Here is a 904264-nt window from a genome sequence, read left to right on the forward strand (position 1 = left end):
GACCAGCGTCTTCTGCAGCGCCGCGGTATGGCCGAGCAGGCTCTCGGTGTAGACGTTCTCCTCGTCCAGATATTTGCGGATGTCCGGATCGAGGACCTTGGGGTCGCGCAGAACCTCTTGCCACTTCGCGTCCTTCAGCCAGGCATAATCGTCGGTCACGGTGATGCCGTGCCGCGTGAAGGAATGCGGCCGGCGCGGGGCGACGGGGGGCTTCGAAGGTGTGTCGGCTTGTGTCACTCGGTCCTCGTTCAGGTACGTGTCGCGGCGTCGCCCTTCTTCACCTCTCCCCGCCTGCGCCCCCTTGCGGGAGAGGATGGCTCGCCGCGGAGCGGCGAGACGGGTGAGGGTATCTGTCCGCAAGCCCAACTCGCTCTTGCGTTCGCGGAAACAACCATCCGGCGCTTCGCGCCACCTTCTCCCACAAGGGGAGAAGGAAGAATAAGCGAGGCCCTTCGCAGAGACCCCTTACGCCGCCACCTCCTCACCGAGATACGCGACCGCTGCTTCCAGTCCGCCCTTGCCGTGCGGGATCTTCAGCGCATTCAATCCGATCTCGATCACGCCGAGCGTGCCGAGCAGCATCGGCGCATTCACATGGCCCATATGGGCGATGCGGAAGGCCTGTCCGGAGAGGTCGCCGATGCCGGTGCCGAGCACGACGCCGCACTTGTCCTTGCAATAGCGTTGCAGCACTGCGGGATCGTGGCCGTTGTTCATGGTCACCGTGGTCACGGTGTTGGAGCGCTCGCTCGCCTCCGCAACGTTGAAGCCGAGCACCTGGCCTTCCGACCACATCGCGACCGCGCGGCGCGCGGCTTCGCCGAGCAGGCTGTGGCGGCGAAAGGCGTTTTCCAGCCCTTCCTCGTGCAGCATGTCGATCGCCTTGCGCAGCGCGAACAGCAGATGCACCGGCGCGGTGCCGGCATATTTGCGATAGTTCTCGGTGCCCTCGCGCTCGCTCCAGCTCCAATAGGGCGTCGACAGATCGGCCTTCCTTTGCACCTCGAGCGCGCGCGCATTCGCCGCGACGAAGCCGAGGCCGGGCGGCGTCATCAGGCCCTTCTGCGAGCCGGACATCGCGACGTCGACGCCCCATTTGTCCATCTCGAATGGCATGCAGCCGAGCGAGGCAACGGTGTCGACCATGTAGAGCGCGGGATGGCCGCTCGCCTTGATCGCCTTGCCGATCGCCTCGATGTCGTTTTGCACCCCCGATGCCGTGTCGACCTGGACGACGACGACCGCCTTGATCTTGTGCTCCTTGTCGCGGCGCAGGCGTTCCTCGACCTCGTGCGGCCGCACCGCGCGGCGCCAGTCGCCCTTGAGCACCTCGACCTCGGCGCCCATCAGCGCCGCCGCATTGCCCCAGCCGATCGCGAAGCGGCCGCTCTCCAGCACCAGCACCTTGTCGCCGCGCGACAGCACGTTGCTCAGCGCCGCTTCCCAGGCGCCGTGACCGTTGGCGATGTAGATGTAGGACTTGCCCTTGGTCGCAAACAGCTTCGAGATGTCTGCGAGCAGCGTATCGGTCAGCTCGTGCATCTCCCTGGAGTAGATGTCGATCGCCGGACGATGCATCGCCCGCAGCACCTCGTCGGGCATCGTGGTGGGCCCGGGGATGGCCAGAAATTCCCGGCCCGCGCGAACGGTCATTGCTGTCGGTCCTTGTTGCTTGAGAACAGGATGGTGTCGTTGATTCACGCTTTTACGTGGCGCTGGGAGCCAGGAAAAGCCCGGAAAACGCAGGTCTGAACTGGGTTATCTCTTGGTCTCGCGGCAACCGGCGGCTTCCGCCTCTTCCACCGAGCAGAACCAGCGGGTGCCCTTGCTGATCTTCATCTTGATCTGGGTGTACCAGCGGCTGGTCGGCTGGTGATAGATGCACTCCCCGGCGCTGTTCACATTGCCCTTGATGGTGCAGTCGGGCGAGGGCGCGACCGGCCCCGAGGCCGAAGCGAGCAGCACGGCATGCGCGCCCTCCGGCGGCTTGGTGGCGCCCAGGATGGCGGTTTTCTTGTTGCGCACGCGCCAGTCCCAGGGCGCGATGAAGGCGCCCTGCCACATGCCGGCTTTTGCCTCGCGCGCGGCGACTTCATCGGGTTCATAGTCCTTGGAGACGCGGGTGTAGGCCAGTGCCCAGCCGTTGCGCACCAGCCATTTCTGGATGTCCTCGCCGCCGACCTCGCAGCGCGCCACGGTGCGGCCGCGCCGGTCGATCGCGCGGGTGTGGCAGACCCAGGTCTTGCCTTCGGTGTATTTGGCGAGCTCCTCGCGCGCCGCCACGCCACAAGTCCAGCGCTCGCTCTTGGTGTTGAGACAGAGCTGGTCGGACGACGGCGCGTCGATGCCGCCGAGCCGGACCCGCGTATTGCCGATCACGACCGAATCGCCGTCGCGGACCTTTGCCGTGCCGGTGATGTCGGCGGCCTGGGCGAGCGACGGGGCGAGCAAGGACAGCGCAATCAGGAATTTTCGCAGCATGCCGGTCCGGTGTTCAGGAAATCTCGATAAGCCGCGCAATTGTGGTCGGCTTTTGGCCGCGCGGCCAGCATCCGCCTAACGGACGGGCTTTCAACTTCCCGTCATTGCGGCTCTCTCTTACCCTTCCCTGGAGCGGGAGGGTAAGATGATCACCCCCGCGCCATCGCCCGCTTCGCCACCGCCAGCCCCATCAGCACGAAGGCCGAGGTTACCTCCGGGCCGCCGACCAGGATCCGCGTCGGCGTCTTCATCTTGTTCCATTCATAGGCGCGGAACGGGCCGCGGCGGCCGCCCTCGCCGATGGCATCGATGATGACGTTCAGCGCCGGTGCGAAGGCACGCGGGTCGGCGCCGAGATGGCCGAGCGCGATCAGCGCCAGTGCGGCGTCGAACACGTTCATCTCCGCGCCCATCAGCTCTCCCTTGACGTAGGTGAGCACGCGGTGGCGGATGAAATCGAAATCGCCGTCCGGATCGATCGCCGCCTGCGCCGCCAGCGGCAGCGCCAGGAACGCCGCATAACAGCGGCCGAAATAGGCGCTGTAGAGCTCGGGCAGATAATAGATGTGCGAGCGCGGATTGGCGAAGGCGCCGCTCGCTGCCAGCCGCTTCTGGAAGCCGATGATCCGCTGCACCGTGGCGAGCCGTGTCGGTGTTTCCAATATTTTCCAGCGCGTCAGGTTGCGGAAGCTCACCTCGAGAATGTCGAGATTGAGCGTCGGATCGAGATCGTTGCCGTAGGGCCGCTCGCCCTTGAGATTGTCGATCCAGGTGGCGACGCCGCCTTCATAGTCGATATTGTCGTTCAGCGGCACGGTGACGCGCGGCGCGTTGACACCCGCACGCACCTGATAGCCGCTGTAGAAGTCGAGCAGCGGCTGGTCGATGATCGCATCAAGGCAGCCGGCCTGCGTCGCCGCGGAGATCGAGCATGCCGTGGTGTCGCAATCCGGCACGTAGACGCCGAAGCCGAGGTCCTGCTTGATCTGGGCGAAGAAGCGGGAAAAGCGCGGATGCGGCGCGGGCGCGAGCGCGGTGATGACGTTGAAGCGCGCGCCGCCCAAGCCCTCGACTTCCTCGCGGCTGATGTTGACGCAGAAATCGACCATGTCGGCGATGGCGCGCTCCGCAGCGATCTTGTCGCCCGGCGAGGCGAGCCCGGTCTCGACATAGCCGAGCAGTGCCTCGATGAAGAACGCATCGTAATAGGCCGAGCGGTGGCGGATCTGCACCGGCTCCCACATCGGCTCGGCGATGCCTTTCCAGGGCGGATTGACCACGGCGCGCGCGTGCGAGCGCGCGATGAAGACGCGGGCGAAGTTGAACAGCAGGGAGGAGTTCTTGTAGCCGCGCGCGTTCAGCCCGGTCAGCGCCATGATCAGCTCGCGGCCGCGGCAGTCGGGGTCGCCGATCAGGTTGAAGGCGGCATAGGTCGGCAGGAAGCCGTTTCGGCGGTACGAGCCGAGCAGGTGCTGCGCGCAGTCGCGGATCACGGCGTCGATCTCAGCGGGCTGCGGCATGGTGCCGGTGAACATCGCCGGCGGCGGCTTCGGGTGATCGAGCGCGATGCTGTCGACGAGATCGGCCACGGGCTGGCCGACCGCCGCCCAATCCGGCTCGGCATCATCGCGGGCGCGCGTGAGCGCCTCGCGCAGCCGCGCGAGCCTCGTCTCGTCGCGCAGCTCGGGCAGTCCGGCCCGGCGGAGCAGCATCCGCAGCGCGGGATTGCCCAGCGCGGTCTTATAGAATTTTGCCAGATGCGGATCGCCGCTGGTGCTGGCCGCCAGCACGGGATCGCAGACCTCATAGAGAGAGGGACCGTCCTTCCGCGCCGTCAGCGCCCGGCAGGCGGCGCCGGCAAAATAATGAAAGCTCATGAAATACCTGGTCGCGGGGCCTTGCCCGGAAGCGGGAGCGCGCACGCGTCCGCCCACCCCCCTGCAAGTCTTTGAAAAGCTACCCGGATTCGCAGGAAAAACAAATGTGATGGACGTCACGGACATAACCGGCCGAGGCCCGCACGATGAGACCCCCGGGAGGGGTACGGGGATGCCATAAACCGAGAAATTCGACCTGGAGAATTAGCAAATAGCTTCAGAGGCTTAGCTTAAATTTTGGACGATCTATTGCCGGCAGGGCGATATCCGGTTAAGGGTTTGTTTGGTGCGGCGCCGCAAATTGCGCGCAATTCGGGGGCGCTCCCCTGGCCGATCCCTCAAACCCAAAGACGCCATCGCGCTACTCAAACCAGTGTGCGCGCGCTTGGCCGGTCTTTGGCACTGACAGGAATGAACCGAGATGAATGTAAGGCAGCTCGACATTTCCCGACGCACCATCGCGGCGGCCGCAGCCCTCATCGGCACGGTCTCGCTGGTGATCGGCGCCCATGCTGCCCTCAACATGCGGGCGCTCGATGCCGCCAAGGCCGTTACGACCGACCAGATCACCGGCTCGGTCGGCCAGACCTCGCGTCTCGCCCTCGTCATCGGCAATGGACATTATCCCGACGCCAGCGCGCCGCTGACGCAGTCGATCAACGACGCCCGTGCGCTGTCCTCGTCGCTGCGCAAGAACGGCTTTGACGTCGACATGGTGGAAGACGCGACCAGGGACGACATGGTGCGCGCCGTCAATCGCCTGAAGTCCCGGATCAAGCGCGACACCGTCGTCATGCTGTTCTTCGGCGGCTTCGGCGTGCAGGCGGGGCGCGAGAGCTACATGCTGCCGGTCGATGCCGTGATCTGGAAGGAAAGCGACGTCCGCCGCCACGGCGTCTCCATCGAGGGCGTGCTCGAGATGATGAAGGAGCAGGGCGCCAAGGCCAAGCTCGTCGTCGTCGACGCCTCCCGCCGTAACCCCTATGAGCGCCGCTTCCGTTCCTACAGCCACGGCCTCGCGCCGATCAGCGCGCCCGAAAATGCGCTGATCCTGTCCTCGGCCTCGCCCGGCAAGGTCGTCGACGACGCCAACGGCGAGCACAGCGTGCTGGTCGGCGAGCTGCTCGGCAATCTCAATGCGCAGAGCGGCAGCGCCGAAGCCGTCTTCAACAAGACCCGCGTCGCCATCTCCCGCGCCTCCGAAGGCGGCCAGGTCCCGACCGTGTCGTCCTCGCTGCTCGAGGACGTGCAGTTCGGCGAAGCCGGCGGCTAGTTTTTCTTTCGGCAATCGCAGCTGCCTCTCCACCCTCATTGCGAGGAGCTCTTGCGACGAAGCAATCCAGGATTCCTCCCCGGACAGACTCTGGATTGCTTCGCTGCGCTCGCAATGACGATCGTGGCTGCTACTTCGCCGCTTCCGCGCTCGCCATCGCCGGGCGCACGGGGTCGCCTTCGCGCAGTAGCGCGCCGGCGCGGGCGACGACGACGTCGCCTTCGTTGAGGCCGTCGCGGACCTCGATATTGCCGCCCGACATCAACCCGATCTCGACGCGCTTGGTCTCGACGCGGTTGCGGCGGATCACCTGCACCACGGTTCCGGCGGACGAATATTGCACGGCGGTGAGCGGCACCGCGACGTTGCAGCTCTGGCCGGTCTTGATCAGCGCGCGCCCGCTCGCGTTCAGCAGCAGCCGCTTCTGCGAGGAGATGCCGATATAGACCATGCCCTGCTGGATGTTCGGCTCGACGGTCGGCCCGATGCGGCGCACCTTGCCTTCGAGGTCGCCGGCGCCGGCGATACGCACGCTCGCCGGCTGATTGACGGCGAGCTTGCGCACGTCGGTGGTCGCGACCAGGCCGACGAGATCGTATTCGCTGCGCGCCACGATGGTGAACAGCGCCTCGCCCCTGGCCGAGGCGAAATTGCCGATCTGGGCGGTGGAGGTGGCGATCACACCGGCCACGGGCGCGGTGACCTGAAGCGTGCCACCTTCGGGCAGCGCGAGGCGCGCCAGCACCTGACCGGCCGTGGTGGTATCGCCGGCTTCCGCCAGCACCTCCGTCACCTTCAGGCCCGGACGTTCGGGCCGCACCGAGCTTTCCTCGCGCGCGACGATGGTGCCGGTGGCCTCGACGATGTCGGAGAAGCAGGATTTTGCGACCTTGAGCACCGTGACCGCCGGCCCCTTGGGCGCATCGTCGTCGGCGGCAGGCGCGCCTTGCACGCCGAGGACGAACACTCCGGCGATGGCGGGAAACAGGCTTCGAACGACGGAACGGGGCAGACGGCGCATTGGAAATTCCACGGGGGCGATGCCTCCAACCGATAGCAGATGGCGGGAGCCCGGACTACGGCAGCGTTGTCTCGGAGCGGGGTGCCACGCCGCCCGGGCTGGCGCGGCAAGTCCTTGATTAGTCGCTGGATTGGGAAACAGGTTCGCTCCCGGCCAAGCCGGCCCCCAAGGGTGCCAAAGGGGACAGCTCAGCTCCGGCGATCGCCGAGCAATCTGCCCGTGGAAGTGTCGATCAGGTGCAGTCGCGTGCAGGCCGGGCACGCCACGGAGACGTGCGTGCGGTCGCCTGGCCCGTCCTCGAGCCGATGCTGCACGTTCATGCCGGTCTGCGGGCATTTGAAGAGGATATGGCGGTCCATGACCGCCATATGATGGCAACGCCGGGTCCTGCGAAATTGCGGATGATTACGTAGGTCCGTCGCGGCCCTCACGGCAGGCCCAAAAACTCCACCCAGTTCGGCTTCTTGCCGGTGGGGTAGGATTTCAGCCTGGCGAGCGCGCCGCTGCCCTGGTCGATCGCATAGACGGTCATGCCGTCGGAGAGTTCGCCGACCGCGGCAAGGTAGCGTCCGCCGGGATCGATGTTGAAGCCGCGCGGCTGCTTCTCGGTCAGTACGCTGCCGATCGTGGTCAGCTTCCCGCTAGACGCATCGACCTTGTAAGCGGCGATCGTGTTGGTGGTGCGCTCGGAGGCGTAGAGGAAGCGCCCGTCAGGCGTGATGTGGATGTCGGCGGCCCAGGGTTTTCCGGTGAACCCTTCAGGCAGCGCCGTGGTGCGCTGGATCTCGTCCCACGCGCCGCTCCTGGCCTCATAGGTGAACGCGGCGACATCGCCGTTCAGTTCGTGCAGGAGATACACGAACTTGCCATTGGGGTGGAACACGAAGTGCCGTGGCCCCGATTTTTCCGGCAGCTTGTAAGCCGGCGGATCGCTCGGCGTGAGCGCACCGGTGGTGGGCTCGAACGTAAAGCTCAGCACCTGGTCCGAGCCGAGATTGGTCGCGAACACGAAGCGGTTGTCGGGTGACGGCAGGAAGGCGTGCGCGTTCAGCCCGGTCGGGATCACCTGCGTCGGCGCGGCCACGACGCCGTTCGCTCCGAGCGGATTCACGGCGACCTTGCTGCCGCCATAGGAGGCGCTGAACAGCACCTTGCCGCCGCGGTCGGTGGCGATGTTCGCCATGCTGTCGGCGAGCGGTCCGTTGCCGACATGGCTGAGCTGGCCCGTCTTTTGGTCGATCGAAAAGCTCACCGCCTGGAATGGCTGCGAGCGGACGCCCGCAATCAGCACGCGGTGGTCGGGCGTGATCGCGAGCGGCGTCGAGGAGCCCGGTTTCTCCACGCCGGTGAAGGCGGCGGTCTGCACGGGTGTCATCTCGCCGTTCTCGGCCAGCTTGAACACGCTGATATCGTTGCTGTCGGCATTGCCGACATAGGCAAAAGTCTCGGCCATGCCGGCACGGGCTCCCAAAGTGAGGGCAAGAAAGGTGAGCGTGGTGGCGATCGCAGCGCGAGGTGTTCTGGCTGCGATGCAGCGTGTCGAACTCGACATGGGCGTTCTCCTCGGCACCAAGTGTTGCCGTTTTGCCGGAGAGGATAGCGGGCAGCCCGTTGCCGCACCAAATTCCAATTGAGATTGATCGATACCGGAATTGTATCGGTCGCACCGGTGCGGCTATCGCACCGCCGCCGTCAAATCGCGGGAGCGCAGATGCGGGCCGGCCGGGCGGTCAGGCGGCCCGAGCACGGTCCACACCGCGACCGCGAGCAGGGTGCAGGTCAGAAGCGTCCAGGCGACCAGTCGTTTCTGCATCAGCCCAAATCCCGTCCGTCAAATGCATGCGGCGACGCACGCAGCGACATCGTGCACTGCAACGGACGCCGCTTCTATGAACTCGTTCACAGGCGAGAACAGTGCGGGCGCAAGCGAACCAATGCCGCGCACAGGCATTAACGGGCATGCCCCGCGAAAACGATCTCGAAGGCAAGCCCGACATGGGCGGCAAGCATGGCGGTCAGGCCGGCCAGCCGAAGCTGCCGCCACGCCCGCATGAAGGGCCGCGCGATGAGGATGTCGTGGCAAAGCGCCACACCGGTGAAACCGACCGCCGCTCCCCGCCGACCAAATCAAAATAGCGCCTCGCCCGCGTCAGGAACGGCAGCCTCATCTTGCCGTTACCGTGATCCCGCAGGCGGAGGACGCCAATACGGAGGGTGGAACGTGTTTTGGATTTATTGGGACACCGCCTGGTCGATCATCATCAGCGGCATCATGTTCACGACGATCGTCACGCATCCCGACGCCGAGTTCGTCGAGATCCAGGCGGCCAAGCAGGTGAAATGAGCCGGTCCGGCTTCAGGCTTTCATCTCCGTAGCTCGGCTCGGTATTGGCAGGCATTCCCGTAGGCGGCCGGCGGGAGCGCATTTGGTGAACGGAATCTTAGGGAGCGCCCGGTATTTTTCTTCATCTTTTTGAGAAGAAACCGGCGCTCCCAATGGCATTGTTCGGCAATCCCTCCATTCGTTCCGTTCTCGGCGCCATCATCGGCGTCCTCGGCCTGTTCCTGGTCGGGCAGCTCGCAGCCGGTTTGTTGGGGGCCGTTGAACGCAACGGCGCCGCGCAGAAGGTCGAGCGTTTCGCCAGCACCGACCAGCAGCTGTTTGCGACCCTGCTCGGCTTCCGGCTCGAGCGCGGCACCTTCCTGTCGGCGCTGGTCGCGGACGCGCCGGCCAACGCCAACGCCGATAACCGCATCGCCACCAACCGGCAGTTGTCCGAAGCCGCCTACAAAAGCGTGCTCGAGCGTCTCGATGGCGTAGCCGATCCGCGCCTCGCCGGTGCGCTCGGCAAGCTCGTCGCGATCCATGACGCGCTCGTGCCGCTGCGGCCCAAGGCGGAAGCCGCCATTCACCAGGCCAAGGCGGAGCGTGATCCGAAGGTCGGCGACGAATTCCGCAAGGCCGCGCAGGACTATCTCGACGCGATCCTGGCCCTGACAAGCGAGATCGAGAACGCACTCAAGCTCACCGATCCCGTGGTCGATCATCTGCTCGCCGTGAAGCAGTCGGCCTGGGCCGCGCGCAATTTCGGCGGCCTCGTCGCCATCCGCCTGGAAACTGCGGCCGCGAGCGGCAAACCCTGGAGTGCCGCCGACATGGTCGGCGCCGCCGAGGACACCGGCCGCGCCAAGCAGGCCTGGAGCCAGGTGCTCGACGCAGCCGCGCGCGCCGATGCGCCGGCAAGCCTCACCGACGTCATCGCGCGCTCGAGGCAGGCCGACGCCGCTTCCATGGCCGAGCGCCAGCAGGGCTTCATCAAGGCCCTGAGCAACAACCAGACCATCGACATCAAGATCGAGGATCTGTCGAAGCTCAACACGGCCCTCCTCAATTCCACCGTCGAGGCTGGCCAGGCCGCGCTCGCCGAGATGGTCGCCCGTGCCGGGCAGCAGATGACGTCAGCGAGATGGAGCCTGGCGCTCAATGGCGGCATGATGCTGGTTGCGCTCGCCGTCACGGTGTTCGGCTTCATCCTCGTCAATCGCCGCGTCAGCACGCCGATCCGCAAGATGACGCAGGCCATGCGGCGCCTCGCCGAGCGCGATTATGCGATCGAGCTCGCCGGCATCGAGCGCGGCGACGAGATCGGAGAGATGTCGCGCGCGGTGGCCGTGTTCAGGGACAACATGATCACCGGTGACCGTCTCGCCGAGGAACAGGCCGCCGAGCAGGCAAAGAAGGAGCGGCGACAGCTCGCCGTCGAACGCCTGATCGAACAGTTCGAGAAGACCGTGACGGAATCGCTGCGCACGCTCGCCTCGGCCTCGGGCGAGTTGAACGCCACCGCGCAGTCGATGTCGTCGACCGCCGAGCAGGGTTCGTCCAAGGCCGCTTCGGTCGCAAGCCTCTCGGGCGATGCTTCCTCGAACGTTCAGACGGTGGCCGCCGCCACTGAGGAGCTCTCGGCCTCGATCAGCGAGATCAGCCGTCAGGTCGCCGAATCCTCCAGCATTGCCGGTGCCGCTTCGGCCGAAGCCGACCGCACCAATGCCGAGGTGCAGGCGCTGGCCGATGCCGCGCAGCGCATCGGCGACGTCGTCGCGCTGATCACGGGCATTGCCGAGCAGACCAACCTGCTCGCGCTCAATGCCACCATCGAGGCCGCCCGCGCCGGCGAAGCCGGCCGCGGCTTTGCGGTGGTCGCATCCGAAGTGAAGAACCTCGCCACGCAGACCGCGAAGGCGACCGAGGAGATCACCGGCCAGGTTGCCGCGATCCAGGGCGCGACCCAATCCTCGGTGACCGCGATACGGTCGATCGGCTCCACCATCCAGCGGGTCAACGAGATTGCGGCCGCGATCGCCGCCGCTGTCGAACAGCAGGGCGCCGCGACGCGCGAGATCGCACGCAACGTGCAGCAGGCCTCGCAAGGCACGAGCGAGGTCTCGCGCCACATCTCCGGCGTCTCGCAGGCCGCCGGCCAGACGGGCGCTGCCGCCGGCGAGGTGCTGGATTCCGCAAAAATGCTGGCGCGCCTGTCGGACGATCTCAAGCGCGACGTCGACCGCTTCGTCGGCGACCTCAGGGCGGCGTAGTCAACAGGTCCGTAGGGTGGGTTAGGTCACCTCACCGCAATCGTCGGTGCACCATGTGCGCCACGAACGGCCGCGGCATGCGCGTCCGGGTCTCACGTCATGCTGCCCGGGATGAAGCAGCGGATCATGGCGCGGCCGTTGACGTAGTAGGGCCAGACGAAGGGGCGGCCCGCGCGGTTCGGCTCGTTGATCACGGCATCATCAGGCACGGTGACCCACTGGCCGAGAAGACGCACGCGGTAGTGTCCGTCCAGCGTGTCCCAGTCGACGTCATCCAGCGCGGTGCCGTCGGCGTCGGCGCAGCACGGACCTCCAGCCTTGCTCTTCAGGCTTTCGAACCAGCCCTTGAGCGGAGAATTCGCGTAGCGGCCGTCGTCGCGGGCCTCCGCCGACAGGCCGATCATGGCGATCGCCGCCAGCAGAGGAATCATCCTGAAGGTCACGCTCACCATCTCGCCTCGCTCGATCCGCGCATGCGCGCAACAACGCAGGCGCCAGTCGCCTGCGATGCGTGTGACGTGATGCCGGCTGACGCTCGCCGGCCGAGGTTCCGGCCGGTTCAGCGGAACGATAACTACGATCCGCAGGGTTTGATCCTATTTTCCGGAAAGGGCCGATCGCCGCGCAATTGCAGGTGGAGAGATTGGCCTCACGCCGCCACCGCCTGCTTCCACGGCAGTTGCGTCAGCTTCGTCTTGCTCGGCCTGCGGGACACAATTTCTTCTCCAGGTCCCTTGATTTGAATCAATGTGACATCGCCCTGCCGACCATTCTTAGCGCTGGTGCCTGGGGGCTACTCACCTAGGAGGTCGCCGATGATGAAGATAGTCGTGATCGGAACAGCTGCACTCCTTCTTGCCGCACCGTCGATTGCCAGCGCGCAAGCTCCGTCCCCTTCGACGCCGGAACGGCTCAACGCAGTGGACCGGAATACATTGATCGACATGCGGATCGATTTGACCAAGGCCGCGTTGCAGCTGACACCTGACCAGGAAAAGCTCTGGCCGCCTGTCGAGAGCGCCATTCGTGCCAGAGCGGAGGATCGGAAGGCCCGTGTTGCGAAAATCTCGGAAACCGTGGGTCGACGGGCCGACCAAAATGCCGTCGAAACGATACGCAATCGTGACCCCATCGCCTTCCTGCAACGACGCTCGGAGGCATTGGCTCAACGATCAGCCGATTTGGATAAACTCGCCGAGGCATGGCAGCCACTCTACAAGACCCTCAATCCCGAACAGAGGCAGCGCATGGGGGCCCTCGCGGTCCTCGTCCTTCACGACATGAGCGATGTCGTGGAACGACGTCGTGCGCAGGCCGAGGATGAGGACTGAAGCAGGATGTTGATTCATACAAGCCGCGTGATGGTCTGAACCTGCGCGGCTAACTTTGAGTCTGGGGATGTCCCCTTTGTCAGGGTCGGCATTCCCAGGCCACATGCTGCTCGGTGCTATGTCGCGGCTGGGGCTGGCCGATCGTCTCGGGCGCTACAGGATTTCTCGAAACCTTGCCTTGCCCGAACAACCCTGCTGATCTAGGCCGCCGCCGCCTCCGCCGAGAGAAGCTGCTTCAGCTTCGCCGCCGGCACGGCCGGGCTGAACAGCCAGCCCTGCATCTGGCTGCATCCGAGCTGCCGCAGCACTTCGCGCTGCGCCTCGGTCTCGACGCCTTCGGCGGTCGTCGCCATGCGGCGGGCTGCGGCCATGTGCACCACGGCCTGCACGATCGGCGAGGAATCCTCGGGCTCGCCGATGTCGCTGATGAAGCTGCGGTCGATCTTGATCTTGTCGAAAGGGAAGCGGTGCAGATAGCTCAGCGACGAATAGCCGGTGCCGAAATCGTCGAGCGCGATGCGCACGCCGAGCTCGCGCAGCTGCTGCAGGATCGTCAACGCCTCCTCGTCGTCACGGATCAGCACGGTCTCGGTGATCTCCAGCTCGAGCCGTCCGGGCGCGAGGCCCGACTCGGCGAGCGCGGCTGCCACTTTCAAGGCCAGTGACCGCGACCGGAACTGCACCGGCGAAACGTTGACGGCGACGTGGATATTGCCCGGCCAGCTTGCAGCCTCAAGGCAGGCCTGTCTCAGGACCCATTCGCCGATCTCGCCGATCAGTCCGGTGTCTTCCGCGACCGGAATGAAATCGGCGGGCGAGACCATGCCGCGCTCGGCATGGCGCCAGCGCAAAAGGGCCTCGCAGCCGGTCACGACATTGGCGGTGAGATCGACCAGCGGCTGGTAGTGCACCTCGAACTCGCCGCGCGCGAGCGCCTGGCGCAGATCGAGCTCGAGCTGGCGCCGCCGCCGCGCCCTGGCGTCGTATTCGGGCACGAAGATGCGGCAGGTACCGCGGCCTTCCGATTTCGCCGCGTACATCGCGAGATCGGCGCGCTTGAGCAGATCGTCGAGATTGTCGCCGTGCTCCGGCGCGATCGCGATGCCGATGCTCGCGTCGGTCAAAACTTCCTGGCCCTTGCAGCTCACGGGCGTACGCAACGACGACAGGATCGTGTCCGCCAGCGCCGTCAGCTCGTCCTGATCGCTGGTGCCGGCCTTGACGATGGCGAATTCGTCGCCCCCTAGCCGCGCGACGAGGTCGTTGCCGCTGACGCACGCGCGCAGGCGGTTTGCGACCTGGCGCAGCAGCTCGTCGCCGACCTCGTGTCCCAGCGAGTCGTTGACGCCCTTGAATTCGTCGACGTCGATATAGAGGATCGCGAACGGCCTGCCCTGGGAAAGCTCCGCGACGCGGCGCTCCAGATGGCCGCGCATCAGCACGCGGTTGGGCAGGTCGGTCAGCGCGTCGTAATGCGCCAAATGCGCGATGCGTTCGGCGGCGCGGATGCGCTCGGTGACGTCGTCGTGTGTGGCGAGCCAGCCGCCGGCGGCGCTGGGCTGGTTCTTGATCTCGATCAGGCGGCCGTCAGTGGTCTCGACGATCGCGCTCTGGGTACGGCCGACATTGTCCAGTACGTCGTCACAATAGGCGTCGACGTCGCCGTGGAATGAGCCGGTGTTGTGGCGGTGCTGGATCACGTCGCGGAAATAGGCGCCTGGCTTCACCACGCCGGGGGACAGGCCATACATCTCGACGTAGCGCCGGTTGCAGACGATCAGCCGCTCGTCCTGGTCGAACATCAGGAGGCCCTGCGTCATCGTGTTCATCGCGGTGTCGAGCCGCTGCTTCTCGAGCGAAAGCCTGTCCGTCACCTGGCGGAAGATCAGGAACAGCGTCAGCACGAGCAGGCCGATCGACGTCACGCCAACCGTGACGAAGAATTTCGTCTGCGTGCGCCAGGTGGCGAGTGTCGCATCCAGCGACCTCGTCGCCACCACGACCAGCGGCTCGCCGGTCAGCAGGCGCGAGGCGACGATGCGGTCCTTGCCGTCGATCGGGCTCGCGAGCTGCGTCGTGACGAAGGTGCGCTCGAACACCGCCATCTGCTCCGGCGCGCCGGTCCGGAAATTCTGGCCGATCATCGCCTCCACATGCGGAATGCGTGCGAGGAGCTGGCCGTTCTGGTGATGCATCGCGATCGAGGAGTCCTCGCCCAGCCCGGTCGAGGCAAAGAAGGATTCGAGCTGTTCGGGGGTGATCGCGCGCGAGACGATGCCGAGGAATTCGCCGTGCGGGCCGGAGACGCGCCGCGCGAATACGATGGCCGGTCCGCTGCCGAACCGTCCGGGCACGACTTCCACCTCTTCCTGCAAGGTGGGATCATTCTTGAGCCGATTGAAATAGCTGCGGTCGGCAACCGAAATGTCGGCGACCGGCCATTGCCGCGACGAATTGATCAGCCGCCCGTTGGCGTCGAACAAATTCGCGCCGGCGACGTCGGACCAGCCGCTGGCCTTGGCGCGCAGCACCTCGTGCATGGCGAGCGTGCCCATCTCGCTGCGGAAGATTCCGGCGGACTCGATGCCGTGGCTTTCGAGCTCCGCGATGATGCTTTTCTGCAGCACCGCGAAATCCGCGAATTCCCGATCGAAGTGACGGGCGAGCAGCCGCACCGCGCTTTCCAGGCCGTCGCGGCCGCTCTCGATTGCGTTCTGCCTAAACCGGTCGACGGTGAGCGCGGTGCCAATGGCGGTCGCGGCCATCAGCACGAAGCCGCCGGCGATCAGCCATGTCAACGGCGCTCTGCGCCAGCGGCGCAGCAGCGCACGCGTCCGCGCGGTCCATCGGATCGATGTGCCCATCCAGCCCTCCCGTGGGATGCAAGATGCAGCAAAACCGACAAGACCGCGTTACCATTGAGGGTTAGAGAAATATGAATTGGAATAGAATCAGTGGGTTGGTTCCATCGCACGGAATACCGGGACCGTGGAGACCGTAGATGGGCAAGGGCGCGCGCTCTTCGCGCGACGTGCCCACCTTCCGCAGAAGCTGAAGAGGTGGGCACGCTTCCGCGCTTGCTCTTCGAGCTATGGCGGACAGTCGGTTTACCGACGAAGCCGGCTCTACCGCTTGATCTCCCAGTTCAGCGCTTCCGCATTGCCCTTGGCGAACATCGCCGGGACGTCGAACTTGCCGGTCTTGAGGTCATAACGGCATTTCCAATCCGCCAATCCCTTCACCGCGACATTCTTCGGATGCTTGTCCATCTCGCCCGACAGCGAGATCAGGAGGTAGCGGTTGTTGGGCCAGTCGACGCCGAGCCAGCGATAGGCATCTTCGGTGCCCTTCATTAAATTGGCCGAGATGTGATAGTCGAGCTTCATGTTCTTCGTATCGGGCCGGCTGTGAAAGTAGGCCCAGGCGAGATCGCTGAGCGATCTCTTCGTCGCGTTCACGAAGGCGCCGTTCTCGAAGTGGTAGAGAAAAAGATCCTGCGAGCCCGAACCGGTCTTCTGCATGCGTACCAGCCATTGCGAGTCACTGGTGAAGCGGAAGCCGGCGCCAAAGCCCTGCTCGGGCTTCAACTCCGTCATCTGATCGCCGCGCCGCGCCCAGGCCTGCCATTTGACGCCGAAAAGGTCTTCACTGTCCTTCATGTACTACTGCTCGAGCCTGGTGGCGCCGTCGGGCGAGGTGAAGGCGAGGTCGGCATTGTCCGTGAGAACGAACCCCGGCGGCGGGCCGGAGGCCGCGAGTGCGGGGGAGGCGGCGAGCATCAGGGCGAGCGCCAGCCATGGCGCGGGGCGAAACAATGCGGTCACGGGAAAGCCCTCGAAACATAGCCGCAGAGCGGCCTCGCTGATTGGACGCGGAAAGGGCCGTGCCGGTTCATCCGCACCGCGCCCGGAGCGTTGGCCAATCATCCCTTTGAGCGACTTGCTGCCGGAGCCAAATCGGCGCAATTTGCCGTCATTGGCTGATTTGCCAGCAAGGATTCGACCTCCGATGTTGACCGCAACCAAGGCCCTCATTGCGTTCTGCCTGCTCGCATTGGTCGGCACCGTCCTTGTGATCGGTCCGGCCGAACTGCGCCGGCTGTTGCCGGGCGGATCGGGCACCGAGAGCGCTGTCGCCGCGAAGCCCGAGGCCAAGGCCATGGTGGCCGCAAAGCCTGAGGCCAAGCTCGAGGCCAAACCCGAAGAACCGAAGCTCGCCGCAGAGTCCGCGCCGTCTCCGTCGAAGCCCGTGGCCGAAACCCAGAAGCAGGTCACGGCCGCGCTCGCCGATCTCGCGCCGGTCAAGCCGTCAACGGCCGCGACCGACGCCGGACCCCGCTTCGACGTCGCCCGCGTCGACGATCATGGCGAAGCGGCGGTGATCGCGGGCCAGGCCGCGCCGGGGTCCAAGGTCGAGCTGCTGCGCGACGGCCAGCCGCTTCATTCGGTCATGGCCGATGCGTCGGGCCAGTTCGTCATGACGCCGCCGCAGCTTCCCGCCGGCAGCTACGAGCTGGCGCTGCGCGCCAGGGCGCCCGATGGCACCGTCACGCAGTCCAGCCGGACCATGCCGGTGACGATCGCGGAAATCGCGCCGCCGCCCGCGCGCCCCGCGCCGGTTGCGAAGCAGGCCGACAAGGTGGACGACAAATCGGACGTGGTGGCGTCGCTGCCGTCGGCCGCACCGCACCTGGCGTCAACGTCTCCCGCGGTTCGGCCCAGGATGATGGGTGCGGCAAAGCCAAGCGCCATGGCGCGGGCGCCTACGGTCGCATCGGCCTCGCCGGCCGACGCCCTCAGCGCCGTACCGACTGAAGCGGGCGGCACCCGGGTGATCTCCCGCGGCGACAGCCTTTGGGCGCTCAGCCGGCTCGCTTATGGCGACGGTGCGCGCTACGCAGTGATCTTCAAGGCCAACCGCGACAAGATCCACAATCCGAACCTAATCTACCCAGGCCAGACCTTCGTGTTGCCGCAGAAGCCGCAGTAAGCGTGGTCTCTCCTCTCCCTCTCGCCGCAAGCGGGCAGGGTTAGCGCGGCTCCCGGCGACGCTTCGCCTGTCCACTCCGGAACATTTGGTTCCCTCGCGCGTCATTGTGGATGAGGCGCATTGTGCTTCGTGCGGGAGGGAGGGCCAGGACGTGGCCAGGTCAGCACTCAGATCGGCGATCATGTCGGGACGCATGGGACTGGTGCTCGCCGGCGCGACTCTCCTGATTGCGGCAGTGCTGCTGCCGAATACGGCGCAGGCCCAGTTCGGATTGCGCGGCGGTCCGCTCGGCGTCGCGCGCTTCGCCGTTGGTCACGTGATCGGTCTGTCGCGCCTGCGCCATGCCCGCATGGCGGTGCGGGGCGGCCGCTACCGCTCTGCCGCGTTGCGCTCGCAGGATCCGCGCGGCGCCGAGCGGCGCCAGCCCGCCAATCCCTACATCCTGCGTGCGGCACTCACGGCGCAAGCTGCGCTGTCGGGCTGGCGCGGTGGCCGCAGCCCGCAGGGCTGGTGGCGTCACCCCGACGGCAGTTATGGCTGGGCCGGCCCGGTGTTCTGGCCGTTCGCATATGACGATCTCGCCAATGCAGTCATCTTCGGCGACAGCACCAGCCTCTCGCTTTATGGCTATGGCGACATCTATGCCGCGCTCTTCTCGCCCTATGCCGCCACCGAGCTCGCCGCCTACACCGCGCCGCAAGGCAGGCGCGCACGCAAGGTCCCCTCGCTCGAGAGCATTTGCGACGCCAGCGACACCGGTGGCCTGCCCGTCGATCGCATCGCTGCGACTGTGGCCCCCAACGAGCTGCAGCGCGTCGCGCTCGACGAGCTCGCCGCCGCCTGGAATGCAGCGCGCGACACCATCCGCACGGCCTGTCCGGCGCAGGCGCCCGCGACCGCGTCGGAGCGTCTCGGCCTGATGCGCGAGCGCATCGCGGCCATGATCAAGGCGACGGATGCGATCGAAGCGCCGCTCGCGAAGTTTGCAGCTCTCCTCAGCGACGACCAGAAAGCCAGGCTCAACGCCCTCGCCAATGATCGTCGCGCTGCGATGGCGTCTCGCCAGCCCAAGGACGCGCAGGCTGCGGCCGCTTGCCAGCCGGACTACGATCCCCGCTACGATGAAAAGGCGCAGCGCCAGTATGAGCAGCTCGTGCAGCAGCAATGGCCCGCGGACGAGATTGCGTCCACGCTCCGCCTCGACGAGATCGCCCGCGCCCGCTTTGAGGTGCTTCAGGACACCACGCTGCGAACCATGGAAACACTGAGCGCCTGCCCGGCAGAGGTCGCCGCGACACCGCTGGCCCGCCTCGCGGCCGTGAAGGCGCGGCTGGCGACGATGCTGCAGGCCGTGAACGGCGTCGCTGATGCGGTCGACGATTTCGAGGCCGATCTGAGCGACGAGCAGAAGGCGCGCTTCGAGGCGATCGGGCCGAAGCGGGGGGCGTGATCACCCGCACGCCCAGTCGAACTTCATGTCGTTGAAGTCGAGCTGCGCGTTGCCGCTACCGGCTCATCTCCGGCGCCGTCTGGCACGGCCGCATGGTGCCGCCGAGATGGTTGCGGGCGTGGTCCTTTCCAGTCGTGCAGGCGGAAATTATCGCGGCTCGCCGCGCCGCGCATCTCTTCGCGGAGAGATGTGGTTCGTGGGGAGGTGGAAGACGATACCCGCCGGTGTTTTGCCCGACGGGTCAAATCACGCCAGCGCCCGCGCAAGCCATTGATTCCACAGCACCCGTCTACTTTGCATGGGGTTGTTTTCGCGCTTTTGTTTCGGCTATCCCCGCCGGCGCGCCGCCGCGGCAGCATCCACCACGTTCTGGACTTCCTCGCGCCAGGACAAAATCTCCATCGCCAGCACCGGGTGATTGAAGCCCTTGAGCTGGAGATCGTCGAGCGCGCGGGCCTCGACCCAGGGCTCGACCATGCCGTAGACGCGGCGGCTGACCACGATCTGGTTGGGCTTGGCTTCGCTGCAGAGGCGGGAGGCGAGGTTGGTGACGCTGCCGATCGCGGCATATTCCAGCCGCTGCTCGAAGCCGACCTGGCCGAGCGTCGCATAGCCAAGCGCGATGCCGATGCCAAAGCCCAGGCTATGCCCGCGGTTGCGCCAGCGCTCGGTCAGCGGGCCGATGGTGTCGCGCATCTCCACCGCCATCTTCACCGCGCGCTGGGTGTGGTCTTCGAACTGGATCGGCGCGTTGAACAGGATCATCACGCCGTCGCCGGCATATTTGTCGAGCGTGCCTTCGTATTTGAAGATCAGCTTGCCGAGCGCGGCGTGATATTCGCGCAGCACGTTCATCGCCTCTTCCGGCTCGGTCGCTTCCGTGAAGGCGGTGAAGCCGCGCAGGTCGCAGAACACGACCGTGACCTCGCGGCGCTGGCTGGTGAGCAGCCCCTCGGAACTGTCGGAGGAGGCGATCAGCTGCGCCACCTGCGGCGCCAGGAAACGTTCGAGCTTGCGGATGCGCTCGATCTCGCCGAGCTGGGTCTTGACGCGCTCCTCCAGCGACTTGTTCCAGTCCTTGAGCTGCTCGGTCTGCTGCTTGAGCTTGTCGGCCTGGGCGCGCACGGTCTCGTGCGCCGCCTCCAGCGCGTGGCTCTTGTGATCGACCTCGGTGAACAGCCGCGCATTGCGCATCGCCAGCACCGCCTGGTTGGCGAAGGTGCGCATCAATCCGATGAGGCTGCCGGCGAACTCGCCACTGGGGCGTCGCAGCACCACCAGCGAGCCGAGCGTGCCCTGCTGGTCGACCAGCGGCACCACCAGCACCGAGTGGAAGCCGGCCGCGATCGCGGCGTCGCGCAGCGGCTGCTCGGCCGCATGGTCGAGATGGGCGATCGCGATCGGCTCGCCGCTATTGGCGGCCTCGCTCAGGATGTTGTCGCCTTCATCGATCGAGACATGGGCGCCCTCGGCCGATCTGTCGATGCCGCCTGCCTCGACCAGGTTGAAGCGTCGCGTCTCGGCGTCATAGCCGTAGATCAGCACCGCATCGGCATGGGTGATCTCGATCGCGCGGGTCGCGATCGTGGGCAGCACGGCGTTGAGATCCAGCGAGGACGAGAGCGCGCGGCCGACCTCTTCCAGCACCTTGAGCTCGTTGATCGACTGCGCTAGATCGCGGGTGCGCTCCTCGACCTTGGTCTCGAGGCTCGAATAGATTTCCTGGAGTTGCGTGGCCATGCGGTTGAACTGACCCGCGAGGTCTTCCAGCTCGTCGGAGGTGTGCACGTCGATGCGGTGGCTGAAGTCGCCTTCGCCGAGCTTGTGCGCGCCGTCGCGCAATGCGGTGATCGGGATGATCATGCGGCGGGCGAGCAGCGTGCCGGCAAGGATCGCGACCATCAGGCCCATGCCGATCAGAAGCGCGACGCGCACCAGCTGGTCGCGGATCGGCGTCAATGCCTGCGTGGTCGGCTGCTCGAACATCACGCTCCAGCCGAGTTTCGGCACGGTGCTCCCAGCTGTCAGCACCGCATGCCCGTTGAAGTCGGTGCCCGACATCTCGGACGCGCGGCCCGGCGAAATCGCGGCCGCCACCTGCGGCAGCTTCGACAAATCCTTGCCGACATCGGGGCCCTTGGCGGACGTCGCCAGTACGCGGCCGCGCGGATCGATCACATAGGCGAAGGCGGCTTTGCCGACCTGGGCGTCGGACAGGAAGTCGGAGAGAAAGCTGAGGTCGATCTCGGCGACCGTGACGCCGGCGTTGAAGCCCGAATGCGCCACCGAGATCGACATGAACGGCGTCCGGTCGGAGAACCAGGCCGGCGCGTAGCTGACGCCGCGCGCGACGGTGTCGGTGAAGCGCATGTCGCGGGACAGATCGGCATTGCCGCCGGTCGTGGTCGACTGCCGCGAGACGCGCAGCACCTCGCGGCCGTCGCCATTGAGCTGGAATAGCTGGTTGACGACCGAGACCTGGTGCAGCAGCTGGGCGTAATCGGCGCGGCGCTTCTCGAGCGTGTCCTGGCTCGCCCGCGTCACCCAGCTGATCTGGCGCTCGAGCTCGGAGATCGACTGTTCGATCCGCCGGGCCGCGGCCTGCGCCTTGTCCTCAAGCCCGCCCGTCAGCTGCGTCTTGGTGGCCCGATAGGAGATCCAGGTCTCCATCGCGCCGTTGACGGCCAGCACGAACACGACGAGGCCGACGAGGGAGACGACGTATTTGGCGAACAGGCCCTCGCGCAGAAACCTTGTCTTGTCGTTCGCCCCAGCCATCCGGATCCTCTCGCGCCGTCGCCGCTGGCGCTACGGGCCGCGCAGCCCGATGCCCCTTCTACCACAATTTGGGCCGGCGGACGGGTGGACCGCCGGCGTGGTTACCCGTTGTGGGCGCCGGGATGGGCCGAAGGGTGGTGAATTGTCGCAGCCTCATCCGTTCCGAGGAACCAGCAAAACGGGAAGCCGATGTAGGGGGCTCGGCGTAACATCATCGATTGAAGAGCTGCCGCAGCACGTCGTTCATCGGCTGGCTGTCCTGCTGCGCCACCGGCGGGTCCGCTTGGGCGGGGGGCGCGGGCGAAGCCTGCGGCGCCGGTTCGGGCGGTGTTGCCGGCAGGCCGCGGCTACGGCCGGTGCCCGTTGCGGTGCCAGTGCCTGTTCCTGCTCCACTGGAGAGCCCCTTCTGGATCAGATTGCCGATCGCCTCGCCGAGAGGACCGCCGAGCAGGTTATTCTGTCCCGGTTGCTGGACCTGCGGATTCGCATTGCCGGTTGCATTGTCGCCCGGCGCGGTGGCGCTGCCGAGACCCAGGCTTCCCAATATATTGCCGAGCCCGGCGCCGTCTGGCCCGAACAGGCCCTTGCCCATCTCGCGCAGCTTGGCATAGGCGGCGTCCGGATTGTCGAGCATGCCGGCCATGTCGGGGTAGATCTTCGGCTGCGACCAGCTGCCCTGGATCATCACGGGGATGCCGAAGCCGACCGGGTCGGAGGTGCGGCCCTGGCCTTCGGTCGTCATCACCAGCTTGGGCTCGACGCGGAAGCCCATCATCTTGGTGTCGAGCGCAATGGTGCCGGCGCCGGTAACGCGCACCAGCGGCCCGATCAGATTGAGATCGGTCGTCACCGCCTGGCCCTTGTCGATGCGGAAGGAGGCCGAGAGCTGCGACAGATCCGTGCTCTGCTCCTGGCCGCCGTTCTGGTTATCCTGCCAGCCGGACAACGTGCCCGTCGTCAGGGAGCGGATCATCTGCGCGACATTGATGCCGCGGATGGCGCCGTCCTCGAAATTGACGAAGGCCGTGCCCTGCATGTTCGCCATCAGCGCGCGCTGGCTGGTGCCGGCGCTGCGCAGGGCGAGCTTGGCCTGCAGCTTGCCGTCGATCCGGTCGAATTCGGCGAGCCCCTGCAGCAGCGGCAGCGCGCGCACGCCGACGATGTCGGAATGCATGGCAAAGCTCGGCGCGCCGGTGGTCGCATCCAGGATCACCTCGCCCGAGACCTGGCCGCCATAGGCGCCGAGATTGGCGGTGCCGGCCTTCAGCACGCCGCCGGCGAGCTTTGCGTCAAGCGCCAGCGGCGCGATGCGCGCATCGCCGATCACGGCCTCGTTCGCCGAGATCCTGATTTGGGCATCGACGTAATTGAGCCCGGACACGTCGATCGGCGCACTGCTCCATGGCTGTCCCGACCCGCCGTCAGGCGTTTTCGCCAGCGGGATCGCGAGGCGCTGGAAATCGAGATCGACCTTGACCAGTGGCTTGCTCGCGATGTCGACCGAAGCCCAGCCGTTGAAGGCGCCGTCGCCGAGCCTGCCGCTCACGCCGTTGATCATCACGACATCGCCATTGAGCCGCATCTCGGCATGGCCGGCGAGCTGGGACTTCAGCACGTCCGGCATGTCGATGGCGAAATCCACCGGAACGGTCGGCCGCTCGGCAGGCTGCGTCGGCGTCGCCGCCTTGATATCGAACTTGGTCGGGTGATCGCCGACGCGCGCGGTGCCGGTGATGTCAACCTTGCGGTCGCGCCGGACGACGGCGTTGGCGTTGATGGTGCTGATGCGGCTCTCGACGCGTTCGCGCACGCGCGCAAACGCGACCTCGCCGTCGATGATCTTGACGCGGTCGATGGTCGCACCGGCGGTGTCGAGCGCGATCGGCTTCGTCGCGGCCCCGGCGTTCGGCAGGCGCTCGCGCAGCAGCGGCTGGTAGAGCACGGGATGGGTCACGACGAGCTCGCTGATCCCAGGGGTGCCCGACCACACGCTGGAGAGCGACATGTCGGCCTGCACGCTGTCGACGGTGAGACGCGTGATGCCGCTGCGATCCTTTGGGTCCTGGAGCGTGAGGTCGTTCAGCGTGACGTTCAGCGTCGGCCACAGGCTGATTTTCGTGGCGCCATCGATCGAGAGGCGATAGCCGGTCGCGTTCTCGACGCGGGCGGCAATCGTCGAGGTCAGGAAGCCCGAGGGGATTCCGACCACGAGCAGAAGCGCGATCACGATGATGATGGCGGCGACCGCGGCGCCGGCGAATTTCACTGCTCTCATGTCGACTTTCCAACGACGGACGAACGGCGCCGAACCCGGCCGCTCACCCGTCCCTTGCACGTGAGTTTATCCCCGGACGGGAAGCCGCTCCAAGCGGTCAAAAATTGTCAGGGGGTGCTGCAAAGTTATGTGACTTATGACACACTTCTCCGGCGCGGTTTCACGCAAAACTGATGCCGATGGTTCCAAGCGATTTGCCGGCGAAAATGACAAGCAAATTCACGAGGACGTTGAAATGAGCAAACAGGCCGAATTTGCGGTCATCCTGAAGATGAACCCGATGTTCGCCGATCTCGGCGCGGACGAGCTCCAGCGGCTGTCCAATCTCTGCCACACCCAGCATCTGGCGAATGGCGAGGTGCTGTTCCAGAAGGGCGATCCCGGGGATGCGCTGTTCGGCGTGCGCCGCGGCCAGGTCCGCATCGAGACCGGCGCCTCCGATGGCAGCCGGCTGACGCTCAATTTCATGGGGCCCGGCGATCTGTTCGGCGAGGTCGCGGTGCTGGACGGGCAGGACCGTACGGCGGACGCGACCGCAGGCGAAGCCAGCGAATTGTTCGTGCTGCGACGCGAAGACTTTCTCGGCTTCCTAGAGCGCGAGCCGAAGGTCGCGATCAAGATCATCGCGCTCTTGTGCCAGCGCATCCGCTGGCAGAGCGAGCGCATGGAAGAGTCCATGCTGCAGCCGCTGCCGGTGCGCCTGGCGCGGCGGCTCTGCGCGCTCGCCGCCGATTTCGGCTCGGAGGTGCACATCTCTCAGGAGCAGCTCGGCGTCTTCGTCGGCGCCGCCCGCGAGAGCGTCAACCGCCAGCTCCAGGCCTGGCGCAAGGAAGCCATCCTCGATCTCCAGCGCGGCCGGATATTGCTGCGGAACATGACGAAGCTGACCGCGATCGCGCGGAACGAGTAAGGTGGCTGAGTTGCGTAATGCAACGTCAGTAACTCAGATCGCGGGCACGGGGCGCCGCCCATCGCAGAGCCTACTCCGCCGCCGGGTGCACGATGTTCTTCGGCCGCGCCTCCGCAGGCGCAGCCCCATGATGCTCCGTGGTCGCCACATCCTCACTGTGCACGATCAGCCGCTTGCCAAAACGCCAGATCAGGGCGCCGAGATCGTCCATCACCATGAACATCGCGGGCACGAACACCAGCGACAGGACGGTCGAGAAGAGCAGGCCTCCGATCACCGCGAGCGCCATCGGCGAGCGGAACTCGCCGCCGGCGCCGACCGCGAGCGCGCTCGGCATCATGCCTGCGGCCATCGCGATCGTGGTCATCACGATCGGGCGGGCGCGCTTCATGCCGGCGTCGATCATGGCCTCCTCGCGCGGCTTGCCGTCGCGGATCGCTTCGATCGCGAACTCCACCAGCATGATCGCGTTTTTGGTGACGATGCCCATCAGCATCAGGATGCCGATCCACACCGGGGTCGTGAGCTGCTTGCCGGTGATGAGCAGGGCGGCGATGGCGCCGCCGATCGAGAGCGGCAGGGAGAACAGGATGGTGATCGGCTGCAGGAAGGTGCCGAACAGCAGCACCAGCACGGCATAGACCATCATCAGGCCCGCCGTGATCGCGGTGGCGAAGCCGTCGGACAATTCGTTCAGGCTTTCGGCGTCGCCTGACGGAGAGACCTTCACGCTCTTCGGCAAGGTCTTCATCACCGGCAGGTCGTAGATCTTCTTGGTGGCATCGCCGAGCGCGGCGGAGCCGACGAGGTCGGCTGCGACCGTTGCCTGGCGCTCGCGGTCGTAGCGGTTGATGCTGGTCGGACCCTGGTCGAGCTTGACGTCGGCGATCACCGAGAGCGGCACGCCGCCCTTCTCGCCGCGCTCGCCGAGCGGCACGCGCAATTGCTCGAGCGTCTTCAGATTGCCGCGCGCGGCGTCCTCGAGCTGCACCCGGATCGGCACCAGACGGTCGCCGACGTCGAACTTGGCGAGCGCGGGCCCGACGTCGCCGATGGTGGCGACGCGGATGGTCTGCGACAGGCTTTCGGTGGAGACGCCGAGGCGCGCGGCGAGATCGGCGCGCGGCTCGATGCGCAGCTCGGGCCGCTCCAGCGTGGTTTCCGAGATCACGTTCGAGATGGTCGGAATCCGCTTCATCTGCGTCGCGAGCTCGCTGGCGACGTTGTTGACGATGTTGGCGTCGACGCCGGTCACGACCAGCGAGATCGCGCGCAGGCCGTTCTCGTCGAGGAACCAGAAGCGGATGTCCGGAATGTTCTCCAGCTCCTGGCTGATCGAGAATTCCAGCTCGCGCTGGGTGATGTCGCGGTCGGCCTTGGGCGTGTAGTTGATGATCAGGGCGGCGCGGCGGACCTCCTGGGTGCCGGGCGGAACGCGGCCGCCGTCGACGAAGATGCTCTTCACCTCGGGCCGCTTGCGCAGCCGGGCGACGATGTCCTCGGTGACCTTCTCGGTATAGGCGAGCTGGGTACCCGGCGGCAGCTCGAGCGCCAGCAGCGAGCGCGCGCTGTCCTGCGCGGGCAGGAAGCCCTGCGGCAGCAGCGTGATGCTCCAGATCGAGGCGGCGAAGATGCCGAAGCCGATCAGCACCGTGATGAAATAGTGCTTCACCGACCAGGCCACGATCCCATGATAGGACCGCAAGATGCGGCCGGGCGGCGGCTCCTCGTGATGGCCATGCTTGAGGAAGTAGGCGGCCAGCACCGGCGTGACGAAGCGCGCGGCGAGCAGCGAGAAGAACACCTGCACCGAGACGGTGATGCCGAACTGCTTGAAGAACTGCCCGGCGATGCCGGACATGAAGCTCGCGGGCGCGAAGATCGCGATGATCGTGAGCGAGATCGCGATCACCGCGAGGCCGATCTCGTCGGCCGCTTCCAGCGCGGCACGATAGGGCGATTTGCCCATGTTCATGTGCCGGACGATGTTCTCGATCTCGACGATGGCGTCGTCGACGAGGATACCCGTCGACAGCGTGATGGCGAGGAAGCTGACGAGGTTGAGCGAGAAGCCGAGCAGGTCCATCGCCCAGAACGCCGGGAAGATCGACAGCGGCAGCGAGATCGCGGCGATGATGGTGGCGCGCAGGTCGCGCAGGAACAGCAGCACGATGACGACGGCGAGGATGGCGCCCTCGAACAGGGTGGAGATCGCCGCTTCGTAATTGCCGTTGGTGTAGTCGACCGAGGTGTCGATCAGCTTGAGGTCGACGTCGGGATAGGCCGCCTTGAGCGCGTCGATGCGCTTCTGCACGGCGGCGGCGACCTTCACGTCGCTGGCGCCCTTGGAGCGCTTGATGCCGAGCGCGACCACCGGCTCGCCGTTGAAGCGGGCGAAGGTGCGGCGGTCGGCGATGGTGTCGGTGACGGTGCCGAGATCATCGAGCCGCACCTCGCCGCCGCCGAACAGCGGAACCATGGTGCCGGCGAGGTCGCCCAGCGTCTTGGCGCCGGCGAGGGTGCGGATCGCCTGGTCGTTCTTGCCGATCTCGGCGCGGCCGCCGGCGACGTCGACATTGGTGCCGCGCAGGCTCTGGCTGACATTGACCGCGGTCAGTCCCATCGCCTGCAGGCGGTCGGGATCGAGCGAGACGAGGATTTCGCGCTCGACACCGCCGATGCGCTCGACCTGGGCGACGCCGCGCACGCCCTGCAGCGCGCGCTTGACCACGTCGTCGACGAAATAGGAGAGCTGCTCCGGCGTCTTGCCGGGCGAGATCGCTGCATAGGTGACGATCGGCAGGCCGATCACGTCGACGCGCTGGATCAGCGGCTCGGTGACGTTCTGCGGCAGGTTCGAGCGCACGCGCGTCACCGCGTCCTTGACGTCGTTGAGCGCGCGATCGGTGTTGGTCTCCAGCGCGAACTGGATGGTGGTCAGCGACAGGCCGTCGGTGATCGACGATGTGATGTGCCTGACGCCCTCGACGCCGGAGACCGCGTCTTCGATGGTCTTGGTGACCTGGGATTCGAGCTCGGCGGGCGCCGCGCCGAACTGCGACACCGCGACCGAGATCACGGGGATGTCGGCCGAGGGCAGCCGCGTTACCGCGAGCTTCACGAAGGAGGTCCAGCCGAGCACCAGAAGGATGATCGAAAAGACGACCGACGGCAGCGGATGTCGGATCGACCATGCCGAAATATTGAGAGCCATCAGCGTACCCGCGTGCGATCGAGTTCATCGGCGAACATGGTCTTGATCTGGTCGCCGTCATGGAGCGAAGAGCCGGCGTCGGCCACGACGATTTCGCCGACCTCGAGCCCTTCCAGGATTTCGGTCGCGGTGTCGGACGACAGTCCGACCCGCACCTTGCGCGTCTCGACCGTGTTGCCTTTGACGACCTGCACGGTGCGATGGTCGATGGCGGTCTTGGGGACCGCGACGCCGCAGCTTCGCTTGGCGTCGATCGAGGCGCGCGCGAACACGCCGACCTTCAGCGAGGGATTGTTGGTGACGCTGATGCGGACGCGGCCGAGCTGCGTGGCGCGGTCGATCTCGGGCGCGACCAGCCGTACCCGCCCGATCAGATCGGGCGCGTCGTCGCGGCTGATGCGCACGGTCGCGCCGGGACTGAGCTTGGGCATGTGGACCGCCGGAACCTGAGCGTCGAGCTCGATCTCGTTGTTGACGGCGATGCGGAACATCGGGCCGGCCTGTGGGGAGGCGGGCGCGCCGACGATGGTGCGGACCTCGGTGACGAGACCCGGCGCAGGCGCCTTCAGCGGGATCGGGCCTTGCGGGCCGGGCCGCTGCGGCTGGCCCGGAATCTGCGGCGGCGCGGTCAGGCGCGCCAGTTCCTGGTTGTCGGTGACCAGAGTACCTTCGGTGACGAAGAGGTCGGTGACCTTGGAGCCTTCCTGGTCGGCGATCACCACTGCTTCGCGGCGCGGCACGAAGAAGCCGGTCACCCGCACGAGGTCGGAGAAGCAGGCATTGGTCGACTTCGTCACGATGACGAGCGCCGTGCTCGGCGTCTCCTTCACCTCGGGGCGGCGCCGATGCTCGAACAGATAATAGCCGACGCCAAGGGCCACGACGAAGGCCACGGTTCCGGCTGGCTTGAGATATTCGGAGAGGTTCATCGCCGGATCATCCTGGCCTGGCTCACGGCCGTCCGCACGAGGCCCATGAAGAGCATTTCCCTGCAATAAAGCGGCGTCCCGCAAGGCTGCGGGACGCGCTTTGGACGCGAGACGTTACACCACATCGCGGCGGGTCATTCAAAGCATTGCGTCGTGCTTACTTCGACGCAGTGGCCTTGTTTTCCATGTTGACCACCTGCACGCGGCGGTTGACCTCGGCCAAGGGCTGGCTCGGGTCCTTCAGCTTGCTCTTGCCGTAGCCGACGGTGACGAGGTCGGTCGCCGGGATGCTGTACTTCTCGACCAGGTAGCGCTTGATCGAATCCGCGCGGCGCTCCGACAGGTCCTGGTTGTAGGCCTCGCCGCCGGCGGCGTCGGTGTGGCCGGCGACCACGAAGGTCGAGTCCTTCAGGTCGGGACTGGTCAGCGCGCGGCCGAGCGCCTGCACCGAGGGCAGCGACTTGGCGCTGATATTGGCGGAGTTGTAGTCGAAGGTGATTTCGAGATCAATGTTCGGCTTGTCCTTGGCGACCGACGCGATCTCCTCGCGCTCGGTCGACGACAGCGAGCGCGTCGAGCGGCCGCGCACGGACTGGATCAGCTTGGTCTCCGCCGCGTTTGGCGCGGGATCGGCCTGCGGGGCCATCGAGAGGCCGCGGGTCAGCGGCTTCTTCGCCGGCGGGGCCAGCGCGCGAACGATCTCGTCCTCGGTGACATTCTTGCTGATGCCGTCATCGCCGGCGAATGCGGGCGCGGCCGGCAGCGACAGGGTCGCGCCAATGGCCATGATGGACAGGATCGCGGTCAGTCCCTTTGCAGCCAATCTCATTGCTAGTCCCTCCTGCGCAGCGTGCCCGCGCGGTTCCAAAATTCCTGCAATACGCCCCCCGGAAAGGCCGCTGCGGCATCCGACCGTTAGTCTTCCGTGGGCCGCCAAGGGTTCGAGGCGGCTGACGCCTCAACCCAAAAAAATACTAGCGTACTCCGTAGCTTGCGAATTCCTGAACGATGTTCGGATCCATCGCCTTGGCATTGGCAATGTCGAGCGCGCCTTCCTGGGTGGAGCCGTTACGCTGCTTGGCAAGGCCACGGCCGTAGAGCGAGGAGGTCAGCCGCGGATTGATCCTGAGGGCCGCATCGAAATCGGCGATCGCGTTCTTGACCGCGCCCGACTTCAGGTTGACGAGCCCGCGGCTGTCCAGCGCATCGACGAAGTTCGGCCGCAGCCGCAGCGCCTCGTTGCAATCCTTCAGCGCGCCCTGGAGGTCGCCGACCACGGTCCGGGTCCAGCAGCGGTTGTTCAGCGCCTCGACGTCCTTCGAATTGATCCGGAGCGTGTCGTCGAAATCCTTGATTGCGAGGCTGTAGGCGCCCTTGCTGGCATAGACCTGGCCGCGCCGGTACAGCGCGTTCACGTCATCAGGATTGGCCGCGATCTTGGCCGTCAGGCCCTTGATGGTGGGATCTTCCGCCAGGACGGCCGCGTTCGGCCCGCCATCCGCGTTCGGGGCCGGCGCGGGATCGACCGGTTTCACCGGCGGTGGCGGCGGAGGCAGGGCGGCCTCGACCTGCGGCTTCGGTGACGGAGCCGGTGCGGGCGCCGGCGGAGGGGCAGGCGCAGCAATCGTGTCGGCCGGCTTCGTCGGCGCGGGCGGAGCTGGCGGTGACGGCGGCGCGGGTGGTGCCGGCGGTGGGTTGTTGGCGACGACGGGCGGAGCAGGCGGCGGGGGCGTCGTCGTTGCTGTCGTCGGGCGCGACCCAGCGGCGCCCGGAATGAAGGAGAAATCCTCGGCCAGTGAGGAGGAGATCCACGGCACCTGCTCGCCGCGCGAGGCGCGGGTGACGCCCATCTTGGTGCGGTTCAGCGTCTCCTCGGCCATCAGGTCGGGGACGCGGATTTCCTTCAGCAGTTCCTGCACGAACAGGCTGTGGTCGCCGCCGGCGTCCGAGACCACCGAGGCCAGCGCCGCCGAATACATCACCAGCGTGCCGTTCGGCGCGATGACGGGCGTGAGGCCGGCCGAGAAGCTGCGGAACCGGCGCTCGAACGGGTTGCGCCTGGAGGCATCGATCAGCGCGATCTTGACGCCGGCACCGCGCGTGTTGAGCTCGCCGAGCACGGTCTCGAGGCTGAACCCGTCGCGGCGCACGTCGGATTCGGTCCAGATCTGCGCATCGACCGGCAGCATGTAGCTCTGGCGCGCCGACTGGATGCCGAAGCCGCTGAAGAACACCAGCGCCACCGAACCCGGCTTGATCTTGCCATAGAGCCTGTCGAAGGCGCGGCGCATGCCGTCGCCGGTCAGGTTCTCGCCGATCTCGACCGAGAAGCCGTCGCGCTTGAGCTCGTCGGCGATGTCGCGTGCATCGTTGATCGGTTCCTTCAGCGGAGCATCCGCATCCGGATATTTGGCGTTGCCGATGACCAGCGCATAGCGGTCGCCGGCCGCCAGCGCTGGCGCAGTCGGGACGAGCGAAACGAGCAACGGGAGAAGGAAAAGAAAGCGAATTTTCATAATCAGCGCGGTCCAGCCAAAAAGGCGCCGTTCCAGCTTGCGCCGCGGCGACCTTAACTTACGCCCCATGCATTATCAGACCGGGGGGAGGGGGCGTCAACCTCTTGGAGATTCGGCATTATCGCGGCGATTGAGCGCAGCGCAGGGGGGCATCGGTAGCGGGATGAACGGGCTGTCATGTTCGGTTCGAACCGACCTGGTTGGGCATGGCAAGCGGCCATGTTGCAGCAGTGATCCCAGGGCACTCATGTTAGGGCACTCATGTTAGGGCGCTCATGTTAGGGCGCTCATGGCGATGAAAATGTGATTGGTCTCACATTGCAGGTCCGCGGTCGTAGCAAGCCTCGCTGTTTGACCTTTGCGGCGGACGATGGCTTGGTGCGTCCGGTCGTTCAGCTCCCCTCACAAAAGAGCAAAGCCAAGAGCCATGGGAAACGTCTACGAAATCTACGCCCTGCGCTATGCGACGATGTCGCCGCGTACGCCCAGCATGAACTTCCTGGTCCCCGATCCGCATGACAGCGCGGCGCAGGATCTCGACTATTTCGTCTGGCTGATCCGAGGGTACGGCCGCGACATTCTGGTCGATACCGGCTTCAATGCCGAGGAGGCGAGCGCGCGGGCACGCAAGCTGACGCTCAATCCGGTCGATGCGCTGGAGCGCTTTGGCGTCGCGGCTTCGAGCATTCGCGAGGTCATCGTGACGCATCTGCACTACGACCATGCCGGCAATCTCGACCGCTTCCCGAATGCGCGCTTCCATCTGCAGGAGCGAGAGATGGCTTACGCGACGGGGCGCTGCATGTGCAACGGTCTGCTGCGACATCCGTTCTCGGTCGAGCACGTCACGCAGATGGTGCGCCATGTCTATGGCGAGCGTGTCACGTTCTATTCGGGCGCCGGCGAGGTCGCGCCCGGCGTCACCGTGCACCGCGTCGGCGGCCATTCCGACGGCTTGCAGGTGGTCAAGGTCGAGACCGCGCGCGGCTCCGTCGTGCTGGCTTCCGATGCCGCGCACTACTACGCCAATCTTCAGCGCCGCAGCCCATTCCCGATCGTCTACAATGTCGGCGACATGGCCGCCGGCTGGGAGACGATCGAGCGCCTCGCCGGTCATCCTGACAGGTACATTCCCGGCCACGATCCGATCGTGACCGAGATCTATCCGCGCGCCAGCGACGAGGTCGATGCATGGGCGCTGCACCTGCCGCCCTCACGCTCGTTTGCGAAATAGCAGCTGAGTCCTGCGCCACCGAGTCTTCGCCAAACAGCTTCACCGCTCGAGCGTGGCGAGATAGGCGGCAAGTGGCAAAAAGTCCGCCTCGTTGAGCGTTTTGACCACATCGATCATCGGCTTGCTCTCCGGCCCGGCGCGAAAGCCGTGCCGGTATTCGTAGAGCTGGCGGAAGATGTAGGTTGGCGAGCGCCCGGCGATGCCCGGCACGACGTCGGTGCCGGTCAGCTTCTCGCCATGGCAGCTGGCGCAGGCGATCTCCGGCTTCAAGGCCAGCTCACGACCGGCAGCGACGCTACCGGGCGGCACGTAGGCGGTAAAGCGGACGCGCGCGTCGCGGTTGACGAAGCGGCCAACGTCCGCCGGGGTCTCGATGATGCGCATGCCGATCAGCTCGCGTTCGTCGCCTTGAGTGACGAAGAACCAGCCCGCGACCGTCGGTTTCGGCACGGTCTCAGTCTCCACCACATCAACCAACTTCTTTGGCTTGATGGCGGCAAAATATTCAGCCGCCGCCTTGATCTCGTCGTCGTTCGATGCCTTCGCGACCGAGATCATCCATGCCTGCGGGATGCGGTCGGGTAGTGCTGTCGCGCGTTTGCCGCTCCTGAAGTCTTGCATCTGTTGAATAAAATAGGCCACCGGCAGGCCGGCGATGTCGGCGTTCTCCGGACCACCCGTTCCAGAGGCACGATGACAGAAGCCGCAGGCGTAGACGTCAGGCGCGCGGCCGCTCGCCACCACCGTCGGCATCGCCGGATGGTCACCCGGGTGCCAATCCGGTGCGAGGAAGCGATCGCGCGTTTGTGGAACCGTATAGCTCACCGTGCTGTCGGGCACCCGGCGAGGCTGGCCGTCATCGGGGGGCGGCTTGAAGTCAGGCGGATTGTAAGTGTAAGCCCAGAACGGCGGCTTGTCGGTGGTCTGCGCTTGCGCGCCCACCGCGGATACGAAAATGATGGGCAGCGCAACCAACGCCTGAACGGCCGCTCCCAACCGTGCCATGTTCGCCTCCGGCTTTCGGGCAGCGAAGGGAAATAAACTAGCCTTGAATCCGCGCGGGAACAATCGGCTTGCTTGTCATTGAGGCCGGCCGTCCCGAGGCCCGATTTGGGTCAAAAAGCGCCGGTTTGAGTCTCGGCCGACGACTTCCGGTCTAACCGCTTCTTCGGACAGGTTCAGCCTCTCAGACAGGTGGCTGGTGCGGCGTCAACGAGCGCTGGGAGGATTCCTGCAAGCAACGATATCGCGGGGAGATTTTCGAGCCGCTAGCTCCGGCGGAGAGAAGACCGCCAGGTACCCTCCGTCCCCTGCGAGCTCATATGTGGCGACCTCGCGATAGCCAACGGCGGTCAATTCGCAGCGCAAGAGCTCAATTGGCGTGCCATGCTTCGACGTCGGAAGCTCGAGATCGACAATTCCGACCCGCGCACCCGGCTTCAAGGCCGGCGCGAGATTGTAGAGGAAGGCATAGGGTTGGGCGATCTCGTGATACATGTGCACGAGGATTGCGGCATCCAGCGAGGAAGCGGGCAGACGCGGGTCGTGTGGCTCGCCGAGCGCGAATTGCACGTTCGTCAACTTCAGGCGTTCTGTTCGCCTGGCGAGTTCGATGAGGTAGTCCCGCGTGACGTCCTGGGCAACGACAGAGCCGGCGGGTGCGACGAGGTGCGAGAGCCTGACGGTGTGGTAGCCCTCGCCTGCTCCAATGTCGCCGACCGTCATGCCTGGTTTCAGTTCGAGCATACGTGCGATTTGACCGACCTCGTCGAGAGCGTCGCGGCGCTCTTCGGCGGCGCGGCGTGGGCTGACGATCCGTGCAACAGGACGCTGCGGCGAGGGAAACTCGTTTGCAGCGACTCCAGGGGGAGCCAGATAACCTATGTCAGCGGCGCATGCGCGAGGCGCGGCAAGCGCCACAATGAGCATCGCTATATAAGCCAGTGCCGTCACGGGCCTACAGGCCTCCTCAAGCGGCCCCCAAACGCCGACGTCCGCGGCTCTCTACGTTCCTAATACGCCTGCTTGGCGTCGGCCTCTTCGCTGGTCTGGATCAGGTCGAGACTCGCTTCGATCTTGCCGAGCAGCGCCGAGAGCTGCTTGCGCTCCTGCGCGGAGAGGCAGGCGAGGATCTCGTCCTCGCGCCGCAGCAATTGCGGGAACAGCTCCTCGTACAGCGCGCGGCCCTTCTTCGTCAGTTGCAGGCGGAATTCACGGCGGTCGGCCTCGTTCTCGACGCGCTCGATCAGCTGCTCATCGAGCAGCGTGGTCACCGCGCGGCTGATGGTGGATTTGTGCGTGCGGGTGCATTGGGAGATGTACTGCGCGCTGCAGGCATCAACGCGAAAGCCGAGCGTGGCGATCACGCGCCAGGCTGGAATGTCGAGGCCGTGACGTTCCTGATATTCGACCGCGAGCGCGGAACTCACCTCGGCCGCCAGCCGGTTGAGACGGAACGGCACGAACTTGAACAGGTCGAGCCGTGCCTTCGGTCGCGGCGAAGCCTCGCCGGGGTCGCGTGTCTTCAGCGCGATGTCGCTGGATGTTCTCGCCAAGGAGAGCGCTCCGATTTCCAGTTGACGGCCGGCCGGCTCCGGTCCAAAATAGTTGCACGTGAGACTATCTAGCAGATTAGTCCTGTTCTGACCAGAGCCGAGGTTAGTGTATGGCGGGCGCCAATACGCATCAGGCCCAAACCCAGTTCGGCTATCGCCGTCATCCCGATCAGGACCGCGCCGGGTCAAGCCCCGCGGCGCATCCGGTCGTGATTGTCGGAGCCGGTCCGGTCGGCCTGTCGCTGGCGATCGATCTCGCTCAGCGCGGCCAGCGCGTCGTCTTGCTGGATGATGCCGACCGCATCGGCGAAGGCTCGCGCGCGATCTGCTTCTCGAAACGCTCGCTGGAATACTGGGATCGGCTCGGCGTCGGCGATCGCATGGTCGACAAGGGCGTGGTGTGGAGCGTTGGCCGGATCTTTCACGGCGAATCCCAGCTCTACCAGTTCAACCTCCTGCCGGAAGACGGCCACAAGCGGCCGGCCTTCATCAATCTCCAGCAATATTACGCCGAGGCCTATCTGGTCGATCGCATCAACGAGCTGCCCGAGATCGACCTGCGCTGGCGCAACAAGGTGACGGCGCTCGAGCAGCGCAACGATTCCGCGCTGCTGACGATCGAAACGCCTGAAGGCACCTATCGCCTGAATGCGCAATATGTCGTTGCCTGCGACGGCGCGCGGTCCTCCCTGCGGCAGATGGTTGGCGCGGAATTTGCGGGCCAGGTGTTCGAGGATCAGTTCCTCATCGCCGACGTCAAGATGACCGCGGAATTCCCGACCGAGCGCTGGTTCTGGTTCGATCCGCCGTTTCATGCCGGACGTTCGGCGCTGCTGCACCGGCAGCCCGACGATGTCTGGCGCATCGATCTCCAGCTCAATCGCTATGCCGATCCGGTTGTCGAGAAGAAGCCGGAGAACGTGCGGCCGCGGATCGCGCGCATGCTCGGACACGACGAGTTCGAGTTCGAATGGATCTCGCTCTACAAATTCCAGTGCCGGCGGATGGACCGCTTCATCCACGGCCACGTGATCTTCGCCGGCGACTCCGCGCATCAGGTTTCGCCCTTCGGCGCGCGTGGCGCCAATTCCGGACTCGAGGACGCCGAGAACCTGTCCTGGAAGCTCGATCGCGTGCTGCGTGGCAAATCGCCCGCCAGCCTGCTGGAGAGCTACCATATCGAGCGCAGCATGGCGGCGGACGAGAACATCCGCGAGTCCACCCGCTCGACCGACTTCATGGCGCCGAACTCGCATCAGGAGGCGCGGCTGCGCAAGGCGGTGCTGTCGCTGGCCAAGGAGACCGAGTTCGGCAAGCGCATGGTCAATGGCGGCCGGCTCTCGGTGCCTTGCAGCTACGACACGCCGCTGTCGTCGCCCGACGCCGATGCATGGCGCGGCGGGCCTCGTCCCGGCTGTTCGATGCTCGATGCGCCCATTGCCGAGCGGAGCTATCTCACGGATGCCTTCCGCAAAGGTGGAACGGACTTCACGCTGCTGTCATTCAGCAATGGCGCGGCGCTCGATGCATCCGACGGCGTCAAGAATATCCGCGTCGGCGGAGAGGGCGGACTTGGCGATCCCTCCGGTCTCGTGGCAAAGCGCTACGACGCAGAGCCGGGGACGACTTATCTGCTCAGGCCCGACGGCTATGTTGCGGCGCGCTTCCGGCATCCGACGCGCGATGCTGTTCAAGCAGCGCTGTCGCGCGCCGCAGGCATGAATTGAGGTTTCGCATGCCGCTTTCCACCAGCTCGAACTTCGCGCGCCCGGACGATGCCTTCCGCACCATCGTCGAGGCGCACCGCGGACTCACGGAGGAGCAGAGCGCCGATTTCGATGCGGCACTGGTGCTGATCCTCGCCAACCATATCGGCGACATCGACGTGCTGCAGGAGGCGATCGGGCTTGCCAAACGCCGGGTGATCGACGGCCAGCAGCAACAGCAGCAGCAGCAGCAGCAACAATAACCTCGTAAGGACGAATAGATGGCGAAGAACTTCGCATCCACCGGCGATCTCTCCGAGAAACAGATCACCTTCTCCGAGATCGGCACCGATCTCTATGCCTTCACCGCCGAGGGCGATCCGAACACGGCCGTGATCGTCGGTGACGATGGCTGCCTCGTGTTTGACGCGCAGGCGACGCCGGCGATGGCGAACAAGGTGATCGAGCGCGTGCGCGCGGTCACCGACAAGCCGATCAAGTATGTCGTGCTGTCGCACTATCACGCCGTCCGCGTGCTCGGTGCCTCCGCCTACAAGGCGCAAGGCATCGTCGCTTCGCAGGAGACCTATCGTCTGATCGAGGAGCGCGGCAAGCAGGATTGGGATTCCGAATACGGCCGCTTCCCGCGCCTGTTCCAGGATGCATCGAGCATTCCCGGCCTGACCTGGCCGACGCTCACCTTCGAGGGTGAGATGTCGATCTATCTCGGCAAGCGCGAGGTGCGGCTGATGCAGCTGGGCGCGGGCCACACCTCGGGCGACATCGTCGCCTGGGTGCCGGATGCCGAGGTGATGTTCTCCGGCGACCTCATCGAGTATCACTCGGCCTGCTATTGCGGCGATGCGCATCTGCGCGAATGGCCGATCACGCTGAACGAGATCCGTAACTTCAATCCGAAGGCGATCGCGCCGGGCCGCGGCGATGCGCTCAAGGGCACCGCCACGGTGCGCGAAGCCATCGCGATGACGCGCGACTTCGTCACCTCGCTCTATGGCGCCGCCGAAATCTCGGTCGCCAAGGGCCGCACGCTGAAGGAATCGATGGCGGCGACGCGCGAGGTGATGGATCCGAAATTCTCGAGTTTTGCCATCTACGAGCACTGCCTGCCGTTCAACGTGTCGCGCGCCTATGACGAGGCGTCGGGGATCGACGACCCCGTGATCTGGACCGACAAGCGCGACCAGGAAATGTGGGCCGCCCTGCAAGGAGGAGGATAGTCATGAACATCAATACCTCGCCTGACCAGATCGTTCGAAGCTCGGCCCAGGTGACGCCGGGCTACATGTCCGGCTTCGGCAACAGTTTTGAGACCGAGGCGCTGCCGGGCGCGCTGCCGATCGGGCGCAACTCGCCGCAGCGCTGCGCCTACGGGCTCTACGCCGAGCAATTGTCCGGCTCGCCCTTCACCGCGCCGCGCGGCACCAACGAGCGCTCCTGGCTCTATCGCATCCGCCCCTCGGTGAAGCATTCCGGCCGCTTCGAGAAGGTCGATGCCGGCCTGTGGCGCTCGGCGCCGTGCCACGAATACGATCTGCCGATCGCGCAATTGCGCTGGGATCCGGCGCCGCTGCCGAAGGAGGAGGTGACCTTCCTTCAGGGCGTGCAGACCATGACGACGGCCGGTGACGTCAACACGCAGGCCGGCATGGCCGCGCACGTCTACCTCATCACCAAATCGATGGTGGACCAGCACTTCTACAATGCCGACGGCGAGCTGATGTTCGTGCTGCAGCAGGGCAATCTGCGCCTCGTCACCGAGTTCGGCCGCATCGATGCCCAGCCCGGCGAAATCGTGGTGATCCCGCGCGGCGTCAAGTTCCGTGTCGAGATTCCGAACGGGCCGGCGCGCGGCTATCTCTGCGAAAACTATGGCGGCGCCTTCACGCTGCCGGAGCGTGGCCCGATCGGTGCCAACTGTCTCGCCAATGCGCGCGATTTCCTCACCCCGGTCGCGAACTACGAGGACAAGGACACGCCGACGGAGCTGTTCGTGAAATGGGGCGGCTCGCTGTTCAGGACGATATTGCCGCATTCGCCGATCGACGTCGTCGCCTGGCACGGCAACTACGCGCCCTACAAATACGATCTGCGCACCTTCTCACCCGTCGGCGCGATCAGCTTCGATCACCCCGATCCCTCGATCTTCACCGTACTGACCTCGCCGTCGGAGACCGCAGGCACCGCGAATATCGACTTCGTCATCTTCCCCGAGCGCTGGATGGTCGCCGACAACACCTTCCGTCCGCCATGGTACCACATGAACATCATGAGCGAGTTCATGGGCCTGATCTACGGCGTCTACGACGCCAAGCCGCAGGGCTTCGTGCCTGGTGGTATCTCCTTGCACAATTGCATGCTGCCGCACGGCCCCGACCGCGATGCCTTCGAGCACGCCAGCAACGGCGAGCTGAAGCCGGTGAAGCTGACCGGCACCATGGCGTTCATGTTCGAGACCCGCTACCCGCAGCGTGTGACAGCGCATGCCGCGAAGTCGTCGACGCTGCAGGACGATTACGCCGATTGCTGGAAGGGTCTGGAGAAGCGCTTCGATCCGAGCAAGCCTTAGCTTTCTTCCCCTCTCCCCTTGTGGGAGAGGGTGGCATGGGCGGCCCTTGGCCGCCGTCTCTTAAGAACGCCGATGCTTTGCATCGGCTACCGCGTAGCGGCGAGACTGGTGAGGGGTCTGTCTCCGCGAGTGAACCTCTCACATTCGGATACGTGGATAGAACCCCTCATCCGGCGCTTCGCGCCACCTTCACCCACAAGGGGAGAAGGAAGAAAGAATCGAGCCGAACGTGACAACCCACCCCAACGACCCCAGCCTCCGCTCGTTCATCGAGGTCGATCCCGCCTCGGACTTCCCGATCCAGAACCTGCCCTATGGCGTGTTCTCGACCGCTGCCAATCCGACGCCGCGGGTCGGCGTCGCGATCGGCAATTACGTGCTCGATCTCTGGGAGCTCGAACAGGATTCCCGGCTCGATGTCGGCCCTCTCGGCGTGTTCTCCGGACCTTCGCTCAACCGCTTCATGGCGCTGGGGCCGAAGGTGTGGACGGAGACGCGGGCTCGGATCAGCGAGCTGCTGCGTCACGATCATCCGGAGCTGCGCGACAACGAGGAGCTGCGCAAGCAGGCGCTGGTGCCGATGCGCGATGCAAGGCTGCATCTGCCGTTCGCGGTCTCCGGCTATACCGATTTCTATTCGTCCAGGGAGCACGCCACGAATGTCGGCGTGATGTTCCGCGGCAAGGACAATGCGCTGCAGCCGAACTGGCTGCACATGCCGATCGCCTACAACGGCCGCGCCTCCACCGTCGTGGTCTCCGGCACGAGGGTGAAGCGGCCGCGCGGACAGCTGAAGCCGCCGAATGTGGAGCTGCCGAGCTTTGCGCCGTGCAAGCGACTCGATTTCGAGCTGGAGATGGGCGTCGTGATCGGCCAGCCCTCAGCCATGGGCGGCATGCTGACCGAGAGCCAGGCCGAGGAGATGATCTTCGGCTTCGTGCTGCTCAACGACTGGAGCGCGCGCGACATCCAGCAATGGGAATATGTGCCGCTCGGCCCGTTCCTGGCAAAAGCGTTCGCGACCTCGATCAGCCCTTGGGTGGTGACGCGCGAGGCGCTGGAGCCGTTCCGGCTGAAGGGACCGGAGCAGGAGCCGGTGCCGCTCGACTATCTGAAGCAGATCAAGCCTCAGAATTACGACGTCGAGCTGGACGTGTCCTTGCGCGCCGCAGGCGCCAACGCGCCCGCCAGCATCAGCCGCACCAATTTCAAGTACATGTACTGGTCCTCCGTGCAGCAATTGATGCACCACGCCTCGAGCGGCTGCGCCATGAACGTCGGCGATCTCTTGGGGAGCGGCACCATCTCCGGTCCCGAGAAGAACCAGCGCGGCAGCCTGCTCGAGATCAGCTGGAACGGCACCGAGCCGGTCGAGCTGCCCGGCGGCGCCAGGCGTTCGTTCCTGGAAGACGGCGACAGCCTCGTCATGCGCGGCTGGTGCCAGGGCAACGGCTATCGCGTCGGGTTCGGCGAGGTCGAGGGAACGATCGTGGCGGCGGAGTGATTGCGACATTGAGGCGAGGCTCCGTCCTCATTCTGCGTCATTGCGAGCGCAGCGAAGCAATCCCAAGTCTTTCCGCGGCGGCAGTCTGGATTGCTTCGTCGCAAGGGCTCCTCGCAATGACGTGGAGAGAGCCTACCGCTTCTCCGGGGGCACGTCGCGCACCCGTGCGCAATGCGCAGCGACGTCCTCAAGGCTGTACTTCAGATGCACCCGCTTGTCCGACGGCGCCTGCTTCGTCGTGCACACGCCCGGCCGCCATTCCTGCGTCGGCCTGATCGGGCGCGGGGCGAAGCCGCCGCCGCAGTTCGGGCAGACGTTGAAGAGCTTCGTCTCGACGCAATCCGCACAGAACGTGCATTCGTAGGAGCAGATCCGCGCATCCGTCGCGTTCGGCGGCAGATCGCGGTCGCAATATTCGCAATTCGGTCGCAGCTGCAGGGCCATGGTTAATCTCCGCAAGATGGCCGCGATCATCGCAGACCGTGCGCGCAGCGCGAATGCCCTAGTTCCCTCGATTTCAGCCAGGCTTTGAATCCCTCAGCGGCAGCTTGGCGCTTTCCTTCAACCTGTCGAGCACGATCGAGGAGCGCACATGCGCCACGCTCTGGTGCGGCATCAGCACGTCGTTGACGAGGTTGGAGAGCCCCTTGAGATCGCGCAGCACGGCCTTGAGCACGTAGTCGGCATCGCCCGTCAGCGAATAGGCTTCCTGGATCTCGTCGATCCGGTTCACCAGCGCGCGAAAACGCTTGGAATTGTCCGGCGAGTGGGTCGCGAGCCCCACCTGGATGAAGGCGATCACGCCGAAGCCGAGCGCCTCGCTGGAGAGATCGGCGTGATAGCCCGAGATCACCTTCTCCTCCTCCAGCCGCATCCGCCGCCGCGAGCATTGCGAGGCCGACAGGCCCGCGAGCTCGGCGAGCTCCTGGTTGGTGAGGCGGCCGTCGTCCTGCAGAGCGGTCAGGATCTTGAGGTCGAACGCGTCCACGGAGATCATGCGTGTTTTGTCCATTGCATGCACGGATCGTGCACATACTAGCCAAATCACGTGCCGTTTGCACGCTCCTTGCGTCCCAGACGAAGGATAATTCCTCCCTGCAGCAATCTGGGAGAGCAGCATGGGTCCGTTTCCGCACGATGCACCGCCGGCCACGATCAGCGCCGACAATCCGATGGGCACCGACGGCTTCGAGTTCGTCGAATACGCGCATCCCGATCCGGGCGAGCTGCACGCGCTCTTCAAGCTGATGGGCTATACGCCCGTCGCGCGGCACAGGACAAAGAAGATCACGGTCTATCGCCAGGGCGACATCAACTCCCTCGTCAACGAGGAGCCCGGCACCCACGGTTATGAATTCGTCGCCGCCCACGGCCCCTGCGCGCCGTCGATGGCGTTTCGCGTCGTCGATGCCAAGGCCGCCTACGACCGCGCGATCGCTCTCGGCGCCGAGCCTGCCGATGTGTCATCGGCGCAGAAGACGCTCGACGTGCCCGCGATCAAGGGCATCGGCGGCAGCCTGCTCTATCTGGTCGACCGCTACGGCGCCAAGGGCTCGGCCTATGATGCCGAGTTCGAATGGCTGGGCGCGCGCGATCCGCGCCCCGTTGGCGCCGGCCTGTTCTATCTCGACCACCTCACCCACAACGTCCATCGCGGCCGCATGGATGTCTGGGCCGGCTTCTACGAGAAGCTGTTCAACTTCCGCCAGATCCGCTTCTTCGACATCGAGGGCCGCGCCTCCGGCCTGTTCTCGCGCGCACTGACCAGCCCGGACGGGAAGATCCGGATTCCGATCAACGAGGACGCCGGCGATTCCGGACAGATCGAGGAATATCTGAAGACCTATCGTGGCGAGGGCATCCAGCACATCGCCTGCGGCTGTCGCGACATCTACCACACCATCGAGGACCTGCGCGAGGCCGGCCTGCCCTTCATGCCGTCGCCGCCAGACACCTATTTCGAGAAGGTCGACACGCGCCTGCCTGGGCACGGCGAGGACCTCGCGCGTCTGCACAAGAACGGCATCCTGATCGACGGCGAAGGCGTGGTCGACGGCGGCCAGACCAAGGTGCTGCTGCAGATCTTCTCGGCGAATGCGATCGGCCCGATCTTCTTCGAGTTCATCCAGCGCAAGGGCGACGACGGTTTTGGCGAGGGCAATTTCAAGGCCCTGTTCGAATCGATCGAGGAAGACCAGATCCGGCGCGGCGTGCTGAAGGTGGGGAACGCGGCGTAGGCACGGCCTGATAACGCTCGCGCGTCATCCAAAGCTGTCGTCCCGGATCTGCGCTCCGCTCCGCTCGCTTGTCCGGGACGACAGTGGAGATGTTGGCGAGAGCATCCCTACTTCGCCGCCTTCCACGCCTCCGTCACCGCCGCGATCTCCGCCGCCTCCGGCTCGCGCACCGCCGACGGCGTGCGCGAGAAGCGCGGCGCCGGTGCCGGCTGCTTCACGCCGTGGCGCTCGACGAAGACGTTGCGGGCGACCATGTGCGGATGCTTCGTCGCTTCCGACATGGTCAGCACCGGCGCGAAACAGATGTCGGTGCCTTCCATGATCTTGCACCAGTCCTCGCGGGTCTTGCTCTTGAACACCGCTTTCAGCTTCTCCCTCAGCGCCGGCCAGGCCTTGCGATCCATCTGCGCGTCGAAATCCGCGTCCGTCAGGCCCGCATGCTCGCGCAGCAGCGCGTAGAACTGCGGCTCGATCGAGCCGATCGAGACGAAGTTCCCGCAGGCGCATTCATAGACGCCGTAGAAATGCGCGCCGCCGTCGAGGAAGTTCTGGTTGCGGCCCTCGGTCCAGCGTCCCAGCGTGGTCATGTCGAAGAAGAACGACATCAGCGAGGCAGCGCCGTCGCACATCGCGGCGTCGACGACCTGGCCCTTGCCGGATTTCTGCGCTTCCAGCAATGCCGCGAGCACGCCGACGACGAGATAGAGCGCGCCGCCGCCGAAATCACCGACCAGATTGAGCGGCGGCACCGGCGCTTCCTTCGTGCCGATCGCGGCGAGCGCGCCGGTGATGGAGATGTAATTGATGTCGTGGCCCGCGGCATTCGCGAGCGGGCCTTCCTGGCCCCAGCCGGTCATGCGCCCGTAGACGAGCTTTGGATTCCGCGCGAGCACGACGTCCGGCCCGAGCCCGAGCCGCTCCATCACGCCGGGACGAAAACCTTCGACCAGCGCATCGGCGCTGGCAAGCAGCTCGAGCACGTCGGCGATCGCCGCCTTGTCCTTGAGGTCGAGCTCGATCACCTTGCGGCCGCGGCCGGCCACCGACTTCATGCTCTTCCTCGCACCGACACGGTCGAGCGTGACGACGTCCGCGCCCATGTCGGCCAGCAGCATGCATGCGAACGGGCCGGGGCCGATGCCGGCGAATTCGACGATGCGGAAGCCCGAGAGCGGACCGGAGGTGCGGACGGACGAAGTGGGGGCTGATTTATCGAGCACGTTGTTGTTTCCTCGGGTCGCGGGCAGGTGCCGGTGTTCCGTCAGGCGCCTCGCGTTGCTCTTGGGGGCGAGTTAATCGGCTGATTAACTTTTCTCGCCTTCCCGCCAGCGAGGCAAGCGGTTTTCATGCCGCATGGTCAAAATAAAGCAGCGCGCACGGGAGTGCGCGCCGCGGAAAATTTGTGTCGAGACGCTGGAGCGCTCTATTCGCGCATGATCTTGCCGGAAAAAAGCTTCGCACTTTTCCGGATCATGCTCAGCCCGCAGCAGCCACCGCGCGCTGCGCCATCACCTTGACGAGGTTGGCGCGGTACTCCGACGTGCCGTGGATGTCGGACAGAAGTCCGCTCGCGGGAATGTTGACGCTGTCGATCGCTGACGGCGACCAGTTCGCCTTCAGCGCAGCCTCGATGGCGCCAACCCGCATCACCCCGCTCTGCGACGCCCCGGTTGCGGCGACGCGAATCTCGCCGGACTTCGTCTGCGCGACGAACACGGCGGTGAGCGCGAAGCGCGAGGCCGGATGCCGCATCTTGGCGTAGCCCGCCTTCGCCGGAACCGGGAACGACACGGCGGTGATGATCTCGCCGTCTTCGAGCGCGGTGGTGAACAGGCCCTTGAAGAAATCGTCCGCCGCGATCGACCGCTTGTTGGTCTTCACGGTGGCGCCGAGGGCGAGCAGCCCGGCCGGATAATCCGCGGCGGGATCGTTGTTGGCGATCGAGCCGCCGATCGTGCCGCGATAGCGCACGGCGGGATCGCCGATCAGCGAGGCCAGATAGGCGAGCGCGGGAATCGCCTTCTTCGCGGCCTCGCTGGTCGCCACATCGTAATGCGGCGTGGCCGCCTTGATCGTCAGCGTGTCGCCGGATGCCTCGACGCCGATCATGTCCTTGATCCTGCCAAGGTCGATGACGTCTGTGGGACCTGCGAGGCGCTGCTTCATCACCGGCAGCAATGTCTGCCCGCCGGCAAGGAATTTGGCCTCGCTGCTCTTGCCGAACAGGGTGGCGGCCTCGTCGACCGAGGAGGCGCGATGATAGGTGGTCTGGTACATCTTCGGTCCTCCTCTTCAAGCCGCGTGGATCGTGCGCCACACCCGGTCAGGGGTTGCGGGCATTTCCAGATTGTTCTTGCCGATCGCATCCGTGATCGCGTTGATCACGGCCGCTGACGCCCCGATCGCGCCTGCCTCACCGCAACCCTTGATGCCCAGCGGATTGCCCGGGCACAGCGTCGTGGTGTGGGAGAGATTGAACGAGGGCAGATCGTCGGCGCGCGGCATGGAATAGTCCATGAACGAGGCCGTCACCGGCTGGCCGTTGGAGTCGTAGATGGCATGCTCCAGCAGCGCCTGCCCGATGCCTTGCGCAAGGCCGCCATGGACCTGGCCCTCGACGATCATCGGATTGATCAGCCGGCCGAAATCGTCGGCCGCGACGAAGTTGACGAAGGTGGTCTTGCCCGTACCAGGGTCGACCTCGAGCTCGCAGATATAGGCGCCGGCCGGGAAGGTGAAGTTGGTCGGGTCGTAGAAGGCGCTTTCCTTCAGGCCAGGCTCCATCCCGTCAGGCAGATTATGCGCAGTATAGGCTGCGAGTGCGACCATCGGGAAGGCGATCGCCTTGTCGGTGCCGGTCACCTTGAACTCGCCGTTCTCGATGACGATGTCGGCTTCCGACGCCTCCAGCGCATGCGCGGCGATCTTCCTGGCCTTGGACTCGACCTTCTCCATCGCTTTCAGGATCGCGGTGAGGCCGACGGCCGCCGAGCGCGAGCCGTAGGTGCCCATGCCGAACTGCACCTTGTCGGTGTCGCCATGCACGATCGAGACCTGGCTGATGGGCACACCCAGGCGATCGGCGACGAGCTGGCAGAACGTCGTCTCGTGGCCCTGGCCGTGGCTGTGCGAACCGGTGAGGATCTCGATGGTACCGACCGGGTTGACGCGCACTTCTGCGGACTCCCACAGGCCGACGCCCGCACCCAGGCTGCCGACCGCCTTCGACGGCGCGATACCGCAGGCCTCGATGTAGCAGGACACGCCGATGCCGCGCAGCTTGCCGTCGGCTTTGGCCTTGGCCTTGCGGGCGGCGAAGCCGGCATAGTCGATCGCCTTCATCGCGGCATCGAGCGAGGCGTTGAAGTCGCCGGTGTCGTAGGCCATGATCACCGGCGTCTGGTGCGGGAACTGGGTGATGAAGTTGTTCCGGCGCAGTGCGGCCGGATCGACGTTCAGCTGCCGCGCCGCCGTCTCCATCAGACGTTCGAGCAGGTAGCTCGCCTCGGGCCGGCCCGCGCCGCGATAGGCATCGACGGGCGTGGTGTTGGTGTAGACGCCGATCACCTCGGCATGGATCGCCGGAATGTTGTACTGGCCCGACAGCAGCGTCGCGTACAGATAGGTCGGCACCGACGAGGAGAACAGCGACATGTAGGCGCCGAAATTGGCGTAGGTCTTTACCTTCAGGCCGATGATCTTGTTGTTGGCGTCGAACGCCATCTCGGCATGGGTGACATGGTCGCGGCCATGCGCGTCGGTGAGGAAGGCTTCGGTGCGGTCGCCGGTCCATTTCACGGGACGGCCGACCTTCTTCGAGGCCCACAGCGCCACCATCTCCTCGGGATAGATGAAGATCTTCGAGCCGAAGCCGCCGCCGACGTCGGGCGCGATCACGCGCAGCTTGTGCTCGGGGGCGATGTTGTAGAACGCCGACAGCACGAGGCGGGCGACGTGGGGGTTCTGCGACGTCGTGTAGAGCGTGAAATGCTCTTCCGCCGCGTCGTAGTCGGCAATCGCCGCGCGCGGCTCCATCGCGTTGGGCGCGAGGCGGTTGTTGGTGACGTCGAGCTTCACGACATTGGCAGCCTTGGAGAAGGCGGCGCTCACCGCGCCCTCGTCGCCGATCACCCAGTCATAGACCTGGTTGCCGGGAGCCTCGGGATGAAGCTGCGGCGCGCCGGCCTTGATCGCGGCTTGCATGTCGGCGACCGCCGGGAGCTCTTCGTAGTCCACGACGACGGCTTCCGCCGCGTCACGCGCGAGGTTCTTGCTGTCGGCGATCACGACGGCGACGGCCTGGCCGACGAAGCGCACCGTCTCCGGCGCCATCGCCGGCCATGCGCCCATCTTCATCGGGCTGCCGTCCTTGGAGGTGATGGCCCAGCCGCAGATCAGGTTGCCGACCTTGTCGTCGACCAGCTGCTGGCCGGTGAGCACCGCGACCACGCCCGGCATCTTCAGCGCGGCGGAGGAGTCGATCCCCTTCACCCTGGCATGTGCATGCGGGCTGCGGATGAAATGGGCATGGGTCATGCCCGGCAATTTGATGTCGTCCACGTACCGGCCCTTGCCGGTGATGAAACGCTTGTCTTCCTTGCGCACGACGCGCGCGCCGATGCCTTCAACACCCATGTCTGGTCCTCCCGACCGGAAATTGTTTCGACTGCGCCTTCCTTCGAAAGCAGCAGCGGTGGTTCTTTGTTCGAGGCGGGCGGCCTTACTCGGCCGCCTGCGAGACCTTCATGCGCCCGGCCGCATCCAGCACGGCCTTGACGATGTTGTGGTAGCCGGTGCAGCGGCAGATATTGCCCTCGAGCTCGCTTCGCACGGTGGCCTCGTCGAGCTGGCCGCCATGACGCTGCACGATGTCGATCGCCGACATGATCATGCCCGGGGTGCAATAGCCGCACTGCAGGCCGTGATTGTCGCGGAAGGCGGCCTGCATCGGGTGCAGTTCGTCGCCCTTGGCGATGCCCTCGATCGTGGTGACGTTGGCACCGTCGGCCTGGCCCGCCAGCAAGGTGCAGGACTTCACCGCGCGGCCGTCCATGTGCACGACACAGGCGCCGCACTGGCTGGTGTCGCAGCCGACATGGGTTCCGGTGAGGTTGAGGTGATCGCGCAGAACGTGGACCAGCAGCGTGCGGTCCTCGACGTCGACGGCAACGGCCTTGCCGTTGACCGTCAGTTTGACTGTAGACACGGCGTACTCCTCCCGAATGTTTGTAGTTATTCCAATTAGAGACAGCGCGAACGGAACTTTGCAACTGGGATTTTGCCGACCGCGCGTCATGGAAAGGTCATCGTGGTGGTCGCCACAGATGCACGATTCGGTCGCGACATCTCGTGCCGCCACCAGCGCATGGCGCGACCTTGCAATGAGCTCAGCGAAAACGGTGTCCACGTCGTCAGCTGCGACCTGCGTCCAGCCGCTACCGCGCGAAGCCCTTGGCCTTGAGCGCTGGACGTCGCGCCTCGCGCGTCGTTTCTCCCTTTGATGCCTTGTTCCTTGCCAGGAATAGGAGCACGCGCTCACGCCCTTGTAATCGCGATCTTGGTAGTAGGCTGAGGCGAGCTAAGTCGTTGATTTTGTTCGCTGCGATGCAGCGAAGCTGCGCCCGAACGAGGCCGCCCGCAAGCCGCACGACCTCCTAGTACTTCCTGGCGATTGATCGCAGCCGGGCATCCTCCTAGTCGAGCCGTACAAGCAACGGTCAAAAGGGGTGGAAGCGATGCAGATGAACGACAGTCAGCGGATCCCGGCGTCGAAGGCCAAAGTGTGGGACGCGCTCAACGATCCCGATATTCTCAGGCGCTGCATTCCCGGCTGCCAATCGCTCGAGATGGCATCGCCGACGGAGATGACGGCAACCGTGGTGCTGAAGGTGGGCCCGGTGAAGGCGACGTTCAGCGGCAAGGTGACGTTGACCGACATCGATGCGCCCAACGGCTACCGCATCGTCGGCGAAGGCGCCGGCGGCGTCGCCGGCTTTGCCAAGGGCGGCGCGAAGGTGAGGCTGGAAGAAGAATCGCCTGACGTGACCATCCTGCATTACGAGGCCGACGCGCAGATCGGCGGCAAGCTCGCGCAGCTCGGCTCGCGCTTGATCGACTCGACTTCGCGAAAACTTGCCGCGAACTTCTTCGAAAGTTTTGCAGGACTGGTAGCGCCATCATCGTGACCGACGTGCAGCATCGCTGCACGCGACGATGCAAGATCGCCACAAACTCACCCGTCGTCCGGGATCAGCGCTCACTTCGTTCGCCCGTCCGGAACGACGACCGAGTGTGAGGCGATGTCGTCGTCCCCACACCGCTTGGTGCGTTTTGCACTGTAAATCCAGGCAAAGACGCAAGCAGGCCAACGAGATGAGCGGCGCACGTCGCCGGTGATCTGCACTACTACCTTCCGCCTATACTAAGCGCGAAAAGCCGATGCTGTAATTTCGAACGATGGCTCGCAGGCGAACTGCGCATCACGAGCGCAGCGCGCTCAGGCGTCCAACGAGGCGTTCACAACAACATCGCGGAGGGAATACATGACCTTTGGAACGAAGGGCTTCTTGGCCGGCATCTCGATGGTTGCGATGCTGGCCGCCGCTACATCCGGCACGCGCGCCAACGAGACCGTGCTCAAGGCGCAATCCGATTCGAACCAGTGGGCGGTCGCCGGCCACGACTACGGCAACACGCGCTTCAGCCCGCTGAAGCAGATCAACACCGAGAACGCGGGCAAGCTGACGCTCGCCTATTCGTTCTCGCTGGCATCGCTGCGTTCGAACGAATCCTCGCCGATCGTCATCGGCAACACGCTCTATGTTTCGAGCTCGTGGGGCCCGAAATACGTCTACGCGCTCGATGCGGCCACCGGCGCACGCAAATGGACCTGGGAGCCCGACATTCCCGAGGACGTGCTGCAATACGCCTGCTGCGACGTGAACAATCGCGGCGTCACCTATGCCGACGGCAAGATCTTCGTCGGCCGTCTCGACGGCAAGCTGACGGCACTCGATGCCACGACCGGCAAGGCGTTGTGGACGACGAAGGTGGTCGACTACAAGCAGGGTTCGGTCATCACCTCGCCGCCGCTCGTCGTGCGCGACAAGGTCATCACCGGTTTCGGCGGCGGCGAATACGGCGTGCGCGGCTCGCTGCAGGCCTTCGACATCAACACCGGCAAGCAGGTGTGGCAGACCTTCACCGTTCCTTCCCCGGACGAGCCCGGTGGCGACTCCTGGAAGGGCGATTCCGCCCAGCACGGTGGCGGCGCGGCCTGGCTGGTCGGCTCCTACGATCCGAAGAGTGACACGGTCTATTGGGGCACCAGCAATCCTGGTCCGTGGAACACCGCGGTGCGCTCGACCGGCGACGGCAATTTCGGCAAGCTGACCAACCTCTACACCGCCTCGACGGTGGCGTTCGATCCCAACACCGGCAAGATCAAGTGGCACATCCAGACCACGCCGGCCGATGCCTGGGACTATGACGGCGTCAACGAAGCCGTGCTCGCGGATCTGAAGATCGGCGGCAGCACCGTGCCGGCCCTGATGAAGGCGGATCGCAACGGCTATTTCTTCGTCGCCAATCGCGAGACCGGCAAGGTGTTGTCGGCGGAGAAATACGTTTTCTCCAATTGGGCCAAGAAGTGGGACGTCGCCACGATGCGCGCGGTCGAGGATCCCGACAAGCGTCCAGGGCCGAATCATCCCGCCAAGGACATCTGCCCGAACCTGATCGGCGGCAAGAACTGGCAGCCGATGTCGTTCAATCCGCAGACCGGCCTCGTCTACATCCCGTCCAACAATGTCTGCATGGACTGGTCCGTCTCCGACGTCGCCTACAAGCGCGGCGTGTTCTATCTCGGCGCCGAATTCCCGACCAAGGAAGGCCCCGGCGGCTTCCTCGGCGAGCTCGTGGCCTGGGATCCGGTCGCGCAGAAGAAGGTCTGGTCGATCAAGGAAGACCTGCCGTTCAACGGCGGCACGCTGACCACCGGCGGCGGTCTCGTGTTTGCCGGCAACATCCATGGCGACTTCCGTGCCATCGATGCGAAGTCCGGCAAGGTGCTGTGGAGCAAGAATCTCGGCTCCGGCATCGGCGCGGGTCCGGTGACCTACCAGGTCGACGGCAAGCAATATGTCGCCATCGTCGTCGGCCGCACGGCTGCGCTGCCTGCGTTCCTGGGCGAGGTAGGAAAGAAGATGACGGCCGCAGCTCCCGAGGGCGGTTCGCTCTTCGTGTTCTCCGTCCAGTGACCACTCGCGCGCGTATCCTCTCGAGGTGACGGGATACGCGCGCGCTTTTTCCAGATTTAAGTTGCGGCATCGGCCGATGCCTTATGCCGCAGCGCCTGGCTCAACGAACTCCGGCCCTACAACGTCATGGGAGACGAGGATGCGTGCCAATCATTCTGCCATCGGTGCGAGCCGACATCGCTCCATCTCAGCCTTGCTCGCATGTGCCGTCGCGGCGCTGATCGTTCCGGCCTCGCCGCTGCACGCCGACGAGGCGCAGCCGTTCCGTCTCTGCGCCGATCCGACCAATCTTCCATTCTCGAGCGATAGTCCGTCGCAGCCGGGCTTCTATGTCGAGATCGGGCAGGCCCTGGCGCAGGCGCTCGGCCGGCCGATCTCTTACGACTGGTACAAATCCTATTTCGGCAAGCGCACCGTGCGCGTCACGCTGCTCGGCAAGCAATGCGACGCCATGATCGGTCTGCCGCGCTCCGAGGATTTCATGGGACCGGCCGTGATCTTCTCAAACACCTTCGTGAAGGAGGGCTATGCGCTCGTCGCCGCCAAGGGCCAGGCACGCGGCGGCATCGACGGCCTTCGGGGCAAACGTGTTGCCGTGCAGTTCGCCAGCACGCCGCAAAACCTGCTCGCGAGCCGCGACGACGTCCAGAAGGTGACGGTGCTGTCGCCGGAGGAAGGCATGCAGGCGCTCGACCAGGGCAGGGCCGACGTCGCCTTCATCTGGGGCCCGGTCGCCGGCTGGCTGAACAAGACCGCCTATAACGGCCGCTATCAGATCGAACTCACCGAAGGTGAAGGCCTGTCGTGGGACGCCGCCATCGGCTTTGCGAAGACCTCGACCGAGCTGCGCGATCGCGTCGATGCCGTATTGCCGCAGCTGCAGAGCACGATCGGCGAGCTCGCGGAGAAATACGGCCTGCCGACCGGCGCGCCGGTTCGCTTTGGCGCGGTGCCGGCGGGAACGACGACGGGGACGGGAACGGGAGCTCGCGTGGCGCAGGTCGCCAATGTGGTGGCGACCGAGACGAAGGGCGATGCGGCAGCGCCAGGCGCAGACGCCGTCGGCGCGGGCAAGGAGATCTTCAACGGAACCTGTGCGCATTGCCACGGTCCCGACGCGATCCAGAGCGAGCGGAAGATCGATCTGCGGCTGCTGCGTCACCGCTACGGGGACGAGATGCGCGAGAAGTTCTGGACGACCGTGCATGAGGGACGGCCGACCAAGGGCATGCCGGCCTGGAAGGAGGTCTACACCGACGACCAGTTCGACAGCATCTATGCCTTCCTGCTGACGGTCCAGTCCGAATCGAACGACTGAACGATCTTGACCGAACCTGATCGGGAGGATGTGCTAGCGTCCGTCCGGCACCATCCCGGTGCCGGACGGGTGCCGCATGGTTCCGCCTCTTCCGCTACGGCGGCGGATCCCTGTACGGTGCAGCATTCAGCGGTGCAGTCCTGTGAAGGCGCCATGACCAGCTTCCTGATCATCGACGATCATCCGCTGTTTCGCGAGGCCCTCGGCAATGCGGTGCGTCTCGCCTTGCCGGAGGCGCGGATCTTCGAGGCGATGTCGATCGAGGATGCCCTTCATATTCTGACGGCCGAGCAGGGCGAGGGCATCGACCTCGCGCTGCTCGACCTCCTGCTGCCGGATTCGACCGGCTTCTCCGGCTTTTTGCGTTTGCGCGAGGCCTATCCGCGCCTGCCTGTCGCCATCGTATCGAGCGACGAGGACCAGCGCGTCGTGCGCGAAGCGCTGGAGCTGGGGGCCGCCGGCTATCTGCCGAAGTCGATGTCGAAGCGCGAGCTGGCGCAATCGATCGAGGGCGTGCTGAAGGGATCGGTGTCGGTGCCGAAGGATTTCGTGGCGACGCCGCGGCGGCGGGCCGAGGCCAGCAAGGCGCTCGAGGTCAAGCTGCGCGATCTCACGCCGCAGCAGCTTCGCGTGCTCGATCTCTTGCGGCGCGGCTATCCGAACCGCCAGATCGCCCAGGAGCTTCAGCTGGCCGAATCCACGGTGAAGGCGCACATCACCGAGATCCTGCGCAAGCTCGGTCTGTTCAGCCGCAACAAGGCGATCATCGAGGTCGGCAAGATGGACTTGCCGGATCCAAAGGGCCGGCCCCATGCGCGGGCCGACCGCGGGCGGGCGCAATGACGCGCGATGTCGTGCTTGACCTGGATCAAGTCGGTCTGACCGGACTGGGACATTCTCGTTTCGACGTCCAACCCGGCAATAATCAGGGAATGGCTCACGCGTGATGCGATTTCTGATTGTCGAAGATCATCCGCTGTTTCGCGAGGCCCTCGAGGGCGCGCTCCAGATGGTGGCGCCCGCGGCCGAGATCCTTCAGGCGACGTCGATCGACGGTGCGCTCGAGCAGGTCGCGGCGAGCACCGAGCTCGATCTCATCCTGCTCGATCTGTCGATGCCGGGCACCACAGGGCTTTCCGGCATCATCCGCATCCGCAAGGCGTTTCCCAGGATCCCCGTCGTCGTCGTATCCGGACACCAGGATCCGCAGATCATGTCGGGCGCCTTGTCGCTCGGCGTCTCCGGCTACATCCTCAAATCGTCGTCCAAGCAGGATCTGGCGCAGTCGATCGGCGAGGTGCTGCGCGGCGCCGTCAGTGTCCCCGCCGCCTATCGCGGGCTTGTGCGCCCGCAACGTGCTGCCGGCCCCGCGCAGGATCTGTTGAAGCGTTTGCACGATCTGACGCCGCAGCAATTGCGCGTGCTCGAGATGGTCAAGCGGGGTCTGCAGAACAAGCAGATCGCCTATGAGCTGAAGATTTCCGAGACCACCGTGAAGGTCCACGTCTCCGACATCCTGCGCAAGCTCAACGTGCTGAGCCGCACCAAGGCGATCGTTGAAATGTCCCGGATCGATTTCGCGACGCTGGCAGCCGAGAGCACCAGGCGCGAGCGCGCGCAGCCGGACCAGCAGTGACGTGATCGTTTTCTGACTTGCCTCGCAGACCGGGCCCGCACGATCGATGATCTTGGATTCAAATCATCGGCTTGATCGCATGTAAGATATTACCGGTACTGTGCATGGGGTTGTTTCGGGGGCCTTGCTAGCTCAGCAGGAAGGACAGCAGCGCCCGCATCTCGGCCGGCTTGATCGGCTTCTTCAGCACCTCGAGGCCGTGGAGGCTCGCTTCCTTGGCCGCCTTTTCGGAATAATCGGCGGTGATGATCATGGCGGGGGTGTCGAGCTTCAAGTGCTGGCGCACATCGGCGATGGCCGACAGGCCACTCTCGCCGTGATCGAGATGGAGGTCGGCAATCACGGCATCGGGCGCGCCGCCGAGCTCGTTCAGGCGCACGAGCGCGTCCGCGCCCGATCGCGTGGTCGCGACGTCGCAGCCCCACCCCTCCAGCAGTGCGGCCATCGCCTCCGAGCCGTTCGGATCGTTCTCGATCAGCAGGATCTTGGCGCCTTCGAGCCCGCTATAGTTGTAATGCCGCTCGGCGAGCTTGACCTCATGCACCTCGTCGCCGACTTGAGTGAGGTCGGCCGGCTCCAGCTCCAGGGTGAAGGTTGATCCCCTGCCGAGCTGCGACGACAGCCGCACCTCGTGCCCGAGCACGGTCGCGAAACGGCGGACGATGGAGAGGCCGAGCCCAAAGCCGGCCTGGTCGGTCGCGCTGGCCTCGCCGCGCTGGAATTCGCGGAAGATCGCCTCCTGCTGTGCCCGTGCAATTCCCGGTCCGGTGTCGGAGACCTGGACGGAGATATGGTCGCCCCGCGGCCGGCATCCCATGACGACGCCCCCGCTGCTTGTATAGCGGATGGCATTGGCAAGCAGGTTCTGCAGGATCCGCCGCAGCATCATCGCATCCGACATCACCGCCAGCTGTGAGCTGCGGATGCGCAAGGACAGGCCTTGCCGCGCCGCGATCGGCTCGAACTCGGTGCGGAGCTGCTCGAACAGCGGCGCCAGCGCGATCGCGCGCACGTCGGGCTTGAGCGCGCCGGCGTCGAGCTTGGCGATCTCCAGCAGCGACCGCAGCAGGTCCTCCAGCATCAGCAGCGAGCGGTCGACCTGGTCGATGAGCAGGCCCGCCTCCTGCGACTCCATCATCTCGGTCAGCGCGGACAGGGTCAGGCGCGCTGCGTTGAGCGGCTGCAGCAGGTCGTGGGTGACCGAGATCAGCACGGAGGATTTCAGCGAGCTTGCGGCTTCGGCCTGCTGCTTGGCGCGGTAGAGTCCCTCGTTGGCGCGCTCGACCGAATGCAGCGCCTCGCGCAACTGGTGCGTCCGGTCGCGGACCTTGTGGTCGAGCGCAATGGCGGTTTCGAACAGCGAGAAGGCGTTGAGCTGCTGGTCCATCGAGCGCTCGACGCGCGACATCAGCGCGGCATTGATCTTCCTCAGCTTGGCGGCCTCGCGCCGCAGCTGGTCGACCGCGTCGGGGCCCTGCAGCATGTCGGTCACGACGGGCGCCTTCCGATCGCCACGCCCGTGAAGGTCTGGTTCACATGCATGGAGCCGAACTGCTCGCCATAGGTGTGAAAGCCGACGACCCGGTTCTGCCGGTACAATTCGGACATGTCGCGGGTGAGCTGATGCTGCTCGGCGTCGAGCCGGCGGAGCAGGCACTCGAAACCGATATAGAGCGAGACCTCTCCGATCTGGTCGCGGATGTCGGCAAAGGTCTCGCGGGTCGCCCCGACCAGGCTTCGCGACGTCGCGGCCGTCAGCACCATGCCCTCGTCGATGGCGCAGAAGAAATGCAGCGAGCCGTCCGGCCCGACGCGCTGGATCGATCGCGCGTAATAGGAGCCGCCGACACGCACCAGCACCGGATGCGAGGCAAAGGAGAACGGATCGAGCTTGGCGTCCATGATGCCGACCACACGCGAATATTCCAGTGCGGCAGGCTCCGCGTTCAGCTCCCTGACCATTCGATTTTCGATGTCGGCCTCGGTCACGACCATCTTCTGCGCCCGCGGCTCGAAATTGTCGCACTTGAACACGCGGAACGGCAACGATGTGTTCAGCAGGATCAGCAGGGCGGCGTTGGTGTGCGCCTTGCCGTCAAAGAACACCCAGGTCTTCTCGAAGCGCATCCCGTCGCCTGCGGACCCGCCGACGACCGGGATGTCGTCGAGCGAGGCATAGAGCGCGGACATCACCGCCTCTTCCCGGCGGCACAGGCCGTCGATCAGGACGAGGCCGAAGGGGTTGCCACGGTCGACCTGCGGGGTGGCCCGCAACAGCTCGTGCCGGAGCTCGCCGCCGATCCTGCGGCCGTCCTCGACGCGGAAGCTGTCGAGGTTGAAAATCGGCCGCACCGCGGCGGAGAAGTCGGTACGGCTGAACGCCATCGCCACCACGCTGTTCTCGTCCCAGCCATCAGGGGCAAGCTCGCCCGCGGTGGTACAACCGCAGACCTGGGTCTCGTCGAACTGCCGGGTGATCTCGGCGATGAAGTCATGGGGGTCGTAGCTGGGGGAGAGGAACACCAGGATCAGCGCCAGCCCGTCGGAGGGAAGCTGGGCCGCCAGTTCGGCCACGGCTTCATCGACGCTCGCAGCCTTCGACTTGGCCACGGCAACGCCAGACGCACCGCCAAACCGAAAATCGGTTTGCCCCACTCCGTTTCTCCCTCGAGGACCAGCTCGGTCTAACGCCAAGTGCCTGATAAGTATTCGAGAGTAAGGCGTTTTCCGGTGAGCCGCAACACGGCGCCCGGTCTTGCAAGGTCGGACAAGCGTGCGGACGACCGGATGGATTTACCACCCCTTGACGTTTCTGCCTTAATTTTCCCCACGGTTCGGAGAGGGCTGCTTCCGGGCCGCAGAATGGTTGCAGAACATAAGGTGGGGGTTGGGAATGTCCGGGCGTACCGCGTCGCCGTCGAAGCGTGCACTATTTCCGACCCTCAGGTTCCGCGCGAAAATCATTCTCGGCTTTGCCGCCGTGCTGGTGATTTCGGCCGGCAGCATGGCCTTTGCCTATTTCGGCTTCGAGCGGGTGTCGTCCGGGGTCGGATCCTACCGCACCAGCGTGTCCGAAGCGGACCTCGCCCGCAATATCGACCGCGAGCTCCTCGCCTATCGTTCGGCCGTCAAATATTTCGTCGTCACCGGCAAGGAAGACGACGCCAAGGCGGCGCTCGATGCCGAGGCCAGCCTGAGGAGCGCCATCGACCAGGCCGTCAAGGGTGCCAAGAAGCCGGCGCGGCAGGAGAGCCTGGGCAAGCTCGCCAAGGAGTTCTCCAACTTCTCCGCGACCTTCGCCAAGGTGCTGCAGGCCAAGCGCGACAGCGCGCTGCTGGTTCAGAATCAGCTGACGCGCCAGGCCAATCTCCTGAAATACAAGCTCGACGATATCGGCAACAATGCCTCCGATTCCGAGGCGCAGTCGATCGAGTTCGGCACCAAGCAGGTCAACGCCCAGTTCCAGACCGCGAGTGCGGCCGCGACCAATTTCGTACTGACGTCCGACCAGACGATCGCCACCAGCGCGCTGGCGCGGCTGAAATTCGTCGAGAACTCGCTCGGCGCGGTCTATTCCATGGACGACAAGATCGTCGCCGGCCTGAAGGACGCCAAGTCCATCCTTGTGGCTTATCGCGAAGCGCTGGAGAAGCTGATCGCCAACGCCAAGATGGTCGATGAGCTCGTCGCGGAGATGAGTGGCTCGGCCGGAGCGATCCTGCAAGGCGCGACCGCCATGAAGGCGGACCTCGTCGCCGAGCAGCAGCGGCTGGATTCCGAATCGGAAGCGACCATCGGGAAGACCGAGCAGCTGGTGCTGATGCTGGCCATCGGCGGCACGCTGCTAGGTGCGATCCTCGCCTTCCTGCTCGGTACCGGCATCTCGCGTCCGATGATCGCGATGTGCAAGGCGATGCGCGAGCTGGCCTCGGGCAATTTCGACGTCGTGCTGCCCGGCTTGGGGCGCAAGGACGAGATCGGCGAGATGGCCGGCGCGGTGGAGGAATTCAAGGTTCAGGCGGTCGCCAAGGCCGAGCGCGATGCGGCCGCCAGCGAGGTCCAGAACCGGGAGCAGGCCGCCAGCCGCCGCGCCGAGCTGATCCGCTTTGCCGACGATTTCGAGAGCGCCGTCGGCGCCATCGTCTCCAACGTCTCGGCCTCGGCCGTGCAGCTGGAATCGGCGGCCTCGACGCTGACCCGCACCGCCGAGACCACGCAGAGCCTGTCGAGCCAGGTCGCCGGCGTGTCCGAGCAGGCTTCCTCCAACATGCAGTCGGTCGCAACCGCAACCGAAGAGCTCTCGGCCTCGGTCGAGGAGATCGGCCGCCAGGTGCGCGATTCCAGCCGCATCGCCGAAGCCGCCGTGGTGCAGGCCAGAGAGACCGACAGCCGCATCGGCAAGCTGTCGCATGCCGCCCAGCAGATCGGCGAAGTGGTCAAGCTGATCACGGCAATCGCCGAGCAGACCAACCTGCTGGCGCTGAACGCCACCATCGAGGCGGCACGCGCCGGTGATGCCGGTCGCGGCTTTGCGGTGGTTGCGAGCGAGGTGAAGTCGCTGGCAAGCCAGACCGCCAAGGCCACCGACGAGATCTCCTCGCACATCGCCGGCATGCAGGGCGCCACCGCCGAATCGGTCGCGGCGATCAAGGAGATCGGCGCGACCATCGGCCAGATCTCGTCGATCTCGACCTCGATCGCGAGCGCAGTCGAGCAGCAGGGCGCCGCCACCCAGGAGATCGCCAGGAGCGTCCAGACCGTCGCGCAGGGCACCCAGACCGCGGCCACCGACATCGGCCAGGTCAACCGCGGCGCCGCCGAGACCGGCTCGGCCTCGGAGGAGGTGCTGAACTCGGCCAAGACGCTGTCCAGCGAAAGCACCCGCCTGCGCGCCGAGCTCGACCGCTTCATGGGGAATATTCGCGCGGCCTAAGCGCGCTGCTTCTGAAGTCCACGCCGTCGCCTCACACTCCGCTGTCGTCCTGGACAAGCCCCCCAAGCGCGCGATGATCCGGGACGACGGCGGAGTAAAGCGCGGAAAGTCTCACGCCCTCCCGAACGCCAGCTTCAGCTCCACCTTCGCGCGCTCGAGCCGCGAGCGCTGGGTCTTCGGCAGCGTCTTGCCGGCACGGTTGATGTAGAAGGTCAGCATCGATAGCGCCGAGCGGTACGCGCCGGTCTTGCGGCGCGAGCCGTGCCCGGCCGAGCGCTTCAGTGACGCCGCGATCTTTTTCGCACTCGTCAGCTTGAACACGCCTTGTTCGAGATCGAGCGCGTCGCTTTCCCTCGTGACGCGCTGTGACCAGCGCTTCGGCGTCGCGCGCTTCGTGCTCCTGCGCGCGGTGCTGCGCCTCGCGCGGATCTTTCGGCGTGCAGTCTTGTGCGCGCCGCTCTTTCGCGAATGTGTCGTCTTTCTGACATGAGCCATGCGTCAACTCCTTGCGGCTCCGTCGCAAACGGGCGGCCGGTGGGACTGTTCCTGCGGGAACCTGACATCGCCGCGGGCGTTGTCGCAGGTGGCAGGCGAGATGCCGCACCCCGATGATCGGATCGGCCCGTCCACGTCATCTGAACGGGGGCCCCTTCCTTGTCAGATCCAACGATGGAATTGCAGCAAACCCCAGCGCTGAACTACGGACCTGCCGTCTCCGTGGCGGTCGCGGCCGATCGCATCGTCGAGACCAGCATTCCCTCGCGTCTCGACGCGTTGCCGTGGAGCGGCTTTCACACCCGCGTCGTCCTGGCCCTCGGCATCACCTGGATCCTGGATGGGCTCGAGGTCACGCTTGCCGGGGCGCTCTCCGGCGCGCTGAAGCAGAGTCCTACCCTGCACCTCTCCAATCTCGATCTCGGCATCGCCAACTCCGCCTATCTCGCCGGCGCCGTGCTCGGTGCGCTCGGTTTCGGCTGGCTCACCGACCGCATCGGCCGCAAGAAGCTGTTCTTCATCACGCTAGCGCTCTATCTCTCGGCGACCGCCGCGACCGCGTTGTCCTGGGATATCGCTAGCTACGCGCTGTTTCGCTTCCTCACCGGCGCCGGCATCGGCGGCGAATACACCGCGATCAACTCGACCATCCAGGAGCTGGTGCCCGCGCGCTATCGCGGCTGGACCGATCTCGTCATCAACGGCAGCTTCTGGATCGGCGCCGCGATGGGCGCGGTGGCGGCCATTGTGCTGCTCGACCCCGCATTGATGGGCCCCGATCTCGGCTGGCGGCTCGCCTATCTCATCGGCGCCGCCATCGGCCTCGTCGTGCTCCTGATGCGGATGTGGATTCCCGAGAGCCCGCGCTGGCTGATGATCCACGGGCGGCCGGACCAGGCCCATGCCATCGTCGAGGATATCGAGCGCTCGGTGATCGGGCATGATCAGGATGCGGGCAAGGGGCGCTTCACGAAGATCCGGCTGAAGATGCGCGATCACACGCCGATCCGCGAAGTCATGCACACGCTGTTCTCCACCTATCGCCAGCGCGCGCTCGTCGGCCTCGTGCTGATGAGTGCGCAGGCGTTCTTCTACAACGCCATCTTCTTTACCTTCGCGCTGGTGCTGACCGATTTCTACGGCATCAGCGCCGATCACGTCGGCTGGTACCTGCTGCCCTTTGCCGCCGGTAATTTCCTTGGCCCGCTGCTGCTCGGCCGTCTGTTCGACACGCTCGGACGGCGAACCATGATCATGTTCACCTATGGCATCTCGGGCCTTTTGCTGGCGCTCTCGGGCTATCTGTTTACGATCGGCGCGCTCAGCGCGCAGGGACAGACCATTGCCTGGATGGTGATCTTCTTCTTCGCCTCGCCCGCCGCGAGCGCGGCCTATCTCACCGTCAGCGAGACCTTCCCGCTCGAGGTACGCGCACTGGCGATCGCGGTGTTCTATGCCGTGGGCACCGGCATCGGCGGTGTGATTGGGCCGGCATTGTTCGGCGCGCTGATCGACACGGGATCACGCACCAGCGTGTTCGCCGGCTATCTGCTGGGTGCCTTCCTGATGATTGCGGCCGCGATCGTGGCGTGGCGCTATGCCGTCTCCGCGGAACGAAAGTCGCTCGAACAAATCGCACGGCCGCTCGCCTTTATGGAGTAGACTGATGAAACCGGAACTTGCGGACATGTCGATGGTCGACGAACGCGCTGTGCGCGACGACAACGAGAAGCCGGATGCCGTGCCGGTGCCGCATGCGCTCGTCCCGCATCTCGACGAGACCGCGATCCTGCTCGACATCGACGGCACGCTGCTCGACCTGATGCCGACGCCGCGCGAGGTGTGGGTGCCGCCCGGCCTGTCGGAGACGCTCAACCAGCTGGTGCAACGCACTTCCGGAGCGCTGGCGCTGGTCAGCGGCCGCTCGCTGAACGACATCGACCTGATCTTCGCACCCGACGTCTTTCGCGCCGTCGCAGGCCACGGCGCGGAGATGCGGTTGTCGGTGGACAATGAAGCGGACGACGTGCACGCGCCGCCTCTGGACAAGGAGCTGAAGCGGCGCCTCGCCGCGATCGCGAAGCTTTCGCCCGGCATTCTGCTCGAGGACAAGGGCTATTCGCTGGCGCTGCATTACCGGCTCGCGCCGCATGCGGAAAAGGCGATCTACGAAGCCGTCTCGTTGATCCGCGCCGACCTGCCCAGCGCGCCCATCGAGGTGCTGCCGGGCAAGTTCGTCTGCGAGATCAAGCATTCCGGATTCACCAAGGCGAGCGGCGTGCGCGAATTGATGAAACATGAACCTTTCAGGGGGCGCCGGCCGCTGTTCATCGGCGACGACGTCACCGATGAGACGGTGTTCGCGATCATGCCCGACATGGACGGGCTCGCTTTCTCGGTCGGCCGCCGCGCCATGGGCGTGAACGGTCACTTCGATGCGCCCGCTGATGTGCGCATGTTCCTGGCGCGCCTGCTCGATCCGAGGTGAAACGAAGGCACCGCCACGTCACAGACACAATGCTATCGGCAAGGCACCAGCGCGCTGCGCAGTGCCTGCTGCGCGAGGCGCCCGCGAATGCTGTCTTTGCAGTGAAATTTCGGGTTCCGCCGGAGAAACCTGTTCCAACGCGCATGCCTGATTTTGGTTTCAATCCGAAGAAATCATGACAGGAACCATATTGATGAACGGCAGTTAAACGGGGTGGAATGAACAGGAGGGGACGACCTGTGAACTTAGTCGTCGTTTCGAATCGCGTTGCCCGCGGCAAGCCGAACGAGCCCATGACGGGCGGCCTTGCTGCGGCGTTGTTGCCGGTCGTCGAGCATTCGGGAGCCATTTGGGTAGGGTCTTCAGGCCGTGTGCGGGACGGCCATCAGAAGGAACCGTTTGCCGAGATCGAAGCACTGGGTACGGGCGCGATCGCAACGCTGGATCTGCCGGCGGCGCATTACGGCGGCTATTACGAAGGTTTTGCCAATTCGGCGCTGTGGCCGGCCCTGCATTCGCGCAGCGATCTGATTCGCGTCTCACGCGAGGATTATGTCAGCTATCGCGAGGTCAACGCCTTCATGGCGCGCGCCTTGATGCGTTTCCGCAAGACCCGGACGGCGTTCTGGGTGCAGGACTATCATTTCCTCGCGCTCGGTGCGGAGCTGCGCGAACTCGGCGTCGACGATCCGATCGGCTTCTTCCTGCATACGCCGTGGCCGGTGGCCGCGGTGATGCAGGGCGTTCCCAATCATCGCGAGCTGATCACGGCGATGCTGGCCTATGATCTGCTCGGCTTCCAGACCGACGAGGATCGGCAGAATTTTCTCGGTTATGTCGGCGGCGAGCTTGGCCTCGCCGTCGAAGACGGCATCGTGATCTCGCAGCATGGTCGCACGCGCTGCGAAGTCTTCCCCATCGGAATCGATGCGGAGAAATTCGCAGCCTATGCGGCCAAGTCGGCGTCGCATCCGGACGTGTCGCGACTGCGCCGCAGCCTGAATGGTGAGCGTCTCGCGATCGGCGTCGATCGGCTCGACTATTCCAAGGGTCTCGTCAACCGCATCAGCGCGTTCGACCGGCTCTGGACCGAGCAGCCGCAGTTCTTGCGCAGCATCTCGCTGCTTCAGATCGCCAATCCCTCGCGCGGCGCGATCGAGGCCTATGGCAATCTCCAGAACGAGGTCGCGCGCCTCGTCACCGACGTCAACGGCCGCCACGGCGAGGTCGACTGGACGCCGATCCGCTACTTGAACAAAGGCTTCAGCCAGGCCGTCCTTGCGGGCCTCTACCGCACCGCGCAGGTCGGCGTGGTGACGCCGCTGCATGACGGCATGAACCTGGTTGCCAAGGAATATGTCGCAGCCCAAAATCCGTCGGATCCCGGCGTGCTCGTGTTGTCGAAATTTGCGGGCGCCGCCAACGAGCTCGATGCCGCGCTGCAGGTCAATCCGCACGACATCGACGGCATGGCGCGCGCGATCGCGATCGCAGCCTCGATGCCGCTCACTGAGCGCAAGATGCGCTGGGACGCGATGATGAAGAAGCTGCGCGGCCACACCATCCAGCAATGGTCGGCCGATTTCGTCACTGAACTGGAAAAGTGCCGCACGCAGAAGGCCGCGGTCGCCCCGCTCGCCGCCCAACCGCCGCAAGCGCTGCGCTGGCTGAAGTCGGCGATATCGGGCGTGCGGTTGATCTAGTTCTTCTCCCTTCCCCCGTTCTTACGGGAAGAGGGGCCTGTACCCCCTCACTCCAATCGCGCCGGACGATGCTTCGCATCGCCGGGGGCGATCCGACCTTTTCCCCGCAAGGGGGCGAGGTGAAAAACGACGCCTCAATAACAATACGACACGCCCTCCAGGATCGCGCACCGCCGCTTGTTCGGCGCGTTGGGATCGTCCATCGGTACCACGCCCTTGCCCCGGCCGACGTACACGCCGGGCCCGACATGGATCGAGCTCTTGTTGCCGATGATGACGCTCTGATGCGGCGTCGAGCTCGAGCGGGTCCCGTCCGGCCAGAGGATGGCATCGCCCGACAGCACCCCGCGCCGTCCGTCGTCGCAGCTGACATCGACGCCTTGCCGGGTGCAGACCTGTGCCCCGGCCGGCATGGCGAAGGCGGAGCCGAGGGCCGAAATCAGGCCCAGCGCGGCGATGGTCTTGCGGATGGTCATGGCGTCCCCGGTCGTGTTTGGTGGGCTCAGGTGAATCGTCGCGCCAAACCCGCCTCCGGTTCAGTCCGCGGCGGTTCCACAGAGGTTGTTGCCACCCCGATATTCTTTATCGGAAACAATATCTTACGGAAAATTCACCCGATTTCCCCGCGATCCCTTGCAAAATCACCGCCGCCCCTTCAAGAGAGGGCGCTCCGGAGAGATGGCCGAGTGGCTTAAGGCGCACGCTTGGAAAGCGTGTGTGCGGGAAACCGTACCGTGGGTTCGAATCCCACTCTCTCCGCCAGCCTTCGCAAACGAAGTTTGGGCAAGGCTGTCGCGCCGAAGCCCGCAGGGCGAAGGCGGACTCGTCGCGTTTGCTTCGGCTCTCTGCGCGGTCGCCGCGCTTGAATGGCCAGCCGCGGATGCTGCGCGGAAAGGTCCAGCCGATGCGGCGGTGATCGGCGAGATCGGCAGTTGTCTTCGGCGTGCCGAAGCGAGCGAGATAATTCGGCGCACCGACCACGACCATGCGGCTGGTGCCGAGCTTGCGCGCGATCAGGCGCGAGGCGCGCAAGGGCCCGACACGGATGGCGACGTCGGCCCGCTCCTGTATCAGGTCGATCAGCGTATCGGTCAGCACCAGGTCGAGCTTGACGTCGGGATGTTGCGCCATGAAACGCGGGATCAGCGGCATCACATGCAGCATGCCGAAGGGGATGTTGCTGTTGACGAAGCGCAGCCGCGCGATCTCGGCGCCGTCGGCTGGACGCTGAGCGCGGACCAGATCAGGCGGCTCGACGAGGTCAGCGCGGTCAAGCCCGCCTATCCCTACTACCCCTATCGCATCCAGGAGGGCTTTGCGCGGCTGAATCCGCCACTGGTGTGAGAGATCGCTAATAGAAGGCGGCGATCGCAGCGCCAATTCCTTCCGGAAGATTGGGTTCGCTCTTCAGCGTGTCGATGAAGACGGGATCGTCAACCACGGTGAGGCCATCGAGTTTGATCGGGTGCAGCGGCTCGGGCGCCGCCGCTGCGGTGGCGAGCAGATCAGGACCGGTCCGGACACCGGCATATTCCAGCCGCGGACGCAGTTGGACATTGTTGCCGAATTGCTCGTCCAGTGCGAGACGCCATCCGGTGCGCGACACGGCTCCCCGAGCGATCGCAGCGCTCATGGCGAGGCTATGCGGCCGCAGCGTGCCGAGATTGCCGAGCGCGGCTTCCAAGCGGGTGGTCGCCTCGGCCAGCGAGACTTTCTCGATCCCTGGATCCTGGTCAGGTGAGGAGAAGTCGATGACCCGCGCGCTGCCGCCGATCTTGAAGGCCTCACCGCTTCCGCCCGCCTTTTGCATGACCGTCTTCGTTCCGTAGCGCGGTCGCCCGCCGATCGTGACCAGAACGACGTCCTGCTCACGCGACTTGATCAGATGGCCGTAGGGGTCGCCGGTGACGCCCTTCACGACCAGGAGGTCAGCGAACTTGCCCTGGGCGATCGTGCCGAGCTTGGCGTCCCATTTGAGGATCGCGGCGGGATTGCACGTTGCCATCGAGACGATGTCGTAGTCGCTGAAGCCAAGATTGGAATGGGCGGCCACGACCTTCGCCGCCTTCAGCTCGCCGAGCAGGTTCTTGCTGCCTGACGGCGACCAGTCCGGGCCGAGCGCGATGGTGAGGCCGGCCGTGCGGGCGGCCGCGACGTCGGTCGTCTTGCCGTAGAGCAGCAGATTGCTCAGCGGCGACCAGACGACCTTGGCATGATTTTCGGCCATGGTTCCGAAGTCGGTCGCGTCCAGCGCCGTGCAATGAATGCCGGCCAGCGACGGTTCGATCGCCCAGTCGCCTTGAGGATTGCGCAAGGCGAGGAAGTGGCTGTGCGCCTTGGCGTCGATGCCCTCGCTGAGGTGCAGCAGGAAGCACGACGACGATTTCAGCTCGTTGTCGAACTTCGCCCAGTCCTCGGCGTCGATGTCGGGAATCTTCGAATGGGCGCGCGGCAGATCCGGCGGACTGCCGATCTCGGCGGCGCGCAACGCGCCCTTGTAGTATTTGTGGATCGTGCCGCTCCAGTTCGACAGCGTGATCCCCTGGCTCGTCGTCGTCCCCGCGACCATGCATTTGGCCTCGACATACCGGACGAGGGCCGGCAGCAGCGAGCCGTCATCGGCCAGCGCGATCGCGCTCATCGGGCCGGTTACGGACGTCTTGTAGGATTTGGCGTTCTGCCACTGGTCGCGATTGCCGTAGAGCTGCGGCACCTGCCAGAGCGGCAGGATGTTGTAGCTCAAATGATTATGCAGCTCGATCAGTCCGGGATAAATGGTGCCCCCGGTCGCCACCGGGTCTGTGGTCTCGAAGCCCGCCGGGGCCGGTTCTCCTTTGGGGACCACAGCGGCGATGCGGCTATCATCGATGAAGATCGTCCCGCTTTTGATGACGTCGCCCTCGGTGGCCATCGTCACGATCCGGCCGCTCAGCGCCCAGCGCGTCGGGCTTGCGGCCGGGCTCATGGGATCACTCCGTCGGGAATGGTGATCGTGATGTTGCGCCGCTTGGTGGCCGCGTCGGTGCCCTGGCGCACGGCCCATGGCGTGTCTCCGCGCATCCAGGCCGGCAGGCCTGCCGGGAGGTCCTTGGCGATGATGTCGACGAGCTCGGATGGCTTGAAGGCATTGCCATAGGGCACGAGCGATGTCTGGACGTCGGGATGCTTGACCGCGGGCGCGAGCGCGGCGAGTGCCGCATTCCATTTGGTCAGCATGATCTTGGTGTTGGCGGCTTGGGTGGCGGCATCATGGGCGGAGCTTTCCGGCCAGGTCGGATGCGTGATGTGCTGATAGGCGAGCGTCTTGTAGGCCGCGCCATCGGCGGTCTTCAGCCATGCTTTCCAGGCCTCGTCTGCAAGGCCGCCGAGCGAGACCACGACCCCGATGTTGCCGGGCGCGAGCACGGCCTTGAGCCATTTGTTGCGATACTCGACGATGCCGGGCTCGTTGTTGTGCTTTGAGCCGCCGCTCTGCCCGTAAACGCTGTACAGGAACGTGTTGACCATCACGTAGCTCTGCGTGATGCCGAGCTTGGCCAGAAAGCCCTGCGTCCGGCGGCCCGCGGTGCCGACCAGGATTCGGCGCACGATCGTTTCGTGCTGGGCGGGATCCTGACCGACGACCAGGACCCGCGCCGATCCGTCGAGGCGGCCCCGGTGGAATATCGGTCCCCATTCAATGCGGAAATCGTGGGGATCGTAGGCTTCGGGGCCGGGATGGTCGGCGCACAGATCACGAAAGGGTTGTTCGCCGTATCCGGCATCGAACTCTGTGAGCATGGCAATGCTCCAATCTGTCGAGGTCAAAATAGCTGCGTCAATGAATCTGCCGATGCGGCAATCTTGACGCTCATGTCCTAAATCACTCAACCAGTATATAGGTCGATCCAGATCGCCCTGAGGTTCACGGTCGTCCGGGCGTGACAGAGCGTCGCGACAACGCGCCATGCAGAAACGCACCTGTACACGGTCGCGTGATCTCCATAACCTCCGCGGCGCAATTTTTTGGAGATGCGACGTGGCGAAGAAGGCGGCAGCCAAGAAGACAACGACCGCAAAGAAGGTGACGAAGACCTCGAACGAGACGAGCAGCGCCCGGAAGGGCACCGTCGCGAAAACGGCGAAGAAGGCCAGCAAGGCCGCACCGCGCAAATCGGGGACGGCGCGCCGTCCGAAGGGACCGGTCTGGCAATGGTCCGCGGTCGAGACCGCGGCCGCGATCCGCTCCGGCGCAATCTCCGCCGTCGAGACCGTCGAGGCGCATCTGGACCGGATGCGCGCGGTCAATCCCAGGCTGAATGCGGTGGTCGTCGATCTCGGCGAGGAGGCGCTGAGGGCGGCGCATGCGGCCGACAAGCAGCGCGCCAAGGGCGGCGAGCTCGGCCTCCTGCACGGCGTCCCCATCACCATCAAGGAGAACGTCGACTACGAGGGGCGGCCGAACTTCAACGGCGTGCCGGCGAACAAGGATCTGATCGCGCCGTCGGATTCGCCTGTCGTCCGCAACCTCAAGAACGCGGGCGCCATCGTCATCGGCCTCACCAACACGCCGGAATTCTCCTTCCGCGGCTTCACCGACAATCCCTTGCACGGGTTGACGCTCAATCCCTGGGACCCTGACATCACCTGCGGCGGCTCCTCGGGCGGCGCGGGTTCGGCGGTTGCCGCCGGCATCGGCACCATCGCCCATGGCAACGACATCGGCGGCTCGCTGCGCTGGCCGGCGCATTGCAACGGCGTTGCCACCATCAAGCCGACGCAGGGCCGCATCCCCGCCTTCAACGGCAGCGCAACCGCCGAGCGGCCGATGCTGGCGCATCTGATGTCGGCGCAAGGGCCGCTCGCGCGCCATGTCGCCGATGTTCGCCTCGCGCTGGAGGCGATGAGCCAGCGTGATCCGCGCGACCCCTGGTGGGTGCCGGCGCCGCTGGTCGGGCCAAAGCCGAAGGGGCCGATCAAGGTCGCGCTGGCGAAGATTCCAGAGGACATGGATGTCGATCCCTCGGTCGCCGCGGCGCTGCGCCAGGCTGCCGATCACCTCGAGCGTTCCGGCTATCGCGTCAGCGAGGTCGAGGTGCCGGACATCAACGGCGTCTGGCAGACCTGGTGCGACATCATCACCAACGAGACGGTGGTGATGCAGGAGGCCAGCATGCTGAAGGTCACGACCGAGGACTTCCACAAGGCCTGGGGCGGCATGAGGGCCAAGGCGAACGGACTCGATCTCAAGGCCTGGATGCAGGCGACGGCCGCGCGCAACGGCCACATCCGCGCATGGCAGCTGTTCTTCGAGGAATATCCGGTGGTGCTCGCGCCGACCACGGTGAAGCCGACACCGGGCCCGCGCGACGACACCGTCAGCGTCGAGCGGGTGCAGGAGATCTTCTGGGGCGAGATTCGCTTCATCTCCGCGATCAACGTGCTGGGCCTGCCCGGCGCTGTCGTGCCGGTCGCCGTCCACGCGGGCAAGCCGATCGGCGTGCAGCTCATTGCCGGCCGCTATCGCGAGGACCTCGCCCTCGATGCCGCAGCCGCGATCGAGAAGCGTGCCGGTGTGATCGCCCATCGCCTCTGGGAAACGATGGCCTGAGCCCTCGCTTGCGGACTCCGCGCGCTACGCGCGGAGTCCGGTCAGCTTTCAGCAGGGCCGTCATGGCGCATCAATTCATCAATCCGATTTCACTCGAATTTTAGCCAATTCACCAACAACCGTTAGGGTTACTTCCTCGATCTCTAAGCGAATTATTGTCCGCTTTACCACCCGCCTCTAACAGAGGGACGGCGGACAACGCACACGCCTCATACAGGCCCATAAGTGCGGCCCGCTCCACGCGGAGGTGGCACGATGCGCAACGAGACGATCGCTATTCACGCCGGCTACGAACCCGAAGCCACCACGCACGCGGTCGCCGTGCCGATCTACCAGACCGCGGCCTACGCTTTCGACAGCGCCGATCACGGCGCGGCCCTGTTCAATCTCGAAGCCGAAGGTTTCCGCTACAGCCGTATCGCCAATCCGACCAGCGCGGTGCTGGAGAAGCGCATCGCCCAGCTCGAAGGCGGCGTCGGCGCGCTCGCGGTCGCGACCGGCCAGGCGGCGCTGCATTTCGCCTTCGTCAACGTCGCCGACCACGGCGGCAACATCGTCTCGGTGCCGCAGCTCTACGGCACCACGCACACGCTGCTCTCGCACATCCTGCCGCGCCAGGGCATCACCGGCCGCTTCGCCGAGAGCGACAAGCCCGAGGCGATCGAGAAGCTGATCGACGAGAACACCCGCGCGGTGTTCGCAGAGACGATCGGCAATCCCGCCGGCAATGTCTGCGACATCGAGGCGCTGGCGAAGATCGCGCATGCGCATGGCGTGCCGCTGATCGTCGACAACACGGTTGCGACGCCGATCCTGCTCAAGCCGTTCGACTACGGCGCCGATATCGCCGTACACTCGCTGACCAAGTTCCTGGGCGGCCACGGCACCACGCTCGGCGGCGCCATTGTCGATTCCGGGAATTTTCCGTGGGCGAAATACGCCGATCGCTTCCCCGCCTATAACAAGCCGGACGCCTCCTATCACGGCCTCGTCTATGCCGAGCGCTTCGGCAAGACCGCCTATATCGAGCGCGCGCGCAGCGTCTATCAGCGCACCCTGGGCTCGGTCCTGTCGCCGTTCAGCGCCTTCCTGCTGCTTCAGGGCATCGAGACCGTGGCGCTGCGCATGGAACGCCATGTCGAGAACGCCCGCAAGGTCGCCGAATTCCTCCGCGGTGATCCGCGCGTTGCCTGGGTCAACTACACGGGCTTCCCCGACAGTCCCTACTATCCGCTCGTCCAAAAGTATCTCGACGGCAACGCCTCGTCGCTGTTCACCTTCGGCATCAAGGGCGGCATGGAAGCCGGCAAGACCTTCTATGATGCGCTGAAGCTGATCACCCGCCTCGTCAATATTGGGGATGCGAAGTCGCTGGCCTGCCATCCGGCCTCGACCACGCACCGGCAGATGTCGGTGGAGCAGCAGCGCGCCGCCGGCGTGCTGCCGGAGACGATCCGCCTCTCGATCGGCATCGAGCATTCCTTTGACATCATCGAGGACATCGACCAGGCGCTGGAAAAAGCCTGTCCGTCGTCACGCCTCCAGGCCGCGGAGTAGGCGGACGGCCCGATGACGATCTTGATCGACAGGGATCAAGGCATATCGAGCCCGGCGCTGGTGCCGGCCGAGGGCGATCTGGCGCGCGATCATGCCGGGCCTGCGCTCACCATCGGACTGATCAACAACATGCCCGATCCGGCGCTGAAGGCGACTGAGCGGCAGTTCATGAAGCTGCTGCAGGCCGCCGCCGGCGCGCGCCGCATCCGCCTCCACTGCTTCTCGCTGCCCTCGGTCAAACGCTCGGCGGAAGCGAAATGGCATGTCGAGAGCGAGTATTCCGATCTTGCGGATCTCAAGCCCGGGCGCTTCGACGGGCTGATCGTGACCGGTGCCGAGCCGGTCGCGCCCGAGCTCTCCCAGGAACCGTATTGGCGCGATCTCACCGAACTTATCGACTGGGCCAGGGCCAACACGCGCTCGACGATCTGGTCATGCCTCGCGGCGCACGCGGCGGTGCTGCATCTCGACGGTATCGAGCGGCGGCGTTTGCCAGCCAAATGCCATGGCATCTTTGATTGCGAGGCAGTGGCGGACGACGCGCTGACGCAGGCGGCGCCTGCCCCGCTCAAGGTGTCGCATTCGCGTCTGAACGAGCTCGCCGAAAGCGACCTCGCGCAGGCCGGCTACCAGGTGCTGACCCGCTCGGCCCTCGCCGGCGTTGACGTCTTCGTCCGCCAATACGCCAGCCGCTTCGTGTTCTTCCAGGGCCATCCGGAATATGACGCGCTGTCGCTCCAGCGCGAATATCTGCGCGACATCGGCCGCTACCTCGCGCGCGAGCGCGAAACTTATCCGCACGTACCCGTGAGTTATTTTGACGCAGTAACCGAAGAGAAGCTGGCGCGGTTCGAGAAGCGGGCGAAGCACGAGCGCCATCCGGCGCTGACCAATGACCTGCCGGCGCTGAACTTGCGTCCTGATATCGCGGCCGGAATCGCGGCGGCGGCGCTGTTCCGCAACTGGCTGCAATATCTCGGCGCGAAATCCGATGCCTCGGTCACGGCGCGCTAGTCCGGGGGGCGTTGGTTCGGCATTAGGATTACCAAAGCGTTAGGCTTGCCTCGCCCGGCGCACGAATGTTTCAGTACAGAAATACGGAATCACGGGAAGCGCAGTCGTGTGGTCGGCACTCCAGGGACGCGTGAGCAATCGGCTGGCCCGGCATTTCCGTGCCGCGCCGCACCGGCTGCCTGCGCATGCCCCGATGGTGAGCTTCACCTTCGACGATGCGCCCGATAGCGCCGCCGGCGAGGGCGCCTCGCTGCTGGAAGCGCATGGCGGACGCGGCACGTACTACATCGCGGGCAGCCTGATCGATCAACCGTCGGATCACTGGCATGGGCTGTCGAACGATGCAATCGTCCGGCTCCACCACACTGGGCACGAGATTGCGTGCCACACCTTCTCGCATCGGAGTTCGGCCGATCTCGATGAGGCCGCCATGGCCGGCGAGATCGAGCGGAACCGCAGCCATTTCCGCAGCATCGATTCTTCGATCAGGCTTGAGAACTTCGCCCACCCTTACGGGATCGCCTCGGTCTGGCGCAAGCCGCAGTTGGCGAAGGCGTTCCGCTCGGCGCGCGGCATTCTTCCCGGCGTCAACTGCGGCGTCATCGACCTCCAGTTCCTGCGTGCGTCGCCTCTCGTGGATTGCGAGATCGATGCGGCAGGCGTCGATCGCTATTGCGACGAGGCGGTCGCAAGCGGCGGCTGGCTCATCTTCTACAGCCACGACGTCGCCGATGCGCCGAGCCCCTATGGCTGCACGCCGCACCTGATGCGCCACGCGCTGGAGGCAGCGGACAAGCGCAACATGCCGATCGTCACGGTCGCAGAGGCGCTGCGACGAATCGGGGCGTAGCTGCTTCACCTCTCCCCGATTGCGGGGAGAGGTCGGATCGCATCGTCAGACGTGATCCGGGCGAGGGGGTACAGGTCCATCGGCGGCTTCAAATGTGGAGAGAAGCCCCTCACCCCGACCCTCTCGGCGCGAGCGAAGCTCGTCGCGACCCCGAAAGAACGGGGAGAGGGACTGGAAGCAGCGGTGCAAGCCCCTCCAAACAGTCTTGCCACGGCCGCGCCGTCATGCGACTGGCCTTGTGACGAATCCCACGGCCGCCCTCCGACACGCCCATGAACGCCCCTTCCACCGCTCCGCTGCCCGCGCCGGCCAACGGCCGCGATGCGATGTCGGTGCTGCATTCGGTCTTCGGCCTGCCGGGGTTCCGCGGCGCGCAGGGCGACATCATCCGCCACGTCACCGATGGCGGCAATTGCCTCGTGCTGATGCCGACCGGCGGCGGCAAGTCGCTGTGCTACCAGCTGCCGTCCCTGCTGCGCGAAGGCTGCGGCATCGTGGTCTCGCCGCTGATCGCGCTGATGCGCGACCAGGTCGCGGGCCTGCTGGAGGGCGGCGTCAACGCCGCCGCGCTCAATTCGTCGCTGTCGCCACAGGAAGCTTCCGACGTCGAACGCCGTCTGATCGCCGGCGATCTCGACCTGCTCTATGTCGCGCCGGAACGGCTGGTAACCCCGCGCTGCCTGTCGCTGCTGGCGCAGGCGAAAGTGGCGCTGTTCGCGATCGACGAAGCCCATTGCGTCTCGCAATGGGGCCATGACTTTCGTCCCGAATATGTCGGTCTCTCCATCATCGCGGAGCGCTTTCCCGACGTGCCGCGGATCGCGCTCACCGCGACTGCCGACGAGTTGACGCGCAAGGAGATCGTCGAGCGGCTTCATCTGACCGGCGCGCCGCAATTCGTCTCCAGCTTCGACCGCCCCAACATCCGCTACGAGATCGTCGACAAGCGCAACGCGGTGTCGCAGCTCAAGGAATTCATCCGCGAGCGCCATATGGGCGACGCCGGCGTGGTCTACTGCCTGTCGCGCAACCGCGTCGAGGAGGTCGCCACCGCGCTCGACGAAGCCGGCATTGCCGCGCTGCCCTATCATGCCGGGCTCGACAGCAGCGTGCGCTCGTGCAACCAGGATCGTTTCCTCAACGAGGACGGCATCGTCATCGTCGCGACCATCGCCTTCGGCATGGGCATCGACAAGCCCGATGTGCGCTTCGTCGCCCATCTCGACCTGCCCAAGAGCATCGAGGCCTATTACCAGGAGACGGGGCGGGCCGGCCGCGACGGCAAGCCGTCGGCGGCCTGGATGGCCTACGGCCTCTCCGACATCGTGCAGCAGCGCCGCATGATCGACGAGTCGGCCGGGTCAGAGGATTTCAAGCGGGTCTCGATCCGCAAGCTCGATGCGCTGGTTGGCCTCGCCGAAACCGCGCATTGCCGGCGCAGGCGGCTGCTCGGCTATTTCGGCGAGGTCGTGACGGCCGAGACCTGCGGCAATTGCGACAACTGCCTGACGCCGCCGAAGATGCGCGACGGCAAGGTGCTGGCGCAGAAGCTGTTGTCCTGCGTCTACCGCACCGGACAGCGCTTTGGCGCGATGCACCTGATCGACGTGCTGGTCGGGCGTCTGACCGAGAAGGTCACGCAGTTCGGTCATGACAAGCTATCGGTGTTCGGCATCGGGCGCGAGCTCAACGAGAAGCAATGGCGCACGGTGCTGCGGCAGCTGGTGGCGATGGGCCATTTGCAGAGCGAAAGCGAGGCCTATGGCGCGCTGACCCTGACGGAGTCGGCGCGCGGCGTGCTGCGCGGAGAAACGGAAGTCTGGCTGCGGGAGGAGGCGCCCGGCACCCGCATCCGCTCCGGCCGCGCAAAATCCCGCCGCGGCGATCTCGCGCCCGCAGCGAGCGCACCGCAGGGCGACGTCGATCCCGAATTGCGCGCGCGCCTGCGGTCCTGGCGCTCGGAGGTCGCACGCGAGCGCGGCGTGCCGGCCTATGTGGTGCTGCACGATGCCACCATCGACGGCATCGTGCGGGCCTGGCCGACCACGCTGGACGAGCTGCGCAACGTCCCCGGCATCGGCGACAAGAAGCTCGAGCATTACGGCGACGAGCTGCTGCAGATCATCAGGACGCGGTAGGTCGCCCCGATCTCTCCACATCGTCATCCCGGACAAGCGCGCTTAAATCGCGCGCTGATCCGGGATCCATAGCCACAGGACGATGTGGTTATTGCAAGCTGGTAACTGCGAGTCTCCGGCAAACGCAATTCCGTGGATATGGGTCTCGGGTCTGCGCTGACGCTTGCCCGGGACGACCCCGGTGTACGCGGCGTGAACTCGGCTACTCACCCGTTCCGGAACGCGTAGCCATAGCCGTTCAGCGCCGGCGCCCCGCCGAGATGGGCGTAGAGGATCTTCGCGCCCTTTTCGAAATAGCCCTTCTTCGTCAGGTCGATCAGGCCCTGCATCGACTTGCCCTCGTAGACGGGGTCGGTGATCATGGCTTCGAGGCGCGCGGTGAGGCGGATCGCTTCCTTGGTCAACTCCGACGGCACGCCATAGGCAGGATAGGCGTAATCCTCGATCAGCACGACGTCGTCGGCGACAATGTCCTTGCCGAGCTCGACGAGCTTTGCGGTGTTCTGCGCGATCGAGAGCACCTGCGCCTTGGTCTGCGCCGGCGTGAAGGACGCGTCGATGCCGATCACCTTGCGGGCGCGGCCGTCGGCGGCAAAGCCGACCAGCATGCCGGCATGGGTGGAGCCGGTGACGGTGCAGACGATGATGTAGTCGAACTTGAAGCCGAGTTCCTTCTCCTGCTTGCGCACTTCCTCGGCGAAGCCGACATAGCCGAGCCCGCCATATTTGTGCACGGATGCGCCGGCGGGAATCGCGTAGGGCTTGCCGCCCGCCGCCTTCACTTCTTCGATCGCCTGCTCCCAGCTCTTGCGGATGCCGATATCGAAGCCGTCGTCGACGAGGCGCACGTCGGCACCCATGATGCGCGAGAGCATGATGTTGCCGACGCGGTCATAGACGGCGTCCTCGTGCGGCACCCAGGCTTCCTGAACGAGCCGGCACTTCATGCCGATCTTGGCGGCGACGGCGGCGATCATGCGGGTGTGGTTGGATTGCACGCCGCCGATCGACACCAGCGTGTCGGCATTGGAGGCGATCGCATCCGGGATGATGTATTCGAGCTTGCGCAGCTTGTTGCCGCCATAGGCGAGGCCGGAATTGCAGTCTTCGCGCTTGGCATAGATCTCGACATTGCCGCCGAGATGCTTTGACAGCCGCTCCAGCTTCTCGATGGGCGTCGGGCCGAAGGTCAGCGGGTAGCGCGCGAATTTTTCCAGCATGGTCAGGTCATCCCGATTGGCGTTGATCTTCGGCTGGCTAGCATTGCCGCGGGAAAATGTGCTCTCAAATATTGCGTCGATATTGCACGTCTCCTTGCGCTAACGGCGCCATTGGATATCATTTCTTCCGCAATAGTCCGTATTTTCGGAAGCTTCTTCCATGGCCACCCGACTCGATCGAACTGACCTTAAGATCTTGAGATTGCTGCAAAATAATGGCCGGCTCAGCAATGCCGAGCTGGCCGAAACGGTCGCGATCAGCCCCGCCACCTGCCACCGCCGCACCCAGCGCCTGTTCGAGGACGGGTTCATCGCCACTGTGCGCGCCATGGTCGCCCCGAAGAAGGTGGCGAAGGGCACGCTGGTGATGGTTGGCGTCGTGCTCGACCGCTCGACGCCGGAGAGTTTTGCCATCTTCGAGCAGGCGGTCGCCAAGCTGAAATTCGTGCTCGACTGCCACCTCGTCGCCGGCGACTTCGACTACTTCCTCAAGATCCGGGTCGGCGACATGGAGGACTTCAACCGCATCCATGGCGAGCAGCTCATCGCGCTGCCCGGCGTGCGCCAGACCCGCACCTTCTTCGTGATGAAGGAGGTCGTCGACAACGCGCCGCTGGAGTTCTAGGCCTCGGCTATTGATGCGCGATCCGCGTCATGAGAGATTCGGGCGATGCAGACATTCCCCTTCCGCCAGCACAACCCGGCCGGGCCGGCCTACCGGCGCGGCTGGGTCGACGAGGCCGTCGCCGCGATCGAGGCCGACCAGTGCCGCACCGCCGATACGCACCTGATCCGGCTGATCGTGCCGGCGCTGTCAGGCATCGACATCTATCTGAAGGATGAATCCACGCATCCGACCGGCAGCCTGAAGCATCGTCTGGCGCGCTCGCTGTTTCTCTACGCGCTCTGCAACGGCCACATCCGCGAAGGCACGCCCGTCGTCGAGGCGTCGTCGGGATCGACCGCGGTGTCGGAGGCCTATTTCGCGCAGATGATCGGCGTGCCCTTCTATGCCGTGATGCCGCGCACGACCTCGGCGGAGAAGATCGCGGCGATCGAGCACTACGGCGGCAACTGCCATCTGATCGACGACGGCCGCGCGCTCTATGCGGAGGCTGCCGCGCTCGCCGCTCGGCTGAACGGCCATTACATGGACCAGTTCACCTTCGCCGAGCGCGCCACCGACTGGCGCGGCAACAACAACATCGCCGAATCGATCTTCACGCAATTGGCGGGCGAGCCGCGGCCGATCCCGGACTGGATCGTGATGGGCGCGGGCACCGGCGGCACCTCTGCCACCATCGGACGCTATCTGCGCTATCGCCAGTATCCGACGCGGCTGTGCGTCGCCGATGTCGAGCAATCCGCCTTCTTCGACTGCTTCCGCTCGCAGGACCGTTCCCGGGTTTGTGACCGTCCGTCGCTGATCGAAGGCGTTGGCCGTCCCCGCTGCGAGCCATCCTTCGTGCCGGGCGTCGTCGACCGCATGATGAAGATCCCGGATGCGGCGACGATCGCGGCGATGAACGTGCTGTCGCGCCGGCTGCGCCGCGTGGTCGGCGGCTCCACCGGCACCAATTTCCTGGCGCTATGCCGGCTTGCCTCGGAGATGCGCAAGGCGAATGTGACGGGATCGCTGGTGACGCTGATCTGCGATTCCGGCGAGCGCTACCGGCAGACCTACTATGAGGGCGAATGGCTGAAAGCGCGCGGCCTCGATCCGGCACCGGTCGAGGCGGCGCTGTCCTCGTTCCTCGACACAGGTGAGCCGCTGGCCCTTGACGTCGACGACGTCGTCAATCCGCAGGGCGCACGAGGTCCAAAGGCCTCGTAGCTGATATTGCCCTGCAATTTGCGAAATGGCACGGTCGTCACGGCAACTTCACTTGCCATGTGCAGGCACGCGGGCGACCGTTCGCTCTTCTCAACGAGGAGATCCCGCCGTGCGCCTTCCCATTCTCGATCCCAAGGATCTGACCAGCGAACAGAAGCCGCTCTATGACGACATGCAGGCCGGCATCAAGGACCACTTCAAGGGCTTTGTGAACCTGCGCGACGACGGCGCGCTGCTGGGGCCCTGGAATCCCTGGATCCGCGAGCCGCGCTTCGGCAGGCCGGTATGGGAGCTGGTCAAGGCGATCGCGTCGAATCCGTTGCTGCCGGCGGCCGTGCGCGAGGTCGCGATCCTCGTCACCGGCTCGCATTTCCGTTCCGGCTACGAGCTCTATGCCCATGTGCTGGTGGCCGAGCAGCGCGGCCTTTCCGACGAGAAGCTCGCGACCATCGTCGCCGGCCAGCGGCCGGTCGATCTCACCAAGCAGGAGGCGGTCGCCTACGACATGGCCTCGGCCCTGGTGAGAGGCGGCGTGCTGCCGGAGCTGACTTATCGCGCGGCGGTGAAGGAGTTCGGGGAGCACGGTGCGGCCGAGCTGTCTTATCTCGTCGGCGTCTACTGCATGGTCTCGGTCACGCTCAACACCTTCGACGTGCCGGTGCCGGATTAGACGCAGCTTCCGCAGGTCACTCCGCCGCCTTGCTTGCAGGCGGCGGGGGCGCGAAGCCGATGCAGCGATTGCGGCCTTCAGTCTTGGCCCGATAGAGCGCTTGATCGGCGGCGCCCATCAGCGCGTCGATGCCGGACATGCTGGCGGTGGCCGCGGCGATGCCGATGCTTACGGTGAGGCCGAACTGGATCTTCTCGGCAAAGAGCTGCGTATTCATCACGCGCTTGCGGATGCGCTCGGCCACCGTCCTCGCCCGGGACAGGCTGGTCTCGGGCAGCAGAACGGCGAATTCCTCGCCGCCGAGACGGCCGACGATGTCCGACTTGCGCTTGCCGTCGAGGCACGCGGCCGCAACGGTCTTGATCGCTGCATCGCCAACGGCATGGCCGTAGCGATCATTGACCGATTTGAAGTGGTCGATGTCCAGCATCAGCACCGAGACGGAGCGGTAGTAGCGCTGGAAGCGGCTCCATTCCGCTTCGAGGCTCTCGAGAAAGTGGCGACGGTTGTAGAGGCCGGTGAGGGGATCGGTGGTGGCGAGCGTCTCCAGCATCGCGGCTTTTTGCGTAAGATCGGTGATGTCGACATAGGTCAGCATGCGCCCGCCATTCGACATCGTGGTGCAATGGGCCCTGATGCGGCGGCCGTCCGGCGTCTGCAGGTCGCGCACATGATCGCCGGCCTTGACCTCTTCGACGCGCCGCGCCGGAAACTTCGCGAGCTCGCTGTTTGGAAGATTGGGCGCGCTGGCGCGATGCAGGCGCCGCACCAGCGATGAATAGGCCGGCCGGCTCGCTGCCTCGTCTTCGCTGACGTCCCAGAACCGCCGCATCCGCCGGTTCATGAAAGTGGCGTGCAGGTCGGAATCGAGAAGGAGCACGCCGTCCTGGACATTCTCCAGCGCATCCCGCAGCAGCTTCAGCTCGTCGGAGGTACGCACGATGTCGGTGACGGGCGTATAGGTCAGCATGCGGCCGCCGTCGGGCAATGGCGTGACCTGGACGCGCACGACATCGCCATTGGTCCGGCGCAGGTCGATCGGGGTCGGATCACCCGCCTCGATCACGCGGACGCGCTCCGTGACCAGCGCATCGAGCTCGGGGTCCGGCACCTCGTAGGCACCGGTGTCGCGTCCGTGGTGAAGCAGCGTGAGAATGGATGGATTGCTGTCGGCAACCTCGTCGGGCAGGCGCCACATCTGGCGAAACGACCGGTTGATCAGGCGTGCCCTGAGGTGAGGGTCGAGCAGCACGATGCCGGTCGGCACATGATCGAGCGCGGCGCGCAGCGCCAGCATCTGGCCGCGCATCAACGCGTCGGACGAGCGTTCCCGCTCCTCGCCCGCCGCCCGCTCGCTGCCCGGCCGCTCGAAGGCGACCCCCACCTGGCGGTCGGATCGCCAGACCGCGCGACAGGCCAGAATCTCGCGCCCCGCGAGCCTGAGCTGGAACCGCTCGGGCACGCCCAAGCCGCTCTCCATTTCGAGCGTCGCGGCCTCCTCGGTCAGCCGGCGTACGATGCAATCGATCGACGACTGGCCGAAATCGAAGAAGATTTTCCCGGCGAGGAACGTCCGTTCCGAAACCAAGCGGGACATTCGCAGACTCCGACACGTAACGCGGTGAAAAGCTCGCGTAGTGTCGCGCAACGTTCCTTGCATCGGGGTAACGCGATGGATGTTTTGGGATGAGGATTAACGATTCCTTGACGGGTGATACGGGACGCGTTCCGCCCGATCGATAGCAGCCGCCGCGCTCGATCAGAAATCCGCTACGACCCCAGTCAGTTGCGCACCGCGTAAAGCGGCGTGCGCAGCGTCAGCTGGTAGGCTGGCTTCGGCGTCCACGCGATCTGCGCTGTGATGCCGAACAGGCGGTTGTCGTTGTCGTCCATGCGGTCGAGGTCGAGGCGCAGGGTCGGCTGGGTGAAGGACGCAGCCAGCGTTCGCCCGGCGAACTGCGCGCCGCCGAAAGACTGCAGGCCGAGCCGCCCGGTGAACTTCCAGTTGCTCGGCCATTGGTAATAGCCGCCGGCATAGAGGATCGTGTTCGGCCGGATGCTGGCGAACGGGCTGGCGATGGTGGTGTGGGTATATTGCACGCCGGCCAGCCAGCCCCGCGTCTCGTCCTCGTCGAGCGCGTAGTCGAATTCCAGGATGTTGTTGAAGGAATTCGTCATGCCCTGTTCGTTCGGCACCGACTGCGTCAGGGTCGATTGCAGCGTGATGGTCGGGATCTTGCCGCCATTCTGCTGGTAGAGGTCGGCCTGCACGCCGATGTTCCAGCTGGTGATGTCGAAGGACGACCAGCCGCTGCCGATGTCCACGGTCGAGCCCGACACGCCGCCATAGAGCGAGACGCGGTCGGTGACGTCGACGGTCAGCGGCAGGTCGACGGCGATCGCCTTTGCCGCCGGCAAGCCGTTCGGCAGCGTCGTGCCTCGTCGTACCGCCAGGGATTCGAAGGCCGCCGACAGCGAGGTGGTGCCGAAGCCGAGCCCGAGCGTGCCCGCCGGGATTGCCGCGTAGCTGGTGCGCAGGTCGAGATAGATGTTCGGCACAGCCGGCTTTGCCGGCTTGTCCTCCTCATCGTCGGCCGCGAAGGCGGCGCCTGCCGGGATCGCCAGCCACAGCAGTCCCGTCGCGGCACCGCGCAAAGCCGGACGACGGGATTGGCTGCGATGGGGCACGTGACGATCCGACGCGTTACGATTTGATGGCAAATCCGTTGTTAGATGGAACGTGATCGCTTCCGTGGTCAAGCGCTATCCGCAGACGATGGACGACGCGGATGCGCGCGGGTACCCTGCCGTGATCGCACTGACACACCCGCCGGCCAGAGTGCAGGCCGGACAAAGGAGAATGACAGCCATGAACACGTCACGCCGCATCCTGCTCACCGGTCTGGCGGGGCTCGCTGTTGCTCCGACCGTTGCTGCCGCCGCTGCACCCATGGCCGAACCCGCCGACGTGACGGTCGCCGAGGAGCGTTTCGCGCGCACGATTGCGGCCGCGCATGCGCCCGACATTACCTGCGCGCGGCAGGCCCAACGCTATGCGGACGCACACTGGCTGGAATATGTCGTGGCGGCGAGGGCGGTAATTGGGTCGAGGGCGTGACGTTGCTATCTTCCTTCTCCCCTTGTCGGAGAAGGTGGCGCGAAGCGCCGGATGATGGGTCCTCTCCACGAATTCACTGCGCGATTTTGTTGCGCGGAGAGAGAGCCCTCACCCGTCTCGGCGCTGCGCGGCGAGCCACCCTCTCCCGCAAGGCGAGAGGGTTAACGAAGTGCCTCACCTCTCCACCGCCCGCCTGACCTGCTCGCCGATCTGCGACAGCACGAGCTGCGCCTGGGGCAGGATCGCGCCCATGGCGTGGAAATTGTGGACCATGCCGTCATGGCAGACGTGCTCGACGGCAACGCCCGCGGTGAGCAGCTTGCGCGCATAGGCGTTGCCTTCGTCGCGCATCGGGTCGAACTCGGCGGTGTGGATGATCGCGGTAGGCAGGCCTGTGAGCCTGCTTGCGCGCAACGGCGAGATGCGTGGATCGGAAGCATCGAAGCCCCCGGGCAGGTAGTCGGCGAGATCGGCTTCGATCGTGATGCGGTCGATCAGGTGGCCTTCGGCAAATTCCTCGCGCGAGGGTGAGGTCTCCTCGAAATCCAGCACCGGGCAGATCAGGCATTGCGCCACGATGGAGAGGCCGGCGTTTTGCAAAGCTTCCTGGCACACGATCGCCGCCAATGTGGCGCCGGCCGAATCGCCGCCGACAACCAGCCGCTCCGCATCGATGCCGAGCGAGGGCGCCTGGCGCGCGACCCATTCGGTCGCGGCGATCGCATCGTCCACGGCTGCGGGAAATTTGTGCTCGGGCGCGAGCCGGTAGTCGACCGAGACCAGGCGGCATCCGGTCGCATGCGCAAGTGCCGCGGCGATGCGGTCATGCGTGGCGATGCTGCCGGCGACGAGGCCGCCGCCATGGAAGAACACGAAGCCCGGCGCGCGCTCGCCTGCAGAGGGAGGCGAATAGAGCCGATAGGGAAGCGCTCCGCCGGGGCCGGGCAGCATGCCGTCGGACGCGGTCACGTCAGGCGCATCAGTGCGTGCGAACTGCATCAGTTTTGCCAGCGATTGCCGCCGCGCCTCGACGCTGGGCCTGCTTCGTGCTTGCGGCCCAGCCGCAGCCATCATGGTCAACAAACGCTTTGCGAGCGGGTCGAGTGGCATGCTGCTTCCCTCTCTCCTTTATGGAAAACGCGTGGCCTACCTCATGGGGAAGGGTAACCTACCTCTTCTGCGCAGGGAATCATTTAGAAGTTCCACCAATAGTGACGCTATACTGCGGCATCGTGCCAAGGGAGGTAGGTCATGGCCGAGATCAAGAAGCCAATCGAATATTCACCAAGCTGGACCTTCTTCGATGGCAAATGGCATGACGGCAACGTGCCGATCATGGGGCCGCGCACGCATGCGGCCTGGCTCGGCTCGGTCGTGTTCGACGGCGCCCGTGCGTTCGAAGGCGTCGCGCCCGATCTCGACCTTCACATGGCCCGCACCAACCAATCCGCGATCAGCTTCGGCCTGAAGCCGGTGGTCGATACCGGCACCTGGCTCGCGCTCGCAAACGAAGGCATCGCGCGTTTCGCGGCGAATGCCGAGCTCTATATCCGTCCGATGTACTGGGCGCAGAGCGGGCTCGGCGGCGGCGTGCTGTTCGATCCTGAGTCCACCAACTGGTGTCTGTGCATCTACGAGGCGCCGATACCGAAACCCGTCGGCAACGCGATCACGCTCTCGCCGTTCCGCAGGCCCACCACCGAATGCGCGCCGGTCGAAGCGAAGGCAGCCTGCCTCTATCCCAACAATTCGCGCGCACTCGCCGAAGCGACCTCACGCGGCTTCCAGAATGCGTTGATGCTCGACATGCTCGGCAATGTCGCCGAGTTCGGCAATTCCAACGTGTTCATGGCCAAGGACGGCGTGGTGTTCACGCCGGTGCCGAACGGCACCTTCCTCAACGGTATCACCCGCCAGCGCGTCATCAGCCTGCTTCGCGGCGATGGCATCACCGTGGTCGAGAAGACGCTGCGCTATGCCGATTTCCTCGCCGCCGACGAGATCTTTTCAACGGGCAATTTCGCCAAGGTCGCGCCGGTGATCCGCATCGACGAGCGCGAGCTGAAGCCGGGCCCGCTCTACACCAAGGCGCGCAAGCTCTATTGGGACTTTGCGCATGCGGTGAAGCTGGCTGCGTAGGTCTCGCTGCTTCCGCGTACAGCGTCATTGCGAGCTTGTGGGAGCATCGACAATCCACAACTCGAGCCGCGCCGCTTTATGAGCCCCGCCTCCGAAACCGGCTGAACTGAAACGCCTGCGTGGAATCCCACGGTGTGCGGTGCGTCTCGCGCCGCGTCTCGACCAGCTCGAACGCCGGCCCGAGCTCAGCCGCGAGGCTCGCGCCGTCATGGCGCTGCACCGGCAGGCCGCTGCATTTCTCCGGCCCGTCGGGTGCGAACGTGGCGATGATGACTTGGCCGCCGGGGCCAACCGCCGACCGCAGGCGCTCGACGTAAGCCGCCCTGTCGTCGGGAGCGGTCAGGAAGTGAAACGCCGCGCGATCGTGCCAGACATCGTAGGTCCTGGTTGGCTGCCATGTCGTGGCATCGGCGACGATCCAGTCGACCGTTGAGGCGGCTTGGCCGATTCGCTTCTTGGCAACGTCGAGCGCGTTGGCGGAGAGGTCCAGCACGGACAGGCGGCGATATCCGTCCTGAAGCAGCGCGTCGACCAGTCGCGACGCACCGCCGCCAATATCGATGATGGCGGCGTCACGATCCGGGTTGGCCGCGCGAATCATCGCGAGCGAGATCGCCGGGCTGTCCTGATACCAGCTGACCTCGGCCTCGCCCTTGGTGGCGTAGACGTTGTCCCAGTGCGTGGTGCGCTCAGACATGGCGTGCTCCGGCCGTGGCCGGGAATCAACTGGCAATTCGCGCGCCCGCCGTATGCGGACGCGCCGGCGCGAACGAACGACCTATTCGTCCTTCTTCGACATCCGCTCGAGGCGCTCCTGCATTTCCTTCATCTGCTGGCGCAAATCGTCGATGTTGCTGTCCTTCGGCGCCTCGGCGTTCGCATCGGGCTCCGGCTCCGGGCTGGCCGCCGGGCGAGGCGCGGCGAACGGCTTGAACATCGAGAAGGTCTGCTGGAACAGCTCCATGTTGCGACGAACCTGCTCCTCCAGCGGCGCAAACGGAGTGCCGGACAGCGTATTGGCAATCTGCTTGCGGAACTTCTCCTGCTCCTGGGTCAGCGTCGCGATGGACTGCTCCAGATATTTCGGCACCACCATCTGCATGCTGTCGCCGTAGAAGCGGATCAGCTGGCGCAGGAAGGTGGTCGGGAGCAGGTTCTGGCCGGCCTTGTTCTCCTGCTCGAAGATGATCTGGGCGAGCACGGAGCGGGTGATGTCGTCGCCGGTCTTGGCGTCGTAGACCAGGAAATCTTCGCCGTCCTTGACCATGGCGGCGAGGTCTTCCAGCGTCACGTAAGTACTCGTTCCGGTGTTATAGAGCCGGCGGTTCGCGTATTTCTTGATCGTGGTGGGTTGGTCTGATTTCGCCATGGGCTCTCACTTGCAAAAACGCTGAGAACGGGAACCCGGCGGCTATGCCGCAGGGCGGGACGAGTACGCAACGCAACAAAATAAGCATTTTCAAAGGGGTCACGCTACCGTTTTGTGCGCCACGGTTAATCCGGCAGCAAAAACGTGCTTGCGAAAGCGTCAAGAACGCTATTTTGAATGCGCTGCGGCAAGGATTCGGCCCCCCCGCCGATTGACATGCCTCAACGACGTTAACAGGATGGCTGACGAGACTGGCGAGCGTTTTTCCAGCCCCGCCTGCCCCTTCACAAGAACCTCAGGAGATGCCCATGTCAGACGATGTCGTCATCGTCAGCGCCGCCCGCACCCCGGTCGGAAGCTTCAACGGAGCCTTCGCGACCCTTCCTGCCCATGACCTCGGCGCCGTCGCCATCAAGGCCGCGCTGGAGCGCGCCGGTATCGAGCCCGGCCGAGTCTCCGAAGTCATCATGGGCCAGATCCTCACCGCCGCCCAGGGCCAGAACCCGGCCCGCCAGGCCTCGATCATGGCTGGCATTCCGGTGGAAAGCCCGGCCTGGGGCGTCAACCAGCTTTGCGGCTCGGGCCTGCGTACGGTCGCGCTCGGCTATCAGGCGCTGCTCAACGGCGATTCCGAGATCGTGGTCGCCGGCGGCCAGGAATCCATGAGCATGGCCCCTCACGCCCAGCACCTGCGCGGCGGCGTCAAGATGGGCGGCCTCGAGCTGGTCGACACCATGATCAAGGACGGCCTCTGGGATGCCTTCAACGGCTACCACATGGGCAACACCGCCGAGAACGTTGCGCGCCAGTGGCAGATCACTCGCGCCCAGCAGGACGAGTTCGCGGTCGCCTCGCAGCAGAAGGCCGAGGCCGCCCAGAAGGCCGGCAAGTTCAACGACGAGATCGTCCCCGTCACCATCAAGACCCGCAAGGGCGACGTGGTCGTCAGCGCCGACGAATATCCGCGCCATGGCGCCACGCTCGACGCGATGGCGAAGCTCAAGCCGGCCTTTGAGAAGGACGGCACGGTCACCGCGGGCTCGGCCTCGGGCATCAATGACGGCGCTGCCGCCGTGGTGCTGATGACCGCCAAGCAGGCCGCCAAGGAAGGCAAGAAGCCGCTCGCGCGCATCGTGTCCTGGGCGCAGGCCGGCGTCGATCCGAAGATCATGGGCTCGGGCCCGATCCCGGCCTCACGCGCTGCACTGAAGAAGGCCGGCTGGAATGTCGGTGATCTCGATCTGATCGAGGCCAACGAGGCCTTTGCGGCGCAGGCCTGCGCCGTCAACAAGGACCTCGGCTGGGATACCTCGAAGGTCAACGTCAATGGCGGCGCGATCGCGATCGGCCACCCCGTCGGTGCCTCCGGCGCGCGCGTGCTCGTGACGCTGCTGCACGAGATGCAGAAGCGCGATTCGAAAAAGGGCCTTGCCACGCTGTGCATCGGCGGCGGCATGGGTATCGCGATGTGTCTGGCGCGCGACTGAAGGTCGCTGACGTGAAACTGACGCGTGCGCCGCACACCTGATTGAGTGCGTTGCACGCGACTAAAAAAGCGGCGGTTGCAAATCAAATATTCTTCGCAACCGCGCAGGCCTCGACTAAAGAGAAACGCCCGGCTCACGCCGGGCGTTTTGTTCTTGATGTCCGTCAAACGTCCCGCATAATCCTTGGCTAATAACGATCACTCAGAAACGTCCGAAGAGTCCAAGGAAGAGTCCAAGGGAAGGAATACGATATGGCACGTGTTGCACTGGTGACGGGTGGTACGCGGGGCATCGGAGCTGCGATCAGCAAGGCGCTGAAGGCGGCCGGCTACAAGGTCGCGGCAAGCTATGCCGGCAACGATGCGGCGGCGGAGAAGTTCAAGGCCGAGACCGGCATTGCCGTCTACAAATGGGACGTCAGCAATTTCGACGCCTGCGCCGAAGGCGTGAAAAAAGTCGAGGCCGAGGTCGGCCCGGTCGACGTGCTCGTCAACAATGCCGGCATCACCAAGGACGGCGCCTTCCACAAGATGAGCCTCGAGCAATGGAACGCCGTGATCGGCACCAATCTCGGGTCGCTGTTCAACATGTCGCGCCAGGTGATCGAAGGCATGCGCGGGCGCAAGTTCGGCCGCATCATCAACATCTCCTCGATCAACGGCCAGAAGGGCCAGTTCGGCCAGGTGAACTATTCCGCGGCCAAGGCCGGCGAGATCGGCTTCACCAAGGCCCTGGCGCTGGAGAACGCCAAGGGCGGCGTCACCGTGAACGCGATATGCCCGGGCTACATCAACACCGAGATGGTGCAGGCGGTGCCGAAGGACGTGCTGGAAAAGTCCATCCTGCCGCTGATCCCGATCGGCCGTCTCGGCGAGCCCGAGGAGATCGCGCGCGCCGTCGTGTTCCTCGCCGCCGATGAGGCCGGCGCAATCACCGGGTCGACGCTGTCGGTCAACGGCGGCCAGTACATGGTGTGATGCGATCGCATCACGTTCGATCATATAGGTGACTTCGTCATGACCGGGCTTGTCCCGGGCATCATGCCCTGTCATTCCGGGGCTGGCGCTACGCGCCATCCCGGAATGAAGAGGCCTCCATTTCGATGACTCCCCGCACTGCGACGCTGATCGGACTGACGGCGATCCTGATGTGGTCGCTGCTGTCGGTGATGACGGTTGCGACCGGAAAGATTCCGGCGTTCCAGCTCGCCGCGATGACCTTCGCGATCGGCGGTCTCGTCGGCCTGCTGACCTGGATGGGTCGCGGCGATGCCGCCAAAAGCCTGCGCCAGCCGCTGGTGGTGTGGGCCGTCGGCGTCGGCGGCTTGTTCGGCTACCACGCCCTCTATTTCCTCGCGCTGCGCTTTGCGCCGCCGGCCGAAGCCGGCCTGTTGAACTATCTCTGGCCGCTGCTCATCGTGCTGTTCTCGTCGTTCCTGCCGGGCGAGCGCCTCGCCGTGCACCACATCGTCGGCGCCGTGCTTGGCCTCGTCGGCACCGTGCTGCTGTTCGCCGGCAACACCATCGGCTTCGCGCCGGGGGCAGTGCCCGGATTGATCGCGGCCTTCATCGCCGCCTTCGTCTGGGCAACCTATTCGGTGCTGTCGCGCCGGTTAAAAGCGGTGCCGACCGACGCGGTCGCGGGCTTCTGTCTCGCTACATCAGTGCTTGCCGCGCTGATGCATGGCGCGCTGGAGACCACCGTCTGGCCGGAAACCACGCTGCAATGGCTCTCCGTGATCGCGCTCGGCATCGGGCCGGTGGGCGCCGCCTTCTACGCCTGGGACATCGGCATGAAGCGCGGCGATATCCGCGTGCTCGGCGCCGCCTCCTACGCGACGCCGCTGCTCTCGACCGGCTTCCTCATCGCCGCCGGCTTTGCCAAAGCCAGCGCCAACATCGCCATCGCCGCGGTCCTGATTGCCGGCGGCGGCCTGATCGCGGCCAAGGACATGGTGTTGAGGAAGCGATGATTGTCATTCCGGCGCGCGCGACGTGCGAGCCCGGAATTCATCGATCCGCGTCAATGGTGGCGAGATGGATTCTCCGATGCGCAATTGCGCATCATCGTTCGCCGCTTGTGTGGCGCCCCGGAGTGACGCTGTTGGCCTACGGCTCCCAGCCGTTCGGTGCCAGCTCGAACTTCGCGAACTCGAATGCCGGCGCCACGCTGCAGCCGACCAGCGTCCACTCGCCCGTGGTCTCCGCCATCTGCCAGGCATTGGCCGGCACGATTCCCTGCGGCCGCTCGCCGCCGAAGAGATCCGTGCCGAGCCGCACCTCGTGCTGCGAGCAGCCGTCGTGGGCGATGCGCAGCGTCAAGGGGCTGCCGGCATAGTAGTGCCAGGTCTCGACCGCGTCGATGCGATGCCAGTGCGAGCGTTCGCCGCGCGCGAGCAGGAAGTAGATCAGGGTCGAGCGCGAACGCCCGTTGGCGTCGGTGGTCTGATCGCGAAAGGTCTCGCGATAGTGCCCGCCCTCGGGATGCGGGCGAAGTTCGAGGCGCGCGATGATCTCGGCTGCGGTCGGCATCGATCCTCGTCAGGACTTGTTCTTCAGGACTTGTTCTTGCGCTCGCGGAGCTCGCCGAACACCGCGGCGGCATCCGCGCCTTTCATGTGGAGCCTGGCTGCAACCGACGGCTCATCGGCGCGCAGGAACACATTCGCCCGCTTCTCGTCGCCAAGCAGCACGGGAATGGTCGGCTTGTTCTCGGCCCGCAGCTTGGCCACCTCGGCCGCGCGCGCCTGCAGCGCCGCATTGTCGGGGTCGACGGTGAGGGCGAACTTGACGTTGGACGCCGTGTATTCGTGGCCGCAATAGAGCTTGAAGTCGTCGGGCAGCGCGCGCAGCTTCAACAGCGAATCCCACATCATCGGATAGGTGCCCTCGAACACGCGGCCGCAGCCGATCGAGAACAGCGTGTCGGCGGCGAACACCGTCTTCTCATTGTCGAACACGTAGGAGATGTGGTCGAGCGTGTGGCCGGGCGTCTCCACGACGCGCGCCAGCAGATTGCCGATCTTGACCACGTCGGCATTGGCGACACGCAGATCGACGTTGGCGATCTTCGTCGTCTTGTCATGCGGCGCGACGACGCGGCAATTGTATTTCTGCTTGAGTTCGGCGACCCCGCCGACATGATCGCCATGGTGATGGGTGATCAGGATGTCGGTGAGCTGCCAGCCCTCGCGCTCCAGCGCCTGCAGGATCGGGCCGGCCTCCGGCGCGTCGATCGACGCCGTCGCCTTGGTTTCCGGATCGTGGATCAGATAACCGAAATTGTCGTTTAAACAGGTGAAAGTACGAATTTCGGCGGCCATGACCTCTCCATCGCGCTCAGCCCCGACCGACAAATATGGCGTTAACGTTGCCCAGGCAATGCAATATTCCGCGCGCAGGCGTGCCCTCGCGCATGTTACATTGCCGTCATGACAATCGATGTCGTCGACCTCCGCGAGTTCTATTCCCGTCGCCTCGGGATTGTGGCGCGGCAAATGATCAATCGCGGCATCCGGCAGCGCTGGCCGGGCGCCGAGGGCCAGCGCGTGCTCGGCATCGGTTATCCCACCCCCTATCTGGGATTGTTCCGCGAAGACGCCGAGCGCTGCATCGCCTTCATGCCGGCCGCCCAGGGTGTCCTGAAATGGCCGACGGGACGGCCGGCGCTGGCCTCGCTGGTCGACGAGTTCTCGCTGCCGCTTCCCGACGCCGCGGTCGACCGCATCCTGCTGGTCCATGCGCTGGAGATGTCGGACGATCCGGCCGCGCTGCTGCGCGAGGTGTGGCGGGTGCTGTCGGGCTCGGGCCGCGTCATCGCGGTGATCCCGAACCGGCGCGGCGTATGGACCCGCACCGACAGCACGCCGTTCGGTCACGGCCGGCCCTATTCGCGCTCGCAGATCACCGACCTGTTGCGCCAGACCTGGTTCACGCCGACGGCCTGGGGCGAAGCGCTGTTCATGCCGCCCTATGCCGGCGGCTGGGTGCTGAGATCGGCGCAGATGTGGGAGCGTGCCGGGGCGGCGCTGTCGCTGCCCTTTGCCGGCGTGCATATCGTCGAGGCGACCAAGCAGGTCTATCGCGCGATTCCCGCCAAGCGCGAGCGCGCGCGCCTGATTCCCTCGCTGGCCAAGCCCGTGCTGGTGCCATCCTCGACGACGGTGACGCGCAGCTCCTTTTCACCTCTCCCCCGGGAGAGGTGATCCGTGCCTGCGGCTCTCACCGATTCAGCTACCGCATATCTCCAAAAAAAATCGTCCCGGCGTGGCCGGGACGATTCAGGTCAGAAATCAGAAGAGGCTTACTCGCCGGAAGCGACCTCGTCGCTGGGCGCGGCGGGAGCCGCTTCGCGATCGGGACGCGGCCCATGCGGCCGGCGCCGACGGCGCGGATAGCGCTCGCCGCCGCCACCGCCGCCCTCGAAGCCGCCCTGGCCGCCATTCACCTGCGGCTGTGCGCCGGTGATGAAGGATGGCAGGCGGTCGACGCTGCCGGTATCGGCAATGACGGGCTGCGGCTGGTTCGCGGGTTGCGGCTGCGGCTGATATTGCGGCTGCGGACGATGGTCGCGTTCGCGGTGCTCGCGCGGCTGCTGGTTGTCGCGCTGATAGGGCTGCTGATTGTCGCGCTGCTGGTGATCACGCTGGTGATGATCGCGCTGGCCGTCGCGGTCGCGCATGAAGGGCTGCTGCTGCGGCGGCTGCGGCACGAAGCCCGGCTCCTGGCCGAACGCCGAGAAGTTCTCGCCGTCGTCGTCGCTGTCGTCGCCGCTGCTGTTGCTGATCGGCTCGTCGCCACGCGGCTGCTGGTTCTGGCGGAACTGCTCCTGGGCGGCCGCGATCAGGCGGAAATAATGCTCGGCATGCTGGTAGTAGTTCTCGGCCGCAACGGGATCGCCGGAGGAGCGCGCATCGCGCGCGAGCTGGAGATACTTCTCGGCGATATGCGAGGCCGTGCCGCGGATCTTGATGTCGGGCCCGTTGGACTCGTAGACCCGGGTCATCGGGTTCTGGCCGCGCCGGTTGTTGTTGTTGTTATTGTTGTTGCGGTTGCGCATCCGCTGCTTGTTCTGACCGTTTCTCATGTCCTGCCTTTAATTCCAGCCCTAAAGGTTGCACGCACTACTGATTGCCGAGACTGACCTGGTGACAGCGGTTCACGTCGCTCGTACGCACCGCGCACGAGAGCGGATCGAGCCCTGCCGATGTTCGTCGACCGTCGCGTTCAACAAAGACGCGTTCCCCCCGCCAGCATCCATTGCCAGCGAACCCATTCATATCGCCTGCCGAAACAAGCCCAGCTTTCTTGCGTAAGTCTTCAAGCGCAATAACAGGCTTTCGTTCACGTTGCGGTCGGAGAGCAGCGCAGCTCACTGGCCATCGCGCTCAACCCTGCGGCTTGGAACCTTAATCAGTAAAGCTCTCGCCCGAGAGCCCGGCTTTCGCCCGTAGGTCTACGGGGCCGGCACCGATGTGTTGACCGGAACGTAGTCGTTCCCAAGGGATATTCCAAGAGCTTTTTACAGATCAATCCGGCTTTTATGGGGGCATTTTTCGGGCCGAAACGGCCCGTGGGATACCCGCCAAATCGGCCATGGGCGGCCTGTCCACCACTAACGCGGCAGCGGCCATCAAGGTTTCAATATTCCGGGCCTGGCCCTGCCCGGCCTCGACGATCAAAGCCCCGCCGGGGACGAGGCGCTCGGCCGCCTGCGGGATCAGGGCGCGGTAGGCGTCATATCCGTCATTGCCGCCGTCGAGCGCCAGATGCGGATCGTGCTCTCGCACATCGACGCTCAATTTCGGAATTTCGGCGGAAGGAATATAGGGCGGGTTCGACACGATGAGATCGAACGGACCCGAGAGCGCGGCCAGATAGGAGCAGCCAACGAAGGCAGAACGGTTGCCAAGGCCGAGGGCGGCGGCATTGCCCCGCGCGGTGCCGAGCGCGGTGAGGCTGAGATCGGTGCCGACACCGAAGGCATCGGGAATCTCGTGCAGCAGCGCGAGCAGGATCGCGCCCGAACCGGTGCCGATGTCGACGATGCGGGGGCGGTGAATCTTCTGCTCGCGAAAGAGCTCGAGCGCACGCTCGACCACCGTTTCGGTGCGGGGCGCGGAACCAGGGTCGCCTCCGACAGGCGAAAGGACAGGCCCCAGAATTCGCGCATCCCGAGGATGCGCGCCACCGGTTCGCCCGCGATCCGTCGCCCCGCATATTGCGCGAGCTGCAACGCTTCGGCGCTCGTCAGGGGCCGGGCGGCCTGTGCAATGAGGCCGGTGAGATCGAGGCCAACCACGGCACCGATCAGGATGCGGGCGTCGAGCTCGGCTTCGTCGAGCTGTGCAGATCGCAGCTGCGCCGCCACCGCGCGCCGTGCGCTCTCGATCGATTGTCCTGTGAAGCCGTTGCTCACGCGCGCGTCACGCCGCCGCGCCTTGCGCGGCGAGCTGTGCGGCCTGGTGTTCGGTCGTGAGTGCGTCGATCAATTCGCCCAGCGCTTCGCCTGCTATCACCTGCGGCAGCTTGTAGAGCGTCAGGTTGATGCGATGGTCGGTGACACGCCCTTGCGGGAAATTATAGGTGCGGATGCGCTCCGAGCGATCGCCTGAGCCGACCTTCTCCTTGCGCTCGGCCGAGCGCGCGGCGTCGACGCGCTGGCGCTCGGCGTCGTAGATGCGCGAGCGCAGGATGTTCATGGCCGAGGCGCGGTTCTTGTGCTGCGAGCGGCTGTCCTGCATCATCACCACGATGCCGGTCGGGATGTGGGTGATGCGGATCGCCGATTCGGTCTTGTTGACGTGCTGGCCGCCGGCGCCTTGCGCGCGCATGGTCTCGATGCGCAGGTCTTCGTTCTTGATGTCGACGTCGACATCCTCGACCTCCGGCAGCACCGCGACGGTGGCGGCGGACGTATGGATGCGCCCTTGCGTCTCGGTATCGGGCACGCGCTGCACGCGGTGCACGCCGGATTCGAATTTCAGCTTCGAGAACGCGCCGCGGCCCTGCACCTGCGCGATGATTTCCTTGTAGCCGCCGACGGTGCCTTCGCTCGCCGAGATCACCTCGACCTTCCAGCCCTGCAGGGCAGCGAAGCGCTCGTACATCCGGAACAGGTCGCCCGCGAACAGCGAGGCCTCGTCGCCGCCGGTGCCGGCGCGGATTTCCAACACCACGTTGCGATCGTCCATGGCGTCCCTGGGCAGCAGCGCGACGCGGATCTTCTGGACCAGCTGCTCAATTTTCGGCGTCAGCTCGTCGCGCTCGGCTTCCGCCATGCCGCGCATCTCGGCATCGGTCGCGGGATCGGCGATGAGGGCCTCGGTATCGGCGAGCTCCTTGACTGCGGACCGATAAGTCTTGACCGCCTCGACCAGCGGGGTGATCTCGGCGAGCTCACGCGTGATCTGCACGTAGCGTTCGGAGGCGAGCTGCCCGAGCGACTCGGCCTCGAGCGAAGCGTGATGCGCGAGCAGGACGTCCAGTTTGGCTTCGGGGAGTGACGACATCGGTTCAGTCTCAAGGGGCGGAAGGAGGCGAGGGCGGCGGGGAGCGGGCGACAGGCCCGCTACAACGCAAGGCCCTCGGCCTCGGCAAATTCCGTCAGCTTCTGCCGGATCGAGACGCTGCCCGCGGGCGCATCCAGCAGAGGGTTGAGCATCGCTTCGGCCTTCTTGGCGTCGAGATCGAGCACCATCGCCTTGACCGGGCCGAGCGCGGTCGCCGAGAGCGACAGCGAGCGATAGCCGAGCGCGATCAGCGCCAGTGCGCCGATGGGCTTGGAGGCCATCTCGCCGCAGAGCGAGAGCGACTTCTGCGCGGCTTGCGCCTTGCGCGCGATATCGCGGAGCGCGCGCAGGATCGGCGCCGACATCGTGTCGAAGCGCTCGGAGACCTTCGCATTGCCGCGGTCCACCGCGAACAGGAACTGGAACAGATCGTTGGAGCCGACCGAGATGAAATCGACCTTCTTCAGGAGCTCGTCGAGCTGGTAGAGCAGGGCGGGCACCTCGACCATGGTGCCGATGTCGATTCTTTCAGGCAGCGTGTGGCCGTGCTGGCGTAAGTATGTCAGCTCGCGCTCGACGAGCGCCTTCGCCGAATCAAATTCGGCGACCTCCGAGATCATCGGGAACATGATGCGCAGCGCACGGCCGCCGCCGGCGCGCAAGAGCGCGCGGATCTGACCGCGCAACAGGCCGGGGCGATCGAGCCCGAGCCGGATCGCCCGCCAGCCGAGCGCAGGATTTTCCTCGATCACCGCTTCCATGTAGGGCAGCGCCTTGTCGCCGCCGATATCGAGGGTGCGGAAGGTGACGGGCTTGTCGCCCGCGGCATCCAGCACGGTGCGATAGAGCGCGAGCTGGTCGCTGGTGCGCGGCAGGCTCTGGCCGACCATGAACTGCAGCTCGGTGCGGAACAGGCCGATGCCGGCGCTGCCGGTATCCTCGATATGGGGCAGGTCGATCGCGAGACCTGCGTTGATCATCAGCTCGACCTTCTGGCCATCTTTGGTGACGCAGGGCCGGTCGCGCAGTGCCAGATATTGCGCCTGGCGGCGGGCGCGGAAGCGCACGCGCTCGGCGAAAGCGGCTTCGATCTCCTGCGACGGACGCACATAGATCGAGCCGGACGTGCCGTCGACGATGATGGCATCGCCGGGATCGGCGATGCCGGGCGCGTTCGGCACCTCGCCGACCGCGGGGATGCCGAGCGCCCGCGCCACGATCGAGACGTGGGAGTTGGCGGTGCCCTCCTCCAGCACGATGCCGCGCAGGCGCTTGCGGTCGTAGTCGAGCAGCGCCGCCGGGCCCATCGCGCGCGCGATGACGATGGCATTGTCGGGCAATTGCTCGCGCGACGGCGCATGATCCTGGCCGACCAGCTGCCGCATCAGGCGGTAGCCGAGATCCTCGAGATCGTGCAGGCGGTCGCGCAAATAAGGATCCGTCGAGCGCAGCATGCGCGCGCGGGTGTCGGACTGCACGCGCTCGACGGCGGCTTCCGCGGTGAGGCCGGTGGCGACCGCCTCGTGCAGCTTGTGCGACCAGCCCTGGTCGTTGGCGAACATGCGGTAGGCTTCCAGCACCTCGCGGTGCTCGCCGCCCTCGGCAACGTCGCCGCGCTCCAGCATGCGGTCGAGGTCGGCGCGCAGCTTGGCGAGGGCGGTGTCCAGCCGCTTGATTTCCTTCGGCAGGTCCTCGGCGATGTAATCCTTGATGACGACGCGCGGCTCGTGCAGCACGACGTGGCCGAGCGCGATGCCTTCCGACAGGATGGCGCCGACCTTCTGCGCCGAATGGCGCGCGGCAGGCTCCAGGCCCGGCTGGGCCAGCGCCGACAGCTCGCCGGAGGCGATGAGTTCCGCCAACACCATGGCGGTGGTCTGCAGCGCCTCGAGCTCTTCCTCGACGTAATTGCGCTTGGCGCGGTTCTGCACCACCAGCACGCCGAGCGTGTTGCCGGCGCGCAGGATCGGCACGCCGAGGAAGGAGTGATAGATTTCTTCGCCGGTCTCGGGACGGAACGAGAAGGCCGGATGGCTCTGCGCGTCGCTCAAGTTGAGCGGGGTCGCCTCGCTCGCGACGAGACCAACGAGGCCCTCGTGGGCGCTGAGCACGGTGTGGTGCACAGCCTCGCGGTTGAGACCCTCGGTGGCGTAGAGCTCGAGCGTGTTGTCGACGCGCAGCACGTAGACCGAGCACACCTCGGCCACCATGTTGGCGGCGATCAGCACCACGATCTTGTCCAGCCGCTCCTGGGCCGAGACCTGCTCCGCCATGGTTTCGCGGAGCCGTCTCAACAAGACGCGGGGACCTCCCGACGCGCTCCGCATGTAGCCTCAATCTCCTCCGTCTGCCCGGCCCGGCGGTATCGGCCGGCGGCTGGCCCAAAACTCTAGAAAAACAACCAATTTGTTTGTCCGGCGCAGGCGCAAACTCTCGCCTGCACCGAATCAGCGCCGCCTGAACCGGAACACAGTTTGCGGCAGCCCACCCTCTTCGCCGTATAGCGAACTGGGGCTTGTTTTGCCAAGCAAAACGCCTGCCAAACGCGAAGGTGTGTACACCTTCGCGTTTGCTGCGACCGCTAAGAGAAAATTAGCCCAGTCATGGTCCGGAAAGTGCAAAGTGCTTTTCCGGAGAGACCGTGCTCAAAGACGATATGAAGCGCGACGACGATGGCGCTTCAGGCCTGATCGAGGCCGTAGAGCGTATGCAGGGTGCGCACCGCCAGCTCGGTATAGGCGGCGTCGATCAAAACCGAGAATTTGATCTCTGAGGTTGTAATGGCCCGGATGTTGATATTCCGCCCTGCGAGGGCCGAGAACGCCTGGGCGGCGACGCCGGCGTGGCTGCGCATGCCGCTCCCGATCACCGAGATTTTTGCGACGTCGGTAGCGGTATCAAGCCGGGCATAGCCGATCTTGGCCTTGGCAGCGGTAATCGTGTCCTTGGCGCGGGTGTAGTCGGCGGCCGGGACCGTGAAGGTGAGGTCGGTGGTCTTGCCGTCCTCGGAGACGTTCTGCACGATCATGTCGACGTTGATGTTGGCTTCCGCCAGCGGCCCGAAGATCGAGGCCGCAACGCCCGGCTTGTCTTCGATCTGGCGCACCGAGATCTGGGCCTCGTCCTTCGAAAAGGCGATGCCGGTGACGACGTGGTTTTCCATGATCTCCTCCTCGCCGCAGATCAGCGTGCCGGGCGGCTGGTTGGCATGCGGGTCGATGTCCTCGGGCTTGTCGAAGCTCGAGCGGACGAAGATCGGCATGTTGTGAACCATGCCGAGTTCCACAGAGCGAACCTGGAGCACTTTTGCGCCCTGCGAGGCCAGTTCCAGCATGTCCTCGAACGCGATCTTATCAAGCCTCTTGGCCTTCGCCACGATTCGCGGGTCGGTGGTGTAGACGCCATCGACGTCGGTGTAGATGTCGCAGCGGTCGGCCTTGACGGCTGCGGCGACCGCCACGGCCGAGGTGTCGGAGCCGCCGCGGCCGAGCGTGGTGATCCGGCCGGTTTCGGCGTTGATGCCCTGGAAGCCGGCGATGACGGCGACCTCCTTGCGCTCCTTAAAGCGCTTGATGATCTCGCTGCCGTCGATGTCCTCGATCCGCGCCGAGGCATGGGCGTCGCTGGTTTTGATCGGGATCTGCCAGCCCTGCCACGAGCGGGCCTGGATGCCCATGCTCTGCAGCACGATCGCAAGCAGGCCGGACGTGACCTGCTCGCCTGAGGCGACGACGGCGTCGTATTCGCGCGCGTCGTGCATCGGTGAGGCCTCGGTGCACCAGGCCACCAGCTCGTTGGTCTTGCCCGACATCGCCGAGACCACCACCGCCACTTCATGGCCGGCGTCGACCTCACGCTTCACGTGGCGTGCGACGTTGCGGATGCGTTCGATGTTGGCGACGGATGTGCCGCCGAATTTCATCACGAGGCGGCTCATGACGACGCGTGCATTCCCTCATAAGGATCAGTATGGTGACCCGCACCGGACGGCTGGCTGCGGACACCGACCGCGCGTATACAGAGCGGCGGGGCCGGGGGCAAGCGGGTTCCTGCGGGGGCAGGGTGCGGGGTAGTGGGTTAACCGAGATCATGGCGCGTTATATCGACGAGATCCTGCAGCCCGGCGAGCGAGTGCTGTATTCGACCAATGCGCACTGGATCTTCTATTTCCCGGCGATCGTGGCCTGGATCGTGGCCTTGGTCCTGTTCGTCCTGTCCCGCCAGGCCACCGCCGACGGGCTCGTTTTGCTTTGCCTCGTCGCTTCGGGGCTGGTGGCTCTGGCGGCCCTGTATTGGACCCTTAAGGGCTGGTTCCATCGCTTCACCACCGAGACCGACGTCACCAATTTGCGGGTCGTGCACAAGACCGGGTTCATCAAGCGCCGCACTTTCGAGATGGCGCTGGACAAGGTCGAGAGCGTCGATGTCGACCAGACCATTCTTGGACGTATTCTCAACTACGGCGACGTGACGATTCGCGGCGTCGGTGAGGGGATCGAGACGATCAGGACCATCGCCTCGCCGCTCGCCTTCCGTAGTTCGATCACCACGCGGTAGGACCGCGCGTAACATGAGCATGCAGCAAAATACCTCCCTATCCGCCCAGCCGGGCTCGACCGTCGACGCCGCCGAGATCGCCAAATTCTCGAAACTCTCGGCGGAGTGGTGGGATCCCAAGGGCAAGATGGCGCCGCTGCACCGGATCAACCCGCTGCGGCTCGGCTATATCCGCGACGCCGCCTGCCGCAAGTTCGCGCGCAACGTGCGCAGCCTCAACTGCCTCGGCGGATTGCGCGTGCTGGACATCGGCTGCGGCGCCGGCCTGCTCTGCGAGCCGCTGTCGCGCCTCGGCGCACAGGTCATCGGCATCGATCCCTCGCAGAGCAACATCGCCGCCGCGAAGCTCCACGCCGACAAGAGCCATCTTGCGATCGACTATCGCTGCACCACGGTGGAGGAGATCGATCCGCGCGAGCGCTTCGACATCGTGCTGGCGATGGAGGTGGTCGAGCACGTCACCGACGTCGGCATGTTCCTGAAACGCTGTGCCTCGATGCTGAAGCCGAACGGGCTGATGGTGGTCTCGACGCTGAACCGGAACTGGAAGAGCTTTGCGCTCGCCATCGTCGGCGCCGAATACGTCCTGCGCTGGCTGCCGCGCGGCACGCACGAATGGAACAAATTCGTCACCCCCGACGAGCTGACCAAGTACCTGCTCGACAACCGACTCGTCATCACCGAGCAGACCGGCGTCGTCTACTCACCCTTCGCCGACAAATGGAGCCTCTCGTCGGACATGGACGTGAACTACATGGTGGTCGCGGAAGCGATGGTGTGAGGGGGCAACCCTGCGGACATACAAATAGTGTCGTCCCGGCGAAGTTTGTTGCGTGAGCATCGCACCCATGACATCCGCGTAATTGACCTGCTTCGCCGCCAGCGGCAGGTTGGCTCCAGATCCCTTCCTATCCACCCAACCCATGCTCACCGTCGCCAGCCTCTGGATTCCCTTCACGGTCATCGCTGCGCTCGGCCAGGTCGCGCGCAATGCGATGCAGCGGTCGTTGACCAAGCCGCTGGGGACCTGGGGCGCGACCAATATCCGCTTCCTGTTCGGCTTCCCGTTCTCGCTGCTGTTCCTCGGCGTGGTGCTGGTCGCGACCGGCGATCATATCGGCATGCCGCCGGCCGTGTTCTGGCCGTGGTTGCTGCTCGGGGCGCTCAGCCAGATCGTCGCGACCGGCCTGATGCTGCTTGCGATGAATGACCGATCCTTCGTGGTGACCACGGCCTACCTCAAGACCGAGGCGATCCAGACCGCGATCTTCGGCTTCGTCTTTCTCGGCGATCATCTGACCTGGCTCAAGGTGCTGGCGATCGTGATCGCGACCGTCGGTGTCGTCATCACCGCGCTGCGCCCCGGCGGCGAGAAGAGTTTTGCGGAATTGAAGCCGACCATCACCGGCCTTGTCGCAGCTGCGGCATTCGCGCTGTCGGCGGTCGGTTTTCGCGGCGCGATCATCACGGTGCCGAACGTGTCGTTCGTGACGGCCGCCTCGTTTACGCTGGTGCTCGGCCTGTTCGTGCAGACGCTGGTGCTGACGATCTACCTGCTCTGGCGCGCGCCGGACGTGCTGCGGGGCATCCTCGGACTGTGGCGGCCCTCGATGCTTGCCGGCTTCACGGGCGCCTTCGCCTCGCAGTTCTGGTTTCTGGCCTTCGCGCTGACGGCCGCCGCCAATGTCCGCACGCTCGCCTTGATCGAGGTGCTGTTCGCGCAAGCCGTGGCCTACTACTCGTTCAAGCAGCCGATCGCGCCGCGCGAGATTTTCGGCATCGCACTGATCGTGATCGGCGTGGCGGTGCTGGTGGGAGCCTAATTCCGGTCTTCCGGCAGCGTCGGCAGCGGCGAGACCTCGATGCCTTCGTCGATCAGCGACTTCGCCTCTTCCGGCGACGCCTCGCCGTAGATCGGGCGGTGCTCCTTGTCGCCGTAATGCATCGCGCGCGCTTCGTTCGCAAAGCGCTCGCCGACATTGTCGGCGTTCTTGACGATGTGGTCGCGCAGCTCTTTCAGCTTGGCGCGCAGCTCGCGCTCCTGCGCCATCAGCAGCGAGGTCGGCCCTGACGGCGCAGCCTCGGGCGTGGTTGCAGCCACCGGCTCCGGCGGCGGTGTCGCCCGCCCGCGGCCCTTCTTGCCGACGATGCGCGGCGCCATGATCGCCTTGTCGACCTTGGCCGAGCCGCAGATCGGGCAGGTCACGAGTTTTCGCTTCACCTGCGACTCATAGGCGGACGAACTCTGGAACCAGCTTTCGAAGGCGTGGTTCCGGTCGCAATGGAGCGCGTAGCGGATCATGCCGATCCCCGTACGAGATGCAGATGGTCCGGCCCGGCCTTGGGGTCGGCGACGCCGAAGCGGCGGCCGTGCTGGAGCGACGGGATCGCGCGGCGCGCGGTCTCGACCTTGGCCGGATCGATCTTGGCCATGATGATGCCGGGCTCGACATCGCCCTCGGCGAGGATCTCGCCCCAGGGATCGATGATCAGCGAGTGACCATAGGTCTCGCGCTTGTTCTCGTGGTTGCCTGCCTGCGCCGCGGCGAAGATGAAGCAGCCGGTCTCGATTGCGCGGGCGCGCAGCAGCACGTGCCAATGCGCTTCGCCGGTCTTGCGGGTGAAGGCGGAGGGCACGGTGATGAAGTGGGCGCCGCTCTCGGCCAGCGCGCGGTAGAGCGCGGGGAAGCGCACGTCGTAGCAGATCGTCAAGCCCACCCGGCCCCAGGGGAGGTCGGAGATCACGGCGGTCTCGCCCGGCTGGTAATTGGCGGATTCGCGATAGCTCTCGCCGTCCGGCAGCTCGATGTCGAACATGTGGATCTTGTCGTAGCTCGCGAGCACATTGCCCTCGGGCCCGATCAGGAAGGAGCGGTTGACCGCCTTCTCCGGCGAGAAGCGCAGCGCCAGCGAGCCGACATGGATGTGGATCTTCAGTTCCGCGGCGAGCGCGCGGTAGGCCTTCAGCGAGGTGTCGTCCTCCTCACTCTGCAGATGCTCGAACAGCGCCTTGCGGTTCAGCTGCATCATGTTGCTGACTTCGGGCGTCTGCACGTAGTCGGCGCCGCCCGCCGCAGCCTGCCGGATCAGCCTGGTGGCCTGCGCGAGGCTGGGCTCCGGCAACAGGCCGGTGCGCATCTGCACCATCGCGGCGGTGAAGGTCCTGTTGTCGCTCATGATACCGCCTTCACGCTTTCGAGCAGGCCGTCGAGCTTGCCCTCGCGATCGAGCGCGTAGAGATCGTCGCAGCCGCCGACATGGGTGCCGCCGATCCAGATCTGCGGGAAGGTCGAGCCGTCGCCGGCACGGTCGTACATCTCCTGGCGCCAGGACGGGTTCTTGGCGACATCGAACTCGGTGAAGGTCGCCTTCTTGCGGGTCAGCAGGGACCTCGCGGCGGAACAATAGCCGCAGCCCGGCCTGGTATAGATCTCGACAGCAGCAGTCATCTCGTCCGGCGCTCTCATGTCATGAATTCATTGAATTATATGGGACTTCACCTGACCTCCACAACCCGGGCGAACACGAGCACGTCCACCTGGGCTACCTTGGCGCGGAGCAGGGCGCGCGCGCAGGCATCCAATGTCGCACCTGAGGTCAGGACGTCGTCGACCAGCACGACGCGGCGGCCCTGGACCTCGGCCTGACGGTCCGGAGATACCTGGAATGCGCCCTGCACATTGGTGGCGCGCTGGGCCCGCGACAGGCCGATCTGCTGCTCGGTGGCACGGACCCGCCGCAGCACGTCGCCCCGCACCTTGACGCCGCTCTGCCGCTCGATCACGCGCGCCAGCGCTCCGGACTGGTTGTAACGCCGGCGCCAGGCCCGCCGCCAATGCAAGGGCACCGGCACCAGCATGTCGGCGCCCGTCAGCAGCTCGCCGCCCGCGCGCGCCATCCAGCGGCCCATGGCCGGCGCCAGATCGGTGCGATCCTGATATTTCAACGCATGCACCAGCGTGCGCGCGACGTCGTCATAGCGCACCGCCGCGCGCGCCCGCTGGTAGGCCGGCGGGCTCGCGATCGCCTCCATCGACAGCATGTCGGGGCCGGGGTCGTAAACGAAGGGGATGCCGAGCCGCGGGCAATACGGCCGTTCGATGAACGACAGCCGCGCCCAGCACGAAGCGCAAACGCCCTCGCCGTCGACCGGCTCGCGGCAGGATACGCACAGCGTCGGCAGCGCAATGTCCAGCGCTAGCCGCGCCGCGCGCGACAGCACATGGCGGCCGGCCGTCCATGCGGCACGCAGTGGTGCGGAGATGGAACGGGAAGGGGCGGCGTTGGCTTCCATGAGGGGAGGCTAGCGCTGCACGCAGCGGATTGCCAGAACAGTGGAGATCGGCGTAACCAGCGGCATGGCCCAGAACCCCCAGACTCCGCCCGCTTTGTTCGATCGCGCCTTGCTGCATGCGAGGCAACGGCGCGCGAAAGGGCAGGGCGCCGTGAGCTTCCTGCTCGACCGGGTCGCCGAGGACTTGTCGGACCGATTGGCGGCCGTGATGCGGGAGTTTCACGCCCCGGCCGATCTCTGGACGCCCGGTGACGGTCTCGCCGCGCTGCGCGCGCGCCTGCCTTCCATCGAACGGGTCGCGCTCGATGCGGCCGGCGTGGAAAAACTGCCCTTCGCGCCGGAAAGCCGCGACCTCGTCGTCTCGGCGCTGGCGCTGCAATTCGTCAACGACCTGCCGGGCGTGCTCGCGCAAATCCGTCGGGCGCTGAAGCCGGACGGGCTCTTGCTCGCCGCGATGATCGGCGGCGACAGCTTGACCGAGCTGCGGCAGGCCTTTGCCGCGGCGGAGGCCGAATGCGAGGGCGGCGTGTCGCCGCGTGTCGCGCCGTTCGCTGATTTGCGCGACATCGGTGCGCTGTTGCAGCGGGCGGGCTTTGCGTTGCCGGTAACCGATGTCGATCGCGTCGTGGTGCGTTATGGCAATGCGTTCGCGCTGATGCAGGATCTCCGCCGCATGGGCGCGGCCAATGTTCTGCTCGAGCGCCGGCGTACACCGACGCGCCGCGCGACGCTGCTGCGGATGGCCGAGATCTACGCCGGGCGCTTTGCCGATGCCGATGGCCGCATCCGCGCGACGTTCGACATCATCTGGCTCTCCGGATGGGCGCCGCATGCGAGCCAGCAGCAACCGCTCAAGCCGGGGTCGGCGAAAGCAAGCCTGGCGGAGGCGGTGAAGAAGGCGGGGAAAGAGTGAGTCGTTTGTCGTTGAGCCTGCCGGGCTCACATCAGCAAATCGATCAAATGCGGGATCAGCGGGATGTCCGCGGGCGGCATCGGGTAGTCGCGCAGCTTGTTGGCGCGGACCCAGGCGAGGTTCTGGCCCTCGCGTGGGGTGACCATCCCTTCCCAGCGCCGGCAGATGTAGAGCGGCATCAACAGATGAAACGTCTCGTAGCCGTAGCTGGCGAAGGTGAGCGGCGCCAGGCACGGCTCGGCGACGGTAATGCCGAGCTCCTCATGCAGCTCGCGGATCAGGCTCTGCTCCGGCCGTTCGCCCGGCTCGAGCTTGCCGCCGGGGAATTCCCACAGGCCAGCCAGTGCCTTGCCTTCGGGGCGCTGCGCGATCAGGACGCGCTTGTCGGCGTCGACCAGCGCGCAGGCCACTACCAGAGTCAGTTTGAGATCGGCCATGTTTTGGCGCGCCCCGCGATGACGATTGCAACTACGATCGATAGTCTCCGTTGATCGCCACATATTCCTTCGTGAGGTCGCAAGTCAGCACGCGGTCGCGGCCTTTGCCGAGGCCGAGCGAGACCTTGATCGCGATCTCCGGCGCCTTCATCGCCTCCGACACCTGCGCCTCGTCATAGGACGGATCGCGCGCGCCGCTCTTGGCGACGCGGATGCCGTTGAAGGAGATCGAGAGCTTGTCGCGATCGGCCGGCTCGCCGGCCTTGCCGACGGCCATCACCACGCGGCCCCAATTGGCGTCCTCGCCGGCGATCGCGGTCTTGACCAGCGGCGAGTTGGCGATCGACATCGCGATCTTGCGCGCCGAGGCCTTGGTCTTGGCGCCCTCGACGGTGATCTCGACCAGCTTGCGCGCGCCCTCGCCGTCGCGGGCGACCTGCTCGGCGAGGTTGGCGAGCACCTGGTTGAACGCCTTGACGAAGCCCTTCAGCCTGGGATCGCTGGGGCGGCTGATCTTGGGTGCGCCGTGCTCGGCGGCGGCGCCGGTGGCGAACGCCAGCAGGGTGTCCGAGGTCGAGGTGTCGCCGTCGATCGTCACCGCATTGAAGGTGTCCTCGACGCCGGCCTTGAGCAGCGCCTGCAGCGCTGCGGGCGCGATCGGCGCGTCGGTGAAGATGAAGGACAGCATCGTCGCCATGTCTGGTGCGATCATGCCGGCGCCCTTGGCCATGCCGTTGATGGTGACCTTGGCCTTGCCGAGCTTGACGGTCGCGGTCGCGACCTTCGGGAAGGTGTCGGTCGTCATGATGGCCTTGGCCGCGGCGAGATAGTCGCCGGGTTCGGCGGTCTCGGCGAGGCGGCCCAGCACGCCGTCGAACTTGGTCGCATCCAGCGGCTCGCCGATGACGCCGGTCGAGGCCAGGAAGATTTCACCCTCGCTGCAGCCGACCGCCTTGGCCGCAATCTTCGCGGTCAGCGCGGTGGAGGCGCGACCGGTCTTGCCGGTGAAGGCATTGGCATTGCCGGAATTGACGACGAGCGCGCGCGCCTTGCCGCCCTTCAGTCTGGCGCGGCACCACTCCACGGGCGCCGAAGCGCATTTCGACTTGGTGAACACGCCGGCGACCGCCGTGCCCTTGTCCATCACCGCCAGCAGCACGTCGGTACGGTTCTTGTAACGGATACCGGCCTCGGCCGTCGCAAGGCGGATGCCCGCGATCACGGGCATGTCGGGAACGTGTTGCGGGGCGAGCGGGGAGACGGCTGAGGACATCGTGGGGCGCCTTGGTGGGTCTGGACATGCAGATGGCCGGGCCATCAAGTGCAAAGACGTGCTTCGCACTTTAGGCCCGGCCATTGCGACGTTAGATACTATTGGCGTCCGCGAAGTGACAGCGAATTCTTACTTCTTCGCCGGCGGCGCCATCTTGCTGTCGGACGGCTTGGCCGCGTCGGCGGGCTTGGCGTCCGCCGCCGGCTGATCCAGCCGCTCGACCTTCGCCTCGGCGCGCAGCTTGGCGACGTAGTCGGCCTGAGCCTTGCGGGTGACGTAGTTCTCGATCTGCGCCTTGACCTGCTCGAAGTCCGGCGCCTTGCGGGCGCGCTTTTCCTCGACCTTGATGATGTGCCAGCCGAACTGGGACTTCACGGGGTCGGAGATCTTGCCCGGCTCGAGCGCGAAGGCGACGGCCGAGAATTCCGGCACCATCTGCTCCTTGGTGAAGAAGCCGAGGTCGCCGCCGTCGGCGGAGCCCGGATCCTTGGACTTCTTCTTGGCGAGCTCGGCGAAATCGGCGCCCTTTTCGAGCTCGGCCTTCACCGCCTTGGCCTCGTCCTCGGTCTCGACTAGGATGTGGCGGGCGCGCACCTCCTGCTCGCCGGTGATCTGCTTGGAGGCTTCCTCGTAGACCTTCTTCATGGCGTCCGGCGTGGTGGCGGCCTTGCCCTCGTTGGCGAGGATGCTGTCCATCAGCAGGCGGTTGCGGGCGAACGCCAGACGCTTCTTGAACTCCTCGCTGTCGGCGACTTTCTTGTCCTCGGCCGCCTTGGACACGATTTTCATGTCGATCAGGAACGACAGGACGTTCTCGTCCTTGGTAGCCGGGTCCATCTGGGCGAGGCTCGGCCCGAGTTCCTCCTCTGCCATGGCAACGTCGCTCTTCTTGATTTCAGCTCCATTGACCTTCGCCAGGACCGGATCGTCGGCAGCCCGGCCGGGACCCGCGATCAGCGCCAGCGCAAGGCAGCCCACGAGGGCGGTGGCGAGGCCGAAGCGCAGGCCGGTTTTGGTTACCGGGAACGAGGTGGTCATGGAAAATCCTTTTGTTGAAGCAGGGGGCTGCTCGAGCGGGGCGGACACTCGCCCAATCAGGGGGGCTTGGCAACGCGAAAAGTCTGGCAAAATGATGAATTAGCCGCAACGCGCCCGCCGTTGACAAGGCCATGACCGGGCCATATCTCTGCCCGGTCGCGTCCATGGCGATGGCGTTTATTTTGCTGCGTTTTTGGCCGTTGAACCCAGACTTGCCCAATTCCCACCCATATGGCGGATGACCCCCGCAGTCCGGGCTCTGACGTCATCGGGCGTCACGGTGAGTTGATAGGCCGGCGGGTGACAACTTCTTAGGCCCAACGCGGTTGAATCGCGAACACAGGAACCAGGCATGATCGGCGCGCTCGCCCGCAAGTTTTTCGGCTCCGCCAACGACCGGCGGGTGAAGGGATACCAGTCCCGCGTCAACGCGATCAACGCGCTGGAGCCCGAGGTCTCGAAACTCTCCGACGAGGCGCTCAAGGCCCGCACTACCGAGTTCAGGAAGCAGCTCGCCGAGGGCAAGACCCTGGACGACCTGCTGGTGCCCGCCTTCGCCACGGTGCGCGAGGCCGCCAAGCGCACGCTCGGCCAGCGCCATTTCGACGTCCAGCTGATCGGCGGCATGGTGCTGCACGAGGGCGACATCGCCGAGATGAAGACCGGCGAAGGCAAGACGCTGGTCGCGACCCTCGCGGTCTATCTCAACGCGCTCGCCGGCAAGGGCGTCCACGTCGTCACCGTCAACGATTACCTCGCCCGCCGCGACTCCGGCTGGATGGGCCAGATCTACGCCTTCCTCGGCATGACCACCGGCGTGATCGTGCACGGCCTCGACGATGCCGAGCGCAAGGCCGCCTATGCCTGCGACATCACCTACGGCACCAACAACGAATACGGCTTCGATTACCTGCGCGACAACATGAAGTACCGGCTCGAGGACATGGTCCAGCGGCCGCACTTCTTCGCCATCGTCGACGAGGTCGACTCCATCCTGATCGATGAAGCGCGCACGCCGCTGATCATCTCCGGGCCGCTCGACGACCGCTCCGACTTCTACAACACCATCGACGGCTTCCTGCCCAGGCTCGACAAGTCCGACTACGACGTCGACGAGAAGCAGCGCACGGTGACGCTGACCGAAGCCGGCATGGAGAAGATCGAGACGCTGCTGCGCGATGCCGGTCAGCTCAAGGGCGAGTCGCTGTACGACGTCGAGAACGTCTCCGTCGTGCACCACATCAACCAGGCGCTGCGCGCCCACACGCTGTTCACCCGGGACAAGGACTACATCGTCCGCGACGGCGAGGTCGTCATCATCGACGAGTTCACCGGACGCATGATGCCGGGCCGGCGCTATTCGGAGGGCCTGCACCAGGCGCTGGAGGCCAAGGAGCACGTCCAGGTCCAGCCCGAGAACCAGACGCTGGCCTCGATCACGTTCCAGAACTACTTCCGCATGTATGAGAAGCTCGCGGGCATGACCGGTACCGCCGCGACCGAAGCGGACGAACTGTTCGACATCTACAAGCTCGAGGTCGTGGAGATCCCGACCAATCTGGCGATTGCGCGCCTCGACGAGGACGACGAGGTCTACCGTACCCAGAAGGAAAAATACGCCGCCATCCTGGCCGAGATCGAGCGCGCCAACGCGCGGCTGCAGCCCGTGCTGGTCGGCACGGCCTCGATCGAGAAGTCGGAAGTGCTTGCCGAGTTCCTGAAGCAGAACGGTTACAAGCAGATCGATTTCGGCAAGGAGAACGCGCTCGACAAGCTCTATGCCGCCGCCCGCGCGGGCAAGCCGTCGAAGCTGTTCGCGGTGCTGAACGCGCGCTTCCACGAGCAGGAAGCTTATATCGTCGCCGAAGCCGGGGTTCCCGGTGCGATCACGATCGCAACCAACATGGCCGGCCGCGGTACCGACATCAAGCTCGGCGGCTCGCTGGAGATGCGTATCCAGCAGGAGACTGCCGGGATCACCGACGAGGCCGAGAGGGCCAAGAAGATCGAGCAGATCAAGGCCGACATCGCGCATTTCCGCGACATCGTGCTGAAGGCGGAAGAAACTGTCGAGATCGAGCCGGCGAAGGGCAGCAAGCCCGCCAAGACCGTGAAGAAGCCCGGCGGTCTCTACATCATCGGCTCCGAGCGCCACGAATCCCGCCGCATCGACAACCAGCTGCGCGGCCGTTCCGGCCGTCAGGGCGACCCCGGCCGCTCGAAGTTCTTCCTGTCGCTGGAAGACGATCTGATGCGCATCTTCGGCTCGGATCGCCTCGACAGCATGCTCCAGCGTCTCGGCCTGCAGGAGGGCGAGGCGATCATCCATCCCTGGATCAACAAGGCGCTCGAAAAGGCGCAGCAGAAGGTCGAAGCCCGCAACTTCGACATCCGCAAGAACCTCCTCAAGTTCGACAACGTCCAGAACGACCAGCGCAAGGTGATCTTCGACCAGCGCGTCGAGCTGATGAAGGACGACAGCGTCGCCGAGACCGTCACCGACATGCGTCACGCCTTCATCGACGACCTCGTCGCCAAGCACGTGCCCGAGCACGCCTATGCCGAGCAGTGGGACGTCGCCGGCCTGAAGGAAGAGCTGAGGCGCGTGCTCGATCTCGACCTGCCCGTCGACGAATGGGCCAAGGAAGAGGGCATCGCCGACGAGGAGCTGCTTAACCGCATCGAGACCAAGGCCGACGAGCACATGGCGGCCAAGGTCGCGCAATGGGGTCCCGACGTGATGCGTTACGTCGAGAAGACCATCCTGCTGCAGACGCTCGACCATCTCTGGCGCGAGCACCTGATCATGCTCGACCATCTGCGCCAGGTCATCGGCCTCCGCGGTTACGGCCAGCGCGATCCCTTGCAGGAGTACAAGACCGAGGCCTTCAACCTCTTCCAGGAGATGAGCGCTCACCTACGCGAGGCCGTCACGGCGCAGCTGATGCGGGTCGAGATCGTCCCGCCGGAGCAGGAAGCTCCGGCGCTGCCGGCGATGGAAGCGCACAAGTTCGATCCGAACACCGGCGAGGACGAGATGGCACTCGCCAGCGTCACGCTCGGCGCGCAGGCCACTGACGCGGCGCTGCGCGATCCCAAGAACCCCGCGAGCTGGGGCAAGGTCGGCCGCAACGAGGACTGCCCGTGCGGCTCGGGCAAGAAGTACAAGCACTGCCACGGGCGGTATGCTTGAGGCGAATTACGCCTGAGGCGCGAAGCTCGCGCTTCACGCTTCGCCGTCGTCGCCCGGCTCGACCGGGCGACCCAGTACGCCGCGGCCTCCCGGCTCAATCACATCCGTCTCTGGAATACTGGATCGCCCGATTACATCGGGCGATGACGGTCCACTCTGTGGAGCGCAGTTAACTCCGGCGACAATCTGGCCGTCGGCTCGTTCGCGAGCAACGATATCTCTGCGGTCGACCGCGTGCTGACCATCTTCCCAAAACTCGGCCAGCGCGGGGCCGCGCTCTCCGAAAAACTTTCTCTCTTCAAAGGCTTCGCCGCCCATCAGCCGATTTTGTTTCGAACCGGAACGAATCTGCTGCGCGGCGTTGAATCCGGGATGTGTGCCGTTGCGTTGCGTCCGTCGGGAGTGTCGCGCCTAGCCGGCGTGCGCAAGACTCCGATTCCGTCTTACATCGCGCCGTGCGATCCCACGCTGCGCGAAACGCCGCCGCAAGGCCGCGGCTGGGTCTTCGAGATCAAGGCCGACGGATATCGGGCGCAAACTCACCTGCAAGCCGGCGCGGCCACGGTCTATTCGCGCGCCGGCTACGATTGGACCGAGCAGTTCTCGTCGATTGCGTCCGCCGCGCGCAAGCTCAAAGCCAGGAGCGCGATCATCGATGGAGAGGCCGTGGTCTATGGCAGTGGCGGCTTGCCGGATTTCCAGCAACTGAGGCGCGAACTCGGCGCCAAGCAGAGCCGCCGCGTTCGCTATCATGCCTTCGATCTGTTGTATCTCGACGGCCATGATTTGCGCGGCGTCGCCTTCGTCGAGCGCAAGCAGCTGCTGCAGCGCCTCCTGAAAGATGCGCCCGAGACTTTCATCTATGTCGAGCATGTCGAGGCCGACGGCGAGGAAATCTTTCGCCATGCTTGCAGGCTCGGCCTCGAAGGGCTGCTCGCCAAGCGCGCCGACGCACCCTATCGCTCCGGACGGCAGGAAACCTGGCTCAAGCTGAAATGCAAGAAGAGCGAGACCTTTCCGATTGTCGCCTTCGTCGAGAAGCTGGGCGCGCACCCGCGGAAGGTGGCTTCGCTCTATGTCGGGCGTCACGCGGATGGACGCCTGCTTTATGCCGGCAAGGTGCGCACCGGATACACCGAGGCGACCGCGCGTGAATTGCGTGAACGGCTGGACCCACTGATCCGGCGCAACTCTCCGCTCGACATGCCCGTGAAGAAGCCCAAGGCCACCTGGGTCGAACCGGCGGTGAACGCCGAGGTGGAATATGGCGCTCTGACCGACGATGGCCTGCTGCGCGAAGCCGTGTTCAAGGGCCTGCGCGACGATCTGGCGCCGCGCAAGGTCAGGGCGCCACGGTTGGTGCCTTCATCCGTCGGACGGCCGAAGCTCGGCGTTCCCGGGGAGAATATCCTGCAGCTGCTGCCCGATGCGGTGGTGCCGTCGAAGGATGAGCTCGCGCGTTACTGGACGCGCGTCTGGAAGAAGGCGCTGCCGCATCTGGGGCATCGCCCGCTCAAGCTGGTGCGCCACGTGCACGGCACGACGTTCTATCACAAGGGGCCGCTGCCGAAGGACATCCCGCAAGCGGTCCACCAGCTGCGCATCCAAAAGCGCGAAGGCGGCGAGGGCACGCGGCTGTGGGTGGACAGCCTTGACGGCTTCCTCGGCCTCGTCGAGCTCGGCGCCGTCGAGCTGCACCCCTGGAATTCGAGGGTTGAGGATGTCGAGCACGCCGATCGCATCGTGATCGACCTTGATCCCGGCGACGGTGTCGAATGGGATGTCGTGGCTGAGACCGCTCTGGAGCTTCGCACGCTGATGAGACGTGAGGGGTTTGCGACCTGGCCCAAGCTGACCGGGGGCAAGGGCATTCATTTGATGGCCCCGCTCGACGAGCCAATGCTGCACGATCGGGCGCATCGCGTGGCCCGCGATGTCGTGGCGGATTTCGCATTGCGTCGGCCCGAGCGGTACGTACTCTCGGCCCAGGCCCGGCGGAGCGGCCGCATCTTTCTCGACTATTTGCGTAACGGCCGCGGCACCACCGCGATCGGCACCTTCTCGCCACGGGCGCGCGAAAATTTTCCCATTGCTGCGCAAGTGACGTGGAAGCGGATCGAAAGCGGCATCGTGCCGGATGCGTTCACGATCCAAAGTCCCTACCGTGCGGTGCAGAGAAAACAGCAGTGACGGCGCGCTCGGGCGCCAGCCGTCGCCCGCTTACTTGATCGCCCCAAAGCGGCTGTCGAACGAGTTCGACTGCACCACCGGCGCGGCCCCGGCCATCTGGGTGCCGTCGCTCGCACCATCCGAGGCGGACGGCTTCAGCGCAGGACGCGTCTGGGCAAGCCGCGTGTCAGGCTGCGGCCTCGGCGGCTCTGCTGCCGGCTTGGCGGCGGCCACCGCCGGCTTTGGCGCATCCTTTGTGGCATCCTTGGACTTGTCATGCCCCGGCACGAGCCGGGTCACGGCAGCCGTCAACCTCGACGCTGCGGTCGGCGGCGTCGTGGAGGTCGTAGCCGGCGTCACTGACGCGGTCGCTTGCGGCGGTGGAGGCGTGGTGGTCGCCGTGGTGTCGGCGGTGCCAAGGCCCATCTTGCGGCCGAGGTTGGAGAAGAAGCCGCCGCCTTGCGATTTCTCGGCGGGCTGAGCTGCGGCGACGCGGGTGTTGGTCGCGGGCGCGCTGACGGCGACGACCGGCTCTTCCTGCTGCGCAGGCGCAGGCGCGGTCGCGACTGCGTCGAGATTCGGCTTGGGCGGATTGACGTGTCCGGGGATCGTGCCGGGCGCCTTCGCCATCGCCAGCATCTGCAGCGTGGTGCCCTCGGCGCCTTCCGACAGGCCCGTCGAGCCTTCCGGAATCTTGGCGGCAAAGATCTTGTTCATGCCGCCGTCGATGCCGGTGTTCATGCGCGCCACCGGCGTACCCTTGGCGACGAGCTTGGCGTATTCGGCCTCGTCCTTCGCCTGCTTCTCGCGCACGGCGCTGGCGATGTCCTCCGGGATCACATAGGCCGGGCATTTCGCGGAGGCGTCGAACACCGGATCGCGCTTGGCGTCGGCCGGCTTCGCGGCGTCGAAGACGTACTTCTTCTCGCAGAAATCGACCTTCGGCTCCTGCCGCGTCACCTCGAAATGATCATAGCCTTCCTTGATCATCTTCCAGAAGGCCATGTTCGGATTGTTCCGGTGCTTGGCCATGTTCACCGGCGTCATCTTGAACGGATAGGCCTGCAGCTGGAACGCCTTCTGGCCGCCGAAGAAGGATTCGCGCCCCAACGAATAGATCTCGGCGATCTGCTCGTCGGTCATCGCGTAGCAGCCGCGCGACGAGCAGTCGCCATGCACCATCAGCTGCGAGCCGGTGCGCCCCAGCGCCTTGTCGAACGCGTTGGGATAGCCGGTGTTGAAGGAGAGGTAATAGGCTGACTGCGGATTCATCTGGCTCGGATTGATCGAGTAGAATCCTTCCGGTGCCTGGCGGTCGCCTTCGCGCACCTTGGGGCCGAGATCGCCGGACCAGCGGCAGATCGGATAGGTCTTGAGCAGCGCGAACTGGCCGCTCCGGGTCTGCTTCCAGACCTCGAGCTCGGCCTCTTGCTTGAACAGGCGCACCAGGATCGGCGATTGCAGGTCCATGTCCTTCTCGACCATCGCGGCGAGAAGTTTTGGCGGCACCGGCTGGTTCGCCTTGGCGTTGGTCGCGAGCGAGACCTGGTCGGTGTCGCAGCCGGACAGCAGGACGCCGGCCGTCATCAGCGCAACCGAAGCCAAGAGCGCGCGAGCAAGCGAACGAGAAATCAAGATGGACCCCACACCATGCCGGGCAGAGAGCGCGAACCCCAATTCTTTTGGCGCATGATCAGACCGGACAACCACCCGACGTGACGGGCTCGTTCAGACCACACTCCAGCGCTTATGCCCTGAAGCCATTGATTAAAATTCTAACCTCTGGGTCATGTGGTCGCAACCCGAGCGGGGATCACGAGACCGTTGGCCCAAAGGCGTGGTCAACAGAGAGTTAAATCAGGCCGTAACCTGGAACTGGGCCGGAACTTGGGCCTTGCGGCCAAACTGCCACTGAGATCGCCGATTTGGGCAAAAAAAGGGTTAATGCGGGGTTACCGGGGGGCCACTTCACCTCCCCCGCGGGGGAGGCCGGGAGCGGGCTCATGCCGCGCTGGAAATGTCGCGAGGGGAGACACCCCCTCCGCAACCCTCCCCCGCAGGCGGGGAGCGAGCAGACCGCCGTCGCGGGCGCTGGAACGGCCCGAATCAGCCCAGTTTCCGGCCGATATCGAGGAATTTTTGCCGCCGCTGCTTGCGGATGGCGTCGCCGTCGAGGCCTTTGAGCTCGTCGAAGGCCTTGGCGATGGCATCGCCGGTGGTGGCGATCATGGCGGCGGGGTCGCGATGGGCGCCGCCGACCGGCTCCTTCAGGATGGCGTCGATCACCCCGAAGCGAAGCATGTCCTGGGCGGTGATCTTCATGTTGTTGGCGGCTTCCTGTGCCTTGGTGCCGTCGCGCCAGAGGATCGAGGAGGCGGCTTCGGGCGAGATCACGCTGTAGATCGCGTGCTCCAGCATCAGCACCTTGTTGGCGGTGGTGATGGCGATGGCACCGCCCGACATGCCCTCTCCGGTGATGATGGCGACGTTCGGCACGGTCAGTGCCAGGCACGCGTCGGTGGAGCGCGCGATGGCTTCCGCCTGGCCGCGCTCCTCGGCGCCGATGCCGGGATAGGCGCCGGCGGAATCGGCGAGCGACAGCACGGGCAGGCCGAACCGCTCGGCCATCTCCATCAGCCGCACGCATTTGCGATAGCCCTCGGGCCGCGCCATGCCGAAATTGTGCCGGATGCGGCTCTCGGTGGAATCGCCCTTTTCCTGGCCCATCACGCAGATCGGCTCGCCGCGGAAGCGGCCGAACCCGGCGACCAGCGCCTCGTCCTCGCCGAACTTGCGGTCGCCAGCGAGCGGGGTGAACTCGGTGATCAGCCCCTTGATGAAGTCGTTGAAATGCGGCCGCTGCGGATGCCGCGCGACCAGCGTCTTCTGCCACGGCGTCAGGTTCGTATAGAGGTCCGCCAGCGCCTGCGCCGCCTTGTCCTCGATCCGGCCGATCTCGTCGCTGATGTCGGTGCCGGAGGCGGCGAGCGCGCGCAATTCGTCGACCTTGGAGTCGAGCTCGGCGACGGGCTTTTCGAAGTCGAGATAGCTGCGCATCTGGTCTTGCATCAACTCAGTATAGGGGGACGGGGCGAAAGAAGCGAAGCGAGGTTGGGGCGCGGAAAGAAGTGTAGTTTCTTCAACGAGTTGGCTTGTGCGCTCGCGGCACTCGGCCAAATCGGTCGTGAGGCCACGGCTCTTTCTGCGGAGATGTGGCCGAAGTCAAGGCGGTTTCCTTCACCTCTCCGCTTGCGGGGGAGGTCGCGCCGAAGGCGCGGGTGAGGGCTTTCTCCCCTGGGGGGCTCTCCGTCCGTGGAAATACCCTCTCTTCCAAGCGCGAGAGGGACGCACCTCGCGAGACCTATGTCTCCGCCAGCGGGTGCAGGTCGCGCACCAGGCTCTTCAGCCGTTCCTCGACCACGTGGGTGTAGATCTGGGTGGTCGAGATGTCGGTGTGCCCCAGCAGGGTCTGCACGATGCGCAAGTCCGCGCCGTTGTGCAGCAGGTGGCTCGCGAAGGCATGGCGCAGCACGTGCGGGGAGACCAGCCGGGCCTGCAGGCCGGAGGCAACTGCGAGCTCCTTGAGGTCGCGGGCAAAGTGCTGGCGCGTCAGATGTCCGCTCTCGCCGAAGGAGGGGAACAGCCATTTCGAGGCGGCCAGGCTGCCTTTCTTGTTTTCCGTCTTCGCAGCTTCCATTGCCGCGAGATAATCCGCCATTGCCTGCCGCGAGGCCTCGTTGAGCGGCACCAGGCGTTCCTTGTTGCCCTTGCCGCGCACCACGATCATGCGCGCATCGCGCTTGGCCGCCGAGCGCGGCAGCGCCACCAGCTCGGAGACGCGCAGCCCCGTGGCGTAGAGCACCTCCAGCAGGCAATAGAGCCGCAACGCCCGCAGCCGTTTCGACGGCGATACCTCTTCCGCCTCGCTCATTTCCTTGGCGCGGCGGAGCATGCGGTCGACATCCGCGATCGAGAGCACCTTTGGCAGGCCGCGGCCGCGCTTGGGGCCCGACAGAATCGCGGCGGGATCGTCGGTGCGGATGCGCTCGTTCAGCAGGAAGCGGTAGAGATGCCGCATCGCCGACAGCCGCCGCGCGACACTGGTGGATTTGAAGCCGCGGCTGTCGAGATCGGCGAGGTAGTCGCGCAGGACCTGCGTCTCCGCATCCGCGAAGCTATGGCCGACGCGGCCGAGAAATTCCGAGAAATCGGTGAGGTCGCGGCGATAGGCGTCGAGCGTATTGGGCCCGGCGCCCTGTTCCGCCGCGAGCATGTCGAGGAACAGGCCGGTGAGCTTGCTGTCTGAGGGCTTTGTGCGCATGCCCACGAGCCTAGCTGCTATTTCTTGAGAAACTTATCCGGCGGGATCGTCACCGTCATGTCCCGCGGCTTCGGGTTGACGAAATTCGCCAGCGCGAAGATCACGCCATAGACGATGCCGGCGATCACGGCGACGACCGTCAGGAAGCGGAACAGGCTGGGCATCGGTCTGGGGTCTCTGTCGGGGACGTTGGCAGACAAATTAACTAATGAAATCATCCAACATGTTCGCCGTTTCGTGGCAAGAGTCCTCTGGCGAGGGCCCCTGCGGGGTCGTATAGGTGGCCAAACCATGCCGCCTTTGGCGGCAGATCGAGCGAGATCCATGTCCGACGCCGCGTTGCCGATTCCCGCTTCGCCCGAGGCCGACATCCTGTCGGCCCTGGGCGCGCGCTCGATCGTGCTCGTCGGCATGATGGGGGTGGGCAAATCCACCATCGGCCGCCGCATGGCTGTCAGGCTCAAGCTGCCCTTCGTCGATGCCGACACCGAGATCGAGGCGGCGGCCGGCATGACCATACCGGAGATCTTCGAGCGCCATGGCGAACAGCACTTTCGCGACGGCGAGGCCCGCGTGATCGCGCGCCTGCTCGAGGGCGGCCCGGTGGTGCTGGCGACCGGCGGCGGCGCCTTCATGCGCGAGGAGACGCGGACCCGCATCGCCGCCAAGGCGGTCTCGATCTGGCTTCGGGCAGATCACGACGTCATCATGCGCCGCGTGCGCCGGCGCGCCGATCGCCCGCTGCTCCGGACCGCCGATCCGGAAGGGACGGTGACGCGCCTGCTCACCGAGCGCGAGCCGATCTACCGCAAGGCGGACCTCACCATTGCCTCGCGTGACGTGCCGCACGACAAGATCGTCGAGGAGTGCATCGAGACACTGCACGCCCATCTCTGCGGCGAACAGTCCGCCCCACCGCCTGCCGACGTTGCGAGTGCCGCACGATGACTGCGCCGTTGAAACATTCCGATCCCATCAACGTCGATGTTGCGCTCGGCGACCGCGCCTATGACATCGTCATCGGCCGCGGCGTGCTGTCTTCGCTCGGCGAACGGATCGCGGCTTTGCGCCCCGGCGTGCGCACGGCCATCGTGACTGACCGCACCGTTGCAAGACACTGGCTTGAGCCGACCGAAGCCTCGCTCGCGGCCGCCGCCATTCCGACCTCGCCCATCGTCGTCGAGGAAGGCGAGAACTCCAAGACCTATGCGGGCCTCGAAAAGGTCAGCGAGGCCCTGATCGCCGCGAAGATCGAGCGCAACGATCTCGTCATCGCGCTCGGCGGCGGCGTGGTCGGCGATCTCGCCGGCTTTGCCGCGGCGATCCTGCGCCGCGGCGTCGATTTCGTGCAGGTGCCGACCTCGCTCTTGGCGCAGGTCGATTCATCCGTCGGCGGCAAGACCGGCATCAACTCGCCGCAGGGCAAGAACCTGCTCGGCGCCTTCCACCAGCCGGTGCTGGTGATTGCCGACACCGCCGTGCTCGACACGCTGTCGCCGCGCCAGTTCCGCGCCGGCTATGCCGAGGTCGCCAAATACGGCGTGCTCGGCGACGAGGCCTTCTTCGGCTGGCTGGAAAAGAACCATTCCGAGATCTTCAGGGGCGGCTCGGCGCGCGAGCATGCGATCGCGACCTCCTGCCGCGCCAAGGCGGGCGTCGTCTCCCGCGACGAGCGCGAGACCGGCGAGCGCGCCCTGCTCAATCTCGGCCACACCTTTGGTCACGCGCTCGAAGCAGCGACCGGTTTCTCCGACCGTCTTTTCCACGGCGAGGGCGTTTCGATCGGCATGACGCTGGCGGCGCAGTTTTCGGCGAAGCTCGGCATGATTGGCGAGGCGGGTGCCACGCGCGTCGAGCGGCACCTGATTGAAGTCGGCCTGCCGACGCGCCTGCACGATATCGCGGGCTTCGCGCAGGAAGGGCTGGCCGACGCCGACGCGCTGATGGCGCTGATGGCGCAGGACAAGAAGGTCAGGCGCGGCAAGCTCACCTTCATCCTGCTGGAGGCCGTGGGCCGCGCGGTGATCGCGAAGGATGTCGAGCCGGCGCCGGTGCGCGAGTTCCTGAGAGAGAAGCTCGCGCAGAAGGCCTGATGCGCGGGCTGAGCTTTATTTCGTAAAAGCGTTTTCCGACGAAGTGGATACGGTTCGCGCCCGGAAAACGCGCAAAAGTGACTCGAGTGATGCATGGACTGGCTCGGATTCACCATCGTCGTCCTTTGCCTGCTGGTGTCGGCGTTCTTCGCCGCGAGCGAGACCGCGCTGACCGGCGCCTCGCGCGCCAGCATGCTGCGGCTGTCCAAACAAGGTCACCACGAGGCCGATGTCGTCTCCCAGCTGCTCGACATGCGCGAGCGGCTGATCGGCGCGCTGCTGCTCGGTAACAACATCGCCAATATCGGGGCGTCCGCGCTTGCCACCGGCATCTTCACGTCCTGGTTCGGCGATGTCGGCGTGCTCTATGCGACCGGCGTGATGACCGCGCTGGTCGTGATCTTCGCGGAAGTCCTGCCAAAGACCATCGCCATCAACGCGCCCGACCGCGTCGCGCTCGCCGTGGCGCGGCCGATGCGGCTGACGATGTATGTGCTCGGGCCGTTGTTGACGGTGGTCGAAGTCACCGTGCGCCTGCTGATGCGTCTGTTCGGCCTTGCCGGCGAGCACCAGGCGATCCTGTCGCCGACCGAGCGCCTGCGCGGCGCGGTGGACCTCCTGCACCACGAGGGTAAGGTCGAGAAGCAGGACCGCGACATGCTCGGCGGCCTGCTCGATTTGCGCGAGCTCCAGGTCTCCGACGTCATGATCCATCGCACCGAGATGATGATGATCAATGCCGACATGCCGCCGGACGATCTGGTGCGCGAGGTGCTGGCGACCGAATACACCCGCATTCCGCTCTGGCGCGAGAAGCCGGAAAACATCATCGGCGTGCTGCACGCCAAGGATCTGTTGCGCGCGATCCGCGCTTCCGACGGCGACACCTCGCGCATCGACGTCTCCACCATCGCGCTGCCGCCCTGGTTCGTGCCGGAGATGCGGCCGCTCGCCGAGCAGCTCAAGGCGTTCCGCCGCCGCAAGACCCATTTCGCGCTCGTCGTCGACGAGTACGGCGAAGTTGAAGGCCTCGTGACGCTGGAAGACATTCTGGAAGAGATCGTCGGCGACATCTCCGACGAGCACGACGTCGTGGTCGCCGGCGTGCGCGCCCAGCCGGACGGCTCGGTCGTGGTCGACGGCTCGGTGCCGATCCGCGACCTCAACCGCGCCATGGACTGGCATCTGCCCGACGAGGAGGCGACCACGGTCGCCGGCCTCGTCATCCACGAGGCACGCTCGATCCCCGATCGCGGCCAGAGTTTTACGTTCCACGGCTTCCGCTTCCGCGTCCTCCGCCGCGAACGCAACCGCATCACGGCACTCCGTATTTCACCGGTGCCGCGCGAGGCCGAGGTGGAAGAACCCCGGCCGAGAAGGGCCGGGACGTCGTTTTGACTTTCTCTCCCCTCCAGTGGAGGGTGAAAGCTTCACCGTTCCCCAGGCGCCTGTGCGTGGATCGCCAGCGCGTGCACGCTGCCGGAAAGTTCCGCGGCCAGTGCCGAATTTATCATGCGATGGCGCTCGACCCGGGTCTTCCCTTTGAAGGCATCAGACACGATATAAACACGGAAGTGCGTCTCGCCGCCCGGCCGATGGCCGGCGTGACCCTCATGCAAATGTGACTCGTCGACGACTTGCAGGCTTTCCGGCGTGAAAGCTTCCTGCAACTTGTTGCTGATAGTATCTTTCATAACCATGAGTGCCATTAAGGGACGCGATCGCACCCCCGTCAACTCCCGGGGTCTTACGCTAATTGCAATGTCAAGACTTGAAGGTTTTTGCGTTGCGTAGTCAAAGTCAGCCATGCCGATCGATTCATCAAAGTTCTTCGACTCCATCCGCGTGAAGCCGCGAGGCAAGCAGCCGGAAGTGAAGCCGCGCGACACCGTCGTCAACTGCGAGTGGGCGGGCTGTGCGAACAAAGGCGCGCACCGTGCGCCGAAGGGCCGCGAGAACCAGCGTGAGTACTGGCACTTCTGCCTCGACCATGTGCGCGAGTACAACCAGAACTACAATTTCTTCTCCGGCATGAATGCCGAAGCGGTCGCACGCTACCAGAAGGACGCGCTGACCGGCCACCGCCCGACCTGGAAGATGGGCGCCAATGGCGGCAAGAAGGGTGCGGAAGAGATCGACATGGCGTCCGATCCTTTCAGCATGTTCTCCGAGATCAACGGCCGCGCCAACTGGCGCAAGGGCCCGGACGCCCAGCCCAAGGCCGAGACGCGCAAGGTGATGAACGCCGAGCGCAAGGCGCTCCAGGTCATGGGCCTCGGTCCCGACGCCACGCTCGCCGACGTCAAGAGCAAGTACAAGGCGCTGGTCAAGCAGCACCACCCCGACGCCAACGGCGGCGACCGCTCCACCGAGGACCGCCTGATCGAGATCATCAAGGCGTATAATTATCTGAAGACGGTGGTGCGGGAGGCGTAGGGCCTCCCTCCTTCTTCCTTCTCCCCTTGTGGGAGAAGGTGACGCGAAGCGCCGGATGAGGGGTTGCTTCCGCAAGCGCTGATGCAGATGGGTGTGCGCGGAGAGAACCCCTCACCCGTCTCGCCGCTACGCCATAGCCGAGGCAAAGCATCGGCGTTCTTGAGAACGGCGGCCGAAAGGCCGCCTATGCCACCCTCTCCCGCAAGGGGAGAGGGAAAGAACCCAGCGTTCCAACCGATCGTCAGCAAAAGACATCACCCCTCCGGCACCACACCGACATACGACGAACTCGGCCGGATCAACCGCCCCGTCCGCTGCTGCTCTCGGGCGTGCGCGGTCCAGCCTGCGCTGCGTGCCACCGCGAAGATCGGCGTGAACGCCTGCCGTGGGATCGCCAGCGCGTCGAGCAGGATCGCGGTGAAGAACTCGACGTTGGTCTCCAGCGGCCGGTCCGGATTCTTCTTGCGCAGCGCGCTGCGGATGTAGGCCTCGACCTCGCCGGCGAACGGCAGATTGGTGCCGTTGGACGCCAGCGCCTCGACCGCGGTCTTGAGCACGTCGGCGCGCGGATCGCGCACGCGATAGACGCGGTGGCCAAAGCCCATCATCCGCTCGCCCCGCGCCAGCGCCGCATCCACCCACGGCTGGATGCGCTCGCGCGAGCCGATAGCATCCAGCATTTCCAGCACCGGCTCCGGTGCGCCGCCATGCAGCGGGCCCGTGAGCGCGCAGTAACCGGCGGTCACGGCGGCGAACAGGTCAGCCTGCGTCGAAGCCACCACGCGCACGGTGAAGGTCGAGGCGTTCATGCCGTGGTCGCTGGCGGTGACGAGATAGGCATCGAGCGCGGTGACCTCGCGCGCCGCAGGCGAGCGCCCGTGCAGCATGCGCAGCGTATCGGCGGCATGGCTCACATTCGGATCGGGCGCGACCGGATCCAGCCCTTTTGCACGCCGGACCAGCGCGCCCGCGATCACCGGAAACGCGCCGACGATGGTTGCTTCATGTTCGAGGCCGTGCTCGGCGCGAAGTCCCGCGACCGCCGCGCGAAACCCGTCGACGATCCCCATGCCACCCGTGGCCGGCAGCAACTCGTCCAGCCGCGCGAAGGCGCGCTCGCGTGCGGCGCCCAGGCTCGCGCGCACATTGGCTTCGCTCAAGGTCGTCCTGCTGGCGCCGTTCCAGAGCCGGGCCGTGACGCCCTCGAAGCTCGATTTGGCGGCAAGCCGGCCGACATGTTCGCCGGCGATGATCAACTCGCCGCGCTCGCCGTCGACATGGCTCAGCACGGTCTCGGCCGCGGGGACGCCGTCCAGCCCAATCTGGCTTTTGGTGAGGTGGATGTTCATGGCCCAATCTCCCTTTTGCATTTGCACGCTGGGAAAGGTTGGGCCTCTCGACAGATTGATCAATCTTGATTACATAAATCAATATGAAAAATTCCGAGGGCCTCTACCTGTCCGCCCGGGAAGCCGCCGCCGAGCTCGCCATCTCGCCGGCCACCCTCTATGCCTATGTCAGCCGCGGCCTGATCCGCTCCGAGCCGACGCCGGACTCGCGCAAGAACCGCTACCGCGCCGAGGACGTCCGCGCCCTCAAAGAGCGTCGTGTCCCATCCCCGGAGCCGCGCGGCCTGCGCAGCTTCGATGCCGACCTGCCGGTGATGGACACGGAGATCTCGACCATCACCGAGGACGGCGCGATCTATCGCGGCGTCAACTGCGTCGATCTCGCCGAGAACGACACGCTGGAGCACGCCGCGACGCTGCTTTGGGACGTCGCGGGCGTCGATCCCTTCGCGCCGGACAATCAGCCCGTGATGTCCGATGAGATGCGCGCGATCGCGGAAGCCGCCCGCAGGGCGGCGCCGATCGACCGCGCCATCGCCGTGCTGGCGCTAGCTGCGAGCGCCGATCCCCGCGCCTTCACCCGCGCGCCGGACGGCCGCGCCATGGTCGGCGCACGCATCGTCCGCCTGCTGGTCGCGACCATGCTCAACGCCGAGCCGTCGGCCGAGCCGCTGCATCAGCAGGTCGCGCGCGCGTGGGCGCCCGATAACAAGCATGCGCCCGACCTGATCCGCCGCGCGCTGGTTCTGCTCGCCGATCATGAACTGAACGCCTCGACCTTCACCGCGCGCTGTGCGGCCTCGACCGGCCTCAACCTCTATGATTCCGTGATCGCCGGCCTCGCCGCGCTGAAGGGACCGAAGCACGGCGGCGCCGGCGTGCTGGCCTCGCAGCTCGTCAAGACGCTGGTCGATCGCGATGTCGCGCCCGTGGTGCGCGAGCGCGTCGCGCTCGGCGAGCGCTTTGCCGGCTTCGGCCACGGTGTCTACAAGCGCGGCGATCCCCGCGCGCAATCGCTGCTGAACGCACTGTCGCGCGCCGGCGCGCCGCGCAAATTCACCCGGGAGGTCCCCGAGCGGATCGTCGAGGCGACCGGCGAACTGGTCAACATCGACTACGCGCTCGCCGTGCTCGTCCATGCGCTGCGCCTGCCCGCCGGCAGCGAGCTCGCTCTGTTCGCGATGGCCCGCAGCGTCGGCTGGATCGCCCACGCCAGTGAGCAATTGCAGTTCGGCAAGCTGATAAGGCCAAGGGCAAGATACGTAGGGCCGGCGCCGGGAAGAAGGGTGGCAGGGTCTTAACGTCTCCCGCTTGCGGGGGAGGGAGCGCACCTCCGTCGCCGCAGCAGCCAAAGCCAATTAGGCCCGCGGCTTGACGGCCGCGACACCACCGCCATTCCGCCGGCGATAGATCCACATCGCCACGCCCACCACGATCGCAACCCCGACCACCGTCAGCATCCAGATGTGCTTGCCGACGTGCCCATGATGATGCAGCCCGGCATATTCGTGCAGCGCCGACACAGCCAGCACACCCGGCAGCACATGCGCGGGCGCCCAGACCAGGATGGCCGGGATATTCACCGTATAGAATCTCGGGGGCGTCATCCCCAGCGCGCCGGCGGTCACCGGTACGAAGGCGCGGATCGGCGGCACGAAGCGGGCGAAGAAGACGGCCCAGGTGCCGAAGCGGTGGAAGAAGGTCTCACTCTCCTCGACCACGCGCGGATAGTTGGTCAGCGGCCAGGTGCTGAGGATCTCGCGCTGCCGCCGGTGCCCGATCCAGTAGGCCGAGCCGTCGCCCAGCATGGCGCCGAGCGCGGCCGCCAGCAGTACCCATGGCAATTTCAGCTCGCCGCCCGGCACCAGGGCGCTCAGTGCCAGGATGATGGTCGAGCCGGGGATCACCGATCCCACCACGGGAACGGCCTCCAGAAGAGCCGCCAGGAACAGGGTCAGGTAGGCCAGCCACGCATGGGCCGAGACGAAGGCGATGAGGGGATCGAGGAAGGACGTCACGTCGACTCTGTAGCAGGCTGGGACTTTTCGGTTCGGACCCTACATATGTAGGGAGAAGCGGCGAAAGTGCCATTTGCGTGGGCAGCCCCATTACCCCGCCCGAAATTCGAGCGTGATTCGCAAGGCAGCCCTCCAAAATCTGCGTTCCTCACCTATCCAAATGAAAAGACAACGGAACTTTGATTGAGGGGCAGGCTTCTGCCGGCACGTTGTCTCTGATAGGTTCGAAAATGCACCCAGCCGCAGCCAACGTGCAATAACTGGTCTCGGGATCGCCCGGGGCCTCGGAGGATTGATGACGACCGCCGCCCTGTCCAAAGTTGAGGAAGTTTCCGGTTTGCCCGACATGAAGGTGTCGGTGCGCCAGGTGTTCGGGATCGACAGCGATCTCGAAGTGCCGGCCTATTCCGAAGTCGATCCTCACGTGCCCGAAGTCGATTCCGATTACCGCTTCGACCGCGCCACCACGCTCGCCATTCTCGCGGGCTTTGCCCGCAACCGCCGCGTGATGGTGACCGGCTATCACGGCACCGGAAAATCCACCCATATCGAGCAGGTTGCCGCCCGCCTGAACTGGCCCTGCGTGCGCGTCAACCTCGACAGCCACATCAGCCGTATCGATCTCGTCGGCAAGGACTCGATTGTGGTCCGCGACGGCAAGCAGGTCACCGAATTCCGTGACGGCATCCTGCCCTGGGCGCTGCAGAACAACGTCGCGCTGGTGTTCGACGAATACGACGCCGGCCGCCCGGACGTGATGTTCGTGATCCAGCGCGTGCTGGAAGTCTCCGGACGCCTGACGCTGCTCGACCAGAACAAGGTGATCAAGCCGCATCCGGCCTTCCGCCTGTTCGCGACCGCCAACACCGTCGGCCTCGGCGACACCTCTGGCCTCTATCACGGCACCCAGCAGATCAACCAGGGCCAGATGGACCGCTGGTCGATCGTCACGACGCTGAACTATCTCAGCCACGACGAGGAAGTCGAGATCGTGCTGGCCAAGGCCAAGCACTATCGCACCCAGGAAGGCCGCGACATCGTCAACAAGATGGTCCGCCTTGCCGATCTCACCCGCAACGCCTTCGCCAATGGCGATCTGTCGACGGTGATGAGCCCGCGCACGGTGATCACCTGGGCGGAAAACTCCGACATCTTCGGCGATATCGGGTTCGCGTTCCGCGTCACCTTCCTCAACAAGTGCGACGAGCTCGAGCGTCCCCTGGTCGCCGAGTTCTACCAGCGCTGCTTCAACGCGGAGCTGCCGGAATCGGCGGTCAACGTGGCGCTCAGCTGAGGTTGGAGATGTCGTCCAGGACAAGCGGACTCCTGACGGTGCGAAGCGCCGTCTGGAGGGAGCGCAGATCCGGGACCCATAACCACAGGCTGTGGTTTTGCGAAGTTCGGAGCGTCAGTGCTCAATGACTGCTCCCTGTGGTTATGGGTCCTGGCCCCCGTGCGCAATTGCGCACTAGGCTAGGACGACGGTGAGATCGAGATGACGACGTCGAACTCCAAATTCCGTAACAGCAAGGAAGCGCCGACCGAGCCGTTCAAGCGCTCGGTGGCCTCCTGCCTCAAGGCGATCGCGAAATCGCCCGAGCTCGACGTCTCCTTCGCCGCCGAGCGCCCGGGGCTTGCGCCGGGCAAGGCGCGGCTGCCGGAGCCGGCGCGCAAGATGACCAAGCGCGACGCCGCGATCGTGCGCGGCCACGCCGATTCCATCGCGCTCAAGATCGCCTGTCACGATCCCAAGGTTCACCGCAAGCTGATGCCCGGCAATCCGCAGGCGCGCGGCGTGTTCGAGGCGGTGGAGCAGGCGAGGGTCGAGGCGATCGGCGCGCGCCGCATGGCGGGCGTTGCGAAAAACCTCACCGCGATGCTCGACGACCATTTCCATCGCGGCAAGTTCGACGAGATCACCGACCGCGCCGATGCGCCGCTGGCCGATGCGCTGGCGATGCTGGTGCGCGAGCGCCTCACCGGCATGGCGCCGCCGACGGCCGCCAAGAAGATGGTCGATCTCTGGCGTCCCATCCTCGAAGACAAGATCGGCAAGCGGCTCGACCGGCTCGACGGCGTGGTCGAGGACCAGGCCAGGTTCGGCGACGCCGTGCATGACCTGCTCTCGGCGCTCGAGCTCGGCGACGAGCGCAACGCCGACAGCGAGGACGACGAGGACAACGACGAGAACCAGGACGGCGACAACGATCAGTCCGGTGCCGAGGGCTCGCCCGATTCCGATGCCGCCCAGGAGATGAGCGCCGACCAGGCGCAGGCGACCTCGGAGGAGATGAGCGAGAGCGCGATGGAAAGCGCGCAGGCCTCGACCTCCGACACCTTCGACGACGGCGAACTCGGCGACGACGAGACGCCGGGCGAGGCGACGCGCCCGAACGCGCATGGCAGGAACGAGCCGCGCGGTCCGGAATACCACGCCTTCGCGCCCAAGTTCGACGAGGTCATCGCCGCCGAGGATCTCTGCGACCATGACGAGCTGGAGCGGCTGCGCGCCTATCTCGACAAGCAGCTCGCGCACCTGCAGGGCATCGTCGCCCGCCTCGCCAACCGGCTGCAGCGCCGCCTGATGGCGCAGCAGAACCGCGCCTGGGAGTTCGATCTCGAAGAGGGCATCCTCGATCCCGCGCGCCTGTCGCGCGTCGTCACCGATCCCTATCACCCGCTGTCCTTCATGCACGAGAAGGAGGCGACGTTCCGCGACACCGTGGTGACGCTGCTGCTCGACAATTCCGGCTCGATGCGCGGACGCCCGATCACGGTCGCCGCGACCTGCGCCGACATCCTCGCCCGCACGCTGGAGCGTTGCGGCGTCAAGGTCGAGATTTTGGGCTTCACCACGCGCGCCTGGAAGGGCGGGCAATCGCGCGAGGCGTGGCTTGCCGCCGGCAAGCCGGCCAATCCCGGTCGCCTCAACGATCTCCGTCACATCATCTACAAGTCCGCCGACGCCCCGTGGCGCCGTGCGCGGAAAAACCTCGGCCTGATGATGCGCGAGGGTCTGCTGAAGGAGAACATCGACGGCGAGGCGCTGGACTGGGCGCACAAGCGCCTGCTGGCGAGGGCCGAGCAGCGCAAGATCCTGATGATGATCTCGGACGGTGCGCCGGTCGACGATTCCACGCTGTCGGTCAATCCCGGCAATTATCTCGAGCGGCACCTGCGCCACATCATCGAGGAGATCGAGACCCGCTCGCCGGTCGAGCTGATCGCGATCGGCATCGGCCATGACGTGACGCGCTACTACCGCCGCGCGGTTACGATCGTGGACGCCGAAGAACTCGGCGGCGCCATCACCGAAAAGCTCGCTGAACTCTTCAGCGAGACCAACGCCGCGCCCACCCAGCCGGCCGGTCGCCCGCGACGCAAACTGCATTCGTGAGCACGCATCCATCCCGCCGCAGCTTTCTTGGCCACGCGGCGGCGGGATTTTCCTCTCTCGCGTTCTCGCGCCTCGCACAGGCGCAAGCCACGACGGAGCCGCCACCGCGCCCGCTCCAGGTCGAGCACGCCGTTGCTGAGCCCGTCAGCCTCGAGGTCAACGCGCGCCCGATTCCGAACTTCGAGCCGCGCGATCGCTCGCGCACGCGCTTCGGCTCGCTGGACTATCGCAGCGGCCTGGTGCTGACCTCCCCCTTTCGCGGCTTCGGCGGCCTCTCCGGCATCCGGCTCGATGCCAAAGGCGAACGCTTCCTCGCGATCTCCGACCAGGGCGGCTGGTTCACCGGGCGCATCCGTTATTCCGGAACGGCCATGGCCGGGCTCGACGAGGTCGAAGCCGCGCCGCTGCTGGGCGCGGAGGGGCGGCCGATCACCGAAAAGCGCATGTGGTGGGATTCGGAATCGCTGACGCGCGACGGCAACCTGGTCTATGTCGGGCTCGAGCGCGTCAACCAGATCCTGCGCTACGACTTTTCGAAAGGCGGCATCCACGCCCGCGGCGAGCCGATCCCGGCGCCGCCGGCCTTGCGCAAGCTGCCGCACAACAAGGGGCTGGAAGCGCTGGTCCTGGTCCCGAAGGGCCAGCCGCTCGCCGGCAGCCTGATCGCCTTCTCCGAGCGCGGGCTCGACGCCGACGGCAACCTGGTCGCATTTCTGATCGGCGGTCCGACGCCCGGCCAGTTCAGCGTGCGCCGCACCGAGAAGTTCGACATCAGCGACGCGGTGCTGCTGCCCTCCGGCGAGTTGCTGATCCTCGAACGCAAATTCTCCTGGTTCACCGGCATCGACATCCGCATCCGCTCGATCCCTCTCAAATCCATCGCGCCGGGCGCGGTGGTCGACGGCCCCGCGCTGTTCAGGGCCGATCTCGGCCAGGAGGTCGACAACATGGAAGGCATCGACGCCCACGTCACGGCGGAAGGAGAGACCGTGCTGACGCTGGTGTCGGACGACAATTTCTCCATGCTCCAGCGCACCCTGCTGCTGCAGTTCACGCTGGTGGAGTAATTCTCCGCAATCTACTGCTTCCTGGGGTCCTCGCCCCCGTCCGCAATTGCGCAACCAGGCCAGGACGACAGCAGAGAGCGAGGCACGATCCCGTGATGATATGACGCGCGCAATGCATGACCCCACGGGCCGCCATTCCTGCCACGCGGGTGGCAATCCGCGTTTCCGCCACTAAACTTCATGCAATCGCTTTCACCCCCACCCTTCGGAACTCCCCGCATGAGCGCCCTGTTTTCCCCGATCAAGCTGCGCGGCCTGACGTTGAAGAACCGCATCGTGGTGTCGCCGATGTGCCAGTATTCGGCCGACGACGGCGTCGCCACCGACTGGCACTTCACCCACATCAACAATCTCAGCCTGTCGGGCGCGTCGATGTTCTGCATCGAGGCGACCCACGTGGAGGCGATCGGCCGCATCACGCCGGGCTGCCTCGGGCTGTACAGCGATGCCTGCGAGGCCGCGCTGAAGCAGATCCTCGCTTCCGTGCGCAAGCATTCCTCCACCGCGGTCGCGATGCAGCTCGCCCATGCGGGCCGGAAAGCGTCGAGCGCGCGGCCCTGGGACGGCGGCCAGCTGATTCCGGTCGAGCAAGGCGGCTGGCAGACGGTCGCGCCATCGCCGCTGCCGCACAAGGAGGGCGAGGCCGCTCCGCTCGCGCTGGACAGCGCCGGCTTGAAACGCATCCGCGATGCCTTCGTCGACTGCGCCAGGCGCGCCGACCGGCTCGGCATCGACGCCATCGAGCTGCACGGCGCGCACGGCTATCTCATGCACCAGTTCCTGTCGCCGATCTCGAACCGGCGCACCGACGAATATGGCGGCTCGCTCGAGAACCGCATGCGCTTCCCGCTCGAAATCTACGATGCCGTGCGCGCGGTGTTCCCGCACCATAAGCCGATCGGCATGCGGGTGTCGTCGACCGATTGGGTCGAGGGCGGCTGGGATCTGGCGCAGACCATCGAGTTTGCGAAAGCGCTCAAGGCGCGCGGCATCGACTGGATCGACGCCTCCTCCGGCGGCGTCTCGCCGCTGCAGAAGATTCCGCTCGGCCCCGGCTACCAGGTGCAGTTTGCCGAAGCCATCAAGCGCGAGACGGGAGTGACCACCATCGCTGTCGGCCTGATCTCCGAGGCAAAGCACGCCGAGGATATCGTCGCATCGGGCAAGGCCGACATGGTCGCGCTCGCCCGCGGCATGCTCTACGACCCGCGCTGGGGCTGGCACGCCGCAGCCGAGCTCGGCGGCGAAGTCGAAGCCCCGCCGCAATACTGGCGCTCGCAGCCCTCGACGCAGAAGGCGCTGTTCGGCAAGACCACGTTCGGGGCGCGGTGAGGGGGACGCACTGCGCGTGAGGCGCGATCGCATTGCGAGGAGCCCTTGCGACGAAGCAATCCAGAATTCCTCCGCGGAAAGACTGCGGATTGCTTCCGCCTTCGCCGAGGCTTCGGCGAACAAGTCGCTGCGCTGGCAATGACGACAGGAGACAGCGTGCGCTACACGCTCAAGTCGGATCCCCCTAAGAGTTACCCCTCACGCATCCGTAACTCCCCCAACCTTTCACCTTCCCCGAAACTGGCCTAACCTCTCCGCTGTCACTGCCTCGCGGAGGCCGGCCATGCGGTTTCGTGTTCGTAAAGCTGCCCACGTGTTCGAGCGCGTGGGGCTCGCGATGGCGGGCGCCGCGTGCGGGCTGTTCGTCGGCGCCTATGTCGGATCGGCGATCGCGCCGCTGACGACGCAAGGGTTTCTGCTGCTGATGATGCTGCTCGGCGCAGTCGGCTTCTATCTCGGCATCGACACGCCGCAGATGCCGTTCGACGAGGCGCACAGCAGCATCGACGCCGCGGAATTCCTGAGCTCGGCCGGCACGCTCTGCGCCACGCTGACCGCGCTCGCCTCCGTCGCCGTCATCGTGCTCCGCCTCGACCCGCACATGGCCTGGAGCTGGCTCGTCCTGTTCGGCTGGACCGCCGGCGTCGCCATGCAGATCGTCGCGGGCGCGAAGGCGCGGATGCGGAAGTAGCTCTTTTACCCTCCCCCTCCAGGGCAGGGTCAGCAGGCAGCGCGCGGCTCGCTAAAATACCACGCCCACGCGCGACCCCCGCTTCCACGCAATCCGGCAGCGCTTCTTGGTGTTGACGTGCAAGAGCTCGAAGCGGTCGGGGATCTGCACCTGGCCACCGAGATCGACACAGGCGCCGCCCGGCGAATAATCGATCAGCGTGCAGTTGATCACAGGCGCGCGCGGGTCGGTGATGATCTTGGCCTGGCGCGACACCAGGCCTGAGGGTTTGACGCGGGCATATTTACGCGGATGCATTGGCACATCTCCTCCAACTCCGCGCAGCGGCGGACTCTTTGCAGGATGATGCACAGGAGTTGATGCGATCCAGCTAAGGTTGGCGTGAGAATTTTAATGAAAAGTAGCGGCGACTACGGAAAGTGGCGGTAGTCGGGTGCGGAAAGCCCCGCGACCACACCGGTGATGTTGCACGAGTCTGTCCCCACCACCGTCATTGCGAGCGCAGCGAAGCAAATCCAGGCTGCCTCCGCGGAAAGACTCTGGATGCTTCGCTGCGCTCGCCATGACGAGAATGTGGCGCGAGCCCCACCTCACCCCGTCACCTCCTCAGCCTCAACCCCCGCCGCCACATCCACCCCCGGCGGCACCGGCATCGGCACGGTGACGTAATCCTTCGGCATGTTCACCGGCCGGTAGTCCGGCTCCGCCGCCATCCGCTTCAGCACGCTCTCATGCACATGCGCGCCCTCGGGGATGAGGCGCGGCTCGCCATCGGGGATGTAGAGGCCGAAATAGACCTTCCGCTCCGGCCACTCCCTGTACCTTGCGCGCTTCGGCAGATACTCCAGCACGCGCCAGGCCGCATTCATCGAATCGTGCAATTCGCCCGACTTCCCCGTGTAGGCCGGCGGCACATATTTGAACGGCGAGTTCTTGCGCTGGACGCCCCAGGCGAGCTGGTTCACGGTGCGCGGATTGAACTTCAGCCCCGCCTTCTCGGCCTCCTCGATCATCCACACAAGCGGATATTTCGATTCCCCGCTTTCCGCCTCCGGATAGCCGCCGCCGACGTCGCAATGCACGCCGGCGAACCACACCTGCAGGATGTCCTGCGGCACCTTCTTCTCGTCCGGCACGTAGCGATTGCTCCAATAGTCCTGCGGCTCCCAGTACTTGTTGAGGCGGAACATGCGTCGCCGCTCGTCGATCGCGATCGCCTGCCGGAAGATGTTGACGCTCGGATTGCGCCGTGTGAAGGCGAGCTCCTCCAGGCTGAACACGAAGAAGAAATTGTCGCGCCGCGGCACGATCACGCTCGCCACCGTGTCCCAGACGCCGATGAAGTGGATGGTCGGCCAGCGCGTCGAGGTGATGCGCGCGAACTGCGCGGCCAGGTCGAATTGGTCCTTCGGCAGCGGCCCCTGGTCGTCGACGGCGACGTCCTTGAGGTCCTCGATATCGTTGCCGCGCCCGGTGCCGGAATATTGCTTGTAGGCGACCATGCCGCTTCCTGCGAGGTTCACCTGCTCCGGCGAGATCAGCCCGATCTTGTGAATCAGCCCCGCCAGCACGCGCACCGTGTAAGCCCCGCGCGAAAAACCGAACAAGTAGATCCTGTCGCCGGGCGCATAGTGCTCGACCAGGAAGCAATAGGCGCTGAGCACGTTGGCGTCTAACCCGTAGCCCGTGGCGAGCCCCAGCACCAGGCTGACGTCGGCCTTGATCCGGTGCCACGTCGTCGGCTCCGTCACAGTGCCGACCCCGGGATCGTAGAATACCATCTGCCGCGGCTGCGTCTTGTCGGTCTTGCGCAGGCAGCGATAGAGCTTCAGGACATTGGAGATGTTCTCCGAGATCTCGTTGCCGGTCCCGTCACAGCAGATGACGAGGTTTTTCGGTTCGGTGTTGTGTACGTGCTCCACAGGTCCGCCTCTCCGGGAAATGCTACCCGGGCGAGTATAGCGGAAAAGCGCGACGGAGTGGAGACGGCGGTGGTTGTCCGTCTCCCCTTGCGGGAGAGGGTGGCTCGCCGCTCCAGCGGCGAGACGGGTGAGGGGTCTCTCTCCGCGTGTTCATCTCTCGCGTCAGAATTCCGGGAGAGAGACCTCTCATCCGCCTTGCCTTCGGAAAGGCACCTTCTCCCACAAGGGGAGAAGGGAAGGCCATGCGCGCCTTCTCCGCCCCTACTTCTTCTTCGCCGGCCCGAAATCCGGCTGCCAGGCCGCCTCCTTGCGGCTCGGCGCCGCGGCGATCACCTTGGCCTTGTCCTTTTTCGGTTTCTTGGCTTCGCGGTTGCCGCGTTGCTGTCCCTTGGCCATGTCGCTCTCCTGTGGTTCGAGTTCGCCGAGTTCGTCCGCCTGCAGCACGCGCCCGCGCGGTGTGCAGATGCGCACGTCCATGTAGCCGTCGCGCAGCAGCTTGCGGGCCAGCCGCAGCGCGACGGTGGCGCTGCCGCGGCCGAGATTGGCGCTGCCATATTCGTTCGTTCCGCCGACGAGCCAGGGCACGCGCGTGGTTCTACCCATTGAGCAGAGCCGCCGCGCAGACGAGAAGCAGCAGGAACAGCAGCACGATGTCAGGCGGAACCATCCACTCAGAGGCGCGTAGACGCGGCATCGCATGCTCCAACGGCTGATTTCCCGGCGGGAGCGCACATGACCCTCAGTCACCGGTGATGCCGTAGCGGAAGAGCGGTGATGCAGGCAAGCCTACGCCTGCCGCGCGCCAATAGCGAGGACTAAAAGGCCGCGCGTGCAGCCAAAGCGTTTTCGAGCGAAGTGGCTACCGGTTCGCGTGAAGAAAACGCGTCGAAACAGAAAACCAAAGCGTTTTCGAGCGAAGTGGCTACCGGTTCGCGTGAAGAAAACGCGTCGAAACAAGAACCGGAGCCCGTTCCGATTTGATCGGAACGGAAATGGCTCCTGTGACGATTGTGCTGGCTATTGCTGCGCGACAAGCGCATGGTCGCAATCGCCGGCGTCGGTTTGGGGCCCGCTCTCGCAGCAAGGCAGGCGTGCATGACCATCCGTTCGCGGCGGGAAACCGTCACGTTCAAGCATCCGTTCCGCATCCACGGCATCGAGCGCGTGCTGCCGGCGGGGGCCTATCAGGTGATCGCCGACGAGGAGACGATCGAAGCTGAAACCTTCTCGGCTTGGCGCCGCGTCGGCACGTCGATCATCGTGCCCGTGGAGGGCGTGCTCGGTTCGGTCGAGATGCTGTCGATCCGCGCGATCGACCTTGCGGATGCGATAGCAATCGACGCGAGGGTCGCCAATGACTGACCACCCCGTCGATCTCGACAAGCATCGCGGCATGGCCGCGCAGAAGGCAACCGATTTGCGCCGCGCGCTGGCCGAGGTCGAGAGCAATGTCAGGCAGCTGCGCGAGCGCGAGGCCGATCTCGAAAACCGCCTGATGACGGTGCCCGCGGCCTCCTGGCCCGAGGCCGCGGTGAAGGCGCGCTACCTGCTCAACCTCTATGCCGCGAGTCTCCCCGTCGAGGACACCCGCCACCGCGCGCTGGTTGCCGCGCTGTTCGACGACTTCGCGCGGCTCAACGGGGAGAGCTGAAGGCGGCTGCGGGGACGCCTCTCCCGCTTGCCCGCAAGCGGGAAAGGGAGCGCACCGCCGCGGCGGTTCTCGAGAAGCAACCCGCGTGAAGGAGTAACCCCATGACCCTCAGCAGCGGCCGCTACATCGGCCTCGAATACGACCGGATGATCGTGCTGTTCTCCATGCAGGACGGCTCGCGGGAGATCGGTTGCGCGATCTCGACTTCCGCGTTGGACGATCTCGAACGCGGCCCGAAGGTCGCTCCCGAGCACCGCGAAGCCCAGTTCACCCGCCTGCGCGACCGCATCGAGGCCTGCGCCGCCAGCAAGTACCGCGCCTGCGAGTTCGAAGGCACCCCGCCGGGCATCGTGCTGCGGAGCATTGATTTTCGCGGGTAGGGGAGGGCTACCGCGGCCGCGTGATGCTACCGGGGCGAGCGGGCGGAAACGCAAGCCCCATGGCCGCATCCTCTGTTGACGTTAACCGCCTGTTAACCATGCGGTTGCCTAATGTCGAAGATGGGGGGATCACCATGTCGGCCCATGTGACGAGACTGAGGTTGATGCCTGCTTCGGCCGATCCGGCCATCCGGTCGGTGGCGAGGCTGGCGGTTCGCGCCAGGGCCGTCCTACAGGGCAAAGCGCCTGTCCTACGGAGCAAAGCCATGTTCGGAAAGGACGACTTAGTGGACAATCTCAGCCGGGATCTCGATCGCGCGCGCGGAAGACGGGATGCGCTCGCATCCGAAGCCACGACCTTGGCGGCCCAGATCGCCGAAATCGAAGCCCGTCTCTCGGAGGAAAAGAAAAGGCGGGAGCGCGAGCGCGTCCTGAGCGAGGTCGAAGCGATCAAGACGCGAATCAAGCAGGCCGCCGGCGCGTTTGCGCCTGTCGTCGATGGTCTCTCGAGGGCGATCGAGCAGGCTGCGGCGATCGTGCCTGAGGCGCGCGAGCTCAATAGTTTCCTGGTGTCGGTGGCGACGGAGATCGACAGCGTGCTCGGTCCCCTGCTCCGCGAACTGGATCAGCGCGCGGATGCGGTGCGAACCGGACAGGCAGCGCTGGACCTGCCGAGTTCGGCCATTGAAGCGCCGCCCATCGAGCTGCCAAAGGACACCAACGAGCGCCTGCTTCGTTTTCCGGCGTGGCTGTCCCGCGACAAGGAGACGGACAGGAAGGACGCCGCCGAAAGCCCGCGCAGCACGGCGGCGTGAAGCATCGGCGGCTGGTCGTTGCGGCGCATCCTTCGAGACGCCCGCTTGAGGCGGGCCCTCGGGATCAGGACGGGGGGCGCGGCGAGATATCACCTTGATGGTGAGGCGCCCGCCATAGCGGGAGAATGACTGCTTTACACCGCCATTCCCGGGCGCGCCTCTCGGCGCGAGCCCGGAATCTATACTCACGATGATGGTTATGGATCCCGGGCTCGCGACTTCGTCGCGCCCCGGGATGACGAGCTGTTATTGGGCTCGCTGGTTGCCGAGCAGGTAACTCCCCCGCTCGCCGCCGCTCAGTTGGCGGCGCGGCGCAGGAAGGCCGGGATATCGAGAACGCCCTCGTCGGGCGCATTGCGCGCAGGCGCGCGCCCGTAAGGATCGAGCGGCTGAAGCGCCGCCTGCCGCGCATAATCCAGCCCCGGCCTTGCCGGCGGCCCCACGGGGTGGTGCGGCTGCGGGCGCAGCGGCGGGCTTCCCGCTTGCGGCAGCGGGGCACTGCGCTCGATGCGATCAGCGATGCGACGGCCGTCGTTGCGCAGCTTGCCGGCAAGCTGGGTGAGGGCGGTTTCCACCGGGAGCGCCTGCGCCGGATCGAGATTGTCGATTCCGGTCGCAACCACCGAGACGCGGACGATGCCTTCGAGGCTTTCATCGAACGACGCACCGACGATGATGTTGGCGTCCGGGTCGGCCTCGTCGCGAATGCGGGTCGCGGCTTCGTCGACCTCGTACAGCATCAGGTCCTTGCCGCCGGTGATGGAGATGATGAGGCCACTGGCACGCTTGATCGAGGGATTCTCGATCAGCGGATTGGAGATCGCGGCCACGGCGGCGGCGAGCACGCGCTTCTCGCCGGAAGCCTCGCCCCGTCCCATCATGGCCTTGCCCTTCTCCTTCATGACGGAGAGGACGTCGGCAAAATCGAGATTGATCAGGCCTTCCTTGACGATGAGGTCGCTGATGCAGGCCACGCCCGAATAGAGCACCTGGTCGGCAAGGGCGAAGGCATCGGCGAACGTGGTCTTCTCGCTGGCCACCCGGAACAGGTTCTGGTTCGGGATGATCAGGAGGGTGTCGACCGTCTTCAGCAGCTCCTCGATGCCGGCTTCGGCAAAGCGCATGCGGCGCTGGCCCTCGAAGTAGAACGGCTTGGTGACCACGCCGATGGTGAGAATGCCGAGCTCGCGCGCGATTCTGGCGACGATGGGTGCAGCCCCGGTGCCGGTGCCGCCGCCCATGCCGGCCGTCACGAACACCATGTGCGCGCCGGTCAATTGCTCGCGGATCGTGTCGATCGCCTCTTCGGCCGCGGCGCGTCCCAGTTCCGGCTGCGAGCCGGCGCCCAGGCCTGCGGTCACCTTCGTGCCGAGCTGGATGAGGTGCTTCGCCTTCGACATCGCCAGCGCCTGTGCGTCGGTGTTGGCGACCACGAACTCGACCCCTTGAAGCCCGGCCGTGATCATGTTGTTGACGGCATTGCCGCCGGCGCCGCCGACGCCGAACACGACGATGCGAGCCTTCATTTCATGGATATCGGTATTGCCAGTCATTCTTCCCTCGCGATTGCTCCGGCAAGCCGGCAATTAAAGAAAGTCTCGAGTGCTACCTGTGACGATTTACCGATGATCTCATCGCGCATTGGCCGCCCGGTCGGCTTGCACGATGGAAGCGGCCAGATGTCCCAATCGGCGCGCGGCGTATCCCGCGATCGTCCCGACAGGGCGGCGATCGTTCCGCAGCGCCGTCACTTCGTCCTCCAGTCGTGCCGCCCACGCATTGGCGGCCGTTGTTTCGGCGGCCGCCTGCGTCAGCTCGACGGCGAGGCGATCGGCACGCTCGCGCTCGCGCTCGAACACGGCCCTGTAGGCGGCCGCGACGTCTTCGAGCCGCGCGATCTCCGCCTTGAAGGCCCCGATCTTGATGGCCTCGATCCTTGCCATGGAGGCATCGACGGGGTCTGCCCGGCGGCCCTTTCGCGGGCGGGGCGTGTACCGGAGCGCGGCGAGATCGACGCTGACCAGGGCTTTGCCGTCCCCCGAGCGCGAGCGCGGCAGGCGGCGACGTCGCGCCAGCGACCGCGCGGCCTCGCGCGAGATATCGAGGCGGGCACCGAGATCGGCATACGTCAACAACTCAACGCACATCGGCGCTTCTCCTGGAGCGAACCGGGAAGGCATTTCGAGCTAATGATGGCTGGACGATTACCGCAGGCTAGGCTGCGTTGGTTAATGGCCGGTTAACGGGCGAGGGGGATGTTTACGGTGGCGGCACCGTACCGGCGCCGGGGTCGCTGGGCACCAGCTGCCGCGGCTGCGTCTTGTCCGTCTTGCGCAGGCAGCGATGGAGCTAGGACGTTGGAGATGTTCTCCGAGATCTCGTTGCCGGCCCCGTCACGGCAGATGACGAGGTTTTTTTTCGGTGAGGGGGTGCGGTCGGTGTCGCGCGCGTGCTCGACGGGATGTGCCTGCGGGTGAGAGGCTTGCGGGGCGAGTATGGCGGAAAGCCGGGAGGGCACGATGACGCTGGAAAGGCGGGGCTCGGCAGTGCAAAAAAGTGCCAAAATACGACCGAGGGTTGCGCGAATCACAACTTTGGGTAAAATTACGTTTTATTTTTTGACAAGCGTACAGGCGTATTTAAAAGGCGGTCGATTGATTCCCAACTTTCCCACGGAAGAGGTGAGGGACATTTGCGAGAAGCGAAGCGTGGCGGTAACGGCGCTTGGACCGAATGGAGCGCTGGAACTCGCTCAGGTGCTGGCCGATATCGACGCGTGTACCAACTTCTCTGAGTTTGAAGCAATTTACCCTGCTTCGATCGTCGACATCAGTACCAGCGAAAAGGCTATCGTTCTCCCCTCTGGTTCTCGGCTGATCGTTCGCTCGGGTCATCCGACTTACCCAGATCCGCCTCCCGAAGTTACCGATTGGGATCAAGTGACTAGAATACGAATCGTGTCGATCGAGACAACCAATGGCTGATCTTTCTTTTCAACCTGATTGGTTCTCTAAGCCCGGGGACACGCTGCTCACTTTGATGGAGCATCGCGAACTTACTTCCGACGCCCTTGCGCGGAAGCTTGGTCGAAATATTGCGACTGTCTCGGGGCTTCTCTCTGGAAGCGTAGAAATTGATGGTGAGTTGGCCGACGGACTGGCTAAGCATGTCGGCGGCACGGCCTCGTTTTGGCTGATAAGACAATCAAAATACACAACCGCGCTCGATCGCGCCACGAACGCCGTTCCGAACGAGGCTGGAGATACGTGGCTCAAGCACTTTCCCCATAGTGATATCTCCAGCTATGGTTGGGTCAGTCCCAAACGGCGCGAAGATCGTCTTAAGGCATATCTCGCGTATTTCGGCGTCAACGACCCGAAAGAATGGACCGAAAGATACGCAAACCCGCTGGGCGTTGCTTTCAAGACCTCTCCATCATTCACGTCAAAGGCCGGGCCACTTTCCGCATGGCTACGATGCGGAGAGTTGGAGGCCGCTGCTATTCATACGGCAAAATGGAATCCGCAGAGACTTCGGCAGAAACTGTTGGAGATACGTCCGCTCACGAGATCAAAAGCTCCGGCCCACTTCTTGCCGCGCATTAGACGGATATGCGCCGAAGCAGGTATTGCTCTTGTTTTCGTGCGTGCCCCTTCTGGATGCCGAGCGAGTGGTGCCACGCGCTTCTTATCGCCCAATAAAGCGATGGTCATTCTGAGTTTCAGGTATCTTTCGGACGATCACTTCTGGTTCACTTTCTTCCATGAACTTGGGCACCTCCTGTTGCACGGAATATCCGCCACTTTTATCGATGGTGGAGTTGAACACATCACGAAACAGGAGAGCGAAGCAAACGAGTTTTCGGCTTCTGTTTTGATCCCGCCAGAGCGAAAGGACGAATTGCTTGATTTAAAGCCAAGGACCGAGCAAGTGATCAAATTCGCTTTTTCGCTTGGCGTTTCTCCCGGTATTGTAGTCGGGCAGTTGCAGCACAATCGAGTTATCAAGCCAAGCCAGCTAAATTTCCTCAAGCGTCACTTTACGTGGGATCAAATATCGGCGGCGTCACCTAACCCTTGAAGTGCTTAAATGCAGTAGGGCTTTTCTGCCAATTGCAGATCGAGTCCTCCATTACCTGCATTCCGACGCCGAGCTTTTGATCGAGTCTCTTCAATACGTCGTCGACATCTGGTGGGCTGCGCTTCGAATTCAGATCTCCGTCGATCAGAAGCCGTCCGCCCCGCAGAGGGCCCGTAGCTCCCTCAAGATAGGCCGAGCCCGGCGACATCGGGACCAAGTCCAAACGACCGAGCAGTGCCAGGAAGTCGAACTTTGCAAGTCTTCCAAATCGCTCGATTCTCAGTTCGCGATAAGCAGCGTCAAAAATAGTGTGCGGATCATTGCCGACCCTCCGTACGAGATCGCGAAACCACTTTCCTGGCGATCCATCGACGGCCTTTATGAAGCTTCGAATTACCGCGAGCGTACCTGCTCGAGAGTCGGGTTTTAGGCTTTCATATTTTCGGTGGTTACCAAATGCGCCGCCGATCTTCTCGTGATTGGCGGTCACCCACTTCCGGAACATGTCCGGATTCTCCGACACTTGCTTCCAAGTCCAGTTTCGTTGGCCTAGTCCGGAGTAAAGATCCTGCATGCGACGCCAGCCGAACCGCCCGTGTTTTCCTGTATGGGTAGCCAGAAAGATCAACCAGATGGCTTCGTCAAAATTGCCCAGCTGCGCGTGAAGTAAGGCTGCTCTCTCCGGATCAAACAGAGGACTAGCTGGGTCAGCACGAGCAGCGTCGACTGGTCTGCTCTTTAGGATGCGCGTGTAGTCCATCCGACGTAAGCTAGCTATCATTTGCGTCGCGAGTGTCTTGCGGGCCGCTTTGTCGTCGAGAGCTATGCGTGAAGCTGGGTGATGACGGAATGAGATAGGCGGCGTATCGAGGCGGGTGTCGAGCCTGCCAGAACCTCTCAAGGAGAGCGATACGCCATGAACGAGACTAGCAATATTGTTGCCCTTCGTCAGCCCGACGAGATCGACGATCCACTGACCAATATTTTGCGAGCTGGTGCTCGGCAGCTTCTGGCGCAGGCCGTGGAGATCGAAGTCGAGACGTTTCTTGCCACGGTGAAAGATTTGAAGCTTGCCGACGGGCGCGCCCGTGTCGTGCGGCATGGTTACGGCCCGGCTCGAACGATTGCGACCGGCATCGGACCGGTCGAGGTCGCACGGGCGAAGATCCGGGACCGCGGTGCAGCCGGCGATGGCGAGCGGATCCGCTTCAGCTCGGCGATTCTGCCACTATGGGCGCGGCGGACCAGGAGCCTGGATGCGCTGTTGCCGGTGTTGTACCTGCGTGGCATCTCGACGGGCGATTTCCAGGAGGCGCTGACGGCCCTGCTGGGTAAGGACGCGCCGAACCTGTCGCCGGCGGTGATTTCCCGGCTGACGGCCGAATGGCAGGGCGAGTATGAGCGTTGGCAGAAGCGCGATCTCTCGGCGCGGCGGTACGTGTATGTGTGGGCCGATGGCGTCTTCCTGCAGGCACGCATGGAAGACCACGGCGAGTGCATGCTGGTGCTGATCGGCGCGACGCCGGAAGGCAAGAAGGAGTTGATCGGCTTTCAGGTCGGTGTCCGGGAGAGCGCGCAGAGCTGGCGTGAGCTCCTGATCGACGTGAAGCAACGCGGGTTGCAAATCGCCCCGGAAATTGCCGTTGGTGACGGCGCGCTCGGCTTCTGGAAGGCGCTTGACGAGGTGTTTCCCGGCACGCGGCACCAGCGCTGCTGGGTGCACAAGACCGTCAACGTCCTGGACAAGGTCCCGCTCTCGGTGCAGGCCAACATGAAGAAGGACCTGCGCGAAGTCTATTGGGCGCCAAACCGGGCGGCCGCCGAAGTGGCGATCGACGTCTTCGCCGAGAAATACCGCACCAAGTACGGCCGGGCGGTCGAATGCCTCGCAAAGGACCGCGACGCGCTGCTGGCCTTCTACGACTTTCCTGCCGAGCATTGGGATCACTTGCGCACGACCAACCCCATCGAAAGCGTGTTCGCGACCGTGCGACACAGAACCGTGCGAACGAAAGGATCGCTGTCCTCAACGACCGCCAGGCTGATGGTGTTCAAGCTGGTTATCGCCGCATCAAAAAAGTGGCGGCGGCTCAAAGGCACAAATCAGTTGCCGAAGCTCATCGCAGGTGTCAGATTCAACGACGGCATCGAGGTCATCCACATGCCGGCAAACCACGCCGCCTGATCGCCTCGTCACCCAAAATCCTGCATAGCTCTGTCGTCGATTCCGCGGAGTGGGTGGACTTTGTCGGAGAACTCCCGAAGTTCACGGTCTAGTCGGTTGAGTTCGGCTTGACGAGATGGCCAGAGAATCGCCACTTAGGTACTCGCTTGTCCGCCAAACCGATCCTTCACAGGAAGATTGGTTCGGCTATCAATGTAGTATTTGTAGCAATCAGATGTCATCGCTTTCCGGAGATCAGCGATGGCGGCTTGGTTGCCTGTTGCTGCGAAGACCTGCAGAAGTCGAATCAAGTCAGACCAATAGGGGTCTAGCCCGAGTGCGCTCGCATCGAGCTCTTGCCCCGTTCTTATTTCCTCTAGCGCGCTCATTACTATCGCTATCGATGGCCAAGGATCACCATTTGGCATTGGAGGCATTTCAATGCGCGATTGGAAGCCTTCTTCGGTGAGCCGCACTGCATCGCCGCGATTGTCGTCATATAGGTGCATGCTTCCCGCGAAGTGTCTGTATGGACCTGTATCGTAGCCTAATGTTCGAGCGAGAATTTCCTGTAGCATAGTGAAGCAGAATACGTCGTGCGGAAGGCCCTTGTACGCATCGTTTGAGCGCATTGTAGTGATCATCTCCAATTTCCCATCTCGTTGGAGGAATTGAAGAGTCGTAGTGCAGGGGATTTCCGGATGAGGTCCGCTCAGGTCCTCCGCATTGAATATCTGAACCAAAGCCCGTCGTGTCGTCGGGCGCTTACTCAGTAATTCGAGAACATTTGCGATTTGGTCTTGCCCTCTCTGTCGGAATAGGCGCGGGCCGTAGCCGCCATAAACCGTTTTGCCGTCCTCGCTCTCTGATTTGTAAGCTGGAACGAAAGGCACAATGAAATCTAGCTTGTTGTCCTTCGAGAGATACCAGAGCAGCTCGCCCAGCGCGCTAAATGGCTTGCCTCGCGTTTCGGTTCGGCTCAATCGTGCGCGCGGCTGCCTGATCTCGACCATGACTCCGCGCAGCTCAGTGTTGCTTCCCCGCGTTGCGCCGTCGACCTTCGGCGCCGCAAGCAACTGCGGATACAGTTGAAGAAGAGCATCATCGAGAGTGTCGGCAATGAATTCCATCTCGGAGCGACAAATGGCTAAAGCAAATTGGTAAAGGCGCCATGTCTTCGTGGATCGATGGCACAATCGGCGGCAACCCTAAGATGCTTAGCGAATCGATGGCGCGCAAGTGCACTTTCGTCGGTGTGCTGGGCCGCCCCCAAAAACAAAAACGGCCGGATCTTTCGATCCGGCCGCCACGCAAAACTCTACTGGCTAAGCTTACGCGACGCGACTTAGCCCCCGCCCTAACGGTAAATTGTCTTAGCTGGCCTTCTTCGCCGGCGCGTCGCCGACCTTCTTCTGGATGGCGCGCTTCAGCTCGACTGCGCGCGGCGAGAGGGCGTCGGCGTTGGCCTTGAGCAGGAAGGCGTCGAGGCCGCCATTGTGGTCGACGCTCTTGAGCGCGTTGGTGGAGACGCGCAGGCGCACGTTGCGGCCCAGGGCTTCCGAGATGAACGTCACGTTGACGAGGTTCGGCAGGAAGCGGCGCTTGGTCTTGATGTTGGAGTGGCTGACCTTGTGGCCGACGAGGGGGCCCTTGGCCGTCAGTTCGCAGCGGCGAGACATGTCACAAATCCTTCAGTTCGAGCCCCAAACGAGTTGCGGCCGCCATTCGGGGCGCCACAGGGGCAAATTCTCTGTCCTTGCAGGGAGCGGGCGGACGTATAGGGGGGAAGGGGCGGGTAGTCAAGGATTTGGGCGGTCTTTTCGCCTCTCCCCGCGTGCGGGGAGAGGCCGGAATGCGCGCGAATAGCGCGAATTCCGGGCGAGGGGGAGGCTCCGCGGCGGTGGGGGCGGTTGGGTGCTCGACTCTCACCTTCCTCCGGGGAGAGCCCCCTCATCCCGACCTTCTCCCCGCACGCGGGGAGAAGGGGAAGAGGCAGCGGAGGTAGCGGGGAGAGGTGCGCCCCCGCGTCACACCCCGATCACCAAAACGGCAATGATTGAAACGCCTTACCATCACATAAAGGGCGTATTCGCCCCCGAAGAGTCCGGTGGAGTTCCCGGTGTTTTGCACTTGGGGCGGATTGCTTGCCGAGATTTTTGGCTTAACTAGCAAGGCCGGACGGCCCCATTGGATGGCTTCGTGGATATCCTGACCCCTTACCTGCCCCGGCTGCGTGCGGCCGGCCGGCTGGCGTTCGCGGCCTTGTGCGGGCTGGTCCTGGCGTGGGGGGCTCGGCCTGCGGCCGCGCAGGGCAAGCTCGAGGCGCAGTATGAGGCGACGCTGGCGGGCATTCCCGTAGGCAAGGGCGCCTGGAACATCGACATCCAGGACGACGTGTTCGCGGCCGCGGCCTCGGGCGGCACCACGGGGCTGCTGAAATCGTTCGCGGGCGGGTCTGGCACCGGCGCCTCGCAGGGGCGCGTCGTCAACGGCGCGCTGGTTGCGACCGGCTACCAGGCCTCCACCATCACCTCGAAGAAGACGGAAAGCATCCGCATCACCCTCGACAAGGGCAATGTGAAGGAGTTCGGCATCGAGCCGGAGCCGCCGGTCGACCCTGACCGCATCGTCGTCACCGACGCGCATCGCCGCGGCGTCTGGGATCCGATGACGGCCTCGCTCTTGCGCGTGCCCGGCACCGGCGATCCTGTTACGCCCGAGGCCTGCCACAACGCAGCGCCCGTGTTCGACGGCCGCATGCGCTACGATCTCAAGCTCGATTTCAAGCGCATGGAGACGGTGAAGGCGGAGAAGGGATATCGTGGCCCGGTCGTGGTCTGCGCGCTCTATTTCGTGCCGGTCGCCGGCTACATCCCCGACCGCCCCGTGATCAAATACCTCGCCGCCCAGCGCAACATCGAGATCGCCTTCGCCCCGGTCGCGGGCACGCGCATCCTGGTTCCATTCTGGCTGAAAGTGCCGACCCCGCTGGGACCCGCGATGCTGGAAGCGACCAGCTTCATCAGCTCCCCCCAGCCGCCAAGGGTGGCAAAGACGCAGTAGGGTGCGCTTATCCTCCCCTCGGAGGGAGGGGGTAAGAAAGCAAGCCGCTTCAATGCCTTGGGCGTTGTCAGGCCGGATGCGGACACTCGTCCCTTTCTACTGTGCATGGGGTCGTTTTCGCAGTTTTGTTTTGGCGGCCCCGATCCGGGAATCCATTTGACTCCGACCCGATTCTGATTCGACTCCGCGCCGTCCCCAATTTTAAGAAACGCGCCATCGAAACGTCGCTTGTACGGCGGGGCAAAACTCCATCTAGTGCGCGCCCAAGACGAGTCCCGCGACATGTTGCGTGAACGGAACAGGATTCAACGGGGAGTCAGCGATTCGGCCGCGATTCGTTCTAGAGTCGTTCCGAAGCTTAAAGAGAACGGAAAAAGCGTCGCAAAGTGAGACAGTTGCGCGGGGTTTGGGGAGGGGCTCCTGCACACTGCGCTGTCATGCCCCGGCTTGACCGGGGCATCCAGTACGCCGCGGCTTCTCGGTCCAGTCACGATCGCCTGGCGGACTGGATCGCCCGGTCGGGCCGGGCGATGACAGCAGTTGGGGTGGCCGCTCCGCGTTCGGAGACATGGCCGACACTCCGCAAGTCGCCTCACCGCCCCAAACAGCACTGACATTCGCCCAAATCGGCACTACCTAATCCCCTAGACATGGCCTTCTCTCCCTCTCCCTTCGCTTCCGAGCGCGCCCTTCACGATCGAGTGCCCGGCGCGGGCGTCACTGCCGTGCTCGGGCCGACCAACACCGGCAAGACCCATCTCGCCATCGAGCGGATGCTGGCGCATCCCTCGGGCATGATCGGGCTGCCGCTGCGCCTGCTCGCGCGCGAGGTCTACAACAAGATCGCCGATCGCGCGGGTGTGGAGAGCGTCGCGCTGGTCACCGGCGAGGAGAAGATCAAGCCGAAGAACCCGCGCTACTGGGTCTCCACCGTCGAGGCGATGCCGCGAGACCTCGACGTCTCCTTCCTCGCCGTCGACGAGGTCCAGATCGCCTCCGATCTCGAGCGCGGCCACGTCTTCACCGACCGCATCCTCAACCGCCGCGGCCGCGACGAGACGCTGCTGCTGGGCGCCGCGACGATGCGCCCGATCATCGAGCGCCTGTTGCCCGGCGTGTCCATGATCACGCGGCCGCGCCTGTCGAGCCTCGAATTCGCGGGCGATCGCAAGATCACGCGCCAGCCGCGCCGCACCGCCATCGTCGCGTTCTCGGCGGATGAAGTCTACGCCATCGCCGAGCTGATCCGCCGCCAGCATGGCGGCGCCGCCGTCGTGCTCGGCTCGCTCTCGCCGCGCACGCGCAATGCGCAAGTGGCGATGTTCCAGAACGGCGATGTCGATTATCTCGTTGCCACCGACGCGGTCGGCATGGGCCTCAATCTCGACGTCGACCACGTCGCGTTTGCCTCCGACCGCAAGTTCGACGGCTACCAGTTCCGCCGCCTGACCCCGTCGGAATTCGCGCAGATCGCAGGCCGCGCCGGCCGCGCCACGCGCAACGGCACCTTCGGCACCACGGGCCGCTGCGCGCCTTTCGACCCCGAGCTCGTCAACGCGCTGCAGAACCACACCTTCGACGCCGTGAAGATGCTGCAATGGCGCAACGCGAAGCTGGACTTCTCCTCGCTCGGCGCGCTCCAGGTGTCGCTGAACCTGCCGCCCGGGCACGAGGCGCTGACGCGCGCGCCGATCGCCGAGGACATGCGCGTGCTGGATCATGCCGCCCGCGACGTCGAGGTGCGCGATATCGCGCATGGCAAGGCCGCGGTGGAGCGGCTCTGGGAGGCCTGCCAGGTCCCCGATTACCGAAAACTGTCGCCGGCCGCTCACGCCGAGCTGGTGACCACGCTGTACGGCTTCCTGATGCGGAAGGGATGCATTCCCGACGCCTGGTTCGCCGCGCAGGTCGAGCAGGCCGACCGCATCGACGGCGACATCGACACACTGTCGGCCCGGATCGCGCAGATCCGCACTTGGACCTTCGTCGCCAACCGCCCGGACTGGCTGAAAGACCCCGAACGCTGGCAGGGGATCACGCGGGAGGTCGAAAATAAATTATCGGATGCGCTCCATGAACGCTTGACTGAGCGTTTCGTTGATCGTCGGACCAGTGTATTGATGCGCCGCCTGCGGGAGAACACGAGCTTGAATACTGAAATCGGCAAGACCGGCGAAGTCATCGTCGAAGGCCATGCCATCGGCCGCCTCGACGGCTTCACCTTTGCACCGGATGCGGCGGAAGCCGGCTCCGATGCGAAAGCCTTGCAGGCTGCAGCGCAAGCGGTGCTCGCCGGCGAGATCAACACGCGCGCCGAAAAACTGGGCAACGCGCCGGACGAGCAGTTCGTGCTGACCTCCGAAGGGATGATCCGCTGGACCGGCGATGCCGTGGCGCGGCTGTCGGCCGCAGAGGACGCGCTGCATCCGCGCATCCGCATCATCTCCGACGAGCGCCTGACCGGCGGCCCGCGTGAGAAGGTGCAGGCGCGGCTCGACCTCTGGGTCAAGACGCATATCGAGAAGCTGCTCGGGCCGATGTTCGAGCTCTCGAAGGCCGAGGACGTCACCGGCATTGCCCGCGGCATCGCCTATCAGCTCGTCGAGGCGCTCGGCGTGCTCGAGCGTCCCAGAATCGCGAACGAGCTGAAGGATCTCGACCAGCCCTCGCGCGCGACGCTGCGCAAGTACGGCGTCCGCTTCGGCGCCTATCACATCTATTTCCCCGGCCTGCTCAAGCCCGCCGCGCGTGCGCTCGCCGCGCTGCTCTGGGCGCTGAAGCAGGACAATGTCGATCTGTCCTCGCTCTCGGGCGCGCAGCATCTCGCATCATCCGGCCGCACCTCGTTCCCGGTCGACAAGGCTCTGCCGCGCGATGCCTATCGCGTGCTCGGCTACAAGCAGGCCGGCGAGCGCGCCGTGCGCGTCGACATCCTGGAGCGTCTTGCCGATCTGATCCGCCCCGCTCTGGCCTGGCGCGAGAACTCGCCCGGCGAAAAGCCCGCCGGCGCGTTCGACGGCCGCAGCTTCGTGGTGACGCAGGCGATGACCTCGCTCACCGGCTCCGCGGGCGAGGATTTCGCCTCCGTGCTGCGCGCCCTCGGCTATCGGATGGAGAAGCGTCCGCCGCTGCCGGTGAAGCCCGCAGCGACCGCTGCCGAGACGGTGGTCGCCGAGACGCCGCCCGCTGAAGGCAGCGCGGAGACGTCAACCGAGACCGCCGCGGAGGCCGTAGCAGGCTTGCCGGAAGAGGCGGCTGTGTCCGCCGAAGCCGTCACCGTCGAAGACGCGCCCGGCATGGAGCAGCACGATGTGCCCGCTCATGAGGAGCCGGCGCTCGAAGCGCCTCCCGAAGCGCCCGTCACGGCGGAAGACGCTCCCGGCATCGCGCCACCGGCTGAAGAGCCCGCAGCACCCGTTGACGCGGCTCCGGCCGAGATTGCGGCCACGGAAGCCGCCGCATCGCCCGATGCCTCCGCGCCTGTCGAAGCCGCAGCCGCGCCCGCGGAGCCCGAGCTGGTCGAGGTCTGGCGTCCCGGTGGCCGTCACGAAGATCGCAAGCCGCGCCACGAGCGCCATCGCCACCAGCGTCACCATCATCAGCCGCGTCCGCAGGCCGGTGCCGAAGCTGGCGCTGCACCCGGTGCAGCGAGCGCCCTGCCTGGCGAAGCCGCCGAAGGCGCGAAGCCGGGCCATCGTCATGGCGGACATCGCAAGGACTTCCGCAAGGGCCGCGAAGAGGGCGGCGGCGATCGCCGCGAGCAGCGCAGCGACAATAATCGCCGCTTCGAGGGCAAGGATCGTGATCGCGGCAAGGGCAAGCCCGGCGATCGCGACAGCGGCCGCGAGCACCGCGGTGGCCGCGACCGCGACAAGGGCCGCGATCGTCGCGATCGCGAGTCGGGCCCCTCGCTGCGTCCCTACGCCTCGAGCGCGAACCCGCGCGAGCGCGATCGCCCCATCGATCCGAACTCACCCTTCGCAAAACTCGCCGCCCTGAAGGAGCAGCTCTCGGGGCGCAAGGAGTAGTGCCACGACGACCGAGCGGCAGCGTCTCGACAAATGGCTGTGGCACGCGCGGGTGGTGAAGGCACGCACCTCCGCGGCCGAGCTGGTGGTATCGGGACACGTCCGCATCAACGGCGCGCGCGAGACCTCGCCGGGACACGCGGTCAAGCTAGGCGACGTCCTCACCATCGCCCTCGACCGCACCGTGCGCGTGTTGAAGGTCACCGGCTTCAACGCGCGCCGCGGCGATGCCGCCTCGGCGCGCGTGCTCTACGAGGAGCTGAATGAAGCAAAGCGCAATTAATTGCGCTTCGTATTCATTTCTTGGTCGATCAAACACACAAAGCCGTCATGATCGGGCCTTGCCGACCTTGCGGCGCCGGGCCATCCGCGCTACGCAAGCCGCGACTTTTGAAAGAGCTTTTCGGAGCGTTGGATGACTTACGTCGTCACTGAAAACTGCATCAAGTGCAAGTACACCGACTGCGTCGAGGTCTGCCCTGTCGATTGCTTCTACGAGGGCGACAACATGCTCGTCATCCACCCGGATGAGTGCATCGATTGCGGCGTGTGCGAGCCGGAATGCCCCGCCGACGCCATCAAGCCGGACACGGAACCGGGGCTGGAAAAGTGGCTGCAGGTCAACGCCGATTACGCCAAAAGCTGGCCGAACATCACCCAGAAGAAGGAATCACCTGCCGACGCGAAGGAATTCGACGGTATGGAAGGCAAGTTCGAGAAGTATTTTTCTCCGAACCCGGGCTCGGGGGACTAATTCCCGCCCAAACTTAACCCTAATACGTACGTTAGCGCCGAAAACCAGCTCTCAAGACCCCTAAATCATTGATTTTTGCGGGAAATGTGCTATATTGGGCACATTAAGCCGAACCCCGTCAGCCGCGTTGGCCCCTCTGGGTTCCCGTGAAACCAAATGTCGAACAGGGGCGTGGCAGTTTCCGCGCGCAGGCTGTGTCACAGAAAACGCGTAAAAAGAGTACTTCAGCGAGGGCTTCCCGCAAGGAGGCCAAAAAAGTCGCCGCGGCCAGCCGTAGCGCATCCAAGGGTCGGACCGCGACGAAGGCGCCGGCTGCAAAGTCCTCGAAGAACAAAAGAAGCGCAATGCCTAACAAGACTGCAAAGCCGGCCGCGAAAGCGACCGTTTCCAAGCCTGCTGCTGCCAAGGCTCCCGCTGCCAAGCCCGCGCCGAAGGCCCCTGTTGCTGCTGCTCCTGCCAAAGCTCCCGTTGCTGCCAAGCCGGCCGCAAAGCCCGCTGCTGCTCCGAAGGTTGAGGAAAAGAAGGTCGTGACCCAGCGTCAGGGCTTCAAGGCCAACGAATTCGTCGTCTATCCCGCCCACGGCGTCGGCCAGATCCTGGCCATCGAGGAGCAGGAGATCGCCGGTGCGAAGCTCGAGCTGTTCGTCATCAATTTCATCAAGGACAAGATGACGCTGCGCGTTCCGACCGCCAAGGTCGCCAACGTCGGCATGCGCAAGCTGTCCGAGCCGGCGCTGGTCAAGAAGGCGCTGGAGACCCTCAAGGGCCGCGCCCGCGTCAAGCGCACCATGTGGTCGCGCCGCGCTCAGGAGTACGAAGCGAAGATCAATTCGGGCGACATCGTCGCGATCGCCGAGGTCGTGCGCGACCTCTATCGCTCGGACTCTCAGCCGGAGCAGTCCTACTCTGAACGCCAGCTCTATGAAGCGGCGCTCGATCGTCTGTCCCGGGAGATCGCGGTGGTGCAGCACTCGACCGAGACCGAAGCGGTCAAGGAGATCGAGGCCCAGCTCGCCAAGAGCCCGCGCCGCGCCAACGCCAAGGCGGAAGCCGCCGAGGGCGAGGCTGATAGCGATGTCGAGGGCGGTGATGCCGACGATTCCGATGGCGACGACACCACCGTCGCCGATGAGGCTGCGTAAGCGTCCCGCGCCGATCGCAAGAGATCAAAAGCCCGGCCGTTCGGCCGGGCTTTTTGTTTGGGGTTCGTAGGGTGATGAGGCGCCGTCCACGATGACGGCTCGACAAACTCAGTGTCGTCCCGGCCTAGTGCGCAATTGCGCACTAGGCCGGGACGGCGAGAGACGCGCCTTGTCTCACTTCACCGGCCGCTTCTCCAGCTTCCTTGCCAGCGTCCTGCGATGCATCCCCAATCGTCGCGCCGCTTCAGAAATGTTGAAGTCCGTCTCGATCAGGGTCTGATGGATGCGCTCCCATTCCAGCGTCTTGATCGAGGTCGGCCGCGCGTCGAGCGCGACCTCGGCGTTGCCTTCGGCCTTGTGGAAGGCGGCCTCGATGTCGTCGGTGTTGGAGGGTTTTGCGAGGTAGTGGCAGGCGCCCAGCTTGATCGCTTCGACGGCGGTGGAGATGCTGGCAAAGCCGGTCAGCACCACGATCAGCATGTCCTCGGCGTGCGTGTGCAGCAGCTCGACGCAGGCGAGCCCCGAGGCGCCGCCGAGCTTGAGGTCGACCACGGCATGGCCGAAGGAGCGTTCCTCCAGCACCTTGCGCACCTCCTCGATCGAGGCGGCGATCACGACCTCGTAGCCGCGGCGCTCGAACGAGCGCTTCAGCGTGCGCGCAAAGCCTTCGTCGTCCTCGACGACGATGAGCGAACGGTCAGGCGTCAAAGCTGCCTCCGATCGCAAGCGTTGCGAGTGGCAGCGTCAGCCGCACGGTGGCGCCGCGCTTCCTGTGGTTCTCGGCGGTCACGCTGCCGCCCAGCTTGCGCACCACATTCACCACCAGGAACAGGCCGAGTCCGCCGCCGGCGCGGCCCTTGCTCGATTGATAGGGTTTGCCGAGCTGCGCCAGCATCTCCGGCGCGAAGCCCGGGCCGCGGTCGGAGATCGACAGCACGAGATTGTCGCCCTCGCGCTCGGACAGTAACTCGACCCACTCGCGCGAGACTTCGTAGGCGTTGTCGAGCACGTTGAAGATGACCTGCTTCAGCGCGACGTCCGAGACGATCGCGACGTCCTCGCCAAACGTGTTGACGAAATAGAGCGTGCGCGCCGAACGGGCGTTGCGCCATTCGTCGACCAGCGCGGTGACGAACGCCGTCACCGTCGTCGGCGAGGAGCCTTCGCCGCGGGCTTCGCCGGCCGATACCAGGATGCCCGTCACGATCGACTTGCAGCGCTGCAGCGAGGTTTCCATTTCCGCGAGATCCTCGGCGAGCTCCTGCTTGGCGGCAAGGTCGGGCATGCGGCGCCAGTCGCTGAGGATGACCGAGAGCGAGGCCAGCGGCGTGCCGAGCTCGTGGGCCGCGCCGGAGGCCAGGAGGCCCATGCGGACGATGTGATCCTGCTCGGCCGCATGCTGGCGCAGTGCCGCCAGATGCGCGTCACGGTCGCGCAAATTCCTGTTGATGCGGGTCACGAACACCACCAGCAGCACGGCGTTGAGCGCGAAGCCAAGCAGCATGCCGGCGACGGTGAGCGTATAGGTTTCGCTGAGCGGATTCGGCGGCAGGTCGAGGGGCCGGTAGGCCAAGGTAAGCCAGACGAAGCATGCGCAGGTCAGCGCCACCAGCGACCAGGTCGATCGGGCGTCGAGCAGCACGGCAGCCAGCGTCACCTGCAGCAGGAACAGCGAGGTGAAGGGATTGGTGGCGCCGCCGCTGAGGTAAAGCTGCGCGGTCAGCGCGGCGACATCGAGCATCAAGGCGACCAGCAACTCGTTGCTGGAGATCGCGGCCCTATGGCGCACCCAGACCAGGCTCGAGACATTGAGCAGCACCAGCGCGCCGATCACCGCGCCCATCCGCTCCAGGGGCAGCGGGATGCCGAGCCAGAAATGCACGCTGCCGATGGTCACGATCTGGCCGACCACTGCGGTCCAGCGCAGCTGGATCAGCAGCGCCATGTTCTTGCGGTTGGTCTCGTCGTCCGTCGGCGCATGGCCGATCAGCTCGCTGCGCGTATCCGCGTGCGCTTGCAGTGTGACGGCCAGTCCGCCAGTTTGGGCGAGCGACTGCCTTATTCCGTCGTCAGGCCTGTTCGACGATCGTTCCAGCATCTGATCCCGTCCTGCGGGCGGCGGCATCGGGGCCGCCGGCCGGTTCGTGGACGAAGCGCCTGCGGCGGAACAGCCCGCCGCCGAATGAGACGAAAAGTTTACCCGCCAGCATGAAGGCCAGGGCAAACCACGTCAGCGCATAGATCAGGTGGTTATTGGGAAAGCGGATCACGGTCAATCCGCCGATGGGGCCGCCGGCGGTTTGTGATCCGGCGTCGGCATCGACGAAAAAGGGTGCGACCTCGTGGAGGTCGCGCGCCGCCGCGATCGCAGCGACATCCCGCGAGTACCAGCGATTGTGCTGGGGGACGTTGTCGCGGAGGAAACCGCCCTTCGGCTCCGTGATGCGCAGGAGGCCGGTGATCGCGACCTGGCCCTCGGGATTGCCGGCCTGGCGCGTCGATGCGTCGCGCCGCTCGGTCGGCACGAAGCCGCGGTTGACCAGGACCAGGGTGCCGTCGCCGCGCCGAAGCGGCGTCAGCACCCAATAGCCGGGGCCTTCCTCGGTGACGGCCTGAACCAGCGTCTCGCGGTCATGGAGGAAGCGGCCGGTGACGCTGACATGCCTGTATTCGTCGCTCGCGGCGGTGATTGAGGGCCACGCCGCGGGCGCGGGGATCGGCTGGGCCGGGGCATGGACGCGCTGCTCGACGCGATCGATCAGCGCCAGCTTCCAGGCGCGACGCTCGATCTGCCAGACGCCGAGCGCGACCAGAACTGCAAAGGCCGTGAGCGAGAGGACCGTGAGCCACAGGCGCGGACGCGCAGTTTTGCCGCGCGTCCGGTCTGCCTTGCTCGTCACGGTCCCAGTCTTGCTCACGTCAGGCTGTCGCTCACTTCATCCCGCTCATCTGGTGGATGGGCATCATGTTGCTATTGAGGTGGCTCATCACCCACAGCGAACCGGACAGCGCAATCACCACCATGACGATGGTGAAGATCAGCGCCATCATGCTCCAGCCGTTCTCCGACGTCGTGTTCATGTGCAGGAAGTAGATCATGTGCACGACGATCTGCACGACCGCGAAGGCCATGATGACGAGCGCGGTGATCTGCTTGCTCGGAAGCACGCCGCTGATCACCAGCCAGAACGGGACCGCGGTCAGCACGACCGAGAGCACGAAGCCGAGCATGTAGCCCGAGAACGTGCTGTGGGCGTGGCTGTCGCCGTGGTGATGGTCGTGCGCGCCGGCAGCGTGAGTATCGGTGTTCATCGCAGAACTCCCAGGAGATAGACGAAGGTGAAGACGCCGATCCAGACCACGTCTAGGAAGTGCCAGAACATCGACAGGCACATCAGGCGGCGGCGGTTGGCCTCGATCAGGCCGAATTTCCCGACCTGCACCATCAGGGTCACCAGCCAGATCAGGCCGCAGCTGACGTGCAGGCCGTGGGTGCCGACCAGGGTGAAGAAGGCGGACAGGAAGGCGCTGCGCTGAGGGGTAGCGCCTTCGTGGATCATGTGGGCGAACTCGGTGAGCTCGATGCCGATGAACGCGGCGCCGAACAGGCCGGTGATCGCCAGCCAGATCTGCGTCTGCGCGATCTTGTTCTGCTGCATCATCAGCATGGCAAAACCGTACGTGATCGACGACAGCAGCAGCATCGAGGTGTTCACCGCGACCAGGTTCAGGTCGAACAGGTCCTTCGGCGCGGGTCCGGCGGCGTAATTGCCGCCGAGCACGCCGAAGGTGGCGAACAGGATCGCGAAGATGAGGCAGTCGCTCATCAGGTAGATCCAGAAGCCGAGCGAGGTGCTGTAGCCTTCCGGATGCGGATGTTCGTCGGCGAGATAGAACAGCGGCTCGCCGGTTTGCGCGGGATTGACAGCGATGGTCATTTACTTGGCTCCGGCGAGCAGTTTGGTGCGCGCGTCCTCGGTCCGGATGACGTCTTCAGCCGGAATGTCGAAGTCGCGGTGATAGTTGAAGGTGTGACCGATACCGACGGCGAGCATCGCGACAAAGCTCGCGGCCGCCAGCCACCACATGTACCAGATCAGGCCGAAACCCATCGCGGTGGCGAGGCCGGCGAGGATGACGCCGGTGCCGGTGCTGCTCGGCATGTGGATCGGCTTGAACCCGGTGAGCGGGCGCTGGTAGCCGCGCTTCTTCATGTCCCACCACGCGTCATTGTCGTGAACGACGGGGGTGAAGGCGAAGTTGTAGTCCGGCGGTGGCGAGGAGGTCGCCCATTCCAGCGTGCGCGCGTCCCAGGGATCGCCGGTGACGTCCTTGAGTTGCTCGCGCTTGAGCAGGCTCACCGCGAACTGCATCAGCATCGAGAGGATGCCGATGAAGACGAACAGGGCACCGATCGCGGCGACGACGAACCAGATCTGCAGGGACGGATCGTCGAACACGCGCAGGCGGCGGGTCACGCCCATCAGGCCGAGCACATAGAGCGGCATGAAGGCCAGGTAGAACCCGGTGACCCAGAACCAGAACGACATCTTGCCCCAGAACGGATCGAGCTTGAAGCCGAACGCCTTCGGGAACCAGTAGTTGATGCCGGCGAAGGCGCCGAACACCACGCCGCCGATGATCACGTTGTGGAAGTGCGCGATCAGGAACAGGCTGTTGTGCAGCACGAAGTCGGCCGGCGGCACCGCGAGCAGCACGCCGGTCATGCCGCCGATCACGAAGGTCAGCATGAAGGCGATCGTCCACATCATCGGCAGCTCGTAGCGGATGCGGCCGCGATACATCGTGAACAGCCAGTTGAACATCTTCGCGCCCGTCGGGATCGAGATGATCATCGTGGTGATGCCGAAGAACGAGTTGACGCTGGCGCCCGAGCCCATCGTGAAGAAGTGGTGCAGCCAGACCAGGTACGACAGGATGGTGATGACGACGGTGGCGTAGACCATCGAGGTGTAGCCGAACAAGCGCTTGCCGGAGAAGGTCGAGGTGACTTCCGAGAAGATGCCGAAGGCCGGGAGAACCAGGATGTAGACTTCGGGGTGGCCCCAGATCCAGATCAGGTTCACGTACATCATCGGGCTGCCGCCGAAATCGTTGGTGAAGAAGTTGGTGCCGACGTAGCGGTCGAGCGAGAGCAGCGCGAGCACGACGGTCAGGACCGGGAAAGAGGCGACGATCAGGATGTTGGTGCAGAGCGAGGTCCAGGTGAACACCGGCATCTTCATCATGGTCATGCCCGGGCAGCGCAGCTTGACGATGGTGCAGATCAAGTTGATGCCGGATAAGGTCGTTCCGACGCCGGCGACCTGCAGCGCCCAGATGTAATAATCGACGCCGACGTCAGGACTGTAGCCGATGTTGGACAGCGGCGGATAAGCCAGCCAGCCGGTGCGGGCGAACTCGCCGATGAACAGCGAGGCCATCACCAGCACCGCGCCGCCGACCGTCATCCAGAAGCTGAAATTGTTCAGGAACGGGAACGACACGTCGCGGGCGCCGATCTGCAGCGGCACCACGTAGTTCATCAGGCCCGTGACGAGCGGCATCGCCACGAAGAAGATCATGATCACGCCGTGGGCGGTGAAGACCTGGTCGTAGTGATGGGCGTTGAGATAGCCTTCGGAGCCGCCAAAGGCCAGCATCTGCTGGCCGCGCATCATCAACGCGTCGGCGAAGCCGCGCAGCAGCATCACGATGCCGAGGATCATGTACATGATGCCGATGCGCTTGTGGTCCACCGTGGTGAACCATTCGCGCCAGAGGTAGCCCCAGAGGCGGAAATAGGTGAGGCCGCCGAGCAGCGCGGCGCCGCCGAGCGCGACCACCACGAAGGTGCCGACGACGATCGGCTCGTGCAGCGGCAGCGATTCGAGGCCGAGCCGGCCGAAGATGAGCTTGAGAAGATCAGGAGACATGCGCGTTCTCTTTAGGAGTCTGACTTCGGACGCTGTCCGAGGAAGAAGGACGAGGACTTCAGCGGCGTGAAGGTGGGCCGCTTCAGGCCGGCGCCGGTGAGCGGCGCGATGTCGGTCGGAGCCTTGATCGATGCCGTGGTCTGGCCCTGGGGCGCATCCGGCGTGCAGGTGCCGGCGACGAAGGTCGGCTCGGGCCCGAGCGGGGTGCCGCGGCGGGCGTACTTGTCGTAAGTGAGCGGCAGGGTGTTGTTCAGACCCTCATGGCCGCGACCGCCCGTGGCGTCGATCGCCATCATCTCGCTCTGGCACATCTTGCCGGTCTCGACGCACATGTTGAGGATCAGGCGGTAGAGATCGGAATCGACCGTGCCCCAGCGCCGCACCGGCTCGTTCTGGGTGGGCTTTTCGAGCTGGAGATATTCCGCCCGGCCAAGCGAGCCGCCGGCGGACTTGGCCTGCGCTATCCAGGCGTCAAAGCCCTTGTCATCGAGGCCCTGGAAGTTGAAGTGCATGCCGGAGAAGCCGGCGCCGCTGTAGTTGGCGGAGAAGCCCTTGTAGGTGCCGGCGTGGTTCACGACCGCGTGGAGCTTGGTCTCCATGCCCGGCATCGCGTAGATCTGGCCGGCGAGCGCGGGGATGTAGAACGAGTTCATCACCGAGGACGCCGTGATGCGGAAGTTGATCGGACGATCGACGGGAGCGGCGAGGTCGTTGACGGTGGCGATGCCGTAGTCCGGATAGATGAAGAGCCACTTCCAGTCGAGCGCGACGACATCGACCTCGAGCGGGGCCCTGGACCGGTCCACGGCCTGCTCCGCCTTGATGCGGCCGAGGGTGCGATAGGGGTCGAGCAGATGCGTGCCCATCCAGGTCAGCGCGCCCAAGCAGACGATGATCAGCAGCGGCGCCGACCAGATCACCAGCTCGAGCTTGGTCGAGTGATCCCATTCCGGCTCGTAGCGGGCCGAGGTGTTGGACTGGCGGTAGCGCCAGGCGAACAGCACCGTCAGCGCCATCACGGGGATGACGATCAGGAGCATTAGGACGGTGGAGATGATGACGAGGTCGCGCTGCTGCGCAGCGATGTCGCCGGCGGGTGCCAGCACGATGTAGTTGCAGCCACTGAGCGCAACCGCCAAGGGTAGTAGCGCCAGGATCTTGAGACGAGACACGGGCCGAGCCTTTGAGAATGAGTTTCCTTTGCGGGGCCAACGGGTAGCTGCGACGCAGCAATCAGGACATTGGACAATTTGTCCAATGTTGCAGTGCGGAAGGTTGGGCCAGACAGGGCCGGATTGCCCGGCTCCCCGCCGGGCCGTCGGTTTTGGTTTTCAGGACGTTAAGGGCGCACGAATGGCGACGGCACAGACCCCCGCAATGGCAGACCTTCACTCGGGCGAGCACGGCCACGACCAAGCCAGTCCCGGCGAGATCGCCATCGGCGTCATCATCGGGCGCACCTCGGAATTCTTCGACTTCTTCGTGTTCGCGATCGCCTCGGTGATCGTGTTCCCGCGCCTGGTGTTCCCGTTCACGAGCGAGCTGACCGGCACCCTCTATTCCTTCATGATCTTCGCGCTGGCGTTCCTGGCCCGTCCGATCGGCACCGTCATCTTCATGACGATCGACCGGGAGTACGGCAAGACGGCCAAGCTGGTCTCGGCGCTGTTCCTGCTCGGCACCGCCACCGTCGCGCTCGCCTTCCTGCCCGGCTATCACGACATCGGCGTTGCCGCGATCTGGCTGCTGGCGCTGGCGCGCATCGCGCAGGGTCTGGCCTGGGGCGGCGCCTGGGACGGCATGGCTTCGCTGCTGGCGCTGAACGCGCCGGCGTCCCAGCGCGGCTGGTACGCGATGGTGCCGCAGCTCGGCGCTCCGCTCGGGCTGATCGTGGCGAGCGCGCTGTTCGCCTATTTCGCCGGCAACCTCTCGGCCGACGATTTCTTCGACTGGGGCTGGCGCTATCCCTTCTTCGTTGCGTTTGCCATCAACGTCGTGGCGCTGTTCGCGCGCCTGCGCATGGTGACGACGGAAGAATATGCCTCGCTGTTCGAGACCCGCGAATTGCAGCCCTCGCGCATCTCCGACACTGTCGCGCGCGAAGGCCACAACATCATGCTGGGCGCATTCGCGCCGCTGGCGAGCTTCGCGCTGTTCCACATGGTCACCGTGTTTCCGCTGTCCTGGGTGTTCCTGTTCACCCGCGAGAGCCCGGTGCGCTTCCTGATCATCGAGATCGTCGCCGCCGTGTTCGGCGTCGCCGCGATCGTGGCCTCCGGCATCATCGCCGACCGCGTCGGCCGCAAGTCGCTGCTGATGGGATCGGCGATCGCGATCGCGATCTACAGCGGCTTCGCCCCGCAGTTGCTCGATGCCGGCGCTTTCGGCGAGACCATCTACATGGTGATCGGCTTCATCCTGCTGGGCCTCTCCTTCGGCCAGTCCTCGGGTGCGATCGCCTCGAACTTCAAGCAGGCGTATCGCTACACGGCATCGGCGCTGACCTCTGACATGGCCTGGCTGTTCGGCGCCGGCTTCGCTCCGCTCGTCGCGCTGCTGCTCGCCACCAATCTCGGCGTGATCGCTTCGGGTGCGTATCTGCTCTCCGGCGCGTTCTGGACCCTGCTCGCGCTCTGGCTCAGCGGCCAGCGCGAGGCGGGCGATATGGACGCGGGCGGTTAAAGCTCAGACAATCTCGGTGTCGTCCTGGCGAAAGCCGGGAGGGCCCGCTACCCCGACTGTTCATTGTCGACGCGCGCTGGGGCTACCAGCGTGCCCGCCAGGGTCCTGCGGCTATGGGGCCCGGATCGGCGCGCGATTTCCGCGCGCTTGTCCCCCGGGATGACGGCGGAATTTGCGAAGCTAGCGCAGCCTCAATCCGCCACGATCTTCACGCGATCCCGCACCTTCACCTGGGCGGTGCGATCGAGGCCGTTGAGCACGCGGAAGCGTTCGGCGGGGTGATCGACGCCGGCCATGCGGTGGGAAAGCGATTCCACGGTGTCGCCGGGCTGCACGGTGATGACCTTGATGCGCAGCGGACGCGCGGCCTGGATCTCCTCGAGCGTCAGGCGGCGGAATGAGTTGACGGTCTCGCGGGCGTTGCGTTCGCTCTCGGTCGACTTCTGTCGCGTCGCGAAGATGAAGCGGTAGACGTCGCTGCCGAAGCGCAGCGCATAGACCTTGAACTGCCACTGGTCGCCCTTGGCGGTGGCGGACGCGGCCGGGAAGCCGTTGATGGTGATATCCTCGGTCGAGGCCTTCTCGACGCCTTCCATCCAGCCGGAATTGAGGTAATCACCGAGCGACTGCTCGCCCGGCACGCGCACGACGTCGAACCGCATCGCCTGCGAGCCGCCGTCGCGCACGCCGATCACGGCCTGCGCGGTGTTGTCGAGCGTGAAATTTTCAGGCGCCTGGAAGGTGAAGCCGAGTTTCGGATGCAGGAATCTCCGGCCCCGGACAAAGCCTTCGCTGGGGTCTTCGCCATAGACGAGGTTGTCGATCGCGGCGAGATAGCTCTCGCGGTCGCGCTCGGCGCCCTCGGGCGCGGCGTATTGCCGTGCGATGTTCTGCGCATTCTGCACGCGCTCCGGCGTTGCCGGATGCGATGAGGTGAAATCCTGCGCGCGCGGATCGAGCGAGCTCTTGCCGGCCTTGAGCTCGGCATTGCGCTCCATCGCCGAGAGGAAGCGCGCTGCACCATAGGGATCGAAATGCGCTTTGGCGGAGATGCCGATGCCGACGCCGTCTGCCTCGAACTCCTGGTTGCGCGAAAAACTCGCCATGGTGAGCTTGGTCTTGGCGAGCGCGAGCGCGGTGAGGTCGGGATCGTTGCTCATGTCGGTGACGACACGGGTGACGATGGCGGCCTGGCGCGCCTGGTCCTCGCGCATCGCGGCGTGCTTCGACAGTACATGCGCCATCTCGTGGCTGAGCACGGAGGACAATTCCGAGGTGTCGCTCGCCAGCGCAAGAAGACCGCGCGTGACGTAGAGCTGGCCGTTGGGGAGCGCGAAGGCGTTGACCGCGCCGGAATTGAGAATGGTGACCTTGTAGCCCTGGTCGGGGCGGTCGGATGCTGCGACGAGCCGGTCGACGGTCTTGCTGACGAGGGATTCGAGCCTGGGGTCGTCATAGGCGCCGCCATAGCTCGCCAGGATGCGCTCGTGCTCCTTCTCGGTGGCGGGGGTCTGCGCGACCGCAGGCTTCGGCTTGGGTATCGCCACGGTGGGCGGGGCGGCGGCGGTCTGGAACCGGCTCATGTCACCGCAGCCGGCGAGAAGCCCGCCCAGCGCAAGGCAAAGCGCGGCCGGCGCGGCCCGCAGGCGGCGGCAATCACCAAGTCCGTGCCGTTCTAGCACCCCATTCACGTCGCTTAACCCGTGCCCGGCCGTTAAGGCCTTACCCCAGTAGGCTCATTTGCGCCCAGCAATTCAACCTGTCCCAAGAGACGCACATCGATCCGCGGCCCTGTCGTCCCCTCAACCCAGCCCCTGACCCGAATACGTCGATACTCCAGGGACTTAAGGGCAATCCCGGCGCTTTCGAACACCGGTAGCGCGCGCTTTGAAATAGTCACGGCAAAGCCGCGTGTCCAGTTTCGTCCGAAGTTGAGGTAGGTCATTGCCCCAGCCTGCCGGACCGACAGGACTTTGCCCTCGACCACCATGAAGCGCCCGATCCCTGCCAAAATATCGTCCGGACTTTCCGCGTTTTTTATGGCCAATGGGTCAGCCCAATTGCCCATTTTTTGGCGCCTGGCCTGCGCCTCCGACGTCATCAGCGCGGCCGCGCAGTCCTTGTCGCCGATCTCGGCGGAGACGATGGCCTCGCCCTGGGCCAGCAGCGTGGCCTGGACCGAGCTGTCGCTTTCGCCGATGAAGATCAGCGCGCCCTGGCGGCCGTAGCGGTCGGGTGAGTCGTCGCCGCTTCGCAGCGTCACGTCACGGCGGGCGAGCAGTGACGTCAGCGTCTGCTTCGTCGTCGCGGTCGGCTCGATTCCGGCGAGGCGGATCTCGCGACCGTCGTCGAGGCGCACGCTGCGTCCATCGACGATGGCGGCGACGCGGCCCTCTCCCATGGATTCGAATTGGCACGGCGTGGCGAGCGCGGTGTGATCCGCGAGGAGAAGAAATGCTGCGATGAGGTGGAGGCGTCGCGTCACGTGACCCGTAAAGGTTGCATTGCGTGCTACTCATAGCTCATACGTAGTGAGGCGAGAAGAGGCTTCGTCATGCTCCGTCATTGCGAGCGCGGCGAGGCAATCCAGACTGCCTCTGCGGAAAGACTCTGGATTGCTCCGCGCGGAGCCTGTCATCGGACCGCGCTTTCGCGCGGACCCGTTGGCTCGCAATAACGGAGCGGAAACGTCTTGCCCTACGCCACCATTCCGTTTTGCGGAAAACATGCGCGCCAATCCTACGCTGCAGCAGCGCCATGCTTGCTGCCCTCCCGCGCATGCGGCATGATCGTGGCAACAGCAATAACCAAGCCGCCATCAGAGCACGGCGCGATAAGGGAGGTCTTTTTCGATGAAGCATGTTTTGTCCGGCATTTTTGCCGCCGCTTTTGCCCTGAGTGCGAGCGCCGCGCAGGCCCAGGACAAGCCGCCACTCAAGATCGGCGGCATCCTCGACATGTCGAGCCTGTATGCCGACATCACCGGTCCCGGCAGCGAGACCGCGGCGAAGATGGCCGTTGAGGATTTCGGCGGCGAGGTGCTGGGACGCAAGATCCAGGTGCTGGCGGCCGACCATCTCAACAAGGCCGATCTCTCCGGCAACATCGCCCGCGACATGCTCGACAATCAGGGCGTCGAGATGATCTACGACGTCGCGGCGTCCGCGACCGCGCTCGCGGCCGGCGAGATCGCGAAAGCTCGCAACAAGATCATCATGTTCAACGGACCGGGCTCGATCCGTCTCTCCAACGAGGCCTGCGGCCCCTACACCGTGCACTACGTGTTCGACACGTTCGGTCAGGCCAACGTCACCGGCCTTGCCGCCGTGAAATCCGGGCTCGACACCTGGTTCTTCCTCACCGCCGATTACGCCTTCGGCCAGGATCTGGAGAAGGACACCAGCAACGTCGTGAGCAAGACGGGAGGCAAGGTGCTCGGCAGCGTGCGCCATCCGCTCAACACGTCGGATTTTTCGTCATTCCTGCTCCAGGCTCAGTCCTCCAAAGCCAAGGTGATCGGGCTGGCGAACGCCGGTGGTGACACCGTCAACGCCATCAAGCAGGCGGCCGAGTTCGGCATCACCAAGGGTGGCCAGAAGGTCTCGCCGCTGCTCGCCTTCGTCACCGACATCGACTCGATCGGGCTGGAGACCGCGCAGGGCCTGCTGCTGGCGGAAGCGTTCTACTGGGACATGAACGACGAGACGCGTGCGTTCTCGAAGCGCTTCATGGAGCGGGTCAAGCGGCCGCCGACCTCGGCGCAGGCCGGTGTCTATTCTTCCGTGACCCATTACCTCAAGGCCGTGAAGGCGGCCGGCACGACCGATGCCGCCGCGGTCATGAAGGTGATGAAGGAGACGCCGATCAACGACTTCTTCGCCAAGAACGGCAAGATCCGCGAGGACGGCCGCATGATCCACGACATGTACCTGTTCGAGGTGAAGAAGCCGTCGGAATCCAAGGGCCGCTGGGACGACTACAAGCTGCTCGCCACCGTGCCCGGCGGCGAGGCGTTCCAGTCGCTGGAGCAGTCGCGCTGCCCGCTGGTGAAGAAGTGACGGCATGACGTAAGTCACGACGTCATTGCGAGGAGCTCTTGCGACGAAGCAATCCAGACTGCATCCGCGGAAAGACTCTGGATTGCTTCACTCCGCTCGCAATGACGGTGCGCTGAGAGCTTGGTCAAATAACGAGAGGAAGGCGTCCCATGAACGAGATGGTTCTACAGAGGCTCGAAGGCGGGCTGCTCACCATCACCATGAACCGGCCCGAGCGGAAGAACGCGCTCAACCCCGACATGGTGCGCGGGCTGGTCGACGCGGCGCGCCGCGCCGCCGACGATCCTGATGTGCGCGCGGTGCTGTTCAAGGGCGCCGGCGGCTCGTTCTGCGTCGGCGGTGACGTCAAGTCGATGGCGGAGGGCCGCGCGCCGCTGCCGTTCGAGCAGAAGCTTGCGAATCTGCGCCGCGGCATGGAGGTCTCGCGCATCCTGCACCAGATGCCGAAACCTGTGGTGGCGCAGCTCGACGGCGCGGCGGCCGGCGCGGGCCTGTCGATGGCGCTGTCCTGCGACCTCCGCATCGCCTCTGAATCCTGCAAGATCACGACCGCCTTTGCAAAAGTCGGTTTCTCCGGCGACTATGGCGGTACCTATTTCCTCACCCAGCTGCTCGGTAGCGCGCGGGCGCGCGAGCTGTATCTGATGTCGCCTGTGCTGACCGCGAAGGAGGCGCAGGCCATCGGCATGGTGACGAAGGTCGTCCCCGACGCCGAGATCGATGCGGCCGCGCGCGAGGTCGCGCTGTCGCTGGCGCAAGGACCGTCGATAGCGCTCGGCTACGTCAAGCGCAACATCAACAATGCCGAGCATCTGGCGCTGGAGGACTGCTTCGACGGCGAGGCGATCCACCACACCCGCTGCGGCGATACCGCCGATCACAAGGAGGCCGCAAAAGCCTTCGTTGAGAAGCGCAATCCCGCCTTCAGGGGCGAGTGACGATGGCGTCCTATATGCGCTTGCGGCAGATCTGCCTGGTCGCACCGCAGCTCGAGCCCGTGATCTCCGACATCGCCCGGATCATGGGCCTCGCCGTCTGCTATCGCGACGGCAATGTCGCCAAATACGGCCTGGAGAACGCGCTGCTCCCGGTTGACACGATTCTGCTGGAGGTGGTGGCGCCGTTCAAGGACGGCACCACGGCCGGCCGCTTCATCGAGAAGACCGGCGGCCGCGGCGGCTACATGGCGATCTTCTGCTGCGATGATCCCGACGCGTGCGGGCGCAATGCCAATGCGCTCGGCGTGCGCACCGCCAACGTCATCGACCACGCGCCCTATCACGGCGTGCAGCTCCACCCGCGGGACTGCCGTGCCGCCTTCATCGAGTTCAATCACACCGAAGGCAGCGATGATATCCTCGGGCCGTATCCGCCGGCGGGGCCGGACTGGCAGAAGTTCATCCGCACGGACGTGACGCGGGCGTTGACGGCGGTGGAGATGCAGAGCCCGGACCCGCAGCGGCTGGCGGAGCACTGGGGCAAGATCATCGGGATTGCGCCGAACGCCCAAGCCGAACTGGAGCTGCCCAATGCAACCTTCCGCTTCGTGAAGGGCGGCAGCGAAATCATGAGCGCGCTGGAGTTTCGCGTGGCTGACGTAGCGCAGGTGCTGCATACCGCCAAAGCCAAGGGGCTCGCGGTGGCGGGCAATGAGTTTCTGCTCGGCGGGGTGACGTTTCGCGTGAGTTGAGCTGCTTCTTTGTTATCCGTCACCCTGAGGTGCTCGCCTCTTCGGCGAGCCTCGAAGGGCGACGGCCACCGGCGGGGCCGTTCATCCTTCGAGGCTCTCCGCACGCTGCGGCGCACCGTGCAGATCGCACCTCAGGATGACGGGTGGACGTGCGGCGGTTCAAGGAAGAAGGGAGTCACCTCCCCTTGAAATTCGCCGCGCGCCGCTCTTCCGTGGCCTTGACGCCCTCCTTGAAATCTTCCGTCGCGCGCAGGCGGGTCTGCTCGGCGAGTTCGTGATTGGTCGCGGCCATGACGCGGTCGGCGAGGCCGTTGCGCAACGTGGCGCGGGTCGAGAGCAGGCCGAGCGGGGAGCATTCGGCGATCTCGCCGGCGAGCTTCATCGCGGCCGACTTCACCTGGTCCTGCGGCACCAGCTCGTTGGCGAGGCCCCACTTGTAGGCCTCTTCGCCGGTGACGCGGCGGCTGGTGTAGAACATCAGCTCGGCGTTGTTCTTGCCGATCAGCTCGGGCAGCGTCACGGTCAGGCCGAAGCCGGGATGGAATCCGAGCTTGGTGAAATTCGCGGAGAAGCGCGCTTCCGGGCAGGTGACTCGGAAGTCGGCCGACACTGCGAGCCCCAGGCCGCCGCCAATGGCGGCGCCCTGCACGGCCGCAACGATCGGCTTCTTGGCCCGGAAGATGCGCACGGCCTGGATGTAGAGATGGCTGATCGGCCCGAGATTGTCGGCCGGATCGCCTTTCCTGGCCTGCTCGGCCTCGCGTGCTTCCTGCGCCTGCCGCGCCGGGTCGCCGAAATTGGCGCCGGCGCAGAACGCCTTGCCCTGCGCCGACAGGACGGAGGCGCGGATCTCTATGTCGCGGTCGAATTCGTCGAGCGCGTCCGCGATCTGGTTGATCAGCGCGATGTCGAAGAAGTTCAGCGGCGGCCTTCGGATCTCGATGGTGCCGACATGCCCGACCTTCTCGACGCCGATGTCTTTATACGTGCTCATTTGGCCTCCTGTATCTCGATCTGTCAGTAAGCGAAGAACCACCTCTCCCTACGGGAGAGGTGGACGGAGTACGCGGCCGGCGTCTCGGTCGCATCTAGCGCAGACCAAGTCCACGCGCGATGATGCCGCGCAGCACCTCGGTGGTGCCGCCCTGGATGGTGAGCTTCGGTGCGGTCTTGATCGCGAAGTCGAGCTGCCGCTCCAAGGTCTCGCGATTGGTCGCGGTCTCCTCGACGAAGGCGGCGAGGTCGCGCACACGGTGCGGCAGCTGCTGCTCCCAGACCGTGCCGATGTCCTTGACGATGGACGCTTCGACCACCGGCTCCTTGCCGGCCTGCAGCATGCCGGCCACCGACACCGACATGCGCCGCATGGTGTGGAGCTGCGCAACGAGCCGGCCGATGCCTTCGGCGCTGCGCGTGTCCGGATTGGGACCGACTGCGCGCACCAGCTCGGTCAGCACGTAGTAGGTCTCGAGGAAGCGCTCGGGGCCCGAGCGCTCATAGGCCAGCTCGCTCGTCGCCTGCTTCCAGGCGCCGTCGACTTCGCCGAGCACGTGATCGTCCGGGATGAAGTGATCGGTGAAGACGACCTCGTTGAACTCGTATTGCCCTGTGATCTGGCCGATCGGATTCACCTTGATGCCGGGCTGCTTCATCTTGACCAGGAACTGGGTGAGGCCGTGACGGCGGTTCTCCCTGGTCGGCGGCGAGGTCCGGAAGATCGCGATCATGTAGTCGGCGATGTGTGCCGACGAGGTCCAGATCTTGGTGCCGTTGATGAGATAGCCGCCGTCGGTCTTGGTCGCGCGCGTCTTTGCGGCGAACAGGTCGGACCCGGAGTTCGGCTCGCTCATGCCGATGGCAAAGCAGATCTCGCCGCGGCAGATCCGCGGCAAGATCTCCATCTTGATGTGCTCGGGTGCGTATTTCAGCAGCACCGGCCCGCTCTGGCGATCGGCGACGAAGAAGCGCCGCGTCGGCGCATTGGCGACGCGCATCTCCTCGGTCACCACGTAGCGTTCAAGGAATGAGCGCTCCTGGCCGCCATATTTTTTGGGCCAGGTCATGCCGAGCCAGCCTTTGGCGCCGACCCGGCGGGAAAATTCCGGCGCGTCGGTGTCTTCGCGGTTGGGCTTGTTCGGATCGAAGGTGCCGGCGGCGATCTCTTCGGCGAGAAAGGCGCGCACTTCCTTGCGCAGCTGCTCGCACTTTTCGGGCAGGCGGATCGGATCGAAACGGAGGGCAGCGGTCATTGTTGTCTCGTCTCCTGATCAGCGCGACGCCACGAGCGGCCACAATTCATCGGCGCCTCTCGTGGCAACGAGCTTGCCGAGCTCGACGGCCCAATGGCTTTCCGAACCGAAATCGTCACGCCAGGCCAGCGCGCGCAGTGAGTAGCGATGCAGGATGTGCTCCATGGTGAAGCCGATCGCGCCATGCACCTGATGCGCGATGCCGCCGCCTTTTTCGGCGGCTTCCGCGCAGCGGATCTTGGCGGAGGCAGCTTCGAGATAGATCTCGTCGTTGAAAGATTTTGCATTCGCGATGGCATCGGCGGCCGAGGTCGCGGCCGCGAGCGCCGCCGCAGACTCGCCGGCAAGACGCGCGAGGTTGTGCTGCACCGCCTGGAATTTCGAGATCTTTTTCTCGAAGGCGACGCGCTCGTTGGAGTAGCGCACCGAGATGTCGAGCATCGATTCCAGCGCGCCGGCGATCTGAAGGCTGCGCGCGACGCCGCCCATCAGCATCAGATTGGTCTGGTCGAAGCTCTTGGGCGCCGGCCCCGTCGAGAGGGGCTGCACCTTGTCGAGCGTCACGGTGTCGCTGTGGTCGTAGCCGACATTGAGCCCGGCTTCGATCCGCGTCTTGGTCGCGTCGACCAGCGCGATGACCGCGCCATCCTTGCCGTGCGCCAGCACAGCAAAATGCTTCGCCGCTTTGGCAAAGGGCACGCCGCGGGCGCGGCCGGAGAGCGCGCCATCGGCATCGAGGATGATGCGATCCTTCGGGCTCGCCGGCACGACGGTCATCTCGCCCTCGGGCGAAGCGATCTTCGCCTGTGCGAGCAGCCAGCCGGCGAGCATGGTCTCGGCGAGGGGAACCGCGACCGCGAAGCGGCCGGCAGCGTTCAGCAGCGCAAAGCCGTCGGCGAGGCTCGCGCCGGAGCCGCCGAGATCGTCAGGCACCCACGCCAGCGGCAGGCCGGCCTCGCTCAGCGCCTGCCACAGCGGCGCCTGCCAGGAATTATTCTTGTCGTTGTTGATGGTTTGCGGATCGGCGAGATCGGCGAAGATTTTCTCCGCGGTCTCGACGACGATATTGTCACTCTCCGCCACAGCGTTCCCCGTGTTTTGCCGTTGGCGCGTCGGGCCTGATGAGCCGGCGCGCAGGTTCTTCTTGCGCCCGATGATCGGAAAAAGCCATGGCCCTGACAAGCGTTGATCGCAGGCCCATCTGCGGCGCCGGCATGGGGCAAGAGCCGGCTGGACTAATTCCGCTTAGCGGAGTTTGCTCGATTTGCAGGGCGCCGCAAACTCGCTAAACAGGGCGCCACACCAGATACAGGGAAGGAAATCCGGGATGGCAAAAGACGGCTTGTGCGCAATCGTGACGGGGTCCGCATCCGGACTTGGCGCGGCGACCGCGGAAATTCTCGCCCGGAGCGGAGCGCGGCTCGTCATCAACTATTCGTCGAGCCAGAAGGAGGCCGAAGCCACCGCGGAAGTCTGCCGCAAGGCGGGCGCTGCGGAGGTGCTGGTTGCGCAGGGCGACGTCTCGAAGGATGAGGATTGCCGCAAGATCGTCGCTGCAGCCAGCGGCTGGGGCCGGCTGGACATCCTCGTCAACAATGCCGGCACCACCAAGCATGTGGCGCATGCCGATCTCGACGGCTTGTCGGCTGAAGATTTTCAGCGGCTCTACGGCGTCAACACCATCGGCCCGTTCCAGATGGTGCGCGCCGCGCGTAGCCTGCTCGAAGCCGGCGCGAAGGCTTCGGGGCGGCCGTCGGCGGTCGTGAACGTGTCGTCGGTTGCCGGCATCAGCGGCGTCGGCTCGTCGATCGCCTATGCCGCGAGCAAGGGCGCGCTCAACACCATGACCTTGTCGCTGTCGCGCGCGCTGGCGCCGCTGATCCGCGTCAACACGGTCTGCCCCGGCTATATCGACACGCCCTGGTTCACCAAGGGCCGCGGCGAGGCCGGCGCCAAGCAGGTGCGCGACAGCGTCGTGGCGAAGGTGCCGCTCAAGGTCGCATCATCCGCAGATGACATCGCGCAGCTCGTCTGTTTCCTGGCGATGCCGGCCTCCAGCAACATGACCGGCGAGGTCGTGCGCATGGATGCGGGCATGCATCTGGTTACCTAATTCGTCGTTGCGAGCGAAACGAAGCAATCCAGAGCGGTGACAGTCTGGATTGCCTCGTCGCAAGAGCTCCTCGCAATGACGATGTGGAGGCAGTGTGCCTTCCACCGACCCTTGGCGGGCTACCCTTTTATTACGCCGCTGGCCACCAGCCGGTGCCAGATGAACAGCACCACCACTGCGCCGACCGTGGCCATGATGAAGCCGGCGCCCTGGTCGGGGCTGTAGTGGCCGATGGCCTGGCCGACGAAGGTCGCCAGAAACGCGCCGGCGATGCCGAGGATGGTGGTGAGGATGAAGCCGCTCGGATTGTGCGGCCCCGGCGCAAGCCAGCGCGCGATGAGGCCGGCGATGAAGCCGACGATGATGATCCACAACAGGCCGCCGAAACTCATGACAGTCCTCCCCTTGCCTGGGATTCGCAGAGCGTGATCCGGAAAAGTTTGCAGCGGTTTTCCGAGCGGATCACGCTCAAACGGAACTGAAGACCTCTCCTAAATCCTGCCGGATAGCTCGTTCTCTGTCGGCAGCCTTCCGTCCGGCGTCAGGTGATCGACCACCTGCGGCAGATACTGGCTGAGACCGGAGAGCAGCTCCTCGCGCGACAGGCCGCTCTGGGCCGACAGGCTCTCGATCTGGTCCGCGCCGAGCGCATTGGCGAGATCGCCAGGTGCGATCGGCTTGTTCTCGCCCTTGCCGACCCAGGAATTCGCGGCCTCGCCGTGGCCGCTCTGCTGGAACTGGTTGAGGAGGTCGCCGAGCCCGCCGCTCAGCACGGTCCCGGCCGCGCCACCGGCGAGCAGGCCGCCGAGGCCGCCCTTGAGCAGATCGCTGAGGCCGCCGCTGCCGCCGGGCTGCGTGGCGTTGCCCGTGTTGACCGGTGTCGGCGGCGGCAGCGGCGAGCGCTGCTGCGGGGCAGGCGCCGCGCTGGGCTGGCCGGCCGTCAGATGCTTGAATGCCTTCCACCCAAGCAGGGCAATGATCGCCATGGTCATCGGCGACATTCCGCCGGAGGATTGCTCGGAGCTTGCCGTGCTCGGGCCGCGGGGGCCGTTCTGCATGCCGTTGAGGACATCGAGTAGACCCATGTTGCTCTCCTTTGGCGTCTCGTTCGGCGAGCGCTCGCCGCTGACTGCCCCCGGGGCGAAAACATATGGGGCTCTCATGACGGTTACAAGTCGGATCCATCGCAACCAATGGGCAGGCGGCGTCGCCTCTGCTATCGAAGGCGGGACGTTAGGGAGAACGAGGTGCTTACGGATCGACCGATCGTGGTGGCCGGCGCAGGCGCCATCGGCTGTTTTGTCGGAGGCCAGCTGGCAGCGGCCGGCCGCCGCGTCGCGTTCCTGGTGCGGCCGCGGGTGAAGACCGAGATCGAGCGGTTCGGCCTGCGGCTCACCGATTTCGACGGCTCCGACAAGAAGCTCGGCGCCGGCCAGCCCGCGCTCTCGGAAGACCCTTCGATCTTCCACAGCGCCGGCATCGTGCTTGTCACGGTGAAGAGCGCCGATACCGCTGACGTCGCCGACCAGCTCGCGCAGCATGCGCCACAGGACGCCGTCATCGTCTCGCTCCAGAACGGCATCGGCAATGTCGCGGTGCTGCGCGAGCGCCTCGGCGACCGGCGCGTGCTGGCCGGCATGGTGCCGTTCAACGTGGTCGCGATGGGCGAGGGGCGCTTCCACCGCTCGAGCTCCGGCGACATCCATGTCGAAGCAGACGCGGCGAACACCGCCGGGGCGCTTTCAGTGCCCGGCCTTAACGTGCGCGCGAGCGGTGACATCACCGGGGTGCAATGGGGCAAGCTGATCATCAACCTGAACAACGCGCTCAGCGCGCTGTCCGACATGCCGCTCGCCGCGCAATTGGCAAGCCGCGACTGGCGAAGATTGTTCGCCGACCAGATGGCGGAGGGCCTGGCTGCGCTGCAGGCCGCCGGCATCACGCCGGTGTCGTCGACGCCGATCCCGATGAACTGGTCTCCGACCTTGCTGCGGCTGCCCGACCTGATCTTCAATGCGATCCTCGGACGGACCATGAAGATCGATCCCGAGGCGCGCTCCTCGATGTGGCAGGATCTGAAGCAGGGGCGCTGGACCGAGATCGACTATCTCCAGGGCGCCGTGATCGCGCTTGCGGAGCAGAACAACGTGGCCGTGCCGCTGATGCGCCGCATTGTTGCGCTGGTGAAGGAGGCCGAACGCGCCGGCAAGGGCCCGCCCGGGCTGTCGCCGCAGCAGATTCGCGGGACGGCCTGAGTGCAGGGAGGAAAGCGATGAGGCATTGTTTGATGATCGGGCTCGCGCTTGCCGCGCTCTGCGGCGCGTCGACGCTCGCCTATGCGAGGCCGCCGACCGTCATGACCTCGCCCGGCTATGACAGGCGATTGCAGGAGAGCAGGTCGCAATTGGGCGCTTCGGCGGTGGTAACGGCGCCTGCGATCGCGCCAGTGACAAAGCCCAAGCGTACGAAGAAGAAGCACCCCAATTGAGGATGGGGCGGGAAGCTCTATCCATTCGTCATTGCGAGCGCAGCGATGCGATCCAGAATCCCTCCACGGAAAGCCTCTGGATTTGCTTCGCTGCGCTCGCAATGACGGCTGTGGCTCAGCCCTTCTTCGCCGGCTTGCTCGGCGTCGGGCTGAACAGTTTCTTCAAATCGTTCAAGCTTTCCGACAGCCGTGGCCACTCGCAGGAGAACGAGCCCTTGGTGCAGGGCGCGGCCTTCGGCCGCGGGCCCGCCGCCTGGAGCACCTTCGGCCGTTCGACCGGCACCGGCACGCGCTCGGTCTCCGTTCGCAGCGCGATCTGCTGCAACTGCTGAGCCTGTTGCTCCTGCTGCTCGCGCTGCTGGCGCGCGGTGGCCTGGGCCGCTTCATTGCTGCGGCGCTGATGGGCGAGGTAGGCAGTGTAGGTTTCGTCGATCTTTCTCTGCTCCTCCGGCGTCGGGTTGGGGCCGGCGATGTCGAAGGTGCGGTCCTGGAGGAAGTCGTAATAGGTATAGCCGCCGCCCGGCTTGCGGCGGCCGGCGAACTTGGCGTTGCAATCGGCAAGCGCGGATGTCTTCTCGGCCTTGGTTGCGGCCTTCTCGGCGATATCGGCGCATTCCTCGAAGTCGATGGGCGCGCGTTTCCACCATTGCGCCTGGGCATGCGACTGCGTCAGCAGAAAAAATCCTGCTGCAGCAATGACAAGCGCCGCACGACGCGATGCAACGGCAACCGACATTTACGAGAGCATTCCTACACGACTCAACCCGAACCGAGCCGAAACCGGATTTTTGCCCCTTTATCGCCGGCTTGTCACCCATGGAACCCGGGAATTTCATGGCTGTGATGCTGACATTTTTTCTTGACGTGGCGCGGGAGTCACAGCCCCGCGGCACCTGATGCGCTTAGACTTTTATCGATCGGAAACCGAGGGGAATCTCCTGATGAGAGCGCTGGCCCGACTTGCCGCACTCGCCCTGATGCTGACGTGCGGCCATGCCTTCGCACTGGACGAAGAGGCTCCCAACCGCAAGCCGGTGAAGGCCATAGGCGACGCACGGCTCTCGGTCGGCGGGCGGGGCCTGCTGCCACTTTACCTCTCGCGCGACTGGTCGATGCCGCTGCCGGCGGTCCTGCGCGCGGTCATCGTGCTGCATGGACGCCTGCGCAACGCCGACGAATATTACATCTCGGCCAACAACGCGCAGGCCGCCGCGGGCGACGATGGCAAGAGCGCGCTGATGATCGTCCCGCAATTCCTGGCGGAGATCGATGTCGAGGCGCACAAGCTGCCTGCGGACACGCTGCGCTGGTCGCTCGAGGGCTGGGAGGGCGGCGATGCCGCGCTCGTGCCGAATCCGGTGTCGTCGTTCGAGGCGCTCGATGCGATCCTGGCAAAACTCTCGGACCGGCGCGTCTTTCCGAACCTGAAGCAGGTCGTGGTCGCCGGCCATTCCGGCGGCGGCCAGGTCGTGCAGCGCTATGCGATCGCGGGCAAGGGCGAGGCGCCGCTGCTGCGCCAGCACATCGACATCCGCTACGTCGTCGCCAATCCCTCGTCCTATGCCTACTTCAGCGCCGAGCGGCCCCTGCCGGCGGTTGCCGCGTCCTGCCCCGGCTACAACAATTGGAAATACGGCATGGGCGACCGTCCGCCCTATCTTGCGGATGCGACAGCCGCGGCACTCGAGCAGCGCTATGTCGAGCGCGAGGTGATCTACCTGCTCGGCACGCTCGACACCAATCCGAAGCATTCCGCATTGGACAAGAGCTGCATGGCCGAGGCGCAGGGGCCCACGCGCTATGCCCGCGGCCACGCCTATGCCGATGCGATGGCCAAGCGCGACCACGGCACGCCCAATCACCGGGTCTGGGATGTTGCCGGCATCGGCCATGACGGCGACAGGATGCTGACCTCGAAATGCGGCCTCGCGGCGCTGTTCGATAGTCCCGGCTGTGGCGCCGAGCGCTGACCTTGAAGGCGCAGCTGTCGCTTTTACACTTCGCGTCGTGAGCGCCTCACCCCGAGGCGCCGCCAAGAAGACCCTTGCGCCACGAGCGCGCGGCGTGGATGAAGGAAAGGTGCGCCTTCCGGATCATGCCGACCAGGGCACGGGCGCACGCCGAATAAGAAGGGTTTAAGAATATGACGATCACGATCGCCGCGAACAGCGTGCCCAAGCCGCCGGCCGACATCATCGCGGGCTTCCGGGACGCGCCGACCTCGGTCATCTCGGACAATCTCGCCCGGCTGCCCGGGGCGGTGGGGCTCAAACCCTATCATCGCGGCGGCAAGCTGGTGGGAACGGCCTTCACCGTGCGCACCCGGCCTGGAGACAATCTCGCCATTCACCGCGCGCTCGATCTGGTCGGGCCCGGCGACGTCATCGTGGTCGACGGGGGTGGCGACGAGACGCGGGCGCTGGTCGGCGAGATCATGAAGAACATCGCACAATGGCGCAAAGCCGAAGGCTATGTGATCGACGGCGCGATCCGCGATGTCGCGGCCTTCGCGGCTGATGATTTCCCCTGCTATGCCCGCGCCGTGATCCATCGCGGCCCCTACAAGAACGGCCCCGGCGAGATCAACGTTCCTGTCACGATCGGCGGCAGCGTGATCGCGCCCGGCGATATCGTTGTCGGCGACGAGGACGGCGTGGTGTCGTTTCCAGCCTCTGGTGCCGCGGCTCTGCTGGAAGCGGTGCGTGCCCAGGTCGCACGCGAGGAGGAAACCATGAAGGCGATCCGCGAGGGCCGCTACCAGGGCTCCTACGGCAAAGCCTGATCAGGCGGGGCTTGAGCCATGGCAATGGCTGGACCGTTCGCAAGTCGGACGCGCCGACCGCGATCGAGACCCAGCACATGACGCCGCTGCTCCAGGACGGCCCCGCCTTCAAGACCTTCTTCGACAAGCAGGTCGCCTATTGGGGTAAGGTGGTGAAGGACAACAATATCAGGGCGTAAGGCCCCGTCATGCCCGATGCAGGGGGCGCGCAAAACTGAGCTCATGGCCATCGGGGTCGGTGAGATGGAAATAACGTTCGCCCCATTCCGCGTCCCGCGGTGTGGTCGACGGCTGCCATCCGGCGGCGCGCGCCTGCTCAAAGGTCGCGTCGACATCGGCGACATAGAAGATGACGCGGCCCCACCAGGACCAGCACTTGTCGTCCGGCTGCGCCGTCAGGTTGAGATAGCCGGCGCCGGCACGAAAGCTGGTAAATGCCGCGGCTTCGCCACCATACAGGAGTTCGAATCCCAGTGAACGGTAGAAATGCACGGCACGCGCCATGTCATGCGTGCCGAGCGTGATGGCGCTGATGCTTTCGATCATCGGGGCTGCTCCGCCGACAGGGAATCCGGGCAGTGATTGTACTGCCGCCTTGTTGAGCTTGCCCATGGATCTCGCCCGCCTTGCGGCTGGCGAACCGTATTCTGCTCTGCTATGAGGGGGCCGAACCTGCAAGTTGCGGGTTCCGCGGTCCCGTAGCTCAGCCGGATAGAGCGACGGTTTCCTAAACCGTAGGTCGGAAGTTCGAGTCTTCCCGGGATCGCCAATTCTTTCAGTTACATAGCTAGAGCGCGCTCTGACGTGTGGCACTTCGTTGGCACGCCAAATACTTCGTCCGACGGCTTATCCAACGGCACACAGATGCAGGCGACATGTGCCGGTTATGTCGCGGCTCGTGTCGTGGACCCAAGCTGAGAGGGCCGGCGCACGTGGGCCACGTTGCGCCGGTTGTTTGTCTCAGAACAGATCGTGCAATGTCAGCCCGCTCCACGAAAGGGTCGGTATAGCCGGTATGGGCGGAATTGAGGGAATCGCTCGAAGCGATGGAATGCTCGGGACGCTCTTTATCGACGGGATTGATCGCATCGGCGGAAGGGGGCCGCCCGATGCACCATCCGTGAATGCAATTGCATTTCCACCTGAGCCGCGGATCCAACCGTTGTGCAGCCTTGCAACATAGCGTCCGCCATTCGTGTAGACGCTCTCTCCGTTCACAAAGCCAACAGTCTGGCTAGACCACGTATACATGGTCCCGTCGTCATCAGTGTAATGGGGTTGCGCGGCCACTGCGATCGTAAAAGTCTTTGGCCATGCCTTTAACCCTTCACGTCGCGCGGGTCAGCGCCGTAGCTGCGCTCTTCCCGGATTTTCCTTCGGTTTTGTGCAGGACGGCTTGGCCAAGTCCGCCGGCATCATGCGCGCGGTGACCAGCCCGGATATCCTCTGCTTGGTTCTTAGGTAATTGACGGAGAAAGCGTGATTGCTGCACCATCCACGGTCGAATGCGCGCTGGCACGAGTAGGGCACACGCTCGGCGAGCTCATAACCGCTGTATCGTTGGCTGGTTGGCTACACGCGGCCGAGCTGGAAGCCGTCAGTATGGCTGCGGTGCACGCCTGAAGATCAGCAGCAATCATGCAACAGCTAACGCCATTGACTGAGGAGCAGGCCGCGCTGCTTGTTGAATTTCAGCAGCACATGGATACGCAATATCAGATTCAGCTTCTGAAGCGATATAGACTGACCCTGCCTGCGCTTCCGCGCCGAAGCTTTCTAGTTTAGGCCGGCCTGAAGGGATATGGCCCCTGCCAGCTGTGGACCTCGTCTTACTGTGTGTGCGCCGGGAGGCCGGCAAGGAATAGATGGTGAGAGTCCATTACGATGAAGGAGTAGCGTCCCACATCGGCCCCGAGCCGTGCGGCAGCGTCCGTGAGGGCGCTGGCGAAGCGTCGGCAGGGGAGCATGCAGGCCAGCCATTGAGCCGCGAAAGAAGATTGTTCCGGGAGCCGACGCTGTACTCAGAGCGGAAGGCGACACGGACGGGTGCGATAACGCGAGCACCTGGACGTCCCGGCGTGGTCGTAGACCCTGGCATGTATGGACGTTCCTTGCGCGGAAACCGGGAGATCTCGAGTCTGACCAGGGGACGGTTCGGCCGCCCCGGCCCGCACTGGGAAGGCGAGGAGCCGTAGCCGGTGATGCACGGACACGAGAAGTCAGACCCCGCCATACTAGCAACGAAGCTGACGAACAAAGCCGGGCGACCGGCGGCGGAGTCGGTGGAGCGAAGGGCGGGGGCCAAGGGGAACGCGAACCAGCTCAGCACGCGCCGGGCGCAGGACCGGGAAAGCGTGTCACAGGCGCTGGAGCGCGTACGTCAAGCCGCAAGGCAAAGGAAGAAGGAACGGTTCACCGCGCTCTACCACCATCTCAGCCTGCCCATGCTCAGGACGGCGTTCTTCGCGCTTAAGCGGGAGGCGGCGCCTGGAGTGGATGGGGTGACGTGACGAGGCCGATCTCGATCGCAAGATCGCAGACCTGCACGCACGGGTCCATCGGGGAGCGTACCGGGCGCAACCAAGCCGCCGCCGGTATATTCCGAAGGCGGATGGCCGCCAGCGCCCGCTCGCAGTGGCTGCCCTGGAAGACAAGATCGTCCAACGCGCAACTGCTGCCGTGCTGAACGCGATCTTCGAGGAGGACTTCCTCGGATTTAGCTATGGCTTCCGGTCCGGGCGCGGCCAGCATGATGCGCTGGACGCCCTGGTTGCCGGGATCAACAGCACGAAGGTGAACTACATCCTGGACGCCGACATTCGGTCGTTCTTCGATGTTGCGTCATACTACACCTTCAGTTTTTTTGAGAGGGTCGAAGAGGTCCGGAGCAACTGCAGGTACTTGAATTCGTATGCCTTTTGCCCGTCCGCGATAGACGTGAACGGCCTTAAGCTCGCCGCGCTTTACACGTTGCAAGGTGGTTTGCCGCGAGACGCCCAGTAGATTCATGGCCTTGAACATCTTCACGTAACCTTCGGGCGTGCTCTCCACAAAGCGCGACCGCAACTCGTCATTGATACGGATGCGCCACGGCGCGCCAGGTGTGATCTGCTCTCCGGCAATGAAGCCATCGTTGAGGCAGCGATGCAAAGTAGAGGGTGCGATCCCGAGAGCGCGTGCTGCTTTCTCGATCGTCATGCACTCGCCGTCCTGCACTTGCTGTTTCGGCTCGAAGCACGGGATCTCCCAGTGCGTCCGCAGGCTCGACACACGATTTGCCGTAAACGACAGTCCTGTGGCCGTTGTACGGCCTTGGCGATTGAGGATGCCGGCGATCTTGGTGTCGGGTAATGTGCAGCCAGTCGCCGCAGCAGATCGATCGTATCGTCGGCGGTGCTGATCGGCGATGGGTGCGAGTGCGGCAATGGGACATTAACTTCACTGAAGAGACCGCCGCGCCAACGCAGCGTCAGGTGAGCGTTGTTCATCCGCTCTCAACGTTAGTGCCGATCGCGAAGCGTCTCTCTTCATGCGAGCTGAACATCCCGGCGTCCACCGAACGGGCACACATATTTTGTTTTGGCTAAAAGCCTGACGTCGTTTCCGATCAATCGAGTTGTTTCCCGTCGGGTCATTAGTTGACGCCATTATTTCCGAATCCGACTTTGTACCCGCTAGCAGAGGTTGGCATGATCGCAAGGACGTGTGGGGTGAGCGCAACCAAAGCGTTGCTTCGCTCACTGCAGCAAACGCAAATGAGAATGCTGGTACTTGAGCTCGCGGATCACTTTCACGCGAGACCGTCTTGTCTGCGTATCGCGCGTGAAAGGAGAATGCTACTTTAGATTGTCTTATGTTGATTGTTCCCTCGCTTCACAAATACAATTGGAGATTGTCATGACAAATGCAGCAGCGGCGCTTACCCACTCGGTATCAGTGACAGAGAATTCCGATAGACGATTGGAGGTGTTCGGTCTCGGAACCGACAGGGCGCTCTGGCACGTCTGGCAGGAAAAACCGCACTCGGGGCCATGGTCGAGTTGGGCCTCGCTTGGCGGCGTTCTCACCAGTTCGCCGTCCAGTGTCGATAATTCCGAAGGTCGGCTGGAGGTCTTTGCGCGCGGAACCGATAACTCACTCTGGCACGTCTGGCAGGACAGGCCACATGCCGGACCGTGGTCGGGCTGGGCCTCGCTCGGCGGCGCCATCACCAGCGATCCCGCTGCGATCGCCAACAGCGACGGCCGACTGGAAGTGTTTGCGCGCGGCACCGACAATGCGCTGTGGCATATCTGGCAGGAGAAGCCACATGCCGATCCGTGGTCAGGCTGGGCCTCGCTTGGCGGCAAGATCACCAGCGACCCCGAGGTGTTCATCAATTCCGATGGCCGTCTCGAAGTGTTCGCCCGTGGCTCTGACAATGCGCTGTGGCACATCTGGCAAGAGGAGCCGCATGCCGGACCGTGGTCAAGCTGGGCATCCCTGGGCGGCGCCATCACCAGCGATCCCGCCGTGGTCGCCAACCGCGATGGCCGTCTCGAAGTTTTCGCCCGTGGCACCGACAATGCGCTGTGGCATATCTGGCAGGAGAAGCCACATGCCGGTCCGTGGTCACGCTGGGCATCTCTGGGCGGCGCCATCACCAGTGATCCGGCCGTGGTCGACAATTCCGACGGCCGGCTGGAAGTGTTCGCCCGTGGCATCGACAACGTGTTGTGGCATATCTGGCAGGAGAAGCCGCATGCCGCACCGTGGTCACGCTGGGCGTCTCTGGGCGGCTCCATCACCAGTGATCCGGTGGCTTTCGATAATTCCGACGGCCGGCTAGAAGTGTTTGCGCACGGCACCGACAACGCGCTCTGGCACATCTGGCAGGAGAAGCCGCATTCCGGACCGTGGTCCGGCTGGGCATCCCTGGGCGGCGTTCTGCTGAGCGATCCACTCGCCGCCTGATACGGACTGCACGAGAGGCCGGCCGTCTCACAAGGCGGTCGGCGCCCTCACTAACCCATCATTAAGCTACTACGTCGTCACGCAACGTCGCGCGATCGCGCGCTAATTCCGGCTTTTGAACCGGCACGGATAGCCGCTTCTTCCGAAGCGCGCTGAGTATGGTGTTTTGAGACGATCTTGCCGTTGTGAACTACGGCCCGACCGTCATTCTTCGGCACGGAGTGAAATACTTTCCGCTTCGACATTCTTAAAGTCCTCAAAAATCAAGGACGACGAGGAGGGATGCGGTCAAACCGACCGCTAATATCTGTGCAATAACTCCCGGCGTCGTGATCACATCCCCCGGTCATCCGGTTGGGTGCTGGTCCGGTCGGTGCTCGCTAACGGGCCCCTCAACTGTTTGCGCTGCAAACTAGAGCGATTTGCGAACGCCAGGCACAAAGTTCAAGTTTGAGGGTACAGAGTTTTTGCGTTGAGACCATGCGAATCGATTTACCTGGCTCGGCACACTCGCCATGCGGCCAGCCGACGCTTGTTAGACTCTGATCGGGGTAGCGGCGAGAGCGAGTTTCGAGTCTCGTGCGTGAGAGGCCGAAGATACGATTCATTTCCAGTATGGATGGAGGATAAATTACGTGCTTCGCACGCGTCCATCTTCGGAAGGACCGCCAGGTATTCGGTATCCAAATTCGGAATGGAGTTTCGGTGCGAACTCGATTCGAAAGCAAAGCGAGAAGAACGCACATTCAACCGCGCTCCAAAACAGGTGCAGCTTAACTCTTTTTTTCAGGCTGCGGAAAGAACCGGTGAAAGGCGGATTCGGGCTAAGCGCGCCAATCGCAGAGGTCTTCTTCGGCGACGGCAGGACGAAACGCATCTGAGCAACGCATGATATTATTGACCGGATCGTAGGTTCGATCGAACCTGAGCGCTCAAGACTCCACGAGCGTCGCGCCCATCAGTTCCTTTCTCCGTAGCCGCCCGGATTGTCAATTTTTTGAACACGGTGTTCTACTGGAGGAACACCGGCAGAGGGATTTCATACTTAAACGGTTTTTTCGTTAGATTCCGGTGGCGAGGCCGCGGGACTGTATCGTCTCGCGGCCTCATTCATTTTCGCAGTTGAACGCGGATAGGTCTCTCCGGTCCGAAGTCGACCTCGCTCCCCACAATTATCAGCGGTTCCACCGAGGCTTCGCATTCAGGCGCGCCAGACTCGGCGCTTTGGTTAAGTCATTTGCGCGTTGGGCTAGCCCTGTTGTCGCAGCCCATCCGGACGAACGGGGGATAGCGGATCCGACAAGCGACCGTGATCCCAAACTGGTCCGTAGTCAGCCAGGATCAGGAAGCGTCGGACAATGTTGGCGTCGATCGTCAGCTTTCAGACCAATGTCGACAACTTGATCATACAGCCCCGCTACGAAGCGCCTGCAGGACCTCCGATTCTCGATTCGGCACGGCCCTTGCTCCGTTCGAGGCAGCATCACCTATTCCTCCAGATGCGGTGATGTTAGGGGCGGGCTCGGCGCCGCGTCGCCGCTAGCGTCTGGTCCGTCCCGCTGCTGTGAGGCGATATGAAACAGGATCTTCGACCGGCGACCGGATTCGGTCACGCTCGCCGCCGTCATATCCTACGCGGGCACGAACGCGAAGGGGGTAAAGACCGAATCAGTGTCTCCCTAAGCCGCGGGAGACGAGACCGCCATGCCCGCGAGATCTTTGCTCCGCGCAAGTTAGGAAAGTGTACCCGCAGCTCCGAAGCAGCCGCGCAGGCATAGCTCGCGACTGGATATCGTCGCGTAAACGTCAATGTACGATCTTCCAATCTCGACAAGCTAGAGCAAAGATAGCAAAGATGCAGACTGGAACGGTAGTTTCGTACAGTGTTGAAAAGGGCTGGGGCTTCATAAGGCCTGATGATCGCAGCGGCGAGGATTTGTTCGTGCACATGTCCGAACTACGCAACTGCACAGGTACCGATCTGGTGCCGGGCACGCGCGTGACGTTCGATCTTTGCTTCAACAAACGGCGCTCAAAGTACAGAGCTGCCGAGGTCAGGTTGATCGATTGAAGCGCCGAAGTAGGTGTTCAAGATTGTTCAAACAGAGCAAAGACGGCGAGTTCGTCCCTGGCAAGCGTTTATGCCGGGTAAGGCAAACGCAGCCGACGTTTTCCGAACGCAGCACTCGAGTAAAAATCTGTCTACTCGGCTGAGCACAGATTTCACTCGGGTACTCACTGGAATGCATCAGAAACTCCTTCGCGTTGGCTCTGTAGGGAGATGTGAGGGCCGCCGCCAAGCGAACAACCGTCGTCACGTTGTGCCGGCCGCATATCATTCCTCCCGGGCCACACTCTGTGCAATGATAGAAGTTTTCGAACCTGGATGATCGCCCTCCAATAATACTTCCTTACGGGACACAGATTGTGAGACCAAACATCATCAAAATTCACAGGTTCGAGTGATATGCCGGGTCGTCAGTTGACCGTGGCGCCTCGCAACATTCAGACAAAATCCATTACTGCTATTGGCGAATCCGTCGGCCTTGCCCAGGAGAACAAGAAACTAAACCATGCATATCCAATATGGATGCCGATCACACCACTCGCTTTGCGCGAGTCGATTTCCGCAATGACGATCGTGTCTTTGGCATTAAAGACGACGATCGACTATTGCATATGTACGTGATCGGGAAGACCGGCACTGGCAAATCCACGCTGATCGAAACGATGGCCCTCCAGGATTTGGCGCGCGGAAATGGCTTTGCGCTCATTGATCCGCATGGCGATCTTGTTGCTCGCATCGCTTCGCGCATCTCGGCAAAGCATGCCGATAGGGTAGTGTACCTCGACGCAACCAACCCAAATCAGCCATACGGTTATAACCCCCTTCGTCACGTCAGCGAAGATCGTATCGCTCTCGCGGCTTCCGGCATGATGGATGTCTTTAAAAAGATGTGGCCGGACGCATGGGGCGTGCGTATGGAGCACATCTTACGGAATGTTCTGATGGCTCTCTTGGAGCAGCCTGACGCTACGCTCCATGACGTGTTGCGCATATTCTCTGACAACGAGTTTCGCAAAAGAACGGCCAAATCCCTCCGGAATGAGACCGTCCGGACGTTTCTACTCAATGAGTTTGAGCGATTCTCATTCGGCTACCGCGCCGACGGCACCGCGCCGATCCAGAACAAGGTCGGTGCGTTTCTGGCTGATCCGCTGCTCAATCGGATATTAACGGCACCCGAAGAGGATTTGCACATCCGTCGGATCATGGACGAAGGCAAGGTTCTCTTGGTCAATCTGGCGAAGGGGCACATTGGGGAAGATAGCTCGTCGCTCCTTGGCGGGTTGCTCGTCACAACGATTGGCCTGGCTGCCTTTAGCCGAGCCGACACTCCACAAGACAAACGTCGGGACTTCTTCGTCTACGTCGACGAGTTTCAGAGCTTTACCACGGTCGCGCTGGCGAACATGTTTTCCGAGCTTCGCAAGTATCGCGTCGGCTTCACCGTGGCGCATCAATATCTAAACCAGCTTACCCCTGAGGTACGCCATGCAGTTCTCGGCAACGTCGGCTCTATCATCTCATTCCGTGTCGGCGTCGAAGATGCTCCATATCTCGTTCGAGAATTCCAGAGCCGGTTTTCGGAAATCGACCTCTTGAGGCTGCCGAACTACCGCATCTATCTCAAGCTTATGATCGATGGAACGCCATCAATACCTTTCAGCGCCGCGACGCTTGAGCCGATATAGGGACATTTGCCAAACTGGCATAATCCCGTGTCTACCCTCGCTTTTCTCCTGAAGTACGATCGCGCTCGGACATTGTTCTTTCCGGCGCCAATTCGGATGTCGGTAGCGAGACGGAGGATCGATCTGTTGCTGTTTTGAGGACGGCGCAGCTCCGCCTCGCTATCCGGCACCCGAATGGTTCGGGCTGACGGTAGTGAGGAGAAGAACATGTCCACGATTGCCCTTTCGTACAAGGCCGTAAAGCTAATGAAGCTCTGCGATCTCGAAGGCTTCCAAAGCCTCGACGATCTTCTGTTGGTGGTCGCCCTTAAGGGCTCGGCATGTCCAGCCATCTGTATAACGGAAGGATGTGATCACACGGCAAACATGGAGCCGGACCAGGACCGGGGGTTCTGTGAGGCCTGCGGTGGCAACACCGTCGTATCGGTACTTGTGCTCGCCGGTCTCATCTAAGAGATCAGCCATGCAGGTCCGAAACTTCTATCACTGCCCAGAGTGCGGTCGCGAGTGGACGGACGTGTGGTCCGCACAGTGCGACAATGACTGCCCGCACTGCGGCGCATGTCATATCTCGCCGTACAAAAGCGAAGACGCGGAGGAGAGCATGACGAATAGGATTGCTCTTCTCAACGACGCCTTCCGCCGCACGTTTAGCGGCGGCAAGGTAATGATGACATCAGGCGTCAATGAACTGCCGGACTGCGTGAAGGCTGAAGCGCTCATTCAAGTGGCGAACTTCGCTGAATTCACAGAGAACAACGATCCGTATGACGAGCACGACTTCGGCAGCTTCGATCTGGTCGGTCGGAGGTTCTTTTGGAAGATAGACTATTACGACAAGCGGTGCGAGTTCGGCTCTGACGACCCTGCAGACCCTGAGAAGACCATGCGAGTCCTAACCCTCATGCTTGCTCAAGAGTATTGAGTAATAGGATGCTCCCTTGTTGCCCCGCAAATCGCGGGGCATTTCTTTGCCCTAGTGTCGTGAACCAGAAGTTCGCAACACTCGATCGGCATTATCCTGGGCATTGTATCGGCAGAAGCGCTCGATTGAAGCAAGGATGTCATCAGCGGACTTGGTCCATCGGAATGGTTTTGGATCGGCGTTGTGTCGTTCGATGAATGAAGCGATGTCGGCCCTGAGGGCGGCGACACTCCGGTAGACGCCGCGCCTGATCTTCTTGTCGGTAAGGAGCGCGAAGAAGCGCTCGACCTGATTGAGCCATGAGGAACTGGTCGGGGTCAGGTGCACATGCCAACGCGGCCTTTTAGCTAGCCATCGTCGGATCAGCGGGGTCTTGTGCGTGGCGTAATTGTCCATGACGAGATGGACGTCGAGTTCGTGCGGCACGACCGCCTCGATCTCATCGAGGAATTTGCGGAATTCGGCGGCACGGTGGCGTCCGTAGCACTTGCCGATGACCCGTCCGGTCGCAATATCGAGGGCGGCGAACAGCGACGTGGTGCCATGCCTTTTGTAATCATGGCTCCTTCGGGCCGGCTGGCCGGGGCGCATCGGCAACATTGGTTGGCTGCGGTCCAGAGCCTGGATTTGGGATTTTTCGTCCACACACAGAACGATGGCATGCTGCGGCGGCGAGACGTAAAGGCCGACGACATCGCGGACCTTGGCCACGAAGTTCGGATCGGTCGAGAGCTTGAACGTCTCCATCCGATGTGGCTGGAGCCCGAAGGCCCGCCAGATGCGTTGCACCGTCGACACCGACAGGCCGCTAGCCTTTGCCATGCCGCGAGAACTCCAATGGGAGGCGTTCTCAGGGCAGTTCTCCAGCGTTCGAACGATCACGGCTTCGATGCGGGCATCATCAACGGTACGCGGAGCCCCGGAACGCGGCTCGTCGTGAAGCCCGGCCACGCGCTGTTCTACAAAACGGCGCCGCCATTTGCCGACTGTCCCTCGCTCTAGGCCCAACTTGGCGGCCACTTCCTTGTTCTGTCCTCCCTCCGCGCAGCTCAGTACGATCCGGGCTCTCAGAGCCAGCGCCTGCGCCGTCTTCCGTCGCGTCACCAGCGCATTCAGTTCGGCACGTTCATCATCGCTCAACACCAGGGGCGCAAGTCGCTGGACCGACATCAGATCCTCCGTCGTTGTTCCAGCACTCATCTCTGGCACAACCACGCGAATCTAATGCAATTCTACGATTGCGAACTTGTGACTCGGGACACTAGCGGGCCGTCGTCGCTAACCCGGGCTCGCCGGTCCTGCTTTCGGGGCCGGTCATTTCGACGCTCTTAGACTTCCTTTGCTCAGGGTCGAAGTTGAACGCGCGATTAACTCCAGAGCGCGGTCCACGTCTTCGGGCCGACAATACCATCGACCTTCAAAGGATTGTGATCGAAATCAACGTGAGATGCTTGGAATGCCTTCACCGCGGCCTCGGTGTGCGGGCCAAAATCGCCGTCTACCGCCCCCGGATCAAATTGAGGGTCCGCGTAGGATTTGAGGATCTCCTGGAGGAGCCTCACACTGCTGCCCTTTGAACCCTTTTTGACCGTTTCTGGCGTGAGCCTGAACCAAGTCTGCGGACCCACAATGCCATCGACAGTTAGGGGAAACGAGAACGCCCAGAAATGTCCTACGGATCGATCAGTTTGATATCGTCGGACCGCGTTTAGGGTCACAGGTCCGAAGACGCCGTCCTCTGTGCCGGGAAGAAGATAACTTCGCTCAATCAACGCCCTTTGCGCCCTCTTTACTGCATCACCTTTCGAGCCTAGTTTGATGATAGGTTCGGCCATAGCGAAAATTCCCTAATTGCGTGGTGCACGACTGATTTGCGGCGACTAACTCGCGTGTAGATGCGTCTTTAGTATCGTAGCCAACCTAGGAAGTTGGTCACCTGCTGAATCTGGTGGGGTCGCTGGAATGGCTGCACACACGAGCATTTAGGCCAAGCCGTAGGATGGGCTTGGCAGAGCCTTTAGTGGTGAACCTTCAGCCCGATGAGACCAAGGCTGACACGCTGGGCCTTTATTGAGACGGTCTCTCTGCCTGAGCGACCGCGGCCTCCAAGTTGGCATTCACTGATGCCGGCAGCTCGTTGGTGCCATCCTCAGCATCAACAGCAGCGACTTCATTAGACCGGCGGGACTGATTTTCCTGATTAGTTGAGGTCCACGCCGCTTGAAAATCGCGATATGTCTGCGGCAGGACACTTTCTTCAGGATCGATGCCATGACGAGAAAGCAGCGGAAGCTCGATGCCTTCATCTTTCATAAAGGATTCAAGGAAATTGCGGAGGTGGAGGCATTCGACTTCTCCCTCCCTAGTAACTGCGCGCTCATGCTTTCGTACTTCACGTCGCGCCAAGCTGCGTTCCGCATCGATCGCAATTATCGGATACGGCCGATCATGGATGACACCCTTGAGTGGGTGCCTACCGTGGTATGAGAACTTCGCAGGGAATACTTCCGAATGGGCAGCCTCTGCAAGCAGCCAGGCGAGCTCAATGGACAAAGAACAGCGATCCGGCGCGGCGTTCTTTGCAGTTCGGAAACCGCTATCGATTTGCTGACCGAGAAAGTCGAAATTCTTCGGAGATGAGTCGGCCTGCAACTCGAACTCCTCATCAATCTGGTCAGGTGAACTTGTTTGCTCTGGATCTTTCCCAGCTATCTCAACTGTGACGTTGGGAGCAGGAAAAGCGGCGATCCACCCTGCGCCCTTGACGTCCATATGCTTGCCATCCTGGTCAAGGATCTTTCCGTAATCATCCAGCGCGCCCAAAAAAGCAATTATGCAGGCAGATAAATGCTCGTAGCTCTGAACTCTGCAGCAAAAAAGAATCTCATCTCCGATGGTTTTCCAGACCTGCGGACCGTTCGTTGCATAGCATTCATAGTCATCGCTTGATCTGAGTGCCCGAGCATAACGACTATCAATGAATATCGGAAACTCGCGATAAAAGTGGCGAAACTTCGTAACCCATTCTTGATACGGCTCGGGATTTTTGTTGGCGTCAGCCAAGCGAGCTTTGAAGGCTGTCGACCCGACCAGATCGACAGAAAGAAAGAGGCGCAGCCGGTAACTAGGACATGCCACTAATGGACCAAGCCCAACGTTTTCGCGCGGATTTCAGCGGCTGGCAAACTTACGCCGAAGCGCGAAGCGACCATCGGCAAACTTGCGCTACAGTTCGAATAAGCTGACAAAAATTTGGCCGCGGGCATCAGAAATGCGGCAGCAAACCAATTCGCTTCCCATTCAGCGCGCTGCTGGATGGAATCGTTTTCATTAACCCAACGAGTAGCCTTCATCCCCCCTCCAGGATGCTGCTGAGAGACAAGGGGAAAATGGAGGAACAGATGTCCTAGCTCGTGAGCAATCGTAAATCGATCGCGTCCAGCCGATGTGATGCTCGCGACGAAAATGGTAAACCTGTTTGGGCCCTCGACCGAGATCGACTCTGGAAGCCGTCCTTCGCTCACAACCGGCGTGCGATACTCAATGCGTCCGCCAAGGCGCGCGACGAGCGGCTCAAGGGGATCGCCGGGACCAAAACCAAGACGTTCCGCCACCTGCTCGGCAAACGTATGCACGATCGCTTTTGAGGCGTTTAGGGGGATAGGCGGAAAATAGCTTATCACGGCCCTGCATCCTGTGATTCGGCGAACATATATGGAACGCATTAACAGAATCAACTCATCCGTTGAGGAAAATCTCAAAATTCAAGGCGATGTTCGCTGAACAACGGGATGGGAGGGGACTATCTGGCAGCGGTCGTTGCCCTGTCGACGCGTCAGCGGAACTGACTGTCTCGCGCGCGGGGACTTGGCACTCGTCCCTTTCGCCGACCGTCGGCGCTGGGACCCCGATCTTACGCTTATGCTCACTTGGGGGCACGCGCTCTTCGTTGTTTCTGACCTCAGGGATTTAACTAAGCCTCGATAGGTCTGACGATCGCTGCGGCGAGCTCGCCGGCCTTCGGCTCTTCGGTCAGGGCGCTTCCCGCAGGCGCCAGAGAGCAGGCGCAGACGTCTTCTGCGCCGCAGCATCGTTCACTCCCTCATCGATCCGGAAACGCCTGCGCAAAATGGCACTAACGCTTACATGGATCGGATCAAGAGCATACGAAAACAAGTCCTTCGACTCGTTGAAGGACTTGCAAAGAACGGTACGAAAGTGGAATGCTGCATACATACAGGAGAGCACTACAGATTGAACGGCAAAGACGCCCAACGAAGCACTTGCCGATTACAATACTAAAGCAGGTTGAAAGGTAAATCATACACGAGGTGGTCAGCATGGAACCCGATATTGGTGAGCCCGTCAGACGACATGAGGTAGTCCCCTTGAAGGAGCCTGTGATCAGTCCAGAACCGCCTGACCTTCCGGTAGTCCCGACCAAGGTACCCGAAAAGGAGCCGACATGAGCTTTACCGTCGGCGAATTTGTGGGCCATCGATATTGGGTTGTCTCTTGGGGAGGGAATTTGTTTGGGCCGCATAGCTGGCGCCATTGGCACCCTCAAGAGCCCATGTCAGGCGGCAGCGTGGATCAAAGCGGCCACGCCGGCGTGTACGCCCTGAAGACAAGGGAGTTAGTCGAGCGCTTCGTTAGGAACGGATCGCTGCGGAGAGAGCTTGCAAGCACTTGGCGGTCCCCTCATCTCCTTCCACCAACCGGCCAGCAAGAGCCAGTTGCTCTTGCAATTGGCTCAGTGTTGCTGTGGGGCACAATCTGGGAGCATGAGTCAGGTTTCCGCGCTCAGTTCGGGCGCGTGCGGACAATTGATGAATTGCACATGGGCGAAGAGTTTGAACGGCGTCAAACGGAAGGCGCGCTCCTCGAACGGTTACGAAAGAAATACGGTTGCGCTTCCAGGCAAGAGATGGGTTGCTGCTGAGCACTTTGGACGAGTTCAACCTCTCGACAGGCAGTTTTGGTAATCGTGATCGGTTGAGAAGCTTTTGCCAAGTGAAGGTCTTCTGTGCATCCTGCTGCACCGTCGCGACGATCAAGGGCGGTCCGCTGCTCGGACCGCCACGAAGCGGCCGCGAGACCAGGGACTTTCTTGCAACGCCTACGCCGATATTTCCAGCGATCGTCGAGGCCAAGCGCCAATACGCGCGCCCGCTGATCACTGCAGACGTGGGAGCTAGATAGTACCGACTGAACTGCACAAGGTGGCCGACACCGACTTTTAACTAACCACAACATTCTCCTCCGACTGTCGCAATGGCTGCATGCGGGCAACGGCCCGCCTCCAGCCCGATCCGCTTCACTGCAAAGCCAAGCGTCTCGAAAAATTCGACTGAGGCGTCCGGGCGCTCGCGACCTTCGCTTCCTTCAGGATTCTACCTTGGGCACCACAACGCATACGCTCGACAGTTCCAATGACGCGTCAATTCCGACATAGTTCTCCACGGCTGTCCTCCGTCTCCAGATGCTTGGGGCCGACTCAAGTCGTGACCCCGTTTCATCATCTATCGGGGGTCAGCCACCATCATCACCACCCCTTGCTTGGAGCAGGGCACATTACTGCATCTAGGAGAAGTTACATCAACCTTACTGTTACCTTCGCCTGGCCTCCGTTGTTCGGGTAAAATGCATCGTATACCCACGGCAGTCCGATCACGGCATCGTTCACGTACAGGAAGAGCTCGCCGCTGCGCCCAGCCTTGAAGGTCGCCTTGTACGCTTGCGGCGTCGTATTCGGCAGCGGGACCGGATCAAGGAAATACTCGTCCACGCCGGTATTGCCGATCCGCGCGATGATGCGGTACCAGGGCCTGAACAAGATGCGGCGAAGGAAGATCGCGCCGCGAAACTTCCACCGATTAGCAAGCTCTACGGTAGCGGTCCGAAAGCCCGCTGGCGTCGTCGGCCGCTCATCGTCAGTCCAGGGCTCGGTGACGGTGATCCTGACCTCATAGGAGCGCCCCGAAAAGACCTTCAGGCCTGTCGGCGCGCAGATTGCCGACGTCGCGAAGTCAGCGCCGTCCTGGTCGAGCCCCTTGTTGACAGGAATAAGCTTGTCTTCCGCCGTGCCCTTGCAGAACGCTCCCATGGAGTCCGCTGCGTTGAACAGGAGATGGCTCGCGAGCGTCGCGCCGACCCAAACCAACGCCACCGCAAAGAATAGCGGTAGCACGTGCCGCTTCACGGCCCGGATGACGAATTGGTAGAGCACGTGGGTCCTGAACGCGTAGATGGCGTTGTGAAGCAGGCCGGAGAGCGTCACTGGCGCCGCCCGGTCACGCCAAAGCAAACGCATCCGGTCGTTTATTTTGCCGCTAAGGCTGCTTCCAAGAACCATCAGGATGATCATGGCGACAATACCGCCTGCAAACCATTCAGGGTTCGCGGCGTACCAATCAGTCCACCAATGAAGCGATTTTGGCAGGAAGGACTCGATGAGCCGCACGAATTCGGAGACCATCCGGATCGGTGACTCGAACTCGTGCTCCTTAACGCGGTCGTGGAATAGCCAGAACGCCGCGAGATGCAGCGAGGCCGCCAACGTAGCGAAATACGCTAGCCGACGCATCCAGACGAAATTCCAGAGCTTTTCCTGCACCGCAAACCGGGCGGTCGCGCCCGCTAGCGTCTCGAAGGTCGTCGTCCCCAGCGGCGCGAGCTTGCCGTTACGGGAGACCACGAGGTACTCCGGCGGCAAGCCAATCGGAGCATAGGCGTTGCAGCCGCTGTCGATGCGGTCGAACACGCTTTCGTGGATTTTCGGCAGCTTCACGCTGACACCGACATACGGGTCATTGCACAGGTCGGAGACCTTCCGTGGACCATAGCGGTAGTAGGAGCCGAGACCGGAACGCGAGTCATAGAGGCGTCCGTCCTTGTCCTGCGATGAATTGATCCATTTTACGGAGTCGGGCTCTGCGAAGGGAGCCTCTTTGAAGACGAGGCCGTGCTTGATCGATTCGTCGACAAGCCAAGAGAGCGGCACGAACGACACAGCGTCGTCGGGATAACCACCACCGACGTTGGCGTGCATACCGACGAACCAGACCTGGACCAGGCGTTCGCCGTCGATGGTGGTCGGGACGGGCGGCTTGGATTCCCCTTCCTCGGTCCAGAGAACGGGGTGGAAGGTCGTCCGCTCATCATCGAGCGCAAGCGCATGCCTTGCGCATTTGACGCGTTGACTGAGGACCCGGTTCGGAAGCTCAAGGGGCCAGACCCAGCTGCTGATGCCGCGCGTCATCTCATCCATGGGCAGCCCGTAAGCTGCGACCGTATCCCACACGCCGATGAACTCTATGGACGGGATCTCCTTGCGGACGATCTTGGCGTAGGGCTTGTTGCCCTGCAGCAGGTCCAGCATCGGCACCAGGATGTAGTCACGCAGGGCGCGGAACAGCGCCTCGATCCGCCAGATCGAGTGGTAGCCCTTTGCCCGGTAGGCCCTGTAAGCCTTGACGGCGCCGTCGTGCAGCTCTCCTTCGGTGTCCGCGACGACGAGGCCCTGCTCGAGGATGAGCCCGCTGAGGACGCGCACGGTGAATGCGCCACGGCTGAAGCCGAAGAGGTAGATCTTTGAGTGGTTCTGATGATCGTAGTTGCGGCAGATGAACTTGTAGGTGTCGAGGATGTTGCGCTTGAGGCCATATCCGAATGCGCCACCCAGCACGGCAAGCAGCACGAAGGACGAGGTGCCCACGCCGTCGTCGTATTTCGCGGCCTGCGTGTTGCCTTGCAGGTCCAGGGCCTGGAACATGCGCCAGACGTTTGTGCGCCAGACGCTTGAGGCGGCATTCCCGGTGCCTCCGACAGGATGATGATCTTGGGGCTGGCCACGCGAGTACCCTCCCTGAAAAGAAAATGAGTTCACTGAGTGTAACGGTTGCCAAGAAAGATCTCAACCTGAGATAGTCAGTCGGCCAAGGCCTGAATTATCGCGTCGATCTTGATGCGGGCGGACTCGGCTTGGCGGCGAATCCGTTGCATTAATGCATTAAAAAGGCTTCAATGTCTTCTGATCGCGCAGATCATTCGGAGATGGCGGCGGAACCACAGGTACAAATTGGGCTCGGATCGGTCGTTCGGCCGCCCAAACTCGTTACAGCAGGTACTGCAGGAACCGGCCAGGCGTTCAATGTGGTGAACGCGGCGGAAACTGGCGCCTGTATACACAGATCGTCGAGGCATGCCCCACCACGCACCTCCTCAGAATCTCCGGCTCAAAGCGCTGCCGAAGCCGTTTGATATTCCGCAAGATGCGTTGGCTATCTTCGGTTTGTAACTCGCGCCACTAATCTCGTGCCCACTCGGCACTTTTACCATCCAAAGTTCAACGTCCTTTTCCAAGTGGCCGTCGAGTTGAACCGACGGCGACTTAAGCACCGACGTTGCTAACATCTCCAAGAATGGCTTCGCTCAGCTACCTGAGGAGCGCGAACAAATAACCTACTAAGTCTGGTAGCGTCGGTGGGTCCAGCAGAGCTGGTCCCGGTTGTCTGAACAGAATCTCCGCGTCGATAAGTGCAGCCTCTGCCGGGGTTAGGCTGCCGTGCAGAGCGGCAGCGAGGTGAAGTAGGCTTGATCCGGTGCGCCGCCGTCAAGGCTCGAGTGTGGACGTCGGCCATTGTAAAAGTCGAGGGGTGAACGTCGCGCCCGGTGAACTGCGAGCCCTGGTCGGTGTTGAAGATCTCGGGCTTGCCGTGACTCGCCAAGGCGTCCTCCAGTGTCGCGACGCAGAATGCCACCTCCATGGTGACCGATAGCCGCCACGACAGAACCCGGCGGGTGGCCCAGTCCAGCACCACGGCCAAATAGACGAAGCCCCGCGCCATCGGGAATGGAGTAAGAAGCGCTTAAGCGCTTCTTACTCCATTCAAGATCACGGGATGGGGCTGGTACTATCTGTCGACCGTGCTTTGATGACTTCTCACGCTACATCGTGGCCTGGCGGCTTGGTCCAACGATGGCTTCCGCCGACGTCACGGCCACACTCGACCAGGCACCCGTGGCCTCTGGCATCACGAATCCCTTCGTCCGAGCCAATGTCTCCGCGACACTGCCTACTAGATCACGTAGTGTAAAATGCTAGCCGATTGTGGCAACCGATAAGCCAGTTTAAAGAAGCTGGCCGGAGCATAGAAATGTCTGGCGCCGAAAATGGCAATCCGCTGATAGGATTTGCCGCCGACATCAGACCACTACTTACGCAGACGGACATCAACCACATGACGTGGTTCTGCGATCTTTCCAAGTACGGCGACGTCAAGACAAATGCTGATCGGATTTTTCGCAGACTGAAGGCGCAGGGCGGGCCGGTGATGCCGCCACCTCCTTCGAGGGGCGGGGACGGCCCCTGGTCGGCGGAGAAGATTGCACTGTTCCAGAGTTGGATCGACGGCGGCTATCAGCCCTGAGCTGGGCGCGGTGCGCCGATTTTCTCGAGGAGCTTTCATGCAGAAGCTGAGATCGATTTTTTGTTTCGTCACCTGTTCAATTTTATGCGGATCATTGGCGGCGGTCGCTCAACAGCCGCCGGTCGGTTACTTCGATATACCGCCAGGTTTCGATTATCCCGCAAACAAGCAGACACTTGAGCAATATCGGACATCGGCAAACGTTCCTGCGCAGCGCCTCCACGTCTGGAGCGTATTTGCGGGCATGACCCAGACGACGCCGGATGGGAAGTACCCGATCTTCGAAACATGGTTCTCGGAAGATGAGGTCTTTAAGGTCGGGCCGGAGCCGCAGGCGGTGGGACCACGCCGCATCGTGCGGCGCTTCAAGCAGCCCGCCCAGTTGTCGGCCATACCCGGTGAACTCGTGCCGCAAGCTGCGGGGACTGCTCTACTGTCGGAGGTGCTCTACAACTACGCGGGCTACAAGCACGTACGCACAAATCGGCTCTATCTCACCGTGGAGCTCGACGCGCTACGAGCAAACGGTGCGCCGGATTCGGTCGTTCCCGGCAATCGCATAATTCCAGCCTTTCCGTCTGAGGCGATCTCGCTGAAGACGGTGTGGTGGCCGATTGCCCGGGACCAGGTCACTGCATTGCCCGTCTGGGATCCTGAGAGCAATCCGCCCCGTCCCGCTGGTAACCCGTTCACGACTTGGACGCGCGTCGTTGCGGTCGACCCGAACCAGACCAACGTTCCTCCCAACGCGACCCGGACGGTATTCTTTCTTGGCAAGCAGTTTCCCAATTCGCATTTAGTCGGCATTGACGCGTTCCATGCGGTCAAGCTCGACGCACAGACGGCCCAGAACGCGATGGCGAACGACCGGTTGGCCCGAGCGGCGGAGCTCGCGCTCGGCCGACCGTTGCAGGAAGGCGACTACGTGGTTCTGGTGGCTTCCCATCTGACTACCAAAGAGATCGACGACTGGGTTTGGGCGACTCTCTGGTGGCACGACCGGCCCGACGATGGCCCTTTCGCTGCCGACCGGCCTGCCAAGGTTGTCGGGGTCTGGCGCAATTTCCTCATGAGCGCGACCTACGACTTGGATCTGCCGCGCGAGCCGGACGGAAAGCCGCATATCGCCTTCAATCCGTGGCTTGAGGCGAGTTTTCCGGATCCGGATGGTGGATCGGGCAACGGCACCGTGAGCAACTGTATGAACTGCCACAACCGGTCCGCTTGGCGGCCTGACTGGCAGGGCCAAGGGGGACGAGTGTTCCTTCCAATCTTCCGCGGCAAGCCCGATCTTCAGAACGATCCCGCGTACGCCGCCGGACGGTTGCGAACGGACTTTCTTTGGTCGGTGCCATTCAACTCGCAGTGATCGTCGGCCAATGGTGCGCTCGCCATCTTCCCGTGCTGCGACGGCATTGAGCAAGGCCAAGCGGATGGCTCGATCGCTGGATGGCGTCTGCGGGGTCGACTACGGGTTCGCCTTCAAGGACGGTATGCGTACCGACCGGCTGTCGGTTCGATTTCATATGAACCGGAAGCAGCGTCTGTCACGTCTGCCCGTCGACCAGAGACTGCCGAATAAGATCGACGGCATCGACCTTGATGTCCTGGAGATCGGCTACAGCCCTCACGCCGGAACTCCGCGCGCGCCCCAGCGTCTCGTCCAGCCGGGTCTCAGTGTGGGCAATCTTAAGCAGCGGAGCACGGGTACACTGGGAGCCCTAGTTCGTGACCTCACGACGCAAGAACGCTATCTCTTGAGTAATTGGCACGTGCTTTGCGGCGGGCCCGAAGCATCGGTCGGGGATCCGATTAGCCAGCCAGGGCCGATGGATCTAGGCAGCAGCCCCCCTAATGAGGTAGCGAACTTGGAACGGTGGCTCCGCCTGTCGGAGCAGTTCGATGCTGCCCTCGGACGGCTCACCGACGAGATGGATCTGAGCGAGCAATTGTTCGGCACCGCGGTCGTACCGACAGCGACGGTCGCGCCCGCTCTAGGAATGTCGGCGATCAAGAGCGGTGCAGTATCCGGCGTCTCGCAGGCGCTGATTGATGGCGTCGCCGGTACCTATAGGATCGACTACACCGGTTTCGGAGACGGGCCAGAATGGATGCAGGGATTCCGATTGGTACCCGATAAGACGGCGCCGGCGGCTGCCCTGAGCTTGGAAGGCGACTCCGGCTCGTTGTGGGTGGAACGCTCTACAAGCAGAGCGGTAGGTTTGCACTTTGCGGGCGAAGACGATGTGAGCCCTTTGAACGACTATGCGCTTGCGCATGCGATTGATGACGTGTTCATGCGGTTGAACGTTGGGCTGATTGTGCCGTGACTTTGTACCAGGGTTTAAAGCGCGCGAAGGAAATCATCTTTCGAACTGGCGATACGTGGGTATTCCGAGCAGCCGAGAGAGCCTCTGTCGCTAGATCGCGCGCAGGCGCTGCTCGAGGCAGTTAGACACTTGTCACGCTCACTGTAGGCAAAGGCTTTGGAGCATATGCTAGGAGCCGATGCAGACGAAGTCGATCTTTAGGAAACGGCATTGGCATGACTGGCGCACCATGAGCAGCAGGCAGTTTGAAGATGAGTACGACCGCGAGGAAGCCGAGGCGATTGCCGCGGCACTTGACCTCACGCACGATGAGCTAAATGAAATCGAGTATGTAATACACGAGATCGCCAACGACGACGGCCTGGTTTACGGATACGGCGTAGAGATCAAAGAAGGAGCGTCGCAGCACATCCTCGACAAGCTCGCGCGGCTGCCCAGGCGCGGCAACTTAGTGCTGATTCATTTGCACGGATACGCCTACGACGCAGATCAAGAACAAATGGAAATAGAGATGGCGAGAACTACTGTTTACAAAGTGAAACTCTACAACGTTGCTACGGATGAAGTGGTTATCTCTCGCCGCATGGCCACCAACGAGGGCGCAATCAAGATGGGAGGATGGACGGTTGAAGGCACGGGCGTTGTAGTTGATCTAACCGACCTAGAGCCCGGAGAGGAATGGACGGCCCGCGACTTCGATCCTGCCGGATATGAGGGTACTCAAGACTGAACGTCCGCGCCGCGAGTCCGATGCGGGGTGATCCTTCCCATGTCGTACTAGACGGCTGCAAACGGACGCGCGGGAGAGAGCCGAATTTCGTGGTTGAAGCTTTCGATAAAGGCATTCTGCATCGGCTTGCTGGGTGCGATGTAATGCCAGGCGACGCGGCCCTGATCGACTATTTCAGGTTGAGGTTGCCAGCCGTCCGGTGCGAGCGGCATTGGTTTGGATGCCAATCAATCCTGGTAGGTACCTTGCGGTCCTCCCTCAGGATACAATCTGATGGCGTGACAATGGCCCGCAGCGTGGGGTAAGAGAAATGATCGATAGACATAGACGCATGCTTTGGTTCTGTTTCTGTCTCGGTCTCTGTATCTGCCTTGGTGTATGGTTGATTTTGCCGGGTGGGCTGGCTGGGAAGAGCGATGGTGTTCGTACGGAAGGCAACGCCCTTGTCGACAAGGTCAAATCAACATGGCGAGCGCAGGATGGTGAGACGGTGGAGCAAATCTTCACTAAGGTCTCAAAGGTGGCACACTTCATCCCTCGGGGATGGGAGGTTGGTCAAAAGACCGACTCGGGAGAGCCAGTTATCTTTTCGTGGGCCAGGCACCGGGCCGATAAGACAAACGAAGAATATACAGTCACCTGGGAGATGGCGCCCGATGGCACAATGAAAATTGTGACGCCCTATGCAAAACCGATGGAACTAGGCTGGCAGGCGTTCGCAGTCTCGCTGATCGCCGACGAAGTAACAAACGATGAAAACGGCGTGAACCGTCGCTTTCTGCATAATCCGGCAAACTTCAACTTCGTAACCACAGCGCAGGGTAAGCTGGGCGATCTTCTGCGGCGTGGCCGCTGCACGATCGGCGAACCGGTTCAAGTGCACTACTCGCCAAAGGTAGACGAACAACAGACTTCGGAGGGCGACCTGTGGCGTGTTCAGCTTTCGGTCGATTGCAATGTTCCTGGGCCTAGTTATTTCAACCGTGACGGAGTCATCATTTTCGAGAAGCACGAAGGGCACGATTGGGAGCCGCAATCGTTCTTTGCCAAGCTTATCGCCACTTATGCCCCCGGCTCTTGGTTTGACCTTGCAGGCCCGAAAGATCAGGAAGCGTTCGAGGCGGACCGGAAGGTCTTATCAAAATGACGGGCGCTTGCGCCGTCGATAGTTCGACGGTCGACGATGATAAAGCCGCAGCTTCGCTGGTTAATGGTAAGCGGTCAGCCGGGACCCCATTGAGGCTGGCTTGACGTTTTGCGGAATCGCCACGGCATGAGGTCTTCGATCCTGCTATGGGGATGGCCGTCGATGATCGCCTCGAGTGTTTCGGCGATGTAGGCAGCCGGGAGCTTGCGGGTAGCGACGATCGACGCCAGCAAGGCCCAGTTTTCTGCCCCGATTTCATGGCCCGCGAAGAGCGCATTTTTCTGATTAGGCAGGCCGGCCGGATGGCGTTCTCGACCGGGTTGGTGTCGAGCTCGAGGCGCCCGTCTTCGAGGAAGCGGGTGAGCCCCGGCCAGTGATTCAGCGCATAGCGGATGTCCTCGGCGAGCGTTGAGCCGCTGGAGATCCTCGATAGCTGCTTCTCGAACCACATTTTCAAAGCGGCGACGAGAGCCAACGAATGCTCCTTTTCGCGCGGCGAGCCGGATGCCCATGTCAAGCAAGCCATCGATTACGCCGCCAACGAGGGAATCGAGTGGGTAGTGCTCACAAGCGGTGCTCATTGGAGAATCTACAAAGTTCACTTGGGCCACGCGCTCGAACGCATCGCGGTGATCGAAACGCATCTCAGGATCCGTAATAAGCTGGCTGCCTAATCCGGGCTTCGTTGCTCAGATTGAGAGGGAGAGCTCTTCCTTAGGCATAATCCCGGGTCTATGACTCGTAAACAGCACCTGTATGATCGGGGCATGTTTCCGACAGGCCATGAAGCCTCACCCGAACGCCTCGAAGAGTTCAAAGCGATCTACAAAGAAGCGTACGGTGAAGAGATCACTCGGCCCGATGCAGCTGAAATCACCCGCCGTCTCCTCGCGCTCTACCAGCTCCTTGCCCGACCTTTGCATACCGACGAAGGGGAGCCAGCCTCTCCATCGCTTCCGCGTCCTGATTCAACCCAGCCCTGATGCAATCGAACGTATGCTGACCTTCTTCGGTCTTCGAATATTGCGATATCTCTTTTGCCAGCCTGGCAATTGTGCCCCGTAAAGTTCGAACGTCGTCGACGACTCCCAGCCGAGTGTTACTTGTTCATACTTAGTGCGAATAACAAAGATAGCTCGCAGCTGAGTCATATTTTGTCGATTTGGCAAAAGCACCCGACGTGCCTCAAAGAGGTGTGGCCGCTAGATTTCGGCTCATGTCACGTACCACGTCAATCTTCTCGGTTTCTTTGCCACCCGAGATGCTCGCCGAACTCGAGCGGGTGAGAGTGCGGGAGCGCCGGACTCGCTCAGAACTCATACGAGAAGCGTTGCGTCGGTACCGACGTCGAGCAGAATAAGCCAATTGTTTGTCGATGTGTCGAATTGGTGTATCATCGCGATGGAACGAGGAGGCGCCGTCCCCATCCTCCTTGAGCTTCGGCATCCCTACAAGGTGTCGATTTTGAGGAGGATGGCCAATGAACATTGAAGAAGGAGCGATCGAGCAAAGCACGATCGGGACCACTGGTGATGTGCGCATCGAGCGAGGCGTAAGCTTTCAGAATCTGTATGAATGCGCGCATTGCGAGACATGTTGGGTCTCTTAGGAGGCCGTGCCACAAGTACTATCGAATTGCCCGTGTTGTGAACGAGAAACGGCCCCGTATAGTTTGATAGGCGAACTCCAGAAAGGCCGCGTCTACTATCGCTGTCACAGTACCGGTTGCCCTACGCGCTCGATCAGGGAAGATCGAGTTGAGATTGCGCTGCGTCGGTATTTGGGCCCGCTGGACCTCACGGACGAACAACTCCGCGAGGTGCATGAAATGGCTGTTGCCCATACGGCCGATGACGGCAAACATCGGCGGGAACGGGCCAAAGTAATCGATCTGACGGTGAGCAACATTACCGCCCGACTGAGCAAACTCACCGACGCCTATCTCGATGGAACGATCGACAAAGAGCTTTTCGGGGAGAAGAAGCATGCACTTCTCATGGGCCGAAGAGGTTTGGAGGAAGAGCGCAAAAGGCTAGGAACACCTCTCTCCTCCGATCTCATGTTCAAATACCTCGAACTCCTAACAAGCTTGAAAGAAAGCTACGAAAGCGCAAATCCATCCGAAAAGCGCAGTCTGATCGAAACGATCACCTCGAACTTTTCAGCAGCCGGAGAAGAGCTCGCTGTTGAGCTTGAATCTCCCTTTCGAGAGATCGCATACTTGAATTCTGTCCAATCTAGTCCGCCATCTCGAAGTAAACCTCGAACTCGGTTCGTGCGGCTGATTTTCCAACAACTTGTCAGTCATTGCGAGGCGCAGAGCGGAAAACCACTTGATGCAGTGTCGTGGTGATTTTGCCAAGCACGGATTTTTCCCGCGTTACGCTCCGCCCTATGCCCCGCCTTTAGGGTAAGGCGGGGTGAGCGGTTCGTATGCACAGCCATGCCCAACCCATGTACAAGCGATACGCTGAGGTGCCTCGTGCGACTGTCGTTGTGCTGACGCACAACGGCGCACGGGCGCAGTTCGTTGTTCCTCCTCTTATTCGAGATTGATCTCACGCTCGGACTTCGTCCGATACCTCGATCAATCTCTTCATGGAGGAGGATACATCACATGAGGAGCGGATAATTTGAGATTATCGTAGACTACGAGCTTTGACCGAGTTTTTCGACTTGGTCGTCTTTTGCAACTAATCGAGTTTGTGAATTGTCGAACTTTCTGCGACTTCCTGTTATTACCAGCATTTTGATGTCTGATTGCGCTCATTGACCACAGTGATATACTGACATCAGCAATCGCCTCCGTTGCTCCGTGCAGTGGCTTCAACCCGTAAGCCATTGCTTGAGCAACGGAGGCTTTCATGTGCAGAAGTTACGCGGCGATGGACGCTGCTCGCCAACGGACTATGGATGCGATTGGAGGATCGTTTGGGAGAATAGCCCGGCAGCTAGAGGAGTTGGAGCAAAACGAAAGAAACAGGCAGCAAGAGAAAAAGCAGAAGCAAATTCAGCGACTGTATGATCTTGCCAAAGAGTTCGAAAGACGTGCTGCGAACTCAGTCTGTGATTCCGACTTTAACCTAATAGCCGCTGCGCTTCGCATATCAGCAGTTCATTGGAAAAGTCTTTGATCGCTGTTGAATCCTTGCCTCCCTTTTGGGAGGCTTGCCTTTTCATCGTCAGCCAAGAACTCAAAGTTCTCTGAAGATTGTTCCGGGGTCCCCGGCTTTAAGTCGATGAAAAAACGCAAGCGCGTGTCGATCGGTCATGCCTGCGATGAAATCTGTGACACATCGACGTTTGTGATTCGGATCTGGGCGCGCAGCGCAACGGATACGCCAATCCGCCGGCAATAAATCATTGTCATCCTCTAAACATTCAAAAATGGTTCTCACAATTTCCTTTCCTCGAAATTCTATTGATTTTAGGCGGGCTGCATCAATGTGAGCCTCACGAGTGTAGTTCTTGAGAACCTCTATTTTCAGCTCGATTTCTGGATCGATAGTCAGCTTCGAGAGTGCGGGAAAATTGGCATTCACTTCCAAATCTACACCTTGAATGAATTCGCCAACAAACTGAGAGGTCAAAGCCGTCCTCAAATAGGCGTCTTCTTGGATATCTTTCGCATTCTTGTATGAAAGACTAACAACCGTCGAATCTTTCAACTCCTTGCGCTTTTTTGACCCCGCGCCGTCCAACGCCCTGTCTACCTCGTCCGGTTTTGCGATCAGTGACCTGCACATTTTCAAGAGCAGGGCAGCAATTTTCTCTTCTGTATCACTGATTTGCTCTCGAACTGCATTCGGAATCTGGTCCCATTTTTTTAGTATCTTTTCCCGATCATATAGGTCGGTTTTATCATTTATTTTTTTCCATACTCTTACTGCTATTCGGCGACGTAGAGAATATTCAGGCAAGAGAACCGGTTCACTGGAAAGGCGGAGCATATCGAGAAGAGACGTAAAGCCAGCCTTCATTGCATCTTCGAAATCGAACGTTGAGTAAGCAATGTCGTCAGCCACGTCCATTATTTGGCATTCAATCGTTTTGAATGGCGAGTAATCTTTTTGACCCGTGACCGCTAGCTTTATCTCTTCCACCAGAGGTGCTTCGTCTTCGTAATAGCCCTTTTCGAGCCGATCACCTTCGTTCCGAGGAGGTATCACTTTGTCGTACTTGAGTATGGAGGCAAGTGCGCGATACGTGAGGTTCAATCCGCGGCGGAGATCCTCTCCATCGCGAAACTCAATGGGAGGCCATTCGACAGTGCGCTTCTTTTCGAGGCGCGACAGAATGCGGAGCGTTTGTGCGTTGCCCTCAAACCCTCCGCGGGTAATCATGCATTCATCAAGCGCAGCCTCCCCGTTGTGTCCGAATGGAGGATGTCCCAGATCATGCGCGAGTGCTGCGAATTCGACCAAATCGGTGGATATCCTGTAGTCGTCGCGCTCCTCCACAGGCAGACGTTCTGCGTCCTTGAAATACTTGTTGTTCAGCCTGATAGCGATGCCCTTCGCAATCTGGCTGACTTCAAGAGAATGAGTGAGACGATTGCGAAAGAAATCCGATTCACCAGGAAATAATTGGGTTTTACCTTGAAGGCGACGAAATGCGGGGCAGTGCACTAGACGCGCATAGTCGATGCGCCAAACGTTTCTGCTCGAATCGGCGAGTATTCCTTTGTCCGGATCCGCGGCGCGTTCGCGTTCTTTGTCGGAAGCCTTATATATTGGTGCTGGTTGCAGAGTTACTTTCCTTAAGAAGCAGATTTGGAATGCTCTCGCACTGCTGACGCGGATGACCTTGATTTGCGAGCGGGAGCGGGAGCGGGTTCGGGTGCGGAGCCAAGCCGGTCAAGTGCTCGTGCTATACGGCCAAATTGACCTTTGTTCTGTCTCAGGGTCATCTCCCGGGCAGCGCGCATAGCTTCATATTCCGGCCATTCTTTGTTTTTTGGCATCTTGTCTCCGTTCATTCAAATCAGAACATCTCAGGCTTGTCGCAAATTGGCTACTCAGCCTGTGCAGCCTCTCGAATCGAAAGAAGCATACCGCCTTGCGTCGTCCGGCACAACGCGAGCAGTTTTTGCGGTGCTAAAACCATTACCCTTCAGTGCTTTAACGGATTTTAGCTCTTATCAGAGTCGTACAAAGCTTGTGCTCTCGGCTCGGAGTGACCGCCCCTCCTGCTCCGATCTGACACAGGTCCGACACCATCCCACTTACGCCGCCACCCGGCCCATCCCCAGCCGCGCGCGCATGCTCGCGCTGAAGGCCGTCAACATACCTCTCCCCAGCGACAATGGCATCCACATCTCATCCATGTACGCGTGGCGCTGGTAGATGCCAGCGACACCGGCGAAGCTGCCCGAGGCGTGATTAAGTAATTTCTCGACGATCTCGATCCGAATTCCGAGTGCGGCAAGACCGGAAGCGAAAGTTCGTCGCAAGTCGTGAAGTGTCCACGGCTGCACCTCAAAACCATTCTTCAATATCAGGAGATCGAGTGCGGTCTTTTCTTTTGACCAATTACTAAGAATACCTCTTCCGTGCGTCCCGATGAAAAGCAGATCATCGTCAGCTGGAATGTTCTCGATGATGCTTTGCGCCATCTCTCCAATGGGAGACGTATGCGTGCGATTGTTCTTGGTGGGGGAAGGTGGAAGCGTGACAGCATCTCCCGATAGGTAGCTGCGACGCAACTGCACGATCTCACCGCGCCGCTGTCCGGTCAAGATGCAGAGCTGCACGATGGTGCCGAACGGATAACCCACGGTGGATGCAGCCGCATATACGGCAGCGAGTTCCTCTGCCGAAAGTACGCGTGTACGAGAATGTCGTTTGACAATCTGCATCCCTTCGCATGGCGAATGCTGTACATAGTGACGGCGCTATGCCCACGTGAAGAAAATCTTGATGGCGACCAGGGCATGGTTTTGTTCGGACACCGTACCACGGAGGCGATCAATTCGGTGATTGATGTCCTGTGGCGTGATCTCGGAGAGCTTTTTGCGGCCGAAGGGAAAATGCCGCGAGAGCAGGCGGCGGTAATCCTTGACCGTGCGTGGCTTTTTCTTCTGTGCGTACTTCGCAAGAAACAGTTCACGCGCCTCATTCCACGGGATCGACCGCGGGCGGAAGCGTCCGAGCGTGCGCTCCGCCATGAGACGCTTCGTAAACGGTACGACGGCCCCACCTGGTATACGACGACGGGATGAGCGAGACTCGCGCGTGGACAGACAACGCGAGGGACGCTCATTTCAATGGATCAAGACAGACATCAAGCCAGGCATCAAGACAGGAATGGAGCCGACTCCTATCAGCGGATCGAAGTGATCACAGGGGAAAGGCGACGACGCAGTTGGAGCGATGCCGAGAAGGCGCGGATCGTGGTCGAGAGCGCGGATCCGGAGACGAGCATTTCCGAGGTGGCGCGGCGCAACGGGGTCAACCGGGGACTGCTCGGTGTGTGGCGGCGCCAGGCGAGGCTCGTGTCGAGCGAAGCGCCGCAGTTCGTACAGGTCAGGCTCGACGACGCCGTCGAGGCTCGGCCGAATGCGGTCGGCAAGCCTCGCGTGCTGGCGGGTCCGGTCGAACGGATCGAGGTGATGATCGCGGGCGCGACGGTGCGCGTGCCCACCGGCGTTGACGCCGCGACGCTGGAGCGCGTGCTGGCGGCGATGAGATCGACGCGATGATCTCGTTCGGTCCAATGGTCCGTGTGTTCGTCGCGACGCAGCCGATTGACTTTCGCAAAGGCGTTCATGGCCTGGTCGCGCTGGTAGCGGAGGGATTAGGCGGCAAGCCCTACAGCGGCGACGTTTATGTCTTCCGATCGAAGCGATCGGATCGTTTGAAGCTTCTCGTTTTTGACGGCTCGGGTATGGTTCTAGCGACGAAGTGGCTCGAGAATGGGGGCTTCGCCTGGCCACCTGTTCGCGAGGGTACGATGTCGGTGACGGGGGCGCAACTGGCGATGCTGATTGAAGGTCTTGCGGAGTGGTCGCGTGTGGTCCCGAAGGTGACGAAGCGGCCGACGAAAGTTGCCTGAATCGTCTTGTTGCTGGCGATTGCGAGTGTGTTCGTGTAGCTCTGCGATATGGCGCTTCGCCCTGAAGATCTTCCCTGTGACCCTGCGGCTCTCGCCGAGATGGTGCTTGCGTTCGAAGGCGAGAACGACGATCTGCGCGCAGAGATCGTCACGTTGAAGAGCCTGATCTTTGGCGCGCGATCGGAGCGCTCGGCGATCGTCTGCGCCGAACAGATCGCGTTCGATCTGGAACGGACCGCCGGCGCGCAGCCCCCGGCCAATGACGACAAACCGGCCGCGCTGAGACCGAAGCGGCGCAAACCCAGGCGCAACATCGGCGCGCTACCTGCGCATCTGCCCCGGGTCGATCGGGTGATCGAGCCGGCATCCACCTTCTGCCCGTGCTGCGCGGGTCAGATGCATCGGATCGGCGAGGAGAGCAGCGAAGCGCTCGATCGGGTTCCTGCGTGGCTGCGTGTGCTGCGCACGATCCGTCCAAAATACGCCTGCCGCGCCTGTGAGGGCCCGATTGTCCAGGCGCCGGCACCGGCGCGGCTCGTCGAGGGCGGCATGGCGACGACGGCGCTGATCGCGCATATCGCCGCGGCCAAATATGCCTGGCAATCGACGCTCTACCGCCAGACGCAGATCCTGGCGGGCCAGGGTGTCGTCGTCGACCGTCAGACGTTGGCGCGCTGGATGGGGAGCGCGGCGTGGCTGGTAAGAAGCCTCTACGATCTGCAACTGAAGACCATGCACAGCTTTGAGCGGTTGTTTTGCGACGAGACGCCGATGCCGGTGCTCGACCCGGGACGCGGCCGCACGAGGATTTGCCAGTTCTGGGCGCATGCGACGGACGATCGGGCGTGGAAGGGTCCGGCGCCGCCGGCGGTCGCCTATGTGTTCGCGGGCGGTCGCGGCAAGAAGGAGATCGTGGCGCAGTTGGCCGGCTTCGAAGGCGTGCTGCAAGTCGACGGCTATGCCGCCTACGTCTCGCTGGCGGGCGATGCGAAGATACCGGGCAAGATCCAGCTGGCATATTGCCTCGTTCACGCACGCCGTAACTTCGTGAGGGTGCACAAGACGACGAACTCACCCTTCGCCGCGGAGGTCATCGAGCGCATCGCAGCCGTCTACGCGATCGAGGAGAGGATCCGCGGTCTCGACGCCGGGGAACGCCACGCGGCGCGACAGGCCGAGACGAAGCCGCTGATGGAGGCGTTGAAGGCCCGTCTGGTCGCAGTGAAAGACGGTATCTCCCGGCAGTCGACGCTCATCAAGGCGATTGATTACATGCTCGAACGCTGGCAGGGCCTGACGGCATTCCTGGACGACGGGCGGCTCGAGCCGGACACCAACACGGTCGAACGATCAATCAGACCGATTGCCATCGGAAAAAAGAACTCGTTGTTCAGTGGTGACGAAGGCGGAGGCGAGACTTGGTCGATACTTTCTTCGCTTCTTAACACGGCAAAATTGAATGGCCTCGACCCCGAGGCCTATCTCGTCGACGTTCTCGAGCGCATGGTGAGCGGCGCCACGAAGGCCAACCAGCTGCACGAACTTCTGGCCTGGAACTGGAAGGCCGCACGCGAAGCCGAAAAGCGGGCCGCAGCATGACAAAGCCGAAGCAACGGCGAGGAAAACGGGCCAAGACGACGATGGCGGACTATGCCATGTCGTTCGAACAGCTCGGGCAATGGATGAGCGAGCGAGCCAGGGCGCCGGCGCTTCGGCGTCCGCGGGCGACATCGCTCTCCATGCTCGACGGCGTAGTGGCCGCGGTCGTCGCCGGGCCGGTCTCAATGGCGTCCGAGGAATGGGTATGCCCGCTCCTTGGCGTAGATCCCGACGCCTTCAATCACGATACCGAGGAGTTCTCGGCGATCGCCGCCACGCTGATGCGCCACAACGCGATCAGCGAGACGCTGTCGACGAAACCGGAGAGCTTCGAGCCGCTGTTCGTGCGATCGCTGGACGGCGAAGTCGACCCGCAGCCCTGGTGCATGGGCTTCTACGCCGTCATGAAGCTTCGGCTTCTCGTCTGGTGGCGCCTTCTCTCTCCGAACGCCACTGAACACGCTATGCTGCGGCCGATCCTGATCCATTGCATCGATGACACCGGTCGGCCCTTGCTACCCCCGGCCCGGCACACGCTGGGAACGCTGCCCGTCGCTCAAAACGCCTGGCGCGACATTCCAGTAGCCGTTGAGGCCCTGCGGCAGTTCTGGATGCCTATGCGCTTCAAGCGTGGCGCGTAGGCCGTCCACGCCAGGTCCGTGGTCTGCTCGTACCGCTAACGACGCTTCGCTTCTTCCCGCGCCTTGGCGAGCGAAATGAGTGGGTATCGGCCAATCGTGATGAGCCGGCGGTCTGGACCGAGCTGGACGACGAAGCTCTTGGTGCCGCCCTGGAAAACGCGGCAGCCGAAGTTGGGCAGCGTATCGTCAAGGTACGTGCGCTGCCCCTTCGACGGGACCGGAAGAGAGCGGAGCGACGTATCAGTCAGCCGCGGCATTAGCCTCGTCCTAGCCTCAGAAAAAACGCATGTAGCGGTGCATTCCCAAGGAGGAGAGTGTGCAGGACTAACGGAAAAAGTGAGGTATGAACCGTGTGTTAGCGGTCGCCATGGAGAACCATGCTCTCATCGCTCAACGGATTTTGATTTCGCCATTCGGAGGTTCGATCCCTCCCGCCCCAGCCAGACGTGCATGCGGCGCTATCCTCGCTTTTTAGTTGTTTGCAGATAATCAGAGAAGTGTCAGCGCCGCAGGAACGTCCTGTTGCGAGTGAAGAACGTCAAGCCGGATGCTGGCACAGGCGGCGAGCTTCGCAATCTACGTGCGTCATGACATGAGTCGCTCATCATTTAGCTACTCATAGTCTGTAGATTCAAAGGCATCATCCCACAAGCATGCCTCTCATTCTTCTTGTGGATGACGGCATGCCCTCTAAGCAGCTTCGCAAGCCGAGTCCCACGCTTACGCGAATCTTGGCGCAGAATTTGGTTCGCCTGCGACGCGCGAAGGGACTGTCGCAAGAAGCGTTAGCTGACGCTTGCGGTCTTCATCGGACCTATGTGGGCTCAGCCGAACGCGAGGAGCGAAACGTAACACTGAGCACACTCGAAGTGTTTGCCAGCGCTCTCAGGGTTTCAGTGATTGATTTGTTGACCAAGAGCACCGATGAACCTCGCCGCTCGCGATGACAGCAGGCGCTGAAGCAGAGCTTCGTGACCATGTTGCGCACCGTCTTCGTCGCAAGCAGCGAGCTTATTTCAGCTTGAATACGCCGGGCGACGTGTGCTCCGCCGGGCGCGCGTCCTTGCGTTCAGAACCGAACAACCGCACCACCAAATCAAGAGAAAATCCTAGCTCGTCCTCTACCCCCGCCTCCCGCACCTTTTTTTGGTCGGTCAAGAGCTTCCAGCATTTGAGGAGCCACTGCGGCTGCTCCATGGGAATTTCGTTATCTAGGGGCTCGTTCTTATTGTAGCGGTTGAAGCTGATCTGCTTCCGGAAAAGGATGTATTGGTACTCGTCAATGATCCCAATTTGCTTGGCACGGTGAGCTATTGCCTGCATGGACACTCGCCAGCGAGCCTTCATGCCTTCCAAGTGCTTCAAACGAGCAGAGTAGAACTCGCGCAACATCGCATTGCGCGGCAGTAAAAGAGAGCCAGCGAACATGTTTGCTTCGCTTTCGATGTGTTCGCGAACGTCCTTATTCTCTAAGTCTTCCTGTGCAATGTGGCGATGGAGAAGCAAATGCCCTAGTTCGTGCGCAGCATCGAACCTAGAGCGGGAGGAGGATTTCTTTTCAGAGCCAAGCAGGACATATGGTCGTTGCCGTATCCAGCATGAAAAAGCATCGATTTCATCTGAACCAAGTTCGAAGCGAGTTACGACAATGCCGTGTGTTTCGAACAGGGCTATGACGTTAGCAATGGGCCCTTCACCTAGTCCCCAATGCTTCCTTACCGACAATGCGATTTCATCAATCTCAGCCTGCGTGTAGCCAGACTCTGCTCTAGCAGGCGGAACATCGGGCAAATTGACAGCTGGCAACTTGATATTCTGCCCAATAAATCCGACCAGCTCCCATAACCATTTTGTCTTGATATCTAGTGCATAGTTGACCTTATTCGACCGCGTCCCGATGCTCCGGAAAAAGCGTGTCCCTCTGATCCCGTCAAAAGAAGGGCTGGATCGCAGGAAAAAGGAAACGGGCTGCTCCAAAATTTCAGCCATTCGCAGCAAGACCGACATGTCGGGTCGTCGGTCGCCGGTCTCGTAGTAACCAATAGCCTGCCCGGTCAACCCTAGGTCGCGAGCCAATTCGGCGCGCGACATCTGCCGCACCAGCCGAGCCTCAACCAAGCGCTGTGGCACAAATCCGGTGGTTCTGTCTGGAAAGGCAACTAGCTTACTCATCGTCCCTTAGGTGTCTTTGGATGTTCTCTATCGTTTCTGGGTCGGGCGATTCGGACGGGCCTTCCGGCGGCGGCAAATCGGTCAGCGGCATCTCATGGGGCATCCGCATCAAGTTCGGCGACCTATAGATATGCCGATTGCGCTCCGGATGTGGATAGGCAAGATGCGCGAAATTGAGGTCTTGGTAGCCGTGCAGAATGTGAAGCAATCGGCGCTCGCCGTCCTTGGCTGCTTCCTCTCTAGCGCGGATTAGATTTTCGTCCCAATCATCAAACAAACCAACTTCGTTCAATTCCGCGTAGTTGTTGCGGAACACCGCTACGCGAGGCTTTTTGCGGGGATCTTCGACTTGGTTGATCGTGATCCGGGCGCGTGACGTCAGCATTACAAAATGTTTGCCGGTCGGCCTGGCGAAATACTCCCATGTTCCATCGAAGGAGGGCAGGCTGCCAGCCTTGACCAGTTTCTGAAATTCATACGACGCCGCCAGCATGATTAAGTCGCCGCGTTGATACCTACCACCCGGTGTCCCGAGGTAAGGCGCCCCCTCAATAGTGGCGTCGGCCGCGATGTAGGCGCGCCGAATTGTAGTGGGTATGAGTGACCAAAGCGATTGAGGCACCTCTTCGGTGGTAAATTGCTCCGCCGGGTTATCGGACATAGTCCAGCTCCGTTGTGATTTGCACTGGACAACAAAATCCGATTTTCTATCAAAATGTCAACAGAGGGTTACCGAGCCTTCCCCCGGCATTTTGGGACCCTTTCGGCTAGCTCCACGCTAGGCGTCGGAGAGCCAAAAGAAAAAGGCGACCCGCTAGGGCCGCCCTTTCCTTTTCGACTGTCTCTGGGGGGAGGATGCGAACACCCCACATGGCCCAAAGCGCATGCTCGTGACCGTAGTGCCTATAACGTCCAAGTCAACATTTGGTTGACGAGAACCTCATCAAAATTGCATGTTCGACGCGAATTTCTCCCGAAACTTCAGCGTTTTCAGCGCATTAAATGACAGAAAATTTTAGCGCTCAAGAGCAGATGGCGATCCCCGTCGTCTTATCAACCCCGCGTTTCCAAACTTTTCTAGGCGCTAGAAACAATAATGTTCTCAAGGCGTTACAGCTATATCATTGGAACGCGCAGGTCTCCGCCGCATTTCTGTATCCGTTGCATGTCTTTGAAATTTCCTTGAGAAACGCGGTCGCGAATGCAGCGGAATCAGCCTACCTCTCCCCCGATTGGCCGTGGTCCACAGCCTTCGAAACGAGCTTGCCGACCACTCAGTCCTTGCAGCGATTCAGCCCCCGGCGCGAACTCGTAGCTACCCGAGATTGGCAACCCCGGCCCCAGCAAACGACCGGAAAGGTCATTGCAGAACTCAAATTCGCTTTTTGGGTCTCGATGTACACGGGGCGGCACGACGGCCGTCTTTGGAATCATTATTTGCGCAGAGAGTATCCGAACCTCCCTCAAGGGATGACGGTCGCAGCGGCCAGAGAAAAGATACGAAATGTGGCCGACAAGATCAGAGATTTGAGGAACAGAATCGCTCACCACGAGCCGATCTTCTCGCGAGATCTAAAAAACGAGTACGATCTGCTTGCCGAAATCGTCGGATACCGCTGCGGGCACACGTCCGCTTGGATGAAGCGAACTCAAGACGTCATGTGGTTGCTCGACCTCAAGCCTCAGTAAATCACCTCCCGACAATCTGCCTCCTGATGTTGGGGGGATAGCGGTCGCTTAGAAGCGGTGAGTGCGCCGTCTAACGAATTCAGTGAGCTGGGGATGGCGTGATGGCGCGACGAGTTTCTTGACCTAGTCTAGCTCGAATCGGGGAGTCAAAGGAATCAAAACTTGGATGCGACCTGAGGAAGCCCTTGGGTTGCAACGGTTTTTAGCGAGGTTCGATCCCTCCCGCCCCAGCCGAGTGTTACTCGTTCATACTTAGTGCGAAACACGAACATAGCTCGCAGCTGAGTCATATTTTGCCGATTTGGCAAAAGCACCCATCGTGCATCAGAGAGGCGTGGCCGCTAGATTTCGACTCATGTCACGTACTACGTCAATATTCTCGGTTTCTTTGCCACCCGAGATGCTCGCCGAGCTCGAGCGGGTCAGAGTGCGAGAGCGCCGGACTCGCTCTGAGTTGATTCGAGAAGCGTTGCGTCGGTACTTCAGTCGAGAAGTCGGCGCACACACTGCAGCTCCTGATTATCTACACAACGCGGCGTGCGGTACGCCATTTGCGCAGGCCCTGAATCAGGATAAGATAGAAGCATAGTATGAATGCGAAGCCGAATGGCGTTCAGGAAAGTCTCGATTTCATTATCGCGCACATGGCGACGAAGACTGATCTCGCAGACGGTCTCGCCGGTGTGGAGGGCAAAATTACGGGCGCTGAAAATAGGCTCGTGAAGGAGATTGCCGACCTGCGCGAACAGGTGACCGGCATCGAACGCGAGCTTCGCGAAGTTCATCGCGATCTCGATGCCCTTAGAATAAAAGTCGAGGACATCGAAGGCTATCGCATAGAGATCGACCACGCGCTCGAACGCATCGCGGTGATCGAAAAGCATCTCGGGATCCGCAACAAGCTGGCGGCCTTGACCTTGCCCCCAAGTTTTATCCAATCCTGAGTTCGCCCCAGCTGTTTGCTTGAAACGCTCCCCAAAACTAGGCCAGCTGGAGCTGGAATTTTCCGGGTTCGGCTCATGCCGGCGGGGGCGCCGATGAGCCATTCAACAGCGATATCGGCGCCTTGTTGCCAATCGCGCTGTGTGGGCGGACTTCGTTGTAGTCTCTACGCCAATCCTCCATTTTCTGCCGAGCGTCGTCAAGACCGAGGAACCAGTGCGTGTTCAGGCATTCGTTTCTGAACTTGCCGTTGAAGGATTCGATGAAGCTGTTGTCCGTCGGCTTGCCCGGCCTGGAGAAGTCGAGAACGACATTCTTCTGGTAAGCCCAGATGTCGAGATCGCGGGAGACGAACTCCGACCCCTGGTCGACGCGAATGGTCTTGGGGTAGCCGACGGTTTTGCACACGCGTTCCAAAGTCAGCACGACATCCTCGCCTCGATAGCTGAAGCGCGGATCGACGGCTGGAGAGAAGCGACTGAAGATATCGACAATGGTAAGCACACGAATCTTGCGACCGGTGGCGAGCTGGTCATGAACGAAGTCCATCGCCCAGGTCTCATTGATTTGACCTGCTTCCATCCTATCCTCGCGTAGCTTGGCCTTCACACGACGCTTCGGCGTTTTGTTGCGCAATTGCAGGCGCAACTCCCTGTAAAGGCGATAGACACGTTTGACGTTGACTGCCCAACCGTCACGTTGCAGCAGGACATGGACGCGGCGGTAGCCGTATCTCACCCGCGTCTCGCAGATGTCCTTGATCCGATTTTTGAGGGCGGCCTGGTCACCGCGCTTCGACTTGTAGACGTAAAGTGCGCGATCGATACGAAGGGTCGAACAGGCCCGCCTGATCGACACCTTCCAGTCACTCCGCACCTTGTCGACAAGCTCCCGCTTGCGGCCAGGCCTCAGAGCTTTTTTGAGAGCACGTCCTGCAGCATGGCCTTGTCCAAGGACAGGTCGGCGACAATCCGCTTCAGCTTGGCATTCTCCTCCTCAAGCTGGCGCAGTCGCTTCATCTCGGAGGGCATTAGCCCCGCATACTTCTTCTTCCAATTGAAATACGTCGCCTGACTGATCCCGGCCTTGCGGCAGACCTCCGCCACCGCCGCCCCATCTTCCGCCTGCTTCAAAACGAACGCGATCTGCGCTTCCGAAAACTTCGATGCCTTCATGGAACTCTCCTCGTCCCGGTGGGATCTTAATTGGAAAATTCCAGTTCAGACTGGCCTCATTTGGGGGGAGCAGGTCACCTGCCCCAACTGCAAAAACGTGTTCCAGGTCGGTTGGCGCACCAGTCCCGGTCGCGGAAGTAAAGGGTAGTTAAGAGTTACCCCCCCCAGCGCCTTCTCCCACTCAGGATCATCGTACATTGCGCTAGACGTCGAGACGGCGAACTCCAAGGCAGGAGTTCATGGATGCGCTTGGCGGGATGATCCGGCGGCACAGCTCCCCCGTTGATTACGTGAAGGCGTTGTACGCTCGGTGGCTCGGCCTCACTTCTCTTCGCTGGTCGCTTCGATCAAGAATGGTTCGTGAGTCGCCCTTGGCATAGCGGCACTCCAACTTGTGATGGCCTGGTCCGTTAGGTGAGTCGCAGCCAAATTGTTCCAGGACGTCACGACCTTCCTCCAACTCTCTTTTCGAGCGGGCAGAAGCTCTAGCATCCTTTGGACCTTTCGCGCAGCCGCGAATTTTCCGTCGCGCTTGGCCTCTTTCAGTCTCTTACGCACCAGCTCTTCGGTTCGTTTCCATGCGACGTCCGTCATTCTTTCCCCGAAAAAGCAATCGAAGTAAACCCGAAAAGACAAAGCTCGGTCTGCGGCGATGCATGCAGCCAAGTCGAGCTCGTTCAGCCAACGATGAAGAGATTCAACCTGCTCCGACCTGCCAAAAGCGAGCATGCCATCGTGCTCAAACGTTAAGAATGTCGCGAAGCCCGCGATCTCAAGCTGCATGTCCAAATCTTGTGAATCCAGCCAACGGGTGATTGCTTGCAGTGGAGACATCGCCTTCCCTCCTTCAGCCGTGATTGGGCTCGCGACTGGGTGTGGCTTGATAGCGATTCAGAGTAGAGAATGCCGTGCTCATCAACTACAAGAATTTGTAGGCAACAGACATCAAAAGCCGTCAGGGACGCGCCCGCGTCTCTGAGACTGAGCTACGGTTAACACTCATCGCGAAGCTCGTTCGGCGGTTGCTGTTAAATCGCCGCGCGGGCGGCACTCCCGCTCCCTGTTAGGCCTGTCCACTGAATGGTGGACTTGAAAGCATTTGCAGGCTGCGAACGCTAAGACGGCTCCGTAGGATATTGCAGTGAGCCACCTTGGCGACGGAAGCAGCGCGAGCGCGACTCGGCGTCGACGGAATCCGGCGTAGCCGACGCTGTCCCTATCGCGCCCGCACTGCCAAGCACATGCCGCGCGGAGTGCGCGTCTACGGGCATGCCCCTCAAGCTGTATCGACCAATGGTCTCCATTGCACCTACCAGGATCGGTAGGTGTCGATCTCATGTGGCCTGGGGCAAATGCGCCATGGCGACTGAATTAGATTCGATCTTTGAGGTGATTGAGCATCACCGCGGGCTTTCCGCGCAACACGATGCCGCTGTATCTATATCCGCAAAACTTGTCGAAGGACCCGAATTTGATGCCGCCGACGCAATCAGCGAGAAAACGAGGTTGGCTCTCGAGGAGTACGCAGACGTGCTGATCCACTCCAAACCCACAACGCTTGCGGGCGTCATCGGTCTGAGCCGCTACGTCGCCAGCCTACCGGCCTGGCTGCTGTCTGATGAATATGATTGGCATCAACCGTTTCTGAGGATGCTAGCGGACGCGCTGGACAAAGGCGCCACGCCACAAAGTTGACGGCTCGACGTAGCGCATGCACCAACGCTAACCCGTTACACGGTGACAATCAGCCCAGACGGAATGCCGTGGAAGCGATCCATCGTCAGGCTATCCGAGACCATCGAGAGCAACGAGTGGGAGTTCTATGTCGAAGAAAACGGCCGCAGAGTTGATGTCGTGTGGGCCACGCACGAGGGGTACAAGTACATCAAGACGGCGGCGGACGACATTCAACCTGACAATCGTCTTTCACTCGCTGGGTGTCCGTGATTTTCAGTGGCGGGGTTGATGGAGCGGCCAACGCAGCAAAAGCGCTGAAACTCAAATTCGCAACACGCTGCGAATTTGAGCCAAGTTCATTGGACACCCTCATGTAGTTTGCGGCGCTCCGCTCGGACATACCGAACTCAGCCTCAACCCAAGGCAGGAAATTCCCGTGCCCAAGAGGACTTTTTCTGGTCAATCAACTCACGACCGACCTCAATGATCGACTCGGACGCGAGCTGCATGCGACCGCGAATGCGCTCCGCTGCAGCTCGTGCAGGCGCCGCCTTTTCGGGGCCTTCTCGTCGGATAGTCCTGTCGCCTGCAAGTTTGCCTCCACAAAGCGCAGAAATGCGCTGTGGAAGCCCGGCTCCTGAACCACAGCAGCAAAGAGATCGCCGCTTGGTATCCCCAACTAAATATTGGCGCGATCTGGTGCACTGCGACTTGCCTTCCCGCTTCGGTTGCGCTTTGATTGGCCGATTACAACCAAGGATTTTCGGATGGCCGATGTTCAAGTGACATGCATTAACAAGCAACCCAGAGACGATACTCACGAGGGGATCACGCATCTCGGTGGCACCGGGTGGAAGTGGCCTAGATCGCAGGTGATCCTCTCTATCGAACAAGGCTCAAACACCTTCTTCACGATGGTGGGCGGGAAACGCGCCGATGTAGGTGTCGTCAACGGGCCAACCAGCAAGTACGTCCGCACGCACGCAGACGGCTACTACAACGACAATCTCTTGGCCTTACCAGAGTGTCAGTAACCGGGGGATCGAATGACCAAAGCGCTTGAAACGATCGTAGCATTGATGACGCTCCTCGCTCTTAATGAGCACGCCTCCGCACGCGGAGGATCGCACGGAGGTCGCGTCAGCTACGGCGGCGGCCACCATACAACCAGCCACGGGGGGAGCTTCGCTGGGGGTTCCGGCTCTTCTCACCGTGGCGGCACTTATGTGAACTCCAGAACCGGCAATCGCTACGGCACCCATCAATAGGATCACAGATGGGACTCGCCCCTACTTTGCCCACACAGATTTTGACGGCGAACGGCCGATCGAGGAAGACTACGGCGATGTTCAGGTGACGAGATAAACACAGAGGGAGTGAAGAGATGGCTGACGACAAAAGCAAAACAGATTACCGCGACCGCACCCGCATCAACCTCAATGAGGATTATGAAAAAGAGTACTGGAAAAAGCGCTTTGGCGTGTCGGGGCAAGCGCTCGCGGGAGCTGTTCGCACTGTCGGGGTGTCCGTGAAAAAGGTCGAAAAATACCTGAAGGAGAAGTAGTCTAGTCTGCGCACAGATGCGGAACCGCATTGAGGGCAGCAAGATCTCGCAGACTACCTGGATGAGCGCCGAGATGAGGCGCGGAAGGAGCTATTATTAGCTGACAAGTTGCCTACACGATCAATCGTTCGCAACGAGGTTCTCGAAACTTAAGATCCGGTCTCGTGAATTCAGAATGAAATGCGCGAAGTTTTTGCTGCCGGACATTTCATGTAACCTGCTTTAACACCCTAGACGCGCGTACTGGTGACACGGCGGCTACCGCTGACTTCAAAATGTCCTGGCGCGCTAGCCGAAGGCATGGCAACCGTAGTGCCGGATGGACTTAGTTATCGGCGGGATTGAAATCGCATCAAGGACTGCATGGTGCGACGTTGTGGCAAAACCCCGGGTCTATGCTTCGCAAACAGCATCTGTATGATCGGGACATGCTCCCAACAGGTCATGAAGCCTCACCCGAGCGCCTCGAAGAGTTCTGGGCGATCAATAAAGAAGCGTACGGTAAAGAAATCACCCGGCCCGAGGCCGCTGAAATGACCCGCCGTCTCCTCGCGCTCTACCAGCTCCTTGCCCGACCTTTGCATACCGACGAAGGGGAGCCAGCCTCTCCATCGCTTCCGCGTCCTGATTCAACCCAGCCCTGATGCAATCGAACGTATGCTGACCTTCTTCGGTCTTCGAATATTGCGATATCTCTTTTGCCAGCTTGGCAATTACGCCCCGTGAAGTTCGAACGTCGTCGACGACTTCTCAGCCGGCACATTTACACGTCTTGACAGTACTGGTGGAATGACGCCTCGTGTGCCGTGGGTATAAGGAAGCGATGCCATGGCTTGGCGACGAAACACAACTTGTCCAGAGCTGCGGTGTATTGATCCGGCCCGGCGTCCGCCCGCAGCAGTTTCGTTCTCGCCTGGCCCGGCAAACGGCCCCTGATGCCCCTGGAATTCCATCGTGCAGTCGAAGACATGGAGATATGGAGCGCAAGCAGCGACGACTATTCGTTTGTGATCAGCTTCCAGAGCCCCACTGGTCCAGGCTTTTTCGGAAGGTTGGGCTACGTGGCGTCGTGGCGTCCGCTCGACCCGAGCCGTGGCGCGATCAGGGTTTTAGGCTCGCCCCTCCAGAGCTTCGCTGAGGCCGAGGACGCCTGCAACACCATGCTGACTTACCTCAAGGACGAAACGGATACCGCTCCCCCTGGAAAACGTGAGCTTCCCTAAATGCCGCAATCGCTCCACGTGCCGCCACGGATAGTCGTCCGCCATCAATCGAATCTCGCAAGGCGGTCGGGCGCCCACGCGACGCCCCCCCATGAGCCGTGCCTCTCTCAATCTCTGAGCATCTCGTTGAATTGTTGCGCGACCAGGCGCTTTCGCGCTGAATGTCTCTTCGTAAACTCCGGCGATTCCGATACATGTTCGTCCGCCGAAGGTGCGCTGTTGATTGTGCGTGCGTGTGGCGCTCTGCGTCGCCTCGTCCGCCCCTATTTTGCAATCTAGCTACAGGCGCCGAATATCCCCGGCCCTCTCTAAAGCGGGCGCCGACGACAAACCTCTCTGCCCTCTAAGCTGTCATCGCTGGCCCTGACCAGATTGGGTCCGCCATTATGATGGTATGATGGTCTCATCTAGGGTTCTTCGATTCGAAAATACGTTTGCGTGATGTGCGCCGACGTAAGTTGGTAACCTTGTGTTCTGGCCTCCGAAATATCTGCCAGGCGTCGATCAGAGGGGAGTGTAAGGCAAGAACTGATATTAAAATGAGGATACTTTCCCTTGATGCGAGGATGTAGTTCCGCCGCTGCTTCCACGTCCGATGACGAAACGTATCTCCCGCCCCACCTCTCGATGATATGTTTGATTGGGCGGGTACGGTTCAAGAATCTCTTCGTCGTGGTCTGCGCATCGAGCCACTCATATGCGATCCTGATGCAGTCGTCATGTTGGTGAAGATTCTCTTGTCCCTGATAGCGAACTCGCTTCTTGGCTTCCGCTATTTGCTCGGCGCTGAGCATACGTGGTGGCCTTGTTGGTTGCCCTACCGCAAACACAGCGAATATTCGACGGCCCTGAGGCGCCCGACGGCATTCTTTAGGCTTGGAATCCTCCCGCCCCGGATATCCGTATCTGCAACGAATACCACTGATCCCTACTCAGAATTACTACCGAAACTGGTAGGCTTTGCCGACGGGAGCCCGCGACGCCCCGAACGGAAACGTTGTACGGCTTACGTTTAGTTAGTCGAGTTCGCAGTCGTGCGCGACCGAGCTTGTCTATGTCCTTACAAATCAGGCGATGTTCATCCATTTGCGGGGATGTTCAGGCTCTGGGGACTTAGAGCCGATCCAAGAAGAAGTTGAGTCGGGTGAATCGGTTGTGATTCTGTGATGGCGCTTGATTTGGGATGGAGCGTCTAATGTGGAAGCCTGAACACCGGTGCGCGGCTGAACGGCACGGGCTTCGTTATCCGAGTGATCTTACCGAGGCGGAATGGGCGATGATCGCACCGAGGATTCCGCCGGCCAAGCGCGGCGGCCGGCCGCGGAATGTCGATGTCCGCGAGGTTCTTAACGCGATCTTCTACGTGTTGTGGACGGGGTGTCAGTGGAAGGCGCTGCCGAAAGACCTCCCGCCGAAGAGCACGGCGCATTACTATTTCATGCTGTGGCAGTGGGACAGCACGCTGGAGCGCATCCACCATGCACTTTACGTCGAGGCTCGTGAGCAGGCCGGCCGTGAAGCCAGTCCGACGGCGGCAATCATTGACAGCCAGAGTGCCAAGGCGGCGCAAAAAGGGGCTCTGCGCTCGACCCGCAAGGCTTTGATGCCGGCAAGAAGGTCACGGGTGACGGCCGCGACCTCCGGCAGCGACTCTTGCCCACACCTGTCAGCGCAGAAAGCCCGTCGACGAAAGCCTTGTCGACTTCATCAACGGACGTAAGCCCTTCAATGGTCCTCTTGTTGATTTGCAATCCCCGCGCCACCGTGAGGAGAACATGGTGGCCCTGCAGGTATCTCGAACGCGCCAGCCAACTCGGTCACAGCTGACGCTACCGGGAGCTAAGCCCTAACGGTCCCATGCATCGCAAGGCGCGGCGGGAACGCTTCGCGTTAGAATCACCAATCACATTTGGTGGCGCCTGCTCCGGCGCGGTCGATGACCCAGGCCACCATATAGCCCTTGGACTGCTCGGCCTGCACGTGCCGAAGGGCCTCAGAGTAGGTTAGTAAGGGCTCCTGCGCCGGGTAGACTGCGCGGTTCGCTGGGGTGACGAAATGGTGGCAACACACGCGATAGTCTTTAGCCTCGAACATTAGAACCTCCTCTCGTCTCAAGTTGCGCGGCCATACGCTCGCGCTGCCTACCACAGGGAATGCGGCGTTTAAAAGTCCGCGCGCTGCTTCAGCGCGCTCTATAAGGTTGGCTCGGCCTGCCAGACGCAGATCGGCGATGTCTACATCGCGCGCTTGATCTTCAAATGCAGCTGCACCGGCAAAGAAGTGCCGGGAGTCATTCCATAAACTCACCATGTCCGGACTTCGATTTCCTGTTCGTCCGCAACTGCTCTGTCAAGCCTCGAGCTTCTGGAACATCGCGACTGTAAGCCGTTGCCTCATGTCCGACATTTTCAAACATGATGCCGATAAAGTACCTCGCGAAAAACGGTCCTGTGGGCGTTCCTAAACCTTGTTGTACAGTCGAAAGCGTCGTCACTCCGCCATCGGCTGTATTAGCCCGATCGAGATGGAGCTAAAAGCAGCTTAACCCTGTCCATTTTTTCGGGGGAAGATCAGTCTAGTTAAGCTAGGCAACTACAAGAACTTGCAGGTGACGGAAGTCGGCTACGGCGCTTAGCTCCGAACATCGACTGGATGTGTGACATGTTACAGCGCCCGCCTGAACGGCCATTTGACGTGCGTGACCGACGGGTAATGGTTTCGTTGGGTCCGCTAACGCAACGTCGATATTGTGTTTATCGGTGCCCATTTTGCTATGTCCAGGCCGGCTTCCTGAAATACGCTGCCTTGGAGATCCCCGAAATCCTTGAATGGATCAAGTCGGTTCGTGAACCGTACGATATTATCTTCGTAAGTGGCGACACCGACTCGTTTGGCCCTCCACGGACAGAGAAGGGACTCGCCTTGCTTCGCGCTCTTCTCCAATTCGGTGTCGATCTCCTCTTTACGACACGGGCCCTCCTCAACGACGATCATCTGCGCGAGCTAGAGGACATAAATGACTCCTGCAGATCGAGAGGCCGGCGAGTCTTCGCCTACGTGAGTGTTGCACAGCTTCATCATCCGCACCTTGAACCGCGTCCTATCGCATCTCCATATGAACGCATTGCCCAATTGGGCCGCTTCAAAGCAAACGGACTTATTAGCGTGCTGGCACTGCGCCCATTTCTACCAAACGTACCAGTTGAGGAGTACCTCGAAATAATCAAGCTCGCTCAAACCAACGCGGACATTATTGTTGGGGAAGTCTGGTACGCGGACCAAGCTGGCAAAATGGATGAACGCGTGTTCGAGGGGACGCCTGCAAACTATCCCTTCACACTGAAACAGATGGACTTTGACGAAAACGAAGAGGTTTGGAAGGTGTTTGAAGGTAAGGAGATTGAAGCGAGCGCGGCACAATTGTGCGCCGACCTGAACCTTCCATTCTTCATGCGTAGTAGGCCGGCGATCGAATGGGCTCGCCGCAATCTCGCGAAATCGGTTTCCTCTTCGAGCAACTTCCTAGGTTAGGAGCCATGAACGCCGGCAATCGCGGTACGTCTTCCCTTTGACAGCCTTCTCTATCCCCGAATGCTTTCAAGCATGTCGTGGATGAGCAAAAAGCGGCGTACGGCTCGGCATCAGAAGACGCGTGTGGCCTCAGCCTCGATCTTCTTGCGGATCAGGGGATGCAGACTACAATATCGACGCCCACTAGTCTTACTGCGTCACAAATTTCGATACCTACTTTGACTTGAGGCTGCCCTGATGCAACAGGGCATCAAGATAGTGTGGACGCGAGAGCGACGCTACGCGCAATCCTCGCCGAACGGTCGCGATCGAATTTGGAACGTGCCGTTCAGACCGCAATGGCGGAACCCCTCGGGCGATAAATTTCGGGAATTGTAATTTCTTTGAAAAGCCGGGCCGAACCTGTTGCGCAGGGGGAATCGTCTCCCACTCGGAGACCAGGACTCCGTAGGCCGCGATGCACAGCGTTGCGTGATGGTGGAAGCCGCGCCAGCCTCGCCCCTCGAAGTGGCAAAGACCGGCCTCCTGTTTGGGTCGTAGTCGCGCTCAATGCGCCAGCGCAGCTTGGCGGTATCGACCAGCTGACGGAATCCAATGTTCGGTATTTGGTGGGCGCTTCCTCGCCCTCCGGCGATTCATATTGTCGGTTTCTTTGCCACCCGAGATGCTCGCCGAGTTGGAGCAGGTGAGAGCGCAAGAGCATCGGACGCGGTCGGAGCTGATGCGAGAAGCGCTGCGCATGTACTTCAATAAAACAGTGACTCGTGTATAACATTCACTCTGAAATCACCCGGATGTTGTAGGCTCTCGGCCATGGCAAACAGCACAATTGTCCCACAAAGAGTTCGCTGGGGTCCCGTTGATGGTCTCCCGGCGGGTGTCCGCATTTTAGATGAGAACGAGGCAGAGGTTGACTTCATGGCTTGGGCTGCCTTGGAGCGCGAACTCAACCAGCGACTGATGCCGCAACTTTTCTCCCATGCACCGGCCTTTGGATTTGAGACGCGCGATCACCACGGCAAAAGGGATTGGCTTGTGCAGCTTGTAAACCCTCAGAGCGAGCGGTTTTGTGATGTATGGTTTGGCGTCAATCCTGACGATGGTTGGGCATTTGATGGATTGGTACACTTCGGAGATTCCGACCCGCACGTTTGGCAAAGCTACCAGCGCTACTCGGATGGCACCTATCGGCGGCTACCCTCCTTTGCGTCCAGTCTCGATCAGTTCAAGTATGCGACTAAGGGGTCATGACAATCGGCCCTATGCTATGCTTTCGGTATGGCCAAAAAGGAGTCTGATTTCGACAAGCTCGCCCGACTTATCAAAGAAGAGGGTGAGGATATTCGTGCAGAGATTGGCAATCTTGAAAGGAAAGTTGACGCTGGTTTTGCTCGCATCGACCTGGAGCTCAGAGAAATCCGCTCGGAGTTGAGAACGATTCGTCGCGATCTCGATATTCTGGCAATCAAGGTCGAAAACATCGAGGGCTATCGCAAAGAGATTGATCATGCGCTTGAGCGTATTGCTGCGATCGAAAAACATCTTGGAATTGAAAGAAAGGTCACCGCATAGGTTTTTCTCACTCAATGGTCGGTGAGCAGGCCAAGAGAAAGAGATTACATCCGTAGATGTACGGTGCGCTTTTAAGTTGCATTCTGGAGCCGCTGCGAGAGTATATAGCTATGATCGAATCGCGCGCACCAACGGTCTGGCAGGCTCTCGATGCCTGGGGGACACAGCTCAGCCCTTGGCAGCAGTTCATCATTGCGCAGGCGACTTCAAAGGGCAGACTGAGCGATGACGAGATTGGCACGGCGTACCGCCTGTTTCTGAGTGCACATGATTTGGCGGAGGCGCCTGCGGAGCACCGAGCTGCCCCTGTAATTTTGCCTCGATCCGCGGATGATGAGTGCAAACCGCTCTGCCTTGTCCGAGTCGATGGGCTTGTGGGCGTTAACGCACTCCCGGATGGCTCTTTGCTTACATTCGATCCGAGGCTTACCGTCATCTATGGCCGGAACGGCGCCGGAAAGAGCGGTTTCGCGCGCCTATTCGCCAATGCCTGCTTTAGTCGGCACAAACCGAAGATCGTACCGAACATCTATGCGAACGGCGGAACCGCTGATCTAGCGGCAAGTTTCCACGTTCGGCTGGACGGAGAATCATCTGAACCATTCGCACTCTCAGGAGGTATCGCGAACCCGGAACTAAAACGTATCAGCTTTTTCGACGTTACAATTGCGAAGCTTCATGTCGGCGAAACAACGGCATTTGAATTCAAGCCGTCCGGGTTCGACGTTTTTCCCGAAATGGCTCGCGTATATGGTGAGCTCGGCAAGCTCCTCGCCAATGCCATCCTATCTCGGGCGCACACCACCCGCTTCTCGGACTCGTTCATCGGGCAAGAAACAGACGTAGCAAAGCTCGTCGCCACGATTGGCCCCAGGACCGATATGGCCGCGGTGCGAAAGCTCGCGATCTACGGTGAAGCAGAGAAGGCTCGCCTCCGAGAGGTGGACTCGCAAGCGACAGCATTGAAAGCGAGCTCACCCCAGGAGCTGATCGAAAACCTGAAGCAGGCCAAAAAAGATATTACCGCGCTACTTGCGAAGCTTGATGCGCTCGGGAGTGAATTCTCTCCCGAGAAACGGGCGTTTCGGACAGCGCTGTCGAAGACTGCCCGGGAGTGTACGGCTGCCGCGGCTGCAGTCGGGACAGAGACGTTTAAGAGACCGTTCTTTAAGGCAGTCGGGACGCCGGATTGGGAAGTGTTCGCAAAAGCAGTACATGCCCTCGCCCGAAAAGAGAGCGACTTGTACCCAGGTCCGGACGATAGATGCATCCTTTGCGAACGCCCACTGGATATCGACAGTCAAGCCCACATCACCGCCTTGCTAGCGTTTGTTGAGGGGGAGGCACAGCGCGCGGCACAGGCGGCGACAAAGGCTGTTGAAAACGAGATCGGAGCGCTGAAGACTTTGGACGTGAATATCTTCGCTTCAGATTCGCTGGTTCGGGCTCATGTCAATAGATTGGACCCGGACCTCGCCACGGCGATCGATCTTGCCGCCGTCAGCATCGCTGCGTTGCGTGACAGCTCGGTAGCAGCGTTAGCTGCGCACGATCCCGTTCAAGGATCAGTGAACTATGCGGATGTCAGTTCCGCATTGCACGCGCTAGTCGAGCGGATCGGCAGTGATTGGGAGCGTTTAGCGAAAGAAAATGCTGCCACCGCTATCGCATTTCTTGAACTTGAACGTCAAACTCTTCGCCATCGAGAGGTCCTGTCGAAGCTCCTCGGCGGTATCGAGACCTACGTCGCCGACGCGCTTTGGTGTGCCAAAGCGGAGCGCGCGAAATCCGCCCTAAACCCCCGGCATATAACGGACAAGGAAAAGGAACTCTTTGGTCAAATTGTGGGCCCCTCGTATCGAGCACGGCTTGCGCAGGAGTGCGATGACCTGGAATGCGATATGCCGATTGAACTACAGACGGCAGGCCAAAAAGGAAAGACAGTCCGATCTCTTCTCTTGAAAGGTGGGCACCGTCCGGAGATTATCCTGAGCGAGGGCGAGCAGAAAGCGGTTGCGCTAGCGGACTTCCTCACCGAAGTGGCGATGAACCCTTCGAATGCAGGCGTCGTGCTCGATGATCCCGTGACCTCACAGGATCATCAGCGCAAGAGTCTGATTGCAAAACGTCTTGTTCGAGAAGCTCAATCAAGGCAAGTTATTATCTTTACGCATGACCTGCCGTTCCTCAATCAACTGATTGCGACAGCGGAGAAGGAAGAGATCTCGTTCCAGGCCCACTGGATCGATCGCGACGAAGAGGGGCATCCAGGACAAATTACGCTAAATGATGCTCCGGCAACTAGTAAGGCGTACGACTCGACAGAGCGGGCTAAGCAGTGCCTAGCGGAAGCGCAAGCGCTGACGGGGCGAACTCGGCACGACGCAATTTGCAAAGGGATGGCTGCCCTTCGCAGAACCATTGAAGAAACGGCAGTCAAACGATTACTCAAGGACGTAGTGCCAAGGTGGAGTGATCGGGTCATTGTCACTGGATTTCGAAACATCGCCTGGGACGATGATCTCGTGGAAAGTATGTGTGGAATATACGAGGAACTTTCCGCGTATATTGAGGGCCATTCGCATACGGACGAGGCAATGGGGGCCCCACCGGAGATCAAGGATTTGGCCGAGATGATCCCGCGTGTTGATGCCCTCATCAAGACTGCTAAGCGGGATAGGAAGGCCCAACTGGCTGCGGCTGCTCGAGTGCAGCCGGATCGCCTAACATAGGCAGAATCGAGCCTGTCGAAAGGCGGGCTATGCACATGATTGAGTGCGAGAGCACCGCCATCGCGCTTTTGTTCGTAGCAACTTGATGTAGTTTCGGCATGCTGGGTGACCCGAGAAAGGAGAGGTGCCATGGCTTGGAAGCATTTAGGTTTGTTAGTCGTGAGTCTCACGCTCCTTTCTTCTCGCGCTGTGATTGCCGATACTTGTCCGCCCCCACCGTCTCAGGTTGAGAAAGGTATCCAAGCCGATGCCGAGCTAAAGATTGGCGCGCTTGGTAAGCTGGTCGGTTTGGACGCAGTCGGTAAAGTCACTCCGATCAGCGAGAATCTGTTCGTAAAGTATCCAAACGCCGACAAGCTGGTCATAGCGCAGCTGATTGCAAGCACGACATGTCAACTGCTTCTGAAGTCAGGTCTAACCGGCAAGGATTTGACCGAAGCTATCGAAAAACTGAACGCAAGCCTGCTGTCGTTGATGATAGAGCAGCGCAAGAAGGAAGAGGAAAACAAACCGCGCACGGAATGGAAGCTTCAGGACGACGACGTAGCGCTGGCGAACTCAGGCGGACCGATCAAGAATTTGGACGTCGAGGTGATTGTATTCATTCAAACAGATCTCCATTGGCGCAAGGACAGTAAGGACTACGGCTTGAATGGGCGCTACGGCAGCCAAAAACCCGGAGTAATTATTGGGCTCAGTGAGAAGGGTCTCAATTTGGTGGTGCTACCACTTGGCAGCGAACGAAAGGGATTTCGAGCTGTGATCGAAAAAGTTATTGAAAGAAGCAAACCTGAGACGGTCGTTGACGGCTTCAGCTATATGCAGAACTGCCTGAAGGTCCAATACGATGATCTGTTCGGGGGGCACTACACTGACTATCGTGTCGATAATATCGTTGCAACAGGGGGAGGACACACTTGGAAGGAGAAATTCAAATTTGATGAATGCAAGGAGGATTTTGAAAGCACAAAGCAGTACGCGGACTCGTATAGACGCGGCGGCGGCTTAGGACGGTTTCAGTTTTGGAGTGGTAATGACGAAAATCAGATCGAGAATGTGATTGCTGTCGATATTTCGAAACAGATTGAACATTGGAAAATTGATCTCGCCAAGTAGGTGATGGACGCTGCAGTCCAGCCTCAGTCATCTCGTCTAAACTTGGTCCGGAAACCGCTACGGCACCGCCTGTCGCGGATGATTCCTCCCGCTCGCCTATGAGCGCAATAATATCCTTCGGATCAATTCCATTCAGATCCAATGTCCAGCCGAAAGCATCCAGCAGGCTAACTCCCTATTGGTCGCCGGGAAAATGATTCCATCGCCGCCTTACCATCCGCTGAACTTGGAATGACGAGAGGCCTGCGAGTATCGGCCCAATAAGATGAGGGCGCCGTTGAGGCCGTTCTCGTATTCTAGTGCGCGCAACGCTTCACGTGCATTTCAGCGCCAAACGGGGTATAGTATGAGGACAGTTGGCTTCGGCCTCGCCCCCGCAAGGGGGAGAATATAAGAAAAGCCGTCAGAGCAATCCTCTGACGGCTTTTCTCATGTTCGCAAACATCTCTTTGTCCAAGAAACAAACCTTCCTCTCGAGGCGTCGCGTATCGACGACACGCAGCTGGGAAAGATTCGCCCGAGCTTCGCGGCCGTCAACGCTTCCGACAGAAATCCGAAGCGGATGATCTCGGGTGGATGTTGTGAGCGGAACGACAAGACAAGCGTCAGGGCCGAAACCTCGCAAAATGACGCACGGACGGACGTACCACTCGCCCCTTCCGTCCTGCTCAGTGCCCACATTCACTCCCAAGCGACACCACCACACTTCGCGTACCGTGTAGAGGCGCGGTTGCTCTGCATCAGTTTTCTTCTTGAGCTCGTTCCAAGCATCGAAATTCTTCTCCATACGCGAAAGGCATTATAGCACCAAAGCTACCGCGGTCCTCCTCAAGACCCACCCCGATCTGCGGCCAACGCGGCACAATTTCCCGCCTATGACTTTTCAGCTACATTCCGTACGATCACCGCATGTTACCCACCGGTCACGAATTCTCATCGGAGAGACTCGAAGAACTTCGTCGTATATACAAGGAGGTCTCGGGGGAGGAGATCACTACAGCAGAGGCGACTGATATCGCGCATCGTCTCCTCGCGCTCTATAGATTGATTTCGCGCCCCTTGCCCGGCGAGCACGAGCAGCCTCCTCCCTCGCCACCACCTCTGGCTCAAAGCGCTCCCGAAGAACCCTGATATTGTGCGAGATGCGCTGACCATCTTCAGATTGCAGGTCGCGGAGAATTTCTTGTGCCCACTCGGCACTTTTAGCATTCAAAGTTCGAACGTCGGCGTCGACTCCCAGCAGAGTGTTACTCGTTCATACTTAGTGCGAAACACGAAAATAGCTCGCAGCTGAGTCATATTTTGTCGATTTGGCAAAAACACCCATCGTGCATCAGGGAGGCGTGGCGACTAGATTTCGACTCATGTCGCGCACCACGTCAATCTTCTCGGTTTCTTTGCCACCCGAGATGCTCGCCGAGCTGGAGCAGGTGAGAGTGCGAGAGCGCCGGACTCGCTCTGAGTTGATTCGAGAAGCGTAGCGTCGCTATTTTCGCGCGCCGTCCATGTAGTTGAGCCAGTTTCGCGCAGTCTGGGACAGGATTCTGCGCAAGCGAAGGCATGTCAGCTGAAAACGACTTCGCGCTCGTTGTTTCGTTACGACTACCTGTCACGTCTGGGATTGGAGAATTATCAGACCATGCGGCGTTGACTTTTTGTGCAGTGCGCCAAATACTCTAAAGAGGTGATTTTATACCTCAATCTGTGGTCTGGGATACGCCGGGGCTCACGCCTCGGGAAAACACTCCGGCTCAACCGGTCCTAGATACGTCCCTCAGGGAGAAAGGCTTAGCCCGCCACAGAGTCTACTCAAGGAGTCGCTTTCGCGGCTCTTTTCTTTTTCGGAGCGCGTATTATCCTTGCCACCCAAGGATGCGTATCATGCGTACCGACGAACCATTACGCAGAAACACGCCGGCATGGGCAATGGATCGATTTCGGTCAGATGCTTTGCCGCGGTTCCTCGATGATTTGGCTCCCGTCAGCGAGACCGGGATTTCAGAAGCAGAATGTCAGCGTGTAAGGGCAACACTCAATCAGTTCACCGATCACGCGAGCTGGTTGCCGGACGGAGGAGTCTTTCGCAGGGCAATCTGGCAGCACCTTCAGGATTTCCATGACCTGTATTCGAAGTGGAACGATGTGCAGGGGACGGACGACGCGTCGCGAGCACTACGTTTCGAAATCATTCGAGAAATACGTGGCTGTCGCAATAGGCTTGCGAAGGCAGTACGAGTGAATAGTCATCTCCTCAACAAGGAATTAGATCTCAAGCTGGTCGATGCTTATTACAAATCACTCGGAGATTTGGTGAGAGCAGCGCCTCGGTTGTTTTTGAAGCTATCCGAGGCTGTAGCGCGATACTCTGCGCGGCGTGCGCCCTAAGGCTTCCTCGAAGCCGATCCTTCGCTGTTCACCCACGTTCACTTGCACTCCATCTGGGAAATGATACTCTTTGGGCTACAAGTGGCTTCGGCCTCGCCCCGTAAGAAGGGGCAAACAGAAGACAAAAGTTGAGAGGGGCCGTCAAAGCAAGTCTTTGGCGGCTTTTCGCATGGTCTCGAATATCTCTTTATCGAGAAAACCGATTTTTCGAATCAACCGCTTCGAATCGATGATGCGCATCTGTGAAAGAAGTGCGTGCGCTTCTTTTCCTCCCACGATCCCGATCGAAGGCCGCAACGGATGTTGTTGCACGGACGTGGTGAGTGGGATCACCAGGCATGTCTCTTTGCTGAAGCCTCTCAGTATGAGGACCGGACGATCATATTTCTTGCCGGATCCGTCCTGCTCAAAGCCAATGTTCACGCCAAGCGAGCACCACCACAGTTCGCGCGCTATAGAAAGGCGCGTCAGTTCGTAGGTGAACTTCCTTCTTTTTTGCATTCCAGTCATCAAACTGTTTCTCCATACGCGAGACGATTATAGCATCACTAAAGAATTGTGAGGAGACGAGATCACGCGGCCCGCGGCAGCTGAAATGACCCGCCGTCTCCTCGCGCTCTACCAAATCCTCGCCCGACCTTTGCATATCGTCGAAGGGGAGCGAGCCTCTCCATCGCTTCCGCGTCCTGATTCAAAACAGCCCTGATGCAATCAAATGTATGCTGACCTTCTTCGGTCTTCGAATATTGCGATATCTCTTTTGCCAGCTTGGCAATTGTGCCCCGTGAAGTTCGAACGTCGTCGACGACTCCCAGCTGATGTGGAATGCTTGCCGTTTGAGCGAGCGAAGCAAACGGCTTCTTGGCTTCAAACTTGAGTATTTTGTCTTTCAAATAGAGGTTCGAACATACCGTTTGAAGTATTTGCCGTTTTTCTCGGTCGTTACCGTTCTTGAACCAATCCGCGGCTCTATTGCTGAACAATACGACCTCGCGAAAAGGTTCGAACAAATTTGGTCCTCCGCTTGCATTTGATAGCGTATGTTGCAAGCGGATTTGTTCTTGTTGCAGCTCTTGGCGCCGGCCGACAAATTCCTCGTCGGTCAAGAGGTTCCGCAGCCGCAAACCGGTCAACTCATTCATTTGACCTTTCACATTGTCCGAAGCCTGCCGCAAGGACCGTTCGCGCGCTTGAACTACGAGCTTGAGTTGTTCGCCGTCGATTGCCATCTCCTGGCTGATCCAACGTTCGATCCTTGAGTCCACGGAAACGGATCGCAGAAGCGCAAGAATTTGTCGCTCTAGATCGTGGAGCTCGACTGATGGCTCGGTGCATTTTTTGTCTAGTCGGGGTCGAGAGCAATGGTAGTAGACATAATGCTGCTGATAGCGGTTGAATTTATGCTCTGCGGTGATGCCCAAGCCGCAGGCGCCGCATTGGATCATTCCCGTAAATGCAAATGTACGATGCTTCGCTCTTGGACGGCTAGGACGATCCAGCATTCGGCGCACCTGCCGAAACTCGTCGATTGAAAGAACTGGCTCGTGCTTGCCTGGATAGATCTGTCCGTCCCAGACGATCATTCCGGCATAAAATGGGTTGCTGAGAATCTTGTAAACGGAGCTCATCGCAAGCGGCTTACCGCCAGACCTCTTGCGCTTCGGTGTCAGGAAGCCCCACTCATCACGAGCGGTTAGAGCGATCTCCTTTGGTGTGTACGACCCAGTCATCATCAAATCAAACATCTTGCGCACCAGAGGGAAAGCTACGGCGTCCTTGACGATTGTTCTGGTCGCGCCGTCGTTTTTATATCCGAGCGGAGCTTGGTTAGGGCGCCAACCATTCTCAATTTTTGTCCGGTTTCCGCGCTTTACGTTGTCCGACAATGCGTCCGAGTAGTATTTCGACTGACCGAACATGATCTGCAGCATGAATTTGCCTTGTGAATTGTTCTCGAAGGTGTAGGTCGAGAATTTCAAGTCCTTGATGACACCGCAGTCGATCATGTAGATGAGCCGTCCTCCATCAATCGAATTTCGAGCAAGACGATCTGGCGCCCACGCAATGATCCCCTGCGCCGCCCCTTTCTCGATCTGAGCGAGCATCTCATTGAATTTCGCGCGCCCCGGCGCCTTGGCGCTGAACGCCTCTTCGTAAAGTCCAGCGACTTCGATGTCGGGCCTCCCGCCGAAGGTTCGCTGCAACGTAGTCAGTTGGGATGCGATCGACGCGACCTGCCGATCTTCGGCTTCCGACGATTTTCTGCAATAGATGAAGTACCGCATATCTGGCTTGGACTCGCGATTCTAGAATCGGAATCGAAGTTGCGCGAATCGGATATCCACATGATCGGTGATAGCGGGCCATTTTGGAGGGGAGCGATATGCTGACCTAGGCAGAATTCCCCTTCTGCAGGCTGACCAGAGGATTAGATAGGCTGGTTAGGTGGAAAGCAACGCTGACGCAAAAAAGACGATTGTACCGACGGCATCCGCGATCCTTGATGATGGCAGCATTGTTGAGATGGCATTCCACCCAAAGAAGCGACGAACAGTTTTCGCGATTTATACTGCCGGGCGTTGGACGCTGCAGGATGGTATCGACCTCGGCTCCGAAGCGCGACTCGTGCCATTTTCTCCGAACAACAACTTGGTCAAGAACGACGTTGTATTGCTTCCATCGGAACCATCCATTTATGGGAGCGAGGAGAAACTGGTCGCGGATGTACAGGGCTTCATTCACCGCCACGTAGACTTCAGCTCTTCATTTGAGAAGGTAGCGACGTACTATGTACTACTGACGTGGCTCTATGATGCCTTCAATGAGTTGCCGTATCTGCGATTGCGCGGCGACTATGGCAGCGGCAAGACCCGCGCACTCCTGACGATTGGCTCGCTTTGTTATAGGGGATTCTTCGCGAGCGGCGCCTCTACCGTGTCTCCTATCTTTCATACGCTCAACGCCTTCAGAGGAACGCTCATTTTCGATGAGGCCGATTTCCGCTTCAGCGACGAAAAGGCCGAGATGGTGAAGATTTTGAACAATGGGAACGTCAGTGGTTTGCCAGTGTTGCGGACCATGATGAACCACCAGCGCGAGTTCAATCCGCAAGCGTTTCACGTATTTGGCCCCAAGATCGTGGCAACGCGAGGCAGCTATGACGACAAAGGACTGGAAAGCCGCTTCATAACAGAGGAGATGGGCTCGCGAAGGCTCCGCTCCGACATTCCCATAAATCTACCCGAGAGCTTCAAGGACGAGGCGCGCGAGCTTCGCAATAAGCTGTTGTTGTATCGATTTCATCGAAGAATGGAGGTCAAGCTCGACGAACGGTTAGCGGACCCGCGACTCGAGCCGCGGCTCAATCAAATCTTGCTTCCGCTCCTCAGCGTTGTTTCCGATGAACGTTTGCGCACGGAGTTGCGCTCTATGGCTCTGGAGGCGCAGCACATCCTAGTAGCCGACCGCGGTTTGCTTGTTGAGGCTCAGGTGCTGGAAATTCTCGCCGAACTGATGGCCGGCTCGGATCGCTCCGTAGTACCTGTGTCCGACATCGTCGCGATATTCATCGAGCGATATGGCTTTGAGTACGAGAGGCCGATCACCAATCGCTGGATTGGGAGCATCCTTCGAAAGCGGCTCAACGTTCGCACGTATAAGAGTCACGGCGTATACGTCGTGCCAATTGGAGATCGCTCCAGGTTGGAGCTGCTGTGCACCCGCTATGGGGTTAGCGTGATCGGGGGGGCTCCGCCGGCGGTATAATAGGGGACATGGGGATGTGGGGACTGTCCTCGAGCAGTCGTTGCCCGCACCCATACACATCACAAGCAAATCGCTACTCCCTACTGGCGGCGGCCTTGAGCTCCGGGAGGACGTCCCCACGTCCCCTCGTCCCCGTTTTCGCGCCGCTCCGGAACGCCCAGCAGTTTGCCAATTTGGCAATTCTTCACGTCTACAGTGCCGAGTGCAGTTCGCACATCATGGCACGTGTTTCCCGACGCCTGGTCGGCGAACAGAGACCATGAAAACTACAAAGCCTGTCAACTACCTACGCTCTCACCGCCTTCGTTGGGGCCTTTCGCAAGGCGAACTTGCGCATCTCCTGGGTTGGCCCAGGCCGGACGTCATCTCTCGCATCGAGAAGAAGCAACGTCCGCCGACCTTGAAGCTCGTCATTGCCTGCTTCGTTCTGTTCGGCGCTCCTGCGGCGGAGCTTTTTCCAGACATTTCGGCAAGCATAGAAAACGCCGTGATGACACGCGTCTGGGAGATGTACGAGGAAATCCAAGGCGATCCATCCAGGAGGACGAGAGCGAAGATTCAGTTGCTTGAAGCGGCCATTGCACGATCGGAAAAACGGAAGAACGCGCCCCGCTCATGAACTTCCGAAAACGATACGAGTTGGTCCTTGCTGTTCATTTTCAATCGCGTGGTTTCGCTTTTGTGCTCTTTGAAGGTTGGCTATCGCCAGTCGATTGGGGAGTGTACGAGCCACGCGGCACCGAGAAGAATGCACGCTGTCTGGATCGCTTCCGTTCATTGCTCGAACTGCACACGCCCGATATACTTCTCTTGCAAGACATGTCGGACCGTGGCACGAGCCGCGCCAAGCGCATTCGAGAGCTCAACCGCTCCGCAGCAGAGTTCGCAGAAAAGTCCGGCATGCTCGTACGTGCGTACTCGCGAGCGCAAGTCATCGAGTGCTTCGAAGAGCTTGGTGCCGTTACGAAACATCGTATAGCGGAGACGATCGCGAACCATATCCCTGCCCTCGATCTATCTTTGCCACCTACGCGAAGGTCCTGGATGAGCGAAGACGCGCGCATGGGAATTTTTGATGCCGCTGCCTTGGCCTGGCTATTCTTTCAATCGATTGGCAAGCGGGAAGGCCGTGCGAAAGAGTGATCTCCGGCAGTGAGAGACTTTGGCCTGAGTCAGAATGCCGCACTCCCACCCGATTCTCATCGGCGGCTGGCCGTGATTCAATGCGTCCATCTACGATCGAAACTGCTCGCAGATTATCGCGTCAGCTCGGTTGGGGGATAGGTGCGCGAAGAAATTCGGCGCGGCTCGCGACTACTACGTTCCATAGCGCCTGACATGGAGTAGTAGTGATGGTTAGATTATTAAACATCGTTGTTTTCACCGCGGCGACAGTGGCCCTCGCCGGATCGGTAAATCCTCCCGCGTTCGGTCAAACGCCTACAGGGCAGGGGCCTCCTGCGGTCTTAAAGACGATCACCCCTGAGGCGTCGAAAGTTGAATCGTTCCGCTCTCGTCTTCAGGATCAGCAAAAGACCTTGGAATCGTATGGGGCAAAGATATCAGGCTTGGTGGATCGCCTAAAGGCAATGTCCGGTGCGACGGTAGAAAGCCGAATTGCTGAAGTCCGGAGCTTGAGGGATGCATTGGTCCAGTTGGGCACCCAGTTGCAACCAGACGCCCCGTTATCCCAAAGCATCGACCAATATCAGAGCTGGATTTCTGCGCAGATGGGGCGTGTCAACAATCAACGTTCTACGCTTGGCCCCGAATTCGTCCAAGAGCTTGTCCGCCGATACCAGCAATATCAACAAGAGGTAACGCGCGCGCGAGAGTCCGTCAGCAACCACTCGAATGCAATTGATCACGCTCTCAAGGAACTGACGACAGCCGAGCTGCGCGCTGCGGAATTGCTGATGGCCGAAGACGCCGCGAGCGCCGTCAAGGAACTTCTTGGCGTGTTGGGCAGCGTCGGACAGACGATCGAAGACATTCGCAGTAATATGCGCAAGCTCGGAAACGCTGGCGTTTGACGCCAGTTGCAAATTTGACCTGTCCGCGTCGGCTGTTGGCGGACAGGGCCATCAATAAGATCGGGAGGTTACCGTGCGTATAGGACTTGCATCTCTGATAGTATTTGTCGGATGTGTTGCAATAGTCGGCGCGGCTCCAAGAAGCGTCAACGACAAGGTAATGCCGAGCACGGACGCTCAGAAGGTTCTGAACGAAACGCCGACCATTGCTCCGACGTTGACGCTCGATCAACTAATCGATCAAGTACCCGATGGAGAGATTGTGATCGAACTTTATAAAAGTGTTCGCACGATGCGAGATACAGAAGCGGCAAACGAGTACGTCAAAGCGCAAGTCATCAAGGCCCAATCTATTGTCGCCGACATCGCGCGTTTGCACGCTGCTACTTTCAGATCGTGCGACGGCTCGGAAGCGCCGCAAATCGAGGCGATTATTAGGAAAACACGGAATTTCTCAGCCACTCTCGTCCGGGTTGATCGCGAGCTCACAAAGTCGTTGGCCGCCACGCGGCAGGAAGTAGAAAGCGAACGGCCCGGTTCGTTCAAGGCCAAGGAGGATCTAAACCGACTTGTGCTTGCGGCGCATGAGCTCGGTCGCCTGCGGGTGCAGGCAGAGGAGATCGCGAAGGCTCTTGGGAGCCTCGGCGCTGGGATCCATGCGGCAGACGCCTCGTGCAGGTCGACGTCGGTGCTGCCACTGTTCGCCGAACGCGACGCGCCAGCTGGAGGATCCGATGCCAGTCGATCTCAGGTGTTGTCGTCGATGAGCGCCATCAAACCTGCGACCTCGCGGGTACTACGTCTTGCACGGTAGCATCTCGAAAACTGCATGCAATCAGCGCCAACCAACGCCTGTACGACCGCTAAGAGCCTTCTTAGTTCAGTCGCCCGTGAGCAAGGCCTAAGCGATTGAGTGGGAGTCTGTTTTCGAGGCTTGGAGGCGCTTGTCCTTTGAGGTCAGAGCGGAACTTGAGACTTTCACGTTGCTGGAGCCATATTCCAGCGTGCCAGCGAACTCTACGAAGAGCTTCGGGGCGATCCGTCCAAAGCGACACGCATGAAGCTTGATTTCTCGAACGGCTGTTAAAGCGGTTCGAAATGAAGCGCGCCGAAACGAGCATATGATTGAGCTTCGCGGGCACGCACTTGTTCATTCTATTTATGTGAACACTCGGGGCTTTGCGTTCATCCTTTTCGAGGGCCCATCTATCGCCGTTCGATTTAGGAATACGCGAGGTCCGCGGGCTCCGAAAGCGCAACGGATGCCCCCCCGCGGATCACACAGATATTCGATCGGTATGCGCCTGATGTTCTCGTCATCCAGGATACGTCCGAACGGGGAACGGAACGGGCGCGGTGGAATCGTGACGTCAACGCGTCGATTTCTGCGCTCGGGAGTGAGCGCGAACTTCCAGTGTTCGCGTATTCGCGAGATCAGGTCCAACGCGCGTTCAGATGCTGCCAATGCCCGAACAAGCAAAGCCTCGCGGAGCTGATTGCGAAGCACATTCCTGCGTTCGAGCAATACGTTCCGCCGCCCCGCAGAGCCTGGATGAGTGAAGATCGCCGGATGGGCTTGTTGGACGCAGCGGCGCTGGCGCTCGTGTTCTTTCAGTCGATCGACAACCGGGGCGGGTAATTGGGGTGTGGAAAGAGATCGCTTCTCGTTAAGCGGGCAATTCTTCTTGCTTACCGGAAAGAAATGCGTCAAATTCGAACACGGCGCAATTGAGCGCTGACAGCTGCCCACAAAACGGCGGCATACCGAATTCGCCGTTATTTCAACTGGCAGCGTCAATGCCATCGGCAGGCACCGCAGAGACAGCGCCAGACACTGCATCCCTGCGACTGAAATCAAGTATCGAATACTCGCTGACGCCGCCGCCTGTGATCGCGCGCGTGGTAAGTGATTGTGATTGCACGTACCGATTGATTAGGAAGCAGCAAACACTGGAAACCGAAAACGGAATAGCGAAGGCTCTGGCGATGCTACGGATGCGGAGCGAAGGACTTTGCAATGATAACGCTCCAATTCTCGGCGGACGCAACATGTGGCGGGCGCTGTTCTACAGCCGCCCTGTCACCGGGAATGAAAGCTCGTGTTATTATTCTTGCTATATGGCGGTGCGCGCGGTCTCGGTGCTTTTTGTCCTATCGCTCCTATTGACCGTTGCGGGGCTTGGGGCTCTCAGAGGAGTCGGCTCACCATCAGCGTCCGAATACACGCCATCGGCGCCGACGAGTTCAGCGCAGCGCGAAGCGCCTCCGCAAAATCTTGCGAATAAGCAACACACAAGCTTAACCGGCGTGTCGGTCAGTATCGACTCGAGTTCGCTTGTCACGGACTCGGCAAATCCCGTTCTCACTGGAACTGCGCAAGGTATTACCCAGATCGGCTTAGTTATTTCAAAAGGGAAGAGTATTCCGGCTAAGCAGTATGAAGGACCCGGCTCTGTTCGCAATCAAGTGTGGGGATACGACAGCGGCAATCCGGGCTTCATTTTTTCCGATGGCCACTGGTCTGCATCTGTGGACTATCGAGTTCATCAGCCCGTCTTGCAGCAAGGCGTGTACACCGTCGCTATCTACGGCCACAGCTATCTTCTCACGTACGACTATCTCACAGTTCAGCGATGATGCTGTGAGCATCATCGCGCTCAAAGGAGGGAGCAATGGCTTCTCAGGCTGGAGCATTGAATGCTCAAAACATGGCCTTAGGGGTGACAGCGAACGAAATTGCTCAGATCGCACTGGCGAATCTGGGCGTCGCGTGGAGGCCTGACGGCTGTGCGGCGTTTGTTTGGGGCATCACTAATCTGGCCGGACTGCCATTCTTTGACTTGAAAAACCAGACGGTCAATGACGATCCAAGGTCGCCACAAGATACAGAATACGTCGTCCCTCACTCGGCGGGCATTAAGTCCGGAACTGCCGATAAGCCAGGCGATGGATGGTACCTAGTATCAAGCTCGTCTTCTGTGGCGGAACTTCTCAACATTCTTCAGCCGGGGGATGTTGTGCGAGTCTATAGGGCCGGAAATACCAATGAGGACTCACTAGATCTCGTAACCGGCGACCCGATTGCACATTCATTCGTAGTTGCGAGCAATTTTGGTGGAGACATCCAAGTCGTCGATAACTGGCGTGGAGGAGCTATTTCGCAACACTCGTTGACCGATATCACAAACATCTGGGCGCAGGATGGTCAGTTTGGCGCTGCCTTTGTCTCGCGAATAGATAGCGGTTGGGTTGCGACAAATGTTCCCCACACCGGGCTCACCGGAAATGGTTTCGGAGATTGGAGTGCGCTGCACGCGTCCGACACCGTCGTGATCCGCAGTGTTGCCGATTTGATGAAGATCAACAACAATCTGTCTGGCCACTATGTCTTAGAGGCAAATATAGATGCTGCTGGTCAGACGATTGCTCCTATTGGCTCCTCTACTAATCCTTTTACGGGTACCTTCGACGGCAATGCCCATACGATCAATGGTCTCCACATAGTTGGAAATGGCATCTACGTCGGCCTGCTCGCGGAGGTCGGAGCTGGCGGAAAGATCTCGAACCTGGGGTTAACAAACCTCTCAGTTTCCGCCCCGCGGGGATACGATGTTGGTGGATTAGCCGGACGCAGCCTCGGAACAACAGAGAATAGTTATACTTCCGGTACGATAAACGGCATCGCTGGAAACTTTGTTACTGGGCTAAACGGGATCGCGATAGGCGGCGTCGCAGGCTGGAATTTCGGCACGATCAAGAACTCGTATTCGTCTGCAACTATCACAAGCGATAGCACCATCTTTGTTGACTTGGGTGGCCTTGCCGGAGGCAACTCCGGCACCATCGACCATTCACATGCAAATGGTTCTGTCCTCGGACACAGCGGCGCTTACGGCACCGGTCTCGTAGAAGTCGGTGGCTTGGTCGGCTCCCTGGGTGACTTTAATGGAAGAAGCGGAGTTATTGTAAACTCCTATGCCACTGGCTCGGTAACTAGTACGGGCTCGAACACCGCCGCCGGAGGCCTCGTAGGCGCGTCGACAAATAACAGCACTATTCTCCAATCCTACGCGACTGGATCGGTAAGGACGGGTGGACCCAGCTGGGACGGTGGACTCGTAGGGATTTTGTATAACGGCACCATTTCGCAATCCTTCGCGAAAGGCTCCGTGACGGTAGGCAATGACGGGGACGCTGGCGGTCTCGTCGGACAGATGAACTCGGGCACGATATTCGAATCGTACGCAAAGGGTTCTGCGACCGGCGGCACCGGTTCAGATGTTGGCGGCCTCGTTGCGCATTCATATAGCGGCACGATCAGTCAGTCATACGCCACAGGAAAAGTTACCGCTGGCCCTCTTGCCATCACCGGGGGTCTCGCCGCAGAGAGTAGCGCCTTCACGACGAACTCCTATTGGGACTATCAAAGCACGGGCCAGCTCAAGAGCGCAGCGGGAATAGCTGAGCCTACATTTTTTTTAACGTTAGGAGTTCTTCCTGTCGGATTCGATCCCACAGTGTGGGCTGACAATGTATTCTGGAATGGGCGCTATCCATATCTCAAGTGGCAGCCACCTTCAAACGCAATAGACGGTCCTCTTTCTGGTGCCACCGTATACGCTGATGACAACGATAACGGCATACTCGATCCGGACGAGCTTTTCACGGTAACGGATGAACAAGGCAACTTCGATCCCATTGAAGGAATAGGGCCGCTCAAAGTCTACGGAGGAATAGACGCCGCTACTGGACTTCCGTTCAAGGGGCTTCTCTCGGCGCCAGCGGGCTCGACTGTCGTCTCGTCGCTGACGACGCTCGTGGTTAACTTGCAGTCGCAGAACGATTCGGTCGCGGAGCAGAAAGTTCTCGCGGCCTTTGGGCTATCCTCGGGTCTGGATTTGACAACTTTCGATCCGATTGCTGCCCTGCAAGCGGGCGACATTGACGGTGCAGAAGTCGCGGTGGCGTTTGCCAAAGTCTACAACACGGTCTCACTAATTGCGTCCGGTCTGGTCGGGGCTGGCGGCTCATTTGTGGCTGGCGTCAACGATGCGTTCACGGCGATCGCCGCTGCGATTGCGGACCCGGAGATCAGCCTGGCCAACAATGAAGTGCTGAGCACGATAATTAGCAGTATCGCCCAAGCCGAGTCCGTGAGCCTCGGGCAGGGTGTTGCGGATAAAGTGGCTGCCCTTATTGCAGCGAGCAACGCCGCACTTGACGAAAAAGCGCAAGCCGATGGCATTGGCGACGCGCTTCTGAATGACATCGCTGCCATCGAGCGGGTATTCCAAGGCTCTGTTTCGAACGCCATTCAACAATCAGAAGATGACCCTGCGCAGCTTCAGGTCATCACGAATGCCTTTTCCGGAACCAACTTGGAGACTGCGATTACGATGGCGTTAAGCCATCTCGGCAACAATCAAGACTCTGACCCGCCAACGCTAACCTTGCTGGCCGACCAGACCATCGAGGCAACCAGCGCGGCAGGTGCGGTGGTTTCGTTTTCAGCGACCGCCATCGACCTTCTCGACGGGAGCGATCCGGTCGTGTTTAAGGAAGGGAGCACCGTCGTTCATTCCGGCGACATCTTCACACTTGGTAGCCATACCGTCACAGCCAGCGCAGCCGATGCTGCCGGGAATTCGACCTTGGAGACGTTCACCATCAAGGTGACGGATACGACCGCGCCGACACTGACGCCGGTAGCTGATCGGATCGTGCATGCGACGAGTCTAGCCGGCACCACAGTGACATTTTCAGCGACGGCGAGTGATCTCGTTGACGGAAATGACCCTGTCGTGTTCAAAGAAAACAACACTGTGGTGCACTCCGGCGATGTCTTCGCGCTCGGTACCCATACGATTACGGCCACCGCAACCGACGTAGCGGGCAATACCTCATTCGAGACTTTCATGATTAAAGTGGTCGACGAGGCGCCGTCGGTGTCTGCGCTTACGCGCAGCGTCGGCGAGGATGGGCCCATCTTCGGCCAAGACCTGCTGATTGGAGCGAACGATCCAGACATCAGTGATCCACTGTCCATTTCGGGCCTAGATCTGTCCGTCACGAGCGCAGGCGGGCGCCAATTGGTACTCGGAACCGATTACACGCTGACCAACTCGACCTTGTCTTTGACGGCCGCTGGGTTTGCCAAATTCAACAGCCTCGCGGCATTGCAAGCTGACAAGGCCGTGTTCCACTACGGGGTTTCCGACGGTATTCTAGCTACCGCAAATGCGCTGACGTTGAGCGTTGTCGGCGCTAATGACACGCCAACGCTCGTCAACCAGACCCCGAGCCAGTCCGCAGTAGCGGGCACGCCGTTCTCATTCTCCTTACCTGCCAACACTTTCCAGGACCCCGACAACGCAGACCATTTGACTCTTGTGGCAACGCTCAGCGACGGAAAGGCACTGCCATCGTGGCTTACTTTCAACGCCACTACGGGAGTTTTCAGCGGCACGCCCGGTTCCAATAATGCCGGCGATTTCGACATCAAGATCAAAGCAACTGATACCGGCGGCTTGACGGCAACGGACACGTTTCATTTCTCCGTCGTCAATCATGCTCCGGTCATCACTTCGGACGGCGCAGGGGCCACTGCATCGATCGCCATCACGGATGATACAAAATACGTGGACACGGTGCGCGCTACGGACCCTGACCCCAATACGACTATCAAATACTCGATCATCGGGGGTCAAGACCAAAAGCTATTCGCCATCGATCCCGCCTCCGGCGCCCTGTCCTTCAAGTCGATGCCACAGGATGGCCGCAGCTATCAGGTTCAGGTCGCTGCGTCGGATGGCGGCCTGCAAGACACCCAAACAATCAAAGTGCAAGTTGCCCGGGGAGCGTTCGAGTTTGGCAACGCCAATGTGGCCGACACTTTCGCGTTCAAATCCGGCTTTGGACTAGCGATCGTCAGCAATTTCGATGCACCGTCATCGAACCACGACGTGCTTGAACTCGACCACGCGCTTTTCCGCGAAGCCGACCCCCATGGCTCGGCGGCGGCCAGTTTCGATTTGATCCAGCATCATAGCTTCCAGCTTGGCCCTGACGTCGTCATCATCACCGATACGCACGATATAATCGATCTGCGAAACACGAACCTGCACACTCTGACAGCCAAGGAATTTCTTATAGCGTAACGCATCAACCATTTCACTTCCTTTCAAAAATGCACAGATGTGAGCGTGGCACACTCGTCTGCATGCGCCCGCGGTCGCTAGACCAATCTTACCTCTCGGCCTGCCCCATCCTCCCATGTGTACGCCAACGGATCGCTGGCGCGCAGTTCGTCACGCACCGCGAATAAGAAGAGACCTGGTCCGACGCTTTGCGGCAGGGTCAGTTTTCGAAGAGCTTCCTTGGTTGACCCAGCGCGATTACGGTCGGTCGTGACCGTCAAGACGCGGAACGCTTTCCACCCAAATTGAGTTTCGTGCTGCTTGGCAGCATGCGCGGCAAGATATGCGCGCATTTTGCGCTCGAAGCTGGTTTGCGCCACGTCGGCACGGGTTATTGGCATGGTGCCTCTGTCGATCTCCACCATGAAGCAGCGGCGTGAACCATCGGGAAATCTGATGCCAAATATCAGATCCGGCATCAGCCCGATCTCCAGAGTTTTCCCGTTATGGAAGACATCGACGCGCATTGTGAATGGATTGCGCGCGCTGTGCTTCTGCGCGGGGAATGCGGAAATGAGTTCGTCGGAACGAATGAGGTCTATATCACTGCGTTTTCGAACAGCCAGCTCAAGGGTGACCTGAAAGTCAACGATCTCCAATTGATGTTCGATGAACGGACGGCCGGCTTCGCGGTTCTTCCGACTCCATTCGATATCAATCGCAACTCTCCGATCGCTTTCGCGCAGCAAATGCGCACCGAGATTACCAAGGGCATACACCATCGGTGCCGATCCGGATGTCGGATAGTAGTCGAGCTGTGCCCTTGGCCTATCGACGTACCCGCCATGAAACAGCCGAGACAGCCGATCATTGGTGCGATCGAGTGAGCGGCCAACAAGGGCTGCAATGTGAACTGATCGCAAGAACCGATAGCGAGCTAGTTGCCGAAGGATGAGCACGTCACCGTCAGTGATTCGAAACGGAATGGCTTCTGACGAGCGACGGAAGCGGGGTCGGCGTTTTGCAGGGTCTAGGGTATCGTCCATAAGACGAGAATGTACCAGAGGCCACCGGGAATGCAGCCCATCAGTCGCGCCTGCCCAAGAGAAAGTGAAGCATCATTATGGCATCTCATCCATAGACATGACTGCACATACACAACATACGCCGACGCTCGTACCGGTGAATGGAGCAGACGTGCCGCACAGCAAGGGCTATCTTCACACCGAAAGGAGGTGGTCGCCGTGGAATTAGATGTAAAAGTAGAGACTTGAGCTGACAGCCGGTGCTTTGTCGCGGCAGGTGTCCGACAAAGATCTGATGTCCGACCTCATGCGGCCGGCAGCCATTTCTCCCTCGCCAAAGACCGCGCGTCAAGCCAGGTTTGCATCGGCGTCTTGCCGTAACACCAGCGGCCCTGATGTGGACGTGTCTCATTGTAAGCGGCAATCCACTCATCGAGATCGCCCTGCAGCGCGAGGATGCTCGGATAAATCTTCTTGCGGAACGCGACGCGGTAGAACTCTTCGAGCACGGTGCGATGAAAACGCTCGACAATGCCGTTATCCGGTATGTGATCTGCGGTGCCTTTTCGTCCGGCTGTTCTCTTCGGAGAACGGCATTATGGTGAGCCCATCCGGGACGCGGGGCACCGGGAGCACGAAGGTGCGGGCAGGCCGCCGATAGACAGTGGGCTGAGAGCCCGAGCTCGTTACATGGCCGCCCCTTGCGACTTTCCCGGATGCGCCGCGAGCGCGGATCAGTAGATGTCGTGTTGCCCGCCAGCTCCCGTTTCGTCAGACCGGAAAGGAGCAGACATGCGCATTATCGGACTTGATATCCACCGCGCCTTTGCGGAAGCGGTGGCTTGGGAGGATGGCAAACTCAGACGTCTCGGCCGCGTGGACATGCGACGTGCGCTGTTGACCGCGTTCGCCAAACGGCTTTCGAAGGACGATGTCGTCGTCGTCGAGGCGACCGGAAATGCCGCAGCAGTCGCGGCGGTCATCGGGCCACAGGTGAAGAAGGTGGTGATCGCAAACCCAATGCAAGTGCGTATCATCGCGCATGCGAAGATCAAGACCGACACGATCGACGCCGGCGTTCTTGCCCAACTTTACGCCAGCGGGTTTCTACCGGAAGTCTGGGTTCCGGACGAACCGACACAGGCGCTGCGCCGGCAGGTGACACGCCGCAACCAGATCGTGCGACAGCGGTCGAGACTGAAGAACATCATCCAGTCGATCCTGCACGCGCATCTGATTCCGTCTTGCCCACATGCCGACCTGTGCGGCGGCAAGGGCCGTGCATGGCTTGCCGAGCAGATCGTGCCAGAGGACGAACGGCTCGCCATCGAACGACATCTGCGCGAGTTCGATCGGCTTGGCGAAGATCTCACCGTGATCGAGCGTGACCTCGCCGGTTCGGCACTCGCGGACGACGGCGCCAAGCGGCTGATGACGATCCCAGGTGTCGACATGATCGTCGCGCTTGCGCTGATGGCGGCAATCGGCGACGTGGCCCGTTTCAGCGATCCGCAGAAACTTGTCAGCTACCTCGGCCTGAACCCGAGCGTCCGGCAATCCGGGCCAGGTCCGGCCTACCATGGACGGATCACCAAGCAGGGCCGCGGCCATGCCCGTGGCATGCTGGTCGAGGCGGCTTGGGTCGCAGCACGGGCACCGGGTCCGCTGCGGGCTTTCTTTCTCCGGGTCAGGGCCCGTCGCGGTCAGCATGTCGCAGCCGTCGCGACGGCCCGCAAACTTGCTGTCGTGATCTGGCACCTGCTGGCCAAGGGCGAGAGCTATGCGTGGGCGCGTCCCTTGCTCCACGCAAAAAAGCTTCGCGATCTCGAACTCAAGGCCGGCCACAAGGCCACACGCGGCCAGAAGGGGCCGGCGCATGCTTACAACATCAAGAGTTTGCGTGAGGAGGAGCGCCGCTGGGTCGAGCAGGCCGAAACCGCTTATGCGCGCTTCGTGACAGGCTGGAACCCGCGCGGACCGAAGAGAGCACGTGCGGGCGCCGCAACTGAGGAACGATGATGATGGCTGTGCGGCAAGGCTCTCACCTCTCGCCCTGCTCTTCGCCACGCGGTCGCCGCACGCCGGGAGAGAATAACCCAAATCCACGAAGAAAGGGCTTGTCGATCACATCAGTGGTCTGCGGGCTCTTGGTCTTGGTGCGGGTGTGATCGATGTCCTCGACGGCGAGATACAGTTCGTACTCGTGATGCTCCGGATTGCCGCAATACTCTGTGCCGCGGTCGGTCAGGATCCGGCTGAGCGGGATATCCTGCGCATCGAAGAACGGCACCACGCGGTCATTGAGCAGCTCTGCCGCCGTGATCGGCGTCTTGCGGTCATACAGCTTGGCGAACGCCACTTTGCTGTAGGTGTCGATGAAGGTCTGCTGATAGATCCGACCCACGCCCTTCATGTTGCCAACATAGAAGGTGTCTGCGCACCGCAATAGCCGGGGCACTCGCTCTCGAACTCGCCATGCGCCTCTTTTTCGGACTTGGCCTTCTCCAGCGCGACGAGTTGGGCCTCGGTCAACACCAGGCCGTCCTGGGCCATCTTGGCCTCCAGCGCCGTCAGCCGTTTCTTGACGTTGGCAAGGTCATGACGCAGCCACACCGCGCGTACGCCAAATGGCGAGATCGACAGACCTTGGCGTCTCAGTTCGTTGCTCACCCGCACCTGGCCCCATGCCGGTTGCTCGATCGCCAGCTCCACCACCTCGGCCTCGATCTCAGGCGCTACACGGTTCTTCGGAATCGGTTTCTTGCGGCTGATCTCGGCCAGCGCCAGCTCACCGCCTTTGTCGTACAGTTCCTTGAACCGATAGAAGCTATCGCGGCTATAGCCCATCATCCGACAGGCTTGGCTGACATTGCCAAGCTGCTTCGCCAGTTCCAGCATGCCCACCTTCGCGCGAATGACCTTCTGCTCTTGTGTCATGGGACGTCTCCTGTGAGACGCTGCGGGCTGCGCGGGAGCGCCCGTTTGGGTGAGCGCTCCCGCTCGCCCGCAGCTCCGTTCCCTGCCAGTTTCGAACCATGCTGTAAGATTAAGTCGAAACTTCTACAAATTAGACAGCAAGATCGCGCGAGTGAAGGAGCTCATCGCCAAGCGCGAGGAATTGGATGTAGAACTTCAGGAGTTATTCGCTGGCTCTCTGAAGGAACGACGAGCGCCGAAATGCTCGAATTGCGGCGATGCCCGGCACCGAGCCAACGCGTGCCCATCAAAACAAGGCGAAGCCGTTCAATAAGCTTCAAAGCCCGCTTCGGCGGGCTTTCTCCTGGCGCTTCTCGAAAGAATGACAGCAACCGCCTTCATTTCTCTGCGACAATTGCCCAAATCGTGAAAGTTACAGCAAAAATTGCAACCCATGCGGTTATGGTGGGCTGGCCTACTTTTGGCTTCCAGCCGAGATATCGACCAAGACCCCAGACGGCCATGATGCTCCCTGACGTTACCGTCCACACCGCAAGCACCACTTCTGGCTTGATCTTTCGGACATTCACTCCATAGAACCAGCATGTCAGCACCACAAGCATCGAACCGATACCCAACACCAGGGAAAACAAACCTGACAAGGCTGGCCTGCCGGGTTTTGCTTCGCATGCGGTAGGCATAACAACTTCCTTCGGAGTTACGTTTCCTAAATCTTTGTCCCGATCGGCTCTTTACCTCAAGTAGGCTGAGCTTCAGGAGCCACAATCGTTAGTCTCCGGGTCTTCGCGCTGAAGCGCGGCCCGCCTCGCGCGGCTTCTCCAATGCCGGGCCTGGGCGCGCTGAAGCCAGCCACGGCTGAGACCCTCCCCCCGGCCCTCCACTAGCAAATCTCGGATCGGTCTTCAGATTCTCGCATTTTGGCCCTCCACGAAGATGCTGTCGCCGCGTGCACGACTCAGGAACAAGCCCTCTTCAAGCAGGACTGCACAATTGTGGGACCCCAACTGCTGCGCGCAAGAGAGCAAAAACATGCGCTTCGCTCCGCACCGGCAGAATAGTTGCACCTCAATGTTGGACATGATTGGCGAGGATCAATATCTCGCGACCGCGTCACCCCAACGGTAGTTCACACGAACCAAACCGATGTCGACGTCCTGACCAATCCGGGCGGTGCCGGCACGAGCGCCCGCCGGAACACCCACGACTGCAGGTGAAAAAAAGAAGTCCACATTCCGATGGCCCATGAACAAGTGGTCGTACTCAATGCCGACGGACCAGTTCGGAGCGAAGCCAAATTCAAGGCCCGCTCCCACCGTGCCGCCCCAACGAGTTTCGCTGCCGTTGTCGATGGTCAGCCCGCTCGCAAAATCGAAAACCCGGTATTTGTCGCGGGCGACCGCAGCGCCGCCTTTCACGTAAAGCAGCACGTTATTCCAGGCATAGCCGACCTGGCCCGTGAAAAGGCCGAATGCATCAATCTTGGATTCATCCTTGACGCCTGCAAAAGCGAGGTTGGCGTTGGAGCCCTTGAAGTCGGCCCAGTTGCCCTGCGCCTCAAGGCCAAACACCGAGTTCGCTATCTGCCAGCGGTAGCCGATTTGACCACCGGCAGTACCTCCAGTCGCATTGTTGCACCCCATGGCAAGGGGCGGAGCGAAGACCAAGCCACCGGCGTTGACGACGTCCCAGCACTGATGCGCGGAGCCCCCGCCCCCGTCAATACCGATGTAGAAGCCGCTCCAGTCGTAGATCCGAGTGACCATCGGTGGTTCTTTTATGTACGGACGCGCCGCCAGATCAGCGGCGGAGGCGGAGGCGGTCAGCGCGACAAGGGCTACCGTGCCCAGCAGGACTTCTTTCATTCTTTTGGCTCAGTTCTGAATCGATTTCCTTGATGGTCTATTGCCCACGATTGCCGTACGTGCGCCAACTGCGAAGGTTGGTAGTTGACTGGGTCGCAAGCGTTGCTTGAGCGTTTCGTTCGATGAATAGAAGTGCATTTCGGGCCGGTTACGGATGCTGCGTGCCGACCGATGACTTGGCACCAGCAATCGCGACTTGTCGTTCTAATATTCGCAAACGGCACGGACGATGCGGCGGGTGACGAAGAGTCTTCCGAACGATGTTCTTCCAACACCGGAGCGACTCACGTGTCCGTCCTGACCAGCATTGACGCTCGCGGCGCCGACGAAGCGGGACTTGCGCGAGGTCAGGTGCAGATTGCGCACGCGAAAGTGAATTAACTGACTGCACCTACGAGCCATTCAACCGGCACTATCTGCATCGGCGCGATTTCCCCAACTGAGCGGTACTACCTATGGTGGGTGCTCGACCACACAACATCCGCGCCAACAGCCATCTCAAGGTCAAGCGAAATGGTCCAACGCCGGGCGGAATCGCGGCCGGTGCATGCGCTTCGTATGCGTAACATCGCGCCTGTCGAGGAGCGCACCCGAGCCGGGTTCGCGTTCGAACACGAATCATCGACGACGCACCAAAATGTGAAACATGACCATACTGTCTCACGGAAGCACATAGTCGCACATAGCGAACGACCAGAGAAGCGCGCCCCGCCGAATTCAACTGACCCAGACGATAGGGATCTGTACTCTCTTTCCAGGAGGAGGTGATACCATGGACATAGATACCAAGATCGCACGCGTTAAAGAGCTGATCGCGAAGCGCGAGGAATTGGATGCAGAACTTCAGGAGTTGTTCGCTGGCTCTCTGAAGGAACGACGCGCGCCGAAATGCTCGAATTGCGGCGATGCTGGGCACCGAGCCAGCGCGTGCCCATCAAAACAGGCCGTAGCCGTTCAATGAACATCAAAGCCCGCTTCGGCGGGCTTTCTTCTATCCCGCTATGAGCGCCAATCGTCGCCGCCAAGGTCTGACGCTGTCGCCGGTCCGGCATTAGGCGGCTCTACTAAGGTCGCACCGCTTGCCCCCGCATCCGTCTGAGCAGCTGTCGGCGCCTCTGGCCTGACCGAATAGCGCTCTCGGATTTTCTTGCGAACGGTAGCGCGTTCAGCCGGCGTCATGCGCGGCATCGCATTCATGTCGATCCCCGGCACGCCGACCGACACCGCAGCACTTGTCATGCCGCGGATGTATGCTGCAAAATGATACGGCGGCTGATTGAGAATGAACTCTGGGGTCGTTCGCATGTCGCGCGCGAGCGCATGAGCAGCCGCGTCGCTGATTTTGGAAGCGACTTTTATTGCGGTCGCACCATACAGAGCATCAAGTACATGCGGCTGCATTTGCTGCAATCGTTGATGCGCGAGGACTAAGCCCACGTTGAGCTTGCGTGCCTGGTCCAGGATGACGGGTATTTTGGGATCGCGCTTGATGAAATCCTGGCACTCGTCGATGTAGACGAAACAGGGGAGGCGCCTCTCCTTTGGAAGAAGCTGACGCTTGTGCGCGGCCAGCAAGATCATTGAAATGAAGAAGCGGCCCACGATCTCCACGCCTTCCTCTTGAAGGAGGCTTTGCGGTACGTTGATGAGAATAACCTTCCCAGCGTCCATTTCCGTGAAAAAGTCGAACTTGGATCTTGGCGCTGCAAACATTCGAGACAAAGTACGGATGCGTTTGACGGCAAACAGGCGATCAACGACCTGCTCCTTCGTGCGGTCAAACTCCTTGCTGTTGAACTTCAGCTCAAAGAAACGCCGAGCATCCGGATCGAGCTTGGACAAGTGCTGCTCGAATTGGGTGAGGCCGCGAGGCTGCATCAGGTCGATGAGGGTATCGATCGTGGCTGACGGAATGGTAAGCAGCAGCTCGATCGTGAAATGGAACAATGTGTTCTGACGGCTGGTCATTTCCGCCGACAGCAACGAGCTGAAGATGTAGTCGTACAGCGCGAGCACGGCGTTGCGGAAGCCTTCATGCTCGGCGGAGGAGTAGGACTGCGTCTCCTCGATTCCTACGTCGAAAAGATTGAGCGCGACCGGCCATTCTATGTCTTCGGCGTCAATGACGACGAGCTTGCCGTCGAGGCGTTCTCCGGGCGCGAACACCTTTAGCCCTTCGATCGCTTTGATGAGGTCGCGGTTGCTCTCCATTACAACGATTGACGCCTTGTTGTTCGCTACGAGCTCCAGATCGCGCATGATGAGGTACTGGAGGAGCGTGGACTTCCCAGCCCCGGGCGGGGCCACGATCCACTGATGCTCGAAGCGGGACTTTTGGGGGAGTGCGAAGGGAATGGGAAAGAGAAAGAGGTCAACGAAGGGGGTGCCCTTCAGATACGTCTCAACCAACTCGATGGGCGGAAGCTCGGAGTCCGACGCGTAGATCATCGGCCTTCGAGGCTTCTCATCTTCGGGAGCGACCCCAGAGGCCTCGCACAAATTGGCGTACAGCCGTTCATACAGCGTCGTAAAGAGACCTGCCTCAACGTTTTCCTTTCTGCAGATGGTGCCGATCATTCGACCCACAACGTCTCGAGGGGCGTGCAATAGACAGACGAGCGGAACCGTGAGCGGCGCGGCATCTGCGTTCTCGGATAAGGCAGGCAGGTTGGAAATAAAGCCCCAACATGCATCGCGCAGGGCCGTAATGAGCAGATCGCTTACGCGATCGTCATTGGCGAGAAAGTGCTGCTTGGCGCGCAGGATGCGGCGCAGGTCTACGTGTTCCTTGATCGAGAGCGTCGCGCTGTTCAGGTCGATTTCCGGGAAGGAGAAGACGGTCGTTTCGAGGGCGAGGACCGCCTCTTGGCAGCGATCCAGCGCCTTCACAAGCGTGATTGACGTCGGCAGTTCAATGACCGCCCCAACCTGCTCTGCAATGTATGTATTGACGCGAGCAATCGAATCCTCACGTGCCCACATTGACCCGAAATGAGCCGCGCGTGCTTCATCATACAGGGCGATGGTCTCCGACAGCTCACGTGCCCGCTCATCCGTGAAGCGCCTCAGAAACGGAGTGAAAGGTGACGGAGGTATGTACTTTGGAAGCTTAGAACTCAAGGACCTCCTCCCGTCCGTCAAAGGTCTGCGCCGTTTCAAGGTACGCCTTGAGGTTCTTGCATGCATTGAGAATGGCCGCTTCGGCGCCAAGCAGTTCGTCGAGATCCTTGCATTCGATGTGCTGACCGCTCATCAGGCTTTCGACGGTGATTCGAAGCGAGAGCGCCATCATGGCGGCGCTTGCAATTCCGCGGGCATTTTTCCAAATCGAACGCCCAACGGTGCTATTTGCGCCCTCATCGAAATGACCGTAGGCGGCCTCACCATGTTTCTTACGCGCCTCGCTATCGTACACGACGAGCTTTCCAAGACCGTACTTTCCCACCAATCCCTTTTCATCGGGCGTGAGGTCGGTGCGTGCATCGAGAGCAAAGATGATCTTCCCCCCAAGCATTCCACCCGTGCGCTGGGAGCGTTTGAGCTTTAAATGCATGGAGTAATCCTTCCCTGCAAAATGGAAACGGAGCATACACGCTTGAGGAGTAAAATGCCAGGTGTACCCGTTACAGGATTCCGGACTCTCGCACGTTCGCTACTAAAGGCCGATGAAGCTAGCGGCGCTCCTCAAATGAAGCTTGTCCGCCTCATGAAGCGATTGATGAGGCTCGGACGAGTCTGAGATGGCATCAATCGCGAATAGGAGGAGGAACACATGAACCGCGCTGGCGCGCGTTGTGCGTTAGCACAACGGAAGTCGCGCGGAGAGCCCCACCTTACTGCTTAAACATGGAGACGCACTGGTGGGCATTGCCTACCGTTCACCCCGCCTTACCCTAAAGGCGGGGCGTAGGGAGCGGCGTAAGGGGGCTAGTCACTGACCCTGCGGCCGTAATCGCCCAACAAGAAGGAAGGGCTGGCTTTGGAGGGCCAGCCCCGCTCCTACTTTGTTGGAGCGTCGGCAGGCTTGGCGTTTGCGTGAGCCTCAAGCCACTCGATGATCTCATGCAGCCACCAGACCGGCGGGCTGTTTCTGTGTCGGCCGAGTTTGAAAAACTGCGGAGCCTCTCCACTCGAACACAGCCTGAACCAGTGCGTGCGGCTGTAGGGAATTCCAAGTGCCTTAAGTCCACGCCAGTTGACCACTTCCTTACCAGTCATCGCTGAGCTCCATTGGGTTGGAGCCGTCGCGACGGCTGTTAAAGCGTCAGCCGACGAGGCGATGCTATCTGAAGTAGCGGATTAGGTGGTCAACTTTTTCAGGCGCGCTTCAAACATTTCAGCGCGCCGTGCTTCTCAGGTGGGTAACTGTACCTGTCCTATGTCGACCAAAATCGGTTTGGGAACGGAATTTGCCGGGGAACCCCCCGGCGTCGCCAATTCGCTGTTCGTTTCCACCGGGCTAGGCGAATTACTTATTTGTTGCGCGCGTTGATTGTGGTTCTCTCCCAAAAGGGGGGAACGAATGGATAAAGGAATTTCAATAAGATACTATCGGGTTGAGCGTGCAGAGCAACATCACCTGACCTTCGCAGGAACATTGCAAGCCATCGCGGCTCTCGGAGCGCCGGGCAAGCGCATGAGAGAGCACAATGGGATGAAGATACGATTGGAGCGCTTCGCCACGCCAGCCGCAAAAATCTTCGAAGGGGAGTTCGTTCGACTTCAGGAAACTGACTATCCTTCGGAAGTGCACGAAAACAGCGTCGCGGCTCTCCAAACGGCGCTGCCTCTCGGCCATCATGTCGCGTTTGTTTATGATGAGAGTCGACACGTGCTCGCAGCTCAGTATGATCCGCGCACCCTGTCACTATCGAGAGTGAATGGCTATATAAGCTGCTTCCCGCCTCACACTTGGTACCTATTTACACCATTGGTACGGAAGGACACGTGGAACCAATTCATCTCGACTCCGCCGAAAAAGCTTCGTTTTGCGATTGCAAATCCGGAGGACCTTGACCACCTCACGGGAGCGAACAAAGCCGTTTATGAGAACATCTCTCAGATGGCTAAGAATTACAGTCCGCATCTAATTGAGATTTCCATGTCGATGGGGCAGTCGAAAGGTGCCCTTCAAAAGGCACATGAGATCGCGAAAGACCTTCTCCGTCGGGGCGATAACGGCGATATCGACCTCCGAAAGCTGAAGGGAAAGGGAGCAGAGCAGCAGGAAGAGTTGGATTTGTTAGAAGAGGTGCTGACGGAACGGATTTCGCTCGATCTCCCTCGCAATGATCCGAACCAAAGTTATCAGCTTAGGCTTGCGGCACTACACGCCGGCATGAAGCGCAACAATGCCAAATTCTAGATTTCCCACCGTTGGATATGTGGTCGAGCGCTTTGGGCCGCTCGGCTGCGTATTAGCTTGGCTGATCGCAGCTTACTTTCTACGCCGCTGGCTCGTCACGAATATCAATTCGGGTGAGATATCACTATCCGGACTGTTTTCGGCGGTGTTCGGCTGGGCCGCAATACAAACGGGCTTCATTTTTAGTGTCTTCGGCTTCGTCACGACGAAGACCGGCGGGTTTATCGAGAAATTCCGAGGCACCAATGTGATGGCTCAGTTCCAGCTTTACACTGAGCGAGCCATGTACATGGGCTTCGTTTTGACAGTCTACTGCATCCCACTCATGGTCTTGAAAATCGATGTATCCAACAATTGGGTTTACTGGGTCGTCGTTGCTTGGTTCGCTGCATTCATCTGGGCCTTCACGTCCTTCCTTCGAGTCGCATTGAACTTTGGCCGCTTGGCGATGATTCCCGATGCAGATTATATTCCCGGCTGATCTCGCCGCCCTAGCGCAGGCGCCATCGGCAGTGCTTAACTCCGTGTCGACGGGCTTTAAGCTCGCGAGTATGGTTCCGCCTAGAGTGATCCATACAGAACAACAAAACCCGCCCCGGTGGGCGGCGAGTGCGTGCCCACATCGCCGGCTGTTTAGCGTCGCTCGAGGGCATGCTGGTGAGGGGGGGCGATGACGGCCGGTAAGTATCAGCCGACGAGTTGCGGTATCACGTGCTGCAGAATGTAGCGTTCGAAATTTTCCATCGCGAGGGCCATTTCGGGTAAGTAGGTGTGCCTGTCATATATGACTTCAACGTCGGAGCGAGACGAGATATGGTTGACTAGGCGCTCTGCGATGTGAGGTGGGGTGCCGATGCGGGCGTGAATGGTGCGAAAGGTGCGGCGCAGGTCGTGAAGCGTCCATTTCCCCACGCCGCTAACCTTATCGAGCGCCTTCTTGCTTTTGGACCAGCCGTTAAACGGCGTAGCTCTTCCGCGAGCGGGAAATAGCAAGGCGTCGCATGTGAGCAGGGGCGCCAGGATGGACAGAGCGATATTGCCCAGCGGTAGCTCATGCTGTCGTTTGTTCTTGGTGAGCGTATCAGGAAGGCAGATCGATTTTTGATTATGCGAGACGTAGATCTTTTCCACGCCTGCGATCTCATTTTTTCTTTGGCCGGTGAGCATCAAGAGTTTCACTATCGTGCGATAGCTTTCCGGCATGTCATGATGAGGCTCGGAGCAGGCAATCCAAATTCTCTTCAGTTCTTCGTCGGAGAGAACGCGCGTACGAGACGGGACCGAGCGCCGTTCAATGCCAGTCGTCGGGTTTTCGGTGATGTAGCGTCGGTTGGTGCACCAGGTGAAGAAGGTGCGCCCCACGCGGAGAGCCGCGTTGAACTCCTGGGATGTCTTGATCCCTTCAAGCCGTCGAACGATCTGGTTGTGAGTTACCTTCCCAAGCTTTCCTAGAATATCGAAGTGACGTTCGAGGCGATCCTTAAGGTCCTGAACGGTGCGTGCACGTCGCGCCTTCTCTTTCTCTTTCAAGAAGAGCTCACGCGCCTTCTCGACGGTTATGGACTGGGGTTGAATTCTGCCAAGCGTCTTCTCGGCGAGTAGCCGTTTTGCCTCGCGGCGAGCCTCCGCAAGACTAATGAGAGGCCATCTGCCGATTGCCCTGCGGGAGTTATGGGTTTTGAGGATGAAGGTCTTCGCGCCTCCTCGAGACACACGGCAGGCGAATGAGGGAAGTGTCAGATCCCAATAGTCGACCGTGCCTTGCGCAGGGGCTGGCAAAGACCGTAGGCCGACATCAGAGAGCTTAATCCGTGGCACTTGCTTGGCACCTTGAACAGGTGGATTGGAGCGATCATCAGTGTTGTACCTAGGAGGAGAAAATGCAAGAAGAACGAATAGCTTACGGTGGCTATGACGAGTGGCGGTGAACCTAGGAAAAGAGCTGTTTTCGTTTTCCTAAACCGTAGGTCGGAAGTTCGAGTCTTCCCGGGATCGCCATTTCGGTATGGGCCGTCGGCCCTGCTCGACAAGCTCTTCGGCGCAAAAATTGCTAGAAGCAGCGGGCTTCCTTCCTTTCGGCTGACTGATGGTCAGCCGCCTCACAGCGATATCCGGAGACCATGATGCCTTTCGACTTGATCCTGCGCGGTGGGCGGGTAATCGACCCGTCCCAGAAGCTCGATGCCGTGACCGACGTCGCCTTTGCCGGCGGCAAGGTCGCCGCGATCGGCGCGGGGCTCAAGGCGGATCCAGGCACCGCTGTGCGCGACGTTTCGAAATACATCGTCACGCCGGGGCTGATCGATCTTCACACCCATGTCTATTGGGGCGGCACCTCGCTCGGTATCGATGCCGAGGAATTCTGCCGCCTCTCCGGTGTCACCACGGCGGTGGACACCGGCAGTGCCGGTCCCGGCAATTTCGCCGGCTTCCGCAAGCATGTGATCGAGCCGAGCCAGGTCCGCATCCTCGCTTATTTGCACGTTTCGCATGCCGGCATCTTCGGCTTCTCGCACCGGATCATGGTCGGCGAGAGCGAGGAACTGCGGCTGATGAATCCGGTCGAAGCGGCCGAGGTGGCCGATGCCAATCGCGATCTCATCGTCGGCATCAAGGTGCGCGTGGGCTTGCATTCGTCGGGGTCCTCCGGGCTGGTGCCGCTCGAGATCGCGCTCGAGGTCGCCAACGAGGTCGGCATGCCCCTGATGGCGCATATCGACCATCCGCCGCCGAGCTATGAGGAGGTGCTGGCGCGCCTGCGTCCCGGCGACGTTCTCACCCATGCGTTCCGTCCCTTCCCCAACACGCCGGCGACCGCGCAGGGCACGGTGAAGAAGGTGGTGCTGGAGGCGCGCGAGCGCGGCGTGCTGTTCGACATCGGTCACGGCAAGGGCTCCTTCGCGTTCAAGACCGCGCGCGCGATGCTCGCGAACGGCTTCTATCCGGATACCATCTCCTCCGACATCCATCAGCTCTGCATCGATGGCCCGGCCTTCGACCAGGTCACGACCATGTCGAAGTTTTTGTGCATGGGCATGGAGCTGTCCGACGTTGTCGCGGCCTCGACGGTGAACGCGGCGATGGCGCTGCGCCGTCCGGAACTCGGCAGCCTCAAGCCCGGCAGCATCGGCGACGCCACGCTTGTTACGGTCAAGCAGGGCCAGTTCGACTATGAGGACGTCGTCGGCGAGCACCTGATCGGCGATCGCAAGATCGTCTCGGAGGGCGTCGTCATCGGCGGCCGCTGGTGGCATCCGAACTGAGACGCCACCAAAGCATGATCCGGAAAGGTGCGCAGCGGTTTTCCGACAAGATCATGCGCAAACAATAAGCTAAAGCGCGATGACGACTGATCCTCATCTCATCGTGCTTTAACCCTGCTCGCGATAGAACTGCAGCAGCCGTGCGCCTGCTGGCGAGAGCCAGTCGGGCGCGCCGGCGATGTAGCCCTCGACACGCCCGCCCGTCCCGACGAGATAGGTGATGGGCATTCCGACGATTGAAAACATCTCGGTGGATGCCTCGGCTGCTGCGCCATAGGTATCGACATAGCAGGCGAGGTTCTGCACGGCGAGACCGCCGAGGAACGTGCGGATCCTGCGCAGGTCTTTGGCGTCCGTGCAGATCGCGATGACATCGAGCCGGTCGGGCCGCGAGGCGGCAAGGCTTGCGAGCATCGGCAGATCGAGCTTGCAGGCGGCGCACCAGGTCGCCCAGAAGTTCACCAATGTGATGCGGCCCGCCTTTGCCGCCACGATCGCATCGCGGCCGTGCAAATCCTGAAGCCTGAGCTGTGGCATGAATGCGCGCGGCCGCACCAGTGTGAACTGGTTGCGGCCCGCTTCGAACGCCGGCGGCCAGCTGTCCTGCGCGCCGCTTGCGCGTGGGACTGCGAGCGAGGCCGCCGCGGCCATCAGGATCGATCGCCGCGTCAGCGCCGTGCCGGCCGCAACGGGCTTCTCACGCATGGATATAGGCAAAACCCTTTAGTTGCAGATCCACGACACGCCCGATCCCGAACGGGACGAGGCTCGCGCCTGGGATCGGCGGGATGGAGATCTGCTCCTTGGCTTCAGCGATCGCCTTGGACGAGGCGCACATGCTGAAGGTGAGGTTGGGCACCGACTGCCGCAGCGTCGCGAGCGGCTCGACCAGCGGGCTCTTGTCAGCGCGGAAGACGTCGATACCCTTGCCATTGGCGACGACCTCGATCAGCAGCCGCGCTCCCCTCTCTGCAAAATGCTTGGAGAGGTTGGCCGAGTAGCTGATCGCATGACCCATGACATAGGGCTCGTTGCTGTCGATCAGGATGACGACGCCCTCAGTGAGACGATCCTCCTTGGCCGCGGCAGCGCCGCCGGCGGTGAGGATTGCGGTGCCTGCGAGCAGGCCCCTGCGGGACCATCCGTTGGCTGAGATCATGGCGACGGCGCTCCTGCCGGTCAGAACTGGCGCGGCGCGATCGGAGCCTTGCTGTTGCGTCCCCACAGCACGAACAGGCTGAGCGCCAGCAGGACGACATTGAGCGGCGTTACCGCCGCCTCGCCACGCGAGAGGTGGAAGAAGAGCGCAATCACCTGCAGCACCGCGCAGCCGAGCGCGGCGAGCACCGTCAGCCGCGGCACGATCCGCGTCAGGGCCGGCAGCAGGATGCCGATCCCGCCGGCGAGATCGACCAGCGCGATGGAGCGGACGAACGTTTCGGAATACTGGCCGGCCCACGGCATCATCGCGGCCAGTTGGGGAATTGGCGTGGTCAGCTTGACGAACCCCGCCGAGATGAAGACGACGGCGAGGAGGACCTGGGCAGCCCAGAGGCCGATGCGAATGGCCCGGCCGGGAGCGGGCGTCTCGAAGGTGGTGGTGGACATGATGGTTCTCCAGAATGTGAGGGTTGCCATCATTTGATGATTTCTCCGTTTTTGATCATTATAGGTTCCGGGATAGGTTTCTTTCCTGGATGTTGATGATCTCATGGATTCCTTGGTCAGCATGAGGGTGTTTTGCCTCGTCGCCGAGCTGAAGAGCTTTGCAACCGCGGCGCAGCGCCTGCGCATCTCGCCCGCCATGGCGAGCAAGCACGTGATGCAGCTCGAGAAACGGCTGGGCACGCGGCTGCTCAACCGGCCCAGCCGGCGCGTCAGCCTGAGCGAGAGCGGCGCGATCTATTTCGAGCAGGCGCGGCAGATGTTGGATTCGCTCGACGAGGTCGAGGCCGCCGTCAGCCATGCGACCGTCGTCCCGCGCGGCACGCTGCGGCTGACCGCGCCGGTGTGGATGGCGAACACGATCTTCGTGAGCGTGCTCGCGGACTATCAGGCCCGATATCCGGAGGTGCGCCTCGACATCGATCTCAGCGGGCGCCTCGTCAATCTCGTCGAGGAGGGTTTTGATCTGGCTCTGCGCGCGACGGGCGCACCTGACGAGGCGCTGATCGCACGGCCCATCACCGGCGTTCCGTTCTACATGGTCGCCGCCCCCGCCTTCCTCAAACGCGCGGGCCGCCCGAAGACGCTCGCCGATCTTTCCGGCCAGGCCCTGTTGCACTACGCGCTTTATCCGGGGGAGAGCTTCTCCTTCGAGGGCGAAAAGGGTCCCGAGACCGTCAAGCTCAATCCCGTGCTGCGCAGCGGCAATGAGACGCTGTTGCACATGGCGGCGCTGGAAGGCATGGGCCTCGCCTTCCTGCCGAAATGGCTGGTCACTGCGGACATCGCCGCGGGACGTCTGGAACACGTCATGCCCGGGCACATCGTTTTCGTTGGAAAGCTGTTCGCGGTCTATCCGAGCCGCAAATATCTCTCCGCGAAGGTGCGGACCTTCATCGACTTCGTCGCCGCCGACAAGCGGATGAGGTAGCCGCCGCTACAACGACCGCGCGATCAGCAGCTTCATGATCTCGTTGGTGCCGCCATAGATCTTCTGGATGCGGGAATCGATGAAGATGCGGGAAATCGGGTATTCCTGCATGTAGCCGTAGCCGCCGAACAGCTGGAGGCACTCGTCGGCGGTCTGGACCTGCTTGTCCGAGCACCAGTATTTCGCCATCGATGCCGTCACGGTGTCGAGATCTTTCGCGACCAGGCGCTCGATGCACCAGTCGACGAACACGCGGGCGATCATCGCCTCGGTCTTGCGCTCGGCGAGCGTGAAGGCGGTGTTCTGGAAATCCAGCAGCGGCTTGCCGAACGCCTTCCGCTCCTTGGTGTACTCGGTGGTCAGCTTGACCGCGCGTTCCATCGAGGCGACGGCGCCGACCGCGAGCGCGAGGCGCTCCTGCGGCAATTGCTGCATCAGCTGGACAAAGCCCTGGCCCTCCTCCTTGCCGAGCAGGTTTTCCGGCGGCACGGTCACGTTGTCGAAGAACAGCTCCGACGTGTCGGAGGCGTGCAGGCCGATCTTGTCGAGGTTGCGCCCGCGCTTGTAGCCGTCCGCGCCCGTGGTCTCGACCACGATCAGCGAAATGCCCTTCGCGCCGGCTTCGCCCGTGCGCGCGACCACGATGACGAGATCGGCGGCCTGGCCGTTGGTGATGAACGTCTTCTGGCCGTTGATGACGTAGGAGTTGCCCTGCTTCTTCGCGGTGGTCTTGACGCTTTGCAGGTCCGAGCCGGTGCCGGGCTCGGTCATGGCGATGGCGCCGACCATCTCTCCGCTCGCCATCTTCGGCAGCCAGCGCTTCTTCTGCTCCTCCGAGCCGTAATTGAGGATGTAGTGCGCGACGATGGCGCTGTGCACCGAGACGCCCGTGGTCAGCTCCGGCACCGTGCTCTCGAGATCGTCCAGCACCGCGGCGTCATAGGCGAAGGTCGCGCCGAGGCCGCCATATTCCTCCGGCACGCTCGCCAGCAGCGCGCCCATCTCGCCGAGCCCACGCCAGGCGAACCGGTCGACCATCTTCTGCTCGCGCCATTTCTCGGCATGCGGCGCCAGGTCCCTGGCAAGATATTTCCGGAACTGGTCGCGGAAGACGTCGAGCTCTTCGGTCATCCAGGAGGAGCGGTAGGACATGGCGGCCTCGATCGTTGATGGCGATGTGCCCGCTCAGCCGTGCCACAAGGCCAGATGCGGGCGCAAGCCCGCCGCCTTGCTACGCCTGCCGAGGCTGCCGTGGATTGTGTCTTGAGGCTGCGCCTGGCCGATGCCCTATCCTGCCTGCGCGGTTTTGCCGCCGTCGCCGACGAACTGGCCGCCCGTCGTATAGGGATGATCGTCCGAGGCAAGCACGAGCGCGACCGCCGCGATCTCCTCCGCAGTCGCCCCCCGCAAGCAGGATGCGCGCGAAAAATTCCATGCTCAGGGCCTGGCCTATGTTGAATTCGCGCTGAAGCATCCCGGCCGCCCGTCAGATGATGTTTGCCAGCAAGCGCCTCGTCGCGGACGATCCGCGTCGCAAGCAGGCGAGCAGGGCGGCAGGCCGCGAGTTCGAGGTCATCATCGCCGAGCTTGTCGGAGGGACGCCCAGGCAGGCGAAGACCGCCGCCGCGGCCGCTTGGTGGTTCACGGCTTTGCCAAGCTTGCCCTCGAAGATAAATTCGGTTCAGTGAAGAGCGAAGTCGGCTCCTCAATCACGTGCTGACCTATCTTTGGCCGGCGAGCAGCGTACGCCGCTAGAGCGTTTTCCAGCGAAGTGGATACCTCGCGTGAAGACAACGCACAAAACAAAAGTCTGGATCGAGGATTGAACGCGTCATGATTGCCACGGCGACAGAGCTCAAGCTCGATATCGAACGCGTCGGCACGGTCTCCGCGATCCTGACGCAGCCGGCCCATTCGCGCGCCTGCTACGTCCTCGCGCACGGGGCCGGTGCGGACATGCGGCATGCCTTCATGGAGAAGGCCGCGGCGGGCTTGGCGGATCGCGGCATTGCGACGTTCCGTTTCAATTTCCCCTATATGGAGGCGAAGAAGGGACGTCCCGACCAGCCGGCTGTTGCGCACGCGACGATCCGCGCGGCGGTCGCGGAGGCAGCGCGGCTCTGCCCCGGCGTGAAGCTGATTGCCGGCGGTAAATCATTTGGCGGACGCATGACCTCGCAGGCGCAGTCCAAGGCGCCACTGCCTGGCGTCAAAGGGCTCGCCTTCCTCGGCTTTCCCCTGCATGCGGCCAAGAAGCCGTCGTCCGAGCGCGCCGAGCACCTCGCCGGCATTGCGATCCCCATGCTGTTCCTGCAAGGCACTCGCGATGAGCTTGCCGATCTGAGCTGCCTCAGGCCTGTCGTCGAGAAGCTCGGTGCGAAGGCAACGCTGCATGAGGTCGAGGGACGGGATCACTCGTTTGCGGTGCTGAAGAAGTCCGGTCGGACGAATGAAGAGGCGCTCAGGGAGGTGCTGGACGCGCTGGTAGCCTGGACCGACGCGATCACCTGAGGCTCAGGCGGAATAAAGCCCCTTGTCGCGCGCCTTCTGGATCGCCAGCGCTGCGATGAGGTCGAGTGTCGGCGTCCACAGGCCGGCGGTGCGCGCGAAGGCCGCCGGTGCCTTCACCAGCACGTCGATCTCCATGGCGCGGCCGAGCTCGTAATCCTGCAGCAGCGACGGCTTGTGGTTGGGGGCGGGGCCGCTGCGGGTGACGCGCTTGACCTCGGGGATGAAATGCTGGGCGATGTCGTTCGCCTCATTCAGCATACGCGGAATCACTTCCGCGAAAGCGGGGTCGTCGCGCACCCCGCGCGCGGTCTGGCCGGTGAGCAGGCAGAGCACCGACAGCGACATGTTGGTCAGCAGCTTTGACCAGATCGCCTCGCGGATCTCGGCCACCGGCGGCGATTCCAGCCGGGCGTCGTTGAGGACGTTGCGGAGCTTGGTGATCCGCTCGCAATTGCGGTCGTCGCATTCGCCGATCAAAAGGCGGTTGCGGTCGGGCGTGAGGTTCTGCACGACGCCGGGCGCGGTCACCTCGTTGGATGAGAAGATGACGCCGCCGATGATCCGCTCCTTCGGAATGCAGGCGCGCAGGCGACCGCCTGGATCGAGGAACGAAATGTCCGGCGGCGTCGGGTGCCGCGGCGGCAGGCCGATCGCGTACCACCAGGGAATGCCGTTCTGCGCGAACACGATGGCGGTGTCGTCTTGCAGCAGCGGCTTGATGCTGGAGACCAGACCGGTCAGCGCGGTCGCTTTCAGCGTGGAGATCACGACGTCCTGCGGGCCGAGCTGGGCCGGATCCCCCGATGCGTTCACCTTGGCGGAAACCTCGGACTCGCCGACCCGCAGCTTGAGGCCGTTCGCGCGTACCGCCTCGAGATGCGCGCCGCGCATCACGCATGAGACCTCATGGCCGGCGCGCGCCAGCCGTACCGCAATGTGGCTGCCGACGGCGCCCGCGCCGAAAATGCAGATGCGCATGTTGATCCCGTCCCTGATCCCGTGAGTGCCGCTCGCGCCAGCATGACACAAGCCGCCATGCGGTGGACGCGGCCGCCCTACGCCGGAAAGATATGGATCAAGGCGCGCGGCCTCGGCCATAGTGCGCGGCAAACAACCGGAGGGATCGCCGATGACTGCCAACCCTGTGCTGTGGAGCCTCGATGAACGCGGGGTTGCGACCGTCACGTTGAACCGGCCGGAGGTGAACAACGCCTATGACGGCGCGCTGATATCAGGCGTGCTGGCGGCCATGGACGACCTTTCCAAGAAGCCGGCCCTGCGGCTCGTCGTTCTCAGGGGCAACGGCAAGCATTTCCAGGCCGGCGCCGACCTCAAATGGATCAACGGCGTGCGGCCGCAATCGGCCGAGGCCAACGAGGCGGCCTCGCGCGCGACCTTTGAGGCCGTGCAGCGCCTCAACACCATGCCGATCCCGACGGTCGCCCTGGTGCAGGGCGGCTGCTTCGGTGGCGGCACCGGCGTGATCGCGGCCTGCGACGTCGTGATCGCCGCGGACAATGCCCTGTTCTCCATTACCGAGGTGCGCTGGGGCCTGACCGCCGCGATCATCATTCCGCAGCTCTGCGACGCCATTGGCGTCCGGCAAGTCCGGCGCTACGCGCTCACCGGCGAACGCTTCGGTGCCGAGGATGCCCGCCGCATCGGCCTCGTCCACGACGTGGTGCCGCTCGCCGATCTCGAAGCCGCAGGAGCCAAGGTGGTCGAGCAGCTGCTCGCCAACGGGCCGGAGGCGATGGCCGAGACCAAGAAGCTCGCGCTGGAGAGCTCGTTCGGCGGCATGGCGGTGGACGACGCCGCCTACAAGCGGCTCGTGCAGCTGCACTCGCTCAAGCGCCAGAGCACGGAAGCCGCGGAAGGGCTGGCCTCGTTCGCGGAGAAACGGGCGGCGAATTGGGGCGCGGCAAGAGCTGAGGGTTAGCGCTCAGCAGCCGCGGCAGATGTTGTTGATGCTGCGATGGACGGCATCGTCGTCCTGTCGCATCTGGCGCATCGATTCGAGCGTCTTGCTCTCGTCGGTAACGGGTGCCGGCTTGCGCTTTGCTCGCAAGCAAGGAATTTTGGGAAGGGACGTGCCATGCGGGCCACGACGATCGAAGAACCGGCACGGAAGGTGCCGCTCTATGGCGAATATGAAGTCGTCGTGCTCGGCGGCGGTCCGGCTGGCATTGTCGCGGCAGCCTCAGCCGCGCGCGCCGGGAGGAAGACGCTGCTGATCGAGCGCTACGGCTTCCTCGGCGGCATGGGCACCGCCGCCGGCGTCACCAATTTCTGCGGCCTGCACGGCAATGTCTACGGCAAGGCGCACCGGCTGGTGCAGGGCATGGCGTCCGATCTGCTGGCACGGATCGATCGTCTGAACGGCCTCAACACGCCGCACCTGATCCTCGGCAAGGTCTTCGCTCAGGCCTACGACACCGCGGCCTACAAGATCGCGGCCGATCAACTGCTCGCGAGCCACAAGGTGCACATCCTCTTCCATGCGCTCGGCGCCGGCGTGGTGATGGGTGATAACAGCCGCATCGACGCACTGCTGGTCGAGACCAAGGCCGGTCGGCAGGCGGTGCGCGCGGAGATCTTCATCGATTGCTCCGGCGACGGCGATCTCGCCGTGTGGGCCGGTGCGCCGTTCGAAATCGGCGACGAGAACGGCCATCCGCTCTATCCCTCGATGATGCTGCGTCTCAACGGCATCGATCCGGAGAAAGCGGGCGAGGCCTGGCGCACCATCCCGCAATTGATGGAAAAGGCGCTCGCGGCCGGCACGCACACATTTCCGCGCAAGAGCGCGATCGTGCGGCCGCAAAAGTCCGGCATCGAGTGGCGGGTGAACTTTACGCAAGTGGCGCGCGAGGATGGCCACGCCATCAATGGCGTCGACCCCGACGATCTCACCCGCGGCGAGATCGAGGGCCGCAAGCAGGCGCTCGCGGCGTTCGAATTCCTGCGCACGGTGCCCGGGTTCGAGAAGTCCTACATCGTCGACCTGCCGCCGCAGCTCGGCATCCGCGAAACCCGCCGCATCAAAGGCGGCTACCAGCTCAGCGGCGAGGACGTGCTCGGCTGCGCCTCGTTCGAGGACTCGGTCGGCGTCAACGGCTGGCCGATCGAGGCCCATGTTCCCGGCGATGTCGTCTTCACTTTCCCGCCGATCCCGGAATCCCGGGGCTACAACGAGCTGCCCTACCGGATGCTGGTGCCCGAGGGCGTCGACAACCTCCTGGTCGCTGGCCGCTGCGCCTCGATGACCCATGAGGGCCAGTCGGCGGCACGGGTCTCCGGTGCCTGTTTTGTGATGGGCGAGGCAGCCGGTTCCGCTGCCGCATTGGCGCTCTCCGGAAACCGGCTTCCACGCGAAATCCCCATTGAAAAATTGCAGGAAACGTTGAAACAACAGGGCGCCTTCATCGGGCGGGATCAGCCCGTGCCGGAAGGTCTGTGACGGTCTGCTGAAGAAGACGACGGAGAAAACGGGATGATCGGAATTGCAAGGCTCGCAGCTGCTGGCCTGTTGGCGATCATGGCGATGGGCTCGGCGCGGGCCGAGGACGCGCTGAAGGTCAAGGTGGGCGTGCTTCGCCTGTCGTCCTCCGCGCCCGTCTTCATCGCGCAGGACAAGGGCTATTTTCACGAGGCCGGTCTCGACGTCGAGCTGAAGTTCTTCGATGCGGCGCAGCCGATCGCGGTCGCGACCACCTCGGGCGACGTCGATTTCGGCGTCACCGCCTTCACCGCCGGTCTCTACAATCTCGCCGGCAAGGGCACGCTGAAGGTGATCGGCGGCATGAGCCGCGAGAAAGCAGGCTATCCCCTGATCGGCTATTTCGCCAGCAACAACGCCTATGCGGCCGGCCTGAAGACGCCAAAGGATCTCGCGGGAAAGCGCGTGGCGATGACGCAGGTCGGATCGAGCTTTCACTATTCGCTCGGCCTGCTCGCCGACAAATACGGCTTTAAGCTTGCTGACGTGAAGATCGTGCCGCTGCAATCGCTGTCGAATGCAGCCGCCGCGCTGAAGGGCGAGACCGTCGATGCGGCGTTACTGCCCATCTCCACCGCGCGAAAACTGATGGACGAGGGCGGCGCGAAGTTTCTGGGCTGGGTCGGCGACGAAACGCCCTGGCAACTGGGCGCGGTGTTCGCCTCGCCGAAGACGCTGACCAACAAGGTGCTGGTGACGAAATTCCTCGGCGTGCTCGCAAAGGCCGACCGCGAGTATCACGACGTGATCCTGGCTTCGATGAAGGACGGCATCGCGCCGATCAACGAGCAGACAAAGCCGCTACTGGAAATCATCGCAAAATACACCAATCTGCCGGTCGAGCAGGTGGTCGGCAATTGCGCCTATATCGATCCCGACGGCAAGCTCGACGTCAAGAACGTCGACAACCAGATCAAATGGCTGCAGGAGCAGGGTTTTGCCGACAAGGGCTTTGACGCCGATGCGATCATCGCCAGCGATTATGTCAAGGCGGATTGATGCTGAGGATGCTGTCTCTCGCGACGGGCGATCTGCCACCCTCCCCTGGAGGGCACGGCAATCGCATATGGCGCGCACGAGGTGGCGGCATCGGCGGTAGGCTCCCTCTCCCGCTTGCGGGGGAGGGCTGGGGTGGGGGTGTCTCCGCGGCGGGATTGCCCAGGGTTCCGGACGATATCCCAGCGGGGAGAGAGCCCTCACCCGCCGCGTTCTGCGAGCGCGTCGGCCTCTCCCGCAAGCGGGAGAGGCGGAGCAAGCCCGCGGACGATCCCGGTGAAATCCATATGCGATCGTCCTGCCCTCCGGGGAAGGGTGAAGGACGCGGGCACCGCGCATGGACCTGATCGCCAGCCACATCACCCATCGCTTTGGCGATCTCGCCGTGCTCGACGACGTCTCCTTCACCGTCGGCGCGGGCGAGGTGGTGGCGATCGTGGGGCCCTCGGGTTGCGGCAAGAGCACGCTGCTGTCCATACTGGGTGGCTTGTTGCAGCCGACGTCGGGCGCGCCCGAGCTGCGCGGGGCGCCGCCGGCGGACAGTCTCAACCCGCTCACCTTCGTGTTCCAGGATTTTGCGCTGCTGCCCTGGGCGACGGTGGAGGAGAACGTCGAATTCCCGCTGCTGCACACCCAGCTTTCGGCCGCGCAGCGCCGCGCGCTGGTCGAGGACGCCTTGCGTCGTACCGGGCTGACCGATTTTCGCCAGACCTACCCAAAACAGCTCTCCGGCGGCATGCGCCAGCGCGTCGGCATTTCGCGCGCGCTGGCTGCGAAGCCTGCGATCCTGCTGATGGACGAGCCGCTCTCGGCGCTGGATTCGCAGACACGCGAGCTCCTGATGGAGGATTTCGTTCGCCTGCTCGCCGATGGCGGCATGGGCGCGGTCTACGTCACCCACAACCTCGAAGAGGCTGCGCGGCTTGCCGACCGCATCGTGGTGCTGTCGCGGCGGCCGGGGCGTATCCGCGAGGTCGTCACCGTGCCGACGACGCGCGCGGCGCGCGATGAAGCCGCCGCGCGCGAAAAGCTGCTCGCGCTGCAGAACCAGATCTGGTCGCTGATCCGCAACGAGGCGATCGATGCCGAGCGCGAGGTCCAGCATGCTTGATCGCGCCGCGAGCGATGTGGCTCCGAAGGACGAGGTAACCCGGCGCGTCCGCTTCCGCGGCGCCGGGTTCGTGCCCGCCTCGAGCCGTTTCGGCGGCTGGATCGCGCTCGCCCTCGTCATCGCGATCTGGCAGGCCGCCGGAAGCACCGGCCTCGTCAATCCGCTGTTCCTGCCGGCGCCGTCGGCGATCGCGCGCGCGATCTACCGGCTCGCGGTGTCGGGCGCGCTGTGGCAGCATCTGTCCGCTTCGCTCTTGCGCATCGGCGTCGGCTGGCTGCTCGGCACCGTGGCCGGGGTCGCCGTCGGCTTCGCCATCGGCCTGTCGCGGCTGGCGCGCAGCGTCGGCATCACCTTCATCTCGGCGCTGTTCCCGATCCCGAAGATCGCGCTGCTGCCGCTGCTCATCCTCTGGCTCGGCATCGGCGAAGAGCCGAAGATCGCGACCATTGCCTTGGGCGTGTTCTTCTCGACTGCGATCTCGGTCTATAGCGGTGTCGATGCGGTGCCGCGCAACCTGATCCGCATGGCGCAGAGCTTCAACGTTCCCTTCGCCACCATCGTGCGCAAGGTGATCTGGCCGGGCGCGCTGCCCGCCATCCTCGCCGGCTTCCGCATCACCGCTTCCGTCGCGCTTTTGCTCGTCGTCAGCGCCGAGATGATCGGCGCGCAATACGGCATCGGCGCCTTCGTGCTCCAGGCCGGCAATCTGATGCAGACCGATCAGCTGCTCGCGGGCGTGGTGATCCTGTCGGTGTTCGGCCTCGCGGTGGGGAGGGTGATCGGCTGGCTGGAGACGCGGTTGCTGCACTGGCGGTGAAGCATACTCCCGTCATTGCGAGCGCGGCGAAGCAATCCAGAATCCCTCCGCGGTGACAGTCTGGATTGCTTCGCTGCGCTGGCAACGACGATGTGGCCGGCACGTCGGCTTCACGCGTTCCCGCGATCCTCCCGGAACAGATCCAGCTTCTGCTGCACCGGCCGATCCGAGAAGCTGAAAAGCACGGCGTCCTCGTCCGCCTCGTGCGTCACCCAGTGCCAGCTCGGCACCACGAACAGATCGCGCGGGGCCCATTCGAACACCGCGTCGCCGATGCGGCTGCGGCCGCGGCCCTCGATCGGGCAGAACACGGTGGCATCGGTCGAACGATAGCGCGCGGTCTTGAAACCCTTCGGCAGCAGCTGGATGAAGGTGCCGATGGTCGGCATGGCGAAATCGCCGGTCTCGGGGTTGCTGAATTTCAGCTTCAGCCCGTGACAGGCGTCCCACTCCTGGCGCGTCCTGGCCTTCTCCAGCGCCTCGCGGGTGTAGACATAGGGATAGCTGAAGATCGGCGAGGTCTTCGAGCTTCGCTTCACGTCCACCGGCAGCAGATTATGGCCGTAGCGGGCGAAGCTGTCGCCGGCAGGCTTGGTGATCTTCTGCTGGTCTTCCTTCGAGCCTTCCGCGAAGGAGCAGTCGAAGAACTGCACCAGCGGGATATCGAGCCCGTCGAGCCAGAACATCGGCTCATCGGTCTCGTTGGAATGATCGTGCCAGGTCATCGACGGTGTGATGATGAAATCGCCGGGCTCCATCGCGGTGCGCTCGCCGTCCACCGCGGTGTGGGCGCCCTTGCCTTCGAGCACGAAGCGCAGCGCCGACTGGCTGTGGCGATGGGCGGGCGCGACGTCGCCAGGCACCACCATCTGCACGCCGGCATAGAGCGAGGTCGTGATCTTGGACTGGCCGCGCAGGCCCGGGTTCTCAAGCACAAGCACGCGCCGCTCGGCTTCCTTGGCGGTGATGAGCTTGCCGGCCTCGGTCATGTAATCGCGGATGACGTCGAACTTCCAGAGATGCGGCCGGCAGGGGCTCCTCGGCTCCGGCGTGATCAAATCGCTCATCACCGTCCATAGCGCGGTGAGATTTTCGCCGTCGATCTTCCTGTAAAACGCCTCGCGTTCCGGCGTCTTGGTCACGGCTTCCATGGCGCGGCTCCCGTCGTCGTTCTCGCTGAGATTGACAGCATACTGACAATCTTTGTAGCGTCAATGGCGGCTTCGGCTGCTAAGCAACGAGAAAACCGGGAGGGTTCCGATGAAGCTGCACGGCTATTTCCGCTCCAGCGCCGCCTATCGCGTGCGGATCGCGCTGAACCTCAAGGGCCTCGGCGCCGAGCACTTGCCGCATCATTTGCGCAAGGGCGAGCAATGCGCGCCCGCTTATCTTGCCATCAATCCGCAGGGCCTGGTGCCGGCGCTGGAGGACGATGCGGGTGCGGTGCTGACCCAATCGGTCGCCATCATCGAATGGCTCGATGAGACCCATCCGAATCCGCCGCTGTTGCCCAAGGAGCCGCTGCGCCGCGCCAAGGTACGCGCGTTCGCGCTGGCGATCGCCTGCGACACCCATCCGGTGCAGAATTTGAAGGTGCTGGCGCGGCTGCGTGAGCTCGGCCTGCCCGAGGACAAGGTGCAGGACTGGGCCGCCTGGGTCAATCGCGAGGGCCTGTCGGCCTGCGAGACGCTGATCAAGGGCGAGAAGGGCCCGTTCTGCTTCGGCGATGCGCCGACGCTCGCCGATCTCTGCCTGGTGCCGCAGCTTGCCAATGCGCGCCGCTTCGGCGTCGATGTCTCGGCCTATCCGCGCCTGCTGAAGGCCGAGGCCGCCGCCAAGGCGCTGCCCGTCTTCGCCAATGCCGCGCCGGAGAAGCAGCCCGATGCCGAGTAAGCCTTCTGCTCCGATCACGATCGACGCGGTCTATGCCGCGCCGGGCTATCTGTTCCGACGCATGCAGCAGATCGCGGTGTCGATCTTCATGGAGGAGTGCAAGGCGTTCGATCTCACGCCGGTGCAATATGCCGCGCTGATCGCGATCCACACCCATCCCGGTATCGACGCGACGCGACTGTCGGCGGTGATCGCTTTCGACCGCTCCACGCTCGGCAGCGTGATCGAGCGGCTGCAGGCCAAGGACTATATCGAGCGCAAGCCCGCGCCCGAGGACAAGCGGATCAAGCTGCTCTATCTGACGAAATCAGGCGCCGCGATCCTGCGCGAGATCATCCCCGCCGTCGAGCGCGCCCAGGCGCGCATGCTGGAGCCGCTGAAGCCGGCGGACCGCAAGACGCTGATGGCGCTGATGACGCAGCTCGTCGACCTCAACAACGAGGCCTCGCGCGTGCCGCTGCGGGCGGAGGACGCGCTGGAGCATCTGGGCAAGGGCGGGTGAGGGATGTGAGGCTGCGCCGGGACGACACTGCGTGTGTGGCGGCACTACCGCTTCACATCCGCAACAACGCCTGCCGGTCGATCTTCCCCGTCCCCGTCTTCGGCAACTCGTCGATGAAGATCACCTCGCGCGGATATTTGTAGGGCAGCAGCTTGCCCTTCACGTAATCCTGCAGCTTCCGCGCAGCCTCGCTCTGGTCCACCGCGCGGTTGTTCATCACCACCACCGCCTTCAGCGTCATCCGGCGATCCGGCAGCTCGGCTGCGAACACCGCGCATTCGCGGATGTCGGGGTGGTCGGCGAGGCAGAGCTCGACCTCGAGCGGGTAGACCCACTGGCCGGAGATCTTGATGAGATCATCGGCGCGACCGCGGAAGAAGTGGAAGCCGTCGGCATCGCGGATGAAGCGGTCGCCGGTATAGATCCAGCCGCCCTCGCGGATCGTCTCCGCGGATTTGTCCGGCCGGTTCCAGTACAGCGGCGTGTTGGAATCGCCGCGCACCCACAAAATGCCCTCCTCGTTGTCGCCGACGTCGCGCCCGTCCTTGTCGCGCAGCGCGACCTCGTAGCCGGGTACGCGCAAGCCCGCGGCCCCGAGCTTCTTCTGCTCGGGGCGGTTGGAGAGATAGATGTGCAGCACCTCGGTCGAGCCGAGACCTTCGACGATCTCGAGCCCCGTGAGCGTCTTCCAGCCGTTGAAGACCTCTGCCGAGAGCACTTCCGCGGCGGAGAGCGCCATGCGCAGCGACGAGAAATTCGTCTTCTCTGCCCCCTCGGCCTTGGTCAGTGAGGTATAGAGCGTCGGCAGGCCGAAGAAGACCGTCGGCCTGTACTGCTCGATCGCCGCGAAGATCGCCGCCGGTTTCGGCTGGCCCGGCAGCAGCAGCGTCGCCGCGCCCGCCGAGAACGGGAAGGTGACGGAATTGCCAAAACCGTAGGCGAAGAAGATCTTTGGCACCGAGAAGCAGATGTCGTCGGACGTCAGCTTCAGCACATTCTGCGCGAAGGCGAGCTCGCTATAGGCCATGTCGTGCTGGAGATGCACGATGCCCTTGGGCCGGCCGGTGGAGCCGGAGGAATACATCCAGAACGCCATCTCGTTGCGATCGGTGGCAGCTTCGGCGAGCTCGGTCGGGAATTGCGCGAGCCAGCTCGCCGCCGCGATCGCGGCAGGCGAGGCATGCTCGCCGACCGCGCCATTGACGACGATCAGCGTCTGCAGCTTCGTGTCCTTGCACGCCTCGGCATTGAAGCGCGCGCAGAACTCGGCATCGGCGACCGCAACGGCAGCACCGGAATCGACGAGATAGAATTGCAGCAGGTCCGGTGGCGTCAGCGTGTTGATCAGCAGCGGCACGAAGCCGGGGCGCACCGCGCCGAAGAAGGCGGCGGGATAGGCCGTCGTGTCGTCGAGGAACAGCAGCACGCGGTCGCCGCGCGTCAGGCCGAGCGAGGCGAAGCCGTTGCCCCAGCGGCAGGCCTCCGCGCACAACTCGGCATAGGTCCGCGTGCCCGCCGGCCCGATCAACGCGAGCTTGTCGCTGCGGCCCTGTGCCAGATTGTCGAACAGCACGCGGCTGGCGTTATAGACTTGCGGAACGGCAAAGCCGATCTCGCGCGCGCCCGGGCTGTCGGCGGGCACCTGGTCCCGAATCTCGTTGCTCATGCCGTAACCTCGCCGGCCGCATCCCCGCCGTCGCCTGTGCCATTCTTGGCGGCCTCGTAGCGCGCCATGAAGACCGGCGACATATGGCGCAGGCGTGCATCGTCGATGCGCCCGGAGCGCGTGATGTAGCTGTAGGCGAAATCCATCAGGTCGAGCTGCATGTGCTGGGCGAAGTGCTCGTACCAGAAAGCGCTGGTGCGGGCCGCGTTGACCAGCTTCTGCACCACCGGCTTGCGCTCTGCCTGGTAGCGCTGCAGCGCGGTGGCCAGATGCGCATCGGATTCAAGCGCCTTGACCAGCGCGATCGCGTCCTCGATCGCAAGGCGCGTACCGGAGCCGATCGAGAAATGCGCCGAGTGCAGGGCGTCGCCGAGCAGCACCATGTTCTTGAACGACCAGTGCTCGTTCCAGACCCAGGGGAAATTGCGCCAGACCGATTTGTTGGAGACGAGGCAATGGCCGCCCAGCGTGTCGGCAAACACCTCCTCGCAGACGCCCTTGGATTGCTCGACGTCCTTGTAGGCGAAGCCATAGGCCTGCCAGGTCGCGTGGTCGCATTCGACCAGGAAGGTGCTCATCGTCGGCGAATAACGGTAGTGATGGGCGTTGAAGACGCCGCGATCGGTCTTCACGAAGGTCTGCGACAGCGTGTCGAATCGCTTCGACGTGCCGTACCAGACGAATTTGTTGGAGGAGTAGGACAGCGAGGTGCCGAAATCGCCCTCATAAGCGCGGCGCACCAGCGAGTTCAGCCCGTCGGCGGCAACGATCAGATCGTGGCCATTGAGCTGGTCGATCGCGTGAATCGGCGTGTCGAAACGCGGGGTGACGCCGGCACCGAGCGCGCGCTGCTGCAGGAACTTCAGGAGCTCGAGCCGCCCGATCGAGGAGAAGCCCACTCCGTCGATGGCGACGCTGTCGCCATGCAGGTTCAGCGTGATGTTCTCCCAGCTCTCCATATGCGGCGCGATCGCGTCGACCGTCTCGGGGTCGTCGGCGCGCAGGAACTCCAGGGCCTGATCGGAGAACACGACGCCAAAGCCCCAAGTCGCGTCGGCCGGGTTCTGTTCGAACAGGTCGACTTGATCCTCGGGGTGACGCTTCTTCCAGAGATAGGCGAAGTAGAGCCCGCCGGGCCCCCCGCCAATCACGGCGATCCGCAACGTCTGCCTCCCTAATTGACAGTATACTTACTATCTAGGGGTAGACTAATGTGCTCCGACGTCCGGCGCCAGAGGAATTATCGACAAGGCCGACACGCCGAAACTCGCTTTCGGACCCGCGCTTTGCGCGTGTCCAAAATCCTCGGGCACGAACCATAGCCAAACCGCGCCGCATTGGCCACCCGGGGTCAGACGCAGCGCTTCACGTAGACGCCGTTCACCCAGCACCCTGGTACAGCGGACCACCGGAACCGGCTTGCGGACGACGACGGCCGCGTTCGGCCCGGCGCAACCGGCGCGATAGACGCCGCGCGTGCACACCACCGCGTCGGCGTCGGTGGCCTCGAAGGTCCGCACGAAAATTCATTCGCGCGATGACTTCGTTATGGCCGCGCGCTTTGGCACGGCATCGTGCCTCGCCTCACCGGGCAGCGAACGGGGCGAGCACGTCCTTGCACGCCGGCGACAGCGAGGCGGCGTTGTTGGAGATGCACTGGATGATGCGGCCGCCGCCGGGCGCGAGGCCGGCGCACAGCGTACGGATGTCGGCGCCGCAGGCCGACCGGACGATGAACAATTCTTCGCGAGGCCGCAATGGGCGCAGCACGATGACGGCCGATGCCGCGGCGGGCGCTGCCGCTGCGGCCGGTGCGGCACCAGAAGTAGGCGCGGCCGCCGGGGCACCGCCGCCGAATGCCGCATTCACGGCCTTGGCGCAGCCCGCCGACACCTTCTCTTTGTTCTTCTCCAGACATTCGAGCGCGAGTGCGCCGCCCGGCGGCACGCCGGCGCAAACCTTGGGATAGTCGCCGCGGCAGGCGCTCTTGATCGCGGAGACCTGCGCGCTGCTCGGCTGCTTTGGTGCTGCCGCTTTCGGGGCGGCTGCCGCTGCCGGTTTGGCCGCGGGCTCGGCGGCGGGCGCAGCTTCCGCCTTTGCAGGCTCGGATTTGGCAGGCTCGGATTTGGCGGGCGCCGCTTCGGTCTTCGGCGCGGCCGCCGGCTCGACCGCGCGAACCGCGGACTGGCATCCCGATGACAGGCTGGACATGTTCTTGGCGAGGCATTGATACGCCTCGACGCCGCCGGGCGTCACGCTCGCGCAATGCGCGATGAAGTCCGAGCGGCATGCGGAGCGGATCGCACTCTTCTGGGCCTCGGTCGGCGCCTGCGCGACCGCGCCTGTTGCAGTTGCGAAGAGAGTTGCGGCAAGCAACGCGGTGCGCGTCGATGCAAGTTTCAACATGTTGAACATTTGAATGAATCCCTGCGGGTCGGTCCGCCGACAATCTTCAAAAGGTATGCAAACGCAATCGTCGCGAGTAATGCTTCGAGAGCCGCATCTTTGGCGTCTTTGGCCTCTACCGCAAGTAGATAGTGTCCGGGCGACCGTGGGTAACTATGTCGTAAGCTTCACCATGCGCTTGCCGCGGTTCTCGCCTGCGAGCAGTCCGATCAGCGCTTTCGGTGTGTTCTCGAGGCCATCGATGATGTCCTCCTGCACCTTCAGTTTGCTGGATTTCACCCAGGCCTGGAGATCGGCGAGCGCGCGCTGGCTGTCCTTCATGTAGTCCATCACGATGAAGCCCTGCATCACCAACCGCTTCACCACGATCAGCCCGGGCACGCCGCGCGGGCCGTGTGCGGCGGGCGCGCCATCATATTGCGAGATCGCGCCGCAGCAGGCGATGCGGCCGTAATTGTTCATTTGCGGCAGGCAGGCTTCCAGAATGTCGCCGCCGACATTGTCGAAATAGACGTCGATGCCCTTGGGCGCTGCCGCGCGAAGCGCCCTGAACACGGCGCCGTCCTTGTAGTCGACGGCGGCATCGAAGCCGAGCTCGGAGGTCAGCCAGTGGCACTTATCAGTGCCGCCGGCGATGCCGATGACACGGCACCCCTTGATCTTGGCGATCTGTCCGACGATCGAGCCGACCGATCCCGCGGCCGCCGAGACCACGACCGTCTCGCCCTCCTTGGGCTTGCCGACCTCCAGCAGGCCGAAATAGGCGGTGAGGCCGGCGATGCCGAACACGCTGAGCAGATGCGTCATCGGCTCGAGCTTCGGCATCCTGGTCAGATGCTTCGCCGGCACCGCGGCAAACTCCTGCCAGCCGGTGTCGCCGAACACGATGTCACCGGGTGCAAGCCCCTCGGCCTTTGAGCTGACGACCTCGGCGATGGCGCCGCCGGCCATCACGCTGTTGGCCTCGACGGCCGAACGATACGTCGCGCCGTGCATCCAGGCGCGGTTGGCCGCGTCGAGCGAGATGTATCGCACGCGCAGCAAAGCCTCGCCGTCCTTCGGCTCCGGCATCGCGCCGTCGATCATCTTGAAATGTTCGGGTCCGAGCTTGCCGCTGGGCTTTTCCACCAGCAGGATCTGGCGATTGGTGTTGCCGCTCATGGCGTTTTCCTCTTCATTCGCTTGACGATTATTGGTGCAGCCGTCGCAAAGAAAGCGTGCAGGCCGCATTCGTTGTGCGCTGCATGAAGGCTAGATCGTGAAGGGTCATTTCACAACGGGAACATCCGGCCAACGCGATCGCCCGCCAAGCGTGTTGCGTCATCCTCATATCTGCGACATCATGAAGCGGCCGGTGTAGTGGGGGTCTTCGATGTCGAACAGGTTTACGCAATACATCTTGGCCGCGATGGTGCTGGGCATCGTCATGGGGGCGGCGATCTTCAACTTCCTGCCCGACACCCGAGCCGAGTGGGCCTCCTCCATCAACCTGATCGCCATGATGTTCCTGCGCCTGATCAAGATGATCATCGCGCCGTTGGTGTTCGCGACCCTGGTCGGCGGCATCGCCCATATGGGAAGTGGTGCGCGGCTCGGGCGCATCTTCGCCAAGACCATGGGCTGGTTCGTCAGCGCCTCCTTCGTCTCGCTGCTGCTCGGCCTCGTCATGGTCAACCTGCTCCAGCCGGGCGCGAACTTCCCCGGCACGCTGCCGCAGGCGGGGCAATCGACCGGCTTGCCCGTCTCGGCCTTCTCGATCGAGAAATTCCTGACCCATCTGATCCCGACCTCGATCGCGGATGCGATGGCACAGAACGAGATCCTCCAGATCGTGATCTTCGCCGTGTTCTTCTCGGTGGCAATGGGCTCGATGCCCGAGCGGTCGAAGCCGATCCTGGCGATGATCGACGACGTCGCCCACATCATGCTCAAGGTGACGAGCTATGTGATGCTGTTCGCGCCGCTCGCGGTGTGGGCCGCCATCACCGCCACCGTCGCCAAGAACGGCCTCGGCGTGCTGTGGAAGCTCGTCGTCTTCATGGGCGGTTTCTATCTCGCGCTCGGGATCCTGTGGGTCATCCTGATGATCGTCGGCTTCATGGTGATCGGGCCGCGCTACAGCCACCTCTTGAAGCTGATCCGCGAGCCGCTGATGATCGCGTTCTCGACCGCGAGCTCGGAGGCGGCCTATCCGAAGACGCTGGAAGGCTTGACCAAGTTCGGCGCCTCGTCGCGGATCTCGAGCTTCGTGCTGCCGCTCGGCTACTCCTTCAACCTCGACGGCACGATGATGTACTGCACCTTCGCCAGCATCTTCATCGCACAGACCTACCACATCGAGATGTCGCTCGCGACGCAGCTGGCGATGCTCGCGACCCTGATGATCACCTCGAAGGGCGTCGCCGGCGTGCCGCGCGCCTCCCTCGTCGTGATCGCCTCGACGCTGTCGCAGTTCGGTATTCCCGAGGCGGGCCTGTTGATGATCATGGGCATCGACACCTTCCTCGACATGGGACGCAGCGCCACCAACGTGATCGGCAACTCGCTGGCGACCGCGGTGGTCGCGAAATGGGAAGGCGAGCTCGGGCCGGAGCACGAGCTCGGACCGGGCGAGGTGGCGACCCCGGACATGGTGCCTGGCGAATTGCCTGCGATGGCCGGCCATTGACGGAGGGTGCATCATGCGCCGCTCATTGGCGATATCGGGCAGCCTGTTGCTGGCAGCGTGTCTGCTGGCGACCGGGGCCTTGGCGCAAACCGGCGGCAGCGAAGGGCTTAGCCCGACGCTGTCGGCGATCAAGAAGGCGCATACCGTGCGGCTGGGCTATCGCGAGAGCTCGCCGCCGTTCTCCTTCCTCGACCAGTCGGGTCGTCCGATCGGCTACAGCCTCGAATTGTGCGAGGCCATCGTCGAGGAAATCGGCGTCGAGGTCGACGATCCCAATCTCAGAATCGACTACGTCAAGGTCACCTCGGACGACCGCATCGACGCCGTGCTCCAGAGCAAGATCGACCTGGAATGCGGCTCGACCACGGCAAATGCCGAGCGTGGCAAGCGCGTCGCCTTCTCGCCGCTGATGTTCGTCGCCGGCACCAAGCTGATGGTGCCGAAGGCGTCGAACGTCCAGTCGCTGACCGATCTTAAGGGCAAGACCATCGTGGTGACGAAAGGCACCACCAACGAGCAGGCGATCCAGGCGGCCGACAAGAAGTTCTCGCTCGGCCTCAACATCGTCACCTCGCCGGACCACGAGCAGTCCTACCAGACGCTCGTCGACGGCAAGGCCGATGCGTTCGCGACCGACGACATCCTGCTGTTCGGCCTGATTGCGCGCCACAAGGCGCAGGACAAGTTCCGCGTCACCGGCGACTATCTGTCGTACGATCCCTACGGCATCATGTTCAAGAAAGGGGAGCCGCAGCTCTCCGCGGTGGTCGAGCGCGCCTTCCGCAAGCTGGGCTCCAACCGCGACCTCGTCCCGCTCTACAACAAATGGTTCGTGTCGCGGCTACCGACCGGCGAGCGGCTCAACGTGCCGATCTCGCTGCAGCTGGAGGAAGCCTTCAAGGCCATGGACGATTCCGCCAGCGCGAATAATTAGCGCTTACCTCCCTTCTCCCCGTGTGGGAGAAGGTGGCGCGAAGCGCCGGATGAGGGGTCTCTATCCACGCGTTAAACCTACGTTGAGGAGAGAGACCCCTCACCCGTCTCACCGCTACGTGGTGAGCCACCCTCTCCCACAAGGGGAGAGGGTGCAGCGCGTTTGCGGCTAATTTTTATCAAACACGCGATCCAACGCCGCGTCATACGCCGCCTGCACCAGCCCCGGATGCAGCTTCGCCAGCGCTTCCATCATTACGCCGGAGTTGATCTCCAGCACGCGCCAGGAGCCGTCGACACGGACCACGTCGATCGAAGCGAACACGATGCCGATGGCGCGCGCAGCATCGATCGCGAGCTTCACGCAAGCCGCGCGGACCTCGCCGTCCTCCATCAGCACCGGCTTTGCGCCGGCATCGAGATTGTGCCGCCAGTCCGAGCCGCGCTGCTTGCTGTAGACGACGAGGGGCACGTCATCGAGCAGCACCACGCGGACCTCTTCCTCGATCGCGACATAGGGCGAGATCACGAGCCCTGCGCTCATCGCGAAGACCTCGCCGACCGCGTGGTCGAGTTCCGCCTCCGTCGTCACCTTGAACACCGCGCGGCCCGACGTGCCCTCGTTCGGCTTGACCACCACGCCTTGCGGATTCTGCGCATGCAGCGCCAGCATCGCTTCACGCCAGCCAGGGCCGGCGACTTGCACGCCCAGCCTCGGGTTGAGGAAGAGGTGATGAGGAATGCAGGGCAGGCCTTGTAGCGTCAGCGCCTCGGCGGTTGCCGATTTGTCGTTGGCGAGACGGTGCGCGATCGCGCTGTTGAGGCCGATGTCGTAGCCGAAGGCGAAGCGGCGCGTCTCATCCCGGTGCATCGCTATCAGCCAGCCACCGGGGCGGACATCGACCGCGATGCCATGACGGGCGCAATAGCGCCTGATCGCCTGGACGAAGATCCGCTCGCTGCCAGCCATCTGTCGGTCGCTTGTGTCAGTCGTTCTTGTCAGTCGTTCTGGCGCCAAAAGCCGCAAAAATGCGGGAATCGGCGCCATGCCGGGTGAAAATCAGAGCTATTCTTAATGAAATTCTCGCGAGCACGGCTGAAATTAACTGCTGTAGTCGAGGCCTGGAGGGAAAAGAAATTGCCCTTCGCGCGCGCCCGGCAGCAGGTTCATTAACGATGTGCCCAGCTCTGCCGCAAATGCCGGTTTGATCGGCATCGATTGCATCCGAAACGAGGTTGATTATTGGTCTGAATGGCGTAGATCACGCACGCGAAATCCTCCGCCATGGCAGTGGTGACCGCCCCGATTTCAGGGCCGGGCAACGCTTTTGCCCTAAAACCGCAAATATTCGGAATATCGAAAATCATGAGCGCGTTTTACCGAGAGAAGGTTCTTTCCGTCCACCACTGGACCGACACGCTGTTCAGCTTCCGCGCCACGCGCGATACCGGCTTTCGTTTCCAGAACGGCCAGTTCGCCATGATCGGCCTCGAGGTCGACGGCCGTCCGCTGCTGCGCGCCTACAGCATGGCGAGCGCCAACCACGAGGAAGAGCTCGAGTTCTTCTCGATCAAGGTGCAGGACGGCCCGCTCACCTCGCGTCTGCAGAAGATCAAGGAAGGCGACACCATCCTGGTCGGCCGCAAGGCGACCGGCACGCTGATTACCGACAACCTGCTTCCCGGCAAGCGGCTGATGCTGCTCTCGACCGGCACCGGCCTTGCGCCCTTCGCCAGCCTGATCAAGGACCCCGACGTCTACGACCAGTTCGAGTCCATCGTGCTGGTGCATGGCTGCCGCCAGGTCTCCGAGCTCGCCTATGGCGAGAAGCTGGTCGCGACCCTGCGCGAGGACGAGCTGTTCGGCGAGCTGCTCGCCGACAAGCTCATCTACTACCCGACCGTGACCCGCGAGCCCTTCAAGAACCGCGGCCGCATCACCGACCTCATCAACTCCGAGCAGATCTTCGACGACATCGGGCAGTCGCCCCTCGACATCGCGACCGACCGCATCATGATGTGCGGCAGCCCGGCGATGCTGGAAGAGCTCAAGGCGATGTTCGAGAGCCGTGACTTCATCGAAGGCAGCGGCAACAAGCCCGGTCATTTCGTGATCGAGAAGGCCTTCGTCGAGCGGTAAGTGCGGCGGCTTGTTATTTCGGTGTCGTCCTGGAAATCCAGGACCCATACCCACCGAGTCCGGTTTGGCGAAGGCTGTCAGTCTTCGCACAACCCCGTTTAGGGGCGGTGGGCAAAGCGTGCTGGCCTCCGAATCCCCTTTCTGCTGCAGCGCAACAATCCGACCTCCCGGCGGATTGATCTGCGCCAGCTCATTTCGCTAGCCTGAAACAAGGGCCGCGTCATATCCGTATGACAGGGGCGGGCGTATCGTACCGCCTCATGCCGGCGAGAGGATGGGATCGTGGCCGACGACAACAAGCAGGAATCGCCCAAACGTCTGGCACTGGCGGAGGAGGGGGTCATGGAGACCCTGCTGCTGCCGTTCTCGCCGCGCTTTATCGTGCTGACGATCTGCGCGGTCGTCACTGCGCTCCTGATCGGCATCGGCATCGCCGACCGCAAGATCTCGGACATCCTGCTGATCCCGATCCTGATCTTCGGCGCCCTCACGCTGCTCGGCGTCCGCGACCTCCTGCAAAAGAGCCACGCGGTGCTGCGCAATTATCCGATCTCGGCGCATATCCGCTTTCTCCTCGAAGAGATACGCCCCGAGATGCGGCAGTATTTCTTCGAGAGCGAGAAGGACGGCATGCCGTTCTCGCGCGACACCCGGTCGTTGGTCTATCAGCGCGCCAAGATGGAGCTCGACAAGCGTCCGTTCGGCACCCAGGAGGACGTCTACCGCGAAGGCTATGAGTGGATGCATCACTCGGTCTCGCCGAAGGCGCATGCCGAGGAGAAATTCCGCATCACCATCGGCGGCCCCGACTGCAAGAAGCCCTACTCGGCCTCGGTGTTCAACGTCTCCGCGATGAGCTTTGGCGCGCTCAGCCCGAACGCGGTGCGGGCACTGAACGCCGGCGCGAAAAAGGGCGGCTTCGCGCACGACACCGGCGAGGGCGGCTTCAGCCCCTATCACGCAGAGATGGGCGGCGACATCATCTGGGAGATCGGCTCCGGCTATTTCGGCTGCCGCCATCTCGACGGCTCCTTCGACCCCGAAGCGTTCGCGCGCGTCGCCGGCCAGGACCAGATCAAGATGGTCGAGCTCAAGATCAGCCAGGGCGCCAAGCCCGGCCATGGCGGTGTGCTGCCGGCGGCGAAGGTCTCGGAGGAGATCTCAAAAATCCGTGGCGTCGCCATGGGCGAGGACTGCATCTCGCCCGCCTCGCACCGGGCGTTCTCGACGCCTGTGGGAATGATGCAGTTCATCGCGGAGATGCGCCGTCTGTCCGGCGGCAAGCCGGCCGGCTTCAAGCTGTGCATCGGCCATTCCTGGGAATTTCTGGCGATCTGCAAGGCGATGCTGGAGACCGGCATCTATCCCGACTTCATCGTCGTCGACGGCAATGAGGGCGGCACCGGCGCGGCGCCGCTGGAGTTCATGGACCATCTCGGCATGCCGATGCGCGAGGGTGTCAATTTCGTTCACAACGCGCTGGTCGGCATCAATGCGCGCGACCGCATCAAGATCGGCGCCTCCGGCAAGATCGCCACCGCCTTCGACATGGCGCGCGCGATGGCGATCGGCGCCGACTGGTGCAATTCAGCGCGCGGCTTCATGTTCTCGCTCGGCTGCATCCAGTCGCTGAGCTGCCACACCGACCGCTGCCCGACCGGCGTCGCGACGCAGGACCCGACCCGTGCGCGCGCGCTCTACGTGCCGCTCAAGATCGACCGCGTGGCCAACTATCACCATGCCACGCTGCACTCGCTGACCGAGCTGATCGCCGCGGCCGGCCTCGAGCATCCGCAGCAGCTCCGTCCGATCCATTTCAACCAGCGGACGTCGACGACCCAGGTCAAGTCCTTCGCACAGCTCTATCCGGCGCTGCGCCCCGGCGAGCTGCTCGAAGGCACCGAAGACCCGCGGTTCGCCGGCGCCTGGCGGATGGCACGGGCGGACACGTTCCAGCCGGCGCTATGAGCCCGCCGAGACGACGAGTGGAGATTGGCGCAGCAGCATGCGCTACTTCAACGAGCGCTCACCTCACGCCGCCGCCTGCTCATCTCGCCGACTCGCCAGGATCTTGTCGATCCGCCTGCCGTCGAGATCGACCACCTCGATATGCCAGCCGCCGAGGTCGAAGGCGTCGCCGACATTGGGCAGCACGTTGAATTGCTGCAGCACGAGGCCTGCCACCGTGTTGAAGCGATGCGGCGGCAGCTCGATGCCGAGCAGCTCGCCGAATTCGTCGACCGGCATCCAGCCGGCCACCAGCAGCGATTCATCCGCACGCTTGACGTAAGCCGGCTCCGGCGGGCCTTCCTCGGAATGGAACGCGCCGACGATGGACTCCAGAATGTCGGCCGCGGTGACCACGCCTTCGAAGGCGCCGTACTCGTCGTAGACGAAGCCGACATGAACCGGAGCGGCCTTCAGGATCGTGAGCACATCGCGGGCATCCGCTGACGCCGGAATGCTCGGCGCTTCGCGGACCAGCGCTCGCAGGTCGGGGGTGCGTTCGTTCATGTAGGCGACCAGCAGGTCCTTGGCCTGGAGCACGCCGACGGGCTTGTCGCGATCACCGTCGGACGCCGGAAAGCGCGAATGCGGGCTCTTTTTGATGATCTCCTGAATGGCCTCCGGCGGGTCGTTCAAATCGATCTCGTCGACCTCGGTGCGCGGCGTCATGACGGCGCCGACCGGCCGGTCGCCGAGCCGCATCACGCCGGCGATCATCTCCTTCTCGCCCGGCTCGAGCACGCCCGCGCTCTCGGCTTCGCTGACGAGGTGATGGATCTCGTCCTCCGAGACCTTCTCCTCGGCCTTGCCGCCGCGGCCGAGCAGCGTGAGGATCAGCTTGCCAGAGACGTCGAGCAGGAACACGAGCGGCAGCGATATCTTCGCGAGCAGGTGCATCGCGGGTGCGACCCTGACCGCAATGCTTTCGGGATCGCGCAGCGCCACCTGCTTCGGCACCAGCTCGCCGACGATCAGGGTGGCGTAGGTGATGAGCGTGACGACGAGGCCGACGCCGACGATGTCGGCGATGCCGGAGGACAGGCCGAGCTCGATCAGCCATTGCGTCAGCCGCTGCCCGAGCGTCGCGCCGGAAAAGGCGCCCGAGAGCACGCCGACCAGCGTGATGCCGATCTGCACCGTGGAGAGGAATTTTCCGGGATCGGACGCCAGCGTCAGCGCCCGCTCGGCGCCGCGCACGCCCTTGGCGGCGAGCAGCGACAAGCGGGCCGGACGGGACGAGACCACGGCCAGCTCCGACATGGACAAGAGGCCGTTGATGACGATCAGGACGACGACGATGACGAGTTCGACGGAGAGCATTGATGTTCCGAGGTAAGTAAGTATGGCAGGCGGCTGCCGGCACACGCATTGATATAGGTACTCGGTGCGGAATTGCTGGCGCTTCTGTCGCATCCGTTGCCGCGAGGGAACCGCGAGGTGGGCGGTGTTCCCTGCGGTTTGCGACGACGTGACACCCGCGGAACTACGGGCACGTGCTTAACGGGCTCTTAGTGGCCGCCAACTAGATTCTCCGCATTTGTAAATGCACTTGAGGGGACCGAGGATGCGGATCGGGAAGCTTTTCGCGCTGTCGATGCTGACGGTGACGGTGTTTGCAGTCATCCTCGGCGCCGAGGTGCTCATACCCCAGACGCGCATCTTCACGAACCGTTCCGACGCGATCAGGACGGTCGACGCCTTTGGCGCGACCTTGATGATCAGCCAGCAGGTCGCCAGCCTTCGTGCCCCCTACATCGGACCGATCTTCCAGGAAGGTGCTGCGACGCAGGCCCAGATCGACGCTGCCGCCAAGGCTGCAAAGGCGGCCGATGCGGCATTCGAGCGGGCAAGGCCCAGTTTCCTGGCGCTGGATGACGCCGGACCGATGATCGAAAAGCTCGACCGTACCGCGCGGCGGCTCAAGGAGGTCACCACGGCCGCAGATCGCGCGATGACCGTTCCCTTGGCGCAGCGCGACAATGCCGTGATCAAGGGCTTCCTGCCCGGGATTGCCGAGGTCATCGGCAACATCGAGCCGATCATGAATCGGCTCGAAGGACAGGTCGTCAACGCCGATTCCTCGCTTGCGGCGCTACTGAGCCTGGCACGGACGGCGCAGGATCTGCGCGTCTCGGCCGGCAGCCGCGCCGCCACGCTGTCGCCGGCGCTGAGCGCGCGCCGGCCGCTTACGGCGGCCGAGATCTCGCTGATGGATCGCATGCAGGGACGTGTCGAAGCCGATCGCGAACGCATCGAGGCCGGCATCGACCAGCTTGGAAGCCCGCCCCGCATCGCCGCGGCGCAGAAGGCGGCGACCGAATCCTATTTTGGAAAAGCCGCGCTAGTCGTGGACAAGGAGATGCCGGCGGCGAGGGGCGACGGCAAGTACGGCGTCAACGCCGACGAGCTGGCGAGCGTGATCGTGCCGGCCATCCAGATGTTCTACGGCGTGCGGGACGCCGCGCTGGCGGAAGCCGCCGAGCGCGCCACGGCTGCGCGCGACGGTGCATTGGCGATGCTCGCGCTTGCGGGCGTCGCGGTGCTGGCGCTGCTCGGCACGCTCGTCGGCGTGACGATGATGCTGCGCAGCCGCGTGGTGACGCCGCTCAGCCGGCTCGCCGAGGTGATCGGGACGCTCGCCGCCGGTCGGCATGAGGTCGAGATCCCCGCGACGGGTCGCAATGACGAGATCGGCGAGGTCGTCGGCTCGCTCCAGCACTTCAAGGCTTCGCTGCTCGCCCAGAAGGCCGCCGACGAGGCGGCCGCGGTCGAGGCCGAGGCGAAGCTCGAGCGCAGCCAGCGCATGGACCAGATCGCGCGCGACTTCGAGGCCATGATCGGCGACGTCATCAACACCGTCGCGTCGGCCTCCGCGGAGCTCGAAGTGTCGGCGGGGACGCTGACCAGCACGGCCGAGCAGTCCGAGCAGGTCACTGCGACCGTCGCGGCCGCCTCCGAACAGGCCTCCGCCAACGTGCAGACCGTTGCGGCGGCGGCGGAGGAAATGGCCTCGTCGGTCGACGAGATCGGCCGGCAGGTCCAGGATTCCGCGCGCGTCGCCGGCGAAGCCGTGCAACAGGCCGAGCGGACCAACGATCATGTCGGCGAGCTCGCCAAGGCCGCGGGGCGGATCGGCGACGTCGTCGAGCTCATCAGCCAGATTGCGGGCCAGACCAATCTTCTGGCGCTGAACGCCACCATCGAGGCGGCGCGGGCCGGCGAGGCCGGACGCGGCTTCGCCGTCGTCGCCTCCGAGGTCAAGGCGCTGGCCGAGCAGACCGCCAAGGCCACGGGCGAAATCAGCCAGCAGATCTCGGAGATCCAGGCGGCGACGGAGGATTCCGTCGGCGCCATCAAGGCGATCGGCGACACCATCACCCGCATGTCCGAGATCGCATCCGCGATCGCCTCGGCCGTCGAGGAGCAGGGCGCGGCGACGCGCGAGATTTCCCGCAACGTGCAGCAGGCGGCGCGCGGTACCCAGCAGGTCTCCGTCAGCATCGTCGACGTGCAGCACGGCGCGAGCCAGACCGGATCGGCCTCCGCCAACGTGCTCGCGGCGGCCAGATCGCTGTCCGGCGAGAGCACCCGTCTCAAGACCGAGGTCGGAAAATTCCTGGACGCGATCCGCGCCGCGTAGGACCCGAACGCCTGTTTCCGCTGGGCCGCGATAGCATGTGAAGAGAAGCGTCCCCGGGGCGCATCCTTCGAGACGCCCGCCTATGGCGGGCCCTCAGGATGAGGGCGGAGTGCGCAGCAACAATCGCAACGGAGACCGATGCTGCTTAGCCTGATCCTTGAGGAGCCCGCGAAGCGGGCGTCTCGAAGGACGAGGCGTGCGCATTCATCGCGCCTGAGCCGTGGGCTCAGAACTCGCCGTGCAGCCGCCCGGAGAATACCGACACCGGGCCGCGATCCGCGTTGTAGGCGGGGTTGACGATGAGCTGGTAGTCGGCGGTGAGGGTGACATTCTTGTTCAGCGCGTAGGCGTAATAGGTTTCGAGGATGCGCTCCTTGCGGTAATTGAGCGCGCCGTCGCCGACGAGAACGCCAAGGCCGCCGGCGGCGAGGAAGTCTCGATAGTCATTCGAGATGGCGTTGACGGCGCCGCCGATGCCGACGACGTCGTCGGGCCGGCTCCATTTCGTGCCCTTGATCGACAGGCCGGCGGACAGGCTGCGGTTGATGTCGGTGAACGCCAGCGTTTCGCTCTTGCCGTCGTTCCAGCTCCAGCGGCCGAACAGTCCGAGATCCTCGGTGATCGCCTGCTCGAGGTTGACGACATAGCCGACCTTGAGACGGCCGCGCCGCGTCTGCGCGATGTCGAGATTGAGCGCGGGATTGTCCAGCGTCTCGCGGAAGCTGCCCATGTTGGCGCTGTCGACCCAGCCCATGGTGCGGAGCTTGCCGGGCTGGCCGAGCAGCGAGTAGCGCGTCTCGAGCTCCAGCACGTACTGGCCGCGTTCGCCGACCCTGGTGTCGAAATGATTTGAATTGGACTCCGCGACCATCAGGAAATAGCCGCCGCGCAGCGCCCATTGCTTCTGGTTGAGCTCGGCCGTGACGCCGTAGGTGAGCCCGACCTTGTCGGCGGAATAGTCGAAGGCGCCGGGCGCCCAGATCGACCAGTTCATGAAATCCTTGCGGGTGTCCTTGGCATAGGCGTTGCCGTCGAACACGTCGACCACCGCGAACTTGCCGGCCTGCACGGTGAGACGGGACACGTCGACCTTCTGTCCCAGCTGCAACTGGCCGCTCGCGAGCTCTTCCTGCTCGCCGCCGAAGCCGAAGGTCTGGCGCACGAACAGGCGCGAGGTGTTGTAGTGCGGGTAGGGGAAGTTCGACTTCTGCGCCTCGCCGTTGGGGAAGCCGGCCGCACCGACCGTGTCGTTCAATCCAAAACCCTGGAGCAGCTCGGGATTGTAATAGACCTCGCCGCCGTCCCACAGCCGCGCGTTCAGGAACAGGCTGTTGCTCCAGGTCGCCTTGGCCTGCCGCGACGGCGAGAGCGAGTTCGGTCCGCTGTAGAGCGCGGGGAACGATGGATAGCCCTGCGGTAGATAGGTGCCCTGGCCGTGGATCTCCCAGCGATCGGATTCCGTGTCGATCAGCGAGCTGTTCGGGTTGTAGCCCGGCACGCCCGGCCAATCGACCTTACGGTTGAGGCCGAGCCTGATGGTCTGGAACTCGATCGCCGAGGAGGTGTATTGGGCGCCCGTCGAGAACGCGACGTTGGCAGTATCGAAGCGGCTGTAGAGATATTCGAGTCGCGCGCTCCAATGCGGTGCGAAGCCGTATTCGATGCCGGCGCCCGCAATCCAGCCCGGCCGCGTGGTCAGGATCTTCGGGACGGCTTCGCCGGAGGCTGGCCCGTCGAAATAGCGTTCGCCCATCCAGGCAAAGCCGCCGGTGGCATAGACGAGCCACGGACCGCTGGTGTAGCCGACGCGGCCGCGCAGGCTGGCGGTGTAGTCCCATTGCTGCGTGACCGTGTTGGCCGGTGTCGCCAGGAAGGAGACGATCGAATTCGAGGTGATGTAGTTGGGAAACGAGAAATCGCCTTCGAGGCCGACCAGCCAGCCGGAGTTGAGCCGGTAATTGTAGCCCGCCTGCACGCCGCCGATCGTGCCGCTGAAGACGCCGCTGTCGCCGATTGCGGTGCCGTCGTTCAGCGCAAAGCGCGACGAACCGCGGCTGTAGCCGGCATGCGCGCCGATATAGAGGCCGGTCCAGTCATAGACCGCTCTCAGCGCCGGCGCCTTCAGCGGCAGATCGGCGGCGCGGCTGGCGGCAGGAAAAACCATCACGCCCGAGGCGATTGCCGCGGCCGTCCGCAAATACCGGTAACGGTAACCTCTCAACGTCAAAACGAAACGCCCCCAAACGCGAATGTGTCCCACTCGCCGCGATATCCCTGCCGATTCGCAGCGCCCCTGTCATCAGGCCCGGTTGTCCGCGCCATCGACCGAAATGATTCCGGTTCGACGCGTTTTCTCCCAAGTCCCTGCATGTGCAGCGAACCTTATTGCGATTAATTCGCAATAGCAATTAGTGCGGATTGCCGCAGGTGATCGTTCGTGCCCTTGTGTGATGGAGCTGCAACAAATTCCGAGGCCCAAACAAAGCTCCCCAAGCAGGTGACCCGCCCGGTGCGGACAGCCGGGCGGGTCGGGGGCACGACACGGGGTGGATGAGGCGCCCGTGTCGGACGCAGGATCCACGTGGGAGATCGGCCTCAGGTACTCAGATCAGTAGCAGGTACGAACGCGGCCGACGTACTGGCCGAAGGCGTTGTACTGGGCGACCCAGCCGCAGCGGTGATAGCCGTAGGAATAGGGATCGTTGCTGGCGGCGATCACGGAGCCGACGACGACGGCGGTGGCGATGCCGGCACCGACACCCCAGACCCAGCCGGGCTGCTTGGCTTCGGCCGAAGTGGTGGTCGACGCGATGCTGCCGGTGACGGCGAGGGCAGCGAGCGCTGCGGCGGCAATCCTGATCTTGATCGACATGTTAAAACTCCATCCGGTGTTGAGGCGGTCCGTTGTGGTCCGCGTGCCCGATTGGACGGAGGCACGGCGAAACCGGTTCGAAAGCGCCTCGGGCACCTCCGGAATCCGGATGTTTTCCGAGCGAATTCATAAGGATGCGGGCTAGCCGAGGGGCCCTTTGGCGAGCCTGTTCACGTCGAAGTTATCGACCTCGGCCAGCAGCTCGCAAAAGGCGCGCGCGCCCTGGTCGATCAGCTGCTCGCCCTTCTCGGCGACGGCCAGCGTTGCATCGCCGACTGCACCGCTGAGGTTGAGATCCTGCGCCTGCCAGGCGAAGGGCGCGGGGCGCTGCGTCGACAGCCAGCGATACTGCTTCTCCATCGCGATGCTGCTCGCGGGAAAATCCGCGATCGCATCCTTGCGCACCTGACCCGGATAGCGCGCCAGCATGATCGAGGTCTCGACCGCCCCGCCGTGAATGCCGTGGCGCACCTCCTCGGCGGGAAACAGCCCGTCAGCGCCCGACAGCCGCGACCACGACGTCGTCACCACAAAGAGCTTGTGATGCGCGCGCAGATCCTGCGCGACCAGCATCATGGCCGCGCTGTTGCCGCCGTGGCTGGTGACGATGACGAGCTTTCGCAAGCCGCGCCGCGCGATGTCCTCGCCGATTCCCGTCCATCTCTTCAGCGCCGCGTCAGTCGCCAGCGTCTGCGTGCCCGGATAATCGATATGCTCGGTGGAAATGCCGATCGGCTCAACAGGAAGAAAGCTGGCCGGAACGGACGTGGGTAGCAACTCGCGCACGCGCGCCAGATAAGCGTCCGCGATCAGCACGTCGGTTGTGAGCGGCAGATGCGGGCCATGCTGCTCGGTCGCCGCCAGCGGCAGCACCGCGATCCAGCGCGACACATCTGCACGGGTCGCATCGGCCCAGCGGATCTCGGTCCAGGCGCGGGATGGCGTCATCAAGGTTTCTTTGCCCGAATTTGTCACGTAATTTGGGGTATGAGGGGACGCGGGCCCGACCGGCTCGCGTCCCCAATGTCATGCGGTTCTATCGCGTTGGCTTGGCATGGGCCAGAAGCGATTGGGCTGGAAGCGATTGACGGAGTGCACTCATGACCCCCTCTCATCTGCGGCAAGCGTTAATGGCGGGCTTGGTGGCCGCTTTGGTCTCGGTCCTGCCGGCACGTGCCGAGACGCTCGACAAGGTCACCTTCGGCACCAACTGGGTCGCCGAGGCCGAGCATGGCGGCTTTTTCCAGGCGGTGGCCGACGGCACCTACAAGAAGTACGGGCTGGACGTCACCATCATCCCCGGCGGCCCCAACGAGAACAACCGCATGCTGCTGATCGCCGGCAAGATCGATTTCTTCATGGCCGCGAACACGCTGATATCGTTCGACGCGGTCGCGAACAACGTTCCCGTCGTCACCATCGCGGCGGTGTTCCAGAAGGACCCGCAGGTGATGCTGACGCAGCCCGATGCCAAGGTTGCCAAGATCGAGGACCTCAAGCCGCTGACGTTGTTCGTCTCCAAGGAGGGCATGACCAGCTACTTCCAGTGGTTGAAGTCCGAATATGGTTTCAACGAGAAGAACGTCCGACCCTATAATTTCAATCCGCAGCCCTTCATCGCCAACCCCAGGAGCGCGATGCAGGGCTACGTCACCTCCGAGCCCTTCGCCGTCGAGAAGGCCGCCGGCTTCAAGCCCAACGTGCTGCTGCTTGCCGATTACGGCTTCAACACCTATTCGACCCTGATCGAGACCCGTATCGACATCGTCGAGAAGAAACCGGATCTCGTGCAGCGCTTCGTCGATGCCTCCATGATCGGCTGGTACAATTACATCTACCGCGACAATTCCGCCGGAAACGCCCTGATCAAGCAGCTCAACCCGGAGATGACGGACGACCTGCTCGCCTATTCCGTCGCCAAGATGAAGGAATACGGCATCGTCGATTCCGGGGACAGCCTGAAGAACGGCATCGGCGCGATGAGCGACGAGCGCTACACCTCCTTCTTCAACAAGATGGTGAAGGCGGGTGTCGTGAAGGCGGATCTCGATTTCCGCAAATCCTACACGCTGCGGTTCGTCAACAAGGGCGTCGGCGTCGAGCTGCGTCCGAACAGGCCGTAACGGATGTCGCGATTGGACCGAGACGCAGCCGCATCGTTCACCTCTCCCGAAGGGAGAGGTCGCATCGCATCACAAGATGCGGTGCGGGTGAGGGGTTACGCTCTCTCGTGGGAACGCCGCCCTCTCACCCGGCGCCGCGCGCCGACCTCTCCCCGTTGGGGAGAGGTGAGAGACGCGGCCCGACCGAGCCCCACAACAGCCTGCGATCAATGGTAGAGCGCAAAACCTCGTCCTCCGTCGAGGCCAGCCTGACGGCGCTTGCCGTCAGCCTGCGCGGGGTGACGAAGACGTATGACAACGGCGTCACGGCGCTGGGGCCGCTCGACCTAACGGTGCGCAAGGGCGAGTTCATCTCGCTGCTTGGTCCGTCCGGTTGCGGCAAGTCGACCGCGCTGCGGCTGATCGCGGGGCTCGGTGCGCCCTCGTCCGGCACCGTGCGGGTGGCGCATCACGAGGGCCCCGCACAGCCCGGCCATGGTATCGGCTTCGTGTTCCAGGAGCCGACCCTGATGCCCTGGACCAGCGTGCGCGAGAATGTGCGGCTGCCGCTGCAGCTCGGCGGCGTCCCGAAGGCGGAAGGGCGTGCGCGCGCCGACGAAGCGCTGGCCAGCGTCGGGCTTGCCGATTTCGCCGACGCATTCCCACGCGAACTCTCCGGCGGCATGAAGATGCGGGTGTCGCTGGCGCGCGCGCTCGTCACCGATCCCGACATCCTCCTGATGGACGAGCCGTTCGCCGCGCTCGACGAGATCACGCGCTTCCGTCTCAACAACGACCTGCTCGCGCTGTGGCGTGCCCTGGGCAAGACCGTCATCTTCGTCACCCATTCGGTGTTCGAATCCGTTTACCTGTCACAGCGCGTCGTGGTGATGACGGCGCGGCCGGGCCGCATCCAGGCCGACATCCGCATCGAGACGGTCGAGCCGCGGGGCGAGGAGTTTCGCACCTCCACGGCCTATTCCGATTATTGCCGGCGCGTGTCGGCCGCGTTGGCGCCGTCCTATTCGGGGCAGTCGACGCTATGAACGCGCGAGCGACCGTCACCGCAAAACCATCCGGCGCGCAACGCGCGATGCGCTTCGCTCCGCCCCTCGTCGTGTTCGCGGCCGGGCTCCTCGCCTGGGAACTCGTGGTCCGCATCAAGGACGTCCCGCCTTACGTGCTGCCTGCCCCGTCGGTCATCGTCCTGACACTGATCAAGGACTGGGCGGTGCTGTCACAATCGCTCGCGACCACGCTGCTGACCACGCTCGAAGGTTTCGTCGCCGCCAGCATCGGCGGCATTGCGCTGGCGCTGCTGTTCAACCAGTCGAAATGGGTTGAGTATTCGCTGTTCCCCTATGCAATCGTGCTCCAGGTGACGCCGGTGATCGCGATTGCGCCGTTGCTCCTGATCTATCTGGAGCAGCAGACCGCGGTCGTCGTCTGCGCCTTCATCGTCGCCTTTTTCCCGGTGCTGTCGAACACCACGCTGGGATTGAATTCGGTCGATCGCAATCTGGCCGGACTGTTCCAGCTCTATGGCGCCTCAAAGCCTCAGACCCTGCGCTTCCTGAAGCTGCCTGCGGCGCTGCCCTATATCCTCGGCGGCTTGCGCATTGCCGGCGGCCTGTCGCTGATCGGCGCGGTTGTGGCCGAGATCGCGGCCGGAACGGCCGGTGCCGGCTCCGGGCTCGCCTACCGGATCGCCGAGTCCGGTTACCGGTTGAACATACCCCGCATGTTCGCCGCGCTGCTTTTGTTGTCGCTGGCCGGGATTGTCATCTATGGGGTGCTGGCGCTAGTTTCCCACCTCGTTTTACGGCGCTGGCACGAAAGCGCGCTTGGAAAGGAAAGCTGATGTCTACCGGTTCGATTTCGTCCGAAAAGATCGATCTTTTGATTTATGGACCGGTGCGGCCGATCCTCGAGAGCGGGTTTTCCGATCATTTCGTCGTGCACAAGGCCGAGACGCGTGGTGACCTCGAACGGCTGACGCCGGCGATCCGCGAGAAGATCCGGGGCGTGGCGGTGACCTATCACACGGTCCGCGCCGACAAGGAATCGCTGTCGCAATTGCCCAAGATCGAGATGGTGGCGAGCTTCGGCGTCGGCTACGACCACATCGACGCCAAATACGCGGCCGAGAACAACATCATCGTCACCAACACGCCCGAGGTGCTGACCGAGGAGGTCGCCGACGTCGCAATGGGCCTTCTGATCTCGACCCTGCGCGAGTTCATCAAGGCCGACCGCTATGTCCGTTCCGGACTCTGGCAGACGCAGAACTATCCGCTCAGCGTCGGCTCGCTGCGCGACCGCAAGGTCGGCATCGTCGGCATGGGCCGGATCGGCCAGGCCATCGCGCGCCGGCTCGACGCCTCGCTGGTGCCGGTGGTCTATCACTCGCGCAACCCGTCCAAGGACGTCTCCTACAAGCACTATCCTGATCTGATCGAGATGGCGAAGGCGGTGGACACCTTGATGGTGATCGTGCCCGGCGGCGCTTCGACCAACAAGATGATCAATGCCGAGGTGCTGAAGGCGCTCGGCCCGCGCGGCGTGCTGATCAACGTCGCGCGCGGCTCCGTGGTCGACGAGCAGGCTTTGATCGAGGCGCTGAAGTCAGGCACCATCCTCGCCGCCGGCCTCGACGTGTTCGCGGCCGAGCCGAACGTGCCGGACGAGCTCAAGGCCATGCAGAACGTCGTGCTGCTGCCGCATATCGGCTCGGCCTCGGTGGTGACGCGCAATGCGATGGACCAGCTCGTCGTCGACAATCTCAGGTCGTGGTTCTCGGGCAAGGCGCCGCTGACGCCGGTTGCGGAAACGCCGTTCAGGGGGCGCTGATGAGAATTCTTCGGGTTCTCGCATTCGCCATCGCGGCATGTCTTACCGCGACGAGCCCTGCATTGGCGCAGGATGCGACGAGCCTGAAGAAATCGATGCCCGGTCAGTGGGAGCTTTCCACCACCGAGCGCAGCAAGACCTGCGTCGTCACGCTCAAGGCTGATGCCGCAGGTCAGGGTTACAAGCTGGAGCTGGAGCCGGCCTGCAAGACCGCGCTGCCTTTCACCAAGGCCATCGTCGCCTGGAGCGTGAAGGGCCTCGACATCGTCCGCTTGCAGGATGCGGCGGGTGAAGCCGTGATCGACTTCACCGAGGTCGAGGCGGGCATCTTCGAGGGCCTGCGGCAGGGCGAGGGCGTCTACATCCTGCAGGACCTCGCCGCCGCCCGCTCGATGGCCAAGTCGATGGACCAGATGATCGGCGACTGGTCGATGGTGCGCGGCAACGGCCAGCCGGTCTGCGGGCTGACGCTGACCAACACGGAAGCAAGCCAGGACAATTTCCAGGTCTTCCTCAAGCCGAAATGCGATCCGGCGATCGCACAGTTCAACCCGACGCAATGGCGCCTCGAGCGCGGCCAGATCATCCTGATGTCGAAATCGGGCGATGCCTGGCAGTTCGAGGCCGACGACAACGCGCAGTGGCGGCGCGTCCCCGATACCGTCGATCCCCTGATCATGCTGCGTCAGTAGGCGCCGCCAGCCGCGAGGTCGATAACCTCTCCGCTTGCGGGAGAGGTCGCGCCGAAGGCGCGGGTGAGGGCTTTCTCGTCTTGGGGGTTCTCCATTGTGGAGACACCCTCTCCCCAACCCTTTCCCGCGAGCGGGAGAGGGAGTGCGCCTGTTCTGTGGCGAAACGCTCCGCCTTCATCCAACGCAACTACGCCGTCACCTTCGGTGGCGGCGCGGTGCCTTGCGCCCATTTCTCCAGCTTGCCGAGCACGCCCCACGCGGTGAGCGCAAGCGAGATCGGCATCGCGAACTGGCCGAGGCCGGGCACCGCCGAGACGATCGTGCCCAGCAATCCGGCGATGCCGCCTGCATCCGGGTGCGCCGTCACCGAGGAGAGCAGCGCGGTGATGAGCGAGCCGCCGATGCCGAGCGCGGTCTTCTTTCCGTCGAGCAGCTTGCCGATGGTCTCGCCGAGCGCGCCGTTGACCTGGCCCAGCACCGGCTTGCCGTTCTGGTTGAGCAGCGTGCTGAGCAGGTCGATGACCTGCTTCAGCTGATCGACAGGGGCGGGTTGTTCGGGGTCACTGGTCCTGGCATGGGGGTCGTCTTGTTGTTGATGAGGGAGAAGAGCCGCTCGAACAGGCTGATCGGATCGCTGGTGGCTGGCAGCGTGTTGCCTGGGGTCGTCGGTGTCGGAAGCGTTCCGCCTGCCTGTGGCCGCAGCACCTGCGCGAGGTCTTCCAGCCGCTTCAGCACCTGGGACAGGTCACCGCTCTGCATGACCCCTCCCGGCTGCGTCGCGCGCGTGATGGCGGCGACCGTGGCGGCATCGAGCAGGCCGGTATCCCTCAGCCCCTTCTGCTGCTGAAACTGCGAGACCGCGATCCGGGTCTTCGGACCGCTGATGCCGTCCTCGGCGAGCGGCGGATTGGCGCCGAGGCGGTTGAGTGCCTGCTGCATCAGCACGACCGTCGAGGCCGCGTCGTCCTCGGGCTCGACGCGGCCTGCGAATTGCGGGCCGACGTCGAGTGTGATCGAGGAATCCAGCGCCAGCATGGCATGCAGGATCACGGCCGTGCCGAGCTGGGAATCGACGTGGTTCGGGTCGAACACGTGATCGCGGACGAATTTGCCGGCCCTTGCCTCGGGCGGGCCGTACAGGTTCGAGCCGCCGTAGAGATAGGGCGAATTGACGCCCTTGGCGTGGTAGCCGAAGCCGTTGAACGCCTCGAGCCGGAACAGCATCCGCGCGATGCTCCAGTCCTGCGCGCCGATGAAATTCTCGATCCTGAACGCATCCACGGCGCCGTCCACGAAGGTGGCAAACGGGCCGCGCCCCTTCGGCACGATGGTTGTCGTGCGATGCAGCGACTCGCCGTTGCCGAGATAGGTGTCGAAATCGAAATTGGATTCACGGTAATGGCAGAGCGCCGTGAAATACCAGGGAACGCCGGTCAACCGCTCGATCTGCTGATAGGTCGCCTTGCCGTTGAGCGCCTTGCGTGCGACCCCGTTCGCGTCGGCGAGGCGTCCGGGCCGGATCTCCAAACTGGACCAATTCCGCTCGTATTCACTCTTCAAACTCTCGAAGGACACCATTTTCCACTCCCGCAAAATTAATGAATTAACGAATCTCCATGCACGTCAAAATGAGCCGCCCGTCGTGATCGTCGCGTGAGACCAGCGTGATTGCTGCGAATCTGGCAGGTTGTCGGCGCTGCGCATGTGAAATGGGTTACAGCCCTTGCGGGAAAATTGGCGGCACAATGCGGATCGTCCGATGGGGGAACCCGCCGGGCCGTCGGCCCGTTAGCAACGACACGGTCCGGCAAGGAGGCCTATATGGCCAAGCGCGTCCTCGCGATCGGCGTCGAACCCGGCGTTGCGGATTACAGTGCATTCCCGCAGCTCACGCCGGAGCTCGTGCGCGACTACATCGAGGCGCAGCTGTTGCGCCTGCGCGATCGCGGCTTCGAGGTCACGAGCTGCCTGATCGATCTGGACGCGGCGGCCGAAGCCGCCGTGACCGCGGCGCTGCGCGAGCAGCGCTTCGACTGCATCGTGATCGGCGCCGGCCTGCGCGAGCCGAAGGAGCGCCTGCTGCTGTTCGAGAAGGTGCTCAATCTCGTCCATCGCCTCGCCCCGGAGGCCGCGATCTGCTTCAACACCACGCCGGCCGACACGGCCGAAGCCGTGCAACGCTGGATCGATCCAGGATGACCGGCTCGCGGCCGCTTTTTAAGCCGGCGGGCCTCGCTTGGGCGGGCTATCGCATATGAACAAGCGTGGTGAATAGCTCGCCCGCAGCCGATCCTTCGAGACGCCCGCCGAGGGCGGGCCCTCAGGATGAGGGCGGAGCGCGCGGCGGCAATTTCAACTGGCCAATGCTGCTTAGCCTCATCCTGAGGAGACCGCTGGAAGCGGTCGTCTCGAAGGACGAGGCGCTTGCTCTGGCCGTTACCAGCCTGCTCCGAAATCTTCGCCAAGTTTTGGAATCGCGGCCTGTCTGACCTTGCGATGGCAATGCCGGTCCAGGCCCGAGCGCTCGTGCTCTAGCTTTTTGCGACCTCCGGCACGATCTGCAGTAGCGGCTCCGGCTGGATCGAGATCTGGCCGGCGAACGGCCTGTCATGCGCGGCGATGAGCAGGACGGAGGTGGCGACCCCGGTCGCGAACAGGCCCATCGCGACCGCCGATCCGAGGCGGTTGTCGCAATGGACGAGGCCGATCACCAGCAGTGCGCAGGCGGCCTGGAGGTACAGGCACCACCATTTGACCGGGTTCACCGCGGCGAGGCTGACGATGATCCGCTGCCGCCGTGCGTCCAGCGCCTGCTCCAGCGCGGCGATCAGCTCGCGCTGCACATTGACCTTGCCATTGCCTTGCGGCGTCATCGTGATGACGAGCTGCAGCGCATCGGCGAGCGCAGGCGGCGTCACCTTCAGCGAAGCTTCCTGATGCGCCATCATCGGCCATTCCACCGCGACGGCCTGACCGACATAGTCGCGGACGAGGCCACGCAGCTTCGCATCCTGCTCCGCCGGCAGGCCGGCGGCCAGCAGCACGACGCTGCGCAATGCGCTCGCCTCGCGGCTCACCGCAGCGCTGGCGCGATCGCTGTCGCCCCAGACCTGCGCCCCGGTGAAGGCGACGAACAGGCCGAAAATGATGCCGAGCACCGGCAGCATGCCCGGCGAGATCGCCTTGAGCGATTTCGCGCGCTCCTCCGTTGCGACCAGCGCAATACCTGCGAAGATGGCCGCCGCCAGCAGATAGGTGAAGCCGAAGATCACCAGCGCCATCAGGGGCACCGGCAGATTGTGCAGCCAGTCGCTCATGCCGTTGTTGTCGCCTGATTTGGGCCCTAGATCAACCGCATCCCGCGCAAACTCGCATGCCCACTCCTGCCGACGATGATGTGGTCGTGCACGGCAATTCCGAGCGGCTTTGCGATGTCGATGATCGCCTTCGTCATCTGGATGTCGGCCTGCGAGGGCGAGGGATCGCCGCTAGGATGGTTGTGCACCAGGATCAGCGCGGTCGCCGACAGCTCCAGCGCGCGCTTGATCACCTCGCGCGGATAGACCGGAGTATGATCGACGGTGCCGGTCTGCTGCACCTCGTCGGCGATGAGCTGGTTGCGCTTGTCGAGGAAGAGCAGGCGAAACTGCTCCTTGTCTGAAAACGCCATGCTGGTGCGGCAATAGTCGATCACCTCGTTCCAGGACGACAGCGCGTTGCGGCTGTTGACCTCGCCCTTGGCAACGCGGTGCGCCGCGGCGGCGATCAGCTTGAGCTGGTTGATGGCGGATTCGCCGATGCCGTCGATCTCGCGCAGGCGCGCCACCGGCGCGTGCACGACCTCGGCGAACGAGCCGAACGACTTGATCAGCGCCTTCGCCAACGGCTTGGTATCGCGCCGCGGCAACGCCGGAAACAGCGCCATCTCCAAGAGCTCGTAGTCAGTGAGCGCGTCCGCGCCCGCGCTGTAGAAGCGCTCGCGCAGCCGCTCGCGATGGCCGAGATAGTGCGGCGCATCCTCCGGCTTGCTCTCGTCGTGGTCTGGCTTCGCGGGCATCGGCCGCCAGCATTGCCGGGGACTCGCGTTTTTGCAACCGCCAATTGTGGCGGCGAGTCCGCTTCATGTCGGGCTCGCGGCCCCGACGGTCACCCGATCTGCTTCTCGCCGTGCCGCTCCGACAGCGTGAAGATCTCGACACCCGTCGCTGTCACGCCGACGGAGTGCTCGAACTGGGCCGAGAGCGAGCGGTCACGGGTCACTGCGGTCCAGCCATCGGAGAGGATCTTCACGTGCGGCTTGCCGAGATTGATCATCGGCTCGATGGTGAAGAACATGCCGGGCTTGAGCTGCACGCCTTCGCCGGGCCGGCCGATATGGATGATGTTCGGCTCGTCGTGGAACATGCGCCCGAGGCCATGGCCGCAGAAATCGCGGACCACGCTCATGCCCTGCGGCTCGACGAAGCTCTGGATGGCGTGGCCGATGTCGCCGGTGGTGGCGCCGGGCTTCACGGCGGCGATGCCGCGCATCATTGCTTCATACGTCACCTCGATCAGCCGCTCGGCCTTGCGCGCGATCGGACCGACCGCATACATCCGGCTGGAATCGCCATACCAGCCGTCGACGATGAAGGTGACGTCGATGTTGACGATGTCGCCTTCCTTCAGCGGACGGTCGCCGGGCATGCCGTGGCAGACCACGTGGTTGAGCGAGGTGCAGGTCGAGTAGCGATAGCCGCGATACATCAGCGTCGCCGGATAGGCGCCATGGCTGAAAGCGAAGTCGCGGACGAATTCGTCGATCTTCGAGGTCGGCACGCCCGGCCCGACGATGTCGGTGAGTTCGTCGAGGCACTTGGCCACCAGAGCGCCGGCCTTGCGCATGCCGGCAAAGGCGGCCGGCCCATGCAGCTTGATCTGTCCGGTCTTGCGCAGGGAGGTCTCGGTGGCTTCGACGTAGCTCATGCTTGGGCGGTCTTCCGGGCTGATCTCGATGTCGGTGGAAAGGCTTGATTTCAGGCCCCAATTTAATGATTGCCGGCCTTCGTGCAAGCCAAGGCAGAGCGCTTTCGAGCGAAGTGGCTACCGGTTCGCGTGAAGAAAACGCGCCAGAACAAGAATCTTACCGGTCCTTGCGCCCGAAAGCGGGCCTAATTCGGGACTTCTACGGTGGTTTCCACCGGCAGGGCGCCGCCGCGGATGCGGATTTCGCGGACGGGGTAGGGAACCCGGATGCCCTCGCGCTTGAAGGCGTCCCACAGCGCCAGCATCACGTCGCTCTTGACGTTGTCCATGCCGTCGGGGTCCGCGATCCAGAAGGTCAGCGAGAACTTCATGCCGGCTTCCGCGAACTCGGTCAAAATGCTGTTCGGCGCCTTGCCCTTGGTGGCGCGCGGATGGGCGGCGGCGGTCTCGGCGGCGAGCTTGGTGACGACTCGGGGGTCGGCGTCGTAATTGGTGCCGAAGGCGATCTTCACCAGCGTGTTCTTGTCGGTATAGGTCCAGTTGACGACCTTTTGCGTCACCAGATCCTCGTTCGGCACCAGGAATTCGCGCCCGTCGCCGGCCGCGACGGAGATATAGCGGGTCTTCATCGCGCTGATCCGCCCGGTATTGTCGCCGATGGTGACCAGGTCGCCGGGCTTCACCGATTTGTCGGCGAGCAGGATGATGCCCGAGATGAAATTGGCCACGATCTTCTGCAGGCCGATACCGATGCCGACGCCGACCGCGCCGGAGAACACCGCGAGCGCGGAGAGATCGATCCCGACGGCGCCGAGCGCGATCACGATCGCAACCGCAAGCAGGCCGATGCGGATGATCTTGACCAGCAGCACCTGCACCGATGGCGTCAGGTCGGTGGTCGAGTTGATCCGGCTCTCGGCGAAATTGCTGGCGATGTTGGTGGCCCACAGCGCGATCAGCAGCAGCGCGCCGGCCTTGATCACCAGCAGCGGCGTCAGCCTGAGGCCGCCGAGCACGATGGCGAAGGAGTCGAGCAGATCGACCGTCGTGTCGAGCTGGCCGATGATGGAGAGCGCCGCGACGAACCAGGCCGTGATCGACACCAGCTTGACGATGAAGGCGTTGCGCAGCACCGAGGTCACCAGGCGGATCACGAGCCAGGCCAGCCCCATCTTGGCGGCGACCATCAGGAGATAGGAGCGGCTCGGCCAGGTCGCGTGGTACATCACGAGGCGCGAGATGATCACGAGCATGGTGAATACCGCCGTCGAGGCGCTCGACATCATCACCCGCGAGAAGTGCCGGAGCGGCAACGGCCAGCCCATCGCGAGCGATGTCATGTCGACACGATTGCGAATGCCGGCCTCCGCGGCATAGGCGACGCCCGCTGCCGCGAGAATGAGACCAAATTGCAGGTAGAACCAGGGTGAGGAAATCTCCGCCCCGACGCTGCGTGCGGTCGTCTGCACGAACTCCATGAAGTCTTTGAGGTCCATGTCCATCGGTCTCGTCGGAATGCGCGGAGGAATTGATTCGAAGGCGCCGCAGAATCCCACAAAGGGTGCGGCCCGGCCATCGATACACCGTGAAGTGAAGCGCGTTAAGGCCGCAAAATACGGGCAGATTGCCGCGAGCAGCGAAAATGGGTTGGCGCGGGGGAGTGCCGACGATAAGGATGAAAATCCAGCGATTTTTACCCGGAAGGTGGATGGCCTCCCTCGACTCCTTCAGCCTCACCATACTGCTCGGCGCCGTCCTCGTCATGGCCGGTATCCTGTCGAGCCTGCTTGCGCTGCGCTTCGGCGCGCCTTTGCTGCTCGTGTTCCTTGCCATCGGCATGCTCGCGGGAGATTCCGGTCCCGGGCAGATCCAGTTCAACGACGTCGGCACGACCTATCTGGTCGGCTCGGTGGCGCTGGCCCTGATCCTGTTCGACGGCGGCTTGCGGACGCGCTTTGCCAGCATCCGCACGGTGCTTGCGCCGTCCTTGGTGCTCGCCACCGTCGGCGTGCTCCTGACCGCGGTGGTCACCGCGCCGTTCGCCAAATACGCGCTGGACCTCAACTGGGCGGAGTCGCTGCTGGTCGGCGCGGTGGTGGCCTCGACCGATGCCGCGGCCGTGTTCCTGCTGGTCCACACCCAGGGCCTGCGCCTGCGTCCGCGCGTGGGTGCGACGCTGGAGGCGGAGTCCGGCACCAACGATCCCTTTGCCATCTTCCTCACCTTGATGCTGGTCGAATACATCTCGCTCGGCTCGAGCTCGCCCGGCCATGTGCTGATGGAGTTCGTGCTGGAGGCGGCGCTGGGCGCCGTTGTCGGCGTGTTCGGCGGCCGCCTCGTCGTCATCGCCCTGAACAAGGTGGCGCTGCCGCAGGGCCTGCATGCGCCGTTCGTCACGACCGCGGCGCTCGTGATCTTCGGCGGCTCGCAGATCATGCACGCCTCGGGCTTCCTCGCGGTCTATCTCGCCGGCATCATCATCGGCAACCGGCCGACGCGGGCGCATAATTCGGTGGTGACCTTCCTGGATGCGGCGACCTGGCTGGCGCAAATCGTGATGTTCGTGCTGCTCGGCCTTTTGGTCTCGCCGAGCCGGCTCGGGGCCAGCGCGCTGCCGGCGGTCGGCGTTGCGCTCGTGCTGATGCTGGTGGCGCGGCCGCTTGCGGTATTGGTGTGCCTGGCGCCGTTCCGCTTCAACTGGCGCGAAAAGATCTTCATCGCCTGGACCGGCCTGCGCGGTGCGGTCGCGATCTTCCTGGCGTCGATCCCGATGCTGGTCGGCCTGTCCAAGGCCTATCTCTATTTCGACGTCGCCTTCGTCGTCGTCATCATCTCGTTGTTGCTGCAAGGTTGGACGCTGGCGCCCGCCGCGCGCAAGCTGCACGTCGCGCTGCCGCGCGCCGAGCGCGGCCCCCGCCGCGTCGAGCTCGATCTGCCCGGCCAGCTCGAGCAGCAGCTGGTCGGCTATCCGGTACGCCCCAAGAGCCTGTATTTCCGCCGCGGCCTGATCCCGTCCTGGTCGAAGCCGACGCTGGTGATCCGCAATCAGAACATCCTGACGCCCACGGAAGCCGATCCGGTCGCGCCCGGCGACTACATCTACCTGCTGGCGCCGCCGGAAAAGGCCGAGTCGCTCGACCGCTTCTTCGTCGACATGCAGCCGAGCTCGGCGCCCGACCCGCATCTGCTCGGCGACTTCATGGTGTCAGGCGAGCACACGCTCGCTGAGCTTGCCGGGATCTACGGCGTCAAGGTGAGCGAGGACGAGGGCAAGCTGACGCTCGCCGACTATTTCGACGTCCACCTCGATCGCGCCCCGAAGGAGGGCGCCGAACTCGCGCTGGACGAGATCGTCCTCGTCGCACGCAGCATCTCCGGCGGCCGCGTCAATGTCGTCGGCCTGCGCCTGCCGGAAGAGGACGAGAAACCGCCGCCGCTGACGCGCCGGCAGGCGCTGCGGAAGAAGCTTGCCGATTTGTGGACCTCGGTGGCGGGGGTCTGATGCAGCCTACGAAGTCGGGTGCTTTGGCAGGACAAAGCTAGCCAGGAACTCGTCATTGCGGGGAGCCTTGCGACGAAGCCAGCCAAAGGCTCGTCATTGCGAGCGCAGCGAAGCAATCCAGAATCTTTCTGTAGGGACGGTCTGGATTGCTTCGCTGCTCGCAACGGCGGTGAGGCGGGATCGTCGCTGTCCATCCGGGCGACAAGCGCCTTCACGTCAGCACCTTCACCCCGCCGAACGACGTCACGCGGCCCTGCTTCAGCATCACGATCTGGGTCGCGAGCTGACGCAGCTCGGCGATGTCGTGGCTGACATAAACCATTGGCACGTTGGCCTCGTCGCGCAGTCGCACCAGATAGGGCAGGATCTCGAGCTTGCGGCCTTCGTCGAGCGCGCCGAGCGGCTCGTCGAGCAGCAACAGGCGCGGCTTCGACAGCAGCGCGCGGCCGAGCGCGACGCGCTGCCGCTCGCCGCCGGAGAGCTTTCCGGGACGGCGGTCCAGCAAGGCGCCAATGTCGAGCAGGTCGATGATGCGCTTGTGCTCCGCCGGATCGGGCGCGAGCCCGTTCATCCTCCGTCCGTAGTCGAGGTTCTGCGCGACGCTCAGATGCGGAAACAGCCGCGCGTCCTGGAACACATAGCCGATGCGGCGGCGCCAAGTGGGCACGTGAATGCCGGCCGCGGTGTCGTCGACAATTTCGCCATCGATCACGATGGTGCCGCGGTCGGGCCGCAACAGCCCGGCGATCATGTTGACCAGCGAGGTCTTGCCGGCGCCGGAGGCGCCGAACAGGCCGATCACGCGGCCCTCGCCGGTGAAGGATGCGGACAGCGCGAACTCGCCGAGCTGTTTTTCGATGTCGACCCGCAGCATGGTCAATTCCCGTGCAGGCGCTGGGTGGCGCGGCGGGCGAACCATTCGGCCGCGATCAGCGCGCCGATCGCGAGCACGATCGAGACGATCACGAGCCGGCCCGCCGCGGCGTCGCCGTCGGGCGTCTGGATCAGCGAATAGATCGCGGAGGAGATCGTCTGGGTCTCGCCGGGGATGTTGGAGACGAAGGTGATGGTGGCGCCGAACTCGCCGATCGCCTTGGCAAAGCCCAGCACCATGCCGGCGAGCACGCCCGGCAGCGCCAGCGGCAGCGTCACCGTGAAGAATACTTTCCACGGGGCGGCGCCGAGGGTTTCGGCGGCCTGCTCGAGCCGACGGTCGATGGCCTCGATCGACAGCCGCATCGGGCGGACCAGCAGCGGAAACGCCATCACGCCACAGGCGAGCGCAGCGCCGGTCCAGCGGAACGCGAAGACGATGCCGAGATGGTCGGCGAGAAAGCCTCCGACGAGGCCGCGGCGGCCCAAGGTGAGCAGCAGCAGATAGCCGGTGACGACAGGCGGCAGCACCAGGGGCAGGTGCACGATGGCGTCGAGCACCGACTTGCCCCAGAAGTCACGACGCGCGAGCAGCCATGCCAGTGCGACGCCGAACGGGGTCGCGACCAGCGTGGCGATCACTGCGACCCTGAGCGAGAGCAGGATCGCCGTCCATTCGGCGGGGGAGATCTCGAACATCAAGTCGTAATATCAGGTCGCAAAAATCAGGTTGCAAAGATCAGGTTGCAAAGATCAGGTTGTGGGACTGATCAGGAATTTGAAGCCGTATTTTTCCAGAATGGTCTTGGCGGCCGTCGAGCGCAGGAAGGCGAGATAGTCGTTCGTTTCCGGCTTTTCGGTCCTGGTGGCCGCGACCGGATAGATGATCGCGGGGTGTGAATCCGCCGGGAAGACGCCGACGATCTTGACGCCGGGCTCGACCTTGGCGTCGGTCGAATAGACAATGCCGAGATTGGCCTCGCCGCGGGCGACCAGCGTCAGCGCGGCGCGCACACTGTCGGCCATCGCGAATTTCGGCTCCGCGGCCTGCCAGGCCCCGAGCTTCTCCAGCGCGGCCTTGGCATATTTGCCTGCTGGCACCGACTTGACGTCGCCGGTCGCGATCTTGCCGTCGCCGGCGAGCCTGGCGAGGTCGAAGCCTTTCGAGATCGCGACGTTGTCGATCTTGGAATCCTTCGGCGCGATCAGCACGATGCTGTTGCCGAGCAGGTTGACTCTGGAAGGCTCGTTGATGGTCTTCTTGGAAACCGCGTAGTCCATCCAGTCGGTATCGGCGGAGACGAACACGTCGGCGGGGGCGCCCTGCTCGATCTGCTTGGCCAGCACCGAGCTCGCGGCGTAGCTGACGCTGAGCTTGACGCCGGTCTTGGCGGTGTAGGCGGCGTCGATCTCGTCCAGCGCGTTCTTCATCGAGGCCGCGGCGAACACGGTGATGGTCTTGTCGTCCGCCACGGCCGGCGAGAGGCTCGCGCCCGCAAGAAGGAGGAAAGCGGCGAAAAGTCCGGCGATACGAATCATGGATGCGCTCCGTGCGAGCTCGCGCGCCAATGCACGCGCAATCTGGCGTTGCTGGGTCCGGCTTGCGATGGGCGGACGCGCTGTTCCACGGGGCCTTGCGACGGCTTACGGCCGGCAGGGATATCGCGGTGCAAACATAGCAGGCCGGCGCCTCAGGTCAAAGGCGGCCGTTTGACCAACCGCAAGACCTGCGCGTCCCGGGACGACAGCGGTGGGCGAAGCGACAGCGTACCCTACGGCTTCGCATCGCCCGCATGCAGCACCGCCTTGCAGGCCGCCGGCATCTGCGCCAGCGTCATCGGCGGTTTCGGCTTCGGCGGCTCCGGCGGCGGCTTGGGATGCAGCACGGCGTCCGAGAACCAATAGGCGAGATCGGAATCCTTGCAGCCTTCGTCCTCCGACTGCGATGGCTGCCCCTCGCACTCGCTGGCGCCCGCCGGGCAGCGCATGCGGATGTGGAAGTGATAGTCGTGGCCCCACCACGGCCGGATTTTCGACAGCCAGGAGCGGTCGCCCTTGGCCTCGCGGCACAGCGCCTTCTTGATCGCGGCATTGACGAAGATGCGTTGCACCGCCGGCTCCTGCGCCGCGTCGCGCAGCACCAGCACATGGCCTGGCGTGAATACCTTCGGATCGATGTCGAGCCGGTCCTGCCGCACCATCATCACCGCCGACATCTCTTCGCGCTCTTCGCGCGAGAGGCGGCGGTCCGGCATCGGCGTCAGCCAGATGTCGGCATCGAGGCCGATCTGGTGGCTGGCATGGCCCGACAGCGCCGGCCCGCCGCGCGGCTGGGCGATGTCGCCGACCAGGATGCCCGGCCAGCCGGCGTCCTTGTTTGCCCTGGCCGCAAGCCGCTTGATCAGCGCGATCATGTCGGGATGACCAAAGTTGCGGTTACGCGACAGCCGCATGACCTGCCAATTGTCGCCGTTGAGCGGCATCTGCGCGGCGCCGCCGATGCAGCCCTTGGTGTAGGAGCCGACCACATGCGCCGGCCCCTTCGAGGGCAGCAGTTTTCGCGCGAAGAGTTCCTTGGCAGCGAGATGCGGATCGTTGGGGTTGGCGAGCGGCGGCAGCGGCTTCGGATTGACGCTGCCCTTGTCCTGGGCCCGCGCGCCGCCGGCTGCCAGGAGCGTCACGACAAGCAGGAGAGGGGCGATGCGGCGGGGACTCATGCCCGGTCATTATAACCCAACGCGGCGCCGGGGTTAAGAATTAGGCTTGTCGCGAGGGCGCCACCTCACGGCGTCTTTACAGCCACGGGCCGCTGGCGACATCATGCCCTCGGGGCAAATGGCCCTTTATCATGACATTGGTTTTTGGCGCGGCTCGCGAGGGAGTGCGCCGGCTGGCCGCATTTTTAACGGCGCGATAACCGTATCCTGGATTGACCAAAATTCGTGCGAGGAATGAGGGAACGCCTCGCTCCGCATGCAATCGCGCGCGATTTCGGAAATGATTCAAGCGCGCGCGTAATTTTGCGGCAGCACACGTTCCGATCGCGACATGTCAATGGGGTTTGATGCGTCGGCCGGCCGCATTTTGCGCCTCGCAAACAGGCACAAGCGCCGTTGGTCCCGGAGCGAGGCCGGCGAAGATTACTTTTTTTTCAGACACTTGCCCCAAACCTTGCGGCCGCAGGGCGCGACTGGGACATGTGACGTTGAGTTTGGGGTCTCGAAGACAAAAAAGGCGAAAGCGTAACGTGCTTGGTACGGCGGGCAGCCGGCTGCGCAAGCCGCGATTCGCGCGCGCGCCGCATTCGCCCGTCGTGCAGGCCGAGCTCGTGCAGAGCCGCGCGGAGGCGGAGGCCGCGATCGCGGAGGCGCGCAAGGCCCATGAGCGGCTGCGCCAGGCCATCGACATCCTGCCGCAGGGCATCGTGTTCCTCGATGCCGAGGGCCGCTATGTCCTCTGGAACAAGAAATATTCCGAGATCTACAGCAAGACCGCCGACCTCTTCGCCGAAGGCGCGCGCCTCGAGGACACGCTGCGCGTCGGCGTCGCGCGCGGCGACTATCCCGAGGCTGCAGGCCACGAGGACGAGTGGATCGCCGAGCGGCTGCAAAAGCTCTACCAGCCCGGCGCACGCCATGAGCAGAAGCTGGCGGACGGCCGCGTCATCCTGATCGACGAGCGGCTGACCGACGACGGCGGTGTGGTCGGCCTGCGCGTCGACATCACCGAGCTGAAGCAGCGCGAGGCCTCGTTCCGCCTGCTGTTCGAGGGCAATCCGGTTCCGATGATCATCTGCGCGCTCGACGACGAGCGCATCCTCGGCGTCAACGACGCCGCGATCGCCCATTATGGCTATGGTCGCACCGAATTCGAGAAGCTGACGATCCGCTCCTTGCAGGCCTTCGACAGCGAGCCGCCCTGGAGAACCGACGTAACCGGCGAGGACCAGGCCGGCCGCACCTGGAAGCACGTCAAGGCCGACGGCGCGCTGATCGACCTTGCGATCTATTCGCGCGAACTGACTTATGCGGAGCGGCCTGCGGTGCTGCTCGCGCTGATGGACATCACCGAGCGCAAGCGGGCCGAGGCGCGGCTCGCCTTCATGGCCCAGCATGACGGGCTCACCGGCCTGCCGAACCGCAACCTCCTGCGCCAGCAGGTCGACGAGATGTTGCTGCACACGCGCCGCAGCACCGAGAAGGTCGCGGTGCTGATGCTCGGGCTGGACAATATGAAGGCGATCAACGACACGCTCGGACACGCGATCGGCGACAAGCTGCTACGCGGCGTCGCCAAGCGGCTGCGCTCCACCTTGCGCGATGAGGACGCGCTGGCGCGCCTCAACTCCGACGAGTTCGCGATCGTGCAGAGCGGTTTGATCCGGCCGGAGGATGCGGTGGGACTGGCAAAACGCCTGCTCGAGGCCATTTCCGATCCCTATCTGCTCGATGGCCATTCCGTGGTGATCGGTGCCTCCATCGGCATCGCGATGGCGCCGGGCGACGGCGATGATGCCGAGAAGCTGCTGAAGAGCGCCGACATGGCGCTGACGCGGGCCAAGGCTGACGCGCGCGGCAGCTTCGCGTTCTTCGAGGCCGCGCTCGATGCCAGGGCGCAGAGCCGCCGCAAGATCGAGGTCGAGCTGCGCGATGCGATCCAGAACGACGTGCTGCGGCCGTACTATCAGCCGCTGATCGACCTGCAGAGCGGTCGCATCACCGGCTTCGAGGCGCTGGTGCGCTGGCCCCATGCCGAGCGCGGCATGGTCTCGCCCGCCGAGTTCATCCCGGTCGCCGAGGACACCGGCCTGATCAATCCGCTCGGCGGCCTGATGCTGCGCCGCGCGTGCCTGGATGCCGCGACCTGGCCGGACGACGTCCGCGTCGCCGTCAATCTGTCGCCACTGCAGTTCCGCAGCGGCAACCTGCTCTCGATGGTGACAGACGCGCTGAAGCATTCCGGCCTGCCGCCGCGCCGGCTCGAGCTCGAAATCACCGAGACGCTGCTGCTCGAGAAGAGCGCCCAGGTGCTGGCGACGCTGCATGCGCTGCGCGCGCTCGGGGTGCGCATCTCGATGGACGATTTCGGCACCGGCTATTCCAGCCTCAGCTATTTGCGCAGCTTCCCGTTCGACAAGATCAAGATCGACCAGTCCTTCGTCCGCGATCTCGGGGCCAATCGCGAGGCGCAGGCGATCATCCGCTCCATCGTCAGCCTCGGCAAAGGTCTTGGCGTCACCATCACCGCCGAAGGCGTCGAGACGGAAGCCGAGCTGAGCTGCCTGCGCGCCGAAGGCTGCGACGAGGGCCAGGGTTTTCTGTTCAGCAAGGCCCGGCCCAATCTCGATATCATCAGCCTGCTGCAGGCGCAGCGCGGCATCGACGGCGGCGATGACGACACTGCGCTGGTGGCGTGAGCTGCCGCGCTTTACCTCTCCCCGCTTGCGGCAGGGCAATCGCATTTGAAAACTTTTCCCGCGGCCATCCTTCGAGACGCCCGCTTCAGGCGGCCTCCTCAGGATGAGGACGGAGTGCGCGGCAGCAGTTTCAACGGGCACCGACGCTGATTAGCCTCATCCTGAGGGGCGCATAAGCGCCGTCTCGAAGGACGAGGCGTGCGCGCAGGCCGCCGCAGCGAGTCAAATGCGATAGCCCTGCCGCTTGCGGGGAGAGGTCGGAATGCGCGCGTAGCGCGGACTCCGGGTGAGGGGGTACAGGTCTCTCGACCACCCGCGTGTGGAGAAGAGGCGCCTCACCCGAACCCTCTCGGCGCGAGCGAAGCTCGTCGCGGCCCCTGTAAGAACGGGGCGAGGGAGCGCACCGTCATCGCGGTCGCCCTTCGACCTCCCACCAAAATCGCCGTCCCCACATCCTCGTAATGCGTATCCCGCACAGGCTGACACCGCCTACCCCCGGTGATAGCATGCCTCTCGTCAATGCACGCACACGCAAGCTCGTGTGAGGAGGCAAGTCCAATGGATCGGGGAGCGCTCTGCAGGTCACGCGGCTGCCGCACGCATTTCTTGCCTGTCATTCTTGCCGCCGCGCTGTGGGCGCCCGCCTGCGCACAGGACGTCCGCAGCACTCCGGGCGAGCCGGGACCGGTCTTTTCCGATCGCGGCCCCGATGCCGAGCTCTACGGCGCGGCGTCCGGCTATCCTGTCGGCACGCGGGGGACCACCCCCCAGCTCGACAAGCTCGTCGGAGTCTACAGCCATTTCGGCGAGATCTATCCGTCCCGCCCGATCGCTCGCGCGACGGCCCCGTGGCACTTCAAACGCGCGCCGGAGCCATCGATCGCCTACAGCTTCGGCACGGAGCGGCTGAGCATAGGCGACTACCTCAAGCGCAACCCGGTGACGGGACTCCTGATCGCCAGGGACGACACCATCCTCTACGAGCACTATCAATATGCGCGGACCGACCAGGACCGTTTTCTCTCGCAGTCCATGGCCAAGACGCTGGTGGGCATGCTGGTCGGGATCGCGGTGTCCGAGGGACGGATCAAGTCGATCGACGATCTCGTCTCGACCTACGTCCCTGGCCTTGCAGGAACGGAATACGGAAACACATCGATCCGCGCCTTGCTGAACATGTCTTCGGGCGTTGAATTCTCGGAAGTCTATGACGGCAACGATGACATCGCCCGGCTTGGGCGAGCCCTGTTCGTCGGAGAGGCAAAAGATCCCGTCGCCGTCGTCGCGCAATTCAATACAAGAGCCGCGCCGCCGGGCACCCGATGGCACTATGCGAGCGTGGAAACCGAGATCCTGGGCCTCGTGCTGCGCGCCGCCACGGGCACGCCGGTCGCCGACTATCTCCACGACCGGATCTGGGACGCCATCGGCGCCGAAGCGGATGCCTCATGGGCGATCGACGGCAGCGGGCAGGAGATTGCGTTCTGCTGCTTCAACGCAACCTTGCGTGATTATGCGCGCCTGGGCCGGTTGCTCGCACATGACGGCGCCTGGGAGGGGCGTCAGTTGATCCCCCGGCAGTGGCCGCTGGATGCCACGACCGTCAGACCAGAGGATGGCCATCTCGCTCCGCGCGTGGCCACACCTTATTTCGGCTACGGCTACCAGGTGTGGCTCCTCCCCGGTGAGCAGCGCAGATTTGCCCTGAGCGGCATCCGCGGTCAGCTCATCCTGGTCGATCCGGCCTCGAAGCTCGTCATGGTGCATACGGCCGTTCGCCAGAAGCCGTCCGAGCCGGGCGCCCTCAGGGAGCCGCTGGCATTGTGGTCCGCCGTGCTTCAGCAGCTCGGACAATGATGATGTTACGGTGCCGCGGCCGCATTGAACCTGTCCGGCTTCCGGGCGCACCAACGGCGCGTAAGTCCCGATGCGTCGCGTGACGCCGAGCGGCTGTTCAAGCGGTCCGCGGCAATGTTCGAGAAAACCGTCGGTCCGGGGGAAGGGCGCTGCGCCCCGATATGCTCGACGCTCCGCGTCCAACGCGCAAAACGTCGTCGCGGAAGCCGGTCCGCCAGGAGCTGACAGTCGCCGGTACACATGCTGACGACATCTTTCTAACTTTTTGGCGCATTGACGGCCCGACCATGTCGGCATGGACCGGTCTCGATCGTCCTTGGGTGGACACGTCCCGGACGTGCTGGTGATGGACCGGCACACGTGACGTGACTTCGTCAATTCGAGCCGTCAAAGTCGCAACTGGAGCAATGCCCATGAGGATCACCGTCGAAACCAGCGTCGCCGCCCCCATCGATCAGGTCTGGCGTGCCTATACGACGCCTGCCGACATCGTGAAGTGGAACGCCGCGTCCGCGGACTGGCACACGACCAAGGCGACGGTCGACCTGCGCGAGGGCGGCGAATTCTCCTCGCGCATGGAGGCCAAGGACGGCAGCATGGGCTTTGACTTCGCCGGCACCTACACGACGATCGTCGAGCACAAGCTGATCGAATATGCCTTCGGCGATCGCAAGGCCGAAGTCGAGTTCGTCCCTGGTCCGAAGGGCGTCATCGTTCGCGTCGTCTTCGACAGCGAACCGACCCACTCGGTCGAGCAGCAGCAAGGCGGCTGGCAGGCGATCCTCGACAATTTCGCACGATACGTCGCCGCGAAGCAGAAGACGTCGTGAGGCGTGCAGGGCGCGGAGCCTTGGCGGGCTTCCGCGTCTTCGTCTACGATCCGATCGCGCAATTCGTCCGGAGACGCAGGGATGCGAACCATTGACCTGATTTGCGCCAGCACGGCTGTCATAGAGTGGGCAAAGGTGCGCAGCACCGCGCCCACCATTCTTCCCGACTGCACACAAATTTGTGACACGCTTCGCTTTGCCAACCTACGACTGATCGCAAGATGCGCCTTTCGGCAATAGCGTTGGAACAAGGAAAACGTTGGGAAGTTCGCGTGTTCAGGGAGCAGGTCGTGGAGAAGAAGCATGCGAACAGGAATTCTTGCGTTGATTGTGGTTGCCGGAAGCGCAATTGCCTTCCAGGCAACGGCCCAGCAGCAAAAGGCCGCGCCCAGTGAGCAAACCAGGGAGGAGATGCGCCGTGATGTAGACCAAGGGCTCAAGCCTGACGAGCCCAGCGAGCAGATGCAGCGTGATGCGGACAAGGGGATCAAGACTCGCAACTCCGGAGAGTCCGGATACGTGGCCGATCAAGACAAGCCAGGTGCTTCTGCGCATCCTCCGGGTCGACCTGGAAGTGAGCAGACCACGGGTTCGGGTGGCCAGACCAGCGCTCCGAAATAGAACCCTTGGCTCGAAGCTCGACGGGTCGCGCGCCTTGTCAACCGTAGCTCCAAGAGCGAAGGCGGAAGCGAAGCCCATGACCTTGATGGTCGCAGATCGGATCCCAACGAGGACTCCGGGATACAGCGTCGGCTGGTCGGATCGCGATACACGATGGCAAGCTTGTGCTGGTCGCGCATGGCCTGGCGCACGATGCGGAGATCGACGGCCTCAACACGTATCGTGCCAATGATTGGCGGTCGTTTCCGCCGAGGGCGGGCGGCACGGCTTCGGGAAGCCGCGCCGCTTGATGACCTGGACGGTCTTGTTAAAGCATGATCCGGACAAGTGCGAAGCGGTTTTCCGGAACGATCATGCGCAAACAACGAACCTCAAGCGCGATGACGATTCATCCCAATCTCGTCGCGCTTTGGCGCGGTTGGACCGTCGCCGCGCAGGCTGCGAACGGGGCCGCATCATAGATCACTTGGGTCGAGGCGATCCTGCCATTCCTCACCGTGAGGAGCTCCGCGCAGATGGCGTTGGCAACCGGATGGGTATCGGCATTGTAAACGACGACAGCCTGCTCATCGTCGCCATGGATGGCGAGAATCGTGACCTTTCGGAGCATGCGGGCGAATCCGCCGTGGAACTCGCGAAACGTCTGGGTCCCGACGATCCGCCCGCGCGGTGTCGTGCAAACGACGTCGTCCGCCGCGACAGAGATGATCGTATCGACGTCTTTGCGGGCGATGGCCTTGACATAGGTCTTGGCGATCTGCACTGCGTTGCCGCTGCTTTGGGTATTCATGATCTTCCTTTCAGTGATTGGTGCAAAGGAAGATCTAGCGCAGCGCAGTGACAGATTCTGGCAGTAGGAGATCGGCGCGACCGGGACCGCTCACCCCGACCTGCTGTCGACCTCATCTGCCGGCAGTTGTATCGCGCATCGTTCTCTGGTGGGACCAGGCCAGGTCGGCAACGCGTCTAAATCCAATCGCTTCCCAAAACTGCGCCGCGGCCTGATTGCCTGCATGTACAGTCATGGTCGAAACCCTCCCTGCCGCGTCCTGCAACAGCGCCATGGCAATGGAAAAGGCAACTTGGCGCCGCCTGAATTCGCGATGCACGTAGAACCGTCGCATTGTCCACGTCGGTTGCGCTGTCGGTGCAGGTTCGTCGGTCATCGCGCCGATGCCCGCGAGTCTGCCGCCGAGATAGCAGGCGTATGCTGCATGAAAGATGGCGGGGGTCTCCGTCAATTCAGCGGCCAGGCGGGTCATCTGCCGATGGCCATCCGCCGTTGCATCCGCCTCGAGGTCAGCGAAGCCAGCCGGTAGTTCGTCGACTATTGGTTCGAGTTTGAGGTCCATCACTTCCGCGGGCCCAACCCATCCTGGGAGCTCGGGCTACCAATCACATCGGCTGAGATGATGCCAATATACCCCTGTTTTGCCCGACGAGTCAAAACCTGTTTCGGTAAATCAAAAAAACTATGCCTGCCAAGGGGCGGCTACTGTGCATGGGGTTGTTTTCGCGCTTTTTGTTTGCCGCCGCGGAAACCGGGCCGGCCCATCCCGAGCGTCGCCTCAGCTGTCCACCTTCAGCGCGGCGATGAAGGCTTCCTGCGGGATGTCGACCTTGCCGAACTGCCGCATCTTCTTCTTGCCTTCCTTCTGCTTCTCCAGAAGCTTGCGCTTGCGCGTGATGTCGCCGCCATAGCACTTGGCGGTGACGTCCTTGCGCAGCGCGCGCACCGTCTCGCGGGCGATCACCTTGCCGCCGATCGCCGCCTGGATCGGGATCTGGAACATGTGCGGCGGGATCAGCTCCTTCATCTTCTCGACCATGGCGCGGCCGCGCCCTTCCGCGCGGGTGCGATGGACCAGCATCGAGAGCGCGTCGACCGGTTCGGCATTGACCAGGATCTGCATCTTGACGAGGTCGGCCGGCTTGTAGTCGGTGAGATGATAATCGAACGAGGCGTAGCCCTTGGAGACCGACTTCAGGCGGTCGTAGAAATCGAACACCACCTCGTTGAGCGGCAGGTCGTATTTCACCATGGCGCGGGAGCCGACATAGGTGAGCTCCTTCTGCGCGCCGCGGCGGTCCTGGCACAGCTTCAGCACGCTGCCGAGATATTCGTCGGGCGTGAGGATCGTCGCCTCGATCCAGGGCTCATCGATCTCGGCGATCTTGACCACGTCGGGCATGTCGACGGGATTGTGGATCTCGATCTCCTGGCCGTCGGTGAGCTTCATCTTGTAGATGACGCTCGGCGCCGTCGCGATCAGGTTGAGGTCGAATTCGCGCGACAGCCGCTCCTGGATGATCTCGAGATGCAGGAGGCCGAGGAAGCCGCAGCGGAAGCCGAAGCCGAGCGCGGCGGAGGTTTCCATCTCGAAGGAGAAGCTGGCGTCGTTGAGGCGCAGCTTGCCCATCGCGGCGCGCAGCGTCTCGAAGTCGTCGGCGTCGACCGGGAACAGGCCGCAGAACACCACGGGGATCGCCGGCTTGAAGCCCGGCAGCATCTCGGCGACCGGCTTCCTGTCGTCGGTGATGGTGTCGCCGACGCGGGTGTCTGCGACTTCCTTGATCGCGGCGGTGATGAAGCCGATCTCGCCGGGGCCGAGCTCGTCGACCTGCTGCATCTTCGGCGTGAAGAAGCCGACGCGCTCGACGTCGTAGGCCGCGCCCGTGCCCATCATGCGCACGCGCTGGCCCTTCTTCATCGTGCCGTCGACGATGCGCACCAGCACGACGACGCCGAGATAGACGTCGTACCAGCTGTCGACCAGCAGCGCCTTCAAGGTCGCGTCGCGGTCGCCCTTGGGCGGCGGCAGGCGGGTGACGATGGCTTCGAGCACATCGGGAATGCCAAGGCCGGTCTTGGCCGAGATCATCACCGCGTCGGACGCGTCGATGCCGATGACGTCCTCGATCTGCTGCTTGACCTTCTCGGGCTCGGCCGCGGGAAGGTCGACCTTGTTCAGGACCGGAACGATCTCGTGATTGTTGTCGAGCGCCTGGTAGACGTTGGCGAGCGTTTGCGCTTCGACACCCTGGCTGGCGTCGACCACGAGCAGGGAACCCTCGCAGGCCGCGAGCGACCGCGAGACCTCGTAGGCGAAGTCGACGTGGCCGGGCGTGTCCATCAGGTTGAAGATGTAGTCCTTGCCGTCCTTGGCGCGGTAAGCGAGGCGCACCGTCTGCGCCTTGATGGTGATGCCGCGCTCGCGCTCGATGTCCATGGAATCGAGCACCTGCTCCTTGCCCGCCATCTCGCGGTCGGAGAGGCCGCCGGTCATCTGGATCAGGCGGTCGGCCAGCGTCGATTTGCCATGGTCGATATGGGCGACGATGGAGAAATTGCGGATGTTGGAGATGGGGACGGTCGTCATGGGCGCGGGATACCACTCACATCCCCGTGCGGCAACCATTCACTTGGTCTTCCCGCGACCGCACGGGGGTGCGTCCGGGACGGGGGTAGCCAGCCCGCTCAGCCGGTCCGGGAGGGGCGACGTCGAACCGTCTTGCCGCCGCAATCTCGGCCTCCCCCGCCATCGATTTCAGGGGCCGGCTCTGCTAGCTTTCGGGCTTTCTGTCACGGAAATAGGCAATGTGTTGGAAGCGTCTTTTCGCCTTGTTTTTTGCAGCGTGTTTCGCCTTCCCGGCCGCGGCTGAAAAGCGCGTCGCCCTCGTCATCGGCAATTCCGCGTACCAGAGCGTGCCGCGGCTGGAAAATCCCCGGAACGACGCGCTGCTGGTGGCCGACACGTTGCAGAAGCTTGGCTTCACGCTGGTCGGCGGCGGCGCCCAGGTCGAGCTGGACAAGGCGAGCTTCGACGCGGCGGTCCAGCGCTTCGGCAACCAGCTGATCGGTGCCGACGTGGCCCTGTTCTATTATGCCGGTCACGGCATCCAGGTCCGCGGGACCAACTATCTCGTGCCGATCACCGCGAATCCGACGCGCGAGAGCGATGTGGATTTCCAGATGGTCGACGCCGCTTTGGTACTTCGGCAGATGGACGGCGCAGGAACCAAGCTGAACATCGTCATTCTCGATGCGTGCAGGAACAACCCGTTTGGCGGACGGGGCTTGCGCGCCTCCGACGGCGGCCTGGCGCAGATCCGGGCGCCGGAGGGAACGCTGCTCTCCTATGCCACGCAGCCCGGCAACGTCGCGCTCGACGGGTCCGACGGACATAGCCCTTACACGCGGGCGCTGGTCGAGACGATGCAGCGACCCGGTCTCGACGTGCTCCAGACGTTCAATCAGGTGGGGCTCGCCGTCAAGCGCGCAACCGGCAGCAACCAGCAGCCCTGGGTCTCCAGCTCGCCGATCGATGGATCGTTCTACTTTTCAGGCGGGCCAGCAGGGCAGGTCGCGGCGCTCAACGTGCCGGCGCCGGTCACGGCGCCTCCTGCGAACCTGCCGCCGTCCACGGCCCCGGTTACGAGAACCCAATCGGATTTCCTGTTTCCGGATTCCGATAGCCGGCTGCTTGCCGATGGTGATCTGAGGACGCTGAGCAAGGACGATCTGCGCCTTGCGCGCAACGAGATCTTTGCGCGGCGAGGGCGCTACTTCAACTCGCCGGATCTGACCGCGAGGTTCAGCAAGTTCGCCTGGTACGCGCCCCACACCTGGGACCCCCAGCTGAACGCCGTCGAGAAGGCGAATGTCGCCTTGATCGATCGCTATGAAGCCGGCGGGCCGGCGCAAAGCGGCTTCATCTTTCCCGATTCGGATCGGCGGCTGCTGACGGTCGCAGACCTGCGCGGGCCGTCGAACGACGAGCTCCGTATCGCGCGCAACGAAATCTTTGCGCGGCGGGGACGGTATTTCGAAGCGGCCGATCTCAAGGCTCGCTTTGAACGCTTCCCGTGGTATTCGCCGAGCACATGGAATCCAAAACTCAATTCGATCGAGGAGGCAAACGTCGCGCTGCTCGATCAGGCCGGCAGGCGTCGATGACGATTGCGTTGCGGGCGGCGCAAATCCTCGTCGTTCTCGTGGCCGCGTCCGTCCCGGCGGGCGCCCAGACCAGGACGGAGCTTCTTGACCGGCTGGTGCATGCCTATCCCGATTTCCTCTCAGGCCACGACGGCAAGCAAATCTTGTGGCGCGACGGCACCGCGATGCCGGTCGACGATGGCATCGACGACAAATCGTTTAATCAGCGCTTGCGCGATGCCTCGATCCTCGACCAGCTCCGCCTGCCCTATCCCGTCGGCGCCTCCGCGCCGCCCGCGGTGAACGCCGATCCCGGACGATTCCGGAACGAAGCTTTTTTCAAGAAGATGTATGGCGACTGCCGCAATGGAGCGGTACAGCGCAATCTCGTGACCATCACGTGGCTGCCGCGATCATGGGGGAAGGCGGTCCAGGTGACGCGGATCAATGGCGTGGCTGGCCGGCTCGAGGAGGTGTCTGCGGAGATCGACAAGCTCGATCCGGCGCTGAGGGCCGCGGCCTTTCCGATCGCCGGCGTGCTGTCATGCCGGCCTGTCGCGGATACCGGCAAGATGAGCATGCATGGCTATGCCGTCGCGATCGACCTGAACCTGAAATATTCCGACTATTGGCTATGGGCGGGCAGCGGAAAATCCATCCCCTACAAGAACAGGATGCCACAGGAAATCGTCGACATCTTCGAGCGCCACGGCTTCATCTGGGGTGGCAAATGGTATCACTACGACACGATGCATTTTGAATATCGCCCGGAACTGCTGGCCCGGTGATCCCGCATCGTTTCCGTGCGCCAGGCGGTCCTTCATTCACGCCAAGCTGATTTCACTCAGGCGCAAAACGCGCTACGCAAGCGCCCATGTCGACCACCTCGATCCCCTCCGCCAGAGCGCGGCCGAAGACCCGCTTGAGCTACAACCGTTTCCGGGCCTGGTTGGTTGCCTGCGCGACCCGCCCCGAGGCGCGGCTCTGGCTGGTGGTCCAGCTCGCGGCCTTGCATGGCGTGCTCTGGACCTTCATCCTGATCAATCTGAAGGCGGCGCAGGACGTTCACATGGACGTCGCAGAAGCCTGGGGCTGGGGCCAGAAATTCCTCTGGGGCTATGGCAAGCATCCGCCGCTGTCGGGCTGGGTCGCCGGCCTCTGGTTCAAGCTGTTCCCCGCGACCGACTGGGCGACCTATGCGCTCGCGATGGCGACGGTCGGCGTCGGCATGGTGATCTGCTGGCTGGTTGCCTTGCGCGTCGTGGATGCCCGGCGCGCGTTCCTGGTCGTGGTGATGGTCGCGCTCTATCCGATCTTCAATTTCAAGGGTTTCAAGTACAACCCCGACCTGCTCCAGCTCGTCACGCTGCCGCTGCTGGTGCTCGCCTATCTCAATGCCTTCGAGAAGCGGACATGGCTATCCGGCATCTGGCTCGGCCTTGCCGGCGCGCTGGCGCTGATGACCAAATACTGGGTGCTGACCATGATCGGCGCGATCGGCCTTGCCGCGCTGATCCATCCGGAGCGGCTGAAATTCCTCTCGTCGCCCGCGCCATGGGTGGCGATCGCGACGATGGTCGTGGCGATGATCCCGCACATCGTCTGGCTGGCGGAGGCGCATTTCGCGCCGCTGACCTATGCCGGCGACACCTACAGCCTCGATGATTCGCGTCTCGTGCACCAGCTCGTGGCCGGCTATGCTCTGCACAATGTCGCGCTGCTGACGCTGCCGGTGGCGCTGGCTGCGCTGGCGATGGCCTGCGTGCCGCCGTTCAAGCTGCTCTTGCGCGCACCATCACGCATCGTCACGCGCGCCTGGGCGCGCGGTGCCAATCCGGGCGTCAATGTTGCGCAGGCGCTGAATATCTGGATCGTCCAGATCATCGTCGCGGTCGGCCCGCCGCTCGGCGCACTCGGCTTCAGCATCTACATGAAGACCGACTGGGGCATCTCGCTGTTCTTCCTGGTGCCCTTGGCGCTGGTCGCGATTCCCGTGCTCCGGGTGCAGAGCGCTGTGCTGTTCAACATCGCCTCAATCTGGCTCGTGCTGAGCGTCGCGACGCTCGCCGCCTCGCCCTGGATCGCCGCGCGCGAGATGGCGGCCAATGGCGGCAACGCACAGATCTATGGCGCGCGCTCGGAGCTCGCGCACGAATTGACCCAGGCCTGGCACACCCGGTTCGGCTCGCGCTGGGCCGTCGTTGCCGGCACGATGGAACAGATCCAGCCGCTGGTGTTCTACAGCCCGGATCATCCGTCCGCGCTGCTGCCGCTCGAGGCCTGGGATTCCGGGCTGACCTCGCGCGGCGATGTGAAGACGTACGGCTTCATCGGCGTGTTCGATCCAACCGACGGCCGCCTGCCGGCGTTCGAGAAATGGGTGTCGGAGACGGCGCCCAACGCCGAGCGCATCGTGATGACGACGCGCCGCTTCATCCACGGCAGGGCCGGCCCGGCGATGAGCTGGAATATCTACATCGCTCCGCCGGGGAAGTGACCTCTTCACCTCTCCCCGTAAGAACGGGGCGAGGCAGCGCAGCGGCGAGAGGGCCCTAGACCCCTTCCTCGTTGAACTTGCTCTCAACGAGCTCCGCGATCGCCGCGAGCGCAGCTTCCGCATCATCACCTGCCGCTGCGACGGTGATCGTCGTGCCGGGCCCCGCGGCGAGCATCATCAGGCCCATGATCGAGGTGCCGCCGACGGTCTCGCCGCCGCGCGTCACCCACACTTGCGCGTTGAAGCGCTCGACCGCCTGGACGAATTTCGCCGAGGCGCGCGCATGCAGGCCGCGCTTGTTGATGATCAGGAGCTCCTTGGAGATCGCGCCCGCGGGCACGCCCGTTCCGGCTTGGGGCGCGTCGTCGCTCATTTGCCGGCGAGCACGCGGCTGGCGATGGTGACGTATTTGCGGCCAGCTTCCTGAGCCATCGCGATCGCGTCCGGCAGCGGACGCTCCTCGCGTACCTTGGCGAGCTTGACCAGCATGGGCAGGTTGATGCCCGCGAGCACCTCGACCTTGGGCCGGCTCATGCAGGAGATTGCTAGGTTCGACGGGGTGCCGCCGAACATGTCGGTGAGGATCGCAACGCCGTCGCCGGAATCGACGCGGTTAACCGCCTCGATGATGTCGCTTCGGCAGAGATCGGAATCATCTTCGGCGCCGATCGTGATCGCTTCGATTTGCTTTTGTGGGCCCATGACATGTTCGAGCGCTGCCTTGAATTCGTCGGCAAGGCGCCCGTGGGTCACGAGTACTAGACCAATCATCGGAAAACTCCTCGCGGGCGCTCTTGGTGCACCGCACGAACGCGCCACTTTGACCATCCAGAGCCCCCGCGCAAGAGGGGATGTTGCGTATCTCCCTGAATCTAGACGGATGGATGAGGGGAGCTGCGCCGGTCTACTCGGTCGCGATAGTGGGCTCCATATGGTTACCATTTCCCTTCAAACAATCGCCTGAGGACTTAGCAAAAGGTTAACTTTTGGTAGTGGTCAAGGCCGCGACAACCAAAGAGAGCGGCGAATAGTCGCGGCTGGCCGGGATTCGCGGTATTTCCACACCGAAAATGCTCGTTTTCAGAGCTTCTGCCGCAGGCAGCCGTTCCGCGTCTTCTGCATCCAGATCGACCACGAGGCCGACGGTCGCATGCTCCACGAAGTCGCAGCGGCGGATTCCGAGGCCTCGGATCTCGATCAGGCCGGCCAGCGAAGCAGCGGGGCGCACCTCAATTTCGTTGCCGACTGTCGCCAGATGGACACGGTCATCACCGACCAGAACGGCCGCTTCGAGCACGCCTGAGCGCCCCGCGATGATCAAATCAAAGGCAAGGCGCGATTTGCCGGAGCCCGAGGGACCGCGGATCAGCACTGCGGTCTGTCCGACCTTGACGGCGGAGGCGTGCACGCTGGGGCCGCCCTCATTCAAGCTGCCTTGGCTCATAGCGCCGGCAGCCTCACCACGAAGCGCGCACCGGCAATCGTCGGCACACCGTCCTCGTCCGCAGGGCCTGCGCGATTCTCCGCCCAGATACGTCCGCCATGGGCGTCGACGATCTGCTTGGAGATCGCGAGCCCGAGGCCGGAGTTCTGGCCAAAGCCCTGGTGCGGACGATCGGTGTAGAAGCGCTCGAAGATGCGCTCGAGCGCTTCGTCGCGGATGCCGGGGCCGTCATCGTCGACCACGATCTCGATCTCTGCGCGAATGCGGCGGCAGGTGAGGCGCACCTTGCTGCCGGCTTCAGAGAAGGACTGCGCGTTGGAGAGCAGGTTGGAGACCACCTGTCCCAGTCGCGAGTCGTGGCCGGTCACCGCGAACGTGTCGGTCGGCCCGCGGCCTTCGAAGCGTGCCTCGACCGCGACGTCGTGGCCGGGCTTGGTTTCGTTGGCGACGGAGATCAGCGTACCGAGCAGGCGCCTGAGGTCGACGGCGATCGCATCCTGCCGCTGCAACTCGGCATCGAGGCGGCTGGCGTCGGAGATGTCGGAGATCAGTCGGTCGAGCCGCTTGACGTCGTGCTCGATCACCTCGAGCAGGCGCGCGCGGCTGTTCTCGTTGCGCGCCAGCGGCAGCGTCTCGACCGCGGAGCGCAGCGAGGTCAGCGGGTTCTTCAGTTCATGCGCGACGTCGGCGGCGAACATCTCGATCGCCTCGATGCGGCTGTATAGCGCGTTGGTCATGTCGCGCAACGCGCCCGAGAGATGGCCGATCTCGTCGCGGCGGCGGGTGAAGTCGGGAATCTCGACGCGGGTCTTGATGCGGCGGCGGACGCGCTCGGCGCTGTCGGCCAGCCGGCGCACGGGACCGGCGATCGTGCTGGCGAGCAGCAGCGACAGCATGATCATGACCGCGGCCGCGACGCCGCCGACCTTCAGGATGGCGAGGCGCTCGGCGGTGACCATCTGGTCGATGTCGTCGCCCTGGGTGGACAGCATCAGCGCGCCGTGGATGGCGCGCGAGCGCAGCACCGGCACGGCCACCGAGACGATCACCTCGCCACGCGCATTGACCCGCACCATCGAGCGCTTCTGGCCCCGCAGTGCATCGCCCACTTCCGCATAGCCATTGCCGTTCTCGGGTCCGAGCTCGCGATAGAGCGGCAGGTCGCCGCGGTTCAGCCAGGTGCGCACCGCGACCATGCCGCGCTCGACCACACCGGGCTTCTCGGCGGAAAGCGGCGGCAGCGGGAAGCGCAGCACGTTTTCGAGGTTGCGGCTGTCGAGCAGCAGGCTGCCGTTCGGATCGTAGATGCGGGCGCGCGTCTTGGTCGGCGAGATCAGCGTGCGCAGCACCGGCGCGACGCGCTCCGGATTGATCGGGAAATCCAGCGGCGAATAGTCGTCCGAGGCGCCATAGGTCTCCCCTGGCTTGAGGTCGAGCAGCCGGTCGGGATCGATGGTGATGGCGTTGGTCTGCACGGTCGCGGAGGCCGCAATGGCGCCGGCGATGATCTCGGCCTGCACCAGGAGGCTCTGCGCGCGCGCGTCGATCAGGCCGGCGCGGAATTGCGACAGATAGAGGATGCTGGCCACCAGCGCGACGAGGCCGGCGAGGTTGAGCGAGACGATGCGGCGGGTCAGGCTCGAGAAGGACAGCGCGAAGAAGAACTGGCCGGCGCGCTTGAGCCAGTTCAGCGGCCGCCAACCCTGCGGCTTGTCTTCGACGGCGTGCTCCGGAGCGCCGTCGGATGCGATATCCCCGGCGCTCTGGTTCGTGTCAGGCTGCGTTCGGTCCAGCAATGCTTATGCCCGCGTTAGGACAGCTCGTGGCAATGGTCCCCGCATCCTAGAGCCATCCCCGTCGCGATGGAACGAGGACCGGCGATGCTCTCAGCCCTTCGTGAAGGCGCCTGCCGCCCTCAGGCTTCCTTGAAACGGTAGCCGACGCCGTAAAGCGTCTCGATCATCTCGAACTCGTTGTCGACCACCTTGAACTTCTTGCGCAGCCGCTTGATGTGGCTGTCGATGGTGCGGTCGTCGACATAGACCTGATCGTCATAGGCGGCGTCCATCAGCGCATTGCGGCTCTTCACCACGCCGGGCCGGGTCGCGAGTGCCTGCAGGATCAGGAATTCGGTGACGGTCAGCGTCACCGGCTCGTTCTTCCAGGTGCAGGTATGCCGCTCCGGATCCATGCGCAGCAGGCCACGGTCGAGCGCCTTGGCGTCGTTCTCCTTCGGCGCGACGGTCGGGTCCTTCGGCGCCGAGCGGCGCAGCACGGCCTTGACGCGCTCGACCAGCAGGCGCTGCGAGAACGGTTTGCGGATGAAGTCGTCGGCGCCCATCTTGAGGCCGAACAGCTCGTCGATCTCTTCGTCCTTGGAGGTGAGGAAGATCACCGGCAGGTCGGACTTCTGGCGCAGGCGGCGCAGCGTCTCCATGCCGTCCATCCGCGGCATCTTGATGTCGAGGATGGCGAGATCGGGCTGGGTGGTGCGGAAACCGTCAAGCGCGGAAGCGCCGTCGGTGTAGGTCATGATGCGGTAGCCTTCGGCTTCCAGCGCGATCGAGACGGATGTGAGAATGTTGCGGTCGTCGTCGACCAAAGCGATTGTGGGCATGAGCCTCTGCTTTCTGCTTTCCGTTTGGGTCGTGGCTTGAAAACGGCGAGCAATCAGTGATGCGCCGCATACATGGGTGCCGAAGATGGCGTTCGAAACCTTGTCACCGAGCAATGCAAGCTGGGCTGAAGTGTGACCAAGTTCCACGAAACACGGCAGATTCGCCGCATCTCGACCCATAACCGGATCCCCGTTTAGCCGAAAAAAGACCCTCCTTGCAACCACCTGAGCCGAGAAAGCCCATGCAACCGACCCCGGATTTCGACCCCGCAAAACTCGCCAAATCGCTGCTGAGGCGGTCGCGGCAGGGTGCTCTTGCAACGTTGATGGTGGGCTCCGGCGGTCCCTATTGTTCCCTGGTCAATTTGGCGAGCCATCCGGATGGCTCGCCCATCCTGCTGATCTCGGGGCTCGCCGTGCACACCAGGAACATCTTCGCCGATCCCAGGGTGTCCCTGATGCTGGACGAGCGTGTGGCCTGCGATCCCCTGGAGGGGGCCCGAATCATGCTGTCCGGGCGGGCGGAACCGGCCGGGGACGAGAAGCAATTGCTCCAACGGCGGTATTTGGCTGCCCATCCGTCGGCGGAAGCCTTTGTTTCGTTTAAGGACTTTTCGTTCTACCGGATTCGTCCCACAGGCACCCATCTGGTCGCCGGATTCGGCCGGATCGTCGACCTCAAGCCCGAGCAATTCCTCACCGACCTCAGCGGCGCCGAGGACCTGCTGGCGGCCGAGGAGGGCGCCGTGGAACACATGAATGCCGACCACCGCGAGGCCATGAACCTCTATGCGACCAGGCTGCTCGGCGCGCCCGCCGGCGACTGGCGCTGCACCGGCTGCGACCCCGAGGGTCTCGACATGCAGGACGGCCAGACCGCGCTGCGGCTGGACTTCCCGGAGCGGGTCACCGACGGCACGGCACTACGCAAGATGCTGGTCCGCCTTGCTGGCGACGCGCGCAAGAGGATGGACCAGAGCGAAAGCCTTTGAACGCTGCCGCTCATCGCCGCGACCCAAGACCGTCATGGTTTTCGGGCTCGCAGCGAGAGGGCCGCGCTCAACAATCTCGGCCAGGTGTATGCCGGCCAGGGCCGCGACGATCTGGCCGAGCCCGTCTACAAGCGCGCCATTGTGTTGATGGAGAAGGCGCTCGGCCTCGACACCGCCTCGAGCTGAGTAATCTCGCCGCGCTGTATCAGCGGCAGGGCCGCTTCACCGAAGCCGAACCGCTGTTCAAGCGCGCGGTGGCCGTCAGTGAAAAGAGCCTGTCGCGCGAGCATCCCGATGTCGGCCGCGCCCTCAGCAATCTCGCCATGCTCTACGTGAAGCAGGAGCATTTTGCCGAGGCCGAGCCGCTGTATCGACGGGCGCTCGCGATCTATTAGAAGACCGCGGGTCCCGAGCATCCCGCGGTCGCCACCGTCCTCAACAACATCGGCCAGGTCGACCGTGACCTCAATCGCGATGCGGAAGCCGAGGCGCCGATCAAGCGCTCGCTCGTGATCCGCGAAAAGGTGCTGGGGCCGGATCATCCCGATGTCGCGCGCTCGCTGAACAATCTCGCCGGGCTCTACGAGCACCAGCAGCGCTATGCAGGCGCCTCGCTCGCGATCCGCGAGCGTGCGCTCGGGCCGAACCATCCGGACACTCTGAGTTCGACCGGCAATCTCGCTTATTTCCTCCACGTCTCCGGCCGCACTGCCGATGCCCTGCCGTTGCCGGAACGAACGCTTGCCGGCGATCGCGCGCAATTGCGTACCGTGCTGCCGATCCTGTTCTCCGCGCGGCAGCAGCATCTCGCGCGACCCAGGGCCTCGTTGCCGGCGACGTCAAGGGACCGGGCGAGCCATCGCTTGCGCTCTCCATTCCCGATCAGCCCACCGACATCGACGACGGTCTGTTGACCGCAAGCGAAGTCGCGCAGCTCAAGCTCAATGCGGATTGGGTTGTGCTGTCGGCCTGCAACACCATCGCCGGCGACAAGCCCGGCGCAGCGGCGTTGTCCGGATTGGCGCGCTCGTTCTTCTATGCCGGCGCGCGCGCTGCTGGTCTCGCATTGGGCAGTGGATTCGAAAGCTGCCACCCGCTTGACCACGTCGACTTTCGCCTTGCTGAAAAACGAACCTAAAATCGTCGTGCCACGACACCTCGTCACCGCGTATCGCCTATCCTGCGATGTGGGGCCGTTCGCGCTGATCGGCGAGGGTGAGGTAAGATAGAACGCCCCAACGGATTGTGCGTCGCAATAACCTGCGCCGAAACACAAATTTGGTTGCGCGATCATTTGCGATTTTTTGGTGCGCCTGCTCAGAGCAGACATGCGCGACGTTTGGCGCGGTCCTTGAATAAACCAATTCCTGCTGGATCAGCTTGGCAACGCCAGCGTTCATCAGTATTAGGTCGTCCAGCCGAGGCTGGATGGCCTGCTATTCACGGTGACCGCGATGGTGCCAAACTTGGTCGCGCTGGGTGTCGCGGGTTCTAGGAGGATTTTTTCGTGCAAGAGACGGGCGTGCGCAACGGTGCCTTCGGCGCCGACAAATTCGGTTTAAAGAAGCTCGAGCAGGTTCACTGGAATTTGGGTGCGCCGCAACTCTATCAATACTCGCTCTCCGCGGGCGAGGCGGTGCTGTCCGCTGACGGCGCACTCTGCGCCGACACGGGCGAGTTCACGGGCCGCAGCCCCAAGGACAAGTTCACGGTGCGCGACGCCACCACCGACAAGAAGATGTGGTGGGCCGGTAACCAGTCGATCACCGCGGAGCAGTTCGAGGCGCTGTACCAGGACTTCCTCAAGCACGCCGAAGGCAAGACCCTGTTCGCGCAGGACCTCTACGGGGGCGCCGATCCGGCCTACCGGATCAAGACGCGCGTTTTCACCGAGCTCGCCTGGCACTCGCTGTTCATCCGCACGCTCCTGATCCGTCCCGAGGCGGCCGAGCTGCCGAGCTTCACGCCGGAGCTCACCATCATCGACATGCCGAGCTTCCGCGCCGATCCGAAGCGCCACGGCTGCAAGTCCGAGAACGTCGTCGCGATCGACTTCGCCCGCAAGATCGTGCTGATCGGCGGCTCCTACTATGCCGGCGAGATGAAGAAGTCGGTCTTCACCACGCTGAACTACTATCTGCCCGAGCGCGGCGTGATGCCGATGCACTGCTCGGCCAATGTCGGCGCAGCCGGCGACACCGCGATCTTCTTCGGCCTCTCCGGCACCGGCAAGACCACGCTGTCTGCCGATCCGAATCGCACGCTGATCGGCGACGACGAGCACGGTTGGGGTCCGAACGGCGTCTTCAACTTCGAAGGCGGCTGCTATGCCAAGTGCATCAAGCTGTCGAAGGAAGCCGAGCCCGAGATCTACGCGGCCTCGACCCGCTTCGGCGCGGTGCTCGAGAACTGCGTGCTCGACGAGCATACCCGGGTCGTCGACTTCGATGACGGCTCCAAGACCGAGAACACGCGTTCGGCGTATCCGCTCGAGTTCATCCCCAACGCCTCGCGCACCGGCCGCGCGCCGCAGCCGAAGAACGTGGTGATGCTGGCCGCCGACGCCTTCGGCGTGCTGCCGCCGATCGCCAAGCTCTCGCCGGCGCAGGCGATGTACCACTTCCTGTCCGGCTACACCGCCAAGGTCGCCGGCACCGAGCGCGGGCTCGGCAACGAGCCGCAGCCGGAATTCTCGACCTGCTTCGGCTCGCCCTTCCTGCCGCTCGACCCATCCGTCTACGGCAACATGCTGCGCGACCTCATCGCCCAGCACAATGTCGATTGCTGGCTGGTCAACACCGGCTGGACCGGCGGCAAGTACGGCACAGGTTCCCGTATGCCGATCAAGGTGACCCGCGCGCTGCTCACGGCCGCACTCGACGGCTCGCTTCGCAACGTCGAATTCCGCACCGACAAGTATTTCGGCTTTGCGGTCCCGACCGCGCTGCCGGGCGTGCCGACCGAGATCCTCAACCCGGTCAACACCTGGAAGGACAAGGACGAGTTCGACAAGACCGCCCGCGCACTGGTCGGCATGTTCCAGAAGAACTTCGCCAAGTTCGAAGCCCAGGTCGACGCCGAGGTCCGTGCGGCGGCTCCTGACGTGAAGATGGCGGCGGAGTAAGTTCGCAGCGTTTGAAATACAAAAGGGCGGCCGCAAGGCCGCCCTTTTTGTTTGTTGCACGATCTCTCCACTCGTCATTGCGAGCGCAGCGAAGCAATCCAGACGACCTCTGCGGGGGGATTCTGGATTGCTTCGTCGCTACGCTCCTCGCAATGACGTGGAAGCAGCTCAGGCCTTGAAATACGCGATCTGCGTGGTCGTGGCGAGCAGCCGGCCGTTCGGCGACCACAGCTCGGCGTTCTGGTCGGCGTAGCTCTTGTGCATGACCTTCGAATCCACGGTCGCGAGCACGCGCGTGATGTCCTCGGCTGCGAGCTCTTCGCTGTCGGTGTGGAAGTAGGTGGTCAGCGACACCGTGCCGAACGGCACCAGCTCGCGCCGCGCGTGGAAGATACGGCCAAAGAAGGCATCCGACATAGACATCAGCGACAGCATGTCGAGCTGGCGCGGTGTGCGGTCGCTGATCCAGATCTTCGAGTAGGTGCCGGCGAGCTCGGCCTGCGGCGGGCCGATGCGCATCTCGCCCTCGACGAAACGGAATTCATACTGGTTGGCCCAGGGCGCCGAGATCTTCGGGAACGGCAGCGTCTGTTCGAACGGTTTTGCGTCCGGGGCCTTCGCTACCCTGTGCTCCCAGGACGGCCGGCGCTCGGCGAACACCGCGGTGGCGAGCGTTGCGACCTCGCCGCCGCCTTGCGACAGTTCGACGCTCCAGTGTTGGCTGGAGCGGTTGGCCTTCACCAGGCGCACGTCGAGATCGAACGGGCCTTTCGCGATCGGCGCGCAGTAATTGACGGTGAGCGCCAGCGGATCGCCGGCGCGTTCGGGATGGTCGATCAGCGCGCGCAGGATGGTTGCGGCCGTGGCGCCGCCGAACGGGCCGACAAAGGCCCAGTAATCGTCGCTGGTATGCCCCTGCCAGCTGCTGTCACCCGGGGTGATGCGGGTCGCGTCGTCGAACGGGTGCGGGAGCTTGGCGTGCATTGTTGGTCCTCGATGCCTCCCCAGCCGTCATTGTGAGCGCAGTGAAGCAATCCAGACTGTCTCTGCGAAGGGACTCCGGATTGCGTCGCTGCGCTCGCAATGACGGTGTCTGAGGTCGTGGCGTCTGTCTCACAGGCGCCGGCTGGGAATGATGGTAATCATATCATCATCCCCACCCAGCAAATCAATAACCTCGCAGGTAACGCCGATTTCACGCCGCGGAAAATCAGCCCGCGACGTCGCGCAAATTCGGCAGCAACGGGGTGGTCGGATTGACCGGCACGTTCCAGATCTCCTCGGCATATTCGCGGATGGTGCGGTCGGAGGAGAACCACGCCATGCGCGCGACATTGAGGATGGAAGCGCGCGTCCAGGCCGGCGCGACCTGCCAGCGCGCGTCCACCGCGCGCTGCGCCTCGTAGTAGGAATCGAAATCGGCGCTGACCATGTAATGGTCGAGATAGCGCAGCGCATGGGCGATGGATTCGAAGCGGCCCGGATCGCCGGGCGAGAACTCGCCGGCGGCGATCGCATTGATGGCGCGCTGCAGTTTCGGCGACTTGCGGACCACGTCGGAAGCATCCAGACCCTGCTTGCGGCGGATCATCACGTCGCCGGCTTCCATGCCGAAGATCGCGATGTTTTCGGCCCCGACATGGTCGCGAATCTCGATGTTGGCGCCATCGAGCGTGCCGATGGTGATGGCGCCGTTGAGCGCCAGCTTCATGTTGCCCGTGCCGGAGGCCTCCATGCCGGCGGTCGAGATCTGCTCGGAGAGATCCGCCGCAGGAATGATCACTTCCGCAAGGCTGACATTGTAGTCGGGCAGGAAGGCGACCTTCAGCTTGCCGCCGATCGCGGGATCGTTGTTGACGACTTCCGCGACGTCGTTGATCAGCTTGATGATCAATTTCGCGTAGCGATAGCTCGCCGCCGCCTTGCCGGCGAAGATCTTCACTCGCGGCACCCAATTGCCGTTGGGCTCGTCCTTGATCGACTGGTAGAGCGCGACCGTCTCGATGACGTTGAGGAGCTGGCGCTTGTATTCGTGGATGCGCTTGATCTGCACGTCGAACAGCGCGCTCGGGTCGACCTTGATGCCGAGCCGCTCGCCGATCAGGCGCGCCAGTGCCGCCTTGTTGTGAAGCTTGACGCTGCGGAATTTCTTCTGGAATTCGACGTCGCTGGCGCGGGTCTCGATCAGGCTGAGCTGAGTGGGGTCGTCGAGCACGGCCTCGCCGCAGGTGTCGCGCAAAAGGTCGGTCAGCTTCGGGTTCGCCAGCATCAGCCAGCGGCGGAAGGTGATGCCGTTGGTCTTGTTGGTGATGCGGCCGGGATAGAGATGGTTGAGGTCGTGGAACACGGTCTCGCGCATCAGGTCCGAATGCATCGCCGAGACGCCGTTGATGCGATGCGAGCCGACGAAGGCGAGCTGGCCCATGCGGACGCGGCGGCCGCTCTTCTCGTCGATCAGCGAGACCGAGGCGCGGAAGTCGATGTCGCCGGGCGCGCGCGCTTCGGCGAGCGCCAGATGCTGCACGTTGATGCGGTAGATGATCTCGAGATGGCGCGGCAGCAGGCGCTCGAACAGCTCGACCGGCCAGGTCTCGAGCGCCTCCGGCAGCAGCGTATGGTTGGTGTAGGAGAGCGTCGCGACCGTGATCTTCCAGGCCTCGTCCCAGCGGAAATTGTGGAGGTCGACGAGGATCCGCATCAGCTCGGTGACGGCAAGCGACGGATGCGTGTCGTTGAGCTGCACCGCGACCTTCATCGCGAGGCTGCGCAGCTGGCCGTCGGAGGTGAGGTGACGCTTGACGAGGTCCTGGAGCGACGCCGAAACGAAGAAATATTCCTGACGCAGGCGCAGCTCGCGGCCCGCCGGGCTCTCGTCGTTCGGATAGAGGAATTTGCAGATTGCTTCGGCGCGCGCCTGCTCGGACGAGGCGCTGACATAGTCGCCGGAGTTGAAGACGTCGAGCTTCAAGGGATCGGGCGAGCGCGCCGACCACAGCCGCAGCGCATTGACGTGCTGGCCGCGCCAACCGACGATCGGCGTGTCATAGGCAATCGCCTGCACCGTCTCGCCGGGATGCCAGATCGCGTGGTCGCGGCCCTTGTCGTCGACATGCTCGACGCCGCCGCCGAAATGGACGTGATAGATTACTTCGGGCCGCTGCAATTCCCAGGGATTGCCGAAGCTCAGCCATTCATCGGGATATTCCTGCTGCCAGCCCTGATTGATGATCTGGCGGAACAGACCGTAATCATAGCGGATGCCGTAGCCGATCGCGGGGATCGACAGCGTCGCCATGCTTTCCATGAAGCAGGCGGCAAGCCGCCCCAAGCCGCCATTGCCGAGCGCGGCGTCCGGCTCGCATTTGCGCAGCTCCGGCAGCGACACGCCGAGATCGCCGAGCGCGACCTCGAAGATCTTCAACAGGCCCATGTTGTTCAGCGCATCGGTGAACAGGCGGCCGATCAGGAATTCGAGCGAGAGATAATAGACGCGCTTGCGCCCGGCGTCGTAGCTGCGCTTCTCGGCGCTGAGCCAGCGATGCACGATGCGATCGCGCAGCGCGAGCGCGGCGGCCTGGTACCAGTCGTGCTTCGTTGCCATGCCGGCGTCCTTGCCGATGGCAAGGCGCAGCTTCGCCAGGATCGCGCCCTTGATCTCGGACAGCGCGAGCTCGTCGATGGGCTGGCCGGGGGCCGGAAAATTTGGCTGGAACGATTGATCTTGCAAGGCCGTCACTTCCTGGTCGAAACAACACCACTGAACCTACGCGTTCTGCCCCTGCACCGGAACCATCGCTGGCGCGGCCGTGCACTGCGCTGGCGTAAATTTATGCAAGGAATGGGCCGTTTGGGAACCCGGAGGAGCACGGAAAGACGCGGATTTCCTGCTAGAATGCCCGGCAATTCAGCCATCGGTGTGGAGGAGACGCCATGCGACTGTTGATCGAAATCGCCGCCGCCACCTTCCTCGTCGTCTGCATCACCGCCTCCAGCGCGGCATTCGCCGCCGGCAAGATCGGCCGCAGCGCCGACGGCCTCAGCTGCGGCTTTGCCATCCCGCCAGATGCCTCACCCGCCTCCCGCTGCGCCGCCATCAAGCGCCAATGCGGCGGCAAGTTTTATGCGAATGCGTGCGGGGACAGGCTGGTGTCGGCGGCGAATTGAAGCTGTTAACGCGAAGCGCAGCTGCTTGCGCATCGTCGTTCGGGTGAAACTTATGGTAGGCCACTTTCGACGAGATTTATTCCGGCGTCACTCAACGCCTGCATGACCGCTTCGATGTCTTCAGGGTTGATGGTCGCCGATGGCAACAAATCGTTGACCCGATCGAACGTAATGACGCCCGTTGGGCGACATGGTTCGCGTGCCATTCGGATCCCATCGTGCCGGTTCACGTGAAAAGTCTCTACCCGATGCGAAGAGGCGCGATCGTTACGGTCAGTGATCTGGAACAAATTAAGAACACTTTAGCAAGTCTTTGATATATCATTGTGATTCGGCGCGTTGCCGACACAATATCTAGCGTTTGCCCGACTTCGCGAGGACTACATGTCCACCATTGCCTTCGACCAGTTTGCCCTCACCCGAATCGCCGATTTCGCGCGCTCGCTGTCGCGGCTGCATCAGGCGGCGCGGCGGCAGAGGATCGATGATGACCAGTTCGATCGCGAGTTCAATGCGGTGTGCCAGTCGATCTGGGGCTACACCATCGACGACATCAGCGACGATCTGTTCTCGACCGAGGATCATCTGTTTCTCGACACGCTGGACGAAGCGCATGCACGCATCTTCGCAGCCGAGCAGGGTTATGACCTCATAGGCGAGACGGGCATGCTCACCGACTGGTGGGGCTTCTGCTGGATGATCCTGGCCGAGAAGCGCGGTTTGCTCACGGCAGAAAACCGAGCTGCCGCGCGCGCGGCGATCGAGGAGAAATATCTGGCGGCGCCAAACGTGATCGGGGTGATCATCGGGAGGTGACGCGACAATCTCCGTCATTGCGAGCGAAGCGAAGCAATCCGGAATCTTGCTTCTTGCGCTCGCAATGACCGTTTGGGGAGAGTTGGGACTACTCCAGCCCCGCCCGCTTCGCCGGGTTCTGCGCCGTCGTCTTCGGCACCGTCACCTCGGGCAGCGTCTCGCGCACGATGTCGGCCGGGGCCGGCGCATCGGCCGACACCGTCTCCCCGCGCACCGGCGCCACCTTCATCTCGCCGAGGCGGGCGCGAACCTGCGCGGTGAGGCCGGGATAGGAGGCAACCGGGGTGAAGTCCGCAGCCTGGTCGTTGCCGACGCGGATGCCGGTATAGGCGACGAGGCCGTCGCTGGTCGCAATGACGTCGCCCGCCTTCAGCGAGGAGTCGAGCGCAAGATCGACCGGAGCAAGCCCGGCCGGCTCGCGGCCGTTGCAAGTGCAATCCGAACGCAGCGCCTTGCGATAGGCGAACGCGTTTTCGCTATCGGCGTAGCGCTCGCCGGTCTGGGAATAGGCGCCGTCGATGGAGGAGCCGAAATAGACCTTGGTCGCGCTGGCGGGACAGAATGCCTGACACATCTGCGCGGGCGAGGCGAGGCCGCGCATCAGCGGAAAATATTTGCCGTCACAGCTGCGCACGCAGAAGGCAGGTCCCGAACCGCCGGCCGCGGCCGAGCGTGTCGGCGGCACATATTGCGGGCTCGCATTTTGCTGGCCGGTGAAGGGGTCGTACGAGCTCGACTGCTGCGGCACTTCGCGCTGCGGCCGCTGCATGCCGCCGAACAGGAAGTCGAACAGGCCCTCGGCCGAAACCGGGGCAGGAGCCGCGAGCATCGGAGCTGCAAGCATGGCGGCCACAAGCATCGCGCGACGCCGCCGGCGCGCATGGGACATGATTGTACGCAATGCTTACTCCACCCGACGCTACTGAACCGGCTGGGACCATCAGGTCTCAGCACATGATTCACCATAAAGCGGGATGGTAAATGAGCAGTTGCGCGGAGGCGGTTTCAAGACGAGGCGGTGGCCTCTTTAAGGCCGGGCGCAGCTTCCGACGGATCGTTGCTTCCGGGGTACACCGAGGCATGGCGGCGAAGCAGGTCTCGACGCGTCAAGCTTTCAGGAACTCCGACGCCTTGTACAGCGCGCGGAACGGCAGGCCGGCCGCACCGAAGGTGTCGGTGGCGCCTTCCTCGCGGTCGACCATGGTCAGCACCAGCACCACATCGGCACCGCTCTCGCGCACGGATTCCACTGCCTTCATGGCCGAGCCGCCGGTCGTCGTAACGTCCTCGACGATCACGACACGCTTGCCGGCCAGCGTCTCGCCCTTGGGCAGCCCCTCGATCGCGAGCTTGGCGCCGTGCTCTTTTGGCTTCTTGCGCACGAAGAAGGCGGCGATCGGATGGCCCTTGATCCAGGAGATCTGCGCCAGCGCGCCGGCGAGCGGCACGGCGCCCATCTCGAGCCCGCCGATGAAATCGAGCTGGTCGTCCTTCAGCGCCTCGTAGGTCAGCTCGGCGAGCAGGGTCGCCCCTTCGGGGTCGAGCATGGTCGGCTTCAGGTTGAAGTAGAAATCGCTCTTGCGGCCCGACGCGAGCGTCACCTCGCCACGGCCGAATGAGCGCCGGCGGATGATCTCGAACAGGCGGGCGCGGGAAGCGGATTTCGACACGGCGGTCCCTCGAACGGCGTTTTTGGAGGAGGCGGAATTTATCCGCGACGGCCGCGACATTCCAGTGGGAGCAGGCCCCGCAAAACCACCGTCAACAGGGCATCGCCCGCGGCGACGGGACAGCGACCATGTCCGACCGGTGGTTGAAAGGCTGCAATGTCCTGGGCTAGTGGGATGCCAGCAATGCGGGAAGGACCAGCCACATGACCATCGAGCTCCACACTTGGAATACCCCGAACGGCCGGAAAATCTCGGTCGCGCTGGAGGAAATGGGGCTGCCCTACAAGGTGATCCCGGTGAACATCAGCAAGGGCGAGCAGATGGCGCCGGAGTTCCTCAAGCTCTCGCCGAACAACAAGATTCCCGCGATCGTCGACCCCAAGGGTCCCGACGGCAAGCCTGTCGGCATCTTCGAGTCCGGCGCGATCCTGCTCTATCTCGGTGAAAAGACCGGCAAATTCCTGCCGAAATCGCTTGGCGGACGCATCCCGGTCTATGAATGGCTGATGTGGCAGATGGGCGGCTTCGGCCCGATGCCGGGCCAGGTGCATCATTTCATTGCACTCGAGAACGAGCAGGACCGCGCCTATGGCCTGAAGCGCTACATGGCCGAGACCCGCCGGCTCTACGGCGTACTCGACCGCCGGCTTGAGGGGCGCGACTTCGTTGCCGGCGACCTCTCGGTTGCCGATTTCGCCATTTTGGGCTGGGCCTGGCGCCACCCTCGCCACAAGGTTGAGCTGGCCGACTTCCCCAACGTCAAGCGTTGGTACGAGGCCCTGATGGCCCGGCCGGGAGTGAAGCGCGGCATGGAGGCGAAGCTGGATTGAGGTTTTTTTCTCCCTCTCCCCGCTCTTACGGAACCTTACGAGGAGAGGGGTGGGGTGACGGGGCCTCTCTCCGCGGCTGAGATGGCCGCGAGACCTGTACCTCTCACCCGAATTCGATCTGCGATCGAATTCGACCTCTCCCCGCAAGCGGGGAGAGGTGAGGAGACCTTCACACCCTCTTCGCTTCCACCGCCATCCGCACTGCGAGTCCGGCCAGCACGGTGCCCATCAGCCAGCGCTGCACCAGCATCCAGCTCGGCCGGCTCGAAAGGAACAGCGCGATCGATCCCGCCGCAAGCGCGATCATCGCATTGACGCTGACGCTGATCGCGATCTGGATCGCGCCCAGCACCACCGACTGCGTCAGCACGCTGCCGGCGGCGGGGTCGATGAACTGCGGCAGCAGTGCCAGGTACAGCATCGCGATCTTCGGGTTGAGCAGATTGGTGACGAAGCCCATCGCGAACAATTTACGCGGGCTGTCGATCGCGAGCTTCCTGACCTGGAACGGCGAGCGTCCGCCCGGCTTCACCGCCTGCCAGGCGAGCCACAACAGATATCCGGCGCCGGCAAAGCGCAGCGCGTCATAGGCAAAGGGAATGGCGAGCAGCAGCGCCGTGATGCCGAATGCCGCGCACAGCATGTAGAACACGAAGCCCAGTCCCACGCCGCCGAGCGACACGATGCCCGCGGCCGGCCCCTGCGTGATCGAGCGCGAGATCAAATAGATCATGTTCGGCCCGGGCATGAGCACCAGACCGAGGCAGACGAGGGCGAAGCCGAGCAGGGCGGAGGTGTGAGGCATGAGCGAACCCGTGCGGGAGATGCAGAGGTTCTAATATGCGATCGGCAGCGGGGCCATCGCGCAATTGCTCGGAGGACAATTGAGTTCTGCTCTCGCCCCGTTCTTACGGGGAGAGGGTTGGGGTGAGGGGCCTCTCTTCCTACGGGCGGTCGTCGATAGACCTGTACCCCCTCACCCGGATCGCGAGGGCGATCCGACCTCTCCGCGCAAGCGGGGAGAGGTGAAGGACAGCGTCAATGCGCCTCGTCCCAATTATTCGCCGCACGCGCGTCGACGTGCAGCGGCACCGAGAGCAGCACGGCCGGGAACGGCGCGTCCTGCATCACCTTCTGCACGACGGGAAGCGTCGCCTCGACCTCGGCGTCCGGCACCTCGAAGATCAGTTCGTCATGCACCTGGAGCAGCATCTGCGCCGAGAGTTTCCGCTCGGAGAGCGCGTCCTCCACCCGCGTCATGGCGCGGCGGATGATGTCGGCGGCAGTGCCTTGCAGCCGCGCGTTGATTGCCGCGCGCTCGTTGAAGGCGCGCACCGAGGCATTCGAGGCCTTGATATCCGGGTAGTGGCACTTGCGGCCGAACAGCGTGGTGACGTAGCCGTGGTTCCGGCAGAAATCGCGCGTCTCGTCCATGTAGGCGCGGATGCCGGGGAAGCGCTCGAAATATTTCTTGATATAGGCGGAGGCTTCTTCGCGCGCGATGCCGAGCTGGTTGGCGAGGCCGAACGCGGAGATGCCGTAGATGATGCCGAAATTGATCGCCTTCGCGCGGCGGCGGATCTCGCTCGGCATGCCCTTGATCGGCACGCCGAACATCTCGGAGGCGGTCATCGCGTGAATGTCGAGCCCGTCGCGAAAGGCCTGCTTCAGCACGGGAATGTCGGCGATCTCGGCGAGCAGCCTGAGCTCGATCTGCGAATAGTCGGCGGACACCAGCTTGTGTCCGGGCGTCGCGATGAAGGCGCGGCGGATCTTGCGGCCGTCCTCGGTGCGCACCGGAATGTTCTGCAGGTTCGGCTCGTTCGACGAGAGCCGACCCGTCGTCGTCGCCGCCAGCGCGTAGGTCGTATGCACGCGATGGGTCAGCGGATTGACGTAGGTCGGCAGCGCGTCGGTGTAGGTCGATTTCAGTTTTGAAACCTGCCGCCACTCCAAAATCTTCCGCGGAAAATCGTGGCCCTGCTCGGCGAGATCATCCAGCACCTGCGCGGTGGTCGACCACGCGCCGGTCTTGGTCTTGGTGCCGCCGGGCAATCCCATCTTGCCGAACAGGATGTCGCCGATCTGTTTTGGGCTGCCGACATTGACGGGCTCGCCCGCGATCTCCTGGATCTCGGCTTCGACACGAGCCGCAGTCTGCGCGAAGTCGCCGGAAAGCCGCGACAGCACCTGGCGGTCGATCGAGATGCCGCGCCGCTCCATGCGTGCGAGCACCGACACCAGCGGGCGCTCCAGCGTCTCGTAGACCGTAGCCATGTGCTCGGCGACGAGCCGCGGCTTCAGCACGCGCCAGACCCGCATGGCCATGTCGGCGCCTTCGGCCGACAGCGGTGCGGCCTTCTCGATCGGCACCTGGTCGAAGGTGATCTTGCCCTTGCCGCTGCCGAGCAGCTCGCTCTCCTTCAGCATGGCGTGGCCGAACCAGCGCTCGGACAGCTGCTCCAGCGCATGCGAGCCGCGGCCGGCGTCGAGCACGTAGGAGATCAGCAGCGCATCGTCGATGTTCCGCAGGGTGATGCCGTGCTGTGCCAGCATGACGGCGGTGAACTTGACGTCGAAGCCGATCTTGAGAATGCCTGCCGATTCCAGCACCGGCCGCAGCGCTTCGATCGCTTCGGTATGCTTGACCTGGTCGGGCGCAAGACCGGCGTCGAACAGGCCGGCGCCGCCGCCGGACTGCTTGTGCGCGAGCGGAACATAGCAGGCCTCGTTCGGCGCCAGCGCGAGCGCGATGCCGCAGAGATCGGCCTGCATCGGATCGATCGAGTTTCCTCGAAGTTCGATCGCGACATGGCCGGTGTCATGGATGCGCGCAATGAAGGCGTTCAGCTCCTTCAGCGACTTGATCGTCTGGTACTTGGCTCGGTCAACCGGCAGCTTGCGCAGCGCCTCTTCGCGCGCAGCAGCGAGCGAGATCGGCCCGCCCTTCGGGCTCGCGGCCTTGTCCTCCTTGCTCGCGGATTTGTTGGGCTCGTTCGACCGTGCCTGTGGCGCCGTGCCGCTGCCCGGCGCGGGCACGACGTCTGAGGGCGGCAGCGGCGAGAAGACGCTGGCGCCGCTGGCATAGCCGGGGTCGGCGTCCACGCTGGAGGGGTCGATCTGCGAATACTCGGCGACGCGGCGCGTCAGCGTGGTGAATTCCATCGCCTTCAGGAAGGCGATCAGCTTGCGCGCGTCCGGCTCGTGGACCGCGAGGTCGTCGAGCGGCACCTCCAGATTGACCTTGTCGTCGAGCAGCACTAGCTGCCGCGAGATGCGCGCCTTCTCGGCGTTCTCGAGCAAAGCCTCGCGCCGCTTCGGCTGCTTGATCTCGGTGGCGCGGAACAGGAGCTGTTCGAGGTCGCCATATTCGGTGATCAGCTGCGCCGCGGTCTTGATGCCGATCCCGGGCACGCCGGGCACGTTGTCGGTGGAATCGCCGGCGAGCGCCTGCACCTCGACCACCTTCTCCGGCGGCACGCCGAACTTCTCGATCACTTCGGGGATGCCGATGCGGCGGTCCTTCATGGTGTCGTACATGGTGACGCAATCGGTGACGAGCTGCATCAGGTCCTTGTCGGACGACACGATGGTCGCGGTCGCGCCGCGCTCGCAGGCCTGCCGCACATAGGTCGCGATCAGATCGTCGGCTTCGAAGCCCACCTGTTCCAGGCAGGGCAGGTCGAAGGCGCGCACCGCTTCGCGGATCAGCGCGAATTGCGGGATCAGGTCATCCGGCGCCGGCGGACGGTGTGCCTTGTAGTCGGGATAGATCTTGTTGCGGAAGGTGATTTCCGACTTGTCGAAGATGATCGCCAGATGCGTCGGCCGGTCGGCCTCGGGCATGTCGCGCAGCAGCTTCCACAGCATGTTGCAGAAGCCGAGCACCGCATTGACTTGCAAGCCGTCGGACTTGCGGTTCAGCGGCGGCAGCGCGTGATAGGCGCGGAAGATGTAGGAGGAACCGTCGACCAGGAACACGTGATCGCCCTTGCCGGCCGCCTTCGCCGCGACCGGTTTGGCAGCAGCTGTCGCAGCAGCGGGCTTGGTGGCAGCGGCCTTTGGCGCGGCCTTGGTGTCAGCTCTGGCGGAGATCTTCGGCGATGTTTTGGGCATGGCCGCAATGTATGAATTTTTGCGGGATTTGACAGCCTTGGGAGGGGTATTTTTGGCTCACGGGCGTCGCTATCCCCACTGTCGTTTCCCGCATCCCCGCTGTCATTCCCCGCGCAAGCGGGGAATCCAGTACGCCGCGGCTTGTCGGCTCGATCACTGACGTCTCGGCGTACTGGGTCGCCAGGTCCCGGCTCAGCCAAGGCCACGCCGAGGCCCACACGATCGCTCGGCACGCCGAAGCATCGGCGAAGGCGGCAAGCCGGGCGACGACACTGTGGCTACTCCGCGGCCTGCAGCACCGGCCCTGCCTTCTTCGGCGCAATCCAGAACGCATCGGGTCGTTCGAATAGGAAATTGAAGCCGAGCCGCAGTGCGGCCTGCCAGATCACAAGCGAGCCGATCACGCCGGCGATGGTGACGATCAGCGACACGGTGCCGATATCGGGGATGATGCCGGTGCGGAGCAGCAGGGTCCGCGTCGCCGCCATCGGCAGGAAGAAGGCGAGATAGATCACGATCGAATGCTCGCCGCAGAACCGGAACAAGTTCAGCCAACGCGCGCGCGCGAGCAGCGTGCCGGCCGTGATGATGGCACAGGCGCCGGCGAAGCCGAGCACGAGCGACACGAACTTCCATTCGCTGGCGCCGATTGCAACGAGGCCGGCATTGACCAGCGCCCAGGCCGCGAGCGCGGCGAGCGCCAGCGCGGGATGGCTGCGCGCGCGGTCCGACAGTGCGAACACGTAAGGGGCGAACAGATAGCCCGAACAGAAATAGACGAAGCGCGCGCAGAACTCGTCAATCGCGGTCCAGCCCGTCGTGACGCGCGCCGTCTCCAGCGCGGCGGCGATGAGCCAGATCGCGAGCGGCGGAATCTTGCGTGTCAATTTTGTGACGACGAAGAAGACCGGTAGCAGATAGATGAACCAGAGCGTGCCGAACGGCTCGATGAAGGATTCGAGATAGAGGAAGCCGACCTCGCGCCAGCTCGTCTCCGCGGCAAACGCGGGCGCCTTGAAGCCGAACTGGATTGTCACCCAGACGACATAGAAATAGGCGAAATGCATCACCTTGCGGTCGAGATAGGTACGCCAGTCGCGGTCGATCACGAGCGGCAGGAACAGGCCCGAAATCAGGAAGAAATCCGGCATCCGGAACGGCTTTGCGAAGGCCACGGCGACATGCATGAACCCGGGCTCGCCGGCGGCGAGCTCGACCCCCAGCACCGAATGCATCATCACGACCATGACGATGCAGATGCCCTTGGCATAGTCGACCCAATCGACACGCGCGGCAGCCGGGGCCTTGGAAAGCCCATCTGGTGCGATTGTGCCTGATGAAGCCATGGTGTTCCTTTTCGGGGCGTCTTCCGCCCGGCCCTGTACGGCCGCGGGGCAGTTTGGGCCGTTGCGATTTCGGACTTCTTTACCGGTTCAATTCGCGTGCCGGTTTTTGTTCGCAGACGGTTCCCTTCGATCGGGAAAGTGCTAAACCGCCCCGCATGGGGTTTCGTTAACCAAGCCAAAACAGGGTTTTTCATGCGAATCGCGATGATCGGGACGGGCTATGTGGGACTGGTGTCCGGAGCCTGCTTTGCGGATTTCGGTCACGACGTCACCTGCGTCGACAAGGACGAGCGGAAGATCGCGGCCCTGCACCGCGGCGAGATCCCGATCTACGAGCCCAGCCTCGACGAGCTGGTTGCAACCAACGTCAAGGCCAAGCGGCTCGACTTCACCACTGACCTGTCGAAGCCGGTTGCGGATGCCGATGCGGTGTTCATCGCGGTCGGCACGCCCTCGCGCCGCGGCGACGGCCACGCCGATCTGTCCTACGTCTACGCCGCCGCGAAGGAGATCGCGCAGTCGCTTCAAGGCTTCACCGTGGTCGTGACCAAATCGACCGTGCCGGTCGGCACCGGCGACGAGGTCGAGCGCATCATCCGCGAGACCAATCCGAAGGCGGACGTCGTGGTCGCCTCCAACCCCGAATTCCTGCGCGAGGGCGCGGCGATCCGCGACTTCAAGTTCCCCGACCGCGTCGTGGTCGGCACCTCCGACGAGCGCGGCCGCAAGGTGATGGGCGACATCTACCGCCCGCTGTCGCTGAACCAGGCGCCGCTGATGTTCACCGCGCGTCGTACCGCGGAGATGATCAAATACGCCGCCAACGCGTTCCTCGCGACCAAGATCACCTTCATCAACGAGATCGCCGATCTCTCGGAAAAGGTCGGCGCCAACGTGCAGGAGGTCGCGCGCGGCATTGGCCTCGACAACCGCATCGGCACCAAGTTCCTGCATGCCGGTCCCGGCTTCGGCGGCTCGTGCTTCCCGAAGGATACCAAGGCGCTGATCAAGATCGCGCAGGACTACGACGTGAATCTGCGCATCGTCGAATCCGTGCTGGCGGTCAACGAGAACCGCAAGCGCGCGATGGCGCGCAAAGTGAGCCAGGCGCTCGGCGGGAGCTTGCGCGGCAAGACCATCGCCGTGCTCGGCCTCACCTTCAAGCCCGATACCGACGACATGCGCGATGCGCCCTCGATCCCGCTGGTGACGGGCCTGCTCGACATGGGCGCGAAGGTCAAGGCCTTCGATCCCGTCGGCATGGAGCAGGCGAAGGGTGAGCTGCCCAACATCACCTATTGCGAAGACGCCTATTCCTGCGCGCAAGGCGCCGACGCCCTGGTCATCGTCACCGAATGGGTGCAGTTCCGCGCGCTCGATCTCGACCGGCTGAAGGCAACCATGGCGCAGCCCGTCGTCGTCGACCTCCGCAACATCTACCGCCCCGAAGACATGGCGGCCGCCGGCTTCACCTACGAGAGCGTCGGGCGCTCGTCGGCGCAGGGCTAATCGCGACACACGATTGTCATACCCCGCGAAGGCGGGGTATCCAGTACCCACGGATCTTCGGAATCGCCGGGGTCTGAATAGACTGGATCGTCCACCCCTCCGCGCAGTTGCGCGAGGTGGACGATGACGGACAGAGACTATTGCCCCGCAGTTTCGACACGCCTCTCCCGATCGATGCCGTGCTCGACGACCTCTCGCGCACGCTGGATCGGCATAACGCGGCCGTGCTGGTGGCGCCCCCGGGCGCCGGCAAGACCACGCGCGTGCCGCTGGCGCTGCTCGATGCGCCCTGGGCCAAAGGCAAAAAGATCATCGTGCTGGAGCCGCGGCGCATCGCGGCGCGCGCCAGCGCCGACCGCATGGCGAGGTCGCTTGGCGAGCGCGCCGGCGAGACCGTCGGCTACCGTGTCCGCTTCGGCTCGAAGATCTCGCGCGCGACGCGCATTGAGGTCGTGACCGAAGGCATTTTCACCCGCCAGATCCTCGACGACCCCGAACTGTCAGGCGTTGCCGCCATCCTGTTCGACGAATTCCACGAGCGCTCGCTCGATGCCGACATGGGCCTGGCGCTGGCGCGCGATGCGCAAACCGGCCTGCGTGAGGACCTGCGCATCCTCGTGATGTCGGCCACGCTCGACGGCGCCCGTGTGGCAAAGCTGCTCGGCGATGCCCCCGTCGTCGAGAGCGAGGGCCGCGCCTTTCCGGTCGAGACGCGCTATCTCGGCCGCAAGGCGGATGCGCCGATCGAACGGCAGATGGCCGATGCGATTGCCTCTGCGCTCCGCGCCGACAGCGGCTCGGTGCTGGCATTCCTGCCGGGCGCCCCCGAGATTCGCCGCACCCAGAATTTCCTCAGCGAACGCGTGCAGGATGCCTCGATCGAGATCGTGCCGCTGTTCGGCGCACTCGACGCCGCCGTGCAGGACCGCGCCATTGCGCCCGCGCCGAAGGGCACGCGAAAGGTGGTGCTGGCGACGTCGATCGCAGAGACGTCGCTGACCATCGAGGGCGTGCGCATCGTGGTCGATTCCGGTCTCGCCCGCGTGCCGCGCTACGAGCCCGACATCGGGCTGACCCGGCTCGAAACCGTGCGCGCCGCGCGCGCAGCGGTGGACCAGCGCCGTGGCCGCGCCGGCCGCACCGAGCCCGGCGTCTGCTATCGGCTCTGGGACGAGCCGCAGACGGCCGCGCTCGCGCCCTATACCCAGCCGGAAATTCTGAGCGCCGATCTGTCCTCGCTCGTGCTCGATCTCGCGCAATGGGGCGTCACTGACCCGGCTGCGCTGTCGTTCCTCGATCCGCCGCCGCAGCCGGCGTGGAAGGAAGCCAAGAGCCTGCTCTCCGAGCTGAACGCGCTCGATGCCGACGGCCGTATCACCGCCGAGGGCAAGAGCCTGCGCGCACTGGCGCTGCCGCCGCGTCTGGCACGCATGATCGTGGATTCGCATCGCGCAGGTGCGGGCGAAGACGCGGCCGAGATCGCGGCGATCATCACCGAGCGCGGGCTCGGCGGAGACAGCGTCGATCTGGAGCACCGGCGCGACCAGTTCCGCCGCGATCGATCGCCGCGCGCCGCGAGCGCACGCGATCTGGCGCGGCGCTGGGCCTCGCAGGTGGCAGCATCCGAGAAGGCGGGGCAGCAGGACGATCTCTCCACCGGCCTGATGCTGGCTTACGCCTTCCCGGACCGTATCGCGCGCAATCGCGGCAATGGCAGCTTCGTGCTCGCCAATGGTCGGGGTGCGGCTGTGGAGCAGACCTCATCGCTCGCACGCGCGCCCTATATCGCGGTCGGCGAGATGACGGGAACGGCCGCCAGCGGCCGCATCCTGCTCGCGGCGCAAATCACCCAGGACGAGATCGAGCGTCATTTCGCCGAGCATATCGAGAACGTCGACGAGATCTCCTTCGACCGCGGCGCGATGGCGCTGCGCGCGCGGCGCAAGCGTGTGCTGCATGCGATCACGCTCTCTGAGGCGACGCTCGCCGTGTCGCCCTCGGAGGACACCGCGCGCATTTTCGCAGATGGGTTGATCGCCGCTGGCCTCGACCGGCTGCCCTGGTCGAAGGCCGCAAAACAGTGGCGCGACCGCGTGATGTTCCTGCGCAAGGCCGAGGGCGACAGCTGGCCGGATCTGTCCGATGACGGTCTGATCGCGCGGTGCGATGATTGGCTGGTGCCGGCGCTCTATGACAAGATCGCGCTCAAGGACATTTCTCCCGGCGATCTCTCCGATGCTTTGATGGCACTGCTGCCCTGGGAGATGCGCGCGCGGCTCGACCGCGAGGCGCCGACGCATTTCGAGGCGCCGACGGGAAGCGTGCTCGCGATCGACTACGAGGCCGAGCAGGGGCCGACCATCGCGGTGCGTCTGCAGGAATTGTTCGGCCTCAACACCCATCCGTCGATTGCGGCCGGCAAGGTGCCCCTGGTGCTGGAATTGCTGTCGCCGGCCCAGCGGCCGGTGCAGGTGACACGCGATCTTCCCGGCTTTTGGCGCGGCAGCTACGCCGCCGTGCGCTCCGATCTGCGCGGGCGCTATCCGCGCCATCCATGGCCGGACGATCCCGCGTGCGCACTGCCGACCCGGCGGGCAAAGCCGCGCGGGACGTGAGTTTTTTAGGCCGCATTAACCGTCCGCTCATCCTTTTCACCAAAATGGCGAGGTTCTGGCCGCGTCTCCGCTCGCGGGAGAACGGGTTGCGTGGTGAAATCGAGCGTTCCGGCTCGGAAGTGGTGTGATGCGTAACATTATGATTTTCGCGGCCCTCATGATCGGCCTCGGCACCTTCATGGCGCAGATGGCCGACAGGATGAGCTCGGCGTCCGCCACGTCAGTGCCGCGCACGACGGTCGCTGTCGCAACCCCGGCGCCGTCCGGGAGCCGCAGCCTCGCCATTTCCCGCGACGGCCGCGGGCACTTCCAGACCGATGGCCGGATCGACGGGCAGCGCATCGGGTTCATGGTCGATACCGGCGCCTCCGTGGTCGCGCTGAACGAGACCTCGGCTGCCCGCTTCGGCCTGCGTCCTTCGCGCAGCGAGTACAACGCCATCGTCTCCACCGCCAACGGCACCATCAAGGCCGCCCGCACCCGCATCGCGATGCTTGATGTCGGCGGCCTCATCGTGCGCGATGTCGATGCCATGGTGCTGCCGGACGAGGCCTTGTCGGAGAACCTGCTCGGCCTGTCCTTCCTGTCCCGCCTCAAGCGCTTCGAATACGCCAACGGGCAGATGGTGCTGGAGCAGTAAGCCGCATCGCACGGCTCCGTAGCGCGCCGACGAACGGCCATTCGCGCGAATTTTGCACGGAACGAGCGGAAGTCGCACGCGAGAGCGCGCTTCCCGTTACCAAACTGCCGTAATTATCGGCCATGAGCCCTCATTCCCGCCTTCCGCTGCAGCCCGGCATTCGCTAAGGCTGCATCAATTCCTGCTTTTTTCACGAGACTGTCTCAATGTTTCCCAAGCCGAAACCCGTCCTGCTGCCCAACACCTACGCCTTCGAATCCGAGCCGATGGTGAAGCCCACCGGATTTCGTGAATACGACGCGCGCTGGTTGTTCCAGAAGGAAATCAACCTGATGGGCGTGCAGGCGCTCGGCATGGGCCTTGGCGCGCTGATCGCCGAGCTCGGCGTCAGCCAGGAGATCGTCACCGGTCATGATTTCCGCGGCTATTCGGCCTCGATCAAATATGCGCTGATCTCCGGCCTGATGGCGGCGGGCTGCAGGGTGCACGACATCGGGCTCGCGGTGACGCCTATGGCCTATTTCGCGCAGTTCGATCTCGACGTGCCCTGCGTCGCCATGGTCACGGCCTCGCACAACGACAATGGCTGGACCGGCGTGAAGATGGGCGCCAACCGTCCGCTCACCTTCGGTCCCGACGAGATGACGCGGCTGAAGGAGATCGTGCTCAATGCCGAGTTCAAGAACAAGGCGGGCGGGGCCTACCAGTTCCACGAGAACTATGCGGCGCGCTACACCGCCGATCTCACCAATCGTCCGAAGCTCAAGCGCAAGCTCAAGGTCGTCGCCGCCTGCGGCAACGGCACCGCCGGCGCGTTCGCGCCGCAAGTGCTTGAAGCGATCGGTTGCGAGGTGATCCCGCTTGACACCGAGCTCGATCACACCTTCCCGAAATACAATCCGAATCCGGAAGACATGGAGATGCTGCACGCGATCCGCGACGCGGTGCTGCATCACAAGGCCGATGTCGGCCTCGGCTTCGACGGTGACGGCGACCGTTGCGGCGTCGTCGACAACATCGGCGAGGAGATCTTCGCCGACAAGGTCGGCGTGATGCTGGCGCGCGACATGTCGGCGATCCACAAGGACGCGCAGTTCATCGTCGACGTGAAGTCCACCGGCCTCTTCATCACCGATCCCGTCTTGCAGAAGCAGGGTGCGAAGACCGCCTATTGGAAGACCGGCCATTCCTACATGAAGCGCCGCACCAACGAGACCGGAGCGCTTGCCGGCTTCGAGAAGTCCGGCCACTTCTTCTTCAACCAGCCCTATGGTCGCGGCTATGACGATGGCCTCGTCTCGGCGATCGCGATCTGCGACATGCTCGATCGCGCCCCCGGCAAGTCGATGGCAGACCTGAAGAACGCGCTGCCGAAGACGTGGTCGTCGCCGACCATGTCGCCGCATTGCGCCGACGAGGTGAAGTACGGTGTCATCGACAAGGTGGTGAAGCATTTTGAGGGCTTGCAGGCCAAGGGCGCCAAGATCGGCGGCCAGTCCATCCGCGATCTCGTCACCGTCAACGGCGTCCGCGTCACCGTCGAGGACGGTAGCTGGGGCCTGGTGCGCGCCTCCTCCAACAAGCCTGAGCTCGTCGTCGTGGTCGAGAGCCCGGTATCCGAGCAGCGGATGCACGATATGTTCGAGATGGTGAACAGCGTGCTGCGCACGCATCCCGAAGTCGGCGAGTACAATCAGACGATTTGAGGCGAGCCCTCGCCGCGGCAGTGCGCCCCCTCGCCCCGTTCTTACGGGGCCGCGACGAGCTTCGCTCGCGCTGAGAGGGTTGGGGGTGAGGGGTCACACGCGAGATCGCCCTGGGACCTGTACCCCCTCACCCGGATTGCATCTGCCGATGCAATCCGATCTCTCCCCGCAGGCGGGGAGAGGTGAAGGAAGGTCTCGTGAAGATTAAGCCGCCACCACCGCCGGGATCGGGAGCGCGGTCACCGACTTGATCTTCTCCATCGCAAAGCGCGAGGTGACGTTCTTCAGCGGCACGGCGCTGATCAGCTTCTTGTAGAAGATGTCATAGGCCTGCATGTCCGCGACCACCACGCGCAGCATGTAATCGACGTCGCCGGCCATGCGATAAAACTCCATCACCTCCGGCATGGCGCTGACGGCCTCGGCGAACCGCTTCAACCAGGCGTCGGAGTGATCGGAGCTCTCGACCGACACGAACACGGAGATGCCGAGCCCGATCTTGTTCTGGTCGACCAGGGCGACGCGCTTCAGGATCACGCCATCGGCCTCCAGGCGCTGGATGCGTTTCCAGCAGGGGGTCGAGGACAGTCCGACACGGTCGCCGATCTCGGCAACGGAGAGGGAGGCATCTTCCTGCAGTACCATCAGGATCTTGCGGTCGATGGCGTCGAGGCGGCGGCTGGTCTCGGGGATCTGGACAGCGGCATCAGTCATTTGAAGAACTTTGTTCCATTTCAAGGGCTGATTTCCCTGATATAGAGAAAATCCTTCCACAGCAAGCCTATAATCTCCGCGCATCCATGGAATCGCTTTAGGCCTCCCCGCGCAAAAGCTCCTCAACTTCAATACGTTGCGGGGCGGCCAGGCCGCCGCCGTGGCGGGTGCATTTCAGCGCTGCGGCGGCCGCGGCGAAACGCAGCGCCTCCCGCACGCCCTTACCCTCGGCGATGCCAAGCGCGAATGCGCCGTGGAAGACGTCGCCGGCGCCAAGCGTATCGACCGCCTCGACCGCGAAGGCCGGGGTCTCCTCAAGCGCGCCTCCCTCGTCCAGCCAGATCGTGCCATCCGGACCGCGGGTGGCGGCAAGGAAGGCCGGCGTCAGCCTTGCAAGCCGCTTCAAGGCCTCGCCGTCATCGGCGACGCCGGCCGTCTTCTGAACCTGCTCGCTGGCGAACAGCAGGTGCGAGGCAGCGGTGAGCAGCCCGTCCTGCAACGACATCGCGCGATCGACGGCGACGACGACGGAAATGCCGCGCCGGCGGGCCTCAGTGCAGAGATCAATGCAGAACGGGCCGCAGCGGCTCTCGATCAGGACGGCCCGACAATCGGCGAGCAGATCGTCAGCGTCGGGCAGCTTCACACGCCACAGCCCGGGATCGCGGTAGATGGTGAGCGTCCGTTCGCCGGAGGGCTCGATCATGATGGCGGACACCGGCGTGGTCAGGCCCGGCATGCGCACGATATGCGCAGTGTCGATGCCTTCCTGCGCCATCTGCGCGAGAATGAAATCGCTCGACGTTTCCCGCGCATCGCCCATGGGACCTGCGAACACGATACGGCCGCCAAGTCGCGCCATAGCGACCGCGGCGTTGAGCGCATTGCCGCCGCAGATCTCGGCGAGATGGCTCGAGTTCGCCTTGCTGCCCCGCGCGGGCACGGCCTCGACACGAAAGGTGAGATCGCGCACGGGAATGCCGATGCAGAGGATGCGTGGCGCGATCACGGCTGGCGCCATCGGCGATCAGCTCTTGTCGTACACCCAGCGGCCGAGCAGGTGATGCGCGATCGCGAACGGATGCGGGCCCGCGAGCCCGTCCGGATGCGTCCGCGTCAGCATCTTGGCCGCCTCCTCGCGCGAGAACCAGCGTGCGTCTTCCAGCTCGGAACGATCGACGACGATGTCCTCGCTCACGGCCCGCGCGCTGCAGCCGATCATCAGCGACGACGGATAGGGCCAGGGCTGGGTCATGTAATACTGCACGTCGGTGCAACGGATGCCGGATTCTTCGAGAATTTCTCGGCGCACCGCGTCCTCGATGGTTTCGGCCGCCTCGACGAAGCCGGCGAGGCAGGAATACATGCCGGGCGGGAAGTGCTTCTGACGGCCGAGCAGGCATTTGTCGCCGGAGGCGACGTGCATGATCACGACCGGATCGGTGCGCGGAAAATGCTCGGCTTTGCAGGCAGGACAATCCCGCTTCCAGCCGCCTTCCTTCATCGCGCTGCGTGCGCCGCAATTGGCGCAATAGCCATGGCGCTGATGCCAGCCCACAATCGACTTCGCCATCGCGATCGCCGAGAGCTCTTCGGGGGGGATCGCGCCCTGCATCGCCATGCCGCGCAGCTCGGTCACGGTGTAATCCTCACGGCCGATCAGCTTCTCGGCGGCAGCCTGCGACATGCCCATACCGAACATCGCCGCGCCATCGCGCAGGCCCAAAAAGATCGTGCCGGGATTGGCGCCGCATTTCAGCGCCTCGTCGATCGAGAGCAGCGCGCGCACCTTGTCGCCCTCGCGCTTCACCAGCAACGAGTCGCGATAGACGACATAGGCGCGCGAGGACGGTTTCTGCTCGAGCGCGAACAGCTTTTCATCGTCGCGGCGCAGATGCGCGGCTCGGTCGAGCACGTTGGTGACGAAGGCCGGCTGCCCCAGCGGAAATGCGTCGAATGCTGACATTCTTGTTCTTTCAACCCAACCAGATCTTGCGGCGAAGCGCGCTGATGAAATTCTGAACCTCCGCGGCATCGTGTGCCAGAGGCGGCATCACGCCCCACACCGGCCGCGGCCAGGCCGCGTCACTGGTGCGACGCGCGATGATGTGGACGTGAAGCTGCGGCACGAGATTGCCGAGCGCCGCGACATTGAGCTTGTCGCATTTGGTGATCTCCTTCAGCGCGCGCGAGACGCGAGAGATCTCGGTCATCAGCTGCGCCTGCTGCACCTCGTCGAGATCGATGATCTCGACCGCATCGACCCGTCGCGGCACCAGCAGCAGCCAGGGATAATGCGCATCCTTGATGACCAGCACCTTGGACAGCGGCAGATCGCCGATGTCGATGGTGTCCTCTTTCAGGCGGGAGTGCAGCGACCAGGCGGGATCAGACATATGCGTTTCCGGATGGCCCGATCGGGAACGGGCTTGTTGGGCCGGACCATACGACAGCGATTCCGATTGGGGAAGGACAGCGACTGCATACACGGTCGTCGCTTTCTTCTCCCTCTCCGCGTTCTTACGGGGAGAGGCCCGGGGTGAGGGGCTCTCTTCACGCGTGGGATCGCCGAGAGACCTGTACCCCCTCACCCGGAATTCAAACTTCGTTTGAATTCCGACCTCTCCCCGCACGCGGCCCGCAAGCGGGGAGAGGTGAAGTTCAGCTCGCAATCCTTACGCCTCCGCCAGCACCCGCGCATTGGCGCGGACCGAGGCCTCGCTGACGCGGATGCCGAGGCCGGGACCGTCGGGCACCACGACATGGCCGGCGCGGTTGGCGACGCGCTCTTCCAGCACGTCCTCGGTCAGCACGTGGTGCGGCATATAGAACTCGCAGCCGAGCGAGATGCCTGGCGTCGCCGCGATCAGCTGCGTGCCTGCGGCAAGGCCAATGCCGCCCTCCCACAGCGTGCCGCCATAGCCGGGCAGGCCGGCGATGTCGGCGATCGCCATGATGGCCTGCGCCTCGAACAGGCCGCCGGCCTTCATCAGCTTGATCGAGACGGCGTCCGCCGCCTCGCGGCGCACCACCTCCATCATGTCGCGGCGGTCGAAACAGCTCTCGTCCGCGAGCACGGGCGTTTCCAGTGCTGCCGTGAGCTGCGCCATCACATCGAGATATTTGCGCGGCACCGGCTGCTCGATGAAGGTCGGCGCGAACTCTTCGACGTCGCGCAGGACCTTGATGGCGCCGAACGGCGCCAGCGCCTGGTTGTAGTCGACGCGCAGATCGACCTTGTCGCCGAACTCTTTGCGGATTGCCTCGAGATGCTCGAGATCCTCGCGATGCGGCTTCACGCCTGTCTTGACCTTGTAGATGACATTGCCGTCCGGAACCATCTTTCGCATGCGCTCGAGATCGGCGGCGAAATCGGGATCGGCGATCGAGAAGGAAAGGGGGATGGTGTCGCGCACGCGGCCGCCGAGCAGGTCGGCGACCGAGAGTCCCGACGACTTGCCGACGATGTCGAGCAGCGCCATCTCGATTCCAACCTTGGCCTCGGCATGTCCGACCAGCGCGCGATCGAGCTCGGCCATCAGCGCGCGGATGCGGCGCACGGGTTTGCCGAGCACGATCGGGCGCAGATAAAGGTCGAGCGCGGAGAAGGCTGCCTCCGGTGTTCCCGTGAACACCTCCCACGGCGCCGCTTCGCCCCAGCCGACGACGCCGTCGCTCGAGGTGAGCTCGATCAGCACGCGCTTGATCGTGCCCTTGACGTTGCCGACGCCCTGCAGGCGCGCCATCTTGATCGGGCTTTCGATCAGGAACAGCCTGATGCGTTCGACCATTGCTTCGGTCATGTCAGGCCTCCATTGACGTGCCAGACCTGGCCGGTGACGTAGGACGCCTTCGGTGATGCCAGGAAGGCGATGATTTCGGCGACCTCCTCCGGCCGCCCGCGGCGTCGCATCGGGATCAGTGCTTCGGTTGCGGCGATCTGCTCGGGCGACAACCGGCTTTCGCTGGGCTTGTCCTTGACGATGAGGCCGGGGGAGACCGCGTTGACGGTGATGCCGTCTTTCGCAAGCTCCATTGCGGTGAGCCGCACCAGTGCTTCGAGCGCGGAGCGGCTCGCGGCGGTCGCCGCGAAGGGCGCGAATTCCGGGCGGATCGCATGCGCGACGAACGACGACACCGCGACGATCCGCGCATCGCGCCCGGCACGCAGCAGCGGCAGCGCGGCGTCAACGAGCCGCGTGAAAGCCAGCGCGGATTCGTCCATCGCTTGTCGGAATTGATCGGCGGGCGTGCCGATGGCGCTGCCGCGGCGGGCATGGCCGCCGACGAGAACCAGTCCGTCGAGACGGCCGAAGGCGGCTTGCGTGGCGGCGATCGCGTCGATGGCAGCAGCCTCTTCGGCGAGATCGCCGAGGCACTTTGCCACAACACCGCCCATCGCTTGGGCCTCCGCCGCAGTGGCTTCGAGACCTTGCGCGTTCGAGCGCGTGTGCAGCAGCAGCGCGGTGCCGGGCGCCGCGAGCAGCTTTGCGGTGGCGCGGCCGATGCCGCTGGCGGCACCGGTGACGAGATAGGCGCGATTGATCCCGGACATCACGATGCCGGTGTGGCCGGCGGCAGGGCGCCGGTGCGGTGGAAATGGCCGAGGAAGGCGCGCGTGGCGGCTTCCTTGGGATTATCGATCACCTGCCGCGCCGGGCCTTCCTCGACCACGACGCCGTCGCGCATGAAGATCAGACGGTCGGCGACCTCGCGGGCAAACGCGATCTCGTGAGTCACGATCACCATGGTCATGCCTTCGGAGGCGAGCCGCTGCATCACGTTGAGCACCTCGCCGACGAGCTCGGGATCGAGCGCCGAGGTGGCCTCGTCGAACAGCATCACGTCCGGCTCCATTGCGAGCGCGCGCGCGATGGCGACGCGCTGCTTCTGGCCGCCGGAGAGCGTCGCCGGATACTGGTCGGCCTTCTCGGCAAGCCCGACCTTGGCGAGCTGGGCCCGCGCGAGCTTCTCGGCGACGGCCTTGGCCATGCGTCGTACCGTGACCGGTCCCTCCATGACGTTCTGGAGCGTCGTCATGTGCGGGAACAGGTTGAAGTGCTGGAACACCATGCCGGTGGTGGCGCGAAATTTTGCCAGCGCCTTCACGTCGGGGAGCCTCGTGCCTTCACCAAATGCAAAACGCGTATCGCCGACGCGGACGCTGCCGCCGTCGGGCACGACCAGCAGGTTGATGCAGCGGAGCAGCGTCGATTTGCCGGAGCCTGATGGCCCGATCAGCGCGACCACGCCGCCCTTGGCGACGTCGAGACTGATGTTCTTCAGGACCTCGTTGCTGCCGAAGCTCTTGCGCAGGCCACGGATCTCGATTTTTGACGTGTCGCTCATTCGCTCACCGCCAGTCGCTTCTCGCCACGCCGGACGATGATGGTGAGCGGGATCAGGATCGCTGCATAGGCGAGGGCAACCGCAGTGTAGGTCTCCAGCGGCCGATAGCTGTCATGGGCCGCGACCTGGCTTTGATAGACGAGGTCAGGCACGGCCAGCACCGAGACCAGCGAGGTGTTCTTGAACTGGATGATCGACTGGTTCATCAGCGCCGGGATCATACGCTTGATCGCCTGCGGCAGCACGATGCGGCGCATGCTCTGGCTCGGTGTCATGCCGAGCGCGGCACCGGCTTCCGACTGGCCGCTGTCGATCGAGACGATGCCGCCGCGGATGATCTCCGAGTAGAACGAGCCGCCATAGAGCGAGAGCGCCAGCGCCGATGCGGTGATCGGCGTCATCTCGACGCCGGCGAGGATCGGCAGCGCGTAATAGAACCAGATCAGCTGTACCAGGATCGGCGTGCAACGAAACGCCTCGATGAAGGCGAGCGCGGTCAGCCGCAGCGCTTTGAAGCGCGACAGGCTGCCGAATGCGCCGAGCAGGCCGAACAGCAGCCCGCAGACGACGATGACCACGGTGAAGCCGACGGTGACGCCGAGCCCGTTGAGAAAGAGCCAGCGATAGCTCCAGAGGATGCCGAAGTCCCACTGATACATGCGTGCTTTCTTGCTTCACCTCTCCCGCTTGCGGGAGGGGTCGCGTCGCATCGGAGATGCGATGCGGGTGAAGGTTCTCTCCTCTGGGGGAGTCTTGCCAGCGGAGACACCCTCACCCCAGCCCTCTCCCGCAAGCGGGAGAGGGAGAGGAGCGGTGCGCGCGGCTCTCACTTGCCTCAAACGGATAGCTTACAGCGACACGCCCGGCGGAATGTCCGCCTCGGTCACACCCACGAGCTCCATGTTCGTGATGATCGCGTTGCGGATGAAGCCGAGGCCCTTGTTGAAGTCGATCCAGGTGTTGACGTAGTCGCGGAAGGTCTTGTCGTTCTCGCGGCGGAAGCCGGCATTCGATGTCGTCGCGAAGATCGGCGTCGGCAGCACGAACTGGCCGAGCGAGGGATTCTTCTTCAGCACGGTGAGCGACAGCATGGTGATCAGGCACTGCGCGTCGACGCGGCCGGTCTGCAGCGCGGCGGTGGCGTCGTCCGCGGTCTTCAGGCGCGAGATCTGCGCCTTCGGCGTCAGGCGGCTGACGACCTGGTCGTGCGAGGAGCCCTGGTCGACCGCGATCTTGATGTCGGGGGAGTTCAGCTCGGCCCAGCTCTTCGGCTTGAAGTCCTTCTTGCAGAGGATGCCGAAGGCGTTGTTGAAGACCGGCACCGAGAAGTCGACGACGAGCGCCCGCTTCGGCGTCGGGTTGAGGCCGAAGAAGATGTCGATCTTGTTGGACTGCAGATCGAGCACCGAATTGCCCCAGGTGGTCTCGGTGATCTCGAGTTCGGCCTCCATGTCGTCGGCAAGCCCCTTGGCAATGTCGATGTAGAAGCCCTTCCACTGGCCGGTGGCGAGGTCCTTCATGTAGTAGGGCGCGCCGCCGCCAACGGCGCCGATCCGCATCTTCTTGGTCCGGCGGATGCGGGCGAAGGTCGATTCGCTCGGATCGGCGGTCTGGGCCACGGCTGGCGCGGCCAGCGCTGCCGCGGTCACCGCGCCAAGCCCGACAATCGATGCAACATCACGACGTGTAACCATTGGGATCAATCGCTTTTCTGGTTGGATGGAGTTCCGGCAGCGTTCTAGCAAGGTGGCCCCCGCAGCGAAAGCACAGCCTGTCGGCTGACCAGGACCGCGATTGCCCGGATGCTGGGCAAACCCGATCCGTTCGCGCCGATACCCGCTTGCTTTCCGCTCCCTTTGGCCCCAAATAGGGGTCGGGAGATTGGCGGTGGACGAGCCACTCGCCAACCGGGTCAGGTCCGGAAGGAAGCAGCCCTAACGAGGTCCGGATCGGGTCGCTCGTCAGTCTCCTACCTGTTTTTCCGAGCGAATTGCGCCGGCGGGCTCCCCGCCGGCGCGCTCCTTTCCGCAAAAGCCGGCCGAGAGAGATTTCATTGCGGATCGACCGATGACCGACGCTGGCGCCCCTCCCAATCCTGACAGCGCCGGCCCGGCCGGCAACGCGCCTTACCGGGTGCTGGCGCGCAAATACCGTCCTTCCAGCTTCGACGACCTGATCGGCCAGGAGGCCGTGGTCCGGACCGTTTCCAATGCGTTCGAGACCGGCCGCATCCCGCAGGCCTGGATCCTCACCGGCGTCCGCGGCGTCGGCAAGACGACCACTGCGCGCATCCTGGCCCGTGCGCTCAACTACGAGATGCCGGACGGCTCGGTGCATGGGCCGACCATCCACATGCCGACCTTGGGCGTGCATTGCCAGGCGATCATGGAAAGCCGGCACATGGACGTGCTGGAGATGGACGCGGCCTCCCATACCGGCGTCGACGACGTGCGCCAGATCAATGACAGCGTGCGCTATGCGCCGGCCAGCGCCCGCTACAAGGTCTACATCATCGACGAAGTCCACATGCTGTCGACGGCGGCGTTCAACGCCTTCCTGAAGACGCTGGAGGAGCCGCCGGAGCACGCCAAGTTCGTGTTCGCGACGACCGAGATCCGCAAGGTTCCGGTCACGGTGCTGTCGCGCTGCCAGCGCTTTGACCTGCGCCGCGTTGAGGCCGATGTGCTGATGAAGCATCTCGCCAACATCGCTGCCAAGGAAAGCGTCGAGATCGAGCCCGAGGCCCTCGGCATCATCGCGCGTGCCGCGGAAGGCTCGGTGCGCGACTCTCTGTCGCTGCTCGACCAGGCCATCGCGCATGCGGCGGGGCAGGTGAAGGCCGACGCCGTCCGGCAGATGCTGGGCCTCGCCGACCGCACCCGCGTCATAGATCTGTTTGATTCGCTGGCGCGCGGCGACATCGCCGCGGCCTTCAAGGAGTTCCGCGACCAGTACGACGTCGGCGCCGATCCGATCGTCGTGCTCTCCGACCTCGCCGAATTCGTCAACTTCGTCACCCGCGTGAAGATCGTGCCGGCGACCGCCGACAACGTCGCCTATGGCGAGACCGAGCGCGTGCGCGCGCGGGATTTCGCCTCGAAGATCTCGATGCGCGTGCTGTCGCGGATGTGGCAGATGCTGCTGAAGGGCATCACCGAGGTGCAGGCGGCGACACGCCCGGCCGCGGCCGCCGAGATGGTGTTGGTGCGGATCGCCTACGTCGCCGACCTGCCGACGCCGGACGAAGCGATCAGGATGCTCGAGCAGAACGGCGGCGGCTCGCCGGTCGTGAACGGCGGCGGGACTGCGCGCAGCAGCGCGCCGGCTGCGTCTATGGCATCTGCAGCGCCTGTTGCGTCCGTGGCGCCGGTTCGCATGCCGACATCGTCGCCATCGGCGTTCGGCGGCGCGGTCCGTCCGCAGATGGCGGCGCCCGCGCCCGATCCGCAAGGTGCCGCGCCGCAGCTGCGCATCACCAGCTTCACCCAGCTCGTGGCGCTCGCCGGCCAGAAGCGCGACCTCATGACCAAGGGCGCGCTCGAAGGTGACATGCGCCTCGTCCGTTTCGAGGAGGGCCGGCTCGAGGTCGCTCTCGAGCCGAACGCCTCCAAGACCATGATCTCGGAGCTCGCGAAAAAATTCGAGCTGTGGACCGGCCGGCGCTGGACCGTGATCGTCTCCAACGAGCAGGGCCAGCCGACCCTGCGCTCGGTGAACCAGGCCGCCAAGCAGGAGCATGCGCGTACCGCCGAGGCCGATCCGCGCGTGCAGGAGGTGCTGTCTCGCTTCCCCGGTGCGAAGGTCATCGAGGTCCGCAGGCTTGCCCCCGAGGCGCCGGAATCCAATATTAATGCGGACTATGGCAGTGACGATCCCGTCGACGGTTCCGACGGCGATGACGATCTCTGAGCCGACCTTTTCAAGGATACGCGACCTATGGCTGATTTTCTCGGCATGATGAAGCAGGCGGCGCAGCTGCAATCCAAGATGCAGGAAATGCAGGAGCAGCTCGCCAACGTGGAGGTTGAAGGCATCTCCGGCGGCGGCCTCGTCGCGGTGCGCATGACCGCCAAGATGGACGTCAAGGGCATCAAGATCGATCCCTCGCTGATGAAGCCGGAGGAGCGCGAAGTCCTGGAGGATCTGCTCGTCACCGCGCTCGGCGATGCCCGCCGCAAGGCGGAAACGGCGGTGCAGGACAAGATGCAGTCGCTCACCGGCGGGCTCGGCCTGCCGCCGGGGCTGTTCGGCCAGTAAGATGGGTGCGGTTGCGGGCCCCGAGATCGAGCGGCTGGTCCAGCTTCTCGCACGGCTGCCGGGCCTCGGTCCGCGCTCGGCGCGGCGCGCCGCGCTGCATCTGATCAAGAAGCGCGAAGCGCTGATGATGCCGCTGTCGTCGGCCCTTCAGGTCGCGCTGGACAAGGTCCAGGTCTGCAAGACCTGCGGCAATATCGATACGCAAAATCCCTGCACGGTCTGCACCGATCCGAAACGTGATCCCGCGATCATCGTCGTCGTCGCCGACGTTGCCGATCTCTGGGCGCTGGAACGGGCCAATGCGACCCAGGGGCGCTATCATGTGCTGGGTGCGACATTGTCGCCGCTCGACGGTGTCGGCCCGCAGGACCTCACGATCGACGCGCTGGTCGCGCGCGCGCATGCTGCCGAGGTGCACGAAATCATCCTGGCGCTGAATGCGACGGTGGACGGCCAGACCACGGCGCACTACATCACCGACCTGCTTCAGGACGCCAACGTCAAAGTAACCCGACTCGCGCATGGTGTGCCGGTCGGTGGCGAGCTTGATTATCTCGATGAAGGTACGCTATCGGCCGCCATGCGGCAGCGGACCCTGTTCTAGCTATCCTGCAGATCTGACGGAACGGACGACATGACGAAACTCTTCGCCACACGGTTGGCTTTGGCCGCGACGATGCTCCTGCTGGTGACCCCGGCGATCTCCGCGCAGCAGGACGATGCGGCGCCGCCGGCCCCCAAGCCCGGCAAGCCGATCAACACCGGTGACGTGCTCTCGGGAGAACTGACCGCATTGAAAGTGCGCGACGTGAAGAACGCGGGCAAGCGGATCGCGACCTACCAGATCACCTCCGAACCGCGCCGGTTGCCGGCGCCGGGCGGGCTGTGCAATCTCGAAACCGGCCCCGAAACCTTCCAGCTCGTCACCGCCAGCGACGCGCAGGCCGCGCAGTTGAAGTCGTTCGTCGGCAAGGAGATCTCGGTCAAGGTCGACGAGGTCGCCTGCGCCAGCGATCCCGGCCAGATGAGCGAGGCCGTGATCACGAAGTGGAGCCTGATCAAGAAGCAGTAGGGGGCGCGCCACTCCCTCGGCCGTCATTGCGAGGAGCCCTTGCGACGAAGCAATCCAGGCCGTTTCCGCCCAGGGCAGTCTGAATTGCTTCGCTTCGCTCGCAATGTCGGTGGTCGGAGCGTCAGCTCACACCCGCACCGGCCCCAGCGCCTCGAAATGCCCGCGCTTCTGCAAGTAGGCCAGCAGCATCAGGCTCGGGATCGCCACCAGCACGCAGATGACGAAGAACAGCGGCCACCCCGTCGTCTCCGCGACATAGCCTGCGCTCGATGACAGATACGTCCGCCCCACCGCCGCGAGCGCGGTGAGCAGCGCATATTGCGTCGCCGTGTGCAGCGGATTCTGGCACAGCGCCGAGAGATAGGCGACGAAGATCACGGTACCGATCGCGCTGGTGAAATTCTCGGCGCAGATGGCGAGCGCCAGCGCCCATTGGTTGGTGCCGACCACGGCGAGCCAGGAGAAGGACAGATTGGCGAGCGCCTGCACCACACCGCCGATCCAGAGCGATGTCGCCAGCGAATAGCGCCGCGCCACGAACCCGCCGGCGAACCCGCCGATCAGGGTTGCGGCGAGGCCCACGCCCTTGACGATCGCCGCATAGTCGTTGCGGGTGAAGCCGAGGTCGATCACGAACGGCGCCGTCATCGTGCCCGAGAAGGCGTCGGTGAACTTGAACAGCACCACGAAAGCGAGTGCCGCGAGCGCGTCCTTGCGCGTCAGGAACTCCGAGAAGGCGCCGATCGCCGCATGCAGCACGCGCGTGAACGCAGTCTCTTCTTGCGTCGCGGCCTCGGCCCGCACTGATTGTTCGGGCTCGGTCGCGACCAGCGCCGTGATCGTCCCGATCAGCACCATCGCCGCCATCACCACATAGCCCCACATCCACGCCGATGGTCGCGGGATGCCGTTGCCCTCGAAACCCGAGACGATGAACAGCGCACCCGCGGTCGAGACCAGCATGCCGATGCGATAGGCTGCGACGTAAGCCGCCATGCCGGCGGCTTGCTCGCTCTCCGGCAGGCTCTCGACGCGGAAGGCATCGACAACGATGTCCTGCGTCGAGGACGTCGTCGCTACCAGCAGCGCGCCCAGTGCAACATAGAATGGCGAGCGAGCGGGGTCGGTCATCGCCAGCAGCACGATCGCGACGATCAGCAGCAGCTGCGAGAACACCAGCCAGCCGCGCCGCCGCCCGAACGCGCGGGTGAACAGCGGCACATGCAGCGCATCCACCAGCGGCGCCCACAGGAACTTCAGCGTGTAGGGCGTGCCGACCAGCGCGAACAGCCCGATGGTCTTGAGGTCGACCCCGGCTTCGCGCATCCACACCAGCAGCGTCGATCCCGACAGCGCCAGCGGCAGGCCGGAGGAGAAGCCGAGGAACAGCACGATCAGCACCCGCGGTTGCAGGTACACGGCCAGGCTCTCCCGCCAGGAGGGCCCAGGGGCGGCAGTCGCGGCGGAGGAGGTCGCGTCGGGAGCGGTCATGGGGGGGTGTTAGCAGATTCTGGCCCTACAGGTGAGCTGTCGTCACCCGGTCGAGCCGGGCGACGACAGTGTGCCTTAAATTCACTCCCCCGCCTGGAGCTTCCTTGGAAACAGTTCCGGCGCGGCCGTCGCCACCAGCCTCGGCCCTTCCGCCGCGTCGGTCTTGCTGAAATCGAGCTCCTCGATTCTCCCTGCGCGCTTTTCGATCTTGTCGGCGGAGATCAGGATCTGGCGGACGTCCTCGTTCGCGTCGGAAAAATGCTTCTGCAGTTTGACCACGCGATCGCGCAGGCGGCCGAGATCGTCGCCGAGCTTGATCACCTCGGTCTGGATCTGGTCGGCGGCATCGCGCATGCGCGCGTCCTTCATGATCTGCTGCATCACCTGGATCGCGAGCATCAGCAGCGAGGGCGACACCAGCACCACGCGGGCGCGATAGGCCTTCTGGATCACGTCGTCGAAGCCGTCGTGAATCTCCGCGTAGACGGATTCCGACGGCACGAACATCAGCGCCATCTCCTGGGTCTCGCCGGTGACGAGGTATTTTTCGGCGATGTCGCTGACATGCTTCATCACGTCGCCGCGCAGCCGCTGCGTGGCCACGCGCCGCTCCTCGTCGGTGCGGGCATCGTGCAGCGCCGTCATGGCCTCCAGCGGGAATTTGGCGTCGATGCAGAGCGGGCGCTGGTCGGGGAGGAACACGACGCAGTCGGGCCTTTTTCCGGTCGAGAGCGTGAACTGGAACTCGTAGGAGCCCTTGGGAAGGCCGTCCTGGACGATCGCCTCCATGCGGGCCTGGCCGAAGGCGCCGCGCGACTGCTTGTTGGCGAGCACGTCGCGCAGGGTCGTCACCTGCGTGGTGAGGTCGGTGAGGTTCTTGTGCGCGTTGTCGATGATGCCGAGCCGCTCATGCAGGGCGCGCAGGCTCTCCATGGTGTTGCGGGTCGAATGTTCCATGGACTGGCCGACGCGGTGGGTCACCGAATCCAGCCGCTCGTTGACGGCCCGAGCCATCTCGGCCTGCCGGCCGGCCAGCGCCTGGGTCATGGCGTCGACCCGGCCCGAGGCCTCGCTCTGGGCGCGCAGCACCTGGGCGAGGCGTTCCTCGAGCTCGTCGGCCCGGATCGCGTGCGCCATGGCGAGTTCCGCGCCGCGCCGTCCCGAGCGTGCGATCACGACCGCGATCACAACCAGCAGGATGAGGACGAGCGCGCCGAAACCGATCAGCACATCGATGGTGCGCACCGGCAAGTCGCCGAGCATGACAATGATCTCATTCATGCCTGCTGTTCTAACCGATTCGCGGTGAGGTGCGAACGAAGGGGGAACGTCGTCGGTTGATGGTCCCTGAATTCTTATGGTTAACGAAACCTGAAGTTTTATGGTTAGCGGAGGGTTAACGGGGTTCCTCGCCGCATTGACCGCATCCGGCGCGCGGCTTAAATCGCGGCCATGGCCCTACGAGAAATCATCATCCTGCCCGACAAGCAGCTGCGCCTGGTCTCCAAGCCGATCGAGAAGGTCACCTCGGAGATCCGCAAGCTCGCCGACGACATGTTCGAGACCATGTATGACGCGCCCGGCATTGGCCTTGCGGCGATCCAGGTCGCGCAGCCGCTGCGGCTGATCACCATGGATCTCGCCAAGCGCGATGAGAACGGCGAGACCAAGCACGAGCCGCGCGTCTTCATCAATCCGGAGATCCTGGCTTCCTCGGAGGAGCTGTCGGTCTACGAGGAGGGCTGCCTGTCGATTCCCGAATATTACGAGGAGGTCGAGCGTCCCGCGAAGGTGCGCGTGCGCTTCACCGATCTCGACGGCAAGGTGCACGAGGAGGACGCCGAGGGCCTCTACGCCACCTGCATCCAGCACGAGATCGACCACCTCAACGGCGTCTTGTTCGTCGACTATCTGTCGAAGCTCAAGCGCGACCGTGTGATGAAGAAGTTCGAGAAAGCCGCCAAGCGCGCGGGCGAGTGAATTGCAGCCGATCGGTTCTGCCACACGCCCTACTCTGCTCCCTCCCCCTTGTGGGGGAGGGCAGGGGAGGGGGGCAGCCCAGCAAATGGTTTAACTGGGGCGAAGAACCGATCCGCGCTCAAATCGTGAGAGCGCGTCGTGTGGCACCCCCTCCCTAACCCTCCCCCACAAGGGGGGAGGGAATGCACCTGGGTCCTTGTCATGCCCCTCCGCCTCATCTTCATGGGCACGCCCGATTTCTCCGTGCCGACGCTGCTCGAGCTGGTCGCGCATGGCCACGAGATCGTGGCGGTCTACACCCGTGCGCCGAAGCCCGGCGGGCGGCGCGGCCTGCAATTGCAGCCTACCCCGGTTGAAGAAGCCGCGCGAAAACTCGGTATTGCCGTGTTGACGCCGAAGACGCTGAAGACTCCGGAAGCGCTCGAGGAGTTTCGCGCTTTCGACGCCGACGCGGCCGTGGTCGTCGCCTATGGCATGATCCTGCCGCAGGCGATCCTCGATGCGCCGAAGCTCGGCTGCTACAATCTGCACGCGTCGCTGTTGCCGCGCTGGCGCGGCGCCGCCCCCGTCAATCGCGCGATCATGGCAGGCGATGCCGAGAGCGGCGTCATGGTGATGAAGATGGATGTCGGCCTCGACACCGGCGATGTCGCCATGGCCGAGCGCCTTCCGATCACCGACACCATGACCGCGCGCGACCTGCATGACCGTCTCTCGCGCCTCGGCGCCGACCTGATGGTCCGCGCCATGGCCGCGCTCGAACGCGGCGGGCTCCAGCTGAAACAGCAGAGCGAGGACGGCGTCACCTACGCCGCCAAGATCGACAAGGCCGAGGCGCGGATCGACTGGAGCAAGCCCGCGCATGCGGTGCTGCGCCACATCCACGGTCTGTCGCCGTTCCCCGGGGCCTGGGCCGAGCTCGAAAATGCACGCGTCAAGATCCTGCGCTGCGAGCTGGCGGAGGGATCGGGCGAGCCGGGAGAAGTGCTGGACGATCAGCTCACGATCGCCTGCGGTGAGGGCGCGATCCGCATTCTCGAGCTTCAGCGCGAGGGCAAGGGCCGGATGCAGGCCGCGGACTTCCTGCGCGGCGTACCTGTGAAGCCGCCGATGCGGCTGGCCTGATGCCGCGCTACAAGCTCACCATCGAATATGACGGCGCGCCGTTCTTCGGCTGGCAGGTGCAGGACACGCTGCCGTCGGTGCAGGGTGCGCTGGAAGCGGCGGTGAAGGCGATGACCGGCGCGGATCTGCGGGTGCATGGCGCTGGCCGCACCGATGCCGGCGTGCATGCGCGCGGCCAGGTCGCGCATGTCGACGTCGAGAAGCAGTTTCCGCCCGGCCGCTTTCGCGACGGGCTCAATGCGCATCTGCGTCCGCATCCGATTGGGGTGCTCGAGGCCGAGATCGTGCCCGATACGTTCGAGGCGCGCTTTTCGGCAGTCAAGCGCCACTACCGCTACCGCATCGTCAACACCCGCGCCAATCTCGCGCTCGACGCCGGCCATGCCTGGCGCGTGCCGCGCAAGCTCGATGCCGAGGCCATGCACGCGGCGGCGCAGCGGCTGCTCGGCAAGCACGATTTCACCACCTTCCGCGACACCGAGTGCCAGGCCAAATCGCCGGAGAAGACGCTCGACCAGCTCGATGTGATTCGCGACGGCCGCGAGATCATCGTCATCACCTCGGCGCGCTCGTTCCTGCACAGCCAGGTGCGCTCGATGGTGGGATCGCTGGTCTGGGTGGGCGAGGGCCGCTGGACCGCGGACGATCTCTCTGCAGCCCTCGCCGCCCGCAACCGCACCGCCTGCGGCATCGTCGCGCCGCCGGACGGGCTGTATCTGATGAAGGTGGACTACGAGTGAGGTGGGTTGCGGGAGGACTATCGGACAAAAAAAGCCGGCGCTCGCGCGCCGGCTTTTTTGATTGATGAAGGCAAGGGCCTCAGTTCAGCTTCTGCCTGACTTCGTTGATGCCCTTGGCGAGCAGGTCGTCGGCGGCCTGGCCCTTGACCGATTGCGACAGGATCGTGGAAGCGGCCTGGACGGCGGCCTCCGCGGCTGCGGCGCGGACATCGGCCAGCGCCTGGGCCTCGGCGAGCGCGATCTTGCTCTCCGCGGTCTTGGTGCGGCGGGCGACGAAATCTTCCATCTTCGCCTTGGCGTCGGCCGCGATGCGATCGGCTTCGGCCTTGGCGTTGGCGATGATGTCGGCAGCCTCGCGCTCGGCCGTGGCGCTGCGCGCCTTGTAGTCGGCGAGCACCTTGGCCGCTTCCTGCTTGAGACGCGCCGCGTCGTCGAGCTCGGCCTTGATGCGCTCAGCGCGATGATCGAGCGCGGTCATCGCCGACTTGAACACCCCGAGATAGCCGAACACGACCATCAGGATCACGAAGGCGATGGCGACCCAGGTTTCAGGATCGAAGAACATCTGTGGCTAACCCTTCAAGGACGCATCAACGGCGGCATTGACCGACGCCGCATCCGGAACGACTCCGGTGAGCTGCTGCACGATCTGGCCTGCCGCATCGGCCGCGATGCCGCGGACGTTGCTCATGGCGGTCGTGCGGGTCGAGGCGATGGTCTTCTCCGCCTCGGCGAGCTTGGCCGCCAGCTGCTCTTCCAGCACCTTGCGCTCGGCATCCGCCTGCGCATTCGCCTTGTCGCGGGATTCGCTGGCGATCGCCTGCGCGCGCGAACGCGCCGCAGCGAGCTCGCCCTCATAGGCCTTCAGCGCCGCCTCGGACTGGTCCTTCAGCTTCTGCGCTTCGGCGAGGTCACCGTCGATCTTGTTCTGGCGCGCCTCGATCGCACCGCCGACCTTCGGCAGAGCGAGCTTGGACACGATCACGTAGAGCAATACGAAGAAGATCGCGAGCGACACCAGCTGCGAAGCAAAAGTGCTGCTCTCGAACGGCGGAAAACCGCCGCCGTGATGACCGCCATCGGCTTCGGTGTGAGCGCCCGCCGCCGGACTTTTTGCCCCGCCATGACTCTCGGCCATGGAGTACTCCTGTTGCTGTCACGCGCCGCTTCGGATGAAGCGGCGCGAAAGAAGTCGTCCTTAGAAAACGAACAGCAAAAGCAGCGCGATCAGCAGCGAGAAGATGCCGAGCGCTTCGGTCACGGCGAAGCCGAAGATCAGGTTGCCGAACTGGCCCTGAGCGGCCGACGGATTGCGGACCGCTGCGGCGAGGTAGTTGCCGAAGATCACGCCCACGCCGACGCCCGCACCGCCCATGCCGATGCACGCGATGCCCGCGCCGATAAGTTTTGCTGCTGCCGGATCCATTTTAGACTCCTTGGAAGAAAGATTGAGTTGTGGGTGGAAATTCCCCGGACCGCTCAGTGTCCCGGATGAATGGCGTCGTTGAGGTAGATGCAGGTCAGGATCGCAAACACATAGGCTTGCAGGAACGCGACCAGAATCTCGAGCGCGTACAGCGCGATCGTGAGCGCCAGCGGCAGCACGCCGCCGACCCAGCCGATGGCGCCGAGCGAGAAGCCCAGCATGGCGACGAAGCCCGCGAACACCTTCAGCGCGATGTGGCCGGCCAGCATGTTGGCGAATAGGCGAATGCTGTGCGAGACCGGCCGCAGGAAGAACGACAGGATCTCGATGAACATGACCAGCGGCAGGATGTAGCCGGGGACGCCGTGAGGAACGAAAATCGAGAAGAATTTCAGGCCGTTCTTGGCCACGCCGTAGATCAGCACGGTGAAGAACACCAGCAGCGCCAGTCCGACGGTGACGATCAGGTGGCTCGACACCGTGAAGGTGTACGGGATGATGCCGACCAGGTTCGAGACGCAGATGAACATGAACAGCGAGAAGATCAGCGGGAAGAACTTCATGCCTTCCGCGCCGGCCGTCGAACGGATGGTCGAGGCGACGAACTCGTAGGAGATTTCGGCGACCGACTGCAGGCGCCCGGGAATGAGCTGCGAGCCGCTGGCGAGCATCAGGAGCGAGATGATCGCAACTGCCACCAGCATGTAGAGCGATGAATTGGTGAAGGCGATCGTCTGATTGCCGATATGGCCGATCGTGAAGAGAGGCTCGATGTTGAACTGGTGGATCGGATCGATTTTCATCGGCGCGGCATCTCTTGGTCTGCCGGGCAATGCCGGCGGGTCTCGGTCTGCCGGCCGGGCCGGCCCGTACCGGCAAGGCCGGCACGATCATTCCTCTCCTGTGCGGATCGCCTTACGAGCCACCGCGCCTGTTTTGACCCGCGCCTGCCGATCTCACCACATTCACCACGCCGGCCACGAAGCCCAGCAGCAGGAACACGATGAATCCGAAAGGCGACGTCGACAGCAAGCGGTCGAACCCCCAGCCAATCCCCGCCCCGACAGCGACACCGGCGACCAACTCCGAGGATAACCGGAAACCAAGCGCCATCGCCGAGGCTCTGGCCGCTCTGTCCTCACCGTCACCTGCGGGTTGCTCGGTCTTGGGGCGGCGGTCGCGAAGTTCGGACAACCGCTGATCAAGATTTCCGAGCCGTTCGGAAAGCGCAGCTTCCTCGGGCGATCTATCGCGATCTCCATTCCCGCCGTGTCCCGTGCCCTGTGTCATGCAACGAAGACCCGAAACGCACCGGCTGAATGGAAATTACGCCCGCCACCCTCAAAAGCCGCGCGGACCATACTGATGGCCCATAATCAAGTCAAGCCAAGTCACGATTGCGTCGCTTTCTGTTATGTATCTGATTTACTTGACGATATCGCCGCGCGCGGCAGCGCTGCGCACAGCGTGACGCCGCACCGCAGCAGGTCTCCTCTTGATCGGTGGACGTCGTCGCCATTTCGCCGCGCTGCCGGGATCAAACGGGCTGGCGCGATTGTTGATTTCGGGCGGGTGTTTTTGGCGGCAGATCGCCGCGCCGCGGTGTAGAATTGCGGAGGTGCCACCCGCGCGTGGTAGCGGAGAGCGCGATGAGATCAGTGAGGTCATCCACAGCATCATGGCTCGCGGCGTCGTTCGCCGCCGTGATGGTCAGCGGCAGCCTTGTGGCCGCGCAATCGGCGCCCGACGGTGAAAACGGCCGCTACACAATGACGCCGATCCCCGAGGGGGTGCTGCGGCTCGACACCCGCACGGGAACGATGTCGACCTGCACCAGGAATGGGACCGGCTGGGCCTGCTACGCGGTGCCCGACGAGCGCGCCGCGTTCGATGCCGAGATCGGCCGGCTCCAGGCTGAGGTCGAGAAGTTGAAGGGCCAGCTCGCGGCCGGGCCGACCGTGTCGGGCAAGATCGAGGAGCCACTGCCGAAATCCGATCCGCTGAAAAAGGCAGAGCCCAAGGCCGCCGAAGGCGAGCGCAAGATCGAGATCCCGCTGCCCAGCGATCAGGACCTTGATCGCGTGATGTCGTTCCTGGAAAAGGCGTGGCGTCGGCTGATCGACATGGCCAACCGGGTGCAAAAGGACGTGTCGGGGAAGATTTGAATTGTCGTTCCGGCGACAAGCCAGGACCCATACGCCGCGGCCCGTCGGTTCCTTCTCGATGCGCGTTGCCACCTTTCGCCGTCACGCGCATTCGGGGTAATGGGCCCGGGCTCCCGTACGCAATTGGGCACTAGGCCGGGACGACGTTACGAGGCCCTCTATGACATCAGCCAAATCCGTAACCCGCTCGGCGCCATCGACGGTGCAAGCCACCACTATCTCGTCGTCGCTGCTCACCGTACAGACCCCCGGCCGCGGCTTCACCGACCTCACCAGCGAAGCCGCAAAATTCGTCGCCGAGGTGCGCGCAGGCGAGGGCTCGTTGACACTGTTCATCCGTCACACCTCGGCGTCGCTGACCTTCCAGGAGAATGCCGATCCCTCGGTGCTGGTCGATCTCACCACCGCGCTGTCCCGGCTGGCGCCGGAGGATGCGGGTTGGACGCACGATACCGAGGGACCGGACGACATGCCCGCGCACATCAAGACCATGCTGACGCAGACCTCGCTGCAGGTCCCGGTCCTGAACGGCAGGCTTGCGCTCGGTACCTGGCAGGCCATCTATCTGGTCGAGCACCGCGCCCGCCCGCACCGGCGCGAGGTGGTGCTGCAATTCATCGGCAGCAACCGGTAGGGCGTTTTCGAGCGAAGCGGATACCGCTCGCGTGAAGAAGACGCGCCGCGACATCCAAAACAAAACCGGCCGCGGAGAGCGCGGCCGGTTGGTCTCGTTGGGGTTCGCTGGCTTCGATCAGGTCGCCTTGATGTCGACGTCCTTGGTCTCCGGCACGAAGAGGAAGCCGATGACCACGGTGATCGCAGCGAAAATGATCGGGTACCAGAGGCCGGCATAGATGTCGCCGGTCGAGGCCACGATGGCGAAGGCGGTGGCGGGCAGGAGGCCGCCGAACCAGCCATTGCCGATGTGGTAGGGCAGCGACATCGAGGTGTAGCGGATGCGGGTCGGAAACAATTCGACCAGCATCGCCGCGATTGGTCCGTAGACCATGGTGACGAAGATCACCAGGATGAACAGCAGGCCGATGATGGCTGCGACCTGCGGGCGGAAGATGTCGAACGGATGCGCCATCTTCACGATGCCCGCATCGCCGGCCTTGGGATAACCAGCCCCCTGCACCGCGGCGAGAACGGCGGGGTTGCTGTCCTTGGCGTTCGTGTACGGAACTTCCTTGCCGTTGACCACCACCTTCACGGCGGAGCCGGCCGGGGCCGGAGTGGTCGTGTACTTGACCGACGACTGCGACAGGAAGGCGCGTGCGGTGTCGCAAGGCGCGGTGAAGACGCGGGTGCCGACCGGGTTGAACAGGTCGCCGCAGCCTGCGGGATCCGCCACCACCTCGACCTTGACCGACTCGATCGCCTTTTCCAGCGCCGGGTTGGCGTTGGTGGTGATCATCTTGAAGATCGGGAAGAAGGTCAGCGCCGCGATCAGGCAGCCGCCGAGGATGATCGGCTTGCGGCCGATCTTGTCGGACAGGACACCGAACACGATGAAGAAGCCGGTGCCGAACAACAGCGACCAGGCGATCAGCAGGTTGGCGGTATAGCCGTCGACCTTCAGGATCGATTGCAGGAAGAACAGCGCGTAGAACTGCCCTGTGTACCAGACCACGCCCTGGCCCATGGTGCCGCCGAGCAGGGCGAGCAGCACGAGCTTGCCGTTCTGCCAGTTGCCGAAGGCTTCCGTCAGCGGCGCCTTCGAGCTCTTTCCCTCTTCCTTCATCTTCTGGAAGATCGGCGATTCATTGAGGCGCAGCCGGATCCAGACCGAGATGCCGAGCAGCAGGACCGACACCAGGAACGGGATTCGCCAGCCCCACTTGGCGAACTCGGCTTCGCCGGTCGCGGTGCGGGTGAACAGGATCACCAGCAGCGACAGGAACAGACCCAGCGTTGCGGTGGTCTGGATGAAGGAGGTGTAGTAGCCGCGCTTGCCGTTCGGCGCGTGCTCCGCGACATAGGTCGCCGCACCGCCATACTCGCCGCCGAGCGCCAGGCCCTGGGCGAGGCGCAGCGCGATCAGGATGATCGGGGCCGCGATGCCGATGGTCGCCGCGTTGGGCAGCAGGCCGACGATGAAGGTCGAAAGACCCATGATCAGGATGGTGACGAGGAAGGTGTATTTGCGGCCGACGATGTCGCCGATACGGCCGAACACGATCGCGCCGAACGGACGCACCAGGAAGCCCGCCGCGAATGCCAGCAGCGCGAAGATGTCGCGGGTGGCCGGCGGATAATCCGAGAAGAACTGCACGCCGATGATCGAGGCGAGCGAACCGTAGAGGTAAAAGTCGTACCACTCGAACACGGTACCGAGCGAGGAGGCGAGAATGACGAACCGTTCGTCCTTCGTCATCCCTCCTGCGCCGGCCTGAGACACAGCCATTGTCGACATATTGGGTCGCTCCCCGAAATGCGTTTCCTCGCGCCCCGGGCGTCCGGACATGCCGGATCGACCCAGGTCTTGCCCGCAAGGTAACATCGGCGTGAAACCCGCCCCAATACGACTTTCGGCCTTGCGCACTGACGCGCCCCTCGACTGCACGGGATCGGGCGCGGGCACGGCAACGAAGGCTTGCGGATTAACCCTTTGCAGCAAAGGGATAATGGGCACTTGCATGCCACGGCCGGGCAGGGAAGAATTGACCTGCCGCGGCAGCGACTCGCCGGCCGGTCGCGAACGACAGCAAGAGAACGATGAACGCTCCCTCGACCCATCTCGTCATTGCCGATGACCATCCCCTGTTCCGTGATGCGCTCCGGCAGGCTGTGGCGAGCGTCCTGACCTCGGCCAGGATCGACGAGGCCGGATCGTTCGAGGACCTGACCAAGCTCCTGGAACAGACCTCCGATGTCGACCTGATTCTGCTCGACCTCTCGATGCCCGGAATCTCGGGCTTCTCCGGCCTGATCTATCTGCGTGCGCAATATCCGGCGGTCCCGGTGGTGATCGTATCGGCCTCCGACGACAGCGCCACGATCCGACGCTCGCTCGATTTCGGCGCCTCCGGCTTCATTCCCAAGCGGTTCGGCGTCGAGACGCTGCGCGACGCCATTCTCAAGGTGATGGAAGGCGACGTCTGGGTTCCCGCCGACACCGACCTGTCGGCCGCCGCCGATCCGGACATGACGCGCCTGCGCGACCGCCTGGTGACGCTGACCCCGCAGCAGGTGCGGGTCCTGATGATGCTGTCCGAGGGACTGCTCAACAAGCAGATCGCCTACGAGCTCGGCGTCTCCGAAGCCACCATCAAGGCGCATGTCTCGGCGATCCTGCAAAAGCTCGGCGTCGAGAGCCGGACGCAAGCCGTGATCGCCGCCGCGAAGATCGCCGGCGGCCAGTGGAAGCAGGGCACGCCGACGGGGTAGAGCGTCTACTCATCGGCTCGCCCATATCCAAGCTCCGCGCCGACCGCCGAGCTTGTCGCGTCAACCGGCGCGGTGCCGGCGAATTTCGTTGGGGCGAAGGGAGGCCAGAAGGAACTCGGCTCCCGGGAGAGCACGGCATAAGCCGTCCAACCACTGGGCAGGGGAAGGCCGTGTGTTCGGCTTCACCTGTATGCCGCTGTGCAGTTCTTTTGCGCTACATGCGCACAGCGGACCGTGGGTGCCAGCCGGCACCCGGCCTTCCCTGCGCCCTTTTCAAGAGCGCGTGAAGCGACAGCAAGCCTCGGGCGGAGAACGTCGCGAGAAGTCGAAGGTGCGTCCGCTGTTCGAGATGTGCACTGGAGGACGATCGCTTCGCACCTTGCTCAACGAGTTCCATGCCGGCCTCACAACTTCTCACAAGTCCAAACGAGCCTTGCGTGGCAGGCGTTGATAGTCAATTGCGCGACGGCAAGGAGGACTTTCGTGACCCGGACGGCAACCATCAACGAGGTAGCAACATGAAGCAGCTCATCGACCAGCACCGCCGCAAGTTCCTTGGCGTCGCCGCCGGAACGGTCGCCGTCGGTCTCGGCGTCCTTGAACTTGCCCGCGCCGAAACGGAAGCGCCAAGCGCCTCCGCATCGAATGCGTCCTTTGGCGCGATCAAGCAGATCGAGGCCGGCGTCCTCAATGTCGGCTATGCGGAGGCTGGCCCGTCGAACGGGCCGGTCGCGATCCTGCTGCACGGCTGGCCCTACGACATTCACGCCTTCGTCGACGTTGCGCCGATCCTGGCGAAGGCCGGCTATCGCGTGATCATCCCTTATCTCCGCGGCTACGGCTCGACGCAGTTCCTCTCCAGCGAGACGCTTCGCAACGGCGAGCCTGCTGCATTGGCGGTCGATGTCATCGCGCTGATGGACAAGCTCGACATCAAGAAGGCCGTCATCGCCGGCTTCGACTGGGGCGCTCGCACCGCCGACATCATCGCCGCGCTGTGGCCGGATCGCTGCCGCGCGCTGGTGTCGGTCAGCGGCTACCTGATCTCCAGCCAGGCCGCCGGCAGCGCGCCGCTGCCGCCGTCGGCCGAGCTGCAATGGTGGTACCAGTTCTATTTCGCGACCGAGCGCGGTCGCGCCGGCTACGAGAAATACACGCACGATTTTGCCAAGCTGATCTGGAAGCTGGCCTCGCCGCAATGGAAGTTCGAGGACGCCACCTTCAACCGCAGCGCGGTTGCGCTCGACAACAAGGATCACGTCGCGATCACGATCCACAATTACCGCTGGCGGCTTGGGCTTGCCCAGGGCGAGACGAAGTATGAGGAGCTCGAAAAGAAGCTGGCGGCAGCTCCCGTCATCGACGTGCCGACGATCACGATGGAAGGCGACGCCAACGGCGCGCCGCATCCCGACCCCAGCACCTATGCCAAGAAGTTCTCCGGCCGCTACGAGTTTCGGCTGATCACGGGCGGCATCGGCCACAATTTGCCGCAGGAAGCACCGCAGGCCTTTGCCAAGGCAGTCATCGAGGCCGACGGTGCCTGAGCACTCATTCGATGCCCCCCGAGCTGGTTTGCCGTTGCGTCCGGTCGAGCCTGCAACAATAGCGCCGCGAGACCGGCGATGTGGGGTGTCGCCATCGAGGTCCCATCCATCGTCTCGTAGCGGTTGCCGGGAACGCAAGAGGTGACAGCCACCCCGGGTGCGGCGAGGGCGGGGCACAACGGATTGATCGGGCGATTGAAACGCTGACTGCTGGAGAAGTCCGGCACCTTGTTGTGGACGTCCATCGCACCGATGGACAGGACATTGGCGTAGTTGCCGGGTGATCGGCTGGTCTGCGGACCTTCATTGCCGCACGCTATCACCGGCAAGACGTTGGCCGCCCGCAACGAGTCGATCACGGCCTGGAACGCCGGTGTGAAGCCGCCAGCCGAACTCCGCGTGCGACGCATTTGCACGCGGATCAGCTGTTCGCAGTGAGGCGCAACACCGCGACAAGGGTAGATTTGGTCGCAGAACCTGACATATGCGCGGCTCTCTCGCCGCTATTCCGCCGCGACCATCTGCTGCGTGCGCCACTGGCCGAGCAGGGCGCGGAGCGAGGCCGGCTTCACGGGCTTGTTGAGCACGGCGATCTTTTCCTCGCGCGCGGCCTGTTGCACGGCGGGGCTGCGGTCGGCGGTGATCAGGATCGCTGGAATGGCGTCGCCGAAACGGCGGCGGATATCGCGGATCGCGGCGATGCCGTTGCCGCGGTCGAGGTGATAGTCGACGAGCAGGCCGGTGACGCGCTTGCCGGCAGCCTCGATCGCGACGATCGCGGCTTCGGGATCGGCGACCGCGATCACCTCGGCGTCCCAGGCCTTCAGGAGCGTACGCATGCCGTCGAGGATCGCGGCATCGTTCTCGATGCAGACGATCAGCGCACCCGCGATCGGCGTGCGCGCCAGCGGCGTGGCGCTGGTCACGGCGGCGGTGAGCGTGATCGCTTTTGCGGTCGGCACTGTCACCGAGAAGACCGAGCCGCCGCCGACGGCGGAGTCGATGGCGATGCCGTGGTTGAGCACGCGCGCCAGCCGTTCGACGATCGACAGGCCGAGGCCGAGGCCGCGCGCGATCCGCGCGCCTTGCTCCAGGCGGTGGAATTCCTTGAAGATCTCGCCGCGCTTGACCGGCGGGATGCCGACGCCGGTGTCGTAGACGCAGATCTTGAGCGAGGCGCCCTGGCGTCGGCAGCCGACCAGCACGCGGCCGCGCGGGGTGTACTTGATCGCGTTGGAAATCAGGTTCTGGAGCAGGCGCCGCAGCAGCAGCCGATCCGACTGCACCGGCAGCGAGCAGGGCACGAAGGCGAGATCGAGGCCCTTGGCCCGCGCGATCGGCGCGAACTCGATCTCCAGCGAGCGCATCAGATCGGCCATCTTGAAGCTGGAGATCGAGGTCGCCATCGCGCCAGCATCCAGCCGGGAGATGTCCAGCAGCGCGCCGAGGATCTCCTCGATGGCCTGGAGCGATTCGTCGATGTTCTCGACCAGCCGCGTCTCCTCGCCATTGTGCTGGCGCTCGACCAGGCTCGTGACATAGAGCCGGGCGGCGTTCAGCGGCTGCAGAATGTCGTGGCTGGCGGCGGCGAGGAAGCGCGTCTTGGAGATGCTGGCATCTTCCGCCGTGCTCTTGGCAAGCGCGAGTTCCGAGTTCAGCCGGGTCAGCTCCTCGGTGCGGTCGCGCACGCGCTTCTCCAGCGTCGCGTTGGCGCGCTCCAGCGCTTCCGCCGCCTCGAAGGTCGGTGTGACGTCGGTGAAGGTGATGACGAAGCCGCCGCCGGGCATGCGGTTGGTGAGCACCTCGATCACCATGTGGCGTTCCGGCAGGCGCTCGAGATAGGGCTCGCCGTCGGTGGTGTAGGCCACGAGCCGCTGCTCGATCATCGCCTCCCGCTCCGCCTCATTGTCGGGATCGCTTACGCCCATGAATTCCAGGATTTCACGCAAGGGCGTGCCGAACTGGATGAAATGCGGGGGGACGTTGAGGAGATCGCCGAACTGCCGGTTGGAGCAGATCAGTTGCAGATCGGCGTCGAACACCGCAATGCCCTGGCGCACATGATTGAGCGCGGTCTGGAGGATCTCGCGGTTGAAATGCAGCGCCGCATGGGAATCGTCGAGCAGTTTCAGCGCGGCCTTGGCCGAGACGGTTCGTTTGCGCAGCAGCAGCGACATCACGAGGCGCGAGGACGCAGCGCCAATCGACGAAGCGATCAGGTGCTCGGCGTGCTGCAACAGCTCGAAATCGGCGGGTGCTCCGGGCTCGAGCCGCACATTGCGCCGCGCCGAGAAGGCTTCGAAAGAATGCCGGGCGCGGTCGGGCCCGAGATATTGCGCCACCGTGGTCTGGATGTCCTGCACCGTGACGGTGGTGCGCCAGCGGCGGAAATTCGGGGCGATCGGGGCGAGCGTGTTGGGCACGAACAGATCGGCCTGCACCAGCTCGATCGACGACGGCCGCCGGGCCAGCGAGAGCAGCACGTAGGTGAGGATGTTGAGGGACAGCGACCAGATCACGCCGTGCATCAGCGGCGGCAGGTCGGCGCCGAACAGCGCCTGCGGCCGCAGCGCCTCGATTCCGAACGGGCCGTGCTGGAGCCACAGGATGCCCGTCGTGGAGGAATCCACGAAGCTCGGCATGAACAGCGTGTAGAGCCACACCGCAAAGCCGACCAGCATGCCGCCGATCGCGCCGCGCGCGGTCGCGCGCCGCCACAACAGCCCACCGAAGAAGCTCGGCGCGAGCTGGGCGATGGCGGCAAAGGAGAGCAGGCCGATCGCCGCGAGCTGGGTGTTGCCGAGCGCGCGATAGTAGAAATAGGCCATCACCATGATGGTGAAGATCGCCAGGCGCCGCGAGCGCAGCAGGAAGTCGCTGAAATCGGCGCCGCCGGTGCGTCCCTCCGGCCGCCGCTGCAGCACCAGGGGCACCACGAGGTCGTTCGAGACCATGATGGAGAGCGCGACGCACTCGACGATCACCATCGCGGTCGCCGCCGACAGGCCGCCGACGAAGACGGCAACGCTGAGCAGATCCGCGCCGCCCTCCATCGGCAGCGCCAGCACGTACATGTCAGGGTCGGCCGCGCCGAATGGGAAGGTGACGAGGCCGGCGAGCGCAATCGGGATCACGAACAGATTGATGGCGACGAGGTAGAGCGGGAACAGCCAGCGTGCGCGACCGACCTCGGCATCACTGGAATTCTCCACCACGCTGACGTGGAACTGGCGCGGCAGCAGCATGACCGCGCACAGCGACAGCAGCGTCATGGTCAGGAAGTTGCCGATCGACGGCGAATAGTTGATCGTGCGCACCGCCTCCGGCGTCCTCATCGCGCGCTCGATCAGTTCATGCGGCGAGAACATCCAGAAGGTGACGAAGATGCCGGCGGCGAGGAAGGCGACCAGCTTGACGATCGATTCGGTCGCCACCGCCAGCATCAATCCGTGCTGGTGCTCGGTCGCATCGGTCTGCCGCGTGCCGAACAGCACCGCGAAGGCCGCCATCGCCAGCGTTACCATCAACGCCATGTCACCGAGGATCGGGATGTGGGAAAAGGCCTGGTCCTCGCTCAGGATCGTCTCCAGCGAGGAGGCCACCGCCTTGAGCTGGAGCGCGATGTAGGGCACCGAGCCTATGATCGCGATCAGCGCCACGGTCGCCGCCACCGCCTGGCTCTTGCCGTAGCGCGCGCCGATGAAGTCGGCGATCGACGTGATGTTGTGGGTTTTCGCGAGCTGGATCACGCGGCGCAGCACGCCTGTGCCGAGCCCGATCATCAGGATCGGCCCGACATAGATCGCGAGGAAGTCGGTCGAGGTGCGCGTGGCGAAGCCGACCGAGCCGAAGAAGGTCCAGGAGGTGCAGTAGATCGCCAGCGACAGCGGATAGATCAGCCCGGACGCACGACCGCGCCCGGCCGGCGAGCGGCGGTCGCCATGGCTCGCCACCAGGAACAGGAAGCCGATATAGCCGAAGGCGGCGGCGATCACGCCCCAGTCGTGCAGCATGGCGAGCGCGCTTCTCCCTGGACGCCAACGCGCCCGGTATCATTTTCCCTTGCAAATCTAGCGCGTTGCAGGGACGCAAGCGACAGCGAAATGACCTGCGAGGCCGGGAACCGGGGTTGTCGTTAAGGCGTGGGATGGGCTGCCTGCTCTCCTCGCCCCGCTTGCGGGGAGGAGGGTCGGGTGAGGGGGGCTCTCCGCGGGGACGGTGACAGTTGAAATTGCCGAGACTCCCCCTCACCCGGATCGCATCTGGCGATGCAATCCGGCCTCTCCCCGCAAGCGGGGAGAGGCAAGAGAGAACCCTACTCCGCAGCCAGCGACTTCTGCTTGAGCGGCAGGCCGAGGCGGTCCCACACCTGCAACAGCGCTTCGGCGAGCTGATCGATCAGGCCGTCATCGTGATAGGGCGAGGGCGTGATGCGCAGGCGTTCGCTGCCCTTGGGCACGGTCGGGTAGTTGATCGGCTGGATGTAGATGCCGTGCTCTTCGAGCAGCAGGTCGGAGGCCTGCTTGCACTTCTCGGGATCGCCGACGAACAGCGGCACGATGTGGGTGTCGGTCGACATGACAGGCAGGCCGGCGGCGCTGAGGATCGCCTTGACGCGCGCAGCGCGGTCCTGATGGCGTTCGCGCTCCCAGTTCGAGGTCTTCAGATGCTTGATCGCGGCGGTCGCGGCCGAGCAGATTGCCGGCGGCAGCGCGGTGGTGAAGATGAACCCCGGCGCATAGGAACGCACGGCATCGATGATCTGGCCGTTGGCGGCGATGTAGCCGCCGAGGCAGCCGAATGCCTTGGCCAGCGTGCCTTCGAGGATGTCGATGCGATGCATGACACCGTCACGCTCGGCGATGCCGCCGCCGCGCGGGCCGTACATGCCGACCGCGTGAACCTCGTCGACATACGTCATCGCGCCGTATTTCTCGGCGAAATCGCAGATCTTCGCGAGCGGCGCGACGTCGCCGTCCATGGAATAGAGGCTCTCGCAGGCGATCAGCTTCGGCCGGCTCGGGCCCGCAGCCTTCAACTGCGCTTCGAGATCGGCGAGGTCGTTATGGCGGAACACGACGCGTTCGCAGCCGGACTGGCGGATGCCTTCGATCATCGAATTGTGGTTGAGCTCGTCCGACAGGATCAGGCAGTTCGGAATGAGCTTTGCGATGGTCGCGATGCCGGTCTGGTTCGAGACATAGCCCGAGGTGAACAGCAGCGCGGCTTCCTTGCCGTGGAGGTCGGCGAGCTCGGCCTCGAGCTGCACCAGCGGATGATGCGTGCCGGCGATGTTACGGGTGCCGCCGGCGCCGGTGCCGACCCGGGTAGCGGTCTCGACCATGGCCCCCACGACCTTCGGGTGCTGGCCCATGCCGAGGTAGTCGTTGGAGCACCAGATCACGACGTCGCGCTTGCCCTTGGGAGAATGCCAGACCGCATGTGGGAACCGGCCGGCCGTGCGCTCGAGATCGGCGAACACGCGATAGCGCCGCTCGAAGTGGAGACGGTCCAGGGCGGAATTGAAGAACTGGCTGTAATCCATCGGCAAAACCTAAGACGGAACCTGACCAAGGGGGAGCATCTTCTTAGAGCCTTTCCAACTCCAATGTCTATGCGCTATCCCACATCTGGGCCCGCAGGGCGTTTGGGCAAAATGCCCTATCGTGCGATTTGAAAGTTGATCCCGATCAAGTTCGCGCGAGAGGTAATGTTGCTTTGCAGCATCAGCCGGGATGCGGCCTCGCCTGCCCGGGCCTTCCCTCTCGGCCTGGCACACGCTTTGCTAGATCGCGGCCGCCGGCTCTACCCAATCCGATTCTCGCAGCGCATGCGCCATTGGCCCGGAGAGCATGCTCGACCTGGCCTTCGAAAGGACGTTTTCCATGAAGCGCGTTATGATCCTCAACGGTCCCAACCTCAACATGCTCGGCATCCGCGAGCCGCACATCTACGGCACGACGACGCTCGCAGAGGTCAATGCGAGCTGCGAGGATGCCGCCGCCAAGCTCGGCCTCAAACTCGCCTTCCACCAGTCCAACCACGAAGGCGTGCTGGTCGATCTGATCCAGTCGGCGCGGCAGGATGCCGATGCCATCATCATCAATCCGGCGGGCCTGTCCTTCACCTCGGTCTCGATCATGGACGCGATCAAGACGTTCGAGGGGCCGGTGCTGGAGGTGCACATCTCCAACATCCACGCCCGCGACGAATATCATCGCCACTCCAAGATCTCGTTCGTGGCAACGGGCGTGATCTGCGGGCTCGGGCCGTTCGGCTACATCGCGGCGCTGCACGCGATCGTGAATATGAAGTGAGCTGTTAGCTGTGCCGGAGATCTGCTCCCTCGCCCCGCCATCGGGGCGAGGTGAAGCACCACTCACGTCGTCCGGAACTGCAGCACGCCGTCCTTCGTCTCGGCGGTCAGACGGCCCTCGACGATCATGTAGTTGACGTGGGCGACCAGCTCGCCGGCGGCAAAGCCCATCTGGTGTTCGTCCAGCACATGCTTGTTGAACACCACGGGCACCAGCTCCCGGGATGTCTTCGGCTGCTCGCGGCAGGCGTCCGCGATCAGGCGGCAGCGGTCCTCGTGGTGGTCGGCGAGCTGCTTGATGCGGGTCTTGAGGCCGTAGAACGGCACGCCGTGCCCGGGCAGCACCAAGAGGTCATAGGGCAGGGTGGTGGTGAGGCTGGCGAGCGAGGCCAGATATTCGCCGAGCGAGTTCTGGTCGGGCTCGACCGCCCACACGCTGACATTCGGCGAGATCTTGCTCAGCACCTGGTCGGCGGAGAGGAACAGCTTGTCGTCGGCGCAATACAGCATCACCTGGTCGAGCGCGTGCCCGCCGCCGGTGATCACCTTGAAGCGGCGCGCGCCGATCACGACCTCGTCGCCATGCGAGATGCGGCGGTAGGATGGCGGCAGCACCGAGACACGCTTGAGATAGTCCTGGCCGCGGCCGAGCAGCTTTTCGGTCAGCGACTCGTCCATGCCGTGGCGGCGGAAGAACAGCCGTTGTGCCTCCTTCCGCTCCTCGGTGCCGCGGTTCTGGTGATAGACCGATTGCAGATATTCGACCTGGGACATCAGCAGCGGGCAGTTGAACCGCTCCACGATCCAGCCCGCGAGCCCGACATGATCGGGATGCGAATGGGTGACGATCAGGCGCGTGATGTTGACGCCGCTCAGCGGACCGTCGAACAGCTTCGTCCAGGCTTCGATCGTCTCCTCGTTGCCGAAGCCCGCGTCGACCATGGCATAGCCGTCGCCGTCGGCCAGCAGATAGATGTTCACGTGGTTGAGGCGGAACGGCAGTTTCAGCCGCGCCCACAACACGCCCGGCCGGATCTCCACGACCTCTTCGGGGCCGGGATGCTGGTCCCAGGGATAGCGCAGGGCCTCAGCCGAGGACTGCACGGTGTCGTTTTTCGAATGCATGCCCTATCGGTACCCGCACATGGGGCGGGACGCCAGCCGAAAAAGGACGTGGGGCGGCTGTCGCATGGCCGTCATACCGGGCGGTGTTTTTTCGTCATGTGGGACGCTCGTGCTCCGAACCCGGTCACCTCTCCCGCTTGCAGGGGGTCGGCGCGGAGCGCCGGGTGCGGGCTCTGGCCCTGCAGGGACAATCTCGACGTGCTTGAAACACTGCCAAATGCGGAGACACCCCCAGCCCTCCCCCGCAGGCGGGAGAGGGAGTGAAGACCCCGTGTTGTTGCGGCTTATGCCGCCCGCATGTTGTTGAGGAACGCGTCGATCTCCCCGCGCAGCATGTCGGCCTCGCGGCGGAGCGCATCGGAGGCGCCCAGCACTTCGTTCGCCGCCGCGCCGGCCTCGGCCGAGGCGGTGGAGACGCCGACGATGTTGCTGGAGACCTCGCTGGTGCCGCCGGCCGCGTGCTGGATGTTGCGGGCGATCTCGCGGGTGGCCGCGCCCTGTTCCTCGACCGCGGCCGCGATCGTGGTGGTGACATCGTTGATCTCGCCGATGATCCGGCCGATGCCCTGGATCGCGCCGACCGCAGAGGTCGTGACCTGTTGCATGCTGGCGATCTGGGTGCGGATCTCTTCCGTTGCCTTGGCGGTCTGGCTCGCGAGGCTCTTCACCTCGGAAGCGACCACCGCGAAGCCGCGGCCGGCTTCGCCCGCGCGTGCCGCCTCGATGGTGGCGTTCAGCGCGAGCAAATTGGTCTGCGAGGCAATGGTCTGGATCAGGTCGACGACGACGCTGATGCGGCTTGCGCCGTTGGCGAGGCTCTGCACCGTGGTGTCGGTGGCGCCGGCCTCATCGACCGCCTTCTTGGCGATCGCGGCCGAGGTGACCACCTGCTTGCTGATCTCCTCGATCGAGGACGAGAGCTGCTCGGTACCCGACGATACCGTCTGCACGTTGACCGAAGTCTCCTCCGCGGCGGAGGCGACCGCGTTCACCAGCGCGTTGGACTGGTCGGCGGTCGTCGACATGCTCTGCGCGGTCGATTGCATCGAATTGGCCGATTGCGCCAGATTGTCGAGCGCGGTGCGCACCGTGCCCTCGAACTCGGCGATCCTGGCTTCCATGCGGGCGGCCCGCTCGGCCTTGGCCGCGCGGTCCTTCTCCTGCTCGCCGGCGAGCGCGCGGGCTTCGATCATGCTGTCGCGAAAGACGGTCAGCGTTTCCTTCATCACGCCGATCTCGTCATTCTGGCGGGAGCGGACGATCTCGGTGTCGAGGTCGCCGGCCGAAAGCAGCTGCATGGCGCGCTGAAGCTCGCGGATGCGGCGCAGGACGTTGCGGCCGACATAGAGCCAGACGAACAGGGCCGAGCCGACCAGCATCAGCGCGCCCAGCGCGAGCATGACCGAGGTCGCGAGCGAAATTTCCTGCCGTGCCTGGAAGGTCGACGCGTTGGTCTCCTTCTGCACGCCGTCGACGAGCTGCTGCACGCTGATGCCGAGGCCGACGTTGAGCTTGCGCGTCTCGTCCAGGATGGTCTGGCCGTAGTCGATGGAGTCGAGCTCCTTCTCACGCAGATTGAACACGCCGGTCTTGCCGGTGCCGAGCGCGAGCAGCTTTTCCGCCGTCGCGCGCAGCATCTTGTTGCCCTCGTTGTCGGGCAACAGATCGAGGTTCGACCGCAGGCGTCCCTGCGCCGTCTTGAATTCCTTCTGAATGTCGTCGAGCTTGTCGCTCGTGCTCGCCGACAGCGCCGCGCTCATGTCGGCGGCCGCGAGATTGCCGCTGGCAACGACGTTGCCGAGCTGGCCGACGGTCTGCGCGGCTTCGGTGGCATCTTCGGCCGACAGGTTGGCCGACCCGAGAATGGCGTTGACCCGGGTCTGCGCGTCCAGCATCGCCGGACTGGCCGCGCCCACGAACGCGCCCTGCGCGGTGCGCAGCGCGTCATATTGCTTGTCGTGGAGGGCGGCGATGTCCAGTCGTTCGCGGGCGGCCTTGGCCAGGCTCTGGGCCGCCTCGTTGATGCTCTTCATGGTCTCGCTGAGTCCGGAGACCACGGCCTTGTCCCCGCCGAGCTCGATGATCTCGTTGAGCTTCTGCTGCGTCTGCTCCTGCAATTCCTTGAGCTTCTTGGTGCGCTCGTTCAGGGCTTCCTCGCTTTGAGCCGCAAGCAGGGCCGGTCCCTGTGCCGCAAGGCTGGCGCTCAGGGCCGACAATTGCAGGCTGGCGGCAAGGCGCGGAATGTCCCGCCCGCTCAGTTCGATCATGCGTCCGCCGAGATTCTGCAGCGCGAGGCCAGCGCCGGCTGCGATCACGAGGCCCATGCCCGCGATCACCGCGAAGGCCGTGAACAGGCTCCCGCGCACGCCCCATTGTGGCTTCTTGAAACGAGGCTTGAATCGACCGAGCCAACGGCCAGCCCCCAGACGGATCGCCATCTAAATTCCCCCACGCTCTTGCTTCTGTTTTGTGGCGGGCAGTATGGGCGGGGCCGGTTAAAAAATCGCAATCGGTGCAATTGCTTGCATTGGGCCCGCGATTCCGCACAGCGAAAAAAGAAGGGCCGGCGAGATCACCGGCCCTTCCACAAGACAGGATTTTGCTAACCGATCAGTAGCTCGCGACGGCCGGGCTCGCCCAGTTGAAGCGGTAGTTGAGGCCGGCCTTGACCGTATGGTCGTCGGTGGTGAAGCTGCCGGTGCCCGCCAGGGGACCGCCGGTGAAGCTCGCGTCGCCGAAATTGTAGTACTGGTACTCGGCCTTGGCCGACCAGTTCGGGGCGAACATGTATTCGATACCGGCGCCGACGGTGTAGCCGTTGCGGTGATCGGCGGTGATGACGAAAGCGGTCGGCACGCCGGCGACGGTGACTTTCTCGTTGTTGTCGGAATAGGCGTAGCCGCCCTTCACGTAGACGAGGCCCGGACCCCAGGTGTAGCCCACGCGGCCGGTGATCGAGCCGAGGCCGCGCTGGTCATTGGTGTAGGCGACGCCGCCCGGGAACACCGCGCCGACGCTGCCGGACAGCCATGAATACTGGCCTTCGACGCCGACGACGAAGTTCGGGTTGAACTGCCAGTCCGCACCGACCTGCACGCCGCCGAGGAAACGGCCATTGCCGTTGTTGCCGGTGGAGAGGCCGTTGAAATTGTTGTCGCTGGAGAAGGCGCCGCCGAGATGGCCGCCGATGTAGAAACCGGTCCAGTTGTAGATCGGCGCGACGTAGGCCGGCGCCGGCGTCCTGTAGTAGGTGCGGTTACCGAGGTCGGCGCCGACGGCCGGCGCGGCAGCGCCCGCCACCAGCAGCGTCACGGTCGCAAACAGAATCTTCTTCATCGTCTTGAACTCCAACACTTATGTCCCCGGCTGGCGCGCTTCTTCGCGCCGTCGCTGGTTTTGCAGATAGCTCGCTTTTGATGAAAATGCTGTCACAACCGTGGCACCGCGGCAGCCAACCTAACTTGTTGGGCTGCAGTTGATTTTCGTGCTTAATGCCAGCTTAAGAAATGCTGAACGAAGGCTTAATTGGGTGCAAGCCGGTGAGCCTGCGCGCGGCTTTCGTTAGCCAAGACGCCGCAGCACCTCGTCGCGCATCTGCGCGCGGAACGCTGCGCGCTTGGCCGGCCGATCCTCCTCGCGCACGTCGTGGCGATCGAAGATGTCGAACTTCTCCAGGATCGGATAGCGCTCGCTCGCCATCGCGAGCACGCGCAGCACCTTGGTCGCCGACGGCGTCGGGCCGCTCACCTCCCAGCGCCGGATGGTGTCGGCCCCGCCCTTCTCCGGCAACCCGCAGAGTCTCGCCATATCGGCTGCCGTCAGCTGGCGCCCGATGACGTCGGAAAGGTCGCTGCGAAGCTGCTTCAGTTCGGGGCCGGTCATGTCCACTCGCGTCCAGGAAGTCCTTCAGGCCATCCAGTAGCGCTGATTCGGGTCCATCCGAAGGCGGCGCGCTCGATTGCGGCACGTTCGCTTACGCACGGAGTTATGAACGAGAGGCCTATGGAAATTGTCCGACGGATGATGAGATGATCGAAGGGGCGCCCAAACAAGGAGGATCAGCCATGGCAAGCATGAAGCTGGCCGTTGCCGCACTCATTACTGCCGGAATGCTGGCTGCGCCCTTCGCGGCCGAAGCCAAGAAGGCCCGCTCGAGCAGGCAATATTCCAACACAACTGTGGTGGGCCCAACCTATGGCGGTGCCGGCGCGCCAATTGCGCAGCCCAGGGCGGCTTACGGCTCGTCGGGACAGACGGTCGGCACGGTGACGGCGCCGTCGATCGGAACGTATAATTGGCCGTCGGTCGGCGTGACCAACTCGGTTCCGACCTGGAGCAACACCACGAGATAAGCGCGCCCGTGCGGGTCAGCGCGTCCCGGTCGCGAGACCGGAGAGCAGGTACAGCGCGACCAGCAATGTCGCGACCGACAGCACCGTCGTGACCGAGACCGTGGCCGCGACCAGCTTCTCCTCGACCTTGTGCTCGTGCGCCAGCACGTACACTGTCTTCGCCGTCGGCACGGCGGCGCATATCACGGCGGCGACGGTGTCGAGCGCGTTGAGGCCGATGATCACACAAAGTCCGTAGACGATCAGCGGCATGATCACGAGCTTCACGGCCGCGAGCGCGAACGACGCCTTCAGGCTGGACCGCAGGCCTGCGACCGACAGGCCGAGCCCGATGGCAAACAACGCGCAGGGCGTCAGCGCGGCGGCGATCATGTTGAGATAGGCTGCGACCGGGGCCGCAATCGGCAGGCCCGTGATCGCCCAGACGAGACCGACAAGGGTCGACAGCACCATCGGATTGAGCAGGATCTGCCTGGCGAGGCCCGCCGACTGCCCAGCCGACCCGCGCGCGTCCCTCTCCAGAAGGATGACCGTGATCGGAAACATCACGGCGGCCACGAATACCGTCGCCACCGCAGCAGGCAGCACGGCGGGCTGGCCGTAGATCGCGTGCAGGATCGGCAGCGCCACGAAGCCGGTATTGGTCATCGCCGCGGCCATGCCATGGATCGTGCTGCTGGCGAGATCATGCTTTCCGCCGGCGCGGACCGCTACGAAGACCAGCGCGAAGCAGACGAGCGAGCCGCCGCCGAAGGCGAGCAGAAAACGCCATTCCAGCAGATTGCGCGCCGGCTCCTGCGCGATCGTGACGATCAGCAGCGCCGGCATCGCCACGTTGTAGGCGAAGTGCACCAGCGCGTCGGCCAGTGTGCGGGAGAGATAGCCAAGCTCGCCGGCGAGCCACCCGGTGACGATGATCGCGAAAACGGGAAGAACGAGGCTCGCGACTTCCATCCGGCTTCCCCCTTGCTGCCAATGGCCGCCACGAGAGGTTACTCCGGCGATGAACTGTCGTCACTGCCTTGCGTGATGGAGGTCGCGGGCCGCCGGCCCTAGATGCCCCGTCCGGTCTGCTGGCCGATCACGCAGCGCCAGGCCGCCAGGCGCTCGGCCGGATGCTGGTTCATCCATTCGGCGAGCTGCGGCGCGCCCATCAGGCAGGACTGCACCGAGACCTGGGCAAAGTCCGAAGTGGTGACGATCTGCTCGTGGCAGCTGGTGGGAGAGGCGAGGCTGCAGAGCACGGCAATGATCTTGATCACGACAAATTACCCCCGTCGCGGCCGATGAACGCGCGCCCTGTCGCGGCCTTGTCCTGAGCCTCGTTGGCCGGATCGTCCGGCGGGAAGATGCTGTCGTAGATGGCGCGCGCCTCCGCGATGAGGCGTGCTCGCTCGCGCTCGGACTTTGAGACAAATCGAATAACTTCGCCCATGTTGGCTCCGAATAGTGTGTGTCAGTCCGTCATGATATGACGTAGATCATTCAATTCCCATCTAAGGTGCCGTCTTCGGCGTTGAAGCGGCGCAGCCGGTCACGACGGATAAAAAGCGCGTGACCGCGTCTGACAATGCCCAACGTCCCGTTGTGTCTCATGCGCTGGGTCGTTGATCTGTTCACCACATCACGTTCATCGTGCGGCTTCAGTCCGCGGGCGAACGAATGCTGGTGTCAGTTTACCCCTTGCCGCATCGGCAAGGGCGGTCTCACGAGAGCAAATGCTGCTCGACCGAATATGTTTCTTCTCCTGCAGCGTGCAAGTTTTTGGAACCATCACGAAGGTGATGAACACGACCGGCCGCCTTACGCCGCCGGCGCGCGCTCCTTCCGTCCCGGCACGGCCGCCAGCAGCTCACGCGTATAGGCATGCTCGGGCGCGGCGAAAAGCTGCGCGGTCGGCTTCAGCTCGACGATGGCACCACGCTGCATCACCGCGATGCGATCGCAGATCTGCGCCGCGACGCGTAAGTCGTGGGTGATGAACAGCATCGACAGGCCGAGGCGGGCCTTGAGATCTTCGAGCAGCTTCAAGACCTGGGCCTGCACGGAGACGTCGAGCGCGGAGACGGCTTCATCGGCGACGATGATCTCGGGCTCGAGCGCGAGCGCGCGGGCAATGCCGATGCGCTGGCGCTGGCCGCCGGAGAATTCGTGCGGATAGCGTTCGAGTGCGCCGGCATCCAGGCCCACCATCTTCAGGAGATCGCGGGCGCGCTCGAACGCCACCTTCGGATCGGTACCGGCCGCGATCGGACCGTCGGCGATGATCTGGCCGATCTTGCGCCGCGGATTGAGCGAGGCGAACGGATCCTGGAAGATCATCTGGATGCGATGGCGCTCGGCGCGCAGCGCTTTGCCCGAGAGTGAGGTGAGATCGGTGTCGCCGATCCGCACCGTGCCGCGGTCGGCCTCGATCAGCCGCATCACGAGGCGCGCCACCGACGACTTGCCCGAGCCGGACTCGCCGACAAGGCCGAGCGTCTCGCCCTTGAGGATGTTGAAATTGACCGCGCACGCGGCATCGACGCGGCGGTCCTCGCGGAACCAGCCGCCCGACGTGACGTAGGTCTTGTCCAGCCCGATCACTTCGACGGCCCGGGCCCGGTCGTCGAGCGGCGTGCGCGCCGGCGGGTCCATCGACGGCACGGCGGCGAGCAGCACCTTGGTGTAGTCGTGCTGCGGGTCGCTGAAGACGGTGGCGGCGGAGCCTTCCTCGACGACCTTGCCCTGGCGGAGCACCACGACCTGGTCGGCGATATCGGCGACCACGCCGAAATCGTGGGTGATGAACATCACCGCCATGTTGCGGTTGCGCTGCAGGTTGCGGATCAGTTTCAGGATCTGCGCCTGCGTCGTGACGTCGAGCGCGGTGGTCGGCTCGTCCGCGACCAGCACCGCCGGCTCGAGCGCGAGCGCCATCGCGATCATGGCGCGCTGGCGCTGGCCGCCGGAGAGCTGGTGCGGATAGGCGCGCACGATGCGCTCGGGGTCGGGCAGGCCAACCTCGCGCGCCAGCGACAACGCCTTCGCGCGGCGTTCCTTCGGCGTCAGCAGACCGTGCGCCTCGAACATCTCCGCCATCTGGTCGCCGATCCGCATCAACGGATTGAGCGCGGTCATCGGCTCCTGGAAGATCATCGCAAGCCTGCGGCCGCGCAAATCGCGCCAGCCGTCGTCGTCGAGCTTGAGCAGGTCACTTCCCTCGAACTGGATCTCGCCGGAGGCGACCGACACTGTGTCCGGCAACAGGCCCATCAGCGCATGCGCGCACATCGACTTGCCGGAGCCGGATTCGCCGACGACGCAGACGATCTTGCCGGGCCGCAGGTCCAGCGAGACGCCGTCGACGGCGAAGGGACGTTCGGCGCCCTTGGGCAGCGCGATCCGCAAGTTTCTGATCGAGACGGCGGGCGGCGCGGTCATCGTCAGCGGCCCTCGCGCGACAGACGCGGATTGAGCGCATCGTTAAGGCCTTCGCCGATCAGGTTCAGCCCCAGCACGGAGATCAGGATGGCGACGCCGGGAAATACGGTGATCCACCAGGCCTGGCGGATCACGGTGCGGCCGGCGCCGACCATGTAGCCCCATGAGATCAGGTTGGGATCGCCGAGGCCGAGGAACGCCAACGAGGATTCCAAGAGGATCGCGGTCGCCACCATCAGCGAGGCCAGCACGATCACCGGCGACAGCGCGTTGGGCAGGATTTCGCGCAGGATGATCCAGCTGTGCGACTGCCCGGTCACGACGGCCGCCTGGACATATTCGCGCGTGCGCAGCGACAGCACCTCGCCGCGCACGAGGCGGGCGACGGGCGGCCAGCTCACCACCGCGATCGAGACCACGATCGAATAGATCGAGGGCTGCAGGATCGCGACCAGCACGATGGCGAGCGCGAAGCTCGGAATGGTCTGGAAGAACTCGGTGAAGCGCATCAAGGCGTCGTCGACCTTGCCGCCGAAATAGCCGGCCATGGCGCCGATGGGAACGCCGACGAGCAACGCGACCAGGGTCGAGACGAGACCGACCAGCAGCGAGACGCGGGCGCCGAAGATCATGCCGGCGAACACGTCGCGGCCGAGCGCATCGGTGCCGAGCGGCACGGTCGAGAGCGTGAAGGGCGGCAGGAACGGCCGCTGCACCATGCGCCAGGGCGAGTTCGGGAACAGCATCGGTCCGAACACGGCGACCGAGATCGCAAGCAGGAGGATGATGAGCCCGATGACGCCGCTGGGGCTCTTCAGCATCGATCTCCAGAACTGTTTCATGTGGCGTATTCGATGCGCGGATCGACCAGGCGATAGACGAGGTCGGTGATGAGGTTGAAGATCAGGACCATGGCCGAGCAGATCACGAAGACGCCGAGCAGCAGGTTGTAGTCACGCTGCAGCAGCGCGTCGTACATCAGCCGCCCGATGCCGGGCCAGGCGAACACGGTCTCGGTGATGACGGCGCCGCCGATCAGCGTGCCGGAATGTACGCCGGCGAGCGTCACGACCGGCAGCAATGCGTTGCGCAGCACGTGGCGGCGCTGGATCACGGCGTCGGAGAGGCCCTTGGCGCGCGCCGTCTTGACGAAGTCGAGCCGCTTCACCTCCAGCATCGAGGCGCGCGTCATGCGGGTGTATGTCGCCATGAAGAACAGGCCGAGCGTCATCGCCGGCATGATCAGGTGTTTTGCGACGTCGACCGCATGGGCAAGGCCGGTGAGGTTGGCGCCGACGGTCTCGTAGCCGAAGCTCGGCAGCCAATCCATGGTGACGGAGAACAACAGGATGCTCATCAACGCCACCCAGAAGATCGGCATGGCGTAGAAGATCAGCGCGAATACGGTGATGGCCGTGTCGAGGAACGTTCCGGCAAAGCGCGCGGCGAAGGTGCCGAACAGGACGCCGAGCGTCAGCGAGATCGCGAAGGCGGTCAGCGTCAGCAGCAACGTCGCGGGCAGCCGCTCGCCGATCAGCCTGGCGACCGGCGCCTGCTGGCGGAAGGAGAAGCCGAGGTCGAGGGTGGCGACCCCCTTGACGTAAATGAAGAGCTGCTCGGGCAGCGGCTTGTCGAGGCCGAACTTCTCCCGGAGCTGCTTGACGAAGACCTGGTCGCTGGCGCCGGCCTCGCCCGCCATCACGATCGCGGGATCGCCGGGCGCAAGCCGGATCAGGAAGAAATTTAGGACGACGATCGCGAGCAGGACGATCACGCCCTTCACGACACGCTGAGCGACGAAGGAGAGCATCTAGCCACGTATGCCGGTTGGTCGAGGCGGTCTCGCCGCAAGGAACACCTCTCCCCGTCGGGGAGAGGTCGCGCCGAAGGCGCGGGTGAGGGGGATCAGGTCCCACGAGAGAGCGCAACCCCTCACCCGCATCGCATCTGGGGATGCGATCCGACCTCTCCCTCCGGGAGAGGTGGGCACCGCCGATGCCTGAGTGTCTCGATACGATTTCATCGTGGATCAGTTCGTACCCTGGAACGACACCGCGGCAGGAAATTTACCGCGGTTTCGCATGCAGCCCCTCACTTGTCGAGCCATGCGTCCTTGAAGCCGTCATTGACCCCGATTCCCGTGGTGATCAGGTTCTTGACCTTGCAGCGCATGATGGTCGGGAATTGCAGCTCCAGCATCCAGGCCACCGGCACGTCCTCGACCAGGATCTTCTGTGCCTTGTCGTAGATCTCCTTGCGCTTGGAGTCCGGTGTGGCAACTGCGCCGTCGGCGAACAGCTTGTCGATCTCCGGGTTGGAGTAGCCCTCGACGTTGTTGAAGACCTGCCCTTTGGCGATGTTGCTGGAGATGTAGTTGCGGCCGACGCCGAGCGCGGGATCGCCATACTGGTAGAGATAGGTGAAGGCGATGTCGTAGTCCCAGTCGGCGATCTTCTGGTTGCCGCCGGCAACGTCGGTGGCGATGGTCTCGATGTTCATGCCGACGTCCTGGAGGTTCTGCTTCACCGCTTCACCCCAGCGCTGCCAGGTCTCGCCATAGGCGAGCGGCAGCAGGCGGATCTTCTCGCCCTTGTAGCCGGCTTCCTTCAGCAAGGCCTTGGCCTTGGCCGGATCATACGGATATTTCTTCACATCGTCCGTGTAGTATTTGATGGCCGAGGACGAAGGGCCGGTCGCCACCTTGCCGAGCCCGTTCCAGATCACGTCCTTGGCGAAATCGCGGTCGATCGCGTACATGATTGCCTGCCGCACCCGCTTGTCGGCGAGCGGACCCTGGCGGTTATTCAGCCACAGCCAGGCGAGCGGCGAGAAGAACTCCCAGCCGGCGCCCGTCACGCAGGTGTCTTTCAACTTGGACAGGCGCGGCACGTCGAAATTCTCGACCGAGCCGCCCGGCAGCACGTCGACCTTGCCGGTCTCATACGCCACCGAGCGCGCGGCCGCGTCGGGGATGATCTGCCAGTAGATCTCGTCGAGATAGGGCTTGCCCTTTTCGTGGTAGTTCGGGTTCTTGACCAGGCGGATGAACGAGCCCTTCTGCCACTCCTTGAACATGAAGGGGCCGGTGCCGATGGGCGCGTTGTTGTAGGGGTTGGTCTTCCAGTCGGTGCCTTCGTAGAGATGCTTTGGCACCATCGGCATCGAGCCGACCTCGAAAATGCCGAGGAACGGGCCGAACGGCTGCTTCAGCGTGAACACCACCGTATAGTCGTCCGGCGTCTCGATCTTGTCGACCTGCGCCAGATTGGTGCGGGCACGCGCATGCGTCTGCTTCAGCATCTCCATCGAGAACAGCACGTCGGCGGCGGTGAAGGGCTTGCCGTCATGCCAGGTCACGCCCTTCTTGAGCTTGAAGCTGTAGGTCTTGGCGTCCTCGCTGACGCTCCAGCTTTCGGCGAGCTCCGGCAGCGGCTCGAGCTTCGGGCTGTAGCGCAGCAGCCCCTCGAAGATGTTGCCCGAGACCATCTGGACCGGGCCGTTCTGCACCATCGCCAGCATCAGGCCGGGCGGCTCGGGCTGGATCACGGCATTGATCACGCCCCCCGGTTTCGGCTCTTGCGCCAGCGCCGGGGCCGTGAGGCCGCAAGCGAGGAGGAGACAAAGCAACACGCGTTTTGGCATATCGTATCTTTCTCAAGCGCGGCCAGCCGTAAACGCTTCGCGACGTCCTCGCGCGCAAAGCGACGGCCGGCCCATCCCAGTCCCCATCCGATATCGAGGCTCACACAGTCTCGTTCGGCGCCGCAAGATGAAAGTCTCGACAGGGTTCGCACAAAAAATGTACAGCGCGTCCTGTTTTCCCTTGCCTCCAGGGGAGGGTAAGAACTGTCACCGCAATCCCGCGCGCCGGAATCCCTCCAGATAGTGCTCGCGATCGGCTTCACTGGCCCATGGCAGTTGCGTCGCGATCCAGTGCAGCGAGATGCCCGGCTGGGTGCGGCGGAGCTCGCCGAGTGCCATCTCCGCTAGCGCGCTGTCGCCGGTCATGCCGGCCGAAACGGCGAGAACGCGGTAAGCGCCGGTAAGGTCGCCGCGGTGGCGAATCGCCTCGCGCGCGAGCGCGATGGCTTCGTCATACTGCCGCTCGGTGAAGCGCGCATAGCCGGCGATGCCGTGATAGATCGCCAGCGACGGATCGCGCGGCGAGAGCCGGATCGCTGTGTGCGCCGCCGCAAACGCCTCTTTCGACCGTCCGACATAGGACAGTGCCAGCGCGTGGTAGCCTTGCGCCAGCGAGAAGTTCGGGTTGAGCGCCAGGGCCTGCTCGAACTCGGACAACGCGTCGGCGAGCCGGCGTGTCGAGAAGTAGACGCTGCCGAGCGCGGCATGCGCCCAGGCATCTTCGTGGTCGCAGCGCACCGCTTTGAGCGCGGCGGCTTCCGCCGCCGGAGCAACCACGGCCAGCTCAGCCCAGCCAAGATGCACGCCGAACATCTCATTCACGGCCAGCACTGACAGCGCCTGGCCATAATTCGGATCGATGGCGATCGCGCGCTCGAGCAGCGCCCTCGCGGCATCGTGATCCTGCCTGGTCACGCGCCAATAATGCGACAGAGCCCGCATCAACAGGTCCCACGCGTCCAGGCTTGCGGGCGGCTTGCGATGGCTGCGAAAATTCTCCGCGGCGTGGATGTGAGGCTCGATCGCTGCGACGATGGCGTTGGTGATCTCGTCCTGCACGGCGAAGACGTCGACGAGCTCGCGATCATAGCGCTCGGCCCAGAGATGGCTGCCTGACGTGGCGTCGTTGAGCTGCGCGGTGATGCGCACGCGGTTGTCCGCCTTGCGCACGCTGCCCTCGACGATGTAGCGGACGCCGAGTTCCTCGGCGATCTGCCTGATGTGGACGGCGCGACCCTTGTAGGTGAAGGATGAATTGCGGGCGATCACCATGAACCACCGCTGCTTCGACAGCGCCGTGAGGATGTCCTCGCTGATTCCGTCGCCGAAATAGTCCTGTGCGGGATCGCCGCTCATGTTCTCGAAGGCGAGCACCGCGATTCCCGGGCGGTCCGTCACGGCGCGCGGCCGGGCCATGGCAGGTTCAACGGGCACTGGCGCGGCCGGCACGTCTTCCCGGACATCGCCGACGAAACGAAAGCCCTTGCGCGGAATGGTCTTGATCAGCCGCTGGGTCGCGCCGTCGTCGCCCAGCGCCTTGCGCGCAGCATTGATGCGGCTGTTCAGGGCGGAATCGGAGACGATCCGGTCGCTCCAGATCTGGCTGATCAGGTCATCCTTGCTGACCACACGGGCGCGCTCGGCAACGAGGTAAAGCAGGAGATCGAACACCTGCGGCTGCAACGGAACGGCCACTCCGGCGCAGGTGAGCTCCCGCAGATCGCTGTCCAGCACGTTGTTTTCAAAGCAAAATCGCACGTTTCTGTCGTCTCAAGCAAAAATCAAAGTCGTCTCAGGCGAAAATCAACCCCCCGCGAAAGCCGGAGGACGTCCGATCCGGCATGGTGCGAAGACCAAACAGTGCCGATGCCTCGGCACAACGGAGCGTTCTATGACCCAACTTGATCACCAGGTTCATTTCATCGGCCCGGAGGTTGCGGGCTCGCGCGTTTTCAGGTTCATCGCCTTTCTGTACGGAATTGCGGCATATCTCGTCTTTTTCGTCACCGTGCTCTACGCCATCGGTTTCGTCATGGGGGTGATGGTACCGAAGACCATCGACACCGGAGCCGAATCGCCCGTCGTTCGCGCGGTCATCATCAATCTGCTGCTGATGTCGCTATTTGCGGTTCAACATAGCGTGATGGCGCGTCAACAGTTCAAGGCGTGGTGGACGCAGTTCGTCCCCCAGCCGGTCGAGCGCTCGACCTATGTGTTGTTCGCGAGCCTGTCATTGCTGCTCCTGTTCTGGCAGTGGCGCCCGCTGCCCACGATCATATGGCAGGTCGAGAACCCGGATCTTGCCGTGACGGTGGTCACGTTGTCCTTCGCGGGCTGGGTGCTGGTGTTCACCTCGACCTTCATCATCAACCATTTCGAGTTGTTCGGCCTGTCTCAGGTGACCGATCATCTCGTCGGCAGGGAAGCCGCGCCGCCGCGCTTCAAGACGCCGCTGCTCTACAAGTTCGTCCGTCATCCGATCTATCTCGGTTTCATCATCGCGTTCTGGGCGGCGCCGGTCATGACTGTGGGCCATCTGCTGTTCGCGGCCGTGACCACGCTCTACATCTTCGTCGGCATCGCGCTGGAGGAGCGCGACCTCGTCGATCTCTTCGGCGACGAGTACCGGCAGTACAAACAACGGGTGTCGATGCTTATTCCCTGGCGCAGATCGGTATAGTCTCTGCCTCGCGCCACGCGTCCACCGAAAGGAGGACGCGTGGCGCCCCGACACGCGATATCGATCCCTCATCATGGAGACGACCAAATGAAACATGTCGGAAACTGCTTCTGCGGCGCGGTCACGGTCGAGGTCACGGGCGCGCCGGAGGCGATGGGCTATTGCCATTGCCGCTCCTGCCGGTCCTGGTCCGGCGGACCGGTGAACGCCTTCAGCCTGTGGAAGCCCGAAGCCGTGCGCATCACCGAGGGCGACCAGCATGTCGAGACCTTCGCCAAGACGCCGCTCAGCCAGCGCAAATTTTGCCGGAAGTGCGGCGGCCATCTGATGACCAATCACCCGCCGCTCGGCCTCGTCGACGTCTTCACCGCCACCATTCCCACGCTCGCATTCACGCCCGGCGTCCACGTCAATTACGCCGAGACCGTGCTGCCGATGCGCGACGGCCTGCCCAAGCTGAAGGATTTCCCGGCCGAGTTCGGCGGCAGTGGCGAGATGATGCAGGAGTAGAGACGCGCTTTCTTCCTTCTCCCCTTGCGGGAGAAGGTGGCGCGAAGCACCGGATGAGGGGTTCCCTCCACTCATCGGACTATTCGTGAGGAGGGAGACCCCTCACCCGGCTTCGATGCTTCGCATCGAATCCACCCTCTCCCGCAAGGGGAGAGGGTGCACTGCCGCTGTGGCTCGCTACTTCATCCCCGCGCGCCGCAATCCTTCCAGGTAATGCGCGCGGTCCTCTTCCCGCAGCATCGGCAGCTCGCGCGTGATCCAGGCCAGCGATATGCCGGGCTGGGTGCGGCGCAGGCCTTCCAGTGCGGACGCCGCGAGCCCGGGATCTCCCGACATGCCGGCGGCGGCGGTCAGCACGCGATGGGCCCCGACGAAATCGGCGCGCTGCCGCATCGATTCCCGCGCCATCTGCATGGACTGCTCGTAGTTACGGCCGATGAACTGGGCATAGGCGGCGACGCCGCAATAGATCCCCGCGAGCGGATCGCGCGGGCTCAGCCGCAGCGCGCGGCGCGCGGCGGCATCGCCGTCCTGCCATCGCCCCGCGTAGCACAGCGTCACACCGTAGAAGGCGTGCGCCATCGCGCAGTTCGGATTGAGCCGCAAGGCCAGCTCGAACTCGGCCAGCGCGTCGTCGAAGCGGCGGCGGAACAGGTAGGTGTAGGCGAGGCCGAGATGGGCAAAGGCGTCCTCGCGATCGGCCTCCACCGCCGCAAGCGCGGCGCGTTCGGCGACCGGCACGGTCGCAGCCATGTCGGCCCAGCCCATGTGTGCGCCGAAGATGTGGCTGGTTGCCAGCAGGCCAAGCGCCTTGCCGTAGGCCGGGTCGATCGCGATGGCCTTCGCGAGCAGCCCTTGCGCCGTCGCATTGTCCTCGCGGGTGATGCGCCAGTAATGCGACAGGCCGCGCATCAGGAGGCCCCAGGCATCGAGGCTGCCCGGCGGCTTCTGCTGGGCGCGAAAGCTCTCGGCGGCATAGAGCTGCGGCTCGATCGCGGCGACGATCGCCTCGGTGATCTCGTCCTGCACGGCGAAGATGTCGGCAAGCTCGCGGTCGTAGCGTTCGGCCCAGAGATGGCTGCCGGTCGAGACGTCGTTGAGCTGGGCCGAGACGCGCAGGCGGTCGCCGCTCCGTCGCACGCTGCCTTCGACCACGTAGCGCACGCCGAGCTCGCGCGCGACCTCGTGGATGTGCACGGCGCGGCCCTTGTAGACGAAGGAGGAGTTGCGCGCGATGACGAAGAACCAGCGCAGCTTCGACAAGGCGGTGATGATGTCCTCGCTGATGCCGTCGGAGAAATAATCCTGCTCGCGGTCGCCGCTCATGTTGGTGAAGGGCAGCACGGCGATGGCGGGCCGGTCGGGCAGCGCGAGCACGGCCTGCGGCGACGGGGTGAGGCGACCGAGCTCCGGCGGAACCTTGCCAAGCTGTGTCTGCACGTCACCGACGAAGCGAAATCCCTTGCGCGCGATGGTACGGATCAGCGCCTGGTTCGCTCCATTGTCGCCGATCGCCTTGCGGGCCGCGTTGATCCGGCTGGTCAGGGTGGATTCGGAGACGCTGCGCCCGTGCCAGATCTTGTCGATCAGCTCATCCTTGCTGACCACCCGGTCGCGATTTTCCATGAGATGGACGACGAGATCGAAGACCTGCGGTTCCACGGCAACGGGAACCTGCTCGCGGCTCAGCTCGCGCAGGTCGGTGTCGAGGAGATGATCGCGGAATAGAAACTGCACGTCGAGACTCAGATCCCACAGCGATATCGGCAACAAAAAAATCAAAATCCTTGAAGTCTGTGAGTCCGCCGAACGGTCTTTCCGGTTCACCACGATCGCGTGATGGCAGCCATGCGATTTTCGAAGAGGGATGCAACTCGAATGAGAATCTGGCTGCTTTGGTGATTGTCGCGGGCGCTCTCATTGATGGAGGGCCTGTCGTAGTCAGGGATGAGGAAGTGACATCCGGGACCGATCGTTGCGCAACTCCCGGATGTCACTTCCGCCTTCGCTCGTTGCGCTACGGGGGACAAGGCGTTCATCCGGGCTACAAGACTCCGGGATCAGAAGTACGCTGAATGGAGGTTTGGCCAGGAGCATGACTCGCGAAGTCGTCATTGCGAGCGCAGCGAAGCAATCCAGAATTCTTCCACGGAGGCAGTCGGAATTGCTTCGTCGCAACAGCTCCTCGCAATGACGGTGCTGGGACAGCGCGGCATCGTGCCGGCTAACGCCCGAGCGACGCCGAGAACATGTGACGAACTGCGAATGTCCATTGCCGAACATCGCGACCTGCGTAAGCTACCCCCACACAGAACAACAGCCACGAAGAAACGGCCATGCCCGCCTTTCACGCCTCGACCACCGTGCTCGATTCCATGCTGTTCCGCGACGCCTTCGGCACGCCGGAGATGCGCGAGGTGTTTTCCGATGTCGCGCTGGTCGGCCGTTATGCCGAGGTCGAGGTGGCACTCGCAAAGGCCGAGGCCGCGTGCGGCGTGATCCCGCGGGACGCTGCCGATCAGATCGCGGCGAGGACCGACGTCGCCGCCCTCGACTTCGATCTGCTCAGGCAGGAGACCGACATCGTCGGCTATCCGATCCTTCCTTTGGTGCATCAGATGGTGAGGCAATGCGGTGAGGCCGGCCGCTACGTGCATTGGGGCGCGACTACGCAGGACATCATGGACACCGCCGTGGTGCTGCAACTGCGTGCGGCGCTCGGGATCGTCGAGCGCGAGATCGCCGAACTGCGCAACATCCTGGCAGGCCTCTCGAAGCGCTATCGCGACACGCCGATGGCGGGTCGCACCCATCTGCAGCAGGCGCTGCCGGTGACCTTCGGCTACAAGACCGCGATCTGGCTCGCGATGTTCGACCGCCATGCCGAGCGTCTGGCGCAGTTGAAGCCGCGCGTCCTGGTCGGACAGTTCGCCGGCGCGGCCGGCACGCTGGCCTCGCTCGGCGACAAGGGTTTTGCGGTGCAGGAGGCGCTCTGCGCCGAGCTGAAGCTCGGCGTTCCCGCTTCGACCTGGCACGTCGCGCGCGACGGCTTCGCCGAGGCGGTCAATTTCCTGGCGCTCGTCACCGGCTCGCTCGGCAAGATCGCGCTCGACATCATGATCATGGCCTCGACCGAGTTCGCCGAGGTCTACGAGCCCTTCGTCAAGGGCCGCGGCGCCTCCTCGACCATGCCGCAGAAGCGCAACCCGATCTCCTCTGAGCTGATGCTTGCGGCGTCCAAGGCGGTGCGCCAGCACGCCGGCCTGATGCTGGACGCCATGGTGCAGGATTTCGAGCGCGCCACCGGTCCCTGGCACGCCGAATGGATCGCGATCCCGGAAAGCTTCGTGCTGACCGCCGGCGCGCTGCACCAGGCCAGGTTCGCGCTCGCAGGCCTCATCGTGGATGAAAGGAAGATGAACGACAATCTCGCCGTCAGCCGCGGCCTGATCGTGGCCGAAGCGGTCATGATGGGGCTTGCGCCGCAGATCGGGCGGCAGGAGGCGCATGAGGTGGTCTATGATGCCTGCCGCGAGGCCAACCACAGGGGGATCAGCCTTGCCGATGCGCTGTCCGCAGATTCCCGGATATCGAGCCGCATCGACCGTGCCACAATCGAGGCGCTCACCTCACCGAAAAATTACCTCGGGCTTGCGCCCGCCATGGTCGACCGGGTGCTGCGATCCTCAACGCGTTGAAAACCAAGATGCGTGAAACACGTATCTTTCCCGTCTCGCAAGGCGCTCGCATACTTGTGTCTCACGATGCTAGACTTAGATTGAACGAGAGACTTTCGGCAGAGGACCCGGCATGACCGATCAACGCATCACCGCCACTCCCATCGATCCCGCAAAACTCGACCGGCTGGCCGAGGTGGCGGTGAAGGTGGGCCTGGGCTTGCGGCCGGGACAGGATCTGCTCCTGACGGCGCCGGCGATCGCGCTGCCGCTGGTGCGGCGGATCGCTGTGCATGCCTACAAGGCCGGCGCCGGCATCGTCACGCCGATCTTGTCGGACGAGGAGATGACGCTGGCGCGTTACCGCCATGGCCACGACAACAGTTTCGATCGCGCCGCCGGCTGGCTCTACGAGGGCATGGCCAAGGCATTCTCCGACAACACCGCGCGGCTTGCCATCGTCGGCGACAATCCGATGCTGCTGTCGGGCGAGGATCCTTCCAAGGTCGCACGCGCCAGCAAGGCCAACTCGATGGCCTATCAGCCGGCGCTGGAAAAGATCGTCAATTTCGACACCAACTGGAACATCATCGCCTATCCGAGCCCGTCCTGGGCCAGGCAGGTCTTCCCCGGTGATCCCGAGGACGTCGCCGTCGGCAAGCTCGCCGACGCGATCTTCGCTGCGTCCCGCGTCGACCGCGAGGACGCGATCGGCAATTGGGCGAGCCACAACGCCGTGCTGCGCGAGCGCACCAACTGGCTCAACGGCCAACGCTTTCGCGCCTTGCAGTACTCCGGGCCAGGGACCGACCTCACCATCGGGCTTGCCGACGGCCATGAATGGGAAGGCGGCGCGTCGCTGTCCAAGAACGGCATCAGCTGCAACGCCAACATCCCGACCGAAGAGGTCTTCACCACGCCGCATTGCCGCCGCGTCTACGGCCACGTCGTGAGCTCGAAGCCACTGTCCTACCAGGGCACGCTGATCGACAACATCGCGGTGCGTTTCGAGGACGGCAAGATCGTCGACGCCAAGGCCTCGCGCGGTGCGGAGGTGCTCAACAAGGTGCTCGACACCGACGAGGGCGCGCGCCGGCTCGGCGAGGTTGCGCTGGTACCGCATTCCTCGCCGATCTCGCAGAGTGGATTGTTGTTCTACAACACGCTGTTCGACGAGAACGCCGCCTCGCACATCGCGCTCGGCCAGTGCTACTCCAAGTGCTTCGTCAATGGCGCCCAGCTCACGCCGCAGCAGATCGCCGCGCAAGGCGGCAACCAGAGCCTGATCCATATCGATTGGATGATCGGCTCGGCCGAGACCGACATCGACGGCATTCTCGCCGACGGCAGCAAGGTCCCGGTGTTCCGCAAGGGCGAGTGGGCGAAGTAAGGCGATTCACCTCCCCCCGTCGGGCAGCATATGGAAGCAGCTACCCTGCGGCCCTCCTTCGAGACGCCCGCTTTGGGCGGGCTCCTCAGGATGAGGCCGGAGTGTGTGACAGTCGCTTCAGCGGCCACCGATGTCGATTAGCCCTCATCCTTGAGGAGACCGGGGAGCGGTCGTCTCGAAGGACCAGGCGCGCGCACAGGCCGTCCTCACGCCGCCGCGTTGCACAGCATCGGGTGGTTGTCGATGCCGAGGGTCGCGCACTTTGTCGCACCTCGGGAAAGTTGGGTTCATGTGCGCGGAATCACAGCGAAATCGTGACGTTAACCGTCTCGTTCCTGCAACTTGCAGCTGATTTTCGGACCCCGCGTAAGAAAGAATTAAAAACCGGCTACTAGCGTTCCCAACATCTTTTCGAAACGATCCGGGCCGGGGCCCGGCCATACATATTGATATCCCTGGGGAAGCGGATGACGCGCGCATTGATTGAAATCGGTAGTAGCAATGTGGAGCTCGAGCTGCGGCCGATCGAGCCGTCCTGGATCATCGAAGGCAATCCGGTGTCACGCTCGCGCGTGCTGTCGACCAGCGCCGACGGCACCGCCCAGACGATCATCTGGTCCTGCACCGAAGGGCGCTTCAACTGGTACTACGACATCGACGAGACGATCATGATCATGGAAGGATCGATCGTGCTCGAAAGCGACGGCATGCCGCCGAAGCGCTACGGTCCTGGCGACGTCATCTTCTTCCGCGACGGCGCGCATGCGAAATGGCATGTCGAAGGCCACGTCAGGAAGATCGCCTTCTGCCGCAAGTCCAATCCGGTGATGATCGGCTTCCTGATCCGCGTCGTCAACAAGCTCAAGAAGATGTTCGCCTTCGGGACGAGCGCCGTCCGGCGTCGTTGATGGGCGCCGGCTAGTCAGCTTTCGAATTTCAAGGACGCTTCCCAGCGGCCACGACGAAGAGGGGTCGGGATCAACATCCCGGCCCCTCTTCTCGTCAGGGTGCAGATCCTGTCACGACGGCAATTCGAGCCGGTAAAAGTCGGTCGCGGTCTGCGAGAACAGTGCCGTCTTCTCGGCGTCGCTCAAAGGCGCGGCGATGCGCTTGAAGGCATTGAAGATCACCTGGTAGCTGCACTGGCCCTTGTCCGGCGGAAAATTGCTCTCGAACATCGCGCGCTTCACGCCGAACGCCTCGATGCAGGTCTCGACATAGGGCCGCCATGCCGCGGCAAGCTCTTCGGATGTCGGTGGCTTCTCGCGCAGATGGAAGTCGTAGCCGAGCAGGCACATCGCAAGGCCTCCCAGCTTCACCACCACGTTTTCGCATTTTGCGATCTCCCGGATCGAGGCGCGCCATTGCGGGAACACCTCCTCGCGCCGTCCGGCAAAGCGGCCGACGCCCGCCGGCCCGCCGCAATGGTCGAGCACGATCCTGGTGTCGGGGAAGGCGCGTGCCAGCTCGGTCAGCTCGCCGATCTGCGGATGAAACAGCCAGGCATCGAAGCTGAGGTTCAGGGGAGCCAGGCAGGCAAAGCCCGTGCGAAAGGCCGGGTCCTGCAACAGCCCTCTCGGCCGGTTGGCATACATGCCGGCGACGACGGGGTCTTCGTCCCAGGCGGAGGAATGCCGGATGCCGCGGAAGCGGCCGTTGCCGGCGGCGATCTCGGCCTCCAGCACCGGTTTTGCGGCGTCCCCCAGCAGCAGATTGGCATGGCTGACGATGCCGGCACAGATCGCGGCCTTGCCGTAACCACCGCTCGCACTCATCGCCGCGACGCCATTGGCGAACTCGACCTCGCCGACGGGCCGGAACGCCTCAGGCCCATGCGCCCGATACATCGAGCGGCAGTCGACATAGACGGTGGCGATGACGTTGTGGCCGGAGGCGATGTCGGCTGCCATCTCCTCGATCAGATAGCGATGTCCGCGATTCCAGAGATGGTGGTGAGGATCGACGATCGGCCGCAAGGGGTCGATGATCTCTTCCTGATGCAGCGCGAGCCAGTCCTCGCGCGGCTCGACGAATAGCCCGCTCGTGTTGGCGGGCATACCGCTTGCAGCCATCGGCGTTCACTCCCTTTGTATCTTGTGGCGGAAGCCTAGCAGTTCGTCCTTGCCTGCAGCAGCGCGCTTTGCTCAGAGCACCATGGCAGCAGCGGAGGAGGTGCGCGGAGTGCGCGGCGGCAATTTCAACGGGGACAATGCTGCTTGGCCTCATCCGGAGGAGACCGCGAAGCGGTCGTCTCGAAGAGCGAGGCGCTTGCTCCGGCCGTGACCAGGAAGCCATCTGCGATAGCTCTGCCCGCAAGCGGGAGAGGTTGCAGCGAGTTCGCAGCCCGACGATTCAACCAAATCCATTTGCCTTGCGCCGTTTCGCCCTCACGTCGACCACAAGCCGCCAATCGGTTGCGGTCGCTGGCTTGACCTCGCCGAGCCAGTGGAAGGAATCGTCAGTGATCTCCGTAAAGCTCCAGCGCGTCTGGTCGCCCGCGTCGGTCGTGCCTTCCTGCACGATGTCACCGCCGCGCGGACGGCCGATCTGCTGGCGGAATACGCTGCGACCCGGATCGAACCAGGAAATCCGCCACGCGGATATGGCGGGATCATAGACCCGCAGCGTCGTGCCGTACCAATTTCCGGCGATCGGAAAGGCGGGTGTGCCCGCAGGCCGGGGAATGATCCAAACATCCTGAACGGCGCGGCCCTCCAACACCCAGCCGAAATGGATTTCGCCCGGCGCGGTATGTTTCGTCGCGTCGGGTCCGTGGGCGGTGATCTCGGCCTCCCAGTCGCCGACGAAGCGGCCGTAAAGCTGGAGCGCATCGGCGTGCTCCGGGTTCGGTCCATCGGCGTGTAACAGTCGCGCAAAGTCCGTCATGGCAATCTCCTGTCATGCCGAGATCAGCACGGCCGGATCGCGGAGGACTTGGAGAAAATTGCCGTCGGCCATTCGTCAGGTCCTGCGCGGGGATAGACGCGCCATGCTCCTGTCGGTCCTCTCGTTAGTCCGGCTCCTCCCCGCACGTTCCGCCCACCAAATGACGATGACGGAGACAATGACGAAGCTGGCACCGAGCAGCATCATGCGTGAGAACGGCTCGCCGAGCACGACAGTTCCGAGCAGCACCGCGATCACCGGGTTGACGAACGTGTAGGTCGATACCAGCGAGGTCGAGACGTTCTCCAACAGCCAGTTGTAGGCGGCGAATCCGGTCACGCTGCCAGCGATGATCAGCCATAGCACCGCTGCAAGCGAAATCGGCGAGACGTTGCCCGGCCTGAAGTCTTCGACCTCGCCCGTCAGCCAGCTGATCGCGAACAAGACGATGCCGCCGATCGACAGCTGCATGCCCGACAGCAGGATCGCGGACGTCTCGCTCGACATGCGTCGCGACAGGACGGTCCCGACCGACCATGAGAAGGCCGCAAGCAGCAGCCAGACGACGGGAAGAATGCTGATGCCGGCCTGCTCGACATTCTGCCATGCCACGAGGCCGACGCCGAAGAAACCTGGCACCAACGCGAGCAGGGCGAGGGGCCTGGGCCGCTGATCGCCGGGGAACAAGGTATCGATCAGCAGGATCCAGAACGGGATCGTGGCGAGCACGATGGCTGCCACGCCCGATGGCACCGATTGCTGCGCGTGGGCAAGCACGCCATGGCAGCCGACGAAGAAGAGCAGCCCGCACAAACACGCCGCCGCCCATGTCTGCGCCGACACGTTCGCGACCTGCCGGCCGGTCATCGCCAGCAGCACGATGCCGCCACAGAAGGAGCGCAGCGCCATCAACAGAAAGGGCGGAATCGATTTCAGGCCCAGCGTGATGGCAAAGTAGGTGGAACCCCACAGCAAATAGATGGCGGCGAATGCGCCGATGACCAGGAACCTTCTGCTCATGGATTGCTCCGACCGAAGACGACCTCGAAGCAACCAAGTCGGAGGAGGTTGATGCGTTCCGGCGTCGCGCCTCAGACGCCGTCGAGGATGATGACCGTCGGCTTGGTCGGCAGCGTATCGCGCGAGATCCGGAACGAGCGATCGATGCGCTGATCGATTTCGAACTGCTGGCCGATCCGGCGCATGAAGTCGTCGAGCGGAGTGGCGAAGCGGTGCATCGGCAGCACCACGGAGGAGCGCAGGCGTCTGGTGATTTCGGAGACGCCGTCGAGCGACATGGTGTAGGTGCCGTCGATCGGCACCATCACGATGTCGAGCCGGCCGATCTGGGCGAAATGGCTGTCGTCGAGCTTGTGGTGGAGGTGGCCGAGATGGCCGATGCAGAGGCCGGCGACCTCGAAAATGAAGATCGAGTTGCCGTCGCGGATCATGTCTGTGCCGGCATCGTCGCCGAAATAGCGGCGGATATCGGTGGTGACGTTGCGGATGAAGGCGTCACCGATGCGCTGGGAGACAATGGCCGGCTTGCCGTCCTCGCCCCAGCCATGCAGCACATGGGGGATGCGCTTGTCCGGAAACAAGGAGTAGTGCGTGCTGTGCGCCCGGTTCATGGTGACGACGTCGGGCAACCGCCCTACCTGATAGGCGCCGCTATAGTCGGTTGCGATGCGCAAGCCGCCGGGTGTGTCGATGAAATAGGTGGAATGGCCGGCATAGGTGATCTCGACTTCGGGCACGGCCGCCGCCTGCCGGAAGGCGACCGGCGTGACCCGCGGCGCGGCGTTGGCCATCGCCAGGCATTCGCTGCGCTGGGGCTGCTCGGCGAGGGCAGGCGAGAGGAGCAAGCCGAAGAAGGCAAAGATCGTTCGGACCAGTCGAGGCATAACGCGATCATCCGTTGCGCATTCGGCGATCCGAAGAGTGTATTGTCTAATTTGGGCGACGTCATGCGCCGCTACGGCAGCCGCGCCAATCCGCCGCTTGCCTCGACCAGCTTCACGGCCTTCTCATCGAATGAAACGAAGGTCTCGGCTCCAAGCCAGTTACCCTCGTGGGCGATGACACCATCGGCGAAATCACCCCCGGCATCGAGGAACGCCAATCCGGCCTCGGCCGCGGGCCGGTCAACAACCGTATTGGAGGCGTCGATCAAGCGGCGGATCGAAGCCGCTATATTGGCCCCCGAAGTCTTGTAGCCTCGAGAGAGAACCCAGGTCAGCTCGCACAAGGCGGGTATCGAAATGGCTATGAGATCTGCCTTCTTGAGAAGCGCTTCGGCCACCTTGCTCTGTTCAGCATGATCTCCGACCAGAACCCGCACCAGCACATTGGTATCGGGTGTTATCTTCATCGCTTACCGGCCCAGCCGTCAGCGATGACTTCGTTCATTTCGTCAATCGACAGCGATCGATCGTTCGTTTTTCCTTTCAGGAAACCGAAGGCATCCGAGATCTTTCCGGTGGGGCGAGCGGCCTTTACCTCGACTCGTCCGCCAGGAAGTTTCTCTATTGAGATCTTGTCGCCCGGGTGTACGCCAAGATGTTCCAGGAGATCCTTCCGAAGCGTAACCTGCCCCTTTGCCGTGACAGTGAGCGTACCCATTGGAGCCTCGATCCTTGCTACCCACCTATACTACCCACATAAGTAAGGCAATTTAGCCTTACCTTCAAGGCGGGCGGCGGCGAGGAACCCCACTGCCGCTCTTACTCCCGTCTTGGGCTGAACTTCCAGGTGACGGCGACGAGGCCTGCTGTGATCAGCCCGCTGATCAGGCCCGCCAGCGGGAGGGCGAGCAGTAGCGCCGCACTCGCCGCCCAGCCGATCGAGGAGAAGGCTTCGGCAAAGGTCGCAAGCCGCGACGAGGTCTGGCGGCGGCGGAATTGGCTGCGCCGCGCCTGGGTCCGGAACCAGAGCTGGATCGCGGTCGCCGACGCCGCACTGACGATGATCGCGCCGGCACTCACGGCGGCCTGGAACGGTGAGGCGAAGGCCAGCGCTCCGACCAGCGGGCAGAAGATGGCGGCGATTGCGATCAGCACCACCTCGATCTTGGCGCGGATGACGCTCGACGGCGTCAGCGGCGCACTCGCGACCAGATCGGGCGCGTCCTCGCCGGAGATCGTCAGCCAGGCGAGCCCGCCGGCGAGCTGTCCCGCCGCCATCACGATCACGGGCGTGATCAGAGTCAGCGCCGCGGAGCTTTCGGCGAAATTGCGCCAGAGCAGCAGTGCCGGCGGCACCAGATAGAGCAGCTGCATCAGGGTCTGCGAGATCAGCCAGGGATCGCGCCAGAGCAGAGAGAATTCCTTGCGCCGCAGCGCCTGTTGCCGCGATCCGCAGCGGAACGCGCGCTGCGTCGCGCTGCGGCGTCCGGACCTGCCGTAAGCGGCGGCGTCGATCGCGGTGTCGGCAAAGCGGCCCGAGAAGATCGCCATGACGCTGCCGAGCAGCACGAGCGCGAGCGCCAGAAGCAGCAGCAGCGCCTCGTTGTCGCCCATCGTCGCCCGCGCCGGCCACCACCAGATGCTGTCGATGTCGGGGGCGCGGGCGGCCATGCTGCCGGAGGTCAGGATGGTCAAGCGGGACAGCGTCCCGTAGGACATGATCGCGGCGACCTGCAGCGCGATCACGAAGCCGGCGCCGATGATGGCGGCGAGGATCTGCGCCACGAGGCGCGTCCGCGCCGGGCCGATCAGGCGGAACAAGAGGATGGTGACGGCAATCGCGATCGCCGCGGCCGACAGGCCCATCGCGATGACCACGCCGAACGCCGCGAGCCAGCGCGGACCCCCGCCGATCACAAGAACGTCGATGAAAGGCGTCGAGAACAGCAGCGCCATCGCGGTGACGGTGAGCGCGATCGCGGCGATGCGCACCGAGAACAGATTGGCCAGCGTCGCTGGCGAGGACATGATCAGGTCGAGATCGGCGCGGGCGTAGAACACCCGCGTCACCGATTCGATCGCCTGCGACAGCATCAAGGTCCAGGCGAGAAAGATCGTCGCCGTGATCACGATCAGCGAGGATTTGTCGAGCGGCAGCTGCAGATCGGCGAAGCGGCCGATCACCGCCCAGGCCGGCACGTGCAGGAGCGCAGCGAAGAACAGCAGGCCGATCACGGCCGCGCGCGCCCGCGTGCGCCTTCCGCCGGTCATCATGGCAAACCATTCGCGCCAGGCGAGCCGCAGCTCGTGGCGGGCGAACCAGGACAGGGCGGTCGCCGAGCTCATGCGGCTTCCTGCAGCGTCACCAGCGCGATGAAGAGATCTTCCAGGCTGGTGTCGGCATGGCCGTTCTGCTGGCGCAGCTCGGTCAGCGTTCCTTCTGCGACCAGGCGGCCCGAGGCGATCACGCCAATGCGGTCGGCCATGCGCTCGGCCACCTCGAGGATGTGCGTGGTCATGATGACGGTGCAGCCGGCGCGGACGCGCTCGCTGAGCAGACCCTTCACATGGCGGGCGGAGACGGCATCCAGTCCCGTCAGCGGCTCGTCGAGAATGATGAGACGGGGATCGTGCACCAGCGCGCCGGCCAGAGCCACCTTCTGGCGCATGCCCCTGGAAAAGCCCTCGCAGCGCTCATGCCGGTGCGGATCGAGACCCAGCGAGTCGAGCAGCGCCTCGGCGACCGGTTCCGAGATCGACGGTGCGATGCCCCAGAGCCCGGCGACGAATTCGAGATATTCGAGCGGGGTCAGCTTGTCATAGATCATGGGTTCGTCGGACACCCATGCCATCACCTGCTTGGCGGCAACGGGGTTTTGGAGCGCATCGATGCCGAAGATCGAGACCGCGCCGGCGTCGGGCCTGAGCAGGCCCGCAACCATGCGCAAAGTGGTGGTCTTGCCGGCGCCGTTGGGGCCGACCAGGGCGTAGAATTCCCCGGCGTGAATGGTGAGATCGAGGCCGTCGACCGCCAGACGGTCAAAACGCTTCGTTAACCCTCGGACTTCCAGCGCCGAGTTGTCCGGCTTCATGACGGCCATACCATCCCGCTTTTGCATCGCCCGCGACCTTGACTTGAAGATGTTTCGGCACCGTGAATCTACGGCCGACAAATTCGGTCATCCGGATTGGACTAAAGGCAACTCACCTTAACAAGTCACCGTTTGTTGACAGCGCACGGGCGTTCAGGCTGAATTGGCGCCGGGACAAATGGAGCTAACGCGGCGAAACGACTGCGTAGCGACTGGACACAAGATGCGGCGAGGCGGCCAAAAGATCCGCCGGTTGCATCCGGAGGATGCGCGGCGATGCTGGATTTCGTTCAGCAGCTGGTCAGCGGTGTTGCGCTCGGCTGCGTCTACGGCCTGATCGCGCTCGGTTTCGTGCTCGTTTACAAAGCGACCGAGGTCGTCAATTTCGCGCAGGGCGACCTGATGATGCTGGGCGGCTTCTTCGCCTTCACCTTCATCGGCATGATGGGCCTGAACTACTGGATCGGCTTTGCCGGTGCGGTGGCCGCCATGGCGCTGTTCGGCATGCTGGCCGAGCGCGTGGTGGTGCGGCCGATCCTCGGCTATCCGCAATTCTCCATCATCATGGCCACGATCGGCCTCGGCTATTTCCTGCGTTCGATCGCCGGCATGATCTGGGGCACCGACGATCTGAAGATCGAGACGCCGTTCAGCCAGGGCGTGCTGCGGATAGGCTCGCTGGTGCTCGCCTACGACAAGCTGTCCGTCATCGCGGCGACGATGATCCTGTGCACGCTGCTCTATCTGTTCTTCAACAAGACCACGCTCGGCACCGCGATGCGCGCCAGCTCCGAGAACATGCTCGCGGCCTATTACATGGGCATTCCGGTCAAGCGCGTGGTCTCGATCGTCTGGGCGATCAGCGCGGCGGTGGCGACCTGCGCCGGCGTGCTGCTGGCGCCGATCACCTTCATCCATTCCAATGTCGGCCTCGTGCTCGGTCTCAAGGCCTTTCCGGCCGCGGTCCTCGGCGGCTTCGGCTCGATCCCGGGCGCCGTGGTCGGCGGCGTGCTGATCGGCGTGATCGAGAGCATGGCCGGCTTCTATCTGGCGGAGGGCTGGAAGGACGTCGCGCCCTACATCGTGCTGCTCACCGTGCTGCTGCTCAAGCCCGAAGGCCTGTTCGGCCTTCACGTCCGCAAGAAGGTCTGAACGCCATGCGCTTCCTGTTCAAGACCGACTACGAGGACGACATCAAGCTGTTTCCGCATTCCGGCTACGTCGTCTCCTACGGCATCCTGATCGCGCTGCTGCTGATCGCGCCCTACGTGCTCTCCAGCTATCTGATGAGCCAGCTCGTCTTCGTCTGCATCTATGCGACCGTCGGCGTGGCGCTCCTGATCCTGACCGGCTTCACCGGCCAGGCTTCGCTCGGGCATGCCGCGTTCCTCGCGATCGGGGCCTACACCGCGGCGTATTTGCAGAAATACAACGTGCCCTTCCCGGTCTATTTCCTCGCCGCCGGCGCCTTGACCGGCATCGTCGGCGCGATGGTCGGCTTTCCCGCCCTGCGCCTCACCGGCATCTACCTCGTCATCGCCACCATCTCCTTTGCCCTGATCGTCGAGGAAATCCTGGCGCGCTGGGAGAGCGTCACCAACGGCAACGAGGGCATGCGGGTCAAGACGCTGTCGCTGCTCGGCGTCACCGTGCCGCGCGACAGCCCGACCTTTTATTATCTCTGCCTTGCCGTGCTGGTGCTGACCATCGTCGGCACGCTCAATCTGCTGCGTTCGCCGACAGGCCGCGCCTTCGTCGCGATCCGCGACAGCGAGACCGCGGCGCGCAGCATGGGCGTCAACGTCGCGCTCTACAAGGTCAAGTCCTTTGCGATCTCGGCCGCGATCACCGGCTTTGCCGGCGTGCTGTTCGCGCACAAGCTCTCCTTCATCTCGCCGGAGATGTTCACGCTCCAGCTCTCGATCGAGTTCATCATCGTGATCCTGATCGGCGGCACCTTCTCTCTGCACGGCGCGGTGCTGGGCGCGATCTTCATCGTGATGATCGATCCCTTCCTCACTTATCTCAAGGACGACATGCCCGGCATCATCGCCGGCGTCGCCGCGACGTTCGGCGCGGGCCCGGCGACCGCGGGCAACATCCAGTCGAAGGTCGCGGCCTTCGCCTCGCTCAACGGCCTGAAGGGCGCGATCTACGGCATCATCATCGTTCTATTCGTGCTGTTCGAGCCGCTCGGGCTCTACGGCCGCTGGCTGAAGATCAAGCTCTTCTTCCAGCTGTTCCCGCTCTACAAGCGCGCCACCTTCAAGCGGCAGAAGATCTACGTGAAGTCGGAGCGCAACCGATGAGCTATTTCCGCGCCGAGAACCTGTCGCTGCATTTCGGAGGCCTCAGGGCCGTCGATGCGGTGTCGTTCGCGGTCGAGAAGGGCGAGATCCTCTCGATCATCGGTCCCAATGGCGCCGGCAAGAGCTCGATCTTCAACCTGATTTCGCGAATCTACCGGCCGACCTCGGGTCGCATCTTCTTCGAGGACCAGGACATCACCGAGCAGCCTCCCTACGACATCGCAAAGCTCGGCATCGCCCGCACCTTCCAGAATATCGAGCTGTTCGAGAACGCGACCGTGCTGTCGAATTTGCTGGTCGGGCGTCACCGCCATTCGACCACGCAGCTCTGGCAGGAGCTCTTGTTCCTGCCGAGGGTGCGCTCCAACGAGAAGGTGCACCGCCGCCGGGTCGAGCAGGTCATCGAGTTCCTCGACCTCGAGCCCTATCGCGACAAGCTGATCTCGGGCCTGCCCTACGGCGTGCGCAAGGTGATCGAGCTGGCGCGTGCGCTGTGCTCGGAGCCGAAACTGATCCTGCTCGACGAACCGTCCTCCGGCCTCAACGTCGAGGAGACCGACGACATGTCGTTCTGGATCCGCGACATGAAGAACGAGCTCGGCGTCACCGTGCTGATGGTCGAGCACGACATGTCGCTGGTCAACCGCGTCTCCGACCGCGTCATCGCGCTGAACTATGGCCGCGTACTGGCGATGGGCTCGCCGGCCGAGGTGCAGCAGCATCCCGACGTCGTCGTGGCATATCTCGGAGCCTGACGCCATGGACGCCGCGGTGACCCCCGATATCATCTTGAAGCTCTCCAACATCGAGAGCTATTACGGGCCGATCATGGCGATCCGCGGCATCTCGCTGGAGGTGCCGCGCGGCCGCATCGTCACGCTGCTGGGGGCCAATGGCGCCGGCAAGACCACGGTGTTGAAGACGATCTCCGGCATCCTCGATCCGCAGAAGGGCGCGATCGAGTTCATGGGCAAGCCGATCCAGCGCATGGAAGCCGACCGCATCGTGCGGCTCGGCCTCAGTCACGTGCCGGAGGGGCGCGAGGTGTTCCCGTTCCTCTCGGTGCGCGAGAACCTGATGATGGGCGCCTATCCGCGCAAGGATCGCGATGGCGTCGCCGAGGACATGGAGCGGGTCTACGGCTATTTCCCGCGGCTGAAGGAGCGCATCAACCAGCCGGCCGGCCAGCTCTCCGGCGGCGAGCAGCAGATGCTGGCGATCGGGCGCGCGCTGATGAACCGGCCGACGCTGCTCTTGCTCGACGAGCCCTCGCTCGGCCTGTCGCCGCTGCTGGTGAAGGAGATCTTCACCATCATCCGCCGGGTCAACGAGGAGCAGGGCATGTCGATCCTGCTGGTCGAGCAGAACGCCAAGGTGGCGCTGGAGACCGCGCATTACGGCTATGTGCTCGAGATCGGCCGCATCGTCATGAACGACAGCTGCGACCGCTTGATGCATTCCCAGGATATCCAGGAGTTCTACCTTGGCGCCAAGGAAGCGGGCGCGCGGGGCGAACGGCGCTGGAAGAAGAAGAAAACGTGGCGTTAGATGGATAACCCCTCCAGCGCACAGACCGCCGGCAAGGCAGGCAGCGGAGGGAAAGGCGACAAGGAGGAGAGGTGCATGGCCCGACCGGCGGTGCTGACGGTCGCTGATACGATCGCAAGGAGCTTCTTGCGCGCAGCGGAGACGCGGGGCGAACGGCCTGCGATCCGCGAGAAGAAGTTCGGCATCTGGCAGCCGACCAGCTGGCGCGAATGGCTGGAGATCTCGAAGGAGACCGCCTATGCGCTGCGTGCCATCGGCTTCGTGCCCGGCGACGTCGCCTCCATCATCGCCAATGCCGTGCCCGAATGGGTCTACGCCGACATGGGCATCCTGTGCGCCGGCGGCGTCTCGTCCGGAATCTATCCGACCGATTCATCCGCCCAGGTCGAGTATCTCGTCAACGATTCCGCGACGAAGGTGGTCTTCGCCGAGGACGAGGAGCAGCTCGACAAGATCCTCACCTGCCGCGCACGCTGCCCGTCCCTGCAGAGGATCATCGTGTTCGACATGGAGGGCCTCGGCGGCTTCTCCGACGACATGGTGATGTCGTTCGACGAGTTTCGCGCTCTCGGCCGCAACCACATGGTCGGCCGCGAGGCGCTGTGGCAGGAGATGATCGACTGCCGCGGCGCCGGCGATCTCGCTGTTCTCGTCTATACTTCCGGCACGACCGGCCCGCCCAAGGGCGCGATGCATGCCAACCGCAGCGTGACGCACCAGATGCGGCACGCCAACGACTTCATCCCGGCGCGCGAGGACGAGGACCGGCTGATCTTCCTGCCCCTCTGTCACGTCGCCGAGCGCGTCGGCGGCTATTACATCTCGGTCGCGCTCGGCTCGGTGATGAATTTCGCCGAAAGCCCGGAGACGGTGCCGGACAATCTGCGCGAGGTGCAGCCGACCGTCTTTCTCGCGGTGCCCAGGATCTGGGAAAAATTCTATTCCGCCATCACCATCGCGCTAAAGGATGCGACGCCGCTGCAGCAATGGGTCTATCGCCGCGCCATCGACATCGGCTATCGCATGGTCGATTGCCGGCTCGAGGGCAGGGCGCCGCCGCTGTCGCTGCGCATCGCCAACCGGGTTGCCTACCTGGTCGCGTTCCGCAACATTCGCCGCATGATCGGGCTCGACCGCTGCCGCATCGCCTTCACGGGCGCGGCGCCGATCGCGCCGGAATTGATCCGCTGGTATCTCGCGCTTGGCATCGACATGCACGAGGTCTACGGCCAGACCGAGAATTGCGGCGTCGCCACCATGATGCCGACGGACCGGATCAAGCTCGGCTCGGTCGGCACCGCCGTGCCCTGGGGCGAGGTCGCGCTGTCGCCCGATGGCGAGATCCTGATCAAGGGCGACTTCCTGTTCATGGGCTACCTCAACCAGCCGGAGAAGACCGCGGAGACGATCGATCAGCGCGGCTGGCTGCATACCGGCGATGTCGGCACCATCGATAATGAGGGTTTCGTCCGCATCACCGACCGGATGAAGGACATCATCATCACCTCCGGCGGCAAGAACATCACCCCGTCCGAGATCGAGAACCAGCTCAAATTCTCGCCCTACATCTCCGATGCCGTCGTGATCGGCGACAAGCGGCCGTATCTCACCTGCCTCGTGATGATCGACCAGGAGAATGTCGAGAAGTTCGCGCAGGATCACGACATCCCCTTCACCAACTATGCCAGCCTGTGCCGGGCGACGGAGATTCAGGACCTGATCTGGCGCGAGATCGAGGCGGTCAATGCCAATTTCGCCCGCGTCGAGACCATCAAGAGGTTCTATCTGATCGAGCGCCAGCTCACGCCCGAGGACGAGGAGCTGACGCCGACCATGAAGCTGAAGCGCAGCTTCGTGAACAAGCGCTATGCCGCCGAGATCGACGCGATGTATCGCGAGCGCGCGGTGGCGTGACGCGCATGCCGACTGGAGATAGCGAAGGAGCGACGGCCCCGCCCTTCGCACAATACGGGCCCAAAGGAGAGGAGTCGTCAATGTCGAAGTCGTTCAACGCGTTCGGCCTTGCTATGGGCGCTATCGCGCTCAGTTGTCTGCCGGCCGTCGCGCAAACCAAGGTCACCAATGAAGGCATCTCGGCAAGCGAGATCGTCATCGGCACCCATCAGGACCTGTCGGGTCCGATCAAGGGCTGGGGCGTGCCCGTCTCCAACGGCATGAAGATGGCCGTCGAGGAGGTCAACGCCGCCGGTGGCATCCACGGCCGCAAGATCCGCCTGGTGGTCGAGGACAGCGGCTATGATCCGAAGAAGGCCGTGCTGGCCTCGCAGAAGCTGATCGAGCGCGACAAGATCTTCGCGATGGTGGGGCCGATGGGATCGCCCACCGTGCTCGCCGCGCAGGATATTTTGCTCGATGCCGGCGTGCTGCAGCTGTTCCCGCTGACGGCGGCCGAGTTCACCTTCAAGTTCGACCCGGCCAAGCCGCAGGAGCGGCTGAAGTTCAACAACCTGCTTCCCTACGTCGAGAGCACGCGCGCGGCGCTCAAATACATGATTGAGGCAAAGAATTTCAAGAAGCCGTGCATCATGCATCAGGACGACGAGTACGGAAAAAACGTGCTCGATGGTTTTAACCAGCAGCTCTCCGCCATGAAGATGCAGCCGGCCTCGATCACAAGCTACAAGCGCGGCGCCTCCGACTTCTCGGCGCAGGTCGCCAAGATGAAGTCCGACGGCTGTGACCTCGTCGTGCTCGGCGCGGTGCTCCGTGAGCCTATCGGCACGATGACCGAAGCGAAGAAGCTCGGATGGGACGTCACCTTCCTCGGTGCCACGCCCGTTAACGTGCTCGAAGTGCCGGCGCTCGGCAAGGAAGTGGTGGAAGGCTTGTATGCCGCTTCGAACTTCGAAATTCCCTACGAAGACACCGCGAAGGGAAAGGTGAAGGACTGGCTCGTCAACTACAAGAAGATGTTCAATGCCGACGCCAACACCCAGGCGATCATCGGCTACAATGCGGTGATGACGTTCGCGCATTATGCCGACAGGGCTGGCAAGGATCTCACTGGCCAGAAGATGCTCGACGCGCTGGAGTCCGGCGACAAGTTCCAGGACATCTTCAATTCGCCGCCGACGGTGTTCTCGAAGACCAATCATCTCGCCACGACCATCACCCAGGTGCAGCAGGTGAAGAACGGCCGCTGGGTTCTGGTGAAGGACAATCTGATGTTTTGATCTCTTGCGGGCATTGATGGTGCACCCTCTCCCCTTGTGGGAGAGGTGGCTTCGCGTGAGCGAAGCCGGGTGAGGGGTCTCTATCCACACGAACGGTTTGCGCGTGGAGAGAACTCCTCATCCGGCGCTTCGCGCCACCTTCTCCACAAGGGGAGAAGGAAGAAAGCACGCCGCGGTCAATGCCCTACGATCCCCCGCCCGCCGTCCCCGAGTTCACCGGCGCCAGCTCGTCCTCGCGGCAGCGCCAGCCGTCGGCGGCTTTGGCGAAGGCGAAGGTTCGCTGGATTCTCAGCCGGCGGGTGACGTTGAAGGCGTCTGCGGACCGCTCCTTGTTGCCGGCGCCCGGTTGCGGACGGCCCGTCCCGGCGTCCCAGCAGGTGCCGGTGCAGCCGGAGGCGACCTTGCTGCATGTGGTGAAGGGGGCCAGCACCACCGTTTCGATCTCGCCGGTGACCTGCGCCTCCTGGTCGGTCACCTGGCTGTCGACCGCGTAGACGCGATTGATGCGCAGAAAATTGCCGCAGGAATTGGCTGCGTGGATCCGCGCGGCGCAGAAATCGACGGCGTCGGTGGGCGGGCGAGTGAGCCGCGACCTGCCGGCCGAACACCTTTCTCGGATCGCCCCTGGCGGCGCGGATCTCGTCGGTCTTGCGCGCGAGTAGTCGACGAGACAATCCTCCGCAGGCTCGAGGGGCGGCGCTTCGCGCCGACCCGTGGGCTCCATCCGGGCTACAAAAGATCAGTGCGCTTCGGCGGGCGCCATCGACAGCCGCACCGGCTCGTCGACATATTTCATCACGGCCGACTGGTAGACGACGAACAGCGGCTGGTAGCTGCGCGCAGCCTCGTCCTCGACCATCGCCATGCGGCGGTTGTCGAGCATCAGCCAGTGGCCGTCCAGCCTTGCGGCCACGACCGCATGCTCTTCGCCGACCCTGATGTCACGCCCCACGACGAGGCGGAGGTCGTCGGCGGCGACGCCGGCAAGCCGCAGTGCAGCCAGCTTGGCGATGGCATAGTCCTCGCAATCGCCGGCGCCGCGCGCGAAGGTCGCAAGCGGCGAGCTCCAGACGTCGTCGTTGCCGTCATTGGCGGGGTGGATGGCGAGATTGATCGCGCGGTTGGTCTCGCCCAGCAGGGCGCGGCCGTCGCGGGCCCGGGCCTGGTCGACGATGGCGAGCAGCTTGAGGGCCGCGGGCGACGCGCAATTGTCGCGGTCGCCGTCGCACAGCGCGAGCTGCACCATGTCGTCGTCGAGCCTGGACTTCAGCGCAGACCATTTCTGCTGAAGGCCGCCGGACGAGATGGCAAAGGCGAACACGCCGAACGGCTCGGCCGATTTGCGCACGATGACACCGGCGCCCGGCGACAGCAGCGTGCCGGCGCGAAGCTCGGCGGCCGATCCGAATAGGACCAGTCCGCAGAGCACAAGGATTGCGCGCCAGGCGCGCGAGCGAGCAGCGGTCTCCATCTGACATCCCCTTGCGGCTTCGCCCAGGTCTCTCTCGACCTCGACGTGCCGGGCTTTGTTGCTTTCGCGGAGATAGTGCGAGACGGGCCGTTTTGCTCTGCTTAACGCGCCCCGCAGGGGGCGCAAAACCGTGGGACAGGCTGAAACAAGCCCGCCCAAACTGCGTAAAACTTTACGAATCGCCGGATAGGAAGTAATCGGTCTCGGCGAAAATGAGTTGATTGCAAGCGTGGGTTGTAGAGGTGCCGATGCTGCGTCTCAGCAGCCAACAGGCCGCGATTTCACGGGGTCTGTGAGTTAGGTCGCAGATTTGGCTCGGCATTTGCTGCAGGACGCCGCGGGGAACCCTTGGGAAAAGCTGACGTGAGTATCGGCTGTCCGATCATTACAGTAGATTACTTCGGATGCTTGTAAATGTTCGCAAAAAAGCCGAATTCGACTGCAGAATACTGCAAATATTACTTCGCTTCCTCGTGGGAGTCGCGGTTTTCCGGGCGTTCGTAGGGTCAGGTGATGCGAAATCACACAAGCAATAGAGGGTTTCGCTAAGGACTTGGTAATGCTAAGCAAGCTTAACCGGTCGATACTTACATAATTATTAACCCTTTTACGGTGCCCCGTTGAACTACGCTGGCAAATTTGACGCCGCGATCCCCCACCACGGCGAAGGTTCCCGCACGCCTGCCTCTGTCAATGTCGACTCTTTTACCGCCAAGGCGCACGGTCAGGTGCCCGATGGGGCCGTCGTTGTTCCCGATCCAAACCTGATCTTCAACGGCGAGTTCAAGCGCTCGGGTCTCGACCTCGTGCTGTCCCATGAGGGCCGCGAGTTCGTCGTTCACGATTATTTTAGAGGCGACAAGCGTGCCGCGCTCGCCTCGTCCGATGGCGCCCACCTCACCGGCAGCGTCGTCAACGCGCTGACAGGGCACGTCCAGGTTGCCCAGGCTACGCCGGGCACGGCTGCGGCCCAGGTCATCGGCCACGTCACGAAGCTCTCCGGCAGTGCGACCGCGATCCGCAACGGTGTTTCGGTCATCCTCAACAATGGTGACAATGTCGAGAAGGGCGACGTGGTGTCGACCGGCGCGGATTCGACGCTCGGCATCACCTTCGTCGACGGCACCGTGTTCGGCCTGTCCTCCAATGCTCGGATGGTGCTGAACGAGATGGTCTACGACCCCAACGGGTCGAACAACTCCTCGCTGCTGAGTCTGGTCGCAGGCACCATCACCTTTGTCGCCGGCGAAACCGCCAAGCACGGCGACATGAAGGTCGACACGCCGGTCGCGACCATGGGCATCCGCGGCACCGCGGTGCTGACCCAGATCAACTTCGTCGTTCCCGCCGGCGGCGGCGACCCGCAGCCGCAGGCGAGCTTCCAGGTGCTGGTCGAGCCGAACGGCACCACGGGTTCCTACATCCTGTACGACAAGATCACGCTGCTGCCGATCGCGACGGTCAACCAGGCCGGCCAGATGATCCAGATCAGCGGCGGCAACGTCTCGATCGGCAACGCGCTGATGTCGCCGGACATTCAGAAGCTGATCACGGACGTGTTCACGCTGAAGTTCACCGACAACAACAGCAACACCAAGCTGACAACGAACTTCACCGACACGCTCACGCCAATGAGCCTGGAGGTGGTGTTCAAGTCGGCGTCCGGTCCGGTCGTGACCGCGACCTTCGTCCATCTCAATCTGCAGGGATCGCAGGTCGCCACCGCCTCCACGCCGCAAGCCGAGCGTATTCCCGGGCAGCCGATCGCGCAGAGCTTCGACGCCGACGGCAACGTGAAGACGGCGTTCGCGTTGACCGAACGTGCCAATGCGACCAGCGACACGCATGCCGACACCATTTCCGGCCTGATCAGATTCCTCGATCAAAACCTCGGCGACCGACCAACGGTGAGCATCAGCCTCGCTGACGCGCCGAACTACAGCTACAAGAACGCCGGCCAGCAGGACGTCACCGGCTCGCTCAGCGCTCTCCAGAAGCAGGACATCGCGGCAACGCTGATCCAGATCGGCGTGGTTCCCGACGGCGGCAACAACAACAACGGCTCGGCGGTCTGGACCTATACGATCCCCGACAATGTCTTCGATTTCCTCGCGGCCGGCGAAACACTGACACTGACCTACATGGTCCGCGTCGATACCAACTTCCAGGTCAACCCGGAATCCGCGTTCATCCCGATCACCGTCACGATCACGGGTACCAACGACAAGCCGGTGATCACCGGCAGCGTTCCGACCATCACGTTCGAAGGCGGCACCAGCGTGCCGGGCGGCCCGCTCATCAGCGATGAGGCGACCTCGGGCACGCTGAACTTTGCCGACGTCGATCTGACCGACAAGCATACGGTGTCCGTGGCGCTGACCAGCGCGACGCTGCCTGGCGGCAGCACCGTTCCGCCGGGTCCGCTCGCGGCGTTCCAGAAGGCTATGTCGGTTGCGATCGCCTCGGGGGCCGACAGCACCGGCGACGGCACCGGCACCATCAACTGGTCGCTGGCCGACCTTCCGGTCTACCTTGCCGACTTCATTCCGAAGGGCGAGGTGCTGACGCTGGTCTACACCGTGACGGTCAGGGATTCGCAGGGCGCGACCGCGCAGCAGACCATCACCGTCACGATCACCGGTACCGATGCGCCCGCTGTGGTGTGGATCGCGACCGAGAAGCCCGGCGCGCCCTCGGGCGGCTTCTGGAAAGATGCCGCGAACTGGGCGACCGGCACGCTCCCGACCATCGACGACGACGTCATCGTCATCACCGATCAATTGCACGGCCTGACGCCGTCCTATCCGGCCACGATCGACGCGCCCGCCTATGCCAAGTCGATCACGATGAATGATTTCGGCGGTCCGCCGCCGCAGTTGATCAACAAGAGCTCGTTGACCATCGCGGGCTCGCTCGACATGAGCGCGGACTCGATCTTCACCAACGCCGCGACCGGCACGGCGTCGGTCGGCGGCCTGGCCGAGATCCTGAACACCAGCGTATTCACCAATGCCGGGCACTCGACGCTCAAGGCCGGCGGCGATTTCGCTGTCGGCGCCACGATCACCAATTCCGGCACGCTCGAACTGTTCGGCGGCACGTTGAAGACGCTGGCCGAGATCCACAATGCCGGCGGCATGCTGAAGACCGATGCAGGCGCGACGCTGATCGTCGACGGCACGACCGTCGAGGGCGGAACCATCACCATTCTCGGCACGCTGGAGCTCGACGGCGTCAGCCTGATCGAGAACGGCACGCTGAACAATTCCGGCACGGTCAACGTCAAGGACACCGCCGAGTTCGTCGGCGAGACCGTGGACAACGCGTCGAGCGGCGTGATCGAGGTGCTGGCAAATGGCTGGCTGACGATCCATCAGGGCTCGAGCGTCACCAATGCCGGCCAGATCACCATCGACGCCTCCGGCAGGCTGGTCGTCAGCGACGCGACCATCGGCGGACCCGGCGTTGTTATCGGCAACGGCGAGGGTGAAGGCGGTCCCATCTTCAACGCTGGTCTCAGCGGGGCTGGCACGATTACCAGCGATGGTGAGATCGATCTCACCGGCGACGCCGTCCTGAGCAGCGGCATCCTCAACAACAACGCCCTCTTCAACGTCAGCGGTACCGGCAATGCGCTGAGCGACGAGACCGTCACCAATTCCGGTACCATCGAAGTGCTGGCTGGCGGCGCGCTGGCAATCGATCCGGGCTCGAGCGTCGACAATTCAGCCGGCACGATCGTTGTCGATGATGGCGCCGCACTGACTCTCAACCGCGCCACGATCAGCGGTGGCGCCATCAACAATTACAGTGTGCTGGGCGGCACGATCGACGTCACCGGCAACAGCAGGATCGACGGCCATGCGACGGTGGCCAAGGGCATCCTCACGGTCGAGAGCGGCATCACGCTGACGCTCGACGAGGCGACCGTGTCGGGTGCTGCGATCACCAATCGCGGAACAGTCAAGGTCGATGCCGGCAAGAAGCTGACACTGGCAGGATCGAGCCTGACCGGCGGCACGCTCGCACTGTCCGGTACGCTGGAATCGACCGGCATCAGCGGAATCCACGGCGCCAACCTCAACAACACCGGCACCCTGTCCGTCACCAGCGGCACGCTGACGATCGATCTCCACGCCTTCACCAATCACGGCCTGATCGAGGCAGTGACCGGCAGCACGCTGAAGCTGACGACGACAACTGTCGCCAACGCGGGCGGCACGATCTCGGTCGTCGGCACGTCGAAGCTCTATCTGACTGACGCTTCGATCAACGGCGGCAATCTCGGCAATGCCGGAAATCTCTACAGCGTCGGCCTCAATACGGTCACTGGCGGCGTCACGAACACCGGCGGCACCGTCGAGGTCCAGAGCGGCACGCTCAACCTGGCGGGCGGCATCACGGGCGTGGGCACGCTGATCATCGACGACGATGCGACGCTCGAGCTCGGCGGCGCGGACGAGCAGACCGTCACCTTCGCGGGCGGCGCCAATACGCTCAAGCTCGACGACACCAGTCACGACTTTAACGGCACCGTCGCCGGTCTCGCGGCGGGCGGCGGCACCTTTACCATCACTGGCGATGCCAACCTCAATTCGGCGAGGGGCGACGCGCTCGACTTCACCGCATCCGGCGGGACGACCGTCAGCCGCGGGAACATCATTCTGACGCCGACCGGCGCGCTGACCGGCGCGACCAACGGCATCGTCGTCACCCAGAACGGCATCGGCGGCATCTCGCTGACGACGGTCGGCGCCATCACCGGTCAGACCGGTAACGGAATCGTGCTGCACGACGGCGCGGCCGGCGCCGGCGACATCACGGCTACGGTCGGCGGCGACGTGTGCGGCGCGGTCGGTCTCGACGTCGTCTCCCATGGCGACGGCAACGTCAGCATCTCGAACAACGGGCACATCACCGGCGCGACCTCGTTCGGCATCAATATCGACCAGGACGATGCGGGCGCGACCGGCTCGGCGTACATCACCAACACCGGATCGGTGGTCGGCGCCAACGGTTCTGCCGCGATCTCGATCCAGGAGAACGGCACCGGCGCGGCGTCCATCACCAATTCCGGCACCATCGGGCCCGACGATGCCTGCGCCGTGAGCTCGACGACCTATGCAATCGTTGAGACCGGCGGCGAGATCACGATCAACAACACCGGCCACATCAACGGCAATATCTCGGTTGCCACCGCCACGTTCTGTAATGATGCGAGCGGCATTTGGACGGTCGCCGGCAGCGGCGTGTTCGGCGATGCGTCCTCGATCGTCAACCATGGTGCCATCGATCTGCACTGTGCCTCGATTTCCGGGGTCGACCTGACCATCGAAAATGATGGCGACATCGACAGCTGGGGCACCGCGTCGATCACGGGCGACATCACCAATGCCGACACCGGCTCGATCGAGGTCCACACCGGGACACTGACGCTGTTCGGCTCCCTGTCGGGCTCGGCCACCGGTTCGGTTGTCGTCGACGCCGGCGCGACGCTCGAGGTCAAGGGCACGGTGTCGCAGACGATCACGCTCGCCGGCGACGGCGCCGAGCTTGAGATCGATACGACGGATTTCGGCGGCTCGATCGCGGAGCTGTCCGCGACCGACAAGATCGACCTGACGATGATCAAGTGGGGGCCTGGCACCAGCGCGGTCTATGTCCCCGATGCCGACGATCCCGCGAGCGGTGGCGTGCTGACTGTCACCGGCGACGATGGCCAGACCATCAGCCTGACGCTCGTCGGAGATTATCGCACCGCACACTTCGCGGGCAGTGACGAGGGTGGCCACACGCTGATCACCATCCATGCGGATGACGACGCGCCGGTGCTCGACACCGACCATGCGACGCTGACTGCAGGTTTCGCCGAGCGTGAGAGCACCACCGGCTCTGGCGCGTCCGACCCGGTGCCGGCTGCGACCGGTTCGATCGACTTCACCGATATCGATCTGACCGACCGTCCGACGGCGACAGTCACCGGTCAGGTCGTGACCTCGCTCGCTGCGGACGGCACCACTGACCTCACCGCGTCGCTCACGCCTGGCCAGATCGCCGCGTTGAAGGACGCGCTGACCTATGGGCAGACCGGCAAGAACAACGGCACCGTGACGTGGAGCTATTCGATCGCCGACAACGCGCTCGATTTCCTCGCCAAGGACCAGACCGTGAAGGTTGTGTCCACCATTACGCTGTGTGACGGCCAGGGCCAGAAGGTGACGGCGGACGTCGTTGTCACGATCACCGGCACGAACGACGCGCCGACGCTCGACGACACGACGCTGGCCTCGGCCGCGGGTAACAACAGCGATCCGGGTGGAAGCACCATCAGCAGCCTCTTCACGGACAAGTTTCACGACGCCGATGCCGGCGCGACCTTCAAGGCCATCGCAGTGACGTCCGATACCGCCACGGCGGCGCAGGGTGTCTGGCAGTACGAGCTCGCCGGTACCCATCAATGGGTCGATATCGGGGCGGTCAGTGACACGAGTGCGCTGGTGCTGAGCCCGGACACTCTGCTTCGCTTCGTGCCGGCCAACGGCTTCACCGGGATGCCGGACGCGCTGGGCGTGCATGCCCTCGACAATACCTATGTCGGCGGCATCACGACCACTTCGGCGACAACGACAGCCGATATCACGGCCATGAGCACCGACGGCACGGCATCGGTGTCGGACGAGCTCACCACAATCGGCACGCGCGTGACGGCGCCTTCCGCCAGCGGCCCGCTCATCGACACCGAGCACTTCCAGGTCGAGCATATCCGCGAGAACAGCAACGAGATCATCACCGGTCTGGTGGTCACAGACACCGATTCCGGCGCCGCGGCGGACACTTTCACGGTCTCGGTGTCGACCTCGCATCCAGATACCAGCAGCGTCAGTGTCTATCCGGTGTCCGGTTCGCTCGCCCAGATCAATGCCGGCCTCGCAGAAGGTGCCGGCGTCACCTACGACCCGACCGGCGCCAGCACCGATCAGTACCCCGTGCCGCCGGACACCGACCGGATCACGCTGACGGTCACGGACACGACCAAGGGCCTGTCCGACACCGTCAACTTCATCTTCGTCGAGGGCGCCAACAGCCAGGGCATCACTCTGGCAGGGGCCGCCGGCAAGGACGTGATCTTCGCGACCGACTCGAGCGACACGCTCATTGGTGGCGGCGCCAAGGACCAGTTCGTGTTCGCGCCGACGTCGGCGCAGCAGACGGCCCAGCACACCGTGAACGATTTCGAGGTCGGCCTCGACAAGATCGACCTGCGGCAGTTCACCAGTCTCACGTCATGGATGCAGGTATCCTTGCTCGCGGGGCAGCAGGGCGACGATACCTTGCTCACGCTCGATAACAACGACAAGATCCTCCTGAAGAACACTGTTGTCGGCAGTCTCAACGCCGGCGACTTCATCCTACATGTGAGTTAGAGGCGGACACTCCGGGGAAGCCGCTCATCATTCCGCTTTGATCGCGACAAAAAAATCCTTATCTTCCGTCGCCGAACCATTGGCCATTTGCCTCACGGCGATCCAAGATCAGGCCCCAAGCGGTTGCGGGAAACTCGACCAGCATGAGACGTCTCAAGATCCTGCGGCGGTGGTTTGCGCAAAAGTTCGGCCTTGCGCGGCTGATGTGCCTTGCGCTGCTGGTCGTGTTCGCCGCCGCCCGCCTCTGGGACCCGCCGCCGATCCAGGAATTGCGGCTGCGCACCTTCGACATGTTCCAACTAATCGACCCTCGCCACAAGACGATACGGCCGGTCACGATCGTCGACATCGACGACAAGAGCCTTGCCAAGTTTGGCCAATGGCCGTGGTCCCGGACGCGGATCGCGGACGTGATCACCAACCTCACCAACAACGGCGCGGTCGCGATCGGCTTCGACGTGGTGTTTTCAGAGCCCGACCGGCTCAATCCGGACCTGGTCGCCGGCCAGATGCGCTATCTGGACGACGCCACCCGCACCAGGCTGCGCGAGCTGCCGAGCAACGACCAGATCCTCTCGGAAGCGATCGAGCGCTCGCGCGTGGTGCTGGGCGAGACCGGACAATCGGAAATCACGTCGGAAATCGACAAGACGCTTCCCTTCACGGGGGTGGCGACGGTCGGCGAGGAGAATGCCGAGAAGTTTCTGTTCGAGTTCCCCGGCCTGTTGCGCAACGTGCCCGTGATCGAGAAGGTCGCCGCCGGTCGCGGCCTGTTCACGATCAGGACCGAGCGCGACGGGCTGATCCGTCGCGTGCCGATGGTGATGCGCGCCCAGGGCAACATCATGCCCTCGCTCAGCCTGGAGATCCTGCGGGTCATCACCAGCACGCCGACGCTGCTGGTCCGGACCGACAAGTCCGGCGTGCGGGCCATCCGCCTCAAGGGCGTGGAGATCCCGACCGACAGGAACGGCCAGCTCTGGGTGCACTACGCCCGCTATGATCCCTCGATCTACGTCTCGGCCGCCGACGTGCTCGACAACACGGTGTCGCCGAGCAAGATCGCCGGCAAGCTCGTGCTGATCGGCACCTCCGCGGTCGGCCTGAACGACATCAAGACGACGCCGGTATCCCGGGCCATGCCGGGTGTCGAGATCCACGCCCAGGTGCTGGAGAGCGTGCTCACCGGCGCGATGATCTCGCAGCCGAACTATGCGCTCGGAATCGAGCTGATCGCCGCGCTGTTCATCGGCCTGCTCGTCATCATCTTCACGCCGAATCTCGGTCCCGTGCGCCTCGTGCTTGCCGGTGCGATGTTCGCCGCGATCCTGGTCGGCACGTCCTGGTTCTTCTACGCGCAGTACCGGCAGCTCATCGACTTCACCTATCCGCTGCTCTCGACCACCGCGATCTACCTGACGCTGATCTTCGCCAGCTTCGTGCGCGAGCAGCGCCAGCGGGTGCAGATCCGCGGCATGTTCGCGCAATACATGTCGCCGGTGCTGGTCGAGCAGCTGGCGCAGTCGCCGGAGAAGCTCGTGCTCGGCGGCGAGGAGCGCGAGATGACGATCATGTTCTCCGACGTGCGCGGCTTCACCACGATCTCGGAAAGCTACAAGCACGATCCGCAGGGGCTGATCGCGCTGATGAATCGCTTCCTGACGCCGCTGACCGACGTCATCATCGAGCGGAAGGGCTATATCGACAAATACATGGGCGACGCCATCATGGCGTTCTGGAACGCGCCGCTCGACGATTCCGAGCACCAGGTCAACGCCTGCGAGGCCGCGATCCAGATGCTCGAGAAGATCGACGAGGTCAACAAGGAGCGCGAGCAGGAAGCCGCCGAGGGCGGCCACGTCTATATCCCGCTCAAAGTCGGCATCGGCCTCAACACCGGCATCGGCGTGGTCGGCAACATGGGCTCCGACCTCAAGAAGAACTATTCGGTGCTCGGCGACAGCGTGAACCTCGCCTCGCGCCTGGAAGGGCAGACCAAGGAATACGGCTTCCCGATCATCGTCGGTTCCAGGACGGCGCTCGCCGCCAAGGACAAGTTCGCGATCCTCGAGCTCGACTTCATCATGGTCAAGGGCAAGACCGAGCCGGAGGTGATCTACGCCATAGCCGGCCGCGAGGACGTGATGCATTCGGCCGCCTTCCAGCGCCTGCGCAACATCACCATCGAGATGCTCGGCTGCTACCGCAATCGCGACTGGCAGGGCGCGATGAACGCCATCGAGCGCGGCCGCCGCAGCGAAGACGCCGACACCCTGGAAAAGCTGTTCAAGCTGTACGAGGCGAGAATCAAGGATTTCCAGATCAATCCGCCGCCGGAGGACTGGACCGGGGCGTACGCGCTGCTGACGAAGTAGGGGGCAGGTGGGTCGCTGCCGGTGCCTCACACTCCGTCATTGCGAGCGGAGCGGAGCAATCCAGAGTGTCCCGGCGGAAGGATTCTGGATTGGTTCGCTCGCAAAACGAGTTTGACGCGCCTCTGTGGGCCAAACGTCAACTCCCGTAGGGTGGGCAAAGGCGCCTAGAGCGGTTCACGGATTTATTGAATCGGAAGGGATTGAACGAAGCCGCTGGCGCGGCATGTAGGGAGGCATAGCAAGGATTGCCTCCTGTCTGAGAGGATTGCGGGTTTTCGAAGCCCAACCCTTTAGACAGGAGGTTTTCCGATGGCTGAGATCAGCCCACTTCGCCGCCGCATGATCGAGGACATGACGGTCCGCAATCTGTCACCGGCGACGCAGCAATCCTACCTCAACGCCGTAGCGAAGTTGAGCCGATATTTCGGTCGTTCTCCTGACCGCCTCGACCTGGAGGATATCCGTGCTTTCCAGGTTCATCTGGTTGCGACGGGGATGTCCTGGCCGGCGCTGAACCAGATCGTCTGCGCACTGCGGTTTTTCTACGGTGTGACGCTGGGTCATGACACCGTTCCGGAGCGCATCGCCTATGCGCGTAAACCGCGCAAACTGCCGGTGGTGCTGAGCGCCGACGAGGTCGTGCGCTTCCTGGAAGCAATCCCAAGCCTCAAGAGCCGTACCGCGCTGACCACCGTCTATGCCGCAGGCTTGCGCGTATCGGAAGTGGTCCTCTTGAAGGTTGTCGACATTGATAGCCAGCGGATGTTGATCCGGGTCGAGCACGGCAAGGGCGGCAAGGACCGTTACGTTATGCTCTCGCCGCAGCTTTTGAGGATTCTGCGGACGTATTGGCGGCTCACTCGGCCCAAACGATGGCTATTTCCCGGCCGCGACGACGAGCGTCCGCTCGTCCCTAACGTGCTGCACGCCGCCTGCCGTTCAGCCTGTACGGCGGCCGGCTTGAGCAAGTCGGTGACAGTGCATACGCTGCGGCACACATTCGCGACCCATCTCCTGGAGAACGGGGCCGACGTGCGCATCATCCAGGTGCTGCTCGGCCATGCCAGTCTGCAGAGCACGGCGCGCTATACCCAAGTCGCCACAAAGACCATCAGCAATACGCCAAGTCCGCTTGACCGGCTCCGCCTGGAGGTCGTGCCGCCCGGCTGAGCGGACCTGATGACTCCAGTTCTGGAAGTGGCGGATATCTTCCGCCGCCACGGCGAAGCGTTTCGGCAAGCTCGTGCCGGACATCTGGGTCGCGTCGAGCGGCGCGTCATGGGCGCGATCACGGCATGCCGGACGGCTGTGCTTGGCGGCCACATCGAGCAATGCGACGACTGCGGTGCCACCCGGATCGCCTACAACTCCTGTCGCAATCGGCATTGCCCGAAGTGCCAAGGCTCGGCGCGCGCGCAATGGCTTGCCGAGCGACAATCCGAACTCCTTCCCGTGCCATACTTCCACGTCGTCTTCACCTTGCCGGCGCCGGCCAGAGAGATTGCTTTCCAGAACAAGGCGGTGGTCTATGCCATTCTGTTCCGCTGCGCGGCCGAGACGCTCACCACCATCGCGGCCGACCCCAAGCATCTCGGCGCTCAGCTCGGTCTGACCGCCGTCCTCCATACTTGGGGTCAAACCCTGCAACACCATCCGCATATCCACTGCGTCGTGCCTGGTGGTGGACCTTCACTCGACGGCACACACTGGGTCGCTTGCCGGCCCGGCTTCTTCCTGCCGGTGCGCGTCCTCTCCAGGCTGTTCCGCCGCCTGTTTCTGCAAGAGCTGCAAGCTGCCTTCGCGGCTGGCCAGTTGGGCTTCTTTGGCGATCTCGCCCGTCTCGCCGATCCCGCCGCATTCGCCGAGCGCCTCGCTCAACTTCGATGGACCGACTGGGTCGTCTATGCCAAGCCGCCATTCGGTGGGCCCGAACAGGTGCTGGCTTATCTCGGCCGCTATACGCATCGCGTCGCCATCGCCAACAGTAGGCTGATCTCGCTTGCCGACGGCAAGGTGAGCTTTGCCTGGAAGGACTATCGGCAGAATCGTAAAACCAAAGTGATGACGCTTAAGGCCGATGAGTTCATTCGTCGCTTTCTCCTGCACACCCTGCCGGACAGCTTCCACCGCATCCGCCACTATGGTTTCCTCGCCAATGGCGGACGCAACGATAAAATCGCTTTCTGCCGTCAACTCCTTGCTGTCCGCAACGCTCCGACTGATCAAGAAGCCGGCGCCGATCCCCTCACCAAATGCGAGATCCCCGTCTGCCCGCATTGTGGCGGCACCATGCGGCGCGTCGATATCGTCCCGCGAGCCTGCGCGCGCGACCAGCCGTTTCATTGTGATACGTCATGACCAGCGTCTGTACCATCCACCCCTTCCGTAATCACCTTCTTGGTGGCAACGTCCGAAGTCGCCGTGGCCGCGCTCGTCACCGAACACCCCGCCAATCGTTCGGTAGCGCATCCCAGCGCTGCAAATCGCTCGCTGGATCGCGCCCTTGGCCCGATCAATCGGGCCCCTCACATCCGATGAATGACTCGCGGACGCGCGGCGACCACAGGCGAGCGTTCCCCGCAGCCGCACCCGCTGCACTATTCCCATAGCGCCCACAACTCCGCAGCTTCGTTCAATCCGGCTTCTATGAGGTCGCACGCACCACAGAGCGCGCGGCTCGCGCCTGCCACGCGACCTCACAGAACCCTCAAGATTCCGGGTCTGGGACGAATATGATTCAAGATGCTGGCTGGGCTGGAGGCCAGCATCCGATGGTCCGACCAATTTCCAACGATTTGCGTAAGCGTGCGGTATCCGCTGTTGCCAAAGGTGAGAGCTGCCGATCTGTGGCGGAACGGTTTGGCGTTGCTGTCTCGTCAGTTGTGAAGTGGTCACAGCGTTATCGAACGACCGGCTCGGTAGCGCCTGGCAAGATGGGTGGTCACCGCAAGCCTGTGCTTGATCCGCACCGCGCCTTCATCGTCGAGCGGATCACTCAGACGCCGCACCTGACGCTGCATGGTCTGAAGGCGGAACTGGCAGCCCGTGGGGTCAAGGTCTCACACAATGCGGTCTGGCTGTTCCTGCGCCGGGAAGGGCTGCGGTTCAAAAAAAACACTGTTCGCCCTCGAACAGGCTCGCGCCGACGTCTCTCGTAGGCGCTTGCGTTGGCGAGCCTGGCAGGCCGGGCTCGATCCGGGCCGGCTCGTCTTCATCGATGAGACCTGGATCAAGACCAACATGGCCCCTTTGCGAGGCTGGGGACCCAAAGGGGCGCGCCTGCGCGGCTTCGCTCCGCACGGTCACTGGCGTACCCTCACATTCCTCGGCGCGCTCCGCCATGACCAACTCACGGCACCCTGCGTCTTCGATGGCCCGATCAACGGTGAATGCTTCCGTGGTTACGTAAAGCACATTCTCCTGCCAACCCTGCGTGAAGGCGACATCGTCATTCTCGACAATCTCGGAAGCCATAAGTCGAAAGCCGTCAGGCAAATGATCAAGGCTGCTGGCGCCAGACTCTGGTACCTGCCGCCATACTCGCCCGACCTCAACCCAATCGAACAGGCCTTCTCCAAGATCAAACACTGGATGCGGCAAGCTCAGAAGCGCTCAATCGAGGAGACTTGGCGCCATATCGGTCACCTCGTCCAAGACATCCAGCCTCGCGAATGCGCCAACTACTTCGCCAGCGCCGGTTATGCTTCAATCAAAATGTGAAACGCTCTAGCCGTGCCCAGCAAGCTTTCCGGATCGAATAGAGATGGCGCGCTTCGCTTGCCCACCCTACGGCAGCTGCGTTCGCCCTCACTCCACCCCGATCGTCGTCAGGTCCTGAAACCAGTGCTGCGCCTGCACGAACTGCTTGATCTTGGGCGACAGCGCATGCGGGTTGGTGTCGTGGACGACCCAGACCAGCACGGCGTCATCCACGATGAGCGCATGCGCCTGCGCCAGCAATTCATCCTGCTTGGCGCTGTCGAAGGTCTGCTTGGCCTCGTCGATCAGCGCGTCGACCTTCGGATTCTTGTAGCCGCCCCAGTTGACGCCGACAGGCGCGATCTGGCCGGAGTGGAAGAAGCGGACGATGGCGTAGAGCGGATCGGACGTGACATAGGCGATGTTGTTGGCGGTGATGCCGGCGTTCATCTCGTCCGCCGCGCCCTTGCGCCAATGCGTGTAGAGCGTCTCGAGCTCGACCACCTTGAAGTCGATGTCGATGCCGATCTCTTTGAAACTCTGCTGCAGGAATTCGTTCATAGGCAGCGACAGCATCTGGCCGGTGCCGCCCTGCGCGATGATGAAGGTGGTCTTCAGCGGCTTTGCCTTGGAGTAGCCGGCCTCCTCGACGAGCTTCCTCGCAGCCGCCAGATCATATTTCAGCTCGAAGCTGGGCTTGCCGAACCACGGGCTGGACGGGTCGACCTGGCCCTTGGCGGGTTTGGCGAGGCCGTTCATCAGGCCGACGACCTCGTCGCGGTTGATCGCGAGGTTCAGCGCCTTGCGCAGGCGGATGTCGGTCCAGGGCGAGCCCGGCAGCACGCTGAGGTGATAATTCCAGACATGCGGCGTGACGTTGTCGACCAGCTTCATGCCGGCCGCCTTCAGCTGCGGCACGGCATCAGGCGCCGGCGTTTCGATCAGGTCCACTTGTCCGGCGAGCAGCGCATTGGTGCGCGTCAGCGCTTCCGGCATCGGCACCAGCACGATCTTGTCGACCTTCGGAATGCGCTTTGTGTTCCAGTAGTCCGGATTCTTGCTGAGCTCGGCGAGCTCGCGCGGCACCAGCTTGGTCAGCTTGAACGGGCCGGTGCCGGAGGGCTGGCTCGCGAACTTGTCCCAGTCCTTGCCGAGCTTTTCATACTGCGCCGGGCTCGACACCAGGAACCACAGCATCTGATAGGGGAAGAAGGAATCCACCGTCTTGGTGGTGATCTCCACCGTGAAGTCGTCGATCCTGGCGTAGCTGGCGACGGAGGGGAGGCGGGTCTTCACCTGCGCGCTCTGCCGCTTGTCGAATTGCGGCGCCTTGTCGTTGAGCACCTTGTCCAGATTCCAGATCACCGCATCGGCGTTGAACTCGCTGCCGTCGTGAAACTTGACGCCCTTGCGAAGGCTGAAGCGCCACTTGGTCTTGTCGGCATCGTCCACTTTCCATTCGGTGGCGAGGCCCGGCACCAGCTTGCCCGGGCGGTCGGCGACGTCCATCTCCCAGGCGACCAGCGGATCGTAGATCGTGTAGGCCGTGAACTGATAGGCGCCGGCGCCGCGATCGGGCTGGCCTGTCGTCAGCGGAATGTCCGCCATCGAGATGCCATAGCGCACCACCGTTTCGGCGCGCGCCGAGATCGCGGAAACTGTCAGCGCAAGCACGGCAAGACAGGTCGATAGACGAATACGCATGGCCCAAAGCTCCAGGGAGGATCTGAGGCCAAACCTGCAATCTTGATGCCAGAATAGGCAGCGGGGCTGCTTTGTCTTCAATCGATCACAAGGACTTGTCGTCGCAGGGGCAATTTGCAGAATAAGTTTCTCCTTGGCACAGCCATTGCATACGATTGCATCAAAATTAATCATCGAAAGCCGAAGAAGGATCGAGGCGATGCTTATCAAGAACAAGAAGACACGGGCGGCGCTGATCGCGCTCTTGGCGCTTGGCAGCGCGGCCGCATGGCCGCGCGTGGCGAGTGCGGAAACTGTGCTGCGCATCGGCATGACCGCTGCCGATATTCCGCGCACCCTCGGCCAGCCCGATCAGGGTTTCGAAGGCAATCGCTTCACCGGCCTCACCATGTATGACGCGCTGACCGGCTGGGACCTGTCCTCCGCCGACAAGCCGAGCGTGGTGATCCCCGCCCTTGCCACCGAGTGGAAGGTCGACGATGCCGACAAGACCAAATGGACCTTCAAGCTGCGCCCCGGCGTCACCTTCCATGACGGCTCGCCGTTCAATGCCGACGCCGTGGTGTGGAACGTCGAGAAGGTGCTGAAGCAGGACGCGCCGCAATTCGACGCCAGCCAGGTCGGCGTCACGGCCTCGCGCATGCCGACGCTGGCCTCCGCGAAGAAGATCGACGACATGACGGTCGAGCTCACCACCAAGGAGCCCGACAGCTTCCTGCCGATCAACCTCACCAATTTGTTCATGGCGAGCCCGGCGAAGTGGCAGGCCTTCTACGACAAGGCCGAGGGCGCGGATGCCAAGGCGAAGTCGCAGGCCGCCTGGACCGCGTTCGCCAAGGACGCCTCGGGCACCGGCCCGTGGAAGATGGCGAGCTTCACCCCGCGCGAGCGGCTCGAGCTCGTCAAGAACGCGAACTATTGGGACAAGGCGCGCGTGCCCAAGGTCGACAAGATGGTGCTCCTGCCGATGCCGGAGGCGAACGCGCGCACCGCGGCGCTGCTGTCCGGACAGGTCGATTGGGTCGAGGCGCCGGCTCCGGACGCGCTGCCCGAACTCAAGCAGCGCGGCTTCAAGCTCTACGCCAACGAGCAGCCGCATGTCTGGCCGTGGCAGTTCTCGCGCGTCGAGGGCTCGCCCTGGAACGACATCCGCGTGCGCAAGGCCGCCAATCTTTGCGTCGATCGCGAAGGCCTCAAGGACGGCCTGCTCGCCGGCCTGATGGTGCCCGCGACCGGCACCTTCGAGCCCGGCCATCCCTGGCGCGGCAAGCCGGCCTTCGAGATCAAGTACGACAAGGCGGCAGCGCAGAAGCTGATGCAGGAGGCCGGCTTCGGCCCGAGCAAGAAGCTCTCGGTGAAGATCCAGACCTCGGCCTCCGGCTCGGGACAGATGCAGCCACTGCCGATGAACGAATATCTCCAGCAGGCGCTCGCCGAATGCTATTTCGACGTGAAGCTCGACGTCATCGAGTGGAACACGCTGTTCACCAACTGGCGCCGCGGCGCCAAGGATCCCAGCGCCAACGGCTCGAACGCGACCAACGTCACCTATGCGGCGATGGACCCGTTCTTCGCGCTGGTGCGCTTCCTGCAATCGGGCATGGCGCCGCCGGTCTCGAACAATTGGGGCTTCATCAACGATCCCAGGTTCGACGAGCTGGTGAAGAAGGCGCGTCAGACGTTTGACCCGGCCGCGCGCGACGCCGCGCTCGCCGAGCTGCACGCGGCTTCCGTCGATGACGCCGCCTTCCTCTACGTCGCCCACGACGTCGGCCCCCGCGCCATGAGCCCGAAGGTGACGGGCGTCGTGCAGCCGAAGAGCTGGTTCATCGACTTCTCGCTGGTGTCGATCCAGTAGGCATCTGGCGGCTTGCTCAGTGCACCCTCTCCCCTCCTGTCCGCCGAAGCCTTGGCGAAGGCGGATGCGGGAGAGGGTGGCTTCGCGGCAGCGAAGCCGGGTGAGGGGTCTCTCTCCGCGGATACCCCTTTCGCGTTCGTAACTACTGTATCCGCGGATAGAACCCCTCATCCGGCGCCGTAGCCGAAGTTTCGCTTCGGCGTCGACTTAAAAAACGGCCGCCGGAGGCGGCCTATGCCACCTTCTTCCACAAGGGGAGAAGGAAGAAAGAAGACCCGTGCTCGCCTATACCGCCAGACGCATTGTCTATGTCGTCCCGATCGTCATCAGCGTGGCGCTGGTGTGCTTCCTGCTCGTGCACATCACGCCGGGCGATCCGCTGGTCGCCGTGCTTCCCGCGGACGCCTCGCAGGAGCTCGCGGCGCAGCTGCGCGCCGCCTATGGCTTCGACCGGCCGCTGCCGGTGCAGTTCGGGCTCTGGCTGCTGCGAGCCCTGCATGGTGATCTCGGCAATTCCATCGCGACGGGGCGCCCGGTGCTGGCCGAAGTCATGCGCGCGGTCGGCAACACCGTCACGCTCGCGATCGCAGCGGCGATCATCGGCTTCACCATGGGCATCCTGCTTGGCCTGATCGCCGGCTATTTCCGCGAGACGTGGATCGACAAGGTCGCGACCTCCTTTGCCATCGCCGGCGTTTCCGTGCCGCATTACTGGCTCGGCATGCTGCTCGTCATCATCTTCTCGGTCCAGCTGAACTGGCTGCCCGCGGTCGGCGCCGGCCCCAGCGGCTCGAACTCCTGGGCCTGGGACTGGGCGCACTTGAAATATCTCGTGCTGCCGGCGATCACGACATCCGTGATCCCGATGGGCATCGTCACCCGCACGGTGCGCGCGCTCACCGGCGATATCCTCAGCCAGGATTTCGTCGAGGCGCTGCGCGCAAAAGGCCTGCGCGAAACCGGCGTGTTCCGCCACGTCATCAAGAACGCCGCGCCCACCGCGCTCGCGGTGATGGGGCTCCAGCTGGGTTACATGCTTGGCGGCTCAATCCTGATCGAGACCGTATTCTCCTGGCCGGGCTCGGGCTTCCTGCTCAACTCGGCGATCTTCCAGCGCGACCTGCCGCTGCTGCAGGGCACGATCCTGATTCTGGCCCTGTTCTTCGTCTTCCTCAACCTGCTCGTCGACATCGCGCAAGCCGCGATCGACCCGCGCATCAAGCGGGGCTAGCCAATGAGCCCAGCTGTCGCCATGCAACCGGTGCGCTCCCTCCCCCGCCTGCGGGGGAGGGCTGGGGAGAGGGTGTCTCCTCTAGGGAGAACCCCCCAGAGGAAAAAACCCTCACCCGGCGCGTTGCGCCGACCTCTCCCGCAAGCGGGAGAGGTGCACTGCCTTGCGGGCTTGCATCGCTTGAAGCAATCCGCACCGGGAGCCAGTCAATGAGCGAGCTTCCGTTGTCAGCCACCGCCGATGCCGCGCTGCAGGCCGCGCCCGCCACCAAGGCACGCGGCTATTGGGCAACCGTCGGCCGCCGCATCATGCGGGACAAGGTCAGCATGGCCTGCGCGCTGGTGCTGCTGCTGATCTTCCTCTCCGCGATCCTCGCGCCATGGCTCGACCTCGAGGACCCCTACAAGGGCTCGATGATCCGCCGCCTCCGCCATATCGGAACGGTCGGCTATCCGCTCGGTACCGACGAACTCGGCCGCGACATGCTGGCGCGGCTGATCTATGGTGGGCGGCTGTCGCTGGTGATCGGCATTTTGCCCGTGATCCTGGCCTTCTGCATCGGCACCTCGCTCGGCATCATTGCCGGCTATGTCGGCGGCAAGCTCAACACCGCGATCATGCGCACCGTGGACGTGTTCTACGCCTTCCCGTCCGTGTTGCTGGCGATCGCGATCTCCGGCGCGCTCGGGGCCGGCATCCTCAACTCCATCGTGGCGCTGACGATCGTGTTCGTGCCGCAGATCACCCGCGTCGCCGAGAGCGTCACGACGGGCGTGCGCAACATGGACTTCGTCGAAGCCGCGCGCGCCTCCGGCGCCGGCGCCTTCACCATCATGCGCGTGCATATCCTCGGCAACGTGCTGGGCGCGATCTTCGTCTATGCCACCAGCCTGATCTCGGTCTCGATGATCCTGGCGGCCGGTCTCTCCTTCCTCGGCCTTGGCACAAAACCGCCGGAGCCGGAATGGGGCCTGATGCTGAACACGCTGCGAACCGCGATCTACGTCAACCCCTGGGTCGCGGCACTCCCCGGCGCGATGATCTTCGCGGTCTCGATCTGCTTCAATCTCCTTTCGGACGGCCTGCGCAGCGCCATGGACATCAGGAACTGAAGCAATGGGAAAGATTCTGATTGCGGCAATGCCGGTACCACACCTCTCCCGTAGGGAGAGGCATAGGCCGCCTTTGGCGGCCGTTCTTAAGAACGCCGAAGCGAAGCTTCGGCTATGTTGCATCGTAAGATGCAATCCGGGTGAGGGGTTACGCTCGACCGAGTTTGCGGCGCCCCCTCACCCGGCGCTGCGCGCCGACCTCTCCCCGATGGGGAGAGGTGAAGGAGCGCGGCCATGAGCGAAACCAACACATCTGTCGAAATGCTGGAGCAGGTCGAGGACCGCGGCGGCCTCGCGCAGCCGCTGCTCCAGGTCAACGGCCTGACCAAGCATTTCCCGGTGCGCGGCGGGCTGTTCGCCGCCAAGCGCACCGTGCGTGCCGTCGACAATGTCTCCTTCTCCGTCGCCAAGGGCGAGACGGTCGGCATCGTCGGCGAGTCTGGCTGCGGCAAATCCACCACCGCGCGGCTCCTGATGCATCTGATGCCGCGCGATGACGGCGACATCATCTATGACGGCATGACCGTCGGCCAATCCTTGTCGCTGCGCGAGCTGCGCCGCGGCATGCAGATGGTGTTCCAGGACTCCTACGCCTCGCTCAATCCGCGCCTCACAATCGAGGAATCCATCGCCTTCGGCCCGAAAGTTCACGGCATGGCGGATGGCACGGCCAGGGCGCTGGCGCGCGAACTGCTCGGCAAGGTCGGCCTGCGTCCGGAAAACTTCGCCAACCGCTATCCGCACGAGATTTCCGGCGGCCAGCGCCAGCGCGTCAATATCGCCCGTGCGCTGGCGCTGTCGCCGCGGCTGGTGATCCTGGATGAAGCCGTCTCCGCGCTGGACAAGTCCGTCGAGGCGCAGGTGCTCAATCTGCTCGCCGATCTCAAGCGCGAGTTCGGCCTGACCTATCTCTTCATCAGCCACGACCTCAACGTGGTGCGCTACATCTCCGACCGCGTGCTGGTGATGTATCTCGGCGAGGTCGTCGAGCTCGGCCCGGTCGACCACGTATGGGACAGCCCCGCGCATCCCTATACGCGTGCACTGCTGGCCGCGATGCCGTCGTCCGATCCTGACAAGCGCACTGAGAAGCCGCCGATCACGGGCGATCCGCCCAATCCGATCGACCCGCCCCCGGGCTGCCGCTTCCACACCCGCTGTGCGTTTGCGGAGCCGCTCTGCGCAAATGCAGCACCAAAGCTCACGGCGGTCGATACAATGGGCCACGAGGCCGCGTGCTACATGGCGATCCCGGGTTCAGGCCATAGCCGCGCGCCCGGAGGGGAAACAGCATGACAAGACCGACACCAAAAGAGATCAAGCCGATCGCGCAAGTCGCGGGCATTCCCGTCGACGATGAGACCGCAACGCGCATATCGGGCGCCATCGGCCCCGCCTTCGAGGGCTTTGCCGCGATCGCCGGGACCTTGCCCTTCGACCTCGAGCCCGCGTCCTACGTGGTGGCGCAGTCGCAGAAGGTGTCGAAATGAACGCCGACCCTGCCCTGATGACGCTCACCGAGGTCGCGCGTGCGATCGCGATGAAGCAGCTGTCCTCGCATGAGGTGACGCGTGCGCTGCTGCACCGCATCGCGCAATGGCAGCCCCATCTCAACGCCTTCATGTCGATCGAGGCGGAGGCCGCGCTGAAGGCGGCCGAAGCCACCGACGCCGAGCTCGCCAAGGGCAATGTCCGCGGTCCGCTGCACGGCGTGCCGCTCGCGCACAAGGACATGTATTACGACGCCGGCCACGTCGCGACCTGCGGCTCGCTGATCCGCCGCGATTTCGTCCCGACCGTGTCGTCCACGGCCTTGCAGCGGCTGAAAGACGCCGGCCAGGTCCGCCTCGGCACGCTGCATCTTGCCGAATTCGCTTACGGCCCGACCGGGCACAACGCCCATTACGGCCCGGTGCGCAATCCCTGGAACGTCGCGCACATCACCGGCGGCTCGTCGTCCGGGTCCGGCTCGGCGGTTGCCGCGCGCCTGACCTATGCGGCGCTCGGCTCGGACACCGGCGGCTCGATCCGCATGCCCGCGCATTTCTGCGGCGTCACTGGTCTGAAGACAACCTGGAGCCGCGTCAGCCGCGCCGGCGCAATGCCGCTGTCGCAATCGCTCGACACCGTCGGCCCGCTGGCGCGCACTGCGGAGGACTGCGCGCTGCTGCTGGCGCTGATGGCCGGTCCCGATCCCGAGGATCCGACCTGCAGCCACGCGCCGCTGTCGGACTATGTCGCCGCCACGAAGGGTTCGCTCAAAGGTCTCACGATCGGCGTGCCTGCGTCGTTCTATGTCGACGATCTCGACAGCGAGGTCGCGCGCGTGCTGGACGAGACCATCGCGGTGCTCAAGCGCGAGGGCGCCGATATCGTCAAGGTCGAGCTGCCCGACCAGCGGCAATTGTCCTCGGCCAGCCAGCTCGTGCTCGCCGCGGAAGCCGCCGCCTTCCACAAGCGCTGGATGATCGAGCGCCCTCAGGATTACGGCGCGCAGGTCCTGATGCGGCTGCAGAACGGTCTCACGGTGCCTGCCATCACTTACCTCGAGGCGATGCGCTGGCGCGGCCCGGCGCTTGCCGCGCACAATGCGGCGACCGCGGGCGTCGACGCGGTGATCGCACCGGCATCCCCAGTGCCGGCGCCGTCGATCGAGGAGAGCGATGTCGGTGGCGGACCGAACGCGCCGGCGCTGTTGCAGCGGCTGACGCTGTTCACCCGTCCGGTGAATTTTCTCGGTCTGCCGTCGCTCACTGTGCCATCCGGCTTCACCAAGAGCAGCCTGCCGGTCGGCATGCAGCTGATCGGCCGCTCCTTCGACGAAGCGACCCTGCTCACCATCGGTGCGGCCTTCCAACGCGCCACCGACTATCACGACCGGATACCCAAGCTGCCGTCATGACCAAGCTCGTCGAGATCTCAGGCCTCAACATCCGCTTCACCGGCGAGCGCACGGTCTATGCCGTGAACGATCTCAATCTCTCGCTTGGTGATGGCGAGGTGCTGGGCCTGCTCGGCGAATCCGGTTCGGGCAAGAGCGTGACCCTGCGTGCCCTGATGCGGCTGTTGCCGAAGAAGCGCACGCAGATTTCGGGCACGGTCAACGTCATGGGACAGGACGTGCTCGCCATGAACGACGAACAGCTGTCGTGCTTCCGCGGCCAGACCGTCTCGATGATCTTCCAGGAGCCCGCGCTAGCGCTTGACCCCGTCTACACCATCGGTGCGCAGATCGCCGAAAGCGTGGTACGCCACGAAGGCAAGTCTTATGAGGAGGGCAGGGCACGTGCGCTGGAGATGCTCGACGTCGTGCGCATTCCCTCGGCGAGGCGCAGGTTAGATGCCTATCCGCACGAGATGTCCGGCGGCATGCGCCAGCGCGCGATGATCGCGCTCGCGCTCGCCTGCCGGCCAAAAATCCTGCTGGCGGACGAGCCGACCACGGCGCTCGATGCCACCGTGCAGATCCAGATCCTCCTGCTGCTGCGCGAGCTGCAGCGCGAGTTCGGCATGTCCGTGATCTTCGTCACGCACGACATCGGTGTCGCGATCGAGATCTGCGACCGCGTCGCGGTGATGTATGCCGGCCAGATCGTGGAGCAGGGGAGCCTGCGGGACATCGTCCGCACCCCCGTGCACCCCTACGCCAAGGGCCTGCTTGCCTCGACAATCCACGGCGCCAAGCGCGGCGCGCGGCTCGAGACCATCCCCGGCACCCCGCCCTCGCTGGCCGAGAAACCCCACAACTGCTCCTTCGCCCCGCGCTGCGCCGTGGCGCAGCCGCGCTGCCTCGAGCAGTTGCCGGCAAATGTCGAGGTCGGCCCCGGCCGGGCAGCCAGGTGCGTGCTGGCGGAGCCGGTGGCGGCGACGTAGTTCGTTCTCCAGCTCAAGTGCATCCCCGCGCAAAACTGCCTCCCTCCCGCCTTGTGGGAAGGGCGGGGGAGAGGGGTCGCCAAGGAAATGGTCTGACCCTCTGCGATCCTGCCGCGCGGACTGATCGAGACAGTCTCCGTGTGTCACAAACCGGGCCGAGTCCTGATGGTTTAGACCGGGTTGATCCCTGCTGTTGGCGCGTCGTTCGCGGAACCCATTCAGACCCCATTCATCCCGGTTCCGGTTCCATCCGCCCGTTCACGGAGAGGGACTTCAACTTATGTACATTTCTGGCCAAAGCCTCATCGTCATCCTGTTCGTCGGCCTGGTCGCCGGCTGGCTTGCGGGCAAGGTGGTCCGCGGGAGCGGGTTCGGCATCATCGGCGACATCGTGATCGGCATCGCCGGCGCGTTCGTCGCCACCTTCCTGTTCCCGAAGCTCGGTATCCATCTTGGCGTCGGGCTGGTCTCCGAGATCATCTATTCCGCGATCGGCGCCATCATCCTGCTGCTGGTTGTCCGCCTGGTTCGGGGTGGCGGGCGGCTCTAGCCACAACCGACCTGGCGCCTCCCCGTCTTGGTAAAGGCGTCAGGTCCGCAAGAAAAAGCCGCAAGCCTGTGAGATTCCGGGCTTGCGCGCGGGGCCATCAGGGGTAGTAGATGTGGCACCCAGGGGTTTGAATTTGAATTCAACCGCGCTGACGGAGGGGGCGAGAACGCGATGTTAATCCAGGTCAATTACTCCTGAAATTGCCTTTGAAATCAGGGGGCTTGCCCCATACCCGAAAGAGATCAGACTGATGGCAGCCGTACTCGGCGTTCGCCGTTCAGAGCTTGCTGACGCGCTGCGCGCCTGTCGCACGGCGTTCGTCGGCGTCGGCCTGATGAGCTGCGTGATCAACCTGCTCTATCTGACCGGGTCGATCTTCATGCTGGAGGTCTACGACCGGGTGCTGCCGAGCCGCAGCGTTCCAACCCTGGTCGGCCTCATCATCCTCGCCAGCTTCCTCTACGTGGCGCAGGGCGTGCTCGACATGATCCGCAACCGGATCCTGGGGCGGATCGGAACCTCGCTCGATGATGCCCTCAACAAGCGCGTGTTCGACACCATCGTGCGCCTGCCGCTGCTGGTCGGGAGCCGGAACGAGGGCCTGCAGCCGCTGCGCGACCTCGACAATGTCCGCTCCTTCCTCGGCGGCATGGGCCCGAGCGCGTTCTTCGACCTGCCCTGGCTGCCGCTCTACCTCGCCATCTGCTTCGCCTTCCACGTCATGATCGGGGTGACCGCCCTGGTCGGCGCCATCATCCTGGTGGGCCTGACACTGGTCACCGAATTCTTGTCCCGCCAGCCGGCCAAAGAGGCGATGGGCCTTGCCGCGCAGCGCAACGATCTCGCCCAGTCCAGCCGCCGCAACGCCGAGGTGATGGTGGCGATGGGCATGAGCGGGCGGATGAACCAGCGCTGGAGCGAGGCCAACGAAAAATATCTCGCCGGCAATCAGCGTGCGAGCGACGTCGCCGGCGGCCTAGGGGCGGTCGCGAAAGTGCTGCGCATGATGCTGCAATCGGCGGTGCTCGCCGTCGGCGCTTATCTCGTCATTCACCAGGAGGCGACCGCGGGCATCATCATCGCCGGCTCGATCCTCTCCGCCCGCGCGCTGGCGCCGGTCGATCTCGCCATCGCGCACTGGAAGTCGTTCGTCGCGGCCCGCCAGAGCTGGCAACGGCTCACGCGCCTTCTGGAGCAGATGCCGGCGCAGACGATGCCGACCCAGTTGCAGCCGCCGACCAGCCGCCTCACGGTCGAGGGCGTCACCATGGTGCCGCCGGGCGACCAGCGCCTCATCGTGCAGGACGTCAGCTTCGCGCTCGCCGCCGGCAACGGTCTCGGCGTGATCGGGCCGAGCGGCTCCGGCAAATCCTCGCTGATCCGCGCGCTCGTCGGCGTCTGGCAGCCGGTGCGCGGCAAGGTGCGGCTCGACGGCGCGGCGCTCGATCAATGGTCGAGCGACGTGCTCGGCCGCCACATCGGCTATCTGCCGCAGGACGTCGAACTGTTCGGAGGCACCATCGCGCAGAACATCAGCCGGTTCGATCCCGAGGCCACCTCCGACGGCATCATCGCCGCCGCCAAGGAGGCCGGCGTGCACGAGATGATCATCAAGATGCGCGAGGGCTACAACACGCAGGTCGGCGAACAGGGCACGGCGCTGTCCGCTGGCCAGGCGCAGCGAGTCGCGCTGGCCCGCGCGCTCTACGGCAGCCCGTTCCTGATCGTGCTCGACGAGCCCAACTCCAATCTCGATACCGAGGGCGACGAGGCGCTGACCCGCGCCATCCGCTCGGCGCGCGAGCGCGGCGCCATCGTCATCGTGGTGGCGCATCGCCCCATCGGCGTCGAGGCGGTCGATCAGATCCTGGTGCTGCGCGATGGCCGCATGCAGGCCTTCGGCCCGAAGGAGCAGGTGCTCGCCCAGGTGCTGCAGCCGCGGGTGACGCCGCCGGCCCCGATCAAGGTCGTCAGTGAAGGCGGAGTGGCCAAATCATGAGCACGATGGCGATCGGCGGCGCGAAGCCCGCCGCCAAGAAGACCGTGCGTGATTCCATCAGGTTTCACCTGATGCTCGGTCTTGGCATCGTGCTGGTCCTCGTCGTCGGCCTAGGTGGCTGGGCGTCGACGGTGCTGATCTCGGGCGCGTTGATCGCGCCGGGCCAGATCGTGGTCGAATCCAACGTCAAGAAGGTGCAGCATCCGACCGGCGGCGTGGTCGGCGAGCTGCGCGCCCGCGACGGCGACGTGGTCAAGGCCGGCGACATCCTGGTGCGGCTCGACGACACCGTCACCAGGGCGAATCTCGCCATTGTCGTCAAGAATCTCGACGCCGCGCTGGCGCGCACGGCGCGGCTTCAGGCCGAGCAGCGCGGTCTCGACAAGATCGAGTTTCCGCAATCCCTGCTCGATCGCAGCAGCGATCCCGACGTCAAGGCGCTGCTCTCCGCCGAGAGCAAGCTGTTCGACGTCCGCGTCAACGGCCGCGCCGGCCAGAAGGCGCAGCTCCGCGAGCGCGTCCTGCAGCTCAACGAGGAGATCGAGGGCCTGTCCGCGCAGGAGACGGCCAAGGACAAGGAGATCGCGCTGGTCCAGAACGAGCTCACCGGCGTACGCGATCTCTACGACAAGCGTCTGGTGCAGATCTCGCGACTGACCCAGCTCGAGCGCGACAGTGCCCGTCTCAACGGCGAGCGCGCGCAGTACATCGCCTCGCGTGCGCAGGCCAAGGGCAAGATCACCGAGACCGAGCTCCAGATCATCCAGGTCGACAAGGACATGGTCAGCGAGGTCTCCAAGGATCTGCGCGAGACCAACGACAAGATCGGCGAGCTGATCGAGCGCAAGGTGGCCGCCGAGGACCAGCTTCGCCGCGTCGACATCCGCGCGCCCCAGGACGGCATGGTGCTGCAATCGACCGTGCACACCCTAGGCGGCGTCGTCACCGCCGGTGACACTCTGATGCTGATCGTGCCGCAGGCCGACGACCTCCAGGTCGAGGCCAAGGTCAATCCGGTCGACATCGACAAGCTCCAGATCGGCCAGAAGACGCTGCTGCGCCTGTCGGCCTTCAACCAGCGCACCACACCCGAGCTCAACGGCGTGGTCAGCCGAGTCTCGCCCGACGTCACCACCGAGCAGCGCACCGGCCAGAGCTACTACACCATCCGCGTCTCGATGCCGCCGGAAGAGATCGCCCGTCTCGGCGACGTCAAGATCATCCCCGGCATGCCCGTGGAAGCCTTCGTCCAGACCGGCGACCGCACCATGCTGTCCTACCTGATGAAGCCGCTGCACGACCAGCTGATGCGGGCCTTCCGGGAGAAGTGACGCGCGGAAGCGCGTCGTCTTGCCTCGTCATTGCTTCGCCGCGCTCGCAATGACGACTTGGTTGTCAGTTTGCTATACTGCGATTGCAAGCAGCAACCCGGCGGTCGAACAATGCAATCCCCACCCTCCATCGCTACCAAATCCTTCTCCGATGCGTCGGCGGCCGTCGCCCGGCTCGAAGAGATCTACGAGCGTAACACAAAATTCCTGCGCGACCGGTTCGAGGCTTATGTCGGCGGCGAAGCCGTCACCACGCGGGTGCGGGCCTACTATCCCTTCGTCCGCCTCACCACCGCGACGCATGCGCGGCTGGATTCGCGGCTGTCCTACGGCTTCGTCGCCGGGCCCGGTGTGCACGAGACCAGCGTCACGCGGCCGGACCTGTTCCGCGCCTATCTGACCGAGCAGATCGGTTTGTTGATCCAGAACCATGGCGTGCCCGTGGAGATCGGCGAATCGGCCGAGCCGATCCCGATCCATTTCGCCTATCGCCGCGACATCAACATCGAGGCCGCCATCACCACCAGCGAGAACTCGTCCGTCACGCGCTCGCTGCGCGATGCGTTCGACGTGCCTGACCTCGCCACCATGGACGATGCCATCGCCAACGGCACCTTCGAGCTGCAGCCGGGCGCGCCCGAGCCGCTGTCGCTGTTTCGCGCCGCCCGCGTCGACTACTCGCTACGCCGGCTCTACCACTACACCGGCACCGATCCCGAGCATTTCCAGAACTTCGTGATCTTCACCAACTACCAGTTCTATATCGACGCCTTCGCGCAGCTCTGCCAGCAGCGGCTTCAGGCTGCGAAGCCGGCCTCGAGGCCTTCGTCGCGCCCGGCAACGTCATCACGCACGCCGGTGGCGTGACGACGACGGGGACAGCTCCCGTGCGCACGCCGCAGATGCCGGCCTATCACCTGGTCGAACCCGATTATCGCGGCATCACGCTGATCAACATCGGCACCGGCCCGTCCAATGCGCGCAATGTCACCGACCATGTTGCGGTGCTGCGCCCGCACGCCTGGCTGATGCTCGGCCATTGCGCGGGCCTGCGCAACACGCAGCGGCTCGGCGACTACGTGCTTGCGCACGGCTATGTGCGCGAGGACCATGTGCTCGACCGCGAGCTGCCGCTCTGGGTGCCGATCCCGGCGCTTGCCGAGATGCAGGTCGCCCTCGAGGAAGCCGTCGAGGACGTCACGGGCCTCGAAGGTTTCGAGCTCAAGCGCCTGATGCGTACGGGGACCGTCGCGAGCGTCGACAACCGCAACTGGGAGATCTCGGGGCCCGAGGTAATCCGCCGCATGTCGCAGTCCCGCGCGGTGGCGCTCGACATGGAATCGGCCGCGATCGCCGCCAACGGTTACCGCTTCCGCGTTCCCTACGGCACGCTGCTGTGCGTCTCCGACAAGCCGCTGCACGGCGAGATCAAGCTCGCGGGCATGGCCAGCGAGTTCTATCGCCGTCGCGTCGGCCAGCATCTCGAAATCGGCCTGAAGGCGCTGGAGCGGCTCAAGCAGCAGGAATCGGAGCGCCTGCATTCGCGAAAGCTCCGCAGTTTTGCCGAAGTCGCGTTCCAATAGGACGGCGTCCCGTCGCTTTGCTGCTGACATGGCGGGGAATTTTCAGCATTGTAGGCGCGGGGGCCGACCGGATCTATTTCAATGCCGCTGACGCGCGACAAGATCATCGGCCATGACCTCGAACGGCTGGCCTTCCGTTTCACCATGCTGAACGATGGCGATGTCGTCGACTGCCAGATCAGCGACGCCGCCATGGACGAGCTCGCGGGCATGCAGGGCACCGAAAGCAGCGCGCGGCAGGCCCAGTTCCTGTCCCTGCGCGAGACCATCGAGCGGATCGCGTCGGACCTCTACGACGAGGCGCCGAGGGTGCAGGGCTATGTGGTGCGGATTTTCATGCGGCATCTAGGGCGGTAACTGTCGTGCCATCTTCCGTCGTCCCACCCTCCGCCGTCATGCCCCGGCTTGACCGGGGCATCCGGTACGCCGCGGCCGGTGTGGCGAGAGCGAGCTCTTCAACGCCGGCCTCTGGAATACTGGATCGCCCGGTCAAGCCGGTCGATGACAGCAGTATTGTTGCAAGACCATCTCGACCCACTGTGAAGACCACGGCAGTTCACCCCTCAAGCTTCCTCAGCAACAACTTCAACGCCATCGCTGCAAACGCCTGCATGTTCGCAAACCGGTCATTGCTGCCGGTCTCCAGCGTCATCACCCCTGACGCAGGCCCCGCGACCGCCATGCAGCTGTGGCCGGCGGCGTCGCCGTCGCGGTTGCCGGTGGGGCCGGCGGCGCCGGTCTCGGACAGGCCCCAGTCGCTGCCAAAGCGGCTGCGCATCTGCTCGGCGAGCAGCTTTGCGTAAGGCTCAGATGAGGAACGAAAGCCCTTCATTCCTTCATCCGAAATATCCATCAGCACGCGCCTGGCATCGCGGGTGTAGACCACGGCGCCGCCGAGGTAATAGGCGGACGCGCCGGGCACCGCGAGCAGGCTGGCCGAGATCAGTCCGCCGCCGGACGATTCCGCCACCGCAATGGTCTGTTTGCGCGCGATCAGTTTCGCCGCGACCTGTTCCGCAATGCCGATGAGCTCTTTCATCCCAAGACCCCTTGTTCCTTCGCAACCGAGCTCAGCCTTCCTAGCATATGACAGCAGGCTTGGCCGAGTTGCGGGCGACGGACAGGCCTGCTTGAATGGCAGGTACAAAACGAGACATGCGAGGAAACGTGAGAAGGGAGACGTCATGGCGTCCCTGATCGCCGGCGGCATCGATTGCGACGTGCATCCGGCCGTGCCGCATCTGACCAGCCTGCTGCCGTACCTCGACGACTACTGGCGCGATCAGGTGACGACGCGCGGCATGGTCGACCTCGTATCGCAATCCTATCCGAAGAATTCGCCGATCACGGCGCGACCCGACTGGCGCCCCGAGAGCGGCAAGCCGGGCGAGAGCCTCGAGGCCATGCAGCGCCATGTGCTCGATTCCTTCCGGCTCAAGCATGCCATCTGCAATCCGCTCTATGGCGTGCAGATGGTGTTCTCCGAGGACATGCAGGCCGCGTTCTGCCGCGCGCTGAACGACTGGCTCGTGAAGGAATGGCTCGATCGCGATTCACGGCTGCGTGGTTCGATCGTGATTCCCACGCAAAGCATCGAGAAGGCCGTCGCCGAGATCGAGCGCTACGCGCAGGACAGGCGCTTCGTGCAGGTGCTGATGCTGGTGATGGGCGACACGCCGCTCGGCAAGCGCGCGCTGTGGCCGATCTATGAAGCCGCGGAACGGCTTGGCCTGCCGATCGGCATCCACGCCGGTTCAGCCTATCACAATCCGCCGACTGCGGTGGGATGGGGCTCTTATCACATCGAGGATTATGTCGGTCAGGCCCAGGCGTTCCAGGCGCAGCTCACCAGCCTGATCGTCGAAGGCGTGTTCGCCAAATATCCGCGGCTGAAAATGGTGTTGCTGGAATCCGGCGTCTCCTGGATCGCGCCCTATCTCTGGCGGCTGCACAAGTTCTGGCGCGGGGTGCGGATGGAGACCCCGTGGGTCGATCGCGCACCGCTGGAACTTGTGCGCAGCAACATCCGCTTTTCGTTACAGCCATTTGATGCGCCGCCGGAACCCGAGACATTAATTCGCCTGTTTGAGCATATGCAGTCGGACGAATTGGTCTTATTCTCCACGGACTATCCGCACTGGCAGTTCGACGACCAGGACGCGCTGCCCGAAGGTCTGTCCCCCGATCTCGTGCGCAAGATCATGATCGACAATCCGTATGCGACCTATCCCCGCCTGACGTGAGCCCGCTGCCAAAGGAGGCAAGGCGATGAATATCCAGTTCCGCGAGAACCAAGAAGCCGCTTCCCCACTGACCGTCAAAACCGCGATCGCGGACTGCGACATCCACCCGGCACGCGCCACCCGCACCGAGCTCTATCCCTATCTCGCCAAGCGCTGGCAGCATCATCTCGAGATCTACGGCGTTCATGCCTATCAGGGCATGATGGAGGGCCCGCCCTACCCGAAGGCGCAGCCCAACGCCTCGCGCCGCGATGCCTATCCGCCCGAAGGCGGCCCGCAGGGCTCCTCGCTCGCCTTCATGCAGAAGCAATTGCTTGATCCCAACAATGTGCAGCTCGGCGTGCTCAATCCGCTCAACACCGGGCAGGGCATCCGCAATCACGAGCTCTCGGCCGCGCTGTGCTCGGCGATCAATGACTGGCAGATCGACAAATGGACCAGCAAGGACAAGCGGCTGAAAGCGTCGATCGTCGTGGGCAATGAGGACGGGCTGTCGGCCGCCGCCGAAATCCGCGAGCGCGCCGGCGACAAGAATTTTGTGCAGGTGCTCTTGCTCAGCCGCAATGTCGAGCCGCTCGGCCAGCGCCGCTACTGGCCGATCTATCAGGCCGCGGAAGAGGCCGGTCTTCCCGTCGGCGTCCACGCCTTCGGTTTCGGCGGCAACCCGATCACGCCGTCGGGCTGGCCGAGTTACTACATCGAGGAGATGGTCGGCCACTCGCAGTGCCAGCAATCGGCGCTGGCGAGCCTCGTGCTGGAGGGTGTGTTCGAGCGCTTCCCGAAGCTGAAAATGGTGATGATCGAGGCTGGCTTCGGCTGGGCGCCGTCATTGGCATGGCGGCTGGACAAGGCCTGGCAGCGGCTGCGCAGCGAGGTGCCGCACGTGAAGCGGCCGCCGTCGGAATATATCCGCGAGCAGGTGTGGTGGACGACGCAGCCGATGGAGGATCCTGAAAGCCGCGAGGATCTCTTCGACGTCATCAAATGGATCGGCTGGGACAGGTTGCTGTTCGCGACCGACTATCCGCATTGGGACTACGACGAGCCCTCGCGCGTGCTGCCGGCGGGCGTCAGCGAAGCCAACCGCGAGGCGTTCTATCTCGGCAATGCGAAGAAGCTGTACGGCATTTCCTGATGGCAAGACACGTCATTGCCGCGGTCGATGAGCTTCCGCCCGGCACGCGAAAATTCCTGGAGATCGACGGCCGGCCGATCGCGGTCTTCAACATCAGGGGCGAATATTTCGGCCTGATGAACCGCTGCCCGCATCAGGGTGCGGCATTGTGCGAGGGGCCGCTGATCGGCCTTGCGCAGTCGAGCAATCCCGGCGAGATCGAGTACACCAAGCTCGGCGAGATCATCCGTTGCCCCTGGCATGGCTGGGAGTTCGATATCCGCACGGGGCAATCCTACTGCGATCCCCGCCGCTTCCGCGTGAAGGCCTATCCGGCCCATGTCGAGCCCGGCGCAAGCGTGATGAAGGGCCCGTATGTGGCGGAGACGATTCCTGTGAAGGTCGAGAGCGATTACGTGGTGGTGGAGCTGTAGCCGCGCCGGTGGTGCGCGCCCGTTCTTACGGGGTCGGGACGAGCTACGCTCGCCCTGAGAGGATTTGCGGTGAGGGGCCTCTCTGAACACGAGCGGTCGTCGAGAGACCTGTACCCCCTCACCCGGATCGCAAGAGCGATCCGACCTCTCCCCGCAAGCGGCCCGCAATCGGGGAGAGGTGACGACAGCCCGTCAATGCCCCGCAACCGGCTCCGCCGTCGTATCGTATGTCGGCACCGCCTTACCACCGCCGCGATACACGATCGAGGCCGCGATGATGCCGAGCAGCGCCGCGAACATCAGCCAGGCGCCGGGCGCGGCCTTGTTGCCGGTGGTGTCGATCAGCCAGGTCGAGGCGAACGGCGTGAAGGTGCCGAACAGCGCGGCGGCGAGCGCGAAGGCGAGCGAGAAGCAGGTGGTGCGCACATGCGCGGGCACGATCTCCACGAGGGCGCCGAGCATGGTGCCGCTGTACATTCCGAAATAGAACGAGAACATCATCTCGACGGCGAGCAGCTTGCCGAAGGTCGGCGCGGACACCAGCCAGGACAGCGCCGGATAGGCGGTGAGGAGCGAGAGGCTGGCGATCCCGATCAGCACCGGCTTGCGGCCGATGCGGTCGGACAGCGCGCCGCCGACTGGATTCCAGATGAAGTTGGTGACTGCCACCAGCAGCGTCACCAGCAGCGCGTCCTGCGTCGACAGCTTCAGCACCGTCTTGCCGAAGGTCGGTGTGTAGACGGTGACGAAGTAGAACGTTGTCGTGGTCAGGACCGCGATCATCATGCCGAGAATGACGATGCGCCAGTTGGCGAGCGCGGAGGCGAACACTTCGCTGGCCGTCGGGTGCTTCTTCATGGCGAGGAAGGCCGGCGTTTCCTCCAGCGTGCGCCGCAGGAAGAAGATCAAGGGAATGATCAGGCAGCCGACGAAGAACGGAATGCGCCAGCCCCAGGACGCGACGGTGTCGGCCGGCATCACCTCGGACAGGAGATAGCCGAGGATCGACGCCACGAAGATCGCGACCTGCTGGCTCGACGACTGGAACGAGGTGTAGAAGCCGCGATTGCCGGGCGTGGAGATCTCAGCGAGATACACCGACACGCCGCCGAGTTCGACGCCGGCGGAGAAGCCCTGGAGCAGGCGGCCGATCAGCACGATGACGGGCGCCGCGATGCCGATGGTCGCATAGGTCGGGCAGAACGCGATGACGACGGTGCCGAACGCCATGATGCCGAGCGTGACGATCAGGCCCTGGCGCCGGCCGATGCGGTCGATATACGCGCCGAGCACGATCGCGCCGACGGGGCGCATCAAGGCGCCGAGCCAGAACACGCCAAACGTGTTGAGCAGCGAGGCCGTCTCGTTGGTCGAGGGGAAGAACGCCTTGCCGATCGCGGCGGCGTAGAAGCCGAACAGGAAGAAATCGAACTGCTCGAGGAAATTGCCGCTGGTGGCGCGCAGGATCGCGCCGATGCGCGACTTGATCTCGGGCGGATTGGTTGAGGCGGCTGGTCCAGCCATGACGTTGCTCCCCGTGGAAAGGCGTGGCCGGACCGGAACTCATGTCACGGCTGGGCGACAGATTGGTCTGCGGCAATCTGCCCTACCCCTTCCTGCGCGGGGCGGACCGAGTCAATCCGTTTCGCCACGAAGCTGCTGATTTTCAGGCCTTATTTTGCGTTGCAGCAACCAGCCATTGGCGGAACGCGGTCAGCTTCGGCGTCTCGCGGCGGCCGTCCGGTGCGACCAGGTAGAAGCCGGCATCGGCCGGCAGCGCGATCTTGAACGGCACCACCAGCCGGCCCTTGGCGATGTCGTCCTGCACGTAGGAGGTCCGCCCCATCGCCACGCCGATGCCGTCGATCGCGGCCTGGATGGTCATGAAGATCATGTCGAAGGTGATGCCGGGGTGCTGCGCGATATTGGCCGGCAGGCCTGCCGCCGTCAGCCATAGCCGCCAGTCGTCGCTGTTGGCGTTGGAGGTGTGCAGCAGCGGATGGTTGCGCAGATCCTCGGGCCGGCGCAGCGGCTTCTCGCCGCGCAGCAGCGAGGGGCTGCACACCGGAAACAGCTCGTCGGCCATCAGCCAGTCGGCGCGCAGGCCCGGCCACTGGCCGCGGCCGTAGCGGATCGCGGCATCGACGTCATCGCGCTGGAAGTCGACGAGGCTGGTCGAGGTGGTGATGCGGACGTCGATGCCGGGATGCTGCTCCTGAAAATCGGCCAGCCGCGGCAGCAGCCATTTTGCCGCGAGCGAGGCCAGCGTCGACACCGTCAGCACCTTGTCGTCGTCCTTGCGCAGGAGACGATCGGTGGCAAGGCGCAGATCGTTGAAGGCGGCGCGCACGCCCGGCAGATAGTCACGCGCCTCCGGCGTCAGCGCCAGCGCGCGATTTTGCCGGATGAACAGGCGGATGCCGAGCTCCTCTTCGAGCCGGCGGATCTGATGGCTGATCGCGGTCTGGGTCACGTTCAACTCGCTGGCGGCCAGCGTGAAGCTGAGATGGCGCGCGGCGGCCTCGAACGCCCGCAATCCGTTCAGCGAGGGCAATCTGGCAGTCATCTGGCAGCAGGATGCATGACGTTATTTCATGCGAAAGGGTACAAATTGTCGTTTGTCGTAGCGGACTTAGAAGCAGATATTCGCGGTCAACTTAGCTCCAGGAGCTGAAAATGTCTACGTTGACCGACAATTCGATGACAAATCATCATGCAAACGGCCTGATCCATCAGATCGGCGAGACGCTCCACGTCTGGCACGAGCGCTACCGGACCCGGCGCGAGCTGACCCACTGGACTGCCCGCGACCTCCATGACGTCGGGCTGTCCTGGTCCGACATCGCCGACGAGGCCCACAAACCCTTCTGGCGGGCCTGATTGGCCGCCAGGCCGGCGCCGCCTGATCATAGGGGCGCCGGCGGTCCCTTTTCGTGAAGGGCTCGTCTCATGAGCACTCTCCGCCTCGAAGACCTGAAGCAATATTCGGACACGTTGCGCACCCCGGACGGTACCGCGCTGAACGTTCGCTTCGTCGAGCCACGCGACACCGATGAGCTGCAGCATTATTTCCGCTCGCTCTCGACCCGCTCCCGCTACAACCGCTTCTTCGGCGCGATCAGCGAATTGCCGAAGGGCCTGCTGCACGACTTCCTCGAGGTCGGTGAGCGCGAGTGTTTCACCGTCGTCGCGACCATGATGGTCGACGGCTACGAGGCCATCGTCGCCGAGGCACGCTATGCCTTGCATGCGGAAACTGCGACGCTCGAATTCGGCCTTTCGGTCGATGACCGCTGGCAGGGCCACGGCATCGCCACCGCGCTGATGAAGAACCTCGAATGCCGCGCAGCCGCGCTTGGCGCTGAGCACATGTTCGGCGATACGCTGCGCTCCAACGAGGCGATGGTTTCGCTCGCGCGCAAATCCGGCTTCGCCTTCGTCAATCATCCTGATGACTGGAAGCTGGTGCGCTTCGACAAGGAAATCAGCGTCGCACCGAAGGAGATTCCCTGCGCGAGCTGGCGCATCGCCGCCCTTTCCCGTCAGGCCGACAGTCCCTCAGCCTCGGCCTGACACCACTGCAAGCCCGGCCTGGTCATCCAGAGCCGGGTATTTTTTTGCCTGCAGTCTCTCTCCAGCGTCATTCCGGGGCGCGCATAGCGCGAACCCGGAATCCATTTCACCGGGTGTCCTGCGGCCCCATGGATTCCGGGTTCGATGCTCCGCATCGCCCCGGAATGACAGCTACTTCCCCGTGAACACCGCTTTCCGCTTCTCGATGAACGCCTGCACCGCCTCCTTGTGATCGGCGGTCGTTGTCAGCCGGACCAGCCGTTCGGCCTCATGGTCGCGGGCGGTTTCGAAGTCGAACAGCAGGGCCTCGTCGAGATTGTCCTTCATGTAGCGTAGCGCGAGGCGCGGGCCTTCGGCGAGTGATCTTGCCAGCGTGAACGCCTCATTCTGCAATTTGTCGTCGGGCACGACACGGTTGACGAGGCCGATCGCTTCGCAGCGCGCGGCATCGACGCGCTCGCCGGTGAACATCAATTCGCGCGCCCGCGCGGTGCCGACGAGGCGGGTGAGCAGCCAGGCGATGCCGTAGTCGCCGGAGAGTGCGATGCGGGCGTAGCCGGTGGCGACGAAGGCCGATTGCGCGGCGATGCGGATGTCGCAGGCCATGGCGATGGCAAGTCCGGCGCCGACCGCGGGGCCGGGCAGGGCGGCGATGGTCGGCTTGCGCACCGACACCAGCGCGCCGGTGAGCAGCCGCTGCCGCTCCTGCAGGTCGGCGATGCGGTCGTCCAGCGACATCTCCAGCTTTTTGGAGTCGCGATGCGCGCCCATGCCCTTGACGTTGCCGCCGGCGCAAAAGGCTTCGCCCGCGCCGGTGAGCAGCAGCGCGCCCACCTGCGGATCCTCGGCGCAGGTCCGGATCATGGTGCGCAGCGCCGGCGTCAGCGCGTCCGACAGCGAATTACGCGCCTCCGGCCGGTTCAGCGTGATGATCGCGACGCGGTCGCGGATGACGCAGAGAAGCTCGCTGGTGCCGGTGTCGATGGTGGTTTCGGTGGTCATGTCGCCTCACTCCCTTCGTCATTGGGAGCGAGGCGAAGCAATCCAGTCTGCTTCCGCGGAGACATTTCTGGATTGCTTCGCTTCGCTCGCAATGACAGTTGCGATTAAGTTATTGTCTCAAAACTTCTCCACCCAGGGCCGCAGCTCCAGCTCCCAGCTCCAGGCGCTGCGCGGCTGCTGCAATACATTCCAATAGCTCGCCGCGATGGCATCGGGATCGAGCATTGAATCCGGCTTGTCGGCAGGCTCGGTGCGCGCCGCGCTGCGGATGCCGCCGTCGATCACGAAATGCGCGACATGGATGCCTTGCGGCGAGAGTTCGCGCGCCAGGCTTTGCGCCAGCCCGCGCAGCGCGAACTTGCCCATCGCGAACGAGGCGGACTGGGCGTAGCCCTTGACGCTGGCGGAAGCGCCGGTGAACAGGATCGCGCCGTGCTGGTTCGGCAGCATGCGCTTGGCCGCCTGCTGCGCCACCAGGAAGCCGCCATAGGCGCTGACCGCGATGGCCTGCGCGACGTCGGCCGGGATCAGGTCGACGAACGGCCCGCGGGTGCGGCCGCTGGCATTGTAGACGACGAGATCGGGCGTGCCGATCTCGCGCTCGACCAGGCCGAACAGCCGCTCGACCTCCTCCGGCTCGGTGGCGTTGCAGGCGTAGGCCTTCGCGCCGGTCTCGCTGCAGAGCGCGCCGAGCTTCTCGATTTTTCGCGCGGCAAGTGCGACGCGGATGCCCTGGGCGGACAGCAGCCGGGCCAGAGAGGCGCTCAGGCCTTCGCCGGCACCGACGATAAGCGCGATCTTGTAGTTCGGGTGTTCCATGGCGTGATCTCTCAGGACGGGGAGCCGCTGATCTATGCATGGGTCGCGCGGACAACCAGCCAAGAACCGACGGCCCGCTGATCACAATTCCGCAGAGCGAATTGCTCCATCACGGCGATCATGCCTCCCTGACAATTTGCGGCTTTATCGCGCTTCCTGGCTGGAGCATGATCGACATCATCCAAAGCGGCAAGCGCCAAAACAGCCAAAATGTCCGCGGGATGGAAACGAAGAGGACGATCATGGTCAAGCCGGTCACAGCGCAGCCAAGAAATGCCTCGGCCGAGCCATCCGGCCTGCTGGCACCCGACACCACCGGCATGAATTTCTATCGCGCCGATCCGGCGCTCACGGACCTGCTTCGCATCCATCTGCCGGACAATCTGTTCCGCCACATCGAGCCGCATCTCGATCGCCTCGGCGAGCTCGCCGGTGGCCGGCTCGACGAGTGCGCGCGGCTAGCCGACCGGCACACGCCGGTGCTGCATCAGCGCGACAAGTTCGGCCGCGACGTGCAGTCGATTGAATATCATCCGGCCTATCGCGAGCTGGAGAACGCCGCGTTCGGCCAGTTCGGCATCCACGCGCTCTCGATCCGCAAGGGCATCATGGGCTGGCCGGACAAATATCCCGTCGTTGCCAAGCACGCCTTCACCTTTCTGTTCAACCAGACCGAGTTTGGCATGGGCTGCCCGATCAACGTCACTGACGGCTGCGCGAAACTGCTGGCGAATTTCGGCAGCGAGGCACTGAAGGCGAAATATCTTGATGGCCTGACCTCGACCGACATGAGCAAGCTGACGCAAGGCGGCCAGTTCATGACCGAGAAGGAAGGCGGCTCCGACGTCGGCACGCTGACCACCCGCGCCGTGCAGGAGGGCGATCATTGGCGCCTCTATGGCGAGAAATGGTTCTGCTCGAATGCCGATGCGAAAGTGGTGATGCTGCTGGCGCGCCCCGAAGGCGCAGGTCCGGGCACGCGCGGCGTCGGCCTGTTCCTGATGCCGCGCTTCCTCGACGACGGCTCGCAGAACCACTACCGGATCGTGCGCCTCAAGGACAAGCTCGGCACGCGCTCTATGGCTTCGGGCGAGATCAAGCTCGAAGGCGCGATCGCCTATGCGGTCGGCAAGCTCGACCGCGGCTTCGTGCAGATGGCCGAGATGGTGAATTCCTCGCGGCTCTCCAATGGCGTCAAATCCACCGCGCTGATGCGCCGGGCCTATCATGATGCCATGACCGTGGCGAAGAATCGCGTCGTGTTTGGCCAGCGCATCATCGACCTGCCGCTCGGCCGCCGCCAGATGCTGAAGATCATGCTGCCGGTCGAGCAGGCGCTGTCGATGAGCTTTCTCACCGCCGACGCGCTCGACCGCGCGGAAGCCGGCAGCCAGTCTGCCGCAGCGCTGCTGCGCATCCTGACCCCGACACTGAAATTCCGAGCCACGCGCGATGCGCGAAAAGTCTGCGGCGATGCGCTCGAGATGCGCGGCGGCATCGGCTACATTGAGGAGTTCGCCACTGCCCGGCTGTTGCGCGATGCGCATCTCGGCTCGGTCTGGGAAGGCACCGGCAACATCGTCGCGATCGATGCGCTCCGGCGCGCAGTCGGCCGCCACGGCGCGGAATCCGCGCTATCAGCCGATCTGCATGCCCGGCTCGACGACAGCGCCGCGGTGCCGCAAGCCTGGCGCGACAATCTGCGCGGCCTTGTCGATCGTGCAGTGGGCTTCGCGCGCGAGGTCGCGGGCAAGTCAGAGAACGAAGCCGATGCGCGCCGCGCAACGAGCCTGCTCTATCATGTCGGCAGCGCGGTCGCACTCGCCTGGGAAGCACATCGCATCCACGAGATGCGCGGCGACGCGCGCCGCCTGCTGTTGTCGCGCCTCGTGATCGACCACCGCGTCTCGCCGAGCGGTCCGTTCCGGCTGACGGAAAATGCCGCGCAGGCGAAGATCGCCGCATTGCTGCTCGGCGATCGCGATGCCGGCATGAGCGAGGTTGGCGAACTGGTTCTGGCAGCGTAGGCTCTCCCTTCATCTCTCCCATTCGAGAGGTGAAGTTCCTGCAAGCAACGAAACAAAAACAACGAGGGAAACACCGATGAAGGCCGCTGTCCTCTATGAAGTCAACCAGCCGCTGGTCATTGAGGATGTCAGCCTGCCGAAGCCCGGCCCGCGCGAGGTCCTGGTCCGCACCGCTGTGGCCGGCCTCTGCCACTCCGACCTGCACTTCATGGAAGGACTCTATCCGCATCCGCTGCCGGCGGTGCTCGGGCATGAGTCTGCCGGCGTGGTCGAGCAGGTCGGCTCCGACGTGACTTACGTGAAGCCGGGCGATCACGTCGTCACTTGTCTCTCGGTATTCTGCGGCACCTGTGACAATTGCACCACCGGCCGCACCGTGCTCTGCACCGATGCGACGGTGAAGATGCTGCCGGGCGTCTCCAACCGCATGCAGTGGTCGAAGCCCGAGAAGCTGCACCAGTTTCTCAATCTTTCGTCCTTTGCCGAGCAGATGCTGGTGCACGAGAACGCGATCGTGAAGATCCGCAAGGACATGCCGCTCGATCTCGCCGCGCTGATCGGCTGCGGCGTCATCACCGGCTACGGCGCGGTGGTGAACACGGCGAAAGTGACGGCCGGCGAGACCGTGGCGGTGATCGGCTGCGGAGGGGTCGGCATGGCGGCGATCAACGGCGCGCAGATCGCGGGTGCCGGACGCATCATCGCCATCGACACCAATCCGGCAAAGCTCCAGCTCGCGACCAAGCTGGGCGCCACCGACATCATCAATCCTGCCGACGGCGACGTCGTGAAGCAGGTCCGCGACCTCACCAATGGCGGCGTGCATCACGCCTTCGAGGTCCTCGGCCGCAAGGAGACCGCGGAGCAGGCGTTCGGCATGCTCGCCGCCGGCGGCACCGCCACCATCGTCGGCATGATCCCGTTCGGCCAGAAGATCGAGCTGCACGGCTTCGATTTCCTGCGCGAGCGCAGGATCCAGGGCTCCTCGATGGGCTCCAACCATTTCCGCGTCGACATGCCGCGGCTGGTCGATTTCTATCTGCGCGGCCGGCTGCATCTGGAGGACTGGATCTCGGCCAAGCTGAAATTGTCGGAGATCAACGAGGGCTTCGCCAACATGAAGGCCGGCAAGACGCTGCGCAGCGTGATCGTGTTCGATAGTTGACGCTTCACCTCACCCCGCTCTTTGCCGGGAGAGGTGAAGAGCTCACCGCGACACGTGCGCCGACACGGCCAGCCATGTCCCGTTCTTCTTCGCCCAGCAATCGGTATACCGCCCCGTCGCCTGCTGACCGTCCGCCGTGGTGTAGCTGGTCGCGGCGTGGATGATCGCGAAGTCGCCCATGATGCGGATGATGACGTCGTACGCATGCAGGTTGCGGATCGCGATCGGCCGCGCCGTCTGCTCCAGGAAGGCGGCGCGATCGACCAGCGTCTTGTCGGGATTGGAGCAGTAGAACTCGGGGGCCAGGATCTCGTCGAAGCGCCTGACGTCGCAATTCTGAACGGAGGCGACGTAGTCGCGATTGAGCGCGGTGAGCTGTTCGAGGTCCTGGCTCATTGTGCTTCCTCCCTCTCTGTCATTCCGGGGCGCGCGGAGCGCGAACCCGGGATCGCGATGTTTACTCCGTCATTGCGCGCGCAGCGAAGATTCCATGGGGAGTGGATAGCGACCAGGTCTGAGGCCAGACTGAGGTTGCTACATCCATTCGACCTGAACTCCGTTCCGATCTGCCCAAGGCGCTTCTCCCGCTCTGGGTGTTGGAGGATGATGCGCAGTTTGGCCTAGCGCTGCAATCGATGTTTGATGGCGATTGACGTGTCTGACCGGTGGTCATCGGGTCGGCCGACAACAACGTCGGTGTCATCGCCCGGCTTGACCGGGCGATCCAGTACGTCGCGGCGGAAATGTGAACGAACTGCTGCCGCAGCGTACTGGATGCGCCGGTCAAGCCGGGGCATGACAGCCGAGTGTGGGGCCGCTACGCCGCGCCGATCAATATCCCCACCGCCAGCACGATGGCGCCGCCGAGAACGATCTGGAACACCGCCTGGAGGAACGGCGTGTCCATGTAGCGCGAGCGGATGAAGGCGATCGCCCATAATTCGAAGAACACGACGACGCAGGCGATTCCCGTCGCGATCCAGAACGCGTTGGCCCATGTGTCGGGCACCAGATACGGCGCGGTGTGGCCGAGTCCGCCGAGCGTCGTCATCGCGCCGCAGGTGACGCCGCGCAGCCAGGGCGAGCCGCGCCCCGTCAGCGAGCCGTCGTCGGACAAGGCTTCCGCAAAGCCCATGCTGATGCCGGCGCCGATCGAGGCGGCGAGGCCGACGAGAAACGTCTGCCAGTTCTGATGCGTGGCGAAGGCCGCCGCGAACAGCGGCGCCAGCGTCGAGACCGAGCCGTCCATCAGGCCGGCGAGGCCCGGCTGCACATATTGCAGCACGAACATGCGCCGGCGCGTGCGGTCCTCCTCGGCGCGCACGTCGGGCTTCAGGATCTCGTCGGTCAGCCTGGCGGCGGTGTGCTCGTGGCCCTTCTCGGCCTCGGCGAGGTCGCCGAGCAGCCGGCGCACATTGACGTCTTCGGCCTGCTCGGCGGCCTTGGCGTAGAAACGCTCGGCCTCGAGCTCCATGGTCTCGACTTCCCTTCGGATCGTGTCGAGCGGCAGGTTCTTGGTCAGCCAGATCGGCCGGCGGCGCAGAAAACCCTTCACGTCCTCGCGGCGGATCGGCGGCAGATGCTGGCCGAAGCGCTGCTCGTACATTTCCAGCAGCATGTGGCGATGGCCGCGCTCCTCCTCGGCCATCTGCTCGAACAGTTTTGCCGAGTCCGGATAGCGCTCCTTCAGATCCTCGGCGAAGGTCATGTAGATGCGGCTGTCCTCCTCCTCCGAGGAGATCGCGACCGCCAGCACCTCGCGCTCGGTCAGATCGGCAAAATTCTTCACGGCGGCCCTGTTTTTCAAGTTTAGAATTATTCTAAACTATATAGTGCGCCGCCGTTTCGGGGTCAAATCAGGCCTTGCCGGCCTTTGCGAGGAAGTCGAGCAGCAGCCGGCTCACCTCGGCTGGCTGCTCCTGCTGCACCCAATGGCCGGCGCCATCGACGAGATGGCAGCCGAGCATCTTCGTGCAGCCGCGTCCCTGCATCGCCTCGAATACGCCGGGGCGCTGATAGGTGCCCCAATCCTGCTTGCCGGAGATGAAGCAGGAGGGCACGTCGATGCTGCGACCGGCGAACAGCTGCATCTCGCTGTTGAGCATGCCCGACGTGCCGTAGCGATACCATTGCAAGCCCCCCTGGAATCCGGTGCGACCGTATTCGGCGCTGTAATAGGCAAGATCGCTGTCCGGCAGCCATTGGTTGGCGGCGATCGCGGCGGGCGACGGCATCTCCTTGGCGACCGTCTCGGCCATGGTCTCGTTCAACTCCATCACATAATAGCTCGGCAGCTTCGCCAGCTCGTCCGCCGTCCACGCCTTGAGCGGATATGGCTTGTTGTCGGTCCAGTCCGCGCTCTTGTGATGATAATACGCGCGCAGGAAATCATGCACGCCCTGCGGCGCGTGCTGCATGTCGTCGTTGGCCGGACGTGTCGAATAGTACCACTGATAATGCTTGCGCGGCCGTGGCAACCCGGCGAGCTCGCGATGCACGGGGTCTTCGGTTGGCGGCTTTGCCGGCGCATCGACCGTGTTGAATGGCAGCGGCGGCGCTCCGCCGAACGGCGCGCTCATCAGTGTCACCGAGCGAAACACGTCGGGCCGGATCAGCGCGCACCACGCCGCGACCGGGCTGCCGAAATCGTGCCCGGCGAGATCGACCTGCCTGTAGCCGAAGGCCGACACCAGAGCGAGCGCATCGCGCACGAGGTTGAGAAGAGAGAACGGCGCGAGATCGCCGTCATAGTCCGCGGTCCATCCCGTGGTGCGGCCATAGCCGCGCTGGTCCGGCGCGATCACGTGATAGCCGGCATGTGCGAGCGACGGCATCACCTTGCGCCAGGAGAAGGCGAGTTCGGGAAAGCCGTGCAGCAGCAGGATGCACGGCCGACCCCTGGTCTCGAACCCGGCTTCGAGCACATGCATGCGCAAGCCGTTGATGCCGTCGACATAGCGCGAGCGGATTCCCGCCGGGAGGGGAATGTCGGGAAGATCGGCCATCGTTTCCTCCGTGGGCGTCTCTTACCCCCGCCTGGAGAGGCCCCCTCCAGGGGAGGATGGGAGTTCGCGGTGCAACCGCCTTACATCAAACCGCCGCACACACGAACGCGTTGCCCTTGCGCTTGATCTTCCCCACCGACGGCGACGGAAAATGCGCGGTGCAGCACAGCGTGTCGGTCTCGCAATAGCGCTCCAGGAAGCTGCGGCGCGTCGTGGCCGCCCTGGCCGGATCGACGTCGAACTTGATCGACAGCTCCGGATAGAGCGTCTGCAACGGTGAGTGCATGAGGTCGCCGGAGAACACCGCGTCGTCCTTGCCGCGTCCCATCGTGACCGCGATATGTCCCGGCGTATGGCCCGGCGTTGGCAGGATGCGGACGTGATCGCCGATCTGGTGATCATTCCCGACGAGCTCGTGCCTGTTGGCCTCGACCACCGGCAGCACGCTGTCGACGAAAGGCGGAATCTCCGTCTTCGCATTCTCGGCGGACCAGTGGTCGTATTCCTGCCTGGCGAAGACGTAGCGCGCCTTGGGAAAGGTCGGCACCCAGCGGCCGTTCTCCAGCCGCGTGTTCCAGCCGACGTGATCCACGTGCAGATGCGTGCACATCACGAAGTCGATGTCGTCGACCGAAAACCCCGCGGCGTTGAGGCCGCGCAGATAGGTGTCGTCGGTCTTCATGTTCCATTTCAGCCGATTGGGGCGCGGCTTGTCGTTGCCGATGCAGCTGTCGATCAAAACGGTGTGGTGCGGCGTCTTCACCACATAGGACTGGAAGCACAGCATCAGCACGTCGTTGTCGTCGAGTGCCTTGGCCTGCCGCATCCATGCCCGGTTCTGGGTCAGCACCTCCGGTGTCAGCCCCGGCAGCATTTCCAGCGCCGGGACGAACGAGGTTTCCTGCTCGATGACGCGATGGATGGTGAGATCGCCGACCGCGTATTTCAGGCTCATGAGAACTCCCGCGTATGTTACGCCCGAGGCGGCACCGAGATCTTCACGGAGGGCCGCTCCAGCATCTTCTGATGGAAGGCGTCGAGCTTCGGATAGGCCTTGCGCCAGCCGCAATCGGCGAAGCGGAAGTCCGCATAGCCGAGCACGCAAACGAGGCCGATCTGCGAGATGTCGAACGGGCCGTTCAGCACCTCGGGCATGTTCTCGAAGCGCGCCATGCCGGTCCAGGCCCGGTTCCAGTGATCGTCCGACCACGCCTGCCACTGCAGGCCCTGCGGCCGCACCATCTTCTCGTATCGGCACAGCAGCATGGAATCGAGCATGCCGTTGATCAGCGAATGATTGGTCTTGGCCTCCCAGCGCCGCGGCCCGTGATCCGGGATCAGGCTGCCGCCGGCGATCTCGTTGAGATATTCGACGATGACGTAGGAATCCAGGATGACGTCACCGTCATTGGTGATCAGCACCGGCAGCTTCTTCAGCGGCGTGATCTTCGAATAGTCCTCGTTGGCGGTGCCCGGCGTCACGGTCGCGGGTGTCAGCTCGATCTTGTCGATCAGCCCGAGCTCGATCGCGGCGATGCGCACCTTGCGGGCAAAGGGCGAGGCGGGGGAGAAGGTGAGCTTCATGGCGAGCATCCCAAAATGAAAGCCGTGGTTCGTCATTGCGAGGAGCGAGGCGACAAAATTGCGAAGCAATTTTGCGCTGGAGCGACGAAGCAATCCAGACTGTCTCTGTAGGACGATCTCTGGATCGCTTCGCTTCGCTCGCAATGACGGGGAGAGGGCGGAGGCTTACGCCGCGACGATCTCCTGGCGCTGCTCGCCGAGGCCCTCGATGCCGAGCGTCACGACGTCGCCGACATTGAGGAAGGTCGGCGGCTTCATGCCGAGGCCGACGCCGGGCGGGGTGCCGGTGGTGATGATGTCGCCCGGCAGCAGCGTCATGAACTGCGAGACATAGGAGACGCACTTGGCCATGGAGAAGATCATGGTCTTGGTCGAGCCGGTCTGGCGGCGCTGCCCGTTGACGTCGAGCCACATCGACAGGTTCTGCACATCCTTGATCTCGTCCTTGGTCGCGAGCCAGGGGCCGACCGGGCCGAAGGTGTCGTGCGACTTGCCCTTGGTCCACTGGCCCAGGCGCTCGATCTGGAAGGCGCGCTCGGAGACGTCGTTGCAGACGCAATAGCCGGCAACGTAGTTCAGCGCGTCGGCTTCCGAGACGTATTTGGCGCGGGTGCCGATGATGGCGGCGATCTCCACCTCCCAATCGAGCTTGGTCGAGCCGCGCGGCTTCTCGACCGCGTCGTTCGGGCCGGAGAGCGAGGTGTTGGCCTTCATGAAGATGATCGGCTCGGTCGGGATCGCAGCGCCGGTTTCCTTGGCGTGGTCGCTGTAATTGAGCCCGATCGCGACGAATTTCGAGATGCCGGTGACCGGCGCGCCGAACCGCGGCTTGCCGGAGACGGCCGGCAGCGAGGCAGGGTCGAGAGCCGCCAGCTTCTTCAGGGACTCCGGCGAATAGGCCTCGCCCGTGAGATCCTTCACATGCGCCGACAGGTCGCGCAACTGGCCGGATTTGTCGATCAGGCCGGGCTTTTCCGCACCCTTTTCGCCATAACGTACAAGCTTCATTCTCGTTTCTCCCTGAAAGATGGACCGATCGGTTAACAGCTTCATGGAACAGCGCGGCGGGAAATTCAACCGCTCAAAACGGCGTGCATTGCAGCCCTTCATTCGGCAGGGTGGGTTAGTCGAAGGCGTCACCCACCCTGCGAAGCCTACGATTCCAGCGCCACAAACCTGAACGCGTCCCCATCCCGCTTGATATGTCCGGCCGAGAAATGTCCGCCGATCACCAGCGTCGGGGTGTCGGCAAAGCGCGAGAACACCTCCTGGCGGGTCGCCGCTGATTGGGCGGGATCGGTATCGACGACCGAGCACCAGTCGAGACGAGCCATCTGGCAGGGGTGATGGGCGACGTCGCCGCTGAGCAACGCCTGTTCGCCGCTGGATTCGATCAGGACGCTCATGTGCCCGGGGCTGTGGCCGGGGGTCGGGATCACGCTGATCTCTTCGCAAATCCGGTGATCGCTCGGGATCAGTTCGACCCGCCCCGCATCGAGGACCGGCTTCACGGAATCGTTGAACACCGCGACCTTGTCCGCCTCGGCCGTATAGTCGCGCCAATAGTCGTACTCGGTCTTGCCGAACAGATAGCGTGCGTTGGGGAAGGTCGGCACCCATCTGCCATCGACCAGCTTCGTATTCCAGCCGACATGGTCGACGTGAAGATGCGTGCACAGCACCGTGTCGATGCCGTCGGGGGGAAAGCCCGCCGCGATCATGGTCTCCAAGAACGGCGTGTTGCGGTTGTTCCAGACCGGGACGCCGCGGCCCTGCTTGTCGTTGCCGAGCCCGGTGTCGACCACGATGCGGCGCGTCGGCGTCTCCACCACCAGCGAGTGGATCGACATTTTCAGCCGGCCCTCTTCGGTGGCGAAATGCGGGATCAGCCAAGGCAGCTTCTGGATCTCATCATGGGTTGCGGCCGGCAGGATGAAGCGGGTCGAACCGACCGTCTCCATTTCAGCGAGTTTCGTGATCTTGACCTTGCCGACCGTCCAGTGCATCGGGCGTCCCCCTGTTCTTGTTTGCGCCTTCACCGTCTTGGCGCCGAAAGATGCGCATTTTCGGTCAGGGAGCGCAATGGATCATCTGGCGTGATGTTGCGTTATCCGGGGAACCGGAACCCGCGCCGAGGGGAGCCCATGCCAGAGCTTGCAATTTCCGCCGAGAAAGTCGCCTTCATCATCGAGAAGGCCCGCGAATTCGACGTCAAGGAAGGGGATGCCGATCCCGATTCGGGCTCGAATCCGAGCGATGACGACGCGGTCGATGTGCTCGAGGATGACGGCTCCGATCCCGTCGCCAGCGAGCTCGGCGGCTTCATCGTTGCCCTGAACGAGGACGAGCAGGTCGACCTCGTTGCGCTGACCTGGCTCGGTAGGGGCGACGGCACGATCGATGATTGGGATGACTTACGAGCCCGCGCGGTGGAGGCGCGGTCCGAGTATCGCAAGCCCCGGCACGAAACGGTGCACTATCTGCTCGGCGAGCCGATGCTGGGCGACCTGCTCGCCGATGGTCTCGATGCCTTCGGCATCGACTGGACCGACGAGCGCCTCACCGCCGATTCCTCCGATCCCAGCGAACGGGACGAGGACGAGCCGACGAAGCGGCGGTGATCTTGTTTACCTCGCCCGCTAGGTAGCGGGTCTCTCGCCTCTCCCCGCTTGCGGGAAGAGGCCGGATTGCATCGAAGATGGAATCCGGGTGAGGGGGAGTCTCCGCGAGTCCGATTGCCACCGTCTTTGCGGAGAGAGCCCCTGACCCAACCCTCTCAGCGCGAGCGAAGCTCGTCGCGGCCCCGTAAGAACGGGGAGAGGGAGAGGACCAGTTACAGCGTCCCCGGGAACGCGCCGCCATCGAGCAGGATGTTCTGCCCCGTGATGAAGCCCGCCTTGGCGCCGCAGAGGAAGGCGCAGGCATAGCCGAACTCGTCGGGCTGGCCGAAGCGTCCCGCGGGATTGAGCTTGGCGCGCTCGGCAAGGATCTGCTCGGGCGTCGTGCCGCGCTTGTCGGCCTCGGCCTTCGCGGTGCCGGTCAGGCGATCGGTCTCGAACGGGCCCGGCAACAGGCCGTTGATGGTGACGTTGTTGATCACTGTCTTGCGCGACAGGCCGGCGATGAAGCCGGTGAGGCCGGCACGCGCGCCGTTGGAGAGGCCGAGGATGTCGATCGGCGCCTTCACCGCGGCCGAGGTGATGTTGACGATGCGGCCGAACTTGCGCGCCATCATGCCGTCCACGGTCGCCTTGATCAGCTCGATCGGGGTCAGCATGTTGGCGTCGATCGCCTTGATCCAGTCGTCTCGAGTCCAGTTGCGGAAATCCCCGGGCGGCGGGCCGCCGGCATTGTTGATGAGGATGTCCGGATCGGGGCAGGCCTTCAGCACGGCTTCGCGCCCCGCCGGCGTCGTGATGTCGCCGACGATCTCGGTGACCGTCACATCAGGATAGGCCTTCCGGATCTCGTCGGCCGTCTTCTTCAGCGCTTCGGCGCCGCGCGCCGTCAGCGTGACGTGAACGCCGGCTTCCGCCAGCGAAATGGCACAGGCGCGGCCGAGGCCCTTGCTGGATGCGCAGACGATGGCGCGGCGACCTTTGATCCCAAGATCCACTGTTTCACTCCCGAAAATAGCAGGCTGGTTTTGGACTGGCCGCACTCTAGCCAATCGTAGTGTCGCTGATAAGGGATCGGCCCGCGTCAAAATGCATGCGCGCCGGCGCAAGCGATGCAAATGCGCCTGATCAGATCCGCCGCTCCTGCTTCAGGCGGTCGATCACGGACGCCGCCTCCGGCGGCAGTGACTTGACTCCCATCTGGCCGACCGTGGAGAACAACGGCCGCAGATGCGAGCCGGCGAGGAATGGCGGCTGGTGGTTGGCGGGCACGATCCGGTCGAACACCAGCACCAAGGTGGTGGCGACGAGGCCCACCCTGACCGCTCCGAGGGCGGCCCCGCCGAGCCGGTCGCCGATGCCGGCCTCACCGATGGTGTCGTTCAGCGCGATGCGGCCGATATGGCCGAACAGCATGCCGACGACGACGAAGATGCCGAAGAACCAGATCCAGTTCTGCAGCAGCGGCGCGTTCGGATTGCCTGCGATCTGCGGCGCGATCAGCGGCATCAGCGCGACCGCGATCGGCGCGGCGAGCAGATAGGCGAGAATGGTCATGACGCTGCGCAGCAGGCCGGTCCTGAAACCGAGGCCCACCGCAACGGCAAGCGCGGCGTAAACGGCAAGATCGAAACTGTTCATGAGCACAACCCAGGCTAGATAGAACGAATGAACGCCGGGCCGGTCGTTCCGGTTTCAGATCGTTAAAATCGTCTGTATTGATGGCTGCAAAAGACCAGGGGCACGCTCGAGGACATCGTCATGCCAGGCCTATTCGACGTCAGTAAGGAAACCATCCTCGTCACGGGCGCCAGCCAGGGGCTGGGGCGGCAGTTTGCCCGGGTGCTGGCGGCGCATGGCGCCGCCGTCGCGCTCGCCGTCACCGACACTGCCTCGATCGCGAAGGCCGTCGATGCGGCGGAAGCCGCGCTCGGTCCGGTCACGGTGCTGATCAACAATGCCGGCATCGCCATCGAGAAGCTCGCGACCGAGCAGACCGAGGCCGATTGGGATTCCGTGATCGGCGCCAATCTCAAGGGCGCCTATTTCCTTGCGACCGAAATCGCCCGCCGCATGATCGCGCGCAAGCAGGACGGAAACATCGTCAACATCGCCTCCGTGCTCGGCACCGGCGTGCTCAAAGCGGTCTCGCCTTACGCGATCTCCAAGGCCGGCATCATCCAGGCGACGAAAGCGATGGCGCTGGAGCTAGCGGGACAAAACATTCGCATCAACGCGCTCGCGCCCGGCTATATCGACACCGAGATGAACCACGCCTTCTAGTCGACGCCCGCGGGCGAGCGATTGACAAAGCGCATCCCCCAGCGCCGCGTCGGCGCCGAGTCCGATCTCGACGGCGCGATCCTGCTGCTGGCATCGAAGGCGTCGCGATATATGACGGGGAGCGTGGTGACGGTGGACGGCGGGTTCCTGCTGAATTGAGACTCCCTTCGCCTCTCCCCGCATGCGGGGAGAGGCCGGAATTTGCGTGAGCAAATTCCGGGTGAGGGGAGCCTCCGCGTCTCCAGATGTTGACACAGGTACAGCTCCATCCACATCGTCATTGCGAGCGCAGCGAAGCAATCCAGGCTGTAGCCGCGGAGGGTCTCTGGGTCGCTTCGCTGCGCTCGAACTGACGCGTCGTTCGCCCGTTACGACATCAACCGCATCAACTTCTCCAGCCGCGCAATCTTGCCGCCATAGGGCGGATAGAGATCGGCGAGGCGGTTGAACTTCGAGCGGTAGAACACCGGCTTCAGCTTGCTGAACGTGCGAAAACCCCATTCGCCGTGATAGACGCCGCTGCCGGATGCGCCGACGCCGCCCATCGGCTGGTTGATTTGTGCGAAGTGAAACAGGCAGTCGTTGACGGTGACGCCGCCGGAGATGGTGCGCGCCAGCACCTCGTCGCGGGCCACGCGGTCCTTGCCGAACCAGTACAGCGCGAGCGGCCGCTCGCGCGCGTTGACGAAGGCGATCGCCTCATTTGAATCGCGAGTGCCCAGCACCGGCAGCACCGGGCCGAAGATCTCCTCCTGCATCACCGCCATGGCTTCGGTCGCACCGAGGATCAGCGTCGGCGGGAATTTGCGGTGCGCCTTCCAGTTCGGATCGTCCGCCTTCGCCAGCGCGTGGTCCATGACCTTCTTCCTCAAAAGGCGTTTGCCCCGATTTTTGTTGCTGCAAGCTGGCGCTTTGCGGAACTTCTGGCAAGTCCGGGGCAAATCGACCGGAATCCGGTCCCTCTACCTGTCATAAAGTCGAAAAAAACGTCCGCGCAGCCCTTTCCAAAGGCAGCCCGCCTTGATACATACCCCCCGCACCCGACGGGCTTTGCCCCGGGTAGCCTTCCAAGGAAGCCTTTGGGACGGAAGAGAAAAGCCACGCGAACAGCGCCGGCCCTCATCCACCGTCCCCGGCTTTTCGACGAAGGCAAAGCGACGGTTTAACGCGGGGTGGAGCAGCCCGGTAGCTCGTCAGGCTCATAACCTGAAGGTCATAGGTTCAAATCCTATCCCCGCAACCAAATTCGGATTTTACCGGATCCGATACGAAAACGGCCCGCTCGATGCGGGCCGTTTTTGTTTTTGGAGCTGCCTCAGTCGCGCAGAGCCGCTCGACCAAATCGGCTTTCCCGGATGTCACCGCAATAGCTATACCGTCGCCATTGCCCCTGCCGTCCTACCTTCCATCAAGTGAGCTATCCGATGATCGAGGTCGAGCTTGTCAACGTGTTCACTCACTTGCGGCAGGGCGGCAATCCCTGTCCCATTGTCATCGATGCATCGAACCTTCCTGCTGCGGGGATGCAGTCGGTAGCTCAGCATTTTAAGCACGAGTCGGGCTTCGTTCTGCCGACGGCAGGCCCGTCGGCTGCCTGCTCGGAGGTTCTGTGGCGGCCGTGGAGTCGCATGTCTTGCAGCTCTGAGCAAACGAGGGCCGCGGCCGGTTGACACATCACTTCGCGCCGCGATCGCGATCGCCTCAGCGGCGCGCGGCCGCTGCAGCAGAAGGCCGGGGCGACGCTGAACGAGATGCTCGCCCGCGGCGACGCGCTGACCTGACCTTCGGCGTTCAACGGTTTGGCGTGCGATCATACCGCCACACCGTTATTTTCGCTCGAGGAGCGTCTTTTATTTCATAATCAAATCAATGGTTTATTCTTAAGAATCTACTGTGCATGGGGTTGTTTTCGATATTTTCGTCAGCCGGTCGCCGCTTCGGCGCGGTCCGGCGGTGGCCGGCGCCGTCGCGGGCGAACAAAGTCCCTTGCGCGGACACAGAGGTCGGCTACCGTGGGCGGGCAGCTGTCCATCGGGTCAGGGTGACCTTTTGATTTGCATTTTTTAGCATTCCATTTCGCCGGCGCCGCCACGGCGCGACGCCCACCGGAAGAGGGGGGCCATGATTACAAAGGACCAGTCAGCACTCCATGCGCCGATCGAGCGCGACCTGCGGCTCGATCTGTTCCGTGGCATCGGGTTGTGGATGATCTTCCTCGACCACATCCCGCACGACGTCGTGGCCTGGCTGACCTTGCGCAATTACGGCTTCAGCGATGCCGCCGAGTTCTTCGTCTTCATCTCCGGCTACCTGGTCGGCTGGATCTACGGGCCGATCGTCGCGGGCGGCTGGTTTCTCGCCGCGCTCAAGCGGTTGTGGCGGCGGGCGGCCGAACTGTATGTCGCCCACATCATGCTGTTCCTGCTGTTCACCGCGCAGATCGCGCGCACCGTGCGACGCTTCGACAATCCGATGTACGAGCACGAGTTCAACGTGTTCAATTTCCTGTCGCATCCGGACGAGTTGATCGGCCAGGCGATCCTTCTGAAATACAAGCCGGTCAATCTCGACGTGCTGCCGCTCTACATCACGCTGGTGTTGGCCTCACCCTTCATCGTCTGGTTTCTGGTGCGCCGGCCCAACCTGACGCTCGCCGGCTCCGTCGTGCTCTATGTGCTGTCGCGCTGGTTCGACTGGAACATCGCCTCCTATCCGCCCGGCACGAAATGGTACTTCAACCCGTTCTGCTGGCAGCTGATGTTCGTGTTCGCAGCCTGGTGCGGTATCGGCCAGATCGAGACGATTGCGAAATGGGTCTGGTCCAGGACGACGATGGCGCTCGCGGCGGCGTGGCTGGTGTTCGCGCTGCTGATCGTGATGACCTGGCACATCCACGCGCTCGAGGCCCTGATCCCGAAATGGATGATCAAGCTGATCTACCCGATCGACAAGACCGACCTCGACATGCTGCGGTTCACGCATTTCCTGGCGCTGGCGATCTGGGTGACCTATTTCATCTCGCGCAAATGGCGGGCGCTGCATAGATCCTGGCTGCGGCCGGTCATCCTCTGCGGCCAGCATTCGTTGCCGATTTTCTGCCTCGGTGTGTTCCTGTCGTTCTCCGCGCACTGGATCCTGACGCAATACACAAAGGGCGTCTGGGAGCAGTTCGCCGTCTCCATCGCCGGCATCGTCATCATGGTCGGCGCGGCCTGGCTGCTTGGTCGGGCCGAGCGCGTGCCGAACCTGTTCGTGAAGGTGACGGAGATCGAGCAGCCGGAGCTGGCTGCCGAGAGCGGCGCAAGCGCAACCGTCGCCCCTGCGAGCCGCTGAAGTATCGCGCGCCTGCTTCTCACGGACAGGTCCAACGGAGAGCTCAATGTCCAGACGTTTGTTGACGATCGCCGGCATTCTCCTGTTTCTCGTCTGCGACGCAGCGGCACAGGCGCCGTCGCCCGAGGCGATGAGCGTGGCGCGCAAGCTCGTCGTCACCTTGAAGATTCCCGACCAGTATCGCGCCTTGCTGCCACAGCTTCTGCTCAAGCTGCGGCCCGTGGTCTCCCAGGACAGGCCGGAGATCGAGCGCGACTACGATGCAGTGACGGCGCCCGGCTCGGAGATCTATGCTCCGTTCGTTGCGTCCATAGTCGAGCAGATCGCGGCGCTCTATGCCCAAACTTTCACGGTGGACGAGCTGCGCCAGATCGACAGCTTCTACGCCGAACCGGCGGGCCGAAAGCTCCTGGAGAAGTCGGATGCGCTGGCGCAGGCGAGCGGGCAGATCAGCCAGGACGTCAGCCAGAAGGCCGCAGACGAATTGAAGCAGCGTCTCATCGAGGCGCTGCGTCAGAAGGGGCACAAGCTTTGAGGTTCGTCCCGGGGCGATCGGCACGAAGCTTTCGAGGGGATGACCGCCGCGGTCGGTGGCAACGGCATGAAGCCGGTAATCGATCGCGTGTTCGGCTTCGACGCATTGCCCAATGCGCTGCGGCTGATGCAGCAGGGCGGCCATTTCGGCAACATCGTGGTGGAATTTTCCTGAGGTCTGTTCGTCTCAATACTTCTTCACCGCTGCTCCGAACGCCAGCCAAAGCGCGGTCGACGCGAGGCCAAAGCTGCCGAGCAGGAGGAAGGTCGGACCGTAGCCGATCCATTGCGCGATCCAGCCGCCGAGCGCGGGACTGAGGCTGCCGCCGACACCCTGCACCGTGATCACCGCACCCTGGCCTAGATTGATGCGGCCGGTGCCGTTGAGCGAACGCGCGATCATGCCGGGGACGGCGACCGTTTGCAGTCCGGTGCCGATGCCGTCGAGCACCTGCATCGGCACGACGCCCCACCATCCCGTGACGAAGAAGGCGAGCACGCCGCGGACCGGCAAGAACATGAAGGAGACCAGGATCACCGGCCAGTAGTTGCGCTTGCCCGCGACCTGCATCGCGATGAGCGAGGTCACGATCATCACGCCTTGCGCGATCACGACAGTGGTCGCGACGAAGCTCGGTCCGTTGGCCTGTCCCTCGGCCACGGCCGCAAGCCCGTAGAGCGGCACGATCGCCGCATTGCCGAGATGGAATAGCGCCAGCGCCAGCACCAGAAGCGGCTTGTGCTTGAGGAGGACGGACATGCCGTCCGGAGGAGCCTTGCTGTCGTCTTCCCGGCTGCCGCGTGCAGCCCGATCATCGATCGATTTCGCCGGGATCATCAGCACGCAGGCGATCGCGATGGCGCCGAACACGGCCGCCAGCACGAACACGGAGACGTAGCCGAAGTTGTAGCCGAGATAGCCCGACAGTGCCGCGCCGACCATGTTGCCGGCGTGGTTGAAGGCCTGGTTGCGTCCGTTCAGCGCGTTGAAGCCCTTTTGCCTGGCAATGCCGAGCGTGATGCCGGTGACCGCCGGAACGATGGCGGCGCTCGCCAGCGATTGCGCGACCTGGGAGAACGTCACCGCCCAGAAATTTTGCGAAATGAGGATGATCGCGGAGGCCGCGACCACGCAGATGCCGGGAATGACGACCCACATGCGCTTGTTGCGGCTCGCATCGATGAAGCCGCCGATCGGCGTCGTGATCAGCATGCCGGCGATGTTGCCGATCGTCATGGCGGTGCCGATCAGCCCGCTCGCCCAGCCGCGCTCCTGCAGGAACACGCCAACGAAGGGGCCGATGCCGGACTGCATGTCGGCCATGAAGAAATTGACTGCAAACAGCGGCCAGGTGCGGGTTGCTGGGGGGCGCGATGTCATCGAGACGCTGAAATGTTCCTGCCGTCGAGTAGGTCTCGTGCAAAAGCCGATCGTGATGACCGGCCAATTGCGCCGGCATGGACCAGAACGTAACCTGCGATAATAGCGTTGGTTCCTAACCGCTTGCCTCGGCGGGACGATGTCGCGTCACGCCTTTCCGGCTTCTATCGGATCCTGACCATGCCCCTCTGGACCTGCGAAACCTGCGGAGCGCAATTCTCGGACAGCAGACGACCGCCCGAATGTTGTCCGATCTGCGAGGACGAGCGGCAATTCGTGAACTGGAAGGGACAGACCTTCCTGACGCGCGAGGCGCTGGCGGAAGGTCACCGCGTGGTCTGGCGCGACGATCTCGGCCTCACCGGTCTCGGGCTCGAGCCGGGCTTTGCCATCGGCCAGCGCGCGCTGCTGGTGCCGCTCAGCGACGGCTGCATGATGTGGGACTGCGTGCCGCTGGCGACGCCGGAGGCGATCGCTCATGTCCGCGCGCTCGGCGGACTGAAGGCGATCGCGATCTCGCATCCGCATTATTATGGCGCGCTCGCCGACTGGAGCGATGCCTTCGGCGGTGTGCCGGTCTATCTGCACGCGGACGATGGCCAATGGGTGACGCGGCCACATTCAAGGATCGTGCACTGGACCGGCGATCAGCACCGCATGTCCGACGATGTTCTGCTGCTGCGCACCGGCGGCCATTTCGCCGGCGCCACCATGCTGCACTGGGCACGCGGCGCGGAGGGCAGGGGCGCGCTGCTGACCGGAGACATCGCGCAGGTGACGATGGACCGCCGCTTCGTCAGCTTCATGTACTCCTACCCGAACTACATGCCGCTCAACGCAGCTGCGGTGTGGCGGATCGCCGATGCCGTCGAGCCGCTCGCCTTCGATCGCATTTATGGCGCCTGGTGGGGACGCAACATCGCCAGCGGCGCCAAGGCCGCGTTCGCGGCATCGGTGGCGCGATATCTCGCGGCCATCGCCTGAAACCGGCGCCGCCGACCGGATTCATCTTGCTGATTTGGAATAAATGTACTAAAGGTACAGTTATTGAGCGGGGCGCGATGGCTGCATCTGCGGGCCGGCACAATCGATGCATCGGCGTTTCCGCGGCGCGTTGTGGAGCCGCGTGACCGAGGATGAGACGCAAAATGGCTGAGCGCGACTACGAGATCTTCGAGGCCGGCGACGTCGCGCTCCAGTCCGGCGCCGTCGTCCCGAGACTGAAGCTCGCCTACAAGACTTACGGCACGCTGAGTCCGGCCAGGGACAACGTCATCCTCTATCCCACGTCCTTCAGCGCGCAGCACTTTGACACCGAGTGGCTGATCGGGCGCGATGGCGTGCTTGACCCCTCGCGCTATTTCATCGTCATCCCGAATCTGTTCGGCAACGGCCTGTCATCGTCGCCATCGAATTCCGCCGCGCCGTTTCCGCAAGTCACCTATCACGACGCCATCGCCGTCCAGCATCGCCTTCTCGCCGAGCGCTTCGGCATCACCAAGCTCGCGCTGGTCTATGGCTGGTCGATGGGCGGCATGCAGGCCTATCACTGGGCGGCGCTGCATCCTGACATGGTCGAGCGCGCCGCGGTCGTCTGCGGCAGCGCGCGTTGCGCGCCCTACAACTATGTCTTCCTGGAAGGCGTAAAGGCGGCGCTGACCGGCGATCCCGCTTTCCAGCATGGCCGTTTCGTCGAAAGGCCCGTCGCCGGCTATCGTGCCATGGGGCGCGTCTATGCCGGCTGGGCGATGTCGCACGGCTTCTATCGCGACGAGCTCTGGCGCGAGGCCGGATTCACCTCGCTTGAGGATTATCTCGTCCGGGCCTGGGACCGGACCTTCGCCCGGCGCGATGCCAACGATCTGCTGTCACAGATCGGCATCTGGCAGCGCGGCGACATCAGCCGTTGCGAGGCTTTCGGCGGCGATCTCGATCGCGCGCTCGCGGCAATCACGGCGCATATGCTGCTGATTCCGGGCGCGACCGATCGCTATTTCGACGTCCGCGACAACGAGGATGAGCTCGGCAAGCTGGTCAACGCAAAGTCGGCCGTGCTGCATCCGATCCCGTCGCTGCACGGCCATCGTGCCGGCAATCCCGTCAACAATTCGCGCGACCAGGCCTTCATCAAGGCCGAGATCGCAGCGCTCCTCGCCAAGTAGCACAGGCATCCGATCATGACCGACGCGACCGTTTCAGAGCCTGGGCATCGCCTGAAGCCGCTGAGCCCGGCGATGCTGCGCGAATTGTCGGTGCGCTCGAACCTCAGGGGGGCGGCGCAAAGCCTCGGCCATTACGGCGTGATCGCGCTCGTCGGCACTCTGATCTGGTTGGTGACCTCGCGCTACGGCGCGCTCTCGGCGCTGCCGCTGATGGCAGTGCAGGGCTATGTCGTCGCCTTCCTGTTCATGGCGGTGCACGAGACCGCGCACAAGACCGCGTTCCGAAGCCGCGGCTTCAATCTCGCGGTCGGCTATCTCTCGGCCTTCATCATCGGATTGCCGTACGAATATTACTGCCTGTTCCACTGGGACCATCATCGCTACACCCAGGATCCGGAGAACGATCCCGAGCTGATCGTCGGGGTGAAGCCCACGTCGGACACCCAACTCGCGATCGCCTATAGCGGCGTGCTCCAGGTCGCCGGCCGTCTTCGGCTGATGCTCGGCCATGCCGTCACCGGCAAGGTCGTCGTGCCCTGGATCCCCGAAAACAAGCGCGCCACCATCGTGGGCGAGGCGCGCGGCTATGTCGCGCTCTACGCACTGTTGCTCGCGCTGGCGCTGTGGTTCGCCTCAGTGCTGCTGATCTGGGTCTGGATCGTGCCGCTCGTGATCGGGCAGTTCTTCCTGCGGCCCTATCTCTATGCCGAGCACACCGGTTGCGACCGTACCCGCAGCGCCTTTCAGAACACCCGCACCACCTATACCGCCGCCATCGTCAAATGGTTCGCGTGGAACATGCCCTACCATGTCGAGCACCACGCCTACCCGTCGATTCCGTTTCACGCCCTGCCGAAGCTGAACGAGATCGTCGACGGCGAGATCGTCCATCGCGGGGGTGGTTACATCCAAACGACGCGCGAGACCTGGGCCTGGCTTCGCCGGCAGCGGCAAACCGGCTGACGAACAGCTTGCATAAACGCAAAAACTCCAGCCGCGAAGCGACCGGAGCTTTGTCGTAAGAGCGAGATATCAGTAAATCCCGTAGGCGCAGACGTTCACGACCCGGACGCGCAGGCCGTGACGGGTCTGGACGACGCGCTCCTGGTAGCAATTGCTGACGCCGCTATTGACGTAGATGCCGCCATAACCCCAGCCCGGGCCCCAGCCATGACCCCAATGATGGAAGCCGTGAGCCGAAGCGGCGGTGGGCGCGAGAGCGGCAGCGCCGAGCGAGCCGGCGGCGATCAGACCAAGAGCAAGCTTACCAAACATCTTCATTCTCCAATGTGGCGCGAAGCCGTTGTTGTGTCCCTGCATCTCGGTCGGGTTGAGCCGCGAATGCGTTCACGGCGGTGCTTGAGAATCGTGTTTCAGGATTGTTTCGTCCGCTGCGGAAAGGCGCGCCGCCGTCAGGCTTTCCGCGCCGCCCCATAGCGCGCGGCCATGACCCGGGTCATCTCGGCCATCTTCTCGCGGAGGTCTGCGGGCTCCAGCACCTCGGCCTCGGGACCGAGCCGCAGCAATTCGGCTGCGGCGTGCCATGACGTCTTGCCGGTCGGCACCCGCGCGATGCGCCAGCCGTCCGCATCGGTGACATCTTCGATCTCCGTTCGCGCCTTGACGTAAGGCTGGCTCAAGGCGTCCAGCAGCTTGACGCCGAATGGCGACAGCCGGACGACCGCGACATTGGGATGCATCTCCGCTTCCAGGCGAAGTGTCGCGGCCTGCCAATATGCGGCGAGATCGAAATTGGCGGGACGCTCGAAGCGGTCGTCGAGCGCAGTACAGTCGAGCACGCGCGCGACGCGATAGGTCCGCACGCTGCCGTCGACCCGCCCGGCGAGATACCAGCTGCCGCCCTTGAGCACGAGGCCGAGCGGGGCGACACGGCGCTGCTTCTCCGAGCGCCAGCTCCGATAGCGGATTTTGATCAGCGTCCCGCGCAGCACAGCGCCCGCGACGGTGCGAAGATGGGTTGGCTCCTCCGCCTCGCCGAACCAGCCGGGCGCATCCAGGTGAAAGCGCTCCTGCATGCGGCCGGCGTCTTCGCGCAAGTTCGCGGGCAGCGCCGCCATCAGCTTGTTCTGCGCGGCGATCATTGCCGCGTCCAGCCCCAGCGCCGCCGCCGGCCCCGGAAGTCCCGCGAGGAACAGCGCGCCGGCTTCGCTCTGCGACAGGCCGTTGAGCCGGACGCGATAGCCGTCGAGCAGACGATAGCCGCCCTCCGCGCCGCGGTCGGCATAGACAGGGACGCCGGAGGCCGCGAGCGCGTCGATGTCGCGATAGATCGTGCGCACCGAGACCTCGCAGGCCTCCGCGAGCTCGGGCGCGGTGACCTGTCCCCGGGCCTGGAGAGTGGTGAGGATCGACAGCATCCGGCTCGCGCGCATGCTTTCTTAAAACATACCTGACACAGGATGTCAGGTATGGATCGGTAAAAGATGCGCCTCGCCAGACGGCACCCGAGGAGCCCGCCATGATCGATTCGAAGCGCATCACGCTGTATTATTCGCCACAAACACGCGCCACCGGCACGCGGGTGCTGCTGGAGGAATTGGGGGCGCCCTACGATCTCCATGTCCTCAACATGAAGGCCGGCGAACAGCGTCAGCCGGCCTATCTCGCCCTCAATCCGCTCGGCAAGGTGCCGGCGGTCCGCCACGGCGAGGCGCTGGTGACCGAGCAGGTGGCGATCACGATCTATCTCGCCGATCTGTTTCCGCAAGCGGGCCTCACGCCCGCGCTGAACGATCCGCTGCGCGGCCCATATTTGCGCTGGATCGCCTATTACGGCGCCTCGTTCGAACCGGCCCTGATCGACAAGTTCATGCACCGCGAGCCGGCGCCGATCACGCAATCGCCCTATGCCGACTACGACACCATGCTCGGTGCGCTGGAGGCGCAGCTGTCGAAGTGCCCGTATCTGCTCGGAGAGCGGATGACGGCTGCGGACGTGCTGTGGGGCGTCGCCTTCAGCTGGACCATGATGTTCGGCATCGTGCCGAAGAAGGACGTGTTCGTCCGTTATGCCGAGCGCATGACCGCGCGCCCGGCATTCCAGCGCATCACTGCGGCCGATGAGGAGATGGCGGCGCAGCATGCCAAGGCGGCTGGGGTCTGAGCCGGCGCCTCAATCTCCGCTGTGGTCCCGGACAAGCGTAAGCGCGGATTGGGCGCGCTTGTCCGGGACGACGGCGGGGCGATTCAAAACCGCGGCTCACGCTTCTCCGCGAACGCCTTGATGCCTTCCTTGATCTCGTCGCCGCGCATGCTGTCGCGGTGGCGCCGGTCGGCGGCCTGCTCGTCGAGCTCGCCGCGCGCGAACTCGTTGATCGCGCGCTTCATGCCGCGCATCGCCTGCGGGGCGTTGCCGGCGAGGATATTGGCGAGCCTGTCGACCTCCTCGTCAAGCGTCTCTTCCGGCACCATGGCGGTGAGATAGCCGATGCGTAGCATCTCCGGGGCGCTGATCTTCTGCGCGGTCAAGAACAGCTTCTTGGCATTGTCGACGCCGAGCCGGGTGACGTAGCGTTTGATCCCGCTCGGGTAATAATGCAGCCCCAGTCGCGCCGCCGGCATGAACATCTCGGCGGTGTCGACGCCGATGCGGAAATCGCAGGCGAGCGCGAGGTCGGTCGAGCCGCCATAGACGCCGCCGTTGAGCCGGCAGATGGTCGGGACACCCAGGTCCTCGAGACGGTTGACGACCACTGCGAAGGCCGAGCCCGCGCTCTGCTGCTCGTTCGCGCTCACCGCGCGCTCGGCGACCGAGTTGAGGTCATAGCCGGCGGAGAACGCGCGGCCCGTGCCGGTCAGCACCAGCACGCGGATGGCGGGATCTGCCTCGACACGGTCGAACAGTTTCAGCAGTTCGCCGAGATCCTCGGCCTGGAGCCGGTTGAGATGCTTCGGTCGGTTGAGGCGGATGGTGGCGCGTGCGCCCGCGATGTCGAGCACAGGGCTTGAGGCCGCGTCGGCGGTATCCGACATTCTTGTCTCCTTTCATTTGTTCTCGAGCGCGCGCCGTTTGGCCTCGGCATCGATGGTCTCGGCGAGATCGGGATGCCGCGCCATCAGCACGCGGAAATCGACGAGGTCGAGCACCAGCAGCCGCGACACCTTCGTGGTCGAGACGTTGGCGCCCCGCATGTTGTTGCCGAGCAATGCCATCTCGCCGAAGAAGGCGCCTTCGCCGAGCTGCACCTTCTTGCCCGGCAGGTCGACCTCGACCTCGCCGGCGGCGATGAAATACATGCAGTCGCCCTGCGTGCCCTTGCGGATGATCATGGTGCGCGCCGGCAGCTCCATGGTGCGCAGCATGTGGGTGACGTCGGCGATGGCGGCAGGTCCGAGCGCGGCGAAGAACGGCACCTTGCTGACGGATTCCCAGGTCTTGAGGAAATTGTCGCGGCGGGTCTCCGCAGCAAAGCCGGTCGCCAAGATACCGGTCCAGAGGCCGAACACGCCGAGGCCGGAGATCATCACCAGCGCCGCCACGATGCGACCCAGCGGAGTGACCGGCACGACGTCGCCGTAGCCCGTCGTGGTGAGGGTTACGACCGCCCACCACAAAGCGTCCGGGACGCTGCCGAACGTCTGCGGCTGCACGTCCCGCTCCAGGAAATATTCGGCGACGGAGGCGAGGAAGACCACCATCAGGAAGATCACGAGCACGCTGACCAGCGGTCCCGATTCCAGCACCAGCACGCGGCGGAGCTGACGCAGGCCGGGAATGCCCGGCACCACCTTCAGCCCCCAGAGCACGCTGAGCAGCCAGGCCGTCTTCGGCTCGACGCCGAGAACCAGCGCGGCCGGCACGGCCAGCGCCCCGACCGCGTCGACGATGCCGGCCGAGGAGGACATGTAAAGCGCAAGGCGCCCCGTTCGCGCCATGTGGCGCAGCCGGACCACCCATTCGAACACGAAATAGACGAGACAGGCCCAGAGCAGGCCGTGGACCCAGCCGCGCGCCTCATTGGCGCGGTTATCCGTCAGCAGCACCATGCTGAGCACACCGACGCCGACGGCCACATAGGCCGCCTTGGTCATGTTGCGGCCGGCCGTGGCGGCCGCAAACTGGGCCAGAGCGGAGATCAGCGGCTTGAACATGCAGGAAGGCGGCTCGTCTTGGTTCTTGGGCCCCGGCTGGGATCCCGGCGCCAAAGTGCCCGCCCGCGCCAAGGCCGTCAACGACGGGCGCGGGCGGCAGCATCGTCGAATCGGGGAGCGAAGGCGGGGACGGCGGCCGGCCGAGTCGCTACCTGAAATGCGGCGGCTCGTCGTAGCCGCGGCGGCTGCTGAAGAACAGCAGGACCATCAGGCCGATGCCGACGATCACGGAAAATCCTGCCCCCAGGGCGAGGGCCACATAGCCTTCCGTCGGGATCGGCTCGCCCTCGACCGCCATCGCGGAATAAGCGAAATAGCCGACCGCCCCGAGCATTCCCAGGAGGAAGATCATGAGGAGGATACGCATGGTGCGTTTCTCGGGTTGTATCTGATAGCCAACGGTTGCGGATTGGGCCGGTTCCTGGCGGCCGGCCCTTGATGAGAGGGGCCCCTTCGACAGTTCCGGGCTTGGTGGCCGCGCATTGCTTATGCCGCCTCGGCGGCGGTCCGCGCGCGCCTCGTCCCTCGAGACGACCGCTCCGCGGTCTCCTCATCAGGATGAGGCTAAGCCCCACCGGTATCGTCCCTGCCGCGTACTCCGCCCTCATCCTGAGGAGCCCGCCAAAGCGGGCGTCTCGAAGGATGGCGGCAGGGAAAATCCGCCCGGCCCTCGAGGGCTGCCATCAAGCGCTCTGCGCGGTCTTCACCACCACGACATTGCTGTCGTCGTGCGAGGGCCCTGCGGCGTCGCGGCCGGCCTTGTCGGCTTCGCCGGCGTGGCGCTTGAGATAGTCGCGGCGCATGCCGATCTCGTCGCGGACGAATTCGTAGCCGAGCTTGAAGGTGTCGAGTCCGTCGGTGCTGATCGTACCGTCTCTGAGCCCGATAACGGCGCCGCGTAAGATGCCTTCCAGCTCGTCCTGCAGACATTCGAGCTGGTCCAGCGAATGGGCGTGCTCGATGCGCTCGCCGATGTCGAGAATGGCGGTGGAGAGTTCGCTGGCCTTCTCCGGCGCGATCCTCGTGATCTTGGCGTAGATCGCGGCGAAGATCGAGCCGATGACGCTGAGCGCGGCGGCGCCCAGATACATCAAGTCGCTGTACTTATCCATGAACGACTTGGTGTCGTCGTTGATGTAGTCGGCCGCACCCTGATGCGCCATCACGAAGGCGTCCTTCTCGACGGAGGCCGGCTCGATCCTGCTGGCGAAGCCGTTGTCGAGCCCGAGGGCGGACTTGTTCTCGTAGATGGTGCGTGCCAGTTCGCCCGCCGTGGTCACCGACATCCGGGATTGCGTGACCAGCAGCCATTCGAGCCCGATGGTCTCGAGATCGTCGTCGGGAATTTCTGGCGAGGCCGACAGCGTTCCTGCCGTCAGCGTCTCCTCGGAAATGCCGGGGAATTTGCGGGCCAGCGCCTTGGCTTGGTCGATCGCGTTGAGGGTGAAGCCGCCGCGTTTGGCGACCTGCTCATAGCTCTTGTCCCGCACCGCTTTCGAAGCGTGGACGATGGCGATCACCGCACCGAGGCCGTTTGCCGGCGCAAACAGCTTGTCGAGCGTTGCGCCCTGCGGCGCCAGCTGGACCTTTGCGGCATCAAGCCCGTCGGGAATGTCGAGGATGCCGCGGACGAAGGCGAGAGAGGATTCGTTCTCGGCGAGGACCGCAACCTTCTTCTTCTTCAGCTCGGCGAGCGATTTGATCTTCTTGTTGCCGGGACCGAGCAGGAGCACGAGGTCGTGCTCGAGGATCGCAAGCGTGCGCGCCCGCAGCGGCACCTTGGCATCGGTGCGCAGCACGGCGAGGTCGGCCTGCCTGCGGTCGAACTGCGCGAGCGCCTTGGCGTTGTCGGGATTGTTGACGATCTTGATCCGGAAGCGGGAGGCGTTTTTTTTCATCACCGTGGCGAGCTTGGTAGCGAACAGCGCCTCTTCGCTGTTGGGGGCGCCGACGGCAAAGGTCAGCGTCTCCGAACTGTGCAGCAGGGCACGGCCGCCCCAGACGGTGGCAAGCGACAGCAGCAGGGTCAGCACGATGTAAAGCAGCACCTGCTGCTGATTGGTCTTGATCACCTTGGCACGCCGCGGCGGCGGCTCGGTCGGGGACGAGGTCGGGCCTTCAGTACTCATGGCAGCACTCTTGGCCTTATTTTTCGGCGGTGGGCGGCTCGCTCTTGTGAGCGATGCGGATGCCCCGTAATTCGTAAACGCCTGAAAAGAGAACGATATTCTCTGCCACCGATGATAGCGCGCCGATACCGGAATGCAAATTTCGAGCCGCAGGTAACCTTACTCGGCGCGGGAGCAGCGATTGGTCATCCTATCGCCAATTAGCCACAGTTTACGATTTTCCGGTTCCCCCCGGCTGCATTCCGCCGCGGCAGATGTCATAAATTATCCGTCCCGGCGATTTGGCCGGTCCAAGAAGAAGCTGCGCTGAACGCTCCAATCTTTCTTGTCACGTCAATGAGGGCGTCAGCTTTGTCGTTTCCATCCCTGTCATCGGCGGTTCCGGTCGAAGCGCTCATTGGCTGGATGCTGTTGCTCACCTTCAAGCACATCATCGCCGATTTCGTCCTCCAGACGGCCTGGATGGCGCATGGCAAGGACCAGAAGCACGGCTGGGCCCTGCCACTGCTGGTGCATTGCCTGGTCCACCTTGCGGTGGCACTGCCGCTGATCGTGATCGTCGCGCCGAAATTCTGGTTCGTGGCCTTCATCGACTTCGTGATCCACATCACGATCGATCGCGCCAAGGGCTTCGTTTCCGCCAATTTCGGGGTCGACCTTGCGCATCCCTGGTTCTGGACCCTGATCGGCATCGACCAGGCGCTGCACCACCTGACCGGCTTCGGTCTCTCCATCTTCATGGCGGCGAACTGAGGGGGCCACGGCTGGCTGCTCGGCCTTCATGGTTCGAGACGCGCCGTTGAGGGTCGGGCATTTCACCAAGAGCCAGGGCCTCATCCTGAGGGCCCGCCGAAGGCGGGCGTCTCGCAGGACGGCCGCAGGGAAGCTGCCGGCCGGACCCTTCTGATTCGTGGCCAGGGCGCAAGGGAGCCCCGGGTGACTACCGCCCGGCGTGGTTAACCTTTCATTAGAGAATTGCGCTGCATCTTCCCGACACGAGGGAGAACTGCAATGTTTTCAAGCCGCGACGCCTTTGAAAGCGATTTCTGCCCGGTTCGCGACGAGCTCCTTGGCGAGATGTATCGCGCCAGCGAGAGTGGCCTGCCGAGGCTGGTTGAGAGTGTTTCCCCTGACGCGCGCGCCAGGCTGGCGCTGTTCTGCTACCGACGCAGCCATCTGCACTCGCTGGCGGTCGCGATCGCAGCGAGCTGCAGGGAGCGCGACCTGATCGACAACGGCGGCCGCGTCGGCTCGACGCTCTACGCACTCTCGCGTGAGAGATCGGTCAAATCGTCGCCATCGCTGTCGGGTGGCCGCAAGCCGATCACGCTGTCGACCAAGCCATTGTCGGTGCTCGCACCACTCGATGACGAGATCGACGACGAGATCAGCGAAGCCGTCCCGGCCTAAATCGGTTCGATCGCAGCAAGCTTGAACTTCCGCCGCGCCATCGCGCATTCGGCATCGCCCGGCATGCAGGTGCGGCACACCTCCGGTCGCACCTCATAGATGCCGCAGGCGGTCGCTTGTCCGATCTCTCCCTGCAACGCCGCGCAGCGATCGCCCTCGCAGCGCATGCCGGACTGGCGGTCGTTGACCAACACCTCCGGAATCGCCGCAAGCTCCTCGTCGCTCTCGATCGAGAAGCGCGGCCAGTTCTGCGAATAGCCGCAGCAGGCGCCGCAGCTCTGGCAGCAGCTCGACAGATCTGTCTCTTGCATCTCGCTCACGTGTCCTTCGGCGGGCCCCAGACCAGGCTCTGCCGCCATTTCGCGCGCAGCACGTCGCGCCTTTCAGGATATCTCTCGTCGAGATAGGTTGCGTCCACCACGCGGTCCGTGCGGAAGCTGCGGAAATCGCTGCGCAGCTCGCACCAGGCCGCGAGCAGGCGCACGGCTTCGAGATAGCCGACAGAGATCGGCCAGATCATGCGTTCGCTGGCTCGGCCCTGCTCGTCGCGATAGCGCAGCATGATCTTCTTGCCCTCGTGGATCTGGGTGCGCGTGCGCACCATGTCGAGGCGATCAGGCTCCCTGTTCCAGCTCGGCCGCGCCCGGCTCGCCGGCTCCAGCACGAAGGGACGCAGGCGCTCGGGGACAGTGTCGGCGATCTTGGCCATCAGGTCTTCGGCCGCGCGCGCCAGCGCCGAATCGGCATGGCCCGCAACCCATTGCGCGCCCAGCACCGCCGCCTCGATCTCGTCGGGCGTCAGCATCAAAGGCGGCAGGTCAAAACCCTTTTCCAGGATGTAGCCCATGCCCGCCTCGCCGCGGATCGGCACGCGCTGGCCGATCAGCGTCGCGATATCGCGGTAGATCGTGCGCTTGGAGGTCTCGAGCTCGGCCGCGATCGCGTCCGCCGTCAGCGGCTTACGCGTGCGCCGGAGCACCTGGATGATCTGAAACAGCCGGTCGGCACGTCTCATGACAATTCTCTTCTCGAACGACGGATCAGAAATCGGCGCATGGCTGCTGACAGGATGTTGGCAGCAGGGGGCTTCTATACCGGGACAACACGTCGACTGAAGAGGGTTTGTCCATGATCACTCCAATCCATCTCGGCCTGGCCGGTCCGCTGTGGCGGGCGCAGCAATGGCAGGACCAAATGTTGCGGGCTTGGGCGTTTGGCCGCCTCGTTTCGCTCGATCTCATGGCCGTCGATCTCCGATTTGCACTGGCAAGCGTGGTGGCACGCTCGCTGACCCAGGCCGCGGACGCGCTGGTCCGTCACTTCATGGGCCGCGCCTGGCAGGGGGCCCGTTTCGCAGAAGATATCACGGCTGCTGCCACCATGGTGGCAGCAGCCCGTCACTAGGTTCCGTCAAACTTGGCAGGTTCAGGAGAGCTTTCATGATCACGCTTTACGGCTTTGGCACCGGCTTCGGCCTGCCGGAAATCAGCCCCTTCGTCACCAAGACGGAGGTGCAGCTCAAGATGGCGGGACTGCCGTACCGGAAGGAGCGCGCGATGCCGCCCGCTTCGCCCAAGGGGCAATTGCCGTTCATCGACGATGGCGGCGAGGCTGTGGCCGATTCCACCTTCATCCGAGCCCATATCGAGCGCCGCTACGGTTTCGACTTCGACGCCGGCCTCTCCTTGGCCGAGCGCGCGCAGGCCTGGGCGTTCGAGCGGATGATCGAGCATCATGTCTATTGGGCCCTGGTCGGCGCGCGCTGGGTTGATCCGGTCAATTTCGCCAAGGGCCCTGCGCATTTCTTCGACGGCGCGCCGGAGCACAACCGCGAAAAGCTGCGCGAGGACGCACAGTTCCGCGTCGCCGAGAATTATCTGCTCTCCGGCCTCGGCCGCCATGCGCCTGATGACGACATCGACCTCGCCGTCCGCTCGCTGTTCGCACTTTCGGTGCAGCTCGGCGACAAGGCATATCTGATGGGCAACAAGCCCTGCGGCGTCGATGCGACCGCCTTCGGCGCCCTCGCAGGGATCTTGACGCCGTTCTTCGAATCCGGGCTGCGGCAGCGGGCCGAGGGATTTCCGAACCTCACGGCGTATGTCGACCGCATGATGGACAGCTACTATCCGGAGTTCGCCTGGACCCCGCTGCGGCAAGCGGCGTGAGTCTGCTGCAATGAAGCTCCTCTCGCGCTCCGAAGGAGGTCCGTTCCCTCCCCCACAAGGGGGGAGGGAACGGAGAGAGCGGTGATGTTGGCTTAATTGCTTCGACTTCGCGCTCGCTGATATTCAAGCCAAAAACAAAAGAGCCGGCCCATCGGGCCGGCTCTCGTCTTTTCGCAACCGCTGTCTGCCTTACTTCACCAGCGTGTACTTGCCGTTCTTCACGGTGAGCAGGATGCGCGAGCGCTCGTCGAGGCCGTAGCGGTCCTTTTCGGTGAAGTTGTAGACGCCCTGGCTCGCCGCCAGCTCCTTCTCCGTCAGCAAGGCCTGACGGATCGCCTCGCGGAATTCCGGAGTGCCGGGTTTTGCGGTTTTCAGCGCGGTCGGGATGACGCGCTTCAGGATCTCGAACGCATCGTAGGAATGACCGGCGAACTGGCTGCGGCTGTTCGGGCCGTATTTGGCTTCATAGGCCGTGTTGAGCGCGAGGCCGGGCTTCTTGGTGGCGGCTTCGTCCGGCTGGTCCTCGGGGTCCATGACGGGGCCTGATGCCATCAGCACGCCCTCGGCCGCTTTGCCGGCGATGCGGATGAAGTCCATGCTGGCGGCACCGTGGGTCTGGTAGATCAGGCCCTGATAGCCGCGCTCGCGCAGCTCGGTTTGCGGCAGCGCTGCCGCGGTGCCGGAGGCGCCGACCAGGATCGCGTCGGGATTGGCCGCGACGAGCTTGAGCACCTGTCCGGTCACCGACGTATCGGGACGGGCGAACCGCTCCTCGTCGACGATGGTCATGCCCATCGGCACGGCCTGGGCCTTCAAATCGTTGAACCAGAGGTCGCCGTAGGAGTCGGAATAGCCGATATAGCCGAGGGTCTTGATGCCCTTCGACTTCATGTGATCGTACAGCACCTTGCCGACGATCGGGATCGGCTGCGGCATCGCCACCGACCACTTCATGCGCTCCGGCGTGATCGGGAAGGGGGCCAGACCGAAGTGCGGAATGCCGGCTTCGTTGGCGACGTTGGAGACCGCGATCGTCGGCGGCGTCAGCGCCGAGCCCATGATGATGTCGGCCTTGGATTCGGTGACGAAGCGGCGGGCATTGGTGGTCGCGGTGGTGGGATCGCCGCCGTCGTCGAGCACGATCACCTTCAGCGGCACGCCGCCGATCTCCTTCGGCACGAATTCCAGCGCGTTGCGCTCGGGAATGCCGAGGGCGGCGCCCGGGCCGGTCGTGGTCGTGGTGATGCCGATGGTGATTTCGCTGGTCTGGGCCAGCGCGGGCAGCGCCGGCAGGGCGAGCGTCGCCGCGGCAATGGCGGCGGTCAGGTAAAAGCGTTTCATCTATTCCTCCCTTGACGTGTTTTCTCTGAAAGCAGAAATCAATCGTGAATTCAGCTCCGTCTTTTGGTGATGCGGCGATTTAGCTTCCCGTGAATTTGGCGATCATCTCCGCCGGAAACGGTGCCGATTTCAGCTTGTCGGGGTTGGCAGGATCGCGGCCGACCAGGACGCGGGTCTCGAACCCCTCGATCGCCAGCGAGTCCCCCTTGTAGACGTTGTGCTTCACCTCGAAGCTCGAGCGCTTGATGCTCTCGATCCTCGTCTCGATGGTGATCCAGTCGCCATAGGTCGAGGGGATGTAGAACTTGGCCCGCGTGTCGACCATGGGGGTGCCCACCAGGCCGTATTTGCGGACCAGGTCCTGCTTGGAGAATCCTGCGACCTCGAACAGGGTCGAGGTCGAATCGTCGAACATCGCGAAATAGCGCGGGTAATAGACGATGTTGGCGGGGTCGCAATCGCCCCACTGGATCTGGACCTCGCGCCGGTTCACGAACATGCGTGGCGCCTTATTTCGGCGCCATGCGCAGCGAGCCGTCGAGGCGCACGACTTCGCCGTTCAGATATGCGTTCTCGACCATGTGCAGCGCGAGCGCGGCGAACTCGTCGGCCTGGCCGAGCCGGCGCGGGAAGGGGATCGCTGCGGCGAGCGAGTCCTGGGCTTCCTGCGGCAGGTTCGCCAGCAGCGGCGTCAGGAACAGGCCGGGCGCAATGGTCAGCACGCGCACGCCGAACTGCGCGAGCTCGCGCGCGATCGGCAGCGTCATGCCGACGATGCCGCCCTTGGAGGCCGAATAGGCCGACTGGCCGATCTGGCCGTCATAGGCGGCGACGGAGGCGGTGTTGATGATGACGCCGCGCTCGCCGGTCGCCTGCGGCTCGAGCTTGGACATCTCGGTCGCGGCGAGGCGCAGCATGTTGAAGGTGCCGATCAGGTTGACCTTGATCACCTTGTCGAAATCGGCGAGTGCCATCGGGCCGTCGCGGCCGACGACGCGCTTGGCAACGCCGATGCCGGCGCAATTGACCAGCACGCGGGCCGGGCCATGGGCCTTGGTCGCCTGCGCGATCGCAGCTTCGGCCGAAGCGGCGTCGGAGACGTCGCAGGTCACGGCCACGCCCTTGATCTCGGCGGCAACGGTTTCCGCAAGCTTGGCATTGAGGTCGCAGACCGCGACCCTGGCGCCCTGCGCCGCCAGTTTTCGCGCGGTGGCAGCGCCAAGTCCTGATGCGCCGCCGGTGACAATGGCTGCCTGATCCTTCAACAACATGGCGTTCTCCTTTGGCGATTTTAATTCAGACGCGATCGTATCCGAGCGCTCGGTGCGCTCCCTCGCCCCGCTTGCGGGGAGAGGTGAAGAATAGAGCCGACTGGTTCATTCCCATTGTCACATTAGCCGACCGATATCACACGCTCCGACGGATTGGCAGCATAGAGCTCGTCGATCAATGCGGTGCGATGTTCCAGCACCGCGCGCTGGTTGATCGAGCCCTTGTCGGTGACCTCGCCCTTGTCGATCGAGAGCGGCGTGTCCATCAGGATCGCCCGCGTGATCCGCGTCGAGGATCCCGTGGCCTGGCTGAGGAAACGGGTCAGGCGCTCGCGGAAAGCCTCGCGCACCAGCCGGTCGCGCGTGGCGACGACGAGATCGTCCGCCGGCAGCGTCGGGTTGATCAGGCGGCAACCGTCGAGATCGAGCACGACCAGCGCGGAGATCTCGTCGCGGTTGATGCCGGCGATGACGACGTCGCGCACCAGCGGCGCGCAGGCCGCGGTGAGGCGCGCGCGCAGGGGGCCGACGCTGACCCAGGTGCCGCTGGCGAGCTTGAAATCTTCGCTGACGCGGCCGTCGAAATCGAAGCCGGCGTTGAAATCGTCAGGGTCGGCCGGCTTGAGCGCATCGCCCATCTTGTAAAATCCTTCCTCGTCGAAGGATTTTGCGGTGATGTCGGGTTGGCGCCAGTAACCGGGCATCACGTTCGGCCCCTTGGCGCGGACCTCCAGCTTGCCGTTGTTCGGCACCAGCTTGGCGTCATTACCGGACACGGGCAGGCCGACATGGCCGGAGCGGCTGGTGCGCGGATTGACCGACATGAAGAACGGCGCCGTCTCGGTCGCACCCAGGCCGGTCAACATCGGCACGCGATAGCCCTTTTCCTTTACCGCGAGCTCGTCGAGGCTGTTCCAGACGAACGGCGACAGCGCGGCGCCCGAGAAGAACATCGCGTGCAGCCGGTCGAAGAACTTTGCGCGCAGGCCCTGGTCGTCGCGCAAATAGGGCAGCAGCGATTCATAGCCCTTGGGCACGTTGAAATAGACCGTCGGCGAAATCTCCTGGAGATTGCGCACCGTCTCCTCGATCCCGCCGGGCACCGGCTTGCCGGCGTCCAGATACATCGAGCCGCCATTGTAGAGCGTCAGGCCGATATTGTGATTGCCGCCAAAGGTGTGATTCCACGGCAGCCAGTCGATGATGACGGGCGGGTCGTCCTTGAGGAAGGCGAGCGTCTCGCGCAACATCACCTGGTTGGCGCAGATCATGCGCTGGGTGTTGATGACGGCCTTGGGATTGCCGGTCGAGCCCGACGTCAGCAGGAATTTTGCGATCGTGTCGGGGCCGATCTTGCCGTGGACCGCGTCGAGATCGCCGCGGATCGGCGTCGCCATGAGGTCTGCGAGCAGGGTGACGTCGCGGCCCGGCACGGCGCCCCATGAGGCCGCGATCTCGGTGCCGAGCGAGACATTGGCCGCGAGCGCGTCGGCGAACTTGTCGGCGTCCTCGGCGAAGACGAGGCCCGGCGTCAGCAGCTTCATCAGGTAGGACAGCTTGCCGTAATCCTTCGAGACCAGCGAATAGGCCGGTGACACCGGGCAGAACGGAATGCCGGCATAAAACGCGCCGAAGGCCAGCAGCGCATGGTCGATCGAGTTGCCGGAGAGAATGACGACCGGACGCTCGGCCGACAGGCCGCGCGCGATCAGGCTCGATGCAATATGCCGGCTCGCGGTGAGCAGCTCGGCATAGGTGATCTTGCGCCAGCCGCGGCCGCCTTCGCGCTCGGCCATGAAGACGCGGTCCGGCGTCGTCGTCGCCCAGTGGTGCAGGCGGTCGGTGATGCGGTCCGGATAGTCGCCGAGCGGGTGCTTGGGCCTGAGGTAAATCGTGCCGTCGTCGCTCCGCTCGACATTGACGACGGGATCGCCGAACGAAATGGGCCGCAGCGGAGAAGTGCTCGCGCCGCGCTCCATGCTGGAAGAGGACGGCTGCGCGCTCATGACTTGGGTTTCACCTTCGCGGTCTTGTGCTCGAGGAATTCGCGGATCCTGCGCTTTGCCTCTTTATCGCTCTGCGCGACGGTGGCCATCAGCGATTCCATCAACAGGCCCGTTTGCGGGTTGGCTTCCGCGATCATGGGCAGCGCCTGGAGCACGGCGAAATTCGTGAGCGGCGCGTTGGAGGCGATCTTGGTCGCAAGCTCGAGCGCCTTGCCGAGCCCGTTGGCGGCCTCCGTGACATATTGCGCGAAGCCGTAGGATGCGCCTTCGGTCGCGCTGTAGACGCGGCCCGTCAGCATCATGTCCATCATCCTGGCGACGCCGATCAGCCGCGGCAGCCGCACCGAGCCGCCGCCGCCGACGAAGATGCCGCGCTGGCCCTCCGGCAGCGCGAAATAGGTCGAGGGCTCGGCGACGCGGATATGCGCCGCGCAGGCAAGCTCCAGCCCGCCGCCGATCACGGCGCCCCTGAGTGCCGCGATCACGGGCACGCGGCTGTACTGGATACGGTCGAACACCCGGTGCCACATCTGGGAATGCAGCAGCCCGCCGGTGGCGTCATGCTCGGTCAGCTCGGACAGGTCGAGGCCTGAGGAGAAATGGTCGCCGATGCCGTGGATGACCACCGCGCCGATGTCCTCGGGCAGCGAGGCAAAACACTCGCCGATTTCCAGGATGATGCCGTCATTGAGCGCATTGCGCTTGGCCGGCCGGTTCAGCCCCACGGTCAGAACCCGGTCCGCCCGCTCGATCCTCAAAAGCCCGGAGGCACCCGCGCCAGCGGTCTCGGCGTTTCCCTGTGTCATTTGCGTCCTTGTCAGAATAGTTATGTTGTATAACGAATTTTGGCAGAGTCAAGGTCTCACCCCCCCTTGAGGGGGCGGGTCGCTCGCGCTTCAGCGCGAGCGGGGCGGGGTGACAGTCCCTCAACGCCAACGGTGTCTGCGGTGAGATCACCCCCCGCGCGCCTTCCGCTGCGCTCCTCAGCGGAGGGTAAAAAAAGACAGTCCCTCACACCACCTGATGCACGTCGATCACCACGCGGTCCGCATGGCGCGCGGCCGAGCCGACGAAAATGTGCTCCATCAGCCAGCGATACGTCTTGTGCCCGGTTTCAAACTTCGGCACGGTGCGGAAATAGATCAGCTTAGGATCGACCGGCTCGCCGCGCTTGAGCTTCTGCAGGAGTTCGACGGGCCCGAAGCGCATGCCCTTGTTCTCGATATAGACGACGGCGCCGTCGTCGGTTTCGAAGGCGTACTTGGCCTCTAAGTCGATCAGCTCGTTGGGGCGGATGGTCTGGAAGTCGGCGCCGAAGGGCAGCACTTTTCCGGTGATCGCGCCCGTCACCTCGCCGCCGATGATCGGGATGATGCGGCGGACGCCGATCCCGGTCTCGCCGGCGGTGACGACGTCCCCGATGCGCGCGGTGATGGTGAAGACGTATTTGGTTTCGAGTGTGGGGGTGGTCATCGCTCAACTCCAATCGGTCACTCCAAGCGCGGTGCCCTTCCTTCTCCCCTTGCGGGATGCGCTAGGGCGGGAAAAGGTCAATGAAGTCAATAACAGACGACCCCAGTGTCGGCCCAGTGTCGGGAAACGCTTTTTTCAGGCGTTTTCCAGTATTTTTTCGGCGCGCCGCCCATGGGCATCCTGGTCGCGGCTATAGCCCGGATGCGCCGGATTTTGATCTTGAGCCAACGCAACGGTCATAGCCATGCGATGCTTCGAGACCAGGCCCTCCAAGCCCATGCGGCAGGCCGCGATGAATAGGCGATTTTGGACAGAAGCGGACATCAACCAACGACAAACTCAGCTGAAACCGTCAAGAATGAACCACAGCAGACGTTCGCGTCATGTAGTCTGGTATGCTCGGCTCGGAGGCTCGCCGGCCTCAAATCTTGCGAACTAGCTTCGTCTCACTTTGTTCAAGCTCGTCGGCGAGATGAGCGGCGCTACTTCTTATTCATTGCGATTGTTAGAAGCTTATTTAGTGGCCCGTGGTTCCCCCAATTCGTCCTTGCGTTCTGCCTCTCTACCTTCGGCCATTTGCGCGACGAGAAGTAGATGGCGCTCTGAATGTAGGGGGGTGACGTAGTGTAAACGCCCTGCAAGGTAATCCGCCGGGAATGATCCCCATAACGTCCGATGAATATCGCCGCCACTGCCCGGAGGGTCTCGTGCCGATTGGCGTCCTGAAGGATATCCAGCGCGGTCTTGACGGACGCATCGTCGTACTTGTCCGCTTGAGAGAGCGCCGCAAGAATCCACATCTTCTGCCAGTCGGTCAGCTCCGAATCCACGAGCAGGGCTAAAAGGGCATTGAGAACGCCCTCGAGTTTCAGGAACTTGGCAACGTACGATGCATAAATCTGGGCCATTGACGGCCGTTTTTTGAATGACTCCAGCACATGCTGAAGTGCGTGATCTGACTCAGCTTTGGCGAGCAAAGGCAGGCAGAACCGCTCAATGTTCTCCTCTTGTCCGAGATATGTTCCGATGGAATCGAAGAGCTGCTTCGTCGCTTCCAGACTGAGTTCGTCCTCGTTCTCTTCCTCTTCCTCATCGTCTTCCCATTCGGACTGAAAGCCGTAATCGGCGTCGAAGTCATCATCGTTCAGCTGTTCACGGATCTCCTCGACGGCTTCGTCGAATAACTCCTGCAGGTCCGGCTCTTCGGAATGAAGCTGATTTCTCGGAATGATCTTGCACTTAGCCTCATTCAGGACGAGATCATAGCTGCGTAGCCGAGGGATAAGCTGTCGCAGCAAACTCTCCGCAGCCTCGACGCTCTCGATGAAAACGTACAAATCATCCACGTAGCGAGCTGCCAGCACGCCCTTGTCCTTCAAGAAGCGATCGATTGGCTCCATGTAGAAATTTCCGAAGAGGTCTGATGGAAACATTCCCTGCAGTATTCCACGCGACGATCTGTTGCTTGTGTAGCTGGTTAAAAGCGTTTCTAGCCGGTTCAATAGCTCACTCGCGTATCCAGAGTCGTTCAGCACGTTAATCAGCGTGTGAAGGTTCATCGAGCCGAAGTAGTTGGCAACGTCGATCTTGAGGATGTATTTGATCCCCTGTTCCTGCGAATGCTTCGCCAGCGCGCTCTGCAAAGCGCTCCAGCAAGTCCTAGTAGGCATGAACATCGCCGGGTTATCCAGCGCCGCAAGTTGGTGACTGAACGAGCGTGAATGGTCAGTCTTCTTCTGAACGATAGGGGCTGCTTGGTCTGCCAGAATCTGATAGAGCAACCGATCGTGGGGAAGAAGAATGCTTCCTGGGCGCGAGAAACTCGGCCCCAATCGCACGGGGTTCACTGCGACCTGTATGCGAAACGACTTCGGGACTTCGATCGTGATAGGCAGGCCGGGGCTGTATGCGCCCTTGGATAACGCCGCCCTTACCTCCTGGATGAGTTCATCCCCCGCCTTTGCGTAGATGAAGCCGATGTGGGGTGCGTAGATGAAGTCGGACCGAAGGTCGTGGCTAATCCGCTTGAGCGCGAGTTGCCAATCGATTTTAGCCATCACCGCCCCGTCTAGGCCGAAAGGTATCTTGTCCGACATGCTGACCGCTCCGTATCGCGGTAAGATGCGGCCCCGTTGGTGGTATTTCAACCCCTAGTTAGCGACGACAAATCTTGCAGCCGTGAGCTGGTCTAAGCGTTCTTTATCGGCAGCTTTCTTCGAAATTCCTAGTCAAAGGAAGGCACCATCGAGCAAGTGGTCTAGCAAAATGGATTGTCATTTGCGGAGCGCTTGCTCGCGCCTTGCGCGATCGCGCTCCAACGCGGTACTGATTGCGTCGCTGGGACGCTGAAATCCCCAGCACCCGTCGATCAGCAGCGTTTGTGCCAAATCAGCAGGAGGCCCGCCGAGGTAGCCTTGAAGAACCAGGCCCTAGCGCCATCAGCGCTGGGGTCTATTATTTTTGGCTATGCGTTTTGAGATTTACACGGATGAGTGGGGCAATGCCATCCAGTTTATTGAACTTTATTGCGCAAGGTGGACGTGGCGAAGAAACGCGCCGCGCAGTTGGTCGACGAACATGCCGTTGAGTTGTGGGACGGCCCCAAGCGCACTGCGAAGTGCGCGGAGGCTTGATCCTGCGCGGCCGCGTGTCACAGCTCGCGCTCCATTGCAGGATGGCTGCGGTTCTTGACCTTGATCCAGAACTTTTGTCGGCCGCCGCGGTACGGCCGATCGCGATGCTTCGAGACAAGTCCCTCAAGGCCCATGCGGCAGGCCGCGCGAAACAGGTCTGGCCCAATCTCGCCCCGCTCAAAGGGCGCAACGGTGATGCCGTCCGGCCGCCGTGCCAACAGCCGTTCCAAGTTCGTCTTGCGCAAATGCAGAGGCAGCTCGCGCAAGTCATCGCCGCCCATTGCCAGCAGATCGAAGGCGTACAGTTGCACGTCGTGGTCATGCTTCCGAGAGTGCAGCGCGTTGAAATCGGAGATGCCATCCAACCCGAGTACGACCGCCTCGCCGTCGATCGCGAAACGCTTCTGCTTGTTCTTAAGAGCGGCTTCTACAATCCAGGGATAGCGCTGACTCCAGTCGCTGCCGTTGCGCGATAGCAAGCGCACGCGCTTGTCCTCCCGGATGACCAGCATCCGGTAGCCGTCGTGCTTCACCTCGTGAATCCAGTCCGGGCCCGATGGGACCTGCTTGCCGGCGATGGCCAGACAGAGCTCGTACGCCATACGCATGATGGCAAGATATGGAGTTTCGGAGGATTTTACGAGCCTGGAACCGATGGGCCAGGGCTGCCGTTGAGATCGGCTATGCCGATCGAGTTCCTACATGGACGCCCGCTTGAGCCGGATGAGCTGGTCATGATCCGGCAGCAGATCGAGGGCTTCGATAGGATCGAGGCCATTGATCCCGAAGTTCGCGGCATCGTTGAACGCAATTGGCCGCAACTGCTATCGAAGCTGCCGCCGGAGGAAATTGAGCCGTAAAAGGGCCGCGTCACCCTGGCTTTCGGTCGATCAGCCGCACATAGGTCCCGCTCTCGTGAAGTTCGAGCCAGCCGCGCTCGATGGCGCGCTTGATACCGGCGCCGAACTCCTCGCCGCTGGCCTTCAGGGTGAAGAGGAACGGCGCATTGATTTTCTCGATGTGGATGCGGCCATCCTGGACGGGCTCAATGTCAGCAGCGATCTCGACGAGCTTGCGGGCTGCGATTTCCGGATCGGCGAAGGGGCGTTCGGTGGTGAGCTTCATGCGGTGTCAAGCGGTGGGCGATTCGGACGTGCAATTGGATTCGTGATTTACCTGCCGTAGCGGGAAATTCACTAGTGGCGTCCGCGCGAGACCACCCCAATCAGTAGCGGCTTGCCAAATGTTCTCATTTCGTTCACGGTGCAATCGGCGTGAGTGACACTCGATGGACGCTGACCGAGAACGAGAAATCATCCGGCTTTGGCACCGCCTGCGCCTCCTAGAGCAGCACGGCCGAGCGGTGATCGCCGTTCTCCGGCAGATCGAGAAAGCCCTGGCGGAGCGGGAACGTCATGCAGGTTGATTTTGTGCGGCGCGAGATCGAACGGATGCGAACCCAAGTGCCTCGTCAGCGGGCCGAAATCCGACAGTTCCAACACGCTGAATTTCGACGGCATCGGCCGAGGCGCTCTTGGAGCGGATGCTCAACAAGATCGGCGAACTGTGCGCCGAACGGGATCGGCTCAAGAAAGAGCAGCCGCCGGTCAAGGGCCGGGTGTTGGGTGGACGGTCATGGTGAACGAGCGTCCCCAATGGTTCGACGACACGGATGACCATTCGCCGTGGATAAAAGCCTTGGCCGAAGTCAGGAACAGGGCCGCCCGCGAGGGTTGGTGCTATCAACACGTCCAAGCGATTATCGTCGCGATCGACCAGTATGCCGAGGCGGCGCTGGGTAACCGGCAGTTCTTTTTGAACAAGCCCCACAGCATCGGCGGCGGCAGGAAAGACCAAAGCCTGTAGGAGGACCCATCCAGCTAAACTGGACGGCCGAGCAGAGGCGGCACCACGGTCAGTTTTGGACAATCGTTGAGGTTGAAACTGACATAAGAGCGTGCATGGTGGTGGGAACTGCCCCCGGGGGGCATCGCGGGGGGCGCAATCAGGTGACCAATGAAGCTTTCGCGCGGGTCAAGATCGACCAGCTTCTTAGGGATGCCGACTGGCATCTCACCGATGGCCTTAGCGTGCGCTACGAGTATCCGCTCAGTGACGGCGGGAAGGCTGACTATGCTCTGTTCGATCGACAAGGGCGGGCGCTAGCGGTCCTTGAGGCAAAAAGTACGAGCGTAACTCTTAGCGCCGGCGAGACACAAGGACGACGGTATGCCGACCAACTCGGCGTACCCTTCATATTTCTCTCCAACGGCGAGGAAATCTGGTTCTGCGACAAGGATCATGACGCCCATTTCCGGCAGGTCGAAACCCTGTTCAGCCAAGATGACATTATCCGGCGCCAGGCCGCGCGACTTATCCGACGCAACCCACTCGACATTCCGATCGATACACGGATCGCAGGAAGCGACGGACGCTTGCATCAGAGCGCCTGTATCGAAACTCTCTCGCGAGAAATCTTCAATGGTCGCCGGAAAATGCTTGTTGAGATGGCGACCGGTACTGGCAAGACCCGCACAGCGGCGGCACTACTAAAACGGCTGTTCGAGGCCAATTGGGTTACGCGAGCTCTGTTCGTCGTTGATCGGAATGCACTGGCGATCCAAGCTGAGGACGCATTCGCCGAGCACTTGCCGCATCTCCCCTGCTACCGCGTCCCACGCACGGGCCGCAGGTTTCAAGACGAGAAGCGGGTAACAATCGTCACGTTGCAGACGCTTGTGAACGAATATGAGAATTATTCCTCAGGCTATTTTGATCTGATCATCATCGATGAATGCCATCGCAGTATCTACGGTCAATGGCGACGCGCGCTCGACCATTTCGACGGTATCAAGATAGGTCTGACCGCAACACCGTGCGTTATGCAAGATGCACCAGACCTTGATGAGGATGATCGCGCAGCCATCCGTGATAGCCTGAGGTTTTTCGAACTTAGCCGTCCAACTTACAGCTATGGGATGTCCGAGGCGATCGCTGACGGTCATTTAGTTCCCTACGAAATTTACCGCGCAATGACGACCCGTACGGCGGCCACAGACGGATTCCCTGTCTCGAGAAATGAAATCGATTGGGAAGCGCTCGATCCGACTTCCCGCACGGAGCTTGAGGGGCTTTTCGCGGAGCGCGACCCGATCATCGTCGATCCGACCGCGCTAGAGCGCCGTTTCACCATTCCGGAACGTAACCGCGCTATGGTGCGGGAGTTTCGCCAAGTTCTCGAAAACGGATATACCGGCCCTAATGGAGTTCGCCGCGCGCCAGACTGGGGCAAGACGATTGTGTTTGCAGTGACCAAGCGCCACGCGGAAACGTTGGCACGAATGTTCGATCAGGAATTCGCCGACAAGAAGCCAACTCCGAGCATGCGTTATGCCGATTTCGTGGTCTCCGGTTTGGGGCCGGACGATAGCGTGGATGGCCCGTCAAAAATCAAGCGCTTCAAGAAGGAGGAGTTTCCGCAGATTTTGGTTAGCGTGAATATGTTGGACACGGGCTTTGACTGCCCAGAAGTCCGCAACCTCGTGATGGCCCGGTTCACACATAGTTCGATTCTGTACCAGCAGATGCGCGGGCGAGGAACGCGTGTTTCGCCTGGCAAGAGCCGATTTACGATGTGGGATTTTTCGGGCGTCACACTGCGCCATGGCGACGACGAAGCCCCTGGCGAAGGTGGTGTTGTTATTGTACGCCCAGCCGCCAGATCGAAAAGTACACCGCGCCGCATGCTAACGCTCGATGTGCACGATGAAATCGATCCGACCACTCGGGAATGGGTGACAGTAGACGAAGCCGGTCATGCGTTCATGGACGTCGACGAGGCTCGAGCGGAGGCTTACGGCGCCGCGTTCGAGACTTGGCTGAGCAGCCGTACATTCAATTCAGATCAGCTTCGCGTGCTGCATCTCGTCAAAGAGCAAATCAAGGTGAACGCAGCGCAGCTTACGCTGTTTGAGAGCTGGCGCTTCGACAGTCCGCCACTTTCCCTGAACGGCGGTTTCGAGCGTGCGCGCGCTGTGTTCGGCAATGAAGCGGAGCTGGAGCGCGTCTTGACCAGCATGAACGAAGCTGTATTCGGCGATGCGTCCCAATCTGCTTTCCCGAACAATCCTACCCAGTCTCCAGAAGATGAAGGCTAATGCCGAATGCCATTTACGCCTGACATGCGCCGCAAGGTCGATCAAGTCCGCGATTATCTATACGGCGGCGGCTATCCCGACCCGCTGTCCAACGCGGAGCAACTCAGCTTCCTGTTCTTCTTCTATATGATCGAAGGGCTCGACGCGGCCAACATTCGTCAGGCGAAGGCGACTAAGCGCGATTATACATCGCTGTTCGCCGGAAACTGGACGATCCGCAATCCCCTGAACGCCCCGGCCAAGGGCGTCGAGACATTCCCGCGCGACCGCATGCGCTGGTCCTCCTGGGCCAATGCCATGTCGGGCGATCAGCTTGTTACCTTCGTGCGCGACGAGGTTTTTCCCTTCTTCGCTACTATCGGCGATCAATTCGGCATGAGCTTCATGGCGCAGGCGCGCCTTGCCATTGACGAGCCAACGGTACTCACCCAAGTCGTGACGCTTGTGAACGAGCTGCGGCTGGAGCAGGCCGATCCCGACACTAAGGGCGACCTGTTCGAGCATGTGCTGCGCCAGATCAAACAGGCAGGTGAGCTTGGCCAATTCCGTACGCCCCGCCATATCATTCGCGCCATCGTTGATCTGGTCGATCCGAAAATCGGCGAGACGGTCTATGACCCCGCCGCTGGCACCGCCGGTTTCCTCGTTGCCGCCTATGAGCATATCCGCCTCGCCAATTCCTCCGCCAACGGGCGCGAGGTGGCAGAACTGGAGGGCAAGAAGTTCGAGCGCGGCCTCGGCGATAAGCTGAGCGCGGCGCAATGGCGCAAGCTCCAGACCGAGACCTTCTACGGAAACGATGTCGATCCCAAGATGGTCAGTCTCGCCAGCATGAACTTGGCGCTTCGTGGACTGCCGGACGTGCGTATCCTCAAGCGCAACGTGCTGACCACGAGCTTCGACCGTCAAGCCAAAGCTGAGAAGGGTCTGCCGCTGGACGGCTATGACGTAATCCTCGCCAACCCGCCCTTCTCCGGCCGGATCGACCGCGACCGCATTGTCGATGACGTGAAGATCGGCACCACCACCGCAACCGAGCTTCTGTTTGTCAAATACATGATTGACAATCTGAAGCCGGATGGTCGGTGTGGCGTCGTTGTCCCCGAAGGGGTGCTATTTGGCTCGACAGGTGCACACAAAGAACTTCGCCGCACACTCATGCAGAACAATCGCGTTGAGGCGGTGCTGTCCTTGCCCGGCGGCGTGTTTCAACCTTACTCCGGGGTCAAGACTTCGGTGCTGGTGTTCACGGCTGGCGGGCGGACGGAACGGGTGATGTTCCTCCACGCCAGCAATGACGGTTTCAAGCTCGATGCCAACCATGACCAGCCCATCGAGGCTGACGACCTGCCCCGCCTGATCACCGCTTTTAGGAACCGGAAGGAAAATTGGGGCACATGGCAAGCGCGCGATGCAGCCAAACCCTGGATGGAAAATTGGTGGTTCGCCGAAGCCGCGACAATCGAGCACGAGGATTGGAACCTCTCGGCTTCGCGTCACCGACCCGAGAGCCGCCAAGCGGCCGAGCATCGCGATCCGCGCGAGTTGCTGGAGGAATTGCAGGAGGACGTCGAAACCATCCTCGGTGACATCCAGGCCCTTGCGGCGGAGTTGCGGGGGGAAGCGGCGTGAGTGCTTGGCCGCAAGTAATGCTCGGGAAGCTGATCGTCGAGGCTGCCTACGGGACCAGTGTTAAATGCTCGGACCGGGCCGAGGGCATTCCAGTTCTTCGGATGGGCAATGTCCGTTATGACGGCACGCTTGATCTGAGCGACCTGAAATACGCCTCGTTGACGGATGCCGAGCTGGCGAAGTTCGGTATCGAGGAAGGCGACATTCTCTTCAATCGAACAAATAGCAAGGAGCTGGTTGGCAAGACCGGCCTCTGGGATGGCCGCTTCCCTGCGGCGGCAGCGTCCTACTTCATCCGGGTTCGCGTCGCTCGTGACGTCGTGTTTCCAAGATGGGTTTGGCGCTTCATGAATTCGGCCGCCATGAAACATCGCCTATTCGCGACCGCAAGAGGGGCGATCGGTCAGGCCAACATAAACAGTGAGGAACTGAAGTCTTTTCTGCTGCCCCTCCCGCCGCTCGAAGAACAGCGGCGGACCCTGGCGCTGCTGGACCAGGCGGCGGAAATCAAGCGCCGCGCTGAGGCCGCACGCGCCAAAGCCCGCAGCATCATCCCCGCACTCTTCCTAGACACCTTCGGCGACCCTGCCACCAATCCGAAGGGATGGCCTGTCCAAATCTTGGCCGAATTGGCGGACATCGGTTCGGGGCTGACCAAGGGGAAGAAATTGAACGGTACGCCGATTGTGCCCACACCTTACCTTCGCGTCGCCAACGTTCAGGCCGACCGTCTCGATCTCTCTGAAATCAAGCTGATAGATGCCACCGAGGATGATCGGAAGCGGTGCCGGTTGGAGATCGGCGATCTCCTGATGACCGAGGGGGGCGACATCGATAAGCTCGGGCGGTGCGCCATGTGGCGCGGTGAAGTCGATCTTTGCCTGCACCAGAACCATGTCTTCCGCGTGCGGATGGGAAAGGCAGTCATTCCCGATTACGCTCGGGCATTCATGCAGAGCGAGGCCGCGCGGGGCTATTTCTTGCGGGTCGCGAAGCGGACGACAGGCATAGCGTCGATCAACAAGACCCAACTCGGTCAATTGCCCGTCTGGGTGCCTCCCATCCCGCTCCAAACCGACTTCGCCGAGCAGGCCCAACGCATCGAAGCCAGCGCCCGTGTCCTCGACGCTGCTGCGGCCAAAACCATTGCTATGGAGGCCGCGCTGACGGCCGAGGTTTTTGGTGAATTGTCACACGGTAACCCCGACAAACAGCCAATGGCGGCCGAATGAAGTACACCGCTCTCCGCTCCCATTGAAGCTGGTCGTCCGCCGATGGCGGCGGCCCGACCATGTTTGCAAAGATTGGCATCATGCGCGCCGCGAATGCTCATCTGTGATAGACCTGACTGCATGTGCAACTTGTATTCGGTCACGACCAACCAAGAGGCGATCCGCGCGTTATTCCGTGTGGTCAACCGCTACGTCGGTAACCTGCCGCCGATGCCGGGCGTGTTTCCGGACTATCCGGCGCCGGTTGTGCGCAACGCAGCCGAGGGCGAGATGGTGCTGATGCGGTGGGGCATGCCGCCGCCACCGCGCACAGGCGGGCCGCCGGTCACCAACATCCGCAACACGTCATCGCCGCACTGGCGCAGCTGGCTCAAGCCCGAGAACCGGTGCTTGGTCCCAGCGAACAGCTTTGCTGAATACGCACCCGAGCCGAACCCGGAGACGAAGAAAAAGGACGTCGTCTGGTTCGCGCTGAATGAGGATCGTCCGCTATTCGCCTTCGCGGGCATCTGGGCCGAGTTCAAAGGTGACCGGGGCACCAAGTCGAAGCCGATCCCGGGACCGCATCTGGTCTATGGCTTCCTGACCACCGCGCCGAACGCCGTGGTCGGACCGATCCATCCCAAGGCCATGCCGGTGATCCTGACGACCGACGAAGAACGGGACGTTTGGATGCGGGCTCCGTGGGATGAGGCGAAGGCTTTGCAGCGGCCGCTCGCGGATAATGCGCTTAAGATTGTAATGCGCGGGCCGGACAAGGAAGACCGCGCGGCTGTATAGATGGAGGTAGCCTTGACGCTGGAAGAACTCGCAAAGATCGCTCCACTTGGGACCGTGATCATTGCGCTCAGCGCACTTGGTGTCGCGACGTGGTCGTTGCTGACCCAGAAAGCAATTGCCCGTCGGCGCGCGGCGATCGACTTCTTCCTCAAAACAGAGATGGACGAGAAACTGTTGATCGCTTACGACAAGTACAGAAGCGCAGTAGATGTGCTGCGAAACGTCAACGACTTAAACGCATTCTGCAAAACCGATGAGTATCACCACGTACGAAGCTATCTAAACGTTCTTGAGTTGATGGCGGTAGGTATCGAGAACAGCACTTTTGAAGAACGCATCTGTTACGTCTATTGGAAGGGCTTCGTTTTAGATGCGATGCGCGACACGGCCAAACTGATCGACCATATCCGAACACAGCACAACGCGGACCTCTACTTCCGGAGCTTTCGCCAACTTCATTATCGGTGGATGACCAACCCCGAACTTGCGCCACGTTGGCAGCATAGAGGCCCGCCGCTACGGCGCGGACCTATACCTCTCACCCCACCGCCATAGCATGGCACCGTATCCCGCGGCGCTTCTTTTAAGAGGAGAACCGCGAAGTAGGTGCTATCCCCAGCAATCTAGGGCTGTACTTTGCGCCATGGATTCGGCGATGCTGGAACCGAGGGGTTAGGGCGGCAACAAATGAACGGAATGATTGAGGGAAACGTCAGGACTTTCAAATTCTTACGAAATGGCGATGCAGAAGCCGCCGAGATGGACTGGGAAAAGGGCATCGATACCGCTCGCCAGGCCATCTCTGAGGCATTGAATGCCAAGAACATCGCTTTCCTCCTTGGAGCGGGATGTTCATCCCTGATGAGGGACGGCACCGATGTCGGCATCCCCACGATGGCTCCGTTGGCGAAAGAGTTTTGCGCAGCGACATTGGCAGCGGTAATGCCCGGTTTGGCTATGCCAGAGCCAGATGAAGATCTTCAACTGGACACCGAAACAATAAGCAACGCCCAAGCCCATTACGTTAGGGGCGAGGACGGGGCCGAGGTTGCGCTTAGGCCAAACCTCGTCAATGAGGCAGAGTCACAATCCGAGACATCTCTCCTGCCTTGGCGACTGACTAACGCTGAATACGACTGCTTGACCGCCCTCGGGATCGACCTTGAGAGTGGATACAATCGCAATCTTGAGCGCCTCATGGAGGTTCTCTTTAGCCAACGTTTCGTCCTGCGTAAGCGGCACGATGCTTCTCGGTGGCCGCAACTTGATCTGATCAATAGCATCATCGAAAAGGTGCAAGCCTTCTTATGGAGCCGGCTGACCGATGGTGCCTTCAATAAAGGCGACACAGAAGTTCGTGATCTCTACGAGCGCTTCTACAAGAAGCTTGTCCTGCGCGACCGATCCCTGCCAAGACCGTGGGTCTTCACGACGAACTATGATGTTTTTAATGAACTTGCTATGGACCGCCTGGGCATTCCCTACGCCAATGGCTTCTCTGGCGTAGTTGAACGTCGGTTTAACCCCGCGAGCTTTCGATATGCGCTCGCTGAGCAATTAGACGTCGGAAATCGCAAGTGGGCTGCGGTCGATGCTTTTGTCTACCTCTGCAAGCTCCACGGTTCTGTGACTTGGACGGAAGACAGCCATGGACTATTTCCGATCCGTGAAGTCTGGCCGCAAAATGATCCCAAGCGGATGCTGATATATCCCACACCGGCCAAGCAGAATGCGTCTCTTGCCTCGCCTTATGCCGATCTCTTTCGAGAATTCCAGTCACGCATCGTGCGTGAACAGAATGTTTTGATAACGGCCGGCTACGCATTCGGCGATGAGCACATAAACAACATTATCTACCAAGCTCTCACGATTCCGACATTCCGGCTAATCGTTTTTGCAGACCCGGAGACCGAGGGAGAGATTACCAAGCTTCGTCTCCTTCGAGACCCCAGAATTTGGATCATTGGCGGTGATGGACCAACAGACGGCTCACGTGCGCACTACTTTGACACCATAGTCGAATCCTTCATGCCTCAACGTCCCAGTGACCGCATTGATGAGGCGGTTCGCAAAGTAATGATCGAGATGGCACCACGATCAAGGGATTGGGACGAATGAGCAACGATGATGGCAAGCGAGCGATTGGAAAGGTGGTGTCTGTCGCCGCCGATCGCTTTGTTGTCGAGATGCATGCTGGCACGGACAACTTTACTTTCGTCGGATTTGACGACGTCCACTATGTCGCGCGGCTCGGGTCCTTTCTCATGATTCCTGCCCAGTCCGAATATGTGGTCGCCGAGGTCGTTGGTCTGCGCGAACGAGACACTGGCCGACCGGACGAGCGGCGGGATTTTGACCGCGCAGGTTCATCGAAATTCTTGGACGTGGTTCCTGTTGGGATGCTCCCAGCACGAGGGGGACTTTTTCGCTTCGGAGTGTCCGTCTTTCCGTCGCTCTATGCTGATGCGCTTTACGCGCTTGATCACGAACTCGACTACATTTTTGAAACGCAATCTCCTATTGAGCCCTCAGTGGGATTGAACGGCGCAGCTTGCATCCCTGCCGATGCAAATCGATATCGGGTCCTTTCGATCGGCAAGTCCGTGATTTTCGAGGATTACGAAGTCAAAGTTCGCGTTGACGAATTCTTCGGTGGGCATGTTGCGATACTCGGGAACACCGGCAGTGGCAAATCTTGCACCGTTGCATCGATCCTTCAGTCGCTATTTGAAAAGCCGGACGAACATCACGCCCGGGGCGCTACCTTCGTCGTTTTTGATGTTAACGGCGAATATCGGCCTGCCTTCGAGCCGCTGGCAAAGGTCGACCGGATCGGAATACAGCGTGTCGTATTAGACGGTACTACCGCGGGTTTCCGACTTCCCCACTGGTTTCTCGAAATGGCAGAATGGGAGCTTCTGCTTCAGGCCAGCGAAAAAACGCAGCTGCCGGTTCTGAGAATGGCCCTTGGTCTAACTAGCCTTTTCCGCGATAACTCGCCCGAGGTCCTGGAGGTCAAGGAGCACTTCATTGCGACCTGCATCGTCGAATGCTTCCGAGGAGCCGACGGAGATTCTCCGGTTGCGAAGTTTCAGCGGGTCGTTTCCCTGCTTCAGAAATATCCGACGAATAACCTAAATATGGTTCTCCTCAACCGGTTTAATCCCAACCTTCAGTATGGCAATTTCGCTGGTCCAAACAGTCAGGAAGAATTTCTAGAAAAGGTCCGCGTAAGAATTCGCGAAGACGTGCATTTGCCGTCCTACAACCACACACCGTTCGCTTTCGACGATCTAGAAGAGTGCCTAGATTTCGCAATTTTGTACGAGGAGGCGCACGGGAACCGCCAAATTCGTGACTACTGCTCATCCTTAGTCACCCGGTTAAAGTCGCTAAAGGACAGAGAGGAGTACGCTTTTCTTCGGCACAGCAATGGGGAAATCGCTACAGCGCCGTCCGCCGCTCAATTCGTATCCGATCTTCTCGGGCTTACGGGTGCAGGCGCAACCGTGACGAAAAAGAACCAGATTATTATTTTAGACATGAACGATGTCGAAGATGAGGTGGTTGAGCTTGTAAGCTCCGTGACGGCCCGCATGCTTTTCAAGCTATTACGACGAGCCGATCCAAGGAATCGGTTTCCTGTCCATCTGCTTTTGGAGGAAGCTCATCGCTATATCGGCGCAACGCCATCACGCTATGCGTTAGACGCTACAAAGGGATTTGAACGCATTGCCAAAGAGGGCCGCAAATATGGTATGTTCGTCCTACTCGCATCGCAACGTCCAAGCGAGCTTTCAAAGACTGTCCTTAGTCAGTGCTCCAATTTTGTCGTACACCGAATTCAGAACCCTGATGACCTCTCTCAGATACGGCAAATGACTCCATTCATTTCCGATGCGCTGCTCAAACGTCTCCCCTCGTTACCTAAGCAGCACGCTCTGGTGTTTGGAACATCCGTCAATTTGCCGACAACTTTCAAGGTAAGGGAAGCTCGGCCACGCCCACACAGCGACGATACCAGAATTGTGGACCTTTGGTTTCACGAGGGAGGAAGACCGGCAGGTATTCGTCTCCTGCCGGAAAACGCCGAGACTAAGGACGACGATGATCCGGATGAGACCATGTACTTCGAGGAGCGGACTTAACGGAGGACGCATATCGGAAAAGACCCATTAACTCATCGGTCGCCCGGTATCCGTAAAGATGGCCTCGCGAACTCCTTTATGTACTTCCGCGTATCGGGATGATCGAGCTTGATGCCGCGCAGTTCACCGCGGCATGTAGCGGAAGATGGGCGCCGTCTCGACGACCACGTCATCGAACAGGACGATGCCTGCCGTGTAATTGGGGGCGCGAACCTGCGAGAGGATTTCGGTGATGATGCCCTCCTTATAGCGAGGAGTTGACCTCGTGATCCGAAAACTTTTCGGTCTCCTTGGATAGGCGGCGCTCTTCGTCCACCAGTCCCTCGGTAACGCCGCAATAATCCCGGAAGGAACTCGACGACGTGATGTATTTGGCGGTTAGCGCCCGCAGGTCATGCCTGAACTGCTCATTGCCGATTTTTTCCATTGAGCCTTCTCGGATTTCGTTTCCCGTTTGACTGTCACAGCCGCACGCTCGCAGCGGTTAGCATTTTGCGATGCATGACGTTCCTGACAGCGATTTCGCTAGCCGGTCCAGTTGTTCCGCCGTGGTGCGGTAGCTTTCCGCAATCCCCCTCAGAGCCTCACGCCGAGAAGCAGACTTCGTGTGCATGGCCAACTGGTCGGCTTCATCTGCTTTGTCGCGAAATCGGTTCGCTTGTTCTGCAAAATCGGGGTCTCTTGCGGCCAGCGCTTCGCTAACGAGCTTCGGCCCTCGCGCCACTTTCTCATCCGGTCCAGCGGGCCTCGCCGCTTGAAGCGCCGCCAGCTCAACAGCGGCGTTTTTAATCGCGTCCTGAATTTCAGGGAGGTAGTCGTCGGCGTCGGGCCGGTGCGTCACATAGTTCGGATCGCCGCAGTAGCCGTCACTGCATTTGCAGATTGCGCCGTTGTGCTCGATGATTTCGTTGATCGCGCGTCGCACGCTGGTTCGCGACATGCCGAGCCGCTTCGCAATGGCGCTGATCGAGATCGGAGGGAGCCCAGCGCCGTCGTTGACCCTGATCGCCATCATCACAAGTATTATGTCGGCCACCGCTGCGGCGTGCTTTCCGCGCCCCCACTCGGTGTGCAAGACCGCGCAGATGGTGAGTACCATGTTGTAGACGATCGCAGCCTGGTGGTGCCACAGGCCGAAGGGGACGCCGCCGTGCATTGCCTATTTTTCCTGAAAGCACCGAGCGTTTAGCGCAGCAGTCCCAGCCTGCAAGTTACGATCCCTTAACGCCACGCACTGCGTTCATTTATGAGATCTTTATACGGCGACGCATTGCATGGGACCGGTGCCTACAATTGTCGCATGGCCAAATTGTCCAGGTTGACGACTCTCGCGTCTCGATGAAAAAGGCCCGCCCTTCGGATGATGAAGGGCGGGCAGTGTCGGCAAGGTGGACCCGATACGGCCGCGCGTAGCGGTAGTCGGGCATGTGCAAGTCTTCCTCGCCGGTCCATCTGTCCTAAAGGTTGTCGTTCGGGTTGACCATAGTCAACTCGGACGGCAACTGACCAATCGCTCAACTCGCATTTCAACTGCGGCTGTGCTGAAAAGATGTGCGGCAAGATTCATTTCGCCACAATCATCATCCTAATCATCGTTCCATCGGGAAACCGATGCAAAGCAGCGGCAAAAGCCGCGCGGTTAAAATGTGCAAGATGGATACGGGCACCGATGAGACGCTGCGGTGACTGCTCGTTGTGCTGCAAGCTTTTGCCTGTGCCACCTTTGCAGAAGGCGGCTGGCGAACGTTGTCGCTTTCAGAAATTCCACAAGGGCTGCGCCGTCTATCACACTGTGAAGATGCCGCCTGAGTGCGGTCTCTGGAATTGCCGTTGGCTGGTCAATGATGATGCCGACGATCTATCGCGACCCGATAGATCGCACTACGTGCTCGATTTGATGCCCGACTTCGTCACGGTGCGCGATGACGCGACCGGCGAAGGCCAGAACATTCAGGTCGTCCAGATATGGGTCGATCCCGCTCACTGCGATGCCCATCGCGATCCCGCCCTGCGCCGCTGGCTGATCCGCCGCGCCGAGAAGGGCATCGCCGCGCTGATCCGCTTCAATTCGAAGGAAGCTCTCGCTGTCTTCGCGCCGCCGTTCGACTCGGCTGGCCAATGGCGCGAGATTGCCAGCGGCGTCTCTGTGGGCCGCACCCACTCATTCAAGGAAATCGCGAAGGCGCTCGGTGGTCGAGCGTCGGCGACCATCGAGCCGGACGGCAAGGGATAGGTTGAGGGAATGGCTTACAGCAATGAACTGACCGAGATCGCGCTCAACGAACTGAAGCTGCATGGGGTGAAGGGACAATCCCGAGACACCAACGGAGGGCACATCGAGATCGCTTGGCAGGTGGTGCCGGAAAAGGAGGTCCGCCGCGTCTTCGTCGCCAAGACCGCCAGCGACTGGCGGGCCCGCATGAACACCCGCGCCGAGGTTCGCAAGTTGCTGCGCGCCGACAACGTGACGCTGAAGGCCCAGAACGAAAGGCCGCAGAAACCGAAGCCGCTGACGAAGGCGCTGGAGTTGCCCCAGCCCGACGCCGTCGTCCCGATACCGGACCAGATGAAGGCACTGCGCGGCGAAGTCGCTGACCTGACCGAGCTGGTCCTCCGCCTCACCAAGATCGCGGCGGGCATGCGCGAGGTGCTGACAACTCACGTTCCGAAGCCGCAGCCCGAAGCCCCAGTGGTGAAGCCGTCGTCACGCAGCATCAAATTGGTCGAGTATCTGGCGCTCGACAGATGGGTGTCGATCTCGGCCCTGGTGCGCGACACCGGACTGACGCCGACGCAGATCAAATTGAAGCTGCACTATCTCAAGACGCACAGTCAGATCGAGATTTACCGTGGCGAGGTCAGGCTGAAGCCAACGGAGACGCAGCCGCCCACGAAAAAGGCTGCGAAGAAGGAGAAGCTCAAGACAAAGCCGCCCGCTCGGAAGAAGCGCGCCAGGCAGCTGCACCAAGTGGAGCAAGCCGCAACCGCATGAGGGATGATCCCTGAGAGCGCGGCAACGAGGAAGGAGAATTGCCCGAGACCAAAAAGGGGAAGGAACGCACGAAAAACAGCGCAGGCCCGCAGGCCCGCGCAGGATTACCTGGGCAAGGGAATTAAGGAGCGCAAATATGCGCCGTAGACAAAAGACATCGCCGCGTGCGGTGAACGATCAGGACCGGGAAACCGGAATGCGTATCCGCTCGCGGCGGCTGGAGCTGCACATCAGCCAGGCTGAGCTGGGCGAGGCGCTGGGCATCACCTTCCAGCAAATCCAGAAGTACGAGAAAGGCGTCAACCGTGTCGCGGCGGCGCGGCTGTCCGAGATCGCTACTGTCCTCAAGACCACGATGGCGGCGCTGATGGGCGAGGACCAGGCGCGCGAGGGTAAGCAGGACAGTGTGGTCAGTGAGTTTGTTTCGAGCAAAGACGGCATCGATCTGATCGAAGCTTGGTCACGACTGGAAAGCCAGCAGGTCCGGCGCAGCATCATCTCTTTGACACGTTCGCTGGCTGCCGAAGGGCACTAATGTGGAGGGTTCGATGTCTGACGACGACGATCCGGAAGTGCATTCTCCACCTAACGAGCGGCGCATCGACGCGGTGTGGGCCTTCATCTCCACCGACGAGAACGGCGAAGGCCTCTGCGCTGGGCCCTTGATGGGGCCTGGCACGCTGGTCCCGCTGATCGCTGCCGACGAGGTGCGGCTCCAGATGTTGATGCCTTGGGCGCGCGGTATCGCCCAGGCGAGCGGCAAGACGATCAAGCTGGTCAAGCTGTCCCGCCGCGAGGACCTGATGGACATCAGCCCGAATGGAGGGCCGATGCAATGAGCGGTGTGCTTATCATCGGCGAAGCCGAACAGGCTGCCATCGCCACTGCAATCCGGTCGGCCCTGGCCAAGCCGATGCCCTGGGAAAAGATGCGGCAGCTGATCGTCGACGACCGGGACAATCCGAGCAACACGCTGACACTGGACGAGCGGCCGAACGCCGACCGCATCGAAGCGCTGCGCCGGGAATATCCGACCTATCCGGTGCAGCTCGGCTCCTACGTTGCCGCGATCTCGTTCGAGGAGCAGCCCAACGGGCTGTTCCGCCACATCTCGATTGCATCGCGCAATCCGGGCAAGGTCCCGAACGAGCACGCTGCCAAGATGCTGCTGGAGGCGTTCGGCTTCTCCGGATATCCGCCGAGCCGCCCCTATCGCGTGTGGGTCGAGGAATACGAGCCCGGTCGCGTCGCCATCAACTTCATCGAGCTGGAGCCGGCATGACCGAGCACACCAAGGACAAGCTCGCTGCCGTTTTGCGCGAGGTCGGACTGCACGAGATGGCCGAGCGCGCAGCGACCGGGTACTATCACGATTTCCTGTCGCCGCTGGCTCTCCCGGAGATGGAGCTGGAAAAGGATCTGCGGGTCGCAGTCGGGGTCGCGCTATCGTTCAACGACCAGAAACGCGCCCAGGCCATCGAGGCCGTCCGGAAGCGGCACCTCAATGGCGACTTCGACGCAAGCCCGGAAGAGTCCGACGCCTGGGCCGACAGCGAAGAAGGACAGGATGCGTTTCGGCGGCTGATCGAACCGGGGCGGAAGAAATGACCAGCAAGGACGAGATCATCGAGCAGGCCGCGCGCATCATCGATGTGAACGCCTTCACCCGCTTCCGGACCCAGGAGGGCATGATCAAGCGGCAGGCCATCGCCAGGCGAAAGGCCGCTGAAATCCTTTCGATGCTGTGCGCCGCCGCGCAGGAGGGATCGAATGAGCCCGGATAAAGGGACGCTGGCGCTCGCGGTCTTTTTGCTGCTCGCGGTCGCGAATGCCGTCGCGTTCGTTCAGTTCCAGCGGTCGAGGAAGCGGCTGAACCGCGCCCTGGACGAACTGGAGAAGCTGCTGCACCCATGACGAAGGATGACGACGACAACATCATCCGTTTCCCGACGTTCCTTCGCATCGAGGAGCCGCCGCCCGGCATCGAGCGCGTCTTCCGGTGCTATGTGCTGGTCAACCGCGAAACGGCAAGGGTGCCGCTCAACGACTGGGCGAGCGCTTCCGCGTCGCGGCACGCCACCATCAAGCTGACCAGCCTTGACCCCTGGCGCGTCGCTCAGACCTACATTGGCGACGTGCACATCAGCACCGTCTTTCTCGGGCTCGACCATCGCTTCTTCGGCGACGGGCCGCCGCTGCTGTTCGAGACGATGATCTTCGGCGGGCGGCTCGACGAATTCCAGAACCGGTGCGCAACCTGGGACGAGGCCGAGGCGATGCATGCCGAAGCGGTCGAGCAGGTTCGCCGTGGGCACCTTCGCGTGGTCAAATAAAAAAAAGCCCGCCGAAGCGGGGCCGAGGCCGGGAGGGCCAATGCGCAGTTATTTCATGTTCACGCCGCCGCGAAGGCGAGACCGCGCGCCGTCCAGATCGAGGACAGTGCAAACTCGATGTCGCTGTCCGGCACGTTCGATCCGAACTTGCTAGGATCGCTTTCGATGGCAGCCGCAATGGTCGGGTTAGATGAGATAACGTGTGCAGAGACCAGCTTCGGCTTCTCGTCGCCGCGAATGACCATCTCCGAATAGGACATGCGCGCATCGTGGTCCGGTGTGGTCGGGTCCTCGGTCGCAACTGCCTGCGCGACTTTGAACATGATCATCATGACTCGACCGGCGAACTCGTCGTTCGATGCGGTGCCGATGAGGTCGATAGCAGCCATCGTCAGGTCTCCACGCCGAGAATTTGGGCGGCGGTTCTGATGTTGAGCGGTTCAACGTCGAGCGGTGGCTTGTAGGGGTCGGGAATGCCGCCATCGGCGAGCCACTGCTGATAGGTCTGCCAGTCGCGGTTGGCCGGATCGTTCGGGATGCCCGCGTTGTCTTCCGTGCGGATCACCGCCGCGTCGGTCGCTTTCAGTCTGTAGTCGGCCATCACAGCCTCGCGTCAAAGGCGGTGTTCGTGGTGCCCGCGTAGAGCGAGCATGCCTGACCCACCGCGCCGATGCTTGCGGGCCATACCGGGGCGACCATGATGTGGTCGCCCTGCAGGCTCGCCGTCATCGAGGAGAGAACGGACCACGTATCGCCGCACGCTGCTTGCGCGCTGGTCCCGAGCCGCACGGTCGGAGAGGCCCGCATCGGGACCGGCGTGACGATGACCGACCAATAGGCGGCGGTGCCGGGGCTGCGGATCGTGCCGCAGCCGTAGGTGGTGGCCGCCGCGATCCAGAAATAATAACGCTTGCAGTGCAAGTCCTCAAAGTGGAAGGGCCGCCGCAGCATCGGTGATTGCGCTGCGTTCGGTCCCTGCGAGCCGGGAATGATCGTCAGGCCAGTGATCGCGACCTGGCCGCCTGCGCCGCCGACATACAGATTGGTTTGACCCGGTGCGCCGAAATAGCTGCCTGCGTTCCAGTTGCCGACGCTGCCTGCGGGCGCGATGTTGCTCGTGCCGGTGCCGAGACAAATCCAGATGTAGAGCCCGATGCCGGTGCCCTTGTCCCATGTCCCGGCGACATCGCCCGGAATGGTGACGGTCTTGTACTCCCAAACGCCGGCGGCGTTGATCGTGACCGGCGCGAGGTACTGACGACTGCCCGCGCCGTTCGTGAGGCGCACCGTGACGGTGCCTGCGACGACCGACGAGAATATCCAGAAGCCGATGGTGACCGGCTGCGCGTTGGCAAATCCCCAGCCGAGACGCGCGACGCGCTGTCCCTCGATCACATGCCGAAAGACGAGATTGTCGGCAGCACCAAGCGCAATCGCGGCTGAGCTTTGCAGCACGACCGCATTGCCGACGGTCGCGCCGAACGGCGCGGCGGACGAGGTCGCTTGCTGCCCGACCGTCATACCAGCGACGGTGACGTTGCAAATCCAATTATCGCAGACATAGACGCCGTTGACCGCTGTGACCATGCTGGAAGCATTCCACTGGCTCACATCGCAGAAGCCGTTCAACTGCATCCCGTCGAACGCCATCGCATCGAACGGTGCGGCGTAGACTGTCTGGCGCGCCTGGAGCTGCTGCGCGGCGGTCAGAGCCTGCGCGGCATCGAAGCGAACGAACGCGCCAGCCGCATCAACCCATGCGCCGTTCCTGCGCGTGTAGTACGCCCCATCGGTCGGCGCTTCGGCGATTGCGCCAGGGATGCCTTGGGGCCCGCGAATGTTGCCGACCGGCGCTCCCCACGCGCCGCTGGCGTAGTTGTATACATCGCCGTTCGTGGTGTTGAGGTAGTTGTCGTTGTCGAGTGCGCCCGCGATTGCGCCAGGCGCTCCCGCGCCCTCGAACCAGAGCGAGCCACGCTGGCCGGTATCGCCCTTAATGCCTTGCGGTCCCTGCGGCCCGATCAGCGACGCGCCTGCAGGCCACGCGCCAGCGGCCTTCGGGCCGAAGATGAAATGCGAAGTGGTGTTGATCCAGAAGTCGCCGTCGATGCCGTCGCCAGCGGTCGGGTCAGCCGCGCCATACAGCACGGCATTGCCGCGCGGTCCCTGGGGGCCGACCAGCGAGACGCCAGCAGGCCAGAACCCGAGCGCCTTCGGCCCGAACAGGAAATGCGTCGTGGTGTTGATGTAGAAGTCGCCATCATTGCCCACGAGCACCGAGGGGTCGCCGGTCCCGTAGATGATGGTGTTGCCATCCTTGCCGGGCGCGCCGGGAGTGCCCTGGGGGCCTGGCGGGCCTTGCTCCAGCTCCTGGATGACCTCGACCTCGAAGTCGGTGACGACCGTGACGCTGTTGTCGCCAGGATCGGAGGCCGCGACATCGCTGTCCTGGCTGATATCGACCTTCATCGGCTCGCGCCCGCATTGTTGACCAGCGTGCCCGACCAAATCCGCATGCGCTGCGTGCCCCGGATGCGGATCAGCGAGTGCTCGTAATCGCCGAGATCAAGCTGGACCAGCTGCGCCTGCGTGATCAGCACGGTGAATTTGCCGTTCGGCGGATCGGTGATCGTCAGGCCGCCATTCTCGGTCGTCAGCAGCATCTCTTCGGTCACGTCTTCAGCGCGTCGCCGAATGCCCATCTTCATCGTGTTGCCCGTCAGATCGACGGGCGTGCCATCGGTGAGCTGATAGGCGAACTGCCTGGCGAAGTCCGCGTCGTTCTCACAGGTGATGTTGACGATAGCCATCTACGGCACCGTAAGCCGATATTCCTTGACCACGTCCTGGAGCGCTTCCTTGGTCTGCTCGCCACCGAGATTGCGCGGCCAGCCGGTCGGCGCGTAGCCCGCCTCAACCCACGCCGCGAAGGTCGCGTCGGTCGTGTCGATGATCGCCTGTCGCGCGCTCGAATAGACGCGGCCGTCCTCCGCGAGCCAGTACCAGTCGCGCGGCACGAACATCAGGCCGTTGAGCTGATAGTCGAACAGCGGCCGACCGACCGGCTCAACGCTGACTTCTGGCGCGGGGTTCTCGTGCGGTGCGTTGAGGTTCTCGTCAGGCATACTGCCCTCCCGATGTCTGGGTGCCAGCGATTGTGCCGGGGTAGTAGTTCACGCCGCTGCCGGATGAGTTGATGACGCCGTTGAGGCTCGCGGTGAACTTGATACCGGTGACGTTGCCGGGGCTCACGTAGTTCGCGTACTGCTGCGCATTGGCGTTGATCGACGCGGACATCCAGCCATTCTGAATGCTGATCGGCGCGGAGATGGTCATCGTCGGCGGGTAGCTCGGATTGTTCTGGATGTTGCCGCCCATGAAGGCGTAGCAGAACGCACCCTGCCAGGACGGATTGCCCGGCGAGCCGCCCGAGATGGTGTACGTCGCGCCAGCGCCTCGCGCGGCGAAGGTGAGGATGGCCGAGCGACCACACGACACCATCGCACCGGGCGAGCCCGCAAATTCCATGTTGCCCAGCGAGAGCGTTGACATGTTGCCCGAGAGGTAGATGCAGCACAGCGGATCATTGTGCGCCGTGTAGACGCCGGACGACTTCAGCTTGAACCCTTCCATGATCTGGTTGCCGATCTGCGAGCCCGAAACGGCGGTGTAATTGTCCGAATAGATCAGGCAGTTCGCGGGGGCACCTGTGTTGCCCGTCCACGTCACCGTGCCGGTGCCGCTCGGCGACGGCAGCAAAAATGCCGCATAGTTCGCGTCCGCGACATGCACAGCCACGCCGAAGCCGTTGAGGTTGTACTGATTGATGACGTTCGACGCCTTCTGCAGCGTTTTGAACGGGCCATGGATGCCGGTCGAGAACGCCGCCGTAAGACCGTCGTAGGCATCGCTGCCGGTGTTGCCGTTGACGTAGAAGTCAACCGGCCGGGTCAGGTAGATGGTGCCGCCCGCGTTGGCGACCTTCATGCTCCAGACCATCTGGAAGTTCGTGCCGTCGTACATCAGGCAGACCAGCACGCCCTGCGGGAGATCGCCCGCGACGGGGTCCGAACCGTCCGACCGAACAATGGGCTTGTTGCCCATCGAATTGATGTTGAAGACTGACGCGCCCGTGTTGGTGTTCTTGATCTTCAGGACGACGTAGAGGCCCGCCGTGTAGCCGGTCGGCGCGGGCGAGAGGTTGCAGGCGTAAGCGTTCGCGGTCCCGGTGTCGTCCGCGTAATTGAGGAGCCCGGTCTGGATGCTGCGGCCGAGCTGGTGAAGATCTGCATTGTCCGGCGCGCGGCCGGTGTCCGAGATCAGGTTCACGATCTCGCGCTGCGGATACTCAATCGACGCCGCTGGCGGGATCGAGCCCTGCTGGCCGGTTGCCGGATTGCCGTTGATGTAGGGAGCGTTGGGATCGCTCACGCCATAAGGCTGGTTATACTTCATGCACACGTCCTCTCGCGGCGCGCTCGCGAGGGGCGCACCGTGCTTCAGGTCGAAAGGTGATCGGATCGGCTAAGGCGTGCCCGCCATCGGGTCGCCGGGCGTCAGGCCGGAATAATCGTAGACAATCTGGGTGTGCGCTGGCTTCCAGCGCGCGAGAATGCATTCAAGGTCCTGCGCGTGGCCGATGCGCAGATGCGGATCGACGCCGCACTGGCCCGAGGCGCAGCGAAACCATTGCAGGTCCGCTTGATGGACGTGGACCGTCCAATAGTAGCGGTTCTCGGGCGGGCCGAGACCGTAGTTCGGCCACTCGCTCAGCTCGCCATCCTCGGCTGGCTCGCCGTTGGGGTCCATGATCGGACGACCCCACTGGTCTTGCATGAAGGTGCCGTCGCCATAGACGCGACCATCGCCGCAGCAATCAATGCCGACCATGAACGGCCGATATTCGGTGATGGTGATGGTGTAGCCGAGGAAAGCAGCGAAGTTGATGTAGAACTCACGCGACTGCGAGCCGTACAGCGTCATGCGCGCGACCAGCGCGATCTGCCGCTCGGCTATGGTCTGCGGCGCGGTGTAGCAGGGATCGGGCAGACCCCAGTTGCGCTCCCAGTCGGGAAGCAGCTCGACCGTCTTGCGCGGGTCGCTCTCGATCTCCAGGAGATCGGCGGCCCGCCCGTCGACATAGCCCCAATAGTTGTTCAGCCCATCGCAGGCCTGCCACAGCACGCTGTCGATTGAATGCTTCGGCCAGGCCTGGCCTTGCGGCAGCAGCTCCAGGAAGGCGTCGCGATAGTCGCCGCCCGCCCTGCGGATATGCCGGTCACTCATAGGCGCGCACCAAATACGCCAGCACCCGCTGAAGCGCTTCGACGGTGTCGCCTAGCTTGCCAAGCCCCATGTTGCACTCGCGACAGATGTAGCCCCGGAATTGTCCCGTCTCGTGATCATGGTCGATAGCGAGCGGCCCCTCTCGGTGACAGATGGCGCATTTGTTATCGGTTGGCGGCGGCGGAAAGTCGGAGCACTCGACGAACCCAAGTTGCTTTGCCCGGAAGCGGTGAGCAATACGCCGATGCTTCCAGCGCTTAAGTTCTTTGCTTTCCGGTGATCGGCGCGCTTCTCTCTCGCGGTCCTTTGCGCGACGGATTTCGTTCGTCTTGTATGGCATCACTCGTAAAGGATGGTCCCGAGCACGGCCATGCTGCCGATGTTGGGCATGACGAAGTCGTCGTTGGTGAGGAGATCGAAGGAGATCACGCTCGGGGCTTGCATGATCGCGGCGCTGATCCAGGCCGAATAGATCGTCTGGCCAGGCGCGGCCATCCGCAACAGCAGGTCCTTCAGCTGCGCCTCGATCTCGGCTTTGCACTCTTCAGTGTTCGGGTTGAGGTCCGCAATCGTGAGATCGACGAAAAACTTGATCGGCGCGGCGACGAAGCAGTCCTTCACGGTCACGGGCCGCATCTTGTCGATACAGGCCCCGACCGTGGCCACGTCGGGCGGCAGCGGGAAGCCATCATTGTCGGCGCGCAGATCCTCCATCATGAAGCGAACGGTCATCGTGCCGATGCCTTGCTCGACATTGGCCCAAGCCCGCGTGACGCCAGGCACCGCGAGCGCCCAGGAGACATAGTCGGCCTGCGCGCCGCCCATCGGTGGGTTGCGGATGCGCTGAAGGATGCGGGCGCGCAGCTCGTCATCGGTCTCGGTGTCCGTCCCGCCCGTCAAGTTGTAGGCGAAGGCCACGCTGCTCACGCCAGGGATACTGGGCGACAATGACAGCCCTGAGCCGTCCGGCAGGTTGCCAAACGAGCCTGCATCGACCGCGCGGATGTTGCCGGTCACGGTCGTGCTGGCTGAGGTGGTGATGTCCTCAAGGGTCTCGAAGGTGACGACCGAGTTCGGCGAGTTGAAGTCGACGGGCAGCGCAGCCGCGCTCTGCAGCTGCGTCCCGGTCGGAATGACGGTGCCGTCGATGATGCCCTGGAATTCCGCCGTGCCGGTCGCGAGAGTTGCCATCTTGCGGCCGGTCGAGCCGTCCGCGTTGACCAGCCAGATTTGCCCGTGCCGGTCCAGCCATTCCGTCTCGGCCGTATCCGGCAAAAGCTGCAGCGACAGCCAGTCGATATATTGCAGCGTCAGATGACAGAGCGCGCCCTGGTTATCGGAGAGAACGCGCAGCACGCTGTTCGGGACTGTCGCGTCCGCGCCTGGCAGCGAGGAGTTCACCGCATCGCGCACCAGGGTGCGGACGTCGCGGAGGGTTGGCGTTGACCACGGCATCAGCTGTTCACCATCGCATCCCAGAGGACCGCGTAACGCAGCTCGATCTCAGGCAACGGGCCGCGATAGATGCGCAGCAGAGCGTCGACGCGCTGCGTGTTGACGCGCGTCACCCAAACATCGAAGCCCGAGCAAATCCTGCGGTCCACGAACGGCTGGATCGCAGCGCGGATGTAGTTCTCGACCAGGACCAGCGTTGAGCCTTGCCGCGCCTGGGCCGGGGTGATCTTGGATCGCCGCAACAGCCACAGCTTGGAGCCGATATTCCAGCCGCCCCAGATCGCCTGCGCGTCCAGGTCGCCCCACCAGCCCATCCGATCACTGGAGTCTGGATCGGGCAGGATATCGTTCGGATCAGCGAGCGCGTTGGTGCCGAGCGCGACGATGACCGCCGTGGCCAGCGCTTGGGTGTCGTCTAGCCTCCCATCGGGCAGCAGCGACCAATCGACCGTGACGGAATAGTTCGGAAAGACGTTGTTCTGGACCAGCCGGACATCGGGGACGTTGTATCCCGCTGGCATGCGTCACCCGATCTTGCCGAGCGAATTGACGCACGGGCCCGACAGCGTGACGAGATAATCGAACGACGCCTTGCCCGCCTCCGCGCCGACATAAACTTGCTTGTCGGTGTGGCAATGCAGGTACGTGTTGCCATCGGCGAGTGCCAGGTGGCACTGGTTGCCGCCCATGCGCGTCTTGTCCTTGGTGACCTCGACGAACAGCGGCGACTTCCGGCCGTCCTTGTACAGCGCCTCCTGGCCGCGCTTCTGCTGTTGCTGGCCGCCTTGCTGGCCTCCAGACGAGCCGCCGCTCGCGTCGCGCGCCGCCGCGCCGGGGCTGCCACCGCCGCTGCCGCTGCCGCCCTGATCGAGCGTCGCGTTGCTCTCGCTGTCCTGCTGGACCAGGTGCATGCGAACCGTTTTGTCCTGCGGCGCGGTCCAGAAGCCGCCGTCCTGCGTCAGGTGGAACTGCTGCTTGTCGCCGCGCCCGCGAAACATCGCGGTATCGCCTTTCTCCAGCTTGAACAGCCGGTGGCGGCGATCATCCATGATCGATACCGGGAACGAGCGGCTGCCGCCCATGAAGCTGGTGAAGTGCTCCGCTGCGGACTTGATCTTGCCCATCGCGTCCGTTTCGGCGTCGAAGACGACGGACGTGAAGCCATAGTTCTGCGGAGCCTCGCAGCCCTTGCGGGACTCGTTGTACATGAAGTTTCCGGCCATCTCCTGCAGAAACTTGCTGTCATCGACCTGATCGACGACGCCGCGTGCGCCGCCAGCGGTATAGCCCCGCAGCGAGCTGTTGAGCGGTGTGGCGCGATGCATTTTCTAATTCCCCACGTTGTAGGTCGGGTGCGCGTTCAGGAAAGTTGGATTGACGCACGTCAGCACGGTGACGCTGCCGCGCTTGTCGTCCTGCGTAAAAATGACCTGCTGGATGGCCAGCTCCTCGTTGAGCATCGCCATCGGCGAGTAGACGTGAACGTGATCGCCCTCCTGCCAGAGCGAGATGCCCTCGCGGAGCCAGCCCTGGACGGTGATGGTCGCCTGTATCTGCTGACCGTCGTGAATGCGCTGCTCGAAATCGGCGCGAAGCTTCATCTCGCCTTGCGACATCACCGACTCCTCAATCGGCGTGATCAGCTTGCTGTAGAGGACGTTCTTCAGGCTGGTGTTCTGGACGGCCTGCTGCTCGCTCGCGTCCGTCATGTTGTGATCGTCGCTCGCCTGCGAGCTGCCGCGAACGTCGTAGGTCTCGAACACCATCGTGCTATCGATGATGCACTGGCAGGCCAGGATGTTCTTGCCCTCGACGAGCCCGCCGACCACATTGCCCGCGTGCTCGCCGATCAGCAGGAAGTTGCCGAAGGCATCGCAGGCCAATCGCGCGCAGCGGTCTCGGGCGATGCGCTCGCAGAAATCCCAGACCGGCTCTCCCGTGTTGTTCTGCAGCTTGTCGAATGGCGTCATATCGATCTGGCCGATGACCTTGACGCCAGCGCCGTAAGGGGCCCAGACCTCCTGCGCGATCTGGACGATGTTCTTGTTGTCGAAGCTGCCGGTCTTGGTATCGACGCTCGATTTCGCCCCCAGGGCCGTGTAGCTCTTGCCGATGAGCATCACGCCATGGGTAAAGGCGTCATACGCGACCTGGCGCACCTCGATGAAGCCGGTGATCGCGAGGAAGCCCGCTAGGTAGACGCTGCAAAGGTCGCCGGGCTTGAACTGCAGCTTTTGCCAATCGGGAAACGGACCGCCCGACTTGAAGATCGGGTCGCGCTCGGCCGCGCTGAACTGGAAATAGGCATAGGAGTCGCCCCAGTTGCGGCGGACCATGACGAACTCCCAGTCCTCGAATTTGCGTCCGTTGACGACGAGGACTGCGACTTCCTGCGGCTTTGGCATCGATCACGCCGACAAGGCTTCGCCGATCATTGGGCAGAAGGCGGGATGCACGATCTTGTTCTCGGCGCGCAGCTCATCGGCGCGCGAGGCGTCGTCGTAGAGCTTGTACGCCATGACCAGGCTCGGCAGCGGCTTGAAGAATTGGTATTTCAGCATGCGCGGCAAAGGCAGCGCGGTCTGCACCAGGTGGTTGGTGATCGCCCCGTGCAGCGTGATCAGCGACTGGAACGTCATCTGATCCATGTCGTCGGCCGCGATCTCCTCGGCGTCTTGGAATGGCTGGAATAGCGCATTCTTAATGTCATCAACCTGCTGGCGGCTGACATAGGTCATCGACGCGAGGATATAGGCCACGGTCGCCAAGCAGAGCCGGATGCCCACATTTTGGACGAGGACCGCGCCGAGAGAGACCGGCTTCTCCTGCTCGATCTGCCTGCGCACCGTTTCCAGCTGCTGCAAGGTGATGCCCGCCTGGCGCGCCTGGTCGAAGCAGTTGTCGAGTGGCGGGCCCATCGCATCCTCGATCAGCAGCTTGTAGGCGTTCACCCTCGTGTCGCCGATGGCCGTCCTGGCATTGATGCCCTCGTGGCCCTTTGCCGGGACAAAGGACAGCAACAGCGTCAGCATGCGGTCAACGAGCGCCGCGGCCTCGTTCGCGTCGGCGCGCTTCATGCTTCGATCAATCCTGTGCCGTAAGCCGGTGACGGGGGTGCGAGCGTGCGCTGCACCTGGTCGCGCAGGGCCTGCGCGGCGTTGGCGATGGTTGCCTGGGTGTCCTCCTGGCCGGGATCATAGAGCGGGTCGATGCCGTACTCGAGGAACGTGATGTCGAAGGTGCAGAAGCCGCCGAAGCGCTCCTCCTCCGTCATCCGATACTTCGACACCACCACGGTCTGCGGCGGCTGCGTCGAAAGCTGAAGCGTGCCAGGCCCTTCGGTTTCCAGCGCGGCGATCAGACGGTCGCGCACTTTGCGATAGTCGCGGCGAAACAGATCGTCATCGTCGCGGGGATAGACGATGCAATAGGCGCGAATGGTGAATTCGCGAGCAGCCCGCCCCATGTCCTCCGCATAGGGATACTCTTTCTTCGGAAACTGGTGCTCGACGATGCGCCGCCCGCTCTCGCGGCTGCTGGCCTCGCAATGGAAGGGCGCGTTGTTATAGGTCGCCCTGATCCAGTCGTCCCGCCAGCTTGGCTTGTTCGGTGTGATCTCAAAGATGGTTGTCATATCGATAGCGTCTCAGGCCCCTTGCGGGCCGGGTCCATCTGGGTCTGCCGATTGATCTCAACGTCCTTGAAGATGCCGCCGCCTTGCGCGTCGACCCTGGTGCCCTTCGGCGCGTTCACATCGACGCTTATCTTGCCGCTACCCTCGACCTTGTTCGCTGCAGCCATCCGCCGGTCGAGCTGCTCGCGCGCAAATCGCGCGCTGTCGGCGACGGAGAAGTTGACGCCGCCGCGTCGGCCCTCCCAATAATTGTAAACCTCTTTGTAGCCCGGAACGCGGCCCGGAAGCCTCGCGCCTGGATCGGACTCCATACCTTGATTGGTGCGGCCCTTGATGTAGTCGCTGCCACCGACAGCCTCGGCCAGGTTCTTGTCGAATTGCGCCCGCTCGTTTTCGCTGACCGGCCGAGTGATCCCTTTGTTGATCGGACCATAAAAGCCGCTGCGCAATTCCTTGCCGATCGAATAGCCCGGCACCTTCTGCCGCACCATCTGGACGCGGTTCATCAGAGCTTCGACTGTCGGAGTGCCGCCACTCTCCGACTTCATCATTCGGTAGAGCAGCTCTTTGGTGACGGGGTCCTTGTTGACTTCCGCCATCATCAACGCGCGCTGGTCGGCTACGCCGCCAGCACCATGCGCGCCGTCTGCTGTCGCTGGGGTTTCGCCAGCGCCCGCACCTGTGCCGGGGCCAACGTGGTCGTCGGCAAACTTGGTGCCGTGCGGGCCGCGCCATTCGAGATGCGCAGGGTCTTTGCCCTCCCACGGACGGTCCGCGTTCGCGAGCGGCTGGCCGATGTTGTACTTGTTCTGCAGCTCCTTCCACTTGTCGGGATTTTTCGCGAGCCAGTCGCGCATCTCGGGCGAGAAGAACTGCTGGTCGTTCACATCCCAGGCAGTGCCATAGGCGTGCGAGGACCAGCCGCCGCCCCAGCGCTTCTGTCGCTTGTTGTAGTCACCGAACCGCTTGACCGGAGCCCCGCTTGCAGCGAGATCGGTCATGAACCCCGACAGATCGGCGGCCGCTGCCGGGTTCGCCATGATCCTGCCGTATGGCGTTTGCACCGCCTGCAACTGGCTACGGTCGAGCGGAGCTTGGCCGCGCTTCTGGAAATAGTTGTAACCGCTGTCGGGGCCGCCTCCCGGTGTGCCGGGGATCACCGGAGCACCGGGACCAGCACCTCCACCACCGCCGCCGTGTGCTGGTGTGCTGCCAGCGCCCGCGCCCGAGCCGGGACCGACGCTTGAGCCGTAAGGCGCGCCGCCACCGCCGCCGAAGCCGCGCCCGCCACCGAATGGTCCGTAACCGCCGCCGCCGCCATACCTGAAGCCGCCGTCGCCGCCTGTGGTGAAGCTGGCGTTCTGCAGCAACGGATTGCGACCGACGCCGCCGCCCGTGTAGCTCATCGGCATGAAGCCGCTCTTGAGCGCGTCAATCAACGCGTCATTCGACTCCTTCAGCCGCTTCTGCGCTTCCGTGTTCTGCTCGGTCGCCTTCTGCTGGTCTTCAGGCGGCGTGCCCAGCTGGAGCGGCCCCCTGAATTTGCCGAATGTGTCCTGGATCGACTTTTTGGCCTCATCGGGCTTCGCCAGGTCGTAGTTCTTCTTCAGCCACTCGTGGATTTCCTTGCTGATCTCCAGGAATTTCTCGGCCGCCTTGATCGCGGGGTCGAGGAACGGGGCCTTGAGGTCCTCGATGATGTCGGCCCATTCGCTGCTGATCTGCCCGGTGAGGTTGGCGAGCCTTTCCGCCTGCTTGATGCGCTCGGTCTGGATGCGGCGGTCTTCGGCCGACAAGCCATTGAGCTTGTCCATGTTCGCTATCGTTCTGTCCCAGAAGTGCGAGGCGAACTCGTTCGCACGCTGGGTCGCTTCCTGGAGGGTTTTGCCTTCCTCCAGGGCGTGCCGCAAAACGTTCGCGCGGGCCGAGACGACAGCGTTGTATCGCTCCTCTTCGGTTCTGGCATTGACGATATTGTTGAGCAGCTCGCGCATGGCCTGCTGCGCCTGCGGGCTCGGCCCAGCCATGTGCAGCAGCTCGCGACGCAACGAGCTACCTTGCCGGTTGAGGTCGGCAACCGCCTCGGACATCTTGCCGAGGTTGGCCTTGGTCTGGTCCGCGCTGACGCCGATGGCCTCGAACTGGCTGATGATGTTTTTCATCGACGCAGGATCGACGCCGATGCTCCGCGCCGCCTGGCTGATGCCGCGCAGCTCCTCGGCCCACTTTTTCAGCTCGCCGATCTGCCTCGTCATCTCGACGCCGAACAGCGCCAGGCCACCAGCACCGGCCACTAGGCCGCCCCGGAACGAGCCCAGGGCCTTGAAGGCGTCGCCGAACCCGCCCGTGATCTCCTTGAAGGCCTTGTTCAGCTCCTCGGTCCCACGCCGCATCTTCTCGTGGGCTTCCTTGACCTGCGGCCCTCCCATCTCCTTCGTTTTTTCGACGATCTTGTCGAGGCCAGCCGACGCATTGTCGACCAGCGAGACGATAAGCTTCAGCTCCTCCTGTTCGGTGGGCATCAGTCGTCGTCTTTCGGGGGTTGCTGTCTGCGGTCCAGCGTCGCGGTGCGCTCAAGGTGAATTCGCACCTCGCTGAACGGCATCGACAAGAACGTTTCTGGGCTGACGTGGTACCAGCGCGCCAGGCGATAGCAGTCGAGGATGATCTCGTCCTCGTCGCCTACCAGGCCCGTGGATCGGGCAGAAAAAAATTTCGGAGCTTCATCGCAACCGTGTTCCAGTCGCGCGGATGCATGTCCTCGATGAAGGGCGCGAGGATGTCGGAAAGCGCCGCGATCATGTAGGTCATCTTGCGCTCGTCCCAGACCACGTCGCCGTCCTGGTTGATGCGGACCGGGTTGCCATACCGGTTGATGTCGCCAGCGCGGGGCTCGCGCAGCACCAGCTCGGTGATCTTCTCGCCCTTGTTGTTGTGGATCGGCTTGTTGATCAGCTTCACCACGAGCGGCCATTCGTCCCGCCACATCGGCGGCAGCTCGGCTGGCGACGGCTCGACCTCGGGCGGCGGCATCGAGCGCGACGGCTTGGCATCAGCCTGGGGCAGCGGCTCGGCATCGATAGTCTTCGGCGTCGGCCGCTCGTCGATGAAGCCTTCTCGTTTCGGCGCGACGTTCATGCGAGGCTAACCTCCTGGCAGGTCACGCCCTCCCAGCGCACGCGCACCTGGCCGTCGCGCGTGTTGTTCTCGAAGCCGCCTTTGCAGGTGCCGCCCGTGAGGATGTACTGCATGTTGTTGGCGAGCTGGGCGACGACCGTCACATCGGTCTCGGCGAGCAGGTCCTCCAGGTAGAAGCCCGGAAGGGTCGAGAGATCGCCCTCGATGTACGGCACGCGCGGCAGCTCCTGATAGCCGTGCACGCCGTCCTGGCCCGCGATCATGGTGCGCTCGACCGGCGACGGGCTGACGGTGAAGTTGCCGCGCAGCGCCAATTGCGTCCCATCGACGGTGAGGAACGCAATGCCTGCAATCCTCTGTGCCATTGATCAGTCTCCTTTCGATCTGCCAGCACCGACTGCCGCGCCGGTTGGCGCGGTTGTGCAGGCCGGTGATGTGATGGTGGTTAGGAAGCGCCCGACGCCGCGTTGAAGGGCGGCTGCGGCTGGCCGACGATCTGCGTGTCAATTCCGCGGTCGTACTGCAGCCTGAACTGAGCGAGCACGGCGAAGATACGCAGCTGGTTGATGAGGTCGGGCGGATAGAGCACGTTGACCCGGTCCGGGTTGTTGGGATCGCGCTCGACTTGCAGGTTACGCTTGAAGTTGACCAGGTCCTCGACCAGGCCGTTGTACATATCCTGCTGGTACTGGTTGATCAGCTCGGCCTTGATGATGCCGGGCGTGACGATGGCCTGGCCGGGACCGAACTTGGTGCCGTCATTGGCCAGTTTGTGCCTCGGGAATTTCGAGGTGATCGCGTGCTTCTGATTGCGCAGCAGCTTCGCGAGCGTCGCCAGCGTCGTCATCAGCTCGTAGGCGTCGTCGGGCTGGCCATAGAGGTTGAGCTGGTAGGTCGTGGACTCACGGGCGATCATCGGCTGGCCGTCCGAACCGATCTTCTGGATGGCGATGCCGTTCGAAGCCAGGGAGTTCAACTCCACGAAGTCGAACCGCTGGTGGATCGGGGCCGCCTTGATCTGGTTCAGCGTCAGTGCCTGGAGGGGCCGCGCCGGGTCGTTGATGAACGCTCGCTGCGTCTTGGCCGTATAGGCCGCCGCCCATTCGAAGGACGGCGACGGGCTCGCAACCTCGAACCCCATGATGGACTCGACGCCGCTGTTCAGCGTGTCGCCGAAGGCGAGCAGCGAGCTATAGGTGCCGCGCTTGGCCGAGATGATGTGACCGAACAGCTCGCGCTGCCAACCCCAGCGGCCCTGGTCGGTGAAACCGTACTCCTGGTCCCACTCGAACAGCGAATTGCTGTCGGTGTAGGGCATCGCGACATATTCGAACGGCTCGTCGCCCAGGTTGGTGATCGCGGTGGTAAACGCGGGCGTGCCGGTGCCGCCCGAGAGGAAGCCGGTCGCAGGCAAGGTGATGCCGAGACCGACCGGCGTCTGTTGGCCGCCCGTCGAGCCGTAATAGTTCAGCGAGACGTTGATCTCGTTGGCGTTGACGCTCTTGAAGGTCGAGGTCAGCGTCACCGTACCGACTGCAGCCGTCGCCGTGACGGGCAGCGCGGTGTTGCCATTGACCGTGTCGGCGATGGCAGCGGCGATGGTCGTCGGCGTGTCGGTGGTCAGCACGTTGACCGGCACATAGTCGCCAGAGATGTAAAGATGGATGGTGCCCGCCTCAGTCGGCGCGTCGGTGATGACGATGTCAGCCGTGGCCGCCGCCGCGCTGGCAGGCTCGGCCAGGGGCAGGCCCCAGACCTCGTTGGCGAAGTTGTTCGCGAAGAAGGCCCTAAACATGCGCGCCAACTCGCTGCCTTCGCCGAATTGCGCGTCGGCCTGCGCCTGGCTGCCGATGGGCACAGCGATGTCAGGCTCTGCAGTGCCACCGGCCATGACCCCGGTCAGCAGAGCGCGCAGATTGATCGTCGGCAGCCCTGCCATGCTGGGATCGACCTCGACCCAGTACAGCGGCACCTTGATGTTGGCAGGGATGTTGGCAAAGCTGATCGGCATGGCTTGCTCTCCTCAAAATGAAAGCGCCGCCTAGGGACGCTCCCAAAAGTAGCGGCCGAGATGGCGCTCTCGGTTCTGGCCTACAATCTGACACGGGTCATGAACATCGTCGGGATCAGGCCGTTGATCGCTGCGATCGCGGCCTGACACAACCCCGCTTTTGGCTCTCAGAGCTGATCGCCTCCAAGACGTTTTTACACGGCCAAGACCCGCAGCGGACATGAGAGGCTGCTGCAGCGTTCTGGTCGCTCCGGACGTGCTATGCTAAAATCTGTTGGCCCGGCTCCTTGGCAAAACGCACGAGGCTGCGGGACCTCGTCGCTTTTGTCGACAGCGGCGTGGCGAATCGTCTCTTACCTGCAGGGGTTCTTCACCCCGGTCTACCGATGATCCGCTCCCCCGCCAAGGTCAGGGTCGATCAATTGAGTTCGCCTTGCAGCCGTACGTTGAGGTGGCCACCATGTCGGAAGTTCGCCCCCAGCTTCTTGTTACGGTCGTTCATGGAACGAAGCTCTTTCCAAGACTTTCCCGGTTCAAACAGTGGATGCGCGGGTTGACGCGGCGCAAACCTCCACTCCCATCGTGGTTTGAGGAAGGTAGTGTGTTCTTGGCTGTCCTCAGCACCGAACTCGGCGACATCCAGCACAAAATCACGCGGCTACGTTGGTCAGGTGCAAACTCGATATCGGTAAGAGACAGCACCGCTCGCAGGCTGGCGGAGCATCTATCGGCCGAACACGCTGCACATGCAGAGGCCACACAACTCGTCATCGCCCATAGTCACGGCGGCAATATTGCGCTCCGTTCTCTTCATCATTTGCAGGATCGTGAGGTTTCGCCGCACGGCGCAGACATTGCGAACCCGCTTGTTGTAACGCTGGCCACTCCGTTTATCGAAATTCATCAGGCCGATTACGGTAATAAGCCCTCGTTGATAAGAGCGGCGGTACTTTGCGCCATCTATGTCCTGTTGGAATTGTTGACGGTGTGGCTTTTTCCGTCTGCGCGTTCCGACCTTCCGAACAGGGCGCCCCTTGACATGGCTCAGTCGGTTAACCTGATTTTTAGATTCGTTGTCGGGTTATCTCTCGTCCTTATCGCGTGGCATTGGATTGAGCGGAGGGCTGTCGCGAGAAACAATAAGCTGCAAGCGCTGAGCAGCGCCACGCGACTAGGTGAGGCAGTGTCACCGCAACGATTGCTCGTCATCAGGGCGATTGACGACGAGGCGTCCTTGGGGATGGCGCTCGGCACGATTGTCAACTACTTGACGACAATATCCATCGTGATGACATACAGGATAATGTTCGCGTTGGGTTTCAGTATGCTTCCGGTTTGGTTGTTTGTAAATTTTTTCATTTACAAGCTGCCTCACTATCCAAGCTGGTATATCGATCTCGCGCAATTGTTTTGCGCTGTTGTCATCGTTGCGCTGTTCGGTCTTGTCGCAGTATCGCGACTGGTGCATGGCAGCGAACTCGCTAAAAGTCCCATGGAGTGTCAAGTCAATACGCAGTCCACGCCCGACGCCACGGGGCTGTCAAAGATAGTCTCGTTAGTCCGACGTACCGATATGAAATCGCTGCGCCACGGGATTTACGACAATGAGGACTGTCCCAAGGTGATTTCCGATTGGGTACACTCGCAGCTTTGCGCCCAGCCAGCGAGGTAGAGAACCGCAGGCGGCTCCCCGGCCAGAGTCAAACGTCACCTTCTGGCCCCATCGCGTCGTTTCGCCGCTTTGCAACAATACGTCGGCTATCGGGGGCACAGCGGACTCTAGCAAGCCGTCCACCCGGCGCGTTTATGCGTTCACGGCCTTAGGTTAGGCGGCGCTGCTGTCTTCGTGCTTCCGATGGGACCGACCCTTGTCCCGATGTCCCTCGTCCTCGCGCGTGATGTCGCCATCCGCGATCCTGCGCTTCGTGAAGCGATCATCCGGCCACTCCGCGCCGCCCTCCTTGGGGAAGCCGCCTGCGTGGGGATGCTTCAGCAGCCGTCGCATCACGTCGTTCGCGGGTGTGACGCGGACGGTTTTCTGCGCCGCCCGGTTGGCTTCCCGCATCTTCTCCATCCGCTGGTTCATGCGCAGCCCGCGCAGCGATGCCTTGCTAACGGCCATTGCCCTTGCTCCTTTGCTTGAAGTCCCGCTTCGTCCGGAAGCTCGACGGGTCGAACTGATAGGTGGCGTGCAGCTGCTGGCGCTGGTCCATCTCGGCCTGCGTGTCGCCAGGTTTGATGCCGGTCTTGAGATCGATGGTCAGCAGATCGTCGGGGATGATCGGCGACCAATAGCTGCGGTGGCGGCAGGTGATGTCGTATTGCACCTCGCCGACCGCCGTTTCGTTGTTGAACGCGGCGTTGCCCCACACATAGCGGCGCACGCCGCGCTCGATGCTCTCAATCCGGGTATTGTCGGGATTGTCCTGCCCGGTATGCGGGTTCATCGTGTCCAGCAGGTTCATGATGTACTCGTCCGGCCACAGCCGGTTCATGATCCGCCAGTAAGCAGCGTCGAGCTGCGCCTCCAGCGCGTCCTGGTCGTTGTTCGCCGCCAAGACGGAGAAGCCGATGCGCAGCGCATGAATGAAGCGCACCTCGCCAGCGTTGCCGTCGCCATCGGGCAACATCGTCTCATCGATGACGTAGACGCCGAGATAAGGCAGGAGATCGCGCTGCGCGGTCAGCATCTTGTTCTTGCGGCAGGTATAGCTCGCGAAGAAGGGATCGGCCGACACAGCATCGAAGAACACGTTCCTGATGACGTGCGAATAGCTCTGCGTGTCGGTAACGCCCATCACATGATCGTTTCGTACTTGCGGATGGTCAACATGGACTGGCCGCCGCCGTCGCTGACAGCATCGACGATCTGGTACTCGCCCTTCGGCACGTTGTTGCAGTCGACCGGGATGATGACGTGGTCGTTCTGCATCGGCAGAACAGTGAACTCGCTCTCGCGAATGTCGAGGATGGTGCGCTGGTCGGAATAGAGCGAGCCGTCGAGCGCGGTCACATCGGTCGAATAGGTGTTGAGGATGCCGCGCCCCGGATAGCTGCCTGCGGATGGCTGCGACTTCAATGGGACGAACGTGCAATCAACCGCCCAGAAATCGAAGATCGGTGACTGCAGCAGCACGTCCAGGTTTATGGCCATTTCATCGCCTCGGCGAGAAGCTTGGTCATCCGGTCGACCAGTTTACTGAAAAGCTCGGTGCGCAGGATCGGTCGGGTCGAGGGCGGCGGGCGGCCCGCGCCCTTGGCGCGATAGCGTTTCGGCGCAGCGAGGCCGGGCCGCTTCGGCCTGGCGAAGCCGCTTCCGGGCTGCTCGTTTCGCGAGCGCGGCCAGATATCGGTCTCGGCCGTCGTCTCGTCCTTGTCGCCGCTGACATCGATGTTGGGGTATTTGCGGCGCATATCGGTGCGCTGCCACTTGACCAGCTCCTCGGGCATCTGCTTGTGCAGATCGTCGAGCTGCTTGCCGAAGGTGTCGAACTTCTTGAGGAGTTCGCTCGCGCCTTCGACCTTGATCTCAAACATAGTAGCGCATGTACGCCGACAGCAGCGGCTCAACCATTCCAGCCACCATGCCGAGCGGCCCAGGGCCGCCCATCTTTGAGAGCGCCTGGTTCACGTCGAAAAACTGCACGCGCGACTCCCGATGCGAGATCGAGCGGACGCCCGCCGTCATCGAGCGCGATTGCCACACCCGCGCGCTCTGAACCAGCAATGCCAGTGCCTGCTTGAGGGCTGGCGGTGCTTCGTCAGGCAGCGCATAGCCGCCCGTGTACGTGATACGGATCGGCTCGCTCCAGGACGTGTTGAAAAACTGCAGCTTGCCGCTGGCGTTTTCCAGCTCGTAAGTGCCGCTAAGGTCCGCGCCATCGGGACCGGTGACGGACTGGATGTCGCCATCAGCGACCGGATAGTGCGTAAGAAAGACCCGCCCATTGTCGGTATCGAACGGCTTGGTGTCGCCGCGCCAGGTTTCGAGGACCGTTTCCTTGGCGAAGACGCGGCGGCAGGTGGTTGCGATGATGTCGGAATAGGTCGTGATCCAGATCTGCAACAGATCGTCTTCGCTGGTGTCGGTCGACGAGATGCCGATCAGTGCCTTGATCTCATCGAGCGACGCCAGATCGTAGCTCTCCGCTGGCTCAAGCACCTTGATGCTGATGTCAGCCATCGCTTTCCTCGTGATACTGCTCGAACAGCGCCCGAACGTTGATCGACGGGGCCTGGCTGCCATCCGACATGATCGGCGTGACGGTGTAGGCGGCCCGATCCACCTCCCAGCGGACGATGGCCGCTGCGTTCGCTCCGGGCAGACCGCGCGGACCTGGCTCGCCGCGCTCGCCTTTCGGCCCCGGCTTGCCTGCGCGCCCCGCAGACGCGATCAGCTGCCAGCCGTCGCCTGGGCATGGGCCCGGATCGTCGCAGCGCGCGACGAACGCGGAGCCGTTGAGCGCCACGATGTTCAGGAAATTGTAGGTTTCGCCTTCGCGATAGGTGCCGCAGACCATCGGCATGCTGGCGTTGCGCCCCGCAGCCGCGATGCAGGCCCAGTCGCTATGCGGCGGCGGGCGCGCCGTGTCGCACCTGGCCTGATAGGTCGAGCCGTGGTGCGTAACGATATCGCCCTCATAGTGAACGGAGCCCTCGGCAAACGGGCTCGCGGCCTTCAGCTGCCCCGGCGCGCCGTCCTTGCCGTTCTGGCCAGGCTCGCCCTTTTCACCGCGCTCGCCTTGCTCGCCGCGCGGACCAGGTTCGCCTTGCGGGCCTTGGTCGCCCGTTTCGCCTTTTTCACCTTTTTCGCCATCTTCTCCTCGTTCGCCTTGTTCGCCCCTCGCACCAGGCTCGCCCTTGTCCCCAGGCTCACCTTTCACTCCAGCATCACCCTTTGGACCAGGTTCGCCGCGCTCGCCTCTCTCGCCTGCGGGGCCCGGTTCACCTGGCTCTCCGGGCGCACCATCCAAGCCGGGATCGCCTTTCTCTCCGCGCTGACCGAGGCCACCCTCAAGTCCGCGCTCGCCTTGCGGCCCCCGCTCACCAGGCTCCCCGCGTTCGCCAGGATCACCTCTCTCACCGGGAGGACCAGGAGGGCCTGGCTCACCGTGCAGTCCGCGTTCGCCCGGATCACCGCGAGCACCGGGCTCGCCTGGATCGCCTTTTTCGCCGGGAGGGCCAAGAGGGCCTGGCTCGCCTGGCGCGCCGTCCGCGCCGTTCTTCAGCTCGGCCAGGCGCGCATTGATCAACTCGGCGAACTCGGAGCGCAGCGTCGCGAGCTGGGCCTTCAGCTCGGTGACGTGGGCCTTCAGATCTGAAATGACCGCTGCGGCCTGGGCCTCGATCAGGGCGCGCTCGCGCTGCCATTGCCGCTGCTGGGTGTCCAGCACCTCGGCCAGGGCCTCGCGCCAAGCGTCAAGGAGCAAGTCGCCGCCGTCCGATGTGCTCGGTGAGCCTAAATAGGTTTCTGACTTCCCGTTGAATGTCATCGCGATTGCCTTTTTCGGGCGGGAGCGGTGCCGGTGGTGCCGAGGGCGGCGCAGGCGATGCCGGGATTTTGCCCGCTGCGCTCAACGGGACGACTTGCTGCTGCACGCGCGGCTCGTCGCCGAATGCGACGGCATCGAGGCCCTCTTGCTGACGAGCCTCGTTGGGCGCGAAGATGCCGCCTTGGACGCCGCGCGCCAGCGCTTCGATGCGGTCCTTCATCGCCGACCGCAGCAATGCTGCCGTATCGAACTCGACATATTCGTCCGGCTGGCCCTTCAGCCCGAACAGCACGCCGAAGGCTTCCTCGATGTGGTTGAGGCAAAAGCCCAGGCCTGAAGCGATCCAGCTTTGCATCAGCAGCTCGGTCGAGCCGTAGGTCGCGCCACCGAGGCCGAGAATTTGCAGCGGAATGCGGAAGGCGAGCGCGATGTGCTCGTTCGACAGCTTCAGCATCTCGGCGGTTGCAGCGTCCCTGCCGCCGACCGCCCACGGCTGTACCTTCAGCCCCGCCGTCAAGATCGGCGTGCCGCCCTGGTGCAAGCCCTTGGCCTGATCATTCCAGCGGTCGCGCAGCGCCTGCACCTGGTCCTTGTCGAGCACCAGGTCGGTAGACAGCACCGCCGAGGGCCGCGCCTCGTTCATGTAGAACGCCGCCTGCTGCCTCGCGATAGCGTTGCCGACGCCGATGTCGCCATAGGCGGCGACGACTGGGCTCTCGCCGATCAGCGGGACCGGGTAGCGCTGCTTCAGCGTGTGCAGCCGGATATGGAGCACGTCGCGCATCGGCACCAGGACGGCGGACTCGCCGAGCCGCGCCGAAATCACGTCATTGCCGTGCAGCTGGTAGAAGATTTCGCCGCCGACGGCGATGCGAGGAAACGACTGCTCCGATTTCATCAGGTGCAGCTCGCTGACCTCGTAGCGGTCGTTCCTCAACGCCAGAGCATAGCAATTACCTTCGAGATACAGCGACCGCGTCGCGTTCAGCAGAAAATCGCTGATCGACTGATAGTCGTTCGGATGACGCAGCAAACGGGCGAGCGCCGAGTTCTTGACCCGGTCACGCCCGCCCTTGCTGTTGAGCCGCCAGTGATCGCCAGGACACATGGCGACGGTTTGCGCATAGGCCGAAACGCAAGCCTCGACCATGGCCGACTGCGCTGACAGCCCGATAGGGTCGTAGCCCTTCTGCCACCAGTTCAGATATTCGCCCACGGCAGCGGGGAGCCAGCCGCCCGTGATCGGCAGATGATACGGACCGGGGCGGTACTCGCCCTCGGCCTTTCCAATCAGCCGATTGGCTACACGCGACAGCCAGTTTCCCACACCGGGTCACTCGCTGCGCGCTTGCCGGGTCTGGTAGGTCTGCGGCTTGTGCTGCGACCTCTCGGCCTCAAGATGCTTGCGATTTTCCGGCAACTGTTCGCGCTCCTGCGGTCCGCTGCCATCGTCCTCGTGTTCAAGGATGTGGCCGCCCTGCGCGACGATGTCGTTCTCGGCCTGCGTCGGCGTGGGCTTGCCCCTCGTGCGATAGGCGTACTCGGCTTGCGCCTTCTCAGTTGCCTTCTTCTCCTCTGCGACCGCCTTCTTGGCAGCCTCGGTCGCCGGATCGTCAGCCAGCTTAGTCATCGGAAATCCTCCTCGTTGCGATGATGGTTGCAGGGATCGGATTTGAACCGACGACCTCGTGGTTATGAGCCACGCGAGCTACCGGACTGCTCTACCGCTGCAATCTGCCGTGCGCGGCCGAAGCGGTGCACGGCGCGCTTGTCACCAGGTGACGTTCTGCGTCCAGGCAACCGTGCCCGCGCGACGCTGGACCCAGTTGAGCGGCATGATCATCCGCAACGCGAGCGAGTCGGTCTGGAACAGCGAGCGCTGCGGCGCAGCCGCTGCTCCCACTCCATCGACCAGCTCCGCAGGAGCAGTGTCCTCCATGTGCAGCGTGGCCTGATCGCTCATCTCCATGCGCGGGGCCTCGCCACCCACCACGACGAAGTCGGCGGCGTCGACCAGGATGAGCGTCCTGGGCGCAACCGTCGCCGAGTCGATGATCGGGATGTTGTTGAGCATCCCGCTCGCGATCTCGGCGCGGAACGGAAAGACCCCGGTGTTTGCGGCCGTCAGCATCGAGGCGCGCAGCATGTCCGTCTGGTTGGCAAACCAGACCAGGTTGCGCGTGTTGCCGAGGGTCTGCACCGAGATGCTGTTGATCAGCGCGGTGATGTCACCGACCAGAGCTGCGATGCCGCCGCCAGCGGTCGCAGCGGTTGCCGCGACGCCATTGAGCAGGCCCGGAGGCCGGATCGTGGTCGCCGGGTTGGCATCGATCAGCACGCTGTCGATGGCCACGGTGGTGTCGTCCTGGATGGCCTGCCGGATCAGCCCCTCAATCGCGGGGACGGAATGGTCGCCCATTTCCCGCGTCCAGGTGCTGATGACCGCCATCTTCTTCGGCGTGAGCGTCTGCGAGGTGAACGCTCCCTGCCGAACCGGGATCGGCATGCCTTCGCCGACGAACGAGCCAGCCAGGCTGGGCGTGCGCGAGCGCGTCGGAATGACGATGCGCCCGGAGGTGCCGAAGCTCAGCGTCAGCCCTTTCGGCGCAAGCCGGGTCAGGATCGCCTTCGGCATGAGGAGCGGCATCAGATCGGCATAGGTCGTCTGCGCCAGCTCCTGCGCCCAGCCAGTGACCGTGGTCATGGCGGGAGCGGACGCTGCGCGCGTGACGATTTCGCAGATCGCCTTGGTGCCGTCGTCTTCGCCGTAAATCCGCTGCCGCGTCTCGTCGACCGACTTGCCGGATGCCCTGGCGATATAGGTCACCGTCGCTGCGCGGACGACGTAGTCCAGCAGATCGAGGTCCTTCTTGCGATTGACGATGATCGCCGGGGCGGCGACGCGCTCGCGGTCCGCGCCCGTGATCACGGTCGTCGAAAGCGACCGGCTGCGGCTTGCGCCATTGCCATCGGTTGAGGACTTCGCCAGCAGCTTCTCGGAGTCGACCAGCGCAGAGCGGGTCTTTTCGAGCTGAGCGATTTCGAAGTTGAACTTGCCGGTCGTTTCCAGATCGGCGTCGCTGACGTTGGTGTCGTCCATCTTGGCGAGATGGGCTTCGAGGAGGTCCCGCTTGGTGACAATCTGCGCCTCCAAGTCGGTAATGCGTTGAGCCAGGCCAGACATGGCACTGCCCTTTCGATTGCGAGATGTGTCGGCTTGCTCGCCGGTGATCCCGCGACGCCTGGTCCTCGCGTCCATGCTGCCGTGCTTGGCGAACAGGAGGTCCATCGTCTGCGGGGAGATGTTCAGCGACTTGGCGACCGCCAAGGCGTTTGGATTGGCTGGCACCGAGACCAGCGAGGTCTCGACCAGCTCGCTGCGAACGAAGGTGCAGCCCCAATCGCTGCCTTCGCGCTGCTTGATTTCGAGTGGTTTGAAGCCGACGCTGACGGCGCGCAGGATGCCTGCGTCGATCAGCTTCCTGATTTCATCGATGCGCTCGGACGTGCCGAACGGGGCCATCTCAAGCTGGCCCCGAAGCTGCTTGTTCTCGACGCGCAGATTGCTCCACTTCCCAATCGGGAAGTCACTCTTGTGATTGAACAGCGCAATCGGGTTGCGCTTGAAGTTCTTCAGGTCCCAGCCATCGCTGAGAATGACATCGTCCATGCGGTCGGGCGTTTCGTCCGAAAGCACGAACTCGAGACCGGTAAGCTGGCCCGCATGCGTCTTGTGCTTGATGCCGGTGGCAGCGCGGTCCTCGCCGTCGTTGTCCCAGATCAGCTGGCAGGCGTCCTCGTCGCCGAGTTCGTCCATGCAGCGGTCCATGAAATCGTCGTAGGACTCGCCGTCGTCAGGCTGAAGGTCACCTTGCTTGACGCGCATAAACATCCCTCCGTCCCATCGCATGCGATGTTCGGTTGACCCTGCGGTTGGTTGTTTTCCGGGAGGCGGTTCGGCTGCCGCGCTCAGCTCACTTCCAAGTCGGCGTCATCCACGCGAAGCCGCGCGGATCGCGCAAAGCCCACGACACCGGCCAGCGCACCTTGATGGCGACGCTGTCGGTCTGGAACAGCCCGCGCTCGGGCCCCATCGACCCCGCCGCGCCAGGCACGGTATCCATCACCAGCGTGGCCGCGTTGACGGTCTCGATCTCGGGTTCTGCACTGATCGCGGCAATGAGCGCGGCTGGCGCAATCGCCAGCAGATCGTTGATCACCGCGCTCGAACCGAAAATGGAGAGCTCCACGTCGCTGCGCTGGACGAAGCGCGCGCCCAGCATCACGGCGCGGCCGGGAGCCGCGACGAGGATGTAAGGACCATTGCCGCCCACCGGAGCCAGCGAGTTGATGAGCGCTGCAACGTCTTCAAAGACGGCTTCGAACCCATCGGCGGCGGCACTCGCGGGAAGCGCGGCGATGTTGTGGCGCAGACCGGCAGGCCGCGCATTGTCGGCCGGGTTGGCGTCAAACAGCACCTCGTCCATCATGCGGCCCGCCGCTTTCACGAGCGCGTCGGAAATGAGGGCTTCCGCGTTCGAGGACTCCATCATCTCGCGGGTGAGCACCGCAATGGCGGCGAGCTTGTCGGGGTTCATCACGGTCGGCGTCGTCGCAAGCTGACGCACCGGGATCGGCTGGCCCTCGGCGACGAAGCCGCCGTTGCCGTACTCAGCGACAAATCCCGGCGCGCTGATGCTGCCGTAGCCGTCGAAGTTGAGCACCAGGCACTTGCGCAGGATTTGCGCCGCAGCAGATGCAGGCCCCAGCGCCTCGACCACATCGGCCATGTAGCGTTGCGCCAATTCGGCGGCCCAGCCCGCGACGCCCGTCATTGCGGGGTTCGACGCGCCTCGCGTCAGCAGCTGCTCCAGGGAGCGGTCGTTCGGCCACAGCTCGGCAGCCACATCGGCAGCCTTGCTGCGCCGGAGGCTCGCAAGCGTCCTCGCTGTGAGTGAGCGCGTAAACAGATTGCCGCCCACGACCGGCTCGCGCGGTTCGCGGCGGAACGCGCTCTGGCTCTCGTGCTTCATCGGGGTTTTCCCTTTTCGGAGAAGAAAGCCCGCGCGGGCGGCGTCCGGCGCGCGGTCGCGCCAGAGCAGTCAATCGCCGCCCATCTCGGGGGTTTATTCCTGTGAGAGCCGCCGCTCGATCTCGGCGAGCCGCTCATCGATTGCGTCAAGGCGACGCGAAACTTCCGCAGCACCGGAGGCGGCGAAGAAGACCTCGCCCCAGTTGCTTCCGCCGTTGCAGCGGTAGATGCCGACCGAAGGCGTCAGCATCACGCGATCCCGCTCGCTCAGCGTTGCGATGCGCTCCGACTGCTTCAGGATGATCCCGGCGTCGAAGAAGATCGTCTTGGTGATGGCGAGGCCCCACTCTCGTCCCTGCGGGTCGATGTCGCCTGGGGGAGCGTTGCCGAAGGACTCAATAGTTCCTTCGCCTTTGATGTAGACCGTGTTGGACCCGACGCTGCCGTCAGCGGGCGAGAGTTCGACGATCCGCGCGCAAGCCAGCGTGACAATTGGAGCCTCACCGTGCTCCGCACGCCATCGCAGAAGCGGCATGTCATTTCCTGTTAGCCGGGTGGTTCGGGTCGGTCGGCCAGCCGTCTTCGTCGACATCGTTGCGATAGCCGCGCAGCTCGACGTACCGCTTCGTCGAGTTGTGGCAGTCGGCGCACAGCGATTGCAGCTCACCGAGAGAAAACTTGTTCCAGTCGCCCTTGTGCGGCTCGACGTGGTCGGCAACGGTCGCGATGGCGACGACGCCGCGATCCAGGCAGAACTTGCACAACGGGTGCGCCTTGAGCTGCAGCTTGCGGCGGCGCTGCCAGAAGCCGGTGTCGTAGAAGTGCTTCCACTCGCTGCTGGGCGTACTCATCCGATCAGCGCCTCGATATCGACCGGCTTGGTCGTGGTGCGGTCGCGCGAGCGGAGCCCGAGCAGCATGGCGAGGGCCACCGCGCCGTCGATGCGAAACCGGGCCTTGTCCTTGTCGAGCTTGCGGTTGCCAGCCGGGTCCATCGTGGCCACGGCGTTCGCCATGTTCCAGTTCAGGATGGGATTGTTCGGGTGCAGCAGCTTGCGCTCGATGATCGCCAGCTCCACCGCGTCGATGGCGGGCCCCATGTCCTTGAAGCCCTGGCCCCAGGGAACGAGCCGCAGGCCGTCGCCCTTGTCGCCATCCTGGTAGGCTTGCAGACCGATGCGGTCGAACTCGCGCAGCAGGTCGTTGATGCGCCAGCGGTCATACGCCAGGCCCTTCACACGATAGCGCTGCGTCAGCTCGGCAACGAACAGCGCAATCGCCTCGGGATCGATGGTCCGGCCTGGGCTGATCAGCAGGTGACCGGCTTCGGCCCATTCCTGGTAACGGCGGCTCGATGCGCCGAAATCGCGGTTGGAATGCTCGTTCAGGTGCTCGCGCGGCTTCCAGAAGTACGGCGCGATGCGGCAGGGATCGCTGACCGATCCGACCAGCAGCGCGGTCAGGTCCACGACGCTGGACAGGTCGAGCGCCAGGTAAACCTCTTCGCCATCGCGCAGGGCGGCATCGCCGTTGCACGCCATCCATTCGGCGCGGCTGATCAGCGAGGCGACCGACGCGACGCGCTGGTTGAGAAACAGGTTGCGGACCTTCGGCTCCTCGGCGGGCATCCGCTGCGCCTTGCGGATCGCGGTCGCCAGGTCCTCGCGGTCGCGGAATTTGCCGAGCGCCGGGTTGGCTTTTTCCCACTGGCTCTCGTCGTCCAGGTCGCAATCCTCGTCCGCTGCGTAGAGATGGCAAACGATGGAGGGATCGACGCCCGACAGCCCGTCATCGATCAGTTTCGACAGGACGTGCTCGGGGTCGTTGCTCTGCGTCGAGATCGTGATGAACAAGGGCTCTTGCCGCGCGCCGAACGAGGTATCCAGCACGTCGTACAGCTCGCGGTTCTTGGCCTGGGCCAGCTCGTCGTAAATGACCAGGCTGGGCAAATAGCCGTGCTTGGTGCCAGCCTCGGCGCTGATCGCGCGATAGACCGAGCCGGTGCGCCTGCCGATCATCGTTTTTGTCGAGGGAATGACCTCGATCTCGGCCGCCAGCTCGGGCTCCAGGTCCACGATCTGCCGCGCGAACTTGAAGACGATGCCCGCCTGGTCACGATCATTCGCGGCCGAATAAATCTCGCCGTGCACGATAGCCTCGGGCCCGACCAGGTGGGCGAGCACGATGGCAGCGATGAGCGCGGTTTTGCCGTTCTTGCGCGCAATCGACAGGATCGCCCGCCGAACGGCGCGGTTGGCACCGATGTGCGGCTCGTAAATGTCGCGGATGAAAAGTTTCTGGAAGGCGTCGAGCTTGAACGGTTTGCCCTGGCCGGTGCCGCTGGGCACCGTCAATCGCTCGATAAAGTCGATAACCGCCTTCGCGCGGGCCTTGCCCTGCGGCGTGCGCTTAACCGGCAAGGAGCCCGGCAAACTTGCTCTGCGACTGTTCGCCCTGGACGCCCGCATTGATGCGGGTGCGCGCAGCAGGGGTTAGGCCGAACTCGGCGGCGTAGCGCACCATATCAGCTGCCGCCTTGCGCACGATGTAGACCAGCGGGTTCTGCGCGGCATCGCCGTACTTGGTCTTGATGATCATGCCGTTCATCAGCGGGTCGTTGTTCTGCATCCGCGCCAGCGCCTCGGCCGCCATCCGCCATTGGCCATAGGCGTGGCAATAGGCGGCAAGCGGCGCGACATCGACGACGGTCAACAGGCCGAGCCGATGCAGCTCCGCGCCGACCGTCCACCATTCGTCGGCTGCATAGCCGGTGATGAAGGGCGGCGGATCAGGCAGGTTCGCAGCCACCTCGGGCTGCGGCTCGTCAGTGCGCAGCGGTCGCTTGCCTGGGTTGCCGCGCAACAGCTTCAGCTGCGTCGGGATCGTTCGCGCAGGCATCGTCGGTAGACTCCTTGAGGTCGTTGAAGCGGCGGCCGTCGCTCTCGCGATGCGCCTGCTCGCCGGTAAATGCCTGCCAGCGCAGCACCGCGACATCGACGTATGCCGGATTGATCTCGATGCCGTGGCAGGCGCGCGCCGACATTTCGGCGGCAATGATCGTGGTGCCCGAGCCGGAAAATGGGTCGTAGACCGCCTGGCCTTCGGAAGAATTGTTTTCGATGGGCCGCTTCATGCACTCGACCGGCTTCTGCGTGGAATGCCCGGTCTCGGATGACTGCTGCTTGGGAATTTCCCAGATGGTCGACTGATCGCGGGCCCCGTTGAAGTGCCCGACCTTGCCCTTGCGCACCGCGTACCAGCACGGCTCGTGCTGCCAATGGTAGTCGCCGCGCCCAATCGCAAAGTTGCTCTTGGCCCAAATGATCTGCGCCCGCATCTGGAAGCCGCTCGCGATCAGGCTCGCTTCGACCACACCGACATGCAGCGCGCCGTGCCAAACGTAGGCAACGTCGCCCGGAAAGAGCTGCCAGGCCTCGGTCCAATCATCGCGGTCGTCGTTGAGCACGAGCCCGCGAGCGCCAGCGCCGACTTTGGTGCCGTCGCTGCGATAGACGCGCTCGCGCCAGTTCGGGTCGTAATTCGCGCCATAGGGCGGATCGGTCACCATCAGATGCGGCGTCACGCCCGCGAGCGCGCGGCCAACATCGTCCCAGTTGGTCGAGTCGCCGCAGACCAGGCGATGACGGCCAAGCCGCCAAACATCGCCGCGCCGCGCCACCGGCTCGGCCGGTAGATCTGGAACGGCGTCGGGATCGGTGAGCCCAGGGTTGGAATTCGTCAGCCGCGCGATCTCGCGGTCGGAAAAGCCGATCAGCGGCAGGTCGAAGCCCATCGCGGTGAGATCGGCCACTTCGATCTTGAGCAGCGCCTCGTCCCAGCCCGCGTTCTCGGCGAGCTTGTTATCGGCGATGACGTAGGCGCGCTTCTGCGCGTCGGTCCAGCCGCGAGCGACGATCACCGGGACCTCTCGTATCCCTAACCGCTCGGCAGCCAACAGCCTCCCGTGCCCAGCGATGATCATCCCGGCTTCATCGACCAGGACCGGGGTGGTCCAACCCCACTCGCGGATCGAGGCCGCAATCTGCTGCAGTTGCGCCTCGGAATGCGTCCTGGCGTTGCGGGCATACGGCACCAGGGATGCCAGGGGCCGCCTTTCCGTGGCCCAGGCAGCCCAATTCGCGCCAAGCGCGCCTGGCGCGGCGGGGTTGTTTTGATCCATCGGAGCCCTTTGGAAGCGCCAGGGCGAGGCCCGGCAAACCATTGATTTCGCGGGGTTTTGACCTCTAGACGAACATTCCCCAGCGCCGGTATTTAGGGCTGCCGGGGGAATGCAATGCCAGTTCTGAAAATGGCAGCAAAATACCGCTGCAAATTCCGACTTAAGGGAACCCACTTAGCCGAAATGGGAACCCGCTAAATGGGTTCCGCGGAATCGCCTATGTGCAGCCATGCCATTGAGCGGTCGAAGATTTTTGGCCAAAGAAAATGATTTTCTTTTCCGAAATTTCGGAAGTGCGGCCGCTAATTTCGAAGCGCCGCCGCGCTCGGAAATGGGTTCCTTTAGGATTTTCGGTACCGCCCCCCGGCCCGGAGAAAGATATTCCCCCGAGACTTCAATGGCTTGGCGCGAGTTTGGGCGCAGCATTGGTACGCCTTTTCGGAAGTGGGGCGTTCGCTTTCCGTGCCTTCAGCTCGATGGCGCTCGTGGCTCGGAACCGCACTGCCCGAATGGGAAATGATCGCCTATCGCGTCGGAACCGATAGTTCCGCGACTCTGCCGAGCCGCACGCTTGGCCACACGCGCGTTTTTCCGCCTTGCCGGGGATTGGGGGCGTCCTATCGCCTCGCGCCACACGGGCCGCCTGTGGGCCAGGGAAAGCCTAACCGGTCGAGCCCGTAGTCCTTGGGACTTCCGGGCCAGGCAGGCATTCCCTTCGGGAATACGGAAAGCGCTGCCAGCACTTCCATTGCTGCTTCTGCAGCACCTTCGCAATGGCATGGCTGCGATTGGACTGGATGCGTGCGCGCACCAGAGCGATGTACGGGGCAACGAAACGGCGCGGCGAACAACGCCAGGCGTGAAACCACGAAAGGAAAACCGAGTGCTCGACTCGCCTTACGGCATGCACCTTCCGATCTTTCCGGCTTGCGATACCGACAAGCCAACCGAAGACCGGCTGGAGCGCATCATCGAACGCCTGATGGATCGCGCCGACAAGGCGCTGCTTTCCGGCAAGGCTACGCAGACCCAATACGACGCCTGGATCAAGGCGCTGAACAATTGGGCCAAGAGCGTGAAGCTCGCGCGATAGCCAACTCCTGCAACCCTAACCGCCCGGCGCTTCGGCTTCCGGGCTTAGGGCAGTACGAAACAACAGCAGGAGCAACGAATGTCACCGACCAAAGCCACCATCGCGGCGCTGATCAAGGCGAGCCATACGGCAGGCGAGACCGAAGTGTGGTCGACCAATTCGCTCGGCGAAGCGGTCATCGTCCAATACATCCACCTGATGGACTCGGTCATCACCGGCCAGCGCGTCACCACCTTCCGAGTCGCGGTGCTCAAGAAGCGCGAAAACGGCGAGTGGCACGTAGCCAATAACATCATCGCCTAACCGCAGCCTCCTGGCTGCCCTCGCCCAGCGCCCGAAAAGGTTTCTGGGCTCGGGGCAGTACAGCGGGACCATTCCGGTCGCCGCGCAAACAGGAGAATTGAAATGGCTACCAAGAAGAAACCCGCCGCGAAGAAGGCTCCCGCGAAGAAGGCCGCTGCTAAGAAGGCCACGGCTGTCGCCAAGAAGAAGGCCAGCGCCAAGAAGGTCGCGGCCAACGGCGACCAGGCGAAGGGCCCGCGCGCTGGATCGAAGACCGCGATGCTGCTCGAACTGCTCGGCGGCAAGGGCTCGACGGTCGAGAAGATGTGCGAAGCCCTGGGCTGGCAGGCGCACACGCTGCGCGCCGCGCTGACCCGGCTGCCGAACGGCGCGAAGGCCGAGCGCACCCGAGAGGACGGCGTCACCTCATACAAGCTGGCCTAACGGCTCGCGCATCCTCCAGCTCTTGCCTGGTGCTTCGGCTTCCGGGCTTGAGCCAGTGAGGGGCGGCACTTCGGCTCGCCCGCGCAACATGGAGCAAATGGGAAAATGATCTTCTTTCTGACCTGGACAGCATTCTCGGTCGCTGTCGGCTTGTTCGCCAGCGTCCGACGCAATCGATCCGGCTTCGGCTGGTTTCTGATCGCCTTCATCGTCTCGCCGGTCATCGCTGGCGTGTTCTGCGCCATCCTTCGCGAGAAAGCGGAGCCGGTGCCGACGCCGACACAGTATCCCGCGCTTGCTGACTTGCCCGCCAGCGAACAGGCGCGCCTCGCGAAGCTTCGGAACGACCTCGCGCAGTAATTGACCGCGCAGCACGCTCATGACCCGGCAGCGAAAGCTTACCGGGCTTGAGCCAATACGGGCGACGATGGTGTTCGCCCAATAAACCTGAAAGGACCACATCGTGAAGAAACTGATGCTTGCATTCGCTGCGCTGTCGATGCTCGCCGGGGCGATCCCGCCAATGCTGGCAGCTGCGTCCCGTACTGTCGGCCGATGCCGAACGGATCGGGCGGCACCGTCGCAGTCTGCACCTGGTGACAACAACCGGGCGGCGGTTCGCTGCTGTCCCACCGATCTCCCACAACGCTTAAGGCGCGCGGATCGAAGCCTTCGCTATCGCGCCGAGTCCCAGCTCAATGGTGCATTAGCCATTTAGCAGGCGGAGTTTAATCACTGCGTTGCATCAGGACCGATTCCGCACAATAAGGTGCCAATAAGTTCTTTATCCAAAAAAATTTGGCCCTTCTCATTGTACCCAAGCTGCGCCCCCCAAACGCTGAGTTCATATTTCGCTGGATCTCCATTCGAATAAGCCACCATTTTTGAATCGCCATCAACATTTTTACCCGAAGCCGTCCACTGGTTGCCTCTACGAAACATCGTAAACCGGCCTCCAGCGGGTATGGTCCCGATGGCGTGTTTTAGATGATCAAATCGAATGGTAAACGGCGGCTGTGAGTCGCCATAGCCGCCCATAAAGTATGTTTTCCAGGAATGTTGTTCTTTTGAAACATTCGGGCAGTTGGCCGAGCCGGGATAAACATAAGATTGCGATATACTTGTCGTGCTGATCAAAAGGGCACAACCGAGCACGAGTGATTTTATGTGTCCCGTAAACATCGTCGCTTCTCCTTATTCGTAATCAAAACCGGATTGCGATGGAACTAGCGAGCCAGAGGGTTCGTGTGGCGGCTCCTGGCACCCTCGCCGCAACTAGGACTGGACCAATCTCCCATTTCTAGTCAGAGCAGTATTCAGCAGCGGATCGTTTGCTATCTTCATCGACTTTTATCGATGGTCCACAATGCGTCAGTCTTTATGCATCCTGCAATCAACCCCCGGTCCGCATCCACCGCCGCCGGTTTGCCCGGGCTCCGAACCTCCTCCGGTATTTCCTGGCGAAGTGTGAGGTGGAGGGCCTCCGCCGCTAGTCCACCGGCTGTTGTCATAGTGTTGAGGGTGAGCTTTTGCATCGCTCTGGTTTTTACGTACACCCGCAAAAAATTCGTTTGGTGATTCGTCAGCTTGAATATGTTCCAAATCACGCTGGGTTAACTCTTTCTGTATACTATCGCGCTCTTTTTGCATGCCGTTGATAATGTTCTGATTGTCAGGAGTTAGTGGCATTTCGGACTGCATCCATTGTTGTGCTTTTTGCAGATCCTTATCGTGTGCTCTTAGGTCAGTCTCATTTATCTTTGCATACTTTGGATTAGTTTGAGTTCTTTGATCAACGGAAGGCGGGGCAAGGTTGGTGTTGGGTGTCAGCACAGCAATGATCCAGCCCGCCTCACTGGTAGGCAGCCCAGTAGCCTTGGAGAGCAGCGCCTTCGCAACTTCTGAACAACCCAATTCTGCTGCCTGCGCTTGCTCAACAAAGAGCGCACTTGAGAACCACATGATTGATGCACTTGTAATGAAAGCGCGCAATATTTTGGTCATGTTCGTTCCCCGGTTTGGAAACTAATGCTCGACCTGTAGGCGCATACTTTATTGGGTTCGCCGGGATGGCAATCCGGTTCAACTGGAAATTGATTTTTTCCCGGCACCTGTTCTGACCTTTTGCAGGCCCGGGATTCAGCAGCGCAAAACTCTAGCCAAACGTTATGCCCGTGGGCTTCGGGCCGAGCCAATACCGGAGCGCGGGCAGGCGATTGTGCCGAATTGTGCTTCCCACCACCTACCAGGGCTTTTTTCAGCGCTTGTCGATGCAGCTTTGCAGCATCGCGTCCTTGCGCGCGATGGCGTTGCCGATCTCGTGCAGCGTGAAGCCGAAGCCCGCCAGGCCGATGATGTTGACCAGGAGCAGCACGAGGGCGAGCGGATGATCGCGCAGGCTATCGATGATGTTGCTGGCGAGCTGCTTCATTCCGCTTGCTCTGGATGCTGCCGGTGCGACCAGCAGGATGGCGGTGGCCCACCTTGAACTTCCCGCCGCTGCTAAGTGTCATCTTCGCCTGGCGGCGCTTCCGACGAGTGTGCAGCTTGCGCATCGGCTTGCCTCGACAAAAAGCAACCGGCGTCCGTTGCCGGAGCCGGTTGGGTCCAAGTCTCTGTGCATGATGAAACCACGGCCTCGACCCGAGAGCGCTGGGCTCTGGCATCGAACTGTGCTGCGATTAAACGCAGGACCGGACTCAACCGTCAACGTAAATCGGTGGGGATGGTTTGGCGCGGCGAAGGACGCAATGAGGGCCGCTTGCGCGCGATGAATGATCCCGATTTTTCCAGCCGTCAACGTAAATTTTCAGCGCGCGTCCTGCAGCGCCGGGAAGATTTCGGCGAGCAGCGTTTCGCTACAATCGAGAACGTCTAACGTAATCAGCCGCTTGGTGACGGCCTTGCGCAGCCGGGCTCGCGCTTCTGCGTAGCTCATCCCGGCTCCGACCTTTTGCGCGTCGAGACGCCAGGCGCGATAGGCGGTATTGAACCAGGCCAGCTCGCCGGTCTTATTCGCCGCATCGATCACCTCCTGGACGTGCCTGACCGCCGATTTGACGCGCGCCATCGCACCATCGTGATTTGTCAGCGGGATATTCCAGTCGCGCGCAATGTGCTCGATCTGCCGCGCCGCAACTTCGGCACGCACCGCGAGCCGACCGTCCTGGTCGTGCGGCAGCACGCCATCGACCTCGGCGGCGATTGCTTCGGCTGTGTCGCGGTCCTTGACCCAGTAAGCGCACGAGATTTCCGACCGCAGCCATTTCCGCTGCATTCCGCGCTGGCTGAGATTGAGATCGCGGCTTGCGCCGACGATGCAAGGCTCGCCGGTCGGGCTCGTGCCGACATAGATCGCGGCCACGCCGAAGATGATCAGATATTCGCGCTCTGCGCCGTGCGGGATTTCAAATTCCATTCACCTGCTCATCGACAGAGGCGATGCCGAGCGTCGAGAACCCGTGCAGCTCCGACGCTGGCACCCACCAGCCGTTCTTGTCCTCGCGCCAGAACTTCTCGACCCGTGCATCCCTGCCGGTGATCCAGCCCATGATCCGATAGAGCGGGGGGCTCGCGACCACGAACACGAAGCGCTCGCTCTCGGAGTCGTTGGGGCGGATGATCAGGTGGCCGTCGCACCAGTTGGTCGACCGGATTTGCAGGTTCAGCAGATCAGGGTTCTTGAAGCTCTGGTTGGTCGCTTCCCAGTACGTGCCGAGCGCCTTGGCGACCGCCATCTCTGCGGCTGCGCCATCGATGTCGGTCTGCCAGTCAGACTTCTCGGCGTGCTTGCTTTTGTTATGCCCGCGCTGGATCGATGTGACGCGCCGCACGACCCCCACCATCGCAGCGGAGATCAACTCCGATGATGAGAGCCGCACTTCCATCAGAACACCGGCACCAGGTCGTTGCGCAGCCCGCGAGCGATGATCTCGCAGCCCTGGTCGTGGCGCTGCCGCCAGGTGTCGGCGTAGCCGCCGCGCTTGGCCGCGACCCATCCGGCGTCGCGATCCAGGGCGTGCGCCAACGCGACGGCATTCACCGCCGCGACGAGATGAGCGAACAGCCCGAGGTAGTGGGCGGGCCAGCAGATCGCCGCCTCCATTCGCGTCACATCGCGATAGGAGGGCAGCAGCCTGGTGCGGTTCTGCAGCTGCTGGGTCCGCTCCAGCTCGCCCTGCTTGTGCTGTTCGACCAGGTCGTCGAACTCGTAGACGTAGGGCGGCCAAGGTCTGCCGTAGCCGTAGACCCCAGGCATCGGCAGCAGGCGCAGGGTCTGCATCGCTTCGGAGAGCCGCTTGCCCACATGCGGGCCGTCCCAGATCGACGGGGCGTCGTCGTCGTCGAGGACCGCGTCCTCCAGCGGGTTGAAGTTCATCGGCTCGCGCCGGATCAGCAGCATGTCACTCATAGGCAAGCTCCCCCTGGTTTTCCTGAAGTTGATGAAACTGCTGCGTGTCCGGGTCGAAGCGCATCCGGATCGCGCCGCGATAGCCAGTCTGCTCAAAGCGGACCTTCGAGATGTGGACGGTGGTCTCGGGCTTCACCGGATCACGCTCGATCACCAGCCCATGGTCCGGCTTGTTGTTCCAGTGCGCCGAACCGTCGATGTCATACAGCGAGGCCGTCCGCATCTTGCCGCGCTCGAAAACGTCCTTCGTCGGATGGGCCAGCACGATCACCGCGACCTCATACCGACGAGCGAACCGCTTCAGCATGCGGATGGCGCGGCCGATGTACTCGTGCGTGGACTCGTCCCGCTTGCGCGCGTGCTCGATCTCGTTCCAAGGATCGATGACCAGCACGCGGATGCCATCGCGCAGGACCGCGTCGCGGGCCTTCTCCACGATCCATTCCAGCGTGATGTCGTCCTCTTCCTCGTCGTTCGGGTCGTTGTCGAGGAACACGAAATTGCGTTCGATGAAGGCGTCGGTCGCCGGATCGCCTGCGTCGCTGCCCGAGATGATCTTGCGAAGCTTGTCGCGCAGGTACGGCACAGTCGGCATTTCGGGCGAGAAGATCGCTGCGCGCCAGCCGTGGAGCCTCGCGAGCTGGTACAGCAGGTTCAAAATCCAGGTCGACTTGCCGTGGCTCGGGATGCCGGTGACGACCATGAACTCGCCAGGGAAAAGCTTCAGCCAGCCGTTGCCAGGCAAGCCGTCGAAGATCGGCCAGCCGCACGAGACCGGCACCAGCGTCGGCAGATTGGGGTACTCGGAGAGCCGGTAGAGCCCGCGCACCGGGTACTGCTTGGCATCGCGCAGCACCGCGCCCACAGCCTCCGGTCCCAACTTGCGCCGCACGTCATTCAGGTCCTTGCATCCAGCCGGATAACTGACGAACTGGCAGCGCCACGCACCGATGCGCCGCACCAGCTCGGCCGCGAGCCGCTGCCCAGGCCCGTCATCGTCGACCGCCAGAATGATCCGCTTCACGCGCGCCAAGCGGTCGCGATTGAGCCAGAGGAATTCGAACTTGCCGTTCGGCTCGGTCTGCGGATCGAGCGGAGGCAGCGGCCTGCCATCCTTCGGCAATGGCGGTGCGCCATCGGGCACCGAAACGGTGAGCGGCCACCCACCCTCGATGGCGACCATGCCGTCCTCGATGCCCTCGGTGATGACCAGCGCCTGCGTGCCAGCCTCAAGCGCGTGATCGTCGAGGGCATCGGCGTTCCAGAACGTCCGCTTGCCGCCCTTGCGATGCCAGAAGACCTTCTCGCCATTGCGCTCGGCGCGGTATTTCTCGTTCACGACGACGCCGCGCTCCAGGAACGGATAGACGATGATGCTGCCGCGCGGGTTCGGGACGACGCGCCGGTCCGGCTTCTCACCGATGAGGGCTCCCGTATAAACTTCGAACCGCGTAGCTGTTTCGGGCGATATCCCCCTTGCTTCGAAGAACGCGGCGGTCGTTGGCGCGAGCGTGTTCATACCGGTAGCTCCCCTTGAAGTCGTCGCAGTGAAAACAGCGGAAGAAGAAACCATCCGGGTCGGACCGGATGGACAGGCAGCGGTAGAACTTCTTGCGGCGCTGGTGCGAGCACGCAGGGCAGCGGAAGGCCTTCGACCCCGTGAAGGATCGCGGATCGCAGCCGACGCTCGCGAGCATGCGCAGCACTTCGTCCAGGCTCAGGCGCTGGGTCACAGGATCGCTCCGTTCACTTTTCGCCAAGTCCCATCGTCCTCGTCCTTCGCGCCGCGAATGATCGCGCCGATGTACTCGCGGGGATTTTCCTTGGTCGCGGCGACCTCCAGCGCCGCTCGTGCCAGCTCGGGTTTGCCTTTCGCCTTCAGCAGCTGAGCAATCATTCCGCCCGCGCTCTTGCCGAGGACCTTCCGGCCCCGGCTGAACAGCTCGGTCTCGGGATCGCTGGGCTGGTTGGTCGGCTTCGCTGCTTCGGCCTGGCCAAGATCAAGCTCGCCAGGGCGCGCGGAGCGCGGCGCGCCGACAGGCGCGGCATCTTGATCCTTTCCATTCCCTTCCTTTCCTTTCCTTTCCTTTCCAGGAAGTAGTGCGACGGGAGCACTACCGGAGCCGTCCGGGAGCGAAGGGCATTCCGTGTCGATGTCGGCGGGACCAATCGTCTGATGTTCAATGCCCAGACGCCGAGCGTAAGTCGCTGGCGTGTCGCCGTTTTTCCATTCCCGCAGCAGCGGCTTGGAGGGCTTGTTGATCACCTGATGACGGTGAAAATGCTTGATGAAAAGGTAGCGCTTCGTTTCGCCGTCCTCGGCGTCAGTGTGGCTGAACAGAACGACCAACCCGCGCGGCAGGAGGTGGTCGATCAGAGCAGCGTTCACTGCTCCCGTAGTAGTGTCGGAGTGGTACGGGAAAATCTTGGCGCGCCATCCGACCGGGTCGAAGTCGAGAACGCCGTAATCGTCCGCGTGATTGAGCAGACCAAGGAACAGGCACTTCGCGAATTCCGGAAGTGTGCCGGTTTTCGCGTCGGTCCAGAACTCGGGTTTGATCGTCCGGATGCGCGCCATGTCATGCTCCCATCGGTTGCGATGCGACCCGCCGCCGAAACAGCGGCGAGGTCTGCACTGCGAGTTGCGGGTCGAGGATCGATGCCTGGTAGTGCCAAAGCGCGAGCGCGTCGGCGGCGTTGTCGTCGGCCGGGGCCCAGCCGAGCCGATGGCAGGCGCTGATGGTCAGCGCCTTGGCCTGGTCGCGCTTGTGGCGGTTCGAGCCGATGAAGTGGGTGCGCACGTCGGCCACGCGCGCTTCGCGCACGTCATAGCCGCCGAGCGTCGAGGTCAGCTCCTCGACCACCGCGCAGAGGCCGCTCAGCCGCCGTATGATGTCGGCGGTCGTGCGTCCCGCCATCTGCTGCGGCGTCATCGGGGCTTCGAAGACGATCAGCTTGATGTCGGGGTCGGTGGCGAGGAAATCGGACAGCCACTGCCTGCAGCCCGCGAACAGCGCGCCCATGCTCGCGCCCTCGCGCGCAAAGCGCACCGAGCCGGATCGTGGCGCTGCATCGCCGCAATCGCCGCAGGCCCAGCCGGTTCGCGAGGCCAGATCGAGAGCGAGGATGAGCGGGGTGTACGGCATCGGCCGCCCTCAGTGAGCGGTCGAGCTTGCATCACCCATCATGGCGGCGGCCCGCCAGAGCGGCAGGTCCTTGACGCCCTCGGCGGTCGCCAGCATCGAGAGGACGTGCTGCTGGTCGGCCTCCAGCTCCTCGTAGATCTTCCGGTTCTTCGCCTCGTTGAGCCTGATCTTGACCAGGGACCGCAGCTCCTTCTCGGGGATGCCGCGCGCCTTGGCCTCGGTGTAGACGTTGCTGATGCTCTCGCGGATGCTGCGGCAGGTCTTCATGAAGGTGCCGCGCTCGCTCGCGAGGTCGGCGTGATAGCCGTCGATCTTCCCCAAGAGTTCCTGCACGACTTCGGGTTCGAAATCGTTGGTCGTATTCGCTGCTTTCGCCATTGGTGTCCCTTTTGCGTTTTGCAGGGCCACGGTGAAGCGGGAGGATCACCGGGCCGCGCTTATTGTCGTCATCAGGACGCCCTCGCTACGGTGAACACGCGCCGATGCTTGGCGCACCAGGGCGAGCCGAGCGCCTTCGTCTCGCCGCAGAACAGCGCCAGCCCGTCCTTGCCGCGCTGATCGAGCACGGCGCGGCAGTGAAACCACTTCGCCTTGAGGAACGGCACCGGCTCGCTGGGACGCGGCTTCGGCTTCGCCTTTTTGCGGTGCAGCGGCGCGACGTTGGACCTGGTCGGCTGCTTCGCGGTTTTCGGCTTGCTCTGGGTGCGCGCCAGCCCCAGGCGATGAACCTTGCCGATGACGGAATTGCGCGAGGTGCTCAGGGCCTCCGCGATCAGCGCTGCTGAAGCACCCTGCATCCACATCGCCCGAAGAACCTGCTCAGAGTTGGGATTGTCCCAGACCGACACGCGCATCGGCAATTCATGATCACCGACAAGACGCGCTGTCATCGTAAACTGTGCGCGCGGCCAAACTTTCCGGGTCTGGCTCAACTCGCAGTTTGCAGTGTCGAGTCACGATGACTCAGCGGTGAGTTTGTTAAGCGTCACGACAGCCCGCATCAAACTTTCCGGGTCTGCACTGCGTCGCGCTGTTGACAGTCCCAAGAGCGAGATTGACAATCGATCACATCAGGCGGGCGCAAAGAGCACCAATCAACATCGCCCCTCATGATCTCGAAACCACGGTGTCATCACCTGCCGTGTAGCAGGTGACCCGGTCCCAAATCATCGCACTTCGCTGCCCTTGGCCTCCCGCCAAGGCCGCTGCTGCTTTGCGCCGGAGGTTCGTGTCGTCATGCAGTCTATCCAGTGGGACGGAAGCCCGATCACCACGCCCGGAATTTACCGTGGCATCCCGCTCGCCGATTATCACCGCCCTGATGTGTGCGCCGAGGTCAGCGTCTCGTCGTCGATGTTCCGCAGCATCATCGCGAAGTCGCCCAGGCACGCCTTCGAAAAGTCGCAGCTCAATCCGGAGCGCTCGCTCGATGAAGAGCAGAACGAGTCGCTGTCGCTCGGCCGCTTCCTGCACAGCGCAGTCGCTGGCGAGCCGTTCGAGCACGACTGCGTGCTGCGGCCTGCCACGGTCGGCGGGGTTGCCTACCAGGGCAACAGAAAGGAATGGCGAGACTGGAAGGCCGCCCAGATCGCAGCAGGCAAGTTCATCATGTCCCCTGAGATGGTCGAGGCCGCCAAGGGCATGATCGTGGCCCTCGGCAACTTCCCCCTCGTGCAGCAGGGAATTCTGAACGGCGCGCCCGAGCGGTCGCTGATCTGGCGCGACCCGCGCGGCTTCTGGAAGAAGGCTCGGCCTGACCAGATGCCGAACGACAGCGGCGACTTCGTTGACCTCAAGACGACGCGCTCGGTCCTCTACCGCGACACCCAGCGCTCCATCATCGACTACGGCTACCATCAGCAGGGCGCGATGGTGCTCGAAGGTGCCCGCGCGCTGGGCCTTCCCGCAAACTCGTTCACGCTGCTCTGGGTTGAAAGCAAACCGCCTTATTGCGTGCGCGCCCAGACGCTGAAGGACGAGGACCTGGCGCGCGGCCATGCGCTCAACGAGCTGGCCGCGAAGATGTTCTGGGATTGCTACCGCAGCGGCGTGTGGCCTGGTCCGGGCGATGATCGGCCCGATGCCGAGTACGTCGATCTGCCCGACTGGTACCGGAAGTCGGTCGATGATCGCATCAAGTTCGAATTGCGGGAGGCTGCGTGATGAGCGACGAGACTGTCACCACCGAAGCCCCGCATTCGCCGCCGCCCCAGCAGCACGCGCAACCCCAGCCCCAGCGCGTCACTCGCGGTGACCTTGCACGCGGCGACGCCGAAAAGGTCGTCAGCGAACGCACGGAAGCCGTGACGCTGTTCAAGGGCGGCGGCGTCGACTACGCCAACCTGCGCGACATGGTCGATGCGGCCAAGTTGCTGTCCGCTGCAGGCCCGATGATCCCGCCCTGGCTCCAGGGCAATGTCGGCGGGATGTTCGGCATCTGCATGAAGGCACAGGAGCTGGATATCTCGCCGCTGTCGCTGGCGGGCTGGACCTACACCGTCGAGCAGTGGATCAACGGCCAGAAGGTCGAGCGCGTCGCTTACGAGAGCCAGTTCTTCCACGCGATCATCGAGCAGCGCGCTCCGATCACCACGCGCTTGCAGGTGGACTACGAGGGCGAAGGCGACAAGCGCCGCTGCCGGGTCTGGGCGACCTTCAAGGGCGAGAAGGAGCCGCGCTACTTCCCGCCGCTCGACGCCGATCCCGACCAGTTCACGCTCGGCAAGCTGCACCCTGGCCACAACGACAAGGGCAAGGTCAAGGGCTCGCCGCTCTGGGACAAGAAGCCCGATCTGCAGCTCTTCTACAACATGAGCCGCGACTGGGCGCGCATGTACTGCCCCGACATCATCGCTGGCATGTATGGCCGCGATGAGATGGAGGATGCCGGGTTCACCGTTGCCTCCGACGCCGCCAAGGACGTTTCGCCCCGTTTGGCGCAGCGCTTGAGCGGCAATGCGCCCCCGATTGGCCAGGCGGCCATCGCCGCCATCGATGCGCACGCGGCGACGCACGCGCCGAAACCCAAGCCGCCGAAATCCGAAACCGAAGCACCTTCTGCACCTGCCGCCGACGCTGCGGGTGATCGACCGACTAGCGATGCGTAACGGGGAGTGACTGGGAATGGATAGGTTTGTTATCGACGCTTGCTGTGCCGAGGTGCTGAGCGAACGTCTGTGGGTTACTCGGAAGGTTCTCAACGCTGTTGATGGCCAGCACAGCATGTTGGCAACGCCGTTCGCGGCTGATGCTGATCGCTATCGCAGGATGCTCGCCGAGTTCAGGGCGGTCACCGGGTCGCGCCCGTATCTGAACCACTGCACCATCGCTTGCACGGTCGGCGCGCAGCATTTCGGCGTCACGGACGCCGATCTGCAGACAAGACCCAATCGGGACATCGTGGCGACGCGCCAGAAGATCATGGCCTTCACGAGGGTCGTCACCGGCGCGGGATATCACCAGATCGCTCGCGTCTTCAACATCGACCACAGCGCGGTCATCCGCGCCTGCGAGCGCCACGAAGATTTCATCCGCCAGGTCCTCGCTCGCAAGATCGAGGCCGAGTGATGCGCAAGGTGGTGCGCGATGCCATTGCCGCCGTCCGCGACGCGGGCGGCACGAACGTCCGGGTCTCGGAAGGCGGCAGGCACACGCGCATCCACTTCACCGGGCCGGACGGGAAACGATCCCTTGTGCTGCTCCATCGCGGCAGCGTCGTCAGTCGATGGTTTCCGACGCAGGTCCGCTCTCAAATTCGAAGGAAGCTCGCGACATGAGTGCCAACCGCCTTCGCCTGCTGATGCTGTTCGCCAACTTCGCCGTCTGGATCGTGCTGCTCTACGTCGCCGAGCTGCTCTGGACGCTGACCCGCTGAAAAAAGGAGTGACCATGAACCTCGCTAACGAAATTTCCTCGCTTGAGACCGAGCTGCAGTCGCTGCGCACCGAGAACGAGGTGCTCAAGAGCAACAAGGCGATTATCGAGTTCGAGAACGAGAGCCTGCGCCGCCAGGTCACCAAGGTGAATGCGGAGCGGGACAACCTGATGCGGCGCGCCGAGGCGATCAAGAGCCTGCTCGATCAGATCGGCGGCAGCCTGATGCTCGGCCTTCGCAAATTCCACGACAACGAGCGCGATGTTGCAGCCGCGCAGCTCACCGCCGAGACCGGGGATATGCCGATGTTCCTGGCGCAGGCGCGCGGCAACGGCCACGCCGAGGCCGACCAGACCGAGCATTGATCATGAAGCGACCCAGCGACCCCGAAATCGCACAGGCGATCTGCTGCGGCGAGTACTGCCGTAGCGAAACTGCGCATTGCCATGCGGGCGATCACTTCGCCGAGGCCTATCGCGTTCGCAAGTTGCTGAATCGTCACGCCCTTGGGTCCGGTGGAGCTACGGAGACGACCACGCCCCCCAGCCTGTCGTCGCGCGGCGAGGATATGAGCCAACGACCCGCGCCCCAGACCAAGCGCAAGCGGAGGCCTCGGGCATGATCGCGCGCCGCGCCCTCCTGCAATGCCTCGCGGCGGCCCTGGCCACACCGGTCTTGGCCGACGACGAGGATTTCCAGTCGATGTGGGAGCGCCGCATCGCTGGCAATGCCGGGGTAGCTCAGCCGGTAGAGCGGCGGATCGAAAATCCGCGCGTCGGTGGTTCGAACCCATCCCCCGGCACCACGCAGCGAGCGCGGACCGCTCGCGATCCGGTCTGCGGCAAGCGGGGTCGCCGCTATTTCCACATCGGTCGCCGTCTGTCCTGGAGGTGCCGCCATGCCGGTTGATGAAGACAAGATGGCCGACAATGTCACCAGGCTGATCGCGGCCTTCCGCCTGACCAGCGCTGACATGGATTGCGATAGCGAGGGCGCGGCGCTGGCCTATCTGGTCGCCGAATACGTCGCCTGCTTCGCGCCCGAGCATCAGCAGGAAATGCACGGGCTCTTCGACCGGTGCGTCGCTGACGAAATCAAGCAGATCAACGCTTACCTGCATCTTCGGAAAGGGGCGCACTGATGATGGCCGCGAAAGCGAACACCAAACCGCGCGCCGAACGGAAGAAGCGCGAGCAGCAGCAGGCGGCAAAGCCCGAGCTGCTTGCCTATTCGGTCCCCGAATTCTGTCGGGCGTTCCGTATCTCCGAGCGCCACTACCTCAATCTGCGATACGCGGGCAAAGCCCCGACCGAGATGCGGGTCGGCCGCAGGGTCTTGATCTCCATCGAGAGCGCGCAGGCCTGGGTCAAGGCGCGCGAGCTGGAGGGGACCTCATGATCACCACCACCGACAAGCTGCGCTGCGTGCTGCGGGAGATCGGCTACCGGAAACACGTCTATCGGCGGCGCGTCGCCGACGGCTTCATGAACGAGGCCCAGGCAAAGCGCGAGATCGAGCTGATGGAGGCGATTGCCGTCGACTACCGCGCGATGGCGGCGGCCGAAGCGCCGCAGGCCGAAATGTTCACCGAAAAGGAGCGGCCGTGATGGAGGCGACGATCACCATCGACGGGCACAAGCTGACTGAAGGACAGGCCATGGCGGTCCGCGTCGCCCTCACCGCGTTCCTGCTGGAGCTGAAGCACGACAAGCAGTTCGCGGACGGCCTCGGCGTGATCGGCATCGCCTACCAGGCGCGGCTGAACGAGGTCATGCACATCATCCTCAACGAAGCGTCTTAACCAACGCCAGGGTCCTGGCAAACAAGGAGAGAAGACTATGCGTATTCCCAAGGGGGCCGATATCCAGCTGAAGACCGAGAACGACGCCCTCGAATTGCACATCACTGCGGCGATCACCACCAAGGCGCAGGCAAACGATCTGATCTCCTGCATCCGCCAGGTGGCCGGTGCGCTTGAGAGCGAGCGCCGGGTCCGCAAGCCGAAGATCGCCGAGGCGGCGTAATGGTCTGGCGGTGGCGTGTATCGGCCTTCTACGGCGTCGATGATCCCGACAACGGGAAGCGGCGCGGCATGTGCGCGATCACGATGACGCACGCCACCGAGCCCAGCCTGATGGTCGAGCTGGCGGCCTTCCGCCAGCGTTCCGACATCGGCTGGGTCGATATCGTCGACCTTCAAACCAGCGAACAGCGTCGGGAGTACATGCGATGACGGACCGCCGCGTCTTGCCGCTGCGCCGCCGCGCCGAGACCTTCGAGATCAGCTTCGGCGGCCTCAATCGTGGATATGCCGTCACGCTGGGCTTCTACGACGACGGCGTGCCCGGCGAGGTTTTTATATCCGGTGGCAGGTCCGGCGAGGCCGTCGAAGCTATCGCGCGTGATGGTGCGGTCCTGTTGTCCCTCGCGCTGCAGTACGGCGCGCAGATCGAGAATATGGCGAGCGCCATCACCCGCGACAGCCAGGGTCAGCCGCTATCGATCATCGGCGCAGTGATCGACAGGCTCCTTCCTGAAGTGAGGGCGAACGATGAGTAACGTCGTCTCGACGGTGTTCGAACACACGCGAGTGCCCTACGGCGAGGACGGCAGGCTGGTGCGCGGCATCATCGCCCGATGCGGCGCGCCCAACTGCGAGGCCGCCGTTCCGCTCCCGGTGAACTTGATGGCAAACGGTCGCGGCATGGATAGCAACATCGAGTGGCAGTTCATCGCTCGCAAGCTGGAGCAGAAGGGCTGGCGCATCGGCAAGACCGCGACGGCACACCGCTGCCCGAAATGCTTCAGCGCGGCGAGGTTTTCAGCAATCCGAAAATCTGGAGAGAAGCCCGTGGTGAACAAGACCGAGCAGCCGCTGCAGGTGGTGCAGGAGAATGCCAAGGTGATGACGCGCGAGGATCGGCGCATCATTTTCGAGAAGCTGAACGAGGTCTACATCGACGGCAAGGTCGGCTACGGGCGCGGCTGGACCGATGAGAAGGTCGCCCTCGACCTCGGTGTGCCGCGCGCCTGGGTGAAGCTGCTCCGGGAGGAGAATTTCGGCGACGAGGTCGGCAACGAGGACATTCGCGATCAGATCAATGAAGCGCGCAAGGTGCTCGCCGACATCAGGGCATTGCAGCAGCACTTCGACGGAGCGCAGCGCCTCTTCGTAGTGGCCGACAAGATCGAGAAGTCGCTGGCCGAAATCCAGAAGGTGCTGAAGTGACCGAGCCCACCGAACTCGAGAACCTGCGGGCCGAGCTTGCGGCTGCCAAAGAACAGGCAGCCGAGCTGCAGGACATTTTCGATCTGCAATGGGACGCCGACATGCGGGCGGTCCAGCGCTGGCGCGCGGCCAACCCCGGCAACGAGCTGGTGCTGCCGGATCGCGCCAACCTGGTGGTCTGGCTCCTCGGCATGGTCGAGCGGTCTGCGGCGCATCCTGGGAGCCGCGATGGCGAGCGCTGCTTCTGCGGCAATCCCGCTGCGCACAAGGTCGAGGAAGTCATCTTCGCCGACGACCCGCGCCCGATCCGGCATCCCCTGACCAGCTACGTCTGCCGCGAGCACTTCCGCGAGATCATGGGACCGACAGCGTCATGAGCAATGAGGAACAGGCAGAACGGGACGCGAATGTCGGCCGCGATGCGGCAACGATGCTGCTCGCGCTCATCGACGGCGTGAGCCCAGGGGTCGCCTACAACATCATTGGCTGCATGACGGTCTCGGTGTTCACGGCCATCCCGTTCGTCAACCCGAGGGATGCCGTCGACGAGTTCGACCATTGGGCAGCGTACACGCGGCAGCTGATCGCCGATGAGATCAAAGAGCGGCTGCAATGACCTTTCGCGTCATCAATCTGACCACGGGCGAGATCGTCGCCGAGCTGCATCAGGCCGACCAGGCCCTGCAGCTGGCCGACATCCTGGCCGCAGACTGCAAGTACCGGGAGCAGTTCGCGGTGGTCGAGCTGGTGACGATCTATGAAACGCCGATCCCGATCGGAGGGAAGCCATGACCAAGACGCCCGGCCAGTTGGCCTATGAGACCGACGTGGAAGCCAAGCCGACCTATGACGATGGATCACCGCGCCGCGCCTGGGAGAGCCTCGACGCTGTGGTGAAGCGGTCGTGGGAGCGCAACCCGACTCCCCGCTGGAAGAAGGCCGATTGATGCGGCGGCGCGCCCACATCTCGTTCAAGACGAAGCTCGCAGCGACGCTTTGCGAGATGCTGACGGACGACGGCACCGGCAAGCTGGTGAAGATCATCCCGCACGAGGACGCGGTGAGGATGACCGAGGACCAGGTGCTGTCGCTGTTCCGGTTCGACCACGGGGTCTATCACGCGCACGACGGCTCGGATGAGTTCTGGAATTTGACCCCGATGCTGATCCAGGCGCACGACCGCAAGACCCGCGAGCGGGACATCCCGCAGATCGCCAAGACGCGGCGAATTGAAAAGGCCCAGGCGGAATTCCGGGCGCGCCTGCTGGCCAAGGATCGCGGCGAGCCGAAGCCGCCGAGCCGCTGGCCGAAGCGCAAGATGAGGAAGCCTTGATGAGCGACGACAACATTTCTCGCATCCCGGTCCGGTTCAAGACCCCGCCGGAAGGCGAGCCGCCATTCCTCAAGGTGATCGACCGGTGGGGCGACCGCGACGGCTGCGATCACCGGTCCTACTACGTCGAAGGGCGCGGCTTCGTCCCGGTTACCTACTATCTGCGCGAGGGCGAGACCGAGATCGAGTGCGGGCGCTGCCATACCCGGCTCGACCCGATGTTCGTTCTCCGGATCATGGCGAGCGAGGAAACGCAGTGGTCCCGCTCGCGTGCAAACTACATCGGGGAAATGAAGCGGCTCCGCGAACGCAGTCGGACGAGGTGCTTCCACTGCGGAAAGATGACGGAGATCAGCCGACGATGAACACCCAGGTTATCCCGACCAAGGTCTGCAAGGCGTGCCGCCAGGAGAAGCCGCTCGGCGACTTCTATGTGCAGGTGCGCCCTGGCCTCCGGGATGCGACGATGACGGTCTGCAAGGAATGCCACCGCGAGCGCGTGAAGCGCGCGGCGGCAGAACGAAAGCGAGCTGCCCGGAGCCGATGATATCAGCTCTAAGGGAGCCCCTGACGGACCTGCTCGCGCTTTCCGAAGACGACTGCCTGGGGCGCGGCGCGACAAGCCTTGAGAAGATTGTCGAGCAGCTTTAAAGGGTACTCTGGACAAGTTTCAACCGTTATGTCAACAATTGAACATTACAACCTCCTGGAGTGCGGAGGCTAAAAATGGTTTCCCCGATTCCACTTCGGTCGTGGCGTTCGGCGCTGACATTCGCAGTCGTTTTGTGCAGCGCGGTTTTAACCCACTGTTCTAAGTTCGAGGCTATCCACCCGGACGACAAAACGGCGATCGTTTACATCGTGAACCCTTCACCATTTGTAGCGGCAACGCCGGTCAATGTTTCTCCACTTCCACTCCCGACCGTGCCCCGGGGATCGCCTCGCGCGGCTCCTCTCACTCTTCCGCCCGGCGCGGTACCAGAACACGTTGTGGAGCCTAATAGGGCAGGTCTGAAACCGCTCGCGGTTCCTCCCACCCCTGATGGAGAGATTGATCTCGCGCCTCTGACTCAGACTCCATTCTCGAGCGTGGGCAGGCTTGAGTTCAACTTGCCGGGTGATAAGCCCGGCTATTTTCACTGGTGTACGGCCCAGTTGATCGGCAACCTAAATGTGCTGCTGACGGCCGGTCACTGCGTTTACGATGGCGGTTGGGCTAGCAACATCTCATTTAAACTCGATTATAACAACGGCGCCGCTACGACAGTTTACGGTTGGCAATGCGCTGCGACTGTTTCGGGGTGGGCCAGCGACGGCCTCTATCCGTTCGACTTCGCGCTAATACTGCTACGTCAAGCACCGCCGGCTGGTCAGGGGATGGATATCAACATTGGGGCGACTCACGTAACTGAAGTCGGCTACCCCAACAACTACTACAATGGGGAGCAGATGGTTTATGAGAATGCCTCGAAGAATGGTCAAAATCCAAGCGCTATAGCTAGCAAAATGGGGCATGGAGCAAGTGGTGGCGCTTGGTTCATCAACACTGCCAACGGCTACAGCGCCGTCTCTGTAAATTCATTCAAGTACGACAACGACCCGAACACCATGTACGGGCCGATGCTGTCGAAGCTAACTTTAGCCGTATATGATTTTGTGGGAAGGGGTTGTTTGGATCAGGTGCGCCCGAGCGGATCACCACCTGCTGCGGTAGCAAGTACGGCCGAAAACCCAACAACCGAAACGTCGATGTCGATTGTCACTGAAGATGTTTCAGCTGCTTCGATCCTACGAATCGAGAATTCGGACGAGTGCTCCTGCGAGGGGCACGCAAGAATGACGGCAAAAAATAATTCCTCGACGTTTAGGTTGGTGGGTGTTCAACGATTTACGACCTCAGCGGAGGGCAAAGAAGAACGAGAGACAGAATATTTCGTCTTGAAGCCCAATGGGAGTAAACAGCTAGGCTGCATCCGAGATACCAAGCCAGGCAGTCCAACCTGTCAGATAAGCAATCTATTCACATTAGAATCAGACAGGCGCGTCGACAACGAGTCACCTCCAAAGCCGGTTGTTCCGGCGGAGGTTACAATTGATGCAGCGTTGGCCGTCTCTGATATCGGTCAATGCATAGCCAAATGCTCCAAGCCTCAGCCTAATGATGATTGTTTGGACCTAGGCCAAAGTGCGATCGGAGCTTTGGCACCTTTGGGGCAATTCACTCAGCAAGTTGACAAATCAAAAGCCGCTCCTGACGGGACAATCATTCAAAAGAAGGCAATTGTGACCGCGTACGGTGGAGATCCCAACAAAATAGACGACCCGTGCATAAGGAGTGACATGGCTAAGTCCGGAGATGCTTTATCCAATCGGGGACTTGCTTGTAGGATCGAAACAAAAACGCTGTTGCCTGTCGCCGGATTGAAGACACGATTGACAATGCCGGCCCATGTGCGGGGACAGCCGACCGCGTGGAATGCGGCACTCACAGCAGCCTCAACAGTGCCAGCAACGTTGTTTCCACAGAAGACCGTTGGCCCAAAGATTGATTTTTCAGGAACTAACGCGGGCACACTTAATCCACTCTTTGCGGGGGATGTACATGCGGTTAGCGCCGTCTCTGATAAAGTATTGGTCGCATCAACATCCAATGGATGTCTACAAGGCGCTTACAAGAAATAGACGGGCTGCTATCATTGGCGCCTTGGGAGCCTTGTTCCTCGGCGGGTTCGAGGCCGAAGCTCAAAATAACACTAGTCTGTCCGTCGACAATCCGTTTGGGACACAATTGACGCACGACAACATGAGTCAATGCGATCCCAAGGCCTCAAAATACTACCCGAGTTTGTCGAGAATAACTTCGTTCTCGTACGATTTCGTGCCGCCAGACGGAGGCAGCGGGAAACGAAATGGGCCAGATGTGCAGGAGGCCCGGACCATTGTCTTTAGCGTGCCTGAAATAGGCCGCTCAGAAATTGTTCGCAGAATCCGTGCTAATGAGCAGGACTCCTGTGAGACCTATGTCTCGCTATCAAACATCAATTTTAGCATCCCTGACGCGCGCAGTGCGGTGATTTCGTTTCATGGCCACGGTTCAAGCTTTAATTGTGGCTGGTTTTTGGGAATTCATTACAAAGACTGGGTCGCGTCCGGCGATGCTGACTTGAAGATAGAGTACGGTCTAAATGATAGGCTGGAGCTCGTGCAAAAAGGGGCACCTCAGGTCACAAACGTCAGTGTCTCAACTAATTGGACCTATGAACATTTGGGTGTGCTTCTCGGGCTTTTTTTTCCTGGTCCTACCGGTGTCGCGATAGCGTCTCTGATTGAGAGGTCTATAACCAACAAACTGGCAGATATCGGAGACTTCGGCGCGTCGCGAGAGACCTTCGGCTCTTTCGTAACAGGCCTGAAAGGCCTTAGTGACTACACCGCAGCGATAGACCTGTCACAAGCGCCATCGGCTATACTTATAACTGATCCGCAAGCATCAGGACTTACGCCCAATTCTGTTGACGAACCGATCTTCACGCTCGTTCAGCGAGTGACTTATGGACCAATTCTGGGAAAAGCTAGCTTTAAGAACCGGCTTGGTGAAATTGCTTTGTTGAAGGATCTGTCGATAAAGTCGCCTAGGCTGTACACCGTGCAAAGAGGGGACAGCCTGTGGGCCATCAGCAAACGCACTTATAACAATCCGTTTATGTACTTGATGATTGAGGATACAAATCACCTAAGGCACAAGTCACTGAGGGTGGGCGCTCAGATAGTTTTGCCGCTCCTTTACGAGCTGTGCGACAAAATGGAAAATCTGAATGCGCTTGTTCGGCCACTCGACTCGATAAGTAAGCTTCGCGAGCGAATTGGAACCGACTATCATCCAGTTGCAAGCCAGTTTAGATCTAGAAATCTGAACCTTATTTATCCGTGGGAGGCCAGCACTACTGCGCGATAAAGGCACTGGCAGCGCGAGTGCACGAATAAGACGGCCCTGCAGAGCCTTTTATTCAGTACAGAATTCTCAGATTGGCAAGATGAGAGAAATTTACCGCGCAAAGAGCGTCTCCACGTGCACAAGGTCTCCGACTGCGCGAGGTTCTTCCCCCAGTACGTCGTGGGACAATCAGACCCGTTTCGCAGCTCAATACTTGGCCCATGGTCTTCCCTGTGAACGCTTCACGTCGACCCTCACGGGGCGCCGCGCATCACTCGGGGTCGGGGCGGATGGCTAGTCCTTTCCCCGTAGAAGACTTTCACCTCCTATTCTTTACCAGCTTTCCTGGCGCACTCCGATATGGGTCATTCTCTACCGCGCCAGCCGATACTTTTATTTGTCCGATGTCGGCTTTGCCTGAATAGCGACCGCGCGGGCCGAGGGGAGCCGCCTGTTCCTTGGTAGTCTCCAACGGGCACAAAAAAGCCCCGCCGAAGCGGTGCTCTTCTTTCGCCGGGCCGATCAGGCCGCCATGGGGACCACGTTGTCGGCGGGCGGCGCGGCTTCATGATCCAGGAGAGTGGCGCGGGTGAGCGCGTCGGTGTGGTCGGTGATGTACTTGGAATAGGTCTTCTCGATCTCGGCCACGCTGGTGTCGTGGTTGGCGGCAACGACGCGGGTCGGGGTGCCCTTCATCAGCTGCCGCACGATGCTGGAATGCCGCAAGGCGTACATCGTCACCTCGTCCGGATCGAGACCGCTGGCCTTGACCACTTCGCGGAAATCATCGCCATAGTCGTCGGCGACTCCGATGGCATCCCGGCTCGGGTCCTTCGGATCGATGCGGCCCCAGGGCTTGCCGTTGCTCTGCAAGAGCAGCCTGTCGCCCGGCTTGCGGCCTTCGGCGTGCTTGGCCAGCCTCGCCGCCAGCGCGGGAGTGATCGGGAGCGGGAAACGCTCGACCCGCTTCACTCTCGCCTTCGCGCCGCCGCCCTTGCTCGACTTCGGCATCATCAGCTTCGGGCTGATCCGATGGTTGAGCAGGTCGCGGACCCGGAGCCGCGCGGACTGCGAAGGCCGGTTGCCGCCCTGCGCCTGCACATCGGTAAACAGGCCAAGCTCGTGGTCGTGGGCATAGGCGTTGCGGACAATGGCGCATACCTGATCGTCGAGCAGGATGACGTTATTGCTCTCGGTCGCGCCGGGTATCCTTTTGAGGCCGCTCTTCCACGCCTGGGCATTCTGGATGCGGCCGTCCTGCTCAACCGCGAGGTTGAGGGCAGCGTTGATGTTGCTCAGATGGCGGTTGACGCTGGCGGGCGTCAGCTCGTCGAGCAGACCGTCGCGCCACTTGCGCAGCTCGGTGGCGTCGAGCAGCGGCACCGGCTTCGACAGAAGCGACGCGGGCAAATGCAGGCGCGGCCAGGTGGCGTTGTAAGGGTTGCCGCCGCGCTTTTCCAAATCGGTCCCGTAATTGGTCAGGGCCTCGTCGAGCGTCACAAACTTTTTGCCCTGGTCGGCATCGACGTTGTCGGCGTCGCCGCCGCGCACGAGCCTGCGGGCTTCCTGGGCCGCCTGCTTGTAGGTGAAGATCGTTTTGCCGTCCGCGACGGACTCGCCGTCGTCGGCGCTGCCGAAAGCTTTCAGCCACTCGCTGCCGTTGCCATCGGGAGCGATAACGCACCAGGTGCCTGGCCCCTGGTTTCGGCGATAGCCAAGGGTCAGGCCGCGTTCAAGGTGCTGGCGATAGGGACGCTTGCGCACGTCCAATTTGGCGCGAGCGCTCGGGCTTTTGAGATTGAAGGATGGCATCTTGCACATTCCGTTGTTTTGGTGTCGGGATTGGTGTCGGTAAATGCGGGTGCGCGCCGTTGCGTCCGCTTTCCGGAACGTGCGTAATTTAATAGGGATATCAGGGACTTGGAAGTCGAGCGGGCGGCGCATAGAAACGCAAGGACCCGCAAACTTTTCCCCTTGTGGGAGAAGGTGGCGCGAAGCGCCGGATGAGGGGTTGCTTCCGCAAACGCGGGGTGCATGCCAAGAGAGACCCCTCACCCGTCTCGCCGCTATTGCGGCGAGCCACCCTCTCCCACGAGGGAGAGGGAAGCGACCGCGCCGTGCGGCATTCAATCTCATCACCTCTAATGCGCCATCATCTGCATCGGCAGCCACGTCGCCAGCAGCGGGAAGGCGATCAGGATCAACAGCCGCACCAGATCCGTCGCTACGAACGGGATCACGCCCTTGAAAATGGTGGAGAACGAGACGTCCTTCACCACGCTCTTGATGACGAAGACGTTCATGCCGACCGGCGGGTGGATCAGGCCGAGCTCGACTGTCATGACGATGATGACGCCGAACCAGATCGGGTCGAAGCCGAGATGCATGATGACGGGAAAGATGATCGGCACGGTCAGGATGATCATCGCCATGGCATCCATCAGGCAGCCGAGCACGAGATACATCACCATGATCAACGCCAGCACGCCGTAGGGCCCGAGGCCGAGACCGGTGAGGAACTCCGTCACCTTCTGCGGCGTCTGCGTCACCGTGAGGAAATAGCCGAAGATCAAGGCGCCGATCAGCACGGTGAACACGGCCGCTGCGGTGCGCGTCGCCTGCAGCAGCGAGGCCAGCACCTTGTCGCGGTCGAGCCGTCCGGTGACCATGCCGATGATGAAGGCGCCGGTGGCGCCGACGCCGCCGGCCTCGGTCGGCGTGAAGCGCGGCAGGAACGGCAGGCCGTAGAGGCCGCCGATCACGAATACGAACAGCAGCACCGGCGCCCAGATGTCCTTCAGGCCGGCAAAGCGCTCGCGCCACGGCAGCACCTTGCCCTTGGGCAGGAAATCGGGCCGGAAATATCCGATCAGGAAGATCGTGATCATGTACATGGTCATCGCCAGGAGGCCGGGGATGATGCCGGCGATGAAGAGTTTTCCGATGTCCTGCTCGGTGATGATGCCGTAAACCGCGAGCACGGTGGAGGGCGGCAGCATTGCGCCGAGCGTGCCGCCCGCCGCGATCACGCCGGTGGCGAAGGATTGCGGATAGCCGAAGCGGCGCATCTCGGGATAAGCGACCGCGGAGAACGTCGCGGCAGTCGCGACCGACGAGCCACAGATCGCGGCGAAGCCGCCGCAGGCGCCGACGGTGGCGATGCCGAGCCCTCCGCGCAAGTGTCCGACGAAGCCGTTGGCGGCGCGGAACAGCTCGCGGCTCATGCCGGAATTGGAAACGAACGAGCCCATCAGCAAGAACATCGGGATGACGCCGAAGGTATAGTCGGTGACAGTACGCATCGAGGTCTGGCCGACCAGTTTCAGCGCGGCCGTCCCGTTGACGAGATAGGCGAAGCCGGACACGCCGACGAGGCCCATGGCCATGCCGACGGGCACGCGCAGCAGCATCAGGACGAAGAGGGAAACGAAGCCGATTAAGGCGACGGCATCGGTGCTCATGGTTACTCCGTCGCCTTCAGCTTGGGATCGTGCATGTCTTCGGGATGGAAGATCAGCCGGTAAGTGCGGATCGCGATCAGCAGTACGGCCGCGCCATCGCCGATCCAGGCGACCGCGAAGAACGGCCAGGTCGGCATGTGCATGTCGAAGGTCTGGACGTTGTCGTTGTAAGTGCCGCGTACCTTGTCGAACAGCGTCCAGGTCTGCACGGTCACGACGAACAGCAGCACCAGCGTTGCGAACACGTCGATCCAGCGCTGATAGCGCGGGCTGACATTGCCCCAGACGAGATCAACGGTGATGTGGGTGCCGCGATAGGAGGTCGCGGCGATGCCCCAGAAGATGAGGATGCCGAGCAGCATGCGGCCGATGTCGAAACTGTCGGGGATCGAGTAGTTCAGCGTGTTGCGCAACAGCACCGACAGGAAGATATCGAGCGCGACGAGGCCGACGAAGCCGGCCGCGATCCATTCGATCGTGTCGATAAAGCGATCCATCCAGGCGCGCTTCATGGGTGTGTCCCGTGTGATGCCATTCTCGCTCTCGACTCGCGGTTCCGGGTGAGGGGGACTCTCCACGAGTCCAACTCTCACCATCTATGCGTATGCAGCCCCTCACCCCAACCCTCACCCCGTAAGAACGGGGAGAGGGGGAGAGAGAGTCTGCCATCGCCTCACTCCGCCAGCGCGTTGTACTTCTTCAGCGACGCCTTCAGATCGCTAAGCGCCGCATCGGGATCGGCGCCGGCCCTCTTGGCGCCGTCGCCCCAGGTCTTGACCAGCGGCTCCGCGGCCTTCTTCCAGGCGGAGGTCTGCTCGGGCGTGAGCTTGTAGACCTCGTGGCCGGATTCCGCCTTCACCTTGTCGATGCCGGCATCCTCGAACTTGCCCCAGTGCTCGCCGACCGCGCCTGCCATCTCGACCGTGCAGTTCTTGTCGATCGCGGCCTTCTGCTTGTCGGACATCGCGTTGTATTTGTCCTTGTTGATCACGAACACGAAGGTCGTGGTGTAGAGCGGCGCCTCCAGGTCGTACTTCGTCACCTTGTCGATGCCGAACAGCACGAGGGAGCCCCACGGGAAGGTGACGCCGTCGGCGACGCCGCGCTCGATGATGTCGCGCACTTCCGGTGCCGACGACTGCACATTGGTGCCGCCGAGCGAGGTGACGAAATTCGCCATGGTGGCGTGGGCGGGACGGATCTTCAGGCCCTTCACGTCCTCCGGCGCGACGATCTTCTTGGTCTTGGAGTGGAAGGAGGAGGGCGAGTGGACGAAGGCGAGACAGTATTTGACGTCCTTCATCTCCTTCTCGGCATATTTGCGGTACCAGGCATCGAGCCCCATCGAGCCGCCCTTGGCGTCCGAGATCAGGAACGGCAATTCGCCAGCGCCGATGATCGGGAAGCGGCCGGGCTGGTAGCCGGGATTGACGTAGGTGACGTCGGCGATGCCGTCGCGCGCCATGTCGTAATGATCGAACGCCTTGCCGAGCTGCTGGGCTGGAAACACCTTGCCCGTGATGGTGCCGCCGGAGTCCTTGTTCACCGCGGCCACCCAGTCTTCCAGCGATTTCTGCAGCGGATGCGAGGCCGGCACCCAGTGCGAGACCTTCAAATCGAAGGTCTTGTCCTGCGCCAGCGCAGGGCTCACGCTTGCTGCCAGCAGCAAAGCCAGACAGGCTTTTCTCATCACGCGTCTCTCCCTCTTTTCAAAGGCGGGCTTCGATGGCCCGTCCCCATTATTTAACATGTTATATAATTGGCCGGCGCGTTCAAGCCGGAACTGACGCTTCATCTACGTCAGCCATATTGCATGGATTTGTCGCTGCCCCTGCGACCGCACTCCTCTTGCCCAACGATTATATGTTATAATTATCGTCTGCGGATCGGCGCGACAAGCGCGTCCGCCGCCGCACCTTACAGAATCGGGAGGAGCAAGTATTGCGGACAAAGGTCGCAATCATCGGGGCCGGGCCGGCCGGATTGTTGCTTGGGCAACTGCTGCATCGATACGGCATCGACAACGTCATTCTGGAGCGGCAGAGCCCGGATTACGTGCTCGGCCGCATCCGCGCCGGCCTCCTGGAGGAGGGAACCGTCGCGCTGCTCGACCAGGTCGGCGCCGGCACGCGGGCGCATGCCGAAGGCCTGGTGCATGAAGGCATCGAACTCGCCTTTTCCGGCAGCCGCCACCGCATCGACATGAAGGGGGCGACCGGCAAGACGGTGATGATCTACGGCCAGACCGAGGTCACGCTCGACCTGATGAACGCGCGCAAGGCCGCAGGGCTCGTTTCGGTCTACGAGGCCAGGGACGTGCAGCCGCACGATTTCGAGGGCAGTCACCCGCGCGTAACCTATGTGAAGGACGGCGTCACCCACACGCTCGATTGCGATTTCATTGCCGGCTGCGACGGCTTCCACGGTATCAGCCGCGCCAGCGTTCCGGCCTCGGCGATCGAGGAGTTCGAGCGGGTCTATCCCTTCGGCTGGCTCGGCATCCTCTCCGAGACGCCGCCGGTCAGCCATGAGCTGATCTACTCCAATCACGCGAGGGGCTTCGCGCTCTGCACCATGCGCTCGACGAAGCGCAGCCGCTACTATGTGCAGTGCTCGCTCGACGACCACGTCGACCAGTGGCCGGATGATCGCTTCTGGGACGAACTGAAGCGCCGGCTCGACCAGGAGGCGGCCGACAGCCTCGTCACGGGACCCTCCATCGAAAAGAGCATCGCGCCGCTGCGCAGCTTCGTCGCCGAGCCGATGCGCTTCGGCAAAATGTTCCTGTGCGGCGACGCCGCCCACATCGTGCCGCCGACCGGCGCCAAGGGACTGAACCTCGCCGCCAGCGACGCGCATTACCTGTCGAGTGCGCTGCGTGAATTCTACGACGAGAAGTCGAGCGCCGGCATTGATGCCTATTCCGCCAAGGCGCTGGCGCGGGTCTGGAAAGCCGTGCGCTTCTCCTGGTGGATGACCTCGATGCTGCACAAATTCCCGGATACCGGCAGCATCGGCGCGCGCATCCAGCTCGCCGAGCTCGACTACGTCACGCAGTCGCACGCCGCGATGACGTCACTGTCGGAGAATTACGTGGGGCTGCCGTTTTAGAGCGGCACCGCCGTTTCAGGACGGTGTCTCCACATCGTCATTGCGAGCGCAGCGAAGCAATCCAGCCTGTTTCCGCGAAAGGTTTCTGGATTTGCTTCGTCGCAAGGGCTCCCCGCAATGACGGAGTGCCCGTTTCAAACACCCGCGCAAATCCCGTTTTAAACTTTGTAGGCGGTGAAACGCTCATCCACATCGCGTTCAATGTCGGCGACACAGCAACGCGAGACAACCATGACCTCCACCGACATCCCCGCCGGCTTCGAGCCGCTCTTTCGCAAGAGCCCTCTCACCGAGCCGTGGGAGCCGCTCTACGCGAAGAAGACCGACAAGGCCGTCGTCATCGGCCTGCGGCTGGCGAAGCCGCACACCAACGGCCGTGGCCTGATCCATGGCGGCCTCATCACCGCGCTCGCCGACAATGCCATGGGCTACAGTTGCGCGCAGGCGACCGGCTGGACCACGTCGTTCGTGACGGTCTCGCTCTCGGTCGATTTCGTTGGCTCCGCCGAAATTGGCCAGTGGTGCTCGATCGAAAGCGACGTGATCAAGACCGGCAAGACGATCTGCTTCGCGCAGTGCCTGATCAAGGCCGACGAGGTCGCGATCGCACGCGCCAGCGGGACGTTCCGGGTGGTGCCGAAGAAGGCATGACGCTCCTGCGGTGGGTGTCGCCCCTTGCTCCGTCATTGCGAGCGCAGCGAAGCAATCCAGACTGCCGGGAAAGATTCTGGACTGCTTCGCTGCGCTCGCAATGACGATGTGGAGACGGTGGTGCGGCACACTGCGCTCGCGTGCTCCGGAAGCAGCGCTGCGAAACCTCCGGGGCACGATCCTCACCCGAACCTCCACTCCGCGGTCTCCACCACGAGGTCGATGAACGCGCGCACCTTGGCCGAGAGCAGGCGCGAGGTCGGGTAGACGATGTGGATCGGCAGCGCCGGCTGCTCGTATTTCGCCAGCACGATTTTCAAGCGCCCGCGCTTCAACCCCTCGGCGGCCTGATAGGCCAGAACCCGCGTCACGCCGCCGCCGGCCTCGGCATATTGCAGGGCGGCGTCGGCGCTGTTGCTGGCGAAGCGCGGTGACGGCGTCACCTCGATGTCCCTGCCGCCCTGCACGAAGTGCCAGCTGGCGGACGGGCCGAACTGGATGGTCTGGTGTTCGTGTAGCGCTTCCGGCGTCTTCGGCTCGCCGTGGCGGTTGAGATAGCCGGGCGCCGCCACCACGATGCGTCGCATCTGGCCGACCTGGCGCGCCACAAGCGACGAATCGGCAAGGTGGCCGATCCGCACCGCGGCGTCGACGGCGTCTTCCACGAGATTGACGAAGTGGTCGGACAGCCTGAGTTCGGCGGCGACCTCGGGATAGCGCTTGAGATAGGCGGTCATGACCGGCCCGACATGCAGCCGGCCGAAGCCGACCGGCGCCGACACCACCAGCCGCCCGCTCGGCCGGTTGCGCTCCTCGCGCGCGGAGCCGTCGGCCTCCTCGACATCGGCGAGGATGCGCCGCGCGCGCTCCAGATAGCGTGTGCCGACGTCGGTCAGCGTCACCTGCCGCGTGGTCCGCTGCAGCAGGCGCGCGCCGAGATGCTCCTCCAGCGCCGCGATCATCCGCGTCACCGCCGAGGGCGACAGCCGCAGCTTTCGCGCTGCCGGCGCAAAGCCGCGCAGATCGGCGACGGTGACGAAGACGTGCATGGCTTCGAGGCGGTCCATGGGAATTATTGCGTATATTGCAATGATGAAGTGTCAAGTCGCTTGATTGTTTTAGAAGCCGAAAAGTCCAGATTAACGGTCGAAAGACGCAGGAATGCGCCCGGAATTCAGGAGATGTTCCGATGACTGCCGTACACACCTATGCCAGCGACGTCGCCTTCTCGCCGGCGGTGAAATCGATCCAGGCCCGAAAGGGATCGCGCGAGGGCTATGCCCATGCCGAACAGCGGGGATGGCGCACCGAGGTCGACGAGAACCTCGCGGCGTTCCTCGCTGACGCCAACAGCTTCTACTTTGCGACGGCCTCGGCCGACGGCCAGCCCTACATCCAGCACCGCGGCGGCCCGAAGGGGTTCTTGAAGGTGTTGGACAAGCAGACGCTCGCCTTCACCGACTACACCGGCAACCGGCAATATATCACCCAGGGCAACCTGTCCGAGAACTCCAAGGCGTATATCTTCGTGATGGACTACGCCCATCGCCGGAGGGTGAAGATCTGGGGCGAGGCCCGGGTGGTCGAGGATGACGAGGCGCTGACGACGTCGCTGATGCCGAAAGGCTATCGCGCGCGGGCGGAGCAGGTGATCCTGTTCAAGATCGCGGCCTGGGACACGAATTGTCCGCAGCACATTCCGCAAAAGTTCGATGCGCCGGATGTCGCGGCAGCGCTGGCGGCGAGGGACCAGCGCATCGCGGAGCTGGAAGCGGAGGTCGCGGCGTTGAAGGGGGAGAAGGTGACGATGACTTGAGCCGCCCGCTTCGCCTCTCCCCGCGTGCGGGGAGAGGCAGGATCGCATCGCAGATGCGATCCGGGTGAGGGGGAGCCTCCGCCAGCCGGGTCAGGTTGATATGGCGCCTGCTCCATCCACACCGTCGTTGCGAGCGAAGCGAAGCAATCCAGTGTCTCCGCGGAAGGATTCTGGATCGCTTCGCTGCGCTCGCAATGACGAGGAGAGAGAGCGAGCTAAGCTATCACCGTCTGCGCGGCGGCAGCCCCTCACCCCGACCGTCCCCCGTGAGAACGGGGAGAGGGGGAGGAAAGACCTAGAGCGGTTCACGGATTTATTGAATCGGAAGGGATTGAACGAAGCCGCTGGCGCGGCATGTAGGGAGGCATAGCAAGGATTGCCTCCTGTCTGAGAGGATTGCGGGTTTTCGAAGCCCAACCCTTTAGACAGGAGGTTTTCCGATGGCTGAGATCAGCCCACTTCGCCGCCGCATGATCGAGGACATGACGGTCCGCAATCTGTCACCGGCGACGCAGCAATCCTACCTCAACGCCGTAGCGAAGTTGAGCCGATATTTCGGTCGTTCTCCTGACCGCCTCGACCTGGAGGATATCCGTGCTTTCCAGGTTCATCTGGTTGCGACGGGGATGTCCTGGCCGGCGCTGAACCAGATCGTCTGCGCACTGCGGTTTTTCTACGGTGTGACGCTGGGTCATGACACCGTTCCGGAGCGCATCGCCTATGCGCGTAAACCGCGCAAACTGCCGGTGGTGCTGAGCGCCGACGAGGTCGTGCGCTTCCTGGAAGCAATCCCAAGCCTCAAGAGCCGTACCGCGCTGACCACCGTCTATGCCGCAGGCTTGCGCGTATCGGAAGTGGTCCTCTTGAAGGTTGTCGACATTGATAGCCAGCGGATGTTGATCCGGGTCGAGCACGGCAAGGGCGGCAAGGACCGTTACGTTATGCTCTCGCCGCAGCTTTTGAGGATTCTGCGGACGTATTGGCGGCTCACTCGGCCCAAACGATGGCTATTTCCCGGCCGCGACGACGAGCGTCCGCTCGTCCCTAACGTGCTGCACGCCGCCTGCCGTTCAGCCTGTACGGCGGCCGGCTTGAGCAAGTCGGTGACAGTGCATACGCTGCGGCACACATTCGCGACCCATCTCCTGGAGAACGGGGCCGACGTGCGCATCATCCAGGTGCTGCTCGGCCATGCCAGTCTGCAGAGCACGGCGCGCTATACCCAAGTCGCCACAAAGACCATCAGCAATACGCCAAGTCCGCTTGACCGGCTCCGCCTGGAGGTCGTGCCGCCCGGCTGAGCGGACCTGATGACTCCAGTTCTGGAAGTGGCGGATATCTTCCGCCGCCACGGCGAAGCGTTTCGGCAAGCTCGTGCCGGACATCTGGGTCGCGTCGAGCGGCGCGTCATGGGCGCGATCACGGCATGCCGGACGGCTGTGCTTGGCGGCCACATCGAGCAATGCGACGACTGCGGTGCCACCCGGATCGCCTACAACTCCTGTCGCAATCGGCATTGCCCGAAGTGCCAAGGCTCGGCGCGCGCGCAATGGCTTGCCGAGCGACAATCCGAACTCCTTCCCGTGCCATACTTCCACGTCGTCTTCACCTTGCCGGCGCCGGCCAGAGAGATTGCTTTCCAGAACAAGGCGGTGGTCTATGCCATTCTGTTCCGCTGCGCGGCCGAGACGCTCACCACCATCGCGGCCGACCCCAAGCATCTCGGCGCTCAGCTCGGTCTGACCGCCGTCCTCCATACTTGGGGTCAAACCCTGCAACACCATCCGCATATCCACTGCGTCGTGCCTGGTGGTGGACCTTCACTCGACGGCACACACTGGGTCGCTTGCCGGCCCGGCTTCTTCCTGCCGGTGCGCGTCCTCTCCAGGCTGTTCCGCCGCCTGTTTCTGCAAGAGCTGCAAGCTGCCTTCGCGGCTGGCCAGTTGGGCTTCTTTGGCGATCTCGCCCGTCTCGCCGATCCCGCCGCATTCGCCGAGCGCCTCGCTCAACTTCGATGGACCGACTGGGTCGTCTATGCCAAGCCGCCATTCGGTGGGCCCGAACAGGTGCTGGCTTATCTCGGCCGCTATACGCATCGCGTCGCCATCGCCAACAGTAGGCTGATCTCGCTTGCCGACGGCAAGGTGAGCTTTGCCTGGAAGGACTATCGGCAGAATCGTAAAACCAAAGTGATGACGCTTAAGGCCGATGAGTTCATTCGTCGCTTTCTCCTGCACACCCTGCCGGACAGCTTCCACCGCATCCGCCACTATGGTTTCCTCGCCAATGGCGGACGCAACGATAAAATCGCTTTCTGCCGTCAACTCCTTGCTGTCCGCAACGCTCCGACTGATCAAGAAGCCGGCGCCGATCCCCTCACCAAATGCGAGATCCCCGTCTGCCCGCATTGTGGCGGCACCATGCGGCGCGTCGATATCGTCCCGCGAGCCTGCGCGCGCGACCAGCCGTTTCATTGTGATACGTCATGACCAGCGTCTGTACCATCCACCCCTTCCGTAATCACCTTCTTGGTGGCAACGTCCGAAGTCGCCGTGGCCGCGCTCGTCACCGAACACCCCGCCAATCGTTCGGTAGCGCATCCCAGCGCTGCAAATCGCTCGCTGGATCGCGCCCTTGGCCCGATCAATCGGGCCCCTCACATCCGATGAATGACTCGCGGACGCGCGGCGACCACAGGCGAGCGTTCCCCGCAGCCGCACCCGCTGCACTATTCCCATAGCGCCCACAACTCCGCAGCTTCGTTCAATCCGGCTTCTATGAGGTCGCACGCACCACAGAGCGCGCGGCTCGCGCCTGCCACGCGACCTCACAGAACCCTCAAGATTCCGGGTCTGGGACGAATATGATTCAAGATGCTGGCTGGGCTGGAGGCCAGCATCCGATGGTCCGACCAATTTCCAACGATTTGCGTAAGCGTGCGGTATCCGCTGTTGCCAAAGGTGAGAGCTGCCGATCTGTGGCGGAACGGTTTGGCGTTGCTGTCTCGTCAGTTGTGAAGTGGTCACAGCGTTATCGAACGACCGGCTCGGTAGCGCCTGGCAAGATGGGTGGTCACCGCAAGCCTGTGCTTGATCCGCACCGCGCCTTCATCGTCGAGCGGATCACTCAGACGCCGCACCTGACGCTGCATGGTCTGAAGGCGGAACTGGCAGCCCGTGGGGTCAAGGTCTCACACAATGCGGTCTGGCTGTTCCTGCGCCGGGAAGGGCTGCGGTTCAAAAAAAACACTGTTCGCCCTCGAACAGGCTCGCGCCGACGTCTCTCGTAGGCGCTTGCGTTGGCGAGCCTGGCAGGCCGGGCTCGATCCGGGCCGGCTCGTCTTCATCGATGAGACCTGGATCAAGACCAACATGGCCCCTTTGCGAGGCTGGGGACCCAAAGGGGCGCGCCTGCGCGGCTTCGCTCCGCACGGTCACTGGCGTACCCTCACATTCCTCGGCGCGCTCCGCCATGACCAACTCACGGCACCCTGCGTCTTCGATGGCCCGATCAACGGTGAATGCTTCCGTGGTTACGTAAAGCACATTCTCCTGCCAACCCTGCGTGAAGGCGACATCGTCATTCTCGACAATCTCGGAAGCCATAAGTCGAAAGCCGTCAGGCAAATGATCAAGGCTGCTGGCGCCAGACTCTGGTACCTGCCGCCATACTCGCCCGACCTCAACCCAATCGAACAGGCCTTCTCCAAGATCAAACACTGGATGCGGCAAGCTCAGAAGCGCTCAATCGAGGAGACTTGGCGCCATATCGGTCACCTCGTCCAAGACATCCAGCCTCGCGAATGCGCCAACTACTTCGCCAGCGCCGGTTATGCTTCAATCAAAATGTGAAACGCTCTAGATCACACTCGCGCCTTCATGCTGGAAGCCGAGATAGCTTGCCGCGACGCGCTCGTTCGCGGCGATGTCGCTGGCCTTGCCGCTGAGCACGAACTCGCCGAGCTCCATCACATAGGCCTGGTCCGCGATCTTCAGCGCGGCCTGCGCGTTCTGCTCGACCAGCAGCACGGAGACGCCGCTAGCGCGCAGCTCGGTGATGATGCGGAAGATGTCGGCGACGATGATCGGAGCGAGACCGAGACTCGGCTCGTCCAGCATCAGGAGCTTCGGCTCGCCCATCAGCGCGCGGCCCATGGCGAGCATCTGCTGCTCGCCGCCGGACAAGGTGCCGGCGAGCTGCTTGCGGCGCTCCTTGAGGCGCGGAAACAGCGCATAGACCCGCTCGATCGAGGACTTCGCCCGGCTGCGCTCGATGCGGAAGGCCCCTAATTCGAGATTGTCCTCGACATTCATGGTCACGAACAATTCGCGGTGCTCCGGCACGAGGCCGAGCCCCATCGCGACGCGGTCCTCGATGTCGAGCCGGGCGAGATCCTGGCCGGCGAAGGCGACGCGGCCCTTCAGCGGCAGGATGCCCATGATGGCCGACAGCAGCGTGGTCTTGCCGGCGCCGTTGGCGCCGACGATCGTGACGATCTGGTTTTGGCCGACCTCGAGCGAGACCGAGCGCACGGCCTCGACCTTGCCATAGGCGACATGGGCCTCGGTGACGGACAACAGCGCGCTCATGCCGCCACTCCGAGATAGGCCTTGATCACTTCGGGATTGGTCTTGATCGTGGCGGGCGTGCCTTCCGCGATCTTGGTGCCGAAATCGAGCACCACGATGCGGTCGGCGAGGTTCATGACGAAGCCCATGTCGTGCTCGACCAGGAGCACACTCATGCCGCCGTTGCGCAGCTCGCGGAGGAGCGAGGCGAGGCGCTGCTTCTCCATGTGACGCAGGCCCGCGGCCGGCTCGTCGAGCAGGAGCAGCATCGGGTCGACGCACAGCGCACGGGCGATCTCGACGATGCGCTGCTGGCCAAGCGAGAGCGAGCCTGCGAGCTGGTGCATCTGCTCGGTGAGGCCGACGCGCTCGATCTGCCGCGCCGCTTCCGCAAGCAGCTTTGCCTCGTCGGCGCGGTCGAGCCGCAGCATTGAGGAGATCGGGCCGGAATGGCCGCGCAGATGCGCGCCGATCGCGACATTCTCCAGCACGGTCATGTCGGGGACCAGCTTGACGTGCTGGAAGGTGCGGGAGATGCCGAGCTTGACGATCTCCTGCGGCGGCGCCTTGTCGACCTTCCTGCCGAGCACCGAGATCGCGCCCGAGGTCGCCGACAGCACGCCGGTGATCAGGTTGAAGGTGGTGCTCTTGCCGGCGCCGTTCGGCCCGATCAGTGCGACGATCTCCCTGGCGTGGACGTCGAAGGAGACGTTGTTGACCGCGACCACGCCACCGAACTGTTTTCGCGCCTTTTCGACCTGGAGCAGCACGCCCGCCTCGGCGGGCGCGCGGCTGCGCTGCTCCAGCTTCAGCGAGGTGTCCGGCTTCCTGCCACTCGTACGCTCGGGCAGGAACGACATCAGCCAGGGCCAAAGGCCGCCGGGGGCGAACTGCAGCAGCGCCACCAGCATGATGCCGAACACGATGGTCTCGACCTGGCCGGAGCCGGGCAGGATCAGCGGCAGATAGCTCTGCAGCACCTCCTTCAGCACCACGACGATCGCCGCGCCCAGCACGCCACCCCAGACATAGCCGGCGCCGCCGACCACGGCGATGAAGAGATATTCGATGCCGGCTTGCGCGCCGAACGGCGTCGGGTTCACCGCGCGCTGCAGATGGGCGTAGAGCCACCCCGACAGGCCGGCCAGCACGGCGGCATGGATGAACACCAAGAGCTTGGCCCGCGGCGTGTGCACGCCGAACGCCTCGGCGGCGACATGGCCGCGCCGCAGCGCGCGGATGGCGCGGCCGGTGCGGGAGTCCAGGAGGTTCATCGTCAGCAGCGCCGAGAGGATCACGGCGACCCAGATCGCGTAATAGATCGAGCCGGGCGAGAGCATCTTGAACGTGCCGATCGACAGCGGCGGGATCGCCGAGATGCCATCGTTGCGGCCCAGAAACTCCAGCTTGCTGAACAGGTAGAACAGCCCGAGCCCCCAGGCGAGCGTGCCAAGCGGCAAGTAATGGCCCGACAGGCGGACCGTGATCAGCCCGAGCAGCACCGCCAGCGATCCGCTGACCACCAGCGACAGCGGCAGCGTCAGCCAGGGCGACAGGCCGTAGGACGCCGACAGCACGGCGGTCGTGTAGGCGCCGAAGCCGACGAAGGCCGCCTGTCCGAACGACGTGAGGCCGCCGACGCCGGTCAGCAGCACGAGGCCCATCGCGACCAGGGCCGCAAGGCCGATATTGTCGAGCAGCACGATCCAGAACGGGGGCATGCCCGGGATGAACGGGATCGCCGCCATGAGAAGCGCGAAGACGATGATGGGAAGCCGGCTCTGCATGCGCGTCAGTCCTTCTCTTCCTCGACCGCGGGCGCTGCGAGCGAGCGCAGCAGCAGCACGGGGATCAGCAGCATGAAGACGATCACTTCCTTGTAGTTGGAGGCATAGAACGACGAGAACGCCTCGACGATGCCGACGACCAGCGCGGCGACGGCGGTGAGAGGATAGCTGACGAGCCCGCCGATGATCGCGGCAACAAAACCCTTCAGGCCGATCAGGAAGCCCGAGTCATAATAGAGCGTCGTGATCGGCACGATCATGATGCCCGACAGCGCGCCGATGACCGAGGCCAGCAGGAAGGCGATCTGCCCCGACAGCGTGGTGCGGATGCCGGCGAGCCGCGCGCCGAGCCGGTTCACGGCGGTCGCGCGCAGCGCCTTGCCATAGAGCGTCAGGCCGAAGAACAGCCAGAGCCCGATGATGAAGGCGATGGTGATGGCGTAGACGGTGATGCTCTGGCCGGTGAAGCGCAGCGCGCCGGCGGTGAAGGCGCCGGACAGTACGGCAGGTCCGCGCTGGCCCTCGGCGCCGAAGAACAACAGGCCGAGCCCCTGCAGCGCGAGATGTACGCCGACGGATGCGATCAGCAGCACCAGCACGGAGGTGTGCGCCAGCGGCTGGAAGGCGATGCGGTAGAGATAGAGGCCGATCATCGCCACGATCACCAGCGACAGCGCGATGCAGATTGCGACCGGCGGCTTCTGGGCGGCGAAGTAGATGGTCAGGGCCAGCACGACGGAAGGCAGCACGATGTTGGTGATGAAGCTGCGGACCACCAGCCGGCCATGCAGCGCCTTGCGCGCCACGAACAGGTCGAAGGCGAAGGCGCCGATGCCGAGCGCCAGCGCGAGCTTGGCCGTGCCGGGCATCTGGCCCGCGGCCAGCGAGGCGTAGGTCAGCGCGCCGTAGGTGACGAATTCGCCCTGGGGAATGAGGATGACGCGGGTGACGGCGAACACCAGCACCAGCGCCAGGCCGAGCAGCGCGTAGATTGCGCCATTGGTGATGCCGTCCTGCACCAGGAACAGCATGATAGTGGTGTTCAAGACCGGACGCTCCCCCTCAAGATCGAGGACCGGACTCCGCAATTGCGGTGGATGGTCCCCACACAGCCATTGAAATACGCTGACGATATTTGATATGGTCCATAACAATTATCAAATATAACATCAAGGGTGGGGAGCGACCCGTCCCGAATTTAGCGGGATTACGAGCACGAGGCGATGACCGTTTCCAAAACCGCTGAAAAGACTTCCGAAAAGACGGCCGACCTGGCCAAGGGCCGCAAGGACGCGGGCGAGCCGCAGGCGGAAGCCCTCCAGCTCGGCGAGTTGTCCGAGCAGCTCGGCTATGTCCTGAAGCGGGCGCAGCTCAAGGTGTTCGAGAACTTTTTGCGCTGCATGGCCTCGCTCCAGCTGACGCCGGCGCAGTTCTCGGTGCTGCTGCTGGTCGAGAAGAACCCCGGCCGTAACCAGACCGAGATCGCCTCGACGCTCGGCATCCTCAGGCCGAACTTCGTGGCCATGCTCGACAATCTCGAGAGCCGCGACCTTTGCGCGCGGATCCGCTCCACCAACGACCGCCGCTCGCACATCCTGGTGTTGACCGACAAGGGCAAGGCCGTGCTGGCCCGGGCCAAGAAGCTCGTCGCCTCCAAGCACGAGGCACGGCTGAACGATCTGCTCGGCCAGGCCAATCGCGAAGCCCTGATCGGGATGCTCTCGAAGATCGCCAACGAGTTTTGAAGGGGCCCGCCGTCACCTCCCGTCATTGCGAGCGTAGCGAAGCAATCCAGAGTGTCTCTGCCGAGGGATTCTGGATTGCTTCGCTACGCTCGCAATGACGGTGGAGGAACCGGCGCGCCTCAATCCACCAAGATCACCCGGATGTCGTTGACGTTCGTCAGGGTCGGGCCGGGCTGCAGCAGATCGCCTGTCGCCTCGAAGAAGGTCGTGGCGTCGTTGTTGTCGAGATAGGCCTGCGGCTGCAGTCCTTGCGCCTTCATCTTCGCGAACGTCGCGACATCGATCAGCGCGCCGGCGGGGTCGGTGGGGTGGCCGGCGCCGCCATCGGCGCCGTCGGTATCGCCGGCAAGGGCTGAAATGCCAGCCGTGTCCTTCAACAGCTCCGCGAGCGCCAGTGCGTATTCCTGGTTGGGGCCGCCGCGCCCATTGCCGCGCACGGTCACCGTGAGCTCGCCGCCGGAGAGGATCGCGACGCGCTTGCCTTGCGCGCGCGCATCGAGCGCCAGCCTGGCGTGATTGGCGGCGACCTCGCGCGCTTCGCCTTCGAGATCGGCGCCGAGGTCGATGGTCTCGTAGCCGGCGTGCCTGGCGAGCTTGACCGCCGCGTCGAGAGATTGCCTGGGCCGCGCGATCAATTCGAACGACGCGCGCGCGAAGGCGGCATCGCCCGGCTTGCAGCTTTCATTGCCGGGATCGTCGAGCGCGCGGCGCACGGCCTCGTCGATGTCGAGCCTGTACTTCGCCACGATCGCGCGCGCGTCGGCGAGCGTGGTCGGATCCGGCACGGTGGGGCCGGAGGCGATGGCGGAGGGATCATCGTGCGGCACGTCGGAGATCGCGAGCGTGACGATCTCGGACGCGTTCCTGCCGGCGCGCGCGAGACGCCCGCCCTTGATGCGCGAGAGGTGTTTGCGCACGACATTCATCTCGCCGATCGGCGCGCCCGAGCGGAGCAGCGCCTTGTTGACCGCCTGCTTCTGCGCGAAGCTGATGCCGTCCACCGGTGCGATCCAGTTCGCCGAGCCGCCGCCGGTGAGCAGCACCAGCAGCAGATCGTCGGGGCCGGCCTCGCCGGCAAGCGCGAGCGTGTCGGCGGCGCCCTTGAGGCCGGCTTCGTCGGGCACGGGATGACCGGCCTCGACCACGCGGATGCGCCGCGTCGGCACGCCATAGCCGTGGCGCGTGGTGGCGATGCCCACCAGCCGCTCCGGTGCCAGTTTGAGGGTGTCGACATAGTGCCGCTCAGCGGCTGCGGCCATCGCACCGGCGCCCTTGCCGGCGGCAAGACAGATCACGCGTCCCCTGGGCGCGGGGCGCAAGTGCGGCGCCAGGATCGTATTCGGATGGGCGGCGGCAACGGCGGCGTCGTAGAGCGCGCGGAGCAGGGGACGTCGGTCGGTCATGGCGAAGGCCTTCGGCGGACAGGAGAGATCGGCGGCGAGCGCCAGTGACATGCCTACCGCATCAGGCGCAAAAGCGTAAGCAGGCTTTCCTGTCATTCGATTGTGCAATCGCGTGATCATAATCGGAGGGGCGAACGAAAAGCCCCCTGCGTGAGGCCGCAGGGGGCTTGTTTTTCCAGCCCTTGTGCGGCTAGCCGCCGGCGTCGGCGCTGATCACGTCGCCGAACAGATCCCATTTGTCGCCATTGAACTTCATGAGCTGCAGCGAACTGATCGGTGCGAAGTCGTTGGGGCCGGTGTTGATCTTGATGCCGGGGAGCAGAACTTCGGTGCGGAAATCCTTCAGGCTCGCCGCCTGCTTCATGACGTTCTCGCGCGTGAGATTGTCGCCACACTTCTTCAGCACTTCGACCAGCGTCTGTGCCACGCCGTAGCCGACGATGGTGCCGCCGTCGAGCTTGTCGCCCTCCGGGAAGTATTTCGTCATGAAGTCAAGGAAGCCCTTCATGCCGGGGTCGTCCTTCCACTGCGGATCGGAAACGTCCTTCAGATATGCGGCCGAGATAATGTCCTGCGAATTCTCGAAGCCGGCGGGCTTGATCACGCTGCCGACCGAGGCCGAGACGTTGTTGAGGAAGTGCGTCGGTTTCCAGCCGATTTCGGAGATCTTCTTGATCGCCTGCGCCGCGAACTTCGGCGTGGTGATGTTGATGAAGACGTCAGCGCCGGTCGCCTTCAGCTTGACGATGTGATTGTCGATGGTCGGCTCTGAAGTCTCGTAGCTTTCCTCCAGCACGATCATGCTTGCGCCCTTGGCGCCGAGGCCGTCCTTCAGGCCCTTCAGGTAGTCCTTGCCGTAATCGTCGTTCTGGTAAAGGACGCCGATCTTGGCGTTTGGCATCGTCTTCAGGATGTATTTCGCATAGATCTGCGTCTCGCTCTGGTAATTGGGCTGCCAGCCCATCGTCCACGGGAAGTTCTGCGGATCGTTCCACTTGGTGGCGCCGGTGGCGACGAACAGCTGCGGCACCTTCTTCGTGTTCATGTATTTCTGGATCGCCGAGTTGGGCGGCGTGCCGAGCGAGTTGAAGATGAGCAGAACCTCGTCGCTCTCGACCAGCTTGCGCGCCTGCTCCACGGTCTTGGGCGGCGAATAGGCGTCGTCATAGCTGACGAAGTTGATCTTGCGGCCGTTGATGCCGCCCTCTTCATTGATCTTCTTGAAATAGGCGGCTTCGGTCCGCCCGATGATGCCGTAGGCGGAAGCTGGTCCGCTGTAGGGCATGATGTTGCCGATCTTGATCTCGGTGTCGGTCGCGCCGGTATCGTATTTCTTCTGGGCCGATGCAGTGGAGGCCGAGGCTGCGATGAGCGCAAGTGCCAGTGACGCGGCCGCAAGTTTGCCGGTGAGAGCGGGCATTCCTATCTCCCTGATTTTCTTGGTGTGTGCATCCCTTTTCTTGACTTGATTGTTTTTGGCGACGCGGCCTCAATTCAATACGATTTAACCGGTGCCTTCAACAGAAAGGCCCCGCGACGGCGTCGCGGGGCCTCCTCCTTTAGTAGTCAGGGACAGGCGCGAGATGTGTGCGCTGCAAGATGCGGTAACCGCCTTGAGTTCCCGATTTATCAGGGCGATTGCGAGTTGACAGGCTCAGTGGCTCACCTCGCTCGAGATGACCTCGCCGAACAGCTCCCATTTCTTGCCCTTGAACCGCATCATCTGGAGCTGCTCGATCGGGGCGAAATTGTCAGGTGCGGTGTTGATCTTGATGCCGGGCAGCAGCGTGTCGGGGGCGAAATCCCTGATGCCGGCGGCCTGTCTCATGACGTTCTCGCGGGTGAGATCGTCGCCGCACATCTGCAGCACCTTCACCATGGTCTGGGCCGCGGCATAGCCGAACACCACGCCGGCATCGAGCTTGTTGGCCTTGGGCTCGTACTGCGCCAGGAAATTGTAGAACTTCTTCATGCCGTCGTCGGCATTCCATTGCGGGTCCGAGCCGTCCTTGGTGTAGGTGGCCGACAGGATGCCTTGCGAGATCTCGAGCCCCGCCGGCTCCAGCACGCCGCCGACCGAAGCCGAGACGTTGGAGATGATGTGGACCGGGCGCCAGTTGATCTCCGCCGCCTTCTTGATCGCCTGCGCGGCAAATTTTGGCGTGGTGATGCTGATGAAGACGTCGGCGCCCGAGGTCTTCAGTTTCACGACGTGCTCGTCGATCGCGGGCTCCGAAGTGTCGTAGCTCTCTTCCAGCACGATCACCGAGGCCTTGGGCCCGAGGCCCTCCTTCAGTCCCTTCAGATAGTCCTTGCCGAAATCGTCGTTCTGGTAGAGCACGCCGATCTTCGCGTCCGGCTTCTCTTTCATGATGTACTTGGCGTAGATGCGTGCCTCGCTCGCGTAGCTCGGCTGCCAGCCCATGGTCCAGGGGTATTGCTTCGGATCGTTCCACTTCGAGGCGCCGCTCGCCACGAACAATTGCGGCACCTTCTTCTCGTTCATGTATTTGCGGATCGCGCCATTGGTGGAGGTGCCGAGCGAGCCGAAGATCAGCAGCACCCCGTCGCTCTCGACCAGCTTGCGCGCCTGCTCCACCGTCTTCGGCGGCGAATAGCCGTCGTCGTAGGAGATGAACTTGATCTTGCGGCCGTTGATGCCGCCCTCGGCATTGATCTTGTTGAAATAGGCTTCCTCGGTCTTGCCGATCGCGGAATAGGCGGAGGCCGGCCCGCTATAGGGCATGATGTTGCCGATCTTGATTTCGGCATCGGAAGCGCCGCTGTCGTATTTCTTTTGCGCCTGTGCCGGGCCGCTCATCGCAGTGCACAACGCGAATGCGGCGAGCAAGGCCGCAATCTGAAATCGAACGGCAGTCATCTTTCTCCTACCCCGGCTGGATCGGCGCAGCATTGAACAAGATTGACGCCCGGCGTCAACAAAAAGCCCCCGCGATCGCTCGCGGGGGCATATCGATGCCAGGACTATGACGTCAGCGTGTCACTCGGAGGGGACGTCGCCGCTGATGATCTCGCCGAACAGTTCCCACTTCTCGCCCTTGAAGCGCTGCATTTGCAGCTGCGAGATCGGGGCGAAGTCGGTGGCGCTGGTGTTGATCTTGACGCCGGGCAGCAGGGTGTCCGGGGCAAAATCCTTCAGCGAGGCCGCCTGCTTCATCAGGTTGGCGCGGGTGAGATCGTCACCGCACATCTCCAGCACCTTGGCCAGCGTCGAGGCCGCGCCATAGCCGTAGACCATGCCGGTGTCGGTCTTGTCGGCGCCGGGCATGTACTTGTCGACGAACTCGTTCCACTTCTTCATGCCGGGATCGTTGTTCCACTGAGGATCCGTGGAATCCTTGGCATAGGCCGCCGACAGCACGTCCTGCGAGGCTTCGAAGCCGGCTGGCTTCATCACGCTGCCGACCGAGATCGAGACGTTGGTCAGGATCTGCAGCGGCTTCCAGGTGAGCTCGGCGGTCTTCTTGATGGTCTGCGCCGCGAACTTCGGCGTCGCATAGATCAGCAGCACGTCGGGATTGGCGGCCTTGATCTTGACGATGTGGCCGTCGATCGACGGCTCCGACACCTCATAGCTCTCTTCCATGATGATCATGGAGGAGGCCTTGGCGCCGAGGCCGTCCTTGGTGCCCTTGAGGTAGTCTTTGCCGAAATCGTCGTTCTGGTAGAGGATCGCGATCTTGGCGTTCGGCTTCTCCTTCATCAGCCATTTCGCGTAGATCTGCGCCTCGCTCTGGTAGGAGGGCTGCCAGCCCATGGTCCAGGGGAAGTTCTTCGGATCGTTCCACTTGGTGGCGCCGGTGGCGACGAACAGCTGCGGGATCTTCTTGGCGTTCAGGTATTTCTGGATCGCGGTGTTCGAGGGCGTGCCGAGCGGGTTGAACACCGCCAGCACCTCGTCGCTCTCGACCAGCTTGCGGACCTGCTCGACTGCTTTCGGCGGCGAATAGGCGTCGTCATAGGTGACGAAGTTGACCTTGCGGCCGTTGATGCCGCCCTTGTCGTTGATCATCTTGAAATAGGCTTCTTCAGTCTTGCCGATGATGCCGTAGGCCGACGCCGGACCGCTGTACGGCATGATGTTGCCGATCTTGATCTCGGTGTCGGAAGCGCCGGTGTCGTATTTCTTTTGGGCAAATGCCGCGCCGGAGTTGAAAGTGATGGCCGCCGTTGCCGTGACCAGCGCGGCGGCTCGCAGTGTTCTTGCAAAAGACAATTCGGGTCTCCTTTGTACGATTACGGGGTTCAATTCTTTCTGAGCTTTCCAGCGAGTTGCTGGCCCAGGATTGCGATCTGCCTTGCGCCATGCGGCACGAGGTAGATGACCAGGAACAGGAGCACGCCGAACACGGCGCCGGAGAGGCCCTTGGAGATGCTCTCCGCCATGTTCGGCACGAAGATGATGAAGGCCGCACCGACGAACGAGCCGGGCAGCCAGCCGACGCCGCCGACCACCATGCCGAGGAACAGCGAGATCGCGAGCGTGATGGTGTAGCTGTCGGGCGCGACGAACTGCACCGCGATGGCGCCGAGCGAGCCGGCGATGCCGGTGATCGCCGCCGACACGCCGAAGGCCAGCGTCTTGTAGAGCGCGACGTTGACACCCATCGAGGAGGCCGCGATCTCGTTGTCGCGGATCGCCATGAAGGCGCGGCCTGACCTCGAGCGCAACAGGTTCACGGAGAAGATATAGATTGCGATCGTCACGATCAGCGTGAAGTAGTACAGCCACATGTCCTGCGACATCGGCAGGCCGAACGGCGCGTCGGGCTTGGTGACGACGAGGCCCTGCACGCCGCCGGTCCAGTGCTCAAGGAAGTTCAGCTTCAGGAGCTGCGGCATGGCCGTGGCGAGCGCGAAGGTCGCGAGCGCGAGATAGACGCCCGACAGCCGCAGGGCCGGTTTGCCGAAAAGGTAACCGAATGCGAAACAGACCACGGCGGAAATCGGAATGGTCAGCGCGTAGTTGATGTTGGCGTGCTCCATCAGCACTGCCGAAGTATAGGCGCCGACCGCGTAGAACGCGCTCTGGCCGAGCGAGAACTGGCCCGAGCCGCCGGTCAGGATGTTCAGCGCCAGCACCGCGAGCCCGTAGATCAGCAGCATCGTCATCTGGAAGATGATGAAGTTCTTGACGAAGACGGGCACGATCAGGAGCGCGGCGAGCACCACCAGCGACGTGCCGGTGCCCAGCGTCATGGCCCGCTTCGGAACGGCCTCGACCGCCTGGTGGCCTTCTGCAACGACTTCTTCTGCAGCGCTCATGATCAAACTCGCTTGACGATGTGCCGGCCGAACAGGCCGGCGGGTTTGACGACCAGGACGGAGATGATCAGCGCAAGCGCGATCGGGAGTTTCAGCTCGTTGCCGACGCCGGGGATGTAGGTGCCGGCGAGATTCTCGAAGATGCCGACCAGGAAGCCGCCGACCACCGCGCCGAACGGGCTGGTGAGGCCGCCGAGCACCGCGGCGGCAAAGCCGTAGATCAGGACGCCGCCCATCATGTTCGGCTCGAGGAATACGACGGGAGCGATCAGCATGCCGGCGATCGAGCCGATCGCCGAGGCCATGCCCCAGCCCAGCGCGATCATCCAGCTCGTGTTGATGCCGACGAGGCGCGCCGATTCAGGCACCGAGGCGGCCGCGCGCATGGCAAGGCCGATGCGGGTGTACTGGAAGAAGAAGTACAGGCCGAGCAGCAGCAGCACGGTGACGCCGATCATGCCGGCCTGGTGGGTCGAGATCAGCTGGCTGCCCAGGAACGGCGCGGAGCCGAACGGGGTCGGGTACTGCTTGATGGTGAAGTCCCAGATCAGGCCGGCCGTGGAGTTGATGATCGCAAACAGCGCGATGAAGCCGGCGACGTTGGTCAAAACCGGCGCCTTGGCAAGCGGCTTGAACAGGATGCGCTCGATTGCGATGCCGCCGACGAAAGAGAACGCCAGCGTGATCGCGAACGCGGCCCAGTAGGGCACGCCCCACTGCATCAGCTGCCAGGAGATGAAGGTCGAGAACATCGCCATCTCGCCCTGCGCGAAGTTGAGATGGTCGATGGCCTGGTAGATCATGACCACGGCGAGCGCCATGCAGGCGTAGATCGCGCCCGTGGCGATGCCGGCCAGGACCTGGTTGGTGAACAGCTCCATTGTCCCGGCTCCCTAAAACTTGCCCGATTGGGTTTGAACTGCAACGGCGTTGGAGGTCCACCTCTCCCTAAGGGAGAGGTCGCGCCGAAGGCGCGGGTGAGGGGTTACGGTCGCAGGGTGAAGCTGCGGCCCCTCACCCGGATTGCTCAGGCGCGCAATTGCGCGCCATAGCAATCCGACCTCTCCCCGTCGGGGAGAGGTGAAGCGAGTGCGCGGATAATCCATTGCCATCATCCCACCTCAGTAACCCAGATAGGATTTGCGGATTTCTTCGTTGTTCGCGATGTCCTTGGCGTTGCCCGACATCACGATGCGGCCGGTTTCGATCACATAGGCCTGGTCGGCGAGCTCGAGCGCGAGCTGGGCGTTCTGCTCGACCACCAGGATCGACACCTTGTCCTCGCGGTTGATCTTGCCGAGGATGCCGAACAGGTCGCGCACCACCAGCGGCGCGAGGCCGAAGGAGGGCTCGTCCAGCAGCATCAGCCGCGGCCGCAGCATCAGCGCGCGGGCGACCGCGAGCATCTGCTGCTCGCCGCCGGAGAGCGTGCCGGCCTGCTGGGTGTGGCGCTGCTTCAGCACCGGGAAGTGCGCATACATGCGCTCGATGTCGGAGATGATGCCGGCGCTGTCCTTGCGGGTTATCGCCCCTAACTGGAGGTTCTCCTCCACCGTCATGTTGGTGAAGGTGCCGCGGCCCTGCGGCACGTGGGCGATGCCGAACCGCACGATGCTCTCGGTCGAGCGATTGTTCAGCGGCTTGCCGTCGAACTCGATGCCGCCGGTGGAGCGCACCATGTTGCAGATCGCGCGCAGCGTGGTGGTCTTGCCGGCGCCGTTGGCGCCCAGCAGCGTCGTCAGCGAGCCCTCGTTGAGGGAGAAGGAGAGGCCATGGAGCGCCTGGACCTGGCCGTAATAGGCGCGCAGGTCCTTGACGTTGAGCAGAGTCGTCATTGGTCCTTGCTCCCGAGATAGGCCTTGATGACGTCGGGGTCCGCCTGCACCTGGGCCGGCGTGCCTTCCGCGAGCTTCTTGCCGAAATTCAGCGCGACGACGTGGTCGGCGATCGACATCACGAGACCCATGTGATGCTCGACCAGCAGCACCGTCATGTGGCGCTCGTCGCGGATTTTGCGGATGAGGTCGCCGAGCACATAGACTTCCTCGTGGTTGAGGCCGCCGGCAGGCTCGTCGAGCAGCAGGATCTTCGGATCGGCCGCCAGCGCGCGTGCCAGCTCGACGCGCTTCTGCGTGCCGAAGGGCAGGCCGGACACGGTGGTGTGGGCGACGTCCTCGAGGTCGAGATAGGCGAGGATCTCGTGCACCTTCTTGTTGACGTCGTTCTCGCTGCGACGGACCCAGGCGAGCCGCAAGGAGTCGCTGATGATGTCGCTGGAGGTCTTCGAATGGGCGCCGACGCGGACATTGTCCATCACCGACAGGTTCGGAAACAGCGCCACGTTCTGGAAGGTGCGGCCGATGCCGATCTCGGCGATCCGGTGCGGCGGACGCGACAGGATGCTGACGCCTTCCATCAGGATGTCGCCGGACGACGGCTGATAGAGCCGCGAGAGGCAATTGAAGAGCGTGGTCTTGCCGGCGCCGTTGGGGCCGATCAATCCCAGGATCTGGCCCTTGTGCATGTTAAACGACACGCCGTTGAGCGCGATGATGCCGCCGAACACGACGCTGACGTCGCGAACCGCGAGCAGGGGCGATGTACCCTGCGCGAGCTGTGCCTGCGTCATCTCGTCTCGCCCACGGTGTTCAGTGGGCGAAGGGGCGATGCGAACCGCTCCCTGTGATGACAAAGGCTATCTGATCCCCTCGGCCACACGCGCAACTTTTCCTCCTGATTTCAGCTTTTTGCTGACTTCTTTTTTTGAATGCGGCATCAGACCCCCGAGTGCCGATTCGATGTTCCTTACCATCGCAAGCAGACGCGGTCCAATGTCGTTGATCAAACGCTCTTCCGTGAAACGGAATGCGGGCGCTCCGCAATTGAATGCGTAAGGACCGGTTCCATCGTTGAGCTTGAGTGCGACGCCGGCGGCGCCGATATCGTCGTGCCAGTCGCCGACGGAGATTGCAAAGCCGTATTTCGCGACGGTCTCGCCGGAACGTTCGAGGCCATCGCGCATCTTGGGCCAGCGGCTGCCGTAATGTTCGCGCAGCATGCGCGAGACCTCGGCGCGATTGTCTTCGTCGAGCGCCCAGAAATAGGCGCGGCCCATCGCGCTGGTTGCAATCGGCACGCGCGAGCCGACGTCAAGTTGAACACCGACGGTCTCGCTGCCGCGGCTCTGCCCGAAATAGATCATGCTGTGACGGTCGCGGCCGCCGACGGCGACGGCGCCCCCGGTCGCGCGCATCACTTCCTCGCGAAACGGCTCGGACAAATGCCGAACACCGAGGTTGGCGAGCGCGGCGTAGCCGAGCGACATCGCGGCGGGTGCGAGCTGGTACTTCTCGAAACGGGGAACCGGCGTCAGATAACCGAGCTTGGTCAGCGTATAGGTCAGCCGCGACACCGTCGGCTTCGGCAGGTTGGTCCGCGCCGCGATCTCCTGATTGCCGAGCAGGCCGTCATTGGGTTGGAATGCGCGCAATACGTCCAGTCCGCGGGAAAGCGCGACGACGAAATTCCGATCGGTCGCAATCTTCTTTCCTGTACGCTTCATCCCTGATCTGCTTCTTGCGCGGAGTCGTTGACAACGTCCGTGCTTCAAAATAACCCTGCCGTCAAGATGCGGAATTAAATTCCGCACCGCGAAATCGAACAAAAGTTAATCCTACCAAGGAGGGAAACCGTGAGCGAAGTGGTCAAGCTTGAGCGTCATGACGAAGTCGGGATCGTCACGGTCAACAGCCCTCCGGTCAATGCGCTGAGTGCCGCAGTCCGCGGCGGTATCCTGGAATGCATCAAGGCCGCAATCGCCGATCCCGCCATCAAGGGCATCGTGCTGACCTGCGGCGGCCGCACCTTCATCGCCGGTGCCGACATCACCGAATTCGGCAAGCCGCCGAAGCCGCCCGCCCTCAACGACGTCCTCGCCGAGATCGAGCATTCGCCCAAGCCCGTGGTGGCCGCGATCCACGGCACCGCGCTCGGCGGCGGCCTCGAGGTCGCGCTCGCATGTCATTTCCGCGTCGCGGTGAAGGAGGCCAAGCTCGGCCTGCCCGAGGTGAAGCTGGGCCTCTTGCCCGGCGCCGGCGGAACCCAGCGCCTGCCGCGCGCGGTCGGGCCTGAGCTTGCGGTCAAGATGATCGTCGGTGGCGACCCGATCGGGGCCGCGGAAGCGCTCGAGAACGGCCTGATCGAGGAGATCATCGAGGGGCCTGCCTCCGGCGGCGAGGCTTTCGTCCGCAAGGTCATCGCCGAGAAGCGTCCGCTGCGCCGCCTGCGTGACGACGATTCCAAGATCGCGGCGGCCAAGGCCGACCGCTCGATCTTCACCAACGCCGTCGCCGCCATGACCAAGAAGTCGCGCGGCCTGGAAGCCCCGTTCGCGGCCGCCGACGCCGTCGGTTACGCCATCGACCTGCCCTTCGACGAAGGTCTGAAGAAGGAGCGCGAGGGCTTCCTCAAGCTCGTTGCCAGCGACCAGTCCAAGGCGCAGCGCTATGCCTTCTTCGCCGAGCGCGAGGCCGCCAAGATCGCGGGCGTCCCTGAGGGCACCAAGCCGCGTCCCGTGAACCGCGTCGCCATTCTCGGCGCCGGCACCATGGGCGGCGGCATCGCGATGTCCTTCGCCAATGCCGGCGTGCCCGTCACGCTGATCGAGACCGGCGAGGAGCAGCTCAGGCGCGGCATGGGAATCATGCAGAAGAACTGGGAAGCGACCGCCGCGCGCGGCGGCATCCCGGCCGACGCGCCGGCCAAGCGCATGGCGCTGATCAACGGCGTCGTCGGCATCGAGAATGTCGGCGATGCCGACCTCGTCATCGAGGCCGTGTTCGAGACCATGGCGGTGAAGAAGGAGGTGTTCGGCAAGCTCGACCAGTACGCCAAGCCCGGCGCCGTGCTCGCCTCCAACACCTCGTATCTCGACATCGACGATATCGCGAAGTCGACCAAGCGTCCGCAGGACGTGCTCGGCATGCATTTCTTCTCGCCGGCCAACGTCATGAAGCTGTGCGAGATCGTGCGCGCCGACAAGACCGCGCCGGACGCGCTGGTGACTGCGGTGGCCATCGCGCGAAAGATCGCGAAGGTGCCGGTCGTGGTCGGAGTTTGCGACGGCTTCGTCGGCAACCGCATGCTGGCCCAGCGCGGCAAGCAGTCGGAGAAGCTGTTGTTCGAAGGCGCGCTGCCGCAGCAGGTCGATGCGGTCGTCACCAAGTTCGGCATGCCGATGGGCCCGTTCGCGATGGGCGACCTCGCCGGCCTCGACATCGGTTGGCGCTCGCGGAAAGACCGCGGCATCAAGTCGGAGATCGCGGACGCGCTATGCGAAGCCGGCCGCTTCGGCCAGAAGACCGGCAAGGGCTACTACAAGTACGAAGCCGGCTCCCGCGCGCCGCTGCCCGATCCCGAGGTCGAGAAGCTGATCGACGAGACCTTGCTGCGCCTCGGCCGCAAGAAGCGCGTGGTCAGCGACGAGGAGATCCTCGAGCGCATGATGTACCCGATGATCAACGAGGGCGCGAAGATTCTCGAAGAGGGCATCGCGGCGCGTCCCTCCGACATCGACGTGGTCTGGCTCTACGGCTATGGCTGGCCGATCTATCGCGGCGGCCCGATGTTCTGGGCCGACACCGTCGGCCTCAAGCACATCGCCGATCGTCTGTCGTTCTACGCCAAGGAAACCAACGATCCGAGCCTCGAGCCCGCCCCGCTGCTGAAGAAGCTCGCGGCGGAAGGCAAGACCTTCGCCTCGCTCGCAGCCGCTTCGAAAGCGGCGTGATCGGATTGGATGCCGTGGCTGCCGATATTTCGTCCGAGGCAAAGCTCTTTCCGTTCCCTCCCCCCTTGTGGGGGAGGGTCAGGGAGGGGAGTAGGCTCGGGCGAGGCCGGAGTTCGTGGCACCCCCTTCCCCAACCCTTCCCCACAAGGGGGAAGGGAGCCTGTCCGCCGGTGCCCGCCTCACACGACCCGGCTGCTACCGCTTTGCAGAGTATCGATCGCCTATGACCCATCCCGGCGAACAGTTTTACCCCGAGAGCGTGCGTTGGGACGATCCCATCGCCCAGGGCTCGCTGCCTGACCTCTTGTCGAAAGCCGCCGCGAATTACGGTCCGCGCACCGCGCTGGAGTTTCGGGATCGTGCAATCAGCTACACCGAGCTTGCCACCATGGCCGATCGTGCGGGGGCTGCGTTCCTGCGCGAAGGCATCGGCAAGAACAGCTCGGTCGCGCTGTTCCTCGGCAACACGCCGGACCATCCGGTCAATTTCTTCGGCGCGCTGAAGGCAGGCGCCCGCGTGGCCCATCTGTCTCCGCTGGACGGCGAGATCGCGCTGACCCACAAGGTCTCCGACTCCGGCTCGCGCCTGCTCGTCACCTCGAACCTCCAGGGCCTGCTGCCGACCGCGCTGAAATTCCTGGAGAAGGGCCTGATCGACAAGCTCGTCGTCTGCGAGGACGACAATTGGGGCAAGGTCGGCACGCCGCAGGCGGCGATCCCCGATGATCCCCGCATCGTCACCATCAGGACCTTCGTCGAAGGCGCCACCGCTCCGGCAGAGTGGCCGAAAGTCACGGCCGACGACGTCGCGCTGCTGCAATATACCGGCGGCACCACCGGCCTGCCCAAGGGCGCGATGCTGACCCACGGCAATCTCACCTCGGCGGTGTCGATCTACGACGTCTGGGGCAAGCCGGCGCGCGCTGCGCGCGGCGATGTCGTCGAGCGCGTCATCTGCGTGCTGCCGCTGTTCCACATCTACGCGCTCACCGTCGTGCTCTTGTCCTCGCTCAGCCGCGGCAACCTGATCTCGATGCATCAGCGTTTCGACGTCGAAGCCGTGATGCGCGACATCGAGGTCAAGCGCGCGACCTATTTCCCGGGCGTGCCGACGATGTGGATCGCGATCGCCGCGCTGCCCGATCTCGACAAGCGTGACTTCTCCTCGCTCGCCACCATCGGCTCCGGCGGAGCGCCGCTGCCGGTGGAGATCGCCAATTTCTTCGAGCGCAAGGTCGGCAAGAAGCTGCGCAGCGGCTGGGGCATGACCGAGACCTGCTCGCCCGGCACCGGCCACCCGCCCACGGGCCCCGACAAGCCCGGCTCGATCGGCCTGATGCTGCCCGGCATCGAGCTCGACGTCGTCGCGCTCGACGATCCCAGACGCGTGCTGCCGCCGGGCGAAGTCGGCGAGATCCGCATCAAGGGCCCGAACGTCACCAAGGGCTACTGGAACAAGCCGGAAGGATCCGCGGATGCCTTCGTCGACGGCCGCTTCCTCACCGGCGACATCGGCTATGTCGACACCGACGGCTATTTCTTCCTGGTCGACCGCAAGAAGGACATGATCATCTCCGGCGGCTTCAACGTCTATCCGCAGATGATCGAGCAGGCGATCTACACCATTCCGGGCGTGCACGAGGTGATCGTGCTCGGCATTCCCGACCAGTACCGCGGCGAAGCCGCAAAAGCCTTCATCAAGCTCAAGCCCGACGCAAAGCCGTTCACTCTGGACGAGCTGCGCACACAGCTTGCGGGCAAGCTCGGCAGGCACGAGCTGCCGGCTGCGCTCGAATTCGTCGCCGACCTGCCGCGCACGCCGGTCGGAAAATTGTCGCGCCACGAATTGCGCCAGCAGCAGAAACCGTCACAATCCCCCAGAACCGTATCAGGAGGTCGCTCTTGACCGACGCCGTCATCGTTTCCACCGCCCGCACCCCGATCGGCAAGGCCTATCGCGGCATGCTCAACGCCACCGAGGGCGCAACCCTGCTCGGCCATGCCATCGGCGAGGCCGTTGCCCGCGCCAAGGTCGACCCGAAGGAAATCGAGGACGTCGTGATGGGCGCAGCGCTCCAGCAGGGAGCGACCGGCGGCAACATCGCGCGCAAGGCGCTGCTCCGCGCAGGTCTCCCGGTCACCGTCGCCGGCACCACCATCGACCGGCAATGCGCCTCGGGCCTGCAGGCGATCGCGCTCGCTGCGCGCTCGGTGATCTTCGACGGCGTCGAGATCGCGGTCGGCGGCGGCGGCGAGTCGATCTCGCTCGTGCAGAACGACAAGATGAACGGCTTCCACGCCCAGGACCCGGCGCTGCTCGAGATCAAGGGCGAGGTCTACATGCCCATGATCGATACCGCCGAGGTCGTCGCCAAGCGCTACGGCATCTCGCGCGAACGCCAGGACGAATATTCGCTGGAGAGCCAGCGCCGCACTGCTGCAGCCCAGCAGGCCGGCAAGTTCAAGGACGAGCTCGCCCCGATCACGACGCAGATGGCGGTCACCGACAAGGCGACCGGCGCCGTGTCGATGAAGGAGGTCACGCTGTCGCAGGACGAGGGCCCGCGCCCCGAGACCACCGCCGAAGGCCTTGCTGGCCTGAAGCCCGTGCGCGGCGAAGGCTTCACCATCACCGCCGGCAATGCCAGCCAGCTCTCCGACGGCGCCAGCGCCTCGGTGATCATGAGCGACAAGGAAGCCTCAAAGCGCGGCCTTGCGCCGCTCGGCATCTTCCGCGGCTTCGTCTCGGCCGGCTGCGAGCCGGACGAGATGGGCATCGGCCCGGTCTTCGCCGTGCCGCGCCTGCTCAAGCGCCACGGCCTCACCGTCGACGACATCGGCCTCTGGGAGCTGAACGAAGCCTTCGCGGTGCAGGTGCTGTATTGCCGCGACAAGCTCGGCATCGACCCCGAGAAGATCAACGTCGACGGCGGCGCGATCTCGGTCGGCCATCCCTACGGCATGTCGGGCGCGCGCCTCACCGGCCACGCCCTGATCGAAGGCCGCCGCCGCAAGGCGAAGTACGCGGTCGTCACCATGTGCGTCGGCGGTGGCATGGGCGCGGCCGGCTTGTTCGAAGTGCTGCAGTAATTCACAGGAGGATCCGATGGATCTCGCATTCACGAAAGAAGAGCAGGCGTTTCGCGAGGAAGTGCGGCAGTTCTTCCGCGACAACGTGCCGCCGGATACGCGGCGCAAGCTGGTCGAGGGCCGCCACCTCACCAAGGACGAGATGGTGACGTGGTGGCGCATCCTCAACAAGAAGGGCTGGGGCGTCAGCCACTGGCCGACGCAGTATGGCGGCACGGGGTGGACTTCCGTCCAGCACTACATCTTCAACGAGGAGCTGCAGTCCTATCCGGCGCCGCAGCCGCTCGCCTTCGGCGTCAGCATGGTCGGCCCCGTCATCTACACCTTCGGCAACGAGGAGCAGAAGAAGAAGTACCTGCCGCGCATCGCCAATGTCGACGACTGGTGGTGCCAGGGCTTCTCCGAGCCCGGCTCCGGGTCCGACCTCGCCTCGCTGAAGACCAAAGCCGAGCGCCGTGGCGACAAGTGGATCATCAACGGCCAGAAGACCTGGACCACGCTGGCCCAGCACGCCGACATGATCTTCTGCCTCTGCCGCACCGACAACAACGCCAAGAAGCAGATGGGCATCTCCTTCATCGTGTTCTCGATGAAGTCGAAGGGCGTCACCGTGCGCCCGATCCAGACCATCGACGGGGGCCACGAGGTCAACGAGGTCTTCTTCGACGACGTGGAAGTCCCGATCGAGAACCTGATCGGCGAGGAGAACAAGGGCTGGGACTACGCCAAATTCCTGCTCGGCAACGAGCGCACCGGCATCGCCCGGGTCGGCGTCTCCAAGGAGCGCATTCGCCGCATCAAGGATCTCGCCTCCAAGGTCGAATCCGGCGGCAAGCCGATCATCCAGGACGCCGCCTTCCGCGAGAGGCTGGCGGCCTGCGAGATCGAGCTCAAGGCGCTCGAGCTGACGCAGCTGCGCGTCGTCGCCGACGAGGGCAAGCACGGCAAGGGCAAGCCCAATCCGGCCTCCTCGGTGCTGAAGATCAAGGGCTCCGAGATCCAGCAGACCACCACCGAGCTGCTCATGGAAGTGATCGGTCCGTTCGCCGCGCCTTACGACGTGCATGGCGACGACGGCTCGAACGAGGCCATGGACTGGACCGCCCAGATCGCGCCGAGCTACTTCAACAACCGCAAGGTCTCGATCTACGGCGGCTCCAACGAGATCCAGCGCAACATCATCGCCAAGGCGGTGCTGGGGCTGTGAGGCTCTTCCCCCTCGCCCCGTTCTTGCGGGAAGAGGGTTGGGGTGAGGGCCTCTCGAACAGAGATCGTGGAGAGAGCGGTACCCCCTCACCGGATTTGCTTCGCAAATCGACCTCTCCCCGCAAGCGGGGAGAGGTGAAGAGGAGCCAGCGCAACGCACACACTTGCTAGTTTGAGGAAACAGAAATGGATTTTGATCTGTCCGAGGAGCAGCGGCTTCTCAAGGAAAGCATCGACGGCCTGCTGACCGATTCCTACGATTTCGAGCAGCGCAAGAAATACATGAAGGAGAAGGGCGGCTGGAGCAAAGCGGTCTGGCTCAAGCTCGCCGAGCAGGGGCTCTTGGGCCTGCCCTTCAGCGAGGCCGATGGCGGTTTCGGCGGCGGCGGTGTCGAGACCATGATCGTGATGGAAGCGCTCGGCAAGGCGCTGGTGCTGGAGCCGTATCTGGCCACGGTCGTGATCGGCGGCGGCTTCCTGCGCCATGCCGGCACCGACGCGCAGAAGGCCGCGCATGTGCCTGGCATCATCGACGGCAGCAAGACGCTGGCCTTCGCCCAGCTCGAGAAGAACTCGCGCTATGATCTCTTCGATGTCACCACGACCGCGAAGAAGAAGGGCGACGGCTGGGTCATCGACGGCGAGAAGTTCGTCGTGCTCAACGGCGAGAACGCCGACACGCTTGTGGTCACAGCGCGCACCAAGGGCGAGCGCCGCGACAAGACCGGCATCGGCGTGTTCCTGGTCCCCGCGCATGCCAAGGGCGTCACCAAGAAGTCCTATCCGACCCAGGACGGCCTGCATGCCGCCGACATCACCCTTACCGGCGTCGAGGTCGGCGCGGATGCCGTGATCGGTAATCCCGACGACTCGCTCGCGCTGATCGAGCGCGTGGTGGACGAAGCCCGCGTCGCGCTCTGCGCCGAAGCGGTCGGCCTGATGGATGAATCGCTGAAGACCACCGTCGAGTACATCAAGACGCGAAAACAGTTCGGCGTTGCGATCGGGTCCTTCCAGTCGCTCCAGCACCGCGCCTCCGACATGTTCGTCGCGACCGAGCAGGCGCGCTCGATGTCGATGTTCGCGACCATGGCGAGCGATTTCGAGGACGCCAAGGAGCGCTCCAACGCCATCGCCGCGGCCAAGGTGCAGATCGGCAAGTCGCTGAAATTCGTGGGCCAGCAGTCGATCCAGCTCCACGGCGGCATCGGCATGACCATGGAGGCGAAGATCGGCCACTACTTCAAGCGCCTGACCATGATCGAGAACACCTTCGGCGACACCGACTATCACCAGCGCCGCGTCGCCGATGCGGGCGGGTTGGTCTAAGGTACGGCGGGTTGGAGGCGAAACGGTCGACGGTACCGCTCTCTCCGTTCCCTCCCCCTTGTGGGGGAGGGGCAGGGAGGGGGGTGCCACTCGGGGATTCGATCCGTCGCGCTCCCGTTTTCAGTCCATCGTCAACACCGGCACCTTTTTCTGGGCTACCCCCTCCCTAGCCCTCCCCTGCAAGGGGGGAGGGAACGCACCTTTGTTGGGACGACGTATCTCACACCATCAGGATCAGGTCACCATGTTGCGTGGAAGGACCGAAACACCAAACCAAAAGCCCCGGAGACATCTCCGGGGCTTTCGTCGCTTCTGACCTTGTTCGCGGTCCGGGACCTCACGTCCGCGTGCGCATGCGCATCATGAAGCTGTCGTAGCTGAGCTCGGCGACCTGCATCCAGGCCAGCGATTCGTTCCGGAATGCCGACAGGCTCGTATACATCTTCTTGAAGTGCGGGTTGGTCTTGGTGAGCTCGGCGTAGATCTCGTTGGCGGCGCTGTAGCACGCTTCGAGCACCTCCTGCGGGAACGGCTTGAGGATCGCGCCGGCCACCAGCAGGCGCTTGAGCGCCGGCGGGTTGACGTAGTCGTACTTGCCAGTGACCCAGGTGAAGGTGTCGCGCGAGGCCATCTCGATCGCGGACTGGTAGTGCTTGGGCAGCGCGTTCCATCTGTCGAGATTGATGATGTTGTGCCCTTGGCCGGTACCTTCCCACCAGCCCGGATAGTAATAGAACTTCGCGACCTTCACGAAGCCGAGCTTCTCGTCGTCATAGGGGCCGACCCATTCGGCCGCGTCGATCGTGCCCTTCTCCAGCGCCGGATAGATGTCGCCGCCCGCGATCTGCTGCGGCACGCCGCCGACCTTGGCGATGATCGTACCGGCGAAGCCGCCGACGCGGAATTTCAGTCCCTTGAAATCCTCCATCGACTTGATCTCCTTCCGGAACCAGCCGCCCATCTGGGCCCCCGTCGAGCCGGTCGGAATGCCGAGCGCGTTGTATTCCTTCAGAAGGTCGTTGAGCATCTCCTGTCCGCCGCCGAACAGCAGCCAGGAAATATGCGCCCGCGTGTTCAGGCCGAACGGCAGCGACGTGCCGAAGGTGAAGGCGGGGTTCTTGCCCCAGTAGTAGTACAGCGCGGTGTTGCCCATCTCGACGGTGCCGTTCGAGACGGCATCCAGCACCTGCAGGCCGGGGACGATCTCGCCGGATGCGAATGGCTGGATCTGGAACTTGTTGTCGGTGACCTCGGCGACGCGCTTGCAGAAATATTCGCAGCCGCCATAGAGCGTATCGAGCGCCTTGGGCCAGCTCGCGGCGAGCCGCCATCTCGTCTCCGGCGAAGATTGCGCGATCGCCGGCGCGGCAATCGCCGTGCTTGCCGCCAGCCCCGCGCCGGTCACTTTCAGGAATTCACGACGTTTCATACGTACCCTCCGTTGCGCCGATGTCCTCGACTAAGGCAACGATCTTGCTGTCGTCTTGGCCTCGCCGGGTACCGGCGTGGTGTTGTGCCGATTGTTTTTGGCGTTTCCGAAGACCCTTCAGGGCTCTTTGTGGATCCCGCACGTCGCGGTTTCGATGCGAGGATGACCGTTCGCCTGGCCATAATCAAGCGCCGTTGGGATGCTCGCAGTTGCGAAGGCGCGCTCTTCCCCTCTCCCCTTGTGGGGCCTCTTGTGGGAGAGGGTGGCTCGCCGCATTAGCGGCGAGACGGGTGAGGGGTATCTATCCGCGAGTCCAACTCGCATCTGAGTTCGCGAAGAGATACCCCTCATCACACCTTCTCCCGCAAGGGGAGAAGGGAAGAAGCCAATCAACAAAAGCCCCGGAGACATCGCCATCTCCGGGGCTTCTCATTCTTTAGTCGTGTGCCGCTCAGCGCCTCACGTCTTCGTCCGCATCCGCATCATGAAGCTGTCGAAGCTCAGCTCGGCGACCTGGAACCAGGGCAGGGCCTTGCCGCGATAGGCGGTCAGGCTCGCATACATCTTGCCGAAATGCGGGTTGGACTTGGAAAGTTCGGCATAGGTCTCGGTGGCGGCCGCGTAGCAGGCTTCGAGAACTTCCTGCGGGAAGGCCTTCAGGACCGCGCCCGCCACCAGGAGCCGCTTCAGCGCCGGCGCGTTCAACGCGTCGTACTTGCCGGTGATCCAGGTGAACGTGTCGCGCGAGGCGGCATCGATCGCCGCCTGATAGTGCTTCGGCAGCGCATTCCACTTGTCGAGGTTGATGATGTTGTGGCCCTGGCTCGTGCCTTCCCACCAGCCCGGATAATAGTAGTACTTCGCAACCTTGACGAAGCCGAGCTTCTCGTCGTCGTAGGGGCCGACCCATTCGGCCGCGTCGATCGTGCCCTTTTCCAGCGCCGGATAGATGTCGCCGCCGGCGATCTGCTGCGGCACCGCGCCGAGCTTGGCCATGATCGTGCCGGCAAATCCGCCGATGCGGAATTTCAGGCCCTTGATGTCGTCGAGCGACTTGATCTCCCTCCGGAACCAGCCGCCCATCTGCGCGCCGGTGGAGCCGGTCGGAATGCCGTAGCAATTGTGCTCCTTCAGCAGGTCGTTCACGAGCTCCTGCCCGCCACCCCACAGCAGCCACGAGATCTGCTGGCGCGTGTTGAGCCCGAACGGCAGCGCGGTAGCGAAGGTGAAGGCGGGATTCTTGCCCCAGTAGTAGTAGAGCGCGGTGTTGCCCATCTCGACGGTGCCGTTCGAGACCGCATCCAGTACCTGCAGGCCCGGGACGATTTCGCCCGCCGCGAACGGCTGGATCTGGAATTTGTTGTCGGTGATCTCGGCGACTTTCTTGCAGAAATATTCGCAGCCGCCATAGAGCGTGTCGAGCGACTTCGGCCAGCTCGTGGCGTAACGCCACCTGACCTCGGGCGTCGATTGCGCGATAGCCGGCGCAGCAACGGCGCTCGCGGCCAGGCCCAATCCACCTGCCGTCAGGAATTTACGACGTTCCATGCACTTCCCTCCGTTATTGCCGATGCTTCGACGTCAGGGAACGATCTTTGATGTCGTCTTGTCGCGGTCGAGATCGACGTTGTTGTTGAGACTTGTGAGGCGTTTCCGAATGGCCCTGACGGGCTCTTGTTATTGGAATTCCGATCATTGCGGTTCCCTCATCAAGGATGACCGGTCACCTCCAGATAATCAAGCCTCATGCCGTCCTCGCACCTGCGAATGCGGGACAGACGAAAGTCGGAGATTGGCGAACTGCTGCATGATTGGGCAACAGCGTGGCGACGATGCGCTTGCGAGGGGAAGTGAAGGCGTTCGTCGAAGCGACAGACTCACTGGCGGCAATGGAGGTGCGTTCCCTCCCCCGTAGGAGGGGGCTAGCACCAGCAGGTGCCGATTGTGATGATGCACAGATGGCGATGCGCGATGGATAGGGTCCCCGCGTGGCACCCCCTCCCTTACAAGGGGAGGGAATGGAGAGAGCGCTGGTGTCCGCCAAATAACCCAACGCTATCCCTGCTTCGCGAACGCCGCCTCCATCGCCTTTCTTGTCCTGATCGTCTCGTTGTTCGCATCGAACTCGACATCGCTCCAGCGGACGATCTCGCCATGGGCGACATCGTGCTTCAGCTTCAGGCGATGCGCGAGGCCGATCGGCAGGGCGCTCGCCTTCAGGCTCGCGGCGGACGGCACCAGCTTGCCCCATACCGTGTAGCCGCCTTCGCCGTCCAGCATCTCGCCGGCGCGCAAGTGGCGCTTGGCGATCGCCGCGACGTCGCCGCGGAAGCCGTAGGGCTGACCGGTGGACTCGCCGCGCAGTGCGGCCGACAGGATCGAGATGTTCAACTCGAGCCCGATCAGGTGATAGGGCTTGTACATCGCGGCGAAGCGTCCGCTGGCATCGGTCTTCAGGCCGTATTGTCTGAAGCAGTCGGCGGCGTAGTCGTTCGGCGCCTCCAGCACGACATAGACGCCCCAGCGCAGGTCGCGAAACACCGGCCGCCCGTCGCGCTCCAGCGAGGAGACCACCTCCACCACGCCGGACTGCTCCAGCACGCCGCCGCGCGAGCGCGGCCGCATGATGTGCGGCAAATCGTCCACGCCGCAGGGCGGAAACAACAATCCTTCCGCAGGCACGTCGAGGCCGCAGGCGTTGGCGATCGCGGCCATCTCGATCGCCGATTTGGTGCCGTCGAGGAAGGAGTTGAACATCTGCGGGTTCATGCCGGCCGACTGCGCTTCGCCTGCGGTCAGGCCGTAATGCTGCCAGACGCCGTCGGGCGTCACGTCGTGATAGGCCGGCAGGTACTTTGTGCCCTTGCCGGCGGCGACGACGCGAAAACCGGTGGCGCGGGCCCAGTCGACCATCTCAGCGGTCAGCGCCGGCTGGTCGCCATAGGCGAGCGAATAGACCACGCCCGCTTTGCGCGCTTCCTCGGCGAGCAGCGGGCCCGCCAGCACGTCGGCCTCGACATTGACCATCACGACATGCTTGCCCGCCGCGATCGCGGTACGCGCGTGACGGATGCCGACGGCGGGATTGCCGGTTGCTTCGACCACCACGTCCATCGCCCCGCCGGCGATCGCGCGCGCGCCGTCATCGGTGAATACGGTCCGGGCGATGCGATCAGCGTCCCAGCCGACGGTGCGGCACGCCTCGCGCGCGCGCTCGCGGTCGATGTCGACGATGATGGGCACTTCGAGTCCCGGCGTGTGCGGCACCTGTGCGAGGAACATCGAGCCGAATTTGCCGGCGCCGATCAGCGCGACGCGAACGGGCTTGCCGGCGCATGCGCGGGCCTGGAGGAGGCGGAAGAGGTTCATGGCGGATGTCCAAGACTCAGTGTTGCTGGTGCGGCTTGCGCTCGGCCAACCTCTCCCCGGAGGGGAGAGGTGAAGCACGCCCGCGACTGCGACGTTACTCCGCCGCCTGCCTCGGCGCACGAGCGAGCCGCACCAACGCGTCATCATCCACGGTCTTGATCGGCGTAAAGTCGCGATGCGCGATGTACTCCGGCCGTGTCGGGGTTCGGATGTAGTTCGAGACCGCGTTCAGTGTCAGGTACACGATCTTGCGCGGGTAGGGCGTGATGTTGCCGCTCGAGCCATGCACGAGATTGCCGTGGAACATCAGCATGCCGCCGGGCTTGCCGGTGGGCGCCACGATGCCGCCCTGCTTGACGAGGCGCGTCACCGTGTCCTCGTCCAGCGTCCACAGCGGATAGGAGGTGGTGGCGAGGTCATGCGATGCTTCGAGATCGCCGGCGTTCTGGCTGCGCGGCACCAGCATGAGGGGACCGTTGATCGGCATCACCTCGTCGAGGAAGATCGCGATGTTCATCGCGCGCGGCTCCGGCATGCCATCGTCGCGTTTCCAGGTGCCGTAATCCTGGTGCCATTGCCACACGTCGCCGGTGAAGGCCGATTTCGCGTTGATCTTGAACTGGTGCATGTAGACGGGCTCGCCGAACACCTGCTCGACCGGCTCGATCATGCGCGGATGCGCGCCGAGAATGCGGAAGGCCTCGTTGTAGAGATGCGCGGCAAAGGCCGTGCGCGGCGCGCCGCTCTTCTCGCGCCAGACTTCCGGCCGGTTGGCGTCGTAGATGCCGACCGCCTCGCGCGCGAGCAAATTGACCTCCTCCTGGCTGAACAGCTCGGGCAGGAACAGCCAACCCTCGCGGTGGAAGAACTCCAATTGCTCCTGGGACAGTTTCATGGGTCGTCCTCCTTGTGCTGTTTTTGTCGCCATTCCGGGGCGCGACGAAGTCGCGAGGCCGGAATCCATTTCTCCGCAATCTGCGCCGCCCGATGGATTCCGGGCTCGATGCTGCGCATCGCCCCGGAATGACGGTGGCTGTGGCTACGCCGCCGCCTCTTCGCCGGCCCTCAATCTCTCCTCGGTCAACCGTCCCGCCGTCTGCGCGTGCGCCAGCGCCGCGCGTTCGGCGGCCTTCGCATCGCCGCTCAGAATGCATCCGGCAATATCGGCATGCTCCGCCCAGGCGCTGCTGCGATAGTCGAGCTCCGACAGCACGGTCGCCATCGAACGGCGCATATGCGGCCATTGCGGCGCAATGGTTGCCTCGATCACGGGATTGCCGGCGAGCTGATAGATCGCGCGGTGGAAATCGACGTCGAGCGCGATGAGCTCGCCGAGCGACGTGTTGCGGTCGATACCGCGCCCGGCGGCGAGCGCCGCCTCGAGCCGCGCGCGTCCCGCCGCGTCGCTCGCTGCGCGCGCGGCGGCGAGCCGTGCGGCCAGCCCGTCGATGGCGCCGCGCACCTCGTAGAGCTGGCGAATGCGTGAGGGATCGAGCTGGGTGACTTCAAAGCCGCGCTTGCCGCTCTCGGCGACGAGGCCTTGCCGGTGCAACAGATGCAGCGCATGCGACACCGGCTGGCGCGACACGCCGAGCTTGTCGGCGAGCTCGTTCTGCCGGATGCGCTGGCCGGGCTCGAGCGAGCGATCGGAGATCGCTTCCAGGATCCGTTCATAGACCTGGTCGATCAGGTTCGGGAGCGGGTCGAGAGGGATCACGCCGGCAGCTCCGAGGAGGGAATACAGAATTCCGTATTCAAACTACGCTGGGAGGGGCAGGACGTCAAGCGCGGCCCAGGGCCGCGCCAGCGCTCTTTTGAGGTGCTACCCAAGCTATTGATATTGCTTGGGTCGCCTACTGTGCATGGGGTTGTTTTCGAGCAACGGACCGGGCGCAGCTCGGCGCCTATTTCTTCTTCCCCTGCTCGATCAGCATCCGGCTCATCAGGTAGAGCCGTGGCACGATCGAGTTGGTGTCGATGAACTCGTCGCGGGCGTGATAGCCGAAGCCGGCGAGGCCAAAGCTCTCGACCACCACCGCCTTGCCACTGCGATTGGCATAGCCGGCATCGGTGGCGCCGCCGGTCATCTCGGCGATGTCGAGCTTGCGATCGATCTCGGCATAGATCGCCTGTCCCATCTCCGCCAGCGCGCGGCCGCGGTCGCTGGCTACGAAGGGCGGACGGCCGGCCACGATCTTCATGGTCGTCTCGGTGTCCGGCACGAGGCGATTCTTGATCTTCTCGTCCAGCGCCGCCTGCAGCCTGGCGATGCCGTCGGGAATGGTGAGGCGGATGTCGGCGCCAGCCTCCGCGTCATCCGGAATCTGATTGCGCACCGTGCCGGCCTTCGCCGTCGTCCAGTTGAGCTGGGTGCCGGGAATCGACTTGGCGACGTCCTGCGTCTGCAGCAGTTGATGCGAGAGCTCGATCAGCGCGTTGCGGCCGCGATCGGGTGCAGCGCCGGCATGCGCCGCGCGGCCCTTCACGTTCAGGATACCTGTCGCCGTGCCGCTGGCACCCAATAGCAGCGAGTCGTTCTTCGCCGGCGGCGAGGCCGCCGTCGGCTCGCAGGAGAGCACGACGTCGTGCTGGTCGGCGAGCTCCGCGATGATCTCGCCCGATCCGGTCGAGCCGACCTCCTCGTCCGGATTGAACGAGACGGTGAGCGTGGCGTAGTCGTTCCAGCCGGCGTCCTTGAGGATCTTCAGCGCGTGCAGCACCACGGCGATGCCGCCCTTGTCGTCGGCGATGCCGGGGCCGAAGATCTTCGTGCCATCGACGCGATAGGGCTCGCTCGCGAGAATGCCGCGCTGATAGACCGTGTCCATGTGCGCGATCAGCATCAGCTTCCGCGTGCCCCTGCCCTTGAAGGTCGCGATCACCATGTCGGCGCCGGCGCCCGCCGTGGTCTTGCGCCGCTCGGTGGCGGCGCCGAGCGCCTTCAGGCGCGCTTCGGTGAAGTCGGCCATCTTCTTCAGACCCTCGAGGTCGCTGCTGCCGCTCTCGATCATCACCATGTCGCGTAAGGTCTCGATCAGCGGCGCCTTCTCCTGCTCGGCCGCGGCCTTCAGCTTCTCGTCAGCGGCCGCGAACGCGGACGTCGCGCTGGCGGCGAGGCCGAGCAGCGACAAAGCGAGCAGGGGAGTGAGGCGGAAGGTCATGAGTTGCGTCCTTTTGCATCTTGCGCGCGGGCACCGCGCGATGGTGCGAAAAGCCTAGCACCCGCAACGGCACGATGCCACGCCAGCCTAGCGCTCCAGCACCCAAGAAGAGGAGAAGGAAAGGAAGAGAGCTACTGCGCCAGAAATCCGTTCACGACCTCGCCGAACTCCAGCGGCGCCTGCTCGAACATCCAGTGGCCGGCATTCTCGATCACGGCCGTCTTGCTGCCCACGATGTGCTCGGCCAGCACGCGCCATAGCACCGACAGGCTGCCGGTGGTGGCGCCGCCGCCGATCAGCAGTGTCGGCGTTTTGATCGCCTGCGCATCGCCGAGCGTGTAAGGCTTCCGCTGCTCGTTGATCTGGCCCAACAACGTGAGCGCGTTGTCGCGCAGTTGCTGCTTCGCCGCCGCCGGCACGCGCCGCCAGGAGCCATCGCCCTCGATGCCCTCGTAGAAATTCTGCAACGCGCCCTCGAGGTCGCCGGCGCGGATCATCTCGACCGAGCGCGCCGTGCGCGCGGCGAGCGGCGGATGCGCGGGCGTGCCTTCGGGCAGCGGCAGGCTGGCATCGAGGTCGCCGCCGGGCTCGGCCAGCACCAGCTTGCGCAGCAGATCCGACCGCGCCTGCGCGACGCGAAAGGCGATGTGGCCGCCGCGCGAATGGCCCATCAGGTCGACCGGGCCGGGTTTCACCTGCTCGATGAAGGCGATCGTGTCCGAGACGTGCTGCGCCATCTTGTAGTCGTCGCCCACCGCGTCGCAGTGCTCGGGAAAGAAATGCCGCAGGCTCACCGAGATCACCCGATGATTCTTCGACAGCGGGCCGAGCACCGAATACCAGGTGCGGAAGTCCCCTAGCGTGCCATGCACGCAGACCAGCGGAGGGCCTTCTCCGGCTTCGAGATAGGCCATTTCATATCCGTTGACGCGAAAGCTCTGCATGATCAACTCGCCAGAAACTCGAGAACCACTTCGGAGTATTTTTGCGGCGCCTGCTCGAACATCGGATGCGTCGCGTTCGGGATGATCGCCGTCGTGGAGCAGGGCACATGGGCGGCCAGCGCATGCAGCACCTTCGGCAACAGGCCCTTGGTCCGCCCTCCCAGGATGAACAGCGTCGGCATCTTGATCGCTTCCGCATCCGCCTTCGAGAACGGCGGCCGGTTGTCGCGGACCTGGCCGATCAGGGTATAGGCGTTGTCGCGCAGATTCTGCTTCACCATCGCCGGCAGCCGCGGCCAGGTGCCGGCGCCTTCCAGCGTGTCGACGAAGACGGCGAGGCCGCCGTCGACATCGCCCGCCGCGATCTTCTCGGCCGAGGCGGTAAAGCGCGCCAGCAGCGGCGAGGGACCGCCGGCATAGTCGGGATCGAGGCTCGCATCGAGCTCGCCGCCGGGCTCGGCCAGCACCAGCTTGCGCAGCAGATCGGGGCGCCGCTGCGCGACGCGAAAGCAGATGTGCCCGCCGCGGGAATGCCCCATCAAATCGACCGGGCCGAGGTCGAGCTTCTCGACGAAGGCGATGACGTCGTCGACATGCTGGGCGATGGAATAAGTGTCGCCCACACCGTCCCAGCGTTCGGGAAAGAAGTGCCTCAGGCTCACAGCGATCACGCGATGCCGCTGCGTCAGCGGCCCCAGCACGCAGCCCCAGATGCGGAAGTCGGAGAGCGAGCCGTGCACACAGACCAGCGGCGCGCGACCTTTGTCCTCGCCCACGTCGAGATAGGGCATATCGTATCCATTGACGTGGAGGCTCTGCATTCTGGGCTCGCGGGAAGGGAGGAGGAACTCCTGTGCAAGATTCCCGGAAACCGGGTGGATCGCAACTATTTCCAAGCCTAGATTTGGGCGGAGATCACATTGGGGGCATGCGACAAGGACGCAAGCTCAGGAACCATCCCATGACCGACCAGCACTTTGCCCTGTTCGACACCCGGATCGGCCTCTGCGCCATCGCCTGGGGCCCTCGCGGCATCAACGGCACGCAATTGCCGATGGGTGGCGAAGACAAGATCCGCACCCGCATCAGCCAGCGCCATGCCGAGGCGACTGAAGCCGAGCCGACGCCTGAGGTACAGCAGGCGATCGACCGCATGACAAGACTGCTCGCAGGTGAGCGCGACGATCTCACCGACATCGCGCTCGACCTCGATGGCGTGCCCGAGTTCAACCGCGGCGTCTACGAGATCGCCCGCGCCATTCCGCCCGGCAAGACCATCACCTATGGCGACATCGCCAGGCAGCTCGGCGGCGTCCAGCTGTCGCGCGACGTCGGCCAGGCGCTCGGCCGCAACCCGTGCCCGATCGTCGTGCCCTGCCATCGCGTGCTCGCGGCCGGCAACAAGCCCGGCGGTTTCTCGGCGAATGGCGGCGTGGTGACGAAGCTGAAGATGCTCGAGATCGAAGGCGCGCTGGTGAACCACACGCCGAGCTTGTTTGATTGAGGGTTCGCTTACCCTCCAGGGGACGGTAAGAAGGAGTTCGCTACATCTTCGCTGCGGTCTTCGGCCAATACCTGTCCCGCAGATGCCGCTTCACCAGCTTGCCTGTCGGCGTGCGCGGCAGCTCGGCTTCGAAGTCGATCGAGCGCGGGCATTTGATTGCCGAAAGCCGCGTCTTGCAATAGGCGATCAGCTCAGCCTCGAGTTCCTTGCCGGCGCGCGTCATGTCGTGCGGCTGCACCACCGCCTTCACCTCCTCGCCCATCTCCTCGTTCGGTACGCCGAACACCGCGACGTCGGCGACTTCGGGGTGGGTGATGAGCACGTCCTCGGTCTCCTGCGGGTAGATGTTCACCCCGCCCGAGATGATCATGTAGGACTTGCGATCGGTGAGGAAGAGGAAGCCGTCCTTGTCGAGATAGCCGACGTCGCCGAGCGTCGACCAGCCCCTGGCGTTGTAGGCCTTCTTCGTCTTCTCGGGATCGTTGTGATAGGTGAAGGCGGGCGCGTCGGCGAAATAGACGGTACCGATCTCGCCAACCGGCTGCTCCTCGTCGTTCTCGTCCAAAATCTTGATCTTGCCGACCACGGCGCGGCCGACGCTGCCGCGATGCTCCAGCCATTCCCTGGAGTTGCAGACCGTGACGCCGTTGCCTTCCGAGCCGGCGTAGTACTCGATCAGGATCGGGCCCCACCATTCGATCATCTTTGCTTTCACCTCGACGGGGCAGGGCGCGGCGGCGTGGATCGCGCCCTTGAGCGTGGAGACGTCGTACTTCGTGCGAATCTCGTCCGGCAGCTTCAGCATGCGCACGAACATGGTCGGCACCAGCTGTGACTGTGTCACCTCATACTTCTCGACGAGCTCCAGGAATTCCTCGGCGTCGAAATGCTCCATGATGATGGAGGTGCCACCGAGCACGATCGCCATCATGTTGAAGCGCAGGGGAGCGGCATGATAGAGCGGCGCCGGTGACAGATACGTGCTCTCCTCATTCATGCCGCACATGTCGGCGCAGAGCACGCGCAGGAACGCGTTCGGCACGTCGATCCTGTTCCCCTCGAACGCCTTCTTGATGCCCTTCGGCCGGCCGGTAGTGCCGGACGAATACAGCATGTCGTAGCCGGCGACCTCGTCCGCGATCGGCGTGGTCGGCTGCGCGGCGGCTTCCTTGTCGTAGGAGCGGAAGCCGGGCAGCGGCTCGTCCATCATGTAGAAGATCGGTTCGCTCGGCGTGCCCTTGATCAGGGCCTTGATCTGGTCTGCGCATTTCGGCGTGGTGATGACGACCTTGGCCCCGCAATCGCCGATGATGTAGCCGATCTCGTCCTGCTTCAGGTAACGGCTGATAGCGGTGTAATAGAGCCCGCTACGCTGTGCCGCCCAGCAGAGCTCCATGAAGGCGAGACGGTTCTCCATCAACAGCGCGATGTGATCGCCGGCCTTGAGGCCAAGCGAGCGGAACAGATGCGCGCCCTGGTTCGAGAGCTCGTCGAGTTCGCGATAGGTGATCGCCTTGCCTGTGCCCGCCATCCGGTAGGCGATCTTGTCGGGCGTGGTCTTCGCGTAGACAGACGGATGAGTCATGAACGTTGGTCTCGCAACAAGTAAGGTGTCATCCCGGCGAAGGCCGGGATCCATAACCACAGGCCTTGATTGTTGAGACGGGATGGAGCTCCAGCGCGGCAGAACCACGGAGTCCCGTGGTTAGAGGTCCCGGAGCGGCGCGCGCTTGAGGCGCGCTGGTCCGGGACGACACCATCTGTGTGGCAGAAACCTACAGCCGCTCCACGATCGTCACATTCGCCATGCCGCCGCCTTCGCACATGGTCTGCAGGCCGTAGCGCTTGCCGCGCTGGTGCAGGGCGTGGACCAGCGTGGTCATCAGCTTGGTGCCGGAGCCACCGAGCGGATGGCCGAGCGCGATGGCGCCGCCGTTGACGTTGAGACGCTCCGGATCGGCGCCCGTGGTCTTGAGCCACGCGGTCGGCACGGAGGCGAAGGCCTCGTTGACCTCGAACAGGTCGATGTCGCCGACCTTCATGCCGGCCTTCTCCAGCGCACGCTTGGTGGCGTGCAGGGGAGCATCGAGCATGATCACGGGATCGCCGCCCATCATGGTCATGTGATGGATGCGGGCGAGCGGCTTGACGCCGAGCTGCTTCAGGCCCTTCTCGTTCACCACCATGACGCCTGAGGCGCCGTCGCAGATCTGGCTGGCGCTGGCCGCCGTCAGCTTGCCGTTCTCGGCGATCAGCTTGACGCCCTTGATCCCTTCGATGGTGGCGTCGAAGCGGATGCCTTCGTCGATGTGGTGGGTGTCCTTGCTGCCGTCGGCGCGAGTGATCTCGAGCGGCACGATCTCCTTCTTGAAGTGACCGGCTTGCGTCGCCGCAATCGCGCGCTGATGGCTGCCGAAGGAGTATTCGTCGAGCTGGTCCTTGGAGAGGCCATACCGCTCCGCCATCATCTCCGCGCCGGTGAACTGGCTGAACACGATGTTGGGATATTTTGCCTCGATGCCGGGGCTCTTGTAGGTGCCAAAGCCGTTCTTGGCCGGAAGCTGCGAGGACAGGCCCATCGGCACGCGCGTCATCGATTCCACGCCGGCGGCGATCACGATGTCCATCGTGCCGGACATCACGGCCTGCGCCGCGAAGTGCAGCGCCTGCTGCGAGGAGCCGCACTGGCGGTCGATCGAGGTGCCCGGCACGCTCTCCGGCAGTTTCGAGGCCATCACCGCGTTGCGCGCGACGTTGTTGGACTGCTCACCGACCTGCATCACGCAGCCCATGATGACGTCCTCGACCAAGGCGGGATCAACATTGGTACGGTCGACCAGCTCGTCCAGCACCTTTGCGGCGAGATCGGCCGGATGCCAGCCGGCGAGGCGGCCCCCCTTGCGCCCGCCGGCGGTGCGCGCGGCGGCGACGATGTAAGCCTCGGCCATGTCGGTTTTCTCCCTGGATTTGTTCTGGTGGTTTGATTGTCGGGGGCGGATTAAACGGGTACGAGATCATTTAGTCAATCGATCAATTAACTCTTGTGATGAGGCGCTGCTTGCGGTTATCTGCGACCCGCTTCACGCGGCCAAAACAGGGATCTCCGTGGCTACCAGCGTACCGAACAGGCTCCCCGGCGGAAAAAATTCCACGGCAGAGAAATTGCTCCTGGCCGCCAGCGAGCTGATGATCGAACGCTCCTCGATCGAGATCTCGCTCTCCGACATTGCGCAGAAGTCCGGCGCCAATGCCGCGCTGGTCAAATATCACTTCGGCAACAAGGACGGCCTGCTGCTGGCGCTGCTGGCGCGGGATGCTGCGACCGAGATGTCCAATCTCGAATATCTCTTGGCGCAGCCGATCACCTCGACGGCGAAGCTGAAGCTGCATATCGGCGGCATCATCCGCGCCTATCACCGGTTCCCCTACATGAACCGGCTGATCCATTATCTTCTGCACGAAACCAGCGCCGACTCCGCGGACGAAGTCTCAAAATTCTTCGTCGCGCCGCTCCTGGATTTCCATCGCCGCTTGCTTGCAGAAGGCATCAGCCGTGGCGAATTCCGTGCCACCGATCCGGTGCTGTTCTACACCAGCCTGATCGGCGCCTGCGATCATCTGTTCTTCGGCCGGCACGCGATGTCCCGCGCGACCGGCGTCGGCCCGGTCACCGACGAAGTCTGCCGGCGATACATCAAGCACATGGAAACGCTGATCTGCGGCGGCATCCTCACGCAAGCCGCGGAAGCTGCCGCTGCCGGATAGTCCGGCCAACACTTCACAAGTCTAGAGAAGAAACGTCCCAAGGAAAGGTACAAGCGATGCAGTTGAAAGACGTAGCCGTTCTCATCACCGGCGGTGGTTCGGGCCTTGGCGCCGCGACCGCCCGCGCGATGGCCGCCAAGGGCGCCAGGATCGGCGTGATCGACCAGAGCAGGGAAAACGCCGAGAAGGTCGCAGCCGAAGTGAACGGGGTCGCGTTGCATGCCGACGTCACCAGCGAGGAGCAGATCAAGGCGGCGATCGCGAAAGCAGAGGCCGCGCACGGCGTCGCGCGTGTGCTGATGAACTGCGCCGGCATCGGCGGCTCGCAGCGCATCGTCGGCCGCGACGGCGTCTACCCGCTCGAAAAATTCGCGCGCATCATCAACGTCAACCTGATCGGCACTTTCAACTGCCTGCGGCTGTTCGCCGAACGCCTCGTCACCATCGAGCCGGTTGGCGAGGAGCGCGGCGTCATCATCAACACGGCGTCGGTTGCCGCTTACGAGGGCCAGATCGGCCAGATCGCCTATTCGGCGTCGAAGGGCGGCGTCGTCGGCCTGACCCTGCCGGCCGCGCGCGACCTCGCCAGCCAGAAGATCCGCGTCAACACCATCGCGCCCGGCCTGTTCTTCACGCCGCTGCTGATGGGGCTCAACGAGGAGGCCCGCAAGAGCCTCGGCGCCCAGGTGCCGCATCCTTCGCGTCTCGGCGATGCCGCCGAATACGGCATGCTCGCGGTGCACATCGTCGAGAACCCGATGCTGAACGGCGAGACCATCCGTCTCGACGGCGCGATCCGCATGGCGCCGCGGTAGGTACTTTCTTTCTTCTCCCCTTGTGGGAGAAGGTGGCGCGAAGCGCCGGATGAGGGGGTTTGCATCCGCGGAGACAGACCCCTCACCCAAGCGAGTATGCGGCTAGCGATTTACATGCCCTCTCCCACGAGGGGAAAGGGCGCAGCAATCGGCGCCGCGACCCGCGGCAAGTGCGAGGCCCCATGTCCCAACCGCTGCTGATCGAGCATCATGACGCTGTCGACCGGGTGACGCTGAACCGGCCCGAACACCTCAACGCGCTTGATCCGGCGCTGATCGACGCGCTCAACAGCTATTTTGAAACTCTCCAGCGCAACCGCGACACGCGCGTGGTGGTGCTGAAGGGCGCCGGCAAAAGCTTCTGCGCGGGCCTGGATCTGAAGGCGGCGATGGCGCGCCGCGCCGGGCAGCAGGAGCCGCCCGGCGTCACGGAGTCCTTGGACTCGCAGCGGCGCATCGCCGACATCGTGATGCTGATGCGGCGTTGCCCACAGCCGATCCTGGCGCTGGTGCAGGGCGCGGCGGCCGGCGGCGGTTTTGCGCTGGCGCTCGCGTCCGACATCCGCATCGCCGCGAGGTCGGCGCGGATGAACTGCGCCTTCATCAAGCTTGGGCTCGGCGGCTGCGACATCGGCACCAGCTATTTTCTGCCGCGTCTCGTCGGCGTCTCCGTGGCGTCCGAATTGATCCTCACCGGACGCTTCATCGGCGCCGAGCGCGCGCTCGCGGTCGGGCTGGTCTCGGAAGTTGTCGACGAGGACAGGCTCGATGATGCGGCCGAGCCTTATGTCGATGCCATGGTGACCGCCTCGCCGGTCGGGCTGCGTCTGTCCAAGGAATGTCTCAACATGAGCGTCGATGCTGGTTCGCTGGAAGCTGCGATCGCGATGGAGGACCGCAATCAGGTTCTGTGCAGTCGCTCCGAGGAATTTTCGGAAGGCATCAGGGCCTTCCTTGAGAAGCGAAAGCCTGTCTATATCAGGCGCTGAACGACGAAGATCCGCAAAGGACAATAATTCCGGGAGACGCAAAATGAGTGGGAGCGCGGCGGCGGTGATGAGGAAGCCCGCCTTTCGCAAGGTCGAGTGGCTCAAGCGCGACATCGACGTCGAGCGCCGCGCCGACGGCACGGTGGTGCTCAAGTCGCGCATTCCGCTGCAAGCTTACGAGACGCACATCCCGGCCTCGCTGGCGAAATGGGCGAAGGAACACCCCGAGCGCATCTGGCTCGCCCAGCGCGGTGGCCCGAACCGCGAATGGCGAAAAGTCTCCTATGGCGAAGCCAAGCGCACCGTGGACGCGCTCACGCAAGGCCTGCTCAACCTCAAGCTCGAAGGGCGCCCGGTCGCGATCCTCTCCGGCAACTCGATCGAGCACGCGCTGATGACGCAGGCGGCGATGCAGGCGCGTTCGCCCGCAGCTCCTGTGTCGCCAGCCTACTCGCTGATGAGCCACGATCACGTCAAGCTGAAGTACCTGTTCGACCTGATCAAGCCGGCCGTGGTGATGGTGCAGGACGGGCCGACCTTCGAGAAGGCGCTGAAAGCGCTCGACCTCACCGGTGCCACCGTCGTGCACGTCTTGCGGCGCTGCGAGGGCATCAAGAGCGTCAGCTTTGCCGAGCTCGCGGCAACGCCCGTCACCGCCGATGTCGAGACGTCGATCGCAAAAATCACGCCGCAGACCGTCGGCAAGCTGCTGTTCACGTCAGGCTCGACCGGCATGCCCAAGGCCGTCATCAACACGCAGGAGATGATGTGCGCGAATGCGGCGATGATGATGCAGGTGCGGCCGCGCACGCCTGACGGTCCGATCTCAACCATGCTGGACTGGATGCCGTGGAACCACACCATGGGCGGCAACGCGGCTTTCCATCCCGTCCTGGTCGACGGCGGCACGCTCTATATCGACGACGGCCGCCCGATGCCGGGCCAGTTCGAGGAGACGCTGCGAAACCTGCGCGAGATCTCGCCGACCTACTACGCCAACGTTCCCGCCGGCTATGCCGCGCTTGCGGCCGCGATGGAGAAGGACGACGCGCTCTGCCGCTCGTTCTTCAAGAACCTGTCGATCATGGCCTATGGCGGTGCGCGCCTGCCGGACGATCTCTACGAGCGCATGCAGGCGCTGGCGGTGAAGACAACCGGCGAGCGCATCGTGTTCTACACCGGCTGGGGCTCGACCGAGACCGCGCCGACATCGACCGGCACCTATTGGGACACCGAGCGCGTCGGCCTGATCGGCCTGCCGTTCCCCGGCGTCGAACTGAAGATGGTGCCGTGCGGCTCGAAATACGAGCTGCGCCTGCGCGGCGTCAACGTCACGCCCGGCTATTTCGGTCAGCCGGAGCTGACCAGGAAGATGTTCGACGAGGAAGGCTTTTATTGCATCGGAGATGCCGGCGTCTTCGTCGATGATGCCGATCCGGTAAAGGGCATCATCTTCGCCGGCCGTGTGGTCGAGGACTTCAAGCTCACCACCGGCACCTTCGTCCATGTCGGCTCGCTCCGCACCGACGCGATCGCGGCGGCGACACCCGTCGTGCATGATGCGCTGGTCGCGGGCCAGGATCGTGCCTTCATCGGCCTGCTTGCCTGGCCGAACCTGCACGCCTGCCGCCAGCTCGTCGGCAATCCCGATTTGAGCTTTGCGGATGCGGTGAAGCACCCGGACGTGCTCGCCTGCTTCAGGCGGGGGCTGGAGGCCCACAACAAAGAGTGCGAGGGCGCCAGCAGCCGCGTCATCGCACGCGCGATGCTGATGGTCGATCCGCCGTCGATCGACGGCAACGAGCTCACCGACAAGGGCTACATCAACCAGCGCGCCGGTCTCGAGCGCCGCGCGGCGCTGGTGGAGCGGCTCTATGCCGACAAGCCGGATGAAGATGTGATCGTGCTGCGATGAATGCACAAATCTGTCACCTCGTCATTCCCAGGGCGCAACGCGAACCCGGAATCCCTCGGGCCGCATTGACGCGGTGGAATGGATTGCGGGCTCGCGACTTCGTCGCGCCCCGGAATGACGGTTTCAACGATACTGAATAAGAGGTAGCCCGCCATGAACTTCGATTTCTCCGACGACCAGAAGCAGCTCCGCGACCAGGCGCGCAAATTCCTCGCGGAAAAATGCTCGCCCAAGGCGGTGCGCGTCGTGCTCGACGGCAAGGCGCCCTACGACAAGGAGCTGTGGAAGGGCCTCGCCGAGATGGGCTTTCTCGGCGTCGCGATCCCGGAAGAGTTCGGCGGCGCCGGCGCCGGTCATCTCGAGCTCTGTGTGATCGCCGAGGAGATGGGCCGGGCCAATGCGCCGGTGCCGTTTTCCTCGACCGTCTATCTTGCCGCCGAAGCGCTGCTGATCGCGGGCAGCGACGCGCAGAAGAAGAAATGGCTGCCGACGATCGCCGCGGGCGAGGCGATCGGCACGTTGGCGCTGTTCGAGGGCACGGGCAATCCGTCGCCGAAGAACGTCAAGCTGACGGCTGCGAATGGTGTGCTCAACGGCGTGAAGAAGCCGGTCGCCGATGGCGGCATCGCCGATTTCGCGGTGGTCGCCGCACGCACGGGATCGAGCGGGCGCGAGAACGACATCTCGCTGTTCCTGGTCGATCTCAAGGCCGGCGGCGTCGAGGTCAAAAACCTCACCAATCTCGATCCGACCCGCGGGCAGGCCGAGCTCACCTTCAAAGACTGCAAGGCCGAGCCGCTCGGCGCTGCCGGTGAAGGCTGGAGCATCCTGACCCAGGTGCTCGACCGCGCTGCGGTGTTGTGTGCATTCGAGCAGGTCGGCGGCTCCGACCGCGCGCTGGAGATGGGCCGCGATTACGCGCTCGACCGCATCGCCTTCGGCCGTCAGATCGGCTCGTTCCAGGCGGTCAAGCACATGCTGGCCGACATGTATGTGTCGGCGACGCTGGCACGCTCCAACAGCTACTACGGTGCCTGGGCGCTCTCGACCAATGCGGCTGAATTGCCGGAAGCGGCAGCCGCCGCCCGCATCAGCGCGACGCAGGCGTTCCAGCACTGCGCCAAGAACAACATCCAGGTTCACGGCGGCATGGGTTTCACCTGGGAGTTCGACTGCCACATGTATTACCGCCGCGCCAACGCCATGGCGCTCGGGCTCGGCAGCCTGTCCTATTGGGAGGACCAGCTGATCGACCGGATGCGCAAGAAGAACGCGGCGTAAGGGAGGGGAAACGTCATGAACTTCGACGACACCCCGCAGGAAGCCGAATTCCGCGCCACCGCGCGCGCCTGGATCAGCGCCAATGCGCCCAGGCAATACGAGGAACAGCTGCGCAAATCCTCGCTCGGCCGCACCGTGCTCAGGGACGCCAACGTTCTGGACGTCGCGAAGGCCTGGCAGAAGAAGAAGGCTGACGCCGGCTGGGCCTGCCTGCACTGGCCGAAGGAGTATGGCGGCCGCGGCGCCTCGCCGATCGAGCGCGTGATCTGGCAGCAGGAAGAGGGGCCGTTCGGCCAGCTGTCACGCATGTTCATTATCGGTCACGGGATGTGCGGGCCGACCATGATGGCGTTCGCACGCGAGGAGCATAAGCGCACCTATCTGCCGCCGCTCGCCTCCGGCGAAAAGATCTGGTGCCAGCTGTTCTCCGAACCCGCCGGCGGCTCGGATGTCGCGGGCTTGCGCACGCGCGCCGAGAAGGACGGCGACGACTGGATCATCAACGGCCAGAAGATCTGGACCTCGGGCGCGCATTATTCCGACTACGGCATCTTGCTCACCCGCACCGATCCGACCGTGCCCAAGCACAAGGGCCTCACCATGTTCTTCCTGGACATGAAGAGCCCCGGCGTCGAGGTGCGGCCGATCAAGCAGGCGAGCGGTGCGTGCGACTTCAACGAGGTCTATTTCACGAACGTCCGCATTCCCGACCATCAGCGCCTCGGCGAGGTCGGCGACGGCTGGAACGTCTCGCTGACCACGCTGATGAACGAGCGCAGCGCGATCGGCGCGGCTGTCTCGACCGGCTTCCCGGAGCTGTTCGAATATTGCTCCAGCCTGATGCTTGACGACGGCCCGGCGATCGAGAATCGCGCGGTGCGCTCGAAGCTCGCGAACTGGGCGGTGAAGGCGAGCGGGCTGAACTACACCAGCATGCGCGCGATCTCCGCGTTGTCGAGAGGCGAGCGCCCGGGGCCGGAGAATTCCATCGGCAAGCTGGTGGCGGGCTCGATGATCCAGGATGTCGCGACCTACGCGCTCGACCTGCAGGGCGCCGCCGGCGTCGTCAGCGGCGAGGATGCCGAACTTGCCGGCCGTTTCCAGGCCATGCTGCTGCGCGCGCCGGGCACCCGCGTCGAAGGCGGCACCGACGAGATCATGCGCAACATCATCGCCGAGCGGGTGCTGGGCCTGCCCGGCGATATCCGTGTCGACAAGGACGTGCCGTTCAACAAGATCCCGACCAAGGGTAGAGGGTAGAGGTCCGCCATGAATTTCGACGACACGCCGCAGGAAGCCGCATTCCGCGACACCGCGCGCAAATGGATCGAAGCCAACGCGCCGAAGGAGCTGCATGGCGAGCTGTCAAAGTCTTCGCTCGGCCGCATTCGCCTTGCCAAGCACGACATCGTCGATGTCGGCAAGGCCTGGCAGAAGAAGAAGTTCGAGGGCAACTGGGCCTGCCTGCACTGGCCGAAAGAGTATGGCGGCCGCGGCGCTACGCCAATCGAGCGCGTGATCTGGCAGCAGGAAGAAGGCGTCTACGGCAAGCTGACGCAGCCGTTCCAGATTGGCGAGGGCATGTGCGGCCCGACCGTGATGGCGTTCGGCAGCGAGGACGCAAAGCGCCGCTATTTGCCGAAGCTCGCCTCGGGCGAGGAGATCTGGTGCCAGCTGTTCTCAGAGCCGTCTGCCGGCTCCGACGTCGCAGGCCTGCGTACGCGCGCGGAGAGGAAGGGCGACGATTGGGTCGTCAACGGCCAGAAGATCTGGACCTCGGGCGCGCATTATTCCGATTATGGTCTTCTGATCGCGCGCACTGATCCGAACGTGCCCAAGCACAAGGGCCTCACCATGTTCTTCCTGGACATGAAGAGCCCCGGCGTCGAGGTGCGGCCGATCAAGCAGGCCAACGGCATGCAGGAGTTCAACGAGGTCTATTTCACCGACGTCGTCATTCCGGACAGCCAGCGTCTCGGCGCCGTCGGCGAAGGCTGGAGCGTGTCGCTGACCACGCTGATGAACGAGCGCATGTCGATTGGTGCGCGGCTTGCGACCGGCGTGCCTGAGATGTTCGAGTTCTGCTCGAACCTGATGCTGGAGCATGGCCCGGCCATCGACGATCCCGCCGTGCGCTCGAAGCTTGCGAGCTGGGCGGCGAAGTCGAGCGGGCTGAAATACACCAGCTACCGCACGATCTCGGCGCTGTCGAAGGGCGAGCGGCCGGGGCCGGAGAACTCGATCGGCAAGCTGGTGTCGGGCATGATGCTGCAGGACATCGCGACCTACGCGATGGACCTGCAGGGCGCGGCGGGTGTTCTCATGGGCAACGACGAGGAGACGGTGCAGGGCCAGTTCCAGCAGATGTTGCTGTCCTCGCCCTCGATGCGCATCGCCGGCGGCACCGACGAGATCCTGCGCAACATCATCGCCGAGCGCGTGCTGGGGTTGCCGGGCGATATCCGCGTCGACAAGGATGTGCCGTATAACAAGATCCCGACGAAGGGGCGGTGATGTCACGTCTCGCGGCATCTCGTCGGGTGGGCAAAGCGAAGCGTGCCCACCATATGCAAGTGCGCCGGGGTTAGTCTGTCTGTGGGCACGACCTTGCGCGTCTTTGCCCACCCTACGAAGAGAAGGGCGCGAGCTGATCCATGGACGCTACTGTGCAACAAAACGACCGCATCGGCGTGCTCGAGGAGCTCCTCAACGAGCGCTACTCGGTCCGCGCCTTCCTGCCCAAGGAGGTCGACCGCGCCACCATCGAGCAGGTGCTGACCACCGCCCAGCGCACCGCGTCCTGGTGCAACAGCCAGCCCTGGCAGGTCATCATTGCCAGCGGCGAGGCCAAGGAGCGTTTTCGCAAGGCGATCTACGCGGAGGCCTCGAGAGGGCTCGGCGACGATTACGATTTCACCCCGCCGCGCGAATATGTCGGGGTCTATCTCGAACGCCGCCGCGAGAGCGGCTTCCAGCTCTACAACACGCTCGGCATCGCCCGCGGCGACAAGGCCGCCTACGCCAAGCAGGCCCTGGAGAACTACAATTTCTTCGGGGCGCCGCATGTTGCCATCATTCACACCGACGAGCCGCTCGGCATCTATGGCGCGATCGATTGCGGAGCCTATGTCTCCAATTTCATGCTGGCCGCGCAGGCGCTCGGGCTCGGCACGATTCCGCAGGCGGCGCTGGCGCGTCACTCCGGCCTGATTCGCCGCCACTTCAACCTGCCCGACGATCGCCGCATCGTCTGCGGCATCTCGTTCGGCTATGCCGACCACGCCCACAAGGTCAACAGCTACCGCACCTCGCGCGCGAGCGTGGCTGACACGGTGACATTCGTGGCGGAGTGAATACTTGCGCGAAGACGGCCGTGCGACCGGCCGCCTTCACACGTCTGCTGAGGGCCCGATGGCTGCGCTATCCGCCGCTGCCGCCGATCACGGCGCGCACGGTCTCGTCGGGCCCGAAGTCTTCGGCGCCGTCGACATAGAGCAGCGCGGCGAGCTTCGAGCGCGCGCGATTGACGCGGCTCTTGATCGTGCCGACCGCGCAGCCGCAGATCGAGGCCGCATCCTCATAGGAGAACCCGGAGGCGCCGACCAGGATCAAGGCCTCGCGCTGGTCCTGCGGAAGCTTCTCAAGCGCGCCGCGAAATTCCTCGAATTCGAGATGCGCATTCTGCGAGGGCTGCGTCTTCAGCGTCTTGGCATAATTGCCCTCGGCATCTTCGACCTCGCGCCGCCGCTTGCGATAGTCGGACCGAAACAGGTTGCGCAGGATCGTGAACAGCCAGGCCGGCAGATTGGACCCGGGCTGGAACGAGTCGATGTTGGCGAGCGCGCGCAACAGCGTTTCCTGAACCAGATCGTCGGCGCGGTCGGCGTTGCCGCTGAGCGAGATCGCGAACGCGCGCAGACTTGGCACGGCCGCAAGGATGTCGTTGCGCAGGGATTCCGTGAGAGGCATTAATCCCTCCCATTGTTGTTGTCGCCGGAGCCCCCATCAGTTTCGACTTGGGGTGCGCCTCCCGGCGCATCAAGTCTCTTGATCAATTCCGCGAACCGGTCCGGAACCCCTTGCCGGACGACATCGTCGTACATGGCGCGCAGTTGATGCCCGATCCGGGACTGGATCTCCGGAGTGAGGCCTCCCTTGCCGGGGGTCGTGCTTTTGCTGGCTTGAGACTTGAGATCTTTCATGACCTGTTCCACGTTTCCCCGAGTTAAGTTACTGTAAATCGATAAGTTTTCTCAACCGGGAGCCGTTCCCTGGATAGGCACAATTCCAGGTTCGTCAAAAAGTTCCCCCTCTCGCGGAACTTTTCTTGTCCTGAGGCGTAGTCAGCCCAGCAGGGGAACCCGGGCCTCCCCTCGTTGTTCCTGTTCTCTGAGGTCGGCCCGAAGATGAATGGAGTGGGGATGTCCCGTTCACAGCTTGTCGCTGAACACTTGCCGTTGCTGCGCCGGTACGCACGCGCCCTCACGGGCAGCCAGGCCTCCGGTGACGCCTATGTCGCAGCCATGTTGGAAGCCATGCTGGGAGATCCGTCGGTCCTCGACGAGAGCCATGGGCCCCGCGCGGGCCTGTTCCGGCTGTTCACCCAGATCTGGAATTCGGTGTCCGTCAACGACGATGCCGAGGTGACGACGCTGCCGATGCCGCCGGAACGGCGGCTGTCGAACATCACGCCGCTGCCGCGGCAGGCATTCCTGCTGCTGTCGCTGGAGGGATTTTCGGAAGAGGAGGTCGCCTTCATCCTCGGCACCGACGTTGCCGAGACGCGGCGTCTGGCCGATGCCGCAGGGCGCGAGATGGCGGCCGAGATCGCCACCGACGTGCTGATCATCGAGGACGAGACCTTCATCGCCATGGACCTCGAGAGCCTGGTGAAGAATCTCGGCCACAATGTCGTCGGCGTCGCGCGCACCCATGCCGACGCGGTGGCGCTCGCCAAGAACAAGCGGCCCGGCCTGATCCTTGCCGACATCCAGCTCGCCGACGGCTCGTCGGGGCTCGATGCCGTCAACGAATTGCTGCGCACCTTCGAGGTGCCCGTGGTGTTCATCACCGCCTATCCGGAGCGCTTCCTCACCGGCGAACGCCCGGAGCCGGCGTTCCTGATCTCAAAGCCGTTCCAGCCGGCGATGGTGTCGGCGGTGGCGAGCCAGGCGCTGTTCTTCCAGCGCAACTCGCGCAACCGCGCGCCGAAGATGCCGGCGGCGTAAGGAAGCTTCGATCGGACAAGAAGATGGCGCGTCGCAAGACGCGCCGTCTTTATATGTATATGTGGCGGAGAGTTGGTTTGCTCTGCCTCAGCAGCCGCGGCAGATGCTGCGACGCACGGAAGGCGCCGGAAACGGTTGGGCGCGGGCGACGATCTCCAGCGCAGCATCATCGAGCAGTCGCGAGCCGGTCCTCGCAGCCAATGCCCGCGAGACCAATTTGCCGGACCGGTCGATGACGAAGCCTACCTTGGCCTCACCGGTTTGCCCCAGTGCCCCGGCTGGAAATACCCCGCTCTTGGCGCTGTGTGCCGACAGCTTCGCCTTCCAGGCCTCGGCATTTCGCTTCGAGTATCCGTCTGCGCATGGGAAGGGAAGGCCGCGAGCAATCCGAGAAGTGCGGCGAGCAAAGGGAATTTCATCTGCATCGGTGCGGATACTAATCGCGGTCCGGTTGATGGCAAGGCTCGTTGCCCGTATCGCGTTCTCTCGTTGTGGGCAATTCGAGCGGCCGCGAAGCACCGGGCGCTTGACGCCAACCTCATTGCCCCGTTGATATTTCGGGCCGATGACATTCATCGCCGCCGGGGAGGGCCGTACCATGGACCAGCAGCTGCTCGATCGTCTCGCCATCCGCGATCTCGTCGAGAACTGGGCGGTGTGGCGCGATGCCGGGGACTGGGACCGCTTTGCCACGGTCTGGCACGAGGAGGGCTGGATGTCCGCTACCTGGTTTCAGGGGCCGGCGCGAGACTTCATCCGCGTCAGCCAGGAGGGGTTCGCCAGGGGCGTCCGCATCCTGCACTTCCTCGGCGGCACAAGCATCGATCTGTCCGGTGACCGCGCCATCGCCCAGACCAAGATGACGATCTCGCAGCGCGCACCCGTGCACGACGTGCTCTGCGACGTCGTCTGTACCGGGCGCTTCTACGATTTCCTGGAGAAGCGGCCAGACCAATCAGGCGTTGGCAAATGGGGCATCGTCCGCCGCCAGCCGATCTACGAGAAGGACCGGATCGACCCGGTCGATCCGGCCGCGACGCTTCAGCTCGACCAAAAAGCGCTCGCCGCGCTGCCCGAAGGCTACCGCCACCTCGCCTACATGCAGGAGCTGATCGGCTACAAGGTCAAGCGCGACATGCCGGGCCTCACCGGTGCCGAGGTCGAGGAGCTCTATGGCGAGGGGCGGGACTGGCTGGCGGGGAAAGCGAAGTGAGCCGCAGACAAAAGTAAGGCGCGACTGGCATCACCGCGTCCGTGGTGGAATTTCGCGCCTGTCCTCGATCGTCCGCTGAAGGCTTCTAACATGCTGTAATTACTGCTATAATCACTTCATCGAAAATCCGCTGCCGTTCACGGACGTTCGCCGCAATCCGCTGCAATCCGTGTTCAATGGTGGGGCGGATGGTGGGGCGGACATGGCCAAACGACAGTTGCACAAGCTCTCGGCCCGGGAAGCGGAAACCATCAATGAGCCCGGGCGCCACAGTGACGGGGGTGGGCTTTACCTCGCGATTGAGACGGGTGCGCACGCGCGGCGCCAATGGATTTTCCTATACCGCGTGCGCGGCACCAGCAAGCGCAGAGAGATAGGGCTGGGTCCCGCCAAGGGCAAAGGCAAGGACGGCATCTCGCTCGCCGACGCCCGGCTCAAGGCTGCGGATGCACGCAAGAGACTGGCCGAAGGCAAGGACCTGGCAGCGGAGCGGCGCGCCGAAACGCTGGCGGCTACGAAGTTCGGAGAATTCGCGGACGACTTTTTGGCATCGATCAAGGCCGGCTTCAAAGGAAAGAATACGCTCGCCGACTGGACGCGAGACCTAAAGGTGCGGTGCAAGCCCATCCGCGTCACGGAACTCGCCAACATCACCGTGAACGATGTATTGGGAATTCTGTCGCCCATCTGGATAACGATCAACCGCACAGCCCGCGAAACGCGCAGCCGGATTGAGCGCGTGCTTGATGCCGCAGAGGCGAGGGGGCTTCGGTCTGGGAAGAACCCTGCCATGTGGAAGACCTTGAAGCCGCTCTTGCCGAAATCGAAGCGGTCGAAGCGCCACCACAAGGCCGCACCCTACAAGGATGTTCCTGGCATCGTTCAGGCGCTGCAAGCCAACCACGAAGCGGCGGACACGTCGGTCAACCTCGCGGCTGAATACATCATCTTGACCGCGGTGCGGACCGGCGAGGCGCGCCTGATGCGGGTGGGCGAGGTGAACTTCGCGGAGCGGCTTTGGACCATCCCAGCGGAGCGGATGAAGACAGAAGACCACCCCGAAGGCCAAGATTTCGAAGTGCCGCTCTGCGACCGTACAATCGAAATCCTGAATACCGTCATCCCAAAGAACGCGGTTCGTGATGCCTACGTGTTTGCCGGTCAATGGTCAAAGGACCATACGAAGCCGCTTGGCATGAATGCCGTGCTTCACGCGCTCAAGGCAGTTTATCCGGCGATGACCACGCATGGCTGCCGGTCCAGCTTCCGCGATTGGACGGGTGACGAAACGCGTTTCGAGCGCGAAATTGCAGAAATGGCATTGGCCCACAAGGTGGGCGATGAGACAGAGCAGGCCTATCGGCGTGGCAATGCGTTGAAGAAGCGACGGCACTTGATGAACGCTTGGGGCCGATACGTCGCAAGCGGTTCCAACGTGATCCGATTTCCTCGTACTGGCGCGGCCGATATCGCTGCCGTCGGTGAATGAGCCTGACCACTACGACCGGGCCGAGCTCTCCCGTCTGAGGCTTCAGCCTTTGAGTGCAAGCAGACGGCGAGGTCTCGTTCGAGGGAAGTGCAATCATTGCTCAACTCCGAAGGGCGACGCAGCCGCATCTTGCCGTTCTTGTAGGTAAATCAGCTTAGTTCGTCCTGGGCCCGGCAAAGTTCGTAGACACCGCGAACGCCTGCGCCGCGCCGACTTGAATTGCCTTGTTCGTTTCAGGAAGTTGCCACGAAGACGAAGTCGTCCGACGAAAATTAGAACCGCTACTGCGTTCGCACTATGCATTTTTGCGTTCGCAGTGCAGTATTTGTGCTCTGAATCGGGTGTGACGCGGGAAAGCGTCATTGGCTTAAGCTAAGGGAATTGGCGGGCGGCCTGCAAAAAGCAGCAGCTCAAGCATCTCAGTCCTAAAATCCTTTGCGTCTTCTTCGCGGCGAGCGGCCCCCCTGATCGCGCCGGAAAAATGCATCTACTCATAGTAACAGCAGGAATAGTGCGCTCGGTTCAAATAGTAATCTATGCGTTGGCGGGGCAAGCGGCGAGGGCAGCGAGTGCTGCTCTCAATCGAGAGGCTTGCATGCCCAATCACGCCCTTGTCTCGGGAAGTCTCCTGGCGGCTGACGGCGGCTGGAATTCCGCTGCTTTGCTATGGCCTGCTCGCTTATGCCTTGATCTAACTGCCAACATACTGACTGCCTTTCACGCTGCGGGAAATGATTGGTGCCACGCAGCAGAGCCTCAAGGGCGCAGACAGATCATCTGGAACTGCATGAGTTGTTCGATGGTCCTTGGTGAGTCGGTTGCAATGAAGAGATACTATTTTGATATCCGCGACGGCAGCCAATTCATCCGTGACGATGAAGGTGTAGAGCTAGCGGACATCGAGTCTGCGCGGCAGGAGGCGACCGCTGCGCTTTCGGAAATAACCCGCGAATGGGGCAGAGGCAGGCCGCGGCATCAAATGGCAGTTGAAGTTCGCGATGATCGTGGCCCAATCTTGGAGGCAAGATTCAGCTTCGTGATCGAAGAGCATGACGTGATAGCCCTCGGTTGGAATCGAAACGCTATTTCGGACGCAGACTGACCGTCGAATTCGCGCGCGCTCGTATAACCAACGCCCATCCCAGAGGTCAGGCCGATTGGGCGGCTGAAGTTAGCCCGCATCCCGAACATTTCCTTTCGATTGGTCACTTCGAGAGCCAGGCGGACATCAAAGTTGGCGCGCTCGATGCTGACATCATGCAGTTCGCCCGTAACGAGCGAGAGCTCGAGTTATTTCACTTTATCTATTCGGCTGGCCAGCTGACGGCTACACGTCCGCGTACATCGCTGCTCGTGAATGTTTGTTAACATTCGCGCTCAGCCAAGCGATCTGTTGGAACTTGTGCTCGGTAGTCCGTGTCAGAAGAACAAGCGTTCTCAGCGACTTGCAATAGTCCGAATAAGAAGGGAATTCAAAGGAGATGGTAAGCAAACTCGGGCGGATGGCCTATCGCTTTCAAGGTCGGCAGAAGCCTTACTCGATCGGGTCTTGCGGCAACGGCAACGACCGAACCGTCTCGCTTGCCGCGGCGCGCCAGCGCCATGACGCCTCAAAGGCCCCGTTCGCACAAGGGACGCCGGTCGATCGCTCGAGTGAAAAACAATTTGAACGGGATCGGCGCGCGCTGAGCGCCCCTTCGGCGTGTGGATCGATGATTGGCTTACGGAGAAGAAGACCGAGAAGATCAAGCGCGGCAGGCTTGTCACCGTGCGCAGTCCTGAAACCATCGCGCTACTCGAAAGATGGGCGGGTTATCTGAATAATCGTTTCGGCGAGCAGCCTCCTCGCGGCGGCCGTGATACTTTCTGCCATACTGGGTCTCAGTTACGGCGCCACATTCAATGGAAGTTGCGAGGCGATAAGGGATGCTCCATTCGGCTGCCTCGAATGGTGGCTTTCCCGCTATCAGACTGCGATTGCCATCGCAGGCGCGATACTTGCCGCCTGGTTGGGCGCACAGCCGGTTCTGAGGCAACTTAAGCTTTCATCGCTTCAGACCGCTGCGACATTGCAACAGGTCTACACCACTCGTGAAAGGTTACTCGAGAGTGGATTCAAGCCTGAATTGGATGATCTGGAGCAGTTGTCGAACGAACTGACCGGCGGATACTTCCAGCGTGACGGCAACAGGCGTGTCCTTTCCGAGTGGATTTGGGACATCAGCCAGGACGTAGATCGGGCCGAAAGACGTGCCGTACGACGCCAGTTGAAGAACCGTGACGGGGATTCGATGGCCATTGCTCGCAAAGGCCTCATCGGAACGCTCGGACGCCTCAGCACATGTATGCGAAACTACAATGCGACCGTGGGAGCCGACGATCCTGAACTCGGACCTCCCGGCGAGGTGATGCTGGCGGCAGAGGAGGCCAAATCGAAGGCCGAGAAAGAATTACCTGGCCGAATCGAAGAATTGTCCGCGGCCGTCGAAAATTTCCGCAATGCGTTCATGGTCGATCTTCAAGAACTGCGGACGAAACGGCAGCTCTATGACCAAATCCTTGCAGCCGCGGATCTGCCCACAGAAGCCTGACCGCTGATAGCAAGGCATTTCGCCATCGCGCACTGCCGATGAAACTATGTCAGCGAGGCGAAGCGCAAATTATCGTGCAGGAATATGACGACAAGTCTGTCAGCGGGGCCCTCGCGATCTTCGTCGGATGGGGCGCGATCGCGCCCCGGTCCGTAGCACTGCTTCGCGTGTGCAATTCTGAAATTCAGATCGTCCCTGTCGACCGCACGAACCGAACATTGATGAAGCGTCGGATGGCCGGGGAACGCCACGCTGGCTGGCTGCGTCGACCGAGTTGGCAGCGCAAGCCCGGCTGGTCGTGGAAGCGGCAGGCCGAGTAGCGGTCGAGCCATGGCATTGAAAGTCTCCGCCACTCTCCCGAGTTCACAATAACGTCCATCCGAGCGAGAGGACGATCGGCTGAGGCTGATCGAAGTGGCAATCGATCTGCGACGATGGTCGTCTAAGGGTGTCAATGGTGCCGGCCACCATCATCATCAGCAGCACCGTATTGCGATCCGCTGGATGCTGATCTCGAACCGCTGATGCTCGCCCTCGTTTAGCCAGCAGATTTCCCGATCGGTAAAGTTCGTGATCCAGCCAAGCATTTTGTTTAGGAATTTTCCCGTTCGGTAAAATATAGTCAAGTTCGCCGCTAATTGAACTCCTATTTTCCCGCTCGGGAAAATATCTATTGAAATTGCAGTGGATCCCGTCTACATTCCCGCTCGGGAAAATCATCATGACTAGTATTCCGGATACGACGACCCTTGGCGCCTTAGTTCGCCAGCGGCGGAACTCATTGGGTCTACGGCAGCAGGACCTCGCATTGACCGCCAACGTGGGCGTGCGTTTCATAGTCGATATCGAGAGCGGAAAGGAAACCAGCCAAATCGGCTTGGTACTTAGACTGCTCAAGGCGCTTGGGATATCGCTCCAAGCCAACATGGCGCCAGCACCTCCGTCGCCTACCCAATCGGCGGACGTCGACAGCGGCATCTTCGATCCCGATAATCCGGCGCCATCCCGATGAGAATCCAGGAAAATGTTCCGGCCGTAGCCGGCGACAGTCTCGACGTTCGGTACGAGGAAAAGCTGGTCGGCCGTATCCGCCGGCGAACTGAGGCCGTCCAAGATATCGAATTCGTCTACGACGAAGCGTGGATGTCGGACCCGAATGGCTTTCCGGTTTCCACACGCATGCCAATGGCTCGTCGCCTGCACGAGCCGGACGTTGTCTATACTTGGTTCCTCAATCTGCTTCCGGAGGGCCGCACGCTTCAGACGATCGGTGCGATCCTTCGCATCCCCGAAACGGACGTTTTCGCTCTTTTGGAAGAGATGGGCGAAGACCTTCCGGGGGCACTCGAGATAACCCGTAATGTGGACGAGGCGCCGAAGCGGAATCCGAGATATCGGAAGCTGACCGAGGCCGAGCTTGCAGAAACCATTCGAAGGCTCCCGGAGAGGCCGTTCCTCGTCGGAGAAGAGGGCATCCACATGTCCTTGGCCGGCGCTCAGGACAAGTTGCCCGTGGTCCAATATCCGGACGGTGCAATGGGCTTGGCGATGGACGGTATGCCGACAACCCACATCCTCAAGCCGGCTAACAAGAGATTCCACTCCGCTGTGGAGAACGAGGCCTTCTGTCTTCGCCTAGCTGCCGCCGTGAAGCTGCCTGTCGCGGAATGTTCAATAGGGAAGGCCGAGGACGTCGAATACCTGTTGGTCAAACGTTACGACAGACCAGTCCGGAACGGGCGAGTTCGCAGGATCCATCAGGAGGATTTCTGCCAGGCGACGGGATACATTCCGCATTTGAAATACGAATGGAATCCTCAGACGAAGCAGGCCGGACCGGGATTGAAGGCCTGCCTCGACGTATTGACCCCGACTGGCAACGCGGCCGTGAACAAGCTCCGCTTCCTCGATTACATGGTCTTCAATGTCCTTTGCGGAAACGTCGATGCGCACGCAAAGAATTACTCCTTGCTGCTCGAGGCGGGCGGTGCCGTGACGATGGCTCCGCTCTATGACGTGATGAACGGCGAGATCTACGACGGCGTGACGAGAAATCTCGCGATGAAGATCGCAGGGAAGAATCCTGGCCGCTACATCGGTGCGAGACACTGGGATCGCTTCGCCGAAGCAAATGCGCTGTCGGCTACCCAAGTGAAACGCCGAGTCGCCGCGCTGTCTCAAGCGGTTCTCTATGCGTTGCCAGGCGTAGTCATTGAAATGAATGCGACCAAAAAGTCCCCGACGTACCAGCAAATTGAAGGATATATCGCCAGCACCTGCCGCAGCATGCTGTCGAACCTCAAGAACGAAGTGGACGACGCACCGGCGGACGACGAGAAGACTGCTTCCGCTCAGGCTCCCGGACTTTCTTGATTGATATACCCCGAGCGGTCTTGACCTCTTGGCGAGCCTCGCCTTTTTCCGCCGGCAAAGAGAGGAATTGCGGTCGCGGCGGCGATAGAGGAGACATCGCTTATTCGGCGTCACTGGCCGTATTGACCGCCCCGGCCGCCTTAAGTGAGACAGCCTCGATGTGCCGGGCGGTAGAAGATGTTATGCTCTTGCCAATCGACCGATGCCTAGGGCACCGATGAAAGAGAGCCCAATCCTAGGATGAATCCGGTGCTTGCGAACAAGAGGCCGTCCGGCGTAATCGGCACAGCGAATTGAAATTCATTCATTCCACGTCCGGGCAGCGAGCTCGGAATCATGGCCGGTCACGATGCGACGGTGCGCGAGAAGGAGCCTGACTGTCGCATATCAGCCTGCTGGGCGCGTAAATTTGTCAATCGGCCGATCGTCTCGGACATCCTCGCCGCCTGGTCGCGGACGAACTGCTCCTGGTTTCGAGCCATGAGACCGAGCGCGCCCGGGCGATCGTAGCCTGAGCGTCGCACGTCTTCGTCGAAATGCCGTACGACTCGATCGAGTTCGTCGATCGCTCCGCCAAGCCGCTGCGCGTATTGCTGCACGAATGCCGGCGCCTGCCCGAAGAAGACAGCGACGATGAGGCCGATCGCAATCGAGATCGAGGTGCGCAAGCTTGGTCCTTAACCGGTATGCCGCAATGAAGCTTCCAACGGCTCAGTGATGATTTCGCTGCGATCGATGTCGTCATTGGCACCGAAGTCGAAGATGCGATTGATCCTCTGGCCGTCCCAGCGGAAGCGATAATGAGCCCCTTGTATGCCACGCTCGATCAGAACATCTCCGTTGAAGACGCCGATGAACTCGTATCCTGGCAACTCGGCAATCCTGAACGCGACGCCATCTACGCCTTCCTCATACAGTCGCCGTCCGAGCAGCCATCGCGCGGCTTGGGGCGTGTCGGGCGGGAGTCCGCGAAGGTCGACGAAGGTTCCGACCACCTTGTTGGTGATCATCCGCATGTCGACGCCGCAGGCGGGCTCGTCCGTGCGGGAAAGAAACTCCTCTCGGCGCAGGATCGCCCGAGCGAGAGCACCACGCTCATCCGTCGCTAGTTCCAGCACGGAATAAGGAGGAGGCAAGCAGTATGAGCCCTCCGGCATCGGGTACGCAAAGGGCGCGTGGTTCCAGTTCTGCAGTTTCGGCGAGTTCGCGTCGGCCGAGATGTCGCCGCCAGTGATGCGGGACTTGGCGGCAAGGCGTGGATTGGTGATCGTTTCCAGATCGGCGGCAAGGTGCTGCATCTCGCGAGAACCGAACTTCTCGTAGATGTCGATCGTGGGGTATTTCGAGGGAAACAACCGGCGGTATTGCCCGTCGATCGAGATCTGCGGGTACAAGGCTTCAACCTCCGCGCTGGGCATCGACGTATTGCCGTACCCTTATGATATTGCTCAGATTACCGCTCAGCATGACGTCGAGCGCGGTCGCTCCGTCGAAGTACCGGTTCGGTCGGCGGATCCAGCGTACGGCAGCTTCGTGCGAATCGAGCAGGATGCTTAGAGCCTTATAGATCGAGCCCAAATGCGAGATACGCTCCAGCGTATCTACCGAGACGTCGCCACCATCCTTGCGCCAACGGAAGTAGGTCGAGCGGGCTGGGGACCCAAGCAGCTTGATCTGTTGTTCGGTGCTCAAGTCCCAGATTTCCGCAAGTTTGAAGAAGAATTCGAGCGGGGTGGGGTGCCCCCCATGGGGCCGCTCGGTCGTCTCTGTCCGGCTACTTGGTTGCATTAGCCCTCCATTTAGTGTCAAATCGGACTTGATTTGCATGATTAGTCCCATTAGATACAGTCCGATAACGGACTGATTCGAAATCATCGGTCCCTTCCGGGATTTCGTCAAGCCCTGGGCACCCGTCCGTGTGCCCGGAAATGGAGAAACTTATGGATACGGCTCTGACGAATACCGCGGGCGAGCAGGTTCATGCCAACCGCTTGTTCGAGGCTGAGATCGGCGACGAAAACTTCAACTTTGCGACGGTGTCATTTGACGACGCCAAGGTCACCGGGGCCCAGGTCTGCATGGCCGCTGGCCGACACCCGGTCGAAGAGCACGTCGTGTTGCGGCATCTCCCGAGTGGAGAGCTCGAGACTCTGCGTCCCACCGAAACCTCGGACCTCGACAACCACAAGCGCAGCCGTTTCTTCGTGATCAAGGGGGACGACACCCACCGCTTCTTCATGGAAGGATTGGCGATGGAGTGGCCTCGCAACAAGCTGTTGGCCTGGCAGATCAAGCTGCTTGCCGGCGCCGGCGACGACCAGGCTTTGTCGCAGGATCTCCCCGGTGTCGATCCGGTGTACGACGATGACGACGAGGTCGACGTTGGCGCCGCGGGCGTCGAACGTTTCAAGCTCCGTCACCGCAAGAAGACTGTGACCGTGATCTACGGCGGCGACACCGAGTTCGAGCTGGAGCGGCGGGTCTACACCACGGAAGAGCTGATGACGGTGTTCGGCGTGCCGGCCGGTTACAACCTGGACATCATCGGCGCCGACGGCGTCTTCCGCGAGATGGCGCCCGCCGAACGTCTCAGGGTGAAGGACGGTATGGAGTTCGCCTCTCATCCGCCGGTCGGTCAGTCGTCGTGACGGCCGAGCAGCACCTTGCGGCATTGCGGCGGATCAACCGCCGCGCCGAACTTTGGGACGAGGGAGGACGGCCCCTCGTCTACCTGCCGAGCATGCAGATCCAGCACAACGGCGGCACGATCACAGCGGACGGGCTGCTCTGCCCCCGCAATCATGGCAGCTACACGACCAGGCTCTTCTTGTCACAGCCGTTTCCGAACCGTGGCCAGAACTGGACTGTGCATCAGATCATGGGGCTCGCCTGGCACACGATGTCGTTCAACTACGTGTCGGAATTACTGCCGTGGACCGAAATTCTCGCCATTCACCTGGGGCAGCTGAAATGAAGGTTAGTCTGAAGATCGCCGGCTCGCTGCTGGATCAAGTCCGACGCGATCTCGCGCGACCCCACTTCTTCGCCCATGAGCGCGTCGGCTTCCTGACGGCCGGCGCTGCTGCCGTCGCCGGGGACCTGATGCTGCTCGTGCGCGGCTACATGCCCGTCGCCGACGAGGATTACGAGGTTGCGCCGGGTGTCGGCGCTCGGATCGGCTCGAACGCCATGCGCAAGGCGGCGCAGGCTGCGTATCGGCCGCCATCCGCTCTCCTGCATGTTCACACCCATGGCGGCCGCGGCCTCCCGAAGTTCAGCGGCATCGATCTCGAGAGCGGAGACAAGTTCGTGGCCGGCTTCTTTCAATCGTGTGTGATGAGATGCCGCACGGACTGCTCGTGCTGAGCGACAACGGTGCCACTGGCCTGCTCTGGCTCGAGCCCAGTAAACCCTCGGTGCCGATCGATCGCTTCATCCGCATCGGCCAGCCCATCGTCGAACAATGGAGTGCACAATATGAGCTGGCTTGATCGACAGAGCTTTTTGGGCGCCGACAGCAAACGCCGGTTGGCCGAGTTCACCGTCGGGCTGGTCGGGTTGGGTGGTGGCAACTCGCACGTCGCTCAGCAGCTCGCTCACGCCGGTATCGGAAATTTCGTGTTGGCGGACGTAGACAGAATCTCCCCGACAAACCTGAACCGGCTCATCGGCGGCAAGTGGTGGCATGTGCTGATGCGAACGGCGAAGATCGTCATCATGAAGCGCATGATCCTGGCGATCAATCCGAAGGCGCGCATCGAGGTCCACCGTAAACAATGGCAGGTCGTGGGCGACGCCTTCAGGCGCTGCGATATCATCGTCGGCGGCGTCGACAACGTGCGCGGCAAAGACGAGCTCGACGCCTTCTGCCGCCGCTTTCTCATTCCCTACGTCGACCAAGGCATGGACGTGCACAAGCTTGCCGGCGGGCAAGGCCACTTGGTCGCTGGCCAGGTGGTACTTTCGGAGCCGGGAAGTCCTTGTTTGCGCTGCTTGGGCATCGTCACGGACGAGGCGCTGGTCGAAGAGTCCCGCAACTATGGGGCAGCCGGTGGTCGTCCACAGGTCGTGTGGTCAAATGGGGTGCTCGCTTCGCTAGCAGTCGGCTTGGTGGTGCAAATGGTGACGACGTGGTGTCGACGGGCAAGGCCAGGCGCGTATCTTGCCTATGACGGCAACTCCGGCCTGGTCACGGAAGCCGAACGATTTCGACGCTGTTCGGGCACTACCTGTACGCATCATCCGCAGGTTGCGGTCGGGGATATGAGTTTCGATATCCGCAACTTTATTGCCCGCGGCAAGTCCGGGGAGCGGCCGCGTTTTCGGCGGATCGAATGGCTCATTGGACCTGTCCGCAGATGGTCGGTTGGCAGCTTGATCTAGCAGAGAGATAGCTGCAGGCGCCCAACGTACGCAGTTCGGGGGTCCCCCAAGTATACTCGCGAAGCACGATGACGATCCTGGACGCCCCTCGGAATGCGGGCATGCGTCGCATTGCGCCTATGCCCTGTTCAGAATCATTTGGTGAAAATCGGTGTGGAAGTGAAGGGGCCGCTACCAGCCGCCCCATTGGATGTTCGGCTGACTGAGATATATCGCCGATCAGGATCGAGGAACGCTGGGCGATAGCGTTCCATTGCCGCCGATCAATCCTTCAGCGATTGCAGCAGCCGGAGGTGGAGATCGCGTATCACCATTGACGCCTCCTTCGCGGACAACTCGTTGTAGTCGCCGTTACGCAGGAATCGCCGGATTGCGGTCTGCATGTCTACCACACGTCTGAAGTTCGTATGCCGGATCCGCCACAGCCTCTTCAAACCTCGCCATGGGTTCGGTCATTGCGGCGTGGGACGGCAGGTAGCGCGCGCCCGTGTCGGAGAATGCCATGCGCAACCAAGTCAGGCCGTCCACCACGTCGGCTCCGGCCAGAAAATAGAGCGGCGTCATGAAGGGGTCGAGCCCACCGAAGACGTGGATGGGCTTGTGAACGTTGTTCGCGTCAAGCAACGCGCGCAGGCGAGCAACGAACGCCAGCCTCTCGAAAAACGTATCGCCAGCTTCTTTCTCCGTCACACCGACGATATCAAAGAGCCGCATGCGACGTAATGGGAAATGATATCGACGGATTGACTGTGTTTACGGTCTGAATTGTACCCCCAACCATCATAACCTGCGAGGGAATCGCATTCGGGTTATCAATAAACTTGCTGAGGTTGTTAAGGGTCTCGCGAGTATAGATGCTGTCAATCGTGGACGAAATTTCTACTGCATTGTAGTTGAGTTGCGTACTTGCGCACCCTGAACTCAGCAAAAGAGCAATGATCGCTGTCGTACGGCTGCCCCAACGTGCGTTCGACATCCTGAACCCCCAAACTTGCTACGCTCCCTGACAGAATAAGAGTTCAATTCTAGGTTTAGGTCAATGGAGAGTTCCTTCAACTCAACTCAATTGGTGGCGCCGATCGGCCGGCCAGGTAGCCACCTCATTGAGCGCTCCGGGGCTGCCGGCGATCACGATCGTGCTGCGGGCGAACAGGGCGGGCGTCTGGTTCGTTATTTCGCTGTCCGAGTGCGGGTCGACCGAACTCGCCCCAACATCTACAGCCCCCGGCAATTGCGATGCTCTAGCGGACGCAGAATTGTGCTGGAAGCCGTGTCTCAGCCCCGCCGAAAAAAGGCGCCGATCCGGCTATCCCTGACGCAAAGCTGCGCGGCTCCTGCTTATAAGAGATTGTTCTCGCGCATCGGTTGCGGTTGGATGCGCTATTACATTTCGATAACGGCGGGGCGAACATGAAGTCGATTTCAATAATGGCCGGTCTACTGCTGCTCGGCTTAATCGCAGAAGCAAACGCACGCGGAGGACATGGAGGGCGCGTCAGCTACGGCGGCGGACATCACACGACCAGTCATGGCGGCAGCTATTCGGGCGGGGCCGGCTCGTCGCACCGTGGCGGGACTTACGTCAATTCGAGAACTGGCAACCGCTACGGCACCCACCAATAGCGAGCCAAGAAGTAGGAGCCGAGGCGCGGCCGTTCGATGGGGCATTTTTTCCCGTGCGGAGCAACGGGAGATCGCCTTCCGGCTGGGAAGCCGTCAGGGTGCCGGAAGGGGCCTTCCTATCCGCGCTCTTTTGGCTCTGGGGCGTGATCGGTCTCCTTTTCAATGCGGGCACTCTCTTCGGCCTCACCGGGTCAGTTGGTGTCGGCATCTCGGCTTATCTCACCGCCACCAGCCTGATCTGGATTGGCGGCATGGTTCTGTTCGGCATGGGAGCGCTGCTCTCGCACAATGACTTTGTTGGCGAGCGGCCGCTGCAAGAGGCAAGCGATAATATTCGGATAGCGCGCTAGGCTCTCGAGTAATTTAAAGGCCAGGGCCGCGAGAAAAAGGCCAGGACCGCTAGAATTCTGTTTCGGGACGAATTGCAGTCCGGCGCGTCCGGATGCGCGAAGAAGCCCCAGTCGGCGCTGGCGGAACTGGGGCTTCCGGCCGCGCCCCCGCGCGCCATATCGAGCCCGGACCAAGGGCAAGACCGAGAACGGCGTTGGCTACGTAAAGCGGAATGCGATCGCTGGCCGCGCCTTCCCAGGGTGGGAAGCCCTCGAAGCGCATCTTGAGGCTTGGACACGGGAGGTCGCCGATCTGCGCCAGCATGACACCACTGGCGAGCCACCGATTGAGCGGTTCAGGCACAGCGAAGCGCAAGCCCTGAGGCCGAGCGCTTCCAGGCCGCACGCGAACTGATCCTGCGTGTGCAGGCCGACTGTGCCGTTAAGATCGAAGGCAACGCCTGCTCGGTGCCCTGGCGGCTGATCGGCGAGACGGTGCGAGCGACGATCGCCGATGGCATGGTGCGCATCAACCACGGGATCCATGAGGTGGCCGTTCATCCGATCTGTATCGGTCGGCGCCGTCGCGTCGTTGACCCTCAACACTTTGAGGGCCTGGCTGGCTTTAGACCCAGCCGTGCCGACGAGCTCGCATCGCCTGCGGCGCCCTCGTCGCCGGCTCTGCTGCGTCCGCTCGGCGAGTACGAGGCGAATGTGGGAGGGGACTTCTGATGAATGCCCGATCGCCTGAGCGATGTGCTGACGCGCCCGAAGCTGACCGCCGTCCGCGATCAGCTGGATGGGCTATTGGACGAGGCCGGCCGACAAGAGCTGAGCCTACGCGAGACCCTGGTGCTGCTGTGCGCGCGCGAGATCGCCCGCAAGGACGAGCGGCGCATCGAAATGACTCTCAAACTTGCTGCTTCCCGTTCGTTCGCGATCTCTCCGGCTTCGACTTCTCGGCCCAGCCGTCGTTAGATCCCAAGCAGGTACGCGAGCTTGCCGGCGCGCGTTGGATTGCCAATGGCGAGAACGTGCTGCTTCTTGGGCCGCCCGGCGTTCGCAAGACGCACCTTGCGGTCGCGCTGGGGCGTGAAGCGATCCAGGCTGGGCATTCGGTGCAGTTCGTCGCAGCCACCACAGTCGTTGCGCAGCTTGCCAGTCACAGTCACAGCGAGGTGCGGCGCGGCGATCAAAGCGAGAGTGCAGCGTCAATCAAGATGAGAATGCCGCCGCTGGACGGGAACGTAGGGAGGGCGTAGCCCGACCGGAGTTACGAGCGAGGCGCGATCCTGCTTACAGTAACCGCAGCGTCGGCGAGCGCAGCTCGGTCTTCAGCGACCCCGTGGTCGCCACCGCGATCCTTGATCGTCTGCTGCACCACAGCCACGTCATCACAATCCGCGGCGACAGTTGCCGGTTGAAGGAGAAGCGTCGCAGCGGGCTGCTGCAGAAGCCCGCCACGCCAGATCCCAAATCGGAGACCGCGCAGATGCAGTCGAACAAACATATGACGATCAAAACTGTGGAAGAATCAACTATTCGACGCGAGCTTGGCGTCCATCGCGCCGGACTATCGCTTCGTGGTCGCGATCCTCGTCTACGTTGCGGCACTATCGCTGAACATGGCCGGACCAGCCGCGATTCACCCTCTTCCTGTTGCCCGGCTGGCGCCCTGGTGAACGCGCAGCGCGCGCTCGCTGAGAAGTGGATGCTCCAGCTGAAGTGATGCGCATGAAGCCTGAGACCGACTGGTTGGTACTGATCGCTGCGTACAATTGGCGGTGATCATTTGATGCCTTGTTGCGATTGCCCGCTTCACCCGTTCGTTCTGTTCGGCACACTTGTCCAGTGACGTCCGGCGACGCGGTCGGGGCCTAGGGCGGTGGCGGGTGCGTCGCGTCAGATCGAACGTTTTGGCTTTCCGGTCTTGGCGGCCGTGTGTGCGATCCCAGCTTCGCCAGCTTGGCGAACGTTCGGGCGCTCCTCGCCCGGTCGCCCTGAGCCTTGTAGCTCCAATTTACGCCGCAGGACGTCGCGCGCTTTCATTCGCCTCGGTTACGATCAAGGTCCTTGAGTTCATTTTGAGCAAGTGATCGCGCTGACGCCTTCAGCTTCTCCACGCCCGGCCGGTCGATATACGTCCGTCGCAGCGGACCGGAACCCAATTCCGACGCTGCTCGCCGGTCGCAGCGCGATCACCGGACGCTCGTCGAGATTGATGCGGGCGCGCTACGATTTCATCCGCGCTGCCATTATCGCCCTTTTTTGACTCAGCTGCTGCAAATTCTCTCGAACTTGGCGAGCCAGAAAACGGTACGAGCAGGGAAACGTGACACTCGCGTCGTGGTTCCGGATTCGGCCTTGCTAATCGGAAACTTTATTCTCGCCCGCCGCAAATTCGGTCTGCTCCGCTAATTGTCGGAAATCACTTGAACCGCACCTTACGTCAGGTTGTAGGCACGTTTAGAGACTCGCTCATGACCAACGAGGCGTAGAGTTGAAATGCTTGATTTGTGCGCAGGAAGAGCCGCGTTCCGTCAGTCCTCCGTTGACCGAGAGGATTATTCGAGCATCGTCAGCGTACTCGACGTCATCAAGTGTCCGGCCATTCGGATAGATCGAAATGGCTCTGTGCTGGCTGTAAGCGCCAAGGCATCAAAGCTCTTTGACGGCGAGCTCTTCGTGCGGGGGCAGCATCTTTATGTCACCCATTACCAATCGCGTATCAAATTGGAGGAGTTGCTGAATCGTGTCCGGTTGGCCTCCGACTCGCAAGAGGGTTTCGCTTCGCAAGTCGTAATCCATCGTTCGGATCGTCGACCGATCGTTATCGAAGCCATCTGGCAAGATTGGGCCTGCAAAAGCTCGCTTTGCGACACGGGCGCTCTTCTTCTCTTGACGGACCTGAGTGAGATGCCCGTCATTTCTCAAATTTCTCTCATGGAGATCTTCGGCTTGACTCGCGTTCAAGCACATCTCGCACGACTCCTCGTCATGGGAAAATCGCTAAAGGAAATCGCCCGTGAAATGAACATTTCCGCGGGAACAGCTCGCAATCACCTCAAAGCCATTTTTGTGCGGACCGCGACCAAGCGGCAGGGAGAGTTGATCTCGCTGTTGTCCCGCCTTCGATAGTACCGCAAATAATGGGCGTGAGCTTGCACCTTGCGAGTCCGCATGTGTCGGCGATCTCATGGAAACTAACGCTCTCCGAAAAAAACGGTTGCATTCGAGGACGTTTATGCCCCGCTCTGATGACAGTTCCGTTGAGAGACCAATTCGGACGTCAGATGATCGCAAGTGGGCCGCCTTAATGAGAGATGGCCGACCGGCTTTCGCTGTTCCAAGTGATCGAAACACGTACAGCCCACACGTAGCTATCCTACTTGGCGTTAGGAATGGCGCACGTTTCCTCTCCGAACAACTCCAATCATATGCCGAGCAGACCCACCCCAACTGGTCCGTCCATGTCTCGGATGACGGATCCAGCGATAGAACCCGCGATATAATTCAAGACTTCGCGGGCGGCGTGTCGCAGGAGGTGACCCTGCGCTGTGGCCCTCGCACGGGAGCTGCGGCCAACTTCTTAGGTTTGTTGCGCGATGACACAATTGAAGCGGACTATTTCGCCTTCAGCGATCAGGATGACATTTGGTGTGCCGAAAAGCTCGGCCGGGCGATCAGCATGTTGCGCAGTGCGCCGAGTGACCAGCCCGCTCTGTACTGTTCGCGAACTGAACTGATTGATGAAGCAGGGCGCCATCTTGGATATTCAACCGCATTCAAACGTCCTCCGAGCTTTAGAAACGCCCTTGTTCAAAGTGTCGGCGGGGGAAACACCATGGTTTTCAATCGGCTTGTCGGCGATCTGCTCCGGCACGTGCCGGATGACATCGTTGTCGCGCATGACTGGATGACTTATCTTACGGTCTCTGCCGCAGGCGGGATCGTCTTTTATGATCAGATGCCTTCGGTGAGGTATCGTCAGCATCGCGACAACTTGGTTGGGTCCAATTTGGGTTTTCAAGCCGCCGTTCGTCGCGCGAAGAAGATCTTTGCGGGTCAGTGGCGAGGCTGGAATTCCCTCAACGTCAGGGCACTTGACCACTACCTATCGCACCACATGACAGAGGAGAACATGCGTGTTCTCGACAGATTCGTTGAGATGCGCCTAGCGGAAAGCCTCCCCCGACGATTGTGGAACTTTTGGCGATCCGGAGTTTACCGGCAGACCCCGCTCGCAAATCTCGCAATGCTGTTGGCAGTGATTGCGAACAAGATTTGATGATCTGCTTCCGGCGTGAGGTTACGCGCTTGTAGCCTAATTTTGTTCGGCTATCACCTCGAAGCCGTTTCGCTCGTATCTGATCGGTCTGCACACTCGCCATCAGTTGCTATTCGCAGCGCTAACACGTGAAGACCGCGGTCGTATCCAATACCATTGGAAGGAAATCACATGACAGTCGAAATCGAGTCTCTTGCTATCGCCGACGTAAAACTCATCCGCTCGCCGAAATTCGGCGATCATCGAGGCTTCTTTTCTGAGACCTGGAATAAGCACGCGTTGCGAGAAGGTGGTCTTGATCTTGACTTCGTGCAGGACAACCACTCGTTCTCGGCTGCGACAGGTACCGTGCGCGGGCTACATTTTCAAATCCCACCGCGCGCGCAAGCAAAGCTTGTGCGTGTGGTGCGCGGCGTCATCTTTGATGTTGCCGTCGATATACGTGGCAACTCACCGACTTATGGCCAGCATGTGAGTGTTGTGATTTCGGCTGATACATGGAGCCAGCTTCTGGTGCCTGCAGGCTTCGCGCATGGCTTCATGACCCTCGAAGAGAATACCGAGGTCCTTTATAAGGTCACCGATTATTACGCACCAGACTGCGACAGGGGCATTCTCTGGAGTGATCCCGACCTCGGGATCGAGTGGCCGCTTCCAATTGCGAGTGCGGTTCTTTCGGACAAGGACAACCGATATCCGCGCCTTAGGGAGGTGCCAAATGTATGCTCCGAGGCTCGTGTGTGACATGAGGCTCCAGCCTTCTTTGGAACAACCAACCAGGGAGTTTCCAGCGACAGCATCTGGTCGGATGTTGATTGGCAGTCGGTTACCCCTAGCATGGTTTATGTATGCGTGGCGTGAGCGTCTCAAATCCTGGCGAAGAGAGCGCCTCCTAGCCTGATCGGTTAGACTTAGAGCCTGTTATGACCGGTCCCGGTGAGCACGTAGTCCCCGCGTTCTATCGGTATATCGACGCCACCAACCGGGCCCCGTCCCGGCTTCTTCCACGAACCAGCGCGTTGCACAGGACGACCACCATGCTTGGATATATTTCTGACCGACGACGATGCATACAGGTTGCCGGATTGGCAGCACCCAGCAGGCTGTCGGCCGTCAGGGTCGCGACTTTCGGCTGCGCGGCTGAGGCCATTCCTTATAGTCCAGCGAAAGACCATTCCTGAACTATGCAGCGGAAGTCCTATCCTCGAAAGCGACGCGCCACTGCGATTGAAAAATGTTCATATATTGAATCGACTGACGGGGATAGTTTTCGAGGTCTTCGCGCATGGCCCTTCTGGTTTAAATGTGCCGGACCCGAGCAATAGATAGTCTCCCCGTTTGATCAGATCATCAACCCGTGGGGTCTGCTCAGAGACTGTCTTCGCTGCTTTGTGGATCAGCGCGCCTCCTTCACGACAGACGAGCCCGGATCAGTCCCGTTAGATGCCTGATACCAACACCCACGTAGCCGATTGTTGGATCGCGCAGCAAAGTGCCCATCGAACGAAACATCAAAGCATGTCGCTTACTCAAGTGCGGCAGGATTGCTCCAATGTCGGTAAGGACGCGGTTCATTGCCTCGCGGTCACCGCGGCGAACAGCCGTTACGTATTCGCCGTGCAGGTTTGCGTAGAACCGCGGTGCGATCAGGTCACGGACGAAATACCGATTCTGACGAGGATTGTCGGGAAAGGTCTTCGCAAGCTTCGATGCGTAAATCATACGGGACCTCGCCATGCGTGGGCTATACGATGTCGAGCCTGGATAAATGCGCCATTTCGAAAGAGGTTCGTCAAGATAGACGTGATCGTATCCAGCGCGAAACAGCCGCAGAAATAGGTCATCGTCCTCATAACCGGATAGCCTTTCATCGAATCCGCCGACGGCCTCGAATGCTCGGCGCGAGATGAGTGAGGCTGATGGCAGGATGAACATGTCCCTGGCCAGGCACTCGATAATGCTTTGTTTCGGGTGTTGAGCGGGCACCCTATCCAAATAGCGCTTTGTGACCATTCCACCGCTTTCATCGATTTCATCAAGGTTGCTGTAGACCCAGCCAAGCGGGATTCCGCGCTTCTTCTGGAATGGCTTGGACAGTTTCTCGAGGTGATGAGGATGCCAGACATCATCCTGATCAAGCAGGGCAATCAGACGGCTTTTGGAGTGGGAGATGCCAAAATTTCGAGCAGACGATTGGCCGCCGTTCGGCTTGCGAAGCAGCCGGATCTTCGCATGTACCATCGCCAGGCTCGCGACGATGGCCGCTCCATCATCGGTTGAGCCGTCGTCCACAACCAGAACTTCGCTCGGGGGAAGGGTCTGGGCCAGCACGCTCGCGACGGATTCTTTGATGAACGTGGCGCCATTGTACATCGGAATAATAGCCACAATCGAGAGATCATCGGACGCGCCCATGGGAACTCCTAGTTGTCAGTCTGCAGTGAAGGGGATCTAATCTAAAGTTGAATCTATCGCAATCCGGTATCGAACAAGTTGGCGACGAGTCTGTGCTGAAGCAAACCAATACAGATCATCGCTCCCGAATCGATGCAGATACGTAAGTCCCACATAAGCAAGCAGACCACCCCGACCGCGCCATCTGGGCGCCGGCGCATGCCGCGCCGCGCATCGATCTCCTTTGCGGCGATATGCTGGTCGCTGATCTGCATCAAATTATTCCGGTGTCAGATTTCGTCGCGGCCGCGCAAGCCTACACCTGGCAGCTGATCCACAACGCATCTGCGTCGACGATCCGGCCTACGGGCGGCGAGTGAAGAACGCGAGCCTTCCGGGCTCTTTACCGCGGCCAAACGCGTCACCGTCAGCGTCATTCTTGAACGCACCTTCTCCCATCGAGGACGAGCTTCACGATCCCTTTGAAGGGATCGGCTTGCGGCTCTGCTTGGCATCGGCAGAGTTTCTCAATCAGATACCCATCCCGACGCGCGGCGTCTCTGCTCGGATTGGTGCCATCTTGAAGCTTAAGCGCCTTGCAAATAACCTGCTTGGAATTCAGCACTGCCTTAAGCTCAGCCCCGAACAGACCCTAGCAAGCATCAAGGACCGCCGACGGAGATCTCCGAGTATGCTTGTAACACAGCCCCAATTTCACCAAACATCTGGATTTGACCGCGCTCCATCCAGATGGCTTTCGTACACCACTGCCGACAAATTTCGAAGCTATGAGAAGCAAGCACCAGGATGCTGGCTCGTTCAACGAAGGCAGCTACACGTTGCTGCGCTTTGGCAAGAAAAGCTGCATCACCAGCCATGATCCACTCGTCCATCAATAGGATTTCTGGCGAGAAACAGGTTGCCACGGCGAACGTCAATCGCGTCATCATGCCCGACGAATAGGTTCGTACCGGGATGCTCAGATAGTCACCGAGCCCTGTAAAATCACCGATGTCCGCCATGTGCGTTTCTATCTGCCTCGCGCTTAGCCCAAGCAGCATGCCACGCAGCCGGATATTGTCATATCCGCTCAAGTCAGCATCGATTCCCAGAGCGATATCAAACAGAGGTGAAATTCGGCCACAGGACGTTACGTTCCCGCTTGTCGGTTGGTAGACTCCGGCCATTGTTCGAAGCAAGGTTGTCTTGCCGGCCCCATTACTTCCGATGAGAGCTACGCGATCACCAGCGGTCAACTGGAAAGAGACGTTTCTGAGCGCCTCAACGACGATCCGATGACTGGCATCTGTCGCAAGCTGGCCGCCGGTGCCGCGAAACAAGATATGCTTTTTGAGAGAGCGCGAACCTGTTTGGTAGATAGGAAAGGAAACGCTGACATCCTGAAACGCAAGCAGAGGCGTCTTGTCAAAGGCTGATGTAACCATCCTTTAAATCCAATACGCGATTCGGCCGCGGAACCGCGAAAGCAGGTAGAATGAGACGCCGATATTGAGGGCCGTGATCAATCCTACCGCGCAGTAGTTCTCTGTTGATGGCATCTCTCCCAGGAGCGGGGCGCGCGCCACCTGCAGCAGATGAAAAAATGGATTGTATCGGGTGATAAAGGCGTGCCCCCTCAGTGAGTCCGGCCGCCAAAAGATCGGTGTAAGAAAGAACAGAATTTGGACGACCGAATTGATGACTTGCGGAATGTCGCGAAATCTCGCGGAGACCATTCCAATTGTCAGGCTTGCAAAGATCCCATTCACGATAATGGCCAAGAGGCCAACGATCGCTAAAAGGGCAACTGATCCGGGCCAAATTCTGAAATAGATAATGACGCCGAAATACACGACGAAATTGTGCGCAAAAATGATCAGCTTGGTCCAGTTGAAACGAAAAACATAGACCGAGAAGGGCAAGCTAATTTGCTTGATGTAGCACTCAGAGCCGGTGAACAGCGTCCCGCTCTCAGTCAAATAGCTCGCCATCAACGTCCAGACCAACATGCCGGAACAGAAAAACGGAATAAATTTGTCGACTTCCTGCTGAAAGAGCTCCGCATATACCACGCCCAAAGCGAGGACCATGACGCCCATGCTGGCGGTCAGCCAAAACGGGCCGAGAACGGAGCGCCGATACCGCTGGACAATCTCGTTCCAGCCCAAAGACCCCCAAAGCCTCCAATGAGTTAGGCCATCCAGGAGGTCCAAGCGGGCACTCTTGAAGCCTCGGGCGGTAGTGGTTGCCGGGAGGCGGACGTCGAACTGGCTTTGATCAACGGACAATGGATGCATCGGTTTGCTCGGTTACTTCGCGGCGGACTCAGGTTGTCTCACGATTGCACAGACTTTAGGTCTGAAGTCGGTTGCATCGATCATGCAGTCAGCTCGCGGGGGTGGACCCGGATGTTATGCCCGCTTGAACCTGAGCCTCTTTGCGAACGGGCTGCCCAATCACCGGATGATCATCTCGTGCCGCTAATTGTTCTTGCCACGGCTTCCTGCGTCGCGGAGGAAACGCAAGTTCAAAGGAGATTGTCGCGTCAGTGGCGAGATTGTCGTTGTGAAAGGGATCACGCGATAGCTCCAGGTTCCATGTTTTAAGCATATAGGCAGCCTCGCCTCGCGAATCTTTCGAATTGTCTTCGTGCGCGTCGGAGTTATCGCGCCTGGATTGATGATGGTAGAGCTCCGCATGCGGGGTCCAGATGTTTCGGTACCCGCGGCGTCTGAGTTTCAAACAAAAGTCAACGTCGCTGAAGGTAACGGGCAGGTTGATTTCATCCAATCCACCGACCTGTTCGAACACCGATCTGCGTACAAGAAGACAGGCTCCAGTTACGGCGGAGACTTCGGAAACCAGCGCATTCCGACCGAAATACCCGGCCGCGCTTCGGCGCAATCGATAATTGAACGGATTGGCAATACCAGGCAAGCCGAGCGCCAACCCACCATGTCGAACTCGACCATCCGAATAGACCAGCTTTGCCCCAACCGCACCCACGTCGTCTCGAACGGCCCATGAGACCATCTCGGAAAGCCAGCCCGGATTGATGACCTCAATATCATCACTTAACAAACCGAGTATTGCTCCGTTTGCCTGCCGGGCCGCCATATTGATCATTGCAGAATAGTTGAACGCCCCCCTATGCGTCAGGGTACGAACGCGGAGATCGTCACCGAGCCCCTGAAGGAACGGTTGGCGCTCCGTGGATTGGCTTTCGTGATCGACCACAACAAACTCGACATTGGGATAGTCGGTCTGCTCAAGGAGGCCTCTTGCACAAGCAACAGGCGAGTTTGTTCCGGCGAGCGTTGGGACGATGAGTGTCACGCTCGGCGACTTTCTTGGAGGCGTTCGGCGAACACGTACCCAGTGCGGCAAAACGGGATGTGATTGCGCGACGGCGTTCTCATGGCCTCTCTGCAGGTGCTCGTCGATGGCCCGTCGAGCCGCTTCAGCACACCGCGCAGATCTTGCTTCGGAGAACGAGCTCGCTCCAAACTCGCGGCGCCAGTGATAAAGGACAGTTGGAATGTGGTGAATTCGATCGCGTGAGCTAGATTCAATACATCGAAGCGCGAGATCGTAGTCCTGACTGCCCTCAAAGCCCAATCGGAATCCGCCGACGCTCTCCAGGAGAGAGCGCCGATAGACTCCCAAATGACTAATGAGGTTATGGCCGAGGAACAACTCTTTGTTCCAGTCTGTCTTAAAATAGGGGGTCTGACGGCGACCTTGCCGATCGATCTGATCCTCATCGCTGTATATGATGTCGAGATCGGAGCGGTCATTGAGGGCCACGACAACTTCATAAAGGGCGTGCGAAGCCAGTACGTCGTCGTGATCCATCAAGGCGACGAACTCGCCTTGAACGAGCGATAACGCAGAATTGGAGGCCGCCGAAATGTTGCCGTTAACGGCTCGCCTGACCAGTTTGATTCGAGGATCTCTCGTGGACTCTTCCAGCAAGGCTTGTACATGCCGATCCGGCGATGCATCGTCGGCAATGCAAAGCTCCCAGTTAGGATACAATTGTTCGCGAATGCTTTCAATTGCCGCACGAAGAGCCCAGGTCGGCGGGTTATAAACCGGCATAACGACGGACAAGAGGGGCTTGTATCGTAAGAGGTTTACATGGCGGCGGATTGCGTCAACATCCGAGGGGGTCAACGTGTCATATTGTTGCACCCAGCTCTGGTACTGCCGATTTTGCAGTTGGTTCGTAGCCATGAATAGACGTTTGAGCGGCGAGCGCATCCAGTTCGGTAAGCGACGCGCGCGCGACTTCAAATAGTCGACGTATTCATTTGAAGCGAGTTTGTGGAACACTTTCTTGCAGGCTCCCTATGTGACCCATTGCTCCAATGTCAGCTGTGGCTATCGGCAAGGCCAACGATGTATCGCGCGTAGTCGCCTTTCCCCAATGTTCCGGCAAGCCGGATCAGTTGGTCGCGATCAATGAACCCCTGTCCGAAGGCAATCTCCTCTGGGCAAGCAATTCTGAATCCCTGACGTCGCTCAAGCACGGAAACAAACTCTGCGGCAGTAAGCAGGCTGTCGGGCGTTCCGGCGTCAAGCCAGGTGAAGCCGCGACTCATGCGCTCGACAGCAAGCTGCTCCCGGTCGAGGTAAGCCCTGTTCAGATCGGTGATCTCCAGCTCGCCTCTAGCTGACGGCCGTATACCGGCTGCCAGATGGACAACCTGCGGATCGTAAAAATAAAGCCCCGTTACGGCAAAGTTTGATTTTGGCTGTCTTGGCTTCTCCTCAAGGGAATCGGCCTTACCGCTCTCATTGAACGTGATGACGCCGTACCGCTCAGGATCTGAGACCTGATAGGCGAACACGGTGGCGCCGTTCGTGCGCGCACGTGCGTTCGCAAGCAGCGCAGGAAGCCCGTGCCCAAAGAAAATATTATCGCCCAGGATAAGAGCTGAGTTGTGCCCTTCCACAAACGTCGCACCAATAACAAAGGCTTGCGCCAGTCCCTCGGGCTTTGGCTGCGGCATATAAGACAATGACATCCCCCATTGAGCGCCATCTCCAAGAAGGGACTGGAACAACGGAAGATCGTGGGGCGCCGCTATAATCAAGATGTCTCGAATGCCTGCGAGCATCAGGGTTGTAAGTGGGTAGTAGATCATCGGCTTGTCGTAGACCGGCAGAAGCTGCTTGGAGGTCACTGCCGTCATTGGATAGAGGCGTGTACCGTTCCCCCCGGCAAGGATGATTCCCTTCATAGTCCTTTCTCCTCATGCGAAATGCGATCCAAGCAGGCCGAGATGGATGATGGTGTCGGTGGCAAGCTGATCTCGAAAAGTGAGCGCAACCTTTCAGTTGACAGATGTGAATTGGCAGGCCGTACGACCGCGGTCGGATATTCGGCGGACGAGGTGGCTTCGACTGCGGCCGAGGGACCCGCTCGTCTCGCGCTTTCGCTAAAAATCAGACTGGCAAATTCATGCCAGGTCATAGCTTCCAATCCGGCGAGGTGGGTGATCCCGCAATATTGCTGCTGCCAATATCTCAATCTTCTGGCCATTGAGACGATCGAAGCGGCGATGTCGGGTGCATAGGTCGGGCAGCCCCGTTGATCGTCCACCACACGAACGCACTCTCGTTCAGCGCTTAACCTCAGCATCGTGCGAAGGAAATTGTGCCCGAACGGCGCATAAACCCAAGACGTCCGCAAAATCACGTGGCGTGGATTGGCGGCGGCGACCGCAAGCTCGCCCTCCAGTTTGGAGCGTCCATAAACTCCTTGCGGATTCGGTTGGTCCGTCTCTACGTAAGGTCCCGGCTTTTTACCGTCGAAAACGTAATCAGTTGAGAGATGAACGATACTCGCACCAACTTTGTCTGCCGCTTTCGCGACTTCGCCGGCCGCGTCGCGATTTATGGCATAGGCTAAATCGGATTCGGTCTCCGCCCGATCAACAGCTGTGTAGGCAGCTGGATTAATCACGATATCCGGCCTGAACGACATAATTGCACTGGTCACGGATTCAGGCCGCGTGAGATCGAGCTCTGGCCGGGCCGCAAAACCAATGACCAAGTCGCTCTCGAACGCAGCCAACTCTCTGAGGGACCTTGATACTTGTCCCTTCGTCCCGATAACGTAGAGGCGCACGTTGTCCTCATTCTCTTACGAGACCGAGGCGCTCGCCGGCATATATCTTCTCTCTTAGAGGTTGCCACCAATGTTGGTTTGACAAGTACCAACGAACCGTCTTCGCGAGTCCGGTCTCAAACGTTTCTTTGGCCTGCCAACCCAACTCATTTTCGATTTTTGAGGCGTCGATAGCATAGCGGCGGTCGTGACCCGGCCGGTCCGGCACGAACTGGATGAGCTCGTGATGCGACTGATCAGTTGGCCGCAATAGGTCCAACCACGAGCAAACCTGGCGCACCACATCGATGTTCCGGCGTTCATTTCTTCCGCCTATGTTGTACGTCTGGCCTGGGCGTCCGCGCTTCAAAATGAGTCCCAGCGCGCGCGCATGGTCTTCGACATGGAGCCAATCGCGAACATTCGAGCCGGTCCCGTATACGGAAAGCGGCTGGCGATTCAGAGCATTGAGGATCATCAACGGGATGAGCTTTTCCGGGAAGTGATAAGGGCCGTAGTTGTTCGAACAATTGGAAACGACCACCGGCAAGCCATACGTGTGATGCCAGGCCTTCGCGAGATGATCAGATGCGGCCTTGGTTGCAGAATAAGGAGATCTTGGATCGTATGGCGTAGCTTCAGTGAACAGCCCGTGCTCTCCGAGTGAACCATAGACTTCATCAGTCGATACGTGGACAAAACGGAAATCTGACACTTTTTGAGACGAGAAGTACCGCCGGGCAGCTTCGAGCAAGGCGAAGGTGCCGACCACATTGGTCTGCACGAAGACATCTGACCCTGAAATCGACCGATCAACGTGGCTCTCAGCGGCCAAGTGCATCACGCCAGCGGGGCGATATTTTGCAAATAGGGCGTCGACGGCCTCGACATCGCAGATGTCCCGCTGCTCAAAATGATAGCGCGGATTGGCGGCAATGGGTGCTAATGATGCCAAGTTCCCCGCATAGGTGAGCTTGTCCACCACGACCACTTCGTAGCCGAGCTCTAAAACGAAATGACGGCAAACCGCCGACCCGATGAAACCGGCACCACCTGATACGAGAATACGCATTCAATTGCTCAAGCTTCGGCAGCTGAAAGGCGGGCGGCAGCTCGTCTTGGTTGCCCTTGTCCAATCGCTCCACGGCATCCTGCAATCGACCTCGAATGCGGGATCAACTCGAGCGATTGCGCGGTCGCATTGATGTGAATAGTTCGTCGGTTACCTTGCATATCCCGGCCGTCGGTATCGATTTCTGTACCGATGCGGGAAGCTTTAAGGGAACGCCAGTCCCATTTGAGATAGGCGGGTTCTTTTATTGTCGCGCAGCCTTCGCCGAGGATCGGCTGCTCGGCCTACGGCAACAGTTCGCCAGCCGAGGTGAAGTGTACGATTTTGCTCGACCCAAGTTCTACGCGATGTAGGCTCGCCTCAAACGCGCCACGATCCTGAACGGCGTAATGTTAGCCGAGTACGCCTTTCGTGGCATTTGGCCATCATCTGGGTTGCTCCTCTGCCGCGTATCACATGGAACAGCGCCTCTTGCCAGTAAGACTATCAATGGTGGGCAGGCCAATATCACTGCAGCGCGCGTTCGCTTGAAATGGACTCGAATAAGGCCGCTCGATGCAAAAGGCGCCTGCTTGTTGAAGGGCCCCTCATTGTTGCGCAGGCGGCTCCGCGTACGCGACGCGCGCCCCTCGGGCTCACAAGGTGACTGATGTTCAACGGGCGAGTTTTCTGAGCTGGTTGAGCTTACGCTCTTCGCGAGAGGAAACGCGGCAGGTGGATGCCATCCCAAATGGGACGCGCGCGGAGATTATTCCACTGCTATGTGCCTCGCTGGGCGTCCAAACTAGCGTCTGGCTCGCTGCGCCGATCGAGGGTAAATCCGTTGAGCGATTGGCAGCAGCAAGCAGCTGGAAGCATTGACCCGAGAATGACACCACCTGCTCGCTCTCGCAAGAAGGGCTTCGCCGTTTGCATCGCGCTGGCTCGGCTCGAGGATAGGGCGGGCAAGGACAACGAAGGCCTCGTAGAGTCGGCGTCACGAAACCACACTGGATCATCTTCCGCGCGTGATCGACACAGAAAGAGCCTCACTTTTTCTGAGTGTATTCTGCCTGGAAACGTTTGGAACAGCTGGTCGGAATTCGGCGGTGATGAAATTGAAACCCCTTTTTCAGCGCTTTCCTTCCAAAGAAACAGGGTCGAACAGATTACGACGTGGCGATCGACCCTGACGGTCAGTCAAATTCCCCCGGGTGTGGTCACCTCAAACTCCCCCACCTGATTCCACCTCGCTGGGCGGCTGATCGGCCGCAAAGCGCGTAGCAGGACGTTTATTTTCGCCCCCTTTTAAGGAAGAGGGGACGGGGAGTTGAACGTCTTGAAGCCGCATCTGCAAAGCACTGTATTTACGTTACTTGAGCGACGAGCCAACGAGAGATCCAGCGGCTGACGGGGATCGACCGCAAGACGATCCGGCGCTACCAGGCGATATTCGTGTCCCAGCGAGCGGCGGAGGCAAATTCCCCCGGGGTGACCGCCGGCTCTGAGGCCTCCGAAGGCCAAACGCCCCCACCTCCGCGACCGCCGGCTATCGGAGCGACGGTGGCCGCCAAGACGTTTGATTTCGCCCGCTCAGCCTGTGAACCGCATCGGGAATGGATCGAGCAGCAGGCCCGTCTGAAGCGCAATGCGCAGGCGATCTATCAGGATCTGGTGGATCAGTTCGGCTTCACTGCCAGCTACGAGAGTGTCAAGCGCTTCGTGCGTGCCTTGCGCCACATCGATCCCAAACAGTTTGACCGTCTCGAGTTTGCCCCCGGCGAGGAAGCCCAGGTCGATTACGGCGAAGGCGCGCTGACCCGAGATCCGAAGAGCGGTCGTTACCGCCGGCCGCGCCTGTTCGTGATGACCCTGCGCTACTCGCGGCGCAGCTTCCGGCGGGTGGTCTGGAAGTCGAGCCAGCAGATCTGGGCACAGCTCCACGAAGAGGCTTTCCGGTATTTCGGCGGCGCCGTCGGCTATGTCGTGCTCGATAATCTCAAGGAAGGCGTCATCACGCCGGACCTGTACGAGCCCGAGCTCAATCGGCTCTACGGCGCGGTGCTCGCGCATTACGGCGTCGTCGCCGATCCGGCACGGGTGCGGGACCCGAACCGCAAGGGGACCGTGGAGAACGCGATCCAGCACACCCAGGGCACCGCGCTCGCCGGGCGGCGCTTCGAGTCACTCGAGGCTCAGAACGGCTTTCTGGAGCACTGGGAGACGAACTGGGCTTCCAAACGCATCCATGGCAGCACAAAGCGTCAGGTCGAGGCCATGTTCCAGGAGGAGAAGCCGCATCTGCGGCCATTGCCCGCGACCGGCTTCCGCTACTTCTCCGAGCTCGTGCGTACCGTCTACGACGACACCACCGTGCGCGTGGATCACAGCGACTATGCCGCGCGCCCTGCGCCGATTGGCAGCCAGGTCGTGGTACGCCTTTACGAGACCACGATCGAGATCCGCGACCGCAGCACCCAGGCGCTGCTGCGCGTTCATGCCCGCGCCACACGCCGGGTTCGCTCAAACTGCCGCACAACGAGCGCCCGTTCAATCCATCTCGTCAGACCGCCTTCCTGCTGGCAAGCGCCGGCGACATCGGACCGCAGGCGAAAGCGCTCTGTCAGCACCTGTTCGACACCGAAGGCCGCCTCGGACAACGCGCGATGTGGGGCATTGTCGGACTTGCGAAGAAGTATCCCGCCCGGCTCGTCGAGCAGGCCTGCGATCACGCGGTGCGTAATCACATCCATCGCTACAAACAGGTGCGCGCCATCGTCGAGCGCCTGTTCGAGCAGGCGCTCGATCGTCTCGATCGAGCACCACAACTCTCGCTGTCTCTGACGCAGGATCATGCACTGATCCGTCCCGTAGCCGAATACGGCGAACTCTTTCGCCTCGGAACCCAGAACCGTGCGGGTGATCAGCCCGCACCAAACCGCGCTCGCGTCGTCTCCGCAACCCCGGCCGGCTCCGACGACGCGAGCGCTACCACCGAGACGCCGACCTCGAATGCCGATCAACACTGCCACTCAACCTCCACAGGAGATCGCCCAAGATGACCATGACCTTGCCGGAAATCGATCGCTGCCTGCGACAACTGCGTCTGTCGGGCGTACGCGACACGCTCGAGACCCGTGTCCTGCAGGCCCAGGGCACCAACCAGCCGTTCCTGGAAACCTTCTCCCTAATCCTGCAGGACGAACTGGATCGTCGTCAGTCCCGTCTTATCGAGCGGCGCTACCAGCAATCCGGGCTTGAAGAGAAGCTCACGCTCGCTGAGTTCGACTGGTCCTTCAATCCAAAACTGCCGCGCCAGGCCTGCTTCCAGCTGTACACGCTGAAGTTTGTCGCCGCTGGCGAAAACGCATTGCTGATCGGCAAACCTGGCACCGGGAAATCGCACGTGGCCAAGGCGGTCGCCTACCAAGCCATCCTGCAAGGCCACAAGGTCCAGTATCTCGAGGCCGACGACTTCTTCAACCGTTACGCCCTCAGCCCCGCCGCTCAGCGCGAAGCTCGACTGCGGAGCATCTTTGACTGCGATCTGCTCGTGCTTGACGACCTGTTCCTCGCCCGCACCATCCCCGACGAAGCTGGCGCCTTGCTGCAGACGCTGATCCATCAACGCTATAAATTGCACCGCAGCGTCATCGTCACGTCCAATCGTGTCGTGCAGGACTGGGGCGCTTATCTCCGAGACAACACCATGAGCACGACGATCCTCGACCGTCTGATGCATCATTGCCATCTGCTCGAGTTCGACGGTCGCAGCTACCGCCTCAAGGAAGCCGCCGAAGCCCTTGCACGCAAAACGGAGTCAACCTAATACCCTCTTGTCCTGCTCCACAGGTGGGGGAGTTTGCGCGACCACAAGTGGGGGAATTTGAAGTGACCGTCCGGGGCGATCGATCCGCTTCATAAGCCTCAGCGCGATCGTAGGCGGCCGCAATGGGATACGGGTACTCAATATGCAGATAATGTCAGCGGTTCTACTTTATTCTCGACGATTCGTGACCGAAGCGTCGCTCGCCTGCACAACGTGGAGCGGTCCAGAGGTAGGCCGTGCGGACAGTCTGAGACTCCGGAATGTGGACATCGTCGTGCTTGCGCTCGTGGCCGGGCTACCTTGGTCGACGAGCCTAACCAGCATACTTGGAATCGTACTCTTCTTTGGCATTTTCACAACGATCCGCACCGAGCGGATGCTCGCTACTATCAGTCATCCAGCCGGGGCTCTGCCGCTCGCGCTCGTATTGCTAGCGGCGATAGGGGTGACCTGCGCCAACGGAGTACCATGGCCGGAGCGGCTCAACGCTCTCGGAAAAATGACCAAGCTACTGCTGCTCCCGCTCCTGTTGTTCCATTTCCAATCCAGTCCGCGGGCGAAATGGATGTTCGTGACCTTCGTAGGGTCGAACATGATTCTGCTGGTCTACTCGTTCGTTGCATCGGCAATGCCGGAATTGGCGATCGTTCAAAGGGTAGGTGGGTTCGGCGTTCCCGTGAGAAATTACATTGACCAAAGCCAAGGGTTTTCGCTTGTTGCTGTGGCTTTGGCAGGCCTTGCATTCGAGGCTGCGTCTCAGCAGAAGCATCATTTGGTTGCGGCGCTGGGTGTGGTCAGCTTCCTATTTTTTGCTAACCTTGCCTTTATCAATGTCGCCCGAACGGCGTTCTTCTATTTGCCGATAATGTTGGTCCTCCTGACAATACGTTACTCAAGCCAAAGAACTGCGTTGGTGGGATTCATCGGAGTCTGCATCTTATGCGGGGCGTTGTGGCAAACATCTCCCAATCTCCAACGAAAAGTCTCCACGATTTTCATAGAAGTGGCCGCATTCCAGCCAGATGCCCAGATTGGAGAGAAAGAGCCTTCAGCAGCTGAAAGGCTTGAATTTTGGCGCAAGTCGTTTCAGTTCATTGAACGAGCACCGGTCCTGGGCCATGGGACTGGCTCGATTCGACGCCTCTTCGGTCAAGAATCGATTGGGCGAACCGGAATATCGGCGCTAGTTGTGAGCAATCCTCACAATCAGACGCTTGCGGCCGCGGTGCAATGGGGCAGCGTTGGGATCCTCGTTGTCTGGGCAATGTGGATAGCGCACGTACGGCTGTTCTGCAGCAGGGCCCTGGTTGCCTGGATCGGAATGCTTGCGACAGTGCAGAATATTGCAAGCTCGATTTTCAATTCGCACCTGATGGACGCCTACGAGGGCTGGCTTTACGTATTGGTGGTTGGGATTGCAGGCGGGGAAGTGTTGCGGATTGAAGGCCGTAAGCCGGCCCTTTTGAATTCTGCCATCGGGCCTGGTTCGCTCTAAGTTGTGAGTAAGGCAAAAGCTATCCCATCCGGGCCACGTCCAAGGATCTCAACTTTCGAGGACGCTCGGCGCGAACGCGTTCCCTTCAAAATGCTTTGGCGGCACGCATCGTCAGATGACCATCGGTCAATTGCGCTCAGCCCTCAACTCCAGTTTACGCTGAGGATTTGCGCCCTTCGTACGCGTCGCGATCAAGGCCCGCCGAATGCGATCTCCTTCAATTGGCCATGCTGAGGCCCGTCAAGCTCTCAAAGGCGACCTGCACGAAGAGAAGAAAGAGAAGCGCGAGCAGTATTCGCTTGGAGTGCCGATGGAAGAGATGTTCACGTAATCGTGCAAGAAGGCTTCGAATCAGAAAGCGTGCGGGTGCTTGAAAGCGTAAAAGGACCGACAGTCGGCAGCCTGATCGTCGACGCGGTCGGCGCCGTTGAGAAGGCAGGATCCGTTTGTCGCGCCAAGCTGAAATTGGACTAAGGAGCCCGAGAGGATCCCGCTCGCCGAGCTCAGTTGTTTGCAAGGAACCGAGGTGCTTTCCAAAAGGGGCGACATTTGCGCCGAAGACCGTATCTCATCACTGAGCAGGCGCTGGACCGAGAGCCCCGGACAGGGGCGCTAGCGTCCGGCGCATGGCGTGGCGTAAGGATGCGCCATCCCCCTTGCTCGATGATCCGGTGCTTTGTCCCAATGGCGGAAAGGATACGGGCACCGGGACGGCCAATCCGTAGGCGTCAAGCAGCGCCGTATAGCCGGCCGGGGTGGCCATCTCGGGTAGTCGTCGGTCACGAAAAACATTCACGGGTCCTGAAAAGTCTGTCTGCATGGGCTCAGTTCCTGAAAAACGATACCGGCCGTGAATTTGGTTCGCGCGGTCTCCCTCAGGCCGAAAAGTTATTCTGATCTGCGACCGTGTCGTGGTGAGCCAGGTTCCGAAAGATCTGCTCGCGCGAACTGCCGCCTTCCTTCTTCTGAAGGACTCAAAGTCCAGCTACGTCATCGAAGGCGAGAGACCTCGCAGGATCGCATCCAGCGGTGGGGCAGAGTCATTGGTGAGGCGGGACGGGCAGCGCTCGAGGTTGTGCGGATATTGCAGCGGGGCGGGCAGTCGTCGCTGGCCGCATGATCGTCAAGGCAGCAAGCCGGGCCGCGCAGGCGGCCCCGCTTCGTGAGTCAAAAATTTGACGCGCCTAAGGCGCGCGTCGTCCTATTGCATCTCAGAAATAGGGATCGAGATTCTTGACAGCGATGACAAACATCTCGCCCTTACTGCCATCGGGTCCGTTTGTGCCGCCACCGAGATTTACCGGGTTGGGGTAGTCTCCTGGCGAGCCAGGGCCCGAGGGACCGCACCAGCCATTTCTTCCCGCGCCTGAGCCGCCGCCGCCAGGAGTGCCCGGCGCTCCACCGCGACCGCCAGCCCCGCCCAAGCCGCCTTGGTTGTTGACGCGGGAGTAGCTGAACGTATCAGCTCCCCGCTTCAGCGATACGAATACGAGTGTCGCACCGGCGCCACCGGCACCGCCGTTGCCTCCATGCCCTCCTTGGCCTGCAGTCCCACCGGTACCTCCAGGACCGGGCCCTTCATGGCAATCAAACGGACCAGTTGCGCCTTCCTTTCCGTTCCCCGCATGGCCGCCATCGCCACCCCGACCACCTTGCCCGCCTACGCCGCCATCAATTCCGCGCACAAGAACGGCGAGATTCAGAATGCCAGGCGGGATCTCCTTTCCTTTGTCATCCAGGAGCTTCTCCGCAATCACATAGATTGTAGGAAGTGTGATCGACAATCCGTCTGAGCCTGGTCCTCCCGGTTGTCCCGGATGACCATTATTGCCGCGTCGGTTCGTCTCACCGAAATCATCTTGACCTTTCTGTCCCACCGCACCGACATTTCCGTTATTTGCAGCGGATTTACTCATGTCGCGCTCGATGAACGAATAAGCTGAAGCGTCCCGGAACTTAAGAGTCTTAGTGGCGATCGCGACCCACGGGTAAGAGAAATTCGCCAAGACCAGATGTGCGTCCTTGTCGAACACAATTTCATCGGCCTTGATGACCTGCTGGGTAAACGTCTCCGACTTTGTGATGGGAATGACAGACCTAATCTTTGGTGCGGCCTTAATCGCGTCGGCGATTTCTTTCGGCACCTCCGGAGGAGCGACAACTTCCAGATCAGACGCATCGCGCGTCATAACTGCCGCGCGGTCGACGAAGATACTTTCGGCAAACGTGTGTGGCGAGCAGGCCAGCAGCATTGAGGTGGCCAAAAGCCAAGTTCGCATTGTGAATCTCCATTTAAAAAGCAATGACGCCCAGCTTCCAAGTGGCGCGCTGGGTCTAATAAACGTACAGTACTAATGCTGCATCAGCGTGAAGGCCGTTTGCGGCCTTGTCCGCGCGCTGAGCGCAGCTTCTCTTCGTTTATCTTATGAAAACGCATTTTTTGCGCGCCTCCGCCTCGCCAAGCCAATTTCATTCGGCCGTCCTTTGGCGCTGTGCGCGACCACCGGGCAGGGAGACTACACGCAGCCTACAAAGCGAGACGAAGCTTGGCTAAGGCCGATGCAACAAATCGCGCGCGCAGGATCGCCTCATCAAGCGGATCAAGTGCGATCTCAATTGGGTCGTACTTGAAAAGCCCTATCGACAATTTCCGAATGACGTCTCGCCTGACCGACGGCAGCCATTCCTGTTGTTGCGTTCAAGGGCGGCCAAAGTTCGGTTGACTGTTGCCGTCGACGACACCTTTCTGATCAGTCCTGGCGCCTCCTACTCCATGCCGCTTCATCCGACGAACAACGTTTGCTCAGACTAGGCGCAGGCGGAAGCCTTTCTCGGCCGCTCGCACCTTCATGCTTTTCGGTCCGACGCCGAGTTCGAGGAACGGGCCGAGGAGTCCGCACAAGGCCGACTCCAATCCTTTCTCGAACGAAATCGGGCGTCATAGATTGAACATCGAACGCGCCAATAAACATGTGCCAACGGTGGTCCCCGGCTGCGCGGCGCTACGTTGCCGTCTTCGGGGAGGACTGTTGGCAGCACTCGCGTCAGGATCGTCGAATCTACGACCGCGTGGACGCCCGCGAGTGCGCCGTCGCGATCGCGGTTTAGGATCTACCGCGTGCCTCCCTCTGAGGAAGGCTGTCGATATGTTCACTGTGTCAGGTTTCTCAAGCCGCGATTAGTCGTTCTCGCACAAGCGACGCGAATGGCTTCACTAACCCAGATAGATGCAATACGGATCATCTGGAGGGCAGTCACACCTTCTTGTTTCCTCCGAGAGATTGCTGAGTTCTTCCTTCGAGTTGATGAAGTCCTTTATCTTCGTCAGGCTCTTTCGTTGTACTTTCACAAACAGATCGTCGGCGTCCAGGGTTTGATTTAATTCGCTCTCAAGGCCCGCGTCTTTTATCTTCTTCATTATCTCCTTCATGCCGTGAACTCCGAAGCTGACGTGCGAGCCGCCGGGGCGTGATGCCTTCTTCGCTACCTTCGCAGGGCGCCCGCTAGGCTTCGGCGCCGGACGCCCCGTTTTACGTTTTGGAGCCGTCTTCCTGCCCTTTTTAGCCATTTCAATTCTCCTCATTGATTAACGACGATGGTGGGCTTGAAAATCTTCTGCGCCAGGAATTGCTCGACGGCCAGTGCCGCGCCCTGCTCAGCTCTACCGCCAGATGCTGTCAGGAGGTTGCGAAAGACAGTCCTGCCCGCGACGGCTGTTTCGCCAACTCTCGGACGATCAAAAATGGCCTTGCGGTCGGCGTCGATTTCCTTCGCCGCATCCTTGTCAAGGAAGAGGCCAACTGTGAGTTGGTGAGTGTCCTTACGCGAGACCGTAAGCCCCAAGCTAGCGTCAGCGAAACCAAACCCACTGCCTAGCGGGATGAAGGTTATTTTAGGGGTTGCCGTCGTTCCGATCGTGGTTTGGAATTGTAGCTGATCGACCATCGTAGGCGGGCCCGCCACGGTAGTTATCTTTCCTAAGTCCTTGTTGAGGCCCCTCAGGTTAGCGAACAACGTGAGCAACATGAAGTCTTTCACCACTCGATCAACTCCGACTCGTCCGGCAATTGGATATATGTAGTTTTCCGCAGCAAGGCGCCCCGTGCAGTAATCCTCATGCACGCTCATAAGCAGGCTGCCAAAATTGTCGGTAATCGTGAACGACCGCTCGTTTTGCCGTTGCCTATCGAAATTCCCGGTCACACCGAGCGACACCTTGGAAGTGATGGGTAACGGCCGGAGAAGATTTATTGTTGGGTCTATATTGTTCGTTTCAAGTCCGAGTAAGTCGTAATTGTAGGCGATGCCGGTCTTATAAAGCAGGCCAACCACAGTGTGCGCAAAGCCGGTCAGCTTGTCGGGATTAAATCGAGTAATCGAGTCCCTATCTGAGTCGTAGGCCTCTTTCGCCTTGAGACCAACTTCAAGTGAGTGTTGGTCGAGATTATCATGGCGCATGTTGTCCGGTGTCGTGAGATACGCGAACAGAACGTCGATGACCGCCTGTCGAGTCTCACACCGGATTTGCCTTGCGATATCGTAGGTCCGGACGTGAACAACGTCCTCGGGCAGCGGATGAATGGCGCATCCACCTAGGAAAAACACAATCAAAAATATGTTCGCCAATAATAAACTACGTTTCGCCCAAAAAGAGAAAACTCTCATGGCGCCCTTCCCCCGCAATTATTTCCCCTGCGCTATTTATGCACAAATGTGCGGTTACTTAAAGTTGAAAAGTGACAAGCGGTTGACCGTTTCCCGATGCACGTTGGTCAGTTTCGGCAATTTCTTACGTGACGCTAAAGCCGTACGTGCAGTCAACGGTCCAATCGCACCGGGATCCCGTGGGCGAGACGATGGCTGGGTCACCTTCGCGCTGAAGAACGAAGGCCTGGACCTTGCAATCCTGAACAGGCTCGTCCTCGATGTGACCGAGGACGAGATTGCAGGCTTGTGCGGCTGACGGGGCTCTACACACGCAATCCTTCAAGATCAAGTCGATCGTCACCATTGTCTGGCTTGGCCGAAGCCCCATGTGTTGAGGAAATTGTCACATGTTTTCGTGCTGAAGAGCATTATATGAAGTATGTGGTGAAGCATTTCATCGGATCCGGGCCATCTTACGCGCGATTGCAACCTCATTGGCCTCTTCGTGCATCTTTGCTGCGCCGAGCGCGTTGCGCGTCAAGCATTTGATCGCCGCGGAAATCATCTGCTCAGTCGCGAAATGTCTCTGCGCAATGCGTCGCTTGACGACTGCGGATACATTTGTAGTATAACAATCAAAGATTGTATGTATATTGATCAGAACGAAGGCCGACTGCCGGCAGCATTTCGGAGTCGTTTTGAGCTAGCGTCGGCGAATTCATCTTTGAAGAACGGTGGGCATCTGCACGGAATAAGCAGCCGTAAGCTGCTGATCTGTGTCGCCCCGATGACGGGTCAGCGGGGTGTACGTTCCGCACAGAGCCGGAATGGTGAACGGAAGAGATGCTGTGCTTTAAGGCGGGCTGTGCGGGGCATGGAAATTGATCAGTCGCGATTTCGGCAGCTAGTTCAGGACTCACGCGAAGACCGCGATCGTGTGCGTAAGCTCGTCGAGGACAAGCGCTGGTGCGACGACGAACCCGATCGTATTCGTATGGCTATGTATACCGCTCGCACCGCTCGGCAGACGATGCCGAAATGCGCTGAGGCGGTGCAGGGGCCGGATGACATGCAGGTGTCCTGGCTTCTGCCAGCCGGCGCGACCGCGCGGCGCGCAGTTGCATTTGTCGAATCGTCGAATGGCGGCAAATGGACCGCGTGCACCGGTTTTCTGATCAGTCCCGATCTTTTCATAACGCATCAGCATGTCGTCGCGGACGAGAATGCCGCGCTTGCGACGCAAATCACATTCGATCGTGAGATGGGCAAGGATGGGTCACTCAACCAGCTTTCGTCGACGTCTCTCAACGGCGGCTCGACGTTACCGAGATCGAGCGTCTCGATTTCGGTGAGCAGATCAGAACGGCCGACACGTTCGAGGTCAGCGATCAGCCGGTCGCCGGCGAAGCGCGCCTCGCCGTCGCCTAGCCGATCTTTTGTCAAAGAACCTGTAACTTGAAGCCGGCTCGCCTCCTTTTGAGCCATTCTGCTGTGAAACTGTGGAGTTCATCGTGAAGAAAGCTGTGGGCATTCTTCTCTGCCTTCTCACCCTTGTGCCCTCCAGCGCCTCCGCTTGGTGGGACGAAGGTCACATGCAGATCGCTTACCTGGCCTACAAGCGGTTGGATCCGGCGATCAAAGACAAGCTCGATGGCCTTCTGAAACTCAATCCTGACTATGCAAATTGGATATGCAACGCACCGGATGAAGCCTCACGAGGCGCTTATGCTTTCGTACACGCAGCAACCTGGGCCGACGACATCAAGACCAAAGCGGACTACCAGGAGGATCGCATTACGGATGCGACCGCTGCACAGAACGTGGCATACGACAAGCTGAAGCACGCCCATTGGCACTACAAGGATATCCAGTTCTCGCCAGACGGCACACGGCTGCCCTCTTCCGATCCCGTCGATGCGGCAAAACAAGCGAAGGTCATGATCGCCGCTCTGCCGGCCGCCTCCGGAGCATCGGATCAGCTTCGTTCATACGATCTTGTGTGGCTGCTTCACCTCGTCGGAGACCTTCATCAGCCGCTTCATGCAGTCGCCCGGTACACTGCAGAATTGCCTCACGGTGATCGCGGCGGCAATTCTGAATTGGTGATACCTGCGAGCGGCGAGACGATCGCGTTGCACGCGTACTGGGACCGGATCTTCGGCGGGTATTCGTCCGTATTCGGAGCCATGTTCGATGCGGATGACAGGGCAGGGCTTGGATCGGTCTCCGTCCCTGCCGGAGCCGAAACCGTGCTTGATCCCGATCGTTGGGCAGCCGAGAGCTTCGAACTCGCGAAGACGTACGCATATGCGGCTCCTGTTGGAAGCGGGGCCGCCGCTGTTTCCCTTACGCGCGACTACGAAACCAACGCGCGCAACGTGGCACGCTCTCAGGCGGCGCTTGCCGCAGCTAGATTAGCAGGAGTGCTCAACGAAGCCTTGCGATAAAGACCAGGAAAACCATGCTCACGATAAAGACCAGGAAAACCATGCTCAGGCCATGCAGCAGCGACTGTACAGCGCGTCTGACTGATCGAAGGGTTCACCCCTATGACGACTTGGGCTGCACGCTCACGCGGGATTTTGAAGTCTTCCAGTTCGTATCCGATGGAGGACCAGTCCCGTCTTCTCTGGAAATGCGGCTCCAGCATGCACAACGCGATGTCGCGATTGCGGATGCGCTCAGGAAATTCCGCTTGCGCGCGTGCGGCTTCCGCCGCATCGGGCTCTCGTGAACCGAGCCGCTTTGCGTCTCGGCCCATTCGGCTTCGATCCCTCGCGCAAACACTCAGGAACTCCTCCCCGGGTGCCGCTGCTAACCGGTCTTGTCGCTGCACGCGGACCCGCGTGCCCCTTCGGCTCGCTATGCTCACGCTCTCCGGGTGCATTTCCGTTGAGGCGATGCGCTCCTTGGCGCACTCCTGATCGGGCCGGATCATCAGCACTGACCATCCACAATTCGGCACGTGACGCTCTGCGATGATAGGGCGACTGAAGCTGCATCGCCGCTGAAGCGTCTCGGTGATCGTCGCAGCAGCGATAAGCTAGCGGCCGAGATCACTTTCGTAATTACGGCAGGATAAGGCACAATGCCGAATGAACGTGGGCCTCCCAACGGTTCCTTCTATCTTGGCGGCACGACTCGCCGAGCATCCCCGTAGGGGTAACAAAGACCATTATTCGGGCGATGTCGGCACCTTTCGCGAGGTGTGAAAAATCCTTGAAACAGGCGCCGCGGCGTAGATCGCTGCTGACTCCTGGCTTTCCGACATAGGTTCGTATCGGATGAACAAACGTTTTCAGCGACTTGCTCCGAACAAGAAGGAAATTCGAAGTAGATGCCACGCAAACTCTGGGGGATGATCTATCGCTTTCACGGCAGAGAGAAGACCTACTCGATCGTGCCGTACGGCCACGAAAAGCACGGCACCGCTTCACTCGTTACGGCACGCCAGAAACCCGACGCCGCAAAGGTCCTGCTCGCCCACCCGCCGGTCGATCCCTCGATCTGTCGGCAATTCGAACGGAATCGCCATGTGGCTGAGCGCCCCTTCAGCATGTGGATCGATGAATGGCTTACGGAGAAAAAGACCGAGAAGATCAAGCGCGGCAGGGTTGTTACCCTGCGCAGTCCCGAAACCATGGCGCTACTCGAAAGATGGGCCGGTTATCTGAAGAATCGTTTCGGCAACCTTTATCGGCGGGACATCAAGCGCTCCGACGTGCTCGCCTTCTTTCGGGCGATGCAGGCTGAAGGCAGGTTAGAGACCCGTGATCGGGTCCACAGTATCGGCGAACAAGTCTGCGACTACGCGGACCTCGAAGGCGATGGTTACAATCCGTTCCGTGCCTGCAAGAAGCAACTCGCTGTTAACGTCTCGACACCACGGCCCGGCGTCACTGAGCCGCAGGATGTGGCTCGTCTTTTCAAGCTGATCATGCCGCGGTGGGAGAAGGCAAGATTTGGGGACGTTGTCGGTGATGCCCTTCGGATCGACGCATTGACGATCCCTCGCCCCGGCATGATCAGCGATATGGAATGGACGGAAGTCGATTGGAAAAACAAACGCTGGATCATCCGGGCTGCGAAGATGAAAGCCGGATGGGACCATGTGGTGCCGCTGTCGCGCCAAGCCCTCGCAATCCTGCGACGCGTGCAACACGTGAACGGTAATCGGCGCTACGTGTTCGCTTGTGCCAAAGACGCCCCGCTTTCCAACGCGACGCTCTGTCATCGGCTGCGTGCGCTCGGCATCGATACTAAGACCGAACATTGCGCCCACGGCTTCCGCACGACGTTCTCAACCCTCTGCCATCATGAGGAGTTCAAGGACGCCAAGGCATGGGACGGCGATGTCATCGAATTACAGTTGGCGCATCTCGAAAGTGAATCGGTAAGGGCGATTTACAGGCGTCACGGGCCTCTGGCATTGATCGGCTCGCGCACTAAGCTGATGCAGCATTGGGCTGATCGGATCGATGGCTTTGCCGATCTCAACAAAAAGTGCCGTTCTCAAAGTGTCCGTACAGTCCCGAACAGAAGATGCGGCTGATGGGTCGCCGGATCAGGTAAGGCGCTGGTCCGCCTGCCGCTCGGCTCAACAGGCTTGTGCTGAGCCTTGGTGAGCCAGAATTTATCAGACACCTGAATCACGATAGGACATAAGACGGAATTCTCCCTGCCGGAGGCCCGCTGTGCGGATAGAGCATCATGGCGATGCCGCGAGCTTGACACCGCCTGAGGATTCGCCGAGATATTGCCATGGTTGAGAAGGACATCCATATTGTCGCCCGGTTGGCCGGCATCCCCAAGGCGGGGTGCCGGGATGTCGACCACGCAAACTGAACACGCGGATCGCCAACCCTGACCTCGCCCCTCGCGGACAAGCTCTTTCGGCTTGGAACCGTTGCCTCATCCTCCCTTCATGGAGGAGATGAATATGGCACAAAACATCTACGACAATCCCGATTTCTTCGCGGTCTACAGTCAATTGCCCCGACAGGTGCACGGGCTGGACGGCGCACCGGAATGGCCGGCGATCCGGGCCATGTTGCCCGAACTGCCCGGCAAACGCGTTGCCGATCTGGGCTGTGGCTTCGGCTGGGCTTCGCGCTGGATGAGAATCCAGGGGGCGGCCTCGGTGCTCGGTCTCGATCTCTCGCAGAACATGATCGCGCGCGCCAAGGCCGATACCTCGGACCCGGCTATCGAATACAGGATCGCAGACCTCGAGATGCTGAAACTGCCCGAGGCGGCTTTCGACCTCGTCTACAGCTCCCTGACGTTTCATTACATTCGAGATTTCGAGCGCTTTGCCCGCATGATCAAAAACGCGCTGGTTCTCGCAGGAAATCTGGTCTTCACGATCGAGCATCCGATTTTTATGGCGGCAGCGCATCCGCATTGGATCGCCGATGAAGACGGACGCATGACCTGGCCTGTCAATGGCTATTCGGTCGAGGGCGAACGCCGGACGGATTGGTTCGCCAAGGGCGTGCTGAAGTACCACCGGACACTCACACGACGCTCAACACGTTGATCGATGTGGGCTTCGAGTTACGGCGTGTCGAGGAATTCGCCCCGAGGCGCGAACAGATCGAGCAGTCGCCCGAACTGGCCGAAGAGCTAGAGCGGCCAATGATGCTCCTGGTCTCGGCACGAAAGGCGGAGTGCGTTAAGAGTGGCGCCTCACGTGCTACATGATTCGGGCGGCTCGCGGTTGACTACCACCTCAGGACTATTGTCACTATGGACTGAGCAGCAGTCATCTGTCGCTTTCACTCAGTCTATGGTCCTGAACCAAGCTTCGCAGAATGGTTAGGCCGACCGACCTTGCACCATCGACTGCTTCGGCGGCGATGCCTGCGACTGGCACTGCGGCGTTGCTGCGCCACAGGGAGCATGGAAAGCTTACTTGCGGGAGGCTTCTCAGTCGTTTCATCGCGCACTCGCTCCTAAGTGGCCAGTAAGGCCGCCTGTTCCAGCGAACCAAGAAAGGCCTCGCCCTCTTCCGTTATCATCCACTGCCAGATTCTCACGCTGCCAGCTTCTGTCCGAAAATATCGAGATCTGGCGCCCGCTCTGCCAACAGCTTCATACGAACCATCCCCTCCGGAACGCTGGTGTAGAACGCCGCAAGATAATCCTTCAGGACAGCGAGACTGCTCGACCATCCGGGTGACCGGCGAGAATCTTTAGTATCGAGAGCTGAAAACTCACATCGGCCAACCCAAGGCGGCTACACGAACGACGCAAATGCTAGCAGCACCTGCTTGAACCCGCGCTTGGCTTCGAAAAGACTCTGAAAGGGATGCTAATGCACGGATCCGTCCCGCAGTTTGGACGCAAGCTTAGAGTGTCCCTCGGATCTGGGAGGAGCATTTTGATGCTGTGACCGAGCCATTCCGGCAGGGCTTGCGGGCTGTCGTGCACCGGACTTGACGGTCTCTTAGACAGCCCAGAGTTTTTGCGAACAGGCTTGCGCGGCTCAAAGAGAGCCACGCCAAACTTGCGAGATTGAGTTTCAAAACTAAGGTCGCGACCTTTGCGAGAAAAATGAAAACTACCATACACGCGTGAATGTATCGGCGCCCTTCAACTTGCCAGGCTTACCGTTCTTATCGACGTAGAAGAGCGTCCATGACGTCGGCATTCGAGACCCGTTGATTTTTCCAACCCAACGAGTGAAGGAATTGCACTGGGCAAAAGTAACAACAAAATACAAGCCGGTTGGACTAACGGCTCCCGATGCAGGATAAGGAATGCCTTGGCACGCAAATCCTTGAGCATGGTTCGTGAAAGTCCCTTGGATTGCCCCGGCATTGGCGGACCAAACAAACAGTTCCGAACCCCGTTCATTCTTCCAGTATGACGGAGCAGGAAGCCCCTGCGCCATGGCCTCGCCGGAAAGAAAGAAGATTTGGGCGAGCAGCAAAAATGACAGAAATCTCTTCATAGAAGCTCCAACAGAGTGCTTAATCAGCAACTTAGATTATGTAATTTGTTGCTTCTCGAGGTTACCTTTGCGGCTCTTTTCTCGTTTTCGACAACGAAATGAAGCGCATCCGCGTGAGATCGCGCTGGATTGCGGCAAGGGCGGAGAGCGTCTAGCCCGGCTAGCGCCTGGGTTCTCGCATCGGTCGGCCCATCGGATGTTCGCTTATTCTGATGTGAGGCGCTGCCATGAGTACCATCGTCGGCGGGATGCCGAGAACACAAGCGATTGCCCGCAACTATCTCGGGTGGAGAATCTGCGCCAGGGAGTCCGTTCTAGTAGTTGTCGAAATGCATCTTCGTTCCCCGTCGACTGAGGCCGCTTTCACTCCGTTTCACCGAAGATGGCTGAGAAACACCGAGTGGCACCTCGGAGGCCTACGTCTTCCTGCCTAAATGGGAATCACAACGGTCGCGACGACAAACAGTCGATATGTCGCCGACTCAAATCGCGATCGGGAAGGCTGCTATTTGGTCCGTTCCAGGAAGCTGGGATTTTCGAGTCGACGTTGGACGGCGCGCCGATCTATCAGGAGCGCCCGGTTCCGGGACGCTTGCTCCAAGATTGGGCGACTATTTCTTAACCTTATCACCAGGCGCTATCTGACAACATCGGCAGTTTCCGAACGTCGTGTGAGCGCGTCCTGCTTCTTGACCTGCACGCGTTTTCGGACCTCAGATCGGACGCGAGTGGTGGGAATAGACTTGACGCGTTGCGTAGACCAAAAAAGCTGCCTGCGGCTTCAGCGGCATCGCCACCAAAGCCGCGGCAGGCCTTCAGGCGCGTTCTTAACTGCGCGAAGCGCAGGCGTACATGTTGATTTCCATGCCTACTGGCACTTCTACAATCTTCGGAGCTTTCCAAGTCATTCCGACCTCCCAAGGCGAACAGCGCGACATCGCGCCGAGCGATACCTAGGGCTCCATGGCCTATCGCGCAAGAATCAAGAATGAAGCCGTAGAACCAGGCTGTTGTTTTCGCGCCGCAAACTCGCTCTCTTGTTAGACATCTTCGCATTTACAAATCGTCGGGCCCTGAATCATCGACAAATGAAAGCCGCTTAGCCGCTGATGGATTTTGATCAGCACGAAAAGGGATTCTAAGCAGGGGCTTCGGTATCACCTAAGCTTGGTGGTTTCGATCTTCGAATGATCGCAAATTGATTGAAGACGTAAACGGGAGGGGATGACAGCACGCAAGTACGTGCGGGGCCGATGAATGCCCGAGCGACGCGCCTCGCTCTCTATTCAACGCGATTGATTGCTGCCGATAGCAACGAGACTGAGCGTTTTTGAGCTCGGGAGTTGTGCGCGCTCTCGTGTGTATCGCTGCCCCAATCGTCGATCACTTGGCTTGCAAGCCGCAAAGCGGAAGATTTGGAGGACGTCGGAGATGAGTATTGATCTTACGATAAACAAGAAGTCCTACATTGTCGATGTGCCGCCAGATACCCCGTTGCTATGGGTGCTTCGCGATGTCATCGGACTAACGGGCACCAAATACGGATGCGGAATTGCCCAGTGCGGCGCCTGCACGGTCCATGTTGGCAGCGATGCAGTCCGCTCGTGCATTACGGCCGTAGGTGACGTTGCGAAACCAGTCACCACAATCGAAGGATTGGATGAAGACGGCAACCATCCCATTCAGCGTGCATGGCGCGAGGAGCGCGTCCCGCAATGCGGCTATTGCCAGGCAGGGCAAATCATGCAGGCTGCGGCACTCCTGGCTGAGACCAAGAACCCATCCGATCGGCAAATCGGCGAGGCGATGTCAGGCAATATTTGCCGCTGCGGCTGCTACCAACGGATTCAGTCGGCGGTGCGCACGGCCTCGAGGGGGGTGTAGCGATGAACATGCATGCGCCGAGTACCTCATCCAGTCCGTGCGTGAGGCTTGAGAACGTTAGCCGCCGTCAATTCCTTCGCTCGACGGCAGCTGTGGCAGCCTTTGCTCTTGCTGCTGAGATTTCGAGCCTAGAGCCAGGCTTAGCCTACGAGACTGGTGGCGCTCAGATGCCGCACGGAACCGTGAACGATCCGCACGTTTTCGTCTCGATCGACCCCTCAGGTATCGTTTCGATTACCGCCCACCGCTCGGAGATGGGCACGGGGATTCGAACGTCACTTCCGATGGTGGTTGCTGACGAATTAGAAGCGGATTGGTCGAGGGTTCGCATCGTCCAAGCGCTGGCGGACGAGCCGCGATACGGAAATCAGGATACCGACGGCTCTCGCAGCATGCGTCACTTCTTACAGCCGATGAGACAAGTCGGAGCGGCCATGCGCCAGATGCTGGAGCAGGCGGCGGCGACTCAGTGGGGCGTTCCGTCATCGGAGGTCCAAGCGACCAATCACGAGGTGATACATCGGCCGACAGGGCGCAAGCTCGATTACGGTGAACTCGCCAAAGCCGCGATGGACTTGCCGACCCCACCACTAGAGAGCTTGAAGTTCAAGCCCGACAATGCTTTCCGGTATATCGGCCACGGCAACGTCCCAATTTATGACCTGTTCGACATCACTGTCGGGAAGGCGCAGTACGGGTACGATGTCCGGCTGCCCGGCATGAAATGTGCCGTAATGGCCCGTCCACCCGTTGTCGGCGGGAGGATAAAGTCTTTCGACGCAACAGATGCCCTCAAAATTCCAGGCGTCGAAAAGGTGTTGGAGCTCAAGGTCAATTGGGCGCCGCCCGCCGCATTCGCGCCTCTTGGAGGCATTGCGGTGGTCGCCACGAACACCTGGGCGGCCATAAAGGGTCGAGAAGCCCTGAAGCTCGACTGGGAGGACGGTGAGAATGGCGGCTACGATTCCACCGTGTATCGACAGCAGATGACTGAGGCTGCGGGTAAGCCCGGCCGGATCGAGCGCAATCAGGGTGACTTCGACAAGGCGGTTGCCGCTGCGTCGAAGGTAATCTCCGCCGAGTACTACGTGCCGCATCTCGCGCAAGCCTCGATGGAGCCGCTGGTTGCGACAGCGACTATTCGCAATGGCGAATGCGAGGTTTGGGCTCCTTTACAGTATCCGTTCGGTGCGCGCGAAGCATTCGCGAAGCTACTTGAGCTGCCGATCGAGAAGGTAAAGGTGAACGTCACTCTTCTGGGCGGCGGGTTCGGCCGAAAGTGCCAATCGGACTTCGCGCAGGAAGCCGTGCTGCTCTCCAAGGCACTCGATGGCGCGTCTGTCAAACTCGCCTGGACGCGAGAAGACGACCTTCATCACGGTTTCTATCATACCGTCACCTATTCGCGGCTGGACGCTGGCCTTGACTCATCGGGAAAGGTGGTCGCATGGCGGCATCGTTCGGTTGCCCCGACCTTGTTTGCCAATTTCAAGCCTGATCCAAAGCGTGAGCAGGCGATTGAACTCGGGTTGGGGCTCGCAGATGTCGCTCTAGACATCCCCAACGTGCGCTTCGAGACCGGCGAGGCTCCAGCCCTGACGCGAATCGGCTGGTTCCGGTCGGTCAACAACATACCTCATGCTTTTGCCATACAATCCTTCATTGCAGAGATCGCGCAAGCCCTGGGAAAGGATCCCAAGGACTTCCTGCTCGAAATGATCGGCCCTCCACGCAAGCTTGAGCTTGAGAAGCTTGGGGTGACGGAACCGCTTTGGAACTACGGAGATCCGTATTCGACCTACCCCATCGATACTGGCCGTCTCGCGAACGTGGTGACCTTGGCCGCTTCACGTGCGAACTGGGGAAGATCGCTCCCTAAGGGAAGCGGGCTCGGAATTGCAGCACACCGCAGCTTCCTCTCATACGTGGCAATTGTCGTCGAGGTTGGCGTGGACGCCTACGGAAAGCTGACCATCCCGCGCGTCGAGACGGCGATCGACTGCGGTTTCGCCGTCAACCCCGCGCGAATTCGGTCCCAGATTGAGGGTGCAGCGGTCATGGGGCTCAGCAATTTCATCGGCGAGGTTTCGTTTGCGAAGGGGCGCGCCGAGCAGAGTAACTTTGACACCTATCCGGTGGCCCGCATCGACAATGCACCGATAAATGTGCGTGTTCACATCGTTCCGAATGGTTCCGATGTGCCCGCGGGCGGTGTCGGAGAGCCAGGAGTGCCGCCTTTTCTGCCGGCGCTCTGCAACGCGATCTTTGCCGCGACGGGCAAACGCATACGTGCGCTTCCAGCAGGCGATCAAATCCGCGTCTAGATGTCCAGACGTCAATGTCGATTGCCCAGAGTGGCGATTGAGCTCGACTACACCGCCAAAAACAATTGACCACTAGAGGAGTGAAGGGATGTCCAAGGTAAGCAGGGCAAGAGTTCGATTGTGCGAGACTGTCAGCACGGTCGTGGGGATTGGCTTGATGGCAGGCCTCCTCGGCAGTGCGGCGGCTGCTTCCGATGAAACGACGGAACAGCGGCTTCTCAATGCAACGCAGGAAACGAGCAACTGGCTGCATCACCACCGCGACTACACCGCGCAGCGCTACTCGCCGCTGAACCAGATTAATCGCACCACGATCAAGCGGCTGCACGTTGCCTGGACGATGGCTCTCGGCGGTATCGAGGGAGGTGGCATTTGGAGTCATGGCGGTCTCGAAGGGACTCCGATTGTCGAGAACGGATTCATGTATGTCACCGACGGATGGGGATCGGTCTACAAAATCGATCTTCACGGCGGGAATGGGAATCTGGTTTGGAAAATGGATCCGAAGACCGACCACGACTGGGCCGGCGCCATTGCTTGTTGCGGCGTCAACAATCGTGGCGCCGCGCTATGGGACAACTTTGTACTCTCTCATACCCTCGACGGCCGGTTGGTTGCGACCAATAAGGACGACGGCAAAGTGGCTTGGGAGCGCAAGGTAGCCGATCCCGACAAGGGCGAAGTGATCACCGGCGCGCCGTTGATCGTCAAGAACATGGCTATTACCGGTACGGCGGGTGCCGAGTACGGCATCAGAGGCTGGATCGCTGCCACCGACTTGAGGTCTCAAAAGGAAGTTTGGCGAACCTATACGATTCCAGCCAAGGGCGAACCAGGCAACGACACTTGGAAGGATGATCACGAGTCTTGGAAGACCGGTGGAGGATCTACCTGGGTGACCGGGTCGTACGATCCCCAAGCTCACCTGATCTACTGGGGTGTCGGAAATCCTGGTCCGGATTTTGATACCGAATATCGTCAGGGTGACAATCTCTTCACTGACAGTACCCTTGCGCTGGATCCGGACACCGGCAAGGTCAAATGGCACTTTCAGCACACACCGAATGATCCATTCGATTATGATAGCGTTGCGGAGAGAGTGCTGGTTGACCTCCCCTTCAAGGGAAGTTCGCGCAAGGTAGTGCTCGAGGCTGATCGCAATGGCTTCGGTTACGCGCTCGACCGCACCGACGGCTCCTTCCTCTGGGCAACCCCTTTCGTGAAGAAGGTGACGTGGACCAGGGGGATCAACCCCGAGACCGGGAAGCCCATCGAATATGATCCCAGCAAGTCGGTGCAGATCTATGATCCGCAGGTGACGCTGAACCGGAAGAACACCCACGTCACCGTTTGTCCGGGACATAACGGAGGCAAGAACTGGCCGCCGACTGCATACAATCCTGACCTGAAGACCTGGTACATCCCCGTCATCGAGAGCTGTGACGAGCTGGATAACAAGGAGACGAAACCTGGCGATTGGAAGGCTCGCGAATTCTTCACCGGCGGCGGTCCAGTCGTGAAGATGGCGATAACAGGGAGCGTCACAGCCATTGACGTAACCACCGGTAAGGTCACTGGGAAGTATGAGACCAAATATCCGATGCTGGGCGGGCTTCTTGCAACGCCGGAGCTGGTGTTTGCTGGCCATCCATCCGGAGAGCTCTACGCGCTTGACGCCAAGACGCTAAGCAAAGTGTGGGAATTCAATACCGGCGGCGGCGTTAATGCTCCCCCGATGACGTTCTCCGTCGACGGAAGGCAATATATTGCGGTCCTCGTCGGACTGGGCGGCGCCTGGGACAAGTGGAACCTCGATTCCACAAAAGGCCTGGAAAAGGTCCCACCGGGCTCCATGCTTTACGTATTCGCATTGTGATCCGCTGCGTGGCGAAGTGGGGCGCACCTGAGCGCGCCCCACTTCGTACAATAGTCCAAGAGGAACTAATGGAATTGAAGGTTGTGCGCCTGACCAAACGGGCTGACTGCGCGCTACGCATCGGCGTAATCGGCTTGTTCGCAGCTGCCGGCTTGACGTTTCTCGCGACAAAAGACGTCGCGCGCGGCGAAGGCGGCACGCCCGTCCAGGGGCAGGTCATCAACGGAGCGCACCATACCCGTGATGAAGGGCAGCGTATCTACGAAAAGGCAAATTGCGTCGGCTGCCACAAATGGCATGGCGATGGAGGCGGCGGCTATGGTGGCGCCGCGCTCTCCTTGCGAGCGACGCAGCTCACGCGTGATCAGATCGTCGAAGTCGTCCATTGCGGGCGGCCGGGAACAGGAATGCCGCATTTTGATCGCGACGCCTACAAGGACTACCGATGCTATTCGGGCGTCACGGCTCAAGATCTCGGCAAGGACCTGCCTCTGGATTCAGCGACATTTCTCCGGCAAAACGAAATCGAGAAAGTCGTTGATTATGTCTTGGAGCACATCAAAGGCAAGGGGCAGACGAGCTACCAAGACTGCATTGACTTCTTCGGAGAGGGCTCCAGGGCCTGTGAGGTCTACAAGAACATCTCGATTCACTCGCAAGCAACTGGAACGGAAGAGAAACGATGAATCATCGATCATTGATCCGGGCGCTGCCGCTGTTGCTTCTCTTGGTCGCTTGCGGTGATGCCGGCGCACGCCAAGCGACCGACTTGCGCGACCTGAATCTTGGGATGTCGGTCGCGAACATCCGACCGGAAGAGTATATCAACCTTGTTTGTGCCGATAAGGAGGGAGCCAGCCTGGCGGGCTGGAACGACTTTCCGACCTGTCCGGTTGATGAAGCTGGGTTGCACGGTATTTCGTTTCGTTTCAACGACGAGGTCAATCCGCTGGCGGCCGTGAATGACAAGTATGAGGGTACGAAGCTAGGCGGCCATCCCGTGCTCCTGAGGGGGCTTGTCGACAGCGGCGGCGTGTTGAAAGAAATTCGGATCGACACGGACCCGAACGCACGTCCCTTCTGGCGCAAGAAGGCCTATCTTTTGGCGCTCGCAGTGAGAGCCAGATACGGGGAGGCGGGGTGGACGTGCCGAGAGGCGGAGCACCACGACGGAGAAACGCCAGTCGGCGGTCTGCTAATCAAGGAGCACTGCGAGAAGCACTCGGAGCAGCGTCGCTTGGTTTTGGATCGAGAAGTCTATCGCCGTGCCGGCCAGCCACTCTCGGACTTTGTTAATGCGACGCACCTCGTCATCGAACAGACGACGGAGACCGCTGACTGAGCATTGCGAACTTTCAGGGTTTGTGCCGGTCTCAGGTGCCTTATAGGACAAAGACGCGTCGCGAACGGTATGGGCAATGAGCCAGCATAGGCGAGGCATGCTGGGGGCGTATTGCGTCCGATCACAAGATCCGCTGGCAGGCCGGCCTCGTCTGCTTCCTCCCTCGACTTAAGCCGCTGTTGGACAGGTCCAGCAGCGGCTCTTTTTTAGCCGCGACGAGCGAGCCTAACCCTTCGACGACCCCTAACACGTCACTCCGATGCTCCACGCTAAGCCAACGGCGATATCGATGCGCGAAAACGACGGCAGGCTTGTATGCTGCGTTTTGGGTATGAACGCCGTTGCTGGACGCAAGCAACGTCAATCGCGGCCTGGTGCTGCCCATCCGTTTAAACTGGCGCAACGAACAGGGCGGCCTCAGATGATGCTCGAGACAGATTCTGCGCGGTGATCGTGAGAAACTGAACAGGGGTGCTGCTCACGTCGACGTCGATTAGTCCGAGACGGCGAAGCATTGTATCCAGCGAGCGGCGCGCCTGGGTTTCCGGCGCCCCGTCGATGCAGATGTCCATCAAACCGGACCGAAGACATTTTGCAGTGCTGTCAGTAAGCGCGTGTCCGATCCAGAATACCTTGGCAGGATGTGCTTTCAAAGCCGCCGCAATGCCCTCTTTTCCGGCGCCGACACTGTACAGTCCGATAACAGAGTTATCGTCGCGCAGCGCTTCCGTCAGCCTCTCTGCTGAAAGCAAGTTGTCGTCGTGTCCGAAAATGACGAGGTAGAATTTGTGATCGCCATTCGTGTGCTGCGTTAAATAATCGGAGAAGCCGCGGATGCGCTCCCTATGCGCCCGGTAGGCTCCACTGTGGCACATAGCGAGCAAAGTGCCGCTAGTTCCCCGCAGCATGCGCGACATATAATAGGCGGCGGTCCTACCCGCCGCGTAGTTGTCGATGCCGATATAGGGCACATCATCGCCGGCGCTTCCCGTAAGCATCTGTACGACTTCCACGCCCGACATGCGGGCTTTGCGGATGCTCTCCGTAATCTCCGGGTGGTCCGGAGCCAGAACGATGAGACCGGCTCGGCGAAGAGTGGGCTTCGCAATATGTTGGGCGACACCGGCGATGTCGTCTTCGCGAACGAACGTCCGGTGCACCAAAATGCTTGGGTCCAAAGAGGCCGAAATCCGCTGGAAGGCTGTATTGAGGTCAGCATAGAAGACTTCACCGTCCGGTTGAACGAGAAGAACCTCGATCCGAATGATGCCGCGGTGGGGCCTCAATTGCCGGTCGCCATATTTTAGTTTCTTTGCGGCCTTGATGACTCTTTCGGCTAGCTCGATCCTCACGCCGCCACGGTCATTGAGAACCCGCTCGACGGTCGCTGTACCGACATTCGCCTCACGCGCAATGTCTCTGATCGTCGGACCACTCAAATGCTGCCTCCGGCGTGATTTTGATCAACACGGAACGGAAATTGCGGCTTCGGCTCACTTACTCCCTCGACTTGGTCTTGTGGACGTAAGGACCTTCGCCGTCGAAAGTGTAGGCGGTCTTCGCCGTGGTATAGAACTCCTGCGCGTAGCGACCCTGCTCGCGCGGACCATAGCTGGAGCCTTTGCGGCCGCCGAATGGCACGTGGTAGTCCACGCCCGCTGTCGGCAGATTCACCATCACCATGCCTGCCTCTGCATTGCGCTTGAAATGGCCAGCGTATTTCAGGCTGGTGGTGCAGATGCCTGATGACAAGCCGAACGGCGTGTCGTTGGCGAGTTCTAGCGCCTCGTCATAGTCCTTCGTCCGGATCACAGTGGCGACCGGCCCGAAAATCTCCTCGCGCGCCACACGCATCTGGTTGTTCACTTCCGTGAGCAGCGCGGGCGCGAGATAAAAACCGGGTGTCTCGCGTATCAGGAGCTCGCCCCCAGTAACAAGCTTGGCGCCTTCTGCCTGGCCTATGCTGATATACGTCAGGTCCTGGTCGAGTTGGCTCTGGTCGACGACCGGGCCGACATGCGTACCGGCTTTCAAGGCATCGTCAATGACAAGCCCTTGCATCCGCTCCTGCATCGCGGCCACGAATCGATCGTGGATGCCATCTGTCACAATCAGCCGAGACGAAGCCGTACAACGCTGGCCGGTGGAGAAGAAGGCGCTGTTCACCGCACATTCCACTGCCAGCTTCAGATCGGCATCATCAAGGACCACCATAGGGTTCTTGCCGCCCATTTCGAGTTGAAGCTTCTTCATCGGTTCAGAAGTGATGCAGGTCTGGGCGATCTTGCGCCCCGTCGGCACTGAGCCCGTAAAGGAGATGGCGCAAACCTTCGAACTGCCCAGCATCGCCTCGCCAACCACCGACCCCCGGCCCATGACCAGGTTGAAGACACCTGGCGGCACTCCGGCGCGGGCGATGATCTCTGCGAGCGCATGAGCCGAACCCGGCACGAGCTCGGCCGGCTTGAACACAACGGTGTTGCCGTAGGCGAGCGCTGGCGCGATCTTCCAAGCTGGAATCGCGATCGGAAAGTTCCAGGGAGTGATGAGCCCGATGACGCCGACCGGCTCGCGGGTGATCTCGACATCCACGTACGGCCGCACCGATGGCAGCTTCTCGCCTGCCATCCGGAGGCACTCGCCGGCAAAAAATTGAAAGATTTGCCCAGCCCGCGCGACCTCGCCGATGCCTTCCAGCAGGGTCTTTCCCTCCTCGCGGGAGAGCAGGCCGCCGAGTTCGTCCTTGCGACCTTGGATCTCGTCGCCAATCGCCTTGAGGATGTCATGCCGGGCCTGAATGGTGGAGCGCGACCAAGCTGGAAAAGCGTCAAAAGCGGCGGCAATCGCGCGCTCAGTCTCGATGGCCGAGGCGCAGGCATACTCGCCCACAACGTCGTTGGTGTTAGACGGGTTGATATTTGAGGCGACTTCGGCGGCGGGAAGCCACTCGCCAGCAATATAGTTCTCTTTCATCGATAAGCTCTAAACTCGGATGGAATTTTGTAAGTGCATTAAACTCCTCGGCCTGGCACCTCGTGTCGCCGAATAAGTCACATCGAGCAGAACTATTCAGCGTCCCCAGCGGAGCGCCAAGGGGTTGACCCCGCGCGCAAGCTCAAGCAGCCCGGCTTTCGTTTTGGGATGAATTTGCTCCAGGGGATGCCGCACAGCGTCACTTCGGATGACGTTGCCTTCTCTCATCACGCTCTTGGCAGCGCGCAGGCCACATTGACGGTTCTCGTAGTTGACCAACGGCAGCACTTTTGCATAAGCAGCGGCCGCGTCCGTGGTCCGACCCGCCTTATGATGATCGAAAACAGGGCGCAACAAATCGGGACACAGGGCACTCGACATCGTTCCGGTCGCGCCAGCTTCGAGATCTGCCATCATGGTAATGGCTTCTTCTCCGTCAAACGGACCTGCTACGGCAGCGCCACCCGCCTCGATCAGGTTGCGCAGCTTCGCTGCAGCAAACGGAACTTCGATCTTGAAATAGTTAGCGAGCGGCACCTCTTGTGCCAGCCGCACGAGAAAAGGTACCGAGAGCGTTACGCCGCTGAGCGGCGCATCCTGGACCATGACTGGGATTCTTGCTGCATCGGCCACACGAGCGAAATGCTCGATCATATGCGTTTCGTCCGCCTTGAGACCCGATCCGTGGTAAGGCGGCATCAGCATGAGAAGGCTTGCGCCTCGTTCGGCCGCATAGTGCGCGCGTTCCACGGCGATACGCGTGCTGAAATGGCTGCATGTCACCATGACCGGCTTGCGGCCAGCCACGTGTGATAGGCAGAGGTCAACTAGCAATTTGCGTTCCTCGTCTGACAACAGGAACTGTTCGGAATAGTTGGCCAGGATGCAAATTCCGTCGACGTTCTGATCGATCATGCAATCCAAAACACGCCGTTGCCCCTCGATGTCGAGATCTCCAGTCTCCGTGAATGGCGTTGGCGCGACGGGAAACAGACCGTTATAGAGCGCGTTTTTTTGAACTTGCATGGTCAGGATCTCTTTTGGGGGATGAGGAGCCTAGGGACGAGCAGCTGGTATGGGGTGATCTGGTATCGCGAATGTTCTTTGGCTCGAACAGCACGTGAGAACTGGCCTCAGTCTTAACGACCGCGTACCTGCCAAGCATCACTATCTGCCTGATAGTTGGACTAGTGCCGGTCGGTCTCCTCCCGTTGGACCGCGACTCTAGAATTTGCCTGAGGTGGTCACGAACATTGATAGCGAGTCTGCTAAGCGCCGCTAACGAGTGTCGTTAGACGTGTGAGTTCAGTGGCACGTACATTCCGACTGGCGAGGAGAAGATTAGCCAGGCAACAACATGCGGATGCGCTTTCTGTCATTGCCGAACTCTCGCGGGAGCAGTTGATTCTCGAACGATCAACCGCGTTTCGAGCTCCACCCTGGAGTGGATATCCAGCGAATTTTGATCTGCCAAAAAGTAGTTAGCTGCCTGTTCGCCCATCAATCGAGCCGGGACGTCAATCGTCGTCAGACCAGGAGTGAGATATTCGGCGATGTCGAGATTATCGAAACCAATCATCGATATGTCTTGGGGGACGCTTAATCCAGCATCCTTGCAGCCGCGCAAAGCTCCGACAGCAAGCACGTCGCTTCCGCAAAATATCGCTGTCACATTCTTATTTTGATTGAGAATGAGTTTGACCGCGGCTCGGCCGCGGCTGAACTCATAAGGCGATTCCACAACGGCGATGCGGGACCGGTCAATTCCACGACGTTCAGCCGCAGCCAGGAAACCCTCAAGGCGCCCAGATGCACGTTCGTTCTCCCGCGTTATCCCAGCAATGACTGCGAGATTCTTGTGGCCGAGGTCTGCAAGGTAGTTTGCTGCCAAAGCCCCGCCACTGCGATTGTCAAAGCCCATGCTAGGAATCGAATGATCATCCGAGAGTGCGTAGGTTACAGCAAATCTCACCTTGCGTTCGCGCAGTAGCTTGAGAGTTTCCTTTCGATGGCTGGTGCCGACGAGAACAATGCCGTCGACCCCTTTCTCAATGAGATTGCGCACTTCGCGAATCTCTCGATCTAGATCGTACCCTGTTGCAGAGTAGATCAGCGACGCGCCCGCGGGCGCGAGTCGGCTCTCCAGTCCTTCCAGCATTCGAGTGAAGATCGCGGCGTCTAACGTCGGAACGATCAAGCCAATCAGCCGGGAACGCGAGGATCGTAGCGCGCGCGCCGATCCATTCGGAACGTAGCCGAGTTCATCAACGATCCGCAGAATGCGTTCTCTCAAATCGATCGCGACGGTCTCCGGTCGATTCAACACACGCGAAACTGTGGCAATAGAACACCCCGCGCGTTTGGCTATTTCGAAAACAGTCGGTGATTGCCTTTGGTCCGCACGGGCCGTTTTTTCTAACGCCATGAGCCTATTTCTTCCTCGCCCGCCGGCCTGGGAGGCTGCGCGCTGAACTGGTTTATGTGAAAACGTTACCATATTGTCTCGGCTTATGGAACTGATAAATCAAGCCAAAATAGCCTGTAAATAGGCCGCATTTCGCCAATTGTCGCCGTTTGTAATTTTTGCGCTTGCATACTGAGATTGAAGATGTAAACCTTTTCATGAATTGGTCACCTCTCAAGGCAGGTGCACTCGCAAGCGACAACGGCGGTTGGTTGCGAGGCAAGGCTTGGTGGTCAGAAGTCATGAGCCCGCCGGGCAGTGGAGAAGGCATGCAAGCGAAGAGCAAACGAACGGGCGCGGTACCGATTATTACGGCTAAGCAAGCCGTATCGCTGATTTCCGATGGTGATTGCGTCTACTTCGGTGGTTCGGCCGGCGTTGCAATCCCCGAACTCGTCATTGACGCGCTGCGCGATGTCCATTCCGAGGAGGGATCTCCAAAGAATTTGATGCTGGTTGGCACTGTGGCCATTGGCGATTGGGCCACGACTGGATTCAACAAGTTGGCAGCTCCAGGCCTAGTGCGTCGAGTTGTGGCGAGCGGTTTGAACAATTGCCCTGCACTTGGACGGCGGGCGCTAGCCAACGAAATCGAAGCGTACACCCTCCCCCAGGGGGTCTTGGCGCAGCTCGCTCGCGAGAATGCAGCGGGGCGACCGGGCGTGATCACGAAAGTTGGGCTCCGGACCTTCGCCGACCCCCGCATCGGCGGCTGTAGGCAGAGCGAGTGCAGCAAAGAGAATATGGTTGCTGTCGTCGATATCGAAGGAGAAGAGCACCTGCTCTATAAGACCTTCCCAATTCAGGTCGCGATCCTGAGAGGCAGCATTGCGGACGAGAAGGGAAATATCTCGCTCGAGGACGAGGCATATGTCGGCGAAAGCATGTCGATCGCGGCTGCCGCGCGCCGCTCGGGTGGAATAGTCATTGTCCAGGTCAAGCGCGTAGCTGCATCCAATACGCTAAACCAACGAGAAGTCAGAATACCTGGAGTTCTCGTCGATTACCTCGTCGTCGATCCCAGTCAGCGACAGACCTATGCAACGGAGTACAGCCCGGCCTATGCCGGAAAAATGCGTGTACCGGACGGGAAAATCGGGTCGCTGCCGTTCGATGTGAGAAAGGTAATCGCGCGTCGCGCGGCGCTTGAGTTGACGCCCGGAGCTACCGTCAACATCGGCTATGGAATCTCGAACGGAATTGCCGTCGTGGCCGCGGAAGAAGGAATATATCGCTCAGTCACGCTGACGGCCGAGCAGGGGGTCATTGGCGGCATTCCTGCGCCCGGACAGGATGCCGGCGCCGGTACGAACTACGACATGATCGCGCCGCAACCGGATCAGTTCGATTTTTACGATGGGGGCGGGCTCGACATCGCGTTTCTGTCTTCGGCGGAAGTCGACCGGCATGGCAACGTCAATGTGAGCCGCTTCGGCGACAAGATCATAGGACCTGGCGGTTTCATCAACATCAGTCAGGGCGCCCGAAAAGTCGTGTTCTCCGGCACTCTCACGGCGTCCGGACTGAAGGCGGTTCCGGACGGCGGTTCTCTCGCCATTGCTCATGAGGGAACGGTCAAAAAATGGGTGAAAGAGGTGCACCAAATCACCTTCAGTGGCGCTTTTGCAAAGGAGCGTCAGCAAGAGGTCGTATTCATTACCGAGCGTGCCGTGTTCAAGCTTACACCGAATGGCCCGATGCTGACCGAAGTAGCGCCTGGTGTATCAGTCGAAAAACACGTGCTGCCGAATATTCAATTCGAGGTAGCCGTGTCGCCCGACCTGAAGCTGATGGATGCAAGGATATTCAGGAACGAGCCGATGAAGTTGGCGGCGCGCTTCCACGATGGCGTCGCACTGGCGTAAGGGAGCCGCTGACGTGAAGTTCGTTACAAGAGAATACGAGGACAAGGTCGAGATCCTGGCGATGAATAGGCCGGAGCGACGCAACGCTCTGGGTGAAGACATTCTGAAAGATCTGGTTGAATCGGTGGGCCGGGCGGCCAACGATAAAGATGTCAACCTGATATTGCTTGCTGGAAACGGTCCCGGTTTCTCAGCCGGTGCGGACCTTAAGGATTTTTCGGCCGGCGACATCAACGACACCTTTGACCTGAATCGCCGGCTAGGCGCATTCGTGCGCTCTCTTGCTCTTGTCAGAAAGCCCGTCGTTTGTGCTGTCGATGGGTTTGCCCTGGGCGGCGGCCTCATGCTCGCAGCCTCATGCGACGTTGTCGTAACGGCTCCAGTGGCACGCTGGCATTTGCCGGAAGTGTCGTTGGGTTGGTTGCCTGGCTTCGGGCTGGACACTTTAGCTGCACGCGTTGGACCGTTTGCGGCTCGCTCCCTAAGCTGGAGCCCGACCGCGATCGATGGCGTGGAGGCTCATAGGTTGGGGCTGGCTGACATTCTGTCGCCTCCAACTGAAACTGCTCGCGAGGCGGCGCTCCGCTACGCCAAAGGCCTCGCGGCAATGCCGCCTCACGCCGTGCTGACCACGAAACAATTTTTCTCCACTTCTGTAACCGCGAGGGCAGAAGTGATGGATGACTTGGCGAACCGCTACTTTGCTCAGGACATCCTCCACGAGACGGCGCGGGCGAATATGCAACGCTTTCTTCCGAAGAAGACCGTCGGCGCCTAGCCTCGGGGTACACAAAAAGCTCGTCACACGGGTTGTTTTCAAGGAACGATATGAACCACGTCATCCAGTCCCTCATCGTCGTCGAGCGGCCTGACCCAGCCGTACTGTTGCTGCGGCTCAATCGCCCAAGGCAGAGAAATGCACTGAGTGCGGCCCTTCTGGGTCAGCTTGCCGATGCGCTTCGTGCGGCTCGTTCCAATGAGTCCGTGCGATGCGTCGTTCTCAGTGGCGATGAACGCGCCTTTTCCGCTGGTGCTGACATCAAGGAGATGCAGCAGCACGGCTTCGAGGCGCTGAGCGATCCCACACGGCAGGATGCATGGGATATCATCGCCGGCTTCCCCAAGCCGCTCATTGCGGCCGTTCGAGGCGTGTGCCTGGGCGGCGGCCTCGAGCTCGCGATGCTCGCCGACATCCTGCTAGTGGCGGAAGACAGCGTACTCGCGCAACCGGAAATCACGATTGGGATCATGCCTGGGGATGGCGCTACCCAGCGGTTGACGCGGACCGTTGGCAAATCCCTGGCCATGCAGATGGTGCTGACAGGTGAGCCTATCAGCGCGCAACAGGCAGTGGCCGCGGGACTCGCATCCGAAATGCTGCCGGCGTCCGAGTTGCTCGCACGCGCGCTCGCGATAGCGCGCGTTATCTCCAATCGTGCACCAATTGCCGCCCGGTTAGCCAAGGAATCGATTCAAGCTGCCTACGAAACACCGCTGTCGGCCGGCTTGGCAGTCGAGCGGCGCGCAATCCGATATGCGTTCACCACCGATGATCAAAAGGAGGGCATGGCTGCCTTCGTGGATAAGCGGCCACCGGTATTCACCGGACGTTGACGGGGAGCAGAGCTCACATCGCCCTATGACTTAGCGGTCGTCCGCGCGGCAACACTCAACGCGGGCTGCTCGCGCCGAAATGTAAACGTTTTCAATATAATTGAACCGGAGGGAATGAATGACCACGATTATTGAACCCATCGCTCGAGCCACGCCGCAAACCATGGCGCCGGCGACGCCGTATGAAAAACCAGTTGCCACTAAGAGCATGACCATAGCTTTGGGCGGTGGCGTAGCTTTGGAGTGGTACGACTGGACCGTCTACGGAATGATGGCTTCTTTTCTGTCGCCGCTCTTCTTTCCCTCTAGTGATCCGACGACGTCACTGCTCGCTGCACTTGCCGTGTACGGCGCGGGTTTCTTCGCGCGACCGGTAGGAGCCGCGATACTCGGTCCTATTGCCGATCGCATCAGCCACAAGCGCGTGATGATGATCTCCGTCACCGCGATGGCACTGTGCTCGCTGCTGATTTCCGTGTTGCCGGGCTACAAGGAGCTTGGCGTCGCGGCGGCGGTGATATTGCTGCTCATCCGGCTCATCCAAGGGCTCGCCACCGGCGCTGAAGCGGGTGTCGCCAACGCCATTGCGATCGAACTTGCACCGCCGCGCGAGGAGGGGCGCTACCTTGGTCTGATCAGTGGCACATTTATCCAGCTCGGTGTCTTCGCATCCAGTTTGGTCGCCTTTTTCGTGAGTGCCTCCGTGGCTCCCGAGACAATGCACGAATGGGCCTGGCGGCTGCCCTTTGCAGTCGGCGGGGTACTCGGCCTGCTCATCATCTATTTGCGTAGCAAACTGCCAGAGACCTTAATCAAGCACGCCATGCATCGCGACGAACTGTCGCGCACTCAGGAGACCACAGGCGACGTGTGGAAGACGCTCTGGAGCGTACGGCTTTCGCTGCTCGCCGTCATCCTGGTCGTCGGAGCGGTGCAGATTGCGAACTACGCATGGAATGCCGGTTTGCCCAACCTAGCCAACGGCGTGTTCAAGGAGAACAGCACCTGGGTGTACGGGATTACGACTCTCATGGGCGTGATCTGGATCGTCACAGCGCCCTTCGTGGGCGCCTTCGCAGACAAGGTCAGGCCCTCGCGCGCATTCACGTTACTCCGGCTGCTGCTCGTCGCGTGCTTCTTCCTTACGTTGGTTTATTCCGAGAAGAGCATTTCCACGTTCTTCTTCGTGATGGTGTTCGGAGGCGCGATCGTCGGCTTCAACATGGCCCTCTACAACTTCATCGCAACTACGCTGATGCCACGGTCGGTACGTACGACGGGTATCGCTGTCGGGTATGCGCTCGGGGTATCACTGTTCGGCGGGACGTCACCCTACCTGCTGGTGTGGTTGCAGCATGCGCAGATGGCCTGGATGTTTCCCGTTTATGGATCGGTGATCGCGGTGCTGAGCGTGGTCGTTTATCACGTCGCGAAGAAGCGCGGTCACGTCTACATCGGCGAGTGACGTAAAGCCTTGTCGTCACACAATTCGGGCTTCGCGTAGAGCCCGAGAGACCTTCTTAGGAGGAAACATGTCCAGAAACGACTTCTTGTCGGCCCGCGAGAGCATGCTGACCCGCATTGCGCAAACGCGGGATGCTTCCACAGCTGGCCTGCCGCATTGGGCCGGCACTGAGGATGGAAAATGGACGTTTACGTCCGATGGTGATTGGACCGGCGGAGCCTTCGTCGGCGAACTCTGGCTAGCCCATCTGGCGGAACCGCAGCATTTCCCGATCTCTGACGCGCATGCCGCGCTGGCTCGCATGCTGCCCCGCGCTGAGCGGCGGACGGCGTTCAAGGGTTTTGGCTTCTACCACGGTGCGGCGCTTGGAAGTATCCTCTTCGGAGATGAAACGGCACGTGATGCGGCGCTCACGGCAGCTAGGTCTTTGGCGCAGATGTTCGACCCGAAACTGGGCCTGATCCCGCTAGGCCAGGATGCTGAGGAGGCCAGCGCCGTCGGGACAGCTGAAAGCAGCATCGATTCCCTCCAGGCCACTGGCCTGCTTTACTGGGCCGCGGGCCAGCTGGGTGACTCGCACATGGAGGACGTCGCCAACGCCCACATGCGGAGCGTATTGGAGATCCATGTGCGCCCCGATCATTCGGTGATCCAATCGTCAACGCTCAACCCGCAGACCGGGAAGGTGTTGAGAACGCATACGCATAAGGGATACAGCGATGTTAGCACCTGGGGTCGAGCGCAGGCGTGGGCGATGCTCTATACCGCTCATGCGGCCATGGTTCGTCCCAAGGAGCCTTTGTGGCGCGAATATGCCGTGCGCGTGCTGGACTGGTGGATCGCCCACGTTCCAGCGGACCTGGTTGCATACTGGGACTTTGATGACCCGGCAATTCCGAGTACAAGCAGGGATACCGCGGCCACTGCGATCGCCGCGGCAGCATCCTTGCGACTTGCGTCTGCACTCGGTCCCATCGATGGCGCCAAGTACCGAGACTTCGCAGAACGGACGGTGACACAGCTGATCTCGGCATACCTGACGCCCATCGGCACTGCCGATCAGCGCCCGGTCGGAATGCTCACCGGGGGATGCTTCACCCGAAAAGCCGAGGCGCGCGATATCGACACGGCCCCGGACGCAGAACTGATATTTGGTAGCTACTTCTTGTTTGAGTCGCTTGTGATCCTCACCGGCCTCGTGACTGCAGGTCGGATCTAGTACCCACTTTCCCTGGGAAGTGAGTCATGATTCAACATCGGGATGATACCCGAAGCAAGAGAAGTCCACCTTTCGAAGAAAGATCGCAAGGTGCTTGAGGAACGTTGCCGCTCACCGCTGACGTTGCAGCGCGATTTGAAGCGGGCGCGGATCGTTCTTTTGGCTGCGGCCGGTCGCAGTACCCGATCGATCGCCAAGGAGGTTGGGGTCCAGCCGCGGATTGTCAGCCTTTGGCGCCATCGCTATGCGGATCATGGTCTTGAAGGTCTGCAAAGCAAGCCCCTGCCGGGCAAGCAGCCGATCTATACGAAGGCTACCGACAAACGGATTTTAAAGTTGCTCGATAAGTCGCCTCCCGCCGGGTACGCGCGCTGGACAGGGCCCCTGCTGGCTGGGGAACTTGGCGATGTCGACATACAATATGTCTGGCGATTCCTGCGCAATAGCAAGATCGATCGCGCGGCCCGCAAGTCATGGTGCGAGAGCCACGACCCGCAGTTTACGGCCAAGGCCGCCGACGTAGTCGGCCTCTATGTGGCCCCGCCAAAAAAGGCTATCGTCCTATGCGTGGACGAAAAGCCCTCGATCCAGGCCTTGGAACGAGCGCAGGGCTATCTGAAACTGCCGAACGGCAGATCCCTGACCGGGCAAAGCCACGACTACAAGCGGCACGGCACGACCACGCTATTTGCAGCGCTGGAAGTCGCCACCGGGAAGATCCTTGCGACGCATTCGAAACGACGCCGCCGGGTCGAGTTTCTCGACTTCATGGATCGCGTGACCGCAGTATTTCCGAACCGCCAGCTTCACGTCATTCTCGACAATCTCAGCACCCACAAGAAGAACGAGGAATGGCTCAAGGCGCATCCCAATGTGAAATTTCATTTCACGCCCACGAGCGCGTCCTGGCTCAATCAGGTCGAGGTGTGGTTTTCGATCTTGCAAGGGCAGTCGTTGAGCGGCGCCTCATTCACAAGCCTCAAACAGCTCGAGCAGCACATCGATGCCTACGTCAACGCATACAACGACAAAGCTGAGCCCTTCGTCTGGACAAAGAAAAAGGTACGCCAGCGTCCCTTCAAAGGCAGACGTATCACTCAGCTATGATTCCGGGTACTAGCACGACTGACAGACAAAAAGGCGCGCGGGCATCCAGGTTCGTAAATCTGGCCAAAAATTACATGAGACCAAAGCGTACGATGATGATGCTGAGCGTCTGGATTAGGAATGTCTTTGAGGGAAGGCCAAACGTTGGTCGATGGCCTTTGGCGCACAAGCGACCACACATCTTGGGCGCCGAAAGGCTAACGCTGGTGAAACTACGCAAAGGAAAGCAGGTCGGATAATTGTCTAACCGAGCTTCTTGCAGTCATCGCACCGTGGTCTTCCTGCGGTCCCCAACTGTCTATGCCATTGCTTGATATGCTTGCCCGCGGGGCAATTATCGTGGTCATGATAGACGTTTCGATGGGCAGGAGGATATTCCGGCGAGTCAGTATGATAGGCGGGCACCTTCATTTAATTTCCCCAATTCAAGTCGGATTGAAATGGACCCCGATTGTGGGACCACGTGCTTAGTTGGAAGGGGCTGCTCCGTTTGATAGACGGAGCGCATGATGACAACGAAGACGAGACGCAAGATCGACGCGGCACTGAAGGCAAAGATCGCGCTGGAAGCCGTGCGGGAGCAGACGACGGTGGCCGATCTGGCCCAGCGCTATGAGGTTCACCCGAACCAGATCTATGCCTGGAAGAAGCAGCTACTGGACCAGGCGGCCCGGGCCTTTGACGCGGGTGTCGGGCGGGAGAGCGAGGACGCTCGCGAACGAGAGATCGAGAAGCTGCACGCCAAGATTGGACAACTGACAGTCGAGCGCGATTTTTTAGCGCGGAGGTCCGGAAGATGAGCACGCCGGACCGTCGAGGAATGCTCGATCGCGCCGACATGGCGCTGTCGATTCGCCGGCAATGCATGTTGCTTGGTATCGCCCGCTCTGGGGTCTACCGGCCGCCACGGCCGGCCAACGACAACGACCTCGCCCTGATGCGGCGCCTCGACGAGCTATTCACCGCCTGGCCGTTCCTGGGCTCGCGGCGAATGACCGCGATGCTGAAGGCTGAGGGGCTTCAGGTCAATCGCAAGCGTGTGCAGCGGTTGATGCGCAAGATGGGCATCGCGGCGCTGGGACCAAGGCCGAACACGACAAAGCCGGCACCGGGCCACAAGATCTATCCCTATCTGCTGCGCAACATGACGATCGACCGGCCAAACCAGGTGTGGGCGGCCGACATCACGTATCTGCCCATCGGCCGCGGCTTTCTTTATCTCGTCGCCATCATCGACTGGGCGAGCCGTGCGGTTCTGGCGTGGCGGTTATCGAACACGATGGACGTCTCGTTCTGCGTGGCGGCTCTGGAAGAGGCGCTGGCGAAGTACGGCACGCCGGAGATTTTCAACACCGACCAGGGCAGCCAGTTCACCAGCGTGGCCTTCACCGGCGCGCTGGCGGCCGCAAAGATCAAGATCTCCATGGATGGCCGCGGTCGTTGGATGGACAACGTCTTCATCGAGCGGCTGTGGCGGTCTCTCAAGCATGAGGACATCTATCTCAAGGGCTATGCCGACGGCCGCGAGGCCAAGGCAGGGATCGCGAGCTGGATCGCCTTCTACAATGATCGTCGCCTTCATCAGTCCCTCGGCTATCGCACGCCGATGGCGGTCTGGCGCGAACGGATGCAGGCCGCGAAGGCTGTGGACATGGTGGACAACGCTGACGCGTTGACCACATGCCCACAGCAACAGCAGCAGACAGAGTCTCTGGCAGCGTGATAGAAAGGATCAGGAGCGGTCAGTTTCCAACTAACAAACCGGTTCAAGCGGTCCCGCTCCGCGGGTCCATTTCAGATTGAAAGAACCCGTTTGTAGCAACTAAACATTGCATTTGCAATTCGCGCATTAGTACCTCGATCTCCTCGGGTTCAATGGACTGTGAGTAGACTGCCGCTCAACGTGAAATCGGGCCGGTGCGTGCGTAACGCTCGTCTTTCTCAATCAAAGTCTCCGCGGAACCTCATAGTTTTGCAGTCATTAATAGCCTCATTTCGCTGCACAAGTTAGCCATCCATATTAGTGTTGTTTCGGCGAACTTCCGGATCAGCTTGGCGGCGCTCAATGTCGCTGGCTTAGAGGCAGCCAGCCCCACCTACTGACGAAATCCGTCGAAAGACGACGCGAAAGCGCGTAATTCGAGCGCCTACACTGCGGCCATTGCATTAATCGGTATCGATGTGTCGCTACTATGCATCCTTCACGATGCCAACTGCTGCGGGCCCCGCAAAGATAATCGCTCAACTTGCCGCCCTCGGACAATTCCGTCCGCCGGGTGGCCATGCTGTGTTCGTAACGCCAGAACATTTGGACATATCGTCTCTCGACAGACTTGGCAGCCACCGACTTTACATGAAAATCGATTCCACACCCATTAAGAACTCTCGATGCCGCAACTTTGACGAGAGTGTGTTAGGCTGACCCATTCAATGCCAAACTTGAAGTCCTTTTCGCTCTATCTGGCGAAGGCCGACGTCAAAGCTTTTGATACGTTATTGACCGACACCGCTCGCGCAATGGTGAGAGCAGGCGAGGCGAAGAGTCATACATCCAGCCGGTTCGGCGATGGTGCCGCGCTCTATGTGTTTCCCGGCCGGAAGCAGGTTCCCAAATGGGTACCTCTTCTCAGATCTGCATTTGCAAATCTGGAGGACCATTTTGCACGATCGCCCTGCGCCTTGCTGCTGTTCCAGAGGAATAGCCATATCTTTGCGCTAACCTTTTCGTACGCCCACGTCTATCTGGACGACGCGAAAACCGAGGCCGATTTCGGACTCAAAGTCGCAGTCAATGCAGTTAGCGATGAGAAACTGCGTAGCGTAGAGCGAGCCAACATCGGCGCCGCCATACGTGACTTCGCGCAAGCAGTCGGGCAACGGGATTTGCGCTCCTTTGGAGTCGACGATGCGCTTGATTTGATCCGCAAGGTCAGCGGTCGGGTCGAGGATAGCGATTTCGCGCAGAACGTCACCGGTTCACGAGGGCTGCGATTCTCGAAAAAGGTCGAGCTCGTCGACGTTCCGGACGCCGCTCTTGAGGCCCTTCGGCTTTTCAAATCCAAAGCCTATCGAAACACCGGATTTCGCTTCATCGATTTTCTTTCGCCAGTGCTCGACACAACACTCGAAGAAAAGCTTAACGGCGAGCTTCTCAGCGCGATCCGAGGAAATAGCGATGAATTCGAAGTCGCGCTTCCGGACATTGTTTCAGAAAACATTACTTTCTTCCGGTTTGAACATGCCGGATTTAGCGATTTTTATCCCGACCTCTCATTGGACCTTTATAGGGGCAGCCTCGGAAGCCGGCTCCCTTCATTGCTCCTTGAAGACCTCGAGAGGCATACCATCGCCGCCTATTCAGAGAACGAGAATCGGCCAATCCAGTCCTGGTCCGTTCATCGCGCCCTCATTGGCTCTCTCGTTCTCAGCGATGAGCGCTATGCGCTTAACGAAGGGCGATGGTACCAGGTTGGGAAAAATTTTAAGGACGCCGCCGACCGGAAATTTGCGGAGCTGTATGGTGCACCGGACAAGAAGCTGCGACCCTTGAAGAAGGTTGTCATAAGCAATAGCAAAGGCAAGAAGCAGAAGATCGGATATCAGTCGGAAGAATCCTACAATCGCGAAATTGCGCAGGAGGCGGGCTATCTCCTCCTGGATCAGAAATTGATTCAGATTGACGAGGTGCCGGGACCTGGCATCGAAATGTGCGACTTGCTTGACATCGAGGGACGGCGATTCATTCACGTCAAGAAAAGCTCGCGCCAATCAAGTATTCTAAGCCACTTCTTCAAGCAAGGCGGTGTTTCAGCGCAGCTGTTGCGCAAATACGAACCTTTTCGTATCAAATTGGTCGAGACCGTCAAACAGCTCTACGGCGCGCAAACAGCACAGGAGCTAAAAGTGGAGCTGCAGAAGCGATGGACTGTAGAGTTTCAGATTGCTGACTTTCCGAGAGCCGACGGGACGCACAATATTCCATTCTTCAGTAAACTGACTTTGCGCGAGGAGTCGAGGGACATTGAAGCAATGGATTTCGATGTAAGTGTGAAGTTTATCAATCTGACGCGTATCACGCCAGGCACGTGATAGGGGCAGCAACAGACCAATGCCCAACAAATCCAAAACATAATCTGGCGGCGCAGCTTCTCGATCGACCCGCTGCGGGAAGTACCGAACGGCTTCGCGATCTTTGAGGACAGCCTCCACTCAGGCGTCCTCGAGGGAATCCAGAAGTTGCCCCAGCACGGCGAGGATGTCGCCCAAGCGCTCCGACAAGGCGGAATACACCTCCTCCTCGACCATCTACAAAGGACCGGTTTCCCGGCCATTGCCGCGGCCGCTCGATCTGACCGCCGACGAATACTTCTTCCTGTCTCCCGAAACCCTAGATACGACTACGAAAAGTCAGGGCTCTTGCCGAGCGCACGCGACCGCGCGATCTCTAGGAACTCGTGAAGCTCTATCGCACAGGGATGCGAGGCCTGTACAGCTCGTCGACGTCCTGCGTCAGAAATGCACTGCAAGGGAATGCATTTGTCGCATGTAGCCGGCATCGAACAGCATCGCGGGGTATTTGAGGCTGGCAGGGTGAGTATGGCCATCAGGCCCAGTTGCTGCGGCCCCGGGCTACGGGGCACTGCCGCCGCGCGGCTCGCATCCGCGACATATTGCGCAAGCCGGGGCATGTTGTCCGGCTTGTCGGCCTTTCGGGGACTGTAAAGAAGTCGGTTCTCGCAAACGGTGTCATCGGTGCCTGGAAAGCCGAAGCGAAGAAGGGCCCGTCGCCGTACGCCAAGTCAAGCTGCCGGCGGACACGCCGGCGCAATACAATGCTTTGGCGAGAGAAGCGCGCTGGCGCTGATCGCTAATCGCATTGTCTGGATACCTTATGCGACCGCGACGGACTGGTTTCGCTATCAGCGCGAGCGGCTGCATCTCGAAAAGGAGGTCGCAGCGCTGCAATGGGGGTCATCGGAGGGCGCCTTCTCGAATGCGGTGTTCTTTGCCGACGCCTGGCGGGGGGGGGGGGCGCTCGGCGTTATGCTCTATTCGGCGCTGCTCGCGCTTACGATCAAGACGATCGATCCGCCGCTGATCGCTGCCGCTTCGATGCCAGTGTGGCTCGCCTGCGTCTCGGCGCTGACGCTGGTCTATTTTTCGGGCGGGCTTGGCTTTCTGCTCGTTCTTGCGTTGGCGCTCGGGCGGCAGCCGGCGCGTGCTGATATCGGCTATTCGCCGACCATCACGGTTTCGGAGCCTGACGTTACAAACCTCGGCCGCGTGATTGGGAGCCCGCCTGTGACCCGTAACTGCATTGCTGCGCTGGTGTTCGCCTGTTTGGGACTATCGCGGGTCGCGGCCGCCCACTGCCGATCGCCACAGCGGACTTCAATAGGATCTTTGACGACCTGCAGGTCCATGTCGCCGCCTATACTGGTTGCGTCAACACGATGCCCAGTGCGGACCGGTGCTACCGGGAATTCAAGCGCTTACTTGATGTCCAGCAAAGCGCCCGGCTAACCCAACAGACTTTTATCTTTGCCTGCGGGATCACGCGCTGAAATAGGCTCGGCAATCGGGGATTCTGTGGATGGTGAGCGCTCCTCATTCGGGGATCTTAATCGAGATCTCGCTCAAGTTCTCACCGTTCCAGACGGTCGTGGCCTCCTCAGGCGTCGCAAAAAACTTAGTCGAGACCAGCATACCGAACTGCTCGCACTCTTCGCAACGAATGCGCCATGTGTTTTCGCTGGCTTGCCACTCGAAGATCGGCCTGGCGCAGCAAACGGGGCAATCGAGCACCCCTCGATCGGGAGCCTCGGCCTTCACGAGATGCGCGATGATATTCGGGTTGACTGTCATTCCTCTTCCTTCGCTGTGCGCCAATCGGCGCCGTGAACGCGGATCATCTCGCGGTGGGAGCGCTTGATGAAGGCGCGCTCGACGCAAAAACCTGCGGTGACGGAAGCGGCCAGCGCGAGGCCGCAGGCGATGTAGGTATTGACGAAGTCCCACAAAATGTTGGCGCCGGCGACCATAAGAAAAGTGAGTACCATGACCGTATTGCGAAATGTCTTAACCATGTTGTTCCCCGGCTAACTAGCGAGCGACCTTTTAACATTGCAACCGTGACGACCAGCGGCGTTGATGGCAATCGTGCGCCGTCTTTGTGCGAATCGTTCGCCGGGCACGTCCGAGAGTGATACCTGGCGGTCGCGGCCGTCAGGAGCAACGCGCTGATGGCCTTAGGCATCTCGTCACCGGCATTATCGGCGCGGTCTGGATGGGGCTGACGATGGCCCTACTGGACTAATTGTCGCCGGGGACTCCTTCCTACTTCTCGGGAGCAAGACTTCGCAGCACCGCCCAGAAATCCATGAGCTTTCGTCACCTTCATTATCCGGAAGGAGCATCAGCGGTTCTGTTTCGAACTCTTCTTCGCAGATCGCACCGGCTGATTCGGCCGCAGCGAGATGATGCAGGTTTCATTTCAAAAGACAGTATGTAATTGCAACGAGTGTCCAAAATAGACACGCAAACCAGGATGAACTGCGGCGATTTCAACGTTTGGCGCCCGCCGGTTTTGGTGCGTTCGGTCCTCGCCCGGCGAGTATGAGCGTAGAGTCGCTCTTATCTGCCGTCTTTCTGCTCTATAGTAATTTACGAAGCGGGATTTGGCTCTGACCAGTCGCGGGAGAGACGGCGGGGCTCCGCAGCGCGGGTGATGCTTGCCCGGCCCGTTTGTCTTCTCTTCATCTGATCCCTGGCCCTGCTTCGCAGTCATCTCAGTAAGGATGGACGTATCAAGGGAGCCGACCCGCGGTCCTCTCCCGCGGCCTATTGAAACGTAGCCAACATGGCAGAGACGTTCAAGGCCGAGTTCGACCGCCGTTTGGACGAGCTGCAAGCCACGGGCGTCATCGTTAGCCGGAATCAAGTTCGGCAGGCTTGCGAGCAGGAGTTCGCCTGACGACGGTCCCATGTGGCATTACCACCACATCGTGGCCTCCTACGAACGAAGGGGCTATACGGGCCTGATGGCCCGGATCTACCGATCCCTGATAACCGAATGACGGCATACCTATCCGCGGAACAAACGGCCAAAGACCGCGTTGCAGCCTTGCTTCGAGCTGGTCCACAGATCGGGCAATTACGGACGGCCTCAGCATTTTGCCCCCCGGCCACTGAGGCCGTTTTTAATTCGAGCTCGCTAGACGCGTTGGAACAGGGGATTCGGTTATGGGGTCATTTTGGCACTGGATTTTGACGACTACCGTATTTGCTAGCCGGGTAATGGGGATCATGCGAGGATTGCAAAACCGATCCATCGTCAATGCCGCTTTGTCGGCATTCATCCCGGGTTACGGGTTCGTCTATTTCGTCATCGGGAAGCCCGCGCCTCCGCGGATTAGCGAAGCGCCATAAAGCCGCCCCACGCTTCAATGCCACCGATCAGCGGGATCGTCGCGATCGCCGCAAGTCGGGTGTTTTTCCACTTCCAACGCGGCGGTTACCCGGGAAGCGGGTGGGCTTTGCAAGCAAATTCACCATGCATACGCTGGCGGAAGTCCGCCGACAAAGCGATGAACTCGGGCTCACCCGCGTCCGTTAACGCCGTTGCGCGTGTCTCCATCTGCTGGGTGAAGCGCGTTCGATTCGCCTTCGCCTCGAAGAGCTGAATAAAGGTCGGACGCGCGCGATCAGGGTGGTGTCCTGATCGCGCGCCAGATACTCGATAACTTTCGCTTGCAGGGACGTGTAGTCGGTGATGAGCAGCATTTACCAGCCCACCTGCAAGGCCGGCCGGTCGGTCCGGAGGTGCTTCCATTCCGGAGCATTGAGCTTGCCCTTTGAATTCGGTGGAGAACAAAGAGACTTGGCGTCGAGAGCCGTCTGGAGATTGGGCACCACGGCAGCCGTCATCGTTCCCATGCGCAATGGACCATATTGCCCAATCACTCGCCACATACTTTCTCTCCTTGCGCTGGGGATGAAGGGTAACGGCGCGCCAACAAGCGGACCAGCCTCTACGGGGAGAACGACGCACTCTTTCTTTAGGACAGATGCGCCGCCTTCGTCTCTGAAATAAGCCGATCATTATAGCGGACCGCGCCTCCAATCGTTTTCGCGTTGGCTCGCATTCGATTCGGCCGATGAGAAGCCGAATGCTCGCGTTCGCGCGATCAAGGAGGAGAATGGCCTGGCGCAGATCCTCAGCCGTCCGAGTTTGCTCGGCTTCAATTTGTGAAACCAGGAAGGTCGCATGGCTCAGCACTTTGGAAGCTTCCCGGTGCGAATGATCTTGCTCTGATTTGCCGGGGGCGCGCCGGTGGAAATTCAGGATCGTCGCCATTTGATCACCACATCTGAAAGTTCATCCCGCGGCCCGCCTTCCTTGCCGCAGTAGGAATCAAAAGGGAGGACGGACGAAAGCCAACACGAGGGGCCGGCAAAGCTCTTCTGATTTCGGTTGGAAACAGCCTCGCTAGCAAAAAAGCCCCGGCGTGAGTACGATTGTATGAAGCAGATAAATGCTCGTGCAACTGTCGATTTTAACGTCCGAACGCTTAACGGCGGATAGCTCTAACGGACGGCTCAATCGTAAGGCAGTAGACGACCAGCCTGGTGCCGTCGAAAACTTCTAGCATGCTATTGCAGACCGGACAGCGATACTCGCCTTTCTTTCCGGATTCAGACCATAGTTCGAGGCGACGGAAACCAGCGCCGCACTCAGAACAACTCACGTCGCTTTTCCTCATGTTCGGGTCTCACGCTTCAGGTCGTCACAATTCTTTAACACGCGTTTCATTGTCACACGAACTGATTTTGAATCCGCCGGATGTTCGGTCCATGGCATTTCATCCCATCGGCGAGTCTCCCGGCACGGGTAGGCTCGATCTGGCACCACGACAGCAGTAATCCTGCATGATGGGCCAGGAAAACGCACGATATCAGCGCAGGCGCGCGTCTAACTTTGCTGCGGGCGTTGCATTTTCGAGGCGGTCGCTCTTTCTCATGCGCTTTGATCGGGAAGATGAATAGAAAAAGAGCCATCGTCGACCCTAACGATTGTGTCGACGAGACGTAGGAAAGCGTGGCCTATGTTCACACGAAGGCGCCGATACCAGTTGATGACCTTGCCAACTAAATTCTGCATCTGGTAGGTGCCTTCTTCTGCGCGCTCTTCGCCCGGCAGACTAGGGTCATCGACATGTCTATATCATAGTGCTGGCTTGGCGCGCACGTAAACTTAAGCTCGCGCCGCGGGGGGAGCGATCATGAGCGAGCAGGGTGAAGCAAACGGACCCCCTCCGGGCGGAGCGCAGAACGGGCCGATTGCGGTTGATCCGACCGTCGATGAGCTGCGCCTGAGACGTCACGACATTCTCAGCACCGCGCTGCCGTTTCCGAAGCTCGACTGGACCACCCAAGGGAACGACAAGAACCTCGAGCTCGTACGCGACTATGCCGAAGGCCTCGCGAACAGCACGCTTGATTGGTATCTGCACCATCAAAAGTGGAAGAAGCGGTTGGCGCAGTCTCTTCACTTCATCATTTTTCTCTTTGTCGCGCTCGCAACTATTCCTCCCTTGCTCAAGCTCGGCATTCCCAACCGCTTGCAGAGCGAATGTACGTATTGCGATTGGGTGAACAGCCACGCCGGCGAGGTCGCGCTTGTCCTGCTCGGTATTGCCGGGGTCGCCAAGCTCTGGGATTCCAATGCGGGATATACCGTCGACTGGATGCGCTTCTTCACGACGGCGGCGGCGATCAACCGCGAGCTCACCAAATTCGAATTCGACTGGGACAAGATCGACCTCGAGCGGCGCGCGGCCCCGCCAATTACGGATGTCAGTGGCAACAAGGTTGATTCATCGGATACCGAGACGCTGGATCTTTATCCGGACCCAGCGTCAACTCGAACGCGCCAGGCTATTTTGCGAACTGATACTCGCGATGGTCGACGGCGAAGTCGCGATCTGGTCCGATGAATTCAAAAAGCGCTACGCCAAGCTGGTGAATCACCCCGGGCAGGACAGCAAGCCGTGACCAGTCCGTCGGACTCCACCGAACGGTTTCTCTCCCGCGCCCTCGAGCGCCGTTCGGGCAGGTTTGAGCCTTATTGGGAATGGCTGCTGCACCTGCTGATCGTTTGCGTCCGCATTGCCGTTGTCGTGGCGATCCTGGCCGCGCTGGGCACTTATTTCTATCACTGCATCACCCTTCAGTGCGTGCTTCCGGATGACGCGATCAAAACGGCCAAGGCGACAGACAAGGAGCCGGAGAATAGGGCCAGATCGTCCGGCGCGCGCGCAAACAATGTGCAAGAAAACGACGTGCAATACGTCTGGGTTCAGCTGATGCCTGACCAGGACACCACAAACACGCCAGGCGGGCGGCTGGTGCGCACGATCGGTCCCGAGGGCGGCCGCTGCCCGACCATCACCCAGGGCGGCAACAGCTTGCGGATGTATCAACGGCCGCCGTCGGCGGAACGGGCCTTTCGGATTCTGCTATGCGAACGCGTGCTGATCGACAACGGCGAGGCGAGGGTCGGTGCAGTCACGTTGCCGGCGCGCGCGGACGAGCCGAACGACATCGTCGTGATCGGCGACACCGGCTGCCGGATGGTTTATTGGCAAATCCAGCCCTGCCGTCTTGCCGACGGCTGGCCCTTCGCCAGAGTGGCGGACAGCGCCCTCAAACAGGTGACGGGAAAATCGTTCATCCTGCATGTCGGCGATTTTCACTATCGCGAGGATCCGTGCATCGACAGCAGCATCGATTGCGGGATGAGCCCTTTCGGCGATAACTGGGACACCTGGAAGGCGGAATTCTTCGAACCCGCCAGCAAGCTGCTGCAAGCGGCCCCCTGGGTGATCATGCGCGGCAATCACGAGGACTGCGCGAGGGCCGGCGCCGGCTGGATATTCCTGTTTGCGCTGCCAGGGCAATATGAGACGGCATCGGCCTGCGACAGCAACGCCCAGATGTACCAGCTCAACATTGGAGCGACGCAGGAAGAGCGGTCGCGCCGGCGCACCCTCGTGGTCATGGATACGTCGGACGAAAAGAACGAACACAACTACAAGGCCAATTGCGAGCGCTATGAAAGCCTGTGGACGCAGATCGGCGCCCTGAAATCCGATGGGGAAGTCTGGTTCGCCCTGCATCAGCCGCTGTGGGGGCGCGTCATGAAAGGCGAGCCGCAGCTGGGGACCAAGATGGAAGAAAACGACGAGGACCACACGAGCGGCTGCGCCAAAGACAGCAAACCCGGCGATTCTCCCCTGGCGGTCTTCCGCGATAAATTCGCAGCGGCGAAGAATAAGCCACGCGCCCGGTTGGTCCTCGCCGGCGACACCCATGCCTTTCAGTTCTTCTGGCCGAGGACTGCCCTGACCCCGATCCAGATCATCGCGGGCAATGGCGGGACCAAGCTCGACAAGCTCTACCAGACGACGCCCGAGGGAAAAACCCTGCTCGGCCCCGACCGCAAACCCATGCTCGACCAGGAACCGCCCGCGGTCACCCCGAGGACGTCGGTTGGCATCGACGGCAACAACCTGACGTTGGTGCAGTTCGGCTTCACTGTAATGCGGCGATCCGGCACCACGTGGTCCGCCACGCAATATGACCGTGAGGGCAAGACCATGGCGGTCTGCCAATTCTCCGAAGCGCTGTCGGCGACATCATCCGACCTAACAAACTGCAATGACATTCTCACCAGGGACCCGCCGTCGAACTAGGACTAGGGAACCTTCTGATCGGTGTCGCCTCGCGCGTGGCGGGCGCGTCTCATCAAGGTCAACTCACTGAGGCGCTTGAGCGCTCCCTTCGTCACCTGTCCGATTGCGGTTCGGCGCCGCAGATCGACGAGAGATCACCGTCGCTATCGCGAGCGTTACGGGCGTTCATTTTCAGGTAACGGCCGATCAGGCGCTCAAGCTCTCTCAGGCCCCAGCTGTTGCGGCGGAGAATGCGGCAAAATTCCGTCGGTCAACCGAATGCTGACACCCTTCGCCTGAATTCGTCGAAAATGCCCCGATCGTCGCCAGATATTTTCAGGAATAGAGCAGCAGCTATCGTTGCGCCGATCCTACGGCGTTGGGCAGCAACAACCCACGCTTCCTTTTGACAAATTCGCCACCTACGCGATCTCGGTCGCTGCTCAGCTCAAACGCCACAATCGTTCGGAGCTGACGGCCCTGCGAGGACAGCTTCTTCATTTGGAAAATGACTGCCTGAACCGAGAGCGCCTCTGCGCCTGGATGCTCGAATATGCGCTCTGGCTGGTTGATGATCGAGGATGTCGTGCTGGTGACGCATCGCTTGAAGCGCCAGCATAGATAGGTCTAATTTTGAACTGATGCGGGCGATGGACGATTTTGCTTGATGCCGCAAGTGGGCCGACATCGTATTTGAGGCCTCACGCAACTCTGGCAAGTCCCGTGAATCTAAAGCTCGCCACATAAAGTTTGCTGGACTTTGTGGCAGAAGCGTTTGATCGAGGTCAGAATCTGGTCTGCGCATTTGGTGCACTTGAAAGTGTTGGATTTCTGTTGTGCAGATCGATGAAGGGTGCGGATGTCGGCCTCGATGCAGAAAACAGTGAGGTCGTAGCATACCGCATATAGCTGTGCGTACGTCGTCCGGCACGCCAGGTCGCGATCGAGCGCCTGATCGCGCGGCACCGCTCAGATAGCGACCGGGCAACACGATGACGACGAACTCGCCTCTCGCAGTACGTCCGGTCCGGCGGCCGTAAGTCCGACAAGGTGGTTACATGCCTATCTTGGGATTGATTCCGCTAGCAAGGCCAGCGGCGCACACGGCTTCGCGCAGCATGATGGCCGGTCGGTTTGCCCAAGACCTTTCAAGCGGCAGGCGTCGACCATTGCTTATTTTGATCGAGCAGGGCGAAGATGCGGTCTGCTGATACCGGCCGACCGATGAGATATCCTTGGACTTCATCACAGCTGGTTTGGCGCAAACGCCCAAGCTGTTCGGCGGTCTCGACGCCTTCCGCCACCACGCCAATGTGCAGATCCTGCGCCAGCGTGATTATTGATTTTACGATCGCCGCGCTATCCGGCCGTGTCAGCATGTCGCGAATAAAGGACTGATCGATCTTGATTCGGGTATAAGGCAATTTTAGCAATAGGTCAGCGACGAAAATCCCGTTCCAAAATCGTCGAGCGCCACCGTCACCCCCAGTTCCAGGAGTGAGTTCAGGATCGATGATGCCGGCCCCTACTTTGAAATCAACATCGACTCCGTAATTTCGATTTCAAGACGGCTAGGGGCAACTCTGGCCTGCGCCAGGGCCTGCACGATCGTTTGCAGGATCCTGGTGTTATGGAATTGAGCTGCAGAAAAATTCACGGCGACCCTCAGATCGGAGGGCCAGTTCGACAGCGTCGAGCAGGCGCGTCGGACCACCCACTCACCGATCTGGTGGATCAATCCGGTTTCCTCGGCAATGGGAATGAACTCAGCCGGCGAAATGACTCCCCGGACAGGGTGTTGCCAGCGCAGCAAGGCCTCAAAACCGGTTATTCGGTTCTCGCGAATATCAAAGAACGATTGATAGACGAGAAAAAGCTCGTCTCTCCCGATAGCCTCCTCCAGATCCCGTTGCAGCGCCCTGCGATCGCGAGCTGATTTGTCGTCGCTGACCTCAAAGAAGCGAACCGTTCCCGGCCCCGCTTTTTTTGCGCGATAGAGCGCAAGGTCGACATTCTTCAGGAGCTCATGAGGCGTATTGCCGTCGCGCGGGGCCAACACGATTCCGACGCTCGTCGCGCCAGCGATCTCGCATCTTTCGATCAGGAATGGTTCGCCGAAAGCGCCGACGAAGTGCTCGGCGATTTCCAACGCATCTTCTGCTTTGGCCAGGTTGGTCATGATGACCGCAAATTCGTCCCCGCCGATCCGCGCGACAGTATCGGTCTCACGCGCGCATCGCTGCAGTCTCGCCGCCGCCTCAATGAGAAACTCATCTCCTGCGGGGTGGCCGAACTTGTCGTTCACTTCCTTAAAGCGATCGAGATCAAGCAGAAAAACCGCGAATTCCTCGCCCGAGCGAGCCAAGCGGTTCAGAGCAGCTTCGAGGCTTTCGTTAAAGGCGAAACGGTTCGGCAACTGGGTCAGCGGATCCCGCCGGACCCTCCTTTCAGCCTCCAATTGAGCAATGGTGCGCTTCGTGAATTCGAAAGAATTGGCGAAAACGCCGCGCAGAAGCACGAAGCCATAGGCCACAACAAGGATAGCGACGAGCAGATAGACGAAATCGCCATTTCGGCCGAGGCAGATTGCCGTACCCACAAAAATCGGAGCCGTGAATGCAACCGCCGCCACCGGAATCGTAGCAAAGGCGAATGCTCCGCCGGCGAGCATCCCGGAGCAAAGACATGTGATCACGAGGTGGCCGCCACTCGATGCGTCGGCGAAGAAAGCCACCGGAACGACCGACCAGGCGGTTCCAAGAACGAGCGCATTTCGCACCAGCCGATGCATGGCCTGTCGGGAGACGAACTGCGGCTTCGTAATCCGTCGTGATAAACGCGCCTTCAAGCCTATCGATAACGCGCCGCAAACCACGGCAGCTGCCCAGATCAGGGCATAGTTTCGGTTGGGCGAGTACCAGAGAGCAATCACGAGCACCGTCGCATTGCAGGCGTTGGCAAGCATTATTCCCAGCGAATAACCAAGCACGAGAGAGATCTGCTCCGCGCGAATGTGCCCTGCGACCGCTTCATCCGTCGCAGGGCCGCCAAAAGCCGCCAGATCCCCCGCGAATAGCTTCGAGAGATACGAGCTCAGATATGTCCTCATATGGGACCCCCGCAGGACTGGCTCTAACGTTGTCGCCAGTGCTGGAAGGTCGCGGCAAACTTTTGAGAAAAGATAAATTCTTGAATTTCGCCACGTCCGGCGCGGCATGGGCTGGCCGAACATTATTTAGCGGGGCCGAGAACTGTGCTGGCCCCCGTCTCCTCTATCACCGCAAACGCGGGGGCACAGTTCTGTACGTTGCGTACAGACTTACGCGTTTGATCGATCGCCGAATTAGGCTGACCGCGAATTAGACGGTGGGGCGGTATGATCGACAGTGCTCTACGAAGATGCGATCCGCGAACGTATCGTAAGTTACGGCCCCTGCGCCGACGATTTTTTCTGCGATGAGATGTATGACGCAGCTTGTGCGGGACATCTCGCCGCTTTCCCGCGCCATATCCGATAGAACGAAGCAATCCTGCGGGTTCGTCGCAAGGAGCGCACGATACGAACGTAAAGGCCGAGGTGTCGAGATTAGCCCTCAGAACAGGTCTGGCCCGGGTGAATTTTAAGGGCATTGTCGAGGTTAACACTAACTCCGCTCTGTCGCCGCGGCGGACAACGCCATTCTTGTTAGAGCGATCCAGATGATGGATTGCAGTGCCGCTCGCACTCAAACTGGAAGTGAAATGTGACGATTATCCTGGCACTGCTAGGGAGCGCAATCATCGGACTGGCGACGGGTCTGTTCTTTCGGGTCTGGGCCATGGTGCTAGTGTCTCCTGCGACCGCGGTCCTCGCCGCGATTGTTCTTCAGGCCTCCGGCTTTGGCTTCTTTGCTGGCGTGTCCGTCGTCATCGGATGCCTCGTCGTCGGCCAGATCGCCTACTTGCTGGCAGCAGCGTTCCACCTGCATGAGGGGGACATCTCAGTTCAGGACGAAGCCGACGGCGATCCAGGCGAACACCGCTATCAGGATGTCCGCGACAAGCACCAGTAGCGCAAGGCCCGTCCAGGAAGGCAGTTTTCGGCGCAGCCGGAGGGTTTTTCGTCGTGTCAGCAGACGACCCACTAAGAACGGAGGTGCGTATCTGACAGCCATGCAAGCCGCACTTTTTTGAAACACCATGGATCCCATTGCGGCACACCTTTCAATGCTAATGGTCGTTTACCGTTTCATCAGCAAGAGCAGTGCCAGTGCGGAGCATCGCGCCGCGATGTAATCCGCCGACGGATGGCGAGTGTGATCATGGTTAGCGTCGAGTTGCGGGCTGCGGCGCTGCATTTGCGAGGCCTTTGAATAGTGGAAGCCTCAACCTTGTTGGCAGGCTGTCATACGATCTTGGTTCGTCGCATGGCATACCGCGCATTGCTGCTTGAGGAGTGCGCGCCATCCGGCGGCTTTTCATTTGCGCGTCGGCGATCCGCACGACCAGCACTCTGCGCTGCAGAAACTCAGCACGACTGCCCACATCGCGAGGAGCCGACTCATCCACATCAACGTCGGCGTGCTCAAACTCAAGGGTGCCGAACGCGGGGTGGTAGCAGCGGACTGTTTCGCTGCAGATGAGAGATGCTCGCGGTTAGCATGTGTTCCGCGCTGCCGCATATGCGGTGATCAATTCCGCGAAATGGCCCCGAAATCCCTAAACGATGACCACACGAGGTGGGTTGCATGGCCGCCTCGCCGTTCGCGCTCTTTCCGCGATGAGATGGCTCGGTGCTGGCGAACGGCGTGGAGCCGGACCGTTCATCGCGAATGAAAATCCAGGAGAAATGGATGAAGTTGGTGAAGACCTCCGTAGTCGCATGTGCCCTCTCGGCCCTGATAGCGACGCCCGTTCTTGCACAAGGTGCGTCAACCGACGCCAAGACGCGCGGGACCGTGCAAAGCAAGCCCATACAGGGCGGCCTGTCCGGCAGCGAAGATGAGGATATTGGCGCCCAGCAGAGCGCAGCTGGCGAGAAGGTGGGCATGAAGTCAACCAAGGGGACAAAGGGCACGGTCGGCACCGCCGGGAGCGCGGCGCATAAGGGTGTGACCGACGATTCCGCTTCGGGCAGTGTCCCCACCGGCAAGCGCTACTAACGTCGAGACGCAAAACGGCAAACCTCCGGCCGTCCTGCGGCCGGGGGTAGTGCCAGCGCGGAGTATGCGCGGCAGCGGCGCTGAATGACAGCGTTGCGGTTTTGACGCTGAATTCCGGAAGCGCCACGTCATCGGGTATAATCTTCGCGTCGCGGCTGCAGCTTTCGCTGAGCACACCGCTGATGCCCGCCTTGGCGAGACAGTGCCGCTTGTCGGTGATGACATCCTGCAATTTGCGAAAATCGGCCAGAGTAGTAAACGGCAAGACGCGTGGCTGGCGAACCACCGCCGTCGAAAATTCGGCGACCTAACCGGTCGTGACGCAGCCTGCAAGGGAGCCTACTGGCATAGATTGGCGAGTTGGGACCGCTCGCGGTCAAAAATTGAGCTATGGGATAGCTAAGGAGTAGACCCACTGTTATAGCGATTTCATACCCCAGGATGAGTTGATCGCCGCCTTTCCAGATGCGTCGATTGACGAATTGGGTTTCGCCGCGGCCGAGCTGTCAACGATGATCTCATCAACACTGCCCCCGTTTGTAGCAAAGCGGCTGCCGCGCAAGTTCTGGTAGCGCCGCGCGATTACGCCAGCAACTTCCGCTGCCGCGCGTCACATTGCGCTTTGAAAGCAGCGACGAAGACCTCGAGGCCGGCCGGGGTTAAACCGTTCTCAGTGACGAGACCCAGCCGCATAAGGTTAACCGTCTCGATCAGGCTGTCGCCATGAGTGGAACCTCCGCCGAACAGCTTAATGACAATTCTCTGCTCCTTGCGAGTTAGCTTGTTCCAGAGCGTCATATCGGGCATCTTAACGCCTCACGCGAATCGCTGCATGACATGCTGAATTAGCCGATCGCCCAGAGGCGAAATCGTGGCAGCGGCGTCTTCACTGGTGAAGCGCTCTTCCAGCACTCCGAGAGCCTGCGGGTGGCACACGATGCCGGCGCATTGCGCAGCCATGACCTCAAGCGCGTCACGCTCGACACAGGGCAACCGAAGCATCTCCGGCGTGAGCGAATGAACAGGTCGCATCGGAAGCGCGTTCCGTTGACCTTGCCCGTATCCCGCACCAGGCTTCCGGCGAAGGACAGGCGGGCGCGCTGCCCTTAGAGTCGGCCGGATCGGTCTCAGAGCGTTGAACCGCTGGGCGAGCAACGTCCAGGAGAATTCCTCGTTCAGCTTTTCATCGGCGGCATCCTCAGCCGCGATCCAGGCTTTGTCCTCTGCTTGCAGCGATTGGAGCTTATTTTGGGAATGATCAAGAAGATAGAGGCAGAGCGCGACGCCATTGCATCGCCCAAGACTGAGACGGAGCATACGAACGCAAAGAAGATCCAGGATCTGGCCAAAATCAAGAGTATCGGGCCCGAACTTGCGACCACACTTATCGGCGAGGTGTTGTACCGCTCCTTTGACAATCGTAAACAACCGGCGAGCTATGTCGGTCTGACACCGGCGCATTTCCAGAGCGGCGCGATGTGCCGTGATCAGGGGATCAGCAAGGCTGGCAATGGCGAGGCTCGCACGTCATGATCGAGCTCGCCTGGCTGTGGTTGCGGCATCAGCCTGACAGCCCCCTGAGTGTCTGGTTCCGCGAACGTGTCGGCAAACTCAAGGGCCGCATCCGGCGGATTACGATCGTCGCCATCGCACGCAAGCTGCTGATTGCGCTCTGGCGCTATCTCGAGACAGGTTTGGTGCCTAAGGGCGCCATTCTGAAGGCGTGATTAGAACCGCCAAAAGGAGACGACTCAACCTTACTGATTCCAAGGTGGGATGTGTGACCGGCACGACGGCTGGCTGCAACATGCCGCTCGGTAGAAGGGTCCCATTCCCCTTGGAGCCCTGTGCCCTCGCACTGTTGCAAGAGGGATCTTGATACGGGCTCGTCCCGACCGGACATAAGTTTGAAGGCGGCGAGTGCCGCATAGCCAAAGGGCTCCGCCTTGAATTGTTGTCTTTGAACAAACGTCGTCATCGGAACGTCAACGAACGAGGAAAACAAAAAGAGGGATCAGCAGAAAACGTACATTTGCAACGTCGCAATGGCCGGGACGGATCGTAGCTCGGCGCGCGCTTCCGCCGTCAACCCCTCGCGCCTTCCGGCGCGACCCTCCGGGCTCCGGGGGTGACCGCTCAGCGCGGCCAAGCAAAAGAGCCTGCCGTGGGCCATCAATGCAGAACTGCGCTCACTCGACGCGAAGCCTAAACGCAGGAAAAGAAAAAATGTTGATCTCGAAAAACTTCTTGACCCGCGAAGCCTCATATAAGCCGTCGTGCTTCACTTCATGTATCCAGTCCGGTCCTGATAGGACCTCTCTGCCGGCGGTCGCCAGACAAAGCTCGTAAGCCATGCTCATGGGCTGAAATTAGGCATTTTCCGGTAATTTTACGAATCTTGGAACGCACGTGAGCTTGTGACGTCCAGGCTCTGCTCCAATTGAAGCCTCCCGAAGTCCGATCGGAGAACAATTAGCAGGATGGCGGCGTCAGTTCTGCAGCGAGCTGGGCCCTTTTCGTTGCGAGAATGGACAAGTTTGTTCTTCTACAATCGCAAAAGCACTTTCAGGGTGTGTCGTCGAAAACGAAAGAAACTCGACCCCCCTCAGACCCGAGGCGTTAGATCAGGAGCCATGTTTTGCTCGCCAATCTCCGTCATGGCGCGCTCCACTTCTCCCGCGAGCACCCCCAGATGCTCAGCCAGTCTGGCAAACAGCTCTCGCTTCTTTTTATCGGTCGCCAAGTCACGAATCAGGGCGCACTCGGCAGCCTCGGTGCGCAGCTTTTCCAACTGAGCCCGCATGTCTTTCATTGCGGCTACTCGCTCCACTGCCGGAACATTATATCTAATGTCCCAAGAACAGAACTGATTGCCGAATCTTCCTAGGGGCGGGCCCTTTGCGAATCCCAAATACCGCCAAGACCTCGAACGGCCCCGGCCTCAATCAATCTCCAGAATCCTCACCGGCCGGGGCCGCCTTTTCCGTGACGCAAAAGCGATTCAAGCAGATCAGTGGCGCGCTGGATATTCGGCGATCTTGCGATCCCCCTGCCAAAGTTCGACCGCGCAATCGTGTGCGAGCTGCCACGCCCGTTCTCTGGCCGTCTTCTCATCCGCACAAATAATATTGACCCGGCTATCAATGTGCCCATCGGGCCCAAGCAAACAGGCCCTGTACTCTTCCATCGAAGTATTCCCCTCGCTCGGCTTACGACCGGGCGTGGAGACACCCTTAGAATGGCGGGCAGATTCTGTCACTGGGAAAACTACGCAATGTCGGCCGCTCCTGCGTTACATAGGTTCCGCTCTCGTGAAGCTCGAGCCAGCCGCGTTCGACCGCGTGCTTGATGCCAGCGCCGAACTCCGCGCCGGAGGCCTTCAGCGTGTAGAGGAACGGCGCGTTGATCTTCTCGATGTGGATGCGGCCGTCCTGGTCGGACTCGATGCCGCTGGCGATCTCGATCAGCTTGCGGGTCGCGGCTTCGGGATTGGCGCAGGGTCGTTCGTTGGTGAGCTTCATGAACGACTCCTAGCGCGATTCGGGTCAGGAAGGGTGCTCATCAAGTCGACTCTGAAGCGCCGCTCAGCGCACCCACTCAATTTTCGGTAAACCCGCCCTTCTTCTCGGCTTCTGACTACTAGCCTTACATGTATCGCCCTGTCTGTCCGTTGGGGTCAATTGATCATCACCCGTACCGAGCGCGAACTCATCACCCCATTTCGAGGAGTGCTTGACCCACGGCAGAGCCCAATTCAGTGTGCACAGCGGTAGTGCCCGTGAGGGCGGCTATTCAAGGGAATTCGGTGCGTCCGATCTGGACAATGCCGGAGCTGCCCCCGCAACTGTAAGCGGCGAGCCGACGACCATTTAATGCCACTGGGATCGCATGATCCTGGGAAGGTGGTCAAAGGCCACGACCCGCGAGCCAGGAGACTGGTCATGCGCGAATGTCGGGCGGGGTGCTCCGGGGCGTTGGTTACTCCGTCGCTATCTGCTGCATTGGGACGAAAGGCAGAAAGTCGCGGGGAAGGTGTATGACGGTCCAGTTGTACATGGACTGGTCTAACTACGTAGTTGGAAGGCTCACCCGCATCGATGCAGCGAGCGAATCTGAGAAAGCCCGCGTCTCTTAGGAATTCGACTGTCTATGCGAGATTCTGACAAAAGCGAAACCGTCATGCCGAGGCCGGAATTATTCGTATTGTCCGGCGAAGCGTTACAAGGACCAATACTGCCAACCGTTGCCGTGAGTACACCGGCCTCCAACCCAACAATTTCCCATTCTTGCTCAGTTCATTGGCGAACCAAGCCGCTCCTGGACCCAGCTTCTGTATTGGAACGACAAAACCGAGAGCTGATCGAGGCTCGCAAATCAGCGACCGGCAGGGCATGCTATGAAAGCTAATCGGGACGAAGACGAAGGCAATTCCAGATTACCAATCATTGATTTACCGCTCTTGAAGTTTGCGGGGGTATCAGGAGCCAGATCGCCGACGAAGGCGCGTGATTTGCACCTCCAGCGCGCAATAGGTCTCGCACAGCAGCTCAATTATGGTCATGGCTGCCTCCGGACCAGACAGATTCAAGTGGCCGCCCCGTCAGCTTCTCGTCAGGTGGATGCGGCATACGCAACCTACTGATGCTCGTGGAAGAGGCGACCAGTATCGGCGAGCTGGTCGCCCGCGCACTGGCACGAGCTTCGGCGGCACGCGGTGCATGCTCCACGGCGACGCACCGCGTGCCGATTTTTCCACCGTTGTGGCGGCACGGCCTCTCGAATCGCAGGACGGTCGCACCGCTGAGCGCCGGGCCGCAGCGAAGCCATCGAAGGGCTAGCCCCTAGCTAGCCGCACAAAGCTTGGTTTCGTTAATATCAAGAAGAATTCTCTGAAGGTGGCTGTCGAGCCTCTGCTGCGTTGAATGCTTTGCGGACCAGGTCGGTTACAAACCGAAGTGCCTCCTCGTGCGTGACCGGAGGCGAAGGCGGACGGTGCTTACCACCTCGGCGATGGCGAATGAATTGGCGATACGCTTCCTATCCAGGATTATCTCAGCATTGTCGCGTTCAACGATCGGGCCGATGACGATCAGCAGGATCGAGCGATGCAGCGCACAGCTCTACGCTCGCTCCATAATCGTGCCATCAACGTATGGTCATGGCAAATCGTTGCCTTTCGACACTCAAGAAGCTCTCAAAGTCGCAACTTGAATGCCGAAGAATTCTCGTGGCAGCCCTGGGGAACAACTTCATCTTCTCATACGTGCTCTGCGATAAGAGGCTAGATCCTCTGCTTCGCAAGCAAGACCGACGAAGTGCGATGGGGTTTATGCATCGGTCAATCTCTGCAATAAGGCGCCGATGACTCGAAGGCAGCAGCCGTCGAGTGGCTTGTAAAGTGAAATGGGAGACATCGGGTTGCGATTGGATTTTTCGCGCATCAATCAGTCTAAGGCCGTCTTCGATGACATTTATGCCTCGGATGATCCCAGGGCATATTTCTCTGTGCTGGGAGACTTAGACTATATGATTCCGGACGTGGCCGAGCCGGTGGTACGCCAAATTCTGGCAGCGAAAGCTTCGGCAACCGGCCTTACGCCGACCGTGCTCGATGTTGGCTGCTCATACGGCATCAACGCCGCGGTGCATCGGTTTCCGCTGACCTTCGGCGGCTTGCGTCACCGCTACGCGCGACGCGAGATGAGGGCGATTAGTTCCGAGACACTGGTGCGTCTCGATCGCAGTTTCTATGCGTCCTGGCCGGATGTTGGCCTGGCGCGATTTATCGGTCTCGATATATCGGCGCCGGCGATCAGCTATGCAACGGGTGTTGGTCTTCTTGAACAGGGCATTGTCGCCGATCTTGAACGTGAGTCGCTATCGGCGGACAGCGCGCGTGCTATCCGCTCCGCTGATGTCATCATGTCGACGGGTTGCATCGGCTACGTCACCGAAAAGACGTTCAGCAAAATCCTCGATGCAACAGAGAAGCGGCCATGGATCATCTCCTTCGTCCTGCGAATGTTCCCGTTCGATTCGTTGGCTGCGACGTTCGCGAAGCATGGCCTTGTGACGGAACGCCTGACCGGCGCGACATTTATTCAGCGTCGCTTTCGCGATGCGGAGGAGTTCGAAAGTAGTCTGGCCTCCTTGGCGGCTCTTGGCGTCGATGCGAATGGTCTTGAATCGGAGGGGCTGTTTCACGCCGATCTGATCTTGTCCCGCCATGAAGCGGATGCTCACGTCGCCCCCTTGGAAGACATCGTCACTGTCGCCAGCGGCAGGGGGCGGCCGATCGGGCCCCGTTATGTTCATATTGAAGGCAACGAGGGCTTGCAGGTCGCGTTGGAGCCGTGACGGGCTTGTTTTCCGTACACAGCCGCGGGTCTGAGCCAGAGAGCCAGGCAACCAAGCGGATCATGCCCTGACTCCCTTCATGGTCCCTTTCTGTCAGGTCGGTCGTCTACAGGGACGCTTGCTCATGACAGCTTTGCCGATTTCGAATCCATCTGCATCCGTGCCGAATCGAGATCGATGCTGTGTCGAAGTCCTACGATGGATGGAGGACGCAGTGCTGCCGTTTCCAACATATCGCTCGACGCGCAGCAAGGTTCGCTCGTCGCGCTCGTGGGTAGCTCGGGATCTGGCAAGACCACGCTGTTGAAGACCACAGTGTCTTCAGCCGCTTGGCCTCGAAGACGTCCATTCCGCCGAACTTGGCCTTCTATTTGTAATGCTGGCGTCAGATCGGCGACCGAAATGCCGGCCTCGTGCTCCTTCAAGATTCCGAGGATCTGCTCTTCCGAAAAGCGACTGCGGTTATGCTCTGGTCCTCGTCTGGGTCAGAACGAACTTCAAACTGGATTAAGCCCTTGGGGCAAGGTCAACGGCAGTCGTGACAAATTCAGTATTGGGCGAAGCAAACCATTTTCAAGTGCCCTCTTACCCGGAGTACTTAAGCCTGCTTGGTCAGTCGGCCCCACAGCCAGCCCGAGAGCATCAACGCTAAGGCTGCTCCGACCAGCTGCGCCGCGATGAAGGCGAGGACGCCGCCTGGCGCAATCCCAGCGAAGGTATCCGACAGCGAGCGTGCTATCGTCACGGCGGGATTGGCGAATGAGGTCGAGGCCGTAAACCAATAGGCTGAGGTGATGTAAAGGCCGACTGCGTAGGGGACGGCGCTTGGCGCGCGGGCGATGCAGCCGAAGATCGTGAGCAAGAGGCCGAACGTTGCGACGCCCTCGGCAAGCCACTGTCCAGTCCCGGTCCGCGTCGTCAGCGACGATTGCCAGAGCGGCAGCTCGAACATCAGATGCGCCAGCCATACGCCCGCGACGCCACCAGCAACTTGGGCGAGGATGTAGAGGCCGGCGCCGGCCCACGGCAACTCGCCGCGCCAGGCAAAGGCCACCGTGACAGCGGGATTGAAATGCGCGCCCGAGAGCGGGCCGAAGATCAGAATCAGCACGACCAGAATCGCGCCGGTTGGAATGGTGTTGCAGAGCAGTTCCAGCGCGACGTTCCCGCCCGCGAGCTTCTGGGCCATGATTCCCGAGCCGACCACTGCGGCGAGCAGGAAGGCCGTACCGAGCCATTCGGCGACGAGGCGCCGGCTGAGCGAGGGCATCAGGCCGCCGCCGGGCCGCGCGGATCGGCGACCCGCTCGCCGTCTTCCTTGACGAACAGGCCGTGCTGTGGCGGCAGCAGGTTCACCACCATCTCCGACGGCCGGCACAGCCGCACGCCATTCGGCGTCACCACGATCGGCCGGTTGATCAGGATCGGATGCGCCATCATTGCATCCAGCAGTTCGTCATCGCTCAGCTTGGGGCTGCCGAGTCCAAGTTCGGCGAACGGCGCGCCCTTCTCGCGCAGCAGATCGCGCGCTGAAATGCCCATCTGGAGAATCAATTGCTTGAGCAGCACTCGCGACGGCGGCGTCTTCAGATATTCGACCACATGGGGCTCGATGCCGGCATTGCGGATCATCGCCAGTGTGTTGCGCGAGGTCCCGCAATCGGGGTTGTGATAGATGATGACATCCATGGCCGGGCTCGCTAGCAACAGGCGGAAGCCGATTTTGTCTCGGCCTGCGGCGCACAGCATGAGGCTGCCTTTTCATGCGCGACGCGGGCCTGATTCTCGCCGCTACCATCGCCATAGACGGTGCTTTCGCCGGTCGTATGGAAGGTTTCCCACGCGATGCCGGCGGGATCGTCAATCCAGGATTTTTCGGACTTCGCATAGCAGCAGGTAGTGGCTCCCTGCTCGATAATATCGCCGCCGGCCCCGCGCAGGCGCGCATAGACCTCATGTAGCTCATCGGTATTCTCGACCTGTATGCCGAGATGATCGAGACCGGGCTCTCGTCCACGCGTTGAAATCGCGAAATTGACCCTCGGGTCTTCTAGCATCCACTTCGCATAGTCGGATTTGACCACTGTCGGCTGCGCCGCAAACAGGGCCGAGTAGAAGCCGACGGAGCGGGAGATATCCTCGACAGAGACATGAACGTGGAGGCGCTTCATGGCGTATCCTTTCAGGCCTGGATTCTGGTGCGTTTGCGCGTTGGCTCGCAGGAGGCGGCAGGCGCGCAAGAGGCGCCGCCGCAGCAGTTTTTCGTGAGAAAGCCGAGCAGGGCGTTCATCGTGTCGAACTGCGCAGCATAGATCATTGAGCGGCCTTGGCGGCGGACAGTGACGAGGTCCGCCATTCGCAGCCGGTCGAAATGAAAGGTCAGCGTATTGGGCGCGAGACCGAGTGCCTCGGCGACGGCGCCGGCCGGCATACCCTCAGGACCCGCCTGAACCAGGAAGCGGAAGACATCGAGCCGATTGTCCTGCGCGAGCGCTGATAGCGCCGTGACTGCATCTTTCTTTTCCATATTTCAACGAATATAGAAATAATTTGCGAGCGTCAAGAATGTCTATTTTGGGATTGGAAGGTAGGTTGCCGGCCAATGGCTAGGCTTTCTTGGCCGTGAACACTGAAAACGACAGGAATTTTGAGGGGGGAGATAGCGCGGTGGGCGTCGAAGAAGAACCCGTAGCCTGCGGCGATCTGCGAGAGCTTCTTTCCTTCGAAGCCTTCGGCCGACCAATCAATTTCGCGCAGTGAGCACGCCCGCGCTTTCGATGCGAATATGGGTCACTGCCGCTCGCAAAAGGGGCGATCGAAACTGGCATTGTGTGAGATGACGAGCGCCGCGCCGTCGGCGAACCCGAGACTTCTACAGGATGGATCGCGGCTCCTGCCAGCATCGCGTCCGTGATGCGCGTCAGCTCTGTGACCTGGGCAGGAATTGGGGTGCCGGGATCCCGTAAGGAGCTGAATGGCCTTCCCACCGAGCGGCCATTCGAATACGTCGCCGGCGACGTAGTCGGTTGCGGGACGAGGGCCGGCAACGAGAGGGGGCTGCATGCGCCGAAGGATCTGGCAATTACCGTCGACTAGAGAACCTTCGCCGTCCGTTCGGCCCCGTTCGTCCTCGGAGCGCGCGGTGCCGCCGGGAGGCGGAACAGAGGCAGCAGCCTCATCCTTGGCATGCTGGTCATATGGACGCTCCGGCCAGCGACGGCGATCGTGCCTCAATCCCTTGATGTCTGCATTCGCCGGTTGAGGACGGGGTTTGCGCGCGAATGTCAGGCTTGAGACGAATGTCCCAAACGTGACGCGCGCACCCAATACGAGGCGCTAGAGATCCTCCGATTTTCAAGCGGCACGCTGCTTGCTTCATTCGTGCCGTCGTCACCGACGTTGGCTTCACGGCGCTCGGCTGAACTAGAGGGCGCAGCGGAGTGTTTGATGAGATCTGGAGTTCGCTCTTGGAGAACCACAAGAATTGCGCTTTTCGTAAGCTGCGCAGCCAATTCGGCTGGGTTTCGGCCACTAAGAGCCCGCGGCGAACAATGGCTTCCAATTGCGCCTGCCCGGAAGCTAGTCCCGTAATCGCAACCATCAACGCCGGGTCCTGAACGCAGCTGAGGCGACAGCATTTGCCCGTTCCTAATTATGCGAGGGCAACAATGATATAACGCGAGAAATTTGCGACCTGGCCACACATCTTCTTTGAAGCAATACGGCAACTCGGCGTGCCAGCGGAAGACGTCGCAAGGTGCGCGACTAACGATCGAAACGACCAGTGGGGTCTTTGGCCTTAGCGCTTTCTCGATATCTCGAAAGTCGCACATCTCGCTTCGAGACGCGGCTGCGCTGAACGATCAGTCGCCTGTTCAAACCGTGCTCGAAGTGCGCACACGAAATCGCTCCTTCGGAGAAAGAGGTTGTTGGAAAGTCGTTACATGCCACGTATCGGAATGGTTGCGTTGGCCAGTCAACAGTATCTGGCGATCGCGTTCATCTATTCGGCCATTCCGGTGATCCTCCGGGGCAACGGTGCCAGCCTGGAACTCGTCGGCTTGTATAGCACGGCATTCGTTGCCTTCACCGTGAACTTTCTTTGGGCCCCGGTCGTGGATCGATGGAGCCTCAATCGTCTCGGGCTGAGACGTTCATGGTTACTAGTGACTCAAGTCGGCAGTACCACTGTGCTGGCAGCGATGGCATTTTTGAACCCGAAGACCGATTTCGTGCCGGTGTTTCTTGTCTCCCTCATGCTTGCGACCATTGCCGCCACACAACGGATCGCAACCTTGGGCTACATGGCGGACGCCCTCGATTCCGGAGAGCGGCCGCTCGGGGCCGCGCTGCTGGGTTGGGGTCGGGTCATCGGACACGTGATCGGCGGCGCTGTCTGCCTCCAATTGATTGAGATTGTCGGTTGGCGTCCGGGTTTGCTGGGGCTGGCGCTGCTGCTCGCCGTTTTCGTTGGATGGGTGTTTGCCATTCCTGAACCGCTCCTTTGCAAGGACAGGCTGCGCCCGCCGCGGCACCTGTCTGTCTTTGCGGTCCTACGCAACAACGACCTGTGGACGACGGCAGCATTGATCGCGCCCGGCGTTATCGGAATCGCTGTGGCCTTCGCAACGGTGCAGTTGCGGCTCGTCGACATCGGCTTTGCCGCGGCAGATATCGGCTGGATCGGAGCGCTCTCGAACGCATTCACGTATATGATCATTGCCCCGCTGACCAGCGCGATCCTGACGCGAGTGGCGCCGCACCGAGGGTTGATATGGGGCTGCGCTGTCTTGGCCATCGGTTTTGGAGGGCTTTGGACTGTCGATGGCTATTTGGGCGTAAGCATGAGCGCTGTCGCGAGCGTTGGGATGGTGTTCGCGGCACTCGCCGTCCAGCACGTCATATTCACGAGCTGGTTTCTCGGACTCGCCAGGCCAGGCAAGGCGGGTACAGATGTAACGTTCCTGACATCAGTAATGTCGGCGTTCGCATTAGTGGGCTTCGCCGCGAGCGGGTTTGTCGCGGCCAGATTCGGCTACGGGATTACTCTGATAATGCCGGGCGTCGGTTATGCTCTATCCGCCTTGCTCGCTGCGACATTGCTTCGCCAATCTGCCTCCGCAGCGCCTGGCGAGGATGGATGATAGGGCGCGCGCACTGATGTGGGCGCTTATCAGGAGCCGTAGCACGGCGGCGGCGAGGATGACGATGGCCTAGCGTCCGATGCATGCACAACGCGGAATCTGTTCCAGTAGGAAAATGCCTAACCGCAGTTTGGGCTATGTGGCGAGAGTTGGCTTGAGGCCAAGCCACATTAGCGCCATAGGGGACATCTTGGAGTTGTTGAACATCTGAAAAATACCAAGAGCTTACCAAGCCGCCGTCCGCCTGGTTGTCTTTTCTCGCTTCTGCGCTGGATGCAATCGACTGGCAGCCATAAGGAGGCGCATCGATGGTGCCAGAGCCGCACTCGGATAGCGCTACACTAGCGCTGAGCCACTCGATGTCATTGCTACCGCCATTTACCGGATGTCGGGCGTACGGTCACGTCCCAAGCGGGCGCTGCGGTGTTCCGGTGGCGGCCGCAAAGCGGGAGGGGCGAATTCATCTCCGTGGTCGATCAGAGGCGTTAATCTGCCAACGCGGGTTCTGGGCAAGGACCGGATCTGCCATCAGTGTCGCCGGCCGTGTCCGTCGCCACGAGTGCAACAACAAAGGACGCATTTGCAAGGGCGGATTTAGAAAGGAAACGTCCAAGTTGTTTAGCTTGACGACATCGGATTATGCGGCTGTTGCAGCTACAATGTCTGACGAAACGTGTCCGCGGCCACTGCGCTTAACGTCTTAGAGCCGCTCGTCGGCCCGTCGCTTGAGTGAGCGTGCGTTGTTTCCATCAATCGCCGCGGTCAAGCCGACGCTTGCGCCTATCAGGACGCTGGTAGCGACCCTGCCGAAGGAGCGTTGAGCGCTCGCATGACCCGTTCCGCGGCGGCGTGCTTCGCATCGGCCTTTTCGACTGGCGCGCCGAATAGAACGGCGAATTCGTCGCGGGATGTTGGGTAAGGCGAGATGGGCGCATTCGCAAGCGAACCGGGCTCTCGTGAACCGGACCGCCGAGGCGTTCCGGCCATTCGGCGTCGATCCCTTGCGCCTTTCATTGGCGCTGCCGCGCCGGGGTTCATGACGCGCTGCCGCGCGCGTTCGCTAAGGGCTCTGCCCCTCGCGCCGCGCAAGGACACGCCCAAAAAGGTTGGCGCAGCTTCGCTTACCTTGCACGAACTATTTTCGCGGTTCTTCGAGCAGCGGCATGGCTCGGATCCAAACCTGCTCCTCACGGCGCTTGTACTATCGTCTATTCGTTTGAGGGTGAGGCGTTGTCGCGAAGCGAACCCGAGCTGCCTGCGCTGGGTGAGTTTGTCGCTAGATCCGCCCAGGATTTATGCGGTTGTAGCCGAACTCAAGCAGCGCGATCTCGTGCAGCAGCGGCGCAGTCTGCGCATGTCAAACAACTGATCCTCGGACCGGTCACTAGCCAAAGTCTTAGAGCTGTATCGCAATTATGAAACGCAAAGTTTTGGTCGATCAAAGGGTTTTCAACCAAAAGCGGCAAATAGGATTAGCAAATAGCTAGTGTTCGCTTTTTGCGGCTGGGCCGCGAAACTCGCGCCTGTCACGCCGCAAAACTGCATCGTCCAGCAATAGACAGCAGGAATAGTGTCGCGGATCCGGAGGATATTTTGGCCGTCAAACGGGCAAACCGACTCGCGAATTTCTATCTCAATAGTTTCAAGCATGCCAAGCCGGACGAACCTGCCTACAGAGTACGAGGGCATACATAGAGAGACTCCATACTCTCTAAGCCGAGACCCAGCGGGATACTGGCAATACTCGTTCGCTTTCGGAGGTAGGATCAGATCCGGCAAGATCCAAGCGCGCTTGGGGCTGCTCGCAGTTCGGCGAGTTCAAATGCTAATTGATCGTCTTCTCAGGCAGAAACATGCGGATCACTGACGCGATGATCTTCGACAAGGCTTTAGGCTGCCAGTCTTGGACCCGCTGAGTATTGGTCAGTGAGTCCGAGGTTCGAGGCTTGGTTCGCCCCAGGTACCATCGAAGATCAACAACGTTCATACGGTCACCAACATGGGTCCACGGCAGCCAAGCCATTCGAGCAAGGGCAATTCAGGTTCGTCGAATCATGTTGAGAAGCGTTGCCCTGCGTTCATTTGCGCTGCACTTGTGCACAAGCCTTCGGTTCACGTCGGAAATCCCCGCCTGGCGCCCAAAGACACAGTCATAGAATACACCGTCATCTCGCGTGGAGATTGCTCTTGTCCCGGGAATGCCGCGGTTTCCCAGAGTCGCCGCCGGACACCGGCCTGCCTGCCGCATTTTCGGCAACGAGCCGGCTGGCGAGGTCATGGACGTGCATCGTCGGTCATTGCGCCGAGGTCGACATCGCTTGGGGTCTGGCAGCGGGAGCAACGAATCTCCAGCCATGAATAGCAGCCACTGATCGCCTGGTCGATCGTCGGGGACGAATCGATCGGCTCGCCATCGGCAGGGGAGCCTGTCCGCGGTCCTGATGAGCACTTCGCCCTTTGCGTGGTATCGGCGGATTGCGCGGCTAGAATGTTGGTCATTCTAGATTTCGACGGTCCGGCCGCAGCGGCGACATGCGACCCGCCGCAGCTGCGCTGGATGTTGAACAGACGGCGCTTTTGGATAGGGTTGACGGCCCGCCTGGCGTCGGCGGAAACATCGTTCAGAACGGCCTCCAGTATTCGGGAGGCATCTCGTCGGCCGGGCGGACCGCGCCGACACCGGCACGCTTCTCCGGATCGGCGCCTCCGTCGTCAGTTTGACCCTCAGGGGCGGCACATGCGCCAACTCGCGGGTCCATCGGAGGCCATCCGTTATCAAAGAGTCGAGGGGGAATTAGAACCGAACTCAAAAGGCCTCTCTAAGCTACCCTGAGATCGCGCTATGTCATGGCTTGTTTCGGGAACCCTAATTATAAATAGGAATTTGGCCGACCAGCTTTGGTTTTTATGAAGCGCAGCGATCTCAGCCCTACGATCCTGGAGTCCCTGAAGCGGCTGCCGCCGCCGTACGATTCCCACTACGGAATCGTGACGCCGGCTCCGCCGGAGAAGGGTGTCTTCGCCCCTGGGGCCACAAAAGCCTTAGAGGCCGCTCAAGCAATGTTCGGCAAGGTCAATGCGCCGCCGTCCAGATGAAGGACCCCTACATCGTCAGCCGCGTGTTGACCAGACGCGAGGCGGTTAGTTCCTCTTCGATCGAGGGTACGCATAGTACTCTCGACGAACTGCTTTCCGTTGAGGAAACGGGCGACGATGGCGCGAGGCGCGAAGCGCGTCAGGTGAGAAACTATGCCGAGGCGCTCGATGGATTCATTCCGCTTGCCGGCAAAGGACGAGTACATGCTGATCGCGCTTGGCAAAGACGTATGCCGCACGTCGCCGATCGATGTCAGCTAAAAAGCTTCAGGGGCGGCTGCGAGCCGCTAGACGCCGAGCGCTTTCTTCAGTGCGGCCACCAGCGCCGCGCGTTTTTCGTTGGGCAGCTTGATTGAGCTGGCGCCATTTGACGGCCGGAAGATCGGGCACCCCGGGCAGCCCAAGCAGATCCCACTCCGGCGCGCCTTGTTCGAAGCTGACTAGAAAATTCCGGTGCGCGTCCGGCATGTCGGCCACGATCGCCCTGATGATTTCCTCACGCGTTGCTTCCAGTTCGGCAAGCGGGACGGGCTCTTCGATCATCCCGACAAAGCCGTGTTCGTAATCCTCCTTCATATCTCGGCGCGGCGGATCGAGGACTTCCGCCATCGGCCTGTGGTGGCTGAGCATGTACACGACGAAGGCCTTTCGCAGATCGTCGGTGATGCCCTCGTTGGCGAGCAAATCGCGCACGTCGAAGAAGTCGCGCGGATGCTGGCGGTCCAGCGCGGCGACCAGCTTTCCACCATAGAGGTCCGCGTGCGAGACAACCTGGATCTCGGCGAAGCCGAATTCGTCCTCGACGGTATCGGTCACGGATTGCGTTTTGGCGGGATAGACGCAGCCGCGAAGGACCGGCGGGATTTTGACGGTTGCGGCGCCGAGCTGGACGAATAGCTTGTTGATGCGCCCTTCGGCCAAGCCCTCTGTGACTTGGCACCCGCCGATTTGCGCCTTGATGCGGCCGGCGATGCGCCTGAGCGCGGCCTCGATCTCCTTGAGCGATTGGTCGCGCGGCTGCACCGGCAGATAGGTGAGGTCGATATCGACCGACAGGCGGGGCAGGTCGCGAATGAAGAGATTGATCGCGGTCCCGCCCTTGAGCGCAAAGCAGTCTTCCTGCGCGACCAGCGGGACGACGCGGATCAGCAGTGTAACCTGTCTGCGGTATTGGTCGCTAAACGGCATCGAGCCCTTTCGGAACGGTGATTTGATAGGTGCGGTCGAGCACGCCGCCTTTGACCAGCATGCGCTTGCCGCTTCCGAGATCGACGTGATCCTTGTTTATCTTGTTTTTCCAGGCATGCGATTGGCGATCGGCAAAGAAGAAGAACAGCCGCTTGGCTTTCACGCTTTGGCAGGCTTGTAGCAATGTCTGCATGCGCCTGGGGCTTAGGGTCGAAAGGCTCTCGACCAGCTTGTCCACGGTCTCGAAGCTCTCGTGATCGGGAAGCTCGTCGAGTACTTCGAGCAGCGCCCGCTCCGGCGATGAAACCACCAGCGGCCAGCGCCATTGCCCCCATGACTGGATGACGAAGCCCTTTTCGGCCGCTTCCTTCTCGGCCGCGGCGTTGGCGCGGTCGAGATCGCCTTTGGGCGGCAGGCCCGCTTCCGGCGAGAAGAGCTTAGCGCTGTTGTGGAAGACGAAGCGGACGGAGAGGGGAAGCTTCGAGAGCCAACCGGCGGCGCGGAAGGTCCGAAGAGATGAACCTGCTGCGTGGCGCGAGGCAGGTAATGCTCGTAGCCTTGAAGCGCGAGCGCCGTTCGGCCGCCGACGGCCAGCGGCGTGCGGTAAAGAAGCGTCTGAAGGGATATGACGGCTTGCTCCCAGCTTAGGGCGCCGCGCGGCTTTCGGTACACGCGGCCGGCCGGCCGTTCGAGGTAGCCGGCCGCGACATACTTGCTGACGAGGCTGGTGGCGTAGCCGTGCTTGCTCAGCCAGGCGGCGTCAACGAGCAGCCCCTCCGGGAGATCCCGGCGGAGCTTGTTTAGTTTTCCTGGTAATTGCGTCGTCATACTACGCAAAATAGCATAAAACCGCATACTAGTTTAAGCTTCGGTCGATTTAAGTAGCGATAGTACGTAAAAATGACGTCCTATAAACCGATCGTCGGCCCGTCCGCCGCAGGTCACGAATACTGCGGCCTAATTTTGGAGACAGAAAACTAGGCTACGGAGCGAAGAACGCGCTGTAGTCTCCCTCCTGGACGAGGCCCAACGTGTCGTCGCGCAAGGCGGACGGGCCATCGGAGGGGACGGCCCAGCGGATGTCTTCCTTGGTTGCGCGGCAATAATCGGGCTCATGCGCTCCAACAGAGCGGGAAGCTTGCGACAAACTCATCTGTACGTCCGAATCTCCAATGAGAGGATCGATATGCGCCAATCCACAAAACTACAATGTGGATTGGTCGGATTAGACCGGAGCATAGCCAGGATTGAGGGTGCTGAAGTCCTGCCGCGTCACCACGGCGCTGCGGTATTCCGGCGCCTTGAGATCGACGTCGATGATTTCGTGCACGGCGCCGTCATGGTGGCCGCACGAAATGAAGCTTGGGACGCATTGGCGGTGCAAGGGATGCAGTGCCCGCAACGGGATTGCGCTTGCATCCATAAGATTGACGCCTCACCGCCTGCCGGTGGCGGCCAGGCCGCCTAAGTGAGGAATTGGCCGGACATGAATCCAACAGTGAGTTTTCGGGCGATGCGGTTCCCTTCTCTCCATTTATCCCTTGTTGCTATCCGTGGCCAGTTCTCAGACATGCTGGGACGCTGGAGGCAAAACGCCTGAAGGATCTTCATTTCACCGTCGAGGACAGAGCCAAAGGCTCCTGGCCGGTGTGTAGCTGGGGCATCTCGGCGGCCTGGTCCTAGGGATTATAGCCGGGCTTGATTTCAGCACGTTGCCTGTAGTGGCAACGAAAGTTGTGAAGCGGTCCGCGAACCGGTCCGCCACAAAAATGAGCATCACACGAAGTATTTGAACTCACTGGTGGGCCCGGCAGGACCCGAACCTGCAACCAGACCGTTATGAGCGGGAAGGGGAAGCCGCGTTGCCCCGAGCGCGCCAGCTGTGACCCTAGGCGGTGTGGACACTTATCGCATCCATAGGACGATGGCAGCGAGAGTGACGACGGCGCGATAGTTTCGGGCGGTCTTTTCGAAGCGGGTTGCGACGCGACGGAACTGCTTGAGTTTGCTGAAGCAGCATTCCACCAGATGACGCTGGGCATAGAGATGTTTGTCGAGCGGATATTTGAGTGCGCGTGACGGGTTGTTGGGGATGACGGCGAGCGCGCCCTTGGCTGCGATGGCCTGGCGCAAGTGATCGGCGTCATAGGCCGTGTCGGCCATAACGACCTCGGCAGGCAATCCCTCGATCAATGTGGCGGCTTGTGGTGCATCGCCCTTCTGGCCTGCGGTGAGTGTGAACCGCACGGGACATCCCAAACCTCGAACGGCCATATGTATCTTGGTACTCAGGCCGCCGCGCGAGCGCCCGATCGCTTGATCTTCAGACCCCTTTTTTCGCCCCGGCGGCGTGCTGATGCGCCCGGACGATAGTGGACTCGACGATCAGATATTCGAAGTCCGGATCATCGGACATCGCCTCGAAGATCCGCCACCATGATCACGCCAAGGAGAGCCCGTGCGCACAATCCAAAGCACACCCTCCACGAACATCCGGTTGTCCCGCCCGGTCGAGCCGTTCTGGTCGGGGCGGCCGATGATCAACGGCGCCATTCGCTCCCAGGCCGCGTCGCTCAACACCAAACGATCCATCACACCCAAGGCCGCCTCCCAAAAGAAGCCTTGAATCTGATTTGCTCTCAAAAGGGAATCCTTAGAGTCCACACGGCCTAGGGAACATCGCAGCCCAAGCGGCATTTTGATCGGCAAACACCGGATGCGACGCTTCGGAGTTTGTTATGCGTGATGTCGCCGAACTGCTCGAGCGCAAGCGGATGCTGCTCGCGCGCCGCGAGGAGGCGGAGCCCCACCGTCTAGCCGAGATCGAGCGCGAAATTCAGGAGATCGACGAGGTGCTCTCGCAGCTCGAATCGAAAGAGGCGCCGCTGACGGCTCCGAAGTAACGTCGTCCTTACTCCTCTAGCGCTCTAGGGAACAGATCGCGGTGCGCAACGTGGCTGGCGCGCAACAAGCGGTACGTATCCGGCACGCCCTTGGCCAACAGCCTTGAGTGGCCTCCGCGCTCCAAGTCGTCCATGATCACGGCCTAGCGCGCGATGTGCTTGTCGGCTGAGCGCGACGTGGCGCTCTGCTTCCGCCAAGTGGTGACGCATGAGCCGCAGGTCCATGTCTCGCACGCTATCTCTCGACCAGGACGGCGGCATTCTTCCGCACGGAACCGACGAATCGTTTGCCGCGTTGCTTAGCCAGATCCCAGATGGAGAAGCGATGGCGACAGCGAAGAAGACGGCCCGCGGTCGAAAGCAGGATCGAGCGCGCGTCGCCGGCGGGCAGGACTACGAGGTGCGTTATGAAGCGCGGAAGACGGGACGATCGGCCGCTTCTGTAAAGAAGGTCGTTAAGAAGGTCGGGAACAGCCGCAAGCGCGTCGAGACGCGCCTCGAACGCTGAGAGCGAGCGGCGAGCGGAAAACGCTACGGTTCCTCCGGAGGGCACTCTGGACAGGTGTCGCCGATGCCGTCCAGCACCTCCACGAGCGCGCCGGCGGCATCCTGTGCAGACACTCCCGGAAGCGGATCCCGGCGGGCGGTGTCGAAGGCGCGCTCGCGCGCGTGCGCATCGGCACGATCCTGCATCCAGCCGTGCTCCACGCACTGGCGGATTGCGCCAGCTTCCAGCAGGACGCTAATCGCCCAGCCGCGCAGCGTTCGGATCGCAGGCCGCTTCTCCTTGATCATCAGCATCGAATTCGCTCCTGCAGCGGGACGAATCCCTTGCGCCCATCAGCCGTTCCGCGCGGGTAACACAGGACAGGGATTCGAAATCGGAGGAGCCGCCGCTTGTCCACGTGTTCCGCCCTCCTGTGCAAAAAACCCGGTCAGGCGGCGAGTTTGTCCTCCTTGTGGGCGCCACGCATGACGATCTTTAGGGTGTCATCGGGTAGGGGGCGCTGCAGCGCCTTCGCCTCATCCCACGGCGCGCTCATCCAGACGTTGCGCTCCTCCTCGGTGGTCAGGATCAGCGGCATCGCTTTCGAATGGACCGCTTCGACGACGGCATTCCGCGAAGCGCCGCGGTCGCCGTTGAAGGTGGTCCAGGTACCGGCAAAGCAGAACAGCGATCGTTCCGCAGTCAGGTCGACGAGCGTGTGCGTGCTTCACACCGCCGGCACTTGACCTCGAGATAGTAGAACCGTCCTTCATCGCTTCACTGATGGTCGGCGACGGCTGCGCCGGCCCCCGAGCCCGATCATGCGATAATTCCGAGCTTGGCAGGTCTCGGCGGCGGACTCCCGCATCTTCTCGGCGGCTTCCCTCTTGGCCGATTCCGCCCTCAGCTTCGCGGCAGAAATCCTCGCGCCGAAAAGACGATCCGGATTCCTCCGCCCCATTGCTCAACTCTCGGGTTCGCGCCCGCTGCGCGGCAGGCTCCTAATGAGACCGGACTCGGAATCGATGATGCCTACCACCCGGCAGAAGCGGGTGAAGTCGATCACGCGCCGGTCGTCGAGGACGCTCGTCTTGCGGTCTTTGATGACGGGCAGGGTGGGAGGAGGGCGGATTTCGGTCATGTTTAGTATTTAGAACATAACAAGAACAAACGCAAGAGGCAGGCGCGATCGGTCCGCCGGCGGATGCCTGACGCGTTCCTCGTCACGAAGTTGGCCAGTATTTCCACCACGCGGCCGGAAGAGCAGAATGAGGTGGCGCGTACCAAGATCGCGATAATGCTGGCCCGTGACGCCTGCGTATCGTCTCCCCGAAGCTCTCATACCGACCGTGTCGTATCGGCGTTGAATCCGGAGAAACTCGACAATGATGGCCATGTGGTCGGTAACGAGGCCTGAGCCTCGTCGATGGAAACGCGTTTACAACAGGATCGAGCCAATTTCCTTATCTCGGGATCTCGCCCTTCTTGTCGACCTACGCTCGTTTCCTCCGACGTGGGTGACGCAATCGTCGGCTGGGAAGTCGATAAGCCTCAGACCGCCGCATCAGAGCCGACCTCCTGTCTTGGCATCAGCATCTCGGGCAGCTGCGGATCGAGTTCTTCTTGCTCCAGGGTCTTCGCACCCTCGCCAAGCAAATAGGCGGCCAATATGGCGACGCCGGATTCCGGCGGGCATCGCGCGGGAGATGCCTTCATCGGAGGGGTGTTGCCGAAGGCTTCCGCGATTTCGGGGCTCATGAGGTGCGGTCTGATGCTGCGCCCGACCGCCTGCTCGATGGTCCGGAAGATCCAGGTCCCGTCCGGATCGATGTCGGACCAGTGGAAGATCGGTGTATCGTCCGGGACGGCCTTCGCGAGGACGCGCAGCGCGTGCTGCGTCGCCAGTGACGGGTAGCCGCCCACGTATACGGTTGCCCCCAGGCGTGTGGGGTCGGCCTCGATGAGGTGGCGGCTGAAGCTCGCGAAGTTCTCGATCGTGAGGAGGTAGGCCGGCGGCTCCCGGAAGCGGATGCGGTCCGCTTCGTTTGGCGCGACCCCCAGATAGAGGAGCGAGGCTGCCGAGAGGTCGGCACCTTCGAGATCGACGCGGCCGGCGATCAAGAGCGGTGGGGCGAACCGCTCAAGGCCCATGGCGCGCAGCGCCGCCCGCGGTCTAGCCTCCGGTGGAAGCTCGATGATCCCACCGAGAAGGCGGACGACCGCACTCTCGAGGCGCTCAAGCGTCTTGCTGTCGCCGACGGTCCTTCTGGAGAAGGTCCGGTAATCGACGTTCACGTGTTTGCCGTCGAGGATCGCCTGTGCGAGCACGAATGCGTCGCGCAACCGATCGGTGTCCGTCGGTGAGAACGCGTTCCACGTCTTTGCCCTGCTCCAAGCGGTCGCAATGGCCGCCGCGGCATCCTTCAGGCGAGCATCCAGTTCCAGGCCGGCGACGAGCTGCGCAGCGGCGTCCTCCGCGATTTTGGGGGCTGGAGTGCGGCCGAGATAGCGATACAGCGTGTCGGGCGATGCGAGACGGACGTGCGCGATTTCATTGCGCTTAGGCCCGCGTCCGCGCGGCATGGCTACTCGGCCGCGAGCCGGAGCGAGAGATCCGCGTCGGAGATCAGGTCGGGATCGATCGCCATCAGTTCCTGCTTGGCCTTTTCCTTCAGGGAGACCACGGTCGCTCTGGACTGTTCGCCGATGCGGTCGACCTCGACGATGGTGTCCATGTGTTCGAGGACAGCAACGCGCTTCTCGAATGGGGCCGCGATGACGAACTGCAGGCCGAGGTTCTTGTAGAAGCTCATCATCTGGCGCTGGTTTCGTCCGTCCATTTTTGAGAACGCCTCGTCGAACATCGCGAGAGCGAAGCCCGAAGGCTTGCCGGCGCGCCGCTCGGCGCTGCCGTAGACCGCCGCCAGTGACGCGCCGATCGCGACGTAGATGGGGACCTGCTGTTCGGCTCCGGAGCCCGTACCTCGGCGCTGCTCCCAGCGGGTCGACCTACCCGTCGCGACGTCCTCCATGTGGATCTCGAACGTGTAGAAGTTCCGGTAGTCCTCGAATTCGGTGAAGTCCTTCTCCGGATCCTCCAGCAGCGCTTCGAGTGCGAGGATCGTGTCCTTGTGCGGGAAATCTTCAGGCACGTCGCCGCGGAAGAGCATGTCCAGCGCCTCCGGAGACGTCTTGCCGATCTCGATGATTTTCAGGATCGGCTGGAATTCGACCACCTGGGTGCGGTGGAACGAGTAGCGCTCGTTGTGGAAGGGATGCGCGTGCAGGCTGCGGTTCAGCGACTGCAGGTTCCGCTCCATCTTGCCGATGCGCGAGGTCAGCGCGTTGATGAACTCGCCGCGCAGCAGGGTCGCTGCCTTCTCGGCCGCTTCCCGTGCCTGTCGTTCATATTGCCGTAGTTCGTTGGACTCGATGTCGCTGATCAACAGGTCCATCCAGGGCTTCACCTCACGAAGGGGCTCGCTCTCGATGCCGATTTGCGACTGCGTTCCGAACTCTTCGAAATAGCCGTCCAGGAATTCGCGCACGCGCCGTTCGACGCGTCCGCGCTCGGTGTCCGTGGCATCGGCGTCTTTCACCGCCTTCTCAGCGATGGCGCGGTGCTTTTCCGCCTCGTTCTTCTGCATGCGGCCGTCGAGCCGGGATCGGTACGCCGACCGGCCCTTCGCCGCGGCGTAGAGCGGCTGGTTCTTGGCGAACAGCGACCAGGCGATCTTCAGATTGAGTTCGGAGCCCGGGACGTTTTCACCGTCGCCGAGCCTGTTCGTCGCCGTTCTGACTTCGCCATCGTGCCGGTTGAAGGCGGTCTGCTGGGTCTCGCGCTCGCCGATCCTCTTTTTCTTGAGCTCCTGTTGCGCCAGTTTCTTGTCGCGGAGGCCTCCATCGCCGGCGCTGTCCAGGGCCGCAAGTTTGGTGTCCGCATCGGCCTTCTCGGTCTGGGCAGCGGCGTAGGCAGTGGCGTGAGCCTTCAGGTCTGCCGTGGCCGTCTCGCACAGCGCCTTGAGCGCCATGAAGGCGCCGTCCGCGATTTCCGCCTCCTTGTTGGCCTGCCCAAGCGAAGTTTCCAGATCGTCCGCCTGCTCCTGCAGGGCGCGCAGCGCGTTTGCCTGGGCGGTCTTGCCGATCTTGTGCTGGGAAGGATCGATCGACCGGTGCGTTCGCACCAGGCCGTCGTCGTAGAGGCCGTCCTTCATGATCGCCCGGCCCGGCCTGTTGAACTGCTCGAGCGTCTCGGCGAGCCGCACGGAGCCATAGCGGCGCATGATGAACGACAGTGCGTCCGGATCATCGGTGCGGAAGATCGCAGGGAATGTTCCGCGGTCCGGGCGGGCCCTGAAGTGCTCCAGCTTGTTGAGGCTCACCAGGGAGGTGCGCCGGAATTCGCGGCGTCCTTCCTTGAAGATTGCCGTCGCGGCGCCGATGTCTGATCTGTCGACGAAGACGGCGTCGCGGTCTCGGCCGAGCAGCGCTTCGGCGGCTCCCGCCCATTCCGGGTCCGTGACCTCGATCAGTTCGCAGAGTACCCTCGGTGCCATCCTCTTCTGCCGAAGCCTTTGGCAGAGGCGCTCGGTGTCCGGTTCAAGGTGTGCCCGCGCGCCTCCGGAGGCGTGCTGCCGAATCCGGCCCAGCAGGTCGTCGCGCTGCGCGCGCAGCTGGGCGACCTTTGCGATGATCTCCTGGCGCGCTTCATCGACCTTGGCGAGCTGCTGTGCTCCGGATGTGGTGAGGGCGCTTTCCGCCACCGAGAGCTCCTCGGAAACGGAGGCGACGGCGGCACCCTCTGCCGCGGCCTGCAAATTTTCGACGAGGGGGATGAAATCGTCGAATCCCTGGCCGCGCATGGCGCTCAGCGGCTGCAGACGCCGGATCGCGTCGAGGCGCGCTTTGAAATCCGCGGCGGCCCGCTGCGCCGACTGGGCGGCTACCGACGCGGTCTGCTGGAACGATTTTCTGCCGGTCTTGGCGTCGTGCTCGGCGATGGCTTCGGTAAGCCGTTCGACCTCCTTGTCGATCGCCTTGATGTCTTCGGCGAGGAACTCGAGTTCGCCTGCCGCGGCGTCGCGCTGTGCGGTCGCAAGACGCAGCCTGGTCGTCCAGTCTCGGTTGGTCGCCCGGGCGGCGAGCCACCCAGCGCGCTTTGCGATCCACTGCTCGCGGAATTTCGTTTCGAAGGCCTCTGCCAGCGCCGCGAGGATCGTCCTCAATTCCTTCAGCGCCTCCAGCTTGAGGCGCATCTTACGGATGGTCTCGCTGATGTTCCTGTAGGTCTGGATCGACTCGCGCAACTCCCCGATCCGGATCGGACTATCTTCCAGGATGTAGGTCCGAACGAACTGCGTAGCGGTCTGGTTGTGATCCAGCGTCATCGCGTTGACAATCGATTTCTGCAGGGCGCTCGCGTTCTGCTCGCCGTAGGGTGCATGCGGCAGCAGATGGCGCATGTATTCGCGGACGTAGTCTCCCGCCCGGTCGCGGTGATTGATGAAATTCTGCTCGCCCACTGCAGCCACGATGCGCCCGCGCACGTCCTCCCACTGAGCCGGGAATTGCGAGGTCCCGCTGTGCTCGATGAAGTCCTTGGACGTGAGGATCGTGCCCACGGCGACGAACAGGGCGAGGACCGTCTCCTTGCTGTCCGCCTTGCGTGCCTCGAGCGCCATGCCGATGGTCACCGGCGGGCGAACGCCCTCGGTGTCCTCGAAGCCGAGGCTGACGTAAGTGCGCGCATCGTCCCGGCGCCGCTCGTCTTCGCCCAAGGTGCCGAGGCAGTAATCGACGACACTGCGCTTGGAACTGCTCCGCGACTTGCCGCTGTCACCCGCGACCGCGTTTAGTCGCAGGAAGCGCCTGTTGCCGCCCGTCAACACGACCTGAGCCATGTCGAGAATGGTCGACTTGCCGGATCGGTTCTCGCCGAGCACGCCGATGTGGCCGGTGACGGGGATGTCGGCGACGTCGAACAGGTGCCAGTTCACCATGGCGAGATGACGCAATTCCATCATGCTTCTTCCCCTGCGGGCTGCGGCGATCGAGCCTCCTCGCTGCGGGCGTACCGCTCGAGCCGCTGGAGGGCGTCGCCGCCGCTGATCAGCTTGATCATCGGCCGGATCCGGATTTCGCAGTCCTGCTGTTCGTTGTCGTAGTCGCCGATCTCGACCAGACTGCGCTGAGAGGCTTCCTTTAGGATATCGCGAAAGCGGTTGATGCCGATGGCGCCGCCGCCGTTGGGCTGCACCATGTCCTTGTATCGGTCGTGCAGAGCGTTCAGCGTCGTGACGACGACGGCGCGGTCCTCGATCGCGCCGAGATTGACTTCCTCCTGCCAGTGCGCGGCGAGGACGAGTGTCACGATGGTCTCGTCGAGCCGCATGCGCGGCAGAGGCACGTCCTCGTCGATCGCGAGGACTCCGGCCCACTGGGCTTCGGGATCGCGGTGGACGCGGTAGCCGCAGCTGTCGAAGAAGTCGTCCACCACGTCGCGGAAGCGGCCGTCCATGATGGTGTTGTAGATCATCCCGGTGCGCGGGTCGCCTGCGAACACGAACTGCCTGCGCAGCAGGAAGTGGAGCGCTCTCCGCAGGTCCGCGGCCTTGTCCGCGCCGGCGGACCTTTCGATGTTCTCGAATTCGCTAAGCATGTGCCTTGTCCTTGCGCAGCGCGCCGGAGCGCCTGACTACGAAGTTCGCGCATCTGAGCCATTCGCTGTCGTGCGGCGGGGTTTCCGGCGACTGCTCCAGTGCGAAACCCTTGGCGACCTGCGGCGGGACCTCGCCGGTGAGCGCGTAGCGGCGCGCCGTGTCGAACGCGAGGAAATCGTCCACCGTCTCGATCTCCATAAACCGCGCTTCCTTGGTGCCGAACGGCGGCACCTGGCCTTCCAGGAATCGCCGGACGTCCTCCGGGCGGGGCGCGATCCGGGCGATGTACTCGAGCCGCAACTGCTTGCGCAATTCGTATAGCGGGTCCGATGGGGGCGCGGCGAGCTCTCTCGCCTCGACGGGACGGCGCGGCTGCCTGGTGGGAGCCTGATGGTACTCCGACCAGGGGGACCGCAGCGGCTCGATACTCCATTCCACGGTGGCCTCATCGTGGCGGCCGTCCCGCAGCAGGGCGTCCAGCCGGCGTACCAGGTCGCCGGCGCGCCCGACCAATCCTTGCGTACCGCGCTCGGCATACTTGATCGTGTTCCTGACCCGCGCCTCCAACTGCCGTCTGAATGTCTCGATGCGCTCGAACATCTCGCCGATCTGCTCGAAGATGTTCTCGATCGCGAGCAGGTCGTCGGCGGCGGCCATGTGGCCGTCCTCGACGTCCGGCGCCATGCTGGCGCTGGCGTATTCCTCCGCGAGAACCTGCATCGTTTCGGGCGTGTAGGAGATCTTCCGGGCAAGGTCGACGATGGCGTCTCTGAAGCGGTAGGGGTGGTTGACGGTGAGGATGGACTCGAAATCCCTGAGCAGGAGCTGATCGACGAATTCCTCGAAGAAGGCCTCGAGACGGTCGCCCACTGACTTTGATTCCATGACGGTCCGTCGGATCCGCTTGAGGTCGGCAAGGATCGCGCGGAGACTTTTGGTGAACTGATCGGCCTGGTTGCGGGCCTCTCGCACGGCGAGGGCGGCCTCGCGCTGCTTGCGGTCCGTCACATCGGGCGTGAGCTTCTCGACGGCTTCGAGGTTGAGGCGGATCTGGACGATGAGTCCTCCGAACCCCTGCGACAGATCTTTGTTCAGGCTCGCTAGTCGCTGGATGACCAGCAGCGGTCCCATTGCCATGTCGACGGTGACCCGCAGGCCGTATTCTTCCTCTTCGAGCCAACGCCATGCGATCAGGCGGGAGTAGAGCTGGCGGGCCAATGTGAGGGCCTTGTCTCCCTTCTCCGAGCCCGCGGAAATGTCGGCGCGCCGGATCCGCCGCCGGCCCGACGAGATCACCTCCGGAAGCGCCTCGCCGAAGTCATCGCCTTCGCTCCACAGGGACGGGTGCGCACGCATGACGTCGTAGATGGCATGGACCACCTGCTGAGGTGTCGGAAACGCAGGGGCACCGATGAAGTACCGCTCATGCAAGTCGAGGAGACACGCCGCATAAAGATGCTTGTGGTCCCTCGAGAAAACCAGAAAAGCGTCGTCGTGCAGATGGCGGAATAGGGGCATATCGAAGTCGTCGACGCAAACAGAGGGAGTGACGCGACAGGACCGGCCGCCGACATCGGCTTAGTTCAGTGCAATGCGGTCGCGTTGCAACCGTCTGGATGTGTGTTCCCTGTATGTTCTAGCACAGCTATCCTGCCGTGTCGAGTCGTTGAGGTCGATCCGGTCGAAGGCGCGATTCATTCGAGGTCCTCCAGCGCAGTCTCGGCTGGCGCACCAACGCCAGGATGCGCGCCGCTCTGGCTGCCGAAGGCGCATTTCTTGGCTATTTGCGCGAGCTACTCTTTTGAAAGGCGCGCGACAGCTTGACGCGTTCGCTTGCGAAATCGAGCGTTCGGCGGGCGATGGATCTGGAGCCCGGTCTTAGCCGGTTCGGGATACCTGCCGTCCCGCGACCGCGAGGAGATTGTCGAGGAGGCCGATGCGCGTTTCCAGACGAGCCGGGCGGAGATGCTGGATGACCAAGCCATCGCCTCATTCGCGCAGTCGAGTTCCTTTCGGAGTATTCGCGTCGCAAGACGATCAACCGCGAAGGGGCAGCTACGGCCTGAAGCACGATAACGGGCGCGTGACGGGCGCAAACTGAAAAGATGAAGGCCGACTTCGAGGCTAATCGCGCTGCGGTAGGAGACCGATTAAAGAACTTGCGCGACACGATGGAGCGACAAGCGGCGATCAATTGTGCGCTAGGCCTGGGTCGCGTACCTCTGATCGGAGCCCGGATCATGCGCGCTCTCGATGGCTACAGGTTGTTGGGTTCCGGCATTCGGATTCTCGCAACGAACGCGATCTACGGATACGAAGCGTCTTCCGGAGTCAGGATCGATCCGGGCCTGGCCACGACGGAAGACATCGGCCTGCTGTTCGACGCGCGTGGCGGGCTTACGTTTGTGGCGGACGAGGACGTCTCAGATCGCTCCCGAAGATACTTCAACGCGTCGACGCCAGTTCGAACCGGCCAAGCAGACGTTCCGAGCTGTGAATCGCGACGGCTACCTCGTCGATCTGATCAAGCCGATGCAGAGTCCTCCCTGGCAGAAGGCTCCGGAAAAGATAGGGTCGGATCCCGAAGACCTGACTGCCGTCCAAATCGAAGGACTCGATTGGCTGCAGAATTCTCCCGCTTTCGAGGCTGTCGCGATCGACAAAAAAGGCGAACCGGTGCGCATCGTCGCTCCAGATCCGCGGGTTTGGGCGGCCCATAAGCTGTGGTTGTCCCGTCGAACGGATAGGCTCAAGCGCCAACGAGATGCAGCACAAGCAGAAGCCGTGGGCGCTCTGGTCGCAAAATATCTCACTTATCTGCCCTTCGACGCAGAACAGCTAAGGTTGCTGCCCAGGAAGTAGCAGACAGCGCGGCGCCCCTTTTCGTTAAGAAAGATACCGCCGCGCGCGCCTAGCGGCCAGACGCGACTAGAACAAAGCCGGCATAGCCAGCGGCGATCATCGGCGGCACCATGATGATGATGGTCCGCATGGTGCTGCTGCTCGTCGGCATGATGGTCGCCATGGTCGGCATGACGACGATCATCATCGTCAGAGCCGGCATCATGATCGCCAGCAGCACCATGCACCAGACCAGCAGCACTGGCTTCAGGATCGCGATCGGCGCCGCCGGCATTGAAGGCCCAGCGGCTGCTCGCGACTCACATCGATCAATAATCGGGTGCGATCAGCGCAAAACCGCGTATCCTACTCACGACGAAATCTTCGCAGCGTTAATGTTCGGTTTCCGACGTGATCATTGCCTCGACTTCTGCGCGAAAAGCCTGACGCGAGGAGTCACGTGAATAGAACATGTGGCCGCCTGGGAGAACCAGCAGCGTGACCCGCGGCGCTGAGGCGAAGGCGGGCAACTGAGCGAGGGCCATTTTCGTGGCGAAATAAGGGGTCACAAGGTCAAAAAGCCCGTGTCCCACCAGCACCTTCATCTTCGCATCCGTTGCAAGAGCCTGTCGCAGCTCCGACAGCGACTCTGGAGGTGTATTGCCGAAATCCCAAGCTTTTCCGACCGCACCGTTGAGCAGTTCATAAGAGCCATCCGGCCGCCACTTGAGCTTGCGCGTCAGGACATCGACGGCTGCACTCGTTATCGGCGGCGCAAGCGCATCACCCGAGGGGTCGCCGATAGGTTGGCCAGCTGAACGCGGAAAGGGATCCAGACCCCTCACCGAGGCGTCATAACCTCCCGTCACCTTGCCGCTGTGGCGATCCAGCTCGCGGCGGAATTCGTCAATGTCAATGCGGCCAGCACGTGCTCGGGTCACGCTTTGGTCGATGCCGGTTAACGCGGCGATCTTGTCGGCGATACGGTTGCTGGCCTTGCCGTCAGCCTCACCTTTGAGGAGGTCGGCCAGGAACTCGCCTTGCGCGTAATTTTCTACGTCAGTCAGATCGGAGCTCTTCGCTTTGCTCTTGGCCTCAAGCGCTGTAGCGACATAGCTCGGCAGCAGCCTGACATATCGCAGGACCCCGGTCGAGCCGTAATCAAACACCGGCGAGACCAAGATCAAGCCCTTGACGCCGACGCCCTGCCGCATCTGCAGCTGGCGCACAACTTTCGGCCCTCGAATGCCGCCATAACTTTCGCCGACGATATACTTCGGCGATAGAAGCCGATCGTACTTTTCGAGCCAGCGGCGTATGTTCAGCGCGAGGGCGCTGACATCGCCGTCGACGGAAAAGAACTTCTTGCGGACATCCTCGCCGTTCGCGACGAAGCGGCTATAGCCGGTCCCGACCGGGTCAATGAAGACGAGGTCCGTGAAATCGAGCCAGGTTTCCGCATTAGGCTTTGCTTCTAAAGAGGTGGAAGGCGTGACTTCGTCGGCGTTGATCGGCAGCCGCCAGGGACCGGCATTGCCGAGCTGGAGCCAAGCCGAAGATGAGCCGGGTCCGCCGTTGAAGAAGAAGGTGACCGGGCGCCTAGTGCGGTCCGTCCCGTCGAGCTGATAAGATGTATAGGCGATGTCCGCTTGCGGCTCACCTTTTTCGTCGTATAGGCGGATCGAGCCCGCGGTCGCAGCAAAGCTGAGTACCCGGCCTGGCAAATGGAGCGTATGCTTGGTGGTCGAATCCGGGGGCAGCCGATGCAGCTCGCTTGCAGAGAAGGCGTTCGGTGTTTGCCCCACCCGTTCGTCGGAACCGCTCTTCTGGCCGTCCTGCGCGGAGGCTTCAGGGCGCCGCGGGGAATCGTCGGCCCTGGCGGTCTCCATCGTGCCCCAGGCAAAAAGAGCCAGCGCAAATGAAGCGCGGCGGAGCGTGCTGAAATCAAATTGCATCATGTTTTCCTTTCACGCCAACCAGTCTGCGCATGGCGCGCAAGGCGCATACAACTAGATGACAGTCGAGAAAGAACACCTACTAACTCCAGCAGTATTCATTGCTCCTGAGTGATGGCAGGCCCGGTGCTTGCTTGTCGGCTTGGCGGAATAGATCCCGCCGGCGTGCGGAATCGGCAGGTTGGCGCGGTGAAGACGTTGCGCAGATGCGACCTTCTTCTGTGCGTATGCCAAGGTCGTGGCGTTAATCGCGTGCTTGGCCTTGAAGGCCGCGTAGACGCTCTCGGCCGGAACACTTTTTGGGCCATTTCGGCGCGCTCAAACGAATAGAGACGCTCCATGAAACAGCCGGCGAGGCCGGAGCGGCTTTGATTCCCCGGCTGTCTAGCAGCTAACGACCTCGGCAGATGCTCTTGATCTTCTTTTCTAAGGCGCTATGTCGCCTGGCGCCTTGATGATCTGAGCGCGGTTCGATCGCTTTTTACTTGTGTCATGCCGCATACATCCGCCGTTCGGGGTGTCCTGTCTCAATCGAGAGTTGGGTCGTTCCGCGCTGTCGAACCAGCGATGCCGCGATGCGGCGTTTGGTCATATGACCAGAACTGATCGTTTGACCAAATTGGAGACGTGCGCCTAGATTTTCAGATTGGGTTTCAGTAATCCGCTGGTTTGTCTCTCGATGGTAGGAAGGTCTTTGATGCACGTCTCCCACCACCTTGCCAATGATCCTCTCACGAGAAACATTGTTTATCCCTTCGCGAATGCGAGTTTCCTGGCGCGGAATCCGCCCCTGTGCATCGAGGGGGGCGATGACGTGTATGTCTTCGATAGGCGCGGCAAGCGCTACATCGACGGGCAGGGAGGGCTCTGGAATGTAAACGCCGGGCATGGGCGGGCAGAGGTGAAGCGCGCGATCGTGCAGCAGCTCGACAAGCTCAGCTTCTATTCGCAGTTCGGCAACACCGCAACACTGCCGGCGGCGGAGCTTGCCGAGGTGATGTGTCGAATGGCCGAACCAGAGGGCATGCGCCGCGTCTTCTTCTCGTCGGGCGGATCGGAGGCCGTCGAAGCGGCCATCAAGCTCGCCCGGCAGTACTGGCGGCTGTCCGGCCACCCGGAACGGTTCAAATTCATTTCGCTGCGCCTCGCCTATCATGGCGTGACGCTCGGCGCCCTATCCTTGAATGGTCGTACGCCCTATCGAGAGCAGTATGAACCGTTGCTCCCGGGCTTCTATCAGGTCGAGAGTCCATACCAGTATCGCAACCCATTCACCGCGGATCCCTTGGAGTTGGGGCGGCTCTGCGCGGACCTCCTGGAGCGGGAAATCATCTATCAGGGGCCGGGCAGCGTGGCAGCTTTCATCGCGGAACCGATTCAGGGCGCTGGCGGCGTCATCGTGCCGCCGCCGAATTTCTGGCCCTTGGTGCGCGAGGTCTGCGATCGGCACGACGTGCTGCTTATATCGGATGAGGTCGTCACCGGTTTTGGCAGGTCGGGCAGCCTGTTCGGTTGCCGGGCCTTTAACGTGAAGCCCGATATCATGACCTTCGCCAAGGGGATCAACAGCGGCTACATTCCACTGGGCGCCACCATGATCAATGAACGGATCGCGCAGGCGTTCGAGACCCACGACGAGAGCGAGTTCAGCCCGCACGCGTTCATGCACGGCAATACCTATGCGGGCCATCCAGTCGCTTGCGCCGCCGCGATTGCCAATCTGCGGATCGTTGAGCAGGAGGATCTCCCAGCTAACGCAAAGGAAGTTGGCGCCTATTTTCTCGATCGCCTGAAGGAGATGGCCGTCCGCCATCCCAACATCGGCGAGGTTCGCGGGATGGGTTTGATGATCGGCGTGGAACTAGTCGCCGACGCGGAGACCAAACAGCCGTTCGATCTCAGCGAGCGCTTCGGAGCGAAGATCTGGGAAATTTGTGTCGCAAAAGGGGTCCTTATGCGCAATTTGGCCGACACATTCATCATCTCACCGCCTTTGACTTTGAAGAAAGAGCACGTCGACCTTGTGGTGGATGTTTTCGATCAGGCCATCTCGGCGGTCGAGTGAGAAAATCATGCGTCCGCAACGTGGCGATGAAGCAATGACGACGATCGCGCAGCTTGCGGGCGGCAATCGCTCTAAGGGGCGAAGAGAGAGGGGACGGGGTGGCTTAATCATGAACTCTACATGTGGCACGACTCTGGAGGGTCGGCATCCTGGCTCCCGGCCCCTCCATCCACCCGGGAATGCCTACCAAATCCGGAATTCAAACGCCGTTTCCGCGATCTCGTAGAGCTGAGCGGCCTTGCTTATTGAACTGTTCACCACCGGTCGGATACGCGAGCGAGGAAGATATCGCTCGCGCGCTCACCCCCGCCTAGAGGCGAGTTTCTGGCGTCGCAATTAGGGCTAGGAACGGCCCATAAGCTTCGACTGCATGTGGGTGAGCGCGTTACTCAGCCTTGCCGCTTCTTCAAATCGGGTTTCCTGGCGCGGCGGGCGCGAGCCGGGATTGACCACAATGGCTTCAGCGGATTCTGAAAGTCGGCGCAGCGGCGTCCTGAGCCATTGAGCGGCGCACAGGAGCAGCGCCAGAGCGACGAGATCGCCGGCGCCGAGAATGAACCAGAACGATCTGATCAGTTCTCGGGTTGACGCCATAGCCTTGTCAGCGTTCTGTCGGACCAGAAGAGACCAGCCGAAGCTCGGAAGATCTGCAAAACCAACGCTCGGAACGATCACTGTGAAATAGTCCTTGCCATCAGGCCACCGCTCGTTCGAAAACGCGCTGGTGACGCGGCTGGCGGCAAGCGCCGAGCCGACGCTCAGCCGCTTATTGACGAGATCAGTCGGGCCAAACAGGACGGTTCGGTCCCGCGACAGCAGCAGCACATCGATGCCAGGCGCCTGCAAAGCAGCCATCCCTTCCTCCACCCATTTCCAATTGAGGTGCGCTCCGATCACGCCGGCGACGGAGCCATCATGCCGTAAAGGTGCGGCCAGATCGACGAACCGATAGGGTTCAGCGGACGCGGGCAACAGGCTTGCCAGGAGTTGGGCTTCGTGGACATCGACCGCAGCTGGCGCATCAAGGCCACGCCTAAACCATGGCCTCTGCGCAACGCTTGCACCCTCTAGCATCCCATCCCTGGCCGCCAGTACCTTGCCCTCAAGGTCGGCTATGCCGAGCCACGAGTACCGTCCATCCAGGCGGCTCAGGAATTTGATTTGCTGACGGGCATTTGCCTGGTCTGTGGGGTCGATCAGGTCGGCCATGCGTGCCACGTCGATCCAAACTCCATAAAGGCGCCGCGCCAGCAGGTTCGCGCTTAGTTCGCCGCGAATCGTCAACTTCTCGGCTTGCAATTCCGTGCCGCGCTGCTCCAATGAGCCGGTGTACAGTGTCGCGGTCACCATAGCTGGCGCCAGCATCAACGTTGCGCCGCCAAAGAACACAAGCGTGCGCAAGCTCAACCCTCGGTTCGCCATCACGCCTCCTCAATGAGTTAGAGCCCGGGCCAATTCGCGGATGATGCGAACGATGTCCCCGCGATCGGATCCCGGAAGAGCTCGGGTGGTGTGGAGCTTTTCGATTAGTTGGGTCCGCTGCTCAATGCTCGGCGAAAACTTTAATCGGTAACCGTTACGAGTTGGCGCAAGAACACGCGCCTCGACGTCGCCAATAGCTGGGATCGTCAAATTGCCTGTCGCCCCCACCGAAAGGCCGAATGGCCCGCTAATGCGAGCGCCTTCCGGTCCGAGATTCACGAGCCAACCACGGTGCCGATCGCCTCCAATGGTCAACGTGATCGGTTCAGGCACCTGGCGCTGCGGTCGGTTATATCGGGGTCGTTCGATGCACGCCGCGATCGCTACCAGCAAGACTAGGAGATTGTAGACCGTCCAAAACATAACGATGGCGACGCCGTCGCCCGCTGTCGATGAGGTGTTGAAGACGAAATCGGAATTCAACGGAACGATCAGGCCGCCAAGCGTCAATCCAAACAGGATCAGAAAAGGTCGCATCAATGACCACTGGACGACGACCCTCGATCTGTCGCCGCCCTTGGCTGTCACGGAGAATCTGTGCGGTCCTCGCGTCAAGAGCCCGAGCGCAGCGGCCCGACAGATCGGCCAAGCGGCAATCAGCTGCGACGTATCGTTGACGATGGGGATAAACAGCCCCTTCGAGAGCCAATTCAAGGCAACCAGGACCATCACATAGTACGGGACATAGTATCCGGTGATATCGACGAGCGAGGCATTCATGATCGTAATACCGAGCCACCAGTAGAGGAGCGGAAAGATCAGACTCGCCAAGCGGAAGGGAAAGGTGGTTAACCAATACAGCACGGAATCGATCACACTGATCCGGTGCATCAAACCCAATCGATGGGAACCGAATGGATTGTAGCAATTGCGCGCAATTTGCATGAGGCCGAGGCACCAGCGGGCGCGCTGGACGATGAATTCCTTAAGTCCCTCCGGAGCCAAACCCTCAGTCAGCGGTTCGTTGAGATAAACGGTTTGCCATCCGTGTTCGGCGAGCTTGAGCGTGAGCAGGAAGTCCTCGGTCACGCTTTGCGTCGGAAGCAGGCCGATCTGTTGGATTGCTCGCACCCTCATCACGGATGAGGTGCCGCAACAGATCGCGATTCCCCAAGCGTCCCTTGCCGGTTCGACATTGTCAAAGAAGTGTCGTTGCTCGTCCGGGTAACCGGCGCTGATGCCGAGGTTGTGCTGGATAGGGTCCGGATTGAAGAAATGTTGTGGCGTTTGAACCAGACCAACGCTTTGATCGTGAAACAGTGCTACTGTCCGGTCGATGAAATCGAAATGTGGAACGAAATCGGCATCCAGGATGGCCACAAAATCCGGTCGATCCGGATCCCCGGCACGCTGGGCGAGCGCGTGGTTGATGTTTCCCGCCTTGGCATGCGCGTTATCGGAACGCACGATATATCCCACCGAGTGCCGTTCGCAGGCCTGTCGGAGCCAATCCCTGCGGCCGTCGTCAAGCACAAAGACACGAAGCTTTGGAAAGCGCAGGGCTTTGACGCCAACCATCGTCCGCTCGAGGATCTCGGGCGGCTCATTGTAGGTCGTGATGAAGATGTCCACGCCTGGCGCTTCTCCAGGCAACCACCATCCGGCGTGCTTGTCAGCTTCGGCGGTACGTTCCTTCACGCGAGCGAGGATCATAAATGCGATGGACGAAGACAGGATCGTCGCCGCCTCGAGCGTGGCGAAGCCCCAACTGACCAGCGCGTCCATGGTCCAGTCGAGTGGCACCAACGTCTCGGTGAACCTCCACACCACGTAGCGCCATGAGAGAAGTGTGGCCAGCCCCAGCAGAAGGGCGCGCCAATACCATCGGCTCGGGTCAAGCAGTGGCAGGACGGTCAGGCGTAGCCCGATGATGACGGCGGCTCCAGCTAAGGCGGCGAGGAGTGGCGATAATAGCAGCATTAGAAGCCGTACCGCGTAAGATACCGACGGAATTGGGCGATCGGGCCGCTTGAAAACACGACACGTCCGGTGCGTCCGATGGCGCAGCCAAGATCGGGTTGTTCTGCGAGACCCGGTACAGTTACTGTTACGTCGAAGCGCTGCAGATGCTGCGGACTCGGTCCCACCGCAAGATTTGCGTAAAGCGGCGACGCACCAGCTCCGCCGAGCCGGGTAATGGTTCCATCGAAAATTCGCTCGTCGCCAAAAAGCCGAAACTGCACCGCCGCGCCGACGGATAGGTTATCATAGAGTGATTCCGATACGCCCGCAGTTACGACGAGGCTATTGCAGTTTACAAGCTTGACCAAGTCTTGTCCGCGCCGTGCGTATTCGCCATCGTCCACCAGGATATCCCAGACGAGGCCTGGGACGCGGGCGTTGAGCGTCGCGGAAGTCAGGCGATTGACGCGCACACGCTCCGCATCGATTTGCCCGTCGAATTGAATGATACGTGCCTTGATTTGCTCCTCGTCGACAAACAGCTCTGCCAGTCGTTGATCGAGTTCCCGGATGCGCTGCGTCGAAAAGGGGGCATCGTTGTAAGACTCTCCGATGAAGACGCCGGTGCGGGCTGAGGCGAGTTCCGTCTCGAAATAATTGACTCTCTGCTGCGCGCTCTCCAATTCCTGCTGCGCCACGTCAAAAGTTGCCCGCGCCCGATCCAGATTGGCTGCTGTCTGAACGCCGCGATTGTTCAACTCATTGGCGCGTTTGAATTCGGCGTCCGCCTCGCGCAGGCGTGCGGCTGCAGCATCCTGCGTCGCCTTTGTCTCGGCGATCCGCGCCTCGATCTGCCGAATCCTGCCACGCTGGTAGTCAGTCGACTGCGCATCAAATCCGGCTCTAGACCGCGATAGCGCGTCTCGCTGGCCGGCAATGCGTATGAGTTCGATGCGCTGATTGTCCCGGTCGCGCTCAAGTTCAAGAAGTCGAGCGGTATCGAAGCGCTCGTCGGCAACTTCAGCCGCTAGTTCTCCCGCGTTAATGCGCCCCCCAATGCTCTTCACGGCAAGCGTGACCCGACCGTCGATGGGCGCACGCACGAGGTAAAGTCGAGCATTTACCGTAGCATCTGCCGAAGTTCCAGCGAAGTGCTCGCCGATGATGACGTACAATCCGCCGGCGAGGAGAAGCGAGCCGATTACCACACGTGCCAGCTTCATGAGAGAATTCCAACCGCATTCCTGGCCTTGCTGCTTGATTTAATTGCGCCATTCGACAAACCGAATTGAAATGCGCGATGCAGGTTCCGCCGATTCGGCAACGCTACATGCCCCGGAAGCGGAGGGCCCAGCCACCTCGGGCACTGTGCTTGTCCGCTGTTCGCGTTTCTCGTCCTCGGCTGCAATCCTAGGCATTCGATATGTCCTAACCTGAGCGAGGATTGACACATCGTGCTACGTGGTTCTCTGCTCAGTTCCGATCATCAACCCTTCGAATGTACCACGACCTTCAACATGTCCACGCCTACCTTCTTTGATAGCGCTCGGAAGTAGGGAAGAAGCACAAGTACTCAACTGCGCAGATTCATCAGCATCCGATGATGCTTGACCGAGGCTGATCTGAGGTCGGCAAATTGGCTTATTATTAGCTAGAGTTTGCGCCTGCCGAATTCCCTCGGCTGGGAGGAGTGGGCGAAGATGAAGGCGTTAAGATTTTTCGGACCCAGAAGGCGTTCATCCTGAAGCATGGCCATGACGGGATTGCGGTGGTCAGATCTGTCGCAAGGCCGGATCAGCCAGGCGACTTATTTCAGCTGGAAGAACAGGTATGACGGGACTGCTGCCGAGATGCGACGGCGGAAGCAACTCGAGGGCCTCGTTGGGCGTCGGCACGACAATGGATCACATTGTCCGTTCACGGTTCCTCTATAGTAAGCTGGACGAAGCCCGCGGGTACGCCGCCTACACGTGAATAGCAGCGCGGTGAATGTATTACGATCCCATTTCCTTGTCCTGAACTGCCCGAGCAACCGGACGCTATAAGAGCGAACGAGGCGCAACATGAACATGTTCAGGGAAGATGTGTGCGAACTCGGCTACGGCCCATGCTGTGTCTGCCGAGCACTGTCCGTGCCGAGAGGCATCTTGAAACCTAAGCTACCGTCTCTTTCTCATAGGGAACGACATGACTTTGCAGTCCTCCTCTTTGAGGATCTCCTCAAGGAGCTCGCACTGGCTTGCCAACATTGCATAAGTTTTTGAGATGCTGACCAAGACGCTCAATCTCCTTGGTGAAAGGTCACCTGTTCTCGATAGATCCATATATATCTTCGATAGCTCCCGATATTCGTGAGGACTCACCATGTCTATTGCTCCGCAACAAATCGGCATGTCTTTAGCTCCGCGACCACGCTCGCTACCATTATGCGTATCAGATGAGACTGCATCATCGGACCTGCCAAATTCCGTAGTCTTAACGCCACGTCCTGTTTTGGCAGTGGTGCTTCGATCATGACCCACAATCCTCCTAGAGCGCGCGCCAACCGTTACCGCGCTTGATTGACGAACTAGATTAATCAATCCTCGTCTGACCTCCATCTTAGCTCACCGCGAGGCCGCCTTGTTGATCGGTGCGAGTGCCCCGATGACGTCTCCGCAGACGGCGGGCGGTATGACTTCCGACATCATGAGGCGGCCAAGCGGGCTTTGCGCGGTGGTCCAGGAGCTGACCTCGGGGCTCAGCGGCGACGACTGCATGAACCGCGCCTGGCCCCCGTGCGCATCCACTTGATCGGCTCAAACCGCCACACGCGCGACCCGGCCAAAGCGCTGACGATCAGCGCCCCGCCACCGGCTCGGTTGGGCCCCGGTCGACGACAACGCCGTCGACGCGCTCGCGCTTTGCACTACCAGGTCTCGATCCTCGATCCGCAACTCGCAGGGCAGGCCTCGCCGCTGTTCCGACGGTGGGGCGCGGCGGCAACCAATGGGAACGTGATATACCGCCCATCCGGACCATCAAACCGGAGTTCTGGACCGACCCCCGGAACGCTGCCGGAATATGCCAAGTGCCTGTTCCTCGGCCTGCTCAATCATGCTGACGACTATAGAGTGCTCGACTTCGATCCGGTGGCTCTTTAGCCGTCGGCGCGACCCGAATGTCGGAAATGGCGAATCCCACGGCTTGAAAAATGCGGTGTCGTGAAGCCAGAAAGCCATGTGCGGAAGCCATGTGCTCTCCGTTTCGCACCCGTGTTTTGTCACGCAAGGCTTAGTCTGAAATGCGGGTCAGCATCTTCACGTGCGGTCCCGCCCGTTTGAAGATCGGCTCCCAAAAGGCATAGGCCTTCTCGGCGAAACTCGCGCTTATGGCGAACTTTGTGAGCGCCCCCCGAATTGCGGCCTGTCTCTGGCAGCCCTGCTCCTCGACGAGATGCCACATAAATTGAGCGACCTGGCGCGTGTAGGTGCTCGGACGACCTCGGTGGTTGGGTACGATCTCAAGCCGCATGGTCCCGGTCTCGCGCGTTTCCGGTTCGGTGATAGCGGCAAGCCAGATGAAGATTGATGGATCAATGCTCGCGGCATAGCCGTCACGCTTGAGCTGCTGATTGATCATAGAGAACGCGCTGGCGGCTTCTCTGAAGCATTCGCTCAGGATGAAGTTCGCCTGATTCTCGAGCTTGCCGCTGCGAAGATCGTCCAGCAATCTGACCGCCTCATCAGTGAGCCGTCGCATGTATCGCGGCTGCGCTGTGCCGTCAATTGATTCCTTCTGCACAGTCAATTTGACTGCATCCGCGCGAGACACCGTCACGACTTCTTTGAGACCGGTCCAAAAACTGCTTTCAAGACTGGAATCGCTGATGTCTTTCGACGCCGCCTCGTCTCCCACCGGGATCTCTACGAGATCGTTTCCATGGTCCAACGCAGCATTCAAGCTGGTTTTGATGTTTTCAAAAGCTCTGTTTTGATAGTCCTTGGCCATCTTTACCATCATCTCGGTGGTAGCGTCGGACTCTAGGAGTTCGTCCTTGCGCGGCGCCGCCGCATTCCGAGAATCATGCACCGCAACGGGACTGGGAGCCGTCGCTTGCGGCGGAAGGATCGTTCGAGCAGGCGTCTTCTCGCCCATATGCTCCGGTCCAGGATTGGAAGCAGCAATCCCCCTGGACAACACAAACAGGCCATCGTCAAGGGCTCGGCTTGCCGCCGAGGTAAGCTCGACCAGCGAGCGTCGCGCATAGCGGGTGTGGTTAGCACGCCGCGGTTTTTGCGATGGCTCGTGATCTAACGGCCCCTCGACAAGCTTTTTCAAGATCCAGCGCTCCAGCTCACGAACTTCCTCCGAGGCTCTTCCCTCGTGTGCAAACTCGGTCGCGCCTAATCCTGCCTCAAGCGCATCCTGCTGGTTGCGCTGTCCGACATAGGGAAGCGCAAGCACCCCGAGCCAATTGAGCGCCGTTGCAGCTTCACTCAAGCGGCAGCCCCGCGGTGGCGTGTGTTTGAGGACGAAAGCAGATCGACGGTTGAGCCTACGAATAGCAAGCAGCGTCGGTATCGCAGCTTCGATGTCGGCCGGACTCGGACGCGCCAGGGCACGCACGGCCAGCGCATTGTTCGTCGCGGCGGTATCGATGACCGTAATCCAGATCCTCTAAGCTTCAAGGCTGACGAGCGCCCCTTCTAGTCCGGCGGGATCGCAGGAGCGGCTAGCCCGATGAAGAGTATAGTGCTTAGCGAGGCTTTCTCCTTCTCTTAACCCAGCTTCGTATCGGCTCCGGTGGCGGTGTAATTGGACCAAAATTCCATCTGATCATCTTCTCCATCAACTCCGAAGTGTGGTAGTTGACCGAGGGCCTTGCGCAGCCGTCGTGTCGGCAGTTGATGCTGTCTGCTAACTATTGATCAAAGGCTTGACCTGAAAATGTCTAGCCGGGCCATGATTTGGTTGTTAGTTCCGCGCTCCCTTCTGAAGCGGTTCATATGGGGAGTGATGGTGTCCGATTGTAGGCCCAAATTTTTTCGACGACTCGGCGTTTCGTGTCGTGTCATCCGGGACGCAGGCGATGTATGTCCTTGCTCGGGTCAGCCAACGGTTAGAGCACGCTGGCGGTCGGAATTGCAGTCGCATCGATTGGGAACTGGGAGCGCGTCGCAATTGTCGAGGCGGATCCACAAGGCACGATTTCAAAATGCAAAGAGCCGGCGCGGCCATCCCTATCCGCGGGTCATTCGGGTCTCCGATCTAAAGCTGATCTTGCCGCGCCGCCCAACGTCAAAGCGCGTCCGACGGCCATTCCAATGTATGATTGGAGTGGCTTCTACATCGGCATCAATGGCTGCGGCACTGCGCATCAATGCTGGTACGTGATCAACACCGGCGGCCTGGTCGTCGCTCCGCCAGTTGGGATGGATGTGCCTTGGAGATGCCGCGTCGGCGAAGGTCATGTGAGCGCCGTCCTTGAGCCGCTGGTCGTCATTTAATCGCGGCACCTGCCCAGGATCAACGTAGTCGCTCCAGCCGCCGAGTGCCTCATCGCGCTGTTCGTTAAGCACGACATGCGCCTTCGAATCCTCCGGACCCGCGCGCATTCGGCAGCGGGAAGTCGGGGCGGAATTGTCGGTTTGTCTGAGCCCATCACTTATACGCGCGAGAACAGGATCGGTAGTATCTTTTTCTTGCGACCGCGTCCCGAACGCGTCGCAATTCGAACCCCTCGTTCACTGATGCGCACGCCGGTCGGCATGTCGGCAAAAATCGCGCAGTTGAAACGGCGCCGAATACCTCTCCGCTGGAAGCAGCGGACGTTGAAGCGATCGCTTGACCTTGTAGGTGCAAGCCTGGCTCTGATAAATTGTTCTCGCCGCGATGCTGACGACGGCTATCCTGATAGCGGTGACGTCAAAAGGTTCGACGAGTTTTCGTCAGAACGGCGTCGGCTTCAATGGACGTATCTTCAAAATCTTGAAGCTCCGCGGCATGCGAGCAGTCGACCAGGTCCAATGATCGTGCAGGCCTGGGAGCATGACCCCGTGTGACGAGCCTCGGCAAAATGGCTGCGCAAGTGCTCGATCGACGAACTGCTGCAGCTCATAAAAGTACTCAAAAGCGACATGTCGCTGATGGGATCCCGACCGCATGCAGTCGCTCACAATGTGGAGTATGAAAGAATCATCAGCAACTTTGCTCTCCGACATTACTTGAAGCCTGGCATGACCGGCTGGGCTCAAGTTAGCGGTTATCGCCGAGAAACTCGCACGATCGACCTGATGCGGAAGCGTGCTTAATACGATCGAAGCACCGCGCTTGGTGGATATCGGAGTTAATCAAGTGATGAACGACAGACTCCATCTTAGTAGAGGCGAGGCGCGCTTAGCTCGAAATCTCCAAACGCATCCAGATCGGGAGAGCCTTGCGCAGGGCTCCCGCCGCTTCCCTTTTCCATCCCTCACCACTCGTCGGAACTAAAGCGATCGGAATCGTATTGCACGATAATCCACTTGTTGATGGTTACCGGGCTTCGCATCTCGCGTTCCGTCGCGGCGCGGGTAGCCTCCAACGCAAGCTCGGCCGCTGCTATATCTGCAAACGTGCCTTGCAGGGTCGTAAGCGGAAGGCGGTACCACAAGTTATTGCTGCCGAGCACCCAAGCCTGCCAGCCGTGCGCCACGGCCTGTTTCAAAAACACAGGGTGGGGCGCCGCGAAAGCTTCTTCCGCGAAGGCGTCTTCCAAATCATACGAACACAGATACTTTGCCATCGTTGCGCCGCTTCACCGAAGTGCCCACAAGCAAGCGATCACGATCGCGGAATAAACGAGCGCCGCGTCAATTGCTAACGTGATTTCTACCGACGTGATTTCCATCGTGGAGCTCCGAATTGGATTTGCGTGACCGGCCGCCCACCAGACGGTGTATGTGAGCAAGGAATTCTTCCAGCAATCGACTATCTGGACGCCATTTTCTGTCACCCCCACCGCTAAATTGGTTGAGGTTTAATAGTCAAAGCCCCCTGTAAAATCGCGGGCGCCAGGGTGTTAGTAGCCAATGTGTGTCCGCACCGAAAGATGTATATCGGCAGCGCGCCGGCGATGTGGCACTCATCGTCGAAGTCGTACCCGTTTGCTATGTCCCCGGTCGCGCGGACACTCATCCTGTTGTACCTGCGGTCTGCATGTTCGTACATGCTGAAGACATCGCGAACGAGCGAACGCAATCGACCCCGAAGCAGCTCAAACATGTTGCTCCATTTAGCCTCGCGGGCGTTAACGGGACGGACCCGAAATGGCGTTGGAATATCCCGGGTCCGCCCGCGGCATCGCCGCCCCTGCAAGGCCGCCGACGCTCATCCAGCAAAGCAAGGAGCGTGCCGCCTAGACTAACCTCTTCAAGTCCGGACGCGGCCGCTTCAATGCGCAAACGTGAAATCTGGCGCGCACGCTGCGCCTTCTAAGAGAGCAGCGCGGGCGCGACTGGTCAGTCGCGCCGCGCGGCAGGGCGGTCGAGGCGAGTTTATGCTGCACGGCTTCGACGGGATGGCATTTCAGCCACCGCGCGGGTCACGCCGGCCGCGGCTCGTTGGTTCGCGGTATCGGCCTGCGTTGCCATCGGGACCAGACCCGCGCCGTAGCGTTTGCAGAAACCTCATTCGATGATCGGGTCCAATCCCGACCGGGAGTGGTCCAGGCGGCCGGTGTAGTCACCAACCAACTCTGGTAGGCGCTTCCCCGATCTCATCGGGATACAAATCTGAAGCGGTGTGAGGATGGCATCGTGGGGTAGAGAAAACGACCGATAGGCGCGTGCTCCGGTTTTGGTTCTGTCTCTGTCTCGGTCTTGGACTTAGTTTCAGTCTTGGCTTACGGATTTTGCCGGGTGGGCTGGCCGGTCAGAGCGACGACGTACGTGCGCAGGACAGCACCCTTATCGACCACGTTAGATCAACTTGGCGAGCGCAGGATGGTGAGACGGCGGAGCAAATCTTCGCTGAGGTTGCCAAGGGCGCACACTTCGTTCCCAAGGGATGGGAGCTTGGCCGAAAGACCGACACAGGCGAGCCTGTTGTGCTCTCGTGGGCTGAACAGCGGACTGATAAATCAGAGGACGACTCTACGGTCACGCGGGAGGTGGGCGCGACGGCACAGTGACACTTGTGATGCCGTATGCAAAACCCATGGAACTAGGCTGGCGCGCGTGCGTACTCTCACTACTTTCTGACGAGATAAACAGCAAAGAAACAGGGGTGAGTCGTCGCTTTCTACATGATCCGGCTAGCTTTGACTTCTTGACAACAGCGCAAGGCAGGCTGCGCGATCTTCTACGGAGCGGTCGTTGCACTATTTGCGATGGTGCTAATATGCACTACTTGTTGACGGTGGACGAGCAAGAATGGGGCAAGGACGGCCTGTGTCGCGTTCAGCTTTCGGCCGACTGCGATGTTCAGGGGACTGGTTATTCTATCCGCGATGTCATCATTTTCCAGAAGCGCGAGCGACAAGATTGGAAGCCGCAATCGTTCCTAGCCAAGCGTATCGCGTCCTTTGCCCCAGAGTCTCGGTTTGATCTTGCAGGACCGAAAGATCAGGGAGCGTTCGAGGCGGACCGGAAGGTGTTGGCAAAATGAGACTGGCCGAGGGTCGATGCCATGGCGGACGACGATGATTAAACGTGAAGTCGCAGCGTGGCTGCTCGATATGTTTCCGCTCCACAAAACCGCTGTTAGTTTGTCGCAAAGGTCGAAGTTGGGTCAGGCGATGACGCCCTTGACGATCATTGGCGATTGGTTCGAAAAGCAGGACGGGAACGTACAAATCGAGATTGCCGGCATGGCAGCGTTTTTGATGTTCGACGGTGCTGACCTTCTCGATCTCGGCAGCCAAGAGCAACTGGAGTTTCTCCGACATTGGTTGAGCGAGGTGGGATTGGAGACCCATACGGTCGTTGGCCGTGTTTTGACGTTCCGAGTCTGCTTTGAGTACTTCGCGGAGAACAAGTTTACCGACTTCGGGTGGCGGCTCTCCGAAAAGGCCCTTCGTAAAGCCGTCGAAGAGTCCGAGCGCGCCCCGAATCCTGACACTATGCGGCTTGCCTCTCATGCGCGAAGAATGCTCGATGGTTTGCCAACCCTCAAAAGCAAGTGGATCGAAGTCGGCAAGACTTGGCGAGAACTGGCCGACGCCTGGCTGACGTCTAGCGCTCTCAGAGATTGGACCGCCTCGCAGATGGAACAGCCCCGGGCGGAGGCTGAGCGGGGGAGTGGTGGATGAAAATCGATAAGCAACTTGGATAGGCGATATCCGCTCGCTCCCCGCCGCTATCGGGAGCATAGCAGATACCAGATGCGGTGTGATTTAAGAAGTGCCAGCTTTGGCAGCACTCCACTTGCGGCTCGGTGCTAATCTTTGAGCCGTTGACGTGAGAAAAGCAGCTGATGCGGCAATGCCGATGTGGGTTCTGGAGGCTTGACCTCTGCGCGATGATTTCGACAGGACGGCGAAGGCGAAACTGTGAATTATGAAATCGTAACTCGTCGCGATAGGACGCGTTTGCCACCATCTGTGAGATGTCGATGGGAGAGATAGCTGTCGCTAGGTCAATCACTGTAAGATAGCGCTCGGTACACCCCACGGGGCGTGGCTGATCGAGACAAGAACAAGCGTCAGTCCTGATCGCGGAGTGTAGCGCCACACAATTCCAGTGCATAGTCAGGATTGTTGCAAGGAACGACCAAAGGCGTGGATCGGACCTTGCTCTGTCTCACCGAACCGACTAAGAGGATTTATTGATCGCGTGCTCACCGACCAGCAAATCGCAGAAGCCAAAAAGCACGTCCGTTATCAGCGACAGAACAATGCCCACGAACATGAGGTCTGCATCAGGATCGGGGCATACCCAGATCTGGCTCACAAGTCAGGCGCTGTTGCTAGGGAAGCCTTTGCAGCTCGGCAGCATAGTGCTGTTCGTTGGCGCTAAGTGCGCGGTTACGCGGACACCGATCCTGTTGTGGCCGCCACATTTCATACTCATAGGCGATGAAGATACTTCGCGAGCGCATGAGCGACCGTAATCGCTAGTGAGTTCGGATATGGACGCAGCCGATCACGACCTCGATCAGGATGAGCACGACGAACCAGCGTTCTCGACATACTACGTGATCAGCCGCTCGCCCTGGTGCTGCTAATGGTCAACGTCAACGTGCTTTCGGGCTTTGCTGTCACGCTGCACGAGTAACGCAAAGCAAGGACGCGATGCTGCAGAGCTGCATCGGAAGGGGCAGACCGTGATCTGGTGCCTTCGCGGATTTGCTTCAAGCGACGTGCCAGCTCTTCATAGCTTTCGGCCACTTTCCGCAGCGCGTCTCCGCGAGAAGAAGCGCGTGGGCGACGACGGCACCCGTAATCTGCTCCGACACGTTGCCGACGGGCGTGCCCGAAAACATGCTGTGGTGGGAGGGCGACACCGGCTGCCTCTACGTGCGCTACAACGTCGGCGACAGCGTGCAATGGTTGCTGATGATGCCGCTGCCGGACGTGTCGTCGTTCGTGCAGACCGGCGACACCATGACCGCTGCGCTTAAGGTGATCGCACCGGTCGCTCCAACGATGCGGTCCGAAGACGTTGTCGATGCGGCTGCGGCAGGCAGCGTGCGCTACTGTGCAACAGGTGCTGATCATCACACGAGCCGTTGACCTGCATGCCGCTATAGGCGACCGCATCAAGGGCGCCGCGCGCCTGCACGGCTTGGGCCGCCAGTCACCGGCCGCCCAAACTGAAGTCGGGCCGCACTTCGGCGCCACTTGGACGACAAGCTGTGCAGACAAACCTCGGCGTGACACCGGACAGCCGCATCATGAAAACTTTCGAGCTCCATGTCCGCTTAGTATCGAGCGCGAGGTGTCGCCTGGCCGCTAGCCCGTCTTTTCTCTTTCGTTGGAGTCAAAGTCTGGCGTGGCCTCATATCGGGCGACCAACCATTTTTCCATTGTGACATTGATACCAAGCTCTTCTGCCGTCTCCGCCCTTGTTGCGTTGAGAGCAGCGACCGCTTGCGTTTGATTGGCGAACGACCCCTGTAAGGTGGTGTTCGGAAGAGTAAACAGAGTGTCGTTATGGTCCAAAATCCATGGAGACCATCCGTTTTCGATAGCATTAACTACGAAATTTTCGTGCGCGTCTGGCTTGGTCTCTTTCAAATCATATGAGGCGATAAATTTAGGCATCGTAGTTGCTCTCCCTCTGCGGGGGCAGGCATGTGCTGGAGGCAGCGCGAGTGCGACTCGGCGTCGGCCGGAGCAGATCGACGCTATCCCTACCGCGCTCGCGCTGCCAGTGAAGTTGGCGGCGATGACTCGGCGCTCGCGTTGGACCCTGAAAGCGCTGTTCCTGCCAAACGCCGCAAACTTCGATGGCCAACCTTCGCCTCTGGATTAGCAAGGCTGACCACCTTTGCTCCCGAGAGGCTCAATTCTCAAGGGTGCGGGCAAGAGTATCGCGAAGAAGTGTCGCTAGGCACCTACCAGGATTGGTCGGTGCCGCTAGTGTGACCCGGGGGCAATGAGCCCTGACGACTGACTTCGAGTTTTGATGTGATTGAGCATGACCGCGAGCTTTCCATATTCGCGGAACTAGTCGGAGGCCCCAAATTTGATGCCGCCACAATCAGCACGGAACGGAGGTTGGCTCTCGAGCAGTACGCAGCCGTGCTCATCCACTCCAAGCCAACCAGGCTGGCGGGCGACATCGCTCTGAGCCGCTACGTCGCTGGGTCCGCGAGTGGCACCTGCCTGACAATCAGGGCTAGCTTCAAATGTTTTTGGGTACGACCGGTGACGCAGAGGTGTGGATCGGCCTTGCTGCGGATCTTGCATGCGGCCATCAAAGAAGGGCCGCGCGCGTGAAATCAGCGGTCGGGCACGTTCAGGAGGTGATCGATGAGGCGAACGCGACAGGCCGGCTTGCCTGGTTCAATGCCGTTTATCGGGCGAAGTAGAACCCCTGATGTCCTATGCCGAGGCGTTGGCGCGATTGCGGTGACCACGGGCCTGGTCGAGATCGATAGCCTCACCTCGATGCCGACCTCTTGTCGGCAATCTATCCGCGTCCTTGTTCATCCGCGCCTGTTCGCGATGAAAAAAAGCGGCAGAAAGTCGGTTGACCGCTTGAAAGGGGGGGTCTTCCACGCGCACGCGCACAGAGCCATATGCTTCCCCTCTCGGTGTCCGTGGTTTTTCACACAACGCTGGAGAAGCGACCAACGAGGTTCGCTAGTTGCCAATGACGCCGATGCCAATATAGGTGCCGGCGTCGATGGTCTCTAAGCTTGACCGTGGCGTCGAAGGGCTGCTGCTTGGTTGCAGGTGTGATCTTTTCAATCCAACCTATAGGACGCCTGAAAGAAGGTACCCCAGCGCTCCATGCTGAACTTCGAAAACTGAGTCGGACTAGTGATTTCCGAGCCACTACAGCCTGTGCATGTCGCTTGGCTGTCCGTTTTGGTCCACATTGCCCAGTAGCGCCCGCCGACGCCAACGCTGAAGTTTTTGGTGATAAAGTAGGACAACACGCCTTCAACCTGGACACCCCCGCCTCCATTCCCACGTTGTTCCACGAAGGTGGTGAAGTCGCGCAAGAGATGATTGTCACGCCCTTTGAAATCGGTCCAGGGCAGGTAAGCGACGTCCGTGCTCAAACGCCAACGCTCTGTGAGCATGGTTTCGGCGCTGAGGCCGAGCCGAGGTGCATTCCACTGAGTATTCTGGCTGCCAACGACCCTATCGTCGCCGGGAGGCAAGCATGTAGTCAACGGATTGGCGATCTGTAGACACCCTCTCGAGTCGGAACTCTGTTCATAGTAGGTCCAGCCGATAAATCCGCCGACCTTGTAGTTGGCGCCGCGCAGAAAATCGTAACCGGCATCGGCCGTGTAATAGGTGAACCTCCCGTTTGCCTGGCCTGATATCGTGTTGACATAGGGCGCGCCCCAATCTTCATCGTTCATGTTTCCTTTGTTGAAACGCCCGGCGCCAACGTTACTCTTCAGGAACACTCCCCACGGGCTATCAACACGGCCAAATGCTTCCCCGGAAAGCCCGTCGAGGCCGTGGTAGGTGAGCCTTGATATAAGAATGTTGGGATCTACGGCCACGCCGCCAGCGTTCCATTGGAATCGTCCCCGGCTGAGCCAGAGCCGCGATCCGCCTTCGAACGACCAACCGGCGGCGTAAGCAATCAGCGGCGTGCCGGCGGGTGCTTTCGCGTACAGCGGTGCATCGGACCACTGCGTCCACGGGTCGGCGCCAAAATGGTAGTTCAATCCGATTTTTCCGATGTGATAGTTGCTGGATAGGCCCGTTGTGTTCTCTGGCAGAATGGCGAATGGCGGATTTTGCACCGTCGGAGGAGTCGCGACACTTGGCCCACCGAAATGCAGATAGTCATACTCGACTTTGACCGACCATGCAGGCGTAAGCGCTTGCTCAACGCCTAGCCCGATGGTGCCGCCGACCCGACCATAGTCGAAATGTGTTTTCTCCTGTGGCCCCCCGCCTTCAAAATTGTTGACGACGTCGCCCCGATTGTTTTGCCAAGCAACGCCTCCCTTGAGGTAGGCCAGCGTGTGACCCAGCGCGCCAAACGCGTAAGCGACGCGACCGGTCCCGGTTGCAAAGACGTTGGGACCTGCCTTGCAGTTTGCGCTCACGATAAAGCCGGAGGCGGCGAGGCAGGTATTTGTACCGTCGGAGACAGCCCCGCTGGCATCGAGTTCGACGCCAAACACCCAGCCGTTGTTCTGCCAGTTATAGCCGATCTCGCCGCCTGCCAAGAACACTGGGGTATCGACGACGTCGCCATAGATTGACGGACCGTAGGGATTGCTGAAGGAGGTTCGGCCGTAGCCGCCGCCGACGTGCCCGCCAATATAGCCTCCGGACCAGCTCCACACAGCAATGGGCAGTTTCACTTCCGGCACAAGGTCTGCTGCATTCGCTGCACCGCTTGCAACGAGCGCAATTGAACCGGCTACCAAAAGAAGAACTCTAGATCGCATCCAGCACTTCCCTGCATTTTCTCGGTTTACAACCGAGCGCCTTAAGTTATTGCCGCAGCAAAGCGTCGGGGCGGACCAGAACGGCGGCGCGCGCCGAGTCCGTCCCGAAGATCATCGCACTGCGGTTGGTGATGATGCCGTGAACAAAGCAAACTGCGTGCCGAAGTGAATTCGGTAGGCTCTACAGCCGCTTCGTAGCGCTGTGTAGCCTCAAGTTGCTGACATTGGTCTCAATAGCGACAGTCGGCGCAGCCAGCGCCCGACAGTGGCCGGTCGCGCGCTGAATGTGCAGGGCGGGCCTTGCGCAGATTTCATTCTTCCGCGCGGGGACGTGTAAACTCTGACGTCGTCGGCGCCCGCGCGGTGTCGTCGTTGATTGGAACGTTCGCCGGGTGCTACCGATGCGACGAGCCTGCGCGGGTACGCGGCACCACCGCTCAGTTCGCGCATATTTCGCGGCGGCGTTTTCGGCCTTCGGTTTCGCTTAAGATAAATGGCCTCCCCGAGCCGTAAACGGCCCACCGGACAGGCCTTCCTTCCAGAGCGCGGCGGAATGCTGACCGATTCTGGTAGCTGGGTCGCGGATCTCTTTGGGAGATACGATCCGATGTGGAGATTAGCGAGCGATTGGTAAGGTAGTAGAAAAAATGACTGCAAGGCGCGTGCTTTTGTTCGGCCTCGGTCTCGGGCTTTGTCTCGGCCTTGCTCTATGGCTGGATTTGCCCGGCGGGCTGGCCGGTACGGTCCATGGTGTCCGCGCGGACGACCCCCTAATCGACAAGGTTAAATCAACTTGGCGAGCACAGGATGGTGAGACGGCGGGGCAAATCTTCGCCGAGGTTTCCAAGGTAGCCCACTTCGTTCCTAAGGGATGGGAGCTTGGGCCAAAAACCGACACTGGCGAGCTCGTTGTCTTTTCATGGGCCAAACGTCGGTCAGGTGAAGGAAAGGGCAACTATACGGTCACATGGGAAGTGGCACCCGATGGCACAGTGAAAATTATTGTTCCTGATGCAAAACCGATGGATTTAGGCTGGCGGGCGTTCGCACTGTCGCTTGTTGCTGAGGAGGCAACAAACAGAGAAAGGGGCGTCAATCGTCGCTTTCTGCATGATCCCGCTAGCTTCGTTTCGTGACGACCGCGCAAGACAAGCTGGACGATCTTCTGCGGCATGGCCGCTGCATTATCGGCGAGCCGGTTGGAGTGCACTATTCGCCGAAGGTAGACGAGCAGCAAGCCGCGAAGGGCGACCTGTGGCGCGTCGAGCTTTCGGCCGGTTGCAATCTTGCCGGACTTGGTGATTTCGCCCGTGACGGAGTCGTCATTTTCGAGAAGCGCGAAGGGCAAGCTTGGGAGCCACAATCGTTCCTTGCCAAACTTCTCGCCACGTATGCATCCGAACTTACAGACCAGAAAGATCCGGAAGCATTCGAGGGGGCCCAAAAATCCTTGGCAAAATGAAAGCGGTCGATCGCGGATAGTGAAGACGAACATGTTGACGATAGGCTGGTACGAGCGATAGAGCGCGCGGAGACCCCGGCGCGAGAGCGTGTCATCCGGCCGCTCGAAGAGCGAGGAACTCCTGGACGTGGACACCGCGGCGCTCCGAGCGAAAGAGCTGCTTTGCGTGGTCAAAGCCGCAGAGGGGCAAACACCGCTCGCCGAGGCGGCTTTCAAGCTGGAAGAGCGTAGCGTACTCGCCCATTGCCCACGAGCGCCAAGCAGCCGCAATCGAGGTCCTGGTCTCAACGGTCCAAAGCGTTGTTGGGATCGGACTCGGGCGACGATGAATGAATAGGAGGTCGCCGCGTTGATGCTCAATGTGTCAGCGCACCTGAGCAGATTTGCGGGACGCCAAGCTCTACCTTTCGTTGTATGACATTTACCTATGCCCGGATCATATCCGGGTTGTTGAGACCGCGATCACCAGAGTCTGCCACCTTCGCTGATGTTGGCGGTTCTCGCAAACCTCATGAAACGGACCAATCTCGGGCCATAAACGCTCCTACAGGCGGTAATCATGGATGCACTGGCGAGCAGGCCGGCAGTGAAAACATGGCTGATTGACCGTTTACGCCCTATGAGCGCAATTCGCGCCGGCGTACGACTGAGCAAATCGGGCAGATCGCCGCGTCGATCCGCGAGTGGGGTTGGACAATACCAATCCCGGCGGCGGGTGATGGCATGGTGCTCGCCGTTCATGGGCGGCTAGCGGCGGGCAAGATGTTCGGCATGGCCGAGGTGGCGGTCATCGTCGCGCGCAGGGTGGAGCGAGAACCAGAAGCGCGCCTACCTCATCGCCGATAATCGGTTCACCGATGCGAGCGATTGAGGCGACGAGATGCTGCGGCTCGAATCGAACGATCTGCGCGCGGGGGTCGAGCTTGCGCTGACGGCATTATCGACGAGCTTACTAAGCTATCGGTCGGAGGGGCCGCGCTGCAAGCGATGCCGGAACTCCCCGACGGCAATTGGTCGCCATTTCGCGACATGATGTTCATTTTCCAGGGAGAGCAATTCGCGCCCTTCGAGCGCTCCGTCGATCGCGAAGACGCGGGAGGCGGTTTCCAATGTCAGTGCAAGATAGCTGAAGATGTTCCGGCGGTTCATCGGTAAGATCATCACATTCGGACATCCCAGTTCGTCCATTTCGAGGAGGGATGCAGTGACCCGCCCAAGGGATGTCTTTCTGAAGGAGAAGCATGTGGTTCTAAGCTGGAGATTTTGCCTGACGAGGTTTCTCGTACCCGCTTCTCCACGCGGGCTTGTCTCCAATGGCTCGTTCGCCTCGTTAAATAGACATTAGTTTGGACAATGGCTTCAGCCGTAAAACGGTGAGCTCATTCTCAAATCCGAACATGTTATCGGCACATCTGGGAGAAGCTTGTAGGTGCGCACCGCGCCGGAGATTACCTGGTAGACGCATCTTGGTATAGCGCGGCGATCTGGATCGGAAGAGCGCGGCAATCAGGATGGTGAGTCAGTGTCGCGGCGTGATGATGATCGCCGCGATGATTGTCGCGCGCAAGAGCTTTGTTGGCTCTGATTGTCGCGGAGCGTCAATCAGCGACGGTTTTGGGTGTCGCGTGCGATGACGGCCGTCCGGGACCGCGTTTTCGTTCGAGTGCCGTCCGCCTACGATAGCTCTCGACGTTCATCTCGACGATGGTGGCGTGGTGAACGAGGCGATCGATGGCGGCGAGGGTCATGGCGGGGTCCGGGAAGACCCTGTTCCATTCGCCGAAGGGCTGATTGGCGATAATCAGCATCGAACGCCGCTCGTAGCGAGCACTGATGAGCTCGAACAGCACGCTAGTCTCGGCCTGGTCCTTGGAGACGTAGGCAAGATCATCGAGGATGACGAGGTCGAAGCGATCGAGGCGATTAATGGCGGCCTCGAGGTTGAGCTCGCGGCGAGCCACCTGGAGCTTCTGGACGAGGTCTGTGGTGCGGGTGAAGAGGACGCGCCATCCGTTCTCAATGAGGGCCAGGCCGATCGCTGCTGCCAAGTGACTCTTGCCGCCGCCGGGCGGACCGAACAGGAGCAGATTGGCGCCCTTGCCCAACCAGCCGTCGCCTGCGGCGAGCGCGCTCACCTGGGCCTTGGAGACCATCGGCACGGCCTCGAAGTCGAAGCTGTGGAGGGTCTTTCCGGCGGGCAGCCGCGCCTCGACGAGATGACGTTCGATGCGACGACGACCGCGTTCGGCGATCTCGTGCTCGGCAATGGTGACGAGGAAGCGAGCCGCCGGCCAACCTTCCTTGTCGGACTGCTCGGCGAACTGCGGCCACAGCACCTTGATGGCGGGCAGCCGCAGCTCGTTCAGCAAAAGATTGAGACGCGCTGCGTCAACGGTGTTGGCCGTGCTCATGCGGCACCTCCGATCTCGGCGGCACCGATGAGGCATTCATAGCTGGCGAGCGGCGCCAGATGCACCACGACGTTCGGCACCTGGGCGAGATCGGGGGCGAAGTGAACGCGCAGCCGGTTGAGGTCGGGCAGTCGGCCGGCGTCAAGGTCAGCGGCGAGCTGGTCGGCGAGTTGGGCCTCGCAGCCGCGCTCATGCGCGAGTGCGAGCAGATCGACCATGATCCGGCAGGCCTTCTTGTCGGGCAAGCGCTTGCGCAAGGAGTCGAAGGCTCGGCGGTAAGCTTCGCGCGGGAACAGCCGATCACGATAGACCAGATTGAGCAGCGCCATCGGCTTGCCCCGCAAGGAATGGATCACGTGCCGATAATCGACGACCTGGTCGTGCTTGCCATTGGGATGCGGCCGCCCACGCGGCAGGGTGAGCAGATGCGTGCCGCCGATGAACACGTCGAGGTGATCGTCGTACAGGCGCACCCGCAGCCGATGGCCGATCAAACGCGACGGCACCGTGTAAAACACCTTGCGCAAGGTGAAGCCGCCGGACGACGTCACGTGGACGATCACCTCTTCATAGTCCGATGTGCGGCGGTCCGGCAGATCCTGAAGTGCGGCACGCTCGCTGTCGATCCGCCTGGCGTTACGAACATTGCGGCGGCTGACGATCTCGTCGATGAAGCCGCGATAGGCGGCGAGATCATCGAAGTCGGCGGTACCACGCAGCAACAATGCATCGGCGATCGCCCGCTTGAGATGGCCATGCGAGCTCTCGATCGACCCGTTCTCGTGGGCGATGCCGCGGTTGTTGCGGGAAGGCCGCATGCCGTAATGGGCGCAGAGCTCCTCGTATCGCGACGTCAGATCGTCCCTGGCGTTGCGGTCGAGATTACAGAAGGCGGCCGACAGGCTGTCGGTCCGATGCTCGCGCGGCGTGCCGCCGAGAGACCACAGGGCATTCTGCAGGCCTTCGGCCAGCGCGACGAAGCTCTCGCCGCCGAGCACGACATGGGCGTGCTCAAACCCGCAATAGGCCAACCGGAAGTGATAGAGGCGATGGTCGAGCGGTGCGCCCGCGATCGTGACACCCAACTCGCCCACGTCCGTAAAATCGGACAGGCCAAGCTGACCGGGTTCGTGGGTCTGGCGAAAGATGACCTCCCGCTCCTCGCCGTTGATCGCCCGCCAGGCGCGGATCCGGCGCTCCAGCGTGCGACGAATGCCGGCGCCGAGTTCAGTATGGCGCCGTAACATCTCCTCGAAGATTGCCACGGGCCGTAGCCCGGGAGCGGCCTTCAGCATCGGCACGATCTCTGTCTCAAACACATTGGCTAAGGGATCCGGCCGGCGACGGCCGCGGGTACGCTCCTTCTGCGATGGAAGGCGGCGATCCTTCTCGATCCGGTAAGCGGTCGAGGTGCTGAACGACGCCTTGGCGGCGGCCACTGGCGGGCTATCGGTCTGACGGTACTTCATGTAGAGCCTCATTTGGTGATCGGTAATGTGTCGGCCTGGCAAGCGAGTGATTCCTCTTGGCGGAAGAACCACTTGCGATCACCAGTCGGCGCGGTCCGCTATGGATCGCGCCGACGCCGGGCTCGCAACTCCGGTCGGGCTACGCCCTCCCTGCGTCACGAGCCCGGCGAAGCCCTCTCATCCTGGTCGACGCTCCACTTCCACCCTGTTGCCGCGCGGCATCTTGGCTTCTCGCGCTCACCAAAATCTCCGAACGCCTTCGATATTTAAACTCGCTGCAGAACACACGCTCGCCAGCAAGAGCAGCGAGGTGTCCGTCAATCGGCGCACGGTGTGCGGTATTGATCCTCAGCAACATCGTTCGCCTTTCCGAAGGCTGAGCAAATGTTAAGATTCGGTGAGCGGCCGATTCACGGGAACTTAAGTAGTTACTTGGAGCTATTCCCGAGCGGACCAGGAGTCCTGGCGGGAAGCCGCCAGCCCTTGGGAAGCCGACGGCTTTGGATGGGGTCGCGTGGTGCGGCTACGCAAAGTTTCATTAGATCAGCGACAGGGATCCCTCACCACCGGCTTTGAGCCGCCGAAAGCATCATGTCCTTTAACAATTCGCCGGGGGGCAAAAAATTGGACCTTCGCCGGGTCTTATGACAGCAGGCGGCGTGCGGCTACCATCTACGGCCTTTATTGCCGCCGCCAAGCTCAATGACGTGGACCTACAGGCTTGGCTTGCCGACATGCTCACGCCGCTTAAGCACGATCAGTCTTCGGCCAAAAAATGGCCTAGCCGGGCCTTCGCCGAAGCGCACGCCGCCCTCACAAAGGGTCGTTTTGACTGGTTGTACGGCCGCTGTGCAAGGGCCGGGCCGGTCCCGGAAAAGCCGGACTGATACAGCAAGCGGCGCTGGAATGCGTCCAACCCTTATGAGAAAGCTCTATCTTGTTTGAGCTCTTCTCGGAAAACCGATATCGCACTTCTCTCGGGCATGCTTGAGGAGCCTTCGTCGATGGCGTCTTGTTGCCGATGCGTTCCGAAGAATCGAGCACGTGGTCTCAGTCATGTAGAGTTCTAGTTCCATCTTTAGCAACCGCCATGCGGTCGGATTCGGCGCTAAGTAGCGCGTGGACACCGGTGGCCGGGACGGCATCACTGAACAGGTAACCTTGCGCTTCTGTGCAACCATTGGCCACCAGATAGGCCAGCTGGCCTGCGTCTTCGACGCCCTCGGCAGTGGTCGTCAAGCCAAATCCCTTGGCAAGGCCAATGATAGCACGAACGATCAGTTGGCTGTCGGTACTATCGTTCAGATGCGACACGAAGCTGCGGTCTATCTTGATCTTGTCGAGACGAAACGAAAGCAGTTGGCTAAGTGTAGCATAACCCGTTCCGAAATCATCGAGCGCGATGCGGACGCCCGCTTGACGGAGTACGTCAATCACGCTCTTCGCAACCCCGGTCTTTCTCACAAACGCGCTCTCGGTAACTTCAATCTCGAGGCGATGCGGACTGAACCCGGTTTGCGCAAGGATCGATAGCATGCGCTGTCCAAGCCCGGGATCACGCAACTGAATGGGCGAAATATTAAAGGCAAGCCTAAGCGTCTCCGGCCACGCATCGGCATCGAAACACGCGCGACGAAAAAGCTGATCTCCAAGCGCGTTGATGAGACCCGTTTCTTCTGCAATCGGAATAAATACGTCGGGGGGAATACGCCCCCACGTCCTGTTCTCCCAACGCGCCAGTGCCTCAAACCCAATAATGCAATTCCCTTTGAGTGAGACTATTGACTGGTAGTGCGGCTCAATAATATCGGCCTTAATAGCGCTGCGAAGCTCTCGCTCGATCTGAATACGCCGGTCGACATGCATATCCATCTCTGGTTCGAAAAAGCGAACATGCGACCTGCCATCGCCTTGTGCGCGATAAAGTGCACGTTCTGCGCGCCTGACCAGTTCGTGGAGATTCATGCCGTCAGTCGGAGCGATGGCGATGCCAATCGCAACCGCAAGGTCGGCTGCCCCCGTCTCGGTCGCGAACGTTTCGGTGGCGGACGCCACAATACGGCGCGCCAGATTGGTCGGAGTCTCAAGGGAGCTAATGCCCGGTAGGACAATCCCGAATTCGTCGCCTCCGATCCTTGCCAGGACACCATCCTTGTGCAAGATTTCGGCGACCCTATTGGCAAATTCGCACAGCGCTTTGTCCTCCGCTGCGTGGCCATGCTTGTCCTTGATCCTCTTGAAGCCATCAAGCCCAAGCAGCAGAACGGCTACCTGGTGCGTGTCGTGGGCCAGGCCAAGGCACGCATCAAGTTTTTCATTAAACAGGCGCCGGTTCGGCAGGCCGGTCAATGGATCCTGTCGCGCTAGGTCGCGCGCTTCTCCTTCCGCAATGGCTCGCGCCTTGGTTTCGCGGGCGAGATCTCGATAGCGGCGCACACTAAAAATTGTCAGCGCAACGCACAGGAAGACCGCGACGATTAAAATGAATACGATATCGTCAAGTGCCGAATCCACATAGCCTTGCCCCAGCTGAAACAAAAGAGGGGCAACCTTATAGACATGCACCAAAATAGAGGCGAGAACAACGCCCCCAGAGAGAACAACAAGATCCCTTGTGGCAGAACTACGCCAATCGAACCAATCGGCGTGCAACGCGCGTGATCGTGGAGACAAACTTATCATAGTTGAACCTTCGCTGAGGCGGGTCGTTCCAGCGATTTCTCACAGGTTGCTGGATGTTAACTGAAAACCATATGTTGTGTACCTATCGTCGAACCCCGAGTAACGCCTTCGCAAGCCGTGACGCTAAAAGCGATAGTCGTTCCGGCATAACGCATCGGTCATCTTGAACGTGCGACGGAACGAAGCTGTTGAACAACGCCGTATCAATCCAGGACATGGCAATTCCTGGCACGCGGCTACGCGACGATCACACGATTGCGACCTTCAAATTTTGCACGATAGAGCCGCTGATCGGCAACCCTCAGGAATCCGTCAAGCGTGTCTCCATCGCGCCCAAACTCCGATACCCCAACACTGATGGTGACGCTGACCGGCGGATTGGCTCCGCCATCGAACGCAGCGCCTTCGATGGCAGAGCGAAGGCGCTCGGCCACCGCGCAAGCTGCGTCGAGCGTCGCCCCCGGCAACAACACCATAAACTCTTCACCGCCCACGCGCGCGACAGAGTCGTAAGGGCGGATCGCCTCCAGACACTTTCGCACGAATGCGCGGAGAACTTCATCGCCGACACTGTGACCGCGCGAGTCATTGATATACTTGAAGTGATCGAGGTCAATCGAGAGCAGCGATAATGGAGCACCGCTTCGTTTCGCCCGCGCGATCTCGTCGCCAATATGCTCGATGAAGTGACGCCGATTTCCGGCACCGGTCAGTGGGTCGGTGGCGGCAAGGCGTTCCAACCTTTGATTGCTCTGTTGCAGTTGCTGTAGCGCCCTTTGGGTCTCGGCCATCGATTCGGCCAGGCGGGCGGTCATTTCTTCCTGGCTATAGATGGCCGAGAATGATTGCGTCGTTCGGAAAGCCTGGACAACGCCATAGCTGAGCAGGAAGAACCCGCCAGCAAAGATCGCGTGGGCGAGCCACCACATATGATTCCAGGGCGCCGCCAGCATGAATGCGAGCGACGATATCGCAAACCACGCGACCGAAATGCCGAAAATAAGCATGAGCGGCGAGCGAATCCGTCGCATCAGCATCGCCGCGACGTTCAGCACGCTGAATACCAGTGCGCCGCCCTCCATGGACAAGCGTACCGCAGGATGCCCCGCATAGGGGGAGTAGGCGATCAGTGCGACGGCTATGTCCATCGTCAGGAACAGGCCGATCCACATCAGCCATGCGCGCGCATCCGAACGCTTTTCGACCTCGTCTGACGGCTGGCTGTAGCTGAGCAAGCCAACGAAGAGCAGAACCGACATCGCAAGACGCGAAGCCGGTCCATAGAGCAGAAACAGCCAAAGATTGCGGTGTGCCATCCCGGTGAGGGCGCCGTGCGGCGAATAAATCAGCACGAAGCCAAGAAAACCCAGCGTTAACCAACGCAACAGCGGTTCGCCTGAAGACTGGTAGCAACGCCACGTCACATAAGTGACGAACAGCCCTTCGAGAGTCGCGACGGCAATCGCGAATTCGTGGAACAAGTGATTCTCGAATTTTAGCGTGGAATCCTGTTGGAAATACAGGTAGGCGATGAACTGGGTGGGCATCAGGGCGAAGGCGATAAGGAGAAGGCTCGTATACGCCTGTGTGACCAGCCGCAGCGCATTGGTCGGTGCGTGTACCGCAAGATTGGTGCTCATATGCATATCGTCTCTCACATGATGACGTGCGTTCGTCCATGAACTCTTGGGCGTCTCCGAGGGATGCGCTGTCTCAGAGCACCTTCGGTCCATGTGTACTACCCAGATGAAGAGGCCATGGTGCGTCGCGGTCGGAAAGCCATTCAACAAGCGACGCGCGACCACCGCGGTCCGTTAGCAATACCTAAGCCTGTTTAGTTAGCCGCCTGCCAAACCTTGTAGGTTGCTAACCCAAAGGTCGGTCGCCAAGCGCTTCAAGTGCGCGGCTGGCACGCAACTTGCTGCGCTGACAACATCACCAGGTTTGGTCGCAACTACCACCACGGTGATGTCGGGAGTCTGATCGCCTCAGACGTGCCCGCATTGAGGGGATGTTGGGGTATTGCAAAATGAAACAACGTTCGAGCCGCTGCGACAGCAACCGCTTTGCACACGACCTTCGCGATGTTGAGGGCGTCTACGAGCATTAAACCCGTGGCTACGATAGGACTAGCTGGTCTCTGTGCGCGAGAATAACGCAACCGGTTTCGACTATGATCACAATTGTCGAATCAGCGGCTCGTTACTTAACATGCGGTTCCATGGAACGGGGCGTCCTTGCAGCTCGCTCCGGAGCGCCTCGAAGCATCGGCTTCGATCGCGACACCGCATCCACTTTTACAGTGAAGCTCAGCTGCGGTCGTAGCTTTTCGGTTGCCGGAAGGAGCTCACTTCACGTCCACTATAGTCTTGATCTACGGAAAGCCAAATGAAGAGCAGCAAAGCAACTTACTGGAATCGCGAGTGCCATTGCGGTTTCATTCGATGTGACGACGATAGCGCGGATCAGTTTGTTCACGGTAGTGAGTTTAAGCGATACGGAGTGGGAGATTCCGTAGCTCGCGATAGGCAACGCCATCGCGAACGCGCGGTGACCGTCATCGTACAGGCGAGTCCGCTTCCGGTCATTCCAGTCGGGGTCACCAGAGCCAGTGTGCTTGTCGCATCGCTCGCCCAAAGGACGCAATACTCTACTGACGCATGGATTTGGGTGCCCGGTCGTGAATCACGATCGCGCAGTGAGCTCCCGGCGAACTTCACCAGGCAGCCGCACGACGCTCAACCGGAGGGTAAATAATGGCGGAAATCAGAGGTATTCCGTTCGATGCGCCCCTTTATCGCGGAGATGAAGAACATGACAGCGCGTTTCTTAATTGCCGAGCCCTTCAAACCATCTTTACAATTGCAAGCGACGTGGGATGCCTATTACCAAAGCAGCTAATTCCTGCCGCAAATCCCCCAATCGGGGTTGTAGGTATAGCAAGCTACGGCTCAAGCATCGTCGGACCATATCTGGAGCAATATTCTGGAATCGAAGTTCGTGATCCTGGTGGGCAGACCGGCTTCTATATTCCTTACATATATGTGACCGCGAACGATGCTGCCCTCGCTTCTGGCCGAGAGGGGCTCGGAGCTCCTAAAAAGTTTGCACACATCGCATTAACCCGGGAGGGCGGCTTGGTTCAAGGGACACTTGAGCGTCCGGCAGGCAAGCGTCTGTTGACCATCACTGCTCAGCCGCATTCGCGCCTGAGAACGGCTGCACGGCAGATGTGTTCAACACATACCAACTTTTATTCGATCCGGCATTTGCCTCCGATAGCCCAATCCGGGAAAGGGGCTGCAACACAGCTTATCAAGTGGTGCACAGACCGAACGTTCCGGCGAGATGAATCGGGCGAAGAAGTAATGTTCACGGGCCCCGTCTCACTAACTTACGACTCACCCTCAGTCATCGATCCCGTGCACAATTTGGCCGTTGGCCAGATCATGCTCGGCACGTACGAGGAGTACGATTCGAGGCTGCGAGTTGTCGATCTTCTTTCGAACGCGTGAACTGCCATAACCGAAGGGGCTGACCACAAACAGCGGATGATAGTAGCTTGAGATGATGGGACTTGGGATCACACCTTCCGTTCACAAGGCAGTTTGCAATCCGGGCTCACTGAGACCCGCCTGAGCTGGGCTTTGCTTGTTGCCCGTCTAAACCAATGTCCGGTTCGGCCCATTATGTCAGAAGTCTAACACGTCGGGCGCCTCGACTCTACTGGGGGCGAGAAGCTAAGAACGACGCCGCTGACGCGGCCGCAATCTGCGAAGCTGTTAGTCGCCCCAGTATGCGGTTTGTTCCAATGCTGATCTCATCGCAGTGGGGGCGACTGTGTTGCTTCATCGGGTCGCCGACTTGGAGCTCGCGTTGCGATTTTACGTGGACCCGAGGCGCTATGATGGCCCTCATCAAGCCATCGACGGCGAGCCTGATAGCTACCAGCCGATGGATGAGCCTCACCTTTGACGTAGCGCACGATGCGCTGGACGGCAAAGGAGCGTCAAGCGCAGACGGTCGTTAGGGCAGGCATTCGCGCGACCGACATAATCGTCCAAATGGGCGCGCCCCCGTTTGAACCCGCGCGGGCCTGGGACGTTTGAAGATCCACTCTCAAATGTGAGGCGCGAAGTGAACGGAAAGGAGTATCAATCGCGCCTCGCCAATCCCTGCAAGGTGACCATGCTCAAGCCGCTTGCTCAGATCTTCGGCGCATCGCCCGATCGGTGACCCATCGTCCGCTCTTGGAGCTCCGGTTGCGGCCCGTGAAGGTTGTGTAAGTACCAGCCGAGTGGAATTGGTGCTCCCAAACGCGTCGGTGTTCGAAGTAATCTCATAGTAAACCGGTGCGGGCCGCGGAGCCCGAGACGAGAAGGGCGAAGGAAATAAGAATCAGAGTACGTATTTGCCTTCCTATGCGACGTCGGATGCACTAACGTTGTAGCACTCGTAAGGGAAGTTAATGGGAAGACTTAGAACTCGCAGCCATAGCACGGTCGCAGCGATGGTGACGATGGCGAGGCAGCTTCCCGTCGCACCTTTTTGTAGCGACTTGCGATCCGGCGGAACTGCTGCAGCTTGTGCCGTTTGCTTGTCCATCGAGTGCGCGAAGCATTGTTCGGGGATTACGGCTGGGGCGCCTTTGGCCCCGTGGGTCGGTCAAAATCCCCCGGGTATGGTCACTTGAAACTCCCCCACCTGATGTTCACCGTCAGCGCCGCTGAACAGCGGTAGCCGGTCAGGCAGGACGTTTATTTTCGGTCCCTTTAGCCAGCAAGGGGCCGGGGAGTTGAACGTCTTGAAGCCACACCTGCAAAGCACGGTATTTACGCTACTCGATCGCAACGCCAGCCAGCGCGAGATCCACAGGCTGACGGGGATCGATCGCAAGACGATCCGGCGTTACCGGGCGCTGCGGGCCGGTGCGGAGGCAAATTCCCCCGGGGAAGCGACCACCGGCCCGGTGAGCGTGGACGGCCAAATTCCTCCACCCCGACCACCGGCTTCTGGGGCATCAGGAGCGACGGTCACCAGCAGCCTGGCCCGTTCGGCTTGCGAACCGCATCGGACGTGGATCGAAGAACAGGTCCGCCTGAAGCGGAATGCGCAGGCGATTTACCAGGACCTTGTCGATCATTTTGGCTTTCCGTCCAGCTACCAGAGCGTCAAGCGGTTTGTGCGCACGTTGCGACACAGCGATCCCGAGCAGTTTGATCGACTTGAGTTCCTGCCCGGCGAGGAGGCCCAGGTCGACTATGGCGAGGGCGCTCTGACGATTGATCCCAGGAGCGGCCGGTACCGCCGTCCCCGCCTGTTCGTGATGACGCTGCGCTACTCGCGGCGCAGCTTCCGGCGGGTGGTCTGGAAGTCCAGCCAACACGTCTGGGCGCAGCTCCACGAAGAGGCGTTCCGGTATTTTGGCGGGGTCCCCAGCTATGTCGTGCTCGACAATCTGAAGGAAGGCGTCCTCAAGCCGGATTTGTACGAGCCCGAGCTCAACCCGATTTACAGCGCGATGCTGGCTCATTACGCCGTGGTCGCCGATCCCGCGCGTGTGGCCGATCCCAATCGGAAAGGATGCGTCGAGAGTGCGATTCAACATACCCAGGGCACCGCGCTGGCCGGACGGCGCTTCGAGACACTGGAAGCCCAGAACGAGTTCTTGAGGCACTGGGAGGAGAATTGGGCCTCCAAGCGCATCCACGGCAGCACGCGTCGTCAGGTCGAGGCGATGTTCCAGGAGGAGAAGCCACACCTGCGGCCGTTGCCAGTGGCTGCCTTCCGCATCTTCACCGAGGTCGTTCGGACCGTCTGCGACGATACCACCGTGCGTGTTGATAGCAGCTATTACGCCGCGCGGCCTGCGCCCATCGGCAGTCAGGTCGTGGTGCGGATCTACGCCTCCACGATCGAGATCCGTGATCGCCACACCCATGCGCTGCTGCGTGTTCATCCCCGGATGACGCACTCCGGTTCTGTCGTCCTGCCGACCAGCGAACGGCCGTTCAATCCGTCGCGGCAAACCGCCGTGCTGCTGGCGAGCGCCGAGCGCATCGGGCCGCAGACCAGGGCGCTGTGCCAGCAAGTGTTCGACACCGAGGGGCGCCCCGGACAGCGCGCGATGTGGGGCATTGTCGGGCTGGGCCGGAAGTATCCGGCACGGCTGGTCGAGCAAGCCTGCGCGCACGCCGTCGAGAACCGCATCTACCGCTACAAGCACGTGCGTGCGACCGTCGAGCGGTTGTTCGAACAGGCGATCGCGCAGGTTGGAGCGACGCCACAGCCGGCATCGTCGCTCACCCAGGATCATCCGCTGATCCGCGCTCCAGCCGAATACGGCGATCTCTTCAGCCGTGCCGTGCGGCACGATGCCGGCGACAATGGCCGGCAGGCCGAGGCTCACGGCGACCGCACCCCTGCAACCCGCGCTCGTGGCGCCTGCGCAACCCCGGCCAGCTCCGGCGCCACGAGCGCTCCCGCGGCTTCTCACCTCACACTGGAGACCAAACCACATGATGACCATGCCGGAAATTGAGCGTTGCCTGCGACAGCTGCGCCTGTCGGGCGTTCGCGACACGCTGCAGACGCGCGTGCTGCAGGCGCAGGGCGCCAACCAGCCATTCCTCGAGACCTTCTCCCTGATCCTGCAGGACGAACTGGACCGTCGTCAGTCCCGCCTTATCGAGCGACGATACCAGCAATCCGGGCTCGACGAAAAACTGACGCTCGCCGAGTTCGACTGGACCTTCAATCCCAGATTGCCGCGCCAGACTTGCTTCCAGCTCCACACCCTGGCGTTCATTGCCGCCGGCGAAAACGCGCTGCTTGTCGGCAAACCTGGCACCGGGAAGTCCTACATCGCCAAGGCGATTGCCTATCAGGCGATCCTGCAAAGCCACAAGGTCCAGTATCTTGAGACCGACGACTTCTTCCACCGCTACGCCATGAACTCCCCGGCACAACGCGAGGTCCGGCTGCGAACCATCATCGACTGCGATCTCCTCGTGCTGGACGATCTGTTCCTCGCACGCGCCATCCCTGACGACGCCGGCGCATTGCTGCAGACCCTGATCCATCAGCGCTACAAACTGCGCCGCAGCGTCATCGTTACCTCCAATCGCGTCGTGCAGGACTGGGGGACATACCTGGGGGACAACACCATGAGCACGACGATCCTCGATCGCCTGATGCATCATTGCCATCTGCTTGAGTTCGACGGACGCAGCTATCGGCTCAAAGAGGCCGCTGAAACTCTTGCCCGGAAAACAAAGGCAAACTAACAATCACCATGTCCTGCCTCGCGGGTGGAGGAATTTGACTGACCATACCCGGAGGAATTTGAAGTGACCCGCGGGGCCTTTGGTGGCGGCCGCTTCGCGAATGTGAACGGCGTCGTAAGCGGCATCGGCGATGATAAACTCGACAGGATCGCCCTCGAGCAGCGCCGCGGGTGGGGAGCATCGCCTTTCCGACCAGCAGTGACGATGAAACGGACGAGACATTCCAGCCCGCGCACCGCGCGGTGGATATTGGTGCTCAGCCGCCGCGCGAGCGTCCGATAGTTTCCACTCGCCAACAATGGCGGCAGATCGCGCCTGGCACGGCCGATAATCAGACCCGACATCCCGGTCCACTGCTCATCGCTCAACAAATGTCGATCCAGCACGTCCAAGGTTGCCCCCACAGTCTTGCTGTGCGGCTGCCAATTCCAAGTCAGCAGTTCTGATCGGGTAGGCGCGCCAGCACGTCGGCAAGTCGAGCCTGTGGCTCGATGTCATTGAGCTTGGTAGTGGCGACCAGGGGGTGAGGGCGGCCGCACGCCGGCCGCCCTCATCGGAAGGTTCGGCGACCTCCCTAAGCTCCCGGTCCATTGTTCGACATGCAAAGCACTCCGTCATCAAGGAAGCGGCTTAATGAATCCCAGCGGCTGCGGCAGTAGGAGGGTGAGCACGGGCCGGCTAAGGTAGACGAACAGTCCGTATTCTCGCTATTGCGCTTCCCGGCGATATGAAGGCCTTCGCGGAGGAAGCAAGCACAATGAACGTGTATCGATCGCTCTTGAAGTCGTGACGCTTCCAGCATTCAGGCATGGGGGGTTTTTAGGAAACGAGTCTAGTGAGGCAGCACGTCCACAAGCTGATCGTGAAGTTCAGGCGGCATCTTTGCCAAAAGAAAGTTTTCGATCTTCTTATGATTGTCAGAGAAACGTTGAGACCCAACGATCACTGAGCTGCCCTTGACATAGATTTCTTGTTGAGTCCCCATCGTTAGGTGGCTCACTTTGAAGCCGCGAAAACCGAGTCCGTTTGCTGCACCGTCAGCAGACTCCACCTTGCCTAATTCATGAAGCAAGCTTAGAAGCAGAATCAGGTCTGCGGGTCCTAGTTCCCAAGTTGGATTAGGACGGCCCGAAAAAACGTCAATTTCGACCTGAGCGCGATCGGGTGACTGTTCCATCGAGTTCCTGCTTTCCTCTGCACGGATCTCATTGGATGCGAACACTTCGGCTCGCGACCATGTAGGTACAAAAATCGGTGTAAGGGCCGCAATCACAAGTCTGCGGATCAGAAATTGCAGCGCCCTCATTGTCGACGTTCCTAACCGCCGTTTGTCCCGGCTTATGCGACCAACATCCGACGTCGTCCTGTCGATACCAATGATAATCATTGTTGGGCCAAACGACCAGGGCAACGTACCAACCGGAGCCTGCGGCCAAGGGGCTCGAGAAGTTCGCCGCCGGCTTCAATCCATCCGATTGGGCCGCGCGATTCACATGGCTGCAAGCCATGGCCGTGGCAGGATGTCCAGTGGCGCGACCTGGTTGAGCGAAAGTATTTGTCCCGTCATTGTTCGCATAGTTATAGCAGTTGTTGTATGGCTGGATGTTGGGAACATTCCAGAAGGCAGGGTTATAGGCGGGCGCATCCACGGCATGACATGGCGGGCATGAAGCCGGACCGGTCAGATTGGCATCGAATCTAGTTTGAGCGTGAGCGGCGATGCGCGAACTCACGTGCTGGCGTATTTCGTCGTTCGTGGCACTCGCCGACGTCGTGACTAGCCAGTTCTCGATATCGGAATCGGCAACGTGGTTGGCGAGACCAAGGCCTCGATCAAGTATGCCTTCGTGAAGAAACAAGCGGCTCGGTCCGGACAGGCTTTCGACATGCTGCGCGATGTGAAATCCGCGATAGCCTAATCCGCCCACGACTCCGGACGGCCTTGAATGTGTGAACGTCGATGAGGCTCTGATCCGGTCGTTCAGCTCCCTCTCTTCGACCGCTGTCAATTGCCAACTCGGATTCGGTAGCCCCGAGAACACGTCTAGTGTTACAACCGTAGTCATCTTCCGGTCCTCAACAAGTCGAGAGAAAACAGAGTTTTTCGTGCTGCAGCCGCAGGCAAGATTTGCTGTTATTGCTGCGGACGGCGGCGGCTGAAGCCAGCCGCCGCCTGGGAGAATCAGGAAACCTTGATAAGGTTTTCGAGACCGAGTGCTGCGGTCCGAGCTGTCAGGGGCTCCTCCATAGGTCGCCTCGACAGCTCCGGTTACATCCTCGATGTCGATGACGTCCCCGGTCTGGTAATTGCCGAAGATCACCCAGTAGTTGGGGTGAGGAGTAAAGATGGCGGTCATGTTCGGAGCCGCCTGGACCACGAAGGTGCCCGAACCTGCCATACCGACTCCGACCGATGTGCGGTTGGGCACGACATTCGACAGTTGTCGGATGGTCAGTGAACCCACCGCGCCATCGACGCTGGGATTGATGAAAGTCGTCGCGCCAGCGCTGTCTTGGGTAAGTTGAACTAAATTGTGGCCACTCGGATCGGCAGGCTGTACCTGCGTTGCCGCAAAGTTTACTCCTGGTTGCAGCACTCCGGTCTCCGACCAGACGAAACTGTAGTCGAGGCTCCACGTAAAGGTCACACGGCTACCTGGAGCGGTTGGACGGGCGAACCAGGCGAGCGAAAATACGTTGCCAGGGATCGTCGTGGGTGGTGCTTTCTGGAATACAGCGAAGCTGCCGTGAAGCTGTGAATTGTTCACGCAGGTCAGAGAGTATGACGTCATTGATCGTGTCCTTCATTTCTGAGGATGGCGCCCGGGATTGTTGGTGGCCGGCACCGCTCCCGGGCTTAAGCGGCGCGGACCCTTGCTCACTCGAAACGCGGAGTAAGAAGCGCGAGGAACTGAGCGCGCAGGAGCCGCAACGCGTTGACCGTGATCTCTGCTGCTGAGGGGCCAATTGGAATGTTGGATTGATGGTCGTTCATTTTGGCGGACATCAAAGAAATTCCATTCGGGATGCGCTCTTCGCGCTGCTCTCTGCGGTTCTTATCGTGCCTATGACGCTACTGATGTTCTTTCCGGTTGTCCTTGGACCCGGATCCCGAAAAGTTGTACGAGCGTCCCAACACGCGTTATTTAGCCCGCCCGCAATTCCACCACCCAATCGGAGAAGGTACCGCCGCTGAATGGGCGCAACGTGCCTTCCGCGGCCGAACTGTTCGCTTGTCGAGCAGCTGCGCGAGCAGCGCGCGGAGAGAGGCCATAGGCCTGCCGGAACGTGCGACTGAAATGAGACTCGTCGGCAAAGCCCATGTTGTAGGCGATATCGCCGATTCTTCGATCGGCGTAGCGCGGATCGCACAAAGACAGCAGGGATCGCCGTAGGCGGCGGCGGCGGATATAGGCCTCAACACCTGTCGTCTGGAACTGTCGGAAGAGTTGACTGCGCGAGATGCCCAGCTCCCGCGTTAAACGTGAGGTGGTCAAGTCCTTGCGATGCAGGTTTTCCTCGATGTACCGACGTAAGCGGCGCCCACGGTTTTCCTTGGGTCCTGTCGAGGTGAAAACATCTGAAGGTCCGAGGCAGGAGGCGAGTAGATCCGGGATAGATGTCCCGACTGCGATTACTTCGCTCGGGCCGAAGTGCCGGGCCGCAGTGGAAAGAGCCTCGACGACCTTCCCGATGAAAACGCCCATTGCGGTGTTTTGGGATAGAACGCGTCCGTGAATCGGTTGCACTGGAGCAACCGAGGCAGGCAGTGCCGCTCGCGGGACGATTAGGTGGACCGCCTCCACGGCCTCGAAAGCAAAGGCCACGGGTGTGGACAGATCGAGCACCGCTACATCGCCCGGTCGAAGTCGCCGGAACGCTGGAGTCGACCACGCGACGCGCCCGCGCTGGATGCATGAGACAATGATATGGTCGAGGTCGTCCCAAGCCAAACGTGCTGTGGTGCGCCGATAGCGACCACCGTCAGCGATGCTGCGGCAGAGCAAGAACGTGCCAAAATGATAAGCGAGGAGATCCGCTTGGAACGTACTTGGTTCAAAGGTCTTTTTTGACGGCAGGCTCTCGAACAATATCTCAACAAGCGATTGCCACGCGTCAAAGGGGGCATCGGTCTCGGAGGTCGTGAAATGGAAACTAGGGATTGGGCTTTTTCCGCCCATAACGCGCCGACTCTGTGCTTGTTTTGCTTACCCTGACCTCACGCAGCTGATGAATAGTGATGGTGACCCGCACTAGGGCCAAGAGCAGGCCGCCGGCCGTACTGACTTTGCGCCGCCGCTAGCACTACGTCTCAGATGTCTACGGCAGCCTTAGGCCTCTAGTTGATTTTGCCGTCCATTAGCCGCGAGCGCATGCTCGCCGGCGGTTTCCCGCACACCGCCATCCGATCCTCATATCGCGGGCCTGCGATCCCTCGGCCTTCGCGGAACGCTAGGCGCCGTTCGCGAGTCTCGGATCTGCATTATCCGGGTTTGGGCCCAGTCAGCGGCCTACGGTTGAAAACCCGACCGAAACAGCGTGACAAGAGCCGGATTTGACGAAGGACTTACGAAGAACGGTTTAGGGTCGAATGGAGACTTGGAACTTGTGACGTAGAATGGCCTTGCATGGGGGGTCTTTTTGTAATGCACCTTTTCTTCAGATCCGCGATGTCGTTCAGTATTTGGGCTAGGCCCTAGATTGCTCGGGTTTCCTCATTGTCAAGACGCTGCAGATTGAGGTGATGCAAGATGATGAGCCCCGTGCTGAAGCCGATCGAGCTGCTTTCCATAGCTAGTCACGACCTTAATCAATCCAAGCTGAGCAGTCATGGTGTTAACGACTGATTGCCAAGAGCGCAGCAGTTGCGACACCACTCCTGAAAGCGTTAGGTTTGCATCTGACATGAGAGACCCTCGAACGGACATCTTACTAGCGCGGCGCGCCACCGCCTCGCTATCTGCTCCGGAGACGGCAACTCCGAGCCTGCATTCTTCATGCCAAGCAATAGTCGGCATTCGAGTGGACGCGGCCTGATAAGGAGGAGTAACCCTCAGTGGCGGAATGACCTTGATGCGCCGCGATGACCTTCGGCAACTGATTTGTTCCTTCAGTCGGCGCCGTGTCTTCGATGCGGGATATCCTTGAACACCACTAGTTTCGCAGTTTTGGCGATTTGGCTAGAGCGTTTCACATTTTGATTGAAGCATAACCGGCGCTGGCGAAGTAGTTGGCGCATTCGCGAGGCTGGATGTCTTGGACGAGGTGACCGATATGGCGCCAAGTCTCCTCGATTGAGCGCTTCTGAGCTTGCCGCATCCAGTGTTTGATCTTGGAGAAGGCCTGTTCGATTGGGTTGAGGTCGGGCGAGTATGGCGGCGAGCTATGCGTGAAGCTGGGTGATGACGGAATGAGATAGGCGGCGTATCGAGGCGGGTGTCGAGCCTGCCAGAACCTCTCAAGGAGAGCGATACGCCATGAACGAGACTAGCAATATTGTTGCCCTTCGTCAGCCCGACGAGATCGACGATCCACTGACCAATATTTTGCGAGCTGGTGCTCGGCAGCTTCTGGCGCAGGCCGTGGAGATCGAAGTCGAGACGTTTCTTGCCACGGTGAAAGATTTGAAGCTTGCCGACGGGCGCGCCCGTGTCGTGCGGCATGGTTACGGCCCGGCTCGAACGATTGCGACCGGCATCGGACCGGTCGAGGTCGCACGGGCGAAGATCCGGGACCGCGGTGCAGCCGGCGATGGCGAGCGGATCCGCTTCAGCTCGGCGATTCTGCCACTATGGGCGCGGCGGACCAGGAGCCTGGATGCGCTGTTGCCGGTGTTGTACCTGCGTGGCATCTCGACGGGCGATTTCCAGGAGGCGCTGACGGCCCTGCTGGGTAAGGACGCGCCGAACCTGTCGCCGGCGGTGATTTCCCGGCTGACGGCCGAATGGCAGGGCGAGTATGAGCGTTGGCAGAAGCGCGATCTCTCGGCGCGGCGGTACGTGTATGTGTGGGCCGATGGCGTCTTCCTGCAGGCACGCATGGAAGACCACGGCGAGTGCATGCTGGTGCTGATCGGCGCGACGCCGGAAGGCAAGAAGGAGTTGATCGGCTTTCAGGTCGGTGTCCGGGAGAGCGCGCAGAGCTGGCGTGAGCTCCTGATCGACGTGAAGCAACGCGGGTTGCAAATCGCCCCGGAAATTGCCGTTGGTGACGGCGCGCTCGGCTTCTGGAAGGCGCTTGACGAGGTGTTTCCCGGCACGCGGCACCAGCGCTGCTGGGTGCACAAGACCGTCAACGTCCTGGACAAGGTCCCGCTCTCGGTGCAGGCCAACATGAAGAAGGACCTGCGCGAAGTCTATTGGGCGCCAAACCGGGCGGCCGCCGAAGTGGCGATCGACGTCTTCGCCGAGAAATACCGCACCAAGTACGGCCGGGCGGTCGAATGCCTCGCAAAGGACCGCGACGCGCTGCTGGCCTTCTACGACTTTCCTGCCGAGCATTGGGATCACTTGCGCACGACCAACCCCATCGAAAGCGTGTTCGCGACCGTGCGACACAGAACCGTGCGAACGAAAGGATCGCTGTCCTCAACGACCGCCAGGCTGATGGTGTTCAAGCTGGTTATCGCCGCATCAAAAAAGTGGCGGCGGCTCAAAGGCACAAATCAGTTGCCGAAGCTCATCGCAGGTGTCAGATTCAACGACGGCATCGAGGTCATCCACATGCCGGCAAACCACGCCGCCTGATCGCCTCGTCACCCAAAATCCTGCATAGCTCTATGGCGGCAGGTACCAGAGTCTGGCGCCAGCAGCCTTGATCATTTGCCTGACGGCTTTCGACTTATGGCTTCCGAGATTGTCGAGAATGACGATGTCGCCTTCACGCAGGGTTGGCAGGAGAATGTGCTTTACGTAACCACGGAAGCATTCACCGTTGATCGGGCCATCGAAGACGCAGGGTGCCGTGAGTTGGTCATGGCGGAGCGCGCCGAGGAATGTGAGGGTACGCCAGTGACCGTGCGGAGCGAAGCCGCGCAGGCGCGCCCCTTTGGGTCCCCAGCCTCGCAAAGGGGCCATGTTGGTCTTGATCCAGGTCTCATCGATGAAGACGAGCCGGCCCGGATCGAGCCCGGCCTGCCAGGCTCGCCAACGCAAGCGCCTACGAGAGACGTCGGCGCGAGCCTGTTCGAGGGCGAACAGTGTTTTTTTTGAACCGCAGCCCTTCCCGGCGCAGGAACAGCCAGACCGCATTGTGTGAGACCTTGACCCCACGGGCTGCCAGTTCCGCCTTCAGACCATGCAGCGTCAGGTGCGGCGTCTGAGTGATCCGCTCGACGATGAAGGCGCGGTGCGGATCAAGCACAGGCTTGCGGTGACCACCCATCTTGCCAGGCGCTACCGAGCCGGTCGTTCGATAACGCTGTGACCACTTCACAACTGACGAGACAGCAACGCCAAACCGTTCCGCCACAGATCGGCAGCTCTCACCTTTGGCAACAGCGGATACCGCACGCTTACGCAAATCGTTGGAAATTGGTCGGACCATCGGATGCTGGCCTCCAGCCCAGCCAGCATCTTGAATCATATTCGTCCCAGACCCGGAATCTTGAGGGTTCTGTGAGGTCGCGTGGCAGGCGCGAGCCGCGCGCTCTGTGGTGCGTGCGACCTCATAGAAGCCGGATTGAACGAAGCTGCGGAGTTGTGGGCGCTATGGGAATAGTGCAGCGGGTGCGGCTGCGGGGAACGCTCGCCTGTGGTCGCCGCGCGTCCGCGAGTCATTCATCGGATGTGAGGGGCCCGATTGATCGGGCCAAGGGCGCGATCCAGCGAGCGATTTGCAGCGCTGGGATGCGCTACCGAACGATTGGCGGGGTGTTCGGTGACGAGCGCGGCCACGGCGACTTCGGACGTTGCCACCAAGAAGGTGATTACGGAAGGGGTGGATGGTACAGACGCTGGTCATGACGTATCACAATGAAACGGCTGGTCGCGCGCGCAGGCTCGCGGGACGATATCGACGCGCCGCATGGTGCCGCCACAATGCGGGCAGACGGGGATCTCGCATTTGGTGAGGGGATCGGCGCCGGCTTCTTGATCAGTCGGAGCGTTGCGGACAGCAAGGAGTTGACGGCAGAAAGCGATTTTATCGTTGCGTCCGCCATTGGCGAGGAAACCATAGTGGCGGATGCGGTGGAAGCTGTCCGGCAGGGTGTGCAGGAGAAAGCGACGAATGAACTCATCGGCCTTAAGCGTCATCACTTTGGTTTTACGATTCTGCCGATAGTCCTTCCAGGCAAAGCTCACCTTGCCGTCGGCAAGCGAGATCAGCCTACTGTTGGCGATGGCGACGCGATGCGTATAGCGGCCGAGATAAGCCAGCACCTGTTCGGGCCCACCGAATGGCGGCTTGGCATAGACGACCCAGTCGGTCCATCGAAGTTGAGCGAGGCGCTCGGCGAATGCGGCGGGATCGGCGAGACGGGCGAGATCGCCAAAGAAGCCCAACTGGCCAGCCGCGAAGGCAGCTTGCAGCTCTTGCAGAAACAGGCGGCGGAACAGCCTGGAGAGGACGCGCACCGGCAGGAAGAAGCCGGGCCGGCAAGCGACCCAGTGTGTGCCGTCGAGTGAAGGTCCACCACCAGGCACGACGCAGTGGATATGCGGATGGTGTTGCAGGGTTTGACCCCAAGTATGGAGGACGGCGGTCAGACCGAGCTGAGCGCCGAGATGCTTGGGGTCGGCCGCGATGGTGGTGAGCGTCTCGGCCGCGCAGCGGAACAGAATGGCATAGACCACCGCCTTGTTCTGGAAAGCAATCTCTCTGGCCGGCGCCGGCAAGGTGAAGACGACGTGGAAGTATGGCACGGGAAGGAGTTCGGATTGTCGCTCGGCAAGCCATTGCGCGCGCGCCGAGCCTTGGCACTTCGGGCAATGCCGATTGCGACAGGAGTTGTAGGCGATCCGGGTGGCACCGCAGTCGTCGCATTGCTCGATGTGGCCGCCAAGCACAGCCGTCCGGCATGCCGTGATCGCGCCCATGACGCGCCGCTCGACGCGACCCAGATGTCCGGCACGAGCTTGCCGAAACGCTTCGCCGTGGCGGCGGAAGATATCCGCCACTTCCAGAACTGGAGTCATCAGGTCCGCTCAGCCGGGCGGCACGACCTCCAGGCGGAGCCGGTCAAGCGGACTTGGCGTATTGCTGATGGTCTTTGTGGCGACTTGGGTATAGCGCGCCGTGCTCTGCAGACTGGCATGGCCGAGCAGCACCTGGATGATGCGCACGTCGGCCCCGTTCTCCAGGAGATGGGTCGCGAATGTGTGCCGCAGCGTATGCACTGTCACCGACTTGCTCAAGCCGGCCGCCGTACAGGCTGAACGGCAGGCGGCGTGCAGCACGTTAGGGACGAGCGGACGCTCGTCGTCGCGGCCGGGAAATAGCCATCGTTTGGGCCGAGTGAGCCGCCAATACGTCCGCAGAATCCTCAAAAGCTGCGGCGAGAGCATAACGTAACGGTCCTTGCCGCCCTTGCCGTGCTCGACCCGGATCAACATCCGCTGGCTATCAATGTCGACAACCTTCAAGAGGACCACTTCCGATACGCGCAAGCCTGCGGCATAGACGGTGGTCAGCGCGGTACGGCTCTTGAGGCTTGGGATTGCTTCCAGGAAGCGCACGACCTCGTCGGCGCTCAGCACCACCGGCAGTTTGCGCGGTTTACGCGCATAGGCGATGCGCTCCGGAACGGTGTCATGACCCAGCGTCACACCGTAGAAAAACCGCAGTGCGCAGACGATCTGGTTCAGCGCCGGCCAGGACATCCCCGTCGCAACCAGATGAACCTGGAAAGCACGGATATCCTCCAGGTCGAGGCGGTCAGGAGAACGACCGAAATATCGGCTCAACTTCGCTACGGCGTTGAGGTAGGATTGCTGCGTCGCCGGTGACAGATTGCGGACCGTCATGTCCTCGATCATGCGGCGGCGAAGTGGGCTGATCTCAGCCATCGGAAAACCTCCTGTCTAAAGGGTTGGGCTTCGAAAACCCGCAATCCTCTCAGACAGGAGGCAATCCTTGCTATGCCTCCCTACATGCCGCGCCAGCGGCTTCGTTCAATCCCTTCCGATTCAATAAATCCGTGAACCGCTCTAGAGCGATCCGTTCGACCGTGGATGAACCCAATAAATGCTCGGCAGGGCCTCGAAGCGCGGCGCCCTGCGATCGTTGATCAAGCTGCCGCGGGCCCGCTAGTCAAGCTTTCATCCATCCGCAGCTAACGTGCGAGCTCCGCGCCGCTCTAGCCGCCCCCCATCTTTTCCACCCTCATTGAGCACGGTGTTTTCGACGAAAACGTTGATAGCGATTCGGCTTCCCCGCTTCGGTGCCAGAAGACGTTCCGCCTGTAATCCTTAACTGCGACCTGCGCAGACTTGCTGCCCTTGCGCATGCCGCAATTGTTGCGGAAGCCGCTCGAACGTGTTGCTCCATGTTGCCTCGCGAGCATAACGGGGGCGGCCCCGAAATGGCGTTGGGAATGTTCCGGATCGCAGCCCCTGCAGACTTGCGATGCTCATCCCAGGTAAGGAAGGATCATGCCGTCTAGGCCACGCTCTTCTTGTCCGCTTTCCTGTTCGGACCCCGCCGTTTCAATGCGCAAATGTCTGAAACCTGACGCGTACTCCTAAGAGAGCAGCGCGGGCGTGACTGGACAGTCCGCAGCGAGAGGGCGCTGTGCCTGTCCGCCCGCGCTGCCGGAGAAATTAGCGGTCACATAACTCCGCACCGAGGTCGAATGGGGAGGCACTGAGCCACCTACCTTCCTAGTCAACGATCGCCGAGTACGACGCTGACTAACAATGGGGAGAAGCAGCGCCGGCATTGCCGACCCTTGCACCAGTCGTGAAGATAAGAATCACAGCTGCATGACGTCTGTGTCGGATTTGCAGCTTTTCGACAGGACTTATCTATGCCGACTCGCGCTGATCACCACCGCCTGGTTGCGCCTTTTCGCGACGAGCTTCCGGCAGGTTTTCGTGACGTGCGATTGGCGTCGTTCCGTGACTTCACCACGCCGAAAGTGCCGCCTTAACCTTGCGGGCTTCCAAACTGACGGCCGGCGGCCCCAAGTTTGATTAGATTTGCCGTCAGCCAATCTGACGTCGGTTCCTGCCTCTAAGCCCACCCGTTCAACTTGACCAGCCCATGGTCGAGGCCTGCGCAATCGATGCGCGTCCGCGAACGTCGCTCCCTCCCGGGTGGGTTCTCCGGTCTCGTCCACTGCACATACCGCAGCGGAATTCTAGCGAAACTAGACCATGACTGTTCTCCTTCGTATGGAGCTGGCCCATGATCGGCAGTCAAAACGTGCCGTGCGGCGAAGAGGTCAGGCGATCGCGACCGGATACCCCATTTCTTCCTTCGTCGCTTCATTTGTCCTTCCGCGGGGCCGAATCTAACTTCATCTCGAGGAAATTCCGCGGTGGCAGGTCAATTTGACGCCTTGTGAAAACTGTCTTGCGGAGTTGCGCAAATAGCGCCGTAGCAAGCCTTCTCACCCTTGTAGTTGGCCAGCGCCTGGACCAATAACGAGATTTTTTGCTGTTTCAGTTCAACCGGGATCTGCTCAGAACTATCTACCGACTTCAGCGCCGCCTCGACCAACTCGATCGAGCGATCCTTGTTGCCGCTCTCGTAATAATACTGAGCGACCGCCGGATAGGTCAGGTACTTGAAGCCGTCCTCCCGTTGCGGAGGATTCAGCACCAGAATGTTTTCGGACAACTCCTTGCCCATCTTAAGGCGTTCGGCCCGCGGGAAGTGCGAGTTGTCGTTCGCCGGATTGAAGAGTTGGCGCAGCGCCCCTTCCATCCATAGCTCAGAGTTGCTGTCGATCGCGTCCCGAACAAATTGCCGCATGACCGGCAAGCCGGACTGCAAGTCACGCAGTTTATGAAGCAACAGATCCGCATGGAGCACGCGGAAGTGAAGGCCGTCCGGCATCACAGCGACGGCCTCTTCGACGGCCGAAAGCGCTTTGGCCCAATCTCCCGCCTTCAGCGCGGTCGCCAGTTTGGCGAGGCGTTCGCCTTTGGCGATCCTCTCTGTATCGGCGGCTTTAGCTTCATCGCTGGTGCGCCACGCGCCGTCCAGAATTTTCGGCAAAATGTCGTCGAGCAGCGTCAAAGAACCGATAAAGGCGATGTGGCCGTCACGATCGACGACGAACGAGGTGGGAATCCCGACAGAAAAGCTGCGATCCATCCAGAGCTTGTTCATTTCGCCTGTGTAGTCGAAACCAATCCGGTAGTTGAGATTCGGTACCCTTTCGGTTAGCCATGCGTCCAACTTGCTTCGGGCCTCGTCCGCTGTCCCAGCGCGTTCATGAGTTGCGAGTCCTAGGACCTCAACTCCGCTATCTTTGTACTTCTCTTGTAGCGGCACCAGATGTAACAGCGCCGCCGCACACGGTCCGCACCAAGTTGCCCAAAATTCGACGATGTACACTCTCCCTCGCTGGAAGCTCGCGAGGGGTTGGCCGCGAAGCCAGTTCTCCACCTTGATCGGAGGAGCTGGCGATTCTAAGCCCAGCACCATGTTACTCTCCAAAACGATTGCCTGAGGTTGCCCAATATTTTGCGCCGCGCTGATCTCTGATCTGGCCGGGACCGGTGGCGATGCTAATGGGCTGCCCGCGAGCTCCGCGGTGAATATCGGTTGCGCCACGCCAAGTGCGACGAGACTCCATAGCATCAGCAGCAAGATCTTCCTCTTAGGAAAGGAGCGCATGGGTTCACGGAAGGAGCATTGCTTGTCTCGCGTCTTTGTGCACTGCGGAGTCATTCAGTATTGCTGAGCCTTAGTAGCAACATCCGTGCCAGCACCGGCGGGGTTGACGGTGGCTTCCACCGGATCGAGCCGACTGCGTCGGACGACCTCTGGCGTATCGCAGAGCATTGCCGGATCGTTAGCCCCTTCTGATGACGCATCGTCAATAGGCGGCGCTCCTTTGACGAGTTTGCACCCCGCGCATCTCGGCCGCCCCAAAAATAAGCGGTTTCGCGATGCAGTCTTTTTTGAAGCACAGGATCAATTTGGTCGGCCCTCCTCGAAGCAGTGGCCCGTCCAGAACTTCGGATATGAGAAAATCAGGTTACGTGCATGAGTTTGGCATCCGAAAATATGCGAACCGACGAAAGCACAAGGAATGCGCTGTTCGCGCCGCCAGACGCGGAAAATCGTCCTCTGTGATGGTCATGTGGAGACATTCAAAAACTCATTGTGCGCTGTGTCGACATCCCTGTGCGCGCCGGAAAAAGCAAATCTCGCGATCGCGATCGTGCGGCGGATCGATGCGCTCTTCGAGATCGAATGCTCCACTAACGGCGAGAGCGCCGAGGAGCGCCCAATGTTGAGCCAGCCCCGAAAACCTTCCGACATGCGCGAGCAGGTCGCTGAGCTGTCTCGGGTCACGACCTTGCCAAGGCGTTCCACTACATCCTGACGCACACTGTTCCTGGAGGATGGACGCGTAACGATAACCGCGTTCCGTGGTCGCCCAACATGACGGTCATTGACACGGGTCAACGCGAGCAATGTCAGACTCAGAGATCGCTCAACATTGTTTAGTCAACAGAGGCGATCATGCCAGAGCAAAGCCGCGTGCATTTCTACCGTTGCGCGTGCCTTCTCCTATTCGTTGCTCCACATGGACATCCGAAAAGTAGTGCGCTGGGGCGGTGTCGAAGCACACTATTTTTTGTGGTCTTGCATAGTATGTTTGTCTGGCGCGTTGGTTGCCGAGAGACGCGATCGAGCATGCGCCACGCTTCGTGAACGATTTATGACCAGTGATAGGCTTTCGAAAGAGCCATCGGAGGACTCCGAGAATGATCTCAGGGCAGACCGAACCGAGCATCGTGCTTGTCACGGACGCGCGGCTTATGACGAGAAAGGCACCTGCAAAACAGAAGCTCTCTATTGCCTCTGCCGATCAATTACGGAGGTTTGCTGCAGATGTAGTTTGCGATTAGGGGCACCGGAACTCATACGCGAACATCCGATCACGCGCTTTCGGCTGCTTACGATGATCTCCGCCGCGGCGCCTGACCCGTAGGCATCAACCTCATTGGGACTGGCCTCACTTTTGCTTGCTTTTGGTTCATTGGCGGGCAGGCCTCAGTGGAGATTAGAATGTCTCGGTTGTTGAAGGTAAAAGTACTTGCGTTGCCTTTTGCGGTAATGATTGCGCTATTCCCAGCATCCGCGAAAGGGCCGATCTGGACTTCGAGCGATCAATACGGCACTTTTTCTCTTAATGGATATTCCTGGAATAACGACATATATGGTCAAGGTGCTGGGCCTCAAACCATCTCAGTCCATTCGGTCAGTCAATGGAGCGTGTGGTCGAATCAACCGGATACCGGCGGCATCAAGAGCTATCCCCACGAGGCTTTGAATGTCGGGAAACCGTTGAGCGCGATCGAGAGCCTGAGTTCAAGCTTTGATCAGACCGTCCCGACTACGGGCCGCTGGAACTTCGCCTACGACATCTGGGCCAGCTCAAATGCCTACGAAATAATGCTTTGGACCAATTACACCGGGAATCCCGACGGAAGCGGCGATGTTAAGCCCATTTCTTACAAATATAATTCGTCAGGGACTGCCGCAATCCCGGTCTACACAGGCGTAAACGTAGGCGGAGCGACTTGGAACGTGTTTGAGGGCTGGAACAATCACAAAGTCATCTCGTTCCTGCGCACTTCCAAGACCAACAGTGAGACCGTGGATATCAAGAGTATTCTGCAATGGATAAGGTCAAAAGGATACTTTGGGGACATAACCGTCGGGAGCGTCCAATACGGCGTTGAAATAACCTCGTCCCCGGGCGGGGTGCGTTTTGACGTCAACCATTGGGCCGTGATCTCGAAGTGACTACTTTGGGGCTGTCGATGAGTTGATCGTCGACCCGAAGGGAAGGTCTTTGCGGCCGTCTTCAGCAAGGCGGCCCTCGGCTGCTTCCCGTCTTAATTCGGCCCGGCTTTGGCATGCGGGAGCGGATCGTCTTTGAGCGTGGCGGCTTTCAGTCTCTCTGGCTGCAAACATCCTGAGACATCACAGGTCAGCTCAACGCCACTGCTGAATGAACTGACCCGCTGCAGCACGGCCGAACGTGCAATCAATCATGAAGGCCCAATATGATGATTTGCGTACTGACACTTCGCGCTGGAAGCGTGTGTACGGCAATCGAACGGCCCGGCAGCGAAATTCGGTCCAAATCGTGATAGTGGAGTTGACCCCGTTAGACCGGACGCTCGGCTGGTTTGAGTGATGCAATGTACTCCCGCCGCGAGGGGTAGCCCAGCCGGGAATGCGGGTGTTCTGAGTTGTAATCCTCCATCCAGTTGTCGATCCGCAGCAGCGCGGTGCGAGCGTCAGGGATCGGGTTCACACGAACATAGTCGCGCTTGAAGGTCTTCACGAACGGCTCTGTTATGCTGTTGCTCTCGGGGCTTTCGACCGGCGTGAAGCAAGGCTCGAGGTTGAGGGCCGCGGCAATCTCAAGGGTGCGATAGGCAGCGAAAAGTGTGCCATTGTCGGTCAGCCAAACACCTTGCGTGGAGCGCGCATGTCGTCGAACCGCTGCTCGACACAGCGGACCATCATGTCCCGGATCATCTCGCCGGAGATCCCCGCCGTTGTTGCCACCAGCTGATGACCTCGCTGTCATGGCTGTCCAGTGCAAAAGCAAACCGCACGATCTCGCCATTCCAGCAGGTGAACTCGAGCGCGTCCGAACACCAACGCTCATTAGAGCGGCTTGTCATGATCGTTCCATATCATGGGTCCTCGGATGCAGCGTCCTTTATGCCGGGCCAGCAACAAGCCGCCATTCTTCATCAGCCGGTAGACGAGCTCGGCGTTGACGGGATCATGGCCGTCGGATCGCCGCTCGCGCTTGAGGAGCGCGGAGGTATCCATAGCTCGGCCGGCTATCCACCAGGCGCCGGGCATCAGATGTGAGCTCGGCATCCCCGGCGCGGATTTGGGGACCGCGCTTCGGACGCTTGCCGTCAAATCGCTCAACCAGGTTGGAACGGGCCACCCCGAGGGTTTCTGCGATCCGTTTCACGGGGTATCCTCCCGTGCCAGCGATCGCGACAGCAAGGTCGTTTTTTTTTACCCGCGCAAGGTCAAGAGCCTCCCTGAGGATCTCGTCCTCCAGGGTCTTGCGGCCGAGCATGCGTTCGAGGTCTCGAACCCCTTGCTCCAGCCGCCGACCTCGGATGCGGCGACCACATCCTCATCCGCCCGCTCCGCTTCCTTGCCCCTTCGCTCATCAGACGTCTCCATCGGAAGACCAGGCTCGGGCGACGGGCAACGCCGGTGATGACTTCCAACTTCGAAAACGTCTCGGGCATAGGCGTATGCCTAGGACTATGCCTACCTCCGGCTAACGCCGGTGTCCGGTCAAAACGGGGAGCAGTTGAGTACTGCCGTGAGCAGCCAAGCGAGGTGGACTACAGAGCGCGTTTACCGCAAGCACGCTGAGGTGAGGTCGGTAGCGTCGCATCAGCGGGCGCGCATGGATCGAGACTGCCTGAAGAGCCCTATGCTGCTTGGCGGCAGACATTCGCGAGCCATTGTGGAAAAAGTGGTCTCACGCGTGCATCATCCGGGTGCTGCTAGGGCATGTGGGGCTGGCCAGCGCGGTGCGACATACGTCGCCTCTCTTAGCCGGCTCCGCCTGTGGGGCGTGCCGCCCGGCTAAGCGGACCTGACGGCTCCGGTTCTGAAAGTAGCGGTGTTTCGGCAAGCCGTAGCCAGGATCGTAGCCATAGACCGTGCTAACAACGAACAGAGGATCGGCACGTGATGACGGAAAGTCGCAGCCGAAGTTGCGAAACCTCATCACGACGCATGCCCCGGAGTGCTGGACAGCGGAGCAGCTGAACAGGCTCTTGGAGCAGATGAAAGTACCGCCGATCCAGCGGATGCGGCATGTTCGTCTGGCGAAGTTGTACGGGTGATCCCAACCTCGAGCGCACCAGCGCGACGACCCATCCGGTTCGGGTCATGCCACGCTGCTGTGAAGCCGCCGCGAGCTGCTGCATCTCACTCTCACGAATCGCACCGCCACCTTCTTCGGCTCTCCGAAGGCAACGCCAGGATGCGCGGCGTTGGCGCAGCCGGTGCGTCGGGATGAGGCGCGGCAGCAGCGTGGATTTGCGGCCCTGGGGAGCTTGCAAAAGCTGAAAATTCCGCTGCGACTTCGTCGAAGACGCGCAGCGAGATTAAAGCAATGCGTTGGCCAGATCGTGCTTAGCACTTACAAGGAACACGATTCCCGGCTTCACGCGATCGAGCTCATTTCGAACGCGTGAACCGTCAGTCTACAGCGGCGCTTTGGCCATAAAGCGGCAGACGATGATGTCGGGACTATTCCTCGGCCACTCAGAAGCAAGCTTGCAATCCGGACAAAGTAAGTGCGGCCTTGAGCTGCGCATTTCTTGTTGCGTCCCGTCTCAACCGATGTCGTGTTGCACCCATAGGGTCGGAAATCGAACACGATGCCCGACTTGGTCGCTGCGACGCGACGGATTAATCGTTAGATTCGTTTAGACGACCTGTCTGTTCCTGGCATGCGCATTGCTGCTAGTGATTTGTCGCACTGAAGTTCGCAGCGCCGAGCCCGGATAGGCAGAGCATAGGAGTGGCATCCATGTTGCGGCGGCACTCCGAAGCGATTCCAGGGTGCATGGTTCCGAACCATCGCGCCGCATCCGAATCTGTCGCCGCCCAATGGTCGACTGTTGGTTAGCTGAATCGGATATTCCCTCGCTCACTGATCCTGCCGGAGAACATCATGTATTTTTTGAGGTCTTTGGCGAGTCGAAGCAACTGCGCTTGCAATGGCTATCCCACCGATATCGACGGGTTAGTGGCGGCGATCGCGCTGCAAAGCGCCAAGCTTCGCGGCTGTTGTAATGGCAGCACGATCCGCGGCGTCTCTTTCAACCAGGGTCTGCATTGACACTGATCGATGGCACGAGACAAGGACAATGTCATGGGGCGAGTGAGCGAAAAAGTCATTCTGGTGACTGGCGCAGCGCGTGGGATGGGAGCGGCCCATGCTCGTTTGCTGGTTTCGGAGGGCGCTCGAGTCGTACTCACTGACGTCCTTGATGCAGACGGAGAGGCTGTCGCTTCCGAGCTGGGCGATGCCGCTATCTACGTGCACCAGGATGTTAGCGAGCCAAAATCATGGGCAACGTCTGTTGCGGCCGCAGTGAGCACCTTTGGTGCGTTGAACGGGCTCGTCAACAATGCGGGTGTTGCCAGCATGGCTCCGATCGAGCAGTTCCCACTCGATCAATGGAACCGGACCCTGGCGGTTAATCTAACGGGGGTATTCCTCGGCATCCAGGCCGCCTTACCAGAAATCCGGCGCGCCGGCGGAGGTTCGATCGTCAACGTCTCGTCGATCGAGGGACTGCGGGGCAGTCCTGGCCTTCATGCTTATGTCGCCTCCAAGTTCGGCGTGCGGGGCGTCACCAAGTCTGCTGCGCTGGAGTGCGCGGCCTATGGCGTACGCGTGAACTCGGTTCATCCTGGGCTTGTCACCACGGCGATGAGCGAGAACTTGGATCCTGCTCTTTTTCCGATTCCATTGGGCCGGGCAGCTTATCCGCAGGAAGTATCTCAGGCGGTCGCGTTCCTGCTTAGCGACGCGTCCAGTTACATGACCGGTGCCGAGATTGTGCTCGATGGCGGCTTGACGATCGGTGTTCCGCATAAATGCGCGGCACTGGAGAGCATGTTTTCGTGACATCAGACAACCTGACCAACGGAGAACACGCCATGTATTATAGCAGCGGAAACTACGAAGCCTTTGCCCGTCCCCGTAAGCCCGATACTGCAGACAAAAAGACCGCTTGGTTCATCGGTGCCGGCCTGGCGGCGCTTGCCGGTGCGGCCTTCCTCATTCGCGATGGACATCTGGCGGGCAACCGCATCACAATCCTCGAGCGGTTAATGCTGCCGGGCGGTGCGCTCGACGGCACCAAGCAGCCCGAGAGGGGATTCGTCATTCGGGGGGGGCGGGAAATGGAGGACCATTTCGAGTGTCTATGGGATCTGTTCAGGTCGATCCCATCGCTCGAAATGAAAGGCGCCAGCGTGCTCGACGAGTTTTACTGGCTGAACAAGGATGATCCAAACTACTCGTTACAACGAGCGACGGTGAATCGGGGGCAGGATGCTCATACCGATGGCCTTTTCAACCTGACCGCCAACGCGCAAAGAGAGTTGATAACCGTCTTTCTTGCTAGCCCTCGGGACATGGAGAACAAACGCATCGATGACGTCTTTGGGCAGGATCTTCTGAACAGCAATTTCTGGCTTTACTGGCGCACAATGTTCGCCTTCGAAGAATGGCATTCCGCGCTGGAAATGAAGCTGTACTTGCATCGATTCATTCATCACATTGGCCGGCTTCCGGATTTCAGTGCACTGAAGTTTACGAAGTACAATCAATATGAATCTCTTATTCTTCCACTCTGCAAATGGCTGGCGGGGCAGGGTGTCTTCTTTCAATTCGGTGTTGAAGTCACCGACGTCGATTTCGAGATTCGGCCGGGATTCAAGCAGGCCACGCGCATCAGCTACCAGAGGGACAGCGTCAGCGGCGGAATTGACCTTTGCGCTGACGATCTCGTCTTTGTGACCATTGGGTCGTTGACGGAGAACTCCGATACCGGCGACCATCAAACGCCCGCCAAGCTCAATGAAGGGCCTGCCCCGGCTTGGGACCTGTGGCGACGTATCGCGGCAAAGAACACTGCGTTCGGCCGCCCGGAGGTTTTCGGCGGCAACATCCATGCCAGCAAGTGGGAATCTGCGACCGTCACGACCTTGGACGCGCGCATCCCGAAATTTATCCGCAAGATTGCCAAACGCGATCCGTTCAGCGGCAAGATCGTCACGGGAGGCATCGTTACCGCGATGGACTCGAGTTGGCTGCTCAGTTGGACGGTGAACCGCCAGCCGCACTTCAAGAATCAGCCAAGAGACCAAATCATCATATGGCTCTATTCTCTCTTTGTGGACAAGCCCGGTGATTTCGTGAAGAAGCCCATGCAAGACTGCACAGGCGCGGAGGTTACACAAGAATGGCTTTATCATCTTGGTGTGCCCGTTGGAGACATACCGCAACTCGCCGAGACGGGCGCAAAAGCGGTTCCCGTCATGATGCCCTACGTCACCTCACTTTTTATGCCGAGACAGGCGGGCGACCGACCAGATGTTGTACCAAAAGGAGCTGTCAATTTCGCTTTCATTGGACAATTCGCCGAGTCGGCCGAGCGAGATTGTGTATTCACAACTGAGTATTCGGTTCGCACTGCGATGGAGGCGGCTTACACGCTTCTCAACATCGAACGCGGGATCCCGGAGGTGTTCAACTCCACTTACGATGTTCGTAAAATATTCACCGCCATTGCTCGAGCGTGTGACGGGAATGAAATTCAGGTTGAACCAGAGTTTTTGCGCAAACTGTTGCTGAAGACAGTAGAAGCTACTCAACTTGGCGGGCTGCCCAACGCGCATCGCACTGATCTCCATTGACCAGAAACATGCGAAGGTAGCTCACGAGCGGATACGTAGCGAGGGATGAAGATGAGGCTCTGGAGCTTCGCAAGACGCCGGCGGGCAAACGCCGGTGATGACTTCACCTTCGAAAACTTGCCTAAGTTGGAGAGCTTGTTGTCTCTATTATAGGCTAAACGCCGTTCTGATGAAGGGAAGGACGAGTATACGATCGCATGGGGCAGACGGTGGCAACGAACGGGCAAGGGTGAGTTGTGGTGCGTTCAGCTTTCGGTCGACGAGTTAAACCGCGGTATCATCACTTTCGAGAAGCGCGAGGCGCAAGATTGGGAGCCGCAATCTTTCCTAGCCAAGCGTATCGAGACCTATGCCCCGTTCCTGGCGTGATCTTGCAGATTCGAAAGATCTCGTTCGAGGCTGCGCGGAAAGCATTGCCAAAATGAGATTGGTTTGCTCTGTCGATCCCCTGGCCGATGACGACGATCGAACCCGAAGTCGCAGCGTGGCTGCTCAATGTGTTTCCGCGCACAAAACCAGTTGGGCCAGCACAGAGGTTGACCTTCGATCAGCCGATGACGCCCTTGACGATCATTAACTATTGGTTCGAAGAAAAATGGGAACAGAAGTACCTTCTCGATCTCGGCAGCCAAGAGCAGGTGGAATTACTTCTAATCGATCGAGCGAGGTGGGATTGCAGACCGATGCAGTCGTTTGCCGTAGACGTTCTGAGCCTGTTTGAGTCTTTCGCGGAGAACAAGTTGCGACTTTGGGTGGAGGCTCTCCGAAAAGCCCCTGCGTAAAGCTATCGAGGAGTATGAACGCACCGCTAATTCTGATGCTACGTGTTTGCTTCTGATGCGCGAAGAGTGCTCGACGGTTTGCCAGACAGATCGCGAAGATGGGGCATCACCCTCAAAGGACCGTATCCTCAATATCAATTTCGACTTACGCAACCCCGTGATGGTCGGTTGGCAGATCTTCAAGAGCGAGAGCCCAGGCACTCCGGCTTACGTCGAACGATGTTACCCAAGCGTATTCTCGGATCGAAGCCCAATCGGAGTTTCGCGAGACCGATAGCTCATCTTCGGGACCGCTTAGATTGAGCGAGATTAAGGGCTCTTCTGTCCTTAGACGTTTTCAGGTCAAGCCTTTTGATCACCGCAGAGAGCATCCACTGCCGAGATCACATGCCCTTTCGTCCGCCCGGCGGCTCCTCAAGGCCTCAGTCAATTACCAAGTTGGGAGTTGATGGAGAAGATGATCACATGGCAATCATGGTCCAAATGCACCGCCAGGGAAACCAACGGGTTCCGAATGCCTCGACGCCTACTGAGTCCTGCGCTTGGGTGGTCCAAACGTCGGTCTATCCATCCGGCGCAAGCAACTCGTTTGTTGCATTGGCACGAAATGTGCCAAACACGCTAATGCGTGGGGTGCTTCACCCCGCGGCTGGTCGGCCATCGTGCTCAGCGATGGTCGACTATGGAAGTTAGGGGCGTGTGGCCTTAGGCACGGTGTCATGCGACCGCTAATTTCTCCGGCAGCGCGGGCGGACAGGGACACTGTCCTCTCGCCGCGGACGTCCGGTCTCGCCCGCGCTGCTCTCTTTAGTGCGTGCAAGGTGCCCGTCGGGTTTCAGACATTTGTGTCTTGGATCCGTCAGGCAGAGGTCAGTTAAGGCGGCATGCTGCTTGCTTCACCGGGAAGGCATCGCCGGTCTTGCAGGGGCGGCGATGCTGCGGGCGGACCCGGTAGGTTCAGGGCGCTGTCGGGTCCGCCCGTCTGCTGCTCGCAAGGCGACCTGTTCGAGCAGCTTCGGCGACGATAACGTTCGCCCATTCGCTCGATTTGACAGGAATAGGCCGGCCTCACGTCTAGGACGTACGCTGGCGGGCATCAGGCGAGAGGCTTGCGGAGAACTGCCGGCTTTGGTAATACTCCAATTGCGGGTTGGTGCTATTCTTCCGGCTATCACCGTCAGAAAAACAACTGATGTGCACAATAAAAAATGACCCAGGGTGGATTGAGGCTGACTCTGCTTTCATCGAACCAGCTGGAGGAATCATCGAGACCATGCTCACCGCCCAACAGATCACGGAAGCCAAGAAGCACGTCCGCTATCAACGACAGGTCAACGCGCACGAACATGACGACTGCATCAAGATCGCCTACGAATGGCTTGATGCGCAAACCAAAACGAAAGCACCGTTGAAGCGAAGCCACCCGATCAAACACATCATTGAACAGTGGGGCGGCAGATACATCTCATCGTCAGATGTTGAAGTTGCGGCCGTACTTCACCCGCGGATTAAAGGAAGGTATCCTTACTTCAATATCAGTTCTCACCTTACACTACCCCATGCGGATAGGTTGGCAGAAATTCCAGAGGCGAGAGGGCAAGGAGTCGAGCTTACATCGGATCACGTCAGCCAAACATACTCCCGGATCGAAGCTTCCCCGGATTCTCGCAAGATTGCCATTCTTGCCGGGACTCGCTTTAAGATGAGCGGGCTTGGGGCTCTTCAGTACCCCGATCTAGCTCACAAGTCAGGTACGGTTATCCTAGTCAGGCTTCGGAGCACCGGCGTCACAGTGCTGTTTGATGACGCTAGAACACCAACGGTATTGCATCAGATTTTCATATCTCCGCTGTCCGACTAACTCCGGTGTGATCGCCGCCGTCCGGCAGTCGATCACGACGGTTGTCGTGTGGGCAAAAGCTCAAACATCCTTTGCCCTTGTGTGCAGACGAGAGTGTCAGCGTGCGAGTGTTCGGCCCGAAGAGCGTTGCACTGCCGACCAAGAATTTGCCTCCGTGCCTTCAGGGGCTGTGACAGAGTCGGATTTCAAACAAGGATGGGGCGCCCCGGTCTTGAGGCTTTTGCATACGAAGCGGCGTGCAATTGCCACGGTCGCTTTCCGCGAAGCGCTCAGGCGTTGGGGATAAGCCGCAATCAGTACCTTGACGGGCTTGAAAGCGGAGCCGCCTCGGGCTATCCAAATGTTATGTTATAACATAACATGGTGCTCTCGGTAGCCTTCAGTGGATCGTCATACCGCCCCGTTGCAGATGCGCAGGTGAGAACGCGATGTCAGTTGCAGGATGGACCGATGAGCGTATTGAACGGCTGAAGTCGCTTTGGGCGGGAGGGCTAAGCGCGAGCCAGATCGCTGCCCAGCTTGGCGGCGTCACGCGAAATGCCGTGATCGGGAAGGTTCATCGTCTCGGTCTTTCTGGCCGAGTGACAACCGCGACGAAACCGCGAGCCCCGCCTTCACCCCGTCTCCAGCGATCATCACGGTTTGGTCCCATGGCCAACGTTCGGCATCGTGGCAATCTGGCCTTGGCCTCGCCCGAGATCGACCGTGTCGACGAGCAGGTAAAGGTCATCGCAGAGATCGTGCCACTGGCCCGATATCTCACTCTGGCAGAGCTTGAGCCGAGTTCATGCCGCTGGCCGATCGGGGATCCGGCCTCGCCGGAGTTTCGATTTTTCGGGGCGCCGGTGCTTCCGGGTGAAAGCTATTGCAGGGCGTGTGCGCGCAAGGCGTATCAAACAACGGCCCCACGCTCATCCGTCTCTGGACAGCGCTTCAAAACGGGGCGTGAGTTCAGGCCGTAAGTGGACCTTAATCCGCGCACCACGTCCCATACCACGGGTCGGGTACTGTGTGGAGAGTTCTGTAAAAGCTGACCGAAGCGGTCTTAAATTGTACCAAGGCTGCAATGAAGAGTGCCCGCCTAATTTGGTTGGTCTATGTTTCGCGCCAGGAGGTGATGCGCCTGCTGAAGCAGGAGCTCTCAACGAGCGCCTGGTATCTGATGTCTATCTTTATATCGGACCGCGGCGGAGATGCCGCGCTAATTGGCAGGCAGGACCCCGGCACGGCATCGTCCACCTCATGAAGGAAAAGAGCCAACGGAAGATGCCGGTCTACTTGCCAATGCATCCGGAGCCGCAGAAGTCGATCAAGGCCTGCCCCTCGCCGGGTCTGGTGATCATCTCCAAGTATGAGTCGCTCGGTAAGCTCTTTCGTGAGGCCGTCGAATCAGCAGGTATCCCGATGACCAGGAAGGGGTCGAAGCGCAAGGCTCGGCGACCATCGCCGCCGAGAGCGGTGCAGTGAGGTCCAGATGAATGCCATCTTCTCTGGAGCGGGCATCAGATGGCTCAGCTCTATACCAGGAAGGAGCAGGGGCTCGAGGCGTTGAGCGACCGGCGAGGTTGTCACCTATGTCTTAGGTGCAGTCCGTTACCCGTGTCTTCGGCCGGACAACAAAAAATGTCGGGACCAATCGAAGGCGAGTCGCCTAAGTCATTGATTTTTCGTTGGGCGCCAAAAATTCGCGAGTCGAAAAAGCAAACCTTCGTGAGTCGATTTTTCCGATTTTCCAAAGAATCGCGAGTCGGTACCTAATGTAGAGTATCAGGCTTCGTCGACTCTACTAGATATGGGCCCTAAAGCGCCGAGTTCTTCGTGAGAGGCTCAGTGCAGACGATCGCGACGGCGTGCTCCGTCCACCACTACTCGACAGCGAAGCCGAACAGAACTACTTAAGCGAGCCACTTCAGAACATGCTCTACGCCCCACGCCAGCAGAGACCCGGCATCGACGTCGTATCGGCGAAGCAGACCTGTGACGACCGCGTCGTTCGGCGACCATTTGCCGAGATCGCAACCAGACTCGACGAACCGCGTATTCCAGACTAGCGAGCCGCTGAAACCGGCGGCTCATCGTGCTTAACGCGATCGCGGACTTCATGGTCGGTTCCTTGAGTGACAGTCGTCTTGCCCGGCTCCCAGAACATTTCAAAGACGTTCGCATCCCCGGATTGTCTTATCTCTTGGGAACAGTAGCCGGTGAGAATGACGTCGGCACCCAATCCACTGATGTATGCGACGTTCTCGCCGGCGATCCCGCGGAAGAAGAGCAGTTCATCCGGAACGGGGTCATGGCGCGCCGCAAATCTCGACATGGACACAGGCTGGGCGGCGGATGCGATCTTGCTCCATTGGCCTGCGTCGATCGGAGCGAATGCGGCATCGACCGCAGGGTCGGGGTCCGCGCATCAGATGCCGGGCTGGATTTCGGTGCTGGCGCCGTGATCGACGTAGTGGGCGTGGGGCTGGCAGTCGGCGACGTGCGCGCATGTGAGGACCTTGACGCCGTCGTTCTCGATGAATGTACCCTTACCGATCTTCGTACCAGCCATGATCGCCACGTGCGGCCGCGTGATGACCTTCATCCGATCCGTGACGTTCTGCTTGCAGAACTCCCAAACGGCGTTCGCGCTGGTGCAGTTCAATTCAACCTCCGCACATTCAGAAACAGCGACAGGTTTACCTCTAGGGTCAACGTTCGCGTCCGGATCCAGTCATCCTCCCGTACGGCTGGCCGTGTAGGCGGGGAACGTCTTCTTTCCGAATGCGAAGACGAGCTCCATCCCGTCGAGCGCATCGAGCCCACGATCTGCTCGATCAGCCAAGTCCTCAAGCACGAGCCAGTTTATGGCTGCCTCTGCCTGATCCAGGTCGATGGCGCTGTAGTCGGGAAGGACGCAGTCCTCGTGGATGTGCCGCTCGACCATCTCACCGAACGCGGCCATCTCCGGACCGCCGCCGGGAAGTGCTGTGGTCACCCCGGCCAGCAGATCCGCGATCTGCACTCCCGCGTGCCCGGCCGACGACGCGAAGGCGATCGGCTTCGACATGTTCCAGGTAAGAGTGCGGCTCTTGCCGAACATGTCGACGCGAACAGTGTCGGAACGATTGATCATCACGTCGAACGCCCCGGCCAGCGCCCGCAGCGGCTTCGAGTCGTCGCAAACGACCTCCAAAAGCGGGTGGCGGTCGCCCCAGGCCGCTAGATGGCTCGGAATCGCTGATCCGGTCAGGTCGAGTATCCATTTGCCGCCCGTCAATCTCTGCAAGTCGCGCGTTTCCCGCGCGATGACGACGTTGTAGCCGCGGACAAAGCGGAGGATCTGCTCGATCATGGGCTTCGCGCCGTGAGACCCGAATAGGGTTGGTGCATCCGTCGGATCCAACGAACGCATGAACGCCTCGAATTTGTGTGCGAACACCTCGAGTGACTTGTCGTGCATGAGCATGAAGAAGAACATGGCGACGAACCGGTGGAAGTTGTGGCGGTAGAACAAGGCGTTGTTCGTCTGCAGCACCGGTTCGAACAGGTATTCGAACAGTTTCGCCGCGAGGCTGTAGCGCTTGTCGTACATCGTCACGATGTAGCGTCCTTCGATCTCGCGGAGGACGCTTTCGATCAGCGCCCTGCCGCGTGTCGATTTCAGCAGCTTGGCTGCTTTCAGTTCCGGCATCTGGACAGGGTGCTTCGCGCGGACGCGTCGGATCCGGACGGCTACTCGGATCCGGATGCAGAGCGTGTCGAGGAGGTCGTGCCAGCCGGCGTCGCACTCGCGCGAGCCCGCCGCAGCCGCGGGGAAATCGGCCGGAGATGGAAGAGGTCGCGGTGAACTTCTATCGGCTCGATCCTCCAGTTTCGGACGCTGCCCGACATCACCGATCTCAACCACGCAACCTTTCGACATCGACAAACGCATCGTGCTCGAAGTCATAAAAACTGCACAACGCGCGTGTCCCGCAATGACCTTTAGTCTGAGATGCATAGGCCAGCAGGAAGTCCATCCCTCGCCCCTTGGACGGGGCGATGGTTCTACGAACAGGCACACGAGTATCTCACAAACACATGGGCTGAGCTTGGCCTCGTCGCGGCTGTCATCATCGTGGCCGTAGTACCGCAGCTATTCAACTATGTTTTGTCGGGTCTTTCCGGCTGCGCCGCCACGCCAAAGCTGGTCTGGCAGTTCGAGAAGATAGCCGTCTGGAGCCTGATCAAGTTTCTTGCCGCATTCGGAGGCGTCTTCGTCGCGCAAGGTTTGGGTGCCTACTCCATCTTGACGGCGGACGGCTCCAACCATGTGTTGATGCAATATGTCGAATACTTTCTCAAAGGAGTGACAGCCGTCGGGCTAGCTTTTGTCCTGACCGTTCTACAGGTGTTGATCCTCGAGGGCGCTCACGCCCTGAGCGAGTCGTGGCAGAAGAAGCCGAACTCGATCGGCTATCGCGTGCACAGGTTCTTCACCAGAAACCTTCCTAAAGAGCACGAAGTTCCTGCCGACTTACAAGAGGAGAACGCTCCTCGATGGATTTGGGATCGATTGACCCCTGTCCAACAGCAGGAGATCATCGCCTTCGTCGTCAGCTCGCTCATGGACGGACGCTTGAACGAGATCCTGCGCTCGACGCGGGATTGGGTCTTCCCTTCGAACGCGCCGCCGCCGGGTTCGCCGCGTTGGATCTGGGACAAACTGACTCCCGTTCAAAAGCAGGAAATCATCGCTTTCGTCGTAAAGTCCGTCATGGACGGGCGTCTCACCGACATTCTCCGATCGACGCGAGATTGGGCCCTCCCGTCTAAAGTCGCGGCACCGAAGTAACATCCGTCAATGAGCAAGCCCGTGGTTGCCTTACCGCGTTTGATCTCCTGCGACGAAGCCGGATTTACCGGCAACAATCTGCTGGATCCGGACCAGCCCATGTTCAGCTACGCGTCGCACGATCTGACGCTGGCCGAAGCGGATTCGTGGACCGACGGCGGCCCATTCAAGTTCAGCCAGATCAAGAAGACGTGCGGGACAGTCCGCGTCTATTGGGACGGCGCCCTGTCTCCAGAGGCGGGCACCCAAGTCGAGGAGGCCATCGCGCTGGCGGAGGCCCGGTCCGCGGTGACCTGCGAGGTCTGCGGCGAGGAAGGCCGCCTTCCGCGGAGGCGCCGGGCTGACGACCCGTTGTGAGGCGCACGCCGAAGGGCGGCCGGCGGTTCAGGCCGGGGCTGGCCTCGAAAAAATGCACATCGTGCAGCACTTCGCAGAGGGCCGCCACATCACCTGCCGGCGCTACCACCGCGAGAACGACGCTTTTGTCCACATCGCCCCGGCTTCTATGGGCATCGAGGAGTAGGCGATGTTGGTCTGGATGATGTCCGACATCCACCTCGAACTGACCCGCGGCTGGGTTTTGCCGGCGCCGCCGGACCGTCCGTCGCACGACGTCATGGTCGTCGCCGGCGACCTCATTCCTCGAGCCGAACGCGGCGTTGCCTGGCTGCTCGAGCGGGTGCGGGATCGGCCCGTGATCTACGTCATGGGAAATCATGAGGGGTACGGCACGGACGTAGACCGCACGCTCGAGAAGGCCAAGGCGGCTGCCGCTGGTACGAACGTGCACGTCCTGGAGAACGAGTGTACCCGGGTTGGCGAGGTGACCTTCGCCGGCTGCACGCTCTGGACCGACTTCGACCTGTTCGGCGACGCCCATCGCGCGATGACGCTAATCGTTGATTTATGTTGGCGCCCGCGAATCCTTCAACGACCGCTGCTCGTTCGAGCGCGCCGTGGGGATGATACAGGCATTAGTCGACGACCGTGATCCACAGGAAGAGGTCGGCGAGCGTCAGGCTGTTGGGGCGCCTCCGTCGCCGCTTGGTGGCGCGAGAACTGGTCACTGGGGACGAGGTCGGCTTGCTGCTTGTGCGCCATTTCTTCCTGGCGGCTCGCTTGGCAACGGCCTTTCCCACGACTTCCCCAACCACCCGCAGCAATCATAGGAAGAGAAGGTGAGCGTTTAACTAACGTCCGAAGGGGGCGGCGGGGCGGCGGTCGGCAAAGCTACTTAATTATTAGGATTTCCAAGTAGCGCTCCTGTCGTACAGTCCCTGCTGTCTATCGCGCGGAAAACGCATGTTGGTCTTACAGATCATTGTTTGGTTGGGCTTGCTATCCCGTAACGCAGCCAAGCGGGTTTCGGACGGACATGCGGTCGTCGCCGCGCTCGCCAAGAGTTCCGCTCCCTCCGGTGGGAAGGCCTCGACCGCGGCATGCGGCTGGTCGCTCGCGATGAGCGGAAGTGCGCGCGTTCCGAACTCGAAAAGACCTCCAGGAGCGTGAGGACGTCTCGATGGGCCTCATGGTGTGATCGGGGAAGCCGCCACTTTGCGCCAGCTCGACTCTGACTACGGTTGGAGCTTTATCATTGCCCCTTTTTGCGCCGGCCAGAGGCTGGTAGCGTGATCCGGTAACCGACGGTTACCGGATTTTTTGTTGTCTCCACTCCTCAGAACTTGCCATATCGACTCGCGGTTCTTTGGAATCCCGCCAAACCGACGCGCAATCGTTTGGAAATCGACTCGTGAATCTTTGGAATCGACTCGGACTAAGTTTGGCGGGACACCGAGAGTTCAGGATGGTGGGCCCGGCAGAAGTCCCACCCTTCAACAAAATCAATCATTTGATTTTGCCTCGGCGCTACAACGGACCGCAGATGGATCAAAGGTTTTTAACGGAGTGTCTAGCCAATCCGAGCGAGCTTTGGGGCGACCGGCCGTCGCGCCCGTAGCTCAGAGCAGCGGATTTCTAGGCCCTACGGCCTAGCCACCGCCGCTGCGGCTCGGTCCGGCGTCCTGTAGCCCTTCCGACTTCGGGGCGCCTCGGCTCCGCCCCGATGGAGCGATGGTGACAACGTCAAGTTGACGCTTTGATCTTCTGTGCAATTTGTTACTCCATGCCTAGCTCGGTGTTTTCTCGGTTGTGGGGGCCGTCGTGCAGACGTGGATATTTCAAGGTAATCCGGACCAATTCGACCTCGACGCATATCTTGGCACCTCGCCGCCCCAACTGCCCTGGCTCGTAACCCGGTACGCGGAGCAGATCGCGGTTGGTGACCGAGTGTTCATCTGGAGGACCCAGGGGAGCGCAAAGGCGGTGGCCGGAATTATCGCGGAAGCCGCCGTGGTTGCTCCAGCCCTACCGAGACCGGAAAGTCCCGATGCCGTTTCCTTCTGGCTTAACGATGCGCTTCAAGCGAAGGAAGTGCGCCCTCGCGCAGTCCTCCGGCTCAACCGGGTCGCCACCACAAAAGAAGTCCTCCGGCGCGAATGGCTGGCTCAAGACCCGGTTCTAAGCGACCTGCCAAACCTGAAGATGGCGGCGGGGACCAATTATCTGGTGACGCCGCATCATGCTGCTCGCCTCTACGCCCTCTGGAGCCGCACGGGGCAGGACTGGTCGCGAGACGAGAGCGTCGCGGGGCTATGGGCTTACCTGAAGACGCTTGGCATTCCCGTATCGCGCTTGCCTGGCTCGCCTGTCGCAGTCGTCTCCCAGTTGATCGGGAGAGCGATCCCGGGCGTTTACAACAAGGTCATGAACTTCCGGTCAATCGATCCGAGGGATACTCGTGCTGGCTTCGCTGCATCGGGAGTTACCGACCAGCGGGTGTGGAATGAGTTTTTCGATCCTGTCGCGAACCAGCTTCGTGAGGCTGACCTCGAGCAAGAGTTCAATCGTCTGTGGAGGTCCACCGCCGGGAGTTCTGAGCCAGCGCTCGATGCAGAGGCGGCGCTGGAACGAGCGGAGGCCGCAGCCATTAGGCTTGAAAACCAGGCACTGGATGACCTTCTTGAAAGGTATCATGCGGGCCTTGCTGTTCGGCCAGCGCGACCGCGTGCGTATTCCAGGGATGGTGATCAGGTGTTCCAGACGATGGTGATCACGGATTCCAGATGATCGTGATCACTGGAGACGAACACAACTGACGGTTTTAAGTTTGCTGGAAACGGTCTCCTCGTCAAGGCTGGTTGGCTGGCTTGGAGATCGTCGCGGCGGTCCATGGGAGGGCCCCGTGCGCGGCGCGGAGTGCCCCCACGAGCGACGTAGCGACGCGCGCGGGAGGGGCCTGTGGGCCGGCGGGACGATCGTGCGCGAGGTGCTCACGGCATTTTCCTTTCGCTGGTCTGGCGGCGCAGGCTGTCGCCTCTGAGCTCGATACGGTGGGCATTGTGAATGATACGGTCCAGTATCGCATCGCCGAGGGTGGGATCGGCAATGACGTCATGCCATTGCGACACGGGCACCTGACTTGTGATCAACAAGGATCCCTTGTCGTAGCGATCGTCGACGATCTCAAGCAGATCACGGCGCTGGTCGGCGGTGAGCGGTTCGGGTCCCCAGTCGTCGTATGTGGACGGCCTCTGATGGCAAGCACAATTTGGCACTTCGAACGACTTGGACGGCTGCGATCGTATGTCCGGCCTTTAGCGCGGATCATATCTCCGCTGGCCCTGATGAAGTCCGAGAACCAAGGGGTCACATCAAGGATGCGAGCTTTGAGGCTCACACGACTGGTCGGGTTTTCCTGGTTTTCGGTGGCGACCGTTGTCTTTCATCATGCCTTTCTTGCACTTACCAAGCTTATAACTCTTCGATGCGGCTGTCCGACACTCAAAGTTTGGCGAACATCTCGGTGCGGAAGCATTCTCCGGTTTTCATCATTGCCCAGATGATCCGAGCAAGCTTGTTGGCGAGGGCGACGGTCACAAGCCGCGCCGGCTTTTTAGCCAAAAGCCCGACAATCCAGTCGCGCAAGCCGCCGCGGCGTTTTTCCACAACGTTTAGAAGCGATGTTGCTCCGAGAACGAGTAACTTCCTTATATATCGATTACCCGCCTTGGTGATGGTTCCGAGAGTTGGTTTACCCCCGCTTGAAATTTGCCTGGGCGTCAGACCCAGCCAGGCAGCAAAATCCCGTCCCGAATTGAATACGCTTGGGTCTGGTACACTGGCTGTAATTACCGAGGCAACAAGCTTGCCAACGCCGGGAATTTCTCCGAGCGAACGGCTCGTCTCGCTGAGCGCGTGAGCCTTGGCGATCTCCCTCTCCAAATCATCGAGTGCGCCTCCGAGCGCATCAATTTGCTGACCGAGAACCTTCGCGGCCAGGACAGCGGCGTCGGGAAGAGTCGCGTCGCCTTCTGCGAGGCCTAAAAGCTCGTCGACGCGGCCGGTGCCCTTGGCGACGACAAGACCGAATTCGGCCAAATGGCCGCGTAGAGCGTTCACGCTCATCGTTCGCTGTTTGACCAGCAGCTCGCGCGTCTTGTGCAACATCAGGGTCGCTTGCTGATCAGCGCTCTTGATCGGCACAAAACGCATGGCAGGGCGCGAGACCGCTTCACAGATGGCTTCCGCATCGACGGCATCGTTCTTACCTCGTTTGACATAGGGCTTTGTGTAGGCCGGCGGCATCAGAGACACATCGTGTCCCATGTCCTTCAGTTCGCGCGCCCAATAGTGCGCTGAGCCGCAAGCCTCCATGCCAACGCGGCACGGCTCGATCCTCGAGAAGAACTCGCGCATCGTCCGGCGCGTCAGCTTGCGCTTTACGGCTGGTGCATCCTCACTAGACAGCGCATGAATCTGAAAATAGTTCTTGGCGAGATCAACGCCTATTCTAATAAACTTCATCTCGGACGGTCTCCCTTCTTTGTGGCGCTCTGGTGACCACGCCTTGGCACTATGATGCCGTTGAGGTGAGGCCGTCCACACCATCAAGGATGAGGAGATTGACGCGCTCCAGGGCGGCAATCAGGCGCGCCAGACGGCCTTCGCCGCGCGCCTGCGCAAGATCTGCGAACAGGCGGGGTGCCCGCTTATAGAGGACGGAGAAGCCGTCGCGGCACGCTTTGTTGCCGAGCGCACAGGCAAGCCAGGACTTGCCGGTACCGGTTGGGCCGACAATGACCAGGTGGTTGGCATCGCGGATCCATTGGCAGGTGGCGAGGGTCTGGAAGAGCGAACGATCGAGGCCGCGGGCGGTGCGATAGTCGACGTTCTCGATGGCGGCGGCTTGACGGAGCTTGGCGCTGCTCAAGCGGCGCGTGAGGCGACGGTTGTCGCGGGCGGTGACCTCGCGATCGACGAGGAGGCCGAGCCAATCGGCGTGCGGCATCTCGGCCGCCTCGGGATTGTTCTGCAGTTCGACGAAGGTATCGGCCATGGCGGCAAGGCCGAGGGCGCGCAAGCGATCGACGGTGGGGTGAATGAGCATGCTGATCGTCTCCTGGTTCAATTGTAGTAACTGCGGCCACGGATGTTGGCGTGGAAGAGGATGGGCGCCTCCTCGGCGGAAGGAGCGGTTCTGTCAGTGCCGTTCTTGAGGATGGCAGCGACCGATTTGTACGAGCGGGCGTTGAGCAGCAGGGCCCGGGCGCAGGCGGCGTCGACGCGTTCCTGGCCGTAGCGCTTGACCAGCCCGAGAATGCCGATCGCCGAGCGGAAGCCCTGTTCCGGGTGCGGCCGCGACCGCAGGATGACGTCAATCAGCGTCTCGGCATCGGGGCCGACCTTGGCGGCTTCGGAACGAATGCGCTCATGGGTCCAGTCGCGATAGCGGCGATGCGAACTCGGCATATGCTCGGCGATCGTGGTCGGGCGATGCGGCAAGGTGCTGCGCAGATGCGAGGCTACGCGCTTGCCACGGAGGAAGATCTCGAGGGTCTTTTGGGTGATGCGCGCCTCGACCTCCTGATGTACGAGGCTATAGGGAACGCTGTAGTAATGCTTGGCGATCTCGATGTGATAATCGAGGTTGACCCGGCAGCGCTTCCATTCGGCGTACTCGTAGGGCTCATCCGGCAAGGGGGTGAGTGCCGGACGATCGAGCTCCTCGAACAGTTCGCGCCGACTTCGCCCCCAGCTCCGGAGAGGTCGATCGTTCAGCTCGCCAAGGAGCGCGTGGATGGCCTCGTTGAGGGCGATGAGCGAGAAGAAGTGGCGGTTGCGCAGGCGCGCCAGAATCCATCGCCCGACGATTTGGACCCCGACTTCGACCTTGGCTTTGTCGCGCGGATGATACGGCCGCGCCGGAACGATGGCGGTGCGGTAATGGCGGGCGAGATCGGCATAGGTCCGGTTGACCATCGGCTCGTGAAAGCAGGCCCGGGTGATGCCAGCCTTCAAATTGTCGCTCACCGTCTGCCGGGCCACGCCGCCGAAATAGGCAAATGCCCGAACGTGCGAGGCGATCCAGTCCGGCAGGCTCTGGCTGAGGCTGGCTTCGGCGTAGGTGTAGTTCGAGGCGCCGAGCACGGCGACGAAGATCTGCGTGCTGCGCACCTCACCGGAGAGCCCGTCAACCACCTCCATGGTGTGGCCGGAATAGTCGACGAACAGCTTCTCGCCGGCGATATGAACTTGACGCAGGGTCGGCTTGAGGCGACCGGCCCATTCCCTGTAGCGCTCGCAGAACCACGCATAGCTGAAGCTGTCGGAGTTTGCGTCGCAATACTCCTCCCACAACAGCATCAGCGTGACGTTCCGGCGCCGCAGCTCGCGATGCACCAGCGTCCAATCCGGCTGCGGACGCTCCTCGCTGGGGCGATCGGAGGGCGGCGGATACAAGCGGCACTCGAGCTGGACGTCGTCATCCAGCTCCTTTGGCAACGGCCAGGTCAGACCGGCGCGGCGTGCTCGGTTGACGTACTTGCTGACCGTACCCTGGGCCAGGCCCAGGCTGCGGGCAACGGCGCGTTGCGACATGCCGACGCTGTAGTGCAGGCGTAGAACTTCGCGAATGTGGCGCATGGACAGTCTCTCTGTCGGCATCTCGATCCTCTGCTGTTGAGCAAAAGACCGAGCTACCCCGGTTGCAGACTGTCAGCGGTGCGCGCCTCCTGGTTGTCCCCCGATCATGATCGCTGGAAATAGCGATCACGATCAGCTGGAAACGGTGATCACGATGCTCTGGAATGGGTGATCACGATGGCCTGGAATCCGTGATCACGATCGGCTGGAACACGCAACCGCGCGCTTCGTCATCGACGACGCGGGTATATGAGCGTGATCCTCTCGTTATTGCCATTGCTCGCAAGCGCGCCGGACATAAGTGCGAAGTGCCGGGGTGCAAGCATCCGCAGTTCATGGCTGCGGATGGGCTGCCCTACTGTGAAGTTCACCACGTGATCCCATTAGCTGAAGGCGGCGAAGACCGCATCGAAAACGCCGCGTGCCTGTGCCCGTCCCACCATCGGGAGGTTCGTCACGGCAGCGAGCGTAGCATCATCGAAGCTCAACTAAAGCAATTGCGAGCCTTGGCTGTATAGCCCAGATCCTCTGGCCCCGACGGTCTACGCTCGGGGGCGCGGCTGCCGTCGTGACCTCAGTCCCGATGCTTGTGGAGTGCAGCTTCAGCCTTTTTTAGCTCGGCATCGAATTCTTTCCACTGCTTCGACCCAGGCGGGCTTTTGTCTCTCGCTTCACGCCAAGCACTTACTGTCTCGATTAACGCTCGGTCAGTCATTGATCGCTCCGGTTGAAGCCCTCCATTTATGTCACTTTCAGAAGCAAACAAGGAGCCGCCGAGGTGGTCCAGGACCGGCGGCCGTCCCACTTTCGATGCCCGGGTCCTTCTGAAGTCACGAGAAACCGCGAGGCACGCGCGGCGGCTCCTGTTTGCCATCTTGCAAATCGACGCCTGTGTTAGTCACCCCCGAGCTCGAGCCCGTTTGTGTGCGAGTTGGTACAAAAAGAAAATCGAAAATCAAAAATTGCAAATATGCTCGCATCGCGCCGTCGCGCGTACCCCGCAGTTTTCGCCGCCTCCAAAGGACCCGGACGTGATGAAGCTCTGCAAGGAGTTGCCGGCGTGAGCCGCCCAAAATTTTTTTTGGCTCCTCTTGAAACCAAAAACGGTTTTGCTAATTTTTTTGTCGCCGCCGAACGGTGGCGCCCGGGCGCCTGATGGGCCCGGACCAGGAGACGGGCACCGGTCGTGTCCGGTGCCGCTCGTAACCATCTTGCTCTTTGGAGGATTTGGCTATGCGCACTTACGACTTCTCCCCCCTATGGCGCTCGACCATCGGTTTCGACCGCCTCTTTGACCTCGCAGAACTGGCCAAGCGGGAGGGTGAGGATAATTACCCGCCCTACAACATCGAACGGCTGGCTGACGACCGCTACCAGATCTCGTTGGCGGTCGCAGGTTTTGCGCCCGACGATATCTCGGTCACGGCCGAACAGAACGTGGTCACCATCGAAGGCAGCAAATCCGAGAAGGCCGAGCGCGATTTCCTTTATCGCGGCATCTCGACCCGCCACTTCAAACGCCAATTCAGCTTGGCGGATTACGTGCAGGTCAAGGGCGCCGGGTTCGATAACGGTCTGCTCAAGATTGAGCTGGTAAGGGAAATCCCGGAAGCTATGAAGCCGCGCCGCATCACAATCAACGGTGTGCCGGCGGATAACGTCCAGAAGCAGCTGGAAGCCAAAGCCGCTTAGGCCGGGCTTCGTTGGCGCCGCGCGATGCGTCGCGCGGCCCTTAATCGTCAATCAAAGGAGGGAAAAATGCGGCCGACGACCGCCGACAATGTTTTTGATTTCAACGCGCTTCTCCACCCCGGCACTGTGTTCGAGCATCCGAAGGACGTGGTGCGCCATACCGGTCTAACGGTGGCCGAGAAGCGAGCCATTCTCGCCTCATGGGCGTCGGATGCGTCTGCGATAGCGTCCTGCCCGTCGATGCGCTCTCCTGCCGGACTGAAGAGGCCCGTCTCGATCGACGAGATCCTGGACGCCTTGTGCGAATTGGACGGCGATCCTCGTAACCCTCCCGGCGGAAAGCCCTACCGGTTGCGATCGACCGAACGTGCCATCGCCGCCTGAAGCCTGGATGCCGGGAGAAACTGATGATGATCGACGAGAATTTGGCTCGCTTGCGGGCTCATCACCACAATGTACATCGGTACCGCAGGCTGCTCGCGACCCAACTTTCAGATCTGGAGCGCGCCTACATTGAGCGCCGAATGAGTGAAGAGAGGGCTTCCATCGAAGCCCTCTCCCAAGATACGTTTCCATTTAGCCTACCTATGGCAGGTCGCGCAGCTGCGGAGGCTGGCCAAGAGAGCCGCCATGTTTGAACTGGATGCCTTCGTTTCGGGGGCATGAGAAACTCGTCGACCATTACCTTAGGCTGCGAACGCGCGGCGTACGAAGGCCGTACAGCGCGCCGAGACACCGGGCCTACGTTACGCCTTTGTACGTTGCCCAGCAGTCGCTCGGCTGCGTCCACGATCTCTGCCGTTGTGCTCACGCCCAGCTTAGCAAGCAAGCGCTCTCGCTGCTGTCCGACTTGCTCGACGGTCCCGCCAAGTCGCTCGGCGATCTGATCGTCAGTGTTCCCAGCGGCGAGGCGCCTCAGAAGCTGCTTCTCGCGCGGACTTAGCTGCAGTTTGCTCATGGGCATTTGTCTAGGCTCGGCGGAGCAGCGTAGAAACACGGTACCGGAAACGAATGGCAACCAAGCGCATTTGCCGTATCCAAAACCGCCTACTCTCGTCTAAGAAGGCAGGAAGTGAACCGGCCTACGATGCAAGAACGCTAGTCCGCAACCACCCGGCCCGATTGCCTTCCTAACTGCAATGCCAGCTCGCCCCGATCCTCATGCCGAGACGGCGATCCAATACTTGACCTGGGCCATAGAGCACATCGAGAAAACCGGTAACCACAAGGCTGCGCGCCACGCCCGGATTGCCTTGGAAGCGCTGCGTCAGGATAAGCGGACGACTGATACCGGCAAGCACGCGCCCTAGCGACCCTCCGGTAGGTTGAACGCAAACGCTGCGCGTCAGCGCGCCGAGAGTGGCGGGCGAGGCGTCAGGGAAGGCGCCCTAGGAATACCAGCCAGCACGCGGCAAAGCCCAGAGCTAGAGGCGGCCACATCCGCAACACGTCATCACCGCACTGGCGCGGTTGGCTCAAGCCCGAGAGCCGCTGCCTGGTCCCGGCCAATAGCTTCGCCGAGTACGCACCGGAGCCGAACCCCGAGACCAAGAAAAAGGACGTGGTCTGGTTCGCGCTGAACCAGGACCGGCCGCTGTTCGCGTTCGCGGGTATCTGGACCGAGTTCAAGGGCGACCGGGGCACAAAGTCAAAGCCGATCCCAGGGCCGCACCAGGTCTACGGCTTCTTGACCACCGCGCCGAACGCTGTGGTCGAGCCGATCCATCCGAAAGCAATACCTGTAATCCTTATGACCGACGAGGAGCGCAACGCGTGGATGCGCGCACACCGTGGGACGAAGCGAAGGCGTTGCAGCGACCACTGCCGGATGATGCGCTCAAAATCGTCATGCGCGGGGCAGATAAGGAAGATCGGGCAGCTGCATGAAGGACCCAGAACGCCGTATGGCTCACTGTCAGCTTGGCTTCGTGCGAAATCCGGAAAGCGCCCAACCAAGGGCAACGCCGATGATCAGCACGAACAACGGTACCGCGAACGCGATTGCGAGCGCCATTCCGAGCGCTCTCCACGGCCGCGCCGGAGTACGAACGATCCCCGCCTTGTCATATAGCTTATCGCTCAACGCTGTTTCAGAGAGGTCCCGATACTCTGGATAAAGTCGGCGAAAGTCTGGGAGCTTGTACCAGCAGTTTGGAGTTGCTGCGTATGCATTCCATGGTCGGTCAGGCGGTTCAAAATCGACGCCTGATTTGCCGCGAGCCTCCCGGCAATCAACTGGTAACATCAATATGCCGACTTGACTGAAATCAAGCGACGCCTTCTCGAATTCGCCGCTCACTTCTTTGTACGAGACAATGGCCACACCGATCGCGAACAGCACCGACAGGATGATCCATATTCTCAAGAAACCTCGCCTGTAGTTCATCTCTAAACCCACGTGCCCATCAATTGGAACGCGAACCCAGCTAAGAGAAGGTAGAAGCCGGTGTTCGCATCGAAGAACAGAAAGCCCCGTATCCACATGCGGACTGGCTCGTCTGGATTGTCGATTATTCGGCGCGTAATGTGAGAGGGCGGGCCATACGGGTATTTTTCCTCATCGCCGTACTCGTCGACGATCCTGTCGAATAGGCCGCTTATGTGGAGTTGCACCACTCCCCCAACGTCAAACATCAATCCAGCGCTATTGACCCATTTGCCTCGAAACTCAGGCCCGGCATACGCGCCAGCGACAACCAAACACGCGGCTGCTAAAAACAAGAGAATAATGAGCACCACGCGGTACTCAAATCTTATCGTGTCCTGCTTCCAGTACTGATAGTTGATCCACCAGCGCAGCATATTTGCCCCCCCTCGCTCACAGGCCCGCGGCGATCGAACATCAAGTCCAAGCCGCCTCCCTCTGCGTCTCTCCTATCGAAAAAATGGGACAGCCGTACCCTGGTTGCTTATGGCGCCTGCGCCACCCGCTCTCCGATGTGCCTGAGCCAGCCGATAACCTCACCTCCCGGGTCAGACTGCGCGAGACGGTCGCGAGACATCTTGGCGACCGCTGCCGTGTTGAGCAGCGTCTTCGCCTGACCGGCTTTCTTGTTGCATTTCTTTGGATCATTAATGGGCCAAGGCGTACCCGCCGAAGCCGTGTGCACTGCCTGCGCAACAAGCGTGGGGACGTCATCAAAGTCTGAGAACGGCGCTCCGAACGAGACGACTATGTTTTGGTGTTGGTAAGCTTCTAGGATGGCGTCCGGATGGAGGAAATTCTCCATTTCGCGCTTACTGGTCGTGACGGCCGAACAGCCATCGCGCGCGTTCACCTGAGCAGCAAATGCATCGTACTTCCCGGCCTGCGGCGGTGGGTTGTCACGGTCGTAGATGTGGAACTCAGGCCTGTTCAGAGGGTGAAGTCGGGATGTCCAGAGCGCGAGATTGTTGCCTCCAAACGGGAAGAAGATAAGTTCGCCGGATACCTCGAGCGCCTCAATATCTGGCACATCGACCCCCTCCGTCCTTAGCATCTTGCTTATGCCCTTGAGGAAGGCGATGTCGTGCTTTCCTTCGACGCCGACGAATAACTTGACCGTATGATCTGGCAGGACGCCAAGGGAATGTGCGATCCGAGCATTTGTGTCATGCCCTCCGACAGCAATCGTCCGAGTGCCGTTCTCTTGTGCCTCAATAAAACGTAGGGAAGTATCGGGAAGCGCCCGAGCAAGCATCGGTGTATGAGTGGTTACAATTACCTGCCGCCCGGCGACTGCCGACAGATCAGAGAGCGCAGACATCAACATGCGTTGGTTCCGCGGATGCTGCCCCGTCTCGGGCTCTTCAATCGCATAGATGACCGAGCCCGCCTGCTTCTCGATCGCCGCCTTCTCGGCCTTCGCCCTGAAGAAGTTCAGGAGCACAAGGCGCTTGACCCCACTCCCTCTCTTGTTGAGAGGAATTCCCTCATCGCCTGTAATGCTGGTTTGGAATAGGCTGTCCCACTTCTTGGTCGTTACAACGGGATTAAGTGTTTGGGCGACGGATGCATCCATCTCCTTGATCTTTTGGACGGTCGCCTCCGCGATCCTTCGGACCTCGGCTTCGACGTGGGATTGGATTTTGGCTAAATCCTGCTCGACAGCTTTTAGCGCGTCGCGAATGGCCGCCTTTAGTGGGTCCTGCGCCTCCGCGTCCTGGTCCGTACTCGCTCTGTCAGATTTGAACAAGGCGAACGCTGGAAGATATGGAGCGAGAGCGGACCAAACCTGTTTCCCGCCTTCTTTCTCCAAAGAGACAGGCATTAGGTCGAGCCTTAGCCCCTCTATGCCTCGCCAAATCGCTGCGCGGATCGGTGCGTTGGCCTGCCTGTTGACGTTTGTGAGGTCCACTGCAAGTTCAGCCGCTCGGGCTAGAAGATCGGCCTTCTTTAGCTGTAGTAAGTCGTTCGCTCCGTTCACAGTGGGGTGGACCGCAATAGCTTCCACAGAAATCAGCTTAGGGGTCGTGAGTGAGCCGTCGTATGTTTTGCGGATTTCCAGCCGACCCTCGATGTTGACGAGGTATTCGGCCTCCAAGTTGGTTTCGTAGTCGGCATCTAAAACGATCTTCTCGGGTAGATCATCAAACTCGCAGGTGATCCGCACGGCTTTGCGATCACCCGAAAGGCAGGCGTCGTCCTTGTCGGGCTTGGCCTCATCGAAAAAAATCGCGAGACTATCCATGATGGTGGATTTTCCAACATCGTTTCGGCCCACGATCGCTGTTATGTCATCGAACTCGATGCACACCTCGTCCTTGAAGCAGCGAAAATTCTCGAGCTTGAGCTTGGTCAGTTTCATGAGGCCCCCCAGCCTTGAACCAAAGCGCATACCACATAGAGTTGCGCGTTGTCCTTAGTGCTCGGGATCGGACACGCAGGATCTCCACAGGATCATTTCGCTCGCTTTTGAAAGGTACTTGGGCCGAACCGCATGGCGCGGGATCGCGGGGCCGCGCGGCTTCAGCATATTTGCCCTGGACTAAGGCTGATCCGAGCGACTTCGACGCGGCCCCGCCGACGAGACCGTCGACAGAGGCTTCCGGTTTCGCCGCACCAGCTCATTCCAGTGCGGAGAAACTTTCATCGTGAAACGGTTCGCAATTCGATGCCCAACACCGCGCGCGGATCGCAATCGGTCCGGTGCTCGACGCTGTCGCCCGCCTCCTGCGCGCGCCAGACAAGCGCGGCCTCCTCGGCTTCAAGGCGTGCCCGGTCGAATGCGATCTCGGAAAGCTTTGTCGCACGGTCGGTCGCCGACAACGCGACGCCGTCCTCTGCCTGTTGGTCAACGAGCGCGTCCAGCCTCTTGCCGATCGCTTCCGGGCCGAGCATCCAGATCATCGTTGCCATGGTGGCCGTGAGCTCTCCGCTGGCGCTGCCAATGATCGGCCCGCCTTGCTTGTCCATCGCGACCAGCGGGATGTTGACCGTCTCGCGCGACCATCCGATGTCGCCCGTTCCATGCTCGATCATGCCGCTAAGGTCGGGTTCGCCATACGAAGCCACAGCGGCGAGCTGTTCGCGAAGCTTGCGCTTCACGTCTGCGCTGGGGAACGGGGCGGACCTAATGCGATGTTCATCAGCCGAAGCTTCTTTTAACCTCGCGCGAAGGCGCCCAATTGCGGCCGGGAGCTGCTCGCCGCGCTTCAGCAGCTCGCTAACCTCGATCACCGGCGCCTCGACCAGGACGGTGCCCCCGGGCCGTCCGCGCCGAAGCCATTCCTCGACGGATCGCAACAGGGCGGCGGTGACGTGCGCAGATGCGGCACGATGCTGCTCCGACGTGGTGAGCCGCTCCAGTTCGCTTACGAGCTTCTCAATCTTCCGCTTGATGTCGGCGACCTGCGGATCGCTCTCATCCAAATTCGGACCACCAGAGCCCCTCCGAAGCGTAAGCGCTGCCACGCGGGCATCGCTGCGCTGCTTCTCAAGCCGCAGCTCGCGAATTTCATCGCTGATCGGGAGCCAGACCGCCCGCGCATCCGCCGTCCGCTGACGAAGGGCAAGCAGCTTCGATCGAGACGCCTCGCCGGGCAATGTGTCGGCAAGGTCTCCGAACTCATGGACCATGAAGGCTCCAGGCAGCGGCGCGTTGATCGCATCGTACGCGGTTTGCACCTCGGCTTCGGTGGGTCGCTTGAAACCACCGGTCTGGGCGTCGAACATTTGCGATCGGGGAGCCATGATGCGTCCTCGCGTTGCTGCTTGTCATCGCGTCGTAGTCTGGACGCCGCCGTGGGCCACGAATAGCCCCCTGGGCCAACGTTGGACCGGCTCCGGTGTCGCACACATTGTCGATGTGTGCGCCGCATCGTGAAAGGTGGTCTTAGGTAAGACCACCTCGCGCCCCGTCGAGCGCGCGTCGGATCACGCGCTCGCTCGGAACATGGTCGCGAGAGCGCAAGATCAGCCAACAAAATTGCTCGATCCGGCCACGCAGCCGCCCAGGGCATTGATCCTCAACCCGTTGCCGACGCCATGCCCCCTCGCGATAACGCGCGAGGGCGACGCGCAGCCGGAGCGCCGCCGCCCGGGATGACTGGCCGGGCATGTACAGCGCGGCGGCTTGAGCGAGCCATCGATCGCGCTCATCGATCGCCAGGGTCGTGTCGGCCAAACGATGGCCGCGCCCATCGAGCGGGACCGCGTGCGCGAATTCAATCGTTCGAACCGGCTTCATCCGTCAATAAACCCGCCGCTGGGGATCAGGCGCCGCAGCACCCGCACCGCCTCGCACTCAATCACATCGGGCGGTAGGTCACTCCAGCATTGAGTGCAGAACCCCGACACGGTGACCGATGTCGGCGCGACCGCAGGAACGGCGAACAAAAACGCACCGGGTTCGGCGTCGTCGGCAAACGAGGCGCGACATGCTGGACAGAACGGTCGTCGCTGGCGGATGTTGCCGCGCCAAAACGCAAGGGCATTGCGCAGCAGCGGATGATCATCGAGCGGCGTATGGGCGGCGACCAGGTAGGTCAACAGCGATAAGTGAGATGCCTTCCTGAACTCCGCAAGATCGCGGCGGCGCTGGCCACGGTTGCTCATGTTCACGCCTCTTCATTGCCGCGAAGGACCGGGATTTCCGTAACCTCGGCGGCGACACCACGCCGGGGCTCTCCCTTCCACTCGACAACGCACCCGTGTTGCATCATCCCGAACATGGATTGAGCGAGCCAAAGAGGATCGTCGTACTCGATGTAGCTCTTGCCGTATGGCGAGATCGTCCACGCCCGAAAGATGATCTTGCCGGTGCGGCGCTGGCGGCGCGTCTCGACAAGAATTCGGGTCCGCCACTTGATCTCAGGGTAGTGAACACGCGCTGTCATGATCTCGCTCCTTTCGTTTGCTCGTCATTGCCCTGGGGGCCTGCACCTGATTGCGCTGATGGATGCCGCTCATGCGCCGTGCTCAATGGCGACCAGAGCATCGCTGAGCCACGGTACGTCAGCGCCGCTCTCCCAAAGCAGGTTCTCGACGGCGTCGATAACCACGTTCGTATCATGCCGAGCAGCCAGTGCGGCGACGAACGCCTGATAGGCTTCGGTCTCGTCGCCGATGCGGTCGGTCGGCCACGCATGCCTCACGTCCGCGAACGCCGCCAGGACGTCGTTCCTGGCAGCATCCATTGGAGGGTCGCGAGATGGTGAGGATGGGCTCGCCGGTTGTGTCAGCGCGCCATCAGGCGCGCGCTGGGAAGGTCTCTGCGGCTCGGGAGGTGTTGTCTCGCTTGGCCCTTCTCTATCCACACGGGAGGTGCTGCGCGCCGGAGGCGCGCCTTCGGGTTCTCTTACAGGTTCATATGTGCTGCCAGCTATGCGTGGCACCTCTAGAACTTGCGAACCGCCCAATTCTGGCACCTCGAACGGATTGCTTGAGGTGCCAAGGTCGCGCGTTTCTGGCACCTCGAACCGGTCGCTTGAGATGCCAAAATTGCGCGTTTCTGGCACCTCTGCGGTCGCTGCCGGTGATTGTGCCTCGTCTTGAGACGTTGCTTGCGGTGAGGGTATCAGTAGATCGAACCGGACGTGCTTGCGACCAATGCGGTGGACCTTGATCCATCTGCCGTCCTTGAGCGCAGCAATAGTCCGGTAAAGTGTCCGCCGCGAAACGCCAAGCTCGCGCAGCAACAAGTCGTAGCCCGGATCGCACCGACCGGAAGTGCAGTTAAAGAAAACGCCGCCCAACCACATCGCGGCCAGAAGCTGGGGCAGTTCCGGCAGCGTGACGGTTCTATAGTTTCTCAGGACGGCGCACATCCACTCGCGCTGGGCTTTGTGCCCGGAGATGGGGCGGCTCATGGCACGACCTCTAGGTCAGTTTCGGCCAGGGCGACTTATGCCGATACGTCTGCGAGGTCGTGTCGCCGAACAATGCGTCGCCGCACGGCTCGACCTGATAATGCACGGTGATTAACTTGGCGGTCTCGGTCGGGACATGCATCCCGTTAGTCAGGTCCCAGCTCGGCCCTCCCGTCTGCCCAAGCGTGAGCTGCAGGTCGTGGCCATTCCGCATGATGTCCACGAACTTCTCGACGGCACGTTGGCGTGTTGAACGCTTTGGTTTCTTCATGATGGCCTCCCTTGGGTTGGAAGGCCGGGCGTTGCCGGGCGAAAGCAGGTCGGCTATTTTACAGGCTGCTAACAACGCCTGCCTGGGCCGGTGCCTTGCGTTTGCCCGCAAGCCCGGCCTTCCACTTTGCGCTGATTGCTTCAGCAGCGAGCGTCGCCTCGCGCCAGCGGGCGGCGGTGGCGCGAATACCTTCGATTTTCTGTCCTGAGTTGTTGCGAGCAAGCATAGCCAACTTCCTTTGGCGTGTGATCTGCTTGCCCAGATCGACGTGGCGCCAGCGCCATCTGAAAAATATTCCAATGGAAACTTGACACACAATCCGTCTATTTGCAAATATTACAGATGGGGACACGTCATGGCGACGCTTAGTCAGTTGGTCACTGCCATATCGAGCGCGGAAGGGATCGACGCCGAGCGCGTTACCGCGATCGCACGGGCTGTCCGCGAAGAGGGGCTTATCAAGACTTCCGGGCGGGGAACGTCAGCCGCTCAAATGGACGAACGCGACGCGGCGAACCTGCTGATCGCCGCCAACACGGCCGACACGGCGCGGACGGCGCCCGACATGGTTAAGCAATACCGAGCGTTGCAGGCGAAGCGAGGCAAGCAGAAGAGCGACTTCGGGAGCGAGCTTGAGGAACTGCTCTTGGCGGCCAAGAGGGAGCTGCTCGCGGACTACGTGACCAGAGCGGTCGCGCTGGTGGGAACGCGCGGGCACATTCTCGGCAAGCGGCGCTATCCCAATGAGGCGTACGAATTCGAGATCACATTCGAGAAGCCGGTTGCGGCGGTCTTCCTACATGTTGCGGCACAGACCCGCCTGGGCCTGATCTCCTTCCACGATCGACAGGCGAATATCGACGCTGCCGGTGACCGCCGGGAGAGCACGAAGATTACGCAGCGGACGATCTTCGCGGTGGCAAACGTCCTCCCGCAATTAGGAGAGAACGGATGAAGAGACCCGAAAGCAATATCGCTGACGACCTGCTCGAAGGGGCAGAAGAAATTGCGCGCTTTATGTTTGGCTCCCCTGGCAAGCGTCGGCGCGTCTACCATTTGGCCGCCCATTCTGACTTGCCGCTGTTCCGCCTGGGCGAAGTTATCTGCGGCCGCCGCAGCACCCTTCTCGCGTGGATCGCCGAGCGCGAGCAGGCTGCCGCTGCGCTGGCCAGGGCCAAGCAACACACGATTGCGGCCGCCGCCGCTGAGGAGTGACACCGGCCGAGCCGCGAATTGAGAGCGTTGACGGCGGGTTCAAGATGAGGGCGATCGACTACGGCAAAGGGCTGCCTAAAATCCTGAAATTCCTACCGAAATTAGGCTTTGGATAGGATCGATCTCAGGTGGTCCAGGATAATGATTTCTAGTAAAAAGGAGTGTGCCCTGATGGGCAGCAAACCGGCGACGTACCGCCTCCGTGATCTGGAGATGGCCATTGTCGGCGCGCAGCGCGCAGGGCTGACCGTCGTGCGGGTCGAAATCGACAAGCAGGGCAAGATCGTCATCCACGCAGGACCTCCGCCGACCGATGCGGCTCCCTGCGAGACCAAAGAAGGTGGCAACGAATGGGACGTGCTTCTGGCAAAGGCCCAGCGCGATTGAGAGGGCGACCGGGAGGCCGACTGCCGCGCTTCACCAGGGGCTACATCGACGACTGTGGCCATCCACGGCACTACACGCGCATCCCCGGCGTCAAGCCGGTGGCCCTGCCAGGGCTGCCGTGGTCAACCGAGTTCATGGATGCGCTGGACAAGGCGCTGGCGTTCCGCAAGGCGCCTGAGAAGGTTGAGATCGGCGCGTCGCGCACGGTGCCTGGCACGGTCAATGCTGCGATCGTGCTGTACTACACAAGCGCGCAATGGAAGTCGCTCGCACCCGGCACCAGGCCCGGCCGTAAGTCGTCGCTTGAGCGCTTCCGCAATGAGCACGGCGAGAAACGGCTTCGCATGCTCGGCCAGCCACATCTGCAAGCCTACATCAACACGCTTCAGCCCGCACCTCAGCGCAACATGTTGCAGGCAGTGAAGCACTTCCTCGACCATTGCGTCACCGTGCATCTGATCCCGACCAATCCCGCCGCAGGCGTGACCCGCGTCAAGCGGAATCTACGCCAAATTCTGCGCGCGGCATCCTGTCGGCACGATGGCGCGGCTGGCGCTCGCGCTCTACGTCAACCTTGGCGTCCGCAAATCCGACGTGGTGCGGATCGGGCCGCGCGACGTGCACAACGGCGTGCTGACCGACTTCACGCCGCAGAAGACCAGCCGCAGCACCGGCATGAAGATCAATGTGCCGCTGATGCAAGAGACCAGGGACATCATTGCGGCGACGCCGCTGACTGGCACCGAGACCTACCTCGTTACATCGTTCGGCAAGCCGTTCACGGCGAACGGGTTCGGCAACAAGATGCGCGAGTGGTGCGACCAGGCGGGCTTGCCGGAGTGCTCCAGCCATGGCCTACGCAAGCTGTGCCTGACGCGGCTCGCCGATTACGAGGGGCCCGATGGCCGGGTGCTGGACGTGCGCGACTTGCAAGCGATCAGCGGTCACAAGGATCTGCGCGAGCTTCAGGTTTATATTGAGAACGCCGACCGCAAGCGCCGTGCGAAGCGCGCCATCGCGCAGCTCGAAGAGGCCCAGAAAACGAGGGCGCGATGAAGTGAACAAACCGTGGCGAAAAACCAAGAATGATTTTGTCTAGTTGTGGTGGGCGAATTTGTCTAGTTGGCAAAAAGCGCTGAGAGATCAACGGCCCTTTTCAAGGCTGGTGGGCCCGGCAGGACTCGAACCTGCAACCAGACCGTTATGAGCGGCCGGCTCTAACCATTGAGCTACAGGCCCAGCCGGAACGTGGCTCCCAACTCGACACTCGAGCCGGCCACCCGGGAACGCCACCTCTGGCGCGCGAGCCATGTAGGGATAGCGAGGGGGCCTTTACTTGTCGTAGGAGCGCGTCACAATAGGAACGCCCCATGCAAAAACTCCCTGCCCTCGCGGCAGGCTTCGTTATCATCTCTAGCCTGGTTATCCAACTCAAAAGCGAGTTGGTTGAAACCGGTGCACTGGATGAGGTAGTGCTGGCCGCGAAAGCGCAATCGTACGCGCGGAAGGCTGGAGCAGGTGCCAACGTTGCCTTTACCGCTGTATTATCAATTATCCGGGACGGTCCACTGCTCACGTAGCGTGGTCGGCACGAAGGAATTCTTCAAAAAAAGTGCTCAAATGCCTGTTTTGAGCGCCACAAGCCCAAGCCATTGCGATAATCGTTACCAGACATAGCTTATGTATCGAGTAAGCGCGAGGGATGAGACAAGCTGCTCTCCCCCGGGCGAAAGCGACTTAGATTCATTTCAAAGGCTGTGGCTATCCACGAACTCCATCACAAAACGCAATCAACAGACCCGGTGCGCACTCTCAACGACGTCTGAGTCTCGCGCTGCAAATTTCTTCTGCTGCCCGAAATTAAAAGAGCGTATGGCTCCTCAGGATTTACGACGATGCTTGATGAAGATTTGGCTCGAATTCGTGCTCACCGCAACAACATACACCGGTATCGACGACTAATAACGACGAGAATATCAAACGTAGAACGCCAACTCGTCGAGAAACGCCTTGTAGAGGAGCAGGCCGCGCTCAGCTCTCTTTTTGCCAAGACCTTCCCTCTCACATTCTCGCTTCCGAAAGACCGCAACTTTCGAAGAGTGAAGGATGGCCAAACTTTGGATCAAGCGTGAATACTGAACCAACTATGGCCGGTGTTCGAGCAAGGTCAATCGTCTTTGACTGGAAGACAGAGCGGGTCAATACGCATTTGGAGCGGCCGGATCCGCGTTGTTTGCCACGCTGCTTGCTTCTTTGCGCAAGCATAACTGTGGAGAGTTGGTGAAAGGGCTGGACTCGTATTGCGTTGAACGGCGTTGGATCCAGTCGCTCACAGCTTGCCGCACCATTGGTTGGGCAATCACGAGGCATGAAGCGACACCCAACGACGCTCCTCGCTGCAAGCATTCGTCCGAGTCATGAAATCGCGAATTGCAGGATATCTAGCGGTCAACGGACTCGGTGTGGGTACGAGCGTTTCGGCTCCGTAATCAAGTTGCATCAGCTCGAGATAAAGTTGCCGATAGCGCTCGATCGTTATTGCCGTACGATCGGGATTAAAGAAGCTTTCCGACTCTGGCTCAATAGGCACAAAGCCTAAGAGGAGTGAGTTTCTCACCTTCTGCTCATCATCGGAAGCAGGCCTTGTATATACGGCAGCTGGAGCCGGATCGTCGATAAAACTCGCGCCTAGGGCGCGCTGCAGCAGATATATTCTCCTTGCTGAACGTTGGACGCGTTCTTTTCGATAGGAATCATCGAGTGCCATGCAATGCGGGTTTTCTGCCTCGATCAGAATTCTGCGGGCGCCCATCTTCCGCGTGAATTTGGCGAATAGTTGCTTCATTCTCCGGGTAGACAGTTTTCCCCGATCGGTCGCGCGGATGGCAATGTACGGAACATATATCGAGTGCGGCATCATGGCATTCAGCCGAACCAAACCAGCCCCAATTGTGCGTTGCCCGCGGACGAGCAAGAAATAGCGCGCGATGCCAGGTCTGTGAAATAGCTCCTCCAGTTTGACATCACCCTCTAAGTCCGCTCCGTCAGTGAATGCCTCTTTCAGAATCGATCTTGCGCACTGATACTGAGCAACTGACTCGACCAACACAAGGATATCAGATCCTCCGTCGTGATCGTCGGCCGACGCATGTCGCCTGTCGCACGTGTGGTTTGTCAGGTCGCGCGGCGGTGTTTCAGTAGACATGAGAGTCAAAATTCAAAGATCCAGTTCGAGATAAGCTGCGCTCCCTCAGTCGTACTCCTCTCGCTCATGGAGACGTTGTATCGTTGTAGGCACTTCCGAGTAGCAATCAGACTCTAAATCGGCCTAAAACTTCACGGGGAAGCCATAAACATGACTTTTCAAGATGCGACCCATCTGCAGACGCTCATTGAGCGGGCGGCCCCTCCGCGATAAGCCCAACACTTCGGGGCCGCCCCTACATCACCGGGTGGTTGGGAGGGACGGTGATGATGGCCATGACAAAGCAAGCATTATGCCGAACCAGAATCGAGCGATTGCATACGGTTAGGGCGAGATATCTTCGAGAAGGTGATTGATGCTGTGTCGGTTTGCTCCGTTTGTCTTCAAGGTGACAAAGTAGGCGGACCAGTCCGAACTTCAGCGAAGCGCTTGCGGGCTTGTTACTCGCTGCGCGGCGCATTGATACGAATGCAGTTTGCCTGAGTAGCATCTATGGAAGGTCGATGACTTTAATCGTAGATCAACGAGAATGTTCGTGAAAGTTAAGATCTCAGCTGATTCTCATCACGAAGTACAATGTGGTCTTGTGATCCAAGCCGAAGTGCGTCCCAGGCCGCTTCGGTATTGGCTGGAAGCCGCTTCCCCCGTTCCCACGGGCACAAGCGTTCCGTAGCGAACTGATGCCACAGTCGATCTTGTAACAGCGGGCTTCCGCATCGTAGAGTCTCGGAACGTGGCCATGCGAGACCATGCGCATGCGACGCATCAGCCCGAATATGGATTTCATTGTGCACACCGGTACGGATCGTGAGCGGGCGGACCCGGCGCGATGAACGCCGTTGCCTCCATGGGTCCGCCCTACATCACCGCGAGAGGAGCGGTGATGCTGGTCAGCACCAAGCAAGTGGCATGCCGAGAAGGTTGCGCTTTCTAGACTCGATTGGCTCGATGAGTTCGAGAGCCAGAAACCAACCTAGCTGTCGTTTGTCGTTGCAAACAAAGCCGCCCGACGATTGTCACCGGGCGGGCCCGCGCAATGTCTAAGCCGCAGACAAGGCAAACGTCAAAATGATCGATCGGAATTTGGGCGGGCGCAAACTTAGTATGAGCGGACCAGACCGGACAGTGCCGCAAAACAGCCCTTGGTGCCTCAGCGCGACCAGATTGCGCGCGGCACCACAGCTTGCGCGCGTCCTCGATCAGCACCACTCAACCGCTAGGGACGGCGACTTCGGCCATTAATGCGTTTGTTAGGGTGCGTTTGCTGATCGGGCGGCATAGGCCGACAAGTCCTCATGACGTCCGGGCTAGGCTGAGATCTCGGCTGTCACCATATCTGGCCACAATCCGAGATCATAAATCGAGTGATGCATGCCTTGCGAAGATCAGTGCTTCACGACGTGTCGGACTGTGATGCAATCAATAGCCGCCCGTTAGCGAAAAGCGCCAGAACCTGCCCGTCGTTCCAAGCGAATAGGTGTATCTTCATGTCGTCGGCAATCTCGCGTGCCGTGAGAGTGCCTGCACAGCCGAATACTGAAACTACGTCTGCGTAGTGTGAGCCCAACTGTACAGCACGTAGCTCCAGCGCGGTGACGCGGCAGTGCCCCGCTGGGAACGACCGAGCGTCAACTGACCTGTAATTCGCATCCAGGTCGTCGGGCGCGGGCGGATCGGCAAGAATCCCAGTCGACGGAGCGCTGGCATGTGCTGGCCGAGGCCAGCTCGAGAGCTGGCCCGCCTGCATGAACAACCATCCCGATGCGGTGATCGTCATGAGGCGCAGAATCGTTTCCCGATTGATGAGATAGCCGGCCATTGCGAACGGTTGAGATAGCTTCATCGAATACACTCACTTGTAGGGTCCAGGGTGAGTAGGCAGTCGTCATTCGTGATGAACCCGTGGCAGGACAGATTAGCTGAGAGGTCGGACATGATCACAAGGCTAGCGCGATCGCGATGGTCTCAAAAGTGGGTTCTATCAGGCGGAAATGGATCGGGCCGACTCCCGTTTAGACGGTCACTAGGGTCTGCCCCTACATCACGGTGAGGGCGACGTGATGGTATTGTGGATGAAGCAAGCTCCATGCCGAACTGAGAACGACAGAAGAACTTGGTGGTGCATCGAACTCGAAATGTTCCGGCCTAGTCAGTCGTATGCTGCGTCAGTTCGAGTTCGGCAGTGCGCGCGGTGGCCATAAGAGACTCTCAGCAAATTGCGGCGCCTTGATTAGCCATTTTTGGTCTTAATTGGCTGGCTGCTTGCCACATATACGTGGCTGAGTGCATTGCTATCTGAGCGGCATGTCGCGAGATGGTTACGCTCATCTCCCCCAGCTCGCAGCGCCCCTGCCGCAGCGTTCTAACTGAGACAGGAAGATGTTCTCGCCGCACTGGTTGCGGCCTGCATCGCGTGCCCAGGTGAGGCAGCCTGCTCCCATCCTTTTGGGCGCTTCGCTGGCCTGTCTGTGTGGAGGCGGCGAGGCTCTAACTTACGCTGAAAGGACGGATGTCCAACAAGCTGCCGACCTCTGTTCAGCCAAGTCGGCCGCCGCACGGAATCTCTTAAGCCAGGTAGATCATTTCTTCTTTCAATGGAGCGATCTCTAGTCCCTTATTGAAAGCACTTTATTCGAAAGGGGTTGAATCGAGCGTGGCGTCAAGTTGTAAGAAAGATGTGAGAACGCTGGCCACGAGATCTTCAAATGACAAATCAGTTTCTCGCTTCGCATCACGCGGATTGCTCTGCGCGCACCATTGTCGGATTCGCGACAGGAGTTGACCGAGCCAGGTCGACGCTTTGGGCGGTCGTTTTCGTATCCACATTTGTCGCCGGGCCACACGCCGCACAAGCTGGGCCCCCTAGCGACAATCTGAATTGGTCGTCCAGCACGAAATCAAACGGTGCCTCCGCGGTCGCTGTCAAAAGGTCGATCTCTCCGCTTTGGGACACTTGGATCGGAGCCGACATGAGTGTGGCGCACGAGCCCACCACAACGTGGGATTTGCTCGCGGAGAAAGCTGCTAATGGCGGCAACGTGCCGCAATCCTCTGGTATCGCCTGGGCTGCCGCCACCACCCCCGGGCCAGGCTCCCTTTGGGACAAAACCATGGTGAACGCGCGCTTTGATTCGGGCGAGCAGAGTAGCAAAATCGGAACTTCGCTCATCAAGTCGGTGCCGCTGCCGAGCGATGACTCGCTGGCACTGCAGATTGACTGCGATCTGATCCAGCAGGGCCAAATACCGCTCCTCGGCATGCTCGGGCAGGGGATGCGCAACTATGAGACCCATCAATCGGCCAAAGTGACAATCACCGGCATCGGCACTAGCTTTGTTGTTGGCCAGACCATGTCGACCACCGACGAAAAATGGCTGCGTAGCTTTGGTGCCGAGCAGACGCTGTTCAACGGTGTCACGATCTCGAGCGCCATAGGGGAGACTGCACAAGGGGTAACGAACACGAGTCTGACAGCAAAATTTAGGAAGAGCTGGTGAGGTGTTGACGAGAGCTTTGGAGCAGCCGCTTGGCCTGCACCACATCTTCATGTTCGTCTCTTTCGAGGACGTTTCGATCAAGCGGCGCGGATAGCCCTCGGCGGGAACCAGACGCCACCGCAGTATTCGGCGGTTAAATGATCAGGGTTCCAGGGATGGCCAGAGAACGGCGGCGAGCTTGCGGCTTTCATTCGGAAGAAGCGTCTACACATAACTGGCGCTTATCCGCTTCAGGTGTTTCTAGACGAACGGGCGATACGGAAGTAGCGATGGATCGCAAGCAATTCGTGTTTATCGCAATGGCTATCATGGGTAGCTTACTCATGAGCGTAGCGCTCGCGCTCTGGCTCGCCGGTTGGTGAAACAGCAACGCCGCCCGCTTAAAATGGTCGCGGGCGGCGTTACTTGGGGTCTCGGGAGGGTGATGCAAAATCCCGGTAAAGAGCGGGTCTGCACGTCCCGTGCCAGTGTTTGTGCCTCTCAGGCCGACACATCCGCGGCGGGCATTCAATCCGATCAGGAGCCAGCCCATAGCAGAAAGCTCGATCACGCTTCGTCCACTCACGCTTCGCGGAGATCCTGATCATCAATAGCCGGGCGGTTCCGACAAGATCCCCCTTCAGGAGGCAACGAAACGACGCCGTCCGGTTACACACTCATTAATCAAAGAGCTCTGCAGCAGTTCGTTCGAGAAACGTCCTTGATGGCTAGTAGCTAATGTGTGCGGGCGCGATCCCCTCCAAGGCGCTGTGTGGTTCGGGCTAGTGACAGCGCAAGTGCATGCATCTGTGCTCGTTACAGCTAACGTCAGGTCTGAGGCGAGCCTGACGCAGTCGTTTTCTAAGTCGAAGAACAGCATCTGAGCAGCCAACCGGGGGCTGGACCGTTGACTCTCGAAGACGTTCTGGATCGACAAGTCGGGAACAAAAAAGCGGTAATCCCATGGAGCCCTCCTTGCACAAGGGACCTCAGTGCGACATCCGGGCTCGATGGATTTCTGGCTTGCGATGCCATTCGACGTGTCGTGAGTTCTGGGTGGCTTTCAGACATTCCTTGGTGGGTTGTCGACAATCTGGGACGCGCAAGTGCCGGCCACTGTCGAACTGGCGTGAGCGAAAGTGCAGCGACCAGCGCTTGAGTACCGTGCCTTCGTACCGAAGTTGTTGTCGTGTACTTCAGCTCTATGATAAGCAACAATTGGACCAGCTTTGAAAGGATTGCGTTATGAGTCTGACGCAGAGATTTGAGTTTCGGCAGTCGCTGGTGATAACGCCGCAGTTGATGCAGGCGATCAAGCTGCTGCAATTGTCTAATCTCGATCTCACGACCTTCGTCGAGGAAGAGCTCGAACGAAATCCACTACTCGAGCCCGCTGGCGACAATGAGCTCGCAACCAGTGATGTTTCTGACGAAACCAGCCTGTTCAGGGACCGCGAGGAACGCGGAGGCCAGGACCATGAACCCTCAGACGTGACCGCCGAAACGTTCGAGCTCGGCCAGGAAGAATGGCCGAGCTCTGATGTCGGCAGCCGTATTGAAATCGAACACAACGTTGTTTCCGAAGAAGCTCCCGAGGTGGGCGTTCGTAACACCCAGGATGCAGCGACGAGCGTCTACCCTGAATGGGGCGGGGGCGCCTCCGGTGACGAGGATTACAATCTCGAAGCTTTTGTCGCGGCAGAGACAACACTGTCCGACCATCTCGCCGAGCAGCTCTCGGTCGCATTCACCGCACCCGCGCAGCGCATGATCGGGCAGTATCTCATCGACCTCGTCGATGAGGCCGGCTATCTGCCGGCGGACCTGGGCGAGGCCGCCGAGCGGCTTGGTGCATCGCAGCAGGATGTCGCTGATGTCCTTGCGGTGCTGCAAAAATTCGATCCGCCCGGCGTCTGCGCACGATCTCTGAGCGAGTGCCTGGCGATCCAGCTTCGTGAGCTCGATCGCTACGATCCGGCGATGCAGGCGCTGGTCGAGAATCTCGATCTGTTGGCCAAGCGCGACATCGTTTCCTTGCGCGAGCTCTGCGGCGTCGACGACGAGGATATCGCCGACATGATCGGCGAGATCCGTCGCCTCAATCCCAAGCCCGGCATGAAGTTCGGCTCCTCGCGCCTCCAGGCCATGGTGCCGGACGTCTATGTCCGCCCAGGCCCCGACAGCGGCTGGCATGTCGAGCTCAACAGCGACATCTTGCCGCGCGTGCTCGTGAACCAGACCTATTACACGGAGCTTTCGAAGAAAATCGGCAAGGACGGCGACAAATCCTATTTCACCGAAGCGTTGCAGAACGCCACCTGGCTCGTGCGCGCGCTCGATCAGCGCGCCCGCACCATCCTGAAGGTCGCAACCGAGATCGTGCGCCAGCAGGACGGCTTCTTCACCCATGGTGTCGCACATTTGAGGCCGCTCAACCTGAAAGCGGTCGCCGACGCAATCCAGATGCATGAATCCACGGTGTCGCGCGTCACCGCCAACAAATACATAGCGACCAATCGCGGCACGTTCGAGCTGAAATATTTCTTCACCGCATCGATTGCGTCGGCCGATGGTGGCGAGGCGCATTCCGCCGAAGCCGTCCGCCACCACATCAAGCAGCTGATCGATTCGGAGGAACCGTCCGCAACCCTGTCGGATGACGCGATTGTGGAACGGTTGCGTGCGTCCGGCATTGAAATCGCCCGCCGCACGGTTGCGAAGTACCGCGAAGCCATGTGCATTCCGTCTTCGGTACAACGCCGTCGCGACAAGCAGAGCGCTCTTGATAACGTTCTCTCCACCGCCCTGTCCGATCGTTCCCGCAACACCGAGCCGGCCTGATTGCGGCTCAAAGCTAAAGCATGAACCGGACCCGACGGCCCGTGTTAGCGCAAAGTGTGAAGCGGTTTTCCGGAGAGATCATGCGCAAACAACAACCTAAAGCGCGATGACGATTCATCCTCATCTCATCACGCTTTAGGCATCAACCGAGCGAGCCGTTGCATCAGCTGCGAGACCTATGAGTGTATCGAGACTATTACGGCCCCAGCCCGGCTTTCCCGCTCGAGACAACAGGGACAACCCGCCGGACGGTCACATGTGATCTCGATCGGCGACATGCCCATGGGCAATGTCGTCGGGCGCGTCAGTCTTATCTTCTGTTCAATGATCTGCGCGGGCGACCCGCGCACGGAACGATTTTGACAGAGGCTGAGGTGAGGGATCTCTAAAAAGGTCGTTCGAAGATCGCGTTTTGCGTGCCCCGAGACGAGTGGAAAAGCGAGCTGAAAACAAAAACCCCGGCATTGCTGCCGGGGTTTTGCATTTCGTTGAGAGCGCCGGACCTTAGAAGTCCATGCCGCCCATGCCGCCGCCCGGGGGCATGGCGGGGCCGGGTGCGGCCTTCTTCGGCAGCTCGGCGACCATGGCCTCGGTGGTGATCAGCAGCGCCGCCACGGAGGAGGCGTTCTGGATCGCGGCGCGCACGACCTTGGTCGGGTCGATGATGCCCTTCGACACCAGGTTACCGTACTCGCCGGCCTGTGAGTCGAAGCCGTAGGCGTACTGATCCCTCTCGAGAATCTTGCCGACGATCACCGAGCCGTCTTCACCGGCGTTGATCACGATCTGGCGGGCCGGCCAGGACAGCGCCTTGCGCACGATCTCGACGCCGGTCTTCTGGTCGTCATTCTTGGTGCGAAGGTTCTTAAGCTGCTCGGTGGCACGGAGCAGGGCGACGCCGCCGCCCGGCAGAATGCCTTCCTCGACCGCCGCGCGGGTCGCATGCATCGCGTCATCAACGCGATCCTTGCGCTCCTTCACCTCGACCTCGGTCGCGCCGCCGACGCGGATCACCGCGACGCCGCCCGCGAGCTTGGCGAGACGCTCCTGCAGCTTCTCACGGTCGTACTCCGAGGTGGTCTCCTCGATCTGCGCCTTGATCTGGGCCACGCGCGCCTCGATGTCGGCCTTCTTGCCGGCGCCGTTGACGATCGTGGTGTTCTCCTTGTCGATTATCACCTTCTTGGCGCGGCCGAGCATGTTGAGCGTGACGTTCTCGAGCTTGATGCCGAGATCTTCCGAGATCGCCTGGCCGCCGGTCAGGATCGCGATGTCCTGCAGCATGGCCTTGCGGCGATCGCCGAAGCCCGGAGCCTTGACGGCCGCGACCTTCAGGCCGCCGCGCAGGCGGTTCACAACCAGGGTCGCGAGTGCTTCGCCTTCGACGTCCTCAGCGACGATGATCAGCGGCTTGCCGCTCTGCACCACGGCCTCGAGCAGCGGCAGAAGCTCGTTCAGCGAGGAGAGCTTCTTCTCGTTGATGAGGATGTAGGCGTCGTCCATTTCAACGCGCATCTTCTCGGCGTTGGTGACGAAGTAGGGCGAGATGTAGCCGCGATCGAACTGCATGCCCTCGACGACATCGAGCTCGGTCTCGAGCGACTTGGCTTCCTCGACGGTGATGACACCCTCGTTGCCGACCTTCTTCATGGCGTCGGCAAGGAATTTGCCGATCTCCGCGTCGCCGTTAGCCGAAATCGTGGCGACCTGGGCGATCTCCTCGTTCGAGGTGACCTTCTTGGAGTTCTTCTGGAGGTCAGCGACGACGGCGTCGACGGCGAGATCGATACCGCGCTTGAGGTCCATCGGGTTCATGCCGGCGGCAACCGCCTTGGCGCCTTCACGGACGATCGCAGCCGCGAGCACGGTCGCGGTGGTGGTGCCGTCGCCGGCCGCGTCAGCGGACTTGGAGGCGACTTCGCGCACCATCTGGGCGCCCATGTTCTCGAACTTGTCGTCGAGCTCGATCTCCTTGGCGACGGTGACCCCGTCCTTGGTGATGCGGGGAGCGCCGAACGACTTATCGAGGACGACGTTCCGACCCTTCGGGCCGAGCGTGACGTTCACGGCATTGGCGAGGATGTCGACGCCGCGCAGCATGCGGTCGCGGGCGTCAACGCCGAATTTCACTTCTTTGGATGACATATTGGTTTCCCTGAGTTGTCTTGGTCTCATCTCACCCTTGGCGAGGCGCCCGGCAGGCGCTCCTCAGGGGTGAGCGGTGCGAGCGGTTGGATTAAGCGACCTTCTTCTTGGCCGACAGGTCGGTGAGTACGCCCATGACGTCGCTCTCTTTCATGATCAACAGCTCCTGGCCGTCGATCTTGACCTCGGTGCCCGACCACTTGCCGAACAACACGCGGTCGCCGACTTGGATGTCGATCGGGATCAGCTTGCCGCTCTCGTCGCGGCCGCCGGGGCCAACGGCGATCACTTCGCCCTGCGAGGGCTTTTCCTTGGCCGTATCGGGAATGATGATGCCGCCAGCGGTCTTCTCTTCTGCGTCGATGCGCTTGACGACGACGCGATCATGAAGCGGACGGAAGTGCATGCAGTCCTCCTAAAACATTTGCAGGAGTTGAGGATTTCAACGTTGTTAGCAGTCTGTGCCAGCGAGTGCTAGCGCAGGCGCAGCTGAAATAGGATGGGGTTTTTACGGGAGCAAGGGCTTCCAGCAAAAAATCAGCACTCAGAAGCGTATCTATCTGAATCATTAGCGTCGCTAACTGGTCCGCCCGCTATTAGCGCAGTGTAGCTGCTCGGCCGAGGCCTGCACGATGTCGCGGCGGATGCTCTTGGCCAGGACGAATCCCCAAAAGATTGATGGCCTCGAGATTCTTAGTCATCTAATGCCATTCAACTTGGTCTCATTGACTGCTCGAAAGCCGGCTCCGGCCGATGCAGACGCGAGCGCTGATGAGCGCGCTGGGTAACAGGAGCTTGCCGTGGCTTGCTTCAGTGGGCGGTCCGGATTTTCTTCGAGTTACCGCCATGTCCGCAACAGCGAAAGAGCGTGAACAGGTTCGCTGATGCCCCTCATTCATAAGCGCGCTTATTCATCTTGCTCAATCACTAATCTTGGCAGTTGACGGTAGCTGATGAGATCGGCCAGGCGCGCCGGTGGCGCTCTCTTCGGAGCTGAACGAAACGCGCGGATTCGAACACAGGCATCAGCCACAGAAGGCAAACCGACGATTGGACGGTCGCTCACCCGAGCAATGCTTTCTAGCATTGCATAAGGTTAGACCATCCAGCCGTTCTGGCCGCCTCTGCTGATGAAGGGAATCGTGGCGGACTAGGAGCAGTCCCGCTCATCGGAATGCTTATCAATGGCGGCATTTTACATGCACAGCCGTGCGCTGCGCCTTAGCATAACGGCAATGGCGCTCGCGAAATGATCACTGGCGACGTCATGCCGGATTCCGAAGGGTCATGCAGAATCCCGGTAAAACGGACTCGCACGTCCCGTGCCACGGTTCGTGCCTCGGCCGAGCCGCGCGGCGGAACGGATCAAGACGAGCCAGCGCTCACGCAAAGCTCAATCGCGCTTCATCCACTTTTCTTCAAGATGCTGATGATCGTATACGCATCGTCTCGCGTCCTACGATTGCGACTAGATCCGCCTCGGGGAGGCAACGAAAGGAAACCGTGCCCGTTTCACAACATTTTCTTTAGACCGGTCGCAAAGAGTAAAGTGAGGGGCGGCACCGACGACTGGATCGGAAATACGCCGAGTCCGCCCCCGCATCACCCTGGGAGGCCAGTGATGCGGCTTTGAAGGTAGCAAACAATCGGATCATGCAGCTACTGCAACTATCTCACACCAGGATGGCACGCATGAGGGTTGAATCGGCCGCGGCGTCAGGTTGTATGCTGTCGAGCCCCTCGGATATCTTGACCACGCGCAGAAAGAAAACCTGACAGTCGCGACAAACAAGCGCAAGTCGCGGACAAAGATTGCAGGCAACGCGAGAGACGTGGTTTGGAGCCTTAGTAGATCAGCAACAATGATCCGATTTGGTCGTTAGTGCGACCCGCTCAACGCGCAAAGCCGAGATCTTTAATCCCGATAATACGCCAGCCGCCTCCTTTCTGCTCCAAGGCGTTCCCTTCTCGTTGGATAGGGTTCGTCCATGTTGCTCGATCAAAATGATCGCGGCAGACTGGCCCGGCGATCGGGCCATCTCTTCCCAAACGCGGTTGCGTCTCATGCCGGAGCCCTCTTCTGATCTAAGGTCTCGACCGAGCTCTTTAGCCCGAGTTCTCGGGTCGGAGCAAAATCCGGGCCGCAACGAATATAGTTCTGGTCCTTGTCGTCTATACGGCAAGATGCGACGGCGTCGGCCGCTCGATCTTTGTTCGACGTCTGACAGTGGGGCACAACTGTGTGAGATCCAAAACAGTTGCGTGCTGTTGCGCCTTCTCGAACCCTTCCGAAGCGCGATGAGGTGCTGAGAGTTCGCGAGGGACGCTGGCATGCCCCTTGCTCCCTCTCACAGTAGGCCAATCGAGGCCAGTTGGAAGGAGCTGAGCATGAGCAGCACGACAGGAGCTTGGGCTTACGGAGAGAAAGCGCCGATGCCAAGTCAAGAGCAGACCAAAACGAAAGAAGTTCGTGGCTCTTCGAGCCGCGGCGGTTTTGGGGCCATGCCGCAGGATGCAAAAGCTGCGGCAAAAAGCGCGTAAGGGGCGCTGACGAAATCGGGCGCACGACTGCCCGGCTATGCAGGGCCGAAAGTGCGGTACCGCTGACCTCGCCCTGCCCCTTGACGGCAGGGCGAGGAAGCGTCGCTGCTTTAGCCGTTGATAGGAGCTGGCAACTGCGGTTGCTCATTGCATCGCTAGAATGAATGAGTTGGGTGGGAATTGACCGTCCTTTACGACAAACTGGATCTCCCCAATATACAGGATCGGGTAGACTTTGCTGCGTTTATGTTGGGAATAAGCCACACCGATCTCTACAGGTACGAAACGGGCGGCCGCCAGATCTTCGTTTTCAACTCTCCTGAATTGGTTCAGCGCTTTTACGAAGACACTGATTGTTACGATATCAGCGAGCACCACTACAGAAACATTGTGTATGCATATGCTCCGTCGGCATTCCCACTGTTGAAATTGAAAGCGATTTCCGCTCGTCAAGTGAAGCCGTGCGATACAATTCTAGCTGAGCTAACTCAGAGCGCGGCTGGCTTTCAAGAGCGTGTTGCGCCATTCGTTGCAGATCAGAGCACGATCGAGATCTCACATGAGATCAAACGCTGGATGCTGATCCTGATGGCGAAATTGCTTTACAATTTCGATATCTCTCGCCATGCCGACGAGTTCATCGTGAGAGGAAATTTTATTGAGGAGTGGCTAGCGAATGTAGAACACGCCGATTGCTGGCCTGAGAGGAGGAGAATTGACAGCGCGCTTGAAGAGAGTGAAAAATTCTTTCAGAACGTTGCGCTTGAAATCTCGAAGATCAAGCTCTCTCATTGCGACCAGAAGCTTAAAATGCCGGAAGATCTGGTCGCGTACACGATCATCCAAACGCTGATCAACGCCTTCCACGCATCCGCGACCTCCATCACGTGGACCTTGATGCTTATTGCCGGAAGCAGTGTCGAAGAGGGTCTATTTGAAGAAGTGGCGGCAGCCGGACCCGAGTTCGATTTTCGGAGCGTGAAATCAGCTCCCAAGCTCCGGGCGGCCTTGATGGAAAGCTTGCGACTTTATCCGCCCGCGTGGATGCAAGGCAGACACGTACGGAAGAATCACAAGGTTGGCGGGATGAACATTCCTCAGGGCAGCGCAGTGATGGTTTGCGCATACTCGCTGCATCGCAATGCAAAATATTGGAAACGTCCTGGAGAGTTTCTGCCGGAAAGGTTCAATGGCCGCTCGACCTACGACACCCGATGCTATGTGCCGTTCGGCGGAGGACCCCACATCTGCCCAGCATCTGGACTGTCAATTCCGATTTTGCAAATGATGCTTGCTTACATGATCCGGCGGTTTCGCTTCTCAGTGCATGGGACCGCGTGTAAGCCTCGAGGGCTAATTGGGCTGAGATTGCATCCAGGTCTTTGGCTCAAGCTTAGGCCTCGACAGTGAACATCTGCGTGGGCGGCGCGGAGGTTTGGTGCACGTCATGGATTTCCATGAGCGCGTCGCCATCGATCAAGCTACTTGTCACTTCAAGGTGACGCGAAACGGCTGCCCAACTTGCTGGAGTCTCGCAGTGCATGCCTGACTGAATGCTGTGGGGAGCGGCCAAGGTCCTCAGGCGTGTTTGCCGCCTGACCTTGACAGCGCAATGGTCAAACACTTGATCAACGCAACCGTGGCGAACGGCTTAGCAAGAAAGCAGATCCCGCCAGCCTCGATCGCTCGAGCGCGCACCGCATCGTCTGGGAAGGCCGTGATGAAGATGAACGGCATACGATGACCGAGGCTTCGCATATGCCTCAGCAGATCAATTCCGCTCATCAACGACATTTGGACGTCGGTAATCACACAGGACGTCTCGGTCAATTCCGCAGCGCTTAGGAACTCCTCGGCGGAGGCAAATGCATGGACCAAGTATCCGTACGATGCCAGAAGGTTGCTCGTGGCGGCGCGAACGGATGGATCATCGTCGATGACCGAAATGACGGAATGCTTGGGCAAACTGATCGCTCGTGATCCGGGAAACTGCTCGCCGCGGTTGCGGCCGACGTCGGAAAGTGAGGGCGCGAAGCAGAATTGAAAAGCATACTTAGGTTTGTACGTTCCCCTTTGGTCGAGAAATCCCGAGAGCTTCACTCATTCTTATGAGGTCAGCCAGCGACTTCGCGCCCATTTTGCGCATGACCTGGCCGCGATAGATTTTGACGGTAATCTCTGCCAGCCCGAGCTCGCCCGCCACCTGCTTGTTCAACAGGCCAGAGGCGACCAGGGCCAAAACATCGCGCTCCCGTGAGGTCAGACTTTCGAGCCGGGATCGCAGTTCAGAGACCGTTTTTTCGAGATCGCGCCGCTTGCGGTCTCGTTCGATCGCGGCCCGCACCGCGTCGAGCAGATCCTGCTCGCGTACCGGCTTGGTCAGGAAGTCGACCGCACCGCTCTTCATAGCCTGGACGGTCATGGGAATATCGCCGTAACCCGTGATAAAGATGATCGGCGTGTGAATGTTTGCCTCAGCGAGTTCGGACTGCAGATCGAGGCCGCTCGATCCTGGTAGGCGGATGTCGAGCACGAGGCAGCTCGGTACCTCGGGCGGGTTCGCCTGCAAAACCTCCGCCGCAGAGCCGAAAACCTTGACCTTAAGGCCTACTGATTCAAACAGATTTGTAAGAGCCTTGCGCATCGAAGCGTCGTCGTCGACGATCAAGACGATCGGTTCATCGGTATCTGTGCGCGACTGCGGTGCTTGCGAAAGCTCGCTCATGATGCAACCTCCTGTTGCACGCGAAGGTTCATGTGAAACGTCACGCCGTATCCCTTTAAAAGTGCACCAAGCGCAAAAGCCGCCAAGAAGGCTTGTGCGGCCAAATTATCCAATTTCGCTATCTGCGTCAGTATTGATCGCAAAACTGCCCATTTTGCGACTATATGGGCGATTCGGTTGGGGCAAAAGGACTACAAGGCCCCAACGGGCCCGTGTTGGGCGCGATCGAAGGCCTTGCTGCTCTACCGCATCGCCCGAGGGCCTCACTGCGGCGCCAATTCCGTATCCCCGACCGGAACTGCGGAGAGGGGCTGGACATTGATTCTCGCCAGAGATGCTGGTCGCTCTCGCGACTGGCCCGGTCCGGGCGACTTAAGGTTAAGCAGCCGTCGTCGAACAGACCAAGATGCCAAAGGAATGAAATGGTCCGAGCCACTCCAAAACTTCCCGCTTCCGGCTTTGCTCTCGAAGTAGATGGCCGACTCAAAGCCGAATTTGCGACCAAAGACGGGGCGCTCGCCGGTGAAATGGACCCGCGGAGCGGGACCGCTTGAACCGGTTTGTTAGTTGGAAACTGACCGCTCCTGATCCTTTCTATCACGCTGCCAGAGACTCTGTCTGCTGCTGTTGCTGTGGGCATGTGGTCAACGCGTCAGCGTTGTCCACCATGTCCACAGCCTTCGCGGCCTGCATCCGTTCGCGCCAGACCGCCATCGGCGTGCGATAGCCGAGGGACTGATGAAGGCGACGATCATTGTAGAAGGCGATCCAGCTCGCGATCCCTGCCTTGGCCTCGCGGCCGTCGGCATAGCCCTTGAGATAGATGTCCTCATGCTTGAGAGACCGCCACAGCCGCTCGATGAAGACGTTGTCCATCCAACGACCGCGGCCATCCATGGAGATCTTGATCTTTGCGGCCGCCAGCGCGCCGGTGAAGGCCACGCTGGTGAACTGGCTGCCCTGGTCGGTGTTGAAAATCTCCGGCGTGCCGTACTTCGCCAGCGCCTCTTCCAGAGCCGCCACGCAGAACGAGACGTCCATCGTGTTCGACAACCGCCACGCCAGAACCGCACGGCTCGCCCAGTCGATGATGGCGACGAGATAAAGAAAGCCGCGGCCGATGGGCAGATACGTGATGTCGGCCGCCCACACCTGGTTTGGCCGGTCGATCGTCATGTTGCGCAGCAGATAGGGATAGATCTTGTGGCCCGGCGCCGGCTTTGTCGTGTTCGGCCTTGGTCCCAGCGCCGCGATGCCCATCTTGCGCATCAACCGCTGCACACGCTTGCGATTGACCTGAAGCCCCTCAGCCTTCAGCATCGCGGTCATTCGCCGCGAGCCCAGGAACGGCCAGGCGGTGAACAGCTCGTCGAGGCGCCGCATCAGGGCGAGGTCGTTGTCGTTGGCCGGCCGTGGCGGCCGGTAGACCCCAGAGCGGGCGATACCAAGCAACATGCATTGCCGGCGAATCGACAGCGCCATGTCGGCGCGATCGAGCATTCCTCGACGGTCCGGCGTGCTCATCTTCCGGACCTCCGCGCTAAAAAATCGCGCTCGACTGTCAGTTGTCCAATCTTGGCGTGCAGCTTCTCGATCTCTCGTTCGCGAGCGTCCTCGCTCTCCCGCCCGACACCCGCGTCAAAGGCCCGGGCCGCCTGGTCCAGCAGCTGCTTCTTCCAGGCATAGATCTGGTTCGGGTGAACCTCATAGCGCTGGGCCAGATCGGCCACCGTCGTCTGCTCCCGCACGGCTTCCAGCGCGATCTTTGCCTTCAGTGCCGCGTCGATCTTGCGTCTCGTCTTCGTTGTCATCATGCGCTCCGTCTATCAAACGGAGCAGCCCCTTCCAACTAAGCACGTGGTCCCACAATCGGGGTCCATTTCACCGGAGCGCAGGAGCTTAAGCAGCGTTTTCCCATGCTTCAGGTCAGAATTTATGATGCTCGGACGATGGCCAGGGAGGACGTCCACCTTCCGCGGGCTTGACGTTCTGCGTTCTCGCCGTTTAGCGCGTGGGGCTGGCGCCTCACCAGGCTCTCATGAACCGAGCCACGCAGCGTCTTGGCCATCGGTTTCGATCCCTCGCGCACCAAGATGTGTCCCTCCCCGAAGGCGTTCTGATCCAAGGTCTCATTGCGTTCAGCGACCAGGCTTGGATCTTCCTTCCGGGGGGCATTTTTCGTCCCTAACGACTTTGGTCGGCTCTTGCGGCCCCCCGACCAAGGAATGCACCGCTGCCTTCCGTTGTGTGTCGCCGGGGCCCGCGCCATCTCTTGGACCACCATTCTCCCGGCTGTATGGCAGTCCACGCGACAAGCCCGGGAAGGGGGCAGGTCACATTCTGCTTTTTGCTGGTGACCGCAGTGAGCCGTGGAAGGCAGGGACGGGCGATCTTGCATGAAGTCTCCTTCATGGCTTGAAAGCGGAATGAGACGCATGGTGGATTTTCCGCAACGGCCTGAGGGCCGGGCGTTCGTGAGGCTCCCGGCCGCTCATCGCGGAGAATCAGTGACCAAAAACTATATCTTCTATTCTCGATCGGGCGACTGCAACGGTTAGATAAACTATCGGCCGGACCATAGAGTGGCTCAGCACAGAGGTGACGCGGGTCTTCATCGCGAAAAACGCTTGCGCGGTTGCAGGGGAGATCGGCTCAAAAAAATGAACAAGCGCGACGACGTCCATCCCTTATCACGCGTGTACTGAGCCCCTCCAAGGTCTGACGCATGAAGACTAGCTCGCTTCAAGCCATTCGAGCATCGTGCAGCGCACTTTCTAGAAATCTGAACGATCCACATCGAAGAAAGACAAACCTTCGAGGCCCGCATGAGCGGTTTGCCCCACCGACTTTCGAAATCGACAGAAGCATTGCAATCCTGGTTGTCCGATTTGCGACCTGCTGTCAGGGCCAGTACACGTCCGGTTAGCAGATAGCCTTGTAATCAAGGCTCTCGGCTTGGCATGAGCTTTGAATGGCAGGATTTATTCAGGACAGCCGCTCGAAGGATTCCCAGGTGTGACGAGCATATCAGATGCCGGTGTGCGTGGGCCGCAACTTCGGGGTCCTCAACGTCGGCGCCGCCTGGCGCGACGCTCCTGCGGGATGTTGCCAGCAAAGTTGAGCACGTCGCAATCGAGTTCGCTCCATGAGGAGCCAGTGATCCCGATGTCTGTATGTCGGCCATCAACCGCTTTCTTACAGAAAGAGAGGTGGAGCGCTGGTGCAGACTTAGCTGCTCTCGGCGGTCGGGAGCTGCGGACGAGCACCGAACCCATCGGTCGCGCTCTCGCCCGCCGTTTCTAAACCGACTGAGCAAGATCTGACGTTGCATCGTTCGACAGCGGTCCGGGATCGCGGCAAGCGGACGCTCCTCTCCGTAAAGCAGAGATGTTAGGGCCGGCGAAGTAAACCGGACGGCGGTGTTGTATGGATAAACGAGTGGAAAAAGCAGTGCTGGACTTCCAGCATAAGCGCACGACACCGGGGGATTATCATCAGCTTGTTACCGAGTTTGTTGAACTTGCGAAGCTCGCATGGCCAATGGTGCTGACGCAGCTTGGGCAAGTCATGATGATGACGACCGATCTCGCCCTGATAGGAGGCCTCGGTCCTGAGGCGCTTGCTGCGGCAGCACTGGGTGTCGTCATATACCTCATTGGCTTCACCCTCGGCGTCGGTTTGCTGGCCCCGATCGCGCCGCTGGCAGCGCAGGCGTTCGGAGCGAAAAACCTTGCCGCGCTCAGACGCACGGTGCGCATGGGACTCTGGGCGGCGCTGCTGTTATCGCTTCCGATCATTGCCTTTGCGCTCCAGGGAGAACGAACACTGCTCACCTTCGGCCAAGCGCCCGAGGTGGCGCGCCTCGCGCAGCAATACCTGTTCGGACTAGCCTTTGGCGTGGTGCCGGCGCTGGGTTTTAACGGCTTTCGCAACTTCATGGCTGCGGTCCACCGGCCGCAGCCGGTTTTGTGGATTACGATTGGGTCCATTCCTCTCAATGCGCTCATGGCTTATTTGCTCATCTATGGAAAGCTCGGCCTGCCGCAGCTTGGGCTTTTCGGGGCCGGCCTTGCGAGCAGCTTCGTGAACTTTACGATGTTCTTGGCCGTGTTGTGGTTCGCCACAATGCGCTTCCCTTTCCGCGACTATCACGTGCTTGCGCGTCTGCGGCAATTCGATTGGCCGTTCATGAAACGATTGATCGCGATGGGAATTCCGGTCTCATTCATTGTCTTGCTGCAAGGCGGACTTTTTTTGGCCGCCGGGCTCCTGGCCGGCCTCGTCAGCATTAGAGCGCTTACTGCCCATCAGATCGCGCTTCAAGTCGACACGGTCCTATTCGTGGTTCCAGTAGGCATCAGCACGGCGGCGGCCGTGCGCGTCGGTCACGCCGTAGGTCGCCGGGACGGACCTGGCGTCAAAAGAGCAGGGATGATTGCTATACTCCTTGGCATTATGGCTGCTGCGGTACTGACGATTGCGGTTGTCGCCGTACGTTTTGAAATCGTCGGCCTGTTTGTGGACGATACGACTGAGGGTGCCGGCGCGACGACAGACTTGGCGGCCAACCTGCTTTTGGTCGGCGCGAGCTTCTTTATCAGTGATGCCGCTCAGCACATTGCGGCGGGCGGCTTGCGTGGACTGAAGGACACTCGCATCCCGCTTCTTTTCGCCTGCGTAGCTAATTGGCTAATCGGCTTCACCCTAAGTTACGTGCTCGGTTTGAAGATTGGGCTTGGTGCGATTGGTATCTGGATTGGTTTGTCGATTGGCACGACCATCTACGCGTCTTTCCTCGTGACGCGTTTCCTGCTGCTGGCGAGCAGGCTTGCTCCGCGAGGGAGTCCCGCAACTTCGTAAGTCAGGCATATTGGTCAAGCAGAATTCCCAGAACTAGCAAGGGGTTTGGGCTTCTACCGTTACCCAAACGACCCTCCGGTTCGAAAAAAGATTCTGGTTTCTGAGTATCCTGTCATGCGAGCCTAGTGTCGTTCACACGGAACGGTCCTTGTTCAAGTGACATTCGATATCAATCGGGCAGCGGCGCATCGAGGCACCGAGGCATGCCCTCCGCCGAGATCAGTTTGACCGTCGGTCGGCAGGTCTCGGCAAGCGAGCGCGCGCCTCGTCGCCTTTCGGTTGGAGGACTTTGATCCCTCGCCGTCACACCAACTGCTTTGTTCCGGATCCGGTCGCTCCTGCGGGCGCATTTTCGCCTTCTCTTGGGACCCCGGTCCGCCGTCGCCAAGGCGGCGGAGCTCTGCGGATTCCTGCGGTTAGTTGGTACGCCCGCCGTGCATGGAGCGCCTTCGTTGTACGAAGTCGAAGTTATTCTTGCCTTGTACATTCACCAACCACGTGCGCCCGCTGTGGGGCTGCCGTCGCAGCCGGTCAGATCTGCGTATAGCTCAGCAGGGGCTCCTAGAGTGAAAGGGCGGTGCCTTCGAGGTGACGGGTTCATAGCCGCGAGAGAGTCTCGCCGGTGCCCGTTCTCGGAGATTAGCGATGTCCAAGCGCCATCCTCGCATCGGGACCGGCCAGAAGCGGGCGGGCCTTTATGACGAAATTACCGATAAGATCATTGCCGAGCTCGAAGCCGGCCGCGTTCCATGGGTGCAGCCTTGGGGGACAGCGGCGGCCAAGGCCCCGCTTGCCATGCCGAACAACGCCTCGACCAAACGGCACTACAGCGGCATCAATGTCCTGATCCTTTGGGGCGCGGTCATCGAGCATGGCTTCGCTGGTCAGAGCTGGCTCACCTTCCGCCAGGCGCTATCGCTCGGCGGCCATGTGCGCAAGGGCGAGCGTGGTACGACAGTGCTCTATGCAGACCGCTTCGTACCGAATGATGAAAAGCGCCGAGCTGCAGAGACCGGCGAGGAAGCGCTGTCGATTCCCTTCCTGAAGCGTTTTACGGTCTTCAATGCGGATCAGTGCGACGGCCTGCCTTCGGAAATCGCGGCTACGGCGCCTCCTCGGCAGCAGGGACTGATCGAGCCAGCTGTCGAAGCCCTGATCAGGGCGAGTGGAATTGAGTTCCGCATTGGCGGTGATCGCGCCTTCTATGTGCCGACAGAAGACTATGTGCAGGTGCCGCCGCCGCAGGCCTACTTCGAGCCGATCAATTGGCATCGCACGGCGCTCCACGAGCTTGGCCACGCAAGCGTGCGTGTTCCAGCCGATCGTGATCACGGATTCCAGGCCATCGTGATCACCCATTCCAGAGCATCGTGATCACCGTTTCCAGCTGATCGTGATCGCTATTTCCAGCGATCATGATCGGGGGACAACCAGGAGGCGCGCACCGCTGACAGTCTGCAACCGGGGTAGCTCGGTCTTTTGCTCAACAGCAGAGGATCGAGATGCCGACAGAGAGACTGTCCATGCGCCACATTCGCGAAGTTCTACGCCTGCACTACAGCGTCGGCATGTCGCAACGCGCCGTTGCCCGCAGCCTGGGCCTGGCCCAGGGTACGGTCAGCAAGTACGTCAACCGAGCACGCCGCGCCGGTCTGACCTGGCCGTTGCCAAAGGAGCTGGATGACGACGTCCAGCTCGAGTGCCGCTTGTATCCGCCGCCCTCCGATCGCCCCAGCGAGGAGCGTCCGCAGCCGGATTGGACGCTCGTGCATCGCGAGCTGCGGCGCCGGAACGTCACGCTGATGCTGTTGTGGGAGGAGTATTGCGACGCAAACTCCGACAGCTTCAGCTATGCGTGGTTCTGCGAGCGCTACAGGGAATGGGCCGGTCGCCTCAAGCCGACCCTGCGTCAAGTTCATATCGCCGGCGAGAAGCTGTTCGTCGACTATTCCGGCCACACCATGGAGGTGGTTGACGGGCTCTCCGGTGAGGTGCGCAGCACGCAGATCTTCGTCGCCGTGCTCGGCGCCTCGAACTACACCTACGCCGAAGCCAGCCTCAGCCAGAGCCTGCCGGACTGGATCGCCTCGCACGTTCGGGCATTTGCCTATTTCGGCGGCGTGGCCCGGCAGACGGTGAGCGACAATTTGAAGGCTGGCATCACCCGGGCCTGCTTTCACGAGCCGATGGTCAACCGGACCTATGCCGATCTCGCCCGCCATTACCGCACCGCCATCGTTCCGGCGCGGCCGTATCATCCGCGCGACAAAGCCAAGGTCGAAGTCGGGGTCCAAATCGTCGGGCGATGGATTCTGGCGCGCCTGCGCAACCGCCACTTCTTCTCGCTCATCGCCCTCAACGAGGCCATCCACGCGCTCCTTGGCGAGCTGAACGATCGACCTCTCCGGAGCTGGGGGCGAAGTCGGCGCGAACTGTTCGAGGAGCTCGATCGTCCGGCACTCACCCCCTTGCCGGATGAGCCCTACGAGTACGCCGAATGGAAGCGCTGCCGGGTCAACCTCGATTATCACATCGAGATCGCCAAGCATTACTACAGCGTTCCCTATAGCCTCGTACATCAGGAGGTCGAGGCGCGCATCACCCAAAAGACCCTCGAGATCTTCCTCCGTGGCAAGCGCGTAGCCTCGCATCTGCGCAGCACCTTGCCGCATCGCCCGACCACGATCGCCGAGCATATGCCGAGTTCGCATCGCCGCTATCGCGACTGGACCCATGAGCGCATTCGTTCCGAAGCCGCCAAGGTCGGCCCCGATGCCGAGACGCTGATTGACGTCATCCTGCGGTCGCGGCCGCACCCGGAACAGGGCTTCCGCTCGGCGATCGGCATTCTTGGGCTGGTCAAGCGCTACGGCCAGGAACGCGTCGACGCCGCCTGCGCCCGGGCCCTCCTGCTCAACGCCCGTTCGTACAAATCGGTCGCTGCCATCCTCAAGAACGGCACTGACAGAACCGCTCCTTCCGCCGAGGAGGCGCCCATCCTCTTCCACGCCAACATCCGTGGCCGCAGTTACTACAATTGAACCAGGAGACGATCAGCATGCTCATTCACCCCACCGTCGATCGCTTGCGCGCCCTCGGCCTTGCCGCCATGGCCGATACCTTCGTCGAACTGCAGAACAATCCCGAGGCGGCCGAGATGCCGCACGCCGATTGGCTCGGCCTCCTCGTCGATCGCGAGGTCACCGCCCGCGACAACCGTCGCCTCACGCGCCGCTTGAGCAGCGCCAAGCTCCGTCAAGCCGCCGCCATCGAGAACGTCGACTATCGCACCGCCCGCGGCCTCGATCGTTCGCTCTTCCAGACCCTCGCCACCTGCCAATGGATCCGCGATGCCAACCACCTGGTCATTGTCGGCCCAACCGGTACCGGCAAGTCCTGGCTTGCCTGTGCGCTCGGCAACAAAGCGTGCCGCGACGGCTTCTCCGTCCTCTATAAGCGGGCACCCCGCCTGTTCGCAGATCTTGCGCAGGCGCGCGGCGAAGGCCGTCTGGCGCGCCTGATTGCCGCCCTGGAGCGCGTCAATCTCCTCATCCTTGATGGTGTGGACGGCCTCACCTCAACGGCATCATAGTGCCAAGGCGTGGTCACCAGAGCGCCACAAAGAAGGGAGACCGTCCGAGATGAAGTTTATTAGAATAGGCGTTGATCTCGCCAAGAACTATTTTCAGATTCATGCGCTGTCTAGTGAGGATGCACCAGCCGTAAAGCGCAAGCTGACGCGCCGGACGATGCGCGAGTTCTTCTCGAGGATCGAGCCGTGCCGCGTTGGCATGGAGGCTTGCGGCTCAGCGCACTATTGGGCGCGCGAACTGAAGGACATGGGACACGATGTGTCTCTGATGCCGCCGGCCTACACAAAGCCCTATGTCAAACGAGGTAAGAACGATGCCGTCGATGCGGAAGCCATCTGTGAAGCGGTCTCGCGCCCTGCCATGCGTTTTGTGCCGATCAAGAGCGCTGATCAGCAAGCGACCCTGATGTTGCACAAGACGCGCGAGCTGCTGGTCAAACAGCGAACGATGAGCGTGAACGCTCTACGCGGCCATTTGGCCGAATTCGGTCTTGTCGTCGCCAAGGGCACCGGCCGCGTCGACGAGCTTTTAGGCCTCGCAGAAGGCGACGCGACTCTTCCCGACGCCGCTGTCCTGGCCGCGAAGGTTCTCGGTCAGCAAATTGATGCGCTCGGAGGCGCACTCGATGATTTGGAGAGGGAGATCGCCAAGGCTCACGCGCTCAGCGAGACGAGCCGTTCGCTCGGAGAAATTCCCGGCGTTGGCAAGCTTGTTGCCTCGGTAATTACAGCCAGTGTACCAGACCCAAGCGTATTCAATTCGGGACGGGATTTTGCTGCCTGGCTGGGTCTGACGCCCAGGCAAATTTCAAGCGGGGGTAAACCAACTCTCGGAACCATCACCAAGGCGGGTAATCGATATATAAGGAAGTTACTCGTTCTCGGAGCAACATCGCTTCTAAACGTTGTGGAAAAACGCCGCGGCGGCTTGCGCGACTGGATTGTCGGGCTTTTGGCTAAAAAGCCGGCGCGGCTTGTGACCGTCGCCCTCGCCAACAAGCTTGCTCGGATCATCTGGGCAATGATGAAAACCGGAGAATGCTTCCGCACCGAGATGTTCGCCAAACTTTGAGTGTCGGACAGCCGCATCGAAGAGTTATAAGCTTGGTAAGTGCAAGAAAGGCATGATGAAAGACAACGGTCGCCACCGAAAACCAGGAAAACCCGACCAGTCGTGTGAGCCTCAAAGCTCGCATCCTTGATGTGACCCCTTGGTTCTCGGACTTCATCAGGGCCAGCGGAGATATGATCCGCGCTAAAGGCCGGACATACGATCGCAGCCGTCCAAGTCGTTCGAAGTGCCAAATTGTGCTTGCCATCAGAGGCCGTCCACATACGACGACTGGGGACCCGAACCGCTCACCGCCGACCAGCGCCGTGATCTGCTTGAGATCGTCGACGATCGCTACGACAAGGGATCCTTGTTGATCACAAGTCAGGTGCCCGTGTCGCAATGGCATGACGTCATTGCCGATCCCACCCTCGGCGATGCGATACTGGACCGTATCATTCACAATGCCCACCGTATCGAGCTCAGAGGCGACAGCCTGCGCCGCCAGACCAGCGAAAGGAAAATGCCGTGAGCACCTCGCGCACGATCGTCCCGCCGGCCCACAGGCCCCTCCCGCGCGCGTCGCTACGTCGCTCGTGGGGGCACTCCGCGCCGCGCACGGGGCCCTCCCATGGACCGCCGCGACGATCTCCAAGCCAGCCAACCAGCCTTGACGAGGAGACCGTTTCCAGCAAACTTAAAACCGTCAGTTGTGTTCGTCTCCAGTGATCACGATCATCTGGAATCCGTGATCACCATCGTCTGGAACACCTGATCACCATCCCTGGAATACGCACAAGCGGTCATTCTTCACGACTCAACCGCGATCTCAGTGGCTCTTTTGGCACCAGGAAGTACGCGTTTGAGGAGTTGATAGCGGAGCTGTCCGCCGCGTTCTCCTGTGCCTCGCTCGGCATCGTTCCGACAGTGCGGCACGCCGACTATATCGCCTCATGGTTGGAGTAATGGCGAGCTCGCCATTATTCCAATAATCAGCAGCAGATCATAATGTGAAGGAGCACCGCGTTTCCGGTGTTATGAGGGGATGGTGTGCGATCTCCTCCACATTATCTCTTTGCCGCTAAAGGGTATCGAGCCAGGCGAGAACGCTCTGGTCCTGTTTCCACGATGGCCGCTTTGTCGATCGTGTTGGGCATACGAGGCGTTCCAGTGCCAGGCGCTTTGTTTCCAGATTTGCCTGAGCGTAGTGGTTTGTGGTGTCGAGGCTGACATGGCCGAGCCAACTTCGGATCACAGTGACGTCAACTCCTGCCGCCACCAGATGCACCGCCGTCGCATGACGGAAGCTATGAGGTGTTACATGCTTCGAAGTCAGGCTGGGCGTGATCTCCGCTGCCGCTTCGACGTATTGCGCCAGTTTGAAGCGGACACCCGATGCGCCGAGCGGGACCCCATATCGATTAACGAAGATGGGCTCGTCGTCGGCCCTCGGCTGTCGTATGAGCTGCGATCTTAGCAACGACACGGTTTCTGGCCAAAGAGGGCTCAGGCGCTCTTTTCGCCCTTTGCCATAAAGACGCACGCAGCTTGGCGAGTCGAACCGGATCGCCCCCGGGCAAACATCGAGCGCCTCCTGGATACGCGCGCCGGTATTGTAGAGGAAGGAGAAGAGCGCGTGGTCGCGCTGCCCCTCGATCGTCGAGCGATCGGGCTGCGCCAGAATGGCCTTCACCTCCTCGGGCTCCAGATAGCACGGCGCATGGATCGGGGCTTTCTTCATGGGCACGTGCAGAATCTGAGTGCATCGCTCGATGGCCGTCGGCTCACGATCAGCAACGAAGCCGAAGAAGCTGCGCAACGCGGATAGGCGACAATTTCGGGTGCCGATCGTATCTCCGCGTTCCTGCTCGGTGTATTGCAGGAAGGCCTTGACCTCGAAGGCAGTCAGGTCGCTCAGTGTGAGCTGGGCTACCGGCCGATGTCGGCGTTGAGCCACAAACCGGAGGAACAGGCGCCATGTGTCGCGATAGGATCGAACGGTGTGCGCAGAGGCATTTCGCTGCTGAACCATCCACTCGTAAAAGAAGGCGTGAAGCAGCCTCGGGAACGGGTCGACCGGTTTCATGGCCGCACTCCTTCTGACGCGTCCGGGCAATGTGACGCGTATGTCCGGAAGCGTTCGTTTGCTTGCTGAAGGAGATCCTGGGTAACCGTGATGTAAACCAGTGTCGAGTGGATATCGCGGTGCCCTAGGTATGTCGCTAGGAATGGAAGCTTGTCCTGCGGATTGATGCCGGCGCGGTACCATTCGAGAATGCGGTTTACCACAAACGAGTGACGCAGGTCGTGGATGCGGGGGCCCGTCTTGCCTTTCGCCGGCTTGAGTCCGGCACGCCGCAGGATGTCGACAAGGCAACCGGCGATCGCGTGCGACGTGTAGCGCGCATTGCCCTTGTCGTGCCAGAAGAGGCCAGATTCAGGGCTTTGTGGCACCTTTGCCTTGCGCCTCGCCTCCAGATATTCCCGCAGCGCCGATAGCGGGCTGTCAGCCAGCGGCAGGATTCTCGACTTGAAGAACTTCGTCTCCCGGATGGTAATCGTGCCGACCTGAAGATCGATGTCAGCAAGGTTCAAGCGTGCGAGTTCACCCAGCCGCAATCCCGCACAATAGGTCAGGACCAGCATGGTGTAGAGACTGATCGGCCGTAACGGTGCACGGGGAGAGGGGTAGGTTCGAGCGATATCGAGGAGGCGACGAACCTCTTCCGGGCTGTAGATATGGGGTCGACGCCATTGCCGAGCGACCTGCTGTGCGGGACGCCGATCCGGGCGCCTTGGTTTGCTACCGGGATCAAGATGATGCTGCGCCTTGGCTAAGGCGCGAGCGACCCTCTCACACTCGGCAGCGTGGTTGGCGGTTGATCGCGCGGCAGCCCAATGCTGCAACATGACCGATATCGACTTACCCGCCAATTCCGGATGGGCCTGCAAGAAGCGGTCGAACCGCCAGAACCAGCGGGCCTGTGCTTGATAACGGTAGCCTCTGGCCCGCATCAGAGAGATGTGATTGCGCATGAGGTCGCCGAGAACGCTGCCGAACGGCGGGAACTGCCGTAGCGATTCGAGTGCCTGATCGGGATCGGGCGCGAGCAGCGCCCGCACGATCGCCTTGTCGCTCTTCGCATGGTACTCGGCGCGCAAATCAGCAATGGGATTGCTGATGATGAACGCTTCCTCCACGAGGAAGTCGAGGAAGCGATTGACGATGCGGGCGTGGTGCAGCAGCGTGGACCGGGCCCAGATAGCAGCACCCTCGCTCAACCAGATTTCCAGGACTCTCCGATTCACCTGTGTGCATTGGCATTGCTGCCGAACAACAACATCCTGGAAGCTGCGCAAAGCTTGCCGATAGGAGATGGGGCTGATCGGACAACGCAGCCGGAGCCGGCCGAGATAGCGAGCAATGATCTTGCCGTCGGTGTCGGGCCAAGCGTTCATGAGCGCACCTCCTGTCCCGGGATCTCCAGGGCAATTGCGCGCAGGTCTTCGGTCGCCAATTTCAGGTAGGGGATCGTCGATTCCGTCGAACGATGACCCAACACGTCACCGATCAGCTTTCGTGGGACCGACGCCCGTAGCAGACTGACGGCACGCGCATGGCGGAAGATATGCGGACCGCGTTTGCCGCTTAGGGTGATGCCCGCCGCTTCGATCCGCCGGCTGACTTCGCTATAAATTCGCACCATGGGAACGTAGGGCGCGCGCGTGCGGACAAAGATTTCTCGCACATCAGTTTCAGGGCGGCCGTGCCGGAGATAATCGATCAGCGCTTCACCGACGGTCTCAAACAATGGCAGCCGAGAATGATCACCCGTTTTGGAGCGGCGGATGTGCAGAACATCGCCGCGCCAATCGACATCTTCCAGTCGCAACCGGATTATTTCACCGGCACGCAAGCCATAGACTGCCAGAAGTTGGAGAATGGCATGGTCGCGCAAGCCCATCGACGACCGGTCTTTTCGGACAAATTCCAGGACGGTCGAGATCTGATCCGCACTTAACGCGGATGGGATGCCTTCATAGGCATAGAGCAGCGGAGCAATAACGTGCTGGGAGAGATCGGCCGCGGTGCGACCTGTCCTGTGAAGATGTTTCAGCAGCGACCGAAGCCGCTCGGCGACATCTTTCAAGGATTTCCGCGTCAGCCCGCGAGCCCGCATGTCCATGTAGATATCGAGATCGCGGACGGTCAGGCCCGCAAAACTGGCGTTCGAACGCTTGATGAGCCAGGCACAAAAATTTCGGGCTTCCCACAGCAAGGCGTCGACCGAAGCCGTGGCGAGCCCGCGTTCTTCCCGCAGCCACGTCTGATACTGTTCGCACACCTCTCGACAGAGAAGTTCGCCAGCGGTGGCCGCAGGTTCGGGTGGCCACCGCTTCAACGCAAGCTTCAGCAGCGCGTGGATTCCTGATCTGGGAATGCCTATCCAATAGCGGGCTGGAGCGCGGCCATGACGTTTGCGAAATTGTCGAACCGCAAGGCGCAGATAATCCGTTACGTCTGCCGGCGTGACCGCTTCAAGAGCAACTTTACGCGCCGCCAGGTAGGCAAGAAAGTAGCCGGCGTTGCGGCAATAGTTGTGAACTGCAACTCGATTATATCGCTGTCGCGTGAGCGCATCCTTAAGCTCCGCGACAAGGCTACCGTATCCATGTGGCATGAAGGCTTCCTCAACTGTGTTTGATCAACAGCCGAGGGTCTCATGCCGGAAATAATGCGCAGCAGATCGCAAGCCGTTTTAGCCGATCTCCACAAGCCGGCCGCGCTAAGAATCTTCCTTCACATTATGATCTGCTGCTGATTATTAGAAGTTCTGCGGGAGGACAATCGCGCGATCGTTCGTGCCGCAAGCCAGGCCAGCAAGGCCGCGGACTACATCCTCGGCTATTTGCCCGATGCGGTGATCGCCGAGAGGATGGAGGGAGCTGAAGCCGCCTGAACCGCTTGTTTCAGGCTGTCCAAACATAGCAAGAAGGGTTGCCGGATATCTGCGACGGGTCGGAAGCCGAAAGAGGTTCTCGGCCGCCCGTCGTGGAGAAACGAACAGCTCAATCAACCACTCAATCCTCTTCGCGACATTCCCTTCAAACTGGTGCTGAGCCAGTCAGACCAGAATGAAAGCGGGGGTAAGATCGAGCAACTCGCAGAGCGCACGGCCTAACGTGCCATGCCGAAACCTCTCAAACGTTCGACCGGCCTGAACGCTATTTAGGTTCTCGCGGCGCCACTTTCCTCGATTGCGGCCGATCGTAAGATCGAGCCATTGATTGTCTAACAGGGAAGGTGCTTCGATAGAGGCCGCAACATGCGTTCCACTCCACGCGTTACGCTCGTATTTTGATCAAGAAGTCGTTGACCTGCCCCTCCAACGAACCGAGATTGTTGCTCAGCTTTTTGGCGTTATCCACGACCTGGCCCGCCGACGAGCCGGAGGCGCGCGACGCATCGTTGAGTACGTCAATATCTCGGGATGCCTCGCCCATATCCGAGCTGATGTGTGTGATGCTCTTCGAGATGTCATTCGTAACAATCGATTGTTCTTCTATCGCAGCCGATATGCTGCTCGATATTTCGCCCATCTTGTCTATAATCTCAGCGATGTCAGCCATCGCTGTGGTCGCCAATCCCGTCCTATCCTGAATGGCGACAATCTGAGCATCAACCTCGCTCGTCGCCTTTGCTGCCTGGGCCGCGAGATTTTTCACTTCGCTGGCCACCACTGCAAAGCCTCTACCGGCTTCGCCAGCTCGCGCGGCCTCGATCGTGGCGTTAAGCGCCAGCAAATTGGTTTCTGATGCTATTCCCTCGATGAGTTGAACGACGCTGCTGATCTTCGCAATCGACGCAACGAGCTCGTTGAGGGTTGCTTCCGCGTGCACCGTTTTATCTCGCGCGGATTGCGAAATGTTCGCCGCAGTCGAGACTTGCCTGCTGATCTCGGAAATTGAAGCAGATAGTTCTTGGGCAGCTGACGCAACAGCGCTTGAGTTTTCCTCCGTCTTCTTCACGAGTCCCGTCATGCCGTCTGTGCGAAGGCAAACATCGTCTGTGGACGACCGAATTGCCGATGAGACTATTTGCATGTTCCGAATCGAGCTCGCGACAACATCGACAACCCGCGACACGTCGTTTTCAAAATTGTTCGCAAGGCTGAGCCGCTCTTCGCGCATACGGACCAGATCAGTTATGTCCTGCCAACCACACACAACTATTGGACGTCCTTCGAATTGAGAAACTATAAGGCTTGTCCTGACTGGAATGGAAGTCTGATCCTTGCGGCGAAGCCACCACTCGATTGTGACATGACCCGACTGCATGACCAACTTATTAGTCTCTTCGAACATTTGCGCAACGCTCTTGCCGTTTGGCTGCGGATCAACCGAAAGCGCGGCAAGTGCCAACCCTCTCATTTCTTGTCTATTGGAAAAGCCAAGTATATGAGCGGCGGCATCGTTACTCAGGACGCACCTGTCGGAGTCGAAAACTGCGATACCGTCCTTGAGCGAATCAAAGGCGTTGATTGCGATCGTCTCCTCCAAAGTCTTTTCTGAGGTCTGCCTTCGCGGCGATGTCGCAAACGAAACAGCCAACATCAATCCACCGACAAGCAGGCCGCTCCAGAAGTGAATTGACAACGCGTCCGCATTGGCAGCCACCGTTGCGGCCGGAACAAACAACGCCAGCGCCAGGTTAGATATTCGATTGTGCCACATCGGTGCCCCAAACTACGGATGAAACTAATGCAAGTGGCTATATCGATTCTCGATTAAAACTCTCTTTTTTCAGCAGACGACGTGACGATGAATCTGGATAGAATCTTAGCGCATATACGAGAGTATACTCGCCTATACGCAAGTATGGACGAGCGTGCGGCTATCCGACCCTTCCTTTCCGCCGCTGACGGGACGTGACTGACCTGCTCGTAGGCCAGTTCTGATACATCGCATTCTTTTGGGGGCAGGCGGTCACATGATGATCGAGTGCCTGCCACTTTAGAGTAGCCTAGCGGCCCGCGATGCGCTTGATCCAGTCGGTGTCCCCTTCTGGAAATCAGGTGCCCGCTCATTCCGTCGTACAACAGGTACTTTCCGATAGCCACGCTGCTTCAGTTCACGGATCGGAGCCGACCGCCTTGCCGGAGCTCGCAGAATAGAGTTGGTACGCCATGCGCGTATGCGCGACAATGCAAATGCCGCCAACTTACGATCTTCGAGAGAAAAGGCCGCCAAATGGCGGCCCATGAAAGTCAGATTTCGCGCTGGGTCAAAAGATCACGTGAAAAAACCAGCCCCGGGTAAAACAGATAGCGATGCAAACCAGACCTCCGGTACGGAAAAGCTACGACACTTCGCCGACGGACAGCAATATCATTTGTTCTGCTCCTACCGAGACAGGCAAGGGCTGGCGCGAAGCCTCCCCGCCAGAATTGAAGGTATGGCGGCGGTGTTCAAAACCGCTTGCGACCTGGCAGGAACACCTAATCCCAATCCTGCCGCTCTTTGAATGTCGTACGCTTGACGCGAGCTTGATCAGGATTCGGTCGGCGGATCAGAAACTCTATGGTACCAGCAACGGTCATGCTCGCTGTGCAAGGGACCGCGTCGCGCACGAGCTTGATCAGTCCGCGGGCAAGGACCACGAGGATCAGAAGTTAAAGCTCAACTTTGTATACTAGCGGTGCGTGCTCATAGACGTCCGCTTCGCTCTGATAGCGACCGCCGTTGTGCGACCGCAGCAAATGTCGTGATCGGCCGAAGGCGGAAAACCCCTCTTCGGGGCGGAGCTTTGGTGCAGGACCTTAGTACCCGTCTCTAGGACTGGTGACATGGATGAAGTGCACCAGCTCAGCGCGGGCGTCGAACTCAAGATCTGCTAAAACCATGATGACAGCTTCCACACCGTTGCTTGCTTCCGCCGTGTGTGTCACGTGTCGCGATGTATCTTGGTGCCAGCTCTTGCCCGGGGCGCAGAAGCAGACGGTTACGGTGAATAGTGGCACTACGTCCTCTCCTACCCGCAATAGCCGATCAAACTTGTATCCCCCTTTCTCCCAGAGCTATGATACCTGCAATCATTGCTAGCGAGGCAGCAATTAGCCAGATGATGGTCGAGCCCCGCAGACCGAACGGGATGAGATGAGCGCGACACTATAAACAATGGGCAAGAAAAACTGCCACTGCTGAAATAGGTGGGCCCCAACCAAGGCCGCCAATGCTGCGATGACCAAGAAGCTCGTCGCCGGGCCGAGCCAACCGAAGACTAGAATGCGTCTCAAGTCGGGGCATCCTCGTTAGCCTCTTCTGCAATCTCGCTTGCTTTGATTACGAACGGTAAAGTTATGCCGATCTCCGCGACGGGCGTTTTCGGCGGATTCGGCGAGGGGTGTTGTTGGGTTGATGGCCGCTTCTGCCCGTAACCGGCGAACCGTGGTTGGTCACGATGAGCGTTGCGATCGGCCGGACTTCTATGAGTCAAATTCCAAACTGGGCTCGAATGATGTGCAACGAACTTGCCGATTATGAGTAACCGGTATGAGCTCCCACGTCCGCTGTGATCAGCGGGCGCGTGCGTAGCGGATCGGCATCCAGTATTGGCGCAGCGCCTCGACGGCCGCTGGAATATCGAGGTGGGCGTTGCGGAGAAAGTCCTCGGTCTCGCGGCCGCTTCGCGGCGGTCCGAGCAGCGGACGGCCCTGATCGTCGCGACAGTGCAGCAGGACGGGTAGCAGCAGGCCGTGATTGACGTTGCTGGTGTCCAGCAACGGCGCCCACGCCGACAGCCTGAGCCGCATCGCGACATAGAAGCCCTGGCACCAGGGACGCGCATCGATATCGCCATTGACTTCACGCCGGTGCATCGGCGCGAACTGGCGAGGCGTGGTCGAAAGGGTCTGGCTGATCTCGTTATGACGCAGCGCAACGGCGGAGATCGCCGCGAACTCCGGAGTGCCGCCGTGGTTGAAAGCATCGGCATCGATGGCGAGCAGCGGGCAGATCCAGTCGAGTGGGCTCATCGACACTGGTCCAGCCACGATCGCGGCGACGTAGCCGTCGAGCATGGGAAGACTGGTGGCGGCAGGATGCTGATCGACGCGAGCTTGGAGCCATCTCTCGAGTTCCGCAAGCGGCATCGCGGCGGCGGCCATCGACGACGATGTTTTATGGCGACGTGGGCTCATGCGGCAGCTTGTGCGACGCGCTCGCGTGCCGCCTTCCAATTCCAGGCAAGCAGCTCGTGCAGCTGATGGCTCTTGGTTCGCCCTGAAACGATGCGTTCCAGCACGTCGTTCAGATAGGCCTGCGGATCGAGCTCATGGAGTCTTGCCGTGTTCACGAGCGACGCCAGGATTGCCCAGCTCTCAGCACCGCCGTCGCTACCGCTGAACAATGAGTTGCGTCTCCCCATGGCAATCGGGCGCATGGAACGCTCGACCGTATTGCTGTCGACCTCGACGCGGCCGTCGCGGAGAAACAGCGTCAACCCGTCCCAGTGATTGAGCGTGTAGTTGATCGCCTCCGTCAGCTTCGACTGCGAGAAGAGCTGGTCGACCATGGCGGTCAGTCGCGCCTTGAGCGCTGCCATCAACGGTGCGCTCCTGGTGCGGCGGGCGGCCAGCCGCTGCTCGGCGCTGCTGCCGCGGATCTCCGCCTCGATAGCATAGACCGCCTGCAGGCGTTCGATCACCTCGTGCGCGAATGGCGACTGCATCATCTTGTAGATCTCGACGAATTTGCGTCGGGCATGGGCGAGACAAAAAGCAAGCTGGATCGCGCCACCATGGCCGCGGGCGAGCGCCTTGTAGGCGGCATAACCATCCACCTGCAGAATGCCGGAAAAATCCGTCAATTGTCCGGCGATCTCCTCGGTGCCGCGGCCGTCGGCGAACACGTAGGCGACTGCCGGCGGCGAAGGGCCACCCCATGGCCGGTCATCCATGGCATGCGCCCAGAACTGGCAGATGCGGGTGCGATGTCGTCCGGGATCGAGCACGGGCATCGGGGTCTCGTCGCAGAACACGCGCGGCGAGGCCTGAATTGTGCGCAGCTGGAGCTCATAGAGGCTCTTGAGCCACCAGGCTGCACGCTTCACCCAGCCGGCAAGCGTCGCCCGGTCGAGATTGACGCCCTGGCCGGCCAGAATCTGCACCTGCCGATACAGCGGCAAATACCAGGCGAACTTCGAGACCACCACGTGAGTCACGAGCGCGGTCGAGGCCATGCCGCTCTCGATCAGGCGCGGCAACGCCTTCACCTGGACCACGCCATCGGTGCAGCTGCGGCAGCCGTATTTGGGACGGATCGTGCGCAGCACCCGCAAGATCGCCGGGATGATGTCGAGCACCTCGCTGACGTCCTCACCGATCTTGTGGAGCTGACCCTGGCAGCACAGGCAGGCCGTCGCCTCCGGCTCCAGCACCTGCTCGCAGCGCGGCAGGTGCTTTGGGAGTGCGCCGATGTTGCGGCGCGCCTTCTTGCGCACCTTGCCGGGCGGCTTCGCCGCAGGCACATCGTCGTTGGCCTGCACAGGCAACGTGGCATCGGTCTCGAGATCGCCCAGCTCAAGCGCGAGTTGCTCGTCCACGAGCACCGCAAGTCGCTCTGAGCGCTTCCCGAAGATCATCTCCTTGAGCGTCTGCATCGCCACACGCAGCTTCTCGTTCTCGGCGTCAAGCGCGAGCACCATCTCGGTCAGAGCTGACGGATCGGTCGGCAGAGCGTCGGGGCGAATCGCCATGATCGAACGATACATGCGCACGCTACACGCTCCAGCGAAATCCTCACCTCTCAGCCGACAACGGCCGGCTGCTTCACAGGCTTGGGTGAGACACGCGTCCACTCAAGCCCGTCGAGCAGCATCGCGAGCTGCGTCGCACTTAGATGCACCACACCGTCGCGGATCGGTGGCCAGGTGAAACGCCCCTGGTGCAACCACTTCGTCACCAGCACCATGCCGCTGCCGTCCCACGCCAGGAGCTTCACTCTGTCCATGCGTTTGCTGCGGAACACGAAGACGTCGCCACAATACGGGTTCGCACGCAGCGCTTCGCTCACCAGCGCCGACAGCGTGTGCACCGACTTGCGAAAGTCGACCGGCTGCGCCGCCAGCACCACCTTGAGGTCGGAGCGTAGTGCAATCACCGGATGCCCCGAAGCGCCGACAGCACCGTCGAAAGTGTCGCCAGCTCCACGCCCGGCTCAACCCGGATGCGAACCCCACTCAGCTCGATCTCGATCACCCCGCAGGCCTTCGCCGGCGGCGCGGCGATCTCGAAAGGCCTCGTCTGTGATGGCGAACTGCGCTCGGACTCGCCGGCCGTCTCGCCGTCGCTCTCGGCACCAATTTGGATCGGCACGAAGCTCGGCGCCTTGCCGGCCACCGCCGCCGCAACCTGGCGTCGCCACACCGTGAGCAGCCCGCGGGAAACGCCATTGCGCCGCGCCACCTCGGAGATGTTCGCACCCTCCTCAAAGCTCTCCGCCGCGATCCGCGCCTTCTCCTCGCCCGTCCATCGTCGCCGCCGGCGCTCCCCGGTGATCACCTCGACGCGACGATAGGAATCGCCTTCCTGCCTGGCATCAAGCATGGCATTTGCCATCGTTCCACCTCCACCGAACCGCTCATGCCAGGCTGTATCGCGCGCAAGCCGAGGGATGGCTAGGTGGGGGCGTCACGCCGGTTACGATTATGAACCGGCTGCCATCAAGCCGATGCTGTTGAATAAGCCGCTGGTGTTCCTCGGGGTGAACCCAACGAACGGAAACTCCGCGACGTCCAATCCACTGCTCGAGGTCCGTGGAGAGAGTGGGACAGAGCCGTCCAGGACATCGCGGACGTCCTGGCGGATCCTGAAGGACTACTAACGCGTCGCGCTTCAGACAACGTGTCCGGATCTGAACCTCGCGAGATCATCGTTACGAACAAAACGGCGAGATTTTCTTCAGTCCCGTCGCTCTGGCGGCGCGAGCCGACACGTCTCATGTCTGGTACGGCGCTTGCTTAACGGGAGACGGAGCCACGTCTTCATGTGCTGGCGGTCAAATGCAGTCGCCTGTGATGGACCCAAGGACATCGGTTCTTTCAAGGAGGGGCTGAAAGCATGTCCGGTATTGCTGCTGCGTTTCTACGCTCTTCAAGCAATTCACGGGCGACGGTTTATGATCAGCTCAAGCACATGGTTCCGAAACTTGCCCTTCGTGGGCAGGCGGGAATCGGTGTCGCAACGTTTATGCACAAGGAAGGTGTTCGATACGCGAGCGCGCTTCAGTCATCGTGCGATTCGGTGCTCATTGAGGACGGTGAAGACGATCCGAATTTTAGACCCCATGTCGCAATCGCTCATATCCATAGCCGACGCCGCGGGATCAGCGGTGGCGACCTTCAGCCAATTCACAAAAATGCGGGCACCAGCCGCCATTTGTCAATTTCTATGGATGGAGCTTTGGTCAACGGCCCTGAGCTCAGGGGAGAATTGCTCGCCCAGGGCCATAGGTTAAGCGGCAACACAGACGCTGAGCTCTTGCTCAAGTGGATCGAATGCTCTTGTGAAAGAGACTTTTGGCGGCACAATCTATCGGTCAACTACGAAAAAGTCTTTCGCGACATTGATGATCGGTTTGATGGCGCTATTAGCGCCCTTATTCTAGACGGAGAAGGGGATCTAGTTGCGTACCGTAATCGACGTGGTTTGCGACCACTGGAAGCAATGCAAACAGTTGATGGGTTCTTGCTCTTTGCTTCGGAAAATTGTGCTTTTTCCGGCCTAGAAGGCAATAACCAGCAGATCTTGCCAGGCCACATCAAGTATGTAGACAGGAAAACGGGGCATTGTGTTGAAGGCCCTGTGAGCAGCCGGCGATATAAGACCAAACTCTGCGCCTACGAAACTCTCTACTTAGGAAATCCGAACACATCGATCGAAGGCCAATCACATCTCGAAACCCGGTACAACATCGGGTTCGCCCTTGGTGGCATTGTTGCGAAGCGACTGCAAAAAGGACCGGGCTCCGCGCCCATTATTGTTTCCTCCATGCCGCATACTGGGGGGCCGTACGCCGACGGCCTGTTTGCATCTCTTGCCGACTGCGGCGTGTTCGCCCAACGTCAGGAAGTCGCCGCAACGCAATCTCTTCAGCGAACTCTCATTGGCACATTCAGCGAAAGAAGGTCTCGCATTGCTCAAAAGTACCGCGCCTTGGGAAATAGCCTTGCGAATAGCACGATAATTATGGTCGATGAGGCCCTCATTCGTGGAGACACGAGCCAGGCTGTCACGAGTATGCTGCTTTCGGCGGGAGCCAAAGCCGTACATTGGGCGTTCGGATCGCCCCCTATAGTGGCTCCGAACTACTACGGCATGGGTATCGATACACTAGATGAATTGGCATTCTGGCGGATATGGAAAGAATTGTCGCCCGAACAGCGCAAGCAAGCACTTCGCTTCCACAGAATGGGGCCGCAAACTCTCAAGACCATCGAAAGCAATATTGCGGCATCTATCAACGCAGCCACGATAACGTATCTGCCTTTTCCGCTGCTAAGATCGTTGCTGCCCCGGACACAAAGCGGCTTCGATTTGTCACCGTTTACGTTCGAGATGCCAACCCCTGCAGGCCGAAAGCGGGCCGAGAGAAGCTTGCGCGAATTAATGGCCGATGTTCGATGCTCCGAATCGCCCCCCTCTTGTGATCAGACGATGAAAGCCGTTCTCAGTCTTTGATTGTGGGCTCGAGGATGCGCAGCACGGCGTGGCCCGAGGCGATCGAGAACTGAGAGCCGCCAATCGAATGACGAGAGCAACGCTTGGCGGCAGCCTAGGTTCTTGGCTTAAATTATCTTGGATTGTCGCCGCGCAGTCCAGGCCGACAAAGCGACATCGGCTCCGTTCATGACAGGCGCGATGTCTGTGGACGTGCTTCTGCGAAGGCGGCTCATCCGGCAACTCCATGTCAGACGATGCCTGCTTCCAAATAGCATGCAACGCTCGTTATCGATCTATCGCATTTTTACCTCTGTTGCTTGGATCGCCCCAACTGCATGACGGCGCTTGACAAGCGAACCTCGCGCGCCTTGAGGTGAAATCGCCATAGCACACTTCACCATGCGAGACGTACGAGCCCTTTAGAGCGGTACGTCGCGCCATGGATGCCCGGTTGACGCTTCAATGTTGAGAGCCCGACAAAGTGTCGCGGCCCATTGCAGTGGTCGACTGGCATGCGTGCGTGTTTCTCTTACGTTGCGCAAGGGAGAACATATTTCACGCGTGGCACGCCGATTGCTGGAATGTCAAAGGGCTGCCAACTGCAAGCTGGTCGTAGCGGCAGGTCCCAAGATAGCAGGCGGCAGTGGAGAGCGCGCATATGTTTTCCGAGTTTGAAAACCAGTCCATTATCCAGGAGGTCGATAGGCTCAGTCTTCCGCACTCTCGGATCAAACACTTTGCCCCGGCTAGCTATGCACAAGCCGGAGAGGACGTGATTCTGGAAGGAATTTTTGCTGCGATACTCTGCAAGAGCCAAAGGTCCTGGGATAGTATTTTCTACGTCGAGATCGGCGCCAATCACCCCGTCTCTACCTCGAGTACCTATCTGATGTACCAGAAAGGCGCGCGAGGTGTTCTGGTCGAACCAAATCCTGAGTTGGGGGCGCTGATCCGAACCGCGCGACCGAGGGACGTTCTCATTCCGTCAGTGGTCTTGCCCGCTCCGCAGGCGTTTGCCACGTTATTCATCGGAAACGCCCATGAGCTGTCCTCTGTGGATGAAGCACATGTTAAAAGTTTCGGCGACTTCGATGGCTTAGGAGGTATACGCGACCGTATCGAAGTGAGCGCCGTCGGCATCAACGAGCTATTGATCCCTTATGCGGACAAAATCGACTTTTTATCGATTGATTGCGAAGGACTGGATCACGATCTGATCAAAGCCATCGACTACGAGCGGATCAGACCCGCTGTCATTCAGTGCGAGCCGAGTGAGCACTTTCTTAAGGGCAACAGGGCACGGATCATCAATCTGATGGAATGTAGGTCGTACCGGCTTACTGCAATGACAGACATCAACGTCATCTTCGAGCGATTGACCTGATGCGGCTGTATCGCCAAACCCCAACACCTCCCGGATAGTGTCGCCGTAACATCCGACTCGTCGAGCATTATGCGCGGACAACCCGACCAGAGGGTTTCACAGTTTCGGCTGATGCATGCCCGGCCTTCTTGCGGAGCGATTGCTGCATTAGGCTAAGTAGGATCGCGCTGGCGGCAACCATGGTCAAAGAGGAGCGCTCTTGAACCATGCATAGCCGGTACTTCGGCTTCGAATGCCCCATATGCATTCGGCTAATCGCGCCAGCCCTAGCGGCCATGATCTCCCTTTTGTAGAACGGATAAAACGATGTGGGTTCGATACTGGGGCAGTGAACGCCCGGATGGGCGTTTCCTCCCGACCTTTGATCTGCGCGCCGTCTTTGATCTCCCATTTCAGGGCGATGGAGCGCCTATTACCGAGCTCCTCAGGCACGAATCTCAGGCGGTCGGGAAACGCCGGCTGCGGGAAAGCCGCTGCTGGGATCTTGTGAGCGCCAAGCCAAATGGCCGAACTAGTCGACCACGACCCACAGGCGCAATCGGCTGCCATCTGCGTATGAAGAGAGGTCGATGCCAGCGGAGTTGATGAAGGCCGTCCGAAGACGATCGCACGAACTGCGCGCGATCACAGCTAAACCTCCATTTATCTGCTGGCGTCAGCTTGTGGACAGCTAAGCTGTCTAAGGGGGGATAAGGTCGAATGACCTGCAAACAACCCAACACGTATGATCCAAAGGAGTAGGGTACGCTATGTACGGTCGAATCAACGATTGGTCCGGTAGTTCCTCGTATGAAAACTACCATGCTGAGCACTCGGATTCCGAAAACCAAGACGTTTCGGATGCATTCGCTCGGATGCGATTGCAGGATGGAGCTGGTAGCTCATCTTCGCGTTATTCTCTCTCTTCAAGCCCGCCTGTGGTCGAGATCGACAGAGCGACATTCAGGAGAGAAGTGAGGAACTTTCATGGCGAGGAAATCAACCGAATCGCCAACAATCCACACGAGTACTCCGAATTTGTATCGGATAGAGCCAAGCGCACTTCGGAGGTTGCCAAGGACTATAGCATCAGAAGAGATTCCGATGATGCCCGATATTACAGCTACCAACTGGGAAATAAGAGCGTAGGGCTCCAAAGAACGGAGCCCGGATTCAGCATGACTGACTTCGAAAGCAACAGGTGGCGAGAACAGTTCCCCGGAGCAGATAGCGTCACCTCAATTGTCGATTTCCAGGTTGCTCATCCGCTGGTCACGAACGCTGGCGATATTCTGCTCGAGCATCAACTTCGGCAAGACGGCGAACGGCCTTTGGTGAACTGGCGTCCTGCCAATCCAGAAGCGAAAGCCCGGGCACAGAGCATGGGGTTCGTTGAAGTCGATGAGGACGACATGGTGCTCGATGCAGCCAGGTCCGGAAAGTGGAGAATCAACGACGACGGTAAATGGCAGCGTGCAACTAGTTCTCAGCGTTATCTATCTAAAGTTGACAGTGATGATGAGGTTGCACAAGCGTCCGATTCGGATGGTGACTTTATGTAACGCGGATCTGCAAGCATTCTTTCGAGATGGTCGGCTTGCGGTCGAGGGTTGAGCCGAGCGAAACCGATCACCTCGACTGGATGAGGTGCAGTAAAGACGGCACCGCGGCGCTTATGAGCTGCGGGGATGAATACGTCAACAAAGCCCCGGCTTCAAGTCGGGGCTTTTTCATTAGCACCCTGTAAAGGAAGAATCATTCGCGCGGCTGGCGGCATTATGGTGGTTGCTCGAGGTGTACCTCAATGTTCAACATCAGAGCGGTTATGATTTCTCGGTTTGATGAGTTAATCTGAAGGACGAGTGTCTTCGACCGCTTCGGTTGAACACGCCAAAAAGATGTCACCGATATCGTGCTAGTGGGTAACGCTACGACAACTTCACGTCCATCGGAGGCATTCTAAGGCGGACGGCACCAGATGCTGCCTGCTACCAGCGCGCGATTTAGCCATTGCGATTAGAACCGTTTGGCTGAGCGGCTGGTCGCGTCCTACTGTGTAACGCTTGCCAGCCTCAGCAAGCACCATCGACAGCTTGAGGTGGTTGAGCATAGGATTGTTGGGAGCCATTGCGAGAGCTTGCCGATATAACGCTCGTGCTTCATGGTGGTGCCCCTCGTCATCGAGTACAACCCCTTTCGCGCATTCAGCACGCGCAGGACCGCAGGGGCTGACAAGTAGAACTTGTCGAGCACCTCAGGTGCCTCATCCGAGCGCTTGCGCGCCAGCATGGCCCGCAAGAGGAATCGCAGCACGTCACCTCGTTGCTGCTTCAGCGTTTCGCGCAAAGTCTCCTGGCCAGCATCGCTAGGAGAGCGGAAGCATGTCTTCATGCATAGCAGGATCGACCTCGTTGCTGCCTGGTGGATCTGGAGCGGGCGTTTCCTGCGGTGAAAACGTGGTCCTAGGGAACCTCCGAGTAGCAGAAAGGCAAGCGAAGCAAGGATGGCTGAGTACAACGTCGAACCAAAGGAGAACAATTCGCCGCCCGACAGTTAACTGATGCAAATTAGACTACGATTTCGCGACCACCTGCTGTGCTTTGTTAGCTGGCTGCGGCGACGGGTCACGACGCTCTCCTGAGGGAGTGTTATGTTTTGAAGCCTCGAGCTTGACGGATCCAATCGGCTGGACCGTAAAATCCGGAGCGAGATCCTGATACGACAGAACAGGCAGATCGATCCCGTTGCGGGTGAGAAAACCCCGAAGGAAACGCCGGATATCCATTGAACCCAGAATGACGGGTTGGCTCTGACCACGTGCGACGCTCGAATTGATCTTGCGGAACTGCGAAAGCAACATCTCGCTCTCGCGATCCTCCAAAACCAGATAAGGCCCCACAGCGGTGTCGCGCACCGCACCGCGCACGATATCCTCGGTTTGACGCTCTACAATAAAGGCGGCCACCACACGGTGGCCGTTGGCATAGCGATGACAGATCTGTCGCTTCAAACCGGAGCGAACATATTCGGTGAGCAGGACGACATTTTGTTCGCGCTCGCTCCATTCCGCCAGCGCCTCCAGGAGTAATCGAGTATTGCGGATTGGGATGCCCTCGTCCAGCAAGCGCCGCAAGACATCGGCGATCCGAGGCACCGGGGTCGTGCGCAGCACCTCCTTCACCAGATCGGCATATTCCTGCTCCATCCGGCCCAGCAATTGTCGGGTCTCCTGAATACCCACCAGGCGTTGTGCATAGCGCGTCAACGTCGACTGGACGCGCAAGGCGACGACTTCGCTCGGACGGTGATGACCTATTCCGGCTTGTTTGAGAGCCGGCGCATGACTTTGTTCGATCCAGATCCGATTTGACTCTATGTCTTGCCGAAAGGGGATACCGCTCAATTCAATGTTCGCCAGGTCGTCGTTGAGCAAGAGTTGCGTCGGCTCAACAAAATCCTGCCCTACGGGCACTCCCTCAACGTCTACCCGGAATTGCGATTCAGGTAAGTGCCGGTCGACTTTGGTGGGTATACGCGGAATTGTGATACCAAGATCAGATGAAACCAATGCCGAAACACGCCCGATGGAGCGTTCAAGTTCTTCCTTATCGATTGCATCTGCGAGGTTTGGTGCGAGGATTAGGGTGATTGGAAGTGCCTCTGCAGGCAAGGTTTGCTTCTGAGCTTGCGACGCAGCTGGAGGTGCGCCGGTGCTGCTGCTGACCCCTGTTTCGGCGGCGGTCTTACCGCCGTGCACACCAACGCCGATAAAGCTCACCGCGCCGAAGATAGCGGCCAGCATCATGAATGGAGGCAAGGGAAAGCCCGGAACGAGCCCCATTACAATCAACACGCCGGCGGCCAACCGCAGCGCCTGTGTGCTGGACGTAAGCTGGCTGATGATATCACCGCCAAGATTGAGCCTGGAAGGACCATTGACGCGAGTAACAATGGTTGCTGCTGTTATTGACAGCAGTAGAGCCGGAATCTGGGAAATTAGCGCATCACCAATTGTCAGGATGGTATATTGATGGAGCGCCTCCTCAAGGGGCATGCCCTTGGACAGCAAGCCGATTGTGATACCCCCCAGCATGTTAATGCAGATCACTATGAGCCCGGCGATGGCGTCGCCCTTCACGAATTTCATAGCGCCGTCCATGGCGCCGTGAAGTTGGCTTTCTTGCTCCAGCGCTGCTCGTCGACGGCGAGCTTCGTGCTGATCCATGTGCCCATTGCGCAGCTCCGCGTCGATCGCCATCTGCTTGCCCGGCAGCGCGTCGAGCGTGAAGCGCGCCGACACTTCTGCGACGCGTTCGGCGCCCTTGGCGAGAACCATGAACTGCACCATCGTCACGATTAGGAATATGACAATTCCGACGGCAATGTTACCCGAAATGACGAAATCGCCGAACGTATGGATGATGCTGCCAGCATCGCCCTCAGCGAGAATCAGCCGCGTCGTTGCGACTGTAAGAGCTAGACGAAAGACGGTGGAGATCAGGATGACGCCCGGCAAGGACGAAAAATCAACTGGCGTCTTGAGATACAGGGCGACCATCAGCAGCAGTATGGCAAAACCGAGGTTGAAGCCGATCAGCATGTCGACCACCACGATCGGGATCGGCATGATCATCATTCCGATGGCCAGAAGAAGTATCAACGCGACCATCAAATCTGGGTTAGCCGGTGCGCGCACGATGAGACTGCGTAGGACGTTGGCCATAAGGAGCCTATTTTTGTTTGATTGGAGCTGCGCTGCTCCGCAATGAAACATAGCTTTTGAAGATTTCTCGGGCCTCATCCATGCGGCCAGCCTGACGCAGGGCATGACTCCGCAATAGCATCAGTGGCAAACGCGACGACGGCTGGTCGTCAAGTTCGTCCAGCCTGTCTAGGGCTGCCAGTGCTTCGTCGCCGTGGCCCTGGGAGATGAGAGCGTAAGCCAGAATGCGGAGCAGCTCGACATCTTGAGAATGTTCGTGAGCGAGGATTCGCAAGAGAGCTAGACTTTGTGCACTCTGCCCGCACGCAAGATGGACATAGGAAATCGCGCAGAGCAAATCACGCTCATTCCGTGAGATGAGCAAGTCCTCAGCGGCTCTTGAAGGGTTTGGTGACGAGGTGGGTCTGAAGTGTTGCACTCCGCCGGATTCGGCCATTCCTAGCCTTTGATCAAGCCGTTGTGATTCTGCCGGAGCAGGATTAGCCGTTGCAGCTCCAGCTTTAAAATGGCGACGCCTTCACGTGACGCCGAACCCTCTGGCGCAGCCGACAGTGAATCGGTCAAACGCTCCAGAAGAACGCCGTGTTTCTCTGGGCGCAGAGCATCCGAATCACGTAGTCGGGGCGTGACGAAGGAAAGCAGGTTGCCTGCGAGATTAGGACCGTTAAGCCAAGTAAGTTCTGAGCCTGGCCTGATCTCACCGTTCTGAGCGCGTGCCTCGTTGACGTTGATGCGCGAGACGGATTCGATCGAGTTAAGCTCCTTTGTGGTCTCAATCGTGGCGCCAACGGACAGATCTCGCGGATGCGTGTCATCAAAAATAGCGGGACTCTTGCCGCTATTTGCATGCGTTCTCTCGAATTCAATGTCCTTGGCTTCAGGAGTGGTCGGCGTGGGGGCAGGTGAATGATCGTGGATGTCGAGCGCCTGAAAAGAGGCGCTAGGCTCTACCGAATGCTGGGGCAGCCTAGTCATGTCAGTTTCCATCTTTGCTGCGGGGTGAAGCTCTAATAGGGAAGAGCAAGAAGCTGGCCATTCCGGCTTAGCAGCACACGTCCTTGCTCAATCCCGTTGACGGTCCATCCATTATTCAACAGCGCGCCCACGAAGTACTTTTGACCCGCGACAACCAGATAAGGGTTAACTCCGCGCCAAACGGCTTGGACGGCAATTGGGGCCGGCGTCTTCTCCTCTTTGACGGCTACCGCGTTGACAAGAACATTTGCGCCATTGCCATCGTGATCAAACCGTTCCTGGAGTTCCTGCCATTTTGCTAACGAGGAGGGCGTCACAGTTCCGCCAGCGCTGACAACGCCTGCCTCAGACCTGATTTTGATGTTGAAAAGACCCAATTCATCGACTTCCTTTTGCAGCCGGTGGGCAGCTGCATCGGTCGACAGAGCATCAGGAGCGTTGATCGCCAGCTTGGGTGCGACTTCCGCGGTACGGGGCAGGTCGGGCGTCAGGGCGACAGCGCTGTCCGTCCGCAGGAAACTGATTGAGACTAAGCCGACCGCGACAGAGCTGGTCAAAACAGAAGCTAGCACGGCGATTATTCCGAGCCGGCGGCCGATCTGGCCAGATTTTTTAGAATTCTCTATGGACCAACGAATGGACATCTCGCCGGCATGAATCACAGCGGGAAGAGCGATAACGACGGGCTCGTTCGGGGACATATTCTCGTGCCCCTCGATCCTGACTTCCCTGGCAAGGGGCTCAATTTCGATCGAATTGCCGCGCGGGGTGATACGAAAGTGATGGCGTTCGAGCCCTTGCTCGACGAAGACCAAATCAGCGTCCAGCTCGCCGCCAATCAGGCATGATCCCGAGCCAACTTTGCCGGTTAGTCCGGAGTAAAGTCCCGACAGCACTTCGAAATGTAGGGAATTTGGCTCATTCACAGACTTGGGTCTCCTGAACAGCAACGGAGCCGTACGGCAAAGCCGTACGGCTCGTTAGCGAGCTTGGCACAAGGGCCGAAGGTAGGACGACAGCGTGGTCCCACCTCATCCCATTACTGCACCCGCTCGTCCGCTACTTTCTTGATGCTCGAGAGCTCTGTTGAAACGACACGAAGCTCCACATCCCTCTCAGTTGTCTTCAGGCTCGCCGTAGTCAGAGAGGCGATTTGGGCATTCCACGCCGCCTCTCCGGTAGCTTCAGCAGCCGCGGTGCCAGCCGCAGCAGTCGCAGTGCCAGCTGCCCCGCCCGCAGTCGAGGCAGTAGTCGCACCAACCTTACTAGAAGGCATATTGTTTCTCCTGTTTGTTCGGATGTTGCCGCTCGGGCGCGGCTCCTATTTCCTGATGTCGCAAGATCCGACGTCAGGAATCCTCGTCGCTAATGTCCTCGTGTAAACGGGCCATTGCGTTATTTGCCATTTGGAAGGCCGCGGTTCGCAGAGCTGCGCTGAATGCTTGTTGCAAAGCGGCCTCCTGCGAGCTGCTGTCCGGATTGGATGTGCCATTCACAGGACTGCTTGCACTTGGCGATCGGCCATGATCGTCATGGTCGTCAGGTGTGCGCGAGCCTTTCTTTTCGTTACGAGACGCATGCAGGTCGGGATCAATGCGCGCATCGGCGCTCGAACTCGGAATGCGCATCGCGTTCTCCTATGTCAATTCAATCATGCCAAGGCAATCTTTGCTTTCCTCATTGTGCGAGCATTAGCTTTCGACAACCTGACGGGTCTTAGAAAAATTGTCGGTTTTTCCGGATCAACCAATTCGACGTGAGTGGTACCGCCCACGGGCGGAGATCATCTGTTTTGTGCGAAGAAAAGCCATGATTGATGCTTGGTTCTGGCGATATCGTTGATCATGAAGCTAGCTTTTATGCGGAACGCGTTGAGGATAAAAAACCCGTTCAGGCCGCGATGCTACAGCGTCCGGCCTACGGTCGGCGGCGACATTTCTTCCGGCATTGCGTTTCGCCGCGCGAAAGCGGCGATATGCCTAGATCCGTCCAAAGAATACCTGGAGTGTTGAGATTGCTGAGATCAAGCGAGCGCAAAGAGCGATCCTAAATCCTGCTACGCCTCTCCGCGATCAATCAGTTCCGCGCAAAGCGGGCAAGGCCACGGCTCGCGCGGCGGCCTTCCTCATCCGTTCTGCCCTATGTGCTCATCTCAGTCGCGCGAGCATCCTCATCGGCACCATCCGCTTCTGTCACGGTGTTAAGAACTAACAAATTCAGCTACTGGTCCCGGAACCGCTGATCGAATAGAGCCGAACATAGATTACGGGTTCGTGAACCGACAAAACAAGTCCTCCGAAGTCGGCGTAAGGAGCTCGAATAGGTGGCAAGCTTGCGCGCCCCGGTCGGTAGGCAGTGGGATCCAACCGCACGGTCGCTGCGCAAGCCCGCCTAGCTTCTCAGTCTTGACCTGAGAGGCCAGACAATCTGACTAGCTGTAGACGCCTGCAGCTTGCATGCCCTCGGACTCAATCCGCACCTTAAGGTTGTTCAAATAGTCCTCGGCGTAGGACTGTGCCATCGAGACCGGAAGGTTGACGCCGGCCGTAGCGGCTTCTTGAATCGCTTGCTTCGCCAAGCCTTCGCGCATGGCTAGTTTGACCTCTGGGCCGCCGACACAGCCGACCGCCTGCGCCGCAAGACTGAGGCCCGCTTCTTCCAGAGCTTGCTTTATGTTGCCGCCTGAGATGGCTGTATGCAGAAGATTTGCTGCTTGCGCCTCGCTCTCGAGCACCATTGACGCTAGATCGGTCAATTCGCCCAAGCCTGGAATGAAGCCAAGTACACCAACCGCCGTCGCCGCCCAGTCGAGCACGTTCGAGCCAACCTTGAGCACGCCGTCAAGCCCGTGCATGAAGGCGCCGCCGTTTTTCTTGGGTGACTTGATGTCGGGCTGATCCGCAACGCCCGCCATCATGTCCGCGACGGCGGACTGCTCGCCAGCCGTTTGAGCGACATGCGTTTTCAATTGGTGAGCGGTGCGGTTCGCAGCAGACATATTGCTGAAGAAATGAGTGAAGTCGTTATTGCTGATGTTGCCGGAATCGACCGTATGGCCGCCGCCGAAGTCAAAGAATTTGTGGTGTGTTTTGTAGCCTGTGATCGAGTTGTTCAGTAATCCAAACAAGAGAGGATCCGAGAGCAACTGGGACGCCGCCTTTCGCACGTCGGGGGCGAGGCTCTTGTCGTCGACCATGCTCGCTAGCTTGTCTCGGGTCAGGTCTCCCTTCCCGAAAAACGGGCCTTGGTTCTTGTTGATCACGTCCAACGTACCCAGTTCGGCTGGAGTGAGGTTCATCGATGATGAAGCAACCTGCAAGAAGTCCTCTTTGTGGACCTTATCTATCGAGCCACCATACAACTGCTTCCATTTGTCGGGGTGATTGAGGAAGTATTGAGCGGCCGCGAGAACCTGAGGTGGGGATTTGCCGGTCTTGGCCTCGCCATCGACGATCTCCGTGAAATCGGCGAGGCTCAGGTTTTTGGGCAGGTCGTCAGAATACCTATAGAGCTCGCGCAGTGCATCGGTCTCGGTCATAACCGCTGGCTGGCCATCTTCGGTGACGTCCGACGGAATGTAGTTATGTTCGTAACTCTGCGCCTGCTGCTCCTGAAAGGCAGCAACCTGCGGGTGAGAATCGGAGAACCCGGAGAGGTCGCCGGCCTTGATTTTCCCGCCGCAGCGGCCGTCGCCTTGTGAGCCTATCGCATAGAAGAGCTCCGGATCCTGCTGCAGCGCCTCGATCGCCGCCTTCAGATCCGGCGGTGTGGAGGAGTCCTTCGCCAAATCTCCGAGCGACGCCCAATCGAGAGGGCATTTATCTTTATGACGGTTCAGCACCGACACAATCTGCAACTCGGTGTCAGTCAGAGTGCCGCTATTCCATGTGATCCGTGAGCTCGGGACCGGCGCAGCTGCAATCGCATTAGAGCTCGCAGCAGAGGTTGGCTGCGGTGGCTGGCCATAATCAGCATCCAATGCAGCCCTGACATCAGGTGGTAGGACATTCCGCGCCAGCTGCGTGAGTTCCGCCGTGAGGTCTTCGGTCGCCCCTGCCGACGTGGGATCCGGAGGTACGGAATGATCGCCTGTCACGTCTTTCGAAGCGTAGCTTGCCAGCACCGCCTCGAATGTCGACAGCTCCTGCGACGGTGGGAGTCCGGGAGCAGGCCCGGACCAAGCACCGGTTGTATTGAGAGCTAGGGATAGGTTGTTGACCGACATTATACATCCTCTGCTGTGAGATTGCGCCACAGCCCTGTCATATGGTGCAGCCCGAGTTCGCGACGAACAACTAAGTGTCGATAGGCAGATTCCAGCAGGTCGCCCTGCTACTCGTGGCCGTCCAGCGCTCAGTTCCGTGCGATCTATAGGGTCATTGCCCTCTAGATACTCGCCCCTTATGGTAGTGGAAGTTAGCTTTCGAGAAGCTGACGGCGCTCAGAGGAATTCCTGAAGCGACATGAATGCGGTGCCAAAAGTTCCGGCGTAGTTTCAACACCCGAATTCGCGCCAGATATGTTTGACGCGGCACGGGATTGAGAACTCGGGTCTACGAATCGGTAGAAGACGCGAGCCGGAAATGATTCTGCGGCGTCTCATGGCACACGAATAGGACGTAGCCGCGCCTGCCGCCCCGCGAAAAGCCGGTTAGTGTCTGCTCTATGCGCCATGAGGCACGATAGGATCAGACAACGTTTGCCGACGTATGTCTTAAACGATTGAGATTGTCGGACTTGAGAGTGGAGCTAAACCCGTAGCTAGTGCTGCTCCGGATCATCCATACGGCAATCGGTGCCCATCGTCTGGGTCTCGCGCTCTCATGCTGGCAGCATCTCTTTCGCGCTGACAAAGCATGCCGCGGTCGCATTGAGTGCCGTCGTAAGCGCTTACTTGCTGTCAATTTATCTCTGGCCTGGACCAGGCGCTTGAGCCACGCTGTTTTGATGCGAGGCGTCGGGCGAAGGAGGCCCCTCCGGTCGTCCGTCGCGAACCACCGTACTTGAGGATCCACGAAACAACATCAGAACCGACTCGGTCGGCGGCTTTTCGACTCGCATAGGGCTCCGGCGCGCCTGTGCCTCCGCCATTAGGCCCTTTAGCGTTTCATCGATAAGCGCGATAAAGCGGGGCGGACCAGAAACGAAGACGAGGCCCTCTCCTGGTGCAGCTCTCACGACATACCTGTCATCGGAGATGTTAAGTGCGTCGAGGGCCGTCTTGAATGTATCGAAGGTGATCGGATTCAGGACAAGCAGGCGGCTTTGCGCCTCGTGGGCCTCGCTTACGTAAAGCATCAGCCCATCGTAATACCATTGAAGATTGTAGAGGCTGCTCAAGCGTTCGAGGAACTCTCGCGGCGCGAGATCAGGCATCCGCCCGCGAATCCGCCCCTTTACCTCGGTGCTGACGTTGATTCGGATATTTAAGTTGTTGCCGAATTCCTGCAGTGCGGCCGCGAGGTCCTGATCCAGGACCGTATAAGTATAAGATGTCGAAGGCAGCTCTAGGGGGGCGCAAAGCGCCCTGACGACAGTCAAGGAGATGAAAACACCAACGATTAGAATCTTCTTCAAAGTGTGCAGCCTCGTTGTTCGGATCAGTACTCCCGGCCTCTATGCACCTGAGAACTACTGAAATCCGTCCAAAAGTTGGAGGTCGAACTTTTTAATTGGAAGCCAATCGCGATTGAACCAAACATCGCGGCTTGCGTGGCAGTTCGCCACAGTTTGTCGCTGTTACTAAAGGTATGATCAGTCGGTGGTTTTTCAAGTGACGTGGTTTGCGGTAGTTTCCGCGCACCGCCCTCTCAAGGCTGAAACAGGGGTTCGATTCCCCTAGGGAGCGCCAGAAAATCAATAACTGATCTGCCGCGCGCAACGGGTAATGGTCCACCGACCACGGAGCGACCGTGTATAGACTTTTTTGAGGGCACAAGGCGCTGCGGTACGCACCCCGCTGCTCAGAAGGCTCAGCTTCCTCGCGAGCGATGGCTCGCCCACGCCGCTTCATTCGCAATTCGCAATCCCCAGAACCGTGGCGCGGCCAGACACAGTCGCTATTACGTGATGCGAGCGGACCTGGTTGCCTCGGAAGCGTTTGCAGGCCAACTGCCAACTCATGCCGCCTCTGGCAATCTGAACTGATGCAGCACGGGGAGGCCGGCCGGTTCAGGCTGGCGGGCTGCGCCGTTTCAAGAGATTAGAAGAAGGCAAGTAATCCCGGCGACCATGACGTCAAAGCCGGTCAATGCGACGAGGACAAAGGCTCGCTCGATGCTGTCCATGGACTTCCCCCACTCATACGCGCATTCCCAAGACGCGAGGCTACATTGCCGACGTGCCGAATCAATTCGATTGTCAACCTGCTGCACGCACGGGGCTGTGGATAGCGGGGGCAACGGCAGTGGCGAAGCAGTTTGGGGCCGCTAGAGCGGTTCACGGATTTATTGAATCGGAGGGGATTGAACGAAGCCGCTGGCGCGGCATGTAGGGAGGCATAGCAAGGATTGCCTCCTGTCTGAGAGGATTGCGGGTTTTCGAAGCCCAACCCTTTAGACAGGAGGTTTTCCGATGGCTGAGATCAGCCCACTTCGCCGCCGCATGATCGAGGACATGACGGTCCGCAATCTGTCACCGGCGACGCAGCAATCCTACCTCAACGCCGTAGCGAAGTTGAGCCGATATTTCGGTCGTTCTCCTGACCGCCTCGACCTGGAGGATATCCGTGCTTTCCAGGTTCATCTGGTTGCGACGGGGATGTCCTGGCCGGCGCTGAACCAGATCGTCTGCGCACTGCGGTTTTTCTACGGTGTGACGCTGGGTCATGACACCGTTCCGGAGCGCATCGCCTATGCGCGTAAACCGCGCAAACTGCCGGTGGTGCTGAGCGCCGACGAGGTCGTGCGCTTCCTGGAAGCAATCCCAAGCCTCAAGAGCCGTACCGCGCTGACCACCGTCTATGCCGCAGGCTTGCGCGTATCGGAAGTGGTCCTCTTGAAGGTTGTCGACATTGATAGCCAGCGGATGTTGATCCGGGTCGAGCACGGCAAGGGCGGCAAGGACCGTTACGTTATGCTCTCGCCGCAGCTTTTGAGGATTCTGCGGACGTATTGGCGGCTCACTCGGCCCAAACGATGGCTATTTCCCGGCCGCGACGACGAGCGTCCGCTCGTCCCTAACGTGCTGCACGCCGCCTGCCGTTCAGCCTGTACGGCGGCCGGCTTGAGCAAGTCGGTGACAGTGCATACGCTGCGGCACACATTCGCGACCCATCTCCTGGAGAACGGGGCCGACGTGCGCATCATCCAGGTGCTGCTCGGCCATGCCAGTCTGCAGAGCACGGCGCGCTATACCCAAGTCGCCACAAAGACCATCAGCAATACGCCAAGTCCGCTTGACCGGCTCCGCCTGGAGGTCGTGCCGCCCGGCTGAGCGGACCTGATGACTCCAGTTCTGGAAGTGGCGGATATCTTCCGCCGCCACGGCGAAGCGTTTCGGCAAGCTCGTGCCGGACATCTGGGCCGCGTCGAGCGGCGCGTCATGGGCGCGATCACGGCATGCCGGACGGCTGTGCTTGGCGGCCACATCGAGCAATGCGACGACTGCGGTGCCACCCGGATCGCCTACAACTCCTGTCGCAATCGGCATTGCCCGAAGTGCCAAGGCTCGGCGCGCGCGCAATGGCTTGCCGAGCGACAATCCGAACTCCTTCCCGTGCCATACTTCCACGTCGTCTTCACCTTGCCGGCGCCGGCCAGAGAGATTGCTTTCCAGAACAAGGCGGTGGTCTATGCCATTCTGTTCCGCTGCGCGGCCGAGACGCTCACCACCATCGCGGCCGACCCCAAGCATCTCGGCGCTCAGCTCGGTCTGACCGCCGTCCTCCATACTTGGGGTCAAACCCTGCAACACCATCCGCATATCCACTGCGTCGTGCCTGGTGGTGGACCTTCACTCGACGGCACACACTGGGTCGCTTGCCGGCCCGGCTTCTTCCTGCCGGTGCGCGTCCTCTCCAGGCTGTTCCGCCGCCTGTTTCTGCAAGAGCTGCAAGCTGCCTTCGCGGCTGGCCAGTTGGGCTTCTTTGGCGATCTCGCCCGTCTCGCCGATCCCGCCGCATTCGCCGAGCGCCTCGCTCAACTTCGATGGACCGACTGGGTCGTCTATGCCAAGCCGCCATTCGGTGGGCCCGAACAGGTGCTGGCTTATCTCGGCCGCTATACGCATCGCGTCGCCATCGCCAACAGTAGGCTGATCTCGCTTGCCGACGGCAAGGTGAGCTTTGCCTGGAAGGACTATCGGCAGAATCGTAAAACCAAAGTGATGACGCTTAAGGCCGATGAGTTCATTCGTCGCTTTCTCCTGCACACCCTGCCGGACAGCTTCCACCGCATCCGCCACTATGGTTTCCTCGCCAATGGCGGACGCAACGATAAAATCGCTTTCTGCCGTCAACTCCTTGCTGTCCGCAACGCTCCGACTGATCAAGAAGCCGGCGCCGATCCCCTCACCAAATGCGAGATCCCCGTCTGCCCGCATTGTGGCGGCACCATGCGGCGCGTCGATATCGTCCCGCGAGCCTGCGCGCGCGACCAGCCGTTTCATTGTGATACGTCATGACCAGCGTCTGTACCATCCACCCCTTCCGTAATCACCTTCTTGGTGGCAACGTCCGAAGTCGCCGTGGCCGCGCTCGTCACCGAACACCCCGCCAATCGTTCGGTAGCGCATCCCAGCGCTGCAAATCGCTCGCTGGATCGCGCCCTTGGCCCGATCAATCGGGCCCCTCACATCCGATGAATGACTCGCGGACGCGCGGCGACCACAGGCGAGCGTTCCCCGCAGCCGCACCCGCTGCACTATTCCCATAGCGCCCACAACTCCGCAGCTTCGTTCAATCCGGCTTCTATGAGGTCGCACGCACCACAGAGCGCGCGGCTCGCGCCTGCCACGCGACCTCACAGAACCCTCAAGATTCTTGAGTGGCGTCGCCCGTGATTCTCGTCAGGTTTTTGTCAGCTCGCCCCTCTAGGGTCCTGAACCGTCACAGGCAACGAACAGCTAATCTCATCACGTGAGGGCAAGGATTTCTTCCATGGTGTTTGGCGCTATGCCGATCTCTGCCAAGCTTGGCGATTGTCTCACCGAGGCTTCTTCATCGGTGCAAGGCAACTTTCATGAGCATCTGGCACAGACGGCCACGAAGCAAAGCGCCGCCTTTTTGGTGGCCGACAGTGCCTCGGCGCCGCCTTTACCGGAAGTTGAGCGTGCAGTCACGCAGGCCGGTCCGCCCGGCGATCGCATCCTTCAAAATCTCTCTGCAGTGCACTTAGGTAAATCACATCCTTCAAGTGCAGTTCCTTCGGTCAGCGAGGCGGTCCCTTGGAAGAGCGTTCAGCCTGGGCCCGCCGCACAGCCGATCCTGCGCCCGGACAGACCCGCTGTGCATCCGGTCGGCAAGCCTGAAGGTGCGGATCATTTTGAATCGACGTTGCAGAATCTGCGGGATGTTTACAACGGTGTTATTCAGGTATCGCTCATTTCCAAGAGTACCGGTGCCGTCGGTTCATCCTTAAACAAGCTGTTATCAGCGGGCTGAGCGGCGGTTGATGGCTGTTCTGACGCAACGAAGGAGTGGCCGCGGCGCCTCGGGGGAAAGGCGGCTTCATCTTTTTGTCGTTTTGCCCCTTCTGCTCTCGCTCGCGGGCTGCAAGGCCGATCTCTACACTAAGGTTCAGGAGCGTGAAGCCAACGAGATGCTTGCCCTTCTGCTCAGCAGGGGTGTCGATGCCGTCCGTGTTGTCGCCAAGGATGGTACCAGCACGATTCAGGTCGAGCAAAAGCAGTTGGCTTTTTCGATCGACCTGCTGAATGACCAGGGCTTGCCGCGCCAGCCTTTCAAGAACCTCGGGGAGGTATTCAAAGGCTCGGGGCTGGTTGCCTCCCCGGTTGAGGAGCGTGCCCGCTACGTTTATGCCCTAAGCGAAGAACTGTCGCGCACGATTAACGATATTGATGGCGTTCTTTCCGCCCGTGTTCATGTTGTCTTGCCGAAAAATGACCTTTTGCGACAAGATGCTACTCCCTCCTCGGCGTCGGTGTTCATTCGACATGCCTCCAATGCCAAGCTCTCAGCCTTGCTACCACAGATCAAGATGCTCGTCGCCAACAGCATCGAAGGACTATCATACGACAAGGTGGCGGTTGTGTTCGTGCCGGTTGAGCGGGCTCAGCATGAGATGTCGGTTGCACCCGGACCTGCATCGGCCAAACCAGCCAGTTTCACCTCAATGCCCTTCCTTGCGGTCGGGATCGGAGGTGCGGGCGCCGCGCTCGGCATTCTATCATACGTGCTGCTGAGCACGCGTGTGCGCCTGCTCGGCCAATCTTGGCGCAAAGTGGCAAATCTCGGCACCGGGGCGAGTATACCAGCGGTCCAAACCGCCGGCAAAAAGCTGCACTCCGATGCCGGATAGGCGCAATGCAGTGTCGGCATCAATGACATCTACCGTTTCAAATCATTCAGTCAGCCCACATCCAGATCGGCTGCGCGAGCTTGCTGCTTCGGCCCATGCGAGTCGCATTGCCGCCCATCTTGATGGATCGCTCTCAACGTCCACAGTGCTGCAGTTGCAGAAGACTCCCAGAGTGCAGGAACGGCTGGCCAAGTTGCTGCTAGGCAGTGAACTGATCTCGAACGGAAGTGGCTGGGGAAGGGGCGTTCTGCTCGGGCATGATCCGCGTCGCACGGCGCTTCTCGCCGGCAGTATCTGGCATGCCCGTTCGGTGCTCGAGCTGGTCTCAAAGCATGATCTCACAGTTCTGATCGGAAATATCGGTGCGGAAGCGCATGCTTTCGCTATCCGACACTTATCCAGCGCGGTCGCAGGTCAATCGATTGTCGATCCGCAGCAACTTTCGCAACGAATTGAACATGACGGATATGCCTGCCTTGGTGCTTGGCTCACGGACGTGTCGGAGCTTGACCGTGCACGAGTGCTTCTCTGCTTACCAATAGGGACGGCCGCCGAGAGCCCAGCCGCCGAACACCACAAGGCTGCCGGCCGATTGTTGACGTTGGTGATGGCCCATTTGACCGCGGAGACAAGACCGGCATGACCGCGGATCATCCAGCAGTGCCAGAACGTCCGCAGATACGTCCGCTGGGTCCACTCATACCGGCCTCGGAACTTGGGATCTGGTACGATGCGGCACAGACGCGCGCGCTAGCAGAGCGGTATCTACAGCAGGTTCGCAGCTGGGCAAGGCAAGTTTATCAGCGGGAGCGGGCCCGCGGCCACTCCGAAGGCCTGAGTGCAGGCTCGGACGAAATGGCGCGGGCGATTGCCCAGGCTGCTTGTGAGGTGGCGCGGAGAAAAGCCGCGCTAGAACAGGAGTTGCCACAGCTCGTCATGGAGATTTTGAGCGACTTGGTCGGCTCCTTCGATCCGGGCGAGATGTTGGTGAGGTCCGTTCGTCATGCGATCGAGCAAAGATATGGCAGCGCGGAAGTGTGTCTACTTGCGTCTCCTGTGAACGCCGATGCTCTGATACGTGAGTTCGCAGCCTACGATGGAAGGGATGGTCGGCCGAAAGTGCGAATCGATCCGGACCCAGCTCTAATGCCGGACCAGTGCATTTTGTGGAGTGAGTTTGGTAAAGTCGATTTAGGACTTGCCGCGCAGCTCCGCACACTGCGTCTCGGCCTTGCTCCGTCTTCTCAGGAACGCCAACCTTGACCACGCAACCAACAAGCTATGACGATGCGGCTGGTGGAGCTGTGCACGCGGCGTTATCGTCTCTGAGATCAGCAGTAAAGCATGTCGACACGCGTGCCGTGCGCGGACGGATCACAAAGGCCGTCGGTACCTTGGTTCATGCCGTGTTGCCGGGAGCCCGCGTTGGCGAACTGTGCCTGGTGCAGGATCACAATACGGGATGGTCACTTGAGGCGGAGGTTATCGGTCTCCTGCCCGATGGGGTGCTACTCACGCCAATCGGCGACATGGTAGGCCTTTCTAACCGCGCGGAAGTGGTACCGACCGGCCGAATGCAGGAGGTGTCAGTCGGCCCCGATTTGCTTGGCCGCGTCATTGATAGCTTCGGCCGTCCGCTCGACGGGAAGGGGCCAATAACGACGGCCCATACTCGGCCACTCCGTGGCAGGGCGCCCAATCCAATGAAGCGACGTGGCATCGAACGGCCTTTTCCGCTCGGCATCCGCGTGCTCGACGGACTTTTGACGTGTGGCGAGGGCCAGCGGATCGGAATCTATGGAGATGCTGGTTGCGGCAAGTCGACGCTGATGTCGCAAATTGTCAAAGGCGCGGCCGCCGACGTCACTGTAGTTGCGCTTATAGGAGAGCGCGGACGTGAGGTGCGTGAATTCATCGAGCGCCATATTGGCGATGCCATCGGTCGTACGATCGCCGTCGTTGAGACCTCCGACCGGTCAGCAATGGAGCGGGCGCAATGTGCTCATATGGCGACGGCACTCGCCGAGTACTTTCGTGATCAAGGACTGCGTGTCGTTCTGATGATGGATTCGTTGACACGCTTTAGCCGCGCAATGCGTGAAATTGGCCTTGCCGCGGGAGAACCTCCGACGCGGCGCGGCTTTCCTCCCTCTGTCTTTGCGCTGCTTCCGGGTCTATTGGAGCGTGCCGGCATGGGCGAGCACGGCTCGATCACGGCCTTCTATACCGTGCTTGTCGAAGGTGACGGGACAGGCGATCCGATCGCCGAAGAGTCGCGCGGTATTCTCGATGGTCATATCATTCTGTCGCGCGCGCTCGCCTCGCGAGAGCATTTTCCTGCCATCGATGTGCTGTCGAGCCGAAGTCGCGTGATGGATGCGGTTGTGTCTGCGTCACATCGCAAGGCTGCCTCCTTCTTCCGAGATCTGCTCTCGCGCTATGATGAAGCCGAGTTCTTGATCAAGGTCGGCGAATACAAGCAAGGGGGCGATCCGTTGACTGACCGGGCAATCGCCTCAATCGAGGAGTTGCGGAATTTCTTGCGCCAGGGGCAAGATGAGCGATCCACTTTTGAGGAGACCTTCACATGGATGTCGCGTCTGACCGTCTGAATCCTGTCCAGGCGTCGCAGTTGCGACTGGTGAAGGACATGAGGGAGCAAAGCACGCTTCGACAGTTATCCAATCTGGAAGCCAAACGCCAGATCGCGGTTGAAGCGATGGAGCGAGCCTCCATGGATCTGGCAAGCGCCGAGAAACGCCGCGCGAGTACCGAAGCTAAAGTTTATCTGGAACTGGCATCGTCTGGCACGATGTGCGTCACCGAACTCGATCGTCGGTGCCATCTTGTCATTGGGCGGCTCACAGCGGAGATCGCATTAGCATGCCAGGCACTTGAGCAGGCGCGCATCGCTCAAGAACAGGCTGAGGTAGCGGTTGTTGAGGCGCGGGCCATGTGGGCCAAGCGTTCGGCGGCGAGCCAGAAATGGCAGCGGATCGAGTGCGATGTTCGGCGCACGACCAATTCTCGATCGGAGTTCGCGGCTGAAATCGAAACGGACGACGAGGTCTTGCTCAGATATCAGAGTGGATCGCGTAGTGACCCGGGCGGCGGCTCGATCTAATGGCTGCTTCTCTTATGTTGGCGCGACCTTCTGGTCCCGTGGAAATGAGCGCGATAAATGCGCTGGGTGAACCTGCACCGTTCGAACCAGCGCTAAAACTGTCGCATAGCGTTGTCTCGTGCCTCAATGAGATGGCCGCTCGGCGAATGGTTCTGAAGAGCCGCCTTGGCGATACGCCGGTATTGATTCGCATGAATGGGCTTGTTTGGCAGGCGCAGCCATCGGCCATGTCGATGCTTGACTGCGTATTTCGCGTCGGTGCCGAAACGGCTGTCTTGGCGTTGCCCCGCCTAGTGGCGGAGACACTGATTTCGACAGTGCAGCATGGCCTTACGTTACCGTCGGACCCAGCCCGGTCTCTCGTCCTCGAACTTGCGCTTGAACCGTTGCTCGCTCGACTAGAGAATATGTTAGCGGCGGACGTGCAAGTCATCCGCATCGACGAAGCAACGACGCAAGGCCCTTATCTGGAGCTCGACATCGCCTACGGGGCGCTCGCGAGCAAGGCGCGGCTGTTCCTATTCTCGTCTCTTGACGGTCCGGTTCCGTTTGCGTTCTGCATGTTAAATGAATTGCTTGGCCAACTGCCCCGAGAGATGCGCAACCTTTCTCCGGAGCTGCCTATCATGGTTGCCAGTGAGATTGGCTCGCTGCGCGTGCCCGTTGGGCTTGTTCGCCAAGCACAAGCTGGCGATGCGCTGTTGCCGGACATCATTCCCTTTGCGAGCGGCCAAGTCATTCTCACTGCCGGCACATTGTGGGCTCCTGCGGCGGTTTCTGGTGACAGACTGATCTTGCGGGGGCCATTCCGCCTGCACCCCCACCCTCTAAAGAGTGCGTATATGACGACACAAGTAAAGCCACCGAACTTGCCCTCGGAAAGCGACGTTGACAGTATTGAGATCACGCTAGTGTTCGAATTCGGGCGCTGGCCTATCCCGCTGGGTACGTTGAGAAGCGTCAACGATGGGCATGTGTTCGAACTTCGTCGCCCCGTTGACGGTCCGGTCGACATTGTTGCCAATGGTCGATTGATCGGCCACGGCGACATCGTGCGTGTCGGGGAGGAATTGGCCGTCAGGCTACGTGGCAGGTTGGCGGTCAATGACTGACATTCAGCCAAACATCCTTGCGCTTCTTGCAGTTACGGTCGGTCTTGGTCTGCTGACTTTCGCTGTCGTCACCACGACGGCATTCATAAAGGTTTCCGTCGTTCTCTTCCTCGTGCGTAATGCGCTGGGGACCCAGTCCATACCCCCAAACATCGTTCTGTATGGCGCCGCATTGATCCTTACCGTCTTCATTGGTGCTCCAGTGCTGGAACAGATCTATAACCGTGTCTCCGACCCGCAACTTCACTATCAAACGCTCGATGAGTGGGCGACAGCCGCCAGGGAAGCAAGCGAGCCGGTGCGCGCTTACCTGAAAAAGTTCACCAATGAGGAGCAGCGAACATTCTTCCTGTCATCGACAGAACATGTCTGGTCAGAGGAGATGCGGAGCAAAGCAACAGCGGACGATTTTGCGATCCTTGTACCGTCCTTTCTAATCTCGGAACTTAAGCGCGCCTTTGAAATCGGCTTCCTTCTCTATCTTCCTTTCATCACGATTGATCTGATCGTAACGACGATTCTGATGGCAATGGGCATGTCAATGGTATCACCCACGATGATATCTGTTCCTTTTAAGCTCTTTCTATTCGTCACGATCGACGGGTGGTCGCGGCTCATGCATGGCTTGATCTTAAGCTATGCCACGCCAGGGGGCTGATATGGACGAAGCCAGCATTCTCACTCATTTGAGCCGCTCGCTCGTCCTCTTCATGATTTGGGTCCTGCCCCCGCTCCTAGCAGCTCTCGTGGCTGGATTGGTCGTTGGCATCATCCAGGCAGCAACGCAGCTCCAGGATCAAACCTTGCCCCTTACTGTGAAGCTGCTCGTCGTCGTCGCCGTGCTCGTTCTGTTTTCTCCGGTGCTGAGCGCCCCGCTTATCGAACAAGCTCAGCATATCTTCGCTGATTTCCCCAATCTCACATCCAGGTACTAGTGCCGAAGGCCAGAGTGTGTGGGGCAAACCCGCCGGTCTGCATCGCCAGTAAAACATAACAGGTAGTCGCCTCACATGAGAGTATGGAGATCGTCGGCTTGCCGCGCACGACCGCGTTCCGCCTGTGCTTTTGCTAAGCGCCCACGCAGACCAACTCCTTAAGGCACGGCAAGCGAAGCCGGCCCATTAGCTCAAGCAAAAACGTGCCTCGAATGCATGGTTTGTCACCCACCGAGACTCAAACTCTGATTCCGACCGCTGTCGAGTTCTTCCTTGCGGCAGGCCTTAGTGCAGCCCGAGCCCTAGGGATTATGTTGGTGCTTCCCGTGTTCACGCGGCCGCACATTAGCGGGATGATCCGCACAACCTTTACGATCGCGATTGGACTACCATGTCTTGAGCATATCAAGGCCGGTCTGCAGACGCTAGATCCGGCCACTCGTATGATCTCGGTCGCGCTCTTCGGTTTCAAAGAGATATTCATCGGCCTGCTGTTCGGGATGTTGTTGAGTATACCGCTATGGAGCATCCAGGCAGTTGGCGATATCATCGACACCCAGCGAAGTGTTTCGAGCCAGGTGGATGATCCTGCGACGCGCAGCCAGACCTCGGCAACGGGTCTTTTTCTTGGCACTACTGCGGTTACGATTTTCGTTCTGTCTGGAGGTCTGCAGACGATGGTCAGCTGCCTCTATGGCAGCTATCTGATCTGGCCCGTGTATCGGCTACTTCCTTCCCTGACCCTGCAAGGGGCAACTGAATTTGTGGCGCTTCTCGATCATTTGATGCGCACGACCTTCGTGGTCTCGGGGCCCGTGCTGGCTCTGCTGCTCCTAATTGAGATATCCCTCATGTTGCTGGGGCGCTTTGCGCCACAAATCAAGATAAGCGATCTCTCCCCCACTATCAAAAATGTCGCCTTTGGCGTCATCATGGTCAGCTACACCGTCTTCCTCATCGAATACATGGGAGCGGAGATTATCCAGTTCCACGGAGTGCTGGAGTGGCTCGAGAAGTTCTTAAAATGAACGACTCGAGCGAAGAGAAAAAGCTTCCGCCAACTCCTAAGAAGCTGCGGCAGGCGCGTAAGAAAGGACAGATCCCGCGCAGCGCCGACTTTGTAAGCGCGCTCAGCGTTTGCGCCGGTTTCGGATGCCTTTGCCTCAGAGCGGACGCGATCGAAGACGCTTGGCGTGAAGGGGTACGGCTCGTCGACAAACTGCAGGCGCAGCCCTTCAACACTGCGGTCCAGCAGGCACTGGTCGGATTAATCGAAGTTTCGATGACTTGCGTTGCCCCAATCATCGGGGCTGCCTTGGCGGCAGCCGTTCTGGCCGGTTTCTTGGCTAACGGTGGGCTGACGTTCTCCGTGGAGCCGCTCAAACCGAGCCTCGAGAAATTAGATCCCATCAAAGGGCTAAAACGGATTGTCTCTCAGAGATCACTTGTCGAGCTTGGTAAGTCGCTGATCAAAGTGTCCGTTCTCGGCGTAATCCTTCTTTCCATTTCGGTCGCAAGTTGGAAAGTCTTGGTGTACCTACCCGTCTGTGGTTTGAGTTGTTTTAGCTTTGTCTTCAAAGAGCTCCAATTTTTAATGGAGATTGCTGCCGGCGCGTTTCTGATCGGCGGCTTGACCGATCTGCTAGTTCAGCGCTGGTTGTTTCTGCGTGACATGCGCATGACGGAGAGTGAAGCCAAGCGCGAGTCTAAGGAGCAGGAGGGCAATCCGCGGGTAAAGGGTGAATACCGTCGGCTTCGTCGGGAAGGGGCGAATGAGCCGCCGCTCGGCGTCCATCGGGCCACATTAATATTGACTGGCCCCGCGACTTTGATTGGACTGCGCTACGTCCGTGGGCAGAAAGGAGTCCCGGTATTGGTGTGCCGCGGCGAGGGCGAACTTGCTTCACGGTTGCTTGATCAGGCGCGGGCTCTGCATCTCAGCATTATTGAGGACCCTGTTTTGGCGCATCAGCTGATCCGAAAGGGAATACTGGGGAAGGGCGTTCCGATGGAGAGTTTCGAAAGGGTTGCAAAGGCAGTCTTTGCCGCTGGCCTGATCTAGCTTCGCTCGCCAAATCGATGACTCCGGACGTTTAGTCAAAGACCATGCACAAGTGGCGCAGTCCGAAAAGACCTAAGCAAATGACGTCTTCTATGAGGCTCGTTATCCCGATGCTCAGGGCTTACAAGCCGCTCATTGGGTTTCTGACGGAGCGCTGTTATGAGTTTCACCTTCCAAGTTGCTCTTGGTGCCCACGGTGGGGCTTCCCCGTGCGGCAAGGGGAAGCACCGCACGTTCACCACTGGTTGGCAAGACCGCTCTATTCTCTAGCAAGTCGCCGGGGTCGTTGACCATGACTGCGAGATTATTGCGGATCGAGCAGCCAAGCGTTGGATTGAAGGAATTGTCGTCTATTGACGGCCCGGCGATCGAAAGGGATGGACAGAGCGGAGGACGTGCTTCGTAAATGATCGCCTCAACTCGGACACCTAAGTGGACGGGCAGATCTACCCGGGAAGCGGACAGGCGAATATTATAAGACGGAACGCCCATCGCGCGGGCCTCGTGGGCCACCTGCATAGCGAGCCGGGGTGAGCCACTGACGTCCAGATGAAGTGCATCGCGCCGACCGCGGCTGGCATTCGCAATGAAATCACGCAGACCGTACCTCTCGGCACGACCAAGAGCCTGTAGTCGCAAGACACTGGTCTTCTGCTCCACCTGGATCCCTTGCTCAGTCGACCCAGAATAGATCGCAGCACTATGTGTGCATCCGCCCATGGTTACCGCAACAGCGATCAAGTGGCCCAGGTTTCGCAAGGTCATTCGTGGTTCTCATTCGATAATAAAGCCGGCCCCGCCGGTTGCGCCTGGTTCGGTGCGGGGAGCATCGCGGCCTCGCGGCGAACTTGCCAGCGTATTCGTCAAAGTTCGCCCCGCGTCTGAGGGCGGTCGGATGCGGTCAGTCGGCGCGCTTATCTTGCTAGCAGACGATGCTGGCCGCACGATGTAGGGGGTAACAACGATGACGAGCTCCGTCTCCTGCTTCTGAAATGAGGAGGAGCGAAACAGCGCACCAAGAATCGGCACATCGCCTAATCCAGGAAACGTGCTGATGTCAGTGTTGAAATTGCGCCTGATCAGCCCCCCGATTGCAAAGCTTTGACCGCTGGCAAGCTCGACGACAGTGCTGGCACGTCGCGTGGAGAGGCCGGGCAGAGACATTCCGTTCATGCTGACTTCACCTTCTTTCGATAGCTCGCTGACTTCAGGCTTCACGCGGATATTGATCTGATTGTTGCTGAGAACGGTCGGAACGAACTCCAGGCTGATTCCGAATTGACGGAATTGAACTGAGACTTGCCGATTGTCCTGCATGACCGGAATTGGGAATTCGCCGCCTGCCAGGAAGCTTGCTGATTCGCCGGACATCGCGGTAAGATTTGGTTCCGCCAGTACTGACGCGAGATGCTCGCTGGCGAGTGCGTCAAGAACAGCACTGATGTTCGTGCTGCCAACGCCAACTCCGATACTTGCCGTGCCCCCGCCCTGAGTCGCACCGGAGCCGCCAGGTTTGCCGCTGCTAAAACCGAAAACGACCGCGCCGTTTTGACCAGATGCAGAGAGGTTGATACCAAGCTCCTTCATGGCGCTGCGCGAGACTTCGGCCACGCGTACGCTCAGATTAACCTGCAATGAGCCGGCCACCTGGATCTTGTTGACGACCAGTGCGCCCGCACCAAGAAACTGCTCGGTGATCTTCTTGGCGCGATCGACGACGTCGGCACTGGGCGCTGTCCCGCTAAGAATAGCGCCGCGCGGCGTATAGATGGCTTGGATCGGATAGTCTCCGAGCTCGGCCTTCAGCGCGGCACGCAGATCCTCGACAGGTTGGGTGACGACAACACGAAACTCGGCTAACGCCTCTCCATTGTCGTTCAAAGCGAACAGGCTAGTCCGTCCCGACTTTTTTCCAAAGACAAAGATGGTCGTGTTCGATGGCGCCTGGTAGTCGGCTATCGTGGGGTCGGCAACAAATATGCTGGCCGCTGCTGCCGGAAGATGGACGGTCTTGCCCTGAGAGGCGGAAAGATTCAAGGTTCCGTTAAGGCTGTCAGCGGTCGCGCGCGGCGTCCCCTGACCAGCGTCCCGCTTTATCTGAGCTACTGAAGCGTGTGGAAAAAAGAGAGCGGTCGTGCATACAGCATACAGAAGGCAGGCAAAAATGGAGGCCGTAACGGCGCTCGGCCATCGACTGCTGCGAGGATCAGGGGCGAACTTCAAGGGAGCTTCGTTTTCAATTTGAACGGCTGGGCAGCGGATCGCTCTTCAGTTCAAGCGCGTAGCCGACGCCGCGCGCGGTTTTGATCCGTAGTGTCGCGCCCGACTTACTCAAATGTGTGCGCAACCTATAGATCCCAACTTCTAAGGCATTGGTCGATACTTCGTCGTCAAACGCATAGAGACCTTCCTCCAGTGACGCTCGCGGCACAGTGCGGCCTGCTCGGCTGAGCAGATGCTCAAGAATGCAGACTTCGCGGCGCGCAACTCTTAATGGCCGACCACCAACTGAGACTTGCCGGCCGATAGGATCGAAATGTAGGTTGCCGAAGGTAACGTCTGGCGCAGTCATTTGCGTCGACCGTCGTAAAATGGCGCGCATGCGAGCAATGAGCTCGTCGAGAGACACCGGCTTCGGCAGGAAATCGTCGGCGCCACCATTGAATATCGCAATTCGAGTGCCGAGATCGTTCAGGCTGCTCATTATCATGGCCGGCATCGAACATCCTTCGCGTCTTAACTGTTTCAGCCAGTCCAAACCGTTTCCATCCGGCAGAACCAATTCGAGCAAGAGAATGTGATAGCTGGCGCAACCTAGCGCCGTCTCCGCTTCGTCAAGAGTGTGGATTACATCAACGGCAAAACCGCAAACCAACAGCGTTTCCTTGGCGGCTCGCACAAAGGCGGCATCGCGATCTACCAGGAGAATTCGCATTTCATCGCCTATCGTGCGACTGCGCCAAGACCTGAGCGCATTACGATCGACAACGAACTTCGGTGAACCCACCACGTGCTCGAGCAGGTCGAGTTGGCGAGCAGCTGATTGAAGAGAGAATCCAAGCGCACGAGTTCCTGATTGCTCCTTCTAAAGCACGGCCATGACTTATGGGGCTTCAGGTAAGATCAGCAAAATCTATTTATTTTATGGTAGGCATCCAACCGGCGAATAGGTCGTAGCGACGCACGTAGTAGGCGCGCCGCGTCAGGATCACAGAACGAATCCCGGCTTCAGCGCAAACCGATGACGTCAAGCAATGGCGATTCCAGTCCATCACAAGCAATAGCAAATGGAGGGGTACCAACGACCTGATGCTTGAGCGTGAAGCGCCGGTCGACAGAACCTCGAGCATCTCGCATCGCGTACCGCGGCTCAGTTGTGCGTCCGAGGTCTGCGTCTATGGGCTCAGGCCGTCTTGTCGAATCACTGGTTTGACGAGCGTTGGCGTCGGACCCTCGTCCCCGGCGGATCTGCAAGCCTTCGACCGCAATAGTGCAGCCATGTTGCACGCCCTACGTTGCGCGACTGGTCGAGCCATCAGGGCTGGCCGTCTGAGAGACTGTCTTCAGCTTCTCGCGCAAGGCCAGATCTTGGAGGCCCCGCCCTGCGGTTCCGATGGACAAAAAGAGCCTCGAGAAACCTATTGGTCATCCTTGGTCGTGAATGGCTCTTTGCTCTTGCTGCCCGGGAATGGCTCAGACACTGGTTGTGCCAAAGCCGTTTTGGGCCGGGTAATAATCTCGTGCAGGCGGATGCAAGCCCGTCGAGCGGCGGTGTCAGGGCCGTCGAAAATGTGTTCGTCTTGTTGCATCGTGGCGCCAAAGCTTGCCCAAAGGCTCTGAACGGCTCGAAAGAATGAACGTTCCGCGGCTGCGGAGCACAACGGCACCTTCGAGGTTAGGCGTTCCGGCTTGGTTGCTAAAAACCGGGCACCAACGTGAGTTCCTCCGAGGTGGCGGGAGGATCATTGCCGACCTCGAATCTGGCCACATTCGTTAGGCGCAGCATTGGGAGATAGACGCCAAGGCGCATGCCACGAACAACACCGCGACTATCAACCTTTTAATCCTTTGGGGCACGATCATGGAGCGTGGCTTTGCTGGTCAGAGCCGGATCAACCTGCGGGGCACTATGGTCGGCGGTTATGTGCGCAAGGGCGAGCGTAGTACAGCGATCGTCTATGCTGGCGATTTTAACGATAGAATGCGTTGTTGCAGATGCCGGTGAAGAAGCGCTAGCAATTCCGTTTCTCAAAGCGCTTTGCGATCTTCAATGCCAGTGCGACCGCGCTGCGGAAATCGCGGCCAGCGCGTTCTCGGCCGCAGGTGCTGGTCGAGCCAGCTGTCGAAGCCCTGATCAAGCCGACTGGCATTGACTGCGGCGATCGTGTTTCTTTGTACCGAAATGTGCAGGTGCCCCCGCCGCAGCCTATTTAGAACCGATCAATTGGCATCGCACTCCCGTCGTGAGCTCGGCCATCTAAGCGGGTCTTTTCACCGCGGAGATCTTCGGCCCTTTTTGGTATCAGAAAGTACGCCTTGAGAAGCTAGGCCAGCTGTCCGCCGCGTTTTCCTGTGCCTCGCTCGGCGTCGTTCCGACGGTGCGGCACGCCAATTGCTTCGCAACGTGATTAGAAGTCTGCGGGAGGGGACAATTCTTCGCGCCGCGAACCCAGCAAGGCAGCGGATATCCAGGCTATTTGCCCAATGCGATTGTCACCGCGGCAGCGGAGGCGGCGGAGAGTGAGACGGCGTGAGCCTTTCGCCGGTTTGGTAAGGAGGGATAGTTGTACCGTTTTGCGACCGAGTCCGGTCTGATGTTAGAAGCGATCATGATGCCGGAAATACAGTTGAAGCGACCCTTGTGTTTTGGCTTCCAATAGGTTTTAAGCCCCTAAGTTGAGGAAATCGACGTTAAATCGATCCTCGCGGTCTCGCCGTGCTCGAAGTAATGGGGCCGGCGTAGTCCATCCATTTCAAGGGTTCTGCGCCTCTTCTAGGTATGCATCATGGCCAAGATGACCAAAAACCAGCTGATTGACGCGATTGCTGAAGGAACGCAGCTTTCCAAGGCCGACATAAAGACCGTCATCGAACAGATGGCAACTGTGGGCTACAAAGAGCTGAACGAGGCCGGTGAGTTTGTCATTCCGGGTTTCGTCAAAATGTCGGTCGTAAACAAACCCGCTACTGAAGCCCGCAGCGGAATCAACCCCTTTACAAAGGAGCCGATGCAATTTGCGGCGAAGCCGGCTAGCAAGTCGGTCAAGACGTCACCGGTCAAGGCTGCTAAGGACGCAGTGGCGGTATAACAGAGAAAGCTTAGCTCTGGCGACTCAGCTAATCGCTAGCGCTTGACCATCGAGCGAGTGGTTTGCCGGTCAGGTCTTATCCTTTTGCGTGAACGGAAGCGGAATCGGTCGGGCTGTGGAGCGGGAAGCACGCGAGGGGTTACGCGCCCTGAATTCATACTGATCGGCAAGCTTCAAGAGACGTTGCTTGGTGAACGGATCAGCCGTTTCAGCAATGTCACGGACTTGCGAAGCCCGAGCCCGATAGAAATCCTCGTTCATGAAACACCAAATCTATGTTGCCTCTAGAGGCTCGAGATCTCTCGCCTAATTCGGCAGGCTGCCTCTTTTTCTTTGTGCCATAGTAGAACCGGTTTCTAGTCGCTTAGGCGGTGCCGCGAAACGAAGCTCCAGCGATTGATCGGAAATGCACGCCTCTTCTCCTATACACATCTAGGGCTACGGGCCGGAAAACGTTGTATGTTGATCCCGATCTTTCCAGTTGCCCTCGCTCGCCGCTAAGCTTGTTCATTTGAGCGGACTGCGATGGTCCGAAAAGGCTGAGCGGCTCGGCGTACTCATGCTTTTGCGAATCTCCGGCACAGGGCTGCCGCGCGGTTTGCGTCGATGAGCCTGGTCGCCGCTGTAAATGATCATACAGATGTTCGACGGCCCTAGCTCATGTCTCGACAACGCAACTACGTTGGTCGACGAGGAGGCGGCCTCAGCGGCGCATAGTATGCGATGAGGCCGGATTGCTTATTCTTCTTGATCGAGACAGGGACGCAGTTCAGTTCGCCTGCTGCCGTCCCTGCTGACGAGCTCATCCAATTCGGAGGTCTTCGGCAGAAAGTTTCCCAGAGCGACTGGCCTTCGGCTCGTAGCTAATTCGGGTGCCTTCCGCCAGGCCGGTATGGCCGGCCTTTTCAACGGCACTAACGTGCACGAAGATGTCTGGGCCACCATCGTCTGGTTTGATAAAGCCGTATCCTTTAGTCGGGTTGAACCATTTCACAGTACCCATTGCCACTGCAGTATCTCCAATTGAGCAAACCAATCTAACCGACGCTTGAGGCCGGCATCAAGGGCGATGAAGCAAGTAGGCTTCGCATTTCCATAACAGGCAACCGATGTACGCGCGTGCATGCGGCGCGACCGCTTAGATGGACCTCATGGCCGACACTTTGTACTGAATCGCTCGATGGTCAGTGCGGAAACGAACACGGCATTGTCGTGCTCCTAACATCATCCGTGTGAGCGTTGTCGGGCCGGGATTCGAAGCGCACATTCGCTGGAAAAAAGCAATTTCCAGCCAGAAGCAGCAGGTTTAGTGCATGAGATTTGGTATGGGAGGCGATATACTGAAAGACGGCGAATGGTCCCGAGAATTTGCAGTCAATTGTGATCTCGTCCCAGTCAGCTTTTTTGATCGCGACCACTGCCGGCTATTTCTCGTCGCCAAAGATCAAAATACAGTCGGGATCCTCTATCTCACCAAGCCTCACCAGGTGAGACACCTCACCTCCTGTATTGTTGCGCCACCCCTCCTTATCCGTCGGTCATCCTCGAGCGCAATTCACCACCGTGATTCCGCGGAATGGCAGCCGCGCTGATTGATACGGCCAGTCTGAGGTGAGGTGATGTACACAGTATAGCCTCTGCAAAATCACGTTGCTTGCTGGCGAGACGGCAAGAGCTATACTTTGACTGCAGTGGCGCTAACTTTGCAGGGATGTCGGGTACGTCATTAGCTAGGATCCTCATCCGACAAAGAAGATTGGACATCAACTGCATTCGGCCTAGCTCAGGAGTGCCTCATGTTTTTGCGCACCACTAGCAACAGAGCGCCTCGCTTCAACTCGCTTTCTGACCTAGGGATTGCAAGCAGCTCAAATCCGAGCGTCTACTTGGGTGAGTTGACTTACAGCAAGGGGAAGGAGATTTACGGCGAGAAAGAACCTGCTGCCTACGTGTATCAGGTTATCAAAGGTGCGGTTCGGACCTACAAGGTGCTTGCGGATGGTCGGCGGCAGATTGGTGCGTTTCATCTGGTCAGCGATATCTTCGGACTTGAAAATGGTGAGAGCCATCGGTTCACTGCAGAGGCAGTCGTCGCGACTACGGTTCGCTTGATCAGGCGCACCAGCCTTGAAGACGCGGCCGAGAACGATGCGGTTGTCTTCCACAATTTGCTCAGGATGACGGCCAAAAATCTGCAGCACGCAGAGAACCATATGCTTCTGCTTGGACGAAAAACCGCGCTGGAAAAGGTGGCCGCCTTTTTGCTTGAAATGGACGAGCGATCTGCCTCGGCCGGCGCATTGTCCCTACCCATGTCCCGCCGCGATATTGCCGACTACCTTGGCTTGACGCTCGAAACTGTGTCGCGCGCCTTGTCCGAGCTGCACAGACAGGAGGTCCTCGATTTTCTCGGAAAAAGTCAGCGCAAAATCGTAATCCGCGACCGTGGGCAGCTCGCAAGTGTTGGTTCACAAAGATAATCGGTCCGGAGCCACTTCTCGTCCAATGTTGGAACTTCGCACCGCGCTGGCTGGAGAGGTCCGGGCCGGGCTGATATGGAGCTGCAAAAATAGTGCAGAGCGTAGGGATCGGGCTCCTCCGGTGAAACCGGCTGTTGCGCAGCTGCAGAACTGAGGTGGACCCCGGATTTTGGACCGGCGGCTTAGGTGGTGCGGATGCCGTTCCGTTTTGATAAACGGAGCGGACCATGAAGAAGACGAGACGGACAATCGATGCGGCGCTGAAGGCAAAGATCGCCTTGGAAGCGCTGCGAGAACAATCAACGGTGACGGATCTGGCACAGCGCTACCAGGTGCATGTGAATCGGATTTATGCCTGGAAGAAACAGCTTCAGGATCAAGCGGTTCGGGCGTTCGACGCGGGCGCTGGTCGGGATGGCGAGGCAGCCCACGAACTGGAGGTCGAGAAGCTCCACGCCAAGATCGGACAGTTGACGGTTGAGCGGGATTTCTTAGCCAGGAGGTCCGGAAGATGAGCGCGCCGGATCGCCGAGGATTGCTTCAGCGCGATCATGCGAGTCTATCGATCCGCCGGCAATGCCAATTGCTGAGCGTTGCGCGATCGAGCGTGTATCGGTCGCCGCTGCCGGCCAATGACAACGACCTTGAGCTGATGCGGCGGATCGACGAGCTGTTCACGGCCTGGCCGTTCCTGGGCTCGCGGCGGATGACGGCGATCCTCAATGGCGAAGGCTGTCGCATCAATCGCAAGCGCGTGCAGCGGTTGATGCGCAAGATGGGCATCGCGGCGCTGGGACCAAAGCCCAGAACCACAAAGCCGGCGCCGGGACACAAGATCTTCCCGTATCTCCTGCGCCATATGGTGATCGACCGACCGAATCAAGTGTGGGCTGCCGACATCACCTATGTGCCGATCGGCCAGGGCTTTCTATATCTGGTGGCGATCATCGATTGGGCGAGCCGTGCGGTGCTGGCCTGGCGCCTGTCGAACACGATGGACACATCGTTCTGCGTGTCTGCGCTCGAAGAGGCCTTGGCGCGCTTCGGCCCGCCTGAGAGCTTCAATACCGATCAGGGTAGCCAGTTCACCAGCGCCGCCTTCACCGGCACGCTGGCCGCCACCGGCGTCAGGATCTCGATGGACGGTCGTGGGCGCTGGATGGACAACGTGTTCATCGAGCGGCTGTGGCGCTCGCTCAAATACGAGGACATCTATCTCAAGGGTTATTCGGATGGCCACAAGGCCAAAGCCGGAATCGCCCGATGGATCGAATTTTACAATTTCCAGCGCCCTCATCAGGCGCTGGAAAACCGCGCGCCGATGGCGGTCTGGCGGGCCGGTGTCACCGGCGCATTCGGCGAACAGGCTGTGGATATGACGCTTCTCGCAAGCGAGAAGCTTGGACAACGCTACGCGTTACCCACATCCCCACAGCCACAACAGCAGCAGGCAAGAGTAGCGTAAAGTTACTGGGAAGAACGAACGGCAGCAGCTCCACTTAAAAAACCGGACCCAGTGGTCCTCAGCATGGGGTCCACTTCAGAACGTCGAGCGCGGATGGGGACTTGCGGATTGCCAAGAACTAGAATTGGTTCTGATGACCAGCTCGGCCAGCCCGAGCTCCCAGCTGTTTGCTGCTTCAGTAGGCCGTAGTCACAGTTCGACGTCGCTTGCTCGCGAAGTCTTAAGGTCTCAACTAAAAGGCTTCGGCTCGTGACTGTTTGCGGGCCCACAGTCTCTCGCGATTCCCCTCGAACGCTTCGCCTTGCTGGACCTGATGCGCAGTAAATGCTCAACTTGGCCAGCTAAGACAGCAGCCCACTCTTCCTGGCTGTCGGGACGGGTGACTAATAAGGTCCGAAAGCCTGCTCTGTAGCATTTTGTGGGCGGATCCGGATGCGCTGAAGTCCAGATCCCGCGAGTGAAAAGATCCGTTAGAGATCGAGGCGTCGAGCCGTTGGCTTCGACAATGACACCATCGTACTTGGCGGCCCATTGACTTTCTTTCGTGCGGCTAGTCAGTCCAATCACGACACGACCGGCAGGGCAAATTGAAAGGTCGCGCCCGGCTCTTGCTTGCGGACGATTGAGAGGCGCCCTCCGTGAGCTTCTACGATTGAACGACAAATCGACAAACCCATTCCGAGGCCGGTCGACTTGGTTGTGAAAAACGGATCTAAGATGCGAACCCTATCATCCTCATCGATGCCGACGCCGCAATCAGTCACGGAGAGCTGCACACGTCCCTTACTGTCCCTGGATGACTCGATCACCAGCTCACGCGCCCGGTCGTCAACTGCTTGCATCGCCTCGATCCCGTTCATCACCAGATTGATGATGACCTGTTGCAGTTGAACCCGGTCACCAAGGACCGTGGGAAGCGCGAGCGCGAGCTCAGTTCGCAAGGCCACTTGGTGATTAACTAGCTCACGTGTCACCAGCGCGATAGCTTCGTTCACGACCTCATTGACATCGAGCGGTACCATCTCGATGTCACCTTTCTTCGCAAGTGTGCGGACTCTGCGGATTACCTCGCTTGCCCGGATCGCGTCCTCGATGATCCACTCCACTGATCTGCGCGCGGCGGAAACATCCGGAGTTTCGCGGCGTATCCAGCCGAGGCACGCATCGGCGTTGCTGATAATGGCCGCGAGCGGCTGGTTTACCTCGTGGGCGATGGAGGCTGTTAGTTCCCCCAGCGTCGTCACGCGCGTCACATGCGCAAGGTCTGCCTGTGCCTTCCGCAGCTCTTGTTCTGCCTGATCTGCGCGAATCTTCGCCGTGATGTCGGTGGCAACGCCACGGTAGCCACGAAAGCTGCCGTTTTCATCAAAAAAGGGCTTTCCGCTGGTCTGGAAGTAAATTGCCGACCCGGTCGCGCTAATGGCGCGATAAATCAGATCGCGAAATGGGAGATGTGCGTTGAGCGTTGCCTGATGCCGCCGCCACTTCTCGGGTTCTTCTTCTACGTCGCACGCGATTTCCCAGCGAGGCAGGCCGATGGCCCCTTTTGCCAAAAGTCCCGTAGCGCTGGTGTGCTCCGATAACGTGAGCCGGTGGTCCGGCCCGGTCTCCCATAGCCAGTCGGAAGCAGTTTCCGCGTAGTCACGAAAGCGTTGCTCGCTCTCACGCAGCGCAGCAAGAGTGTTTTCTAACTGTTCTCTAGCTGCGTGTTGCTCGGTGACGTCCATATGCGTTCCGATGAGTTCGACGGTCGCGCCATCGCTTCCCAACACCGCGTGCGCAACAGCGTGTATGTGCCTTATTGCCCCATCGGGAAGACAAATTCGGAAATCGTATTCGAAGTTCCCTGCTTTCTGTTCAATAGCCCGACGCTGCACTTCCTGCTGCAGCGGCAAATCGTCTGGATGAATACGCGAGCGGATGGCCTCAAGTGTCACCGGCTCTTCCGGATCGAAGCCAAACAGACGGCTGACTTCGGCGGAGCGATACGCAAAACAGCGGCGGTGGCAGTCCCAGGACCAAGTGCCCGTGCGACTGAGCTGCTGCGCGTCGGCCAGATAGGCCTCACTACGGCGCAGTCGCCGTTCCGTCTGCTTCGCTGCCGTGATGTCCGTCGCCGCCCCGACAAACTCGATATCGCCAGATGCTGTTCTCGTGGCCCGTGCTAGTGCGTGAATGTGCTTTATCGATCCGTCGGGCATCAGCAGTCGGTATTCGTGCTCGAAGTCCTCCCCTCGCGCTGCTCGATCCAACGTCTCTTGGACGGAAGCCTTGTCGTCTGGATGGGTGCGGTCAAGGACATGTTGCGGTGTCGGTTTGATGTCAGGATCGTATTCGAAAATCCGAAAGTTCTCCTTCGACCAAAAGACTTCGCCGGCGGCGTTCCAACCGAAGCTGCCGGTGTGACTCAATTCCTGCGCCTGAGCCAGATGGGCTTCGCTTCGCTGCAGCGCAAGTTCTGTCCGCTTTTGCTCAGTGATATCTTCGCAGGCAATGAGGACGATGGGCTTGTCATCGGCCCACAGCATGGCTTTGGCGTTTTCGCGTACCCACAGCACCGAGCCGTCCTTTCTGACTTTCTGGATGTCCCAGGTGCGCGATTGGCCGATATCTGTAAGACAACTCCCGATGCATTTGCGAACGACCTCACGATCGTCTTCCGGAAAGACCTTCAGCACGGATGCGCCGATTAGTTCGACAGGCGTATAGCCGAGCTGGGTCGCTCCGAAAGTATTGACGTTCAGGACCATCCCGGCTTCATCGACCATGAAGTACATGGCCGGGTTATGCTCAAAGATTGCCCGCCACAGTTTCTCGCGGTTATGCAGATCGGCCGCACTGTGCCGTAGCTTGGCTGCGGCCTCACGCGCAACCTCCCTTTGATGACGAACGTTTCCTATCAGGTGCGTTCCGACAATCGACGCGGTCAGGAAAGCGACAACCACCACAAGGTCCTGGGTATCATCGATCCGAAAACTCAAACTGGGCGGCGTAAACACGTAGGCTAAACTGGCGACAGAGACGATGGAAAGGACCAATGATGCGATGAAGCTGCCCATCAGCGAAAACAGCAAGATCACCACCAGATAGGCGAACGCCGTGGCTGCGAAAGGGCTGTTAATATACAAGGAAACTAGCGTCACCGCCGCTAGCGTAATGCTGCCGACGATAAATTGCGTCCCTGAACGTTCCAACGCGGTGAGCTGGTTAATCATGCTTGTAGCCGTCCGGCCCTTCTGGCGGAGAGATTAATGATCAGACAAAAAATACAGCAATTTATTCGACCCGGACAGGCGCTCCTGGGCGCTTTCTACGTCCGTCGCTAAAATAAGCACAGTCGAAAAAGGCGCATTACAAACCTTTGTATATTTCTCTTAAACATTAGATATTGAACGCTCACATCGGAAATTACCTTCGTTTTGAGTTTTTAGCTGTCCTCCTCGATGGCAAAGCAGCATGTTGCAGTCCGGAGTTGCTGCGGAGACGGGCAGAAGGGTGGAAACCAATCGCGGGCCATCCGACGTATTGCGCTTCGAGGGGCAGCCTTAGTGTTGCCCATGACGAGAAAGTCTGCTGGGTCGGATACGGGAGAACGGCTGCATTCACTGCGCCGATGGCGTGTCCAGGTGACATTCTCCCACGCCCAACTGAGAATGGCATGGCGTCGACGGCGCTCGCGAGCCACGTAGTGGTCGCGCAGTGCGCCTGGTATCTGTCGCCGTGCCGGCAGGGGCAGATCGTGGCCGGCTGCGGCCATCCGACTAAGCGACACTTGAACTCCCTTGAGCAGCATCGTCGATGGAGTCAGTGGCGATGCCGCTGGGAGCTCAACGATGGCTACAGGTTCGCGTCGATCGTCCTCCTGCGGTCACCAGCATTCCATGCTCGATCTTGCCGCGTCGGCTTTTCTCACGGTCATCGATGCCGATACACCCGCGTCGCTTCTGTTTCCTTGCGGTCTCTGGAGCAGCGCAAACATGCTTCCTTTACTTTCGAATTATCGCCTCGGTCGCCATGCCGGTAGGATTTCAATTTTCCTCACCCTCACAACAATGCGCTTGGCAGCGCCGTTGAGGGGATTGTCGCCGTAGTCGGCTGGAACTATTCGAATATTCCTTCGGCAGACGGGCGACGCAATCATCTCGAGCGCGCCGCAGTCGTTTTCCAGTGCCTTGCGTTCGGCCGCTCGGTCGATGGACTTGGCGAACACAACGGCGATCGTCCCGTGCCGAGCTGCAATGCAGCGGTAGCCATCCGCGGCAGAAAGGCATCTCACGTTCCGAATCTCGATAGGCTTCCCGATGAACTTTCCCGGGGTGACATGAAGGTCATCCGCATCAATTATCTTGGAATTGTTCGGGCCGAAGTTCGTAAGTGTTTCCTTGGTGCTCGCTGTTTCCGGCTCACTGGAAACGCCCGCCGTTTTTAGCGTTGCAGCGGTTTGTCGAAGTACGATAAGCGTTCCTTATCGTCTTTCACGGTCGCGCAGCCTACGACTTGCATGACAGCTTCCACTGCATCGGCAGCGAGCGCCGGCCGCGGCGATAAAAGTATGATTGCGGCGCCACAAAGGTACGAAAGGCACTTCTGCTTCAAAAATGCTTGCTGGTACTTCATCGGACTTAGTTTTCCTTACAACAACGTAGTGGGAGCCATCCATGGCTCCTGAAAAACTCCCCCAAGGCTACCTGGACAGCTTGCCTATCATCGTGGCGCCCACGCAGCCAGCGAGCTGGACCAACGCATCGGCGGGTGGCTGTAAGCCTGTAAGCTCCAGACGTCTATGGGCTTACGGTCACAGCGCGCCAGTTGTCCGCGTCGGCCTCGGGTGTCTACCAATCCTGGTAGGTGCCTCGCGGGTGCTTTTGGGATAAACAAGATGATGGCTGGTGAAGGACTCGCGCACGATCCCGCAAGCGATTGTCCAAAGCAATCCGCGAATCCTTTGAGAACGCGTCGAACAGAGGCTTCGGTCACGCCGCGAGTGTTTCTGGGTTACACGTCCGAGGATGCGCGATTGGCAAAGCGAATTGCGGAGCCCCTAGAGGCCGTTGGCATCGTGGTGTCGTGGGACAAGTGGTTGCATTCCGGAAGGGGAGACGCAGATCTCGAAAAGCCCGCTGAAGCCCTTCAGGGGCTTCGCATTGCGCGCTTCGCAAGCCTCGCCCGGATTTTCCGATGATCACCATTCACCGATATGTCCAGAACAGCCGGGACGTGGGATTGGACGCGGACGAATTTGCTTTGGCCATCGTCCATTAGAAAGCGACCGGGCGCAGGTTGCTGAGATCAATCAGCAAGTCATCGGTGTAATCGACCACCACATTGATCGCGCACGCGTCTTGAGCCGAAAGCAACATCCGAAACTTATGTTGCCTTCAGATTGCTGAATCCGAAGTCTGCTTCTGCAGAGCGCAAACCTCATAACGCCGAGCGACTGAGTCACCAGTACGATCTGCCGCAGACCGTTGGCCAGGCGCACTGCTGAGGCATTCTGCCCGGTGGTCTTTGGCCCCGCGATGTGGGCTTGATCAGTCGTCCGTGAAGAACCCGGACTTCAGCTCGGGACGAGCTGAAGTCGGAGGATGAGCTGGACGAGGATTTGGCGCCACAAAAGCTCCAGCCAGCGGAGGAGACGCCGGAAGTTGTAGCCGGCGGCGGCGAGGACGGCATTGATGGCGTCGCCCTGATGGTGCCAGAGATAGTTGCGGCCCATCCGATGTTCGGATTTGAGATGGCCGATGACCGGTTCGACGGCGGAGCGTCTTCGCAGCTCGCGCTCGATCTTCGGCGTCACCCGCCGCTTCTGGCCTGAGGTGAACACCCTGAACTTGTAATCGGGTGGCGCATTGTGGCCACGATAGCCCTTGTCGGCGAGGATGCGCTCGATGGTGTTGCCGATCAGCGTCTCCATGTCCGGGATCACGGTTTTGAGCGTGTGGCCGTCATAGGGGTTGCCGGGCAGCGCCTTCACATGGGTGACGAACTGGCCGCCGCAGGCGTGCGCCAGCGTGGTGGCAACCGAGACCTTGACCCCGATCTATGGACCACGCCCGCGTTGCAAGAGGAATCGACAAAGGGATGAAGCGGTTTGCGCCAATCTATCCGGCTTCAATTTGGGGCTGTTGCCCCGAGCCATCATGGATATCCGCTCACTTCTGTCCTCAATAACTCGCCGGCCTCAAGAAGGGCCATGGAGTCGAACCAGGCTTCAGAAGTGTCGGTGGAACCGTTTCTCCATTCGTCCTTTCCGTCTCGCAAACCTCGGCGGGTTATTGTGCCTTCTGATCCCGACCTTGGATTTTCCTTTCCGGCCCTGTTTCTTATGCGGTGCGGCCCAGGAGGTTGGCGTCGTAGTCACGGCCCTTTGCGAGCATGCTCCAGGCCATGCGCGCAAGTTTTGCGGCCAGGGCAACAACCAAGACATTGGAGTGGAGCCGCTTCGACGCTGCCTCTAACCAGGCTGCGAAGCCATGCCGAGGCCAACTCTGACGCTGCAGAAGTACGGCTCTGGCACCTTGAATAAACAGCGTTCGCAGGTACCGATTACCGCGCCTCGATATGCGCCCGAGAATGGTTCGATCGCCGGTCGAGATTTGCTTTGGTACCAGACCAAGCCATGCTGCAAAGTCTCGGCCTTTATGGAAGGCATCACCGGTTCCGATGGCGGCGACCATCGCGCTTGAGATGATCGGCCCGACGCCGGGCGCACTCATTAGGCGGCGACAGTGTGGATCTTGATCAGCGAGTTCGTCGATTTCTTTCGTCATTGACGCGACCCGTCGGTCGAGATAGCGCCAGTCCTCGGCCAAGTCCTGAATGAGCTGGATCACGCGAGGCGATAAGTTGTCGTTTGGCGCTGAGAGAATCTGAGGAAGTGCCAGTCGGAGTGCTGCCGCTCCCTGCCGCACTGGTAGCCCTCGCTCAAGCAAAAAGCCCCGGATTTGATTGATGACCGCCGTTCTCTGCGTCACCAATCGACTGCGAACTCTGTGTAGTGCCTGTAAATCAAGTTGTTCGGCTGACTTCACTGGAACGAACCGCATTGTCGGCCGCTGAGCGGCCTCGGCGATCGCTTCAGCATCCCGAAAGTCATTCTTGTGACCCTTGAGGTATGGTTTGACGTACTGCGCCGGCAAGAGCCGTACTTGATGGCCTAATTTCTCGAGCCTGCGCCCCAGATGATGTGCGCCTGCACACGCCTCCATTCCGATCAGACAACGCGGAATATTGCCCAGCGACTGGTCAAGCTGATTTCTCGACCGCTTCTTGCGTAGCGTAATTGCGCCTGTGGCATCGAGACCGACGACGTGGAATGTGTTCTTCCCGAGATCGATGCCGATTGTGACAAGGTTCGTATTCGACATGGCTTGCGCTCCTGCTGCTGCCCCCCGCCGGGCTGCACGTTGCCGCTGAGAGCGGGCGTGGTCCATGCCATTAACTCGTAGGGCCGGTGCGCCTTGCCCTTGCCGATGCACTCCACCTCCGGCGCGTGCAGCGAATAGACCTTCGGTCCACGCTGGTGCTGCCTCTGATCAAGCACCCGCCGGGCCAGCGCCAGCATGCGTCCGAGGACAATCCCACCGAGCAGGTCGGTGCGGCCTTCGATCTTGCGGGCAATGTCGCGGATGATGGTGTCACTGGGCGGTGAATACTCCCCAAATATGGGCATCGAAAATTCCCTAGCTGGCATCCCAGCCTGAAGGGGCCGCGGCGCGTAGGCCCCACATACCGAAGCGCTGCGGCCCCTTCAGGCTTTCCGCATCCGATCCTGTCCCCGAAGTGATTCGGGGGGCGGAACGGATGATCCAGCTTGGAGATCTCATCGTGATTTTGGACCTTCACCGTGAGGGCTTGTCGATCAGCGCGATTGCCCGGCGCACGGGGCGCGACCCGAAAACGATCCGCAAATACATTGCGCGTGGTCTCGAGCCACCCGCCTATGGCCCTCGGCAGACTGGCCGGCCGAGCAAGCTCGCACCCTATCTCGACTATCTGCGAGAGCGCATCGCCGCATTCCCGGACTTGAGTGCCATCCGGCTAACGCGCGAGCTTCGCGAGCGCGGCTACACCGGCGCCTACACGGCCGTGAAACGCTTCGCGGCTGCGATCCGTCCCGACAACGCACCTAAGCCCTTTGAGGTGCGATTTGAGACGCCTGCCGGGAAGCAGGCGCAAGTGGACTTTGCTCGTTTCGTGACCATCTTCACTGACGAGCCCGGTGCGACACGGATCATTTGGCTGTTCTCGATGGTACTTGGCCATTCGCGCTTCATCTTCGCCCGCTTCGTCATGCATCAGGACCTGCAGACGCTGCTGCGCTGTCACATGCAGGCTTTTGCGGTCATCGGCGGTGTCCCGATCGAGATCCTTTACGACCGCATGAAGACGGCCGTGACGGGCGAGGACGGCAATGGACACATCGTCTATAACCGGTCGCTCCTAGCGCTCGCACAACATTACGGCTTCCATCCGAGGGCCTGCCGGCCGTACCGCGCCAAGACCAAGGGTAAGGTCGAGCGTCCGTTCAGCTACATCCGGCAGGACTTCTTCCTCGCGCGCAGCTTCCGCAATCTCGACGATCTCAACACCCAGCTCGATGACTGGCTCGCGACCGTCGCGAACGTGCGCGTACACGGCACCACGCAGAAAGTCGTCGCTGAGGCGTTTGCCGCCGAGAGACCCGAGCTGCAGGCGTTGCCAGCGGGGCCGTTCGACGCGCTGCTCAAACTCGAGCGCCGAGTCAGCCACGACGGGCTCGTGTCGATCGGCGGCAACTATTACAGCGTACCAGACCGTACGCGGCGCATTGTCGAGGTGCAGCAATTGCCTGATGTAATCCGCATTCTCGATCAAGGCGAAATCGTCGCCGTCCATCCCGTTCTGGAAGGCCGCCGGCGAACTCGCGTCGCACCCGAGCATCGCCAGGCGGTCAACCGGTCCAGGTCGCGACCTGGCGTGTCCGAAGCCCTCGTCGGTCGGGCCGGCGATCACATCCCACGACGGTCGCTGGAGTTTTACCAAGCTGTCGGCAAACGGCTCGCCCAATCGGGAGGCCGGCCATGACCATCCACACGCAGCCGGCAGCGATCGACAGCGTCAAGAAAAGCCTGGTCGCACTCAAGATGCCACGTGCGCTGGAAATACTGGACACCACGCTGCGGCGAATCGAACAGGGCGAGGTCACCTGGATTGAGGCGCTCGATCAGTTGCTTATCGAGGAGCTGACGCTGCGCGACAATCGCCGTGTCAGCACCGCGCTGAGAATGTCTCGCCTGACCACCGTCAAAACGCTCGCCGGCTTCGACTTCGCATTCCAGCCCTCGCTCGATCGCAATCGCATCCTGGCGCTTGCCGAATTGAAGTTCATCGACCGCGCCGAGGTGGTCCATCTGCTTGGGCCGCCCGGCACCGGCAAGAGCCATCTCGCGACGGCACTCGCGGTCGAGGCCGTGAAGGCGGGAAAGAGCGTCGCGTTCGCCACGCTCGCCGACATCGTCACCACCCTCGCAAAAGCCGAACGCGAAGGCACTTTGCGCGAGCGCCTGCGGTTCCTCGCCCGCGCCTCCCTCCTTGTCGTCGACGAGATCGGTTACCTCCCGGTCGTGCCCGGCGGCGGCAATCTGTTCTTCCAGTTGGTCAACGCCCGCTATGAAAAGGGCGCGATGATCCTCACTTCGAACCGCGGCTTTGCTGAATGGGGCGAGGTCTTTGGTGATGCCGTCGTCGCCACAGCATTGCTTGATCGCCTGCTTCACCACGCCGTTGTTATCCAAATCGAGGGATCGAGCTATCGGCTCCGCCAGCACGCCGCCCTCGTACCGGAAAACGTCCGCTCGCGCCCGCTCACAAACCAGCCGCAGCCCAAGCGCCGCGGCCGCCCGCCTGGAAGGACCAATGACGATCCCGATAGCGGCTGATCCCCGAACCACAATCGCCGTCACCTAGGGAAATTTGGAAGCCCATTCTCACGGAAAGTTCGCTGCCCGTTGACAGACGCGTCCGAGATAGGTTCTGAGCGTCTTCAAGGCCCGGTTGGCGCGCTTGAACTGCTTGGCGTGGGCATAGCGCTGATGCTTGATCAGGGCGAACTTGCCCACCCGGGCATAGGATTGCCGCAACGCGAGGCCCTGCCGCTTTGCCAGCCGGACCAGGATCTCGCGCGCCCGGTTCAACAACCGCGCGTCGGTCGGGAACATCACGTTCTTGGGCTGCACCGTGGTGTCGACGATGACGCGGTTGAGATCGGACGGCTTGATCGCCTCGGTCCTGGTGGCGACCGCAAGGCTCTCCTGCAGCAGCGCTTGCAGCTTCTCCTCGCCCATGCGCTGGCGCCAGCGCGTCAGCGAGGAGCGGTCGAACACCAGGCGGTGCTGGAAGAACTCCTCGCCGCAGAAGAACTGGTAATAGGGGTTCTCCACCCAGCGCTCGCACAGCACTTCGTCGGAGAGGTCGTAGGTGTGCTTGAGGATGGCAAGTCCTGCCATCAGCCGCGTCGGCAGCGGCGGCCGGCCCGGCGTGTCCTCGTAGACCGCGCCGAACCGTTGCTCGAGGAACGACCAGTCGATCGTCCGCGCCAGCTTCACCAGCGGGTGAGCCATGTCGATGATCGCGTCCAGCCGCGAGCGCAGAAGATCGGCCTGTCCGCTGTCCCGTCGTTCCTTGGGTCGCATCGTCCCCTCCGATGTGACGATGGAATCACGACGCGCGATTCGACAAAATCCTGAAAATGAAATTGCAAGCTTTCAGGCCTTCAGACCCAAAAAGCTTGCAAGCTCAAACCTCGCTCCGCTCCAAAAATCGACTCCCGCTCAATGGCTTGGGAGATTCTTCACGGACGACTGATCAGCGGTCCGCACGAGGAGGGAGCTAACGGACATGACAACGCAGGGATTGCTACGTCACGGCGCCACATCGCACTACACACTAGGGTGACGGAGAACTTCGACGTTGCTCATTGAGGATCTTGAGAAAAGATAGATAGCCGAGCGTCTTCTGGATGACAGTGGCAGCCTATCTGGGCCGCTCCGATTGTCGACACGCAATCCGGGACCGGAGCACGGCTAGAAGCCGGCCTTCTGGCCGAATTTCGCGTTAATGACGAGAATTTAGGGGCGGCAGCGAAGACGACTTTGCCGGTCGTGGTTCATCGAATGATCGCAGCGAGGGACGGGTTCTTCCGTCCCTCTGATTTCTTCCGAGGCTCTTGCCCATTCGTCAGTGCGCACCTTTGGTCCGGCGCGGGCGTTTGCGCGACTCCCTGTGATGGAGAGGAAGAGGGACGACGGGCTGGTTGAGCCCGTCGGATTACGAGAGAGCACCGGCGGCTCCATCCGCAACCGCTCTCCTAAGGTTTTCCATATGTTCAAGCCATCAGAGTCGACGGCCGCGGCCTCCGCAGCGTTCTCCCCCCGGCAGCTTCTTCTGTTCTTCGCGCGGCCCGCCTTCTACTTCCAAGCCTTCACGGTTTCTGCTTCGACCTGGTCTTGGGGGGTGCCATGGGGCTCGGATTCGGTCTCATCGCCGCGACCGGCTCTTGGGTTTCGAAAACGGCCAAGGAGGCCTGCGAGGCGGCAGCCGTCCCGTCCCTTCGCAAATATGGATCGGTTAACTCTGGCAACTCAGGATCGCCGATTTCCATGTTGCCAATGCTTTGGAAAAACTGGGGACGTATCAAGACCCATACGCACCGCTGCGAAGATAGGCAGGCCCTTGAGCAGTTGTCGACGCAGCGCCGCGTCGGCCGCATATTGATCGACAACTGGGCGTTCGGACAGCGAGGCGGCGTTTGGATTAACAAGTCGGGCAAATCGATAGAGGATGCGCAGCGTGACTCGTCCGGGCTTGGTATGGAGCGGCTGCTCATCACGCATGTCCCACGGTTCCGCCGGATCCTGATCAGGCTCACTGAAGGCGTCCTTTTTGCAGCCTACGCCACGCTGCGCGCCTATCGACGACGAAAGAGGCTTTCGGGCGTCAGGCACATTGTGGAATCGTTGGGCTCTGATTTCGACGGAGTGACTGCTTTCGACGAGTCCGAGGTGTCGGCAATGAGGGCTGACGCCGCGTTTGCGGCGCTCGCGGACCGGCGGCCCGCTTTCAAGCTCGCAGAAGGCCACCACTGTCGTCGCGTAGAAGCGATGGATGTCCACCGAATTGAACTCTCCGGGTTCAACGACACGATGCCGGAGCGTCTCAAGGCTTACAGCCTCTTGCACGAGATCATCTCTTGGAAGCTGCACGTGTTCATCCCCGCAGATAGAATCGGAGCTGGGATCATCACTAAGGTGCTCGAGCACGATCCGTTCGAGTGGGGCACCGAACGGGAGGCCGAATGATGGGACGCCACCCGCACGATCTGGCACACCATCTCTCGCGCGAAGCCGAGGCGGTGTGCCGCTACTATCTCTCCAACGGCCGGCGCCAAGGCAGCTACTGGATGGTCGGTGACGCCCGCAACACACCAGGGCGCTCGATGTTCGTGCGACTGATAACCTCGCGCAAGGGGCCGGCCGGCAAATGGACGGACGCCGCAACGGGCCAACATGGCGACCTCCTCGACATCATCCGCGAAAGTTGCGGGCTTCTCGATTTCCGCGACGTCGCAGACGAGGCACGACGATTTCTCAACTTGCCT

At 61.9% G+C, this 904264-nt stretch carries 812 protein-coding genes, 7 tRNA genes, 1 other RNA gene, 49 pseudogenes and 1 riboswitch (2 of these 870 running past the window's edge); of the genes and pseudogenes, 434 read left to right on the forward strand and 435 right to left on the reverse strand.

The features are described from left to right. From ACNJYB_RS02150 to ACNJYB_RS02165, 4 genes are all read right to left on the reverse strand, one after another. Positions 1–237, reverse strand: the 5' portion of a protein-coding gene (locus ACNJYB_RS02150; RefSeq protein WP_439372485.1) for a S9 family peptidase. It extends 1863 nt beyond the left edge of the window; 237 of the gene's 2100 nt are visible here — the first part of the coding sequence; the start codon lies at positions 235–237; its stop codon lies off the left edge, out of view. Between the two features lie 228 nt (positions 238–465). Further along, entirely contained in the window at positions 466–1653 is a 1188-nt protein-coding gene (locus ACNJYB_RS02155) for a pyridoxal-phosphate-dependent aminotransferase family protein (RefSeq protein ID WP_439372486.1), read from the reverse strand. 105 nt (positions 1654–1758) lie between these two features. Beyond that, the gene (locus ACNJYB_RS02160) at positions 1759–2481 is read right to left on the reverse strand and encodes a thermonuclease family protein (RefSeq protein WP_439372487.1); all 723 of its coding nucleotides are present in this window, start codon (positions 2479–2481) and stop codon (positions 1759–1761) included. A gap of 149 nt (positions 2482–2630) precedes the next feature. Beyond that, a complete protein-coding gene (locus ACNJYB_RS02165; RefSeq protein ID WP_439372488.1) occupies positions 2631–4358 on the reverse strand; it encodes a hypothetical protein in 1728 nt (575 codons plus the stop codon). A gap of 421 nt (positions 4359–4779) precedes the next feature. On the opposite strand from ACNJYB_RS02165, the gene ACNJYB_RS02170 reads away from it, so the two are divergent. After that, complete coding sequence (locus ACNJYB_RS02170; RefSeq protein ID WP_439372489.1) at positions 4780–5631, forward strand: caspase family protein; 852 nt, start codon at positions 4780–4782, stop codon at positions 5629–5631. 130 nt (positions 5632–5761) lie between these two features. Here the strand turns inward: ACNJYB_RS02170 and ACNJYB_RS02175 are convergent, their stop codons facing one another. The 3 genes from ACNJYB_RS02175 to ACNJYB_RS02185 all read right to left on the reverse strand — a co-directional run bounded on the left by ACNJYB_RS02175 (position 5762) and on the right by ACNJYB_RS02185 (position 8465). Further along, a complete protein-coding gene (locus ACNJYB_RS02175) occupies positions 5762–6652 on the reverse strand; it encodes an efflux RND transporter periplasmic adaptor subunit (protein ID WP_439372490.1) in 891 nt (296 codons plus the stop codon). A 427-nt stretch (positions 6653–7079) separates the two neighbouring features. Next, on the reverse strand, positions 7080–8204 hold the full coding sequence (locus ACNJYB_RS02180; protein WP_439372491.1) for a lactonase family protein: 1125 nt from the start codon (positions 8202–8204) through the stop codon (positions 7080–7082). 123 nt (positions 8205–8327) lie between these two features. Continuing rightward, complete coding sequence (locus ACNJYB_RS02185; RefSeq protein WP_439372492.1) at positions 8328–8465, reverse strand: hypothetical protein; 138 nt, start codon at positions 8463–8465, stop codon at positions 8328–8330. Positions 8466–8611: 146 nt separating this feature from the next. On the opposite strand from ACNJYB_RS02185, the gene ACNJYB_RS02190 reads away from it, so the two are divergent. From ACNJYB_RS02190 to ACNJYB_RS02200, 3 genes are all read left to right on the forward strand, one after another. After that, on the forward strand, positions 8612–8788 hold the full coding sequence (locus ACNJYB_RS02190; protein WP_439372493.1) for a hypothetical protein: 177 nt from the start codon (positions 8612–8614) through the stop codon (positions 8786–8788). A gap of 85 nt (positions 8789–8873) precedes the next feature. Beyond that, the gene (locus tag ACNJYB_RS02195; protein ID WP_271580850.1) at positions 8874–8996 is read left to right on the forward strand and encodes a hypothetical protein; all 123 of its coding nucleotides are present in this window, start codon (positions 8874–8876) and stop codon (positions 8994–8996) included. 152 nt (positions 8997–9148) lie between these two features. Then, positions 9149–11248: a methyl-accepting chemotaxis protein gene (locus tag ACNJYB_RS02200; RefSeq protein WP_439372494.1), complete on the forward strand. Its 2100-nt coding sequence runs from the start codon at positions 9149–9151 to the stop codon at positions 11246–11248. Positions 11249–11340: 92 nt separating this feature from the next. On the opposite strand, the gene ACNJYB_RS02205 is transcribed toward ACNJYB_RS02200, so the two are convergent. Then, positions 11341–11700: a hypothetical protein gene (locus tag ACNJYB_RS02205; RefSeq protein WP_439372495.1), complete on the reverse strand. Its 360-nt coding sequence runs from the start codon at positions 11698–11700 to the stop codon at positions 11341–11343. Positions 11701–12063: 363 nt separating this feature from the next. Here ACNJYB_RS02205 and ACNJYB_RS02210 point away from each other — a divergent pair, with 363 nt between their 5' ends. Then, positions 12064–12579 carry a Spy/CpxP family protein refolding chaperone gene (locus ACNJYB_RS02210; protein ID WP_439372496.1) on the forward strand — a complete coding sequence of 172 codons (516 nt, stop codon included), beginning with the start codon at positions 12064–12066 and terminating at the stop codon, positions 12577–12579. A 200-nt stretch (positions 12580–12779) separates the two neighbouring features. On the opposite strand, the gene ACNJYB_RS02215 is transcribed toward ACNJYB_RS02210, so the two are convergent. Both ACNJYB_RS02215 and ACNJYB_RS02220 read right to left on the reverse strand, forming a co-directional pair. Further along, entirely contained in the window at positions 12780–15443 is a 2664-nt protein-coding gene (locus tag ACNJYB_RS02215) for a bifunctional diguanylate cyclase/phosphodiesterase (RefSeq protein WP_439372497.1), read from the reverse strand. A 261-nt stretch (positions 15444–15704) separates the two neighbouring features. Further along, positions 15705–16403 (reverse strand): annotated as a pseudogene (locus tag ACNJYB_RS02220) (hypothetical protein). Between the two features lie 184 nt (positions 16404–16587). Here ACNJYB_RS02220 and ACNJYB_RS02225 point away from each other — a divergent pair. Further along, positions 16588–17568, forward strand: coding sequence for a LysM peptidoglycan-binding domain-containing protein (locus ACNJYB_RS02225; RefSeq protein ID WP_439372498.1), 981 nt, complete (start codon positions 16588–16590; stop codon positions 17566–17568). A 181-nt stretch (positions 17569–17749) separates the two neighbouring features. Beyond that, positions 17750–19018 (forward strand): Spy/CpxP family protein refolding chaperone, encoded by a 1269-nt coding sequence (locus ACNJYB_RS02230; protein ID WP_439375777.1) that lies wholly within the window; start codon positions 17750–17752, stop codon positions 19016–19018. A gap of 327 nt (positions 19019–19345) precedes the next feature. Here ACNJYB_RS02230 and ACNJYB_RS02235 read toward each other — a convergent pair whose 3' ends face one another. Beyond that, positions 19346–21796, reverse strand: a complete 2451-nt coding sequence (locus tag ACNJYB_RS02235) for an adenylate/guanylate cyclase domain-containing protein (protein WP_439372499.1) — start codon at positions 21794–21796, stop codon at positions 19346–19348. Between the two features lie 211 nt (positions 21797–22007). After that, positions 22008–24071: an AsmA family protein gene (locus ACNJYB_RS02240; protein WP_439372500.1), complete on the reverse strand. Its 2064-nt coding sequence runs from the start codon at positions 24069–24071 to the stop codon at positions 22008–22010. A gap of 235 nt (positions 24072–24306) precedes the next feature. Here ACNJYB_RS02240 and ACNJYB_RS02245 point away from each other — a divergent pair, with 235 nt between their 5' ends. Further along, a complete protein-coding gene (locus ACNJYB_RS02245; protein WP_439372501.1) occupies positions 24307–24981 on the forward strand; it encodes a Crp/Fnr family transcriptional regulator in 675 nt (224 codons plus the stop codon). 70 nt (positions 24982–25051) lie between these two features. Here the strand turns inward: ACNJYB_RS02245 and ACNJYB_RS02250 are convergent, their stop codons facing one another. From ACNJYB_RS02250 to ACNJYB_RS02265, 4 genes are all read right to left on the reverse strand, one after another. Continuing rightward, positions 25052–28195 (reverse strand): efflux RND transporter permease subunit, encoded by a 3144-nt coding sequence (locus tag ACNJYB_RS02250; RefSeq protein WP_439372502.1) that lies wholly within the window; start codon positions 28193–28195, stop codon positions 25052–25054. After that, complete coding sequence (locus tag ACNJYB_RS02255) at positions 28195–29124, reverse strand: efflux RND transporter periplasmic adaptor subunit (RefSeq protein ID WP_439372503.1); 930 nt, start codon at positions 29122–29124, stop codon at positions 28195–28197. Before ACNJYB_RS02255 ends, ACNJYB_RS02250 begins: the two co-directional genes overlap by 1 nt. A 157-nt stretch (positions 29125–29281) precedes the next feature. Next, positions 29282–29953 carry an OmpA family protein gene (locus ACNJYB_RS02260; protein ID WP_439372504.1) on the reverse strand — a complete coding sequence of 224 codons (672 nt, stop codon included), beginning with the start codon at positions 29951–29953 and terminating at the stop codon, positions 29282–29284. A 145-nt stretch (positions 29954–30098) separates the two neighbouring features. Then, positions 30099–31640: a caspase family protein gene (locus ACNJYB_RS02265; protein ID WP_439372505.1), complete on the reverse strand. Its 1542-nt coding sequence runs from the start codon at positions 31638–31640 to the stop codon at positions 30099–30101. 427 nt (positions 31641–32067) lie between these two features. On the opposite strand from ACNJYB_RS02265, the gene ACNJYB_RS02270 reads away from it, so the two are divergent. Continuing rightward, a complete protein-coding gene (locus tag ACNJYB_RS02270; protein ID WP_439372506.1) occupies positions 32068–32874 on the forward strand; it encodes an N-acyl homoserine lactonase family protein in 807 nt (268 codons plus the stop codon). Between the two features lie 39 nt (positions 32875–32913). Here ACNJYB_RS02270 and ACNJYB_RS02275 read toward each other — a convergent pair whose 3' ends face one another. The 3 genes from ACNJYB_RS02275 to ACNJYB_RS02285 form a co-directional block, all read right to left on the reverse strand. Then, complete coding sequence (locus tag ACNJYB_RS02275) at positions 32914–33879, reverse strand: c-type cytochrome (RefSeq protein ID WP_439372507.1); 966 nt, start codon at positions 33877–33879, stop codon at positions 32914–32916. 204 nt (positions 33880–34083) lie between these two features. After that, positions 34084–34803 carry a class I SAM-dependent methyltransferase gene (locus tag ACNJYB_RS02280; RefSeq protein WP_439375778.1) on the reverse strand — a complete coding sequence of 240 codons (720 nt, stop codon included), beginning with the start codon at positions 34801–34803 and terminating at the stop codon, positions 34084–34086. 83 nt (positions 34804–34886) lie between these two features. After that, the gene (locus ACNJYB_RS02285) at positions 34887–35429 is read right to left on the reverse strand and encodes a MarR family winged helix-turn-helix transcriptional regulator (protein WP_439372508.1); all 543 of its coding nucleotides are present in this window, start codon (positions 35427–35429) and stop codon (positions 34887–34889) included. 110 nt (positions 35430–35539) lie between these two features. On the opposite strand from ACNJYB_RS02285, the gene ACNJYB_RS02290 reads away from it, so the two are divergent. From ACNJYB_RS02290 to fahA, 5 genes are all read left to right on the forward strand, one after another. After that, on the forward strand, positions 35540–37156 hold the full coding sequence (locus ACNJYB_RS02290) for an FAD-dependent oxidoreductase (RefSeq protein ID WP_439372509.1): 1617 nt from the start codon (positions 35540–35542) through the stop codon (positions 37154–37156). Positions 37157–37164: 8 nt separating this feature from the next. Further along, positions 37165–37398 carry a DUF2783 domain-containing protein gene (locus tag ACNJYB_RS02295; RefSeq protein ID WP_439372510.1) on the forward strand — a complete coding sequence of 78 codons (234 nt, stop codon included), beginning with the start codon at positions 37165–37167 and terminating at the stop codon, positions 37396–37398. Between the two features lie 18 nt (positions 37399–37416). Next, a complete protein-coding gene (locus tag ACNJYB_RS02300) occupies positions 37417–38373 on the forward strand; it encodes an MBL fold metallo-hydrolase (RefSeq protein WP_439372511.1) in 957 nt (318 codons plus the stop codon). Positions 38374–38375: 2 nt separating this feature from the next. Next, complete coding sequence (gene hmgA, locus ACNJYB_RS02305; RefSeq protein ID WP_439372512.1) at positions 38376–39722, forward strand: homogentisate 1,2-dioxygenase; 1347 nt, start codon at positions 38376–38378, stop codon at positions 39720–39722. A gap of 229 nt (positions 39723–39951) precedes the next feature. Continuing rightward, the gene (gene fahA, locus ACNJYB_RS02310; protein ID WP_439372513.1) at positions 39952–41226 is read left to right on the forward strand and encodes a fumarylacetoacetase; all 1275 of its coding nucleotides are present in this window, start codon (positions 39952–39954) and stop codon (positions 41224–41226) included. Positions 41227–41358: 132 nt separating this feature from the next. Here the strand turns inward: fahA and ACNJYB_RS02315 are convergent, their stop codons facing one another. Beyond that, positions 41359–41670, reverse strand: a complete 312-nt coding sequence (locus ACNJYB_RS02315; RefSeq protein ID WP_439372514.1) for a DUF1272 domain-containing protein — start codon at positions 41668–41670, stop codon at positions 41359–41361. A 73-nt stretch (positions 41671–41743) separates the two neighbouring features. Continuing rightward, the gene (locus ACNJYB_RS02320; RefSeq protein WP_439372515.1) at positions 41744–42223 is read right to left on the reverse strand and encodes an Lrp/AsnC family transcriptional regulator; all 480 of its coding nucleotides are present in this window, start codon (positions 42221–42223) and stop codon (positions 41744–41746) included. A 121-nt stretch (positions 42224–42344) separates the two neighbouring features. Here ACNJYB_RS02320 and hppD point away from each other — a divergent pair, with 121 nt between their 5' ends. Continuing rightward, the gene (gene hppD, locus ACNJYB_RS02325) at positions 42345–43463 is read left to right on the forward strand and encodes a 4-hydroxyphenylpyruvate dioxygenase (protein WP_439372516.1); all 1119 of its coding nucleotides are present in this window, start codon (positions 42345–42347) and stop codon (positions 43461–43463) included. 107 nt (positions 43464–43570) lie between these two features. On the opposite strand, the gene ACNJYB_RS02330 is transcribed toward hppD, so the two are convergent. The 4 genes from ACNJYB_RS02330 to ACNJYB_RS02345 all read right to left on the reverse strand — a co-directional run bounded on the left by ACNJYB_RS02330 (position 43571) and on the right by ACNJYB_RS02345 (position 48669). Beyond that, positions 43571–44683, reverse strand: a complete 1113-nt coding sequence (locus ACNJYB_RS02330; RefSeq protein ID WP_439372517.1) for a CaiB/BaiF CoA transferase family protein — start codon at positions 44681–44683, stop codon at positions 43571–43573. Between the two features lie 256 nt (positions 44684–44939). Next, positions 44940–45740 (reverse strand): FAD binding domain-containing protein, encoded by an 801-nt coding sequence (locus ACNJYB_RS02335; protein WP_439372518.1) that lies wholly within the window; start codon positions 45738–45740, stop codon positions 44940–44942. Between the two features lie 15 nt (positions 45741–45755). Continuing rightward, positions 45756–48098 (reverse strand): xanthine dehydrogenase family protein molybdopterin-binding subunit, encoded by a 2343-nt coding sequence (locus ACNJYB_RS02340; protein WP_439372519.1) that lies wholly within the window; start codon positions 48096–48098, stop codon positions 45756–45758. Between the two features lie 85 nt (positions 48099–48183). Further along, positions 48184–48669: a (2Fe-2S)-binding protein gene (locus ACNJYB_RS02345; RefSeq protein WP_439372520.1), complete on the reverse strand. Its 486-nt coding sequence runs from the start codon at positions 48667–48669 to the stop codon at positions 48184–48186. Between the two features lie 529 nt (positions 48670–49198). Between ACNJYB_RS02345 and ACNJYB_RS02350 the strand changes: the two genes are divergently transcribed. The 5 genes from ACNJYB_RS02350 to ACNJYB_RS02370 all read left to right on the forward strand — a co-directional run bounded on the left by ACNJYB_RS02350 (position 49199) and on the right by ACNJYB_RS02370 (position 54675). Further along, a complete protein-coding gene (locus tag ACNJYB_RS02350) occupies positions 49199–49648 on the forward strand; it encodes an SRPBCC family protein (RefSeq protein ID WP_439372521.1) in 450 nt (149 codons plus the stop codon). 357 nt (positions 49649–50005) lie between these two features. After that, the gene (locus ACNJYB_RS02355; RefSeq protein ID WP_439372522.1) at positions 50006–51721 is read left to right on the forward strand and encodes a PQQ-dependent methanol/ethanol family dehydrogenase; all 1716 of its coding nucleotides are present in this window, start codon (positions 50006–50008) and stop codon (positions 51719–51721) included. A 139-nt stretch (positions 51722–51860) separates the two neighbouring features. Next, the gene (locus ACNJYB_RS02360; RefSeq protein ID WP_439372523.1) at positions 51861–53039 is read left to right on the forward strand and encodes a c-type cytochrome; all 1179 of its coding nucleotides are present in this window, start codon (positions 51861–51863) and stop codon (positions 53037–53039) included. 153 nt (positions 53040–53192) lie between these two features. Continuing rightward, complete coding sequence (locus tag ACNJYB_RS02365; RefSeq protein ID WP_439372524.1) at positions 53193–53882, forward strand: response regulator; 690 nt, start codon at positions 53193–53195, stop codon at positions 53880–53882. A gap of 103 nt (positions 53883–53985) precedes the next feature. Further along, positions 53986–54675 (forward strand): response regulator, encoded by a 690-nt coding sequence (locus tag ACNJYB_RS02370; protein WP_439372525.1) that lies wholly within the window; start codon positions 53986–53988, stop codon positions 54673–54675. Positions 54676–54802: 127 nt separating this feature from the next. On the opposite strand, the gene ACNJYB_RS02375 is transcribed toward ACNJYB_RS02370, so the two are convergent. Both ACNJYB_RS02375 and ACNJYB_RS02380 read right to left on the reverse strand, forming a co-directional pair. Further along, the gene (locus ACNJYB_RS02375) at positions 54803–56158 is read right to left on the reverse strand and encodes a hybrid sensor histidine kinase/response regulator (RefSeq protein WP_439375779.1); all 1356 of its coding nucleotides are present in this window, start codon (positions 56156–56158) and stop codon (positions 54803–54805) included. A gap of 5 nt (positions 56159–56163) precedes the next feature. Continuing rightward, a complete protein-coding gene (locus tag ACNJYB_RS02380) occupies positions 56164–57330 on the reverse strand; it encodes an FIST N-terminal domain-containing protein (protein ID WP_439372526.1) in 1167 nt (388 codons plus the stop codon). Between the two features lie 238 nt (positions 57331–57568). On the opposite strand from ACNJYB_RS02380, the gene ACNJYB_RS02385 reads away from it, so the two are divergent. Beyond that, complete coding sequence (locus ACNJYB_RS02385; protein ID WP_439372527.1) at positions 57569–59608, forward strand: methyl-accepting chemotaxis protein; 2040 nt, start codon at positions 57569–57571, stop codon at positions 59606–59608. Between the two features lie 111 nt (positions 59609–59719). Here the strand turns inward: ACNJYB_RS02385 and ACNJYB_RS02390 are convergent, their stop codons facing one another. Further along, positions 59720–60103, reverse strand: a complete 384-nt coding sequence (locus tag ACNJYB_RS02390) for a DUF3175 domain-containing protein (protein WP_439372528.1) — start codon at positions 60101–60103, stop codon at positions 59720–59722. Between the two features lie 174 nt (positions 60104–60277). On the opposite strand from ACNJYB_RS02390, the gene ACNJYB_RS02395 reads away from it, so the two are divergent. From ACNJYB_RS02395 to ACNJYB_RS02405, 3 genes are all read left to right on the forward strand, one after another. Further along, complete coding sequence (locus ACNJYB_RS02395) at positions 60278–61765, forward strand: MFS transporter (RefSeq protein ID WP_439372529.1); 1488 nt, start codon at positions 60278–60280, stop codon at positions 61763–61765. Positions 61766–61769: 4 nt separating this feature from the next. Further along, complete coding sequence (otsB, locus tag ACNJYB_RS02400) at positions 61770–62591, forward strand: trehalose-phosphatase (RefSeq protein ID WP_439372530.1); 822 nt, start codon at positions 61770–61772, stop codon at positions 62589–62591. Positions 62592–62830: 239 nt separating this feature from the next. Continuing rightward, positions 62831–64294, forward strand: coding sequence for a trehalose-6-phosphate synthase (locus tag ACNJYB_RS02405; RefSeq protein ID WP_439372531.1), 1464 nt, complete (start codon positions 62831–62833; stop codon positions 64292–64294). Positions 64295–64428: 134 nt separating this feature from the next. Here the strand turns inward: ACNJYB_RS02405 and ACNJYB_RS02410 are convergent, their stop codons facing one another. Further along, entirely contained in the window at positions 64429–64770 is a 342-nt protein-coding gene (locus ACNJYB_RS02410; RefSeq protein WP_439372532.1) for a hypothetical protein, read from the reverse strand. Positions 64771–64966: 196 nt separating this feature from the next. Between ACNJYB_RS02410 and ACNJYB_RS02415 the strand changes: the two genes are divergently transcribed. Beyond that, positions 64967–65056, forward strand: a tRNA-Ser gene (locus ACNJYB_RS02415). 174 nt (positions 65057–65230) lie between these two features. Here ACNJYB_RS02415 and ACNJYB_RS02420 read toward each other — a convergent pair. From ACNJYB_RS02420 to ACNJYB_RS02430, 3 genes and pseudogenes are all read right to left on the reverse strand, one after another. Then, positions 65231–65458 (reverse strand): annotated as a pseudogene (locus tag ACNJYB_RS02420) (LysR substrate-binding domain-containing protein); the annotation flags it as partial. Between the two features lie 187 nt (positions 65459–65645). Beyond that, positions 65646–67259, reverse strand: coding sequence for an amidohydrolase family protein (locus tag ACNJYB_RS02425; RefSeq protein ID WP_439372533.1), 1614 nt, complete (start codon positions 67257–67259; stop codon positions 65646–65648). Beyond that, the gene (locus ACNJYB_RS02430) at positions 67256–68074 is read right to left on the reverse strand and encodes a uracil-DNA glycosylase (protein WP_439372534.1); all 819 of its coding nucleotides are present in this window, start codon (positions 68072–68074) and stop codon (positions 67256–67258) included. The genes ACNJYB_RS02425 and ACNJYB_RS02430 overlap by 4 nt, the downstream gene beginning before the upstream one ends. Positions 68075–68312: 238 nt before the next feature. On the opposite strand from ACNJYB_RS02430, the gene ACNJYB_RS02435 reads away from it, so the two are divergent. From ACNJYB_RS02435 to recQ, 5 genes are all read left to right on the forward strand, one after another. Continuing rightward, positions 68313–69884, forward strand: coding sequence for an amidase family protein (locus ACNJYB_RS02435; protein WP_439372535.1), 1572 nt, complete (start codon positions 68313–68315; stop codon positions 69882–69884). A gap of 255 nt (positions 69885–70139) precedes the next feature. Further along, positions 70140–71441 carry an O-acetylhomoserine aminocarboxypropyltransferase/cysteine synthase family protein gene (locus ACNJYB_RS02440; RefSeq protein WP_439372536.1) on the forward strand — a complete coding sequence of 434 codons (1302 nt, stop codon included), beginning with the start codon at positions 70140–70142 and terminating at the stop codon, positions 71439–71441. Positions 71442–71453: 12 nt separating this feature from the next. Continuing rightward, positions 71454–72455, forward strand: coding sequence for a homoserine O-succinyltransferase MetA (metA, locus tag ACNJYB_RS02445; RefSeq protein WP_439372537.1), 1002 nt, complete (start codon positions 71454–71456; stop codon positions 72453–72455). A gap of 106 nt (positions 72456–72561) precedes the next feature. Next, entirely contained in the window at positions 72562–73305 is a 744-nt protein-coding gene (locus ACNJYB_RS02450; protein WP_439372538.1) for a polysaccharide deacetylase family protein, read from the forward strand. Positions 73306–73577: 272 nt separating this feature from the next. Next, on the forward strand, positions 73578–75443 hold the full coding sequence (gene recQ, locus ACNJYB_RS02455) for a DNA helicase RecQ (protein ID WP_439372539.1): 1866 nt from the start codon (positions 73578–73580) through the stop codon (positions 75441–75443). A 206-nt stretch (positions 75444–75649) separates the two neighbouring features. Here the strand turns inward: recQ and ACNJYB_RS02460 are convergent, their stop codons facing one another. Continuing rightward, positions 75650–76663: a 1-aminocyclopropane-1-carboxylate deaminase gene (locus ACNJYB_RS02460; protein WP_439372540.1), complete on the reverse strand. Its 1014-nt coding sequence runs from the start codon at positions 76661–76663 to the stop codon at positions 75650–75652. 160 nt (positions 76664–76823) lie between these two features. Here ACNJYB_RS02460 and ACNJYB_RS02465 point away from each other — a divergent pair, with 160 nt between their 5' ends. From ACNJYB_RS02465 to ACNJYB_RS02475, 3 genes are all read left to right on the forward strand, one after another. Further along, on the forward strand, positions 76824–77288 hold the full coding sequence (locus ACNJYB_RS02465; RefSeq protein ID WP_439372541.1) for an Lrp/AsnC family transcriptional regulator: 465 nt from the start codon (positions 76824–76826) through the stop codon (positions 77286–77288). A 45-nt stretch (positions 77289–77333) separates the two neighbouring features. Beyond that, positions 77334–78497: a PLP-dependent cysteine synthase family protein gene (locus tag ACNJYB_RS02470; protein WP_439372542.1), complete on the forward strand. Its 1164-nt coding sequence runs from the start codon at positions 77334–77336 to the stop codon at positions 78495–78497. 109 nt (positions 78498–78606) lie between these two features. After that, on the forward strand, positions 78607–79167 hold the full coding sequence (locus ACNJYB_RS02475; protein ID WP_439372543.1) for a carboxymuconolactone decarboxylase family protein: 561 nt from the start codon (positions 78607–78609) through the stop codon (positions 79165–79167). 16 nt (positions 79168–79183) lie between these two features. Here the strand turns inward: ACNJYB_RS02475 and ACNJYB_RS02480 are convergent, their stop codons facing one another. Both ACNJYB_RS02480 and ACNJYB_RS02485 read right to left on the reverse strand, forming a co-directional pair. Further along, positions 79184–80764, reverse strand: a complete 1581-nt coding sequence (locus ACNJYB_RS02480) for a diguanylate cyclase (protein WP_439372544.1) — start codon at positions 80762–80764, stop codon at positions 79184–79186. 185 nt (positions 80765–80949) lie between these two features. Beyond that, positions 80950–81822, reverse strand: coding sequence for a hypothetical protein (locus tag ACNJYB_RS02485; protein WP_439375780.1), 873 nt, complete (start codon positions 81820–81822; stop codon positions 80950–80952). Positions 81823–82036: 214 nt separating this feature from the next. Between ACNJYB_RS02485 and ACNJYB_RS02490 the strand changes: the two genes are divergently transcribed. Continuing rightward, positions 82037–82285, forward strand: coding sequence for a hypothetical protein (locus ACNJYB_RS02490; protein WP_439372545.1), 249 nt, complete (start codon positions 82037–82039; stop codon positions 82283–82285). A 174-nt stretch (positions 82286–82459) separates the two neighbouring features. Here the strand turns inward: ACNJYB_RS02490 and ACNJYB_RS02495 are convergent, their stop codons facing one another. Next, on the reverse strand, positions 82460–83395 hold the full coding sequence (locus tag ACNJYB_RS02495) for an alpha/beta hydrolase (protein WP_439372546.1): 936 nt from the start codon (positions 83393–83395) through the stop codon (positions 82460–82462). A gap of 141 nt (positions 83396–83536) precedes the next feature. Between ACNJYB_RS02495 and ACNJYB_RS02500 the strand changes: the two genes are divergently transcribed. Continuing rightward, a complete protein-coding gene (locus ACNJYB_RS02500) occupies positions 83537–84424 on the forward strand; it encodes a branched-chain amino acid aminotransferase (protein ID WP_439372547.1) in 888 nt (295 codons plus the stop codon). 76 nt (positions 84425–84500) lie between these two features. On the opposite strand, the gene ACNJYB_RS02505 is transcribed toward ACNJYB_RS02500, so the two are convergent. Further along, positions 84501–85121, reverse strand: a complete 621-nt coding sequence (locus tag ACNJYB_RS02505) for a class I SAM-dependent methyltransferase (protein ID WP_439372548.1) — start codon at positions 85119–85121, stop codon at positions 84501–84503. Between the two features lie 81 nt (positions 85122–85202). Then, positions 85203–85793, reverse strand: a complete 591-nt coding sequence (phaR, locus tag ACNJYB_RS02510) for a polyhydroxyalkanoate synthesis repressor PhaR (RefSeq protein WP_080140538.1) — start codon at positions 85791–85793, stop codon at positions 85203–85205. Positions 85794–86101: 308 nt separating this feature from the next. Between phaR and ACNJYB_RS02515 the strand changes: the two genes are divergently transcribed. The 3 genes from ACNJYB_RS02515 (at position 86102) to yddG (ending at position 89252) form a co-directional block, all read left to right on the forward strand. Further along, positions 86102–87280 carry an acetyl-CoA C-acetyltransferase gene (locus ACNJYB_RS02515; RefSeq protein ID WP_439372549.1) on the forward strand — a complete coding sequence of 393 codons (1179 nt, stop codon included), beginning with the start codon at positions 86102–86104 and terminating at the stop codon, positions 87278–87280. 251 nt (positions 87281–87531) lie between these two features. Next, positions 87532–88257, forward strand: coding sequence for an acetoacetyl-CoA reductase (phbB, locus tag ACNJYB_RS02520; protein ID WP_439372550.1), 726 nt, complete (start codon positions 87532–87534; stop codon positions 88255–88257). 125 nt (positions 88258–88382) lie between these two features. After that, positions 88383–89252, forward strand: coding sequence for an aromatic amino acid exporter YddG (yddG, locus tag ACNJYB_RS02525; protein ID WP_439372551.1), 870 nt, complete (start codon positions 88383–88385; stop codon positions 89250–89252). 136 nt (positions 89253–89388) lie between these two features. Here the strand turns inward: yddG and ACNJYB_RS02530 are convergent, their stop codons facing one another. Both ACNJYB_RS02530 and gloB read right to left on the reverse strand, forming a co-directional pair. Then, positions 89389–89811 (reverse strand): cupin domain-containing protein, encoded by a 423-nt coding sequence (locus tag ACNJYB_RS02530; protein WP_439372552.1) that lies wholly within the window; start codon positions 89809–89811, stop codon positions 89389–89391. Between the two features lie 23 nt (positions 89812–89834). Further along, positions 89835–90602 (reverse strand): hydroxyacylglutathione hydrolase, encoded by a 768-nt coding sequence (gloB, locus tag ACNJYB_RS02535; protein WP_439372553.1) that lies wholly within the window; start codon positions 90600–90602, stop codon positions 89835–89837. 108 nt (positions 90603–90710) lie between these two features. Here gloB and ACNJYB_RS02540 point away from each other — a divergent pair, with 108 nt between their 5' ends. Next, positions 90711–91484 (forward strand): methyltransferase domain-containing protein, encoded by a 774-nt coding sequence (locus ACNJYB_RS02540; protein ID WP_439372554.1) that lies wholly within the window; start codon positions 90711–90713, stop codon positions 91482–91484. A 98-nt stretch (positions 91485–91582) separates the two neighbouring features. On the opposite strand, the gene ACNJYB_RS02545 is transcribed toward ACNJYB_RS02540, so the two are convergent. The 5 genes and pseudogenes from ACNJYB_RS02545 to ACNJYB_RS02565 all read right to left on the reverse strand — a co-directional run bounded on the left by ACNJYB_RS02545 (position 91583) and on the right by ACNJYB_RS02565 (position 98727). Further along, on the reverse strand, positions 91583–92365 hold the full coding sequence (locus ACNJYB_RS02545) for a DUF4167 domain-containing protein (protein WP_439372555.1): 783 nt from the start codon (positions 92363–92365) through the stop codon (positions 91583–91585). Positions 92366–92819: 454 nt separating this feature from the next. After that, positions 92820–93697: pseudogene (prmC, locus tag ACNJYB_RS02550) on the reverse strand (peptide chain release factor N(5)-glutamine methyltransferase). Positions 93698–93704: 7 nt separating this feature from the next. Then, positions 93705–94790, reverse strand: coding sequence for a peptide chain release factor 1 (gene prfA / locus ACNJYB_RS02555; RefSeq protein ID WP_439372556.1), 1086 nt, complete (start codon positions 94788–94790; stop codon positions 93705–93707). A 59-nt stretch (positions 94791–94849) separates the two neighbouring features. Beyond that, positions 94850–97117, reverse strand: a complete 2268-nt coding sequence (gene ptsP / locus ACNJYB_RS02560) for a phosphoenolpyruvate--protein phosphotransferase (RefSeq protein WP_439372557.1) — start codon at positions 97115–97117, stop codon at positions 94850–94852. 353 nt (positions 97118–97470) lie between these two features. Further along, positions 97471–98727: an aspartate kinase gene (locus tag ACNJYB_RS02565; RefSeq protein WP_439372558.1), complete on the reverse strand. Its 1257-nt coding sequence runs from the start codon at positions 98725–98727 to the stop codon at positions 97471–97473. A gap of 152 nt (positions 98728–98879) precedes the next feature. Between ACNJYB_RS02565 and ACNJYB_RS02570 the strand changes: the two genes are divergently transcribed. The 3 genes from ACNJYB_RS02570 to ACNJYB_RS02580 all read left to right on the forward strand — a co-directional run bounded on the left by ACNJYB_RS02570 (position 98880) and on the right by ACNJYB_RS02580 (position 101170). Next, positions 98880–99347 (forward strand): PH domain-containing protein, encoded by a 468-nt coding sequence (locus ACNJYB_RS02570; protein ID WP_439372559.1) that lies wholly within the window; start codon positions 98880–98882, stop codon positions 99345–99347. A 13-nt stretch (positions 99348–99360) separates the two neighbouring features. Beyond that, positions 99361–100128 (forward strand): bifunctional 2-polyprenyl-6-hydroxyphenol methylase/3-demethylubiquinol 3-O-methyltransferase UbiG, encoded by a 768-nt coding sequence (ubiG, locus tag ACNJYB_RS02575; protein ID WP_439372560.1) that lies wholly within the window; start codon positions 99361–99363, stop codon positions 100126–100128. Between the two features lie 142 nt (positions 100129–100270). After that, a complete protein-coding gene (locus ACNJYB_RS02580) occupies positions 100271–101170 on the forward strand; it encodes an EamA family transporter (protein WP_439372561.1) in 900 nt (299 codons plus the stop codon). Here the strand turns inward: ACNJYB_RS02580 and ACNJYB_RS02585 are convergent. From ACNJYB_RS02585 to ACNJYB_RS02600, 4 genes are read right to left on the reverse strand one after another with little or no spacing between them, the layout of a single operon-like run. After that, a complete protein-coding gene (locus tag ACNJYB_RS02585) occupies positions 101167–101649 on the reverse strand; it encodes a DUF1178 family protein (protein ID WP_439372562.1) in 483 nt (160 codons plus the stop codon). The genes ACNJYB_RS02580 and ACNJYB_RS02585 overlap by 4 nt on opposite strands. Next, positions 101646–102524 (reverse strand): carbon-nitrogen hydrolase family protein, encoded by an 879-nt coding sequence (locus ACNJYB_RS02590; RefSeq protein ID WP_439372563.1) that lies wholly within the window; start codon positions 102522–102524, stop codon positions 101646–101648. The genes ACNJYB_RS02585 and ACNJYB_RS02590 overlap by 4 nt, the downstream gene beginning before the upstream one ends. Continuing rightward, on the reverse strand, positions 102521–102796 hold the full coding sequence (gene grxC / locus ACNJYB_RS02595) for a glutaredoxin 3 (protein WP_439372564.1): 276 nt from the start codon (positions 102794–102796) through the stop codon (positions 102521–102523). Before grxC ends, ACNJYB_RS02590 begins: the two co-directional genes overlap by 4 nt. A gap of 47 nt (positions 102797–102843) precedes the next feature. Continuing rightward, positions 102844–103641, reverse strand: a complete 798-nt coding sequence (locus ACNJYB_RS02600; RefSeq protein WP_439372565.1) for a ComF family protein — start codon at positions 103639–103641, stop codon at positions 102844–102846. 64 nt (positions 103642–103705) lie between these two features. Here ACNJYB_RS02600 and ACNJYB_RS02605 point away from each other — a divergent pair, with 64 nt between their 5' ends. After that, positions 103706–104554 carry a methyltransferase domain-containing protein gene (locus tag ACNJYB_RS02605; protein WP_439375781.1) on the forward strand — a complete coding sequence of 283 codons (849 nt, stop codon included), beginning with the start codon at positions 103706–103708 and terminating at the stop codon, positions 104552–104554. A gap of 26 nt (positions 104555–104580) precedes the next feature. Here the strand turns inward: ACNJYB_RS02605 and ACNJYB_RS02610 are convergent, their stop codons facing one another. From ACNJYB_RS02610 to ACNJYB_RS02620, 3 genes are all read right to left on the reverse strand, one after another. Further along, complete coding sequence (locus ACNJYB_RS02610; RefSeq protein ID WP_439372566.1) at positions 104581–104991, reverse strand: (deoxy)nucleoside triphosphate pyrophosphohydrolase; 411 nt, start codon at positions 104989–104991, stop codon at positions 104581–104583. A gap of 31 nt (positions 104992–105022) precedes the next feature. Continuing rightward, the gene (argJ, locus tag ACNJYB_RS02615; RefSeq protein WP_439372567.1) at positions 105023–106264 is read right to left on the reverse strand and encodes a bifunctional glutamate N-acetyltransferase/amino-acid acetyltransferase ArgJ; all 1242 of its coding nucleotides are present in this window, start codon (positions 106262–106264) and stop codon (positions 105023–105025) included. Positions 106265–106393: 129 nt separating this feature from the next. Next, positions 106394–107302, reverse strand: coding sequence for a peptidylprolyl isomerase (locus tag ACNJYB_RS02620; RefSeq protein WP_439372568.1), 909 nt, complete (start codon positions 107300–107302; stop codon positions 106394–106396). 352 nt (positions 107303–107654) lie between these two features. Here ACNJYB_RS02620 and secA point away from each other — a divergent pair, with 352 nt between their 5' ends. Continuing rightward, entirely contained in the window at positions 107655–110495 is a 2841-nt protein-coding gene (gene secA, locus ACNJYB_RS02625) for a preprotein translocase subunit SecA (RefSeq protein WP_439372569.1), read from the forward strand. 33 nt (positions 110496–110528) lie between these two features. Here secA and ACNJYB_RS02630 read toward each other — a convergent pair whose 3' ends face one another. Then, positions 110529–110813 (reverse strand): hypothetical protein, encoded by a 285-nt coding sequence (locus ACNJYB_RS02630; RefSeq protein WP_439372570.1) that lies wholly within the window; start codon positions 110811–110813, stop codon positions 110529–110531. Between the two features lie 54 nt (positions 110814–110867). Between ACNJYB_RS02630 and ligD the strand changes: the two genes are divergently transcribed. Beyond that, entirely contained in the window at positions 110868–112685 is a 1818-nt protein-coding gene (ligD, locus tag ACNJYB_RS02635) for a DNA ligase D (RefSeq protein ID WP_439372571.1), read from the forward strand. Positions 112686–112715: 30 nt separating this feature from the next. Here ligD and ACNJYB_RS02640 read toward each other — a convergent pair whose 3' ends face one another. The 4 genes from ACNJYB_RS02640 to ACNJYB_RS02655 all read right to left on the reverse strand — a co-directional run bounded on the left by ACNJYB_RS02640 (position 112716) and on the right by ACNJYB_RS02655 (position 117149). After that, positions 112716–114251, reverse strand: a complete 1536-nt coding sequence (locus ACNJYB_RS02640; RefSeq protein WP_439372572.1) for a L,D-transpeptidase family protein — start codon at positions 114249–114251, stop codon at positions 112716–112718. Positions 114252–114770: 519 nt separating this feature from the next. Continuing rightward, complete coding sequence (locus tag ACNJYB_RS02645; protein WP_439372573.1) at positions 114771–115733, reverse strand: acetyl-CoA carboxylase carboxyltransferase subunit alpha; 963 nt, start codon at positions 115731–115733, stop codon at positions 114771–114773. A 292-nt stretch (positions 115734–116025) separates the two neighbouring features. Next, positions 116026–116985 (reverse strand): site-specific tyrosine recombinase XerD, encoded by a 960-nt coding sequence (xerD, locus tag ACNJYB_RS02650; RefSeq protein WP_439372574.1) that lies wholly within the window; start codon positions 116983–116985, stop codon positions 116026–116028. Positions 116986–117002: 17 nt separating this feature from the next. Then, entirely contained in the window at positions 117003–117149 is a 147-nt protein-coding gene (locus ACNJYB_RS02655; RefSeq protein WP_283022976.1) for a histidine kinase, read from the reverse strand. A 160-nt stretch (positions 117150–117309) separates the two neighbouring features. On the opposite strand from ACNJYB_RS02655, the gene ACNJYB_RS02660 reads away from it, so the two are divergent. The 3 genes from ACNJYB_RS02660 (at position 117310) to ACNJYB_RS02670 (ending at position 120476) form a co-directional block, all read left to right on the forward strand. After that, positions 117310–117933, forward strand: coding sequence for a shikimate kinase (locus ACNJYB_RS02660; protein WP_439372575.1), 624 nt, complete (start codon positions 117310–117312; stop codon positions 117931–117933). Continuing rightward, positions 117930–119078, forward strand: a complete 1149-nt coding sequence (aroB, locus tag ACNJYB_RS02665; protein ID WP_439372576.1) for a 3-dehydroquinate synthase — start codon at positions 117930–117932, stop codon at positions 119076–119078. Before ACNJYB_RS02660 ends, aroB begins: the two co-directional genes overlap by 4 nt. A 93-nt stretch (positions 119079–119171) precedes the next feature. Next, positions 119172–120476, forward strand: coding sequence for an HlyC/CorC family transporter (locus tag ACNJYB_RS02670; protein WP_439372577.1), 1305 nt, complete (start codon positions 119172–119174; stop codon positions 120474–120476). A gap of 32 nt (positions 120477–120508) precedes the next feature. Here ACNJYB_RS02670 and ACNJYB_RS02675 read toward each other — a convergent pair whose 3' ends face one another. Beyond that, on the reverse strand, positions 120509–120778 hold the full coding sequence (locus tag ACNJYB_RS02675; RefSeq protein WP_439375782.1) for a BolA family protein: 270 nt from the start codon (positions 120776–120778) through the stop codon (positions 120509–120511). 106 nt (positions 120779–120884) lie between these two features. Between ACNJYB_RS02675 and ACNJYB_RS02680 the strand changes: the two genes are divergently transcribed. Next, on the forward strand, positions 120885–121514 hold the full coding sequence (locus tag ACNJYB_RS02680; protein ID WP_439372578.1) for a J domain-containing protein: 630 nt from the start codon (positions 120885–120887) through the stop codon (positions 121512–121514). A 254-nt stretch (positions 121515–121768) separates the two neighbouring features. On the opposite strand, the gene ACNJYB_RS02685 is transcribed toward ACNJYB_RS02680, so the two are convergent. Beyond that, positions 121769–122863, reverse strand: a complete 1095-nt coding sequence (locus ACNJYB_RS02685; protein ID WP_439372579.1) for a citrate synthase/methylcitrate synthase — start codon at positions 122861–122863, stop codon at positions 121769–121771. Positions 122864–122946: 83 nt separating this feature from the next. Here ACNJYB_RS02685 and ACNJYB_RS02690 point away from each other — a divergent pair, with 83 nt between their 5' ends. Next, positions 122947–124164, forward strand: a complete 1218-nt coding sequence (locus tag ACNJYB_RS02690; protein WP_439372580.1) for a citrate/2-methylcitrate synthase — start codon at positions 122947–122949, stop codon at positions 124162–124164. Positions 124165–124221: 57 nt separating this feature from the next. Here the strand turns inward: ACNJYB_RS02690 and ACNJYB_RS02695 are convergent, their stop codons facing one another. Further along, entirely contained in the window at positions 124222–124881 is a 660-nt protein-coding gene (locus ACNJYB_RS02695) for a DedA family protein (RefSeq protein WP_439372581.1), read from the reverse strand. A gap of 295 nt (positions 124882–125176) precedes the next feature. Between ACNJYB_RS02695 and cobS the strand changes: the two genes are divergently transcribed. The 5 genes from cobS to ACNJYB_RS02720 all read left to right on the forward strand — a co-directional run bounded on the left by cobS (position 125177) and on the right by ACNJYB_RS02720 (position 131368). Next, entirely contained in the window at positions 125177–126175 is a 999-nt protein-coding gene (cobS, locus tag ACNJYB_RS02700; RefSeq protein WP_025032652.1) for a cobaltochelatase subunit CobS, read from the forward strand. 201 nt (positions 126176–126376) lie between these two features. Then, positions 126377–128278: a cobaltochelatase subunit CobT gene (gene cobT, locus ACNJYB_RS02705; protein WP_439372582.1), complete on the forward strand. Its 1902-nt coding sequence runs from the start codon at positions 126377–126379 to the stop codon at positions 128276–128278. Beyond that, entirely contained in the window at positions 128275–129345 is a 1071-nt protein-coding gene (locus ACNJYB_RS02710; protein WP_439372583.1) for an esterase-like activity of phytase family protein, read from the forward strand. The genes cobT and ACNJYB_RS02710 overlap by 4 nt, the downstream gene beginning before the upstream one ends. Positions 129346–129564: 219 nt before the next feature. Continuing rightward, on the forward strand, positions 129565–130677 hold the full coding sequence (locus tag ACNJYB_RS02715) for an NADH:flavin oxidoreductase/NADH oxidase (RefSeq protein WP_439372584.1): 1113 nt from the start codon (positions 129565–129567) through the stop codon (positions 130675–130677). A gap of 283 nt (positions 130678–130960) precedes the next feature. Further along, positions 130961–131368: a hypothetical protein gene (locus tag ACNJYB_RS02720; RefSeq protein WP_439372585.1), complete on the forward strand. Its 408-nt coding sequence runs from the start codon at positions 130961–130963 to the stop codon at positions 131366–131368. 51 nt (positions 131369–131419) lie between these two features. Here the strand turns inward: ACNJYB_RS02720 and ACNJYB_RS02725 are convergent, their stop codons facing one another. From ACNJYB_RS02725 to ACNJYB_RS02735, 3 genes are all read right to left on the reverse strand, one after another. Beyond that, on the reverse strand, positions 131420–131665 hold the full coding sequence (locus ACNJYB_RS02725; protein ID WP_439372586.1) for a PilZ domain-containing protein: 246 nt from the start codon (positions 131663–131665) through the stop codon (positions 131420–131422). 293 nt (positions 131666–131958) lie between these two features. Further along, complete coding sequence (locus tag ACNJYB_RS02730) at positions 131959–133290, reverse strand: DUF2235 domain-containing protein (RefSeq protein WP_439372587.1); 1332 nt, start codon at positions 133288–133290, stop codon at positions 131959–131961. 261 nt (positions 133291–133551) lie between these two features. Next, positions 133552–133893 carry a hypothetical protein gene (locus ACNJYB_RS02735; protein ID WP_439372588.1) on the reverse strand — a complete coding sequence of 114 codons (342 nt, stop codon included), beginning with the start codon at positions 133891–133893 and terminating at the stop codon, positions 133552–133554. A 492-nt stretch (positions 133894–134385) separates the two neighbouring features. Between ACNJYB_RS02735 and ACNJYB_RS02740 the strand changes: the two genes are divergently transcribed. The 4 genes from ACNJYB_RS02740 (at position 134386) to ACNJYB_RS02755 (ending at position 136136) form a co-directional block, all read left to right on the forward strand. Beyond that, the gene (locus ACNJYB_RS02740) at positions 134386–134652 is read left to right on the forward strand and encodes a hypothetical protein (protein ID WP_439372589.1); all 267 of its coding nucleotides are present in this window, start codon (positions 134386–134388) and stop codon (positions 134650–134652) included. Next, positions 134645–134941 (forward strand): hypothetical protein, encoded by a 297-nt coding sequence (locus ACNJYB_RS02745; RefSeq protein ID WP_439372590.1) that lies wholly within the window; start codon positions 134645–134647, stop codon positions 134939–134941. Before ACNJYB_RS02740 ends, ACNJYB_RS02745 begins: the two co-directional genes overlap by 8 nt. A 101-nt stretch (positions 134942–135042) precedes the next feature. Continuing rightward, positions 135043–135321 carry a DUF1488 domain-containing protein gene (locus ACNJYB_RS02750; protein ID WP_439372591.1) on the forward strand — a complete coding sequence of 93 codons (279 nt, stop codon included), beginning with the start codon at positions 135043–135045 and terminating at the stop codon, positions 135319–135321. A gap of 59 nt (positions 135322–135380) precedes the next feature. Continuing rightward, on the forward strand, positions 135381–136136 hold the full coding sequence (locus ACNJYB_RS02755) for a hypothetical protein (protein WP_439372592.1): 756 nt from the start codon (positions 135381–135383) through the stop codon (positions 136134–136136). Between the two features lie 296 nt (positions 136137–136432). On the opposite strand, the gene ftsZ is transcribed toward ACNJYB_RS02755, so the two are convergent. From ftsZ to ACNJYB_RS02770, 3 genes and pseudogenes are all read right to left on the reverse strand, one after another. Further along, positions 136433–137689, reverse strand: a complete 1257-nt coding sequence (gene ftsZ, locus ACNJYB_RS02760) for a cell division protein FtsZ (RefSeq protein WP_439372593.1) — start codon at positions 137687–137689, stop codon at positions 136433–136435. A 78-nt stretch (positions 137690–137767) separates the two neighbouring features. Then, positions 137768–138283, reverse strand: coding sequence for a hypothetical protein (locus ACNJYB_RS02765; RefSeq protein WP_439372594.1), 516 nt, complete (start codon positions 138281–138283; stop codon positions 137768–137770). Between the two features lie 115 nt (positions 138284–138398). After that, positions 138399–138540: pseudogene (locus ACNJYB_RS02770) on the reverse strand (DUF2235 domain-containing protein); the annotation flags it as partial. 115 nt (positions 138541–138655) lie between these two features. Between ACNJYB_RS02770 and ACNJYB_RS02775 the strand changes: the two are divergent. Further along, a complete protein-coding gene (locus tag ACNJYB_RS02775) occupies positions 138656–139120 on the forward strand; it encodes a hypothetical protein (protein WP_439372595.1) in 465 nt (154 codons plus the stop codon). Beyond that, a complete protein-coding gene (locus tag ACNJYB_RS02780; protein ID WP_439372596.1) occupies positions 139113–140216 on the forward strand; it encodes an ImmA/IrrE family metallo-endopeptidase in 1104 nt (367 codons plus the stop codon). The genes ACNJYB_RS02775 and ACNJYB_RS02780 overlap by 8 nt, the downstream gene beginning before the upstream one ends. Here ACNJYB_RS02780 and ACNJYB_RS02785 read toward each other — a convergent pair. Next, on the reverse strand, positions 140206–140976 hold the full coding sequence (locus ACNJYB_RS02785) for a hypothetical protein (protein WP_439372597.1): 771 nt from the start codon (positions 140974–140976) through the stop codon (positions 140206–140208). The two genes, ACNJYB_RS02780 and ACNJYB_RS02785, sit on opposite strands and share 11 nt — an antisense overlap. Before the next feature lie 156 nt (positions 140977–141132). On the opposite strand from ACNJYB_RS02785, the gene ACNJYB_RS02790 reads away from it, so the two are divergent. Next, positions 141133–142401: an IS256 family transposase gene (locus ACNJYB_RS02790; RefSeq protein ID WP_439370872.1), complete on the forward strand. Its 1269-nt coding sequence runs from the start codon at positions 141133–141135 to the stop codon at positions 142399–142401. 134 nt (positions 142402–142535) lie between these two features. On the opposite strand, the gene ACNJYB_RS02795 is transcribed toward ACNJYB_RS02790, so the two are convergent. After that, on the reverse strand, positions 142536–143510 hold the full coding sequence (locus ACNJYB_RS02795; protein WP_439372598.1) for a thymidylate synthase: 975 nt from the start codon (positions 143508–143510) through the stop codon (positions 142536–142538). 243 nt (positions 143511–143753) lie between these two features. Further along, entirely contained in the window at positions 143754–144059 is a 306-nt protein-coding gene (gene rpmB, locus ACNJYB_RS02800) for a 50S ribosomal protein L28 (protein ID WP_439372599.1), read from the reverse strand. A 520-nt stretch (positions 144060–144579) separates the two neighbouring features. On the opposite strand from rpmB, the gene ACNJYB_RS02805 reads away from it, so the two are divergent. The 5 genes from ACNJYB_RS02805 to ACNJYB_RS02825 all read left to right on the forward strand — a co-directional run bounded on the left by ACNJYB_RS02805 (position 144580) and on the right by ACNJYB_RS02825 (position 151367). Beyond that, a complete protein-coding gene (locus ACNJYB_RS02805) occupies positions 144580–145443 on the forward strand; it encodes a DUF3108 domain-containing protein (RefSeq protein WP_439372600.1) in 864 nt (287 codons plus the stop codon). Between the two features lie 650 nt (positions 145444–146093). Next, entirely contained in the window at positions 146094–149471 is a 3378-nt protein-coding gene (locus ACNJYB_RS02810; protein ID WP_439372601.1) for a helicase-related protein, read from the forward strand. Positions 149472–149523: 52 nt separating this feature from the next. Continuing rightward, positions 149524–149754 (forward strand): S4 domain-containing protein, encoded by a 231-nt coding sequence (locus ACNJYB_RS02815; RefSeq protein ID WP_439372602.1) that lies wholly within the window; start codon positions 149524–149526, stop codon positions 149752–149754. Between the two features lie 132 nt (positions 149755–149886). Further along, positions 149887–150225 (forward strand): ferredoxin FdxA, encoded by a 339-nt coding sequence (gene fdxA / locus ACNJYB_RS02820; RefSeq protein WP_018643465.1) that lies wholly within the window; start codon positions 149887–149889, stop codon positions 150223–150225. A 344-nt stretch (positions 150226–150569) separates the two neighbouring features. Beyond that, on the forward strand, positions 150570–151367 hold the full coding sequence (locus tag ACNJYB_RS02825) for a CarD family transcriptional regulator (RefSeq protein ID WP_439372603.1): 798 nt from the start codon (positions 150570–150572) through the stop codon (positions 151365–151367). Positions 151368–151541: 174 nt separating this feature from the next. On the opposite strand, the gene ACNJYB_RS02830 is transcribed toward ACNJYB_RS02825, so the two are convergent. Genes ACNJYB_RS02830 through cyoA form a run of 7 tightly spaced genes read right to left on the reverse strand, consistent with a single transcriptional unit; the run spans position 151542 to position 158475 of the window. After that, positions 151542–152075: a response regulator transcription factor gene (locus ACNJYB_RS02830; RefSeq protein ID WP_439372604.1), complete on the reverse strand. Its 534-nt coding sequence runs from the start codon at positions 152073–152075 to the stop codon at positions 151542–151544. Then, positions 152065–153465, reverse strand: a complete 1401-nt coding sequence (locus tag ACNJYB_RS02835; RefSeq protein WP_439372605.1) for an ATP-binding protein — start codon at positions 153463–153465, stop codon at positions 152065–152067. The genes ACNJYB_RS02830 and ACNJYB_RS02835 overlap by 11 nt, the downstream gene beginning before the upstream one ends. Beyond that, positions 153437–154285 (reverse strand): SURF1 family protein, encoded by an 849-nt coding sequence (locus ACNJYB_RS02840; RefSeq protein ID WP_439372606.1) that lies wholly within the window; start codon positions 154283–154285, stop codon positions 153437–153439. The genes ACNJYB_RS02835 and ACNJYB_RS02840 overlap by 29 nt, the downstream gene beginning before the upstream one ends. Positions 154286–154298: 13 nt before the next feature. Beyond that, positions 154299–154679, reverse strand: coding sequence for a cytochrome o ubiquinol oxidase subunit IV (gene cyoD / locus ACNJYB_RS02845; RefSeq protein WP_439372607.1), 381 nt, complete (start codon positions 154677–154679; stop codon positions 154299–154301). Next, positions 154676–155305 carry a cytochrome o ubiquinol oxidase subunit III gene (cyoC, locus tag ACNJYB_RS02850; RefSeq protein ID WP_439372608.1) on the reverse strand — a complete coding sequence of 210 codons (630 nt, stop codon included), beginning with the start codon at positions 155303–155305 and terminating at the stop codon, positions 154676–154678. The genes cyoD and cyoC overlap by 4 nt, the downstream gene beginning before the upstream one ends. Continuing rightward, positions 155306–157303, reverse strand: a complete 1998-nt coding sequence (gene cyoB / locus ACNJYB_RS02855; RefSeq protein WP_439372609.1) for a cytochrome o ubiquinol oxidase subunit I — start codon at positions 157301–157303, stop codon at positions 155306–155308. Positions 157304–157314: 11 nt separating this feature from the next. After that, entirely contained in the window at positions 157315–158475 is a 1161-nt protein-coding gene (gene cyoA / locus ACNJYB_RS02860; RefSeq protein WP_439372610.1) for a ubiquinol oxidase subunit II, read from the reverse strand. A 181-nt stretch (positions 158476–158656) separates the two neighbouring features. Between cyoA and ACNJYB_RS02865 the strand changes: the two genes are divergently transcribed. Continuing rightward, complete coding sequence (locus ACNJYB_RS02865) at positions 158657–159985, forward strand: MFS transporter (RefSeq protein WP_439372611.1); 1329 nt, start codon at positions 158657–158659, stop codon at positions 159983–159985. A 191-nt stretch (positions 159986–160176) separates the two neighbouring features. On the opposite strand, the gene ACNJYB_RS02870 is transcribed toward ACNJYB_RS02865, so the two are convergent. Next, positions 160177–161568: a M48 family metalloprotease gene (locus ACNJYB_RS02870; protein ID WP_439372612.1), complete on the reverse strand. Its 1392-nt coding sequence runs from the start codon at positions 161566–161568 to the stop codon at positions 160177–160179. Between the two features lie 131 nt (positions 161569–161699). Further along, positions 161700–162470, reverse strand: a complete 771-nt coding sequence (locus ACNJYB_RS02875; RefSeq protein WP_439372613.1) for a thermonuclease family protein — start codon at positions 162468–162470, stop codon at positions 161700–161702. Positions 162471–162837: 367 nt separating this feature from the next. Between ACNJYB_RS02875 and ACNJYB_RS02880 the strand changes: the two genes are divergently transcribed. From ACNJYB_RS02880 to ACNJYB_RS02890, 3 genes are all read left to right on the forward strand, one after another. Further along, positions 162838–164043: an ABC transporter substrate-binding protein gene (locus ACNJYB_RS02880; RefSeq protein WP_439372614.1), complete on the forward strand. Its 1206-nt coding sequence runs from the start codon at positions 162838–162840 to the stop codon at positions 164041–164043. Between the two features lie 149 nt (positions 164044–164192). Continuing rightward, positions 164193–164981, forward strand: coding sequence for an enoyl-CoA hydratase (locus ACNJYB_RS02885; RefSeq protein ID WP_439372615.1), 789 nt, complete (start codon positions 164193–164195; stop codon positions 164979–164981). A gap of 2 nt (positions 164982–164983) precedes the next feature. Beyond that, complete coding sequence (locus ACNJYB_RS02890; RefSeq protein ID WP_439372616.1) at positions 164984–165733, forward strand: hypothetical protein; 750 nt, start codon at positions 164984–164986, stop codon at positions 165731–165733. 175 nt (positions 165734–165908) lie between these two features. Here ACNJYB_RS02890 and ACNJYB_RS02895 read toward each other — a convergent pair whose 3' ends face one another. From ACNJYB_RS02895 to ACNJYB_RS02905, 3 genes are all read right to left on the reverse strand, one after another. Continuing rightward, entirely contained in the window at positions 165909–166727 is an 819-nt protein-coding gene (locus ACNJYB_RS02895; RefSeq protein WP_439372617.1) for an enoyl-CoA hydratase/isomerase family protein, read from the reverse strand. Positions 166728–166821: 94 nt separating this feature from the next. Then, positions 166822–167982: an acyl-CoA dehydrogenase family protein gene (locus tag ACNJYB_RS02900; protein ID WP_439372618.1), complete on the reverse strand. Its 1161-nt coding sequence runs from the start codon at positions 167980–167982 to the stop codon at positions 166822–166824. A gap of 18 nt (positions 167983–168000) precedes the next feature. Beyond that, positions 168001–169065: an acyl-CoA dehydrogenase family protein gene (locus ACNJYB_RS02905; protein ID WP_439372619.1), complete on the reverse strand. Its 1065-nt coding sequence runs from the start codon at positions 169063–169065 to the stop codon at positions 168001–168003. A 244-nt stretch (positions 169066–169309) separates the two neighbouring features. Here ACNJYB_RS02905 and ACNJYB_RS02910 point away from each other — a divergent pair, with 244 nt between their 5' ends. Beyond that, a complete protein-coding gene (locus tag ACNJYB_RS02910; RefSeq protein ID WP_439372620.1) occupies positions 169310–170095 on the forward strand; it encodes an SDR family NAD(P)-dependent oxidoreductase in 786 nt (261 codons plus the stop codon). Between the two features lie 119 nt (positions 170096–170214). Here ACNJYB_RS02910 and ACNJYB_RS02915 read toward each other — a convergent pair whose 3' ends face one another. Together ACNJYB_RS02915 and ACNJYB_RS02920 are read right to left on the reverse strand one after the other, a co-directional pair. Beyond that, entirely contained in the window at positions 170215–170487 is a 273-nt protein-coding gene (locus ACNJYB_RS02915) for a GlsB/YeaQ/YmgE family stress response membrane protein (RefSeq protein WP_439372621.1), read from the reverse strand. A 99-nt stretch (positions 170488–170586) separates the two neighbouring features. Continuing rightward, positions 170587–171180, reverse strand: a complete 594-nt coding sequence (locus tag ACNJYB_RS02920; protein ID WP_439372622.1) for a YidB family protein — start codon at positions 171178–171180, stop codon at positions 170587–170589. A gap of 162 nt (positions 171181–171342) precedes the next feature. Here ACNJYB_RS02920 and ACNJYB_RS02925 point away from each other — a divergent pair, with 162 nt between their 5' ends. Both ACNJYB_RS02925 and ACNJYB_RS02930 read left to right on the forward strand, forming a co-directional pair. Beyond that, positions 171343–172350 carry a 2-dehydropantoate 2-reductase gene (locus ACNJYB_RS02925; RefSeq protein ID WP_439372623.1) on the forward strand — a complete coding sequence of 336 codons (1008 nt, stop codon included), beginning with the start codon at positions 171343–171345 and terminating at the stop codon, positions 172348–172350. A 17-nt stretch (positions 172351–172367) separates the two neighbouring features. After that, on the forward strand, positions 172368–172583 hold the full coding sequence (locus ACNJYB_RS02930; protein WP_439372624.1) for a hypothetical protein: 216 nt from the start codon (positions 172368–172370) through the stop codon (positions 172581–172583). 115 nt (positions 172584–172698) lie between these two features. On the opposite strand, the gene ACNJYB_RS02935 is transcribed toward ACNJYB_RS02930, so the two are convergent. After that, positions 172699–173319, reverse strand: coding sequence for a hypothetical protein (locus ACNJYB_RS02935; protein ID WP_439372625.1), 621 nt, complete (start codon positions 173317–173319; stop codon positions 172699–172701). 205 nt (positions 173320–173524) lie between these two features. On the opposite strand from ACNJYB_RS02935, the gene ACNJYB_RS02940 reads away from it, so the two are divergent. The 3 genes from ACNJYB_RS02940 to ACNJYB_RS02950 all read left to right on the forward strand — a co-directional run bounded on the left by ACNJYB_RS02940 (position 173525) and on the right by ACNJYB_RS02950 (position 175544). Then, positions 173525–174553 (forward strand): alpha/beta hydrolase, encoded by a 1029-nt coding sequence (locus ACNJYB_RS02940; RefSeq protein ID WP_439372626.1) that lies wholly within the window; start codon positions 173525–173527, stop codon positions 174551–174553. A gap of 173 nt (positions 174554–174726) precedes the next feature. Next, positions 174727–175365: an RraA family protein gene (locus ACNJYB_RS02945; protein ID WP_439372627.1), complete on the forward strand. Its 639-nt coding sequence runs from the start codon at positions 174727–174729 to the stop codon at positions 175363–175365. 11 nt (positions 175366–175376) lie between these two features. Continuing rightward, positions 175377–175544, forward strand: coding sequence for a hypothetical protein (locus tag ACNJYB_RS02950; protein WP_439372628.1), 168 nt, complete (start codon positions 175377–175379; stop codon positions 175542–175544). Between the two features lie 7 nt (positions 175545–175551). On the opposite strand, the gene ACNJYB_RS02955 is transcribed toward ACNJYB_RS02950, so the two are convergent. Continuing rightward, the gene (locus ACNJYB_RS02955; protein ID WP_439372629.1) at positions 175552–175977 is read right to left on the reverse strand and encodes a VOC family protein; all 426 of its coding nucleotides are present in this window, start codon (positions 175975–175977) and stop codon (positions 175552–175554) included. An 80-nt stretch (positions 175978–176057) separates the two neighbouring features. On the opposite strand from ACNJYB_RS02955, the gene ACNJYB_RS02960 reads away from it, so the two are divergent. Then, positions 176058–176134 (forward strand) — tRNA-Arg (locus tag ACNJYB_RS02960). Between the two features lie 191 nt (positions 176135–176325). Here ACNJYB_RS02960 and ACNJYB_RS02965 read toward each other — a convergent pair. Continuing rightward, positions 176326–176616, reverse strand: a complete 291-nt coding sequence (locus ACNJYB_RS02965; protein ID WP_439372630.1) for a 4-fold beta flower protein — start codon at positions 176614–176616, stop codon at positions 176326–176328. 950 nt (positions 176617–177566) lie between these two features. On the opposite strand from ACNJYB_RS02965, the gene ACNJYB_RS02970 reads away from it, so the two are divergent. Beyond that, positions 177567–177875 carry a hypothetical protein gene (locus tag ACNJYB_RS02970; protein WP_439372631.1) on the forward strand — a complete coding sequence of 103 codons (309 nt, stop codon included), beginning with the start codon at positions 177567–177569 and terminating at the stop codon, positions 177873–177875. A gap of 124 nt (positions 177876–177999) precedes the next feature. Then, positions 178000–178140 (forward strand): annotated as a pseudogene (locus ACNJYB_RS02975) (hypothetical protein); the annotation flags it as partial. Between the two features lie 66 nt (positions 178141–178206). On the opposite strand, the gene ACNJYB_RS02980 reads toward ACNJYB_RS02975, so the two are convergent. Beyond that, on the reverse strand, positions 178207–178563 hold the full coding sequence (locus ACNJYB_RS02980; RefSeq protein ID WP_439375811.1) for a hypothetical protein: 357 nt from the start codon (positions 178561–178563) through the stop codon (positions 178207–178209). Between the two features lie 699 nt (positions 178564–179262). On the opposite strand from ACNJYB_RS02980, the gene ACNJYB_RS02985 reads away from it, so the two are divergent. The 5 genes from ACNJYB_RS02985 to ACNJYB_RS03005 all read left to right on the forward strand — a co-directional run bounded on the left by ACNJYB_RS02985 (position 179263) and on the right by ACNJYB_RS03005 (position 184999). Continuing rightward, positions 179263–180318: a hypothetical protein gene (locus tag ACNJYB_RS02985; RefSeq protein WP_439372632.1), complete on the forward strand. Its 1056-nt coding sequence runs from the start codon at positions 179263–179265 to the stop codon at positions 180316–180318. A gap of 1855 nt (positions 180319–182173) precedes the next feature. After that, on the forward strand, positions 182174–182389 hold the full coding sequence (locus ACNJYB_RS02990; RefSeq protein ID WP_439372633.1) for a cold-shock protein: 216 nt from the start codon (positions 182174–182176) through the stop codon (positions 182387–182389). Positions 182390–182904: 515 nt separating this feature from the next. After that, on the forward strand, positions 182905–184074 hold the full coding sequence (locus ACNJYB_RS02995; protein ID WP_439372634.1) for a type IV secretory system conjugative DNA transfer family protein: 1170 nt from the start codon (positions 182905–182907) through the stop codon (positions 184072–184074). A 207-nt stretch (positions 184075–184281) separates the two neighbouring features. Next, positions 184282–184527 carry a hypothetical protein gene (locus tag ACNJYB_RS03000; RefSeq protein WP_439372635.1) on the forward strand — a complete coding sequence of 82 codons (246 nt, stop codon included), beginning with the start codon at positions 184282–184284 and terminating at the stop codon, positions 184525–184527. A gap of 151 nt (positions 184528–184678) precedes the next feature. Beyond that, a complete protein-coding gene (locus ACNJYB_RS03005; protein ID WP_439372636.1) occupies positions 184679–184999 on the forward strand; it encodes a DUF3768 domain-containing protein in 321 nt (106 codons plus the stop codon). Between the two features lie 51 nt (positions 185000–185050). On the opposite strand, the gene ACNJYB_RS03010 is transcribed toward ACNJYB_RS03005, so the two are convergent. From ACNJYB_RS03010 to ACNJYB_RS03025, 4 genes are all read right to left on the reverse strand, one after another. Next, positions 185051–186169, reverse strand: coding sequence for an IS630 family transposase (locus ACNJYB_RS03010; protein ID WP_439372637.1), 1119 nt, complete (start codon positions 186167–186169; stop codon positions 185051–185053). Between the two features lie 197 nt (positions 186170–186366). Continuing rightward, positions 186367–186834 (reverse strand): peptidoglycan-binding domain-containing protein, encoded by a 468-nt coding sequence (locus ACNJYB_RS03015; RefSeq protein ID WP_439372638.1) that lies wholly within the window; start codon positions 186832–186834, stop codon positions 186367–186369. A gap of 232 nt (positions 186835–187066) precedes the next feature. Beyond that, positions 187067–188062 carry a hypothetical protein gene (locus ACNJYB_RS03020; RefSeq protein WP_439372639.1) on the reverse strand — a complete coding sequence of 332 codons (996 nt, stop codon included), beginning with the start codon at positions 188060–188062 and terminating at the stop codon, positions 187067–187069. 74 nt (positions 188063–188136) lie between these two features. Then, positions 188137–188682 (reverse strand): ImmA/IrrE family metallo-endopeptidase, encoded by a 546-nt coding sequence (locus tag ACNJYB_RS03025; RefSeq protein WP_439372640.1) that lies wholly within the window; start codon positions 188680–188682, stop codon positions 188137–188139. A gap of 782 nt (positions 188683–189464) precedes the next feature. On the opposite strand from ACNJYB_RS03025, the gene ACNJYB_RS03030 reads away from it, so the two are divergent. Next, on the forward strand, positions 189465–189941 hold the full coding sequence (locus tag ACNJYB_RS03030; protein ID WP_439372641.1) for a hypothetical protein: 477 nt from the start codon (positions 189465–189467) through the stop codon (positions 189939–189941). Positions 189942–190592: 651 nt separating this feature from the next. On the opposite strand, the gene ACNJYB_RS03035 is transcribed toward ACNJYB_RS03030, so the two are convergent. Together ACNJYB_RS03035 and ACNJYB_RS03040 are read right to left on the reverse strand one after the other, a co-directional pair. Continuing rightward, entirely contained in the window at positions 190593–192773 is a 2181-nt protein-coding gene (locus ACNJYB_RS03035; protein WP_439372642.1) for a DUF2235 domain-containing protein, read from the reverse strand. A 634-nt stretch (positions 192774–193407) separates the two neighbouring features. Further along, positions 193408–193863 (reverse strand): annotated as a pseudogene (locus ACNJYB_RS03040) (DDE-type integrase/transposase/recombinase); the annotation flags it as partial. Positions 193864–193882: 19 nt separating this feature from the next. Between ACNJYB_RS03040 and ACNJYB_RS03045 the strand changes: the two are divergent. From ACNJYB_RS03045 to ACNJYB_RS03065, 5 genes and pseudogenes are all read left to right on the forward strand, one after another. Then, positions 193883–194036 (forward strand): annotated as a pseudogene (locus ACNJYB_RS03045) (DDE-type integrase/transposase/recombinase); the annotation flags it as partial. A 121-nt stretch (positions 194037–194157) separates the two neighbouring features. Continuing rightward, entirely contained in the window at positions 194158–194430 is a 273-nt protein-coding gene (locus ACNJYB_RS03050) for a hypothetical protein (protein ID WP_439372643.1), read from the forward strand. Between the two features lie 37 nt (positions 194431–194467). Next, positions 194468–195799, forward strand: a complete 1332-nt coding sequence (locus ACNJYB_RS03055) for a hypothetical protein (protein ID WP_439372644.1) — start codon at positions 194468–194470, stop codon at positions 195797–195799. A gap of 46 nt (positions 195800–195845) precedes the next feature. Further along, on the forward strand, positions 195846–196760 hold the full coding sequence (locus ACNJYB_RS03060) for a hypothetical protein (protein ID WP_439372645.1): 915 nt from the start codon (positions 195846–195848) through the stop codon (positions 196758–196760). Positions 196761–196938: 178 nt separating this feature from the next. Next, entirely contained in the window at positions 196939–197490 is a 552-nt protein-coding gene (locus tag ACNJYB_RS03065; protein WP_439372646.1) for a hypothetical protein, read from the forward strand. An 80-nt stretch (positions 197491–197570) separates the two neighbouring features. Here the strand turns inward: ACNJYB_RS03065 and ACNJYB_RS03070 are convergent. Then, positions 197571–197657 (reverse strand): annotated as a pseudogene (locus ACNJYB_RS03070) (integrase core domain-containing protein); the annotation flags it as partial. A gap of 164 nt (positions 197658–197821) precedes the next feature. Between ACNJYB_RS03070 and ACNJYB_RS03075 the strand changes: the two are divergent. Beyond that, the gene (locus ACNJYB_RS03075; RefSeq protein WP_439372647.1) at positions 197822–198637 is read left to right on the forward strand and encodes a nodulate formation efficiency C protein; all 816 of its coding nucleotides are present in this window, start codon (positions 197822–197824) and stop codon (positions 198635–198637) included. A gap of 74 nt (positions 198638–198711) precedes the next feature. Here the strand turns inward: ACNJYB_RS03075 and ACNJYB_RS03080 are convergent. Beyond that, positions 198712–199124, reverse strand: a pseudogene (locus tag ACNJYB_RS03080) (IS66 family transposase); the annotation flags it as partial. 280 nt (positions 199125–199404) lie between these two features. On the opposite strand from ACNJYB_RS03080, the gene ACNJYB_RS03085 reads away from it, so the two are divergent. From ACNJYB_RS03085 to ACNJYB_RS03095, 3 genes are all read left to right on the forward strand, one after another. After that, positions 199405–199620: a hypothetical protein gene (locus ACNJYB_RS03085; protein ID WP_439372648.1), complete on the forward strand. Its 216-nt coding sequence runs from the start codon at positions 199405–199407 to the stop codon at positions 199618–199620. Between the two features lie 278 nt (positions 199621–199898). Further along, positions 199899–199997 (forward strand): ribbon-helix-helix protein, CopG family, encoded by a 99-nt coding sequence (locus ACNJYB_RS03090; RefSeq protein WP_439375783.1) that lies wholly within the window; start codon positions 199899–199901, stop codon positions 199995–199997. 468 nt (positions 199998–200465) lie between these two features. Then, positions 200466–200990 (forward strand): hypothetical protein, encoded by a 525-nt coding sequence (locus tag ACNJYB_RS03095; RefSeq protein ID WP_439372649.1) that lies wholly within the window; start codon positions 200466–200468, stop codon positions 200988–200990. A gap of 841 nt (positions 200991–201831) precedes the next feature. On the opposite strand, the gene ACNJYB_RS03100 is transcribed toward ACNJYB_RS03095, so the two are convergent. The 3 genes from ACNJYB_RS03100 to ACNJYB_RS03110 form a co-directional block, all read right to left on the reverse strand. Then, positions 201832–203265, reverse strand: coding sequence for a deoxyguanosinetriphosphate triphosphohydrolase family protein (locus ACNJYB_RS03100; RefSeq protein WP_439372650.1), 1434 nt, complete (start codon positions 203263–203265; stop codon positions 201832–201834). Positions 203266–203861: 596 nt separating this feature from the next. After that, positions 203862–204494 (reverse strand): tyrosine-type recombinase/integrase, encoded by a 633-nt coding sequence (locus ACNJYB_RS03105; RefSeq protein ID WP_439372651.1) that lies wholly within the window; start codon positions 204492–204494, stop codon positions 203862–203864. A 36-nt stretch (positions 204495–204530) separates the two neighbouring features. Next, positions 204531–204803, reverse strand: coding sequence for a hypothetical protein (locus tag ACNJYB_RS03110; RefSeq protein WP_439372652.1), 273 nt, complete (start codon positions 204801–204803; stop codon positions 204531–204533). Between the two features lie 168 nt (positions 204804–204971). Here ACNJYB_RS03110 and tnpA (ACNJYB_RS03115) point away from each other — a divergent pair, with 168 nt between their 5' ends. The 4 genes from tnpA (ACNJYB_RS03115) to ACNJYB_RS03130 are packed head-to-tail and all read left to right on the forward strand — an operon-like array spanning position 204972 to position 207930. Next, positions 204972–205337: an IS66-like element accessory protein TnpA gene (gene tnpA, locus ACNJYB_RS03115; RefSeq protein WP_439372653.1), complete on the forward strand. Its 366-nt coding sequence runs from the start codon at positions 204972–204974 to the stop codon at positions 205335–205337. Continuing rightward, positions 205334–205690 carry an IS66 family insertion sequence element accessory protein TnpB gene (gene tnpB / locus ACNJYB_RS03120; protein WP_439372654.1) on the forward strand — a complete coding sequence of 119 codons (357 nt, stop codon included), beginning with the start codon at positions 205334–205336 and terminating at the stop codon, positions 205688–205690. Before tnpA (ACNJYB_RS03115) ends, tnpB (ACNJYB_RS03120) begins: the two co-directional genes overlap by 4 nt. 48 nt (positions 205691–205738) lie before the next feature. Further along, positions 205739–207289 carry an IS66 family transposase gene (tnpC, locus tag ACNJYB_RS03125; RefSeq protein WP_439372655.1) on the forward strand — a complete coding sequence of 517 codons (1551 nt, stop codon included), beginning with the start codon at positions 205739–205741 and terminating at the stop codon, positions 207287–207289. After that, entirely contained in the window at positions 207286–207930 is a 645-nt protein-coding gene (locus ACNJYB_RS03130; protein WP_439372656.1) for a UPF0149 family protein, read from the forward strand. The genes tnpC (ACNJYB_RS03125) and ACNJYB_RS03130 overlap by 4 nt, the downstream gene beginning before the upstream one ends. A 35-nt stretch (positions 207931–207965) precedes the next feature. Here ACNJYB_RS03130 and ACNJYB_RS03135 read toward each other — a convergent pair whose 3' ends face one another. Beyond that, positions 207966–208187, reverse strand: a complete 222-nt coding sequence (locus tag ACNJYB_RS03135) for an Arm DNA-binding domain-containing protein (RefSeq protein ID WP_439372657.1) — start codon at positions 208185–208187, stop codon at positions 207966–207968. A 426-nt stretch (positions 208188–208613) separates the two neighbouring features. On the opposite strand from ACNJYB_RS03135, the gene ACNJYB_RS03140 reads away from it, so the two are divergent. After that, a complete protein-coding gene (locus ACNJYB_RS03140; RefSeq protein ID WP_439372658.1) occupies positions 208614–208877 on the forward strand; it encodes a helix-turn-helix domain-containing protein in 264 nt (87 codons plus the stop codon). 64 nt (positions 208878–208941) lie between these two features. On the opposite strand, the gene ACNJYB_RS03145 is transcribed toward ACNJYB_RS03140, so the two are convergent. Beyond that, on the reverse strand, positions 208942–210021 hold the full coding sequence (locus tag ACNJYB_RS03145; RefSeq protein WP_439372659.1) for a helix-turn-helix domain-containing protein: 1080 nt from the start codon (positions 210019–210021) through the stop codon (positions 208942–208944). A 73-nt stretch (positions 210022–210094) separates the two neighbouring features. Beyond that, a complete protein-coding gene (locus ACNJYB_RS03150; protein WP_439372660.1) occupies positions 210095–210763 on the reverse strand; it encodes a hypothetical protein in 669 nt (222 codons plus the stop codon). A gap of 341 nt (positions 210764–211104) precedes the next feature. Between ACNJYB_RS03150 and ACNJYB_RS03155 the strand changes: the two genes are divergently transcribed. From ACNJYB_RS03155 to ACNJYB_RS03165, 3 genes are all read left to right on the forward strand, one after another. Further along, positions 211105–211791 (forward strand): hypothetical protein, encoded by a 687-nt coding sequence (locus ACNJYB_RS03155; protein ID WP_439372661.1) that lies wholly within the window; start codon positions 211105–211107, stop codon positions 211789–211791. Between the two features lie 400 nt (positions 211792–212191). Continuing rightward, positions 212192–212380: a ribbon-helix-helix protein, CopG family gene (locus tag ACNJYB_RS03160; protein ID WP_439375784.1), complete on the forward strand. Its 189-nt coding sequence runs from the start codon at positions 212192–212194 to the stop codon at positions 212378–212380. 1 nt (position 212381) lies between these two features. Further along, entirely contained in the window at positions 212382–212735 is a 354-nt protein-coding gene (locus tag ACNJYB_RS03165; RefSeq protein WP_439372662.1) for a hypothetical protein, read from the forward strand. A gap of 73 nt (positions 212736–212808) precedes the next feature. Here the strand turns inward: ACNJYB_RS03165 and ACNJYB_RS03170 are convergent. Together ACNJYB_RS03170 and ACNJYB_RS03175 are read right to left on the reverse strand one after the other, a co-directional pair. Next, positions 212809–213908 (reverse strand): IS3 family transposase gene (locus ACNJYB_RS03170; RefSeq protein ID WP_439372663.1). Its coding sequence is split into 2 segments (ribosomal slippage): positions 212809–213656 and positions 213656–213908, totalling 1101 coding nucleotides; the frame shifts between segments, so codons are not numbered across the junction. 321 nt (positions 213909–214229) lie between these two features. Next, positions 214230–214742 (reverse strand): hypothetical protein, encoded by a 513-nt coding sequence (locus tag ACNJYB_RS03175; RefSeq protein ID WP_439372664.1) that lies wholly within the window; start codon positions 214740–214742, stop codon positions 214230–214232. A 525-nt stretch (positions 214743–215267) separates the two neighbouring features. Here ACNJYB_RS03175 and ACNJYB_RS03180 point away from each other — a divergent pair. The 7 genes and pseudogenes from ACNJYB_RS03180 to ACNJYB_RS03210 all read left to right on the forward strand — a co-directional run. After that, positions 215268–215603, forward strand: coding sequence for a hypothetical protein (locus ACNJYB_RS03180; RefSeq protein ID WP_439372665.1), 336 nt, complete (start codon positions 215268–215270; stop codon positions 215601–215603). Positions 215604–215666: 63 nt separating this feature from the next. Further along, positions 215667–215855 carry a DUF3892 domain-containing protein gene (locus ACNJYB_RS03185; RefSeq protein ID WP_439372666.1) on the forward strand — a complete coding sequence of 63 codons (189 nt, stop codon included), beginning with the start codon at positions 215667–215669 and terminating at the stop codon, positions 215853–215855. A gap of 497 nt (positions 215856–216352) precedes the next feature. Further along, positions 216353–216619 (forward strand): DUF3892 domain-containing protein, encoded by a 267-nt coding sequence (locus ACNJYB_RS03190; RefSeq protein ID WP_439372667.1) that lies wholly within the window; start codon positions 216353–216355, stop codon positions 216617–216619. 350 nt (positions 216620–216969) lie between these two features. Continuing rightward, positions 216970–217149: a DUF3606 domain-containing protein gene (locus ACNJYB_RS03195; protein WP_439372668.1), complete on the forward strand. Its 180-nt coding sequence runs from the start codon at positions 216970–216972 to the stop codon at positions 217147–217149. A gap of 395 nt (positions 217150–217544) precedes the next feature. Then, positions 217545–217793, forward strand: a complete 249-nt coding sequence (locus ACNJYB_RS03200) for a hypothetical protein (protein ID WP_439372669.1) — start codon at positions 217545–217547, stop codon at positions 217791–217793. Between the two features lie 291 nt (positions 217794–218084). Then, positions 218085–218372: a hypothetical protein gene (locus ACNJYB_RS03205; protein ID WP_439372670.1), complete on the forward strand. Its 288-nt coding sequence runs from the start codon at positions 218085–218087 to the stop codon at positions 218370–218372. Between the two features lie 1195 nt (positions 218373–219567). Next, positions 219568–220013, forward strand: a pseudogene (locus tag ACNJYB_RS03210) (IS5 family transposase); the annotation flags it as partial. 255 nt (positions 220014–220268) lie between these two features. Here ACNJYB_RS03210 and ACNJYB_RS03215 read toward each other — a convergent pair. Further along, positions 220269–220466, reverse strand: a complete 198-nt coding sequence (locus tag ACNJYB_RS03215; protein ID WP_439372671.1) for a hypothetical protein — start codon at positions 220464–220466, stop codon at positions 220269–220271. 618 nt (positions 220467–221084) lie between these two features. Between ACNJYB_RS03215 and ACNJYB_RS03220 the strand changes: the two genes are divergently transcribed. After that, entirely contained in the window at positions 221085–221903 is an 819-nt protein-coding gene (locus ACNJYB_RS03220) for a radical SAM protein (RefSeq protein WP_439375785.1), read from the forward strand. Positions 221904–222231: 328 nt separating this feature from the next. Here the strand turns inward: ACNJYB_RS03220 and ACNJYB_RS03225 are convergent. After that, a pseudogene (locus ACNJYB_RS03225) lies at positions 222232–222487 on the reverse strand (IS701 family transposase); the annotation flags it as partial. A gap of 80 nt (positions 222488–222567) precedes the next feature. Here ACNJYB_RS03225 and ACNJYB_RS03230 point away from each other — a divergent pair. The 5 genes from ACNJYB_RS03230 (at position 222568) to ACNJYB_RS03250 (ending at position 227323) form a co-directional block, all read left to right on the forward strand. Beyond that, positions 222568–222675, forward strand: coding sequence for a ribbon-helix-helix protein, CopG family (locus ACNJYB_RS03230; protein ID WP_439375786.1), 108 nt, complete (start codon positions 222568–222570; stop codon positions 222673–222675). A 41-nt stretch (positions 222676–222716) separates the two neighbouring features. After that, positions 222717–223154, forward strand: a complete 438-nt coding sequence (locus ACNJYB_RS03235) for a hypothetical protein (RefSeq protein WP_439372672.1) — start codon at positions 222717–222719, stop codon at positions 223152–223154. A 27-nt stretch (positions 223155–223181) separates the two neighbouring features. After that, positions 223182–223475, forward strand: coding sequence for a hypothetical protein (locus tag ACNJYB_RS03240; RefSeq protein WP_439372673.1), 294 nt, complete (start codon positions 223182–223184; stop codon positions 223473–223475). Positions 223476–223585: 110 nt separating this feature from the next. Beyond that, positions 223586–226207: an AAA family ATPase gene (locus tag ACNJYB_RS03245; protein ID WP_439372674.1), complete on the forward strand. Its 2622-nt coding sequence runs from the start codon at positions 223586–223588 to the stop codon at positions 226205–226207. A 129-nt stretch (positions 226208–226336) separates the two neighbouring features. After that, on the forward strand, positions 226337–227323 hold the full coding sequence (locus ACNJYB_RS03250; protein ID WP_439372675.1) for a hypothetical protein: 987 nt from the start codon (positions 226337–226339) through the stop codon (positions 227321–227323). Between the two features lie 403 nt (positions 227324–227726). On the opposite strand, the gene ACNJYB_RS03255 is transcribed toward ACNJYB_RS03250, so the two are convergent. Continuing rightward, a complete protein-coding gene (locus tag ACNJYB_RS03255; RefSeq protein ID WP_439372676.1) occupies positions 227727–228110 on the reverse strand; it encodes a type II toxin-antitoxin system PemK/MazF family toxin in 384 nt (127 codons plus the stop codon). Between the two features lie 622 nt (positions 228111–228732). On the opposite strand from ACNJYB_RS03255, the gene ACNJYB_RS03260 reads away from it, so the two are divergent. Further along, a complete protein-coding gene (locus tag ACNJYB_RS03260; RefSeq protein WP_439375787.1) occupies positions 228733–228804 on the forward strand; it encodes a hypothetical protein in 72 nt (23 codons plus the stop codon). A 400-nt stretch (positions 228805–229204) separates the two neighbouring features. Then, complete coding sequence (locus ACNJYB_RS03265; RefSeq protein ID WP_439372677.1) at positions 229205–229708, forward strand: hypothetical protein; 504 nt, start codon at positions 229205–229207, stop codon at positions 229706–229708. Between the two features lie 141 nt (positions 229709–229849). On the opposite strand, the gene ACNJYB_RS03270 is transcribed toward ACNJYB_RS03265, so the two are convergent. Next, the gene (locus tag ACNJYB_RS03270; RefSeq protein WP_439372678.1) at positions 229850–230218 is read right to left on the reverse strand and encodes a type II toxin-antitoxin system PemK/MazF family toxin; all 369 of its coding nucleotides are present in this window, start codon (positions 230216–230218) and stop codon (positions 229850–229852) included. 62 nt (positions 230219–230280) lie between these two features. Continuing rightward, positions 230281–231993, reverse strand: a complete 1713-nt coding sequence (locus ACNJYB_RS03275; protein ID WP_439372679.1) for a recombinase family protein — start codon at positions 231991–231993, stop codon at positions 230281–230283. Between the two features lie 160 nt (positions 231994–232153). Here ACNJYB_RS03275 and ACNJYB_RS03280 point away from each other — a divergent pair, with 160 nt between their 5' ends. From ACNJYB_RS03280 to ACNJYB_RS03310, 7 genes are all read left to right on the forward strand, one after another. Beyond that, entirely contained in the window at positions 232154–233473 is a 1320-nt protein-coding gene (locus ACNJYB_RS03280; RefSeq protein WP_439372680.1) for a hypothetical protein, read from the forward strand. Positions 233474–233732: 259 nt separating this feature from the next. Continuing rightward, positions 233733–234092 carry a helix-turn-helix transcriptional regulator gene (locus tag ACNJYB_RS03285; RefSeq protein WP_439372681.1) on the forward strand — a complete coding sequence of 120 codons (360 nt, stop codon included), beginning with the start codon at positions 233733–233735 and terminating at the stop codon, positions 234090–234092. Beyond that, a complete protein-coding gene (locus tag ACNJYB_RS03290) occupies positions 234089–234616 on the forward strand; it encodes a hypothetical protein (RefSeq protein ID WP_439372682.1) in 528 nt (175 codons plus the stop codon). The genes ACNJYB_RS03285 and ACNJYB_RS03290 overlap by 4 nt, the downstream gene beginning before the upstream one ends. 209 nt (positions 234617–234825) lie before the next feature. Continuing rightward, positions 234826–235506 carry a hypothetical protein gene (locus ACNJYB_RS03295; protein ID WP_439372683.1) on the forward strand — a complete coding sequence of 227 codons (681 nt, stop codon included), beginning with the start codon at positions 234826–234828 and terminating at the stop codon, positions 235504–235506. Positions 235507–235666: 160 nt separating this feature from the next. After that, positions 235667–236320, forward strand: coding sequence for a hypothetical protein (locus ACNJYB_RS03300; RefSeq protein WP_439372684.1), 654 nt, complete (start codon positions 235667–235669; stop codon positions 236318–236320). A gap of 914 nt (positions 236321–237234) precedes the next feature. Beyond that, a complete protein-coding gene (locus ACNJYB_RS03305) occupies positions 237235–238143 on the forward strand; it encodes a hypothetical protein (RefSeq protein ID WP_439372685.1) in 909 nt (302 codons plus the stop codon). A gap of 35 nt (positions 238144–238178) precedes the next feature. Continuing rightward, the gene (locus tag ACNJYB_RS03310; RefSeq protein WP_439372686.1) at positions 238179–242663 is read left to right on the forward strand and encodes a putative Ig domain-containing protein; all 4485 of its coding nucleotides are present in this window, start codon (positions 238179–238181) and stop codon (positions 242661–242663) included. Positions 242664–242740: 77 nt separating this feature from the next. On the opposite strand, the gene ACNJYB_RS03315 is transcribed toward ACNJYB_RS03310, so the two are convergent. Continuing rightward, entirely contained in the window at positions 242741–243688 is a 948-nt protein-coding gene (locus ACNJYB_RS03315) for a replication-relaxation family protein (RefSeq protein ID WP_439372687.1), read from the reverse strand. A gap of 284 nt (positions 243689–243972) precedes the next feature. Continuing rightward, positions 243973–244206 (reverse strand): annotated as a pseudogene (locus ACNJYB_RS03320) (integrase core domain-containing protein); the annotation flags it as partial. 253 nt (positions 244207–244459) lie between these two features. Here ACNJYB_RS03320 and ACNJYB_RS03325 point away from each other — a divergent pair. Further along, entirely contained in the window at positions 244460–245686 is a 1227-nt protein-coding gene (locus tag ACNJYB_RS03325) for an IS110 family transposase (protein WP_439372688.1), read from the forward strand. A 97-nt stretch (positions 245687–245783) separates the two neighbouring features. Here the strand turns inward: ACNJYB_RS03325 and ACNJYB_RS03330 are convergent. The 3 genes and pseudogenes from ACNJYB_RS03330 to ACNJYB_RS03340 all read right to left on the reverse strand — a co-directional run. Then, positions 245784–246604, reverse strand: a pseudogene (locus ACNJYB_RS03330) (helix-turn-helix domain-containing protein); the annotation flags it as partial. A 377-nt stretch (positions 246605–246981) separates the two neighbouring features. Beyond that, positions 246982–247284 (reverse strand): hypothetical protein, encoded by a 303-nt coding sequence (locus ACNJYB_RS03335; RefSeq protein WP_439372689.1) that lies wholly within the window; start codon positions 247282–247284, stop codon positions 246982–246984. A 411-nt stretch (positions 247285–247695) separates the two neighbouring features. Then, complete coding sequence (locus tag ACNJYB_RS03340; protein ID WP_439372690.1) at positions 247696–248466, reverse strand: outer membrane protein; 771 nt, start codon at positions 248464–248466, stop codon at positions 247696–247698. Positions 248467–249238: 772 nt separating this feature from the next. Between ACNJYB_RS03340 and ACNJYB_RS03345 the strand changes: the two genes are divergently transcribed. Beyond that, a complete protein-coding gene (locus ACNJYB_RS03345; RefSeq protein WP_439372691.1) occupies positions 249239–249427 on the forward strand; it encodes a hypothetical protein in 189 nt (62 codons plus the stop codon). Between the two features lie 38 nt (positions 249428–249465). Here the strand turns inward: ACNJYB_RS03345 and ACNJYB_RS03350 are convergent, their stop codons facing one another. Beyond that, the gene (locus ACNJYB_RS03350) at positions 249466–251586 is read right to left on the reverse strand and encodes an ATP-binding protein (RefSeq protein ID WP_439372692.1); all 2121 of its coding nucleotides are present in this window, start codon (positions 251584–251586) and stop codon (positions 249466–249468) included. After that, the gene (locus ACNJYB_RS03355; RefSeq protein WP_439372693.1) at positions 251576–252019 is read right to left on the reverse strand and encodes a hypothetical protein; all 444 of its coding nucleotides are present in this window, start codon (positions 252017–252019) and stop codon (positions 251576–251578) included. Before ACNJYB_RS03355 ends, ACNJYB_RS03350 begins: the two co-directional genes overlap by 11 nt. Positions 252020–252988: 969 nt before the next feature. On the opposite strand from ACNJYB_RS03355, the gene ACNJYB_RS03360 reads away from it, so the two are divergent. Both ACNJYB_RS03360 and ACNJYB_RS03365 read left to right on the forward strand, forming a co-directional pair. Then, the gene (locus ACNJYB_RS03360) at positions 252989–253831 is read left to right on the forward strand and encodes a DUF6731 family protein (protein ID WP_439372694.1); all 843 of its coding nucleotides are present in this window, start codon (positions 252989–252991) and stop codon (positions 253829–253831) included. Then, positions 253818–254312 (forward strand): hypothetical protein, encoded by a 495-nt coding sequence (locus tag ACNJYB_RS03365; protein WP_439372695.1) that lies wholly within the window; start codon positions 253818–253820, stop codon positions 254310–254312. The genes ACNJYB_RS03360 and ACNJYB_RS03365 overlap by 14 nt, the downstream gene beginning before the upstream one ends. Before the next feature lie 206 nt (positions 254313–254518). On the opposite strand, the gene ACNJYB_RS03370 is transcribed toward ACNJYB_RS03365, so the two are convergent. Together ACNJYB_RS03370 and ACNJYB_RS03375 are read right to left on the reverse strand one after the other, a co-directional pair. Beyond that, a complete protein-coding gene (locus tag ACNJYB_RS03370) occupies positions 254519–255361 on the reverse strand; it encodes a tyrosine-type recombinase/integrase (protein WP_439375788.1) in 843 nt (280 codons plus the stop codon). A gap of 108 nt (positions 255362–255469) precedes the next feature. Then, positions 255470–255649, reverse strand: a pseudogene (locus ACNJYB_RS03375) (tyrosine-type recombinase/integrase); the annotation flags it as partial. A gap of 305 nt (positions 255650–255954) precedes the next feature. Between ACNJYB_RS03375 and ACNJYB_RS03380 the strand changes: the two are divergent. After that, positions 255955–257094 carry an amidohydrolase/deacetylase family metallohydrolase gene (locus ACNJYB_RS03380; RefSeq protein ID WP_439375789.1) on the forward strand — a complete coding sequence of 380 codons (1140 nt, stop codon included), beginning with the start codon at positions 255955–255957 and terminating at the stop codon, positions 257092–257094. A gap of 108 nt (positions 257095–257202) precedes the next feature. On the opposite strand, the gene ACNJYB_RS03385 is transcribed toward ACNJYB_RS03380, so the two are convergent. From ACNJYB_RS03385 to ACNJYB_RS03395, 3 genes are read right to left on the reverse strand one after another with little or no spacing between them, the layout of a single operon-like run. Further along, the gene (locus tag ACNJYB_RS03385; protein ID WP_439372696.1) at positions 257203–257799 is read right to left on the reverse strand and encodes a thioredoxin domain-containing protein; all 597 of its coding nucleotides are present in this window, start codon (positions 257797–257799) and stop codon (positions 257203–257205) included. Beyond that, positions 257792–258253 carry a DsrE family protein gene (locus ACNJYB_RS03390; RefSeq protein WP_439372697.1) on the reverse strand — a complete coding sequence of 154 codons (462 nt, stop codon included), beginning with the start codon at positions 258251–258253 and terminating at the stop codon, positions 257792–257794. Before ACNJYB_RS03390 ends, ACNJYB_RS03385 begins: the two co-directional genes overlap by 8 nt. 20 nt (positions 258254–258273) lie before the next feature. Next, positions 258274–258702, reverse strand: coding sequence for a DoxX family protein (locus tag ACNJYB_RS03395; protein WP_439372698.1), 429 nt, complete (start codon positions 258700–258702; stop codon positions 258274–258276). A 103-nt stretch (positions 258703–258805) separates the two neighbouring features. On the opposite strand from ACNJYB_RS03395, the gene ACNJYB_RS03400 reads away from it, so the two are divergent. Continuing rightward, positions 258806–259690, forward strand: a complete 885-nt coding sequence (locus tag ACNJYB_RS03400; protein ID WP_439372699.1) for a LysR substrate-binding domain-containing protein — start codon at positions 258806–258808, stop codon at positions 259688–259690. Between the two features lie 6 nt (positions 259691–259696). On the opposite strand, the gene ACNJYB_RS03405 is transcribed toward ACNJYB_RS03400, so the two are convergent. Both ACNJYB_RS03405 and ACNJYB_RS03410 read right to left on the reverse strand, forming a co-directional pair. After that, complete coding sequence (locus ACNJYB_RS03405) at positions 259697–260842, reverse strand: acyl-CoA dehydrogenase family protein (protein WP_439372700.1); 1146 nt, start codon at positions 260840–260842, stop codon at positions 259697–259699. 135 nt (positions 260843–260977) lie between these two features. Next, complete coding sequence (locus ACNJYB_RS03410) at positions 260978–261100, reverse strand: SDR family oxidoreductase (protein WP_439372701.1); 123 nt, start codon at positions 261098–261100, stop codon at positions 260978–260980. A gap of 423 nt (positions 261101–261523) precedes the next feature. Between ACNJYB_RS03410 and ACNJYB_RS03415 the strand changes: the two genes are divergently transcribed. After that, positions 261524–262201, forward strand: coding sequence for an alpha/beta hydrolase family protein (locus ACNJYB_RS03415; protein WP_439372702.1), 678 nt, complete (start codon positions 261524–261526; stop codon positions 262199–262201). Positions 262202–262204: 3 nt separating this feature from the next. On the opposite strand, the gene ACNJYB_RS03420 is transcribed toward ACNJYB_RS03415, so the two are convergent. Beyond that, positions 262205–263179, reverse strand: coding sequence for a ketopantoate reductase family protein (locus ACNJYB_RS03420; RefSeq protein ID WP_439372703.1), 975 nt, complete (start codon positions 263177–263179; stop codon positions 262205–262207). A gap of 151 nt (positions 263180–263330) precedes the next feature. Between ACNJYB_RS03420 and ACNJYB_RS03425 the strand changes: the two genes are divergently transcribed. The 5 genes from ACNJYB_RS03425 (at position 263331) to ACNJYB_RS03445 (ending at position 268624) form a co-directional block, all read left to right on the forward strand. Further along, positions 263331–264140, forward strand: coding sequence for an enoyl-CoA hydratase-related protein (locus tag ACNJYB_RS03425; protein WP_439372704.1), 810 nt, complete (start codon positions 263331–263333; stop codon positions 264138–264140). Between the two features lie 156 nt (positions 264141–264296). Next, entirely contained in the window at positions 264297–265661 is a 1365-nt protein-coding gene (locus ACNJYB_RS03430) for an FAD-dependent oxidoreductase (protein WP_439372705.1), read from the forward strand. A 33-nt stretch (positions 265662–265694) separates the two neighbouring features. Further along, on the forward strand, positions 265695–266699 hold the full coding sequence (locus ACNJYB_RS03435) for an ABC transporter substrate-binding protein (protein WP_439372706.1): 1005 nt from the start codon (positions 265695–265697) through the stop codon (positions 266697–266699). 334 nt (positions 266700–267033) lie between these two features. Further along, complete coding sequence (locus tag ACNJYB_RS03440; RefSeq protein ID WP_439372707.1) at positions 267034–267807, forward strand: ABC transporter ATP-binding protein; 774 nt, start codon at positions 267034–267036, stop codon at positions 267805–267807. Continuing rightward, the gene (locus ACNJYB_RS03445; RefSeq protein ID WP_439372708.1) at positions 267800–268624 is read left to right on the forward strand and encodes an ABC transporter permease; all 825 of its coding nucleotides are present in this window, start codon (positions 267800–267802) and stop codon (positions 268622–268624) included. The genes ACNJYB_RS03440 and ACNJYB_RS03445 overlap by 8 nt, the downstream gene beginning before the upstream one ends. Positions 268625–268734: 110 nt before the next feature. Here the strand turns inward: ACNJYB_RS03445 and gtdA are convergent, their stop codons facing one another. Then, the gene (gene gtdA, locus ACNJYB_RS03450; RefSeq protein ID WP_439372709.1) at positions 268735–269775 is read right to left on the reverse strand and encodes a gentisate 1,2-dioxygenase; all 1041 of its coding nucleotides are present in this window, start codon (positions 269773–269775) and stop codon (positions 268735–268737) included. A 109-nt stretch (positions 269776–269884) separates the two neighbouring features. On the opposite strand from gtdA, the gene maiA reads away from it, so the two are divergent. Both maiA and ACNJYB_RS03460 read left to right on the forward strand, forming a co-directional pair. Beyond that, a complete protein-coding gene (gene maiA / locus ACNJYB_RS03455) occupies positions 269885–270517 on the forward strand; it encodes a maleylacetoacetate isomerase (protein WP_439372710.1) in 633 nt (210 codons plus the stop codon). Continuing rightward, positions 270507–271019: a MarR family winged helix-turn-helix transcriptional regulator gene (locus ACNJYB_RS03460; protein WP_439372711.1), complete on the forward strand. Its 513-nt coding sequence runs from the start codon at positions 270507–270509 to the stop codon at positions 271017–271019. Before maiA ends, ACNJYB_RS03460 begins: the two co-directional genes overlap by 11 nt. A 52-nt stretch (positions 271020–271071) precedes the next feature. On the opposite strand, the gene ACNJYB_RS03465 is transcribed toward ACNJYB_RS03460, so the two are convergent. From ACNJYB_RS03465 to ACNJYB_RS03485, 5 genes are all read right to left on the reverse strand, one after another. After that, a complete protein-coding gene (locus ACNJYB_RS03465; protein WP_439372712.1) occupies positions 271072–272685 on the reverse strand; it encodes a benzoate-CoA ligase family protein in 1614 nt (537 codons plus the stop codon). Further along, complete coding sequence (locus ACNJYB_RS03470; RefSeq protein WP_439372713.1) at positions 272682–273848, reverse strand: FAD-dependent monooxygenase; 1167 nt, start codon at positions 273846–273848, stop codon at positions 272682–272684. Before ACNJYB_RS03470 ends, ACNJYB_RS03465 begins: the two co-directional genes overlap by 4 nt. 45 nt (positions 273849–273893) lie before the next feature. Continuing rightward, positions 273894–274205 (reverse strand): hypothetical protein, encoded by a 312-nt coding sequence (locus ACNJYB_RS03475; protein ID WP_439375812.1) that lies wholly within the window; start codon positions 274203–274205, stop codon positions 273894–273896. Positions 274206–274269: 64 nt separating this feature from the next. Then, the gene (locus tag ACNJYB_RS03480; RefSeq protein ID WP_439372714.1) at positions 274270–275100 is read right to left on the reverse strand and encodes a cysteine rich repeat-containing protein; all 831 of its coding nucleotides are present in this window, start codon (positions 275098–275100) and stop codon (positions 274270–274272) included. Between the two features lie 144 nt (positions 275101–275244). Further along, on the reverse strand, positions 275245–276252 hold the full coding sequence (locus ACNJYB_RS03485) for an NADP-dependent oxidoreductase (RefSeq protein WP_439372715.1): 1008 nt from the start codon (positions 276250–276252) through the stop codon (positions 275245–275247). Positions 276253–276463: 211 nt separating this feature from the next. On the opposite strand from ACNJYB_RS03485, the gene ACNJYB_RS03490 reads away from it, so the two are divergent. Together ACNJYB_RS03490 and ACNJYB_RS03495 are read left to right on the forward strand one after the other, a co-directional pair. Then, positions 276464–277759 carry a dicarboxylate/amino acid:cation symporter gene (locus ACNJYB_RS03490; RefSeq protein WP_439372716.1) on the forward strand — a complete coding sequence of 432 codons (1296 nt, stop codon included), beginning with the start codon at positions 276464–276466 and terminating at the stop codon, positions 277757–277759. A 13-nt stretch (positions 277760–277772) separates the two neighbouring features. Continuing rightward, positions 277773–278693, forward strand: a complete 921-nt coding sequence (locus ACNJYB_RS03495; protein ID WP_439372717.1) for an amino acid ABC transporter substrate-binding protein — start codon at positions 277773–277775, stop codon at positions 278691–278693. A gap of 168 nt (positions 278694–278861) precedes the next feature. On the opposite strand, the gene ACNJYB_RS03500 is transcribed toward ACNJYB_RS03495, so the two are convergent. Then, positions 278862–279662 (reverse strand): ATP-grasp domain-containing protein, encoded by an 801-nt coding sequence (locus ACNJYB_RS03500; RefSeq protein WP_439372718.1) that lies wholly within the window; start codon positions 279660–279662, stop codon positions 278862–278864. A 396-nt stretch (positions 279663–280058) separates the two neighbouring features. Between ACNJYB_RS03500 and ACNJYB_RS03505 the strand changes: the two genes are divergently transcribed. Beyond that, complete coding sequence (locus tag ACNJYB_RS03505; protein WP_439372719.1) at positions 280059–280832, forward strand: ferredoxin--NADP reductase; 774 nt, start codon at positions 280059–280061, stop codon at positions 280830–280832. A 342-nt stretch (positions 280833–281174) separates the two neighbouring features. Continuing rightward, positions 281175–282800 carry an FMN-binding glutamate synthase family protein gene (locus ACNJYB_RS03510; protein WP_439375790.1) on the forward strand — a complete coding sequence of 542 codons (1626 nt, stop codon included), beginning with the start codon at positions 281175–281177 and terminating at the stop codon, positions 282798–282800. 63 nt (positions 282801–282863) lie between these two features. On the opposite strand, the gene ACNJYB_RS03515 is transcribed toward ACNJYB_RS03510, so the two are convergent. After that, entirely contained in the window at positions 282864–284159 is a 1296-nt protein-coding gene (locus tag ACNJYB_RS03515; protein ID WP_439372720.1) for a hemolysin family protein, read from the reverse strand. A 244-nt stretch (positions 284160–284403) separates the two neighbouring features. Between ACNJYB_RS03515 and ACNJYB_RS03520 the strand changes: the two genes are divergently transcribed. Continuing rightward, a complete protein-coding gene (locus tag ACNJYB_RS03520; protein ID WP_439372721.1) occupies positions 284404–286479 on the forward strand; it encodes a methyl-accepting chemotaxis protein in 2076 nt (691 codons plus the stop codon). A gap of 226 nt (positions 286480–286705) precedes the next feature. Here the strand turns inward: ACNJYB_RS03520 and ACNJYB_RS03525 are convergent, their stop codons facing one another. From ACNJYB_RS03525 to ACNJYB_RS03535, 3 genes are all read right to left on the reverse strand, one after another. Further along, positions 286706–288676, reverse strand: coding sequence for a carbohydrate porin (locus ACNJYB_RS03525; RefSeq protein ID WP_439375791.1), 1971 nt, complete (start codon positions 288674–288676; stop codon positions 286706–286708). A 411-nt stretch (positions 288677–289087) separates the two neighbouring features. Next, complete coding sequence (locus tag ACNJYB_RS03530; protein WP_439372722.1) at positions 289088–289351, reverse strand: hypothetical protein; 264 nt, start codon at positions 289349–289351, stop codon at positions 289088–289090. A gap of 141 nt (positions 289352–289492) precedes the next feature. Then, positions 289493–290299, reverse strand: coding sequence for a creatininase family protein (locus ACNJYB_RS03535; RefSeq protein ID WP_439372723.1), 807 nt, complete (start codon positions 290297–290299; stop codon positions 289493–289495). 152 nt (positions 290300–290451) lie between these two features. Here ACNJYB_RS03535 and ACNJYB_RS03540 point away from each other — a divergent pair, with 152 nt between their 5' ends. From ACNJYB_RS03540 to ACNJYB_RS03560, 5 genes are all read left to right on the forward strand, one after another. Next, the gene (locus ACNJYB_RS03540) at positions 290452–291474 is read left to right on the forward strand and encodes an ABC transporter substrate-binding protein (protein ID WP_439372724.1); all 1023 of its coding nucleotides are present in this window, start codon (positions 290452–290454) and stop codon (positions 291472–291474) included. A 209-nt stretch (positions 291475–291683) separates the two neighbouring features. Further along, positions 291684–292499, forward strand: a complete 816-nt coding sequence (locus ACNJYB_RS03545) for an ABC transporter ATP-binding protein (RefSeq protein ID WP_439372725.1) — start codon at positions 291684–291686, stop codon at positions 292497–292499. After that, positions 292496–293314 (forward strand): ABC transporter permease, encoded by an 819-nt coding sequence (locus ACNJYB_RS03550; RefSeq protein ID WP_439372726.1) that lies wholly within the window; start codon positions 292496–292498, stop codon positions 293312–293314. The genes ACNJYB_RS03545 and ACNJYB_RS03550 overlap by 4 nt, the downstream gene beginning before the upstream one ends. Beyond that, on the forward strand, positions 293314–294303 hold the full coding sequence (locus ACNJYB_RS03555) for a 2-hydroxyacid dehydrogenase (RefSeq protein WP_439372727.1): 990 nt from the start codon (positions 293314–293316) through the stop codon (positions 294301–294303). Before ACNJYB_RS03550 ends, ACNJYB_RS03555 begins: the two co-directional genes overlap by 1 nt. Continuing rightward, positions 294303–294995 (forward strand): AprI/Inh family metalloprotease inhibitor, encoded by a 693-nt coding sequence (locus tag ACNJYB_RS03560; RefSeq protein ID WP_439372728.1) that lies wholly within the window; start codon positions 294303–294305, stop codon positions 294993–294995. Before ACNJYB_RS03555 ends, ACNJYB_RS03560 begins: the two co-directional genes overlap by 1 nt. A 187-nt stretch (positions 294996–295182) precedes the next feature. On the opposite strand, the pseudogene ACNJYB_RS03565 reads toward ACNJYB_RS03560, so the two are convergent. Next, positions 295183–296573, reverse strand: a pseudogene (locus ACNJYB_RS03565) (peptidoglycan-binding protein). A 243-nt stretch (positions 296574–296816) separates the two neighbouring features. Here ACNJYB_RS03565 and ACNJYB_RS03570 point away from each other — a divergent pair. Beyond that, a complete protein-coding gene (locus ACNJYB_RS03570) occupies positions 296817–297194 on the forward strand; it encodes a hypothetical protein (protein WP_439372729.1) in 378 nt (125 codons plus the stop codon). Positions 297195–297526: 332 nt separating this feature from the next. On the opposite strand, the gene ACNJYB_RS03575 is transcribed toward ACNJYB_RS03570, so the two are convergent. The 4 genes from ACNJYB_RS03575 to ACNJYB_RS03590 all read right to left on the reverse strand — a co-directional run bounded on the left by ACNJYB_RS03575 (position 297527) and on the right by ACNJYB_RS03590 (position 301462). Continuing rightward, on the reverse strand, positions 297527–298312 hold the full coding sequence (locus tag ACNJYB_RS03575; protein WP_439372730.1) for a DUF4239 domain-containing protein: 786 nt from the start codon (positions 298310–298312) through the stop codon (positions 297527–297529). A gap of 26 nt (positions 298313–298338) precedes the next feature. Next, positions 298339–299052 (reverse strand): RadC family protein, encoded by a 714-nt coding sequence (gene radC / locus ACNJYB_RS03580; protein WP_439372731.1) that lies wholly within the window; start codon positions 299050–299052, stop codon positions 298339–298341. Between the two features lie 89 nt (positions 299053–299141). Continuing rightward, complete coding sequence (gene map, locus ACNJYB_RS03585; RefSeq protein WP_439372732.1) at positions 299142–299960, reverse strand: type I methionyl aminopeptidase; 819 nt, start codon at positions 299958–299960, stop codon at positions 299142–299144. A gap of 185 nt (positions 299961–300145) precedes the next feature. Then, positions 300146–301462 carry a mechanosensitive ion channel family protein gene (locus tag ACNJYB_RS03590; protein ID WP_439372733.1) on the reverse strand — a complete coding sequence of 439 codons (1317 nt, stop codon included), beginning with the start codon at positions 301460–301462 and terminating at the stop codon, positions 300146–300148. A gap of 206 nt (positions 301463–301668) precedes the next feature. On the opposite strand from ACNJYB_RS03590, the gene ACNJYB_RS03595 reads away from it, so the two are divergent. Next, positions 301669–303462 carry a potassium/proton antiporter gene (locus ACNJYB_RS03595; RefSeq protein WP_439372734.1) on the forward strand — a complete coding sequence of 598 codons (1794 nt, stop codon included), beginning with the start codon at positions 301669–301671 and terminating at the stop codon, positions 303460–303462. Positions 303463–303673: 211 nt separating this feature from the next. On the opposite strand, the gene modC is transcribed toward ACNJYB_RS03595, so the two are convergent. From modC to mepA, 4 genes are all read right to left on the reverse strand, one after another. Continuing rightward, positions 303674–304336, reverse strand: coding sequence for a molybdenum ABC transporter ATP-binding protein (gene modC / locus ACNJYB_RS03600; protein WP_439372735.1), 663 nt, complete (start codon positions 304334–304336; stop codon positions 303674–303676). 2 nt (positions 304337–304338) lie between these two features. Beyond that, positions 304339–305034 (reverse strand): molybdate ABC transporter permease subunit, encoded by a 696-nt coding sequence (gene modB / locus ACNJYB_RS03605; protein ID WP_439372736.1) that lies wholly within the window; start codon positions 305032–305034, stop codon positions 304339–304341. A 54-nt stretch (positions 305035–305088) separates the two neighbouring features. Next, positions 305089–305874: a molybdate ABC transporter substrate-binding protein gene (gene modA / locus ACNJYB_RS03610; protein ID WP_439372737.1), complete on the reverse strand. Its 786-nt coding sequence runs from the start codon at positions 305872–305874 to the stop codon at positions 305089–305091. Between the two features lie 233 nt (positions 305875–306107). Further along, positions 306108–307052: a penicillin-insensitive murein endopeptidase gene (gene mepA, locus ACNJYB_RS03615; protein WP_439372738.1), complete on the reverse strand. Its 945-nt coding sequence runs from the start codon at positions 307050–307052 to the stop codon at positions 306108–306110. 530 nt (positions 307053–307582) lie between these two features. On the opposite strand from mepA, the gene ACNJYB_RS03620 reads away from it, so the two are divergent. The 4 genes from ACNJYB_RS03620 to ACNJYB_RS03635 all read left to right on the forward strand — a co-directional run bounded on the left by ACNJYB_RS03620 (position 307583) and on the right by ACNJYB_RS03635 (position 313059). After that, complete coding sequence (locus ACNJYB_RS03620; protein WP_439372739.1) at positions 307583–309751, forward strand: putative bifunctional diguanylate cyclase/phosphodiesterase; 2169 nt, start codon at positions 307583–307585, stop codon at positions 309749–309751. A 606-nt stretch (positions 309752–310357) separates the two neighbouring features. Next, complete coding sequence (locus ACNJYB_RS03625; protein ID WP_439372740.1) at positions 310358–311608, forward strand: serine hydrolase domain-containing protein; 1251 nt, start codon at positions 310358–310360, stop codon at positions 311606–311608. A gap of 413 nt (positions 311609–312021) precedes the next feature. Then, on the forward strand, positions 312022–312438 hold the full coding sequence (locus ACNJYB_RS03630; RefSeq protein WP_439372741.1) for an SRPBCC family protein: 417 nt from the start codon (positions 312022–312024) through the stop codon (positions 312436–312438). A 303-nt stretch (positions 312439–312741) separates the two neighbouring features. Next, complete coding sequence (locus ACNJYB_RS03635) at positions 312742–313059, forward strand: hypothetical protein (protein WP_439372742.1); 318 nt, start codon at positions 312742–312744, stop codon at positions 313057–313059. Positions 313060–313447: 388 nt separating this feature from the next. Here ACNJYB_RS03635 and ACNJYB_RS03640 read toward each other — a convergent pair whose 3' ends face one another. The 3 genes from ACNJYB_RS03640 to lepA all read right to left on the reverse strand — a co-directional run bounded on the left by ACNJYB_RS03640 (position 313448) and on the right by lepA (position 316439). After that, positions 313448–313822, reverse strand: a complete 375-nt coding sequence (locus tag ACNJYB_RS03640) for a nuclear transport factor 2 family protein (protein ID WP_439372743.1) — start codon at positions 313820–313822, stop codon at positions 313448–313450. A 139-nt stretch (positions 313823–313961) separates the two neighbouring features. Then, on the reverse strand, positions 313962–314411 hold the full coding sequence (locus tag ACNJYB_RS03645) for a GNAT family N-acetyltransferase (protein ID WP_439372744.1): 450 nt from the start codon (positions 314409–314411) through the stop codon (positions 313962–313964). 216 nt (positions 314412–314627) lie between these two features. Further along, entirely contained in the window at positions 314628–316439 is a 1812-nt protein-coding gene (lepA, locus tag ACNJYB_RS03650; protein WP_439372745.1) for a translation elongation factor 4, read from the reverse strand. 218 nt (positions 316440–316657) lie between these two features. Between lepA and ACNJYB_RS03655 the strand changes: the two genes are divergently transcribed. The 3 genes from ACNJYB_RS03655 to ACNJYB_RS03665 all read left to right on the forward strand — a co-directional run bounded on the left by ACNJYB_RS03655 (position 316658) and on the right by ACNJYB_RS03665 (position 320492). Beyond that, positions 316658–318016, forward strand: coding sequence for a caspase family protein (locus tag ACNJYB_RS03655; RefSeq protein ID WP_439372746.1), 1359 nt, complete (start codon positions 316658–316660; stop codon positions 318014–318016). After that, positions 318013–318783: a M15 family metallopeptidase gene (locus ACNJYB_RS03660; protein WP_439372747.1), complete on the forward strand. Its 771-nt coding sequence runs from the start codon at positions 318013–318015 to the stop codon at positions 318781–318783. The genes ACNJYB_RS03655 and ACNJYB_RS03660 overlap by 4 nt, the downstream gene beginning before the upstream one ends. An 86-nt stretch (positions 318784–318869) precedes the next feature. Continuing rightward, positions 318870–320492 (forward strand): glycosyltransferase family 39 protein, encoded by a 1623-nt coding sequence (locus tag ACNJYB_RS03665; protein WP_439372748.1) that lies wholly within the window; start codon positions 318870–318872, stop codon positions 320490–320492. A 55-nt stretch (positions 320493–320547) separates the two neighbouring features. Here ACNJYB_RS03665 and ACNJYB_RS03670 read toward each other — a convergent pair whose 3' ends face one another. The 5 genes from ACNJYB_RS03670 to ACNJYB_RS03690 form a co-directional block, all read right to left on the reverse strand. After that, positions 320548–320865 carry an HPr family phosphocarrier protein gene (locus ACNJYB_RS03670; RefSeq protein WP_439372749.1) on the reverse strand — a complete coding sequence of 106 codons (318 nt, stop codon included), beginning with the start codon at positions 320863–320865 and terminating at the stop codon, positions 320548–320550. Beyond that, positions 320862–321263 carry a PTS sugar transporter subunit IIA gene (locus ACNJYB_RS03675; RefSeq protein WP_007597752.1) on the reverse strand — a complete coding sequence of 134 codons (402 nt, stop codon included), beginning with the start codon at positions 321261–321263 and terminating at the stop codon, positions 320862–320864. Before ACNJYB_RS03675 ends, ACNJYB_RS03670 begins: the two co-directional genes overlap by 4 nt. Before the next feature lie 208 nt (positions 321264–321471). Beyond that, positions 321472–321936 (reverse strand): HPr kinase/phosphorylase, encoded by a 465-nt coding sequence (locus tag ACNJYB_RS03680; RefSeq protein ID WP_439372750.1) that lies wholly within the window; start codon positions 321934–321936, stop codon positions 321472–321474. Continuing rightward, positions 321933–323732, reverse strand: coding sequence for a stimulus-sensing domain-containing protein (locus ACNJYB_RS03685; RefSeq protein WP_439372751.1), 1800 nt, complete (start codon positions 323730–323732; stop codon positions 321933–321935). Before ACNJYB_RS03685 ends, ACNJYB_RS03680 begins: the two co-directional genes overlap by 4 nt. Positions 323733–323851: 119 nt before the next feature. Continuing rightward, positions 323852–324553 carry a response regulator transcription factor gene (locus ACNJYB_RS03690; protein ID WP_008542552.1) on the reverse strand — a complete coding sequence of 234 codons (702 nt, stop codon included), beginning with the start codon at positions 324551–324553 and terminating at the stop codon, positions 323852–323854. Positions 324554–324795: 242 nt separating this feature from the next. On the opposite strand from ACNJYB_RS03690, the gene ACNJYB_RS03695 reads away from it, so the two are divergent. The 4 genes and pseudogenes from ACNJYB_RS03695 (at position 324796) to ACNJYB_RS03710 (ending at position 328669) form a co-directional block, all read left to right on the forward strand. Then, on the forward strand, positions 324796–325545 hold the full coding sequence (locus ACNJYB_RS03695) for a HugZ family protein (RefSeq protein ID WP_439372752.1): 750 nt from the start codon (positions 324796–324798) through the stop codon (positions 325543–325545). Positions 325546–325593: 48 nt separating this feature from the next. Beyond that, positions 325594–326354: pseudogene (locus tag ACNJYB_RS03700) on the forward strand (tetratricopeptide repeat protein); the annotation flags it as partial. Positions 326355–326440: 86 nt separating this feature from the next. Beyond that, positions 326441–326683 (forward strand): CHAT domain-containing protein, encoded by a 243-nt coding sequence (locus tag ACNJYB_RS03705; protein ID WP_439375792.1) that lies wholly within the window; start codon positions 326441–326443, stop codon positions 326681–326683. A gap of 369 nt (positions 326684–327052) precedes the next feature. After that, the gene (locus ACNJYB_RS03710; protein ID WP_439372753.1) at positions 327053–328669 is read left to right on the forward strand and encodes a phosphoenolpyruvate carboxykinase; all 1617 of its coding nucleotides are present in this window, start codon (positions 327053–327055) and stop codon (positions 328667–328669) included. 168 nt (positions 328670–328837) lie between these two features. Here the strand turns inward: ACNJYB_RS03710 and ACNJYB_RS03715 are convergent, their stop codons facing one another. Then, positions 328838–329653 (reverse strand): acyl-CoA thioesterase, encoded by an 816-nt coding sequence (locus ACNJYB_RS03715; protein WP_439372754.1) that lies wholly within the window; start codon positions 329651–329653, stop codon positions 328838–328840. 226 nt (positions 329654–329879) lie between these two features. After that, positions 329880–332396: a glycogen/starch/alpha-glucan phosphorylase gene (locus tag ACNJYB_RS03720; protein ID WP_439372755.1), complete on the reverse strand. Its 2517-nt coding sequence runs from the start codon at positions 332394–332396 to the stop codon at positions 329880–329882. 203 nt (positions 332397–332599) lie between these two features. Here ACNJYB_RS03720 and ACNJYB_RS03725 point away from each other — a divergent pair, with 203 nt between their 5' ends. Next, positions 332600–332833, forward strand: coding sequence for a hypothetical protein (locus ACNJYB_RS03725; RefSeq protein ID WP_439372756.1), 234 nt, complete (start codon positions 332600–332602; stop codon positions 332831–332833). Between the two features lie 50 nt (positions 332834–332883). Here ACNJYB_RS03725 and ACNJYB_RS03730 read toward each other — a convergent pair whose 3' ends face one another. Beyond that, positions 332884–333039, reverse strand: coding sequence for an RNA polymerase sigma factor region1.1 domain-containing protein (locus ACNJYB_RS03730; protein ID WP_439372757.1), 156 nt, complete (start codon positions 333037–333039; stop codon positions 332884–332886). 178 nt (positions 333040–333217) lie between these two features. Here ACNJYB_RS03730 and ACNJYB_RS03735 point away from each other — a divergent pair, with 178 nt between their 5' ends. Then, positions 333218–333649 carry a hypothetical protein gene (locus ACNJYB_RS03735; RefSeq protein ID WP_439372758.1) on the forward strand — a complete coding sequence of 144 codons (432 nt, stop codon included), beginning with the start codon at positions 333218–333220 and terminating at the stop codon, positions 333647–333649. Positions 333650–333737: 88 nt separating this feature from the next. Here the strand turns inward: ACNJYB_RS03735 and ACNJYB_RS03740 are convergent, their stop codons facing one another. Together ACNJYB_RS03740 and pyrE are read right to left on the reverse strand one after the other, a co-directional pair. Continuing rightward, positions 333738–334508 (reverse strand): DUF2865 domain-containing protein, encoded by a 771-nt coding sequence (locus ACNJYB_RS03740; protein WP_439372759.1) that lies wholly within the window; start codon positions 334506–334508, stop codon positions 333738–333740. 247 nt (positions 334509–334755) lie between these two features. Next, complete coding sequence (gene pyrE, locus ACNJYB_RS03745) at positions 334756–335319, reverse strand: orotate phosphoribosyltransferase (protein ID WP_439372760.1); 564 nt, start codon at positions 335317–335319, stop codon at positions 334756–334758. A 203-nt stretch (positions 335320–335522) separates the two neighbouring features. Between pyrE and ACNJYB_RS03750 the strand changes: the two genes are divergently transcribed. Next, positions 335523–336149, forward strand: coding sequence for a glutathione S-transferase family protein (locus ACNJYB_RS03750; protein ID WP_439372761.1), 627 nt, complete (start codon positions 335523–335525; stop codon positions 336147–336149). Positions 336150–336318: 169 nt separating this feature from the next. Here ACNJYB_RS03750 and ACNJYB_RS03755 read toward each other — a convergent pair whose 3' ends face one another. From ACNJYB_RS03755 to ACNJYB_RS03765, 3 genes are all read right to left on the reverse strand, one after another. After that, positions 336319–336954 carry a LysE family translocator gene (locus ACNJYB_RS03755; RefSeq protein ID WP_439372762.1) on the reverse strand — a complete coding sequence of 212 codons (636 nt, stop codon included), beginning with the start codon at positions 336952–336954 and terminating at the stop codon, positions 336319–336321. Positions 336955–337187: 233 nt separating this feature from the next. After that, positions 337188–340265: a DNA polymerase I gene (gene polA / locus ACNJYB_RS03760; RefSeq protein WP_439372763.1), complete on the reverse strand. Its 3078-nt coding sequence runs from the start codon at positions 340263–340265 to the stop codon at positions 337188–337190. 278 nt (positions 340266–340543) lie between these two features. Continuing rightward, positions 340544–341611, reverse strand: coding sequence for an acyltransferase family protein (locus ACNJYB_RS03765; RefSeq protein WP_439372764.1), 1068 nt, complete (start codon positions 341609–341611; stop codon positions 340544–340546). A 192-nt stretch (positions 341612–341803) separates the two neighbouring features. Between ACNJYB_RS03765 and ACNJYB_RS03770 the strand changes: the two genes are divergently transcribed. From ACNJYB_RS03770 to ACNJYB_RS03785, 4 genes are all read left to right on the forward strand, one after another. Next, the gene (locus tag ACNJYB_RS03770) at positions 341804–343120 is read left to right on the forward strand and encodes a UDP-glucose dehydrogenase family protein (protein ID WP_439372765.1); all 1317 of its coding nucleotides are present in this window, start codon (positions 341804–341806) and stop codon (positions 343118–343120) included. Between the two features lie 140 nt (positions 343121–343260). Then, positions 343261–345735 carry an ATP-dependent helicase HrpB gene (hrpB, locus tag ACNJYB_RS03775; RefSeq protein WP_439372766.1) on the forward strand — a complete coding sequence of 825 codons (2475 nt, stop codon included), beginning with the start codon at positions 343261–343263 and terminating at the stop codon, positions 345733–345735. A 127-nt stretch (positions 345736–345862) separates the two neighbouring features. After that, positions 345863–346375, forward strand: coding sequence for a TIGR02281 family clan AA aspartic protease (locus ACNJYB_RS03780; protein ID WP_439372767.1), 513 nt, complete (start codon positions 345863–345865; stop codon positions 346373–346375). A 206-nt stretch (positions 346376–346581) separates the two neighbouring features. Continuing rightward, positions 346582–348081: a phosphomannomutase/phosphoglucomutase gene (locus tag ACNJYB_RS03785; RefSeq protein WP_439372768.1), complete on the forward strand. Its 1500-nt coding sequence runs from the start codon at positions 346582–346584 to the stop codon at positions 348079–348081. Between the two features lie 204 nt (positions 348082–348285). Here ACNJYB_RS03785 and ACNJYB_RS03790 read toward each other — a convergent pair whose 3' ends face one another. The 9 genes from ACNJYB_RS03790 to ACNJYB_RS03830 form a co-directional block, all read right to left on the reverse strand. Further along, a complete protein-coding gene (locus ACNJYB_RS03790; RefSeq protein WP_439372769.1) occupies positions 348286–348795 on the reverse strand; it encodes an Lrp/AsnC family transcriptional regulator in 510 nt (169 codons plus the stop codon). A 97-nt stretch (positions 348796–348892) separates the two neighbouring features. Beyond that, entirely contained in the window at positions 348893–349816 is a 924-nt protein-coding gene (locus ACNJYB_RS03795; protein ID WP_439372770.1) for a sugar kinase, read from the reverse strand. Positions 349817–349822: 6 nt separating this feature from the next. Continuing rightward, positions 349823–350761 carry an NAD(+) diphosphatase gene (gene nudC / locus ACNJYB_RS03800; RefSeq protein WP_439372771.1) on the reverse strand — a complete coding sequence of 313 codons (939 nt, stop codon included), beginning with the start codon at positions 350759–350761 and terminating at the stop codon, positions 349823–349825. A gap of 10 nt (positions 350762–350771) precedes the next feature. After that, entirely contained in the window at positions 350772–351191 is a 420-nt protein-coding gene (locus ACNJYB_RS03805; RefSeq protein WP_027561570.1) for an HIT domain-containing protein, read from the reverse strand. Between the two features lie 279 nt (positions 351192–351470). Beyond that, positions 351471–352598 carry a muconate cycloisomerase family protein gene (locus ACNJYB_RS03810; RefSeq protein ID WP_439372772.1) on the reverse strand — a complete coding sequence of 376 codons (1128 nt, stop codon included), beginning with the start codon at positions 352596–352598 and terminating at the stop codon, positions 351471–351473. Then, complete coding sequence (locus ACNJYB_RS03815; protein WP_439372773.1) at positions 352595–353350, reverse strand: SDR family NAD(P)-dependent oxidoreductase; 756 nt, start codon at positions 353348–353350, stop codon at positions 352595–352597. The genes ACNJYB_RS03810 and ACNJYB_RS03815 overlap by 4 nt, the downstream gene beginning before the upstream one ends. Beyond that, positions 353350–354144, reverse strand: coding sequence for an amino acid ABC transporter ATP-binding protein (locus ACNJYB_RS03820; RefSeq protein ID WP_439372774.1), 795 nt, complete (start codon positions 354142–354144; stop codon positions 353350–353352). The genes ACNJYB_RS03815 and ACNJYB_RS03820 overlap by 1 nt, the downstream gene beginning before the upstream one ends. After that, a complete protein-coding gene (locus ACNJYB_RS03825) occupies positions 354141–354803 on the reverse strand; it encodes an amino acid ABC transporter permease (RefSeq protein WP_439372775.1) in 663 nt (220 codons plus the stop codon). The genes ACNJYB_RS03820 and ACNJYB_RS03825 overlap by 4 nt, the downstream gene beginning before the upstream one ends. 189 nt (positions 354804–354992) lie before the next feature. Then, positions 354993–355838 carry a transporter substrate-binding domain-containing protein gene (locus ACNJYB_RS03830; protein WP_439372776.1) on the reverse strand — a complete coding sequence of 282 codons (846 nt, stop codon included), beginning with the start codon at positions 355836–355838 and terminating at the stop codon, positions 354993–354995. A 182-nt stretch (positions 355839–356020) separates the two neighbouring features. Between ACNJYB_RS03830 and ffs the strand changes: the two genes are divergently transcribed. The 5 genes from ffs (at position 356021) to ACNJYB_RS03855 (ending at position 359473) form a co-directional block, all read left to right on the forward strand. Then, positions 356021–356117: signal recognition particle sRNA small type (gene ffs / locus ACNJYB_RS03835), an RNA gene on the forward strand. A 94-nt stretch (positions 356118–356211) separates the two neighbouring features. Continuing rightward, positions 356212–358053, forward strand: a complete 1842-nt coding sequence (locus tag ACNJYB_RS03840; protein WP_439372777.1) for a DNA polymerase III subunit gamma/tau — start codon at positions 356212–356214, stop codon at positions 358051–358053. Positions 358054–358080: 27 nt separating this feature from the next. Next, positions 358081–358401 (forward strand): YbaB/EbfC family nucleoid-associated protein, encoded by a 321-nt coding sequence (locus tag ACNJYB_RS03845; RefSeq protein ID WP_211412300.1) that lies wholly within the window; start codon positions 358081–358083, stop codon positions 358399–358401. A gap of 1 nt (position 358402) precedes the next feature. Further along, the gene (gene recR, locus ACNJYB_RS03850) at positions 358403–359005 is read left to right on the forward strand and encodes a recombination mediator RecR (RefSeq protein WP_027561562.1); all 603 of its coding nucleotides are present in this window, start codon (positions 358403–358405) and stop codon (positions 359003–359005) included. 30 nt (positions 359006–359035) lie between these two features. Further along, on the forward strand, positions 359036–359473 hold the full coding sequence (locus ACNJYB_RS03855; RefSeq protein WP_439372778.1) for a hypothetical protein: 438 nt from the start codon (positions 359036–359038) through the stop codon (positions 359471–359473). A gap of 126 nt (positions 359474–359599) precedes the next feature. On the opposite strand, the gene ACNJYB_RS03860 is transcribed toward ACNJYB_RS03855, so the two are convergent. Continuing rightward, positions 359600–360964, reverse strand: coding sequence for an AmpG family muropeptide MFS transporter (locus tag ACNJYB_RS03860; RefSeq protein WP_439372779.1), 1365 nt, complete (start codon positions 360962–360964; stop codon positions 359600–359602). Between the two features lie 81 nt (positions 360965–361045). After that, positions 361046–362245, reverse strand: coding sequence for a DNA recombination protein RmuC (locus tag ACNJYB_RS03865; RefSeq protein WP_439372780.1), 1200 nt, complete (start codon positions 362243–362245; stop codon positions 361046–361048). A 171-nt stretch (positions 362246–362416) separates the two neighbouring features. Between ACNJYB_RS03865 and def the strand changes: the two genes are divergently transcribed. The 3 genes from def to truA all read left to right on the forward strand — a co-directional run bounded on the left by def (position 362417) and on the right by truA (position 364809). Beyond that, positions 362417–362944, forward strand: coding sequence for a peptide deformylase (gene def / locus ACNJYB_RS03870; RefSeq protein ID WP_439372781.1), 528 nt, complete (start codon positions 362417–362419; stop codon positions 362942–362944). A 201-nt stretch (positions 362945–363145) separates the two neighbouring features. Further along, the gene (gene fmt, locus ACNJYB_RS03875) at positions 363146–364069 is read left to right on the forward strand and encodes a methionyl-tRNA formyltransferase (protein WP_439372782.1); all 924 of its coding nucleotides are present in this window, start codon (positions 363146–363148) and stop codon (positions 364067–364069) included. Then, positions 364069–364809 (forward strand): tRNA pseudouridine(38-40) synthase TruA, encoded by a 741-nt coding sequence (truA, locus tag ACNJYB_RS03880; RefSeq protein ID WP_439372783.1) that lies wholly within the window; start codon positions 364069–364071, stop codon positions 364807–364809. Before fmt ends, truA begins: the two co-directional genes overlap by 1 nt. Before the next feature lie 79 nt (positions 364810–364888). On the opposite strand, the gene ACNJYB_RS03885 is transcribed toward truA, so the two are convergent. The 5 genes from ACNJYB_RS03885 to ACNJYB_RS03905 form a co-directional block, all read right to left on the reverse strand. Beyond that, positions 364889–365374 (reverse strand): F0F1 ATP synthase subunit B family protein, encoded by a 486-nt coding sequence (locus tag ACNJYB_RS03885; protein WP_439372784.1) that lies wholly within the window; start codon positions 365372–365374, stop codon positions 364889–364891. A 6-nt stretch (positions 365375–365380) separates the two neighbouring features. Beyond that, on the reverse strand, positions 365381–365947 hold the full coding sequence (locus ACNJYB_RS03890) for a F0F1 ATP synthase subunit B family protein (RefSeq protein WP_439372785.1): 567 nt from the start codon (positions 365945–365947) through the stop codon (positions 365381–365383). A 60-nt stretch (positions 365948–366007) separates the two neighbouring features. Further along, the gene (locus tag ACNJYB_RS03895) at positions 366008–366235 is read right to left on the reverse strand and encodes a F0F1 ATP synthase subunit C (protein ID WP_018643436.1); all 228 of its coding nucleotides are present in this window, start codon (positions 366233–366235) and stop codon (positions 366008–366010) included. Between the two features lie 53 nt (positions 366236–366288). Continuing rightward, the gene (locus ACNJYB_RS03900) at positions 366289–367038 is read right to left on the reverse strand and encodes a F0F1 ATP synthase subunit A (RefSeq protein ID WP_439372786.1); all 750 of its coding nucleotides are present in this window, start codon (positions 367036–367038) and stop codon (positions 366289–366291) included. A 112-nt stretch (positions 367039–367150) separates the two neighbouring features. Continuing rightward, a complete protein-coding gene (locus ACNJYB_RS03905) occupies positions 367151–367525 on the reverse strand; it encodes an AtpZ/AtpI family protein (protein WP_439372787.1) in 375 nt (124 codons plus the stop codon). Between the two features lie 75 nt (positions 367526–367600). Between ACNJYB_RS03905 and ACNJYB_RS03910 the strand changes: the two genes are divergently transcribed. The 3 genes from ACNJYB_RS03910 to ACNJYB_RS03920 all read left to right on the forward strand — a co-directional run bounded on the left by ACNJYB_RS03910 (position 367601) and on the right by ACNJYB_RS03920 (position 369034). Beyond that, complete coding sequence (locus tag ACNJYB_RS03910) at positions 367601–367843, forward strand: hypothetical protein (protein WP_439372788.1); 243 nt, start codon at positions 367601–367603, stop codon at positions 367841–367843. Between the two features lie 41 nt (positions 367844–367884). Then, a complete protein-coding gene (locus ACNJYB_RS03915; protein WP_439372789.1) occupies positions 367885–368400 on the forward strand; it encodes a hypothetical protein in 516 nt (171 codons plus the stop codon). Between the two features lie 160 nt (positions 368401–368560). After that, positions 368561–369034, forward strand: coding sequence for a secondary thiamine-phosphate synthase enzyme YjbQ (locus ACNJYB_RS03920; protein ID WP_439372790.1), 474 nt, complete (start codon positions 368561–368563; stop codon positions 369032–369034). Positions 369035–369151: 117 nt separating this feature from the next. Here ACNJYB_RS03920 and ACNJYB_RS03925 read toward each other — a convergent pair whose 3' ends face one another. Continuing rightward, complete coding sequence (locus ACNJYB_RS03925; protein ID WP_439372791.1) at positions 369152–370777, reverse strand: MFS transporter; 1626 nt, start codon at positions 370775–370777, stop codon at positions 369152–369154. A gap of 341 nt (positions 370778–371118) precedes the next feature. Between ACNJYB_RS03925 and ACNJYB_RS03930 the strand changes: the two genes are divergently transcribed. Next, the gene (locus ACNJYB_RS03930) at positions 371119–371790 is read left to right on the forward strand and encodes a response regulator (RefSeq protein ID WP_018643430.1); all 672 of its coding nucleotides are present in this window, start codon (positions 371119–371121) and stop codon (positions 371788–371790) included. A 518-nt stretch (positions 371791–372308) separates the two neighbouring features. Then, on the forward strand, positions 372309–373337 hold the full coding sequence (locus tag ACNJYB_RS03935) for an alpha/beta fold hydrolase (protein ID WP_439372792.1): 1029 nt from the start codon (positions 372309–372311) through the stop codon (positions 373335–373337). Here the strand turns inward: ACNJYB_RS03935 and ACNJYB_RS03940 are convergent. From ACNJYB_RS03940 to hemA, 3 genes are all read right to left on the reverse strand, one after another. Next, positions 373238–373747: a S8 family peptidase gene (locus ACNJYB_RS03940; RefSeq protein ID WP_439372793.1), complete on the reverse strand. Its 510-nt coding sequence runs from the start codon at positions 373745–373747 to the stop codon at positions 373238–373240. The two genes, ACNJYB_RS03935 and ACNJYB_RS03940, sit on opposite strands and share 100 nt — an antisense overlap. Before the next feature lie 93 nt (positions 373748–373840). Continuing rightward, the gene (locus ACNJYB_RS03945; protein ID WP_439372794.1) at positions 373841–377350 is read right to left on the reverse strand and encodes a PAS domain-containing hybrid sensor histidine kinase/response regulator; all 3510 of its coding nucleotides are present in this window, start codon (positions 377348–377350) and stop codon (positions 373841–373843) included. Between the two features lie 302 nt (positions 377351–377652). Further along, the gene (hemA, locus tag ACNJYB_RS03950) at positions 377653–378882 is read right to left on the reverse strand and encodes a 5-aminolevulinate synthase (protein WP_439372795.1); all 1230 of its coding nucleotides are present in this window, start codon (positions 378880–378882) and stop codon (positions 377653–377655) included. 340 nt (positions 378883–379222) lie between these two features. On the opposite strand from hemA, the gene aroQ reads away from it, so the two are divergent. Then, a complete protein-coding gene (gene aroQ, locus ACNJYB_RS03955) occupies positions 379223–379654 on the forward strand; it encodes a type II 3-dehydroquinate dehydratase (RefSeq protein ID WP_439372796.1) in 432 nt (143 codons plus the stop codon). Between the two features lie 62 nt (positions 379655–379716). On the opposite strand, the gene ACNJYB_RS03960 is transcribed toward aroQ, so the two are convergent. The 4 genes from ACNJYB_RS03960 to ACNJYB_RS03975 all read right to left on the reverse strand — a co-directional run bounded on the left by ACNJYB_RS03960 (position 379717) and on the right by ACNJYB_RS03975 (position 384660). Then, positions 379717–380778 carry an MBL fold metallo-hydrolase gene (locus ACNJYB_RS03960; RefSeq protein WP_439372797.1) on the reverse strand — a complete coding sequence of 354 codons (1062 nt, stop codon included), beginning with the start codon at positions 380776–380778 and terminating at the stop codon, positions 379717–379719. A 284-nt stretch (positions 380779–381062) separates the two neighbouring features. Next, on the reverse strand, positions 381063–383216 hold the full coding sequence (locus tag ACNJYB_RS03965) for a methyl-accepting chemotaxis protein (protein ID WP_439372798.1): 2154 nt from the start codon (positions 383214–383216) through the stop codon (positions 381063–381065). A 172-nt stretch (positions 383217–383388) separates the two neighbouring features. After that, entirely contained in the window at positions 383389–384114 is a 726-nt protein-coding gene (locus ACNJYB_RS03970) for an outer membrane protein (protein ID WP_439372799.1), read from the reverse strand. Between the two features lie 225 nt (positions 384115–384339). Then, positions 384340–384660: a hypothetical protein gene (locus tag ACNJYB_RS03975; protein WP_439372800.1), complete on the reverse strand. Its 321-nt coding sequence runs from the start codon at positions 384658–384660 to the stop codon at positions 384340–384342. Positions 384661–384842: 182 nt separating this feature from the next. Here ACNJYB_RS03975 and ACNJYB_RS03980 point away from each other — a divergent pair, with 182 nt between their 5' ends. Further along, positions 384843–385130, forward strand: a complete 288-nt coding sequence (locus tag ACNJYB_RS03980; protein ID WP_439372801.1) for a hypothetical protein — start codon at positions 384843–384845, stop codon at positions 385128–385130. A 15-nt stretch (positions 385131–385145) separates the two neighbouring features. Here the strand turns inward: ACNJYB_RS03980 and ACNJYB_RS03985 are convergent, their stop codons facing one another. The 8 genes from ACNJYB_RS03985 to ACNJYB_RS04020 all read right to left on the reverse strand — a co-directional run bounded on the left by ACNJYB_RS03985 (position 385146) and on the right by ACNJYB_RS04020 (position 393953). Further along, positions 385146–386084, reverse strand: a complete 939-nt coding sequence (locus tag ACNJYB_RS03985; RefSeq protein ID WP_439372802.1) for an AEC family transporter — start codon at positions 386082–386084, stop codon at positions 385146–385148. 98 nt (positions 386085–386182) lie between these two features. After that, complete coding sequence (locus tag ACNJYB_RS03990) at positions 386183–386392, reverse strand: hypothetical protein (protein ID WP_439372803.1); 210 nt, start codon at positions 386390–386392, stop codon at positions 386183–386185. After that, a complete protein-coding gene (locus ACNJYB_RS03995; RefSeq protein WP_439372804.1) occupies positions 386389–386565 on the reverse strand; it encodes a hypothetical protein in 177 nt (58 codons plus the stop codon). The genes ACNJYB_RS03990 and ACNJYB_RS03995 overlap by 4 nt, the downstream gene beginning before the upstream one ends. A gap of 368 nt (positions 386566–386933) precedes the next feature. Next, a complete protein-coding gene (locus tag ACNJYB_RS04000; protein WP_439372805.1) occupies positions 386934–388553 on the reverse strand; it encodes an ABC transporter ATP-binding protein in 1620 nt (539 codons plus the stop codon). Between the two features lie 2 nt (positions 388554–388555). After that, on the reverse strand, positions 388556–389395 hold the full coding sequence (locus ACNJYB_RS04005; protein WP_439372806.1) for an ABC transporter permease: 840 nt from the start codon (positions 389393–389395) through the stop codon (positions 388556–388558). Next, positions 389392–390363 (reverse strand): ABC transporter permease, encoded by a 972-nt coding sequence (locus tag ACNJYB_RS04010; RefSeq protein ID WP_439372807.1) that lies wholly within the window; start codon positions 390361–390363, stop codon positions 389392–389394. Before ACNJYB_RS04010 ends, ACNJYB_RS04005 begins: the two co-directional genes overlap by 4 nt. Positions 390364–390644: 281 nt before the next feature. Continuing rightward, complete coding sequence (locus ACNJYB_RS04015; RefSeq protein WP_439372808.1) at positions 390645–392195, reverse strand: ABC transporter substrate-binding protein; 1551 nt, start codon at positions 392193–392195, stop codon at positions 390645–390647. Between the two features lie 207 nt (positions 392196–392402). After that, complete coding sequence (locus ACNJYB_RS04020) at positions 392403–393953, reverse strand: winged helix-turn-helix domain-containing protein (RefSeq protein ID WP_439372809.1); 1551 nt, start codon at positions 393951–393953, stop codon at positions 392403–392405. A 133-nt stretch (positions 393954–394086) separates the two neighbouring features. Here ACNJYB_RS04020 and mddA point away from each other — a divergent pair, with 133 nt between their 5' ends. After that, the gene (gene mddA / locus ACNJYB_RS04025) at positions 394087–394875 is read left to right on the forward strand and encodes a methanethiol S-methyltransferase (protein ID WP_439372810.1); all 789 of its coding nucleotides are present in this window, start codon (positions 394087–394089) and stop codon (positions 394873–394875) included. 87 nt (positions 394876–394962) lie between these two features. Then, on the forward strand, positions 394963–395385 hold the full coding sequence (locus ACNJYB_RS04030) for a GFA family protein (RefSeq protein WP_439372811.1): 423 nt from the start codon (positions 394963–394965) through the stop codon (positions 395383–395385). A gap of 177 nt (positions 395386–395562) precedes the next feature. Here ACNJYB_RS04030 and ACNJYB_RS04035 read toward each other — a convergent pair whose 3' ends face one another. Beyond that, positions 395563–397122: a winged helix-turn-helix domain-containing tetratricopeptide repeat protein gene (locus ACNJYB_RS04035; RefSeq protein WP_439372812.1), complete on the reverse strand. Its 1560-nt coding sequence runs from the start codon at positions 397120–397122 to the stop codon at positions 395563–395565. A gap of 599 nt (positions 397123–397721) precedes the next feature. Between ACNJYB_RS04035 and ACNJYB_RS04040 the strand changes: the two genes are divergently transcribed. The 3 genes and pseudogenes from ACNJYB_RS04040 (at position 397722) to ACNJYB_RS04050 (ending at position 401374) form a co-directional block, all read left to right on the forward strand. Next, the gene (locus tag ACNJYB_RS04040) at positions 397722–399083 is read left to right on the forward strand and encodes a class-II fumarase/aspartase family protein (protein WP_439372813.1); all 1362 of its coding nucleotides are present in this window, start codon (positions 397722–397724) and stop codon (positions 399081–399083) included. A 112-nt stretch (positions 399084–399195) separates the two neighbouring features. Further along, entirely contained in the window at positions 399196–400452 is a 1257-nt protein-coding gene (locus ACNJYB_RS04045) for an aminopeptidase (protein WP_439372814.1), read from the forward strand. Between the two features lie 467 nt (positions 400453–400919). Then, positions 400920–401374, forward strand: a pseudogene (locus ACNJYB_RS04050) (cupin domain-containing protein). 97 nt (positions 401375–401471) lie between these two features. Here ACNJYB_RS04050 and ACNJYB_RS04055 read toward each other — a convergent pair. The 8 genes from ACNJYB_RS04055 to ACNJYB_RS04090 all read right to left on the reverse strand — a co-directional run bounded on the left by ACNJYB_RS04055 (position 401472) and on the right by ACNJYB_RS04090 (position 408334). Continuing rightward, positions 401472–402524, reverse strand: a complete 1053-nt coding sequence (locus tag ACNJYB_RS04055; protein ID WP_439372815.1) for an amidohydrolase family protein — start codon at positions 402522–402524, stop codon at positions 401472–401474. 280 nt (positions 402525–402804) lie between these two features. Then, entirely contained in the window at positions 402805–403338 is a 534-nt protein-coding gene (locus tag ACNJYB_RS04060; protein ID WP_439372816.1) for a hypothetical protein, read from the reverse strand. Between the two features lie 75 nt (positions 403339–403413). Continuing rightward, entirely contained in the window at positions 403414–404358 is a 945-nt protein-coding gene (locus ACNJYB_RS04065) for an EamA family transporter (protein ID WP_439372817.1), read from the reverse strand. 71 nt (positions 404359–404429) lie between these two features. After that, positions 404430–405242, reverse strand: a complete 813-nt coding sequence (locus ACNJYB_RS04070) for an MBL fold metallo-hydrolase (protein WP_439372818.1) — start codon at positions 405240–405242, stop codon at positions 404430–404432. A 71-nt stretch (positions 405243–405313) separates the two neighbouring features. Continuing rightward, on the reverse strand, positions 405314–405709 hold the full coding sequence (locus ACNJYB_RS04075; protein ID WP_439372819.1) for a type II toxin-antitoxin system VapC family toxin: 396 nt from the start codon (positions 405707–405709) through the stop codon (positions 405314–405316). Further along, entirely contained in the window at positions 405706–405960 is a 255-nt protein-coding gene (locus ACNJYB_RS04080) for an AbrB/MazE/SpoVT family DNA-binding domain-containing protein (protein WP_439372820.1), read from the reverse strand. Before ACNJYB_RS04080 ends, ACNJYB_RS04075 begins: the two co-directional genes overlap by 4 nt. Before the next feature lie 101 nt (positions 405961–406061). Continuing rightward, entirely contained in the window at positions 406062–407588 is a 1527-nt protein-coding gene (locus tag ACNJYB_RS04085) for a permease (protein WP_439372821.1), read from the reverse strand. Further along, on the reverse strand, positions 407585–408334 hold the full coding sequence (locus ACNJYB_RS04090) for an ABC transporter ATP-binding protein (RefSeq protein WP_439372822.1): 750 nt from the start codon (positions 408332–408334) through the stop codon (positions 407585–407587). Before ACNJYB_RS04090 ends, ACNJYB_RS04085 begins: the two co-directional genes overlap by 4 nt. Positions 408335–408610: 276 nt before the next feature. Here ACNJYB_RS04090 and ACNJYB_RS04095 point away from each other — a divergent pair, with 276 nt between their 5' ends. From ACNJYB_RS04095 to ACNJYB_RS04120, 6 genes are all read left to right on the forward strand, one after another. After that, positions 408611–409486 (forward strand): branched-chain amino acid ABC transporter permease, encoded by an 876-nt coding sequence (locus tag ACNJYB_RS04095; RefSeq protein WP_260387773.1) that lies wholly within the window; start codon positions 408611–408613, stop codon positions 409484–409486. A 5-nt stretch (positions 409487–409491) separates the two neighbouring features. After that, the gene (locus ACNJYB_RS04100) at positions 409492–410643 is read left to right on the forward strand and encodes a branched-chain amino acid ABC transporter permease (protein ID WP_439372823.1); all 1152 of its coding nucleotides are present in this window, start codon (positions 409492–409494) and stop codon (positions 410641–410643) included. Continuing rightward, positions 410640–411398 (forward strand): ABC transporter ATP-binding protein, encoded by a 759-nt coding sequence (locus ACNJYB_RS04105; protein ID WP_439372824.1) that lies wholly within the window; start codon positions 410640–410642, stop codon positions 411396–411398. Before ACNJYB_RS04100 ends, ACNJYB_RS04105 begins: the two co-directional genes overlap by 4 nt. Before the next feature lie 4 nt (positions 411399–411402). Beyond that, positions 411403–412191, forward strand: coding sequence for an ABC transporter ATP-binding protein (locus ACNJYB_RS04110; protein WP_211412350.1), 789 nt, complete (start codon positions 411403–411405; stop codon positions 412189–412191). A 75-nt stretch (positions 412192–412266) separates the two neighbouring features. Beyond that, positions 412267–414105 carry an AMP-dependent synthetase/ligase gene (locus ACNJYB_RS04115; protein ID WP_439372825.1) on the forward strand — a complete coding sequence of 613 codons (1839 nt, stop codon included), beginning with the start codon at positions 412267–412269 and terminating at the stop codon, positions 414103–414105. 80 nt (positions 414106–414185) lie between these two features. Beyond that, complete coding sequence (locus ACNJYB_RS04120; RefSeq protein WP_439372826.1) at positions 414186–415385, forward strand: ABC transporter substrate-binding protein; 1200 nt, start codon at positions 414186–414188, stop codon at positions 415383–415385. A 184-nt stretch (positions 415386–415569) separates the two neighbouring features. Here the strand turns inward: ACNJYB_RS04120 and ACNJYB_RS04125 are convergent. Both ACNJYB_RS04125 and ACNJYB_RS04130 read right to left on the reverse strand, forming a co-directional pair. Then, positions 415570–416079: pseudogene (locus ACNJYB_RS04125) on the reverse strand (lysozyme inhibitor LprI family protein); the annotation flags it as partial. A 45-nt stretch (positions 416080–416124) separates the two neighbouring features. Continuing rightward, positions 416125–416856 (reverse strand): transglutaminase-like cysteine peptidase, encoded by a 732-nt coding sequence (locus tag ACNJYB_RS04130; protein WP_439372827.1) that lies wholly within the window; start codon positions 416854–416856, stop codon positions 416125–416127. Between the two features lie 620 nt (positions 416857–417476). Between ACNJYB_RS04130 and ACNJYB_RS04135 the strand changes: the two genes are divergently transcribed. The 5 genes from ACNJYB_RS04135 to ACNJYB_RS04155 all read left to right on the forward strand — a co-directional run bounded on the left by ACNJYB_RS04135 (position 417477) and on the right by ACNJYB_RS04155 (position 430375). Further along, positions 417477–424280 carry a VCBS domain-containing protein gene (locus tag ACNJYB_RS04135; RefSeq protein WP_439372828.1) on the forward strand — a complete coding sequence of 2268 codons (6804 nt, stop codon included), beginning with the start codon at positions 417477–417479 and terminating at the stop codon, positions 424278–424280. A 143-nt stretch (positions 424281–424423) separates the two neighbouring features. Beyond that, the gene (locus ACNJYB_RS04140; RefSeq protein WP_439372829.1) at positions 424424–426655 is read left to right on the forward strand and encodes a CHASE2 domain-containing protein; all 2232 of its coding nucleotides are present in this window, start codon (positions 424424–424426) and stop codon (positions 426653–426655) included. Between the two features lie 309 nt (positions 426656–426964). Next, complete coding sequence (locus tag ACNJYB_RS04145) at positions 426965–427825, forward strand: tyrosine-type recombinase/integrase (protein ID WP_439368084.1); 861 nt, start codon at positions 426965–426967, stop codon at positions 427823–427825. Between the two features lie 6 nt (positions 427826–427831). Then, entirely contained in the window at positions 427832–429013 is a 1182-nt protein-coding gene (locus ACNJYB_RS04150) for an IS91 family transposase (RefSeq protein WP_439375460.1), read from the forward strand. A gap of 413 nt (positions 429014–429426) precedes the next feature. Continuing rightward, positions 429427–430375 (forward strand): IS630 family transposase gene (locus ACNJYB_RS04155; protein ID WP_439368321.1). Its coding sequence is split into 2 segments (ribosomal slippage): positions 429427–429762 and positions 429764–430375, totalling 948 coding nucleotides; the frame shifts between segments, so codons are not numbered across the junction. An 87-nt stretch (positions 430376–430462) separates the two neighbouring features. Here the strand turns inward: ACNJYB_RS04155 and ACNJYB_RS04160 are convergent. Next, positions 430463–432058, reverse strand: coding sequence for an ABC transporter substrate-binding protein (locus ACNJYB_RS04160; protein WP_439372830.1), 1596 nt, complete (start codon positions 432056–432058; stop codon positions 430463–430465). 199 nt (positions 432059–432257) lie between these two features. On the opposite strand from ACNJYB_RS04160, the gene ACNJYB_RS04165 reads away from it, so the two are divergent. From ACNJYB_RS04165 to ACNJYB_RS04220, 12 genes and pseudogenes are all read left to right on the forward strand, one after another. Further along, positions 432258–433916, forward strand: a complete 1659-nt coding sequence (locus tag ACNJYB_RS04165) for an ABC transporter substrate-binding protein (protein ID WP_439372831.1) — start codon at positions 432258–432260, stop codon at positions 433914–433916. Between the two features lie 277 nt (positions 433917–434193). Continuing rightward, entirely contained in the window at positions 434194–435147 is a 954-nt protein-coding gene (locus ACNJYB_RS04170) for an ABC transporter permease (protein ID WP_018643381.1), read from the forward strand. A gap of 209 nt (positions 435148–435356) precedes the next feature. Beyond that, positions 435357–436259 (forward strand): ABC transporter permease, encoded by a 903-nt coding sequence (locus ACNJYB_RS04175; protein ID WP_439372832.1) that lies wholly within the window; start codon positions 435357–435359, stop codon positions 436257–436259. Positions 436260–436493: 234 nt separating this feature from the next. Then, positions 436494–437555 (forward strand): ABC transporter ATP-binding protein, encoded by a 1062-nt coding sequence (locus tag ACNJYB_RS04180; protein ID WP_439372833.1) that lies wholly within the window; start codon positions 436494–436496, stop codon positions 437553–437555. Continuing rightward, on the forward strand, positions 437552–437749 hold the full coding sequence (locus tag ACNJYB_RS04185; protein ID WP_439372834.1) for a hypothetical protein: 198 nt from the start codon (positions 437552–437554) through the stop codon (positions 437747–437749). The genes ACNJYB_RS04180 and ACNJYB_RS04185 overlap by 4 nt, the downstream gene beginning before the upstream one ends. Beyond that, on the forward strand, positions 437746–439161 hold the full coding sequence (locus ACNJYB_RS04190) for an amidase (RefSeq protein ID WP_439372835.1): 1416 nt from the start codon (positions 437746–437748) through the stop codon (positions 439159–439161). Before ACNJYB_RS04185 ends, ACNJYB_RS04190 begins: the two co-directional genes overlap by 4 nt. Next, a complete protein-coding gene (locus ACNJYB_RS04195; RefSeq protein WP_439372836.1) occupies positions 439158–440132 on the forward strand; it encodes an ABC transporter ATP-binding protein in 975 nt (324 codons plus the stop codon). Before ACNJYB_RS04190 ends, ACNJYB_RS04195 begins: the two co-directional genes overlap by 4 nt. A gap of 280 nt (positions 440133–440412) precedes the next feature. Beyond that, complete coding sequence (locus tag ACNJYB_RS04200) at positions 440413–440682, forward strand: GlsB/YeaQ/YmgE family stress response membrane protein (protein WP_354110521.1); 270 nt, start codon at positions 440413–440415, stop codon at positions 440680–440682. A 250-nt stretch (positions 440683–440932) separates the two neighbouring features. Then, complete coding sequence (locus ACNJYB_RS04205) at positions 440933–442681, forward strand: type I secretion system permease/ATPase (protein WP_439372837.1); 1749 nt, start codon at positions 440933–440935, stop codon at positions 442679–442681. Next, positions 442678–444012: an HlyD family type I secretion periplasmic adaptor subunit gene (locus ACNJYB_RS04210; RefSeq protein WP_439372838.1), complete on the forward strand. Its 1335-nt coding sequence runs from the start codon at positions 442678–442680 to the stop codon at positions 444010–444012. Before ACNJYB_RS04205 ends, ACNJYB_RS04210 begins: the two co-directional genes overlap by 4 nt. A gap of 111 nt (positions 444013–444123) precedes the next feature. Continuing rightward, a pseudogene (locus ACNJYB_RS04215) lies at positions 444124–445595 on the forward strand (AMP nucleosidase). Positions 445596–445676: 81 nt separating this feature from the next. Then, on the forward strand, positions 445677–445952 hold the full coding sequence (locus ACNJYB_RS04220) for a DUF1488 family protein (RefSeq protein WP_439372839.1): 276 nt from the start codon (positions 445677–445679) through the stop codon (positions 445950–445952). 199 nt (positions 445953–446151) lie between these two features. Here ACNJYB_RS04220 and ACNJYB_RS04225 read toward each other — a convergent pair whose 3' ends face one another. Next, on the reverse strand, positions 446152–446634 hold the full coding sequence (locus ACNJYB_RS04225) for a CinA family protein (protein ID WP_439372840.1): 483 nt from the start codon (positions 446632–446634) through the stop codon (positions 446152–446154). Between the two features lie 145 nt (positions 446635–446779). Between ACNJYB_RS04225 and ACNJYB_RS04230 the strand changes: the two genes are divergently transcribed. The 3 genes from ACNJYB_RS04230 to ACNJYB_RS04240 are packed head-to-tail and all read left to right on the forward strand — an operon-like array spanning position 446780 to position 449386. After that, positions 446780–447838 carry an amidohydrolase family protein gene (locus ACNJYB_RS04230; protein ID WP_439372841.1) on the forward strand — a complete coding sequence of 353 codons (1059 nt, stop codon included), beginning with the start codon at positions 446780–446782 and terminating at the stop codon, positions 447836–447838. 25 nt (positions 447839–447863) lie between these two features. After that, positions 447864–448973 (forward strand): amidohydrolase family protein, encoded by a 1110-nt coding sequence (locus ACNJYB_RS04235; RefSeq protein WP_439372842.1) that lies wholly within the window; start codon positions 447864–447866, stop codon positions 448971–448973. Next, positions 448973–449386, forward strand: a complete 414-nt coding sequence (locus ACNJYB_RS04240) for a Rieske (2Fe-2S) protein (RefSeq protein ID WP_439372843.1) — start codon at positions 448973–448975, stop codon at positions 449384–449386. The genes ACNJYB_RS04235 and ACNJYB_RS04240 overlap by 1 nt, the downstream gene beginning before the upstream one ends. Before the next feature lie 192 nt (positions 449387–449578). Here ACNJYB_RS04240 and ACNJYB_RS04245 read toward each other — a convergent pair whose 3' ends face one another. Together ACNJYB_RS04245 and ACNJYB_RS04250 are read right to left on the reverse strand one after the other, a co-directional pair. Next, complete coding sequence (locus ACNJYB_RS04245; protein ID WP_439372844.1) at positions 449579–450910, reverse strand: MFS transporter; 1332 nt, start codon at positions 450908–450910, stop codon at positions 449579–449581. A 142-nt stretch (positions 450911–451052) separates the two neighbouring features. Further along, positions 451053–451952, reverse strand: coding sequence for a transcriptional regulator GcvA (locus ACNJYB_RS04250; protein WP_439372845.1), 900 nt, complete (start codon positions 451950–451952; stop codon positions 451053–451055). Between the two features lie 110 nt (positions 451953–452062). On the opposite strand from ACNJYB_RS04250, the gene ACNJYB_RS04255 reads away from it, so the two are divergent. Together ACNJYB_RS04255 and ACNJYB_RS04260 are read left to right on the forward strand one after the other, a co-directional pair. Then, positions 452063–452266, forward strand: a complete 204-nt coding sequence (locus ACNJYB_RS04255) for a DUF1127 domain-containing protein (RefSeq protein ID WP_439372846.1) — start codon at positions 452063–452065, stop codon at positions 452264–452266. A gap of 69 nt (positions 452267–452335) precedes the next feature. Beyond that, positions 452336–452959, forward strand: coding sequence for a GNAT family N-acetyltransferase (locus ACNJYB_RS04260; protein ID WP_439372847.1), 624 nt, complete (start codon positions 452336–452338; stop codon positions 452957–452959). Between the two features lie 171 nt (positions 452960–453130). Here ACNJYB_RS04260 and ACNJYB_RS04265 read toward each other — a convergent pair whose 3' ends face one another. Beyond that, entirely contained in the window at positions 453131–453961 is an 831-nt protein-coding gene (locus ACNJYB_RS04265; protein WP_439372848.1) for an enoyl-CoA hydratase, read from the reverse strand. A gap of 117 nt (positions 453962–454078) precedes the next feature. Next, positions 454079–454780: an SDR family NAD(P)-dependent oxidoreductase gene (locus tag ACNJYB_RS04270; RefSeq protein ID WP_439372849.1), complete on the reverse strand. Its 702-nt coding sequence runs from the start codon at positions 454778–454780 to the stop codon at positions 454079–454081. A 242-nt stretch (positions 454781–455022) separates the two neighbouring features. Between ACNJYB_RS04270 and ACNJYB_RS04275 the strand changes: the two genes are divergently transcribed. Next, complete coding sequence (locus ACNJYB_RS04275) at positions 455023–456807, forward strand: acyl-CoA dehydrogenase family protein (protein WP_439372850.1); 1785 nt, start codon at positions 455023–455025, stop codon at positions 456805–456807. Positions 456808–456883: 76 nt separating this feature from the next. Further along, positions 456884–457972 (forward strand): Zn-dependent alcohol dehydrogenase, encoded by a 1089-nt coding sequence (locus ACNJYB_RS04280; RefSeq protein WP_439372851.1) that lies wholly within the window; start codon positions 456884–456886, stop codon positions 457970–457972. A gap of 42 nt (positions 457973–458014) precedes the next feature. Here ACNJYB_RS04280 and ACNJYB_RS04285 read toward each other — a convergent pair whose 3' ends face one another. The 7 genes from ACNJYB_RS04285 to ACNJYB_RS04315 form a co-directional block, all read right to left on the reverse strand. Beyond that, positions 458015–458368, reverse strand: a complete 354-nt coding sequence (locus ACNJYB_RS04285) for a nuclear transport factor 2 family protein (protein ID WP_018643355.1) — start codon at positions 458366–458368, stop codon at positions 458015–458017. A gap of 421 nt (positions 458369–458789) precedes the next feature. Continuing rightward, positions 458790–459761 (reverse strand): iron exporter MbfA, encoded by a 972-nt coding sequence (gene mbfA, locus ACNJYB_RS04290; RefSeq protein ID WP_439375461.1) that lies wholly within the window; start codon positions 459759–459761, stop codon positions 458790–458792. A gap of 67 nt (positions 459762–459828) precedes the next feature. Next, positions 459829–460977, reverse strand: a complete 1149-nt coding sequence (locus ACNJYB_RS04295) for an alpha/beta fold hydrolase (RefSeq protein ID WP_439372852.1) — start codon at positions 460975–460977, stop codon at positions 459829–459831. Between the two features lie 85 nt (positions 460978–461062). Continuing rightward, positions 461063–461932: an MBL fold metallo-hydrolase gene (locus tag ACNJYB_RS04300; RefSeq protein ID WP_439372853.1), complete on the reverse strand. Its 870-nt coding sequence runs from the start codon at positions 461930–461932 to the stop codon at positions 461063–461065. A 17-nt stretch (positions 461933–461949) separates the two neighbouring features. After that, the gene (locus ACNJYB_RS04305) at positions 461950–462561 is read right to left on the reverse strand and encodes a glutathione S-transferase family protein (RefSeq protein ID WP_439372854.1); all 612 of its coding nucleotides are present in this window, start codon (positions 462559–462561) and stop codon (positions 461950–461952) included. Between the two features lie 165 nt (positions 462562–462726). After that, positions 462727–463569, reverse strand: coding sequence for a fumarylacetoacetate hydrolase family protein (locus ACNJYB_RS04310; RefSeq protein ID WP_212342270.1), 843 nt, complete (start codon positions 463567–463569; stop codon positions 462727–462729). A 146-nt stretch (positions 463570–463715) separates the two neighbouring features. After that, the gene (locus tag ACNJYB_RS04315) at positions 463716–464567 is read right to left on the reverse strand and encodes an MBL fold metallo-hydrolase (protein WP_439372855.1); all 852 of its coding nucleotides are present in this window, start codon (positions 464565–464567) and stop codon (positions 463716–463718) included. 138 nt (positions 464568–464705) lie between these two features. Between ACNJYB_RS04315 and ACNJYB_RS04320 the strand changes: the two genes are divergently transcribed. Then, positions 464706–465182, forward strand: coding sequence for a DUF3775 domain-containing protein (locus ACNJYB_RS04320; RefSeq protein ID WP_439372856.1), 477 nt, complete (start codon positions 464706–464708; stop codon positions 465180–465182). 212 nt (positions 465183–465394) lie between these two features. Here ACNJYB_RS04320 and ACNJYB_RS04325 read toward each other — a convergent pair whose 3' ends face one another. Together ACNJYB_RS04325 and ACNJYB_RS04330 are read right to left on the reverse strand one after the other, a co-directional pair. Continuing rightward, positions 465395–466177: an SDR family oxidoreductase gene (locus ACNJYB_RS04325; protein ID WP_439372857.1), complete on the reverse strand. Its 783-nt coding sequence runs from the start codon at positions 466175–466177 to the stop codon at positions 465395–465397. 130 nt (positions 466178–466307) lie between these two features. Then, on the reverse strand, positions 466308–466820 hold the full coding sequence (locus ACNJYB_RS04330; protein ID WP_439372858.1) for a CvpA family protein: 513 nt from the start codon (positions 466818–466820) through the stop codon (positions 466308–466310). 120 nt (positions 466821–466940) lie between these two features. Here ACNJYB_RS04330 and ACNJYB_RS04335 point away from each other — a divergent pair. Beyond that, positions 466941–467621 (forward strand): annotated as a pseudogene (locus tag ACNJYB_RS04335) (SDR family oxidoreductase). A 209-nt stretch (positions 467622–467830) separates the two neighbouring features. Here ACNJYB_RS04335 and ACNJYB_RS04340 read toward each other — a convergent pair. Then, a pseudogene (locus tag ACNJYB_RS04340) lies at positions 467831–468304 on the reverse strand (aldehyde dehydrogenase family protein); the annotation flags it as partial. A 324-nt stretch (positions 468305–468628) separates the two neighbouring features. On the opposite strand from ACNJYB_RS04340, the gene ACNJYB_RS04345 reads away from it, so the two are divergent. From ACNJYB_RS04345 to ACNJYB_RS04360, 4 genes are all read left to right on the forward strand, one after another. Further along, positions 468629–468705: transfer RNA gene (locus ACNJYB_RS04345), tRNA-Met, on the forward strand. Between the two features lie 878 nt (positions 468706–469583). Beyond that, entirely contained in the window at positions 469584–470795 is a 1212-nt protein-coding gene (locus ACNJYB_RS04350) for an OpgC domain-containing protein (RefSeq protein WP_439372859.1), read from the forward strand. A gap of 46 nt (positions 470796–470841) precedes the next feature. Beyond that, positions 470842–471330, forward strand: coding sequence for a DUF2059 domain-containing protein (locus ACNJYB_RS04355; protein WP_439372860.1), 489 nt, complete (start codon positions 470842–470844; stop codon positions 471328–471330). Positions 471331–471369: 39 nt separating this feature from the next. Further along, on the forward strand, positions 471370–471504 hold the full coding sequence (locus tag ACNJYB_RS04360; RefSeq protein WP_439372861.1) for a zinc-binding dehydrogenase: 135 nt from the start codon (positions 471370–471372) through the stop codon (positions 471502–471504). A gap of 12 nt (positions 471505–471516) precedes the next feature. Here the strand turns inward: ACNJYB_RS04360 and ACNJYB_RS04365 are convergent, their stop codons facing one another. Further along, the gene (locus ACNJYB_RS04365) at positions 471517–472710 is read right to left on the reverse strand and encodes an MFS transporter (protein ID WP_439372862.1); all 1194 of its coding nucleotides are present in this window, start codon (positions 472708–472710) and stop codon (positions 471517–471519) included. 180 nt (positions 472711–472890) lie between these two features. Here ACNJYB_RS04365 and ACNJYB_RS04370 point away from each other — a divergent pair, with 180 nt between their 5' ends. The 3 genes from ACNJYB_RS04370 to ACNJYB_RS04380 all read left to right on the forward strand — a co-directional run bounded on the left by ACNJYB_RS04370 (position 472891) and on the right by ACNJYB_RS04380 (position 475835). Further along, positions 472891–473694 carry an MBL fold metallo-hydrolase gene (locus ACNJYB_RS04370; protein ID WP_439372863.1) on the forward strand — a complete coding sequence of 268 codons (804 nt, stop codon included), beginning with the start codon at positions 472891–472893 and terminating at the stop codon, positions 473692–473694. Between the two features lie 164 nt (positions 473695–473858). Beyond that, entirely contained in the window at positions 473859–474872 is a 1014-nt protein-coding gene (locus ACNJYB_RS04375; RefSeq protein WP_439372864.1) for an alpha/beta fold hydrolase, read from the forward strand. A 15-nt stretch (positions 474873–474887) separates the two neighbouring features. Next, entirely contained in the window at positions 474888–475835 is a 948-nt protein-coding gene (locus ACNJYB_RS04380) for a fatty acid desaturase (RefSeq protein WP_439372865.1), read from the forward strand. A 69-nt stretch (positions 475836–475904) separates the two neighbouring features. Here the strand turns inward: ACNJYB_RS04380 and ACNJYB_RS04385 are convergent, their stop codons facing one another. Both ACNJYB_RS04385 and ACNJYB_RS04390 read right to left on the reverse strand, forming a co-directional pair. Next, complete coding sequence (locus ACNJYB_RS04385) at positions 475905–476147, reverse strand: hypothetical protein (protein ID WP_439372866.1); 243 nt, start codon at positions 476145–476147, stop codon at positions 475905–475907. Positions 476148–476284: 137 nt separating this feature from the next. After that, positions 476285–477265 (reverse strand): helix-turn-helix transcriptional regulator, encoded by a 981-nt coding sequence (locus ACNJYB_RS04390; protein WP_439372867.1) that lies wholly within the window; start codon positions 477263–477265, stop codon positions 476285–476287. An 86-nt stretch (positions 477266–477351) separates the two neighbouring features. Between ACNJYB_RS04390 and ACNJYB_RS04395 the strand changes: the two genes are divergently transcribed. Beyond that, positions 477352–477996: a glutathione S-transferase family protein gene (locus tag ACNJYB_RS04395; RefSeq protein WP_439372868.1), complete on the forward strand. Its 645-nt coding sequence runs from the start codon at positions 477352–477354 to the stop codon at positions 477994–477996. 83 nt (positions 477997–478079) lie between these two features. On the opposite strand, the gene ACNJYB_RS04400 is transcribed toward ACNJYB_RS04395, so the two are convergent. From ACNJYB_RS04400 to ACNJYB_RS04415, 4 genes are all read right to left on the reverse strand, one after another. Beyond that, positions 478080–478865: an enoyl-CoA hydratase/isomerase family protein gene (locus ACNJYB_RS04400; RefSeq protein ID WP_439372869.1), complete on the reverse strand. Its 786-nt coding sequence runs from the start codon at positions 478863–478865 to the stop codon at positions 478080–478082. Between the two features lie 12 nt (positions 478866–478877). Further along, the gene (locus ACNJYB_RS04405) at positions 478878–479984 is read right to left on the reverse strand and encodes a cyclic nucleotide-gated ion channel (RefSeq protein WP_439372870.1); all 1107 of its coding nucleotides are present in this window, start codon (positions 479982–479984) and stop codon (positions 478878–478880) included. A gap of 148 nt (positions 479985–480132) precedes the next feature. After that, positions 480133–480351 carry a hypothetical protein gene (locus ACNJYB_RS04410; RefSeq protein WP_439372871.1) on the reverse strand — a complete coding sequence of 73 codons (219 nt, stop codon included), beginning with the start codon at positions 480349–480351 and terminating at the stop codon, positions 480133–480135. Between the two features lie 316 nt (positions 480352–480667). Next, entirely contained in the window at positions 480668–482113 is a 1446-nt protein-coding gene (locus ACNJYB_RS04415; RefSeq protein WP_439372872.1) for a TAXI family TRAP transporter solute-binding subunit, read from the reverse strand. A gap of 405 nt (positions 482114–482518) precedes the next feature. Between ACNJYB_RS04415 and ACNJYB_RS04420 the strand changes: the two genes are divergently transcribed. Next, positions 482519–482866 carry a DUF3307 domain-containing protein gene (locus tag ACNJYB_RS04420; protein WP_439375462.1) on the forward strand — a complete coding sequence of 116 codons (348 nt, stop codon included), beginning with the start codon at positions 482519–482521 and terminating at the stop codon, positions 482864–482866. Between the two features lie 258 nt (positions 482867–483124). After that, on the forward strand, positions 483125–483523 hold the full coding sequence (locus ACNJYB_RS04425) for a hypothetical protein (RefSeq protein WP_439372873.1): 399 nt from the start codon (positions 483125–483127) through the stop codon (positions 483521–483523). Here the strand turns inward: ACNJYB_RS04425 and ACNJYB_RS04430 are convergent. Then, positions 483520–483834, reverse strand: coding sequence for a YkgJ family cysteine cluster protein (locus ACNJYB_RS04430; protein WP_439372874.1), 315 nt, complete (start codon positions 483832–483834; stop codon positions 483520–483522). The two genes, ACNJYB_RS04425 and ACNJYB_RS04430, sit on opposite strands and share 4 nt — an antisense overlap. 5 nt (positions 483835–483839) lie before the next feature. Continuing rightward, entirely contained in the window at positions 483840–484538 is a 699-nt protein-coding gene (locus tag ACNJYB_RS04435) for a helix-turn-helix transcriptional regulator (RefSeq protein WP_018643314.1), read from the reverse strand. 113 nt (positions 484539–484651) lie between these two features. Here ACNJYB_RS04435 and ACNJYB_RS04440 point away from each other — a divergent pair, with 113 nt between their 5' ends. Both ACNJYB_RS04440 and ACNJYB_RS04445 read left to right on the forward strand, forming a co-directional pair. Beyond that, the gene (locus ACNJYB_RS04440) at positions 484652–484927 is read left to right on the forward strand and encodes a hypothetical protein (RefSeq protein WP_439372875.1); all 276 of its coding nucleotides are present in this window, start codon (positions 484652–484654) and stop codon (positions 484925–484927) included. Between the two features lie 35 nt (positions 484928–484962). Next, entirely contained in the window at positions 484963–485691 is a 729-nt protein-coding gene (locus tag ACNJYB_RS04445; RefSeq protein WP_439372876.1) for a glutathione S-transferase family protein, read from the forward strand. Between the two features lie 189 nt (positions 485692–485880). Here ACNJYB_RS04445 and ACNJYB_RS04450 read toward each other — a convergent pair whose 3' ends face one another. The 8 genes from ACNJYB_RS04450 to ACNJYB_RS04485 form a co-directional block, all read right to left on the reverse strand. Further along, complete coding sequence (locus ACNJYB_RS04450; protein WP_439372877.1) at positions 485881–487032, reverse strand: ABC transporter substrate-binding protein; 1152 nt, start codon at positions 487030–487032, stop codon at positions 485881–485883. A 79-nt stretch (positions 487033–487111) separates the two neighbouring features. Beyond that, positions 487112–487531 carry an acyl-CoA thioesterase gene (locus tag ACNJYB_RS04455; RefSeq protein ID WP_439372878.1) on the reverse strand — a complete coding sequence of 140 codons (420 nt, stop codon included), beginning with the start codon at positions 487529–487531 and terminating at the stop codon, positions 487112–487114. A gap of 10 nt (positions 487532–487541) precedes the next feature. After that, positions 487542–488303, reverse strand: a complete 762-nt coding sequence (locus tag ACNJYB_RS04460; protein ID WP_271583899.1) for an SDR family NAD(P)-dependent oxidoreductase — start codon at positions 488301–488303, stop codon at positions 487542–487544. A 122-nt stretch (positions 488304–488425) separates the two neighbouring features. Further along, positions 488426–490309, reverse strand: coding sequence for a feruloyl-CoA synthase (locus ACNJYB_RS04465; protein ID WP_439372879.1), 1884 nt, complete (start codon positions 490307–490309; stop codon positions 488426–488428). Continuing rightward, positions 490306–491115, reverse strand: a complete 810-nt coding sequence (locus ACNJYB_RS04470) for a crotonase/enoyl-CoA hydratase family protein (RefSeq protein ID WP_439372880.1) — start codon at positions 491113–491115, stop codon at positions 490306–490308. The genes ACNJYB_RS04465 and ACNJYB_RS04470 overlap by 4 nt, the downstream gene beginning before the upstream one ends. A 205-nt stretch (positions 491116–491320) precedes the next feature. Continuing rightward, a complete protein-coding gene (locus tag ACNJYB_RS04475; protein ID WP_439372881.1) occupies positions 491321–491782 on the reverse strand; it encodes a DUF3237 domain-containing protein in 462 nt (153 codons plus the stop codon). A 482-nt stretch (positions 491783–492264) separates the two neighbouring features. Next, positions 492265–493878, reverse strand: a complete 1614-nt coding sequence (locus ACNJYB_RS04480) for a reverse transcriptase domain-containing protein (protein ID WP_439372882.1) — start codon at positions 493876–493878, stop codon at positions 492265–492267. Between the two features lie 554 nt (positions 493879–494432). Next, a complete protein-coding gene (locus ACNJYB_RS04485; RefSeq protein ID WP_439372883.1) occupies positions 494433–495017 on the reverse strand; it encodes an ATP-dependent DNA ligase in 585 nt (194 codons plus the stop codon). A gap of 81 nt (positions 495018–495098) precedes the next feature. Between ACNJYB_RS04485 and ACNJYB_RS04490 the strand changes: the two genes are divergently transcribed. Next, a complete protein-coding gene (locus ACNJYB_RS04490; RefSeq protein ID WP_439372884.1) occupies positions 495099–495275 on the forward strand; it encodes a hypothetical protein in 177 nt (58 codons plus the stop codon). 10 nt (positions 495276–495285) lie between these two features. On the opposite strand, the gene ACNJYB_RS04495 is transcribed toward ACNJYB_RS04490, so the two are convergent. Then, positions 495286–495540: a hypothetical protein gene (locus ACNJYB_RS04495; RefSeq protein WP_439372885.1), complete on the reverse strand. Its 255-nt coding sequence runs from the start codon at positions 495538–495540 to the stop codon at positions 495286–495288. A gap of 510 nt (positions 495541–496050) precedes the next feature. Here ACNJYB_RS04495 and ACNJYB_RS04500 point away from each other — a divergent pair. The 8 genes from ACNJYB_RS04500 (at position 496051) to ACNJYB_RS04535 (ending at position 506364) form a co-directional block, all read left to right on the forward strand. Then, the gene (locus tag ACNJYB_RS04500; RefSeq protein ID WP_439372886.1) at positions 496051–496281 is read left to right on the forward strand and encodes a hypothetical protein; all 231 of its coding nucleotides are present in this window, start codon (positions 496051–496053) and stop codon (positions 496279–496281) included. Between the two features lie 143 nt (positions 496282–496424). Beyond that, positions 496425–498572 (forward strand): DEAD/DEAH box helicase family protein, encoded by a 2148-nt coding sequence (locus ACNJYB_RS04505; protein WP_439372887.1) that lies wholly within the window; start codon positions 496425–496427, stop codon positions 498570–498572. Between the two features lie 6 nt (positions 498573–498578). After that, positions 498579–500204 (forward strand): HsdM family class I SAM-dependent methyltransferase, encoded by a 1626-nt coding sequence (locus tag ACNJYB_RS04510; protein WP_439372888.1) that lies wholly within the window; start codon positions 498579–498581, stop codon positions 500202–500204. A 17-nt stretch (positions 500205–500221) separates the two neighbouring features. Next, positions 500222–501436 carry a restriction endonuclease subunit S gene (locus ACNJYB_RS04515; protein WP_439372889.1) on the forward strand — a complete coding sequence of 405 codons (1215 nt, stop codon included), beginning with the start codon at positions 500222–500224 and terminating at the stop codon, positions 501434–501436. 120 nt (positions 501437–501556) lie between these two features. Beyond that, positions 501557–502216: an SOS response-associated peptidase gene (locus ACNJYB_RS04520; RefSeq protein ID WP_439375463.1), complete on the forward strand. Its 660-nt coding sequence runs from the start codon at positions 501557–501559 to the stop codon at positions 502214–502216. A 12-nt stretch (positions 502217–502228) separates the two neighbouring features. Next, complete coding sequence (locus ACNJYB_RS04525) at positions 502229–502771, forward strand: DUF4760 domain-containing protein (RefSeq protein ID WP_439372890.1); 543 nt, start codon at positions 502229–502231, stop codon at positions 502769–502771. 132 nt (positions 502772–502903) lie between these two features. Next, positions 502904–504334 carry an SIR2 family protein gene (locus ACNJYB_RS04530; RefSeq protein ID WP_439372891.1) on the forward strand — a complete coding sequence of 477 codons (1431 nt, stop codon included), beginning with the start codon at positions 502904–502906 and terminating at the stop codon, positions 504332–504334. Next, positions 504331–506364, forward strand: coding sequence for an ATP-binding protein (locus tag ACNJYB_RS04535; RefSeq protein WP_439372892.1), 2034 nt, complete (start codon positions 504331–504333; stop codon positions 506362–506364). Before ACNJYB_RS04530 ends, ACNJYB_RS04535 begins: the two co-directional genes overlap by 4 nt. Positions 506365–506608: 244 nt before the next feature. Here the strand turns inward: ACNJYB_RS04535 and ACNJYB_RS04540 are convergent, their stop codons facing one another. Both ACNJYB_RS04540 and ACNJYB_RS04545 read right to left on the reverse strand, forming a co-directional pair. Continuing rightward, positions 506609–506791, reverse strand: a complete 183-nt coding sequence (locus ACNJYB_RS04540) for a hypothetical protein (RefSeq protein WP_439372893.1) — start codon at positions 506789–506791, stop codon at positions 506609–506611. A gap of 57 nt (positions 506792–506848) precedes the next feature. Further along, positions 506849–507520, reverse strand: coding sequence for a helix-turn-helix domain-containing protein (locus tag ACNJYB_RS04545; protein WP_439372894.1), 672 nt, complete (start codon positions 507518–507520; stop codon positions 506849–506851). Positions 507521–508261: 741 nt separating this feature from the next. On the opposite strand from ACNJYB_RS04545, the gene ACNJYB_RS04550 reads away from it, so the two are divergent. From ACNJYB_RS04550 to ACNJYB_RS04590, 9 genes are all read left to right on the forward strand, one after another. Then, positions 508262–508597: a hypothetical protein gene (locus ACNJYB_RS04550; protein WP_439372895.1), complete on the forward strand. Its 336-nt coding sequence runs from the start codon at positions 508262–508264 to the stop codon at positions 508595–508597. 9 nt (positions 508598–508606) lie between these two features. Next, positions 508607–509356 carry a hypothetical protein gene (locus ACNJYB_RS04555; protein WP_439372896.1) on the forward strand — a complete coding sequence of 250 codons (750 nt, stop codon included), beginning with the start codon at positions 508607–508609 and terminating at the stop codon, positions 509354–509356. Between the two features lie 196 nt (positions 509357–509552). Next, positions 509553–509891, forward strand: coding sequence for a helix-turn-helix domain-containing protein (locus ACNJYB_RS04560; protein ID WP_439372897.1), 339 nt, complete (start codon positions 509553–509555; stop codon positions 509889–509891). A gap of 13 nt (positions 509892–509904) precedes the next feature. Then, positions 509905–510195: a hypothetical protein gene (locus tag ACNJYB_RS04565; RefSeq protein ID WP_439372898.1), complete on the forward strand. Its 291-nt coding sequence runs from the start codon at positions 509905–509907 to the stop codon at positions 510193–510195. Then, the gene (locus ACNJYB_RS04570; protein WP_439372899.1) at positions 510192–510638 is read left to right on the forward strand and encodes a hypothetical protein; all 447 of its coding nucleotides are present in this window, start codon (positions 510192–510194) and stop codon (positions 510636–510638) included. Before ACNJYB_RS04565 ends, ACNJYB_RS04570 begins: the two co-directional genes overlap by 4 nt. Next, the gene (locus ACNJYB_RS04575; protein WP_439372900.1) at positions 510635–510964 is read left to right on the forward strand and encodes a hypothetical protein; all 330 of its coding nucleotides are present in this window, start codon (positions 510635–510637) and stop codon (positions 510962–510964) included. Before ACNJYB_RS04570 ends, ACNJYB_RS04575 begins: the two co-directional genes overlap by 4 nt. Beyond that, positions 510961–511140 (forward strand): hypothetical protein, encoded by a 180-nt coding sequence (locus tag ACNJYB_RS04580; RefSeq protein ID WP_439372901.1) that lies wholly within the window; start codon positions 510961–510963, stop codon positions 511138–511140. The genes ACNJYB_RS04575 and ACNJYB_RS04580 overlap by 4 nt, the downstream gene beginning before the upstream one ends. Further along, complete coding sequence (locus ACNJYB_RS04585) at positions 511127–511270, forward strand: hypothetical protein (RefSeq protein WP_439372902.1); 144 nt, start codon at positions 511127–511129, stop codon at positions 511268–511270. The genes ACNJYB_RS04580 and ACNJYB_RS04585 overlap by 14 nt, the downstream gene beginning before the upstream one ends. After that, entirely contained in the window at positions 511267–511689 is a 423-nt protein-coding gene (locus tag ACNJYB_RS04590) for a hypothetical protein (protein WP_439372903.1), read from the forward strand. Before ACNJYB_RS04585 ends, ACNJYB_RS04590 begins: the two co-directional genes overlap by 4 nt. 59 nt (positions 511690–511748) lie before the next feature. Here the strand turns inward: ACNJYB_RS04590 and ACNJYB_RS04595 are convergent, their stop codons facing one another. From ACNJYB_RS04595 to ACNJYB_RS04680, 18 genes are all read right to left on the reverse strand, one after another. Next, a complete protein-coding gene (locus tag ACNJYB_RS04595) occupies positions 511749–512078 on the reverse strand; it encodes a hypothetical protein (protein ID WP_439372904.1) in 330 nt (109 codons plus the stop codon). A gap of 2 nt (positions 512079–512080) precedes the next feature. Next, complete coding sequence (locus ACNJYB_RS04600; RefSeq protein ID WP_439372905.1) at positions 512081–512290, reverse strand: hypothetical protein; 210 nt, start codon at positions 512288–512290, stop codon at positions 512081–512083. After that, entirely contained in the window at positions 512290–514158 is a 1869-nt protein-coding gene (locus ACNJYB_RS04605) for a hypothetical protein (protein ID WP_439372906.1), read from the reverse strand. Before ACNJYB_RS04605 ends, ACNJYB_RS04600 begins: the two co-directional genes overlap by 1 nt. Then, on the reverse strand, positions 514155–514499 hold the full coding sequence (locus tag ACNJYB_RS04610; protein ID WP_439372907.1) for a hypothetical protein: 345 nt from the start codon (positions 514497–514499) through the stop codon (positions 514155–514157). Before ACNJYB_RS04610 ends, ACNJYB_RS04605 begins: the two co-directional genes overlap by 4 nt. Then, entirely contained in the window at positions 514500–514814 is a 315-nt protein-coding gene (locus ACNJYB_RS04615; protein ID WP_439372908.1) for a hypothetical protein, read from the reverse strand. After that, a complete protein-coding gene (locus tag ACNJYB_RS04620; protein WP_439372909.1) occupies positions 514807–516144 on the reverse strand; it encodes a hypothetical protein in 1338 nt (445 codons plus the stop codon). The genes ACNJYB_RS04615 and ACNJYB_RS04620 overlap by 8 nt, the downstream gene beginning before the upstream one ends. Positions 516145–516213: 69 nt before the next feature. Then, entirely contained in the window at positions 516214–516975 is a 762-nt protein-coding gene (locus ACNJYB_RS04625; protein WP_439372910.1) for a YmfQ family protein, read from the reverse strand. Next, positions 516968–517315, reverse strand: coding sequence for an endonuclease domain-containing protein (locus tag ACNJYB_RS04630; protein ID WP_439372911.1), 348 nt, complete (start codon positions 517313–517315; stop codon positions 516968–516970). Before ACNJYB_RS04630 ends, ACNJYB_RS04625 begins: the two co-directional genes overlap by 8 nt. After that, the gene (locus ACNJYB_RS04635) at positions 517315–518430 is read right to left on the reverse strand and encodes a baseplate J/gp47 family protein (protein ID WP_439372912.1); all 1116 of its coding nucleotides are present in this window, start codon (positions 518428–518430) and stop codon (positions 517315–517317) included. Before ACNJYB_RS04635 ends, ACNJYB_RS04630 begins: the two co-directional genes overlap by 1 nt. Then, positions 518430–518951 carry a phage GP46 family protein gene (locus ACNJYB_RS04640; RefSeq protein ID WP_439372913.1) on the reverse strand — a complete coding sequence of 174 codons (522 nt, stop codon included), beginning with the start codon at positions 518949–518951 and terminating at the stop codon, positions 518430–518432. The genes ACNJYB_RS04635 and ACNJYB_RS04640 overlap by 1 nt, the downstream gene beginning before the upstream one ends. 3 nt (positions 518952–518954) lie before the next feature. Continuing rightward, positions 518955–519755 carry a phage baseplate assembly protein domain-containing protein gene (locus ACNJYB_RS04645; protein ID WP_439372914.1) on the reverse strand — a complete coding sequence of 267 codons (801 nt, stop codon included), beginning with the start codon at positions 519753–519755 and terminating at the stop codon, positions 518955–518957. A gap of 3 nt (positions 519756–519758) precedes the next feature. After that, positions 519759–520835, reverse strand: coding sequence for a phage baseplate assembly protein (locus ACNJYB_RS04650; RefSeq protein WP_439372915.1), 1077 nt, complete (start codon positions 520833–520835; stop codon positions 519759–519761). A 3-nt stretch (positions 520836–520838) separates the two neighbouring features. After that, complete coding sequence (locus ACNJYB_RS04655) at positions 520839–521507, reverse strand: hypothetical protein (RefSeq protein ID WP_439372916.1); 669 nt, start codon at positions 521505–521507, stop codon at positions 520839–520841. Further along, entirely contained in the window at positions 521504–522064 is a 561-nt protein-coding gene (locus ACNJYB_RS04660) for a DNA circularization N-terminal domain-containing protein (protein WP_439372917.1), read from the reverse strand. Before ACNJYB_RS04660 ends, ACNJYB_RS04655 begins: the two co-directional genes overlap by 4 nt. Beyond that, positions 522061–524586, reverse strand: a complete 2526-nt coding sequence (locus tag ACNJYB_RS04665; RefSeq protein ID WP_439372918.1) for a hypothetical protein — start codon at positions 524584–524586, stop codon at positions 522061–522063. Before ACNJYB_RS04665 ends, ACNJYB_RS04660 begins: the two co-directional genes overlap by 4 nt. Before the next feature lie 160 nt (positions 524587–524746). Beyond that, a complete protein-coding gene (locus ACNJYB_RS04670; RefSeq protein WP_439372919.1) occupies positions 524747–525202 on the reverse strand; it encodes a phage tail assembly protein in 456 nt (151 codons plus the stop codon). Then, entirely contained in the window at positions 525199–525567 is a 369-nt protein-coding gene (locus tag ACNJYB_RS04675) for a phage tail tube protein (protein WP_063685533.1), read from the reverse strand. Before ACNJYB_RS04675 ends, ACNJYB_RS04670 begins: the two co-directional genes overlap by 4 nt. 80 nt (positions 525568–525647) lie before the next feature. After that, positions 525648–527213 carry a phage tail sheath C-terminal domain-containing protein gene (locus ACNJYB_RS04680; RefSeq protein WP_439372920.1) on the reverse strand — a complete coding sequence of 522 codons (1566 nt, stop codon included), beginning with the start codon at positions 527211–527213 and terminating at the stop codon, positions 525648–525650. Between the two features lie 460 nt (positions 527214–527673). Between ACNJYB_RS04680 and ACNJYB_RS04685 the strand changes: the two genes are divergently transcribed. After that, positions 527674–528885 (forward strand): hypothetical protein, encoded by a 1212-nt coding sequence (locus tag ACNJYB_RS04685; protein WP_439372921.1) that lies wholly within the window; start codon positions 527674–527676, stop codon positions 528883–528885. A 153-nt stretch (positions 528886–529038) separates the two neighbouring features. Here ACNJYB_RS04685 and ACNJYB_RS04690 read toward each other — a convergent pair whose 3' ends face one another. Genes ACNJYB_RS04690 through ACNJYB_RS04715 form a run of 6 tightly spaced genes read right to left on the reverse strand, consistent with a single transcriptional unit; the run spans position 529039 to position 531739 of the window. Then, complete coding sequence (locus ACNJYB_RS04690; RefSeq protein WP_439372922.1) at positions 529039–529335, reverse strand: hypothetical protein; 297 nt, start codon at positions 529333–529335, stop codon at positions 529039–529041. Then, positions 529325–530011 carry a hypothetical protein gene (locus ACNJYB_RS04695; protein ID WP_439372923.1) on the reverse strand — a complete coding sequence of 229 codons (687 nt, stop codon included), beginning with the start codon at positions 530009–530011 and terminating at the stop codon, positions 529325–529327. The genes ACNJYB_RS04690 and ACNJYB_RS04695 overlap by 11 nt, the downstream gene beginning before the upstream one ends. Continuing rightward, positions 530011–530367: a hypothetical protein gene (locus ACNJYB_RS04700; RefSeq protein ID WP_439372924.1), complete on the reverse strand. Its 357-nt coding sequence runs from the start codon at positions 530365–530367 to the stop codon at positions 530011–530013. Before ACNJYB_RS04700 ends, ACNJYB_RS04695 begins: the two co-directional genes overlap by 1 nt. Continuing rightward, the gene (locus tag ACNJYB_RS04705; RefSeq protein WP_439372925.1) at positions 530358–530750 is read right to left on the reverse strand and encodes a hypothetical protein; all 393 of its coding nucleotides are present in this window, start codon (positions 530748–530750) and stop codon (positions 530358–530360) included. The genes ACNJYB_RS04700 and ACNJYB_RS04705 overlap by 10 nt, the downstream gene beginning before the upstream one ends. Further along, complete coding sequence (locus ACNJYB_RS04710) at positions 530743–531396, reverse strand: hypothetical protein (RefSeq protein WP_439372926.1); 654 nt, start codon at positions 531394–531396, stop codon at positions 530743–530745. Before ACNJYB_RS04710 ends, ACNJYB_RS04705 begins: the two co-directional genes overlap by 8 nt. Beyond that, a complete protein-coding gene (locus ACNJYB_RS04715) occupies positions 531389–531739 on the reverse strand; it encodes a hypothetical protein (RefSeq protein ID WP_439372927.1) in 351 nt (116 codons plus the stop codon). Before ACNJYB_RS04715 ends, ACNJYB_RS04710 begins: the two co-directional genes overlap by 8 nt. 93 nt (positions 531740–531832) lie before the next feature. Here ACNJYB_RS04715 and ACNJYB_RS04720 point away from each other — a divergent pair, with 93 nt between their 5' ends. Next, positions 531833–532534 carry a hypothetical protein gene (locus ACNJYB_RS04720; RefSeq protein WP_439372928.1) on the forward strand — a complete coding sequence of 234 codons (702 nt, stop codon included), beginning with the start codon at positions 531833–531835 and terminating at the stop codon, positions 532532–532534. A 97-nt stretch (positions 532535–532631) separates the two neighbouring features. On the opposite strand, the gene ACNJYB_RS04725 is transcribed toward ACNJYB_RS04720, so the two are convergent. The 10 genes from ACNJYB_RS04725 to ACNJYB_RS04770 form a co-directional block, all read right to left on the reverse strand. Next, positions 532632–534032 carry a phage portal protein gene (locus tag ACNJYB_RS04725; protein WP_439372929.1) on the reverse strand — a complete coding sequence of 467 codons (1401 nt, stop codon included), beginning with the start codon at positions 534030–534032 and terminating at the stop codon, positions 532632–532634. Positions 534033–534038: 6 nt separating this feature from the next. Further along, positions 534039–534335 carry a hypothetical protein gene (locus tag ACNJYB_RS04730; protein WP_439372930.1) on the reverse strand — a complete coding sequence of 99 codons (297 nt, stop codon included), beginning with the start codon at positions 534333–534335 and terminating at the stop codon, positions 534039–534041. A 24-nt stretch (positions 534336–534359) separates the two neighbouring features. Next, positions 534360–534437: transfer RNA gene (locus ACNJYB_RS04735), tRNA-Met, on the reverse strand. A gap of 39 nt (positions 534438–534476) precedes the next feature. Beyond that, positions 534477–536591, reverse strand: coding sequence for a phage major capsid protein (locus ACNJYB_RS04740; protein ID WP_439372931.1), 2115 nt, complete (start codon positions 536589–536591; stop codon positions 534477–534479). An 88-nt stretch (positions 536592–536679) separates the two neighbouring features. Then, a complete protein-coding gene (locus ACNJYB_RS04745; protein WP_439372932.1) occupies positions 536680–537687 on the reverse strand; it encodes a hypothetical protein in 1008 nt (335 codons plus the stop codon). Positions 537688–537831: 144 nt separating this feature from the next. After that, on the reverse strand, positions 537832–538329 hold the full coding sequence (locus ACNJYB_RS04750) for a hypothetical protein (RefSeq protein WP_439372933.1): 498 nt from the start codon (positions 538327–538329) through the stop codon (positions 537832–537834). Further along, entirely contained in the window at positions 538274–538588 is a 315-nt protein-coding gene (locus ACNJYB_RS04755) for an HNH endonuclease (RefSeq protein WP_439372934.1), read from the reverse strand. Before ACNJYB_RS04755 ends, ACNJYB_RS04750 begins: the two co-directional genes overlap by 56 nt. Continuing rightward, positions 538585–540156, reverse strand: a complete 1572-nt coding sequence (locus ACNJYB_RS04760; protein ID WP_439372935.1) for a terminase large subunit — start codon at positions 540154–540156, stop codon at positions 538585–538587. Before ACNJYB_RS04760 ends, ACNJYB_RS04755 begins: the two co-directional genes overlap by 4 nt. After that, positions 540146–540634 carry a phage terminase small subunit P27 family gene (locus ACNJYB_RS04765; RefSeq protein WP_439372936.1) on the reverse strand — a complete coding sequence of 163 codons (489 nt, stop codon included), beginning with the start codon at positions 540632–540634 and terminating at the stop codon, positions 540146–540148. The genes ACNJYB_RS04760 and ACNJYB_RS04765 overlap by 11 nt, the downstream gene beginning before the upstream one ends. Beyond that, positions 540561–541916 carry a site-specific DNA-methyltransferase gene (locus ACNJYB_RS04770; RefSeq protein ID WP_439372937.1) on the reverse strand — a complete coding sequence of 452 codons (1356 nt, stop codon included), beginning with the start codon at positions 541914–541916 and terminating at the stop codon, positions 540561–540563. The genes ACNJYB_RS04765 and ACNJYB_RS04770 overlap by 74 nt, the downstream gene beginning before the upstream one ends. A gap of 748 nt (positions 541917–542664) precedes the next feature. Here ACNJYB_RS04770 and ACNJYB_RS04775 point away from each other — a divergent pair. The 4 genes from ACNJYB_RS04775 to ACNJYB_RS04790 all read left to right on the forward strand — a co-directional run bounded on the left by ACNJYB_RS04775 (position 542665) and on the right by ACNJYB_RS04790 (position 544095). Continuing rightward, positions 542665–543009 carry a hypothetical protein gene (locus tag ACNJYB_RS04775; RefSeq protein WP_439372938.1) on the forward strand — a complete coding sequence of 115 codons (345 nt, stop codon included), beginning with the start codon at positions 542665–542667 and terminating at the stop codon, positions 543007–543009. A gap of 78 nt (positions 543010–543087) precedes the next feature. Next, positions 543088–543312: a hypothetical protein gene (locus tag ACNJYB_RS04780; RefSeq protein ID WP_439372939.1), complete on the forward strand. Its 225-nt coding sequence runs from the start codon at positions 543088–543090 to the stop codon at positions 543310–543312. A gap of 102 nt (positions 543313–543414) precedes the next feature. Then, entirely contained in the window at positions 543415–543735 is a 321-nt protein-coding gene (locus tag ACNJYB_RS04785; RefSeq protein WP_439372940.1) for a DUF3489 domain-containing protein, read from the forward strand. A gap of 105 nt (positions 543736–543840) precedes the next feature. Then, on the forward strand, positions 543841–544095 hold the full coding sequence (locus ACNJYB_RS04790) for a hypothetical protein (protein ID WP_439372941.1): 255 nt from the start codon (positions 543841–543843) through the stop codon (positions 544093–544095). A 372-nt stretch (positions 544096–544467) separates the two neighbouring features. Here ACNJYB_RS04790 and ACNJYB_RS04795 read toward each other — a convergent pair whose 3' ends face one another. The 11 genes from ACNJYB_RS04795 to ACNJYB_RS04845 form a co-directional block, all read right to left on the reverse strand. After that, positions 544468–544917, reverse strand: coding sequence for a hypothetical protein (locus ACNJYB_RS04795; RefSeq protein WP_439372942.1), 450 nt, complete (start codon positions 544915–544917; stop codon positions 544468–544470). A 189-nt stretch (positions 544918–545106) separates the two neighbouring features. Then, positions 545107–545739, reverse strand: a complete 633-nt coding sequence (locus tag ACNJYB_RS04800) for a hypothetical protein (RefSeq protein WP_439372943.1) — start codon at positions 545737–545739, stop codon at positions 545107–545109. A 253-nt stretch (positions 545740–545992) separates the two neighbouring features. Next, positions 545993–546166: a hypothetical protein gene (locus ACNJYB_RS04805; protein WP_439372944.1), complete on the reverse strand. Its 174-nt coding sequence runs from the start codon at positions 546164–546166 to the stop codon at positions 545993–545995. Positions 546167–546544: 378 nt separating this feature from the next. Continuing rightward, entirely contained in the window at positions 546545–547153 is a 609-nt protein-coding gene (locus tag ACNJYB_RS04810; RefSeq protein ID WP_439372945.1) for a hypothetical protein, read from the reverse strand. After that, positions 547143–547622 (reverse strand): hypothetical protein, encoded by a 480-nt coding sequence (locus ACNJYB_RS04815; protein WP_439372946.1) that lies wholly within the window; start codon positions 547620–547622, stop codon positions 547143–547145. The genes ACNJYB_RS04810 and ACNJYB_RS04815 overlap by 11 nt, the downstream gene beginning before the upstream one ends. Further along, positions 547622–548146: a hypothetical protein gene (locus tag ACNJYB_RS04820; RefSeq protein WP_439372947.1), complete on the reverse strand. Its 525-nt coding sequence runs from the start codon at positions 548144–548146 to the stop codon at positions 547622–547624. Before ACNJYB_RS04820 ends, ACNJYB_RS04815 begins: the two co-directional genes overlap by 1 nt. Next, entirely contained in the window at positions 548139–549665 is a 1527-nt protein-coding gene (locus ACNJYB_RS04825; RefSeq protein WP_439372948.1) for a DnaB-like helicase C-terminal domain-containing protein, read from the reverse strand. Before ACNJYB_RS04825 ends, ACNJYB_RS04820 begins: the two co-directional genes overlap by 8 nt. 210 nt (positions 549666–549875) lie before the next feature. Further along, positions 549876–550724, reverse strand: coding sequence for a hypothetical protein (locus ACNJYB_RS04830; RefSeq protein ID WP_439372949.1), 849 nt, complete (start codon positions 550722–550724; stop codon positions 549876–549878). A gap of 1 nt (position 550725) precedes the next feature. After that, entirely contained in the window at positions 550726–551292 is a 567-nt protein-coding gene (locus tag ACNJYB_RS04835; RefSeq protein ID WP_439372950.1) for a hypothetical protein, read from the reverse strand. A 9-nt stretch (positions 551293–551301) separates the two neighbouring features. Further along, positions 551302–551670 carry a GapR family DNA-binding domain-containing protein gene (locus ACNJYB_RS04840; protein WP_439372951.1) on the reverse strand — a complete coding sequence of 123 codons (369 nt, stop codon included), beginning with the start codon at positions 551668–551670 and terminating at the stop codon, positions 551302–551304. A gap of 71 nt (positions 551671–551741) precedes the next feature. Further along, entirely contained in the window at positions 551742–552182 is a 441-nt protein-coding gene (locus ACNJYB_RS04845) for a GcrA family cell cycle regulator (RefSeq protein WP_439372952.1), read from the reverse strand. A gap of 346 nt (positions 552183–552528) precedes the next feature. Between ACNJYB_RS04845 and ACNJYB_RS04850 the strand changes: the two genes are divergently transcribed. The 23 genes from ACNJYB_RS04850 (at position 552529) to ACNJYB_RS04960 (ending at position 563683) form a co-directional block, all read left to right on the forward strand. Then, complete coding sequence (locus tag ACNJYB_RS04850; RefSeq protein ID WP_439372953.1) at positions 552529–553455, forward strand: PD-(D/E)XK nuclease-like domain-containing protein; 927 nt, start codon at positions 552529–552531, stop codon at positions 553453–553455. Then, positions 553455–554399: a recombinase RecT gene (locus ACNJYB_RS04855; RefSeq protein WP_439372954.1), complete on the forward strand. Its 945-nt coding sequence runs from the start codon at positions 553455–553457 to the stop codon at positions 554397–554399. The genes ACNJYB_RS04850 and ACNJYB_RS04855 overlap by 1 nt, the downstream gene beginning before the upstream one ends. Positions 554400–554415: 16 nt before the next feature. Further along, on the forward strand, positions 554416–554859 hold the full coding sequence (locus ACNJYB_RS04860; RefSeq protein WP_439372955.1) for a helix-turn-helix domain-containing protein: 444 nt from the start codon (positions 554416–554418) through the stop codon (positions 554857–554859). Further along, positions 554859–555068 (forward strand): hypothetical protein, encoded by a 210-nt coding sequence (locus tag ACNJYB_RS04865; protein WP_439372956.1) that lies wholly within the window; start codon positions 554859–554861, stop codon positions 555066–555068. The genes ACNJYB_RS04860 and ACNJYB_RS04865 overlap by 1 nt, the downstream gene beginning before the upstream one ends. A 112-nt stretch (positions 555069–555180) precedes the next feature. Further along, positions 555181–555531 carry a hypothetical protein gene (locus tag ACNJYB_RS04870; protein WP_439372957.1) on the forward strand — a complete coding sequence of 117 codons (351 nt, stop codon included), beginning with the start codon at positions 555181–555183 and terminating at the stop codon, positions 555529–555531. 364 nt (positions 555532–555895) lie between these two features. After that, positions 555896–555971, forward strand: a tRNA-Phe gene (locus ACNJYB_RS04875). 114 nt (positions 555972–556085) lie between these two features. After that, the gene (locus tag ACNJYB_RS04880) at positions 556086–556307 is read left to right on the forward strand and encodes a hypothetical protein (RefSeq protein WP_439372958.1); all 222 of its coding nucleotides are present in this window, start codon (positions 556086–556088) and stop codon (positions 556305–556307) included. Then, a complete protein-coding gene (locus tag ACNJYB_RS04885) occupies positions 556307–556564 on the forward strand; it encodes a hypothetical protein (protein WP_439372959.1) in 258 nt (85 codons plus the stop codon). Before ACNJYB_RS04880 ends, ACNJYB_RS04885 begins: the two co-directional genes overlap by 1 nt. Continuing rightward, positions 556561–556773: a hypothetical protein gene (locus tag ACNJYB_RS04890; RefSeq protein ID WP_439372960.1), complete on the forward strand. Its 213-nt coding sequence runs from the start codon at positions 556561–556563 to the stop codon at positions 556771–556773. The genes ACNJYB_RS04885 and ACNJYB_RS04890 overlap by 4 nt, the downstream gene beginning before the upstream one ends. After that, positions 556773–556967: a hypothetical protein gene (locus ACNJYB_RS04895; RefSeq protein ID WP_439372961.1), complete on the forward strand. Its 195-nt coding sequence runs from the start codon at positions 556773–556775 to the stop codon at positions 556965–556967. The genes ACNJYB_RS04890 and ACNJYB_RS04895 overlap by 1 nt, the downstream gene beginning before the upstream one ends. Positions 556968–557004: 37 nt before the next feature. Continuing rightward, a complete protein-coding gene (locus ACNJYB_RS04900; RefSeq protein WP_439372962.1) occupies positions 557005–557190 on the forward strand; it encodes a hypothetical protein in 186 nt (61 codons plus the stop codon). Beyond that, complete coding sequence (locus tag ACNJYB_RS04905; RefSeq protein ID WP_439372963.1) at positions 557190–557399, forward strand: hypothetical protein; 210 nt, start codon at positions 557190–557192, stop codon at positions 557397–557399. Before ACNJYB_RS04900 ends, ACNJYB_RS04905 begins: the two co-directional genes overlap by 1 nt. Further along, positions 557396–557725, forward strand: a complete 330-nt coding sequence (locus ACNJYB_RS04910) for a TSCPD domain-containing protein (RefSeq protein WP_439372964.1) — start codon at positions 557396–557398, stop codon at positions 557723–557725. Before ACNJYB_RS04905 ends, ACNJYB_RS04910 begins: the two co-directional genes overlap by 4 nt. Continuing rightward, positions 557718–558395, forward strand: a complete 678-nt coding sequence (locus ACNJYB_RS04915) for a hypothetical protein (protein WP_439372965.1) — start codon at positions 557718–557720, stop codon at positions 558393–558395. The genes ACNJYB_RS04910 and ACNJYB_RS04915 overlap by 8 nt, the downstream gene beginning before the upstream one ends. Further along, complete coding sequence (locus tag ACNJYB_RS04920) at positions 558392–558772, forward strand: hypothetical protein (RefSeq protein ID WP_439372966.1); 381 nt, start codon at positions 558392–558394, stop codon at positions 558770–558772. Before ACNJYB_RS04915 ends, ACNJYB_RS04920 begins: the two co-directional genes overlap by 4 nt. Beyond that, complete coding sequence (locus tag ACNJYB_RS04925) at positions 558769–559011, forward strand: hypothetical protein (RefSeq protein WP_439372967.1); 243 nt, start codon at positions 558769–558771, stop codon at positions 559009–559011. Before ACNJYB_RS04920 ends, ACNJYB_RS04925 begins: the two co-directional genes overlap by 4 nt. Further along, positions 559008–559187 (forward strand): hypothetical protein, encoded by a 180-nt coding sequence (locus ACNJYB_RS04930; protein ID WP_439372968.1) that lies wholly within the window; start codon positions 559008–559010, stop codon positions 559185–559187. The genes ACNJYB_RS04925 and ACNJYB_RS04930 overlap by 4 nt, the downstream gene beginning before the upstream one ends. Next, a complete protein-coding gene (locus ACNJYB_RS04935) occupies positions 559184–559342 on the forward strand; it encodes a hypothetical protein (protein WP_439372969.1) in 159 nt (52 codons plus the stop codon). The genes ACNJYB_RS04930 and ACNJYB_RS04935 overlap by 4 nt, the downstream gene beginning before the upstream one ends. Beyond that, positions 559342–559728, forward strand: coding sequence for a hypothetical protein (locus tag ACNJYB_RS04940; protein ID WP_439372970.1), 387 nt, complete (start codon positions 559342–559344; stop codon positions 559726–559728). The genes ACNJYB_RS04935 and ACNJYB_RS04940 overlap by 1 nt, the downstream gene beginning before the upstream one ends. Then, complete coding sequence (locus ACNJYB_RS04945) at positions 559728–560093, forward strand: hypothetical protein (RefSeq protein ID WP_439372971.1); 366 nt, start codon at positions 559728–559730, stop codon at positions 560091–560093. Before ACNJYB_RS04940 ends, ACNJYB_RS04945 begins: the two co-directional genes overlap by 1 nt. Next, entirely contained in the window at positions 560090–560275 is a 186-nt protein-coding gene (locus tag ACNJYB_RS04950) for a hypothetical protein (protein ID WP_439372972.1), read from the forward strand. Before ACNJYB_RS04945 ends, ACNJYB_RS04950 begins: the two co-directional genes overlap by 4 nt. Positions 560276–560454: 179 nt before the next feature. Beyond that, positions 560455–562410 (forward strand): trypsin-like serine protease, encoded by a 1956-nt coding sequence (locus tag ACNJYB_RS04955; protein ID WP_439372973.1) that lies wholly within the window; start codon positions 560455–560457, stop codon positions 562408–562410. After that, complete coding sequence (locus tag ACNJYB_RS04960; RefSeq protein ID WP_439372974.1) at positions 562379–563683, forward strand: LysM peptidoglycan-binding domain-containing protein; 1305 nt, start codon at positions 562379–562381, stop codon at positions 563681–563683. Before ACNJYB_RS04955 ends, ACNJYB_RS04960 begins: the two co-directional genes overlap by 32 nt. Before the next feature lie 501 nt (positions 563684–564184). Here the strand turns inward: ACNJYB_RS04960 and ACNJYB_RS04965 are convergent. From ACNJYB_RS04965 to ACNJYB_RS04980, 4 genes are all read right to left on the reverse strand, one after another. Continuing rightward, a complete protein-coding gene (locus ACNJYB_RS04965) occupies positions 564185–565426 on the reverse strand; it encodes a site-specific integrase (RefSeq protein ID WP_439375464.1) in 1242 nt (413 codons plus the stop codon). Between the two features lie 377 nt (positions 565427–565803). Continuing rightward, the gene (locus ACNJYB_RS04970; RefSeq protein WP_439372975.1) at positions 565804–567123 is read right to left on the reverse strand and encodes a TRAP transporter large permease; all 1320 of its coding nucleotides are present in this window, start codon (positions 567121–567123) and stop codon (positions 565804–565806) included. Positions 567124–567125: 2 nt separating this feature from the next. Next, entirely contained in the window at positions 567126–567635 is a 510-nt protein-coding gene (locus ACNJYB_RS04975) for a TRAP transporter small permease (protein WP_439372976.1), read from the reverse strand. 161 nt (positions 567636–567796) lie between these two features. Next, on the reverse strand, positions 567797–568813 hold the full coding sequence (locus ACNJYB_RS04980) for a TRAP transporter substrate-binding protein (protein WP_439372977.1): 1017 nt from the start codon (positions 568811–568813) through the stop codon (positions 567797–567799). Between the two features lie 251 nt (positions 568814–569064). Between ACNJYB_RS04980 and pobA the strand changes: the two genes are divergently transcribed. After that, entirely contained in the window at positions 569065–570234 is a 1170-nt protein-coding gene (gene pobA, locus ACNJYB_RS04985) for a 4-hydroxybenzoate 3-monooxygenase (protein ID WP_439372978.1), read from the forward strand. Between the two features lie 231 nt (positions 570235–570465). Further along, complete coding sequence (locus ACNJYB_RS04990; protein ID WP_439372979.1) at positions 570466–570885, forward strand: PaaI family thioesterase; 420 nt, start codon at positions 570466–570468, stop codon at positions 570883–570885. 182 nt (positions 570886–571067) lie between these two features. Here the strand turns inward: ACNJYB_RS04990 and ACNJYB_RS04995 are convergent, their stop codons facing one another. Next, positions 571068–571952, reverse strand: a complete 885-nt coding sequence (locus ACNJYB_RS04995; RefSeq protein WP_439372980.1) for a LysR family transcriptional regulator — start codon at positions 571950–571952, stop codon at positions 571068–571070. Positions 571953–572074: 122 nt separating this feature from the next. Here ACNJYB_RS04995 and ACNJYB_RS05000 point away from each other — a divergent pair, with 122 nt between their 5' ends. From ACNJYB_RS05000 to ACNJYB_RS05015, 4 genes are all read left to right on the forward strand, one after another. Then, positions 572075–572701: a pyridoxamine 5'-phosphate oxidase family protein gene (locus ACNJYB_RS05000; RefSeq protein ID WP_439372981.1), complete on the forward strand. Its 627-nt coding sequence runs from the start codon at positions 572075–572077 to the stop codon at positions 572699–572701. A gap of 440 nt (positions 572702–573141) precedes the next feature. Further along, positions 573142–574002 carry a tyrosine-type recombinase/integrase gene (locus ACNJYB_RS05005; RefSeq protein ID WP_439368084.1) on the forward strand — a complete coding sequence of 287 codons (861 nt, stop codon included), beginning with the start codon at positions 573142–573144 and terminating at the stop codon, positions 574000–574002. 6 nt (positions 574003–574008) lie between these two features. After that, on the forward strand, positions 574009–575190 hold the full coding sequence (locus ACNJYB_RS05010; protein WP_439375460.1) for an IS91 family transposase: 1182 nt from the start codon (positions 574009–574011) through the stop codon (positions 575188–575190). A gap of 413 nt (positions 575191–575603) precedes the next feature. After that, a protein-coding gene (locus ACNJYB_RS05015; RefSeq protein WP_439368321.1) for an IS630 family transposase occupies positions 575604–576552 on the forward strand; the annotation gives its coding sequence in 2 pieces (ribosomal slippage) (positions 575604–575939 and positions 575941–576552; 948 coding nt in all). Between the two features lie 6 nt (positions 576553–576558). Here the strand turns inward: ACNJYB_RS05015 and ACNJYB_RS05020 are convergent. The 3 genes from ACNJYB_RS05020 to ACNJYB_RS05030 are packed head-to-tail and all read right to left on the reverse strand — an operon-like array spanning position 576559 to position 580102. Then, a complete protein-coding gene (locus tag ACNJYB_RS05020) occupies positions 576559–577290 on the reverse strand; it encodes an ABC transporter ATP-binding protein (protein WP_439372982.1) in 732 nt (243 codons plus the stop codon). Continuing rightward, complete coding sequence (locus tag ACNJYB_RS05025) at positions 577287–579056, reverse strand: branched-chain amino acid ABC transporter ATP-binding protein/permease (protein ID WP_439372983.1); 1770 nt, start codon at positions 579054–579056, stop codon at positions 577287–577289. The genes ACNJYB_RS05020 and ACNJYB_RS05025 overlap by 4 nt, the downstream gene beginning before the upstream one ends. Positions 579057–579061: 5 nt before the next feature. Then, positions 579062–580102, reverse strand: a complete 1041-nt coding sequence (locus tag ACNJYB_RS05030) for a branched-chain amino acid ABC transporter permease (RefSeq protein WP_439372984.1) — start codon at positions 580100–580102, stop codon at positions 579062–579064. Between the two features lie 177 nt (positions 580103–580279). Between ACNJYB_RS05030 and ACNJYB_RS05035 the strand changes: the two genes are divergently transcribed. Further along, positions 580280–580801 (forward strand): MarR family winged helix-turn-helix transcriptional regulator, encoded by a 522-nt coding sequence (locus tag ACNJYB_RS05035; protein WP_439372985.1) that lies wholly within the window; start codon positions 580280–580282, stop codon positions 580799–580801. Between the two features lie 119 nt (positions 580802–580920). Here the strand turns inward: ACNJYB_RS05035 and ACNJYB_RS05040 are convergent, their stop codons facing one another. From ACNJYB_RS05040 to ACNJYB_RS05080, 9 genes are all read right to left on the reverse strand, one after another. Then, positions 580921–582204, reverse strand: coding sequence for a glycerate kinase type-2 family protein (locus ACNJYB_RS05040; RefSeq protein ID WP_439375465.1), 1284 nt, complete (start codon positions 582202–582204; stop codon positions 580921–580923). Between the two features lie 190 nt (positions 582205–582394). Then, positions 582395–583624, reverse strand: coding sequence for an ABC transporter substrate-binding protein (locus tag ACNJYB_RS05045; RefSeq protein ID WP_439372986.1), 1230 nt, complete (start codon positions 583622–583624; stop codon positions 582395–582397). Between the two features lie 234 nt (positions 583625–583858). Next, on the reverse strand, positions 583859–585085 hold the full coding sequence (locus ACNJYB_RS05050) for an ABC transporter substrate-binding protein (protein WP_439372987.1): 1227 nt from the start codon (positions 585083–585085) through the stop codon (positions 583859–583861). Between the two features lie 120 nt (positions 585086–585205). Beyond that, positions 585206–586441 carry an ABC transporter substrate-binding protein gene (locus ACNJYB_RS05055; protein ID WP_439372988.1) on the reverse strand — a complete coding sequence of 412 codons (1236 nt, stop codon included), beginning with the start codon at positions 586439–586441 and terminating at the stop codon, positions 585206–585208. Between the two features lie 29 nt (positions 586442–586470). Next, positions 586471–587490 carry a branched-chain amino acid ABC transporter permease gene (locus ACNJYB_RS05060; protein ID WP_439372989.1) on the reverse strand — a complete coding sequence of 340 codons (1020 nt, stop codon included), beginning with the start codon at positions 587488–587490 and terminating at the stop codon, positions 586471–586473. 2 nt (positions 587491–587492) lie between these two features. Continuing rightward, complete coding sequence (locus tag ACNJYB_RS05065) at positions 587493–588371, reverse strand: branched-chain amino acid ABC transporter permease (RefSeq protein ID WP_439372990.1); 879 nt, start codon at positions 588369–588371, stop codon at positions 587493–587495. Between the two features lie 240 nt (positions 588372–588611). Continuing rightward, positions 588612–589325, reverse strand: a complete 714-nt coding sequence (locus ACNJYB_RS05070) for an ABC transporter ATP-binding protein (protein WP_439372991.1) — start codon at positions 589323–589325, stop codon at positions 588612–588614. After that, positions 589322–590119, reverse strand: a complete 798-nt coding sequence (locus tag ACNJYB_RS05075; protein ID WP_439372992.1) for an ABC transporter ATP-binding protein — start codon at positions 590117–590119, stop codon at positions 589322–589324. Before ACNJYB_RS05075 ends, ACNJYB_RS05070 begins: the two co-directional genes overlap by 4 nt. A gap of 66 nt (positions 590120–590185) precedes the next feature. Further along, on the reverse strand, positions 590186–591052 hold the full coding sequence (locus ACNJYB_RS05080) for an IclR family transcriptional regulator (protein WP_439372993.1): 867 nt from the start codon (positions 591050–591052) through the stop codon (positions 590186–590188). 129 nt (positions 591053–591181) lie between these two features. Between ACNJYB_RS05080 and ACNJYB_RS05085 the strand changes: the two genes are divergently transcribed. The 5 genes from ACNJYB_RS05085 to pimD all read left to right on the forward strand — a co-directional run bounded on the left by ACNJYB_RS05085 (position 591182) and on the right by pimD (position 598903). Next, positions 591182–593278 (forward strand): 3-hydroxyacyl-CoA dehydrogenase NAD-binding domain-containing protein, encoded by a 2097-nt coding sequence (locus ACNJYB_RS05085; protein WP_439372994.1) that lies wholly within the window; start codon positions 591182–591184, stop codon positions 593276–593278. A 223-nt stretch (positions 593279–593501) separates the two neighbouring features. Next, positions 593502–595184 carry a dicarboxylate--CoA ligase PimA gene (gene pimA / locus ACNJYB_RS05090; RefSeq protein ID WP_439372995.1) on the forward strand — a complete coding sequence of 561 codons (1683 nt, stop codon included), beginning with the start codon at positions 593502–593504 and terminating at the stop codon, positions 595182–595184. After that, on the forward strand, positions 595181–596368 hold the full coding sequence (locus ACNJYB_RS05095) for an acetyl-CoA C-acyltransferase (protein ID WP_439372996.1): 1188 nt from the start codon (positions 595181–595183) through the stop codon (positions 596366–596368). The genes pimA and ACNJYB_RS05095 overlap by 4 nt, the downstream gene beginning before the upstream one ends. Before the next feature lie 16 nt (positions 596369–596384). Further along, entirely contained in the window at positions 596385–597575 is a 1191-nt protein-coding gene (pimC, locus tag ACNJYB_RS05100; RefSeq protein WP_439372997.1) for a pimeloyl-CoA dehydrogenase large subunit, read from the forward strand. A 185-nt stretch (positions 597576–597760) separates the two neighbouring features. Continuing rightward, a complete protein-coding gene (gene pimD, locus ACNJYB_RS05105) occupies positions 597761–598903 on the forward strand; it encodes a pimeloyl-CoA dehydrogenase small subunit (RefSeq protein WP_439372998.1) in 1143 nt (380 codons plus the stop codon). A 337-nt stretch (positions 598904–599240) separates the two neighbouring features. Here the strand turns inward: pimD and ACNJYB_RS05110 are convergent, their stop codons facing one another. From ACNJYB_RS05110 to ACNJYB_RS05145, 8 genes are all read right to left on the reverse strand, one after another. Then, positions 599241–600332: a TRAP transporter substrate-binding protein gene (locus ACNJYB_RS05110; protein ID WP_439372999.1), complete on the reverse strand. Its 1092-nt coding sequence runs from the start codon at positions 600330–600332 to the stop codon at positions 599241–599243. A 459-nt stretch (positions 600333–600791) separates the two neighbouring features. Then, positions 600792–601880: a TRAP transporter substrate-binding protein gene (locus tag ACNJYB_RS05115; RefSeq protein ID WP_439373000.1), complete on the reverse strand. Its 1089-nt coding sequence runs from the start codon at positions 601878–601880 to the stop codon at positions 600792–600794. 507 nt (positions 601881–602387) lie between these two features. Continuing rightward, positions 602388–603701 carry an NAD(P)H-dependent oxidoreductase gene (locus ACNJYB_RS05120; RefSeq protein ID WP_439373001.1) on the reverse strand — a complete coding sequence of 438 codons (1314 nt, stop codon included), beginning with the start codon at positions 603699–603701 and terminating at the stop codon, positions 602388–602390. Positions 603702–603795: 94 nt separating this feature from the next. Next, a complete protein-coding gene (locus ACNJYB_RS05125) occupies positions 603796–604596 on the reverse strand; it encodes a phytanoyl-CoA dioxygenase family protein (protein ID WP_439373002.1) in 801 nt (266 codons plus the stop codon). Between the two features lie 144 nt (positions 604597–604740). Further along, positions 604741–605418: a GntR family transcriptional regulator gene (locus ACNJYB_RS05130; protein ID WP_439373003.1), complete on the reverse strand. Its 678-nt coding sequence runs from the start codon at positions 605416–605418 to the stop codon at positions 604741–604743. Between the two features lie 187 nt (positions 605419–605605). Then, positions 605606–606862, reverse strand: coding sequence for a M20/M25/M40 family metallo-hydrolase (locus ACNJYB_RS05135; protein WP_439373004.1), 1257 nt, complete (start codon positions 606860–606862; stop codon positions 605606–605608). A 131-nt stretch (positions 606863–606993) separates the two neighbouring features. Next, positions 606994–607806, reverse strand: a complete 813-nt coding sequence (locus tag ACNJYB_RS05140) for an alpha/beta fold hydrolase (RefSeq protein ID WP_439373005.1) — start codon at positions 607804–607806, stop codon at positions 606994–606996. Positions 607807–607808: 2 nt separating this feature from the next. After that, positions 607809–608627 carry an alpha/beta fold hydrolase gene (locus tag ACNJYB_RS05145; RefSeq protein ID WP_439373006.1) on the reverse strand — a complete coding sequence of 273 codons (819 nt, stop codon included), beginning with the start codon at positions 608625–608627 and terminating at the stop codon, positions 607809–607811. A 140-nt stretch (positions 608628–608767) separates the two neighbouring features. Between ACNJYB_RS05145 and ACNJYB_RS05150 the strand changes: the two genes are divergently transcribed. Then, positions 608768–609310 carry a methylated-DNA--[protein]-cysteine S-methyltransferase gene (locus ACNJYB_RS05150; RefSeq protein WP_439373007.1) on the forward strand — a complete coding sequence of 181 codons (543 nt, stop codon included), beginning with the start codon at positions 608768–608770 and terminating at the stop codon, positions 609308–609310. 40 nt (positions 609311–609350) lie between these two features. Here the strand turns inward: ACNJYB_RS05150 and ACNJYB_RS05155 are convergent, their stop codons facing one another. Together ACNJYB_RS05155 and ACNJYB_RS05160 are read right to left on the reverse strand one after the other, a co-directional pair. Continuing rightward, positions 609351–610895 (reverse strand): acyl-CoA synthetase, encoded by a 1545-nt coding sequence (locus ACNJYB_RS05155; protein ID WP_439373008.1) that lies wholly within the window; start codon positions 610893–610895, stop codon positions 609351–609353. Between the two features lie 190 nt (positions 610896–611085). Further along, positions 611086–612258 (reverse strand): acetyl-CoA C-acetyltransferase, encoded by a 1173-nt coding sequence (locus tag ACNJYB_RS05160; protein WP_439373009.1) that lies wholly within the window; start codon positions 612256–612258, stop codon positions 611086–611088. Between the two features lie 214 nt (positions 612259–612472). Between ACNJYB_RS05160 and ACNJYB_RS05165 the strand changes: the two genes are divergently transcribed. The 8 genes from ACNJYB_RS05165 (at position 612473) to ACNJYB_RS05200 (ending at position 621428) form a co-directional block, all read left to right on the forward strand. Beyond that, a complete protein-coding gene (locus tag ACNJYB_RS05165; RefSeq protein WP_439373010.1) occupies positions 612473–613075 on the forward strand; it encodes a TetR family transcriptional regulator in 603 nt (200 codons plus the stop codon). Positions 613076–613131: 56 nt separating this feature from the next. Further along, complete coding sequence (locus tag ACNJYB_RS05170; protein WP_439373011.1) at positions 613132–613890, forward strand: SDR family NAD(P)-dependent oxidoreductase; 759 nt, start codon at positions 613132–613134, stop codon at positions 613888–613890. Between the two features lie 182 nt (positions 613891–614072). Further along, positions 614073–614879: an enoyl-CoA hydratase/isomerase family protein gene (locus ACNJYB_RS05175; protein ID WP_439373012.1), complete on the forward strand. Its 807-nt coding sequence runs from the start codon at positions 614073–614075 to the stop codon at positions 614877–614879. 43 nt (positions 614880–614922) lie between these two features. After that, positions 614923–616794, forward strand: a complete 1872-nt coding sequence (locus tag ACNJYB_RS05180) for an AMP-binding protein (protein WP_439373013.1) — start codon at positions 614923–614925, stop codon at positions 616792–616794. Positions 616795–616947: 153 nt separating this feature from the next. Further along, positions 616948–618075 carry an acyl-CoA dehydrogenase family protein gene (locus tag ACNJYB_RS05185; protein ID WP_439373014.1) on the forward strand — a complete coding sequence of 376 codons (1128 nt, stop codon included), beginning with the start codon at positions 616948–616950 and terminating at the stop codon, positions 618073–618075. Positions 618076–618090: 15 nt separating this feature from the next. Then, on the forward strand, positions 618091–619335 hold the full coding sequence (locus tag ACNJYB_RS05190) for an acyl-CoA dehydrogenase (RefSeq protein WP_439373015.1): 1245 nt from the start codon (positions 618091–618093) through the stop codon (positions 619333–619335). A 9-nt stretch (positions 619336–619344) separates the two neighbouring features. Next, positions 619345–620589, forward strand: coding sequence for an acyl-CoA dehydrogenase (locus ACNJYB_RS05195; protein ID WP_439373016.1), 1245 nt, complete (start codon positions 619345–619347; stop codon positions 620587–620589). A gap of 140 nt (positions 620590–620729) precedes the next feature. Next, positions 620730–621428: a nitroreductase gene (locus ACNJYB_RS05200; protein ID WP_439373017.1), complete on the forward strand. Its 699-nt coding sequence runs from the start codon at positions 620730–620732 to the stop codon at positions 621426–621428. Between the two features lie 67 nt (positions 621429–621495). Here ACNJYB_RS05200 and ACNJYB_RS05205 read toward each other — a convergent pair whose 3' ends face one another. Both ACNJYB_RS05205 and ACNJYB_RS05210 read right to left on the reverse strand, forming a co-directional pair. Continuing rightward, positions 621496–622044 carry a sigma-70 family RNA polymerase sigma factor gene (locus tag ACNJYB_RS05205; RefSeq protein ID WP_018646832.1) on the reverse strand — a complete coding sequence of 183 codons (549 nt, stop codon included), beginning with the start codon at positions 622042–622044 and terminating at the stop codon, positions 621496–621498. Then, entirely contained in the window at positions 622044–622277 is a 234-nt protein-coding gene (locus ACNJYB_RS05210) for a NepR family anti-sigma factor (RefSeq protein WP_439373018.1), read from the reverse strand. Before ACNJYB_RS05210 ends, ACNJYB_RS05205 begins: the two co-directional genes overlap by 1 nt. Before the next feature lie 219 nt (positions 622278–622496). Between ACNJYB_RS05210 and ACNJYB_RS05215 the strand changes: the two genes are divergently transcribed. Next, on the forward strand, positions 622497–623303 hold the full coding sequence (locus tag ACNJYB_RS05215) for a response regulator (protein ID WP_439373019.1): 807 nt from the start codon (positions 622497–622499) through the stop codon (positions 623301–623303). An 87-nt stretch (positions 623304–623390) separates the two neighbouring features. On the opposite strand, the gene ACNJYB_RS05220 is transcribed toward ACNJYB_RS05215, so the two are convergent. Then, positions 623391–623903 carry an energy transducer TonB gene (locus tag ACNJYB_RS05220; protein WP_439373020.1) on the reverse strand — a complete coding sequence of 171 codons (513 nt, stop codon included), beginning with the start codon at positions 623901–623903 and terminating at the stop codon, positions 623391–623393. Between ACNJYB_RS05220 and ACNJYB_RS05225 the strand changes: the two genes are divergently transcribed. The 5 genes from ACNJYB_RS05225 to ACNJYB_RS05245 all read left to right on the forward strand — a co-directional run bounded on the left by ACNJYB_RS05225 (position 623902) and on the right by ACNJYB_RS05245 (position 628596). Then, complete coding sequence (locus ACNJYB_RS05225) at positions 623902–624516, forward strand: nuclear transport factor 2 family protein (protein ID WP_439373021.1); 615 nt, start codon at positions 623902–623904, stop codon at positions 624514–624516. The two genes, ACNJYB_RS05220 and ACNJYB_RS05225, sit on opposite strands and share 2 nt — an antisense overlap. A 202-nt stretch (positions 624517–624718) precedes the next feature. Beyond that, on the forward strand, positions 624719–626005 hold the full coding sequence (locus ACNJYB_RS05230; RefSeq protein ID WP_439373022.1) for a tyrosine-type recombinase/integrase: 1287 nt from the start codon (positions 624719–624721) through the stop codon (positions 626003–626005). A 595-nt stretch (positions 626006–626600) separates the two neighbouring features. After that, complete coding sequence (locus ACNJYB_RS05235) at positions 626601–627107, forward strand: DUF6894 family protein (protein ID WP_439373023.1); 507 nt, start codon at positions 626601–626603, stop codon at positions 627105–627107. Then, positions 627074–627373, forward strand: a complete 300-nt coding sequence (locus tag ACNJYB_RS05240; protein WP_439373024.1) for a hypothetical protein — start codon at positions 627074–627076, stop codon at positions 627371–627373. The genes ACNJYB_RS05235 and ACNJYB_RS05240 overlap by 34 nt, the downstream gene beginning before the upstream one ends. Positions 627374–627861: 488 nt before the next feature. Continuing rightward, on the forward strand, positions 627862–628596 hold the full coding sequence (locus tag ACNJYB_RS05245) for a hypothetical protein (protein ID WP_439373025.1): 735 nt from the start codon (positions 627862–627864) through the stop codon (positions 628594–628596). A gap of 363 nt (positions 628597–628959) precedes the next feature. On the opposite strand, the gene ACNJYB_RS05250 is transcribed toward ACNJYB_RS05245, so the two are convergent. Continuing rightward, positions 628960–629319 carry a hypothetical protein gene (locus ACNJYB_RS05250; protein WP_439373026.1) on the reverse strand — a complete coding sequence of 120 codons (360 nt, stop codon included), beginning with the start codon at positions 629317–629319 and terminating at the stop codon, positions 628960–628962. On the opposite strand from ACNJYB_RS05250, the gene ACNJYB_RS05255 reads away from it, so the two are divergent. Further along, positions 629318–629608 (forward strand): helix-turn-helix transcriptional regulator, encoded by a 291-nt coding sequence (locus ACNJYB_RS05255; protein ID WP_439373027.1) that lies wholly within the window; start codon positions 629318–629320, stop codon positions 629606–629608. The two genes, ACNJYB_RS05250 and ACNJYB_RS05255, sit on opposite strands and share 2 nt — an antisense overlap. Next, positions 629605–630969 (forward strand): type II toxin-antitoxin system HipA family toxin, encoded by a 1365-nt coding sequence (locus ACNJYB_RS05260; protein ID WP_439373028.1) that lies wholly within the window; start codon positions 629605–629607, stop codon positions 630967–630969. Before ACNJYB_RS05255 ends, ACNJYB_RS05260 begins: the two co-directional genes overlap by 4 nt. 344 nt (positions 630970–631313) lie before the next feature. On the opposite strand, the gene ACNJYB_RS05265 is transcribed toward ACNJYB_RS05260, so the two are convergent. From ACNJYB_RS05265 to ACNJYB_RS05275, 3 genes are read right to left on the reverse strand one after another with little or no spacing between them, the layout of a single operon-like run. After that, on the reverse strand, positions 631314–631637 hold the full coding sequence (locus ACNJYB_RS05265; protein WP_439373029.1) for a DUF2937 family protein: 324 nt from the start codon (positions 631635–631637) through the stop codon (positions 631314–631316). A gap of 9 nt (positions 631638–631646) precedes the next feature. Continuing rightward, positions 631647–632363 (reverse strand): RES family NAD+ phosphorylase, encoded by a 717-nt coding sequence (locus ACNJYB_RS05270; RefSeq protein ID WP_439373030.1) that lies wholly within the window; start codon positions 632361–632363, stop codon positions 631647–631649. A 4-nt stretch (positions 632364–632367) separates the two neighbouring features. Beyond that, positions 632368–632757, reverse strand: coding sequence for an antitoxin Xre/MbcA/ParS toxin-binding domain-containing protein (locus ACNJYB_RS05275; RefSeq protein WP_439373031.1), 390 nt, complete (start codon positions 632755–632757; stop codon positions 632368–632370). A gap of 152 nt (positions 632758–632909) precedes the next feature. On the opposite strand from ACNJYB_RS05275, the gene ACNJYB_RS05280 reads away from it, so the two are divergent. Genes ACNJYB_RS05280 through ACNJYB_RS05300 form a run of 5 tightly spaced genes read left to right on the forward strand, consistent with a single transcriptional unit; the run spans position 632910 to position 635352 of the window. After that, a complete protein-coding gene (locus ACNJYB_RS05280) occupies positions 632910–633617 on the forward strand; it encodes a multiubiquitin domain-containing protein (RefSeq protein WP_439373032.1) in 708 nt (235 codons plus the stop codon). Beyond that, complete coding sequence (locus tag ACNJYB_RS05285; protein ID WP_439373033.1) at positions 633614–633943, forward strand: hypothetical protein; 330 nt, start codon at positions 633614–633616, stop codon at positions 633941–633943. Before ACNJYB_RS05280 ends, ACNJYB_RS05285 begins: the two co-directional genes overlap by 4 nt. Then, positions 633940–634335 (forward strand): hypothetical protein, encoded by a 396-nt coding sequence (locus ACNJYB_RS05290; protein WP_439373034.1) that lies wholly within the window; start codon positions 633940–633942, stop codon positions 634333–634335. The genes ACNJYB_RS05285 and ACNJYB_RS05290 overlap by 4 nt, the downstream gene beginning before the upstream one ends. Continuing rightward, positions 634329–634460: a hypothetical protein gene (locus tag ACNJYB_RS05295; RefSeq protein WP_439373035.1), complete on the forward strand. Its 132-nt coding sequence runs from the start codon at positions 634329–634331 to the stop codon at positions 634458–634460. The genes ACNJYB_RS05290 and ACNJYB_RS05295 overlap by 7 nt, the downstream gene beginning before the upstream one ends. Then, positions 634447–635352 (forward strand): HesA/MoeB/ThiF family protein, encoded by a 906-nt coding sequence (locus ACNJYB_RS05300; RefSeq protein ID WP_439373036.1) that lies wholly within the window; start codon positions 634447–634449, stop codon positions 635350–635352. The genes ACNJYB_RS05295 and ACNJYB_RS05300 overlap by 14 nt, the downstream gene beginning before the upstream one ends. A 351-nt stretch (positions 635353–635703) precedes the next feature. Here ACNJYB_RS05300 and ACNJYB_RS05305 read toward each other — a convergent pair whose 3' ends face one another. Next, positions 635704–636066, reverse strand: coding sequence for a hypothetical protein (locus ACNJYB_RS05305; RefSeq protein WP_439373037.1), 363 nt, complete (start codon positions 636064–636066; stop codon positions 635704–635706). Between the two features lie 1007 nt (positions 636067–637073). Between ACNJYB_RS05305 and ACNJYB_RS05310 the strand changes: the two genes are divergently transcribed. The 6 genes and pseudogenes from ACNJYB_RS05310 to rfbC all read left to right on the forward strand — a co-directional run bounded on the left by ACNJYB_RS05310 (position 637074) and on the right by rfbC (position 642336). Beyond that, positions 637074–637325: a hypothetical protein gene (locus tag ACNJYB_RS05310; RefSeq protein ID WP_439373038.1), complete on the forward strand. Its 252-nt coding sequence runs from the start codon at positions 637074–637076 to the stop codon at positions 637323–637325. A 121-nt stretch (positions 637326–637446) separates the two neighbouring features. Next, a pseudogene (locus tag ACNJYB_RS05315) lies at positions 637447–638036 on the forward strand (Mu transposase domain-containing protein); the annotation flags it as partial. A gap of 3 nt (positions 638037–638039) precedes the next feature. Then, a pseudogene (locus ACNJYB_RS05320) lies at positions 638040–638790 on the forward strand (ATP-binding protein); the annotation flags it as partial. 1019 nt (positions 638791–639809) lie between these two features. Beyond that, positions 639810–640442 carry a helix-turn-helix transcriptional regulator gene (locus ACNJYB_RS05325; protein ID WP_439373039.1) on the forward strand — a complete coding sequence of 211 codons (633 nt, stop codon included), beginning with the start codon at positions 639810–639812 and terminating at the stop codon, positions 640440–640442. A gap of 178 nt (positions 640443–640620) precedes the next feature. Beyond that, positions 640621–641592: a glycosyltransferase family 2 protein gene (locus ACNJYB_RS05330; protein WP_439373040.1), complete on the forward strand. Its 972-nt coding sequence runs from the start codon at positions 640621–640623 to the stop codon at positions 641590–641592. Between the two features lie 171 nt (positions 641593–641763). Further along, complete coding sequence (rfbC, locus tag ACNJYB_RS05335) at positions 641764–642336, forward strand: dTDP-4-dehydrorhamnose 3,5-epimerase (protein WP_439373041.1); 573 nt, start codon at positions 641764–641766, stop codon at positions 642334–642336. Positions 642337–643002: 666 nt separating this feature from the next. Here rfbC and ACNJYB_RS05340 read toward each other — a convergent pair. From ACNJYB_RS05340 to rfbB, 8 genes are all read right to left on the reverse strand, one after another. Then, positions 643003–644007 (reverse strand): glycosyltransferase family 2 protein, encoded by a 1005-nt coding sequence (locus tag ACNJYB_RS05340; RefSeq protein ID WP_439373042.1) that lies wholly within the window; start codon positions 644005–644007, stop codon positions 643003–643005. 53 nt (positions 644008–644060) lie between these two features. Continuing rightward, positions 644061–644261 (reverse strand): hypothetical protein, encoded by a 201-nt coding sequence (locus ACNJYB_RS05345; protein WP_439373043.1) that lies wholly within the window; start codon positions 644259–644261, stop codon positions 644061–644063. A 387-nt stretch (positions 644262–644648) separates the two neighbouring features. Next, a complete protein-coding gene (locus ACNJYB_RS05350) occupies positions 644649–645431 on the reverse strand; it encodes an ABC transporter ATP-binding protein (protein WP_439373044.1) in 783 nt (260 codons plus the stop codon). A gap of 3 nt (positions 645432–645434) precedes the next feature. Next, complete coding sequence (locus ACNJYB_RS05355) at positions 645435–646199, reverse strand: ABC transporter permease (RefSeq protein WP_439373045.1); 765 nt, start codon at positions 646197–646199, stop codon at positions 645435–645437. A 172-nt stretch (positions 646200–646371) separates the two neighbouring features. Continuing rightward, entirely contained in the window at positions 646372–648321 is a 1950-nt protein-coding gene (locus ACNJYB_RS05360) for a glycosyltransferase family 2 protein (protein WP_439373046.1), read from the reverse strand. A gap of 38 nt (positions 648322–648359) precedes the next feature. Next, entirely contained in the window at positions 648360–649232 is an 873-nt protein-coding gene (gene rfbA, locus ACNJYB_RS05365) for a glucose-1-phosphate thymidylyltransferase RfbA (RefSeq protein ID WP_439373047.1), read from the reverse strand. Beyond that, the gene (gene rfbD / locus ACNJYB_RS05370) at positions 649229–650122 is read right to left on the reverse strand and encodes a dTDP-4-dehydrorhamnose reductase (protein ID WP_439373048.1); all 894 of its coding nucleotides are present in this window, start codon (positions 650120–650122) and stop codon (positions 649229–649231) included. The genes rfbA and rfbD overlap by 4 nt, the downstream gene beginning before the upstream one ends. Positions 650123–650129: 7 nt before the next feature. Beyond that, positions 650130–651173 (reverse strand): dTDP-glucose 4,6-dehydratase, encoded by a 1044-nt coding sequence (gene rfbB / locus ACNJYB_RS05375; protein WP_439373049.1) that lies wholly within the window; start codon positions 651171–651173, stop codon positions 650130–650132. A 1309-nt stretch (positions 651174–652482) separates the two neighbouring features. Here rfbB and istA (ACNJYB_RS05380) point away from each other — a divergent pair. The 4 genes and pseudogenes from istA (ACNJYB_RS05380) to ACNJYB_RS05395 form a co-directional block, all read left to right on the forward strand. Next, a pseudogene (istA, locus tag ACNJYB_RS05380) lies at positions 652483–654214 on the forward strand (IS21 family transposase). Positions 654215–654216: 2 nt separating this feature from the next. Then, positions 654217–654981: an IS21-like element helper ATPase IstB gene (istB, locus tag ACNJYB_RS05385; RefSeq protein WP_439375466.1), complete on the forward strand. Its 765-nt coding sequence runs from the start codon at positions 654217–654219 to the stop codon at positions 654979–654981. Between the two features lie 262 nt (positions 654982–655243). Beyond that, the gene (locus tag ACNJYB_RS05390; protein WP_439373050.1) at positions 655244–656476 is read left to right on the forward strand and encodes an O-antigen ligase family protein; all 1233 of its coding nucleotides are present in this window, start codon (positions 655244–655246) and stop codon (positions 656474–656476) included. A gap of 905 nt (positions 656477–657381) precedes the next feature. Continuing rightward, positions 657382–657566: pseudogene (locus tag ACNJYB_RS05395) on the forward strand (Fic family protein); the annotation flags it as partial. A gap of 121 nt (positions 657567–657687) precedes the next feature. Here ACNJYB_RS05395 and ACNJYB_RS05400 read toward each other — a convergent pair. The 3 genes from ACNJYB_RS05400 to ACNJYB_RS05410 all read right to left on the reverse strand — a co-directional run bounded on the left by ACNJYB_RS05400 (position 657688) and on the right by ACNJYB_RS05410 (position 661141). Beyond that, on the reverse strand, positions 657688–658755 hold the full coding sequence (locus ACNJYB_RS05400; RefSeq protein ID WP_439373051.1) for a hypothetical protein: 1068 nt from the start codon (positions 658753–658755) through the stop codon (positions 657688–657690). 935 nt (positions 658756–659690) lie between these two features. Then, on the reverse strand, positions 659691–660044 hold the full coding sequence (locus tag ACNJYB_RS05405; RefSeq protein WP_439373052.1) for a hypothetical protein: 354 nt from the start codon (positions 660042–660044) through the stop codon (positions 659691–659693). A gap of 11 nt (positions 660045–660055) precedes the next feature. Continuing rightward, the gene (locus ACNJYB_RS05410) at positions 660056–661141 is read right to left on the reverse strand and encodes a hypothetical protein (RefSeq protein ID WP_439373053.1); all 1086 of its coding nucleotides are present in this window, start codon (positions 661139–661141) and stop codon (positions 660056–660058) included. On the opposite strand from ACNJYB_RS05410, the gene ACNJYB_RS05415 reads away from it, so the two are divergent. From ACNJYB_RS05415 to ACNJYB_RS05435, 5 genes and pseudogenes are all read left to right on the forward strand, one after another. Next, positions 661140–661439 (forward strand): hypothetical protein, encoded by a 300-nt coding sequence (locus ACNJYB_RS05415; protein WP_439373054.1) that lies wholly within the window; start codon positions 661140–661142, stop codon positions 661437–661439. The two genes, ACNJYB_RS05410 and ACNJYB_RS05415, sit on opposite strands and share 2 nt — an antisense overlap. 558 nt (positions 661440–661997) lie before the next feature. Beyond that, positions 661998–662582 carry a hypothetical protein gene (locus tag ACNJYB_RS05420; RefSeq protein ID WP_439373055.1) on the forward strand — a complete coding sequence of 195 codons (585 nt, stop codon included), beginning with the start codon at positions 661998–662000 and terminating at the stop codon, positions 662580–662582. Positions 662583–662634: 52 nt separating this feature from the next. Beyond that, complete coding sequence (locus tag ACNJYB_RS05425) at positions 662635–663570, forward strand: S1/P1 nuclease (RefSeq protein WP_439373056.1); 936 nt, start codon at positions 662635–662637, stop codon at positions 663568–663570. Positions 663571–664460: 890 nt separating this feature from the next. Continuing rightward, positions 664461–665675 carry a tyrosine-type recombinase/integrase gene (locus ACNJYB_RS05430; RefSeq protein ID WP_439373057.1) on the forward strand — a complete coding sequence of 405 codons (1215 nt, stop codon included), beginning with the start codon at positions 664461–664463 and terminating at the stop codon, positions 665673–665675. A 387-nt stretch (positions 665676–666062) separates the two neighbouring features. Next, positions 666063–666826 (forward strand): annotated as a pseudogene (locus ACNJYB_RS05435) (class I SAM-dependent methyltransferase). 859 nt (positions 666827–667685) lie between these two features. On the opposite strand, the gene ACNJYB_RS05440 reads toward ACNJYB_RS05435, so the two are convergent. Together ACNJYB_RS05440 and pqqA are read right to left on the reverse strand one after the other, a co-directional pair. Beyond that, positions 667686–668078, reverse strand: coding sequence for an avidin/streptavidin family protein (locus ACNJYB_RS05440; protein WP_439373058.1), 393 nt, complete (start codon positions 668076–668078; stop codon positions 667686–667688). An 827-nt stretch (positions 668079–668905) separates the two neighbouring features. Next, positions 668906–668986, reverse strand: a complete 81-nt coding sequence (pqqA, locus tag ACNJYB_RS05445) for a pyrroloquinoline quinone precursor peptide PqqA (RefSeq protein WP_439375467.1) — start codon at positions 668984–668986, stop codon at positions 668906–668908. Between the two features lie 523 nt (positions 668987–669509). On the opposite strand from pqqA, the gene ACNJYB_RS05450 reads away from it, so the two are divergent. The 5 genes from ACNJYB_RS05450 to ACNJYB_RS05470 all read left to right on the forward strand — a co-directional run bounded on the left by ACNJYB_RS05450 (position 669510) and on the right by ACNJYB_RS05470 (position 675504). Beyond that, positions 669510–669962 (forward strand): (2Fe-2S)-binding protein, encoded by a 453-nt coding sequence (locus ACNJYB_RS05450; protein WP_439373059.1) that lies wholly within the window; start codon positions 669510–669512, stop codon positions 669960–669962. Between the two features lie 2 nt (positions 669963–669964). Further along, on the forward strand, positions 669965–672286 hold the full coding sequence (locus ACNJYB_RS05455; protein ID WP_439373060.1) for a molybdopterin cofactor-binding domain-containing protein: 2322 nt from the start codon (positions 669965–669967) through the stop codon (positions 672284–672286). Positions 672287–672443: 157 nt separating this feature from the next. Beyond that, the gene (locus tag ACNJYB_RS05460; protein WP_439373061.1) at positions 672444–674162 is read left to right on the forward strand and encodes a PQQ-dependent dehydrogenase, methanol/ethanol family; all 1719 of its coding nucleotides are present in this window, start codon (positions 672444–672446) and stop codon (positions 674160–674162) included. A 68-nt stretch (positions 674163–674230) separates the two neighbouring features. After that, positions 674231–674848, forward strand: a complete 618-nt coding sequence (locus tag ACNJYB_RS05465) for a c-type cytochrome (RefSeq protein WP_439373062.1) — start codon at positions 674231–674233, stop codon at positions 674846–674848. Continuing rightward, a complete protein-coding gene (locus ACNJYB_RS05470) occupies positions 674845–675504 on the forward strand; it encodes a hypothetical protein (protein WP_439373063.1) in 660 nt (219 codons plus the stop codon). The genes ACNJYB_RS05465 and ACNJYB_RS05470 overlap by 4 nt, the downstream gene beginning before the upstream one ends. Positions 675505–675893: 389 nt before the next feature. Here ACNJYB_RS05470 and ACNJYB_RS05475 read toward each other — a convergent pair whose 3' ends face one another. The 4 genes from ACNJYB_RS05475 to ACNJYB_RS05490 form a co-directional block, all read right to left on the reverse strand. Next, positions 675894–676943 carry a LacI family DNA-binding transcriptional regulator gene (locus tag ACNJYB_RS05475; protein WP_439373064.1) on the reverse strand — a complete coding sequence of 350 codons (1050 nt, stop codon included), beginning with the start codon at positions 676941–676943 and terminating at the stop codon, positions 675894–675896. A 58-nt stretch (positions 676944–677001) separates the two neighbouring features. Then, positions 677002–678477, reverse strand: a complete 1476-nt coding sequence (locus ACNJYB_RS05480; protein ID WP_439373065.1) for an aldehyde dehydrogenase family protein — start codon at positions 678475–678477, stop codon at positions 677002–677004. A gap of 96 nt (positions 678478–678573) precedes the next feature. After that, positions 678574–679503: a dihydrodipicolinate synthase family protein gene (locus ACNJYB_RS05485; protein ID WP_439373066.1), complete on the reverse strand. Its 930-nt coding sequence runs from the start codon at positions 679501–679503 to the stop codon at positions 678574–678576. Between the two features lie 349 nt (positions 679504–679852). Beyond that, positions 679853–680902 (reverse strand): LacI family DNA-binding transcriptional regulator, encoded by a 1050-nt coding sequence (locus tag ACNJYB_RS05490; RefSeq protein ID WP_439373067.1) that lies wholly within the window; start codon positions 680900–680902, stop codon positions 679853–679855. A gap of 308 nt (positions 680903–681210) precedes the next feature. On the opposite strand from ACNJYB_RS05490, the gene ACNJYB_RS05495 reads away from it, so the two are divergent. From ACNJYB_RS05495 to ACNJYB_RS05535, 9 genes are all read left to right on the forward strand, one after another. Next, complete coding sequence (locus ACNJYB_RS05495; protein ID WP_439373068.1) at positions 681211–682806, forward strand: acyl CoA:acetate/3-ketoacid CoA transferase; 1596 nt, start codon at positions 681211–681213, stop codon at positions 682804–682806. Between the two features lie 13 nt (positions 682807–682819). Beyond that, a complete protein-coding gene (locus tag ACNJYB_RS05500) occupies positions 682820–683584 on the forward strand; it encodes an enoyl-CoA hydratase/isomerase family protein (protein ID WP_439373069.1) in 765 nt (254 codons plus the stop codon). Between the two features lie 50 nt (positions 683585–683634). Further along, a complete protein-coding gene (locus ACNJYB_RS05505; protein WP_439373070.1) occupies positions 683635–684420 on the forward strand; it encodes an enoyl-CoA hydratase-related protein in 786 nt (261 codons plus the stop codon). A 118-nt stretch (positions 684421–684538) separates the two neighbouring features. Beyond that, positions 684539–685885, forward strand: a complete 1347-nt coding sequence (locus ACNJYB_RS05510) for an MFS transporter (RefSeq protein WP_439373071.1) — start codon at positions 684539–684541, stop codon at positions 685883–685885. 67 nt (positions 685886–685952) lie between these two features. After that, positions 685953–687104, forward strand: a complete 1152-nt coding sequence (locus ACNJYB_RS05515; protein ID WP_439373072.1) for a hypothetical protein — start codon at positions 685953–685955, stop codon at positions 687102–687104. A 42-nt stretch (positions 687105–687146) separates the two neighbouring features. After that, positions 687147–688211: an IS630 family transposase gene (locus ACNJYB_RS05520; protein WP_439373073.1), complete on the forward strand. Its 1065-nt coding sequence runs from the start codon at positions 687147–687149 to the stop codon at positions 688209–688211. Positions 688212–688720: 509 nt separating this feature from the next. Next, positions 688721–689934 (forward strand): IS3 family transposase gene (locus tag ACNJYB_RS05525; protein ID WP_271580986.1). Its coding sequence is split into 2 segments (ribosomal slippage): positions 688721–688997 and positions 688997–689934, totalling 1215 coding nucleotides; the frame shifts between segments, so codons are not numbered across the junction. 707 nt (positions 689935–690641) lie between these two features. Further along, entirely contained in the window at positions 690642–692300 is a 1659-nt protein-coding gene (locus ACNJYB_RS05530; RefSeq protein ID WP_439373074.1) for a DUF6119 family protein, read from the forward strand. A 663-nt stretch (positions 692301–692963) separates the two neighbouring features. Continuing rightward, positions 692964–693734: a hypothetical protein gene (locus tag ACNJYB_RS05535; RefSeq protein WP_439373075.1), complete on the forward strand. Its 771-nt coding sequence runs from the start codon at positions 692964–692966 to the stop codon at positions 693732–693734. An 84-nt stretch (positions 693735–693818) separates the two neighbouring features. On the opposite strand, the gene ACNJYB_RS05540 is transcribed toward ACNJYB_RS05535, so the two are convergent. Next, on the reverse strand, positions 693819–694076 hold the full coding sequence (locus ACNJYB_RS05540) for a hypothetical protein (protein ID WP_439373076.1): 258 nt from the start codon (positions 694074–694076) through the stop codon (positions 693819–693821). After that, positions 694073–694297, reverse strand: a complete 225-nt coding sequence (locus ACNJYB_RS05545; RefSeq protein ID WP_439373077.1) for a hypothetical protein — start codon at positions 694295–694297, stop codon at positions 694073–694075. Before ACNJYB_RS05545 ends, ACNJYB_RS05540 begins: the two co-directional genes overlap by 4 nt. A gap of 3195 nt (positions 694298–697492) precedes the next feature. On the opposite strand from ACNJYB_RS05545, the gene ACNJYB_RS05550 reads away from it, so the two are divergent. The 3 genes from ACNJYB_RS05550 to ACNJYB_RS05560 all read left to right on the forward strand — a co-directional run bounded on the left by ACNJYB_RS05550 (position 697493) and on the right by ACNJYB_RS05560 (position 700564). Further along, positions 697493–698206, forward strand: a complete 714-nt coding sequence (locus ACNJYB_RS05550; protein ID WP_439373078.1) for an SLATT domain-containing protein — start codon at positions 697493–697495, stop codon at positions 698204–698206. Between the two features lie 54 nt (positions 698207–698260). After that, a complete protein-coding gene (locus tag ACNJYB_RS05555) occupies positions 698261–699964 on the forward strand; it encodes a metallophosphoesterase (RefSeq protein WP_439373079.1) in 1704 nt (567 codons plus the stop codon). Positions 699965–700303: 339 nt separating this feature from the next. Continuing rightward, on the forward strand, positions 700304–700564 hold the full coding sequence (locus ACNJYB_RS05560; protein ID WP_439373080.1) for a hypothetical protein: 261 nt from the start codon (positions 700304–700306) through the stop codon (positions 700562–700564). Positions 700565–700672: 108 nt separating this feature from the next. On the opposite strand, the pseudogene ACNJYB_RS05565 reads toward ACNJYB_RS05560, so the two are convergent. Continuing rightward, positions 700673–700816: pseudogene (locus ACNJYB_RS05565) on the reverse strand (IS630 family transposase); the annotation flags it as partial. Between the two features lie 275 nt (positions 700817–701091). Further along, positions 701092–703052, reverse strand: a pseudogene (locus ACNJYB_RS05570) (putative bifunctional diguanylate cyclase/phosphodiesterase). 634 nt (positions 703053–703686) lie between these two features. On the opposite strand from ACNJYB_RS05570, the gene ACNJYB_RS05575 reads away from it, so the two are divergent. Then, a complete protein-coding gene (locus ACNJYB_RS05575; RefSeq protein WP_439373081.1) occupies positions 703687–703995 on the forward strand; it encodes a hypothetical protein in 309 nt (102 codons plus the stop codon). A gap of 780 nt (positions 703996–704775) precedes the next feature. Continuing rightward, positions 704776–705084 (forward strand): hypothetical protein, encoded by a 309-nt coding sequence (locus tag ACNJYB_RS05580; RefSeq protein WP_439373082.1) that lies wholly within the window; start codon positions 704776–704778, stop codon positions 705082–705084. Positions 705085–705666: 582 nt separating this feature from the next. On the opposite strand, the gene ACNJYB_RS05585 is transcribed toward ACNJYB_RS05580, so the two are convergent. Next, positions 705667–705891 (reverse strand): hypothetical protein, encoded by a 225-nt coding sequence (locus ACNJYB_RS05585; protein WP_439373083.1) that lies wholly within the window; start codon positions 705889–705891, stop codon positions 705667–705669. Positions 705892–705900: 9 nt separating this feature from the next. Further along, the gene (locus ACNJYB_RS05590; RefSeq protein ID WP_439373084.1) at positions 705901–706116 is read right to left on the reverse strand and encodes a hypothetical protein; all 216 of its coding nucleotides are present in this window, start codon (positions 706114–706116) and stop codon (positions 705901–705903) included. 198 nt (positions 706117–706314) lie between these two features. Here ACNJYB_RS05590 and ACNJYB_RS05595 point away from each other — a divergent pair. Beyond that, positions 706315–706811: pseudogene (locus ACNJYB_RS05595) on the forward strand (transposase); the annotation flags it as partial. An 878-nt stretch (positions 706812–707689) separates the two neighbouring features. Here ACNJYB_RS05595 and ACNJYB_RS05600 read toward each other — a convergent pair. Continuing rightward, complete coding sequence (locus tag ACNJYB_RS05600) at positions 707690–707896, reverse strand: hypothetical protein (RefSeq protein ID WP_439373085.1); 207 nt, start codon at positions 707894–707896, stop codon at positions 707690–707692. Between the two features lie 421 nt (positions 707897–708317). After that, positions 708318–708605 (reverse strand): hypothetical protein, encoded by a 288-nt coding sequence (locus ACNJYB_RS05605; protein WP_439373086.1) that lies wholly within the window; start codon positions 708603–708605, stop codon positions 708318–708320. Between the two features lie 228 nt (positions 708606–708833). Next, positions 708834–709042, forward strand: a riboswitch (cobalamin riboswitch). 1445 nt (positions 709043–710487) lie between these two features. Here ACNJYB_RS05605 and ACNJYB_RS05610 point away from each other — a divergent pair. Together ACNJYB_RS05610 and ACNJYB_RS05615 are read left to right on the forward strand one after the other, a co-directional pair. Then, positions 710488–711441: a class I SAM-dependent methyltransferase gene (locus ACNJYB_RS05610; RefSeq protein ID WP_439373087.1), complete on the forward strand. Its 954-nt coding sequence runs from the start codon at positions 710488–710490 to the stop codon at positions 711439–711441. Between the two features lie 198 nt (positions 711442–711639). Beyond that, positions 711640–711714 (forward strand): annotated as a pseudogene (locus ACNJYB_RS05615) (hypothetical protein); the annotation flags it as partial. Between the two features lie 25 nt (positions 711715–711739). On the opposite strand, the pseudogene ACNJYB_RS05620 reads toward ACNJYB_RS05615, so the two are convergent. The 5 genes and pseudogenes from ACNJYB_RS05620 to ACNJYB_RS05640 form a co-directional block, all read right to left on the reverse strand. Further along, a pseudogene (locus ACNJYB_RS05620) lies at positions 711740–711878 on the reverse strand (IS3 family transposase); the annotation flags it as partial. Between the two features lie 161 nt (positions 711879–712039). Further along, a complete protein-coding gene (locus tag ACNJYB_RS05625) occupies positions 712040–712711 on the reverse strand; it encodes an aquaporin (protein WP_439373088.1) in 672 nt (223 codons plus the stop codon). Continuing rightward, positions 712711–713130 carry an arsenate reductase (glutaredoxin) gene (arsC, locus tag ACNJYB_RS05630; protein WP_439373089.1) on the reverse strand — a complete coding sequence of 140 codons (420 nt, stop codon included), beginning with the start codon at positions 713128–713130 and terminating at the stop codon, positions 712711–712713. The genes ACNJYB_RS05625 and arsC overlap by 1 nt, the downstream gene beginning before the upstream one ends. Positions 713131–713141: 11 nt before the next feature. Beyond that, positions 713142–713612, reverse strand: coding sequence for an ArsI/CadI family heavy metal resistance metalloenzyme (locus tag ACNJYB_RS05635; protein ID WP_439373090.1), 471 nt, complete (start codon positions 713610–713612; stop codon positions 713142–713144). Between the two features lie 11 nt (positions 713613–713623). Beyond that, positions 713624–713968: an ArsR/SmtB family transcription factor gene (locus ACNJYB_RS05640; protein ID WP_439373091.1), complete on the reverse strand. Its 345-nt coding sequence runs from the start codon at positions 713966–713968 to the stop codon at positions 713624–713626. 1417 nt (positions 713969–715385) lie between these two features. Between ACNJYB_RS05640 and ACNJYB_RS05645 the strand changes: the two genes are divergently transcribed. After that, positions 715386–716585, forward strand: a complete 1200-nt coding sequence (locus tag ACNJYB_RS05645; RefSeq protein ID WP_439373092.1) for an MFS transporter — start codon at positions 715386–715388, stop codon at positions 716583–716585. Positions 716586–719677: 3092 nt separating this feature from the next. Then, entirely contained in the window at positions 719678–720037 is a 360-nt protein-coding gene (locus ACNJYB_RS05650; RefSeq protein WP_439373093.1) for a Fic/DOC family N-terminal domain-containing protein, read from the forward strand. On the opposite strand, the gene ACNJYB_RS05655 is transcribed toward ACNJYB_RS05650, so the two are convergent. The 4 genes and pseudogenes from ACNJYB_RS05655 to ACNJYB_RS05670 all read right to left on the reverse strand — a co-directional run bounded on the left by ACNJYB_RS05655 (position 719949) and on the right by ACNJYB_RS05670 (position 723407). Further along, positions 719949–720869: a nucleotidyl transferase AbiEii/AbiGii toxin family protein gene (locus ACNJYB_RS05655; protein WP_439373094.1), complete on the reverse strand. Its 921-nt coding sequence runs from the start codon at positions 720867–720869 to the stop codon at positions 719949–719951. The genes ACNJYB_RS05650 and ACNJYB_RS05655 overlap by 89 nt on opposite strands. Further along, the gene (locus tag ACNJYB_RS05660) at positions 720859–721179 is read right to left on the reverse strand and encodes a type IV toxin-antitoxin system AbiEi family antitoxin domain-containing protein (protein WP_439373095.1); all 321 of its coding nucleotides are present in this window, start codon (positions 721177–721179) and stop codon (positions 720859–720861) included. Before ACNJYB_RS05660 ends, ACNJYB_RS05655 begins: the two co-directional genes overlap by 11 nt. Next, entirely contained in the window at positions 721074–721724 is a 651-nt protein-coding gene (locus ACNJYB_RS05665; protein WP_439373096.1) for an AbiEi antitoxin N-terminal domain-containing protein, read from the reverse strand. The genes ACNJYB_RS05660 and ACNJYB_RS05665 overlap by 106 nt, the downstream gene beginning before the upstream one ends. 1050 nt (positions 721725–722774) lie before the next feature. Continuing rightward, positions 722775–723407 (reverse strand): annotated as a pseudogene (locus tag ACNJYB_RS05670) (IS5 family transposase). Here ACNJYB_RS05670 and ACNJYB_RS05675 point away from each other — a divergent pair. From ACNJYB_RS05675 to ACNJYB_RS05685, 3 genes are all read left to right on the forward strand, one after another. Continuing rightward, positions 723328–723495, forward strand: a complete 168-nt coding sequence (locus tag ACNJYB_RS05675; protein ID WP_439375813.1) for a hypothetical protein — start codon at positions 723328–723330, stop codon at positions 723493–723495. The pseudogene ACNJYB_RS05670 and the gene ACNJYB_RS05675 sit on opposite strands and share 80 nt — an antisense overlap. Positions 723496–723607: 112 nt before the next feature. Further along, positions 723608–723772 (forward strand): hypothetical protein, encoded by a 165-nt coding sequence (locus ACNJYB_RS05680; RefSeq protein WP_439373097.1) that lies wholly within the window; start codon positions 723608–723610, stop codon positions 723770–723772. A 325-nt stretch (positions 723773–724097) separates the two neighbouring features. Beyond that, positions 724098–724280 (forward strand): DUF3606 domain-containing protein, encoded by a 183-nt coding sequence (locus tag ACNJYB_RS05685; protein WP_439375468.1) that lies wholly within the window; start codon positions 724098–724100, stop codon positions 724278–724280. Positions 724281–724303: 23 nt separating this feature from the next. On the opposite strand, the gene ACNJYB_RS05690 is transcribed toward ACNJYB_RS05685, so the two are convergent. The 3 genes and pseudogenes from ACNJYB_RS05690 to ACNJYB_RS05700 form a co-directional block, all read right to left on the reverse strand. Beyond that, complete coding sequence (locus tag ACNJYB_RS05690; protein WP_439373098.1) at positions 724304–724573, reverse strand: hypothetical protein; 270 nt, start codon at positions 724571–724573, stop codon at positions 724304–724306. Positions 724574–724707: 134 nt separating this feature from the next. Continuing rightward, positions 724708–724965, reverse strand: a pseudogene (locus tag ACNJYB_RS05695) (SOS response-associated peptidase); the annotation flags it as partial. A 258-nt stretch (positions 724966–725223) separates the two neighbouring features. Further along, positions 725224–725400 carry a hypothetical protein gene (locus tag ACNJYB_RS05700; protein WP_439373099.1) on the reverse strand — a complete coding sequence of 59 codons (177 nt, stop codon included), beginning with the start codon at positions 725398–725400 and terminating at the stop codon, positions 725224–725226. 63 nt (positions 725401–725463) lie between these two features. Here ACNJYB_RS05700 and ACNJYB_RS05705 point away from each other — a divergent pair, with 63 nt between their 5' ends. Beyond that, positions 725464–725676, forward strand: a complete 213-nt coding sequence (locus ACNJYB_RS05705) for a hypothetical protein (protein WP_439373100.1) — start codon at positions 725464–725466, stop codon at positions 725674–725676. A 134-nt stretch (positions 725677–725810) separates the two neighbouring features. Here ACNJYB_RS05705 and ACNJYB_RS05710 read toward each other — a convergent pair whose 3' ends face one another. Genes ACNJYB_RS05710 through ACNJYB_RS05725 form a run of 4 tightly spaced genes read right to left on the reverse strand, consistent with a single transcriptional unit; the run spans position 725811 to position 732436 of the window. Further along, positions 725811–726842 (reverse strand): Wadjet anti-phage system protein JetD domain-containing protein, encoded by a 1032-nt coding sequence (locus ACNJYB_RS05710; RefSeq protein ID WP_439373101.1) that lies wholly within the window; start codon positions 726840–726842, stop codon positions 725811–725813. 2 nt (positions 726843–726844) lie between these two features. Continuing rightward, positions 726845–730282 (reverse strand): SbcC/MukB-like Walker B domain-containing protein, encoded by a 3438-nt coding sequence (locus ACNJYB_RS05715; protein WP_439373102.1) that lies wholly within the window; start codon positions 730280–730282, stop codon positions 726845–726847. Then, positions 730279–730917: a DUF4194 domain-containing protein gene (locus ACNJYB_RS05720; protein ID WP_439373103.1), complete on the reverse strand. Its 639-nt coding sequence runs from the start codon at positions 730915–730917 to the stop codon at positions 730279–730281. Before ACNJYB_RS05720 ends, ACNJYB_RS05715 begins: the two co-directional genes overlap by 4 nt. Further along, complete coding sequence (locus ACNJYB_RS05725) at positions 730910–732436, reverse strand: Wadjet anti-phage system protein JetA family protein (RefSeq protein ID WP_439373104.1); 1527 nt, start codon at positions 732434–732436, stop codon at positions 730910–730912. The genes ACNJYB_RS05720 and ACNJYB_RS05725 overlap by 8 nt, the downstream gene beginning before the upstream one ends. A gap of 722 nt (positions 732437–733158) precedes the next feature. On the opposite strand from ACNJYB_RS05725, the pseudogene ACNJYB_RS05730 reads away from it, so the two are divergent. After that, positions 733159–733287 (forward strand): annotated as a pseudogene (locus ACNJYB_RS05730) (hypothetical protein); the annotation flags it as partial. Positions 733288–733411: 124 nt separating this feature from the next. After that, positions 733412–733780: a GSU2403 family nucleotidyltransferase fold protein gene (locus ACNJYB_RS05735; RefSeq protein ID WP_439373105.1), complete on the forward strand. Its 369-nt coding sequence runs from the start codon at positions 733412–733414 to the stop codon at positions 733778–733780. 49 nt (positions 733781–733829) lie between these two features. Here the strand turns inward: ACNJYB_RS05735 and ACNJYB_RS05740 are convergent, their stop codons facing one another. Continuing rightward, on the reverse strand, positions 733830–734054 hold the full coding sequence (locus ACNJYB_RS05740) for a hypothetical protein (protein ID WP_439373106.1): 225 nt from the start codon (positions 734052–734054) through the stop codon (positions 733830–733832). 97 nt (positions 734055–734151) lie between these two features. Beyond that, entirely contained in the window at positions 734152–735717 is a 1566-nt protein-coding gene (locus ACNJYB_RS05745; protein WP_439373107.1) for a S10 family peptidase, read from the reverse strand. 694 nt (positions 735718–736411) lie between these two features. Here ACNJYB_RS05745 and ACNJYB_RS05750 point away from each other — a divergent pair. Continuing rightward, positions 736412–737779, forward strand: coding sequence for an aminotransferase class III-fold pyridoxal phosphate-dependent enzyme (locus tag ACNJYB_RS05750; protein ID WP_439373108.1), 1368 nt, complete (start codon positions 736412–736414; stop codon positions 737777–737779). Between the two features lie 342 nt (positions 737780–738121). On the opposite strand, the gene ACNJYB_RS05755 is transcribed toward ACNJYB_RS05750, so the two are convergent. The 6 genes from ACNJYB_RS05755 to ACNJYB_RS05780 form a co-directional block, all read right to left on the reverse strand. Next, entirely contained in the window at positions 738122–739201 is a 1080-nt protein-coding gene (locus ACNJYB_RS05755; RefSeq protein ID WP_439373109.1) for a cache domain-containing protein, read from the reverse strand. A gap of 9 nt (positions 739202–739210) precedes the next feature. Then, positions 739211–741181, reverse strand: a complete 1971-nt coding sequence (locus ACNJYB_RS05760; protein ID WP_439373110.1) for a glycosyltransferase — start codon at positions 741179–741181, stop codon at positions 739211–739213. Continuing rightward, positions 741181–742386 (reverse strand): HlyD family secretion protein, encoded by a 1206-nt coding sequence (locus ACNJYB_RS05765; protein WP_439373111.1) that lies wholly within the window; start codon positions 742384–742386, stop codon positions 741181–741183. Before ACNJYB_RS05765 ends, ACNJYB_RS05760 begins: the two co-directional genes overlap by 1 nt. Before the next feature lie 1383 nt (positions 742387–743769). Next, a complete protein-coding gene (locus ACNJYB_RS05770) occupies positions 743770–743952 on the reverse strand; it encodes a hypothetical protein (RefSeq protein ID WP_439373112.1) in 183 nt (60 codons plus the stop codon). Between the two features lie 484 nt (positions 743953–744436). Further along, positions 744437–745645: a hypothetical protein gene (locus ACNJYB_RS05775; RefSeq protein ID WP_439373113.1), complete on the reverse strand. Its 1209-nt coding sequence runs from the start codon at positions 745643–745645 to the stop codon at positions 744437–744439. Positions 745646–746385: 740 nt separating this feature from the next. Next, positions 746386–746724 carry a hypothetical protein gene (locus ACNJYB_RS05780; RefSeq protein WP_439373114.1) on the reverse strand — a complete coding sequence of 113 codons (339 nt, stop codon included), beginning with the start codon at positions 746722–746724 and terminating at the stop codon, positions 746386–746388. Positions 746725–747037: 313 nt separating this feature from the next. On the opposite strand from ACNJYB_RS05780, the gene ACNJYB_RS05785 reads away from it, so the two are divergent. Then, a complete protein-coding gene (locus ACNJYB_RS05785; protein WP_439373115.1) occupies positions 747038–747175 on the forward strand; it encodes a sugar transferase in 138 nt (45 codons plus the stop codon). An 86-nt stretch (positions 747176–747261) separates the two neighbouring features. Next, entirely contained in the window at positions 747262–747456 is a 195-nt protein-coding gene (locus tag ACNJYB_RS05790; RefSeq protein WP_439375469.1) for a sugar transferase, read from the forward strand. 161 nt (positions 747457–747617) lie between these two features. Here the strand turns inward: ACNJYB_RS05790 and ACNJYB_RS05795 are convergent, their stop codons facing one another. Then, on the reverse strand, positions 747618–747929 hold the full coding sequence (locus ACNJYB_RS05795) for a hypothetical protein (RefSeq protein ID WP_439373116.1): 312 nt from the start codon (positions 747927–747929) through the stop codon (positions 747618–747620). A gap of 1394 nt (positions 747930–749323) precedes the next feature. On the opposite strand from ACNJYB_RS05795, the gene ACNJYB_RS05800 reads away from it, so the two are divergent. The 3 genes from ACNJYB_RS05800 (at position 749324) to ACNJYB_RS05810 (ending at position 751856) form a co-directional block, all read left to right on the forward strand. Further along, complete coding sequence (locus ACNJYB_RS05800) at positions 749324–749791, forward strand: hypothetical protein (protein WP_439373117.1); 468 nt, start codon at positions 749324–749326, stop codon at positions 749789–749791. Between the two features lie 34 nt (positions 749792–749825). Continuing rightward, positions 749826–750434 (forward strand): hypothetical protein, encoded by a 609-nt coding sequence (locus ACNJYB_RS05805; protein WP_439373118.1) that lies wholly within the window; start codon positions 749826–749828, stop codon positions 750432–750434. Positions 750435–751592: 1158 nt separating this feature from the next. Beyond that, a complete protein-coding gene (locus tag ACNJYB_RS05810) occupies positions 751593–751856 on the forward strand; it encodes a hypothetical protein (RefSeq protein ID WP_439373119.1) in 264 nt (87 codons plus the stop codon). A gap of 219 nt (positions 751857–752075) precedes the next feature. Here the strand turns inward: ACNJYB_RS05810 and ACNJYB_RS05815 are convergent, their stop codons facing one another. Continuing rightward, on the reverse strand, positions 752076–752387 hold the full coding sequence (locus ACNJYB_RS05815) for a hypothetical protein (protein ID WP_439373120.1): 312 nt from the start codon (positions 752385–752387) through the stop codon (positions 752076–752078). A 1148-nt stretch (positions 752388–753535) separates the two neighbouring features. Beyond that, a complete protein-coding gene (locus ACNJYB_RS05820) occupies positions 753536–755215 on the reverse strand; it encodes an outer membrane beta-barrel protein (protein WP_439373121.1) in 1680 nt (559 codons plus the stop codon). Between the two features lie 647 nt (positions 755216–755862). On the opposite strand from ACNJYB_RS05820, the gene ACNJYB_RS05825 reads away from it, so the two are divergent. After that, positions 755863–756351, forward strand: a complete 489-nt coding sequence (locus ACNJYB_RS05825) for a hypothetical protein (protein WP_439373122.1) — start codon at positions 755863–755865, stop codon at positions 756349–756351. Continuing rightward, positions 756348–756677, forward strand: coding sequence for a hypothetical protein (locus ACNJYB_RS05830; protein ID WP_439373123.1), 330 nt, complete (start codon positions 756348–756350; stop codon positions 756675–756677). The genes ACNJYB_RS05825 and ACNJYB_RS05830 overlap by 4 nt, the downstream gene beginning before the upstream one ends. Positions 756678–757634: 957 nt before the next feature. Here the strand turns inward: ACNJYB_RS05830 and ACNJYB_RS05835 are convergent. From ACNJYB_RS05835 to ACNJYB_RS05855, 5 genes are all read right to left on the reverse strand, one after another. Next, the gene (locus ACNJYB_RS05835) at positions 757635–757865 is read right to left on the reverse strand and encodes a hypothetical protein (protein ID WP_439373124.1); all 231 of its coding nucleotides are present in this window, start codon (positions 757863–757865) and stop codon (positions 757635–757637) included. Between the two features lie 410 nt (positions 757866–758275). Continuing rightward, positions 758276–759088, reverse strand: coding sequence for an IS21-like element helper ATPase IstB (gene istB / locus ACNJYB_RS05840; RefSeq protein ID WP_439373125.1), 813 nt, complete (start codon positions 759086–759088; stop codon positions 758276–758278). Beyond that, complete coding sequence (istA, locus tag ACNJYB_RS05845; protein ID WP_439373126.1) at positions 759085–760599, reverse strand: IS21 family transposase; 1515 nt, start codon at positions 760597–760599, stop codon at positions 759085–759087. Before istA (ACNJYB_RS05845) ends, istB (ACNJYB_RS05840) begins: the two co-directional genes overlap by 4 nt. A 1008-nt stretch (positions 760600–761607) precedes the next feature. Further along, positions 761608–763209, reverse strand: coding sequence for a putative bifunctional diguanylate cyclase/phosphodiesterase (locus tag ACNJYB_RS05850; protein WP_439373127.1), 1602 nt, complete (start codon positions 763207–763209; stop codon positions 761608–761610). Positions 763210–763475: 266 nt separating this feature from the next. After that, positions 763476–764879 carry a GGDEF domain-containing protein gene (locus ACNJYB_RS05855; RefSeq protein ID WP_439373128.1) on the reverse strand — a complete coding sequence of 468 codons (1404 nt, stop codon included), beginning with the start codon at positions 764877–764879 and terminating at the stop codon, positions 763476–763478. Between the two features lie 1116 nt (positions 764880–765995). Here ACNJYB_RS05855 and ACNJYB_RS05860 point away from each other — a divergent pair. From ACNJYB_RS05860 to istB (ACNJYB_RS05875), 4 genes and pseudogenes are all read left to right on the forward strand, one after another. Next, positions 765996–766754: an acetoacetate decarboxylase family protein gene (locus ACNJYB_RS05860; RefSeq protein ID WP_439373129.1), complete on the forward strand. Its 759-nt coding sequence runs from the start codon at positions 765996–765998 to the stop codon at positions 766752–766754. Between the two features lie 197 nt (positions 766755–766951). Further along, positions 766952–767083: pseudogene (locus ACNJYB_RS05865) on the forward strand (IS110 family transposase); the annotation flags it as partial. 915 nt (positions 767084–767998) lie between these two features. Then, positions 767999–769780 (forward strand): IS21 family transposase, encoded by a 1782-nt coding sequence (istA, locus tag ACNJYB_RS05870; protein WP_439375470.1) that lies wholly within the window; start codon positions 767999–768001, stop codon positions 769778–769780. Beyond that, positions 769758–770525 (forward strand): IS21-like element IS1631 family helper ATPase IstB, encoded by a 768-nt coding sequence (istB, locus tag ACNJYB_RS05875; RefSeq protein WP_439371404.1) that lies wholly within the window; start codon positions 769758–769760, stop codon positions 770523–770525. Before istA (ACNJYB_RS05870) ends, istB (ACNJYB_RS05875) begins: the two co-directional genes overlap by 23 nt. A gap of 442 nt (positions 770526–770967) precedes the next feature. Here istB (ACNJYB_RS05875) and ACNJYB_RS05880 read toward each other — a convergent pair. The 6 genes and pseudogenes from ACNJYB_RS05880 to ACNJYB_RS05905 form a co-directional block, all read right to left on the reverse strand. Next, positions 770968–771183 (reverse strand): annotated as a pseudogene (locus ACNJYB_RS05880) (transposase domain-containing protein); the annotation flags it as partial. A 174-nt stretch (positions 771184–771357) separates the two neighbouring features. Next, entirely contained in the window at positions 771358–771702 is a 345-nt protein-coding gene (locus ACNJYB_RS05885; protein WP_439373130.1) for a hypothetical protein, read from the reverse strand. Between the two features lie 28 nt (positions 771703–771730). Further along, the gene (locus tag ACNJYB_RS05890; protein ID WP_439373131.1) at positions 771731–773317 is read right to left on the reverse strand and encodes a hypothetical protein; all 1587 of its coding nucleotides are present in this window, start codon (positions 773315–773317) and stop codon (positions 771731–771733) included. 86 nt (positions 773318–773403) lie between these two features. Next, positions 773404–773532 carry a hypothetical protein gene (locus tag ACNJYB_RS05895; RefSeq protein WP_439373132.1) on the reverse strand — a complete coding sequence of 43 codons (129 nt, stop codon included), beginning with the start codon at positions 773530–773532 and terminating at the stop codon, positions 773404–773406. Positions 773533–773671: 139 nt separating this feature from the next. Next, the gene (locus ACNJYB_RS05900) at positions 773672–774706 is read right to left on the reverse strand and encodes a helix-turn-helix domain-containing protein (RefSeq protein WP_439373133.1); all 1035 of its coding nucleotides are present in this window, start codon (positions 774704–774706) and stop codon (positions 773672–773674) included. A gap of 1009 nt (positions 774707–775715) precedes the next feature. Further along, a pseudogene (locus ACNJYB_RS05905) lies at positions 775716–775904 on the reverse strand (transposase); the annotation flags it as partial. A gap of 98 nt (positions 775905–776002) precedes the next feature. Here ACNJYB_RS05905 and ACNJYB_RS05910 point away from each other — a divergent pair. Then, the gene (locus tag ACNJYB_RS05910) at positions 776003–777271 is read left to right on the forward strand and encodes an IS256 family transposase (protein ID WP_439370872.1); all 1269 of its coding nucleotides are present in this window, start codon (positions 776003–776005) and stop codon (positions 777269–777271) included. 36 nt (positions 777272–777307) lie between these two features. Here the strand turns inward: ACNJYB_RS05910 and ACNJYB_RS05915 are convergent. The 4 genes and pseudogenes from ACNJYB_RS05915 to ACNJYB_RS05930 form a co-directional block, all read right to left on the reverse strand. Beyond that, positions 777308–778070 (reverse strand): annotated as a pseudogene (locus tag ACNJYB_RS05915) (IS630 family transposase); the annotation flags it as partial. A 413-nt stretch (positions 778071–778483) separates the two neighbouring features. Further along, positions 778484–779665 carry an IS91 family transposase gene (locus tag ACNJYB_RS05920; RefSeq protein ID WP_439375460.1) on the reverse strand — a complete coding sequence of 394 codons (1182 nt, stop codon included), beginning with the start codon at positions 779663–779665 and terminating at the stop codon, positions 778484–778486. Between the two features lie 6 nt (positions 779666–779671). Then, positions 779672–780532 carry a tyrosine-type recombinase/integrase gene (locus ACNJYB_RS05925; protein WP_439368084.1) on the reverse strand — a complete coding sequence of 287 codons (861 nt, stop codon included), beginning with the start codon at positions 780530–780532 and terminating at the stop codon, positions 779672–779674. Between the two features lie 1480 nt (positions 780533–782012). Then, positions 782013–783119: a TlpA disulfide reductase family protein gene (locus ACNJYB_RS05930; protein ID WP_439375471.1), complete on the reverse strand. Its 1107-nt coding sequence runs from the start codon at positions 783117–783119 to the stop codon at positions 782013–782015. 727 nt (positions 783120–783846) lie between these two features. Between ACNJYB_RS05930 and ACNJYB_RS05935 the strand changes: the two are divergent. Further along, positions 783847–784065: pseudogene (locus tag ACNJYB_RS05935) on the forward strand (IS66 family transposase); the annotation flags it as partial. 650 nt (positions 784066–784715) lie between these two features. After that, positions 784716–785456: a glycosyl hydrolase gene (locus ACNJYB_RS05940; RefSeq protein ID WP_439373134.1), complete on the forward strand. Its 741-nt coding sequence runs from the start codon at positions 784716–784718 to the stop codon at positions 785454–785456. A 367-nt stretch (positions 785457–785823) separates the two neighbouring features. Here ACNJYB_RS05940 and ACNJYB_RS05945 read toward each other — a convergent pair. Further along, positions 785824–786973: pseudogene (locus ACNJYB_RS05945) on the reverse strand (IS3 family transposase); the annotation flags it as partial. A gap of 1415 nt (positions 786974–788388) precedes the next feature. Between ACNJYB_RS05945 and ACNJYB_RS05950 the strand changes: the two are divergent. From ACNJYB_RS05950 to ACNJYB_RS05980, 7 genes are all read left to right on the forward strand, one after another. Further along, positions 788389–788556, forward strand: coding sequence for a hypothetical protein (locus ACNJYB_RS05950; protein ID WP_439373135.1), 168 nt, complete (start codon positions 788389–788391; stop codon positions 788554–788556). A gap of 9 nt (positions 788557–788565) precedes the next feature. Continuing rightward, positions 788566–789351 carry a glucose 1-dehydrogenase gene (locus ACNJYB_RS05955; RefSeq protein ID WP_439373136.1) on the forward strand — a complete coding sequence of 262 codons (786 nt, stop codon included), beginning with the start codon at positions 788566–788568 and terminating at the stop codon, positions 789349–789351. Positions 789352–789383: 32 nt separating this feature from the next. Next, positions 789384–791147, forward strand: a complete 1764-nt coding sequence (locus ACNJYB_RS05960) for an oleate hydratase (RefSeq protein WP_439375472.1) — start codon at positions 789384–789386, stop codon at positions 791145–791147. Positions 791148–791602: 455 nt separating this feature from the next. Beyond that, a complete protein-coding gene (locus tag ACNJYB_RS05965) occupies positions 791603–791929 on the forward strand; it encodes a hypothetical protein (RefSeq protein ID WP_439373137.1) in 327 nt (108 codons plus the stop codon). Between the two features lie 1273 nt (positions 791930–793202). Continuing rightward, entirely contained in the window at positions 793203–793790 is a 588-nt protein-coding gene (locus tag ACNJYB_RS05970; protein WP_439373138.1) for a hypothetical protein, read from the forward strand. A 428-nt stretch (positions 793791–794218) separates the two neighbouring features. Then, on the forward strand, positions 794219–794752 hold the full coding sequence (locus tag ACNJYB_RS05975; RefSeq protein WP_439373139.1) for a GcrA family cell cycle regulator: 534 nt from the start codon (positions 794219–794221) through the stop codon (positions 794750–794752). 280 nt (positions 794753–795032) lie between these two features. After that, the gene (locus ACNJYB_RS05980; RefSeq protein ID WP_439373140.1) at positions 795033–795257 is read left to right on the forward strand and encodes a hypothetical protein; all 225 of its coding nucleotides are present in this window, start codon (positions 795033–795035) and stop codon (positions 795255–795257) included. Positions 795258–795837: 580 nt separating this feature from the next. On the opposite strand, the gene ACNJYB_RS05985 is transcribed toward ACNJYB_RS05980, so the two are convergent. The 3 genes from ACNJYB_RS05985 to ACNJYB_RS05995 all read right to left on the reverse strand — a co-directional run bounded on the left by ACNJYB_RS05985 (position 795838) and on the right by ACNJYB_RS05995 (position 797709). After that, positions 795838–796107: a hypothetical protein gene (locus ACNJYB_RS05985; protein ID WP_439373141.1), complete on the reverse strand. Its 270-nt coding sequence runs from the start codon at positions 796105–796107 to the stop codon at positions 795838–795840. Between the two features lie 93 nt (positions 796108–796200). After that, positions 796201–796437 (reverse strand): hypothetical protein, encoded by a 237-nt coding sequence (locus ACNJYB_RS05990; RefSeq protein ID WP_439373142.1) that lies wholly within the window; start codon positions 796435–796437, stop codon positions 796201–796203. 69 nt (positions 796438–796506) lie between these two features. Next, positions 796507–797709, reverse strand: coding sequence for a hypothetical protein (locus ACNJYB_RS05995; protein WP_439373143.1), 1203 nt, complete (start codon positions 797707–797709; stop codon positions 796507–796509). A 183-nt stretch (positions 797710–797892) separates the two neighbouring features. On the opposite strand from ACNJYB_RS05995, the gene ACNJYB_RS06000 reads away from it, so the two are divergent. The 4 genes from ACNJYB_RS06000 to ACNJYB_RS06015 all read left to right on the forward strand — a co-directional run bounded on the left by ACNJYB_RS06000 (position 797893) and on the right by ACNJYB_RS06015 (position 801735). Continuing rightward, positions 797893–798609: a hypothetical protein gene (locus tag ACNJYB_RS06000; protein ID WP_439373144.1), complete on the forward strand. Its 717-nt coding sequence runs from the start codon at positions 797893–797895 to the stop codon at positions 798607–798609. A 9-nt stretch (positions 798610–798618) separates the two neighbouring features. Continuing rightward, positions 798619–798966, forward strand: coding sequence for a hypothetical protein (locus ACNJYB_RS06005; protein WP_439373145.1), 348 nt, complete (start codon positions 798619–798621; stop codon positions 798964–798966). Positions 798967–799135: 169 nt separating this feature from the next. Continuing rightward, on the forward strand, positions 799136–799600 hold the full coding sequence (locus ACNJYB_RS06010; RefSeq protein ID WP_439373146.1) for a metallophosphoesterase: 465 nt from the start codon (positions 799136–799138) through the stop codon (positions 799598–799600). A 1169-nt stretch (positions 799601–800769) separates the two neighbouring features. Continuing rightward, positions 800770–801735, forward strand: a complete 966-nt coding sequence (locus ACNJYB_RS06015) for an EVE domain-containing protein (protein ID WP_439373147.1) — start codon at positions 800770–800772, stop codon at positions 801733–801735. Between the two features lie 203 nt (positions 801736–801938). Here the strand turns inward: ACNJYB_RS06015 and ACNJYB_RS06020 are convergent. The 4 genes and pseudogenes from ACNJYB_RS06020 to istA (ACNJYB_RS06035) form a co-directional block, all read right to left on the reverse strand. Continuing rightward, positions 801939–802184, reverse strand: a pseudogene (locus ACNJYB_RS06020) (ATP-binding protein); the annotation flags it as partial. A gap of 265 nt (positions 802185–802449) precedes the next feature. Further along, complete coding sequence (locus ACNJYB_RS06025) at positions 802450–803472, reverse strand: IS110 family transposase (protein ID WP_439373148.1); 1023 nt, start codon at positions 803470–803472, stop codon at positions 802450–802452. Positions 803473–803521: 49 nt separating this feature from the next. After that, the gene (locus ACNJYB_RS06030; protein ID WP_439373149.1) at positions 803522–804076 is read right to left on the reverse strand and encodes an ATP-binding protein; all 555 of its coding nucleotides are present in this window, start codon (positions 804074–804076) and stop codon (positions 803522–803524) included. After that, positions 804073–805611 (reverse strand): IS21 family transposase, encoded by a 1539-nt coding sequence (istA, locus tag ACNJYB_RS06035; RefSeq protein ID WP_439373150.1) that lies wholly within the window; start codon positions 805609–805611, stop codon positions 804073–804075. Before istA (ACNJYB_RS06035) ends, ACNJYB_RS06030 begins: the two co-directional genes overlap by 4 nt. Before the next feature lie 143 nt (positions 805612–805754). Here istA (ACNJYB_RS06035) and ACNJYB_RS06040 point away from each other — a divergent pair, with 143 nt between their 5' ends. From ACNJYB_RS06040 to ACNJYB_RS06060, 5 genes are all read left to right on the forward strand, one after another. Beyond that, the gene (locus tag ACNJYB_RS06040) at positions 805755–806108 is read left to right on the forward strand and encodes an HNH endonuclease (protein WP_439373151.1); all 354 of its coding nucleotides are present in this window, start codon (positions 805755–805757) and stop codon (positions 806106–806108) included. A 404-nt stretch (positions 806109–806512) separates the two neighbouring features. Further along, positions 806513–806746 carry a hypothetical protein gene (locus ACNJYB_RS06045; protein ID WP_439373152.1) on the forward strand — a complete coding sequence of 78 codons (234 nt, stop codon included), beginning with the start codon at positions 806513–806515 and terminating at the stop codon, positions 806744–806746. A gap of 77 nt (positions 806747–806823) precedes the next feature. Further along, a complete protein-coding gene (hspD, locus tag ACNJYB_RS06050; RefSeq protein ID WP_439373153.1) occupies positions 806824–807282 on the forward strand; it encodes a small heat shock protein HspD in 459 nt (152 codons plus the stop codon). Between the two features lie 66 nt (positions 807283–807348). Continuing rightward, positions 807349–807666: a hypothetical protein gene (locus ACNJYB_RS06055; protein WP_439373154.1), complete on the forward strand. Its 318-nt coding sequence runs from the start codon at positions 807349–807351 to the stop codon at positions 807664–807666. Positions 807667–807689: 23 nt separating this feature from the next. Next, positions 807690–807920, forward strand: coding sequence for a hypothetical protein (locus ACNJYB_RS06060; RefSeq protein WP_439373155.1), 231 nt, complete (start codon positions 807690–807692; stop codon positions 807918–807920). 203 nt (positions 807921–808123) lie between these two features. Here ACNJYB_RS06060 and ACNJYB_RS06065 read toward each other — a convergent pair. Continuing rightward, a pseudogene (locus ACNJYB_RS06065) lies at positions 808124–808246 on the reverse strand (LuxR C-terminal-related transcriptional regulator); the annotation flags it as partial. 471 nt (positions 808247–808717) lie between these two features. Between ACNJYB_RS06065 and ACNJYB_RS06070 the strand changes: the two are divergent. Next, positions 808718–809169 (forward strand): annotated as a pseudogene (locus ACNJYB_RS06070) (SOS response-associated peptidase family protein); the annotation flags it as partial. 28 nt (positions 809170–809197) lie between these two features. Here ACNJYB_RS06070 and ACNJYB_RS06075 read toward each other — a convergent pair. From ACNJYB_RS06075 to ACNJYB_RS06120, 10 genes are all read right to left on the reverse strand, one after another. Then, positions 809198–809668, reverse strand: a complete 471-nt coding sequence (locus ACNJYB_RS06075) for a hypothetical protein (RefSeq protein WP_439373156.1) — start codon at positions 809666–809668, stop codon at positions 809198–809200. 2 nt (positions 809669–809670) lie between these two features. Then, a complete protein-coding gene (locus ACNJYB_RS06080) occupies positions 809671–810084 on the reverse strand; it encodes a hypothetical protein (protein WP_439373157.1) in 414 nt (137 codons plus the stop codon). A 107-nt stretch (positions 810085–810191) separates the two neighbouring features. Continuing rightward, positions 810192–812069 (reverse strand): ATP-binding protein, encoded by a 1878-nt coding sequence (locus ACNJYB_RS06085; RefSeq protein WP_439373158.1) that lies wholly within the window; start codon positions 812067–812069, stop codon positions 810192–810194. Between the two features lie 281 nt (positions 812070–812350). Continuing rightward, positions 812351–813436 (reverse strand): hypothetical protein, encoded by a 1086-nt coding sequence (locus ACNJYB_RS06090; RefSeq protein WP_439373159.1) that lies wholly within the window; start codon positions 813434–813436, stop codon positions 812351–812353. A 160-nt stretch (positions 813437–813596) separates the two neighbouring features. Next, entirely contained in the window at positions 813597–813950 is a 354-nt protein-coding gene (locus ACNJYB_RS06095; RefSeq protein WP_439373160.1) for a hypothetical protein, read from the reverse strand. Continuing rightward, positions 813947–814318: a hypothetical protein gene (locus ACNJYB_RS06100; RefSeq protein WP_439373161.1), complete on the reverse strand. Its 372-nt coding sequence runs from the start codon at positions 814316–814318 to the stop codon at positions 813947–813949. The genes ACNJYB_RS06095 and ACNJYB_RS06100 overlap by 4 nt, the downstream gene beginning before the upstream one ends. A gap of 2 nt (positions 814319–814320) precedes the next feature. Continuing rightward, positions 814321–814599, reverse strand: a complete 279-nt coding sequence (locus tag ACNJYB_RS06105) for a hypothetical protein (RefSeq protein ID WP_439373162.1) — start codon at positions 814597–814599, stop codon at positions 814321–814323. A 69-nt stretch (positions 814600–814668) separates the two neighbouring features. Then, complete coding sequence (locus ACNJYB_RS06110; RefSeq protein ID WP_439373163.1) at positions 814669–815571, reverse strand: helix-turn-helix transcriptional regulator; 903 nt, start codon at positions 815569–815571, stop codon at positions 814669–814671. Positions 815572–815581: 10 nt separating this feature from the next. After that, the gene (locus tag ACNJYB_RS06115) at positions 815582–815842 is read right to left on the reverse strand and encodes a hypothetical protein (RefSeq protein WP_439373164.1); all 261 of its coding nucleotides are present in this window, start codon (positions 815840–815842) and stop codon (positions 815582–815584) included. Positions 815843–815900: 58 nt separating this feature from the next. Further along, positions 815901–816068, reverse strand: coding sequence for a hypothetical protein (locus tag ACNJYB_RS06120; RefSeq protein ID WP_439373165.1), 168 nt, complete (start codon positions 816066–816068; stop codon positions 815901–815903). A 129-nt stretch (positions 816069–816197) separates the two neighbouring features. Between ACNJYB_RS06120 and ACNJYB_RS06125 the strand changes: the two genes are divergently transcribed. The 4 genes from ACNJYB_RS06125 (at position 816198) to ACNJYB_RS06140 (ending at position 818500) form a co-directional block, all read left to right on the forward strand. After that, the gene (locus tag ACNJYB_RS06125; protein ID WP_439373166.1) at positions 816198–816797 is read left to right on the forward strand and encodes a hypothetical protein; all 600 of its coding nucleotides are present in this window, start codon (positions 816198–816200) and stop codon (positions 816795–816797) included. Next, positions 816794–817057 (forward strand): DNA-binding protein, encoded by a 264-nt coding sequence (locus ACNJYB_RS06130; RefSeq protein WP_439373167.1) that lies wholly within the window; start codon positions 816794–816796, stop codon positions 817055–817057. Before ACNJYB_RS06125 ends, ACNJYB_RS06130 begins: the two co-directional genes overlap by 4 nt. A 171-nt stretch (positions 817058–817228) precedes the next feature. After that, positions 817229–817444 (forward strand): hypothetical protein, encoded by a 216-nt coding sequence (locus ACNJYB_RS06135; protein WP_439373168.1) that lies wholly within the window; start codon positions 817229–817231, stop codon positions 817442–817444. Positions 817445–817984: 540 nt separating this feature from the next. Then, the gene (locus ACNJYB_RS06140) at positions 817985–818500 is read left to right on the forward strand and encodes a tyrosine-type recombinase/integrase (protein WP_439373169.1); all 516 of its coding nucleotides are present in this window, start codon (positions 817985–817987) and stop codon (positions 818498–818500) included. Positions 818501–818607: 107 nt separating this feature from the next. Here ACNJYB_RS06140 and ACNJYB_RS06145 read toward each other — a convergent pair. Then, a tRNA-Ile gene (locus tag ACNJYB_RS06145) sits at positions 818608–818683 on the reverse strand. 131 nt (positions 818684–818814) lie between these two features. Between ACNJYB_RS06145 and ACNJYB_RS06150 the strand changes: the two genes are divergently transcribed. Further along, positions 818815–819024 (forward strand): hypothetical protein, encoded by a 210-nt coding sequence (locus tag ACNJYB_RS06150; protein ID WP_439373170.1) that lies wholly within the window; start codon positions 818815–818817, stop codon positions 819022–819024. 779 nt (positions 819025–819803) lie between these two features. Here ACNJYB_RS06150 and ACNJYB_RS06155 read toward each other — a convergent pair. Next, positions 819804–820550 (reverse strand): hypothetical protein, encoded by a 747-nt coding sequence (locus ACNJYB_RS06155; RefSeq protein WP_439373171.1) that lies wholly within the window; start codon positions 820548–820550, stop codon positions 819804–819806. 1492 nt (positions 820551–822042) lie between these two features. Next, entirely contained in the window at positions 822043–822501 is a 459-nt protein-coding gene (locus ACNJYB_RS06160; protein WP_439373172.1) for a hypothetical protein, read from the reverse strand. Positions 822502–823618: 1117 nt separating this feature from the next. Between ACNJYB_RS06160 and ACNJYB_RS06165 the strand changes: the two genes are divergently transcribed. Next, positions 823619–824146 carry a hypothetical protein gene (locus ACNJYB_RS06165; RefSeq protein ID WP_439373173.1) on the forward strand — a complete coding sequence of 176 codons (528 nt, stop codon included), beginning with the start codon at positions 823619–823621 and terminating at the stop codon, positions 824144–824146. A gap of 1224 nt (positions 824147–825370) precedes the next feature. Continuing rightward, positions 825371–826966, forward strand: coding sequence for an RNA polymerase factor sigma-54 (gene rpoN, locus ACNJYB_RS06170; protein ID WP_439373174.1), 1596 nt, complete (start codon positions 825371–825373; stop codon positions 826964–826966). Between the two features lie 504 nt (positions 826967–827470). Here rpoN and groL read toward each other — a convergent pair. Further along, positions 827471–829111 (reverse strand): chaperonin GroEL, encoded by a 1641-nt coding sequence (gene groL, locus ACNJYB_RS06175; protein WP_439373175.1) that lies wholly within the window; start codon positions 829109–829111, stop codon positions 827471–827473. A gap of 91 nt (positions 829112–829202) precedes the next feature. Next, entirely contained in the window at positions 829203–829517 is a 315-nt protein-coding gene (locus ACNJYB_RS06180; protein ID WP_439373176.1) for a co-chaperone GroES, read from the reverse strand. A 1982-nt stretch (positions 829518–831499) separates the two neighbouring features. Here ACNJYB_RS06180 and ACNJYB_RS06185 point away from each other — a divergent pair. Next, positions 831500–831652, forward strand: a complete 153-nt coding sequence (locus tag ACNJYB_RS06185) for a hypothetical protein (RefSeq protein ID WP_439373177.1) — start codon at positions 831500–831502, stop codon at positions 831650–831652. A gap of 180 nt (positions 831653–831832) precedes the next feature. Beyond that, positions 831833–833062, forward strand: coding sequence for a cytochrome P450 (locus tag ACNJYB_RS06190; protein ID WP_439373178.1), 1230 nt, complete (start codon positions 831833–831835; stop codon positions 833060–833062). 168 nt (positions 833063–833230) lie between these two features. Here the strand turns inward: ACNJYB_RS06190 and ACNJYB_RS06195 are convergent, their stop codons facing one another. The 3 genes from ACNJYB_RS06195 to ACNJYB_RS06205 all read right to left on the reverse strand — a co-directional run bounded on the left by ACNJYB_RS06195 (position 833231) and on the right by ACNJYB_RS06205 (position 836188). After that, positions 833231–833623: a response regulator transcription factor gene (locus tag ACNJYB_RS06195; protein WP_439375473.1), complete on the reverse strand. Its 393-nt coding sequence runs from the start codon at positions 833621–833623 to the stop codon at positions 833231–833233. 82 nt (positions 833624–833705) lie between these two features. Continuing rightward, positions 833706–834377, reverse strand: coding sequence for a response regulator transcription factor (locus ACNJYB_RS06200; RefSeq protein ID WP_439373179.1), 672 nt, complete (start codon positions 834375–834377; stop codon positions 833706–833708). A gap of 597 nt (positions 834378–834974) precedes the next feature. Continuing rightward, positions 834975–836188, reverse strand: a protein-coding gene (locus ACNJYB_RS06205) for an IS3 family transposase (RefSeq protein WP_271580986.1) whose coding sequence is annotated in 2 segments (ribosomal slippage) — positions 834975–835912 and positions 835912–836188 — 1215 coding nt in all. Because the reading frame shifts where the segments join, the coding sequence is not laid out codon by codon here. A gap of 1627 nt (positions 836189–837815) precedes the next feature. Here ACNJYB_RS06205 and ACNJYB_RS06210 point away from each other — a divergent pair. From ACNJYB_RS06210 to ACNJYB_RS06240, 7 genes and pseudogenes are all read left to right on the forward strand, one after another. Then, positions 837816–839237 (forward strand): MATE family efflux transporter, encoded by a 1422-nt coding sequence (locus ACNJYB_RS06210; protein WP_439373180.1) that lies wholly within the window; start codon positions 837816–837818, stop codon positions 839235–839237. Between the two features lie 645 nt (positions 839238–839882). Further along, positions 839883–840542, forward strand: a pseudogene (locus ACNJYB_RS06215) (ArdC family protein); the annotation flags it as partial. Between the two features lie 197 nt (positions 840543–840739). Then, positions 840740–842278, forward strand: a complete 1539-nt coding sequence (gene istA, locus ACNJYB_RS06220) for an IS21 family transposase (protein WP_439373150.1) — start codon at positions 840740–840742, stop codon at positions 842276–842278. Next, the gene (locus ACNJYB_RS06225) at positions 842275–842829 is read left to right on the forward strand and encodes an ATP-binding protein (RefSeq protein WP_439373149.1); all 555 of its coding nucleotides are present in this window, start codon (positions 842275–842277) and stop codon (positions 842827–842829) included. Before istA (ACNJYB_RS06220) ends, ACNJYB_RS06225 begins: the two co-directional genes overlap by 4 nt. Positions 842830–842878: 49 nt before the next feature. Then, complete coding sequence (locus ACNJYB_RS06230; protein WP_439373148.1) at positions 842879–843901, forward strand: IS110 family transposase; 1023 nt, start codon at positions 842879–842881, stop codon at positions 843899–843901. A 265-nt stretch (positions 843902–844166) separates the two neighbouring features. Further along, positions 844167–844412 (forward strand): annotated as a pseudogene (locus ACNJYB_RS06235) (ATP-binding protein); the annotation flags it as partial. A 266-nt stretch (positions 844413–844678) separates the two neighbouring features. Then, positions 844679–844846: pseudogene (locus tag ACNJYB_RS06240) on the forward strand (zincin-like metallopeptidase domain-containing protein); the annotation flags it as partial. A gap of 115 nt (positions 844847–844961) precedes the next feature. Here the strand turns inward: ACNJYB_RS06240 and ACNJYB_RS06245 are convergent. From ACNJYB_RS06245 to ACNJYB_RS06260, 4 genes are all read right to left on the reverse strand, one after another. Then, the gene (locus tag ACNJYB_RS06245; protein WP_439373181.1) at positions 844962–845966 is read right to left on the reverse strand and encodes a tyrosine-type recombinase/integrase; all 1005 of its coding nucleotides are present in this window, start codon (positions 845964–845966) and stop codon (positions 844962–844964) included. Further along, complete coding sequence (locus ACNJYB_RS06250) at positions 845963–847339, reverse strand: tyrosine-type recombinase/integrase (RefSeq protein ID WP_439373182.1); 1377 nt, start codon at positions 847337–847339, stop codon at positions 845963–845965. The genes ACNJYB_RS06245 and ACNJYB_RS06250 overlap by 4 nt, the downstream gene beginning before the upstream one ends. Next, entirely contained in the window at positions 847336–848562 is a 1227-nt protein-coding gene (locus tag ACNJYB_RS06255; RefSeq protein WP_439373183.1) for a tyrosine-type recombinase/integrase, read from the reverse strand. The genes ACNJYB_RS06250 and ACNJYB_RS06255 overlap by 4 nt, the downstream gene beginning before the upstream one ends. A 664-nt stretch (positions 848563–849226) precedes the next feature. After that, positions 849227–850615, reverse strand: coding sequence for a methyl-accepting chemotaxis protein (locus ACNJYB_RS06260; RefSeq protein ID WP_439373184.1), 1389 nt, complete (start codon positions 850613–850615; stop codon positions 849227–849229). A 562-nt stretch (positions 850616–851177) separates the two neighbouring features. Between ACNJYB_RS06260 and ACNJYB_RS06265 the strand changes: the two genes are divergently transcribed. Beyond that, positions 851178–851405: a hypothetical protein gene (locus tag ACNJYB_RS06265; RefSeq protein WP_439373185.1), complete on the forward strand. Its 228-nt coding sequence runs from the start codon at positions 851178–851180 to the stop codon at positions 851403–851405. A 1051-nt stretch (positions 851406–852456) separates the two neighbouring features. On the opposite strand, the gene ACNJYB_RS06270 is transcribed toward ACNJYB_RS06265, so the two are convergent. From ACNJYB_RS06270 to tnpA (ACNJYB_RS06285), 4 genes are read right to left on the reverse strand one after another with little or no spacing between them, the layout of a single operon-like run. After that, positions 852457–853080, reverse strand: coding sequence for a UPF0149 family protein (locus ACNJYB_RS06270; RefSeq protein ID WP_439369411.1), 624 nt, complete (start codon positions 853078–853080; stop codon positions 852457–852459). Beyond that, entirely contained in the window at positions 853077–854636 is a 1560-nt protein-coding gene (tnpC, locus tag ACNJYB_RS06275) for an IS66 family transposase (protein ID WP_439375474.1), read from the reverse strand. Before tnpC (ACNJYB_RS06275) ends, ACNJYB_RS06270 begins: the two co-directional genes overlap by 4 nt. A 50-nt stretch (positions 854637–854686) precedes the next feature. Continuing rightward, entirely contained in the window at positions 854687–855040 is a 354-nt protein-coding gene (tnpB, locus tag ACNJYB_RS06280) for an IS66 family insertion sequence element accessory protein TnpB (RefSeq protein ID WP_027577378.1), read from the reverse strand. Continuing rightward, a complete protein-coding gene (gene tnpA / locus ACNJYB_RS06285; protein WP_439369410.1) occupies positions 855037–855498 on the reverse strand; it encodes an IS66-like element accessory protein TnpA in 462 nt (153 codons plus the stop codon). The genes tnpB (ACNJYB_RS06280) and tnpA (ACNJYB_RS06285) overlap by 4 nt, the downstream gene beginning before the upstream one ends. Before the next feature lie 501 nt (positions 855499–855999). On the opposite strand from tnpA (ACNJYB_RS06285), the gene ACNJYB_RS06290 reads away from it, so the two are divergent. From ACNJYB_RS06290 to ACNJYB_RS06300, 3 genes are all read left to right on the forward strand, one after another. Next, on the forward strand, positions 856000–857619 hold the full coding sequence (locus tag ACNJYB_RS06290; protein ID WP_439373186.1) for a hypothetical protein: 1620 nt from the start codon (positions 856000–856002) through the stop codon (positions 857617–857619). A gap of 640 nt (positions 857620–858259) precedes the next feature. Continuing rightward, a complete protein-coding gene (locus ACNJYB_RS06295) occupies positions 858260–858985 on the forward strand; it encodes an FkbM family methyltransferase (protein ID WP_439373187.1) in 726 nt (241 codons plus the stop codon). A gap of 1157 nt (positions 858986–860142) precedes the next feature. Next, positions 860143–860526 carry a hypothetical protein gene (locus ACNJYB_RS06300; RefSeq protein ID WP_439373188.1) on the forward strand — a complete coding sequence of 128 codons (384 nt, stop codon included), beginning with the start codon at positions 860143–860145 and terminating at the stop codon, positions 860524–860526. A gap of 1010 nt (positions 860527–861536) precedes the next feature. Here the strand turns inward: ACNJYB_RS06300 and sctV are convergent. The 7 genes from sctV to ACNJYB_RS06335 all read right to left on the reverse strand — a co-directional run bounded on the left by sctV (position 861537) and on the right by ACNJYB_RS06335 (position 870239). Next, positions 861537–863687 (reverse strand): type III secretion system export apparatus subunit SctV, encoded by a 2151-nt coding sequence (sctV, locus tag ACNJYB_RS06305; protein WP_439373189.1) that lies wholly within the window; start codon positions 863685–863687, stop codon positions 861537–861539. 7 nt (positions 863688–863694) lie between these two features. Then, a complete protein-coding gene (locus ACNJYB_RS06310) occupies positions 863695–864123 on the reverse strand; it encodes a tetratricopeptide repeat protein (RefSeq protein WP_439373190.1) in 429 nt (142 codons plus the stop codon). Between the two features lie 2 nt (positions 864124–864125). Beyond that, positions 864126–864662: a hypothetical protein gene (locus ACNJYB_RS06315; RefSeq protein ID WP_439373191.1), complete on the reverse strand. Its 537-nt coding sequence runs from the start codon at positions 864660–864662 to the stop codon at positions 864126–864128. Between the two features lie 32 nt (positions 864663–864694). After that, on the reverse strand, positions 864695–865588 hold the full coding sequence (locus tag ACNJYB_RS06320; protein ID WP_439373192.1) for a SctD/MshK family protein: 894 nt from the start codon (positions 865586–865588) through the stop codon (positions 864695–864697). Between the two features lie 423 nt (positions 865589–866011). After that, complete coding sequence (locus ACNJYB_RS06325; RefSeq protein WP_439373193.1) at positions 866012–866290, reverse strand: hypothetical protein; 279 nt, start codon at positions 866288–866290, stop codon at positions 866012–866014. An 803-nt stretch (positions 866291–867093) separates the two neighbouring features. Further along, positions 867094–868887 carry an HrpF/NolX family T3SS translocon protein gene (locus ACNJYB_RS06330; protein WP_439373194.1) on the reverse strand — a complete coding sequence of 598 codons (1794 nt, stop codon included), beginning with the start codon at positions 868885–868887 and terminating at the stop codon, positions 867094–867096. 680 nt (positions 868888–869567) lie between these two features. Continuing rightward, positions 869568–870239 (reverse strand): secretin N-terminal domain-containing protein, encoded by a 672-nt coding sequence (locus ACNJYB_RS06335; RefSeq protein WP_439373195.1) that lies wholly within the window; start codon positions 870237–870239, stop codon positions 869568–869570. A gap of 205 nt (positions 870240–870444) precedes the next feature. Here ACNJYB_RS06335 and ACNJYB_RS06340 point away from each other — a divergent pair. The 14 genes from ACNJYB_RS06340 to ACNJYB_RS06405 all read left to right on the forward strand — a co-directional run bounded on the left by ACNJYB_RS06340 (position 870445) and on the right by ACNJYB_RS06405 (position 882373). After that, positions 870445–870513: transfer RNA gene (locus tag ACNJYB_RS06340), tRNA-Glu, on the forward strand. 722 nt (positions 870514–871235) lie between these two features. Next, positions 871236–872096, forward strand: coding sequence for a tyrosine-type recombinase/integrase (locus tag ACNJYB_RS06345; RefSeq protein ID WP_439368084.1), 861 nt, complete (start codon positions 871236–871238; stop codon positions 872094–872096). Between the two features lie 6 nt (positions 872097–872102). Then, a complete protein-coding gene (locus tag ACNJYB_RS06350; protein WP_439375460.1) occupies positions 872103–873284 on the forward strand; it encodes an IS91 family transposase in 1182 nt (393 codons plus the stop codon). Positions 873285–873759: 475 nt separating this feature from the next. Continuing rightward, positions 873760–874263, forward strand: a complete 504-nt coding sequence (locus ACNJYB_RS06355; protein ID WP_439373196.1) for a nodulation protein NolB — start codon at positions 873760–873762, stop codon at positions 874261–874263. 10 nt (positions 874264–874273) lie between these two features. After that, a complete protein-coding gene (gene sctJ, locus ACNJYB_RS06360) occupies positions 874274–875140 on the forward strand; it encodes a type III secretion system inner membrane ring lipoprotein SctJ (protein ID WP_439373197.1) in 867 nt (288 codons plus the stop codon). A gap of 22 nt (positions 875141–875162) precedes the next feature. After that, positions 875163–875783 (forward strand): nodulation protein NolU, encoded by a 621-nt coding sequence (locus ACNJYB_RS06365; protein ID WP_439373198.1) that lies wholly within the window; start codon positions 875163–875165, stop codon positions 875781–875783. Continuing rightward, positions 875780–876403 carry a type III secretion system stator protein SctL gene (gene sctL, locus ACNJYB_RS06370; RefSeq protein WP_439373199.1) on the forward strand — a complete coding sequence of 208 codons (624 nt, stop codon included), beginning with the start codon at positions 875780–875782 and terminating at the stop codon, positions 876401–876403. The genes ACNJYB_RS06365 and sctL overlap by 4 nt, the downstream gene beginning before the upstream one ends. Next, positions 876400–877752, forward strand: coding sequence for a type III secretion system ATPase SctN (sctN, locus tag ACNJYB_RS06375; protein WP_439373200.1), 1353 nt, complete (start codon positions 876400–876402; stop codon positions 877750–877752). The genes sctL and sctN overlap by 4 nt, the downstream gene beginning before the upstream one ends. Then, positions 877728–878264, forward strand: coding sequence for a hypothetical protein (locus ACNJYB_RS06380; RefSeq protein WP_439373201.1), 537 nt, complete (start codon positions 877728–877730; stop codon positions 878262–878264). Before sctN ends, ACNJYB_RS06380 begins: the two co-directional genes overlap by 25 nt. 146 nt (positions 878265–878410) lie before the next feature. Next, on the forward strand, positions 878411–879376 hold the full coding sequence (gene sctQ / locus ACNJYB_RS06385) for a type III secretion system cytoplasmic ring protein SctQ (protein WP_439373202.1): 966 nt from the start codon (positions 878411–878413) through the stop codon (positions 879374–879376). Then, positions 879369–880034 (forward strand): type III secretion system export apparatus subunit SctR, encoded by a 666-nt coding sequence (gene sctR, locus ACNJYB_RS06390; protein WP_439373203.1) that lies wholly within the window; start codon positions 879369–879371, stop codon positions 880032–880034. The genes sctQ and sctR overlap by 8 nt, the downstream gene beginning before the upstream one ends. A gap of 1 nt (position 880035) precedes the next feature. Next, complete coding sequence (locus ACNJYB_RS06395; protein WP_439373204.1) at positions 880036–880311, forward strand: EscS/YscS/HrcS family type III secretion system export apparatus protein; 276 nt, start codon at positions 880036–880038, stop codon at positions 880309–880311. A gap of 212 nt (positions 880312–880523) precedes the next feature. Continuing rightward, complete coding sequence (sctT, locus tag ACNJYB_RS06400) at positions 880524–881339, forward strand: type III secretion system export apparatus subunit SctT (protein ID WP_439373205.1); 816 nt, start codon at positions 880524–880526, stop codon at positions 881337–881339. Next, the gene (locus ACNJYB_RS06405) at positions 881336–882373 is read left to right on the forward strand and encodes an EscU/YscU/HrcU family type III secretion system export apparatus switch protein (RefSeq protein WP_439373206.1); all 1038 of its coding nucleotides are present in this window, start codon (positions 881336–881338) and stop codon (positions 882371–882373) included. The genes sctT and ACNJYB_RS06405 overlap by 4 nt, the downstream gene beginning before the upstream one ends. A 132-nt stretch (positions 882374–882505) precedes the next feature. Here the strand turns inward: ACNJYB_RS06405 and ACNJYB_RS06410 are convergent, their stop codons facing one another. From ACNJYB_RS06410 to ACNJYB_RS06420, 3 genes are all read right to left on the reverse strand, one after another. Then, entirely contained in the window at positions 882506–883138 is a 633-nt protein-coding gene (locus tag ACNJYB_RS06410; RefSeq protein ID WP_439373207.1) for a CpaD family pilus assembly lipoprotein, read from the reverse strand. A 9-nt stretch (positions 883139–883147) separates the two neighbouring features. After that, positions 883148–884539: a type II and III secretion system protein family protein gene (locus ACNJYB_RS06415; protein ID WP_439375475.1), complete on the reverse strand. Its 1392-nt coding sequence runs from the start codon at positions 884537–884539 to the stop codon at positions 883148–883150. A 70-nt stretch (positions 884540–884609) separates the two neighbouring features. Further along, entirely contained in the window at positions 884610–885308 is a 699-nt protein-coding gene (locus ACNJYB_RS06420) for a winged helix-turn-helix domain-containing protein (protein WP_439373208.1), read from the reverse strand. A 1146-nt stretch (positions 885309–886454) separates the two neighbouring features. Here ACNJYB_RS06420 and ACNJYB_RS06425 point away from each other — a divergent pair. Both ACNJYB_RS06425 and ACNJYB_RS06430 read left to right on the forward strand, forming a co-directional pair. Continuing rightward, on the forward strand, positions 886455–886598 hold the full coding sequence (locus tag ACNJYB_RS06425) for a hypothetical protein (protein ID WP_439373209.1): 144 nt from the start codon (positions 886455–886457) through the stop codon (positions 886596–886598). A 781-nt stretch (positions 886599–887379) separates the two neighbouring features. Continuing rightward, positions 887380–887682 (forward strand): HU family DNA-binding protein, encoded by a 303-nt coding sequence (locus ACNJYB_RS06430; RefSeq protein WP_439373210.1) that lies wholly within the window; start codon positions 887380–887382, stop codon positions 887680–887682. An 802-nt stretch (positions 887683–888484) separates the two neighbouring features. Here the strand turns inward: ACNJYB_RS06430 and ACNJYB_RS06435 are convergent. Next, a complete protein-coding gene (locus ACNJYB_RS06435; protein WP_439373211.1) occupies positions 888485–888691 on the reverse strand; it encodes a cold-shock protein in 207 nt (68 codons plus the stop codon). A 787-nt stretch (positions 888692–889478) separates the two neighbouring features. Between ACNJYB_RS06435 and ACNJYB_RS06440 the strand changes: the two genes are divergently transcribed. Further along, a complete protein-coding gene (locus ACNJYB_RS06440; RefSeq protein WP_439373212.1) occupies positions 889479–890162 on the forward strand; it encodes a helix-turn-helix domain-containing protein in 684 nt (227 codons plus the stop codon). A gap of 227 nt (positions 890163–890389) precedes the next feature. Next, a pseudogene (locus ACNJYB_RS06445) lies at positions 890390–891483 on the forward strand (IS3 family transposase); the annotation flags it as partial. Between the two features lie 707 nt (positions 891484–892190). On the opposite strand, the gene ACNJYB_RS06450 reads toward ACNJYB_RS06445, so the two are convergent. The 3 genes and pseudogenes from ACNJYB_RS06450 to ACNJYB_RS06460 form a co-directional block, all read right to left on the reverse strand. After that, positions 892191–894842, reverse strand: coding sequence for a PAS domain S-box protein (locus ACNJYB_RS06450; protein ID WP_439373213.1), 2652 nt, complete (start codon positions 894840–894842; stop codon positions 892191–892193). Positions 894843–897184: 2342 nt separating this feature from the next. After that, positions 897185–897664 (reverse strand): annotated as a pseudogene (locus ACNJYB_RS06455) (IS5/IS1182 family transposase); the annotation flags it as partial. Positions 897665–897950: 286 nt separating this feature from the next. Next, positions 897951–898994 (reverse strand): IS110 family transposase, encoded by a 1044-nt coding sequence (locus tag ACNJYB_RS06460; protein WP_128944741.1) that lies wholly within the window; start codon positions 898992–898994, stop codon positions 897951–897953. Positions 898995–899149: 155 nt separating this feature from the next. On the opposite strand from ACNJYB_RS06460, the gene ACNJYB_RS06465 reads away from it, so the two are divergent. From ACNJYB_RS06465 to istB (ACNJYB_RS06475), 3 genes are all read left to right on the forward strand, one after another. Further along, positions 899150–899278 (forward strand): hypothetical protein, encoded by a 129-nt coding sequence (locus tag ACNJYB_RS06465; protein WP_439373214.1) that lies wholly within the window; start codon positions 899150–899152, stop codon positions 899276–899278. A 152-nt stretch (positions 899279–899430) separates the two neighbouring features. Next, the gene (gene istA, locus ACNJYB_RS06470) at positions 899431–900693 is read left to right on the forward strand and encodes an IS21 family transposase (RefSeq protein WP_439373215.1); all 1263 of its coding nucleotides are present in this window, start codon (positions 899431–899433) and stop codon (positions 900691–900693) included. Further along, positions 900690–901547 carry an IS21-like element helper ATPase IstB gene (gene istB, locus ACNJYB_RS06475; RefSeq protein ID WP_439373216.1) on the forward strand — a complete coding sequence of 286 codons (858 nt, stop codon included), beginning with the start codon at positions 900690–900692 and terminating at the stop codon, positions 901545–901547. Before istA (ACNJYB_RS06470) ends, istB (ACNJYB_RS06475) begins: the two co-directional genes overlap by 4 nt. Before the next feature lie 75 nt (positions 901548–901622). Here the strand turns inward: istB (ACNJYB_RS06475) and ACNJYB_RS06480 are convergent. Continuing rightward, positions 901623–902300: pseudogene (locus ACNJYB_RS06480) on the reverse strand (IS5 family transposase); the annotation flags it as partial. Positions 902301–903125: 825 nt separating this feature from the next. Here ACNJYB_RS06480 and ACNJYB_RS06485 point away from each other — a divergent pair. Together ACNJYB_RS06485 and ACNJYB_RS06490 are read left to right on the forward strand one after the other, a co-directional pair. Beyond that, the gene (locus tag ACNJYB_RS06485; protein ID WP_439373217.1) at positions 903126–903965 is read left to right on the forward strand and encodes a strawberry notch-like NTP hydrolase domain-containing protein; all 840 of its coding nucleotides are present in this window, start codon (positions 903126–903128) and stop codon (positions 903963–903965) included. After that, a protein-coding gene (locus ACNJYB_RS06490) for a DUF7146 domain-containing protein (RefSeq protein WP_439375476.1) crosses the window boundary here: on the forward strand, positions 903965–904264 show its start. It continues 765 nt past the right edge of the window; 300 of the gene's 1065 nt are visible here — the first part of the coding sequence; the start codon lies at positions 903965–903967; its stop codon lies beyond the right edge, outside the window. The genes ACNJYB_RS06485 and ACNJYB_RS06490 overlap by 1 nt, the downstream gene beginning before the upstream one ends.

Source organism: Bradyrhizobium sp. SMVTL-02 (assembly GCF_051853005.1).
Lineage (GTDB): Bacteria > Pseudomonadota > Alphaproteobacteria > Rhizobiales > Xanthobacteraceae > Bradyrhizobium.

What these genes read in the sequence shown, in the direction of transcription:
- ACNJYB_RS02155 (WP_439372486.1), bottom strand. Translation starts at nt 1,653, where the DNA reads ATGACCGTTCGCGCGGGCCGGGAATTTCTGGCCATCCCCGGGCCCACC.
- ACNJYB_RS02160 (WP_439372487.1), bottom strand. Translation starts at nt 2,481, where the DNA reads ATGCTGCGAAAATTCCTGATTGCGCTGTCCTTGCTCGCCCCGTCGCTC.
- ACNJYB_RS02165 (WP_439372488.1), bottom strand. Translation starts at nt 4,358, where the DNA reads ATGAGCTTTCATTATTTTGCCGGCGCCGCCTGCCGGGCGCTGACGGCG.
- ACNJYB_RS02170 (WP_439372489.1), top strand. Translation starts at nt 4,780, where the DNA reads ATGAATGTAAGGCAGCTCGACATTTCCCGACGCACCATCGCGGCGGCC.
- ACNJYB_RS02175 (WP_439372490.1), bottom strand. Translation starts at nt 6,652, where the DNA reads ATGCGCCGTCTGCCCCGTTCCGTCGTTCGAAGCCTGTTTCCCGCCATC.
- ACNJYB_RS02180 (WP_439372491.1), bottom strand. Translation starts at nt 8,204, where the DNA reads ATGTCGAGTTCGACACGCTGCATCGCAGCCAGAACACCTCGCGCTGCG.
- ACNJYB_RS02185 (WP_439372492.1), bottom strand. Translation starts at nt 8,465, where the DNA reads ATGCAGAAACGACTGGTCGCCTGGACGCTTCTGACCTGCACCCTGCTC.
- ACNJYB_RS02190 (WP_439372493.1), top strand. Translation starts at nt 8,612, where the DNA reads ATGCCCCGCGAAAACGATCTCGAAGGCAAGCCCGACATGGGCGGCAAG.
- ACNJYB_RS02200 (WP_439372494.1), top strand. Translation starts at nt 9,149, where the DNA reads ATGGCATTGTTCGGCAATCCCTCCATTCGTTCCGTTCTCGGCGCCATC.
- ACNJYB_RS02205 (WP_439372495.1), bottom strand. Translation starts at nt 11,700, where the DNA reads ATGGTGAGCGTGACCTTCAGGATGATTCCTCTGCTGGCGGCGATCGCC.
- ACNJYB_RS02210 (WP_439372496.1), top strand. Translation starts at nt 12,064, where the DNA reads ATGATGAAGATAGTCGTGATCGGAACAGCTGCACTCCTTCTTGCCGCA.
- ACNJYB_RS02215 (WP_439372497.1), bottom strand. Translation starts at nt 15,443, where the DNA reads ATGGGCACATCGATCCGATGGACCGCGCGGACGCGTGCGCTGCTGCGC.
- ACNJYB_RS02225 (WP_439372498.1), top strand. Translation starts at nt 16,588, where the DNA reads ATGTTGACCGCAACCAAGGCCCTCATTGCGTTCTGCCTGCTCGCATTG.
- ACNJYB_RS02230 (WP_439375777.1), top strand. Translation starts at nt 17,750, where the DNA reads ATGTCGGGACGCATGGGACTGGTGCTCGCCGGCGCGACTCTCCTGATT.
- ACNJYB_RS02235 (WP_439372499.1), bottom strand. Translation starts at nt 21,796, where the DNA reads ATGGCTGGGGCGAACGACAAGACAAGGTTTCTGCGCGAGGGCCTGTTC.
- ACNJYB_RS02240 (WP_439372500.1), bottom strand. Translation starts at nt 24,071, where the DNA reads ATGAGAGCAGTGAAATTCGCCGGCGCCGCGGTCGCCGCCATCATCATC.
- ACNJYB_RS02245 (WP_439372501.1), top strand. Translation starts at nt 24,307, where the DNA reads ATGAGCAAACAGGCCGAATTTGCGGTCATCCTGAAGATGAACCCGATG.
- ACNJYB_RS02250 (WP_439372502.1), bottom strand. Translation starts at nt 28,195, where the DNA reads ATGGCTCTCAATATTTCGGCATGGTCGATCCGACATCCGCTGCCGTCG.
- ACNJYB_RS02255 (WP_439372503.1), bottom strand. Translation starts at nt 29,124, where the DNA reads ATGAACCTCTCCGAATATCTCAAGCCAGCCGGAACCGTGGCCTTCGTC.
- ACNJYB_RS02260 (WP_439372504.1), bottom strand. Translation starts at nt 29,953, where the DNA reads ATGAGATTGGCTGCAAAGGGACTGACCGCGATCCTGTCCATCATGGCC.
- ACNJYB_RS02265 (WP_439372505.1), bottom strand. Translation starts at nt 31,640, where the DNA reads ATGAAAATTCGCTTTCTTTTCCTTCTCCCGTTGCTCGTTTCGCTCGTC.
- ACNJYB_RS02270 (WP_439372506.1), top strand. Translation starts at nt 32,068, where the DNA reads ATGGGAAACGTCTACGAAATCTACGCCCTGCGCTATGCGACGATGTCG.
- ACNJYB_RS02275 (WP_439372507.1), bottom strand. Translation starts at nt 33,879, where the DNA reads ATGGCACGGTTGGGAGCGGCCGTTCAGGCGTTGGTTGCGCTGCCCATC.
- ACNJYB_RS02280 (WP_439375778.1), bottom strand. Translation starts at nt 34,803, where the DNA reads ATGCTCATTGTGGCGCTTGCCGCGCCTCGCGCATGCGCCGCTGACATA.
- ACNJYB_RS02290 (WP_439372509.1), top strand. Translation starts at nt 35,540, where the DNA reads ATGGCGGGCGCCAATACGCATCAGGCCCAAACCCAGTTCGGCTATCGC.
- ACNJYB_RS02295 (WP_439372510.1), top strand. Translation starts at nt 37,165, where the DNA reads ATGCCGCTTTCCACCAGCTCGAACTTCGCGCGCCCGGACGATGCCTTC.
- ACNJYB_RS02300 (WP_439372511.1), top strand. Translation starts at nt 37,417, where the DNA reads ATGGCGAAGAACTTCGCATCCACCGGCGATCTCTCCGAGAAACAGATC.
- hmgA (WP_439372512.1), top strand. Translation starts at nt 38,376, where the DNA reads ATGAACATCAATACCTCGCCTGACCAGATCGTTCGAAGCTCGGCCCAG.
- ACNJYB_RS02315 (WP_439372514.1), bottom strand. Translation starts at nt 41,670, where the DNA reads ATGGCCCTGCAGCTGCGACCGAATTGCGAATATTGCGACCGCGATCTG.
- ACNJYB_RS02320 (WP_439372515.1), bottom strand. Translation starts at nt 42,223, where the DNA reads ATGATCTCCGTGGACGCGTTCGACCTCAAGATCCTGACCGCTCTGCAG.
- hppD (WP_439372516.1), top strand. Translation starts at nt 42,345, where the DNA reads ATGGGTCCGTTTCCGCACGATGCACCGCCGGCCACGATCAGCGCCGAC.
- ACNJYB_RS02335 (WP_439372518.1), bottom strand. Translation starts at nt 45,740, where the DNA reads ATGTACCAGACCACCTATCATCGCGCCTCCTCGGTCGACGAGGCCGCC.
- ACNJYB_RS02340 (WP_439372519.1), bottom strand. Translation starts at nt 48,098, where the DNA reads ATGGGTGTTGAAGGCATCGGCGCGCGCGTCGTGCGCAAGGAAGACAAG.
- ACNJYB_RS02350 (WP_439372521.1), top strand. Translation starts at nt 49,199, where the DNA reads ATGCAGATGAACGACAGTCAGCGGATCCCGGCGTCGAAGGCCAAAGTG.
- ACNJYB_RS02355 (WP_439372522.1), top strand. Translation starts at nt 50,006, where the DNA reads ATGACCTTTGGAACGAAGGGCTTCTTGGCCGGCATCTCGATGGTTGCG.
- ACNJYB_RS02360 (WP_439372523.1), top strand. Translation starts at nt 51,861, where the DNA reads ATGCGTGCCAATCATTCTGCCATCGGTGCGAGCCGACATCGCTCCATC.
- ACNJYB_RS02365 (WP_439372524.1), top strand. Translation starts at nt 53,193, where the DNA reads ATGACCAGCTTCCTGATCATCGACGATCATCCGCTGTTTCGCGAGGCC.
- ACNJYB_RS02370 (WP_439372525.1), top strand. Translation starts at nt 53,986, where the DNA reads ATGCGATTTCTGATTGTCGAAGATCATCCGCTGTTTCGCGAGGCCCTC.
- ACNJYB_RS02375 (WP_439375779.1), bottom strand. Translation starts at nt 56,158, where the DNA reads ATGCTGCAGGGCCCCGACGCGGTCGACCAGCTGCGGCGCGAGGCCGCC.
- ACNJYB_RS02385 (WP_439372527.1), top strand. Translation starts at nt 57,569, where the DNA reads ATGTCCGGGCGTACCGCGTCGCCGTCGAAGCGTGCACTATTTCCGACC.
- ACNJYB_RS02390 (WP_439372528.1), bottom strand. Translation starts at nt 60,103, where the DNA reads ATGGCTCATGTCAGAAAGACGACACATTCGCGAAAGAGCGGCGCGCAC.
- ACNJYB_RS02395 (WP_439372529.1), top strand. Translation starts at nt 60,278, where the DNA reads ATGGAATTGCAGCAAACCCCAGCGCTGAACTACGGACCTGCCGTCTCC.
- otsB (WP_439372530.1), top strand. Translation starts at nt 61,770, where the DNA reads ATGAAACCGGAACTTGCGGACATGTCGATGGTCGACGAACGCGCTGTG.
- ACNJYB_RS02410 (WP_439372532.1), bottom strand. Translation starts at nt 64,770, where the DNA reads ATGACCATCCGCAAGACCATCGCCGCGCTGGGCCTGATTTCGGCCCTC.
- ACNJYB_RS02425 (WP_439372533.1), bottom strand. Translation starts at nt 67,259, where the DNA reads ATGAGCCCGGCCGCAAGCCCGACGCGCTGGGCGCTGAGCGGCCGGATC.
- ACNJYB_RS02430 (WP_439372534.1), bottom strand. Translation starts at nt 68,074, where the DNA reads ATGCTCACAGAGTTCGATGCCGGATACGGCGAACAACCCTTTCGTGAT.
- ACNJYB_RS02440 (WP_439372536.1), top strand. Translation starts at nt 70,140, where the DNA reads ATGCGCAACGAGACGATCGCTATTCACGCCGGCTACGAACCCGAAGCC.
- metA (WP_439372537.1), top strand. Translation starts at nt 71,454, where the DNA reads ATGACGATCTTGATCGACAGGGATCAAGGCATATCGAGCCCGGCGCTG.
- recQ (WP_439372539.1), top strand. Translation starts at nt 73,578, where the DNA reads ATGAACGCCCCTTCCACCGCTCCGCTGCCCGCGCCGGCCAACGGCCGC.
- ACNJYB_RS02460 (WP_439372540.1), bottom strand. Translation starts at nt 76,663, where the DNA reads ATGCTGGAAAAATTCGCGCGCTACCCGCTGACCTTCGGCCCGACGCCC.
- ACNJYB_RS02465 (WP_439372541.1), top strand. Translation starts at nt 76,824, where the DNA reads ATGGCCACCCGACTCGATCGAACTGACCTTAAGATCTTGAGATTGCTG.
- ACNJYB_RS02470 (WP_439372542.1), top strand. Translation starts at nt 77,334, where the DNA reads ATGCAGACATTCCCCTTCCGCCAGCACAACCCGGCCGGGCCGGCCTAC.
- ACNJYB_RS02480 (WP_439372544.1), bottom strand. Translation starts at nt 80,764, where the DNA reads ATGTCCCGCTTGGTTTCGGAACGGACGTTCCTCGCCGGGAAAATCTTC.
- ACNJYB_RS02490 (WP_439372545.1), top strand. Translation starts at nt 82,037, where the DNA reads ATGAACACGTCACGCCGCATCCTGCTCACCGGTCTGGCGGGGCTCGCT.
- ACNJYB_RS02495 (WP_439372546.1), bottom strand. Translation starts at nt 83,395, where the DNA reads ATGCCACTCGACCCGCTCGCAAAGCGTTTGTTGACCATGATGGCTGCG.
- ACNJYB_RS02500 (WP_439372547.1), top strand. Translation starts at nt 83,537, where the DNA reads ATGGCCGAGATCAAGAAGCCAATCGAATATTCACCAAGCTGGACCTTC.
- ACNJYB_RS02505 (WP_439372548.1), bottom strand. Translation starts at nt 85,121, where the DNA reads ATGTCTGAGCGCACCACGCACTGGGACAACGTCTACGCCACCAAGGGC.
- phaR (WP_080140538.1), bottom strand. Translation starts at nt 85,793, where the DNA reads ATGGCGAAATCAGACCAACCCACCACGATCAAGAAATACGCGAACCGC.
- ACNJYB_RS02515 (WP_439372549.1), top strand. Translation starts at nt 86,102, where the DNA reads ATGTCAGACGATGTCGTCATCGTCAGCGCCGCCCGCACCCCGGTCGGA.
- phbB (WP_439372550.1), top strand. Translation starts at nt 87,532, where the DNA reads ATGGCACGTGTTGCACTGGTGACGGGTGGTACGCGGGGCATCGGAGCT.
- yddG (WP_439372551.1), top strand. Translation starts at nt 88,383, where the DNA reads ATGACTCCCCGCACTGCGACGCTGATCGGACTGACGGCGATCCTGATG.
- ACNJYB_RS02530 (WP_439372552.1), bottom strand. Translation starts at nt 89,811, where the DNA reads ATGCCGACCGCAGCCGAGATCATCGCGCGCCTCGAACTTCGCCCGCAT.
- gloB (WP_439372553.1), bottom strand. Translation starts at nt 90,602, where the DNA reads ATGGCCGCCGAAATTCGTACTTTCACCTGTTTAAACGACAATTTCGGT.
- ACNJYB_RS02540 (WP_439372554.1), top strand. Translation starts at nt 90,711, where the DNA reads ATGACAATCGATGTCGTCGACCTCCGCGAGTTCTATTCCCGTCGCCTC.
- ACNJYB_RS02545 (WP_439372555.1), bottom strand. Translation starts at nt 92,365, where the DNA reads ATGAGAAACGGTCAGAACAAGCAGCGGATGCGCAACCGCAACAACAAT.
- prfA (WP_439372556.1), bottom strand. Translation starts at nt 94,790, where the DNA reads ATGTCGTCACTCCCCGAAGCCAAACTGGACGTCCTGCTCGCGCATCAC.
- ptsP (WP_439372557.1), bottom strand. Translation starts at nt 97,117, where the DNA reads ATGCGGAGCGCGTCGGGAGGTCCCCGCGTCTTGTTGAGACGGCTCCGC.
- ACNJYB_RS02565 (WP_439372558.1), bottom strand. Translation starts at nt 98,727, where the DNA reads ATGAGCCGCCTCGTGATGAAATTCGGCGGCACATCCGTCGCCAACATC.
- ACNJYB_RS02570 (WP_439372559.1), top strand. Translation starts at nt 98,880, where the DNA reads ATGGCGCGTTATATCGACGAGATCCTGCAGCCCGGCGAGCGAGTGCTG.
- ubiG (WP_439372560.1), top strand. Translation starts at nt 99,361, where the DNA reads ATGAGCATGCAGCAAAATACCTCCCTATCCGCCCAGCCGGGCTCGACC.
- ACNJYB_RS02580 (WP_439372561.1), top strand. Translation starts at nt 100,271, where the DNA reads ATGCTCACCGTCGCCAGCCTCTGGATTCCCTTCACGGTCATCGCTGCG.
- ACNJYB_RS02585 (WP_439372562.1), bottom strand. Translation starts at nt 101,649, where the DNA reads ATGATCCGCTACGCGCTCCATTGCGACCGGAACCACGCCTTCGAAAGC.
- ACNJYB_RS02590 (WP_439372563.1), bottom strand. Translation starts at nt 102,524, where the DNA reads ATGAGCGACAACAGGACCTTCACCGCCGCGATGGTGCAGATGCGCACC.
- grxC (WP_439372564.1), bottom strand. Translation starts at nt 102,796, where the DNA reads ATGACTGCTGCTGTCGAGATCTATACCAGGCCGGGCTGCGGCTATTGT.
- ACNJYB_RS02600 (WP_439372565.1), bottom strand. Translation starts at nt 103,641, where the DNA reads ATGGAAGCCAACGCCGCCCCTTCCCGTTCCATCTCCGCACCACTGCGT.
- ACNJYB_RS02605 (WP_439375781.1), top strand. Translation starts at nt 103,706, where the DNA reads ATGGCCCAGAACCCCCAGACTCCGCCCGCTTTGTTCGATCGCGCCTTG.
- ACNJYB_RS02610 (WP_439372566.1), bottom strand. Translation starts at nt 104,991, where the DNA reads ATGGCCGATCTCAAACTGACTCTGGTAGTGGCCTGCGCGCTGGTCGAC.
- argJ (WP_439372567.1), bottom strand. Translation starts at nt 106,264, where the DNA reads ATGTCCTCAGCCGTCTCCCCGCTCGCCCCGCAACACGTTCCCGACATG.
- ACNJYB_RS02620 (WP_439372568.1), bottom strand. Translation starts at nt 107,302, where the DNA reads ATGACCACCTCGTTCCCGGTAACCAAAACCGGCCTGCGCTTCGGCCTC.
- secA (WP_439372569.1), top strand. Translation starts at nt 107,655, where the DNA reads ATGATCGGCGCGCTCGCCCGCAAGTTTTTCGGCTCCGCCAACGACCGG.
- ACNJYB_RS02630 (WP_439372570.1), bottom strand. Translation starts at nt 110,813, where the DNA reads ATGGGCGGCGAAGCCTTTGAAGAGAGAAAGTTTTTCGGAGAGCGCGGC.
- ligD (WP_439372571.1), top strand. Translation starts at nt 110,868, where the DNA reads ATGTGTGCCGTTGCGTTGCGTCCGTCGGGAGTGTCGCGCCTAGCCGGC.
- ACNJYB_RS02640 (WP_439372572.1), bottom strand. Translation starts at nt 114,251, where the DNA reads ATGACGGCCGGCGTCCTGCTGTCCGGCTGCGACACCGACCAGGTCTCG.
- ACNJYB_RS02645 (WP_439372573.1), bottom strand. Translation starts at nt 115,733, where the DNA reads ATGCAAGACCAGATGCGCAGCTATCTCGACTTCGAAAAGCCCGTCGCC.
- xerD (WP_439372574.1), bottom strand. Translation starts at nt 116,985, where the DNA reads ATGCGCACAAAGCCCTCAGACAGCAAGCTCACCGGCCTGTTCCTCGAC.
- ACNJYB_RS02655 (WP_283022976.1), bottom strand. Translation starts at nt 117,149, where the DNA reads ATGCCCAGCCTGTTCCGCTTCCTGACGGTCGTCGCCGTGATCGCCGGC.
- ACNJYB_RS02660 (WP_439372575.1), top strand. Translation starts at nt 117,310, where the DNA reads ATGTCCGACGCCGCGTTGCCGATTCCCGCTTCGCCCGAGGCCGACATC.
- aroB (WP_439372576.1), top strand. Translation starts at nt 117,930, where the DNA reads ATGACTGCGCCGTTGAAACATTCCGATCCCATCAACGTCGATGTTGCG.
- ACNJYB_RS02670 (WP_439372577.1), top strand. Translation starts at nt 119,172, where the DNA reads ATGGACTGGCTCGGATTCACCATCGTCGTCCTTTGCCTGCTGGTGTCG.
- ACNJYB_RS02675 (WP_439375782.1), bottom strand. Translation starts at nt 120,778, where the DNA reads ATGGTTATGAAAGATACTATCAGCAACAAGTTGCAGGAAGCTTTCACG.
- ACNJYB_RS02680 (WP_439372578.1), top strand. Translation starts at nt 120,885, where the DNA reads ATGCCGATCGATTCATCAAAGTTCTTCGACTCCATCCGCGTGAAGCCG.
- ACNJYB_RS02685 (WP_439372579.1), bottom strand. Translation starts at nt 122,863, where the DNA reads ATGAACATCCACCTCACCAAAAGCCAGATTGGGCTGGACGGCGTCCCC.
- ACNJYB_RS02690 (WP_439372580.1), top strand. Translation starts at nt 122,947, where the DNA reads ATGAAAAATTCCGAGGGCCTCTACCTGTCCGCCCGGGAAGCCGCCGCC.
- cobS (WP_025032652.1), top strand. Translation starts at nt 125,177, where the DNA reads ATGACGACCGCCGCCCTGTCCAAAGTTGAGGAAGTTTCCGGTTTGCCC.
- cobT (WP_439372582.1), top strand. Translation starts at nt 126,377, where the DNA reads ATGACGACGTCGAACTCCAAATTCCGTAACAGCAAGGAAGCGCCGACC.
- ACNJYB_RS02715 (WP_439372584.1), top strand. Translation starts at nt 129,565, where the DNA reads ATGAGCGCCCTGTTTTCCCCGATCAAGCTGCGCGGCCTGACGTTGAAG.
- ACNJYB_RS02720 (WP_439372585.1), top strand. Translation starts at nt 130,961, where the DNA reads ATGCGGTTTCGTGTTCGTAAAGCTGCCCACGTGTTCGAGCGCGTGGGG.
- ACNJYB_RS02725 (WP_439372586.1), bottom strand. Translation starts at nt 131,665, where the DNA reads ATGCATCCGCGTAAATATGCCCGCGTCAAACCCTCAGGCCTGGTGTCG.
- ACNJYB_RS02735 (WP_439372588.1), bottom strand. Translation starts at nt 133,893, where the DNA reads ATGGGTAGAACCACGCGCGTGCCCTGGCTCGTCGGCGGAACGAACGAA.
- ACNJYB_RS02740 (WP_439372589.1), top strand. Translation starts at nt 134,386, where the DNA reads ATGACCATCCGTTCGCGGCGGGAAACCGTCACGTTCAAGCATCCGTTC.
- ACNJYB_RS02745 (WP_439372590.1), top strand. Translation starts at nt 134,645, where the DNA reads ATGACTGACCACCCCGTCGATCTCGACAAGCATCGCGGCATGGCCGCG.
- ACNJYB_RS02750 (WP_439372591.1), top strand. Translation starts at nt 135,043, where the DNA reads ATGACCCTCAGCAGCGGCCGCTACATCGGCCTCGAATACGACCGGATG.
- ACNJYB_RS02755 (WP_439372592.1), top strand. Translation starts at nt 135,381, where the DNA reads ATGGCCGCATCCTCTGTTGACGTTAACCGCCTGTTAACCATGCGGTTG.
- ftsZ (WP_439372593.1), bottom strand. Translation starts at nt 137,689, where the DNA reads ATGACTGGCAATACCGATATCCATGAAATGAAGGCTCGCATCGTCGTG.
- ACNJYB_RS02765 (WP_439372594.1), bottom strand. Translation starts at nt 138,283, where the DNA reads ATGTGCGTTGAGTTGTTGACGTATGCCGATCTCGGTGCCCGCCTCGAT.
- ACNJYB_RS02775 (WP_439372595.1), top strand. Translation starts at nt 138,656, where the DNA reads ATGACGCTGGAAAGGCGGGGCTCGGCAGTGCAAAAAAGTGCCAAAATA.
- ACNJYB_RS02780 (WP_439372596.1), top strand. Translation starts at nt 139,113, where the DNA reads ATGGCTGATCTTTCTTTTCAACCTGATTGGTTCTCTAAGCCCGGGGAC.
- ACNJYB_RS02785 (WP_439372597.1), bottom strand. Translation starts at nt 140,976, where the DNA reads ATGGACTACACGCGCATCCTAAAGAGCAGACCAGTCGACGCTGCTCGT.
- ACNJYB_RS02790 (WP_439370872.1), top strand. Translation starts at nt 141,133, where the DNA reads ATGAACGAGACTAGCAATATTGTTGCCCTTCGTCAGCCCGACGAGATC.
- ACNJYB_RS02795 (WP_439372598.1), bottom strand. Translation starts at nt 143,510, where the DNA reads ATGGAATTCATTGCCGACACTCTCGATGATGCTCTTCTTCAACTGTAT.
- rpmB (WP_439372599.1), bottom strand. Translation starts at nt 144,059, where the DNA reads ATGTCTCGCCGCTGCGAACTGACGGCCAAGGGCCCCCTCGTCGGCCAC.
- ACNJYB_RS02810 (WP_439372601.1), top strand. Translation starts at nt 146,094, where the DNA reads ATGGCCTTCTCTCCCTCTCCCTTCGCTTCCGAGCGCGCCCTTCACGAT.
- fdxA (WP_018643465.1), top strand. Translation starts at nt 149,887, where the DNA reads ATGACTTACGTCGTCACTGAAAACTGCATCAAGTGCAAGTACACCGAC.
- ACNJYB_RS02825 (WP_439372603.1), top strand. Translation starts at nt 150,570, where the DNA reads ATGCCTAACAAGACTGCAAAGCCGGCCGCGAAAGCGACCGTTTCCAAG.
- ACNJYB_RS02835 (WP_439372605.1), bottom strand. Translation starts at nt 153,465, where the DNA reads ATGCTGGAACGATCGTCGAACAGGCCTGACGACGGAATAAGGCAGTCG.
- cyoD (WP_439372607.1), bottom strand. Translation starts at nt 154,679, where the DNA reads ATGAACACCGATACTCACGCTGCCGGCGCGCACGACCATCACCACGGC.
- cyoC (WP_439372608.1), bottom strand. Translation starts at nt 155,305, where the DNA reads ATGACCATCGCTGTCAATCCCGCGCAAACCGGCGAGCCGCTGTTCTAT.
- cyoB (WP_439372609.1), bottom strand. Translation starts at nt 157,303, where the DNA reads ATGTCTCCTGATCTTCTCAAGCTCATCTTCGGCCGGCTCGGCCTCGAA.
- ACNJYB_RS02865 (WP_439372611.1), top strand. Translation starts at nt 158,657, where the DNA reads ATGGCGACGGCACAGACCCCCGCAATGGCAGACCTTCACTCGGGCGAG.
- ACNJYB_RS02870 (WP_439372612.1), bottom strand. Translation starts at nt 161,568, where the DNA reads ATGAGCCGGTTCCAGACCGCCGCCGCCCCGCCCACCGTGGCGATACCC.
- ACNJYB_RS02880 (WP_439372614.1), top strand. Translation starts at nt 162,838, where the DNA reads ATGAAGCATGTTTTGTCCGGCATTTTTGCCGCCGCTTTTGCCCTGAGT.
- ACNJYB_RS02885 (WP_439372615.1), top strand. Translation starts at nt 164,193, where the DNA reads ATGAACGAGATGGTTCTACAGAGGCTCGAAGGCGGGCTGCTCACCATC.
- ACNJYB_RS02890 (WP_439372616.1), top strand. Translation starts at nt 164,984, where the DNA reads ATGGCGTCCTATATGCGCTTGCGGCAGATCTGCCTGGTCGCACCGCAG.
- ACNJYB_RS02895 (WP_439372617.1), bottom strand. Translation starts at nt 166,727, where the DNA reads ATGAGCACGTATAAAGACATCGGCGTCGAGAAGGTCGGGCATGTCGGC.
- ACNJYB_RS02900 (WP_439372618.1), bottom strand. Translation starts at nt 167,982, where the DNA reads ATGACCGCTGCCCTCCGTTTCGATCCGATCCGCCTGCCCGAAAAGTGC.
- ACNJYB_RS02910 (WP_439372620.1), top strand. Translation starts at nt 169,310, where the DNA reads ATGGCAAAAGACGGCTTGTGCGCAATCGTGACGGGGTCCGCATCCGGA.
- ACNJYB_RS02915 (WP_439372621.1), bottom strand. Translation starts at nt 170,487, where the DNA reads ATGAGTTTCGGCGGCCTGTTGTGGATCATCATCGTCGGCTTCATCGCC.
- ACNJYB_RS02920 (WP_439372622.1), bottom strand. Translation starts at nt 171,180, where the DNA reads ATGGGTCTACTCGATGTCCTCAACGGCATGCAGAACGGCCCCCGCGGC.
- ACNJYB_RS02930 (WP_439372624.1), top strand. Translation starts at nt 172,368, where the DNA reads ATGAGGCATTGTTTGATGATCGGGCTCGCGCTTGCCGCGCTCTGCGGC.
- ACNJYB_RS02935 (WP_439372625.1), bottom strand. Translation starts at nt 173,319, where the DNA reads ATGTCGGTTGCCGTTGCATCGCGTCGTGCGGCGCTTGTCATTGCTGCA.
- ACNJYB_RS02940 (WP_439372626.1), top strand. Translation starts at nt 173,525, where the DNA reads ATGAGAGCGCTGGCCCGACTTGCCGCACTCGCCCTGATGCTGACGTGC.
- ACNJYB_RS02945 (WP_439372627.1), top strand. Translation starts at nt 174,727, where the DNA reads ATGACGATCACGATCGCCGCGAACAGCGTGCCCAAGCCGCCGGCCGAC.
- ACNJYB_RS02955 (WP_439372629.1), bottom strand. Translation starts at nt 175,977, where the DNA reads ATGGGCAAGCTCAACAAGGCGGCAGTACAATCACTGCCCGGATTCCCT.
- ACNJYB_RS02965 (WP_439372630.1), bottom strand. Translation starts at nt 176,616, where the DNA reads ATGTATACGTGGTCTAGCCAGACTGTTGGCTTTGTGAACGGAGAGAGC.
- ACNJYB_RS02970 (WP_439372631.1), top strand. Translation starts at nt 177,567, where the DNA reads ATGCACGGACACGAGAAGTCAGACCCCGCCATACTAGCAACGAAGCTG.
- ACNJYB_RS02980 (WP_439375811.1), bottom strand. Translation starts at nt 178,563, where the DNA reads ATGACGATCGAGAAAGCAGCACGCGCTCTCGGGATCGCACCCTCTACT.
- ACNJYB_RS02985 (WP_439372632.1), top strand. Translation starts at nt 179,263, where the DNA reads ATGACAAATGCAGCAGCGGCGCTTACCCACTCGGTATCAGTGACAGAG.
- ACNJYB_RS02990 (WP_439372633.1), top strand. Translation starts at nt 182,174, where the DNA reads ATGCAGACTGGAACGGTAGTTTCGTACAGTGTTGAAAAGGGCTGGGGC.
- ACNJYB_RS02995 (WP_439372634.1), top strand. Translation starts at nt 182,905, where the DNA reads ATGGATGCCGATCACACCACTCGCTTTGCGCGAGTCGATTTCCGCAAT.
- ACNJYB_RS03000 (WP_439372635.1), top strand. Translation starts at nt 184,282, where the DNA reads ATGTCCACGATTGCCCTTTCGTACAAGGCCGTAAAGCTAATGAAGCTC.
- ACNJYB_RS03005 (WP_439372636.1), top strand. Translation starts at nt 184,679, where the DNA reads ATGACGAATAGGATTGCTCTTCTCAACGACGCCTTCCGCCGCACGTTT.
- ACNJYB_RS03010 (WP_439372637.1), bottom strand. Translation starts at nt 186,169, where the DNA reads ATGTCGGTCCAGCGACTTGCGCCCCTGGTGTTGAGCGATGATGAACGT.
- ACNJYB_RS03015 (WP_439372638.1), bottom strand. Translation starts at nt 186,834, where the DNA reads ATGGCCGAACCTATCATCAAACTAGGCTCGAAAGGTGATGCAGTAAAG.
- ACNJYB_RS03030 (WP_439372641.1), top strand. Translation starts at nt 189,465, where the DNA reads ATGAGCTTTACCGTCGGCGAATTTGTGGGCCATCGATATTGGGTTGTC.
- ACNJYB_RS03035 (WP_439372642.1), bottom strand. Translation starts at nt 192,773, where the DNA reads ATGTTCCAGGCCCTGGACCTGCAAGGCAACACGCAGGCCGCGAAATAC.
- ACNJYB_RS03050 (WP_439372643.1), top strand. Translation starts at nt 194,158, where the DNA reads ATGTCTGGCGCCGAAAATGGCAATCCGCTGATAGGATTTGCCGCCGAC.
- ACNJYB_RS03055 (WP_439372644.1), top strand. Translation starts at nt 194,468, where the DNA reads ATGCAGAAGCTGAGATCGATTTTTTGTTTCGTCACCTGTTCAATTTTA.
- ACNJYB_RS03065 (WP_439372646.1), top strand. Translation starts at nt 196,939, where the DNA reads ATGCAGACGAAGTCGATCTTTAGGAAACGGCATTGGCATGACTGGCGC.
- ACNJYB_RS03075 (WP_439372647.1), top strand. Translation starts at nt 197,822, where the DNA reads ATGCTTTGGTTCTGTTTCTGTCTCGGTCTCTGTATCTGCCTTGGTGTA.
- ACNJYB_RS03085 (WP_439372648.1), top strand. Translation starts at nt 199,405, where the DNA reads ATGTTTCCGACAGGCCATGAAGCCTCACCCGAACGCCTCGAAGAGTTC.
- ACNJYB_RS03090 (WP_439375783.1), top strand. Translation starts at nt 199,899, where the DNA reads ATGCTCGCCGAACTCGAGCGGGTGAGAGTGCGGGAGCGCCGGACTCGC.
- ACNJYB_RS03095 (WP_439372649.1), top strand. Translation starts at nt 200,466, where the DNA reads ATGGCTGTTGCCCATACGGCCGATGACGGCAAACATCGGCGGGAACGG.
- ACNJYB_RS03105 (WP_439372651.1), bottom strand. Translation starts at nt 204,494, where the DNA reads ATGCAGATTGTCAAACGACATTCTCGTACACGCGTACTTTCGGCAGAG.
- ACNJYB_RS03110 (WP_439372652.1), bottom strand. Translation starts at nt 204,803, where the DNA reads ATGGCGGAGCGCACGCTCGGACGCTTCCGCCCGCGGTCGATCCCGTGG.
- tnpB (WP_439372654.1), top strand. Translation starts at nt 205,334, where the DNA reads ATGATCTCGTTCGGTCCAATGGTCCGTGTGTTCGTCGCGACGCAGCCG.
- tnpC (WP_439372655.1), top strand. Translation starts at nt 205,739, where the DNA reads ATGGCGCTTCGCCCTGAAGATCTTCCCTGTGACCCTGCGGCTCTCGCC.
- ACNJYB_RS03130 (WP_439372656.1), top strand. Translation starts at nt 207,286, where the DNA reads ATGACAAAGCCGAAGCAACGGCGAGGAAAACGGGCCAAGACGACGATG.
- ACNJYB_RS03135 (WP_439372657.1), bottom strand. Translation starts at nt 208,187, where the DNA reads ATGCCGCGGCTGACTGATACGTCGCTCCGCTCTCTTCCGGTCCCGTCG.
- ACNJYB_RS03140 (WP_439372658.1), top strand. Translation starts at nt 208,614, where the DNA reads ATGCCCTCTAAGCAGCTTCGCAAGCCGAGTCCCACGCTTACGCGAATC.
- ACNJYB_RS03145 (WP_439372659.1), bottom strand. Translation starts at nt 210,021, where the DNA reads ATGTCGCGCGCCGAATTGGCTCGCGACCTAGGGTTGACCGGGCAGGCT.
- ACNJYB_RS03150 (WP_439372660.1), bottom strand. Translation starts at nt 210,763, where the DNA reads ATGTCCGATAACCCGGCGGAGCAATTTACCACCGAAGAGGTGCCTCAA.
- ACNJYB_RS03155 (WP_439372661.1), top strand. Translation starts at nt 211,105, where the DNA reads ATGACAGAAAATTTTAGCGCTCAAGAGCAGATGGCGATCCCCGTCGTC.
- ACNJYB_RS03160 (WP_439375784.1), top strand. Translation starts at nt 212,192, where the DNA reads ATGCTCGCCGAGCTCGAGCGGGTCAGAGTGCGAGAGCGCCGGACTCGC.
- ACNJYB_RS03165 (WP_439372662.1), top strand. Translation starts at nt 212,382, where the DNA reads ATGAATGCGAAGCCGAATGGCGTTCAGGAAAGTCTCGATTTCATTATC.
- ACNJYB_RS03175 (WP_439372664.1), bottom strand. Translation starts at nt 214,742, where the DNA reads ATGTCTCCACTGCAAGCAATCACCCGTTGGCTGGATTCACAAGATTTG.
- ACNJYB_RS03180 (WP_439372665.1), top strand. Translation starts at nt 215,268, where the DNA reads ATGGCGACTGAATTAGATTCGATCTTTGAGGTGATTGAGCATCACCGC.
- ACNJYB_RS03185 (WP_439372666.1), top strand. Translation starts at nt 215,667, where the DNA reads ATGCCGTGGAAGCGATCCATCGTCAGGCTATCCGAGACCATCGAGAGC.
- ACNJYB_RS03190 (WP_439372667.1), top strand. Translation starts at nt 216,353, where the DNA reads ATGGCCGATGTTCAAGTGACATGCATTAACAAGCAACCCAGAGACGAT.
- ACNJYB_RS03195 (WP_439372668.1), top strand. Translation starts at nt 216,970, where the DNA reads ATGGCTGACGACAAAAGCAAAACAGATTACCGCGACCGCACCCGCATC.
- ACNJYB_RS03200 (WP_439372669.1), top strand. Translation starts at nt 217,545, where the DNA reads ATGCTTCGCAAACAGCATCTGTATGATCGGGACATGCTCCCAACAGGT.
- ACNJYB_RS03205 (WP_439372670.1), top strand. Translation starts at nt 218,085, where the DNA reads ATGCCCCTGGAATTCCATCGTGCAGTCGAAGACATGGAGATATGGAGC.
- ACNJYB_RS03215 (WP_439372671.1), bottom strand. Translation starts at nt 220,466, where the DNA reads ATGTTCGAGGCTAAAGACTATCGCGTGTGTTGCCACCATTTCGTCACC.
- ACNJYB_RS03220 (WP_439375785.1), top strand. Translation starts at nt 221,085, where the DNA reads ATGGTTTCGTTGGGTCCGCTAACGCAACGTCGATATTGTGTTTATCGG.
- ACNJYB_RS03230 (WP_439375786.1), top strand. Translation starts at nt 222,568, where the DNA reads ATGCTCGCCGAGTTGGAGCAGGTGAGAGCGCAAGAGCATCGGACGCGG.
- ACNJYB_RS03235 (WP_439372672.1), top strand. Translation starts at nt 222,717, where the DNA reads ATGGCAAACAGCACAATTGTCCCACAAAGAGTTCGCTGGGGTCCCGTT.
- ACNJYB_RS03240 (WP_439372673.1), top strand. Translation starts at nt 223,182, where the DNA reads ATGGCCAAAAAGGAGTCTGATTTCGACAAGCTCGCCCGACTTATCAAA.
- ACNJYB_RS03245 (WP_439372674.1), top strand. Translation starts at nt 223,586, where the DNA reads ATGATCGAATCGCGCGCACCAACGGTCTGGCAGGCTCTCGATGCCTGG.
- ACNJYB_RS03250 (WP_439372675.1), top strand. Translation starts at nt 226,337, where the DNA reads ATGGCTTGGAAGCATTTAGGTTTGTTAGTCGTGAGTCTCACGCTCCTT.
- ACNJYB_RS03255 (WP_439372676.1), bottom strand. Translation starts at nt 228,110, where the DNA reads ATGGAGAAGAATTTCGATGCTTGGAACGAGCTCAAGAAGAAAACTGAT.
- ACNJYB_RS03265 (WP_439372677.1), top strand. Translation starts at nt 229,205, where the DNA reads ATGCGTACCGACGAACCATTACGCAGAAACACGCCGGCATGGGCAATG.
- ACNJYB_RS03270 (WP_439372678.1), bottom strand. Translation starts at nt 230,218, where the DNA reads ATGACTGGAATGCAAAAAAGAAGGAAGTTCACCTACGAACTGACGCGC.
- ACNJYB_RS03275 (WP_439372679.1), bottom strand. Translation starts at nt 231,993, where the DNA reads ATGCGGTACTTCATCTATTGCAGAAAATCGTCGGAAGCCGAAGATCGG.
- ACNJYB_RS03285 (WP_439372681.1), top strand. Translation starts at nt 233,733, where the DNA reads ATGAAAACTACAAAGCCTGTCAACTACCTACGCTCTCACCGCCTTCGT.
- ACNJYB_RS03290 (WP_439372682.1), top strand. Translation starts at nt 234,089, where the DNA reads ATGAACTTCCGAAAACGATACGAGTTGGTCCTTGCTGTTCATTTTCAA.
- ACNJYB_RS03295 (WP_439372683.1), top strand. Translation starts at nt 234,826, where the DNA reads ATGGTTAGATTATTAAACATCGTTGTTTTCACCGCGGCGACAGTGGCC.
- ACNJYB_RS03300 (WP_439372684.1), top strand. Translation starts at nt 235,667, where the DNA reads ATGCCGAGCACGGACGCTCAGAAGGTTCTGAACGAAACGCCGACCATT.
- ACNJYB_RS03310 (WP_439372686.1), top strand. Translation starts at nt 238,179, where the DNA reads ATGGCTTCTCAGGCTGGAGCATTGAATGCTCAAAACATGGCCTTAGGG.
- ACNJYB_RS03315 (WP_439372687.1), bottom strand. Translation starts at nt 243,688, where the DNA reads ATGGACGATACCCTAGACCCTGCAAAACGCCGACCCCGCTTCCGTCGC.
- ACNJYB_RS03325 (WP_439372688.1), top strand. Translation starts at nt 244,460, where the DNA reads ATGCGCATTATCGGACTTGATATCCACCGCGCCTTTGCGGAAGCGGTG.
- ACNJYB_RS03335 (WP_439372689.1), bottom strand. Translation starts at nt 247,284, where the DNA reads ATGCCTACCGCATGCGAAGCAAAACCCGGCAGGCCAGCCTTGTCAGGT.
- ACNJYB_RS03340 (WP_439372690.1), bottom strand. Translation starts at nt 248,466, where the DNA reads ATGAAAGAAGTCCTGCTGGGCACGGTAGCCCTTGTCGCGCTGACCGCC.
- ACNJYB_RS03345 (WP_439372691.1), top strand. Translation starts at nt 249,239, where the DNA reads ATGGACATAGATACCAAGATCGCACGCGTTAAAGAGCTGATCGCGAAG.
- ACNJYB_RS03355 (WP_439372693.1), bottom strand. Translation starts at nt 252,019, where the DNA reads ATGCATTTAAAGCTCAAACGCTCCCAGCGCACGGGTGGAATGCTTGGG.
- ACNJYB_RS03360 (WP_439372694.1), top strand. Translation starts at nt 252,989, where the DNA reads ATGGATAAAGGAATTTCAATAAGATACTATCGGGTTGAGCGTGCAGAG.
- ACNJYB_RS03365 (WP_439372695.1), top strand. Translation starts at nt 253,818, where the DNA reads ATGCCAAATTCTAGATTTCCCACCGTTGGATATGTGGTCGAGCGCTTT.
- ACNJYB_RS03380 (WP_439375789.1), top strand. Translation starts at nt 255,955, where the DNA reads ATGCCTTTCGACTTGATCCTGCGCGGTGGGCGGGTAATCGACCCGTCC.
- ACNJYB_RS03385 (WP_439372696.1), bottom strand. Translation starts at nt 257,799, where the DNA reads ATGCGTGAGAAGCCCGTTGCGGCCGGCACGGCGCTGACGCGGCGATCG.
- ACNJYB_RS03390 (WP_439372697.1), bottom strand. Translation starts at nt 258,253, where the DNA reads ATGATCTCAGCCAACGGATGGTCCCGCAGGGGCCTGCTCGCAGGCACC.
- ACNJYB_RS03395 (WP_439372698.1), bottom strand. Translation starts at nt 258,702, where the DNA reads ATGTCCACCACCACCTTCGAGACGCCCGCTCCCGGCCGGGCCATTCGC.
- ACNJYB_RS03400 (WP_439372699.1), top strand. Translation starts at nt 258,806, where the DNA reads ATGGATTCCTTGGTCAGCATGAGGGTGTTTTGCCTCGTCGCCGAGCTG.
- ACNJYB_RS03405 (WP_439372700.1), bottom strand. Translation starts at nt 260,842, where the DNA reads ATGTCCTACCGCTCCTCCTGGATGACCGAAGAGCTCGACGTCTTCCGC.
- ACNJYB_RS03415 (WP_439372702.1), top strand. Translation starts at nt 261,524, where the DNA reads ATGATTGCCACGGCGACAGAGCTCAAGCTCGATATCGAACGCGTCGGC.
- ACNJYB_RS03420 (WP_439372703.1), bottom strand. Translation starts at nt 263,179, where the DNA reads ATGCGCATCTGCATTTTCGGCGCGGGCGCCGTCGGCAGCCACATTGCG.
- ACNJYB_RS03425 (WP_439372704.1), top strand. Translation starts at nt 263,331, where the DNA reads ATGACTGCCAACCCTGTGCTGTGGAGCCTCGATGAACGCGGGGTTGCG.
- ACNJYB_RS03430 (WP_439372705.1), top strand. Translation starts at nt 264,297, where the DNA reads ATGCGGGCCACGACGATCGAAGAACCGGCACGGAAGGTGCCGCTCTAT.
- ACNJYB_RS03435 (WP_439372706.1), top strand. Translation starts at nt 265,695, where the DNA reads ATGATCGGAATTGCAAGGCTCGCAGCTGCTGGCCTGTTGGCGATCATG.
- ACNJYB_RS03440 (WP_439372707.1), top strand. Translation starts at nt 267,034, where the DNA reads ATGGACCTGATCGCCAGCCACATCACCCATCGCTTTGGCGATCTCGCC.
- ACNJYB_RS03445 (WP_439372708.1), top strand. Translation starts at nt 267,800, where the DNA reads ATGCTTGATCGCGCCGCGAGCGATGTGGCTCCGAAGGACGAGGTAACC.
- gtdA (WP_439372709.1), bottom strand. Translation starts at nt 269,775, where the DNA reads ATGGAAGCCGTGACCAAGACGCCGGAACGCGAGGCGTTTTACAGGAAG.
- maiA (WP_439372710.1), top strand. Translation starts at nt 269,885, where the DNA reads ATGAAGCTGCACGGCTATTTCCGCTCCAGCGCCGCCTATCGCGTGCGG.
- ACNJYB_RS03460 (WP_439372711.1), top strand. Translation starts at nt 270,507, where the DNA reads ATGCCGAGTAAGCCTTCTGCTCCGATCACGATCGACGCGGTCTATGCC.
- ACNJYB_RS03465 (WP_439372712.1), bottom strand. Translation starts at nt 272,685, where the DNA reads ATGAGCAACGAGATTCGGGACCAGGTGCCCGCCGACAGCCCGGGCGCG.
- ACNJYB_RS03480 (WP_439372714.1), bottom strand. Translation starts at nt 275,100, where the DNA reads ATGTTCAACATGTTGAAACTTGCATCGACGCGCACCGCGTTGCTTGCC.
- ACNJYB_RS03485 (WP_439372715.1), bottom strand. Translation starts at nt 276,252, where the DNA reads ATGAGCGGCAACACCAATCGCCAGATCCTGCTGGTGGAAAAGCCCAGC.
- ACNJYB_RS03490 (WP_439372716.1), top strand. Translation starts at nt 276,464, where the DNA reads ATGTCGAACAGGTTTACGCAATACATCTTGGCCGCGATGGTGCTGGGC.
- ACNJYB_RS03495 (WP_439372717.1), top strand. Translation starts at nt 277,773, where the DNA reads ATGCGCCGCTCATTGGCGATATCGGGCAGCCTGTTGCTGGCAGCGTGT.
- ACNJYB_RS03500 (WP_439372718.1), bottom strand. Translation starts at nt 279,662, where the DNA reads ATGGCTGGCAGCGAGCGGATCTTCGTCCAGGCGATCAGGCGCTATTGC.
- ACNJYB_RS03505 (WP_439372719.1), top strand. Translation starts at nt 280,059, where the DNA reads ATGAGCGCGTTTTACCGAGAGAAGGTTCTTTCCGTCCACCACTGGACC.
- ACNJYB_RS03510 (WP_439375790.1), top strand. Translation starts at nt 281,175, where the DNA reads ATGGAGACCCTGCTGCTGCCGTTCTCGCCGCGCTTTATCGTGCTGACG.
- ACNJYB_RS03515 (WP_439372720.1), bottom strand. Translation starts at nt 284,159, where the DNA reads ATGCTCTCCGTCGAACTCGTCATCGTCGTCGTCCTGATCGTCATCAAC.
- ACNJYB_RS03520 (WP_439372721.1), top strand. Translation starts at nt 284,404, where the DNA reads ATGCGGATCGGGAAGCTTTTCGCGCTGTCGATGCTGACGGTGACGGTG.
- ACNJYB_RS03530 (WP_439372722.1), bottom strand. Translation starts at nt 289,351, where the DNA reads ATGTCGATCAAGATCAGGATTGCCGCCGCAGCGCTCGCTGCCCTCGCC.
- ACNJYB_RS03535 (WP_439372723.1), bottom strand. Translation starts at nt 290,299, where the DNA reads ATGACGCCATCCCGCGCCTGGACCGAGATCCGCTGGGCCGATGCGACC.
- ACNJYB_RS03540 (WP_439372724.1), top strand. Translation starts at nt 290,452, where the DNA reads ATGACCCCCTCTCATCTGCGGCAAGCGTTAATGGCGGGCTTGGTGGCC.
- ACNJYB_RS03545 (WP_439372725.1), top strand. Translation starts at nt 291,684, where the DNA reads ATGGTAGAGCGCAAAACCTCGTCCTCCGTCGAGGCCAGCCTGACGGCG.
- ACNJYB_RS03550 (WP_439372726.1), top strand. Translation starts at nt 292,496, where the DNA reads ATGAACGCGCGAGCGACCGTCACCGCAAAACCATCCGGCGCGCAACGC.
- ACNJYB_RS03555 (WP_439372727.1), top strand. Translation starts at nt 293,314, where the DNA reads ATGTCTACCGGTTCGATTTCGTCCGAAAAGATCGATCTTTTGATTTAT.
- ACNJYB_RS03560 (WP_439372728.1), top strand. Translation starts at nt 294,303, where the DNA reads ATGAGAATTCTTCGGGTTCTCGCATTCGCCATCGCGGCATGTCTTACC.
- ACNJYB_RS03570 (WP_439372729.1), top strand. Translation starts at nt 296,817, where the DNA reads ATGGCCAAGCGCGTCCTCGCGATCGGCGTCGAACCCGGCGTTGCGGAT.
- ACNJYB_RS03575 (WP_439372730.1), bottom strand. Translation starts at nt 298,312, where the DNA reads ATGAGCGACTGGCTGCACAATCTGCCGGTGCCCCTGATGGCGCTGGTG.
- radC (WP_439372731.1), bottom strand. Translation starts at nt 299,052, where the DNA reads ATGCCCGCGAAGCCAGACCACGACGAGAGCAAGCCGGAGGATGCGCCG.
- map (WP_439372732.1), bottom strand. Translation starts at nt 299,960, where the DNA reads ATGAGCTACGTCGAAGCCACCGAGACCTCCCTGCGCAAGACCGGACAG.
- ACNJYB_RS03590 (WP_439372733.1), bottom strand. Translation starts at nt 301,462, where the DNA reads ATGGACATGGACCTCAAAGACTTCATGGAGTTCGTGCAGACGACCGCA.
- ACNJYB_RS03595 (WP_439372734.1), top strand. Translation starts at nt 301,669, where the DNA reads ATGGCCTCCCTCGACTCCTTCAGCCTCACCATACTGCTCGGCGCCGTC.
- modC (WP_439372735.1), bottom strand. Translation starts at nt 304,336, where the DNA reads ATGCTGCGGGTCGACATCGAAAAACAGCTCGGCGAGTTCGCGCTGTCC.
- modB (WP_439372736.1), bottom strand. Translation starts at nt 305,034, where the DNA reads ATGTTCGAGATCTCCCCCGCCGAATGGACGGCGATCCTGCTCTCGCTC.
- modA (WP_439372737.1), bottom strand. Translation starts at nt 305,874, where the DNA reads ATGATTCGTATCGCCGGACTTTTCGCCGCTTTCCTCCTTCTTGCGGGC.
- mepA (WP_439372738.1), bottom strand. Translation starts at nt 307,052, where the DNA reads ATGAGTCCCCGCCGCATCGCCCCTCTCCTGCTTGTCGTGACGCTCCTG.
- ACNJYB_RS03630 (WP_439372741.1), top strand. Translation starts at nt 312,022, where the DNA reads ATGAGGATCACCGTCGAAACCAGCGTCGCCGCCCCCATCGATCAGGTC.
- ACNJYB_RS03635 (WP_439372742.1), top strand. Translation starts at nt 312,742, where the DNA reads ATGCGAACAGGAATTCTTGCGTTGATTGTGGTTGCCGGAAGCGCAATT.
- ACNJYB_RS03645 (WP_439372744.1), bottom strand. Translation starts at nt 314,411, where the DNA reads ATGGACCTCAAACTCGAACCAATAGTCGACGAACTACCGGCTGGCTTC.
- lepA (WP_439372745.1), bottom strand. Translation starts at nt 316,439, where the DNA reads ATGACGACCGTCCCCATCTCCAACATCCGCAATTTCTCCATCGTCGCC.
- ACNJYB_RS03655 (WP_439372746.1), top strand. Translation starts at nt 316,658, where the DNA reads ATGTGTTGGAAGCGTCTTTTCGCCTTGTTTTTTGCAGCGTGTTTCGCC.
- ACNJYB_RS03660 (WP_439372747.1), top strand. Translation starts at nt 318,013, where the DNA reads ATGACGATTGCGTTGCGGGCGGCGCAAATCCTCGTCGTTCTCGTGGCC.
- ACNJYB_RS03665 (WP_439372748.1), top strand. Translation starts at nt 318,870, where the DNA reads ATGTCGACCACCTCGATCCCCTCCGCCAGAGCGCGGCCGAAGACCCGC.
- ACNJYB_RS03670 (WP_439372749.1), bottom strand. Translation starts at nt 320,865, where the DNA reads ATGAGCGACGACGCGCCCCAAGCCGGAACGGGCGTGCCCGCGGGCGCG.
- ACNJYB_RS03675 (WP_007597752.1), bottom strand. Translation starts at nt 321,263, where the DNA reads ATGATTGGTCTAGTACTCGTGACCCACGGGCGCCTTGCCGACGAATTC.
- ACNJYB_RS03680 (WP_439372750.1), bottom strand. Translation starts at nt 321,936, where the DNA reads ATGAGCCAAGGCAGCTTGAATGAGGGCGGCCCCAGCGTGCACGCCTCC.
- ACNJYB_RS03690 (WP_008542552.1), bottom strand. Translation starts at nt 324,553, where the DNA reads ATGCCCACAATCGCTTTGGTCGACGACGACCGCAACATTCTCACATCC.
- ACNJYB_RS03695 (WP_439372752.1), top strand. Translation starts at nt 324,796, where the DNA reads ATGCAACCGACCCCGGATTTCGACCCCGCAAAACTCGCCAAATCGCTG.
- ACNJYB_RS03715 (WP_439372754.1), bottom strand. Translation starts at nt 329,653, where the DNA reads ATGCACGCCAAGCTCCCGCACCCGTTCGACGACGCGACCCGCATCACC.
- ACNJYB_RS03725 (WP_439372756.1), top strand. Translation starts at nt 332,600, where the DNA reads ATGCGACTGTTGATCGAAATCGCCGCCGCCACCTTCCTCGTCGTCTGC.
- ACNJYB_RS03730 (WP_439372757.1), bottom strand. Translation starts at nt 333,039, where the DNA reads ATGGCACGCGAACCATGTCGCCCAACGGGCGTCATTACGTTCGATCGG.
- ACNJYB_RS03735 (WP_439372758.1), top strand. Translation starts at nt 333,218, where the DNA reads ATGTCCACCATTGCCTTCGACCAGTTTGCCCTCACCCGAATCGCCGAT.
- ACNJYB_RS03740 (WP_439372759.1), bottom strand. Translation starts at nt 334,508, where the DNA reads ATGCTTGTGGCCGCCATGCTTGCAGCTCCGATGCTCGCGGCTCCTGCC.
- ACNJYB_RS03750 (WP_439372761.1), top strand. Translation starts at nt 335,523, where the DNA reads ATGACCATCGAGCTCCACACTTGGAATACCCCGAACGGCCGGAAAATC.
- ACNJYB_RS03755 (WP_439372762.1), bottom strand. Translation starts at nt 336,954, where the DNA reads ATGCCTCACACCTCCGCCCTGCTCGGCTTCGCCCTCGTCTGCCTCGGT.
- polA (WP_439372763.1), bottom strand. Translation starts at nt 340,265, where the DNA reads ATGCCCAAAACATCGCCGAAGATCTCCGCCAGAGCTGACACCAAGGCC.
- ACNJYB_RS03765 (WP_439372764.1), bottom strand. Translation starts at nt 341,611, where the DNA reads ATGGCTTCATCAGGCACAATCGCACCAGATGGGCTTTCCAAGGCCCCG.
- ACNJYB_RS03770 (WP_439372765.1), top strand. Translation starts at nt 341,804, where the DNA reads ATGCGAATCGCGATGATCGGGACGGGCTATGTGGGACTGGTGTCCGGA.
- ACNJYB_RS03780 (WP_439372767.1), top strand. Translation starts at nt 345,863, where the DNA reads ATGCGTAACATTATGATTTTCGCGGCCCTCATGATCGGCCTCGGCACC.
- ACNJYB_RS03785 (WP_439372768.1), top strand. Translation starts at nt 346,582, where the DNA reads ATGTTTCCCAAGCCGAAACCCGTCCTGCTGCCCAACACCTACGCCTTC.
- ACNJYB_RS03790 (WP_439372769.1), bottom strand. Translation starts at nt 348,795, where the DNA reads ATGACTGATGCCGCTGTCCAGATCCCCGAGACCAGCCGCCGCCTCGAC.
- ACNJYB_RS03795 (WP_439372770.1), bottom strand. Translation starts at nt 349,816, where the DNA reads ATGGCGCCAGCCGTGATCGCGCCACGCATCCTCTGCATCGGCATTCCC.
- nudC (WP_439372771.1), bottom strand. Translation starts at nt 350,761, where the DNA reads ATGTCAGCATTCGACGCATTTCCGCTGGGGCAGCCGGCCTTCGTCACC.
- ACNJYB_RS03805 (WP_027561570.1), bottom strand. Translation starts at nt 351,191, where the DNA reads ATGTCTGATCCCGCCTGGTCGCTGCACTCCCGCCTGAAAGAGGACACC.
- ACNJYB_RS03810 (WP_439372772.1), bottom strand. Translation starts at nt 352,598, where the DNA reads ATGACCGAAGCAATGGTCGAACGCATCAGGCTGTTCCTGATCGAAAGC.
- ACNJYB_RS03815 (WP_439372773.1), bottom strand. Translation starts at nt 353,350, where the DNA reads ATGTCCGGGATCAATCGCGCCTATCTCGTCACCGGTGCCGCCAGCGGC.
- ACNJYB_RS03820 (WP_439372774.1), bottom strand. Translation starts at nt 354,144, where the DNA reads ATGAGCGACACGTCAAAAATCGAGATCCGTGGCCTGCGCAAGAGCTTC.
- ACNJYB_RS03825 (WP_439372775.1), bottom strand. Translation starts at nt 354,803, where the DNA reads ATGTATCAGTGGGACTTCGGCATCCTCTGGAGCTATCGCTGGCTCTTT.
- ACNJYB_RS03830 (WP_439372776.1), bottom strand. Translation starts at nt 355,838, where the DNA reads ATGGTTACACGTCGTGATGTTGCATCGATTGTCGGGCTTGGCGCGGTG.
- ACNJYB_RS03840 (WP_439372777.1), top strand. Translation starts at nt 356,212, where the DNA reads ATGACCGACGCTGGCGCCCCTCCCAATCCTGACAGCGCCGGCCCGGCC.
- ACNJYB_RS03845 (WP_211412300.1), top strand. Translation starts at nt 358,081, where the DNA reads ATGGCTGATTTTCTCGGCATGATGAAGCAGGCGGCGCAGCTGCAATCC.
- recR (WP_027561562.1), top strand. Translation starts at nt 358,403, where the DNA reads ATGGGTGCGGTTGCGGGCCCCGAGATCGAGCGGCTGGTCCAGCTTCTC.
- ACNJYB_RS03855 (WP_439372778.1), top strand. Translation starts at nt 359,036, where the DNA reads ATGACGAAACTCTTCGCCACACGGTTGGCTTTGGCCGCGACGATGCTC.
- ACNJYB_RS03860 (WP_439372779.1), bottom strand. Translation starts at nt 360,964, where the DNA reads ATGACCGCTCCCGACGCGACCTCCTCCGCCGCGACTGCCGCCCCTGGG.
- ACNJYB_RS03865 (WP_439372780.1), bottom strand. Translation starts at nt 362,245, where the DNA reads ATGAATGAGATCATTGTCATGCTCGGCGACTTGCCGGTGCGCACCATC.
- def (WP_439372781.1), top strand. Translation starts at nt 362,417, where the DNA reads ATGGCCCTACGAGAAATCATCATCCTGCCCGACAAGCAGCTGCGCCTG.
- fmt (WP_439372782.1), top strand. Translation starts at nt 363,146, where the DNA reads ATGCCCCTCCGCCTCATCTTCATGGGCACGCCCGATTTCTCCGTGCCG.
- truA (WP_439372783.1), top strand. Translation starts at nt 364,069, where the DNA reads ATGCCGCGCTACAAGCTCACCATCGAATATGACGGCGCGCCGTTCTTC.
- ACNJYB_RS03885 (WP_439372784.1), bottom strand. Translation starts at nt 365,374, where the DNA reads ATGTTCTTCGATCCTGAAACCTGGGTCGCCATCGCCTTCGTGATCCTG.
- ACNJYB_RS03890 (WP_439372785.1), bottom strand. Translation starts at nt 365,947, where the DNA reads ATGGCCGAGAGTCATGGCGGGGCAAAAAGTCCGGCGGCGGGCGCTCAC.
- ACNJYB_RS03895 (WP_018643436.1), bottom strand. Translation starts at nt 366,235, where the DNA reads ATGGATCCGGCAGCAGCAAAACTTATCGGCGCGGGCATCGCGTGCATC.
- ACNJYB_RS03900 (WP_439372786.1), bottom strand. Translation starts at nt 367,038, where the DNA reads ATGAAAATCGATCCGATCCACCAGTTCAACATCGAGCCTCTCTTCACG.
- ACNJYB_RS03905 (WP_439372787.1), bottom strand. Translation starts at nt 367,525, where the DNA reads ATGACACAGGGCACGGGACACGGCGGGAATGGAGATCGCGATAGATCG.
- ACNJYB_RS03910 (WP_439372788.1), top strand. Translation starts at nt 367,601, where the DNA reads ATGGCCCATAATCAAGTCAAGCCAAGTCACGATTGCGTCGCTTTCTGT.
- ACNJYB_RS03915 (WP_439372789.1), top strand. Translation starts at nt 367,885, where the DNA reads ATGAGATCAGTGAGGTCATCCACAGCATCATGGCTCGCGGCGTCGTTC.
- ACNJYB_RS03920 (WP_439372790.1), top strand. Translation starts at nt 368,561, where the DNA reads ATGACATCAGCCAAATCCGTAACCCGCTCGGCGCCATCGACGGTGCAA.
- ACNJYB_RS03925 (WP_439372791.1), bottom strand. Translation starts at nt 370,777, where the DNA reads ATGACGAAGGACGAACGGTTCGTCATTCTCGCCTCCTCGCTCGGTACC.
- ACNJYB_RS03930 (WP_018643430.1), top strand. Translation starts at nt 371,119, where the DNA reads ATGAACGCTCCCTCGACCCATCTCGTCATTGCCGATGACCATCCCCTG.
- ACNJYB_RS03935 (WP_439372792.1), top strand. Translation starts at nt 372,309, where the DNA reads ATGAAGCAGCTCATCGACCAGCACCGCCGCAAGTTCCTTGGCGTCGCC.
- ACNJYB_RS03940 (WP_439372793.1), bottom strand. Translation starts at nt 373,747, where the DNA reads ATGCGTCGCACGCGGAGTTCGGCTGGCGGCTTCACACCGGCGTTCCAG.
- ACNJYB_RS03945 (WP_439372794.1), bottom strand. Translation starts at nt 377,350, where the DNA reads ATGCTGCACGACTGGGGCGTGATCGCCGCCGCCTTCGGCTATATCGGC.
- hemA (WP_439372795.1), bottom strand. Translation starts at nt 378,882, where the DNA reads ATGGATTACAGCCAGTTCTTCAATTCCGCCCTGGACCGTCTCCACTTC.
- aroQ (WP_439372796.1), top strand. Translation starts at nt 379,223, where the DNA reads ATGAAGCGCGTTATGATCCTCAACGGTCCCAACCTCAACATGCTCGGC.
- ACNJYB_RS03960 (WP_439372797.1), bottom strand. Translation starts at nt 380,778, where the DNA reads ATGCATTCGAAAAACGACACCGTGCAGTCCTCGGCTGAGGCCCTGCGC.
- ACNJYB_RS03965 (WP_439372798.1), bottom strand. Translation starts at nt 383,216, where the DNA reads ATGGCGATCCGTCTGGGGGCTGGCCGTTGGCTCGGTCGATTCAAGCCT.
- ACNJYB_RS03970 (WP_439372799.1), bottom strand. Translation starts at nt 384,114, where the DNA reads ATGAAGAAGATTCTGTTTGCGACCGTGACGCTGCTGGTGGCGGGCGCT.
- ACNJYB_RS03975 (WP_439372800.1), bottom strand. Translation starts at nt 384,660, where the DNA reads ATGACCGGCCCCGAACTGAAGCAGCTTCGCAGCGACCTTTCCGACGTC.
- ACNJYB_RS03980 (WP_439372801.1), top strand. Translation starts at nt 384,843, where the DNA reads ATGGCAAGCATGAAGCTGGCCGTTGCCGCACTCATTACTGCCGGAATG.
- ACNJYB_RS03985 (WP_439372802.1), bottom strand. Translation starts at nt 386,084, where the DNA reads ATGGAAGTCGCGAGCCTCGTTCTTCCCGTTTTCGCGATCATCGTCACC.
- ACNJYB_RS03995 (WP_439372804.1), bottom strand. Translation starts at nt 386,565, where the DNA reads ATGGGCGAAGTTATTCGATTTGTCTCAAAGTCCGAGCGCGAGCGAGCA.
- ACNJYB_RS04000 (WP_439372805.1), bottom strand. Translation starts at nt 388,553, where the DNA reads ATGACCGCGCCGCCCGCCGTCTCGATCAGAAACTTGCGGATCGCGCTG.
- ACNJYB_RS04005 (WP_439372806.1), bottom strand. Translation starts at nt 389,395, where the DNA reads ATGAAACAGTTCTGGAGATCGATGCTGAAGAGCCCCAGCGGCGTCATC.
- ACNJYB_RS04010 (WP_439372807.1), bottom strand. Translation starts at nt 390,363, where the DNA reads ATGCTCTCCTTCGTCGCTCAGCGTGTCGTGAAGGGCGTGATCGTCCTG.
- ACNJYB_RS04015 (WP_439372808.1), bottom strand. Translation starts at nt 392,195, where the DNA reads ATGCCAAAACGCGTGTTGCTTTGTCTCCTCCTCGCTTGCGGCCTCACG.
- mddA (WP_439372810.1), top strand. Translation starts at nt 394,087, where the DNA reads ATGACCCAACTTGATCACCAGGTTCATTTCATCGGCCCGGAGGTTGCG.
- ACNJYB_RS04030 (WP_439372811.1), top strand. Translation starts at nt 394,963, where the DNA reads ATGAAACATGTCGGAAACTGCTTCTGCGGCGCGGTCACGGTCGAGGTC.
- ACNJYB_RS04040 (WP_439372813.1), top strand. Translation starts at nt 397,722, where the DNA reads ATGCCCGCCTTTCACGCCTCGACCACCGTGCTCGATTCCATGCTGTTC.
- ACNJYB_RS04045 (WP_439372814.1), top strand. Translation starts at nt 399,196, where the DNA reads ATGACCGATCAACGCATCACCGCCACTCCCATCGATCCCGCAAAACTC.
- ACNJYB_RS04055 (WP_439372815.1), bottom strand. Translation starts at nt 402,524, where the DNA reads ATGGCTGCAAGCGGTATGCCCGCCAACACGAGCGGGCTATTCGTCGAG.
- ACNJYB_RS04060 (WP_439372816.1), bottom strand. Translation starts at nt 403,338, where the DNA reads ATGACGGACTTTGCGCGACTGTTACACGCCGATGGACCGAACCCGGAG.
- ACNJYB_RS04065 (WP_439372817.1), bottom strand. Translation starts at nt 404,358, where the DNA reads ATGAGCAGAAGGTTCCTGGTCATCGGCGCATTCGCCGCCATCTATTTG.
- ACNJYB_RS04070 (WP_439372818.1), bottom strand. Translation starts at nt 405,242, where the DNA reads ATGCCTCGACTGGTCCGAACGATCTTTGCCTTCTTCGGCTTGCTCCTC.
- ACNJYB_RS04075 (WP_439372819.1), bottom strand. Translation starts at nt 405,709, where the DNA reads ATGAAGATAACACCCGATACCAATGTGCTGGTGCGGGTTCTGGTCGGA.
- ACNJYB_RS04080 (WP_439372820.1), bottom strand. Translation starts at nt 405,960, where the DNA reads ATGGGTACGCTCACTGTCACGGCAAAGGGGCAGGTTACGCTTCGGAAG.
- ACNJYB_RS04085 (WP_439372821.1), bottom strand. Translation starts at nt 407,588, where the DNA reads ATGAGCTCGGCGACCGCCCTGTCCTGGTTCGCCCGCCACGAGCTGCGG.
- ACNJYB_RS04090 (WP_439372822.1), bottom strand. Translation starts at nt 408,334, where the DNA reads ATGAAGCCGGACAACTCGGCGCTGGAAGTCCGAGGGTTAACGAAGCGT.
- ACNJYB_RS04095 (WP_260387773.1), top strand. Translation starts at nt 408,611, where the DNA reads ATGCTGGATTTCGTTCAGCAGCTGGTCAGCGGTGTTGCGCTCGGCTGC.
- ACNJYB_RS04100 (WP_439372823.1), top strand. Translation starts at nt 409,492, where the DNA reads ATGCGCTTCCTGTTCAAGACCGACTACGAGGACGACATCAAGCTGTTT.
- ACNJYB_RS04105 (WP_439372824.1), top strand. Translation starts at nt 410,640, where the DNA reads ATGAGCTATTTCCGCGCCGAGAACCTGTCGCTGCATTTCGGAGGCCTC.
- ACNJYB_RS04110 (WP_211412350.1), top strand. Translation starts at nt 411,403, where the DNA reads ATGGACGCCGCGGTGACCCCCGATATCATCTTGAAGCTCTCCAACATC.
- ACNJYB_RS04115 (WP_439372825.1), top strand. Translation starts at nt 412,267, where the DNA reads ATGGCCCGACCGGCGGTGCTGACGGTCGCTGATACGATCGCAAGGAGC.
- ACNJYB_RS04120 (WP_439372826.1), top strand. Translation starts at nt 414,186, where the DNA reads ATGTCGAAGTCGTTCAACGCGTTCGGCCTTGCTATGGGCGCTATCGCG.
- ACNJYB_RS04130 (WP_439372827.1), bottom strand. Translation starts at nt 416,856, where the DNA reads ATGGAGACCGCTGCTCGCTCGCGCGCCTGGCGCGCAATCCTTGTGCTC.
- ACNJYB_RS04140 (WP_439372829.1), top strand. Translation starts at nt 424,424, where the DNA reads ATGAGACGTCTCAAGATCCTGCGGCGGTGGTTTGCGCAAAAGTTCGGC.
- ACNJYB_RS04145 (WP_439368084.1), top strand. Translation starts at nt 426,965, where the DNA reads ATGGCTGAGATCAGCCCACTTCGCCGCCGCATGATCGAGGACATGACG.
- ACNJYB_RS04160 (WP_439372830.1), bottom strand. Translation starts at nt 432,058, where the DNA reads ATGCGTATTCGTCTATCGACCTGTCTTGCCGTGCTTGCGCTGACAGTT.
- ACNJYB_RS04165 (WP_439372831.1), top strand. Translation starts at nt 432,258, where the DNA reads ATGCTTATCAAGAACAAGAAGACACGGGCGGCGCTGATCGCGCTCTTG.
- ACNJYB_RS04175 (WP_439372832.1), top strand. Translation starts at nt 435,357, where the DNA reads ATGAGCGAGCTTCCGTTGTCAGCCACCGCCGATGCCGCGCTGCAGGCC.
- ACNJYB_RS04180 (WP_439372833.1), top strand. Translation starts at nt 436,494, where the DNA reads ATGAGCGAAACCAACACATCTGTCGAAATGCTGGAGCAGGTCGAGGAC.
- ACNJYB_RS04185 (WP_439372834.1), top strand. Translation starts at nt 437,552, where the DNA reads ATGACAAGACCGACACCAAAAGAGATCAAGCCGATCGCGCAAGTCGCG.
- ACNJYB_RS04190 (WP_439372835.1), top strand. Translation starts at nt 437,746, where the DNA reads ATGAACGCCGACCCTGCCCTGATGACGCTCACCGAGGTCGCGCGTGCG.
- ACNJYB_RS04195 (WP_439372836.1), top strand. Translation starts at nt 439,158, where the DNA reads ATGACCAAGCTCGTCGAGATCTCAGGCCTCAACATCCGCTTCACCGGC.
- ACNJYB_RS04200 (WP_354110521.1), top strand. Translation starts at nt 440,413, where the DNA reads ATGTACATTTCTGGCCAAAGCCTCATCGTCATCCTGTTCGTCGGCCTG.
- ACNJYB_RS04205 (WP_439372837.1), top strand. Translation starts at nt 440,933, where the DNA reads ATGGCAGCCGTACTCGGCGTTCGCCGTTCAGAGCTTGCTGACGCGCTG.
- ACNJYB_RS04210 (WP_439372838.1), top strand. Translation starts at nt 442,678, where the DNA reads ATGAGCACGATGGCGATCGGCGGCGCGAAGCCCGCCGCCAAGAAGACC.
- ACNJYB_RS04220 (WP_439372839.1), top strand. Translation starts at nt 445,677, where the DNA reads ATGCCGCTGACGCGCGACAAGATCATCGGCCATGACCTCGAACGGCTG.
- ACNJYB_RS04225 (WP_439372840.1), bottom strand. Translation starts at nt 446,634, where the DNA reads ATGAAAGAGCTCATCGGCATTGCGGAACAGGTCGCGGCGAAACTGATC.
- ACNJYB_RS04230 (WP_439372841.1), top strand. Translation starts at nt 446,780, where the DNA reads ATGGCGTCCCTGATCGCCGGCGGCATCGATTGCGACGTGCATCCGGCC.
- ACNJYB_RS04235 (WP_439372842.1), top strand. Translation starts at nt 447,864, where the DNA reads ATGAATATCCAGTTCCGCGAGAACCAAGAAGCCGCTTCCCCACTGACC.
- ACNJYB_RS04240 (WP_439372843.1), top strand. Translation starts at nt 448,973, where the DNA reads ATGGCAAGACACGTCATTGCCGCGGTCGATGAGCTTCCGCCCGGCACG.
- ACNJYB_RS04245 (WP_439372844.1), bottom strand. Translation starts at nt 450,910, where the DNA reads ATGGCTGGACCAGCCGCCTCAACCAATCCGCCCGAGATCAAGTCGCGC.
- ACNJYB_RS04250 (WP_439372845.1), bottom strand. Translation starts at nt 451,952, where the DNA reads ATGACTGCCAGATTGCCCTCGCTGAACGGATTGCGGGCGTTCGAGGCC.
- ACNJYB_RS04255 (WP_439372846.1), top strand. Translation starts at nt 452,063, where the DNA reads ATGTCTACGTTGACCGACAATTCGATGACAAATCATCATGCAAACGGC.
- ACNJYB_RS04260 (WP_439372847.1), top strand. Translation starts at nt 452,336, where the DNA reads ATGAGCACTCTCCGCCTCGAAGACCTGAAGCAATATTCGGACACGTTG.
- ACNJYB_RS04265 (WP_439372848.1), bottom strand. Translation starts at nt 453,961, where the DNA reads ATGACCACCGAAACCACCATCGACACCGGCACCAGCGAGCTTCTCTGC.
- ACNJYB_RS04270 (WP_439372849.1), bottom strand. Translation starts at nt 454,780, where the DNA reads ATGGAACACCCGAACTACAAGATCGCGCTTATCGTCGGTGCCGGCGAA.
- ACNJYB_RS04275 (WP_439372850.1), top strand. Translation starts at nt 455,023, where the DNA reads ATGGTCAAGCCGGTCACAGCGCAGCCAAGAAATGCCTCGGCCGAGCCA.
- ACNJYB_RS04280 (WP_439372851.1), top strand. Translation starts at nt 456,884, where the DNA reads ATGAAGGCCGCTGTCCTCTATGAAGTCAACCAGCCGCTGGTCATTGAG.
- ACNJYB_RS04285 (WP_018643355.1), bottom strand. Translation starts at nt 458,368, where the DNA reads ATGAGCCAGGACCTCGAACAGCTCACCGCGCTCAATCGCGACTACGTC.
- ACNJYB_RS04295 (WP_439372852.1), bottom strand. Translation starts at nt 460,977, where the DNA reads ATGGCCGATCTTCCCGACATTCCCCTCCCGGCGGGAATCCGCTCGCGC.
- ACNJYB_RS04300 (WP_439372853.1), bottom strand. Translation starts at nt 461,932, where the DNA reads ATGAGCCTGAAATACGCGGTCGGCGATCTCACCATCCATCGCGTCATC.
- ACNJYB_RS04305 (WP_439372854.1), bottom strand. Translation starts at nt 462,561, where the DNA reads ATGAAGCTCACCTTCTCCCCCGCCTCGCCCTTTGCCCGCAAGGTGCGC.
- ACNJYB_RS04310 (WP_212342270.1), bottom strand. Translation starts at nt 463,569, where the DNA reads ATGAAGCTTGTACGTTATGGCGAAAAGGGTGCGGAAAAGCCCGGCCTG.
- ACNJYB_RS04315 (WP_439372855.1), bottom strand. Translation starts at nt 464,567, where the DNA reads ATGCACTGGACGGTCGGCAAGGTCAAGATCACGAAACTCGCTGAAATG.
- ACNJYB_RS04320 (WP_439372856.1), top strand. Translation starts at nt 464,706, where the DNA reads ATGCCAGAGCTTGCAATTTCCGCCGAGAAAGTCGCCTTCATCATCGAG.
- ACNJYB_RS04330 (WP_439372858.1), bottom strand. Translation starts at nt 466,820, where the DNA reads ATGAACAGTTTCGATCTTGCCGTTTACGCCGCGCTTGCCGTTGCGGTG.
- ACNJYB_RS04350 (WP_439372859.1), top strand. Translation starts at nt 469,584, where the DNA reads ATGATTACAAAGGACCAGTCAGCACTCCATGCGCCGATCGAGCGCGAC.
- ACNJYB_RS04355 (WP_439372860.1), top strand. Translation starts at nt 470,842, where the DNA reads ATGTCCAGACGTTTGTTGACGATCGCCGGCATTCTCCTGTTTCTCGTC.
- ACNJYB_RS04360 (WP_439372861.1), top strand. Translation starts at nt 471,370, where the DNA reads ATGACCGCCGCGGTCGGTGGCAACGGCATGAAGCCGGTAATCGATCGC.
- ACNJYB_RS04365 (WP_439372862.1), bottom strand. Translation starts at nt 472,710, where the DNA reads ATGACATCGCGCCCCCCAGCAACCCGCACCTGGCCGCTGTTTGCAGTC.
- ACNJYB_RS04370 (WP_439372863.1), top strand. Translation starts at nt 472,891, where the DNA reads ATGCCCCTCTGGACCTGCGAAACCTGCGGAGCGCAATTCTCGGACAGC.
- ACNJYB_RS04375 (WP_439372864.1), top strand. Translation starts at nt 473,859, where the DNA reads ATGGCTGAGCGCGACTACGAGATCTTCGAGGCCGGCGACGTCGCGCTC.
- ACNJYB_RS04380 (WP_439372865.1), top strand. Translation starts at nt 474,888, where the DNA reads ATGACCGACGCGACCGTTTCAGAGCCTGGGCATCGCCTGAAGCCGCTG.
- ACNJYB_RS04385 (WP_439372866.1), bottom strand. Translation starts at nt 476,147, where the DNA reads ATGTTTGGTAAGCTTGCTCTTGGTCTGATCGCCGCCGGCTCGCTCGGC.
- ACNJYB_RS04390 (WP_439372867.1), bottom strand. Translation starts at nt 477,265, where the DNA reads ATGCGCGCGAGCCGGATGCTGTCGATCCTCACCACTCTCCAGGCCCGG.
- ACNJYB_RS04395 (WP_439372868.1), top strand. Translation starts at nt 477,352, where the DNA reads ATGATCGATTCGAAGCGCATCACGCTGTATTATTCGCCACAAACACGC.
- ACNJYB_RS04400 (WP_439372869.1), bottom strand. Translation starts at nt 478,865, where the DNA reads ATGTCGGATACCGCCGACGCGGCCTCAAGCCCTGTGCTCGACATCGCG.
- ACNJYB_RS04405 (WP_439372870.1), bottom strand. Translation starts at nt 479,984, where the DNA reads ATGTTCAAGCCGCTGATCTCCGCTCTGGCCCAGTTTGCGGCCGCCACG.
- ACNJYB_RS04410 (WP_439372871.1), bottom strand. Translation starts at nt 480,351, where the DNA reads ATGCGTATCCTCCTCATGATCTTCCTCCTGGGAATGCTCGGGGCGGTC.
- ACNJYB_RS04415 (WP_439372872.1), bottom strand. Translation starts at nt 482,113, where the DNA reads ATGAGTACTGAAGGCCCGACCTCGTCCCCGACCGAGCCGCCGCCGCGG.
- ACNJYB_RS04420 (WP_439375462.1), top strand. Translation starts at nt 482,519, where the DNA reads ATGCTGTTGCTCACCTTCAAGCACATCATCGCCGATTTCGTCCTCCAG.
- ACNJYB_RS04425 (WP_439372873.1), top strand. Translation starts at nt 483,125, where the DNA reads ATGTTTTCAAGCCGCGACGCCTTTGAAAGCGATTTCTGCCCGGTTCGC.
- ACNJYB_RS04430 (WP_439372874.1), bottom strand. Translation starts at nt 483,834, where the DNA reads ATGCAAGAGACAGATCTGTCGAGCTGCTGCCAGAGCTGCGGCGCCTGC.
- ACNJYB_RS04435 (WP_018643314.1), bottom strand. Translation starts at nt 484,538, where the DNA reads ATGAGACGTGCCGACCGGCTGTTTCAGATCATCCAGGTGCTCCGGCGC.
- ACNJYB_RS04440 (WP_439372875.1), top strand. Translation starts at nt 484,652, where the DNA reads ATGATCACTCCAATCCATCTCGGCCTGGCCGGTCCGCTGTGGCGGGCG.
- ACNJYB_RS04445 (WP_439372876.1), top strand. Translation starts at nt 484,963, where the DNA reads ATGATCACGCTTTACGGCTTTGGCACCGGCTTCGGCCTGCCGGAAATC.
- ACNJYB_RS04450 (WP_439372877.1), bottom strand. Translation starts at nt 487,032, where the DNA reads ATGAAACGCTTTTACCTGACCGCCGCCATTGCCGCGGCGACGCTCGCC.
- ACNJYB_RS04455 (WP_439372878.1), bottom strand. Translation starts at nt 487,531, where the DNA reads ATGTTCGTGAACCGGCGCGAGGTCCAGATCCAGTGGGGCGATTGCGAC.
- ACNJYB_RS04460 (WP_271583899.1), bottom strand. Translation starts at nt 488,303, where the DNA reads ATGTTGTTGAAGGATCAGGCAGCCATTGTCACCGGCGGCGCATCAGGA.
- ACNJYB_RS04465 (WP_439372879.1), bottom strand. Translation starts at nt 490,309, where the DNA reads ATGAGCGCGCAGCCGTCCTCTTCCAGCATGGAGCGCGGCGCGAGCACT.
- ACNJYB_RS04470 (WP_439372880.1), bottom strand. Translation starts at nt 491,115, where the DNA reads ATGACACAGGGAAACGCCGAGACCGCTGGCGCGGGTGCCTCCGGGCTT.
- ACNJYB_RS04475 (WP_439372881.1), bottom strand. Translation starts at nt 491,782, where the DNA reads ATGACCACCCCCACACTCGAAACCAAATACGTCTTCACCATCACCGCG.
- ACNJYB_RS04480 (WP_439372882.1), bottom strand. Translation starts at nt 493,878, where the DNA reads ATGTCGGACAAGATACCTTTCGGCCTAGACGGGGCGGTGATGGCTAAA.
- ACNJYB_RS04485 (WP_439372883.1), bottom strand. Translation starts at nt 495,017, where the DNA reads ATGGCGTACGAGCTCTGTCTGGCCATCGCCGGCAAGCAGGTCCCATCG.
- ACNJYB_RS04490 (WP_439372884.1), top strand. Translation starts at nt 495,099, where the DNA reads ATGCCGATCGAGTTCCTACATGGACGCCCGCTTGAGCCGGATGAGCTG.
- ACNJYB_RS04495 (WP_439372885.1), bottom strand. Translation starts at nt 495,540, where the DNA reads ATGAAGCTCACCACCGAACGCCCCTTCGCCGATCCGGAAATCGCAGCC.
- ACNJYB_RS04500 (WP_439372886.1), top strand. Translation starts at nt 496,051, where the DNA reads ATGGTGAACGAGCGTCCCCAATGGTTCGACGACACGGATGACCATTCG.
- ACNJYB_RS04510 (WP_439372888.1), top strand. Translation starts at nt 498,579, where the DNA reads ATGCCATTTACGCCTGACATGCGCCGCAAGGTCGATCAAGTCCGCGAT.
- ACNJYB_RS04515 (WP_439372889.1), top strand. Translation starts at nt 500,222, where the DNA reads ATGCTCGGGAAGCTGATCGTCGAGGCTGCCTACGGGACCAGTGTTAAA.
- ACNJYB_RS04520 (WP_439375463.1), top strand. Translation starts at nt 501,557, where the DNA reads ATGTGCAACTTGTATTCGGTCACGACCAACCAAGAGGCGATCCGCGCG.
- ACNJYB_RS04530 (WP_439372891.1), top strand. Translation starts at nt 502,904, where the DNA reads ATGAACGGAATGATTGAGGGAAACGTCAGGACTTTCAAATTCTTACGA.
- ACNJYB_RS04535 (WP_439372892.1), top strand. Translation starts at nt 504,331, where the DNA reads ATGAGCAACGATGATGGCAAGCGAGCGATTGGAAAGGTGGTGTCTGTC.
- ACNJYB_RS04540 (WP_439372893.1), bottom strand. Translation starts at nt 506,791, where the DNA reads ATGGAAAAAATCGGCAATGAGCAGTTCAGGCATGACCTGCGGGCGCTA.
- ACNJYB_RS04545 (WP_439372894.1), bottom strand. Translation starts at nt 507,520, where the DNA reads ATGCACGGCGGCGTCCCCTTCGGCCTGTGGCACCACCAGGCTGCGATC.
- ACNJYB_RS04550 (WP_439372895.1), top strand. Translation starts at nt 508,262, where the DNA reads ATGCCCGACTTCGTCACGGTGCGCGATGACGCGACCGGCGAAGGCCAG.
- ACNJYB_RS04555 (WP_439372896.1), top strand. Translation starts at nt 508,607, where the DNA reads ATGGCTTACAGCAATGAACTGACCGAGATCGCGCTCAACGAACTGAAG.
- ACNJYB_RS04560 (WP_439372897.1), top strand. Translation starts at nt 509,553, where the DNA reads ATGCGTATCCGCTCGCGGCGGCTGGAGCTGCACATCAGCCAGGCTGAG.
- ACNJYB_RS04565 (WP_439372898.1), top strand. Translation starts at nt 509,905, where the DNA reads ATGTCTGACGACGACGATCCGGAAGTGCATTCTCCACCTAACGAGCGG.
- ACNJYB_RS04570 (WP_439372899.1), top strand. Translation starts at nt 510,192, where the DNA reads ATGAGCGGTGTGCTTATCATCGGCGAAGCCGAACAGGCTGCCATCGCC.
- ACNJYB_RS04575 (WP_439372900.1), top strand. Translation starts at nt 510,635, where the DNA reads ATGACCGAGCACACCAAGGACAAGCTCGCTGCCGTTTTGCGCGAGGTC.
- ACNJYB_RS04580 (WP_439372901.1), top strand. Translation starts at nt 510,961, where the DNA reads ATGACCAGCAAGGACGAGATCATCGAGCAGGCCGCGCGCATCATCGAT.
- ACNJYB_RS04585 (WP_439372902.1), top strand. Translation starts at nt 511,127, where the DNA reads ATGAGCCCGGATAAAGGGACGCTGGCGCTCGCGGTCTTTTTGCTGCTC.
- ACNJYB_RS04590 (WP_439372903.1), top strand. Translation starts at nt 511,267, where the DNA reads ATGACGAAGGATGACGACGACAACATCATCCGTTTCCCGACGTTCCTT.
- ACNJYB_RS04595 (WP_439372904.1), bottom strand. Translation starts at nt 512,078, where the DNA reads ATGGCTGCTATCGACCTCATCGGCACCGCATCGAACGACGAGTTCGCC.
- ACNJYB_RS04600 (WP_439372905.1), bottom strand. Translation starts at nt 512,290, where the DNA reads ATGGCCGACTACAGACTGAAAGCGACCGACGCGGCGGTGATCCGCACG.
- ACNJYB_RS04605 (WP_439372906.1), bottom strand. Translation starts at nt 514,158, where the DNA reads ATGAAGGTCGATATCAGCCAGGACAGCGATGTCGCGGCCTCCGATCCT.
- ACNJYB_RS04610 (WP_439372907.1), bottom strand. Translation starts at nt 514,499, where the DNA reads ATGGCTATCGTCAACATCACCTGTGAGAACGACGCGGACTTCGCCAGG.
- ACNJYB_RS04615 (WP_439372908.1), bottom strand. Translation starts at nt 514,814, where the DNA reads ATGCCTGACGAGAACCTCAACGCACCGCACGAGAACCCCGCGCCAGAA.
- ACNJYB_RS04620 (WP_439372909.1), bottom strand. Translation starts at nt 516,144, where the DNA reads ATGAAGTATAACCAGCCTTATGGCGTGAGCGATCCCAACGCTCCCTAC.
- ACNJYB_RS04625 (WP_439372910.1), bottom strand. Translation starts at nt 516,975, where the DNA reads ATGAGTGACCGGCATATCCGCAGGGCGGGCGGCGACTATCGCGACGCC.
- ACNJYB_RS04630 (WP_439372911.1), bottom strand. Translation starts at nt 517,315, where the DNA reads ATGCCATACAAGACGAACGAAATCCGTCGCGCAAAGGACCGCGAGAGA.
- ACNJYB_RS04635 (WP_439372912.1), bottom strand. Translation starts at nt 518,430, where the DNA reads ATGCCGTGGTCAACGCCAACCCTCCGCGACGTCCGCACCCTGGTGCGC.
- ACNJYB_RS04640 (WP_439372913.1), bottom strand. Translation starts at nt 518,951, where the DNA reads ATGCCAGCGGGATACAACGTCCCCGATGTCCGGCTGGTCCAGAACAAC.
- ACNJYB_RS04645 (WP_439372914.1), bottom strand. Translation starts at nt 519,755, where the DNA reads ATGCATCGCGCCACACCGCTCAACAGCTCGCTGCGGGGCTATACCGCT.
- ACNJYB_RS04650 (WP_439372915.1), bottom strand. Translation starts at nt 520,835, where the DNA reads ATGCCAAAGCCGCAGGAAGTCGCAGTCCTCGTCGTCAACGGACGCAAA.
- ACNJYB_RS04655 (WP_439372916.1), bottom strand. Translation starts at nt 521,507, where the DNA reads ATGAAGCGCGCCGACGCGAACGAGGCCGCGGCGCTCGTTGACCGCATG.
- ACNJYB_RS04660 (WP_439372917.1), bottom strand. Translation starts at nt 522,064, where the DNA reads ATGACAACCATCTTTGAGATCACACCGAACAAGCCAAGCTGGCGGGAC.
- ACNJYB_RS04665 (WP_439372918.1), bottom strand. Translation starts at nt 524,586, where the DNA reads ATGCCCACCGAACAGGAGGAGCTGAAGCTTATCGTCTCGCTGGTCGAC.
- ACNJYB_RS04670 (WP_439372919.1), bottom strand. Translation starts at nt 525,202, where the DNA reads ATGAACGTCGCGCCGAAACGAGAAGGCTTCATCGACGAGCGGCCGACG.
- ACNJYB_RS04675 (WP_063685533.1), bottom strand. Translation starts at nt 525,567, where the DNA reads ATGGCACAGAGGATTGCAGGCATTGCGTTCCTCACCGTCGATGGGACG.
- ACNJYB_RS04680 (WP_439372920.1), bottom strand. Translation starts at nt 527,213, where the DNA reads ATGCCGATCAGCTTTGCCAACATCCCTGCCAACATCAAGGTGCCGCTG.
- ACNJYB_RS04685 (WP_439372921.1), top strand. Translation starts at nt 527,674, where the DNA reads ATGTCGGAAGTTCGCCCCCAGCTTCTTGTTACGGTCGTTCATGGAACG.
- ACNJYB_RS04690 (WP_439372922.1), bottom strand. Translation starts at nt 529,335, where the DNA reads ATGGCCGTTAGCAAGGCATCGCTGCGCGGGCTGCGCATGAACCAGCGG.
- ACNJYB_RS04695 (WP_439372923.1), bottom strand. Translation starts at nt 530,011, where the DNA reads ATGGGCGTTACCGACACGCAGAGCTATTCGCACGTCATCAGGAACGTG.
- ACNJYB_RS04700 (WP_439372924.1), bottom strand. Translation starts at nt 530,367, where the DNA reads ATGGCCATAAACCTGGACGTGCTGCTGCAGTCACCGATCTTCGATTTC.
- ACNJYB_RS04705 (WP_439372925.1), bottom strand. Translation starts at nt 530,750, where the DNA reads ATGTTTGAGATCAAGGTCGAAGGCGCGAGCGAACTCCTCAAGAAGTTC.
- ACNJYB_RS04710 (WP_439372926.1), bottom strand. Translation starts at nt 531,396, where the DNA reads ATGGCTGACATCAGCATCAAGGTGCTTGAGCCAGCGGAGAGCTACGAT.
- ACNJYB_RS04715 (WP_439372927.1), bottom strand. Translation starts at nt 531,739, where the DNA reads ATGCCGATGGTCTGCGGCACCTATCGCGAAGGCGAAACCTACAATTTC.
- ACNJYB_RS04730 (WP_439372930.1), bottom strand. Translation starts at nt 534,335, where the DNA reads ATGACTAAGCTGGCTGACGATCCGGCGACCGAGGCTGCCAAGAAGGCG.
- ACNJYB_RS04740 (WP_439372931.1), bottom strand. Translation starts at nt 536,591, where the DNA reads ATGCGCGTCAAGCAAGGTGACCTTCAGCCTGACGACGGCGAGTCCTAC.
- ACNJYB_RS04750 (WP_439372933.1), bottom strand. Translation starts at nt 538,329, where the DNA reads ATGTCGACGAAGACGGCTGGCCGACCGACCCGAACCACCCGGCTAACA.
- ACNJYB_RS04755 (WP_439372934.1), bottom strand. Translation starts at nt 538,588, where the DNA reads ATGAGTACGCCCAGCAGCGAGTGGAAGCACTTCTACGACACCGGCTTC.
- ACNJYB_RS04765 (WP_439372936.1), bottom strand. Translation starts at nt 540,634, where the DNA reads ATGCCTGCGCGAACGATCCCGACGCAGCTGAAGCTGTTGCGCGGCAAC.
- ACNJYB_RS04770 (WP_439372937.1), bottom strand. Translation starts at nt 541,916, where the DNA reads ATGGATCAAAACAACCCCGCCGCGCCAGGCGCGCTTGGCGCGAATTGG.
- ACNJYB_RS04780 (WP_439372939.1), top strand. Translation starts at nt 543,088, where the DNA reads ATGTCACCGACCAAAGCCACCATCGCGGCGCTGATCAAGGCGAGCCAT.
- ACNJYB_RS04785 (WP_439372940.1), top strand. Translation starts at nt 543,415, where the DNA reads ATGGCTACCAAGAAGAAACCCGCCGCGAAGAAGGCTCCCGCGAAGAAG.
- ACNJYB_RS04790 (WP_439372941.1), top strand. Translation starts at nt 543,841, where the DNA reads ATGATCTTCTTTCTGACCTGGACAGCATTCTCGGTCGCTGTCGGCTTG.
- ACNJYB_RS04795 (WP_439372942.1), bottom strand. Translation starts at nt 544,917, where the DNA reads ATGTTTACGGGACACATAAAATCACTCGTGCTCGGTTGTGCCCTTTTG.
- ACNJYB_RS04800 (WP_439372943.1), bottom strand. Translation starts at nt 545,739, where the DNA reads ATGACCAAAATATTGCGCGCTTTCATTACAAGTGCATCAATCATGTGG.
- ACNJYB_RS04805 (WP_439372944.1), bottom strand. Translation starts at nt 546,166, where the DNA reads ATGAAGCAGCTCGCCAGCAACATCATCGATAGCCTGCGCGATCATCCG.
- ACNJYB_RS04810 (WP_439372945.1), bottom strand. Translation starts at nt 547,153, where the DNA reads ATGGAATTTGAAATCCCGCACGGCGCAGAGCGCGAATATCTGATCATC.
- ACNJYB_RS04815 (WP_439372946.1), bottom strand. Translation starts at nt 547,622, where the DNA reads ATGGAAGTGCGGCTCTCATCATCGGAGTTGATCTCCGCTGCGATGGTG.
- ACNJYB_RS04820 (WP_439372947.1), bottom strand. Translation starts at nt 548,146, where the DNA reads ATGAGTGACATGCTGCTGATCCGGCGCGAGCCGATGAACTTCAACCCG.
- ACNJYB_RS04825 (WP_439372948.1), bottom strand. Translation starts at nt 549,665, where the DNA reads ATGAACACGCTCGCGCCAACGACCGCCGCGTTCTTCGAAGCAAGGGGG.
- ACNJYB_RS04830 (WP_439372949.1), bottom strand. Translation starts at nt 550,724, where the DNA reads ATGGCGCGCATCCGGACGATCAAACCCGAGTTCTGGACCGACGCGAAA.
- ACNJYB_RS04835 (WP_439372950.1), bottom strand. Translation starts at nt 551,292, where the DNA reads ATGCCGTACACCCCGCTCATCCTCGCTCTCGATCTGGCCTCGCGAACC.
- ACNJYB_RS04840 (WP_439372951.1), bottom strand. Translation starts at nt 551,670, where the DNA reads ATGGCGAAAGCAGCGAATACGACCAACGATTTCGAACCCGAAGTCGTG.
- ACNJYB_RS04845 (WP_439372952.1), bottom strand. Translation starts at nt 552,182, where the DNA reads ATGACAGCGCGTCTTGTCGGTGATCATGAATTGCCGATGCGCGTGTCG.
- ACNJYB_RS04850 (WP_439372953.1), top strand. Translation starts at nt 552,529, where the DNA reads ATGCAGTCTATCCAGTGGGACGGAAGCCCGATCACCACGCCCGGAATT.
- ACNJYB_RS04855 (WP_439372954.1), top strand. Translation starts at nt 553,455, where the DNA reads ATGAGCGACGAGACTGTCACCACCGAAGCCCCGCATTCGCCGCCGCCC.
- ACNJYB_RS04860 (WP_439372955.1), top strand. Translation starts at nt 554,416, where the DNA reads ATGGATAGGTTTGTTATCGACGCTTGCTGTGCCGAGGTGCTGAGCGAA.
- ACNJYB_RS04865 (WP_439372956.1), top strand. Translation starts at nt 554,859, where the DNA reads ATGCGCAAGGTGGTGCGCGATGCCATTGCCGCCGTCCGCGACGCGGGC.
- ACNJYB_RS04870 (WP_439372957.1), top strand. Translation starts at nt 555,181, where the DNA reads ATGAACCTCGCTAACGAAATTTCCTCGCTTGAGACCGAGCTGCAGTCG.
- ACNJYB_RS04880 (WP_439372958.1), top strand. Translation starts at nt 556,086, where the DNA reads ATGGCCGACAATGTCACCAGGCTGATCGCGGCCTTCCGCCTGACCAGC.
- ACNJYB_RS04885 (WP_439372959.1), top strand. Translation starts at nt 556,307, where the DNA reads ATGATGGCCGCGAAAGCGAACACCAAACCGCGCGCCGAACGGAAGAAG.
- ACNJYB_RS04890 (WP_439372960.1), top strand. Translation starts at nt 556,561, where the DNA reads ATGATCACCACCACCGACAAGCTGCGCTGCGTGCTGCGGGAGATCGGC.
- ACNJYB_RS04895 (WP_439372961.1), top strand. Translation starts at nt 556,773, where the DNA reads ATGGAGGCGACGATCACCATCGACGGGCACAAGCTGACTGAAGGACAG.
- ACNJYB_RS04900 (WP_439372962.1), top strand. Translation starts at nt 557,005, where the DNA reads ATGCGTATTCCCAAGGGGGCCGATATCCAGCTGAAGACCGAGAACGAC.
- ACNJYB_RS04905 (WP_439372963.1), top strand. Translation starts at nt 557,190, where the DNA reads ATGGTCTGGCGGTGGCGTGTATCGGCCTTCTACGGCGTCGATGATCCC.
- ACNJYB_RS04910 (WP_439372964.1), top strand. Translation starts at nt 557,396, where the DNA reads ATGACGGACCGCCGCGTCTTGCCGCTGCGCCGCCGCGCCGAGACCTTC.
- ACNJYB_RS04915 (WP_439372965.1), top strand. Translation starts at nt 557,718, where the DNA reads ATGAGTAACGTCGTCTCGACGGTGTTCGAACACACGCGAGTGCCCTAC.
- ACNJYB_RS04925 (WP_439372967.1), top strand. Translation starts at nt 558,769, where the DNA reads ATGAGCAATGAGGAACAGGCAGAACGGGACGCGAATGTCGGCCGCGAT.
- ACNJYB_RS04930 (WP_439372968.1), top strand. Translation starts at nt 559,008, where the DNA reads ATGACCTTTCGCGTCATCAATCTGACCACGGGCGAGATCGTCGCCGAG.
- ACNJYB_RS04935 (WP_439372969.1), top strand. Translation starts at nt 559,184, where the DNA reads ATGACCAAGACGCCCGGCCAGTTGGCCTATGAGACCGACGTGGAAGCC.
- ACNJYB_RS04940 (WP_439372970.1), top strand. Translation starts at nt 559,342, where the DNA reads ATGCGGCGGCGCGCCCACATCTCGTTCAAGACGAAGCTCGCAGCGACG.
- ACNJYB_RS04945 (WP_439372971.1), top strand. Translation starts at nt 559,728, where the DNA reads ATGAGCGACGACAACATTTCTCGCATCCCGGTCCGGTTCAAGACCCCG.
- ACNJYB_RS04950 (WP_439372972.1), top strand. Translation starts at nt 560,090, where the DNA reads ATGAACACCCAGGTTATCCCGACCAAGGTCTGCAAGGCGTGCCGCCAG.
- ACNJYB_RS04955 (WP_439372973.1), top strand. Translation starts at nt 560,455, where the DNA reads ATGGTTTCCCCGATTCCACTTCGGTCGTGGCGTTCGGCGCTGACATTC.
- ACNJYB_RS04960 (WP_439372974.1), top strand. Translation starts at nt 562,379, where the DNA reads ATGGATGTCTACAAGGCGCTTACAAGAAATAGACGGGCTGCTATCATT.
- ACNJYB_RS04970 (WP_439372975.1), bottom strand. Translation starts at nt 567,123, where the DNA reads ATGAGCACCGATGCCGTCGCCTTAATCGGCTTCGTTTCCCTCTTCGTC.
- ACNJYB_RS04975 (WP_439372976.1), bottom strand. Translation starts at nt 567,635, where the DNA reads ATGAAGCGCGCCTGGATGGATCGCTTTATCGACACGATCGAATGGATC.
- ACNJYB_RS04980 (WP_439372977.1), bottom strand. Translation starts at nt 568,813, where the DNA reads ATGAGAAAAGCCTGTCTGGCTTTGCTGCTGGCAGCAAGCGTGAGCCCT.
- ACNJYB_RS04990 (WP_439372979.1), top strand. Translation starts at nt 570,466, where the DNA reads ATGACCTCCACCGACATCCCCGCCGGCTTCGAGCCGCTCTTTCGCAAG.
- ACNJYB_RS04995 (WP_439372980.1), bottom strand. Translation starts at nt 571,952, where the DNA reads ATGGACCGCCTCGAAGCCATGCACGTCTTCGTCACCGTCGCCGATCTG.
- ACNJYB_RS05000 (WP_439372981.1), top strand. Translation starts at nt 572,075, where the DNA reads ATGACTGCCGTACACACCTATGCCAGCGACGTCGCCTTCTCGCCGGCG.
- ACNJYB_RS05005 (WP_439368084.1), top strand. Translation starts at nt 573,142, where the DNA reads ATGGCTGAGATCAGCCCACTTCGCCGCCGCATGATCGAGGACATGACG.
- ACNJYB_RS05020 (WP_439372982.1), bottom strand. Translation starts at nt 577,290, where the DNA reads ATGAGCGCGCTGTTGTCCGTCACCGAGGCCCATGTCGCCTATGGCAAG.
- ACNJYB_RS05025 (WP_439372983.1), bottom strand. Translation starts at nt 579,056, where the DNA reads ATGCAGAGCCGGCTTCCCATCATCGTCTTCGCGCTTCTCATGGCGGCG.
- ACNJYB_RS05035 (WP_439372985.1), top strand. Translation starts at nt 580,280, where the DNA reads ATGACCGTTTCCAAAACCGCTGAAAAGACTTCCGAAAAGACGGCCGAC.
- ACNJYB_RS05040 (WP_439375465.1), bottom strand. Translation starts at nt 582,204, where the DNA reads ATGACCGACCGACGTCCCCTGCTCCGCGCGCTCTACGACGCCGCCGTT.
- ACNJYB_RS05045 (WP_439372986.1), bottom strand. Translation starts at nt 583,624, where the DNA reads ATGCCCGCTCTCACCGGCAAACTTGCGGCCGCGTCACTGGCACTTGCG.
- ACNJYB_RS05050 (WP_439372987.1), bottom strand. Translation starts at nt 585,085, where the DNA reads ATGACTGCCGTTCGATTTCAGATTGCGGCCTTGCTCGCCGCATTCGCG.
- ACNJYB_RS05060 (WP_439372989.1), bottom strand. Translation starts at nt 587,490, where the DNA reads ATGAGCGCTGCAGAAGAAGTCGTTGCAGAAGGCCACCAGGCGGTCGAG.
- ACNJYB_RS05065 (WP_439372990.1), bottom strand. Translation starts at nt 588,371, where the DNA reads ATGGAGCTGTTCACCAACCAGGTCCTGGCCGGCATCGCCACGGGCGCG.
- ACNJYB_RS05070 (WP_439372991.1), bottom strand. Translation starts at nt 589,325, where the DNA reads ATGACGACTCTGCTCAACGTCAAGGACCTGCGCGCCTATTACGGCCAG.
- ACNJYB_RS05075 (WP_439372992.1), bottom strand. Translation starts at nt 590,119, where the DNA reads ATGACGCAGGCACAGCTCGCGCAGGGTACATCGCCCCTGCTCGCGGTT.
- ACNJYB_RS05080 (WP_439372993.1), bottom strand. Translation starts at nt 591,052, where the DNA reads ATGAAGCGTACAGGAAAGAAGATTGCGACCGATCGGAATTTCGTCGTC.
- pimA (WP_439372995.1), top strand. Translation starts at nt 593,502, where the DNA reads ATGACCCATCCCGGCGAACAGTTTTACCCCGAGAGCGTGCGTTGGGAC.
- pimC (WP_439372997.1), top strand. Translation starts at nt 596,385, where the DNA reads ATGGATCTCGCATTCACGAAAGAAGAGCAGGCGTTTCGCGAGGAAGTG.
- pimD (WP_439372998.1), top strand. Translation starts at nt 597,761, where the DNA reads ATGGATTTTGATCTGTCCGAGGAGCAGCGGCTTCTCAAGGAAAGCATC.
- ACNJYB_RS05110 (WP_439372999.1), bottom strand. Translation starts at nt 600,332, where the DNA reads ATGAAACGTCGTGAATTCCTGAAAGTGACCGGCGCGGGGCTGGCGGCA.
- ACNJYB_RS05115 (WP_439373000.1), bottom strand. Translation starts at nt 601,880, where the DNA reads ATGGAACGTCGTAAATTCCTGACGGCAGGTGGATTGGGCCTGGCCGCG.
- ACNJYB_RS05120 (WP_439373001.1), bottom strand. Translation starts at nt 603,701, where the DNA reads ATGAACCTCTTCCGCCTCCTCCAGGCCCGCGCATGCGCCGGCAAGCCC.
- ACNJYB_RS05125 (WP_439373002.1), bottom strand. Translation starts at nt 604,596, where the DNA reads ATGAAACTGTCCCAGGAGCAATTGGAGTTCTTCCACCGCGAGGGTTGG.
- ACNJYB_RS05135 (WP_439373004.1), bottom strand. Translation starts at nt 606,862, where the DNA reads ATGACCTTCCGCCTCACTCCCCTGCTCGCTTTGTCGCTGCTCGGCCTC.
- ACNJYB_RS05140 (WP_439373005.1), bottom strand. Translation starts at nt 607,806, where the DNA reads ATGCAGAGCTTTCGCGTCAACGGATATGAAATGGCCTATCTCGAAGCC.
- ACNJYB_RS05145 (WP_439373006.1), bottom strand. Translation starts at nt 608,627, where the DNA reads ATGCAGAGCCTCCACGTCAATGGATACGATATGCCCTATCTCGACGTG.
- ACNJYB_RS05150 (WP_439373007.1), top strand. Translation starts at nt 608,768, where the DNA reads ATGACCGACCAGCACTTTGCCCTGTTCGACACCCGGATCGGCCTCTGC.
- ACNJYB_RS05155 (WP_439373008.1), bottom strand. Translation starts at nt 610,895, where the DNA reads ATGACTCATCCGTCTGTCTACGCGAAGACCACGCCCGACAAGATCGCC.
- ACNJYB_RS05160 (WP_439373009.1), bottom strand. Translation starts at nt 612,258, where the DNA reads ATGGCCGAGGCTTACATCGTCGCCGCCGCGCGCACCGCCGGCGGGCGC.
- ACNJYB_RS05170 (WP_439373011.1), top strand. Translation starts at nt 613,132, where the DNA reads ATGCAGTTGAAAGACGTAGCCGTTCTCATCACCGGCGGTGGTTCGGGC.
- ACNJYB_RS05175 (WP_439373012.1), top strand. Translation starts at nt 614,073, where the DNA reads ATGTCCCAACCGCTGCTGATCGAGCATCATGACGCTGTCGACCGGGTG.
- ACNJYB_RS05180 (WP_439373013.1), top strand. Translation starts at nt 614,923, where the DNA reads ATGAGTGGGAGCGCGGCGGCGGTGATGAGGAAGCCCGCCTTTCGCAAG.
- ACNJYB_RS05185 (WP_439373014.1), top strand. Translation starts at nt 616,948, where the DNA reads ATGAACTTCGATTTCTCCGACGACCAGAAGCAGCTCCGCGACCAGGCG.
- ACNJYB_RS05190 (WP_439373015.1), top strand. Translation starts at nt 618,091, where the DNA reads ATGAACTTCGACGACACCCCGCAGGAAGCCGAATTCCGCGCCACCGCG.
- ACNJYB_RS05195 (WP_439373016.1), top strand. Translation starts at nt 619,345, where the DNA reads ATGAATTTCGACGACACGCCGCAGGAAGCCGCATTCCGCGACACCGCG.
- ACNJYB_RS05200 (WP_439373017.1), top strand. Translation starts at nt 620,730, where the DNA reads ATGGACGCTACTGTGCAACAAAACGACCGCATCGGCGTGCTCGAGGAG.
- ACNJYB_RS05205 (WP_018646832.1), bottom strand. Translation starts at nt 622,044, where the DNA reads ATGCCTCTCACGGAATCCCTGCGCAACGACATCCTTGCGGCCGTGCCA.
- ACNJYB_RS05210 (WP_439373018.1), bottom strand. Translation starts at nt 622,277, where the DNA reads ATGAAAGATCTCAAGTCTCAAGCCAGCAAAAGCACGACCCCCGGCAAG.
- ACNJYB_RS05215 (WP_439373019.1), top strand. Translation starts at nt 622,497, where the DNA reads ATGTCCCGTTCACAGCTTGTCGCTGAACACTTGCCGTTGCTGCGCCGG.
- ACNJYB_RS05225 (WP_439373021.1), top strand. Translation starts at nt 623,902, where the DNA reads ATGGACCAGCAGCTGCTCGATCGTCTCGCCATCCGCGATCTCGTCGAG.
- ACNJYB_RS05220 (WP_439373020.1), bottom strand. Translation starts at nt 623,903, where the DNA reads ATGGTACGGCCCTCCCCGGCGGCGATGAATGTCATCGGCCCGAAATAT.
- ACNJYB_RS05230 (WP_439373022.1), top strand. Translation starts at nt 624,719, where the DNA reads ATGGCCAAACGACAGTTGCACAAGCTCTCGGCCCGGGAAGCGGAAACC.
- ACNJYB_RS05235 (WP_439373023.1), top strand. Translation starts at nt 626,601, where the DNA reads ATGCCCAATCACGCCCTTGTCTCGGGAAGTCTCCTGGCGGCTGACGGC.
- ACNJYB_RS05255 (WP_439373027.1), top strand. Translation starts at nt 629,318, where the DNA reads ATGACTAGTATTCCGGATACGACGACCCTTGGCGCCTTAGTTCGCCAG.
- ACNJYB_RS05250 (WP_439373026.1), bottom strand. Translation starts at nt 629,319, where the DNA reads ATGATGATTTTCCCGAGCGGGAATGTAGACGGGATCCACTGCAATTTC.
- ACNJYB_RS05260 (WP_439373028.1), top strand. Translation starts at nt 629,605, where the DNA reads ATGAGAATCCAGGAAAATGTTCCGGCCGTAGCCGGCGACAGTCTCGAC.
- ACNJYB_RS05275 (WP_439373031.1), bottom strand. Translation starts at nt 632,757, where the DNA reads ATGCAACCAAGTAGCCGGACAGAGACGACCGAGCGGCCCCATGGGGGG.
- ACNJYB_RS05280 (WP_439373032.1), top strand. Translation starts at nt 632,910, where the DNA reads ATGGATACGGCTCTGACGAATACCGCGGGCGAGCAGGTTCATGCCAAC.
- ACNJYB_RS05290 (WP_439373034.1), top strand. Translation starts at nt 633,940, where the DNA reads ATGAAGGTTAGTCTGAAGATCGCCGGCTCGCTGCTGGATCAAGTCCGA.
- ACNJYB_RS05300 (WP_439373036.1), top strand. Translation starts at nt 634,447, where the DNA reads ATGAGCTGGCTTGATCGACAGAGCTTTTTGGGCGCCGACAGCAAACGC.
- ACNJYB_RS05305 (WP_439373037.1), bottom strand. Translation starts at nt 636,066, where the DNA reads ATGCGGCTCTTTGATATCGTCGGTGTGACGGAGAAAGAAGCTGGCGAT.
- ACNJYB_RS05325 (WP_439373039.1), top strand. Translation starts at nt 639,810, where the DNA reads ATGCTTGATTTGTGCGCAGGAAGAGCCGCGTTCCGTCAGTCCTCCGTT.
- ACNJYB_RS05330 (WP_439373040.1), top strand. Translation starts at nt 640,621, where the DNA reads ATGAGAGATGGCCGACCGGCTTTCGCTGTTCCAAGTGATCGAAACACG.
- rfbC (WP_439373041.1), top strand. Translation starts at nt 641,764, where the DNA reads ATGACAGTCGAAATCGAGTCTCTTGCTATCGCCGACGTAAAACTCATC.
- ACNJYB_RS05340 (WP_439373042.1), bottom strand. Translation starts at nt 644,007, where the DNA reads ATGGGCGCGTCCGATGATCTCTCGATTGTGGCTATTATTCCGATGTAC.
- ACNJYB_RS05345 (WP_439373043.1), bottom strand. Translation starts at nt 644,261, where the DNA reads ATGCAGATCAGCGACCAGCATATCGCCGCAAAGGAGATCGATGCGCGG.
- ACNJYB_RS05350 (WP_439373044.1), bottom strand. Translation starts at nt 645,431, where the DNA reads ATGGTTACATCAGCCTTTGACAAGACGCCTCTGCTTGCGTTTCAGGAT.
- rfbA (WP_439373047.1), bottom strand. Translation starts at nt 649,232, where the DNA reads ATGAAGGGAATCATCCTTGCCGGGGGGAACGGTACACGCCTCTATCCA.
- rfbB (WP_439373049.1), bottom strand. Translation starts at nt 651,173, where the DNA reads ATGCGTATTCTCGTATCAGGTGGTGCCGGTTTCATCGGGTCGGCGGTT.
- istB (WP_439375466.1), top strand. Translation starts at nt 654,217, where the DNA reads ATGACCTTGCCGGAAATCGATCGCTGCCTGCGACAACTGCGTCTGTCG.
- ACNJYB_RS05400 (WP_439373051.1), bottom strand. Translation starts at nt 658,755, where the DNA reads ATGCGAACTTGGCTTTTGGCCACCTCAATGCTGCTGGCCTGCTCGCCA.
- ACNJYB_RS05405 (WP_439373052.1), bottom strand. Translation starts at nt 660,044, where the DNA reads ATGGCTAAAAAGGGCAGGAAGACGGCTCCAAAACGTAAAACGGGGCGT.
- ACNJYB_RS05415 (WP_439373054.1), top strand. Translation starts at nt 661,140, where the DNA reads ATGGCGCCCTTCCCCCGCAATTATTTCCCCTGCGCTATTTATGCACAA.
- ACNJYB_RS05410 (WP_439373053.1), bottom strand. Translation starts at nt 661,141, where the DNA reads ATGAGAGTTTTCTCTTTTTGGGCGAAACGTAGTTTATTATTGGCGAAC.
- ACNJYB_RS05420 (WP_439373055.1), top strand. Translation starts at nt 661,998, where the DNA reads ATGGAAATTGATCAGTCGCGATTTCGGCAGCTAGTTCAGGACTCACGC.
- ACNJYB_RS05430 (WP_439373057.1), top strand. Translation starts at nt 664,461, where the DNA reads ATGCCACGCAAACTCTGGGGGATGATCTATCGCTTTCACGGCAGAGAG.
- ACNJYB_RS05440 (WP_439373058.1), bottom strand. Translation starts at nt 668,078, where the DNA reads ATGAAGAGATTTCTGTCATTTTTGCTGCTCGCCCAAATCTTCTTTCTT.
- pqqA (WP_439375467.1), bottom strand. Translation starts at nt 668,986, where the DNA reads ATGACTTGGAAAGCTCCGAAGATTGTAGAAGTGCCAGTAGGCATGGAA.
- ACNJYB_RS05450 (WP_439373059.1), top strand. Translation starts at nt 669,510, where the DNA reads ATGAGTATTGATCTTACGATAAACAAGAAGTCCTACATTGTCGATGTG.
- ACNJYB_RS05455 (WP_439373060.1), top strand. Translation starts at nt 669,965, where the DNA reads ATGAACATGCATGCGCCGAGTACCTCATCCAGTCCGTGCGTGAGGCTT.
- ACNJYB_RS05460 (WP_439373061.1), top strand. Translation starts at nt 672,444, where the DNA reads ATGGCAGGCCTCCTCGGCAGTGCGGCGGCTGCTTCCGATGAAACGACG.
- ACNJYB_RS05465 (WP_439373062.1), top strand. Translation starts at nt 674,231, where the DNA reads ATGGAATTGAAGGTTGTGCGCCTGACCAAACGGGCTGACTGCGCGCTA.
- ACNJYB_RS05470 (WP_439373063.1), top strand. Translation starts at nt 674,845, where the DNA reads ATGAATCATCGATCATTGATCCGGGCGCTGCCGCTGTTGCTTCTCTTG.
- ACNJYB_RS05480 (WP_439373065.1), bottom strand. Translation starts at nt 678,477, where the DNA reads ATGAAAGAGAACTATATTGCTGGCGAGTGGCTTCCCGCCGCCGAAGTC.
- ACNJYB_RS05485 (WP_439373066.1), bottom strand. Translation starts at nt 679,503, where the DNA reads ATGCAAGTTCAAAAAAACGCGCTCTATAACGGTCTGTTTCCCGTCGCG.
- ACNJYB_RS05490 (WP_439373067.1), bottom strand. Translation starts at nt 680,902, where the DNA reads ATGGCGTTAGAAAAAACGGCCCGTGCGGACCAAAGGCAATCACCGACT.
- ACNJYB_RS05495 (WP_439373068.1), top strand. Translation starts at nt 681,211, where the DNA reads ATGCAAGCGAAGAGCAAACGAACGGGCGCGGTACCGATTATTACGGCT.
- ACNJYB_RS05505 (WP_439373070.1), top strand. Translation starts at nt 683,635, where the DNA reads ATGAACCACGTCATCCAGTCCCTCATCGTCGTCGAGCGGCCTGACCCA.
- ACNJYB_RS05510 (WP_439373071.1), top strand. Translation starts at nt 684,539, where the DNA reads ATGACCACGATTATTGAACCCATCGCTCGAGCCACGCCGCAAACCATG.
- ACNJYB_RS05515 (WP_439373072.1), top strand. Translation starts at nt 685,953, where the DNA reads ATGTCCAGAAACGACTTCTTGTCGGCCCGCGAGAGCATGCTGACCCGC.
- ACNJYB_RS05520 (WP_439373073.1), top strand. Translation starts at nt 687,147, where the DNA reads ATGATACCCGAAGCAAGAGAAGTCCACCTTTCGAAGAAAGATCGCAAG.
- ACNJYB_RS05530 (WP_439373074.1), top strand. Translation starts at nt 690,642, where the DNA reads ATGCCAAACTTGAAGTCCTTTTCGCTCTATCTGGCGAAGGCCGACGTC.
- ACNJYB_RS05540 (WP_439373076.1), bottom strand. Translation starts at nt 694,076, where the DNA reads ATGACAGTCAACCCGAATATCATCGCGCATCTCGTGAAGGCCGAGGCT.
- ACNJYB_RS05545 (WP_439373077.1), bottom strand. Translation starts at nt 694,297, where the DNA reads ATGGTTAAGACATTTCGCAATACGGTCATGGTACTCACTTTTCTTATG.
- ACNJYB_RS05550 (WP_439373078.1), top strand. Translation starts at nt 697,493, where the DNA reads ATGAGCGAGCAGGGTGAAGCAAACGGACCCCCTCCGGGCGGAGCGCAG.
- ACNJYB_RS05580 (WP_439373082.1), top strand. Translation starts at nt 704,776, where the DNA reads ATGAAGTTGGTGAAGACCTCCGTAGTCGCATGTGCCCTCTCGGCCCTG.
- ACNJYB_RS05585 (WP_439373083.1), bottom strand. Translation starts at nt 705,891, where the DNA reads ATGCCCGATATGACGCTCTGGAACAAGCTAACTCGCAAGGAGCAGAGA.
- ACNJYB_RS05590 (WP_439373084.1), bottom strand. Translation starts at nt 706,116, where the DNA reads ATGCGACCTGTTCATTCGCTCACGCCGGAGATGCTTCGGTTGCCCTGT.
- ACNJYB_RS05600 (WP_439373085.1), bottom strand. Translation starts at nt 707,896, where the DNA reads ATGAAAGACATGCGGGCTCAGTTGGAAAAGCTGCGCACCGAGGCTGCC.
- ACNJYB_RS05605 (WP_439373086.1), bottom strand. Translation starts at nt 708,605, where the DNA reads ATGAAGCTCACCAACGAACGACCCTGCGCCAATCCCGAAGCCGCGACC.
- ACNJYB_RS05610 (WP_439373087.1), top strand. Translation starts at nt 710,488, where the DNA reads ATGGGAGACATCGGGTTGCGATTGGATTTTTCGCGCATCAATCAGTCT.
- ACNJYB_RS05625 (WP_439373088.1), bottom strand. Translation starts at nt 712,711, where the DNA reads ATGCCCTCGCTCAGCCGGCGCCTCGTCGCCGAATGGCTCGGTACGGCC.
- arsC (WP_439373089.1), bottom strand. Translation starts at nt 713,130, where the DNA reads ATGGATGTCATCATCTATCACAACCCCGATTGCGGGACCTCGCGCAAC.
- ACNJYB_RS05635 (WP_439373090.1), bottom strand. Translation starts at nt 713,612, where the DNA reads ATGAAGCGCCTCCACGTTCATGTCTCTGTCGAGGATATCTCCCGCTCC.
- ACNJYB_RS05640 (WP_439373091.1), bottom strand. Translation starts at nt 713,968, where the DNA reads ATGGAAAAGAAAGATGCAGTCACGGCGCTATCAGCGCTCGCGCAGGAC.
- ACNJYB_RS05645 (WP_439373092.1), top strand. Translation starts at nt 715,386, where the DNA reads ATGCCACGTATCGGAATGGTTGCGTTGGCCAGTCAACAGTATCTGGCG.
- ACNJYB_RS05650 (WP_439373093.1), top strand. Translation starts at nt 719,678, where the DNA reads ATGAAGGACCCCTACATCGTCAGCCGCGTGTTGACCAGACGCGAGGCG.
- ACNJYB_RS05655 (WP_439373094.1), bottom strand. Translation starts at nt 720,869, where the DNA reads ATGCCGTTTAGCGACCAATACCGCAGACAGGTTACACTGCTGATCCGC.
- ACNJYB_RS05665 (WP_439373096.1), bottom strand. Translation starts at nt 721,724, where the DNA reads ATGCGGTTTTATGCTATTTTGCGTAGTATGACGACGCAATTACCAGGA.
- ACNJYB_RS05680 (WP_439373097.1), top strand. Translation starts at nt 723,608, where the DNA reads ATGCGTGATGTCGCCGAACTGCTCGAGCGCAAGCGGATGCTGCTCGCG.
- ACNJYB_RS05685 (WP_439375468.1), top strand. Translation starts at nt 724,098, where the DNA reads ATGGCGACAGCGAAGAAGACGGCCCGCGGTCGAAAGCAGGATCGAGCG.
- ACNJYB_RS05690 (WP_439373098.1), bottom strand. Translation starts at nt 724,573, where the DNA reads ATGCTGATGATCAAGGAGAAGCGGCCTGCGATCCGAACGCTGCGCGGC.
- ACNJYB_RS05700 (WP_439373099.1), bottom strand. Translation starts at nt 725,400, where the DNA reads ATGACCGAAATCCGCCCTCCTCCCACCCTGCCCGTCATCAAAGACCGC.
- ACNJYB_RS05705 (WP_439373100.1), top strand. Translation starts at nt 725,464, where the DNA reads ATGCCTGACGCGTTCCTCGTCACGAAGTTGGCCAGTATTTCCACCACG.
- ACNJYB_RS05710 (WP_439373101.1), bottom strand. Translation starts at nt 726,842, where the DNA reads ATGCCGCGCGGACGCGGGCCTAAGCGCAATGAAATCGCGCACGTCCGT.
- ACNJYB_RS05715 (WP_439373102.1), bottom strand. Translation starts at nt 730,282, where the DNA reads ATGATGGAATTGCGTCATCTCGCCATGGTGAACTGGCACCTGTTCGAC.
- ACNJYB_RS05720 (WP_439373103.1), bottom strand. Translation starts at nt 730,917, where the DNA reads ATGCTTAGCGAATTCGAGAACATCGAAAGGTCCGCCGGCGCGGACAAG.
- ACNJYB_RS05725 (WP_439373104.1), bottom strand. Translation starts at nt 732,436, where the DNA reads ATGCCCCTATTCCGCCATCTGCACGACGACGCTTTTCTGGTTTTCTCG.
- ACNJYB_RS05740 (WP_439373106.1), bottom strand. Translation starts at nt 734,054, where the DNA reads ATGCCGGCGGCGCCGATCGCGATCCTGAAGCCAGTGCTGCTGGTCTGG.
- ACNJYB_RS05745 (WP_439373107.1), bottom strand. Translation starts at nt 735,717, where the DNA reads ATGATGCAATTTGATTTCAGCACGCTCCGCCGCGCTTCATTTGCGCTG.
- ACNJYB_RS05750 (WP_439373108.1), top strand. Translation starts at nt 736,412, where the DNA reads ATGCACGTCTCCCACCACCTTGCCAATGATCCTCTCACGAGAAACATT.
- ACNJYB_RS05755 (WP_439373109.1), bottom strand. Translation starts at nt 739,201, where the DNA reads ATGGCGAACCGAGGGTTGAGCTTGCGCACGCTTGTGTTCTTTGGCGGC.
- ACNJYB_RS05760 (WP_439373110.1), bottom strand. Translation starts at nt 741,181, where the DNA reads ATGCTGCTATTATCGCCACTCCTCGCCGCCTTAGCTGGAGCCGCCGTC.
- ACNJYB_RS05765 (WP_439373111.1), bottom strand. Translation starts at nt 742,386, where the DNA reads ATGAAGCTGGCACGTGTGGTAATCGGCTCGCTTCTCCTCGCCGGCGGA.
- ACNJYB_RS05785 (WP_439373115.1), top strand. Translation starts at nt 747,038, where the DNA reads ATGCTGACGACGGCTATCCTGATAGCGGTGACGTCAAAAGGTTCGACG.
- ACNJYB_RS05795 (WP_439373116.1), bottom strand. Translation starts at nt 747,929, where the DNA reads ATGGCAAAGTATCTGTGTTCGTATGATTTGGAAGACGCCTTCGCGGAA.
- ACNJYB_RS05800 (WP_439373117.1), top strand. Translation starts at nt 749,324, where the DNA reads ATGCCGTATGCAAAACCCATGGAACTAGGCTGGCGCGCGTGCGTACTC.
- ACNJYB_RS05805 (WP_439373118.1), top strand. Translation starts at nt 749,826, where the DNA reads ATGATTAAACGTGAAGTCGCAGCGTGGCTGCTCGATATGTTTCCGCTC.
- ACNJYB_RS05815 (WP_439373120.1), bottom strand. Translation starts at nt 752,387, where the DNA reads ATGCCTAAATTTATCGCCTCATATGATTTGAAAGAGACCAAGCCAGAC.
- ACNJYB_RS05820 (WP_439373121.1), bottom strand. Translation starts at nt 755,215, where the DNA reads ATGCGATCTAGAGTTCTTCTTTTGGTAGCCGGTTCAATTGCGCTCGTT.
- ACNJYB_RS05825 (WP_439373122.1), top strand. Translation starts at nt 755,863, where the DNA reads ATGACTGCAAGGCGCGTGCTTTTGTTCGGCCTCGGTCTCGGGCTTTGT.
- ACNJYB_RS05835 (WP_439373124.1), bottom strand. Translation starts at nt 757,865, where the DNA reads ATGGACGAACTGGGATGTCCGAATGTGATGATCTTACCGATGAACCGC.
- istB (WP_439373125.1), bottom strand. Translation starts at nt 759,088, where the DNA reads ATGAGCACGGCCAACACCGTTGACGCAGCGCGTCTCAATCTTTTGCTG.
- ACNJYB_RS05855 (WP_439373128.1), bottom strand. Translation starts at nt 764,879, where the DNA reads ATGAGCACCAATCTTGCGGTACACGCACCGACCAATGCGCTGCGGCTG.
- ACNJYB_RS05860 (WP_439373129.1), top strand. Translation starts at nt 765,996, where the DNA reads ATGGCGGAAATCAGAGGTATTCCGTTCGATGCGCCCCTTTATCGCGGA.
- istB (WP_439371404.1), top strand. Translation starts at nt 769,758, where the DNA reads ATGATGACCATGCCGGAAATTGAGCGTTGCCTGCGACAGCTGCGCCTG.
- ACNJYB_RS05885 (WP_439373130.1), bottom strand. Translation starts at nt 771,702, where the DNA reads ATGGAACAGTCACCCGATCGCGCTCAGGTCGAAATTGACGTTTTTTCG.
- ACNJYB_RS05890 (WP_439373131.1), bottom strand. Translation starts at nt 773,317, where the DNA reads ATGACGTCATACTCTCTGACCTGCGTGAACAATTCACAGCTTCACGGC.
- ACNJYB_RS05895 (WP_439373132.1), bottom strand. Translation starts at nt 773,532, where the DNA reads ATGTCCGCCAAAATGAACGACCATCAATCCAACATTCCAATTGGCCCC.
- ACNJYB_RS05900 (WP_439373133.1), bottom strand. Translation starts at nt 774,706, where the DNA reads ATGGGCGGAAAAAGCCCAATCCCTAGTTTCCATTTCACGACCTCCGAG.
- ACNJYB_RS05910 (WP_439370872.1), top strand. Translation starts at nt 776,003, where the DNA reads ATGAACGAGACTAGCAATATTGTTGCCCTTCGTCAGCCCGACGAGATC.
- ACNJYB_RS05925 (WP_439368084.1), bottom strand. Translation starts at nt 780,532, where the DNA reads ATGGCTGAGATCAGCCCACTTCGCCGCCGCATGATCGAGGACATGACG.
- ACNJYB_RS05930 (WP_439375471.1), bottom strand. Translation starts at nt 783,119, where the DNA reads ATGGTGCTGGGCTTAGAATCGCCAGCTCCTCCGATCAAGGTGGAGAAC.
- ACNJYB_RS05940 (WP_439373134.1), top strand. Translation starts at nt 784,716, where the DNA reads ATGTCTCGGTTGTTGAAGGTAAAAGTACTTGCGTTGCCTTTTGCGGTA.
- ACNJYB_RS05950 (WP_439373135.1), top strand. Translation starts at nt 788,389, where the DNA reads ATGTATTTTTTGAGGTCTTTGGCGAGTCGAAGCAACTGCGCTTGCAAT.
- ACNJYB_RS05955 (WP_439373136.1), top strand. Translation starts at nt 788,566, where the DNA reads ATGGCACGAGACAAGGACAATGTCATGGGGCGAGTGAGCGAAAAAGTC.
- ACNJYB_RS05960 (WP_439375472.1), top strand. Translation starts at nt 789,384, where the DNA reads ATGTATTATAGCAGCGGAAACTACGAAGCCTTTGCCCGTCCCCGTAAG.
- ACNJYB_RS05965 (WP_439373137.1), top strand. Translation starts at nt 791,603, where the DNA reads ATGACGACGATCGAACCCGAAGTCGCAGCGTGGCTGCTCAATGTGTTT.
- ACNJYB_RS05970 (WP_439373138.1), top strand. Translation starts at nt 793,203, where the DNA reads ATGCTCACCGCCCAACAGATCACGGAAGCCAAGAAGCACGTCCGCTAT.
- ACNJYB_RS05975 (WP_439373139.1), top strand. Translation starts at nt 794,219, where the DNA reads ATGTCAGTTGCAGGATGGACCGATGAGCGTATTGAACGGCTGAAGTCG.
- ACNJYB_RS05980 (WP_439373140.1), top strand. Translation starts at nt 795,033, where the DNA reads ATGAAGGAAAAGAGCCAACGGAAGATGCCGGTCTACTTGCCAATGCAT.
- ACNJYB_RS05985 (WP_439373141.1), bottom strand. Translation starts at nt 796,107, where the DNA reads ATGTCGAGATTTGCGGCGCGCCATGACCCCGTTCCGGATGAACTGCTC.
- ACNJYB_RS05995 (WP_439373143.1), bottom strand. Translation starts at nt 797,709, where the DNA reads ATGCGTTTGTCGATGTCGAAAGGTTGCGTGGTTGAGATCGGTGATGTC.
- ACNJYB_RS06005 (WP_439373145.1), top strand. Translation starts at nt 798,619, where the DNA reads ATGAGCAAGCCCGTGGTTGCCTTACCGCGTTTGATCTCCTGCGACGAA.
- ACNJYB_RS06010 (WP_439373146.1), top strand. Translation starts at nt 799,136, where the DNA reads ATGTTGGTCTGGATGATGTCCGACATCCACCTCGAACTGACCCGCGGC.
- ACNJYB_RS06025 (WP_439373148.1), bottom strand. Translation starts at nt 803,472, where the DNA reads ATGAAGTTTATTAGAATAGGCGTTGATCTCGCCAAGAACTATTTTCAG.
- istA (WP_439373150.1), bottom strand. Translation starts at nt 805,611, where the DNA reads ATGCCGACAGAGAGACTGTCCATGCGCCACATTCGCGAAGTTCTACGC.
- ACNJYB_RS06040 (WP_439373151.1), top strand. Translation starts at nt 805,755, where the DNA reads ATGGGTGATCACGATGGCCTGGAATCCGTGATCACGATCGGCTGGAAC.
- hspD (WP_439373153.1), top strand. Translation starts at nt 806,824, where the DNA reads ATGCGCACTTACGACTTCTCCCCCCTATGGCGCTCGACCATCGGTTTC.
- ACNJYB_RS06055 (WP_439373154.1), top strand. Translation starts at nt 807,349, where the DNA reads ATGCGGCCGACGACCGCCGACAATGTTTTTGATTTCAACGCGCTTCTC.
- ACNJYB_RS06060 (WP_439373155.1), top strand. Translation starts at nt 807,690, where the DNA reads ATGATGATCGACGAGAATTTGGCTCGCTTGCGGGCTCATCACCACAAT.
- ACNJYB_RS06075 (WP_439373156.1), bottom strand. Translation starts at nt 809,668, where the DNA reads ATGAACTACAGGCGAGGTTTCTTGAGAATATGGATCATCCTGTCGGTG.
- ACNJYB_RS06080 (WP_439373157.1), bottom strand. Translation starts at nt 810,084, where the DNA reads ATGCTGCGCTGGTGGATCAACTATCAGTACTGGAAGCAGGACACGATA.
- ACNJYB_RS06085 (WP_439373158.1), bottom strand. Translation starts at nt 812,069, where the DNA reads ATGAAACTGACCAAGCTCAAGCTCGAGAATTTTCGCTGCTTCAAGGAC.
- ACNJYB_RS06090 (WP_439373159.1), bottom strand. Translation starts at nt 813,436, where the DNA reads ATGTTCGACGCCCAGACCGGTGGTTTCAAGCGACCCACCGAAGCCGAG.
- ACNJYB_RS06095 (WP_439373160.1), bottom strand. Translation starts at nt 813,950, where the DNA reads ATGAAGCCGGTTCGAACGATTGAATTCGCGCACGCGGTCCCGCTCGAT.
- ACNJYB_RS06100 (WP_439373161.1), bottom strand. Translation starts at nt 814,318, where the DNA reads ATGAGCAACCGTGGCCAGCGCCGCCGCGATCTTGCGGAGTTCAGGAAG.
- ACNJYB_RS06105 (WP_439373162.1), bottom strand. Translation starts at nt 814,599, where the DNA reads ATGACAGCGCGTGTTCACTACCCTGAGATCAAGTGGCGGACCCGAATT.
- ACNJYB_RS06110 (WP_439373163.1), bottom strand. Translation starts at nt 815,571, where the DNA reads ATGAGCCGCCCCATCTCCGGGCACAAAGCCCAGCGCGAGTGGATGTGC.
- ACNJYB_RS06115 (WP_439373164.1), bottom strand. Translation starts at nt 815,842, where the DNA reads ATGAAGAAACCAAAGCGTTCAACACGCCAACGTGCCGTCGAGAAGTTC.
- ACNJYB_RS06120 (WP_439373165.1), bottom strand. Translation starts at nt 816,068, where the DNA reads ATGCTTGCTCGCAACAACTCAGGACAGAAAATCGAAGGTATTCGCGCC.
- ACNJYB_RS06125 (WP_439373166.1), top strand. Translation starts at nt 816,198, where the DNA reads ATGGCGACGCTTAGTCAGTTGGTCACTGCCATATCGAGCGCGGAAGGG.
- ACNJYB_RS06130 (WP_439373167.1), top strand. Translation starts at nt 816,794, where the DNA reads ATGAAGAGACCCGAAAGCAATATCGCTGACGACCTGCTCGAAGGGGCA.
- ACNJYB_RS06135 (WP_439373168.1), top strand. Translation starts at nt 817,229, where the DNA reads ATGGGCAGCAAACCGGCGACGTACCGCCTCCGTGATCTGGAGATGGCC.
- ACNJYB_RS06140 (WP_439373169.1), top strand. Translation starts at nt 817,985, where the DNA reads ATGGCGCGGCTGGCGCTCGCGCTCTACGTCAACCTTGGCGTCCGCAAA.
- ACNJYB_RS06150 (WP_439373170.1), top strand. Translation starts at nt 818,815, where the DNA reads ATGCAAAAACTCCCTGCCCTCGCGGCAGGCTTCGTTATCATCTCTAGC.
- ACNJYB_RS06165 (WP_439373173.1), top strand. Translation starts at nt 823,619, where the DNA reads ATGAGTGTGGCGCACGAGCCCACCACAACGTGGGATTTGCTCGCGGAG.
- rpoN (WP_439373174.1), top strand. Translation starts at nt 825,371, where the DNA reads ATGAGTCTGACGCAGAGATTTGAGTTTCGGCAGTCGCTGGTGATAACG.
- groL (WP_439373175.1), bottom strand. Translation starts at nt 829,111, where the DNA reads ATGTCATCCAAAGAAGTGAAATTCGGCGTTGACGCCCGCGACCGCATG.
- ACNJYB_RS06180 (WP_439373176.1), bottom strand. Translation starts at nt 829,517, where the DNA reads ATGCACTTCCGTCCGCTTCATGATCGCGTCGTCGTCAAGCGCATCGAC.
- ACNJYB_RS06185 (WP_439373177.1), top strand. Translation starts at nt 831,500, where the DNA reads ATGAGCAGCACGACAGGAGCTTGGGCTTACGGAGAGAAAGCGCCGATG.
- ACNJYB_RS06200 (WP_439373179.1), bottom strand. Translation starts at nt 834,377, where the DNA reads ATGAGCGAGCTTTCGCAAGCACCGCAGTCGCGCACAGATACCGATGAA.
- istA (WP_439373150.1), top strand. Translation starts at nt 840,740, where the DNA reads ATGCCGACAGAGAGACTGTCCATGCGCCACATTCGCGAAGTTCTACGC.
- ACNJYB_RS06230 (WP_439373148.1), top strand. Translation starts at nt 842,879, where the DNA reads ATGAAGTTTATTAGAATAGGCGTTGATCTCGCCAAGAACTATTTTCAG.
- ACNJYB_RS06245 (WP_439373181.1), bottom strand. Translation starts at nt 845,966, where the DNA reads ATGAAACCGGTCGACCCGTTCCCGAGGCTGCTTCACGCCTTCTTTTAC.
- ACNJYB_RS06250 (WP_439373182.1), bottom strand. Translation starts at nt 847,339, where the DNA reads ATGAACGCTTGGCCCGACACCGACGGCAAGATCATTGCTCGCTATCTC.
- ACNJYB_RS06255 (WP_439373183.1), bottom strand. Translation starts at nt 848,562, where the DNA reads ATGCCACATGGATACGGTAGCCTTGTCGCGGAGCTTAAGGATGCGCTC.
- ACNJYB_RS06260 (WP_439373184.1), bottom strand. Translation starts at nt 850,615, where the DNA reads ATGTGGCACAATCGAATATCTAACCTGGCGCTGGCGTTGTTTGTTCCG.
- ACNJYB_RS06270 (WP_439369411.1), bottom strand. Translation starts at nt 853,080, where the DNA reads ATGAGCCCACGTCGCCATAAAACATCGTCGTCGATGGCCGCCGCCGCG.
- tnpC (WP_439375474.1), bottom strand. Translation starts at nt 854,636, where the DNA reads ATGGCGATTCGCCCCGACGCTCTGCCGACCGATCCGTCAGCTCTGACC.
- tnpA (WP_439369410.1), bottom strand. Translation starts at nt 855,498, where the DNA reads ATGGCAAATGCCATGCTTGATGCCAGGCAGGAAGGCGATTCCTATCGT.
- ACNJYB_RS06290 (WP_439373186.1), top strand. Translation starts at nt 856,000, where the DNA reads ATGTCCGGTATTGCTGCTGCGTTTCTACGCTCTTCAAGCAATTCACGG.
- ACNJYB_RS06295 (WP_439373187.1), top strand. Translation starts at nt 858,260, where the DNA reads ATGTTTTCCGAGTTTGAAAACCAGTCCATTATCCAGGAGGTCGATAGG.
- ACNJYB_RS06300 (WP_439373188.1), top strand. Translation starts at nt 860,143, where the DNA reads ATGACTGACTTCGAAAGCAACAGGTGGCGAGAACAGTTCCCCGGAGCA.
- sctV (WP_439373189.1), bottom strand. Translation starts at nt 863,687, where the DNA reads ATGGCCAACGTCCTACGCAGTCTCATCGTGCGCGCACCGGCTAACCCA.
- ACNJYB_RS06310 (WP_439373190.1), bottom strand. Translation starts at nt 864,123, where the DNA reads ATGGCCGAATCCGGCGGAGTGCAACACTTCAGACCCACCTCGTCACCA.
- ACNJYB_RS06315 (WP_439373191.1), bottom strand. Translation starts at nt 864,662, where the DNA reads ATGACTAGGCTGCCCCAGCATTCGGTAGAGCCTAGCGCCTCTTTTCAG.
- ACNJYB_RS06325 (WP_439373193.1), bottom strand. Translation starts at nt 866,290, where the DNA reads ATGCGCATTCCGAGTTCGAGCGCCGATGCGCGCATTGATCCCGACCTG.
- ACNJYB_RS06330 (WP_439373194.1), bottom strand. Translation starts at nt 868,887, where the DNA reads ATGTCGGTCAACAACCTATCCCTAGCTCTCAATACAACCGGTGCTTGG.
- ACNJYB_RS06345 (WP_439368084.1), top strand. Translation starts at nt 871,236, where the DNA reads ATGGCTGAGATCAGCCCACTTCGCCGCCGCATGATCGAGGACATGACG.
- ACNJYB_RS06355 (WP_439373196.1), top strand. Translation starts at nt 873,760, where the DNA reads ATGGTGTTTGGCGCTATGCCGATCTCTGCCAAGCTTGGCGATTGTCTC.
- sctJ (WP_439373197.1), top strand. Translation starts at nt 874,274, where the DNA reads ATGGCTGTTCTGACGCAACGAAGGAGTGGCCGCGGCGCCTCGGGGGAA.
- ACNJYB_RS06365 (WP_439373198.1), top strand. Translation starts at nt 875,163, where the DNA reads ATGACATCTACCGTTTCAAATCATTCAGTCAGCCCACATCCAGATCGG.
- sctL (WP_439373199.1), top strand. Translation starts at nt 875,780, where the DNA reads ATGACCGCGGATCATCCAGCAGTGCCAGAACGTCCGCAGATACGTCCG.
- ACNJYB_RS06380 (WP_439373201.1), top strand. Translation starts at nt 877,728, where the DNA reads ATGGATGTCGCGTCTGACCGTCTGAATCCTGTCCAGGCGTCGCAGTTG.
- sctQ (WP_439373202.1), top strand. Translation starts at nt 878,411, where the DNA reads ATGGTTCTGAAGAGCCGCCTTGGCGATACGCCGGTATTGATTCGCATG.
- sctR (WP_439373203.1), top strand. Translation starts at nt 879,369, where the DNA reads ATGACTGACATTCAGCCAAACATCCTTGCGCTTCTTGCAGTTACGGTC.
- ACNJYB_RS06395 (WP_439373204.1), top strand. Translation starts at nt 880,036, where the DNA reads ATGGACGAAGCCAGCATTCTCACTCATTTGAGCCGCTCGCTCGTCCTC.
- sctT (WP_439373205.1), top strand. Translation starts at nt 880,524, where the DNA reads ATGCATGGTTTGTCACCCACCGAGACTCAAACTCTGATTCCGACCGCT.
- ACNJYB_RS06405 (WP_439373206.1), top strand. Translation starts at nt 881,336, where the DNA reads ATGAACGACTCGAGCGAAGAGAAAAAGCTTCCGCCAACTCCTAAGAAG.
- ACNJYB_RS06410 (WP_439373207.1), bottom strand. Translation starts at nt 883,138, where the DNA reads ATGACCTTGCGAAACCTGGGCCACTTGATCGCTGTTGCGGTAACCATG.
- ACNJYB_RS06420 (WP_439373208.1), bottom strand. Translation starts at nt 885,308, where the DNA reads ATGCGAATTCTCCTGGTAGATCGCGATGCCGCCTTTGTGCGAGCCGCC.
- ACNJYB_RS06425 (WP_439373209.1), top strand. Translation starts at nt 886,455, where the DNA reads ATGGAGCGTGGCTTTGCTGGTCAGAGCCGGATCAACCTGCGGGGCACT.
- ACNJYB_RS06430 (WP_439373210.1), top strand. Translation starts at nt 887,380, where the DNA reads ATGGCCAAGATGACCAAAAACCAGCTGATTGACGCGATTGCTGAAGGA.
- ACNJYB_RS06440 (WP_439373212.1), top strand. Translation starts at nt 889,479, where the DNA reads ATGTTTTTGCGCACCACTAGCAACAGAGCGCCTCGCTTCAACTCGCTT.
- ACNJYB_RS06450 (WP_439373213.1), bottom strand. Translation starts at nt 894,842, where the DNA reads ATGATTAACCAGCTCACCGCGTTGGAACGTTCAGGGACGCAATTTATC.
- ACNJYB_RS06460 (WP_128944741.1), bottom strand. Translation starts at nt 898,994, where the DNA reads ATGTCGAATACGAACCTTGTCACAATCGGCATCGATCTCGGGAAGAAC.
- istA (WP_439373215.1), top strand. Translation starts at nt 899,431, where the DNA reads ATGATCCAGCTTGGAGATCTCATCGTGATTTTGGACCTTCACCGTGAG.
- istB (WP_439373216.1), top strand. Translation starts at nt 900,690, where the DNA reads ATGACCATCCACACGCAGCCGGCAGCGATCGACAGCGTCAAGAAAAGC.
- ACNJYB_RS06485 (WP_439373217.1), top strand. Translation starts at nt 903,126, where the DNA reads ATGGGGCTCGGATTCGGTCTCATCGCCGCGACCGGCTCTTGGGTTTCG.